The following is a 919,855-nucleotide window of genomic DNA, read 5'->3' as shown; positions in this document are numbered from 1 at the left end:
CCTGACCATCGGCATGGCCGTTGACGCCAACGTCATCATCTTTGAGCGCATTCGCGAGGAGCTGCGCCGGGGGCTCACCGCCCGCTCGGCCGTGGACGTCGGCTACAGCCGGGCCACGCTTACCATCCTGGACGCCAACGTCACCACGGTCATCGCCGCCGTGGTCCTCTACCAGTTCGGCACCGGCCCCATTCGCGGCTTCGCCGTGACCCTGATTCTCGGCATCGTGGCCTCCATGTTCACGGCCATCTTCTTTACGCGGTTCCTTTTCGACCTGTGGCTGTCCAAGCGGCCGGCCGACGCGGGGATGCGTATCTAACCTTTTGATTTCAATGTATTGATTTTTTGAAGGCCCCCGTACGGGGGCCTTCGTCGTTTCGGCGTTTGACCGTCGGGCCAAGGGGCCGTAGAGTGCCGGCCATCGTGAGAAGCGAGGTCCCTGTGTCCCAACGCCTGTGCGTCGTCCTGGCCCTTTGGCTGTTGACGCTGTGTTTGCCAGCCGTGTCCGCCATGGCCGGCGGCGACAAGCCGTTCACCATTGAGGCCATGCTGCGTCTGGCCTCTGTGGACGATGTCCGCGTTGCTGCTGACGGCAAACGCGTCGCTTTTGTCGTGACCAGGATGTCCGACCAGGCCGGCGAACCTGTCTCTCGCATTTTTCTGACCGACATGGCCCGGGAGGGCGGGAGGGCGGTCACCCCGGCAACGACCTCCTGCGACCACCCGCGTTTTTCCCCGGACGGCAAATGGCTGGCCTATCTCTGCCAGGGCGAAAACGCCTCCGAGCTCCATTTACTCCAGCTCAACGCCGGCCAATCGCGCCGCTTCAGCGACGGCCGGGCCGACATCCTTGATCTGGCGTTTTCCCCGGACGGCAAGAAACTGGCCGTCACCGCCACGACCAGTCCCAAGGCCGGCCCCAACCGTCCCGAGGGTTGCGACGGCGACGTCGAAGTGTTGGACAGCCCTGGCGGACTGGCCGGACTCTACCTCCTGGCCGTGTCGCAACCCGGGGTCATGCGCCAGCTTGTCACCGACCGGGACGTGGGCGCATTCGCCTTTTCCCCGGACGGCCGCCGCATCGTTTTCGAAACCGCCAACCCCCACGCCCCGCCCCGGGGCCGCGCCCATACCGGCGCCGCCGGCGGCGCGGCTCCAGTGGACGCCGGCCATGCCGACATCGCCGTGGTCGATCTTGACAAGGGCGGCGTGAAGCTTGTGGCCGCCTCAGACGCCTCCGAGAACATGCCAACCGTCTCGCCCGATGGTCGGCTCTTGGCCTATGTGGCCACGGCCGCGCCCGGATTTTATTACAACGCCGGCCGGGTCATGGTCGTGCCCCTGGCTGGCGGTGAGGCGCGCCCCCTGGCCCCCACCCCCGACGCCCGGCCGGAACTCCTGGGCTGGGCCGAGGACGGCCAGAGCCTTCTTGTGCGGGAAGCCGACGGCATGGGGGCCGCGCTCTATGCCCTGCCCCTGGACGGCCAGCCGCCGACGCGCCTCGACGACGACCGGCGCATTCCGCTCCAGGCCAGTTTGTCGCCCGGTTCTCGCCATCTGGGGCTGGTGCTCACCGACTGGGACTTGCCCCCCGAGGCTTTTGTGACCTCGGCCGAGCGCTACGACCCCAAGGCCGTGTCCGCCGTCAACCGGGAATTCGCCGCCTACCAGACGGTCAAACCCGAGATCGTGCGTTGGAAATCGGCTGACGGGACCACGATCGAGGGCCTTTACACCCCGCCGGCCGTGCCTGTGGTCGGCGCGCCGCCGCTTCTGGTCGAACTCCACGGCGGCCCGGCCCAGGCGGCCCAGCGCCTGTATCCCGGCCTGCTCAACAGCTACCCCCTGGCGGTTTTTTCCGCCCACGGCTATGCCCTGTTCCAGCCCAACGTCCGGGGCTCCGATGGTTACGGGCCGGCTTTTCGCCGAGCCATTGTCAATGATTGGGGCGGGGTCGATTTCGCCGACCTCATGTCCGGCCTCGACGCGCTCATCGCCAAGGGTCAGGCCGATCCCCAGCGTCTTGGCGTCATGGGCTGGAGCTACGGCGGCTACCTTGCCGCCTGGGCCATCGGCCACACCGACCGGTTCAAGGCCGCCTCCATTGGCGGCGGCATCACCAATCTGGTCAGCCAGTGCGGCAGCATGGATTTGCCCGATTTCATGCCGCTGTACATGGGCGGCGAAGCCTACGAGCGCTTCGATTTCCTGTTTGACCGCTCGCCGCTGAAATACGCTGCCGCCATCCAGACCCCGACGCTGTTCCAGCACGGTGTGGCCGACGAGCGCGTCCCCTTCACCCAGGCCCTGGAACTCTATACCGCCCTGTCCCGTCGCGGCGTGGTCACGAGACTGGCCGCCTATCCGCGAAGCGGCCACGACATCACCGAAACGGGCCTGCTGCGCGATCTCATGGTCCGCAACCTCGACTGGTTCACGCGCTTCGTGCCGGCCGCGGCGTCCCAAACACGGCCGGCCATGGCCAAGGCCGACCCTTCCTGAACTTCGGACCGCCTTTCCTCCCGTCGCCATTCGTGGCAGGAAGAGCCATGGAATCGCTCGTCGCCTGCCGTTTTGCTGCCGGACCGCGCCGTATGGCGATGCGACGGCTTGGTCCGCCATGGACTTGCCGTGCCCAGGTTGGGGCTGACCGGGCTGTGAGGCGCTTGTCGTTCTGGCTTATGGGGTTGGCGCTCATCCTGGCCCTGGCCCAGCCGACACCGGCGCTGGCCGATGCGGACCGGTTCGAGGTGTCGCTGATTGCCCGGACCCTGGGCTACCGGGATATGCGTGAGCCGACGTCGTTTACGCCCTCGGCCGCTTTCGTGCCCCAGCAGGGCGGCTGGGTCCGCAACTGGACCGAGCAACGGGGCTACGTCGAAGCCGTCTACCGCCTCCTAGACACCAGTCATGTCGTGTTGGCCCTGGGCGGCCAGGTCGGGGCTTCGGTGGGCCGGTTCGAGGCCAAGAACGTGGGGCAGGGCGTGTATGAGGCCTGGGAAACCCGGCCGGCCTTTCTCTGGGGGCCGTGCGCCCGGCTCATCCTGCGCCGCCAGCCCGGAGAGGGCGTCTTTGCCCGGTTCGACTACGCCTTTTTTTCGGCCGCCGCCCCGGAAGCCCGGGAGGAGGGGGCCAGCCGCTCCGGTGGCGGCACGCCGCCCTCGGCCCGGGACGCTTTTTTCTCCTGGACCAGCCATGAGGCCACGGCCCGCCTCGGCTACGACTTCGGTCCGGTGGAAGCCGCCGCCGGAGCCTCGCTTGTCGCTTTTCGCCTGGACAAGCGCCTGACCCACCATGCCGATGCCACCGGGGCCTCGGGCAACGCCCTGGCCGCCATCCTGGCCCTTAACGCCTTGCCCAGCCGCTATGGCTACGAACCGCGTTTGCCTGTTGTTCCCTTCCTTTCCCTGGCTGTGCGCCCGGTCGCCGGGCTGACCCTGGAAGGCAGCATCCGGCCCGCCGACCAGCCCGACGTCGCCCTGCGTCTGGCCGTCTCTTTTTAAGACAATGGCGGCGTAATGGAGTTGTTTTGCTTTGTCCTTCGTTTATTCGTGTCACGAACTTGAAATTTATTGCATAGAGGCATATCAAGACGGGGTTTCGTATTCCATGGCAGGCACAACTTTGCTAAGGAGACTTCAAAATGCGCACTCCTCGTCTTTCCCTCGTTCCGTCCCTGGCCCTGGCCGCCCTGACCCTCTGCGCCGCTCCGGCCCTGGCCCACTTCGGCATGGTCATCCCGTCAAACGACACGGTGGCCGACAAGGCCAAAGCCAAGGTGGACCTGGCGGTGTCTTTTTCCCATCCCATGGAAGGCAACGGCATGGACATGGCCAAGCCCAAGGCGTTTGGCGTCGTGGACAACGGCCAGAAGACCGATCTGCTCCCCGCCCTCAAGCCGGCCAAGATCATGGACCACGCCGCCTGGACCGCCGAGTACACGTTCAAAAAGCCGGGAGTGGGAACGTTCTTCGTCATTCCGGAACCCTATTTCGAGCCGGCCGAGGACAAGTTTATCGAGCACCTGACCAAGGTGACGGTGCCGGCTTTCGGCGAGGAAGAGGGCTGGGACGCGCCCGTCGGGTTGGCCGCCGAGATCGTGCCGCTGACCCGCCCCTTCGGCAACTACGCAGGCAACGTTTTCACGGGCAAGCTGCTTGTCGATGGCAAGCCGGCCGCCGACGTGCCCGTGGAAGTGGAATTCTACAACAAGGACAAGGCGTATGAGGCCCCAAACGATTACATGGTCACCCAGGTGGTCAAGACCGACGTGAACGGCGTCTTCAGCTACGCCGTGCCTTTTGCCGGCTGGTGGGGTTTTGCCGCCCTGGTTGACGCGCCCGAAACCATTCAGAAGGACGGCGCGGCCAAAAAGGTCGAGCGTGGGGCGGTTTTGTGGGCCAAGTTCGTTGAACCCAAGCGCAAGAAGAAGTAAAACGGCGCGCTTGCCCGGGGATGAAGCCGTTTCGTCCCCGGGCCGCTCACCAAACCGGACAGGGACGCCATGCATATTTCCGAAGGGGTGCTATCCGGGCCGGTGCTGGCCGGCGGCTGGGCCTTGTCCGCCGTCGGCGTAGGGCTTGGACTCAAGCGCCTGGATTACGACCGGCTCATGACCGTGGCCATCCTGTCGGCCGCGTTTTTCGTGGGTTCGCTCATTCATGTGCCCATCGGGCCGGTGAGCGCCCACCTCATTTTGAACGGCCTGCTCGGGGCCATTCTCGGACCGGCCGCCTTCCCGGCCATTGCTGTGGCCTTGCTGCTGCAAGCCGTGCTTTTTCAGTACGGCGGACTGATCGTCCTTGGGGCCAATGTCTTTGACATGGCCGGCCCGGCCGTGGCCTGCTCTTTTGCTTTCGGGCCGCTTCTGCGCCGCGCCGGCAAGGCGCGGACCGTGGGCGCGTTTTGCTGCGGGTTTTTCGCCGTGCTGCTGGCGGCGCTGCTCACGGCCTGCGCCCTGGCTTTGTCCGGCGAAGGCTTCATCGCCACAGCCAAGGCCATTGTGGTGGCCCATGTGCCCATCATGCTGGTGGAAGGGGTCGTCACGGCCATGGCCGTGGGCTTTCTGGCCAAGGTCCGGCCGGAACTGCTGGCTCAGGTTCCGCCCCATAACGCTTTGGGATCTTAGGTAACAACATGATCTTGCACAGGATAAAGCCCGTTGCCGCGTCCCTGGCCTTGCTGGCTGTCCTGGCCGCGCCGGCCTTGGCCCACCGGGTTAACGTTTTTGCCTACGTTGAAGGCAATGACGTTGTCGTGGAATGCAGCTACAGCCGCTCCGAGCGGGTGCGTTTCGGCGACGTCGACGTCTTTGACGCCGCTTCCGGCGCGGCGCTCCTGGCCGGCAAGACCGACGAGAAGGGCGAATTCCGATTCTCTGTGCCCCCGGCCGCGCGTGCTGCCAAGGCCGACCTGCGCATTGTCCTTAAAGCCGGGGAAGGGCATCAGAACACCACCGAGGTCAAGGCGGCCGAATACCTGTCCGCCGCCCCGGCTGCCGCTCTGGCGGACTCGGCCGCGCCCGTTGCGACGCCGGCCACGTCCGCTCCCTCGAGTCCGCTGGCCGGGCCGGTCGCCGCCGCGTCGGCTCCAGCCCAGCCAGGGGGACAGGTAGCAGGCCAGGGAGTCGCCGCTCCGGCCCTGGACGCCGCCGCCCTGGAGCGTATCGTGGAAGCGGCGGTGGAGAAAACAATCGCGCCGCTGCGGGCCATGCTCGTTGGCGAAAAGGAAAAAGGGCCGGGACTGACCGAAATCGTCGGGGGCCTGGGCTGGCTGGTGGGACTGGCCGGCATCGCCGCCTATTTCGCGTCCAAGGGCAAAAAGCCCCAGCCATGATCGACGAACCGCTGGCCCGGGGCGTATCCCCCATCCACGCTCTGGACGCCCGCTGCCGACTGGCCGCCTGCCTGCTCCTGTCCCTGCCGGCCGCCCTGGCCCAGGGGCTGGCCGCGCCGCTGGGCATCCTTGGCCTGGGGCTTTTGCTGACGCTCCTTTCCCGGCCGCCCCTTGGCGTCGTGTTGCGCCGCACGGCGGCGGTCAACGTCTTTGTCGCCTTCCTGTGGCTCTTCGTGCCGGCCGCCACGCCGGGCGTCCCGGTCTGGACAGGCAACGGCCTGACCGTCACCCAGGAGGGCCTGGATCTGGCCTTGCTGGCCACGGTCAAGGCCAACGCCGTTTTTTTCTGCGTGCTTTCGCTATTGGCCACCATCCCGGCCCCGGCCCTGGGCCGGGCCATGACGGCCCTGGGCGTGCCGGCCAAATTTTCCTTCCTCTTCGTCTTCACCTACCGCTACCTGCACGTCATCGCCGAGGAGTACGGCCGGCTGGTCGTGGCCGCCCGACTGCGCGGCTTTGCCCCGGCGTCCAATGGCCGCACCTACCGCACGTACGCGGCCCTTGTGGCCATGGTGCTGGTGCGCGCCTACGACCGCTCCCAGCGGGTCTACCAAGCCATGCTGCTGCGTGGTTTCCACGGCAAATTTCCAAGCCTCGACCTATTCCGCGCCAACTGGCCGGATAGGGTTTTCCTCTGTCTCATGGCGCTCGCGGCGGCGTTGGCGGCCTACGGCGACTGGATTTCAAGGAGCGGACATGCCTGAGCCGTTGCTCGCATTGGAAAAGATCACTTTCGCCTATCCCGCCGCCGCCGCACCGGTGCTGGACGCTCTGGATTTCACCTTTTCCCCGGGACAGCGCATCGGCCTTTTTGGCCCCAACGGCTCGGGCAAGACGACCTTGCTCCACGTCATGATGGGCCTGGCCCGGCCTCAAAGCGGCGTCGTGCGCTACAAAGGCCGCGAAGCCCAAACCGAGCGCGATTTCCGGGAGGTGCGCCTGGGGATCGGCATGTTGCTGCAAAACGCCGACGACCAGATCATCTATCCCACTGTCCTTGACGACGTGGCCTTCGGGCCGCTGAACCGGGGCTTGCCCCCGGACGCCGCCCGGGAGCTGGCCGAGCGGACCCTCACGCTTCTTGGCCTGGACGGCTTTGCCGACCGCCTGGCCCACAGGCTGTCCGGCGGCGAGAAAAAGCTCGTGTCCCTGGCCGGCGTGCTGGCCATGGAACCCGAAGCGCTGCTCCTGGACGAACCCACCGGCGGCCTTGACCCCGAGACCCGGGAGCGGTTGGTGGCCATCCTTTGCCAACTGGCCAAGCCCATGATCATCATCTCCCATGACTGGGATTTCCTGGCCCACGTCACCGACACCTACTATTCCATCGAGCACGGCCGGCTCGTGCGCGATCCCGACTTCGTGCTCCACCGCCACGTCCACGGCCACCCCCTGGGGGACCGGCATCACCATCATCACTGATTGTTTTCATGGGCAAAGTTGAGGGATCGGGAGGCTATAGTTGATTAAGGGCAGAACAAATAGACAGACATATACGATTGACAGCTTAAATAAAATATCTAATAATACAACCTAAAACAAGGGGCATACTATGTTAGCTCAAGAGACCAATAAAGATTTAAATTGGGATAAGGTTCACCAAGAAGTTTTCCAGAACTTGGCTTTTAACCACGTTCAATGGATAGATAAAGCGATTGAACTGATAAAAGCTGCAAAATTACTTGAACCTGAAGTAATGCAATATTGGAATGAACTCACGCGAGCTTGTAATGAAAAACAAAAGTCTATACCCAGTGATTATTATAAAAAGCCGTATTTTATGCTCATGTCATTTGCAATTGAAAATATTTTTAAGGCGAAATACATTTTTCACAATAGCTATTTTTGTAGGCAGCGCTTTTTTGAAATCATGAATTCGAGCATTGATGAAAAAAAGAAACTAAAATCTGTATTTCCTAACGAGCTAAAAAGCCACGATCTTTATAAACTCTCTGGTTCTATTGGTCTTGATTTAACGAACGAAGAAGAAGCCCTATTGAGGCGTTTGTCATGCCATGCTGTTTGGGGTGGAAGATACCCAGTGCCTTTAGACCACAAAGATATATCTGGAACAGTAAAATTCTCCAACGGCGAAATGTATCATATACACTTTTTTTGCGAAAATGACGTGACAACTATAAATAAATTCATTGACAGCCTTCCGGAAAGGCTTCAGTTACCTATCTCTCGTTCTTGGCCAATTGAGTAACAACATTTTGTACTTTCAAGAAGCACGCCAAGCCATTGTTTGGCGTGCTTCTTAGCTGAAAAAAAGCAGCCTAGTCCAGGCCGAGCTGGGCGAGCAAGTCGTCCACGTCGCCCTGTTTGACGTCGGACTGCGGCCCCTTGAGTTCGGAGACCTTCTGTTTGGCCTCGGCCTTGAGGTCCTCAATGTTGCGGTCCGGGGCCTGGGCCTGGGCACGGATCTGCAAGCCGGTGGAAAGATAGAGATCCAGGACGATCTGCTCAACCTTCTTGATAGCCGTTATGATGCGCTTGATGCGCTGGCCGGTGAGATCCTGGAAGCTTAACGTCGTCATGATGCGCATGAGGTCTTCGCCAAGGGCCTCGTTGGCGCTTTTGAGCCGCGTGACTTCCTTGGGGCCGGCATAGCCGCCGGGCAGGCCGTCGAGGATAGCGGCGCATTCGGCTTGCAGTTCCATGTGCTTCTCGACGATGTCCATGATTTCGGACGTGGCAGATTCCGTGGTCTGGAGAATGTTGTCGAGTTGCTGGGCCGCTTCCTGGAAGAGCTGGTCGGCCTGATGTTTGCCGCTGTCGCCTTCGGCCGGCTGCTCGGCGCCGTGTTTGGCCGCCTGGACGATCTCTTTATAGATATCCTGGAGGCCGTCGCGCATCTCCTGGTTGAGGCGCTTGTGGAATTCGCTTTCCAAAAGCGCCCGGGACAAGGTCCTGGCCACTTCCTTCTCGATGGTGGCCCCGATGCTCTCGCGCAGGTCGGGCACCACTTCTTGGACGATCTTTTCCAGCAGCCGTTCGAGCAGTTCGTCGTCGTTGACCATGGCCTAATCCCACTTTTTCCCGCGAAGGTCGTCGCGCTGGCTCTGAAAGACGAATTGCACGATGCTCTCCAGGTCGCGTTCCCGGATGCGCGTGAAATCCAGGGCATACACAATACGGCCGTCGATTTCCTCGCGCCGGATAATCCGGCCCATGGCCCCGGCCAGGCGCATGGGGAAACGCGCCAGCACAATGACGGCCTCGACCGGTTGCTCCAAGGACAGCTCTTCCGTCGTGGAAAACCGCACCCCGGCCCCGCTGATTTCCGTGATGTCCATGGTCACCGGGAAGTCCGCTTCCAGCACGTCCCGGTCCTGCATGGCCAGCAGCATGTCGAGCTTGGAATTGATGGTGCAAAGCAGCGAAAAAAGCGGTTCGCTGATGCCGGGATCGCGCGGGTCCACCGTGCAGGGCGTGGATCCCATGGGCGGCGTTTCCCGGTAAAGCGGCATTTCGTCCGCGTTCGGCACAAGACGCAGATGCCCGCGCAGTCGCGTGGGGATGCGCATGTAGGTGCGTTTTTCTTCCACGGCGGCCGTCTCCCGCGTCACATGACGCCGTTTTCGAGCAGGATCTCCATGGCTTTGACCGGACACACCTTGGTGCACATGCCGCAGGCCGAGCAGGCTTCGCCGTCGAAGACCACCAGCCGGCTTTCAAGGTTCACGGCCAGGGCCTTGGTAGGGCAAAGGGCCGTGCACATGCCGCAGTGGATGCAGCTGTCCTCGTCGCGGGAAATACGCTGGGCCACCGGGGCCACGCCCACGCCCTGTTCCTGGAGATAGGCCACGCCGCGCTTGTAGGCCTCGCGCTCGCCCGTGATCTCGATGGTCATTTGGCCTTCCTGGCGCGGGGTGATCTGGGCCTTGAGGATGCTGAAGCACAGGCCATGCACCCGGGCCAGATCGCAGACCAGGGGCTTGCCCGAAGATTCGGGGGGAAAGGTCAAGTAGACGACCTTGCGATACGTTGTTGGCTGATTTTCCATAAGAGTGGCAGCTCCTGGCCGGCCCTATTTGGGCATCATGGTCTTGGCCCGGGCGGCAAAAGCGGAGTCCGGGTATTTGTCGATGACTTCCTTGAACGACAGCTTGGCCGCGCCGGCGTTGCCGAGCTTGGAGAAGGCCACGCCGCGTTTGAACAGGGCGTCGGCGTGCTTGGCGCTCTTGGGGTACTTCTCGATGACTTCCTGGTAGGACAGGGCGGCGTTGGCGAAATCGCCCAGCTGGAAATAGCACTCGCCGGTCCAGAACATCGCGTTGGCCATCAGCGGGCTGGATTTGAAGTTGCGGGCGAACTCCTGGAAAATGCCCAGGGCCTGCTGGTACTGGCGGCTGTTGAAGCTGGTCAGGCCCTTGGCGTAGACGGCGTCGGCCGGGCTTTGGGCGTCGGATGCCGGGGCCTGGACAGCCGGCGCAGGCGCGGCCGGAGCCTGGGGGGCGGCGTAGCCGGTCTGGGGATTGTAGGGCGGAATGCTGGGCTCGTCGTTGGCGGCGCCGTAGCCGGCCTGGCTCTGTCCTGCGCCGTAGGCGGGCTGGCCTTGGCCCGCGCCGTAAGCGCCCTGGGCGGCCGGCGCGCCGTAGGGTGCACCCGTGCCGTAATTGGTCTGAGGCGCGTTGCCGTATCCGGCCGCAGGCGCTGCGGCGTAACCGGTTCCCGGGGCAGTCGGAGCATGGGCCGCGCCGCCGCCATCGACATCGATGGCCAGTTGGGAGGCCATGCGGCTCACCTGGCCCTCCAGACGGGTGATTCTCCCGGCCAGTTCAGGGTCCTGGCGGTTGCCTTCCACCTGCTGGGACAATTCCTCGACTTTGGCGTTCAAACGGCGGATTTCACCCTTGGCGTTTTCCAGTTCGGCCCACATGTCGGCCGGGGTGTTGAGCGGCGCTGGGCCTTTGGGCTGGGCCGGGGCGCAGCCGCCAACCAGGGCGGCGAGCATTACGGCAGCCAAGGCCGCTGCGGCGTCGTGGCGCATTTTCATGACGGTTTATGACCTCGCTTGCGTCCCCAGATGAGATAGGCGATCCCGCCGAGCACGGGCACAAAAATGGCCAGAAGGAACCAGAACATCTTCTCGGTATGGGTGGGGAACACCCGGTAGAAGCTGTGCCATATCGCAATGAAATTGGGAAGAATGGGCAGGGCCATCAGCCCCAGGAAAAGAGCCAGTTGGCCCGGGGTCATGGCTGGCAGTTCAGGCAGAATCATGGACGACCTCTGGAGTTTTCGCCGCGCGTCCGGGCTTGGCCGGTGCGCGAGGCGCTCTGGAAAATCTTGGACATAACACTGTGTTCGTCAAAACGACGCCCCCCTTCCCGGGCGGGCCGTCAGGAATCCTGGGGCGGCCGGCGCAGGCGGTAAAAGGCGAACACCAGCCCCAGCGAGCCGAGGAAAATGGCGATATCAGCGACGTTGAAGGCCGGCCAGTGAAAGGTTTTCCAGTAAAAGTCCAGGAAATCCACAACTTCCCCGGTCTTGATGCGGTCGATGAGATTGCCCACGGCCCCGCCGAGAATAAGGCCAAGCCCGGTGATGAGCAGCTTGTCGTCGTCACGGGCCATGCGCAGCAAGTGGAAAATGATGAGCACGGCCAGGGCGGTGGCGGCAAAAAAGAAATAGGTCTGCCACTGGATGTCGGAGCGGTTGAGGAATCCAAACGCCGCTCCACGGTTGAGCACGTGGACGATGTTGAAAAAGCCCGGGATCACCGTGCGGGTGGTGTAGAGCACCATGTGGTCCTGAATCCACAGCTTGGTGAGCTGATCCAGGATGACCACCAGCACGGCGATGGGCAGGGCGATCCGGTAGCTTTTACGCATGGGCTAGATTCCCTCGGCGGCCAGCACGGTGGCGCAGCGCGGACACAGGTCCGGATGCTCCGGGCCGGCCGTTTCTTCGCTGTAGATCCAGCACCGGGCGCATTTCTGGCCCTTGGCCCGGGCCACGCCCACAAACGCGCCGGAAACGGCTTCGCAGGCGACGGCGTCGGCCGGGGCCTGCGCGGCCGGGGCCAGCGTCACCTGGGAGACGATGAACACCTCTCGCAGATCCATGCCCAAACCCGATACCGAGGCCAGCACGTCCTCGGGCAGATAGAGCGAAACGGCCGTCTCCAGGGACTGGCCCACTTCGCCGGCCTTGCGCCGGGGTTCGATGGCACGGGTCACTTCGGCCCGCAGGGCGGCCACCAGATCGAGGCGCTCGCGCAGGGCCTCGTCCAGCCGCCAGCCCGTAACGTCCAGGGGTTCCATGGCGAAAACGGACGCGCCAGGGCCGCGCTGGCCGGGCTGGGTGTGGCGAAAGACTTCCTCGGCAGTAAACGACAGGATCGGGGCCATGTCCAGGAGCAGCACGCGCAGGATGCGCCACAAGGCGGCCTGGGCCGAGCGGCGCTCGTGGGAAGCGCCGGCCGAGACGTAGAGGCGGTCCTTTAAGATGTCGAGGTAGAAGGCCGACAGGTCGGTAACGCACAGGTTGTGCAGGGTGTGGAACACCTTGTGGAACTCGTAGGCCTCATAGGCTTCGGCCATGCGCTGATGGCCGGCGGCCACGGCCTCCAGGGCGTAGCGGTCCAGGGGCAGCATGTCGGCCGGGGCCACGTCGTGGACGGCCGGGTCGAAGTCGGACAGGTTGCCGAGAATGAACCGGCAGGTGTTGCGGATGCGGCGGTAGGCCTCGACCAGCCGGGCCAGGATCTCTTCGGAGATGCGGATGTCGTCGCGGTAATCCACGGCGGAGGTCCACAGGCGCAGGATCTCGGCCCCGTGCTTGTCGATGATCTCCTGGGGCTCCATGCCGTTGCCCAGCGACTTGGACATCTTGCGGCCTTCGCCGTCAACGACGTAGCCGTGGGTGAGCACCTGCTTGTAGGGCGCGACGCCGCGCGTGCCCATGGAGGCCAAAAGCGAGCTGTGGAACCAGCCGCGATGCTGGTCCGAGCCTTCGAGATACATGTTGGCCGGAAAGCCGAGTTCCGGGCGCTTTTCCAGGACCGCGGCAAAGCTCGTGCCCGAGTCGAACCAGACGTCGAGGATGTCGGTCTCCTTGCGCCAGTGGGTCCCGCCGCACTGGGGGCAGGTCAGCCCGGCCGGCACGATGTCGTCAAGGGCCGCCTCGAACCAGTAGTCGCAGCCGCGCTCGTGGTCGGCGAATTTCGTGGCCACCGAGCGCATCCAGTCGGCGTCGTTGTAGGCCGCGTCGCAGGATTCGCAGATAAGGGCCAGGATGGGCACGCCCCAGTTGCGCTGGCGCGAGATGCACCAGTCGGGGCGAAAGGCGATCATGTTGTGGATGCGTTCCTTGCCCCAGGCTGGAATCCATTCCACGTCGTTTTCGATGGCGGCCAAGGCCTTTTGACGCAGTTCGCCGGCTTCCATGGCAATGAACCACTGGGTGGTGGCCCGGAAGATGACCGGCTCCTTGCAGCGCCAGCAGTGGGGGTAGGAGTGCTTGAGCTTCTTGGAAGCCAGCAGATGGCCGACCTCGGTCAGCTTCTCAATAACCTTGGGATTGGCCTCCCAGACGGTCAGCCCGGCGAAGTAGGGGACCACGTCCAGGAACCGGCCGGCGTCGTCCAGGGGCGAGAGGATGTCCAGGCCGTTGCGCAGGCCCGTGTCATAGTCCTCGCGGCCGTGGCCCGGGGCGGTGTGGACCAGGCCCGTGCCGGCGTCCAGGGTCACGTAGTCGGCGGTGACGATGGGGGACGGGCGGTCGTAGAAGGGATGGCGGGCGGCCAGGCCTTCCAGGGCCGAGCCCGGGGCTTCGGCCAGGACGGTGGCCTCGGTCCAGCCGAACAGCTCGCGCACGGCGTCAAGAAGCTCCAGGGCCAGGACATACTGTCCGTCGCCTGCGGCCACCAGGGCGTAAGTGAATTCGGGATGCAGCGCCACGGCCATGTTGTCCGGCAGGGTCCAGGGCGTGGTGGTCCAGATGACGGCATAGGCCTTGGCCGGATCGGCCATGGGAAAGACGTCTTTGAGCTTGGGGTCGGTCAGGGGAAAACGGACATAGACCGAGGGCGAAACCTCGTCGGCGTATTCCACCTCGGCCTCAGCCAGGGCGGTCTTGCAGGACAGGCACCAATGGATGGGCTTTTTGCCCCGGTAGACCGAGCCGTGCTCCACGAAATCGCACAGCGCCAGGGCCGTTGCCGCCTCATAGGAGGGGCGCATGGTCAGATACGGATCGTCCCAGTCGCCGAAAACGCCCAGGCGCTTGAATTCCTTGCGCTGGATGTCCACAAACTTGGCGGCGTAGTCCCGGCACAGGCGGCGCACGGTGACGGCGGGCAGGTTTTCCTTGCCTTTGGCCTTGAGTTCCTGGGACACCTTGTGCTCAATGGGCAGGCCGTGGCAGTCCCAGCCGGGCACGTAGGGGGCTTGCTGGCCGGCCAGATGGCGCGACTTGACGATGATGTCCTTTAAAATCTTGTTGAGGGCGTGGCCCATGTGCAGGTGGCCGTTGGCATAGGGCGGGCCGTCGTGGAGAATGTAGCGGGGGGCGTTTTCCCGGGCCTCGAGCATGGCCTGGTAAATGCTGTTGTCGGCCCAATATTTCAGGGTTTCCGGTTCCTTCTCCCTGAGGTTGGCCTTCATGGGAAAGGAGGTCTGGGGAAGCCGCAGAGTCTTTTTATAATCGGTGGTCATGACGGGTCCTTGCGCTTGATTCCGGCTTCGGCGCGACGCCGGAGAAACAGGCTTTTTTAATCAAGGCAGGGCGGAAGTCAAGGAAGGGCGGCCGGTCCCGGCGGGATGCCGCCAACATGCAACAATTCCGTCACCTCCGGCTCCTCCCCAAGGCGCTGCAGGCCCGGGCGGCGGCCGGCGACGGGCCATGGGCGCAAAGCCCTTGCGCGATCAAGCGAACTGGCTTATTCCTTGCCGGTTCCGCATTTGTCGTTTCACCCTCTAAAAAACCACCCCACGCCATGCCCAAACGGACGGACATTAAAAAAATCATGATCATCGGCTCCGGGCCCATTGTCATCGGACAGGCCTGCGAGTTCGACTATTCGGGTTCCCAGGCCGCCAAAGCCCTCAAAGAAGAGGGCTATGAAGTGGTGCTCGTCAATTCCAACCCCGCCACCATCATGACGGACCCGGGATTGGCCGACCGCACCTACATCGAGCCCATCGAACCCGGCACCGTCGCCCGCATCATCGCCCGGGAACGCCCCGACGCGCTGCTGCCGACGCTTGGCGGCCAGACCGGCCTCAACACGGCCGTGGCCCTGGCCGAGTCCGGCGTGTTGGACGAATACGGCGTGGACCTGCTCGGCGCGTCCCTGGACGTCATCAAAAAGGCCGAATCGCGGGAACTGTTCCGCATCGCCATGGACAACATCGGGCTGAAGATTCCACTCAGCGGCATCTGCCATACCATGGAAGACGTCAAGGAGTGGGGCAAACGCATTCCCTTCCCCATTATCGTGCGTCCGGCCTACACCCTGGGCGGCACCGGCGGCGGCGTGGCCTACAACCAGGAAGACCTGGAGAAGATCGCCTCGGTCGGCCTGGCCGCCAGCATGAAAAGCGAAATCATGCTGGAGCGCTCCATCATCGGCTGGAAGGAATTCGAGCTTGAGGTGATGCGCGACAAGGCGGACAACTGCGTCATCATCTGTTCCATTGAAAATATCGACCCCATGGGCGTGCACACCGGCGATTCCATCACCGTGGCCCCGGCCCAGACGCTCACCGACGACGAATACCAGCAGATGCGCAACGCCGCCATCGCCATCATGCGCGAGATCGGTGTGGAAACCGGCGGATCCAACGTCCAGTTCGCGGTCAATCCGGCTGACGGCGAAATGGTCATCATTGAGATGAACCCCCGCGTGTCGCGCTCCTCGGCCCTGGCTTCCAAGGCGACCGGCTTTCCCATCGCCAAGATCGCGGCCAAGCTGGCTGTTGGGTATACCCTCGACGAGATCCCCAACGACATCACCCGCGAGACCATGGCGTCCTTCGAGCCGACCATCGACTATTGCGTGGTCAAAATCCCGCGCTTCACCTTCGAGAAGTTCCCGGGCTCGGAAGACTACCTGACCACGGCCATGAAGAGCGTGGGCGAAGCCATGAGCATCGGCCGCAACTTCAAGGAAGCCATGCAAAAGGGCCTGCGCTCCCTGGAGATCGGGGCCACCGGCTTTTCGGCCATAAACGACGTCTGCGAGGCCGACCGCGACACCGTGTTGGCGGCGCTTCGCCGGCCCAATTCCCGGCGGATGTTCCAGGTGCGCGAAGCCATGCGCTGCGGCGTCTCCCTGGAAGACATTTTTGAGGCCACCTGGATCGACCCCTGGTTTTTGCGCCAGCTCAAAGAAATCGTCGATATGGAAGGCCGCATCGCCGCCTTCCCCAAGGACAAGATTTCCCCGGCCAACGCCGAGTGCCGCGAACTTGTCGCCGACGCCAAGAAAAACGGCTTCTCCGATCCCCAGCTCGCCACGATCCTGGGCCTGCCGTCGAGCCTGGACGCCCGCAAGCTGCGCAAGGACATGGGGATAGTCCCCACGTACTACCTTGTCGACACCTGCGCCGCCGAGTTCGAGGCTTACACCCCGTATTACTATTCGACATACGAAACCGGCAAGGAAGTGGCCCCAAAGGCCGCCCGCAAGGTCGTCATCCTCGGCGGCGGCCCCAACCGCATCGGCCAGGGCATCGAGTTCGACTATTGCTGCTGCCACGCATCCTACGCGCTGCGCGAGATGGGCGTGGAGTCGATCATGGTCAACTCCAACCCCGAGACCGTCTCCACCGACTACGACACCTCCGACCGGCTCTATTTCGAGCCGCTCACCTTCGAGGACGTGCTCAACATCCTGGAAGTCGAAAAGCCCGAGGGCGTCATCGTCCAGTTCGGCGGCCAGACGCCGCTCAACTTGGCCGTGCCGCTGCTCAATGCCGGCGTGCGCATCCTCGGCACCTCGCCCGACAGCATCGACCGGGCCGAAAACCGCGAACGCTTCCAGACGCTGCTGCAAAAGCTTGGCCTGCGTCAGCCGGCCAACGGCACGGCCTTTACCGTGGAAGACGCCGCGACCATCGCCGACAAGATCGGCTACCCCGTGGTGGTGCGCCCGTCCTACGTGCTGGGCGGCCGGGCCATGGAGATCGTCTACGACCGGGCCGACCTGGAAAACTACTTCAAGGTGGCCGTGGTCGCCTCGGGCAAGCACCCGATCCTCATCGACAAGTTCCTGGTCAACGCCACCGAGGTCGACGTGGACGCCGTGTCCGACGGAACCGACACCTACGTGGCCGGCGTCATGGAGCACATCGAGGAAGCCGGCATCCATTCCGGCGACTCGGCCTGCGTGCTGCCGCCGCATAGCCTTGATCCGGCGCTCATCAAGGAAATCGAGCGCCAGACCGTGGCCCTGGCCGAGGAACTCGGCGTCGTGGGCCTTATGAACATCCAGTTCGCGGTCAAGGACGGCGACATCTACATCCTCGAAGTCAATCCCCGGGCCTCGCGCACCTCGCCCTTTGTGTCCAAGGCCACGGGCGTGCCCCTGGCCAAGCTGGCCACCAAGGTCATCATGGGTCAGAAGCTCAAGGATTTGAATCCCTGGGCCGAACGCAAGTCCGGTTACTACGCGGTCAAGGAATCGGTTTTCCCGTTCAACCGCTTCCCGGGCGTGGACGTCCTGCTCGGACCGGAAATGCGCTCCACCGGCGAAGTCATGGGCGTGGACGAGTCCGTGGGACTGGCCTTCATGAAGAGCCAGCTCGGGGCCGGACAGGTGCTGCCCCAGCAGGGGACCGTGTTTCTCTCCATCGCTGACAACGCCAAGGACGAGGTGCTGCCCGCGGCCCAGATCCTCGGCGAGCTGGGATTCAAGATCCTGGCCACCAAGGGCACGGCCGCCTATCTCCAAGGGAAGGGCATTGCCGTGACTCCGGTGCTCAAGGTCTTCGAGGGCCGGCCCAATATTGTTGACCACATGAAGAACCGCGAGGTCGATCTGGTGGTCAACCTCGTGTCCGACAAGCGCACCGTGCGCGATTCCATGTCCATCCGGCAGACGGCGCTTTTGTACGGTATCCCGTACACCACCACCGCTGCCGGAGCCCGGGCCATGGCCCAGGCCATCCGCGAACTGCGCGGAGCCGGACTCACCGTGAAAAGCTTGCAGGAGTACTACGGGGCCAACTAGGCCCCGGGTGGCGCGTCATGAAAAAGGAATATTGCGGACTGTTCGGCATCTACGGCCACCCCGAGGCCGCGCGGATGACCTACTTTGGCCTCTACGCCCTGCAGCATCGCGGGCAGGAGTCCGCCGGCATCGTCACCTGGGACGGTACGCGCATCCGCGAACAGCGCGGCATGGGCCTGGTCGCCGACGTGTTCAGCGAACGCCACCTGGGCAAGGAACTCAAGGGCACGGTGGCGGTGGGGCATATCCGCTATTCCACCACCGGCGCGTCGCTTTTGCGCAACTGCCAGCCGTTTCTGGTGCGCTTTGGCAACTACAACCTCGCCATCGCCCACAACGGCAACCTAGTCAACACCATGGAGCTGCGCGAGGAACTGGAAGCCAGCGGTTCCATCTTCCAGACCACCATCGACTCCGAGGTCATCGTCCACCTCATTGCCAAGTACTTAAACGGCTGTTCCCTGGAAGAAGCCGTCATCAAGGCCTGCAACAAGGTCAAGGGTTCCTATTCCTTGCTCCTTTTGTGCAACGACAAGATCATCGCCGTGCGCGATCCCCACGGCATCCGGCCGCTCATGCTCGGCCGCATGGGCGACGCCTACGTGCTGGCCTCCGAGACCTGCGCCTTCGACCTCATGGAGGCCGAGGCCATCCGCTCGGTGGCCCCGGGCGAGATGCTCGTCATCCAGGACCGCCGGCTCCAGTCGTATCGCATCTGCGATCCCCAGCCGGTGCGCCAGTGCGTGTTCGAACTCATCTACTTCGCCCGGCCCGACTCCGAAGTCTTTGGCGAGGTGGTCTACGAACGCCGCAAGCAGATGGGCTGCACCCTGGCCCATGAAGCGCCGGTGGACGCCGATTACGTCATGCCGTTCCCCGACTCCGGTTTCTACGCCGCCATCGGCTATTCCCAGGCCTCGGGCCTGCCCTTTGAGATGAGCATGGTGCGCAATCACTATGTGGGCCGCACCTTCATCCAGCCCTCCCAGGACATGCGCGATTTCAGCGTCCGGGTGAAGCTCAATCCGGTCAAGAGCATGATCAAGGGCAAGCGCATCCTCATCGTCGAGGACTCCATCGTACGCGGCACCACCATCCGCACCCGGGTCAAACGCCTGCGCGAACTCGGCGCTCGCGAGATCCACATGCGCGTGTCCTGTCCGCCCATCCGCTTCCCCTGCTTCTACGGCATCGACTTCTCCTCCAAGGGCGAACTCATCGCCGCCCACCAGTCCGTGGACGACATCGCCCGTTTCATCGGCCTGGATTCCCTGCACTACCTCTCCATCGAGGGCCTTTTGGAGTCGGTGCGCGGCAACAGTCAGGAACCGCCGTACTGCATGGCCTGTTTCGACGGCAACTACATCATCCCGCCCTGCGGCGAGGGACTCAAAACCTGCCTGGACGACGTGTCCCTGGCTCTTTCCTGGTAGTCCTCCATGAACCTCAATATCGATCTGGCCTCGGCCAAGGACAAGTCTCTGTCCAAGCTCTTGCTCTCGGCCACCAAGCCGTTTCTCGCCCCCTACGGCGAGGTGCTGGCCCTGGAGATCAAAAGCGCCGAGCGCTCCGTGCGCGTGGACGTCCTGCCCCTGGGCGAGAGCGAACCCATCCGGGTGGAGCTGGCCGGCTACGGCCTGGCCACCGATGAAACCGGCCGTGGCTGGCTGACCTTCCAAAGCCTGACCACCTCCCGTGAGTGGCTCACGCGCATCGCCGACAAGGCCCTGGCCGACCGGCGCATCAAGCTGCCCTCGGCCACGCCCATGGCCATGTTGCAGGCCATGTTGTAGATTGTTGGAGATAGCGAATATTGCAAGCGCGCCGGGCGACCGGCGCGCTTTTTTTTATGTGTGCCGAGCATGCGCGTCAGCTTGGAGGTGCAAGTCCTCTATCCAGCCTGATGGAGGCGAAGGATTAGCGAAGGGCAAGGGCGTCGTCGTGAGGCGGGGTCTGAAGGAAGCCTGGAGCAAAACCGCGACCCGATGAACAAGAACCGGATACGAGGCAGTCATGGGCGGACGAGCGGGCATGAGATCGCGAAGTCCCTATCCATCAAGGCCCATGGCTGTATATCCGGCGGGTGTGCGGGGAAGGCGGACGTGCTTACCTCGGGAGGTCCGCGCCATGTCCCGGAATCGAGACTGAGGCGGCAGCAATGCCGCCTGATCGTGGCGCGGAAGTCAGCAGAGGCCATAGTAGGCGCAAGCCGAAGGGCCAAACGGCAAGGAGCGGTAAGTAGGCCCTATGTCTCATGGCGTTTTGCGGCGGAATACCGGTAGACCGGCCTTGGCGGGTGAAAGCAGGGGTGAAGCCCCGAGGATGCCTGTTGGAGGGACCGAAACGTCCATGGCGGCACAGGAAACCGAAAGCCCGGCGTCAACCAGGCACTTGATGGAAGCGGTCTGCGAGAGGGCAAACCTCCGGGAGGCGCTCAAGCGAGTCAAGGGCAACAAGGGCAGTGCGGGGATCGACGGCATGACCGTGGATCAGCTTACGGACTACCTCAAGGAGCACTGGCCGGACATCAGGCAACGGCTTCTCACGGGCGCGTACCGGCCCAGCCCGGTGAACCGGGTGGAGATTCCCAAGCCGGATGGCGGCAAACGCAAGCTCGGCATTCCCACCGTACTCGACCGATTCGTGCAACAGGCGGTGATGCAGGTTTTGCAGCGCCTGTTGGATCCCTCCTTCTCCGAGCACAGCTACGGCTTCCGGCCCCGGCGCTCGGCCCATCAGGCGGTGCGCCAGGCCCAGGAGCACATCGCTCGGGGCTTGCGCTTCGTGGTGGACATCGACCTGGAGAAGTTCTTCGACCGGGTCAACCACGACATCCTGATGGGGCTTTTGGCCAAGCGGCTGGAAGACAAACGCATGCTCCGGCTCATCCGTGCGTTCCTGAACGCGGGGGTGATGGAGAGAGGGCTCGTAGGCCCGACGGACGAAGGGACGCCGCAAGGCGGTCCCCTTTCGCCGCTGTTGTCGAACATCGTGCTCGACGTCTTGGACCGGGAACTTGAGAGACGCGGCCACCGCTTTGTGCGCTACGCGGATGATTGCAATATCTACGTGCGCAGTAGGCGGGCCGGAGAGCGGACAATGCACAGCATCAGCCGTTTTCTGGAAAAGCGCCTCAAGCTCAAGGTGAACGCAGGGAAAAGTGCGGTGGACAGGCCAGCCCGGCGGAAGTTTCTCGGAGTCAGCTTTACGGCCGGAAGTGAGCCGCGACGGCGGATAGCGCCGCAGGCGATCAAGCGGTTCAAAGGCAGAATCCGTGAACTGTCCGGTACGGGACGGAGTATCGAAACGACGGTGGAACGTCTATCGGTCTACCTGCGCGGCTGGATCGGGTACTTTGGATTCTGCCAGGCGAAATCAGTGCTCAAAGGCCTGGACTCATGGCTCAGGCGTCGCTTGCGATGCGTGTTGTGGCGGCAGTGGAAACGGGGGCGGAAGCGGTTTGCTGAACTGAGGTCAAGGGGCGTAGGTAAAGACCTTGCCGCTCAAACGGCCGGAAGTCCTCTCGGACCTTGGCATATCAGCCGAAGCCCGGCCCTGAGCATCGCTCTGCCCAACAGCTATTTTGCCTCACTCGGACTGCCAACCCTAGGTGCCAGGTGAACGCTTAACCTGCCGAACCGCCGTGTACGGACCCGTATGCACGGTGGTGTGGGAGGAGGGGAGCCGCAAGGCTCCCCCCTATCCCGATGAAGATGCCTCCGGCGGCTGGGGACCTGAGGCCCCCAGGCCCCCCGTATGGAGAAAGTTTTAAAGGGGTTGGGACGAAGGTTGGGTTCTTTGTCGGTCAGGAGATGCAGAAGGCCGGCGTTGCCGCTGGACGGGAACCACTTTTTATTTCCCCCATTTTGTTCCGTAAATTCAAAGCTCTTGGCAGTCTGGGCGGGCGGGCAGGAAAAAAGCCAATTTTAATTTATTTTCCTGCATGTTACCTCTGGCATACAAGGCTGGTGCAAGCTCCCTGTTCGCTGTTCGGACAACGCTTTCTTCACGAAACCGTTGCTTTTTCCGGCAATGCCGCCTTGCGTCTGCGGCGCATTTCCCTTGGATGCCCGCGCCAGGAGACCGCCATGGAACTGCTCGATCTCGCCGCCGCCCTGCCGGAACCCGAGGACCGGCTGCGCGCCCTGGACGTCCGGTCTTGTCTCGGCTGCGGGGCCTGCGCCAGCGGTTGTCCCATCCCCGGCACCCCGGGCATGGAAGGCTTCGATCCGCGCACGGCCATACGGCTTGTCGCCATGGGCCGGGAGGCCGAAGTGATCGCCTCGGCCTTCCCCTGGGTGTGCACCACCTGCGGCCGCTGCTCCCACGTCTGCCCCATGGGCATCGACCTGCCGGCCGTCTTTGCCCTGCTTCGTGGTCTGGCCCCGCGTTCTTCCGTGCCCGGAACCTTGGAGAAGGGCGTGGCCTCGGTGCTGGAGACCGGCAACACCCTGGCCATCCCCCTGGAAGACTATCTCGACACCCTGGCCGACATCGGCGGCGAATTGGCCGAAGACCAGTGCCCGGGGTTTTACGTGCCCGTGGACAAAAAAAACGTCGAACTGCTGGTATTTCTCAATTCCAAGGAAGTCTTCGGCGACTTCGACGACCTCAAGTGGTGGTGGCGCATTTTCTACAACGCCCGCGAGGACTGGACCGTGCCTTCACGCAACTGGGAAGCCGAGGACTGGGGGCTTTTCACCGGCAACGCCGACGTCTCCCTGGTTCTGGCCCGACGCAAGCTCGACCTCATGCGAAGCCTCGGCGCGGCGCGCCTTTTCATCCCGGACTGCGGCGGCGGCTCCTACGGCTGCCGCCTGGGGCTGACCACCTGCGCACTGGAAGATCCTTCCCGGCAGGTGGACGCCGTCTATTTCTACGACTACCTGCTGGATCGCATCGCCTCGGGCCGCCTCGTTCTCGATCCCGCTCGCAACTCCGGCCGGAGCTATGTCTGGCATGACGCCTGCAAACACGGCCGCGAACTGGAGCGCCATTTCGGTAAGGGCTATTACGACGAACCCCGGGCCATCCTGGCCGCCTGCGTGGGGGCCGAGAACGTCGTCGCCATGTCCCCGGACCGGGCCAACAACTATTGCTGCGGGGCCGGCGGCGGCAATTGGCCCATGCCCTTTGAAAAGGAATCCGCCGCCCACGGCCGGTTCAAGGTGGAGCAACTCGAAGCCTGCCGGGCCGACGTGGTGGTGGTCGGCTGCGCCAACTGCCGCGATCAGTTGCAAAAACGTCTGCCCCGGTTCTATCCCGGCCGCTGCCGCTACGAGGTCAAATACCTCTGGCAGCTCGTAGCCGAGACCATGATCGAAACGCCCTGGACGGCTGCGGAAGTCGCGGCGGCCAGCGAACGCTTCCGTGTGCAGCGCCAGCATTTCGAAGCCGAACTTGACGGAGGCTTTTGATATGGAGCCCCAAGACATCCTGCCTGTGGCCGTGGCCGGCGGCGGACCGGCCGGCCTGCGCGCCGCCCTGGATCTGGCTGCCGCCGGGCATGACGTTCTGCTCATTGAGGCCGGGCCGATGCTTGGCGGCGCGGCCAGACATCTGGCCGCCCTGGTCCAGACCGGGCAACCGGCCGGGCCGGCCCTGGACGCCCTGGCCCAGGCCGTGGCCGCCCAGCCGCGCATCCGCCTGCTGGCCGGCTGCCGCCTGCTGGGTGTCACCGGCAGCCCCAGAGACCTTGTGCTCACGATCCGGCAAGCCGGCGAAGCGGGAGTGTTGAAACTGCGCGCCACCGTCTTGATCCTGGCCACGGGCCTTGTTCCGTACCATCCGGGCGGACTCGACTTTTTCGGCCACGGCCCGGTCGCCGACGTCATCACCAGCATTGCACTGGAAACCATGTTGGCGGCCGGCCGTGTGCGGCGGCCCTCCGACGACGCGTCGCCGGCTTCAGTGGCCTTTATTCAATGCGTGGGCTCGCGGATGCGCCGCCCGGAGGAGCGCCCGGCCTGCTCCAGCCTGTGTTGCGCTGTTTCCCTGCGCCAGGCCCTGGCCTTGCCCGAAACCCGGCGGACCATCTATGCCATGGATCTGCGCGTCCATGCCCCGGGAGGGCAAGCTCTGGCCAACGCCGCCGAAGCCTCGGGCGCGGCCGTGCGCCATGCCCGGCCCCATACCTTGGAGGCCGGCCCGGAGGGGCGGGGCGTGATCTTTCGCCTTGTCGATGAGCAGGGCGCCGAAGTCCTTGAGCAGGTCGATCTGGCCGTGTTGGCCGTGGGCCTTGGCCCTTCGCCCCAGGGCCGGGAGTTGGCGGCGGCCTGCGGCCTGGAGACGGACAAGCAGGGGTTTGTGCCGACAAACCCTTTTGCCCCGGCCGTGACCAACCGGCCGGGCGTGTTCGTGGCCGGCGGCGCGTCCGGCCCGGCCGACGCGGCCATGGCCACGGTGCAAGGTTCGGCCGCCGCCCTGGAGGCCTTGGCCTGCGCTCCCGTGCCGAACCCACGGCGCGACACGCCGGCCGTGCTGGTGGTCGGCGGCGGCGCGGCCGGACTGGCTTGTTCCCTGGGGCTGGCCGAGGGTGGCGTTCCGGTCGTGCTTCTGGAAAAAGCCGAGGCGCTAGGCGGCAATCCCCGCAAGCATCCGACGGTCTGGAAGGGCAGCGACACCCGGCAAGCCGTGGCCGCCATGGCCGAGGCGGTCACGGCCCATCCCAACATCGAGGTGCTGTGCGGCGCTCGGCTGGTCGGTCTCACGGGCCGGGCCGGCGACTGGACAGGCGAGGCGCACACGCCTTCGGGCCAACGGCTCATCGCCTTTGGCGCGGCAGTGCTGGCCCTGGGCGGGGCCGAAGCCCGGGTGGACAGCCATCTCTACGGCCGCGATCCACGCGTCATGACCCAGCTCGAGTTTGAGAACTGGCGGCGGCTGCACCCCGGCCCGGACGAAGCGCCACGGCTGGCCGCCTTCATCCAGTGTGTGGGTTCGCGCCAAGGGCAGGGGGGCTACGACGCCTGCGCCCGAACCTGCTGCGCCCAGGCCCTGCAAGCGGCCGTGGAACTCAAAAAAGCCCGGCCCGACGCCCAGGTGGCCGTGTTTCACCGCGACGTCACCGCCTACGGCCGGTTCGAATCCCTGTATACCGAAGCCAGACGCCTGGGCGTGGCCTTTTTTCGCTACGACGACGCTTCGCCGGCCCAGGTGGAGCGGTTGGGGCCGGACCTCGTCGTGGCCGGTTTCGACCGGCTGCTCGGCCGCGAGGTCCGGTTGCGGCCCGATGTGGTCATCCTGGCCGCGCCCCTGGTCCCATCGGGCCTGGACGAGCTGGCCGGTCTTTTTGACCTGCCGCGCGGCCACCTGGGCTTTTTTATTGCCGCCCATCCCGTGTTCGCGCCGGTGGACCTGCCCCAGCCGGGCCTTTTTGCCGCCGGTCTGTGCCTTGGCCCCAAACCCCTGGACGAATCCGTGGCCGAAGGGCGGGCGGCGGCCATGCGCGCTTTGGCCTATCTGTCCGGCCGGGCCTGATCCCGGGACTTTTTCGGGGCTGGGCAGACGAAGCGTTTTTTGCTATGCGGAGAACCGTTTTCGACAGCTAAATCGTCGCCAAACAGGAACTCCATGTCGCCAAAGCCCTTTCGCAAAGCCCTCGTCCTTGGCATCGACGGACTTGATCCGGGACTGTGCCGCCGCCTTATGGCCGCCGGCCAACTGCCCCATCTCGCCCGGCTGGCGTCTGGGGGGCGTTTCGTTTCCCTGGCCACGTCCAACCCGGCTCAGAGTCCGGTGGCCTGGACAAGCCTGGCCACCGGAACCAATCCCGGCCACCACGGCATTTTCGATTTCATCGTGCGTGCCCCGGGAACATATCTGCCGCGCCTGTCGCTGACCCGGCCCGGCCCGGGCGGCGTGCCGCTTCCGGCCAACGACTGCGAGACCTTTTTCGAGGTCGCGGCCAAGGCCGGGCTGCCCACCACCGTGGTGCGCTGGCCGGTGAGCTACCCGCCGACTTTTGGCCAGGCCACGGTCCTGTCCGGTCTCGGCGCGCCCGACGTCAAGGGGCGGCTTGGCAACTACGTTCAGTATGCCGAAGAGGCGGCCGGCCAAGCTGGTCGGGGCCGTTTCGTGCCCGTGCGGTTTAATGACGGCAAGGCGACGCTAGCCGTGGAAGGCCCCATGGCCGTGGTCGCCGGCCGCAAGACCCCGGCCGTGGCCCCCCTGGCCCTGGCACGTCAAGCCGGGCGGCTAGACTACACCCTTGGCGGCCAATCCGGCAGCCTTGGGCCGGGGCAGTGGTCGCCGTATCTTGCCGTGCGCTTTGAAACCGGGCAGGGCAGTCCCGTGGCTGGTCTGGTCCGGCTGTGGCTGGGCCGACTGGACCCCTTGGAACTCTACCTCGGCCCCATCCAGATCGACCCGGCCGCGCCCTGCCTGCCCATCGCCGCGCCGGCCGGCTACGCCGCCGAGCTGGCCGACGCGCTTGGCGGCCCCTATTCCACCCTGGGTATGCCCGAGGAGACCAAGGGACTCACTGACGGCGTCATGACCGACGAGGCCTTTTTGGCTTTGTGCGACGACGTGACTCGCGAGCGCGAGGCCATGCTCGACTTTGAGCTGGGCCGGTTTCGCGAGGGCCTGCTTTCCGTGGTCTTCGATACTTCCGACCGCATCCAGCACTGTTTTTGGCGGCTGGCCGACCAGACGCATCCGCTCTATGACGCGGCCGAGGCGGCGCGCCTGGGGCCGGTCATCGACGACCACCTGGCCCGCATGGACGCCGTGGTGGGCAAGGTCATGGACGCGGCCGGGGACGACACGGCGCTTTTCGTCTGCTCGGATCACGGTTTTTGTTCCTACACCCGCTCCATCAGCCTCAACGCCTGGCTCGTGCGCCAAGGCTACATGAAGCTTAAGCCCCACGACCCGGCCGACAGCGGGGAACTGTTCCGCCATGTGGACTGGTCGGCCACCCGGGCCTTTGCCCTGGGTTTCGGCTCGGTGTGCCTCAATGTGGCCGGTCGCGAACAGCAAGGCATCGTGCCGCCGGGCGAGGCCGACGCCCTGGCCGGGGAACTGGCCGCCCGCCTGAACGCCCTGGCCGACGGTCCGGCCTCGCCCATCGCCGCCGTCCACCGCCGGGAAGCCCTCTACAGCGGCCCTCTGGCCGGGGAAGCTCCTGACCTCATCGTCGGCTGCCGGCCGCCGTACCGCCTGGCCTGGACCTCGGTCATCGGCGGCACAGGCGGCGAGGTCTTTGCCGACAACCGCCAGAAATGGTCCGGCGACCACTGCGTGGACGCGGCCTTCGTGCCGGGTTCGCTTTTTTCCAACCTGCCCCTGGCCGCAGCCGACGGCGTGTCCCAAACCCGTCTGGCCGCCACGGTCTGCCGGAGCCTGGGGTTGCCGCCGGCCTCCCACATGGACGACGACTTGTTGTCATCCTCGTAAAGCGGCCTTGACGCGGTCCTGTCCGCGACTTACTGTTTCTAAAGCTAACTATTAATCCCAAGGATACCGCCATGACCGATCCACTCGACACCTGCGCCCGCGAGCTGCTCGATGTCATGCCGCTTATTATGCAGGATCTGCGGCGCACCATGCGCAGCCAGAGCGCCCCGGACCTGCGCGTGCCGGAGCTGCGGAGCCTGGCTTTTTTACGGCACAATCCCGGCTCCAACCTCACCGATCTGGCCGAGTACATCGGCGTCTCCCTGCCCTCCATGTCCAAGCTCGTCGATACCCTGACCTACCGGGGCCTTATCGAACGCACACCGGATGCCCAGGACCGTCGCCGGGTACGCCTGGGCTTGACCGAGGCCGGCTACGCCATCCTGGCCAAGGCCCGGGAAGCGGTGAAGGCCTCCTTTGCCGCCAAGCTCGCCCGGCTGGAACCGGACGACGTGGAACTCGTCACCGCCAGCATGCGTCTTTTACATACGCTGTTCACCCAGCCCCAGGAAAACGGCACGTCCAGCGCCTAGCGCGCCGCCAGGCCATGTCTTCATTGGTCTGGCGCTGCGCGTCTCTTCGTTTCCCATGCCGACTCCAAACGCCAAAGCCCGGGAATTGCTGTTGCGTTCGTTTCGCCACCGCAATTTTCGGCTGTTTTTCGCCGGGCAGTTCATCTCCCTGACCGGCACCTGGATGCAGTCCGTGGCCGTGTCCTGGCTGGTCTACCGCCTGACCGGCTCCAGCCTGGCCCTGGGGCTGACCGGGTTCGCCAGCCATATCCCGGTCTTTGTCTTCGGCCTTTGGGGCGGCTGTCTGGCCGACCGGGGCAACAAGCGCCGCATCCTCATCCTGGCCCAGGCCGCCGCCATGGTCCAAGCCCTGACGCTCGCCTGGCTGGCCCTTTCCGGCACGGCTGTCCTGTGGCAGGTAGTCGGCTTGGCCGCCTTCCTGGGCCTGGTCAACGCCGTGGAGATGCCCACGCGCCAGGCCTTTGTGGTGGACATGGTGGGCCGCGACGACCTGCACAACGCCATTGCGCTCAATTCCTCCATGTTCAACAGCGCCCGGGTGCTCGGTCCGGCCCTGGCCGGCCTGCTTGTGGCCGCCCTCGGCGAGGGCTGGTGCTTTTTTTTAAATGGGGTCAGCTACTTGGCCGTCATCGCCGCCCTGGCCGCCATGCGTCTGCCGCCGGCCGCGCCTTTGGCCGCCTGTCCGCCGGCCGTCGGGGCCATCCGCCAGGGGCTGGCCTACGCCTATGGCGACGAGAAGATTCGCGCCATCTTAAGCGCCCTGGTGGTGGTAAGCCTGTTTGTGTCGGTGGTCATGGTGCTGTTGCCGGTGGTGGTCAACGCCGTCCTTGGCCAGGGCGCGCGGGAGCTGGGCTTTATGACCGCCTCCATGGGCGCGGGCAGCGTGGTCGCGGCCGTGACCTTGGCCCTTCGGCGCGAAAGCCGGGGCCTGTCGCGTTGGCGGGCGGTCTGCGGGCTTGGGGTGGGGCTGTGCATGATGGCCTTTGCCGCCTCCCGCAGTTATGCTCTTTCGGCTGTCATCGCCGCCGTCCTGGGCTTTTGCCTGATTCTTTTTTTCGCCGCCTCCAACACCATTCTCCAATTGCGCACCCCGGACGCCATGCGGGGCCGGGTCATGGCGCTGTATGCCGTCACTCTGGTCGGCATGGCCCCCTTTGGTTCGCTTCTGGCCGGCGGCGCGGCCAGCCTGCTCGGCGCGCCCGTGGCCATAGCCCTGGCCGGAAGCCTTTGCCTGGCGGGCGTGGCGGCAAGTTTATATTTTGAGGCCGCCGGACAAAAAGCCGGCCAGGACGGCCCAGGCAAGCCCACGCATTGACAGCAGCCAGGGCCGGCGTCACAACACGGACCAATCCGCCAGTTCGCCGCCGTCCGGGCGGCCAAAGGAGTCCGTCCATGCACCACACCCTCCGCCTGCCCATCCCGGAGATGTTGCGCGAACATCTGGCCATGTACGACGCCCACCGGGAGACGGCCCAGTGATCGCCCTTGCCCAGGCCCTTATGGAGCGTTGCTGGGAAGCCGGGGCGGTGGTGGTGCAAAACGCGCCCATCACCCTCAAATCCGGCCGCCAGAGCCATGTCTACGTGTCGCTGCGCCATTTCGTCTGCGAGTCGGCCAATCTGGCTCTTTGCGGCGACGTGTTCGGGGAATGGCTGGAAGGCCGGGAGTTGACCCTGGGCAGCGTGTCGAGCCTGCTTTCGCCGGTGCTGTGCGGGGCCTTTGCCGGCCGTTTCGACCTGCCGTTGGCCCTTTTTCGGGCCGACGCCTCGGAAAAGGGGCTGTCCGGCCAGGTGTTTGGCGGCGAAAAGGGCGGGGCCGTGGTCCTTGTGGACGACGTGCTGAGCTCGGGCGGCACGGCCGTGGAAGCGGCTCGGGCTTTTGCCGAAAAAGGGCTAGGCAAGGCGTCGCTTTTCGTCTTCGTGGACAAGCGGCCGCAAAGCCTGCGGGTGCACTTTCCCCTGCCCGTGGCCGCTCCGCTGAATCTGGGAGAGCTTTTGCGCCACGGCATCAAGGCCGGGTATCTGCGCGGGGAAGCCCTGGGCTTTGCCGAAAAAGAGCTGGCCTTTCTGGCGGACTAGGACCGCGTCCCTGTAAGCCGCAGGCGCATTTCGCCGTTCGGGATCAAAACAATTGCTGACTCCAGCAAATCCCGGCGTTTGTTTGCTGGGACCTGAGAGGAGATGCGGTTAGGGCTTGCCAAGGACCTCCTCGATGACCCGGGCCGTGGCCAAGGAGTAGACCTCGCCGCCCTTGTCGCTCATATGGCCGTCATGGGGCAGGCAGAACCACGCGTACATCTCTTCCTTGGATTTGTCCTTGGGCAGATATTCCCGCATCAGTTTCACCGAGAGCCAGGGCGCGGCAGCAAGCAACGCCTTGGTCGTGTCTTCGGCCGGCTGCCACGTCAGATCGTCATAGGTCGGATTGAGCATCCCGAAAAACATCTTGCCGGGAAACATGTCGCGGATGGCTTTCATGCTGTCCGCTGCCTGGAGAATGATTTCTTCCTGAGTCAATTCGCGCTTTCTCGTTTCCGGTCCCTTGAACCACTCCGGATGACGCAGGTCGGTCAGGGACGGCGATTTCCCCAAGGCCATGGCTATGGAATACGGGTAAAAGGATGTCAACAGTTGGCCACGCAGAAACCGGCTGACCACTTCCTGCTTCACTTTGCGGACCTTGGTCGGATCGGCGGCAATCTCCGGCGGCAGAGACAAATTATACGAGTGGCGGCAAGTGTCGTTGGAAAAATCCACTGGCGGCTGTTCGCAGGACACGCGCAAGTAGCCGACTTCCTTGCCCTCGGCATCGATCGGGACAGGAATTTCGCCGCTGACCAACTGCTTGGCTTTATCCTTGAGGGGATTGTCGATTTCCGTCGTGCAATTGTTGCATCGAGGGAAATCAGCGGCAATAAAGTTGACGATCACCATATCTGGATTGAGCTTTTGGGCGATCCTGGCCAAATTCACGAAATCGGGAAAACCGGCCGCATACATGCCAAGGTTGTAGACTTTGAACGTGGTGACGCCGAGCTTGTCTTTGAGGGCTTTGTCCGTGTTAAGAACGTCCTCCAGCCGGTCTGGCCAAGGCTCCATCATTTGCACGGATGCCGTAAACGAATCGCCAATGATGGCGATTCGATACTCGCCAGTTTTTTTGACCGGATCATAGTTTCGTCTGGAAACAAGCCCCATGTTGTTGAAATGGTATATGGACTTCCAAACGATGTCGGATTTTTCGTCGTAGACGTAGTAGAAGTGTGTCCTGTTGGGCGTCTCCCAGCCCAGAGGATCGGTATTTCCCGGCTGTTCGGCATCGCTTTGGACAAATGTGGACGTCGTCTTGAAATTGCCGAGAAGATATTTGTGCGCCAGCCAAAATCGTGCACCAGCTTCCACGAACACAAACGCCAGAAGCAGCGAGGCACAAACCAACAAGACATTCTGGAGGGATTTTTTCATGGCAAGCCTGAATATTCGACGTTGGGCGGGCCAGAACAGCAGAAAAAAAAGCGCGAGTTGCCTCGCGCTTTTAAGGGAAGCCGGACACCCGGCTGCAACCGTTACCGCTGCTTCCTTTCGGACCTGACGGGGTTGGCGGCGCACCCGCCATCCGACTTCCCTGAAAACTGTGGCGGAGAGGGAGGGATTTGAACCCTCGGTACCCGTTAAGGTACATACGATTTCCAATCGTACTCCTTCGGCCGCTCGGACACCTCTCCGCGAGACGGTGGTAATTACAAAGAACCCGTGGCCTTGGCAAGCAAAAAATGCTGCCTAGGCCAATTTTTTTCCGGTCAGCAGCTCGTAGGCCGCCAGGTACTTTTCCTGGGTCTTGGCCACGACGTCCTGGGGCAGATTCGGGGCCGGCGGCTGCTTGTTGAAGCCAATGGAAACCAGCCAGTCGCGCAGGTACTGCTTGTCGTAACTCGGCTGGGACTTGCCGGCCTGATAGCCCTCGGCCGGCCAGAACCGCGAGGAATCGGGGGTCAGCACCTCGTCGATGAGGATCAGCTCGCCATCGATAAGCCCAAACTCGAATTTGGTGTCGGCGATGATGATGCCGCGCTCCCGGGCGTAGTCCCGGGCCTTGGCGTACATGGCCAGGCTCGTGACCTCGACCTTGGCGAAAAGCGCGCTGCCCAGCATCTCCTTGGCCGTGTCCAGGGTGATGTTTTCGTCATGGGCCCCGAGATCGGCCTTGGTGGACGGGGTGAAGAGGGGTTCGGGCAGGATTTGCGATTCCACCAGCCCGGGCGGCAGGGCATGGCCGCAGACCGAACCCGTGGCCTGATAGTCCTTGAGGCCCGAGCCGGTGATAAAGCCGCGCACGATGCACTCGATGGGCAGGGGCTTGGCCTTTTTGGCCACCACCGACCGGCCGGCCAGATCGGCGGCGTAGGGAGCCAGCGGCGCGGGATACTCGGCCACGTCCGAGGCGATCAGGTGGTTGGGAACCATGTCCTTGAACATGTCCATCCAAAAAAGCGTAATCTGGTTGAGGATCACGCCCTTGAGCGGAATGGGGTCGGGCATGATGACGTCATAGGCCGAGATGCGGTCGGTGGTGACCAAAAGCAGGCTGTCCGGCGAGAGGTCGTAAATGTCGCGCACCTTGCCCCGGGAACGCAGGGGGTAGGCCTTGATGTCGGTTTCGGTCACGGCGTGCATATATGGCGCTCCTTGCTTATTTCAGACGGCATTCCACGCTGCGGGCGTGGGCTTCGAGGTTTTCGAGCCTGGCCAGCCGGGCGATCTTGGGGCCGTTGGCGGCCACGTAGCTCGGGGCGGCGGCAATCAGGCTGGTTTTCTTGGTAAAGGTGGACACGGACAGGGCCGAGGAGAACCGGGCTGTGCCCATGGTCGGCAGCACATGGTTGGGGCCGGCGAAATAGTCGCCGACCGGTTCGGGGCAGTGATGCCCCATGAATACCGCGCCGGCGTGGCGCACCTTGCCGACCATGGCCCAGGGATCGGCCACGCACAGCTCGAAATGCTCAGGCGCGATGGCGTTTATGAGTTCCATGCCGACGTCGAGGTCGGGCACGGCGACCAAAGCCCCGAAGTGGGAGAGAGAGGCGGCGGCGATGTCGTTTCTGGGCAGGGCGGCCACTTGCTTGGCCAGCTCGGCGCAGGTGGCGTCCAAAAGCGCCTTGTCGTCGCTTAAGCACACGGCGGCGGCCATGGGGTCGTGCTCGGCCTGGGACAGCATGTCGGCGGCCAGCCATTCGGGGTTGGCCGTGGAGTCGGCCAGGATGGCGATCTCGCTTGGCCCGGCGATCATATCGATGCCGATGCGGCCGATGAGCAGGCGCTTGGCCGTGGTGACGTAGATGTTGCCCGGCCCGACCACCACGTCCACCGGGGCGATGGTCTCCGTGCCGTAGGCCAGGGCGGCGATGGCCCAGGCGCTGCCCAGGCGGTAGATCTCGGTGACGCCGCACACGGCGGCGGCGGCCAGGATGTAGGGATTGAGCGTGCCGTCGGCCCGGGGCGGGGACACGGCCACGATGCGCGGCACGCCGGCCACGGCGGCCGGGATGGCGTTCATGAGCAGGCTCGAAATAAGCGGCGTTTCGCCGCCGCGCCCTCCGGGCACATAGCACCCGGCGGCGTCCACCGGGGTGACGATCTGGCCGAGCATGGTGCCGCCCGGGGACGGAACCCACCAGGACTGTTCCTTCTGGCGCTCATGGAAGTCGCGGATGTTGGCCGCGGCTTCCTCAATGATGGCTAGGTCGGCGGCGGGGATGGCGTTTTTGCCGGCCTCGATGTCGGCGGCGGGCACGCGCAGACAGGAGGCGTCGAAGGTCTTGCAGTCGAAATCGCGGGTCAGTTCCACCAGGGCGGCGTCGCCGCGCTCGGCCACGTCGGCCAGGATGCGGCGGACTTTTTCCTCGGCGTCGCCGGCCGCCTCCTCGCGAGTGGCGAGCAGGGCGCGAAGCGCCCCGAAATCGGCCGGACCGGTGACGGTAAAGCGGGGACAGGGCATGGGAATATCCTTGGGCAAGCTTGAAGGTGACGCGTGAAGGCCCACAATCTAGGGCCAAGCGCGCCAAATGTCGAGACGTGGAGAATGAAGATGCCTTGGCGGCTGGGGCCTGAGGCCCCCAGACCCCCTAGATAAAGAAACGGGTTAGGGGGTCCGGGGGGGATAATCCCCCCCGGCCGCCGGCATCTTTTCTTCTCTCTCCTCACTCTCCATGGGCAACTGGCAACGATCGCCGCCGGGTTGGCGGGCGAGGAGGGGAGCCACGGGTTCGCCCTTGGCCAGGCGGCGGGCCAGTTCAAGCTGTTCGGCCCGGCACACGGCCAGCCCGTCGATAGCCGCGCCGACCACCCGGCGCAGGATGTCGGCGTAGCGCGGCCCGGCCTCGACGCCCAAGGCCTTGAGGTCGTTGCCCGTGACCTCCACCCGCTTGTGGCGCAGCGTGGTCAGGTGCAGGGACACGTACTTCTGCAGCGGCTCGCGGGGGTTGCGGGCCATGAGGTAGAGCGCGCCTTCAAGGGGCATGGGTTCGAGGAGGAAATAGAGCTCCGAGGGCGGCCCCTTGTGGTATTCCCAGTTGAAGATGCCTTGGGCGGTGTCGCGGATCTGCTGGCGCAGGGCGGCCATCTCGGCCGCCTGGCGTTTGGAGAAGTTGAGGCGGCGGGCGATGATGGCGAACTGTTCCGGGTCAAGGCCCGTGCAAAGCCCCAGGAAGTAGAGCATCCAGACCAGGGGCTGGGGTTCGATGTAGAGCAGGCGGTACCAGTTAATGACGTTTTCCACTTCCAGGAGCACGGCTTCCTTGGAGGGCGTCAGCGCCAGGAGCGGATGAATGGCGGCCAGGAGCTTGTAGTCCTGCATCCGGCGCAGGCAGGACAGCGGCGTTTTCTCCTCGAAAATGAGCCGCAGTTCGTGCATGACCCGGGAGCCGGAGAGCTTGTGGAAAAAGCTGTGGCGCACGGCGTTTTTGATCAGCCGGTCGGTCTGGCCGCCGATGCGGAAGCCGAAGCGCTCGCTGAAACGGATGGCGCGCACGATGCGGGTGGGGTCCTCGACGAAGCTTAAGGAGTGGAGCACCCGCAGCACCCGGTCCTTGATGTCGCGCTGGGCCCCGAAGAAGTCGACCAAATCGCCGAAGCGCTCGGGCGAGAGGTGCAAGGCCAGGGCGTTGACCGTGAAATCCCGGCGGTACAGGTCCATTTTGATGGAAGAGAGTTCCACCGTGGGCAGGGCGGCCGGGTATTCGTAGTATTCCAGGCGGGCGGTGGCCACGTCCACCCGCTGGCCGTCGGGCAGGATGACCACGGCGGTCTTGAACTTGGGGTGGGATTTGTAACGGCCGCCGTAGATGCGGGCCAGTTCGGCGGCATAGGCCACACCGTCGCCCTCGACCACCAGATCCACGTCAAAGTTGGGGTGCTTGAGGAGCAGATCGCGGACAAAGCCGCCGACCACGTAGACGGCGTGGCCGGTCTGCTGGCCGAGTTCACCGGCCTGCTTGAGCAGGGCGAGCAGCTTTTTGGGCAGGCGCTCGCGCAGCATTCCAGCCACGTTGCGGTCTTTTTTGCGCTCGGGCAAAAGCGATTCCGGGATGCGGGACGGCTCCTTGACCAGGGTGTTGACCAGATCGGTGCGGGTGACGACGCCGACGAGCTTGTCGTCTTCGGCCACCGGGGCCAGACGCTGGCGGCGGCCGAGGATCACTTCCATGACGGCGTAGAGGTCCGTGTCGGGGGTGATGACGGCCGGATCGCGCATCATGTATTCGGACACCGGCACCTCGCCCAGGCCGTGGTTGATGGCTTTGTCCATGATGTCGTGCTCAATGACCCCCACGCAACGCCGGCCGCCCTTGGCCACCACGGGCAAGGCTTTTAAGCCGTAGCGGGTCATGATCTCCTCGGCCCGGCGCATGGTGGCGCTGTCCTCGATGGACACGGCCGGCTTGCTCATGAGCTGGCGGGCGTGGATCTGCGGATTGATCTGGGCGTAGAGCAAGCCGAAAAGCTCTTCGCGCACCTGGGTCAGGGTCATGTTTTTGATGGAGGCCGAGGCGGCGTAGGGGTGGCCGCCGCCGCCCAGGGCCGAGCAGATCTTGCCCACGTCCACGTCCGGGGTGCGTGAACGGGCGACCAGGTGCACCCGGTCGTTCATGAGGCCGATGGCAAAAAGCACCCGCAGGTTTTCCATGTCCAGGAATTTGTGGACGAGCAGGGCGAAGTCGCCGATGTACTGGTCGGAGGTGGCCTCGGCGATGACCACCTCGATGCCGTTGATGTCGTGGGTTTGCGCCGTCTCGATGAGCTGGCTCATGATGGTGATCTGTTCCGAGGACAGCTCCCGGGTCATGAGGTCGGCGATGACGCCCACGTCCATGCCGCGAGAGCGCAGCCAGGCGGCGGCGGCCAGATCGTGCTCGGTGGTGGAGGCGAAGGTGAAGGAGCCGGTATCCTCATAGATGCCAAGGCCCAGGATGGTGGCCTCGTCCGGGGTCAGGGGCAGGCCCTTTTCCATGATGGCGTCCATGAGGATGCCGGTGGTTGAGCCCCAGTTTTTCACCACGGACAGGGCGGCGGAGACATCCTCGTCGGTGTCGGGATGGTGGTCGTAGCAGTGGATGACCAGGCCCGGATTGTCGAAAACCGCCTCGATATGGGGCACGCGGGAGCGTTGGCGGGTATCGACCAGGACGAGCTGCCGTACGCTTGTCGGTTCAATCTCCTTGAAGTTCTTGAAATTGAACATGTAGGTGGCGCTTTGGATGAAAAAGTGCCGCAGGTTTTTTTCCTGGCTGCCCGGGAAGATGAGCGTTGCGCCGGGATAGAGCTTGCCGGCGGCGATGATGGCGGCCAGGCAGTCGAAATCGGCGTTGGCGTGTCCGGTGACGATGACGGGGGCTGGGAGCAGATCGGGCTTCTGGGGGGAACTCATGGATAAAGCGTCACTTTAACTTTTGTCCCGGTCACGGGACCGGGGATGGTGGGCGCGGTGGACGGCCAGCAAGCGGCCGGCCTGGACATGGGTGTAGATTTCGGTGGCGCTGATGTCGGCGTGGCCCAGCAGCATCTGCACGGTGCGCAGGTCGGCCCCGCCGTCGAGGAGATGGGTGGCAAAGGAATGGCGCAAGCTGTGGGGGGAAATGCGGGTGGAGACCTGGGCGGCCAGGGCATAGCGCTTGATGCCCTTCCACACGGCCTGCCGGGTCAGCCCCTTGCCCGAGCGGTTGAGAAACACATGCTGGTCCTTGGGACCAAACGCGCCGCGAACACTGGCGAGGTAGGTGGAGAGAAACTCCATGGCCAGGGAATGGATGGGAGTGACGCGCTCCTTGGAACCCTTGCCGAAGACCCGCAGAAGGCCGGCCTGGGCGTCGAAATCGGCCAGGGTCAGGCCCACGAGTTCGGAGACGCGCAGGCCGGCGGCGTAGAGCAGCTCCAGCATGGTGCGGTCGCGGTAGCCCAGGGGCGTGGCCGTATCCGGGGCGTCGAGAAGTCTGGTCATCTCGTCGCGGGAGAGCACGTCGGGCAAAAGACGCGGCAGCTTGGGGTTTTCAATGAGCGCGGCGGGCGAGGCCGGCAGCCAGGATTCGTCGGCGGCAAAGGCGAAAAAGCCGCGCAAGGCCGAGAGGTGGCGGGCCAGGGACCGGCTGGCCAGCCCGCGCGAGCGCAGATGCATGAGATAGAGCAGCACGGTCTCGTCGGTGGTGGCTTCCAGCGCCGCGCCGTGGTCGTTTAAGAAAATTAAAAAGCCTGCGATGTCGGTAGAATAAGCGGCGATGGAATGCTCGGACAGGCCCCTGGCCACGATCAGGTGCTCGATATAACGATCGACCCAGGGATGGGCCGGACGGGGAGAGGCCGGGGAGGCGTCGTTGGTGCTCATGGCGCGAGGGCCTTTTCTGGCATGATTTGGGCCATCCGTAAACGTCCCGGGGCCTGTGCGGCGGCTTGACACGAATGGGGGCCGTTTTTACTGTGGCCGGCCTGCCGCCCTAGGCGGGGACACACGCCCATAAGGAGCCCCCATGATCCAGTTTCCCATGGCCGACCGCGTGGCCGCTCTTCCTCCCTATCTTTTCGCTGAAATCGACCGCGTCAAGGCCGAAGTCCGGGCTCGCGGCGTAGACATCATTTCTCTTGGCATCGGCGACCCGGACCTGCCCACCCCGGACTGCATCATCGACGCCCTGTGCGCCGCCGCCCGCAAGCCGGAAAACCATCAGTACCCCGACTACGTCGGCCTGCTGACCTTCCGCGCCGCCGTGGCCGACTGGTATAAGGCCCGGTTCGGCGTCACCCTGGACCCGGCCACGGAAGTGGTGAGCCTTATCGGCTCCAAGGAAGGCATCGCCCATTTTCCCCTGGCCTTCGTCAATCCCGGCGATCTGGTCATCGTCTGCTCGCCCAACTACCCGGTCTATCCGGTGGCCACGGGCTTTTGCGGCGGCGAAGTGAAAATCCTGCCGCTCACCGACGAAAACGACTACCTGCCCGACCTCGACAGCGTCACCGACGCCGAATGGGCCCGGGCCAAGATCATCTTCGTCAACTACCCCAACAACCCGACCTCGGCCGTGGCCCCGCGCGCCTTTTACGAGAAGCTCGTGGCCAAGGCCAAGGAAACGAACACCATCGTCGTCTCCGACGCCGCCTACACCGAGATGTACTATGACCCGGCCGAAAAGCCCATGTCGATCCTGGAGGTCGACGGGGCCAAGGACGTGGCCATCGAGTTCCACTCCCTGTCCAAGACCTACAACATGACCGGCTGGCGCATCGGCATGGCCGTGGGCAACGCCCAACTCGTCAAGGGCCTGGGCAAGATCAAGGAAAACGTGGACTCCGGCATCTTCCAGGCCGTGCAGGAAGCCGGCATCGTGGCGCTCAATCAGGGTGAACCCTTTGCCGAGCAGTTCCGGGGCATCTACAAGGACCGCCGGGACAAGGCCGTGGCCGCCCTTGCCAAGATGGGCATCGCCTGCCGCACGCCCAAGGCCTCCTTCTACCTCTGGTGCAAGACCCCGGCCGGCCACACCTCGGCCGCCTTCGTCACCAAGGTGCTCCAGGAGACCGGCGTGGTGCTCACCCCGGGCAACGGCTTCGGCGCGCCGGGCGAGGGCTATTTCCGCATCGCCATGACCGTCCCCGTCGCCCGCATGGAGGAGGCGTTGTCACGCATCGCCAAGCTGTAACCGCCTATGTCGGCCTGGGCTCCAACCAGGGCGACAGGCTGGCCAATCTTCGTCTGGCCCGGGAGCGCCTCGGCGCGCTCCCGGACGCCTTTTTGGCGGGCGCAAGCCCCGTCTACGAGACCGAGCCCTGGGGCGAGGCCGACCAGACGACGTTTTTCAATCAGGTCGTGGCCCTGACCTTGGGCGATTCCTGGTCGCCCAAGCGGCTGTTGCAGGCGCTTTTGGCCAACGAGACCCTGCTTGGCCGGGTGCGCGATCCGGCCCGGCCAAACGGTCCCCGGACCATGGACTGCGATTTGTTGCTGTATGGCGACGTCCGCCTTGAAGAACCTGAGCTGACCGTTCCCCATCCGCGCCTGCGGCAGCGGCCTTTCGTCCTGGTCCCGTTGGCTGACCTTGCCCCGGAGCTGGCCATCCCAGACGGGCAGGGGGGAAGCGTGGCCCTGGCGCTGGCGGAAATGCCTTCCAACCAGGGCGGGAATATTGTAGGGGCAATTGAGGCATCGGCCCGATAATCGGGGCCGACAAGGAGCATTATGTACCGTTGGCTCATTCTACTGGTGGCCGCGTTTATTTTGTATAAGCTGTTCATGGGCGACCGGGGTCGGAAAAAGGAACAGGAAGCCGAGACCAAAAAGCGCATGGCCGCCACCGGCGACATGGTCAAGGACCCGGTCTGCGGCACCTATGTGCCGGCCGATGCCGACATCCGCGCCCGCGATGGCGACAAGGTCTACGCTTTTTGCAGCTACGAATGCCGCGACAAGTTCGTCAAGCGCCTCGAAGCCAGCCGCACCCCGGCCATGGAGCAGGGCAAGACCGCCGAGCAGACCGGAGAAGACGCCCGCCGCTAGCCGGCATCCCGTAATGCCTTCGTTTTTTGCAGGGAATGGCGTCCTCCCGTTTGTCCGAAAGGATCGAACGCAGGCATTATAGTAAAATACACGACACGCCTGGCCCCGCAGGGCCTGAGGGATACGCCGGTTTTCCGCCCCAGGCGGGTTCGTTTTTCTTGTCGCCGTCCGCTGACCGGGAACAGTCCGGGCCGGGCGGCGACCTGTTTGATGGAACCCCAAGAGCAGTCGCCCCATGCAGCCAAACGCTTCTCACCCCTTCGACACGGCTTCGTCCTGGCCCTGGCGAATGACCGTGGCAGGCCTCGTGGCCGTGGCCGCCTTCCTGCGCCTGTACCACCTGGAAACCCCCTCCATGTGGTGGGATGAAATCATCGTGCCCTTAACGGCCCGGTTTCCCCTGGCCTACATCCTCGATTTCTCGCGCCACTGCGAGATGCATCCGCCGCTTTACCATTTCTGCGTCAAGCTCGTGGAGGGGATGGGACTTTCCGACGCCAGCCTGCGCCTTCCCTCGGCCATTTGTGGCATCGCCCTGGTCTATGCCGCCTGGCGCGGCCTGGGCCGCCTCTACGGAGGCGGGGTCGGCCTTGTGGCCGCCGCGTTCCTGGCCGGCAGCGCCATGCAGGTCTGGCACGTGCGCCAGGTGCGGCCCTACGCCATCTTCGCGTTGCTGTTCCTGCTGTCCTTTTGCCATCTGCTGCGCTTCGTGCGCCAAGGCAAAAACCGCGACCTGCATGCCATCCTGGCCTACAACGTGCCGCTTTTCTTGCTCCACTATTTCACCTTCCATATCGCCCTGGCCGAGGGGATCATCCTGGTCCTTCTGTGGCGGCCCGGGGGCAGGGGGGGCGTCAGCTTCCGCCAGATCGCGGTTTTTGCCGCCGGCACCCTGGCCGTGGCTCTGCCGGTGCTTGTTTTCCTTTTTCTGCCGAGCCAGACCACGCTTTCCATCTTTGGCTTCAAGGCCGGCTACGACGAGATTGGGCGACTTATCGCCTCATACGCTGCCCATGTGCTGTGGAGCCACGACGACCCGATACTGCGGCTGGGCATCGGGGCGTTGCTCGTTGCCGGCGGCTGGGCCATGACCCGCAAGACGCCCCGGGAACTGGCCGCCTGCCTGCTTGTTTGCCTCATCCCGGCGTTTGTCCTTTTTCTCATGCGCAAAACGGCCTATTTTTCGCCGCGCCATTTCCTCTACATGACCATCCCGGCGGCAATTCTCGTCGGCCACGTCGTTCGTCTGCTGCCGCGCCAGGGTTTGGCCGTCCCCCTGGCCGCCGCCTTGGCCGCCCTTCCGGCCGGCGTCCTTTATTATCAGCATTACGGCGACTATTACGAAGACACGAGCTATCATCACAACGTCTTTGTTACGGATTTTAAGCCCATGGCCAGGGAACTGGCCGGCATCCTGCGTCCGGGCCAGATCATCGCCGCCTCGGACCAGGGCACGGTCAACGCCGTTTCCTGGTATCTCGACCAGTTCACGGCCGTGAACCCCTTCCGTGCGCAAAACCTTTCCGAAGAACGTGGCGACTTCGAGTTGGCCTTTTTCACGCCGTTTCGCACTTGGGGCCATCTTGGCCGCACCGAAGAGGAATTTGCCGCCGCCGTGGGTCCCATCACGTCAACTGAGCCTGTCCTGAACGCCACCATCTACCAGTTGCCCATCAAACGCGAGACAGCCCCGCGCATGGAGGCCGTACCCTACCATTTGCGCCGGCGCATGGAGCTGCCGGCCTTCTACCGCCAGGTCACCGCCTTTTCCGGCATGACCATCAGCCCCTATTGGGGCGGCGAGGCCATCGCCACCCGCAACAATACGCCCTCGCGCCTGGAATACCGCCTGGACAACGCCGCCCCGGCCGGGCCGCAGCAGCTCCAGTTCATCCTGGAGTACAAAAACCAGGGGCAGGGCAGCCGCATGGCCTACGCCGTGCGTTTCGACGACGAGCCGCCCGTGCCGCTTTTCACCTCCCTTGGCCCGGACCCGGCCGAAGCGGCCACGGTCTCCATCGTGCGCGAAGCCCCGTACAAAACCATGCGATTGAGTCTGGAGACAGTCTGCGCCGATCAGACGGCCCGGTATCCCGGCGGCAACCTGGAAACCGCCGCGTTCCGGGGCTTTGACCTGGAAATCGTGCCGGCCGGCCGTTTCGATTCCACGCCACGGGCCATGGGGCTTCGCGAGCAAAACCTCGGCAAGATCGAGCATGGCCTGGACAACGTCTTTCGCTGGGGCCTTGGCCCGACCAGCGCCATGACGTTCGAGCTGGACAAACCCCAGGCGCTTGTCCTGGAATTCGACTTCGACAACACCCTGGACGGCCAGACTGTGGTGGTGGCCGCCAACGGCCAGATTCTTGAAAACCTCTCGGGACTGGGCGTCGGCGAGACGCGCCGCCTGCGTATACCCATCGCCGGGCGGGCCGGAGCCAACGACGTGCTCATTGCCTACAGCCACTGGAACCATGGCACGGTTACCTTCGCCGAGACGGACATCCGTCCCATGGCGCTTTTCATCCGCCGCCTGCGGCTGGTCGCGCCCTGAAGCAACGGCATCGGAGCTCCATGACTATGTCCACCCCAGTTGTACAAGGCAAGCCGTCGGTTGCCGTCATACTGCGAAGCGGCGGCTGGCCGCTGACGCTGCTTGTCTTAGTTGCCGCCCTGTTGCGCTTTTATGCTCTTGAGACTCCCTCCATGTGGTGGGATGAAATTCTCGTTCCGTTAAACGCCACCACCTCGGTCGGCGATATCCTGCTGCGTGCCAAAACAGAGGATCTTCATCCTCCGGCCTTTTACCTGCTGATCAAATTGGTGCTCCTTGTTGGCTCAAGCGACGTTCTCCTGCGCCTGCCGTCGGTACTGGCCGGACTGGCCACGCTGCCGTTGCTCTTTGTGCTGGGCGCGCCGCGTGTGGGCCGAGCCGCAGCGCTTTGCGCCGTGGCCTTCATGACCGTCAACGGTGCGATGCTCCTTTTTTCCCGCCAGGTGCGCCCCTATAGCCTGATCATTTTTCTCTCTTTGCTTGGGGCCGAGCTGCTGCTGCGCTGGGTCGAGAAGCCCAGAACGAAACTCACGGCCGGCCTCGTCGCCGCCACCTGCGGTTACGTTTGTCTGCACTACCTGAGCATTCTCGTATTAGCCGTGCAGGGGAGTTTCGCCGCAGCCAACGTTGTATTCCGGCCCGCTCCCCGTCCCTGGAAACAATTGGCGCTCTATGCCGGCGGCTGTAGTCTTGGAGTGGCGGCGACTTGGCATTTCTTTCACTCCAGCCCTTCCACGCTGACCCAGGGTTCCGTGGCCGCAACCGCGCTTCTGGCCCTGGACAGGCTTTCCCAGGTTTTTTGCGGGTACGGAGGCAATCCCTGGGCTAGAGGCGGATTGTTGGCCCTAACGACAGTGGGGACGGCCTTGGTCTGGCGCAGGGATCGACGTCTAGCGCTCCTGGCCTTGGGAACAATCCTCGGGCCGGCGGCAGTGTTGTCCCTGGCCCGCTATAATTCTTATTTCAATGCCTGGCATGTCAGCTATGCCGCGCCCTTTCTTTGTCTTCTGGCCGGAACCTGCCTCAGCGCGGTCCTTGGCCAAAGGCGTCTGGGCGAGGCTGCCGCCCTGGCCGCAACGGTCGTGGCCGTGATGCTTCTTGGCGATAATCGTTACTATGCCCCGAGCAGCCACACCGGGAACTACAAAGAACAGGCCAGGCAACTGCCTGCCATCCTGCGGCCTGGGGCCCTGGTTGCCTATTCCGAACTTTCCGAACTTGACGGGGTGAACTGGTATGCTGCGCATTTCGTCAGGCCCAATCCGCTGCAACAGCGCCAAGTCACCATCGCCGAGACCGTGTCCGTGGACTTCGTTGCCGTTGACGGTTTCGGCCACCTGGCCGCAAGTGACACGGAATTTCTTGCGCATTTCGACTCGATCACCGGCAAGACCCCCTTTGCCGGCGGCACGGTTTACCATGCAGCCGTGCGCCACGCGCCGCCACGCATCGGATCCGCATTTCCCTGGCATGACACCCTGGGCATGACGCCCTGGGACCTCGCCCGGCAATGCCAGGCCGTGGCCGGGGTCAATCTGGTCAATTTTTTTGGCGGCTGGCTCGTACCGGAAACCGGAGACGCGCCGGGATATGTCACCTATGTCTTAGACGGACCAAAGACGTTTGCGGGTCCGCTTCTCCTCCGCCTGGACGTGCCTTTTGAGAATCCCGTCGCGGGAAACGTCGTGCGCCTGACCTGCGCCTTTGACGACGAACCGCCCATGGTTGCCTTCGAAAGCCGGGGAGGGGAGCCGCAAGAACGGCGCATCGTCATGTTGCGGCGACAGACCCCCTTTTCCACATTGCGCTGTCGATTCGACCTTGAACCCGGAAGGTGGTCGCCGAGTATGACCGGCAACGCTGGTGCAGCCGTCCGGCTCAAGCCCATATCGCTCTACGCCAACACCCTGGATCGCGAAATCCTGGATTCAGCGAGCCTGGCCCTGGCCATGGACGGAGTGGGCCCGGTGGAGACAGGGCCGGAAGGGCAATGGCGTTGGGCCTTGGGCGGCGTCACGACCCTGCGGTTTCATCTGGCGGAAGCCGCCGCGCTGACCGCCGCCGTGGATCTGGTCAACCCCATTGCCGGCCAAGGCTTTTCGATCAGTTTTAATGGACGGCCGCTGGTGGCGCGGCAGGGGTTGACCCCGGACCAGTGGCTTATTCCGTCGCTGCGGGAAACCTGGCATCTGCAAGGACAGGCCGGCGAAAATGTTCTTGTCGTCCGTTTCGACGCCTGGAACGGCAAGGCCGATGCGCCACAGGCCGCCTTTGCTCCGGGGGACGGCCGTCCGCTGGCGGCTGCGTTCACGCGCTTGAGCCTGGAACTAGACAATCCAGCAACGATATTAGTGTATTAATAGGCAAACTTGGTGCATCCTCCGGCTACATTCCCCAAATGCGGGCTGTTGGGCTGCGGCCATGACCGGGAGGCAGCGTCAGCATTGCCAAGGGCGGGCGAAGGCTTGGCGCGAGCCGCTCAATACCATTGCGATGTGCACAACGCAGCTTGGACGATAGCTTGAGTTTTGCCAGGGCGGATGGAAAACCTCCGGCCGTGGGGGCAAAGCCATCGACTTGGTCAACCGCGCTCGGCCCGCGTTGTCTGATCTCCGGTTGGAGATGCCCGGATTCAAGCGATTGCCGGCTGCGAGGGCTTGAAAATTGAGTCCGGCTAAGATCCGTCGCTAAGGCAAAACCTGGCCGCTTGGAGATCAGGCGACAGTATGGCTCCAGGTAAAAACGCGGCGGCAGTTCTTTTTACCCCGGGTAAAGTTAACATAATTTACATTATGAGACAATAAACAAGACGCTCAGAATGACGATATCTTCCATCGGTGTTGCCGCCACGCCCAACCAGAAAGGCTCCGCCTGGACAATCCCCGGGCCGCTGCCACGAACCGGCAAAATGCAGCGCATGCGCCTACGGGCGCATGGTCCGGGCCTGATGTTACATGATGCGTCACGTCCCCAACACATACGGGCCACCCGTCCAAGCCAGCCCGTCGGACCCTTCAGAGTATCCAGGGACATTTTGTATTACGATATGACGATAAAACGTAAACAGCATTAAGCGCAGAACCAAATTCGCCGCACCCCTTGCCGTCGTTCGTCGTGCCTGTCGCCGACGGACCCAGTCTTCCGCAGCCAGACACGAGAATCACGCGCGCCCGAAGCTTCCCCCCCGGGATATTCCCGGAACAAGACGTTTCGGGCGCGCAGCGGCTTCATACGGGGTTCCCCAAGCCTGGGCGCAACCAAAACCTACACGATAAACAGCGGCACAGGCGCAAACGCCGTTACATCCACCAAGCCCTTGTCCGTGAGCTTGAGGCTCGGGATCACCTCCAGCGACAAAAAAGACATGGTCATGAACGGATGGGCCTCGATTTCGGCCGCAAGCTGCGCCACCTGCCGGAAGGCGGCGTCGAGCTTGGCCAGTCCGTCCAGGATGACTTCCAGGGGCGCGTCGCTCATAAGCCCGGCCACAGGCAGCCGCAATTGGGCCAGCACCTGGCCGCCGCAGGCCACGGCAAAGCCGCCGCCGGAAACCATGAGCGTTCGCGCAGCCAGCACCATGTCCGCGTCGTTGGTTCCGGCCACGATGAGATTGTGGGCGTCGTGGGCTACCGTGCCGGCGATGGCCCCGTTTTTGAGCCCCAGGCCCCTGACGAAGCCCAGAGCCAGATTGCCGGTGGCCTTGTGGCGCTCGATGACGGCGAGCTTGGCCAGATCGCGCCCGGGGTCGGCCACGGCCAGGCTGTCGCGCACCGTGGGAGCCATTTCCAGGTGTTCGGTGACGATCTGGCCCGGGATGACGCCGATCACCCGCATGCGCTGCGAAACCGCTGGCACGGCCAGCCTGGCCTCGGACACCTCGCCGCCCACGCGCATGGCCCGGGGCGGGGTTAGGCAGGACCGGTCGGCGAACTCCCAGTCGGCCAGACGCTTGCCGTCAAGCACCACCTCGCGGATGGCAAAGGACGTCAGATCCTCCACCAGCACGGCATCGGCCCGGTAGCCAGGAGCCACCGCGCCCCGGCGGCGCAGGCCGAAATAGCGGGCGGTGTTGAGGCTGGCCATGGCCACGGCCCGCAACGGCGGCACACCCCGGACCACGGCTTGGCGCACCAGCGCGTTCATGTGCCCTTCCCGGCTGAGGTCGGTGGGGTCGCGGTCATCGCTGACCAGGGAAAACTGGCTCCAATTGTCGGCGGTGACGAGATCAATAAGGGTATCGAGGTTTTTTTCGGTGCTGCCCTGGCGGATCATGATGTGCAGGCCCCGGCGCAGTTTTTCCTTGGCTTCGGCAAATTCCGTGCATTCGTGGTCGGACTGCGGCCCGGCCGCGACGTAGGCGTCCAGGGCCCGGCCGGTCAGGCCCGGGGCGTGGCCGTCGATGACGCGCCCCTTGGCGGCCAGGAGCTTTCGCAACATGGTTTCGTCGCCGGCCACCACACCGGGAAAATTCATGACCTCGGCCAGCCCCAGGATGCGCTCCGGGTGGCGGGCCAACAAGGCGGCCACGTCCATGGCCCCCAGGCGCGCCCCGGAGGTGGCCATGCTCGTTGCCGGCACGCAGGACGGGGCCATGAAATAGCAGGTCACGGGCAGGTCCTGGCTGCAGGCCAGCATGTATTCGATGCCGGGCAGCCCCAGCACGTTGGCGATCTCGTGGGGATCGGAAATGACGGCGCAGGTGCCGTGAGGGGCCACGGCCCGGGCAAAGACCGGCGGCGACAGCAAGGTCGATTCGATGTGGATGTGGCCGTCGATGAATCCCGGACACAGGTACGCGCCGTCGGCGTCAATGATCTGCTTGGCTTCGCCGCCGGCAAAGCCGACAAACACGCCTTCGGCCACGGCCACGTCGGCTTCGTGGATCTCGCCGGACAGCACGTTGACCAGCCGGGCGTTTTTGATGACCAGATCGGCCGGGGCTTCTCCCCGGGCCACGGCCAGCCGCCGACCCAGCATTTCAAGGCTTTCGTTCGCGGACATGGCCTCTCCTTTGTAGAAGCTAAAGTAAGACTTGAGGTTTTCAACTTGAATCAGGCCCGCTTTTTCCCTATAGCACGGCCCATGAACGCACCAGGAACATTCACCCTCGGCCCCGGCGACGGCAGCGCCCGCACCGGCCGGCTGACTACGGCCCACGGCGAGATCGAAACCCCCGTCTTCATGCCCGTGGGCACCCAGGGCACGGTCAAAAGCCTGTGCCCCACCGATCTGCAGGATATAAAAGCCCGGATCATCCTGGGCAACACCTATCACCTCTATCTGCGGCCCGGCGACGAGCTGGTGGCCAAGCTCGGCGGCCTGCACCGGTTCATGGGCTGGGACGGCCCCATTCTCACCGATTCCGGCGGATTTCAAGTCTTCAGCCTGTCGGGACTGCGCCGCATCACCGAGGAAGGCGTCACCTTCGCCTCCCATATCGACGGCTCCAAACATCTGTTTTCGCCGGAAAAAGTCGTTTCCATTCAGCGCAACCTCGGCTCGGACATCATGATGGTCCTCGATGAGTGCGTGCCCTACGGCGCGGACCGGGCCTACACCGAAAAATCCCTGGGCCTGACCACCCGCTGGGCCAGACGCTGCCGGGAGGCCCATCCGGCCGGCGATCGGGGCCAGCTCATGTTCGGCATCGTCCAGGGCGGCTTTTTCAAGGACTTGCGCGCCCAAAGCGCCGAGCAGATCATCGAGGTCGGCTTCGACGGCTACGCCTTGGGCGGACTGTCCGTGGGCGAGAGCCGGGCCGAGATGTACGACATCCTGGGCGACGCCGCCCCCCTGCTCCCGGCTGAGCGGCCGCGCTACCTCATGGGCGTTGGCGCGCCGCGCGATCTGCTGGCCGGCATGGCCGCCGGCATCGACATGTTCGACTGCGTATTGCCGACCCGAAACGCCCGAAACGGCACGCTGTTCACTTTCCAGGGCAAGGTTAACATCAAGCGGGCCGAATACCGCGAGGACGACTCGCCCCTGGACCCCACCTGCCCCTGCTACGCCTGCCGCACCTTTTCCCGGGCTTACCTGCGCCATCTCTACATCGCCAAGGAGCTGTTGTCCTACCGGCTCAACACCCTCCACAACCTGACCTTTTTTTCCATCATGATGGAGCGGGCCAGGCAGGCCATCCGGGAAGGCCGTTTCGCCGCCTACCGGGCCGAAATGGAGGCCCTCTACCCCGAGGGCGAATAGCGTCCGCGCCGGACAGGCCGCAATAAATCGCGTGTTTGCTCTGGCGCAGCCAACGCAGCCTCTTGACGCCGAGGCCGAGTTCGCGTAGAAATATCCGTTCATGCCGGGATGGCGGAATTGGTAGACGCAGTGGACTCAAAATCCACCGGCCGCAAGGTCTTGCGAGTTCGAGTCTCGCTCCCGGTACCATAAACAGTCAGGCCTTCAGGGTAACCCCTTGAGGGCCTTTTTGTTTGATCGGCCGAAATTCCATGACAACCCCGATCCTCCGCCGTCGACGTGGATCGCTTGGAGGCGGAGGCAAAGCCTGCATCCGTGGATGTTCATGGTTACTTAGGCCATTGGAGAATCATATGATGCGCCGTTTTAGGCTCGCTGTAGTAGCCTTGTGTTTGCCGTTCCTGTTGATCCTGGCCCTGGGAATTGTCGCCTCGGCCTCCTGGGCCGGAGACATCGCGCCTAAAGGGAAAAAGGTCGCCGTGGATGCCCAGGGACATGACATTTACCAGGTCGACGCCAATGGCATCAGGATTGGATACAAGTTGATCGGCTCCGGCGACCCCTTGCTGTTGCTGACCGGCCTTGGCTGCACCATGGAACGGTGGATGCCGGAATTCATCGAAGCGGCAAGCCAGAAGCATCAACTGATCATCATGGATAACCGAGGAATGGGGTACACGACCGACAATGAGCAGCCATTTTCTTACGAGCTATTCGCCAAGGACGCCCTTGGTCTGTTGGATGCCCTCGGCGTTCAAAAAGTCGATGTGCTTGGCTATTCCCAGTCCAGCGTCACCACGCAGACCTTGCTGCTCGACTCGCCGCAACGCATCAACAAGGCTGTGATCCACGCCACGTCAACCGACGGAAAAGCCGTGACCGCTTTTTTTGAACATGCGGATCTGCCTGAGAATTCCACGATCAAGAAACAACTCCAGGCCGCTATGCACTGGAAAACGCCCTTGGAAAAGATGCCGCTCATTCAAAACCCGGTCATGCTGCTGGTCGGAACGGAAGACAAGGTTGTCGGTACGCAAAGCTCGACAATCCTGGCCGGCCTGATCCCTGGCGCATGGCTGGTCCAGTTCAAGAACGGCACCCACCACCTGCAGTTTGAAGCACCCGCCGCCTTTGCCCAAATAGTATTGACCTTCTTGTCCATGGACGAAACGATCCCAGCCAAGCCCCATCCCTGACACAACGCCTGCTTGAGGCATCCGCCCCTGCCTGTTTCCGTGTTCCGTCGGGCGTCTTCACTCTTGTGCCCCGCCGCCCGACCTGATAGCCCCTTTTCCCCGGCCACGGGCAAAAGGAGCCGCCATGATCCCTATCGGTCCTCTCGTTAACGGCGCGGCCATCATCGTCGGCGCGCTGCTCGGCCTCACGCTGCACGGCCGGTTCCCCGACCGCATCCGCACCATTATGTTCCATGCTCTCGGGCTTTCCGTCTTCGCCATCGGCGTCAAGATGGCCATGGCCATGACCTCGCCCATCCTGCTGGTCGTCTCCATGCTCGTCGGCGCGGTCGTCGGCGAAGCCATCGACATCGAACGCCAGTTCGCCCGGGCCGGCGACAAGATCAAAACCCTGCTGCGCTCGGACAACGCCCTTTTCACCGATGGCCTGGTCACCGCCTCGGTCATTTTCTGCTCCGGCACCATGGCCGTGCTCGGTTCCTTTGACGAAGCCCTGCGCGGCGACCATACTTTGCTGTTCACCAAATCCATTCTCGACGGCTGCATCGCCATGATCCTGGCCACCACCTACGGCGCCGGCGTGGCCCTGTCGTTTTTGCCCGTGGCCGCCTACGAATCCGCCATGACCGTCACCGCCGGCGCGGCCCAGGACTTCTTCACCCCGGCCCGCCTCACCCAGCTCTCGGCCGTGGGCGGGCTGCTCATCGTCGGCATCGGCATCAACATGCTGGGAATTTTGAAAATCAAGGTCTTCAACCTGTTGCCGGCCATGTTCCTGGCCGCCGCCCTGGCCCCCTTTTTCGTCGATTAGCCGCCCAACCGCCCGGGATTCCTTTACGCGGTTGCCCTTTTGGCGTAATGGGGACCGGCCATGCACGAACTCTCCATCGCCCAAAGTCTGCTGGCCCTCATCGAAGATGAGATGGCCAAGCACGGCAAGGAAAAGCTCATTACCGTCAAGGTCCGCCACGGCCGCCTGTCCTCGGTGGTGCCCGAAGCCCTGTCCATGGCCTTCGAAGTCCTGACCGCCGACACGCGGCTAGCTGACGCGGCCCTGGTCATGGAAGAAACCCCCGTGCTGCTGCGCTGCCGCGATTGCGGCCGGGAATTCACCCCCGATCCGCCCACCGCCGCCTTCGCCCCCTGTCCGGGCTGCGGCCAGGAGCTTGGGCATACGGTGGTGTCCGGGCGCGAACTATACATCGAATACCTCGAACTCGAATAGCGGAGACCGGCCATGCAGATTCCTGTGGTGCGCAACATACTCGAAGCCAACGCCAATGAGGCGTCCGAACTCAAAGGCTTCTTCGCCCAAAAGGGCATCCTGGTGCTTAATCTCATGAGTTCGCCCGGCGCGGGCAAAACCACCATTCTGGAACGCACGCTGACTGATCTGCGCAATGAACTGCGCATGGCTGTCATTGAAGGCGATCTGCAAACCGACAACGACGCCCGCCGCGTGGCCGCCACCGGCGCCCAGGCCGTGCAGATCAACACCGAAGGCGGCTGCCACCTGACCGCCTCCCAGATCCGCGCCGCCCTTGCCAGCCTCGACCTCGACGGCCTGGACATCCTGTTCATTGAAAACGTCGGCAACTTGGTCTGCCCGGCCGAGTTCGACGTGGGCGAGGATTTCAAGGTGACCTTGCTCAGCGTCACCGAAGGCGACGACAAACCCGAGAAATATCCGCTGATGTTCCATATTTCGGCAGCCACGTTGCTTAATAAGATCGACCTGCTGCCCTACGTGGACTTCAACTTGGAAAACGCCTCCCGCCATGCCCGGACGCTCAACGCCGACATCAGCCTGTTCCCGGTCTCGGCCCGCACCGGAGAGGGCATGGCCGCCTGGTACGACTGGCTGCGAGCCCGCCGCGCGGCCAAGACAAAACTCGCCTAGTCGGGGAAACAGACGGCTCGTTGCCCAAGATTTTCGCGCCAACAGAGGCTCGGCGTGTGCGGGATCAAATACTGCAGCGATCTGGCCTCGGAGCGCCAGACTACCGCATTGGCCGGCCTGCCCGGACGCGACGGTGAGCCTGGCGGCGGCCTGTGGCTGGCCTGGGTCAATGGCCTGCCGGCCGGCTGCGTGGGGCTTCGGCCCCTGGAAGACGGCGTGTGCGAAATGAAGCGGCTCTACGTCCGCCCCGACCACGCCGGCCACGGTCTGGGTCGAGGCCTGGCCGAAGCGGCCTTGGCCGGCGCGAGGGAACGCGGTTACCGCATCATGCGCCTGGACACCCTCACGTCCATGACCGCGGCCAACGCCCTCTACAGCAAGTTCGGCTTTGCGCAGATCGCCCCGTACTGCGACAATCCTTTTGAGGACGCCCGGCACTACGAGCTCACGCTCTAGCCCCCCGCTTCCCACTGTTCCTCAAGAGTGGGCGACTGTTTGTCGGCGACGCAGGCTTGCAAGCGGCGCGCGGACGCTCGCCAAGCCCTTGTCCCGCCGGCAAGCCCTTCCGTTTTTTCAGCCGAGGCCCAGCCGTGTCTCCACCGCTACCAGCGCCGGCAAAGCGCCTCGCGCCACGGTTCGGCCACAAGCCAAGACAGCCCTTCCCCAACCCTCTCCACCGGCACACGCTGGCCGGCCAGCTCCACATCGCGCATAAACGCCAGACGCAAAGGTTTGGCCTGACCGCCCGCGTCGCCGGCAAAGGCGTTCTCCGGGGCCAGCCGCAGCCACTCCCGACCGGGGCGGTCCGAGGCCCAGACCGCTTCCGGCAAAAAGACCGTGCGCGATAAGCGCGGCCCAAGCGCCACGAAAAGCGCCGCGTTGATGGCCGGAAAGGGTTCCTTGTACAGCCGGCGACCAGCCGAGGGCAGGGTCTCGTTGGCCAGACAGGCCACGGGACCTTCCGGCAGGGCGGCATAGGTCTCTGGCCGGGTGGCGTCGGCCCGGCGCACCCGCCCGACGCCAAGGCGCGAAAGCAAACCGTCGGCCCGGGCCGCCACCTGGGGCTGCACCTCGAAACCCATCAGCGTCGGCGCGGCTACGCCATGCCGACGGGCCAGCAGGTACGCGCCCAGCAGCAAAATGCCCGTGCCCGCGCCGCAGTCGAGACCGAGAAAACCACCGGAGACGTCGGGGTCGGCGGCCAGAAGCGCGGTGAGCAAGTGCACGGTCTTGGGCAGGTCAAGGAGCATCTGCAAGGCAAAGCCGTGATGCAAAAGGAACCGGCGTAGCGCATGTTGTCCGGCAAGCAGGGCCGACCCGCCCCGACGGCGCACAAAACGGCCGGCCAGCTCGGTCAGGTCGGCCAGGGAGACGTCCTCGCCCAATCGTTCGGGATGGACGTAGGCATGGGCGTATTGGAGGACAAGGCTAGCCAGAAGCGCCGGATGGGCCGGGGTATCCGGCCGGCCCAGGGCCTCGACAAGGGCAGGCAACGTGCCAGGGACCAGCAGTTCCGGGGCGATCACCGGCCCGGGCGGCGGCTGGCGCTCCAGCAGGCGCAGCGCCAGTGCGGGCAGATCGTCGCCAACCATCCGCTTTTCCGCTAGAAGTAATAGAGGTTGTCGTAACAGGTGTAGGTGTCGGTCAAGCCATTTTGATAACAGATTTGGGCGCTGGAGTCGATGCGGTAGACCTGGTCCATGGGAATGACCTGGCGCTTGCCGTTGATCCACATGTAGTAAACGCCCCGTTCAGCGTCCATGACCAAGGGCGGCGAAGCGTAGAACGTCTTATGGTCCATGGTTTCGACTTGATAGGTGTGAGCGCAGCCAAACGACACGGCGGCCAGCACGAGGCAAAAAAGAAGCGTCAGGCGGCGCATGGCGTCCTCCGGGCCGCGATCATCGCGGCATTATTTGTATCGCAGCGCCATGACGAGCATGGCGCCCACCAATCCAAGGGTTACCGCGTTAGCTGCTATCACGGGCCAGGAACCGATGTCGATGCCATGCAACAGCCACAGCACGGTTCCGGTGCACATGAGCACGTACATGCCGGTCGAAATGTCGGCCGCCGAACGGCGTCGCAGGGTCTTGACCACTTGAGGCGCGAAAGCCAGCGTGGTGCACAAACCGGCGAGATACCCCACCCATTCGAACGATCCGGCCATGGCGGCGTCCTATTTCTTCACCGACTGCCGGGTTTCGCCGGCTGCCGCCGGCTCGAAGGTCGGAGCGGCGGTGCGGAAATAGGCGGCCATGGCTTCAATGTCGCGGAAGGCTTGACCCAGTTGCACGGCAATGGGCAGGTCGGAAACATTTTTTTCCACCAGCCGCATCCACTGCAGCTCCTTGTCGAGCTTGCCGCCAACGGTCACCAGCCCTGTCTTGATCATGCCGCCTAGCTGATGGACCGCCGAGGAACAGCCGGGATCGAGCATGTCATAGACATAGACCATGTCGCCGGCGTTTAAAATGAGCTCCCAGCAAGCCGAAAGCGAGGCGCGAAGGGCCAGGACGTCCTTTAAGCGGTCATCGTTGCCGTCCTTGGCCAGGGAGGCGTAGTAGTCCGTGACTTTGAGCAAATGATCATAGATGCGGGCGCTTTGGCTGGCGTAATAGGCGTTAAATGCCTTGGTGTCGGCCTTGGCGGCGCAAAAGGCCTGGGGCGCGGTCAGAAACAGCGTCGCCAGGACCGCCGCGACGACGATGAAGAACCGGGACCGGGATTGACAATGAGCCGCATGGCCGCACCGGCCGGCGGGTGAGCCAGTCAAAAAAATCCGGCCTGCTGCACATGCAACCGAAACAAGGGACCTGGGAGTATGGAGGTCACGCACGATGCTGCTCGTGTTTGCCGGAGAGTCCGCGCTGGCAGCAGACGTCAATTGCCAACAGCCGCGTCCAGCGGGGCCAGGGCGGCTTTGGCCTGCATCCCGGTGATCTGAGCGGCGCTTAAGCGCTTGGCAGCGGTGTCGCGAAGTTTGACGGCCCGGTCGCGGACCCGGTCCGGCAGGGTCGAGGAAGCGGCGGCCAGGGAGGCGTAATAATAGGCCAATTCCTCATTGACCGGCACGCCGGCATAACCCCGGTTGTAGACGTCGGCCAGGACGAAGCGGGCGTAAGCAAAGCCGGCGTCCGAGGATTTGGTCAGCCAGTGGAGCCCCAGGCGGTAATCCTGGGCCACATGACGACCGTTCAAGTAAGCGATGCCGACGTCGCACTGGGCTTTGGGATCGCCGTTCTCAGCCCGTTCCATCTGGCCGGGAATCGGGTCGGCGGCAAGTTCAAGGGGATTGTCCTGGAAATCGGCGGTCGCGGCCGCCAGGGACGGACAGGCAGGGGCGGCCCAAAGCAGGGCAAGCAGGGTCAGGACGCCCCATAGTCGCAGGCCGCGACGGCCCGGTCGGGAAGTCCCACGGGAATTGGGCATGGCGTCTCCTTGAAAAAGCGGCCGACCCCGGCGGGGCCGGCCGCTCGTGAAGCTACTTCTTGAGCCAGCTCATCATGCCGCGCAGCTTGGCCCCGACCTTCTCGATGGGGTGCTCGGCGTTGATGCGGCGCATGGACAGGAAGTGGGCCCGACCGGACATGTTCTCCATGATGAAGTCGCGGGCGAAGGTGCCGTCCTGGATTTCCTTGAGGATCTGGCGCATCTCGGCCCGGGTCTCGTCGGTGACGACCCGGGGGCCGCTGACGTAGTCGCCGTACTCGGCGGTGTCGCTGATGGAATAGCGCATGCGCGACAGGCCGCCCTCGTACATGAGGTCCACGATGAGCTTGAGCTCATGCAGGCACTCGAAGTAGGCGATCTCGGGCTGGTAGCCGGCCTCGCACAGGGTCTCGAAACCGGCCTTGACCAGCTCGGCCGCGCCGCCACACAGGACGGCCTGCTCGCCGAACAGGTCGGTCTCGGTCTCTTCCTTGAAGGTGGTGGTCAACACGCCGCCGCGCGTGCCGCCCACGCCCTTGGCGTAAGCCAGACCGGTCTCCATGGCCTTGCCGGTGGCGTTCTGGTGGATGGCGATGAGGCAGGGAACGCCGGCCCCTTCGGTGTAGACCCGGCGCACCAGATGGCCCGGGCCCTTGGGCGCGACCATGGCCACGTCCACGTCGGCCGGGGGCACGATCTGCTGGAAGTGGATGTTAAATCCATGGGCGAAAAGCAGCATCTTGCCGGGCTTGAGATTGGGCAGGACGTCCTTTTCGTAGACGGCCTTCTGGTGCTGGTCCGGGACCAGGATCATGATCAGGTCGGCGGCGGCGGCGGCTTCGGCGGCGCTCATGGGGGTGAAGCCGTTTTCCTTGGCGAGCTCCCAGTTGGGGCCGCCGGGGCGCTGGCCGATGACTACCTTGACGCCGGAATCCCGCAGGTTCTGGGCATGGGCATGGCCCTGGCTGCCGTAGCCGATGATGGCCACGGTCTTGTCAGCCAAGAGGGAAAGGTCGGCGTCCTGGTCGTAATAGATTTTCATCCTTGCTCCTTTCTCGTGCCGCTTGGGGCACGCTCGATTTCCAATTCGGACGGGGCGCGTCAGTGCCCTACTCCTGCATCCCGCGCTTCATGGCCACGGCCCCGGTGCGGGCGACTTCCTTGATGCCGATGCGTTGCAGGAGATTTATAAGCGCCGTGAGCTTTTCCTGGTTGCCGGTGACTTCGAGCACCAGTTCGTCCGGGCTCACGTCCACCACCTTGCAGCGGAAGATGTCCACGATGCGCAATACCTCGACGCGCTTTTGGCCTTCGGCGTCCACCCGCAGCAGCATCATTTCGCGCTGCACGGACTTGACCTCGGTGAGGTCCACGACCTTGAGGGTGGTGACGAGCTTGCGCAGCTGCTTGACAATCTGTTCGATGATGGCCTCATCGCCGGTGGTGGTGATGGTCATCATGGACAGCCCCTCGGTCAGGGTGGGGGCGACGTTTAAGGTTTCGATGTTGTAGCCCCGGCCGCTGAACAGGCCGGCCACCCTGGCAAGCACCCCGGGTTCGTTCTCGACGAGGATGGATAAGATGTGGCGCATGGGGGTGCTCTCCTAGACGAGGATCATCTCGGTTATGGACTTGCCGGCCGGCACCATGGGAGCCACGTTCTCCTCGCGGTCCACCACCACGTCCACGATGACCGGACGCGGCAGGGCGAAGGCCTCGGCCAGGGTGGACTCAACCTTGGCCGGGTCGGTGACCCTAAATCCGGCCGCGCCGTAGGCCTCGGCCAGCTTGACGAAGTCCGGGGCCACGTCCAGGCAGGTGGCGCAGTAGTTTTTCTTGTAGAAAAGTTCCTGCCACTGCCGGACCATACCGAGATAACCGTTGTTTAAAATGACGATCTTGACCGGCAGATCGTAGCACACGGCCGTGGCCAGCTCCTGGATGCACATCTGGATGGAGCCGTCGCCGGCCACGTCGATGACGAGCCTGTCCGGAAAGGCCATCTGGGCGCCGATGGCCGCCGGGAAACCGAAGCCCATGGTGCCAAGGCCCCCGGAGCTGATAAACGACCGGGGCCGGGTGAAGGCGTAGAACTGGGCCGCCCACATCTGGTTCTGGCCCACTTCCGTGGTGATGACGGCCTCGCCCTTGGTCAGCTTGGAAATGGTCTCCACCACGAACTGGGGCTTGATGGTGGTCGCGTCCTGGGCGTAGCTCAGGGGCTTTTCAACTTTCCAGTCCGATACCTTGGTGATCCAGGCCTCATGGGGCGCGGCAGGCTCGGTCGCCAGGGCCGGCTCCAAGATGTCGCGCAGGGCGGTTAAAAAGCTTTTGCAGTCGGCCACCACCGGAATGTGCACGGCCACATTTTTCTGGATGGAGGTGGGGTCGATGTCGATGTGGACGATCTTGGCGTTTTTGGCGAACTCGCTGATCTTGCCGGTGACCCGGTCGTCGAAGCGGCTGCCGATGGCCAGGATCAGGTCAGCGTGGCTGATGGCCATGTTGGCGGCATAGGTGCCGTGCATCCCGAGCATCCCGAGCCAGCGCGGATCGTCGGCCGGAAAGCAGCCCAGGGCCATGAGCGTGGCCGTGACCGGAATGTCCAGGGCACGAGCCAGCCAAGCTAGATCGTCGCTGGCTTCGGAGGCGATGACCCCGCCGCCGGCGTAGATGATGGGCTTTTTGGCCTTGCGCAACACTTCCGCCACCTTGGCCACCTGCTTGGGGTTGGGAGCGTAGGTGGGGTTGTAGCTGCGCATCTTGATGGTCTTGGGGTACTTGTATTCCGTAAGCTGGGTCTGCACGTCCTTGGGCAGATCAATGAGCACCGGTCCCGGCCGGCCAGTGGAAGCAAGGTAGAAGGCCTCCTTGATGACCCGGGCCAGATCGCGCACGTCCTTGACCAGATAATTGTGCTTGGTGCAGGAGCGCGTGATGCCGACGATGTCGACTTCCTGGAAAGCGTCGTTGCCGATAAGCGGCGTCGGCACCTGTCCGGTGATGATGACGACCGGCACCGAGTCCATGTAGGCCGTCGCGATGCCGGTCACGGTATTGGTGGCTCCGGGGCCCGAGGTCACCAGGCATACGCCTACCTTGCCCGTGGCCCGGGCATAGCCGTCGGCCGCGTGGATGGCGCCCTGTTCGTGGCGCACCAGCACGTGGCGCAGGGGGTAGTGCGGCAACTGGTCGTAAATGTCGATGACCGCACCGCCCGGAAAGCCGAACACGACTTCCACGCCTTCACGGCGCAGGGATTCCAGGAGGATCTGGGCCCCGGTAAGTTCCATGCTATTGGACCTCCGCCTTACGGTACTTGGCCAAAAGCGCTTCGATGCGAGTCTTGCCGGAGAGCTTCTTCTTCTTGATCTCCTTCAGTTCCGTCTCTTCCGCCGGAGTCAGATACGGCTTGGACTCCATCTTCTCCAGAATCTTTTCAAACGCGACATGCTCTTCATAGAGGCTCTTGAGTTCCGGGTCCGCTTCACCGTACTTGGCGACGAGATCCAGATCGCGTTGATCCATGGCACAGACTCCTTGTTGACGGTTCTAGTCGCATCCCGTCCCGGCCGCCCTGGGCCAGTCGGGCTCGGACTCTGTCTCGATACGTAAGGTCTTTTTCCGGGATTTCTCGCCGGAAACAATGCGCACCTGCCGGGGTTTGAGGCCCAGGCAGCGCGCCACGAAATCGGTCAAGGCGGCGTTGGCCTGCCCTTCCACGGCCTTGGCCCGCAGCCGCACCCGCAGCCGGTCTTCGGCCAAACCGGCCAGGGCGTCCTTGGCCCCCCCGGGGGTCACGGCCACCCGCAACGTCCAGGCCCCGTCGCCGGCCGGCGCGACGAACACCGGGCGCTCGCCGTCGCCGACAACAGGCCCGGCCGCCGGGGAAATACGTTGGGCAGAAGCTTGGCGGGCCATGCCTAGCCCTCCTGCCCCGGCCGCGACAGGGATACGGCCGCCTCGCCGCCCAGAAATACGCCGCTCACGGTCGCTCCAAGATCGCTTTCGACCGTCCGGGCCTTTCCGACCGGCTCGCCCTGGGTATCGCCCACGGCCGCTGGCTGGTCGATTTCGGCCATCCGGCCCATTCCTCTGGTCGCGTCCCGGGACGCCTCCCCGGCCGCCTCGGCGTCCAGCAAGGCCAAAGCCGCCGTCAGCATATCGCGAAACCGGCCGGCCATGTCCGCCTTGCGGGCCGCCAGGGCCTCGATCTCGCCGGCCAGGGCGTCGGCCTGGCCGCGCGCTGAGGCCACGATGGCGGCCGCCTCGCCCTTGGCTGCCTCGACGATGCGACGGGCTTCTTCGCGGGCCTTGCCCTTGAGTTCCTCCACGATGCACTGGGTGGTGAGCAAGGTGTCGCGAAGCGTCGCTTCCCGGGCGCGATACTCGGCGATTTCCCGGGCAAGGCCGTCGTTGGCCCGGGTAAGCGCCATCTTTTCCTCGGCCAAACGGCCGATGGACTCCGCCGCCTCGGCCACGAGGCGGTCCACTTCGTCGCGGCGGTAGCCGACGATGCTGTGGGAAAACGTGCGGTCGAGCAGGTCGATCTTGTCCAAGGTCACGGCTTAGGCTTCCGGCCCGGCGGCGGCGTCAAGAGCCGCTCCGCAGCGGTTTGCAGCACACTCCGGGGCAGCCGTCGCCACCCAGGCCCCCTACATGCGCCCCATCCCCATGCCGCCAAGGCGCATGAGGGTGGGCACAAGGAACCATTGTAAGAACTGCAGCCCCAGAATCACCACGATGGGCGAAAGATCGATGCCGCCGATGGTGAGAAACGGCAGCCAGCGCCGGACGCGGTAGAAGACCGGATCGGTGACGGCGCGCAGGAAGCGGACCACGGGATTGTACGGATCGGGGCGCACCCAGGAGAGCAGCGCGGCAATGAGGATGATCCAGAAATAGAGGCTAAAGACAATATCAAGCACCCTGGCCAGGGCGACAAAGAAATAGCCAATGATATCCATACGAATTCCTTTCCAACGCGTATCAAAAACAGACGCGCTTTACCTGAAAAATGGCACAGCGCCGGCCATTAATCAAGACAAATCCGGTTCCTTGCCAAGGCCGCCCGCCGGAGGCGTCCGATAAAACCAGCGCAGGTCCTGGCAAACTGCGGCCAGGGTATTGTCCGCTGGCGGCTATTTCGCCGTCAAGCCGGCCAGACAGACACGCAGGCTGTCGAAATCCGACAGGTGCATGGCCGCGGCCAGTCCGGGATTCTTATACGACCAAAAGGCAATGCCGGCGGCGGCGGCTGAACGCTCGTCCAGGGCCGAATCCCCGATGTAGGCCACCGCGTCCTTGGGGAACTGCCAGTCGGCCAGGATGCGGTGGACGCCCTCAGGGTCGGGCTTGGGCCGCTTGAGTGCTCCGGCGGCAATGACCGGCGAAAAGAACCGGTCGATCTCGAAGTGGGCCAAGAGCAGTTCCACCGTGTTCGTCCGGTTGGTGTGCACGGCCATGCGCACGCCAAGGCCGTCCAGGGTTTCGAGCAGCTCGACCAGTCCATCCTCCAGGAAAATATACGGAAAGATGTCCCGGTAATCGAGATTGCGCCGGACTTCCTCGGCTTCTTCCCGGCGCTCGGCCGGAATGATGCGGTCCAGGCACTCGCCCACGGCGTGCATGTGGACGTAGTCCTCTTCCTCGGGGGTGATGGGCAACATGCCGATGCCCTCGCGGATGAGGTTATAATACATGCGGTTGGCGTCACGGGAATCGACCAGCACGCCGTCGCAGTCGAAGATGACGCCGGAAAGCCGGGCCAGGAATTCGGGTGGGGCAGCGGGGTTGCAAACGTACATCGGGCGGCCTTCTTCTCCGTCTTAAGGTTTGACGGCCACGACCAGCCGCGTCGCGTCGAGCCACGGGGCCTCAGGGTCGGGCCGGGTCCGGCCGGCCAACCGGTAACCGGCCGGGCGGGCCGCGATCAGCGGCGCATCGGGAGCGCCGCCGGGGAACAAGGCCGGAAACGCTTCGGGGGCGATGTCGTCAAAGCCGAGATCAGCGTCCTGGAGTGCCGCGGCGATTTCGGGATCATCAATGAAAATCCCGGTCTCCACCGGGGCAATGGCCCAAAACGGCGACAGCAACTGTCGCCAGGGCGGGCGGAATTCGTCGGCCAGGGTCGCCGGAGTGGGCAGGCCGCCGTCGCTGGAAAAGGCCGCCGCCAGCACCATGGCCGTGTCGTCATCGTCGTCGCCGTCTTCAATGCCAAGGCTCTCGGCCAGATCTTTGCGGAAGTCCTCGTCCAGGGAACCGGCCTCGGCCAGCTCCAGCACGCTGTGCTCGATCATGGCGGCCAGACACAAGGCCAGCTGAGCCTGCTTGGCCCGGCGCAGGGCCACCCGGCCCGGATTGAGCTGGTCTTCCAAGGCCTCGCGCACGGCAAAGGAGGTTTCGCTGAAGAAATGCCCTCCGCCCGCTCCGGCCAGCAGCGCAAGATCCTTGGGATTTCTCGTCTCGCGGCGCAGGCGGTCGAATTCGCGCAAAAATCCCGCCAGTTCTTCCTGGGAAAGCGGCAGGTCGGCGGGACGCAGCAACTCCGGGGCGCCAGGCTCGCCCAGGCCGGGATCAAGAAAACGCACGCCCGGCGCGCCGTCAATGGACACGGCCGGAGTCAAACACGGAAAATGCAGCAACATCACGGCATTGCCGGAAGCGTCAGTCATGAAAACCATCCTTTGGCGCGACACCCCGCGCCCAACCTTCCAGGTAGCGCGGACAGCGCCCCGGACACAGGGGAAAGGCGAGCAAGCACAAATCGCCCATCACATGGGCGCAATCCGGGAAGGAAGTCGTATCACCGGGCAGGTAATCCTGACAATTCCCTTCTTTGGCCAAGGTGGCCGGAAAACGGCTCTCCCAAAGGGCTTGGGCCTGCTCATCGGGCAGACCCATGACGTCGGCGCGCAGCACGAAGTCGTCAAAGGCCCGGCACAGCCGGTTGAGCACAGCGCAACGATGGTTCTCGTGCAGGCCCGGGTTGAGGTGCTCTTCGTAAAGACAGCGCTCTGCCCGGCAATGGGGGCAACCCTGGCCCGACAACCGGCTTATTCGCGCCGTCATGACGGAATGTCCATAAAACCGTGCCTTCCTTGACCTGCCCCAAGGCCGCGTGTATAGCCACGGCCAATCCACCCGCGGAGGCGCAGCATGTTTGGAATCGGATTTCCGGAGCTTATCATCATCCTGGTCATCGTGCTCATCATTTTCGGAGCCAACAAGCTTCCCGAGATCGGCGCCGGCATGGGCAAGGCCATCAAGAATTTCAAAAAGGCCACCAACGAGCCTGACGAAATCGACGTGACCCCGGGCAAGCCCAAGGACGACTCCACTGACCACAAAGCCTAGAGCAACATCCCCCCCGCCGTCAAAGCCCCGAGGAGCCGTCTCCCCGGGGCTTTTTTGCGTGCATAATTTTAAGATGCCTCCGGCGGCCGGGGGCCTGAGGCCCCCGGACCCCCCAATTGGTTTGCGGTCTGCGCCGTTTTCCCGCCTGTCCTTCTTGTTTGGGGGCGCGTTTTCCCCTTGAGGCGGAGCCTCAAGGGGAAAACGCGCCCCCAGGCAGGGAGGGTCCGGGAGGGGGTTACCCCCTCCCGGCCGCCGGAGGCATCTCCACTCCCCGCAGCGCTGCCAGCAGGGCGTCGGCCAGAGCCTGGGCCAGGGCTTGGCGCTTGTCGGGGCTGCCCAGGGCGGCGGCGGCGTCAGCGTTGGAGAGAAAGCCGGTTTCCAGGAAAATGCCTGGCGCGTCGGCTTCTTCCAGCAGTTCGAGGGGGGCTGAACCGGCGGCGCGCGGCGGGAGCGGCGAGGCGGCGGGGATGGCGCGAATGAGGGCGCGGGCCAGTTCCCGGCCCCGTTCAAACCGGGCCTGTCCCACGGCATCATTGGCGGCGGACAGGAAAAGCCCTTCTCCACCTCGGGATTTCCAGGACGCGCCGGGTCCGTAGGCGGCGTTTTCGACCCGGGCGACCAGGGCGGCCAGGGCGTCGGAAGGTTCGCGGCCGTAGCCGTAGGCCACGACGCCCATGGCCGCCGGATCGCTCACCCGGGCGGCATGGAGCGAAACGAGCAGATCCGCGCCGTAGAAACCGGCCAGTCCAGCCCTGGCCCAGCCGGGCAGGGACACGTCGGCGGTGCGGGTGAGGTGGATGACCACCTCGTTTCTGGCCGGGGCCAGCGCCCGGGCCATACGCAAGGCCAGATCCAGCGCCAGGTCAGCTTCACGCAGACCGCCGACGGCCGCGCCCGCGTCCAGGCCGCCGTGGCCGGCATCGACCAACACGCGCCACGGCCCTTGTCGGGAAGATTTCCCTGCGCCCTTGGCCAAGGCTTCGCGTTCGGCTTTGGCGTCCTGGGCCAACTTGGAAGGCCGGGTCCGGGAAGACGACGTTTCGCGGCCCGATCCGCCCTTGACGGCGGGCATGGGAAACTGGCTGATGGTGTCGGCGAGCAAACGCGACAGCGTGTCTTCGGGATTGAGCCGCACGGCTAGGGTGAAATGGGTAAGCGCCGTCCGGGCGTCGCCTTGCTGGAAATAGGCCCGGCCTAACAGTGCCTGAACCCGGTCATTGCGCGGATCCTTGGACTGGGCTTCGTGGAGCAGGATCAGGGCCTTGGCCACATTGCCGCCGGTGAGTTCAGCCTGCCCTTCTCCGGCCAGCTCGTCGGCCGAGGCCGCCAACAGGACGGATGGGCGAAGCCAGGCCAAGCCGCCGGCTGCGGCCAAAAACGACAGGACGCGCCGCCGGTCCATCAGGCCTCGCCCTCCAAACGCTTCCCGACCAGTTCCAGCAGACCGACCTCGTCGCCCGGGCCAAACCAGACGATGTCCGGTTCCTTGCGAAACCAGGTTCTTTGCCGCTTGGCATAGGCACGGGTGTTGGTCAGCCAGTCGGCCTTGGCCCGGCCCAGGCCGCAGCTGCCGGAAAGGTAAGCCGCCAGCTCCGGCCCGCCGATGCCGCTTAAACCCGGGGCGTCCGGCGGATAGCGGTCCAGGGCGGCGCGCACTTCCTCGAGGGCGCCGCCGGCGGCCATGGCCTCGATGCGCCGGGCCAGCCGAGGCCCCAGTTCCTCCAGGGGTAGGGTCAGCCCAAGGTGTATGACGTCATAGTCCGGGGCGTCGGGGTCGCCTTGGCGGTGCCAATCGGAAAAGCTGCGGCCGGTTGCGGCCTCGACCTCCAGAGCGCGGGTGACGCGCTGGCGGTCGGCCGGGGCGATCTTGGCCGCGTAGTCGGGATCGCGCTCGGCCAGCCGGGCGTGCATCGCGGCCGGCCCCAGCCGGCACCAGTCGTCGGCGACGGCGGCGCGCACCTCGGCCGGCACGGGCGGGATGGGGGCCAGCCCGCCGAGGATGGCCCTAAAATAGAGGCCTGTGCCGCCGACAAACAGCGGCAGCCGGCCGCGCCCGGCAATGGACGCGGCGCAGGCCCTGGCCCGCACGGCGAAATCGCCGGCCGCCACGGGCTGATCCAGCGGCGTATCGCCGTAGAGGTGGTGCGGACAGACGGCGCGCTCCTCGTCATTAGGCTGAGCGGTCAGCACCGGCAGGCCCTGGTAAACTTGGCGCGAATCCACATTTATCACTTCGCCGCCAAAAGCCCGGGCCAGGGCGATGGCCGCGGCGGTCTTGCCCGTGCCCGTGGCTCCGGCCAGACAGACAACCCGGGTCTTCACGCGCACGCGCCCCCCCCGCCCCCGTTTGCCGGGCCGAAGCGTTCGAGCATCCGCTCGCGCACATGGTCCGGCACCATGCCCCGGATGTCGCCGCCGTGCTTGGCCACTTCCTTGACAATGGTGGAGCTGATGTAAAGCCACTTGTAGTCGGTCATGATAAAAACCGTCTCAATAGTGCGGTCGAGCTTGCGGTTCATGAGCGCCATCTGGAACTCGAACTCGAAATCGGACACCGCCCGCATCCCGCGCAGGATGACGTTGGCTTCCCGTGCCTTGACGTAGTTGACGAGCAGGCCCTTGAAGCCTTCCACCAGCACCCGGCGGTCGTTGGCGAAGACCTGCTCGGCAATGGCCACCCGTTCGTCCAGGGTGAAAAGCGGCGTCTTGTGGGAATCGCCGGCCACGGCCACGATGACCGTGCCGAAGATCATGGCCGCCCGGCGCACCAGGGAGACGTGGCCGTTTGTCAGGGGATCGAAGGTTCCGGGGTAGACGGCGATGCAGGATTTTTGGGAGTCCATAAGATGATCCTCGTTTGTCCGTAGGTCCGGTCGGTCAGGCAGTCAAAGACGGGCGGCACGGCGGCCTCGGGCAGGTCGAGCCCGGCTTCGATCTCGGCCACGACGACGCCGCCTGGAGCGATAAGGTTCAGGGCGGCGATCTTGGCCAGGGTCGGCGGCAGCAGGTCCTGGCCGTAGGGCGGATCGATGGCGATGAGATCAAAGTAGCCGCCGGACAGGCGGCCCAGGGCCTTGACCACGTCGGCCTCGACGACCTGGGCCACGTCCGGCCCAAGGCCCAGGCCGCGCAGGTTCTCTTTAAGCACCTTGGCCACGGCAGGGCTGCGTTCAATGAAAACGGCCTTGCCCGCGCCGCGCGACAGGGCTTCGATGCCCACGCTCCCGGCCCCGGCATAGCAGTCGAGCACGCGCGCCCCGTGAAAGAGCGCGCCCCGGGCGGCGAGCATGGAAAACAGCGCTTCCCGCACCCGGCCCGTGGCCGGTCGCAGGCCCGGAGAGTCGATGACCTTGATGACGCGGCCGCCCAGGCGACCGCCGATGATGCGCATGGCGCTTCCTTGTCGTCGTCTTGTGCTGCGTCCGAAAAAGGCAAGTTGCATTTCGAAACGACAACAGGCTTGACGGAGTATTGTTATTCGAAAAATTGGGCGCATTCCTGGCCAGGGCCAGCCGGGCCGAAACCCGTTGCCAGGCAAGTGCCCGCGACTTCGTCAACGACCAAAAGGTTCTCACCCAACCCTGCCGCGCAGGAGACGGCAAGGCCCGCTATCTCGCGCCCGTAGCCACGGCGTAAACCCGGGGGGCAAAGCGTTCGAGGAGCCGGGCCAGACCATGACAAAGGGCGTAGGTCAGGGCGGTAAGCAGGAGCATGTAGGCGATGCCGACCGCCGTGTCCGAAGGTTTGAAGACAAACCGCGTGCCGTAGATGAGATACGACAACACCGGTTCATGGGTCAGGTACACGAAAAAAGAGGTCGCGGCCAGCCGACGCAGCATCCCGGCGTCGCGAAGGGGCGGCCAGGCCGAAACAAGCCAAACGGTCAGCACACCAAGGATCATGCTGTTGCGGTAAAGAATGTGGTAATAGGACTGGCAGCCGTAGAGGCACTCATAGGTCGCCGTCACGGCCATGAGGGCCAGATAGCCAAGACCGACCGGCCAGGCGAAACGGGCCAGGCCGTCGAGATCGGCCCGAGTCCGGGCCAGGACGCAGCCGCCGTAGAAAAAGACCAGTCCGCTCAGCTCAATGGGAATGCGGCCCTGGGGCAAAAACATCCAGGCCGCCCAGCAGGCGACAAGGCCGGTCAGAGGCATTTCCTTGGAAAAGACGTAAAACACCGGGGCCAGCAGGAAATAGACGTAGAGATCACGCAAAAACCACAGCGTGTAGACCACGGGATAGCGGTAGATGCCAATGAGGAGTTTCAGGTAGCCGTCGGCGTCGATGGCATGAAAATCGCCGATGTAGGGCACCTTGTTGAAGACCTTGATGAGGATCAGGGTGATGGCGTTGAAGATGAGAAAGGGCACGAGGATGCTCTTGGTCTTCTTGACGATCATGCGGCCGTAGGAGGCGGCGTCGGGCTTGTAGGTCAAAAAGAAGAGGTAGCCGGAGACGGCGAAAAAAAGCGGCACGGCCAGGCGAAAGACGTTATGCGGAAAAATGGCCAGATAGACGTTCAGGGCTTCCGGCATGGCGCTGTAATAGGCCTGCAAGCCCTTTTCGGCATGGATGCCGATGACGAAGACGACAAGGAGGGTGCGCAAGACGTCGAAACGCTTGGACGCCTCCGGCGAAACCAGGCTGCGCGTGGACATGTGTTCCTGTACGACTACCCGAGCAGGTCGAATTTGAGAAAACGCATGGACATGCCGGCCCGGCCCTGGGTAGCCGAGCGCAGGTCCGTGGAGAAGCCGAACATCCGGCGCAGCGGGGCCAGGGCCGTGACGGTCTTGTGCCCGCCCCGGTCGGCCATGTTCTCAATCTTGGCCCCCTTGGAGCCGAGAAGGCCGGCCACGTCGCCGATAAAGGCGTCGGGCACGCCGATCTCCAGTTCCATGATGGGCTCAAGCAAGGCCGGCCTGGCGGCGGCCAGGGCGTTTTTGAGCGCCTGGGCGGCGGCCATGCGGCAACCAATGTCCGTGGTCTTGCCCTCGACCGGAAAGACGCCCGTCACCCGCACCCGCACGTCCTGGACCGGATGGCCGCCCAGGGGACCGCTTTGCAGGCCGTCTTCGAGGCCTTCGGCCATGGCCGCGCTCCAGGCCGGCGGATAGGCCAGGCGGTCGATCTCGAAGGAAATTTCCCGGCCGGCTCCCCGGGGCAGCGGCGATACAACCACGGTCACCCGGCCGTGGTGAGTTCGGTCGCCCAGTTCGCGGTCGAACACGCCCTCCCCGGCCGCCTCGGCCACGACGGTCTCCTGATAGACCACCTGCGGCTTGCCGGCACGCGGCGAAACGCCGTATTCCCGCCTGGCCCGCTCCAGCACCACGTCGAGATGGAGTTCGCCCATGCCCGAAAGAATCATCTGGCCGGTGTCCGGGTCGTGGGCCACAGTCAAGGTCGGGTCTTCCTCGGCCAGCTTGTCGAGGACTTCCTTGAGCTTGTCGGTCTCCTCGGTGTTCTTGGGCTCCAGGGCCAGGCTGATGACCGGCTTGTAGCCGCCGATGGCTTCCAACAGGATGGGGCTGCCCTTGTCGCACAAGGTGTCGCCCGTGGCCGCCCGGCGCAGGCCGGCGATGGCCACGATCTCGCCGGGGCCGGCCGTCTCGGCCTTTTCGCGGTGGCCGGCGTGGAGATGAAAGAGTCTGGCCGGCCGCTCAATCTCGCCGCGCGTGGCGTTCCAGACGTCCTTGCCGGCCTCCAGGCGGCCGGAATAGACGCGTACGAACACCTGCCGCCGGCCGGTCTCCATGCTGACCTTGAAGGCCAGGGCGGCCAGAGGCGCGTCAGCCTCGGGCGGATAAACAATCTCGGACTTGGAAGCGGGATCGACGCCGCGCGCTCCACCTCGGTCCAAGGGACTGGGCAGATAGGCCAAAATACCGTCGAGGACCGGCTGGACGCCAATGTTTTTGAGAGCCGAGGCAGCGAAAACCGGCGTGACCTTGTGCTCCAGGGTCCCTAGGCGCAGGGCGGCCTCGATAGTAGCGGCGGCCACGGCTTCGCCGCCGAGATAGGCATCCATGAGCGCCTCGTCGTATTCGCAGGCCGCTTCCACCAGCCGCTCGCGCCAGGGCGCGGCATAGGCAGCTTCGTCGTCGGTCAGCAGCCGGCGCGAGACTTCCTCGCCGTCGCCGGAAAAACGGACATGCTCCATGGCGGCCAAATCAATGATGGCCGACAGCTCCGGTCCCTGGCCCAGGGGAATGGTCACGGCCACGGGATTGGCGCGCAGCTTTTCGCGCATGGCGGCCAGGGCCGCCTCGAAATCGGCCCCGGGCCGGTCGAGCTTGTTGACCACGGCGATCTTGGGCACACCGTAGGTCACGGACTGCCGCCAGACCGTCTCGGACTGGGGCTCCACGCCGGAGACGGCGCAAAAAACGCCCACCGCGCCGTCGAGCACCCGTAGCGAGCGCTCCACCTCAATGGTGAAATCGACATGGCCAGGAGTGTCGATAATGTTGATCTGGTGGTCTTTCCAGGCGCAGGTAGTGCAGGCCGAGGTGATGGTGATGCCGCGTTCCTGTTCCTCGGGCATGAAATCCATGGTGGCGGTGCCGTCGTGGACCTCGCCCATGCGGTGGATACGGCCGGAAAAATAGAGGATGCGCTCGGTGAGCGTGGTCTTGCCGGCGTCAATGTGGGCGATGATGCCGATGTTGCGCAAGCTGGCCAGGCGGTTTTTTTTCGCCCCTTTCTTCGAGCTCATGCGTCCTCCGGGCCGGGTGTCGGAGCATAGGCCGCGCGGTTGGGATCAACGACGGCGGCGAAGCGTTGCCGGCGAAAGGCTTGGGGCGGCAAGTGCGGCCATTGCCAGAAGCCCTCCCGCCCCGGCCCCAGACACAGCGGCGCGTCGGCCGACAGGGACAGGGCGTTGCCTGCCGCGACGTAAACGGCGTCGTAGCCGGCCTGACCGGCTTGGGCAAGGCCCCCCTGCCCCGCCTGCCAGCCGGGCAGTTCGGGACAGTGCGCATCATGGCTATAAAACGTGCAATCCGGATGGGCAAAGGACAGGGCTGCAGCGTCGAAACCGGGGCCGAACACGCCGGCTTTGCCGGCCACGGCGGCCCGACGGACGTCGAGGCCGGGCGATATTCCGGCCGGCAGGATCAGCTCGCCAAGAAGGACCACGACGCCCCGCCCCTTGGCCGGAAGCTCGGCCAGGAGGCCGGCCCAGTCGCGGCGGGAGATCCGGGCGGCCGTTTCCACGCCGCACAGCTCCAGGGTGGTGATTAGCGGTTTGGGCCAGGCCGCGCCCACCCGCACGGCGGCCACGTCGGGCACGCGGGCGCACAGGGCGGCCGTGACCACGGCGGACAAGCGGGCCGGAGACAAGAAATCCCGGCCGCAGGCCACGAGCACGTAATCCAGGGGGACATCGAGAGAAGCCGCAAGCAGGTCATGGCCCAGCGCGTCGCAACGCTGCCTGGAGGCCGGCAGGGGGCCGCCCATGGCCGCGTACATGGCGGCCAGGCCGGTCTTGATCCAGGCGCGCTCCCGGTCAGGCGTGCGGGCGTAGGCGGCGGCAAAGGCCGCGTCGGCCAGGCGGCCGCGTTCCAAGGCTTCGGGCCAACGGCCCATGGGCAAGGACATCAACGCGTTCATGAAGTCCCCGCGCGGCAAACGCAAACGGGGCGGCCAGCCGCCCCGTTTTGCCGCCGTATGGCCCCGGAAGTAAAAAGCTTCCGGAGATCGATGGTTACAACCAGCGCTTGGCCCAGTGTCGCCAGCTGCCTTCAATGGCCTGGCGTTCGTTTTCGGTCAGGGTCTTTTGGTATTCAAGGTAGGACAGCTCGGCCCGCAGCTTGGCGTATTCGAGCACTTCCTCAAGATCCTTGTAGTTCTCCACCGTGTACATATAGCGCTTCCAGGCCGCGCCGTACTGGCTGGTGCGCCAGTAGAAGTCTGCCACGAAGAGCTCATGCTCGGCCATGCGCTTCTTGCAGCGGCGGATGTAGTCGGCCGCTTCCTTGCCGTACTCGGTATCCGGGAAGGTCTGCTCCAAGAGGTAGAAATACTGGATGGCTTCCTGGAGATTGCTTTGCGGCATGTCGATGGATTCGGAGCGCTTGAAGTTAGAGACTCCGACCTGGTAAAGCACGTAGGGAATCTCTTCGCTTCGTGGATGGACCGACTCGAATTCCTTATAGGTTTCAGCGGCCATGCCGTAATCTTCGGTGAGGAAGTAGGCGTCGCCCAGGGCAACCGTGCCCATGGGCGTGTACGGGCTAAACGGATAGCGGTCCTTCAATTTCATGAAGTAATTGATGGCCCCATAGTAATCCTTGTCAGCCATGGACTGCCGTCCAGCCTCATAGAGTTCCTGGGCGGTATCCTCGGGCGGCGGCAGGAAATAGTAGTCGATCATGCCGGCGCAGCCGCCAAGGAACAGGAGCAGAAAGCCCAAGGGCAGGAAACGGCGCAACATCACATTCATGGTATATTCCCGGTATGGCCCGGTCCTGGCCGGGCGCCATGCGGCGGTCGGGTTCCTTTGGAAGGCGTCAGCGGAACCCGGCGTCTCGATGCGCGTCCTCTTACCAAATGGCCCCAAGGGGCACAACGCAAAAAATGCCGGACCCGTCGGCCGTCCGCCTGGGCGGCGCGGTCGCACGGGTCCGGAGACGATCAGTCTTGCGGAAACCGCGTACTGATATAGGCGTAAGCGGCGTGGGCGGCCACGGCCCCGTCGCCCACGGCGGTGGCCACCTGGCGGCAGGACTTGGACCGGATGTCGCCGGCGGCGTAGATGCCTTCGATGCTGGTGCGCATCTCGTCATCGGCCAGGATGAATCCCTGGTCGTCGCGGGTAAGCCCCGGCGGATAGAAATCCCCCTGAGGCTCGAAGCCGACGAACACGAATACGCCGTCCACGGGGATGGTGCGGCAATCGCCGGATTTGACGTCGCGGACCTCAATGCCGGTGACGGCGTCGCCGCCGGAGATGGAGCACACGACCGTGGAACGCAGCACCTCGATGACCGGATGGGTGAAGCAGCGATCCTGGAAGCACTTCTGGCCGCGAAAATCGTCGCGGCGATGGATCAGGTAGAGCTTTTTCACGAGCCGGGCCAGATAGAGCGATTCCTCCAGGGCCGAGTTGCCGCCGCCGATGACGGCCACGGTCTGGTTCCTGAAGAAATTGCCGTCGCACAGGGCGCAGTAGGACACGCCCCGGCCGGCCAGTTCGCGCTCGCCGGGGATGCCGACGCGCTTGTAGCGCGCGCCGGTGCACAGCACCACGGCCTTGGCCTCGACCACCTCGCCGCCCACGCGGATGCGATGCAGTCCGCCCTCGGACTCGATGGCCGTGACCTCGTCATTGATGCGCTCGACGGCATAATGCCCCAGGTGGGCGGCCATGGCGTCGGCCAGCTTCCAGCCCTCGATGCCATCCGGGAAGCCCGGATAGTTCTCAATCAGATGCGTCATGAGCATCTGGCCGCCCGGCGAGAGCTTTTCGATCATGGCAACGGACACGTCGGACCGGGCCAGATACAGGGCGGCCGTGATGCCGGCCGGGCCGCCCCCGATCACGACGGCGTCGAATCGTTTCATGGATTAGAGCGCCTTCTGGGAGAGCATTTCCTTGATCGAGCTTTTGGACACGGCGCCGGTGATCTGCTCCACCACTTCGCCGCCCTTGAACAGGATCAGGGTGGGGATGGCGCGGATGCCGTACTTGCTCGGGGTGCTCGGGTTTTCATCGACGTTCATCTTGGCCACCTTGACCTGGCCGGTGTACTCGTTGGCCAGTTCGTCGATGACCGGACCCATGGCACGGCACGGCCCGCACCAGGGCGCCCAGAAGTCCACCAGAACGGGCAGGTCGCACTGCAGGGCTTCGGCTTCGAAGTTGGCGTCGCTCAGTTGGATGGCCATGGATGCTCTCCTTTCATGGTCTGGCCGACCGCCGGGGCGGTCGGGTTTCTGGCGTTATCGGGACGGCGGGTCGCGCCGTTTACCGTCATACTCAAGGGCCGTAATCGTGCGAACCTATTGCGCCGACGAGGCGCTGTCAACCGATGCCGCCTTGCCGGACGGCCCGCCGACATAGTCCCAGGGCACCTTTCGTCCCCGGGGGACGGCGGTCAGCGTCAGGTCGTGGGCATAGCCAGCCTCGGCCAGCCGGCTGCCTGCCGCCGCGACCATGACGGCGTTGTCGGCGCAAAGGGCCGGCTCGGGCAAATAGAGCGGCAAGCCGCGTCGGGCGGCCAGATCGGCCAGCATGGCCCGGATGGGGCCGTTGGCGGCCACGCCGCCGGCGGCGATGAGACTGGCCGGCGGCCCGGGCGGCCGATCCAAGGCCCGCTCGAACTTGATGCGCAAGGTGTCGGCAATGGCGAAATTGAGCGAAGAACAGGCCCGCCGCAAGGCCATGGGCCAGGCCTCGGGGTCGATGGCCCCGCCCGCCTCGGCCAGGCTGCCGGCACGCAGTTCGGGATGGGCGGCGGCATAGGACGCCACAGCGGTCTTAAGGCCGCTGAAGCTGAAGTCCAGATGGTCGTTGTCCAAAAACGGACGCGGAAAAAGCGTCTTGTCCGGTGCGATCCCCCGGCCCAGCACGTCGATGTAGACGCCGCCGGGGTACGGCAGATTGAACGACTTGGCGGCCTTGTCAAAGGCCTCGCCGGCGGCGTCGTCCAGGGTGCGGCCGAGCACCTCCAAGGACAGGGCCGAGTCCAGGCGCACAATCTGGGTGTGGCCGCCCGACACCAGAAGCCCCAGGGCCGGAAAAGGCACCTCCCGGCCGATGGTCGCGGCCAGGAGATGGGCGTGGAGATGGTCCACGCCAATAAGCGGCTTGCCCGTGGCCAAGCTCAGCCCCTTGGCCGCGGCCAGCCCCACCAGCAGGCTGCCGAGCAGGCCTGGTCCCCGGGCCACGGCAATGACGTCAACGTCGGCAAGGCTTCGTCCTGATTCCGCAAAAAGGGCCAGCAACAGCGGCCCCAGGCGGCGCAAATGCTCCCGCGAGGCCAGCTCGGGCACAACGCCCCCGAAGACGGCATGGAGATCAGCCTGGGAGGCGAGTTTTTCCAGAACGGGACGGCCGTTCTCGAAAAGGGCCACGGCCGTCTCGTCGCAGGACGTCTCAATGCCAAGACAAAGCATGTTGCTTAAGCTTTCCTGGCCCGGCCGTAAATTTCCATAACCTTGGCCACGTCGTTTTTGCTGCCGATAAAAAGCGGCACCCGTTGATGCAGCTCCTCGGGCTCGATGGACAGGATGTCGCGCTCGCCGTCGGTGGCCGCGCCGCCGGCCTGTTCGATGACAAAGGCCAGGGGATTGGCCTCGCACAACAGGCGCAGCTTGCCCTTGGGCTTTTTGGGGTCGCGCGTGTCGGCGGGATACAGGAAAATGCCGCCGTAGAGGAGATTGCGGTGGAAGTCGGCCACCAGCGACCCGATGTAGCGGCCGCCGTAGGGCTGGCCGCGCGGGTTGTCCGTGCCCTTGAAGGCGCTGACGATCTCGCGGGTGGGCTCGTCCCAGTAGGACCAGTAGGCCTCGTTGACGGAATAGACCTTGCCGGTCTCCGGAGTGCGGATATCGGGGTGGGACAGCAGGAACTCGCCCACGCTGGGGTCCAGGGTGAAGCCGTGGACACCCCGGCCGGTGGTGTACACGAGCATGGTGGAGGTGCCGTAGAGGAAGTAGCCGGCGGCCACCTGCTTGGCGCCCTGCATGAGCAGATCGCACAGCTTGTCGCCGGAGCACCCCTCGGCCACGCGGTAGATGGAAAAGATGGTGCCGACGTTGACGTTGGCGTCGATGTTGGAGGAGCCGTCCAAGGGATCGAAGATGAGGAAATAATCGCCCTTGGGGAACTGGTCGGGAATGCGCACGAGGTCGGCGTTTTCCTCGGAGGCGATGGCGCACAGCACCCCGGCCCGCTCCATCCGGTGGATCAACACCTTGTTGGCGTATTCGTCGAGCTTTTGGACCTGTTCGCCCTGGACGTTGACCTCGCCGGTGAAGCCCAGCACATCAACAAGGCCGGCCTTGCTGACTTCCCGGGAGATAATCTTGGCGGCCAGGATCAGATCGTTAAGCAGCCGGGTGAAGCGGCCCGAGGCCATGGGGGATTCTTTTTGGTGCAACAGCAGGTGTTCGGTGACGGTGATCTGCGGCATGGCTGTTCTCCTCAAGCCTGGGCGGCAAAGGCCCCGGCGCGGCTCGCGGGTTTTGCGGCCTCGCCCCAACCTACCCCCAGACCGAAATACCCACAAGATTTTCCAGGGTTGGGAAGAAAAAAAAGCCGGCGGCCTCGACCGCCGGCCAAAGATGCATCGAGAAGGCCTCTCTAGGGAGCGGTCAGATCCGCAGGCTGCGGCAACGGCTCGGTGGAAGGCAGCGCCTTGTCAGGTGCGGGCGCGGGCGCGGCTTCCTTCTTGGGTTCCGGCTTGGCGGCGCGCACTTCCCGGGCGTCGGTGAGATAAACCAGTTCCAACTGGCCGAGGTAGCGGGCCTGCCAGACGTATTCGCCGCCGCCGGAGCGGATGTCGCCCTGCACCTCGCCCTTGAGTATGTCGTTCCATTTGAGGGCGGCCAGGGACTCGCCCTGCCCTGCTCCGCCGGCCCAGAGCAGGCCTTCGGTGGACACCACCACCAGCGCATTGGGGTCGGGCGAAAAGCGCACGAGGTTCCGCGGGTCGAAATTGACCACGACCAGACCGGCCCATTCGTTTTCCTTGAAAAACGGCATGGCGATCATGACCACCGTGCCCATCTCGTCGGACACCACGCGCGCGCCCATCTTGCGGACCTTGTAGCGGTCGGCCATGTCGAGCAAGGAGGCGTAATCAAGGGGACGCATGGGCGTCGAAGGCACCTGACCGACGGTGGCTCCCGAAGCATCGACCACGGCGATGCCGGAGAGCCAGGCATTGGCGGACAGCAGCTGCTGGGCCCATTCGGGGTCCGGAGCCGAGTCCTGGCTGCCCAGGGTGCGCAGCATGGCCAGCAGCCGCTCGTCCACGGGCATCATGAGAGCGGCCAGGCGTTGCAGGCCCTTGTCGGAGATGCCCTGGTCGCTGAAGTCGATGGAGGGATCGGTGTTGATGTATTCCCGGTACAGCTTGCGGGTTTCGCGCCACTGGGTTTTCATGGTGCCGCAGCCGGCAAGGGTGCAAAGACAGACAATGGCGGCAATGGCCGCGAGAACGGTGCGTTTCAAAGCCGTATCCTCGTGCGGTTGGCGTATGCGGTGGAGGCGGTTGGCCGAAGGCGGCGGTTACGATCCGGCCCGGGTTTCCAGGCGGTTGGCCAGGGCTTCGAGAAAATCAGCCAGCCGGTTGGCCGATTTGGGGCCATCGGCGGCGGGCGTTTGCGCTGGGTCCTGCGAGGCGGGCCGCCCCGTTGCGCCCAGGGCGTCCATGAGGGCGCGCAACTCATCGCGTTCGACATCGGTTGCGGCAGCGGCCAGAAGTTCCTGATAAATGGCACGCGCGCCGGCCAGATCGCCCTGCTCGGCCAGGACGGCGGCCATGGTCCGGGTGCGCACGCCCTGTTCCTTGCCTTTGGCGGGCTTGGACCGGGGACGGGGTTCAACGGTTTCCGGAGCGTCCAGCAGGCCGGCCAGGGCCATGACCTCGCGGGCGCCTCGCAACTCCGGGCCGGCGGTTTCGGCAGGCCCGGCGGCGACAAGCGGGGGAACACTCACCGCGTGCGGTGCGGGTTCCTCGGCCTCGAACAGGGCGGCAGCCTGGGCAACCGGGCTGGATGGGACGTTTGCCGGTTCACGAACCGGCCTGGTTTCCCCAGTCGGCTCAAGCAAGGCCGATTCCGACGCCCCTGGCCTATCGCCCAGGGCGGGGGCCACGACATCTTGAGACACGGCGGCGATGTCCGAGGCAATGCTCGCCGACGGCGCGGCAGCGGCTTCTTCTTCCCCGCCGTCCGGCCCGGACTGCTCCGATCCGCCGGACGGCTCGGCGGCTCCCGGTCCGGCCGAGCCTTCGGACGGCTCAAGGGAGCCGGCGGCCTGACTCAGGCTTTTGAGCCCCCGCTCCATGACCTCGGCCCAGGTGAGGGTCTGGTTCTGGAAATAGTGGGCCAAAAAGAGCATGGCCAGGGAGGGGTCCTTGGCCCGGGCGGCGGCGGTCTTGGACCACAGGAGCCAGACCGAGGGATAGCGCGCCAACAGCGCGCCGACATCGGCAAAGACCTGGTCGGCCTGCTCTTCCTTGCCCTGGCGGGTGAGGAGTTCGATGAGCAGGAACTTGGCTTCGAGGTGGTCGGGGTGGAAACCGATGCCGCGCGACAGCACGGCGGCGGCCTCGTCGTGGCGGCCTTCCTCGGCCAGGCTGCGGGCCAGGGGGAAGAAGACCTTGGAGTTGGGCTCAATTTCCAGGACTTCCCGGTAGATTTCGATCTTACTGAGCATCGGCCCGCTTTCCTTCCTTGTCCCGTTCCGGCTCCTTGGCGGCGGGCGGGTCCTTGGGAAACTGGTAAAGGATCTCGTTATCCTTGAGGTAGTTCATCTGGGACCGGGCCATTTTCTCGGTAAAGGCCTGATCGGTCTTGAGCCAGCGGATTTCCTGGCTGAGGTCCAGGGACTTGTCGTTGACGGCTTCCAGGCGTTGCTTGAGCTGCTCATGCCGGGATTTGAGTTCGAGGTAGGCAAAAATGCCGTTGTCGCTCCAGATCAGGTTATAGAGCAGGAACACATTGAAAAAGATCAGCGCCGTCAGCAGGAACCTTCGCCAGATCATGTCATTGCACGACGTATTTCTTCGGACGTTTGGTATCGGACTGGGCCAGGGGCTCCTTCAGTTCGCGAAGGAAATTCTCCGTGGCCGCCTCAATGCGCAGCACGTCCTGTTCCTCCACTTCGATGTCTTCGACCTGGGAGAGAAACATCTTGAGCACCTTGAAGTCGCGCAGCAGATAGTGCCCGAACTGGAGGCGCTCCAGGTCGGGTTCGAGCTCCAGGATGGTGTGCAGGCAGTTTTCGATACGGGCGGCGAGATTGTCGTCCAGGTGCGCCCCGGACCAGGCGCCCTTGCCGAGGCCGGCCCGGGCGGGACGGACCCGGCGGCGGGCCAGCTTGGAAATGTTTTTGGCTTTCATAGCGCCTTGTCGCAAAAGGTGTTGGTCAGCGGGCGAGGCATGTCCGTGTCGCTACCGGGCGGCCTTGTCCGACCACTTCGCCTGCTTGCTGAATCCATAAAAGTAATTGATGCCGGAAACAAGGGTCAAAACCAGGGCCAAGTACAAAAGCGTCTGCCCCAGCGGTGCGGGATCGAAGCCCCAAAAGGGATAATGCAGCAGCAGTGGGCAAAGGGCCACCATCTGCAACACGGTCTTGAGCTTTCCGTAGCGGTCGGCGGCAATGACCACGCCGTGGTCCACGGCCATGGCCCGAAGCCCGGTGACGGCGATTTCCCGGCCGACGATGACCACGGCCACCCAGGCCTCGACCCAGCCGAGTTGGACGAGCATGATGAGTGCGGCGCTTATCAACAACTTGTCGGCCAGCGGATCAAGGAATTTGCCGAAATTGGTGACCAGATTGCACCGCCTGGCCACCACGCCGTCCATGATGTCGGTGACGGCGGCGGCGATAAACACCATCATGGCGGCAAAACAGGCTCCCCGGCTCGGAAAATAGAGCAGGAGCACCAGGATCGGCACAGCCCCGACGCGGGCCAAGGTGAGGTTGTTGGCAAGATTAAACATAGCGTGGTTAGTCCCTGGTGGTTTCGTGGCGCAGGCAGGCAATTAAAGCAATACCGGGCCGGCGTCAAAGCCTTCCGCCCCGCGCGCCGCAGCCATCGGCCCCGCAACGCGCCGCCACGGGCGTATTTTCGGCCTGGGGCGATTTCCGCATTGCCGCGGGCCGCTCGACGATCCGTGGGCTAGGGCCTCGGGTAGGCGGCGGCTTCGAGGCTGCCCCGGCAGGCCGCGGCCACATGGTCGGCCAGGGCGGCAAAGGCGGCCTTGGCCGGATGGTCCCCGGGCAAAAGCGCCACCGGCCGGCCCAGGTCGCCGGCCGCCACCGTGGCCGGATCAAGGGGCACCGCGCCGAGAAACTCCAGACCGAAATCCCGGGCCAGGGCCTCGCCGCCGCCCTTCTTGAAAAGTTCGATTTCCCGGCCGCAGTGCGGACAGGCCAGGCCGCTCATGTTTTCCACCACGCCGAGGATGTTGGCGTTGGTGTACTGGAGAAAATTGATGCTCTTGCGCACGTCGGCCAGGGAAATCTCCTGGGGCGTGGTCACCAGCAGGCACAAGGCGTCGGGCACGGTCTTGAGCACGGTCAGGTGCTCGTCGCCGGCCCCTGGCGGCGAGTCGATGACCAGATAGTCGAGGTCGCCCCAGTCCACGTCGGCGATGAACTGGCGTATGGCGGTGGTTTTCATGGGACCGCGCCACAGCACGGCGGCGTCGGGGTCGGCCAAAAGCGACTGCATGGAAACCACGGAGAGATTGTCGCCGAAGCGTTTGGGGGCGATGGCCGCTTCGCCGGCGGCGGTCATGGCTCCGGTCAGGCCGAGCATGCCCGGCACGCTCGGGCCGTGGAGATCCACGTCCAAAAGCCCCACCCGGGCGCCGCCAGCAGCCAAGGAGCAGGCTACGTTGACGGCCACGGTGCTTTTGCCCACCCCGCCCTTGCCGCTCATGACCACGAGCTTGTAGCGGATGCGCTCCAGGGTCTGGCCGATGCGGGCCTGGCGGTCGTCGCTGCCGGCCGCCGCCCCAAGAGGCTTGCCCGGTCCGGAGCAGCCGCGACAGGAATCGGATTGCGTCATGGAGCCAACTCCTTCACGAAGCCTGCCAGCCGTGGGTTCCGACGAGGTCCACGAACATAACCCCGCCGAGATCGCGCACGATGACCCGGCCGTTTTCCCGGCGCACCAGGCACAGGGTCTGATTTCGCCGCGAGGTTCCGACCGGTATGACCATACGCCCGGCCGGGCCGAGCTGGGCCACCAGGGGGGCCGGAATCTTGGGGCCTCCGGCGGCCACCAAAATACGATCAAAGGGGGCCTTCTCAGGCCAGCCCAGGGTGCCGTCGTCGAGTTTAAGCCGCACCCGGTCGTAGCACAAGGCGTCGAGCCTGGCCCGGGCCTGTTCATAGAGGGGCTGTATCCGCTCCACCGTATAGACCTCGGCTCCGAGTTCGGCCAGCACGGCGGCCTGGTAGCCCGAGCCCGTGCCGATCTCCAGGACCTTGTGGCCCGGGGCGACCTCGAGCAGTTCCGTCATCCAGGCCACGACATAGGGCTGGGAAATGGTCTGGCCGTGGCCGATGGGCAGCGGGTGGTCCTCGTAGGCCTGGGGAATGAGCGCCTCTTCGACGAAAAGGTGGCGCGGCGTCTTGCGCATGGCCCGCAACACCTCGGGCCGGGTCACGCCCCGAGCCTCGATCTGCTCCCGCACCATGCGTTCCCGGCTGCGCCGCAAATCGGTCTTGACCCCAGTGGCGTTCATCGGTTTCCTTTCGCCGGGCAGCATCCTTCCCCGCGCCATTCCAATCCTCTTCGGAAAACAGAATTTCCGCCTCAAGTCAACGCCTTGCGCCTTGACACGGCCGGTGGTCGATGCCAACTCACGCAGATCACCAAGGAGGTGTCCATGCTGACTACCCGCGACCTCATGACCGAAGATCTTATCGCGCTGCGCCACGACGACAGCCTGCTGTCCGCCAAGCGGACCATGGAAGAGGCGCGCATCCGTCATCTGCCCATCATCGACGGTTCCGGGGCCTTTGTGGGGCTTGTCACCCACCGCGACCTGCTGGCCGCCTCGGTGTCCAGGCTGGCCGAGATCGACGCCCAGACCCAGGAAGACATCTACGCCGGCATCCCGCTGGGCGAAGTCATGCGTGCCGACGTGGCCATGGTCACCCCGGACCTGCCCCTGCGCCAGGCTGCAGAAGTGTTGCTGACCCAGAAATACGGCTGCCTGCCCGTGGTCGAGGGAGGCAAGCTCGTCGGCATCCTGACCGCTTCGGACTTCATTCGCCTGAGCCTGGAACTCATGGACGCCCTGGAGGCATCGGAAAAGCTCGAGTGTTTGACCGAAAACGATTAACCCCGTGAATCCTTTGAAAAGCATTGTGCGTGCGTCGACTTTCACCCTGGCGTACAGCGTTTTTTGCCAAAAGAGTATTGACTTCCGGCTTGTGAAATTTTACGCTTTTCCACTGAATTACGGCGGCGGAGCAGTTGCCTGACGCCCCGCCTGCGTAGTCGCAGCGGCAAGGTCACTTTCACCGTTTCTTGGAGCTTAAGGAGGGAGTTGGATGCGTTCCAAGGTCATGCTTTCCGGGTTGATCGTCATGGTGTGCAGCCTGGCCCTGGCCACGGCGGCCTATTGCGAGGGCGGCAAGTTCAGCGACATCGTGGATGCCAAATCCACCCTGTGCTACCCCCTTGAACTGACCTTCAAACGGCCGTCCGGGGTCCTCAAGACCAGCTTTGCCCCGGTCAAATTTTCCCACGGCCAACACGCTTCCGTAGCCTGCGTCACCTGCCACCACATGTGGGACGGCAAGGGCGAAATCCAGGGCTGCGCCGAAGCCGGCTGCCACGACAACCTGAAGGACCGCCAGGAAGCCACGTCCTACTTCCGCGCCTTCCACGACAAGAATGCCGACAACAGCTGCCTGGGCTGCCACATGAAGCTCAACGTGGAGCGCAAGGCCAAGGGCCAGAAGCCCCTGTCCGTGGCTCCCTGCTCCAACAACGGCTGCCACGTGGCCGCGAAGTAGCTTTTTCAGGCAACTATCGCCGCCAAGTAAAACGCCCCCGCCTCGCGGGGGCGTTTTTTTTATGGAATTTCTCGCCGATCGCATTGACGCACCCGACCTTGCCCCCGATCCATGCGCCGGGTACGCTCAAGATGTCTTCTTCGCTTGTGAAATGAAGAACAATTGCGTCGTTTCCACCCAACCGCAAACGTGCCGCCGCCTCGCCATCGGCCAAGGAGCGCCATGCCAAGCCGCGTCATCGACATCTCGCTACCCCTGACCACGACGCCCCCCGTGCCCGGCGATCCGCCTTTTGCCCGCCGCCTGTTTCTCGACCAGGCCGCCCACGGCTGCGAAGCCGCCGCCTGGTCGATGAGCGCCCACGCCGCCGCCCATATCGACTTCCCAGCCCATTTCCTCCCTGGCGGCAAGCGGGCCGGCGACTATCCGGCCGAGGCCTTCGTCCTGCCGGCCGTGGTGGTGGCCTGCGGTCAGGCCCTGCGCCTTGGCCCCGAACTCCTGGCCGCAGCCGATCCCCGGCCCGGCGAGGCCGTGCTTTTCGCCACCCGCAATTCCCGGGAACGCCGTTTCGCCGGCCCGGATTTTCCGGCCGACTTCGCCGCCGTATCGCCGGCCCTGGCCCGGGAACTCACGGCCCGGCGCGTCGCCCTGGCCGGCCTCGACGCCATGAGCATCGAACCACTCAATGATCCCGCCTATCCCGTCCATAATATCTTGCTCTCGGCCGGCGTTCTCATCTTGGAAGGTCTTGATTTATCTCAGGCCCCGATCGGCCGCTGCCGCCTCGTCTGCCTGCCCCTGGCCGTACCCGAAGCCGAAGCCTCGCCAACACGGGCCGTGCTTCTTGTTTGACCGGCCACAGAAAGACCAAACAAGGGGTGTTGCCGCACCCCAATGAGCTGTGCGTGCCCCTCCACCCCACGCCGCAGACATCACCAGTCTTTTTATCGAATAAAAACGTATGAATTAGCACAAGCGGCGCTTGATATTGCACGAACTGCAAAGACGTGCTACCCGTGTCTTGATGTCCACCTCCCCTGCCGCTGCAATGTCGCTGGTCGCCAACCAACTGGCCCTTTCGCGGGCCAAGTCGCTCCTAGCTCTGGGGCTGGGCGTCCTCCTGGCCCTTTTGGCCGGCTACGCCCTGACGGCCGGCCGCTACGACCTTTCGCTGTCCCAGGTCGCCGGCCACCTCTTCGGCCAAAGCGCAGCCGGGCCGGCCGGGGTGGTGGTCCTGGGCATCCGCCTGCCGCGTATCCTGGCCGCCGTCAGCGGCGGTTTTGCCCTGGCCGTGTCCGGGGCGCTTACCCAAAGCCTGCTCGGCAATCCGCTGGCCTCGCCCTTTACCCTGGGCATCAGCCATGCGGCCGCTTTTGGCGCGGCCTGCGGCATCGTGCTGTTCGGAGCCGGAGGATTTACCGCCAACGCCGTGGCCGGCTCGGCCGCCGAAATCGTGCGCATCGGCGCGGCGGCCACGGTTTCCGCTTGCGCCTTTGCCGGGGCGCTGGGGGCAACGGCGCTTATTGCCGCACTGGCCACGCTTCGGCGGCTTTCGCCCCAGGCCATGATCCTGTGCGGCGTGGCCCTGTCCTCGCTTTTCACCGCCGGCACCATCCTCATCCAGTTTTTCGCCGACGACCTGCAGCTTGCCGCCATCGTCTTTTGGACTTTCGGCGACGTGTCCCGGGCCGGCTGGGAGCAGATCGCGGCCATGGCCGGGGCCGGCGTCGCGGCCGGCGGTTTCGGCCTGATGGCCCGCCACGACCTCAACGCCCTGCTGGCCGGCGAGGACGTGGCCCGAAGCGTGGGCGTGCGCGCCCTGTCCTTGCGTCTGGCCGGACTGGGACTGGCCGCCCTGGCCACCGGCGTGGTGGTGGCGGCCTGCGGCGTCATCGCGTTTCTGGGACTTCTCGCCCCCCACATCGCCCGACGTCTGGTCGGTGCCGACCATGGCCCCCTGGTGCTCCATAGCGGCTTGTGGGGCGCGCTGTTGTTGCTGGGGGCCGACACGGCCGGCCGGCAGCTGGCCGGCACGGGCGCGCTGCCGGTGGGGGTGCTCACCTCGTTTCTCGGCGCGCCGCTGTTTTTATTGCTGCTGCTGCGAGGAGGTCGGACATGACGCTTTGCGCCCACGACGTCGCCTGTGGCCATGGCCGCCGGGAAGTGCTGCGAAACGTCGATTTGCCCCTGCCAAAGGGGCTGGTGACCGCCGTGCTCGGGGTCAACGGAGCGGGCAAGTCCACCTTGCTGCGCTGCCTGGGCGGCCTGGCTCGTCCCTTGCGTGGCCGGGTCACCCTGGACGGTCGGGACATGGCTGCTTTAAGCCGCCGGCAGATCGCCCGGCGCGTGGCCTACGTGCCCCAATCCCAGCGGCCGGACAGCCTCACCGTGTTCGAGGCCGTGCTGCTGGGCCGTCGGCCCCATATGGGCTTTGGCCCGTCGCGGCGCGACCTGGCCGCCGTGGAAAACGGCCTGGTCACCCTTGGCTTGGAGCCGCTCGCCTTCAAACGCCTGGAGGATCTCTCCGGCGGGGAACTCCAAAAAACGTCCCTTGCCCGGGCCATGGTCCAGGAGCCGGACGTGCTGCTCCTCGACGAGCCGACCGCCAGCCTGGACCTGAAAAACGCCGAGGACGTCCGGGCCATCGTGCGCCGGGCCGCTGCCGCGAAAGGCCTGACCGCCGTGGTCGTGCTCCACGACCTGTCCCAGGCCCTGCGCTTTGCCGACGTTTTCGTGTTGCTGCGTCATGGCCGGGTCCATGCCGTGCTGGACCGCTCGGGTCTTGGTCCTGAAGTGGTGCGCGAAGTCTACGGCGTGGACGTGGCCTTTGGCGAAGTGGGCGGCCATCCCGTGGTCATGCCCCTTGGCGTGGCCGACGCCGCCTGATGCAACCCCCTCAGCCAAGGAGCCGTCATGCCTCGCCCGCTATTCGCCCTGGCCTGTTTGCTGGCCCTGCTCGCTACCGCCCTCCCGGCCTTGGCCGGCGAAACCCGCACGGTCACCGACGCCGCCGGCCGCTCGGTCACGGTCCCGGCCGCGCCAAAGCGCCTCGTCTGCCTGGGGCCAGGCTGCCTGCGCCTTATCGCCTACCTTCAGGCCACCGACCGCGTGGTCGGCATAGAGCGTTTCGAGACCGCCCGCCGCACGGGCCGTCCCTACAACCTGGCCCACCCCGAGCTTTTAGCCCTGCCGGTCATCGGCCCGGGCGGCCCGCAAAGCATCGACAAGGAACCCGACCTGGAAGCGCTCCTGGCCGTGGCCCCGGAGGTCATCTTCGCCTCGGCCATGGAACCCGGCACGGCCCAGCGACTTTCGGACAAGCTCGGCATCCCGGTGGTAGTCGTCAGCTACGGCGCGTTCGGGCGCTACGATCCCAAGGTGTTCGACACCCTGACCATGATGGGGACGATTCTTGGCCGTGAGGCCCGGGCCAAGGAAGTGGCCGAATTCATGCAATCCGCCGAGGCCGACGTGCGCGCCCGGGCGGCCAAGGGGCTGGCCACGCCGGGCTACGTCCGGCCGAGCGTCTATGTCGGCGGCACGGGCATGCGCGGTTCCCATGGCCTGACCAGCACCGACAATCCTTATCCGCCGCTGGACTGGCTCGGGGCGGACAACGTCGCCGCCAAACTGGTCAAGGACGGACACGGCTTTCTCGACAAGGAGCAACTGCTCTCGCTTCGTCCCGAGATCCTGTTTCTCGACGCCTCGGGCCTGTACGCCATGGCCGACGAACTGTCGGGCCAGCCCGACTTCGCTCAAAGCCTGCCGGCCGTGGCCGCTGGCCGAGTCTACGTACTTTATCCTTTCACGAGCTATCTGACCAACCTCGAGACCATCGTGGCCGACGCCTACGCCGCCGGCAAGATCCTCTATCCCGAGGTCTTCGCCGACATTGATCCGGCCGCCAAGGCCGACGCCATCTACGCCTTCATGGTCGGCCGCCCGGTCTACGCCGACATGGCCAAGGATTTCGGCCCCCTGGGCCGGACGTTTCCGATCACGGGCAACACGCCGTAATCTCCTCCCTCCTTAACCCATATAGGGGGTCCGGGGGCCTGAGGCCCCCGGCCGCCGGAGGCATCTTCATCTTCTATATCAACATATTAGGAGATCTCCCATGCAAGATTTCACCGATATACCAACATTGACCGCCCGGGCGGTGGATTACCATGGCCACATGTGCCCAGGGCTGGCCATCGGCATCCAGGCCGCGCGCCTGGGCCAGGCCGTGTGCGGCCGGGACGGCGACGAGGACATCGTGGCCGTGGTCGAAACCGACATGTGCGCCGTGGACGCCATCCAAGCCCTGCTCGGCTGCACCTTCGGCAAAGGCAACCTCGTCCACCGCGACTACGGCAAGACGGCCTTCACCTTCCATCGCCGCTCCGACGGGGCCGGAGTGCGCCTGCTCCTGCGCCCGGACGCCCTGGCCGCCGTTGATCCCGAATTCGCCGCCGTGCGCCAAGCCGCAAACGCCGGCGACGCGGCCGCCCGGGAACAACTGCCCGCCCTGTCCCGGCAATGCGCCGCGCGCATCCTGGCCGGCGACCCCGAAAGCCTTTTCGTCCGAAGCGAGCCCCAAACGCCCCCGCCGCGCCGGGCGGCCATCCTCTCCAGCCTCGTCTGCCAGGCCTGCGGCGAATCCGTCATGGAATCGCGCACCCGCCGCTTCGCCGGCCAGACGCTGTGCATCCCGTGCTTTGGGAAGGTGGAGCAAAAGATATGAGAGGGGGAGATGCTCCGGCGGCTGGGGGCCGACCGCCCCCCCGGCCCCCCAAATGGTAAAGGGGGGAGGGAGTGCTGGGGTGGGCGGGAGCGGTGTGTTTTGCTCGCCGTGGGCGGGAACAGCGCCGGCCCACGACGAGCGAGTGGATTAGTCGATGCAGAGAATGTCGTAGCGCTTGCCGGTGAGGCATCGGCCGCCCTGCTCCGTCACCTCGAAAGTGTTCTCCACGCCGACCATGCCCAGGTCCGGGATGCCGAACTTGGGTTCCAGGGCCAGGGTCATGCCGGCCCGAAGCGGTTGATCGAAACCCTTGGCCAACACCGGCCAGCCGTCGATGGTCAGCCCGATGCCGTGCCCCAGAAACCGCACCTGATTATCGCCAAGGCCCATGAAGCCTTCCGACAATCCGGCCTTGTCGGCCATCTCCAGGGACAAGGCGTAAAGCTCCGACGGGATCGCCCCGGGCACGAGACGCTCGGCCACGGCCTGCTGCACGGCCACGCACAGGTCATGCCCGCGCCGGGCCAGGTCCGGGATGGCCGACGCCTTGCCGGCAAAATAGATCTGCGTCTTGTCCGTGCTGTAGCCTTCCAGGGAAAAGCCGTTGTCGATGGTCAGCACCTGCCCCTTTTTCCAGACCGTGCCGGCGTAGCCGAAAAAGGGCAGGGCCGGATGCGCCCCACGAAGCCCCACCGGCCCGTTGAAGACGCTGGGGTAGTTGGCCGAGTCCCCCACCGCGATGTGCCCCAGGAAGATTTCCTCGCCGTAGCTGCCCATGCGCAACTGGCCCTGATGGCCCAGCTCGTAAAAAACGTCGAAACACGCGCCGGTGATCTCGCGCTCGGTCATGCCGGGTTTGATGCGCCCGGGCAGGCGCGCGTACAGCCCCTCGTTGTGGCGCGCTCCGCACAGGCGCATCTTGGCCAGTTCCCATTCCGACTTGTAGGCCTGGGCCATGGCCAGGGCGGCGTCGCCAGAAACGAACGAGGTGCCAGGTAGGCGCGCGGTCAGGAGATTGGCCAGATTCCAGGGCAGTCCGGCCTGCTCGGCGGCGCAGACAGCGGAAAGCGGACTGCCGGCCTGTTCGCACAGGGGGGCGATGTCGCCAAAGGAGCGAAAGTTCACGATGGCGGCCAGCGGCGACTCCAGCTCGGCCCGCTGCCGGCCCTTGCGGCAAAGCAGCACGGGCGCGCCCTCAAGCGGCAGCCAGAGCAAGCCGTTGGCCCAAGAACCGGTGAGATAATAGATGGCCAGGCGTGAAAAAACGAGCAACCCGCCGGCTTGGGGGGCGGTTTCGGCCAGAAGTTGGCGGACAGCCGCCTGGCGGGTGAGCATTTCCGATTCGGGCAGGCGTTCCAGCGCTTCAAACGTCATGTGATACCACTCCGTTGGGGTTGCAATATTCGGCCGCGCCGGGCATAGCCTCCGTCCGGGCGCGTCCCGGATGCCTTACCAAAACGCATCCGGCGCGATTTCGCCGGGCTCAGGCCGCAAGGAAGGCCCATCGTGTCGCAGACAAACCGCGAAATGTCCTGGGCGGCCTTTTTCGCCCTGGTCGGCGCCTCTATTTTGTGGGGCAGCTCCTTTATCGCCATGAAGATCGCCATGCGGGAATTTTCGCCACTGCTGGCGGTCTTTTGCCGCATGGCCGTGGCCTCGGCCGTGTTCGCGCTCATATGGCGGCGCATGGGCGGCTTCGCCGCCGGCCGGGCGGATTGGAAGGGCATCGTCTTCATGGCCTTTTGCGAGCCGTGCCTCTATTTCATCTTCGAGTCCCAGGCCCTGACCATGACCCAGGCTTCCCAGGCCGGCATGATCACCGCCATGTTGCCGGTGATGACGGCCGTGGCCGCCTCTTTCGTTCTTAAAGAAAAAATTGAAGTCCGGGCCATGACCGGGCTTTGCCTGGCCGTGGCCGGGGTGGCCGTCATGAGTCTGGCCGGCGAGGCCGGACCGCAGGCCCCGCGTCCCATCCTCGGCAATTTCCTGGAATTTTTGGCCATGTGCTGTGCCGTGGGCTACATCATCACCTGCAAGAAACTGGCGGCGCGCCACAAGCCGCTCTATCTCACGGCGGCCCAGAGTTTTGTCGGCATGGCCTTTTTTTCGCCGGCCCTGGTGTTCGCGCCCATGCCGACCAAGCTGACCTTTGGGCCGGTGGCGGCCGTTTTTTTCCTGGGACTGGCCGTCACCTTCGTGGCCTACGGCCTGTACAACTACGGCGTGTGCAACGCCCCGGCGGCCAAGGCGGCGGCATTCATCAACCTCATCCCCGTCATCACCTGCCTGCTCTCCTGGCTCATTTTGGATGAGACCTTAAACGCCGGCCAACTCCTCGGCGGCGCGACCGTGCTCGGCGGCGTGGGCTTAAGCGCCCGTCCGGCGCGGAAGGGAAGGAAGACGCACGGGTAGCAGTAGTAGGTAGGGGAAAAGCCTCCGGCGGCCAAAGGGCTGCCGCCCTTTGGAATCCCGTTTGCGTTTAACTATTTCAAACGCCGACAACAACGCCAAGTTGCGCCAACTCCCCTTTAACCTTTGTCTTTATGCGGGGGGTCTGGGGGCCTCAGGCCCCCGGCCGCCGGAGGCATTCTTCGCCTCTCTCCCCCTCCCCTATACCCTCACCCTTCGCGGCGCGAGTAATCCATGTTGCGGCGCACGGGCTCGAAGCCGGCCTTGACCACCAGCCGGCGCAGTTCTTCTTCTTCCATGCGGAAGTGGACGCCGGCGGCGGCCACCACGTTTTCCTCGATCATGGTGGAACCGAAATCGTTGGCTCCGAAATAGAGCGCGGTCTGGCCGATCATGGGACCTTGGGTCACCCAGGAGGCCTGGATGTTGGGCACGTTGTCCAGGAACAGCCGCGACAGGGCCAGCGTTCGCAGGTATTCCCAGGACGAGGTTTCCGGCACGTCTAACGCCGTGTTGCCGGGCTGGAAGGACCAGGGGATGAAGGCCGTGAAGCCGCCAGTCCTGTCTTGCAGATCGCGGATGCGCAGCAGGTGTTCCAGCCGGTGTTCGATGGTCTCGCCAAGGCCGATGACCATGGTGGCGGTGGAGCGAAGGCCTTGCTTGTGGGCTTCGGCCATGACGCCGATCCAGGCGTCGGCCGGGCATTTTTTGGGCGAAACGTGGCTGCGGACGGGATCGGAGAGGATTTCCGCCCCGCCGCCAGGCAGGGAAGCCAGTCCCGCGGCCTTGAGTTCGGCCAGGACCTCGGCTATGGACAGCCCTTCCATTTCGGCCAGGAAAACAATTTCCGGCGGCGAGAAGCCGTGCACGGCCACGCTGGGGAACTGGCGGCGCAACGCGGACAGCATGTCGGTGTAAAAGCCCAGCCGCAGTTCGGGATGCATCCCGCCCTGAAGCAGGATCTGCCAGCCGCCGAGCTCCACGGTCTCGGCCACCTTGGCGGCCAGTTCCTCGGGCGAAAGCACGTAGCCTCCCGGCTGCCCCGGGGCCTTGAAAAAGGCGCAGAACCGGCAGCCGCAGGCGCAAATATTGGTATAATTGATGTTGCGGTCCACGATGTAGGTGACCACCGGCTCGGGATGCAGGGCGAGTCGGGCGGCGTGGGCCAATTTGCCCAGGGAAAAGACGTCCTCGTTTTCCCAAAGGGCGCGGGCCTGGTCCAAGCTTAAGCGGGCTATGGCGCGATCCGGCATGGTGCGGTTGACCTCCAGGCAGTGATGCCGCCAAGCCGATACACGTTTTTGCCGCAAACGAAAACACCCGGAGACCTGATGCTCTACGCCGATTCGACGCTCAAGGAAATGCTTGCCCCGGGCAAGACCATCGCGCTCATTGGGGCCAAGGACCGTCCCGGTACGGACGTGGACATGGTCGGACGTTTCCTTTTAACCGCCGGCTTCCGGGTCATTCCGGTGCATCCGGCCCGGGCCGAGGTCTGGGGCATCCCGGCCCGCAAGACCCTGGCCTTGATCGACGAACCCATCGATTTAGTGAACCTTTTCCGCGCCCCGATGGCCTGCCCCGGCCATGCCGCCGAGGTGTTGGCCTTGGCGCACAGGCCGGCCGGTTTCTGGATGCAGACGGGTATCGCCAGCCCCGAGGCCCGGGCCATGCTCGCGCCGACGGGCGTCGTTGTCGTGGAAGATCGTTGCACCATGGTTGAATACCGCCGCCTTTGGGGATAGGAAGTGGAAATGCCGACCGTCACCGCCTTTGTCTGTCAACGTTGCGGCCACTGCTGTCAGGGCGTGGGCGGCATCGTCATGTCCGCCGCCGACATCGAGCGGCTGGCCGGCCACGTAAAGCTTGACCGCGAGACGTTTCTTTCGCGCTATGCCGAGTTCGTCGGCGGCCGGCAACGGCTGATCACCGGCGACGACAACTATTGCATTTTTTATGCAGATGGTTGCTCGGTGCATCCGGCCCGTCCCGACGTATGCCGGGCTTGGCCGTACTTTCGCGGCAACATCATCGACGCCGACAGCCACGCCATGGCCGCCGAGGACTGCCCGGGCATCAACATGCAGGCCCCCCACGCCGAATTCGCCAGGCAAGGCCGCGACTATCTGACCAGCCGGGGACTTTGCCGGCCCCGGGGCGCCGACGTGCCCGAGGCCCTGGTCGAGACCTGTCCGGACAACCCTTAAGGCGGCGCGGCCATGGGCGGACAGGATTCCATGCGCCTGGATCAGGCGCGCGCCCTGCTTGGGGTTTCCGCCCGCGACGACATCGAGGCCGTCAAATCGGCCTATCGCAAGCTTGCCTTCAAGCTTCACCCGGACCTGCATCCCGACGATCCGGCGGCCAAGCGCAAGTTCCAACGCTTAAACGAAGCCTACCTGCTCCTGCGCCACTATCTGGCCGACCGCGACGACACGGCCGGCTACAGGCCGCCGGGGGAGGACAAAACCGCCGGTCCCAAGGCTTCGCCGGGTCCGGGCGCGGATGCGAGGACTTCCCGCCCGGGCAGCCCGCCGCCGCCTCCCCCACCGCCTCCTGGAGCCGAGGCCGGGGCGCGCCAGCAGCAGCGCAAAGCCAAGCAGGCCTACACCAAGGCCTCCAAGGACAACGACGACGCCGGGTTCTATTTCCGCCGCGAGGAAGTGCTTCAGGACCTGCTCAAGGACCCCTTTGCCCGGCAGGTCTTCGAGGACATCTACCGGCAAGTGAAAAGCGGCCCCCAGCGCACCGCCAGAAAGGTGGCGGCCAAGGGCGCTCGGGAAATGTCGTTCAGCTGGGGCGACAAGGCTGTATCCTTTGACATGTCCAAGGGCTTTTTGGAAAATCTCAAGGGATACTTTAAAAAACAGCTTGACGACGAACAGACCGTGCATCTGCCAAGCGCCAGTCTGCTCCCCGGAACCCGCATACGAGTCGGCATCCGACATGGCCTGGGCAATACCAAGCCGACCATGGTGGAAGTCACCCTGCCGCCGGATTTCGTGGTGGGCCGGCCCATCCGCCTCAAGGGCATGGGCCGGCGCATCGGCCCCATGCGCGGCGATCTGTACCTGCGTCTGTTGGCCAAATAACGCCCATCGTCCATCAGCCTCCAAAGGAGGTTTGCCATGCTCCGTTCCTGCCTGTTGCTGTTGTCCGCCGTCCTTGCCGCCTTTGCCTGTCTGCCTGCCCTGGCCCAGGCCGCCGGCCCCGAACGCGTGGGCGGCCCCTGCCGCTATGAGAGCTACCCTGGCACGGCCACGTTCGTGGACGTCAAGGCCTGGCAGCCGGATTCTCCCACGGCCGGCGTGCCCACGCCCTACCCGCCCCTGGCCATGACCTTCCAGTTCGTGCCTAACCAGCCCATCACGGACGAGCCGCTCTACAAGCAAGACGTCGTCCATACCTTCACGCTCATCAACTCCATGCCGCCCGGACCGCGTTTCGCCGCCAAGTACGGCATCAAGGCCGGGGCGGTCATGCCTTGCGAACTACGCGTCATCCGTGAAGGAACCTGTACGCCGACGGTGTTCGAATTCCCGGGCATAGACCGGGCCGATTACTTCGAACTGACCGGCAAGCCCTGAAACGAAGGACATGCCATGCGCGTCTCAGGGGGCTCTACCGGCGGCACGCCGTCCGGCGGCGACGGTCGGGACCGCTCCGATCCCCAGGCTTTCAAGCGCGGCCGGAAGGTTGGCCAGACCGTACGCGGCCGGCTCCTCGCGCCCGGTCCCCAGGGCCTTTTCTGGGTGAATCTGGCCGGCCACAAGCTGCTGGCCGCCCTGGACCACGAACCAAGCCTGGGGCGGGAACTCGTTTTCCGCATCGAACGCCTGGAGCCGGAACTGCTCCTGCGCGACATCACCCCGCCGCCCTCGGCCGTGGACGATCCGGCCCTGCTCCTGGCCGCCCTGGCCGATGCACGCTCGCGTTTCGAAGCCGTGCTCCATCGCGGGCCGCCGCTTTTCGCCGAGACAGGCGCGGCGGGTCCAAACGCGCCCCTGGCCCCGCTGGCCGCCCGTAAACGCCTTTTCGATTGGCTTGCGTCCACCCCAGAAGCGGCCGGCCTTTACGGTCGCCTGCGGGAACTGCTGCGCCTGGCCCGGGCCTTCCTGCCGGTTCAGGCCGGGCGGCCGGTCTACCTGCCTTGGGCCTTTCCCGGTCTGGACGCCAGCGAAGGCCTGGTCACGCGGTCCGGCCGCACATTTACCTTGCGGCTCTTTGGCCGGCTGGCCGAGGCCGGCCGGGTCTCCGGGATCTTTTCCCTGTCCATGAACCGAGCCAGTTACCGGCTGTCCCTGGAGCGTCCCGAGGCCGGAGAAGGGCTTGTCGCCGCCCTGACTTCCGTGCGCCTGGGCCATCGCGAACTCGCGCCAGTCTGCGTGCATCTCGGGCCGCTTGCCCCGGCCGAGTCCGGCGGACTTTTTGCGCCGCTTATCGCCGGCGCGGCCCGGCCCTTTACGGGGCTGCGGCTTCGCGTATAAAAGCCCTTACCGGCGGTCACGCCGGATCGACCACACCCGGAGCGTTCACGCATGGCGTACAAGGATTTGCAGGAATTTTTGCGGCTTTTGGACAAAAAGGGCGAACTGAGGCGCATTGCTGCGCCCCTGGACCCATATCTGGAAATCGCCGAGGTCACCGACCGGGTGTCCAAGGCAGTGGGGCCGGCGCTATATTTCGAAAATCCCAAGGGTTCGCGCTTCCCGGTGGTGACCAACGCCTTCGGGTCCTTCCCGCGCATGAACCTGGCCCTGGAGTCCGAGGATCTCGACGCCCTGGGCCGGCGCATCGACGACGTGCTGGAGATGGAAAAGCCCGAAGGGCTTATCGACAAGCTCAAAATGTTGCCCAAGCTCGCCAAGATGGCCGGCATCTTCCCCAAGACCGTTGCCAGCGCCCCCTGCCAGGACGTGGTCCTGACCGGCGACGCCGTGGACCTGTCCATCCTGCCGGTGCTCACCACCTGGCCCGGCGACGCCGGCCCGTTCATCACCTTCCCGGTGGTCATCACCAAGGACCCCGAGACTGGCAAACGCAACGTCGGCATGTACCGGATGCAGGTCTTCGACAAGACCACCACCGGGATGCACTGGCACCGCCACAAGGGCTGCGCCGCCCACTACCGGCTGGCCGAAAAGCGCGGGGAGCGCCTGGAAGTGGCCGTGGCCATCGGCCCGGACCCGGCCTGCACCTATGCCGCCACCGCGCCGCTGCCCGACGACATCGACGAATTTCTCTTCGCCGGCTTCCTGCGCCAAAAGGCCGTGGAGCTCGTGCAATGCAAGACCGTGGACTTGCAGGTTCCGGCCAACAGCCAGTTCGTGCTGGAAGGCTACGTCGAACCCGGCGAGCGCCGCCGCGAAGGCCCGTTTGGCGACCACACCGGCTACTACTCCCTGGCCGACGACTATCCGGTCTTCCACGTAACGGCCATCACCCACCGCGAGGACGCCGTTTATCCGGCCACCCTGGTCGGCCAGCCGCCCATGGAAGACACCTACATGGGCAAGGCCACCGAGCGCCTGTTCTTGCCGCTGATCAAAAAGCAGCTGCCCGAAATCGTCGATCTGAGCCTGCCGGTCGAAGGCGTGTTCCACAACTTCTGCTTCGTCTCCATCGACAAGCGCTACCCCGGCCAGACCCGCAAGATCATGTACGCCATCTGGGGCCTGGGCCAGATGATGTTCACCAAGTTCATCGTGGTGGTGGACGCCGAGGTCAACGTGCAAAACACGGCCGAAGTCTGGTGGCGCGTGGGCAACAACGTCGATCCGCGGCGCGACGTGGTCATCGTGGACGGCCCGCTCGACGCCCTGGACCACAGCGCGCCCATGGCCTGCTTCGGCGGCAAGATGGGCATCGACGCCACGAAAAAAGGCCCCGAGGAAGGTCATACCCGGGGCTGGCCCGACGCCCTGGTCATGGACCCGGCCACCAAGGCCCGCATCGACGCAGTCTGGGGCGAATTGGGGTTGTAGACGAGGAAAGTGCCTCCGGCGGCCAGGAGAGGCTCTGCCTCTCCTGGACCTCTCCGCTGGGGGCCTGAGGCCCCCCTGACCCCCCAAATGGTTTTCGGGGAGGGTTATGTCAGTGGGTTGCCAGTAAATCATGGGCGCTTGCAGGGCTTAAGCGTTTTCGCTTTTCGCCCTGTTCCCGACAGAGGACAATGAGGATGCATGTGGACGTTGCCGACAAGCCTCGGTGTCCCTGGTGCGGGGAGTTGCCGCTGTACGTGCGCTACCATGACGAGGAATGGGGCGCGCCGCTCCATGACGACCGGGCGCTGTTCGAACTGCTCATCCTCGAAGGGGCCCAGGCCGGCCTGTCGTGGCTCACGGTGCTCAAGCGCCGGGAAGGCTACCGCGCGGCCTACCAAGGGTTTGATCCGGTCCGCATCGCCGCCTATGGCCCGGCCGATCAGGCTCGGCTCCTGGCCGATGCCGGCATCATCCGCAACAAGGCCAAGGTGGCGGCGTCCGTGAAAAACGCCCAGGCTCTCCTGGCCGTACAGGAGGCCTTCGGCTCGTTTGACGCCTACCTCTGGCGTTTTGTGGACGGCAAACCGGTCATCGGCGGCTGGGACGACATCAAACAGGTTCCGGCCGTCACGCCATTGGCCGAAACCATCAGCCGCGATCTCAAAAAGCGTGGTTTTGGCTTTGTCGGCCCCACCATCGTCTACGCCTTTTTGCAGGCCGCCGGACTGGTCAACGACCATCTGCGCGGCTGCTTCCGTTTCCGGGAGCTGACCGGGGAGGTCTAAGGGATGGCCGCCAAGCCGCTGGCCCGCCCGCCCATCCATACCATTGGGCATGGCGGCCTGGAGCGGGTCGTGTTTTTAAGCCTGCTGGCCCGTCAGGGCGTCAACATGGTCATTGATGTGCGCACCGCTCCGACCTCGCGTTACATGCCGCAGTTTTCCAAGGAGCTCTTGGAGCCGTCCCTTGGCCTCTGGGGCGTGTCCTACGTCTATATGGGCCGGGAACTCGGCGGCCGGCCGAGCGGCACGCCCATCGAGGCGGCGGTGTCCTTTGTGCGCGGCATCGAGCGGATCATGCAATACTGGCGGCAGGCCTGGCGCTTGACCCTGCTGTGCGCCGAGGAAGACCCCAGGCGCTGTTGCCGGGCCGGTCGCATCGCTCCGGAACTTCTCGCCCGGGGCGCGCGCGTGGTCCACATCCGGGGCGACGGCCGCCTGGAACCGCATACGCCGGCCTGGAACGATTTTGCCCTGGCCTGTCCCCTGCACGACAGGGATTGCCAATAATCATCATGGCCAGCCCCTGACGCCGGCCAAAGCGCAAGGAGAAACAACGTGTCGCAGGAGTGGGTGACAGTATCGAGTTTCGCGGCCCCACCTCGGCCCGAGGCAGGCTTTGACGCCATTGTGGCGGCCGACGTGGCCCGTTGGCGTGAAGAAGCCCAAAGCGCCGGCCTGGATCCCAAGGCCCATGTGCGCCTGTCGCGCCAGAACGGCGAGGTGGCGGTGGAAATCAGCCCCGAACTCGACGCCGCCTTTACTCCGGTCCAGACCTTGTGGCGGGCGGAGTAGGCCGGCCAATCAGCCGGTCAGTCAAGCGGACGAGGCCCCAGGCCGACAGGCGACGCCCGCCCTGCCCCGGCGGCCGCAGCAAAATTGGTCCGACGATGCTTCCGGCCGACCGGCAATGCCCACCTTGGCTTCGGTGGCCGGATTGCGGTCGGTCAGTCGAGGATGCGGTGCACCCGGCCGACTTGCCCGTCGGTCAGCCGCACCTTGATCCCCCGGGTGTGGATCGGGGCCTTGGTGAGCAGGTCACGCACCACGCCTTCAGTTAGCGTCCCGGTGCGCTGATCCTTTTTGAGCACGATGGCCACGCGCTGCCCGGGCCGGATGTTCTCGCGGCGGGTGGGATCGCTCACAACCCCTCCGCCGGCACGAAACGCAGGAACTTGCGCGGCTTTTCATAGCCCTCGGCCAAGGGCGAAATGGCTTCCATGCGCCAGCGCGGGGCCAGGAAATCGCGCACGTAGTCGAGCAGCAGGAAATCGCCGCCACGTATGTAGCGTTCGGGATAAAGCCGGCCCAGGGCCTCGGGCGTGGTCCCCAGTTCCTTGCGAATCCAGTAGATTTTTTGCACCGACACGATGAGTTCCCGGTCCGAGAGCCTTTCCAAAAAGGCCAGGGCCGGGGCCACCCGGTTTTCCACGATAAAGGTCTTGCCGATAAATTCCACCAGCATGGCGATGTCGAACTTGCGGCCAAGCAGCGAGCAGGCCGGATCGTCGATGTCGTGGCAGGCAAAGCCCACGTTATCCAGGCCGAAATGCCGTTGCAGCAGCCGGCAGCCGTCGAGCACCCGGGGTTCGCGGTCCACGCCGGTCACGGCCGCCGCGCCCTGCCGTCTGGCCTGGAAGGTGAAAAAGCCGAAATTGCAGCCGAGATCGACCACGGTGCGGCCGACAAAGTCGATGCGGCCGAAGTCGTCAAGAATGTCCTGGTCAATGCGTTCCTTGCCCGGCACGAGGACGGAGAAATCCGCGTCATAGACCGTGCGGTAGCGATGCTGCGGCTCGATGGCCTGGGCCAGGGACAGGAATTGGGCAAGAGGCATGGCGTCTCCGGATAAAATGGATTGACTATTTTGCCAGATGCCGGGGCAATGATCAATCCAAAAGCGTTTGCAGGGCCGCAACCACCTGCCCTGCCCGGGCCGGCCCCAGCCCGGTACGCTCCCGCACGGCTTCCACCGAGGCCGTCCGCATGGCCGCCGTGGAGCCAAAGGCCTCCCACAACAGCCGTGCCGTCTTGGGGCCGATGCCCGGCAGGGCCAGCAGATCGCTTCGAAGACCCGTCTTGTTGCGGGCCAACCGTTGCCGGCCGATGGAATAGTCGTGCACCGTGTCGCGCACCCGTTGCAGGAAAAGCAGTTCCGGCGACCCCGGCCGCAGCCCCAGGGGATTTTTCCGGCCCGGCACGAAAATGACGTCTTCCATTTCGTTTTGGGAGCGCCGGTCCCCCTTAGCGATGGAGGCCAGGGCAAAAGCCCCGCCCGCGCCGGCTTGGCCAAGGGCGCGCTCCACGGCGGCCAACTGCCCCTTGCCGCCGTCGATGAGGAGCAAATCCGGCCAGGGCGGCCCAGCCTCGGCCCGTTTGGCGGCAAAGGCGGCCAGGGCCAGATAGTCGTCGGACGAGCCTTCGGCCTCGGCAAAGCCGTAGCTGCGGTAGTCGCTTTTCCTGGGCGCGCCCTCCTCAAAGACGACCAGCCCCACGCGCACGCCCTTGCCGCCCAGGTGCGACACGTCCACGGCCTCGATGCGAGAAAGACGCGGCAGGCCAAAGGCCTTGGCCAGGGCCGGCAACACGTCGCGTTCGGCTGCCTTGGCCGCTTCCTCGGCGGCCCGGGCGGCGTTGGCCTCGGCCATGGCGAGCAGCTTGCGCTCCTCGCGGCCGCGCGGCGGCCCCAGGCGCAGCGCCCCGCCCCGGCGTTCTTCCAGGATTTCGGCCAGGGCCTGGCTGTCGGCCACGGCTTCGCCGGCCTCGTCGGCATTGGGGGCCACGTTCAGGCTCTCCGCCAGGTCCGCGCCGTTTTCCTGCCGGCCATCGACCAGGGGAATCGCCGTCAGGGCGCTTGCGTCGTCTTCGGCCTGACACGCTTTGGCAAGAGCGACAGCCGGGGAATCCCCCGACGGCTCCTGCCCATCGGCCGGCGCGGGGCCGGTCCTTTCCGCCCCGGCCGAAGCCGGATCGGCCGTCTCGGCCTCAGGTCCGCTTCCGGCGGCTTCGGCGGCCGTCAACACTTCGGGCACGACGATGCGCGGCGGAATGAAGCTCTCGGGCCGATAGAACTGGAGCATGGCCGTGACGGCCGCGCCCCGGGCCTCGTCGGCCGCAACACCCGGAAAAAAGAACGTCTTGCGGTCGAGCAGCCGGCCCTGGCGTACAAAAAGCACGCAAAGCCCGACCCCGGTCGGCACGGCAGCCAATCCCACAACATCGATGTCGATCAGGCGGGTCAGGACCGTGGCTTGGCCTTCCACGGTTTTTTTCATGGCCCGCAGCAGATCGCGCAGCCCGGCCGCCTTTTCAAAGGCCAGCGACTCGGCCGCCTGCTCCATCTCATGCTCAACGGCGCGCAGCACCTCGGCCGAGCGGCCGGTCAAAAAGGCCTCCACCCGACGCACCAAGGCGGCGTATTCCCCGAGGTCCACGGCCAGCACGCACGGGGCCAGACATTGGCCGATGGAATGGTACAGGCAAGGCCGCACCCGGTTGGCCATGGCCCGGTCGCCGCATTTGCGCAGGGGAAAGGCCCGGCCAAGCTCCTTCCAGGTGGCCCTGGCGGCGGCGGCCGAGGTGAAGGGCCCGAAATAGGCCGCGCCGTCGCGCTCCACCCGGCGGGTAAACGCCAGCCGAGGAAACGGTGAGCGCTTGTCGAGCTTGAAGAGAATGTAGTTCTTGTCGTCCTTGAGGACGATGTTGTAGCGCGGGCGGTGTTTTTTGATCAGGCTCGATTCAAGCAGCAGCGCCTCTTTTTCCGAGGCGGTCAAGAGCACGTCCACGCCCTCGACCTTGGCCACCAGGGCGGCGGTCTTGACGGTCAGCCCGGCGTCGTTTCGAAAATAGGAAGAAAGGCGGGAACGCAGGTTTTTCGCCTTGCCGACGTAGAGAATTTTGCCGCGCGCTCCTTTCATCAGGTAAACGCCCGGGGACATGGGAAAATTTTTCGGTTCAAAGGTGAACATGGTCGCTTATGGTAGCCTGCCGCCCCAGTTGCCTCAAGCCCTTTGGCGTCAAGTTGTCGCCTGCCTGCTAAGGCTCCCTTGCTCTTGGACAAAGACGCGTGTAAGCAGAACGGACATGGACACGACGCGCCCCGGACGGGTCTCGGTCATCGGCTCGGGTCAGTGCGACACCGCCCAGTATGAGACGGCTCGGCGGGTGGGCGAACTCGCGGCCAGGGCCGGACAGAGGTCGTGTGCGTGGCCTCCCATCTTATTAAGAAATACGAATCGCGCGGAGTCGTCTTGATGGAAGTGTTGTGGGCGCCTTGGCGCATGGACTATATCCTGGGACCCAAACCCGACGGCTGCGTGTTCTGCCTGCCCGATGAAACCGATGGCGACCGTGATCGCCTGGTGGTGGCCCGAGGACGGCACGGCTTCGTCATCATGAACAAATTTCCCTACAATTCCGGCCATCTCATGGTCACGCCCTTTCGCCACGTCAGTTGTATCACCCAGCTCACCGACGAGGAAAACGTGGAGCTGACCCGGGGCATCGCCTATTGCACGCGGGTCATAAGCGACTGCATGCGGCCCCAGGGCATCAACATCGGGCTGAACCTGGGCGAGGCCGCCGGATCGGGCATCGCCGCCCACATTCACTACCAGCTTGTGCCCCGCTGGAACGGCGACTCCTCGTTCATGGCCGTTTTTGGCGAAACCCGGGTGATGCCGGAATTGCTGCTGTCCACCTTTGATCGGCTCAAACCGTTTTTTTCGGATTACCACGCAACCGTCACGTCGTGACAAGGAGGCCTCGATGCGCGTGATCAAAGTGCTTTTCCTGCTGGTTTTCTTCTTCGTCTGCATGCTCTTTTTCGTGCAGAACACCGCCATCCTCGAAACCGCCCTGCTGCTCAAGCTCGGTGCCTTCGGCTATCAGGTCCAGACTCCCGGCGTGCCCTTCTACGTCGTGCTGCTCCTGAGCTTCGTGGCCGGCGGCCTGTTCGCCACCCTGTACTTCCTGGCCGAGAAGGTCCGTTTGGCCTCGGGCATGCGCAGCCTGCAAAATAAGGTCAACGCCCTGGAAAAGCAGATGGCCCAGCAGAAGAAGTCCACCGTGGCCACGCCTCCGAGCTTCGCCGCCGTCGCTCCGGCTCCGGCCACCGCCCCGGCCGCGACCAGCGAACCTCAAAAGGCCGAAGCCTAGCCCGGAGCGTCCTTGCCTGCCGTGGGGGATTTCAAGATGACCCCCATGCTCGAACAGTATCTGCGCGCCAAGGCCGAGCACCCTGACGCGCTGCTGTTCTACCGCATGGGGGATTTCTACGAATTGTTTTTCGAGGACGCGATCACCGCGGCCCGCGAACTGCAAATCACCCTCACCACGCGCAATCCCGGAGCGGATTCGCCCATCCCCATGTGCGGCGTGCCGCATCACGCCGCCGAAGGGTATCTGGCCGAACTGCTCGAAAAAGGGTTTTCGGTCGCCGTGTGCGACCAGATCGAGGACCCCAGGCAGGCAAAGGGCCTAGTCAAACGGGCCGTCACCCGGGTGCTCACCCCGGGCACGGCCGTGGAAGACGGCAACCTGCGGGCCAAGGAACACAACTTCCTGGCCGCCCTCTATTACGATGCCGATGAACGGGCCGGCGGTCTGGCCTGGGTCGATTGCTCCACCGGCGAATGGTCGGGCCTGCACTCCCGCGACGCCGCCCGCCTGTGGCAGTGGATGGTGAAGATCGGCCCTCGCGAACTGCTCCTGCCCGAAGGCGTCACCCCGCCCCGCGACATCCCCCTGGCCGGCGTCCACGTCACCACCGTGCCGCCACGGCCCCATTTCGATTTCACCGCCGGCCGCGACAAGGTGCTTTCCGCCCAGTCCGTGGCCGACCTGGCCGCGCTTGACTGCACCGACAAGCCCCAGCTCGTGCGGGCCATGGGCGCGCTTTTGACCTATTTAAGCGCCACCTACATGCGCGATCTCGGCCACCTGGGGCCGTTTAAGCCGGTCAACCTCGGCAGGCACATGCTCTTGGACGAGGTCACCGAGCGCAATCTGGAAATTTTCCGCCGCCTGGACGGCCGCAAGGGCCGGGGAACGCTGTGGCATGTGCTGGACCGCACCCAGACGCCCATGGGCGGACGGCTGCTCGAAACCATGCTGCGCCAACCCTGGCTCGACCTCGGTCCCATCCATGAGACCCAGGAGGCAGTGGCCCTTTTCGTCGAGGACGAGAGCCTTCGCCGCCTGGTCCGGGAAGACCTGGCCGGGGTCTACGACCTGGAGCGGCTTATTACCCGCATTTTCCTCGGCCGGGCCGTGCCGCGCGATTTCACCGCCCTGCGCCAGTCCCTGGCCGCCCTGCCCGGCCTGCGCCAGCGCCTGTCCGGCGCTGCCTCGGCCAAGGCCGTCAGCGCCCTGCTGTCGGGCTGGGACGACCTCGACGACCTCTTCGAGCTCCTGTCCCGGGCTTTGGTTGATGCCCCGCCGGTGCTCGTCACCGAGGGGGGGCTGTTCCGGGCCGGCTACCATCCTGAACTGGATGAACTGCTCGATCTGGCCGAACACGGCGAGCAAAAACTCCAGGAACTGCTGGCCCGGGAACAGGAAGACGGCAATCTGCCCAAGCTCAAGCTCGGCTTCAACCGGGTTTTTGGCTATTATTTTGAGCTGTCCAAGGCCGCCGGCTACGCCCCGGCCCACTTCGAGCGCCGCCAGACGCTCGCCAACTGCGAACGCTACGTCACCCCGGCGCTCAAGGAACTCGAAGACAAGCTCCTGGCCTCGGGGGAAAAACGCAAGACCCTGGAATACAGTCTGTTCCGGGAACTGCGCGACCATGTGGCCGGACTGCGCGAACGGGTCATGGAAACCGCCGCCCAGGTGGCTCGCCTGGACGTCTGGCAGGGCCTGGCCGAGGCGGCCGTGGCCGGCGACTGGACCCGGCCCGAGCTTCACGCCGGCCAGGCCATCACTATCCGGGGCGGCCGCCATCCCGTGGTCGAGGCCGTGACCGGCGTTGGCAACTACATCCCCAACGACGTCAGCCTGGACGAATCGACCCGGATGCTGCTCATCACCGGCCCCAACATGGCCGGCAAATCCACGGTTCTGCGCCAGACCGCGCTTATCGCCATCCTGGCCCAGATCGGCTCCTTCGTGCCGGCGGCTCGGGCCAGCGTGGGGCTTGTGGACCGCGTTTTTTGCCGGGTCGGGGCCTCGGACAACCTGGCCCAGGGCCAGTCCACCTTCATGGTGGAGATGATGGAAACGGCCCGCATCCTGCGTCAGGCCGGCAAGAAAAGCCTGGTCATCCTCGACGAGATCGGACGCGGCACGGCCACCTTCGACGGTCTGGCCCTGGCCTGGGCCGTGGTCGAGGAACTGTGCGGCCGCGACGACGGCCACGGCGTACGCACCCTGTTCGCCACTCACTACCACGAGTTGACCGCCCTGGAAGGCCGCATCCCGGGGCTGAAAAACGCCAACATCGCGGTCAAGGAATGGAAAGGCGACATCATTTTCCTGCGCCGCCTGTTGCCCGGCCCGGCCGACCGCAGCTACGGCGTGGAAGTGGCCAAATTGGCCGGCGTGCCGCGAAACGTGGTCAAGCGCGCCCGGGAGATCCTTGGCGAACTCGAAAGCTGCCGCGACCCCGCCCAGGCCGCCCGGGGCAACCGCGAGCGCGGCCAGCCGTCCCTGCCCGGGCTCTTTGCGGTGCAGCCGTCCCAGGCCGCCGCGGACGAGGCCGAAGCCCGGCCCGACCTGTCCGCCCTGCTTCTTGACGAACTGTCGCGCCTCGAACTAGACCGGATGACGCCGCTTGAAGCCCTGACGCTGCTGTGCGACTGGAAAGGGCGATTTGGCGGCAACGCCCGCTAAGGAGACCAGCCCATGCATCATTTCGAGTACCGCGGCGGCGAGCTGTACGCCGAGGACGTTCCGGTTTCGACCCTTGTCGCCGCCTACGGCACGCCGCTGTACGTCTACAGCGCCGCCACCCTGCGCCGCCATTTCACGGCCTTTGACTCGGCTTTTGCCGCCCTGCCGCACCTCACCTGCTATTCCGTCAAGGCCAACTCCAACCTGTCGGTGTTAAAAACCCTGGCCGCCATGGGCGCGGGCATGGACATCGTCTCGGGCGGCGAGCTCTACCGGGCTTTGGCCGCCGGCGTTGATCCCCAAAAGATCGTCTACTCGGGCGTGGGCAAACGGGCCAGCGAGATCGAGGAAGCGCTTACGGCCGGCATCCTCATGTTCAACGTGGAGTCCATGGGCGAACTGGAGCGCCTTAGCGCCATCGCCTCGCGCCTGGGCAAGACGGCGCAAGTGAGCCTTCGCATCAACCCCAACGTGGACCCCAAGACCCATCCCTACATTTCCACGGGGCTTAAGAAAAACAAGTTCGGCCTGGACATCGACCACTCCCTGGCTGCCTACGCCAAGGCCATGGAGCTGCCCGGAGTCACGCCCGTGGGCATCGACTGCCACATTGGCTCCCAGCTCACCTCCATTTCGCCCTTTTTGGAGGCCCTGGACAAGATCCTGGCCTTCCGCGACAAGCTCACGGCCATGGGTATCGAGACCCGCTACCTCGACCTCGGCGGCGGCCTTGGCATCCAGTACAACGAGGAAGAGCCGCCGCACCCCAGCGAATTCGGCCAGGCCCTGACCAAGGCCCTGGGCGATCTGCCCATCACGCTCATCCTCGAACCCGGCCGGGTCATCGTCGGCAACGCCGGCATCCTGGTCACCGAGGCGGTCTACACCAAAAAGACCCCGAGCAAGGACTTCATCATCGTGGACGCGGCCATGAACGACCTCATCCGGCCCTCGCTCTACGACTCCTACCACGCCATCCGCGAAGTGCGCCCGGCCGGCCGGGCTGAACTCAACGTCGACGTGGTGGGCCCCATCTGCGAATCCGGCGACTTCCTGGCCCGGGACCGGGCTTTGCCGGCCGTGGCCCCGGGCGAACACCTGGCCGTGTTCTCGGCCGGCGCGTACGGCTTCACCATGTCCTCCAACTACAACTCCCGGCCCCGGGCGGCCGAAATCCTGGTTGACGGCGACGAAGTCATCGTGGCCCGCCGCCGCGAGAGCTATGACGATTTGATCGCCCTGGAACGCTAGGCCCTTTCGGGCAACGCTCCCGGCCTGTTTTCCCCTGGGCCGGGAGCATTGCCCTTTGTACGGCGGCCGTCCTCGGGCGGAGGCCGCTTTCCTTGACCGGACTCTCCACGCCGCTTATTTTTTCACAAAAGGGGCCGTTGCGCCCGAAAGCGACCGCGTATCCGGAGGCGTCTCCCGTGAATCCCGTGCTCCCCGCCCTGCTCGCCATGCAGATCGTCTTTTGCGGCGACAGCATCACCAAGGGCTGGGAAATTTATAACCTCTTCGAAGAACCGCGAAAGGTCTTCATCAGCGGCGTGGAGTCCTCCACCAGCGCCGACCTCTTGCGGCGTATCGAACCCATCGCTAAAAAGCGCCCTGGCAAGGTCTTCCTCATGGTTGGCATCAACGAAATCGCCGCCCCGGAACGAATCCTCGACAATTACGACAAGATCATCAACAAGATACAACACCTTTCGCCGTATACGCACATTTACGTGCAAAGCATCCTGCCCACCCGCGCCCAGAACATCGACAACGCCGTCATTGTCTCCACCAACGAACGCTTAAAGGCCCTTTGCGACCGCAAAAACGCCTTTGTGCGGTATCTCGACCTCTACGACGCTTTTTTAGCCGACGACGGTCAACTTGGCCCCAATTTCACCGAAGACGGCATCCATCTGACCAAGAACGCCTATTCCCTCTGGAAAAAGCGCATCGCCAGCCAGATGTGACGCAGGACGCTCCATGGCCGCCAATCCGCCTCATGTCCTGCCGGCTTGCCCCCTGTCTTCCCGCCGCGACCGGAATTTCTCGCGCCCGTCATGACAGCTCGTCCAAAAATGGTTATGAAAGAAGTTGTTCCGCTGAAAAAGACCCGTAAAGGAGCGCACCATGGGCGAGAAAACCGACCTCTTCCACTGCGATGAAAAAATGCTGACCTACGACGCCGCCGTCGTGCTGGAAAAAATCGTCACCGGCCTCAAGCAGGGCAAGCTGGCCGCCAGCGGCGAAAACGGACCGGTCTGCGTGGACCTGCCGCGCCTGGCCGAGCTGGAAATCAGCTTCAAGGAGAAATCCAAACCCGGAAAATCCAAGAAAAAGCTCTCCATTGAGCTCACTTGGAAGGACGGCGACACGCCCCTTGGCCTCGACGGCTAGGCGCTGCATCAAGCAGCAACAAAAAGCCCCGGCCGGTCGCTCGCGCGCCCGGCCGGGGCTTTTTCATGATGCGCCGGCCGTAGCCGGCCCGGGTCAGGACTGGACCGAGATGATGCGCGGCGATACCTCGCGCACCGAAGCCGTGCCGGTCAACAGCATGGCCGCGGCCAGCTCGGCCCGCATTTTTTGCAGCAACATGGCCACACCCTCGGCCCCGCCGCCGAATGCGCCGATGACCAGGGGACGGCCCACCAGCACGGCGTCGGCCCCCAGGGCCAGATATTTGAGCACGTCGGCCCCGGTGCGCACGCCGCCGTCGGCCAGGATAATCCCCTGGCCCTTGACGGCCCGGGCTATGGCCGGCAGCACCTCGGCCGCGCCCGGGGTGTGGTCGAGCACCCGGCCGCCGTGGTTGGAGACCACGATGGCGGCCGCTCCGGCGGCAAAGGCGATCTCGGCTTCGTCCGGGGTCATGACGCCCTTGACGATAAAGGGCGTTGTCGTGGCCCCGACCAGTTCCCGCAGTTCTTCGGGCGTTTTGGGCGAGACCGGCTGGCCCTTGAGGGCCATGACGGCCAAACCTGCGCCGTCCACATCCACGCCCACGGCCGCCACGCCAACCTCGGCCGAGCGCTTTAATAGCGCCATGATGGCGTCCTGGGCTCGGGGTTTGATGAAAGGAATGCCATGGCCGGCCTTGACGGCGATGGCGGCCAGGCCGCTGTCGAACATGGCCGGGTCGGCCCCGTCGCCACAAGCGCCGATGGTTCCGGCCTCGGCCGCGCCGTCGATGATGCGGCGAATGAATTCGTTCTCGGGCAGCCGGCCGCCCATGTTGTAGAGCACGCCGGTCATGGGCGCGGCCAGGATCGGCATGGACAAGGTCTTGCCAAACAGTTCGACAGTGGTGTCGGCCGTCTTGACATTATGCAGGGTGCGCATGTTGAGCCGGACCTTGGACAGGGCCTCCAGGTTGACCGTAAAGGCCGAGCCCGTGCCCATGCCGCCCATGCCCGGGGCCTCGCCGGCGCAGGCCCGGCCGTTGCAGACCGGGCAGACCCGGCAATAGCCCTTGAGTTCTTCCTTGGCGGTCTTTCGAAGCGTGGCAATATCCATCACAGCCTCCCGTCGTATTCGGTGATGCCCGGGACGGCCGGCCCTGGCGGCCGGTGTTCCCAGGCCGTGGTACGCCCGGCCCGGGGGAGTCGGCAAGTCCGCAATCCCGGTCGGGCCGACCTTGATGAACAAATCCCTCTTTTTTTTCACGTGACTTGCCGATTGCCCCCATGGTAAGCGCCAGCTTCGAATGCCGGCATATGCGCCGCCTTTCCAACGCCAGATACGAGGAGCCTATGCGGTCAGTCATCGCCTTGGTTGCCCTGGGCCTTATCGCCCTGGTCAGCGCCTGTTCCGGAGGGGACAAGGAATCCTTCCGGCATGTCGATCACGATAAAAACGGCAAGATCTCCTACGAGGAGCTGCTGTTTGTTTTTCCGGACGTGACCCCGGACTTGTTCACCAAATCGGATGCCGATTTCGACGGCGGCTTGTCGGAAAGCGAATATGCCGCTTTCCTCACGGACGACGCCAGGCTTGCCGCCAAGACCGCCGCGCCTGCGCCCAATGCCCCTTCCCCGGTGCGCCCCGGCGACGGCAAGCAATTGGCCGTGCCCTTTAAGGGCGAGGAAGTCATCGAGATTCCCGCCCCTGTGGCCGAGCCGGCCGTCAAGGCCAAGCCCGAGAAAGGCAAGAAGGAAAAGGACGCCAAGGAGACCAAGGACGCCAAGGGCAAGTCCGATGGCGGCAAGAAATCCGAGGGCACGACCTACACCGTGCAGCGCGGGGACCATCTGTCACGCATCGCCCACAAATTTGGCGTCAGCGTGGAAGACATCACCCGCGCCAACGGCGACATGCATCCCGACACCCTGCGTGACGGGCAAGTGCTCAATATCCCGGCCAAGCCCTAAGCGCTGCCGGCTTTTGCAAAGGACCGTTCCATGAGACGGATTGTCTCCTCGCTTCTCGCCGTGTCCCTCGTCCTGGCGGCCGCATCCGCCTCGGCCCTGACCCAGGAGGAAATCCTCAAGCGCCGTCTGGAAAAGATGCGCCAGGCCGACAGCACCATCCGCCAGGAAGAGCAGCAGCGCCAGGAGCAGATGCAGGAAGCCACCTCTGGCGTGGAATCCGGTCCGTCGCGCCAGGCAACCGAGAAATTGTCCATTCCCGATCCTGTGCGCCAGCCCCATCCCGAGCCCAAGACCGGGCTTTTCGGAACCAAGCCGCAACCCGCCGGACAGCCGGCCGCCACGGCCCAGACGCCGCCGGTTTCCCAGCCCGTCGCAGTCCCCACCCCCCCGGCGGCAACCGCGCCCGCGCCCCAGCCCATGGTTTCGCCTGCCCCGCAACCGGCCGCTGCACCGGCCCCGCAGCCCATGGCCGCGCCGGTTCCCCACCCCCTGGCGACGCCGGCTCCGAGTCCGGCCGCCCAGCCGGCCATGGCCCAAGCTCCCGCGCCGGCCGGCGGCGCTCGCGATCCCAAGGCCGCCGCTTCCCTGGCCGACCTGGCCGCCAAGGCTCAGGCCGCCGGAGACACCAAGACCGCGCTGACCATGCTCGACGAGGCCATCGCCGCCGACCCCCAGGACCCGGACCTGCGCAACAATCGGGGCAATCTCTTAAGCAACTCCGGCAAACCCCGCGAAGCCCTGCCCGATTACGACAAGGCCATCGCGGCCAAGGCGTCGGACGCCTCCTACTTCACCAACCGAGGTCTGGCTTACGAACGCCTCAGTAACCGGGAGCGGGCCTGCGCCGACTACAAGAAAGCCTGCGATCTGGGCGACTGCGACTTTTTCAAAAGCTACAAGGCTGAGGGCAACTGCCGCTAATTCGGCAGAATTTGCCGCCTCGGCCCGGTGTGGCGGCCTCAGGCCCGGAATCCTTGGACTGGACTGTTTCTTGCAAAAGTCAGGGTAAACCCCGTGACGCCGATCCGGTCCCCTGGCGTCCGAGGAGGCCCGCCCTGCCTACCCGCGTGCTCATTGTCTGCCCGGATTCCCTGGAACTGGCGTTCCTGACCGGGGCCCTGTCGGGGCATTTCGCGGTGCTCGCCGCCCGAGACACCGACGAAGCGGCGCGCCTGTCGGCCCATTTCGGCCCCTGCCAACTGGCCTACCTGACCCTGGACCCCGATGAAGACCCGGCAACGCTGCTCAAGGAACTTGACGGTCTGGCTCCCCGAATCATCACCCTGCTCCATGGCCCCAGCCCAAAACGCCGCTCGGGCGAGCAGGAGGGCGTTTGTCGGCTCCCCTTGTCTCCCGGGGCGCTGCTGGCCCGCACCTGGCAAGCCCTGGGCCTGCCGCAACCCGGAAAGTCTCCATGCCGTCCATCAGGGTCGGTGTTGACTTCCGAAGAAGTGGCCTTTCTCCTGGGCCGGCCCCTGGCCGACGCCCAGACTTTTGGCGCTCCGGCCTGAGCGATATCCTCTTGCGCCGCGCCGACAGCCCGGGGCCACGCGCCCGGCTTTATGCCGAAGTCCCCCCGCCAAGCCAAAACCGCACCAGATCCTCTGGTTCCTCGCGCTCGCGCAACACCGAAAAACGCCCTTGCCGCAGCCCCAGCACACGCGGCATCTGCCGACTGTTGTAGCGCGACCACATGGACAGGGTGTAGGCCCCGACATCCTCAATGACCACGATGTCCCCCGCCGTTGCCTCGGGCAACATGGCCCGTCGCACGGGAAAATCCCCGGAAAAGCACAACGGCCCGGCCAGATAGTGCAGGACGGGTTTTCCTTTTTTCTCCAGGCCTTCCGCACAAAGCAATCGGGTGCGATGGGGCCAAAAGCGCGGGTTGTAGCATTCGCGTACGAACATGTCCGCGCCCAGGTGCATGACCGCCGTGCGGTGGCCGGGCTGGTGCTTGACGTATTCCACCCGGCTGGCGGCCACGGCGCAGGGCGCGGCCACCATGCGGCCGAATTCCGTGACCAACCGGCGCTGGTTTCCCTCCAGGCCGGAACAACGGTCACACAGCGCCTCGAAGTAGGCTTGGGGGCTGGGCGGGCGATCCGCGTCTCGGTAGGCGGCCGGCAGGCCGCCGCCGAGATCGAATACGGCCACGCGCCCCGGGCCGAAACGGGCGTCGAGGCCGGCGGCAAGGTCGTAAACCGCGCCTACGCCGGCCACGAGGAGTTCCAGGGGGCAGCCCTGGGAACCGATGTGGACATGGAGGCCCGAAAGCCACGGATAGCGGCCGAAGGCGTCGATAATGGCCTCGCGCTGGGCCAGGGGAACGCCGAACTTGGAATAGCGTCCGGCCACGCTGGTGGCCTTGATGCGCCCGGTCCCGGCTTGCGGATTGATCCGCAGCCCGGCCCGGGGTTCGAGGCCCATGTCCCGGCCCAAGGCGTCCAGGCGGGCCAGTTCGTCCAGGTTGTCGGCATTGACGAAAAGCCCCAGGGTCAGGGCCAGGCGTAGCTCCTCCACGGTCTTGGCCGGAGAGTCGAAGACGATGCGCTCGGGCGGGAAGCCGGCGGCCAGGGCCAGATGGATTTCACCAAGAGACGCCGCCTCGGCCCCCAGGCCGAGCTGGGCCAGCATGGCCAACACCGGCGGCAGCGGGCAGGCCTTGATGGCAAAGGCGTGGAGGGTTTCGGCGGTAAAGGCGCTTGTCAGCGCCTCGACCCGGGCCGTCAGGGCGTCCAGGTCGTAGAGCACGACGGCGGTATCCTGCTCCCGAAACCAACCGTCGGCCAAGGCTCGTTTAATAGCTTCCATACGTTGTCACACCTCGCTCACCCCCGACGCCCACCCTCTCCATTCCCCATTTGGGGGTCTGAGGGCCTCAGGCCCCAGCCGCCGAGGCATCTCCCCTCTTCCGCTCTTCTCTTCCCTCACATCCCCAACAACAACCAACCCGAAACGACCAGCGTCAACACGGTGGCCGGGGCGGCGATACGGGCGTGTTCCCGAAAGCCCATGGAGACGCCCAGCAGCGCGGCCTGATCGGCCACGATGAGGTTGGCGATACTGCCGGGCAGCAGCAGGTTGCCGGCCAGAGTGCTGGAGACGGCCAGCAAAGTCGCCTGTTCGGGTGACCCATGCCCGGGCAGGAGCAGCATGACCGCCGGCACGTTGGAGACAATGTTGGACAGGACCACCGAGGCTGTAAAAAGCCAGGCCGGCCGGCCGAGGTCCACGCCGCAGGCGGCCACGCCCCGGTAGAGGTCGTCGAGCAGCCCCACGACGGCCACCTCGCGGTTGACCACGAACAGCCCGAGGAAAAGGAGCAGCAGTTGCCAATCGACCAGGGCCAGGGTCTCGCGCGAGGCCATGCGGCGGCTGAGCAGCAGCGCCCCGGCGCAGCCCAGGGCCACGTTTTCCCGGGCCATGCCGCCCCAGACGAAAACGATCATGCAGACCGTCAGGGCGGCCAGACCCTTGGCCGATTGCCAGGGCGAATAGGCCGGTGCCGGCACGTCCAGGGTGACCTTGGGGCCGGCGAACCGGCCGCGGAAGCCCCAGACTACGGCGGCGAAGGCGATGGCCAGGCCGGCGGCCACGCTTGGCAGGGCGGCCAGCATGTAGCCGCCAAAGGGCAGATTGGCCACCTGGCCGATAAGCATGTTCTGGGGATTGCCGATGAGCGTGGCGGCCGAGCCGATGTTGGCGGCCATGGCCAGGCCGATCAAATACGGCAAGGGATTGAGACCCCGGGCCAAAGTGGCCTCAACCAAAATAGGCGTCATGGCCAGACAGACGATGTCGTTGGCCAGAAGCGCCGAGAGCGCGGCGGCGGCGGCCATGACCCGGGCCAAGAGGCCGGCCGGGCCGGCCGAGGCGGCGATGAGCGCGCGGCTGACGGCGGTGTAAAAGCCGCCCAGGCGCAGTTGGGCCGAGATGACCATGAGTCCGAAGAGCAGGGCCAGGGTCGGCACGTCAGCGGCGGCCCAGGCATCGGCAACGGTCATGGTTCCGGCGGCGATAAGGGCCAAAGCCCCGAGCACGGCCGCGCCGGTCCGGTCCAGGGCCAGACCCGGCAGGCGGCCCAGGATCATGGCGGCATAGACCACGACAAAGACGATGATGACGACGGCACGCACGGGGTTGGGCCTACCGAGGTTTTGTCCAAAAGTCCAAAAAAAAGCGGCCCCCGAGGGAGCCGCCAGAAACATCATGACGACAGCTACTTGCCGATCAGGTTGGCGTTGGACGGATGCTCGCCAAACCAATGGACATCGCCGGAATCAATGTCGTAGAGCGCGCCCACGACCTTGATCTTGCCGTCGGCCGCCATCTTCTTGAGCAAGGGGCTCTTGGCGTACATGTCGGCGATGGCCTGCCACATGTTGGCCTCGATGGAACGGTTGATGAGCTCGTTCAAATCATCGGTGGCGAAGCGGGACTTCACCGAAGCCACGGCCGGCACGATGGGGGCCACGAGCTTGCCGATGTTTTCGGTGACATGCTCGCCCTTGACCACGGCCGTGACCGCGCCGCACTTGGTATGGGCCAGGACCACCACCAGGGGCGTGCCCAGGTGTTCAGTCCCGTATTCGATGGTGCCGATCTCGTCGGTGTTGGCCACGTTGCCGGCCACGCGGATCACGAACACATCGCCAATGCCTTGGTCGAAGACGGTTTCCACGGGCACGCGGGAATCGGCGCAGGACAGCACCGAGACAAAGGGATGCTGGCCGCCGGTGGCGGTTTCATGCCGCCGGGCCGCGTCCTGGCGCGGGGTCACGGCCGCGCCGGCCACATAGCGGGTGTTGCCTTCCTTGAGACGGGCCAGCGCCTCATCGGCGGAAATGCCCGCCCCGCCGGAAAACGCCATGGCCGCCCCAGCCATGGAAAACGTGATGACCGCTCCCGCGAACGCCGTAACGAACCGTTTCATAAGCTGCTCCTCCCTGCCGGGGTAAAGTGGTGAGTTCCTGACTTTAGCAAAGGACGCCGGTTCCGGTCAAAAACAATCCTCGCTCCCCTTTACGGGCTTGGGGGCGGCCGGCTATCGGTACACGTAAACAGCGGCAGCAATGGCGAAACGTAATATGGAGCGGGCATGTTGGCATTCACGGTTTTTTCCTGCGGCGCGGCGGTGATGGTGCTGGAAATCGTCGGAGCGCGCATCCTCGCCCCGTTTCTGGGTACCTCCATCGTGGTCTGGACCGGGCTTATCGGCGTGGTCATGGCCGCCCTGGCCCTGGGGTACTGGCAGGGCGGCCGGCTCGCCGACCGTCGCCCGGACCCCAAGGTGCTGGCCCGGATTATTCTCCTGGCCGCGCTGTTGACCGCCGCCACGGCCGCCACCAAGGCGCTGCTCCTCGATTTCCTGGTCACCCGGGGCCTTGGGCCACGATTTGGCGTCATCGCCGCCACGCTGCTCCTTTTCGCCCCGGCGGCCGGGCTTCTCGGCATGGTTTCGCCCTTTGCCGTTCGCTTAAGCCTCGACCAGACGGCCAATGCCGGCAAAACCGCCGGCCGGCTCTACGCCCTGTCCACCTGCGGCAGCATTGTCGGCACCTTTGCCGCCGGCTTCATCCTCGTTGCCGCCCTGGGCTCCACCACCATCCTGCTGGTCACGGCCGGCTTTCTCGTTTGCGTTTCCCTGGCCGCCACCCGCGCCGGGATCAAGGCCAAGGCGGCTGCGGCCGGGCTGGTCGCCCTGGCCGGGTTGTGGCTTTACGCCCAAGACGCCCTTTTGGCCGAGGCCGGCATCCACGACGTGGACACGCCTTACGGCCGGGTGTTGGTCTACCAGGGCCTGGACCCGGTCTCGACGCGGCCCATCCGGGTCATGACCACCGGGCCGTCGCGGTTCCAATCGGCCATGTTCCCGGACGCACCGGGCGAGCTGGCGCTCAGTTACACCCGTTTTTTCACCATCGGCCTGGACATGGCCCCGGCCAACGCCAAGGTGCTGGTCATCGGCGGCGGGGCCTACAGCTTTCCCCGCCACTTTCTCGACAACCGGCCCGAGGCTGCGGTCACGGTGGTGGAACTCGACCCGGGGGTAACGGCCCTGGCCGAGGAATATTTCGGGCTGACACCCCGGCCTGGGCTGAGCATCGTTCACGAAGACGCGCGGATGTTCGTCAACCGGGACGGCGGCCCCTACGATCTTATTTATCTCGATGCCTTCGGCACGGACTACGCCCCGCCGTTTCATCTGGTGACGGCCGAGGCGGCCCGGCGTTACCAGGCGCTCTTGGCCCCGGAAGGCGCGCTCATCATCAACGCTATCGGCCCGGCGGCCGGCGACGGCGGCCGTTTTATCGCCTCCCTGGCCGCCACCTTCGCCTCGGTCTTCCCGGATGTCGGGCTGTACCCCCTGGGCAGCCCCGAGTCGCCCCAGGCGGCTCAGAACGTGATGCTCGTGGCCCGCAACCGGCCCGGCCCCCTGCCCGAAGGCCACAGCGACGAGCTGCGCCGATTTCTCGGCCGGCGGCAGGAAGCGGCCTCCCTGGCCGGGGGCCTCATGTTGACGGACGAATTCGCGCCGGTGGAATGGCTGTGCGCCATGACGCTTGGCGATGATTAGCGTCGAAGCACGTTACTGCATCTCCACAAACACCCGGCTCCCCTATACCCCGTTGGGGGGTCTGGGGGCCTCAGGCCCCCAGCCGCCGGAGGCATCCCCCTCTTATCCACTACGAGAACAACAACCGCGCCAGATCGCCGAGGTTGTCGGCTTTGGGGCGGCCCTTGCCGCTGTCGGGGCTGATGATGGGGCCGTAGCCCAGGCGTTCAGCCTGTTTGAGGCGGGTATCGTGGGCGGCGGCCGGCCGGATGCGGCCGGACAGGTCGACTTCGCCCCAGAAGACCGCCCCGGCCGGCAGCGGCCGGTCGTAGAAGGAGGACAGGACAGCGGCGGCGATGCCGAGGTCCAGGCCCGGGTCGGCGATTTTGAGGCCGCCGCCGATCTTGGCGTAGATGTCGGTCTGGCCGAGATTCAGGCGCAGGCGTTTTTCGAGCACGGCCAGGAGCAGGTGGAGCCGGCCGACGTCGAGGCCGAGGGCCGCCCGGCGCGGCATGGAGAGAAAGGATTTGGCGGCAAGGGCCTGGACTTCCACGGCAAAAGGCCGCCGGCCTTCCATGGCCATGACCACGGCCGAACCGGACACGGCCGGGTCCCGGTCGCCGAGAAAAAACGTCGAAGGATCGGGCACTTCATTCAGACCGGCCTCGCGCATTTCCATAACGAGCAGTTCGTCGGTGGGGCCGTAGCGGTTTTTGAGCACCCGCAGGATGCGAAAGAGGTGGCGGCGCTCGCCTTCGAGGTAGAGTACCGTGTCGACCATGTGCTCCAGGAGCTTGGGGCCGGCGATCTGGCCGTCCTTGGTGACGTGGCCGACCAGGATCAGACAGGCGTCGCCACGCTTGGCCGCTTCCACGCAGGCGGCGGCCACGGCCCGCACCTGGGAGACCGAGCCGGCCGGGCCTTCGACTCCGGCGGCGTGCATGGTCTGAACGGAATCGAGAATGACGAGGTCCGGGGCGGGGGAGGCGCCCAGGATGTCCACGGCCGCGCCGGCGTCGGTGGTGGAGGCGGCGAGCAGGCCGTCGTGGAGCACGCCCAGGCGTTCGGCCCGGGACTTGAGCTGGGGCAATGATTCCTCGCCCGAGACGTAGACCACCCGGCGGCCGGCGGCGGCGGCCAGGCCGGCCAGCTGGAGCAGCAGGGTCGATTTACCGATGCCGGGTTCGCCGCCAAGAAGCACGGCGCCGCCCGGGGTCAGCCCCCCGCCGAGCACCCGGTCCAGGCCGTCGATGCCGGTGGGGAACGGCTTGAAATCCGCGCCGGGATGGTCGCCCAGCACAATGGGAAGCCCGGACGGCAAGCCGTCCGGGCCGGGGATTCGGGATTGTCCGCCGAGCTTCTCGGCCAGGGTGTTCCAGGCCCCGCAGCGGGGGCACTGGCCGCGCCAGGTGGGTGAGACGCCGCCGCATTCGGCGCAGACAAACGTGCGCTTGGTCTTGGCCGCCATCCTACTGCCGGGGCGGGTCCTTGGCGTCCACGACCTTGACGCCAAATTCCTTGACCGCTTCAGGCGGATCGAAAAAGACCATCATGAAGGGCACTTCGCCGGCAGGAGCGATGTTGGTGTTGTTGGTGAGCACGCCGACCTGGGAGGCCAGGGCGTTTTTGAGCTCGTCGCGGGTCATGACCTGGAGCTGGAAAAGCGACACGGTGTTGCCGGCCAGCTCTTCCTTGGAAACCAGCGTGCCGCCCTTTTCGTCGAACAGGCTGGCTTCGAGCTTGAGCATTTCCTTGGGCGACTTGAAGTTGTTGACGGCCTTGCCCTCAATAACGAAGAGCTGGCCGGCCTTTTCGTTGGAAACGTAATACTGCCGCACGTTTTGCAGCATGATGTCCTTGACCTTGGCCGCTTCTTCGGGCTTTTGCGCGCCCTGTCCGGCCGGCGCGCCGGGCGTGGCCGATTTGGCGGCGTCGGTTCCGGGGGCGGCGGGCTTGGCCGCGTCGCCGGACGGAGCGGCGGTGTCGGCGGCCGGAGTCTGGCCGGCGTCCTTGGCCGCTTTCTTGCCGGGCATGAGGTCGAGGAAATACACGGCGGCCAGAGTCGCCGCCAAAAGTCCGACAAGGATGCCGCCAAGCAGCAACACCCGTTTGCGTCGTTCTTTTGACGGCCGGCTGCCCGGCAGGGGCAGATCGGCCACGTCGTCGAGGCTGAATCCCGGCTTGACCGGGCCGCCCGGGAAATCGTCGTCGGCGTCCGGCTCGGGGGCGGCTTGTTTCTTGGGCGCGGCCGAAGGGGCGTAGGATTCGGAATGGAACAGGTCGCCCGGCACGCCGTCATCGGGAATGGACGGCCCCGGGCGATCACCGCCGGCCGCGCCGGCCCGTGGCGGGGTCGGGGCCAGGTCGTCAGGGAAATCGAAATCCGTCAACCCGCCGAGATCCGAGGACTCGGAGGGCGCGGGCGGATCGACATGAAAGACGTTGCGGCATTTGCCGCAACGCAGCTTGGCCCCGTCGGGGCCGACCTTGTTGTCGGGGAGGTTGAACTTGGCCTGGCAATTGGGGCACTGTACGATCATGTTTTCTTTCCCGCGCCGGTTGCGTTTTTAGGCCAACCTCTGCAATTTCAAGGCCATTATTCTTGGATCAGCTCGTAAACCGCCGGCAGCCGCCGTAGCCGCTCACCGATGTCCATGCCGTAGCCCACCAGGAACACCGGCGGAGCCGAAAAACCGACGAAATCCACGGGCACATCGACCTCGCGGCGGTAGGGCTTGTCCAGCAGCGTGCAGACCTTGATGCTGGCCGGGTTTCGCTCCTTAAGCATATTGAGGAGATAGGCCAACGAGCGGCCGGTGTCCACTATGTCTTCCACCAGCAGGACATGGCGGCCGGCGATATCGGTTTCGAGGTCCATAAGAAACCGCAGCGCCCCCGGAGCCACACCCGCGCCGTAGCTGGCCACGCGCACGAAATCGAGTTCCGGGCAGAAATCCAGGGATCGCAACAGATCGGCCATGAACGGCAGCGCGCCCTTGAGCACGCCGACCAACACCACATCCTGGCCGGCGTAGGCCGCCGACACGTCACGGCCAAGCTCGGCCACCCGGGCGGCGACGGCCGCCTGGCCAAACACTTCTCGCAAGGTCTCGGACATTGTTCCCCGCGTTTGATTGGATAATAAATAAAGCGAAAAAGCCTACATTTCCATGATGAGCGCGTTTTCGTCGCACTCCGGAAATTTCGGGCAATGGATGCAGTCGGCCCAGACTTTCTGGGGCAGCTGCTCCTTTTCCACGGGAGCAAAGCCCAGCCGCTCGAAAAAATGCGGCCGGTAGGTCAGGGTGAAGACTCGGAAGATGCCCAGCGTCACGGCGTCGGACAGGCAGGCTTCCACGAGCTTGCCGCCCCAGCCCTGCTTCTGGATGTCCTCGTCCACGGCCAGGGAGCGGATCTCGGCGATGTCCTCCCAGCAGATGGACAAGGCGCAACAACCGCGAACGCCCGGAGCGTCGTGCTCGGCCAGGACGAAGAAGTCGCGCAGATGGCTGTAGAGCTGGTTGTAGGAACGCGGCAGCAGGAATTCCTTGCGGGCGCAGCTCATGAGCAGCGCGTGTATCTGCTTGACGTCCTGGATTCTCGCCTTGCGGATAAAAAGCCCGTTCATTTCTCGCCGCCGATGAGCTTGTCAAGAATCTGGCGCAGCATCTCGCCAGGCATGAAGCCGGAATGGTTGAGGGCCTGCTGGCCGGCCGGGTCATAGATAATGGTCTTAGGAATCATCTTGACGCCAAAGGTGCTGATGACGTCGGGATCGGCCAGATAGACCGGGAAATTGAAGGGCGTCTGCTTGACGAAGCGGAAGTACTGCCCCTGATCCTGGTCCAGGGAGATGCCGATAAAGACCACCTTGTCGGCGGGATAGTGCTTGCGGGCCTCGATGAACTCCGGAATCTCCATGAGGCAGGGCTTGCACCAGGAAGCGAAGAAGTCGATGACCACGACCTTGCCCTGGGCCGCGACCACGGCGTCAAGAACGCCCTGGCCGTTGATGGTTCCGGCGTCCTGGGCCAAGACCTTGGTGGCGGGCAGGCACAGAAGCGCCAGAGCCAGCATGAGGGAAGAAATACGCAACGGCGTCCTCCACGTGTGCGATTGCGCGGCGCGGCCGCCAGGAGCTTTTACTCCAAACGCGCCGGGCCGCGCCAGCTGTTTTTTCCTACTGCCGCAGGTTTGAAACAGGCCTCTCACGCCTTTCGGGAACCGTTTGGCGACAGTATGATCACCGCTCAGTACTCCCGGTCGGCCGCGAAGGCCAATATCGCGCCCTTTAACAAATGCGATAGAATTTCCCAATATGAATCAAATTGTTACGCGAAATGACCGCGAATCGCCCTCGACGTTGTCGAGGGCGCGCCCCTAGGCCCCGCCGGCCAGGGCCTTGGCCTGGCGCACGGCGTCCACGGCGTCGGTGGCGTAGGCGGACGCGCCGATGGACTTGGCAAAGGCCTCGGTGACCACCGCCCCGCCGACCATGACCGGGATGGCCAGCCCCTTGTCGCGCAGCAGGCGCACCGTGTCCTCCATGCGCACCATGGTGGTGGTCATGAGCGCCGACAGGCCGATGACGGCGGCCTTGTGCTCCTCGGCCGCTTCCACAATGCGCGCCGCCGGCACGTCCTTGCCAAGGTCGATGACCTCGAAGCCGTGGTTTTTGAGCATCAGGCACACGATGTTCTTGCCGATGTCGTGGATGTCGCCCTCCACCGTGGCCATGACGATACGCGCCTTGGCGGCCGCGCCGGCCTCGGTCAACAGCGGCTCCAGACGGGTGAATCCGGCCCGCATGGCCTCGGCGGCGGCCAAAAGCTGGGGCAGGTAGAATTCCTTGCGCTCGTAGCGCTCGCCCACGCTCATGATGCCGGGAATGAGCTCCTCGCCAAGCAGCGTGGCCGCGTCGGCTCCCTCGGCCAAAGCCTTTTCGATGCGCTCCAGCACCTCTTCACGCCGACCGTAGACCACGGCCCGGCGCAGCGGGCTTTGGCCGTCGTCGGCCCCGCCCGAGGCCGGGCCGGAGGCCGTGCCGCTCCCGCCGCCCGAGCTGGGCTTCCAGCCGGCATAACCGGCGATATAGCGCCCGGCCTGGGGATCGCGGCCCATGAGCACCTCGCCGGCGGCGAGGGTCTCCATGAGACGCGGCACGTTGGGGTTGGCGATGGCCGCAGCCATGCCGGCCCCCAGGCACATGGCGAAAAAGGCGCTGTTGACGAGTTCCCGGGCCGGCAGGCCAAAGGAAATGTTGGACAGGCCCAGTACGGTCGGCAGCCCCCATTTGTCCCGGCAGGTCCGGATGACTTCCAGGCAGGCCAAGGCAGCCTCGGGCTTGGAGGAGACGGTGAGCGCCAGGGCGTCCACCAGGATGAGGCGGCGCGGGATGCCCAGGGCCTCGGCCTGGATGAGCAGTTCCTCAATGATGGCCAGGCGTTCGGCAGCGCTGACCGGGAGCTTGCGGCCTTTGAGCGGCAGCAAGATAAACGGCGCGCCATGGTCGCGGCAAATGGGTCCCAGGCGTTCCATGCGGCCGGGTTCGCCGCTGATGGAATTGACCAACGGCGTGCCCGGATAGGCCCACAGGCCGGCGGTCAGGGCGTCGATGTTGTTGGAATCAAGGCACAGGGGCAGCTGCTGGCGCTTGACCAGCTCCAGGGCCAGCCCCGGCAGGACGGCCGTCTCGTCGACCATGGGCGCGCCCACGTTGACGTCGAGAATGTGCGCCCCGGCCGCGGTCTGCTCCTCGGCGAAGTGCAGGGCCTTGGCGAATTCTCCGGCGACCAGTTCGGCGGCCAGCTCGGCCTTGCCCGTGGGATTGATGCGCTCGCCGATGACGGCCAAGGGCGCGCCGCCGCCGATGGGCACGACCATGGAGCGCGAGGTGACGGCCAGGACCGGGCGGTCCGGGGTGTCGGCCCGCTTCCAGCTACGGGGGGCAAGGGCCGCGCCCAGGGCGGCGATGTGGGCCGGGGTGGTGCCGCAGCAGCCGGACAGAGCCTTGGCCCCGAGGTCAACAAAGCGGGCGGTTTTTTCGGCGAATTCGTCAGGCCCCATGGGGAATACGGTGCGGCCGTTTTCCAGACGCGGCATCCCGGCGTTGGGCTTGACGAAAAAGGGCGTTTTGAGGCGTCGCGAGAAAGCCTCGCCGACCAGACGCATGTCGTCGGGTCCCTGGCCGCAGTTGACGCCGATAAGCGCGACGCCCAAATTCTCCATGGCGTCGGCAAACACTTCGGGGCTTGATCCGGTGAGGCTGGCCGCGCCTTCGAAGGTCATGCACATGGCCACGGGCAGGGAGCAGACCTGCCGGCAGGCCAGGATGACGGCCTTGGCCTCGGCCAGATCAAAATGGGTCTCGCCAATGATGAGATCGCAGCCGCCCTCGGCCAGGCCGCGAATCTGCTCGGCAAAGGCCTCGACCAGATCGCGCAGGCTGGCCTTGCCAAGGGGGGCGACAAAGTGGCCGGTGGGGCCGACGGAACCGGCCACGAACACGCCCGTTCCGGCGGCTTGCTTGGCCAGACGGGCCATTTCGCGATTGAGGCCGACCACGTCCGTGCCGGCCGGCAGCTTGTAGCGGGAGCCGCCGAAGGTGTTGGTGGTGATGACCCGGGAGCCGGCCTGGACATAATCCAGGTGCGCGCCGATGATGGCGTCGGGGTTGGTCAGGCCGAACAGTTCCGGGGACTGGCCGGCGGACAGGCCCCGGCCCTGGAGCAGGGTGCCCATGGCCCCGTCGAACAGCAGCAGCGCGTCGTCGGCAAGCGCCTTTCTGAAATCGCCCACAAAATCTCCTTCAGCCGGCCGGCGGCCCGCTTGTCGTTGACGAGAAACGCGGCCCGTCTACTGAAAAACATTGAAAAGGACAAACCAAAACTTTACAGGGAGAGGTAGGCATGCGAGACAGCGCCTTTGCCGCCATGGGCACCCAGCCCGGGCCAACTCAAGCGGTGTGGCCGCACCCGTAAGCACGGTCAGTATCCGATGGAAATCCACGACGATCAAGAAATTTCCCCTGATGACACGGAACTCGACCCGGTCGAGCCCGAGGTGCTCGACGCCGCCGACGACGACGACGCCCACGAACCAACCCTCGACCCCGACCTCGAAATAGACGCCGCCGATACCTTCACGTTGCCCGCGCCGCGCCCCCGCTCCGAAGGGTCGCTCTCGACCCGTGATCCGCTCCAGCTCTATCTGCGCGAAATCGGCAAGTTTCCCATGCTCAAGCCTGAAGAGGAGCAGGAACTGGCCCGGCGGGTACGCGATGCCAATGATCAAAAGGCGGCCTTTCGCCTCATTTCGTCCCATCTGCGCCTGGTGGTCAAGATCGCCATGGACTTCCAACGCCGCTGGATGCAAAACGTGCTCGACCTCATCCAGGAAGGCAACGTCGGCCTCATGCGGGCCGTGACCAAGTTCGACCCGGACAAGGGCATCAAGTTCTCTTATTATGCCGCCTACTGGATCAAGGCCTACATTCTCAAGTACATCATGGACAACTGGCGCATGGTCAAGATCGGGACCACCCAGGCCCAGCGCAAACTGTTCTATAATTTGAACAAGGAGCGCCAGCGTCTGCAAAGCCTCGGCTTCGACCCCAGCGCCGCCCAACTCTCCCAGGCCTTAAACGTCACGGAATCCGACATCGTGGAGATGGATCAGCGCTTAAGCGGCAACGATCTGTCCCTGGACGTGTCCCTTGGCGACGACACCACGTCCACGCGGCTGGATTTCCTGCCGGCGCTGACGCCCGGCATCGAGGAGATCCTGGCCGGCGACGAAATCTCGCAGCAGCTCGACAAGCACATCCAGTCCATCCGGCCCAAACTCAACGAGAAAGAGATTGAGCTGCTCGATAACCGCATCCTGTCCGACTCTCCCGTGACCCTGCGGGAAATCGGCGCGAAATACGGCATCACCCGGGAACGGGTGCGCCAGATCGAATCCCGGCTCCTGGAAAAGCTCAAGGATCATCTGTCCAAACGCATCGAGGATTTTTCCTCGGACTGGATTCACAAGGACGAATAGCGCCGCCAAGCCGGCCCAGACGCCCCTTCCCGGGCGGCTGGGCCGGCCGGCGCAACGGATGCCGGTCATGCCCGAAGCACGAAACCGCCTGTTCCCGGCGCGCCTGCCAGTCCTGCTGGTCCTGGCGCTTTTGCCGTGTCTGTTGTCCAACTCCTGCGCCTCCAGCCGGCTGGCCCGCAACGCCTACGCGGCGCGCGGTCTGTCCCCGTCGGCCGAGGTGAATTACCAGTTTCTGGTCTACCAGGATCTTTTGCGCCAGGGCCGCAAGGAGGACGCCGCCCAGACCCTGGCCGGGCTGGCCGCCGCCCACCCCTCGCCCGATCTTTCCGTGGAGCTGGCCAACCTCTACTGGGGACAAAACGAGCGGGAAAAGGCCACCGAAACCCTGGAACAGGCCCGGCTCGCCTTTCCCGGCAGCCGGCAGGTCAATTTTTATCTGGCCAACGCCTACCAGATGCGCCGACTCAACGACCAGGCCATCACGGTTCTTGAAGCCTTCCTGGCCAGCCAGCCCAAGGACTATGCCGCCGTCCAGGAACTGGCCTCGCTGGAGATCGACGCCGGCCGCAACAAGGAAGCCGGAGAACTGCTGGGCCGCATTCCCGAAGCCGAGCGCGACGCCACGGTACACTATCTGATGGCCAAGGCCGCCGCCGGCTCCGGGCGGGCCAAGGAGGCCATGCGCCATTACCGGGCCGCCGTGGCCGCCGACGCCGGCCTCATGCCGGCCTGGGCCGAACTGGCCGCCCTGCTCGAAGCCGAAGGCGATTTCAAAGGTGCCCAGGACGCCTACCAGCGGATGCTGTCCCTTGGCGAGGAATCGCCCGAGGTGCGGGCCAAGCTCGTGCGCCTGGCCATCCGCCAGAAAAATCCGGCCAAGGCGCTGGCCCTGCTCAAGGAAGGCCCTACCGGCAAATCGCAGTACCTCGACGCCATGTCCGCCCTGGTCGAGGCCGGCCAGCCTAAACAGGCCCGGCAGGTTTACGAGATGCTGCGCGCCGCCGACCCGGCCAGCCCCGATTTGCCCTTTTACGACGCCGTGCTCACCTATGAGGGCGAAAAAAACCCCAAGGCGGCCCTGGCTATTTTGGCCAAGGTACCGGCGGACAATCCGAATTACGACAAAAGCTTGAGCTTTCGCGTCCAGATCGCGTCCGAGACCGGCAACATGGCCGCCGCCGCCGCCGTGGTGCGCGAGGCCCGGGAGCGCTTCCCGGACCGGCGCGAGTTTGTCGCCCTGGAAGCCGCCGTCAAGGACAAGGCCGGCGATGTCGCCGGAGCGGTCAAGACCCTGGAAGAAGCCGTCAAGACCTGGCCTGACGACCTGGATATCCTCTACCGCTACGGCGTGGGCCTGGAAAAGCTCAAGCGTCGCGACGAGGCCAAGGCCGTCATGGAACGCATCGTGGCCAAGGACGCCAGCCACCCGGATGCCCTCAACTATCTCGGCTATTCCCTGGCCGAGGAAGGCCGCGATCTGGAACGGGCCCTGGCCATGATCGAAAAGGCCCTGGAAAAAGAGCCGGACAATCCTTTTTTCCTCGATTCCCTGGCCTGGACGCTGTACAAGCTCAAAAGGACCGACGCGGCCTTTGTCGCCATAGAAAAGGCCATCGCCCACAAGGTCAAGGACGCCATCATCTGGGAGCACTACGGCGACATCGCCGTGGCCGCCGGCCGGCCCGAAGAGGCTCGCAAGGCCTACCGCAGCGCCCTGGAACTCGGCTCCGAGACGCCGGCCGCCGTGAAAAAAAAGCTGGAGGCCCTGTAAATGCGCCGCAGCGCCCTGCCCGTCCGCCTGCTGCTTTTCGCCGCCCTGGCCGTGGCCGCCCTCGGCGGTTGCGCCCCGGCCAAACCCGGCGTTCCCGGTCCGGCCGACGAGGCCAAGGCCGTCTACCAGACCTTCCTGGACGCCCAGGCCAAAAACGAGCCGGCCAAGGCCTTTTCCCTGTCCGGCTCCTTGAGCTTTGCCCGGAGCGGCAAGAGCGGCCGGCTCAACTACCGCTTCTACGGCAACTACGCCGCGCCGGTGCGCCTGGACCTGACCACGCCCATGGGTGGGGCCTACGCCCATCTGCGCGAGGCCGGCGGCGAATTCACCGCCTTGGTGCCAGGCCGCGACACCCTTTTCACCCATGCCGACACCCGGGCCGGCGCGGCCAAGCTCGGCATGCCCCTGCCCTTTACCCTGCGCGAACTGGCGACCATCGTTTCGGGACGCCTGGGCGAGCTGGCCTCGTCCCGCTATGCCTCGGCCAAGAAGGTTCAGGGCGGCTACGAATACGCCTATACGGGCGACCCGCGCCTGTCCTGCCTCACCCTTGACTTCCAAGGCAAACCGCGACATCTGACCGGCCGGGGCGTGGAGCCTTGGCGCATCGATTTCGAGGACGACGAGGCGACCCCGGGCTATGGCGCGCCCGTGGCCAGACGCCTTGTCCTAACCACCCCCGGAGGGGCGACGCTCACCCTTCGCGTCAAGACCCTTGCCCCCCGACCGGCCCCCTACCCGGCCGCCGATCTGGAACTGCCCGTCCCGCCCAACGTGGCCGTGCGGCCCCTGGACGCCGCCGGCGACGGCGGGCTTTTGCCGGAACTTTAAACCGCGCCACGCGGAGTACGCCCATGCCCAAGACCGTTTTCCTCGGCTCCGACCATGCCGGCCTGGAACTCAAAACCGTTGTCGCGGCCCATCTCACCGCCGCTGGCCATACCGTGGTCGACCTCGGCCCGTCCGAGGCCAAAAGCGTGGACTACCCCGATTTCGCCAAGGCCGTGTGCGCCAAGGTTCTGGAGACCCCGGAAGCGTGCGGCATCCTCATCTGCGGCACCGGCATCGGCATGTCCATGGCCGCCAACCGCATCCCCGGCATCCGGGCCGCCCTTTGCGTCAACGAATACCTGGCCCGCATGACCCGCCTGCACAACGACGCCAATGTGCTGTGCCTGGGCGAACGCGTTATCGGCCAAGGCCTGGCCGCCTCCATCGTCGATGCGTTTATGGACACCGCCTTCGAAGGCGGCCGCCACCAGCGCCGCGTGGACCTGATCGAATCCTGCCGACCCGCCCGCGGGCAGTAGACAACCTCCAAACCGCCCTGTCGAGGAACCCTCCATGACCACCGCATCCGCCAGCGACGCCCAGGCCGTCAACGTCATCAAAGGCCTCATCATGGACGCCACCCGCAAGGCCGCTTCCGGCCACCCGGGCGGAGCCATGTCTTCCGCGGACATGGCGTACGTGCTGTTCAAGGACTATCTGCGTTACGACCCGGCCGATCCGACCTGGTTCGACCGCGACCGGTTCGTGCTCTCGGCCGGCCACGAGTCCATGCTGCTCTACGCCCTGCTCCATCTGCGCGGGCTGCTCACCATGGAAGACCTGCAGCATTTCCGGCAATTTGGCAGCAAGACCCCGGGTCATCCCGAGAACTACGAGACCCCGGGCGTCGAATGCACCACCGGGCCGCTGGGGCAGGGCTTTTCCATGTCCGTGGGCATGGCCGTGGCTGAGGCCATGCTGCGCGAGCGTCTGGGCGAGGACATCGCCGGGCATTACACCTACGTTCTTTCCTCCGACGGCGACGTCCAGACTCCGGTGTTCCAGGGGTCGGCCGCCTTGGCCGGCCTGTGGGGACTGGGACGGCTCATCGTCCTTTTCGACAAGAATCAGGTCCAACTCTCGGGACCGGTGGCCATCTGCGACCACGTGGATTACGCCAAGCTCTTTGCGAGCATGGGCTGGCATGTCGTCGAGATCGACGGCCACGATCACGCCGCCATCCGGGCGGCCATCGAGGCGGCCAAGGCCGAAACCTCCCGGCCGTCCATGATCATCGGCCTGACCACCATCGCCAAGGGCTCGGCCACCATGGAAGGCGACTGCGGCTCCCACGGCGCGCCCTTTAGCGAAGACGAGATCAAGGCCACCAAGAAAAACCTCGGCCTGCCCGAGGACCAGAAATTCTATCTGCCGGCCGAGGTGGGCGAACATTTCCGCGCCCGCTGGCCCGAACTGGCCGCCGCCCGCAAGGCCTGGAACACGACCCTGGAAGCCAAGCTGGCCGCCGATGCCGGCTTCGAGGACCTCTGGCGGCAGGCCAAGCGCGCTCCGGGCAACCGGACCTTCAACTGGCCGACCTTCGACCCGGCCAAGGCCGTGGCCACCCGTTCGGCCTGGGGCAAGGCGCTCGACGCCATCACCCCGGACTTCCCGCTCCTGGTCGGCGGTTCGGCCGACCTCGATCCGTCCAACCAGACCGAGAAGTTCCGCAAGGCCACTGGCGTTTTCAGCCCGGAAAACACACTCGGCCGCACCCTGTGCTTCGGCGTGCGCGAGTTCCCCATGGGAGCCATCGTCAACGGCATCACGCTCCACGGCGGGCTCATGGCCTTTGGCGCGACCTTCCTTATCTTCTCCGACTACGAGCGAAACGCCCTGCGCATGGCCGCGCTCCAGCGCATCCCGGCCCTGCACGTGTTCACCCACGATTCCTTTTACGTCGGCGAGGACGGCCCCACCCACGAGCCCATCGAGCAGACCAGCTCCCTGCGCCTTATTCCCAACATGCTCGTCATGCGCCCGGCCGACGCCTACGAGACCTGCGCCTGTCTGGAAGTGGCGCTGACCCGGGTCAACCGTCCCACCAGCCTGCTGCTGACCCGCCAGAACCTGCCCGTCCTGGACCCGGCCCACTATCCCGGACTCCAGGAAGGAACGGCCAAGGGCGGCTACGTCCTGGTCGAGCCCGAGAGCGGCAAGCCGGACCTGATCCTTATGGCCGCCGGCTCGGAAGTCTCCCTGGCCATGGCTGCGGCCAAGCTCCTGCCGGAGCTGGCCATCCGCATCGTCAGCATCCCCTGCATGGAAATCTTCAACGAGCAGCCCGAGGCCTACAAGGAAAGCGTGCTGCCCTCGGCCATCCCCTTCCGCTTCGCCGTGGAAGCCGGCCGGCCCGAGCTGTGGTGCCAGTACACCGGCCGCATGGACCGCATCCACGGCATCTCGCGCTTTGGCGCGTCCGCCCCGGCCGAAAAACTGGCCGAAGCCTACGGATTCACGCCCACGGCCCTGGCCGCCAGCGTCAAGGCCGCCTGGGAACGTCGATAGCACTCTTGGCCGGGATACCTCGGTTCGGCTTACGATCATGGTTTTGCCGGCCCCGCGCGCGCAAGCGCGCGGGGCCTTTTGGAATAACGCCCGGCATGGCCGACGGGACGGCGCGCCGGGCCTTCCCATCCTCTCCCGCCCGCACAAAAGGAGCCTTGCCATGGAAGCGCCGGACAGAAACCTGGGCCTTGACCTCGTACGGGTGACCGAAGCGGCTGCCTTAAGTTCCTCGCGCTGGCTGGGGCGCGGCGACAAGAACGCCGGCGACCAGGCCGCCGTGGACGCCATGCGCCTGTCGTTTAACACCCTGCCCATCGACGGCGTCATCATCATCGGCGAAGGCGAAAAAGACGAAGCCCCCATGCTGTATAACGGCGAGCGCGTGGGCAGCGGCCAGGGCCATGCCGTGGACGTGGCCGTGGACCCGGTGGAAGGCACCAATCTGCTGGCCTACGGCCGCCCCAACGCCATCTCCGTGGTCGGCATCGCCCCGCGCGGCTCCATGTTCAATCCCGGCCCCAGCTACTACATGCAAAAGCTCGTGGTTCCGCCCCAGGCCAAGGAAGCCGTGGAACTCGACGCGCCCATCGGGGAGAATCTCAAGAAAATCGCCAAGGCCCTGGGCAAGGACATGGATGATCTGGTGGTCTTCGTCCTGGACAAGCCGCGGCACAAAGGGCTCATCCAGGAAATCCGCACGGCCGGCGCCCGCATCCAGCTCCACACCGACGGCGACGTGGCCGGTTCGCTCATGGCCGTGGACCCGGACAACGTGGTGGACGTCATGTGCGGCACCGGCGGCACCCCCGAAGGCGTGCTCTCGGCCTGCGCCATCCGGGCCCTGGGCGGCCGGATGCTGGCCCGCCTCGACCCCCAGTCCGAAACCGAGGCGGCCGCCCTGGCCGAAGCCGGCATCGACTGCAAACAGGTCTTCACCGAGGAAACCCTGGTGCGCAGCGACGACACCTATTTCGCCGCCACCGGCATCTCCGGCGGCGCGTTCCTCGAAGGCGTGGCCTTCACCGGCACCCACGCCGTCACCCACTCCCTGGTCATGCGCGGCAAAACCGGCACCATGCGCCGCATCGAAACCCGCATCCGGCTGGATAAGCTGATGGAAATCAGCGCGGTGAAGTACGATTAAGGGAAGACAAAGAGGAAGATGCCTCCGGCGGCCGGGGGCCTGAGGCCCCGGCCCCCCCATATGGGAAGCGGCCTGGCGGATGCGATGCATCCGCCAGGCCGCTTCCCGCGTGGGCGGCTACAGATAGCGGTCAGGCTGGGACAGGTAGCCCTTCACGTAGTCGGCCACGCCCTCTTCCAGGGTCATGAAAGGGTTGGCGCAGCCGGCGGCGTGCAGCCGATCCATTTTGGCCTCGGTGAAATACTGGTACTTGCCGCGTATGGCCTCGGGCATGGGGATGTAGTCCACGGCCAGGGCCTTTTCCATGGCCGAAAAAACCGCAGCCGCCAGATCGTTCCAGGTCCGGGCCGCGCCGCTGCCCACATTGTAGACCCCGCCCACTTCGGGATGCTCCAGAAGCCACAACATCACGGCCACGGCGTCCTTGACGTACAGAAAATCCCGCTTCTGGCCGCCGTCGGGATAATCCGGCCGGCTGGACTTAAAAAGCGACAGCCGGCCGGTTTTGCCGATCTGGGCGTAGGCCTTGCAGACCACGGAGCGCATGTCGGCCTTGTGATATTCGTTGGGGCCGTAGACGTTGAAAAATTTGAGGCTGGCCAATTGCCCCAGCAACCCTTCGCGTCGCGCCCACAAGTCAAACAGGTGCTTGGAATAACCGTACATGTTCAGCGGCTTAAGCGTGTCCAGGCCGTCGGGGTCGTCGTCGAAACCAAGGCTGCCGTCGCCATAGGTGGCCGCCGAGGAGGCCACGATCAACCGCGCCCCGGCTTCCAGGGCATAGCGGGCCACGGCCTTGGCATAGGCCGTGTTGTTGCCCATGAGATATTCGGCGTCGGTCTCGGTGGTGGAAGAGCAAGCCCCGAGATGGACCACGGCCGTGGCCTGAAACGGATCCCTGGCGCCCGTGATGGCCTCCAAAAAGGCGTCCTTGTGCAGATAGTCGGCAAAGCGGCGATTGACGAGATTTTTCCATTTGTCGCCGTGCCCCAGGTTGTCCACCACCAAAATGTCGTCGTGCCCGGCGGCGTTGAGCCCCCACACCAGCGCGCTGCCCAAAAATCCGGCCCCGCCCGTGACGATGATCATGCCCGCCTCCCTTGCCAAAAATGCCTAAAATGTTCACAACCGCCTTCTGCGAAACCCCGGCGGCCTTGGCCGCCGCAATGCCGCGTCCCGCCCGGGCCAAGCCGCCTTTTCGGGACGACCTTCCCGGCGAAGGAGAACCCCATGCTTGCCATCCTGGACTACGAGGCCGGAAACCAGACCAGCGTGCGGCGCGCCCTGGACCATCTCGGCATTCCCTGCCGCATCACCGCCGATCCGGCCGTCATCGCCGACGCCTCGGGACTCATCTTCCCAGGCGTGGGCGCGGCCGGCCAGGCCATGCGCCATTTGACCGCAACCGGCCTGGACGCCCTTCTAGCAGAGCAGGTCGCCGCCGCAAAGCCGCTGCTGGGCATCTGCCTCGGTTGCCAGATCATCCTCGACTACAGCCCGGAAAACGACACCAAGGCCCTTGGCATCATTCCCGGCCAGTGCGCCATGTTCAACCAAGCCCTTACCGACGAGGACGACCAGCCCATCCGCATCCCCCACATGGGCTGGAACAAGGTCGCCCTGGCCAAGAGCTGCGAACTCTTCGACGGCATCGACCCGGCCTCGGAGTTCTACTTCGTCCACAGCTACTACCCCGTGCCGGCCCCGGAATACGTCCTCGGCCTCACCCGGTACGGCCTGGATTTCTGTTCCGTCCACGGACGCCGTGGCCTTTGGGCCGTGCAGTTCCACCCGGAAAAAAGCGGTCGCCCGGGGCTGGCGCTTTTGCGCAACTTCGCCGCCTACTGCCAGGAGGCTTAAACCCATGCTCTCCAAACGCGTCATTCCCTGCCTCGACGTCCGCGACGGCAAGCTCACCAAGGGCATCAAGTTCCAAGGCAACGTGGACATCGGCGATCCCGTCGAGACCGCCCGCCTCTACTACGAGGCCGGGGCCGATGAACTCGTTTTCTACGACATCACCGCCTCCAGCGAAGGCCGGGGCATCATGCTCGACGTGGTGGACCGGGTGGCCCGGGAAATCTTTATCCCGTTTTCCGTGGGCGGCGGCATCTCCACCGTCGAGGACATGCGGGCGGTGCTGCTGGCCGGGGCGGAAAAAATCTCGGTCAATTCCGCCGCCGTCAAAAACCCCGACATCATCAGTCAGGGCGCGGCCGCCTTTGGCTCCCAATGCGTGGTGGTCGGCATGGACGTCAAGCATGTCGGCGTGTCCGAACATATCCCCTCGGGCTATGAGATCGTCATCCACGGCGGCCGCAAGGCCATGGGCCTGGACGCCCTGGAGTGGGCCAAAACCGTCGAAGCCCTGGGGGCCGGCGAAATCTGCTGCAACTCCATTGACGCCGACGGGGCCAAGACCGGCTATGAACTCACGCTCACGCGTATGATCGCCGAAGCCGTCACCATTCCGGTCATCGCTTCCGGCGGCGCGGGCAATCCCGACCACATGGCCGACGCCGTCACCACAGGCAAGGCCTCGGCCGCGCTCATCGCCTCCATCGTCCACTACGACGAATACACCATCAAGGACTGCAAGGACCACATGGCCAAGCGAGGCGTCAAGGTCCGCGACATCTGGTGATCTGGCAGTCACACAGTCAGAAACGGGCAGCGCCCGCAGCCGACGGAGGCGTTCCGCTGGCTGCGGGCGCTGCCCGTTTGATCGCCCTTACGCGCCCTTGGGCACGTCGCTTTTGGGGCAGGACGCGCGCAGATGGCAGACGGCGCAGCCGCCAAGATACGGATCGTGGGTCATGACGGCGTATTGCACACTGACGTTGCCGACCTCGTTCCAGACCAGGCCCAGGCGTTCCATGCGCCGTTTGAGGTCGCGGTCCGGGGTAGGCAGGGGCGCGCAAGCGCCGGCCTCGATTTCCGGTACCTGTTCGCCGGCGGCGGCCATGACCATGGAGACGGCCAGGTTGTGGATGGCGAAGCCCTCGGTGGGCGAGCGGCCCCAGGCTTCCTCCACCAGGCCCTCGGCGGCGGGTTCGAGGAAATAGAGCACCACGCCGCGCTTGGAACCGGCCGGGGCGAAACGGTAGCCCTTGAGGTGTTCCTTGAAGGCTTCCCACTGGGATTGGCACAGATCAATGACGTGTTGTTCGACCTTGGGCGCGCCGCAGACACGCAGATACAAGAACAGGTCGAATTCCGGATTTGGGGACAATTTTTCAACGTTGAGCTTGCCCAAGACAGCCTCCCGGCGGGGTGTAGTCCAGGGTGTGTAGCCCAGGCAGGCCTCGGACTCAAGGTCGGCCACCGGGCAAAATGCGTCGCCAGGCTTTGTTTCCTCGCGCATTGACCGCCCTCCGCCCTCCGGTGGCCGCCAAACCCGTCAAGACAAACCACCCGGCATCCCTGGCGGTTTTTTTGAGGGTGACAACAGGCCGCGATCCGTGTTTAAGGTCATCCCTTGGCGGCCGCTGTCCCGGGCCGCCCTCGGACCACGGACCGGCCACCCATCGCAGCTTGCGCAGGCCCATATATCCCACTCCCCTTCAGACCATACCGTAAAGGAGCCGCCATGAGCGCCAACGACGCCCCCACCGGGGCCATTTTGCAGCGTGACCAGCAGACCTACGCCATCGTCCCCCGCACGCCGGTGGGGCTGATCTCTCCCGAGGTGCTCGAAGCCCTCAACCTCGTCGTCAAGAAATACGCCGTCCCCATCGTCAAGATCACTTCCGGCCAGCGGCTGGCCCTGGTTGGGGTCAAGGCCGAGGACGTGGACGCCATCTGGAAGGATCTGGGCACGGACGTGGGCCAGGCCCTGGAGCTGTGCGTGCATTTCGTCCAGGCCTGTCCGGGAACGAGCGTGTGCAAGTTCGGCGTCCAGGACAGCCTGGGGCTGGGCTTGGAGATGGAAAAGCTCTTTGTCGGCCGCGATCTGCCGGGCAAGTTCAAGCTGTCGGTGTCGGGCTGTCCGTTTTGCTGCTCGGAGAGCTTCGTGCGCGACCTGGGCGTGCTGGGCAAAAAGTCCGGCTGGACCGTCATTTTCGGCGGCCATCCCGGAGCCCGGCCGCGCATCGGCGACGTGGTGGCTGAGGATTTGACCAAGGAGCAGGTCATCGACCTGTCCGAAAAGCTCATCGGCTACTACGCCGCCAACGCCAAGAAGCGTGAGCGGGCCGCACGGTTCGTGGAGCGCCTGGGCATTGAGGCCATCAAGCAGGCCGTGCTGGGCTGAAGCCGCTTATCCTGAAACCCAACGCCCCGGCCGATCCCCTCGGCCGGGGCGTCAGGCGAGAATAGGCAGACATAAAACTAATTGTTTTGGGATGTTGCAAGCACGCAGTCGTCCGTGTTCGCCACCGCAATGTTCGACCGGATTTCATCAACAAATTTTTTCCGACACTGCGCGACATACAGGATGCTTTCTTCCACATCCAGGCGGCAGCTTGATTCCGTAACACGGCATAGTCTGGCGTGCACCTCAGCAATAACCTTCAAGGCATCCTTTCTTTCCCCTCTCGTCACCGCATCTTTGTCCACAGCATCAGGCCCATTAGCGATCAGCAGCGCGCCGTAATCCAGCAATACTCTGATATTGCTCTTAGACACAACGACTTCATCCATGATGTCATCAAAGGACACGCCATATTTCAATTGCTTGAAAATATGCAGCACGGTCTCCATTTCATCCAACACGCCAGAGGACCAGGAAAGGACGGCATTGCGCCAGACTTGCGGCCTATTGCCTGAGTTTCCTTTGTTCCTGGCGAGATAGCTGCAAATGGAGATGCCTAGCGCCGCTACGGCCAAAACGACGACCAGATAGGCTTGGATATCCGTCATGTCACAGCCACCTCGCCGCTCTCGTGTCTGCTGTCATTTTCAGCAGAGACCACAGAGACGAAGCGCCGTCAACAAAAAAGCCTATACCATATCTCAGAAGAATATAACTTCCGGCACGTCGCGAGGCGGTATCCACTTGACCCGGGTGGCGGGCTTGCCCAGGAGCAGCGCGGCGTAGCCCGTGCTGCCGGCCGGGATGCCCAGGGCCTGCCCCACCGGCGGATGGCTGGCCAGGGCGAACATCAGGTAGCCGCACCAGCAGGCGGCGTAGCCGGCGGCGGCCGCCGCGATCTCCAGCCACGAGGCGGCGATGACCGCGTCCACCTCGGGGCTGATGCCAATGGCCGGTGCATGGGCCACGACGACATGGGGCGCGCCGCGAAAGATGACGTCCTTGCCCCGGGCGGCGGCCCGGGCCGCGCCGGCCAGATGCAGTTCGGCGGCCTTGGGGGTGTCCGCCGCCACCTCGGCGGCGATCCAATCCAGGACGAGCGTCCGGGCCGCGTCCATGCGCTCGGGGCCGTCCACCACCACCCAGCCGACCTCGCGCATGTTGTGGCCGGTGGGCGCATGGCGCACGGATTCGATAAGCCCCAGAATGGCCTGGCGGAAAAGCGTTTCCTGGGCGTAGGTCCGGCAGGAGCGCCGGGCCATGAGCAGGTGGCTCAAGGCGGCCGGCGTGGGCAGGTCCTTGCGCCGGATGGGTTCGAAGGCCTCGGCCGGCAGCAAGGCATGGACAAAGGCCCGCTTGGAGCAGGCAATGACGCAGTGGCCGCAGCGAATGCAGTGGGCTTCGCGGCCCGGCAGGGCATGGGGGGCGTCGCCGGGTTTGGCCTGGCGCACCAGACTGGCCGGACAGGCGGCCACGCACAGGCCGCAGCCTGTGCAGGCATCGGTAACGGTAAAAAGCGCCATGGCGGCTCCCAGGCGCGTCAGGACGCGCCGTATTTGTCGCGCAGGACGGCAATCGCCTGTTCTTCGCGTTTCACGTAATCGTCCGGTGCGAAAAGGGACTTGTGGCCGCCTTCGTGGCGCACGCAGGAAGCCAGCGGCACTTGGACGAAGGAATGGCCCAAATGGACCATGTCGCCGAACCAGGCCACGCCGATGTCGAGGATGCCGTTGCCGGTATAGGGGTTGCCGACGTCCACATACGCGCCGAAAGGCCGGGCCGAACCCTGCGGACAGGTATCGGGCCGAACCCGGTCCAGGCGCAACAGGCAACAAAATTCGTTAAGCCGGCATTCCGGCAGTGGCCAGGGCCGATTTCGGAGGGCATCGGTCGGTTCCTGCAGATACATGCGGCGATAAACGGCAGGATCGATGGCGTCGTAGAGAGCGGCCAGTTCGGCGAAATCCGGGCGATAGTCACGGTAACGCCCCGGGCCGCAGCGTCCGAGCATGGCCGCCGGACACAGCCAGCACTGGCCGATCTCCCCTGCGCCGCTGTGAGCGCCCAGCGCGCCGAGGAGCAAGCCGACCACGTCGCCGGTGAACTCGCAGTCATTGTGGATGATGAGCAGATACCGCTTGTCGGAGTGCTCGAAGGCGTACTGGTAGCGCAGGGCGTGGCGATAAGCCGGGTCACCCAGACGGGCTTCGTCCACGGCATAGCGCCAGTTCATGAAGGACGGCCGGTGGCACACCACCCGGTCCCCCAAGGCGGCCAGCAGTTTGTCATGGGCAAAAACCGCGTTGAGGCCGTCCGGTTCTTCATTGAAGTAGATACGGTCAATGAACCGGCCGCTGTGGGCCAGCAGGGATACCAGGGCCAGAGCGGTCTGGGCCGGTTTGCCGTAGACATTGATGGCGACGTCGATGATGTGGGTTTTCATGGTGCGTCCTGGGCTTCATAGCCCATGGCCGGAAGCCGGGCAAGGCGCCTACCGGGAGGGCCTCAGGGAAACGCGACCGCCGCCATGGTGATGTCGTCCTCCCGGGGCTTGTCGTGGCTGAAGGCCTCCAGGTCGTGGCGCACGGCCTCAAGCACCTGGGCCGTGGGCCGGCCGAGATGTTTGCGCAGCAGATCGACGAGCCGACGCTTGCCGAACATGTCCTCGCCTTCGCCGGTGGTTTCCCAGATGCCGTCGGTGCCGATAAACACCAGTCCGCCGGGCGGCCAGGGGCAGGACTCGGCCACGTAGCGATACCCCTCCACCACGCCAAGGGGCGGCCCGCCGCCGCCAAGGAACGTGGACTCCACATCGCCCGGGCGCACCACAAAGGCCGGGTCATGCCCGGCCCGCACCCAGCGCAGCATCCGGGCGGCCACGTCGATCTCCAGGTAAAACAGCGTCAAAAAACGGCCGGTGCCGTACACGTCCTCGGCCACCCGGGAATTGACGGCGCTGACCACCGAACCGGGATCGGGATACATGGCGGCGGCCATGCGCACCGTGGCCCGGGCCGAGGCCATGAGCAGCGCCGGCCCCACGCCGTGGCCGGCCACGTCGGCCACGACAATGGCCGTGCGGCCCGGTCCGGTTTCAATGAAGTCGTAATAGTCGCCGCCGGTCTCGTCGCAGTAGTCGCTCAGTGCCGCGATATCCAGGCCCGGGATGTCCGGCGGCGCGGCCGGCAACAGGTTTCGCTGCACGTCCTCGGCCACCTTGAGGGCGTCGAGCAGGACCAGGCGGTGGGAAAGACCCTCAATCATGGAATTGGCCTCGGCGGCGATAAGGCCAAACTCGTCGGAGGTGGCCAGGGGCAAGCGCACGGACAGATCGCCCTGGCGTACCCGGGCCAGGCCTTCGGTGATGGTGTTGAAAAGCAGCTTCAGGTTGCCGGCGTAGAGCAGGATCAGCCTCGCCGCACCAAGCAGCAGCACGGCCATGACAAAGGCGATTTCCACGATGACCGAGGACCGGGCCTGGGCCAGCACGTCCGGATCGCGATCAAGGGTGGACAGCCAGTCCACGTCGCCGGCCCAGATGAGGCCGAAGACGCCCAAGAGCAGCGCCGTCGCCGCCGCGGCGACGGTCAAGAAGCGCCGCGACAAGCTGCGCAGGCGCATGGGCCGCCAGACAGGATCGTAGCCGGACTCCCTGGCCCGCAAGACGACCTCGCGCTGGCGCAAAAGCGCCCCTTCCAAGCCAAGGTAAAACCCGGCGGTCATGGCCCCCAGCACAAGCTTCCAGCCCGGGGCCAGGGAAAAGCCCGTGGAGGCTTCCACGCCCAAACCCGTCAGCAGTCCGCCCAGCAGGCACGCGCCCATTTCCAGGGTGAACTGGCGCACAGGCTGCTCCCCAGCCGGCGCGGACAGGACCAGACGGCGCAGGACAAGCCCCCGGGCCAACAAGGCTACGGCAAAGGCAAGGCTGAGCATGGCCCCCAGGCTCACGGGGGGCACGGCCTCAATGAAGGGTCAGACCTGGCCGCCGTAGGCGGCGAGCAGGACCACGACGCCGAGATAGCGCACGGCGATGCCGAGGGGGCCGGGCATGGACTGCAACGTGTTCATGCCACCCTCATGCCCGAAGGCGCGCGGGCTGGCAATCGCGCCCCCCTCCTCCACGACGCCAAAAAAGACGGCTTCCCGCCGGGCGCTTGCCCGGGAGAAGCCGTCCCGATATCTCGCATCAAATATCTCCATCGCCCCTTTTCGAGGGCGTCGGGGACATTCCACCGACTGCTGCAGCCAAGACGCCCCCCTTAACCCTTTTCCCAGGTGGGGGGTCCGGGGCCTCAGGCCCCCGGCCGCCAAGGCCTCTTCTCCTCTCTTCCAGTCTCTCTCTTACTTGTCTTTCTTCTTGGCGCCGTCGAGGACGTGGCGGTCCTTGGCGGGCAGCACGCTCTTGCGCAGGCGGATCGACAGCGGCGTGACTTCCACCATCTCGTCCTCGCGCACGAAGTGCAGGGCGCGTTCCAGGGTCATGGGCAGCACGGGGGAAAGGATGACGTTTTCATCCTTGCCCGAGGCGCGCATGTTGGTGAGCTTTTTTTCCTTGCAGGGATTGACGTTGATGTCGTTGTCGCGGTTGTGCTCGCCAACGATCATGCCCTCGTAGACCGGCTCGCCCGGGGTGATGAACAGCCGGCCGCGCGGTTCGAGGTTAAACAGGGCATAGGGCACGCCAACGCCTTCCCGGTCGCAGACGATGGAACCGGTAAACCGGCTGGGGAAGTCGCCCCGGTGTTCCTCGTAGCCCAGGAAGATGGAGTTCATGATGCCGGTGCCCTTGGTGTCGGTCAAAAACTCGTCGCGGTAGCCGATAAGGCCCCGGGACGGGATGGAAAACTCCAGGCGCACCCGGCCCGAGCCATGGTTGACCAGATTGAGCATCCGGCCCTTGCGGATGGAGAGCTTTTCGGTGACCACGCCGACAAAGGCCTCGTCGCAGTCGATGAACAGGTGCTCGACCGGTTCCTTGCGCACGCCGCCTTCGGTTTTGTAGATGACTTCGGGGCGTCCCACGGACAGTTCGAAGCCTTCGCGGCGCATGGTCTCGACAATGATGGCCATCTGGAATTCGCCCCGGCCCTTGACGGTGAAGGCGTCCTTGTCCTCGGTCTCCTCGACCTTGATGGCCACGTTGCGCAGGGTCTCTTTGTAAAGGCGCTCGCGCAGCTTGGCCGACTGCACGAACTTGCCCTCGCGTCCGACAAAGGGCGAGGTGTTGATGGCAAAGCGCATGGACACGGTGGGCTCGTCCACGTTGATGCGCGGCAGGGCCTTGGGCGCGTCGGCCACGGTGATGGTGTCGCCGATGGTTACCTCGTCAACGCCGGAAATGACCAGGATGTCGCCGGGTTCGGCCGCCTCGGTCTCGGTAAGCTTGGGGCCTTCGTAGACTTGCAGTTTGGTGACGCGAAGGGGCTTGACCACACCCTCCTCGTCGATGCGAACCAGGGTCTGGTTGATGCGGGCCGTGCCCGAAACCACGCGCCCCACGGCCAGCCGGCCCAGGAATTCGGAATAGCCGAGGTCGGAGACGAGCATCCGGTAAGGCTCGCTCGGGTCATGGGACGGAGCCGGGATCTCGGCCAGGATGGTCTCGAACAGCGGCGACAGGTCGGCGCCTTCGCCTTCGAGCTCACGCTTGGCGACGCCTTCGCGGCCGATGGCGTACAGGACCGGAAATTCGAGCTGTTCCTCGGAGGCGTCGAGGTCGATAAAGAGGTCATAAATTTCGTTCAAGACTTCCTCGACCCGGGCGTCCTTGCGGTCGATCTTGTTGACCGCGACAATGACGGGCAGTCCCCGGTCCAGGGTCTTTTTGAGCACGAAGCGGGTCTGGGGCAGCGGGCCTTCGGAAGCGTCCACCAGAAGCACCGCGCCGTCAACCATGGACAGCGCCCGTTCCACTTCGCCGCCGAAATCGGCGTGGCCGGGGGTGTCGATGATGTTGATCTTCACGCCGTTCCAGATCACGGCGCAGTTTTTGGCGGCAATGGTGATGCCGCGCTCACGCTCGAGATCCATGCTGTCCATGATGCGGTCCGTAACTTCCTGGTTCTGGCGAAACAGGCCGCTTTGGCGGAACATGTGATCCACAAGCGTGGTCTTGCCGTGGTCGACGTGGGCGATGATGGCGATATTGCGCAGGGCTTCGTTTCTGGCGACGTTTTTCATGCAGGAATCCTTCAAGGGCGTTTGCGGCGGGCGGCGGCCACGCCGCCGGGGGACGGGGACATACCGCAACAGGCGGACTTAGGCAATCGGCAGAGTAAAGGTGAAGGTGCTGCCGGCTCCGGGCTTGGATACAAAAAAAATGCGACCGCCGTGTGACTCGACGATATGTTTGCAGATGGTCAACCCCAGTCCCGTGCCCTTGGGCTTGTTGGTCAGCGTGCCGCCGATCTGGTTGAACTTCTCAAACACCTTGCCTTGTTCGGATTCCGGAATGCCGATGCCAGTATCGCTGACCTCGATGACGATGGTGTTGCCCTGGGCCCGAGCCCGGCAGGCGACATAGCCGTGATCGGTGAACTTGATGGCGTTGGAGACGAGGTTGACCAGCACCTGAATCAGCCGGTCGCGGTCGCCCCGAACCTGGGGCAGACGGCCCTCGATGCGGGTGTCCAAGACGACTTGGGAATTGTGCAACAGCCCGGCCGAGGCGTTCATGACGTGGCGCACCACTTCGGCCGGGTCCACGGGTTCGGACTTGAAGGCCATCTTGCCGGCTTCAAGCTTGGCCAAATCGAGCACGTCGTTGATGAGGTGCTTAAGCCGCTCGCCCTCGGCCACGATGATATCGAGGTTGTCCTGAATCTGCTCGGCCTGGAGGCGCTTTTTGGGCGTATCCACAACCGAGGCGGGCAAAAGCCTGGCCAGGCGTTTTTTAATGAGCACGGCAAAGCCGAGGACCGAGGTCAAGGGCGTGCGGATCTCGTGGGAGACCATGGACAGAAAATCGGACTTGGCCCGGTTGGCGGCTTCGGCCGCTTCCTCGGCGCGCTTGCGGATGGTCACTTCGTGGACGAGGCGCTCGTTGATGCGAGTGAGTTCGGCGGTGCGCTCGGCCACGCGCTGTTCCAGCTCGTCGTGGTAGCGGATAAGCGTCTGCTCGGCCTGCTTGCGGATGGTGATGTCCTGGACCGAGCCGTCGAAGCGTTCGGGCGTGCCCTCCTCGCCCCGGATGCGGCGGGCGTTTATCAAGCCCCATATCCGTGCGCCGGATTTGGTGATGAGCTGCACCTCAAGATTCTTCACCTCATCATAGCGTTCCAGCTCGGAGCGGATGCGGTGGCGGTCCTCGGGAGCGGCCACCACCTCGTCCACCACGCTTTTGACGTGGCGCAGCAGTTCATCGGGATGGGCATAGCCCAGAATCGCGGCCAGGGCCGGGTTGGAATTCATGAGCCGGCCGGCCAGCGTGCTCTGGAAAATGCCTTCGGCAGCGTTTTCCACGATGCCCCGGTAGCGTTCCTCGGCCCGGCGCAGGGCCTCTTCGTTTTTCTTGCGCTCGGTGACGTCGCGGGCCACGATGACGGCCACGGTTCCGGCCTCGCCCTGGGCCAGGCGGAAGGTCATCTCCACAGGCAGGCTGCCGCCGGCCTCATCGCCCGGACGCGACAGGCTCGTCTCTACGCGCCCGGCGGCGAAATCGCCGGAAAAAAGCCCCCTCAGCCGCAGCACGGCGTCCGGGGGCAGAAAATGCTCAAAGGGCAGTCCCCGCAGATCGCCCCGCTCCTGCCGCAACATGGCCCCGGCCGCGCCGGCCGCGTCGGCGATGCGCCCGGTGGCCACATCCACGAGAAAAATGGCGTCGCCGGTCTGGTCCAAAAGCGAACGGAAGCGCTCAAGCTCCTCCAGGCGGCGGCGCAGCTCGGGGTAATAGCTCTTGCTGACCGAATGTTCGCCAAACCCGAGCAACCGGGTGAGGCGTTCGTCGGCCCTAGGCGAGGGATCGGCTGGCGCTGGCATAGACGGCTTCGAGTTCGGCCAGGGTGGGCTTTCTGGGGTTGGTAAGCATACAGGGATCATCCAGGGCGCGCCCCGCCAGATCGGCGAAAACCGCCGGGGAGATGCCCAGTTCGGCCAGTCCCTGAGTCACGCCCAGGCGGCGCTTGAAATCGGAAAAGGCCTGGACCACAGCCGCGCGCCGGCTGTCCTGGGAAGCGCCCGGCTCCATGACCGCGCCCAGGGCCTGACCCAGGGCGTCGAAGCGCTCCGGGGCGGAGTCGTAGTTGTAGGCGATGACGTGGTCAAGCAAAATCGCGTTGCACAGGCCATGGGGCAGGTCAAGCAGGCCCCCCAGGCTGTGGGACAGGGCATGGACAGCGCCGAGGATGGCGTTGGAAAAGGCCAGACCGGCGTAGAGGCTGGCCAGGAGCATGGAGCCTCGGGCCTCGATGTCGCCGGGGTCGGCCAGGGCGGCCGGCAGGGCGGCGGCGACCAATCGGGCCGCCTCCAGGGCGAAAAGATCGGTGACCGGGCCGCTGGCGCTCGACACATAGGCCTCCACGGCGTGGGTCAAGGCGTCGAGGCCGGTGTGAGCGGTCAGGTCCGGCGGCATGGTCACGGTGATGTCGGGATCAATAAGCGCCGCGTCGGGAATGAGCGTTTTGCTGGCGATGACCACCTTGCGGCGACTTTTGGTGTCGGTGATGATGGCGAACTGGGACACCTCGGCTCCGGTGCCGGCCGTGGTCGGCACGCACAAAAGCGGCGGCCCCGGGCGCTCGACGTTGTCGATGCCCTCGAATTCGAGCACGTGGCGCTTGTTGGCCGAAACGATGCCGATGGCCTTGCCGCAGTCCATGGCCGAGCCGCCGCCCACGGCCACAATGGCGTCGCAGCCGGTCTCGGCGAAGATGGCCGCCCCGTCCATGACCTCGTGGTCACGCGGGTTGCTGCTCAGGTCGCTGAAAAGGACCGTGGCCACGCCGGCCTCGTCCAGACTTTCCTGGACGCGCTGGGGCCAGCCAAAGGGGAAAAGTCCGGGATCGGCCACCAAAAGCGCCCGGCGCACCCCGAGCCCGGCCGCCTGTCGTCCGGCCAAGGCCAGCCCGCCGCGACCGAAAACAAACTCCGGGGCCACGAACTTGCGCATGGACAACAGCAACTTTTGCGGCATGGCGTGTTCCTTAGTCTTGGGCGTTTGCGCCAAACGCCGTGGGGTCAAGTCCATACGGCCCGATGACCGTCACCCCAAGCCCAGCCAGGGCCTTGGCCAGTCCGGGTTCGGCCAGGACGGCCAGTTCTTCCTCCCGGGCGTCGGCGTAAGTGCTGATGGCGGCCAGGGTGGCGTCGCTTTTGCCGGGATGGCACATGATTTCCACCACGCCCTGGCCGCCAAGGGCGGCAAAGGCCGCGTCAACCAGGGACAGAAGCTTGGGCGTGGTCAGCTCCTCGCCGAAAAAGCGCGTGACACACACGTCGGCATGGACCACGCCGGCCGCGTCCATGGCCCGGCGCATGTCGTCGGACAGGGCCCTGGCCGGCAGCCCCCATTCCCGGGCCAGCTCCACGAACACCCCGAAGACCTCGGGCCGCTTGTGGATGTGGTGGTGGGCGTCGAGGTGGCTGGGGACGAGTCCTGTTTCGAGAAAGCGCTGGTACTGCGCCCGCCACTCCCGTCGGACTTCATCGGGGTTGACGTCCACCACGGCCACCTTTTTGCGCGGAAACCGGCCGTCGGCCCCGACCAGGGTCGGCAACTCCCCGGGCGGCAGGCAGGGCGCGCTGCCGGTGAGCTGGAGATGCAGCCCTACCCGGCCGGCAAACGCCTGACCCCAGCGCCGAATACGCTCCACGGCTCCGTCCGGGCAAACCATAGCCGTGGTTCCGCCCACCACGCCGGCGGCCAAGGCCTCGGCGATGCCGGCCGTCACGCCGTCGGTGAGGCCGAAATCATCGGCATTGATGAAAAGCCGCCGCCGCGCCCGTCCCTGGACGCCGCCCTCGGGGGGGACTGATTTGTACCCTTGTAAAACAGTCATGCACCACTCATTGCGCCAAAACGGAAACACTTGCAGCGGCCCAAAAGCCGCCCAATCCTCTGGGCCTCACCCAAGCCCCTACAGGTCGAGGGGCTGGCGATTTTCAGCCATCTCCAGCACGGCGGCAACCAGTTTTTCGATGCCAAGGGCGATGTCGGCGATGCCCGGCCCCAGCATGTAGGCCGGGGTCGTCACCAGCCGGTTGGTCTCGTCCACCACGATACCGTCCACCGGGCAAGCCACATGGACGCCGCCGGCCGCCTCGACGGCTTGGGCCGTGCCGGGATCGTTGCCGATGGTCAGCCGGGGATGGTGCTCGCCCAACGCCAGGGCCAGCACGGCCGGGGCGATGCAGATGGCGCCAATGGGCTTTTTGGCCGCATGCATGGCCTTGATGAGCGCCGCGACCGACGGAAAAACCGTGCCAATGCCGCCCTTCTCAGCGAAATCACACAGGTTTTTCGCCGCGCCAAAGCCGCCCGGCAGGATCAAGGCATCAAGGTCGGCAACGCTTGCCGTGGCCGCGTCGGCAACCGGCCCCCGGGCGATGCGGGCGGCCTCGACGCGGACGTTGCGCCTCTCGCCCATGGGCTTTTTGGCTCCATGGTCCATGGCCTCAACGGTCATTTCCGGCGCCAGGCACACGACCTTGGCCCCGGCCTTGTTCAAGTAGAGCAGGGTCAGGGTGGCCTCGTGGATCTCCGAGCCGTCCAGGACGCCGCAACCGGACAGCAGTACGCCGATTGTCGCCATGTTCCCCTCCGTCAAGCATTGGTATCGTCCCCGGGAAAGGCGGACTTTGGAAAAGCTATCCTGTGCCCTGTCCTGCGTCAAATCGTTCCATGCCCAAGTCCCAAGGCCCGTGCGATTCGGCAATACCATCGCGACGATCCCCTCCGTCCACTCGTGGCGTGCCTGCCGCCGGGACGTTGCCTTTGACGGAAAAACGGCGCACAAGAGCGCATGTCCAAGCGTATGGCCGCTCCGGTTTCACCCTCTCCCCTCATCATTTCCGACACCACCCTGCGCGACGGCGCGCAGATGCCCGGCGTGCATTTTTCCATCAACGACAAGGTCGCCATCGCCCAGGCCCTGGAAGCGGCCGGGGTGGACGTCATCGAGGCCGGTTTTCCGGCCGGCGGGGCCGGCGAGATCGAGGCCGTACGGCAGGTGGCCGCCGCCACCACGCGACCGCTTATCATGGCCCTTTGCCGGGCCGTTGGCGCCGACGTCGACGCCGCCTGGCAAGCCCTGGGCGACGCGCCCGCCGAGCGGCGCGGGGTCGGCGTGTTCCTGGCCACCAGTCCCCTGCACCGCCGCCACAAACTCGGCAAGACCAAGGCCCAGTGTCTGGCCATGATCGCCTCGTCCGTGGCCTACGCCCGCCAGCGTTTTGCCCGGGTCACCTTTGGCTGCGAGGACGGCAGCCGCACCGAGCCGGCGTTTTTGCGCGAGGCGTATGCCGCCGCCATGGACGCCGGGGCCACAGCCATCGGCTTTCCCGACACCGTGGGCGTGCTGACGCCCGAAACCGCGCGCCGCCGCATCGCCATGCTCGTTAGCCTAGCCCATCCGCGCGGCGTCAAGGTGCGGGCGCATTTCCACAACGATCTTGGACTGGCCACGGCCAACACCCTGGCCGCCATCGCCGCCGGAGCGGACATCGTCCACCTGACCGTGGGCGGCATCGGCGAACGGGCCGGCAACGCCGCCCTGGAAGAGACGGTCATGGCTCTGACACTGCATCCCGGCCAGTACCGCCGCACGACAGGCGTGAACACGACCAGGCTCACGGCCCTGTGCCGGCTGGTGGCCGAGCGTGCCGGCTTCACCTTGCCGCCAAACAAGGCCGTGACCGGGGCCAACGTCTTTGCCACCGCCGCCGGGGTCCACCAGGACGGCCTGCTCAAGCACCCCGACACCTACCTGCCCTTTCGGCCGGAACTGGTCGGGGCCGAGGGCATCCGCCTGCCGCTCTCGCCCCTGTCCGGCAAGGCCGCCCTGGCCCTGCGCTACACGGAACTGGGCATCGCGCTCTCCGCGGACGAACTTTCCCGGGCCAGCCGGCTGGTCAAGGACGCCGACAAGGATGCCTGGCGCGACGAGGAAGCGCTGCTGCGCCGGGCCGCCGCCGCCGTCCGTCAGGACGGAGCGGCATGATCGGCCTAAGCTTTGCCGCCGCCTTGACGCTGGCCCTGCTCCATCTTTACGTGCGCCTGCTCTCGCCCATCCTGTCCGTGCCGCGAAGCCCCTGGCTTTCGGCCGCCGGCGGCGCGGCCGTGGCCTACGTCTTCGTCCACGTGTTTCCTGACCTCTGCGCCGGCCAGGAAACAGTCGCCCGGACCGGCTGGGCCTGGGTGGGGCTCTTGGACCGCCACGTCTTTCTCATCGCCCTGGCCGGGCTGCTGGTTTTCTACGCCCTGGAGCGGGCGGCCCTTTTGGCCCGGGGCGGCCGCGACGGCCCACGGCTCGACCCCTCCCAGGGCGTTTTCCGCCTGCATCTGGCTTCCTTTGCCCTGTACAATTTCCTGATCGGCTATCTGCTGGTCAACCGGGTCGTGCCCGGCCCCTTGAGCCTGACCACCTACGCCGTGGCCATGGCCCTGCACATGGCCGCCAACGACTATGGCCTGCGCCGCCACTTCACCGACAGCTACCGCCATCTGGGCCGCAAGGTCCTGGCCGGCGCGGTGCTGGCCGGCTGGGGCCTGGGCGCGCTTGTCCAGGTCCACGAAGCCGTGCTGGCTCTGCTTTTCGCCTTTCTGGCCGGCGGCGTGGTCATGAACACCATGAAGGACGAACTGCCCCTGGACGGTTCCGGTAACGCCCCGGCCTTTGGCCTGGGAGCCGTGGCCTACGCCGCCCTGCTGCTTGCCGTATGACGACACCCACATCCACACCGGGCCAAAGCCCCTTTTTCGGCCGCCACGTCTGGACGCTCTACCGCTTCCTCGCCCCCTACCGCGCCGGTCTGGGCCTAGGGCTTGGCCTCAACGTCCTGGCCCGGGCCTGCGACCTGCTCCCCCTGGCCCTGGCCGGCAAGGTCATCGACGCCGCCACCTCGGGCACAACCGACGCCAAAACCTACGCCCTCTACGGTCTGGCCGTGCTATTGGCCTTTATTTTCCTGGCCATCTTCCAGAGCGGCTCGGACTATGCCCTGGCCGCCATTGCCCAGAAGGTGCGCCACGACCTGCGCCTGGCCCTGTACGGCCGGCTCCAGACCCTGGACCCGGCCTATTTCGAGGATCGCCAAACCGGCGACATCATGTCCGTGGTGGTCGGCGACGTGGACACCCTGGAGAGCTTTCTCACCGACGCCAGCACCTCCATCATCCGGGTGGTGGTCACGTTTCTGGGCATCTACGGCTATCTCTTCTTCCTGGAATGGCGGCTGGCCTTGCTGCTTTTTGCCCCCCTGCCCCTGGCCGTCTTTGCCGTGCGCCGGTTCGTCACCCGGGTGCAGCCGCGCTACCGGGCCGCCCGCAAAGCGGTGGGGGCCATCGCCGGGATGCTCGAAAACAACATTTCCGGCATGGGCGTCATCCAGGCCTACACCGCCGAGGACCGGCTCCATGCCGCCGTGGCCGCCCGTTCGGCCGCCTACCGCGACGAGGCCGTGGCCGCCGAGGGTGAGCGGGCCAAGTTTCTGCCGGCGCTGTACGCCGTGGCCGGCGTGTCCTTCGCGGCGGTCTTTGCCGGCGGCGGCTGGCTGGTGGCCTCGGGTTCCGGTCCGACCGTCGGCGACTATACCACGTTTACGCTGTTCGCCGCCCGGTTGGTGCTGCCGCTGTTTGTCTTTGGCATGCTCATCAACCAGATTCAGCGTTCGGAAGCCGCCGCCGCGCGCATCGCCGAACTTTTGGCCACCGAACCCCGGGTGGCCGACCGGCCGGACGCCGTGCCCTTGACGGCGCGCCCCGAGGAGATCCGCTTCGACAACGTCCGCTTCGCCTATCCCGGCCGCGAACCGGTCATCCACGGCGTGAGCTTTGCCGTCAGCCTTGGCCAGTCGGTGGGCGTGGTCGGCCCCACCGGCGCCGGCAAATCCACCCTGGTCAAGCTGCTGCTGCGCTACTACGAACCGACCAGCGGCCAGATCACCGTCAACGGCGCGCCCCTGTCCGGCCTGACCCTGGCCAGCTATCGCGGCCGGCTGGGCTACGTGTCCCAGGACGCGTTTCTCTTTCACGGCACGGCGGCGGAAAACATCCTGCTGGGCGATCCGGCCGCCGATCTGGCCGCCGTGCGCCGGGCCGCCGCCATGGCCGGCATAGACGAGCGCATCATGAACCTGCCCGAAGGCTACGACACGGTCATCGGCGAGCGCGGCATGAAGCTTTCCGGCGGCGAACGCCAGCGCGTGTCCCTGGCCCGGGCCATCCTGCGCGATCCGGCCATCCTGCTCCTCGACGAAGCCACCTCGGCCGTGGACACCCGCACCGAGGCGCTCATTCAGCAAAATCTCCTTGCCTTGCGGCAGGGCCGCCTCACCCTGGCCGTGGCCCATCGCCTGTCCACGGTGCGCCAGTGCGACCTGATCCTGGTCGTTGTCGACGGCTGCGTGGTGGAGCGCGGCGACCACGAGGCGCTGCTGGCTGCCGGCGGGGTCTACGCCGGCATGTGGGCGGTGCAAAGCGGAGCCGAGGCCGGCGCATGAGCTTCGATCCGGCCACGACCACCGTCCTTGATCTGGTGGCCGCCCATCCGGCCGCCGAGGCCGTGTTTCGCCGCTACGACGCCAAGGCCGGCTGCTGCATCCTGTGCGAGGCCCTTTTTGAAACCCTGCCCGCTCTTTGCGCCCGATACGGCCTTGACGCCGAGGCCCTGGCGCATGATCTTTCCCGGGCCATCGACACGGAGACCCCATGAGCATCGAACTGGTCAAGACCGTCAAAGCCGCCGGCTGAGCGGCCAAGATCGCCCCAGGGGACCTGGAGGCCGTCTTGCGGGGGCTTCCCCACATATCCGATCCGCGTCTGCTCACCGGCCAGGGAGTCAACGAGGACGCCGCTGTCGTGCGGCTTCCCGACGGCCGGGGGCTGGTGCAGACGGTGGATTTCTTCACGCCCATCGTCAACGACCCGTTTCTTTTTGGCCGCATCGCGGCGGTCAACGCCCTGTCCGACGTCTACGCCATGGGCGGCGTGCCGCTGGCCGCCATGAACATCGTGTGTTTTCCGGCCAAGACCATGGACACGGCCATTCTGGGCGAGATTTTGCGCGGCGGGCTGGAAGCGGTGCTGGAAGCCGGCGCCGTGCCGGCCGGGGGGCACAGCGTCGAGGACGACGAGATCAAATACGGGCTGTCCGTCTCCGGGCTGGTCGAGGCCGACGCTTTTGCCTCGAACACCGGGCTTGTGCCCGGCGACGTGCTGCTGCTCACCAAACCGCTGGGGACCGGCGTCTTGGCCACGGCCCTCAAGGGTGATTTCGGCGACAAGGCGGCCCTGGAAGCGCTTCTGGGGAAGTGGGCCGGCCGCCTCAACGCCGCCGGCGGCCGGGTCATCCGGGAACTGGGCCTGCGGGCAGCCACCGACGTCACCGGCTTTGGCCTGGGCGGCCATGTGCTGGAGATGGCGGCGGCTTCCCAGGTCGCGGTGGAACTTTCGCTGGCGTCCATCCCGTTTTTGCCCGAGGCCGTGGAACTGGCCGGCTACGGCATGTTGCCGGCCGGCAGCTTCGCCAACAAGCGGCATTGCGCCAAGGATGTGGCGTGGGCTTCGGCCCTGGACCCCATCCGCTGCGATCTGGTGTTCGACGCCCAGACCTCGGGCGGACTGGTGCTGGCCGTGCCGGCGGAAAAAGTCGCAGCGGCGCGGGAGATGCTCGAAGCAGGCGGCGATCTGGCGGCGGTCATCGGGCGGGTGACGGAGTTGGAAGACGGGAAGGCGCGGCTGCGGATCGCGCCCTAGTGCAAAGGCGGATGCCTCCGGCGACCGGGGGGATTATCCCCCCGCCCCCACTGATGGGGTTAGCCAAGGATCGTATATTGCGCTCGCACTGCGGCAATATGCTGCTGCATCAATGTTGCATCATACCCCGGCGAAAGCGCGTTCATGAACCCATGGGCCGCGCCTGCCACGACCTCGGTTCGCACCATATCCGAGACGATGGCCGCCGCCACGGCGCAAGGTTCAAAAGCCGCCTCGCGTTCGGCGAAGATAGCCTCCACCCGACAGCGCGGCCGCAAATCCAGATAATTGCGAATGCGTGAGCCATAGAAAAGAACCAGCCGGCTCTCGGGATGGCACTGCTGCCCGGCTGCATAAAGCCACCCTGCCGTGGCCCCGACGCTGAACCCCACCAACGTAACCGGCTCCCCGGCCGCCGCCAGGGCAATCCGCTCGGCATAGGCCTCCAACCCCGGCCCGGCCACGAAGGCGGCGTGGGAAGCCTGTTCCGTGGCATAGGGACTGCCCTCGCCTTCCCAGGGAGAAAGCAATTCGGCCTGGCCTCCAAGGTTGGTCGCCAAGGCATGAAGCGCCGGGGTGACGCCGTAAATATCCGCCGCGACAAGCAGCCGCCGGGGCTGTCCACTTCCCCCGGTCACGGCAGACACCGCACCGCGTCGAGCTTCCAGGCTTCGCCCTCGCGCACCATGATGAAGCTTGCCGAGGGGTTAGCCGCGCCCGGCCAGGAATAAACAATGTCCGCCCGGTCGGGGGTTGCGGCCGTGGTGCGGTAGCTGTAGGGCGCGTCGGACTCGTCCTGGGCGCAGGTGAGGGGATTGTAGTCCAGGCCGCAGAGCTCGCCCGGAATATAGCGCCCCTTGCAGTTGTCGCGAACGGCTTTGCGTTCCAGCTCGGCCAGATCATGGCGCAGCCGGGCGGTGGTCAGTTCGCGCGCCAAGGCGGCGTCGCCCTTGCCGCCGCCGGGGCGGCCAAGCAGCGCGTCCACCAGCCCGGCGCGCTTCTCCGAAAGCCGCAGCAGCTTGTCCAGGGTTTTTTCCGCCTCGGTCGCGGCCGGATGGGGCCGGCCGGCCGCCGGCTTGTCCGCGTCGGAACTGGCCGAAACAGCGGAAACGGGCGGCCCGGCCAAGGCAACGGCCCCGCCGAGCGCTGTAAACAGCAACGCCAACACCATCGTTCCAAACCATTTGCCCATGCCCTGCTCCTTTCGGGTGCGTCGCCCGACTCTGCCCCGGCCAAGGCGCAAGCGCCAGCCGAAATTCACCCCGGCAAAAGCCTCAGGGCCGTCCCGCTCAGCCCGCCAAACCGCCGCAGCAGCCGCAGCCGCCAAGCCCGCAACAATCCGCCGCCAAACGCCAAAAGCCCGCCGCGAAACCTCGCGGCGGGCTTTGGAAAAACACCAGTAAACCGGAAGACTAGGCCGACTTGGCCTTGTTGACGGCCGTGGACAGCCGCGAGATGTTGCGGGCGGCAGTCTTCCAGTGAATGATCTTTTTGGTGGCGGCCTTGTCGAGCACCTTGGTGGCGGTCAGCAGGGCGGTTTCGGCGGCAGCGGCGTCCCCGCCGACCAGGGCGGCGCGCACGGCCTTGATGACGTTACGCACGCGGGTCTTGACCGCCCGGTTGCGAGCCCGGGCCAAAAGGCTTTGACGATGCCGTTTGATGGCGGATTTATGGTTGGCCAAGGATCGTTCCTCCGTGAAGTGTTCGCTGAAGCAGGGTTAGCTAGCCCAATGCGCCAAACCTGTCAAGCAGTTTATGCGAAAGTTACACTTGCAGGGCGGCGAAATCCGCTACCCGGCCCAGACGGTCAACCAGCGACTTGAGCAGATTGAGGCGGTTAAGCCGCATATCCATGTCGTCGCACATGACCATGACGTTGTCGAAGAAGGCGTCAACCGACGGCCGCAGCTCGTACAAGAGCTCCAGCACCGCGCCGTAGTCACCGGCATCAAAGAGGGCGTCAAAACGCGGGAAGACGTCCTGGCACACCGCCGCCAGATTCTTCTCGGCCTGTTCTTCCAGAAGCGCCGCCTTGACCACGCCGGTCAGGGGCACGCCGGCCCCGACGCCCTGCTTGCGAATGATGTTGGCCGCCCGTTTGAAGGTCAGCACGGCCTGATCGAAGTCCGGCTTGGCGGCGAATCCGGCCAGGGCGGCCAGACGGGCCGACAGCGCGGCGATGTCGTTGTAGGACGCGCCCAGGGCCGCTTCCACCACCAGGGTGTCGTAGCCCTGGCCGGTGAAGTAGGCCTTGAGGCGCTGGCCGAAGAAGTCGAGGAGCTTGGCCAGGACATGGGTGCGGTCCACCTTGAACTTCACCTCGCCATAGCCGTCGATGGCTCCCTGCAGGAGTTCCATGAGGTCCAGGCGCAAGCCGTGCTCAATGACCACGCGGCAGATGCCCAGGGCCGCCCGGCGCAGGGCGTAGGGGTCGGCCGCGCCCGTCGGGGCCATGTCCAGGCCGAAGCAGCCGGCCAGGGTGTCGGCCTTGTCGGCGATGGACAGGATGGCGCCGGCCAGAGTCGCCGGCACGGGGCTGTCCGGTCCGGCCGGCAGATACTGCTCGGCCACGGCCCGGGAGACGGTCTTGGACTGGCCTTTTCGACGGCTGTAAATGCCGCCCATGATTCCTTGGAGCTCGGCGAATTCGCCCACCATGTCCGAGACGAGATCGACCTTGGCCACGCCGCCGGCCTGGGAGGATTCCAGCATGATCTCGGGCTTGCCGGCCTGTTCGGCGATAAGCCCGCACAACCGTTCCAGCCGCTTGCCCTTTTCGCGCATGGAGCCAAGGCCGGCCAGGAAGACCACGCTTTCCAGCTTTTTCTGCCAGGTTTCCAGGCTGGCCGACAGGTCGGCCTCCCAGAAGAACCGGGCATCTTCGAGGCGGGCGGTCAACACCCGCTGCCAGCCCCGGCGCACGAGCTCCACATTGCCCGGCACAAGGCCCAGGGTTGTGAGGAAAACCGGCAGCAGCCCGCCCTTGCCGTCTTCCACGGCAAAGCTCTTCTGATGGCTCTCCATGCTGGTGATGAGCACTTCGCGGGGAACGTCCAGAAATTTGGGGTCGAAGCGGCCAAGCAATACCACCGGATGCTCGGTGAGGCCCGTGACCTCGGCCAAAAGAGCCGGGTTGATGACGGCCGTGCCGCCGGCTTCCTTGGCCAGGGCTTCGGCCTGGGAGCGCACGATGCCTTCGCGTTCCCGGGCGTCGAGGACGACCTTGCCCTTGTCGCGGATGATGTCGAAATAGGCGGCCGCCGCAGGAACCTCAAAGGGGCCGGGGCCCATGATGCGCTGGCCGTAGGTGACGCGGCCCGAAGCGATGTCGTCGAACTGGAACGGCACGACGGCGTCGTCCAAAAGAGCCAAAAACCAATGCACCGGCCGGCCGAAGGCGAACTCGCGGCTGCCCCAGCGCATGCGCTTGGGGAAGGAGAGTTTTTTGACCGCCTCCAGGCACAGAGCCGGCAGGAGTTCGATGGCGGCTTCGCCGCCGGTGGTCTTGCGCAGGGCCAGATAGCGGCCCTTGGGCGTTTCCATGACGAAGACGGCGGACACGTCCAGGCCCTGGCCCTTGGCAAAGCCCTCGGCGGCTTTGGTGGGCACGCCGGCGGCATCGAAACCCACTTTTTCGGGCGGTCCGCTGACGACTTCCTCTTCCCGGCGGGCGGCGGCGGCCATGTCGGGCACGCTGACCACCAGACGCCGGGGCGTGGCAAAGGCGGCGATGGTCCCGCAATCGACCTTGGCCTGGGCCAGCCCCTCGGCAAAGAGCTTTTTCACCTCATCGACGAGCCCGGGCAGGAACCGGGCCGGCATCTCCTCGAATCCGATCTCGAACAGAAAATGGGACATGGCGTGGTTCCTTTAGCCTTTGTTGAGCAGGGGATAGTCGAGTTCCTTGCGCTGGGCGGCGTAGAGCCGAGCCAGCGCCGAGGCCAGGGCCCGCACCCGGCCGATGTAGCCGGTGCGCTCGGTGATGGAGATGGCTCCCCGGGCTTCGAGCATGTTGAAGGCGTGGGAACACTTGAGGCAATAGTCATAGGCCGGCCAGGGCAGGCCCAGTTCACACAGCCGCTTGCACTCTTTCTCGCAGGCATTGAAATGGGCCAGGAGCATGGCGGCGTCGGATTCCTCGAAATTGTAGCGCGAATGTTCGTATTCGCCGCGCTGGTGCACCTGGCCGTAGGTGACCCGGTCGTTCCAATCCAGGTCGTAGACCGAGTCCTTTTGCTGCAGGTACATGGTGATGCGCTCAAGGCCGTAGGTGATCTCCACCGAAACCGGCGACAGGTCGATGCCGCCCACCTGCTGGAAGTAGGTGAACTGGGTGGCTTCCATGCCGTCGAGCCAGACTTCCCAGCCCAGGCCCCAGGCCCCCAGGGTGGGGGATTCCCAGTCGTCCTCGACGAAGCGCACGTCGTGGTCCGAGGCGGACAGCCCCAGGGCGGCCAGGCTTTGCAAATAGAGGTCCTGGATGTTGTCCGGCGAGGGCTTGAGGATCACCTGGAACTGGTAATAGTGCTGCAGGCGGTTGGGATTTTCGCCGTAGCGGCCGTCGGTGGGGCGGCGCGAGGGCTGCACGTAGGCGACGTTCCAGGGTTCGGGACCGATGACCCGGAAAAACGTATGCGGATTGAAGGTGCCGGCCCCGACCTCGCTGTCGTAGGGCTGGACCACCAGGCAACCGGACTTGGCCCAGAAGTTTTGCAGCGTCAAAATGACATCCTGAAAGTACATGCTCGCTCCGATTTCAAGGTTTCGCCGCCGGCCGGGCAGCGGCGGCGACGGGGCGGGCCGGCGCACGCGCCGCGCCCCGCGAAAAAGCCTCCCGGCCAAATAAAATCCGTTCACCGGCTGCTTGGGCCGGTCCAGCAGGACCGAGGCAAAACGACAGTCCGGCCGGGCCTACGAAATACGCCGCACGCCCCCCGAATCAGGCTCGCACGAATCCACCTTGCTCCCAGGCCAGCCCCATGTGGTAGCGCACCAGGAGATCCACGGCCCGGGAAAACTCCCGGCCGGCGGCCGGATGGGGCCGACAAGCGGCCCACTGCTCCGGCCCCTGCTCCACGGCCGAAGCCAGAAGCGCCAGGGCCTCGCCGCCAAGGGGCGCGTTCACCCCGCCCGAAGCGGCCGCGCGGCAGTCGGGACAGGCCACCCGCCCCTCTTCCACGTGGCACACCGCCCCAGCTTGGCCCAAGGGCTGGCCGCAGACGGCGCACTGGCCGCACGTCGGCAACATGCCGTGCAAAAACGTCATCCGCGCCCGAAAAAGGAGCGGAAAAAGCGGCGAGGGTTCCTCGGCCGCGTCCAGGGTCGCGAGCATGGCGCGCATCAGGCCGTACGCCTCGGCGAAGCTTCCAGGGGCAACCGGCGCGGCCTCAAAAAATTTCAAGCAGTTAACAGCCATGCCCAGGCGTTGGGGATGGCTTCGCAACTGCCGAGGGGCATCAAGCAGCTTGCCCTCGGCCAGGCAACGGTAGCCGCGATAGCCCGAGCGGCGCACCTTGAACTGGACGTGGTTGAGCGGATCAAGGCAACCCAGGAACCGGCGGCGGCTTTTGAGGCCTCCGAAGGCAAAGGCCGTATAGACTCCCCGCGTAGGCGAGAGCAGACGCACCCAGGCGTCGATCTCCCGAAACCGCTTGACGGCCAGTATGAGGACCTGATCGCTATACTCCATACCGTCCCGGTCCGACCGTCGCGGCGCGGGCAAGGCGCTGCAAACGCTGGCCAGCGTCCACAGCGCCTTGCCAAGCGCCCGTCAGCCTGTGTTCTCGGACGAACCCAGGCCGCTTTCAGCCTGCCGCCAAAGTCAGGCGGTCGTGACCATACGCTCCCCTATTGCGGAAACCGGATGGTCTTGACCGCGCCTTTCTCGGTGGTCACCGGCGTTTCCTGGCCGTTGTAACGAAACACCACGCTGCTCGGATTGCCGAGCTTGATCTCAATCTTCTCGCCAAAAGGCACGGTGATGCGTTGGCCCTTTTTCACGTAGATTTCCTTGGACGGCCCCTTGTCCGGACTAACGATGACCCAGCTGCCGTCCTGGCCGTAGATCTCCACTTCCTTGTCTCCGGAAGCATTCTCGGTGGCCGGACCGGGCGTAGGAGCGACGGCGGGAGGAGCGACCGGCAGCGCCGCAGTCGGCTGGGCGGCTGGCGGGACAGTCGCCGGGACCGTTGTCTGAGGCGCAACGGCCGGCTGCCCCTGGCCATTGGCCGGAGTCGTCTGGTCGGTCTTCTTGGCCACGAATTTGAGAGTCTTGACCGATCCCCTGCCGGCCTGGAGGGGGTAGAGCTTGTTGTCGAAATGAATTTCCACCGCGCCGGCGTTGCCCAGGCGCACGAGCATGTTGTCGGCGAAGCGGCCGGTGAAGGTGTCGCCCTTTTCGAGCATGGTCTCGTGCATGGCCCCGCCGTCGGCTCCGGCCTGGAGCCAGCAGCGTTCATTGGCGGCGATGGTCACGACATGGGGTCCGGTTTCACCCACGGTGAAGTTCTTGGCTGTTGGCGCAACCGGAGCGACCGGGGCGGCGGGTACGGCCTCCGGGGCGGCGGGCACGGCCGGAGCCGAACCGGTCGGCCCGCTGACGGCGATGTCCTGGGTGGCCTTGTCGTCGGCCGTGGGCGCGCCTAGTTTGGCGGTTTCCGACTGGGGCTTGAGCGTCTCGACGGGAGCCGGCGTCACGGCCGGGGGAACGGTGGGCGTCACGGCCGGCGGCACGGTCGGAGTCACGGCCACGGGCGCAGCCGGCGCGGGTTGGACCGGGGCCGGCGTCGGCACGGCGGGCTCGGACACGGGCGCGGCAATGGGCTTGCTCGGGGCAACGTCGGCCGTTTCGGCCGGCTTGGCTTCGCCCGACGATTCGGAACCGGAGAACACCCGGGCGAAAAGATACCAGCCCAGGGCCAGGACAACGATGACGGCCCCGGCTCCGGCCAGCCAAAGCATGACCGGCGGCCGGGGGGCCAGCGAAGGCACGGAGCAGCCGCAGGCATCGTCCGGAATGTCGGTTGCCAAGGAAATATCCCGAAACGGCGTCGGTTCCTCGACTTGATAGACCGTTGACAGCCGCGCGGCGAACTCCTCGTGGTCAACGCCGAGCAAGCGTGCGTAATTCTTAATAAATCCCTTAGCGTACACCGGATGGGGCAACAAACCGTCGTTACCCTCCTCAATGGCCGCCAGACAGGATCGTGTTATCTTGGTCTTGTCCGACACCGTTTCGAGGGAGAGTCCCTGCCGCTCCCGCTCCTCGCGTAGCATCGTCCCTATCTCTCGCAAATCCATACAAAAAACTCCTCAGAGTCCGTAACGCCGGGAGCGGGAGGACGCTCGGCGGACCATCGCAAGCCCTAAAGCTTGACTTCAACGACGGCTTTGGACCGCAGATTGTCGATGTATTCCTGGAAGAGTTTGTCGAATTTCTGCTTGTAGAGCAGTTCCTGAATCTGTTCCTTGGCCGCCTCATAGGACGGATTCGACCCGGCCGCTACCGCTGGGGCAGCCGGCTTTTCCGCCGGGGCCGAGGCCGTCCGCTGAACGAGCAGCACGGCTTTGCCGTCGAGAAGGACCGGTTCGCTGACCTGTCCGGGAGGCACGGCGGACAACGCGCTACGCAGAGGCGGGGCCAGATCCTTGATCTGCACGTCGCCCAGATCGCCGCCCTGATCGCGGCCAGGCCCGATGGAAAATTTCTTGGCCGCATCAGCGAAGGACATGGAGCCGGAATTGATCTTGTCGCGCAATTCCTCGGCCTGCTTCTTGTTGGGCACCATGATAAACCCGAGCCCTCCGGAAACCTTGGGGCCGAGCACGGACTTGGCGGCGGACAAGCTGCCCTTGTTCTTCTCGTAGTAGTCGCGGATCTCGTCGTCAGTGACAAGCACCTTGCGATGCACCATGAAGCCCAGCAGACGCTTCTTGATGCTGTCCAGGCGCATCTTGTCGCGGAACTGCTTGAGCGTCAGGCCTTCCTTGGCCAGTTCCGTGACGAATTGCTGCTGGGAAAGGTTGTTCTTTTTCTTGATCTCTTCGATTTGCGAATCGATTTCCGTATCGGAAACCGTCACCTTGAGCTTGTTGGCCTCGCTTTCGATGAGCATATCAGTGATCATGCTTTCCAGCACTTGTCGCCGCAGATCGTCGAGGCGGGGATCATCGGGCCTAAGCGCCACGCCCTGGGTCTGCTTGACCATGTCCGCCACGCGGGTATTGACGTCAAACAGGGTGATGAGGTTGCCGTTGACGACAGCCACAACCCGATCCACCAGTTCAGCGGCTCCGGCCGGGGCAACCAGGCTCGCCAGAAGCGCCAACACACCAAAAAATTTCGCGATTTGCGGCAAAGTATCCTCCATGAATGGGGCTAAGGCAACCATCTGCAACGGACTCGGCGAGCCCGTCCGGCAATGCCCCCGAAGCGTCGCCTGACCACGCCGATCTCCTCCCAGAGCGTCGTGGCCACGCATCCGGGGCGTATACGCGTTTTTGCAACCCCAGGCAATCATGCCCGTCCGCCGTTGGGCGGGCCTAAGGAAATTCCAGCACCCGGCTTTCCTTTTTGCCGACCTCGACGGTTTCGGCCCTTGCGCCGGCACGGTAGGCCACTTCGCTCGGGCTGCCAAGCCGCACGGTGAGCCGCCGTAAATAGGTCACCCGGTGCGGTTTGCCGGGCTTGAGATAGATCCGCTCTTCCCGGCCGTCGTCCGCCGTGTAGAGAATCCAGCTCGCCTTGACGGCGGTGAATTCGACCTCGCCAGGGCCTGGGACCGGGCCGGACGGCTGCCCGAGGGCCGCTGCGTCCCGTTGTCCGGCGGCATTGCCGGTCGAAGTCGCGGTAGCCGCAGGCTGGAGAGCTTCGGGTTGCGAAGCGGTCGTACCTGCCGGCGTCGGCTGGGCGGGCGTGACCTCGGGGGAAACCTGAGAGGCCTCGTCGCGTCCGGCGACGTCGCGGGCGGGCGCGAACCCGGAAATCTGAGCAGGCTTGGCCGCATCGGCCACGGGCCGGGCTGCCGATCCTTCGCTTACCCGGATCTCGTCCGAAACGGGTGGAGCCGCTGGCGAAGGTGCTGCCGTTGCCCCCGCCTCCCCGGCCGCCAACGCGCCACCCTCGCTGGAAATCACTGGCTCGGTCGCATCGGAAGGCGGCGTGGACGCGAGCGGCCGCCCCCCCTGATCCTGCACCAGTGGCGCGGGCGCAAAGGACGGGGGGATCGTCTTGTCCTCGGGGGGGGCCTGCGGGCGGGAAACAAGCGGCTCTTCAGGGGGGGCGGCCGCCGGCTGGCGGTTCGCCAGGGCGCGGCGCGCCGCGCCGGCCACGTAGACGCTGGCTTCTTCCTGGACCTTGGCGGCGACAAGCTCGGCGTTGCCGTCCTTGCCGTCGACCTGGGCCAGCATGGCCCCGGCCGGCAGCAACCGGGCATTGACCCGGATGGTCGCCTGACCGAGCGCCTTGGCCAGCCAGGCATCAAAGGCCTTGGCCAGTTTTTCCTCGGTGAGCCGGGCTTCGACCCGGGCGTAGGCCTTGGCCGGGTCGGGCATGGCGGCGGGCGTGCGTTCCACCAGCACCAAGGCGACATGTTCGCGGCCCATGGCCAGGGGGGAGGTCGCCTCGCCGGGCTTTTTGCCGCGCAGGGCGTCACGCCAGGCCTGGGGCAGCCCGGCTTCGGGCATCACCGCCTCCACGCCAAGCAAAGCCTCGACCTGGCCGGCCTTGCGCGCCGCGGCCAAGGCCGCCTTGACTGCCTCGGCGTCCCGGCCGGACACCACGCGAAGCGTCACCATGGCCGGCCGGGCAAAGGCGACCTGATGTTCCTTGTAATAGGCGGCCGCCTCGGCCACGCCCACCCGCTGGCCGGGCAACAGCACATCCTGACGAAATTTGTCCAGAGCCAGCCGATCGGCCAGCATCTCCCGCCAGCGGGCCAGATCAATGTGCTCTTCAAGCAACATACGCTCGAAAGCTTCGCTCGGATAATCGGCCCGCACGGCGGCCTCGGCCTTTTCCAGCTCCTCGGGCGTGGGAGCCTGGCCCAGACGTTTGAGTTCCTGGCGCACCAGCCGGGCAACGACCGCGTCGGCCAGGGCCGCCCCAAGGCCGGCGCGCAGGTCCTCGACAGCCGGATTGTCGATAGTGGGCTGGTTGATCCGGCTGACATCGTTTCGCATTTCCAGCTCGGCCAGCCGGATGGGCGAACCGTTGACCACGGCCACCACGCCCGGCTCGTCGGCCGTATCGCGGCCGCAGGCCCAAAGGCCAAGAGACAGGACCAGCGCGACCGCCAGACGCAGGCCCCGGCCAGGCCGCCTTGTCATGCCCCCTCCCCTTCGCCAAGCCCGGCCAGTTCGCCGGACCAGACGGCAATGGCCTCGGGCACGGGCAAGGCGGCGTCAAGGGGCAGCACGATCTTGCCCGGCGGCAGCAGGCGCACGGCCGGATGGGCGGCCACGAAGGCGACGAGCCGTTCAGTGGAAACCGACGCGCCCTCGGCCTCGAAGGCCACGGTCAGACGCGTGGGCGCGATCTCGGCCTTGGTCGCGCCAAGGCGTCCGAGCACCTGCTTGAAGGCCAAAACGGCCCGGAAATTGTCCACTTCGGCCGGGGGCGGACCAAAGCGGTCGCGCATCTCGGCGGCGATCTCGGCCAGCCGCTCCTCGGTCTTGGCCGTGGACAAGGCCTTATACAGGCGCAGGCGGTCGGAAGCCTCGGGCACGTAGCGCTCGGGAATGCGGGCGGCGATGCCCAGGGTCAGTTCGGTCTCGATGCGCTCCTTGACCGGTTCGCCCTTGAGCCGCCGCACTTCCTCGGCCAGCATTTCCAGGAACATATCCAGGCCAATGCGGGCGATATGGCCCGACTGGGCCTCACCCAGGATGTTACCGGCCCCGCGCAGGCGCAGGTCTTCCATGGCCACCTGGAAGCCGGCCCCGAGGTAGTCCATGTCGAGGATGACGCGCAGGCGCTTGCGGGCCAGCTCCGGCACCTTCTCGATGCTGGGCACCACGAAGTAGGCATAGGCCTGACGCGGCGAGCGCCCCACCCGGCCGCGCAACTGGTAGAGCTGGCCCAGGCCGAACATGTGGGCGTTGTCCACAATCAAGGTGTTGGCCCGAGGGAAATCCAGGCCGGATTCGATGATGGAGGTGCACACGAGAATGTCGGTCTCGCCGTGCCAAAAGCCGTGCATGGCCTCTTCCAGGGCGGTTTCCGACATCTGGCCGTGGGCCATGGCCACCTTGGCTCCGGGAGCCAGGGTCTTGACGTAGGCGGTCACGTCCTCCAGGCCCTGGACCCGGTTGTGGACCCAGAACACCTGGCCCTGGCGTTCGAGTTCGCGGCGCAGCGCCTCGCGCAAGAAACCCTCGTCGCGCTCGACCAGGGCGGTTTCCACGGTCTTGCGGTCCGGCGGCGGCGTCTCGATGACGGACAGGCCGCGCACGCCGGAAAGGGACAGCTGCAGGGTGCGCGGAATGGGCGTGGCCGTCAGCGTCAGGGCGTCGATGTTTTTCTTAAACGCCTTGAGCCGTTCCTTGTGTTTGACGCCAAAGCGCTGCTCCTCGTCGAGAATGAGCAGGCCGATGTTGGGGATGGCCACATCGGAAGACAGGATGCGGTGGGTGCCGACCAGGATGTCCACCTCGCCGCGCGACACGGCTTCCAGCACCACCTTGCGCCGCTTGGGCGAAACAAAGCGCGAGAGCATCTCCACCCGCACCGGAAAGCCTTCCAGCCGGGCGGCGAAATTCTGGTAGTGCTGCTCGGCCAGGACCGTGGTCGGGCACAGCATGGCCACCTGCTTGCCGTCGAGCACCGCCCGGAAGGCGGCCCGCAGGGCCACTTCGGTCTTGCCGAAGCCCACGTCGCCGCACACCAGCCGGTCCATGGGCTCGGGCCGTTCCATGTCGGCCAGGACCTCGCCAATGGCCCGTTCCTGGTCCGGTGTTTCCTCGAAGCCGAAGGTGGCCTCGAATTCCAGGTACAGTTCGTTGGTGGGGCCGTAGGCGTAGCCCTTGGCCACTTGCCGGTAGGCGTACATCTCGACCAGATCGGCGGCGATGCGCTCCACGGCCTTTTTGGCCCGCTCGCGCACGGACTTCCAACGCGCCCCGCCCAGCCGGTCCAGCGGCGGCGAAATGCCTTCGGGTCCCTTGTAGCGTTGCAACAGGCCCAGACGGTCGGCCGGCAGGTAGAGCTTGTCCTCGTCGGCAAAGACCAGCAGCAGATAATCGCCGCCGGTGGCGTCCACGGTCATGCGGGTAAGCCCCTCGAAGGCGGCCACGCCGTAGTCGCGGTGGACGACGAGATCGCCGGGACGGATGTCGTCAAAGGAGGCCAGGCCCTTGAAGTCCTTGTCGGCCCGCTCGGAACCGCCCTTGGCCGACTCGGGATGCAGGATGTCCTCGGCCAGGATGCGGGTGTCGCGCCACGAAAGCTCCATGCCGTGGCGAAGGGGCGAGAGCAGCGCGAAAAGCCCGGTCTCGTCCGGATGATAGCCGGTGCGAAAGACCAGCCCTTCAGGCTCGATCATTTGCAGAAATTTCTTGCGGGACCGCTCGCCGTGGAAGGACAGGATGGTCTGGCCGTGGCCGTTCCATTCCTTGAGGGCGGCGACCAGGGTGGTCCAGGGGCGCTTGTCCGAGCCGGGCTTCCAGAAAAGGTCGCCAAAGCGTTCCAGAGCCTTTTCCGGCAGATCCGGACCATGGCGGCCCCGGCCCATGACCAGATCCTCAAAGAGAATGCGCCGGCCGGCCACCAGGGATTTGCGGGCCATGTTCTCGGGCCACAGCACCCGGGAGTTGGGCCAGGGGTGGCCAAGCTCCTTGGTTTCAGCCTCGAAAAAACGCCGCCAGGCGTGCTCGGCCTCTTCCAGGCGCTCCTTGACCTTGGTGGGGTCGCACACGAGATAGGCCGCGCCTTGGGGAAACCAGGCCGAGAGTTCCACCGGTTTTTCGTAAAAAAGCCCGGGCCAGATGCCGCCGTCGCGGACCTGCAAGGCTGTTTCCAGGCGTTGCTTGGCGGCCCGGTGCAGCTCGCCCGTGCCCGCGATGGTCTCCCACAGGGTCCGGGCCTCGTCCATGAAGGTTTCGGACAGCACAGCCGGGGCGGCCGGGAGGAGGGAGGCTTCGGGCAGTTCGGCCAGGGAGCGCTGGGTGCCGGCGTCAAAGCGGCGCACGGCTTCCAGGACATCGCCAAAAAATTCGAGCCGCAGCGGACTTTCGTAACCCGGCGGAAAGATGTCGAGGATGTCGCCGCGAAGGGCGAATTCTCCGGGGCTGGACACCATGGGGGAGCGCTTGTAGCCCCACAGCACGGCCTGTTCGGCGATGAGATCCCGGGGCAATTCCTCGCCCACGGCCACGTTTAAGATGTTGCCCTCAAGGGCCCGCGGCGGCGGCCACTTGGGCAGCAGGTTGTCGGCGGTGACCAGCAGCACGCGCGGTCCCTTGCCCATGGCGGCAAAGGCCAGAAAGGCCATGCGCCGGGCCCAGAACGCGCCGCTTGGCCGGCCCGGGGCGTAGGACGGCAGCATGGCGTAGGACGCGCCCCACAGGGTCCCGGGCGAGGGCGGGGCCAGCATGTCCAGCAGCGCGGCGATGCGCGAAAGTTCGTGGACGCCCGGGGCCACGACCACGGCGGATTGCCCCCGGGCCAGGGCAGCGGCGGCCAGATAGGCCAGGGTGGCCGGGCCGCTTTTATAGACCGAGGCGGAATCGCTGGCGGCGAGGAGTTCGGCGAGGGGCGAAGCTGTGCGGGACAAGATGGTCCTCGTGAAGAAAATACGGGATGGCCGCCGCCAAGTAAATGACGGCGGCCGTAACCGCGTAACAGATTGCGCCGAGCCGTCCGGGACCCGACCGTCGGGGACGGCCCCAAGGGCCGGTCCAACCGGACTTGGAGCGGCGAGCCAGCTTTAGAAGGAACCGAGCATGTCCCGTTCTTCGCCGGAAAGCAGCTTGTTGAGGTCGAGCAGAATGAGCAAACGATCTTCGAGCTTGCCCACGCCGCTGATGTATTCGGACTCCAGGCCCGAGACGACGGGTGGCGGCGGCTCCACCGTGCTGGCGGGTATCCGCAGCACCTCGGAGACGGAATCGACCACAAACCCGACGATCATGTTGTTGATCTCGATGACGATGATGCGGGTATGCTTGTCGTGGTCCCGTGTGGTCAAGCCAAAGCGCCGCCGGAGATCGATGATCGGTATGACCTTGCCCCGCAGGTTGATGACGCCCTCGACGAACTCGGGGGCGCGCGGGACCTTGGTGATATCCATCATGCGGATGATCTCCTGCACGCTGAGGATATCGACGCCAAATTCCTCCTCGCCAATACTGAACGTGACGAGTTGGAGGAGTTCGGCATCCTGTTTCTTGAGGGTTTCCTCCATGCGGCAAGCTCCCGTTTATAGTGTGGCCGCGCCTGGGCGGCAAATTGCGTCGCTATAGCAATTCTTACGAAAAGCGGCCGTAAAGCGCAAGGCCGATGCGCGGGCCGGCGGAAAAATCCCGTCAAGTCCTGGCCGCGCCGTCGCCGAACGTCGCCTGAAGAAAAGCCAAGTTAATCCCCGGCGTCCATTCCGGCTTCGCGCTGGCGCTCTTCGGGCGTCATGCTCCAGAACGGGAAACCGTCCTTGGTGCGGCGAACCTTGAGCTGAACGTCGTCGCCCTTCTTGACCTTGACGGCCATGAGCACGTCCTGGCCGTCAAATTCGGCCCAGGCCCCGGCCGCCTTGACTTGGTCGCCTTCCTTGAGGCCAATGGAGCCCAAATCGACGAATTCCTTGGGACCAAGATGCACGATTTCCAAAGTTTTATCTTTCTTGTCCTCGACCTGCAAGGCCACGCCCGTGGCCATGCCCGGCAAGGGCACGATGTCGTAGATCTTGACCACACGCCCTTTTATGGCGTCGGCTTCTTTGGGATCAAACAACTTGTCGTAGGCCCCGCCCCGCTCCCAGCCCCGGATATTGGGGTTGGCCTTGGGTCCGGCCTGGGCCAGGCCGGCCAAAAGCATGAACGTCGCCACAGTCAGCATCACCAGTTTCCGCATACCCCGCTCCCTTCCGTGTGGCTGCGCGCCGCGTGGGCGCGCCCCTGCCGCGTTACGGCAGGCCGCCCGTCGCGTCAATACGTGAACTGACCATCTTCGTAGATGGTCACGTCGCTGCCGTCGGCCAGATGGGCGCGTACCCGCTTGGGCTCGGTATTGACGAGATCCCAATGCAGGGCCGAATCGTTGAAGCCGAGCTCGGCTTTCTTGGCGGCGTCCAGGCTGGCCGGGTCGCCGTCGTAGGTATCGGAATAGGAACTTCCCACGGCCACGTGGCAGTTGCCGTTCGGTCCGCCGAAGTTTTCGTCATACAGCGTATTGGCCATGAATTTGTCGATGCGCGAAAAGCGCCGGTCGGTCAGGGAAAATTCGCCGATGCGCGAGGCCCCTGGGTCCATGGCCAGCTGTTTGCGCACGAACTGCTCGCCCTGCTCGGCCGAGACCTCCGCCACCTGGCCGTCCTTGAAGGTCAGGCGCACGCCGGAGACGAGATTGCCACTGCGGTACGACGGCTGGTCGGCGAAATAGCGCCCGGAGATGCCGCGCCAGTCGGGCGAGGTAAAGATCTCGAAGCTCGGGATGTTGTGACCGGAAAGCCCAAGCCAGCGGCGGCGCTCGCCAATGCTCACCTTGAGGTCCACGCCGGCCGATTCCACATGCAGATAATCGGCTTTTATGCTGCCAAGCCAGGCCTTGATCTCCCGGACCTCTTCATAAAGCGCCCGCCAGCGGGCCACGGGGTCCGAGTCCTTGAGAAAACAGGCGGCCACGACCTGGGCGGCGTAGTCCTTTTTCGACAGGCCGGCCTTGGCGGCCAGCTCGGCCGTGGGATACAGGCACAGCGTCCAGCCGAATTCGCCGCGTTCCTCCCGGCGCACCAGGATGTCGCGCAGGGGTTTGCGGGCCACGGCGGCGGCGGCAATGCGCTTGGGGTCCACGCCGCTTAAGTGCGTCAGACTGTCCGGGCCGAGCAGGTGCATGGCCCCGTGGAGATTTTCGTGGAGTTCGGCCTGGCCCGGGGCCTGGAACACGAGCTGGGCCTCGTCGGCCTTGCCGTAAAAGGCGCTTTCCATGGCCGGGGTCAGGGCCAGCCGCGGCACGGGATTGATGCCGCGCTCCAGGAGCTTGGCATAAACAGCCTCGGCCAGTTTCAGGGCGGCCAGTTCGTATTGGACGAGCACCACGTCGCCGGGCTTGTAGGGTTCGGTGCGGGAAGTCAAAAGCCCCCAGACCAGGACGTCGGCGTATTTATCGAGTTGCGGTCGCGTCAGCACGGCGGTTCTTCCTTTTTTTCAAGGCTCTACTCCAAAATGCGGCCAGGCGGCAAGAACGGACGGCAAGCCTCCCTGCCCCTTGCCTTTTTCCAAAAAACCATCTACCTAACCCCGTTCACGATAACGCGACCATTCGGCCGCGTCCATGGGGCGCGCCGTCAGGAGGATACAGTTTATGGCCAAAGAAGGCGCCATCGAGGTTGACGGCGTGGTGCAGGAAGCCCTGCCCAACGCCATGTTCCGCGTCGAGCTGGAAAACGGTCACGAAGTGCTGGCCCACATTTCCGGCAAAATGCGCAAGTTCTACATCCGCATCCTGCCCGGCGACCGGGTCAAGGTCGAGCTTTCGCCCTACGACCTCACCCGCGGCCGCATCACCTACCGCCTCAAGTAGCCAGCCGCCCGCCGACTAACGGGCCGCGCCCTGCGGGGCGCTTCCCGCTCCCAAGCAGCCAAGGCCCGAAAGGCTTTTTACGGATTTCGCGCACGGGACGCCAGCCACGCCGCCCTCCCAGTCGATGGACGGCGCGGCCCCGGGGCCTGCCCGAAACCGCGCCATAGCCAAAAGCTTACATTTCCGAGAGCAGCTCCAGCATCTCCCGGTCCAGAGTGGTCAGCCGCTGGCGCAGTTCCGCCTGTTCCTCGGACGGACGCCCGGCCAGATCCTTGGCCTTGTCGCGCAGCCGGGTGAGCCGCCCTTCCATCTCGGCGAACAGCACTTCCCAGTCGATGTGCGGATGGGCCTTTTCGGCGTCCACGGCCACGACCGGTTCGGTCCCTGGCGTCAACGTGTATTCCTCAAGGTACTGCGGGATGCGCACCTTGACCCCGAAGCGCTGGCGAATAAGCCCGGCCAGGGTCTCCAGGGCCTTTTGCTCGCCGTGGACCAGAAACACCTGCGGATGGTTGACCTTGAAATGCGACAGCCAGGCGAGAATCTGGCTCTGGCCGGCGTGGGAGGAAAAGCCGCCGATGGTGTAGACCTTGGCGTTGACGGCCACTTCCTCGCCCAGAATGCGGATCATTTTCGCGCCGTCCACGATCTTGCGGCCGGGCGTGCCCATGGCCTGGAAGCCGACGAAAACGATGCCGGCCTCGGGACGCCACAGGTTATGGCGCAGGTGGTGCTTGACGCGCCCGGCGTTGCACATGCCGCTGGCGGCGATGACGATGGCCGGGCCTTTGAGTTCGTTAATCTCGCGCGACTGGTCGGTGGTCTGGGTGAAGCGGAGATTGGGCAGGGACAGCGGGTCTTCGCCCCGATCATAATAGGCCCGGGTCTCGGCGTCGAGGTAGGCCGGGTTGCGGCGAAAGATCTCCGTGGCCTTGATGGCCAGCGGGCTGTCCACGAAGACCGGCAGATCGGCCGGGATGCGGCCTTCCTTGAGCAGCAGGTGCAGGCAAAACAGCATTTCCTGGGTGCGTTCCACGGCAAAGGCCGGAATGATGACCTTGCCGCCCCGGGCGTAGCTCTCGCGGATGGCCTGGGCCAGCTCCTCGCGGCTGTCCTGGGGGTTTTTGTGGTCGCGGTCGCCGTAGGTGCCTTCCAGAAAGAGGTAGTCGGACTCCACCGGCTTGTCCGGATCGTTGACAAGCAGTTGGTCGGGGCGGCCAAGGTCGCCGGAGAACAGCATCCGCGTGCGCTTGCCGTTGCCGTCAAGCGACAGCTCAATAAAGGCCGAACCCAGAATATGGCCGGCGTCGTGGTAGACGGCGGTGATGCCCGGGGCCGGCGAAAAGGGTTCGCCGTAGGGGACGGGGGTCAACAAGGCGGCGGCGGCCAGGGCGTCGGCCTTGGTGTAGAGGGCTTCCACGGTCCGGCCGCCGTGGCGGCGGCTTTTGCGGCTGGCCCATTCGGCTTCCATCTCCTGGATATGGGCGCTGTCCTCCAGCATGATGGCGAGCAGTTCCTTGGTCGGCGGCGTGCAATAGACTTTGCCGCTAAAGCCGGTCCTGACCATGCGCGGCAGAAGCCCCGAGTGGTCGATATGGGCGTGGGTGAGCAGGAAGAAGTCGATGTTGCGGGGCTTGTAGACCGAGGTGTCGAGGTTTCGGCGCTCGATGACCTCGTTGCCCTGGTGCATGCCGCAGTCGATGGCAAAGCGGGCCGTGGCGGTCTCGATGAGGTGACAGGAACCGGTGACGGTTCCGGCCGCGCCGAGGAACTTGACCTTCATGGTGCCTCCGGGTGCGGCCGGCAGGCCGGCCGCGTCTTGATAATAAGCGCCTTTGCGGGCAAGACCGGCAAACGGCGGTCAGCTGTTTGCCGGAGGACGCCGTGTACCCCGTTCGGCCGCCGCTGAAAAGGCCCTGCCCGGTAATCAGCCAAAGGAGCGCCCATGTCCGCCTCGCGCCAATACTTGATCAACGACCTGTCAATGTCGGAATCCTGGCGGCTTTTCAAGATCATGGCCGAAATCGTTGATGGATTCGAGCAGCTTGGGGAATTGAAACCAGCCGTGTCCATCTTCGGCTCGGCCCGGATAGGCCCCGATGAGCCGCTCTACGCCGAAACGGCCAAGCTCGCCCACATGCTGTGCCGGGCCGGCTATTCGGTCATCACCGGCGGCGGGCCGGGACTCATGGAGGCGGCCAACAAGGGGGCCTACGAATGCGGCGGCGAGTCGGTGGGGCTGCACATCCACCTGCCGCTGGAGCAGCAGCCCAACAAGTTCCTGACCATCCGCAGCGACTACCGCTACTTTTTCATCCGCAAGCTCATGTTCATCAAATACGCCATGGCCTACATCGCCATGCCCGGCGGCTTCGGCACCCTGGACGAACTCAGCGAAGCCCTGGTGCTCATCCAGACCCGGCGCATCAAGCCCTTCCCCATCATCTTCATGGGCAAGGCCTTCTGGGGCGGGCTTATTGACTGGTTCAAGGGCACGCTTCAGGAACGGGGCTTTGTCTCGGCCGAGGACATGGAGCTGTTTACGGTCCTGGACACGCCGGAAGAGGCCGTGGCCTACATCCGGCGCCACGTCATCATCTAACCTTTTCACGAACTTTCAGGACGCCATGAAAATTTACGCCGACGCCGACGCCCTGCCCACGCCCATCAAGGACATCCTGTGCCGGGCGGCCATGCGCCGGGGGATTGCCCTGGTGCTCGTCGCCAACAAGGCCCTGCGCTTCCCTCAGTCGCCCCATATCACGGCCGTGCGGGTGGGCCAGGGCTTCGACGTTGTTGATGGGGTCATCGTCGAACGCGTGGCGTCCGGCGATCTGGTCATTACAGCCGACATTCCCCTGGCCGCCCAGGTGGTGGACAAGGACGCCCATGCCCTGAACCCGCGCGGGGAGCGCTACACCCGCGACAACATCCAGGGCAAGCTGGCCATGCGGGGGCTGCTCTCGGAGCTGCGCGACTCGGGGGTGGTCACCGGCGGCCCGCCGCCCCTGTCCAACCGGGACCGGGAGGCGTTCGCCAACCAGCTCGACCAGTTTTTGCGGCAGTACGCCGGCAACTAAAAGACCAAGTCTTGCGCGGCCTTGGTCGCCGTGATCCCGGGTCCGGTAGGCAGCCAGTCCATCGGCCGCCTAAACATAAAACGCCCTCAGACCACACGGCCGGAGGGCGTTACCGTTTTCTAAAGCAGCAGAAGCGCTTAGCGCGGCCTAGCCTTCGTAGTACGACCGCAGATGCTGGCTGCGTACCGGATGACGCAGCTTGCGCAGGGCCTTGGCCTCGATCTGGCGGATGCGCTCGCGGGTGACGTTGAAAAGTTTGCCCACTTCCTCAAGGGTGTGGTCCGACTTCTCGCCAAGCCCGAAACGCTTGCGCAGCACCTGCTCCTCGCGCGGGGTCAGATCGGAAAGCACCTTGCCGATCTGCTCGCCAAGCTTGGTGTTGACCACTTCCTCGGCCGGAGCCAGGGCCTTTTTGTCCTCGATGAAGTCGCCCAGGCTCGAATCCTCTTCATCGCCGATGGGCGTTTCCAGGGATATCGGTTCCTTGGCGATCTTGAGGACCTTTTTGACCTTCTCCAGCGGATAATCCATGCGCTCGGCGATCTCTTCCGGGGTCGGATCGCGGCCGAGCTCCTGGACCAGATAGCGCGAGGTGCGAATCAGCTTGTTGATGGTTTCGATCATGTGCACCGGGATGCGGATGGTGCGGGCCTGGTCCGCGATGGCGCGGGTGATGGCCTGACGTATCCACCAGGTGGCGTAGGTCGAGAACTTGTAGCCGCGTTGGTACTCGAACTTGTCCACGGCCTTCATAAGGCCGATGTTGCCTTCCTGGATGAGGTCGAGAAACTGCAGACCGCGATTGGTGTACTTCTTGGCGATGGACACGACCAGGCGCAGGTTGGCCCGGATCAGTTCCTGCTTGGCGCGCTGGGCGGCGTTGTTGCCGCGCTTGATGCGCCACAGCACCTCTTCGAGCTCATGGACGTTGTGGCAGCACTTGTCCTGGAGCCGAACGAGAATCTCCATCTTGGCCGAGAGCATTTCCTTGAAGGAGAAAAGCTCTTCCACGGTCAGCCCCAGGGACTCCGCCGCGACCATGGGGTTGATGTCGCGAGCGTCGAGCTGGGCGAACATCTCCTGGATCTCGGACTGGGACTTGCCGACCGACAGGATATAGGCCGAGAGGTCGCGCTGACAGTTGTGCATCTGACGCACATAGTCCTCAACGATCTCGATGATGCGGTCGATCAGCGTTTTCTCGAGCTTGATGTCGCGAAGGCGGGTCACGATCTCGTCTTTAAAGACCATGATCTCCTTCTGGATGCCGGCCACCCGTTTGTCCACGCAGGCGCACTGGTCGAACTTCGAGTAGACCTTGCGTTTCTTGCGAAACGACGTCTTGACCTCTTCAAGGAGGAAGATGACCCGCTGGCGCTGGTTCATCTCGTCCTCGGAGGGATCGTCTTCCTCGATGGTCTTGACAACGTCCTTGAGCTTGATGCGGCCGATTTTCAGATCTTCGCCGACCTGGACGAGCTCTTCCACGGCCACCGGCACTTCCACCAGGGCGTAGAGGACTTCCATTTCGCCGTTTTCGATCTTCTTGGCGATGACCACCTCGCCCTCGCGGTCGAGCAGCGGCACCGCGCCCATCTCGCGCAGATACATGCGCACCGGGTCGGTGCTGCGGGACGAATAGTCGAGGGAATCCTCGCTTTCGGTCAGTTCCAGATCGGCGTCCGGGGCGTCGTCTGGCTCGGCGGCGGCCACTTCGATCTTGCGGCCGTCCTTGTCGGTGTCCACGAGGTTGATGTCGAGCTGATCGAAGATGGCAATGACCTCTTCGAGCTGCTCGGGGTTGTTCACCTCGGAAGGCAGGGCCTTGTTCACCTCGTCGAAGGTGAGAAAGCCTTTTTGCTTGCCTTTGATGATGAGGCTTTTGATCTGTTGGATCTCTTTGAGATTACTCATCTCCCCTCCCGGAAAGGGCTTGCAGTTCCCCGAGAAGCCGCAGGGCTTCTTCGCTGTCTCCCCGTTGCTGGGCCAGGCGGATGGCGTCCATGACGGCCCGCCGCCGGTCGCTCTCCCGCGCCTCATGGAGAAATACGCAAAGTTCCTCGAAAAACGCCGCCGCGTCCGCATCGGACACGGGCGGTTCCATCTGCGCCTTGGCCCAAAAGGCGGTTTCGGGCTCGGTCAGGCGCGCCCCAGACTCGTCCGGAACCAATCCGGCGAGTCTGGCGAAAAACATCCGGGCGTCGGCGTTGCCCAAGAGCTCGGCCAGCCCTTCCCCGGCCAAATGCGCCGCATAGTCCGGCCGACGCACGACAAACGACAATATCTGGGCGTCGCGCGGGGCCAGCTCCCAGGCCGGCTGGCGCGGCGCGGCCGTTTCTCCCGGCCGCGGCCCGGGGGCCGGCCTCTTGGCCGGACGGGAAAGCAGCCGGCGCAGTTCGGCCTCGGCCAGCCCCAGCCCCGAGGCCACGCGCGGGATGAAAAGCGCCCGCAGGCCCTCGTCGGCCAGCCCCCCCAAAAATTCCCCGGCCCAGGCCACGATCTCCCGGGGGGCATACGTCTCGCGCACCATGCGCAGACAGAAATTGAGTCCGTCCTCGGCCCGCTCCAGACAGGCCTCGAAGCCCTCGCGCCCCAGGGCATGGAGCAAGCTGTCCACGTCCTCGCCGTCGGGCAGGGGCACCACCCGGCAGGCTCCGCCGAGGGTCAAAAGCATCTGGGCCGCCCGCAAGGCCGCCTTGCGGCCGGGCGCGTCGCCGTCAAAGACCAGATCGACCCGGGGGGCGAACCCGCTTAGGCGCCTCGCCTGCTCATGGGTCATGGCCGTTCCCAGCACCCCGCAGGCCTCGCCGTAGCCGAACTGGTGCAGGGTGATGACGTCGAGATAGCCCTCGCTCAAAAGCGCCCGCCGGGTCTTGGCCATGACCGGCCGGGCCTCGAAAAGTCCGTAAAGATGCTGCCCCTTGGTGTAGATGGGGGTTTCGGCGCTGTTTAAATACTTCGGATCGCCCTCGCCCATGACCCGCCCGCCAAAGGCGATGACCCGGCCGCCGCCGTCGCGGATTGGAAACATGAGCCGGCCGCGAAAACGGTCCCAGGTGCGCCCGTTCTTGCCCTGGGTCAAAAGGCCCGCGATGATGGCCGAATCGTCGTCAAAGCCCCTGCCGCGCAGCACGGTTTGCAGGCCCTGCCAGCCCTCGGGGCTCACGCCCAGGGAAAACCGCTCGATCATCTCGGCGCTGACACCGCGCCTTTCCAGATACTCCCGGGCCACCCGGCCTTCGCCCTGGCCCAGCAAGTGGCGAAAATATCGGTCAGCCAGCTCGTGCATGGCCAGACAGGCGTCGCGCTCGCGCTTCTTGGCCGCCGCGCGCGGGTCGTTGCGCGCCCGGCCGAGATCGACCCCCACTTCGGCCGCCAGCCGCTCCAGCCCTTCGCGAAACTCCAGGCCGTTTATGCGGCAAAAAAAATCAATGACGTCCCCCGAGGCCTGGCACCCGAAACAGTGGAAAAAGCCTTTGTCTGGATGGACGTTAAACGATCCTTTGGTCTCCTGGTGAAACGGGCAAGGCCCCACCAGCCGGCTGCCGACCGGCCGCAGAGTCACGTAACGCCCCACGATTTCGGCGATGTTGGCCCGGGCCTTGACCGCCGCCACGGCCCCGGAATCATTTTTCATCGCACCCGGCCAGACAAACGTTGCAAGCGGCCCGGGGCCGCCCGAGGGCTGTCCGCTCCCGCCGGCAAAGCGGACAAAAAATGCCGACGCTTATTTGAGCGTCACCATGGTCATTCCGTCGCCGCCCCGGTCCTCGGGAGCGATGGCAAAGGACGCGACCTGGGGATGATCCTTCAGCATCCGGTGCACCTCGCGCCGCAGCGCCCCGGTGCCCCGGCCATGGATGACCTCCAGTTCGCCATGCCCGCGCAGCAGCGCGTTGTCGACAAAGGCCAAGAGCTCACTTTCGGCCGCGTCGGCTCGCATCCCCCGCAAATCGACCACCAACCCCAGCCCCTTGGCCTCGGAGGCCGCATGAGTCACGACCGTTCCGCCCCCGGCCTTGGCCGGCTTGCCGGCAGCCGGGGCCAGATCGGCCACGTTCACCCACAGGCTCACGCCGCCGATATCGACCTTGGCGGCTTGGCGCTTAAGGTCTTTTTCCCGTACCACGCCGATTTTGTTCCAACTTGTCACCTGGACCGAATCACCAGGAGCAATGGCGTCGAGATCGAAAACCGCAGCCGCGGCCTCACCCCCGGGGCCTCCGGTCAATTCGTTGCTTTCATCAATAAGTCTTTTGCGAACATCGGCAAGGGCCTTTTGCGCTTCCTTGCGTCCCAGGCGTCCGGCCTCGTGGCGGCGCACGATGTCGCGGGACTGCTCACGGATCTCTTCCAGCAGCTTGTCCTGAGCTTTCTTCAAGTTGTCCTTGAGCTTTTGGATCTTGCCTTCTTCAGCCAGACGCTTGGCGGCAAGGGCCTCCAGCTCGTGTTCCCGGCGCAGGGCCAGGTCATTGAGGCGGTCAAACACCAGTCCGGTGTCGTTGCCGTCCAGGAGCAGATAGCGGTTGGCCCGCTCCAAAATGTCCTCGGGCAAGCCGTGCTCCCGGGCCACGTCCAAGGCAATGGACGCCCCGACCTGATCGTAAGCCAGGCGGTAGAGCGGCTTTTTGGTCGCCGGATCAAAGAGCATGCAGGCGGCGCGCACCCCTTCCCGGGACAGGCCGTAGGCCTTAAGCGCCGGAAAGTGGGTGGCGGCGGCCAGATAGGCCCCCCGGTCAAGAAGACCGTCCACCACGGCCTGGGCCAAGGCCGCGCCCTGGGACGGGTCGGTGCCGGCCCCGAATTCGTCAAGGAGCACCAGCGTGTCCGCGTCGATGTCCGGCCAGACGCGCGAGAGGTGGCGGATCTGGGCCGTGAAGGTGGACAAATGGTCCTCAAGGCTTTGCTCGTCGCCGAGAAAGACGAAAATCTTGGCGAAAAAGGGCAGGCTGCTGCCCTCTCCGGCCGGCACGGGCAACCCCGACAAGGCCATGGCGGCCAGGAGCCCCAAGGTCTTTAAACAGACCGTCTTGCCGCCGGCGTTGGCCCCGGTGACGATGAGCGCCCGCTGGTCGGGGGCCAGCTCCAGGTCCTGGGCCACGGCGGCATCCGGGCCGGCCAGGGCCAGCAGCGGATGGCGGGCGGCGAGCAAGCGCACGGCACGACCCTGGGCGATCTCGGGCAGCGTGCCGCCAAAGGCGTCGCACAGGGCAGCCTTGGCCCACAGCACGTCGCAATCGACGAGCAGGCGGTAGGACGCCCCGACTTCCCGGCGCTCGTCCCGGGCCAGACCGGTCAAAAAGGCCATGACCCGGGCCTCGGCCTCGCGCTCCTCGTTTTTGAGTTCCTGGAGGCGGTTATTGATCTCCACCAGGAAAAAGGGCTCCACGTAGATGGTCTCCCCGGTCTGGGAATAGTCGTGGATGACGCCGGGCAGGCGGCCCTTGAAATTGGCTCGAAGCGGCAGGACGTAACGGTCCGAGGAGATGGTGACGTAGTCGTCCTGCAAAAGCGGCCCCATCTCGCGCTCGGAGATGAACTCCTTGACCTTGGCCAGGATGGTCTGGTGAATGGAACGGATTTCCTGGCGCACGGAGAAAAGCTCGGGCGAACTTTCGTCCTTGAGGCGTCCGTCCGGACCCAGGCAACGGGCCAGGGCGGCCTGGGTCTTCTTGGCCCAGGGCGTACGATGGACGATACCGCCAAGGACGGAGTCGCCCTCTTCGCGGCCCAGGGCCTCGCGCAGGGCGGCCACCCGCGACAGCACGTGGGACAGGGCGACCAGGGCGTCGAGGTCCAGGACCCGGCGTTCGCTTTCGAGCACGGCAAAAAGTGGCTCAATGTCGGGAAAAGCGGTGAATTCGAAGGCCCGGTCGCGGCGCAGCTCCAGAGCTTCGGCGAGCTTTTGCTGTTCCGTGGCCAGACGCGCGGCATCGCCCATGGGCGAAAGCACCCGACAGGCGGCAGCGGCCGGTTCCGAGGCAGCATAGCCGGCCAACCGGTCCAAAACCTTCGGAAACTCCAGCAACGAGAGAGTTCTGGATTCCATAAGAAAATGTGGATTCGGGAAGGTCAGGAAGCGAGGCGCGCCTTGACGGCGTCGCTGACCCGCTTGCCGTCGACCCGCCCCTTGTGAGCGGCCAGCACCGCCTGCACGACCTTCCCCATGTCCTTCATGGAGGCGGCGGCAAGGTCGGCCACGGCGGCGTTGACGGCGGCGGCAAGCTCGTCGTCGGTCAAGGGAGCGGGAAGATAGGCGAGCAATACGCCCAGCTCCCGCTCCTCTTTTTCGACAAGATCAGCCCGGTTCGCCTTGGCGAACTGTTCGATGGACTCCCGGCGCTGCTTGGCCTGCTTGGCCAGGACGTCGCAATACTCGTCCTCGGTCAAGGGGCGTCGCAACTCGACCTGACGGTTTTTTGCAGCTGACTTAAGCATCCGCAGAACACCGAGGGTCAACTCGTCCCTGGCCTTCATGGAAGCCAGGTAGTCGGATTCGATACGGGCTATGAGATTCATTACATCATGTTGATTTTGCGCATTTTCTTGAGCAACCGCTTACGAGCGGCGGCCTTCTTCTTCTTGCGCATGACGCTGGGTTTCTCAAAGTGCTGACGTTTCTTCAGCTCGGAGAGAATCCCGGATTTTTCGACCTGCTTCTTGAAGCGGCGCAGGGCCACGTCAAAGTTGTCGGACTCCTCAAGGTAGACACCGGGCATTCACATCACCCCCTCTTTGAAAAATTCCCTCGCGGTAAAGCAGGTTCATTTAGCCGACGCACTCCCCCCTGTCAAGAGGTGAGCTACGCCTTCTCGAAAAATATCCGGCCGATCAACCAGCGACCGCCCGGGCGACGCCGGTCCCCGTCTCGAAAAACGCCAGGCGTTTTCCCAAACCAGGGCCACGGCCCGGCCTCGACAGGCTCAAAACACCCGGCAAAAGTCCACGCCCCGCCCGCGCCAAACAAAACCGCCCGGCGGCAAGCCGGGCGGCGGCGCGATCCCGAGGCCGGGAAAAGACTTAGTGGTGGCCGTGAGCCGGGGCGTTCTTGGTGTCTTGGTAGGCCTTGAAGATGCAATAGCCCATGCCCGAGGCGATGATGAAGAGCACCAAGTAGAGCACGCTGAAAAACACGAAATGATCGGGCTGCCACCAGGGGAGGTCCTGCGGCAGGGGGCTGTGGACGGTTTCGCCGTGTAACATGTGAGATTCTCCCGCGATTGGTTATTGAATAGCGTCCTTGAGCAATTTGCCCGGCCGAAATTTGACGACTTTGGAAGCCGGAATATTGATCTCGGCGCCGGTGCGGGGATTGCGGCCGGTGCGGGCCTTGCGCTCGTCCACCATGAAGGTGCCAAACCCCGTCAGCGTGATCTTGCCTTCGCCAACCAGCGTTTCCTCGATCGCCTCGATAAAGGCATTGAGGGCGCGTTCGGCGTTGGCTTTGGTCAGCCCTGTCTTTTCGGCAATTTTTCCTACCAGATCAGCCTTGGTCATCAGTCCTCTCCTCCTCGGTTGATCGCCTCCGGCCTGGCGGCGGCGCTATGCTCGCAAATCACTCCGGCGCGTTTCGTCAACATCAACAGGGACGCCCCCCCTCGCCTCCCCGCGGCAAGGACGACCCTCCTGCCCCTGCGTCGCCGTTTCCGGCCTGACGCGACGCACGTGAGTGGGCAAACCAAAATCGATTTCAGCCCCAAAGTCAAGAGGGCAAGCGCGTTTTCAGCAATTTGGCCAGCTGCTGGAACTGGCCTGGCGTCAATGTTTCGGGCCGAACGCGCCCCTCAATACCGTGCCCGGCGCATGCCTGGGCCAGGGCCTCATCCCAGTGGGGCTTCAAGATGCCGGCCAACTGCTTGCGGCGCATAGAAAAAAGCCGCTTGAGCAAGGTCGCCAGGCCGGCCGGGTCCTCGGGCCGTTCCTCGCTCGCCCGGGGAGTCACGGCCACCACGGCCGAATCCACCTTGGGCTGGGGCCGAAACACCCCGGGCGACACCTTGAAACAATAATCGAACCGGGCAAACGACGACGTCCAGGCGGTCAGCGCCCCGTACTGCCTGCCGCCCGGAGCGGCGCACAGGCGAAGGGCCACCTCGTGCTGCACCATGAAGACCCCCACGACAAAACGCGAGGCCTGGGAGCAGATATCCCACAACAGCGGCGAAGCGATATTATAGGGAAGATTGCCCACCAGCTTGACGCCGTCCAAGGCGTCAAGGCGCGACCAGTCCAGGCGCAGGGCGTCGACCAGGGCCGGATGGGCTCCGGGATGCTCGCGCGGCAAACGGGTGGCCAGCTCCCGGTCTTTTTCCAGGGCCAGATAGGCGCGCGGCCCGGCGGCCAGGATGTGGCCCGAAAGGGCTCCACGCCCTGGGCCGATCTCCATGACCGTGTCTTCAGGCCCGATCCGCAACCGGGCCACGATCTTGGCGGAAATATTGGGATCAACCAAAAAATTCTGGCCCAGACTGCGTTTGGCCGGGGCGAAACCATCGCCTCGCTCTATCGTGTCATGGCCCATGGGGCGCGTCATGCCGGCTCCTTTTGCACTTCGAGCAAATCCTGCTTGAGCGCCCACAGCACATGCCAGACGGCGGCGGCTTCGTCGAGTCCCGGCACGGCGGCAGCCAGGCGTCTGGCCAGGGTCAGGCCCGGACAGCCGCCCCGGGCCAGAAACACGAGCACCCGCAGGGCCTCGGTCCGCACCTCCCGGGACAGCTCGGCGTAGATCACCGGAAAATCCTGGCGATGGTAGACCGCCTGGCCGGCCCGGGTCCAGACCAGCCGCAAGTCGTCGTTAAGCCTGCCAGAGGGATAACCGACGAAGACCTCGCCGTAGGCCAGGGTCCAGGGATGGGCCGTGGCGGCCAACCGGTCCCGATCCGGCACGGGCTGCGCGGCCAGGCGTTCCCAGAGTTCCAGATGACGGTCAACGCAGGCGTCCCAAGAAAATTGGGCCACGGCACGCTCGCGCCCGGCCTCTCCCATGGCCCGGGCCTGTTCGGGATCGCCCAGGACAGCGGCCAGCGCCTCGGCCAGGGCCGGCACGGACACGGCCGTGGCCTGGGCCAAGCGCAGATGGGTATGGTTGTCGTAGCATAGTGGGGCCAGGACGTCGCGCGCCGGGGATCGGGGCAGGCCCAGCGTCGGCAGCAACCAGCCGGTACGCCCGGGCGCGACGATGTCGCGGTAGCCATCGTAGTCCGAGGCAATGACCGGCAGGCAGGCGGCCATGGCCTCCAGGAGCGTGAGGCCAAAGGTTTCCTGGGGATTGTCGGCCAGGGAGACAAACGCCTCGGCCAGGCCGAACAGTTGCCGCTTGGCCGCCTCGTCCGGCCGGCGCGCCAGGACGAGCCGCAGGCCCACATTGGCGGCCAAGGCGGCCAGGGTCCCCAAAAACGGATCGTCGTCATCGGTCCAGCCGGCCACGACCAGCACCAGGTTCGAAACATCCAGGCCGGAAGCAATGAGGCGCTGCACGGCCCGAAATAGCGGGATCAAGTCCATCTTGGAACTGTGGGAAACCCGTCCGAACACCAGGAGCACCGTGGCCTGGTGGGCGATGCCCCAGGCGGCTCGGGCCTGCGCGCGCTCCCGGCCGTCAAGACGCCGCCAGTCGTCCGGCTCCACGCCCAGGGGGATCAAGGCCAGTTCGGGCGCGGGATAGGCCTCGGGCGAAAGGCCATAGCCCCGGCGCAGAGCGTCAAACAGGGCCGACACGGCCTCCCGGCCGGCCGTCGAGGTGCACACGATGGCGTCGCGCCGGGTGGTCGTGGGCGCGAGATGGGCCAGGAAATCGCGCTGGTATTGGGCGTAACTTAAGGAATGGATGCCGCCGGTAATGGGAAAGATCGCACGTGACAGGGCGTTTCGGGCGGCGGCCAGACGGGCCTGGGCAGTGAGGCAGTCCGAGAGGTGAAAGACCGCGTAGTCCGTGGCCCCAAGGGCGGCCGGCAGATCCTGGCGCGTCAGAACTTTGAACGCCCCCCGACCGGCCAGGGTCGGATAACGGGCGGTGAGCAGGCCCTCCTGGCTCTGGCGCTCACGCTCGGAGGGCATGAAGAAGTGGTAGGCGTCAAAAGGATCGCGTCGGGCCAGAGCATCGAGAAAGGCCGCGTTGGCCACCTTTCTGCCCATGATGTCGGCCCCTTCGATAAACGGGTCCAGCGTGGCGAAGATGCGGGGAGCGTACATGGCCTCAGGGAGCCATAGGCTGGGCCGGTTGTCAAACGGCGCAGCCTTTCACTATTTGGACTGTCTTTTGCATAGAGCGTGGCGGGCCGGCATATTGTGCCGGCCCTGACCCAAGGAGGCAGCCATGACGCGCGGAATCCGCCCCGAACATGTGTGGGGCATCGGACTTGGCGAAGAGGCCGCGACGGCCGTGAGTTCGGCGCTTGGAGCCGGTTACGTGCTGCGCAACTGGCCCATGGGCAGCCATCCCGGCGCCCGGGACATCGCCCGAGCTGCGCCTCTTGTCGTCTTTGTGGTCAAGGAGGCCTGGGACGCCCTGCCCCTGGACACCCAGAAGATCATTGAGGAATGGGAAACGCCCCAGCGGGTGCTGGTGCTTGGAGCCGCCCAGTCCGTGGCCGAATTCGAGGACGTGCTGGAAAACGGCTTTTTGTCCGCCGTGTCCGAGCCGCTGAGCGACAAGAAGATCCGCGACGTCATCTTCCGGGCCAAGGAAGTCAAGAGCCTGTACGACGACATTTTCCGCATGACCCGCGAGATCATGCTGGAGCGCGAGCTTCTGGCCCGAAAGACCGATCTTGTGCTGTTTCTCAATCGCATCCTCACCCGGGCCAGCGAGTCCTTGGACCCCATCGTGATCCTGGACAACGCCCGGGAGGATCTTGAGCTGCTCCTGCCCCTGCAGGCGCTCATGGGCGCGCTGTGGCAGACCGGTGAAGGCGGGAATCTTGAAGCCGAACTGTTCCTGGAACCCGACATGGACCAGACGGCCGAACGACACTGGACCGAGCAGTTGCTGCGTCAGGCGGCCAAGCTCGCCGGCAAGCCCATGCACAGCTACAAGGCCAGCTTCCTCGACGGCGGAGCCGACCACGAGTCGGTCGGCCTCCCGACCGCTCCTGAAGATCTCATCACCCTGCCGCTTCGGGCCGGCGGCCAGATGTTTGGCCTGCTCGTGCTCTACCGAGCCAAAGGCCGGGCTCTGGGCAAGGATCAGGTCCAGGCCCTCTACGCTTCCATCAACCATTTGGCCCTGGCGCTGAAAAACGCTGCTCTCTTCAATCAGGTCAAGATACGGGCCGACCACGACGGCCTCACCCGCATCCACAACCGTCGGGCCTTTGACGAACGCCTCATCGATGAATTGCGCCGCCACCAGCGCTACCGCCATGCCATGAGCCTGCTTATGGTCGATATCGATTATTTCAAGGGCATAAACGACCGCTACGGCCATCTGGTCGGCGACCACGTGCTGCGCGAGGTAGGATGCATCCTGTCGGAAACCCTTCGCAGCACCGATTTCACGGCCCGCTATGGCGGCGAGGAATTCGTGGTGATTTTGCCCCAGACGGCCGAGGAACAGGCGCGAATCCTGGCCGAGCGGCTGCGCAGCGCCATTGCCGAAGCGCGTTTCGTCCATGACGGCGAGGACTTTTCCATCACCGTGTCCATCGGCGTCTCGGCCTTGCAGCCCGGCGCCTTGACCCGGCGCAAGGATTTACTGGAAAAGGCGGACAAGGCGCTTTACCAGGCCAAGCACCTGGGCAGGAATCAGGTCTGCACGTCCCTTGGGCCGGTGACCCGCAGCGTGGACGCCTTGAGCGCGGCCCAGGCCGGATAGGCCTGACCAAGGCCGGGAAGGTGGCCGGAAGGCACACCCAGGACACCATGCCGCGGGAGCCGGGCTTTATCCCCTCCCAAAACCGGAATTGGGCAGCAAGATTTCCTTGTTGACATCCACTGGGCCGGCGCGTAGAAGCTTCCTTCCTCGGGCAATTAGCTCAGTTGGATAGAGCGTTGGCCTCCGGAGCCAAAGGCCACAGGTTCGAATCCTGTATTGCCCACCATATTTCAAGGGGTTACGACGCAAGTCGTGACCCCTTCTTCGTTGCGGCAACAAAGCGGCCCTCGCTGGGAGCTAATTCCAGCCATTTCACAACGCAACGGCTGATTACGATGGTTTCACCCGCCTATTTCACCATGAAAAATCGTTTCCGTGCTTCCTCGGTGTCGGGAATCGGCAGGATGCCGCGCTTGCGGACCTCGCTTATGGAAATCAGGTACGGCTCCTGGACATCGTCGTCGTCGCCGCCGGCCTTGCCGCTTTTTTTGCGGGCCTCGGCCTTGCGCGCCTTGGCGTAGGCCTCGTCCATCTGAAGCTGGCCTGCCTTGGCCGCGTCCTCGAAAGTCGCTTCACTGAGCAGCGTCGTTTCCAGATACAACATCTGCTTTCCCTGAGGGTCCAAGGCAACAGCCACGAGCATATGCTCGGGCAAGGCCACAAGCCACGTCTCCAGGCCGATTTTCGTGAAAATCGAGGCCAGCAGGCAGCTGCCTTCCACACAATTGGCCTGCCGCGACAACAACGCATCGCTGACAAAGCGCACGTGCTGCACCGCGACGTCGTCAAGTTTCACGGACGCTTTTTCGATGTTTGAATAGCGGATGCCGCGCCGTCGCAACACCTGCCAGACGGCCTTGACCTGCTTACGCACACCGGCCGGATCGGATTGGTAGCCGTTAAAAGCGGCCACCTCCCGAGAGGCCAGCGCCTCTTGCAAAATCTGCTGCACGGCTGGGTGATTCTCGTTGACGTAGGCGGCAAAGAGCCAAAGCGTCCCATAATACGTCTCATCGTCCTTCAAGCCGAACACGCAGTCATTGATGGAAGCGATGGAAACCTGCGCGGTGCGCTCCCCCTGGGGGACGCCGTCGAGCCACAGCTTGGCCGTCAAGGTCGCGGGCGAGGCATGGCGCTGCAACACGACGGATTCGGCCAGGGAAACAGCTGGGAATACCTGATAAGTCTTGCCTTTTTGCGCCAGAGTCACCTCGATCCGCCCAGAATTGACCAGGGGCGAGGAGGAAGTCAACTCCACCACGGCCTTGGCTCCGGCTCGCGGCGAAACCACCGAAATGCCGAGCAGGCCGTTGGCGTCGCCCAGTTCGCCGTCTTGCTGCTGCGGATTCACCTGCATCTTGGCCATGCAGAGCATGAGCGACGGATAGAGCACGCCTTTAAGCCCAACCTGATCAAATTCCCAGGCGCTTTGACGGGGTTGTCTGGCCGCGCTCGCGGCCGGGGCGGGTTGGGCGGTCCTGGCGGTCTGCCCCAGACCCAGAACCAGGACCAAGGCGAGCAGCAGGCTACGCAGGACGAGAGGCCCAATTGCAGGGAAAACTACAGGCGATTTTCGGCAAAAAAGCACGCTGTTAGACATGGGGACCCTCCGTTGTGGGCTTGCTGGCGTGTCGGACGATCGATGCAAATAGAACGTCCGGCCAGAAGTCAGGCTTCCGAGCCGGAGGGAGCAGGGACTTCAGCTTCTCCAAGCCTTGATTGGGCGGCAACTTCCACAGTAAAAAAACGGACAGCACGTCGTCGCAAGAGGCCTGGCGGACGCCGGCCCGGGCCATGGCCTCCAGAGCCGCCTGAGACGCGCCGGCCGTCATGTCCATGCCGGCTAGGGCATCGACGACCACCGTCACGTCGTAGACCCGGGCCACCGCATCCAAGGCGCAGGACTGGACGCAGGCTCCGTGGGGCGGCGCGTTGCCGCGACAGTGGCGTAAATCTACAAGCTGTCCGCCGTCTTGCCAAGGGAAGGTCAAGGCGTTGAGCCGCCCTGCCCTTGCCCGCAAGGCCCGGTGGCTGCTATGCCGGCTCTCCCACGCGGCGTCCTGAAGCCTCGTGTCGCGTCCACGAAAAGCACCCCTGGCTTTTCGTGGGCAACAGACTAAAACCATTAATTTTCTTAAAAAATACCAGCGTATTTTTTAAGGGACGCGACACCAAGACCCGCACAGGTCGCGCCCGGAGGCGCTCCCCATGATCGAAAAACACGCCGCCCTTATCGCCAAGGAACTGTCCGTCGCCCCGCGCCAGGTGGCGGCCGTGGCCGGACTGCTCGCCGACGGGGCCACGATTCCGTTTATCGCCCGCTACCGCAAGGAAGCCACCGGCTCCCTGGACGAAGTGGCCGTGGCCGCCGTACGCGACCGCCTCCAGCAGCTGGCCGATCTGGACAAGCGCCGGGCCGCCATCCTGGAATCCCTGACCGAACGCGACCTCTTGACCGACGCCCTGGCCCGGGACATCGAAGCCGCGCCGGACATGGCCCGGCTGGAAGACCTCTACCTGCCCCATCGCCCCAAACGCCGCACCCGGGCGGCCATGGCCCGGGAACGGGGGCTGGCTCCCCTGGCCGAACTGCTCATGCGCCAGCGCGGCGTGTCCCCGGAAAAAGAGGCGGCCCGGTTCGTCAATCCCGAGAAAGACGTGGCCGACGTCGCCGCCGCCCTGGCCGGGGCGCGGGACATCATGGCCGAGGCCATAAGCGAGGACGCCGCCAACCGGGCCGCCCTGCGCGACCTTTTCGCCAAGCGCGGCCGCATCGTCTCGCGGCTGGTCAAGGGAAAGGAGCAAGACGCCGCCAACTATCGGGATTTTTTTGAACGCGACGAAGCCGTGCGCGCGGTGGCCGGCCACCGCGCCCTGGCCATGTTTCGCGGCGAGCGCGAAGGGCTGCTGGCCCTGTCCCTGCGCCCGTCCGAGGATGAGGCCCTGCGCCAGCTCACGCGTCTGGTCGTCACGGGCCGGGGCAAGGACAGCGAGCAGGTGGCCGAGGCGGCCGCCGACGCCTACAAGCGCCTGCTTGGGCCGTCGCTGGAAAACGAGCTGCGCGCCAGCCTCAAGGACCGGGCCGACCGGGAGGCCATCGCCATCTTTGCAGCCAATCTGCGGCAAGTGCTCCTGGCCGCGCCCCTGGGGCAGGCCCGGGTGCTGGCCCTGGACCCGGGATTTCGCACCGGGGCCAAGCTGGCCGTCCTCGACGCCCAAGGCAACCTGCTCCACTACGAGACCATCTTCCCCACCGGTTCCGAGCGCCAGCGGGACCAGGCGGCCGAGACCCTGCGCCAGCTGTGCGCCGACCAGGCCATCGAGGCCATTGCCGTGGGCAACGGCACGGCCGGGCGCGAGACCGAACGCTTCGTGGCCGACCTGGGCTTGGGCGTGCCGGTCATCCTGGTCAACGAAGCCGGAGCATCAATCTACTCGGCTTCGGAAACGGCCCGCAACGAATTCCCGGACCTCGACCTGACCGTGCGCGGCGCGGTAAGCATCGGCCGCCGGCTCATGGACCCGCTAGCCGAGCTGGTCAAGATCGACCCCAAATCCATTGGCGTGGGCCAGTACCAGCACGACGTGGACCAGGCCGCCCTCAGGAAGGCCCTGGACGAGGTCGTGTCCAGCTGCGTCAACGCCGTGGGCGTGGACCTCAACACGGCCAGCGTGGAGCTGCTCACCGCCGTCTCCGGACTTGGACCCGGCCTTGCCGCCAACATCGTGGCCCACCGCAAGGAGCACGGCCCGTTTCGCTCCCGGGCCGAACTGCGCAAGGTCAAGCGCCTTGGCCCCAAGGCCTTTGAGCAGGCGGCCGGATTCCTGCGCCTTCGCGGCGGAGCGCCCCTGGACGCCACGGCCGTGCATCCCGAGCGCTACACCCTGGTCGGGCGCATGGCCAAGGACCTGGGTTGCGCCGTGACCGACCTCATCGCCAAGGCGAGCCTGCGGGAAGGCATCGACCCGGCCCGCTACGTCGGCGACGACGTGGGCCTGGAAACCCTGCGCGACATCCTGGCCGAACTGGCCAAGCCCGGACGCGACCCCAGGCCGACGTTTACGGCCTTTGCCTTTGCCGAAGGGGTGAGCGAACTGGCCGATCTGCGCCCGGGCATGCGGCTGCCGGGCCGGGTCACCAACGTTACGGCCTTTGGCGCGTTTGTGGATGTGGGCGTGCACCGCGACGGCCTTGTGCATGTGAGCCATCTGGCCGACGCGTACGTGGCCGATCCGTCCAAGGTGGTGGCGGCCGGCCAGGAGGTCATGGTGACGGTGCTGACCATCGACAAGGAAAGGGGGCGGCTGAGCCTGAGCATGAAGTCCGAGCCGCAAGCAAACATGGGATAACGGGCCTGCTCCGCGCCGCCGCCCGGCCGCGCACGTCTCTCCCCAAGGCTGACCGCGCGGCCTGGAGCGCGGCCCTTGGCCGGACCGCAGTCGCGCCCTGCAGTCTGACCTTGCCGACCGTTTGATTCTGCGCCTCCCTATTTCCAAATTCGTCAAAACAACCCCAGACACTCCCCTTCTTTACCTGTGAGGCGGCCCCCTTGTCCGGAGTCCGCCTCGCAACGCAAAACCCTGAAGTACAGTGACAATCTTCTGCTTCGCGGTTCCTCGCCCTCCCGAAGCGGCCATCCGTGGCCGGCATCCTTTCTCCCGCGAGTAGAGACTTGCGACATTTATGTCGAACATTTTTGTCGCGCAAAAGGCAACAAAAATGTCCGAAACCATTGGCGACTGTTAGCACCCAAAGTCGACTAATCGCTTATAATCTATTATATCAGCAAGTTAAACAAAATGCATCACGCCCCATGCACGCTGGCATGACTCTTGCCTAAAGAAGAGCATTCCAACTTTGCAGCAGGAGGCATTACAAAATGCGCAAGATCGCTATCTACGGAAAGGGCGGCATCGGCAAGTCCACCACCACGCAGAACACCGTCGCCGGGCTGGCGGAAATGGGCAAGAAGGTCATGGTGGTCGGTTGCGACCCGAAGGCCGACTCCACCCGTCTGCTCCTGCACGGTCTGGCCCAGAAGACCGTTCTCGACACCCTGCGCGAGGAAGGCGAAGACGTCGAACTCGATGATATCCTCAAGGAAGGCTACGGCGGTACCATGTGCACCGAGTCCGGCGGCCCTGAGCCCGGCGTCGGCTGCGCCGGCCGCGGCATCATCACCTCCATCAACCTCCTGGAGCAGCTCGGCGCTTACGAGGAAGACAAGCAGCTCGACTACGTCTTCTACGACGTGCTCGGCGACGTCGTGTGCGGCGGTTTCGCCATGCCCATCCGCGACGGCAAGGCCGAGGAAATCTACATCGTCTGCTCCGGCGAAATGATGGCCATGTACGCCGCCAACAACATTTGCAAGGGCATCGTCAAGTACGCCGACACCGGCGGTGTGCGCCTGGGCGGCATCATCTGCAACAGCCGTAAGGTCGATTTCGAAAAGGAAATGATCGAAGAGCTGTGCCGCCAGATCGGCACCCAGATGATCCACTTCATGCCCCGCGAAAACCAGGTGCAGCGCGCTGAAATCAACCGCAAGACGGTCATCGACTACTCCCCCGAGCACGCCCAGGCCGACGAATACCGCGCCCTGGCCAAGAAGATCGACGAGAACAAGATGCTGGTCATTCCCAAGCCCCTGGAAATCGCCCAGCTCGAAAAGCTGCTCGTCGACTTCGGCATCGCCAACTAGCGCGCCGCTGCTCCAAAACACAACACACGCACGCAAGGAGTATTTCATATGCAGACCATGGTCAGAGCGATTGTCCGCCCCGAGAAGACCGATGAAGTCCTGTCCGCCCTGATGGACGCCGGTTTCCCCGCCGTCACCAAGTTCAACGTGGCCGGTCGCGGCAAGCAGCGCGGCATCAAGATCGGCGAGATCCAGTACGACGAGATCCCCAAGGTCATGCTCATCTGCGTCGTGCCCGACTGCGACAAGGACTTCGTGATCAAGACCATCATGGAAAGCGCCCGCAGCGGTTCCAAGGGAGCCTTTGGCGACGGCAAGATCTTCGTCAGCCCAGTGGAAGAGATGTACACCATCTCCTCCGGCGTCAAGGAAGCCTAAGGGGGCGCGTCATGAAGGAGATTATGGCGGTCATCCGCATGAACAAGATGAACCAGACCAAGAAGGCCTTGGCCGACGCGGGCATCCCGGCCTTCGTGGCCCGCGAGGGCTACGGACGCGGCAAGGGTCTGGTCAACCAGGCGGTGCTTGACGGCGCCGCGGCCGGCAACGAGGAAGCCATCGCGCTTCTGGGCACCAAGGGCCGCCTGTACCCCAAGCGCATCATATCCATCGTGGTCCCCGACAATCAGGTCAAGGAAGCTGTGGACGCCCTGATTAGCGTCAACAAGACCGGCCAGGCCGGCGACGGCAAGATCTTCGTGTTGCCCGTCTCCGATTCCGTGCGGGTCAGGACCGGCGAAGCCGGCGAAGCGGCCATCGTCTAGCCCGGTTTGGCGGACGTCCACGGACCCCAAGACCAATGAGGTAGCAGCGAGATGAGCACCAAGCCCACCAATGTCGAAGAGATCAAGAAGGAATTGATCGCCAAGATGCCCACCAAGGTCGCGCGCAAGCGGGCCAAGTCCATCCTCCCGGGCACCGAGGTCGGCGAACCGATTCCGGAAATTCAGTCCAACGTCCGCACCATCCCCGGCGTCATCACCCAGCGCGGCTGCACCTACGCCGGTTGCAAGGGCGTCGTTCTCGGCCCCTCCCGGGATATCGTCAACCTGACCCACGGCCCCATAGGCTGCGGCTTCTACTCCTGGCTCACCCGCCGCAACCAGACCGACGCCGGTCCGGACGGGGAGAACTTCATCCCCTACGCCTTCTCCACCGACATGACCGAGCACGACATCGTGTTCGGCGGCGAGAAGAAGCTACGCGCGGCCATCCAGGAAGCCTACGACAACTTCCATCCCAAGGCCATTTCCATCTTCTCCACCTGTCCGGTGGGCCTTATCGGCGACGACATCCACGCCGTGGCCCGCACCATGCAGGAAGAGCTTGGCATCACCATCTTCGCCAACTCCTGCGAAGGCTATAAGGGCGTGTCCCAGTCCGCCGGCCACCACATCGCCAACAACCAGATCATGAAGCATGTCATCGGCACCAAAGACGTCGAAGTCGAGGGCAAGTTCAAGGTCAACATGCTTGGCGAGTACAACATCGGCGGCGACGCCTTCGAGATCGAGCGCATCCTGGAAAAGTGCGGCTTCACCCTGGTCGCCACCTTCTCCGGCAACTCCACCGTGGAGGATTTCCGCAAGGCCCACGCCGCCGATCTCAACACCGTCATGTGCCACCGCTCGCTCAACTATGTGGCCGAGATGATGGAGACCAAGTACGGCATCCCCTGGATCAAGGTGAACTTCATCGGCGCCGAAGCCTCGGCCAAGTCCCTGCGCCGCATGGCCGCCTACTTCGAGGACCAGGAACTCATCGACCGCACCGAGGCCGTCATCGCCGAGGAGCTGGAAAAGGTCAAAACCGTCGTGGACGAGATCAAGCCGCGCACCGACGGCAAGACCGCCATGCTGTTCGTCGGCGGCTCCCGGGCCCACCACTACCAGGAACTGTTCAAGGAACTGGGCATGAAGATCCTGGGCGCGGGCTACGAGTTCGCCCACCGCGACGACTACGAAGGCCGCCACGTGCTGCCGACCATCAAGATCGACGCCGACTCGCGCAACATCGAAGAGCTCGAAATCCACCCCGATCCCGAGCGCTTCAAGCCCCGCAAGACCGAAGAGGAACTGGCCCGCCTCAACGAAAAGGGCCTGGATTTCAAGGGCTACGAGGGCATGATCGGCGGCATGGGCAAGGATGCCATGGTCATCGACGACATCAACCACTACGAGACCGAAAAGCTCCTTGAGATCTACAAGCCCGACATCTTCTGCGCCGGCATCAAAGAAAAGTACATCGTCCAGAAGATGGGGATTCCGCTCAAGCAGCTGCACAACTACGACATGGGTGGCCCCTACGCCGGGTTCAACGGCGCCATCAACTGGTACCGCGACATCGACCGCATGGTGAACACCAAGGTCTGGAACCTTATCAAGGCTCCCTGGCAGACCGACGGTCCCGAGCTCGAAGCCACCTACGTGGCCTAGCAACGCACGCGATTGCGAGAAAGGAAAGCATTATGGCTCTCTTAAGACACACCACCGGCGAGATCAAGGAACGCAAGGCGCTCACCGTCAACCCGGCCAAGACCTGCCAGCCCGTCGGCGCCATGTACGCGGCCCTTGGCGTCAAGGGATGTTTCCCCCACAGCCACGGTTCCCAGGGCTGCTGCGCCTACCACCGCTCCGCCCTGACCCGGCACTACAAGGAGCCGGTCGTGGCCGGCACCTCCTCCTTCACCGAAGGTTCCTCGGTCTTTGGCGGCCAGTCCAACCTCATCACCGCCATCGACAACATCTTCACCCTGTATGACCCCGAGGTCATCGCCATCCACACCACCTGCCTCTCGGAGACCATCGGCGACGACCTGATGCAGATCTCCCAGAAGGCCAAGGACGACGGCAAGGTGCCGGCCGGCAAGCATATCGTCTACGCCAGCACCCCCAGCTACGTCGGCACCCATGTCACCGGCTACGCCAACATGGTCAAGGGCATCCTCAAGGGCTTCGTGAAAAAGACCGGGACGCCCAACGGCAAGATCAACATCATCCCCGGCTTCTGCGAGCCGTCGGACATGGCCGAGATCCGCCGCCTGGCCGACATGATGGGCATCGACATCACCATGGTCCCGGACACCAACGGCGTGCTCAACGGCCCCATGACCGGCCATTACGAGATGTACCCCAACGCCGGAGCCACCCCGGCCGAGATCGCCGGCATGGGCGACGCCAAGGCCACCATTGGCCTTGGCCGCTGGGCCACCGCTGATGGCGTCAACTTCCTGGACGCCGAGTTCAAGGTGCCCGGCCACGTCATGGGCCTGCCCATCGGGCTCAAGGCCACCGACCGCTACGTCGATCTGCTGCGCAAGCTCTCCGGCAAGACCGTGCCCGACGCCATCAACTTCGAGCGCGGCCAGGTCGTGGACCTGCTCTCCGACTACAGCCAGTACTTCTACGGCAAGAAGGTGGCCATGGCCGGCGACCCCGACCAGGTGCTTGCTCTGGTGGAATTCTGCATCACCCTGGGCATGATCCCGGCCTACACGGTCACGGGCACCGCTGGTAAGTACTTCGACGAGCGCATGGCCGAACTGCTCAAGGACGTGCCTTACGACTGCAAGTTCAAGTGCGGCGGCGAAGCCGACATGTACCTGCTCCACCAGTGGATCAAAAACGACCCCGTCGATCTGCTCATCGGCAACACGTACCTGAAGTACGTCGCCCGCGACGAGGACATCCCGCTGGTGCGCCACGGCTTCCCGATCCTTGACCGCGTCGGCCACCAGTACTTCCCGTCGGTGGGTTACTCCGGGGCCATGCGCCTGATGGAGAAGTTCCTGGAAGCGCTCCTGGATCGGCTCGACCGCGACGCTCCCGAAACCCGTTTCGAACTCCAGCTGTAACGACCGCTCCCCGGTGTGATGTCCTCGCGACGCGACTACCGCGCTTGCGAGGACGTCACATCGGGACTTGAAAACCAGACCACGGCATGTGACGAGGATTGTGAAGGGACGCAACACGAGGGAGACGTAGGGACCATGGAAAAGCCGCAATACCTGATCAACGTCTGCGCGAGCTTTCGCGTCAAGGGCGAGGCCAAGGGCATCTGCCACAAAAAAGGCTCGCACAACCTGCTCGGCTACATGGAAGAAGGCATCCTCGACCGGGACATCGACGCCCGGGTGGTGAGCACGGGTTGCCTCAAGCAGTGCGAAGACGGACCGGTTGTAGTGGTTATGCCCAACAACTGGTGGTACAAAGAGATCGACAGCGAAGACAAGGTGGATGAGTTGCTCGACGCCCTGGAAAAAGGCGAAGCCTGCGAGGACCACCTGTTTACCTAGAGCCGGTTTGCCAACCGCTTGGATTGGACTCCCATACGGTAGCCGCCCCGCTGTTCACGGACCCAGCGGGGCGGCTTTTTTGCATCTTTTCTTCAGTAAAGAAAAAACTATTAGGGAGCAAAGCCGTTAATTGTCCAGGCAATAAATGTCCACGCCCCAGGATTCAGCAGCACGAGACTAAAAAAAATGGATGTCCACATCCATAGATACATCCACTTCTTCTCTGAAACAGAATACTTAAGACAGAGCATAGACGAAACCCACACAAAAACAGTCAGCAACAACGCCGCATACACTGGAAGACTGGTTAATATCGATACGATAACAAGAAATGGCGAAACATTTACGCCAACTGCACCAATTACCGAAATAATTTTTTTATCAATTAACATTTGATCTCGCCATCTCACATACCCAACACAATCTCTCTGCACCCAACAGCAAATTCTACCGTCAGGGATATGCAGGCAGGTGGCCATCATCGCCGCGCTGGTCAAACTGCTCGCCAATTAGCCGCCGCGACGCCCACGCCGGCCGGCCAGGAACTTCTACGCCTTGTCCCCCGGCCACGCCGCCCCAACCACCTCATAATGCCGCACCACCGTCTCCGGCACGAGTTCATACGCTTCGTCGCCGGGATACAGCACCGCCACGCCAATGTCCTCGCCGGCGAAGGCCTTGATAACCTCAAGCGCCTCCCAGTACGTGACCAGCGTCACCTCGGCCACGTCGCCGGGAAGCTCGCGCTCCAAGATCTGATAGCCGCGATAACCCGGCAGCGCCGACGTCTCGGCCACGCCCGTGGCGTACAAATGCGCCATGAAGCCGTCGCGGTGGCGACGCGGCAGGGTGCATTTCCATTCGCGCGCGATCACGACAGCCGCTCCACGTCCACGCGGGCCTCGTAATACGGCGTGCCCTGCCCCACCGCGCTGACCAGGTCCGGGATGAGACGGTTGACGCCCTGGCCGTGGGACAGCCAGCCGCCACGGCCGCAGGACACGACATCTGCCCGCGACGTCTCGTCGTGGCGCACGGTCACGGTCAGTTCGCCCAGAGGACTGACAAGCCGGGCCGGCGAACCGTCGGCAATGCCCAGCCGCGTGGCCGTTTCCGACGCCATGACGATTTCCAGCGGCACCGAGTCATAGCCCGGCTCACGTTCGGAACACAGGTGTTCGGCCGGGCCGACGGTAAGCAGCGTGAAGGGATAGCGGGCGGCGGCGCGGCAGTCCTCGCAAGCCGTCACGTCGGTGAGCAGCTGGAACCGGCCGGTCGGCGTGTCGAATTTGCCGTCGGCCCAGGGGACCATGGGCGCGTCCGGGATGCGCACCGGCCCCTTCCAGAGGTCGTCCCAGGCCACGCCCTTTTCCAAAAGCGGCCGGATGAGCAGCCGCAGCCACTCCTCCTCGCTCTTGACGTACTCCCCGGCAAAGGGAAACCGCCGGCCAAGGTCCATGAAGATGTCGAACTGGCTGCGGCACTGCCCGGGCGGATCGACGGCGCGCACCAGCGGCCCGACGTAGTTGTGGCCAAAGCTCGCCACCAAGTCGCGCTGCTCGTAAAAAGCGGCGCAGGGCAAAAACAGGTCGGCGTGCTCGGCCGTGTCGTCGAGAAAGAGATTCATGTGGACCACAAAGGGCACGCAGTTGAGCGCCTTGGCCACGAGGTCGGAATTCGGGGCCATGCAGACCGGATTGGCGGCGGTGATGACGGCCATTTCCACCGGCGGGTCCTTGGCTTCGAGAATCTCTCGGCCGATCTGCGGCATGAGCAGCGTTCGCCGGGGCGGATGCAGGCCCTCGCCCCACAGGTCCGGGTCGTAAGGCCCCCACTCCTCGAACCCCTGGGACACGCCGCCGCCGGCCAGGCCGATGTTGCCCGAGACCGCGCCCAGGGCGTCCACGGCGCGCACCATCTCGTGCCCGAGCGTAAAGCGGTGCAGGCCCCAGCCGAGCATGGTGGCCGTGGGCTTGCCCTGGGCGTAGGCCTCGGCCAAGGCGGCGACCACGGCCAGGGGCACGTCGCAGGCGGCGACCAGCTCGTCCATGCTCCACCGGGCCAGCAAGGCCAAGTAGCCGGCCAGATTGTCGGCCCGGGTTTCGAGAAAGGTTCGATCCTCCCAACCGGCCTCGATGATGCGTTTGGCCACGGCCAGGGCCAGGAACGCGTCGCGGCCGGGCCTTGGCTGCACGAGCAAATCGGCCAGGGCGGCGGATTCGCTTTGGCGCGGATCGATCAGCACGATGCTGGCCCCGCGCTCCCGGGCGGCGCGCAGATGCGGCATGAGGCCGAACTGGGTGGCGGCGGGATTTCTGCCCCACAAGACGATGGTGCGAGCGTTTTGGAGGTCCAGGGGATCGTGGGAAACGCGGGGGCCGTAGTCCAGGCCCTGGGCGGCGTAGCCCGTGCCGCCGCACAAGGTGCCGCGCAGGGTGGTCACCCCGCCCAGGTGGGCGAAAAACCGGGCGTTGACGATTTTGAGCGCCGTGCGTTCGCCAAAGCCCATGTAATAGAGGATCGATTCCGGGCCATGGCGGGCCACGCAATCCTTGAGGCGCTCGGCCATCTCGTCTAGGGCGTCGTCCCAGGACACCGGCGTCCACTGGCCGGCCACGCGCCGCAGCGGCGTGGTCACGCGCTTGTCGCTGGTCATGCGCCGCAGGAAACCCGGCGTCTTGCGGCAGGCCGTGCCCCGGTTGACGGGATGGGCGGGGTTCCCGGTCAGTTTGACCACCCGGCCGTCCCGAACATGGGCGATCAAGCCGCAGGCGCTTGGGCAGTCGCGGGTGCAGGTGGCGACCACGGGCGTGGTCGCGCCCGGGGCAGCGGGAAAAGCGGGGTCGAGGGCCATGCGTCCTCCTGGCGTCGGGCAAGTCGAAATGACGCGGCAAAGACTCGACTTTATCCCCGGCCGTGATCGTCGGCAACCCCGGCACAAGGCCGTTTCCGACCCCGAAGACAGGCTTTGGTTCGATATAACGGACGGCTGGCCGCTACGTCGCCGGGGCAAAGGCCTGCCGCAAGCGGAGCCGCAGCGGCGACTCTAACGGCCGATTTCCGGCAGATCGGCCACGGGCAGGCTCAGGACGAAACTCGTGCCCTGGCCCGGGGCGGACAGCACCTCCACCCGGGCCTTGTGGCGCTTGAGGATGCCGTGGACCAGGGCCAGCCCTTGTCCCGTGCCCTTGCCCACGGGCTTGGTGGTGAAAAAGGGATCGAAAACGCGCTGGCGCACTTCTTCGGACATGCCCGGCCCGTCGTCGGCCACGGTCAGCTCCACATCCGGGCCGTTTTGCACGGCCCGGATGTCGATATGCCCCTTGCCGTCCGTGGCGGCGTGCTGCTCCTCGATGGCCTGGGCGGCGTTGACGATGATATTGAGCAGCACCTGGTGCAGATCGCCGGGCACGAACAGCACCGGCGGCAGTCCCGCGTCGATGTCCAGACGCACGTCGGCGGCGAACTTCCAGGCTCCGCGTGACACGGCCAGGGTGTCGGCCACGGCCTGCCCCACGTCCACGGCCATAGGCAGCTCATTGCCGGGATGGGAAAAGCGTTTCATGGACGAAACGATGTTCGTCACCCGGTCCAGGCCTTCCCGGGATTCGCGGATGGCGGACGGCGATTCCTCAAGCAGAAACCGCAGTTCCTCGTCGGCCAGCATCCGGGCCAACTCTTCGGTCAGGCACAGATCGCCCTCGGCGTCGAGCGCGGCGGCGGCCAGGCCGTCCAGGGTCTCGATGAGGCGGCCGAAGGCATTGCCCAGAAATTCCAGGTTGCCCAGCACATACTGCACAGGCGTGTTGATCTCGTGGGCGATGCCGGCGGCCAGCTGGCCCAGGGATTCGAGTTTGAGGGCATGGGCGAGCTGGCGCTCCTGGGCCTTTTGGCCGCTGACATCGACCATGTTGACCACCACCTCGTCGATGCCGCCGTCCGGGGCGAAAAGCGGCGCGGCGCTGACCGACAAAAATCGCCGGCCGCCGCCGGGACGGACCACGGAAAGCGGCATGTCGTAGACCGGCTTGCCCGTGGCCAGCACCCGGGCAAAGGGATGCTCGGCTCGGGCCAGGGGACGGCCTTCGGCGTCGGCAGCGCCGAACCCGGCGTCGTCGAACATGTTTCCCGCCAGGACGCGCTGCTGCAGCTCCAGAATGGCCGCTGCCCGGGGGTTGCTGAACACGATGGCCCCATGGCGATTGAAACGCAGCACCCCGCCGGGCAGGGCGTCCATGAGCAGGGCGGAAAATTCACGTTCCCGCGCCAGTGCCGCCTCGGACCCAAGCCGGCTGAGGGTCCGGCCCAGGCGCTGGGCAACGAGCAAAGCCAGCTCTGCCTCGTCCTCGTGAAAAACAATGTCCGGCTGTTTCGGGTCGGGTGTTTCGTAGTGGATTTCCAGGGCGGCCTCGGGCTGGGCCGAGCCGGCCAGTGGAATGCGCAGGCTTTGGGCACAGGAGCGAAAGCCGGGCGTCTCGTAAACGGTCCCATCGACCAGCAGACGGGCGTGAGCCGCTTCGGGGCGGCGCATGGCCGGGGGCAGCAAGGCGATGACGTCCTTGAAGAGGCGGTTTCGCGGCTGGCCGAAGCGCTGGATCACGGCATGGACCTTGGACAGGCAGTCCAGGGCGTTTACCCGGCGGGACAGATCGGCCGTGGCCTCGGCCAGGGCCGCTTCCTGGCGCGCCCGGCAGACGGCCATTTCGCAGCTCTCGGCCGCTTGCCGAAACAGATCCAGGAGTTTGCCCAGGCGTACGGCCAATTCCTTCGATCCGACCGGCTCCCGGATCACTTCGTCGGCGACGCCAAGGGCAGCGGCGACGGCCGCGTCGTCGGCTCCTGACGGCAGCACGGCCAGCACCGGAAACCCGGCCGTGCCAGCTGCGGACCTTCGGGCGACGACCGCCGCACCGTGGACCGCAAGCAGCCCGGCCTTGGCCACCAGCGCTTCAAGGTCCGCGGCCAGGGGCAGACCAGGGACAAGGACGCGGGCGTCGTGGCCAAAGGCCGACAGCAACGCGCTCAGGCCGCCGGCGTCAAGGCGACGGCCTTCTTCTTCCCAAATACCGATTGCGCCCATTATCGTGTTCGCTCCCTGTTCATGGTCCGTCGCCCCTCCCGTCTACCACCGCCAAGGCGGCATGGGAAGGCTTGGCCGCAACCGGCCATTGCCTTGGCCGGCCGGTTTCCGTATGACCTTGCAGTATCGGCTCATGCGCCGTTTCCCGACAAAGGAGTTCCGCCATGATCGCACTGTCCGTCGTCCTCGGCGTCGCCCTGCTTATCGGCCTCTACGGCATCGCCCTCTACAACGGCCTGATCCGGGGCCGCAACCTGGCCGAAGAAGCCCGCAGCGGCGTTGATGTCCAACTCAAACGCCGGGCCGACCTCATTCCCAATCTGGTGGAAGCCGTCAAGGGCTACATGGGCCATGAACGCGGCGTGCTGGAAGCCGTGACCGGCCTGCGCACGAAAATCCAAGGCACTGCCGATGAAGCCGCCCGCTACCGCCTCGAAGGCGAACTCACCCAGGCCCTCACCCGATTTTTCGCCGTGGCCGAAGGCTATCCCCAACTGCGGGCCAGCGAGAATTTCGCCTCCCTGCAACAGGAACTGGCCGCCATCGAGTCGGAACTGCAGCTCGCCCGGCGCTACTACAACGGCGCGGCTCGGGAGCAAAACAACCGCTCCCAGACGTTTCCGGCCAACCTGCTGGCCTCGTCCATGGGCTTTGGCTCCCTGCCCTATTTCGAGATTGAGGACCCGGCTGACCGCGCCGTGCCGCGTGTGAGCTTCGACGCCGGAGCCGGTTCGTGAAACGAGCGGCCTTCCGGCCCGGCGGCTTTCTCGTGTCACACCCTGGAGAAACGCCCTGGGCGGCAGGCCGGCCAACCTTGAGGAAAAACACTTTATCACGCCTTATCCGGGCATTGTTTTCCCGGTGCGCTACGCTGGCGGCCCTGGGCTTGCTGGCCGCTCTGGCCTGCCCAGCCGCTGCCCAGACCGAACGCATCCTGTCCTTCGACAGTCGGGTGACCATCACCGCCAGCGGCGACCTCACCGTGGTCGAGACCCTGCGCGTGCTGGCCGCCGGCCAGTCCATCCGCCAGGGCATCGTACGCGAATTCCCCACCCGCTACGACATTCCCGGCGGCAAGACCGTGACGGTCGGCTTCAAGGTCCTCGGCGTTCGTCGCGACGGACGTGGCGAAGACTACCACACCGAATCGGCCGGCAACGGCGTCATGGTCTACATGGGCAAAAAGGGGAAGCTCCTCGACCCGGGCGAACACACGTATGAGCTGACCTACGCCACTAACGGCCAGGTCGGGCAGTTCACGGACTACGACGAACTCTACTGGAACGTCACCGGCAACGGCTGGCGGCTGCCCATCGACCAGGCCTCGGTCACGGTCTTCCTGCCGCCCGGGGCCCAGCCGGGACAGTGGGCCGCCTACACCGGTCCGGCCGGGGCCAAGGGCCGGGATTTCACCGCCCATACCGGGCCGGGCACGTTTTATTGCCATACGACCAAACCTCTGCCCCCAGGTTCGGGCCTGACCGTGGCCGTGAGCTTTCCCAAGGGCTTCGTCACCCTGCCCACGCCAACCGAACGCATCCTGACCAGCCGGGCCTTTCACCTCGCAGCCGCCGGACTGGTGGTGGTGACGGTCTTTTTCGTTGTGGCCTGGCTCATTGTCGGCCGCGATCCGGCCAAAGGCATCACCATCCCGCTTTTTTCGCCCCCGGACGGCGTCAGCGCCCCGGGCGCCCGCTACCTGCGCCGCATGGGCTATGACGACAAGGCCTTTGCCGCCGGGGTGGTGGAAATGGCCGTGGCCGGCGGGGCCGTCATCGAGGACGACGACGGAACCTACATTGTCGGACGCGGCAAGAACCGCTTTCCCCAGGGTTCCTGGCAAGCCGGCCTCCTTGAGGCGCTGCTTGACGGCGCGCCGGCCGTGCGCCTGGAGCAGGAAAACCATCAAGCCGTGCGGACGGCGCAAAAGGCCCTTCGCGATGACCTCAAGGACCGGTACGAGGGCAGCCATTTCCAAGTCAACCGGGCGTATTTCTTTGTCGGCGTGGCGCTTTGCCTGCTGGTCTTCGCCCTGGTCGCCATCCATGCCGACGAGCCGGAGATGGCCGGCATGACCCTGGCTTGGCTTGGCGTGTGGAGCTTCGGCGTAGCCGCCCTGACCATGCGCGCCCTGCAGGCCCTGGCCAAGGCCAAGGCCCGGCCGCGCTTTCTGAGCATCATCGGCGCGGCCTTTGCCTGTTTGTTCGCCCTGCCCTTCGTCCTTGGCGAGCTGGCCGCCCTGGCCTTCCTTTCCATTGCCGTCTCCTGGCCGGCGGCCGCCTGTCTGGCCGCCATCGCCGTGGAAACCGCGATCTTTCGCCACCTGCTCAAGGCCCCGACCAAGGCCGGCCGCCGGGTCATGGACGCCCTGGAGGGGTTTCGGCTCTACCTCCGCGTGGGCGAGCGCGAACGGCTCAACATGCTCACCCCACCGGAGCGCACGCCCGAGCTTTTCGAGCGTTATCTGCCCTACGCCCTGGCCCTGGACGTGGAAAACGACTGGGCGGCCCAGTTCGCCGACGTGTTGGCGCGGGCCGCGGCCGAGGGCTACCAGCCGGTCTGGTATGTCGGCCATGGCTGGAGTTCCGGGGACTTCGGCGGTTTCGCTGACAACCTCGGCTCGGGGTTTTCCTCGGCCATCAGTGCCTCGTCCACAGCCCCGGGGTCGTCTTCCGGCTCGGGAGGCGGCGGGAGTTCTGGCGGCGGCGGCGGAGGCGGCGGCGGCGGCGGCTGGTAGCCGGCACGAAAAAGCAGCCGCTCCTGCCGTCGCGCGGCGACGTTGCGTCGCGCTCAGGAAACGCCAGGACGCCCTTGTCGCGACGACAGATTGGAAGCCTCTGTTGTAGTTGCAAACCGCCATGCTTGGCCGGCGCGGCCGCAACAGGCCGACGCCGCAATCGGGCAAGGTGCTCGGCTGTTCCAGAAACGTCCAGGGAGACCACGGACATTACGGAGGAACATGTATGCCACTTGGTATTGTTGCTGTGTAAATCATGGCGGCGACATCTTCTGCACCGGCACAGCAACGGTCGGCAAATCGGCCTCGCCGAACTTCCGCTTTTTTCCTTGGTTTTGCCGCCGACGCATGGTACCTTTCTAAAGCACGACAATTCCCGCTCTTTCTTGGCCTCCAGGCTCGGCGTCAAGCTTTTCCCGGCCCGGATCGCGTGCAAGACAGGCGCACTTTATCCCGACTACCGAGCGCAGCATGGAAACGCCGAACATCTCCGTCGCCATCCTCACCAACAACCAGCATCATGCCGCCCGAGACAAAAAGTGCTGTCTTGATCTCAAGATCAAAAACGTCATCGTCTCCGACGAACTCGACGATCTGCTTGATCCCATCAAGGAAGACGCCGTCCAGGTGGTGCTCATCGACGCCGCCGTCAAGGGGATGGACGGGGCAAGCTGTCTGCGCGCCCTGCGCCGAGCCACCCGCTCCAAACTTTTGCCCGTCATCATGGTGACCACCGAAAGCGGGCTGCAAAACGTGGTCAAGGCCATTGCCGCCGGCTGCAACGGCTACGTCATCCGCCCTTATTCCATGACCACCCTGGAGCGGCATCTGCAAATGGCCCTGGAAACCACCAGCGTTGACGAAGTGGAAGTCGAGCAGATGCAAACAGCCCAGGAGCTGGTGCAGCAAGGCCGCTTCGATGAGGCGTTGCAGGAATTTTCCGAAATCGTGGAAGAGGAAAACGAATCCGCCGTCTGGTTCAACAAGGGGATGGATTACCTGCACCGGCAAAAATACGGCAAGGCCATCGTGGCCTTCAACAAGGCCCTGGCCTTAAACGCCATGTACGCCGAAGCCTACCAGGGCATGGCCCACGCCTACAAAGGCAAGGGCGACGACGCCAACTACCGGGCCTATCTCGACAAATCCGCCGAGATCCTCGCCCTCCAGGACCGTCTGGCCGAACTCAAGGAACTCTTCGCCGAAATCCTGCAAGCCAATCCCGACGCGGTCAACCCCTACAATTCGCTTGGCATCGATCTGCGCAAGCGCGGCGACTATCCCGGAGCCCTGCACGCCTACACCCAGGCCCTGACCCTGACCCCCAAGGACGAAAACCTCCATTACAACATCGCCAAGGCCTGCATCTTCGCCAAGGACTACGACCGGGCCATCCACCACCTGGAGCAGGCCACCATGCTGCGCGATCCGTTCCCCGAAGCCGCCCAGCTCCTGGCCAAACTGCGGGCCAAGCAATATGACGGCCTCGCCCAACCACCGCAGACAACCGCCCCCGCCCCCGGCCAGGCCGCCCTGGTCAGGGACGTCTGAGCACCCAGGCCGCACATGAGCCAGGAAAATCAGATCAACGGCATCTTTTCCCTCAAAACCGCCGTCACGGTGGGCTTTGGCGTCACCAAACGGACCGCCCAGTCCGAGACCTACTGGTTCGTCAAGGAAATCGAGGACAACGCCTTCGACGTCCAGAGCCTGGACATGGACTTCAAGCGCCAGGGCGCGCCCTTTCGCATCACCAGGGAGAAACTCTTCGAGGACTACCACCTGGAGCCGGACCTGAGCTATCGGCTGCTCAGCCAACCCCTGCTCGTGGGCGACCATTACCGGGCGTCCAACAAGCCGGCCAGCGCCGAGCAGGAATATCTCAAGATCAAGCGCATCGACGAGGACAACATCCGGGCAAACTTCGGCCTGGGGCTGGTTTATCTGGCCATGGACAAGACCGAAAAGGCCTCCTACATCTTCGACCGCCTTGTGCGTCTGGAAGAAGCCTTCGAGCCGCGCCACAAGCACCTGTTCAACGAGTTCGGCATCAACCTGCGCAAAAAGGGCCTTTTCGACGAGGCGCTCAAATACTATTTCCGGGCTCGCGAACTCTCCCCCACCGACGACCATTTACTGCTCAACATCGCGCGGGTCTACTACGAGCAGCGCAATCTGGCCGAGGCCGAGAAGACCGCCCGGGAAGCCCTGGCCATCAATCCCGATCTGGCCGAAGCCAGAAGGCTCCTTGAGCGCATCTGGGACACGCCGCCGCGCATCGAACTCCCGCCCATCAAGATCTAGCGCCTCTCGCCCTCCCCGCCCGCTGCCGGGCCATCCAGGCCCAGGGCCTGTTCGCACAGCACCTTGCGCCCGGACCGGGCCAAAAGGCCGGCCAGTTCGTCACGGCCGGGCATCCGGCTGCGGCCCAGGGCGGCCAGCCGGCGGTCCAGCTCCCCGGCGGCCGCGAAATAGGCCCGAACCACGGCCATGAGGTCGCGCAGGCCGGCCAGACGCGACAGCCAGCCCAGTCCTTCGGCGTAGACGATGGCCGAGGCGGCCTGGGCCGCGGCCACGGCGTGGAGATAGGCCGCCGGCGCCACGGCAAAAAGCCGCTCCAGGTGGCGCGCCGCCACCAGCGGCGGGCAGTGGGCGGCAATAAGCTCCGTCAGCAACGTGTCGGCAGCGATGTCGGCCACGGTTGGGGCCTGCCGGGCCATGGCTTCGCTCAGGGCGTCCTTGAGGGCCGTGATCTCCAGCGATGTCTCGCGGCTCAATCCCACCAGTCCCGTCGTGCCCCCGCGACGGCGGCGTTCGCGCAGCAGCAGCCCGGCCTCGTTTCGGGCCTTGCGGCCAAGAATCAACAGCACTTCCTCGACGTAGCGGCCATGGCAGGCGGCCAGTTCTTCCTTGGTCATGGCCATGCCGGCCAGGATCTCGTAGGACGAGCAGATGACCCCGGCCTTGTTGGCCGAGGGGCCAGGGGCGATGAGCACCCCGGCCGCTTCCAGTCCCCGGCGCGCGCCGGAGGTCAAAAAGAGATTGGCCCCCTCAATGACGACCCGGGCCGAGGGACGGCCCGTTTCGTCGCAAAAGGCGCTCCAGTTGGCGTCGTTGATGGTGTCCGGGCGGCCGCCGGCCGGGATGAAGAGGTCGGCCGTGACGGTGTTGTGCAGGCTGGCTCGGGCCTTGGCCCCCTCTCGCGTGTCGGCGGCCAGGACAAAGGCTTGCGGGCCGGACAATCGGGCCGGGTCAAAGCCGGTGATGGAGGTTTCGGCGGCCACCAGGCGGGCCAGCTCGGCCGCGTCCAGGCCGGCCGGATCATAGGCCGCGCCGTGTCCGTCGCTGACCGCCAGCACCTTGGCCCGGTCGCCGTAGCGGGCAAAGAGCTGGATCAGGGCGTTGCCGGCCACGTCCCCGGCCGGACCGCCGGTCAGCTTGACCGTGAATTCCTGGCGGTCGGGGTCGATGCCGGCCTCGCGCAAAAAGGCGTCGGCGAATTCCAGCACGCCAAGGCTGGTCACGCCGTAACGCTTGTGATTGATGCCGCCCTCGGGCTTGGAACTCATAAACGCCCGGGGCCAGCCGTAGCCGCGTTTGGCGGCCCGGCGCACGATCCAGCGGATGTGATCCGGGGTGATGCCCTCATCTGGGCCGAGATAGACGAGTTCGGGCCGGCCCAGGTAATCGACCACGCCGGGAAGGGTATCGGCCTCGTCCCCGGGCACGAGCAGGTCGAGCAACCCATCCACGGCGCTTTTGAGCGCCAGGGTGGGATCGGCGCCGGGATCAAGGAGCAGCACGGCCTTGGCTCCGCCTTCGGGGATGTCCTTGTTTTTCAGCTGCTGGGACTCGGCCAGATGCTTGGCCTCTTCGTAAAGCCGGCCGGATTCCAGTTCGAGCTGGGTCCAGGTCCGGGTCCGCACCAGCCGCACCCCGCCCCGGGCCATCTCGCGGTAGCGCACATGGAAACCGCGCATTTTCGGGCCGGCAATAAAAAAGAGCGCATGAGGCAGGTGCTCCCCGTCCGGCCGGGGCGCGCCGCCAATCGCCTCGATAACGCCGGGGGCGAGACGGAAAGCCAGACCGAAACGGTCGGCCAGATAAAAGTTCGTGCGCAGCACATGCCGCCACAGTTCGATGACGGCGGCAAACACCTGGCGGGCCAGATCGTCGTCGAGGCCGTCCAGCACGGCTCCGGCCAGCGGCGCATCGTCGGTTTCCCGATGCCGCACGGGCAGTTGCGGATCAAACCGGGCGGCAAACACGTCCAGCAGCGCCCTGGCCCGGGCCGGATGGGCGAGAAGGACGCCTTGCACGTTGTCCATGGAAAAGGCGTAGCGGTTTCGCGGCAGCAAAAATTGCCGGGCGCATTCGCAACCGGCCGCGAGCAGCTCAACTTCCTCCTGGGCAAACCCGTGCTCCGAAGCCAGGACGGCCAGGGGATGATCCTTGGCCGGCACGCTCCACTTGACCCGGCGCATGAGCAGCCGCAGCCGTTTCCAGGCCGCGTCGGCCGGGTCCAGGGCCTGGCCTTCCCGGGCGACGTAGAGGCTGATGACCGACAAGTCGCCGCCGGCCAGGACAAATCTGTCGGAATAGCCGCGCAGGATGGACAGGCCCTCGGACATGACGGCCTGGGCCACTTGCAGCAAAAGTCCGGACCGGGGCGGTTCGCGCATGGCGACAACGAGCCGGCTCTCGGAAGCGTCGGCAAGTAAATGCATCTCCACCCGCACGCCGTCGCGGCCGTCGAGTTCCCGGGCCAGGGCGAAGTGGCGGGCGGCGCGCAGGGGATCGAACTTCTCGACGTAGTCGGCCGGCGCGCCGCCGAGAAAGGCGGTGAAGGCCTGGCGGAAACGGTCGTCAAGATGCCCGCCGGCTGTCATGGCGGCCACGGCCCGACGCATGGCCGGGCTTTTGGGGGCCACCGGCGGCTGGGGATCGAGCAGAAAGGTGTCCAGCCGCAAACGGCCGTCCAGGGAGGCGTAGAGCCGCGAGGTGCGAATATTGTCGTCAACCCGTTCGGCCAGATGGTCGAGCAGGCAGGAGCCGTCGGCCGGGGCGATGCGGGTCAGGCGGGTGCGGGTGGCGTCCCAGAGGGTGGCCGATTGGCCGCCGGTCAGCACCTCGCCGGAGATGACGGTGCGCAGGTGGCGGGCCTGCTCGGCGGCGTCGTGGGTACGGAAATAGTAGGCCGGCATGTTGGCCGCGAACCAGGGAGCCAGTTCGCTCACCTGGCGGCGCAGGTCGCGGTTGACGCTTCGGGTCAGGACGGCGGCGTCGGGCAGGCTGGGCACGGGCATGGCGGGCGGCTCCTTGGCGAGGGATTTCGGACCATCTCCGTCATGGCCAAAGCTTTGCCAGATGGCAAGGGGACTTGCGCCCGGGGCCGGCCTGCCGTACCCAACGGTTTTTCGCCACGGAGACGCCGCCATGTCCGCCCAAAACGCCTTCGAGAGCCTGGAAACCGCCCTTTGGCCCACCTTTGCCGCCGCCTTGAACACGAGCCGGCACGGCGCGGATGTGGAAAAATATTTTGCCTACGCCGTGTTGGAGCTGCTCCACGGCGTCCTGGCCGGCGAGATCGGCGGCTTTGCCATCTTCTACGAGGACATCCGCCTTGATCCCGCCGCGCCGGGCGGCTGGAGCCTGGCTTTGCGCCTGGCCAGCCATCCGCCCCTGGCCGCCGCTTTGGCCGGCCCTGAGTTGCCGGCCGTGCTGACGCGCCTGTCCCAGGCCGCCGCTGCCCGCCTCGCCGCCTTCTGACGTCACCGACGACGGCATAGCCCTCGCTTCACCATTTGAGGGCCTCAGGCCCGGCCGGCAAAACGCCAATCCCCACCGTCCCCCCTTTACCTTTTCTCCAAGTGCGGGGGTCTGGGGGCCTCAGCCCCCCAGCCGCCGGGCATCCCCCCTCTTCTCCTCCCTCCCCTTCGCTACAACGAACGCGACCGATATAGAGTGACTCCCCGGCGTTCGCCCACAACCTCGAAGAGGCTGCGCAGCGCCGCGAGGTAGGGGCTTTTGTCGGCCGGGACGTCGTTTATGGTCGCCACGGTCAGGCGCGGCACGGGAGAGGCGAGGCGGCACAGGAGATGGACCAGGGGCGAAAGCGCCACAGCTAGTCCGGGATCGTCCGGGGCCAGGGCCAGGCGCAGGCGCGCGCCGCCGGCTTCGACGACGGCCACGGGGCGCGGGCCGGCAAAGGCGACGTAGGCGCCGGCCGTGCGTCGCGGCAGGGCAAGGGCCGTCGAGTCCTGGCCGAAACCCCAGACGGCGGCAGGATCAACGCCAGCGACCCACCAGGGGTCGTCGCCGACAAGGCCGGCGGCAAGCAAGCGCACGGCTCCGGGATTGGCGAACTGGGGGCCGGAGAGGCCGGTGAAGAATTCGCCGGATACGACCTCGCCGGTCAGCTCCATGCGCCGCAGCGCCCGGAAGACGGCGGTCCAGCTCAAAGCGGCCGACTCCCGGGCCAGCATGTCGCGGCAAACTACGCCGTAGCGGGCGAGCAACAGTCTAGCCCGGTCCATGGCCAGTTCCTCGACGGCCAGGGGATCGTCCGGCAGCGGCGGCGGGACAAGCGCCTGCCAGGAGCCGGACAACGGCAGCGAACCGGCGAAACGCCCGGGCGGCGTGCGGCGAAAACCGCGCCGGACCGGGCGGCCAGGGGACGAGCCGCCGCGAGCAGGCACATAGGCGTCCTCGGCCGTGAAATCGTTGACCAAGCCCCGGCGCAGCACGGACAAGGCAGAACAGAACGCCTCGCCCTTCCAGACGGCCTGCCACAACCGCTCGGCCAGGGCCTTGGGCGGCAAGCCCGTGATGTCGAGGAGTGCCGAAAAATCGTAAGCGGCACGGGGATCCGGAAACAGCCCGACATCTGGCGCGCGCCGGGCAAAACCAGCCAGATCGAGGTCATCGGGGCGGGCAAACAGCACCTTTTTGGTTCCCGCGCCGAACCAGCGAAGGCCCGAGTCCTCCAGGGCGGCGTCGAGCAGGGCCGGGTCGTAGGCCAGGGCGCGGGCCGGCAGCACGTCGGCCTCCCAGGCGGCGACGGCAAGGGGCAGACAGGCCAGACGCTCCAGGCGTTCGGCCAGGGCCGCCGCATCCTTGGCCGGTTGGGCTACGCCCTGCCAGACGGCCAGAAAATACGGCAGCTTGTCCGGCGGCAAGGCGGCCAGCGCCGGCCGCCGAGCCGCCCGGGCCAGACGCAGCAGGGTCTCGAAATTGGCCGCGTCGCACCACAAGGTTTCGTCCCGGCCGGTCACGAGCCGGCCGCTGACCACGGTCCCGGCCGCCTGCAAATCCTCAAGCACCGCTTGAAGTATTGCCGAGTCCAGGCCGAGACGCGACGCCAAATCGTCCAGGGAGCGCGGCCCGTAATAGCTCAGCCATTGGGCAAGCAGTCCTTCCCGGACAGCGCCTTGGTCCTCGGTCGTATCCTTGGCTCGATGCGGCAACCTGGCCTTGGCCGCCACGGGCTTGAAAAGCCCCGCGTCGCCGTAAAGCGCCACGGTCGCCTCGGCTGCCCGCTCCAGGGCGACGATGGCCGGCTCGGGAGGTGTGGCAAAGCAGGCCAACTTGGCCGCCAGGGCGGCTTCCAGGGCGGCCGGGGCCAGCCCATGGTCGCGCTCCATGGCGGTGAGCATGTCCCGCCACTCATCCCCGGGCACGACAACCCGCTCCTTGACGTATTCCAGCAGTTCGGCGGCATTGACCGGCGCATAGCCCGGATACAGCCGCTGGCGACGAGCCTCGAAGGTCCGGGCCACGGCCTCGGGCACGGCCGGACGGTCGGGCCGGCGGGTCAGCTCGGCCACGAGATCGGGCCGGGCGCCGGTGGGGCCGGAGGCCGTGCCGGCGTCGGTCAGGTACATGTATTCGGTGACGTGCCGCCAGACGATGTCGGCGGCAAAGGGGCTTTGGGTCCGGGTGCGGACCACGGTCACGGCCATGGCCCCGGACTGGGCGGCGGCCAGGAACCCGGCCAACCCCTGGGGATCGAAGAGATCGACCAAGCACGTCCGCCAGGCTTCGAGCACGATGGGGAAATCGCCGTAGCCGGCCACGGCGGATAGAAGCTTTCTGGCCCGCAGCCGGGTGATCCACAAGGGCTGGCGCTTGCCGAAGCCGTCACGGGGCAACAGCAGCGCCCGGCCGGCCGCCTCGCGAAAAGCCGCGCCAAATGCGCCGGAACCTTCCAGCCGGTCGCGAAGCAGCGTCGCCGCCTGTCGGGCAGGCACGGCGGCCAACACCTCCAGCGGATCGACCTCGCCGGGCAAGGTCACGGCCACGCAGTCGTTGCCGGCATAGACCGGCACGCCGTGGCCGAGCCTGGCTTCCAGGGCGGCTTCCAGGGCCAGCCCCAGCGGCGCGGTGACGGCCAGGCCCAAGGGGGCGTGCAGGATCACCTGATTGCCGGGCGCGCTGCCCGGGCCGGTGTCCGTCACCTCGATGAGCAGATGGCGGGCATGGGGCAGGGCCGCGCCCGTGGTCTCCTTTTGGCGGCGCAAGTAGCCGACAAGGGCTTGCGCGGCCTGGGGGTCCAGGAAATATTCCGTGGCCAACGCGGCGGCAAAAGCCGGATCGTCCAGGCGGGCGTCGGCTTCTTCCAGAAAGGCGGCCACCAGCCCGGAAAAATGGCGGTCGCGCTGGCGCGGGTCGCCGAGCCAAAATGGAGCCGGCACGGCCCCGACCGGAGCCGGCGACACGAACACGTCGGCGTCGGTGATGCGCTCAATGCGCCAGTTTTGCGCGCCAAAGGCGAACACCTGGCCAAGCCGCGCCTCCCAGACGAACACCTCGTCGAGTTCCCCCAGGCGCGTGGCCGAATCCTGGCGGCGAAGGGCGTAGTAGCCCCGATCGGCGATGACCCCGCCCGAGGCGTACAGCCGCAGCAGCGCCCCGGCCCGGGCGCTGGCCGTGCCGTCCAGGGCGTCGATGGCGACAAGCGGCGAAAGTTCGCGCAGACGCGTGGCGGCGTAGCGCCCGGCCAACATGCCCAGGGTCAGGTCAAAGGCGGCCCGGGAAAGCTCGCGGTAGGCGTAAACGCGGCGCACGGCGGCGAAAAGCGCGACCACGTCCCAGGTCTCGACCCCGAGCATGGCCACCAGCACCTGGGCCAGGACATCCAGCGGCGCATCAACCAAACGCAGGGGTTCGATGTCGCGGCCGGCCGCCGCCCGGGCCATGACCGCCGCTTCCAGCAGGTCTTTTTCCGAAGTGGGCAAGAAAACCGCCCGACTCGCCTCGCCCACGCCATGCCCGGAGCGGCCTATGCGCTGCACCGCCGCGCTCACCGTGGGCGGGCACTCGACGAGCAAGACCTCGTCCACCGAACCGATGTCGATGCCCAGCTCCAGGGAATGGGTGGCCACCACGGCCTTGAGTTCGCCGGCCTTGAGGCGCGTTTCCACGGCCTGGCGCAGTTCCTTGGACAGCGAACCATGGTGGGCGTAGGCCAGCGGCGTTTCCATCTCGGCGTTGAGCAGCCGGGCCAGTTTTTCGCACTGCTTACGGCTGTTGACAAAACACAGCGTGGTCCGATTGGCCGCGATGCGGCGACGGATGCGTCCGGCCACGATGGAAAGGAAGGAATCCCTGGAGCCTTCGCGCTCGCTCCAGTCCGGATACTCCACCCGCACGTCCATGGCCTTGGCCGCCCGGCTCTCCACCACGGCCACGGGCCGGGGAGCCAGGACGCCGTCTGGACCGGGAGCCAGACCGCCCACGAACCGGGCCGCCTCGGCCAAGGGGGATACCGTGGCCGACAAGGCCACCCGCTGGAATTCGCCGGCCAACAGCGCCAGCCGCTCCACGGCGGCCATGAGAAACACCCCCCGCTTGGAGCCGGCCACGGCGTGGACCTCGTCCAGGATGACCAGCCGCACCGCCCCGAGCATCCCTCGCCCGCCCTTGGAACTGAGCAGGAGGTTCAAGGATTCCGGCGTGGTGATGAGGATTTCCGGCGGCTGGCGCAACATGCGCCGCCGGGCCTCGGCCGGGGTGTCGCCGGTGCGAAGCTCGGCCCGGATGCGGGGAAACTCCCGGCCGGCGGCGGCGAAGGCCTGGCGAAGGCCCGAAAGCGGCCGGGCCAGGTTGGCCCGGATGTCGCCGCCAAGGGCCTTGAGCGGCGAAACATAGACCACGCTGGTCTGGCCGACCGGCCACCGGCCGCAGGCCAAGGCGTCCAGGGCGGCCAGAAAGGCGGTGAGCGTCTTGCCCGATCCGGTGGGGGCCACGGCCAACACATGCTCGCCAGCGGCGATGCGCGGCCAGGCCAGGGACTGGATGTCCGTGGGCCGGCCGACCTGGGCCGTAAACCAGTCAACAGTCAGCGGATGAAACGGCAAGTCTGCCTCCGGCGGCCAGGAGAGGCGCTGCCTCTGCCTTACCCTCTCCGCCGGGGGCCTGAGGCCCCCGGACCCCCCGCATGGAGAAAAATTCAAGGAAGGTTCGGCGGGGTTGGCTCTCTGTCAGCCGGAAAGCCAAACAGGCCGTGAATGGCGCTTGACGGGAACCACCTTTGCTCCGGCAACCGGTGATCGACCGCCCCCGCATAGACAACAAGCCCGCTTTGCCCCCGCAGGAACAACGCGGGCTTGGTCGTCAGCTTCGCGGCCTTGCCCCGAATAGGGCGAACAAACGGCCGCCCGCTAGGCCAGCATATCGGCCATGTTGTAGAGCTTGCCGGGCTTTTGCTTGACGATCCAGGTGGCGGCCCGAAGCGCGCCCTGGGCCAGGGTGTCGCGGGTATGGACACGGTGGGTCACTTCGATGCGCTCACCCGGGCCGAAGAAATAGACCGTGTGGTCGCCCACCACGTCGCCGCCGCGAAGGGCGGCCACGCCGATCTCATCGCTGGTGCGCGGGCCGATGATGCCGTCGCGGGCGTGGCGTTTGACCGTGTCGTAGTCCAGGCCCCGGGCCTCGGCCAGGCACTGGCCGAGCTTGATGGCCGTGCCGCTGGGGGCGTCGGCCTTTTTGCCGTGGTGGATTTCCATCACTTCCATGTTGTAGGCCGGGCCGAGCTTGCGCACCAGATCAGGCAGCACGGCCAGAAGGACGTTGAGGCCCACGCTCATGTTGGGGGCGAAAAACAGCGCCGTTTTCTTGGCCGCTTCGGCCAGTTCGGCGGTCTGCTCGGCAGAAAGCCCGGTGGTGCCGATGACGCACGGATTGCCCGAGGCGGCCACGGTCCTGGCCACTTTCACGGAATTTTCCGGCGAGGTGAAGTCGATGACCACCGCGCCCGGGCATTTGGCCAGCACCGTGGCCAGATCGTCGCCGATCTCGCAGTGCAAATTGGCCAGCCCGGCGGTGCAGCCCGCCCGCTCCAAGGCCCCGACCAGCCGGAAGACTGCCGGTTCGGCCTGGATCAGCCGCACGAAGGTCGCGCCCATGCGCCCCATAGCCCCCATCACCACAACATCGCACACGCTCATGTCCGCGCTCCCGTCGGTTATATGGTGTCAGCGCCGCGTATCACGCCGCTTTTATAACAACTGTTTCGTTTTTTGCCGTAAGAAACGCGTTCCTAGCAGATGCGCGGCAGTTGTTCGCCTTCGAGCATGCCCAGCAGCCGCTTGCCGCCCAGAGGCGTGACCAGGGCCACCTTGCCCGGATGATCGGCCACCACCCGGCCGATGACCTTGGCCCCGGCCCCCAGAGGATGGGCCGTGATGGCGGCCTGGGCGGCCTGGGCTTGATCCTCGGGCACAATACACAAAAATTTGCCCTCGTTGGCAAGATAGAGCGGATCAAGGCCCAGCACGGCGCAGCCGCCGGCCACGGCCGGATGGATCGGGATGTCGGCCTGGGTCAGCTCAATGCCGACGTTGGACTGGCCTGCGATCTCGTTGAGGGTGGTGGCCAGCCCGCCGCGCGTGGGGTCGCGCAGCGCATGCACGCCCGGCACGGCGGCGAGCAGTTTGCCCACGATGCCGGCCAGGCAGGCGCTGTCGCTGACTACCGGGGCCTCAAAGGACAGGCCTTCGCGGGTGGAGAGGATGGCCAGCCCGTGGTCGCCCATGGAACCCGAGACAATGACCACGTCGCCCACGGCCGCCCGGTGCCCGCTGGGGGCTGGATCGACCATGATTTCGCCAATGCCGGTGGTATTGATGAAGATCTTGTCCGCCGCGCCACGGGGCACCACCTTGGTGTCGCCGGCCACGATGCGTACGCCGGCCTCGCGGGCGGCCTGCCCCATGGAAGCGACGATCCTGGCCAGATCGTCCATGGGCAGGCCTTCTTCCAGGATGAAGCCGCAGGTGAGGAAAAGCGGGCGCGCGCCCATCATGGCCACGTCGTTGACCGTGCCGTGGACGGCGAGCGACCCGATGTCGCCGCCCGGGAAAAAGATCGGGTCCACCACGAAGCTGTCGGTGCTCATGGCCACCGGGCCGGTGAGCGACAGCACGGCCGCGTCGTCCATGCGGGCCAGGATGTCGTTGCCGAGATATTTGAAGAACAGATCGGCCACGAACCGGTGCGAAGCCCGGCCGCCGCTGCCGTAATCAAGCAAAACCTTGTCCATGCCCCTTCCCTGTGTGTGATCGATCCCACTGCTTCACCCCCTTTTCCCCATACGGGGGGTCTGGGGGTCTCAGGCCCCCAGCCGCCGGAGGCATCTTCCCTCTTCTCTCTCTACAGCTCCAACCGATACTTGTGATACGCGGCGCAGCCGCCTTCGGTGGAGACCATGCACGGCCCCACGGGCGTGGCCGGAGTGCAGGCCTTGTCGAAAAGCGGACATTCGTTGGGAGCCATCTTGCCTTTGAGCACCTCGCCGCAGCGGCAGCCGGCCAAGGGCGGCGCGTCGGGCAGGCTGACGCCGGGCAGGCGCAGGGCGTCGAAGTCGGCGAACTCCTCGCGAATGTCCAGGCCGCTGCCCGGCAAGGTCCCAAGGCCGCGCCACAGGGCGTCGACCGGGGTGAACACCTCGTCCATGACCGCCCGGGCCACGGGATTGCCGTCGTGGGCCACCACGCGGGTGTAGGCGTTGACCACGGCCGGCCGGCCGGAGGCGCGCATGGCCGTGATTTCGAGCAGCGCCGACAGGATGTCCAGGGGTTCAAAACCGGTGACCACAGCCGGCAGCCCGTGCTTTTCGGCTAAAAAGCCGTAGGGGGCCGCGCCGATGATGGCCGAGACGTGGCCGGGCAGGATAAACGCGTCGATGTTAATGTCCGGGTCGGCGACCAGGGCGGCCAGGGCCGGTGGCACCAGCTTGTGGAAGCTCAGCACCCGGAAGTTTTTCAGATTCTGCTCCCGGGCCAGCCGGATGGTGGCGGCCACGGCCGGGGCGGTGGTCTCGAAGCCGACGCCAAGAAAAATCGTGGTGCGCCCGGGATTGGCGGCGGCCACGGCCAGGGCATCCACCGGGGAATAGACCACCTCGACCCGCGCGCCGTCGGCCTGGGCCGTCTTGAGGTTTTTGCCCTTGGGGCCGGGCACGCGCATGAGGTCGCCGAAGGTGGCCAGCACGATGTCGTCGCGGGCAGCCAGCTCCAGAAAACAGGCCACTTCGGATTCATGGGTGACGCAGACCGGGCAGCCCGGGCCGGTCACGTGGGTGATGGTCTGGGGCAGCAGGCTACGCAGCCCGGACTGGAAGATGGAAACGGTATGGGTGCCGCAGACTTCCATGAACCGGTAGGGCGTGTCGGCTTCTTTTTTCAGACGCTCCAGCAGCGCCCGGCACAGGGCCGGGTCCTTGAAGGCCTCAAAGGAGTTCAAGGTTGAGTCCTTCCTGGAAAAGCTTGATGGTCTCGATGGCGTCTTCCCGGTCCAGGCGGCGGATGGCGAAGCCGGCGTGGACGATGACGTAGTCGCCCACAGCCGGAGCCGCGTCGATGAGTTCCAGGCGCACCTGACGGGTGACGCCGCCGATTTCCACATCGGCGATCTTGTCATGGATGGCGGTGATTTCCATGGGAACGGCAAGGCACATGAGGACCTCCGGGTCTGGCGGTTGGCGGCAGGCGGGTTGGCCGGCGCGTCCGAAAGATATGCGCATGGGCGCGGCGCTTGTCAAAAGGCCGGCGGACTAGGCGCCGCCGATCTCCTCCACGGCCACGGCCCTGAAGCATTTGGGGGGAATGAATTCCTGGTGCACGGCCAGCCGGGCCTTGGACACGGCCTTGTCGGCGTCGGTTGCTTCCACGTCCACTTCGCCGGACACGGGTTTTTCCACCTTGGTGCGAAAGGCCACTTCGTACCGGCCGGGCTCGATCTGACGAATGGTCAGGGGTTCGAAGTGGAAATAGGGCTCGTTGAGACGCTCGTCCGGGTGGACCATGGCCTGAACGGCCAGCATGGCCTGGCCCTTGCCCGAGGCGGCCACGGTTTCGGTCCCTTCCAGGCCGTAGAGGAGTCTCGTCTCGTAGCGGATGCGGAATTTCTTCATTATGGTTCCCTGCCGGCGCGTATGCCCCACGTCGGCCTTTGCTTTTTTAAGCGGGGTTGGTATCAGAACCAAGGCCGGGAGCGAACCGTTTTTTTCGCCCGCTTCCGGCTGCATTTCCATGTCCGACAGCACCAGCAAGCCTCTTTTTGCCGCGCCCGAGGCGGATTTCCACCCGACCCAAGCCGCGGCCCTGCCGCTTGTGGCCGAGCTGCCGCCGGTGGATGCCGTCCCCACCGACGCCCAGTGCCGCTTGCTGTGGGACGCCTACGGCATGTTGCCCAACATCCGGGCCCACAGCGAACTGGTAGCCTGTCTGGCCACGGCCCTGGCCGAACTGGCCCGGGCGGCGGGATTGGCCGTGGACGTGGCAGCAGTGCGGGCGGCCGCCCTGCTCCACGATCTGGCCAAGACCTACACCATCCGCCACGGCGGCAACCACTGCCAGCTCGGGGCGGCCTGGGTGCAGGAGATCACCGGCAATCCGGCCCTGGCCCAGGGGGTGCTGTGCCATGTCCACTGGCCGCGCGAGATTGATCTCGCCGCCGATTTCTTGCCGCTGGCCCTCATTTATAGCGACAAACGGGTCAAGCACAACCAGATCGTGACCCTGGAAGCGCGCTTTGACGATCTGCTGGTGCGCTACGGAACCACCGAGTACATCCGGGGCCGCATCCGCGAGTCCTTCCAACAGGCCGAGGCCATCGAACAGGCCCTGGCCGCAACGCTTGGCATAGACATCCATGAAAATACTTTTGGTTGCGGGCGGCTGGTCGAGTGAGCGGGTTGTTTCCCTCTCCGGCGCGGCCCAGATCGAAAAAGCCCTGACGTCCCTTGGCCACGAGGTCGTGCCCTATGACCTTTCCCAGGACTTCCCCGGCTTTGTGCGCCGGGCCAAGGCCTGCGATTTCGCCTTTTTAAGCCTCCATGGCGCGCCGGGCGAGGACGGGCTGCCCCAGGCGCTGCTCGACGCCGCCGGCGTGCCCTACCAGGGCAGCGGCCCGGCCGGGTCGTTTCTGGCGCTGAACAAGGCCGCCTCCAAGCAACTTTTCATGGAGGCCGGCCTGCCCACGCCGCGCTGGGTGTTCGTGCCCCGCGACGCCGGCACGAGCGCGCGCCCGGATTTCCCTCTGCCCTGGTTCGTCAAGCCCAACCTCGGCGGATCGAGCATCCACATGACCCTGGTGCGCCGGGCCGAGGAGCTGCCGGCCGCCCTGGAAAAAGTCTTTGCCCACGGCGACGACGCGCTGATTGAGGAGGGTCTTTCCGGCCCGGAACTCACCTGCGCCGTCCTGGGCGACGAAGCCTTGCCGCCCATCCTCATCCGGCCCAAGGCCGGGGAGTTTTTTGATTACGCCAGCAAGTACGAGCCTGACGCGGCCGACGAGATCTGCCCGGCCCCGGTGGAACCAACCGTGACCGAAGAACTTTCGCGACTAAGCTTGGCCGCCCACCGGGTTCTCGGGCTTTGCGGCTACAGCCGGGCCGATTTCATCCTGGCCCCGGAGGGCCTGAGGCTCCTGGAAGTCAACACCTTGCCCGGCATGACACCGACGAGCCTTTTGCCGCGCGCTGCGGCGGCGGCGGGCCTGAGCTTCGCCGATCTTATCGCGCGCCTGATCGAACTTGGCCTTGCGCAGCGCGCCAAGAGGCCTTAAGTGAGCGCTGCACCCGGGGACGCCCGGCCCTTTACGCCGGCCCCTTTCCGATATACCCTGCCGCCGGCCGCAAGTTGCGGTCCTTAGCGAACACGTCCGGAGACACGCATGAAAGCCATTTTGGCCCTCGAAGACGGCACCCTTTTCCACGGCCACACTTTTACCGGCGAGGGCAGCGCCGGCGGCGAAGTCATCTTCAACACCGGCATGACCGGCTACCAGGAAGTCCTCACCGATCCGTCCTACACCGGGCAGATGGTGTGCATGACCTATCCCCACGTCGGCAATTACGGCATCAACCCCGACGACATCGAATCGGCCCACATCCGCGTGGCCGGCTTCATCGTCAAGGAATGCTGCAAGGAGCCCTCCAACTGGCGCTCCACCATGACCCTGCCCGAATACCTGGCCAGCCAGGGTATCACGGGCATCGAAGGCATCGACACTCGGGCGCTGACCCGTCACCTGCGTTTGCATGGGGCCATGCGCGGCTACATTTCCACCGATGTGTCCGATCCCCAGCGCGTGGTCGGGCTGGCCAAGGGCCTGCCGTCCATGGAAGGCCTGGGCCTGGCCGACCGGGTCTGCTGCGACGCGCCGTTCACCTGGTCCGGAACGGCCATGGAGCCGGCCAAGATCGTGGACGGGACCTATGTCTGGCCTGGAACAGGCCCCAGGCTCGTGGTCTTTGACATGGGCATTAAGTGGAACATCCTGCGGCTTTTGACCGCCCAGGGCTTCGACATGCTGGTGGTGCCCTACACCACCACGGCCGAGCAGGTGCGCAAGCTTGGCCCCGACGCGGTGTTTCTTTCCCCCGGCCCGGGCGACCCGGCGGCCCTGACCGATCTGGTCCACACCACGTCGCTTCTGGTCAACGAATACCCCCTGGCCGGCATCTGCCTGGGCCACCAGCTTCTGGGCCTGGCCCTTGGCGGACGCACCTTCAAGCTCAAATTCGGCCACCACGGGCTGAATCATCCGGTCAAAGACCTCCAGACCGGCCGCATTGAGATCTCCTCGCAAAACCACGGTTTTTGCGTGGACATCGAGAGCCTGTCCGACGTAGAGTTGACCCACGTCAATTTAAACGACAATACGCTTGAGGGCTTTGCCCACAAGAAGAAACCCGTTATCGCCATTCAGTATCACCCTGAGGCGGCGCCGGGTCCCCATGACAGCCGGTATTTCTTCAGCCGCTTCCGCAATCTGGTGCGCAAGGAAACGGGCAAATAAGCACGGGCGCGATAGCGCCGGGGTAGCATGTCAGGCGAACTGACCAAAGCTCGGGCCCAGATCAACAAGGTCGGGACGTTCCTCAAGCAGGCCAAACCCCTGCCGGCCGTCTCGGCCTTGTACGAAGCCATCGCGGCGGTCATGCGCACGCCGCTTATTCGTTCGGAAAAAGAAGAGTTTTCCAAGCTCATCACTGACGCGGTCCTGCACCTTAACGGCGACAGGAATCTGCGCACCATCTATCCTCTCATCCTCGACTACAAGCCCGGCTCGGAAAAAGAGCTGGCCGAGCAGCTCTTCAATGTCCTTGGCGAACTGCAAGCCACGGCTGTGGAAGCGGCCAAGGACATTATCGCCGACAAGGAACAGCGCATTGCCGAGGGTCTGGCCCAAGGCAAGCTCCTTATCGAGGAAAAGCGCATCGACGAGGCCAAGGCGCTGCTGGAAAAGCTCGCCAAGGAACATCCCCACGACGCCGATCTGCGCGCCCGCATCGCTGAGCTTTTCATTGGCGGCGAACTCTACGAAGAGGCGTTTTCCTACCTCGACGAAGCCATTGAGCTTTCGCCCGACCAGATCCATCACTACAACCGCATCGCCATTGTCCTTCGAAAACTGCGCAAATACGACATCGCCGAACGCTATTTCATGCGCGCGGCGGAGTTCGCCAAGTCCGACCCCAACCTCTATTTCAACCTGGGCCGGCTTTATGTCGACTGGGAACGCTGGGACAAAGCCGAAAAATCGTCACGCCTGGCCCTGCGGTTGTCGCCGGAATTCGTCGAAGCCAGAAAGCTCCTCAACTACGCCCTCAAAAAGCAGGGCAAGGAGCCCGAAACCGCCTGAAAAGGCGAGCCTGGGCATCAAGCCCGGCCATCCTCCTTTGGCTCGCAAAACGACAAAACGGCGCACCGTCATACGGCGCGCCGTTTTTTTTACACCAAAACGACGACCTTAGTTGAGACGCTGACCGGGGCCATGGCCTGAGGCGGGAGCACCGCCTCAGCTGCAGCCGCTTTTCCCAGGCCGGACAGCCCATCATCCCCCGTTGCCGCATTGGGTGTCGGGGCGTTAGCCTCGCGGCCGCCGTCCTTGAACGCCGACCTTGGCTACTTCACCTTACCGGCCGCCGGAGCATTTTTTCTTTTGCTTCCGGGCTACTCCCTGGGCGTAATACGCAGGGCGACGAGTTCGGACGCGCCCCAGCTTGGGGCCAGGCGTTCCAGTTCGGTCCGGGGCAGTTGCACGACAATGGGCCTTTTGGAGGCGTCCAGCCAGGCCAGCACGGCCAGCATGGCCGCTTCGTTCATGGCCGTGCAGCCGACCGTCGGCGCGCCGGGCCGCCGCCAGAGGTGGAAGAAAATGCACGAACCGGCTCCGGGTTTGGTGTCCGGCGCATTGTGATCCACCATGAGGCCGTAGCGGTACAGGCCGTCGGGGCGCAGCATCCGGTCGGGCGAGGACCAGTCCACGGCCGGCACGGTGTTTTCGTCCACAATACGATTGTACCAGCGGGAATTGATGCTTTCCACGCAAACCGTCTGGTCGGTGACACGGTGCATGGGCATCTTGGCCGGCTGCCACAGGTCTTCCGGGCGATAGGCGAAGGCCGTGCCAAAGGCATAGACCCCGGCCGGCGAACGGCCGTCGCCCTCCACCTTGACCGGTCCCGGACCAAGAGGCGTTTGACCGTGGAGACCCCGGCCCCAGGCCAGGCCGTTTTTGCCGAGAGTCACGGCCACGTCGTCGCCCACCGGCCGCCAAGAGCCAGGCCCCGAGCGTTCGAAGCGGCGCATGCGGGCTTGATTGTCGTCAAAGCTCTCGGTCACCACCAGCACGAGTTGGCGGGAGCCGTCCAGGGGCGTTTTTCCGGCCTGGGTGGTCGGAGCTTGGGCGCTGCGTCCGACGGCTGCCGGGTTCGAGGGGCCGGCCGTGCGGCAGGCGGGCAGACAAACGAGCAACAGGAGACCGAACAGCAAAAGCCTAGATGAGCGCACCATGGCCATCTCCAAGTAAGAGGTCAAAACGGCATGACACGCTGAGACTAACCCACCATAAGGCTTTATGGGAAGCATTTCGGAAAATGTCCTTGGGCGAATCCACGTTCTGGCGATTCGCGCCGTCTTGACATGTTCCCTGGCTATGGCATGGTGCATAGACAGCTGAATATGTTGGCGCAATCCCCCGCAAAAGCCCCGCAGGCAACGGGCGCAGAGCTGAAAAAACGGGGCTGATTGTTGACCCCTGATTCACATCACCCCGTCCGGGTCTGACCGGGGCCGGCCGCGCCCCATTGGCCCCAGGCTTTGGAGAAAACACATGATCGCATGGGACGAATCCTTGGCCGTGGGCGTGACGGAAATCGACGAACAGCACCAGGCCATCATCCGCCTCATCAACGATCTGGCCGCCAGGCAGGGCCAAGCCGGGGAAGCCGACGCCGCCAAGGCCTTGACGTTCCTGCGCGCCTATCTCCACGATCACTTCGATCTCGAAACCGAACTCATGCTTGATCTTGGCTACCCCGAACTCGACGCCCACCGCCAGCAGCATGAACTCTTCGCCAACCACGTCATTTTTTTCGAGATCGAAAAGGAATTCGGCGTAGTCAGCGAACAGATGCTGGCCGACATCCTGGTTTTTCTCAAGGAATGGTTCATCAGCCACATCACCAAGGAAGACAAGGCGCTCGGCGAATTTGTTCGCACCCAGGCCATGTCGGGGTAGCGGGTAGCGGCTGGGAAGGGAATGCCCGGCGGCCGGGGGGATGATCCCCCCGGACCCCTGCAATGGAAGAAGGGGTTTAAAGGGGGCGGGCGCAGATTGACGCACTGGTCGGCGCAGAAGGCAAGAAGCAATCGATCAAGGCCGATGCCGCCGCAGCCCGTTCACAACAACACGGCCCCGGTTCGCTGCCGCGAACCGGGGCCATATTTCGTCTGGACAGTGACGCCTCAGAACCAGCGCTTCTTGACGAAGACCACGCTCAGGGCAAAAGCAAAGGCCAACGAGGCCAGGACGATGTAGGCAAAGGCTTGGGGTTCGTCCTGGAGCGGCAGCTTCACGTTCATGCCATAGAGGCCGGCCAGGATGTTGGGGATCATGAGAATGATGGTGAAGCAGGTCAAAAACTTCATGGTGACGTTTAAGTTATTGGAAACAATTGAAGCAAAAGCGTCCATGAGGCCGCTTAAAATATCGGTGTAGATCTTGGTCATGCTGATGGCCTGCTTGTTTTCGATCAGCGCGTCTTCAAGCAGGTCCCGTTCTTCCTCATCCAGGGTAATGATCTTTCGCCGCAGCAGGGTCTTCATGATAAGATTGTTGGATTGCAGCGAAGTGATGAAGTAGACGAGGCTTTTTTCAATGTTGACCAGGCCGATGAGTTCCTCATTCCGCGAGGACTTGTGCAACTCCTGCTCGATAAGATTGGTGAGGCGGTTGATTTCCCGCAAATCGGCCAGAAACTGGAGGGCGTTTCGCTGCAGCAGCTGGATGACGAACCGGCCGGGCCGCTCGGGCGTGCACTGCTTGGCCAGGCCGTCGACGAAATGGCGCGTCAGCTCGTTTTCCACCTTGGACACCGTCACCACATGGTCCCCGGCGACGATGACGCCCTGGGCCACGGTGGCGAAGGGCACGCCGCCGGAGGTCTCGTCGTGGCGCACCGGCACGCGCAGCACCAGCAGCAAAACGCCGTCCTCCTGCTCAATGCGCGACCGTTCGTCCACGTCCAGGGGGTCGGTGAGGAAATCCAGCGGCACGCCGAGCTCCCGGACGATGTACTGGATCTCGTCCTCGCTCGGATCGACCATGTGAATCCAGCATCCTCTGGCCACGCCTTCGACGATGCGCGGCTTGCCGGCCTCGCCGATGAAACACTGCATCATGATGCGGACTCCTTGGAATCAAAAAACAGGGACAGGGGCGGCAACGTCCATGAAAATGCGCTCCGCCACACTGCGCTAGCTCTGGAATCAGGCCAGGGAAACAAGCAGCTCGGCCACCTTGCGGCTGTCGGCCTGGCCGGAGTCGTCGGCCCGGGCAAGGGGCACGTCCACCACCTCGACGCCCAGACGCTTGATGGCCGGGATGTCCAGGCCGCCGTCGTAGCGCCCTCCCCGGCTGTCCACGAAGACAAAACGAAGCAGGTCCTCGCGGCGGCAGGCCTTGGCGCAGCCGGCTTCCAGAGCGGCCAGGAGCCGGCGCGTCTGGTCGGCCACGGTGAGGCCCTGCTGCTCGGGGTCGTGGCCGAGATTGGGGATGTAGACCTTGGGGCAGTCGGCGGCGGCCACGGCGTCGCCCACGCCCTGGGGGAGCAGGTTGGCCATGAGGCTCGAATAGAAGCTGCCGTAGGGAAAGCAGATGACCTCGGCCTGGCGGATGAGCTTGTCGGTCTTGTCGCGGATGCGCACACTGGCCGGGGTCGGGTCGTCGAGGCTGGCCGTCAGCCACAGGGACTCGATGGGCGCGTCAATGGGCGCGGCTTCCTTGCCGGTCATGTTGTGCTGGCCAATGAGCACCCGGCCGTCGGCCAGACGACAGGCCAGATGCAGGTCGGCGTTGACGATGGGCCGCACCACGCCTCGGGCTTCGACCAGCTGCATAAAAAGGTAGATGACCGGGTCGAGCATCCGGTTGTAGTTGAAATAGCCGCCGGCCAGGATGCAGTTGCCGATGCTGGCCCCGCGCAGGTCGAAGTCCTTGGGCCGGCGTTCGTTGAAAAAGCGCAGATGGGTGCGGATGATCTTGCGCAGGGGATCGGGCACCCGGCGGATAAGCGGGTCTTCGCCGTTCATGATCCGCACGAGTTTAGCCGCCAGTTCGTCCTGGGGCACGTCCTTGGGCAGGCGGTGGGCAAAAAGCTCGAACACGGCCGGATTGCCGGTGATGCTGCGGTCGGCCAGGGCCATGATGCGGTTGCGCAGATCGCCCACGGCCGGCATGCCGAAGGCTTTGCGCAGCACGGCCGAGGAACCGCCGGAATCAAAGGGCGTGATGAGATGGATGGAATTGGCGGTGTATTCGATCAGCGTGGTGCTGAGGTCGCGAAGGGCCGTGCCGCCGCTGAAAAAGAGCACCCGGGGCCCCAGTTCCGGGGCGCGTCGAAAAAGCGCCGCCCGGGAAGGTTCGGGCAGACGTACGGTGCGGGCAATGCGCGCCCGAGGGGTATGTTTGGCGTCTGGCACGTCGGTTCCTTCAATAGCGTCGAGGCTCGGTACAGGCAAGGTCGTCATGGGGGACATCCGTCGGCGCGACAGAGGATGTCCTGGCACAACTGGGCCGCGTGGGAAACGTCCGTGCCGCCGGAGAGCGCCAGCACCGGCAGTTCTCCCAGGGCAGCGAGATAAGCGGCCGGATCGGCCGGGCAAGGACCGGCCAGAAACAACACGCCCAGATCCTTGGCGATGGCCGGGACCAGTTCTGGCGCGGCTGCCAACGTGGTCCGATGCGCGACCACGGGGCCGCCGCCGCGTTTCCAGCACAGCACGACCAGGGCGCGAAGTCCGGCCCGAAGGCGCACCCGCCCAGGTCCGAAACACGTCTCAATGGGCACGTCGTGTTTGGATTCAAGCCCCCATAGCGCATCCGGCGGCAAGGCGGCATAAGCGGCTCGCTCGACCGGGTCAAGCAGCCCATGCAGCCGGTCGTTGCCCAGGATCGTTCCGGGATTGACCCGAGGCGGCCGGGCTACGCCGCAACACCCGAAGCCGTTGGGCTCGGGGGTCACGAACAAGCGGTCGTTGGTGACGAAATCCGCGCCGCGCCGCACCAGCTCCAGAGCCAGGGTGGTCTTGCCGGCCCCGGCCAGTCCGGCCAGGGCCAGGGCGGCCTCGCCCCGAGCCACGGCGGCGGCATGGAGAAGCGCCGCGCCCCGGGCCAGTTCCCGATCAGCCAGACGGGCGTTTAGAGCATTGACCACCTGCTGGGGCCAGGCGGCGCAGGGGCCAAAAATCCAGTTGCCGGCCGGGCCGAAGACCAAGAGCAGCCCGGTGCGGCGCTTGCGCACCAGGCGGCCGTCGGGCAAATCGGCGTACTCTTCCTTGCCGCCCTCGGACTCATGGGGGACAAAGGCCAGGTCCAGGTCGGGATTGGGGCCGTCCACGGCCTGGACAACCAGATCGGGCTGGCCGCCGTCGCCCGGAAAGGCGGCGAAATGGCGGTTCAGGGCTTGGGCCAGGGCCAAACTGTTGGTCTGTACGCGAAGCCGCGTTCCGCCAGGCATGACGTCCACGACATGGGGCACGGGAACGCGGCAGGCAGTGATGACGTCGGCGCAGGCGGCCGTCATGGGCAAAGGCTCCAGAGGGCAGGCCGCCCCTAACGGGGCTGGCATTTTTGGCTGAGGATGACGCCCTTGACGATAAAGACCAGGATTTCGCCGAGGTTGGCGGCGTGTCCGGCCATGCGCTCGAAACTGCGGCAGGCGAGAATGGCCCGAACCCCTTCCTCGGGCGCGGCCTGGCAGCGCGAAAGCGCCTCGGTGATGCAGCGCATGGCGGCCACGGCCAGTTCCCTGGCCCGCTCGTCCAGGCGACAGACGTCCATGGCCGCGTCCACGTCATCCTCGACAAAGGACCGCGAGGCCAGGGCCAACATGCCGGCCACATGGTCGGAAAGCTCCATGAGCGCGCCGTCGCAGTCGCCCGGAAGCCCAGCCCCGACCAACGCGCCCTCGGCGATGTTGACGGCTTCGTCGCCCAGGCGTTCGAGGTTAATAACGGCCCGGGCGTAGCCGACGATGCGGCGCAAGTCCAGGGCGACCGGCTGCTCCAGGGCCAGCAGCTTGAGGCAGGCCTCGTCGATGTCGCAGGCCTGCTGGTTGATGGCCTTGTCGCCTTCGATGATCTGGCGGGCCAGGGTCTGGTCGTTTTGGCGGTAGGCGGCCACCGCGCCCTGGCGGGCCGTTTCGACCAGCACGGACAGGGCGATGACACGGCCCTTGAGGGCATCAAGTTCGGCGTGAAAATGGGCTCTGCTTTCCATGAAATGGCTCCCGAAGGCTTGGCGTTGGTTCTGGCTGGGCGAGCTATGGCGCGCCTGCGGCATCAGCCGAAACGGCCGGTGACGTAGTCTTCGGTCTGCTGATTGGCCGGACGGGTGAAGATGGCTTCGGTGGGGCCGACTTCCACGAGTTTGCCCATGTAGAAAAAGGCGGTGAGGTCCGAGACCCGGGCCGCCTGCTGCATGCTGTGGGTGACGATGGCGATGGTGTAGTTGCGCTTGAGCTCGGCGATGAGCTCCTCGATCTTCTGGGTGGCGATGGGGTCCAGGGCCGAGGCCGGCTCGTCCATGAGCAGCACTTCCGGCTCCAGGGCCACGGCCCGGGCGATGCACAACCGCTGCTGTTGGCCACCGGAAAGGCCCAGGGCCGAATCATGGAGCCGGTCCTTGACTTCGGTGAAAAGCCCGGCCGCGACCAGGCTCTTTTCCACCTGGCTCGAAATGTAGTTGCGATCAGATACGCCGCCGACCCGCAGGCCATAAGCCACGTTCTCGAAAATGGTCTTAGGGAAGGGGTTGGGCTTTTGGAAGACCATGCCCACCTTGCGCCGCAATTCCACCACGTCCAGGCTCGGCACGTTGACCTTGACTCCGTCGAGGAGCACCGCGCCTTCGGTGCGCGTGCCGGCGATGAGGTCGTTCATGCGGTTTAAGCACCGCAAAAAGGTCGATTTGCCGCAGCCGGACGGGCCAATGAGCGCCGTGACCCGGCGCTCGGGAATTTCCAGATTGATGCTCTCAAGAGCCTTGAACCGGCCGTAGTAGAAGTCGAGATCCACCGCGGCCATTTTGACGCTGTGTTGCATGGGGCGAGCCGTCCTTGGGCGTTTGTGCCGGCCGGGGCGGCATCGCGCCCGGCCTGATCCGGTATGCCCGCCGCCCATGACGATCAGGCCATGGCTTTATGGCAAACCGGTGACAAACGCCGCCCGCGTGACGAAACGGTTCAAACCCGCGCGCCAAGGGGGGCGCGCCGGTCGCGCACATAGGAGTTGCCAGCCCGGGTCTTGGCGAATTTCTTGACTTCCGCCACCCGCTGGCTGAACTCCTCGGCGCTAAAAGGTATTTCGAAGGCGCAGTCCACGATGCCCATGGACAGCGACACCAGCGGAAACATGCCTGGCGCGCCGTCGCGGGACTTGCCGGCAACGGCTCCGCGCCGACGATCCTCGGGGCTGTAGTGATCGCCAATGGCTGCGGCAAAGGCCTCAATGGCCCGCTGGCACAGGCCTTCGGCCTCTTCGCGCGGGGTGATGCACACGAAATCGTCGCCGCCCACATGGCCGAGGAAACAGTCCGGCCGGCCCCGCAGGGCCTCGGCCAGCACCCTGGCCGTGAGCAGAATCACCTTGTCGCCGTTGGAAAAACCGTAGGCGTCGTTGTAGACCTTGAAATTGTCGAGATCGACGTAAACGCAGCTGGCCGGTCCGCCGAGCTTGGCCCGACGCCCCACTTCCAGTTCAATGGCCATGTTGCCGGGCAGGCCGGACAAGGGATTAAGCCCCTTGGCCAGCTCCACCTGCACCTGGGCCAGGGAGTCGAGCATCTTTTGCACCGAGACCGTGCCGACGAGCAGTCCGGCCTCGTCCACCACCACAATGTCGTCATAGACCATGGCCGGGTCGCGGTTCATGGCCTGCCGGGCTACGGCCTCCACGGCCTGGGCGGCCTCGGCGACAAGGGGCTTGTCGTTCATGATGCGGGTGACGGATTTGTGGCCGAAAAGGGAGTTGCCGTAACGGGAGCTGAGCCGGCGATCCAGATGGTAGTTCATGAGAATGCCCACCGGCCGGCCGGCGGCGGCCACCACCACGTTGGTCATGGGCGGCCGGTCGGCCAAGAGCCCGCGCACCTCGTCCACGGTGGTGTCCTCGGCCACGGTGAGGCAGGCCTCGGCCAGATTGCCGATGGGGGCCGAGGACTGCCAGCCGCCGCCGCCCAGGATGTCGAAGTTCGCCTTGGGCGGCAACTCGGCCACCTGCTCCGGCTTGGGGCAGGCCGGCTGACCGAAATGCGGCCCAAGGGCGGCATGGACGCCCATGGAGGCTACCGTGGACAGGGCCAGCTCCGAGGCGATGCCGGCCACGGCCAGACGCGCGCCGATTTTTTCCGATAAAAGCGCCAGGGTTTCGAGCATCACCCGCTTAAAGGGATTGGCTTCCACGGCCTCGGCCAGGCCCGGACAGGTCTTGATCCAGTCGGGCCGAGCCCGGGAAAGCAGCAACAGGTTGGACGCCCCGCCGCCCACGTCGTCGGCGGCCAGGGCAAACCCGACGGCCCGGTGGGGTTCCAGGCGTTCAAACAAGCAGGACAGGTCGCCCAGGACGTTTTTTTCGGAAACGCACAGCACCACGTCGGCCGGGGACAGGCCCAGGCGCTCCAGATCGGCGGCGAGCCTGGGCGCAGCAAAAGCCGGATCGTCGAGGCTGGCATGGCGGATGGGCAAAAAGAGCTTTTGACGGTCGCCAATCGGCCCCAGGCGGGACAGGGCCAGCTCCCGGAAAAGCCGGTCCAGGGCCGCTTCCTCGCCGCAGGTGGCGGCAAAGGCCCAGAGCTGACCGACGCCGGCAAACGGGCCGTCCGCTTCGCCCCGGATGGCCGCTTCCCAGCCAAGCACGCCGCCGCCGGCCAGATCGACCAGGGGCTGGTAGCGCACGTCGCACTCACGGGCGGCAAGGAGGCGCTCAAAAGCCTGATGCAGTCGGCGGCGTTCGTCGTCGAAACCGTGCTTGCCCAGGCACTGGGCCTGGCACAAGGCCCGCAACAACTGGCGCGGGCCGGCTCCGGCGGCGGCGTCCAGGCGGGCGTAGCCGACCTCCACGACAAGCGACCGGCCGGCCAACCGGCTGAAACGCTGGGACAACGGCCCGGCCAGGGCGGCCCGGAAAGCGGCGAAATATCCCAAAACCGCGCCGGGCTCGCGGCAGCCTGGCCCCTGGGCGAAAACGCAGGCCTGGGAGGCGACCCCGGTTTCCTGGAACCGCAGCGCCCGACAGCCCGGAAAATGACAGGCGAACCCCTCCCGAACGGCCTCGGCCAACTGGCGCAAAATCTCGAAGCCGGTCTCCAGGTCAATCTCCGGCAAGAGGCTGGCGAAATCGGCGATCGCCGCCGTCACCACGCCCATTTCCCCCCCAGCGGACTCCAGGCCGTCGCACAGGCCCGAGCCGTCGTCGGGGCCGGCCTCCAAAGGCCCGGGGCGGGAGCGCAACGCCCCTTTGACGTAGGGCGGATGGTCGTTGTTCCATTCCATTGGGATATTCCCTGGTCGGGGTCGGTACAGCAGAGGGTCGCTTATCCGGCGTGGCGGGCCTGAAGCATCGACAGGAGCAATTCCGCCAGTTCCTCCCGCGAGGAGGCCCCGGCCGCGAGCAGACCATAGCGACGGGCCAGATCCCGCTGCCCCAGGGACAACAGCACCGCGCGGCCCTGGCGCACGAAATCGCGCCGTTCGGCTTCGCCTATTCCAGGCGTTTCCCGCCGTGGTTCCATGGATGCACCATGGGACAGGCAGGCAACCGCGACAAGCGACATTTCCGTGACAATACCCCGGGCGACGTCAACAAAACTGCGGCCAACCGCAATCCGACCGCCACGCGGCCGGCGCTACAAGCCGCAAACGGCGACGCGAGCCGGCGTTGCCCCGTGCCCCAAGGAGCCGTCATGAAAATCGACCTGCACGTACACTCCAAATTCTCCACCCGCCCGTCCCAGTGGGTGCTGCAAAAGCTCAACTGTCCCGAGAGCTTCACCGAACCGATACGCATCTACGAGGAAGCCCGGCGCAAGGGCATGGGGCTCGTGACCATCTCCGACCACAACCGCATCGAGGGGGCGCTGTCCATCGCCCATCTGCCCGGAACCTTCGTCAGCGAGGAAGTCACGTCCTATTTTCCTGACGACCGCTGCAAGGTCCATGTGCTGGTCTTCGACATCACCGAGGCCATGCACCGGGAGATGCAGCGCCTGCGCGAGAACATCCACGAGCTGGTCGATTACCTGCGCCAGGAAGGCATCCACCACGCCGTGGCCCACCCGCTGTTCGGGGTCAACGACCGCATGACCGTGGCCAATTTCGAAAAGCTCCTGCTGCTGTTCCGCAATTTCGAGATCAACGGCGCGCGCGACGCCTGGCAAAACGACTGCCTGCGCGACATCATCCCCAACCTCGACGCCGACGCCATCTGGCGGCTGGCCGACAAGCATGGCATCGACCCCGGCTATGCCCAGCCCTGGCGCAAAAATCTGATCGGCGGTTCCGACGACCACAGCGCGCTCACCATCGCCTCCACCTACACCGAGGTGGAAGGCGCCGAAAACCTTGTCGAATTCCTCGACGGCCTGGAAAACGGGGCCTCTGTCGCCCGGGGCGCGTCGAGCACGCCGCGCACCATGGCCCGCAACCTCTACAGCATCGCCTACCAGTACTATAAACACCGCTTCGGCATCGACCGGTTCTTGGACAAGGACGTGACCCTCAAGGTCGTGGACCGGTTCCTGGAACCCGGCGAACAGGAGGCCGTGGGGTTGGCCTTTCGCCTTAAAAGCCGGCTCGCCCGGGGACTGACCCGCCGCCGCAAAAGCGCCAGCACCCCGCTTCGGGAACTGATCCGCACCGAGACGGAATCGCTTATCCACTCCGATCCGGCGCTCATGGAATTCGCCAGGGCCGGCGTCCTTGGCAACGACAATTTGGAAAACGGCTGGTTCTCCTTCGTCAACCGGGCCACCAACCGGGTGGCCGCTCATTTCGCCGGCTCGCTGCTGGATCACGTCAGCGGGGCCAACGTCTTCGACATCTTCGGGGCCCTGGGTTCGGCCGGGGCGCTCTACACCATGCTCGCCCCCTATTTCCTGGCCTACTCCATTTTCACCAAGGACCGGCGCTTCAGCAGCCAGGCCAGGCTGGCGCTCACCGGCCAGAACGGCAAGGACGCCGCCGTGCGCGTGGCCCACTTCACCGACACCTTCCACGAGATAAACGGCGTGTCCGGCACCCTGCGCCAGCAGGCCGAACTGTCCATCAAAACCGGCAAGTGCTTAAGCATCTACACCTGCGACCACGGCCCCCGCATCTTCGAGCCGGGCGTGCAGCAGTTCACGCCCATCGGGGTCTACAGCCTGGCCGAATACCCCGACCAGAAGCTCTACTACCCGCCCCTGCTGGAAATGCTCCACTCCGTTTACGCCGGCAACTTCACCCGCATCCATTCGGCTACCCCCGGCCCCATCGGCCTGGCCGCCCTGTGCATCGCCAAGACGCTGCGCCTGCCCATCTACGGCACCTACCACACGGCCCTGCCCCAATACGCCCAGATCCTCACCGGCGACGAGGCCATGGAAGACCTCACCTGGAAGTGCATCATCTGGTATTACAACCAGATGGATCTGGTGTACGTGCCGTCCAAGGAAACCGGCCGGGAACTGGCCGAAAAGGGGCTGGACCCGGCCAAGCTGCGGCTTTTCCCGCGCGGCGTGGACGTGGTCCGCTTCGATCCGGCCAAGCGCGACGAGGATCTCGCGGCGCGCTTCGGCCTGGGCCATGGTCCGCGTCTGCTCTACGCCGGCCGGGTGTCCCGGGAAAAGGACTTGCACCTGCTGGCCGCGGCCTTTCGCCGGCTCGTCGCCCAACATCCCGAGGCCACCCTGTGCATCGTCGGCGACGGCCCCTATCTCGACGAGCTGCGCGCGCAGCTTGCCGGCACGCCCACGGTTTTCACCGGCTACCGCGAGGGCGAGGAGCTGGCCGGGCTTTTCGCCGCCTGCGACCTGTTCGTCTTCCCCAGCGCCACCGACACCTTCGGCAACGTGGTCCTGGAAGCCCAGGCCTCGGGCCTGCCGATTATTGTCACCAACCAGGGCGGCCCCATGGAGAACATCGTGCCCGGCGAAACCGGCGTCGTGGTCCCGGCCGGCGACGCCGAGGCCCTCCACGCGGCCATGGCCGGGTTGCTAGCCGATCCCGAGCTCATGAGGGCCATGGGCCGGGCCGGCCGGAATTACGCCGAAAAGCGCACCATCGACCAGGCCTTCGAGGATTACTGGAAAATGTACGAGGAAGCGCCGGGCGCGCCGACGCCCAGCGTCTCCCTGGAGCCGGCCCTGGCCAAGGCCATGCAACGCCTGGTGCACGCCGCCTGACGACGCTTGAACCCCGCGCCGCCAAAAGGCCCCGACCGGAAGTGCTCCGGTCGGGGCCTTTTGGCAGCCAGGACATGCCCCTGGCAAACGGAGGCAGACAGCGCGGTTTCCCGCCTTCCGTGGTCGCCGCAGGCCTCCCCAAACGTCCCGCCCAAGCCTCTCCGACAGGACAGAAACGCCGCGTTGTCGAGAGAAATTAGCCATTGTATTAAACCCATCGTATGCGGTATTGTTGTCACGCTTTTGTGGTTCAGAAACGAAGCGAGTCGCCATGTCCCAGGATCAGCCCTCCGTATGTGACGCCCCGGAAACACAGGACGCTTGCGGCCAACCGCGCCATGGGGGCGCTTTGTCCGTGGATTCGACCCGGCTTCGTTTCGAGGATCTGTTCCACATTGAGGAAATCCAGCGCATCCAGGACGCCTTTGCCGCTGCTTCGGGCGTGGCCTCGCTGATAACCGATCCCCAAGGCCGACCGCTGACCCGGCCGAGCAATTTCACCACCCTGTGCGCCAAAGTTATTCGCGGCACGCCCAAGGGCCTTGCCAACTGCATCCGGTCCGACGTTTGCCTGGGCCAGGGGACGCCTGGCGGCCCCATGGTGCGACGCTGCCTGAGCGGCGGCCTTCTCGACGGCGGCACGGCCATCCATGTTGGCGAACGCCACATCGCCAACTGGCTGGTAGGCCAGGTCCTGGACGAAGAGGCCGACCTCGAAGCCATGGCCGCCTATGCCCGCGAAATTGGGGCCGATGAGGCGGCCTTCCGGGCCGCCCTGGCCGAGGTGCCGCGGATGCCCCTGGCGAGGTTCGGAAAAATCTGCCAGGCCCTGCACCACTTCGCCAACCACCTTTCGGCCCTGGCCGTGGCCAATTTCGACCAGGCCAGGCGTATCGACGAACTGCGTCAGGCCCAGGCCAGCATCAAGGCCCGGGATCGTAGCCTCTCGGAAATCATCGAGTTTTTACCCGACCCCGCCTTTGCCGTAGACCGGGACGGCCGGGTTACCTTCTGGAACAAGGCCTTGGAACGCTTGACCGGCATCGCCGCCGCCGACATGCTCGGCAAAGGCGATTTCGCCTACGGCGCGGCATTTTACGGCCAGCCCACCCCGCTGCTCCTGGACTATGCCCGGGGGGCCGTTTCCACGCCCGACCCGCGCTACCATGTCGCCGACATCGCCCAGGGCGAAATCATCGCCGAGGTCACCTTGACCGCCATGCCCGGCGGCGAACGCCATGTCTGGGCCAAGGCCGTGGCCCTCTACGACGAGTTCGGCCAGGTCAACGGGGCCATTGAGGCCATTCGCGACGTCACCGACCGGGAGCGACGCGAGGCGGCCCTGCGCCAAAGCGAAGCCATGTTCCGGGGCATCGTGGAAACGGCCCACGAGGGGGTGTGGGTCTACGACGTGAACTACGACACCACCTTCGTCAACAAGCGCATGGCCGACATGCTGGGGTATACGCCCCAGGAGCTGTTGGGCCGTAACTTAACCGAGTTCCTGCCGCCAGAAAGCCAGCACCGAGCAGCCAGGCAACAGCAACGTCGTCGAGAAGGCCTCAGCGACGTGTTCGAGCAATGCATCGAACGCCGCGACGGCACGATGCTCTGGGTGCTTATCTCCGCCAGCCCCTTGCAGGACGAACACGGCAAGTTCGCCGGATCGCTCGGGATGTTCTCGGATTTGAGCGCGGTCAAGGCCGTTGAGGCAGAACTGCGGGCCCATCAGCAACGCCTGGAAGATGAAGTGGAAGAACGCACCCGGGAACTGCGCGAACAGGCCATGGAACTGGCCGAGGCCAACATCCGCTTAAGCGAACTCGACCGGCTCAAATCGGCCTTTCTCTCCACCGTGTCCCACGAACTGCGCACGCCCCTGACTTCGATCCTGGGATTCGCCAAACTCCTCGGCCGGGAATTTGGGGAGCATTTCAGCCCGTTGGCCGGCGACAATCCGGCTTTGGCTGCCCGGGCCAAGCGCATCGCCCACAACCTCGGCGTGGTCTACGGCGAGGCCGAACGCCTCACGCGCCTGATCAACGACGTTCTTGACCTCAACCGCATCGAATCCGGCAACATGCAATGGCGCGACCAGTGCATCGATCCGGTGGCCGTGCTGGGTCAGGCCGTGCAGACCATCGAAGGCCTGCTGGCCCAGCGCCCGGAAATCCGCTTCCGTTTTCTTGCCGACGACTCATCCCAGCCGCTCTTCATGGATCCCGACCAGCTCGTGCAAGTCATCGCCAACCTGCTGCAAAACGCCGTGAAATTTACCGAACACGGCGAGGTCGTGCTGGAAATCCGCGCCGAAGCCGAGGGCGTGCTCATGACCGTGCGCGACCAGGGCGTGGGCATTCCGGCCGATCAGCTCGAATCGATTTTCGACCGATTCCATCAGGTGGGGCGCGGCGACACCATCGTCAGCCCGACCATCAAGGGCACGGGCCTGGGCCTGGCCATCTGCCGCCAGATCGTGCGTCACTACGGCGGCCGCATCTGGGCCGAGTCGCGGCTTGGGGAAGGCAGCGCCTTTCATGTGCGCCTGCCCATGGCCCAGCAGTGCCTGGAAACGGTCTGCGACCCGGCGTTATAAGGCGGCCCGGCCAGCGTTCGGGTTATGCACCCTTTTGCCAGGCCAGCATGACGGAAGTGCCAAGCAGGCGTTGGGGCAGCGGCTCCAGCCGGCCGAGATGGCCAAGGACGGTGTTGAGCCTATCGCTTCTGGCGTCAAACCCTGTGGCGACAATGTCGCTTTCCGTTTTTTTGAGCCGCAGCAGAAATTTGCGCACGACCAGCAGCGGATAATACGGCGCCCCCCAATAGGTCGATTTGACCAGACGCAGTCCGGCCCTGCGGCCAAGGTCTTCGGCCTGGGCCAGGGTGTAGCGCCGCAAATGACCGGCCATGGTGTCATAGGCGGAAAAGAGATGCTGGTAAGCCGGCAGGTTGACGTAGAGCAGGCCGCCGGGCCGCAGATGATGCAAGGCGGACGCTAAAAAGCCCAGTTCATTCGCGACATGCTCCAGCACGTCAAACAGGAAGATCGTTTTGTACTTCCCGGCCAGCTCGGGCAACCGGTCGTGGATATTGTAGACGTATAGGCCGCTTGACGTGCTCAGGTTGTGGGCCAAGGCGTTTTCGTCGAGATCGAAGCCGTCCACGGCCAGACCGTATTCCCGTTCCAGCTGGCTTTGCAAAAGCCCGCGGCCGCAGCCGATGTCGGCCGCCGGTCCCATGTCCCGGGCCGTTTGGCCGGCAAGGGCGCGAAAGACCTCCAGGCGACGACGTACCCAGAAATGCTCCAAGCTGGCGATGTCATGCCAATAATCGGTCATATTGACAGGCAACGCCTCGGACAGATGGACAATATTTCGCATCGCGGCCGCTTACTCCCTTCGCATGATTCTGGCCGGCGTTTCCGGCCTGGCGACATCGCCCACCGTCGTATCGACAACAGCAAAGGGACGGCCCTTTACCTCCTGCAGCAGCACTCGGATGTATTCGCCGATGACGCCCAGGAAAACGAAAAGAATACTCATAAAAAATAAAAAAATAACCAGAATTGTCGTGGCCACGGGACTGACGCCGACCCAGTAGCCGAACAGGGAAAACTGGGGAAAAAACCGGTTGAGCACCACGAAGAACATGAGCAGGCAGGCAAACAGGCCCACGGCAAAACCAAAAACGCCAATGAAGCGCAGGGGAAAATCGGTGAAGCCGACAAAGCCGAGCAGCGCCAGATCAATGAGCTTGCGGAGGTTGTATTTACTCTTTCCCGAGCGACGATTGGGCCGGTCGTAGGGCAATCCCAGCTGTCTAAAGCCGACCCAGGAACGCAGCCCGCGAAACATCCGGGAATTTTCCGGCAAGGCCAGGACGGCGTCGAGGGCCTTGCGCGAGACGACGCAGAAGTCGCCGGCGTCGCGGGGCCAGTCGTGGGTAGCCACCTTGTGCATGATCAAGTAAAAAAACGAGTAAAAAAACTTGAGCAGCCAGGGGGATTCGCGTCTGGCCCGCACGCCGTAGCAGACATCCAACCCGGATTTGCATTTGGCGTACATGGCCAACAAGACCTGAACGGGGTCTTGCAGATCGCAATCCATCACGCCAATGAAACGTCCCTTGGCATGACAAAGGCCTGTATCGACCGCTGCCTGATGACCAAAATTGCGGCTGAGAAACACGCCTTTGATGCGCGAGTCTTGCAGGTGCAAACCGAGAATCAGCTGGCGCGAACGATCCCGGCTGCCGTCGTCTACAAAAATGATCTCCCAGTCGCCTCCCAAGGCCGCATCAAGGGCCGGAACAACTTCCGCGTAAAAATGCGGCAATACATCTTCTTCGTTATAGCAGGGCACGACAAGGGAAAACTCGACCGTATCCATTCGTCGCTCCCGATGACAGCATTTCTATCTATCCCGTCCGCAGTTCGCCGCGCCGCGAGCTGCATGACAAAATATCTTAAATTCTTTTCATAACGAAAAAATCGGAACAACGCAACACGGTCAAGCCAGCATATCTTGCCCCGTGCCCAGCCTACCGACGCCCGCCATGCTCTCCGACTGACTTGCGCCGCTTACGCCCGCCTCCCTGTTCAGTCCTCGGGGCAGCATGTGGAGCAGACTGCCCAGCGCAGCCAACATCCCTTGCCGCCTCAAGAAAACGTCCCATCCTTCCCCTGAGGAAAGAGGGGCCGCCGCAGTTCTCGCTCGGGACGTCATTCTCATTGGGAAACTGCTGCGTCTTGCTCCCGTGCGTCACCTCAGGGCAGCCGGCCGACAATTCGTCAGCCGGCTGCCGCAATCTTTCAAAAAAGGCGTAGCAACCATGCAAACCCCAATCGTTTGAAGAAGAAAACCGGCTCGCCGCTTCTTCAATCAAATGCGCAGCCCTAGAACTCCAGATGCCGCCATGTGCGCGGGAAAGCCATGACGTCGCGGATGTTGGTGACGCCGGTGACGAGCATGACCAGCCGCTCGAACCCGAGACCGAAGCCGGCATGGGGCACCGTGCCGAAGCGCCGGGTGTCGAGGTACCACCAATAGGCCTCAAGGGGCAGGCCCAGCTCCGCGATGCGGGCTTCCAGCCGGTCCAGGCGTTCCTCGCGGGCGCTGCCGCCGACCAGTTCGCCGATGCCTGGTACGAGCACGTCCATGGCTCCGACAGTCTTGCCGTCGTCGTTTTGGCGCATGTAGAAGGCTTTGATGTCCTTGGGATAGTCGTACACGATGACCGGGCGCTTGAAGTGCTCTTCGGCCAGATAACGCTCGTGTTCGCTTTGCAGGTCGGACCCGAAGGCCACCGGATATTGGAAGGCTTTCTTGCAGGAGGTCAGGATGTCCACCGCTTCGCCGTACGGCAGGCGCACGAAGGGCTCGGCCAGCAGGTTTTCCAGAGTGGCGGGCAGGGTCGGGTCCACGAACTTGGCGAAAAGCCCGAAGTCCTCGGCGCATTCGGCCAGCACCAGCCGCACCAGATGGGTGACCAGGGATTCGGCCAGATCCATGTTGTCTTCAAGGTCGGCGAAGGCCATTTCCGGTTCGAGCATCCAAAATTCGGCGGCATGGCGCGAGGTGTCGGAGTGCTCGGCCCGAAAGGTCGGGCCGAATGTGTAGACCCGGCCCAGGGCGCAGGCCAACGGCTCGGCCGAGAGCTGGCCCGAGACGGTGAGCATGGCTTCTTTGCCGAAGAAATCCTGGCCCAGGCGTTCGGCCGCCGGCAGCGCGGCGGCCTCAGGCCCCAGGGTGGTCACCCGAAACATCTCGCCGGCGCCTTCGCAGTCCGAGCCGGTGATGACCGGGGTGTGGACCAGGGCGAAGCCTTCCTTGGCGAAATAGTCGTGGATGCCGTGGGCCAGGGCCGAGCGGATGCGCAACATCGCGCCGTACTTGTTGGTGCGCGGGCGCAGGTGGGCGATGGTGCGCAGGAACTCATCGGAATGGCGCTTTTTTTGAAGCGGATAGGTTTCCGGGTCGGCGGCCCCGAGGAGCGAGACCGCTACGGCCCGGACCTCGTAACGCTGGCCCTTGCCCGGCGAGGCCACCAGTTCGCCCGTGACGGCCACCGACGCGCCCACGCCAAGCGCTTTGACCAGATCCGCGCCCTGGGCCGTGTCATCGATGATGACCTGCAGGTTGCCCAGGCAGGAGCCGTCGTTTAATTCGAGAAAGGAAAAGCCCTTGGCGTCGCGGCGAGTGCGCACCCAGCCCATGACGCGGATTTCGGGACAAGGGGACGGGCTTTCCAGGGCGGCCTTGACGGTGGTGCGGCGTATGCTCATGCGTCGTTCCAGGTGAAGGTGAAAGGACATGTTTTCGCGCCCGAGGCAATAGTGGCCGGGCGATCCAGGGTCAGGCAGGGGCTGTAGCCGGCGGCAAAGGCGGCGTCGCGCAGACATGACACGCGCACGGCCAATTCCTCGGGCAGGCCCATTTCCCGGTAGCTTTCGGCGTAGCGGCAGCGCGCGACGTCGAAGGACACACGGCCGGGTTCGCGCCGTTCATTGACGATCTCAAGCGCCCCGCCACGTTGCCAGATGGCCGAAACTGTGGCGAAATGCGCAAGGTTCGGCCCGCCCGGGGCCAGGGCGGCGAAGGCCTGGCCAGCGGCCCTGGCGGCCCGGGCCACCGTGTCCTCGATGACGGCCAGGGCGGCGTCGCGGCCCAGACGTTCGACCAGGACGGCGTAGACGTCGGCCAGCATGGCCGCCTCAATGCGGCGGCGCTCAAGCAAGGTGACTTCGGACGGGATCATTGCGCTCATGGGGTTGCTCCAGCGCCCGGAAGAAATCCGGCGGGCGCGAACCCTTCTTTTGCCACAACGCCCGGCCCGACCACAACCGTCGCGACGCCGCCGCCACGCGGAAGCAATCCCGGGCAAGGATTGAAACCAGGGCTAAAAGGTGGTATAGACTCTGGCTCACGTGGAAGCGTTTCGTCACCGGTGTGGCGCCCGGACTTCAAATCCGGTGTGTGGTCGAGAGGTCACAGGTAGGTTCGACTCCTATACGCTTCCGCCATTATTGAACTTTTTCCGATTTTCCCGCCTCCCGTCAGCCTCCAAAAAAGCCCCGATTTGACTTTTTGCTGCAAATATGCTGCAACGAGCGCAGCAGGAGGTGGCAAAAATGGCGTCGATCAAACAGCGCGGACCGCTCCAGTGGCAAGCCACGATCCGCAAACGGGGCTACCCGACGACGTGCAAGACGTTCGATACCAAGGCCGAGGCCGACGCCTGGGCCAAGGAAATCGAAACGGAGATGAACAAGAGTCAATTTGTTTCGCGCAAAGAGGCCGAGCGCTATACTTTAGCCGAATGTTTAGATCGATTCAAAAACACCCATGTTCAGACCCTTAAAAACCCTCAAACCGAGATATATCGAATCGAAGGCCTGAAAAAACGCGCTTTGAGTCGTCGAATCATGGCAACTATTCAATCTCATGATATTGCCGCTTTTTGTGAAGAGCGCTTAGAAGAAGGCGTTTCCGCCAATACGATTCGTTTAGACTTGGCTATTCTCTCAAAGCTCTTTAATTTAGCAAAAAGCAAGTGGAATATGCGCAGTCTGGAAAATCCTGTCCAATATTTTGAGAAGCCGAAACTTCCTTCAGGACGCGACCGGCGTTTCGAGGACGACGAAGAAGAGAGGCTTTTTGAGGCTATTGGCGACGACTTTGAATTTCGCGCTTGTGTGACGTTTGCTTTAGAAACGGCGATGCGGCGTGGTGAAATAGTCAAGTTGAAGTGGAAAGACGTTTTTTTGGAAAGACAAATTGCGCGTTTAGCTGATACGAAAAACGGAAAACCTCGAACTGTGCCGTTACAAATCCCTGCTGTTAATGCGCTTAACAGTCTTCCTCGGCATATTTCAGGAAAAATATTCCCAAGTTACAACGCCGGGCAAACTCTTTCGAAGAAAATGCAAAAGGCGTGCAAAAAAGCCGGCATCCCGAATTTCCGCTTCCATGACTTGCGTCATGAGGCTATCAGCCGACTTTTTGAAGAGACAGACTTGGATGTTATGGAAATCAAGGAAATTACCGGGCATGAAACGCTGCAAATGCTGGCACGGTACGCGCATTTGCGAACAGAGAGACTTGTCAAACGCTTGAACGGTGCAAAGCGTGGAGAAGCCCAGGCCGGGGCATAAGCTCAAAGAAAATACCAAAAGAAAGGCCCCAGGTTCACCCCCGGGGCCTTTTCTTTTGGGCTTCCTCGCCCGTGCGTCAATCCGCCGCCGCCGCATTGTTTTGCGCCCGATATTCGTAACAACGCTCAATTGCTAAATTGAGCCGTTGCAGAAATACTTCAGCGCCCGTAATCGTTACAAATGATATTCTGTGCATTGGCCGCTTGAAGTCGTTCAAGTAAATATATGCAGTCGATCCTCCTCTTGACTTCGACTCGCTTCGCCATGATTTTATGTCGTCAATAGAGTATATCCTCCTGTTGATTTTTACAGTGGATTTTTTGAAATCAACAGCAACGCCGGCTTGTCGAAATTCTTCGTCTGTTGCGCGATGTTTGCAGTTAAACGATATGCAGATGAAAATCATGACCAATAAAGCAAACGATCCAGCGAAAAAATGCCACGCTTCCATAATGGCCTCCTGTTTTTTATTGTTAAGAACTGGCGCTTAAAATTCGATGGCCTCGATCTCTTTCGGATCGACCGGCGGCTGATATTCGATTTCCGGCGGGCAAATGTCGCTGAAAATTTCTGCGAGCATTAGCGACGCTTCATGTCCGTCGCTCGGTTCGTGGTCCGGCTCTGTCGGAAGAACAGGAAATTCCGTTTTTCCCGTCTTCATAAATATTTCGCCGTCCCTGTGGCGTGCTTCATATTCAATGTGTTCTTTGTAAATGTCCCTGAACATGCTTTGCACGTCAGCTCTGTGCAATGTTTTCAAAAGCTCGTTACAATCGACGTCGGTCTGCACCTCGAAAAATTCGACACTTTCTTTTAAAATCTCGTTTTGAGCCTCGGAAAGCGTTTGTGCCGTCACGACACCGTCGCGCGATAAAATGACGTATGCGCGCCTGATTTCATAAATGTCGCAAGAAAGGGCGTCCTCGGTAGTGAGATTGTCGATTGAAAGAGTAATATCCATGGTATGCTCCAATGTTAAATGTTTAAAGCCTTATGGCTGGATTTGATTTGTCCACATTGTAAACGCATCTTCTTTTGCTGCGTTACAAATTTTCATGACAACCAGCATTCTAATGCTTGTTGTCGGTGCCGCTTTAAGCTCTCTTTGTCCTCGCCTCCATTTTCCGTAAGTATCATAGTCAACGAAAAGTGCCCGCGCCATTTCCCCAGCATTAAAGCCTAGGATTTTTTCCGAACGCTTAATAAACTCGATTTGTTGTTGTTTTTGTTCTGGGGTCATATTTTAGCCTTAAAATCCTCCCCACTGTTCAAGTGGTGTTTCATCTTTCGTCGTTGATGTTTTTTCTTCCTTTTGATCTAGCCATTTTTCGGTAAGGGCGTTGTATTTCGCCGCAAGGATTTTCTTTTCTTCCTCGTGCCCTGTTTGGGGATATGCACGATACTGTTTCAACATGCCCTTTTGTTCTGTGACAAATTCGGCGATTTCCGTTCCAGATTTAAAACGATTCTCAATCCAAAACTTTGAATGAGTTAACAGCCCGTTTGGATCACAAGCTAATTTGGCTTGTTCATCTGTCATTGATGATAATTTGCCTGCGCGGATTTTTTCAGCCCATTCTTTTTGTTTAAATGAGCCTTTAAGAGCTTTGCCGCCAAAAGCTTTTGCAGTTTCGCGCCCAGACATGGCCTTTTCGCTTAATGTCTTTCTTTGTGTGCCTTTTTCGCAAGCTTCATAATTAATTTTTGGATCGTATTGAAATCCGGTTTCTAGGTCGCGCCAGTTCCCGTTTTCGTCTTCCTCCGGGATGTCTGCGACGTTCTCTAGCCAGTATGTAAAATTGTCCATTTTATCCTCCGGCTGTTTCGGTCTTTAGTCGTCTTGACTTCAGTCATACGCCCAATGGGCGCATATGCAAGGTAAATCTAAGGCGATTTTCAAAATAAATATCCAATTTATTCGGGTTGTTATCTATGCTTTGGGGGCTGGGGCTTGCCCCAGATAGGCCCGCCTCGGGCCGTGGCTCCCCGGCTTGAGAACCCCCCGCCCACGCCCTCGCGCCGCCTGTGACCGGCCAGCCCTGCGCGCCTGACCGATGTAACGCACGCACCGCGCCATAAAGGCCGGCTGTTACTCTTTACTTGCTATTGTTTGGCATTCCATGTATGGATTTTATGGGGGTAATAACTACAAGGAGTGTCTTATGGGCCTCAAGCAAAACGCATCGACCACGTCACAGCCGACAAAACAACAGCCAATCACGCCGTCCGATCCAAATTTATTAACGCCAGCAACGCGCGGAACAATCGGCAATAATCGCGAAGCGTGGCCTGCCGCATTTATCAACGTGCGCGGCGACACCTTTTTGACTGCCACAAAATTCCACGGCCTCGACGCCGGGTTTGCGAAATTTTCCGGCCCCGGCCAGCCAGTCCAGGCCGTGGATATTGGCATCCGCGACCGCCCGGCGGCTCAACAGCAAGCAATTGCCGCCGATCTGTCGCGAAAAATCGAACGCGCCCCGATTATGCTTCAAAGCGTGTTTACGCGCGAGGGGCCTGTTTCAACGCCGTGCGAAGTCGTGTCGGGTAATCCAAATACTATCAAAGTGCGGCCTTTGCCCGGTTTCGACGCCAAGGGCATAAAAGTGGCGTTTATGGACCCGGAAACCTTCAAAAAGGCCATGGAAGGCCTCGAAAAAGACATTGCGGCGCTTCCTCTTCAAAAAGTCCCCAAAATCCAGCCCGGCGAGAAAGGCGGGGATTGGCTCGATAATTCGATCAATTCTAGCATCAATCAGGCAATTGATGGCCTTAAAGCCAAGGGCTACCCTTACGCTTACGGCGGAAGGGCCGATTTAGACGGGAAAATGGACTGTTCGGCGTTTGTTAGCGCAATGATGAAGCGGGTAGGCAAAAACGTTAACGAATCAGCGGGAAAGGCCGTTTTTGATAAATTCCCGCAAGGTTGCGCCGCCGACATGGTTACAACGGCGATGCAACGCGGCGGAAGGATCACGCCGCAAGAATTGCTCAAAAACCCGCGTCCTGGCTGTATGATCGGACTCGATACGGGTAATAAGGGGTGGGATAAAGGCCGCGCGAACGGAATTGACCACGTTGCGATGACGTTTCGCGATAAGTCAGGCAAAATGATGGTTGCGGAATATACGCCCGATCCGAAAGACCCGGTTCACGGAAGTGGGCTTAAAGTCACTGAAATGGACAAGTTCATCAATCGCTACACGGCAAAGGGCAGCGGTATTTTTATCGCTACTCCCGAAAGTTTGTGCAACAAAGCCGCTTTGGCAAGCGCCAACGCCAAAGCCGTCGCCGCCCTTGAATTCTCCCCCGCCGCCGAGGCCGGCGACGACGCCCACGCCCGCGCTATGGCCGCGATGTCATAACCCCCGGCCATCCCTCCCCACGACAAAGCCCCGGTCATGCCGGGGCTTCTTTTTTGGGCTTCGCCTGCCCGTCATGACCTCCAACCCCTCCCGGGTTCCTCCCGGCCCGAAAACTCCAAATTTCAACAGCGAAAATTTAGGGGTTTTGGCTTAAATGTTGGGCTAAATGGGATGAAAGCCGCCGGATTCTCCATTTCCGCCAGATTCGCGCCTTTTACCGCATCGATGCTTTAGAAGAGACTCGCGAAGGGATTCGGCAATCTCGTTTGATGCGGCATTTTCCCTGGAAACAGCCGATTCTTGGCAAGTCTGTAATTCGGCCACGACTTCGGGCCGTTTGATGTTTGGTCGCTCAATAAAGCCTCCATTGCGGACATGGGTAACAATGCGTGTCATTTTATCATGACATGGGGATTTATCCCATGTTGATGCCCTGGTTGCGTATTCGTCGCTATGCAGTCTGACGCCCCAAGTATCGCTAAGACGCGACTTGATTTGCTCAATTTCAATGTCTTTCTTGCCATAAATTTGATTTAGTTGATTCATGACTTCAAAACGAAGCCGCTTGTCAATTGGATTGACATAGAAAATCGCTTGATGATGATATTTTTGAAATTGTATCAAGACCGATGGTTGCAAGAAATCATGAAAAAGCATGTCTTGATCGACGTAATCGATAATGATTTCCGCACGAAGCCTTTTGCGGAAATCTTCTTCAATCACCCTCCCCGCCACGTTTTGCAGCGGGGAGGGTGAAACGACTTCTTCTTCATCATCGAAGAAGAAGTTTTTAAGAGTTTTAAGCATCCTCGCCTTCCGATTGTGTTTGAGACGATTTTTCTTCCCTGGCTTCACAAAATAGAATGGTTGTAAGGTCGTCCATTTTTGTCCAGTTCTCCTGTCCCTTCCCGTCGAAAACCTCTTGAAAGAGGATAAGTTTTTTCGATTGCACGTTGCAAACGATTGTAAGCTCGACAGTGTAAGCGAAATGAGTACTGCCATCCTTTTCGAAAGACTTCTCCTGTTTTGACGTGATAAGCGTACCGTATTTGCACCCCCGGCAAGTGTAATCGTTGGCAAGAATGCGCTTATACGCACTATTTTGCGCTTGTTCGAGCGGAGTCGATTGATTTGACATGATGACCTTCTGTTGTTGATTGTTTTGTTTGAGACATTGACTGATAACGACTATTTCGGGCCTTTTGTGCTGCCAAGGCCTCTTTTTCTACTCTGTCAGCCTCGGCAGGGTTTGTTTTCCGAAGTTCCGCAACGATGTTGCGCAATTCGGAAAAAGATTGAGCCGGGGGCGGCGTTTTGAGGGACGGCACTTGGTATCGTGACGTTTCCTGCTGCTTTGGCCGCTTTTGCTCTTGAATCCTGGCGTCCATGGCCTTTTGCCGCTCAATCGCTCGCTCTGTACGTTTTGCGGCTTCTCGCACGGCCATGAGCCGATTAAGATCGCCCTGTTTCCTCTCGCGCAAGGTTTTCAGACTGCGGGTGAATTCGCTTATTTTGACCCTCGTCCCGTCTTTGAGAACAACCCGGCCGCCTTCACCGTTTTTCGTCAATTCAAGCCGCGCCCCTTGCAGTTCAAGACGTTGAACAATGCTTTCCCACGATTTAGCTCTGAAAATCTGTCGAAGTTGCCGTTTTTGCATCTCAAAATGCTGTTGCTGTGCGCTCATCTCGCGCCAGCCCGCAATCTGAAAAGCTGGCTCACGGCCCCACTTTTCGCACAAATCCTCGTAATCCACTTTGGCGTGCCATAATGGCACCGTTAAGCGGTCATTGACGATGATTTGAGCGCTATTCCCAGCCGCTTCAATCCGCCAGCCCCTTGCCTCTATTTCGCTCATAATCGCGTCAAAATCGCCGCCCTTGAAAATATTGCGCACGTCCATTGCTGCGAATTGAGCGAATCTTGCGAACTGCACCTCTTCTTTGAGATTTTGAAGCTCTTCCCTAGAAAGACCTTCTTTCTTCATCTCAATGTTTGGTTCGCCAAATATTTTGCAATAAGCCGTAAAGTTTAGTTCAAGCTCGGCCAAATCGATGGGCTTTTGTCCTTTTATTGAGACTTGCGCCCCTGTCTCCGTCATTTCAAGACGCCAGCCGCGTTTTTCCAATGCAGGGATAACGAAATCCCACATTGACCTAGTGCCGTTATTTTCCTCTGTTTGTTTGTTATAAGCGGCCAAAGCGCTCTTAAACTCGTGTTTAACGAGTTCCCCAGCTTTCCAAGCCTCTTTTTCTGCGCCTTTAAGATCAACCGGCGCGGAAATGTCCAAAGCCGCGCTTTCATCGGCGGGCTTTTCCTCAACTTTCTTGAGCTTGCGCGTATCCCTGGACCAGTCGAAAATTTTGGTGCCGTGGGCGTTTTGTGAAGCGATTTTGGCAAGATTTTTGCGAATGATCTCGATCAAATCATCTTCGGGGTCGATCTCTACTAATTCAGCCGCTTTGGCCGCCTCGGGGTTGTAATGGCGCTTGTCGGGGGTTTCTCTGTACTTTTCGTTGAATTTTGCGGCCAAGGCTTTCAAACGGCAATCTGCCGGAAGCGATGATAAAGCCAGGGAACCTTTGATTCCGACTGCTGAAAGACGAAGAGAAACGAGGCCAACGCCTTCTTTCTGGAAAAGCTCGATTTGAATGCCCTTTTGAGCAAGGCGGTCGATTGTTTGAACAATCGACTTATCTTGAGACAAAGACTCTCTAATCGTGTCCCGAGCCACTTCGCCCAACTTTCGGAGCGCGGACGGCTGGCCGGAAAGGGCCTCTTCATCGAGTGCGTTTTGAGGAAGAATAATGGCATTGGGATCAGTCGGGATTTCTTGCGCATTTCCGACCGCCAAAATTGCCGCTTTTTCAGCCGCTTTTTCGGCTTGTGGATACGTCACGACGGCATCGAAAAGTTCGCGAGAAATTTTGCCGCTTTCGACCGCGTCTTCTAAGGTTAAGTCATCAAATTTTTTAGTAATGTTATTGAGGGAATTGCGCCCGGGAACGTCCGACATTTTGACCCGGATTTCGGGCGCTCCGTCTGCCGATTTTGCGACGATAACCGCACCCGATTTTCCGGCGCGGGCGAGGGTCCATCCCTCGCGGCGGAAATCGGTCAAAATATCGGACCAGGACAACGCCCCGGAAATGATCCGTTTCGCCTGATTCCCAACCCTGGCCGGGGTCCAGGGGGCGGCGGTGCGTTGGGGCTGTGCGAGCCTGACCGCGCCTGCGCCGGAAACACGGGGCGGGCTGGCGGGTGTGGCCTGGGAGGCGATGGGGCGGCCCATGGCGGCGGCGCGGGCGTCTATAGATGATAAGGCGCACTCTCTGGGCAGCGCTGACAGAGCCAGCCGACCGCCGCTAATGGGCGAGGACAACACAGCCCCATCTCGACCCGACTTCGTCGGCTTAATATCCATCTCAATACCGATAGCCGCCAGCCCGGCCACGGCCTCGGCGCGGCTCTGTGCGGCGGCGAGGATCGGCAGCGCGGCCAAGGCCAGGACGTGCGCCGGGTGCTGGTGGCGGTGGGTCGCCTCATAATCTTTGATCCGGGGCGGAAGGCGCACCCCGTCAGCCGGGACGGCCTTGGTCACGCGCTGACCATGCTTGTCCCAGGCCAAATTTTTTGCGTCCCACCCCTGGCGCTCGCAGATTTCAGCGCACGCCCTGGACGCGGCTTTGTGCGCGTAGAAGCGCAGCCGCCCCCCGCGCTTGTCGTCTCGCGTCACGTCCACGGTGTTCAAGCTGCGGACCTCAAGGCGACCCCAGTTATTGGCAATAACGGTCGAAACCTGGGCATGGATGTGAAAATTTTTCGTGTCGTTGTGCAAGCCCCACAAAAGCGGGGCTTCGGGAGGCACCCCGAGATTGCGGCGGAAAATTTCAACGGCCTCGGCAACCTGGACTTCTGTTGGCCGCTCCCCTGCTTCAAACGAAATGACCCAATGGTCATAGGGCCTGCCCTGGCCGCCCTGCATTTGGTACGCCTCGGCCTCCCGATCCAACCACCGCGCCGCCTCGTCAATGTCCTGCACTTCAGGCCGACCCGGGCAGCTATAGCCGGTCGCCTCGATCCGTTCGCCCGCTGCCGTCGCGGCGGCGTGGCGCTCGTCAAGACCGCGCACGTAATCGCTTGTGCGCCGGCTCGCCGCCGCGCCGCCGGATTGGCTGGCGGCCTTGGCCCCGCCTCGGTCGGATTGCTTGACGCGTTTGACGATCACGTGCGGCCCCTCTCTCTATCTATTGATGCGGTCGGCCAGCCGGTCGATTGCGTCGGCAAGCTCGGGCGCGTTGACGCGCCAATGCTTGATGATCCCCTGGCCGATCCTGCGCAACTCCGCGAGCATCTGTTGATCGGTTTTAGCCTGGATGCGGCGGCCGGTCAGGCGGTCGCGGATGTAGCCCGCCACGGATTTGCCATAGGCCTCGGCATCCTTTTCGATCTGCGCCATCTGCTCCGGCGTCACCCGGCATTTAGCGACTTCGGTGTAGACCCGTCCTTTACCCATGATGTGCCTCGTTAATGGTTCGCCAATTGATCCGTTTCATTCCTGTCTCTCCAAAGGTTCGTTCGTTGTCGCCGCCAGGGCGGTCTTGCGGCCTCCGGGCCGCCTCTTCAGCCCTCCGCAGGAGCAGGAGGCCCAGAGACAGGCGCGAAGCAACGGCCCGCGTAGCGGGGTCCCCTGGGCAATCCTGCCTCTTCACCTGAATTCGTCTTATCCTTATCATACCGCCCTGGCCCGTCAACCGATTTCGACGTTATACTGGTCAAAAAATTAAATTCACAAAGTACGAAAGTGGTTGGGTGGCCGTTGACAGCCCGGTCAGCAGTGTTACTATGCCTCTACTACAGAGGTCCACACTACACCACAAAAAACCTACAACCCACCTAGTGGTGGCAAACAAGAGACAAAAACAATGTTACACAGCGTTGATGCAAATCCTACTGTTACCACCGAACACGATGATATTCACACACAAACCACCAAAAGCGAGGTAAAAGCGATGAATTCCCAGCCGACGACTTCCCAAAAACCGGAATTGAAAAATTCCGACTCAAGTCCTGTTGCCGATCCCAAAAATGTCTCCGTTTTTTCCGAAACAACCTCTACTGAAAACAAAACCGAAACCAAGGCCAAAAAGACCCCGAAGCGGAAACGCGCACATAAAATCACTGTTTCGCGCGATGCGGAGGCGATGGCAGCAATAGACAAGGATCTGGACGAATTGAAAAAGTCCCACGTCAAGATTGAACTGTCCGATAAGCAAGTTATCGAACAGAAAATCGACAAGATTTTGGAGCTAAAAGAATCTGGTGTCGGATACGAAGCCATTCACAGAGCCTTCCAAAAGCGGCTTGAATTGCAAATTAGCACAAAAACATTCGTCTATTACGTCCAAGCGATTTTGAACAAGGACAGGCCCAAACGCGACCCCAAAACCGTTCAAATTTCGGTGCCAAAGGAATTCGCGGGGAAGTTTGAAAAACTCGTGGACGTGCTTGAAAGGGGCCTATCTATCGCCTGTTTAGCGTTCAACGAAACGGAATGGAAAGGCCGGCTTGATATTGGAACCGTTCCTGACGTCGAGCTTGAATTTTCCACGACTGTGCCCACGCCCGAAGCCGACGCGGCCGATTCCGACGCCGAAGCGTAAAACTAGACAACATTATATAGGAGCTAAACAAAATGGATACCGCGCACACAATCGAACGATTCCTGGCCCAATACGCTGCCATTGCCGTTATCGCCGCATATTTTGGATGGATTATTTTGAAACGCATCAAAGCGATTGTTTCGGATGCGAAACAAGAACAGGCGGAATACGAAGCAAAATACGGCAGCTTGGAAGGATTATCGGAAATCTACAAACGACAATTGGCGGGCGAACGAGAGCCTAATTTTCTCGATCATCTCAAAATTGCATTGCTGACGTATGTTGATGCGTTTCGCACGTCAACGGGAAAATGGGGTATACTGACAATACGGCTTGTGGCAACAGGCGCGGGAGTTGCGCTCCTTTTCTACGTCGTCGCAAATTTCGTCAAAGCCGGCGTCTAGCCGACATCTACATATAGAGGACTCCTAGACATGAAAACCTTCTTCATTGTGCTGGCGCTGCTTTTGTGCGCCAGCACGCAGGCGGCAGCGGCAGACGTGCAAATTGACCTTCCCTCGCACGTGGAAATTGAGAAAAAGTCGGATTTGAGCGCGGCAATGCTCAAAAACCTCCTCGGCGATGTTTTGACCAATGTCGCGGGCGACATTGAAGATTTGGCAAACTGGACAAATCCGTATGCCGGATTGATCGTTTCTGTTCTCGCAACGCTCAATTTAGCTGCATTGACGTGTTTGTCAGCGCTAATTCTTTATATGTGGGGCATTTTCTCTGTTTCTACAGCGCATGAAGGCAAAAAGTTGGGTGGTGGCACATATAACAGCTTATGGGTTCCGGTGCGCCATGCGTCTGCATTCGCGTTGACCGTTCCAGTTCTTAAAGGGCTTTCTTTGCTGCAAGTGGCAATTGTCGCCTGCATTTCGCTAAGTATCAATCTTGCTAACGCGGTTTGGGATGCAAGCGCAAAAATCCTTGCTGAAACAAGCCAAAATATCGTTTCGTTGACAAGCAACACGCTTTCCGAGGAAGCGTATGCATTTCTCCCCACGATGTTTTCCGCTGCCGTTGTGCAAAATTTAGACGAACTGCAAAGAAGTTCGTATTGGGAAACAACCCCCGAAACAAGCGAAACAATTATCAGGGCCTCAAAATACTATGTTGTCGAAAAAAAGGACAACAGAATTTCGCTTTATGCTCGAAGCATTCAAGGGACTGACAAAGGGATGCTTGGGAGCGTTTCCTATGCTTATCCCGCCGGGGATGACGAAAAATCTTCTCTTCAACGGCAAATTGCGGATGCGCGTATTGCAGCAGCAGAAACGCTGTGGGAAGGAATGCGGGGCATCGCGAGTCAATACATTGAGTCTGACAATGCGCTTGCTTCTATCGTCAAAATCACCCGGGGCAGCACGTCTGCCAAAAATTATAAAGATTTAATCAAGGAGTACGTTACAAACGTCACGGAAACGACAAAAGAGGCCGCTTCAGCTTATTTGTCAAACAACGCGGATTGGCAAGCCAAAGTCAAGAAAGCACTTGATTTTGACGGAACAACGACGAAAAAAGGGTGGTTTGGGGCCGGGTTATACAATTTTTCGGTCGCGTCGCTTCAAAGAGATGCAGACGACCTTTTGTTAGTCCATCCCGAATTTTCGGTCATTGATAACAGCGCTGTCAAAAAAGTGCTTTCGCCTGCCGGTTGGCAGGTTTGGACCGGAATCGCGAACGCGGGGTGGAGTCCCGCAGCAATTGCGGCATTTGTCAACTCTGCCGGCTATTTTTCATCCAAAATCCTCGAAAACTACTCATACACTGCATCAGTGCAAGCAGACGGAAAAGGGGGAGGTTTACAGGGCTGGATTGAAAAAATCGCATCAAAGCTCGTTATGAGCAATGATATGGCCGGTGGAGATATTGGCGATGTTGGCATTTTGGCCGGGGTTTTGAGGCAATTTGAGTCAAAAGACCCGTTTGTTGTGATTGCAGCGATGGGAAACCGCTTAATCAGTGCGGGATATGCGGCATTTGGCACAGCAGGACTTTCCGGCGTTGCTAGCCTGATTGTCGGCTTCGCCGACAAAATTCCAGGCGCAAATGGAATCCTGGGCGTTTCGTCGATGATTACGAGCGCGGCGTTCGTGATCGGGGCCGCATTAGTCACTTGCGGCGTCGTTTTGGCTTACATTTGTCCAATAACCCCATTTCTGTATTGGATTCGGGCATTAGTGACGTGGATTTTTCTTGTCGTGGAAAGCTTGGTTGCGGCCCCTTTTTGGGCATGTATCCACGCTTTACCAAAGGGGGAAGGGTTTGCCGGCGAAGCGGCCCGAAAAGGCTATCTTTTGTTGATTGATATTGTAATTCGGCCGGTCCTGCTCGTTCTAGGAACCGTTTTTGCAATTGCCGTCGTCCGTGTGTGCGGGCACATGTATTATGTCCTGTTTTCTGCTTGGTTCGTCTCAAATGGCGAATTCATCAAAATGGGGCTGACCGCGAACCTTGTCTATACAGTTGTCGTCATTGCGTCGATGTACGGCTTGATTGTGCTCGTTTTTACCAAAGGCATCGGCTATTTGCCGTCCCAGATGTCGAAATGGATCGGAAGTGCTCAAAGCGGAGGCTTGGGCGACGAAAACGATATGCATCAACAATCCGGGCGTGCAGTTGCGATGTTTGGGGGACATGTGACAAGTCTTGGCAACATGGCCGCAAATCGGCTCGGAACTGGTCCTAGGCCGCAATTGCCAAAGGAGCCGGGGAAAGAAGACAAAACAGGGAGCAAAAAAGGGGAAATTGGGCCGGGGATGGCTCAATTGCCGGCCGGTGGGCCGAAAAACGGTGGCGGTGGCGGTGGCGCGGCGGCCAAGCCCGCCAGCCCGTCCCGCCCCGGTGCGGCGGGTGAGGGGATCATGGGCAATGCGGGCCTCGGCGAAGCCCAAGGCCAAGGCCAAGGCCTGGGCCAGGGCGGCGGCGCAAAGCCGGCCGGGACAGCGACCAGCCCAGCCCCGGCGGCCGGTGGCGACCTCGGCCAGGGCATCGCCGACGCCGGCAGTGCGGCGGCCAGCGGCCAGGATCAGGGCCAAGGCCAAGGCCAGGGCATGGCCGGCGGGAAGTCCAGGGCGGCTTTCGAAAACCTCCTGGGGCCGGGATTGGCTGGATTAGACAAGAAAAACAGCTAGTTAGCCTGCCGACAAAAGAAAACACCAAAGAAAAAGGGGGCCACGTGGCCCCCTTTCCTTTTGTCATTTTGTCATTCTGTCATTACCCAATAATTTCGGAGACTTGGAATAAAAAAAGGCCCGGGGTGGTTAGCCCCGGGCTGTCTATGTAAACGCGCATTTTGTCAAACGAAATCAGGTGTTTGACTGCTTTTGCGCGAGAGGGATAAGGGGGGTGGCGTTAATGTAAGCATAAGACAGGCCCGAGCCACCGTAAGCGGTCATGTCGATAGCCGGCAGATTCGGGAGAGTTTCCCCAATGATTGCAATAAGTTCGGGAAACTCGGCAGGGACGGGGCGGCCATCGCACAGAAGCCAGCCTTCCATACCCCCGGGGAGCATGCGGGGGTCGGTCGAGTGAATAATGACGCCGATTTGAAGGGGGTTTTGTTGATATTGAGACTGTGCAAAAGCGGGGATGGCGGCGACGATGGACAGCAGGACGGCGAGGGTGGCGATGATGCGGGGCATGATGTGGCTCCTGGGTTGATGTTGTAGAGACAATATATGGGGTTTTGGTTGGCGTGTCAACAGTTATTGTACGGCACGGATGTACGTACGCACGTAACTATGAATAGGCGCAGTCTCGCTAGAGCCGTTGTACGTACCAGTTGTCGGTTGCACTGCTGCAATGCCAGTGATTGTACCGCCGCTTGTGACGCCGCTTGCAGAGTTATACGTGTTGTTGTAGTTGCCGACTCCCACGGTGGAGTTAGGTGCTGATGTCATAGTTGCGGCCTCTGACTCGCCAGTCCAAACGTAGTCAAAGTTTTGTGGTGCGGCTGTACCACTTACAGTAGCAGCTTGGCCGGGTACTTCTACAGTATGAGAGCGTATAGAGTCGGCTACTGTAGTGCCTACGCGGCTTGCATCTGTTGTACTACGTAAAAATTGGCCGTTTGTGTAGTCTGGAACGTTGGGGCCGACCATCGAGCGCAATCTGTCGTATTTAGCGCCGACAGGTATAGCTTGACCGTTACATTCGAGCCAGTTTGGGAGATTGGATGGGGGTATGTTACTCGGAAATGACATAAGCGAGCCAACAGGTATAAGTGGGGCCGACGTGGAGACTGTAGGCAAAACTTCCTCGCGCGAAAGGTCGGCGGACGTGCGGCGGACTTGGGCGTCGGCGATAGATGCAGTCAAGATGAGGGCGGCCAGGGCTGTGATGCATGAGCGTTGCATAAGTGGCTCCGGGGTTATTTGTTGAGATACGGATATTATATAGAGGATTTATGGGGAAAAGGCAAGAAGTAAAGTTGTTTTGGAATTTGTGCAATGAATGCTTTTTTAGGACGGGTTTTTTCTCTGGCTGGGCGGGTTTATTCTTGGGAATGCTCGGTTTTGCTTTAGATTGCGTAGTAATGTCGGGTGTTTGCGGGGGGAATGCTTGGGCTGGGTGGGGAAAGGCGCGGATGGTGGGGGCCGGGGGGGGCGGGCTGTTGGCTGTTGGCTGTTGGCTGTTTGGCTGTTCGGAATCCCCGGGGCGTTCCCCCGGGGATGGCTCTTGGCTCGGGGCTGTTCTGTCGGGGCTTTTTCCCTCCCCCGAGGGCGGCTGTTTGGTTTTTAAGAGTTCGGGGGGATGAGGTGGTTTTTCATGAAAAAGGGGTTGAAACATAGAGGTGGCAAACAAATAAGGTTTTTGGGTGGAAAAATCGGGTTGAAAAATTCGGAAATTTTGGGCCGGGCTGGCGGGATAGGGCAAAGGGTGGGCTGGCGGTCTAGGAGGGCTGTGGCGAGCGATTTGAAGGGGTGGCTAGATGAAGAGGTTTCCTGGCGGCTCGCGCCGCCAGGAAACCTTGACTGCTTCTTCGTGCGGGGGGGGCAGGAGCGAACGCAGGGGCAGTCAAGTTTCATGGGTGCGCCAGCACCCATGAAACTTTCTTGAAGCATTACAACTACTTAAATGAAAATTTACAAATCCCTATAAATATCAAGCATTTATCCTCGATTAAGTTCGACTCTAAGAGAATACATAAGAGCCAAATTCCTCAAAACTTTTAAAACAGGGTTTGTATTAGAGTCGAACTTAATCGGAGTTAAACACTTGTTTTTACAGACTTTTCCTTGAAAATCCATTTTCTAACTACCTGAATTTATTGAAGCCCGCCAGCCCGCCGCTTGCGCCCCAGGGCAACGAACGCCCGATCCGCCCCGGCCGCCAGCCTTGGCGCGCCTCGTTTTTGCTGTCGTGCAACAACCGGCAAGCCGCAAATTTTGGCTACCTTTTTAATAATTGTCGGCCATTCTTTGTGAGTCCACCTTAAAACAACCTCTTTCCCGTCTTGTTCGTGTTTTTCAATGCTTTTGAAGTCTTCTTCATCAAAAAGTCCGTATTCCCCCGCAATTTCTTGCGTCAAACATTTTAGCTCTTTTGCAATCGGGATTAACAATTCAACGGCCTTTTGCACTAATTTGTCACGTTCTCCGTCTCTTTGCGCCTGGATGTGTAAATCTGGCCTTCCAAAAGCTTCGGTCGGGAAATAGTTCCCCGTCAAAATGATGGTTGTTTCATGGTTAATAGGCCGAATTCTGTGAATTGATTGAATCAATTCACGCAATCCTTGCCTCGCAATCCATTGCTCATTCACATAGCCGAAAAGTTTTATTGAAATTGGTTCAAAGTCAATCGGCGACACAAAAGGCGTACCGATTGCAATTACTGCATCGCAATCTTCAAATTCATTTAATCCCCTGTTTCCGTAATAATGAGTATTAACGTATTCACGGCTCGGGTCAATCTCCTTTGCGATTTTTAACAAAACATCAGACAGGTCTTTGAAGGTTAATAAAAGCACTTTTTTATTAGTCTTTTTTAACTTTGCAATAGATCGGCTTAAAAGACGACGAATCCTTTTGTCATCAGGCCTTTTCTTACTCAATGCGCTTTTCGCGAGATAGCGCGCATCGCGGGAACCTAATGATTGTTCAAAAAACACTGTATATGTTTTTTGAAGCATTGAATCAGCTTTGACAAAATCGAATTCGCAATCAAAAAGCGCCCTAAGCTCTTCTTCGTCGGCGGTTCCATCCAAAACAACAAGCCGTGATTGACCGAATTCCATTTTTTTACGCTTGACAATACGAAAAGCAATGCTTTTTTGGGTTTTGTCGTCTTCATCTGGGTCTTTTGACTTGATAGTGATTTCTTTCGCTTCAATATATGCATCATCTTCAGAAAGCCCCAACGCGGCTCTGAAAAATTCAAATTCAAGACCGTTAATTGCCGCTTCTGAATCTTCGTAGATTTTTGCCAACTCGTAAAATTTTATGATAGCCTCGGCGATGTCTTTACCGTTGATGCCCAAATTATGAACTGGACACTCTTCACGAGTGATCCATTGATTTTCACGCCATTTTTCTTCCCAGCTTTGCTTGTTTGGTAAATCAGAATGAATAAAGGCCGGCATTTCGTTCCGTTCTGGCGTCGGCACGAACTCGGGGTATTTTTCTTGAGCAATTAAAATCCCTGTCTTCTTTTGATCGATCAAAAATGCTTCTTTTTCTAGTTTGTATTGCTTTAAACGAGCCTTGTTGATTTTTGGCAGGCCTTTATTGTATTCTTGATTTTGTTTTTCTCTTTCAACACAAGCGCGACGATGCTTTATTGAGTCTGCGTCAAAAAAGACTTTCTTTAATGCTTCCCAAGCCCCGGATTCGTTCATTTGCGCAACATGTTCATTGCTAACGCATAAAGGCATTTGTATATAGTGCTTTTCTCCAATTTTTAGCATGTTGTTATTGATAAAATTAGAAAGTTTTTTGAACCATTCAGTCTCTTGCATTCCTTCTTGCAAAAGCCGAAAATTATTGAGCGTAATCGAATCACTAGAAACAAACGCCGGCCTGGGCGTCTCATCAATCAAAATCTCGTCAAATCTTGTGCTATTGTCCAAAACTTTGCTAATAACGAAGGGCGAAGCATCATGTGTGCCGGAAATTACGCCGTTCTCATAACTATCAAGCTGTGCAAGATACCAACACCTGTCTTCGCCTGTTTTCTTTTCGTCGCATCGCTTGATACAAACTGTTTTGTAAACAGATTGATTTAAAGCCATTGCGACTCTACAGGCATTGAAATGTTTGCAATTGTCCTCATTTCTTGCTTCGTAGCGAATTGTATTATGAATTTCTTGCGCATAAAGCACTTGTTTTAGTGCTGCATCGGTTTCGTCAACAACTTTGTTAGTTGGAGCAGCATATAAAACAGTTCTTTCTTGTTTACACAATTCTTCGATACGTTTTTTGATTGTCGTTGTCTTGCCGCTGCCGGGCGTAGTCGCGATAACTACATTCCGACTGCCGGAAACGGCGTCGCTCATGGTTTTTCTCACTTCAGAAAGTGGAATTTTGGGATACTCGAATTGCTGGATTGTTGGGAATGTGATTTTCTTAATATAATCGACTTCAGGCTGGCTTTTTGGGGATTTTTCAGGCTCTTTTGGAGTTTCGGTAGGGATAAACGAACGGCACGGTTTCCCCGGCGAGACAATAAAAAAAGGCGCATCGTCGCAACGCGGCGATGCTTCAGCTACTTCTGGAACCTCTGAATTGTAGATAGGAACAAATTGATTCCAGAAATTAGCGTCTAGCTCAAAATCTGGAACAAAATAGTCTGTAATAACATCAAAAATTTGTAGGCCCATACATTTTCCCCTTGACTTCCTGCATCTGGGGGACTATGAATGGGCTAACACGCTACCCATTCATTTCCCTGAATGGCCCCGCGACGGCGAATCGCGGGGCCTTTCCTTTGGCCGCTACTTCTTGCCGAGCTTTGCCTTTAACATTTTGATTTTATGCATTTTTTTAAATGCCTCTACGTCCCGGGCATTTTGCTTTGCTTTCTCGGCTTTCTTCGCTCGCGCGATGTCACGAGCGAGAGCCGGGGCGGGGTAATATGTCCCGTTGTCAACAAATGACCAAACTCCCGGCTTATCTAGCGTATAAATCCGTGCATCATTCCCCGGCCGAACTGGATTTTCGCAGTTCATCCCATGGAATTTTTCTTTATTCTCCATGATTTTTCGCCAGCTATACGGTCCAATTTCCGTATTTATAATGGTCCCAGCATCAATTTTGCCTCTTTCGACAATGTTTGTACGAAAAGACCTTGGCGCTTTGTTTTCCGTTGTTTTTGGCGTCTGGGGCTTTGTCTTTCTTGGTTCCGGCTTTACAGCTCCAGCCGGCGCACATTCCCAAAGCCGTGCCCTGGCCTCTTCATCGGCGGCGGCATAAGCTTCTTCTTCATCTTTTGATAAAGATGGCGCGGCATAACGCAAATTAACCGGCTCGGCGCTTTCATTATAATAACGTGGTTCCAGGCGCTTTTGCTCAAGCGGTGGAATACAAACAGCGCTCGTGTAATCAATTTGATTCTTTCGCCCGGTTGCTTTGTCAATCAATCCATCCGGCTTAATTTGTGCATCTTTTGACCATTTGTAAAAATTGTCGCCATTTATGATAGCTCTTTTGAAAATGGATTCAATTGCGCGCCCAATGTGTGTTGCATTTGTGACTAGAAAAACAACGCGATATTTACCGCCGCCTCGAAGCATTTTGTCTTTGTGATAAATATATGTAGATGTGGAGTCGTAAACAGCATGTGGCGCATAGCGTAAAGCTGGCGCTGCTTTGTAGAGTTTTTCAAGCGCTTCGGCTTCAGGCATAGGATTGTCAAAATCCAATGCTAAAATGCCCGGACGCCACGCATAATCAAAAAAAAGGCCTGTTCTCGCGATAATTGGAAGGCCATTTGCAAAATAAGCTTCTTGTTCTTCAAAAGTTTTGGGTTTGCCCTTTTTGGGGTTCCAATTGCTCAAATCCCCGCAAGCGGCTTGGTATTCGCCGTCCATGATGATGTTTGCAATGTCATAATCGCAAACGCTGTATTGCAAGGCTTGGTTAGTCAATCCGCTCAAGCGGATATTTGTATAATCTCGCAATGAGTAGACGCCGACTTTTTCGGCTGTTCCTCTGTAGACGTTCAATTTTTTATCGACCCTTTTCACTTCTCCTTTTTCGAGATAAAAGGCTTTTGAAATAGGGCTTTCGTTGAAAAGGCACGTGAATTCATAGGGCCAAGGCGTGCCAAGTTCTCTTTTGTGAGCCTCGGCGTCGTCGTAACGATCTTCCAACGCTTCCCAAAAAACGCTAAAGGCTTCGTTTGAACAAACAAAAGCCTTTTTCTCGGAATCGTAGACAAAATCTTTGTCAACGCCGGAATAAGTGAGAATTTGGGAAGGATGGCGAAAACCGGGGATATTGACCGGCTTTTGGGCCTGGGGTGTGAGAAGTTGCATACTACGCCCCCTCGCCGGCCGGGGCGGCGGCATTGGCCTGGGCTTGGGCCTGGGCCTGGGCTTCGGCCAGGGCCTTGGCTGCGGCCTTGGCGCGGGCTTCGGTCTTGGTCGGACGGCCTCGGCGCTTCGGAGCGGGGGCGGCGGGCATGATCGTATGTGCTGATTTTTGTTCAGCAATCCAAGCGTCAACGTCTTCGATCCGCCAGCGCAGCCGGCGGCCTACTTTGAAGGGTTGGGGAACTAAGTGGAAGGCTCGGCGGTGGACAGCCACGGCAACGGCTCGGGCTGTGCTGCCGATGCGTGTAGCAAGCTGTTCTGTGCCGAGGATGGCAGCAGAATCAATGTCGATCGCGGCGGTGGTAGTAGTGGTGGCGCGCATAGTCGGCTCCTGTCCTGCTGACAGGTGCGCGCGAAGGCGGGAAAAACAGAAAGACCCGGTCTTCGCACGCACTGCCAGCAGTCCCCCCAAGGGGGATTACTGACAGGGTATGCCGACCGAGTCGCGTTGCGGATGAATTCGCGAGTGCTCGTCGTGAACAGGGCGGCCCCTGTGAAGTTTGCCGCCTGTGCCGGGTATTCTAGCCGCCCAATACGGCCCGCTCTAGCCAATCCGCGAAGCCAATTTAGCTCGACATGGGTCGGCCCGTCAAGTGATCTTGTGTAATTTCGGATTTCGGGCTAGTTTTGGCTCCGCTGCACTTGCTGCACTTTTGCTGCACCGGCTGCGAGGATTTATGTGATCTGGGGTAATTTCAGGGTTTCACGTGAGGTCACAAATTCCTTAAATTTCTTGAGGATAGTTGGTAATGTCGGGGCGGGGCCTGGGTTTTGTTTCGGACTTCAAATCCGGTGTGTGGTCGAGAGGTCACAGGTAGGTTCGACTCCTATACGCTTCCGCCATTGCAGGTTATTTCCAACCTCCTGAGTGGTCTTCAGTCCACGTTGCCCCTTCCTTATGGTTTTCTGGCCAACGCCTGCCCCGGTATCCTGGCGGCAGGTCCCTACCTATGACGTGAGCCGAGAGTTTGAGGAGCCCCATGACCAAACCGCCTGCCGATGTGGCCCAACGGGCCAAGGTCTTCAAAGCCCTGGGACATCCCAGCCGCCTGCTCATGGTCGAAGCTCTGGGCCGAGGCGCGCTGTGCGTGTGCGAGTTGCGCGATCTTGTCGGCTCGGACGTCTCCACGGTCTCCAAGCATTTAAGCATCCTCAAGGAAGCCGGCATCGTAGCCGACGAACGCCGGGGAACCAGCGTTTATTATTCCCTGCGACTGGGCTGCGTCACGGGTTTCCTGTCCTGCGTTGAACATTTCTTTGCGCAACAAATTGAAGAACAAATTATTTATCTCAAGGACTTGCGGCAACAGTCAGGGAGTTGACGAGGCACGTGGAGCCATTTTTGTCTTGCCTTGATAACACGTATTTTCTAAAATCCGTGTCATAGACAATCGGATACCGGCCCGAACCGGATCGTCCCGGCGGGCTTGGCTCCACACCGTGCAACAAGGCGGCACCACCATGAACGACGGCGCGAAGGCACAAGAGGTTCTGGAAACGGCCCCCGGCCAGGCGGCCGGCGAAAAGACCCGCAACCGCTACGATCACATGGAATGGGCCGGCGCGTTTGGCGACATCGGCACGCTCATTCCCTTTGTCGTGGCCTATATCACCATCCTCGGGATCGACCCCCTGGGGCTGCTCTTCATGTTCGGCGCCTGGAAGATCGCGGCCGGATTGTTCTACAAGACCCCCATCCCCATCCAGCCCATGAAGGCCATCGGCGCGGCCGCCGTGGCCGGCGGCATCACCCCGGCGGCGCTTTTCGGTTCCGGCCTGACCACCGGATTGTTCTGGCTCGTCATCGGCCTCACCGGCACCATCGACTACGTGGCCAAGCTCGCCACCAAGCCCGTGGTGCGCGGCATCATGCTCGGCCTTGGCATGTCGTTCGTGGTGGAGGGCATCCACCGCATGGTGGCCGAGCCGGTGTTGGCCGGCATTGGGCTGACCGTTACGTTTGTGCTGCTCTCCAATCCGAAAATCCCGGCCATGTTCGTGCTGCTGCTGATCGGCGTCGTGGCCGCGCTCATCGGCAATCCGGCCCTGTGGTCGGAGCTGACCCAGGTGAGCATTGGTTTCCGGTTGCCGGAATTCGGCTTGCACCAGATGACCTGGAACGATCTGGTCACCGGCACGCTGCTTTTCACCCTGCCCCAGATCCCGCTGACCCTTGGCAATGCCGTGGTGGCCATCGCCGCCGAGAACAACGAACTGTTCCCGGACCGGCCCGTCACCGAGCGCACCATGTGCCTAAGCCAGGGCATCATGAACATCATTTCTCCGCTGTTCGGCGGCGTGCCCATGTGCCACGGCGCGGGCGGCATGGCCGGCCACGTGCGTTTTGGCGCGCGCACCGGCGGGTCGCTGGTCATCCTTGGGTCCATCGTCATCATTATCGCGCTCTTTTTCAGCCAGTCCGTGGCCGTCATCTTCAAGATGTTCCCGCCCTCGATCCTTGGCGTCATCCTCTTTTTGGCCGGGGCCGAACTGGCCGTCACCGTGCGCGACATAGGCAACAAGCGCGACGAATTCTACACCATGATCGTGGTGGCCGGGTTCGCCATGTGGCACATGGGCGTGGCCTTCGTGGTCGGCGTCATTCTCGACAACGCACTGCGCCGCAAGTGGATAAAGCTCTAAACGAACGGTGATCCCGGGCCGGGGATTTTTCCCCGCCCCGGTCTGGAAGCGTGGGGCCGCTGCAGTCAGATTCCCCGTCTCGCTGCAGTGCCGTGGAATCAACTTACTGGTTCCAAAAACGCCCTGGAAAGCCAATCATCACCTGCTGCAACGAAAGGCGGATGCGGCCGTAGGCGTTGTGGCGTCGCTTCTTCAGCCACTGTCTCGCCGCCCGTCGCCATAGTCTCGTTGCTCCGCACCCATTTTCCTACGGCAGAGCCGCAAAATCCCCCTTGCCGGGCGTCGGGGATTTTGCTATTTGGCCTTTTGACCAAATAGCAAATCAAGGCCGCTGCCGGCCGGGAGTGCCAACCATGCCGCACAATGAGACAAGCACAAAAGGATCCTGCGCCTGCCCTGGGGGTGCATCGGGACAGATCGCCGCCGCAGGTCGGGGCTGGCCCGCGCCGCGCCGCCTGATCCTGGGGGCCGTCGGGCTGGCCGCCTGGTTTTATCTTTACGGCAAGCTGCTCGGCATCGCCCAATTCCTCACCTACGACATCATAGGCCTGGAGCGCGGGTCGCATCTTGGCGATTCCGTCGAGTTTTTCCTCTACGATTCCCCCAAGGTGCTCATGCTCTTGACCCTGGTCGTCTTTGGCGTCGGCATCATCCGCTCGTTTTTCACCCCCGAGCGCACCCGCCGCATCCTGGCCGGCAAACGCGAATCCGCCGGCAACGTCATGGCCGCGCTGCTGGGCATCGTCACGCCCTTTTGCTCCTGCTCGGCCGTGCCGCTTTTCATCGGCTTCGTTTCGGCCGGCGTGCCCCTTGGCGTGACGTTTTCCTTTCTTATCTCCGCGCCCATGGTCAACGAGATCGCGGTGGTGCTGCTCTACGGCCTGCTTGGTTGGAAGGTTGCGGCGCTGTACATGGCCATGGGGCTGACCGTGGCCGTGGTGGCGGGCTGGGTGCTTGGCCGGCTCAATCTGGAGCGTTACGTCGAAGACTGGGTGCTGGCCATCCGGGCCGGCGGCGGCGACGCCTCGGTGACGGACCTCAGCCCGGACGGCCGCATTGATTACGCCCTCCAGGCCGTGCGCGACATCCTGGGGCGCACCTGGAAATGGGTGCTTTTGGGCATCGGCGTCGGAGCCGGCATCCACGGTTACGTGCCCGAGGGCTTCATGGCCGGCGTCATGGGCGAGAGTAACTGGTGGTCGGTGCCGGTCTCGGTGTTGATCGGCATTCCCATGTATTCCAACGCCGCCGGCATCGTGCCGGTGGTGGAGGCGCTGCTGTCCAAGGGCGCGGCGTTGGGCACGGTGTTGGCCTTCATGATGGCCGTCATCGCCTTGTCGCTGCCGGAGATGGTGATTTTGCGCAAGGTCCTCAAACCGCCTTTGTTGCTGGCGTTTGCCGGCATTGTCGGCTGTGGCATCCTCATCGTAGGCTATGTCTTCAACCTGATCCTGTAGGAGGTCCGTATGCGTTTCCTGGCCCAACTGTTCCCGGAGTTCGCGGCGAAACTCGACGAGATGGACGCGCTCTATGCCGAGAAGCGGCTCATCGACGAAAAGACCTACCAGTTCATCTGCTTCGCGGTGTCGGTCAAGGCCCGGTCCAAGCCCTGCGTGCTCAAGCACTTCAAGGGGGCGCTGGACGCCGGGGCGAGCCTGCAGGAGCTGGCCTACATCCTGGCCCTGGTTATGCGCGAGGCGGCCGGCGCCGACGACTGCTGGACCCATGACGTGCTGGGCGACGTGGCCGACATCGTGGCCGGAAAAATCGACTGCGGCTGCCAGAAATAGCCGCCAACAAGGAGCCAATCAATGTTGATTCAGGTGCTCGGCACGGGTTGCGCCAAGTGCAATGAGCTGGAAAAGCTGGTCAAGGACGTGGTGGCGGCCAAGGGCTGCGACGCCACCGTGGAAAAGGTGACCGACCTGCAGCAGATCGCCATGCTGGGCGTCTTCGTAACGCCAGGCCTGGTCATCGACGGCGCGGTCAAGGCTGCGGGGAAGATGCCCACGCGCCAGGAAATTGAAGGGTGGATTGGGTGAGAATGGGACGCCATTTCGCTGGACGCGGCTTGATCCTTGATGTGGCTTGGCCTCGGATCGTATTTTCAACGCGGTGTTTAATCCTTGCCAGGTGTTAACATGACGAGAAAGGGCTGATTTCGAGAGTCCAGCTGAATGCCTGTGGATTGGCCTAGGGTTTTCTTGGACACCAACTTGGCGGTATAACTCTGCCGCACGGGAGGTGTCGTATGCAGAGAGAGGAAGGGGCGCCCAAGCGATTTTGGGCGCGTCACAAGACCCAGGCCGTGCTGCGGCAGCTTCGAGGCGAGGACATTGACTTGGTGAGCCGGGAGTTGGGGGTGACCGCCGCGACGCTGTCCCAGTGGCGCGACACCTTCCTAGAGGCCGGGGAATGGGTCTCAAGCCGCTACCGGCAAGGGAATCCGTTGAAGTCGGCCGGCTCCGGGAGAAAATCGGCGAGCAGGCCATGGAAAACGAGCTGCTTCGCGAGAAGATAGCCCGGCTGGAGCAAAACCGCCCTTTGGCCCGGGGGAGGTCGAGGAAATGAGCCAAGCCGCCTCGGCCTCTACAGGGAAGAACTACGGGCTGGCGCTGATCTGCCGTGTCTGGGCGCTCCCTTGTTCCACGGTATACTGGCGACGTCGGCGCGTGGTCGAGGCTGTTCCTGCCAAACGACGTGGCCCTCAAGGCGGGCATAGCGATGCGGTCCTGGTTGAGCGCATCAAGGCCGAGATTCGGGAAAGTCCTTTTCACGGCGAGGGGTATCGAAAGGTCTGGGCTGGCCTTCGGGACAAAGGAATCAGGACTTCCCCGGCGCGGACGTTGCGCCTCATGCGCGAAAACGCGCTCTCGACCTACAAGCCATCTGGCCGGCCGTCATGGCCCCAAGGCCCATGACGGGACGATCAAGACCCAGCGGGTGGACGAGATGTGGGGCACGGACATGATGGCAACGCTTACCGTCGCGGAAGGCAACGCCGCCATATTCTTCGCCATCGATCGTTGCTCACTGGAATTGGTCGGCATCCATGCCGCCAAGCGTGGCACGCGGTTCGAGGCCTTGGAGCCGATCCGGCAGGGTGTGCGTCACAGTTTTGGGACTTTCGGCCAGGATGTGGCTCGGGGGCTGACCTTGCGGCACGACCACGGCAGTCAGTTCATCGCCGAGGATTTCCAGCAGGAGATCGCCTTTCTCGGCATTGAGGACTCGGCGTCCTACGTGCGCGAGCCTCAGGGCAACGGCATCGCCGAACGCTTTGTCCGTATCCTCAAGGAAAATCTTCTCTGGTTTCGTAGCTTCCAGACCGTTGAGGAACTCCGGCTGGCGCTTTTGGCCTTCAAGGAAACCTACAACCGCAAGTGGCGGATCGGGCGGCACGGCTACAGGTCGCCGGCTCAGGTCAGGGAAAAGCAGAAAACCGAAGTCGCCAGGGCGGCATAACTTTAAGGGTGAAACTGTCCAAGAGACCCTAGACCGCTACACTTGGGAAAACCATTTTGGTCTAGACCCCATGCCACAAATAGCATATGGAGACATTCCTCTCGCGGCCTGTAAGGTTTAAAAATGAAAATGCATTTGGGAGTGAGTCATGTGTTGGAATTGTAAGCCATGAACAGGCGATCGCAACTTCTAGAGTTGCCTTTTCTTCTCCTGTATGGCGGATTTATATCAGCGCTAATTGTCCTCGTTTATTGTCGCTCTCATTTTGTAGTAATCTACGCCCTCGGCGTACTGAGCTGGTTATTTTTATCGATGTCTCAATCATTGCCTATCAGGACCTACTTTGGACTTTTTGTTGGGATTTTTCTGAATGTTTTGGCGATAGGAGACTTGACTTCTGGCCTTCTTTTCGAAGCTAACGTGGCTTTTGAAGCTTTACACAACAGAACTGTACATGCTCTTATTGATGGCCGTGAAGTAGTTAAAATATGGCTTCTGACAAATGGATGCAGTCTATACCCTGATATGCAGGATTACCCGTTCCTGGTTACCCTCTATACGCCGATATATCATTGTCTGGCCGCAGTCATCGCTTTGTTTGCCTTGGGCAATAATGTTGTTTCCGCTGGCCATCTGGTCAGTTACTTTGGCTGGCTGATGCTCCTTATCGTCATGGTCTGGATCATCCGCCGGCAGACGCAGAACTTGTTTTTCGCCCTGACCGTCCCCCTTGCCTTTGCCACCAGTCCCTATCTCACAGGATATATCCTGCATATCCGACCGGATTTGCTGGCTTGGTGTCTTGCTTTCGCGGCTGTAGGCCTCTTTGCTACCAGGAACCAAGCCGACAACACCAGTTGGCCTGTGGCGACTGCCTTGATTTTGACCGCAGCACTGTTCACGAAACAGCAAACCATGGCCGTGTGTTGTGGGCTGGCAACGGCCTTTGTGGTCAAGGGGATACGGTTCAAAACGTGTCTGCGCCTGACACTGCTCGTTGGCGGCGCAAGTGTTGTGTTGGCTTTGGCGCTCCACTGGGCGACAGGCGGAACCTTTCTGATGCATACCGTCTGGTATCCGGCAAAACTGGCGGCCGATCCTTCCGTCACCAACCTCGCCAACGCTTGGCCGAGGCTCTTGAGTTTCGTCCGGGCTTACCTGGGCTTGATTTTGGTAAGCCTTCTGGCTCTGGCTGACGGTTTGCGACGCGGCAAACTGCATCTATTCGACTGGCTGGCCCTGGTCCATCTCCCGTTTCTCGTCAAGCTGGTCAGCACTTGGGGCGCGGACAACAATTATTTTATTGGAATGCTCATTATCCTGACGCTTCGCGCCGGGGTTTTCCTGGCGGACTTAGCCACGACCATGCCAGCTTGGCGGCGAGCCATGGCTTATGCTCTCCTGCTGGCCCTGCTGCCCTTGAACCAATTACCTTGGGACAGGACCAAAAGCACTTTTCCCACAGCCATGCCGAACGAAGTGGAGGCGCTGCTCGAGGAGGCAGGAGAAGGCCCCATCCTCATTAATGCCGAAGGAGCCGCTCCCTTCCTTGCATCCCTGGGGAAGCAACTCCGTTTTTTTGATGGCACGGAAACGCGGTTCTTCGAACAAGTGGGGCTATGGTCGTTTCATCGATCCAGAATGGCAGCGGATATTGTCAGCCGACAGTTCTCCGCCATCGTCCTGACCCCGACGTTTCTCGACCCAGAAGTTGTGCGTTTCGTCAACAGCACCTATTTTTTATCTAAGAAACTTTCGAATTGCTCGATCTATCGTCCTCGGCCTGGCAACCAATATTTACTCACCGAACCGGGAGGGCAGATCGAAAGCGTCCGGCCGTATTTGGCTGTGTCCCTCGTCAGTTCCTCGGGGCTTCAAGCAGGTAATGAATTTGGGGCGCGTTTCATGGGCCGGGCCGAGAAAAGCGAAAGGGGCACGATCATCTACGCCGTCACTGCGGAAAAGTCGGTACAGATAGCCCGCCTGACCATCTACCCTAAGGTTCCAAACCTCGGATCAGACAGCTGGGTTGAGGCTGCTTGGTCAAGCGACGGAGTACTCTACCATCCTTTCCTTCGGTATGAGGGTTCCGTTTCGGATAATTCTACAGCCCTTTTCGAGCCGCGCCTGGAGGGCTCCTTTACCCCTAAGAGTGCCGAGTTCACCATCCGCCTCACTCTTTTCGGTTCAGCTAGACTTTGGACCGGTGACAATACTCCTATGTTATTATCTCTAGAATGATAAAGATTTTAAAATCCTGCAGAAGGTCAATTAAGCCAAGTCGTGGGGATCTAGCCCCGGACTGGAACCACCGTTGCCTCAGCGGGGCGGGGGGCGGCCGTCCCTTGTGCAACCGGAAACATAGTTGACACTTTGAACCGGGAACATGGTTGACAGTTCACTCGATTATTCTTGCTACCGGGACCACATGTTGTGGCTCCCGGGCAAGTATTCCTCGGTTCGTACCTCCGCCCCCCCCCCGAAGGGTTTAGGGGGAGACGAATGCCGAAAGCGTAAAAAGGGCCGCGTGGTTAATCGGCGTAAGCCGATGGACCGCTCGGCCCTTGTCTTGCGGGGAAAGGCGGCCGCGCCGCTAGTCCACCCCTAAAAGCGCCTGGGCGAAATCCTGGCCGTCAAAGGGCCGCAGGTCTTCCATCTTCTCGCCAAGGCCCACATAGGTGATGGGCACCGCAAACGACAGCGCGATGCCGACCACCACGCCGCCCTTGGCCGTGCCGTCGAGCTTGGTCAGGATGATCTCGTCCACCCCGGCCGCCTCGCCGAAAAGCTTGACCTGCGACAGCGCGTTCTGGCCGGTGGTGGCGTCCAGCACCAGCACCGAGCGGTGGGGCGCGCCCGGATGCTTCTTGCCCACCACCCGGTGGATCTTGCGCAGCTCTTCCATGAGGTTGGTCTTGGTGTGCAGCCGGCCGGCCGTGTCCAGGTAAACCACGTCGAAGCCCTCGGCCAGGGCCTTGTCCATGGCCTCGAAGGCCACCGCCGCCGGGTCGGCGTTGGCGCCCTTGCTGTAAAAGTCCGCGCCCACGCGCTTGGCCCAGATGTGCAGCTGCTCGATGGCCGCCGCCCGGAAGGTGTCGCCGGCGGCGATGAGCACCTTCTTGCCGCGCATCATGTCGCGGTGGGCCAGCTTGGCGATGGTGGTGGTCTTGCCCACGCCGTTGACGCCGATCATCATGACCACTTCGGGCGGATTGATGGCCTTGATGGTCTTGGGCGTGCGGAAAATCTCGGCCAGCTCCTCGCGCAAGATCTCCTTGAACACGGCCGGATCGGTGGTTCCCCGCTTTCTGACCTTGTCGCGCAGGGCGTCCAGCAGCTTGGCCGCCGGCTCGAAGCCCACGTCGGCCATGATGAGGATCTCCTCGAGCTCTTCCCAGAAGGCCTCGTCGATGACGGCATGGCGGCCAAGCAGGCCGTCGATGCGCTTGACGATCTGTTCCTTGGTCTTGGCCAGCCCTTCGGAGAGCTTGAGGAAAAGCCGGTTGCGCTCGTCTTCCTCGTCTTCGAGGTCCAGGGCCAGGGCCAGGCGGTACTGGAGTTCGGAGCGGAACAACTCCACCTCGTCGTACTCCATGACCGCCACCCAGTCGGCGAACTTGGCGACAAAGGCGTCGGCCTCGGCGCTCGGGGCTTCCAGGCTCTCGAACAGGAACCGCAGGCGCTCCCACAGGACCGGCCCGGCCACGTCCACGTCGGCCAGCAGCACGTCGAGCCAGACGGACAGCTTGGGTTCGGCCTGACGCAGGGCCAGGACCAGGGCGTTGCGCCACGGCGCGTCCTCGGCTGCGGCGGGGGCGGCCGGAGCCGGGGCGACGGAAGTCGGTTCGGGCGCGGCGACAGGCTGGGGCTTGGGCGTGGAGACAACGGGTTCGGCCACGGCGGCGATGGCCTGCGCCTCGGGGGCGGGAGCCGGCTTCGATTCAGGCGCGGGAGCCGGTTCGGACGTGGGTTCCGGCTGCGGCGTCGGGGCCGTCCCGGCCAGCGGTTCGGCCTCGGATGCAGGAACGTCAGGCTGGATGGCCGGCGTTGCTTCGGCCTGGGGGGCCGGCCGGTCTTCAGACGAAGGCTCTGCATCGACTACGTCGTGATGCGGCATCGGGGCCGCTGCCTGGGGCGCGGCAACGGGTTCCCGGCCGGGGGCCGGTTCGTGCTGGGACGTGCTGTCGGCCGGTTCCGGCGCGGCGAGTGGTGAAAGATCGGTCACGAGTTGAGCGGCAACCTGGGCTGACGGCTCGGCAGCCGGAGACGATGCTGCCGCATCGGCGGCGACAGGCGCGACTTCGTCAACCGGAGCAGAAGCCTCGGCCGGAGCTTCGGCGGCGGGTTGAACCGTGGCTTCCGGGGCGTTGTCCGCCGTCCAGAATTTCTTGAGCTTGGAAAAAAAACCCATGGGGCGTGGTCCTTCTGTGCGAAAGGGGGTTGGCAAACCGGGCGCGCCGGACGGCGCGGCCAAAAAGTATAACTTTTAGGCTCCCTGGAAGCAACTCTTGCGTGGCGACACACGTGGCGACATCCTTTCCCGCTGTAGCCACAGCGGCGGCCTGGGCCGAAGGCCGCAATCCGCACCCAATCCGTCGCCGCCAAGGGGAGCCGGGCCAAGGCCTTGACTTCCGGGCCGGCCATGACAAACTTCGGAAACGACATTCCCCGGGCCGCGCGGCCCGACACTTTTTCCCTCGCGAGTCCCCATGGCCCGAAGGCTTCTTTGTTGCCTCGCCCTGCTCCTGCTGGTTCTGGCCAGCCCTGCCCGGGCTGAGAAGATCCGCAAGAACGTCCTGTTTTTTAATGCCTACCAAAACGGCTACCAGTGGTCCGACGAGATCCTGGCCGGCGTGCGCGAAGCCTTCGCCGCCTCGGACTTCAACGTGGACCTGCAAATCGAGTACATGGACTCGAAAAAGTACGCCGACCCCGTGCTGCGGGCCATGCTCCACGATTTCTACAAGCTCAAGTACCGCAACACCCGCTTTGAGGTCATCCTGGCCTCGGACAACTACGCCTTCGACTTCCTGCGGGAATACCACGACGAACTGTTTCCCGGCACGCCGGTGGTCTTTTGCGGCGTCAACGACTTCAAGCCCGCCTGGCTCGACGGCCACCCCAACTTCACCGGCGTCCTGGAAAACCCGGACATCAAGACCACCCTGGAACTGGCCCTGCGCTTTCATCCCGGCCGCGACAAGCTCGTCATCTTCGGCGACACCTCGGTGACGGGCGTGGCCATCGGCAACCAGCTGCGGGCCGTGGAGCCGGACTTCGCCGGCCGGCTCACCTTCGAATACGAGGACAACCTGACGCTGACCGGCATCCTCGGCCGGGTCCGCGATCTGTCCGACGAGGCCATGATCTTTCTCATCCCTTTTTACAAGGATACCGAGAAGGACGTCTATTCCGTCAACGAGGTCCTCTCGGCCATCCGGGCCAATTCCGACGTGCCCATCTACAGCGCCTGGCAGTTCATGCTCGGCCACGGCATCGTCGGCGGGCGGCTGCACAGCGGTTTCGAGGAAGGCCGCATCGCCGCCGAGATGGCCGACAGGCTCCTGCACGGCACGCCCGTGGCCGAGCTGCCCATCGTCTCCAAAACCAACGACACGTTTATCTTCGACTTCCGCGAGATGCTGCGCCTGGGCATTACCACGGACAAACTGCCTACCGGCTTTACGCTCATAAACGAACCTTACCCCTTCTACCACATCAACATCGCGGTCTTCTGGACCATCATCATCAGCCTGCTCATCCTGTGCTACGTCATGGTCCTGCTCGTGACCAACATCCTGCGCCGTCGTTCGGTGGAGGAAAAAATCAAGGACCAGGTGTCGTTCCTGGAAACCCTGGTCAACACCATCCCCATTCCCATCTATTATAAGGACGAAGCCGGGCAATACCGTGGCTGCAACCCGGCCTTCCGGGCGCTTTGCGGCGCGGGCGACGATCCCCGGACCGTGGACGCCTGCGCCGGAGTGGCCGATTCGCCGCTGTCGCGCGCCCTTGACGCCGAAGACGCCGGGCTTTTGCGCGAACCCGGCGTGCGCATGGCCGAAACCGACATCGAAGCCGCCGACGGCACGCCCCACTCGGTCATCCTGCACCGGGCCGTCTACGAAAGCGCCAAGGGACAGATCGCCGGGCTTGTGGGCGTGCTCTACGACGTCTCGGAACTCAAGCGTGCCGCCGAGCGCCTGCGCCTGGCCGAGGAGAAATACCGCGGCATCTTCGAAAACTCGGCCCTGGGCATTTTCCGCATGACCCCCGATGGCGCGGCCGTGGACGTCAACCCGGCCATGCTGTCCATGCTCGGCGTCGACGATCTCGATACCTTGCTGCGCCGACGGGGCGACATGGTGGAGGTGCTTTTCGGCGGCCGGGAGCGCTTTACGGCGCTGATTGACTCGGCCGTGGACGAGGACGCCACGGCCCAGTTCGAGACCCGTTTCGTGCGGCCCGACGCCCGCCAGGTCACGGCCAACGTGACCATCCGGCTGGTGGCCGACCCGGAGGGCTATCTGGCCTTTGTCGAGGGCGTGGTGGAGGACGTGACCAAGCGCCACGAGGCCGAGCGGGCCCTGCGCGAATCCCAGGAAATGCTGCGTCTGGTCCTCGACAACATCCCCCAGCTTGTGTCCTGGAAGGACAAGGCCCTGCGCTACATGGGGGCCAACCGGGCCTTCATCGATTTCTTCGGCTTTGACGGCCTGGCCGACCTCATGGGCCGCGACGACGCCGCCTTGCCGCTTCGCCCCGAGGACGTGGACGCCGTGCGGGCCACGGACATCGACGTCATGCACCACAACCGCCCCGTCGCCGGGGAGCTGGCCGCCCGCAACGTCCGGGGCCTGGACGTGCTGCTCGAAATCAAGAAGGTGCCGCTCCACGACGACAGGGGGGCGGTGGTCGGCGTCCTGTCCACGGCCGAGGACGTGACCCAGAAGGTCAGCCTGGAGCGCCAGCTGCTCCAGTCGCAAAAAATGGAAGCCATCGGCACTCTGGCCGGCGGCATCGCCCACGACTTCAACAACATCCTCACCTCCATCATCAATTCCACCGAGCTGGCGCTCATGGACATGGACCCGGACGATCCCATGGAAGACGATCTGCGCCGGGTGCTCAAGGCCGGCGAGCGCGGCAGCCGGCTGGTCAAGCAGATACTCTCCTTCACCCGCCCGTCCCAGGCCGGGTTCGCGCCCATCAACGTGGCCGACGTGGTCAACGAGGCGGCCGGGCTGATCCGGGCCTCGCTGCCGCGCAACATCAAAATCGTGGTGGAAACCCCTGACGCGCCCGTGGCCTGCCGGGCCGACCCCACCCAGCTCCACCAGATCGTTATGAACCTGTGCACCAACGCCTTCCAGGCCATGCGTCCCACTGGCGGTGTCCTGGCCCTGAGGCTGACTGAGGACAGCCTGGACGAGGATCAGGCTGGGCAGGTGGGAACGCGGGCCGGACGTTGCGCCCGCATCATCGTGGCCGACACCGGCCCGGGCATTGCCGGCGACATCGTGGACAAGATCTTTGATCCGTTTTTCTCCACCAAGCAGAAAAACGAAGGCACGGGCCTGGGGCTGGCCGTGGTGCGCGGCATCGTCAAGAGCCACCGAGGCGGCGTGCGGGTAACGAGCGCCCCGGGAGAACACACCGTCTTTGACATCTTCCTGCCGCTGCTCGACGAGGGCGATGCGCCGGCCGCCGTGCCGCGCCCGGCCGCCAACCGGGGCCGCGACCGCATCCTTTTTGTCGAGGACGACGAGGACCAGCTCCTGACCATCCCGCGCGTCCTGGCCCAGCTCGGCCACGAGGTCACGGCCAAGCCCGGAGCCGCCCCGGCCCTGGCCGCCCTGGCCGAGGCTCCCGACGCCTTCGACGTGGTCATCACCGATTACGACATGCCCGACGCCAACGGCCTGGAACTGGCCAAACAGGTGGCCGAGATCGCCCCCCGCCTGCCCGTCATCCTCGTCTCGGGCCGCATGGGCGACATCGAGGACCGGGAACTGGCCGGCAACATCAAAAAGGTCGTGCTCAAGCCCTACAACCAGGCGATCATCTCGGCGGCCATCCGCGAGGTGCTCGACGCCAAACCCCAGACGATAGCCGCATGAAATCCGTTTGCATCATTGACGACGATCCCGAGGTCCGCGACACCATTGTAAGCCTTACGCGCAAGCTGGGCCTGAGCAGCGAGGCCGCCGGAGTCCTGGAGGCCGGCATGGAACTGCTCGCCCGCGAGAGCTTCGACGTGGTCTTTTTGGACGTCCGCCTGCCCGACGGCAACGGCCTGGCCGCCCTGCCGGCCATCAAGCGGCTGCCCGACGCGCCGGAAGTCATCATCCTCACCGGCATGGGCGACCCCGACGGCGCGGAACTGGCCATCCAGGAAGGCGTGTGGGACTATCTGGTCAAGCCCTCGCCCATCAAACAGATCATGCTGACCCTGCAAAGGGCGCTCAAATACCGCGAGGAGCGCCGGGGCGACCATGGCGCGCCGGTTTCCTTGAGCCTTTCCGGCTGCATCGCCGCCAGCCCCCGGATGCAGCCCTGTCTGGACCAGGTGGCCCGGGCCGCCGCCGCCTCCGCCGCCGTTTTGGTCACTGGCGAGACCGGGGCCGGCAAGGAGCTTTTCGCCCGCCTCATCCACGCCAACAGCGGCCGGGCCAAGAAGCCCTTCGTCACCGTGGACTGCGCTTCGCTCACCGAAACCTTGGTTGAGAGCACGCTTTTTGGCCACAAGAAAGGCGCGTTCACCGGGGCCGATGCCGACCGGGTGGGGCTGGTGCGCCTGGCCGACGGGGGGACGCTGTTTCTGGACGAAGTGGGCGAAATGCCGCTGTCTCTCCAAAAGACCTTTCTGCGGGTGCTCCACGAAAAGACCTTCCGACCGGTGGGGGGCATCGAGGAACTGCGCAGCGATTTTCGCCTCATCGCCGCCACCAACCGCGACCTGGCCGCCATGGTCGAGGCCGGGACGTTTCGGCGCGACCTCTACTTTCGCCTAAAGACCATCGAACTGGCCCTGCCCCCCTTGCGCTGCCGGGTGGAGGACATCAAACCCCTGGCCCTGGCCGCCGCCGACGCCCTGGCCGCCGAATACGCCCTGCCCCAGAAGGGCTTCGACGCCGAATTCATGGCCATCCTGGAAGCCTACGACTGGCCGGGCAACGTGCGCGAGCTGCGAAACGTCGTGGAGCGGGCCTTTCTGGCCTCGGGCCGGGAGAAAACCCTCTACTCCATGCACCTGCCCCAGGACGTGCGCATCAAGGTGACCAAGTCCATCCTGGAGCGCGGGATGCAATCCTGCAACAGGCCCGTGACGTCCCTGGCCTCGGGGTTTGGCCTTCCAGTGGAACCCGTGGGCCGGCGCACCCTCAAGGAATACAAGGAAGCCATGGAGCGCCGCTACCTGGAAGGCCTGCTGGCCGAACACGGCCGCGAAGTGGCCGCCATGGTGGAGATTTCCGGCCTTTCTCGATCCCACTTCTATGCCTTGCTCAAAAAAAACGGCCTGGCCGTCCCCGACCAGGACGCGGCCGGGGAGTAGCTTGGGAATTCAGGCACAAACTCGCCGACAAACCGGTTATCAAAATTCAGTTGTCAGATTCGCCCCCTCCGCCCGTCCAACGCCACGGCCCATGCCCGGACGCCCGGTGCAGGTGGTTGCCAGTCGTCGCCTGGACGTAACGGCTTGCCATTGCTCGCCACGCCACAGCCGTGTCGTCTTTTTCAGACTGTTCAAGTCTGAATAAAGCCAGACCCATTCCTTGGGACTTTTGGAACAAAGTCATTTTCAGCCCTTTTTACGTGCCAAAAAGCCTTGTCTGTGGCACGAAAGGGGTTGAACTCCCTGTCCCGGCGCAGCGCGGCTTGAAGCGTTAAGTCTGAAAAACCAGACTCAACTAATGCGTCTGAAAAATCAGACTAACCGCCTTTGGAGCAGCGCTTTACGAAGTCATACATTTCAGGGTATTAGCCCCTGAAGCCGCATCCGGCTTCTCGGATACGGCAACCCGCCTGGACCCGGAGCGGTTGCATCTTATCGGCAATTCATCGGAATTCTTGCATTTTGCCGTGATGGCACACGACTTGCCTATGCGGCAGGGTCGACCCGGCCTTGTCCCATTCGGTCGAACGACAACCTTTAAGGAGACAGCAGCATGGCCAAGAAGATGAAGAGCATGGACGGCAATACCGCCACCACGCACGTCGCCTACGCCTTGAGTGATACGGCGGCCATTTACCCCATCACCCCTTCGTCCACCATGGGCGAGATCGCGGACGAGTGGGCGGCCAAAGGCCTTAAAAACATCTTCGGCCAGACCGTCACCATCCGTGAAATGCAGTCCGAGGCCGGCGCGGCCGGCGCGGTCCACGGCTCCCTGGCCGCAGGCGCGTTGACCACCACCTTCACCGCCTCCCAGGGCCTGCTGCTTATGATCCCCAACATGTTCAAGATCGCCGGCGAACTGCTTCCCGGCGTCTTCCACGTGTCGGCCCGGGCCATCGCCACCCACGCCCTGTCGATTTTCGGCGACCACTCCGACGTCATGAGCGCCCGTTCCACTGGTTTTGCCATGCTGGCCTCGGCCTCGGTCCAGGAATGCATGGACCTGGCCCTGGTGTCGCACCTCTCGGCCATCGAATCGAGCGTCCCCTTTGTCCACTTTTTCGACGGCTTCCGCACCTCCCACGAGATCCAAAAAATCGAAGTCATCGACTACGAGGACATCAAGGCCCTGGTGCCCCACGAAAAAGTCGCCGCTTTCCGCGCCCGGGCCATGAACCCCGAGCATCCGGACCTGCGCGGCACGGCCCAGAACCCGGACATCTTCTTCCAGGGCCGCGAGCGCTCCAACCCTTACTATCAGGTGCTGCCCGGCATCGTGGCCGCCCAAATGGACAAGGTCGCCGCCGTCACCGGCCGCCCCTACAAGCTTTTTGACTACGTGGGCGCGCCCGACGCCGAGCGCGTCATCGTGGCCATGGGCTCGGGCTGCGAGACCATTGAGGAAGTGGTCAATTACCTGACCGCCAAGGGCGAGAAAGTCGGTCTGGTCAAGGTCCGCCTGTTTAGGCCCTTTGCCCCGGACTACCTGTTCAAGGTCATGCCGGCCTCGGCCAAGGTCGTCACCGTCCTTGACCGCTGCAAGGAGCCCGGCAGCCTCGGCGAGCCGCTCTACGAAGACATCTGCTCGGCCTACGTCGAACGCGGCGGTTCCATTCCCAAGCTCATGACCGGCCGCTATGGCTTGGGGTCCAAGGAATTCCGCCCGGGCATGGTCCAGGCGATCTTCGACAACATGGCCGCCGCCGCGCCCAAGCGCCACTTCGTGGTCGGCATCACCGACGACGTGTCCGGCCTGTCCCTGCCCTCGGCCGGCGTGCTGCCCACGGTCCCCGAAGGCACCGTGCAGTGCAAGTTCTGGGGTTTTGGCTCCGACGGCACCGTCGGCGCCAACAAGTCGGCCATCAAGATCATCGGCGACAACACCGACCTCTACGCCCAGGGCTACTTTGCCTACGACTCCAAGAAGTCCGGCGGCATCACCGTGTCGCACCTGCGCTTTGGCAAAAAGCCCATCCAGTCCACCTACCTGGTCGACGCGGCCGACTACATCGCCTGCCACAAGCCCAGCTATGTCAACACCTACGAGATCCTGGAAGGCATCAAGGACGGCGGCACCTTCGTGCTGAACTCCTCCTGGAACACCGCCGAGGAGTTGGAGAAAAACCTTCCCGGCCATATGCTTCGCACCATCGCCGCCAAGAAGATCAAGGTCTACAACATCGACGCCGTGGCCATCGGCGCCAAAGTCGGCCTGGGCGCGCGCATCAACATGATCATGCAGACGGCGTTTTTCAAGCTGGCCGGCGTGCTGCCCATCGAGGAAGCCATCAGCCTGCTCAAGGACTCCATCAATAAGACCTACGGCAACAAGGGCGAGAAAATCGTCAAGATGAACATCGACGCCGTGGACATGGCCATGGAAGGCCTAGTCGAGATCGCCGTCCCGGCCGCTTGGGCCAGCGTCGCCGACGCCCCGGCCGCCGCCATTAACGAGCCCGAGTACTTCAACAAGGTCATCCGCCCCATCCTGGCCCAAAAGGGCGACGACGTGCCGGTGTCGGCCTTTGCCGAAAACGGCTCTTTCCCGACGGCCACCGCCCAGTATGAAAAGCGCGGCGTGGCGATAAACATCCCCCACTGGATCAAGGAAAACTGCATCCAGTGCAACCAGTGCTCCTACGTGTGCCCCCACGCCACCATCCGGCCCTTCCTGGCCGACGAGGCCGAAATGGCCGGTGCGCCGGCTTCCTTCGACACCCTGCCGGCCACCGGCAAGGAGCTTAAGGGCCTGGCCTACCGCATGCAGGTCTTCCCCATGGACTGCATGGGCTGCGGCTCCTGCGCCGACGTCTGCCCGGCCAAGCAGAAGGCGCTCGTCATGAAGCCGCTGGAGACGGAGGCCGCCGATCAGGTCCCCAACCACGGCTTCGCCATGCAGCTCAAAAACAAGGGTTCGCTGGTCAAGCGCGAAAACCTTAAGGGCAGCCAGTTCTACCAGCCCCTGCTGGAGTTCTCGGGCGCTTGCGCCGGTTGCGGCGAGACCCCCTACGTCAAGCTCCTCACCCAGCTCTACGGTGAGCGCATGATGGTGGCCAACGCCACGGGTTGCTCCTCCATTTGGGGCGGCTCGGCTCCCACCGCTCCCTATGCCGTCAACGCCGACGGCCACGGCCCGGCCTGGAACAACTCCCTGTTCGAGGATGCCGCCGAATTCGGCTTTGGCTACAACATGGCGCTCGTCCAGCGTCGCCACAAACTGGCCGACAAGGTGACCGCCGCCCTGGAAGGCAGCCTCTCCGACGAACTGCGCGCCGCCATGGCCGGCTGGCTGGCCGGCAAGGACGACGCCGCCGCCTCGCGCCAGTACGGCGACCAGATGAAGTCCCTGCTCTCCGCCGCCGATCCGGTTCAGGCGTCCATCCTGGCCGACGCCGACCTCTTCACCAAGAAGTCCGTTTGGATTTTTGGCGGCGACGGTTGGGCCTACGACATCGGCTTCGGCGGCCTCGACCATGTCATCGCTTCTGGCGAGGACATCAACATCCTGGTCATGGACACCGAAGTCTACTCCAACACCGGCGGCCAGGCCTCCAAGGCCACCCCGCTGGGGGCCATCGCCAAGTTCGCCTCAGCCGGCAAGATGACCGGCAAAAAGGACTTGGCCCGCATGGCCATGACCTACGGCTACGTCTACGTGGCCTCAGTGGCCATGGGCGCGGACAAAAACCAGACCCTCAAGGCCTTCCTTGAAGCCGAAGCCCACAAGGGACCGTCCATCGTCATCGCCTACGCCCCCTGCATCAACCAGGGCATTAGAAAGGGCATGGGCAAGTCCATGGAAGAAGCCAAGCTGGCCGTGGAAACCGGCTATTGGCCGCTGTTCCGCTACAACCCCGACGCCAAGGCCGAGGGCAAGAACCCGCTGACCATCGATTCCAAGGCTCCGGCCGGCGACTTCCAGGGTTTCCTGGCTGGCGAAGTCCGCTACGCCGCCCTGGAGAAGATGCATCCCGAACTGTCCAAGAAGTACCGCGCCTCCATGGAGCAATCCTACATGGCGCGCTTCAAGCAGCTGCAATACCTGGCCGAGATGCCGGTCTTCGACGCGCCGGCCGCTGCCGGCGAGGCTGCCCATGGCGATGACCCGGCCTTTTGCGCCGCCGCTTCCACCGCCGAACACGCCCGCCCCGGCAACGGCGACCCGTGCGACGAAGGCCGTTCCGGCAAATAACGTAGCCAAGCGAGAAAAACGATGAGCAACCACCTGTCCCAGAAGTTCGAGGAAATCGTCGGCACGGGCAACGTCCTGGCCAGCGAGGTGGACCGCCACAATTACGCCTACGACGCGGCGGTCCTTCCCCCCCAGCTCCCGGCCTTGGCCGTGCGTCCGGAGACGCCCGAGGCTCTGGGACGGGTGGTTAAAACCTGCAATGAGCTCGGGCTGCCGCTGACCGTTCGCGGCTCGGGAACGAATTTAAGCGGCGGCACCATCCCCTCCGAAGGCGGGGTGGTGGTGCTGACCGGCGCGCTCAACAAGATCATTGAGATCAACGAAGCCGACATGTACGCCGTGGTCCAGACCGGCGTGGTCACGGCCAAGTTCGCCGCCGAGGTGGCCAAGCGGGGCCTTTTTTACCCGCCCGATCCGGGCAGCCAGGCCGTGTCCACCATGGGCGGCAACGTGGCCGAGAACGCCGGCGGCCTGCGCGGCCTCAAGTACGGCGTCACCAAGGACTACGTCATGGGCATGAGCTTCTATGACGTGGACGGCGAGCTGGTCAAAACCGGGTCGCGCACCGTCAAGTGCGTCACCGGCATGAACCTCCACGGCCTCATGGTCGGTTCCGAAGGCACCTTGGGCGTTTTCAACGAGATCATCTTGAAGCTCGTGCCGCCGCCCAAGGCCAGCAAGGCCATGATGGCCATCTTCGACGACCTGGGCAAAGCCTCGGAAACCGTGGCCGCCATCATCGCCGCCAAGATCGTCCCGGCGACCCTTGAGTACATGGACGACTTCACCATCAAGACCGTCGAGGACTTCGCCCACGCCGGGCTGCCCACCGACGCCAAGGCCCTGCTCTTAATCGAAGTGGACGGCCATCCGGCCCAGGTCGAGGACGAAGCCGCCGAGGTCGAGGCCATCTGCAAGCGCGTCGGCGCCACCCGCATCCAGGTGGCCAAGGACGCCGTCGAGCGCAACAAGGTCTGGGAAGCCCGCCGCGCCGCCCTATCGGCCCTGGCCCGGGTGCGCCCGACCACGGTGCTTGAGGACGCCACCGTGCCGCGCTCCAAGATCCCGGCCATGGTCGGGGCGCTGGAGAAGATCGCCGAGAAGTACAAACTGACCATCGGCACCTTCGGCCACGCCGGCGACGGCAACCTGCATCCCACCATCCTCACCGACAAGCGCGACCACGCCGAATTCACCCGGGTGGAAGCGGCCATCGACGAGATCTTCGACGTGGCCCTGTCCCTGGGCGGCACGCTGTCCGGCGAGCACGGCATCGGCATGGCCAAGTCCAAGTACATGGTCAAGGAAGTGGGCCAGGGTTCCATCATGTACGCCAAGCGCTTAAAGGCCGCCCTTGATCCCAAGAACATCCTCAATCCGGGCAAGATCACGGGGGCCTAACATGAGCGAGATGCGTCAGCTCGTTGGGCTGCTCAAACAGATCGATGACCAGCTCGTGGCCTGCATGCGCTGCGGCATGTGCCAGGCCGTGTGTCCCATCTACGCCGAGACCGGCTTGGAGGGACATGTGGCCCGGGGCAAGATCGCCCTGCTCGAATGTCTGGCCGACGAGGTCATCAAGGACCCGGCCGGAGTCAAGGAACGCCTGGACGCTTGTCTTTTGTGCGGTTCCTGCCAGGCCAACTGTCCAAGCGGCGTCAAGGCCTTGGACATCTTCTTCAAGGCCCGGGCCTTTTTGACCGGCTACTACGGCCTGCCGCCGGTCAAACGAGCCATCTTCCGGGGCCTTTTGCAAAACCCCAAGCTCTTCGACACCGTACTTGGCGTGGCCTCCAAGTTCCAGGGACTTTTCACCAAGCCGGTCAACGACATGCTGGGTTCGTCCTGCGCCCGGGTCTTCTCCGACCTCATCGGCGGCCGCCACTTCGCGCCCCTGGCCGACAAGCCGTTGCATGACGTCGCCACGCAGCGTGACACGCCGCGCGGCCACTCCGGCCTCAAGATCGCGTTTTTCTACGGCTGCGTGGTGGACAAAATGTTCCCGCGCATCGGCGAAGCGGTCCTTAAGGTCTGCGACCACCACGGCGTCGGCGTCTTCATGCCCCATGCCCAGGCCTGCTGCGGCATCCCGGCCCTGTCCTCGGGCGACCGCGAGACCTTCGAGAAGCTCGTGGCCCTCAACATGAAGGTCTTTGCCGAATCCGACTTCGACGTGCTGGTGACGCCCTGCGCCACCTGCACTTCCACCATCAAGAAAATCTGGCCCCTGATGGCCGAGGATCTGCCGGCCACGACCCGCTACCAGGTCAAGGAACTGTCGGCCAAGGTCAAGGACGTAAGCGCCTTCCTCATCCAGGACGTGGGTGTTACGCCGGCCGACGTCGCCGTTTCCGGCGAGCCGGTAACCGTGACCTACCACGATCCCTGCCACCTCAAAAAGTCCCTGGGCATCTCCGCCGAACCCCGGGCGCTGATCGGCTGCAATCCGCGCTACAAACTCCAGGAAATGGAGGGCGCGGATTCCTGCTGCGGTTCCGGCGGCAGCTTCACGCTGCAGCATTACGACCTGTCCAAACGTATCGGCAAGCGCAAGCGGGACAACATCGTGGCCACGGGCGCGGCGGTGGCGGCCACGAGCTGCCCGGCCTGCATGCTCCAGATAGGCGACATGTTGTCACAGGCCGGCGATACGCTGGCCATCAGGCATCCGGTGGAAATCTACGCGGAGACCCTGGCCGGCCGCTGATCCGGCACACAACCAACTTGGCGAGCGAGGTAGCCGAATGAGTTTGAAAGACAACATCCACGCGCTGTTCGCGCCCAAAACCGTAGCCGTCATCGGGGCCTCCGCCGCCCCGGGCAAGGTCGGCCACACGGTCGTGGCCAACATGCTGGAGGCCGGGTACAAGGGCACGCTGATCCCCGTGAACCCCAAGGCCGACGAGATCCTCGGCCTGCCGGTGACCAAGAAGATCGAGGACCTGCCCGAAGGCCTGGACATGGCCGTCATCGTCGTGCCCGTGGCCGCCGTCGTGCCGTCCATGGAAGCCCTGGCCAAGCGCAAGGTGCGCTCGGCCGTCATCATCACGGCGGGCTTCAAGGAAGTGGGCAAGGAAGGTTATGCCCTGGAACAGCGCCTGATCGAGCTGTGCACCGAGCACGAGATCGCCATGGTCGGCCCCAACTGCCTGGGGCTCATCAGCACCCATGACAATAATAACGCCTCGTTCGCCGCCGGCTACCCCGAAAAAGGCTCCATCGCGTTTTTCTCCCAGTCCGGGGCGCTGTGCACCGCCATTCTCGACTGGGCGCTGGGCGAAAACGTCGGGTTCTCCAAGTTCGTGTCCCTTGGCAACAAAGCCGTCATCAACGAAGGCAACATGCTGGAGTACCTGCGCACCGACCCCAACACCTCGGTCATTCTCGGGTACATCGAGAACGTCGAGCACGGCGCGGATTTTATTGAGCAGGCCGCCAAGGTCACCCAGGAAAAGCCGGTCATCATGATCAAGTCCGGCACCACCACCGCCGGCGCCAAGGCCGCCTCCTCCCACACCGGCGCCATCGCCGGTTCGGACCAGGCCTACACCGCCGCCTTCCGCAAGACCGGCGTCATCCGGGCCAATGACATGGCCACGCTGTTCGATCTGGCCCAGGCCTTCTCCACCCAGCCCCTGCCCGAGGGGCCGGGCCTGTGCATCGTCACCAACTCCGGCGGCCCCGGCATCCTGGCCGCCGACGCCACGGAAAAGTCCAGCCTCAACATGGCCCGGCTGTCAAATTCCACCATCGAACGCATGAAGGAATTCCTGCCGCCCTACGCGTCGCTCTACAACCCCGTCGACCTCATCGGCGACGCCCCGGCCGAGCGCTACCGCAAGACCCTGGAAGTGGTCATCGACGATCCCCAGGTCCACTCCATTCTGGTGCTGTTGACCCCCACGGCCTCGGCCGAGATCATCGAGACGGCCGAAGCCATCATTGAGGTCTCGAAAAAGACCAAAAAGCCCATCTTCGTCAACTACATGGGCGGCCAGCGCACCCGCCCCGGCCAGAAGATGCTCACCGACGCCGGCATCCCCTGCTCCATCTACCCCGAGCCGCTGATCAAGAGCATCGAGACCATGTACAACTACTACCTGTGGCGGCAGACCCCGGCCCAGGAGTACCCCGAAGTCCGGCGCAACCGCCAGAAGGCGCGGCTGGTCATCAACGAGGCCCGGTCCAAGGGCGCCACCGAAGTGGTGGAATTCCAGGCCCAGGAAGTGCTTCGCGCCTACAACCTGCCCACGCCCAACACCGGCCTAGCCCGCTCCTCGGACGAAGCCGTTGCCGCCGCCGACAAGATCGGTTACCCCGTGGTCCTCAAGATCGCCTCGCCCCAAATCTCGCACAAGTCCGACGTGGGCGGCGTCAAGGTGAACCTGGCCGACGCCGAAGCCGTGCGCAACGCCTTCTTTGACATCACGGCCCGGGCCCAGCGCATGCGGCCCGAAGCCTACATCGCCGGCTGTCTGGTCCAGGAGATGGCCCCCAAGGGCTGCAAGGAAATCATCATCGGGTTCAAGCGCGACGACCAGTTCGGGCCGCTTTTGATGTTCGGCCTGGGCGGCATTTACGTGGAAATCCTCAAGGACATCGCCTTCCGCCTAGCCCCCCTGGGCCGCGACGACGCCAAGGGCATCATCCGGGAGATCAAGTCCTACATGCTCCTTAAGGGCGTGCGCGGCGAACAGCCCGTCAACTTCCAGGCCATCGAGGACATTCTCATCACCATGTCCGAGCTGGCCCTGGATTTCCCGGAAATCGTCGAAGCCGAATTCAATCCGGTGCTGGTCAATGCCGAGAAGGCCGTGGTGGCCGACGTGCGCATCACCCTTTCCGCCTAAAACGAACCCAGGAGGAACATACCTATGATCGGTCTCTACATCGGGTCTACCCAGGGATATTCGGGCAAAAACCTCGTCACCCTGGCCCTGGGGCAGCACTTCCAGCGCGAAGGCCAGCGCGTGGGCTACATGAAGCCCATCGGCGCGGTTCCCCATAAGATCGGCAACCAGATCGGCGACGAAGACGCCTATTTCATGCAGCAGGCCCTGGGCCTGTCCGAGAATCCCTCCCTGGTGACCCCGGTGGTCATCACCCGGGACTTCCGGATGCGCGCCTTCCTGGAAGACTGCGCCAATCTGCTGCCGGGCATTGTGGACAGCTACAAGAAGCTGTCCGCCGACAAGGACCTCATGCTGGTCGGCGGCTCGGGCAGCTTCCTCTACTCCGGCAAGTACTGCGGCGTGGACGGCGTGTCCGTGTCCCAGGCCCTGGGCACCAAGGTCATCCTGGTCGACCGCTACCTCCAGGAATACAACTACGACTATCTGGCCGCCGCCAAGGAAGCCCTGGGCGACGACCTTGTCGGCGTCATCTTAAATGACGTGCCCGAGCACTTCCGCGAAGAGGCCGAGACCCTGATCGTGCCCTTCCTCAAGCGCCGGGGCGTGGACGTGCTCGGCATCGTGCCCCACGATCCCATCATGTTCGCCGTGCGCGCTTCCGACCTAGCCGTGGGCCTGGGCGGCCGCCTGGTCACCGCTCCCCCGAAAAACGACAAGCTGGTGGTCAACTTCCTCATCGGCACCATGCAGGTGGAGAACTTCGTCACCTTCTTCAAGCGCCAGAAGGACGTGGCCATCCTGTGCGGCGGCGACCGGGCCGACCTGCAGCTCGTGGCCCTGGAAGGCAACTGCTCGGCGCTCATTCTCACCGGCAACCTCTATCCCAACGACATGATCCTGGCCAAGGCCGAGGACAAGGGCGTGCCCGTCATCGTGGTGCGCGACGACACCTTCTCCGTGGCCAAGAAGATGGAACTCATGCTCACCCGGGAAAAGCTGCGCGACCGTTCGCGCATCGAGCACGGCACCAAGATCGTGCAGCAGTCCGTCAACATGGCGGTGCTGAAAAAAAACCTCGGCCTGTAAGCCGACACGGCCCTCCCGGACCCTCGTGTCCGGGTTCGGGAGGGCCTGTCCAATAGCGGTTTGGCTCGCACCCCGGCCCTTCGCGGCGACGGGATCGGGAGCGGCTGGTCAACTTTCCAACCAAAGGAGCGAGAGAACATGTCGTGGGTCCAACAGTACCAACCGCTCGGAAGCTACGGGCTTTCCGCACTCGTGGCAGGCATTCCCCTGTACATGCTGTTTTACATGCTGGCGGTCAAACGCATGGCCGGCCACAAAGCGGCTTTTGCCGCCACGCTCACCGCCGTCATCCTGGCCATCGTGGCCTGGGGAATGCCGGTGGGCCTGGCTGTTGACGCCACCCTCTACGGCGCCGCCTTCGGCCTGTTCCCCATCGTCTGGATCGTTGTCACCGCCATCTGGGTGTACAACATGACCGTCGAGTCCGGGGAATTCAACATCATCAAGAACTCCCTGGCCCAGATCACCGATGACCGCCGGCTCCAGGCCATCTTCATCGCCTTTGCCTTCGGTTCGTTTATCGAAGGCACCGCCGGTTTCGGCACCCCGGTGGCCATCACCGCCGCCATGCTGGTGGGCCTTGGGTTTAACCCGCTGTACGCCGCCGGCATCTGCCTCATCGCCAACACCGCCCCGGTCGCCTTCGGCGCCATCGGCATCCCCATCGTGGTCGCGGCCAAGGTCACCGACCTCGACATGATGAAAATCAGCGCCATCTGCGGCCGCCAGCTGCCCTTCCTGTCCATCATCGTGCCGCTGTGGCTGTCCGTCACCATGTGCGGTTTCAAGCGCACCATGGAAGTCCTGCCCGCCGTCATCATCGCCGGCGTGTGCTTCGCCGGTTCCCAGTTCCTGGTCTCCAACTACGTCGGCCCCTACCTGCCCGACATCATTTCCGCCATTGTGACCATCCTCGGTCTGGGGCTGTTCCTCAAAGTCTGGAAGCCCAAGCAGACCTGGCACTTCCCGGATGAAGCTCCGGCCGCCCAGCGCACCGTCGAGGCCCAGTTCTCCGGTGGCGAGATCTTCCGCGCCTGGCTGCCCTACATCATCCTGGCCATCATGGTCTTTTTCTGGGGCATCGATTCCTTCAAGGCCATCCTGGACAAGATCTTCATCATGAAGTTCGAGTGGCCGGGCCTGCATAATCTGGTCGTCAAAACCGCTCCCATCGTGGCCAAGGACGCGCCCTACCCGGCCGTGTTCAACGTCAATCTGCTGTCCACTCCGGGTACGGCCATCCTGTTCGCCGGCCTGCTCTCCATCATTTTCATGCCGGGCTACGGCTTCGGCAAGGGCATTGCCTGCCTTTTCCGCACCATCAAGCAGCTCAAGTGGCCCATCTGCACCATCGCCATGATCCTGGGTCTGGCCTACATCATGAACTACTCGGGCATGAGCTCCTCCATGGGCCTGGCCTTCACCGCCACGGGCGCGCTGTTCCCGTTCTTCTCGCCGATCCTCGGCTGGCTGGGCGTGTTCCTGACCGGTTCGGACACCTCCTCCAACGCCCTGTTTGGTTCGCTGCAGAAGACCACCGCCCAGCAGATCGGCGTCGATCCGCACCTGACGGTTGCCGCCAACTCCTCCGGCGGCGTCACCGGCAAGATGATCTCGCCCCAGTCCATCTCGGTGGCCACTGCGGCCTCCAACATGGTGGGCAAGGAAGGCGACATCTTCCGCTTCACCCTGCCCCACTCACTGGCCATGCTCGCTGTCGTCGCCGTGCTGACCCTGCTCCAGGCCTATGCCCTCAAGTGGATGCTGCCCTAACCTCCAACCCTTAGCGCTAGCGTCTGGTACGGCCGGCTTCGCGCGCGCGTCGCCGGCCGTATTGTTTCCGACCCCAAAGAGAGGTTCCCATGACCACCCCCAATCTGGTCGAAAAACTCACGGCGAAAGCCGGCCTGGTTTCGGCCACGGTACGCTGCGTCGCTTCCATGGACGAGGCCATGGCCTACGTCGCCGACGTCTGCGTCGGCAAACAGGCCTGCCAGATCCTGGCCTCGGGCTGCGACGCGCCGCTTTCCGGCACGGCCGAAGCCCTGTGCGAAACCAAGCAGGATAAAATCATCTGCGCCCCGGAAATGCCCGACGACGCCATGGCCGCCCTGTCGGCCCATTGCGCCGAGCGCGGCGTGAAGCTCATCACTTCCGGCATGCGCTCCCACCTCGGCGGCATCGACATCGGCCTGACCATGGCCGCCGCCGGCATCGCCGAGACCGGCACCGTGGTCATCCGTTCCACCAACGAGGAAGTGCGCCTGGCCAGTATGATCGCCGAGATCCACATCGCCGTGCTGCCCGCCTCGACCATCGTGGCCGACTCCTACGCCCTGGAGCCGGTCATGGTCGACTGGATGAGCCGGCCCGATTTCACCGCCTTCGTCACCGGCCCCAGCCGCACCGCCGACATCGAGCGCGTCCTGGCGCTGGGCGTGCACGGGCCGCTGGAACTGCACATCCTCATTTTGGAGGACAAATAGATGCAAGACGCCACCACGCTCAAAGACTACCGCAAGCAACTGCGCGAAGCCCTGGATAACGATTTCCAGCGCCAGGCCCTGGACAAGTTCGCCGTGGCCTACCGCACTTCCCGGGCCAACGCCTTTGCCGACATCGACGCCCCGGAGCTGATCGCCGAGATCGCTGCGGCCAAGGACGCCTCCATCGACCACCTGGAAGAACTCTTCGAAGAGTTCAAACGCCACGCCGAGGCCGCCGGCACCAAGGTCCACCTGGCCGCCACCGCCCACGAGGCCAACGAGATCATTGCCCGCATCGCCAAGGAAAACGACGTCAAGTCCATCGTCAAATCCAAGTCCATGACCGCCGAGGAAACCCACCTCAACCATCTCCTGGAAGCCGAGGGGTTCGAGGTCACGGAAACCGACCTGGGCGAATGGATCATCCAGCTGCGCCATGAAGGGCCTTCCCACATGGTCATGCCGGCCATTCACCTCTCGCGCTATCAGGTGGCTGACCTCTTTTCCGAGGTGACCCACAAGCAGCAGGACGTGGACATCCAAAAGCTCGTCAAGGTGGCCCGCCGGGAGCTGCGCCCGAAATTCTGCCAGGCCGACATGGGCATCTCCGGGGCCAACTTCTGCATCGCCGCCACCGGCTCCATCGGGCTTATCACCAACGAAGGCAACGCGCGCCTGGCCACCACCCTGCCCCGGGTCCATGTGGCCCTGGCCGGCATCGACAAGCTCGTGCCCACGCTGCACGACGCCCTGCGCATCATCCGCTGCCTGCCCAAAAACGCCACCGGCCAGGCCATCACCTCCTACGTGACCTGGATCACCGGGGCCGTGCCCTGCGAGACGGCCAAGGGCGGGACCAAGGTCAAGCATGTGGTCTTCGTGGACAACGGCCGTCTGGCCATGGCCCGGGACCCGGAATTCAAGCAGGTGCTGCGCTGCATCCGCTGCGGCGCCTGCGCCAACGTCTGCCCCATCTACCGGGTGGTGGGCGGCCACAAATACGGCCACGTCTACATCGGGGCCATCGGGCTGGTCGCCACCTACTTCTTCCACGGCCGGGAGAAAGCCAAAAACCTGGTCCAAAACTGCCTCAACTGCGGAGCCTGCAAGGCCGTGTGCGCCGCCGGCATCGACCTGCCGACCCTGATCAAGGAAGTCCACGCCCGCATCCAGGACGAGGAAGGGCATCCGCTGTATTCCACGGCCGTGGGTCAGGTGCTCAAAAACCGAACGCTCTTCCACACCATGCTCAAGTCCGCCCGGCTGCTGCAAAAGCCGGTCACCGGCGGCACGCCGTATCTGCGCCATCTGCCCATGTTCCTGTTCAAGGACCAGGACTTCCGCGCCCTGCCGGCCGTGGCCGACGAGGCGTTTCGGGACAAATGGGAGCGCATCAAGCCCCGGGTGGCCAACGCCAAGCTCAAGGTGGCGCTGTTCTCGGGCTGCGTGCAGGATTTCGTCTATCCCGAGCAGATGGAAGCGGCCGTGGCGGTCATCGCCTCCAAGCCGGGCGTGGCCATGGAGTATCCCATGGGCCAGTCCTGCTGCGGCTTGCCGCTGCAGATGATGGGCGAAAAGCAGGCCGGCCGGGAGCTTGCCGCCCACAACATGAACGCCATCGACGCCCAGGACTTCGACTACATCGTGACGATGTGCGCCTCCTGCGCCTCCTACCTCAAGCACGGCTACAAGCGCCTTTTCGCCGACGATCCGGCAATGGCCTACAAGGCCGCCCAGTTCGCCCACCGGGTCATCGACTTCAGCTCCTTTGTCCGCGACGTGCTGGGCATCACCGACGAGTCCTTCACCGGGCCGAGCAAGAAGGTGACCTACCATGCCCCCTGCCACCTGTGCCGGGGCCTGGGCGTCACCGAAGCGCCGCGCGCGCTTCTCGGCGAAGCCGGGCTGGAATACGTGCCGGCCACCGAGGAAGACGTGTGCTGCGGCTTTGGCGGCACCTTCTCGGTGAAGTTCCCGGAACTGTCGCGGGAACTGCTCGGCAAGAAGCTCGCCAATTTGAAGGCCACCGGCGCGGCCGCCATGGCCACGGATTGCCCGGGCTGCATTATGCAGATTCGCGGCGGCTTCGAGGCGGAAAAGACGCCCTTCGAAGTGCGCCACGTGGCCGAGTACCTGGCCGAGCGCCTCAAGCGCAAATAGCTGCCTGACCGACGACCACGCTCCCAAGGCCGCGACGCCCGTCGCGGCCTTTTTTATGCTCCGCCCAGGACAGCCCGGGTAGGCTACATTGGCGGGCCAGGCAAAGCCTGTTGGTGGGCATGGTGCTGACCTCGACGATGGACCAGCCGGCCGGGACATAAAAAACGCCCGCAGGCGTCTTCACCTGCGGGCGTTAAAAAAAGCGGTTGGCACAAATGCCTAGGACGCCGGGTAAGGCCGGCCGGCCGGCCAGTCGGGGGAAACAAAGGTCCCGGACTTGCCGCCGGACTTGAACAGGAGCTTGGCCTGGCTCACGACGATGTCTTTCTGCACGGCCTTGCACATGTCGTAGATGGTCAGCGCCGCGACCATGGCGGCGGTCAGCGCCTCCATCTCCACGCCGGTTTCGGCCACGGTGGAGGCTTCGGCCTCCACGCGCACCACGGCGGCGGCCTGATCCACGTCGAACCGGACGTCGGCATGGGCCAGGGGCAGCGGATGGCACAACGGGATGAGGTCGGCGGTGCGCTTGGCGGCCATGATGCCGGCGATCTTGGCGGTGTTGAGGGCGTCGCCCTTGGGCAGGGCGGCCGTGGCCAAAAGCGCCATGGTGGCCGGGGACAAATGCACTTCGCAGGCAGCCACGGCCAGCCGGCGGGTCTTGGTCTTGCCGCCGACATCCACCATGCGGGCCGCGCCGTCGGCGTCGAGATGAGTAAAACTATCGCTCATGGCCGGCCTACTGGAACTCCGGCACTTTGACCTTGCGGTCAATGCGCTTGGCGGCCGTGGCGTCTTCCTTGGCCTTGGCCTCGTCGCCGAGCTTCATGTAGAGCATGGCCCGGTTGCCCAGGGCCTCGGCCATCTTGGCGTCGAGCTCAATGGCCTTGGAGTAGTCGGCCAGGGCCTTTTGCAGGTCGCTTTTAGCTTCCTGGCACATGCCGCGCAGGTTGAAGGCGCTGGCCAGGTTTTTCACGTCGCCGCCGGCGCCGGAATCGATGATGCGGGTGAAGGCGGCGATGGCCGTGTCCATATCGCCTTTGTTGGCGGCCGTAATGCCCTGGCGGTAGTCGTCAGTGGGGCCGGCCACGGCAGCGCCGGGCAAAGCCAGGATCAAAGCCAGCGCCATGACGGCGCAACGCACGCGTTTGCCCATGTCAGTTCCCCATGGCCTCTTTGGCCTTGCGAAAGAAGCTTTTGACTTTTTTCATAGGCTTTTGCTCGTCGAGTTCCTCGAATTCGCGCAAAAGCTCTTCCTGCTTCTTGGTCAGCCCACGGGGCGTGACCACGGTCACGTGGACGAGCAGATCGCCCTTGCGGGTCGATCCCGGAATGGGCAGGCCAAGGCCGCGCAGGGAAAACACCTCGCCGCTCTGGGTGCCCTTGGGGATCTCCATGGTCTCATCGCCATCCAGGGTCGGCACCTCGATCTTGTGGCCGAGCGCGGCCTGCACAAAGGTGATTTCCTGGCGGTACACGAGATCCTGCCCCTGGCGCTCGAAAACCTTGTCGACCTCGACATGGAGAATGACGTAGAGATCGCCCGGGGGGCCGCCGTGCAGGCCGGGATCGCCCTCACCGCGAAGGCGCAGGCGGCTGCCGTCGTCAACGCCGGCCGGCACGCGGACTTTGAGCTCGCGGGTCTGGCGGGTGATGCCCCGTCCCCGGCACTCCTTGCAGGGCGTGGCAATGACGCGCCCTTCGCCCCGGCAGGACGGACAGCTGACGGCGATGCGGAAAAAGCCCTGGCTCTGAACCACCTGGCCCGAGCCGCCGCAGTGCCGGCAGGTTTCGGCCGAGGTGCCGGGTTCGGCCCCGGAACCGTTGCAGACGTGGCACTGGACATTTTTGGGGATCTTGAGCGTGACTTCCGTCCCCCTGGCCGCGTCGCGGAAGGAGACGTTCAAGTCATAGCGCAGGTCGTTGCCGGCCTGGGGGCGCGGCCCACGCGAGGCGCGGCCGCTGAACCCGAAAAATTCCCCGAAAATATCGGAAAAGGCGCTGAAGACGTCGTCGGTGGTGCCGAAACCGCCGAACCCGTTGCCGCCCAGGCCCTCGTGGCCGAAGCGGTCGTAGCGCGCCCGGTTTTCAGGGTTGCGCAACACCTCGTAGGCCTCGGCCGCTTCCTTGAACTTGGATTCGGCTTCAGGATCATCAGGGTTGCGGTCGGGGTGGAACTGGAAAGCCTGCTGGCGGTAGGCCTTCTTGATGGTCTCGTCGTCGGCGTCGCGGGCGACGCCCAGCACTTCGTAATAATCCCGGGGCATTGTTTTTATCTATTTGGTTTCAGGAAGAAACACGCCGGCTTCCTCAATGGAATCGGCCGGCATCACCTCGCCGGCGGCGATTTCGCGCAGGGCGGTGACGACTTCCTTGTTCTTGCACTCCACCAGCGGATCGTAGCCTTCGCGGTACTGATGCACCCGCTTGATGGCCATCTGGACGATGAGGAAACGGTTGTTGATCTTTTCCAGGCAATCTTCGACGGTAATGCGCGCCATGCGGTTCTCCTTGCGTCGGATCGGTAGGCGTCTCGCCGGTGCGCCTTGGCGCTACCTTGGTAAGACGTATTCTTGCCCCGTCAAGGGGCGACGTGCCCGGGCCGGCCGGATAGGCCGGGCTGGCGGGCCGGGATAGTCCAACGCGAAACCGAAGTTTTTAGACAAAAACCTTCATCCCCGTCAAGAGGCTTCTGCTCGGACAGCGCCGCACCCCTGCCTGGAGCCCCCTGAAGCAACATGGAATCCGTCGGCAGGCTTTGCACAGCATAGGGCGAAACACCATATGCGCTTTTCGCGGACGCGACACCAGGCCGCTTCCCGCGTCCCTTCCCAGGCACGACGCTAATAGGCCAGTTTCCCCAGCGACTTGAGGATCAGCGTCGCGCCCATGGCGAACATGCCCATGAGCCCCATGCCGCAGGAAAAGCCGGCCAGGAGCACGGGGGCGTATTGCCGCCAGCGCGCGCCGTAGAGCTTGAGAAAATAGTACCGCCCCACCAGCGCCCCCACCACTTCCAAAATAAGCCCGTGGGGCACGCTTTGCCCCAGGCCCCGCACGATGCCGTAGACCAGCAGCACCGGCAGCCCGAAGATCATAAGCAGCATATAGACGACAAGCCCCAGCCCCAGGCCGGCGGTGACGTACCAGCCGTTTAGGGCCTGGAAGAACAGCGAATTGCCCTCCAGGGTCGAGGTCTGCATGAGCAGCGTGTTGAGCGCCTGAAGATGCCACAACTCCTGGGCATAGGGGTAGCTGGCCGAGGGGATGGGAGCCAGCTGCCAGATGAACTGGGAAAACAGCAGGCTGGCCACCATGACCACCGGAAAGACCACGATCTCGGCCTTGATGATGCCGCGAAGGCTGGTGCCGGTGAGTTCGATCTCGCGGAAATCCACCGTCGCCTTGCCGTAGTTGTGGATGGGGATGGGCGCGTACCAGATTTCGATGCCCTGGTAGCCGAAAAAGCGCGCCCCGGCGATGAAGCTGGCCTCGCGCACCAAGGGCAGGCTCACGAATTGGCCGGCGATGCCTTCCATGCGGGCGGTGATATAGGAAATAAGCGGCGTGTAGATGAAGCCGTACAGGACGAAGAACAGCCACGGGAACTGGGGCACCAGCCACAGGCACAGCCCGATGTAGGCCAGGGTGGAGAAGACGTAGATGGCGATGGAGACCCAGAAGTTGATGTCGCCCCGGGCCTTGTTGGTGTCAAAAAGCGCCTTGTAGGCCGCGCCCCCGACGCCTCCCTGGCGCAGGGACCTGATCACCTGCCAGATGCCGATGGCGCCGATGGCCAGCCCCAGGCCGATGCCGAAGGACATGTAGAAATCGAAGTTGTTGGCGAACACCGTGTCCACCGTGCCCATGCCCTGCCGCCAGCGGTGCAGGATGCCGTGGGAATAGAGGATGGGGTTGGCCACGATGGTGATGACAAGCCCCACCAGCCCGCCGATGACGGCCCAAAACGGCAGCACCATGCCGGTGAAGACCAGCCCCAGGTCGAACTGGATGCCGGTGGCCACGGCCGGCAGCCAGGCTTCGGTGTTGCGGGTGAAATCGGCCCAGGGAATGGGAATAAGCCGCACGGGTTCGGTGAAGACCAGCCCCGAGACCACCGGGAAGAGCACATAGATGGCCCCGAAGGCCAAGCCGATCATGCCGCCGATGGAAAAAACGCGCCATTTCCAACCGGTTTTGCGGTCCTCGGTGGACTCGGCCAGGGCCATGGTGCCAAGCGCGCCCACCGGGGCCATGGGAAAGGGCAGCTTTTCCACGTCGGAAGTGACGCGATAAAGAGCGTAGCCCAGGCCGAAGTGGTCGATGCGCTGGACGATCTGCGAGCCGACCAGCAGCAGGATGGGCACCAGCCAGTCGCGGTGCAGGAACGTGCGGGCTAAAAGCGAATCCGAGTCCGGCCCCGGGGCCACCCATAGCGGGATGAGGTCGGTGAGGCCCAGCATCTTGGCCGCGTCGGACTGGACGAGGTACTGGTTCCACAAAAGCCCGTGGAACGGCGAGGCCATGGCCGCGCCGGCCATGTAATAGAGCAGGAAGATTTCCTGCTGCTTGAGTTCAGTGTAGGCGCGCTTGGCGATCTCGGCAAAGAGAATGATGGTCACCCAGCGGGCGGCCGGCCCGATGCCCGAGCCGATGACGAGCTGCAAGTACATGCTGCCCGGCATCATGAGGAAGCCGATGAAGACCGCGCCGACGATGGTCTTCCAGTCGAAGCCCTCTTCGAAGCGCGTGGGGGTCGGGAGCAGGTCCCGGTATTCGGCTAATTCCTTGTCGTCGTACATCGGGCTTCCTGGTGTCCTGTCCTTATGTCTTCCTGACGGCGTTTGGCTGGCCGAGGCAAGCCCTCGAACAGCGTCAGGGCCTCTACCGCACCATCCAGTGTCTTCCGATCAATTCGGCAGCACCAGATAACTTTGTCCCGTCCACAAGCCGATGACGGCAAAGATGCCGCCCATGAGAAAATCGCCGAGAATAAGGCCGATAAACAGCAGCCGCACGCGCTTTAACAGCGCGATGCCGCCGTAGCGCAAGGTCAGCTGGTTGCACAGCCAGCCGACGAAAAAAGAAAACCACAAGATCCGCATGGCCGAGCTGTACATGGTGAGAAAGCCCAGCGGATGGATGGGCCACCAGTAGAAGTGCTGGTAGGCGATGACCAGCCCCAGCATCACGACCGCGCCGGCGGCGGCAAAGCCGATGACCGCCGCGTTGGAGCCTGTCGGCGCTTCGATGAGGCGCTGGACGTTTTCATAGACCGTGCTCACGGTCTGGGTCTCCCAGTCCACTTGCAGATCGCGCAGGCCGTACTTGTGGCACACGGCCAGCATGGCCAGAAACGATACGGCCACGGCGGCGGCGATGCCAAGGACAATGGCGGCCAGATAAAGCTTTTTCGGCCCCCGCCGCTCGCCGACCTTGGCGGCGTGGAACAGCGACGGCAAGAGCGACTCGCGCAGATCGACAAACAGCATCTTCTGCATGACGGCGGCCATGAGCAGCGACAGCCGGCTGAAGATGCCGGCCCCGAAAAAGGCGATCAAGCCATCGGTCGGCGCGGCGGTCAGGGTGAAATAGGCGATGCCGCCCTGGCAGATGATGCGGCTGGCCACCAGCATGACCATGAAAAACGCGCCCATGAGCAGGGTGGCCTGGAAAAGCGGCATGCCAAACGAGGCGCTCCAGGCGACAAGCGCCCCGCCGCCAAGCACCAGCCCCCACAACGAGGCCGGCGCGCCCACCCATTCGGCCTCGTCCGGGCCGCGAAACCGGAAACGCAAGGCGTCCCGGGCGGTCTCCAGCAGATGGTGGCGGGCCAGCCACAGGAGAAAACAGAAAAAGACGCCGTACGCCCCGATCATTTGCGTCTCTTCGGGCGAGGTCAGAGTCGGCCCGAAGGTGACGCCCAGGGCGGCGGCCGGAATGTGCTGGCCGATGAGATCAAACACGCCATAGACCAGCCCGCCGAGCAGGAAAAACAGCCAAAAGCTCAAGGAAATCTGACGGGCGGTCAGGAAGGCGAAGCCGATGAAGGCTGGGTAGAAGTAGATCTTGAGCTTGGTGAAGCCCGAAAAGAGGCCCGTTTTGGGGAAGTACGGTCCGGCCAGGATGAGCGTGGGAATCTGCGGCACGGACGGGTCGTAGAAGGCGATGCCGTTTATGGTGTGCAGGCCGACGCTAAGAAATAGGCCGCACAGCAGGAACCGGTCGGCCAAAAGCGCGCCCAGGCCGCCGCCGTCCACGGACTGGGCCAGGGTCTCGGGCAGGCGTAGCATGGGGAAATTCATGCGCTCGTTGGAGACCCACTGTTTGGCGAAGAGGTTGGTCAGGCACAGGAGCACGAAATAGCACAGGCCGATGAAGACGGCCCAGGTGGCCAGGGGCCCCGCCCAGGCCTGCCAGGGCACGGCCGCCAGCACGGCCCCCCAGCCCATGGTATAGCCGCCGGGTAGGCCGTTATAGAGAGTCTCCACGGCTTCCGGATCGGCCGGATACCAACCCTTGGGCAGGATCGGCCCAAATACCGCCTGCCACTGGTTGCCCTCGGTGGCGAAATGCAGCGGCGCGGTGAGGTTTATAAAGAAAGTGCGGGCCAGGCCGGTGTGGGCCACGCCCGAAACCACCACCATGAGCATCCAGCAGATGAGCAGGTCCGTGCCGGAAAGGGGCGAGCGGCCCCGAAAGAGCTTGCCCAAGCCGGCGGCCAGGAGAGTCAGCCAGGCCAGCAGGAAAAACGGAGCCAGGGGAAAATGGCCGCCGCCCAGGGGCGTGGCTCCGAGGTAGAGGTTATTAAGCGGCGTGACCGCGCAGACCACAAGCCCCAGGCACAGCCCCAGGACCACGCCCCGGGTCCGAATGGCTCCGGCGGCGATCATGCCCTGCCCTCCCCGGCCGGGGCGTCGCCGCGCAGGCGCGCGCCGTAGCCGGCGATGACCTTGTCCTCATAGGAAGTCCGCGTGGCTTCCTCCAGGGAGCGCCAGACCAGGAGCTGCTTGCGCAGGTCGTTCAAAAAGCCCTTGGAGAGCCGCTTCCACATGCCGGCCTCGCCGGCGACGCGCGTCAGTTCCACGTCGATTTCCATATAACCCGGGGTATCCTTGGCCGGCGTGAAGATAAGGGACATGGTCTGCTTGATGCCGAAATCGAACGGCGCGAGCCAGACCGTGCCGGTCAGGCGCATACAGGCCCGCAAATCGCAGAATTCGGGATGGGCCTCCTTGGGGTGGGCCGGCGCGCCGGGCAGGTCCCAGGGGCATTCAAAGGCATAGTCCACGTCGGCCGTGGCGAAAAGGCCATGGGAGACGTCCTGGTGCGACTGGTAATAGTCCAGCAGGAACCCGCCGGCGCACTCCTGTTCGCGCACCTTGACCAGAAAGGGCAGGCGCGCGGCAATGACGCCGTTTACCGGTTCGGGCAGCGTCCAGGAACGGTTGACGTCGGGGATGGCGATCTGGCCGGCCACCCGGGAAGGATAGATGACCGACAGGAGCACCACGGCGATGACCAGCAACATGGCGGCCACGCCGGCCGTGGACGAGTAGTTGGCGGTCATGCCGGCCCATAGCGAGGTGCCGGACAAGAGGCCTGCCGTGGTCTGGGCCAGCAGGTAGCCTAGCACCACGCTGATGACGGCAAAGGCCAGGGCCTCAGCGATGAAAAGAAACGAGACATGGGACGGAGCCAGGCCCACGGCGGTGTAGACGCCGATCTCGCGTTTGCGCTCATAGACCGCGCCGATCATGGTATTAAGCACGATAAGCACGGAGATGATCAAGGGAATGAGGATGTTGGGTACGCCGGCATAACCCAGGGAATCGCCGGCATGGTAGAGGTACACGCCATCATCCTGGCCAGAAAAGACGGCCAGACCGAAGCGGTCGGCCAGCCGCCCGGCCCGGGCGGCGTTGTCCTGGGCCGCCGTCGTCGCGACGCCCGGGGCGTCGGCCGGCGGGGCTACCACCACGGACTTGAGCTGGCCGCCAAGGCCCATGAGCGTCCCGTAGGGCAGGATGACGACCAGATCGTCGTCGATGTGCTGGTAACGGCTTTGCAGGGTTTTGACGTCCTCGCCGGACTCGGCCGCCTCTTTCTCGGCCTCGCTGGCCTCCTTGGAGGCTTCGGACGGGAAGACGACCGGGGTGAGCGGTTCGCCGTCCAGGTCGGGCCGCTCTTCCAGGGCGTTTTTGCGGAACAGTCCGGCCACGCGGAATCCCCGACCAAAAAGCGACACCTGATCGCCCGGGGCCACGCCCAGGCGCTCGGCCATGGGCCTTGGCAGGATCACGGCGTCGTCCTCGCCCGGGGCGAACCAGCGGCCGTCGGTCAGCATGTCGGCCACGCGGCCAAGGCGGGCTTCGTCGGCGGACAGGCCCATGACGCCCTGGACGGCCTCGCCGCGCTCCCCGGCCCGGATGCGGGTGACCGGGGCCACGGTCTTTTCGGGCAGCTCCAGCCAGGCCAGGGGAGCCACGACATCGCTAGCGCCATACGCGTCGCGCAGAACGGCCAGGGACTCGGGGGGCAGGCTGTGCCAGCCGATGTTTTTGAGCAGCACGCCACGGTAGGCGGCGACATCCGAAAGCTTGGCCGCGCCCTCGTCCCGGGTGGACTTGACGCTGGTGAAGCTCATGATGGTGAAGGTGAGGATGATAAGCGTGAGGCAAGTCAGGGCCGTGCGAATCTTGCGACGGCGCAGGTTGCTCACGCCAATGACGAAGGCGGCGGCAAAGGCGCGCATCCCGCCGATCTCGGTGGCCTTGACGTGGGAGGCCCGGCGCTGGAGCGCCGTCATCTCGCGTTCGAAACGCAGTAAGATAATGGCCGCCACCATGACCGACAGACCGAGAATGAAAAAGGCGATGATGACGACCAGCGGACTGTACGTGAGCTTGAAGGCCGGATGCACGGCGTAGACCACGGCGATGACCGCAGTGAGGACGCCCAGGAAGGCCGCGATGCGCTTGTGGATGTCGGCGTAATTGAAGACCACCCGCTCCACGCAGTAGGCAAAGGGGATAAACAGCGCAATGTAGAACAGCACGCCGATAAGCACGTCGCGCTGGGTCTTTTCCACGTCGTTGTAGACGCGAACGGCCAGAGCCCAGCTGGACCTGGCGGCCGTGACCATGGCGTCGAAGCGCCCGGCCTCCTCGGCGGCCAGAGCCTGGGCATACAGGGCGCGCCCCTGGTCGGTGAGATCGCGGATGCGCTCGCTGACGATGCCGTGGGCTTCGAGATTGGCGATGCGCGGGCCGACCAGCGACCACATGTCGCGCGCGCCAAGCAGCTCCGTGGCCGGCAGGATGGGCCAGGCGTCCACGGGATAGCCCACGCCGGTGGGATGGGCGGCGTCGGCATTGAGGAGCAGGAGCTTTCGGGCCAGCACGGTGTCGGAGAGGATGCACTTAAAGGGCGTGCCGGGTTCGAGGAAGATGGAAAGCAGCGTGGAATCGAGGGTGTCCAGGCGCGAGAACCAGGAGCGCAGGGGCGGGGCCTCGCGCCGGGCGTCGAGCAGCTCGATGCGGGTGAAATAGCGAAACGACCGGGGATCGAAGGCGGAAAACAGCGTGGTCTGCTCGCAACCGAACATGATGAGGTCGGTTTCCATGGCGTTGCGATTCATCTTGACGCGGTAGGCGTCCTTGCCGGTCTGCTTTTTGTCCACGGCCCAGATGGCCGAGCCGGTGTCCGGGTCAAACCGGAAACCTTCAACCACGGCCTTGTCGAGAACATGCTTCTTGTTGGCCAAGCCGTTTACCCGAAACTGTCCCCGGGCGTCGGTCATGGCGTAGAACCGGGTCTTGCCCTGGTAGACGCACACCACCGTGCCGGGGGCCGGCCGGTCAGGGAACAGCTCGCCCTGGCGGATGAAGTTGACCCGGCCGGTCAGGGTCGAAAAGACGTTTCGCGGGCGTTTCTCGCCGGCCTCGAAACCGGGAGAGGCCATGGCCGCGACCATGGTCGTGACGAAACGTCCCTGCTTGTCCAGGGCCGCGTAATCCACCCGGGCCGGCAGATCGCCGGGCGTGCCCCAGGCCAGCCTGGCGTCGCCGACAGTGGCCAGGGTGAAGCCCAGCACGCCGGCCATATTGCCGAATTCGCCGCCGAGGACAGGCCGGTCCGGGAGCAGGCCCTGCCAGGGGTTCTGGCGGTCGTCGCGCATGCCGTCGCGGTAGTAGCCGGCCGGCAGGCCGACGTCTTTGGCGGCGGCCTCGGCGGCGGCGGACAGCGACCGGTTGAGGCGGCCGTAGGCCTGGGCCGGGTTGACGTCGGGCTTGACCTCGAAGCCGAAGCCTTCGCAAAAGCTGCCCACGCCTTCGCCGTGGCTGGAAAGATAGAGCGAGGCCTGGGCCGTGACGTCGCGGTCGCCGACAAGCTTTCGCAGCTCCCGGGCGCTTTCGATGCAGCCGGCCTCGGCCTCGGCTCCGGCCCGGTCGCGGGCCAGCCGTTCCCGGGCGGCCGGGGCCAGGGCCAGGAGCATCTCGGCCTCGGCCGGGGGCAAGGCGGTCAAATCCTCGCGCCACATGATGCGCCGCAGGCCGGCCCGACGCTCGGCCAGGGCGGCGATGGCGGCCTCGTCACGAGCCTGCCCGGCCAGACGCAGGCGCATGAGCCGGGTGGTGACGACATCGACTTCGTCCTTGAGCGTCTCCAAGAGCGCCTCGCGCACGCCAGGATCGGCCAGGGCGGCCTTGGCCGCTTCGCCGCCGGAGGCGGCCTCCTCCAGGGCCTTGACCACGCCCTCGGCCTTGCGGGCGGACTCCTTGAGGTCGCGGGCCTGGGTGCGCAGATCCTTGCCCTTGCCGCGAAGGGCCCCGAAAAATTCCCGCAGCCCGGCCATGGCCTGGCCCCGGCCGGAGGTGGCGACCAAAAGCGTCGGCCGGGCCGGCGGATGGGCGGCGAACTCCCGGGCCAGACGCAGCAGCGCGGCCAGGGAGGCGGCCTCGTCGGCTCCCGGAGCGCGGCCCGGGGCATAGGCGGCGGCGTCGTAGGCAGCGTCGACGACCAGCAACTGGCCGGCCAGGGCCGGATCAGCGCCGGGGAAAAACACATGGACGTTGTCGGCCACCACCGGCTCCCAGCCGGCCTTGGCGGCCAACGTGGCGGTCGGGCCGCCGGGTCTGCCTTTGAGGGCCTTGTAGTCGCCGAAAAGCTCCCGGGCCTTGGCGGCCGAAAGCAGAAAACGCGGAAAGCGCACCGGGGTCAGCTCGAACTTGTCGCGGTAAACGCCGGCCCCGGCCGGATCGTCCGGCGGGCTGTCGTCGATGTAAATAAGCGCCCTGGCTCCGAGCTGGGCAGCAGCCTGCCAGTTGCGGCCGCTGTCCAGATCCATGAGCACGATGGCGTCCTTGGGGACCGTGCCGTCAAAATCGCGGTAGCCGCCGGCCCCGGCGTAGACCACCGGCCCGGTGAGGCCGTCCGGCGGCACGGAACCGGGGGTGAAGGCATTAAGGGCCAGGGGCGAAACGTCGGCCCGTCCCCCGCCGTCCACGGCCAGACTGGCCGGGCCATGGAGCATGGCCGGGGCGCGGTAGGACAGCCGCCCTGTCTCGCCGGCCTCCAGCCCCTTGAAAAAGGCTTCCACGGCGTCGGCGGCCAGCCGCCCGCCGGGCGTGCCCAGGGACCGGTCGCCAAGGCCGGCCAGGGACGCGATGACGACCCGGTCCAACTCGGCCGCCTCGGCGGCCAGCCAGGCTTCGGCCATGGCCGCGCCCTTGGCGTCCGGGGCGGCCTTCTTGGCGCGCTTGGCCTCGGCCGGACCAGCGGCAAGCAGGAACACAGCCGCCAGCAGCCACAGCCAGGCCCAGGGACGAACCGACGCGCCCGAAAAGAAACGGGAAGTCGCCATGGAGGGCTAGGCCTCCCGGGCGCCGATGCCGCCCACGGTGATGTCGAGTTCGGAGCGTTCCTCGATCTTGTCGATGCGGCCGTCGCGAATCCAGACCACGCGGTCGGAGACGTTGAGCATTTTGTAGTCGTGGGTGGCGGAGATGACCGTGACGCCGCGTTCGGAACTGAGGCGTTTAAGGAGTGTGATGATTTCCTCGCCGGTGGTGAGGTCGAGGTTGCCGGTGGGTTCGTCGGCCAGGATGATGGCCGGGGTGTTGGCCAGGGAGCGGGCAATGGCCACGCGCTGCTGCTGGCCGCCGGAGAGTTCCTGGGGCCGGTGGGCGTGGCGTTCGCGCAGCCCGACCAGTCCCAAAAGCTCCAGCCCCTTTTCCGTGGCCTCGTCCTGGGAAGCGCCGGCAAAGGTCATGGGCAAGGTGACGTTTTCCAGGGCGGTCATGACCTGGATGAGATTGAACGTCTGGAAAATGTAGCCGATCTTGCGGTTTCGCAGCCAGGCCAGTTCGTAGGCGTCGAGCTGGGCGATGTCCACCTCGTCGATGAAGACCTTGCCGGAAGAGGGTTTGTCCAGGCCGCCGATCATGTTAAAAAGCGTGGACTTGCCCGACCCGGACGGGCCCATGATGGAGAGATACTCGCCGGCTTTTATGGTGAGGTCCACGCCGCGTAGGGCCTGGACCACCTGAGTTCCCATGGTGAAGGTTCGGGCGACGCCGGCCACCCGGACGATGTTGTGCGCTTCGGCCATACTCCCCCGCTTCCTCAAACGTCCGCGCGGCTGGTTTCGCCGCGCGGCGACATCATTCCTGGGCGCGCATGGCCTCGATGGGGCGCATCCGGGCGGCCACGGCCGCCGGATAGACCACGCCAAGAAGGCTTAGGCCCGCGCCCACAGCCACGGAAATCCCCAGGGTCGCCAGCAGGTCCAGGGGCGACAGATGGGCGGCGGCGGCCAGTCCGAACCGCACGAGTCCGACCAGCAGCCCGACCACAACGCCCAGGATGGCCCCGATGAACGCGCCGACAAGGCCCTGCATCCCGGCTTCGAGCAAAAACAGCCGCAAAATGAAACGGTCCAGCGCGCCCAGGCACTTCATGGTGCCGATCTCGCGGAAACGCTCGGTGACGGCCATGAGTTGGGCGTTGACGATGCCCACGGTACAGACCAGAAGCGACAGGATCACGATCCAGCGTTCCTTGGGACTGGCGGAAAGCTTGCCCGCTTCGTCCTGGGCCGCGACGCCGGGCGGCGGCAGGCTCGGCAGGTCGTAGCCGGCCTCGACCAGGGCCAGGCGTAGTCGGGGTTCGCCGGAGCGCAAAAGACCGGCGGCCACGTCGGCCCCGGTCAGGATGAAACTCAGGAAGGCCACGGCCAGCACCAGGCTGGCCACGGTGATCATGGACCGAAAAAACCGGACCTTGATGCTCTTGATGCTGATTTCCAGCGACTTGCCAAAGGGCAGGACCACTTGCCTGGCGATCCTGGCCGACTTGCCGGTCTGGTTTGAAGACGCGCCTTCCGCCTGCGACATGCGCCACCCGATTCCGGCCAGGGCCGGCTTATAGTCCGTGATCCCGCGACACGCCGGCCGCATGGCGCGGCCGGCCGATCCTTTGGGGATCGTTTCGTCGTTGTGACAGAAACCGCACCCCTTGCCAAGGCGGGGGCAAGAACGGACGGCGACAAAAGCGTGATTTTTCGGGTACGCGGACGAACGTAAAGACGACATGGCAGACAGGGGTGAAAATACGGACGATGGGAAGTCGAAGGCGGCTCACAAGCCTCCCCCGCCGTCTCCAACCTCCCCCTTTTCCCATTTGGGGGGTCCGGGGGCCTCAGGCCCCCGGCCGCCGGAGCATCTACCCTTCTTCCCTATTTCTTCACCCGGCGCTTGGGAATCTCGATGCCGTACTTCTGGATCTTGTAATTGAGCGCCCGGCGGCTGACGCCGAGAAGCGGCGCGGCTTCCTTCTGGACCCAGCCGGCCTGTTCCAGGGCGCGCACGATGGCGGCTTTTTCGCTCTGGTCCAGGGACAGGTTGTCGGGCGAGCGGTCGGGCCCCTTGCCGGCCAGGGGAAGCTGGAGATCCTGGGGGGCCAGCACGCCGTCGGAACCGAGCACCACCCCGGCTTCCAGGGCGTTTCGCAGTTGGCGGACGTTGCCCGGCCAGGGATAGGCGGTGAGGTAGGCCATGGTCTCGGTGGGGATGGTCACCGGCGGCATGCCCTGGGCGGCGCAGAACTGGCGGGCGAAATGCTCGGCCAGAATGGGGATGTCCTCGCGGCGTTCGCGCAGCGGCGGCACGTTTATGGTCACGACCTTGAGGCGATAGAGCAGATCCTCGCGGAAGACGCCCTCGGCCACCTGTTCGAAGATGTCGGCGTTGGTGGCGGCGATGACCCGGCAATCGACCTGGATTTCGCGCACGTCGCCGATGCGGCGGATCTTGTGGTTTTCGAGAAACCGCAGCAGGCGCACCTGCATTTCGGTGGAGATGTTGCCGATTTCGTCAAGAAAGAGCGTGCCCTGGTTGGCCTGTTCGATGAGGCCCTTTTTGTCCTTGACGGCGTGGGTAAACGACCCCTTGACGTGGCCGAAGAGTTCGGATTCGAGCAGGCCGGCCGGAGTGGAGCCGCAGTCCACGGTGACAATGGGGCCGTTTTTGCGGGCGCTGCGGCGATGGATGAGATTGGCGACCAGTTCCTTGCCGGTGCCGGATTCGCCAAGGACCAAGACATTGACGTCGCGAGGGGCCACGCGTTCAATGAGCGCGGCCAGGTCGCGCATGGCCTGGCTTTGGCCGACCAGCCCGGTTTCGCCGAGCTGGCCGCCGTCGCCGGCCTTGATGGTCTTGGCCGCGTCAAGCCCGGCCGCCTTGGCGAAGACGTCGGTGACCCGGGCCAAAAGCTCCTGGCCGTCGAAGGGTTTGGTCAGGTAGTCCACGGCCCCATGCTTGATGGCTTCCACCGCGCCGGGAATGGAGCCGTGGGCGGTCAAGAAGATGATGGGGAGCTTGATGCCCCGACGTTCCATTTCCTCAAGCATTCGCATCCCGTCCATGCCGGGCATGCGCATGTCCGAGATGACCAGGCGCACGGGCTGGCGCGACAGCACCTCCAGGGCTTCCAGGCCGTTGGCGGCGGGGACCACGTCATAGCCGGCGGAAACGAGCCGCACCTCAAGGACTTCGAGGATGTGCGGATCGTCGTCCACGACCAGGATGGTCTTTCGGGTCTGCTGGGGGCCTATGCTCATGTGCTTCGGGACGGCCTTGGCGGCGTGGCGCGCCGGTCTTAATAGTTGCTCAGGCCCTTTTTCTTTTCCTGGATCTGCTGGTGGATGGTCTCCAGGGCCTTGACCTGCTGCTGGAGGCTTTTTCGCACCTGCTCCTCGCGTTCGGCGAGCTTTTTGGCGCAGTCGCGGTCCATGGCCGCCTTTTGCTCCTTGAGGGTAAAGGCCGGCTTGTAGGCCTTGAGCAGGGGCACAAGGAACCGGGCGTCCTCGCCACTACCGCCGGGCGGGGATTTCTTGGACCAGGCGTCGAACATCTCCAGGGCGGCGGCAAGTTCGGCGTCGCTGCCGGCCTGTGAGAGCTTCACCGAAGCCATGGCGAAAAGCGCTTTCTGGCGCACGGCCAGTTCGGCGTCGCCGGCGGCCTCGCGCCACAGGGCCATGGCCCGCTTGGATTCGCCGGCCTCGTAGGCCTTCAGCCCCCGGTCGTAGGCGGTCTCCCGTTCGATCTTGCAGATGACGACTTCCCGGGCCGGCGCGGGCGGCGGCGGGGAAGGGGCGGCCGCCTGCGCGACGGGAACCGGTTCGCGGCGGGCGCAGCCCAGGCCGCCAAACGCGAGAAGCAGGCACAGGCCGCAGACGGCGGCCGATCCGATACGACGTGAAACACAGTGGCCCATACTACGCTCTTGCCCCATCCACAGGAATTGTAAAGTAGAAAGTGCATCCCTTGCCGGGCAGGCTCGACAGCCAGATGTTCCCGCCATGGGCTTCGACGATGGTCTTGGCGATGCTCAGCCCCAGACCGATGCCGTCGGTGCTGCGCTTGGTGCGCGCCCCGCGGTAGTACTTGTTGAAGACGTAGGCCTGCTCCTCTTCCGGGATGCCCGGGCCTTCGTCGGAAATGCTCGCCAGCACCTTTTGCCCGCCGTCGGCCAGCTCCAACCCCACCCGCACGGTACGCCCGGCCGGGGAGAACTTCACGGCGTTGCCGACCAGATTGTACAGCGCCTGGCCTAGCAACTCCCGGTCGCCGACCACGGACACGATGTCCTTGGCCACGCGCGGCGTCAGGGCGATGTCCTTGGCCTCGGCTCCCGGACCGGCTTTTTCCAGGGTCTCGCGCAGGAGTTCCTCGGGATTAAACGTCACCGGCGCGAGGTCCACGATCTGGGACGCCATGCTGGACACCTTGAGCAGGCTGGTGAGCATGGCGGAAATGCGCTGGAGTTCATCGCTGGCGATGTCGAGGAAGCGCTTCTGGCGCTCGTTGACGTCGCCCAGCACCCGCTCGCGCATGAGGTTGACGGACTCGCGGATCGAGGTCAGGGGCGTGCGGATCTCGTGGCTGACCATGTCGATGAAATCCGCCCGCATCCGCTCCTCTTCCTTGAGGCGCACGGTCATGTCGTTAAAGGCCGCGCCCAGTTCGCCAAGCTCATCCTTGGAAAGCACGCGAATGGGCTCCAGGCGGCCGTCGCGGGTGTAGGCCCGGATGCCCCGGCGCAGTTCGCGCAACGGCCGGCTCAAGGAATAGGTCAGATAGAGCACGCCCAGAAGCCCCACGCCGATGGAGATGGTCAGCCCGGACAGGCCGCGCGACACGGCCGCTTCGCTGATGCGGAACAATTCGCGCATCCCGGATTCCAGCACCCGTTCGTTGTCCTGGCGGGCGCTGACCACGATGCGCATCCATTGATTGAGCGTATCCTGGTCGATCCAGGGTTCCTTGGTCAGCTCCCGGCCCTGGGCCAAATCGGGAAAGGCCTTGCGAAACTCGGCGTGCAGCTCTTCCCAGGCGGAAAAACCCTCGTACCGGAACCACAAGATGCTCCAGATGGCGTTCTTGTATTCATTGAGCGCCGTCATGAAGTTTTTCTTGTATTCCTCGGAATGGATAATCTCGTATTTCTTCTGGTTCTCCTCCATGACGAGCAGGCTGTCCACCAGGCGCTGGGAAATGGTGAGCACCTCGATGCGGACCTTGACGATGTCACGGGAGATGTTGACGGAATCCTTGATATAGATGAGCAGCGTGGAGATGGTGAAATAGGCCACCACCATGATGCCGATGAAAACCACCAGCAGCTTGAACAAGATGCCGTAGTGCTTGATGGGCTTGCGGGAAAGATACATGGCGGCGGTCCACGGCCCGGAAAGGCGGCCACGGGTCGGGCGGCCCGGGCCGGCCCCGGAGGGCTATTTCGCGGCGAAAATCTCCTGGGCCAGCACATGGGGCCGGCGCAGGTTGGTGATGACCAGCCGCTGGCTGCTCGAGGCGGTCAGGATCATCTTGCCGTAGCCGAGCAGGCCGCCGAAGACGCCCGGCTCGCACTTGACCGACTCAATCTTGCCGAGATCCAGCGAGAAGCTGCCGAAAAGCGCGTCGTCGCACAACAGGCGCTTGTCGGTGAGGCCCACGCGCAGGGTGAAAAAGGAGAAAAGCCGCACCAAGGCCAGCAGCGTGAACAGAATGAAGAACACGTAGCGAATGAGCCACACGCCCACGGCCAGAATCTTCGGCACGAAGCGTTCCAGTTCCTCGGGCACTTTGAACTGCACAAGCTTGGTGAGCGTCGGTTCGCTCGACCAGACGATCAGGGCCAAGGCAAACAGCACCGCCGCCTTGGCCAGCACGATCCAGTGCTTGCCCGTCCGGTACCGGATCTCCTCACCCTCGAACACAAGGCCCTTAAGGCTCATGGCATCCCCACTTGCAGGCGTCTTGCCGCCGCTTCAACCGGCGCGACCGGCGACGATCCATGGGTTTATCCGAAAACCCCGCCCAAGGCAAAGCCTTCCTGGCCGCCCTCCCCCAGACTCGACCGTCGCCCCAGGGCGCTCTCCCCGACTTCTCCACGCCCCTTGCGACGACACTCTCCCCTATCCCCTTTTCCCATACGGGGTCTGGGGGCCTCAGGCCCCCAGCCGCCGGAGCACCTTCCTCTTTCTCCAGCTCTTTTCAGCTCCTCTCCTACCGCAACGCCACCCCGAATGCCCAAGCAGCCACGCCCAGGGCGGCGGCGGCGAAGGCGGCCTGGGCGGCGTGGCCGGGCCGGCCGTGGCGGGCCACGGCGAAGCCGGCGCAAAGGCCGAAGACCGCACCGCACAGGAAGCCGAAGAAATGGCCGGCCAGATCGATGGGGCCGGCGTCTTCGCCGCCGGCTCCGAGCATGGCCAGCAGCATGAGCGCCGCGCCGGCCGGGGCCGAGCGGCGAAAGGTCAAGGGCGGCCAGCGGTGGGCCAGCCGCGCTCCGCCAAGGGCCCCAAGGGCGCCGAACACGGCCGTGGACGCGCCGAGAAAGTGCATTCCCGGCCCCTGGATCACGGCCTTGAGCGTGTTGCCACAACCGCCGGCGGCCAAGGCCAGGAAAAAGGCCAGCCCCACCCCGACCTCCCGGGACAGCAGCGACAGGAAAAGCGCCCCACTGGCCGCGTTGCCGAACAGATGAGCTGGGTCGGCATGAAGGAAAAGGCTGGTGACGGCGCGATGCCACTGGCCGGCCAGCATCCGGGCCGAATCGCCGGCAGCCAGTTCGCGCCAGTCGATGAGGCGGCCAAAAAACTGGCTGCGGCCCAGAAAAATCCCCCAGACGCCGGCCAGGACACCCATGACGGCCACCACCGTCGGCCAGGTGGGCGGGCGGGCAGCCAGGACAGCGGCGTCGGCCTCGGGATCGGGCAAGGGCCGGGCCTGGCGCTCGGCGGCGTAGGCGGCCAGTTCGTCCAGGGCTTCCTCGGCCCGGCGGCGCGGCACGAGCAGCCGGTAGCCGCCGCCCTGGCGGCGGATGGCGTGGGGGATGGTCCGGGCGGTCAGCACGAGTTCCCATTCCCGGGCGCGGATGGCCGTGGCCGGCGAGGCCGAACCGGTGGCCGTCTGGGTGATATCGCGCAGCCCGGGCCTGGGCCACAGCGAGGCCCGCGTCGGCGGCGGCAGGGCGCGGCGCGGCGCGGCGGGACGGGGGGCGTCGGTCACGGGGCGGACTCCCGGAGACAAACAAGGCCAAAGGCTCGGCGTGGTTGCAACATGTGAACGGCATACTAAGCCGGATGGGGGGCGGTTCGCAACAGGGGGAACAAGGCTGGGCGCGCGCCCCGTGTTGGAGCTGCCGCCTCGCGCTTGGCAACGTGGAGCGGGCCAAGGCCTTGCCGCCGGGCGCGCCGGTCTGGTAAGGGCCGGGCATGAACCAAGCCCGCAAGCCCATCTATTCCGTCTTCCTGCTGCTCATCCTGGCCGGCGCGCTCAGTCTGGCCGCCATCGTGCTCACGCCCTTCGTCAACATCCTCATCATCGGCGTGGTGCTGGCCGCCTTGTTTCGGCCCATACAGCGCCGGGTCGAGCGCCTTTGCGGCCCCCGGCCCACCCTGGCCGCCCTGCTGACCACCGGACTGATTTTCACCTGCATCATCATCCCGATCTTTTTCTTCCTGGGGTCGCTGCTCGCCCAAGGTGTGCAGTCCGTCAACGCCCTGCAAGCCCAGCTGGCATCCACGGACTTCAACAAGCTTTTCAGCCACGAAGCCATTTCGCCCTACATGGACTGGGTGCAGGAGCATCTGCCCTTTCTCGACCTCAAAAAGCTCGCCCTGCAAGCCGATCTTATCGACATTTCCAAGACCGCCGGACAGATGCTGATTGACAGCGGCACCAAGATCATCGGCAACGTGTTCGTGTTGACCATGAACTTCGTGATCCTCATGTTTGTGTTGTTTTTCCTCATCCGCGACGGCGAACGCATGATGCAACGCCTGCGCTACCTTTTGCCCCTGACCACGGATCAGGAAAACCGCATCTTCCGCCAACTCGACGACGTGGCCAAGTCGGTGATCCTGGGGGCCTTTTTCATCGCCCTGGCCCAGGGGCTGGCCGGCGGCATCGGGCTTTTCATCGTTGGCATCAAGCCCTTTTTCTGGGGCTGCATGATGGGGTTCGCCTCGCTTATCCCGGTGGTCGGCACGGCCATCATCTGGCTGCCCGTGGCCATCTACCTCATGCTGACCGGGCATTGGCAGTGGGGGCTTTTCCTCATGGGCTGGGGGGCGGTGGTGGTGTCGGGCATCGATTCCATCATCCGGCCGCTGCTCATGCAAAACCGGTCGAACATGTCCACCTTCTGGGTGTTTCTCTCCATCATCGGCGGCATCAAATTTTTCGGGGCGCTGGGCATCCTCTACGGCCCGCTCATCCTGGGCTTTGCCATGGTGATGCTCACGCTCTACGCCGAGGACTACCGCCACGTGCTCGAAGAGCGCGGCGCGGCCCCGGCGCCGGCCGATTGCCTGCCGGAAGACTGATCCTCTCCGCAGCCGCCCGGCCGCCCCAACATTCGCCGGCCAAAACGCCGACGCCCAGCCCAAGCCTGCTGGTTCGGGCCGGCTCCGTCCATGGTTTGTTGTCGTCACAGGGCGCATCTTCCGTCCTGGCGTCAGGCCAAGGCGCGATGGAACAATCCATGCGAAAACGCCAGTTGAAGACTGCGTCAGCCAAGCAACCATTCCATATACAGCCATCATCGTCGAGCAACGCGCTTGACAACGCCTATAAATCTTTGTCAGTGTCGTATTATCAACAATCCACTAAAAGTGCATCAACATCGCATATACCAGATAGTCTATGAAACGCTGAAATCATAAAATGGTTGCCATTATTCCGAACAGACTCGAATGAGGAGACTTCTTCACAACAGGCGACGTTTCACGCAAATATGGGTCAGCACGCCCGGAACAGGAACGCCATGATATTTGATTACCTCCGAAAAATCCTGTTCTTTTTGCACACAAACGACAACATGGAATCTCCTGCGGCCGTCGTCAAGGAGTCCCTGGCTAGGCGCTCCATCTACCAAGTGAAGCTGCAACAGCCCCATGGTCTCACCGACCGGCTCAATTTTCGGCCCGTGGCCCTTGTCGGCGAGGCCCTGGAAATCGAAAGCCTATACCATCCCTTTGACCCGGCCAGCCTTTCCCCGGGCCAAACCATTGACATCACCATTTATTTGCTGCCCGACGCCGACCATCCGCCGGGATTCATTAATTGCACCACGAGCTTGATCGAAGCCGTCTCGGCCACGCGCCTGCGCCTGGCCCTGCCCCGGCACATCGACCGCATCTCCCACAACAAGACCGACCGGCTCCAGCTCGAACCACGCCACGCGCCCATCCTGGCCGCCTGGTGCCTGGTCAAGAAGTGCGACAACATCCGTCTGCTCAAGATGGTCAATCCGCTCATCCTGCACATGCCCAAGGGCTTTGACCACGAGCGGGGACTCATCGACATCTCGCCCAAGGGGGCCTGCATCTCCCTGGACCGCGAAACCTACCGCCTCCACAAAAAGGACATCAAAAACGGTCGCGATCTGCTGCTCCAGATGGCTTTCCCCGGTCCCACCGGCAGCCAGCGCCACGAATTTCTCATCGTGGCCTCCATCCGCTACCAGCGCCCAAACCTCGTATCCGGCCGCATGGAACTGGGGCTGCAATTCAACCACAGCTTTTCCACCACGCCAAAACCCGCCTGGCTACCCTGCAACGCCGAGGGCATCGCCGAACTCAAGTGGCTGCTCCAGGAATACAAAAAACTCTACCTCGCCGAGATCAAAACCAAGCTCTCGGCCCTGTGCGACCCCGACAGCCTGGAAGCCGCCGGCGCCGCCCTGCCCGACGCGCCGGCCGATTGCGCCCTGAGCTTCCAGGCCGCCATGAACCAGGCGGCCCTGGGCATCTTCAACGGCTGCATGCCCCAGCTCAGCAACGTCCGGCTGGCCATGCAGTTCCTGCGCGCGCGACTGCCCGACGCCGAGGGCCAGGAAATTCTGTCCAACAGCCTGGAACAGCTCGAAATCGCCACCATGCGTCTGGAAAACATCCAGGAAAACACAGCCGGCGACAGCTCCACCTTCGAGACCCTTCGTCCGCGCGACATCGTGGCCCAGGCCCTATCCTTTTTTGAGCACACCCTGGCCGCCAACGGCATTGTCGTGGAACGCTCCTTCCAGGACAACCTGCCCGACATTCAGGGCGATCCCCGCCAGTTGCGGCTGCTTTTTAAAAACCTCCTGGTCAACGCTCTGGACGCCATGCAGCCCCACGGCGGCAGACTATGTCTTGGCGTCTCGGTGGACATCCACGAAAACGATCTGGTCATCGCCGTGGAAGATTCCGGCGGCGGCATCCCGCCGGAAGTGCGCGCTCGGATCTTCCAGCCCTACCAGAGCATTCCCGGCAACGGCGCGCCGGGCCTGGGACTGGCCGTGGCCCAGCGCATCGCCAGCGCCCACGGCGGACGCATCGAACTATTTACCAGCCTCGGCGAAGGCTCCACCTTTGCCGTGCGCCTGCCCTTGACCACTCCTGTTCCCGAGGCCAAGGCAGTCAACGAGGCCCGCTCATGATCCGCGCCCCAGAACCAAACGAAGCCGCCTTGCCCCGGGAGGACGGCCTTCTGGAAACCGGCGGCGCCTGGACCCGGGTCCTGGCCGTGGCCAGCGGCAAGGGCGGCGTGGGCAAGACCAGCGTGGCCGTGAACCTGGCCTTTTCCCTGGGCGGGCTCGGCAAGCGGGTCTGCCTGCTCGACGCCGACCTGGGGTTGTCCAACGTCGACGTGCTGCTGGGCATCAACCCGGTGGTCACCCTGGAGCAGGTGCTTTTCGAGGGCGTGCCCATGGAGCGGGCCATCTTGTCCGTGGGGCGAAACGTGGACGTGGTGTCGGGTTCGTCGGGCGTGTCGCGCATGGCCGAGTTGTCGCGCAACAAGCGCACCGATCTGGTGCGCGAGTTCCACAAGCTCATCAACTACGACTATCTGCTGGTGGACAATTCGCCCGGCATTTCGGCCCAGGTCGTCTCCATGTGCCTGGCCTGCGGCGACGTGCTGGTCATCGTCAATCCCGAGCCGTCCTCCATCACCGACGCCTATGCCCTCATCAAAGTCTTCAAGGAAAACGGCCTGCACCGGCCGCCGCTTCTGGTCATCAACCGGTCGCTGTCCCACCAGCGCAGCCAGGCGGTCTTCGAGCGCATCCAAAAAACCGCCGAGAATCACCTGGGCGTCAATTGCCGTTTGGCCGGCATCATCCCCGACGATCCGGCCCTGTACCGGGCCGCCACCCGGCAAACGCCTCTGGTGGAAATGGAGAGCGCCTCGCCGGCCGCCAAGGCCTTCCGCGACCTGGCCAGGCGACTGGACGCCGCCGGCCGCGACAGCGCGAACCTCACCCGGCCGGAGCATTTCTTCGACCAAACCGTCATCCGTCTCCAGCAGGCCCCGATCCTGCCGCCGGGCCTGGCCGGTTCGGGCCGGCCGCCCGTCTCCGGCGAATTGGCCAGACGCCTGGAAGCCCTCATGCGGCGGCTGGCGGCCAATTCCCGGCTGCTGGCCCAGACCGACCCCGAAGCGGCCCGGGATACCGAAGCCCGTATCGAGGACGTGCGCGAACTCCTCGACAGCTTGGCCGCCGGACCGCAAGCCGCGACCGACGCCGGGTCCCTTGCCGAGGAGAACGCCCCGGACCGGACCGACACGCCAGCCCCGGCCCCGGCCCCGAGCCTGTCACAGCCCGACCAAAAGGCCATGGTCATCTGCCCCGACCCCATGTGGCGGGCCATTCTCGAAAACATTCTGGAGGACCTGGGCCTGGAACTTTGCCCCCTGTCCGACGAGGCCGCCGCCATCCAGCCGCCGGACCTGCTCCTGGTGCGCCAGGCGCCTTCGGCAGGGCTGGCCGACCTGTTGGCCGCCAAGGGGGACCGCCCCACGCTCTATCTGGCCGCCAACCACGACCAGGCCGCCCGGTTCGCGGCCCTGCCCGCCAAGGAACCGCGAGAGATACTGACCATGCCCGTGGAGCTCCTGGACATCCAGGGCGCGGTCTGCAATCTGCTGGCCACCGCCGCAAGCCGCCGTCGCGAGACGCCGCATCTGGCCCAACACGACCACCGACCATAAAAAAAGCCCCTTGCGGGGCTCTGACTGCTGACAAAGCCCTCGCCTTTTGGCGGGGGCTTTGTTATTTTTCATGCTAAAGAAGACAGTAGCAAAGCAAGTTAAGTACGAATTTGTCTGCATTGAGAACCTTGTTCCCAATGACCATCTCCTGCGGAAAGTAGCTAAGTATATCGACTTTAGCTTTATAACTGAAAAAGTTAAAGATCTTTATTGCTCAGACAACGGACGACCAGCGATTGATCCGGTAGTTTTGTTCAAGATGCTCTTTCTCGGGTACTTGTTTGGTGTCCGTAGCGAAAGGCGTCTCGTTGAAGAAACAAAGGTCAATGTCGCTTATCGGTGGTTTCTGGGGTTCACCCTGGAGGACAAAATTCCAGACGCCTCCACCTTCAGTCAAAACCGCCGCCGCAGGTTCAATCAGAGCCAGATTTACCAGGAAATATTCGACGAAATCGTGTTGCAAGCTATTCGGCGCAATATGGTTGGCGGAAGGTGCTTTATACCGACTCCACACATCTTAAGGCCAGTGCGAACAAAAATAAATTTAGAGACCACTGCACAATTCTGTGAGGTCCCTGAATTCCGTCTTTCTGGTCTATTTCGAGGGTAAGATCGGCAGTTTTGCGTGATTTTCCGCCGGACTCAGGCTGTTTTCCACCTTCTTCGGCAGCTTTCGCCGCCAAAGGAGGCACTTATACTCAACAGGCTGCCTTTAGTACGGCTTTTTTCAGGTTGAAAGCCATGGCGTTGAGGAGAAACTCCAGCTCGACCTTGGCTCGTCCGAGGTACCTCGCGCGGTGAAATCCATAGCCGCGCTTGAGGGTGCCGAAAGCTCGCTCAACTTTCGCACGGACGCTGCTGATTTGACGGTTGGCGTTTTTTTTCGAGGGAGTCAGCTCCCGGTTGCGAGCGGCCTTGTGCATGATGCCGTCGGCAAGGCCTCGAACCTGAAGCACATAGCGATTGAGTTGGCTGCTGTATCCCTTGTCCGCGAAAATACTCTCGCCGGCTTTCGCGTCGACCTCATCCAGGACGGCGACAAATTCTTCTGTGTCGGACCGGTTTGCCGGCGTGGCATGGCCGCCGAGGACAAAGCCGTCCCGAGTATCCGTGGCGGCGTGGATTTTGTACCTGTAATACGCGCGATTACCCTTGCGTAGCCAGGCCGCCTCGGCGTCATCGGAGTAGCTGATCGTCACATCGGTCCCGCCCTCGGTGTCTTCCTGGCGATCCTGCGGGAGCACGTCGAGCACCTTGAACGGCCGGCGCGCGGACGAAACGACGCTGGCATCGACGATGGCTCCTTCCCGGACGAGGAGGCCACGTCGCTGCAACTGGTGGTTCAGCTTGTCAAGCAGGCGTTTTTGCACATTGCGCTCAACGAGGCTCTGGCGGAAGCGGCAGATCGTAGTGGCGTCGGGAACTTCGTCGTGATCCAGGGAGAGGCCAACGAACCGGACGAAGGAGAAGCGGTCGTACAGGGCCTCTTCCACCGCCGTGTCGCTGAGGTTGTACCAACGCTGGAGGAGCAGGATTTTGAACATGGGAAGCGGCGGATAGGCCGGATTGCCAACGGCGTTGGCCACCCGTTTGAGCGTTTTGCGCAAAAGCTTTTCCAGCGGGTTCCAGTCGATGAGGCGATCAATCTCGTCGAGAAAGCACTCTTTGCGCTTGCGACGGGCAACAACGTAGTCAGCAATGCCGGGCTTGGAAGAAGTGCGTTCGCTCATGCTCGCCTCCATCGAATTCGATGGAAAAAATATACGCTAAATACATATTTTTACAAGACTTTATTGAAACTTACTGTGCACTGGTCTCGCTATGGTTGTTGCCTGATCGCGGCGCGCGGCGCTGCCCGGCGCGCCTGCGCAGCCGCCGGCCAGCATGGCCAACAGCAGGCAGGTGGCGGCCAGCACCCACAGCCCGGGGTGTCCCTGACGCGCCGTAGCGAAGCCGAGACGGAGTATGGCGGGATAATTGACGACGGCCATGCGGATTCTCCCGGACGATGGCGCGAGCCTGCGCCAGCTCCCGAGCATGATGGCCCGAAACGCCTCCCAGGGCAATTGCGCCAGCCGACCATCAGGATGAGCGGTAGGCTGCCAGACGGGCGGCGTCCGGCGGTTTGCGGCCGTCGAATTGCCGGCATGCCGCGAAGTAGCGCAGATCAGCGGCCCAGACGGCCAGGTCGCGCAGTCCAAGTCCCAGCAGATTGCGCCAGCCAGGCAGGCCGGCGGCCAGATCCCCAAGCGGCCCCAGCAGTTCGGTGGGGTCGCGAAAGCATTCCCAGTCGCAGGCCCGGCAAAAGGCTTGCCCGTCCAACCGCTCCCGGCCAAGCTTCCAAAATGGTCCCAGATTCTCGCGTCCCCGGTAGCCGCAGGGAAAACAGTCGCCATGGCGGTTCACGTAAAAAAAACTCACCCCGCCAAGGCAGGGCCGGTCAGCCCTGGCCGCGCCCTCGTAGCGCCGGATCAGGGCGGCCACGGCCGAGCGGGGGGTGAAAATGCGCAAATCCCCCCGATGCCTGGCCACTGCGGCGTCGAGGGCGGCAAACAGCGCCCGCTTTTCCCAATCGGCGAAGCTGACCCGCCTATCGGCCGCCGTGGCCGCGTAGGCAGCCGAAGCCCCCTTGGCCGCGTCGTCGTCGCTCATGGGGTAACAACAATTGGCCATGGTGAACCCCAGGCCGGCGGCGGTGGTGAAAAAGCGCGACAGGCCCTGGCCGGCCAGTTCCTGAAAGCCGGACGCATCGTCCGCCTCAAGGGGCGTTTCGCCGGTCATGAGGCGGGTCAGGGCCAGATTGGCCGTGGGATACAGGCCATGGGCGTGAAAAACGGGCAAAGCCCGGGCAATCCCCTCCATCAGCCCGGGAAAGCCCCGATTGGCTTCGTGGACCCCGGCTTGGGCGGAATCCAGGCTGATCCAGAAATTGCGCACCGGCGTGGCGGCAAGCACCGCGGCCAGCCGGGTCACGCGGTCCATGAAATCCGGCGCGTCGGGCCGGGCAAACCGGTAGCCGTTGGTGCCGGTGCGCAGATACTCGATGCCGGCCCGGCCTGCGTAATCAAGCAGTTCGCAGAGCAGGTCGCCGGCCAGAAGCGGTTCGCCGCCGGTAAAGGACAGGGCCGAAACACCCAGGGCGGCGCAGTGGTCAATGATGCGCTTGGCCGCCTCGCGGTCCAGGTCACCGCGCGGGCCGCCGTTGCCGACGTTCATGCCGCACTGGAAGCACTGGGCGTTGCAACGGTCGGTGAGCTGCACCACTACCTGGCGCGGCCGGCCCCGGCGACGCAGTATTTTCAGAATCGGCATGGCGACGGGCTAACCCCAGCCGGGCGCGGAGTCATGTCCGATTGGTGACGATGGCGCGTCGGACCGGGCCAACCAGCCTCCTGACGCCAAATCGTAACGACCCTGGGGCATGAAACACCCATGGATGTTTCCACCGCGCCAGGACCGCGCATCATCGCTTGTTGCAACCACAAAGGCGGCGTGGGCAAGACCACCTGCACCGTCAACCTGGCTGCCGGTCTGTCTCGGTCCGGCTGGCGCGTCCTGGCCGTGGACGCCGATCCCCAGGCCCATCTGACCGCCTCCCTGGGGCAGACCGTCGGCCCCGAGGAGGGACTAAGCGGCCTGCTGGACGGCCGGTACGAACTTGCATCCGTTCTGGTCCGCGACGGCGAGCTGGACGTCCTCCCTGCCTCGGCCGCCCTGGCCGGCACGGAAACGCGGTTGGCCGCCGCCGCCGCATCCACCGGCCTTCTGGCCGACATCTTGCGCCAGTCTGCCGGATATGACGCGGTCCTCATCGACTGCCCGCCTCACCTCGGCCAGTTGAGCAAGCAAGCGCTTTACGCCGCGACCGACATTCTCATTCCCATGACCCCGGATTTCCTGGCCATGCAAAGCCTGGCCTGGCTCATGGACACCCTGGCCGAGCTTGCCGCCAGCGGCGACGCCCCGGCTGTGGCCGGGGTCGTGCTCAACCGCTTTGCCGCCCAGAAACGCCTGCACCGGGAAGTGAAAACCCTGGTGGAAGGCCATTTCCCCGGCATGGCCCTCACTGCCGTCATCCGTGAAAACGTCGCCCTGGCCGAGGCGCCGAGTTTTGGCCAGGACATCTTCCGCTACGCCCCCCGCAGCGCCGGCGCGGCCGATTTCGCCGCCCTGGCCGTCGAGACGGCCGTCCGGCTGCGCCTGCCGCCCCCGGCCTCTGCCGGCGGCAACCCATAAGGAAACGACCATGGCCAACCGCTCCCGTCTGGGGCGCGATCCCTTGCAGGCCGCGCCCAAACCCTCCGCTTCCAAGCCTGCCGCCCCCCGCCGCAAACCAGCCGCCGCCAAGGGCGGAGTTTCGGCCAATACGGCCAAGAAAGAGCCGGCAGCCGCCCCCAACGACGACCGCCCGGCGCCGGTGACTGCAACCGCGACCAGCCCCAAAGGTACTCCGGCCCTCGACGCTCCAAAAAAGGCCCAGCCGTTGGCGGACGCCGACAGCCAAACGCCGCTCTCGGCTCAAGTCACGGAAGCCACCGCCCTGGCCGAGGCCGCCATCCCCGCCCAGCCGCTTTCCGTCGCTGCGGACAGATCACCCGAGTCCGCTCCTGGCATGGCGACTGGCCCTGCTCCTGAAGCAAACCAGCCGGCCGTACTCTCCAGCGCGCCAGACCCGGTTCTACCGTCTACTGATGCCGACAACCAAACAGCTGCGCCGGTCCTGGCCCAAGAAGCCGCAGCCCTGGCCAAAGCGGATTGCGTGCTTGCCTCCGACGCGACCGCTTCGCAAGAAGCGTGTCCGGCCGCTTGTCCGGGCACGGCCGGCCCGGCCCTGGCCACCGACGCCCATCCTGTGGCCGTGTTTCTGCGCGGCGTGCTCGAAGGCTTGCTTCCCGAAGGCGAGGCCGCTCTGTGCGTGGACGTCGATGAATCGACCAACGCCCTGCCGGTGGAAAAACTCTTTTTTTTCAGCCACGCCCTGCAACGTATCGCCATGCCGCTGGAAAACGCCGCCTCGGCCGGCTGGCGTCCGGGCACGGCGACCGGACCGCTGCCGGTGCTTACCGCGCGCCTGCGGCCTATTGGCCGCGGGCGACACAGCCTGACGCTGTTCGATAACGGCTGCTTTTTCAAAAACCGCCTGCCGGGCTTGAGCCTGGACATGGAAGCCCTGACGCCGCTCACCACCTTTGTCGCCAAACGCCAAGGTTCGGTGGTCCTGGCCCGGGGACGCGTGACCGCTTTTGAAATCATCGGCTGACGCCGTCAACAAGGAGTCTCACATGGAAAAGGACAAGAGCCGGATCAAGGTGGAAGGGGTGATGCAGATCACCGAAGTCATCGCCAACCTGGAAAAACTCGCGGCCGACATGAAAGCCGGTCTGGTCACCCTGGCCGCTGGCGACGAGTCGCTGACGCTGCGGCCTTCGGTACTGGTCAACGTGGACATGAAGGCGTCGCAAAAAAAGGACAAGGAAAAATTCGCCCTGGAGATTTCCTGGAAAAAACACAAGGAAATGGACGGGTTCGCAGGAGAGTAAACGGCAAAGGCCTCCGGCTGTCGGGAGAAGGCGCACGGTCCTCTCCCGTTAAGCCGGAGGCCCGCCGCCCGTCTCGATGCCTTCCGTACAGCCAGAGCGTTGATGGTTTCCTCTCTTTACGGAGGCTCCACAGCACAAACGTCTCGTATAGCCTCCCTTGACAGATACGAGAGTTTTCCAATCACTCAAGAAAAACTCATATTTTAGTCTGTTGCCTACGAAATACGCCATGCGCTTTCCGTTGACACGACACTAGCAGATGATAGCGTGTGGATTGATGCCGAATTCGCTTTGCAGCTTTTGTTTTGCCAGCTCTTCGTTCTTATAATATACATCTTGATCAAGCATAGACCGATGGCCACAACCGTGGTCTATATAATCCGAAATATCGCAGTGACATGCCGTACACCCGAACCGATGCACATCATGAAACCATAAGGCTCCGGTATCTATACCATACCCGCCGCAAGAAGCAATGCATCCGAAAGGAGGAACAGGACCAAGCGGACTTGTGACGGATCGGACCAACCGCATATTAATCAGACACGACCATTCGTTTATGCGACATGGAGGAAGCGGCCAAGGATTTGATCTGTATGCTTCGCAGAAATTCGCCAAATGAAAGGGAGTGCAATTTTTATACTTGTCAAAATCATGTTTTTCATACAAATCGAACAATTCTTGATAGCTTGGCCTATAGGAAAGATATTTTTCGCCTGAGCACTTCTTTGCATGATACGCAGGACACCCCGCACACGCGCCAACACTTCCTGCACCAATATGCTCTTTGCACTTGTCTAAATAAAGTCCGACAACATCTTGCTTATGGTAAGTATCATTATGACATATATAAAGATAATCCTTATCCGTCCTCTCCCAGGCATATTGATATCGCACAGACAGTCTGGCGTATTCTTCAATTATCGAATCAACATCCATCAAACGAATCCAGTAAAAATTTGTCGGAACATAAAATATCAATCTCGACTTCAGCTTGTTCTTAATAAATTCAAATCCGTTCAACTGCCTTGGCGTATTTGCATTTTCCGCTATGAGGTAAATTTTATCTATATGCTTATGGCTGTGCTTGAGCAGCGACAAAATAGACAAAGTTGTCTGAAAAGGCTTGCCCAAAGCATTCACTGCCACGTCAACAACTTTCAAAGACATATCAACTCCACAGCAATAAACAAAAAACCAGTATAAAACATCAAAAACGGCTTGTCATAACCAAGGCCATGTTCCGCTGCCCTCAGCCCTGCTCCTCGAAAAACCGGATGGCGTTTCGTAGTTCCCCGAATCTGTAGATGTTGTAGTGGGCTTCCACCCCATCCATGGCCTGCTGGCCCTGGCCAGTGGCGAAAAACACCGTACGAAGGCCGGCCTGGCGCGCGCCGTAGATATCGCGGTACATGTCGTTACCGACAAAGACCACCTCATCTGGCGGCAGATGCAGACGCCGCAGGACCAGGGCGAAGATGCGCGGATCGGGTTTGCGGTAACCAAGATCACCCGAGACGACGATGGGATAAAAATACTGCTCAATGCCGACCATGCGCATCTCGGGCACGGCCCAGACCGACTGGGCATCGGACAAGACAGCCAGGCGATAGCGCGGCCGCAGTTCGTCGAGCACCTCGCGCACTTCGGGATAAAGCTCCAGGCGATTGAGTGAGATGCCTCGGTACAGCTCGGCCAGGAAATGCGGCAACTGGGCCATCTTGGCCTTGGGCAGGCTCACGCCCGAGCGCTCCAGCCGCGTTTGCAGAAATTCCCGCCACACCGCCACGGCATCGAACTCCGGAAAGGCCTCTCCGCCGGCCCGACGCTGGGCCTTTAATATCTGGTAGTAGCCGTCGCGCACGTCGCCTCGGCTGGTACGGATACCGTAATACTTGAGCAGGTGGCTGATGGAGCGGTAGATCTGCTCGTTGCCTTCATCGGTGTTGATGTCAATGAGCGTGCCGTTGATGTCGAAGATGATGGCCCGTACGATCATGCCAGTCCTCCGCTCAGGATCACCCTCGCCTCATGGACGAGGCGTTTGCGGTAGTTCGCGTCCAGCCAGCCGTTGCGGGCGATGCGCAACAGCGTCAGCCCCAGATGAAACGGCAGCCGGCCGGACAGCGAGGCAAAGGTCCGCTCCCGATCCGGAAAATGGCCGGCGTATTCCCACAGAAAGTGGCCTATATACGGTTCGGCCCGGCCGATGTCGCCGGTCATCTGAAGGAAACAGTGCTTAAGTTCGCCGCACAGCCGGCCCACGTCATAGATCCGGTCGTCGCGGTGCATGCGCTCAAGGTCGATGGCATAGACCGTCTGGCCTCGGCCGAACAGGAAATTGGACGGCGTGGCGTCGCCATGCACCGCCACCTGGACGTCCTGCCAGTGTTCGGGCCGGGCGGCGTAAGCATGGCCGAGTTCGTAAAGCCGGGCGGCCCGGCGTTCGGCAAGGCCGCCATGGACGGCGAGATAGCCGACCACCCGGTCAAAGTAGCCTTGGGTACGGCCGAAATCCACCCGCTCGGGACCGGCGGCGGCGTTGTGCAGCCGGGCAAAAAAACGGGCCAGGCCCGACAGTTTGCGGAATAGCCGGTCGCCCCTCCCGGCCGTGGCGGCGGCGGCGACAATGGCGTCGAGCTGTTCGCCGGCGAGGTGTTCGACCACCAGCAGATCGCCCAGGTCCTCGCGTACGCCCAGGGGCCGGGCCACGTAGTCCGGCGACGCATCCAGGCCAAGGCTGCGGGCGTATTCCAGGTTGCGGCGTTCATTGGCGGCGGATTGCGGCGCGTTGCTGCCGTTTAAGCCCCGGGCCCGGGCGTAGAATTTGCCCACGACCCGGATTTCGGTCCATTTGTCCTCATAGAGGTAGACAGCGCTTTCGGCCGAGACACGGTAAACCCGGAAGCGGGGTTCCTGCCCGGCCTGGACCAGGTGCGGCAAAATGGCGTCGCGCAAATAGCCATGAAGCGGATCGGTGGTGGCGAGGTGTCCGAGATACTCACGCATGGGCGACAACTTTGCAGGCTTATGCTACATTTTTGTGGTTCTGTGTCCTGTTGACCCAGACACCAGCGTGTATAACCATGGTTAACCTATGCCAACACTTGCCGCTTGCAAATACCCCGCCGCGTTATTTCATCACGCTCCGGCTATTCCGGCTTGCTTTCGGGAATTGCCAAACAATCCCGGGCCTCAAGAGTCGCCTGGGGAAGGCAGTCGGTCGGAACCGACAACCAGGGGCAATGGTTCGCGATTGGTCTGCGCCGCCTGCCGGCTCATGATTACGGCCCCTTCCTGGCGCGTGGCCGTGGCTGGGACCCACCGCCATGTTTTTGCCAATCCCCTGGGGCATGTTTTCGAGATCGGTTGTTTCGCCGCTGCCCCGGGCTGCGCCGCCATTGGTTCAGCCACGTCGGATTTCTCCTGGTTTCCCGGGACGCTCTGGCAAGCCGCCGTCTGCGTCGCCTGCGGCCGGCATCTGGGCTGGCGCTATGTCCAGAGCGATGGAGGAACATTTTTCGGGCTAATCCTCAACCGTCTGCACCAGATGCCGGAGAATTTGGCCTGAATCCTGCATAACAACTTCCAACAGAGCACGGCTTGCCAGGAAGGCAGGACGCCCTATTTAATCTTGACTTTTTCGGTAGGAAAATGTTGTCTCCCAACCCTGCAACGCGGACGGACGTCAAATTCCCGCCGCCCGGAGGGATCGATATGAACCACCTGACCCTTATCCCCACCACCCCGCCCATCAGCCTCACCTGGGACGATGACGCGGACGACAAGGACATCATCGTGAAACCCGTTTTCGACAACCCGATTCTGGCCGGCGCCGACCGCATGGTCTGCGCCCACTGCGGCGAGGACGTCACCAGAGGCAGCCTGCGCATCGCCGTCAATGGTTCCCATCGCCATCTCATGCCCACGGCCCACGGCATTGATCAGGAGATGGGCTGTTTCTCCCTGGCCCCGGGCTGCATGACCGCCGGCCATTTCGCCATGGATTTCGGCCTGGGCGAGGACGGTTTCTGGCAGATGGCCCTTTGCGCCTCGTGCGGCAACCATCTGGGCTGGCATCATGAAAAGGCCGACGGCATGGGATTCTACGGCCTGATACTCGACCATCTGGCCCCGGCCGCCGATATCGACAAGGATGCCGCTTAAGGCCTTTGCTGACAATTATCCCCACAGCATCAGCCCCTTCGCCGTGAAAGCCTCCCGTCCGGAGGCTTTCCACCCGGAGGCGGCCACGCCCCGGCTTTGCACGCAAAAAAGCCGGGAGCCCGAAAGCCCCCGGCCGGAATGGTCTTCGTCGTCGTAGCCTGCCTTAGGCGACGCTCACCGTGATCACGTCTTCGAACTCCGCCGTCACCTTGAAGCTCTTGCCGCCGGCTTCGACACAATAGTCGTTGCCCGGAAAGAGTTGGACATTGGCACAAAAGGCGTCGCCCACATAGATGTCCTTGGCTTCGCCGTTGGTCTCGAAGCGGATGGTGGTGCCGTCGCTTAAGGTCACCATCTCTTCATGGTTGATGCTCTTGGGAAGATCGGCTTCGGTGTAGTTGCTCATAACGCTCTCCAGGTTTGGCGATTATAAGGCCTGCCCGCCCGCAGCGGGCCGATAACCGGGATATTTGTCTTGAACCTACGCCCGTTTGCGCCGAATGCAAAGTCGTTTTGACGTTTACCAGCCTAAAACATACGCAAAGATGAGCGGCGCCACGATGGAGGCGTCGGAGTTGATCATGAACCGGGGCGTGTCGATGTCGAGCTTGCCCCAGGTGATCTTCTCGTTGGGCACAGCACCCGAGTAGGACCCGTAGGAGGTGGTGGAGTCGCCGATCTGGGCGAAGTAGGCCCAGAAAGGCGTGTCTTCCAGCTCTAAGTCCTGGATCAGCATGGGCACGACGCAGATGGGGAAGTCGGCCGCGATGCCGCCGCCGATCTGGAAAAAGCCGATGGGCGTGCCGGCCTTGCCCTGCTCGGTGTACCACTTGGCCAGCACTTCCATCTGCTCGGTGCCGGTGCGGATGGCGTTGTGGCTTTTCACGTGGCCCTGCATGACCTCGGCGCAAAAGATGTTGCCGAGCGTGCTGTCTTCAAAGCCCGGGGAATAGATGGTCAGGCCCTTTTCCTTGGCGGCCAGCACCCAGGAATGTTCCTTGGGGATCTGGAAGAACTGGGCGATATCGGGCTGATCCAGCAGCGCGTACATGTACTCGTAGGGAAACTTGGGTTCGCCGGCCTCGGCCGCGGCGGCCCACAGCTTGGAGATGCGGCGCTGAACCTGGCGCAGGACGCCTTCGGGGATGCAGGTATCGGTGACACGGTTGAACCCCTGGTCGTACAGCGCCTTTTCCGCCTCGGGCGACAGGTCGCGGTACTCGGGAACCATCTTGTATTCGTTGTGGTTGAAGAGGTTGAAAAGATCCTCTTCAAGGTTGGCGGCGGTGCAGCTGATGGCGTGGACCTTGTCCTGGCGGATCATCTCGGCCAGGGAAATGCCCAGTTCGCAGGTGCTCATGGCGCCGGCCATGGTCAGAAACATCTTGCCGCCGCGCCCCAGCAGATCGTTCCAGGCCTTGGCGGCGTCCAGGGTCTCGCGGGCGTTGAAGTGGCGGAAATTGGTTTCCATGAAACGGGATATGGAAGACATTGCGGCTCCTTGGGTTATTCCTGAGCGGAAGCGACGCTTTTCGCGTCCTTCCTGCTCCGTTGCGGCGTCCGGGGAAGGGGGCAAAAAGCCCTCGAAAACAATGTTGTCCCCATGGCGCAAGGCTTCGACCATATCCTCTCTCGGGCGCACCGTCCAGAGCGGACCGGCATTCCGACCCCATGGGAATGCCCGCGACGCGGCCAAATCGCCCATCGGGCAGATGTCCAGCGGACTACGCCAACGCGGTCAGGATGCCAGCAGCGCGGCCAGGGCCGCCTCGATGCCCGGCTGGTCGATGCCGCAAAGGGCGCGCAAGGCCTTTTGGGAGCCATGCTCCACAAAGCCGTCGGGCAACCCCAGGCGCTTGACCGTGAGTCCAGAAAGCGCGCCGGCGTCGGACAGGGCTTCGATGACGGCCGAGCCAAAGCCCCCTTCCAGCACGTTTTCCTCCACCGTCAGCCAGCGTTTGTGGGTCTTGGCCAGCTCCAGCAGCTGGACCAGGGGCAGGGGCTTGATGAAGCGGGCGTTAAAGACCGCGACCTGCTTGCCTGTGCGGACGGCCAAGGCGTCGGCGGCGGCCACGGCCGGCATGACCCGGCTGCCGATGGCGACGACAAGCCCGTCGCTCCCCTCGCGCACAAGTTTTCCCTGGCCGATGGGCAGAGGCTCGGCGTTGTCCGGCACGGGCAGGCCCACGCCGGCCCCGCGCGGGTAGCGGATGGCGGCCGCGCCGGGATGGGCCAGGGCCGTGGCCAGCATGGCCGGCAGCTCGGCCTCATTGCCCGGAGCCATGCAGACGAGGTTTGGTATGTGGCGCAGATAGGAAATGTCGAAAGCCCCGTGGTGGGTGGCCCCGTCCTCGCCGACCAGCCCGGCCCGGTCGAGGCAAAAAGTCACGGGCAGATCCTGGAGGCAGACGTCGTGGACGATCTGGTCATAGGAGCGCTGCAGGAAGGTGGAATAGATGGCGACCACCGGCCGAAAGCCGGCCATGGCCAGGCCGGCGGCGAAGGTGACGGCGTGCTGTTCGCAGATGCCGACATCGACGAACTGGTCGGGCAGTTCGGTGGCGAACCGCGACACCCCGGTGCCCTCGGGCATGGCGGCGGTGATGGCCATGACGCGTTTGTCGGCCTTGGCGGCGGCCAGTAGCGCCTCGCCAAAGACTTGCGTGTAGCTCGGCGGGCAGACCCCGGCCTTTTCCACCAGCCCGGTCTCGGGCTCGAAACAGCCCACGCCGTGAAAATAGGTGGGGTTGGACTCGGCCGGCTCATAGCCCCGCCCCTTCTTGGTCAACACATGGACCAGCACCGGGCCTTCGATATCCTTGACTTCCTTGAAGACCTCAATGAGCCGTTCGGTGTTGTGGCCGTCGATGGGCCCAAGGTAGTTGAAGCGGAAGGCTTCGAACAACATGCCGGGCGTGAAAAAGCTTTTAAACGACTCCTCGCCGCGCCGGACATAGCCCATGAGGTCGCCGCCGTAGGGCAGCGAACCGATCCAGCTTTCCATGTCCTTTTTGAGCCGCTTGACCCAGCGCTGGTTGAGCTTGCGGCTTAAAAACAGCGAAAGCGCGCCGACGTTTTTCGAGATGGACATCTCGTTATCGTTTAAAACGACAATGAGCCGCCCGCCCCAGCCCCCGGCCTGGTTGAGGCCTTCGTAGGCCAGTCCGGCGGTCATGGAACCGTCGCCGATGACGGCGATGACGTCATGGTTCTCGCCCTTGCGGTCCCGGGCCATGGCCAGGCCCAGGGCCGCCGAAATGGACGTGCTCGAATGGCCGACGCCAAAGTGGTCAAAGGGGCTTTCGGCCGGACGCGGAAAGCCGCTGACGCCGCCCATGGTGCGCAGCGTATGGAACTCTTCCTGACGGCCGGTGAGAATCTTGTAAGCATAAGCCTGATGTCCCACGTCCCAGACGAACTTGTCCCGGCCTGGATCGAAGGCGGCCAGCAGGGCCAGCGTCAGTTCCACGACGCCCAGCGACGGGGCCAGGTGGCCGCCGTTCATGGAGACCGTGCCGATGATGACCTGCCGGATTTCCTCGGCCAGCACGGCGCGTTCCTCGGCGGAAAGCCCCGCCACGTCGTGGGGATGCTTGATGCGGGTCAGGATGCGCAGGGCCGCGTCGCTCATTGCCGTCATGTGGTCGTATCCTTGTAGGCCGCGCCGGAAAGCTGGCCGGCGCGCCGTGGCGTCTCAAAATCGTGGTGGCGTCAAACCCGGACCGCCGCGCGCGGCGGCGTCTGCGGCCGGCGCAGGCTACTGCACCCGGACCACGATATAGCGGGCCAGGTCTCGTAAAAACTCTGCCGCATCACCGGCATACGGCTCGATGGCGGCAATGGCGGCGGCCACGCGTTCCTCGGCCAGCCGCCGGCTTTCGTCAAGGCCGATCATGGAAGGATACGTGTTTTTGCCCTGCTCCCGGTCGCTGCCCACGGGTTTGCCCAGGGTGGCGGCGTCGCCGATCTCATCAAGGATGTCGTCAACGATCTGGAAGGCCGCGCCCACGGCCTCGCCGTATTCCCGGGCCCGGGCCACGCCTTCCTCGCCCGCGCCGGCCAGTATCGCGCCGCACACGCAGGAGGCGGTCAAAAGCGCGCCGGTCTTGAGGGCCTGCATCCGGGCCAGCTCGGCCAGGGTCACGCCTTCCCGGGCGGTATAGTCCATATCGAGGACCTGTCCGCCCACCATGCCGGCCGCGCCGGCCGCCTTGGCCGCCTCGGCCAGGGCCGGCAGCACCAGCTCGGCCGCCACGCCGGGCCAGACACGGCCCATGCAGCCGAAGGCTTCGGTCAAAAGCGCGTCGCCGGCCAGGATGGCCCCGGCCTCGCCAAAAACTTTGTGGTTGGACGGCCGGCCCCGGCGCAGGTCGTCGTCGTCCATGGCCGGCAGGTCGTCATGGATGAGCGAATAGGTGTGGATGATCTCGAAACCGGCGGCAAAGGGCATGACCCTGGCCCGGTCGGCGTCGAAAAGCTCGGCGAAAACGAGGCACAGGACCGGGCGCAGCCGCTTGCCGCCGGCCAGCAGCGAATATTCCATGGCGGCCAACAGATTCTCCGGCACGCCGCGCTCACGCATCCGCGCGCCGAAGCGCTCGCGCAGATAGACTTCCACCTCGCCGGCCATCACGGCCAACCGTTGTTTCACCGTCACGACTCCTCCCCGGCCGGCCCGCCGTCGCGGGCGGCCTCGTCATCGGCAACGTCAAACGGGACCAGCCCGCCGTCCTCGCCGGCCAGACTGATTTCCAGCCGGGCCGCCTCCAGGCGCTTGCGGCACGAGGCCACCAGTCCCATGCCTTCCTTGTAGAGCGCCACGCCCTTTTCCAGGGGCACGTCGCCGGCTTCCAGGGCGACGGCTATGCGCTCCAGGCGCGTCAGCGCCTTTTCAAAGCTTTCTTCCTTCACGCTCACGGGTTTTCTCCGTCGTCGGGTCCGTCTTGGGACACCACGGCCCGAACGCGGCCTTCATACACCATGACGTCAAGCTTGTCGCCGGGCCGCACCTCGCCCTCCCGGCGCAGGAATTTGCCGGTGCGAAGGACCGTGGTCAGGCTGTAGCCCCGGGCCAAGGGCGCGGCCGGGTCCAGGCCGGCCAGCCGCATGGCGGTCACGTCGAGGCGGCCTTGACGGTCAGCGAGAAAAAGCCGCATGGCCGCCGCGATCCGCTCCTTGCGCCGGGTCAGGGCGTCGTCCCGGGCGTCCAGGCTTTGCCGGTCGAAACGCCGGGCCAGACGCGCTTCCAGGCCGTCGAGCCGCCGCGACAAGACGTCCAGCCGGGAGGTTCCAGCCCGCGTCAGACGCTTTTCGCCGGCGGCAAAGGCCTCTTCCAGGCGGGTGAGCCGCCGGGCCGGGGACAGCCAGGAAAGCCCCCGGGCCAGGGCGGCAAGATCCCGTTCCCGCAAGGAAACAAGGCTCCCGATCTGGCGGCGAAGCGCCATCTCGGCGTCGTCCAGGCGCTGGGCCAGCATCCCACGCTCGGGCCACAACAGCTGGGCGGCATGGGAGGGCGTGGCGGCGCGCACGTCGGCCACCATATCGGCGATGGTCACGTCCACCTCATGGCCGACGCCGACGAGCACTGGCAACGGCGCAGCATAAATCGCCTTGGCCACCTCTTCCGTGTTGAAAGCCCACAAATCCTCCAGCGATCCGCCGCCGCGAATGAGCACCAACACCTCGGCCCAGTCGTCGGCTACGGCCCGCAGCATGGCCCGCACAATGCCGGCCGGGGCGGCCTCACCCTGCACCAACGTCGGATAGACGCGCACCTTTGCCCCGTGCCCGCGCTCCCGGCCGATGCGGATGAAATCGCGCACGGCCGCGCCAGCCGGGGCGGTCACCACCGCCACCCGGGTCGGATGGGGCGGCAAGGGGCGCTTTCTGGCCGCCTCGAAAAAGCCCTTGGCGGCCAGACGTTTTTTGAGTTCCTCGAATTCCAGCCACAGCCGGCCGGCCCCGACCTCCTGCACCACCTCGGCCACCAGCTGATAGGTTCCGCGCGGCGGATAAACCGTCAAACGCCCGGCAACCATGACCTCCATGCCGTCGGCCAACAGCCCGGCCAAAGGTCTTTCCAGCACCTCGCCAGTCAGCGGATCGTACCGCTCGCCGCCGGGCGTCACGCGCCCGGCCTGCGCCCCCTTGAACCAGACCACGCCAAGGGACGCCTCGGCGTCGCGCAGAGAAAAATAGACATGCCCCGAGCCCGGACGCGACAGGTTGACCACCTGGCCGCGCACCCAGACAAAAGGGAATTCGGACTCGACCACGGACTTGAGCGCCCGGGTCAGTTCCGCGACTTCAAACACATGGGGCATTATTGTCGTCACTTCGTGAAGACTGGGGGAGGGAACCCCTTTTTGAAAAAAGGGGTTCCCTCCCCCAGACCCCCACCCTCCCCAAAAACTTTCAAAGGGGCGTATAGGAGAGTCAGCGCACTACAACTTTCAACGTCGCCGACGGTTTCCACCCAAAAAACGGACAAGCTGCAAAAGCCCGCTCGTCGGCCATCCTGTCTTGTCGCTCAGGCTCCAAGCATTCGGCCCCGCCTCGGGGCCGAGGGCCGGTTGGGGTCGGGATTTGGGCCGGGAATAACGGCGCTCCTGCGCCGAGATTCCCGGCCCAAATCCCGACCCCATCTTCGCGCGGCAGCGCCACCCACGCAGCCCAGCCGCCGCCGTCCGCTTGGCCATGCGCACGACCAGCCCCCAAGTCGGGGGTCCGGGGGGCTGAGCCCCCCGGCGGGGCCTGGGGCAGCGCCCCAGTCTTCGCTTTTTCTCTCTCTACTCCAGGCCCCAGCCCGCACGCACGCCGGCGCGCCAGGCAGCAAACGCTTCGAAAAAGCCTTCCAGGGGCAGTTCGCCCTTCTCGCCGGTGCGGCGATCCTTGGTCTCGACGATGCAGCGGGCCAGTCCCTTGCCGCCGAGCGTCAGCTGGATGGGGTGTCCCATGAGGTCGGCATCCTTGAATTTGACGCCCGGGCGTTCGTCGCGGTCGTCGAGGAGCGTCTCGATGCCGGCGGCGGTCAGGGCGGCGTAGATTTCGTCGGCTTTGGCGCAGGCGGTTTCGTCCTTGGGGCTCAAATTGATGAGCGCCGCTTCGAAGGGGGCGATGGTGGGCGGGAAGACGATGCCGCCGTCGTCGTGGTTCTGTTCGATGGCCGAGGCCACGATGCGCGACACGCCGATGCCGTAGCAGCCCATGATCATGAACTGTTCCTTGCCGGCCTCGTCCAGGAAGGTGGCGTTTAAGGCCTTGGAATACTTCAGGCCCAGCTTGAAGACGTGGCCGACCTCGATGCCCTTGGTGAAATCGAGCAGCGCGCCGCACTTGGGGCAGGGATCGCCCGGGGCGACCTCGCGCAGATCGGTGAAGGACACGACGTTGACGTCGCGGCCGAGATCCACGTGGAGCAGGTGGGCGTCGGCGGCGTTGGCTCCGACCACCCAGTCGTTTGCCAGGGCCAGTTCCCGGTCGGCGTAGACGGGCAGGGACAGGCCGACGGGGCCGGCAAAGCCCACGGGCGCGCCGGTGGCGGCCGTGACTTCCTCGGGGGTGGCCAGGCGGAGGTCTTCCTTGGCGTCCAGGAGGTTTTTGAATTTCACTTCGTTGAGTTCGCGGTCGCCGCGCACCAGCGCGGCCACGGTCTTGCCGTCGGCCACGTAGAGCAGCGTCTTGATGACGGAAGCGGCCGGGACCTTCAGGAAGGCGGCCACTTCCTCGACCGTGTGCTGGCCCGGAGTGGCGATCTTCTCGGCGGCGGGGCAAGGGGCGAGGTCGCCGGCCGGAGGACAGATGGCTTCGGCCTTTTCGACGTTGGCCCCGTAGTCGCAGGCCGGGCAGGCCACGATGGTGTCCTCGCCGGTGTCGGCCAGGACCATGAATTCGTGGGAGAACGAACCGCCGATGGCCCCGGAGTCGGCGGCCACGGCCCGGAACTTGAGGCCCAGACGCTTAAAGATGCGGGCATAGGCTTCGTACATGCCCCAGTAGCTGGCGTCGGCCCCGGCGTCGTCCTTGTCAAAGGAGTAGGCGTCCTTCATGACGAACTCACGGCCGCGCATGAGGCCGAAGCGGGGGCGGATCTCGTCGCGGAACTTGGTCTGGATCTGGTAGAGGTTGACCGGCAGCTGGCGGTAGGAGCGGATCTCGTGGCGCACCAGGTCGGTGACGACTTCCTCGTGGGTGGGTCCCAGGCACGATTCCCGGTCATGGCGGTCGACGAAGCGCAGCAGTTCCCGGCCGTAGAAATCCCAGCGGCCGGACTCCTTCCAGAGGTCGGCGGGCTGCACGGCGGGCATGAGGATTTCCAGCGCCCCGGATCGGTCCATTTCCTCGCGCACAATCTTGGCGACATTGTTGAGCGCCTTAAGCCCCAGGGGAAGGTAGGTATAGATGCCGGCCGTGAGCTTGCGGATCATGCCGGCGCGCAGCAGCAGCTGGTGGCTTATGACCTCGGCTTCGGCCGGAGTCTCTTTCAACGTGGGGGCGTAGTAGCGGCTCAGTCGCATGGGGATTCCTTTTTTTCGGTAATGAAGCGTTCCAGTTCGTCCATGAAGGCGGGAATAAGCTTGTCCGCGCCGCGCACCTTGCCAAGGATCTCGCCCTTGCGGAAGATGATGCCGCAGTCGCGGCCGCCGGCGATGCCGATGTCGGCCTCGCGGGCCTCGCCCGGGCCGTTGACCACACAGCCCATGACGGCGACGGTGAATATTTCGGGCACGCCGCGCAGGCGTTCCTCCACGGCCTCGGCCAGGCCGACGAGGTCAATCTCGGTGCGCCCGCAGGTCGGGCAGGAGATGATTTCCGGGCCGCGCGCGCGCAGTTCCAGGGAGCGCAGGATTTCGTAGGCCACGCCGATTTCCGTCACCGGATCGCCGGTCAGCGACACGCGCAGGGTGTCGCCGATGCCCTCGGCCAAAAGCACGCCCAGGCCCACGGCGGACTTGACCGCCCCGCGCATGGGAGTTCCGGCCTCGGTGACGCCGATGTGCAGCGGATAATCGACCTTGGCGGCGAGCAAGCGGTAGGCGGCGATGGTGCGCAGCACCGAGGAGGATTTGAGCGACACCTTGATGTCGTGAAAATCCCGGGCTTCGAGCAGGGCGATGTGCTCCAGGGCGCTTTCCACCATGGCCTGGGCGGTCGGGCCACCGTATTTCTTGAGCAGATGCTTGGCCACGGAACCGGAATTGACGCCGATGCGAATGGGCGCGCCGTGGGCCTTGGCCGCGGCCACCACCGTGTCCACGGCGGCCTCGGAGCCGATGTTGCCGGGATTGATGCGAAGCGCGTCCACCCCGGCTTCCAGGGCGGCCACGGCCAGGCGGTGGTCGAAATGGATGTCGGCCACAAGCGGCGCGTCAGTGGCGGCGCGGATGGCGGCAAGGGCCTGGGCGGCGGCCTCGTCGAGGACGGCCAGGCGCACGATCTCGCAGCCGGCCTCGGTCAAGGCCTGGATTTGGGCCAGGGTGGCGTCCACGTCCCGGGTGTCGGTGTTGGTCATGCTCTGGACACGCACGGGATTGTCGCCGCCGACGCCGACCGCGCCGACGCGTACGGTCCGGGTCCGGCGACGCGGCGAAAGAGGCAGGGTTTCTTGCATGGGGAGTTTGGGTTAAGAGTTGATCCGGGTTTGGCCGGACATGTCGCCCCGGCAGCCGCACGAGTCAAGGAGCTTACCAGACATGAACGCCGCAGCCGCCATCCGGCAACTGCTGGCCAACGCCTCACTGGGCGTTTTGGCCACCGCCGGCCCCGAAGGGCCGCTGACCTCGCTTATGGCCTTTGCCATCGAAAGCCCGTCGTGCTTGGTCATGGCCACTTTGCCCGACACGCGCAAGTGGCGCAATATCCTTGCGGACCCCAGGATTTCGCTGCTTGTCGACGACCGGGAAACGGCCATTGATCGGGAAAGCGTGCGCGCCCTGACCCTGGCCGGCCGCCACGAGCCGGGAACCGAGGCCCAGCGTCAGGCCGGATTCACTGTATTAGGCCGTCGCCACCCGCATCTGGCCGGCCTGTTGGCGCGACCGGAAATCGCCCTCATCCGGCTGCAGGTCACGTCCTATCTGCTCCTGACAGGCCCGACCGATGCCGCCTATTTGACCAGCCTCGACGAGGCATCCGCGACAGCAGCAACGGGACAGGACAGCGACGCTACCCCCCCTGCCCCACGCCGGTGATGTTGAGATAGACCTCGTCGGCTTTTTTGGCCACCGTGCCGTCGATGCGGCAGTCGGCGTCTTTCTTGCCCAGGTCGAAAAGTTTCTCGATGACGTCCTTGGAAGTCACGTCGTCGCAGATAAGATAGGTCTTTTTGTCCTTGGCTTCAAAGGCCAGGCAAATGGTTTCCTTTTGCGGATATTGCTTCACGCCCGTCACCCGGCCGGTCAGGGACACGGTCTCGGCAGCCTGGGCGGAAGCGGCGTAAGCCATAAGCGTAAGCAGCAGCAAAAACGCGCGCATCAATCAAACCTCCTTGACGCGACGTCGGCAATCGGTCGTTACCGGGAGAGTTCGTCGTCATCGCCGCCGGGCGCGGACCGGCCCGGGGCGGCAAGCAGCCATAACACAAGACAGACGGCAGCTACCCAATACAGGGCGTCCTGGCGCAGGAGCCAGACCAGGGCGTCTCGGGGCCCGGCGTCGGGCAGAGCGAATATCCGCCGCACCAGGACATCGGGCAGCACGTCGCCCATGGGCCAAGCCAGCCACATCCCGTCGCGCCACACGACATACAGCCGCATGGCGAGCATGGCCCAAAGCGCCGTCAGGCTGACCAGCAGGCAGCCCCGGCCGAGTGCGTCTCCAGGGTGTCGCACGCCGCCCTGCCTCCTTATCGGTGGCCGGCAGTATACGGGCGGCGCGCCGGCCTGTAAACGCCTGTTCGCGCCCGCCTGCCATGCCTGGATAACCGTTGTCTGGCGGCCTCGCCGCCTCACGTCAACGTCTGGACGAGGCTCCTAACATTCTCGGCCGCCTCATCGGCAAAACAATATCAGCCGGGGTTCCCCCCTCAGGCCGCTTCGGGTCAATAGCAAAGGTTTGCGTCACATCCTCGAAATGCGCCTGGGGATTCCCTGGAAACAGATAAAACGCCCTGCTTTTCCATCGGATGCTGATCAGTTGCCCTGGGGACGCGTCACGAAGTCGTTTTGGCCAGATAGGCCAAGGCCTCGCCCCGGTCGGTAAAACGCGGGGCCTTGTCGGTGATGCCCAGGCGGTCGAGAATGCGCACGAAGTTTTCGGCCAACCCATACACGGCGGCAGGGCGGCCCGAGGCCCGGCAGGTCTCGGCCACGCTGGCCAGAACGTCCAGACCAGCGCCGTTGATCGAGGCGTTGGGCGTGAAGTCGAAAAGCACCCCCACGGCGTCGTCGAGTTCCCGAAAGGCCTTGGTCAGATAGGGTTCGCTTTCGCCGCAGAGACTGCCTCGGATATGGATGACGCCAACGGTCTCTTCACAGGCGGCAGCCACGTCGCCGCCGCTGCCGGCGGCCTCGGCCATGTCCAAGCGGCCGTTGGCCCGGCCAAGGGCGGCTTCCAGGGTCTCGCGACGGATGGGTTTGTCGATGAAATCCGTGGCCCGAAGCCCCAGGGCGGCCAGGGCCAGATCAGTATCGCCGTGGCCGGTAATCACGATGACCTCGGTTTCGGGCCGCCGGGCCTTGATCGCCTCCAGCACTTGCAGGCCGTCTATGCCGGGCATCTTGATGTCGGTGAGCACGATGGGCGGGGTCTGGGCGTCAAAAACGGCCAACCCTTCCTCGCCGCTGGCGGCGGTCAGGGTTTTGTAGCCGTAAGCCCCGAGATAGAGCTCGAACATCTGCAGGGTCGGCCGTTCGTCGTCGATGACCAAAATGGTGCGCATGAAGACTCCCTGGAACACTCGGTTCAGGCGTTTTGCTGGCTCGCTGGCGCGGCGTCAAGGACTTCGCTCGCTCTTGTCGCGGGCGGCGGGAAAGGTGAGACGAAAAACGCTCCCCCGGTCTGGAGCGCTTTCCATCTCAATCTCGCCGCCATAGTCCTTGACGATGCCGTAGGTGATGGCCAGCCCCAGGCCCATGCCCTGGCCGGTCTGCTTGGTGGTGAAAAAGGGCTCGAAAATCTTGCGCCGGGCGGCTTCGGGAATGCCGCAGCCGGTATCGGCCACGGCCACGGTGACCCGGCCGGCGGCGCTTGCCGAGACGATGGTCAGGCGGCGCGGTCGTTCGCTCTGGCAGGCCTTGTCGGTCATGGCGTCGCGGGCGTTGACCACGAGGTTGAAAAACACCTGCTCCAGGCGGTTGGCATGGGCCTTGATGGGCGCGCTGGCGGCCAGACGCAGGACCACCTCGATGCCTTGCAGGGCCAATTCGTGGCCGATGATGGTGAAAACGCCCTTGATGGGTTCGTTGATGTCCACGTATTCCAGTTTGGGCTCGGATTTGCGGCCGAAATCCCGCAGATGGCCGATGATGGCGGCGGCCCGGTCCACCTGCTCGCTGACCTGGCCGGTGACGGCGGCCAGGGCGTCGGGCGACGGCAGGCCGCCGGTCTCGGCCACCATCTTGAGATAGTCGCTGCCCATCTTGATGGCGTTTAAGGGCTGATTGAGTTCGTGGGCGATGCCGGCGGACATTTCGCCAAGGGTCTTCATCTTGCTCGCCTGGATGAGCTGGGCGTCTTTTTCCACCAGTTCGGTGATGTCGGTGGCCGAGACGATGACCGCGTCCCTGGCCCGGTAAGCGATGCGGCAGGCGTGGACGTTGACGTAGAGCGGTTCGCCGTCCTTGCGCACATGGCGCAGTTTGGGAAAAAGCACCCGCTCGGGGGCGTCGCGGTCGGCCAGATAGGCGGCCACGCCGCCGTCGGCGTCGGGTTCCAGCTCGGCCAGATCGCGGCCGACCAGTTCCTTGCGGCCGTAGCCGTAGACAGCCTCGGCCTGGGAGTTGGCGTCGAGGATGCGGCCGGTGGCCGCCTCGACCACGAAGACCGGGTCGGGGTTGCTGTCGAAAAGCGAACGGTATTTTTCCTCGGACTCGCGCAGCCGGCGGCGGTAGAGCCGGATGCTCCAGATCATGTTGCTGAAGGACTCGGCGAGCTGGGCCACCTCGTCGCCGCCGCCCTCCTTGCGGTAGAACCGGCACTCCCGGCAGGTGCGCGAGGCGGCCTGGCTGGTCGGCTCGCCCTCGCCCCGGTTCTGGTCGAAGTGCCAGCAGGGCAGATCGGTGTCGGCGTAGGCCTGGCAGTGCTTGATGGCGTCGTCGGAAAGCCCCAGCATGGCCTCGGGGGCGTCGAGGCTTCCCCGGCTAATGGCGTCGGCGGCCTGGGTCAGGCGCGACAGCGGCCGGGCCACGGCGTTGGACAGACGCAGCACGATGAGGAACATGACCACGGTGACGGCCGTGATGAAGCCCAGAAAGGTGGTGCGCAGCTTGCCGACCAGGGAGTCGATGTGGCTCTTGGACAGACCCACATGGACCGCGCCCAGGGTGTAGATGCCCTCGCGCACGGGTACGGCGATGTCGATGGCCTGGGACTGGTCGAAATCGACCAGATCGATGCTGTAGTCCTTGTTCTCGGGCAGGGGGTTGATGCCGCGCAGGTCGGCCGGAAAGGGGCGGATGAAGGTGTTGGCCAGGATGCGGCCGTCGTTGTCGCTGATAAAGATGTACGAGACCAGGACCTTGCGTTCGCCGAGCTGGGCGGCGTCAAAGACCAGGCTGACGAGGTTTGGCCGGTCCTTGTCGAGGATAAATCCGCTGGCCCGTTCAGCGATGCTCTGGCCGATGGCCACGCCGCGCTGTTCGAGTTCACGGTTGAGGCTGGTGACCAGAATCCAGCGGGCCAAAATGGCGATGACGGCGCTGACCAGGAGCACCACGGCCATGGTGCCGCCGAACATCTTGAGCTTGAGGCTGACGCGCTGGGGCAAAAACAACATGGAATCAGCCGCCCGGAGCCAGAGACGGGGCGGCCTCGCGCCCGTCCTGCTCGTTGGGCACGGCCTTGACGGCGCGCCCGGCTTCCAGGGCGGCCTTGATGCCGCCCCAGTCCGTGACCATGTGGAAACGGCCCCGGTCAAAGCGGGTGAAATAGACCCGGTCCAACCCCTGGCGGCGGTCCCGGCCGTAGCTCACGGGGCTGGCAATGCCCACGGAAAAGTCCTGGATGGATTCGATGGCGTCAAGGAACCGCTCCCGGGTCAGTTCCCGGCCGCAGCGCCGCAAGCCCTCGACCAGCACCCGGGCGTTGATGAAGCCCTCCAGGCCCACGACGTTGGGCCGCTCGTCGGGGAAAGACCGGGCAAGCAGGCGCGCGTAGTCCATGACGCCGGTCAACAGCGAGGCGGCCTCGGGCAGATCCGGGGGCGGCACGACCTGGGACATGACCAGCGGCGTATCGTCGCCGGGACCGAGGATGCGGGCGATCTCGTCGGCCCCCACAAAGGACACGGCGTAGAAAAGCCCTCTGTAGCCCCGGGCACGGGCCAGCTTGATGGCCTTGGCGCAGGGGCCGTAGGCCCCGATCATGACGATGGCCTGGGGCTTGGCCTCCAGGATGCGGCCCACGCCCTCCTCCACGTCCATGGAACCCCGGATGTAGGAACCGCGCGCCACCGGGGCCAGACCCCGGTCCTTGAGCGCCATTTCCGTGCCCTTGAGGCCGTCGAAACCGTAAGCGTCGTACTGGTAGAACACGCCCACCCGCTCCAGGCGAAGGTCCTGGACAAGATGCTCCACGGCGGCGGCGGTCTCCTGATAGTAGGAGGCGCGGATGTTGACGATGTAGCGGCGAAAGGGAAAGCGCAGGAGGTCGGCGCCGGTGAAGCTGCCGACCAGCGGCACCCGGGCTTCCTCCAAAAGCGGAATAATCTTGGCCGTGGTGGGCGTGCCGACATAGCTGAAAAGGCAAAAGACCTGATCCTCGACAATAAGCTGCTGGGTGTTGGCCACGCAACGCGGCGGATCGTAGCCGTCGTCGAGGGTGATGAGCTTGATGGTCCGGCCGGCCACGCCGCCGGCTTCGTTGACGGCGTTTAAATAGGCCAACGCGCCGTAGAGGGTCTGTTTGCCGAGGTAGCTGGCGTGTCCGGTCAGCGGCAGGGAACAGCCCACGACCACGGTGTTGCCGGTGACCCCCGGCGATGTGGCCGAACCGGCGTCGGGCGAGGACGGCCCCGAGCAGCCGGACAGGAGCACGGCGGCGACAAAGACGGCCGCAAGCCGCAATAACCTTGGCCGCAGCGGAAAAAACGGGATGCGCATGGCGGTTGATAGCAGACAGGGGGCAGGGTTGGTCAACTGGGGAGAGCCTCCCCCTGGCCAGGATGGCCAAGCTGATTTTCCCGTAGCGACACGGCGGGGTCGGGCAACTGCGGTCGGCGTCGCCCCTGCCCTGCCCGGACAAGGCCGGCGCGGGCAATCCGCCGCATCCGGGAGGCCGTGGCAGCGGCCTCCCGAAGCGGACGGTTGCGGGAACCTAACCGAAGGCCCGAAGCGGGCGCATGACCTTGGCCAGGAAGGCCTTGCGGCTTAAGGGCCGAGGGCTGGCGTCTCCGAACTGGACGTATTTATAGTAGGCGCTTGGGGGGAACGGCGTCAGGAAGATGACCCGCACCGAGTCGGCGTCCACCAGTTCGGCCTTGGGGAACTTGGGTTTGAGTTTGGCCAGGCGGTCCTTGGCCAGAGCCAGCATTTCGTCGCGGTCACCGAAGTTCATGGTCCCGGTGGGACAGGTCTGCACGCACGAGGGCAGCAGACCGGCATGGATGCGGTCGTTGCACAGATCGCACTTGTACATGAGCTTGGTGGCCGGATCGACCCGGGGAATGTCGTAAGGACAGGCCTCACGCACGCCGCCGGCGGACAACCCCTTGCACTTTTCCGTGAAGACCACGGCTCCGGTCTGGGGGTCCTGGACGATGGCGTCGGGCACTTCGGAGTCGCCCACCATCTTGCACGGCGCGTCCAGGCAGTGGCGGCACTGGTCCGGGAAGAACAGCCACTGGAACTTGCCGTCGATGGTTTTCTCGGAAAACCGAAGCACTTTCAGCGTCTGCCAGGACAGATCCGGCGGATTCTGATGGGAGCCGGTGTTTTCCGTGGGTTCCACGGGTTTGTTCTTCCACTGCTTGCAGGCGATCTGGCAGCCCCGACAGCCGGTGCAGCGCGACAGGTCGACAAAGAAGCTCTTTCCAGTCATGGCGTCGGTCCTCCCTAGGCCTTGCGCACGTTGACCATGAAGGCCTTGGTCTCGGGGATGCCCGTATTGGGGTCGCCGACCGAGGGACACAGGATGTTGGCCGAGTCGCCGCCATGCTTGGGCCAGGTCCAGCCGTAGTGCCAGGGGATGCCCACCTGGTGGATGGTCTGACCGAGCACGGTGAAGGGCTGAATGCGCTCGGTAACGATGGCCTTGGCCCACAGCGAACCGCGAGTGCTTTCGAGGATCACCTTCTCGCCGTTTTTGATGCCGCGCATCTTGGCCAGCTCGGGGCTCATCTCGCAGAACATCTGCGGTTCGGCTTCAAGCAGCCAGGGGGAGTTGCGGGTCATGACGCCGGTCTGCCAGTGTTCGGTGACCCGGTAGGTGGAGCACACGAACGGGAAGCGCGGATCGCAGGAAGCGTGCACTTCGGTGGGGCCGGTGAACTTGAGCGCCGTGGGGTTGTGCAGCTGCTTGGAGAACGGGTTCTCGCCGACCGGACATTCCAGGGGCTCGTAGTGTTCGGGCAAGGGACCGTCGTTGCGGCCCGGGCCGAAGATGAGGCCCAAGCCCTCGGTGGTCATGATAAACGGCGACTTGCCGTTTTTCTGATCGGCCATGGGCGGCCAGGGACCGTCGGGCACGTCGCCCACCCACTTGCCGTCTTCCCAGGCGATGACCGCCTTTTCCGGCTGGTAAGGCTTGCCCTGGGGATCCACCGAGGCGCGGTTGTAGAGCACCCGGCGGTTGACCGGCCAACACCAAGTCCAACCCGGATAGAGACCGATCTTGGCCTGCATGGCGGTTTGCGTCTTGTCGCGGCGGGCGGCCATGTTCTTGTCGGTGTAGGAGGCCGCGTAGATCCAGTTGCCCGAGCAGGTGGAGCCGTCGGTCTGCAGCAGGGCAAAGGCCGGCACCGGATCGCCGGGCTTGAACGTCTTTTCCGTGTCGCCCACCTTCAGGGTTTTTTCCTTGAGGAAGTACCCGTTGATGCGCTTGGCGACCTTGTGGGGATCGAAAATGTGGTTGGTGGCCACGTCCCAGTTGAGGTTCTTGATGGGGTCGGGGTAGGCGCCGCCTTCCTTGGCGTACAGGCCGCGAATCTTCTCGAAGAGTTCGTAGATGATGTCGCCGTCGGGCTTGGAGTCGCCCAAGGGGGCCTGGGCCGGATAGCGCCACTGCATCCAGCGGCCGGAGTTGGAGATGGAGCCTTCCTTTTCAAAGGCCACGGCGCAGGGCAGATAGAAGACCTCGGTTTTGATCTTCTTGGGGTCCATGCCCGGACCCTTCCAGAAGGAGCCGGTTTCCGTCTCGAACATGTTGACCGTGACCATCCAGTCGAGCTTGGTCATGGCCTCGCGGGTCTTGTTGGCGTTGGCGGTGCTGGCGGCCGGGTTCTGGCCCCAGGCGAAAAAGCCCTTGAAAGCGCCGCCGAGCATGGCGTCGAAAAGCGACAGCCAGGAGTAGTCCTTGCCCGGTTCGAGCTTAGGCAGGTAGGTGTAGCCGGTGTCGAGATCCTGCTCGGGGTACATGGACTTGAGAAAGCTCGCCATGTACTTGGGCCGGTTGCCCCACCAGTTGGCGCTTTGCGGGTCCTTGGTCACCGGGGTGTTCTTCTCGTTGTACTCGGCCAGGGTCTGCATCGCCGCCGAGGGGGTGGGGATGTAGCCGGGCAGAATGTGGAAGAGCAGGCCCTGGTCGGTGGAACCCTGGACGTTGGCCTCGCCGCGAAGGGCGTTGATGCCGCCGCCGGCCACGCCCATGTTGCCTAAAAGCAACTGGATGATGGACATGGCGCGGATGTTTTGCACGCCCACGGTGTGCTGGGTCTGGCCCATGGCGTAGAGCATGGTGCCGGACTTCTCGGGTTTGCCGGTGGCGGCGTAGGTCTGGTAGACCTTCTGCAGATCGGCCACCGGCGTGCCGGTGATGGCCGAGACCGACTTCATGTCGTAACGGTCGTAGTGGGCTTTTAAGATCTGGAAGACGCAACGCGGGTTGTTCAGCGTCGGGTCTTTCTTGATCTGGCCGGCGTCGTCACGGACAAAGCTCCAGCTCGACTTGTCGTAGGCCCGCTTTTCGGCGTCATAGCCGCTAAAAAGGCCATCCTTAAAGTCGTATTTGTCGCCCACGATAAACGACGCGTTGGTGTAGTTGACGACGTAGTCCTTGAAATACAGGTTGTTGGCCAGGATGTACCGGATAAGACCCCCAAAAAACGGGATATCCGAACCCGAGCGCAACCTGGCGAACACGTCGGCATGCTGGGAAGTGCGGGTGTAGCGCGGGTCCACGTGGATAATGGTCGCGCCCTTGTCCTTGGCCCGCAGGGCCCACTTAAACGAGATGGGATGGTTCTCGGCGGCGTTGCTGCCGATAATGAAAATGCAATCAGAATTGGCGATGTCGATCCAGTGATTGGTCATCGCCCCGCGTCCGAACGACTCTGCCAGAGCCGCTACAGTGGCGCTGTGTCAGATACGGGCCTGATGCTCAATGTAGCTTAATCCCATGGCCCGGAGCATGGCCTGGTAGATCCAGCACTCTTCATTGTCCATGGCGGCGGAACCGACCGAGGCGATGCCTTCGCAACGGTTGACCACCCGGCCCTTGGCGTCCTTGGTCACGAAGCTGCCGTCGCGGGCTTCCTTGACCTTGCGGGCGATACGGTCCAGCGCCCAATCCCAGGATTTTTCTTCCCAGTTCTCGCTGTACGGGGCGCGGTAGAGCACCTTCTGGATGCGGCGGTCATTGTTGCCGAGCTGGTAGTGGGACGCGCCCTTGGGGCACAGCGCGCCTTCGTTGATCGGATGATCCGGATCGCCCTCGATGTTGACCACCCTGCCCTTGCCGTCCTTATCCGTGCTGCAGATCAGCCCGCAGCCCACCGAACAGTAGCAGCACACCGAGGTGCTCTGCTTGGTGAACTTGAGCTTGGCCGCCTGCCCCTCGGCATAGGCCGGGCGCAGATCAAAGCCGAGGCCGCCAAAGGCGGTCACGGCCGTGGTCGCGCCTGCGATTTTGAGGAACTCTCGCCGGTTCCATTCCATGGTCCGTCTCCTTGCCGCTAAGCGTTCTCACCAATCCCGCCGCCAGGCTTGCGACGTCGGGCTTTGACCCGTTGTGCTATGCTAAAATTAGCATAAGCTAAAAATAACATAGACATAAATGCGAAGAGTCACTTTCTCTGTAGAAAGCGGGACAAAAGGGGTCAAAGGAAAAAGAATTAGTTAAGGTCTGGCACCAAAGAGACAATATAATCTAGCAAAATCGGCATGATGCCTTGATCTCGGTGGTTATAGCGGAATTCCAGTTCCTTGAGATACAGCGGAAATTTCCCCGCCGTGACCCCATGGAACCGGATGAGGCGTTCCCGGGCGTAGGGCCAGAAGCCCGCCTGGCGGGGATCGACGGCTGGGGCGCGGCCCGTGACCTCCACCAGACGCCGGGTCAGGATATCCGAGCCGCAGGCCACCAGGGCGTCGTAGCGCAGGTAGCGGTCGGAGTAGACGATGGAACCCAGTCGTGAAAGGGGCAGGGAGAAGTTGCGGTTGAAATGGAGCAGATCTTCCGGACCGAGGTTTGGCAGATAGTCGATGAAGACCAATCCGCCGCGCTCCAGGATGCCGAAAACGGGCACGGCGGCCAGCTGTTCATCCGGACCGGCCGGCCGCATGCTCCGGGCGGCAGACCCCAGTTCCGCGCCGAGCGGGCTTTTGAGGATGTCGCGACCGTCGAGACTGGCGGCCAGGATGGACAGCCTCGCCACGGTGGCGGCCTTGTAGACGGTGTTGTAGGCCAGCCCCAGGGCGGCGGCCATGGCGTGGGCGGTTTCCTCGGCGGCGAAAAGGGCGAGCAGGCGCAGCCATTGGCGTGGGGTCAGGCCGGCCAGCCCGGCGAAACGGCCGGACAGGGCGTGAAGGTGTAGCGGCAACCGGCGCAGCGCACCCGGCCCTCGGCCAGGGCGTAGGCCTTGGTCCCGGCGCAACGCGGGCAGACGGGCTGGCCGCCGGGCCAGGCCCGGCGCTCCAGAAACTTGCGCGCCCCCTCCTCGCTGCGCAGGTGGCGGGTCAGGTCCAGGGCCAAGACCGTCCGCCCTTACCGTCGCATCCGCGCCGTTCGTGCGTGCATAGTCTGGCGCTGCCTTCTCTCCGCTCTGGCCCGGGCGGCGTCAGCCGCCGATGGCCGACATGCCACGCGTCTTGCCGGCCGCGCCGGGGTTGAGCACCTCATAGCCCAGCGGCTTGGTGCGAAGGGCCAGGGCGATGACCCGGCGCACGGCGGCAAGTCCCAGGGCCGGATTGCGCAGCATGCCCCGCAGCCGGTATTCCTTGGTGGAAAACAGGCAGGTGCGCAGCTTGCCGTCGGCCGTGATGCGAAGCCGGTTGCAGGTGTCGCAGAAATGTTCGCTTAAGGGCGAAATGACGCCGAAGCGCCCGGCCCCGCCGGCGATGCGGTACATCCGGGCCGGGCCGCCGGTGGCCCGGTCGCTGCCGTCCTGGACAAAATCGGCGGAACGCGAAGCCAACTCCACCACGTCCTGGGCCGAAATATAGTTTTCCGGCCGCCAGAGATTGCCGTCGCCAACCGGCATGAACTCGATGAAACGCACGTCAATGGGCGACTTCTCGGCCATGGCCACAAAGGCCGGAACTTCCGCCGTGTTGATGCCGCGAAGGGCCACCGCGTTGATCTTGACCCGAATCCCGGCCTCCAGACACTCGTCGATGCCCTTGAGCACGGCGGCCAACCGGTCGTGGCCGGTGATGCGGGCAAAGATTGCCCGATCAAGGCTGTCCAGGGAAATGTTGACGGCGCTGACCCCGAGCTTGGCCAGCATGGCTGGGCGGCCGGCCAGCAAGGTGGCGTTGGTGGTGATGCGCAGGTCCATTTCCGGGTAACGTTCCCGGATGGAGGCGACGAAACTCATGAAGTCACGCCGGGCAAAGGGTTCGCCGCCGGTCAAGCGCAGCTTGACGATGCCCATGTCCCGGGCCATGCCCACAAGGTCGAGCATCTCCTCGTAGCGCAGGATCTTGTCGTGGCCGATGAAGGTGAAGCTTTCCTTGGGCCGGCAGTACATGCAGGCCAGGTTGCAGCGGTCGGTGACGGAAAGGCGCAGGTAGCTGACGGCGCGGCCGCGCCCGTCGCGAAGGGCCTTGCCAGATGTGCCGGTCATGCCCCCTCCTCCATGCCGCGTGCCCGGATGAGGTCCGGCGGCGAATTGACGTTGAAAAAAGCCCGGGCCACGGCCGGATCGTCGCGACTGTAGTCCAGATGGCAACGCAGGGACTCGGGAAAAATGGCTGAAAGCCGGCGCTGGCCCTGCTCCAGGTTCTCCCGCAACAGCGGCAACCCGGCCGGATCGTAGATGGCCACCAGCGACTCCACGAAGCCGGTCTCGACGATGCGGTAGGTGGTCATAAGGGCCGTTTCCGGCCGATCGCGCCAGGCCGCGACCAGACGGACCAGGGTTTCTGGTTCCAGAAACGGCAGATCGCAGGAAACGACCAGGCACGGCCGGCCCGTCGCGGCCAGGACGGTCATGACCCCGCCGGCCGGACCCAGGCGCGGCGTGTCATCGGGGAGCCAGGGGCAGGCAAAGCCGAACGGGGCGGGATCGCGCCCGGAAACCATGATCTCGCCCGTGACCCCGGCCAGCACCTCGGCCACCCGGCGCAGTAGCGGCTGGCCGAAAAAGGTGAGCCAGGCCTTGTCCCGGCCCATGCGGCTGCTCAGTCCCCCGGCCAGCACCACGCCAAGCGGCAGTTCCCCGCCCGTCTTCACGCCCCCACCCGGCCGGCGGCGTCAGTGAAGACGGTGAAACGCTCCTCGGCGTCCCGGGCAAAGCCGACCAGGGTGACGCCGGCGTCCTTGGCCGCGCCAAGGGCCGCTCCGGTCACGGCCGAACGGCTGACCACCATGCGAAGCCCGGCCCGCAGGGCTTTTTGCATCATGCTGGCCGTCACCCGGCAGGACAGAAAAAGGATCAACTCCGGCAGGCACAGCCCCTGGCGCAGGCCCTGCCCGGCCAACCGGTCCAGACAGTTGTGGCGGCCGATGTCCTCGGCCCGGGCGATAAAATTGCCGGCCAGGGGATCGTACAAGGCCGCCCGGTGAAAACAGCCCGTGCCATCCCACAGGCCCGGTTCGGCGATGAAACGCCGCACCAGGGTCAACAGTTCGGCGGCCGGCAGCCCGCCCGGCCGGGTCGTATCAGGCGCCGGCCGGGCGTCCGGGACGACTTTCAGGGAAAAGCTCAAGCCCTGGGCGTCGGTCAACGCCGGAATCTCGCCCGGCCCGAGCATGTCCAGGGCGGCATGGCCCAGCACCAGCGCCTCGGGATCAAGGGGCGCGGCGTAAAGCGTCTTTCGCCCCACGCCTTCCAGGTCCAGGGTGACCCGGATCTCGGTAGCCACGTCATCGGTGATGTCGGAGAAAAACCCGTCCCGGTAGCGGCGGCAGGATATTGCTCGGGTCAGTTCCGGCAGTTCCATCAAAACCCCCAGGCCGACAGCACCGGCCGGTTATAGCCCTGGCCCCGGGCGGCCATGTCCAGGGTCAGGGATTCCAGGTCGTTCAGGACCGGCACGCTTGGCCGGTCGAACTCCCGAAAATCGACCGTCTTGATGTAATTCTTGCAGCGCAGGCAGACATTGACAAGATAACCCGGCTCCTCGGCGGCGGTGAAGGTTTCCAGCTGCTTGGCGTCTTCCTCGCCGCAGTGCGGGCACATGAGGCGCTTGGCCCGGTATTCGACCTGGCAAAAGGAGCAGGTCAGATGCCTGGCCCCTTCCTTGCCGACCAGGCGCCCAATGAGCGGCGGGCTGGCGCAGACCGGACAGTGGCCAAAGGCCCAGGAGCGGTCCGCGGGAAAATGGGCCATGACCGCCTCGCCCACCGCGGCCAGACGCGGGGCCAGGGCGGCCTGGACCAGAAAGGCGAGCAGGCGCGGCGCGCCAGGGGTGCGCTCGCCGTAGGCGGTAAAAAAGGCGTCGTCGCCGGCCAGATGCCGGCCCACGGCCTTGGCCATGTCGAGGCTTCCGGCCGCCCGGTCGGCTTCAAGCACGGCCAGGGCCTCGGCCAGATGCCCCTCGCCCTGGCGCACCAACCCGGAAATTTCGGCCAAAAGCGCCTCGAACCGGCCCATGTCCACGGGAAAGGCGTCCCGGGCCAAGCGGGGCGCGCCGCGCAGGTTGCGCTCCACATCCTCCAGAACGGCCGGATCGACCGTCACGTCCTGTTTGGCCCGGGCCGCAAGCTGCACCCGGGAGGTGGCTGCGACCAGCGACAACAAGGAAGCCGGCAACACGGTCTTGCGCGACAGGGAATCCAATTTTTTATCAAGCATTTTTGCAGCTTTATCAAAATCAAAGGGCATGGTGTCTCCTTGAACGGCCCGGGGCGCTCGGCAGGGCCTTTGAGGCATTATGGTGACGCAAGGCGAACTTGGCAAGGAGCGCCGCCCCAAGGCAGGAGGGGCACCCCGGTCTTGACGCCGGCCGTGATCGTCCGCACTGTGCACCATCTTCTTGGTGTCGGCATGGCCGATGCCCGGCGCGGCTCCGGCTGTCAAGGCCGAGGTTGCTGCGCATTTCGCGGAGGAAACATGGCCCTTTGGACCCAGCTCTTGCTCGCTCCCTCGGCGCTCCAGGCCGTGGTGGTCATCGGGCTGGTCGCCGCAACCGGCCTGGCCCTGGGACGCCTGCCCGTGGCCGGGGTACGCCTGGGCGTCGGGGGCGTGCTTTTCACGGGTCTGGCCGCCGGCCACTACGGCTTGGCCCTGGATCGCCACATCTTGGAATTTGTCCGGGAATTCGGCCTGATCCTTTTCGTCTACGCCATCGGCATGCAGGTCGGGCCGGGGTTTGTCGATTCCCTGCGCCGCCGGGGTCTGCGGCTCAATCTCGTGGCCGGGGGCATCGTCGTTTTCGGAGCCGCTCTCACCGCCGCCTTCCATTTTTTCGGGCTTTTCCCCCTGCCGGTGGCCGTGGGCGTCTACAGCGGGGCCGTGACCAACACCCCCTCGTTGGCCGCCGCCTCCCAGGCCTTTGCCGAGCTGGCCCCGGCCCAGGCCGAAGCCCTGGTCGGCCAGGCCGGCCTGGGCTACGCCGTGGCCTACCCCTTTGGCATCTTCGGCATCATCCTGGCCATGCTGGCCGTGCGCCGCATTTTCCGCATCGACCCGGCGGCCGAAACACGCCAGCTCGAAACGCTTTTAGCCGAAAACGCCCCGCCGCTGACTTCGCGCACCATCGAGGCGACCCTGCCCGCCGCCTTTGGCCGTCCCCTCGCCGAACTCCCGGCCATCGCCGAGGGCGGGGCAGTGGTTTCGCGGGTCATGACCGGCGGCGTGGTGCGTCCGGTCAGCGCCGACACGGTGCTGGCCCCGGGGATGCTCGTCCACGCCGTGGGCCGGGCCGAGTCCCTGGACGCGCTGTGCCGGGAGATCGGCCACGACAGCGACCAGGACCTGCCCGCCCTGCCGGGGCCGGTGGAGGTGCGCGCGTTTCGGGTCACCCGAGCCGCCGCCGTGGGCCGCACCGTGGAGGCCCTGGGCCTTGGCCCGGATAATGACGTGGCCGTCACCCGCATCACCCGGGCCGGCACGGAATTTTCCCCAGGCCCAGGCGTGGGGCTGCATTTCGGCGACACCGTGCGCTGCGTGGGCACGGCCGAGGCCCTGGCCTTTGCCGAGGCGCGCCTGGGCAACTCCGCCCGGGAGCTGGCCACGCCCCATGTCATGCCCATTTTCATCGGCATCCTGGCCGGAGCGGTCCTGGGCGGCATTGCCGTGCCGCTGCCGGGACTGCCCACCTGCGTGCGCCTGGGCGTGGCCGGCGGCCCGCTACTGGCCTCCATCCTGCTCTCGCGCCTGCACCACTTCGGCGGGTTGGTCTGGTATCTGCCCCAAAGCGCCAACCTGCTTTTGCGTGAGATCGGGATCTGCCTGTTTCTGTCCTGCGTGGGGCTGGCCGCCGGCAGCCGGTTCGTGGCCGCCGTGGGTTCGGGCCAGGGGCTGGTCTGGCTGGCGGCTGGCGCGGCCATCACGTTTGTGCCGCTTTTGACCGCCGGCGTCTTCGGCAGGATGCTTCTCAAGTGCAACTACGCCTCGTCCTGCGGCCTCTTGGCCGGGGCCATGACCGATCCGCCGGCCCTGGCCTTCGCCTCCCAGATGCTTGGCGGCGACGCCCCGGCCTCGGTCTACGCCACGGTCTATCCCCTGGCCATGATTTTGCGTATCGTCACCGGCCAGTTGCTCGTCCTGACCCTTTTTTCCGGCTGACGGAGGATACGCCATGCTCCGCCTTGTGTGCGTCCTGCTCCTTTGCTCCTGCCTTGCCGCCTGCGACCGCGTGCCCGTCACCGAGCGCAAGCAGTTCGTGCTCATCTCCGAGTCCCAGGAACGGACCATGGGCTACAACGCCGCCCGGCAGATCCTGCGCACCGAGCCGCTGTTGCGCGATCCGGCCGCCCAGGAGCTGGTGAAACGCGTGGGCCGGCGCATCGCCGCCGTGTCCGGCCGGCCGGACTATGACTGGGAATTCCACGTCATCGACAACGACCGGGCCATTAACGCCTTCTGTCTGCCCGGCGGCAAAATCTTCGTCTACAGCGGCCTGCTCAAACAGGTCAAAAGCGAGGATGAGCTGGCCGTGGTCATGGCCCACGAGGTGGCCCACGCCCTGGCCCGCCACGGCGCGGAGCGGGCCACCCTGGAGATGGGGGCGCGTCTGGGCGGCGCGCTGCTCCAGCTGGCCCTTGGCGAGGAAGACCCGCGCATCGCCGACATCGCCGGCCGGGTCTGGGGCTACGGATCCAACCTGGGACTCATGCTCCCCTACAGCCGCAAGCACGAATACGAGGCCGACGCCATCGGCCTGGCGCTCATGGCCAAGGCCGGCTACGATCCCCAGGCCGCCGTGACCTTCTGGGAGGGGATGCGCCGGGCCGGCGGGGCAAAACCCGTGCTCGCCTTCCTCTCCACCCACCCGACCGACGAAAAACGCGTGGCCCGCATCCGCAAGGACATTGAGGCCATAAGCCAAGGCCAAGCCCCGGGGAAGTCATGATCCCGCCCGATCTGCCCGTTCCGCAGACGGCAATTTGCGCTGCCTACCAGCGCATCGCGCCCTGGTTCGCGGCCACCCGCACGGCGCCCAATCCGCCCATGGAAGCGCCGTGGCTGCGGGCCATGCTGGCCCACCTCGCTCCGGGCGAGGCCGTCCTTGACCTTGGCTGCGGCACGGGCGAACCCCTGGCCGGCTTTTGCCTGGGCGCCGGCCATCCGGTGACCGGCATCGACGGCGCGCCGGCCATGATCGCCGCCTGCCGGGAGCGTTTCCCGGCCATGGACTGGATCGTCGGCGACATGCGCGGCCTGGACCTTGGCCGGACCTTCGGCGCGGTCATGGCCTGGGACAGTTTTTTCCACCTGTCCCACGACGACCAGCGAGCCATGTTTCCGGTCTTTAGCGCCCACCTCCGGCCGGGCGGAATGCTGCTTTTCACCAGCGGCCCCGCCCACGGCGAGGCCGTGGGCGTCATGGACGGCGTCGCTTTCCGGCATTGCAGCCTGTCGCCCGACGACTATCGCCGGCTGCTGGCCGGGCACGGTTTCGCCGTCGAGGGCCATGTCGCCAAGGACCCGGACTGCGGCGGCCACACCGTTTGGCTGACCCGCAAGGAGGGCTGAGCGCGGCCAAGGTCCCGGCCTTTCCCTTGCCGGACAGACCTGCTCCCGTTATCACACATCGCGTGTCGTTAATACGTTTTCGGGTTTCGCGCCCCTTGATAAACACGGCGTTTCGTCTGTTGTATGGGAAACGCCAGAGACGCTTTCTCGGACGCGACCCGAGGGAGAATGCCTTGCCTCGCCTGCGTCCCCGCGTCTCGCCGCAGAAGGAACAACCGTCTTGAACACCCGTTTCCTCGGCTATCTCACCGCTCTGGCCGCCACCGTGCTGTGGGCGGGCAATTTCGTCGTCGCCCGGGGCATCGCCCAGGAAATCCCGCCGGTGCAGCTCAATTTCTGGCGCTGGCTTTTGGCGCTGGCCTGCATCCTGCCCTTTGCCTGGCCCAAGCTGCGGGCCGATTGGCCGGCCATGAAACGCCACTGGCGCTATCTGGCCGCCATGGGCCTGGTCGGCGTCTCCTTGCTCAACACCTTCGTCTACAAGGCCGGCCAGACCACCGAGAGCCTCAACATGGCGCTCCTCGTGCCCACCGCCCCGGTCATGATCATCCTGCTCTCGCGCATCGTTTACGGCGAGCCGCTGACCCCGCGCCGCCTGGGGGGTGTGGCCATCGTGCTGATGGGGGTTTTAGAACTGGTCTCGCGCGGCGATTGGGGGCATATCGCCTCCCTTCGTTTTCTGCCCGGCGATCTCTGGGCCCTGGCCGGAGCGGCCTGCTTCGCCCTGTATTCACTGTTCGTGCGCAAGCGCCCGGCCGGCATCTCCGTAGAAGGCTTCAACGCCGCCACCTTCGCCTGGGGACTCGTCCTCATGCTGCCGGCCCTGGCCGTGGAGGCGGCCGCCGGACCGGCCACGTCCTGGAACCCGCGCGTGCTCTCCGGCGTGGCCTACGCCGGCATCGGCTGCTCGTTTGCCGCCTACACATTGTGGACCAAGGCCATCGGCTCCATCGGACCGGTGCTGGCCGGCATCGTCTATTATTTCCTGCCGGTGGTGACGGCCGTGGAGTCTGTCTGGCTGCTTGGCGAGGCCGTGACCGCCGCCCACGTGCTTGGGGGAGCGCTCATCGTCTCGGGCATCCTGCTGGCCACCCTGGACGTGCGCTTGCTGTCCGTACGGCCCGGGAAAACCGTGTAGGCCGGAATTGACTTGCAGCAACCTGCCGCCGAACGAACAAGGAAACACGCCATGACGGATGCCTGCAGCCAGACTCGCCGAGGCAACACTATCGCGGTCATTCCCGCCAGGGGCGGCAGCAAACGCATTCCTGGCAAAAACATCAAACCGTTTTGCGGCAAGCCCATCCTCGCCTATTCCATCGCCACGGCCCGGGCGACCGGCCTGTTCGACCATATCGTGGTGTCCACGGACGACAAGGAAATTGCCGCAGTGGCCCGACAGTGGGGTGGCGAAACCCCCTTTCTCCGGCCGGCCGGACTGGCTGACGATTTTGCCGGCACCAACGCCGTGGCGGCTCATGCCGCCGAGTGGTTTCGGCAGCAGGGAACAGCCGTGGATCATGTCTGCTGCTTATATGCCACGGCCCCCCTGGCCACGCCCCTTTATATCACCAAGGGCTTTGAAATCCTTAAAGAGCGACACTGTCCCTTCGTCTTCTCCGTCACGACGTTTCCTGCGGCGGTCCAGCGGGCCTTGCGGCTTGATGCCCAGGGCCGGGTATCAGCTTTGTATCCGGAGTTCATGCCGACCCGGACCCAGGATCTGGAGGAAGCCTACCACGACGCAGCCCAATTCTATTGGGGCTCGCCCGAAGCGTTTGCCCGCCTGTCGCTGTTCGACTCCGGTTCTTCCGTGGTGCGATTGCCGCGCCATCTCGTTGTGGACATCGATACGCCCGAAGATTGGACGTTGGCCGAATGCCTGTACAGAACCCTTGTCGCCATGGGAGAGATAACAGTTTGGTAACAAAGCCCGGAGGACGCCATGTTCGCACATGATGCAAGGGACTCCGTTTTGGTCATCGCCGCCCATCCTGATGACGAAACGCTTGGGTGCGGGGCCACGATAGCCCGCCTGACCGCGTCGGGCCGGGATGTCCATGTGGTCTTCGCGGCCACCGGCGCCGCCGCGCGGCATGATGCCGCTGAGATTGCCAGCGAAGCCGTCGCGCGCGAGGTGGCCGCCCTTAAAGCCGATGCAGGCCGTGCAGGAGCCGCGCTGGGAGTCGCCTCACAAACTTTCTTGGGTTTTCCCGACAACCGACTGGACACGGTACCGCTGATGGATTTGGCCCAGAGCTTGAAAAAGCTTGTGGCCGATCTCCGGCCGGGCATCGTGTTTACCCACCACTTCGGCGACTACAACTGGGACCACGGCCGCGTGCACGAAGCCACGCTCATGGCCTGTCGGGCCAATCCCGGCGAGTTTTATCCCCGCCACTTGTACAGCTACGAGGTGCTCTCCTCCACGGAACGGACCTTGGGCGCTCCCCACCGCCTGTTCGCCCCCAATGTGTTCGTGGACGCGACCGCCACCCTGGATCGCAAGATCGCCGCCCTGCAATGCTATGCCTCGGAATTGGGCGTCTCCCCCCACCCCCGGTCCCCTGAGGCGGTGCGCCAGTTGGCCGGCGTACGCGGCAGCTCGGTTGGCATCCATTTTGCTGAAGCATTCCAGCTGCTCAGAACCGTCCATGTCACCTAACGACGCCACGCACGACTCCCCCAGGGTGGGGGCTTCCATCGCTGCCGGCCGGGAGAGCCAATGATTGACAAGGCGAAAATCCAGGCAGTCATGCAATATTACGGGAAAGCCTACGTGGCCTTGGCGGACGTGGCCTCGGCCTGGGAACGCGGGGAAAGACCCGAAGACACTTTTTTCACCCTGAAAAATCTGCCGGTCCGGGTGTTCGTGGAGCCGACGAACCGCTGCAACAAACGCTGCGTGTATTGCGCCAGGCCAAACATGACGCGCCAATCCGCCTCGCTGACCCTGGACGATTTCAAACGTGCCGTGGACGGCATTCCCGCCGGGGCCTATCTGCAATGCACCGGCAATGGCGAACCCCTGCTCAACCCGGACACCCCGGCCATGATCGCCCACGCCCGCCAAAAGGGGCTCCTGGTCGGCATCATCACCAACGGCACCCGACTGACGGCAAAACTATCCCGCGCCCTTATCGAAGCCGGGCCGCATCAAGTCCAGATTTCCTTTGACGCGGTAGACCGCGACGTTTTCAACGCCAGCTACAACTCCCCCAAGGGCGGGTGCGGTTACGAGGCGACCTTGTCCAAGATTCTCCGGTTTCTGGACATGGAGCGCCGGGAATACCGCAAAGGCATCTTTGTCAGCATCGCTTCGGTGCTCACTAACGCCGTCCGCCCCGTGCGGGAGAAATCCCGCGCGTATTGGGAAAGGCTGCCGGTGGACAATTATTTCGAAGCCCCCCTGCTGTCCCTACAGACCGACTCCGGCACGGCCCATCCGGCCCGGACGGGGGAGGAGCCCTGGAAGCTGTGTTCCAATCCCTGGAAAGCCGTGAAGGTCAATGCCGACGGTGCGGTCAACCCCTGCGTGCACGATTTTTCCAGCAAATACGTCATCGGCAACATCAAGCAACAACCGCTGCGCGAGATCGTGAACTCGCCTGCAGCCGTCGCCTTGCGCAAGGCGCTTTATTACCAGGACATCGATTTTTTCAAAGCCATTGGGTACAACTGCCAGGACTGCAATGTCTGGAGCCAGGCGACAGGCCACGACGTGCGCGGCTATCTCGACGGCAGTTTTCCTGTCACCTACGGGCTGATCGTCAGCCAACTGGCTGGCTGTGCGTCTTATACGCCTGAGAAAATGGAAAATCTGCGTCGAGCTGCGTCAGAGGCCTCAGGCGCGCTCTCGGGGATATAACCCATGCCGCATGCTCGCATTCGCATAGACGCCGCCCATGAGATCGGTCCAGACCGGACCTTTGTCATCGCGGAGGTGGGGTCCAACCATGGCCGGGACCTCGGCAAGGCCTTGGAAAGCGTGGACGCCGCCGCCCGTTGCGGCGTGGATGCCGTCAAATTCCAGTCCATCGACCTGAATGCCCTGTATTACGCGCCCGCGGACAACGTCCGCGCCCTGCACGCCCACATCGATTTCGAGGAACGTTGGCACGGGGAACTCAAGGCCGCCTGCCAGCGCCGCGGCGTGCTCTTCGTGTCCACGCCGACGTATTTGCGGGCCGTGGATGTTCTGGAATCCGTGGACGTCGCCCTGTACAAACTCGCCTCGGCCCAGGTCGGCGTATTTCCCCAGCTGGTCGCCCGGGTGGCCGCCCTGGGCAAGCCGACCCTGATGTCCGCCGGCCTGGTCACGCCCGGAGGGTTGGAGGCGTCGGTGGACGCCTTTCGCCGGGCAGGCAACGACGACTACGCCATCCTGCATTGCAACGCGATCTACCCGACGCCGCCCGACCGGACGTATTTGGCCCGGATGGAACTGTTGCGGGCCTTGTACGGATGTCCCGTGGGCTTTTCCGATCACACCCAAGGCATTGCCGTGGCCCTTGCGGCCGTGGCCCGGGGGGCGGCGGTCATCGAAAAGCATTTCACCCTAAGTCGCGGCCTGGACACGCCCGATGCCTTTTTTTCCCTGGAGCCCTCGGAACTGGCCTCGCTGGTGGCCGGCATCCGGGACGTGGAAGCGGCTTGCGCGCCCTGCCGGGCGCGCCTGGCCATCGAAACCGAGGAAAGCGACTTCAAGGAATCCATCCGCTACCGGCTGGTCCTTCGCGTGGCCAAAGCCGCCGGCCAAGCCTTTGCCCCGGGTGACTTTGACTACAAGCGCCATAGCGAGGGCGTGGATTGCGTCGAAGAGGGGCTGGTGCTGGCCCGGATGCAGGCCAGGGGCCCGCTCGACGCCGGAGAACTGCTGCGCTGGGAGATGGTGGAGGGGAAAGCGTGAAACGTGTTTTGGCGATCAATCTCGGCTGGGAGCAGGAACCGCTTCTGGATTTGCTCGGTTCCCTTAATCTGGAAATTTACGGCGTCCATGCCAACGACGGCTACTACAAAGGCATCCGCTATCACGACCTGCTCGTCGCCGACCCCCGGGATTTGCCCCGGCTGCTGCTTTTCGCCCAAAAGGTCCGGCCTGACGCCGTCATTTCCGACCAATGCGACTATTCCCAGTTCGCCCAGGCCGTCATCGCCTCGCGTCTGGGCCTGCCCGGCCCCAGCCTGCGCGACGCCCAGATCGGCAACAGCAAGCTCTTGCAGCGCACCCTCGGCTGGCAGGCCGGTCTGGCCTGTCCCTGTTTCACGCTTTGCCTCGACGCCCAGGACGTGCTGCGTTTCGGCCGCGAACATGGCTATCCGTTGATCATCAAGCCCGTGGACAATCGCGGCAGTTTCGGCGTCAATCGGGTAGACCGGGAAAGCGACGTTGCGCCCGCTTTTTACGACGCGCTCATCCACAGCCATTCACGCGGCGTTTTGGCGGAGACCTTTATCCAGGGCCGGCATTTGACCGTGGACGGCTACGTCTTTCAGGGACTTGGTCCCCGTACGCTGGCCGTGGCCACAAAAACAAAACTGCCGCAGAAACAGTCCATCATTGACGGCGAAATCACCTATCCTGGAGAATTGCCGCCCGCCTTGTACGACAAGGCGAGCGCCGCCCTGGAACGGACCGCAGCAGCTCTGGGCTTCGGCTTCGGTTTTTTGCACGGCGAATTCATCCTCACCGACGCAGGCGAGGTGTACCTGACGGAAATAGCCAATCGCGGCGGCGGGGTGTTCACCTCGGAAATCATCGTGCCCAATGTTTCCGGCATCGACATCCTGTCTGTCTACGTCAATGATTGCCTGGGCACGCCCTTGCTCCCCATAAGCGGCGATCCGAACCACCCCGGCCGGACCCCCACGGTGATGCAGTTGTTCGCCTTTTCCGATCTCCAGGAAGGCATCGTCAAAAAAATCAGCGGCATTGACCTGCTGGAAGCCCGAGAAGACGTCTTGCGGCTCAAGATGCTTATCCGACGCGGCGACGTCGTGCGCGGCATTGCTTCGGGCGCCGACCGGCATGGCGTGATCATCATGACCGCACCGGAGCCACGGGAGTTGAAAAGACGGTTAAGCGAAGCCCTGGCCATGCTGCAGGTGACCATTGAAAAACGTGACGCTTCTTGAGTGCACCTTGCGTGACGGCGCCTACAAAGTCGATTTCATGATCGACCAGGAGACCTGTTGTGCTTTCGCCGAGAAGCTCGTCCGCATCGGCTTCCAGGATATCGAAGTCGGGCACGGGCTGGGCCTTGGCGCATACCGGCAGTATTCAGCCGGTTTTACCGATGAGGCGCTCTATAAGCGCCTTGCGCCTCTGGCCGCGCGCAGCCGCCTCTACAGCTTCTTCATCCCCTCTGTAGGCAAGCCCGACGATTTTCGCATGGCCCGTGACTACGGGCTTTACGGCCTGCGCGTTGGCGCCGAACCGGTTTACGTCCTGGACAGCATTCCAACCCTGGAAGCAGCCAAGTCCCTGGGCTATTTCGTGGCCCTCAACGTGATGAAAAGCTACACCGTCACGCCCGACGGCTTTGCCAAGCTTGTGGAGACCGTCAAGGATTTCGTGGATGTGATTTACCTGGTCGATTCGGCCGGCCACATGCTGCCCGAAGAGCTGCGGGCCTATGTACGGGCCATCCAGGACCGCGTCGGCATGATCGCCTTGGGCTACCACGGCCACAATAACCTGGGACTGGCCGTGGCCAGCGCCCTGGAGCTGATCGATGAGGGTGTGCAATACATCGACACGACCCTGACAGGCATCGGCCGCAGCGGCGGCAACATCCCCACGGAAACCATGCTGGCCGTCCTGGCCAAGAAATACGGCGTCCAATACTGCTCGGACGATTTTCTGCTGCAAACGCTAGGCGTTGCCCGCCAATTTCGAGAATATGTGCTGTCCAAGGGCAAGTCGCTGGATTTTCGTAGCGAGGACATCCTGTTCGGCTACGCCGGTTTCCACTCGTCCTACGAGGATCTCTTGCGCCGCGTGGCCGAACGGCAAGGCCGGGATTTCCATCAGGCCATCCTGGATGTCTCACGACGCGAGCAGGTCTGTCTGACCGAAGCGACCCTGACCGATATCTTTCGAGAAATAAATGCGTCACAGGCAAGCGGAGCCTGGAGCCGCGCTCAAAAAAAGGACGCCTGATGCGGGAGATTCCTCAAAGCATCGCGGCCAACATGGTGCAACGTTATACCAAGCGGTATCGGGACCTTGGCTATCATGTCCGCACGCTTGGCTGGGGCAGCGCCGAACAGCAACGACGCCGTTTTGCCATGACCCTGACCCTGGGCCTCGACCTGACCGGAACACGAGTGGTGGATTTCGGCTGCGGCTTCGGCGATTATTACGACTTTCTCCAGGATGCCGGGGTGTCTTGCCATAGCTACCTGGGACTCGACGTTAATCCCGATTTGCTCCACGAGGCCCGGGCGCGCCATGGGGACGATCCGCGAACCGCCTTTGCCCAGGTGGATCTCACCCGGAAGCAATCCGGCGAACCTCTTGGCGATGTCGGCGTCATGCTCGGCGTGCTCAACCTCAATTTGCACGAGGCCTTCGACAATGAAACATACTCCCGGCAGTTGATCACCCGGGCCTTCGGCCTGGTGCGTCAGGCCCTGATCGTGGATTTTTTAAGTTCCCGCCTGGACCCCGGCTATCCCCGGGAGGACTTTGTCTACTATCACGAACCAGGCAAGATTCTCAATTTCGCCCTGTCGCTGACCCCGGACGTGGTGCTCAAACATGACTACCTACCTTTGCCGCAAAAGGAATTCCTGCTGCTGTTGCGTAAAACCACATGAATATTTTCGATTGCAACATCCATTTCTCCCTCCTGGGGGCTGTGGACAGGCCGCATCTGACCAGTGACGAGACACGCATGGGGCCGGCCGACCTGGAGGCCTGCTTCGACGTGCAGGGCCCTGCCATCCAAGCGGCGGTGCGCGCCGCCAACTTCATGCTGTTCAACCAAGAACTGTTTTTCGGTGACGGATTGGACGGATTCATGGGACGGGTTCGACGCGCCCTGCCCGGCTCCACCTTCACCGCCTTGATCGATTTTCGCCGCCAGGACGCCCCGAACGCCGTGGCCTTGGCCGCCGCCCAGGGCGTACGCGGGCTCAAGTTCCATTCGTACTTCCAACGAATCGCCGAGGAGGATTTTCCAGCGGCCCTGGCCGTGGCGCGTCGCGCTCAGGACCTGGGGCTTTGTATTTGCGTGGACACCAGTTACGGCACGTCAGGCATGTACCGTTACGACAACCTGCGGCTGGCCTGTCTTTTGGCCGAGACGTTGACCGTCCCCATCATCTTGCTGCACAGCGGGGGGCTTCGCGTGTTCGAAGCCATGCTTCTTGCCGAGGAACATGCCCACGTGTATTTGGAAACATCCTTTTCCCCGCATTATTACCGGGGGTCCACCGTGGAGGACAATTTCCGCTGGGCCTATCGCAAACTTGGCGCGCGCAAGTTGTTGTACGGTTCGGACCATCCTTATCTCGACCTGGAGCAAAGCCAGCGCCATATGCGACTTTTTCTGGAACACTGCCGATTTTCCCAAACTGACATCGCCGCCGTCTTCCATGACAACGCCCACAGCTTGTTCGCCTGAGGCCACCCATGGATATTGTCTTTCGACCAGCCGCCCAAACGCCGCAAGACGCCGCCCGCGTCCTCGCCTGGCGAAACGATCCCGTGACCTTATCCATGTTCTACCATAAGGAGCCCAAGGTTTTTGCCGCGTTCTGGCCGGAATACCTTGGCGAGTATTTCAAGCATGGCGATCTGCCCCCGCTGTTTGCCATGGTTGACGGACATGAGGCGGCATTTTTGCGCAGCACTCCCTATCCCGATGGACCGGTCCCGGGGCGGTGCCTGGATATCGACATCAACGTCGTTCCCAATCGGCGCGGACAGGGAATCGGTACGGCCGTCATCCGGGCCATGACACGCCGCCTTCTGGAGGCGTGCCAATGCGTGGTGGCCGAGGTCAAATGCAGCAACACCCCTTCTCTCAAAGCGTTTCAACGCGCCGGTTTTCGCGTCCATGACCAGGCAACGCATCTGGTCGCCGAGACAGGAGAAATCGTCCCCATCGTGCGCCTGACGGCCATGCGGACCCCGTCGTCAAGACTAGGCCAAGATGCCGATGCTGTACTTTGATTTCGACGGCGTGGTGGCGGACAGCGTGCCGGCCATGTATTCCATCTACTCAGAGTTCTTGTTTTTTTATGGTGTAAAGCCGCAACCGGGCGAATTCGAGCGCCTGAACGGGCCGTCCCTGAAGGAAATCGTGGCCTGCCTCAAGCATGCCCATGGATTGCCTGGCAACGCCGGGGAATTGCTGGCCCGATACGAGGCGTTGCGGCGTGACGCCTACGCCGAGCGGATCAAACCCTTTCCAGATGTTCCACGGGTATTGGACAGCTTGGCCGCGGCCGGCCAGACGCTCCATCTGGTCACCGCTTCGGAACCGGGACCGGTGGGGGACTTCTTGGCAAGGTGGCGGCTGGCCGGATATTTCCGGGAAGTGGTTTGCGGCAATGCCGTGGCGCGAGCCAAGCCGGCTCCGGACCTCTACCAGTTGGCCATGGAGCGCAGCGGGGATGTGCCTGCGGCCGGCTTGGCCATAGAGGATTCGGTCAATGGCGTCCGCTCGGCCGCGTCGGCCGGATTGCGAGTGCTTGGCGTTCATGCGCAAACCACGGTTCGGGCGGCGTTGAACGAGGCCGGGGCCTGGCGAACCGCGGCTTGCCTGGGCGCTGCGCTGCCGACATTGGGGGCATGGTGAGAGCCGACGCGATAGTGCTCGCCCGGGGGGATGTCACGGTACGGCTGACGACAGCTCCGGACCTGACTGCACGACTGGCCGAGCTGGAACCGAAAATCGCCGCGGCCTGGGCAAAGGCACGACAGGAGCAACCATGTTTGTATGACGCCCCCGTGCCGCATTTTCTGGAGCTTGAGGAAGTAGGAACGAGGATCGAACTGCGGGCGGCCGTCATAGGCTTTCGGCAGTTGCACGCAGCGCGGCGTCATCCGGAATGGGGGCTTGGCCTGACCCCCATTGGCATTAACGGCACGACGTTGACCAAGGACGGTCACGTGGTGTTTGCCCGCCGGGCGGCCTTTGTCTCCCAAGATCCCGGTCGGTGGGAGTTGGCCCCATCAGGGCATTTGAGCCCCCCCTTCGGGTTCTTGGGGCAATGGAGGCACGAGCCTGACTTGCTGGCGGAATTCGAAGAAGAACTGGGCATGAAGCGCTCACGGGTGACGGCGGTGCACACCCTGGGTGTGCTGCGGGACAATTGGTCACCCATGCTGGACATCTGTTGTTTGCTGCGCGTCAACGCCCTGGCCGACGAAATCCAGTCTGCCATGGTCGCCCTGGCCCCTCGGCAGGAATACGCCGAGGCGGCATTTGTTCCGCTGGACCAAGCGCAAGTTTTTGCCGCCGCCAGGGAACTGACGCCCTCGACCCGCTCCCTGCTGACATTGCTGCCCAAAGCTTGAGCAGCCAATCAGGGGGTCTTATCTATTGCCCTCTCAACAACGACTTTAAGTTCATCTCTCTCCACCGGCTTCGAGATATAGCCATCCATTCCCGCCGCCAGAAACCGCTCCTTGTCGCCGGTCATGGCGTAAGCGGTCATGGCGATGATGGGAATATGGGACTTCTCCCCAAGGTCCGATGACCCTCTGATGGCCTTTGTCGCTTCGACGCCATCCATCACAGGCATCTGGATGTCCATGAGAACCAGGTCAAAGTCCTGTTCGTGCAGGAGGGCCAGGGCTTCCCTGCCATCCTGGGCCGTCGTCACCGAATACCCCATTTTTTGCAACATCCGCTTGCCGGCGAACAAGCTTAATTCCTCATCTTCAACCAAAAGAACGCGCAACGGGGTTCCAGCCGGCTCGTCAGCCTGACGCGGCTGCAGGGCTGCCGGGTCCTGATGCGGGACAGGCAGTTTGAACGGCAGGGAAACGTAAACCGTGGTGCCGCTTCCCGTCGTATTGTCTATCACCATCTCGCCGCCGAGAATTCTGACCAGCTTGCGGACAATGGCCAGCCCAAGCCCTGCCCCCTGGTAGCAACGGGTATAGCTCCGCTCGCCCTGGACGAATGGTTCGAAAATGTCTTTGAGCTGCTCATCGGAAATACCGATGCCGGTGTCGCTCACGGCAAACAACACCCGGACAGCCCCGCTATCCTTCGCCGGAAGAACCATGGCATCGACTTGGACAGAACCGCTTTCCGTGAATTTGAGGGCGTTCCCGACAAGATTGAACAGGATTTGCCGGACGCGCGTTTCATCGCCGATGAGCATGGCCGGCATTTGGGCATCGACATGAAATTCAAAAGCCAGGCTCTTTTCCCGTGCCGTGGGACGGAAGATTTCCAGGATGGATTCCTGGAGGCAGGCCGTGGAAAACGCCGCCTCGATGACCTGCAGCTTGCCGGCCTCGATCTTTGAAATATCCAAGATATCGGCAAGCAACCGGGTCAGTCGTTTTGTCGACTTGATCGCCCCCAGGATGTACTCTTTCTGCTCATCCGTCTGCTCGGTTGTTTGCAGCAACTGGAGCATGCCCAGGACGCCATTCAGCGGCGTCCGGACTTCATGGCTCATATTGGCCAGGAACTCGGACTTTGCCCGCGTGGCGCTCTCGGCGGCCTCCTTGGCGGCCAGGAGCGCCTGGGCGGCTTTTACCGAGTCCGTGATGTCGCGGAACTCCACGGCCCGGACCATTTTCCCCTTGTACGGGAGATTGCGCGCCTCCAGCCGCATGGGAAACTCTTCCCCGTTTTTCCGGCGGCCATATTCCTCATAGGGTTTTTCATACCCCGCCAGGATATGGGACATGACGACATCGCGCGACCGTTCAGCCACCAGGAGCAGGCCATCCATGCCGATCAGCTCATCCCGGGCATAGCCGAACATTTCGCTCAGCCCCAGGTTGCACTCCAGGATGACCCCCTTGTCATGGATGGCAATGCCGCCAAAGGAAGCATTATGCAACGCCTTGAAGCGTTCCTCGCTCTCCCGCAGCGCCTCTTCAGCCATTTTGCGGGCGGTGATGTCTCGGGCAATGCCCAAAACGCCGATCAAACGGCCGTGGGCATCGTACATCGGGGATTTGACGGTCTCAAACAGGCCGCTGTAACCGTCTTCGGCAAAGGTCAGCCACTCTTCGTTAATCCTGGGGCCGCCGGCTTCAATGGCCTTGCGGTCATTGTCCCGAAAAAAATTGGCCAGCTCCTTGTTAAAGAAGGCGTAATCATCCTTTCCGATGATCGCTGACTCATCAGTTCCGAAAAAAAGTTCAAATTTTTTGTTGCATTGCAGATAGATTCCATTAACATCTTTGAGCCACACCATGTCTGGGATGGAATTTATTATGGTTCTCAGCATGAACTCTGAATTTGCCAAAGCCTTTTCAGCAGTAATCCGCAATGTAATATCGGCAAACATCGCAAAAGAACCGTCAAATTCATTCTGAGCATCTTTCAAAGATTTCGCTGAAACCATTGTCCACAGTTCTGTTCCATCTTTTCGTCGAAAACGCCGCTCATAAACTTCGTCCTTCCCGGCGTGTCTCTGGTCCATGCGTTGTCGGTGGAGGTCCATATCCTCAGGGAAAAAAAAGTTCTCGACTTTCTTGCCTATTATTTCATCAGGACTATAGCCGAGCATGGTCGCCATGGCTGCGTTGACATAGGTCGTCGCATGCTTTCGGTCCATGGCCCAGATTCCCTCGTTGGCCGTATCAACCAACAGCCGGTATCGCTCCATGCTCTCGATCAATTGCCGACCTGTGCGTTCACGCTGGAGATAATTGACCAACAACGAACCCAACAACGCGGTCCCGATGGGATAGATGACAATGACCGGCAGCGCGATATGGCTTAACACCTTCATGGCGACATCCCAGGGGAGGGTCAGCATCAACGCCAGCATGACAATATGCACGACCAGACCGAACAGATACAGCTCGCGCCAGGTCATCTGATGCAGTTGGCGTCCCCTGTAACATCGCCAAACCGTACCGATAATGCCTGAAGCCGCTATGACGCCAACGCCTGTCCAGGCCCCCAGTCCGCCCTGGCCCAACCGTAAGGCCGAAGTCATGACTACAGCGATCGCCGTGGACAACGGGCCGAAGAAGAGGCCTGTAATCCCCACCAGGACAGAGCGCGTGTCAAAAACCACCCCGGGCATCAGCTTCCACGGCGTCAGCATGACGACCACGCCAATGGCCCCGAGCGCAATGCCCGTGACCACCTGGGTCAGGAACGTATTGTTTTTTTTGAAGCGGACGACAGCCACCTCAAAGAGCAGCGCGACCGCCAACAAGAGAGAAACATTCTGAAACAAACCTATGAACGAACTGTGTTCCATGTGAAGCCCATTTATAGTAACATGCTAACGAAACAGCGCAGCACACAACACTAAAAAGCCAGAATGAGCCTCATTACCACTACGCACCGAAGCATTCGGCAACGGATACAAATTGCCATATTTTCTATGAGTTCACAGCTACCGTTCGGAAAAGTGCCCCGAGCGTAATGGCGTTCTCACAAACTTCCTACCTTCATCGGGTTTTTTCAGCAATCACTCAACAGCACTCATCAAGCAAGGCGTTGATTTACATTTCAATTTCAAAAAAAAGAGAGCATGGCCGAAGGTTTTTCAGCCATACTCTCTTTCACTGCGCTGCAGCAGATCCAATCTGAGGACTCTTGTATTACTCCGCACACCCCGCCGCAGGATTTTTGCATGTTTCAGGCTCGCAGCCAGGGACTTCGACGCCATCAACCTCGTGCACGGCGACGTAGGGACTTAAAAATTTAATTCTCTCCCGATGGCATGGCAAAACGAGCCACGTTTCTGTAGGGGTCGATTCGACAACTTTGACGGTGACGCCTTCGGGAATGGCGACGCCCTCTTCGGCCAACACCGCCTTCGGGTCAGCCAGCAATCGTTTCTTAAAATCCGCGTCGCAACATGATTTTTCAACAATTGAATTCCATGAGCTGTCGTCCATAGTTGTCCTCCTGCGCTCGGTTGACTGCACACCAAAGACATCAACAACCATCAGACACCAGTCAGCTGTCGCTCGCACAAAGATTCAAAAAACCATTTTTGCTTCAAAGAAAAACCTGTTTCCGGCTCACAACACCCTTTTTCAGGCGGAATCTTCCAGGGACCGGCCATCCGCAGCAGACAGGTGTTTTGCCTTCAAGTGCCCACGAAGCCTCGCCTCATCTGCTGTCGCGATTTCATGGCTCCCAAGATTATCGTGCAACGTTTGCATCATCCGGACGAGAATAGGATGGCGCGGGGTGGCAAGCTTGTAATGCATCCATTTGCCGTCCCGCCTTCCGGACACCCATCGTTCTTTCTTCAAGTATCCCAAATGCCTCGACACTTTCGGCTGCGGCAACTCCAGGGAAGCCGTCAGATCGCACACGCACAGTTCCCCGTGTCGCAGCAGATTGAGCAGGCGCAGCCGGGTCGGGTCTGCCAACGCCTTCAATCCTTCCGCCAGTTCGTCCATGCTTCCTCATGTATTCGTTTAGGCGAATTTGTCAATATGTTTGAAAGCGGAAACAACTCTATTGGGTCACGTCCGTCAACGTGGTGTAAATTCCGGTGTGCTTGAGGTGGCAATCGGTTAGGCTGCCCTGGGTGGGATTTGGGCTGGCTGCGCCTCGTTGGGTTGGGTGTTGAGTTCGGCCATGGCCTCGACCTGCATGTAGCGGCTTTGCAACTGCCACTCGTCGTTTTGCTCCAGCAAGATGGCCCCGATGAGCCGGATGATGGACTGCTCGTTGGGGAAGATGCCGACCACGTCCGCTCGCCGCTTCACCTCTTTGTTCAGCCTTTCCAGCGGATTGGTACTGTGCAGCTTGACCCGGTGCTGTGCCGGGAAGATCATGTAGGCCAGCACGTCGTGCTCGGTTTCGTCGTAAGCGCAAATTTCGCCCCTTCTACCGGCCCCCCTTTGTCTCTGGCATTCTTGCCTCCAGCAAGGAGTGGCAAGGATGTCGGAGAGCAACAGGAAGCGTCGAACATCAGCGGCGAAGCTGGGTTACTGGCGGGAGCAGGTGGCCGCGTGGCGTGAAAGCGGGTTGAGTCGGACGGCGTATTGCCGTCGCGCTGGTGTTTCGGCAAGCTCCTTGGGACATTGGGTGCGTCGACTTGTCCGTGAGCAGGACAGCCGGGATGCCGTGCCGGTCGTCGTGGCCGTCGCCCCGCAGCAACTGGCCTCCGCCTTGTCCGACGTTCGTCCTGGCCGTGTTCCCCTGCGCCTGCACGTGGGCGAACGATTCCAGGTGGATATCGCCGAAGATTTTGCCGCGCCAGTACTGCGAAGGTTGCTTGATGTCCTGGCCGGGATGGAGCGCTCGGCGTGAACATCCTCGGCCCGGGCGCCAAGGTCTACCTGGTGCTGGGAACGACCGACATGCGTAAGGCCATCAATGGGTTGTCGCTGCTGGTGGCTGAGCATCTGGAGATGGACGTCTTTTCCGGACATTTGTTCGCCTTTTGCAACCGAGACCGCAGCATCATCAAGATTTTGTATTGGGATAACAACGGATTTTGTCTCTGGCAAAAGCGACTGGAGAGGCATCGCTTCCCTGCCCAACGATCCCGCCGCGCTCAAGGAACTCCTCGTCGACAAGGCCAGCTACATCGCCCAACTGGAGGAGCAGGTCCGCCTGCTCAAGGCGATTCTCCATTTGGCCAAGTCGGAACGCCAGGCCAAGCCCACGACCAAGGAAATGCAGTACTCCCTTTTCGACGAAGCCGAGGCGGTGGCCGGAGAGCAGTCCGAAGCCATTGAAAGCGGGGAGGTTGCCGTCGCCGCCCACGCCCGCAAAAAGACCGGCCGCCGTCCGATTCCTCAGGAATTTCCCCGCGTCGAGGTCGTTCACGACATTCCTGAAGCGGACAAGGTCTGTCCCTGCGGCTGCGAACTCACTCGCATCGGCGAGGAAGTCTCCGAGAAGCTCGACTTCATCCCGGCCACCATACAGGTTATCCGCCACATCCGGCCCAAGTACGCTTGTCGGGCCTGCGAGGGCACCGAGGACGACGGTCCGACGGTCAAAACCGCGCCCATGCCCCCGCAGCTTATCCCCCAAGGGCTGGCCACCCCGGGACTGGTGGCTTATGTGCTGGCCTCGAAGTTCGTCGATGGTCTGCCGTTCTACCGCCAGGAACGCATATTTGAGCGTCTGGGCCTGGACATCTCCCGGGCAACCATGTGCGGCTGGGCTCTCCAGGTGGCCCGGGCCTGTCAGCCCCTCGTCGGCTTGCTCTCCGAGGAGAGTCGCTCCGGGCCAATCATCAACTTGGACGAAACCGTCGTCCAAGTCTTGGGCGAAGTAGGTCGGGCCAACACCAGCCCGTCCTATATGTGGCTGGTTCGGGGAGGACCACCCGAGCACCCGGCAGTCCTTTTTCACTACGCGCCCACCCGATCCGGACAGGTGGCCGAGGAACTCGTCGGCGATTTCCAGGGCTACCTCCAAACCGACGGCTTCGCCGGCTACAACGCCCTGGGCGAGCGCGAGGGGATCATCCACGTCGGCTGCCTGGCCCACGTGCGCCGAAAATTCGTGGAAGCGCTCAAGGCCGGCTCGAAAAAAAGCTCCGGAGGCACGGCCCAGACCGTCGTTGACCTCATCGGCAAGCTCTATCACCTGGAAAAGCAGGCCCAGGACGCGAAATGCGACGCCGACCAGGTCCATGCCATGCGCCAGGCCAAGGCCACGCCGATCATGGCCAGGATCAAGGCGTTGCTCCTGGAGCGGGAGAAGACCACGCCGCCCAAGAGCCTGCTCGGAAAAGCCATTGCCTATGCCCTGGGGCAGTGGGACCGCGTCGCCGTTTACCTCAAGGACGGGCACCTGCGCCCCGACAACAACCTGGCCGAGAACGCCATCCGCCCCTTTGCCGTGGGCCGGAAAAACTGGCTCTTCTCCGGCTCTCCCGCTGGCGCGGCCGCCAGCGCTGCCCTCTATAGCCTCATCGAGACCGCCAAGGCCAACGACCTGGAGCCGCTGCGCTATCTCCACTTCCTCTTTGAAAAGCTGCCACTGGCCAAGTCCCAGGACGATTTCCGGGCCCTGCTGCCCCAGCATCTCGATTCAAAGACCATCTCGGCTTAGCCGGCAAACCCTCATAGCCCGTAGACGGACCGCCGTGAAGGTGGGGAGCACTTTGCGCTTACGCTGGAGTTTCTCCTCAACGCCATGGCTTTCAACCTGAAAAAAGCCGTACTAAAGGCAGCCTGTTGAGTATAAGTGCCTCCTTTGGCGGCGAAAGCTGCCGAAGAAGGTGGAAAACAGCCTGAGTCCGGCGGAAAATCACGTAAAACTGCCGATCTTACCCTCGAAAAAGACCAGAAAGACGGAATTCAGGGACCTCAAAGAATTGTGCAGTGGCCTCACGAGGAAAATGCTTTACGCAAAAAGAAAGGAAACAGTAGAGAGAAGCTCCGCCGATTCTAAGGAATTGCAAGGACACAGATACGCGAAAATGCGAGGTCTGTCGAAGATACGCGAACAATGTCTACTCTGTGCTGCTGTCTTCAACATGAAAAAGATCGCTTTGTACCTCTCCAGAGGGGGGAGAAAGCCCCCAGTCGGAGGTGGTGCGTCCTGGACGGCTATCTTATATTGTCGAATCGCGTCTTTCTTTTTACCAAGATACTTTTCCTTCGTCTGTGCTTAACAGCCGCAGAAAAAAACAAACCCCCTCCGTATTTGCTGAAGGGGGTTTGTCAGTGGTCTGAGCCCCTTGCGGGGCTTGGGAGTCCAAGACGGGCGGCCCGAAAAGGGCCGCCCGGTCGTCAGACGGGACATTTGACTTCCTTGGTCGAGCCGGGGCCGGCCAGGGGACGGAAGCACTTCTTTCCGCCGCCGCAGATAGGGCATTTCCAACCCTCGGGAAGGTCTTCGAAGGACGTTCCGGCCGGAATCTTGCCTTTACGGTCCCCCCGGTCGGGATCGTAAATGTACCCGCAATTGGTGGTCTGGCACTGCCACATGTTCTCAGGCGCGGACATGCTCGCTCCTTTGTCCCGGGACGCCGAGCGCCCCGGCCAGGCTCGTGTCGCATCCACGAAAAGGGAATCGTTGCTTCGTGGACTACAGACGAAATCCAATCCTTTTCTTAAAAAATACGCTCGTACTTTTTAAGAGGCGCAACACTAGTCGACCTTGAAAAACGCCTTGGCCAGGGCCTGGCAGACCGGGCACTTCTCGGGAGCCGCGCCGGCGATGGTGTAGCCGCACACCGAGCAGACGTACCAATCCTCGACGGGATAGCCGGCGGGGTCCTTGGCGGCGGCGGAATAGAGCTCGGCGTGGAGCTGCTCGACGGCGTTGGCAAAGGTGAAGCCGCGCTCGGCCGCCTTGTCGCCCTCGGCCTTGGCTTCCTCGATCATGGCCGGGTACATGCTCTTGAATTCGTGGGTCTCGCCCTCGATGGCGGCCTTGAGGTTCTCGGCAGTGGTGCCGATACCCTTCATGTTGCGCAGATGGGTGTGGGCGTGGACGGTCTCGGCGGCGGCGGCGGCCTTGAACAGCTTGGCCACGCCGATCATGCCGTCTTTTTCCGCCTGGGCGGCAAAGGCGAGATACTTGCGGTTGGCCTGGGACTCGCCGGCAAAAGCTTCCTGCAGATTGTTCATGGTCTTGGACATCATTGGCTCCTTGTATTGAGTTGGGTTGATTGTTTTCACAAGCCAAGGCAACGGCGACACACACCGCGAACCAGCACCTGGGCGTCGCGCACACGGCCCCAGGCCGCCACTTCCGGCGGCAGATCTGCCAGCCCGGCTCCGGGCATGACGAAATCTTCGATACCCCCGCACTGCAAGCACACCAAGTGGTGATGGGGCGACGCGTCCCCGTCGAAGCGGCTTTCCTCGCTCCCGCCCGGCACCCGGGTCACCAGCCCCCGCGCCTCCAGCGACGCCAGGGTGCGGTAGACCGTATCCAGGGAAATGGCCGGAGCCGACTCCCGAACCCGTCGCCAGACCGTCTCGGCCGAGGGATGATCCCGGGCCTCGACCATGGCCTTGTATACCAGATACCGTTGGTTGGTAAACTTGAGGCCGCTTTGGGCGAACAGTTTTTTGAGGGCGTCGATCTGCATAAGTCTTATTCCTAGTTGCTGTTGATTCCTATTTAGAGACTCTGCCCTGCCTCGTCAACCCTTTTTTTAGTTTCCGGTCAAAATCTACATCCACCAATGCCTGCCGGCACGCCACAGGTCGGCCAGGGTCAACGCCCTGCCCCGACCGAGTTTCTTGGCCAGGTAGACAAAGAGATAAGCGGCGGCCAGGGCGTCGTGGCGGGCGTCATGGGCGGCGAACTCGGGCAGGCCGTAGCGACGGCAAAGGCTTGCCAGATCAAACGCGGCGTGTTCCAGCCCGGCACCGCCCCCCGGGGAAAGACGCTTTTCCTCGTAAGCCATGGCCAGGCGCAGGGTATCGATGCAGGGCGCGGCCAGATCCCCGCCAAAGAAACGGCGGCTGGCGGCGTTTAAAAACCCCATGTCCAGATCGACATGGTGGCCGACGACCACAGCCGGACCGATGAAATCCAGAAGGCCGGCCAGGACCTCATCCAGGCCGGCGGCTTTACTGAGGGCCGAGGCCGTCAGGCCATGGACCAGGGACGACTGGCGGGGCACGTCGCGCGGCGGCCGGGTCAAGGCGGCGAAGGTCTCGCCGGCCATGATGGAAAGGCCCCGCAAGCGCACGGCGGCCACGGACACGACGGCGTCGCGTTTGGGGTCAAAACCGGTGAGTTCGGTGTCGAGAACCACGAATTCGAGGTTGCCCAGCCGCGCCCCGGCCTCGCGCCCGGCCTGGGCGGCTCGGTGGGCGGCCAGGGCCGGATGGACCGGGGGCCGGACAAAGGGGCGGCCCAGGCGCTCCCAAAGACCGGCCAGAAACCGGCTCATTGCCCGGCCTCCATCCCGGCAAGCATCCCGGCCAGGGCCTGTCGCAGGGCCTCCACGGCGGCAAAGGCGGCCCGGCATTCCTGGCGTTTCCGGGCGGAGAGCGTCCCCGGCCGGGCCACGACATCGGGGTCGGCCTGGCCGGCCAGCCGGGCGGCCAGACGTTCGCCCTCGAAAAACGCCCAGGCCTGGCCGGCGTTTTGGGCCACGCTCTCGGGCAGATGGCCCCCGGTGGCCAGGGCGGCCAGACGCCTGACAGTACCGAGTTGCGGCAGTCCGTGAAAGGCCGCCGCCAGTCGGGTCATGGCCACAACCGCCCCGCTGCCGCGTCCGTCGAGATCAAAGGCCGGGGCAAAGCCCCCGGCTCGCTCGGCCAGCTTGCCCTGATGCACGCCAAGGGGCGTGGGCCGGGCCACCACCGCGCTCAAGGCGGACAGCAGCAAGCCCGGGTCCGGCCGATCCGTGGCCAGCCGTTGCCGGACCGCGTCCATCGTTCCGGCCCCGCCCACGGCCGGCAGCAGGTCCAGGCCGTCCAGGTCGCGGCCCTGGGCGGCCAGGGCGACTAGGCCGGAGAGCCGCACCGGCCCCAGGAGCCGGCCGCCGCCCAGGCGGCAGGCGGCCAATTCCTCGGCCAAGGCCGGCAGCACGGCCCGGCAGTAGGTGTCCATGGCCCGCTCCAGGATATCGTCCCCGCCGCAGTCGATGGCCACGACGGCGTCCAGGCCCTGGCCGGGCAAAAGCTCGCGCCGGGCGGCCGGCCCCAGGAGCAGCCAGCACCATTTGCCCGGCGGCGGGCCGAAACGCCGCTCGGCCAGCTCCACCAGCCGCCCAAGCAGGCCCTGGGCGGTCATGGCCAGGATGCCGCCCACCGTGGCCGCCCCGGCCCCGCGCGCGGCCAGGGCGGCGGCCAGGGGGCCGGCCCGATGGGACAGGGCCACAAGGTCGTCCAGGCAGGCCGCCCGGCGGATGGCCCGCAAGAGGGCCATGGGCGAACGTCCGTGGGCCAGGAGCAGGTCATTGGCCGTGACCAGCCCGGCCGGCTCCCCGTCCCTGGTCACCAGCAGATGGCGGATGCCGGCCTCGGTCATGCGGCTTAGGGCCTCAAAACAGGGCGTGGCCGCGTCAATGGCGGCCACGGGCGTGGACATAAGCGTCTCGACCGGAGCGGCAAGGCCCATGCCCCGGGCCACGGCCCGGCGCAGGTCGCGATCGGTGACGATGCCGATGACCGTGCCCGAAGCCTCGCGCACGAGCACCGAACCAACTCCGGCTTCCTCCATGACCCGGGCCGTGGTCGGCAGATCCGTGCCCCGGGGCACGGACACGATGCCCGGCGAGGCCACCTCCCCGGCCAGCCGGGTGAAGAGGTAGTCCCCGTCGGCCTCGGCCGCGTCCAGCCCCAGGCCGTCGTGGGTCCGGCAGGCTTGCTTGTCCAGGCAGTTGGCGAAATAGGCGGCCACAAAGGGATGCCGCCTGGCCATGGCGGCATAGGCAGCGCCGGGCAAGCGCACCAAAAACGCGTCGCTGGCGGCCACGGCCCGGTAGCCGTCCGATGCGCCGGGTAGCGCGCCGCCAAGGCCGAAACACTCCCCTTCTCCACGCGCGTCGGCCAGCCCCGGGGCGTCACCCTGGCCGACAAACACCACCGCACCGCGCTGGATGCAGCATACGGCCGGCTCGATTTGGCCGTCGGCCTCGGCGATGGTCTCGCCTTCAAGAAACAGCTCCACCCGGCCGGCGGCGGCCAGGATGGCCCGTTCGTCTGGCGGCAGCCGGTCAAAGGGCGGCGCCACGGCGAGGAAGGCGGCCACGGCATCGGGTTGGCGCGAGGGATCGGGCAGGGACATGGCGGCCTCCGGGGTCAGGTCAGACAGTGCAGGCTGAAGTGGTGCTTGAGGATTTCGGAGAGCCGGCCGGCGGCGCGCAGGGCGGCGTCGAGATCGGCCAGGGCCTGGGCGGACAGGCGCGAGGGAACCAGACGGTTGTCGGCGATTTGCCCCCGGCTCCAGGCCGTGGCCTGGGCGGACAGGCGCAGGGACTGGACCCGGGCCAGGCCGTCTTGCAACGCGACGGCCAATTCCGGTTCCAGGCGCTCGGCCGCGACCAGGCCGGCCAGCCGCCCCAGGGTGTCCGGCGCGGCGATGCCGGCCTCCAGAGCCAGGGCCTTGACGCCAAGGACCAGCGGGTACACGGCGGCGGCCTTGAGATCGAGGCTGCCGTGGCCCAAGCCGAAAAGCCCGCTCGGCAGATGGCCGAAGATTCGCGTCGGCGGCCCAAAACGCAGGGCCTCCCGGGCCAGCCCACGGGTGAGCAGACTCGACTCCATGCCTCGGCGACGCACCCGTTCAGCCAGGGCGGCGGCCAGGGAGGTCTCGCCCCAGACCGGACGCAGGTCGGCCAGAAGCGAAATGAACAGCACCGCCTCCTCATCCGGGCGGGCGGCGGCGGCGTCCACGGCCGCCAACCAGTTCGCAAGGGGCCGTCGCCAGGCCGGATTGGCGGCCATGATACCCTTGGGGCACGGCGGCATGCCGGCCTCGGCCAGCAGGCGTTCCAGCCGAGCGGCAAAGGCGGCCAGGGCCGCCTCGTCGATGCCGTCGCCTAGGATCAGGGCGTTGTCCTGGTCCGTGGCCAGGAACTGCTCGCGCCGGCCCTGGCTGCCGAGCACGGCCAGGCAGCACGGACCGGCCGTCTCGGGAAACTTCGGCGGCCCGGACCGGGCCAGTTCGACCGCCCGCACGAGAAACGCGTCATAGAACTGGCTGGCCAAACGCCCGGTTTCCAGGGCGTCGGCCTGGGATACGGCCCGGTCGGCGATGCAGCGGCGGATGCGCTCCAGCTCACGGCCCAGGGTCAGGCTGTCGGGAGCGGCGGACAAAGCGGCGACTATGGCGGCGGTTTCGGGGTCCATGACATCTCCCAAGCCTGGCGACAAACGACAAAACGGACCGGGGAAGGCCTCCCAGGTCCGTTTGCTGGCGATCACTCCGCGCCCACTCCCAGATAGTTGCGGATCTGCTGGGCAGCGTAGAGGGACTGGGCCCGGGCGTCGGGAACCAGCACCGAACCGAGCCAGCCGACCAGGAAGGCAAAGGGCATGGACACCAGGGCCGGGTTCTTCCAAGGGAAGATGGGGGCGGCGTTGCCGAGAATGTCCACCCAGACCGTGGGCGACAGCACGATGAGCCCCACGGCGGCCGCAGCGCCGGCCACGATGCTGGCCGTGGCCCCGAAGGTGCTGGTCCCCTTCCAGAGGATGGAGAGGATGAGCGCCGGGAAGTTGGCGCTGGCGGCGATGGCGAAGGCCAGGCCCACCATGAAGGCCACGTTTTGGCCCTTGAAGGCCAGGCCAAGCAGGATGGCGGCCACGCCAAGGCCGATGGTCGCCCGCTTGGCCACCTTCATCTCGTTTTCCTCGGTGGAGCGGCCGGCCCGGAACACGTTGGCGTAGAGGTCGTGGGACAGGGTCGTGGCTCCGGCCAGGGTCAGCCCGGCCACCACGGCCAGGATGGTGGCGAAGGCCACCGCCGCGATGAAGCCCAGGAACACCGTGCCGCCGGTCACTTCGGCCAGGAGCAGCGCGGCCATGTTGCCGCCGGCGTCCATCTTGAGGATCACGTCGCGGCCCACGAGCACCATGGCGGCGAAACCGATGATGAAGGTGAGGATGTAGAAGTAGCCGATGAGTCCGGTGGCGTAGAACACGGATTTGCGGGCGGCCTTGGCGTCGGGCACGGTGTAGAAGCGCATGAGGATGTGGGGCAGCCCGGCCGTGCCGAACATGAGCGCGATGCCAAGGGACACGGCGTCCAGGGGGTTGGCGACCAGCCCGCCGGGATTGAGCACTTTTTCGCCGTAGGTGGCGGCGGCCGCGCCGAAAAGGGCCGTCACGTCGAAGTCGAACCGGGACAAGGCCATGAGCACCATGACCGTGGCCCCGGCCAGGAGCAGCACGGCCTTGATGATCTGCACCCAGGTGGTGGCGAGCATCCCGCCAAAGAGCACGTAGGCGATCATGACCGCGCCCACGATGATGATGGCCGTTTCATAGGGCAGGCCGAACATCATCTTGATCAGCGACCCCGAACCCACCATCTGGGCAATGAGGTAGAAGCACACGGTGAGAAGCGAACCCACCGAAGCGGCCACGCGGATGGGCTTTTGGGACAGGCGATAGGCCACCACATCGGCGAAGGTGTATTTGCCGAGGTTGCGCAGGGGTTCGGCGATGAGAAACATGATGATGGGCCAGCCGACCAGGAAGCCGATGGAATAGATGAGGCCGTCGTAGCCCTTGAGCGACACAAGGCCGGCGATGCCCAGGAACGAGGCGGCGGACATGTAGTCGCCGGCCAGGGCCAGACCGTTTTGCCAGCCCGTCACCGAACGGCCGGCGGCGTAGAACTGCGAGGCCGAGCGGCTGCGCCGGGCGGCGTAATAGGTGATGACCAGGGTGGCCACGATAAAGACGAAGAAAAAGATGATGGAGGTGGCGTTGGGCTGGCCGATGGTGCTGGTAAAGGTGTTCATCCCTGGTTCTCCCGCATGGCGCGTTTGATGGTGTTCACGGTGCTGTCGTAGTCGTCGTTGGCCCAGCGCACGTACAGGCCGGTCAGCAGCCAGGAGGCCAGGATGACGCCAAGGCCGACCGGAATGCCCAGGGTCAGGCGCTGGCCGACGCGTTCGGCGAAGATGTCGGGGCGAAAAGCCAGGATGATGATGAAGCCGTAGTAAATGGACAGCATGAGCGCGGTCAGGGTCAGGGAGACGGTCCAGCGTTTGCGCACGAGGGCGGAAAACTGGCCGGCGTCCGGGGCGTGGGCGGCGGGCGGGGCGTTGTCTGGTTGCATGGATCGTGCTCCTTGTCTCCGGCCTGGGGCCGGGCCGGGGTTGGTCCGGGCGTCCCGTCGGCGACGGCCGCCGCTTGGGGATGGGCCACAAATAGGCGGCCCGCGACAACGCGGCACGGGAATTTCGGCGGACGGCGGGAATGACCCCATGGCGGGCGGACGGCGGCGGGAAACCGGGGAAACGCCGTTTACCGGCGCGTGACTACCGTTGGCCGGGACGGACGGCCCTAAATCGGCGGCTGCGGATTTGGGCCAGGCCGCGGAGAAAGACGCCCACGACAAGAGACGGGCATTGTCGATGGAATACAGTTCTGGGCGGGCCTGGACGGCGGGAAACTACAACGGCAGTTCGAGCTGCTTGGGACGGCGTTTTTCCGCGATGAGGCGCTTGAGCTTTCGGGGCGAGACGCCGATGCGGTAGGGCCAGACCGGGCAGGCGGCCTTTTCCCGGCAACGACGGATATCGCCGCGATCCCCCAGGGTGCAGCGCAGGCAGAAGCGGCGGATGACCCGCACCACACGTACGCCGAAGCCCTCGGGCACTTCCTTTAAGCGTAGCGGATGGAACGGACAGTCCGCATCGACGCAGCCGGCGACCAGGCTGCGCTGGCCGCCCATGCAGGCGGTCAGGCAGTAGCGGCGAACGGCTTCGATGGGGGATACGGTTTTGGCGGCGTCGCCCTGGCGCATGGGTCCTCGCGGAAGCGGCCGACGGCTCTTGCCGCGCGGCCCGGAATTTCGCCTTCCATAGTCCGGCCCACGGCGGCTGGCAACCGCCCGGACAGCCCTTTTTCAGGAAAGGAGCACAACAAGGGCTTCCCAGGCGGCCAACGCGCCGATGGCGGCAATAAGCCCGGCCCCGACCAGAGGCAGCCAGCCCGCCGCCCGGCCCAGCCGGCCCGTGCCGCCCAGAAACCGCACCCCGGCCAGGCACAAAAGCCCCACCCCGGTCAGCACTCCGGCCAGCCCCAGGCCGAAAGCCGCGCACAGGATCAGCCCCCAGCCAGGCCGGCCCAGGGCGATGGCGGCCAACATCAGGGCCAGGGCCGACGGGCACGGGACCAGCCCGCCGGACACGCCCAGGGCCAGCAAATTGCGCCAGCCGACCGGTTCGGCCGCATCGGATCGGCCGCCGCCGTGGCTGTGCGTCCCTCCTCCATGGCTGTGAAGCAGACCGCCGTGACTGTGGGCCGGCCCGCCGTGGTTGTGCAGCGCCTCATCTTGTCCGCCTGCGACGCCGCCGTGGCTATGGGACGTTCCTCCGTGGGAATGGGCCACGCCGCCATGGCTGTGCGCCCGCCCCTCCCCTGCCCGGCCGCGCAACCGCCAGAGGCCGCGCGCCGCCATGGTCCCGCCCACGGCGCACATGCCCAGGCCCGAGGCCAGGGCCAGCCAGGGCATGAGCCGTTCCCGCCCGGCCTCGTCGGCGGCCAGCACGGCCGCGCCGCCCAGGAGGAACACGCCCGCCGTATGGGTGACGGCCACGGTGAGCCCCAGCCAGACGGCATGTCGCCACGTGCCCCGGGCGCCGACGAGATAGGCCCCGACCAGGGCCTTGCCGTGGCCGGGCGTCAAGGCATGGACCCCGCCCCAGGCCATGGCCCCGGCCAGGACGCCGGCCAGGGTCCAGGGCGAGGCCGTGGGATGTTGCAGGAAATCCCCCACACGCCCGCCGTCCAACCAGCCGGCCAACTGCCCAAGCCCGGCCGCGCCGCCCTCGCCCATGACGCCGCGAAAGGCCAGCAGCAGACCGGTCAGGGCCAAGGCCAGCCCCAGGAGAGCTCGCGCCCGGCCCCGCCAGCCGCCCTCCAGGCGCGGCAGCCAGGCCGCGCCCAGGGCCGTCAGCAAAAAGCCGCAGGCCGCCACGCCCGGCACGAACTGCCAGCCGGCCCGGGAGACGGCCCAGTCCGCCCCGCCGCGCCAACCCAGAGCCACGCCGAGACCGGCGGCGCACAGGCCGACCAGGGCGGGACGGCAAGGCCCGGGCCAGGCGGCCAACACGCCGCAAACGGCCAGCCAAAGTCCGGCCAGTCCGGCGGCGGCCCGAGGCAGCGGCCAGAGCGCGCCGCCGCAGACGCCGACAGCCAGGGCCAGGGGAAGCAGGCAAACAGCCAGCCGGCCGCCGCCGCGCCCGGACTGGGCAGCCAGAAAGGCCAGCCCGGCCAGGGGGAGCAAATGCTCCCACGAGGTCAGGGGATGGAGCAGGCCGGCGTAGAAATCGCCCACGTCGGCGCTGACCAGATGGGCCAGGGCCGGCTCGGCCCGGCCAAGGACCATGGCCAGGGCGGCCAGGCAGAGAAAACCTAGACGAGTCCTCATCATATCCCCAACATGACGACGGTTCGGGCGATGGTCAGGTAGGCCCCGGCCGTGCCGACCACATAGGCCGGGGCGTAGCCGGCCCAGGCCGGCCAGGCCATACCCAGCCGGGCAAGGGAGGCGGCCACGGCCAGGAGGGCGGCCACAAAGGCGAGTTGGCCGATTTCCACGCCGAGGTTGAAGCCAAGCAAGGTCACCACCAGGGCCTCCCGGGAAAGGCCAAACCCGGACAAGCCGCCGGCAAAACCCAGGCCGTGGAGCAGGCCGAAGGCAAAGGCCACCGCCGCCGGCCGACGGATGGCCAGACTCGACTGGCCGCGCAACTGCCGCACCATCTCCGGGCCAAGGAAAAGGATGCTGAGCGCCACCACGGCGTTGACCGGCTCGGCCCGAACGCTCACCAGCCCCGAGGCGGCGGCGGCCAGGGTCAAGCTGTGGGCCACGGTAAAGGCCGTGACCGTCTCCACCAGCCGCCAGCCGCCCCGGGCCAGACAGATGAGCCCCAGCACAAAAAGCAGATGGTCGATGCCATAGCCGATATGCCGCAGGCCCAGGGCCACGGCGTCGGTGAAGTCCGCGCCGGTCGAGCCCTGGCCGGCCAGGGTCAGGCCGTCCTTGTCCGGGGTGACCACGGCTGTGGACTCCCGGCCGTCCAGCCCGGCGTAGCGCACCACCACCCCGGCCGTGGTGGCGTCGTGGCCGGAAAAAAGGACCCGCTTGCCCACAAGCCCCCCCGGCGCGGCGACACGCCAGGATTCGAGATGCCAGTCCGGCAGGCTCATGACGATGGGCGGGCTTATTTGCTTCGCGCCGTCGGGCAGACGCAGGACAAAGGGCAGGCGCTGGCCTTCATACAGCGGCGTGCGCCACAGCACGTCAAAGCGTTCGGGCGCGGTCTGGCGCAGCTCCAGCACGGCCGGCCGGGTTTCGTGGGCGTGGGCGGAAACGGACGCGGCCAAAAGGCCGGTCAGGACGGCGACGGCCAAGGCCAGCTCGGCAAAGGGCCGCGTCATGGCCGGCTCTCGGCCACGGACGGCGGCAGGACGACCGTATAGCGGGCCAGCACGGCCGCATAGGCCTGCTTGCGTTCGGCCTCCAGGCGATTGCGCTTCCAGGCCTCGGCCACAGCCGGCCGAGCCGTCTCGAAGGGCGGCGGCGGGCCGCGCCGGGCCGCTTCGACAAAGACCAGATGCCAGTCGCCCAGGGTCGCCAGCGGCCCCTGCCAGGACCCGACCGGCAAGGTGGTGAGCGTAGCGGCGAAGGCGTCGCCGAAAAGAGCCGCCGTTTCGTCCGGGGTCACGTTTTCGGAGCGCTCGGGCAGTTCGGTGTGGTCGCCCAGGCCCTGGCCGGCGGCGGCGTCCCGGCCGGAGAGCGCGTCGCGGGCCTGTATGGCCTCTTCCTTGGCCCGGCCGCCCCGGGCGCGGTCGGAAAAGGCGATCTGGCGGAAAGTCAGCTCGGCAACCGGAGCAAAGGCGGCGGGATCGGCCTCGTACAGGGCGCGCAGTTCGGCCTGGCTCGGCTCGGGCAGGCTTATCCCCTGCTCCAACCGGGCGGCGGCCAAGGCGGCCAGCCGGCGACGGACCAGGATGTCCTGGGCCTCCAGGCCGGCGGCCAGGGCCTGGCGCACGAGCACCTCCTCGCGCACCTGCTCGTCGGCCAGCCGGCGCAGTTCGGCCGGCGTCGGCTCCCGGCCCCACTGCATCCGCCACAGGCCGGCAAGCTGGCGCACATCCTCGTCGATGACGACGATGGCCGCGCCCTCAGCAACGACTGTCGGCTCAGCCGGCCGGCCAAGCGTCCCCAAGGCGAAAAGCAACGCCCCAAGCACCAGAAAATGGGTCAACGGCTCGCGCGCCAGCCGCGCGACAAGGGAAATGTTGGCCGGGGGCATACGTTTTCGGAGTGAAGAAGAGAGAAGAGAAGAGCCTCCGGCGGCCGGGGGCCTGAGGCCCCCGGACCCCCCATCTGGTTTGCGGTCTCCGCGCGCTCTTCGCGAAGCCTTCCCGTTTGGGGGCGGCGTTTCCCCGGGCTTCAGGCAAAGCCTGAAGCCCGGGGAAACGCCGCCCCCAGACAGGGAGGGTCCGGGAGGGGGTTACCCCCTCCCGGCCGCCGGAGGCATCTTCCTCTTCCCTTCGCCTTATATTTCCCGACTTTCGTCCTTGGCGCGGATCTCGGCGCGTTTGATCTTGCCGCTGATGGTCTTGGGCAGCTCGGCGACGAAATCGATGATGCGCGGGTATTTGTAGGGCGCGGTTTCCTTTTTCACGTGCTCTTGCAGTTCCTTGGCCAGTTCCGGGGAGCCGGTATAGCCGGGAGCCAGGACAACCGTGGCCTTGACGGCCTGGCCGCGCACGGGATCGGGCACGCCGGTGACAGCGGCCTCGACCACGGCCTTATGGGTGATGAGCGCGCTTTCGACCTCGAAGGGTCCGATGCGGTAGCCGCTGGACTTGATGAGATCGTCGGTGCGGCCCAGGAACCAGAAGTACCCGTCTTCGTCCATCCAGGCCTTGTCGCCGGTGTGGTAGTAGCCGTCGACCATGACGCTGGCGGTTTTAGCCGGTTCCTGGAGGTAGCCGGTGAAAAGGCCCAAGTTCTTGCCGTCTTCGAGCTTGAGGCAGATTTCGCCTTCGACGCCGGCCGGACAGGGTTTGCCTTCCTCGTCGAGGATGACCACGTTCCAGCCCGGGGTGGGCCGGCCGATAGAGCCGGGTTTGGGCGTCATGCAGGGGAAGGTGGCCAGTTGCAGGCAGGTTTCGGTCTGGCCGTAGCCTTCATAGATGGAAAGCCCGGTGATTTCCTTCCAGGCCCGGAACACGCCGTCGTTTAAGAGTTCACCCGCAGTGGTGCAGTAGCGCAGCGCCGAGAGGTCGTACTTCTTGAGGTCCTCGCGGATAAGGAACCGGTAGACCGTGGGCGGGGCGCAAAAGGAGGTCACCTTGTGGGCGGTCATGACGTCGAGGAGCTCGGAGGGCACGAACTTGCCCCGGAAGTCCCAGGTGAAGACCGTGGCTCCGGCCATCCACTGGCCGTAGAACTTGCCCCACACGGCCTTGCCCCAGCCGGTGTCGGCCAGGGTGAGGTGGACGTCGCCGGGCTCCAGGTTGTGCCAGTAGACGCCGGTGGTGAGGTGGCCCAGGGGATAGGCGTGGCTGTGCTCCACCATCTTGGGCATGCCGGTGGTGCCGGAGGAAAAGAAGATGAGCAGCGAATCGTCGCCGCCCGGGGCTTCGGCTGTGCGGGGGAAATCCTCGGCGGCGGCGGCGCGGATGGTTTCGTAGTCGAGCCAGCCGGCCGGGAGCGGAGACGTGCCGACCTGGACGCACACGGTCAGGGTCGGGCAGGCGGCCCGGGCCGCTTCCACCCGGTCGACTACGGAATCCTCGGCCACCACGGCCTTGATGCCGGCGTAGTTGACCCGGAAATCGATGTCGTGGGGGGTGAGCAGGTTGGGCGAAGGCACGGGCACGGCCCCGAGCTTGTGCAGGGCCAGCATGGTGACCCACCACTCCACCCGGCGGTAGAGGATGATCATCACCTTGTCGCCCTTGACGAGTCCCGCGGCCTTGAAGGCGTTGGCCATGCGGGCCGATTCCTTGCTGAAATAGGCCAGATCAAGGTCGCGCCGGGTCCCGTCCGGGCCGATGTGGATCATGGCCGGCCGGGTCGGGTCCTGGGCGGCCTCGGCGTCGAGAAAATCGAAGGCGAAATTATAGTTCTCGGGCACGGCGATGGAAAAGGTCTCGAGCAGCTCACGGTAGGTTTTGGGTCGCAGTTTGGCGACAGGCATGGTCTTGGACTCCCGGGCAAAACGGTTGTTGTCTTGTCGATGCACTCCGGCACAGGTCAATTCGGCCAGGCTGCCCGCCGGGACGGCATGGCGGCCCGGCTAGATAATGACGTCCAAAAACTCCGCCGGTTCGCCGTCGAGGCCGCGCATGGCGTGGGGCGTGCGGGAGGAAAAATACAGGCTGTCGTGGGGTTCAAGGACCACGATGTCCTCGCCCAGGCGCACTTCCAGCCGGCCGCGCAGCATATAGATGAACTCCTCGCCCAGGTGGCGGTTGATCTCCATCTCGGACTCGGCCTTGGGCGGCACGGTGACGATAAACGGCTCCATGTGGGGCTTGTGGAAGCGGTAGGCCAAAGCCTGGTACTTGTAGGCCTTGCGCCGGTCCACGGACAGCCCCTGGCCGGACGGCACCAGGGAATAATTCATGAGGTGGGCGTCGTCGCCGGTTAAAAGCGCGGTGAGGTCCGCGCCGCAGGCCTTGGCGACCTCGTAGAGGTAGCTGACGGGAATTTCCGTGTTGCCGGTCTCGTAGGCCGCGACGTCGGCGGCGGTGACGCCGGTGGCCTCGGCCAGGGCCTGGGCCGTCATGCCGGTGGCTTCGCGCAGGCCGCGAAGGCGCATGGCGATCTCCCGGACCGGTCCGATCTCCTTGCTCATGGGGTACCCCTTGGCTCGTATGGTTAGCGAAATGGTTGCTCCCGTCTTTTCGCATGGAAGCCCGGCTTGTCAAACGGTTCTTTCCGAGCGGCAAGATCGGGAAAAACGGCTGGAATTCCGCGCCGCAGTATGGTATCGGGGCACCTTCCTGGGGCATGTCGACTCTCGCCCCGTCCCACTATATCAGCCACGAGGTAGCCATGAGCGTCAAAAAGCTTGGTGATCGCATCCGCACGTACCGGGAACGGCAGGAAATGTCGCGCGAGGAACTGTCGCGCCGCACCGGTCTTTCCGTGGAATTCCTCACCGCCCTGGAGGAAGAGGACGTCACCCCGTCCATCGGTCCCCTGCTCAAGATCGCCCTGGCCCTGGGACAGCGTCTGGGCACCTTCATGGACGACGCCGTGGACAGCGACATCTGCCTGACCTGCTGCGCCGAGCGCGGGGCTGACGACGCCATACTGCGCAAGGCCCGGGGCAAGCGGGCCAGCTACAAATACCATTCCCTGGGCGCGGCCAAGACCGACCGCCACATGGAGCCTTTTTTCATCGAGATCTACCCCGACGAAGAAGCGGCGGCCGAAAAGCCCTTGTCCTCCCATGAAGGCGAGGAATTCATCGTGGTGGTTTCCGGTGAGCTGGAAGTCATCGTCGGCCCGGACCGCCATGTCCTTGGGGCCGGCGACTCGGTCTACTTCAATTCCGTGGTGCCCCACTACGTGGGCTGCGGCAACGCGCCCAAGACCGACATCTACGCCGTCCTTTACATCCCGCAGTAGGCAAAGGAGCCGCCCATGACCTTCGTGCCGCCCCTTCGCGACCTGACCCTGGGAGACCTGCTCAAGGAAACCGCGTCCAAGTTCCCGGACCAGGACGCCGTGGTCTACGTGGACCGCGACTATCGCCTGACCTGGCAGCAGTTCGACGAACTCACCGACGAACTGGCCAAGGGCCTCATGGCCCTGGGCATCCAAAAGGGCGAAAAAGTGGCCGTGTGGGCCACCAACGTGCCCTTCTGGGTGGCGCTGATGTTCGCCACGGCCAAGATGGGCGCCGTGCTGCTCACCGTCAACACGGCCTACAAGCGCAACGAACTCAAGTATCTGCTCACCAATTCCGACGCCGACAACATCTTTATCATCAACGGCTTTCGGGATTCGGACTATATCGAGATCCTTTACGACCTGGCCCCGGAACTGCGCAACATGCAGCGCGGGGCGATCAGAAGCGAGACCTTCCCCCACCTCAAGCGGGTGTGTTTCCTGGGCGTGGAAAAACACCGGGGCATGTACTCCATCCCCGAGATCATCGGCCTGGCCCGCACCGTCACCGACGAGGAATTGAAAGCCCGGCAGGCCACCTTCAACTGCCACGACGTGGTCAACATGCAGTACACCTCGGGGACCACCGGCTTCCCCAAGGGCGTTATGCTCAGCCACCACAACATCTTAAATAACGGCTACTCCATCGGCCAGCGCCAGCGGTTCACCAGCAAGGACAAGCTGCTTATCCATGTGCCGCTGTTCCACTGCTTCGGCTGCGTGCTCGGCGTCATGGCCTGCCTCAACCACGGCACGACCATGGTTTTCACCGAAGTGTTCGACCCGGTCAAATCCATGATGTCCATTGAGCAGGAAAAATGCACGGCCGTCTACGGCGTGCCCACCATGTTCATCGCCATGCTGGAGCATCCGCTGTTTGCGAAATTCGACTTCTCGTCGCTGCGCACCGGCATCATGGCCGGCTCGGTCTGCCCGGTGCAGACCATGCGGCAGGTGACCGAGAAGATGTACATGAAGCAGATCACCAGCGTCTACGGCCTCACCGAAAGCTCGCCCGGCATGACCCAGTCCGACGTGGACGACCCCTACCACTACCGGGTGGAAAGCGTGGGCAAGGCCTTCCCCCACGTCGAAGTGAAGGTGCTCGACCCTGAGACCAATGAGGAAGTGGAGCGCGGCAAGCAGGGCGAAGTCTGCTGCCGGGGCTACAACGCCATGAAGGGCTACTACAAGAACCCCGAAGCCACGGCCAAGTGCATTGACGCCGACGGCTGGCTGCACTCGGGCGATCTTGGCGTCATGGACGAAAACGGCTTCGTGGTCATCACCGGACGCATCAAGGACATGATCATTCGCGGCGGCGAGAACATCTATCCCCGCGAGATCGAGGAATTCCTCTACACCATGCCGGGAATCGCCGATATACAGGTGGCCGGCGTGCCCAGCCGCAAGTACGGCGAGGAAGTGGGGGCGTTTATCATCCTGCGCAAGGACGTGGAAATGGCTCCCGAGGATGTCAAGGACTTCTGCCGGGGCCAGATCGCCTGGCACAAAATCCCCAAGTACATCGCGTTCGTGGAAGAGTTCCCGCTGACCACCAGCGGCAAGGTGCAGAAGTACAAGCTGCGCGAACTTGGGGGCAAGCTCTTCCCCGAGGCCATGCGTTAGAACGCGCAGCTGGCTTCCAAAGACGAGGGGCGCGGACTGGTCCGCGCCCCGTTTTTTATCGGCCGGCGCACGGGCTCGCACCGGACAGAACCGGTTCCGGCCGCCGAGGGCCGGCCCGCGTCGCCCCGTATCAGGAGACGGGCTGGCGGCCCCGCCTCCTGGACCGGCCCAGGCGGAAAAGCCCTTATTCCTCGCCGTACTTCTTAAGCTTCTTGTGCAGGGTGGCCCGGGTGATGCCGAGCACCCGCGCCGCTTCGCTCTTGTTGCCGCCGGTGTCGCGCAGGGTGGCCAGGATGACCTCGCGCTCCACGTCGTCCAGGGCCATGCCGGCCAGCCCGGCCATGTCGGCCGACGCGGGCGCGCCTCCGCCTGGGGCCCCGTTGCCGCCGGCCTCGCGCATGGCGGACAGCGGCAGTTCGCGCTCGGTGACGTATTCCCCGACGGACAGGATGACGGCGCGCTCCACGGCGTTTTCCAGCTCGCGCACGTTGCCGGGCCAGGGGCAGCGCAGCAGCTGGTCCATGGCCGCCGGAGTAAAGCCCTTGAGGCGTTTGCGGTTTTTGTCGGCAAAGTGCGTCAGGAAATGCTGGGCCAAAAGTGGAATGTCCTGGCCCCGCTCACGAAGCGGCGGCACGGCAATGGCCACCACGTTGAGGCGATAGTAGAGGTCTTCGCGGAACCGGCCGGCCTCGACCTCCTTTTTGAGGTCGCGGTTGGTGGCGGCCAGGATGCGCACGTCCACACCGATGGGGTGGTCGCCGCCCACCCGCTGGATCTCGCGCTCCTGGATGACACGCAAGAGCTTGGCCTGGATGGAGGGGGCGATTTCGCCGATCTCGTCCAAAAAGATCGAACCTTTATTGGCGGCCATGAACCGCCCTTCCCGCCGCCGTTCGGCTCCGGTGAAGGCCCCTTTCTCGTGGCCGAAGAGTTCCGATTCGAGCAGCGTTTCATTGAGCGCCGCGCAGTTGACGGCCACCAGCGGCCCGGCGGCGCGCGGGCTGCCGGCGTGGAGCGCCTTGGCCACCAGTTCCTTGCCCGTGCCGGATTCGCCGGTGACCAGCACCGTGGCTTCGGTGGGGGCCACCATGGCAATCATGGAAAAGAGCTCACGCATGGCCGGGCTTTTGCCGATGATCTCCGGCCCGACGACGCCAGGCCCGAGCTTTTGGCGCAGGTTCTCGTTTTCCCGGGCCAGGCGCAGATGGTCCAGGGCGCGCTCCACGGTCAGGCGCATGACGTCAAGGTCCAGCGGCTTGGTGAGATAGTCGTAGGCCCCGGACTTGAGCGCCGAAACGGCCGTCTCCACCGACGAATAGGCCGTCATGATGAGCACCGGCACGGCCGGATTGTATTCTTTTATAAGCGACAGGGCCTCCATGCCGCCCATGCCGGCCATGCGCACGTCGAGCAGCACCGCGTCAAAGGGGCGGCTACGCACCAGTTCCACGGCCTCGGCCCCGTCCGTGGCCCCGGTCACGCCGTAGCCCCAGCCGGCGAGCACCGTGCGCAGCATGGACAAATGTCCGGCGTCGTCGTCAACGACCAGCAACTCAGCCCGCATCGTCTTCCTCCTTATCGGCCCCTTCGCCGCCCGTGACCGGCAACAGCACCATGGCCGAGGTGCCGCCCTCGGGGCGCGGCGTCAGCCGGATCTCGCCGCCGTGGGCGGCCACGATCTTGTGGGCGATGGGCAGGCCAAGGCCCGTGCCCCGGGCCTTGGTGGTGTAATAAGGATCAAAAATCCGGTCGCGATCGGCCGGGTCGATGCCCCGGCCGGTGTCCGTGACTTCGAGATAGGCCCGGCCGTCCGGGGCCAGTCCGGTGCGAAGGCCCAGGGTTCCGCCCGCGTCCATGGCCTGGACGGCGTTCAAACACAGGTTGAGCACCGCCTGGGCCAGCCGGTCAGGGTCGGCCGGGATGTCTGGCGCGCCCGGCGTGTCCTCCACAGCGATTTCCACGCCCCGGGCCAGGGCGTCCGGGCGGATAAGGCGGGCGGCGTGGCCGGCCAGATCGGCCAGACGCACCGGCCGGCGCTGGATGTCCGAGGGCCGGGAAAATTCGATGAGTTCCGAGATGACGCGGTTAAGCCGGTCCACCTCGCGCACCATGATCTCGGCGGCTTGCCTGTCCTCGCTGCCCGGGGCGAACTTGCCGCCGAAGTAGGCTGCATAGCCCCGGATGGAACTGAGCGGATTGCGGATCTCATGGGCCACGCCGGCGGCCAGATTGCCCACGGCGGCAAGCTTTTCGCGGCGGCGCACCTCGGCTTCCAGCCGGCGCACCTCGCGCAGGTCGCGCAGCACCACAAGCGACCCCACCGGCGTGCCCTCCTCGGTGCGCACGGCCGAGACCGATACGCCCAAGGCAACCACCGGTCCGCCGGCCAGGGACATGTCCATTTCGCGCTCGTCGGCGGCTGGCCGGCGCAGCTCTTCCCAGGGCAGGACCGAGGCGGCCTCGCGGCCGACCAACCCGCCCGGAGCGACGCCGGCCAACTGTTCGGCCGCGCCGTTGGCCATGGCCACCTTGTCGTCCGGGCCGATAAGGATAAGCCCGGCCGGCATGGCCGCCACCACTTCCGAGGCCAAAGCCGTGGTCTGGCGCAGGGCCTTGCGCTGGGCCCGGTAGCTCTGGGCCCAGAACAGCCCAAGCACGCCGCCCAGGCCCACGATGAGGATAACCGAGGCCGAGGTCAGCATGTTGTGCAGATCGGCCCGTCGGGCGGCCTCGATGGGGGCCACGTCCAGGGCGACGAAAATAATGAGCGGCACGCCGCGCAAGGGCCGGCGCACGCCCTTGGCGTCGCAGTCCTCGGTGCACAGAAATTCCCGCTCGCCGGCCGGCGGATGGGCGCGCAGCCCATGGGGTCCTCGGCCGGGGGAGGAAGGCACAAAGCGCCGGTAGACCAAAAACGACTCGCGCCCGGCCTCTTCCTCCACGGCCAGCCGCCATTTCTCGGCGGCGTCCGGGGCCAGCTCGGCCATGACCGGCGGATCAAAAAGCGCCTGGCCGATGCGCGAGGCATCGCTGTGGGCCAGGATGCGCCCGTCCTCGTCGGTGACGGCAATGGCGAAGATGCCTGGCTGGTTGGCGGTTTCCTCAATGAGATGCTGCAGGCGGATGTCCGCGCCAAAGCCGCCGCGCATCCCGGTGCGCGCCCCGGCCTCGAAGGCCTTGATGAGCGCCGCGCCCTTTTCCAGCAACAGCTGGGTCATGTATTGCTTCTCGCGGCCCAGGTCCATGGCCGCCATGGCCGCCACCACGGCGGCCAGGATGCCGGCCGCGCCAAGCAGCAGCAAGGGCGACGCGCCGCCGCGAAACGACCAGCGCTTGATTATCTGGCGCACGCCGGGGCCTTGGGCGCGCCCGGGCGCGCCTGGATAAAAATCAACCATGTTGCATACATTCTATACACACCTAAGGGATTACTGTCCAGAAAAGCGACGCCTGGATCGCGCCCAGGCCGCCGGCCGGCATCTTTCCATAGCGATTGCATCCCCCGTTCCAAGCTTGGCTTCCGGCCGATCCGGGCATGGCGGTGTCTCGGACGCCCCCACCTGGCACGGGCATTGCTAAAATCCCGACCGTGCTTGTAGCCTTTTTGGCTCACCCCATACGCTTGTCAGCCAAAGGAACCCCCTATGCCCTTTCCCGCCCCCAAACGCCTGCTGCCCGCCTTTCTGGCCTGTCTGGCCGTTTTGGCCGTTGTGTTTGTCGCCGCCGGCCCCGGCCATGCCCTGCTCGGTTTTTCCTCCGGCCCGACCAGCCTCAAGCCGGCCGACGGCGTCGTCGCCTTTCCGACGGCCGATCTGGCCGACGGCAAGGCGCACTTTTTCACCGTGGACGCCGCTGGCAAGGAAGTGCGCTTTTTCGCCGTCAAAACCAAGGACGGCCGGGTGCGCACCGCCCTGGACACCTGCGACGTGTGTTATCCCGAGAAAAAAGGCTACCGTCAGGAAGGCGATTTCATGCTCTGCATCAACTGCGGCCGACGCTTCCACATGAACATGGTGGGCGACCAGCGCGGCGGCTGCAATCCTTCGCCCCTGGCCTCGGAGGTCGCAGGCGAATCCGTGCGCATCAAAATGGCCGATCTTGCCGTTGGCGCGGCGTATTTTTAGCCGGCAACGCCGCACCCAGCGAGGAACCGTGAACATCCTGACCATCCCGCTGCGCAACTTGCGCCGCAAACTGGCAAGAAGCCTGCTCACGGCCGTGGTTTTCGCCGTGGGCGTGGCCTCGGTGACGGCCCTGGTCGAACTGTCCAAGGCCGTGGGCGAGAGCCTGGAATCCAAGCTCGCCGCCTACGGGGCCAACATCCTGGTCAGCCCGAAAACCGAGACGCTGTCGGTGGGCTACGGCGGCATGGCCCTGGGCGACGTCTCGGTGGACATCAAGTATTTTAAGGAAGACGAGACCCTGGCCGCCATTTCCGGCATCCACCATAAAGACCGCCTAAGCGCCGTGGCCCCGAAATTCGTGCTGCTGGCCCGGGTGGCCGACACGCCGGTCGGCGTCATCGGGGTGGATTTTGAGCAAGAGCGCCAGATCAAAAACCACTGGTTCACCGAAGCCGGCACGTTGGCCCTGGATTCCTTCGGCCTGCTGGCCGGCAGCGAGGCGGCAACGCGCCTGAACCTCGCCCCGGGGTCCGTCGTGACCCTGGAAGGCCGCGACTTCACCGTGACCGGCGTCCTTGGCCCCACCGGCTCCGAGGACGACAAGCTTCTGTTCGCCGACCTCCACGCCTTGCAGGCCGCCGCCGGCAAGATCAACCGCATCCATTTCGTCGAAGTGGCGGCCCTGTGCGCCGGCTGCCCCATCGAAGAGATCACGGCCCAAATCGACGCAAACCTGCCCGGCGCCGACGTCAAGGCCATGCAGCAGGTGGTCAAAAGCCGCATGATGACCGTGGATTTCGTCAAGCATCTGGCCTTTGCCGTGTCCGGCGTCATCTTGCTCACGGCCTGCGTCATGATCGGCCTGTCGATTTTTTCCTCGGTCAACGAGCGCAAAAACGAAATCGGCCTGCTGCGGGCCCTGGGTTTCTCCAAGGGCTCGGTGTTCCTGCTCATGCACCTGGAAGCGCTCATTCTCGGGGCCACGGCGGCGATCCTCGGCCAGCTGGCCGGCTTGGCCGCCAGCGGCCGGCTCATGGCGCTACTTGACCTTGGCGACCAGGCCGCCCCCACATTCGATCCCCTGCAATTCGCCCTGGTGTTCGTGGGCGTGGCCGCCCTGACCAGCCTGGCCTCGCTGCCCCCGGCCCTGGCCGCCTCCCGCATCGAGCCGTCCCAGGCGCTGGTGATGTTGTAGCCCAAAAGCAAGAGCCTCCGGCGGCCGGGGGCCTGAGGCCCCCGGACCCCCCATCAAGGAAAACACCAATGCTAGTCGCCAAGGACATCGTCAAGACTTTCGCCGGCGAGGCCGGCAACGCCCCGGCCCTGCGCGGCGTGTCACTTACCGTTACGGCCGGCGAATTCGTGGCTGTGGTCGGACGCTCGGGTTCGGGCAAATCGACCCTGCTCAACATCCTCTCCAGCCTGCTCACCCCGGACGGCGGCCAGGTGCTCTACCAAGGCCGCGACCTGGCCGCCCTGTCCGCCCGGGAGCGAGACAAACTGCGGGCCACGGACTTCTCCATGGTCTTCCAGATGCACCACCTGCTCCCCTACCTCACCGCCTTCGAGAACGTGCTGACCCCCTTTCTCTCGGGCTGGCGGCCGGTGGACGCCGCACGCAAGGCCTTTGCCCTGGAATGCCTGGACCGGGTCGGCCTTGCCGACAAGGCCAAGCGCCTGCCGGGCAAGCTCTCCGGCGGCGAACAGCAGCGCGTGGCCATCGCCCGGGCCCTGGTCACCCGACCCCGGGCGCTTTTCGCCGACGAACCCACTGGCAGCCTGGACGGCGGCACCGGTCGCCAGATCATGGACATCCTGGCCGACCTCAACAAGGAAGGCCTCACCGTGGTGCTGGTCACCCACGAACCGCTTTACGCCCGCATGGCCGGACGCCTGGTGGAAATCGCCGACGGCAGGCTGGCGGCCGACAATGGGACGCCCGCTCCCGCGCCAAGCACAACCGTTTGACAAATCTTCCTGCGTCCCCTTAGGTAAATGTATTATTTCGTCGATATGGGAACAAGCCAGACGGAACCGCAGGAGATTGTTACATGCGCAACTTAAAACTCGGGGTCAAACTGGTCGGCGGCTTTCTCGTCACGGCGGCCATCACCCTTATAGTCGGTTTAGTCGGCTTGTCCGGCCTCTCCACCGTATCCAACCACCTGGAAACGGTCACCGACGTCAGCCTGCCCACCGTGCGCGATCTGCAATTGATCAAGATCGCGGGCGAGACAGTCCGGGTGGCGCAGCGCAGCCTGCTCATTCCCGGGCTCGACAAGAAAGACCGGGAGCGGCAGTACGAGAATATCGCCCGGGTGCGCGACACCTACCGCAAAGCCTGGGACGAGTACGATAAATTGCCCAAATCCCCCGAAGCCGAGCGCGTATGGCGGGAATTCGGCCCGGCCTGGCAGGAATGGGTCAAGATCAACAACGAAACCTTCGAACTGGCCAAGCAGTGGGACAAGTCGGACATCGACGATCCGACGGAAATACGCCAGAAAATCTATTTGTTCCGCGGCGACCACTACAAACTCCTTGACGACGCCTACGGGTTGGCCATTTCCGGCAAGCCCTTGGCCGGCGGCGACAACCCCGAGCAATGCAATTTCGGGCAATGGATGGCCTCAACCGGACGCAACATCAATAATCCGGTCTTCAAAAAAGCGGTTCAAGACTTACGCCAGGTACACGACAAGTTGCATCGCGGCGTGGCTCGACTCAAGGAAATGGCCGCCAAAAACGCTCCCAAGGAAGAGATGCTGGCCCTTATACGCACGGAAATCCACGAGCCTGTGGAACAGACCGTGGCCCAGTTCAACCTTATGGCCGACGAAGTGGGACGGGTCGAGGAAATCTATGCCCGGATGCGCCAGGATGCCATGGTCACGGTGCGCGACAAGCAGGTCCGCTGTTTCGAACTCCTTGACCGGCTCATGACCCTGTCCATAGCCGATGCCGAGAAAAGCCAGGCCGAAGGCGAGGCCGCTGCTGCCAAGGCCAGGATGATTTCCATCATCGGCATCGGATTGGGCGTGGTGCTGGCCCTGCTCCTTGGCATCGTCATATCCCGCATGATCACGCGGCCCATTCTCCTGGGCGTGCGGGCCGCCGAAGGCCTGGCCGCCGGCGACCTCAACCAGCGTATCGACATTGATCAGAAAGACGAGATCGGCGATCTGGCCAAGGCCCTGCGCCACATGATCGAAAAGCTGCGCGAAGTGGTTGGTCAGGTGCAGTCCGGGGCCGAGAACGTGGCCTCGGGTTCCGAGGAGCTTTCGGCCACCACCCAGAGTCTGTCCCAGGGCGCCACCGAACAAGCGGCCAGCGTCGAGGAAATCTCCTCGTCCATGGAAGAAATGGCCGCCAACATCCGCCAGAACGCCGATAACGCCAAGCAGACCGAACAGATGGCGCTCAAGACCGCCTCCGACGCCCAAAGCGGCGGCGAAGCCGTGGCCAAGACCGTGGGCGCCATGAAGCAGATCGCCGAAAAAATCGGCATCATTGAGGAAATCGCCCGCCAGACCAACCTGCTGGCGCTGAATGCCGCTATCGAGGCGGCCCGGGCCGGCGAGCACGGCAAGGGCTTCGCCGTGGTCGCGGCCGAAGTGCGCAAGCTGGCCGAACGCAGCGGCAACGCGGCCGGCGAAATCAGCGAACTCTCCTCGTCCAGCGTCCAGATCGCCGAAAAGGCCGGCGAACTCCTGGCCCGCATCGTGCCGGACATCCAGCGCACCACCGAACTCATCCAGGAAATCACGGCCTCAAGCGTGGAGCAAAATTCCGGAGCCGAGCAGGTCAACCGGGCCATCCAGCAGCTCGATCAGGTCGTGCAGCAAAACGCCTCGGCCTCCGAGGAAATGGCTTCCACCGCCGAGGAACTGTCGAGCCAGGCCCTGCAGCTCCAGGATACCGTGTCCTACTTCCGCCTCGACGCCATGACCCGCCGGCCAAGCGCGCCCAAGGCCCTGGCCGCCGGCCGCAAATCGTCCCGCCCGGTGGTCAGGCCGCCAGCCCGGCCTGCCGCCGCCAAAGCCGGCCTGTCCCTGAATCTGGACAAGGAAACCGACGACGACTTCGAACGGTTCTAGGCCGGTCGTTTCCCACGAACACTAAGCCCCCGCGTTGCCAAGGCAACGCGGGGGCTTTTTTCGATTGTTGAGGCTCCGCTTGACCAAAAGCTGGAGTCCCCGGACGTCAGACGCGCGGCGGCAGACTCTCAATCATGGCCGCGACAATGGCGGCGGCGTCGCCCACATAGCGGCTGCAGCGGGTGGTAAAGCGCCCCTCGCGTCGGGCCTGCTCCAGGCCGTCGGGAGTCGAAGGATCAAGCTCCATGAGATCGCGGCAGATGAGCGACCCATGGCGTTCGAGAAAGCGGTCGTAGAATTCCCGGGCCCGGGCATAGGTAGCGGCCTTGGCCGCCGCGCCGTCCGGCCCGCCGCCGCCTCCGGCCAGACCCAGCACCATCACCGCGCCGGAAACCGCGCCGCAGGCCCCGCCGCGCCCCATGCCCACGCCAAACCCCGTGGCCAGACGCACGGCCGTGTCGACGTCAAGGCCGTAGCGATCGGCATAAGAGCGCAACACGGCCTGGGCGCAGTTGCAACCGGCGGCGAAATGTTCCCCGGCCTTCCCGGCAATATCCTGATCCGCCATGGCGTCCTCCTGGGGGATGCGGCCCTTTCCCGGACCTTGTCCCCGTCCGGCAGGCCATACCCCGACATTATCCCGCAGGCAAGACGCCGCAAACAGCCCCGGCCGAAAACAAAAAAAGGTCGCCCAAGGGCGACCGGCCAATGACACAAGCGTACGTCGAAAAACCCTACAGCGGAGACACGGTAATGTGATCGGCCTCGCTGTTGCGCAGGGTCAGGGTGAAGGCCTTGAGGCGAATAGCCACCGGGTCGCGCAGCGGCGCGCGGCCGATGACGGCGACTTCCGTGCCGGGCACCAGCCCCATGTCGCGGATGCGTCGTCCCATTTCTCCCGAAGCGCCCACGCTGACGATGCGGGCCTTTTGGCCGACCTCTAACTGGCGCATGCCGATGGTTGCCTGCTGGTCCATTCTCGCTCCTCTCTCGGCCGTTCAAGCCGTGGCGACGGCGTCCAAGCGGCCGTACACCTTCTCGGCCAGCCCGTGTCCCAAAGTCAGGCACGCGCCTCTGGCCCGCAAACAGACCGGTCCGCCGCAGCAGGAAGTGATCTCCACCACCGTGCCGGGCGTGATGCCCATGGCGCACAGCCTTCCGCGCGCCCGGGGACAATCGCACAACGTCTCGACGCGCACGCGGCTGCCGGGCGGAAAAATGGAAAGCGGACCGTACGGGGCCATGCCTATCTCCTTGCTATGCCTGGATACTAGGCTTGGTGAGAATGATTGTCAAGCTCTTTTGTCGCCAACACGCAACAGCAGTCACTGTTTCGTCACAAAATGCCCACCCCGCTTAGCCCCGGCCGGTCCGCTTGAGCAGCCAGGTCAGGGCCAGGGAGACCAGGCATAACAGTCCGGCCAGATAGCCGGCCCGGTCGTACTGGCCGGAAAAGACGGCGTTGTAGATTTCCAGCGACACCGTGTTGGTGCGGCCAATGATGTCGCCGCCAAGGAGCAAACTCACCCCGACCTCGCCAAGGGCCCGCCCCACGGCCAAAAACATGCCGGCGGCCACGCTGCGGCGGCAATGGGGCAGGACCACCCGCACGAAGGTCTCGGCCGAGGATTTGCCGAGCACGGCCGAAAGTTCCATGAGCCGCGTGAGGTCGCCACGCACCGCCGCCTGCACCGGCCGCACCATGAGCGGCAGTCCCGAGATCACCGCCGCCACCACCAGCCCCGAAAAGCCGAAGACGATCTCCATGCCGGCGAGTTTGCCCAACGGCCCGCCGAAAAGTCCGTTTCGACCAAGAAGCAGCAGGAGAAAAAACCCCACGGCCATGGGCGGCAAGACCAAGGGCAGCGACACGATCACATCCAGGGCGGCCACCAGACGGCTCCGCCCCCGGCCGAGCACATAGCCCAGCGGCACGCCAAGCAGGAAAAACAGCGGCACGGCCACGGCCATGACCCGCAGCGTCAGCCGGATGGAGAAAAGGACGTCCGGGTCGGAGGCCGTGGCCGCAAGCGTTGTCGGGATCATGCCCGCCCCCTCCGGCGGCGGGCGGCGCGGGAAAGCCCTGCCCGCGCCGCCGTCACGGGCCGGACGGCCCCGGGGTTGATGCCTAATCGTGGCATTACAAACCGTGTTTTTTCAGGATTTCCCGGGCTTGGGGAGTCTCCAGGAAGGCGGCGAAGGCCTTGATGGCTTCGGTATTCTTGGCCTCGGCCAAGGGCAAGGCGGCCAGATCAATGGGTTCGTAAAGTGAGGGGTCGATTTCCAGGTAGCCGCCGATGGCCTCGCCCAGATCCATGACGTCGGTGCGGTTGACGAATCCGGCGTCCACCTCGCCGCTTTGGACGTAGGTCGTCACCTGGGGAACGGTGGCCACCACCAGCAGCTTGTCGGCCACGGCCTTGTCCAGCCCGGCTTTCTGCAAATACTGCGTGGCCGCCTTACCGTAGATGGCCTTGGCCGGGTCGGCCATGGCTAGGCGTTTGATCTCGGGCTTGACCACGTCCCCCGGCGCGGCCAGGGTCTTGCCCTTGGGCCAGGCCACCACCAGCACGCCGCGACCAAGCGGGACGGCCCCGCTGAACCGCAAGCCGGCCCCTTCCAGAAAGCCCTTCTCGCCCACCAGCACGTCGATGGCCCCGCTGGTCTTGGCCTGGGGAATGAGCTGGCCCATATTGCCGAAGATGAGGTCGGTCTTGACGCCCCCGGCCGCCTCGAAGGCCTTGGCCAGGGCGGTGACGGGTTTCTTGTAGCCGGCCCCGGCCGCCACGGTGAAGGTTTGGGCCAGGGCCGAAACGGCCAGACACAATGTGGCGGCCAGGACCGCGCACAGACAGGCAATCCGTCGCATCGTCCGTTGCTCCTTGAGGTTTGACGCGGCCTGGGGCCGCACTGTTCACGGCATGACGCAACATGGTCTTCCGGCCCGGGACAGCGGCCGGACCTTGGAACGCTCCCGCAAGCCCCGTTGATTACAGCCTCGGCTGGCGGGGCGAGTTCGCAACACCGCGGCACAGCGCCGCCCCGCCCGCATCTTCGCCTTGCCGGCTTGTGCCGTTTGCGGCGCGGCCAATGCCGCGCCGGGCCAGGAGCGCCTCCTGCTCCCGCAGATGGACGTCGAGCTGGCGATCGAACCAGTCCGGGTCCAGGCGACCCTGGTTGATGGACACGATGGCATCGCCGAGCTGGGCCGCCTCGGCCAGGTCGTGGGTGACGTGGACGATGGGGATGCCGAAGCGATCCCGCACTTCCAGGAGCTGGGCGCGAAGGGCCAGACGGGTGGCCGCGTCCAGGGCCGAAAAGGGTTCGTCCAGAAGCAGCGCCCGGGGCCGGCGGGCCAGGGCCTGACAGATGGCCCCGCGCTGGCGCTCGCCGCCGGACATGGCCGCCGGTTTGGCCCCGGCCAGGTGGCGTATCCCGAAAAGCGCCAGCAGCTCGTCGGCGTAAGCTGCGTCCACGGCGGCATAGGCCACGTTGCGGGCCAGGGTCATATGGGGAAAAAGCGAATACTCCTGGAAGACCAGGCCAATGTCGCGTCGCCGGGCCGGCAGCCGCACCCCGGCCGTCGTATCGCGCCAGACGACGTCGCCAAGACCGATGACGCCTTCGTCCGGGTCGTCGAGGCCGGCCAAGAGCCGCAGCAACGTGCTCTTGCCCGACCCCGAAGGCCCGGTAAGAACCGTGACGGCCGCGGCCGGGCAGCGGATTTGCGCCTCGAGGGTGAAGTGCGGCAGCCGTTTGACGACCCTGGCGTGCAACATTTCTCGCGTCCCGTCCTCAAATGCAGCATAGGGCTTCGCGCCGGCAAGGCGCTCAACCTCGTCTTGCCGGACACGCGCCATCAGGCCGCGACAATGGTCTCGGCGATCCCGGCCAGCACTCGGGCCAGCTCCACCGGAGCCGTGATCTGGGGGCAATGACCGGCGTCCATGGCCTGCATGGCGAACCCGGCCGCCTCGGCCCGGGCCGCGTTGGCGGCCAGCATGGGGTTGGGGTTGGCGGCGCAGCGCACATAGTGGCGCTTGGCCGGCCAGGCCGGCGGCGCGTCTGGCGTGGGGTCGGTGAACCCGGCCAGGGGGAACGGGAACAGCCGCGACAGGAACCAGGACTCCCTGGCGTCGCCGGCCACGCCGAACAGGGGCGCTTCCCAGGGCAGCACCTGCCAACCGTCGCGCACCCGGGCGTCCAGCATGGCCCGAAACGGCTCGCCGGCCATGCCGGCAAAACTGTCGCCGGGCTTGGGCAGCAGCGCGTCGACGTAGACCAGCCCGGACAGACGCGGCGCGATGGCGGACAGGGCTCCGGCGCAGATGAGCCCGGAGTAGCTGTGCCCGACCAGGATGGCTTCCTCAAGATCCTCAAGCTCGAAAAACTGTTCGACGTCGCGAACATAGGTAGCCAGGCCCAGGCCCGGCCCCTGGGCGTGGGCCAGATGGCCGCAACCCGACAATGTCGGGGCCAAGGCCTCATGCCCCAGGGCAGCCAGGGCCTTGGCGACCTCCCGCCAGACCCAACCGCCCTGAAATGCTCCGTGGATGCAGACAAACGTCGCCATGACGCCTCCTTTGGGACTTCCCGGCCCTCGCCCTGCGGGTCGCGGACCAATTCACCCCTGCGGCATACCGTATTTTTCGACAAAGTGAAGCGTCATGACTTTTACATTTCGCGTGTCACAGAGCAAAGCGGCGACACGGCAAATATAAAACCAGTGACAGTTCACGCAGTATCCAAGCAACTACTGACACGTGCAGAGTATTATTCGTGACAGAAAGCACATATGCTTTACAATGCATAGCTGCTTCGTTACACAATGCAACCATGACCACCGCTGAAGAAACCATATTCGATCTCGTCAATCGCCTGGACGTCCCCACGTTGCGACGCCTGTGCGATCATGCCGGCGCGACCCTGGCCCGCAAGGATCTCGACGCCCCACCCCGGCATACGCCGCGCGGGACCGCCGCCTGCCAGGTCGCCCTGTTCAGCGTGCCGTCCGGCATCCGCTACCTCGACGCCGACGAACTTGATCGCCTGACCAAGGCTTTTGTCGTCTGGCGCGACGCCGCCCGCACGCCGTCGATCCGCCGCGCCAGGGAGCGCATGCGCCTGGTCTATGCCATGCTGCGCTTAAGCGGGGCCAAGCTCGGCGAGGTGCTGGCGGTCAACGAACGCACGGACATCGACCGCACCAAGTGCACGGTGCGCTTTCCCGCCAGCCACGACGGCGAGGCCGCCCGCAAGGTCGTCATGCCGCGTGATTTCCTGGACGATGTGGAGCGTTTCGCTTCGGCCCCCATCAACCGGGCGCTGCGCGGGGAGCTGTTCCGCCTCGACCCCGGCTTCGTGCGCCGCAAGCTCTACGAGCAGGCCAAGCGGGCCGGACTGCCGCCGGGACGGGTGAGTCCCACGGCCTTGCGCCATTCCCGAGCCGTGGAACTGCTGCGCAGCGGCGTCCCCCTGCCCGTGGTGCATATGATGCTCGGCCATTCCAGCGTGGTCTTGACCTCCATCTACTGTTCGTTTTCCGACGCCGACTGCCAACGCATCGTCAGCCGATGCGTCGCCAAGGAGACCCGCATGAAGACCAGCGCCCGCAACACGTTTTTCGGAGCCGTTTCGAGCGTGCGCAAAAGCCCGCTGTTCACGGAAATTTCCATGACCACCACCACCAACCAGGAGATTGTGGCGGTCATCACCAACGAGAGTTTCGACCGCCTGGGCCTGTCCGAGGCCGAGCCGGTGACCGCCCTGGTCAAAGCCCCGTGGGTGCTTCTGGCCAAGGACGAAAACAAGGCCAAGACCAGCGCCCGCAACTGTTTTTCCGGCAAGGTCACGGGCATTCGGGGCGACGGCGTGGCCGTGGAGATCATGGGCGAGCTCCTCGACGGCACGCCCATGTGCGCGCTGATTACCGCCGAGTCCGTGGAAAGCCTGGACCTCAAGGAAGGCGACATGGTGTGGTTTTCCTTCAAGGCCTTCAGCGTCATCATCAACATCCCGTAACCGCATGAAAAAAGCCCGCCGGACCGTGGTCCGGCGGGCTGCCGTTCTTGCCTGGCCCCGCCGCCGTATGGGCGGCGACGGGAATCGCTTTACCCGACGGTCGGGCAGGCCTTGAGGGCCTCGGCGATATGTTCTTCCGGGTAGGCGAAATCGGACAATTTGCCCTGCAGGAAGGCGTCGTAGGACGCTAGATCGAGGAGGCCATGGCCGGAATAGAGGAACACCACCGACTCGCCGGGCTTGGCCTTCTTGGCGGTCTCGATGGCTCCCTTGATGGCATGGGAGGTCTCCGGCGCGGGCAGAAAGCCCTCGGTGCGCAGGAACAGCTTGGCCGCCTCGAAACACTCGGTCTGGTAGTAGGCCTGGGCGTTCACCAACCCTTCGGCGGCCAGATTGCACACGATGGGCGCGTCGCCGTGATAGCGCAGCCCGCCGGCATGGATGGGGGCCGGCATGAAGGCGTGGCCGAGGGTGTGCATCTTGAGCAGGGGCGTGAGCTTGGCCACGTCGCCGTAGTCGTAGCGGAACTGCCCCTTGGTCAGGGTCGGGCAGGCTTGCGGCTCCACGGCGATGAACTCGATGGCCTCGCCAGCCAGCTTTCGCGGCAAAAAAGGCAGGACGAGTCCGGCGAAGTTGCTGCCGCCGCCGACGCAACCCACCAGATAATCCGGCTTGTCACCGACCATGGCCAGTTGCTTCTCGACTTCCAGGCCGATGATGGTTTGGTGGTGCAGCACGTGGTTGAGCACGCTGCCCAGGGCATACTTGGTGTCGCCATGGGTGGCGGCGTCTTCCACGGCCTCGGAAATGGCCAGCCCCAGCGACCCGGTGCAGTCGGGGTCGCTTTCCAGCATGGCCCGGCCGGTCTGGGTGCGGTTGGAGGGCGAGGCAAAGACTTCGCCGCCATAGGCGTTGATGAGGATACGCCGATACGGCTTCTGGTCGTAGCTCACCTTCACCATATAGACCGTGCATTCCATGTCCAGCATGGAACAGGCGAAAGACAGCGCCGTGCCCCACTGGCCGGCCCCGGTCTCCGTGGCCAGCCGGCGTACGCCCTCGGCCTTGTTGTAGAAGGCCTGGGGGATGGCGGTGTTGGGCTTGTGGGAGCCGGCCGGCGAAACGGATTCGTTTTTATAATAGATCTTGCATTTGACCCCGAGAGCCTCTTCCAGGCGCTTGGCTCGCACCAGGGGCGTGGGACGGTAGAGCCGGTAGACGTCCAGCACCGGCTGGGGAATGGGCAGCCACCGCTGCGGCGACATTTCCTGCTCAATGACGGCCTTGGGAAAGATGACTTCCAGTTGCTCGGGAGTCACGGGCTCCTTGGTCTGGGGATCAAGGGGCGGGGCCAGGGGCGTGGGCAGATCGGGCAGGGCGTTGTACCACTGCGTCGGCATCTCCGCCTCAGGCAGATTGATCTTCATCTCCATGCAATTCTCCACCTTACGAGTAATTTCGCCCCCCGGTCCGCCAGGGCGGCTCTTTATCCAAAAAGACAAAGCCGACATCTCGGCTTGTTTTACCTAACCACGGATTCGTTGTCCTGTCAATTTCAGAACCGTAACATACACAACCATCGTCCCCAGGCCCTTTTCGGAGACAACCCCATCAAGCTACGGAGAAGTATCGATGCGAAAGATTCTGCTCTGCCTGGTCTGCTGCCTGCTCGCCCTGGGCGCGGCCAGAGCCAACGCGGCCACGGAAGTCAAAATGGCCGGCGACGCCCGTGTCTACGGCATGTTCTTCGAGAACCGCAACTGGACTTCCTGGAACGCCACCGGAACCAAGACCGAAGACACCCTTGAAATCTGGGAGCGTTTCCGCCTGCGCGCCGATTTCGTGGCCAGCGAGGCCGTGAAATTCCGCCTGGCCACCATGGTCGGCGACCAGACCTGAGGTACCGGCACCTTCACCGCCGCCAACCCGGATGTCTCCATCACCGTCTGGGAAGCCTATCTCCAGTTCAAGGTCCCCGACACCGACATCCAGGTGACGGCCGGCCTGCAGCCCATCTCCCTGCCCCATGCCGCGATCTTCTACGATTCGCCCATCCTGGCCTCCAAGAACAACAACAAGACCTTCGCCGCCCTGACCGTGAAGGCCCCGCTGATCAAGGACACGCTGACCGCCAACGCCGGTTACACCCGCCTTATCGACGCCAACCGCACCTACGACACCACCACCACCCAGGTGGACGACGAGTTCGACGCCTTCTTCCTGACCCTGCCCATCACCCTGGAAGGCTTCAAGGCCACGCCCTGGGCCATGGCCAGCGTGTTCGGCAAGTCCAGCCTGACCGTTGATTCCATCAAGTACGGCGTGGTCTCGGGCGGCTACTTCCTGTCTCCCTCGGGCTACAACCAGAACCAGTCCAACTACTGGTGGGCCGGCTCCATGTTCGAGGTCGACGCCCTCGACCCGGTGCGTTTTTACGGCGACGTGATCTACGGCGAAGGGGCCATGGGCGACCGCCAGCGCAACCAGCGTCGCGGCTGGTTCATTGACGGCGGCGTCAAGTACACCGGGCTGACCTTCATGACCCCCATGATCGGCGGCTGGTGGAGCTCGGGCGAGGATTCGAGCATCCGCAACGGTTCCGAGCGCATCCCCACCATCGCCAACTACTGGGGCATGGGCGGTTCGTTCCTGTACCAGAGCGGCCAGGAATTCACCAACGACACCATGTTGGCCAACCCCATCGGCTCCTGGGGTCTGTCCGCCTCCCTGGACAACGTCTCGTTTATGGACAAGCTCAGCCACGTCGTGACCTTTGCCGCCGCCTGGGGCACTAACTCCGCCGCCGGCCTGCGCAAGGCCGTCACCGCTTCCGGCGGCAACGGCAAGTACCTGACCATGGGCAAGGACCTGGCCATCGGCGAGTATCTGCTGGGCGTCAACATCGACTCCAAGTACTGGATCTACGACAAGAGCCTGGCGCTGGTCATGGAAACCGGCTGGGCCCACTACGGCAACCCCAAGGGCAGCGTCTGGAACACCACCTCCCGCGACTTCACCGGCAACGTCCAGGACGCCTGGAAGGTGGCCCTGGGCCTCAAGTACTGGTACTAGACCCCTTGTTGCCCACATAATTGAGCGGGCCGGTCGGGAAACGCTCCCGGCCGGCCCTTTTGTATCAGCCCGCCATGCGATACAATGGTGCAAACGCCTCTTCGGGGTTCCCGCATGAAACGCCTGTTCGCCGCCCTCCTGCTTGTCCTGGCCGCCAGTCTCCCGGCCTCGGCCGGCTCCATCACCGTTTTCGCCGCCGCCAGCCTCACCAACGCCCTGGCCGACTGCAAAACCGGCTTCGAGGCCGCCCATCCCGGCGACACCCTCGCCTTGGAATTCGCCGCCTCGGGAACGCTGCTTGAACGCCTGGGCACGGGCGCGCCCTGCGACGTGTTCGTCAGCGCCGACCCTGAGACCATGACCCTGGCCGTGGACCGCCGCCGGGTCGATGGCGCGACGCGGCGGGTGGTGGCCCTAAACGACCTGGTGCTGGCCGTGCCGGCCGGCAATCCGGCCAAAGTGGACAATCTCGACAGCCTGTCTCGCGGCGGCGTGCGCCGCATCGGCGTCGGCAACCCCGAATCCGTGCCGGCCGGACGCTACGCCAAGCGGGCCTTGCAGCAAAAGGCCCTGTGGTTCGCCCTGACCTCCAAGCTCGTCTACTACCCTTCGGTGCGCCACGTCCTGGCCGCCCTGGCCAAGGGCGAAATTGACGCCGGCTTCGTCTACGCCACCGACGCCGCCGCCGGCCGGGCCGTGGCCGTGGCCGCGCCGGTTCCCCTGCCCTCGCCCGTCACCTACGTGGCCGCCGTGGCCGCCAAGGCGGCCGATCCCAAGATGGCCGCCGCCTTCATCAACTACCTCGCCTCGCCCGAAGGCGTTGCGACGCTGGGACGTTACGGCTTCGCGCCGCCGCCCCAACAATAAACGCCGCGTCCCTTTCCTTTCCCCGGCGCTTTGGCTACATTGCCGCAGCGTATCGACCGTCTCGTCCGGAGTGTCCCATGCCCTTTTTTCCGCGCCTCGCCGCGATCCTGCTCGTCATCGCCCTCGCCGCTTGTTCCCCGGCCGCCCGCACCGCTCCGAAACAAGGCGAAAAGCCCGTCAGCGGCGGGACGCCCATCAACCAGCCGGCCAAGAAACCAGCCAGCGCCCAAGCAGCCAAACCCACGCCGCCCCCCGGCGCGCCCGGGGCGCAACCGCCCAAACCGGCCGCGCCAGCGCCTGCCGCCCCCTTGCCACCGGCCACGCCGCCGGCAGCGTCCGCCCTGACTGTTTCCCTCGCTCCGACGGAACTGGCCTCCGGCGCGCCCACCGGCTTTGGCGGCTTGACCTGGGGCGCCCAAGCCGCCTCCCAATCGGGCATGGCCCAGTACGAGACCTCGGCCGAGTCCGCCACCGCCACCTACCTCTGGCCCCAAGGCCCCAAGGACATCCTCGGCGCGCCCATCCGCGACGCCTATTACGAATTCTTCAAAGACCAGTTCTACCATGTCTGGATCAACTTCGACGGCCAGGCCGCCTATGAAAAAGCCCTGGCCGGCCTGACCCGCGCCTACGGCCCGCCGACCCAGGAAAACCGCGACAAGTTCTACCACGCCTGGCAGCTCGGCGAGGTCAACATCTACTGCGCCTACCACCGCGACTTAAACGAAGGCGACGTCAGCTTTTTCTACCAGCCCCTCTACGAGCGCATGCTCGCCGCCCGCAAAGCCGCCGGAGCCAAGGCCCCGGCCAGGAGCGCCAAGAAATGACCGCCCGCGAAGCTTATGACGCCCTTTTGGCCCACAGCCGGGCCTCGGCCGACATCATCGCCGCCTTAAGCCTGCTGGGTTGGGACCAGCAGGTCATGCTGCCGGCCCAGGCCCATGCCGGCCGGGCCAACCAGATCGGGGCCCTGACCGCCATCCTCCACCGCCGGGCCTGCGATCCGGCCATGGGCCAGTGGCTGGCCGCCTGCGAAGGCTCGGAACTGACCGCCGCCCCGGCCACGCCCGAGGCGGCCAACATCCGGGAGCTGCGCCGCGACTACGACCAGGCCGTGAAAATCCCCGAAGCCCTGGCCGTGGCCCTGGCCCAGGCCGCCAGCACCGGCCAGCGGGCCTGGGAACTGGCGCGCAAGGACAACGATTTCCAAGCCTTTGCCCCCCATCTGCAAACGCTGCTCGACCTGTCCCGGGAAAAGGCCCAGGCCCTCGGCTACCAGACCGAAGCCTACGACGCCCTGCTCGACCTCTACGAGCCCGGCGAAAAAGCCGCTGCCATCGCCCCGGTCCTGGCCGAACTGCGCGACGCCGCCGTCGATATCCTCGGCCGCATCAAGGACGCCCCGGCCCCGGCCGATCTCCCGGACGGCCCCTACGACATTGCCGCCCAGGAAAAACTCCTGCGCCAGGTGACGGCGCTTATCGGCCTGTCGCCCACCGCCTCGCGCCTGGACGTTTCGGCCCATCCCTTCTCGACGCTCATCGGCCCCGGCGACGCCCGCATCACCACCCGCTTCGACCCAGCCGACTTCACCAAGGCCTTTTTCGGAGCCGTCCACGAGACCGGCCACGCCCTCTATAGCCTTGGCCACGTGGGCAACGGCCACTACGGCACGCCCATGGGCGAACCGGCTTCCTTCGCCGTCCACGAATCCCAGTCCCGGCTGTGGGAAAACCAAGTGGCCCGAAGCCTGCCCTTCTGGCAACACGTCACGCCCCTGGCCGCCGCCTGCTTCCCCCAACTGGCGGACACCTCCCCCGAGGCCATGGTCAAGGCCGTGGGCGCGGTGCGGCCCGGGCTCATCCGGGTGGACGCCGACGAGACCACCTACAATCTCCACATCATCCTGCGCTTCGAACTCGAACTGGCCCTTATCCGCAGTGATCTCGCCGTGGCCGATCTGCCCGGGGCCTGGAACGAAAAATCCCAAGCCATCCTGGGCCTCACCCCGCCCACCGACGCCCTGGGCTGCCTCCAGGACGTCCACTGGTCCACCGGCGCGTTCGGCTATTTCCCCACCTACAGCCTGGGCAACATCTACGCCGCCTGCCTGTTCGAAGCCGCCGGCCGGGCCATCCCGGACCTGCCCGAACGCATGGCCGCCGGCGACTTCGCGCCCCTGCGCCAGTGGCTTGACGTCAACATCCACGCCAAGGGCCGCCAACTGCCCCCCCGGACGCTCATCGCCGCCGCCACCGGCCAGGACCCCACCGCCGCCCCCCTGGTGCGCCACCTGCGCGCCAAGGCTGCGGCGATTTATGGGGTGTAAGAGAGGAAGAATGCCTCCGGCGGCCGGGGGGCTAAGCCCCCCGGACCCCCTATCTGCAAAGGGTAAGGGAGAAAGGGAGCTTGCTTGCGACGGTGGGCGGGAGTTGGGGCGAAAGGAAGACAGTGCGTTGGGTTGCGGGATTTTGCGCCTGCATTCCTGAAGAACACGGGGCGGCAGGCTTGCCGCCAAGCTGAGATCATGGGCTTTTCGGCCGTTTCGGCCGAAGAAAAGCGCGACCGACAGGACGCGCTTTTTTTGCGCTTGCTCCTTGCCCAAGCTGATGGCGCGCCGCAGGCTGCGGCCCGTGGCTGGGCTGGCTGGCCCGGTCTTGGGCGTGATCGGCGCGGGCCGTCTCTCTTTATCCGGCCAGGACATCGGCCACGGCGTTGCAGCTGGCCGGCGTCGCCGGTCAGGGCGACGGAGTTCACGCCGATATTGGCGAAATTACAAGGTTTTCGGCGCGAAAAAGGGACTCTCGGCCTTTTCCCGCCCCACCGTCGTGGACGGACCATGGCCTGGAAAGATCTCCACGGCCTCAGGCAAGACGAGCAGCCGCTCCCGGATGGACCGCAGCAGCAGTTCGGCGTCGCCATAGGCGCTGTCCGTGCGCCCCACGCTCCCCCGAAAGAGCGTGTCGCCGGTAAAGGCCGCCAACGACTTGGGGAAAAAATACACCACATGGCCCGGCGTATGGCCGGGCACGGGCAGGACCAGACAGGGTTCGCCCAGAAACATCGCCCGGCCCAAGGGGACGGGCTTGAAGGCAAAAAGCGGCACGTCCGGCATGGGCATATTGAGGCCGTAACCGGGCTGGCCGGCTACGGCGACGTCGGCGGCCGGGGCCAGGGCGGTCGCGCCCGTCGCTTCCATGAGCCGGGCCACGCCCAGGATATGGTCCTGATGGAGATGGGTAAGCAGCACCGCGCCAAGGCGCAACTTTCGGGCCGAGATCTCGTCGAGCATCCGCTCGGGTTCGCCGCCGCAGTCCACCACGATGGCCTCGCCGGAGTCGATCCAGGCGAGGTGGCTGTTGACCGCGTAGGGCCGCATGGAAAACGTCTTGATGTACATAGGCTACCGGCAATAAAGTTCCGCAACAAGGCGCTTGCAAGCCCCTTGCCGTAAACGGCGACGGATGCCGCCGCTGCGTGTCTGGCGCGTTTTATCCCCTGACGCGTCAGGCGTTGACCACATGCGGGGACACCTGCCGCTTGTGTCGCGACCTCGAAAGCGCCTCGCCTGCGCCCTGCGCAACGCACTGGAGCTTTGCGCATCATGCATAATGCCATGAGCTGCCAAGGGATGCCGCACAAGGCGAAAGAGCAAGCCTTTTCGTGAACCCTCAGGAGCCTGGAGGCCGAAGATGATCCTTTTTCGCGGCAACTGCCAGATGCAGTTTTGCGCCGAGGCGGCGGCCGCCGCCGGCCTAGACGTCTCGTTCGCCTCCCTAGCCTCGCCCCTGACCCTAACCGCCTCGCCAGGAGCCGTGCCGCGGCTTGTTACTGATCTCATCGCCGGGGCCAAAGTCGGGGAATACCTGCACACCCGGGAATTGGCCGACCAGTTTGCGCCGCCGCCGGCCACGCCCCGGCCCGAAGCCCTGGTGGTCAATCTTTTCCATGAAAACCGGCCGCTATTGCTCCACAAACAAGCCAAGTACTGTTTTTATCTCGACCCGGCCGCCCTGGAGCGCAAGCCCGGCCTCAAGCGGGCCATGGAGCGCCATTTCGACGCCATCGTGCCTAATCCGGCCGGCTATCTCAATCGTTTCGCGGCTATGCTCCTGCTGTTTCGCGACCGTCTGCCGGGCGTGCCCATCCTCGTCATCGGCCGCCTGGGCCACTATCCCGGCCTTGGTCCCGCCCCCCACTCCTATCTCGACGGCTGGGACGCCCTCTGGAGCGGCCCGGCCAGGCCGTTCGCGGCCTGGGCCGACGCCCTGCCCGGAGTCACTTTCCTGGACGCCGACCGCATCATGGGCGGCGTTTTTGCCCGCTCGGCCCTGCCGGTGGAGGCCCATTTTCCTTTCCTGCGCGTCGCCGACGAGCCAAACCAGGGCCTTGCGGCCATGGCCCGCGACCTGGAACATGCCGGCAGCCTCTGGCCGGCCTTGGTGGCGGCCATCGTCCGGACGCTGTCGGCCGGCCGGGCCGAGTATCTGCCGGACGAGTCCGTGCCCGAGGCCTGGCACGGGACCTGGTCGCCCGAACGCCTAGACAGCAAAGCCCTGCTCGAACACCTCGTTTCCGGTTCCAACTACCGCGCGGCCCGGGCCGTGGGCAACTTCCTGGCGCGCCCCGAGGAGGACTTCACGGAACTGCTTGTCGAGGCCGCCCCGCACATGCCGGTTTGCCACAACCTGCTCCACATGGTGCGGGCTTACGGCGCGCGCCGCCCGGTTCCCGCCTTGGCCGGCTGGTGCGACGTCCACGCCGAGCGCGCCGCCGCGTTTGTCGCCAACGGCGAGGCCTACCGCACCGAGTATCTGGAGAAAATCAACGCCTTGCGCCGATTGGTCCTTGCCAGGGTCAGTGTTTGAGAATATTAAACGCCTCGTTTGACAATCGTAAACGATTGTCCGCCCTGCTCGGACGTCCCGGCCGGAGGCTGTCGGAGACGTCTTTTCAAGCTCCCGCAAAACCAGCGACATACCGGTTTAATGGCGCAGTTCGGCCATTTGCGCGGCGTTTGATGGCATGGATCATGCTGCCCTGACGACGGCTGGGGGAAGCCACGGTTTCAGGGACATCGGCATCACTTTTTGAAACAGGGAGGCGTCATGCGCCGCGTACTCTTCTTGCTCATCCTGCTGTGTCTGATCGGGCCGAGAACGGCCTTTCCGGCCAAAAACGCCGGCAAGCTGGCCGTGAAATCCGCCCTGGTCACGGAGTACGGCTCGGGCAGGACGCTGTACAGCCAGGACGCCGACCGGCAAATTCCCCCGGCTTCGCTCACCAAGGTCATGACCATGTACGTGGTCTTCGACCTCGTGGCCTCGGGCAAGGCCAGCTTCGCTGACCGCGTCAAGGTCAGCCGGAGCGCCGACAGGACCGGAGGCTCCACCATGGGGCTTCGCGCCGGCGAAGTCGTCACCCTCGACGAACTCATGCGCGGCATGGCCGTGGCCTCGGGCAACGACGCCTGCATCGCCGTGGCCGAACATTTCGGCGGCGTGCCCGCCTTTGTGGGCCTCATGAACCGCAAAGCCCGGGAACTGGGCATGACCGGCACCACGTTTAAAAATCCCAACGGCCTGCCCGCCGCCGGCCAGTTTACCACGGCTCGGGACCTCACCAAGCTGGCCGTCAGCTATCTGCGCCACTACCCCCAAGCCCTGCGCTACCACTCCACCACCGAGATCAACCACAACGGCTCGGTCCACGGCAACACCAACCGCCTGCTCGGTTCCTGCGACGGCGTGGACGGCATCAAGACCGGTTATGTTGACGCCAGCGGCTACAACATCATCGCCACGGCCAAGCGCGGCGATTCCCGGGTCATCGCCGTGGTGCTGGGCGGACGCACCAAGCAGGTGCGCAATCGCGAAGCCGCCCGCATCCTCGACGCCTCCTTCTCCGGGGCCGTGCAGACCATGGTCGCGGCCTGCGACATGCCCGAGCCCGAGCAGCCGGCCAAGTCCCTGTCCAAGCGCGCCTCCGCCAAACGCCACGCCAAGGCCATGCAGGTCGCCAAGGCCGACCGCCACGCCAAGGTCAGCGCCCGCAGCGGCGCGTCGGCCCGATTCGACGCCCGCGAAGCCACGGTCAAGAAATCCCGCAAGGCCGACAAGGCCCAGGCCGCCAAGACCGCCCAGAAAAAAGCCTCCGGCAAAGCCAAACACGTGGCCAGCCGCTAGACCGGCCGCGACAGATCGTTTCCGTCCTCGCCTCACCGTTTGCGGCCGCCGCCCGAACTCCTCCCGAACGGCGGCCTTTCCTGCGCCTATCGACCCCTGACCGAGGCGCTTCCGCCGCGTTTGGGCCGCCTTGGGCCTTGCCAAGGCCGCACCCGCCATGCCACGTATCCGGGCCACTTGCCCCGTACACGCCGTTTTCCAAACGCCAAGGAGCCTGCCGTGGGACGTTTCGGCCTTGCCGCCCTGTGCCTTGCCTGCCTGCTTGCCGCCGCTGTTTCCGCCGGGGCCGGCCATGACCGGGAAGCGCTTTTCGCCGCCCTGTGGACGCCGGCCGAGCTGGCTTCCAACCCGGGCGAAAAAAAGTCCGGCCGGGTGCACGAGCCCGACCGCTCGCCGCCCGAGGCCACCGTGGCCCCGGAACTGCCGCCGCTGCCGCCGGCCCTTCGCGGATCGCTGCGCCGGGTGGACACCCACGGCGACAAACGTATCGCGCTGACCTTTGACCTGTGCGAACTGGCCGACCAGACTTCGGGCTACGACGGCGGGGTCATCGACGCCCTGCGCGCCGCCAATGCCAAGGCCACGCTTTTCGTCGGCGGCAAGTGGCTGCGTTCCCACCCGCTGCGGGCCATGCAGCTCATGAGCGACCCCCTGTTCGAGATCGGCAACCACGCCTGGACTCACGGCAACTTCGGCCGCCTGGACGACCGGGACATGGTTCGCGAGATAGTCTGGACCCAGGCCGAGTACGCCGCCCTGCGGGCCAGACTGGCCGTGCTGGCCCGGGAGCGCGGCCTGCCCGAGGCGGCCCTGGACGGCGTGCCGGCAGCACCTGCGCTCTTCCGCTTCCCCTACGGCCGCTGTCGGCCCGAAGCCTTGGCCCTGCTGGCCGACCTGGGCCTTGCCGCCGTGCAGTGGAGCCTGACCACCGGGGATCCCGATCCCCTTTCCACGCCCGAACGCATCCTACGCACGACCCTGGAACGCGTGCGCCCCGGCGACATCGTCATCGGCCACGCCAACGGCAACGGCCACGGCACGGCCGAAGCCCTGCCGGCGCTTGTGGCCGAACTGCGCAAACGCGGCTATGCCCTGGTGACGGTCAGCGAACTGCTGGCCGGCGGCCGTCCCATCGCCGCCTCGGACTGCTACGACGGCCATCCCGGCGACACGGCCCAGTACGACGCCGTCTTCGGCGACGGCACGGTGCATCCGCGCAAAAAAAGCGGGCCGAGGCCAACGCCCCAGCCCGCCTCTTCGTCGCAGGTGAAATAACCGGCTACTGGGCCGGCGCGGCCGATGGCGTCTGGCCGGCTTCCGGGTCGCGCTCGCGCACATACAAGGTGATGCTGGCCACCTTGGACGCCTTGCCGGCTTCGAGGTAGCGAACGATCAGCCGATTGGGGCTGGTGAGCTTGCCGACGTACGTGCCGTCGTCGTCGGCCAGGGCGACCTGGGCTCCGTCCACCACGCCGACCACCGTTTCCTTGCCCCGGGACGAGGCTTTCGTGCCGTAAAAAGCCCGGCCTTCCTGCTTGTCGATGGTCAGCGTCCAATCGACCTTCACGAAAGTCGGCGCGGCGGCGGCGTCCACATGGCCCAGCGCGCCCATGGCCACGCCTTCCGATGTGCCTTTCCACACGCCCACCAGATGGGGAATGGTTTTTTCCTTTTTCGCCTTGGCTTCCTGGGCCAAGGCCGGTCCGGCGGCCAGCAAGGTTCCCAGCAAAACGGCCAAGGCCAGGGCGAACACACGATTCATGGAGCCTCCTTGGGGATCGACGTTGGCCCGCCGGCAACGGGCGTCCGGCTTCGGACAATGCCTAACGAAATATGTGACACCATAGAAAAACGCTATCGCCCTGACAACCATTGCAAGGCGAGGGGGCGAGGCAACGAACCGCTGCCGCCGGCCCGCCGCGCCGAGTTGTTGCGATTGGGGATGCCGTAGCGGTGGCCCAAAAAAGGGGAGCCTGGATCTTCAGGCCCCCCGTCGCGGTTATCTAGTAGTAGCGCCATTCTCCGGGTTCCTCGCGGAACGTGGCGTCGAGCTCTTCGCTCACGCCCACCCGGATTTCCTTGTCGCTTTCGGCCACGGTCACGTTCCTGGCCGGATCGAAACCCACGTCCAGGCTGACTTCCTGCCAGTGCCGGCGGACGTTTTCCGCCGCCTGTCTGACGGCTTCTTCCCGACCGGGCCGGACGAGCCAGCGCGCAACCCATATCCACATACGCGCCTCCTTGGCTCAAGGCTCAGGAAGCTTGCGGCAAAAACCGCTGCTTACCCTTCCAAGATAACCATCCCGGAGGCCGGGGCAAGGCGGCGCGCGCCGGGCCTACTGGCCGCCTTTCTGACGCTGCTGGTCGATCTCTTTCTTGAGGCCTTCGCCGTACTTGCGGGCCTGGACGATGATGTCGTCCACTTTGTCGCCGCGCACCTTCATCAGCGAGATCATGTAGGCCCCGTCGATAGGGATCATGGCGTTTTTCGGATCGGCGTACAGGGCGTTCATGGCTGAAACCACGGCGTCGGGGTCCATGCCGGCGTAGGCGTTGAAGCAGTCGCGGAAGGTCTGCTCCACGCCCGGTCCGCCCTTGGCGTCCTTCTGGCGGGTGCTGAGGTCGGTGCACATCAGGCGCACGGCCGTGGCCAGGCCAAACAGGAAGGAGCGCTTTTCCTTGTCCGTGTAGACGGACCAGCTGTGGGCAAAGGTGGCGGAACCGCCGCCGACGGCGACGGCCTGGGGCTGGGCCTGGACCGGAGTCGGGGTCTTGGAAGCGGCGTCGGCCAGCGTGCCAAAGGACATGCTAACGATCAGGGCGGCTAACACCAGGGATTTTTTGGACATTCTCATTCTCCTTGAAATCGAACCGGACGAAACCGCCCGGGAATTGGCCGAGGCTTTGTCCTACGCCATGGCGCGGCCCCAGGCAAGGGCGGCGCGGCCTTGACAATGCCCGGCATTGCGGTTTTTTGGGTGGACCCGTTACGCCATCCCTTCGGAAAAGGAGCCGCCCATGCGCCCATTGGTCCTGTCCGCCTGCCTCGCCCTCGCCTTCGTCCTGGCCGCCGCCCCGGCCCGGGCCGCCGACGCCCCCAACCAGATCGCCGGCATCGCCATCGGGGCCAACGCCGAAGACCTGCGCGACCGCCTGGATCTGGCCCGGGTCGCCCCCCTGTGGGACAAGCCCTGGCTGGTGCGGGCCAACCTCAAGCCCACCAAGGGCTTTGCCGCCGGCTATGTCATCTTGGGCGGCTGCGCCACCCAGAACCGGGTGGAGCGTGTGCGCCTGCAATACAAGGACGGCTCCAAGGCGCTTTTTGACAAGCTCGTGCGCCAGCTTACCGACCGCTACGGCGTGCCCCAGCCCCTGCCTGCCCCCAAGGGCTCGAAATACAAGGGCTATCGTTGGGTCTTCGGGGCCAACAAGACCAAAGGCCTTGATGTTCTGCTTGAGCACTTTGAACTGACCGGCGACGACTCGCCCTCGGGCAACGTCATCCGCATAAGCGACAATAGCGCCATGAATCGGGAAAAGGCCTGCTACGACGCCATGATCAAGGGCACGCCCGAACCCCAGCCGGCGTTTCCGCTTTTTGACGTGGACGACTCCTGGCTGCTGCCCCAGTAGCCCAGGAAAGCCCGTGATTTCGGCCGGTTTCCAACCGGCAAAAGCGACGTTTTGTTGACACAAAACCGCCCCCCGGCCTATCATGCGCCGCGCTCACGGACGGGCCGCCACCCGTCCGCCGAGGCCCCGGGCCGGGGCGCGGCCGTTTCCAGCATCCGACACGCACTGCTTCCAGGAGGACACTCATATGGCGGTTACCATCGGCATCAACGGATTCGGCCGCATCGGCAGATACCTGACCCGGCTTCTGGCCGACGATCCGGACATCACCTTGGCGGCGATAAACGCCCGGGCCGACAACGCCCAGCTGGCCCATCTGCTCAAATACGACTCCGTGCACGGCCGGTTCGCCGGCACGGTCGTCCCTTGCGACGAAGGCCTATTGATCAACGACAAGCTGGTCAAGATCAGCCGCCACGGCGGCGGCGAATGGCGCTGGGGCGAGCTTGGCTGCCAGTACGTCGTCGAGACCACGGGCAAGTTCGTGGACCGCGACTCCTGCGAGAAGCACATGGCCTGCGGCGCGAAGAAGGTCATCATCAGCGCCCCGGGCAAAAACGAGGACGTCACCATCGTCATGGGCGTCAACGACGATGAGCTGCGGCCCGAGCACAAAATCATCTCCAACGCCTCCTGCACCACCAACTGCCTCGCCCCGGTGGCCAAGGCCTTAAACGACGCCTTCGGCATCAAACATGGCCTGATGACCACCATCCACTCCTACACCATGAGCCAGCGAATTCTCGACGGTTCCCACAAGGACTGGCGGCGCGGCCGGGCCTGCGGCCTGTCCATGATCCCCACCACCACCGGCGCCGCCCGGGCCGTGACCAAGGTCATCCCGGCCCTGGCCGGACGTCTGGACGGCATGTCCATCCGCGTGCCCACCCCTAATGTGTCGGTGGTGGATTTCACCTGCGAGCTGGCCAAGCCCACGGACACCGCCGGCATGTTGGCCGTGCTGGCCGCCGCCGCCGGCGACGGCATGGGCTACACCGAGGAGCCGCTGGTTTCCATCGACTTCGTGGGCGACACCCATGGCGGCGTAGTGGACGCCAAGGCTTCCCAGGTCATCGACGGCACCATGGCCAAGGTGCTGTCCTGGTACGACAACGAGGCCGGGTTCACCCACCAGCTCGTGCGCCTCATCAAGAAAGTCTCCGCCCTGTAGTCGCCCTTTGGCCTGACGATTTCATGCGCCCGCCGGGAATCCCGACGGGCGCTTTCCTTTTGGTTTGGGCCTAATGCAAATCGGGAAGCGGTCGATACGGTTTGCAAGGCCGGGGCAATGCCGCCCGGCTCCAAACCCCAGGATGCGCCCATGACCGTGCCGACCACCGCCACCAACTCCATCGCTTCCGCCCTCATCGTCGCCGCCAGCGACGCCGTGGCCCGGGTGGACCGCGCCTTTTTCAAGCAGGCCCGCATCTTCGCCGTGCGTCATGTCGTCTCCGGGGCCGAGGCCCTGGCTGCCGTGCGCCGGGAGCGCCCGAGCCTGATCTTTTGCGACGCGAGCCTGGCCGACATGGACGGACGCGATCTCGTCACCGCCCTTCGCGCCGATCCTGAACTGGCCGACATCCCGGTGATCCTGGCCGCGACTGGCGGGACCAAGGCCGAGGTGCTCTCGGCGGTCAAGCTCGGCGTGGCCGGTTTCCTGCTGCGCCCCTACTCCGAGGACGCTTTCCGCCGCCATCTGACCATGGCCTCCCACATGGCCCGCTTTGCAGCCGCCGAACGGGCGGCCCTGGCCCGGGCTGCGGCCAAGGAAGCGGCCGGCGACTTCGAGGGAGCGGTCCGGGGCTACGAGGCCCTGGCCGAGACTCCGGACGACGCGCCTCGCCATTTCGAGGAAGGCATGGCCGCCCTGGCCGTGCGCGACGTGGAGCGGGCCATCCTGGCCTTCCACCGGGCCCTGGCCGCCAACAAGCTCTATGTCGAGGCCCACCTGGGGCTGGCCCGGGCCTGGCTGGCCAAGGGCAGCCAGCGCCGCTACCGCCACTACATGAAGCAGGCGGCCAATGCCTGCGCCCGGGTCCAGCGCTTCGCCGAACTGCGCGACCAGTTCGTCACCCTGCTGGCCGCCGATGAAGCCGGGTTCAACCCCTTTTTGGCCCTGGGCAACGAACTCGTGCGCGACCGCCACTACGCCGCCGCCGTGTCACTTTTCCGCCTGGCCCTGGAGTTGGCGCCCAAAAATGCCGACGCCTACGTGGGCCTGTCCAAGGCCTACCACTTCCTGCGCCGGCCGGACCTGGCCGAACGGGCCGTGCGCAAGGGCCTGTCCTTAAACGAACGCCACCTGGAAGCCCGGGCCATCCACCGCCGCCTTACCGGCCAGGCCGACACCCCCGAGATTCCCCTGGCCCACGACCAAGGTAAGGACGCTTCCGGCCAATTGCCGCTGCTGCTGCGGGGCGTGCTCTACCTGGCCGGCCTGGCCACCGAAACGCTGGTGCGGCCCCGGCGTTCGGCCAAGGCGGCCTGATGCCGCGCCGTTACAAAACCGACAGGCCCTGCCCTGACGTCGTCCCTGTTGCCCGCATTTGGCGCGCGTAACGCCGTCTGGATCCCCCCATTTCCAGGACACGCCCCAGCCAGGCGCATATCTGTACCGAAAGCATCGCGGCTGTTGCCATGCCGCCCGAAGTGGGGCACATAGGCAGCAGCGGCGATTGGATCGCCGCCGGAGGTACGCCATGTCTGACGCCGTCACCCCGGCGGGACACGTCGAAGCGGGACCGCCGGGCCGATTCGAGTCCCTGCCTCCCGGCCATGTCGAGGCCCTGCCTCCCGGCATGACCACGCCGTCTCCGGCCGGCATGGTCCAGACCACGCCGCCCACCGGCCCCTTCGACGTCCAACCGGCCGGGTCCGTGGAACCGGCTCCGGCCGGAAGCGTCGTGCCCGCTCCGGCAGGTGCGGTGGAAGTCGCCTCGGGCGGCATCGTCAACATCCGGCTCTAGACTCCGACCAAGCCTTGCGGCGACATGAGCCAAACCCCGCATTTTCTTATGAAGCCAAATCGCATGATCCTTCCTTGTCTGCGTCTTGTCCCTGTTGCCACATTGTGCCTTTTCCTTCTTGGCTGCGGCGCGGGTCCCAAGAACCCCTGGATCGCCCCGGACCAGCGGGAATTCCTGGCGGAAAAAATCAAGACCTACCGCAACGCCTACGTTCGCTTCGGCCAGGCCGAGGACGAGGCCCGCAAGGACGGCAACACCGAAGCCCTGGACCACTATGTCCGGGCCAAGGAGGCCGCCCGGGTGGAAATGGACCGCTACGAGCGGGAGCTGGCCGCCTACGACGCCTCCAAGGGCGGCAAGCCCGCCCAGTAGACGCCCGGCGACGCGTTCCCTCAGGCTGGCCGGCCAGCCCCGTTTCCGCCAATCGTGGCGCTCCTTGCTCTTGGGCCTTTCGCGGCGGCCTTGGCATAATGTGTTGGGGCCAAGGCCAGGGAGAGCGTTTGCCCGCCCCGGGCAAGCGTTGCCTTTCGACGTTCTCCCTGCTCGATCCTGGCGAAATCGAACCCAACCAGCTGATAACGCCAAGTGCCATCCAAATCGACTTGCCCTATCCCAGTTCTCCCAGCCCTGCCCTTCCTCGCTCCAGCCTTGAACGAAACGCCTGTGCCCTTGACAGCCTGGCCGTTTCCTATGCCTTGGCAACCCAGACGGGAGGTCGGGCCAAGACACTGCTTACCAGCAGTCCAGGCAGGGCCAAATACTCGGCCGCTTCACGATTGGTGGGCCATCAGACGCCGAACAGCCCGAATTCGCTGCCGCCAATGCAAAAGGCCGCCCCGCGTCGGGACGGCCTTTGACAGGCTATGGGGCAACCGGAGCCTAGGCCCGGGCGGCGTTGACCCGAGGGCCGGCCTTGGGAGCCGAGGGTTCCTCGGGCTTGTTCAAGCCCGAACCAAGGTCCAGCAGGATGGGGCTGGCCACGAAAACCGAGGAAAAGGTGCCGGCCAAGATGCCGATGATCATGGCCAGGGCGAAGTCGTGAATCACCGGCCCGCCCAGGACATAGAGGCAACCGACGGTGATCAGCGTGGTGCCGGCCGTGAGGATGGTGCGCGAGAGGGTCTCGTTGAGGCTTTGGTTGATGACCTGCTCGAAGGGCACGGACTTGTCGGTTGTGCGCAGCTTTTCCCGGATGCGGTCGTAGACGATGATGGTGTCGTTGAGGGAATAGCCCAGGATGGTGAGAAGCGCCGCCACGATGGTCAGGTCAAACTCGATGTTGAGCAGTGAGAAGATGCCCACGGTGATAAGGATGTCGTGCAGGTCGGCCACCACCGCCCCCAGCGCGTACTTGAGCCGCAAGACAAAACACAGCGCCAAGGTGATGAGCATGGCCGCCACGATGAGCCAGACCGTGGACGCGCCCACGAGCTTGAGCACGTAGATGCCGCCGGCCAGGCCCGCGGCCATGAGGCCGGCCGCCATCCAGCGATGCTCGAAACGTCCCGAGATGTAGATGGCGATGAGCAGCACGGAATAGAAGATGGCTTCCAAGGCCTTGCCGCGCAGGTCCGCGCCGACCTTGGGGCCGACCATTTCCAGACGTTGCACCGAAAACCCCGAACCCGGCAAGTTCTTGGCCAGGGCAGCTTCCACGCCGGTCTGGACGGTCTCGCCCTTGACGTCCTGGTCCGAGGCCCGGATGAGGAACTCGTTGGAATCCTCCTGGCCGAAGCGCTGCACCACGACGCCTTGCAGCCCGACCTCTTCCACGGCCTTGGCGATGCGTTCCACGTCCATGGGCTGGGCGAAACGTACCTGAATGGTCAAGCCGCCGGCGAAATCGACGCCGAAACGCGGGCCGCCCTTGACGGCCAGCGAAATGAAGCCGGCCAGGACGATGGCCGCCGACACGAGGTAGGCCAGTTTACGGTACTTGAGAAAATTGATGTTCGTGCCGGGCCGTATCAGCTCCAGAACCATCGTCTCCCCCTGAATGGATTGATCGGGAATGTTGGCGCAAGGGGCGGCGTAAGCCAATGCCCCGTACATGTCGCGAAAGGCTTTGCAGCTTCCGTCAAACCGGCTGGCCTTGTCAAGCTGGTTGTAGAAGCCAGCCGGTCGTGCGCCGGTTGCGGCGAACCCTTTTACCGGGTTGCCCCCTCCGTGGCCGCCGGCCAGCTGGCGGCGCGGCAAGACAGACTGAAAATTTACTATTCTATTTTATCGAATAAACGGTTACCATTTCCCCATGCGCCCATCCCGTGCCGCCTGTCTGCTGTTTGCCCTCTGCTGGCTGTCGTCCGGGCCGGTTGTCGCCGCCGGCCCGGATTTCGGCCAGGTACGAGCGGTGGTGGTGCGGGTGTGCGACGGCGACACGGTGGTGGTGGACATCCCGGAGTATCCGCCCATCATCGGCCAAGCGATACGCGTGCGTCTGGCCGGGGTGAACGCGCCGGAGCTGCGCGACCGGGATCCGGCCGTGCGCCAGGCAGCCGAGGAGGCCCGCCAGGCCATGGCCGCCCAGCTCCCGCCGGGCACGGCCGTAACACTCGCGCGCATCCGGCGCGACAAATACTTCCGCCTCAACGCCGTGGTGCTGGTGGCCGGCCGCGACGCCGCCGCCCTGGCCGGACTGACGCCCGACAGAAGCGATGCCGGCGTCACGGCCCGGTGAAGAAAAAAAGCCCAAAACGGCAAAAGTTCCGACAGCCGCTTGGACTGAGGTTCTCGAAGGCGCTGTGAGGCAATGCGCAGACAAGAGGCCCCCGGACGCGGAAAACGCCGCACAAGGCGACAAACTTGCGCCCGCCGCCGGTCACTGGGTCGAAAACCGGCGCAGGGCCTCGTCCAGTTCGTCGCGCCGGGCGCGACAGTGGGCCAAGGCCTCGCCCCGGGCCGCGATGTCGGCGAAAAAGGGCTCGAACCGGTCGGCCAGCTCCCGAAATATCCGGTCGAGGCGGGCGGAAAGACGCTCGTCGAGCTCCTGGCGCAGGGTCTCGCCGCCGTGGGCCAGCCGGCGGCGCATTTCGCGCAGAACCTTGGGCCGCTGCCAGTAGAGGGCGCTGCCGGCGATAAGCGCCCCTAGGGCGGCCACCACGCCGCCGGTGACGTCGATGACCGCGCTTTTGACCGACACCGCGAAAATCGTGCCCAAGACCACCAACGCCCCGCCCATGGCCGCCCTGGGGTCCATGGTCGCGACGGACTTGGCGTCAAGCCCGGCCATGGGGCCGCCTTCGGCTAAAAGGGTCTCCACCCGGCCGGCCACCTCGGCCAGCACCCGGTCGCGCTCGCCGGACAGCGGATCGCCCAGGGCCGGCGACGAGGCCAACCGGCGCAGACGCAGCTCGTCCAGCAGAATGCGGGCATAGCCCGAGACGCTTTCGAAAATGTGGGCCGCGCCCACGGCGGCGATGGATTCCACTTCGTGCTCCAGGTCGCGTCCAAAGGCCTCGCCCAGTTCGGCCAGCCGCTTGGCCGGACTAGCCGCGTCCTTGCCCCGCCGCCACAGCGACGTGACGGACCGGCCAAGCATCCCGCCCAAGGTCAGCTCGGCGGCAAAGGCAGCCAGAAATGCCTCGGACAGCCGGGCGTAGGCCGCCTCCACCCGGGTGCGCAGCACCTCGGCCTCGCGGCCGGCGGCCAGCCGGGCCGTGTCCAGGCGCGAGCGGATGCGCTCGGCCTCGGCGCTGTCGGCGGCCAGTTCCCGGCCGCGTTCGTCCAGGCTCTCGCCAAGTTCCTGCAGCAGGCGCAGGGCCGAACGCCTGGTGGCGTCGAGCTTGCCGGCAAAATGCCCGCCCCCGGCGGTCAACTCGCGGATGTGGCGGCGCAGAGCCTCGATGCCGCCTGCCTGGGGGTCGGCGCGGCTTTTCTCCGAAGAAATAAGAAAGATAACCGGCTCTTCGACGCCGCGCTCCCGGGCCAGCTCGCGTAGCCGGCCGGTATTGACCGCGATCTGCTCACGGCTGGCCAGATCGGCCATGGTCAGGGCAAAGGCCACGCGCCGGCCCCAGGCCCCGGCCACGAGGTCGAAAAACTCCCAGGCCGAGCGGGAATAGGGATTGAGCACGGAAAAGGTGAAAAGCGCCAGATCGGCCCGGGGAATAAACGCCTCGGTGATCTCCTGGTGGCGGTCGATGATGCTGTCCACGCCCGGCGTGTCCACGATGGCCAGGCCGTCGAGCAGCGGATTGTCCACGGCCACGCGCACCACCAAGTCACCGGACGGCGCCTTGGCCACGGTCTCTTGCCGGCCGATGACGCGGATGCGGTCGGTGCAGGGGTCCGGGGCCACGTCGGTGACCTCGGCGCCGAGCAAGGCGTTTATGAGGCTGCTCTTGCCGGCCTTGACCTCGCCCACCACCACGAAAAGAAACGGTTCGGCGGCGTGCTCAAGGAGCGCGCGGGCCGTGGCCGCGCCCTCGGGCCGGCCGCAAGCGGCCAGAAGTTCGCAAAGCCGGCCCAGGTGTCCGGTCAATTCACCGCGCAGGGCTAAATAACGGGCTTCAAGCAGTGTCGTGGTCACAGCACTCCCGAAAGTGCCGCCATGGCGGCGCGGCGGCGCGGCGACCCACGCCTACGGCGGACGCCGACGGGTTGCGTTTGGGTCTATTGCGGCAAAAACCAGTCCAGTCCCAGGTTTTCGATGCTGTCGGCCGCCGCCGGAGCGGGCACGCCCTTTTTTTCGGCGGTCAAACCGGCATGGCAGACTTCCTCGGCATGGACCAGATCGGTGGCGGCGATGCGGATGGAGTTGCCGTCGGTGAAGGCCCCGTCGTCGCCGGCGTAGTGCATGAGGATGAGGCTCACCGCCCCGAGTTCCTTGGACTTGAGGCTCCATTTCCAGGTGCGCAGCGTGCCAAAGGCGTTGCCGCGCCACTCCTTGGGCTCGCCGTAGCGTTTCTTGAGGGCTTCCAGGATGCGGTTGAAAAACTCCAACGAATCGTCGGCGTAGTTCATCTTGATCCGCACCACCCGCCCCTTGGCCGCGCACATGCCGTAGTCGACATAGCCGCTGCGAAAGCCCTTGAGAGCGGCCACGGGCATGATCCCGAGATAGGGGCGGTGAAAGGCCTTGTCGGCCTCGGCCGGCACGAGCTTGGCCGCCTGTGCTTCGACGGTTGCCCCAAGCCGGACGCCGCCCAGGGAATCCGGGGCCTCGGCGGCCAAAGACGGCCGGCTCGTAAGCAGCAGCGTAAAGACCATGGCAGCGGCCAGGACGATTCCCGCCGGCACAATAACGGGTCTTGGCATCATCCGTCCTCCTCTCGGCGGTCGGGGATCAGGAAAAATTGGCCAGGGCCTCCGCCTGGGTCGGATAAATCGGAAAAATCTCGGTGTAGCCGGAAATCTCGAAGACTTCCTTCATGTAATCCTTGATGGAGGACAAGACCAGCTTGCCCTGGATTTTTTTGAGCTGCTGCAAGGCCAGAAGCAGCACGCGAAGGCCGGTGGAATTGATGTAGTCCACCTCGGCGAAATCCATGAGCACTTTCTTTTTGCCCTGGCCGAGAATTTCCATCACCTTATCCTCAAGCACCTTGGAGGTGTTGCTGTCGAGCCGGCCGCCCAGCTCCAGCACCGTGACCTCTCCGCTCTCCTTCTCCACGAGTTGCATGTCGCCCCCTTTGTCGATGTCAAATGTCTTTTTCCAGCACCAAGCGATTGATGCCGCCCACGCGTTCGTACGCCACCCGGTCCATGATGCTGCGCACGAGATGGATGCCCAGCCCGCCGATGGGCCGCTCGTCCACCGGCGCGTTCACATCGGGAATCCGGGCCGTCAGCGGATCGAAGGGCCGGGCGTCATCCTCCAGGAGAAAGCGCAACCGGCCGCCCTCCTCGGCCATGCCCACTTGGATGCCGTGTTCCCCGTCATCGGCATAGCCATAGGAAATGGTGTTGGTGAGCAGTTCGTCCAGAACCAGACGGAGCTGATAGCGCAGCTTGGCGGAAAGACCATGGGCCTCGCCGAAGGCTTCCACGGCGTCGGCCACGCGGTCCAGTTCCAGCAGGCGGTTGGCTATGCGCAAGGAAAAACCCGGCAGCATCCTGTCCCCGACGCGCGGCGTCCCCCTTTGCGGAGCGTCCCGTGCGTAATTGGCCTCGACTCGGGCCGGCTAGGCCCGTCCGACGGCATGAAAAACTCACGGCCGCGCTGAAGCGCACGACCGATCACGGGAAGCTTCCCGTTTTTTCAAGCCCTGTCAAGGCAAGGACCCCGGCGGTTGCCAAGGCACGCCGCCCGGGGCTAAAGGCATCGGCCAAGGAGCATAGACGCCATGAAAGACCTAAACGAGGCCCTGGCCGAAAACGAGGCCGACGCCACCGAAGCCTTCCTCAAATCCCTGCCCGAGCTCACGGCCGGCGAAACCTTCCGTTTCGCCTGCCATCCCGAGGTGCCCTGCTTCAACGCCTGCTGCTCGGACCTGACGCTCATGCTCACGCCCTACGATGCCTTGCGGCTGCGCCGGGCCCTTGGCGTCACGCCGGTGGACTTCATGAACCACTTTGCCCGGCGATTCGAGGCCCCGGACACCGGTTTTCCCATGCTGCACCTCAAGATGCGCGAGGAGCGGGCCAAACGCTGCCCCTTTGTCTCGCCCGAAGGCTGCAAGGTCTACGGCGACCGCCCCGGGGCCTGCCGCACCTATCCGCTAGGCCGGGCCACCAAGCTTGACGACGACGGCGGCGTCATCGAACAATTTTTCATCGTCCAGGAGCCGCACTGCCGGGGTTTCGAGGAATCGCGCGACTGGAGCTCGGATAAGTGGCTGACCGACCAGGATCTGGCCGTCTACAACCGCTTCAACGACCGCTACATGTTCCTCATGGCGCTCACGCGCGGCAAGGGGGTCGGGCTTTCCCCCAAGCAGATCCAGATGGTCTGGCTGGCCCAGTACCTGCCCGACGAATTCCGGGAGCTTATCGGGAAGATGGGCATCTTCAATCTGGTGGAGATTGACGCAAAGCGGCAGGCCCGGATCATGGCCGACGAGGAGGCTACGTTGGAATTTGGCCTGGACTGGCTGGAGCTGGTCTTTTTTGGTCGCCAGGAACGGCTTCGCCGCAAGCGCCATGACATTTGAGCACGACAAAATCCTTGGCCGCGTTGCCCTGGCCGCAGCCGTGGCCCAGGTCCGGCCGGGGCGCACGGTGGTGTTCACCAACGGCTGCTTCGACCTGCTCCACGCCGGCCACGCCGATCTTCTGGCCCGGGCCCGGGCCCTTGGCGACCTGCTCGTGGTGGGGCTTAACGACGACGCCTCGGTGGCGCGCCTCAAGGGGCCAAGTCGGCCGGTGACGCCCGAGGCCCAGCGGGCCTTTGTCCTGGCATCCCTGGCCTGCGTGGACTACGTGTCGCTTTTTGCGGAAGACACGCCGCTTGAGCTCATCCTGACCATCCAGCCCGACGTCCTGGTCAAGGGCGGCGACTGGCCGGTGGCGGCCATCGTCGGCGGCGAGGCGGTGGCGGCCCGGGGCGGCAAGGTCGTCAGCCTGCCCCTGACGCCGGGGCTTTCCACCACCGCCGTCATCGAACGTATTTTAGAACGGGGTCGGGCCTAGGGTCGGGCCTGTTCATGGAGACGAGGGCCGTTATAAAGAGCCAATAATGGCTTGCGTGTTGTCCGCGAAACGCCAAGAGGCGCGTTTCGTGGACGCGACGCGTGTCGGTCGCCCTCGCCCCATGTTTTCCGTTCACCGGCCCCGCACGACGCTCAGGGCAGGCCCCAGGCCCTGGCCTCGGCCTCGGGCAGAACCGCGATCACGGGCCGCGCCGCCGGATCGAGCCAGGCGGCCAGGGCGGAGGCGGCTTCGGCCGGGATGCCCACGCTGCCGCCGGTGGCCGGCCCGCCGGCCGGGCGCACGTTGAGAAAAATGCATGTTCCGGCCTGGGGATCGGCCGCGCCGGCATTGTGGCCGATGACCACGCCCCAGGCGTTGGCCCCGTCGTCGCGCACCATGCGATCCTGGCGCACCCCGCCCTCGGGCCGTTCTCCCGGCCCCACCACCTTCCCGAAAAGCGGCGAGCCGGCATCGGTGACGCACGATGTCCGGTCGCTTACCGCCACATACGGCAGGCGCACGCCGGCCTTGGCCGCGTCCTCGGCTGAGGCGTAGCCGAAGGCGGCCGGAATCGGGAACAGGCCGGCCGGTGTGCGGCCGTCGCCTTCGCGCTTGACCGGACCGCCGGGAAGAACCGGAGCCAGACCACGGCCCAGGCCCAGACCCTTGCGGCCCAGGCGGCAGGGGACCGGCTGGCCGGCCTCGACCCAGGGCGCGCCCGGACCGGTGCGGGCAAAGCGCCGTAGCGTTCCCTTGTCGGCCAGGGCGTCGGGGGCCGTGACCAGCACGAGCTGGCGGGCGTCCTGCACCGGGAAACCGGTCGAGGGCTGCTGCACAACGCCGGGCTGGGGCGGCTGGCCGGCCGGGGGCGGGATGATGGGCACGGGCGACGGCGCGGGCTGGGCCGTCGCCACCGGGGCGGCCGGGGGCTGCCCTGTCGCGACGGGCGGCGCAGCCGCAGGCTGACCCGGCTTGGCCGCGAAAAGGCGGCCTGCGGGTTCGGCGGGGGCCATGGCCGCCGCGGGCGGGTCGGTGACGCCCGGCTTCATGTCCTGGCGGTAGTCCGGGGCCAGCACGGCGGCGGCCCGACCGGCGCCCTGGCCGTGGACGTCCTCGGGGCGCACCACCGGGGTCTTGCCGGCCGGGCCGCGCTCAACCTCGTCGGCAGGCTCCTCGGAGCAACCGGCCAGGGCCAGGACCACAAGGGACGCCGCGCCCAAACGTCGCAACAGCGCCATGATGGTGTCGCCGGACGTATCCATTACGCTTCGATCTGAGCCGGGGCCGGGGCAGCGGGTTCGGCCTCGGTCTGGTTGTCGGCCTTGTCCTTGCGCTTGGGCCGTCGGCCGGCCTGAAGGAGCTCGGCGAGCCTGGCCGCAGCCTTGTCGGCGTCGTCGGACTTGGCGAGAAAATGCATTTCGCCACGCGGGGATATCCAATGCCAACCGGCCGGCTTGACTAGGTCGTTGGCCCCGTGGCGCTGGAGATAGTCCTGGGCCTTGGCCGCTTCGAGTTCTCGGGCGCAGGCGGCCAGCATGTCTTCGGCCTCGAAGACCGAGGCGGCGTGGCGAAAGATTTCGAAAGCGCCGTGCACCACGTCGAATGGGGAAAAATCGGCTTTCTTGCGTTTGCCGGTCAGCACGGCCTCCAGGGTGTTCAGGTCGCCGCGCAGCGCCCGCAATTCCTTGAGGGCGGCCTCCCGGGCCTGTTCACGGCGATCGGCCAGGGTCTTGCCTACGGCGGCGGCGGTGGCGTTTTTTGGCGGCATGGCGTCCTCCCCCTTTTCCCGTTACCGTAGAGGAAAAAAACGAAAAAGTGGAGTGTCGCCGAGAGGAGCGGCCCCGGCCAAAACGGATGACCACGCTTGGCAAAAAACGGTCGCTGAGCTTAAGAAAAGTAAAAAAGGCGTTGTCATTCTACCGAATTACGAGTATCATAAAGACAAGTGGACCCTTTTGTTCCGCAAAACGCCCGTAAAGCCGCGAGACAGGGAGCATCACATGGCCCAGGACGCCCAGTACGGCAGCCAGCGTTTCCTTACGCTGACCCTTGGCAACGAACTTTTCGCCATTGACATCTTTTCCGTCAGGGAAATTCTCGATTACACGGACATCACCCGCATCCCGCAAACCCCGGAATACATGCGCGGGGTGGTCAACGTGCGCGGCAGCGCCGTGCCCGTGGTCGATTTGCGCATGAAATTCGGCCTGGGACAGGTGGAGCGCACGCTCAACACCCGCATCGTCATCGTGGAAATCAAAAAAGACGACGCCCTGTCCGTCATGGGCGCCCTGGCCGACTCGGTCAAGGAAGTGCTTGAGCTTGAGACCGACCGCATTGATCCGCCGCCCCGCATGGGCGCGGCCGTGCGGGCCGACTTCATCCGGGGCATCGGCAAGCACGGCGAGCGGTTTCTGCTTGTTCTCGACGTGGACAAGGTCTTTTCCAGCGATGAAATACACGATCTCTCCCGGGTCTTGGGCGACGACGCCCCGCCGCCCAAGCAGCCAGCGGCGGCCGCCTCCGACGAGGACTTTTTCCGCTAGACGGCTTTTTTGCGTTGCAGGCAGCGTTTGAACAAGGGCGCCATGTCCGGCCCGGGCAGGCGCGAGTATTTCACAGCGGGAGCGAATATGTTCAACAACCGTGGTTTGGCCTTCAAACTCGGCTCCGGGTTTGGCCTGCTCATCTGCCTCACGCTCATCGTGTCCGGCATCGGATACAATGGCCTGGGAGATCTGATGTCCCGCGTCGATAAAATGGATGCCGTCACCTCCATCAGCGACAATGTACTCAACGCCCGAATGGATATGCTCTATTTCATGCAGTCCAAGGACAACGCAAGACTTGAAGCGTTTCGCAAACATCTCGGACTGGCCAAGGACAAGGCGCAAACACTCAGGCGATCCTTGAACGATCCACGCAACGTGGAACTGATGGACAATCTCGTCGCGGCGGCAACGGCCTATGAAAGCGGCCTTTCCCGCTATCTGGAAGGCGAGAAGACCAGGGACGAGACGTTTAAGACCGTTGTCGATGCCGCCAACTCCTTGCAAAAAACCACCGAGGAACTGCTCGGTCGCCAAGAGGAACAACAAAAGAAAAACGCGGACTCCAGCGCCGAGAATACCGCCCGGATGACCTCTTTGCGACTTCGCATCGAGAACATCGAACAACAGTTTCTTCGTGCCCGCATCGAGGTCCTCTACTACCTTTGGCGCGGCGACAGGACCCGGATGGATACCGCCCGCACGTTGCTCGACAAACTCATCGCCGCGACGCGGGATGCCTCGCAGCTTATGAGCGACGCCGGAGACCGGAGCCTCTTGGCCGAAATAACCGCCAAGGCCGACGTCTATAAAACACGCATGGACGGCTTTCTCCAGGCCGCAGACGCCCAGGCCGCCGTGGTCAAGGACATGGCCGCCGCCGCCGACAAGGCCGGCCAACTCGCCGATCAAGCCGTCGAGGCCCAGAAAACCGCCATGGCCGAGGAAGCCCGGACGGCCAACCTGCTCAGTCTCGGCGCTTCGGCCGCCGCTGTGCTGCTGGGCGTCATCTTCGCCGTCTTCATCACCCGGGCCATCCTGCGCGGCGTGCGGGGAGCCATCACCGTGGCCGACGCCGTGGCCCATGGGGACCTCAACGTGGCCGTGACCATCGACAGCCATGACGAAATCGGCGCGCTGCTCGTCTCCATGCAGCGCATGATCGAGGCCGAACGCATGGCCGCCGGGGTGGCCGCCAGCCTCGCTGAAGGCGACCTGAGCGTGGCGGTCACGCCGCGCTCGGACAAGGATGTGCTGCTGCGCGGCATGCAGGAAATGATTGAACGGCTGCGGGACGTGGTGAGCGAAGTGCAGTCTGGAGCCGAGAACGTGGCTTCGGGCAGCGAGGAGATGAGTGCCTCGGCCGAATCCCTGTCCCAGGGGGCCACCGAACAGGCATCGGCCGTGGAGGAGTCCTCGTCGGCCATGGAGGAAATGACCTCCAGCATCAGCCAGAACGCCGACAACGCCCGGCAAACCGAGGCCATCGCCGTCAAGGCCGCCGGCGACGCCCGCGAATCCGGCCAGGCCGTGGCCCAGGCCGTGGGCGCCATGAAGGACATTGCCGGCAAGATCTCCATCATCGAGGAAATCGCCCGGCAAACCGATCTGCTGGCGTTAAACGCCGCCGTGGAGGCGGCCCGGGCCGGCGAACACGGCCGCGGCTTCGCCGTGGTCGCGGCCGAGGTCCGCAAGCTTGCCGAGCGCAGCCAGACCGCCGCTTCGGAAATCACTCGGCTTTCCCGCTCTTCCACGTCCGTGGCCGAACGCGCCGGCGAACTGCTCGGCAAGCTCGTTCCCGACATCCAGCGCACCGCTGATCTCGTTCAGGAAATCAACGCCGCCAGCCAGGAACAGTCCACCGGTTCCTCCCAGGTCAACAAGGCCCTGCAGCAACTTGACCAAGTGATCCAGCAAAACGCCTCGGCCTCCGAGGAACTGGCCTCCACTTCCGAGGAACTCTCGGCCCAGGCCGAGCAGCTTCAGGCCAGCATCAGCTACTTCCGGCTTGACGGCTCGCAACGTCCGACTTCCCCTCCCCCCGGAGCCAAAGCCGTTCCCAGGGCAGCGGCCAGACCGCCTCGGCGGCTGCCGACCGCACCCGTGCCGGGAAAAAACAAGGCCACGGCCTTGAGCATCGACATGGAAGGCGATGATGAGCAGTTCGAACGCTTCTAGGTCCGCCCCGGCCAGAGAGTTTACCACCGGCGACAGGGAGGCCCGACATGCCCGACGTTGATCCGTCCATTGCTCTCTATATAGAAGAAACCCGGGAACTGCTCGGCGAACTCGAACAAGGTCTGCTCGAACTCGAGACCAATCCCGACGACACGGCCCGGCTGGACGCCTGTTTTCGGGCCATGCACACCATCAAGGGCGGCGGAGCCATGTTCGGCTTCGAGGAAATTTCCCGTTTCACCCATGACGTGGAAACCGTCCTGGACCGGGTGCGCACCGGCGACCTGCCTGTCAACCGGGAACTTTTGAGCCTCACCCTGGCCGCCAAGGATCATATCCTGACCCTGCTCGAAGCCCCCCGCGACCAGCAGCACGCCCACCGCAACGCCTCGGACCGCCTCCTGGCCTCCTTTGCCGCCTATCTGCCCGGAGGCGCGGCGACCGCCCCGGACCTTGCGGGCGACGCCGGAGAGCCGCCCATCCTGCGGCCGGCCTCGGGAGAACACGAATACGCCTGCCCGGCCCTGCCCGGGCCGCCGAGCATCTACTGGGTCCGTCTGCGCCCCAACCCGGACATGCTGCTCACCGGCAACGATCCGGTGCGGCTTTTGGCCGAACTCGACACAATGGGCGAGATGCACGTGCTGCGCCACGGTCCCAAGCCGGTCCTGGACAACGACGATTTCGACCCCGAGCGTGTCTACGGCCTGTTCGACATGCTCATCGCCACGCCTTGCGCCGTGGATAACCTGCGCGACGTGTTCATCTTTGTCGAAGGCGACTCCGAGGTCGGCATCCATCATCTGCATACCGGCATCCTGCGGGCCGCCGACCTCGACGAACTCCTGGCCGCCCTCAAGGGCCATGACGACGAAGACCTGGAGGTTGCAGGCAATCGACTGGAGGCGGCCCTGGCCGCGAAGCTGGCCCTTATCGAAAGCGCCAAGCAGAAAAGCCAGACCAAGAAAGGCTCCGAACCGCGCGCCGCGCCCCAGGCCAAGGCCCCGGCGGCGGCCGCCACCCTGCGCGTGGACGCCGCCCGCCTCGACAGCCTGGTCAGCATGGTCGGCGAACTGGTTATCCTGCAATCGCGGCTACGCCAGGCGGCCAAGGCCCGGGATCTCGACGCCGTCACCGAAGTGGACGAGGATCTCGAACGCCTCACGGACAACCTGCGCGACGTGGCACTCGGGCTTCGCATGTTGCCCATCGGCTCGGTCTTCAGCCAGTTCACGCGCTTAACCCGCGACCTGGCCGCAAGCCTCGGCAAAGACGTGGAATTCGTGGCCCACGGCGGCGAAACCGAACTCGACAAGACCGTCATCGATCGCATCAAGGACCCCCTGGTCCATCTGCTGCGCAACAGCCTGGACCACGGCCTGGAACGCCCCGAGGAACGCCAGGCCGCCGGCAAGTCCCCCCAGGGCCGGGTGACCCTTTCCGCCAACCATTCCGGCGGCAACGTGGTCATCGTCATCGCCGACGACGGCCGGGGCATCGATGTGGCCGCCGTGCGCCGCAAGGCCGTGGAGCGCGGACTCTTCGCGCCCGAGGCCGAACCCTCGGAAAAGGAGCTTTTGGACTGCATCTTCGCCCCGGGCTTTTCCACGGCGGCCAAGGTTTCCGACGTGTCCGGCCGGGGCGTGGGCATGGACGTGGTCAAGAAAAACATCGAGGCCCTGCGCGGCACGGTGGAACTCGCAAGCGTCCTTGGCCAGGGCGCCACCGTGACCATTCGCTTGCCGCTCACCCTGGCCATCATCGACGGATTCAACGTCATGGTCGGCGGCGACTCCTTCATCGTGCCCCTGGCCAACCTCCGTGGCTTCCAGGAACGCTTTGTGGAGGGACAGGTCCGCACCGTGGACACTATCGAGCGCATGGGGTCCATGGCTCCGGTGGTCAGCCTGCGCCGGCTCTTCGAGGTGCCTGGCGACCAGCCCGGCTATGAGCGGGTGGTCATTACCGAGGCCGAAGGTGAAACCGTCGGCTTTTGCGTGGACAAAGTCATCGGCCGCCAGCAGGCCGTCATCAAAAGCCTCGACGACTGTTACCGCCATCTCAAATGGATTTCCGGCACCACGATCAACGGCGACGGCAGCATCTCGCTGATCCTCGACGTGCCCCAGCTCGTGCGTTTCGTGCGCGGCCGGGAAGACAGCCGCTTGCAGACCAGCGAACCGTTTCGTACAGTGCCGCAGTAGCCGGGTTTACGAGGAGCGCCCATGGAACTGACCCGATTGGAACAAGGCGGCAAGCCCGTCTACGCCGTGACCGGCAAATGCACGGTGGAACATGCGGCCGCCTTGCGGCAAGCGCTGCTTGAGGCCGTTTCCGCGAACACCGTGCTAAGCCTTGATGTTTCCGGAGTCGAGGAAGCCGACATCACTTTCCTGCAACTGCTCCTGGCAACGGCTCTCACCCTGGAACAAAACGGCGGGAGCCTTCGCCGCCATGGACCGGTTTCCCCGGCGGCCCTGGCCGCCGCGCGCGTTTCGGGTTTTGCCCGCACGCCCAAACTCGCAAACTTCTTCTCCGACGAGGATTAAGATGGCCAAACGCATCATGACCGTGGACGATTCGGCCAGCGTCAGACAAATGGTCGCCATGACGCTCAAAAAGGAAGGCTACGACGTCATCGAAGCCTCGGACGGCAAGGACGCGCTTTCCAAGATGTCCGGCACCATCGACATGGTGATCACCGATCTCAATATGCCCAATCTCGACGGCATTGGCCTCATCAAGGGCATCCGGGCCCAGGCCGCCTACAAATTCATCCCGGTGGTCATGCTGACCACCGAGTCCCAGGCCGGCAAAAAGGCCGAAGGCAAGTCCGCCGGGGCCACGGGCTGGATCGTCAAACCCTTCACCCCGGACCAGCTCCTGGCCGTGGTCAAGAAGGTGCTGCGTTAGCGGCCCTTATTCCCGCTCCCGACCATAAAGCCCCGGCTCGTCCGGGGCTTTTGTTTGTCTCGCCGCTCCGCTGGCCCGAAAAAACAAAAAAGGCCCGGCGGTTAACCGGGCCTTTTTCAAGGAAAATTGCTGGGGTGACTGATGGGGCTCGAACCCACGACAACCAGGGCCACAACCTGGGACTCTACCAACTGAGCTACAGCCACCATGGACGAAGGAGAAGTCATCTACCCAACCCCCGGCCCGGTGTCAACAGTTTTTTCCTTCTCTTGCCCAAAAGGACCCGCCGCGCTATCGTCTTCTCTCGGGCGGCCCGTCGTTTCTCGCCGCATCCCACCAACCCCCCAAGGACCTCGTTCATGGATAAACTGCTCATTCGGGGCGGCAAGCCCCTTAACGGCCCCATCCGGGTCAGCGGCTCGAAAAACGCCGCCCTGCCCATCCTGCTGGCCGCGCCGCTTCTGACCGAAAAAACCGTCGTCGAAAACGTCCCGCGCCTGCGCGACATCCATACGACGCTGAAACTCAACGAAATCCTCGGCTGCCCTTCCACCTTTGAGGGCAACACCGTGATCATGGAGCCGGCCGCGAACCTCAATCCCGAGGCCCCCTACGACCTCGTGCGCACCATGCGCGCCTCGGTGCTGGTCCTTGGCCCCCTGCTCGCCCGCACCGGCCGCGCCCGGGTGGCCCTGCCCGGCGGCTGCGCCATCGGCGCCCGGCCCGTCAACCTGCACCTGACGGCGCTGGAAAAAATGGGCGCGACCTTCACCCTGGAGGCCGGCTACATCGAAGGCCGCTGCGACCGGCTCACCGGCGCGCACATCGTCTTCGACTTCCCCACCGTCGGCGGCACGGAAAACCTGCTCATGGCCGCCAGCCTGGCCGAAGGCACGACCATCCTCGAAAATGCCGCCCGCGAACCCGAAGTGGCCGATCTGGCCGACTTCCTCAACGCCATGGGCGCGAAAATCACCGGCCACGGCACCTCGGTCATCACCATCGAAGGCGTCCCCAGCCTTGGCGGCGGCCGCTACGCCGTCATGCCCGACCGCATCGAAGCCGCCACCTACATGATCGCCGCCGCCATCACCGGCGGCGAGCTGCACCTGGAATGCTGCCCGTTCATGGAACTCGACGCGGTCGTCTCCAAACTGCGGGAAATGGGCGTGGTCATCGAAGCCACCAACGCCGGCGTGGCCGTGCGCCGCCAGGGCCAGCTCGTGGGCGTCGACGTGGCCACCCAGGTCTACCCGGGCTTCCCCACCGACGTCCAAGCCCAGATCATGGCCCTTATGTGCGTGGCCGCAGGCTCAAGTTCCATCCGCGAAACCATTTTCGAAAACCGCTTCATGCACGTCCAGGAACTCGTGCGCCTGGGCGCGCAGATCCGCATCTCGTCCCAGACCGCCTTTATCCGGGGCGTCGGATCGCTCACCGGCGCGCCGGTCATGGCTTCCGATCTGCGGGCCAGCGCCTCGCTGGTGCTGGCCGGCCTTGCCGCCAAGGGCGAGACGCTCATCCAGCGCGTCTACCACCTCGACCGGGGCTACGAAGCCATGGAAGTGAAACTGCAAAACGTCGGCGCGGACATCGAACGGTTAGCGTAGAGAGAGAGTGAGAAGAGAAGAGGAAGATGCCTCCGGCGGCCGAGGGCCGACCGCCCCCCCGGCCCCCCGAAAGGGGATAAAGGGGAGGGATTGGAGACGCGTCGACATATGGCTCTTTGGGCAGAGGGAAAATCCCCGGAACTGCGCTGGAGGGCCAACGACAAGGAGGAGGGAGCCATGCTTTTGTGTACGCGTTTGCTGGCCATTGCCGCCTTTGTCTGCTGTCTGACCGGACAGGCCCAGGCCTACGGACTGTTTACCTGCGTGGACGCCGCCGGCCGCGAGGTCTGCGTCATCGACACCGGCCAGGCCGCCGACTTCTCGCCGTCCCAGTGGTGCAACCAGTCCTGCCCGGCCTGCCAGGGCCGCTGCGACGCCGCCCGCTTCTACCCGAGCCAATCCGGCCACTGGCAAAAAGGCTGGCAGGTCGCCCCGGGCATCTCCGGCAACAACATCATGACGCCCGGAGCCGGCCCCCAGCAGGACGCCCAACGGATCTTGAACGAAGGCTTGGTCGCCCCGGCCCCTCCGGAAACCCTGCCGCCGTCCGGCTACTCCGGCTCTTGACGGGCCGGCCGGATTGGGGCACTTATACCGCCATGAACGCTCGTCAGACCGCCCTGCGCACCGTTTCCTTCGGACCGTATTATTATTACGGCCTTCGCGCTCGCGGCTTGGCGGGTGGCGCGGCCGATTAAAGGCCGCTCCCGAAAACACCGCCGACAAGGGCCGCGGGCAGATTGCCCGGCGGCCCTTTTTTCATGAGCCGACCGGGGCCGGGTCCCAGGCGAAAAACCGCCAAGGAGATCGACCATGACCATCGGCAAATCCATCCGTCTGGAACGCATCGTCAACCGCGACACCGGCCGCACCATCATCGTGCCGCTGGATCACGGCGTCTCCGTGGGCCCCATCGAGGGCATCGCCGACATGCGCGACGCCGTCACCAACATCGTGGCCGGCGGGGCCAACGCCGTGCTCATGCACAAGGGCGTTGTGCGCTGCGGCCACCGGGCGCGCGGCCGCGACGTGGGCCTCATTATCCATCTTTCGGCCAGCACCAGCCTGTCGCCCTTCCCCAACGCCAAGACCCTGGTGTGCACCGTGGAAGAGGCCATGCGCCTGGGCGCCGACGCCGTGTCGGTCCACGTCAATCTCGGCGACGCCGCCGAATCCAAGATGCTCGACGACATGGGCCGCGTCACCGAGGCGGCCGTGTCCTGGGGCATCCCGGTTTTGGCCATGATGTACGCCCGCGGCCCGAAGATCGCCAACGAGTTCGACGCCGACGTCGTCGCCCACTGCGCCCGGGTCGGCAATGAGCTGGGCGCGGACATCGTCAAGGTGCCCTACACCGGCGACCCGGACAGCTTCGCCAAGGTGGTCGGCGGCTGCTGCGTGCCGGTGGTCATCGCCGGCGGCCCCAAGACCGACTCCACGCGCGGCTTTTTGACCATGATCGCCGACAGCCTGGCCGCCGGCGGCGCGGGCCTGTCGGTTGGCCGCAACATTTTCCAGGCCCCGGACCCGGCCGAACTTCTGGGGGCCGTCACGGCCATCGTGCATGATGGGAAAAGTGTGGACGAGGCCATGGAGATGCTGGCCCAGGGATGACGTAAACGGGATATTTCCCGTCCTTGCGACGCCCGGGGAGACAGCCGTTTCCCCGGGCGTTTTCCCATTACGCCAGCAACGACAGCGCCTCATCATACCGATAGATCGTCTGGCTGGGATACTCTCCGGCAATAACCGCCACATTGCGGTCCCCTTCGCGGGAGCTGGCCGCGAAATGGTCGTTTATGGCGATGGCCGTCAGCGCCAGCTTGTGCCGCTTGGCGAAATGGCCGTAGACGATGGCGTCGGACAGACAGCCCAGGCGGTTGGGGACGACCAGAATCGTCTCCAGCCCGAGTTCCAGGGCGAAATGGTAATTATAGCGCCGCTGCCCAAGGGGCACGGCCAGGCCGCCGGCGCTTTCCACCAACAGCACGTCGCAGCCTTCGGCCGCCGCCTCGATGCGGGCCACGCACTGTGCGAAGGGAAAGGGATCGAACACGAAACACGGCGAAGCCGGCTCGGCCGCCGTGTAGAGCGTGAGCGCCTCGTCCGCCGCAAGCCCGGCCTGCCCGGCCACCCAGGCCGCGTCGTCGTCTTCGGGATAGCCCGTGGCCACGGGTTTGACGTAGCGCACCCGCTGGCCCTGACCCAGGAGTTCCTTGGCGAAAAGGGCCGAAAACACCGTCTTGCCGATGCCGGTTCCGGTTCCGGTAATGAAATAGCGTTTCATCCAAGCACCGCCTCGACCGCATCCAACGCGATGTCGGTCAACCTGTCGATTTCTTCCAGCGTGATCACGTAGGGCGGCATAAAATAAACCATGTCGCCGAGGTTTCGCAACCAGGCCCCGCGCTTGATGGCCTCGCGGTAAATGCGAAATCCCGTGCGCTCAAGCGGGTCGAAAGCCCGGCCGGCAGCCGGATCGGCGGCCAGGGACACGGCCGTGATCCAGCCTGTGGAGCGGATGTCGGACACGTGCTTGTGCCCGGCGAAACGCTGGCGCACGGCGGCTTGCAGATGGGCGATCTTGGGCCGGTTGACGGCGATGACGTCGTCTTCCTCGAAAATGCGCAGGGTTTCGCAGGCGGCGGCGCAGGCCAGCGGATTGCCGGTGTAGCTGTGGCTGTGCAGGAATGCCTTGTCGTCGTGGTAGTCGTGGTAGAAGGCGTCGAACACGGCGTCGCCGGTCAGCACCACCGATAGCGGCAGCGTGCCGCTGGTGATGCCCTTGGACAGGCACATGAAGTCCGGCGTTATCCCGGCCTGCTCGCAGGCGAACATGGTTCCCGTGCGCCCGAAACCCACGGCAATTTCGTCGGCGATGAGATGGCAGCCGGCGGCGGCCGTCGCTTGGCGCAGCCTGGCCAGATAGGCCGGCGGATGCATCCGGAAGCTCCCGGCGCACTGCACCAGCGGTTCGATGATGACGCCGGACAGTTCGGCCGCGTGGGCCTGGATGGCCGCTTCCATGCCGCCAACGCACTCGGCGGCGCACGTTTCGCGCGCAAGTCCCAGCGGGCAGGCGTGGCATTCCGGGCCGGCGACTTCGATTTGCGGCACGACAAGGGGCGCGAACGGCGCGGCGTAGAGCCGGTCGCCGCATACGCCAAGGGCTCCGGCCGTTTCGCCGTGGTAGCCATTGGACAGATAAATGAACTTGCACTTCTCGGCACGGCCGAGGTTGCGCCAATAGGCGTGGCTCATCTTGAGCGCCGCTTCCACGGCGCAGGAGCCGTTGTCGGCGAAAAAGACGCGCGTAAGCCCTTCGGGGGCCACGGCCAGCAGCCGCTCGGCCAGTTCCTCGGCCGGGGCGTGGGTGCAGCCGGCGAAAATCACGTGCTCCAGGCGCGTGAGCTGCTCGGTCACGGCCCGGGCGATGCGCGGGTTGGCGTGGCCAAAAAGGTTGACCCACCACGAGGAAATGGCGTCGATATAGGACTTTCCCTGGCGGTCGTAGAGGTAAATCCCTTGACCCCGGTCGATAAAGACGGGAGGATGCTTCTCGTGGTCCTTCATCTGGGTGCATGGGTGCCAGATCCGCATGGCCGCCTTCCCGGAAACGTGAGACATGAGCACATCCTTTTTCGGCAAATACATCGTGCCCGAAGCGGCGAAACTCCGCAATTCGGACAGCTACCGGACCATTCCGCCCGTGGACGACGGCGCGGCCCGGGAGGTTGTCTACTCCGGCGCGAAGCTCCTTAACCTCGCCTCCAACAACTACCTCGGCCTGTCCCACCACCCGGACCTCATCGAGGCGTCCATCAAGGCCGCCACGCGCCACGGCTGTTCGTCCGGAGCCTCGCGGCTCATTACCGGCAACTTCGCCCTGGCCGAAACCCTGGAAGCGGAACTGGCCACCTTCAAATACCAGGAAGCGGCCCTGGTGACTGGCAGCGGCTACGCCGCCAATCTGGCCGTGTTCACGTCCCTGGCCGACCGCCATACGGTGGTTTTTTCCGATCGCTTAAACCACGCCAGCATCATCGACGGCATCCTGCTCTCCGGGGCGCGGCTCGTGCGCTACAAGCACCTCGACATGGAGCATCTTTCCCGCTTGCTCGACCGCGAAGCCCTGGCCGAGAAAAAAATCATCGTCACGGACACGGTTTTCAGCATGGACGGCGACGTGGCTCCCTTAGCGCGATTGGTCGAGCTTGGCAAAACCCACGGGGCGCTGGTCGTGGTGGACGAGGCCCACGCCATGGGCGTGCTCGGCCGGGGGCGCGGGCTGGTGGCGGCGCTGGGGCTCTCCGACGACGTGGACGTCCAGGTGGGCACCATGAGCAAGGCGTTGGGGTCCCTTGGCGGCTACGTGGCCGCCCGGGTGGAGACCATTGAACTGCTGCGCAACAAGGGCCGTTCGTTTATTTTTTCCACGGCCCTGCCGCCGGCCGTGTTGGCCGCCGGGCTGGCCGCCCTGCGCCACGTCAAGGCCAACCCCGGCCTTGGGGCGCGGCTCATGCGCATCTCCCGGCAGATTCGCGACCATCTGGACAGTTTGGGCTTTGACACCATGGGTTCGACCACCCAGATCATCCCGGTCTATTGCGGCAGAAATCGCGTGGCGCTTCATGCCCAGGCTTTGCTGCGGGCCGAGGGCCTGCTCGTGGCCGCCGTGCGTCCGCCGACCGTGCCCCTGGGCACGGCGCGGCTGCGGCTGTCGCTGCGGGCCGATCTCACCGACGACGACCTCAAACACATTCGCCTCGGATTTTCCAGGCTCCGGGTTTCCTTTTTCCCATGACGCAAACGGTTTTCTGCTCCGGCTTTGCCGGTCCCGAGGCGCTGTTTCCGGGCCTTTCGGGCCGCACGCGTTTTGTCGCGCCGTTTCTGGACGGCGACGAGGCCTTTGTGGTCAGCAGGCTTTTGGCAGGCGGCGACGTCCTGGCCGGCTGGTCCACGGGCGCGCATATCATTCTCAAGCACGCTTCGACCCTTTTCCTGCGCTATGGGAAGGTTGTGCTTATCGCGCCCTTTCTGCGTTTCGCCGACTGCTATCCCCCCCGCGCCGTGCGGGCCATGGCCGCCGGCATGAAGGCCGATCCGGCGGCAACCATCGCTGCATTCTGGCAAAACTGCGCCGTGGACGCGCCGCCGACCTACGATCCGGCCTGGACCGGGGCGCTTGCGGCCGGGCTCGACTATCTGCTGGCCTCCGAAGCGGCCGTGCCCGATGTCGCCGCCGGCCATGTGACCGTCGTTTCCGGCACGGCCGACCGCATCGTGCGGGCCTCGGCCGTGGACAAGGTCCTGGCCGCCCTGCCCGGAGCGGCTCACGTTGTCCACCCCGGCGGCCACTGGCCGCGCCCGGATCTTCTGGAAGGGTTGCTGCGGCCATGAGCAGCTACGACATCCGCCGCCGTTTTGACCGGGCCGGGGCCGGCTACGAGAGCGTGGCCGTGGTCCAGGCCCGGGTGGCCGAGGAACTGGCCCGGCGCTGCCCCGAGCATCTCACCGGCCGGGTGCTGGAGATCGGGGCCGGCAGTGGCCTGCTCACCCGCCGGCTCGCCCCGCGCCTTTTGACGACGGGACCAGCCGGCCAGTCGGACAGCCTCTATGTGGCCCTGGACCTCTCGCCCGGGATGCTGGCCCATGGCGCCATGCCGCCCGGCGTGGTCCGGCTGGCGGCCAACGGCGAACAGGCTCCGCTTGTGGCCGGGAGCTTCGATTTCCTGGCCTCGGCCTCGGCCATGCACTGGTACGCCGATCCGGCCCGGTCGCTGGCCGCCAATCTGCGGCTGCTGCGGCCGGGCGGCCGCTTCGCCCTGGCCTTTTACCTGGAGGGGACGCTGTCGGAGCTGGACGAGGCCTCCCGGGCCACGGGCTTCGGCTCGGTCTACCCCATGCGGCCGGAGCACTGGTGGCGCGAGACGCTGGCCGCCCTGCCGGGGATCGTCTGGGAGATGACAACGGCGCGCCACACCGTGGTCCACGCCGACGTCCGGGAGATGCTCCGGAGCCTGCAAGGAGCCGGGGTCACCCACACGCCGTCAAAACGTGCGGGCAGCCCCGGGAAGTATCGGGGATTTACGCGGTATTACCAGTCGCGTTTCGCCCGCGAAGGCGGGGTGGCGGCCGGGTATGTGGTGGCGATGGCTACGGGCGGGGCTATTTGACCAGGGCGAGCAGCTTTTCGGCCACCGGGCTGAAAAACGCCACAGCCAGGGCGGTCAATCCAATCAGGACCTTGACCATATTTTCCAGGCGGGCCAGACGAGTATTGACCTCGCCGCGAAAGCGTTCCAGATCGGCCTTGGTCGCCACCTCCGCCAACAGCGCGGACATGACGCGCTGATCAGCGGCCTGAAAGGCCTCAATGACAGGCTTGGCCGCCTCTTCCCCAAGAGCACGTTCAATGGCTTTGGATTGATCAAACAGCAACATAGGTTTTTCCTGCTCCAGACAACACAAGATGTCAAACGTCGTCAGGCGCTACGCCAGCGTCCCCCGCTTTAAAAGCCGCCACGAATACAGCACCACCAGCCCGAACATGCCGATGCCCAGGCCCTGGGCGAGAAGCCCTTTCACGCTCGTCACCGCCGCCGGATCGGTGCGTATCCAGACCACGGCCGTGGAAAAGAGATTGAGGGAAAAGGCCAGGGCCAGCACGTTGACGGCCTGCTTTTTGAGCGAAAAGAGCATGGACACGCCAACAAGCGTCAGCCCGGCGTTGACGTAGCCGATGACCCGGTCCATGACCGAAAACTTGGCCAGATAGGCCTGCTGCTCCGGGGCCATGTCCACGCCGCCGGCGGCCACAAAAAACATGGCCACGATGACCTGGACGCTGCTGATGAGATAGAAAAGAAAGATGATCCAGACGAGCACCGGACGCTTGCGCCCGGACGCCGTCTCTGCGGCAGTGTTTTCCGTCTCGGCCATATCCGCCTCCTCGTTGGCGGCAATGTACGCAACCTCTTGACCGGCCGTCAAATCCTCTCGGACACGCGCCCGTCTCGACAAAACCGCCGCTTGGCTTTACAGCTTTATCGTTTGCCGACACAGGGAGGAGGCATGGCCAAGATTCTCGTCATCGACGACGACACGCACATCCGCGAAGTCTGCAAGCTGGTCATCGAAGGCATGGGCCACGAGGTGACGGCCATGCCCAACCTGGCCAAGGGCCTCGACGCCTTGGACCGCGAATTTTACGACGTCCTCTACCTCGACGTCGACCTGCCCGACGGCAACGGGCTTATCGCCATCCCCAAGATCACCGAACGCGAACGCGCCCCGGAAGTCATCATCTTCACCGGCGCGAGCTACCCCAACGGCGCGGAACTGGCCATCAAGAACGGGGCCTGGGACTACATCGAAAAGCCGGCCACGGCCGAGTCCATGACCCTGCCGCTCATTCGCGCCCTGCAGTACCGCAAGGAAAAATTCGCCCACCGCCCGCCCACCGTGGCGCTCAAGCGCGAGGGCATCATCGGCGGCAGCCCGCGCGTTGCCAGCTGTCTTGATCTGGTGGCCCAGGCCGCCAACTCCGACGCCAACACGCTCATTACCGGCGAGACCGGCACCGGCAAGGAACTGTTTGCCCGGGCCATCCACGACAACAGCGAACGGGCCGACGGGCCTTTTGTTGTGGTCGATTGCTCCAGCCTCACCGAAACGCTTATTGAATCGGTGCTCTTTGGCCATGCCAAGGGGGCCTTTACCGGGGCGGAAAAAAAGCAGGAAGGCCTCATCAAGCAGGCCGACAAAGGCACGCTGTTTCTGGACGAAGTGGGCGAGCTGCCCTTTTCCCAGCAAAAGGCTTTTTTACGCGTGCTCCAGGAGCACCGCTTTCGGCCGGTGGGAGCCAAGGAAGAGGAAACCAGCGATTTCCGGCTGGTGGCCGCCACGAATAAAGACCTCGAAGCCCTGGTCGCGGCCGGCGAATTCCGCAACGATCTGCTCTTTCGCCTGCGCACCATGCACATCAACATTCCGGCCCTGCGGCTTCGCGGCGAGGACATCCGGGGCTTGGCCATCCATTACATGAACGCCTTTTGCACGAAGTACAAAGTGCCGCTCAAGGGCTTTTCCCCGGAGTTCCTGGACAGCCTGGAAGAGTACGACTGGCCGGGCAACGTGCGCGAACTGGTCAACCTCATGGAAAACATCATCGTGCGCGCCCAGTACGAGCCCACGCTGTATCCCAAGCATCTGCCGCCGGAAATCCGCATCCGCATCATGAGCGGGCGGGTCAAGGACACCCCGGTCACGGTCCAGGACGTCGAGATGCTGCCCGTGGCCGAAGGGGGCGGAGCCGCCCCGGAACTGGTGTTGACGTCCTTCGACGAATACAAAAAGGATGTGGAGCACCGCTATTTCAAGCTCCTCATGCAGACCGCCGGCGGCGACATCCACCGGGCCTGCGAACTGTCCGAGCTTGGCAAGCAGAGCCTGTACCGCTACCTGCGCATCCACGGCATTCCGACCAGGACCTAGGGTCGTGCCCGGTCCAGGGTCATTGAAAATTGTGTTTCATACAGCAGTCTTTCGCGCACACTGCCGTTTTGGGAGAGACACGGCTCGACGCGCCTGACGATTTGCCTCAAGGCCGCGACCGGAACAGTCGGGCCGCCCGGGTCATAACCAGCCGCCCCGCCGCGAACGTCCTAGGAGCCGCCATGACCGCCGTCTTCGCCTACATCACAGCCCCAAGCGTCGAGGAAGCCGAACGCCTCGGGGCCGCCCTGGTCGAGGAACGCCTGGCCGCCTGCGCCAATATTTTCCCGGCGATGCGTTCCGTCTACCGCTGGAAAGGGGCCATCGAGAAAGCCGATGAGGCCGTGCTCGTGGCCAAGACCCGGCAGTCCCTGGCCCAGGCGCTCATCGCCCGGGTCAAGGAACTGCATCCCTACGAGGTGCCCTGCGTGGTCACCCTGCCCATCACCGACGGGCTGCCCGATTTCCTGCGCTGGATCGACGACGAAACCGCGCCCCAACCGACTAACCCCGCATGAAGGAGACACGCCCCATGCGCATCCTCGTCTCGGGCTCCCTGGCCTATGACCGCATCATGAGCTTTCCGGGCAGCTTTGCCGACCATATCCTGCCCGACAAGATCCATATCTTAAATGTCTGCTTCCTGGTCGAAGGCCTGGAAGAGAAGTTCGGCGGCACGGCCGGCAACATCGCCTATTGCCTGCGCCTTTTGGGCGAAGCCCCGACCATCGTGGCCACCGCCGGCAAGGACTTCGCCGCCTACGAGGCCTGGCTGCGCCACTGCGGCATCGCCATCGACGGCATCCGCCGGGTCAACGGCGAATTCACGGCCGGGGCCTACATCACCACCGACAAGGCCGACAACCAGATCACCGGGTTTAATCCCGGGGCCATGAAGCACCGGGCCGACTATCCCGTGGACGAAGCCGATCCGGCCCAAACCATCGCCATCGTCGCCCCCGGCAACCTCGAGGACATGCAGGACTTCCCCCGCCGCTACAAGGCCAAGGGCATCCCCTGCATGATCGACCCCGGCCAGAACATCACCGCCTTTAGCGGCGACCAGTTGGCCGAGATGCTCACCGGCGCGACCTACCTCATCTCCAACGACTACGAGCTGGAGCTGATCCAGAATTCCACCAAGCTCACCCAGGCCGAGATCGTGGAGCGCGCCGGGACCGTCATCACCACCCTGGGCGAGAAGGGATCGATCATCCGCCAGAAAGGTACCGAAATCGCCGTCCCGCCCTGCCCCGTGGCCGAGGTTAAGGACCCCACCGGCGCGGGCGACGCCTTCCGCGCCGGCTTCGTCAAGGGCCTGGCCCTGGGCAAGTCCCTGGACGTCGCCGCCCGTCTTGGTTCGGTGTCGGCCGCCTATGCCGTGGAAAAGCACGGCACCCAGGAACACGCCTTCACCTGGCAGGAATTTACTGACCGCTACGCCGCCGCCTTCGGCCCCTTGAAGTAGCCGCCCGCCCACCTTCGCCGTCCCGCCGGGGGCGGCCGTCCGCCCCCGGCTGCAAGGAATTTCCGCCCATGCCCCGCATCGCTTCCGAAGACGACTTTCTGGCCCTCATGGACGCCCACTTCCCGCGCCAGGCCGCTGGCGTGGAGCTGCCGCGCGGCGACGACGCCGCCGTGGTCGCCGTGCCGCCGCGCCTGTGCGTCACCTCCGACCTCTTTGTCGAGGACGTGCATTTTCGGCGCTCGTACTTCACCCCGGCCGAGGTCGGGGCCAAGTCCCTGGCCGTCAACTTGAGCGACGTGGCCGCCATGGGTGCAACGCCCACGGGCTTCGTGCTGGGGATCGTGTGTCCCGACGACGCCGACCGCAACTACTGGGACGCGTTCCTGGCCGGCATGGCCGCCCTGGCCGCCAGCCACGACGTGCCCCTGGTCGGGGGCGATCTGTCGCGCGGCGACAAAATCGCCGTGTCCGTCACGGTCTGGGGCGCGCCCGGGGCCTCCGGGCGCTTCCTCACCCGGGCCACGGGAAATCCCGGCGACATCCTCGTGGCCGTGGGCGAGCTGGGGCTGGCCCGGGTCGGGCTGGCGGTCCTGGAAAAGCACGGGCGCGCCGCCCTGGCCGACTGGCCGGCGGCCACGGCCGCCCACCTTGCCCCCGTGCCGCGCCTGGCCGAGGGGCTGGCCCTGGCCGGGCAGCCCGGCGTCACGTCCTGCATGGACGTCTCCGACGGCCTGGCCCGGGATCTGCCGCGCCTGCTGCCGGACGGCTGCGGGGCCGACCTCTTTTTCCCGCCGGGGGGCCTGCACCCGGAAGTTACGGCCCACGCCGCCGGCCATGGCCGCCCGCCCGAAAAGGTCGCCTTTTTCGGCGGCGAGGACTACGCCCTGCTGGCCACGGTCGCGCCGCCCGCCCTGGCCGCCCTGCGCGCCGCCGTGCCTGCCGCCAGGCCCATCGGGGCTATCGCGGCCAAGCCCGGCTACACGCTTAACGGCTCACCCATAAACGAGCGCGGCTTCGACCACTTCGGCTAACGCGCCATGGGACAACTTCTTTTCGGCGCGGTCATCATCAGCTTCTCGGCTGTGTTCGTGAAGCTGGCCGGCGTCCCGCCGGCTGTGTCGGCCTTTTACCGCCTGCTTTTTGGCGGGCTGACCCTGCTTGGGCTGCTCGGCGCCACCGGCAACCTCGCCGCCGCCCGCCGCGCCCTGGCTTGGCCGGCCTTGGCCTGCGCCGTGTTTTTCAGCGCCGATCTGCTGTGCTGGCACGCCAGCATCAATTATATCGGCCCGGGGCTGGCCACCCTGGTCGGCAATTTCCAGGTGTTTCTTGTCACCATCGTGGCCGCCGTCACGGCCCGGCGCGTCCCAAAACCGGGCTTCCTGGCCGGCATGGCCGTGGCCGTGGCCGGGCTGTACCTCGTGGTCGGCCGGGGTTTTGCCGGCCAGACCCCGGAGTTTCGCCTGGGCGTGGGCTACGGCCTGGCCACGGCCGTGTTCTACGGGCTTTTCATCCTGACGCTCAAAAAGGCCGTCACCAACCAGGGCCGGGCCGGCCCCATGGCGGCCATGGCCGTGCTGTCCCTGGCCGGGGCCACTCTGCTCGGCCCGGTGGTCGTCCTTGGCGGCGACTCCCTGGCCCTGCCCACGGCCGCAAGCGTCTGGGCGCTTGTGGGCCTTGGCGTCATCGGCCAAGGCATCGGCTGGCTGGCCATCTCCCACGGCCTGGCCGGGGCGCGGCCGGCCCTGGCCGGACTGGTCTTGCTGCTCCAGCCCACCCTGTCCTATGTCTGGGACGTGCTCTTTTTCGCCAAACCCACCGGCCCGGTCGAACTGGCTGGCGTAGCCCTGGCCCTGGCCGGCATCTATGTCGGCTCCACCCAAAGGAGCTGAGGCCGCAGACCATAGGAGGCTGACAATGGACATGGCCCTTTACGCCGTCGGCGTGGTGCGTTCTGTACTGACCGACAAGGCCACCGCTCCCAAGTTCGAGACGGAAAACGCCCCGCCGGCCACGGTCGTCCTGGACCCGGCCTACGCCGAGGCGGCCAAGGATCTGGCCCCGGGCCAGGAGATCCTGCTTTTCACCTGGTTCCACCAGGCCGACCGCGCCTGCCAGGCCGTGCATCCCCGCCGCGACCTCTCCCGGCCCCTGACCGGCGTTTTCTCCACCCGCTCCCCGGACCGGCCCAACCCCATCGGCCTGCATCAGGTGCGCCTGACCGCCGTTGCGGGCAACGTGCTGACCATCGACGCCCTGGAGGCCCTGGACGGCACGCCCGTGATCGACATCAAGCCCCTGGCCGACCGGTGTCAGGCGGGTTAGACCGCGACCCTGCGGCGACCGCTGGCTTTTTTTGCGCCAGGGCCTTGCATTTCCGGGCGCAAATGCCGTAGTTTCACAGGCATAACTTTACGCCCGCTTTCACAAGGAGTCTGCTCATGCCCAAAAAAGAACCCATCCGGAAAGTCAACGCCGTTGTTTGCGCCTATTTCGTCCACACCGGTCATCTGACCAAGGAAGAGGCCAAGGAAATGTCCGGACTCGGGGACGACGCTTTCGAAGAGGCCTACGGCAAGGCCGGCAACATCTTCGCCAAGATCGGCTCGGAGCCGGACAACGGCGTCAACAAGCTGTTCAATCACCTGGCCCACGAGGTCGATGAATACATGAAGCACATCAGCGGCTACGGCATCGCCTAGACCGTTTTTGCTTTTCCCCGGCCGCTTTCCCGTGGCGGCCGGGGTTTTCCTTGCCTTGCGCTTCCACAACCCTTTTCAATGACGGCATATTCCGTTACAGGCAGCCCTTATTCCTTCCATCAAGGAGCCTGCCATGCCGTCACTGTCGTTTCTGCTGGCCTACCTCGCTTTCGGCGCCGTCGCCGGCATCATCGCCGGCCTGCTCGGGGTGGGCGGCGGCATTGTCGTGGTCCCGGCCCTGTTCTGGTTTTTTACCGCCCAGGGATTCTCCCAGGAACTCATCATGCAGATGGCTCTCGGCACGTCGCTGGCCGCCATCATGTTCACCTCGATCTCCAGCCTTCGCGCCCACCATCGCCGGGGCGCGGTGGTGTGGCCCATCGTCAAGGCCATCACCCCGGGCATCCTGGTCGGCACGTTCTTGGGCTCCTGCGTGGCGGCCAAGCTTTCCACGGGCTTTCTCAAGGGCTTTTTCGTGGCCTTTCTCTATTACGTCTCCATCCAGATGCTGCTCAACATCAAGCCCAAGGCCCACCGCCAGATTCCGGGCAAGTTCGGCATGTTCGGGGCCGGGCTGGCCATCGGGGCGGTGTCGAGTCTGGTCGGCATCGGCGGCGGCACCATGTCGGTGCCGTTTATGGTCTGGTGCAACGTGGCCATGCACACGGCGGTGGGCACTTCGGCCGCCATCGGCTTCCCCATCGCCCTGGCCGGAACCATCGGGTACATCATAAACGGCCTTGGCGCGCCCAACCTGCCGTCGCTGTCCTTTGGCTACATTTATCTGCCGGCCCTTTTCGGCGTGGCGGCGGTGAGCGTGCTGACCGCCCCCTACGGTGCCAAGCTGGCCCACAAGCTGCCGGTGGCGACGCTCAAGCGCTTTTTCGCCGTGTTCCTGCTGGCCATGGCCACCCGGATGCTTTGGAGCATGTTCTAAACCGCCGCTTCCCAGGAAACCGCCATGTTGCAGCCTTTGTTCGGCCTTTGCGTCATCTTGCTCGTCGCCGGCCTTATAAGCGAACGTAAGGGCGTCATCCCCTGGCGCATGTGCCTCGGCGGCCTGGCCTTGCAGTTCGTACTGGCCGCGCTCATGCTCAAGGCCCCGTTTTTGCGCGGCGTGTTCATGGCGCTCAACGCCGTGGTGGCGGCCATGGACGAAGCCACACGGGCCGGCACGGCCTTCGTCTTCGGCTTTGTCGGCGGCGGCCCGGCCCCTTTTGCCGTCACCGACCCGGGCTCGGCCTTCATCCTGGGGTTCCAGGCCCTGCCGCTGGTCATCGTCATCGCCGCCCTGGCCTCGCTGCTCTACTATTGGCGCGTCCTGCCCTATGTGGTGCGAGGCTTTTCGCTGATCCTTGAACGGGCCATGGGCATCGGCGGTGTACTGGGCGTGGGGGCCGGGGGCTGCATCTTCCTCGGCATGATCGAAGCGCCGCTTCTCATCCGCCCCTACATGGAGCGCATCACCCGTAGCGAACTCTTCGCCATGATGGCCACGGGCATGTCCTGCATCGCCGGCACCATGCTCATGCTCTACGCCACGGTCTTGAAAGGCATCATCCCCGACGCGTTGGGCCATATCCTCACCGCCTCGGTCATCCACGCCCCGGCGGCGCTTTTAATCGCCGGCCTCATGCTGCCGGAAACCAAGGAACCGACCCTTGGCCGCAAGATTCCCAAATCCCCGGCCTCGGGCAGCATGGACGCCGTGGTTTCGGGTACGGCCGACGGGCTCAAGCTCTTTTGGAGCATCATCGCCACGCTGCTGGTCTTCGTGGCCTTGGTGAAGCTGGCCAACATCCTGCTCGGCGCGCTGCCAGACGTCGCCGACGCGCCGCTCACCCTGGAGCGGATGCTCGGCGTGGCCATGGCTCCGGCCGCCTGGCTCATCGGCGTGCCCTGGGCCGAGGCGGCCACGGCCGGCTCGCTTCTGGGCACCAAGATCGTGCTCAACGAATTCATTGCCTTTATCGACATGGCCAAACTGCCGCCGGACGCCCTTTCCGAACACGCCCGACTCATCCTGACCTATGCCATGTGCAGTTTCGCCAATTGCGGGTCGGTGGGCATCTTGCTGGCCGGCATGACGGCCATCTGTCCCTCGCGCAAGGCCGAGATCACGGCCCTGGGCGGCCGGGCGCTGATTGGCGGCGTGCTGGCCTCGTTGTCCACGGGCGCGGTGGTGGGGATCTTGGCGGCGTTTTAAGCCTGGTCAGTTCTTGCGGGGAGAGGCCAAGGAGCGGGCGTCAACGGCGTTAACCTTCCTCGGAATGGGACGGGGAAGGAGCCGCCCCGCCCTTTTCGGCCACATGCAGCCCCACCAGCCGGGCCATGAAAAAGACCAGATAAAACTGGCCGCAAATGCCTTCCAGGATGGCCAAGGTGCGAGCCATCGGGGAAATCGGCACCACGTCGCCGTATCCGGTGGTCAACAGGGTCACATAGCTGAAAAACAGCAGCAGACTGTCGCGATGACGCAGCGACAAATCCCGGCCGTGGACCGTGAAGTCGAAGGCCAGGGGGTCGAACTGCGCGGCCAGGGTATACAATATGAGCCACAGCGCGCCCATGAAAAGGTAGACGCACAGCCCGCCAAGCACCGTGTCCAGATCCACCCGGCGCTGCCGCGACAGGTAGTTGACCATCTCCACGGCCGTGGACAGGATGACCATGGCCCCAAGCAGGCTGACCGCCACATCCAGATACCAATCCGGGAAGCTGTATTTGAGGACCACCGCCGCGGAGCAAATCAACGCCAACAGGCTGTTGAACCGGCGCAACGGCGTATGGTTGACGGCTCCAAGCGCCGCCAGCAGGATAGCCAGAAACAGGAAATCCTGCAGGATCAGCGAAGCCGCGCCGACGACAAAAGGCGAGGCCACGATCTGAAACAGCAACGCGGCCAACAGCCAATGAAAGCGTTTGCCGGACTGCGGCAGCACCGTGGCTATGTGGGGCGTGATGGTGGGCATGGAACGCTCCTATTGCGGTGGCCGGGTTTCCCCGGACAGCCTCGCCCGATGGCGTCCCGTGTCCCAGCAAGGTTGGGGCCGCAGGCGGCGATAATTTCGGCGAGTATCCCACGACGCTAGCGAGGTCTCCCGCCGGAAGCAATACTCAGACCAGGGCCGCGCCGCTAAGCAGCATGACAAACCGCTTGTAGAGGTCGAGATCGAAAGAGCCGGCCATTTCGTGGCGCATGATGCGCAGGGCCTCGAAGGGCGTGACCGCGTCGGCGTAGCAGCGCCGGGAGGTCAGGGCGTCGTAGACGTCGGCCAGGGACACGGCCCGGGCGTGCACCGGGATGGCCTCGCCGGAAAGCCCGGACGGATACCCTCTGCCGTCGAGTTTTTCGTGGTGCATGAGAATGCACTCCTGGGCCAGACGCGACAGCCCAAGGCTACGGCAAAGCCGCGCCCCGAGGACCGGATGTTCCCGCACGGCGTCGAACTCCTCCCGGGAAAGCCGACCCGGCTTGGTCAAAATGGCTGGGTCCACGCCCTCCTTGCCGGCGTCATGGAGCAGCGCCCCGACCCCGGCCTGGACGATGGCCCCCTGGGGCAGGCCCAGGGAACGCAGCAGATAGACCGTGTACACAAAAACGTGCACGCCATGGCTGTAGACGTCGTAATCATGGGCCATCAGCGCCCCCATGCGGGCCAGACCCGCCTCGGAGCACAAAAAGGCCACGCTGTCCCGGGCATAGCCGACAAACAGCCGGCCATGGACGTCGGAAACGGCCTGGGGAAGACGTTCACGGATGAGGTCGCGCACGATGTCGCAGCAATTGTGGTAGAAAACGGCGGCCTTTTCGGCGATGGGCAGATGCGGCCCCATAAGCGCCCCGGGCAGATGGCGGCGCATGTAGTCCCGGTAGCGCTCCCGCTCATCGCGGTGGATGTAGACCGTGCGCACGCCGTAATCGGCGAGCATTTCGCGGCGCAGCCCGGTGACCGCCTCGCCGACCCTGGCAAACAGGGTAAGATTGTCGCCATGGCGCAAAAAAACCTGGAAATCCCCCGGCGCATGGGGGAAAAGATGGCCCACGGGAATGGGCTGGTACTCGCCGTCCGGATCACCGGGAGACGGCAGCGGCGTGGAAGGCAACATCATGGGTTTGACTTTGTTACAATTGCAGCGTCAAACACCGCGCCCTGATCAGGCCTAGCCCAGGCTGAGACATGCATTCCATTGAAATAACATGTTATTTTAAACATCAGCCATATTTCCTGGCGTTGGGGTCCACTTTACTCCCCAGGGCTAGCAAAACCCGGACCCAAAACGGAGGGAATGCCATGTGCGGACGATTCGCCTTGGCCGTGCCGCGCCGGCTCCTAGCCGAAGCCCTGGGCGTGCCGGACCTGCCCGATGTCCCGTCTCGGCCGGAAATCTTCCCTTCCCAGCTCATTGAAGCCGTGTTCACGGCCCGGGAATCGGGCCGGCGCATGGCCGGGCTTTTTCGGTGGGGATTCGTGCCGGTTTTCCTGGCCGATTCGACCAAAACCCGGCCCATGATCAACGCGCGCAGCGAGACGGCCTTGACCTTGCCGTCCTTTCGCGCCGCCGCCCGCTACCGCCGCTGCCTGGTCCCGGCCAGCGGCTATTTCGAATGGCGCGGCGACGCCGGCGGACGCAAGACCAGATTTTTCCTGAGCATCCCGGGCCGGCCGGTGCTGGCCCTGGGCGCGCTCTACGAGCGGGCCGTCACCGCCGCCGGCGAGGTCAAGGACACCGTCGCCATCCTCACCCGGCCGGCGGTTGGGGCGGCGGCCTCGGTCCACGACCGCATGCCGCTCATTGTCCCGCCGGCAGCCATGGCCGACTGGCTGGACCCGCTCCGCTCGGCCCCGGCCGACGTCGCCCCCCTGCTCGCCCTGGAACCGCCGCCGGGGCTGGTCGCCAGCGCCGGCCCGGGCCAGCCCACCCAACTCGTCTTGTAAAAAGGACGCGGCCCGTCGCCCCCTCTGGACAAAGGGGAACCAACAGGCGCGTCAGGCAGGGGACGTGGCGGTCAGGAATCGGCAGCCGTGTAGACTTCGAAAGGCGCGGTAAAACGAAAAACGCTGCCCCGGCCCGGTTCGCTTTCCACGGCAAGTTCGCCGCCCATGGCGGCGGCCAGCTTGCCGGCAATGGCCAACCCCAGGCCCGCGCCGCCATGGCGCCTGGTCTTGCTGCCGTCCACCTGGCGAAACGGTTCAAAGATGGATTCGATCTGGTCGGGGGACAAGCCGATGCCGGTGTCATGCACAGCCAGACTCACCCAAACCATTGCCTGGGCGTCACGGGACGCGGCCAAGGAAGGCTGGGCCTCGGCCACGATTTCGATGGCCCCGGCGTCGGTGAACTTCACGGCGTTACTGACCAGAGCGGCCAGGATCTGACGCAAGCCGCCGCCGTCGCCGACCACGAGTTCCGGCGTTGACGGCTGCGCGCGCCAGGACAGATGCAGGCCCTTTTGCATGGCCGCGCCGGCAAAGGAAGCGGCCACGCCCTCGATCAGGTTGACCAGGGAAAACGCCGCGCGCCGGCTGACCACGTCTCCGGCGTCGAGCCGGGCGAAATCCAGAACATTTTCCAGCAATGCCGCCAGGGCGCGCCCGGAGTCTTTGAGAGTCTCAAGCATCTCCTGCTGCTGCGGGTCGGTAAGCCCGGCCGACAGCACCTCGGCCATGCCCAGGATGCCGTTTAAGGGCGTGCGTATCTCGTGGGACATGTTGTCCATGAATTCGCGTTTGAGGCGCTCGGCGGCCCGGGTCGCCTCCTCGGCCAGCCGGCGCTCGGTGACGTCTTCCATAAGCCAGATGGAGCCGTCCTGGGGCCTGGCGGCATCCAGAACCTGGCCGATGATGCGGCACCAGAACTCCGTGCCGTCGTGGCGGCGCATGACGCGCACCACATCCACCCGCTCGCCCGCTCCCAGCGCCGGATAGTAGTGCCGGCCAAAGCTCTCGTAGGCCTCGGCGTCGGGATAAAAATCCGCCGTCGGCAAGCCAACCGCCTGACCTGGCTCCAAGGCATAGAGCTGATGAAAACGGGGGTTGGCCCGGCGCACGATGCGGTCCGTGACAAAGGCAATGCCGATGGGGCTGTTTTCGAAGATGCAATTGAGGCTTCGGTGCGACTCTTCCAAGGCTTTTTCCGCTTTGAGCCGTTTGGCGGCTTGGCGGCGCAACTCCTCGTTGGTGCGGCGCAACTCCTTTTCCCGGTCGATGGCGTCGCGTTCCAGAACGGCCACCGCCCGGCGGTTTTGATCTTCGGCGGCTTTGCTGGCGGTGATGTTGCGGGCGACGCAGAAAATGCCTTCCACCGCGCCGTCCGTCCCCAGAACAGGGGATTTGAGCACTTGGAGCCAGACCGAGCGGTCGCCGCGCTCAACAACATATTCAAACGTCTGGGAGCGGCGGGAAGCAAGCACGGCCAGATCGGCCTGGCGATGCCGTCTGGCGCTTGGCTGCGGAAAGGCTTCATCATCGGTTCGACCCAGTATATCCGAGGCATCGATGCCGAAAAGCGAACAAAACGAATGGTTGGCATACCGATAGATCAGCCCGGAATCCTTGTAAAAAAAAAGATCCGGAGAAGCGTCGGCCATGGCCCCAAAGAGCGCCGGATCGGCCCGGGCGGCAACAGGATCCCACATTGCTTCAATCTAGACGATCCTGGTTTGAAAAGCCAGGGCGTACGGCACGGTTTCCAGGGTTTTTCCAGGCCTGCGTAACCGAACGCCATTGCCGGGCCAGGGAAAATATGATTATGTCCGGCTCGCAGTTCGCGGTCCTGTCATGGCCGCCCAGGAGAATGCATGCGTATACCCGCCGCGTCGGCGTTTTTGGCTCTGTCCCTTTGTTTGTGCGCTCCTGCCGCCTTTGGGCAGCAACAGCCTGCCGCCCCCGCCGGGGACAATCCGGCGACCGCTCCGGCCAAGCCCGCGCCGGCTCCGGCTGCTTCGGCCCGTTCCGATGCGGCCGAAGCCCGCTACCGGAGCTGGGTGGAAAAGGAGCATGCCCAGGATGCGGCTGTGTTCGCCAAGGAAAAGACCAAGATCGAAGACAAGTATAAAGGGTACGTACGCCCCAAGCGCGAGAAAAAGGACGCCAAGGGTGAGCAAGCCGCGCCGCCGGCCAAGGGCAATTGACGGAATTTCACAGGTTCTAGGAAGCCGGCTCTTGCCGGCATAGGCTACTTATTTGCTATCGACAAAAAGAGCGCCTCTGGTGCTCTTTTTTTTGTCCGAGGGGGAGTGATCATGGGGAACATCATTTTTCGCTATCTTGATTATTGCAAATATGAGAAGGGCGTGAGCGACAATACGCTGAAGGCCTACAAATACGATATAGCTCTTTTGGAGAATCATATCAAAACAACATACGGCTTGGACATGACCAAGACAACCAAAGAGCACATACGAAAGTACTTTGCATCACTACAAATCAACAACAAGCCAAAGACAATCAAAAGAAAATTAATAGCTATAAAATTGTTTTTTAAGTATTTAAAAGAATCGAAATTAACAAAACAATCCCCCATGCAGAACTTGAAAATTTCAACAAAACGAGAAAAGACACTTCCTCGCGTCATAACAAAGACTGATCTCAACAAACTCATGGATTTCATGCACACAAAAAGAAACGACTCCGAAAAGAATGCTAAGAGTTACAAGAGGTTCATCCGCGACCTGTGTATTATTGAACTACTATTTTCAACAGGGATGCGAGTATCTGAAATATCAAATCTAACAAATGATCAAATCAGCATTGAGAGCGAAGTAATTCACCTTACTGGCAAAGGCAACAAAGACAGAAGAATACCGATCTGTGGAGATCCAACTATAAATGTGATAAATGAATACATAAACATTCACTCAGCCGACACGGAATCCGGAGGTTTCTTTTTTAGAAACCGAGATGGAAACAGGTTGTCAGAGCAATCAATTCGAAATATTACAAAGAAATACATAAAAGAATCGTTCATACTGGCAAATATCACGCCGCACATGTTTCGGCATACGGTCGCCACAATGCTTTTAGAGAACGGCGCGGACATTCGCTTCATCCAGCATTTCCTTGGACACAGCTCCATCACGACGACACAGATTTATGCTCACGTCAGTGAAGAAGCCCAAAGGCGGGTTGTTGCTCGGTGCCACCCCAGGGGAGGGTTTGCAGGATAACTAGGAATTATCATGGAATTACACTATCCCCGTGACATTGCGCGTAGTTGCGAGAATACAATAAGAGAATCCGTTTGCAATTCGAAAGATACTCGCTTTCGAACTAATATTCTATGCACGAGGCGTTAGAAGATAGGGTCATAATCAAGGCGTCAGGACTAAGATCAGAATTGCTATAATCGGTTGTAGCTCAAGACAGCCAAAGTAATATTATATCTCCATTCGTTGGCGGATAAAAACTTAGGTTATAGTGTATGTCTGATGATATGTTGACTTGAGATAGAGTAAGGCAGCATGTGAAAAAACATGCATGGATTTGATATAAGCCAATAAGAAGCAGTAAACTTGTTTTGCAATGAAACGCTCTGAAATAGAATTTTCCACTGTGTTGAATACAGTAGCTGGCTTGTATAGCACGATCATTTGTTGCACGGCTTTGTGATTGGAAATCCATCAGTGTGTTTCGCGTGTTCTGTTCTATTGAGATACGATTTGCGTGCGGAGAAATATACGGATCGGAAGGTGGCGTGTAATCTGTATACGACTAGATCATCAGCGAAGCATAGGATGTATACCCCTCCCAGTGGTGATACCAATGCTTCGTATAAAAAATATTTCTATTTTACCCAAAGGGATTAGTCGCGCCTTTGGATTTCGTGACCTGAATGAATTTACATTTATAGGAAACTTTGGGGTCGTTAAAAAGCAAGTACTCAGAGACTGCGGCATGTTTGACGATGCTTATAAAGTTTATGGATTTGAGGACACCGACCTCATGATGCGTCTCTGCATGAACGGTTGTAGTTCAAAATTGTTATGCGAATTACCGATTAACGTCGTCCATTTGACACATTCAGCAATGACCGAGGCTCCCTTGGTGAACAATGAGGCAGCTTTTGGGGATGTTCAGAAAAATAGAGGGTACTATTTTCAGGTGAATCATTTTTTTGGAGTCTACGAAGGAGATGGACACGCTATTCTTGTACCGTGCGAGACCCTGGAAGCGATGCTAAAATAGCATTCAGTTGATCAACGTAGGTAGTTCCGTTTTTATAATCAATTGAGGACAAAGCCAAACCAGAATACTGAAAAACAAATTCTTTATTTTGTGTGACGATAGAATTTGAATGTACTTTTATCCATGACAGTATTCGAACTCCACTTTCTGGAATGGCAATTTTCCCAAGAGCTGTTATTATGCTCCGAGCTGCATAATAGTTTTTCTCAATCGCAAGTGCATTTTCTAGCGGACTGACAAAACTCGGATCGCCTATTTCCCCGAGTATATCAGAAATATTTTCACGCTGCAAATCAACCGGAGAAGATAACACTTTGGTCAATTGGGCATTAAGCTCATGTGCATTTTCCTTTATGACAAACTCTTCCACCCGTGCTCTTGCCAAGTCCACCCCGGCCACCTTTGGTCTGGACAGGTATTTTATTATCCAGTCGATAGCTTCTTGCTTGATGGAGTCTATTGTAACAAGTTTAAATACAAGATTAATCACTTGATCCAGTTTTTCTCTTTCCGAAAATCCGCCTACTATTTCTTCTCGACTTAAAGCCTGCAATATTTCGCTTTTTATCTCAGATATGTCTTGATACAAAATGAGCATATCTATGTATACGGCTGTAATAGCCCTCGCCATGGGTCTATTCGTCTTGATGTTGTATCCAATTCCATTTCTTATCTTAAAGAAGCACCCCATAATGTCGTGCCAACCAAGAGATGGATCGTGCTTTTTATGGACAAGCGGCAGCAATACTTTGGGGTATTCAACAATCAGTGGTGAAAAAAAATCCTCTATTTCAAAAGAAGCGTTTTCATTGCAAAACAAGTGTCCGTACTGCTGTCTTATTGAAAGCTTTATATCAAATCCATGCATGTATTTTTCAACATGCTGCCTTACTCTATCTACAAGTTCAAACATATCATCAAGACTATACACTATAACCCTAAGATGTTTTATATCCGCCGGAACGAAGTCCATGCTTTGAGATATTAATATTACATTTTGGCTGTCTTTTAGAGCGTGAGACAATCCGAGTTCATAAAAGACGTTTGAATTCTGATCTGTGAGATCGACAACAACAAAATGAGAGCTTATTATTCCTTTGACAATTCTATTGATTATAGCACCTTCTTGATCTTCTAGGTCGACCCTCGTGCAGTAGAATCCTATTTTCTTTAGTTCTTGTAATATAGAAGAGTATACCTTTCGAAACTTGTCTTTAAACGGCATTAAAAAGAAACAGGTGTTCTTATTGTATTCTCGCCAACTACGCGCAATGTCACGGGGATAGTGTAATTCCATGATAATTCCTAGTTATCCTGCAAATTCATTAATACAAAATCATATACTTCACCAACTATCCGATGTCAATACTCTGCACCCAGAATATATACAAACCTACCAACGGCATAGCGCCTCAGCCATAACCCCGGCCACTTCGCCCAATTCCCCGCACACCGGTATACCGGCCCGGGCCAGGCAGGCCAGCTTGGCCGCCACGCCGCCAGGCCGCTCCAAAAGCGCCCCGGCATGGCCCAAGGTGCGGCCCGGCGGCGCGCTTACGCCAGCCACAAAGGCGGCCACCGGCTTGGGATACTTCGTGGCCGCCACGTATTCGGCCAGCTCCTCCTCGGCCGTGCCCCCCACTTCGCCGATGACCATCACCGCCCGCACCCGGGCGTCGTCGCGCACCATCTCGCACAGCTCCACGAACCCCGCCCCGCCGAACGGATCGCCGCCCATGCCGGCGGCCACGGCCTGGCCGATGCCCGCCGCCGTGAGCCGCGAGGCCACCTCGTAGGTGAGCGTGCCGCTTCGGGAAAATATCGCCACAGGGCCGGGCGTGAAGGGTTCGGTGGGCATGATGCCGGCCGAGAACCACTGGCCCGGCAGGATGAGCCCGGGCGTGTTGGGGCCGATCAGCGTCGCTTGCCGCCCGGCCAGGGCGGCAAGCACGGCCAGCATGTCGCGCTGGGGGATGCCGTCGGTAATGCACACGATGCGCGCGACGCCAGCCGCCGCCGCTTCCTCGATGGCGTCGGCCGCGCCGGCGGCCGGCACGAAGATGACGGAGAGCGCGATGTCGTGGCGGGCCATGGCCTGGGCCACGGTGTCGTAGACCGGCAGGCCGTCCACTTCGCTGCCGCCCCGAAACGGCGTCACCCCGGCCACCACCGGCGTGCCGTAGGCCCGCATCCGGCGGGCATGGGCCCGGCCGGCCCGGCCGGTCAGCCCTTGCACCAGCACCCCGCTGTCCGGGCCAAGGTCCAGTAGGCTTGGCAATGGGGGCCGTTTCGGACAGCCGTGGCTGCGAAGCCGCGCCGCTGCGTCCCCTGGCGTCGGCGCCGGGCAGACGCCGGCCAGGACGTCCACCGGCCGCCGCTCACCCGGAGCCACGGCCTCGGCCAGCATGACCACGGCCTGGTCCATGTCCTCGGCCACCCGGACCCGGTTCCCGGGCATAGCGCGCAGCCGTTCCATGCCGGCCTTGGCCGCGTTGCCGGCAAACCGCACCACCACCGGCCGCCCGTCTTCCCCGTCCAGGGCGCAGGCCATGGCCTCGGCCACATCGGCGCAGGACAGGATGCCGCCGTACATGTTGACGCAGCAGGCCTCCACGGCCGGATCGGCAAAAAGCAGATCAAAGGCGACGCGCAGACGCGCGGGGTCGGCCGTGCCGCCGAAGTCGAGGAAATTGGCCGCCGGCAGTCCGGCCGCCTCCAACGCGTCCATGGTGGCCATGGCCAGCCCCGCGCCATTGGCCACCAGCCCCACCCGGCCGGGCAGGCTGACGAAGGACAGCCGGTGCTCGGCGGCCCGGCTCTCGGTAGGGGTGGCGAAGCGGGCGTCGCGGTAGCGAGCCAGGGCCGGGCGCAAGGCGGCCACGTTGTCGTCGATGGTCACCTTGGCGTCCAGGGCCACGAAACGCTCTCCGGCGCAGTAGGCCAGGGGATTGATCTCGGCCAGGAGCAGCCCATTGTCGGCCACGGCCCCGAAAAGCCGCGACAGCAAGGTTTCAAAGGGCGCGTAGGCCTCGGCAGGCAGTTGCAAATGGAAAAACGCCGCCCGGGCTGCATAGGGCGGACAGACAAGGCTTGGCGGCACGTCGATGACGAGAAGCGCCTCGGTGCCGGCCAGGGCTTCCACATCCACCCCGCCCTCCCGGCCGATGGTGAGGCAAAAGCCCTTGCGCCCCCGCGAAACGCCCAGGGACAGATAGAAGGCGCGATCAAAGGGCACCGCCGCCTCCAGGCGCAAAAAAGGCGGCCTGACGCCGCCGAAGGTGCTGGAAAACAGGGTCCTGGCCGCTTCGGGAAGCGCCGAGACGTCGGCCACGGGCAACACGCCGCCCGCCTTGCCCCGGCCGCCGCCGAGCACCTGGGCTTTAAGGAAATACGGTCCGGGAAAAGGCGGCGTGGCCGCCCCGGCGTCGTCCGGTTCCAGGGCGACGCCGGGGGGCACGGCGATGGCGGCTTCGGCCAGCAGTTCCTTGCCGGCGTGTTCGGTCAGCAGCATGTCCCAGGCTCCTTTCGGGTTGGCGCGTCGGGGTTTGACGATGTTCCTTCTTGCCCGCTTTTACGCCAAAACGCCAGCCCCGGGAGCAGAAAGCCGGCTAATCCTCGGTCATGATCTCGGTCAAGTCCATGCGCGCGGCCTGGATGTCGTCGTCGCCGTCCGGGTCCGGCAGGGCAATGGGTTCGCCCAGGCGCTTTTTCGCCTCCTGGTAGCCGAGATTTAAGGCCTTGATGTTGGCGTCACGGATCTTTTCCGGCAGCGATTCCTTGAGGCTTTTGCGCATGGCCTCGATGCGGGCAAAGGGCAGCAGATAAGCCACCGCGCCAAGGGCCACCACGTTGGTGGCCTGGGGCACGCCCACCTTCTCCCGGGCCAGGCGCGTAAAGGGCAGGGCCAGGGCCACGCTGGACGGGCTTTGGCGCACCAGATCAGCGTCGATAAGCAGCGCCCCGCGCGGCTTGAGGTACGAATAATAGCTGGCCGCAGCCTCCTGGGACAGGGCCACGAGCAGGTCGAGGTATTCGGTCTTGGGATAGCTGATGGGTTCGGAACTGACCACGAGGTCGGCCCGACTGGCCCCGCCCCGGGCCTCGGGGCCGTAGCTCTGGGTCTGGGTGACGTAGTAGCTGTGGCCGATGGCCAGAGCCTGGCCGAGCAGCTTGCCCATGGTCAGGATGCCCTGACCGCCCAGGCCCGACAGCCGGATCTCGTAGCGGGCCAGGGCCTGCCCGTTACCGTTGCCGTTGCCGTTGCCGTTGGCCGCCTTGGCCGCAGCCGCCTTGGCGGGCTTGGCCGCAGTCTTGTCCTTGGGCGCGCCGGTCATGCCGCACCTCCCTTCTTGGCGGCAAGGGCCTGCCGCATGTTCGCCCAGCGCGTCTCCAGGCCGTCCACGTCGCGGCGCACGAACGTCCCGATGGGGAGCTTGCCCGTGCGGTCCTCAAGCTTTTCGTAGCGATCCACCGGCAGACAGGAGGACTTGAGCCACTTGAACATCTCCACGGCGCTTTTAAAGCCGTTGCCGCGTCCGTACTGGGTGAAGCACGGAGTGAGCGCCTCGACGAGGTTGAAGCCCGGGCGCGAGATGGCTTCGGCCATCAGGGCGTCGAGTTCCTTGACGTGGTAGACCGTGCCCCGGGACACGCCGGCCGCGCCGGCCGCCCTGGTCAGCTCCACGATGTCGAAGGCGCTTTCCAGCTGCCCCTGGGGGCAGGTGTGGGAATAGGCCCCTTCGGGGGTGGTGGAGGAGCACTGGCCGCCGGTCATGCCGTAGATGAAGTTGTTGAGCACCAAGGCCGTGACGCCGATGTTGCGCCGGGCGGCGTGGATCAGATGGTTGCCGCCGATGGAGAAGGCGTCGCCGTCGCCCATGACCGCGATGACGGTGAGCTTGGGGTTGGCCATCTTGATGCCGGTGGCCACGGTGAGCGCCCGGCCGTGGGTGGTGTGGACGGTGTTGAAGTCGACGTAGGCGGCGATGCGGCCCGAGCAGCCGATGCCGGCCACGATGACCACGTCGTCCTTGGGCAGGCCCAGGGCGTGGACGCTGCGCACCAGCGACCCCAGCACGATGCCGTGGCCGCACCCCGGACAGAAGACCAGCGGAAACTTCTTGTTGTGCCGCAGGTACTGATGGATGAGTTGGGTTATTTCAGCCATGTCACGCGATCTCCTTGAGGATCTGGGAGGGCGTAATGATCTGCCCGTCGATGCGGTTGATCGTGCGCACGGTGGTGTAGCCTTCGTTGACCCGTTTGACCTCCCGGGAGAGCTGGCCCATGTTGAGTTCGGGCACCACGGCCAGCCGGCAGTTGCGCAGCATCGGCTCCACATGGCGGCGCGGGAAGGGGTACAGGGTCTTGAGCACCAAAAGGCCGGCCCGCACCCCGGCTTCCCGGGCCTGATTGACGGCCAGCCGGGCCGAGCGGGCCACGCAGCCGTAGGCGATGACCACCACCTCGGCGTCGGCCGTATCGACATGCTCCACGATCTGGATGTCCTCGAAGAAGCGGTCGATCTTGCGGAACTGGCGTTCGGTGAGCGCGCGCACCTCTTCGGGGCGGCTGGTGGGGAAGCCCAGCGGATCGTGGGTGAGGCCAGTAACATGAAAGCGGTAGCCCGAGCCGATGGGCGGCATGGGCGGCACGCCGCGCATGGTCTCCTCGTAGGGCTTGTACCACTCGGGCGGCATGGTCGGGGTCAGGCGGGAGAACACCTCGAAGTCCCCGGGTTCGGGCAGCTCGATCTTTTCCCGGGTGTGGGCGGTGATTTCATCGAGGAGCAGGATGACCGGGCTGCGGTACTTCTCGGCGAAATTAAACGCGGCGACGGTCATCTCCACGCACTCGGGCACGTCGGTGGCCGAGAGCACGATGATGGGATGGTCGCCATGCGCCCCCCATCGGGCCTGCTGGACGTCGCCCTGGCCGGGGCTTGTCGGCAGGCCGGTGCTGGCCCCGCCGCGCATGACGTTGACGAGCACCAGCGGCGTCTCGGTCATGGCGGCGTAGCCGATCTGCTCCTGCATGAGCGAAAAGCCCGGGCCGGAGGTGGCGGTCATGGCCTTGCGCCCGGCCAGGGACGCACCGATGACCGCGCCCATGGAGGCGATTTCGTCCTCCATCTGGATAAAGGCCCCGTCGGGCACATGGGGCAGGCGCCTGGCCATGCACTCCATGATTTCCGTGGAAGGCGTGATGGGGTAGCCGGCGTAGAAGGTGCAGCCGGCGGCCAGCGCTCCTTCCACCACGGCCTCGTTGCCAAGGAGAAAGGCTTCGCGGCGTTTCTTGCGGGGGGCGGTCACGGCTTGACCTCCTTGGCGGCGGGTTGTTCGGCCGGGTCCTTCACCGTTTCCGATGGACACGGCGTCTGGTCGGTTTCGCCCGGGATGACCAGGACGGCGAAATCCGGGCAATGCGGCTCGCAAAAACCGCAGTTGACGCAGGCTTCCTCGTTTACGACACGGGCCTTGCCGTCCTGGCCCACGGCAAAGACCTTTTTGGGGCAAAACGCGGCGCATATGCCGCAGCCCTTGCACCAGTCCGGATAGACAACGACACGATTGCGTCCCATGTTCGACTCGCTTTTGCGGTGGCCGGTTACGCGGTGAAAAAGTGTCGGAATCATTGACGCGAATGACGAAAATTGGCAACCGTTACCGACGATTATTTTTTTGCTCGACGAAATTGGAAAATTTTCATAGGGCGGTAAAACTTTTTCCGGAGGTCGACGTTATGGTTTCAAAAGGCCGTTCGAGTTGGCTGCGGGCGATCCTCGCCCTGTGCTGCGTTCTGGCCGCAACCCTGGGTGGCGTATCCGCCGCCTGGGCCAAGGGAGGCAATCCTGTGGTCAAATTGACGACCAACAAAGGCGATATCGTCATCGAGCTGGACAAGGAAAAGGCCCCGGCCACCACGGCCAATTTCCTGAACTACGTGAAAAAGGGCCACTACGACGGCCTGATCTTTCACCGGGTCATAAACGGCTTCATGGTCCAGGGCGGCGGCATGGACAAGAACATGAAGGAAAAGGGCACCGACGCCCCGATCCAGAACGAAGCCGACAACGGGCTCAAGAACAAGGCCTACACCGTGGCCATGGCCCGCACCGGCGATCCGCATTCGGCCACGGCCCAGTTCTTCATCAACGTGGCCGACAACGGCTTCCTGGACCACACCGGCAAGAACCCGCAGGGTTGGGGCTACGCCGTTTTCGGCAAGGTCACCTCGGGCCAGGAAGTGGTGGACGCCATCAAGGCCGTGCCGACCATGACCAAAGGCTTCCACGAGAACGTGCCGGTCGTCCCGGTGGTGATCGAGAAGGCCGAGGTGGTGAGCGAGTAACGCTCCCCTGCCCCAGGGCATTGCAAGCCGCTCCGGACGCCGGGGCGGCTTTTTTTTACGAAGTTTTCGGCCCGCCTGGGCCAGGGTCGCCATTTACCCAAGTGTGAACACCATTCTTACAGACAACCATTGTCCACTAATACCCTTGTCAGCCCTTTTTAGGGGGCTCGCCCCTTGAAATTGAAAAAAAATGGCGCGGGCGGTAAAAACTTGTTGACGGTCCCGGGGTCTTTCCGTAGATACCTCCTTCTCGGCGCGCCCGTAGCTCAGCTGGATAGAGTGCCGGACTACGAATCCGTAGGTCGCAGGTTCGAATCCTGCCGGGCGCACCAAATCTTTCAAGGGGTTACCAGAAATGGTGACCCCTTCTTCGTTTCCATTCTTAACAATTGCTCTGGCTACCATTTTCCGGGATAAGGAGACGGGAAACCTTCGTTTCCAGGATTGTCCGGTCCAGGGCGCAATGGTCGATTCGCCCCCTCTCAAGAGTCCCGGAGACGTTTGTACGCACCCCGCCACCTACCCCAATCGTGGCTAACAGCAGTTGGCGCAGCCGGAGCGCACCAGCCACCAGCCAGCGTCAAGAGCGTGGCAATGCCGGGGCCGAAGTGATATGCGCACAGCATGAACCACTTCTTTGCCGCCATCGTGCTGGCCTTGTCCCTGGCAACGCCTGCCCTGGCCGGCAACACCTCCGCCATATACGGTTCCCAGGGCCAGTACCAAGGGCGCATCGTTCAACATCCTGGCAACAACTCAGCCAAGGTCTTTGACGCACAGGGGCGCTATCAGGGGCGGATCGTCACCCAGCCAGACGGCAGCAGCAGGCTCTACAACTCCACCGGAAAATACCTCGGACGCTCACAGCCACAGGGGTTGCCAGCTGATCCGAAAGGAAACCAGGAAAGGCAATAACGCCCCATGACCCACTGTTTGATCCTCTGACGTGGCTGGAATCACGTTGAGAAATGTCCAGCCCCCGGCCATGGCATTGCCGTTCAAAGGATATGGACGGAAACAAACAGGATGACAGGCCTGCGACATATCCTCCCTGGGACGCTGCCCAAGACGAAGACGGCGGCGGCAATGGGATCTTCCAGGAGAAGTTGTCAAAGGCCCAGCGTCGCCAATATCCGTCGAGGGGGATTACCCCGACGCCGCCGCATGGATTGCCTGGCTCCCGCCGTAACTTTCACACACATCCCACCGTGTCGGGGGGGGGGAGGGCCTCACAGGCCCCCAAGCGCCCCAGAGAGGCCCGTTCCGACGCAAGACAACACAAATTACAGGTTAGGGAGAAAACTGCAGCGGCAAAGAAATTAGCCGCCAAGAAGAGTCACCCAATGCTAGCAACGTCGTCTCGGCCCCTTTGAAGGCCAATGGTCCGCGCAGACGAATGCTGCGCGCCCCGGACTCATCAGAGGTCACGGTGGGGCGGCTATCCTATGGCGGGGGAATGACGTCTATGCGGACGCCTGGGTGTCGTCGCTCGGCGTGGCAGGCATGGGGACCGGCATCACCTGTTCCCATCCCGTTGGTTCATGCTCGGCCACCCACAAATCATGGGCCTGTTGCAGATTCAGCCACAAGGCGGGCGTCGTGCCGAAGGCCCGGGAGAGACGCAGCGACATGTCAGGCGTCACCCCGGCCCGCTCATTGACGATATTGGAGAGCGTCTTGCGCGAGACGCCGAGAACCGCCGCAAGCTGCGTCACGGTGAGGCCCATGAAGTTGCGGGCGGTCAGCCCATGCGGCATTTCCCGGGCCTCGGCCAGCGCCTTGAACATTGCTACCTCGGAAAACGTTTCCGGCAGCAGTGGCCCCTTGCCCTCGGCGAGTTCAGCCAGTTGCCGGGCCTTCGTGGGTAGCGCCTGAACCATCTCAACCATTTCCCATATGGATTTCTGGGCGTCACGGATGATCAATTCAGCGCCACGGCTGGGCATTTCTTCGGCCTTGAGGCCATCGGCTATAAATGACAGGCGGTCCGTGAAATCCCGGTGGTAGTCCGTCAACCAGTCAACACCCTGCACCACTTCTTCGCCGAGCTTGCCACCTGGTATTCCTTTTCGGCCATGGTCTAGACCTCCTGCCGAAAGCTAAAGTCGCCGCACCAGCTATCAGCCAGCACTTCGGGCCACACGCCCACAGGCCCTTGCCCGCCAACAATCTGCCCAGCTACGATCCACGGCGACCGTTTGTGGCAGGCGTTGTCAAACCTCCATCGGCAGATGGCACACCGGGTCCGCTTGCCGGTCTTCTGGCCGAGCTTTAAGGCCGTCTCAGTCATGGCCGTACCTCCTTTTCAGGTCGGTTGTGATAGGCCCTGGCCGGTGCTGGTACCACCGACCGGGGCCGCATTATATGGACCGCCCCCTTCAGGCGGTTTCCTCCATGGCGACGATCATTCCCCGGCGGTCGCGTGACGGGGCTTCCCTGATAACCGTCTATGGCCCGCAGGAGTTGCGCAACCCCCTTGGGGTCAATGATGGCTGGCCGGTTCGTGGCTCGGCAGGGAGCAAGCGCCCCTCGCAAGTCCGCGCCGACATTTCTCTCGGCAATGCCCGTGGAGATGGCGAAGGTAAAAAACCGCCTCGCAGTATTGGCGCAGGCGCTTGGCTGTCTCGTGATTGCCCTTGGCCTCGATCTCCCGAAGCGTGGGCAGGATGGCGGGGGCGCGTAGCGTGGAAATGGGGATTTTGCCGAAGGCGGGGAAAAGATGCTGTTCGATGCGCCCCAGGACTTTGGCGGCGTGGCCTTCGCTCCAAACCTTGACCTGTTTGGCGTGCCAATCCCGGGCGACCACCTCAAAGGTATTTGCGTCTTCGGTGGCCTGGGCTTTTGCCTCGGCTTTTCCGTCCTGGCGCGGCTTGCTCGGGTCAATGCCGTTGGCAATGAGCTTACGGGCTTCGTCGCGGCGCTCCCGGGCATCCTTGAGGGACACGTCGGGATAGACGCCAAGGGAGATTCTTTTTTCCTTGCCCCCATGGCGATACTTGAGACGCCACCACTTGCCTCCAGCAGGGGCAACTTCCAGATATAGGCCGCCGCCGTCGAACAGCTTAACGGCCTTGGAACCCGGTTTTGCGTTGCGTACAGCGGTATCTGTGAGCATTGGGGGCAACGCCCTTGGGGGCAACCGCCCCCGCTCTTCGTTGCCCCCAGAAATACCGGATGTCAACGGACGTAAAAAGACGAAGCCGGACGATCTCTCGCCCGGCTTCGTTAATCTTCCCAGGTGTTTGCGGTCTTTATCGGACCTCCCTGGACTCTAATATGGTGCCGAAGGGGGGACTCGGCACCCTCGGAACCAAAACCAGAAGTAACAGCCTGATTTTATATGGCTTCAAAAATAATTATTCAAAATTCGTCCTGCCCTTGACCTATCAGTTTGACCCATCTTCCACAACCCCAACAGTACGGCCATCACGTCGGTTCGAGTCCCTGGTCGTCTCAGGCCATCCACATGGGTCCGACGCCTCAGCGTCCCTGTACCCCTTCATTGAGACCGCCAAGACCAACGACCTGGAGCCTTACCGCTATCTGCGCCACTTTCTCCGCCCAGCGCTAGGCCCTCCTGCCGCAGCATCTAGATCCCCAGAGCTTAATCATCACGGCTTAAGCTTATCCCGATAAAGTGGTCATCGAGGGCTTGCGTAAGCTCTACAACGAGGCGCGTCCGCACTCGAGCCTCGGCAAAATGACGCCGGGAGCGTATGCCCGAATGGTCGGCAACACTACAACCCAGGGACCCACCCTCAAGAATTGAATGGTCCGAAGAATGCCGGCAGGTCACAGCCATCTAGTTCCCCCTTTAAGAAATCAACTTTGCCAATCACACTTTGACAGCAAATTTTATCATCAAGCACAACAAACAAACTTGACCTACTAATCGTAAAAGAATTATATACAATCAATCCTTTGAAATAACGACGGAGGTCGACCCATGCCTATCACGCAAGGACAAAAGATTGAAGACAAATTTGACGGCGACAAGCTGTACTTACTCACAAAAGAAGGCAGAACAGAAAAGAAAATCATGACAGAATTGGGGATTAAGTCAAAGTCCACATCAACAACCATCTTATCAAAATCATGAGAGAGAAGAATGAGGTGTTCGTAATCAAAGGGAGTTCGACCAGAACAAGGAGCAGCTCCCCTGTTTATCGCGGAGGCAAGATCGTTATTACGGCGAACATGCTCACGGGGTTCACGTTCGCGGAAGGCCAGAAATTGTCGATTGAAAAGACCGACGAAGGCTTGAAGTTGCAGCTGAAGGAATAGCAGCACAAAGAATTGCTCTTTTAGCAGGGCCAGAGTTGTTCTGACATTTCCGGCCCTGGCCCTGCTTTTGTAGGACTTTAACCACTGTTACCGGCGTGAAAGACACGCGTCTGCCCGGCTCCACTCAATGATTTTCGCTAGTTATCCCTTGTAGCGGTCTAGGGTTTCTTGGACAGTTTCGCCCTGAAAGTTATGCCGCCCTAGCGACCTCGGCTTTCTGCTTTTCCCTGACCTGAGCCGGCGATCTGTAGCCGTGCCGACCAATCCGCCACTTGCGGTTGTAGGTTTCCTTGAAGGCCAAAAGCGCCAGCCGGAGTTCCTCGACGGTCTGGAAGCTGCGAATCCAGAGAAGATTTTCCTTGAGGATACGGACAAAGCGTTCGGCGATGCCGTTGCCCTGAGGCTCGCGCACGTAGGACGCCGAGTCCTTGATGCCGAGAAAGGCGATCTCCTGCTGGAAATCATCGGCGATAAACTGGCTGCCGTGGTCGTGCCGCAAGGTCAGCCCCCGAGCCACATCCTGGCCGAAAGCCCCAAAACTGTGACGCACACCCTGCCGGATCGGCTCCAAGGCCTCGAACCGCGTGCCGCGCTTGGCGGCATGGATGCCGACCAATTCCAGCGAGCAATGATCGATGGCGAAGAATATGGCGGCGTTGCCTTCCGCGACGGTAAGCGTTGCGGTCATGTCCGTGCCCCACATCTCGTCCACCCGCTGGGTCTTTATCGTCCCGTCATGGGCCTTGGGACCATGGGGCCGGCCAGGTCGCTTGTAGGCCGAGAGCGCGTTTTCGCGCATGAGGCGCAACGTCCGCGCCGGGGAAGTCCTGATTCCTTTGTCCCGAAGGCCAGCCCAGACCTTTCGATACCCCTCGCCGTGAAAAGGGCTTTCCCGAATCTCGGCCTTGATGCGCTCAACCAGGACCGCATCGCTGTGCCCGCCTTGAGGGCCACGTCGTTTGGACGCAGTAGCCTCGACCGCGCGCCGACGTCGCCAATATACCGTGGAACGAGAGAGCGCCCAGACACGGCAGACCAGCGCCAGCCCGTAGTTCTTCCCTGTGGAGGCCGAGGCGGCTTGGCTCATTTCCTCGACCTCCCTCGGGCTAAAGGGCGGTTTTGCTCCAGCCGGGCGATCTTTTCGCGAAGCAACTCGTTTTCCTTGAGATTACAAAAATTTACTCAATCCGCCGCCCATCTATACTCGAAGACTTCAGCGTCTAGGGCAAGGGAACTATCGAGTTTTATTTTAACTTCCTTTCCGCCAGGCAGAAGGGGAAGCATGTTGAAATAGTTGCGAATTGCAAAGTTTATCCCAGCAAGGCATGTTTTCGCTTTGATCCAGTTCTGCGGACTAAATACTCTGTTGGCAGGTTGCGGCTCGTTCGCGGCTGCCTCTAGTGCCATATTGAGGCTGATGCCAGCGATTTTGACGATGTCGTCAATCATTTTAACACTTTCAGACTGTATGAGGCACTTGTCAGGGCTTGGAACGCGATCTGGTTGGTTATTTGCTATAGCAAAACACATTGATACACCATAAAGATGATGATACGGCGCATACGCTCGCATAGCCAAGAGCGTTTCATTAAGTCCAAGTGGATTCTCTTTCCCCCATGTCTGCATTATTGCCTGCATCCAGCGATTCAGTGCATTTATATTTTCAGGTCTATATTCCCGTTTAAAGAGTTGCTCGAAGTACTTATCAAATATTTTAGCTTCACTGTATGCTACATTTGGCCGCTGGGAGTGCCAAGTTATTAGATATTTTCCCAGTTCTGCAAAATCAACAACCCTTGACATATCCTTGTCAGCTGGTGCTAGTTCGCCTCTCTTTGTCAAAAAGTAGCCATTTGGATACTTCTGCTCAAAGGCGCGTTTCATATTTAAAACACGCTTGTCGTTACTGCGTAGATCACGCGGCTTAACCGCACTCTGAGAGTTAGTGCTAATGCTTATCTTATCTGCCCTATCCCTCTGTGGAATTTCGTAAAATCTGAACAAAACATTTGTGTCATTCAATGCCTTAACCCGTTCGCTGCAACTAAGAATCGTATTAAGTGACTGGCACCCATTTACAATACTTACACCGTGAAGATGAAGATTGTTGTCTTTTGTCTCTAGTCGGTTGCATATCGCTGTGATACCGTTATGAAAGAAAAAGAAATCTCTATGCCTGTCGCCATATATAGTATTGCGTATGCCCTTGTTTACAGAATTATTTAGCCCCAAGCTTTGGCGCACATTTTTTTGAAAGAGTGTCCCATCTTTTATTCCAGGAAATTTAATGCATTCAGAGAGAGGAACAACCGCAATTATGACTTGAGTCCCGGCCACATTCAAAGGAAGAACATTGCACTTACTTAGGTCAAGAACATGAGATAGAGTAGGGTTTTCACGATCGAGAGCCATGTCATATCTGCGGCGGATCTCATCTTCGTTAATAAGTCGGATCGAAGCAGGAAAGTCGTCTCTTCCGGAAATATCGGCGAGCTGCTCTTGAAATGTTGCCAAATCATTCTTTGCACTTTCAGTTAGAATGCCCGTAGTAAGTAATTCAAAGGTAACTTCGTATTCATCCTCTAAAGCGCGTGCGATCTCAGACAACTTACGTTTGAGCTTTTGATTGCCGACTTCTTGAAGCCTTACCAGGTCCCTCATCTGAATCCATGCCGCCAACACCTCACGTAGTGGCTCGGCATCCACGGATTCCGAAGCCAAAAACTTGCCTTGAATTACAAAAACAGTGGACTTGTCGTCATCGACGAAGATTGCATCAATTTGTTTATCATCAGGGCCATCAGTAATGTCGTCTTTAGCTTGTATCGGATCGCGTAAATGTACATTTCGAAGATACCAAGCCACAAAGCGCTGACCATCATTCGGAAAATTTTGCAGGTAATAATCCTGGATAATATCTTCCTTGATTCGGTTGTACATCGTATTGTTCCTTTCGTTGTTGATGCTTCTTCACAACCGTGACAATGGTTTATTGCCAACGTAGTTACAGCTAAAGCTTTTCAAACCTGACCGGATTGGTGGCCGTGATCTCACGGTGTGCTGAATGTTCCTGTATCCAAGAAAGTCTTGAATTAGCCGCTGTCTGCTCCCTGGTCGGCAAGGGCGAAACCGCAGGCATGGCGAAGTTTGCGGGTGAACGGGCAGGGGCAAGCCCGCAAGCTTACCGTAATCGCGAATCGTGAACTAGGCCGTCTTCGGCTCAAGGGGCCACGCCTCTCACTCACAAAAAGCGCCTCTGTATCTGATTTCATCTTCGCGCGTCCAGCAGCCCTACTGCTTGCTTTATTTATTCGCGTTCAACTCCTTGACCAACTTGTCAAACACAGGATGAACTTGAATGAGTTTGTCAAAAGCATCATCAAGTGGTTTAAGACAGTCATCAAGATCAGGGTATTCTTCGACAACTTTATTCGGGTCAAAGTTGAAGGGTATAGCCAAAGTTCCATCTTCCAGAACTATCACACCTGCCTTGCTTAATTCTTGATTATCAAATAAGGCTACTTTGTAGTAGGCCTTGATAGCCTTTTTATTCTTCCCATGGAACTCTTTTTCAGAATTAAACCGAAAACAAAGTCGACTTGACTTTGCGCCTATTGCAGGAGTTGTCCAATATTCGGTTTCGCTTGTAAGCCAAAGTTCATACCAAGCCAGACAGGCACCGGCATCATCCAATGGCCATTGCGGTGCCCTAAAAACAGTCTTGCCATCTTCATTTTCATTCCCGAGGCTATACACACCATCCCACCCATCAAGAGCATCAATACGATCCCTAATCCGTTCATTTATTGCGTTGAGTATTGTTGCATCCACATCTAACACAACAGAAGGCGCTTCTTCAATAATTTCGATATTAGCAATGACAAGTTTGCACAGTTCATCCGAGTATGCCATGCTTGCCTCTCTTAGAAATTTCTTATGTGTGAGAAGAATTGAGCAATCACTTGAAAACAAAATGAATTTCTTTCCATTTGGCCGCTTGCTCCTATGGCGCGTCTGAATTGTCTCGCTAAATCTCGCCAGCTAATTGAAACGACTTCGCCGCAGACACATATTTCACTTGGCCGTTTGCCGTTATTGGTCAAAAACAACACTCCCCACGGCCGTCCGCAGGCTTTAACTTTGGCAATATCAACATAGCGTTTGATCTGGTCGTTGGTTTCAGAGGCATAGATTTTGACCTCTATGAATAGCAGGAGGCTAGGCCCGTCGATTTCAATGTCAACACGACTTGCATCAATCCCAGAAAGACTTTCCGTATGCGTTTTATGGAAGATACCATTGGTTATACTTGGTTTAGGAAAATGTGACTTGGCTTGGTCCGGCATTTCGCCGTTCCAGACCATCTCAAGTAGAGAGTCCAGGAAAAGGTTCCCCTGACCATGGTCACCGTCACAATTGAGCATCCAAGCCAAAATAGCGCTATTTCGCATTTCGACTGTGCCTATCCCGGCAAGCCTCCAAAAATCGACATTGTTTCCGGCTTTGCGGTGATCATCGAAATATTTTCGGAATTGCGCAAAAAAAACGCTGCACTGCTCTTGAGACAAAGGGAATGGGTACTCCAATTTTGGCTTTTCTAGTAGACGGAGACCGGGATACGTCGAGAAGAACTGTCCCAACTTGCTTTTTTGTTCGTGTTCATGCGTGGCTGATGTAGATGATACTGATCGCCATTGTTCGAAAAATATTCGCCATTTTTCAATCTGTTCGGTTTTAGTCATAGATTCTCCTGTACAGAACGCTGAACGAAACGCAAAAAAAGTAAGCTAGTCCATGTCCTGCACCTAGCCTAACGCCAGCTTACTGCCGAGCATAGGCAATTCCCAATTAACTGAAAAGCATATATTATAATCGCTCTCCGTTCCTCAATGAGGCTAGCGCGCCAAGAGGTACTCCACCAATTTTATAATTTATCGTGTGTATTAATCGAAGTCACAAATCAAATACGTTCCGGGCAGCCCCTTGACAACACATTTCTCCCGTAACATTCGGACCAGTGAATGTGCATCGCTGAGCAGGTTAAGGATCTAGGCTCTGCGGTGGACAACGGCAAAATCCTCTGAATTGAGCGTAGTAAGTGTCACCAGGTCACCTGAAACTTTAATACCGAAAAAACATTGGTCCTTCTGGATTTTCCGTGGGTACCCGGGTTCAGGCCTGTCTGGGATAGAGGTCCAAGCCGCCGCAGAAAAAGTAGATAGCGGTCTTGAAGTGCTCCCGGTTGCGGTAACCGCACGCCCTGCGCTTGATGGCCATGATCTTGCTGTTGAGTCCCTCGGCCGCGCCGTTGGTGATCCGATGCCGGCAAAAGGTCAGGATGTTGTCCAGAGGCCAAGAGAGCATCTCCCCGACTTTGCACATTGGGGGTAAGTCTGACTTCCTCACCCAGGTCAGCCAGCGTTTCAAGAACCGTTTTGCCCAGCCGACGCTGAGGTAGTTCCACAACCCGGCCAGGCTTTCTTTCATCGCCCAGGCCTTGGCCACCTTCAGGTTCGTGGCCTCCAGGGCTTCCAAGGTCGGTCGGTGCTTGTCCGGCAGATTCTCTTCCCGATAAAGCCAGATGTACTTGGTGTCCTTGAGGCGTTCGTCTTCCTGGCGGAGCAGTTCGCGATGTTCCTGCCGGCGGACTTTGTCCACCGCCTGGCCCACGTGCTGCATGATGTGGAAGCGGTCGTGGACGATCTTGTGCGCCGCATCGGGTACGTGTTTGATCGTGGCCTTGAAGTATGGTTCCCACATGTCCATGGCCACGGCTCGGATGCGCTCGAGTTGCTGCGCCGTGAACTGCCGATAATAGTCCCCGAGGCTCTCAGTCTTGCGATCCTGGGCCACAAATTCCACCGTTCCGCCGAGCAGATCGCAGACCACGGTCATGTAGTCATGACCTTTGCGGAAGGCCTTTTCATCGATGCCAAGATACCGAGCGGGGGTTGATTTCTTCCTGGCTTGCCCTCGCCGGACGGCTCGATCCATGACGTTCCAGGCCTCATCCCAGCTGATCCGCATGAGCTGGCAGGTACCGGACACGGTGGCGCACTCGCGTAACACGTCAATGATCAAGCGCTCCATGAGCATGGTGAAGCGTCCCTTGGCCTCGGCCCAAGGCACCTTGACCTGAAGCACTCCGTGCTCAGGGCACTCCACGCGCGGAACCCGGGCATGAAGGAAGGTCTTGAACTGGCAGGTGTCGAGGTGACGCCACACCCGGGGCTCGGCATGATCCCGACAAGCCAGCTCGCGACCACAGGTCGGACAGCGCCAGCGGACACCGGCAGCATGATCAACATGGACATCCACCCGGCCTCCCGCCGTGTCCAACTCGACGTCAGCAACAAACCACGGGGCGCTCAGCCCCAGAATCCGAGAATACAGGTCCGTGTCCTTCATGGTCACCCTCCAGGGCTGACCATATCCGGTCATCTACCCACGGGAAACCCGGAAGGACCCATTTCATTCTCCGACGCCTGGGCAGCCGACTTTTCTCCCGTGTAGCCCTGATCCACAAAGGCTACGTTGACCGTGTCGCCGGTCGCTTCCTGGACCTTCGCGGCCAATTGGCCCACCTGGGTTCGATCCTGTTTACTGGCCGACGTCACGTGCGCCGACAAAAGGTTGCCCAAGGTATCGACGGCCATGTGCGACTTGCTGCCGCGCTTCCTTTTATGCCCGTCGTAGCCAGCCCTATGTCCGCCCTCGGGAGTGCTTCGCAAGGTGCGACTACCCAGAATCGTCGCCGAAGGCTGCTCCCTCTTGCCTGCCGCCAGGCGTAAAACCTGTCGCAGGTCCTGAGTGAGAAGGTCAAAGCAGCCGGCGTCAATCCACCTTAGAGTTTGCTGATGCACCGCCTGCCAGGGCGGAAAATCGTTTGGCAGCATCCGCCAGGGCGCTCCCGCCCGCACGATCCAACGAAAGGCGTTGAAAACTTCGCGCAGTTCATGTTTACGCTGTCCAGCATCTCCAGGAAGTAAGGCAAGATAAGGGGCGACGAAGTACCACTCCTCGTCGCTGACGTCCGTCGGGTACGGCTCACGGTGAGTCATCCCCTCTCTATAATCACTCCCGCAGGTTCATTACACCCTCTAGACAGGTCCAAAAAGACAGCTTCCATTGAAGCCTTCAATTAGGATTAACCACTAACACTTCGCCTATCGCAACCTTATCAACTTCATGACCTGTACAATATTTATACGGAAGTGGTCCGGCAGGATCTCTCAAATCGATAATACCGTTCCATGGGGATATTTTAGATGGATCACAACTTGGATCTAAAACAAGAAACTTAGCTATTTTTCCATCACAATCAGCTTCGTAACCGATTACAAGTACCCAATGCCTATCACCACCTACGAAGGTCAACGCCAATAGAAAAGGTGACCCATTGTTTATTACTTCAGCAAGTATTATATGTACATCGCTTCCCCCCCTTGCATCTCTTACATCTAGTGCAATACACGCTCGAAAAGATTCCTGAACAGCCCTTACGATATCCTCGACACCCAGACCTGTGCAAATCAAAAAGTCCCCATTGGAACCAAGAGCATTTACAAGCCTCCCAATCCTTGTCCGGCCATCTACTGTTTCTAAATTAAGAACAATATTCCTATCAATAAGGTTTCCAACTAAAAGAGCCATAAACAAACAGTATGCTCCGCAAGCACCATCTGCATCACCCTGCCTAAGATGCACATACTCCTGAAGAGCCTCATTGTAAACGAATCCACCATCCTCAACTTTTATGGTCAAAAGGCTAACATTGTTAAAGGCCACACCCCCTCCTTAAATCATGCCTAAATAACAGGGAATTATTCAAAAGGATCTAACCCACAACTCAAAAAACAATACTCCTAAAAAAGACAACCTTCCATGAATCATCCTCCTCAAGACGAATATCGACTCCTATCAATTATTTGATCTAATTTACTTTACACATCACCTACCCAGGATCAATTACCACCAGCCTCTCTCTCGCCCGAGTTAAGCCCACTAAAGATAATGCTGGTAATCGCAAACCCATTCGGATTGAATCTAGATACTCTAATCCAATGACAACCACAACTAACCAATCTAGTCCCTTCGCACTATGAACGGTTGAAACAGCCACCCTTTTAGAAGTTATGTCAAAATCTGCTTTTGAATAAGCGTCACGAGAAATTACGCCTGCCAAAAGGGCTTTTTCTTCCAGGGACCGCACCATCAACGAAGGCAGATAATGCCCCTCCCTGTCGCGCGTTGCTGCGAAAAGCACAGCCATTTCCGAGAGAGACACCCCCTCTTTGACATAACTTTGCAGTATCTGCGATGTCTTTTCAACGGCTTCTTGTGATGATTCTACCTTGAATACCAGTGGGATCGGACCATGCACACCCCTTAGCTGTCCCGCCACTTCAGTTTTGGCTTTGCCATCTTTTTTCAACCATTTGTTGACAAAATCAATAATTTCAATTGTATTTCGATAAACTGACTTCAATTCAAACTTTTGAAAATTAACGTCTAATCCCGACCCTTCCCAGGTTCGATGTGCCTGATAGATAGATTGGGCTTCATCCAATGTGATTGTCAGGATGCCCGACTTCTCATTAAGAAGCGCTAATAGCACCTTGAGCATCTCAGCCGTGAAGTCCTGCCCCTCATCCACCAGAATTGCACTATACCGAGGACCGGACATTTGCGCCGATTCCAAGGCCATTTCGACGACACTTGTATAATAATCAGCCTCATGGCCCTCATACTCGATTCCGATGTCGGTAAGCTCCTGGCAGAGCTCGTAGAAATGACGCACCTCAACCCCGGCCGGCCCCAGGGGAAGGCCTTGCTCAACCAGCAGGCGCTTAAGATAGCCGACTAGGCAGATATTGTAACAGACCATCAAGATAGGGCCGATGTCCGGGCGCGAGCGCCGCAGCAAGGCAGCTTGATGCACAAGCACAAGCGTCTTACCGCTACCGGCGGGACCGGTGACCAGGGTACGGCCGGGAGCGATACGCTGCGCCACCGCTTCCTGGGCACGGTCCAAGAGGGCTAATCGAATCTGGTCATTTTCGCGCGACTCCTGGTTGCCGCGCTGCGGCAAACGGATCCGAGCCACCGGGAAGAGGACATCACAAAGAATATCAATTTCCCTTCGGCCGGCAGCAAAGGGGAAAGGTGGCCTGAACATGTACAGCAGCCGACTGGTCAAGGCTTGTCCTGATGCGTCCATACTCAAATCGGAGCAGTGATGGATATCATCGAGGTACAGGACCTTATCGGCTGGAAAGATTTTGAGAAGACCGACCTCCTGGGCTTCGCTTTTGAAGATGTTGGCGAAAACTGCGCCATGTTGAACGGGGAGGGCGACCTTTCCAGCGTGAAACGGGTCACGGGAGAGAAGACGCCCATCCTTGTGGAGGGCGTCCATGATGGCCAGGGCATAATCCCTGGCCTGACGCAACGGATTGTCGCGCCGTTCGACCGTGCCACCCATCCGCAGGCGGACACCATGGGGGTCGGCTTCGAGGAGCTGTGACACGGCCCAATCCTTCACCTCAAAAACCACGAGGCCAATGTCGGGGTGAAAGACAATGAAATCAGGTTCGAAGCCACCGACATTCGGACCGTACCAGACCAAGAAGCGATTCCCCTTCCCGGTGGCATCATCCAGGAAACGGTAAAACCGCTCCTCTCCATCCGTGCGGAAGTCGTTCGTGCAAGCCGGAAAGAACTGTGCCATGCCCTCTGCTCCCCTATATGTATTTAGATAGGGCAAAGCATAGGCGTTCCCTGACATAAAGTGAAGCATTTCCCATAGATTCTCGGATTGCTGAGATTGGCATGGGTGACTCAGCCTATCGCAATCAAATCCCCCTCCTCCACAAATTCAGGCGAAATCGATCCGGCTCGGGCGAAGCTTTTTGCCCGGTTTTACTCTCGCAGCATCCTCTCCAGCGCCGACACGTCCCCGAGCATGCCGAGTATCTCTGCCTCGCGGCGGACTATCGCGAAAGCGCCAGGCGTGAGCGTCGCAAGGGAGGAAACATTTCCCGAGACCTCAGCCGGAGAGGGCCGGGCCATGTCCCTGTCCCACTAAGCTTCTGGATGAGCGAAGAATAAATAATTCCCGATATAAAGTGAAGACTTTCCCCTAGGATCCCTGACTCTTGAACTTGAAATAGTTGCCCCCGCCATCGCAATCAGGCCCCTCCTCCACACGGTCCAATGAACCCGATCCGGTTTGAACGAAGACCCTTGACTCTGCTTTCCTCTCGCAGCATCCGCACCAAGGCCGGAACGTCTCCGAGCAGGCCGAGAATCTCCGCCTTGCGACGGACCACTGCGAAATCGCCTGGAGTGAGCATTGCCAATGACGATACCCCTCCAATCGCCTCATAACCAAAAAACGCGGCAAAGGTTCTCTCGGCTTGCACCTTGCCCAAATAATTGAAGTGGACTTTGAAGGTAAAGCGCCGCAGGGAGGCCTGATCAAGGTGCTCCATCAGATTCGTGGTGCAGGCAAAGGGTAACGGATGGCGTTCCATCCAGGTCAGCATCTCGTTGACTTGCGTGATCTCCCAGCTTTGCTGGGCTGAACGGCGGTCCCGCAGAAGCGAATCGGCCTCGTCGAAGACGAGCATGACGCCGGATTCGCGGGCCTCGGCAAAGGCCTTGGCGATCTGCTTTTCGCTTCCCCCTACCCACATGGAGAGGAGATCGGAGGTCCGCTGCTGGCGGACCTCGAGTCCCAGGCATTTGGCCAAATGGCGGGCGAAAGCGCTCTTGCCCGTGCCCGGAGGTCCACTCAAGCATAAAGAAAAGGCACGGGATTGGCTCGCAGCGAGCCTTTTGACCAGAACCTCCAGATCCTGGTCGGCTGCTGCCAGCGTTGCATCAAAGGGATCCGGCGCCACCTCAATGAGCCGCTCCTCGTTGCCCGGCACGATCTTGGCCAGTCCTCTAACCAGTTGGCGGATCTCTTCCCCACCGCCCCCGGCGAGTTTGGCCCCGCGTACGGCGCTGACGGCCATGGATGGCGGCGCCTGAAACTCGGACGCGAGGGCGGAAACATCCTCTTGCGGCAGTTTAATGCCCTCCCTGGCCAGGATTCGTCGCCATACCCGACCTCGAACGGCCACGTCCGGGGTCCGGATTTCAAGAGCCATGGTCAAACGTCGAAGAATTGAGGGCTCGAAGGACTCAATATGGTTGCAGGTCCACAGAACCGGCCGCGAGTTGTCCTCCAGAATCCTGTGCGCATACACCCTGGATTCACCCCCCCAAAAAAAATCCTCCATCTCCTCCGCCAAAAGCACCGCGTCATCCTTCTCCGCCAGAAGAGTCTGAGACATACGCAGGGCCGAGATACGCTCCCGGCGTTCCATCTCCTCCCCATCCTCGTCGGCCTCGCCGACCACATGAAGGGCCACTCCGGCCTTGTGGGCCAGGACCTTGCAGAACTCAGTCTTCCCCGTGCCAGGGGGACCGTACACGAGGAGATTGACCCCCCGCTCGGCGCTGTTCAAGGCACCTTGAAGGATGCGCAGGGCTAAATCACGTTCCCTGCCGATATGATCGAAATCCTGCCAAAGAAGGTTTGGGGTGCAGGGGGGGCCCAGGAAAATGCGACGCATTTCCTTCTCAAGTTTCCTGGGGGGACAGACAGCGGCCATGGTCTTGTGGGATGTCTTGATAGCGAATTCACGTGCATAGGGCATATCGTCACAGAGGAGGCCTGACGAACGGAGCTTGGAGCCAGGTGAAAGCCGGCGATGGACTTCGTCGCGTGTTTTTAGCAGCACAGCGGCGATGACATGCACAAAATCAGCGCATTCGAAGCCAACATCAAGCAGGCTTTCCACGAGATTGCTCAAACGATAGAGCACACCCAATTCAAGGATATCAATTTCGAGGTTGTCCAGATGAAATGTGTGGCCAAGCGACTCGAGATTTTTCCTGAGGGTGGACGGGCTCCTTGGGAGCTCGGCTGTAGCGAACTTGTCTCTTAGACTCTTCCAGTCACCTTTGGAGAGTTTGTCCGAGTGTCTCCACCGTCGCTTCATCTCTCTGCCACGATCGAAATGGACACCCAACTGCCAGCCCTTGTCCTCGAGCCAATTGACCAGATCGCCCGCCAGTTCAGTGGTCGGTCCAAACCGTTTCAGCAGATTGCGGATCATCACCAAGGTGACGCCCTTAATGTAGCGCTCACTCATACGCCCCCCCTGCGCAGGTCTGCACGGGAACCCCTGGCTGGACCTGCGAACTTTCACCCCACTCTGGATACCAAAACTCCCAAGGCCACTCTCCAACCCCATGAACAGACTTCGGCGACCGCAAGCCCCCCCCCCCGAAACCAAGACACCGCCCTTTCCTACCCCCAGGTGAACACCACCCTCGACACTAGTCCTGACGCAAGAGCCGCCTCATTTCAGCCTTTTCCCAAACCTTCCGTGTATTCTCTCGCCCGAACTACCGTCCCGTCGGCCTTCAGACGCCTCATCGCCCCTTGCCCTGCGATGCAATCAAACCACGACCGTCGCATCCTGGGCCGCCTCGTGCTCCATCCGTCCGTCACATTGATACTCATAGGCGAACCGCAGCTCCCGCTTTTCCCGACAAAACCGGAGCTCAGATTGACTCACCCTCACCGAGATCAAACTCAACTTCCATATCATGCAGTCTTTACAGTACTTCATGGTGTCCATCCCCGTATCCCTCGCGTCCTGTTTCCTCGACCTCTCGATTTCATGGGTGGATACGTCGCGATCGTTCCAAAAAGTCGAACGGCAGTCTCTTTTAAATGGCCTGTTAGTTTTGATGGCAAATATTTTCCAAGGAAGCGGAGACGAAGTGAAACGGGGACTCCGAGGCGAAATAGGTGGATCGACCTGCCGGGATAGATCAGGGAGATGTGGTCAAGAAAGCTTGGGCACCAGCGAACTAGATGGCATGAAACCACCCCGAAAAAGGAGGAAGACTCACTCCTCTAGCCTGCCTAGAAAAGCTTGGCTGAGAATTCCAATAACTGGAACGCACCGGAGAGAGGAGGAACCATCTTCGTTAGAGTCCACGGAGGTGGTGTAAATTCTGGAGTCGTCCAGGCCGGTGGTAGCTCCAGCCTGGACGGGATGGGCGAGGTGGCCATCGGGTCAATTGGCTGTAAGGTGAAGTTGCGAAGCCGCACCTGCAACCAAAGGAGACCACGATGGCCGAGGACAGCATGGCATTAATCGAGCTGATGCAAAAGGCCGACGGCGGCGATTTTCTCCGTTCCCTGGCGGAAGCGGTCCAGCAACTTCTCATGGAGGCCGATGTGGATGGCCTCATCGGGGCCAGCCGCCACGAACGAAGCGCCGAGCGGGTCAGTTACCGCAACGGCTACCGGGACCGCAGCCTTGATACCCGCGTCGGCTCCCTGCAGCTACGCATCCCCAAGCTGCGCCAGGGCAGCTACTTTCCGCCCTTCCTGGAGCCGCGCAAGACCAGTGAGCGCGCCTTGGTGGCCGTCATCCAGGAGGCCTGGATCGGCGGCATATCGACGCGGCGCGTGGATGATCTTGTCCAAGCCATGGGCCTTTCCGGCATCTCAAAGTCCCAGGTGTCCAAGCTGTGCAAGGACATCGATGAACGGGTCCATGCCTTTCTTTCTCGGCCGCTTACGGGAGAGTGGCCCTACTTGTGGCTGGAAGCGACCTACCTCAAGCAGCGCGAGGGCGGCCGGGTGGTCAGCGTCGCCGCCATAATCGCCGTGGCGGCGAACACCGAAGGCCGCCGGGAAATCGTGGGGCTGCACATCGGCCCCAGCGAAGCCGAGCCGTTTTGGTCTTTTTTCCTCAAAGGCCTTCTTCGTCGGGGACTTGCCGGCGTGAAGCTTGTCGTCTCCGACGCTCATGAAGGCCTCAAGGCCGCCATCGCCAAGACATTCGGGGCCACATGGCAGCACTGCCGGGTTCACTGGATGCGAAACGCTTTGGCTCGCGTCCCTAAATCGCAGCACGCCATGGTTTCCGCCGCCCTCCGGCAGGCCTTTTTGCAGCCAGACGCGGCCAGCGCCAGTCAGACCTGGCGGCATGTCGCTGACCAGCTTCGCGGCAAATGGCCAAAACTCGCCAGTTTCATGGACGAAACCGAGCACGACGTGCTGGCCTACATGACCTTCCCGGCACAGCACCGGGTCAAGCTGCACAGCACCAATCCGCTGGAAAGGCTGAACAAAGAGGTGAAGCGGCGAGCGGACGTGGTCGGCATCTTCCCCAACGAGCAGTCCATCATCCGGCTCATCGGGGCCATCTTGCTGGAGCAAAACGACGAGTGGCAGCTGCAAAGCCGCTACATGCAGGTCGAGGCCATGGCCGAACTCAACACCCAACACAACGAGGCGCAGCCAGCCCAAATTCCACCCAGGGCAGCCTGACCGATTGCCACCTCAAGCACACCGGAATTTACACCACGTTGACGGACGTGACCCCATCTTCTTTGCCCTGGGAGAAACCAATGATCATCGGACAAGAGTTTTGTTCCTTGGAGCGAGAGACTGGCTCCCTGCTCATAGACCTGCGCGAGATTTACGGCTTCGATTACGGCCTGATCCGTCTCGCGTCCTGGGAAGGACACCTGCGCCTCGAACGAATGGAGGGGCATGGCTGGGTCCAAGATGACACGGCCCTAGATTATTCCTTTGTTTCTGATGCGATGGACTCCCTGCCTCACGATCACCCGATGCAGCACTTTTGCGAAAAAATTCCGCAGTGGGCCAAAGACGTGGTCCGACCATTTTCGGTTAACCAACTCCGCCTGCTGCGTATCCTGAGCATCAATCCGAAAGCCCAAGAACTGGCCGCAAGCTCTCCTGTCGTCTTCTGGCTCTTACCTGAATGCATGGGCGACTGTTCCACTCCGGAACTGGTTTTCGAACTGACAGGAATGCAGCGTAGTAAAATCTTGGGACGTGCCCTCGGAGATTCTTCGAAATCCCTGCTGCACTGCCTTGGAAAGCTGGATCATCTGGAATTCAGCTTGTTTGACCTCGAGTGCCTGCGTCTTCTGTTCGGTGACAGGGGATGGTTCGAACTCAGGCACTTCAATGCCTTGAACTGGCAGATCCTCAAGATCCTGACTCGACGGAGCAACTGGCTTGAGTACCAAAGCCTCAGATCTCTCGTGCAGACCTCGGAAGTCTCGGTGGCCCGCCACCGGCTCCAGGAGTGGAATCGGCTGACTGCGGATGTGAATCGTCTTGCAAACGCGTTGGGACTGCCAGATCCGAGCGAACGTCTGAAACGGCTTCGCAATAATACGGAACTGCGTCGACTGCATGATGTTTTGACCGCTAGGTTGAATCGCCAGCGGACTGTCGCGGTCGAGGCCCGATACCAGAAGCCATTTCCCTGTCCTCCCCTATCGGGCGACCTCGACATCCAGCCCATTACCAGCGTTGGGGAACTTCTCGACGAAGGATCCTCCATGCATCACTGCGTAGCGAGCTACATGGATATGATTTTCAGTGGCACTTGTTATATTTATAAAGTTCTTTCCCCAGAGCGGGCGACCCTGGAGATCAAGATTTTGCCTGACGGAAAATGCCGTATCAATCAACTCAAATTGGCCTGTAATGCAAAACCTTCCGTTGAAACGGCGGCCAGAGTTCGGTTCTGGATGAAAAATGCGTCCAATATGCGAATGAAAGACAAGATACAAGAGAGTCAATCCCTAGCCACGCCACCAACGGACTTTCATAGGCCTTTCCTTCCGTGAGGTTCGCCGGGAAGGGAAAATGAAAAAGCATGCATCAGCAAGGCCAAGTATACCCTGGTCAAGGCTTGTCATGGAAAAACAAGCGGCTTAAGATCAAGAAAATCAAGGACTGACGCTCGCCTCACGGGCTGCTTCGGCCACATGTGATGGTTCGCCCGCGCCGTCGGCCTTGCATCCCAAAAGGGTCTGTCCGGATCAAGGACCTCTTGTCCCTAAATACCGTGGAGATGCCTGTGAACCTGACCGTCATCGCCGGCAATAGACTGGAAACCCTGGTCGATACGTTCCTGCGCGATACGCCGCCCCCGGCCGACCCTTTCGCCAAGCGGCTGGTCGTGGTGCAAAACCGAGGCATGGAACGGCATCTCCGCATGGAGATGGCCCGCCGTCACGGCGTCTGCTGCGGCATGGAATTCCCCTTTCCGGTTACCCTGGCCTACCGTCTCTTTTCCAGGCTTGTTCCGGATCTTCCCAAGGAGGACGACTCCTCCCAGGCGGCCATGACCTGGCGCATCCTTGCGGCGCTTGAAACGCCGGCCGTGCGCGATCCTTCCGTCGCAGCCTTCGAACCGGTCCGCCGCTATCTCGGGGACGGCTCGCCGCTCAAGGCTTGGCAACTTGCCCGGGAGATCGCCCGGACCTTTGACCGGTACCTCATCTTCCGGCCGGACATGGTCCAGGCCTGGGAAGATGGACACCCGGACAACACCGTTCCCCATGAAGCCTGGCAGGCCCTGCTATGGCAGGTCATCTGGCGGGAAGGGAACTGCCACCGCGTCCGGGCGCGCGAGCGGTTTTTCCAGTCCCTTGCTGGCAACGAAGCGGCAAAGGCCCTTCCCGAGACGATCGCCTTTTTCGCCGTGGCCTCGCTGCCGCGTTTCTACACCGACATCTTCACAGAAATCGCCCGCCACGTGCCCATCACCTTTTATCTCTTGGAGCCCGCCCCTTCCGCCGACCTGCCCGATGAGGCTTCCGGTGACACCTCACGTGAGACCTCCCTCGCCTGGAATGAGGCGGGAGCGAATTACCGGGCCCGTCTCGTCGCGTCCGCCACGCACCGTGAGACGTGTTACAGCCCTCCCACCGGCGACCGGATCCTCGACCTCCTGCACCAAGACCTTTTTGGGACCGTCGCCCCGTCCGACAAGTGGCGGGAAGCTCTTCGAAGCGATGCGCATTCGGTCCAGGTCCACTGCTGCCATGGTCCGGTACGTGAACTGGAAGTCCTGCAGGATGTCCTTCTGGACATCCTGCAGCGCCGTCCGGACATCGATCCACGGGACATCGTGGTGATGATGCCTGACCCTGCGTCCCGAAGCGGCTACGTACGCGCCGTGTTTGAATCCGCAACGCCCCGCGACCGTCGGGTGCCGTTTCGGATTGTCGCCCCGGGCAGGTCCGAGCCGGAACCGGTCATCGAAACCCTGTTCCGTCTCCTTGCCATCCCACTCGAACGGTTCAGCCTAGCGAGCGTCTTGTCCCTTCTCGAATGTGAAGCCATCCGAGCCCGGTTCGGGCTTGCGGCACGCGACCGGACCTTAGTGAGCGACTGGTTTACCGAGGCCGGCGCGCGCTGGGCCATCGACGCCGCCCACAAAACGGAACTCGGCCTGCCGTCCCTGGATGATTTCACTTGGTCTTCCGCCGCCGCCCGCCTGATCCTCGGCCATGCCTTGCCGGAGGACGGTCACCGTCTTTGCCAGGGGGTGGCGCCGCTGGAGATGGCCGAGGGAACCGGGGCCGCCATCCTGGGGCGTTTTCTGGAATTTTTCTCCACTCTGGTCGCGGTGCTCGCGCCTCTCGACGAGCCGGCCTCCATGACACAGTGGCACATCCGCCTCTGCTCGCTTCTAGAGAACATGTTCGCCGGGCCGGAAGCCGAGTCCGGCCAGCTCGTGGAACAGACACTGGCCGCCATGGCCTACGAGGCCGAACGCGCCGGCTGTGCCACGCGTCTGGACCTGCAGACGGTGACGGAAGCGTTGCGGGAGCGCCTGGATGAAGGTGGCTCTTCCACCGGACTCTTTTCCGGGGCGGTCACCTTTTCCGACATGCAGGCTTTGCGAGGGGTACCGTTCAAGGTCGTGGCCGTTATTGGACTTGATGACGGTGCCTTTCCGGGTCGCAATCGTCGGCCGGGCTTTGACCTCATGCAGGCCCGCCCGCAACCCGGAGACCCCGAGCAACGGGCTGACGACCGCAGACTCCTCCTCGAAGCCATCCTCTCCGCCCGGGAAATTTTCATCATGACCTACCGGGGCCGTACCCAGGAAGAGAACGCCGCCCTTCCTCCGAGCGTGGCAATCAGCGAACTTCTGGATTGCATTGACAGCCGCAGCCGTAGCGCTGACGAACCCAGGCCGTCCGAACGACTGTTGCGGATTCACCGACTGCAATCCTTTCACAGCGATTATTTCAGGCCCCATGGTGACCCGCGCTTTTTCAGCTACTCCTCGGAGAACTGCCAGTGCGCCCGGGAACGCGGCAAAGGGGGGACACCCTTTGTCACGGCCGCGCTCGATGAACGGCCAGGCCTTCTGCCCGCCCCCCTCGGGCTCGATCTGCTGCGTCGCTTCCTGGAAAACCCTTGCAGGTTCTTTCTCGAAAATCGCCTTGGAGTTCGTTTCCCAAAGGATGGCGGAACGCTTGAGACCACGGAGCCCCTCGACGGTCTAAACCGCCTGGAGCGTTACCTGTGCTGCCAGGATGTCCTGAACGACCTTTTCGCAGGAACGCCAATCCAGGACATCAGCGCCCACCTGCAAAGGGCAAACCGGCTTCCACCCGGCGCGCCCGGTCTCTTCACGCTCCACGACATCCAGGACACGACGCATGGCCTGATGGAGTGCGTCAATGCCGCATGCGACGGCATGGCTATCACCAACCTCACCGCATCCACCAAGGTGACACTCCCTTCCGGACCGATACTGATTAAAGGCTCCGTCCAGGGGGTCCTCCCGGACAGGCTCCTGCGGTGGCGTCCGGGAACGATTCGCCCCCGGGATCAACTGAGCGGATGGCTGGACCATGTCTTTCTCCATGCCTCCGCCTGCGGACGTCCCGAAACGCTTTTGATTGGTACAAAGGGCCAATGCCGCCTCACCTCCCCGACGGATCCCGAAGGCGTCCTCAAAACCCTGCTCGCGCTTCTCCTGCGGGGGACTCGGGAGCCGGTGCCGTTTTTCCCCAAGACCTCCGAGGCCTTCGCCAAGTCATACCGGGAAAAGAAAGACACGGCAGTGGCTTTGAAAAAGGCCGAAGAGGCTTGGTACGGCAACGAATATCGGCACATCGAGGGGGATGGAGCAGATCGCCATTTCGCCAAATGCTTTCCCGATGCGACCCACCTGCGGCAAAAGGAATTTCAGAAAATCGCCTGCGCGGTCTTCGACCCTCTCCTCAACCAACTGGAGAAAATAGAATGACATCCCCCGGTCCGGTTCGAAAACCCCTTGATCTCGGGAGCGTTCCCCTGTCCGGGTGTCGTACCGTGGTCGAGGCCAGCGCGGGTACGGGAAAGACCTACGCCCTGGCGGCTCTATTTCTGCGCTTGGTCCTCGAACAGGGACTCGGCGTGGACGAGGTGCTCGTGGTCACCTTCACTGAGGCCGCGACCGCCGAACTCAAGACCCGCATCCGCGCCCGCCTTATGGAGGCGCTGGCGGCCTGCGATCCGAAGGCGGCTCCCCCCGGCGATCCCTTCCTGACTCAACTCCTTGGCTCCGTAGGCCACCGTTTAGCCGGAGAGCGTGCATCAAAGGCGTTGCTCGATTTCGATCTCGCCGCTATCCACACCATTCACGCCTTCTGCAAAAGGATCCTCACTGACTGCGCCTTCGAGTGCGGCGGACTTTTTCGCTTCACCATGCTTACCGATGAGACCCTCTGCCATCGGCAGGCTGTCCAGGATTTTTACCGTGCCCATGTCCAGGAAGGTGAAGCCGTCGTGGCCGCGCGCCTGGCTGGAACATTCACGGAAAAACTCCACGGCCTGCTCGATAAGGGAATCCGGAACCCCCGCCTGCGGATCCTGCCCGACGACCTTCCGGAAAACTGCACGGACAGGGACTGCTTTTCGCGAGATCTTGAAGTGATGCTTTTTAAGGCCGGGGATGCGTGGAAGGACCTGCGGGAAGAATTCTGCTCCTGCCTGGACAACAGGACCATGCTCAAAAATCACTTACGAGAGGAGGATCTGCCGGGCATGAAGGAGGCCCTGGACAGGTTCTTTGAAAATGGAACTTCGCCACTGTTTCTTCCAGCGGACATCGACCGTCTTTGTGCCTCGAGTCTGGTCGCCAACCTGAAAAAAAAGGCGCCCCCTCCCGCACATCCCTTCTTTACACATCTGGAAAACCTGCTCAGCCACCTGGACTTGCGACGCGTGGCGCTCCTGCGGGCATTCGGGCTCGGTTTCGGCAATGCGTTGCGACGGTACAAGGCGGAACGTCGACAACTCGGCTTTTCCGATCTCTTAAACGAAACCCACGCCGCCCTCCACGGCCCCGGCGGCCGCCTCCTGCGCGACAGAGTCCGTGCCGGCCTCAAGGCGGCCCTCATCGACGAGTTCCAGGACACGGACCTGCTCCAATACGAGATCTTTCACACGCTTTTTGCCGAACCGCCGCACGCCCTGTACTGCATCGGCGATCCCAAACAGGCGATCTACGCTTTTCGCGGAGCCGACGTCTTCGCCTACCTGGAAGCTATCCACAACGCTGACCAAATCCTGACCCAGAACGTCAACTGGCGCAGCGATCCCGGCATGCTTGCAGCCGTGAAGGCGATCTTCGGCGCCAAGGAGCCCTTTGTCTTCCGGGAAATCGCCTTTGAACCCGTCAGTCCGCGCCCCGGTGCGAAACAGCGGTTGACCGTCGCCGACGAAGGTCCGGCGTGCCTGCGCGTCTGGCATATACGCTCGGAAGATATTGGGGACGAACCCGGCGGAAACGTCGCCAAGGGGAAAGCTGAACAGCCGGTGGCCTTGGCTGTGGCCGAAGAGATCGTCCGACTCCTCATCCTGTCCAGTCAGGGGAAAGCCACCATTACTGATGCCACTAGCGGACAAAAACGTCCCCTGGCTGCCTCAGATTTCGCCGTATTAGTCAAAAGCCACAAGGAGGCGGGCATCATCAGGGAGGCCTTGGCGGCACGAGGCATCCCAAGTGTTCGACAACAGACCGACAAAATCTTTGAGTCCGTTGAGGCCGACGAACTGGCCATCGTGCTTCGCGCAGTGGCCGCATACGACAGGGAGGGACTGCGACGTGCGGCTCTGTCCACAGCCATTCTGGGGTGGACCGCCGCCGATCTGGACCGGCTCGACATCGACGACGCACTGCGTGAGGAACTACTCGAACAGTTTGCGGAGTACCATTCTATCTGGGCCGGACAGGGCGTCATGGCCTTCGTCGCTGTGCTTTTTTCCAGGGGAAAGGTTCGAGAGCGCCTACTTGGCCTACCCGATGGGGAACGGCGGATGACCAACCTCCTGCAGTGCGTCGAACTGCTCCATCAACGCGAGATCGAGACGGGACTTGGCGTCCTGGATCTAGCCGCCTGGCTGGAGGCAATCCGATCCGGTTCAAACGACGCCGAGGACGAGGCGGGGGAGATGCTCATCCGCCTGGAGACCGACGCGCCGGCCGTGCGGATCATGACCGTGCACAAGAGCAAGGGGCTCGAATTCGAGATCGTCTTTCTCCCCTACGTCGCCTGGAGCGATCCAAAGGAGATCGATCGCAGCGTCTACCACGATCCGATGAAGGGTCACATACCTACCCTGGACCTTTCCAAGGAACTTCCTGAACCGACGAGGGCGAGAATAGAGCAAGAACTCGAGGCCGAGCGGATGCGCCTTTTCTATGTGGCCCTGACTCGGGCTAAATGCCGTTGTTACCTTGCCTGGGGGGCGTTTGGCAGTGTGAAGCGAACACCTCTTGGACGTCTTGTCCATGAAGGCAAAATACCCACAGCCGAGACAGTAGACAGAGCGTTGAAAGATCTGGCTTCGAACTGCCCTTCCATAGAGATCGCGCCCCTGCCCCGACCTTCGGACACACGCCTCCCGGCCGACAATCCAGACCCTGTCACGTTGGAAGCGAGACAATTCACCCGCCATCTCGACCCATCGTTCGGCACCACGAGCTTCACTGCGCTGTCCAGGAACGCGTCCGATGCGTCAAGGCTGCCCCTTTTCGAGCGGGATGAGACCAATACCCCCACCGTCGCCACCCTCGCCACAGCCCGGCGCGACCGGCTTCCGGCCGGAGCCGTGCCCGGCATCATGTTCCATACCTTTTTCGAGCGGCTTGATTTTCAGGCTGCGGCCTCATCCGATCCTGACGCGCGTCTCGGCATCGAGCGTTGGGCTGCCCACTGTCTGATCCGTCACGGTCTGTCCAGGGACCTGTCCGGGGAACTGGCCGACTTGGCCCAGCGGGTGGTCCTTGCACCGTTGCCGGACGGCTTTACCCTGGCTGATGTCGTCAGGGACCATACGGCTGCCGAGATGGAGTTCCTGCTTCCCCTGGACCGGCTGGACGGCCCCACCCTCGCCCGAATTTATGCCCAGTGGGCGAACAGTTTCCCGTACGACTGGAGCCCATGGGCCGCCAAATTGCGCCCGTCCGTCCGCCAGGGCTTTCTGACCGGCTCCATGGACCTCGTCTTTTGCCACGGCGGCCGCTATTACCTGCTCGACTGGAAGTCGAACCGCCTCCCGCCGCAGGACCATGCCCCGGAACGCCTGCCTGTGGTCATGGCGGAAAACCGCTATTTCCTCCAGTACCACCTCTACTGCCTGGCCCTCGATCGCCACCTACGCGCCACCTGCCCCGGCTACGACTACGATCTCCACTTCGGCGGGGTTTTGTATATCTTCCTGCGCGGCGCCAGCCCGGACGCCGTCGGCCAGGGAATCTTCCACGACCGCCCGGCCCAGGGGTTCCTGATGGACCTGGAACAAGCGATCCTGACGCCGCACGCAAGGGAGGCGACCCATGCTTCGCACTGAGTCCCCGGCTGTCACCAAGCTTCGCGAGATGCCGATGTTCGAACCTATGGACCTGCATTTCGCGAACTGCCTCTGCCACCTAGGCGATTGTCATGCGGATGACCTGGCCCTGGCCGCCGCGCTGACCAGCCGGGGCACGGGCCTCGGGCATATCTGCATCGATCTCTCCTTGCCACTCGAAACGATCTTTCCGGAGATCTCTTTTCCACTACCCGACGCGACACGCCTACTGTCCGCTTTGTCCGGTCTCCCCTGTCTCGGCGGACCGGAGGATTTCACCCCCCTCGTGCTCGACGGCACCCGGCTCTATCTGAGACGCTATCACCAATACGAACGGGATCTGGCCGAAGGCCTCCTGAAGCTTGCCACAAAGCCTGCCGCAACCGATGAACACGCCGCCCGGGAAGCCTTGCGCCGACTCTTTCCAGACGGTGCAAGCGAACTGGACATGCAGATGGCCTCGACGTTCTCCGCCTGTCGTTCGCATCTTGCCGTGATTACCGGCGGCCCTGGCACGGGCAAGACCTTTACCGCCGCCCGCATTGTGGCCATGCTCCAGGACCTCGAGGGAATCCCCGGCCACCGCATCGCCCTTGCTGCGCCAACGGGCAAGGCGGCCGCACGACTTTACGAATCCTTGCGCCAAGCGTTTGCAATACCCGCCCTCACCGCAAGAGCCAATGACCTGCCCACCGAAGCGACCACCCTGCACCGACTACTCGGCCTGCGCCCGAACTCGCCCAAGACACGCCATGACCGGGACAACCCCCTGCCCTACTCCTTGGTGTTCGTAGATGAAGCCTCCATGGCCTCTTTGCCGGTCATGGCCAAACTGGTTCGCGCGCTCCCCAATGAGGCGCGACTCATCCTGCTCGGCGATCGCGATCAATTGGCCTCGGTGGAAGCCGGAGCGGCCCTGGCAGACATCTGCGGCGACGGCTGGGTCACAGGGTTTTCAGGAAAATTCCGGGAGTCCCTGGCAAGGGTTTTCCCAAAGGCCCAGGACCTGCCGTCGGCACCGGAACCAACGCCCCCCCTCGCCGACGCCGTGGTCCACCTAAACCGGACATGGCGTTTCGATGACACGAGCGGCATCGCAGCCGTCAGTCGAGCCGTGCGAACGGGGGATGCGGATGCGACGCTCGCCGTCCTGGCTGAGCCACATATAGACCTGACCTGGGTGCAACCGAAAACGAATGAGGAAGTCTGGACCGCCCTCGAACCGCTCATCCATGGATATACGGCGGCCCTGAATGCACACTCGCCGGATGAGGCCTTCAGGGCCTGGGGTAGTCTGCGGTTGCTGACGCCACTGCGGCAGGGGGCCTATGGCGTAGAAGGTCTGAACCGACACATCGATGGCTTGCTCAGGGAACGGGGAGCCATAGTGCGCTCGGGATTCTGGCATCCGGGCAAGCCGGTTCTGATCACGCGCAACGACCCATCGCTGGGTCTCTTCAACGGCGATATGGGCGTGGCCCTCGAGGACGAGACGGGATCCCTGCGAGTATGGTTTCCCGGAACCCACGGCGGCTGGAGGCACTTCTCTCCGACACGCTTGACAGCTGTGGAGGAAGTTTACGCCATGACGGTCCACAAGTCCCAGGGATCGGAGTTTGATGTGGTCTATTTCCTGTTGCCGGACCGGGAGAGTCCTGTCTTGACGCGAGAACTGCTTTATACCGCCATCACGCGGGCCAAAAAACAGGCAATGGTCATTGGCGGTAGCAAGTTGATCAGGGACTGCGTCACGAAGGTGATATCCAGGCATTCAAACCTGCGAAATCTGCTGGTTGCGCAGGACTGGACACACAGTGATGCCAACGGCAAAGGGGACCAAGCCGTCAAAGGAAATTAGGGTCAGGGACTTCGTGAGGTAAATCAATAGGCGTTGATCATGACGCTCAGTTCGCTCTTGATCCTCTCCCGAACCTGTTTCGGTTCAAGGACCGTCGCACGTTTCCCGAAACTGAGTGCCCAGGAGACAACTTCCTCTTCATTGGCAGCCGTAAATTCAAGGACAATGTCCCCGTTGTCTTGAGGCGTTATGCATTGATCAGTGCTCCATTCGCGTTCCCGAACATAGGTAGCCGCGAAGGTGTCGAAAAGAACCTTGATACGAATGGGCTCATGCTTAATGATCCCGAAGTAGTTATCCATTTCAGCTGGGTAGGAAACCTCCCGCGTAAGTGGCGTCCTGGCCAACTCCTTGATGCGATGGACCGCGAGGACCATTGGTCCGACTTCGTCATGTGGACGTTGACTGTTCAATTTTACACCACACGCATAAATAGACTCACGATAAGAAGAGAGAGTAACGGGAACGAACATGTGTTCTCGTGGTTCATCTTTTGCTACAGCCTGATATTTGAGTAGACAGACGCTATGATCACGTATGGCTGATTCCAATTCAAGAATTACGCCACCAAATGGAGAATAATCAATTCTTCCTTTGACTTCTGACCTGCAAATGGTCTCAAAACTTTGAGCACGTTGGCTTAAGTCTTCAACTAATGATGCCGCAGTGTTAATAGTATTACCAATCTCGTCTTTAATAGATTCTGGCATGAGATGAGAGACCATATCCCTGCACATTATCAGATGGCGGATTTGATCTGGACTGAGAAAGACTAGCGGGCGCTTGGGGGTATTCAGTTTAAATTTTATTTCATTACCAATTTTTTGACGAACTAAACATTCACCAGCCCATCTCTCAATAGCTTCAATCCTCCGAAGAATAGTGCTTTTGGAGCAATTAAACTTTTCACTAAGTTTCGTCAGAGAATAAGATTCCCCTGTAAACAATAAAAGAACAAAGAGAGAAATTGTCTTTTCAGACGGGGTAGACTCCTCGGCCGGCATTTTTCACCTCCAGAAGAAGAAACATCTTCCGTCAAATGTAAAAAACAGGATTCCGAAAACTGGAATGCCTGTCAATTAATATCTCCTCGGAACACCTCGGATTCTCCAAGCGGAGGACGATTCAATGGCAAGTTTCGAGCAGCACTGCCAGGAAACTCAAAATATTTTAGGAAAACGGTACGAAGCCGTCCATAAATGGCTCGACGAGTTCTTCCTCGTCCCCCCTTATGGAACACGCCACCGCCGACTCCGTCACCATGAAGCAGGCATCCGTGAAGTGGAGAGATTATTCGGCCTGGAAGCTGCCAAGGCAGCCCGTATTCACATACTGATGGACTTGCGGATGGAAGGCTGGAGAGACGGAGATCCCTTCCCTTGTGACGAGGCCCACTTTGTAGATCTTGGACTATGGTAATACTAAAAGAATGATGTTTTAAGAATATAATTCTTAAGACCAGTACCATAGAATCAGACCAGCAGTTCGCCAAAGATAGTTTTCCCAAAACACTGGGCCAATCCAAACCTTTTTACTCGCATGAGCACGAGCGCAAGCTGGCTGCGAACTGTATCGTATCAATATTAAAGAATAAAGACGGAGTCGCTGTCCTGCATAAAGGAGTCAAATTCCTCAAAATTCATAAAGGGCAGGTGTGTAGAGAAAATCTGGCATATATTCTCCAAACCGTGTATAAATCGCAAAGGATCCCACTGCAGCACCGATGCTTCTAGAGTGTCCATGGAAGAGAGCAAGATCGCCTTTCTCTCGGCAATATTATTATTAATGAGTTGTTCAAGTTCGAGCCTTTTAGCCCGCATGAGGGGAATTGCCGTTAAAGTCATATCATGAATTCTTTCCCGCCTCACTCGGGCTGTCTTGACTTTCGCACACTCTCCAAGACTGACTAAGCCGGATTGGTGTAGCATATTACCAATATAATACCCTACTGTAGAGCCGACTAAAGCACCAACAACTGGAATAGGTATTACAACCTGCCCTAATGCTCCGTAATAAAAAGCTGTCGCACCAGTAATCGCGACATGGCTAATTTCTGAAAGCATTACTTCCTCGTCAATATCACCTTTTAAATAAGACGCCACCGACTTGCATGACTGGACAAACCCAGTTGCTATGGCAATATGAGCGTTCGACTTAGCTATGACATTTACGCTGCACTCGCTCAGACACTTGCCCGCTCCATGAAGAAATCCCTTGCTCGCGGCGGTGGTGACGTAGCCCACGACCGCGCCAGAAGCTGCGTCCATAGTAACTTTGGCCAATGTTTCCCCAACGGTGGCTTCCCCACGCGCGATCCTGAATAGACCACCAACGGCCGAAACGCCACCAGCCACCGAGCCACTAATCCTGGCGGCCTCCATCCCTGAGTGGTGCATGTCGCCCAGGACTCCTTTACGCTTGAAGTCCGAAGCCATATCGGTGGCAGTTTCAATCTTTGTCGCGTCCAAGGCTTCCTGACGAGTGGTGCCACCAGAGGAGACGTCGCCGTGACTAAGCTCGCCCTTGAGGTGCCGCTTAGTTTGGGCATAGTCCTCGGACTTCAAAGTACCTTTACCAAGGCGCTGATCAAGCAGATCTTCTGCTTTCACGTGCTGGTCTTTAGGTAAAAGCCGGTCCATCTCCTTATATTTGGGGTCAGAAAGGGCAAAAACACTTTGAGCAGCGTTGTCACACGATTTGGCTTGAACCTCTCGTAACACCTTCTTGCCCTTGCGGATTAGGATATCTTCCAAGGCATGCGGATCTCCGAGGGCGTCAGTAGTAACGGCATGGGTGGTAGCTCCCTTGCCTAGACTGTCGAGATTATATTTGATAACCTCAAGTTGCTCGAACATGCGTCCTTGAGTGAGGACTTCAGCGCAGTTCTGCCATTTTGACGCCAGATCCATGAGGCGGTCAGAATCAGCGAAGATGCGCCTAGTGTGTTCCGTCAAGTGCTGTGTCCTATGATCGGAAACGATAGTCGAGGCATACTCAAGTAGTTTCCGGTCTATAGAAACCTTGTCGACTATTTGGTCTAGGTCTGACATTTTGAGCTCTACCTGCGACTTACATCTGATTAATTTTATTGATTTCTCGATCAGTATCAGCAAGAACTCTTCTGGATGCACTGGTCAGTGCACCGTCTTTGTCTAAGATTGGTGTTTCCAAAACAACTTTTAGCGTCTTAGCTAGAAGGGCTGCCATCATCACTCCTTTCCTATCCGGAAGAGAGTACTCGCTATAGTCGCAACGTCCAGAGGCAACTAGCCATCGAAGCCCACCCAGCAAGGGCTGAAAAATCCGATCCAATTTCAGCAATAGTTGGTCAATTTCTGCCAAGCGCTTCTGTATTCCGTTGGTAGCAACCTCAGCTGTCTTCATCTGCTGCGCAGCCATACGCGCTTTGTCCCGGTTAGCGTAGGCATTGTGTTTAGCCTCCTCTGCCTTAGCAGCGAGCATCATCCCACCAATAGCAAGGACGGGACCGGCCACTATACCTCCGAGAACAGCCGTTCCGCCTGCTACGCCCAGTCCCCCAGCGCTGAGCGCGCCACCACCAAGCCAAGCTAGAGTGGCATTGGTCGCAGCGACTCCACCCAAAGAAGCGATAGCAGTTCCAGTGCTTGCCGTGGCTAATGTACCGACACCACCGTAAGCCGCCAACCCTGCTAGACCACCTGCGCCTAAAGCAGCTATGCCACCTCCGACAACCTCCTGCATTTTTAATGCAACTCTGGTGATTTCCCGTAAATCGTCACTCGATATGGCCATCTCCTTCAACTCGTCAGCAATCATTTTATCCTGAAAATCGATAGCCTTAATCTTTGAAAAAAACTCAACAAACGGAATGATGCTGTTTTTATAAACTTGAAACTTTGTTTCGCCCAAATTTTTTAAAGCATATTTAGCTCCATCACGCGCAACTTTAAGCTTCTCACACGCGTCGTCGTAAATAGTAGTTGCCTCGTTGTTAAGCACATCAGCTCGATCATAATCTTCTTTAGCGTCGAAACCCTTTTTGACGCCGTAACCACCAGAAAGCAGAGCTATTCCACCCAAGACAATGGGAATAAGGGGCAGTGGCATGATTAATCCTCCATAAAAGCTTGAGCTTCGCTTATGAGATTAAATTGACGAACCACCCATGAGATCATGTCATCTACTTCGAAATCCTTCAAATCAAAAGCGGCAGCCAAACTGTCAAGATACTGTCTTTCTTCGATATTTATCCCACTTTCAGCTTGTGCAATGGCAGCGATCTCAAGAAACGCCGATACGCGCACACGTTTTGAGTTAAAAACCTTCGATAATTCTTCATGTGAACACTTTATAGGGACAATTCCAGGCATTTGTGACTGAAAAATATCCATCATGTGCTGCTCTTCCAAAGCAACAACACCATCTACAGAAGCAATTTCATGAATAAGATGCAAAAAAACAGATTGCTGCTCAGCGGAAAGATTTTGAATAAACACACTCGCCTCCACTGGTTTACCCCATCTATCGGACAGGATCTGTTTATTTTGCAAAAAAGAACATCCTTTTTTGCACAGTTCAACATAAGACTCGAAACTCATTTCACTAGCGAAATCAACAAATTGCCTCTCAACCTGACACTTCATAGGCCTATTATTGTAAATATTACAAGACTTTAACCGCATATTGTAATACAAACAGACACCATCTCCTCTATCGAGGTCATCATACAATCCTCCAAACAGAGTCAGTTGCGAACAACAACCTCCACATCTTTGACATATAAATTGGTATTTTTCCATCAAATCAAACCTAGCGTCAAAAATTGCACTAACTATTGAAAAATATCAAAATTATATAAGTGAGATTGTTTTGATTTTACCTACAAACTCATTACACAAGTCAATCCGCGACCACCGGCATAGCCGTTGGTATGACGATGCCCCCTCGAAGGGGGCTAACGACTCAAGAATAAGAAACTTCCGATATCCTGCCATTATGAATCACTTGTTGGATTGATTACCGAAGGCCAGATTCCCGGAACGGTCGAACCGATTCGGGTCACACCGCCAGAGGCGGTGGTTTAACTGTTGGAATTAGTGATACAATTTCAGCAAACTGACCAAAACTCAACACCCAAGAAAAAAACTCATCTTCATCACTAGCTGTAAATAAAAGTTCAAATTTATCATCGCCCCCGTATCGGCTACAACCGCTACCAAACCCCGGACAGTGACCCCGGTAATCGCCTCAACGGCTAGAGCCCGAGCGAGATATCTCCCTACAAGCGATTCCATCGAAGCACACAAAAATTCAATCAAATGGGATTATTGTGTTAATAACCAAAAGTAACCCTGAAATCCAATGTTTTTTGCAATGCCGACCTAGTGATCATCATTCGGCCATCAGCAAATCTCTCTGGGGGATATGCTTGCCAGCAGCTCCGCCCTGTTATAAGCAATCCTTTGTTTTCAATGGGATGATGCCCGTTTCTTGCGCCTCGAACGACGTTATCAAGGATTGCCGCTGCCCATGTCGCCTCAAAAACTCACTCTCGCCCGCCTCGAACGTCTGCTGTTTACCGCCTGCGATATCCTGCGCGGCAAGATGGATGCCTCCGAATACAAGGAATACATCTTCGGGATGCTGTTCCTCAAGCGGTTAAGCGATCAATTTGACGCTGACAAAGCGCGCCACAAAGCCGAATACGTCGCCAAGGGACTTACGCCCGACCTTATTGCCAGACAGCTGGAGAATCCAGACAAATTCGACTTCTTCGTTCCTGCTGCAGCACGGTGGGAAGCCTTGCGCCATTTGAAAACCAGCGTCGGATCGGGCCTCAACAAAGCCCTGGAGGCCATTGAGGACGCCAATCCCGACAAGTTGCAGGATGTGCTCAAGGGCATCAATTTCAATCGCAAGATCGGCCAGAAGACCATGGACGATGAGACCCTCGTCCAGTTCATCCAGCATTTCGACGAGATTCCGCTGCGCAACGAGGACTTCGAGTTCCCGGATCTGCTTGGCGCGGCCTATGAATACCTCATCAAGTATTTCGCCGACAGCGCCGGCAAGAAAGGCGGCGAGTTCTACACCCCGGCCGAGGTGGTGCGGCTGCTTGTGCAGATCATCGAACCCGGCGAGGGCATGGCCGTCTACGACCCCACCGTCGGCTCGGGCGGCATGCTCATCCAGTCCTGGCAGTATGTGCAGGAATCCGGCGGCGACCCGCGCGACCTCTATCTGGCCGGCCAGGAGGACAACGGCGGCACCTGGGCCATCTGCAAGATGAACATGCTGCTGCACGGCATCAATTCCTTCGACATCCGCCAGGGCGACACCCTGGCCGCGCCGCAGCATTTCGACCCGAACGGCGAGCTGCGCCGTTTCGACCGGGTCATCGCCAATCCGCCCTTCTCCCAGAACTACGTCAAAAAGACCATGCAGCTCCCCGAGAGGTTCCACACCTTCATGCCCGAGAGCGGCAAGAAGGCGGACCTCATGTTCGTGCAGCACATGGTGGCCTCGCTGACCTCCCACGGCAAAATGGCCGTGGTCATGCCCCATGGCGTGCTGTTTCGCGGCGGCGAGGAAAAGGCCGCCCGCAAGCATTTCCTCCGCGACGGCATCCTGGAGGCGGTCATCGGCCTGCCGCCGGGACTGTTCTACGGCACCGGCATTCCGGCCTGCGTGCTGGTCATGAACCGCAAGGACGCCCACGCCCGCACGAGCGCCCTTTTTATCAACGCCGACCGCGACTTCAAGGAAGGCAAGAACCAGAACGCGCTGCGGCCCGAGGACGTGGAATGGATCACCCACGTCTACCGCAACCGGCTCACAGTCCCGAAGTATTCCCGCGAAGTGCCGTATGCCGAGCTGGCCGCCGAGGACTATAACCTCAACATCCGGCGCTATGTGGACAATTCGCCGCCACCCGAGCCCCATGACGTACGGGCGCATCTGCACGGCGGCGTACCCCGGGCCGAGGTCGCGACGCTTGCCCCCTACTTTGCCAATTATCCAGGCCTGTCCGAACTGTTGTTTGTTGCCCGCGACGACAAATACCTCGACTTCGCCCCGGCCATCACCGAAAACGGCGGCCGCGACGGCATCAAGGCGCGCATCGAAGCCTCGCCCGGCGTGGTGGGCAAGCATATGGCCTTCCACGACGCGCTGCAGGATTGGTGGCAGGCCGCGCTGCCGCAGATCGAGGCTTTGCCGGAGAAAATGAACCTCTTCGCACTGCGCCGCGCCCTGCTCGACGACATCGCCGCCGCGCTCGTGCCCCAGGGCATCCTGACGCTGCAGCAAGTGCGCGGGGCCTTTGCCAACTACATGACCGAGCTTACGCCGGACTTCAAATCCGTGGCCGCCAGCGGTTGGGGACCAGAGCTTATCCCGGACGAGGACATCCTTCTCTCGCAGTTTCCCGACGTATTGGAGGGCATTGAGCAGGACAAGGCGCGCATCGCCGAGCTTGAGGCGCTTTTCGCCGCCGCCGACGAGGAAGATGCCGAACCGGACGAGGAATCCGGCGTTTTGCCGTCGGAAGTGGTCAAGTCGCTTCAGGGCGAACGCCAGGAGGCCGGCCAGGAACTCAAGGACTGTCTGACCAACCTCAAAGGCGTCATCGACGAGCTGTATGCCGACGCCAAGGCCAGGGGGCGGCTCGCCAAGGGGCAGCCCAAGGGCTACTTCAAGGAAGGCTTGGCGATACGCTCCGTGGATTTATCCACGCTTGAGCGTATTGTTTCGGTGTATTCCGGGGTGCGCGACAAGCCGGCCGAAACCCTCGGCCAGCTTGAGGCGCTGCGCCAACAAGCGGCCGCTGCGCTTTCGACCAGGGAGCAAATCAACGCCCGCCTCGAACGCCATGCCGCCCTGGCCGAGGAACTGCGCAACCTCAAGGCCGGCGTCAAACAGTCGGAAAAGCGCATGGACGAACTGGTGGCCAAGGCCCGCGAAGCCATCGACGAGGCCGAGGCCAAACGGCTGATCCTGGAGCGGTTCCGGTCGCTGCTCGTCGAGCAGTATGACGGGTATTTGAAGCAGTACCTGCGTGGGTGTGTTGCGGCCGTTGAAAATCTATGGAGCAAGTACGCGGTAACGCTCAAGACGATATTGGCGCAACGCGACGCCGAAGCGGCCAAGCTGGATCGTTTTTTGGTGGAGTTGGGATATGAGTGATACACTGGAAGGAAAACTATGCGACTTTATCACTGTATGCAATGACAAATCAAAACAAGTTAAATCAACTGAATACTTGCCAATTGGAACAATCCCCATCATTGACCAAAGTTCAAGTAAAATTGCCGGATACACCGACAACATACAGCATGCACATACTAATATTTTACCTGCAATAATATTTGGAGACCACACTCGACAAGTAAAATACATAGACTTTCCATTTGCAGCTGGAGCCGACGGCACACAACTCATAAAATCAAACGATAAAATCCATCCAAAATTTTTATATTACAAAGTATGCCAAGCAGCATCATCAATTGGAAACTATGGCTACGACAGACATTTAAAACACTTAAAAGACTTTCCTTTCTCGATTCCAGCTGACAAAAAAATCCAGAGCGATATCGCGAACATTCTATCAACCGTCGACAACCTCATCGAACAAACCGAAGCCGCCATTGCCAAGTATCAGTCCATCAAGCAGGGCATGATGCACGACCTGTTTACGCGGGGCGTGGATGCAAACGGCCATTTGCGGCCGCCGCGCGAGGAAGCGCCGGAGCTGTATAAGGAATCGGAGTTGGGGTGGATTCCGAAGGAGTGGGAGGTTAAACAAGTCCATGAGATTGGTTCTGTGCGATTAGGTCGACAGCGATCCCCCAAGCATACTACTGGAAAACACACCACTCCATACCTTCGTGTCGCAAATGTATTCGATGGCTGGATAGACTATTCAGATATTTTAGCGATGGACTTTACTCCAGAAGAGAAGTTAACCTACAATGTACTTCCCGGAGATATATTTCTAAATGAAGGACAGAGCCTGGAGCTTGTCGGAAGAAGTGCAATTTACGAAGGAGAACCTAATAGATATTGTTTTCAAAATACACTTATTCGATTTAGGGCCTTCCCAGAAAACGACCATAGGTTCTGCTGGTTGGTGTTCAAAAATTGGCTAGACACTGAATTATTCATGACTATCGCCAGACAAACAACATCAGTGGCCCACTTAGGCGCGGACCGATTTGCAAAATTCCCATTTGCGCGACCAACTCGCGAAGAACAGATGCGTATTTCATTGCGGCTCGACACAGTTGAGTCAAAAATCCAGAATACCAGACAGACTAAGGATAAACTGCAAGTACTTAAATCCGGCCTCATGCAAGACCTCCTCTCCGGCCGCGTCCGCGTCCCCACCGCAGACCCCTCCACCACCCAGGAGCCACACCATGCCCCCTAGCGCCAGCCGGCCCTACTCCATCAAAATCTTTCTGCCGCACGGCGACCCGGACGGGCTGCGCGTCATCGGCAAATCCAACTGGACCGGCACAGGCGTGGTCTTTAACCGCACCGCCTACCAGGAAGCGGCCAAACGGCCGGAAATCACCAAGACCGGCGTCTACATCCTGGTCGGTCCGTCCGAGGACAGCAGCCTGCCCACCGTCTACATCGGCGAGGGCGACCCCATAAAGCCGCGCCTGGACAGCCATTACGCAGGCAAAGATTTCTGGACCTGGGCCGTATTCTTCACCGCCGCCGACGGCAGCCTCAACAAGGCGCACGTCAAACACCTGGAATGCCGGCTGGTGGAGCTGGCCAAGGCGGCCAAGCAGGCCAACCTCGACAATGTGCAAACGCCCCAGCCGCCCACCCTGGCCGAGGCCGAGCTGGCCGACACCGAAAGCTTCCTGGCCGACATGCTCGGCATCTTCCCACTGCTCGGCCTGTCGGTGTTCGAGGCACGGGCCGCCACGGCGCGCGGCAAGACCATGCTTTTTCTGAAAGGTACGGACATAGAAGCTCAAGGGTATGAAAGCAGCCGAGGTTTTGTAGTACGAAAAGGCTCTCAAGCAAAAAAGCAGACTGTCCCCTCGTACCCAGATGGCACCGCCAATTTAAGAAATGACTTGATAAGACAGGAAGTTCTAATTAAACAGAACGACACATATGCCTTCTCGCAAGATTATGTTTTTAATTCTCCGAGCCTAGCGGCCAGCATTGTCCTTGGTCGCAATACCAATGGGCGGACAAAGTGGAAGGACAAGAGCGGGAAGACGCTGAAGGAACTGCAAACGTCTGAAGCGAACCAGGAGGCGACGCCCTAGGCCGCTTGCTGCGTCGATGTGACGGACAAGCGAGCCGCCATGCCCGAATACCGCAACGTCGAAAAGCCCCTCCTCGATCAGTTGACTGGGCTGGGCTGGGAGGTCATCGACCAGGGCTTTGCCGAGATACCGTCCGATCCCGCCAAATCCTGCCGCGCCTCCTTCCGCGAGGTCACCCTCAAGGACGTCTTCCGGCAAAGCGTGCGCGCCGCCAACGCCCTGCCCGACGGCCGGGAGTGGCTGACCGACAAGCAACTCGACGATCTCCACGAAGAACTGACCAACCATCCCGGCAAAAGCCTCGTCGAAGCCAATCGGGAAGTCTTGCGGCTACTGAACAAGGCCACCGTCGATTGCAACGAGCTGACCGACGAAGCCTCGCCAGAAGTGCACATCATCAACTTCGAGGCCCCGGAGAAAAACCACTTCCTGGCCATCAACCAGTTTCGCCTCGACACGCCGGGCGGCGTCAAACAGTTCATCCTGCCGGACGTCGTCCTGTTCGTAAACGGCCTGCCGCTGGTCGTCATCGAGTGCAAGGAGGCCGACGCCAACGCCGCCGACTCCATGTATGAGGCCTACCGCCAACTGCGCCGCTACAGCGAACAGCGCGAGGAAACAGCGGCGGCCGGCCTGCGCGAAGGCGAACCGCGCCTGTTTCACGCCAACCAGCTTATGATCCGCACCTGCGGCGAAAAGGCCGACTTCGGGACCATCACCTCCTCGGACGAACACTATTTCGCCTGGCGCTACGTCCCCGACGGCCGCCCCATTCCCTGCCAACCGGACGGCCACGCCCGCGAACAGGAAATCCTCGTTGCCGGGATGCTCGCTCCGGCCACGCTTCTCGACATCGTGCGCAGCTTCGCCGTCTTCATGGACACCGACAGCCGCACCATCAAAGTGGTCGGCCGCTACCAGCAATACCGGGCCGTTCAAAAGATGATCGAACGCCTGCGCCAGGGCCGGACCCCGCGCGAACGCTCGGGCGTGGTCTGGCACACCCAAGGCTCGGGCAAATCCCTGACCATGGTCTTTGCCATACGCAAAATGCGCCGCTGCGACGATCTCAAGGACTACAAGATCCTGCTCGTCAACGACCGCATCGACCTGGAAGAACAACTCGGCAAGACCGCCACGCTCACCGGCGAGACCGTGACCACCATCCAATCCACGGCTGCCCTCAAGCACAAGCTCGCCTCCACCGCTTCCAATCTCAACATGGTCATGGTCCACAAGTTCCAGGAAAACGGCCACCGCCACATGCCCGGCTACCTGTCCCAGGCCCTGGATACGCCGCCGGTTTTCGAGGCCTTCGGGCTGGTCAACGCCTCCGAGCGCGTGCTCATCATGGTGGACGAAGCCCACCGCAGCCAGTCCGGCGACATGGCCGACAACCTTTTCGAGGCCTTCCCCAATGCCACCCGCATCGCCTTCACCGGCACCCCGCTTTTAAGCGGCGCAAGCCGGGAACCGACCATCCGCCGCTTCGGGGACTACATCGACAAATACAAGCTCGAAGACGCCGTGAAAGACGGGGCCACGGTCCAGATTCTCTACGAAGGCAAAACGGCCGAGACGGCCATCAACGAGCGGCACGAGTTCGATCAGAAATTCGAGGATCTCTTCAAGGAGCGCACCGACGAGGAAATCCTGGCCATAAAGAAAAAATACGGCACAACAGGCGATCTGCTCGAAGCCGAAAAACGCATCGACGCCATCGCCGTCGATCTGGTCCGGCATTATATCGACAACATCCTGCCCAACGGCTTCAAGGCCCAAGTCGTCACCAGCTCCAAGCTCGCCGCCGTGCGATACCAGCGGGCCATCGACAAGGCCCTGGCCGCCGCTCTAGAGGCGGAAACGGCCAAACCGCAGCCGGACTCGGAACGCATCGCCGCCATCGCCTTTCTGAAAACGGCCGTCATCCTGTCCATAGACGGCGTCAACGAGCGCGCCGACGTGCTCCACGCCGTCAAATCGGCCAAGGAACGCAACGCCATCCAGAATTTCAAGCGGGCCATTGATTCCAAAGAACCGCATACTGGCATCGCCTTCCTCATCGTCTGCGACCGCCTGCTCACCGGCTTCGACGCTCCCATCGAACAGGTCATGTACATCGACAAGAAAATCAAGGATCACAACCTGCTCCAGACCATCGCCCGGGTAAACCGGGTCAAGAAAGGCAAGCAGCGCGGCTACATCGTCGATTACATCGGCCTCGCCAACCATCTGCGCAAAGCCCTGTCCATCTATGCCGGCGAAGACTACGACGACGCGGCCGGGGCGCTGCAAGACATTTCCTCGGAAATCCCCATCCTCGAAAGCCGCTACCGCCGCCTCATCCAGTTCTTCGCCGGCAACGGCGTGGAGGACATGGAAGCCTTCGTCACCCAGGAGATCACCGAGCGCGCCGCCTCGCTGGAGATCGTCGAGCAGGCCGTGGAGATGCTCCGCGACATCAAGCTGCGGGCCGACTTCGAGGTCTATCTGCAAAAGTTTCTGCAAAGCCTGGACATCGTCCTGCCCCACGCCGCCGCCAATCCGTACAAGATTCCGGCCAAACGTTTCGGCTACCTGCTGGCCATGGTTAGGGAGCGGTACAAGGACGATTCCATCGACATCGCCGGAGCCGGCGAGAAGGTCAAAAAGCTCATCAACGAGCATCTGATAAGCCTCGGCATCGACCCCAAAATTCCGCCCGTCGAGCTCATGTCCCCGCGCTTCATCGAGCAGGTCGAAAAGCACGTAAGCGACAAAGCCAAGGCCAGCGAGATGGAACACGCCATCCGCAAACACTGCAAAATCCATTTCGGGGAAGACCCGGCCTTCTACGCGCGCTTAAGCGAAAAGCTCGAAGCCCTGATCCAGAAGCACAAAGAGGACTGGGATAAACTGTGCCAGGGCATGCTGGAAATCCGCCTGGAAGCGAAAAATGGTCGCCCAGAGCCTGATGACGGCATCAAGCCCCAGGAAGCGCCTTTTTACGAACTTATCGGCATGATTGCCTTTGGCAGAGATGGCGTGCCCAAGGCCCATGCCCAGACCGTCAAACAGCTTGTGGCCGACATCGTCGAAGCCTTGCAACAAACCATCAACATCATCAATTTCTGGTCGCGCCCCTCCGACATAAGCGCGCTCAAGGGCCGACTTTCCGACCTGATGCTCTTTACGGGCATCGGTGAGATCATCGACGCCAGCGAAAAGCTCGTCGCAGACATCGTGGAGCTGGCCAAGGCCCGGCACCGGGATCTCGTCAAATAATGCGCTACAAAGACATCGAGTATTCGCTGACCCGCAGCAACCGCAAAACCGCCAGCCTCCATATTGAACGCGACGGCTCCGTCTCGCTCATTGTCCCCGAGTCCCTCTCCCAGGAAAAAATCGAGGAAATCCTGGAAGCCAAACGCCTGTGGATTTACCGAGGCCTGGCCGATTGGCGCGAGCGCAACGCCGCCCGGGTGAATCGCGAGTTCGTCAACGGTGAAGGCTTCCTCTACCTCGGCCGCTCCTACCGCCTGCGTTGGGTGGACGAGCAAAAGGAGCCCCTCCTGCTCAAAGACGGCCGGTTCCTGCTGCGCCGCCCCGCAGCAGGCAAGCCGGCCCCTGATCCCGCCGAAGCGTTCAAGGAATTTTACCGCACCAAAGGCCGGGACCGCATCGGCCAGCGAACGGCGTTCTATGAACCCAAGCTCGGCGTTATATCCAAGGCCGTACGAGTCATGGAACTCGGCCATCGCTGGGCCTCATGCTCGACTGACGCCGTGCTCAATTTCCACTGGAAATGCATGATGGCTCCGCTCAAAGTCCTCGACTACATCGTGGTCCACGAACTCGCCCACCTGATACATCCCAGGCATACGGCAGATTTCTGGAGCTCAGTCGACAGGATATTGCCCGACTATCGGGAACGCAGGGATTGGCTGAGGGATAACGGGGCGATGATGGAGATCTAGCAAACCCGATAGTTTCTCAACTCCTCAAGAGGTACTACAAAGCGAAATTGCACACTAAAAGCATATGATTTGCAATAAATAGCTTTCCATAATAAACAAATTGACGTTATATCCTCAGATAAAGTATAAATATCCCTTAAATCTGAGACAATGGCCACAGGGAAACTCGCCTGTCGATCAATCTCTCACGTATTGAATGGACTATTCCGATGGACTATACTGAATTACTCTCGTGGTTAAGTTACCCGCTGACGCTAATTATGTCACCACTACTGGGGTTGCTGCGCATCAAAGGCGTACCAGAGTCTCTTTCCTTGATAATCGTTGCGGGAATGTGTTTCGTCATCACCCGTGGGTGGTGGACATGGCGTCCGCTGATGCGGCAAGTAAAGACTTGCAATAAAAATCTTGCGGCTATGCCGGATACTGGCTTAGCAGGAGTGCAGTACCAAAATTTCCTGTCCACACTGACGGCCAAATGCCCAACCCTTGAGGAGACTTGGTCCAAGTTTGCCCAGACCCTGGTTCAGAAAGATGGCGGGAGGCTCTTTTTAACGATCTCCCCGGCTACCTACTTCTCGGTGGAGCGTTTTGAGGGGGTAGTGCAACTTCGCCGACTGGCAAAATGGTCTGGCCTATTCGTCGGCATCGGCCTACTCTTCACATTTCTCGGACTGGTAGCCGCTCTAAGTTCGGCCAGCCAGGCAATCCAGGCGGCCACCGCAAACAGCGGACAGGGACAGGACGCCATGCAAGGTGCGCTCAAGGACCTCTTGCATGCAGCCACCTTTAAATTCTACACTTCAATATTTGGGCTACTTGCCTCGCTGACGGTTAGCTATGCGGAAAAATGGTTTCGTCGAGAGCTTGAAGGCGCACTTCGATCATTTCGAAAACAGCTTGAGCGATTACTTCCTATTCAGAGCCCGGAGCAACTCCTTTACGAACAACTCCACGAGGCCAGAGAAACGACCACTCAGATCAAAAAGTTTAATACCGACATAAGCGAAGGATTGATCCGCATGTCAGGAGCTGTAGCAACAGCCATGCAAGAGGCCGTTACTCCGGTACACCGAGAACTATGCGAAGGTTTCTCTACGACCTCAGCTGCGATGTCCCGAGCGATGATTGAAGCGGTGGATCCTGTCCGTCAAGGTTTGGACCAAGTTGGCCAGAATATTGGAGCCATGGAACAGACTATCGGGCGTTCTATCGGGGAAAACATCAAGGTTATGCAAGAGGAGACCCTCAACGTCCTGGCCAGCCGATTGAATCAAGTCGTTGATCAGCAGGCCGGAGCTGAACTGACCACCATGGCAAATACTCTGGAAACCCTGACCCATTCCCTGGCCCAGATGAAAGATTCGCTGGACAGTGGCGGCGGGGCTTTTGCCGCAACGTTGGAAGCGGCTGCTCGCGAATTGCACGAAGGCGTGGCCGGTCTGGCCGAGGCCACCCGAGGCATCAGTCAGCATGTGGCTCATGACGTCAGCCAAACCCAGGCTGTGCTCCAGGAACGTCTGCGGGGCATCGGCGACGAGATGGCTCAGGCCTTGACCCAAATGCGCGAGGCCATGGATGGTGCGGCTGGTTCAGTGACCGGCCAAAGCGCTCAGGCCGTGGCCGTTCTGGGCAAGGCTGTCGAAGACATGGCCGAGACCATGCGCCGCACCGCCGCAGAAACCGGGGATCAAACCGCTCGCAACGCCCAGTCCATGAGCGAATCAATCGCCAGCGTCTTGCAGGAGATGCGCGACGAATCAGCCCGCGTGGCCCAAACCAACCAGCAGTCCATGGAGCGTCTGCTGCAGGTCAGCACCACAGCCCGGGAAAACATGAGCGTCGCCCTGGCCAAGGTCGGAGAGGAGGTTGCGGCCCAGGGACAGGCTGCCGCCGCCCGGTTGACCGATGGGACCACTACGGTCCTTGCCTCACTCAATGACTCGCTGGGGAACATGGGAACCCACGTCCTAAAGCTTTCGACCTCGCTGACGGAGGTGGATCAGGCCTTGAACCTCCACGGGCGCAATGTTCGCGAAGCAGCCAGCAGTTCCCAGGTTGCGGCCAAGGCGCTGGAAGCGGCTGCCGGCAGTATCGGAGCTGCCTCCAGCCCCATAGTGTCCACCCAAAACGCCTTGGCTGCCAGTGTGCGCGGCATGGAACAATCGCTGCGCAGCTTGGTCGATGGAGCCACAGCCATGGGCCGGACCGCTTCCGCCGCGCAAACGGCCATCCAGCAGGCATCCCACAGTTTGGAGAACTCCTGGCAGCAACATGTAGGGCGTTTCCAGGGAGTTGATGCAAGTCTGGCCATCGTATTGCGAGACATGCTGTCCGCAATGGACAGTAATGCTGCCAAGTTGAACCAATATGTGCAAAGTATCGACACGCATATCGGGAGGGCTGTCGAACGTTTTTCCGAAGCTATAGAAGAACTTAACGAAATTTTTGAAAATACTTTGGTCGCAATGAAAAGCAGATAGTCACGATGAATTGGAGATAGCATGGCCATCAACGAATATCAAAGCGGTGACGACGATCACGAGCAAAATTTTTTCGTGTCCATGACTGACATGATGGTCGGCATGCTATTCCTGTTCATCATCATGCTCATGTTTTTTGCTATGAAGTTTAGCGATGATTCCGTTGATCTGCGCGAGCAGAACGTGCTATTAGAAGCACAACGCAAGGCCGCAGAAGATGAAAAAAATCGACTGCGTGCTCAGCTGGATCTGATCCAGGGAGCTCAGCAGGCACGCCAGGCTGTCGTGGAACAGGTGTACCAGTCTCTCAAAGACCAGGGCGTGACGGTGCTCATTGACCGCGACAATGGCATTCTGCGCTTGCCTGAGTCTATCCTATTTCCGGTGAGCAAGGCAGAACTACTTCCAGAGGGCAAGGAAGCGGTGACCAAGTTGGCCCGGGCCTTGGCCCAGGTCCTGCCCTGCTACGCCACCCTCCCGAACGACGCACCGCCAGCCGATTGCCCACCAACGGCCTTCGGACTGGAGGCTCTGCTGATTGAGGGACACACGGACTCCGACGGGGCTGAGGACATGAACTGGCGGTTATCCATGGAGAGGGCCTTGCATACTTACCAAGTCATGACCCACGAACAGCCCGCGCTGGGAGCCCTTCGCAGCCGTCAGATCCGGGCCAGCCAGGATGGGATCGGGGGAGCAGGCTATCCGCTTATGTCCGTGGCAGGCTACGGACTCAAGCGGCCGGTAGCGCCCAACACTAGCCCGGAAAACAAACGGCGCAACCGCCGAATAGACATCCGCTTCATCATGACCCCGCCCAGCGAGAAAGAGGTCAACGCCGCCAAGAGGCTGCTTGAATGACCCCTGGACTCAATGAGCTGCTGCGGACCTGGCAGCAATCAGGACAACGAATTCGCCCACTGACTTTTGATCCTTCAAGAACGGTGAAGGCTGCCAAGGACGTCGGGGAGGGAAGGGACCAGCCCACCCGGTCGCTCATTGATCTCCAGGCCCTACAGGCTCGCCTGACTCAGGCCGCCCGCAGCCGAGACTTTTCCGGTTTGGACGTGCTTGATTGGCGCTACTCCACGCTTTGTCTGGAGAAGAGTGCTCTATTGGCAGATCTCTCGTTGTTGCGGGCCTATCTGGAGGCCCTGGCCCAACGGGTCCGAAGTCGACTGTTGCGGGGGTTGGCCAGAGTTTATATCAATGTCTTCACGACGTTCCCCCAGGCCGCAACCCTGCTGGCCTCTTTTTTGGTCCCCCGCGCCGACGCTCTGGGCCGACGGTGGACTGAACCCGCAGCACGCTTTCGCCTATTCGATCCGACCATCGTTGTGGACCGCTTAGCAGACTGCCTGCTGCGTCTGGATAGTGTTGCAACCGGGGGTGTTGCTGCCGTCTTCGACCAAGCCGGCCTGCCGCCGGGCCTAGCTGCTTCTGAACTTGGTGTTAGGGCCTTCCAGGTGGCCCTGACGCGAGCCTCGGAAAACGGCGGCAGGTTGCGATCCCTGGCAATTGCCCAACGCATCGTCGACTTGTCCACCACCGATCAAGGCGGCCTGTTTCTCCAGGGGATATCCTCCGTAGTCCAGGCAATTACTGATGCCTTACTCCTGCCTTTTCGGACGATTACAGCTCCGGAACCTGTCCGCGATCTGGTGGAGACATTTCTCCTGCGTCAGTTGCGCGACCCCCGTCTGGACGCGGCTCTATGGCATCCCGTTCAAGCCGAGGCCCTAGCAGTGATGCATGGCTGGCTGACGGAGCAGTCTTTGGAGTTGTTTCTGGGCATTGTGGACAAGGTAGCCGACCAGGATGAGAATGCCCGTCGAATGTGGCTGATGCGTGGAAAATTCTGGCGAGCCTTCCATAGAAAGGGCTACATTGACCAAGCCTGGGTAGTGCTTGGATTGAACGGCGTGCGCGAGGTCAAGAGGATCATCGCACGCACGGATGCTTCTCCGGGAAAGGCACTAAGCTATGCCGAGCTTACACAATCAACCAACATTGCCAACCACATTGCGTTAATCATGAAAATTGACTCCCTGATTGTGGTGGATTGGAGCCACAACGGACGCTGCCATATTTGGCATGAACGAAATAGCGCTGCCCCAGCCTTATACAAACGATTTTATCGCAAAGATGATCTTGAGTCCGCTTCAGAAAAACCTGGCCCGTATACGCACTATGCTCATGGTTCATGGCGAGAAAGCGTCGCCAACCATATCCGTGAGCAAACCGGCCGCTCCATTTCTCCTAACGACTATTCCTAAAGGGCTTTCACCAGCTATGTCACTCGCACTGATCCATACCCCCAATGCTGCAGGCGTCTTGTTTCAGGTGCTCAAGACCAGCCTGCTTGGGCGGCGTACGATCCTTTCACCGCACGAATGGAAGAGCACTGAACTGGGATCGCTGTCCTCTCCCGTGTCCATGCTTTGGCGCGCCCTGGACGAGATCGATCCAGCCACGTTGCCCGGCGATGAGGAAGGACGCCAAGCCCCGGCGGCCACGCTCGAGGGGACAGGCATCCAGTTTACCCATCAACATGTTGCCAGCCTGGGGCAGGCCCAAGCCCACCTGCTCGGCCTGCCGCCGTGCACCCCACTGTGCTTGTCCATCCAAAGTCGCGGCATCATAAGCCAGGATGACTTCAATCTGGACGCAGCTTGGCTCAACCCCCAGGGACAACGGGCCATCGGGGCGCTCCGTGTCGGCTCTATGATCCAGCACAAGGGCGTTTGGCAGCGCCTGCCAAAGACACTATATGACCTAGCCTCAGCCATCGACGCCTGCAATGAAGTGCCCCCGGGGGACCAGGACGAACGCCGCCGTCAACTGGCCCGCCTGACCGCCTCCCTACCGCAGCAGGCCAAGGATAAGGTGGAGCGCGACGGCTATCTGGACAGCCTGAGAGTCTACCATGCTGCGGCCCTGTCCCTGCGGCTCAAGACGTCCAGGGCGGCGTTCGATGTTGAACCCGTGCTCTTTGGCAGCAGACGTCATGGAGCCAAGGATTTGTGGGATTCCCTGCAGGACGAGGAAGCTATTCAGGAAATAGCGACCACCCTTCCCCTGGAGAGCGAGGCGCTCCTGCCGCCAGCCCTCCATGACCACTTTGCCAAAGATTTCATGACTACCTATCCCCAAGTTCGTTCATCCTACGTGCTAGGCGACAACCGCTACGTTTTCATTGAGCCGGTGGTCCGCGAGGCCCTGGCGCTGGTCAAGGACGTACAACAAGCCTCGCCCGAGATGCGGCGTGACTTTGCCCGGAACCCACAACGGTATTTCCAGGAACGTCTGGGCGAACGTTTCGGTGAAACAGTGGTGGAGGCCATGTTCGTGGTCACCCAAGAATACTCACAGCGCGTGGTGGGCCTTGGCCTGTGGATTCCCACCATCCTGCCCTGGGTTAAACGATCACCGAATACCTGGCGTCCTGAGTCCTATGGATTACAGGTTGAAGACAAGAGCGTGACCTTTGGCAGTCCCGAAGCTGTCGCCGCCGCCATCAGGGAGATGAAGGCCGCCATGGAACGAGGCCAGCCGAGTGTGGACATACAGGACGTGGCCATTCCCGCTGCGCAGCCGACACTGGACGCCCTAAACAGCATCGCCAATCTGCTCAACCCGGTTACTGAACCGGAAGTCCCTGCCGCGCCACTTGAGCCGGCAGTCGAGACAAAGGCGGGGGCAGGCCCAATTTTTATCGAAGTAGCCGAGAATGTGGAGGAGAATCAGTACTGCTCCTTCCGCACGCGTGTACCCGTGGAACCACACTACCGCCTACCCCACGCCCTACACACGCCACTTAAGCCCCATCAACAGGAAGCCCTGGACTGGTTGATCGGGATGTGGTCGAGCGGAACAAGTGGAGCGCTATTGGCTGACGACATGGGCCTGGGCAAGACCCTGGCCTCCCTGGCCTTTCTGGCCTGGCTTCAAGAGCGTCGCCTGGATCTTGGGTGCAGTCGCAAGCCAATTCTAATCGTGGCTCCCACAAGTCTCATCGGCAACTGGCAGCAAGAGGTGAGCATCCATCTCGACGAGCGGGGTCTTGGCAACTGCATTGAGGCGCATGGCCCGCAAATCCGCCGCCTGCGACTGCTTGAGGGACGCGATGTTGACAGCGGCTCCGCTCGCCTTGATGTCCCGCGCCTGCAAGAGGCCGACTGGGTGTTAACCACTTACGAGACCCTCCGCGACTACCATCACAGTTTTGCGGTCATTCCCTGGAGCGCGGTGGTCTTTGACGAAATGCAAAAAGCCAAGAATCCAGCGTCCCAAATCACCAGGGCGGTCAAGACGCTACGCGCGGATTTCAGCCTGGGCCTGACAGGTACGCCCATAGAAAATTCCCTGGCTGACCTCTGGTCGATCATGGATGTCCTGCTGCCAGGATTCCTGGTGGTTCTTAAGGAGTTCATGGCTTCGTACGCCGAGGCAGACATGGAGACGCTACGCCAGCTCAAGGCAAAGCTTGAGGGGGCTGGGCAAACGGTGTTTCGCCCCATGCTGCGTCGCATGAAAAATGACACACTCCAGGGCCTCCCCACAAAAACAGAACATGTGGAACACTCGACTATGCCCCCACGTCAAGCCCAGGCCTATGAGAACGCTCTGCGGAAACATGGCCAGGGTGGAGCCGGGTCCGGGCTGCAACTCCTACTTGCACTACGCTTGGTCAGCCTTCACCCAGAAGCTCCGGATGCCTGGATCCAAGCCGGGGATGCATACATCGGCTGGTCGGCCCGTCTGACTCGGACCATGGATCTGCTGGATACGATTTACAGCCAACGGGAAAAGGCGCTGATTTTTCTGGAGTCACTTGAACTGCAAGCAGTCCTGGCCGTCAAACTCAAAGAACGCTACCGCCTGGGCTGCCTACCTTTTGTCATTAACGGCAAGGTACCCGGTGCTGTGCGACAACAGTACGTCCAGGCCTTTCAGGAGAATCGGGGCGTGTTCGACGTGATGATCTTGTCTCCCCGGGCCGGAGGGGTAGGATTGACGTTAACGGCGGCCAATCATGTTATCCACCTCTCACGATGGTGGAACCCGGCCATCGAAGATCAATGCACAGACCGCATTTACCGTATCGGACAAGACAAAGACGTGCATGTCTATTACCCCATGGCCATTCACAGCCAGCCACACCTGAGAGATTTTAGCTTCGACCTCAGACTACATGAACTCCTTGAACACAAACGGAAGACAAGCAAAGATATTTTATTACCTCCCGAGGATGGACATGAAGCTGAACACCTCACGAAAGGCGTTATCCCTATACACGTTGAAACACACTAGCATTACAAAATCTATTTCAATTGCTTGATCAATTGATTGGCTTCACTACCCTGCAACTGATCTAACGTCTTGCCAAACATGCTGGCAGCCATATCTTCAGATGACACTTGCCCTTGGGATGCCAATGAACTGATCAAGTGCAATTGTTTATCAGAAGCTGGTTTAGCTCCACCACCATCAAAACTACTCGGTAAAGCTGGTCTTTGCATGGGCTCTATAGGACTAAATTCAGCATCTGTGATGTACTCCCCTCCCTCACCCTCTGGAGACATATCCGCATCATCGATGACTGCACCCTTGATATTGAAAGCATCTGAGAGCACTCTAGACTTTGCTCTCGTAGAAGCTATCCGATGGAAACTGTCAGCACATCCTCTTGGGACATTGAGTGGCGAGGCATCACCCCTGTCTGAAAAGACTCGATCATCCGCCGTGAATAACTCAGCTTGACAAATAAATATTTGACCATTTTGTTCAGTGGGATACTGCGTTATGACTACTTTTAAGCTTTTTATACCAAACTGATGAGCATAGTCTAATTTGGCCTTCATAGGTGGTCACATCTTTTCCTCTGATCTTAATCACGCCTGACGGCTTGATCTTGGGAGATTCTTGTTGGTGTCCATGAGAGCTCTCCTTCATTGGCAAATGGCGAGATTGTGACTGCGGTCGCCAACAGATGCCTTGGAACATCATCTAAACACGAAGCTATCTCATTTCGCTATAGACCCTAGACCATCAACGACGGTACAACCGTGACATACCAAAATCCCTCACTCCATCTAGGTAGTCTCCCTTACCCTCAATCTTAGCCATATACGAGACCTGTCTCAAAACATCAGAACATCTTTGATAGTAGTTGCCACTAGCTCTGACAAGCAAGATACCATTTTCATGATGAGTACCATTTTTTCCCTTGGTACAGTGATCAACTAGTCCCAGAGGAGACACCCCCAATATATTGCCCCAAATGGACTTGGCAGTCTCAAACACATAGTGATAGGATCGAACATTGTTTCCATTGAGCAAGATCAAGAAATGGTAGTGAGGATGAAGACCAGTCTCTTGTTCTCTTACCCACATGTAAAACGGATCGTACCCTTGGTGTTTGTAAAACTGAACAATATATGCTGAGAATTTCATGATGTCATCATTGGAGTACACATACCTGTAGCTCTCTGGATATTTCAAGTCAAATCTGACTACCAATGCTTTACCATGGATACTGGTATAAAACTCTAACAGCTCTATCAATCTTTGAAGTATATTGTCTGTATACTGGTAGTCGCTCTTCAACTCGTCGAGGACATGGTTGCCCGTGAACATAACTGTCCCTCATTGTCTTTTAAAGGTTTGTGTAGAATTCTTTGTTTGCTGGCTGGTTGGTTGCTTGCTTGTTTTCTATTTCATAAATATAGTTTAAGAATAACGATTCAATCGTTAACTTAATCGCTTCAACCTCAACAGTATATGTTTCATTTTAACACTATTGACTTTGTATGAGTCAATTCAGTAAATATAGTGTAAATGTATCGATATGATCGTAAATATGTTCATTAATGTCTGTAGCTATGTTCATTGACGCGTGTACCTATCGCATTGTTATGGGTGTACCCGTGTGTAACTATATGTGTGCAATGTATATGAATAGCGTCTGTGCATATTCTCTATCTATAGTGTCTGTTTTTACTGTCTATGCATACTGCTTATACATAGCTCTCTTGCATAATGCTATTGCATAATGTCAATCTATATATGCATTACATCCCACCTACTTAAATATTCATAATTGTGGCTTTGCAAACCAAGATAATTAGGGTGAATTTGATTATGGTTTCATATTATAGTACTCATGAATTAATTTTGAATTAACATCACAATAACACGACTACAAAGACCATATCGCTTATGCCGATTTTAGTTTCTCTATGAAGGCTGCTAAGAAATAGATGGTCACGAATTTCCGGCGCAAATGGACGGCCACCAGGGTCTGGCCATTGAAATGCATGGTCTTTTCTCCGGTGTGCAGCGACAGATGCTCTGGTGCTCCTGCTGAAACGGAGCGGAACAGAATGCCTTCTCGAACTGGACATGGCAGTTGACAGCCATAGGGGCGGTCGCCGCCATGGAGCTTGACCCCGGCCCAGGTCACGACTTCTGGAGCCACGTCGGGCACCGAACCGACCTGAGGAAATCGCGTCACGACTCGGCAAAACGCGTCAGCGGCCTTCATGGGTGGTGCCGTGTCATGGTTGCCGGCCGTGCCCACGATCCACTACAATTACTGGCGGTTGGCGTCGGCGATGTCCCGGAAGTCCCGCAACGGATAGGCCCCCTGGCACCCCTGGCTCATGGTAGTAGCCTTGGTGATGGCGCATTGGGATTATCGAAGACGATCCGCGCCGGGACGCCGCCGTAGAACTCGAAAGCGCGGCGGTGGCAGCCAAGCCAGGTCTCGACCTTCTGGTCCCAGACCACCTCGGTGGACTGGTGCCAACTCCAGGCCATCGTCATGACGAAGACCCAGGTCCCGAGCACTTAGCTGAGCACCCAGTGGATCCATAGCAGCGTGTTGAAAAACTCCGCCAAGTGACTGATAATCCAGCCATCGCGGTTCCGGAGGTGATCTCATGGGGCTTGGCCGTCAGGGTGATCAGCAGGGGACGATGTATCTGGCCTGGGATGAGATTCCTCGGTCTAGTGGGCACGCTTTTTACGATCGTCTCCAGCACATTCTCCGAAAAGCCGGCTTCGATGGTTTCGCCGAGAAGCTGTGCAAGCCCTTCTATTCCGACAAGGGGCGTCCCTCCATTCCGCCTGGCCGATATTTTCGGATGCACCTCGTGGGGTATTTCGAGGGCATCGACAGCGAGCGCGGCATTGAGTGGCGCTGCGCCGATTCGCTTTCCCTCCGGGATTTTCTCCAGCTTTCGCCCAAGGAGTCTGTGCCGGATCATTCCTCGCTCAGCCGGACACGGTCCCGTCTGCCGCTGGCGACCCACCAAGAGGTTTTCACCTGGGTTCTCAAGGTGCTCAGCAAGGATGGCTTGGTCCTTGGAGGCCACATTGGCGTGGACGCTTCGACCATGGAGGCCAACGCGGCGCTCAAAACCATCGTGCGCCGGGACACGGGTGAGAGCTACCGCAAGACGCTCCTGCGCATGGCTAAGGAGAGCGGCATCGACTCTCCGACGGATGAGGATCTGGCTCGCATGGACCGCAAGCGCGTCGGCAAGACTCTTTCGTACAAGGACTGGCAGTCGCAGGTCGATCCCGAGGCGAAGATCGCCAAGATGAAGGATGGCCGAACGCATCTGGCGTACAAGCCGGAGCACGCGGTGGACCTGGACACCGGCGCGGTCGTGGCGGTCGAGGTGCATGAAGCGGACAAGGGGGACACTTCGACTCTGCAAAAGACGCTGAAAGCCGCTCAAGATAGTTTGCGACGGGTCACTTCCACACCGCCATGCCCGGACGATCCTGCGGAACTGGTCGCGGACAAGGGCTATTTCTCCCGGGATGTCCTCAAAGACCTGGACGGCGGGCCATGGCGGACGAGAATCGCCGAACCCAAGCGCAACGGCCTGAAATCCTGGCGTGGCGATCATGAGACGCGGCGCGCCATGTACAACAACCACACTCGGATATCGTCGATGGCCGGGAAGGCCATGGGAAAACAGCGAACGGAACTGGTCGAAAGAAGCTTCGTGCATACGCTGGACCGGGCTGGCGGTATGCACCTGGTCTGACTCCGGGGCCGGTTTCAATCTCGGCCTGCTGATGCGGGTCAAGACCGGCCATGGCACCCCCAGGGGCTGGGCCAGTGCCTGGCAGCTTGCGCTTATTTGGCCCGAACAGCATCCCTCAATGGCCTATTTGTCCGTCGTCATGGTGGTCGAAGGACGATGCTGCGGGACCATGCTCATCGCCGTCATCTGCGGGGGAGAATTGCCGGAAACAGCTTTTTGCATCGGCCGGTTAAAGTGGACTTACATCGAAAAACCGCAGGTTACTTAAATATCGATCAATTTCGAGGACGTGACACTAGGTTGCCAGCCTTGAGCCGGTCGAGTCTGGCCTCGATTCGAGCGCGTGCTCGAATGTCCCGCAAGATATTCGGTGACGACCTCCCGCCCATCCACTGTCAGGCGGGTCCAGCCACTTCAGCATCGAAATCGACAGCTAGTCATAACTTACTGAAATAATTTATTATAGTTTCAGAACAAGCGCCCAAAAGCACCAATTTGGAGCTCTTTTTGGCGGAAATTTGGAGGAATCTTGGCGGAAATATCGCTGCAAATGGCGCTGCAGTCCCACTGCCCCAACAGCAGACAAAGCGAGATGATCCCATCAAAGTTCGGGCAGACTACTCGACTTCAATTACTCCTGGGTAGTGCCGGCATGGTGTTGATTATTTTTAAAAAAGTAGCAAGTACCTTTATCGCTAGGGCTTGTGCTTTCTTTTTCGAGCAACCCCTTGGAAATAAGCGAATTCAGGACTTTTCTAGATGTCTCTTTAGAGCAGCCAAGCAACTTATCGATGTCTTCTCTAGAAAAACATTGGTTCCGCTTTGAGAATGCTTTTATGACTAATTTTTCACGCCCAGTCAATCCTTCACAGATCACAAGATCATCGTCAAGATCATCCAAGTGCTGGTCACAGTCAAGTTTCCAATTCCCATCGTTGTCTATATTAAAAGTTTTCCATCTTGGCCCAACCTGCGGCTGTTCTTTGTTTAGCTCTAATAAGCAGCCCAAAGTCAACCTGTCGAAACAATGGACATGTTTACATTTTTTTACATACACCTTAAACAGGGCCCCAGGCGTATCCAGACACTGGCGCAACTGACTGTCAATTTTGTCTTTATTTTTTGTTTCAAGCTCGTCTCGGTGTGTGACTGTAATAATAGTTTGACTTTTTTCTTCAAGCTCTTTTGTTCCAGAAGCGCTCTTAGCTTCAGAATCTTCTTTCTTTGTATGATGGACTAATATTATTGAAACATTGTACTCTGCTTCTAATTTCCTTATCCACACAAAAAAATCGCTGGTCTTCTTCGGATTTTGCACATTGCCAGGAAGAAGAGTGTTTAGGTTGTCGAAAGCAAGAACATCTATCTTCCCTGACTTAAGATAAGACTCGACCGTATTTTTCGGACCTTCTTTAGAAAAATCATACAACTTGCCCTTGGGGAATCCATCAACAATTAAATTAGTCGGATGACTATTGTCAGAACTAGCACCGTAGGCAGAATTAATCCTATTATATCTCTCAGCAAGGCTTCCTTCGGAGGTTTCACCATCAATCAACAATACATTTCTAGGTTTAACTACATCAACGCCAAACATCGAGACACCATGGCTAATAGCATACACCATTGAAAGCACGAAAATAGATTTACCTGAATCATTCGGACCCAATACAAGGCAAATTTTATTATTATTAATTATATCATCAAAACAAAGCTGGTTCGAATGAGCTTTGCCGAACTTAAGGAACTGAATTGGCTCTGGCAAACAAACCGAATCTGCAGCTTCACTTTTCTTGCCATCGACAAATTCGTGATGCTTTAGAACAGCCACAAATTCTTCAAAAGACATGGCTTTGCTAATAAAATCTTCGAACAAAAATTCATTCAACTCTGATACACAAGTACATGTTTTTGCGAGATAATTCTCACATGACTTCAGTTTTTCAAGTTCACCACACCTTGGAACCAAGCTTCCTACAAGAGGTTCCGGTACAATCAAAAAGCTTTTAACGCGGTTATCTTTGCATTTATTATAACATCTTTCTGCATTGACATAGCTATTCATATTCAACGCAGGAATAAACACTACATTTTTACTTTCTAGGTAGCTAAAATCAATATTTTCTATCATTTTGTTTCCACCCCACCATGTAGTTACCAAAAATTTATCAAATACATTTGAAAAATTGTCTTTTATATGCTTACTCAGCTTTATACTAACCATAGCTGACTCGCACAAAATGACAACTTTTTCGGACGGAACATCTAAAAGCCTGTCAGAATCAGCAAGAAAAGGTATATTCTTCACTCCTATAGTCAAGCAACTCCTTGAGAGGTAGCTATCCAAAGAAAACTGTTTGACAGTATCATTCCCACAAACATTGCAAGGTGCCTTATACTCATTCGACAAGCCACTAATATAACACGGCAATATCATTTCATTTTTAAGCGAATCATTTGTTGCGTACACTGCCATGCCGCCGAATATTCCCTTTGTCGTACAGCGATTAGTATATATTTCATTCAAAAAAATAGAGATCACTTTCACAAATAATACTTTTTGGCAACAGAACTGTCTCGATCTTGCTTGCGTCTGACTCGAACACCAAGTTCTTAAAATTAAAAAAATTAAACAAGTCGTTTTCAGTCAATCCATGTTCTTCTGAAAGAGCGCGAAATGCATCCGCCATAGATTTGCCGTAAATCGTTGCATACAGATCGACAAACCCTTTGCCCACTTTCCCGTCCGCATAAAGCGAAGGAAAACTCTTGGGTCCTGAACTAACTCTCCACTGAAAATACTCCTTCCTCGGATCTCCAATCAGCGGGAATTGACCTGCAGCATAATATCCAAAATTCAAACTATTATTCACCACTTTGAAATATTCTTGACATACACTTCTAACGAAATTAATTTCGCTTACCATGCTGACATTCATCTGTCGACAGCTATAGCTAAGTAAAGTCTCTAGATTTGACCTCGCTACACAACGGCGTTGCTCGTCGCTCAAAACTTCGTCTAAAAAAATATTACTTTTCCCAATGTAATCATAAAATTCGGGAGAAAATATCTTTTTCATCAACTAGGCCTTTTCAACAGATTACACATTTTTCCACTGGCGTCTAACGCATGGTCAAACGCCAGTGTCTTTTTTTCTCACCTATAGACCACAAAAAACGCTGCCTACAGCATCAAAGGCTTTCTGCCCCAAAAATGAGCTCACGATTTTCTATTGAAATAAAATACGCGAGACAAGACCTACTGTCACTACAAAAAATGACCAGCAATTCCGAGTTCGTTTCTTACGACACGGCTCACTCCTCCATCTTCTCCTTGATAAATTCCAGCACAGCCACAATCACCGGCACCCATGGAAATCCATTCATCGCATACCCCCTTTTTCATATTGTTGTAAATACGACTCCCGTCCCAACCCAATAAACCAGTTGGGCACTGTCACCTCACGACGCCAACCTGGCTCACACAGCTTTTGCCCTCCATTCCCTCCGTTCATGGCCGTCCTCCTGCCGGCCTTTGGGCCAAGGCCTGCTGCAACACCGAAAACAGCGCTTCCGGCAATTCCGACATCGATTTCACGCTCACGCTGGAGCGCGGCAGCAGGCTCCGGACGCTTTCCGACTGGATGCCGATCCCGTAGACCTCAAAACCCAGCGTCTCGGCTGTCCGCAGCACCTTGCGGGCGGCCGGAGCTGAATCCAGCTCGCCGTCCGTCACGATGAGGACCAGCTTTCGGTCCTCCTTGAGCAACACCATCCGCTGCAGCACCCACCACAAGGCCTGGGCCAAGGGCGTGTAGCCTTCCGCCGGGATGTCGAGCTCGGCATGCACCTTTGCCCCATGCTCGATCAGCGGTGCCACGGTGACGCCGTCATGGGCGCTCCCCGCCGGAAAGACCGAGACCGCCACGTTTACTCCTTTGATCCGCTCCAGGGCTGTCGCCACGGCGTAGCAAGCCTGGGACGCCAGCTTGATAGGCGCTCCCGACATCGAGCCGCTACTATCAACGAGAATGTGCACCGCCGTGCTCATGGCCGGTTTCTGGCCAAGCGTGCGAAAGACCCTGGCATCGCCCACGGCCAGACCGTAAAGTCGCTTAGGGTCCAGCTTGCCGTGACGGCCGGGCTGGCTGCGCACCAAACGGCTGGCTTGGAGCAACCGGTACAAGCGCGCACGCAGGGCAACTGAAGCCTGGAGACAGGCTTCTCGCGCCGCCGCCTCCAGCGTCTTGGAGGGTTTGCTGCCAAGACGCGCCACGGCCAGGCCCTGGTCCGCAGACTCGACGGGATGCTCGCCCAGGGCTTGCGCCAACCTTTCCCCCAAATGCTGCGGCCAATCCGTTGGCGCAGCCGCTTCCACCAACTCCCCCAGCCAATCATTCGCCATTGTCGGGAAGCAGCCTTTTTCAGGAAGATCGCTTATGGGGTCGCTTGCGGCTGCGCCGGAGACGGCGTCCGGTTTCGGTTGAACGGCCCCGGCCGTTTGGCCGCGATCCTCTTGTGCCGCTGCCGGCTCTTCTTCTTGTGGTTCCGATTGGAGCTCCCCGGCTGCCGCCTTGCCATGCTCCTGGCCACCGTCCTGAGGCTGCCCACGGCTCTTTTCTTCCTCGATCAGGGCCACTATTGCCTCTGCCAACCGGATAGCATCCTGAGTGCTGCGACACTGAGCCCCAGCCTTATCCAAAACGGCCTGGATGCGCGGCCAAAGACCTGGAAAGGATCGGTTCACCTCCTTGATGTGCGCATCCCGATTGGCCTGAACGCCAGGGACGTCCCAGGCGCGTACCGTGAGCAGGATGGCGTTTAAAATGGACAGGGCCGGGTTTGTGTCCCCGGCCCTGACTGCTGTCTCCGTGCCTGCGAAATAATGCTCGATGAGCCACTGGAAATTCTGGCGGCAGCCTGGAAAGAGCTCGGCCAGCCGTTTTTCCACCCGCCAATCCTCCAGCGAATTCCAGATATGGTGCGCCAACGGCGTGGGCGACCAATGGCGCAACGCTGCAAAATCCGTCTCCCGAATGTGGGCGGCCTCATGATCCAGGAGCCCCCGGGCCAAGGCCAGGGCCGTCGCGTCCCCTTCCAGAGGCAGGGACGGCAGATGGATGGTTTTCCCGTCGGTGTGGGCCGAATCGCCGCCGATGACGACTTCGACGCCATACGCGTCACCGAGCACAGCAGCTAAGAGCGGCAACGACCGCATGACATGGCGGATGGGCACCATGGCGCTCACCACAGCCCCATGCTGGGAATCTGCACGTGCGGCCCAGGGCATGGACGCGGCGCGGGATCCTCCATATCCGCCTGCTCCTCATCACCTTCCGGCGCGTCCAGGAATCCGGTGATCTCAACCGGGCTGTTCTCCGCAAGCACGGGGACCAGGGGCGCACGCAGGATCGAATCGAGCACCGTGGCCGGGCCGTAGCCCTCGATGACCTTCTGGCTATGCTCAATCAGGGCGTCAGGATCACGCAGAAGGCAGACCAGACCTTGGAGCATGAGGAGGTCGGTCCCGGCGATGGTACCCTTCTTAGGCAGACGCGAAAGCGCCATGTGCAGGATCTCCGTCACCGGAGCCACATGGGGCTCGACAAAGGTCAGGCCCATGAGCTTGTGGTACATCGTGCGCAGCGGCGACAGCGCCTTGTGGGTCACTTCGGTCCTGCCGGCATACACCTTGCGCCAAGTCTCATCGGCAAACTTGGCGATCTCGGTGAAAAGCGTGCCGGCCAACCCCTCCACTTCCTCATACAAGCCGGATTCGACCATGGTCTCGGCCTCGGGATGCTCCATAAGTGGAGCCACCTTGTAGAGCTGCCAGGCAAATCCCAGGCGGGCGCGGACATATTCGCTTCCCACCGTGGAATTGGCGATCAGGTTGGCCCAATCCGCATGCTTGGCGATCCAGTCCTGCACCAGGGTGTCATACTCCGTGAGGAACGCTTCCTTTTGGGCCGTGAATTCGTCGCGGATGGCGCACAGTTCACGAACGATTTCGGTTGCCTTGGCTTCCGGGATGGCCCAACCGCCCAGGAAGCGGATGCCGTGCCGATCCAGAAAGGCAAAGGCCCGGGCCTTGAGGGTGGCGAAGATGCGCAGGCTCTCCGGCGGCGCGATGCGCTTGCTGCCAAGGGTCGCCAGATCTTCCGGCGGCAGATCCACCGGACCGAAGTCTTCAAGGGTCAGCTTTTTGCGAGCCGACCAAAGCGTGATGTTGAGGTTGACGGCCAAGAGGTTGTCCAGAACGCGGATGTCGGAGAGAATCGGGGTATCCATCGCTATCTCCAATTTGGTGTCTGAAGTTACCCGGCAACGGGAAAGATTCGCTGGGCCAGTTCATGCAGCAAGGCTCGGGTTTCCCGGCTGGCCCGGTAGCCCAAGGCGCGGTCCAGGGCGTAGGTCACCGGCTGGATGCCTTGGTGAGCCAACGGCTGGAACCGCACGGTCAGATCAGCCCAGCGTAGCAAGGTGCGGGTAGAAAACGTCACTTCGATGGTCTTGGTGATCTCGCCGGCCGCTTCGCCGACGAAAAGCCGGCGGACTTCATTGGCGAAGTGCACCATGCGGGCACGGACATCCTCCGGCAGCATGGCCGTCCGGCCGGCAAGCAGCGCCATTTCAGCTTGTTCCTCCGGATAGCCCACTTCGCACAGCCAAAACCGGTCCATGAAGGCCAGGTTCTGTTGAAGCGTGCCTTGGTAGAGCCCGGTCTCGTCAAAGGCGCCATTGGTGTTGGCCGTGGCCACGAACCGAAACAGGGGATGCGGGGAAACAAGTTCGCCGCCGTTTTCGGCCAAACAAAGGGGCTGTCCGTCCAGAACACCGTTGCAGCCGGCCGCCACGTCCGGGCTGACCAGATCGATTTCGTTGAGCAAAAACAGGCCGCCGTGCCGCATGGCCAGGGTCAGGGGGCCGTAGGCATAGTCCATGGAGCCGTCACGCACGGCCAGGTGGCCGACCAGATCGGCAAATTCCAGCCGACCGTGGGCCGTCACCTCGAACACCGGATAGTGGAGTCTGGCGGCCAGCTCCTTGACCAGCGAGGTCTTGCCGGAGCCGGTCGGGCCAAACACGTACAGCGGATCGCTGCGTTCCAAGAACCAGACGATGATGTCCCGGCTGGATTCGTGGAAGAGGTAGTCCGGCGACGGCGTGGGCGTGTAACGGCACGGCGCGTCAAAGCCCTGGACGGCTTTTCCCGACGGCGTGCCGCTAAACACCTGGCCGGCGTCCAGTTCCGTGGCCTGCAAGCCACTCAGGTCAAACAGAGTCTTGTCCATGTCATCCTCCATCATGAAGCGTTGGCAAAAGAAGAGGCCGCCGGCAGTCCGGCGGCCTCAGGTCTGGCGTGGATTGCCTGCACCTGGAGTCGTGCGCTTGGTTGCCCGCGCGTTTCGCATCGGGAAAGGAGCGCTTCGGTCATGGTCGCCGAGCCGGTCAGCGCGACGAGCTCTTGGCGCAGCCTGTCCTTGTCGAGACTGCGTCGACCGCTTTGCCTCGTGATCCGGCATCGGTAGCCGCCGGCCTGGATCCAGGCGTCCTGGGGTTGGGCAAGCCGGCAGGCCGTTCGAATGGCCGCTTCCTTTTCCTGGATCGTCATCTCAAGGGTTTGCTTTTGGGTTCTCAAGGCGACCAGGGTCTGCAAGTCGTCCTCCCAATCCGGCTGGTTTTCTCCTTGGAATTTGGGACAATCCGCATTCCAGCTGCAGTATCCGCACAGCGCATGGCAGCCGCTGGCGGTGGGCAACGCGTCGAGGCCGATTTGCCCTTTCCGGCAGGCCTGGAGCCGTTCCCACAGGTCGGACGCGGTTTTCAGGCACAGGCGCAGCATGGCTGGGTGCGGCATGTAGGGTCCAAAGGCTTTGCCGTCGGTCATGGACAGGCACAGCACCCAGGCTTGTAAGTCGACGGCATCCGGGGAGCGTGGCAGGGAGACGCCCAGGCAGGTTTGGCAGAGTTCCGGAAAGGTCACCCGGGAAGCGAGAACTTGACCCGTGGCGTCCCGCAGCGTGAAAGCCTTGGTGTTCCAAGCGGCGTGAAGCAGCCCGACCTGTCCGTAGACCTGGGTTTCATGAGAGGTGTAGAGCGCGTCCGGCAAACGTCGAGCGCTTTTGCACTCCAGGATGCGCACCGTTGGGACCGGCGTGGCACTGACAAGCACGAAATCCAGGTGCGCCCGAATGGGCGTGTCCTGATGGAGAAGCTCGATTTCCAGTTGGCGCAGCACGAGCAGCGCCTGGGCGTCCAAGGCGTGCCCCACCAGCTCTTCGAAGCAGTGCCCGCGCTGGAGGGTAAGGTGGCGGCGCAGCATGGTCAGCGTGTTGTCCGAAAACGCATCGATGCAGGGCGAAGCAGGCAAAGAGGGCTGAGCAGGCCGCAGCAGCTTGTCCGCAACCGTGGCCCGCAAGCAGTCCATGGCCCTGCCCACGTCGCTGAGCCCCACGTATCGGCTCCGGTCGCCTAGGCGCTTGTCGGAGGACAGTTCTCCATGGCGTTTGAGGCCGCTGGCCAGCAGCGCCAGCAGAACCGAAGCTTGGTCGTGTATAGAGGTTGATTTCATTAATTTCCCGGTCATGACGGCACTCCCAAATGAAAAGGGCTGCCCTTGCGGACAGCCCTTTCATGGCCTTGATGGCGTTGGTGGTTGGTCGAGAGGATTGAGAAGATGGGGATGTTGGGAATGGGTGGGAAGATTTGGGGGATTGGCGTGATGGGCGTCAGGAAGCATGGGCGTACCGCCACCACACCTTGCGCTGCGGGTTCCAGCGGAAGCCCGCTTCCGAGAGCAGCGCTTTTTTCGCCGCCGTGTTGCCCGTGGCGATAATGCAGGTTTGTCCGCCGTCGGCAGGAACCGTTTGGTAGGTGATGCCGTCGATTCGAGGCAAGAGCGCTAAAAAATTCTGAACGCCATGCTTCGAGTCTGAGGCGTTTTTATCGACTTGGCCAGGGCGTTCGTCGGAAGGTGTGCCTTTGTGCGCCAGAGGGGCATTCTGCGGCCTTCTCGAAGGACTGGTCGTTTTCGTGGGCATTTTTGCGTCTTCGCCATCATCGTCGTCCGTGACGATACCCAGCATGGCGCTCAACGCATATCGCCGGGCATAGGTCATGGCGCTTCCCATGCCCTGAGGGTCAGCTTTGGGTAACGGCACCACCGCCAGTGAGGATTGCCATTGGCCGGATTCGGCATGGGTCAACTTCGTGACCAGTCCCAGGTACCCAGGTTCGGCCGGAACCGGGAACTGCGTCATCCAAATGCTGTTGCCGAGTAAGGCTTCGCGGCAGGAATCCATGACGCTATTGAGCGTCGCGTACCGATTTTGGACAAAGGGATTGGTAGCATCCTTCACCGCAGGCTGAATTGTTCGTTGCACGTTGATGAGGGCCTTGGCCAATTCTGAAATTTCTGTCGATTGATAGTTCTCCATACTGTACCCACTGGTCTAGAAGTTCTCCTTGGTCGCCTCAACTGGCGTCAGATCGGATACAAACTCTTACTTCAGACCAATAATATATACCTGAACAAATTTGAACAACACCAATCAATGAAAAACAAAAAAAGATACGACAGGAATCAATCACAGATACGGCTTGGCGTTGACCAGAGAAATGTCAATGCCATAATCAAGTTTTGACACAATTTCCTCATAACACGTCCTAGCATCAAACTTTGAACCATACTGCCGTCCAGCCAGTTCCGGTATTTCATGCCCAAAGATCTGTCGAAAAGTATCGTTATGTAGTCCTTTCACCTTAAAGAAATCACTAAAGGAATGCCGTAACGAATGAAACGTCTTATTCCCCCCAAGGTCTAATGCTCTGACCAATTTACCAAATACCTTTCCAGGTTGCTTTCCAAACTTGGGCGACAATGCTGTCTTATTTAATTCTGGGAAAAGCCTTTCAACCCCTTGTTTCTTGAGGCAATCGCGATGATCAAGAAGCCCAACTTGAATTAAGTCCTGATGGATAGGAATGATGCGTGCAGCGTTTTTATTTTTTAGCAACTTCCGTCCTATCCCATCACGATACAGATTGGCGTTGACATCTATGACCCATATGTTTCCCTGTTCGGACTCATATATGTCGTCGAGGCTCAACTGACACACCTCTTCGAGGCGCATACCTGTATAGACTGCTATCAGCGGAGCCCAGAAGAAAGAAGGATGTTTAAAATCTCCTTTCACATAATGATCGCTTGCGAAAATCTTCCGAATATCTTCAGGGGAAAAAGCATCACGCAGGCCAATCTCTTGCCTATCATCCTTAATAGAAAGCCCTTTCGCTGGATTCTGGGACAAATGCCCTTCCCGCACACCCCAATCAAACATGCTTGATGCCGTCTCGACGATCACATTAACTGTCTTGACACTTAAGACATCAGCGGGATTCATTTCTAAAATATCGTTGATTGTTTTCCCTTTGTACTTTTTCAACTTCGTCCTATTGGGCGGCAATCTACGTAATACATCACGAAAATGGCGCATATCATCACGAGAAACATCAGAGACAACTTTATCCCCCAAGATTTCTACCAAGTTAAAGAGCCTCCCCCTATGATCCGCAACACCGTGATCTTTCCAAGCTCCATCAGAAATTTTTGTCTTGATATACTTCTCAATAAATTCAGACAGCAATTCCCCACCAACAGAATCAGACTGGCCTCCTTGGACAACTGCTTCTTCAGCAACAGGAGGATACGGTTTATAAGGAGCAGCAAAAACAGCTTGCTCCATGAGGTAATCACCACTTGCTCTCGCCGCTTTGATCTTATTATTAAGCACTTGCGCTTTCAAATGTGCTTTTACTATTTGCAAAACATTCTCATTTGAAATCTCCTCAGGCTTAAAAACTCCTTCCGATATCAACACCGGGATACACTCTGTCACAGACTTGACTAACGAATCAGGATTCTCAACAAGACGACTCAGGAGGCTGGCATTACTTGCTAAAAGTTGCGCGGCCGTCAACTCAATGTCAGGACCACTCACCCCCTTGCGCGGATGAACATTCATGTCATCCTTCTCTAGAAGAGCACGGAGATACCCATTGAGCCTTTCCCGAATCTCTTTTTGAGAAATTGGTTGTTTATCTGGCTCTTCCAGCAAGCAGGCTAACCACTGAACCAACTGTGATCGAATTTCTTGATAATCCAACAGCCCACCCCCAATAAGCTTTAGCAGCAGAGCATATAACCCAGACGCTCTATGCCGAGCCTCCCGGACATATCCAGTCTTCAAACTGATGCGGATTTCAGCGTGACCCAATAGATCACGGCATGCTTTTGGGAAAGCATACCGAAAATAGTAAAGATTGCCTTTCAGGTAAAGGTAGGTCGGCGAGGACCGCCGGATGGAGTGCACCACCGACTGAGAATCGCCAGGGAGGATTCGTGACGAGGACCGTGGGGGTGAGAGTGCTTCCCTTCGGCCCTGGAGTGCTGCGCTGGCTTGTGACATGGCTGCGGCCCACGCCGGCGTACGGCATGTTTGACCCTGCGCTTTGACCCCTTTTGGCAAACAAGGGAAAAACACAGGGTTTTTTGAAGCCTGGCCACAACCCTGAAACAAAAAAAGAAGGGGTTGCAGCCGTTTAGCTGCAACCCCTTCAAGATGGTGCGAAGGGGGGACTCGAATATTCAAACTATAACATTGTATTTAAGCAATAAAAAATATACAAAATCAACAGATGCCCCCAAAAATGCCCCTAAAATTACGAACTACAACTTCAACCATCTCAATTGTCACACTCGATATTCCCACCTGTGGGATCAAGATACAATCGCCATGATCCAAGTACTACCCCATGAACTGTCGATATATCATCAACTAGAAGAGCGCTACCGCGTTAACATTGGTCTTCGTGTACCCTCTCTGTTCGCAGCTATGGATTCAGCTAGGACGACGAGTTAAGGCGTCGTACATGAAAGAAGAAAAATCGTCTTGCAGATCAAGAATTAGTAAATTTTTTCGGATAGTTTCCCAAATTAGCCCACGTCGTCTAGAGAAATGGGTTGTTGCGGGCCTTCCTTTCTGTTTAGAAATTGAATATAGGAGTTTGGACAAACTGGATTAGGCATGCACCACTGCGCGTGAATTTATATATAAATTTCAGCGTTTTAACTATGAAAACTCAACATGAATCCACCTAGACCGTGAGGAGAACATGGCAGAAACAATAAATATTTCGAAGATGGCTGAAATTGTCAGCAAAGAAATATTTACGTACTTAAACTGGGAAGTTTCAGGTCCAACCAATGAAAATACACCTTGCATTGATGAATCCCATGCCTGCAAAACACATCCAGCTGACGTAGTTTTTCGATATGTCGAGCCGTATGAAGACAAAATCACACATGTATTATGTGATTTAAAAAGCTACTCAAAAGAGACAATCAAAGAAGCGAAGATAAAGAAAGCGATCGAAGATTTAAATATTGCATTGAGTTGCGCAAGAAGAAACACAGCATGGCAAGAAAAATACATATTTACAGAAAAAAATATAAACATAAAGGGCATGTTGTTTATCTATAACCATGACAGCGAATACGACAAAGATTTCATGGAATTATTTAAAAAAGCTACCGACAAGATTTCTATTGATAAAGGAAATAAAATTTCAGTCATAGGACCAAAAAAAATATTATATTTAAGCAATTTAGCGTCAAACATCCAACTACTAAGAGGAAAAAAACAATTACCTGATGAAGAATACGGATTCTTTTACCCTGAACAGCCCGTGAGAAAAATTTTTCATGACCAATCACGGTTACCTTTAACAATTGAGCAAATAGGAGGATCGTTTCATATATTGAGATATTCAGAAAAGTATGGATCAAATACCATCATTAGCTTAGACGTTTACCTAGAAGACAAGCAGAATGAGTTTGAGAATTTTCAACATTTATTTGACTACCTAAGAAAAAATAACTGCTTGCAGAGCTTTAGTAAAATTCGAGTGTTTGCTCCATTCTCAAAAGATAGTACCAGGACAAACTATGAAAAAGCATTGAGGATATACGGAGAAAAAGTCGATGAAAACTTCGCGAACAAAATCAAACCCGTAATCTCATATGAACACATCAACAAAGTTATTCCACAATTTTTTAGCGAAGAGATAGGGATGCGCGATGAGTAGAAAATTCCACATTACTTCCATTGATATTTTTGACACCTTAATGGCCAAAGGAAGGAGAATTGGCATACATGGACTTATAAATATGGCAAAAAACAAATATATTTTAGTATCAAAAGATGATGACAAAGAAAAATTAGCAGAATATATATCGCAGTTACCTTATGATTACGATGACATTGTGAGCTTATATGAAATTATCGAACAGGATACGCGGAGAGAAAAACTTTCAACAATGCAAATAAAAAAGAAAATGGAGTACAATCAATTTCAAGAAGCTATTGACAATCTTTCAACGCAATTAGCCAATTCCGGAGAAAAACTAACTATCAAGAGCAACCCAAATCAGCCTATACTATTTCTTGAATATGAATATCCAGACATAGACTTTGGCAAAGCTACAATGCTTCAAGAAACAATAATGCGCGATCGCATAGAATTTTCGCTCAACAAACCACATGCGACTGATGTAAGGTTTGCTGCAAACCAAAAATGCCAAATCTTAATAGATAAGATCATCAAAGAAATAGAACAATTCACCAGTGACAAGCTCCAAGTTGATGAAATTGAACTTTCACACATACCAGACGGCGGAAGACGCAACCAATTTTTTTTCTCTCTAATTAGCAAAATTCCAGGTTTGGATTTAGATGATGTTTCAGGGGTAAAAATTTCGAAGAGCAATACATCAATGTCGGCTGAAGACGACATTAACGATACACAGGATGAAGCTCTCGAGCCAGATGCTATTGCCACAAAAGAGTTGACGGGATTTATTAAAGAAGTGGCGATCAAGGGCCGCGCCATTTTATCTCAAACAGAATACAAAGACTTCGTAAGCAAAGGTTTTTTCATTTCTAATATTGTTTGGAAATCGCTTGACAAAACCATTGAACCAAATTTGCTAGTTGAGTTTGAAGCTGGATTTGCCAATCATCAAGAATGCAAAGGATTTCAGTACACCGTAAAAGGGGCTTATAGTTTCAAGAAGAGCGAATCTATTTATTCAACCACTCGAAAGCCTCTTTCAGAACCTGAGAAACTAAAGTACAAATCGAAACTAGAGGAGTCTGCTCGGAAGTCAAAAAAGGAAGCGTCTCATGAAGAAACTTAAATTCATACCATGTTCTTTTGCAATGAGTTGGAATGAATTTATAGCTACAATAATGGACGCCAAATACACTGATGAAAGCTCAAAGGGAATAACCATATCAGACGTATCAAAAAACAAAATTCAAGGGATTTTCTATGAAAAAGTTGTTTTTTCTGAAACACTCTACAATCCTATCCAGGGTGACTACGATGTAACGAGAGAGACATTCTTTAGAACTGAGTTTCTTTTCTTCAACAAGATAACTTGTCTTATAAGCCCTTCCAGAAGAGCCCCTAACTTTTTTTCTTTTCTTTCGAAACTAACAAGTTTTAGGTTTTTTATCAGTGAAAACAAGCTCAACATGCCAAACCTTATTGATTTTTTACAAGCGTCTATTCACGACTTTAAAGTTACAAAGTCTACATACAAATTTTTTTCAATAAATGATAATTTAAAATGTTCAATGTCACTCGCAAGCAAAGACAATGTACTGAACTATACTAAAGATATGGGTTTTAAAGTTCCAAATATACCTAATAAGTTTTCATTCACTGGCCTTTGGCGCAACCAGGAAACCAAAGGAGACATCAGCGAAACAGGCCTTGTCACAATTTCTTGCTGCGACTATAATACTTTTATTGACTTATTTGTTTCCAATGCTGACCTTTTGTTTTCCATTGAATAGTCTTCCTGCCCTAATGTTTACCTAGATCCCTTCCATTTACATCTCATAATATGTTGCATTGACTAATTTCCACGCTCAATTATGCTTTCTAGCTTTCTTTTTCTTCTCTCCCTAGCAAGAACCCCTTGACATCAAGCTTCACCTCCCGCTGAGGTCACGAGCACGTCAACACTCCCGAGATGGAATACCTGGCACCTCATTCGGTCCATGGCGACGATCTACCTTACGCTCAAGTCGCGCATCACCTGGGGTTCACGCCCCCGCTTTCATTCTCGGAAATGCCGGCGTCGACTTCTGGAGCATCTACTGCGGCTATGCCTTTTGACTTTAAAGGCAAGGCCGTGCGGGCCATCGTGGACGCAAACGGCGGGGCTTAGTTCGTGGCGAGGGTCGTTTGTAGCATCCTGACCTCACCAATATAACCGAGGCCACTAGAAGCCTAGATAATGACGAGAGGGGTTAAGTAATCCTGAATACCCTTGGTAGTTCCCAAGAAATGCTCATCTTTTCCGAGTCTGGCCTTTACAAGCTTGTGTTCCGCAGTCGGAAGCCGGAAGCTGAAAAGTTCAAGATAGAGGAAGATAACATTGCTCTTGAGATTGCGAAGCGGAAGCTTGTTCGTAAGAATGATGAACCAAACAAACGACAAATTCTACGGCATTGACCTTTCGTAAGACCTTTATCAAGCCCTCTCACAAGCCTATTTTAACCATTGAAAGAATTTAAACTCATTCAAACTACGCATTTGTTATTGAAAAAACCAAACTCGCCGAGTCTTTTTTGATTTTTTCACGAAAAACAAAAAAACGATTACTTTACGGTGCAGGAGTCCCTTTAGCTTGTGCGGAGGAATTTTGGAATTCCGCGCGTTAACCCTTGAGATTAACTTACGTGGCGGGGAGTCCCATGGCGAGCTTGCCAGCATGGGCGGGGTGTGTCGGGTGAGCTCGGCCTTGGCCGAATCTGGATCGACAGACTACAAGATCGTGCTGCAACCCCTGGGGAAGTCCTTTGGCCTAGCTCCGAGGGTGTGACACTCGCGACTGCCCTACACCTCCACCAGCCCCAGGCGCTTCACAAGCCTGCCAGCGCTTGCCGGATGCCATTGGCCGCCCCTTGGCGTCAGAATACTTCGGGCGTTCAATTGGTCGGCCAGCTTATGCAAAGTTGGCCCTTCGGCCCAAAGCCCGGCCACGATCTGCCGCAAGTCTTCCGCCCGGTCCTGTGCGCCCTGCCGGATCGCGGCCACGGCTTCCACGTTCCCCCGGCCCTTAAGGTGGGCGGCACCATTCGGACAGCCTAGGCGAACCCCACGGGCCTTTGCTGCGGCAAGGGCGGCCTTTGTCCGGGCGCTAATCCTTTCCCGCTCGTCCTGGGCAACCACGGCCAATATGCCGATGGTCAAAGGCGTGGCCTGAGGATTGTCCACGCACACGAAGTCAACGCCGGCATCACGAAGGGACAGGAGGAAAGCGGCATTTCTGGAAAGCCTGTCCAGCTTGGCGATAAGCAACTTCGCCCCCGTGGCTTTGGCAAGCTGAAGCGCCTCTTGAAGCTTCGGCCGGTTATCCTGGCGCTTGCCGCTCTCCACCTCCACGAACTCGCCGACAAGTTCCCACGCTCCCCCATTCAGGAAGTCCAGGATTGCCTTTTGTTGGGCCTCAAGCCCAAGGCCGCTGTCACCTTGGCGCTTGGTGGACACTCGTAGGTACGAAACGAACTTGCCAGCCATGCTTTGCCTCCGTATCAAATTGCCTAGCCAACGTTAGGCAACTTGATACATAAAATCAAGCAAAATACTAGCCCTGGCCGCATATGTCCATCGGTTAGCTGCATCTTGTCCAATATACGTTCATGACATTGGCTAGGCAATCGCTTGCACCTACGTAATGAGCTTTGGACGACTAGCAGATTTCAATTATAAGCCAGTTAACTACGACAATGACAATATAAAACCTATCGATAATTACGGCTATTGCGTATATATTGCGTTGATATTGTCTTAATCTTCAATTAACTACCTGGAAATATTTGTGTTCTATGGTGCGGAAGGACAGCTAGACAATGCATTACGCATCTAGCTTGTCAGGCCGGCCGACCGCACCACGGTCTTGAAATTGATGACCTAGTTACGACGTTATTGCAAACGACGCATCCTTACATGCACTGTCGCCTGTGGAGCGCTCAGCTTTAAGTTTTAAGGCCAGATCAATAATCGTATCTATGTCAATCAACGCCTTTTCAACCACAGTAGGCGTCATATACGCACCGTATTTACGGATTGCTGGCAATACCTCCTTAAAGAGCCAGCGTTTAAATGCTTTGAGTTTATCGATACGGCGATTGACTCTCTCATAATCAACATGACACAGCGGCGATTTCTTAGGATCCATGGACAACAGCATGGAAAACAGCCCCTGTTCGTTAACAATCGCCATTAACTGCTTGCCTCCGGCAGTTACAATATGTGTCACGCCCTTTTCATCGTCATCCAATCGACCAAATGACCGCCGATAGTGCGTGTCTCCAAATGCGGCACAAACGTCCCGCGCCACAAACCATGGCCGGCCAGCACCATCAACGACAACTCGGATTTGATCGTCGTCGGAGTTCAACAAAATATTATCAGCGATAGGGCCAGCAAAGCTCTCGCCAATCGGGACAAGCTCACCCTCAATAACAGGGGTAGCGCTACGCTTAGCCAAGGCGCACCTCCTCGCCTACACTCCTCATAATCGCCTCAAGTCCAAGACGAACAGCACCAGGGAAGGGTGTGACACAAAGCAGATACGACCGCAGCGTTGAGCAAGGAATTTGCAGCTTTCTGGCGAGCTGGGGTTGGGTCATACGGGTTTCAGGGTTGGAGAAAAACCGCTTCACTTGAGCGGCAAACTCGAAATCGGGCCGGCTCTTGGCCGGGCTTGAGGTGTTTTTCATCTGGGCAAGATAACAACAACGGGCCAAGATTGTGGAGCCCGTGCCTATCCCGACATTTCATCCTCCATGGTCGAAAAAAGTGCCTAGTTTCGACGACCTGACACCAATCGATGCCGCGCCGGGAAGTCGGCCAAAACCAGACGGAACGGGGATTGACCAAACTGGCCGCGCGACTGACAAGCCAAGCACGACAAGGGCAAGACGCAGTTCGCAGCCGACGCCTTACTGGCCAACTGAAAGGGTGTACCACTTCCTGGCCCTGGCCGTGCGGTTCTGAAACAAGCTGCCCCATGCCCCCCTCGGCACCCCCCTTAGATGTCTCGGATCACCAGAGGCACAAGGGGCACTACGAGAGAATGCTGATAGTGGAGACGATCAAAAAGGGCCGGCTTGCGTTTGTAATTGCAGGGGTGGAACTAGAGCGGCAGACATTGGCTTCCGTGGCGCTGACTGAAGAGGAATCCTTTTTTACGCTCCCCAAAACATTGCGCCTACAGGCTTTCAGCGACCTCGTAAAACGCCATCTAAGACGTTCTGCGCCACAAAACGACCTGAACTTCACCACCCGACAAATGCCTCTGTATCGGTCACTAATAGCGTTACAGGGCTATGCCCAATATAGTCTTTTTATATGGCGGATAATTACACGCCTTTGTACGCCATGCGTTGCTCAAATCCTTCTAATATCGTTACAGATGCAACTAACAAGCGAACCTTACGACAGATGCATAAATGCAAATTGTCAAGGGCCGCATGGAATATTTGCCCATTTTAGTATCACAAGCTCGCCTACATTCGAAGGCTGGTTGACGGTCGATAAAATGGACTACTTTACGTTGTCTCTGCAAACTCAAAAGGCCACGTCTGGATGGCATTCCAGAGCGTGGCCCGTTGGTTATTGCTAGTTTCCTGTGTCCGCAATAGCCTATGTATTACCGCACAATATCGCTTAGGCTTGCGAGGCTTACAACGGCAGGGTGGTTTGGGGGGTTTGGGGGGTTATTTCTGAACCATATACATAAACATCATCCAACTTCTTATGCGTAGGGTGAAAAGAAACCCCCATAACCCCCATAACCCCCCGGACCAGCCAACTGGCAGACCCATGCACCTTGCCCGCTCGCTCGAACTTCAACCCATCCACTATTCGGTTGGCGTTACGCTCAATCCAGCGCCCCAGACGGCGAGCATTGACACTGTCACCATCGCCCCCGATCTCCTCCAAGGCGGCTTCCAATGCCTTGTCGGTCCCGCTGGCGGCGATGGCCTGGGCAACGGTGGCGGGAGTCTTCCCAAAGTGGTTGTGCCAGGACGTGAGCAACGCCCGGAGCTTCGAAGTCTCAGGGTCTTCGCTGTAGGCCGCGTCAATGCTCAATACCGGATCGGCCACGTCCCACAAGTCCTCTTTGCCGACACAGACGACAGCCCGACGAATCGTGTCTGACCACGCCTCAAAGCTGGCGGTGCGGTCCGTCAGGGGATTAGGCCGTCCCAGGCAATAGCGGATTAAAGTCAGGCCAGCGGCGACCATGGGAAGGCGGTTCTCTTTGCAGTATTGCGCCGGGTCCAGGTCGAAAGACCTTCTCCATGGAGCCTCCATACCCGTCTCGATATGACAAGTGAGGATGCGCCGGCAGAGGTCGCCCTTGAGAATCACATTGTTGCCGGTCATCAGCAGCAAGCCGCCTGTTCTCACCATAACCTCTTCGGACACGCCAAGGATGCGATCTGACAGGTACTCGCTTGTCGTCCAGGCGCACAACGCATCGGAATCAAGGTGGCCGTTCAGGTTGTCCAGCACGATGGCGGCAACTCCACGCCGGCCCACGGCAACCAGCCGCTTGCGCATTTCCGTGTCGTCTTCCGTGCCTACCATGACCGCAGGCACATCGCAGCCCGCGAGGTGAGACAAGCACTTCGCCAACAGGCTCTTGCCCGATCCCGCCGTGCTAGCGGTCAACAGGAAACCGGGCGCGGTGGGAAAGGCTGGCCGGAACATGGCTGTCAGGATCGCAGCCAACAAGACGCCTTGATCCAGGGAGCCGGCCAAAGGAAACCCTTTAAACGGGGCCATCAAGGTATCCACCGCTTCTTTGGCCTGCTCCGGGGTAGGATTAGCTGGAATGCCGGGCCAATTGCTTAAGTCGGGGCAAGCAACCAAGATGCCGGTTTCCGCGTCAAAACCGTCGCGTTCGATGATGCGGCCAACCTGAGGATGGTACAGCGGTGCAGTCGTCGCAGCGGCCAGCTTGGGCAAGCCCCACTGGCCCCGCATCGCCATGACGCCCTCGGCCACGTTGCGGGGGCAATCACAAGGCGCGATTTTCCCTTCCTTGCCGGGCTTTTGCCAACGCACCAGCCGGTCTAGCTCCAGCAGAATGCCAGCCAGGGAGAGCGGCACAATGGCCCCTTGGTCGGTGACGCGGACAATCTCGCCGTTACGCTCGAAAAGCGCCCCATCGCCACGCATGGCTCCCAAAGCGGCTTCGACGGCAGCAAGACGTTCACCGCCTCGGACGACATGCGCCCGGCGTTCTCGGCGCAAGCTGTACCGGACGCCGCCATGAGCGTGGGAGTAGATGTAGGGCTTGCCGGCCGCCCGAAGGTTCAAGAGCGCTATGCGGTTGTCGTTGCCATAGGTCGGCTCAAGTGGATCAGCGCAACGTTGCCCATGGTAAAGGTCGGGCTTTGCCAAAACTTCGGCCACCGTGACGGTCTTTCCATCGGCCATGGCAAGCTCAAACTCGCCGTACAAGGTCGCGGTGATCGGCCGCATTATGATAGACTTCGCGCAGCTTGTCCGCGTCCTTGGGATGGGAAATCGGCGTCTTGCCGTCCCGGGCCAGGATGCGCCCTGCCTGCTCCTCCGCCCACTTCTCGCGGACCACGGCGGCCTGGGGCTTGGAGGCGTCTTTGAGGGCGGTCACGATCTGCCGACGCTTCGACTCCTCGGCCGGGGTAAGGTCGAGAATGGCAGCCTGGGTGTCAAAAGGCGCAGCGTCAGCGTTGAAGAGGACGGGAGCCGGCCGGCGCTGTTCCAGGGGCAGGACACAAGCCGCTCCACCGGCAAAGTCCAAGCGCTCGGGCTGGAACACAGCGGCGTCAATTAGCCCGCGCTCCAGCAGTTGTCCCGCTTTCCCGATCTCGATATGGCCGAGGCCAGCCAATTGCAGGCGCTTGAACAGCACTGCCCCAGCCCTCGGGATGTCCCGGCCATCCGCGACCAGCACGTAAACGCGCCGGCCTCGTTGCCCGATCAATTCCCGGTCGCCCTCATAGATGTAGCTTGACGCCGAGTGCGCCAGAATGTGCGGCGCTCGGTCAAGGCCCGGCAACACGCCGTAGAGCGCGGCCAAAAGGGCTTCGTCCGTCATGGGTGAGGCTTCCTTGGGCGTGTCGTGGTCAATCATCATAATGGCCGGGCCAGCGGGATAGCTGAAGTGCTCTCGTGTCCGGGCAATAGCCGGGAGGTCACTCCCCGCAGCCGTTGCAAGCTGGTCCTGGGTGACGATCCGGGCTTTACCATGGCCGCAAACGCCATAAACCAAGGCGTTAGCCGGGGTCAGCCCTGCCAGGGCATCGGAAAAGTTCGCCAGCGTTGTGAAGCGTTTTGTCTCGGCCAAACCGTTCACCAGCTGGCCGCCCGGGACTTTGACCAGTGCGTTGCCGGCGTCCAGGCGAAACCCCTTCGACAAATGCGCGGGGACGGAAGCGGTAATGAGGGTTGCCGAAAAGGTGGCCGAGTTAAGCAAGCTCCATCCCCCCTTCGGCTCCGATGCGGGCCACAAGACCCAAAATGTCGTCTGTGCGCCAAACTGCGGTTCTGGGGCCGAGTTTTACGGGCGCGGGGAATCGGCCGGTCTTAATGCCGGCATACCATGATGACTTGCTGATCGGGATGAGCTTCAGAACCTGAGGCAGACGCAGAAGGCCTGCCAAATTGACATTGGACATTTGGAAAATGGTCTCCATATGAGTCGGATTTAGCCCTGTTTGCACGGGGCTGGACTCGATAGGGAGGGTTGTACGGAGGATCGGAATGGCCCACAAAGAATCGAACTCGTAGAGTTTCTTTCTCGGACCCAAAGTCCGGAGAACGCTAAGCCGGGGTGAAACCGCTATAGCTCTTCATCTCGCAGTGTTTGGTGAAATTTTTTCTGTTTGCTCACCCACGACCTGACCGCATCTTCTGTGATTTCGCCCCTCCTCTTGAGTATTGACCTGACTTCTTGGTCTTCTGCCGCTTCGCTGTTCATCTCCTGGGCAATGTCGGCACAAATATCTTCATCGGACCGCCCGAAAACTTTTAAGTCAACATAACGACCATAAGCATAGTCTTGAAGCGCAAACAGGTCTGCATTCTTATCCTCATCGTCGAATGCATTGCGAAGATTATTCAATGACAAAGCTTGAACTATGATACGTGGCCCATCCTTTCCAACATCTTCTATGTCAGCGAGTTTATCGGCGCAGTCAAACATGTAGTCAAAAACCCATTTCGGTATTAAGCTTACATCTCTATTGCACCTATAAAGCATTTCCCAGGCAGCGATTCCTTTTCCATTCTTGTACGCCTTGCGAATGACATGCTCTTCATCCCAATTTGGGACAAACAACTTATTTTTCCAGGACATGCATTCCCTATTCGCCGGCAACGGCATGTAGAGGTGTTACCTTTGCCCAAGCCTTGAGCTTGTCCAGATAGTCGGCCCAAGCCTGCATCATTTTTCGTCGCTGCGGCAAATATTCCGCCCTATTATACGCAGCCTTGACCTTATTACGCTCAACATGCCCAAGTTGCGCCTCAATGAGGTCACTTGCCCAAGAAAGCTCATGCAACAAAGTAGAAGCCATCGCTCTAAATCCGTGAGCGCACATCTCCCCTTGTTCATACCCCATGCGTCGCAAAGCCGCGTTCAATGCCATATTGGACATGCAACGACCATTTGTACGATTGCATGGAAACAAATACTGGCCATGCCCCGTCAAAGGGCGAAGGTCTTCTATGATCCCTACGGCTTGCCGAGACAACGGCACGACATGATCTCGACGCATCTTCATCTTTGCGGCAGGAATGGACCAGCGAGGCCCATCGGCGGCGTCGAGGTCGATCTCGTTCCACTCCGCTTGCCGCAGTTCCCCAGGGCGCACGAAGACAAGCGGGGCCAGCCGCAAGGCCGCCACCGTGATGGGGCTTCCCTGATAGCCGTCTATGGCCCGCAGGAGTTGCGCAACCCCCTTGGGGTCAATGATGGCAGGGCGATTCGTGACGCGCCCCGGGGCCAACGCCCCACGAAGGTCAGCGCCAACATTCCGCTCAGCAATTCCCGTGGAGATAGCGAAGGCAAAAACAGCTTCACAGTATTGGCGCAGCCGCTTGGCTGTCTCATGATGCCCCTTAGCCTCGATCTCCCGAAGCGTGGGCAGGATGGCAGGAGCGCGCAGCGTTGCTATCGGGACATGCCCGAAGGCCGGAAAAAGGTGCTGTTCCATACGCCCCAGGACTTTGACGGCATGGCTCTCGCTCCAGACCTTGACCTGTTTGGCGTGCCAATCCCGGGCGACCACCTCAAAGGTATTCGCATCTTCAGCCGCTTGAGCCTCGGCATCTGCCTTCTCCTGCTTTCGCTTCTCCCCGGGGTCTATCCCTTCTGCAAGCAATGTCCGGGCTTCATCACGCCGTTGCCGCGCCAGCTTCAAGCTCACGTCGGGCCACAGGCCGAAAGTCAGACGCTTTTCCTGACCGCCAAACCGGTACTTCAAGCGCCAAGATTTTCCGCCCGAAGCCAAAATCTCCACATACAACCCATTCCCATCGGAGAGCTTGTAAGACTTGGTCTTCGGCTTGGCATTTCTGATGGCAATGTCCGTCAGAGGAAGTGTCTTCTTCGGCATGAGGCACCTTGTCATTTGGGGCATTCAGATCAGGTGGACACTTGGCCCGCAAACCCAGAAAATACGGGGCTCGCCATGCATGTGCCCCCAAACAAAAAGGGCACCTACCAAGTGCCCCATCATGTGCCCCCAAGGCTTCCGGATGTCAACGGACCCCAAAAGACGAAGCCGGACTATCGCTAGCCCGGCTTCTCTTTGTTTCCAGGTACTTAAGGACCGTATTGGACCTTCCTGGACTAAGCTATGGTGCCGAAGGGGGGACTCGAACCCCCACGGGCATGGCCCACCACCCCCTCAAGATGGCGTGTCTACCAGTTCCACCACTTCGGCAAATATCGTCTCTACTGCTTCGCCGCGCCAGGGGCCGGAGCCGCCGGAGCAGGAACATCCTCGAAGGTCACGCCCTTCTTGGGTTCCGCATCCTTGGCGCCTTCCAAAGCCGCCGGAATCTGCACCGGAGCACCGCTGGCGTCCATCATGACCGATTTGGCCGAACGCTTGTGCGAGCCCGAATACACATTGTAGGCAAGCGAAGTCATAAGAAAGATCGCTCCAAAAAGCGCGGTCAGCTTGACGAGCAGTCCGCCTGCCCCCGTGCTGCCGAAGACGGATTGGCTCCCGCCTCCGAAGATCACCCCCATGCCTTCCTTGCCGGACTGCAGCAGAACCAGGATGATCACGGCCACGCAGGCGAGTACATGTACAGTAATTATGAGAGTTGTCAACTGATTTATCCCGTTATTTTCGCGGACATGTCCACGTGTTCGTCAAGCTGTCACAATCGCCGCGAAGCTTCCAGCCTCAAGGCTTGCGCCACCTACCAGCACTCCATCGACGTTGTCAATCCCCAAAAGCTGACCCGCGTTGCCCGGCTTCACGCTGCCGCCGTAGAGAATGCGGATGTTGCCGCCAACAGCGCCCAGCCGTTCGACCAGCATGGAGCGCACCAGGGCGTGTGCCTCGGCCACTTCTTCCGGTCCGGCCGTGAGCCCGGTGCCGATGGCCCAGACCGGCTCGTAGGCCACGGCCAGCTTTTCCGGCGCGATATCGGCCGGGGCCTCGGCCAACCCGGCCTCGATCTGGCGGCGCAGCACGGCTTCCAGCTCGCCGGCCTTACGCTCCTCCACCTTCTCGCCCACGCACAGGATCATGGACAGACCGCTTTTCAGCCCAAAGCCCACCTTGCGCCCGACCATGGCGTCGTCCTCGCCCAGGATGTGGCGGCGCTCGGAATGGCCGGCCAGGGCGTAGGAGCAGCCCGCGTCCAGGAGCATCTCCGGCGCGATCTCGCCGGTGAACGCTCCCTGGCTCGAGGGATAGAAGTTCTGCGCGCCCAGGGCGAACCCGGCCTGGCCGGCCAGGGCTTCGCCCGTGGTCCCCAGGGCGGTAAAGGGCGGGATCACCAGCACCTCGCGGTCGGCCGGCAGCTTGCCGGCCAAAGCGGCGACCAGATCGGCGGCCGTCTGGCCCGCCTCGCCGCGAAGCTTGTACATCTTCCAGTTGGCGGCCATGAGCTTTTTCATGACTGACACTCCTTAAGCGCGGCAAAGGCCGGCAGTTCCTTGCCTTCCAGGAATTCCAGCGACGCGCCGCCGCCGGTGGAGATAAAGGCCATCTTATCGGCCAGCCCGGCCTGATGCACCACCACGTCGGTGTCGCCGCCGCCGACGATGCTCAGCCCCCGCACTCCGGCCACGATGTGGGCCACGGTGTAGGACCCCTGGGCAAAGGCGGGGTTCTCGAACGCGCCCATGGGGCCGTTCCAGACCACGGTCTTGGCCTCGTCCATGACCAGGGCGAAAAGCCCGGCCGTCACCGGCCCGACGTCCAGGGCCACGGCGTCCTCGGGAATGGCGGCAAAGGGAACCTGGCCGCAGGGCTGCATCTCGGCCATGGGCTTGTCCGCGTCCTTGGAGATGATGAAGTCCACGGGCAGGTAGAAGCCCACGCCGCGCTTTTTGGCCTCGGCCATGATCTCCAGCGCCGCCTCGAACAGGTCGGGTTCGACCAGGGACTTGCCCACGCCGTAGCCCTGGGCGGCCAGAAAGGTGTTGGCCATGGCCCCGCCGATGCACATGGCGTCGACCTTGGTGAGCAGATTTTTGAGCACCCCGAGCTTAGAGGATACCTTGGCCCCGCCCGAGACGGCCACGAAGGGCCGCTGGGGCGCTTCCACGGCCTCGCCCAGGAACTGCCATTCCTTCATAAGAAGGAACCCGGCGCAGCACTGTTTGGCGAGCTTGGCAAAGGCCACCATGGAGGCATGGGGCCGGTGGGCCGTGCCAAAGGCGTCGCACACGTAGACCTCGGCCATGGACATGACGTCCTTGGCGAAGTCCATGTCCCCGGCGGTCTCGCCCGGATGGAAGCGCAGGTTTTCGAGCATGAGGATCTCGCCCGGCTTAAGCGCCGCGGCCATGGCCTTGGTCGCCTCGCCCAGGCAGTCCGGGGCCATCTTGACCTCGCGCCCGAGCAGTTCGGACAGCCGCTTGGCCGCCGGGGCCAGGGAATACTTGGCGTCCGGCGCGCCCTTGGCCTTGCCGAGGTGGGAGCACAGGATGAGCGAGCAGCCCTTGGACAGGGCGTATTCGATGGTCGGCAGGCTCGCCCGGATGCGCAGGTCGTCGGTGATCTCGCCATCTTTGAGCGGCACGTTGTAGTCCACCCGGATGAGCAGCTTCTTGCCGGCGACATCGATCTGATCAATGCGGATAAGGGCCATGAGAACTCCTTAACGCGTGCCTGAAGTGGGGTTATATGTTGGCGCTCGCGCCCTGCCCGGCTTCGCGCCGCATAACCAGGGCGTCCTCCCCGGTGTCGGGGTAGTACCGTTTTCGCACGCCGACCACGGCGAAACCGTGGCGAAGATACAAGCGTTTGGCCGGCTCGTTGCCGGCGCGTACTTCCAGATGCCCCTGCAACATGCCTGCTTTGTCGGCCTGTTGCAAGACATGGCCGAAAAGCCGGGACCCCAGGCGCTGCCCGCGCCGGGCCGGGTCCACGGCGATGTTGATCACCTCGAATTCATCGCCGAGAAAATGAAATACGCCGTAGGCGGCAAGATGGTCGCCGTCGCGGATGCCGTAGGCCCGGACATGGGGCCGGGCCAGGGCGGCGGCAAAGGTGGACGCGTCCCAGGCGTCGGGAAAGCAGACCCCCTCCAAAGCCGCCAGGGCTGCGGCGTCGGCCAGGCCCAGCCCCTCGGGCGCAGCGGCCTGTGGCCCGCCGGCCTGTTGCGACGGCGCGTCCGGCGCTGCCCGCCCCGCTGTCTGCTCCCCGCTTGCGGGGCTCGCTGCATCCGGTTGCATTTCCGGCGTCTCCTGGCATCATGGCCGCCACAGGACCAACCGTGGCAAAAAAAACAACTCCCAAACCGGCCGAGGAAATGGTGGACGTGGTCGATGAAAACGACCGCGAACTGCTCGTCATGCCCCTTGGCGAGGCCCACCGCCAGGGCCTGTACCACCGCGCGGCCATGGTGCTGGTCTACGACCCCGAGGGGCGGCTCTATCTGCAAAAACGCGCCCCGCACAAGGACCTCTACCCCGGCCGCTTCGATCTCTCGGCCACGGGCCATGTCCAGGCCGGCGAGGCCCGCGAGGAAGCCGCCGCCCGGGAACTCCACGAAGAACTCGGGCTGACCGCCAAGACGCTGACTCCCGTGGACGCCGCCCAGGCCAGCCGGGAAACGGCCTACGAGTTCGTCACCGTCTTTTCCGCCGGCCGCCTGGCCGACACGCCGCGCCCCAATCCCGAGGAACTCTCCGGCGGCATGTTCGTGGACGAAGCCGAACTGGCCGCCCTGGTGCGCGACTACCGCGACTGCCTCACCCCGGCCGTGGTCCACTTTTTCGAAAAGGGCACGTTGTTCCCGAGGTTGTGATTGAAAGGCGAAGAGCCTCCGGCGGCCAGGAGAGGCGCTGCCTCTCCTGGACCTCTCCGCCGGGGGCCTGAGGCCCCCGGACCCCCCAAATGGGGGAAAATCAATCGGCCAGCAGGGCCAGCATGGGGTCGTGGAGCGCGCCGTTGGTGGCAAGTATCCGGAAATCGCCCAAACGGTACGGACCGTCCGGGCGATAGCTCCCCACCCTGCCCCCGGCCTCGGCCACGAGCAACGCCCCGGCCGCCACGTCCCAGGGATTGAGCGCCAGCTCATAAAAGGCGTCGAACCGCCCGGCGGCCACGTAAGCCAGATCCAGGGCGGCCGAACCCGGCCGGCGGATGCCCTGGGTTTCGGCCAGCATGACCCGCAAATCGGCCATGATCTCGTCCAGATTCTCGCGGATGGCGTAGGGAAAACCCGTGGCGACAAGGGCCGCTTCGGGCCGGTCGGTCCCCGAAACCCCAATGGGCTGACCGTTGCAAAACGCGCCTATCCCCTTGCCGGCCGTAAAACACTGGCCAAGTATCGGCGCGTTGACGCAGCCCACCACCGGCTCCAGGCCGTCGTACAGCGCCACCGACGTGCAGACAAACGGAAACCCATGGGCGAAATTGGTGGTGCCGTCCACCGGATCGATGATCCAGGTCAGCCCCGACAGCACGGTCTTGGCGGCGGTCTCCTCGGCCAGAAAAGCGGCCTCGGGCAACACCCGGGCCAAAGCCGCCTTCAGCCCATCCTCCACGGCCAGATCCGTGGCCGTCACCAGATCAATGCGGCCCTTGAGGCGCACGTCGCGCGGAGCGTCCCAATCGGCCTTGATGCGCTCGCCGGCCGCCAAGACCGCCTGCCGCACGGCCTCCATCAGGCGTGCCGTTTCCGTCTTCGTCATGGGTGGTTGTCCTCACATCTTGCGAAGATGAAGAATGCCTCCGGCGGCCGGGGGCCTGAGGCCCCGGACCCCCCAAAGGGTTAAAGGGGGCCGCTGCAGCGGGCGGAAGCGGTCAAGGGGAAAAGCCTGCCGGGACCACGCCGGCGCTTCGGACGGTCTGGCTCGGAGCAATGCAACGCGGCAAGGCGCTAATTGATGAAGACGTCCTTGAAGCGCTCCCGGTCTACCATGGAACGGCCGGTGCCGCGCACCACGGTGGTGAGGGGATCGTCGTCGAGAACCACCGTGAGATTGGTCTCCTGGCTGATGCGCTGATCCAGCCCGGCCAAAAGCGCCCCGCCGCCGGCCAGGAGCAGGCCGTTTTTGGCGATATCGGCCACGAGCTCCGGCGGCGTTTTCTCCAGCGCCTTCATGGCGGCGCTGACGATGATGTTGACCGGCTCGCGGATGGCTTCGCGGATCTGCTCGTCGGTGACGGTCACCGTGGTCGGGGTGCCGTCGATGAGCGATTTGCCCGAAACTTCCATGGAGCGCGGCTCGGGCAGCGGCATGGCCGACCCGATGCGGATCTTGATCTCCTCGGCCATGTTCTCGCCGATGAGCAGCTGAAACTCGTCCTGGACGTAGCGCTGGACGGTCTCGTTGAGTTCGTCGCCAGCCACGCGCACGGACTCGGCGTAGGCGATGGCGGAAAGCGAGATGACGGCCACCTCCGTGGTGCCGCCGCCGATGTCCACCACCATGTTGCCCGAGGGCCGGTCGATGGGCAGGCCCGCGCCGATGGCCGCGGCCATGGGCTCCTCGACCAGCTTGACCTCGCGCGCGCCGGCCATTTGGGCCGATTCGACCACGGCGCGCTTTTCGACCTGGGTGATGCCGGTGGGCACGCAAATGACCATCTTGGGCTTGGCGTAGCGGAAACCGGTCAGCACCTTGCGCACGAAAAAGGCGATCATGGCCCGGGTGACGTCGAAGTCGGCAATAACGCCGTCCTTCATGGGACGAATGGCCCGGATGCGCTCGGGGGTGCGGCCAAGGTACTCCTTGGCCTCGGCCCCCACGGCAATGAGCTCGTCGGTGCGGGTGTCAATGGCCACCACCGACGGTTCAGCCAGCACGATGCCGTCCTGGGCGGTATAGAGCAGCGTATTGGCCGTGCCGAGGTCCATGGCCAGGTCCTTGCCGAGGAACCGAAACAGTTTCGTGAAAAACATGCCCACACTCGCGTTGGCGTTCGAAAAAAAAGAGGACGGCCCATTGCCGGACAATTGACCCATGGTAGATGGGCACGGCCGAAAAGTCTACGCCGAAGGGCCGCCGAGACGAGTGCGCAGGTGCAGGTTTTCCAGAAACAAGGCCAGGCTTTCCGAGACCATGCCGACGAAGGTCTTGAGGTCTTCGGCCACGGGCAGGGGCCGGGGATCGGCCAGGGTCAGCACGGCCCGGATCTTTTTGGAAAAGGCGATGGGCAGGCAGATGACGCTTTTGCAATCCGTGGTCGCCACGTCCAGGCCGAAAAGCGGCAACCGGCTGGCTTCGTCCTTTTCGCCGGTATAGACCGGGGTGTTGTTTTTAAACACCCAGCCGACCAGCCCCTGGCCCACGGAAAACCGGGCCGGCACGTCGCGGCCGCCCACAAACGGGCTTTCGCTGACGCCTTCCAGAAAATACGAGCGCCCCGATTCGTCGCGAACGGCCAGGATGGCGTGGCGAAATCCCGTCGCCTCGGCCAGGATCGACAGGAACGCCTCGCGAAAGGCGGCCCATTTGGGGTGGGTCTTGTGCAGCAGGGCAATGCGCTGGTGGGCCTTGTAAAACCCGTGTTCGACCAGGCTTTGGGCCACTTCCCGGCTGCGGGCCAGGTGGTTGCCGGCCAGTTGCGCGAACTGCGACAGGATCTTGAGGTCTTTTTCGACAAAAGCGTAGGTCTTGCGGGTGTCGATGCAAAGCGCCCCGCCGGTGGCCGGCACGGGATGGCCCATAAACGCCCGGATACGCTCCTCTTCGCCGCCTCGGTAATAGCCCAGAATACCGCGCTGCTGGTCGAAATTGCTGATCAGAAGCGGTTTTTTCTCGCGGATGATCCAGCCGACCAGCCCCTGGCCCGGGGCGATGGCGGCCTCGCGATTGAGCGCCTCGCCCAGGCTGAACGCGGCCGCCGCCCGGCACACCCCGGGCTCGGCCGGATCGGGCAGGAACAGCACGGCCGAATAGGCGTCGAAGACGTTGCCGACAATGTCGAGCAGTTGCTCGTAAAAGGCGGTCTGCTGCATGGCGGCCGGTGTCTCGCTTGCAAAAAGCCGGCTGGCTTTTTCAACTAGGAATTATAAATTCAGCTTGTTAAACGGCATGATGGCAACCCTGGCCCGACCCAAGGCCGCCCGGTCAACGCCCGCCCCCATAGAGGCTTCCGTCTTGGGCGCACCTTACGGAGACGGGCCGCCTGCGTCAAATCGTTCACCCATCGTAACCGCCACCACCTCTGCGGGGCTTTATTCCTAATGGATATTAGGCTAAGAAAGGGTTTTCGGCAGCGACGGCCAGCCCGCCGGCGGCCGGCAACCGACAACCCGCCCACGGAGCGGCCATGATCTTCGACTGGACGACCGCCTTTTCCCAGGTTCCGGAAGCCCCTTTCCTCGACGGCCAGCACCGCGCCAGGGAAGGGGAAATCCTGCGCGTCCAGACGTTGCCCGACCTGCGCCGTTTCCTCGATTGGATCCACATCAAGCAGTGCCTGCTCAAGCCCTATGCCGAACATGCCAACTACCCGGTGGTGGATTTCCGCGAACTGCTCCCGTCGTTTGAGGCCGACGCCTACGAATACAAGGAGCTGCCGGGCTTTTCCATGGTCGCCCTGGCCCGGCCGCTCAAGTACTTTCAGGAAATCTTCCAGTACGACATCCTGCACTGCCTGCTCGACTACGCCGACGAAAAATACCGCGACCAGTGTCCGCTGGAATCCTCGATTTTCAGCCAAAATATCCGCACGTTCTGCGCCCACCTGCCCAAGGCCAGCCAGGACGCCTTCCGCACCCGCTTTTCCGAGACCGACGTCACGAGCCTGGAGAACTACGCCGCCCTGCTCCCCACCATCCTCGACATGGACCGGGCCCATGTGCTGTCCATGGACAGCCAAAACGACTTCTACCTCTCCGGCGTCTACTGTTCGTTCCCGTCCTACCTCGACACCGAACTCAAGCGGTTTGGCCTGAACATCAAGAAATTCGCCGTGGGCGACGACCGACGCTACGAGCGCCATCGCGGCTTTGTCTACCAGTTTCTCATGGAGCTTTACGGCTTCCCCATCGTGTCCGAGCGGCGCACCTCGTCGGCGCTATTCGCCCGCCGGCTGTTCCGTATGGGCGAAAAATTCCTGGTCCGCGTCCTTGGCCAGACCGACCGGGCCATCACCACGCTCTACTCCCATCCTGACGCGCGCTTTTATCCGCGCGTGGAAAAAATCGCCCTGGTGGCTGTGGACAAGTCCCAGACCGAGGCGGTCAAGGCCCTGGCCGAAGGCGGCTACTTCATCGATCCCGACCGCCGGGTGGTCATCACCCGGGTGGTCTACCGCCAGCACAAGTACGATCCCAACAACGTGCGCCAGGATCGCGCCCTGTCCGTGGCCACACAAGAGGTCATCCATCCCCTGACCGGCCGCAGCTACTACCGCCTCAACCTCGTCAAGGACACCTACAGCCTGTTCTTGCGCTTAAACGACATCGTGCGCGGCGAATATTCCGGCCGCATCGTCTACAAGCGCAACGAAATCGTGGAAAACACCGACACCCACGAGAAAAAGCTCAAATTCCTCTACGCCTGGCTGTCCAAGCACCAGCGCCGCATCATCGGCTACTCCGACGATTTCTATTCCAACGTGGTCAAGGTTCTCGACAACTACCTCTTAAGCGCCGACCACTACGACGACTTCAGCAACATGCGCGACGTCTACCAAGAGGTCTGGAGCAAATACAGCTACATCCAGCAGGCCAGAAAAGTGAAGATGCTTGAAGACCTGCAAGACCGCAATTACAAGGGCGAACGGCTGACCTACGCCAAAATGCTGGCCCTTTTCACCGAAGTCTTAAACGATCTCAAATTCGAGATCGTCAACTATTTCGACGCCCTGGTCGAGCGGGTCCTGTCCCTTGGCGACATGATCTTAAACGACAGCTATCTGCTTCGGACCTACATCCGCAAAAAGGATATGGACCTTTCACCTTATGGCCTGTCCGTCAAAAAGACCTACGGCCGGCTGGTGGCCCTGCTCGACGAATTCCGCATGATCCGCAAGGCCAAGAAAGAACAGGGCATTGTCTTGCCCCTGGTGGCCCAGAGCTGATGCTTCCTTTATAACGTAACGATGGTTGTGTTGTAAAATATATAAATATGCAAACATGTTGCTTGTTGTATTGTTGCACTTCGCAACTGCAATCGGAACAGAACCTGACCGGCGGCCCGGCCGCCGTACACCCTTGACGTCGGAACGCCGTGTCCGACAGACCCGGAGCCAATTGCCGTGGAAAAGCCCACCCCCACTCCCCTGACCGACTGGAACCGCGAGCACGGAGCCAAGATGGTCCCCTTTGCCGGCTTCGACATGCCGGTGCAGTACACCTCCATCCTGGCCGAACACGAGCAGACCCGCAACAAAGCCGCCGTCTTCGACATCTGCCACATGGGCGAATTCACCCTGTCCGGCGACGGCGCGGCCCAGGCCCTGGGCAAGGCCGTCACCCACGACCTGGCCACCCTGGCCCCGGGCAAATGCCGCTACGGCTTTCTCCTCAATGAAGAAGGCGGCGTCATCGACGACCTCATCATCTACTGTCTGGGCGTGGACGACTACATGCTGGTGGTCAACGGCTCGCGCATCGTCGTGGATTTCGAGACCATCAAAGCCCGGCTGCCGGCCGGCTCGAACTTCCGCAACGTCTCGGCCGAGACGGCCAAGATCGACCTGCAAGGCCCGCTGGCCTTCGAGGTGCTGCGCGACCGCCTGCCCGGCGATTTTTCGGGCCTCAAATACTTCAACTTCGTCTGGACCGACTTCCAGGGCGCCAAAATGATGGTCAGCCGCACCGGCTACACGGGCGAACTCGGCTACGAGCTGTTCCTGCCGGCCGGCCAGGCCGTGGCCCTGTGGGAGGCCATCACGGCCGATCCGCGCGTGGCCCCGGCCGGCCTTGGCGCGCGCGACACCATCCGGCTCGAAATGGGCTATCCCCTCTACGGTCAGGATCTCGACGAGGAGCACACCCCGGCCGAGGCCGGCTACGGCTGGCTGCTGACTTCCCCGGCCGACTACGTCGGCAAAGGCAAGGCGGCCGGCCTGCGCCAAAAGCTCATCGGCCTGGAAATCCCCGGCCGCCGCAGCGCCCGCCACGGCGACGTCGTGTGCGACAAGTCCAGCAAGCCGGTCGGCGTGGTCACCAGCGCCTCGTTTGCCCCAAGCCTTGGTCACGCCGTGGCCCTGGCCTACGTGGATGCCTCGGCCGCCGAGGCCAAGGACTTCCTGGTCAAGGCCGCCCGGGTCGAACTGCCGGCCAAGCGCCGCGATCTGCCGTTTTACAAGGACGGCACGGCCAGAAAGGCGATTACGGGCTAAGAGGGAAGAGGAAGATGCCTCCGGCGGCCGGGGGGATCATCCCCCCGGACCCCTGCGAGAGAAACCTGAGGCAGCATTGGGAGCATAGTCATGCGGCCGAGGGGTGTTGCCTCTCGGCCGCTTTCGTCGCCGGACGTTGCGGCAATGCCAGCCAAGGACTTTTTCGTGGGCCGACCCGACGCCTTTTACATCCCGCCCGAGCAGTTCGCCGCGCCCTTTGCCCTCACCGGAGGCGAGGCGGGCCACTGCGCCAAGGTGCTGCGCAAACGTCCCGGCGAACGCGTGCGCGCCTTTGACGGCACCGGCCGCCACGGGCTTTTTCGCATCGAAACCGTCGGGCGCGACCGGGTGGAGCTTGTCCCCGAGAGTCTTGAAGAATCCCCCCTGCCCGCGCGGCGGCTGCACGTCGCCGCCGGTTTTTCCCGCTCGTCCCGGCGCGACTTTTTTCTGGAAAAGGCGGTCGAACTCGGCGCGGCCGGCATCGTCTTCTGGCAGGCCGAACGCACCCAGGGAAAAATGCCCGGCGACCCCAAGGAAGCCTGGACTGCCGGGCTGATCGCCGCCGCCAAACAATGCGGCGCGGCACGACTGCCGACGCTCGCCTGCCTGCCCGGCGGCGTAGCCGGTCTGGCGCAGGCCGGACAAGCCTACCCCCGCAGGTTTCTCCTTTGGGAAGACCCGGCCGTGTCGCGCCCGCTCACACCGGCCGATCTGACCGCAGACGGCGACACCCTGTGCGTCGTCGGCCCGGAAGGCGGCTTCAGCGACGCCGAGGCCGCAACACTCACAACCGCCGGGTTCGTTCCGGTCACCCTCGGCCCGCGCGTGCTGCGCTGGGAAACCGCCGCTCTGGCCGTGCTGGCCCTGGGCTTGACAGCCGAGGCGAGATAAGAGCCTCCGGCGGCCGGGGGCCTGAGGCCCCCGGCCCCCCCACATGGGAAAAGGATAAAGGGGTTCGACAACGAGTTCCGATGCCCCGATGAGTCGTACGAAACGACAACTAATGGTCGCCGACCAATAACCTTCGCCAACCACGGCGGAGAGCCTTCAGCCGACCCCGAAACGGGATTCCAAAGGGCAGCGCCCTTTGGCCGCCGGAGGCTTTCCCCACGACCACATCCACGAGGCGACTTGCATGGATTTGTTGGGAAACGAAAAACGGCCCCTGGCCGAGCGCATCCGGCCGGCCAAGCTTGAAGACTTCGTGGGCCAGGCCCATGTCATCTCGCGGCTGACCAATATGCTGGCCGCGCCGCGCCTGCCCAGCCTGCTGCTGTTTGGCCCGCCGGGCTGCGGCAAATCCACCTTGGCGCTGATTCTGGCCCGGGCCAAGGGCCGGCCCTACGTGCGCGTCAGCGCTCCGGAAGCCGGGCTTGCCGCCCTGCGCGAACTCATCAAGGGCAAGGAAATCCTCATCCTGGACGAGCTGCACCGCTTTTCCAAGGCGCAGCAGGACTTTTTCCTGCCCATCCTCGAAACGGGCGAGATCGTGCTCTTGGCCACCACCACGGAAAACCCGTCGTTTTCCGTCACGCGCCAACTCCTGTCCCGGCTGCACGTCCTGCGCCTGGGGCCGCTGACCCATCCCCAGCTCATGGTGCTGGCCGAACGCGGGGCGCGCGAGGCCGGCATGAATCTGGCCAAGGAGAGCCTGGAGACCATCGCCATGCTGTCCTCGGGCGACGGCCGAACGCTGCTCAATCTGGTCGAATATACGGCCGCCCTGTCCGAGGACAAACGCGCCCCGGACGAGTTGCGCAAGCACCTTCCCGAGGCCCTGGCCCGGGGCGACCGCGACGGCGACTCCCATTACGAACTGGCCTCGGCCATGATCAAATCCATCCGCGGCAGCGACCCGGACGCCGCCCTGTACTACCTGGCCTGCATGCTCGAATCCGGCGAGGACCCGCGTTTTTGCTGCCGCCGGCTCATGATCTCGGCTTCCGAGGACATCGGTCTGGCCGACCCCATGGCCCTGCCCCTGGCCGTGTCCGCCGCCGAAGCCGTGGAGCGCATCGGCATGCCCGAAGGCTTCATCCCCCTGGCCCAGACCGTCGTTTATCTGGCGTTGGCCCCCAAGAGCAACTCCACCTACGCCGCCTATCTGACCGCCAAAAAGGAGATCATGCAGTCCGGGGTCAAGCCCGTGCCCCTGCATTTGCGCAATCCCTCGACCAAGCTGCAAAAGGAATGGGGCTTCGGCAAAGGCTACATGTATCCCCACGCCTATCCCGACGCCTGGGTGGAACAGGACTACCTGCCCGAGGAACTGGTGGGCCGCCAGTTCTACATGCCCAAGGAGCAAGGCCAGGAACCGCGCCTGGCCGCCCGGCTGGCCAGGCTTCGCAAGCGTCACGGCTAAAGCCCGGGACCCATTCGGCCGTTTGGGAACTTCTGGGACACGGCCAAGGCGCGATTCGGTCAAAAGTCGCCACGCCCCGGTCTTGTGGCAGGGGCCGAAAAAAGCTATTTTTTTCGATGCGGCGCGGCTTTTTGCCAAGGGCAAGGGCATGCGCCGCGTCGGCGCGGTTCTTGCCCGCCGTCATTAGACACCCGGGCGCGCATCGGCGACTTTGCGACGCCGCCCTCTACCCGACGCGGTGCGCCATGACCGATTTACGCTTCGAAGGCTATTTTTCCGGCAAGGCCCGGGACTACCTTTTCCGCTCCATCGACCTCGCCCTGGAGGAAGACGGACCGGACTTGACCGCCATGGCCGTTTTCGCCCCCGAGGACCGGCTGACCGCCGCCATCGTGGCCAAGCAAGAGGCGGTCATGGCCGGGTTGCCCATCGCCCCCTTGGTCCTTGAACGCATGGGCCAGGCCGAGGCTTGCTCGGTTACGCTTTTGGCCGCCGACGGTCAGCGCGTGGCCAACCGCGCCGTGGTGGCCGAGATCGTGGGGCCGGCCATCACGCTGCTTAAGGCCGAGCGCGTCATCCTCAACTATATTTGCCACCTTTCGGGCATCGCCACCATGGTCGCCACGGCCGTGGCCGCCCTGGCCGGCACGAGGACCCGCCTTCTCGACACCCGGAAAACCCTGCCCGGCCTGCGCTATCCAGAGAAATACGCCGTGGTGTGCGGCGGCGGCGTCAACCACCGCCTCGATCTGGCCGAAATGCTTATGTTCAAGGACAACCACATCGACCGGGCCGGCGGCATCCCCCAGGCCATGGCCGCCTTGCGCAAATCCTACCAAGGCCGTATAGAATCCATGCCGCCCGTGGAAATCGAATGCCGGACCCTGGCCGAAGTGGCCCAGGCCATAGCCGAAGCCCCCAAGCGCATCATGCTCGACAACATGGACGAGCCGACCATGCGCGAGGCCCTGGCCATGGTCCCGACCGGCATCGAAACGGAAGTCAGCGGCGGCGTGGAACTGGACGCCCTGGCCGGCATTGGCGCGCTCGGCCCGGATTTCGTGTCCGTGGGCCGCATCACCCATTCCGCCAAAAGCGCCGACTTAAGCATGTTGCTCAAGGAGACGACCGCATGACGACCGCCGAAACCGCCACGAAAATCGACGAGATCCGCCGAAAACGCGGCAGCGACCTGGCTATCCTGGCCCACCACTACCAGACCGACGACGTGGTGGCTCATGCCGACATCCTTGGCGATTCCCTGGAGCTGTCGCGCAAGATCGCCGCGCTTTCGGCCAGGGACATCGTGTTTTGCGGCGTGTATTTCATGGCCGAGACAGCGGCCATGCTGGCCGCGCCCGGCCAGCGCATCCATATTCCGGCCCCGGACGCGGCCTGCGTCATGTCCGAGATGGCCCCGGCTGCCCTGGTCGAGGCCGTGCTGACGCGTCTGCGTGAGGCCGGTCGCGCGGTGTTGCCGTTGACCTACGTCAACTCCTCGGCGGCGGTCAAAGCCGTGGTCGGAGCCTGCGGCGGCGCGGTGTGCACCTCGGCCAACGCGCCGAAAATGCTCAAATGGGCTCTGGACCACGGGCGCGGCGTGCTTTTTTTGCCGGACAAGATGCTTGGGCAAAATACTTGCAACACCCTTGGCGTGCCGGAAAGCGCCCGCCACATCCTGGACGTGCGCGGCGGCGGCTCCCAGCTCGACCTTGCGGCGGCGACCAAGGCCGAGGTGCTCCTTTGGCCCGGCCAGTGCGTCATCCACGCCCGGTTCAAGGCCCGGGACATCGCCGCCATCCGCGTGCAGACCCCCGAGGCCCGCATCGTGGTCCATCCCGAATGTTCGCCCGAGACCGTGTCCGCCGCCGACGCAGCCGGCTCGACCTCGTTTATCATCAAGTACGTGGCCGAGGCCCCGGAGGGTTCCGAAATCGTCATCGGCACGGAGATCAATCTGGTCAAGCGGCTGGCCAAGCAGTACCAGGGGAAAAAGACCATCCGGCCCCTGGCCTTAAGCGCCTGTTCCAACATGGCCAAGGGCACCGAGGCCAATCTGCTGGCAACGCTGCAAAATCTCGACGCGGCCGAGCCGGTGCGCGTGGACGAGGCCGTGTGCGCCCCGGCCGCGTTGGCCGTCACGCGGATGCTCGAAGCCTCGGCCTGAGCCGGCGGCCACGAACTCGCTTTTTGCAAAATGGATTTGTGCAACAGCGCATTATCGCCCTTGTTCTGACCGTTTTTGAGGACGCCCCGCCAGCCCCGAGCGCGCCCAAGGAGGAAGCTGCCCCATGGTCTACCGCATGCACGCCAACGCCCTGGTCATCGGCTCGGGACTGGCCGGCCTTACCGCCGCCCTGACCATGGCCGAGGCCGGCTTGGAAGTTATTCTGCTGACTTCCGGCGAGGATCTCGACGACGGCAACAGCGCCCTGGCCCAGGGCGGCATCGTCTATCGCGGCCCGGACGACTCGCCCCAGCTTTTGGAGCGCGACATACTCACCTGCGGCTGGCGGCACAATTCCGTACGCGCGGTCAAGTATCTGGCCCGGCGTGGGCCGCAGGTGGTGCAGGAACTGCTCATCGACAAGCTGCAATTGCCCTTTGACCACAAGGGCGGCGGCAGCGACTACCATCTGGGCAAGGAAGGCGGCCACAGCGTGGCCCGCATCCTCCACATGGCCGACCGCACCGGCCGGGCCATCATGGAGGGCCTGATGGCGGCGGTCAAAGCCAAGCCCAACATCAAGGTCCTCACCCGCCGCACGGCCGTGGACCTGCTCACCTCCAACCACCACGCCACGCTGCTGGAATTCAAGTACCAGCTTCTGAACCAGTGCCTGGGGGCCTACGTCTTAAACGAGGTCTCAGGGCAGGTGGAAACCATCCTGGCCGATTTCACCGTATTGGCCACGGGCGGCTGCGGGAGGCTTTTCCTGCACACCTCCAACACCCGCTCCTCCATCGGCTCGGCCCTGGCCATGGCCTCGCGCGCCTTTGCCAAGGTCATGAACGTGGAATACGTGCAGTTCCACCCGACCACGCTCTTTCACCGGGCCGAACGCCGGCTGCTCATCACCGAGGCCCTTCGCGGCGAAGGGGCGCGCCTTGTCAACGCGGCCGGCGAACCCTTCATGCAGCGTTACGATCCCCGGGCCGATCTGGCCCCGCGCGACATCGTCACCCGGGCCATCCTGGCCGAGATGCTCAAGACCGACCAGGACTGCGTCTATCTCGACGTGGCCAGCTACGTAAAAAACCTCGAAGAGCACTTTCCCACCGTCCACAAGGGCTGCCTGCAGCTCGGCATTGACGTCACCAAGCAGCCCATTCCGGTGGTGCCGGCGGCCCACTACTTCTGCGGTGGCGTGCTCACCGACAGCGCCGGCCGCACCACCCTGGAGCGGCTCTACGCTGCCGGCGAATGCGCCTGCACCGGCATCCACGGGGCCAACCGCCTGGCCAGCACTTCGCTTCTGGAATGTGTGCTGTGGGGCCACAGCACCGGCCAGGACGTGGCCAAGCGGGCCGGCTCCAAGGCGGCCATCGGCCGGCGTCTGCTGGACAGCATCCCGGACTGGGTCAGCCCCGGCTCCAACCGCAACGAGGACCCGGCGCTCATTGCCCAGGACTGGGCCACCATCCGCAACACCATGTGGAACTACGTCGGCATCAACCGGTCGAGTTCCCGGCTCAAGCGGGCTTTCGAGGATCTGCGCGAACTCAACAAGCACATCCACGATTTCTACCGCGAAACGCCCATCAGCAAATCCATCGTGGACCTGTTCCATGGCTGCCAGGCGGCCTACACCATCACCATCGCGGCTATGCAGAACCGCCGTTCGCTGGGCTGTCATTACCGTATCGACTAGTACGACAGGACGCGCTGACGCCCTTCCCAACGCCAAAGGGCCGCTTACGCGGCCCTTTGGCGTTTCGGCGGTTCCCTTCATTGTGCACCGCAGATCAAACTCTCCCAGCTCGATAACCCCTGAAGCACTTCTCCATGCGGGGGGCTGGGGGCCTCAGGCTCCCAGCCGCCGGAGCATCTTCTTCTTCTCCCTCTTCTTCTCTCTCGCGCTCTCTCTGGCTAACTGCCGCCGCCTTGCTGTTGCTGGCAGACAGCGTAGCCGATGTTGCAGTTGTTGACGCAATTGCCGACCCCGGCGCACATCATGACGCAGCGTTGGTAGCTCTGGACGCAGGAGTTGTTGGCCGGGCCGCCCTGCTGCTGGGGCTGGCCTTGCTGTTGCTGCTGGCCCTGTGGCCGCTGGCCGCCTTGCTGGCCTTGGGGCCGTTGCCCGCCCTGCTGCGGCGGCTGCTGCCACTGGGCCACCACCATCCCCTGATCGCCGGCTTGGGCGACGGGCGTCGGCCCGACCTGGACCAGACAACACAGCGCGCCGGCCACGGCGGCCGCCAGAAAACGTTTCCGCATACCCATAGAAGCCTCCTCCGGGAACTGATCCCTATTGCAGACTCAAGCACGGCCACGCGTCTCGGTCAAGGACGATCTGCTTGGCTTTGGGCGCCTACCAAGGAACGCCGGGGCAGCACGGCCAAGCCCCGGGTCCACGACCATGGACACGCCGCGCCATGCCCGTAAGGCCTTGGGCGTTTAGTGAAAACGCGGGGCTAATCAAGGGGCGTTTTGGCGGAAGGATCGAGCTTTTTGACCTGCAAAAAATCCTCACGGGCCTTGTCCGGCTCGCCCAGGGCCTCGTAGACCTTGCCGCGATTGAGGTAGAGGTCGGGGTCGTCGGGCGAGGCTTCGATGGCCAGGGAAAAATTGGCCATGGCGCTTTGCAGGTTGCCTTTTTTAAACCAGGCCGAACCCCGGTTATTGAGGAGCTTGGCGTCCTTGGCGTCGGTCTCCAGAGCCAGGGAGTAGTCGTCGATGGCCTGGTCGTAGTGGCGTAGGGCGAAATGGGCGTTGCCCCGGTTGTAGATGGCCGACACGTAGCTGGCGTCGAGCTGGACGGCCTTGGAATAGTCGTCGATGGCGGCGTTGTAGTCGCCCATGGCGGCCCGGGCGTAGCCTCGGGCGGCCAGGAACAGGTAGGCCTGCTCGGCCGGCAGTTCGTTGGAGTCCATGGCCTCGGTGAGCTGGGTTACGGCCGACGGGTATTCCTTGGCGTCCAAGGCAGCCAGGGCGGCCTTGGCCTGATCCAGGCCGCCGGCCAGGGCCGGGTTGCCCAGCAAGGCCGGCAGGCACAGCGCACAGGCAGCCAGCAGTCGCGAAATCTTCAAGACCCGCCCCCTTCGCGGTCCACGTCAAAGGCCGGCACATGCAGTTCGTCGTCGATGCGGTCGGCGTCCTGGGAGGAATAGCGCACCATGTTGCGCAGATGGAAAAAGGCGGACTCGTCCATGCTGTCGAAATCGATGGCCACGCCCTCGTCATTGGAGCGCACGACAGTGGCCTTAAGCCGCACCTTGATGTCCTTGGCCAATTCAAAGACCACCGTGCAGTCCCGGCTCGGGGCCAAGCGCGGCTCGGGGCAAAAAAGCGCCCCCTTGAGGCTCAGATTCTGGGTGCTGACCGGAATCTTCTCCCCGTCTATGTACACGTACGCGTCGAACTGGGCGCAGACCCGGCTGCGGCGTCTCTTGTTGTCTCCCATGCCTTTTCCTCACTTCATGCACGCGCGGCGCGGCCGGCATCCACTTTGACGTTGGCTCGCCGAAGGCAAGCATAGCCGTTTCGCGGCGCTTTAGAAAGCGCCAATGCGGACATCAGGCCGCCGGAGCCGACACGGACATGGGGGCCAGCGGTCCGCAAACGCCCACCCGCCCATCAGGCAGCCGGACGAATTCCCGCATCTCGCCGTCCTGGGACACCACCACCGCCACGGCTCCCGACGCCCTGGCCACATAGCGGGCGGCGCTACGGTGGCGGGTGCCGAAGCCGGCAATGTCCAGGGAAGCCGTAGGGACCAGCTCCGTGGACTGGGGCGACAGCGACAGACAAAGCGGCAAGGCGTCCTCGTCACGGGCCAAGAGTTCCACCCGAAAGGCCTGCACCGACAAGGCGGCGTCCAGGATCACCGCCCCGTCCACGCACGAGGCCTGGGCCGCCACCCGGGTGGCCGTGTCCCATTGTTCCAGGTGCACGGCCTGGCCACCGCCCGCGCCGGCCAGATTCTGGGCCACCCGGCCGAGGTTGGGCCAGGCCACGCCGACCCCTGGCGACAGGAGCGTCCTGGCGGCGGCGGCCTCGGCCCGGCCGGGCGGCAGAAACACGAACATGCCGCCATGGCCGGCGGCCACGGCCAGGGCGAACACCCGGGCCAGGGTCGCCTTGACCAGACTGGCCAAAGCCCCGGAATCCTCGACGCCGTGGGTCAAGCCCTGAGCGGCCTGGCGGCAAAGCGGCAGGAAAATGGGCGAAAAAGCGTTGTCGTGGCACACCGACAGCCGGCCTTCCCGCAACTCCAGATACAGCGCCGGCTGGTCCGGACAGACGAGCGACGCCCGCAACCTGCCCGGAGCCGAGACGCTCAAGGAAAGGCCCGGGAACTGGGTGCCGCCGTGGTAGTCGATGCGGCCGCGCAGGGCGGCAAAGCCGGAATACTCGACCTTGGACACGCCTTCCAGCCGCAGCCCTTCCGGCCCTTCCTTGACCACGAAGGCGTAAGGCCCCGGCGGGATGCCCGGCGATAGCCGGTGCAAGGTCGCAAGCTGACAGGGTTGGGGCGGGGAAAAACGCAGATCAAGCACCGGCTCGGCCCCGCCGGCCAGGGGCGAAAACAGCTGAAACGACGGATAGCGACCCTCTTCCCGCTTGAGGCTGGCCCGGTAGGCTGTCTCGACCAGGGCAGCCAATCCCCGGTCGGAGAGCACGGAAGGATTGGGAATAAGCCTGGCCGCCAGTTCCAGGGGGCCGGCCGGCCCGGAGGTCGGAGCGAAAGCGGTGGAAGCCTGCATTTGGGCCTTGTAGGACCGGCAAGGGCGGCTGTCAAATGCCCGCGACGCCGGACTCGCGCAATTGTCGCCCATCGGTTACCTGTCGGTTATCCGGCGGACACGGACCGGGCGCACCTTGGTCTTTTCCATACCACATCCGAGGAGCATCCCATGCGTAAAACGACCCTTCGACTCGCCGCCCTGGCCCTGGCCCTGGCCGCCGCCAGCGGTCTGGCCGGCGAGGCCCTGGCCCAGTCCCGCCCCGCCCCCCTGGTCATCGGCCACCGGGGCGCCTGCGGCCACCGCCCCGAACACACCCTGGCTTCCTACGAACTGGCCATCGACATGGGGGCCGATTACGTCGAGCCGGACCTCGTCGCCACCAAGGACGGCGTGCTCATCGCCCGCCACGAAAACGACATCAGCGGCACCACCGACGTGGCCGCCAAGTTCCCGGACCGCAAAACCAAAAAAACCATCGATGGAACCGAAATAGAAGGTTATTTCACCGAAGATTTCACCCTGGCCGAACTAAGGACCCTGCGGGCCAAGGAACGCCTCGACTTCCGCGACCACAGCCGCGACGGCCAGTTCGCCATACCGACTTTCGAAGAGGTCATCGAACTGGTCAAGCGCAAGGAAAAGGAAACCGGCCGCACCATCGGCATCTATCCCGAAACCAAGCACCCGACCTATTTCCGAAGCATCGGCCTGCCCCTGGAAGGCAAGCTCGTCGAGATTCTCGCCAAAAACGGCTACGACAAGGCCGATTCCCCGATCTTCATCCAGTCCTTCGAGATCGGCAATTTGAAGGACCTGCGCCAGATGACGCCGGTCAAGCTCGTCTTTCTCTACGACGAGCCCGACATGCGGCCCTACGATTTCGTGGTCTCCGGCGACAAGCGCACCTTCGCCGAACTGCTCTCCCCGGCCAACCTCAAGGAGATCGCCGCCTTCGCCAACGGCATCGGTCCCTGGAAGCGCCTTATCATCGCCGAAAACCCGGACAAGACTCTGGCTGCGGCCAACAGCGTGGTGGCCGACGCCCACGCCGCCGGGCTGACCGTGCATCCCTACACCTTCCGCAACGAGGACCGCTACCTGGCCAAGGACTACGGCGGCGACCCCATCAAGGAATATCTCCAGTTCTACGAACTCGGCGTTGACGGCCTGTTCTCCGATTTCCCCGACACCGCCGTGGCCGCTCGTGAAATATTTATGAAGGGAAAATAGGGAGATAAGATGTCTCCGGCGGCTGGGGGCCTGAGGCCCCCAGACCCCCCAGACGGAGAAAGGGGTTAAGGAGGTGTGGCGTACATCGGCGCTGTGGCCGGTCGGGAAACACTGTTTCTCCGGCGACGGGGCCTTGTGTTGACGCGGGGTGTTACTCGGCGCGCTCCAGGGGCGGCGGCTGGGGCAGGGCCGCCGCCACCGCCGCCGCCGTGGCGGCCTGGCGCAACATAAGCCGGGCCGCGTCGCCGGACTGCTCCAGCACGGCTTCAAAATCGCCGTTGCGCCACAGGCACACGCGCCCGGAGGCGGCCTCGCGGCAATGCGGCGGCCCAAGATCGCGAGTCAGTCGCGCGGTGAGCGCCGGCGCATCAGCCGGCGCGGCCAAGGCAGCTTCCACGGAGAAAAGCCCGCCTTGCCAGAAGGCCAGCGTGGCCTGGGTCAGGGCCGCGCCAAACGGCGCATCCCCCTGCCCAGGCGCGGCATAGAAAGCCAAGGATTCGGCCAGGGCACTTGGTAGCGGCACGGCCAACCGGGCCAGCCCCGGACCGGGCGCATCGCCAAAGGCCAGTCCGAACAGGCGCCCCGGCGGCCCGGCCGGCCCAGCCGGCTCCCCGGTCCCGGAACAGCCCCCCAAAAGCAGCACGACGGCCAGCAGCCCAAGGGCGGCCGCGCCCCAAGCCCTCTCCCAGGGCCTGCTCCGGGCGTCGCCCTTGCCGAGCCTGCCAGGCCCGGGCGCTCCGTCTGCCGCCCCCCCAGCCCTGCGCCGCCAGGGCACATAACCGCAGTGCGGCCGACGCGCGTTGCAGTCCCTCCCCCAGACTCTGGCAAAACACCTCGCCACGCAATAGTCCACACAAAGAGATGGTTTTCTCTTCAAAAGATATATTACATTCCAAACAAAAGTTTTTTTCATGAAATTTACTCCACAAACAAAGAAATCATGGACGCATCATATCCAAAAACAACCAATCACCAGACGCTCTTTGCAGAAAAGACCCCACCTTGACCGATCCCGAAAAATCGTTATCCTCCGCAGGAATCAACTGCATCAAACCGCACTCATGCACCGACTCAACGCAACATGAACAATTTTTCATACTCCTATCAGCTGCACGCCGACGCCGGCGCGCCGTGATCTCATTGCCCCAGCCAAACGCCATCCGCCTGCCCGGCGCACCATAACGGAACCACGCCTATGCCCTATCCGTCGCTTGGCGACCCTGGTCGACCGATCTTCTCCAAACGCCGACGCCGTTCCTGGCCACGGTTTTTCCTGCTCGGCCTGATCGTCGTGGCCCTGGCCGCCGCCATCGGCTACATGTCCGGCCTGCCCGCGCCCCTGGCCTTTTGGGCATCGCTTTTCCAAACCGCGCAGGCTCCGGTCCAAGCCGATCCCAACGTCGCCATCGTCGGCAATCTCTTCGACCAGCCCGACACGTCCGCCCCCCCCGCCGAAGCCGGGGACGCCGCCGCATCCGACGCCCGGACCATCACCGGCGAGGTCCGCCCCGGCCAGACCCTGGCCGGCCTCCTCGGCCGCCACGCCGAGCCGGCCAAAATCGCCGCCCTGGCCGACCCCGAGGATTTCTCCTTCTCCGACCTGCGCACCGGCCAGCCTTACCGCCTCACCCTGCGCGACCGGGAACTGGTCTCCTTCGAATACGACATCAACGAAACCGAAACCCTCGTCATCGACGAAAACGACGGCGAGCTCGCCGCCCGGGTCGAAACCAAACAGTGCGAGGTACGCCCCGCCCTTCTGACCACCACCGTCACATCCACCCTGTCCGAAGCCGTGGCCGAGGCCGGCGGCAATCTGGCCACCGCCCTGGCCCTGGCCGACATCTTCGCCTCGGACATGGACTTCAGCCGCGACGTGCAGCCCGGCGACACCGTGCGGGCCGTGGTGGAAGAGCGCTACGTGGAAGGCCGCCCGGCCGGCCTGGGCCGCGTGCTGGCCGCCCGCTACACCAGCGGCGACAAAGTCCTGGAAGGCTACGGCATCCTCGGCGACAAAGGCCGCCTGGAATACTACGACGCCGACGGAACCCCCCGGCGCAAAACCTTCCTGCGCGCCCCCCTGTCATTTCTGCGCGTCACCTCGGGCTTCACCGCCTCGCGCCTGCACCCCATCCTCAAGGTCCGCAAACCCCATTACGGCGTGGACTACGCCGCCCCCACCGGCACCCCCGTCTGGACCGTGGGCGACGGCGTGGTCATCGAACGCGGCCGCAACCACGCCGCCGGCAACTACCTGACCGTGCGCCACGGCAAAACCTACGTCACCCGCTACAACCACTTAAGCCGCTTCGCCAAGGGCATCGCCCAAGGCAGCCGTGTGGTCCAAGGCCAAGTCATCGGCTATGTCGGGGCCACCGGCTACGCCACCGGCCCCCACCTCGATTTCCGCATGTACGCCGACGGCCAGCCGGTCAACGCCCTGGATAACGACACCGCCGAAGCCACGCCCCTGCCCCGCGCCCGGCTGGCCGAATTCCGCGAAGACGCCCTGACCTACGCCGCCGTCCTCGACGGCCACAAGCCCCCCGCCGCCCTGGCCGACGCTTTGCCACCGACCAAGGGAGGAATGTAGGGAACAGGCTGAAAAGAAAAGGGAAGAGGCCTCCGGCGGCTGGGGGCCTGAGGCCCCCAGCCCCCCCCAAATGGAGAAAGGGGTTAAGGGGGAGAGCCATTACGGTGGGCGGGTTGCGCAATTCGGGAAAGAACAAGGCGAGGAAGACCGACGCGGCAGCGATTGTCAGAAGCGCAGGCGCTCCAGGATGAGGTTGCTGACCAGAAAGCCGTTCTTGGTCAGCCGCAGATGCCCGGCGCTCAGGCGTACCAGCTCCTTTTGCCGCAAAGCGGTGACGAGCGCTTCGTTTTCCTTGAGAAAATCAATTCCAGTCAACCGCTTGTACAGTCCCAGCCGAAGCCCCTTGGCCGTTCGCAGCGAGAGCATTACCAGTTCGCGGATACGCTCCTCCCGCGACAGCGCCACCCCGCCCGCACCGCAGCGCCCGGCCTTTGCCTGGACGGCCCAGTCGCGGACGTCGCGGGGATTTTCATGGCGCACTCCGGCCACGGTGGATACCGCCCCCGGCCCCAAGCCAAGATAGTCCCGGCCTTCCCAGTAGCCCGAATTGTGGCGGCTTTGGAAACCCATGCGGGCGTAATTGGAGATTTCGTATTGCAGGTAGCCCTGCTCTTCCAGAAACTCCGCCCCATGCACGTACATGCGGCCCTGCTCGCCATCCGGCGGCAGCTCCAGCTCGCCGGCCTCGGCCGAGGCGGCCAGGGGCGTGCCCGGCTCCAGGGTCAGGCCGTAGCAGGACAGATGCTCCGGCCGCAGGCGCACGGCTGCCTTCAGGTCCTCCATCCAGCTCCCCTCGCGCTGGCCGGGCAGGCCCCAGATGAGGTCCAGGCTGATATTGGCGAACCCCGCCTTGCGGGCCGCCTCGAAGGCCATATGGGCCGTTCTGGCGTCATGGGGGCGGCCCAGGATCTTCAGCATGGCGTCGGAAAAGCTCTGCACCCCAAGACTCAGGCGATTGACCCCGGCCCCGGCCAGGATGCTCAGATACTGCTGGTCCAGGGCCGAATCGGGATTGCCCTCAAACGTCCATTCCACGGCCGGATGCACATCGAAATGGCGGGTGATTTCCGGCAGGATGCGCGACAGCGCCCAGGGCGGCAACAGCGTGGGCGTGCCGCCGCCGAAATAGATGGTCTCGACCTTGGGCCGGCCGAGCTTTTTGCCGAAATGCCGGATCTCCAGCGGCAAGGCCGTGGCGTAGACCTCCACCTCGGCCATGTCCAGGGGACGCGAGACAAAAGCGCAGTACCGGCACTTGCTCCGGCAAAAGGGCACGTGGATATACAGCAGCATAGGGGAACGTCCGGTGGCGGCGCAATTGCGCCGGCCAGGCGCTTATCTAGGCGCAAACCGGAGTTCGGGCAAGCCCGGCCGCCACACCCTACAGCCAGGCCGTGAAGAGGAAAAAGAACCCGGCCCCCAGCAGCATGGCCGCCGGCAGGGTGAACACCCAGGCCATGGCGATGGAGCGCAGGGTGCGCATCTGCAGGCCGCTTTTGTGGGCGGCCATGGTCCCGGCCACGCCCGAGGACAGCACATGGGTGGTGGACACCGGCAGCCCCAGGCCGTCGGCCAGGCCGATGGTGGCCATGGCCACGATCTGGGCCGACGCGCCCTGGGCATAGCTGAGCTTGGTCTTGCCGATCTTCTCGCCGATGGTGACCACGATGCGCTTCCAACCGACCATGGTGCCCACGCCAAGGGCCAGGGACACGGCCATGATGACCCAATCCGGGGCGTATTCTGTAGGCCGGCGCAATGTTTCGCGCAGTTGCTCGATTTCGGCCCGCTCGGCGGCGCTGCCCGAAAGCCCCTGCATGATCCGGGCGGCGTCGTCCAGGCACAGGATGTCGGTGCGCAGCTCCCAGCGTTCCCCGGCCGGGATGGCGGCAATGGAATCATACAGGGCCAGCTGGCGCTGGATGTCTTCCGAGGCGGCCACGGCCCCGCGCACGTCGCAGCTCACGGCTGAAGATTTCTCGGGCAGCTCCCGGATGGAGCCATTGGCATAGGCCTTGTCGATCTCCAGCCGGTGGGCGTCGAAATAGTCGGTGAACCGGGCCGCCGCCTGGCGCACCATGGCCGTCTCGCCGGGCGACAGGTCGGCGTCCAGGGAATAGACCCCGGGCAGAATGCCGATGAGGATAAGCATGATAAGGCCCACCCCCTTCTGGCCGTCGTTGGAGCCATGGGCCAGGCTTACGCCCAGGCCCGAGAGGATCAGCGCCGCCCGCATGGCCGGCGGCGGCGGCGCGTCGCCTTGAGGCGGCCGATGCAGGGCCGGATTTTTGAGCAGTCGTTGCAGCAAAAGCAGCAGCCCGCCGGCCAGGACAAAGCCGATGATGGGCGAGATGAATAGCGACAAGCCGACTTCGACGGCCTTGTGCCAGTTGACCCCGGCCCCGGCCGGCAGGCCTTCGCGTACGGCGTTGGCCAGCCCCACGCCCAGGATTGCGCCGATGAGCGTGTGGGAACTCGACGCCGGCAGCCCCAGGTACCAGGTGCCGAAGTTCCACAGGATGGCCGAGACGAGCAGGGAAAAGACCATGGCCAACCCGAGGTTGGAGTTGACCGACACGAGCAGGTCCACCGGCAGCAGATGGACGATGGAATAGGCCACGGCGATGCCGCCAAGCAGCACGCCGAGGAAATTGCAGATGCCCGACAGGACGACAGCCGTGGTGGCCCGAAGCGCCTTGGTGTAGATCACCGTGGCCACGGCGTTGGCCGTGTCGTGAAAACCGTTGACGAATTCAAACGCCAGGGCGATTCCCAGGGACAGGCACAACAGGATCAGGGAATGGCCGTCAAGGCTGGCAAGGGACTGCAACATGCCGTACTCCGGTGCGGGTGGGAGAAAGCGGGCGTGAGCAGCGGTTAAGCCGCCCCTCCCCGTGGCGTATCCTCGAAAAAAACAGCAGGCGTTTTGCTGGCAACAAGCGAAAAAACATTGAACTCCCCAACGACACCTTCGTATTTTTCGAGTGCGGCGCTAGGTGCCTTCCACCAGATGCACCAGGGCCTGCCTGGCCTTGAGTTCCTCCACGGTGAAAATAAACCCGTGGGCGGCGGCGTGGGCCGCCAGTTCATCAAGGGGCAGGCCGCCGACCAGGAGCAGCCGGTCCTTGTCGGCCTGCAACCAGGCCAGAAATTGATCGATGGCTTCCTGACTCATGGCCTCCTCCGTGCCTGACCCAATGTCGCGTCCCTTAACAATACGACGTATTGTTAAGGAAAAATTGGTGGTCTTCATGCGTTGCCTGCCAAACGCCGTATGCGCTTTCACGGACACGACCCTAGCCCAGTCGGGCCGGCCGCGTACAGGGTAAACCGGTGAAGGTTGCGTGAGTCTCTCATGACGAACGCGCGGCGCGGAAAAACCCGGCCGTTGTGCAAAAAAACAAGCAGGGCTTCACCTTTTCTTCATAATCGGGTGCTACAGCCAATGACGCGCCCGGATCGTCTCCCCGGGCCGCCAAGGAGGAAGTTCGTGAACAAGCTTTTCAAATACGACGGATTGCAGCAGCCCGACGTCATCGCCGCCTATCTGGAGGCCGTGCGCGACGGGTTCGCCACGGGAGAGATCACCCTGTCCCAGGGCGAGGACGTGCTGCGCCTTATCCCCAAGGGGTTGGTGGCCGTCACCGTGGAAGGCAAGGCCAAGGGCGAGGACCGCAAACTCAAGCTGACCTTCCGCTGGAAGGAGCGCGAACAGGAATGTTCCGCCCCACTGCTCATCACTGCCCGGGACGAAGACGATGCTTGAGATCGAGCGCAATTTCAAATTCCTGCTCGTGGAGATCGAGCGACAGATCGCCGGCACCATCGAAGTCCTCAAGCATCGTGACGAAAAGGCCATCGCCAAGATCGAGGCCCGCGACGACTATATCGACAACTTGAAAAGCGTGATCGAAAACGCCTGCTTCGCCACCCTGCACGGCGAAACCCGGCCCACCGCCCCGGAAGTGGCCCGCATCCGGGCGTTTCACATCATCGGCAGCAACCTCGAACGGGTGGGCGACCATGCCGTCAACGTGGTGCGCCAAACGCGCCACTACGACGATCCAAGATGCCTGCTGCGCTACGACTACAAGCCGTTTTTCCAGGAAATCCAGAATGCCCTGGGCTGGATGCCAAAGGCGGTGCTGGAACGCGACATGGCCGCGGCGCTGAAAATCTGCCGCTGCGAGCTGCATCTCGACCGGCTCTACAAGCAGGAGTTCGACCGCATCCGCGACGAACTGCGCACGGGCTTCAACACCGGCGACCTGCTCACCACCCTGTTTATCTTCCGCTATCTCGAACGCATGGGCGACGCCCTGCTCAACGTCGGCGAAGCCGCCATCTTCGCCATCACCGGCGACAAATTCAAAATCCGCCAGTTCACCGCCTTAAACGACATTCTGGCCGCCTCCGGCCACGAAAACCCGCTGTCCGATGTGGAATTCGCCTCCATCTGGGGCACCCGCTCAGGCTGCCGCATCGGCCGGATTCAGGAACGCGGCGGCGAAGGCGACTGCCACAAGGAAGTCATCTTCAAGGACGGCGACACGGGCAAGCTGCGCCAGGAAGCCGCCAACTTCGCCCGCTGGGAGTCCCTCATGCCGGGCCTGGCTCCGCATCTGGAAGCCTTTCGCGAAGGGGAAAAGACCAGCTCCATGCTCATCGAGCTCTTGCCCGGCCAGACCATCCAGGACCTGTCGCTCTCCGGCGACCGCAAGCTGCTCTCCCGGGCCGTGGCCGCCCAGTGCCGCACCGCCGGGGAACTCTGGGAAAAAACCCTGACCCCCGGCCCCCGCCCCATCGGCTACAGCAAGCAGTTGCGCGCCCGCCTGCCCGAGGTGCTCACCGTGCACCCGGGCTTTCGGGTCAAGCGCAAGGCCATCGGCGCTTTTCCCTTGCCGTCCCTGGACGAAATCATCGACGCCGCCGAGGCCGTGGAGCGCACCCTTGCCGCGCCCTACAGCGTGCTGATCCACGGCGACTACAACACCAACAACATCCTCTATGATCCGGCCGAGGACCGCATCCACTACATCGACCTGCACCGATCGGCCGACGCCGACCTGGTGCAGGACGTCTCGGTGTACATGGTCTCCAACTTCCGCCTGCCCATCTTCGACAAGGCCCGGCGCGGCGTCCTTTCCGCCGTCATCCTGGAGATGCGCCGCTTTGCCGCCGCTTTTGCCGCCAAGCATGGCGACACGACCTTCGACATCCGGCTGGCCCTTGGCCTTGGCCGGTCACTTATTACTTCGACCCGATTCGAACTGAGCGAGCGTTTCGCCCGGCTCATGTTCCACCGGGGCGTCTTTTTGCTGCAGCGCGTGGCCGCCCATGACGGCGACCCAGCGGACTTCAAGCTGCCCGTCGACGCCCTGTGCTACTGAAAACCTTCCTGCAACCATGGAGAAACAAATGAAAAAGATTGGCGTGGTGGGCATCCCCGGCGGCTGGTCCACCCTGCGTTTGCTGGACGCCCTGGAAGCCCGCACCGGCTTTCGCCTGTGCATCGACATGGCCGAAGTGCGCCTGGACCTGGAAACGGGCAAGGCCTTTTATAAGGACACCGACCTCACCAGCCTCGATGGGCTCATCGTCAAAAAGATCGCCCCGTCCTACACCCCCGACGCCTTGGACCGCATGGAGATCCTGCGCTTTCTCCATTCCGGCGGGCTGCCGGTCTTTTCCAACCCGGACAGCATGTTTCGGCTTATTGATCGCTTAAGCGGCACGGCCGTGCTGCGCCGGGGCGGCATCCCCATGCCGCCGACCACCGTCACCGAGGACGTCAGCGAAGCCGCCGCCGCCGTCTCGGACTACGGCCGGGCCGTGTTCAAGCCGCTGTACAGCTCCAAGGCCCGGGGCATGACCGTCATTGAGGAAGGCCCGGAAATGCATGAGGAGATCGCCGATTACAAGGCCGCCGGCAACCGGGTCATGTACATCCAGCAGATGGTCTCCCACGCCGGCGGGCATCTTGATCTCGGGGTGTCGTTTTTGGGCGGCCAGTATCTGGCCACCTACGCCCGCCAGGGCAGCGGCAATTCCTGGGACACCACCACCCGCACCGGCGGCCGCTACGTGCCCCATAATCCATCGGACGAGATCATCGAACTGGCCCGCAAGGCCCAAAACCTCTTCCCGGGCATGGCCTTCACCTGCGTGGACGTGGTGGAAACCCCATCCGGCGCGGCCATCTACGAAGTCTCGGCCTTCGGCGGCTTCCGGGGACTCCTCGACGCCTGCGGCCTGGACGCGGCTGCGGCCTACGCCGACTATGTCCTCAAGGAGATCGCATGAGCGGCCCCACCATCGCCGGGCTTATGGCCCCCGTCCTGGAAACCGCGCCCCTGGCCCATGGCCTGGAAGTCACCTTTGACGACGTGACCGTGGTTGTGGCCACCAACTCCCACGCCCTGTCGGAAAAGCTCGGCCGCTACTACCGCGACTTTCTCGGCGGCGGCGGTTCCTACCGCATCGAAGTCACGGCCATCGAGGCCGGGCCGCCGGAGTTTGACCTGCCCTTTGCCGTCCACCCCCGGGAACCGGGCAAGACCAAACTCAAGGAATCGTCTCTGGACCTCCCCGACGGCCGGGTAGTCAAAAAACTCCTCACGGGCCTCGTCTTCCTCTTCGGCCAGGGCAAAAACTACGCCGTGGGGCCGTGCCTGGAAAACGACAACCAGATCGTCAACTTCATCAACAACCGCTTCATCGAATGGCGCCTGAAGCGCGGGGCGCTGCTGTTTCACGCCGCCGGCGTCGCCCAAGGCGGCCAAGGCCTGGTCATCGCCGGTTTTTCCGGAGCCGGCAAATCGACCCTGGCCTTGGAAATCATGCGTCATGGCACGGAGTTCATCAGCAACGACCGGGTCATGGTTTCCCGCGAGGGCGAAGGCCTCGTCATGCACGGCGTGGCCAAGATGCCCCGGGTCAACCCCGGCACGGTGCTCAACAACCCAAGTCTTGCCCCGGTCATGGACGCCGCCGACCGGGCTCGTTTCTCAGCCCTGCCCACGGCCGAACTGTGGGATCTGGAACACAAGTACGACGCCTTTATCGACGAATGCTTCGGCCCGGGCCGGTTCAAGCTGGGCTGCCCCATGGCCGGGCTGGTCATCCTGCGCTGGAAGCGCGACGCCTCGCCCATGACCGGCGCCCGGGTGCGGCTGGCCGACCGGCGCGACCTCATGCCGGCCTTCATGAAGGACGTGGGGCTTTTCTACGAATTCGAGGACCCGTCCGAGCCGTCCATGGCCAGCCAGAACGCCTATCTGGAACTTCTGGGCGATCTGCCGGTGCTGGAAATCGACGGCGGCGTGGACTTCCACAAGGCCGCCCAGGAAAGCCTGGCTTTTTTGGCCGCAGTGAGCCGGTAATTGCCCATGGCGTAAGGCTCTTGTCCGAAAGCCGGCGCGGAGCCGATATAATGTCAATTGCGTAAAGCGCTTGTATGCCTCGTTTCCGTCATGAAAAAGCAATCCCCGGCCCGTAGGGCCTGATGCGTCATCGGGGGAGTCCTTGGCTGCGCTTCGGCCGGCCTCCCCCGCGCATCGAGTCGAAGGAGGCCTCATGACGCAGCCCACGCCGCCCGCCACCGGCCAGTCCCCGTCCCATCCCGCCGCCGCGCCCGCCCCGGAAGACCTTCGCCTGGCCCCGGACACGGCCTTTGTCAAAACCCTGGAACACTTCGTCCAGAAGGCCGATGTGTTTGCGGCCCTGGCCGTCAAACACAAAATCGAACCCTACGAGGCCTTCCAGCATCTCAACGCCTTGTGGCGGGAGGTGGCCGAGTCCGGGGAGCGCCTCGCCGAACCCGCCCCTGCCGCCCAACCCGCGGCCCTGGGCCTTTCCACAGCCGAAGCCCGGGAGCGGCTGGCCAAGTACGGCCCCAACCAGGCCGCCGCCGCCAAGCGGATCACCCTGGCCGCCCGCCTGCTCGACGCGGTCAAAAACCCGCTGGTGCTCTTGCTGTTTGTTCTGGGGTCCATCTCCTACGCCACCGACGACGTCCGTTCAGCCGTGGTCATCATCGGCATGGCCGTCCTTGGCGTGACGCTCAAAGTCATCCAGGAAGCCAAGGCCGACACCGCCGCCGAGGAACTGCGCAAGATGGTCCACACCACGGCCACGGTGCTGCGCGACGGGCAGCAGACGGAAATCCCCATGGCCCAGGTGGTCCCCGGCGACATGGTGCTGCTCGCCGCCGGCGACATGGTGCCGGCCGACGTCCAGATCGTGCGGGCCAAGGATCTCCACATCAATCAGGCCATGTTGACCGGCGAGGCCCTGCCCGTGGAAAAGACCGTCCGCCCGGCCGGCGAGGCCGCCCCTGAGGGCGAGACCGGCCTTGGCGATCCGGCCATGTGCTTCATGGGCACCAACGTGGTGTCCGGTTCGGCCGCCGCCCTGGTCATGGCCACCGGGGCGCGCACCTACTTCGGCGGCATCGCGGCCAAGCTGTCGCAGAAGCGGGTGGAGACAGATTTCGACAAGGGCATCAAAAATTTCACCATGCTCATGCTGCGTTTCATGATGATCATGGTGCCCTTTGTCTTTCTCATCAACGGCGCAACCAGCGGTGACTGGATGGGCGCGTTCATGTTCGCCCTGGCCGTGGCCGTTGGCTTGACCCCGGAAATGCTGCCCATGGTGGTGACGGTGTGCCTGTCCAAGGGCGCGCTGGCCATGTCCAAGCACAAGGTCATCGTCAAGCGCCTGGACGCCATCCAAAATTTCGGGGCCATCGACGTGCTGTGCACGGACAAGACCGGCACGCTGACCCAGGACAAGATCATCCTGGAAAAGTACCTCGACGTCGCCGGCCGCGAAGACTGCTCGGTGCTGGAATACGCCTACCTCAACAGCAAGCTGCAAACGGGCCTGCGAAACGCCCTGGATCTGGCCGTCATCAGTTCGGGCGACGACGCGACCTCGGCCATCGACCCCGAGCATTACGAACTTCTTGACGAGATTCCCTTCGATTTCATGCGCCGCCGCTTGAGCGTCATCGTGCGGGACAAGCGCACCGGCAAGGCGATTCTCATCTGCAAGGGCGCGGCCGAAGAGGTCTTCGCCCAAAGCCGCGACTGCCTCCAGAACGGTGTCGTGTCCGCCCTTGATGCCGAGCATCGCGAAACCATGCAGCAACTGGTGCATGATCTTAACGACGACGGCTTTCGCGTCGTGGCCCTGGCTTACAAGGAAGTGGACGGGCAGCGCCACGACTTTGGCGTGGCCGACGAAGCCGACCTGACGCTTATGGGGTACTTGGCCTTCCTTGATCCGCCCAAAGACACGGCGGCCGACGCCCTGGCCACCATGCTGGCCCACGGCATCCAGCCCAAGATCGTCACCGGCGACAATGCCGTCATCACGGCCAAGATCTGCCGGGAAGTGCGTTTTGACGCCGGGGACCGCATCATCACCGGCGACATGGTGGCGGCCATGAGCCCGACCGAGCTGTCCGAGGCCGTGGAGAGTTGCCACGTGTTCGCCAAGCTCGACCCCATGCAAAAGGAAGCCATCGTGGCCGCGCTTCGCGCCCGGGGCCACGTGGTCGGCTTCATGGGCGACGGCATCAACGACGCCCCGGCCCTGCGGGCCGCCGACGTCGGCATTTCGGTGGATTCGGCCGTGGATGTGGCCAAGGAGTCGGCCGACATCATTTTGCTGGAAAAAAGCCTGCACGTGCTGGAGCACGGCGTGGTCGAGGGCCGCAAGATTTTCTTCAACATCACCAAATACATCCGCATGGGGGCCAGTTCCAACTTCGGCAACATGTTCAGCGTGCTCGGGGCCAGCGCCTTTTTGCCCTTCCTGCCCATGCTGCCTATTCAGATCCTGGTCAACAACCTCATGTACGACTTCTCCCAGACGGCCATTCCCACGGACAACGTGGACGACGACATTGTCAAAGCCCCCAGGCGCTGGCGCATCGACGATATTCGGCGCTACATCGTCTGGCTTGGCCCGGTGAGTTCCATCTTCGACTACGTTACGTTCTTCATCTTGCTGCATGTATTTCACGCCTGGGACAACGCCGCGCTGTTCCAGACCGGTTGGTTCATCGAATCGCTGTTGTCCCAGACGCTCATTGTCCACGTCATCCGCACCGACCGCATTCCCTTCCTGCAAAGCCGCTCCAGCCTGGCCCTAGGGATGACGACGCTGGCCATCTGCGCCGTGGGTGTATGGCTGCCCTTCTCGCCCCTGGCCGCCTCTTTCGGTCTGGTCGTGCCGCCGGCCCATTACTGGGGGCTTATCGCCCTGGTCATCTTCGCCTACATGTGCCTGGCCCAGATCGTCAAAACCTGGGTGGTGCGACGCATCGCCGCGGAAGGTTAAGGGAGGCTTACAGGTCGGCCGGACCACAACAACAAGCCCCGGTTCGCGCCTTCAAGGGAGCGAGTCGGGGCTTGTCCGTTTCGCGCGGCAAAACCGGCGTAAAAGTATTTTCTGATGTGTCGCGGGCGATTACAGTGTCACGGCGACCAGCGCGGCCATGGCGTCGGCGTCTTGTCCCAGCCCCCCTGGCACGCCGCGCCGGTCAGTTGCCGACCGGTTCTGGCTGACCTTCCATTTTCCCAGCATGTACTCGATGGGGATTTCCAGGCTGATCAAGCCGTGAAGGGCTGCTGCAAATTCGTCATCGGGCGCGTCAGCCCATAGCCAGGAACGTGGCCGAGCCGGTACCTGGCGATCCGTGAAATCTAGCCTACGGCGCAAGCTGACACCTGCGACACATCAAAGCCGACAGCACGCCAGGACCAAGCACGACCAGTCGAAACACAATCCAGCCGGCCGAAAAAAAGCCCGGCCGCTTGCGCGGCCGGGCTTGGTCGTTTCGGGGGAAACGCGGTCCTACTTCTTGTTGAGCCCGACTTCCTGGGGGAAGATCGGCAGATAGCGGTAGGACAGGCTCATGATGATGAAGCCGTAGGCGACGACCATGAGCGAGGTGGCCCATTCCGCCCAGTTGGGGGTGTAGATCTCCCACTTGGTGAACGGCAGCACCGGCTGGGCCAGGGCCTGGACAGTGAAGACGTAGCGGTTGATGACCACGCCCGTGCAGGCCAGGATGGCGCCCAAATACATAAAGAACGGCTTCTTGCGCAGAGGCGTGAGCAGGCAAATGACCGGGACGATCAGGCACAGCACCAGTTCGGAGAAGAACAGCCACTTGCCGTAGACCATGCCGTAGAACATCTGGTCGAAGGTCAGACCGGCCCGGGGCAGGATGTCGTTGATCCAGGCCCAGGTGTCCAGGTACTTAAACACCGTGTAGATAAGCAGCATGGTGCCGCCGATCTTGCACATGAGCGACTTGACCCGGTAGGTGGTGAGCTTGCGGCCGGTGATTTTTTCCATGAAGCCGCAGATCAGCACCGTCATGCACGGGCCGGAGGCGATGGCCGACAGGACGAACAGGAAGAACGTCCAGGGCCAAATGAAAAACCCGTCGCGGAAAGCGTAGGGACGGGCGAACATGACGCCGTACATGCCGCCCAGCGACCCCTGGTGGAAGGTCGAGAGGAACGCGCCGATGCCGGCGAAAAGCGGCATGACCACGTGCATCTGGTGGGCCAGGTTGTGCAGGAACGGGATCTTGTTGATCTGCTTCTGCTCAAGGATGAGCGGAATGTACTCGATGATGAGCACCATCAGGTAGCAAGTGATGCAGAAGATGACTTCCGTCAGCATCGAGTGGACGTTGGGGTGCCAGTAGCCGAACCACGACCGGATGGGCTGGCCGACGTCCAGGGACAGGATGAGCATGGCCCCGGAGTAGCAAATAAAGCCCTTGATGACGGTCAGGTTGATGATGTTTTTGAGTTCGTCGATGCGGATGATGTAACGCAAAAGCCCGGTGAAAAAGGCTCCGGCGCCCAGGGCGATGACGGCCAGATCGAAGGTGATCCACAGGCCGAAACCAAAGTAGTTGTCCAGGCCGGTGACGCCAAGACCGTAGGCGAAGCACACGATCATGGCGAAGAAGCCGTAGAGGGCGACGACGCCCAACACGCTGAGCCACTTCATGAACTTCCCAAGGGAGCAACGCTCGACGCCCTCGGGGTACCAGGTTTTTTCGATTTCAATAAAGCTCATTGCATCCCCCCCGATTACTCGCTTTTAAGGTAGTTGTCGCCGAGCTTGCGGACCCATTCCCGCCGGCTGATGTAGTAGACCTGGGTATCGGTGCCCAGGCGCTCCAACAGACGGAAGGCGTAGGGGCTTTTGACCAGCTCGTGCACCTTGTGCTTGGGGTTTTTGATGTCCCCGAAAGCGAGGGCCCCGGAAGGGCAATTCTGGACGCAAGAGGTGACGTAGGCCCCGTCATCGAGGTTATCGGGATCCTTGCCGGCGACGCGGGCGGCGTCCTTGGCCTGGGTCCAGCGATGATGGCAGAAGGTGCATTTCTCGACCACGCCGCGGGGGCGCACCGAGGTCATGGGAGACAGGGTCTTCTCCATGCCTTCCGGCCAAATGGGGTCGTACCAGCCGAAGTAGCGGACGTGGTAGGGGCAGGCGGCCACGCAATACCGGCATCCGATGCAACGGGGGTAGACCTGGCTCACGATGCCGCCGTTCTCGTTTTTGTCCGTGGCGATGACCGGGCACACGGAAACGCAAGGCGGATTGCCGCACTGCTGGCAGGGCCGGGGCAGATAGGCAATGTCGTGATTGGGGAAGGCTTTGTCGTTGGTGAGCTCGTAGACGAGCATCCACGACGTGGCGCGCAGCTTGTTGGAGGCTTCGCGCTGGGGTTCGACGTTGTTCTCGGTCTGGCAGGAGGCCATGCAGGCTCCGCAGCCGGTGCATTTGTCAATATCGATCACCATGCCCCAGGTGATCGGGAATTCCATTTTCTGTCCGGACATGACGGCTTCCCTTTCCCTTCGTTAGGCGATTTTGACTTCCGGGGCGATCCACATGGACAGGCCCGAACCTGCTTCCTCGACCACGGCGGCAAGCGAGAGGTAGTTGGCTCCCTTGCCCTGGCTGTAGTAGTCGAAGGCGGTATGGCCGAAGCCCAAGGGGGCGCTGACCATGCCGGGCATGACGCTCTCGAAGATGTGGACCTTGGCCTGGCAGTCAACGCCGGCGCCGGACAGTTTGACCATCTGGCCTTTTTTGAGGCCCAGGGTTTTGGCCGTCTCGCTGTTGACGCGGATGAAGGTGGTGTCGCCCAGAAGCTCGGTGTCCGGGACCGTGGTCAGATCCTGGCAGGGCATGCCGGTGACCGGGGTGCCGGTGCGCAGCTGGGCGTAGGGAGCCAGCACCGTGGCCGTGGCGGGCTTGCCGGCCTTGACGGCCTTGGCCACCACTTCGGCGGCAAATCCCATGGCGGTCTGGGGCGCCTGGCCGACCATGGTCCAGGCGTACCCGGCTTCCAGGGCCTTCCAGAGGTCGCCGCCGACCAGGGCGGGCGCGGGCTTACCGGCCGCGACCTGCCAGGGCATGACGTCCTTGGCCACGAAACCGCCGCTGACCTTGGCCAGGCTGGCGACTTTTTCCTTGATGACCTGCTGGAAGTTGTCGAACTTGAGGTCAATGGAGAGCTTGCGAGCCAAGCCAAGCAGCACGTCGCCGGTGGTCTTGGTGTCGCAGATGGGCTTTTGGATGGGCCGCACCAGACTGTAGACGCAAAAGCCGGAGCCGTAAGGCGTGGCCACGTCGTCGTAGCGCTCCAGCGGCAGCGAATTTGGCAGCACCAGATCGCACAGGGCGGCGGTCTCGTCCATGAAGGAGGAGAAGCTCACCTTGAACGGGATCTTTTCCAGGGCCTTGGCCATGGTCGCCGCTTCGGGCAGGCCGTAGACCGGGTTGGCGTCATAGATGAGCAGGGCCTTGGGAGCCGGGGTCTTGCCGGATTCCACGCCCTTTAAAAACGCGGGCAGATCGCCGTCGAGCATGGCCGCGCGGGTCAGCGCGCCCGGAACCACCGAGGGCAATTCCGGCAGCATGTAAACGCCGCCGGGCTTGTTGATGCGGCCCAGGAGCATGTTGAGCGACATGCCGGCGATGACCGGAGCCGCGCCCAGGCCCTGTCCGAAGGGCGAGCCGGTGACCACCAAGGGGGCCTTGGCCGAAGCCAGGGCCTTGGCGATGGCGGCCAGGGTCTCGGGAGCAACGCCCGTGGCCCGCTTGACGTCTTCGGGACCAAAGCCGCCGTTGACCACGGCCTTGAAGGTGTCGAACCCGGGAGCGTTGCTGGTCGCGCCGGCCTTGAGCAGATGCCAGGCGATGCCCAGGGCCACCACGCCGAGATCGGCGGCGGCGGCCGGAACCCACTGGTCGCACACGGCGGCGGTGTTGTTGCGGCTGGGGCCGACGTAGACGTAGGTGTTGGCGGGCTTGTCCCCGGCCGGGCGGCTGGCGCCGAAGGCCTTGCGGTTCCTGGAGGAGGTGCCCCAGGTCTCGAAGATGTCCGCGCCAAGAACCAGGACGGTGTCGGCGTTTTCGAAGTCGTAGCCGGCCTGGCCCTGGGCTCCCATGAGCTTCATGGCCTTGGCGGCGGTGGTGGCTTCGGAAGGCATCATGAAGCTGCCGGCGCTGCCGAGCTTGGCCGTCAGGGCGGTCAGGACTTCATTGATGGTGCCGGTGTTGTCGCCGGAGATGGAGGCCACCGCGCCCTTGGCCGCGCCGAGTTTCTCGGCCATCTCGACAAGGGCCTGCTCCCAGGTGATGGGGGCAAAGGTCTTGCCGTTGCGCTTCATGGGCGATTTGATGCGGGCCGGGCTGTAGAGCATGTAGACTTCGGACCGGGCCAGGGCGGAGACGCCGCCGCAGGACAACGGATGCGAAGGGTTGCCGCCGGCCAGGATCGGATTGCCGGCCACGCGCATGATCTTAAGGCCTTCGCCAGCCGGGCACAGCTTGCTGGTGGTGGCCACATAATCGATCTGGCCCTTGGGAACCCGGGGGATCCACGGCCAGTTCTGGGTCCAGATAGAAGCGTCGTCAATCAATTTCCACGGAATGGGGGTGAACATGGCGCCAACGGTACCACCCGCCACAAGACCGAGGAAAGCTCTGCGATCAAGTCCCATTTCTCCCCCCTTATTTATGACAGACGAAGCAGGCGTTGCTGGTGCCCATGGAAGCGTGGCAGCGTTCGCATTCCCACATCTTCATGGTGTCCTTGCTGTAACCGCTCAGACGGTTCTCGTAGTACGGCGGGGGAGTGTCCATCTTGGCCACGTCGAGGTGGCACTTGGTGCACTCGAATCCCTTGTGGGCAGCGTGGGAGAAGAACACGTTGTCGGGCTGGTACTGGTACACAAGCCAGGGCACCTGCCTGCCGGTCTTGACATAGTCCTTGACGAACTTGTCGATTTCCTTGCCGTTGGCAGAGGTATCGCCGGTCTCTTCGCCATGGCACTCGGCGCAGGACTCGGTGGAAGGCAGGCCGGCAAAGCGGCCGTCGGGACCCAGATGGTGGCACTGCTCGCACTCAATGCCCAGCTGGGTATGGACCGTGTGACTGAAACGAATAGGTTGCGTCTTTTGGCTGTACAGCATCTTCGGGAAGATGCCCCACCCCACCACCAGGGCGCCGACGAAGCCGATCAGGGCAAAAAGCGCCATGCCGCCCACACCGCCGGCCGAATTCGATCTTTTCTCCTCCATACGTCCCCTGCCCATGCCTTTGCTGGTTGTCCGCCGGGCGCAAAGACGCCCAACGGCCCCTTCCCCCCCACGGGGAAAGGCGGATGAAAGAAAGACGTGTCGCCACGCCACGAACCCCTCCGAGGATTTGTCCCCTCACCTCGGCGCGGATTGTCGCACCGCGCTTTTTACCCAGCCTGGTTCTTCCGTGTCAAGGTCTAATGAAAAAATTCACGAATCCCCGGCCTCTTGCTGACTCTATTTGGGGCTTTTGCCCTCGCGGCCGTAGATGTCGTCGAAGCGCACGATGTCGTCTTCTTCAAGATACGGCCCCGACTGGATTTCAATGATCTCGACCGGCACCTTTCCGGGGTTGGAAAGCCGGTGCAGACTGGTCTTGGGAATGTCCACGGACTGGTTGTCCGTGAGCAAAATTTCCCGGTCGCCCACCTGGACCAGGGCCGTGCCCGAAACCACCACCCAGTGCTCGGCCCGGTGATGGTGCATCTGCAGCGACAGCCGCGCTCCGGGCAACACCTCGATGCGCTTGATTTTAAAATTCGGCCCCTCTTCGAGCACGGTGTAGCTGCCCCAGGGACGGCGCACCGTCACATGGGCCTCGACGAGCTTGCTGCCCTGTTTTTTCAGCGCCCCCACCACGTCCTTGACTCGCTGGGCCTCGGTCACCGGGCACACCAGGGTGGCGTCCTTGGTCTGGATGACGATGAGGTCCTTGACCCCGGCCACGGCCAGGGCGCCTCCTTGTGAAAAAAAGAGCGAATTCGAGCAGTCCAGGGCCAGCACGTCGCCCTGGATCACGCAGCCGCTGGCGTCGCGCCGGCCAAGCCGGTAGAGCGCCTCCCAGCTCCCCAGATCGTCCCAGTCGAACCCCGCCTCCACCATGGCGATGCGCTCAAGCTTTTCCACCACGCCATAGTCCACGGACACGTCGGGAATGCCGGCATAGCCAGCGGCCAGGGGACGCTCGTCCCGGGTACGCCACCAGTCGAAAAGAACCGGAGCATGGGTCGCCACGGCGTCCAGAAAGACATCAGCCCGAAACACGAACATGCCGCTGTTCCAGGAGTACTCGCCGCTGGCCAAAAGCTGTTCGGCGGTTTCCCGGTCAGGCTTTTCGGTGAATCCCAGCACGGCGTAGCCGCCCTCGCCCAGGGTTTCCCCCCGGTGGATGTAGCCGTAACCCGTTTCCGGGGCCTTGGGCGGGATGCCGAAGGTGACGAACCAGCCGTCCTTAGCCAGCTCGGCCGCCCGATCCATGGCCCGGACCCAGGAATCGGCGTCGTCGATGCGGTGGTCGGCCGGAAACACGCCCACCACAGCCTGGGGGTCAGCGGCCACGATGGGGGCCAGTCCGAGCAGGATGGCCGGCAGGGTGTTGCGGCCCACGGGCTCGGCCAACACGGCGCTGTCCACGTCCGGGAGCTGTCCGCGCAACTGGGCTCGCACCTCGAAAACGTGCTCCTCGTTGGTCACCACGGCAATGCCCGACGGGGCAAAAGCCTTGGCCACGCGTTCGGCCGTGGACTGGAGCAGGGTCGCCTCTCCGCCCAGGGCCAGCAACTGCTTGGGCAGAAGCGTCCGGGAAAGGGGCCACAACCGGGTGCCCGAGCCACCGGCCAAAATCAGGGCATAACGTCCGCCCGGGGTTGTCCCGACATCGGAATTGCTCATAGCCGCGGATTCTCCAGTTCGTGCTGCCTCACGCCTTCAAACGGCAGGCTTGCGGGTTAACGGCAGCGCTGTTGCGACAACGTCTTCACCAAAGATACGGACGCCTGTTACGGTCGCGCCTAGGGCTCGTAGACAAACGGCGAACCCACGGCGGACAGGCGCGGCTGGACCGCGTCCTTCCCGGACAGCACAGGATCGGTGACCGGCCAGGTGATGCCGATGTCCGGGTCGTCCCAGGCGATGCCGGCATCCAGGTCGGGCGCGTAAGGGGCGTCGACCTTGTACATGAATTCGGCGTCCTCGGTCAGGGTCACGTAGCCGTGGGCAAAGCCTCGGGGCACCATGAACCGCAGGAAATTGTCGGCGGAAAGCTCGATGCCGTACCACTTTTTGTAGGTTGGCGATCCCTGCCGCAAATCGACCACGACATCGTAGACCGCTCCCCGGGTCACCCAGACGAGCTTGGCCTGGGTGGCAGGCGGCAGTTGGAAATGCAGGCCCCGCAGCACGCCCTTGGGGCCTGAGCGGGCGTGATTGTCCTGCACGAAATCATACTTAAGACCGGCCTTGGCGTATGCCTCCCGGCTGTACGTCTCCAGAAAAAAACCCCGGTGATCGCCGAACACTTTCGGTTTGATCACGACAAGCCCCGGGATGCCGGTTTGCGACACCTCCACGCGGGACCTCCTTTGCTACGCTTGCCGAAGGGATCGGCCATGCGGAATGAATGGGCGCTTCTAACGTATTTCGCGGCCTTGGACAACAACCGTCGCGGCCTTTAGTCCCGGCGCGAGCGAAGCGGCCGGGCCGGTTTGCCCGATCCCGAGGATTGGCCCTTGGTGGCCGGCCGCGACGGCTTTTTCACCGGAGCCTGGCGCGTTGCTCCAGGCGCGCCGCCCGACCGGGGACGACGCTTGCCGCCCTTGTCCTCCCGGGAACCGGCCCCGGCCTGGGGCGGACCGGAGCGCCGGTCCTGGCCGCGGGCCGCCTTGTCCGCCCGGCCAAGGTCGCGGCCGGGCGCGCCCCCTGGCTCCGCCGGCCGTTGGCCGGACGGGTCCGGGGCGAGCATGACGCGCGGCGCGCCGCTTTTTGCGTCAAGCGGCGCGCCAGCCGGCACGTCCACGGCCAGCAGGTCTCCCGGGGCGGGCGGACGGCGGTCCGGGGAGCACAGCACAAGCAGCCCGGAAGCCGAGCAGCCGTAAACCGCGCTGCCCGGCACGTCGGCCAGGGAAAAGGCCCCGGACACCACCCGCGCCCCGCCACTGGGCGCGGGGCGGACCTTACGGGCCAGAAGGAAGGACAGGCTCAGACGCTCCTTGCCAAGGCCAGCCCGCTCGGAAAACGCGGTCAGCCAGCGGGGCGCGCCGGCCGGCGGCATGGTGAAATGGCACCAGGCCCGGGTGCGCCCGGCCAAGAGCACGCACTCTTCACGGTGGGGACAGGGCGCGGCAATATCCATGTCCATCTCGACAAAAGCCTGACGCATGCCCAGCAGGCAGCGCCAGCCCAGGCGCGTGCCGGGCTCGACCACCAGGACCCGGCCGCCGGGCACGAGGCTTTCGGACAGTTGGGCGGCCACCCGCTCCATGCGCTCGTCCAGCGGTTCGCGGACCTTGCCGGCCAACTCGTTGGCCACGTTGACCATGGCCACCAGATCGGCCCCGTCGGTCAACCCCTGCCAGTATTCGCCCCGGGTGACGCGGATGCGCCAGGGCGCGTCCGGGCGGGTGGGGTCGAAGCCGGCCAGCTCGGCAAAAAGGGCCAGCCCCAGCTCCAGGGCCCGCTTGGAGCGGTCCACGCAGGTGATGCGCAGCCGCCGCTTGCGCAGATCGGGCCGCGACAGCCACAGGGCCTGGATGAAAGTCAGAGGGCCGCTGCCCAAGTCGCAGACCACCCCGTCGTCGGGGATGTCGAGGTCAAGTCCGGGTAGCAGGCGCGTCAGGCGTACGAGATTCCAGGGCAGATAATACCAGAGATAGGCCGACAGCACCTTTGGGTCGCTGAGATACCCGGGCCGGGGGCCGCCTTCACGCTCGGCGGTCAGCGACAGGGACAGTTCGCGCACCACTTTGGGCAGTTCGCGCACCAAGCCCGGGCGAAGCGGCAAGGCTTTTCGCAGCATGTCGGGATAAGCGTCGAGCCGGGCGCGGACGTCCGGGGCCAGGGGTACTAGCAGGCGCTTGGCGCCGGGACGGGCCGGCACGGCGGCGGCGTCAGGGGACATAGGAAAAAACCATCCTTTGGATGAAGGCCTCGCCGGAATCGGCGGCGTCGACCAGGGGAACAAGTGTGGTGCGGGCGGCAAGCCCGGCCGCCTGACGGCGGCTTTGGGCATCGGCCAAAAACAGCGCCGCGCCGGCCAGGGACAGGTTGCCGGCCACATGGGTGCGCCCGGCCAGTCCGGGCGGCAGAAAACCGAGGGTTTCGAGATCGGCCGGCGACACCGCCGCGCCGAACGCCCCGGCCAGATGCACCGAGGCCAGATCGGCCGTGGCCAGGCCGGCGGCGGCCAGAAGCGCCGAAACGGCCAGATTGCAGGCCGCCTTGACCTTGAGCAGTTCCTCGACGTCGCCGGCCGGCAGCCGGCAGCCGGCGGTTTCGAAATACGGTTCGCCGTGGGCGCGTCCGACCAGGGCGGCCAGACGCCGGCCAAGCGGGGTCGCGGCCGGGGTTGTAGCGAATCGGCCGTCCACGTCAAGGATTTGCTGCTCGACAAGTCGCGCGGTCAAGGACAGATAGCCCGGCCCGGCGATGCCGCGCGGCGCTCCAGTATGATTGGGGTCGAAAAATTCCGGCACGATGCCGGCAGGGGTGAGTGCAAAAGCCACGACCACCCCCGGCCCGGCCATGGCTCCCTGGGACAGGCCCACGCCTTCCAGAGCCGGCCCCAGCGGAGCGCTGGCGGCCAGATAGCGGTCCGGGGAAAGGGCCAGCACCAGCTCGGCGTTGGTGCCCAGATCGGCCAGCAAAAAGGGATAGGCCGGATCGCGCCGCACCAGGGCGGTCAGCCCGGCGGCAATGTCGGCCCCGACAAAGGGGCCGAAAAGCGGCGGCGCATAGGCCGGCGGCAGGCCGGCATCCAGGACGACGGTTTCATCGCCGCGCCAGGACAGGCCATAGGGCGCGTGGGCCAACCCGTCCAAAGGTTTATCGCACAAGATCGACATCATGACGGAATTGCCGGCCACGCACAGGGCGGCAAGCCTGGGGCCGGCCGGAGCGGCCAGACGCCGCAGCTCGTCCACCACCAACCGGCGCAAATAATCGCCGCCGCCGGGCTCCAGGGCGAAGGCCAGACGCGAGACCACCTCGGCCCCGGCCCCGAGCTGGGGATTGACCCCGCGCCCCTGGGCCGTCACCGTGCCGTCTGCCAGGGACACCAGCCGCCAGGCCAGGCCGGTGGTGCCGAGGTCCACGGCCAGGCCCAGGGGGCCGTTGCCGGCCGCTACGGGCTCCGGCGAAACAGGCGGCGCAGCCGGGGCGGTCGCGCCCTCGGGCAGCTCCAGACGTTCGCCGCCCCGGGCCGGATGCAGGCAGACCAAGCGCCAGCCGGCAGCCAGCTCGTCCGGGGCGAGGCGACGCAACTCGGCCGGCAGGGGCAACGGCGCATCGGCCGCAAAACGCGCCCGGCAGCGGCCGCAACGTCCCAGGCCGGCGCACAGGGGCACGCCCACGAAAAAACCGGCCCGGAAAAGCGCCCGGGCCAACGTGTCGCCAGGATGGGACGTCACGGCCCGCTGTCCGCCCGGCCCGGCAAGAAAAAAAACGTTCGCCATTTCCGCCGAGTGTTCCCCATTTCCGCGTCCCGGACAAGGCCTGGCAAGCGCCGGCAGGGAGATTTCAGTTTATTAAATTGTCAAAATAACCTTGACGCGGATTTTTGAAGCTTTTAAACGGGAACCTACCTTTCGAAACTGTATCCGGCGATGCAAACGAAAATATCGTCCTAGGTGGACCAGTCAAACGGTCCACGCTTCGAGGCGATCAGCGGCCCCACGAAACCGAAAGGTTTATGCGGAAACGTGGAAGCGGCCCCGGCCGGCAACTCCAGCAAGGAGGAAACGTTTTGACCGACGCGCGCGCACACGCCAAAGGCCTAACCAAGCTCAAACCCTACGTCGTCATGGCGGTCCTGGCCCTCGCCCTGGCCGGGTGCACCTCGAAACCCAAAACCTACTCCTACAATTTCGAAGACTATCAGGGTTTTAACGCCCGCAACAACTTCCTGGTCGCTGGCGACCACGAAGCCCAGCTCATCGCCGCCGCCGAGAACAACCTCATCTCCGGCAACCTGTTCGACCAGGGCGGCTCCACTCCGGCTCCCAGCGCCGCGCCGGCCCCCCGGCAGCAAGCCGCGGCTTCGCCGGACAAGCTTTTGAGCGACAACCTTTTCGAGCTGACCTCGGTGCAGCGCAAAGGCGGTGTCTACGACCGCATGCTGCGCACCGCCCACACCCAGCTCGGCACGCGCTACCGTTCCGGCGGTTGCGACCCCAACTCCGGATTCGACTGTTCCGGTTTCACCACCTGGGTCTTCAACCGCTACGGCATCCACCTCCCCCGCTCCTCCCGGGAGCAGTACCAGGTGGGTTCCATGGTGGCCAAAAACAATCTGCGCAAGGGCGATCTCGTCTTCTTCCGCTCCAAACGGGGCGTCAATCACGTCGGCATCTATCTGGAAGACGGCAAGTTCATCCACAGCGCCAGCCAAGGCAAAAACGTCACCATCTCCCACCTCGAAGAAGATTACTGGAGAACGCATTATGCGGGAGGCCGTCGGGTCTTCTAGCGCCGTTCGCGGCGTGTCTCGCCCCAAGGCTCACGAAGCGGGTTTCCCTCGGACGGGAGGCCCGCTTTTTCGTCAGGCGACCGTTTTCCTGGCCGGCCGATGGGCCGTGGCCGGCCTTTTGGCCGTCTTTTTGACGGCCGGGCTGCCGGGCCTGGCCCTGGCGACCAAGGACAAGCCGGCCGCCACGCCCACCGCCGCTGCGCCGGCCAAAGCGAAGCCCTTTTACGAGGCCGAAGCCGCCGCCGTAGCCGACGCCGCCGCGCGCCAGGAACTGCTCGACGTGGGCCGACAGTTCGCCGAGGCGGTCACGGCCCGGACCATGGCCCGCTTTTCCGGCAAGGCCGGCCAGCGCCGCCTGGAACTCCTCACCGATCCCGGCCAGGCCTACCGCGACACCGCCCGGGCCGACGCCCTGGCCCGGCTCCAGGCCGCCAACGCCGATCTCGCAGCCAGCCAGTATTTCGTCTACGCCGACCGCAATCCGGCCACCCAGCTGCTGCTTTTGGCCTACTACGACGCGCAGGCCAAACGCGTGGCCTTTGTCGGCGCGGATTTCATCTCCTCGGGCAAGCTGCGGCCCCGGGAAGACTCATTCATCACGCCGGTGGGCGTGTTCGAGCATCTGCCCGAAAACTGGGGCTACCGGGCCGAGGGCAGCAAAAACAGCAAGGGCTGGCGCGGCCTTGGCGCGCGCGGCAGCCGGGTGTGGGATTTCGGCTACCAGCAGGCCCCGCGCCAGTTCCGCCAGGGCGTCTACGACAGTCAGATGCGCCTTTTAATGCATGCCACCGACCCGGACCAGGGCGAACCACGCCTGGGCGGCCCGGATTCCAAGGGCTGCGTGCGGGTGTCGGCGGCGGCCAACGCCTTCCTCGACAACCGCTCCATCCTCGACCGCCACTACGAGCAGATCGCGGCCACGGACAAAGAGCGCGACATGTGGCTGCTGCGCCGCGACCGCGCCCCGGTCTCCCACCCGGGCAGCTACCTCGTGGTCGGCGATTCGGCCCAGGGCAGCGCCTCGAACTAGCCGCACGCCCTTCTATTGGGGCGTATAGCCGGGAATACGCCCTAAGAAGCTTCGAACACCTCCCCCGGCTCGGGCAGAAACGCCCGGATCGAGGCGTCGGTGAGCATCCGGCGGATGGCGTCACCGCGCTCCCGGCGCACCTCGCGCCGCACATGGACCACGGCCAACGCCTCCACCCAGGCCGCTTCGGCCGCTTCGACAGCCTCGGACACCGAGCCGTGGCCGGGTACGCCCGCTTCCAGGCCGTAGGCTTCCAGCACCGCCAGGGAACAGCCCGAGGCCAGCTCCAGTCCCTTGGCCGTTATCGGCCCGTCGCCGCCGTAATAGAGCGCCCCAAACCGCGTTTCGAGCCGCAACCCCAGACACGGCGCGCCGTGCCCGGTCAGGGCCGCCCGGGCGCTCAAGCCGGCCAGCTCGAAAGCCTCGCCCGGCCTCGCCTCAATCCCGACAATCTCGAAAGCCAGCTTCTCCCGCAGGTTCGGATAGGCCAGATCCAGGGCGGCCAACACCTTGGCCGCCACGCCCGTGCCGCCATGAACAACAAGCGGCCGCGCCCGACCCTGCTCGTGGAGCCGGGCGATCAACCAGGGCAGGCCCAGGAAATGGTCGCCGTGGAAATGGGAAATCCAGACCGCGTCCGGCCCATCCCGGCGGTCGGCCGGAGCAATGGCCGGGCAGGCGAAAAAGGCCGCCCCTGCCGTGAAGCCGCAGTCCAGCAGGACCGTGCGCCGCGTCTCGCCGGTCGGACCGGCCAGGCCGGCCACGAACAGGCTCGTGTTGGCCAACCCCTCGTCAAACGCCTCGCCCACGCCCACAAAAACCACCCGCATGGCCGACAACCTCCGCAACCTTGCAATATTTTCCGCTTTTCGCCAAAGTCATGCGACGCTAACGCCCCGCGCGCCGCAAACAGCGCGCCCGTCGCACCCCAAACAGCAAAGGAAGCCCTCATGCAGCGCCGCGTCACCCAGATCGAAAGCATCCGGGTTCTGGCCATGTTCGCCATCTTCTTCTACCACGTCTGGACCGTGCTGCCCGACGGCGGCGCGCAAAATCCCTTCGGCCCCATCCTCGGCGACATCATGAGCCAGGGCTATCTCGGCGTCGTGGTCTTCAACGCCATCACCGGCTTCGTCCTCACCTTGCCCCACGCCAATCCGGGCGGCAAGCCGCCCATGGCCTACTTCGACTTCTTCCGCCGCCGCTTTGGCCGCATCACCCCGCAATACTACCTGTCCCTGGCCCTGTGGAGCCTGGTGGCCCTTGTGGCCGGAGCCATGCCCCTGGCCGCGCTTGGAGCCTGCGTGGCCGAAAAGCTCTTTTTCGTCCAGACCTTCGACCCCACCCGCTTTTTCTGCCTGGAGCCGGCCTTGTGGTGGATGGGCCTGCTCGCCCAGTTCTACCTGACGTTCCCGCTGCTGCTCAAACTTTTCGAAAAGTACGGCCCGGCCAAGGCCGCCGCCGGCTGCGTCGGGGCCGGCTGGGGCCTGTGGCTGGTCCTGTCGCTTCTGGCCAAGGTCAGCGACACGGCCGCGCTTTTCGACTACATGCTCTACTTCAACCTGCCCTACCGCCTGCCGGAATTCGCCCTGGGCATGGCCTTCGCCATGGCCTGGAAGGCCCGGGCCGCCGCCCCGCGCCAGGGCGACCTGGAGACCGGCGTGCCCACGACTTGGCTCATCGGCTTTTTGGCAGCCACCTACGCCGCCCTGCCCTTGGCCATTGTCTTCAAAAGCGCCCTGCCAGCCCTGCTTGCCCACATGCTGCTCACCGTCGCCTGCCTGGGGCTGGCCGGAACGCTCTTTGTCTGCCCGGCCATGGCCCGCCTCGGGGCCAAGCCGGCGGTTGCCCTGGCCGCCGCCACCTCCTACAGCTTCTATCTGCTCCACCAGCCCATCCTGGGCTACGGGGCGGATCTGCTGCGCGGCCATCTGCACCCCTTCGCCGCCATGTGCCTGCTGACCGTGGTCAGCCTGCCGCTGTCCTATTACCTGTCGCGCGTCCAGGACGACCTCGTGGCGCGCTTTGACGCCAAGAAATAGGAGGAGAAGAGAAAACGAAGAGCGGGGCTCCGCCCCGCGCCCCGCCGGGGGCCTCAGGCCCCCGGCCCCCCGACATGGCCTGCGGTCTCCCCGCAGCCTTCCTGTTCGGGGCGGGCCTTGGGGCTTCAGGCTATGCCTGAAGCCCCAAGGCCCGCCCCAGAAAGGGAGGGTCCGGGAGGGGGTAACCCCCTCCCGGCCGCCGGAGGCATTCTTCGTCTTCCTCTTCCTCTCCTCCGCCCACAGGAGACGCCCATGCCCCAAGACGCCAGTCCCTTTGATCCCTTGCCGACCCCTGAGGAAATCGCCGGCTGGGATCAGGCCAGCGTGGCCGAGTGCGGCATGTCGTTTCTCACGCTCATGGAAAACGCCAGCCGCGAGGCGTATCATGCCCTGGTCGGCGAGGTGGGCGAGGTGGCCGGCAAGCGGGTGCTTTTGCTGGCCGGCCCGGGCAACAACGGCGGCGACGCCGTGGCCCTGGCCCGCCATCTGCACAACCGGAGCGCGGACGTGACCCTGGCCCTGGCCCGGCCTCGGGGACGCTACACGGGCGCGGCCGGCTACAACGTCCGGCTGGCGGCCCGGCTGGGCCTGCCCATGATTCCCCTGGCCAAGGCCGATCTGTCCGGGGCCGGCGCGCCCGACGTCATCGTGGACGGGCTGCTCGGCACGGGTTTTCGCGGCGCGTTGCGCCCGGACATGGCGGCCGTGGTCGAGGCCGTCAACCGGCTGGCCGGGCGGTCGTATATTTTCGCTCTCGACATTCCTTCGGGCCTGGACGGCCTGCATGGCCGCCCTTCGCCTGTGGCCGTGCGGGCCGACGCCACGGTCACCTTCGAGGCGGCCAAGACCGGGCTGGCCGCCGCCCCGGCCGCGCCCTTTGTGGGCAAGCTGCTGGTGCGCGACATCGGCATCCCAACCCTTATCAAGGAGCGCCATCCCTGCCGGGCCGGGCGCATCGCCCCGCGCGTCATGGGGCTTATCGGCCCGGCCGATCCGCTGCTGCACAAGGGCAGCGCCGGCCGGGTGGTGGTGGTCGGCGGCAGCCGGGGGTTGACCGGCGCGCCGCTTCTGGCCGGCTTGACGGCGCTTCGGGCCGGCTCGGGGCTGGTCAGCGTGGCCTGTCCCGGCGCGGTGGAAATCGCGCTCAAGGCCGGTTATCCCGACGTCATGACCATGCCCATGGGCACGGGCGGCCATTTCACCGCTGCCGAGGCCCAGGCCGTGCGCGAGTTTGCCGCCGGAGCCGGCGCCCTCGCCCTGGGGCCGGGCCTGGGCCGCCATCCGGACACGGCCGGTTTTCTTGCCAATCTGCTGCCGCTGCCCTGCCCCGTGGTCCTGGACGCCGACGCCCTGCATTTCCTGGCCGATGACCGCGAACTGGCGGCCAAGGTGGGGGAAAACGCCGTCATGACGCCCCATCCCGGCGAGGCGGCTCGGCTGCTCGGCAAGGACATCCCCGGCGTGGAGGCCGACCGGATGGCCTCGGCCCGGGAACTGGCCGCGCGCTACGGCTGCGTGGCCGTGCTCAAGGGGCCGGCCACGGTGGTGGCCACACCCGAAGGCTATGTGGCCGTCAGCCCCGTCATCGCGCCGAATCTGGCCGTGGGCGGCTCGGGCGACGTGCTCTCGGGACTGCTGGCCAGCCTGCTGGCGCGCCATCTTTCCCCCTTGCTCGCCGCAAGCCTTGCGGTGTATTGGCATGGTCGCGCCGGCGAAGCCCTCGCCGACGCCTATCCCGCACGGGGCAATCTGGCCTCGGAAATCGCCGACATGCTGCCCCGGGCCGCAACGGAGTAACGGATGCTCACAGCCAAGGACGTGATGACCGCAAACGTCGTCACCATCAACGAAGACACGGACATCACCGCCGCCGCCACGCTGTTATTTGAAAAGGGCTACAACGGCGTGCCCGTGGTCAACGCCGCCGGCAAACTGACCGGCATTCTCTGCCAGGCCGATCTGGTGGCCCAGCAGAAAAAGCTGTCCCTGCCCTCGGTGTTTTCCCTGCTCGACGGTTTCATTCCCCTGGGTTCCATGAAGGACCTGGACCGGGAAGTGGAAAAAATGTCGGCCCTGACCGCGTTTCACGCCATGACCGCCAAGCCGGTCACCGTGACCCCGGAAACGCCCATCGACGAAGTGGCCACGCTCATGACCGAAAAGGGCTACCACACCATTCCGGTTCTCTCCGGCGACGCCATCGTCGGCATCATCGGCATGCGCGACATCCTGGGCACGCTGCTCAAGAAGTAGCCCGGGACATGGACCCCAGCCAACCAGCGCGCCTGCGGCTGCCGGACGAGGCGGCCACCTTGGAGCTCGGCCACGCCCTGGCCGCGATCCTGGCCGCCCCGGCCACCCGGGTCGCCCTGCTCTTGCGCGGCGACCTCGGATCAGGCAAAACCACCCTGGTCCGGGGGCTGGCCGGCGCGTTGCCCGGCGGCGACGAGGCCGAGGTGGCCAGTCCGAGTTTCAATATCGTCAATATCTACCCGACCCGGCCCGAGGTGTTCCACGTCGATCTCTACCGGATTCCCGGCGGCGATCCCTGCGTGGAGGAACACCTGGAAGCGGCTATGGAAAACCAAGCCGTGGCGGTCGTGGAATGGGCGCAGCATCTGCCCCGGGCGCTTACGCCGCCGGATCGCCTGGAATGCGACTGGCTGCCGGTCCCGACGGGGAGGCTGTGCGAGCTGACTGCCCACGGGCGGCGAGGCGCGGCGGCCTTGACCGCCTTGATCGCGGCCTGTCCGAACCTGCTTGACCGCTAGCAGGCCGGGCAAGGCCGCTTTTCCCGAATCATCGGAGGCTTTCATGCGGATTATGGTGCAAAAGTACGGCGGCACATCGGTCAAGGGCCTGGAGCGCATGCGCCTGGTCCTGGCCCGCATCCAAAAGGCTCATCAAGAGGGCTTCAAGGTCGTCGTGGCCCTCTCGGCCATGTCCGGCGAGACCAACCGGCTCCTCGACATGGCCAAGGAATTTTCCCCCAATCCCGATCCGGCCGAACTCGACGTGCTGGTCACCACCGGCGAACAGGCGTCCGTGGCGCTATTCGCCATGCTGTGCAAGGACGCCGGCCTACGCGCCCGGTCGCTGCTCGGGTTCCAGATTCCCATCACCACCAATTCCAATTTCTGCCGCGCCCGCATCATGGACATCGACACCCAGCGGATGCGCGGCCTGCTTGAGGACTATGACGTGCTGGTGGTGGCCGGCTTCCAGGGCGTGGACTGCCAGGGCCGTCTGACCACGCTTGGCCGTGGCGGCTCGGACACCACGGGCGTGGCCCTGGCCGCCGCCCTGGAGGCCGAGGTCTGCGAGATCTACACCGACGTCAACGGCGTCTACACCACCGACCCCAACCTGTGCAGCAACGCCCGCAAGCTCGACCGCATCTCCTATGACGAAATGCTGGAGTTCTCCAGCATGGGGGCCAAGGTCCTGCAAATCCGTTCGGTGGAGTTCGCCAAGAAATTCAACGTGCCGGTCCGCGTCCGCTCGACGTTCACCGACGACCCCGGCACCCTGGTCACTTTGGAGGATACGGAAATGGAAGACGTCCTGGTTTCAGGCATCGCCTACGACAAGGACCAGTGCCGCATCACGGTGCGCAACGTCATGGACCGCCCGGGCGTTGCCGCCGCCATCTTCGCCCCCATCGCCGAAGCCGGCATCCTGGTCGATATGATCATCCAGAACACCGGGCGCGAAGGCCGCACAGACATGACCTTCACCATCTCCCGGGGCAACCTCGACAAAACCCTGGCCATCCTCGAAAAGCTCAAGCCCGAGATCGGCGCGGCCGAGGTCCAGCACGACACCAACGTCTGCAAGGTCTCGGTCATCGGCGTGGGGATGCGCAGCCACTCCGGGGTCGCCTCCATGATGTTCGCCATCCTCAAAAAGGAGAACATCAACATCCTCATGATCGCCACCTCCGAAATTAAGATTACCTGCCTCATCGAGGAAAAGTACCTCGAACTGGCCGTTCGGACCCTGCACGACGCCTTCGGGCTATCCCAGGCTCCCACCCCGGCCTGCTAGCGCCCGCCCGGTCAGCCCCGACGACGCTGACCAGGACGGAACGCCAGCATTGTCGCGTTTCCCACGAAAAGCCCGACGTCTTTTCCGGATACGCGACAAGGCAGGTTCCCCCGCGAAACGAGTCTGCGTTTCGCGACCAGGGCCGGCCAAAGCGCACCCCGCGTTTTGCCCGGCCGGCACGCACCGCCCGGGCGCGCCCCAAAGCGCGCCCGGACACCCACGAGCGACACCATGCGACGCGTTTTTATCTACGACACGACCCTTCGGGACGGCACCCAGGCCGAGGACATCAGCCTCACCACCGAGGACAAGCTGCGCATCGCGCTCAAGCTCGACGAGCTCGGCGTGGCCTACATCGAAGGCGGCTGGCCCGGATCGAACCCCACCGACAAGCGGTTTTTCCAGGAAGTCCAGAACTACAGCCTCAAAAACGCGGTCATCGCCGCCTTCGGCAGCACCCACGCCCACCGGGGCACAGCGGCCACCGACCCCAACCTCAAGGCCCTGGTGGAATCCGGCGCGCCCGTGGTCACCATCTTCGGCAAGTCCTGGGACATCCACGTCACCGAGGCCCTGGGCACCACCCTGCCGCGAAACCTCGAACTGGTCGGCGACTCCCTGGCCTTCCTGCGACCCCATGTGAAGGAACTCTTTTTCGACGCCGAGCACTTTTTCGACGGCTTTGCCGCCAACCCGGACTACGCCCTGGCCGTGCTCAAAAAAGCCCATGAGGCCGGCGCCGACGTGCTGGTCCTTTGCGACACCAACGGCGGCACCCTGCCCGGCGACTTCCGCCGCATGGTCGAGGCCGTGACCACGGCCCTGCCCGGCGTGGCCTTCGGCGTCCACGCCCACAACGACTCCGGCGTGGCCGTGGCCAACTCCATCGAAGGCGTGGTCCTGGGGGCCTGCCAGGTCCAGGGCACGATAAACGGCTACGGCGAACGCTGCGGCAACGCCAACCTGTGCTCCATCATCCCCTCCCTGACGCTCAAGTGCGGCGTCGCCTGCCTGCCCGAGGGCAAACTGCAGCTCATCACGCCCACGGCCCACTTCGTCTCCGAGATGGTCAACCAGGCCCCGCCCTCCAACCAGCCCTACGTCGGCGACGCCGCCTTTGCCCACAAGGGCGGCATCCATGTCTCGGCCGTGGTCAAAAATCCGCGCACCTACGAACACATCACCCCGGAAACCGTGGGCAACGCCCGCCGGGTGCTGTTGTCCGACCTCTCGGGCCAGTCCAACATCCTCTACAAGGCCCGGGAATTCGGCTTCGACCTCGACAAGAACGATCCCTTCGTGCTGGAGTTGCTCTCCACCATCAAGGAACGCGAGGCCATGGGCTACGAGTATTCGGCCGCCGAAGCCTCCTACGAGCTGCTCCTTAATCGCGTCCTGGGCCGGGCGCGCAGCTACTTCACCGTCACCCGCTACCGGGTGCTCGACGACAACGTCTACGACCGGGCCGGGCCGATCACCGAAGCCACGGTCATGATCAAGGTGGGCGGACGCGTCAAACATACCGCCGCCTCGGGCATGGGTCCGGTCAACGCCCTGGACAAAGCCATCCGCAAGGCCCTGCGCGGCTTCTACCCGCGCCTGGCCGAAATGCGGCTGCTCGACTTCAAGGTCCGGGTGCTCTCGGGGCTTAAACGCGACGACTGTGAACCCGGCGGCTGCGGCACCGCCTCTCATGTGCGCGTGCTAGTTGAATGCGGCGACGCCGCCAAACGCTGGGTGACCGTGGGGGTGTCCCACAACGGCATCGAAGCCAGCTTCCAGGCCATGGAAGACGCCATCAACTACAAGCTCTTCAGCGACGACAAGGCAAAACTGACGAAAGCGCTGAAGGGATAAGGCCAACTTTAAAACATACGATTGCAGCGGTGAGAGGCGAGAATGAAGAATGCTCCGGCGGCCAAAGGGGCTGAGCCCCTTTGGAAACCCCAATTGGGGTGAGGTGATCCGCCAGGGGGAGACGACGATAGGCGATAGTTTGCTATGATACCGGCCCGCTTCGGTGAAGAGGCGGGCCGTTTTTTCCGAATTGCAGCCTGCCGCCGGCAGCTTGAACACAAAGAGGCGACGCCGTTTCATGGGTCTGGTCCGCTTTCTCCTGGCCGCCGCCGTGGTCATCAACCACACCGGCCCCCTCTACGGTCTGGTCATGACCGACGCCTACATGGCCATCAAGGTCTTCTTCATCATCTCGGGCTTCTACATGGCGCTGATTTTGACCGAGAAATATGCCGGCCCGGGCCAGACGCGCCTTTTTTATTCCAACCGCTTCCTGCGCCTGTTTCCGCTCTACTGGGCCGTGCTCCTGCTCTCGCTTGGGGTGTCGCTGGTCTTCAAGTTCGGCCTCAACACCGCCCTGCTCCTGGGGCCGTGGCAAACCTGGCTGCACAAGCTCGACCCGGCCGTGGCCGCGCTGTTGGCCGCCGCCAACATCACCATCTTCGGCCAGGACATCCTGTTTTTCAGCCACGTCACCGACGCCGGCACGCTGTCTTTTTCCGCCGACGCCCTCTACCGCCCGACCCCGGCCTGGTTTTTCCTGCTCATCCCCCAGGCCTGGACCGTGTCCCTGGAACTCGTCTTCTACGCCTTCGCGCCTTGGCTTGTGCGCCGGGGGACCGGCACGCTGCTGGCCCTGGCCGGCCTGAGCTTCGGCCTGCGCGCCCTGGTCTATCTGGCCGACCTGCCGTTTGATCCCTGGAAACAACGGTTTTTCCCGGTGGAATGCGGTTTTTTCCTCCTGGGCATCCTGTCCTACCGGCTCTATGCCGCGCTCAAGCCCGTGGCCTTTCCCCAGCCGGCCCTGTGGACGGTTTTCGGCGTCTACCTCGCTTCCATCGTGGGCTTCCAGTTCCTGCCCGGCTTTTACGTCAAGGAATTCTATCTCTACGCCGCCACCGTCCTGTCCGTCCCCCTGCTCTTCCGACTGACCAAGCGCCTGCCCCTGGACAGGGCCGTGGGGGAGCTGTCGTATCCCATCTACATCACCCACTGGACGGTCATCATGGCCGTGGAATACGCCTGCGGCCGCACCCATCTGCCGATCATCGCCCTGGCCGTCACCGTGGCGGCGAGCCTGGCGCTCAACAAGCTCGTGGCCGATCCCATCGAACGCCTCCGCCAGCGCCGGGTGCTGGCCAGCCGCTAAACAGCGTCGGGCCAGATTCCTGCGGCTTCCGGCCATTGGCCGCTTGCCCGCCGATGTCGGAGCTATTTCCTGCACTTTTCCTGCCCGTGCGCCCTTTTACATTTTTTCGCGCCGTGTTAGCGTGTCCCCAAGCCAAACCCCAAACACGCGAGGACATCGCCATGGTTGCCATCAAGACCATTCTGTGCGCCCTGGATTTTTCCGAAGTCAGCCCCAAGGTCGCCGCCTACGCCAAGACCCTGGCCGAGGCCCTGGGAGCCAAGGTCGTGGCTCTGTACGTGGCCCCGTCCCTCACCCAGTATGTGGAGTTCCACGTCCAGGCCAGCTACATCGACGATTTCGTTTCCGGCATCGTCAGCGGCGCCTCCGAGACCATGGATTCCTTTGTGCAGGAATATTTCAAGGGCGTGCCCGTGGAAGGCCGGGTCGTGTCCGGCTACGCCGCCGAGGAGATCGTCAACGCCGCCGAGGAAGTGGGCGCGGACCTCATCGTGCTCGGCACCCACGGCCGCAAGGGCATCGACAAGATCCTGTTTGGCTCCGTCGCCGAAAAGGTCATCAAGACCGCCAAGGCTCCGGTGTTGTCCATGCGTCCGGAAGACAAGGCCTCCTAGCGCCGCGTTGTCGGGGCGCGCGCCGCGCAAGCTCGCCGCCGGCTTTTCGCCGGAAGCGCGTTTGCGCGGCGGCTTTTCGACCGCTTGCCTCCGGCTTTTCCAAGGGCGCGGCATGACCGGCCGGCCGCCGAAGCTGCGAAACATGGCCGGGCTGACCCGGCTCTTGGCTGAAGCACGCCCCACTTGAGCGGCCCTTGGTCTCCAACGCCCTTTGGTCGCCTGTCCCGCCTCTTCGCGGGCCGGACGCGCAGCGTTTGCCCTTGCCCTGATCCCTTCCGTCCCATTCCCCCCTTCCTGGGACCGCCCCCGCCGCCTGCTTCCAGCGGGGCATTACCGCCAACGCCGTCCTGGCGCAGCGTTCCCCTGCCGCTCGCCCTCGTTGCCGCCCAAAACGTATCGTCATTTTTGTCACAAACCTGCGCAACCGGAACGTCGAAACAGGACCGAGACCGCCGGAGCGCCCCTCCTGATGACAGACAATTGCTGCTATCTCTTACAAATAACAGTTGCAACAAGCACCAGGCGCCCGGGACCGCGAACATTTTGCCTTTGATTTTTGCCCCAGAAGGGTTAAGGGGTAACCGAACAGAGAATTACCGAAATTTGTTAAAAGGAGCCGCAACCATGCAGAAGCAAACCCTCGAAAAAGTTTTCGAGTACGCCTCCTCGCCAGTCCACGGGACGCTCTCCCGGAAACTCCGCAAGGGCGTGAAAATCCAGATTAACGAAGGAAAAATCTACGAAGCCGCCACGCTGTTTCTCGGCGACGAGTTCGTGCGCGTCACCGTCAAGCAGGGCGAGGAAACCTGCAACTCCTACTATTCCTGGGACAAAATCTGCTGCGTCACCACCATCGGCAAAGTTGACGACTAACCTAACGCCACAGAGAGGGGTTTTGCGCATGAAGGCAAAATCCGGCTGACATTTGGCCCGCGCCGGCCCCCCCCTCTCCCGACGCGGACCATGCGCCGCTCCGTCTCTCCACGGGGCGGCGTTCTTTTTGCCATTTTCGGCATTCGCGCCGCTTTCACTCGACTTGCCAAGAAAGCGATAATGACTATCTCTATCAAAAAGGAGGAAGGCCATGAACACCTCCCTGCATAGCGACTACAAGGGCTTCTCCATCGACCTGACCCCGCGAGGCGATTACTGCGCCACCTTTGCCGTCGATATCCGCGACGGCGAAGGGCGTGTGCTCCATCACCTCGGCGTGGCCGGCAACACCGAAACCCGCGCCGTGGAGCGCGGCCGCGAACTGATCGATTTCGAACTGGCCTACGATCGCCTCCAGTAACCCCGGCCGGACAGAGCCGGGGCCGGGAAGCGACCCCTTCGGGACGTGACGACGGGCCATGTGCGCCTCCCCCGAGACGCAACCCGGACGGAACCGAGCGCAACGATCCCAATGCCTGTACCGGCTGGGGAGCGGCAGGCCTTCCAGGCCCTCCCCGACGACTGGCCCTTCGGCCGATTTGGTGATACCCCCCGGGGTCCGTAGACCAACCCCGGGGGTTTTTCATGGCATCCGTACCCGTCACCGTGCTCACCGGCTTTCTCGGGGCCGGCAAGACCACGCTGTTAAATCGCCTCCTCACCGAGGCCCATGGCCGCAGGTTCGCCGTCATCGTCAACGAATTCGGCGAAATCGGCATCGACAACGATTTGGTGGTCTCCTCCGATGAGGAGATCTACCTCATGAACAACGGCTGCATCTGTTGTTCCGTACGCGGCGACCTCATCCGCGTGCTGTCCGGCCTGGCCAAGCGCCGGGGCGCCTACGACGCCGTGCTGGTCGAAACCACCGGCCTGGCCGATCCCGCCGCCATCATCCAGACCTTTTCCATGGACGAGGACACCGGCGACGCCTTTCGCCTCGACTCCGTGGTCACCGTGGTCGACGCCCTGCACTTTCGCCGCCACGCCGCCGAAAACCGCCAGGCCCTGGAACAGGTCGTCTATGCCGACCTGATCCTGCTCAACAAGACCGACCTCGTGCCCGAGGCCGAGCTGGCCGACATCCGCCAGGCCATTGCCCGAATCAACGACACGGCCCAGGTCCTGGAAACCACGCGTTGCCAGGTGCCCATGGACGTGCTCCTGGACCGCAACGCCTTTGACTTGACCCGCCTGCCCCTGGGCCAGCCGGCGCCGGCCGGGCCTGCCCCGGGCGGGCTGGCTCCCTATCGGCCTGAAGAGGACCATCAGCACGGCCATGTCCACGACCATGGCATCCAGTCCCTGAGCTTCACCCTGGACGCCCCCCTGGACCCGGACAAGCTCGGCGAATTCCTGCGCACGCTGCTCGCCTCCAAGGGACAGGACATCTACCGCTCCAAGGGCATCCTGTCCGTGGCCGGGGCCAAGCAGCGCTTTATTTTCCACGGCGTGCACATGTATCTGGAAACCGCCTGGGGCACGCCCTGGGCCGAGGGCGAAACGCGCCAGAGCCGGGCCGTGTTCATCGGCCGCGACCTGGACCGGACATCCCTCGAAGACGGCCTCGCCGGTTGCGCGGCCAAGGAGGCCTAGGACCATGACGTTTACTCCCGACGCGGAACTCAAGGGCCTCATGCGGGCCGATTTCGGCGCGTATGTCGCCTCTTGCGCCTTTTCCTCCGATGGCGAAACCATTGCCTACGCCCTGGGCGACGGCCGCCTCGCCCTGGTCGAGGCCGAGACCGGCGAGACCGAATTCGCCGCGCCCCACACCGGCGCGGCCCTGTGTCTGGCCGCCTCCCCCTACGGCTTTCTCACCGGCGGCGACGACGGCCGGGTCGTCCTGACCACCCTGGAAACCGGCTGCCGCGAACTGGCCGCCTTCCCCGGCCAGTGGGTCGAACACGCCGCCGCCAGCCCCGACGGCCGGGTGCTGGCCGTGGCCGTGGGCAAGCAGGTGGTGCTGTTCCCCGGACCCGACTTCACCCCGGCTCCACTGCCGGAACTGGCAAGCGCCGTGGCCGGCCTGGCCGTCAGCCCAGACGGCCGCACCCTGGCCGCCAGCCACTACGACGGCGTCACCGTCTATGCCCCGCCGCGCCCGGGCACGCCCGGCAACCGTCTGGAAGGGGCCGGTTCCAACCTCACCGTGGTCTTCTCCCCGGACAACGACAAGATGGCCCTGGCCACCCAGGACAAGTCCGTGCGCGTCTACGATCTGGCCCAGTCTGCCGGCTACCTTCTGGAAGGCTACCCGGCCAAGGTGCGCTGCCTGTCCTTTTCCAGCGACGGCGGCACGCTGTGGACCGGCGGCGAACGCGCCTTTGTCGGCTGGCCCGTGGGCGCGGACGTTGATCCGGCCACCCGCGAAGCCACGGTATTTGGCATCTTCGAACACGGCATGCTCGGGGCCGTGGCCGCCCATCCCGCCCTGCCGCTGGTGGCCGGCGGCTTCGACGGCGGCGTGGTGTTCCTCGGCAGCGCCTCGCGCAAGGGGGCCGCGCCGCTTTTCGCCCTGGAAAGCCACCGCGTGACCAGCCTCGTGTGGTCCCCGGACGGCCGCCATCTGGCCGGCGGCAGCGACGGCGGACCGGCGTTTTTTATGAAGATGGCGTAACGAGGAAGCAAGACAGGAAGAGAGCTCCGGCGGCCGGGAGGGGCTAAGCCCCTCCCGGACCCTCCCTGAATGGGGGAGGACGAGGGCACTTCATGATATGGACGCCCTGGAATCCGGCGAGGGATTTCAGGGCGTTTTGCTTGGCTATTTGAGCAACTCGCCAATGGCCGTCTGAACCCTGCCCAGCTCCTCGACCACCAGCCGACAGGCGTCGCGGCAGCCTGCGGAGTTGCCGGAAAGACCGGCTTCTTGCAGCTTGCGCGCGCCTTCGGTCAGCCCCCTGGCCCGCAGCGGCACAGCCATGCCGAGCAGGGTGTGGGCGGCGTCGCCGGCCGCTTCCCAGTTCGCCTCCCGCATGGCCGTTTCCAGGGAAACCACCACCTGCGGGCTCTCCTCCAGAAACATGCGGCAAATTTCCCGGGCAAAGGCCGACTTGCCCCGCTGTTCGTAGTAGTCGAGGTCCATGACCCCGGTGGCGGACACGGCCGCCTTGGCCGGCTCGACCGGACGGGACAGCACCCGGCGCATGACCATAAACAGCTCGTCCACGTCCACCGGCTTGGACACGTAGTCGTCCAACCCCACCGACAAAAACCGCTCCCGGTCTCCCTTCATGCTGTAGGCGGTCAGCGCCACCACCGGCATCCCCCGGGCCGCCTCCCCGACCTCGCCCTCCCGGATGCGCCGGGTGGCCTCGGCCCCGTCCATCTCCGGCATCTGGATGTCCATGAGCACGAGATCGGCCGGTTCCTGACACAAAAGCTCCAAGGCCTGCAGGCCCGAACCGGCCAGACGCACCTGGCAGCCGGCTTCGGTCAGAAAATGCTTGAGGAAAAGGCGATTGACCTGGTTGTCTTCGGCCAAAAGCACCCGCAACCCGGCAAAACCGCCGGCCTGGGCGGCGCATGCCAGCCGCTCCGGCTCAGGCGCGGCCGCGCTCGCCGGGCGCAGGGACACGGTAAAAGTGAACGCGCTGCCCTGGCCCGGCACACTCTCCACATCGATGGACCCGCCCATCATCTCCACCAGCCGCCGGCTGATGGCCAGCCCCAGCCCCGTGCCGCCGTAGCGTTTGGCCCGGGTGGATTCGAGTTGGGAAAAGACCTGGAAAAGCTCGTGCAGCCGGTCCTCGGGGATGCCGATGCCGGTGTCGCGCACGCTGCACGACACCAGCATGGGATCGCCCGGCCGGGCCAGGGACAACGTCACTTCCACCTCGCCCTGGTCCGTGAATTTGAGCGCGTTGCCGACCAGATTGCGCACCACCTGCATGATGCGGTCAGGGTCGCCGTGGACCATGGCCGGCACCTGCGGATCGATGCGCACCCCCAGGATCAACCCCTTTTGCCGGGCCAAGAACTGGAAGGACTTCATGGTCCGGTCCAGGGTGTCGCGCGGGTCGAAGTCCACCGGCACGAACTCCATCTTGCCGGCCTCGATCTTGGAGAAATCCAGGATGTCGTTGACGATGCCCAGAAGCGACCGGGAGGAATCGAGGATCAGTTCCAGGTTCTCCCGGATCTCCGGCCTGGGGTTCTGGGTCAGGGTCATCTGGGTGAGGCCGATGATGCCGGACAAAGGCGTACGGATCTCGTGGCTCATGTTGGCCAGAAAGCCGCTCTTGGCCTGACTTGCCGCCTCGGCTTGGCGCCTGGCCGTGGTCAGGTCCTCCTCGCGGCGGCGTTCCTTGACGTGGCGCAACACCCCTTCGCCAAGCAGCGTCAGGCGGTTGATGTCGTCGTCGCCGTACGGCGTGGCCCGGCCGGCCACAGCCAGAATAAAGGTCTGCCCGTCGCCGCGAAGGGCCGTGGCCAGCCGACAGCAGGGCGTGTCTCCCACCACCGGCCGCAGGTCGCCCACGGCCATGGCCAGGCTTGGCGAGTCCCGCAGGTCGAATTCCCGCGTCCCTTGCCCAAGCCCGAAGACGGCCAGGGCTTCGCTGCCGGCGGCCAATACGGCAAAGCGGCCCGTCGCCGGGTCGGACATGGCCGCAAGCCCGCTCTTGCTGGCCGTCAGGGCCACGCCCCGGGAGAGCACGAACTCGCCCAGAGCGGCCAGATTGGCCCCGCGCATACGCCCCAGGCGCAACAAGGCCTCCAGGGTGTTGGCGTGCAGGGTGAGCCGGGCCGCGGTGCGCCGCGCCTCGGTCACGTCCAGGAGATGGGAAATGAAATAGAGCGGTTCCCCACCGCTGCCGCGCACGAGCTTGGCCGAGACCTGCCCCCAGACCTCCTCGCCCGAGGCATGGCGGTAACGCTTCTCGAAACGGAATTCCTCGCGCACCCCGGCCAGGGCCAGGGAAATGAAACGCGGGCTGACTGCTTCGTGGCCTTCGGCGGCAAGATCATTGATGGTTTTACCAAGCAGCGCCTCGGATTCGTAACCGAAAAATCGGCACAGGGCCGCGTTGACCCGCAGAAATCGGCCGTCCAGGCCCACCATGGCCAGACCTTCGTTGGCGTTTTCGAAGGCCAGCCGGAACAGTTCCTCGCTCTTGGCCAGGGCTTCCTCGGCCTGCCGCCGGCCGGTCACGTCCACAAGGGCCGCCAGGGAGCGTCGAAAGGTCCCCGTGGCGTCGTATTCGCCCACAGCGGACAGCGACACCTCGATGACGCGCTCGTCGCTGGCCACGAGCTGGTACGGCTTGTCCGTGAGGCGGCCCTCCCGCACGAACCGCGGCAGGGTCGCCTCGAAATCGGCCCGGGAGGCCGGCGTCATGAAATCGCCAAACGAACGCCCAACCACCGCGTCCAGGCTGTAGCCCAAGGTCTGCCGCCACATGGCGTTGACCGACAACAACCTCCCCCGGACATCCAGGGAATGCAGCATCACCGGCGCTTTTTCGTAGAGGCTGCGCACGAGCTCCAGGGACAAAACGGGATCAATGGACGGCGTATCGGCCATGCCTGGCTCCTTTGCGGGGTTGCGCTTCCTGGCGTCGGGACTTGCCAAGCGCTCGTCGAGTGCGCATTCTACGCCAGGGTCGCGCCCAAGACAACGCGGCGCGGCCAAGGGCCATGCCCGCCCGCCCTCCCGGCCGAAAGCCGGTATTTCGGGCGCGGCGCGGCGCGGCAAGGGAGACGACAACATGCAAAAGACCCAATGCCTCGTCATCGGCTCCGGCCCGGCCGGCCTTTCCGCCGCCATTTACACCGCCCGGGCCGGCATGGAAACCCTGGTCGCCGGCTGCGAACCCAAAATCGCCGGCGATTACGATATCGACAACTATTTCGGCTTCCCGGAAACCATTTCCGGCCGCGAACTCATCGAACGCGGCGTCAAGCAAGCCCAGCGCTTCGGCGCGCGCATCGCCTGCGAACGCGTGCTGGCCGTGCACATGACCGAGACCGGCGGCTTCCACTGCGTCACCGACAAGGAAGAAATCGAGGCCGAGGCCATCGTCATCGCCGCCGGCGTCAACCGGGTGCGCCCCGGCATCGCCAACATCGGCGACTACGACGGCAAGGGCGTCTCCTACTGCGTCAGCTGCGACGGCTTTTTCTACCGGGGCCGCAAGGTGGTCGTGGTCGGCGAAGGCAACTACGCCGCCAACCAAGCCCTGGAACTGACCAATTTCACCTCCGACGTCGTCATCTACACCCAGGGCAAGGAACCGGCCATGGACGAGCGGTTCGCCGCCAGCCTGGCCGAAGCCGGCATCACCGTCTCCACCGCCAAGATTATACGCCTCTCCGGCCAACCGGCCATGACCGGCGCAACCTTGGAGGACGGGACCGAAATCGCCGCCGAGGGCCTTTTCGTGGCCATGGGCCAGGCCTCGGCCCTGGACTTCGCCAAGACCCTGGGCGTCGCCACCCGGGGCGCGTTCATCGAGGCCGACCACGAGCAAAAGACCAACGTGCCCGGCGTGTTCGCCGCCGGCGACTGCGTGGGCCATTTCATGCAAATCAGCGTGGCCGTGGGCGAAGGCGCCAAGGCCGGCCGCGCCGCCATCGCCCATGTGAAGGAACGCGCCGGCAAGGACGCCAAATAAGCAGGGAGGAATGCCTCCGGCGGCCGGGAGGGGGTACCCCCCTCCCGGACCCTCCCTGCATGGGCACGGCGACGGGCGGGAGTGTTGCGGTCGGGCTGGGTCTTGACAGAGCCAAGGAGCACGGCGTATCAATACCAGTTCGCTATCGCGGCATGGGCCTATAGCTCAGTTGGCAGAGCCACCGGCTCATAACCGGCAGGTCCCAGGTTCGAATCCTGGTGGGCCCACCACGACGAAGGTTCCATGACAGCAATCGTCGCCTTTTTCTATACGCCCTCCGCCACCGCCCACGCGGCGGCCAAGGGGCTCCTCCAGAGGCGCTTTTTTGCCGACACGGCCCCAAAAAGCGCCTTTTGCGTTCTCCCATGCGCGTAGCCGACCTCATCGCCCGCATCGAGGCCGTGGCCGACCCGGCCCGAGCCGCTTCCTGGGACCGCAGCGGCGTCCAGATCGCCGGAACCGTCCCGTCCTGCGCCCGCCTCGCCGTCACCCTCGATCCGCTGCCGGACGTGGTGGCCCAGGCCCTGGACTGGGGGGCCGAAGTCGTCCTGGCCCACCATCCGCTCACCCTCTCCCCGCGCCTGCCCGACCGCCTCGACGACTACCACCGCGTCCTGGCCCTGGTCATGGCCAGCGGGGCGACCCTCTACAGCGCCCACACCTCCCTGGACGTGGTCACCGACGGCCCGGCCGGCTGGCTGGCCGACGCCCTCGGCCTGACCGGACGCCGCGTCCTGGAACCGGCCGGCCGTGTGCCGCACCTCGCCCTGCGCTTCGTCGCCAAGGGCCGCGCCGAGGCCCTGCAGGCCGCCCTGGCCGCCCTGCCCGGAGTCACGGCCTTTGCCTTGGGGTCGGACGGCATCGAAGCCGTCTGCCCGCCCCGGCTGCGCCAGACAGCCCAGGCAGCCGCCCTGGCCGCCGTGCCCGAGGCCGCCCTGGTCGCCGTGCAGGAACTGGCCGAGCCGGCCGAAGTCTACGGCTACGGCCTTGTCGGCGACCTGCCCGCGCCCGTCGCGCCCCAGGCGCTGCTGGCGCAGCTGGGCGAACTGCTGCCGCGCCCCTTTTTCACCCTGGCCGGCTCGCTGCCGGACCGGATTTCCCGCCTTGCCTACTGCCCCGGCTCCGGGGCCGACATGGCTCCGCGGGCCTTTGCCGCCGGAGCCGACGTCTACGTCACCGGCGATCTCAAGTACCATCAAGCCCAGGCCGTGCCGGCCGGGCGCTGCCTGATCGACGTCGGGCATTTCTCCCTGGAAGAAGTCATGATGCGGCGTTTCGCCGCCCTTATAGCCGCCGAATGCGGCCCTGACGGCCCCGAAGTCCGCTATTTCCCTGGTCGGGACCCCATGGCCGCCTGCCGCCCGGACGACCACGTCGCCCGGGACGAATAACCACTCGGAGAGACAGTCATGTATTTGAAACAGATCGAACAGCTCGTGGTCCTGCAGAAGGTCGACGACGAAATCGTCCTGCTCCAGGATGAACTCAAACGGGCCCCGGAACAGATCATTGAGCTCGAAAAGCGCCGCCAGGACATTGAGGACAGCGCCGAGCTCGTCCGCGACAAGCTCAAGTATCTGACCGACCAGCAAAAGCGCCTGGACGGCGAAATCGAAACCGATTCCGTGCGGCTCAAAAAGAGCAAAAGCAAGATGATGATGGTCGGCAACCAGAAAGAATATCACGCCATGATGCGCGAGATGGACAATCTGGAAAAGCAAAACCGCGGCCGCGAAGAGGAAAAGACCACCGTCGCCGAGGAACTCTCCCGCCAAAACCAGGAGCTGGCCGACATCGACGGTCAGGCCAAGGAACTCGACAGCGAACTGGTCGTGGCCCGCGAAAGCCTCGACGCCCGCATCCAGCAGGCCCAGAGCCGCCTGGACGAACTCGGTCTGCGCCGCAACGAAGCCGGCCAGGCCGTGCCCCGTCCCATCCTCCAGCGCTACGAATTCATCCGCTCGCGCCTTAAAAACCCGGTCATCGTGCCCGTCAACGCCGGCATCTGCTCGGGCTGCCATATCGCCATCCCGCCCCAGTCGTTCATCGAACTGCAAAAGGGCATCCAGATCCTGAGCTGTCCCAACTGCCAGCGGCTCATCTACTGGAGCGAACACATCGAACCCGAAGTCAAGCCCGAGGACGAAGCCGCCGAGAACGCGGCTGATTAAGGCGAGAGTAGAAAGAGAATAGAAAGAGAATAGAGAAGATGCCTCCGGCGGCCGGGGGCCTGAGGCCCCCGGACCCCCCAAATGAGTGATGGGGTCAAGGGGCTACTGCGGCAATCGGGAGGGCGGACGTTCTCCGGTTGTGAGCGAGGCTCAATAGCTTCGGGCCGCGCGTCCGACCGGTCTTCTCCAAGCTTGTACGAGCGCTCCGCTTTCTGGCGAATACCTGAAAAAGCCGGCCCCGCGCCGGCTTTTTCTTTTGTGGATCGGGGTTGGTGCATGGGCAGCGCGCTGCCCGATTGCCGGCCCCGCACAAGCGAGTTCACGCCAGCCCCGGAGCTGGTCGGTAAACGGCGTCGATTTCTCGGTGAACGGTCTTTTGTCCCAAGCCCGATACGATTATTGGATTGTTTCCGCCATTGGCCGATTTACGCTTTTCGGGCCGGGCGCTTTACGGCACTGTGCCCCCATACGCGACGCCAAATCCCAACCGGGAGGAATCCATGACCGCCGACAATATCCAAAGCCTCCAGCAGGAAGGACGCACCTTCGAACCGCCCGCCGCCGGACGCGACACCGCCTACATTAAAAGCCTCGACGAATACCGCGCCATCTACAAACGCTCCATCGAAGACCCCGAGGGCTACTGGGCCGAGCGCGCCACCGACCTGCTGACCTGGGAATCCCCCTGGGACAAGGTCCTCGAATACGATTTCAACGCCCCCGAAATCAAATGGTTCGCCGGCGGCAAGCTCAACGCCGCCTACAACTGCCTGGACCGCCATCTGACCAACGGCCGCCGCAACAAGGCCGCCATCATCTGGCAGGGCGAGAAAGACGAGGACGTGCGCACCTACACCTATCAGATGCTCCACGACGAAGTCTGCCGGTTTGCCAACGTGCTCAAGAAGATGGGCGTCAAAAAGGGCGACCGGGTGAGCCTGTACCTGCCCATGGTGCCGGAACTGGCCATCGCCATGCTGGCCTGCGCCCGCATCGGCGCGCCCCACAGCATCGTTTTCGCCGGCTTTTCGGCCCATAGCCTGCGCGACCGCGTCAACGACTGCGAATCCAAGGTCATCGTGGTCAGCGACGCCGTCATCCGCTCGGGCAAGACCATCCCGCTCAAGCCCAACGCCGACGAAGCCCTCAAGGAATGCCCGACCATCGATAAATGCATCGTGCTGCGCCACGCCGGCAACGACGTGGAGATGCAGCCCGGCCGCGACGTCTGGTGGCACGACGTCATGGCCGACCACGACGTCGAGGGCGATTGCCCGGCCGAGTCCATGGACGCCGAGGATGTGCTGTTTATCCTCTACACCTCCGGCTCCACCGGCAAGCCCAAGGGCGTCTACCACACCACCGGCGGCTACCTGACCTACGCCGCCCACACCTCGCAGATCGTTTTCGACCTCAAAGACGACGACATCCACTGGTGCACCGCCGACATCGGCTGGATCACCGGCCATTCCTACATCGTCTACGGCCCGCTGGCCCTGGGCGCGACCTCGCTCATGTTCGAGAGCGTGCCCACCTACCCGGCCCCGGACCGCTTCTGGCAGATCTGCTCCAAGTTCAAGGTCAACGTCTTCTACACCGCGCCCACGGTCATCCGCTCGCTCATGAAGTCCGGCCCGGCCTGGACCCAGAAGCACGACCTGTCGTCGCTGCGCATCCTCGGATCGGTTGGCGAACCCATCAACCCCGAAGCCTGGATGTGGTACCATGACCACATTGGCGGCTCGAAGCTGCCCATCGTGGACACCTGGTGGCAGACCGAGACCGGCGGGCTCATGATTTCGCCGCTGCCCTACGCCACGCCGCTCAAGCCCGGTTCGGCTTCGCTGCCGCTGCCCGGCATCGATCCGGCCATCGTGGACATGGAAAACAAGGAAGTCGGCCCCAACCAGGGCGGATTCCTGGTCATCCGCAAGCCCTGGCCCGGGATGCTGCGCGGCATCTGGGGGGCCAAGGACCGCTTCAAGCAGCAGTATTTCGCGGCGTTCAAGGGCTGCTACGAGTCCGGCGACGGGGCCAGGCGCGACGAGGACGGCTATTTCTGGATCATGGGCCGGGTCGACGACGTCATTAACGTCTCCGGCCACCGCATGGGCACGGCCGAGATCGAATCGGCCCTGGTGTCGCACCCGACCGTGGCCGAAGCGGCCGTGGTCGGCATGCCCCACGACATCAAGGGCCAGTGCATCTACGCCTACGTGACGCTGAAAGCCGGCTACGACGAGAGCGAGGAGCTGCTCAAGGGCCTCAAGCTCCATGTGCGCAAGGAGATCGGCCCCATCGCCGCGCCGGAGGTGATCCAGTTCGCCCCAGGCCTGCCCAAGACACGCAGCGGCAAGATCATGCGGCGCATCCTGCGCAAAATCGCCTCGGACGAAGTGGAAAGCTTGGGCGACACCTCGACCCTGGCCGATCCGAGCGTGGTGAACGAGCTCATCGACGGCAAGAAGCGGTTGTTTGGAAAATAGGCGACGCCTGACCAATAATAGAAGAATAAATCAAGGCGGCCCGGGGGTGAGAATACCCCTGGGCCGCTTTTTATTAATTCTGATAATAATACTGACAAATGAACGGCGAACCGGACTACCGAACAAAACAAATGCAATACACGAATAAACCCCTATCCCTGTGACTTTCCATACTATTTGTGTCAGAATCGGCGAGATGTCCGAATCGACATGAAGGAAGTCGCAATGACCGTGCAAAAAGCTATCGATAATTTTCTGTTACACTGCAGACTCGAAAGGGGATTGGCGCCATTTACTTTGACGGCTTACAAGTTGGACCTCAGTCAATTCCAAGAGAAACGGTACGTGGCATCGCTGAACTCCGTAACAGAAATAGACAAGAATGTTATACGCAATTATTTATCGTGGCTGGACGACAATTACAAACCACGAAGCATAAAACGAAAGATCGCAACACTTAAATCGTTTTTTTCTTTCCTTGAACAAGAGGAGCACATCGAAAACTCGCCATTCAGGAAGCTCAGACTCAGACTTGACAGAGCGGTAAATTTACCGAGAACTCTATCATTACCATCCGTCAACAAGCTACTGAAAGCAGCATACAATTCGCTCGAAAGAGCTAAACAAGACACAGCCAACTACAAAGAGAAGACCAGAGATATTGCCGTACTGGAAATACTATTCTCCACAGGCATCAGGGTTTCTGAACTATGCAAGCTGAAAGTTTCCGACGTCGACTTAAGAAACCAACAAATACTTGTACTTGGAAAAGGAAAACGCGAACGAGTAATACCATTATGCAACGACTCAACAGTCAATGCGCTGACTACCTACATGGCCCAATACACTGAATACCTTGATCCAAGCACCCAATTTTTTCTAAATAGAGACAAACGCCCGCTCTCCGACCAATCCGTACGCCATATCATAAAAAAATACAACACTCTATCTTGCATACCAGAACATGCGACACCACATATGTTCAGACACACCATAGCCACATTGCTGCTTGAAAATGGAGTGGACATCCGAAATATTCAAAAACTTTTGGGACACAGCTCCTTGGCCGTCACGGAGATATACACCCATGTCAGCCTCTCGGCCCAAAGGGAAGCCTTAACGGAACGCCACCCCCGCCTCCAACTCAATGCCGAGGAGAACAATCGATAATTGAGAATTACCAATGACATCATGGATCAACAAATCGGGCCGCCCGCTAAGTTCGTCTGAATGGCTTCAAATTCATCACAATGCAAAAATAAATGAACGAATGCACTTTGCAAAAAAAATTCTTCAAAGCTCACCAGCATGTATCGTCGACTTAGGCTGTGGAACAGGTCTATGGCTCAACATTTTAGATAAAATCGCTTCAGCAAACTGTCATTTTATTGGGATTGACGGTGATACCGCTGCAATTTCTAAGGCAAAAGAAATCTCTCAAAACTGGAAAAGGAGTCACGAATTCATTCAATCTGATATTGAATCAAGTAGCAACATCCCCTGCGCCGACATGTTCCTCGTATTTAATATGTTTTCATATGTTAATGACAGTCTTAACTTTTTAAATAGCCTGCACAAAAAGCTTAATAAAAACGGTTGTGTCGTGATACGCCAATATGATGAAGGAACTATGCGATTCGGCCCAATGGACAATAAAGAGCGCTTCGAGATAGAAATGTCATTATTCACAGCTCTTTCAGACAGCAATATGTTTCGACACTATGACATTGACAGAACTATTCAAGCAATATCTGCATCCGATTTTACACAAAAAGACATTGAATTCGATGTGTTCGAGAAGAGATCTCCATATACAAACAGTTTTAAGCATTATCTCGACGAGACAATCAATTGGAATGCGCAGTTCTTAAGTGAAACCGCAAGGAATTTACTTATTAAATGGCAAGAAAAATATGTAGCGACACCAAATCCAGAACAATCTTACTTTGTTGAAGTCGATTTAGTGGCTACACTGTCGTGATCGAAACTCGCCCTTTTCCATAGCTGTGCATAATGTATTGCAAACATCTCTATCACTTGATGGTCTCTCGACAAGAGTACGATGGGGTCTTTCCCTATCCCTCGAAAATCCCAGTTAAACAACACCTCGCGAGTATCGTCAGCGTACTCGAGAATAATGAAATTCATTTGCGGATCTTTATGCCCGATAAGCTTGTACTTATAATGACACGCATTCCCTTTGGCAAGTCGTCTAGATGCAGTTTCAATCTCTCGAAATCTATCTATTGCCCAACTATCGCCAATGTCTTTCCATATTAATTTTTTTGAAGAGTAGTATGCTATTTGCTTGCATGAATCGTTATATGTATCAGTGTCATAGTATTTTTCTGAGGCCCTTTCTTGCTCTCCTTCTATATTGAATGATGTATTGTCAACTTCTCGAAGTGACGGCATTCTTCCAATAATATATTGAAGAGCTTTCTCTGGTGATCCAATTTTTATAACATGCAGATAGTCTTTTACAGCTTCACAGGCCTGTCCAGAGTACATTGATGCCTTTCGAATTTCAAGATCAGTGTTTATCCCTTGCCCTATTAGTAAGACTATAATAGAAAACAGCAGCGCAGGTATCGCTGCAAGTTCTTTTTGACCTCCAAAATTTAAAGGATCTAAATAATACGACACGACAAATGCAATAAGACTAAGAATTGGGCCCGACAAAATGCCAAGCCATTTTCCCATTCTTCCTTCTGCAATTTTCATAATAGATAATTCTCAATTATCGATTGGTTAGATGTACACTTTCAGGGGAGATCACCTCCCCGCGACTAAGGCTTTAATCAATTCAGGGCCAGTGCATAGCCTTGCTAAACGCAAAAATTGCTAACTGATACACATCAGAGGGCAGCACGCCGACGGTCAATCCGGTTAAGCATACGAAAACCACCATCAAATGTCAAAATCTATATTATTCAAGCAATTACTTTTCTGGTGTCTGAAGTGGTCTACCCGCCAAAAAGAAAAGTCCTGACCGGAGGCTCCCCCCGACCAGGACTTCCCAGCAAGACTTCGCCGCAACAACCAGCGGCGAACTCTCCACCCTACCCCAACAACACCCCCCGCGCCACCTCGTCCTGTACATCCGTGATAAACGGCACGCCGGTCTCCCGCTCGGTTTCGCGGTTGGCCGAGGCGATGTCGCGACGGTCGATGGAGGTGACCGCGAACTTGCGCGCGCCGGCCAAGAGCTGCTGCAAGCCCGCGCCGAGCTTGTCGGCCAGGGTGCAGATGGCCACCGCCCCGTAAGGGATGTTCGCCATCTCGTCCGCGCCGACTTTTTCCTTCACCGTGGAGTAGGCCGCGAAGAGTTCCTCGGGCGTGCGGCCGATGTCCGTGACGGTCTTGGGCAGGCTGTCCCAATTGCCGCTGACCGCCTCTCGGCGCGCGGGATTAAGGGCCCCTTCGATGTTGGAGCCCAAAAAGCCCGGGATCATCACTGCGCGGCCCATGCACACGAGCTTCACATAGGGCGCGCCCAGGGCCAGGGCCTTGAAGATGTGGTCCTCCCGGGCCAGGCCCCCGGCAAAGGACAGATCGACCACGCGCTGTCCGCGCGAGGCGAGAAGTGCGGCGTACTCGGCCGCCTTGGCGTGGAGCAGGATGGAGGGCACGCCCCAGGTCTCCATCATGTTCCAGGGGCTCATGCCCGTGCCGCCGCCGGCGCCGTCGATGGTGAGCAGATCAAGCCCGGCGTCGGTGGCGCAGCGCAGGGAGAGGGCCAAGGCTTCCATGCCGTAGGCCCCGGTCTTGAGCGAGATGTTGCGGAACCCAAGCGAGCGCAGATAGGCGACGTTGGCGGCAAAGGCCTCGCGCACGGCGTCGTTGCCGGCAAGGTCGGTGTAGCCCAGGCGCGAATGGCGGGCGAAGCCCTTGACCGCGCCGTTTTGGAAGGCTTCGACCACGGCCGGGTCCTGCGGGTCCGGGTCCACGAGGTAGCCGCGCTTTTTGAGGAACAGGGCGTAGTCGAGGCTTTTGACCTCGATCTCGCCGCCGATGTTCTTGGCCCCCTGGCCCCATTTGAGCTCCACCACCACCTTGTCGCCGTACTTGTCGGCCACGTACTCGGCCACGCCGTTGCGGGCGTCCTCGACGTTGAGCTGCACGATGACCGCGCCGTAGCCGTCGAAGTAGCGCAGATAGCCGTCGATGCGCCGGTCGAGTTCCGGGGCGGCGGTGATCTTGCCGTTCTCGATGACGGCCGCCCGGTCCACGCCGACCACGTTTTCGCCGATGACGATGGGCAGACCGGCCAGGGCGCAGCCGATGGCGAAGCTGTCCCAGTACTTGGCCGCGATAAAGGTCGACCCCAGCGCCCCGGTCATGAGCGGCAAGCGCGCCTTGAGGCCTTTGCCAAAGGCCGTTTCCAGGTTCACGTTGGTGAACAGGCAGTCGTCGGGATTGGTGGTGCGCCCGGCGGCCACGGCGTGGGCACCGTAGTTGTAGCCCTGGATGCGCAGGGCGTCGTAGCTCACGCCCACGTGTTCGGTGTTGCCGCTGCCGGCGGTGACGATCCCGAAATCCCGGGGATAGAGCATGGCCCGGCCCTTGAGGCTCGACAGCCATGTTTCGCATTTGCCGGCGCAGTCGGCGCGGCACAGGGTGCACAGCCCGGACGGGGCGACATTGCCGCGATTGGTCGTGCCGAGGACGTCGTTGGTCTTGGACAGGTTGCGCATGGTCTCTCCTGGCGGATCGTAGAGTGGAATAAAACCGCCGTAATACACAGGACGGCCGGGCGGGTGTCCATGGGCCGATCTCCCGAATGTTCGGGAAGGCTTCCCGGGAATCCCGGGGCCTCCCGGCCGGCCGCGAAACCGCGCTTTACCTGTCGCCCCCAAGCGGCCATACTGCCATCATGGCACGCACGCCCCTGACGCAACCCGACTTTTTGCCCATGACCCGGGCCGAGATGGACGCCCTCGGCTGGGACAGCCTGGATGTCCTGCTCGTCACCGGCGATGCCTACGTGGACCATCCGTCCTTTGGCGCGCCGCTGCTTGGCCGGTGGCTTGTGGCCCACGGCTACAAGACCGGCCTTGTGGCCCAGCCGCGCTGGGAAGGCGACGCGGCGGACGTTGCCGCCATGGGCCGGCCGCGCCTATTCGCCGGCGTCACGGCCGGGTCGCTGGACTCCATGCTGGCCCACTACACCGCCTTTCGCAAAAAACGCTCCGACGACGCCTACACCCCGGGCGGCAAGGCCGGCGCGCGCCCCAACCGGGCGGCCATCGTCTACGCCAACCTCGTGCGCCGGGCCTTTCCGGGCCTGCCCGTGGCCCTGGGCGGCATCGAGGCCTCGCTGCGGCGCGTGTCCCACTACGATTTCTGGTCAAACGCCCTGCGCCGCTCGGTCCTTTACGACGCCAAGGCCAGCGTGGTGCTCTACGGCATGGCCGAGACCGGCATCCTGGCCCTGGCCGAGGGACTGGACCGGCTGGAGGACGAAGGGGGCTTACTGGCCGATGTCCTCACCGAACTTCCCGGCGCGGCCTTTTCCCTCAAGCCCGACGAACTGCCCCAGCGGTTCCCGCAGGCCGACGTCCTGACCTTGCCGGCCCATGAGGCCATCGCCGCCGCCCCCAAGCGGCTCATCGAGGCCACGTTGACCCTGGAGCGCCACGTCCACCAGAACAAGCAGCTCGCCGTGCAGCGTAGCGGTGACCGGCTGACCGTGCTCACCCCGCCCGGGCCGGGTCTTTCCGGCAAAACCCTGGACGCCCTCTACGCCCTGCCCTACTCGCGCCGGCCGCATCCGGCCTACGCGCTGCCCATCCCGGCGGCGGACATGATCCGGGGCAGCCTCAACATCCACCGGGGCTGCGCCGGCGGCTGCTCCTTTTGCACCCTGGCCCTGCACCAGGGCCGGGCCATACGCTCGCGCAGCGCCGGTTCGGTGCTGGCCGAAGCGGCGCGGCTCGCCGAGACGCCGGGCTTCGACGGCTCGGTGAGCGACGTGGGCGGCCCCTCGGCCAACATGTGGGGCGGGCGCTGCCAGGGCGACATGTCTTCCTGCCAGCGGCCAAGCTGCCTGACGCCGACCATCTGCAAACATTTTTCCGTGGACCAGGGCGCGTTCGTCGATCTGTTGGAGGCGGTGGCCGAGGTTCCGGGCGTACGCCATGTGCGGGTGGCCAGCGGCTGGCGCATGGATCTGGCCCTGGCCGACGAGGCGGCTCTTGGGCGCATGGTGCGGCGTTTTACCGGCGGCCAGGCCAAAGTGGCCCCGGAGCACCAAAACGACCGGGTGCTAAGGCTCATGCGCAAGCCGCCCTTTGCCGTGTTCGAGCGGTTCCTGAAGGTCTTCGAGCGGGAATCCGGCCGGGCCGGCAAGGAGCAATACGTGGTCCCCTACCTCATGAGCGCTTTTCCGGGCTGCACCCTGGAGGACATGCGGCGCATGGCCGAGTGGTTCGCCGGCAAGGGCTGGCGGCCGAGTCAGGTGCAGTGCTTCATCCCCCTGCCCGGCACGGCGGCGGCGGCCATGTATTTCGCCGGCACGGACCTGTCCGGCCAGCCGCTTTTTGTGGCCGACGCCGACGCCGAGCGCCTGCGCCAGCACGCCGTATTGGGCGGCGAGCGCGAAAAGCGCCTGGCCGGCCAGGACAAGGGCCAGCCCGACCGGCGGCCCGGACGCCGCGCCCCGGGCGCACCCGCTTCTTCCCGCCGCGACGCGCCGCCGCCGCGCCCGGGCAAGGGGGACGCCGGGCGCGGTCACCCGGACGGCCGCAGAGGCAAACCCGACTCGCGCTCCACGGCGACTGACGACCAGCGCGGCCTGCGCCGCAAACACGGGGCATAAAGCAGCCTCTGCAGGCCAAACATCCGTTTCCAAGACTTGTATTATCTGAACCTACGCCACGTACTGAGTAAGCGGGCGTCGGCAAAACCGGGCGGCATTATGGATATTAGCGCAATATTGCTTTTTTTCCAGTCAAAGACCGTCATCAATATGGCCGTCGCAAGTTTTTTCATCAAAGGTCTTTTTCTGCTGGTTCTACACAAGATCAGACGTCAAAACTATCTTTTAATCCTATCTTACGGCTGTTTTGCGTTTTCCCTAGGCTGGGCCTTGTTCCTGCTGCGATTCATGACCGGCATCAACATCGCCTCGCTGCCTATAGCCAACCTGTGCATCCTTTCACTGCCCATATTCATTACCCTGTCTATATTTGCATTGGCCCGCCATCAACCAACACTGCGCTTTGGCCTGACAGTTTCCTCAATTTTCGCGTTTACTTTTGTTTTTTTAGTCATGACCACGCATGACAAGCACTTGCCAGGGATTTACACCTCGGCCATAAACGGCGCGCTGTATCTGTATACCGCGCTGCAAATCATCCGAAAAACCCGACCAACCAACGCCGTAGTCTGGTCCATGTACGGCTTCTGCCTCCTGCTGGCGACAACGCTCTTTATCCGGGCCGCCATCCTGTGCGCCGGCTGGCTTTCTCCGGCCTCGCCCATCGACGCCATCGGCCCCAACCTGACCGCCATCGTGCTTTTTGGCAACATGCTCTGCCTGGACGCGCTCATCCTCTGCTTTCCCCTCCTCGATTTCATGGATACTCAGTCCAGGCTTTCCCAGGCCAACAAGGAAATCATCGAGCGTTCGAAGATCGACGTTCTCACTGGAGCATACAACAGAAGCCATATGCAGTCGCGACTGCATCACCATGTCTCCCGGCACAACAGTTCCGACGAACCCTTTTCCCTGATCCTGTTCGACCTGGACCACTTCAAGACCATCAACGACACCTACGGGCACGTCATCGGCGATCGTGTCCTTGCCCAGGCGGGGAGCCAGGTGAAGTCGAGCCTGCGGCACAACGACGAGTTGTTCCGCTTCGGCGGCGAGGAATTTCTCGTCATTCTGCCCGACACCGACGCCAACCAAGCCGTTGACATTGCCGAACGACTGCGCCGGGATATCGCCGATCTGCTCTTCGATGGCCCCAATCTTGCGGAACAATTTCGGATAACGTCATCATTTGGAATAGCGAGCATGACGAAGGCCATAAGGTCCGCCGACATCCTGCTGCAACAAGCCGACGCCGCTCTCTACAAAGCCAAAGCCCAGGGCCGCGACAGGGTTTGCGTCTAGTGTCGCTCCCTCGAAATACACGGAGGGCATTTTACAGAAAACCGACCATACTTTTTACAAAACAGAATAACGCAAGCGCCCTGATCAACATAACGCGACACAAGCGTCGATTTTCGAGACAAGACCATGCCGTCTCAAAAGCAATTCTATCCTATGTCATAGCTTTATTACACTAAATACCTTCAGAAATTACAGCACAAGATAACAATAACATATAAGCCACATCACGAAATATCATAAAAACGTCATCTACGCAGCACAACCTTTTCCGCCCACAAATCTCTAACACCCAGGAGACGACCATGCGCTACGGAGCCAGGAACCAGATTCCGGCCAAGGTGACTTCCGTGAAAAAGGGCGACGTCATGACCCAGGTCAACTTCAGCGTGGAGGTCCCCCACGCCATGGCGTCGGTGCTGACCACCGAATCCGTGGAAGACCTCTCCCTGACCCCGGGCGATACGGTGCTGCTGGTGGTCAAGGCCATCCACGTGGTGCCGGTCAAGGAATAATCGGTCGAGACAGACAGCGCCTGTCCGCCAAAACGCGGCCGGCCCGGGAACCTGTCGGAGGTTCCCGGGCCGGCCGTTGGCGTTGCATGGGGCGGCTTCGGCCGCTCCATGACTCAGAAAACCAGGCGACGACCGGCGGAGGGGCAACGCCGCCCCGGCCGCGCCGCTGCCGCCTGGCGGTTATTCCTCGAAAGCGGCCAGGGCGGCGTTGTCCGGGTAAGCCTCGCGCAACCGGCGCACTTCCTCCAGGGCTTTGCGGCGCTGGCCCAGGCGGGTGAGTTCTTCCAGCAACGCAATGTCCGGGGTCACGTCGCCGGGCGCGGCAGTCTTTCGCATCTCGGCCACCTGCCCTTCGACATCGGCCAGTTGCGCCCGCTCCTCCTCGGAAAGGGGCCTGTCCTCGGGCAGAGCGACCTCCCGGGTCTTGACCTGGGCCGTGGCCTGCTCGCCGGCCTGGCTGAGGATGGACGAGGCTTCGCCCGTGGCCGGTTTGGGCTTGCCCGGCAGCTTGTCCACCACCGGCGGCGTGGACGCGTTGGGGCTTTGGCCGCCGGCGGCGGCGATGAGCACCGTGGCCGGCCCGGTCCAGGTCTCGCGCTGGCCAAGCTGCAAAAAGGCCAGCTGCACCTCGGCTCCCCGGGCCAGCTCCAGGCGTTCGCCCTCGCGCAGGCGGGTAAAGAGTTCCAGGGGCTTTTTCGGGCCGTCAGCCGGCGACAGGCTGGCCTGGCCGGACACGGCCGCCACCAGACAGACCAGACGCGGCGCGTCGGCCAGGGCGTAAACACCGGACAGGCCCACGGCCAGAATCACAAACACGAAAAACGCGACGGCGCGACGCATGGAAGCTCCTTTTCTCTATGTATCGGCCAGTCCCAGGATTTCCAGGACCGGCACGGGTTCGCTCTTGCCCTTGACCCGGGCCATTTCCTCGCGGCCGGTGGCGACGCCCGGCCCGGCCATTTCCACGGTCATGCGGCTGGCCACGATGGGGCAGCCCATGTCCTTGGTCACGCCTTCCAAGCGCGAGGCGGTGTTGACCGTGTCGCCGATGGCCGTGAAATCGAGCCGCTGGCGGGAGCCGATGTTGCCGACAACGGCCGGGCCGCTGTGCAGCCCCACGCCGATGCGAAAACGCCAGTCACCGAGCTTGGGAAAACGCTCGCGCATCCAGGTCTCAAAGTCATGGGAAGCAGTAATCATGCCGAGTGCCGTGGCAAGGGCTTGGCGCGCATGTTTCGGATCGGCCAGAGGCGCGCCAAAAACGGCCATGACCGCGTCGCCGACGAATTTGTCGATCATACCGCCATGGGCCAAAATGATGTCGCAGACCCGGCTGAAGTAGACATTCAAGAGCTCCACCACTTCCTCGGCCGTGAGCTTTTCACTTAATGTCGTGAAATCGCGGATATCAGAGAAAAGGACGGTGACCGTGGCCAGGGACCCGCCTGGCGCGGGCGGTTTGCCGCTGGCCAGGATGGCGGTAATGGCCGCGTCGGACACGTACTTGCCAAAGGCGTGGCGGATGTGGGCTTTTTCCCGCTCGCCGCGTGTGAGGCGCACGGCGTTGGCCCCGGCCCAGACGGCCACCAGTCCGACGTCAAGGCCGGCCAGGGGCAGAAGCCGCCCTGCCAGAAACAGACCATAGCCCAGGCCGAAAGCCCCAAGCCCCAGTCCAAGGGCGGCCAGGGCCGAACGCCCCGGCCCAAGCCGCGAACAGGCCAGGGAGCACAGGGCCAGAAACGGCAACCAGGCCCCGGCCGCGGCGCCGAGGCCGATGTTCGTCAGCGAGCGCCCGGTCAGCATGGCCTCGATGATGTTGGCATGGATCTCGGGGCCGGGCATGAACTCCTTGGGCGCGCCGAACAGCGGCAGGGAGTACGGCGAGGCCAGTCGGTCGTGGGCGCCGTGGATGTCGATGCCCAGAATGACGAGCTTGCCGGCCAGGGCCTGAACCATGGGGTCGCTCAAGGCGTCCGGGGCCAGCAGCCGGGCGAAGCTCACATGGGCAAAAGTCCCGGGCGGGCCGGCATAGGCGATAGGGCGCGGCTGCAAGGCGGCCCGGTCATCCAGGCCGGCCAGCCCCGGCGCGCCAGAAATACCTGGTGCGCCTTTTTTGGCCAAGGCGGCGGCAAAGGACAGGCGTGGCTCGCCCTCGCTGTACAAGGCCGGGGCGAATCGGCGCACCACGCCGTCACGGTCCAGGGGCACGTTGGTCAGCCCGAGATCGGCCTCGTGACGGGGCAAGGCCAGCAGATAGTCCGTAGCCGGCAGGCTAAACGACGGTTCGCCCGATTCGGTGGACACGCTGGCGGCCAGGACGACCTTGCCCTTGGCCAACTCCAGCATGAAGTCGCGGTCGAAATCGCGGCTGGCGTCGGCCCCGATGATGTCCATCCAGGTGACGGGACTCAGCGCCGGCTGGATGTCCATGCCCACGGCCACGGCCCCGACCTCGCGAAGCCTCGCCAGGATCTTGGCGTACAGCGGTCCCCAGAAAACCAGCGGCCGGTCAGGTTCGGCGGCCAGGGCCTTGTCGTCCAAAAGGGCCACGGCCACGTGCTGGGGTTCGAAGCGCTTGCCGGCCAGCACATGCCACAGATCCGACGACCAGGCGTCCACGCGCCGGGCCGGTTCCAAACGGGTGGTGAAAAGCCCCAGGGCCAGGGCGGCCAAGGTCAGGCCGGTGTAGAAAACGGGTTTGAATTGCATGGGCTATGGCGGCGAAGGCCGGAGGTTTGGCGGGCGGTTGGCGACGGCATGGGCAGACGAGGCCCCGGGCGGCAGTATCGGCCAGCCGGCCCGGGCCGTCCATGAAAATCTTGCGACCCGGACAGCTCAAGAAACCGGGTCCTGTAAACAATACGAACGTATTTGTTATAAAAAACCGGCATGGTATGCTGTTGCCCTCGAAACGCCTCAGGCGCTTTTCGGGGACGTGGCGCTAGAATTCAGGCCCTAGCTCGGTGAGCGTCACCACCTCAACGCGGCTGTCGCGTTCCTTGGCCCAGATTTTCAGGGCTTCCAGGGTTTCGCCGTAGGGATGGCCGATGGCGATGGCCCGGCCGTTTTTGAGCGCGTTGCGCTCGGCGGTCTTGAGCTGGCCCAGGATCGTGCGGACGTTGCGGACATTGTCCAGAAACACGGCCCGGCGGTAAAACGGCACGCCGTGCCTGCGCGCCGCCTCGGGCGCGGCGCTGACGGCCGAAGTGACCGAATCCAGAAAAAAAAGGCCCTTTTGCTTGAGCACGGCCATGACGGCGTCCATGCCGGCCGGGTCGCTGGTAAAGGCCGAGCCCATGTGGTTGTTGATGCCCTTGACGTGGGGAACCTGACTCAGGTTGTCGGCCAGGATGTCCTTCACGCGCTCGGGCTCCATGTCGGTGAAAAGCGCGCCCGGCCCGGGGTTGACTCGAGGGTAGGTTCCGGGCTGCATGGGTTGGTGCAGGAGGAGTTCCACGCCCCGGGCCACGGCCATGGTCTCCACGGACCGCGTCCGGGGGCGGTTGGGCAGGATGGCCAGGGTGACGGGAAACGGCAGTTCCGTAAGGTGCTGCGCCATGACCGGATGGTCGCCGATGTCGTCGATGACCACGACCATGCGCGGATTTTTGCCCTCGTCCCGGGCCACGGGCTGGGCCGTCGGCTCGGGCGGCTGGGCTTGCCCGCCAGCCGGCGGTTCGACCTTGCCCCGCACTTCGTGCGGCCCGTTGCCGTTCCCATTGCCATTGCCGTTGCCAGTGCCGTTGCCGTTGCCGTTGCCGTTTTCCGGCGAGACGGCCTGGGGCGGCAGGTGCTCTTCGAAATGCACGGGCGGCGGCGTGCCCCGGGCCTGGGTCTGGGCCTGGGACAGCGCCCGGGCCAGGGTCAGAGCGTCCTGCTCGTCGGTTGGGGTCGGGGGCGTGGCCTGGGGCGTCGCGGCCGGGGGCGCTGTGGCCTCGGAAACGGCCGCCGTCGCCTTGGACGTGGGTTTGAGCGGTTCGGGCTTTTTGCGGGCCGCCTGTTGGTTTACGGCCGGCTTTTGCGGCTTGGCCGCCTGACGTTCGCCCGGGGGCGTCGGGAACGGGCCGAACAGGAGCGCCGCGAGCACGGCAAGCGTAGCGACCAGGGCCAGGGCGGCCACGGCCGTAAAAACAGGTTTGCCGGAGAGAACCACACGGTTGTTCTCTCCGGCTCCGGAGCGCCGGGGAGCCTTGCCTTGCCCTTTGGCGGGCTTGGCGGCTCCCTTTTTGGCCTGGCGCTTCTTAGGGGGCGTAGGTTTTGATGGGGAAATACTTCACCAGTTCCAGGGCCAGCTTGAGCTGGTTGTCCCGGGCGAGCTGATCGAGCATCTTCTGCTTGGGATCGTCCGTCGCCTCGGGTTTCTTTTTCTTGTTTTCCAGATGCCGGGACAGGTCGCGCTCACGGAACTGGTGGTTGACCGAGAGCTTGTCACGGTCGGACTCGGTATCCTGGAGCGGGACCATGAAGTCGGGCTCGATGCCTTCGGCCTGGATGGAGCGGCCGCTTGGCGTGTAGTACAGCGCGGTGGTAAGCTTGATGCCCGAACCGTCGGACAGCGGGATGACGGTCTGCACAGAACCCTTGCCAAAGGTTTTTTCACCGACAAGCAAGGCGCGTTTGTGGTCCTTGAGGGCACCGGCCACGATCTCCGAGGCCGAGGCCGAGCCGGAATTGATGAGCACCACCAGGGGAACGGCCACGTCGGCGCCGTCGCCCTTGGCGGAAAAGATCTTTTCCTGCTCCTGGTTCTTGCCCTTGATGGAGACGATCTGGCCCGAGGGCAAAAACACGTCGGAGACGTTGACGGCCTGTTCCAGAAGTCCGCCGGGGTTGTTGCGCAGGTCGAGGATGACGCCCTTGAGCGGCTTGCCGCTTTTAGCCTGGTAGTCGGCCAGGGCCTGCTTGAGCTCGGCGGTGGTGTTCTCGTTGAAGCGGGTCAGGCGGATGTAGAGATAGCCCGGCTCCACTTCGTTGCTTTTGACGCTGATGATGGGGATGGTGTCCCGCACCACTTTCACCTTGAAGGGCTTTTGCTGGTCCTTGTGGATAAGGGTCAGGGACACGGCCTTGCCCTTGGGGCCGCGAATTTTTTGCACGGCATCGACCAGGGTCATGTCCTGGGTGGACTCGCCCTCGATTTCCAAAATGACGTCGCCGGCCTTGATGCCGGCCTTGTCGGCCGGGGTGTCGTCGATGGGGGAGATGACGGTCAGGCGGCCGTTTTCCATGCTGATTTCAATGCCGATGCCGCCGAATTCGCCAGAGGTGCTGACCTGCATCTCCTTGAACTCGTCTTTGGACAAGAAGCTCGAATGGGGATCGAGCTGCTGCAGCATCCCGACGATGGCCCCGTCGATGAGTTCGTTGCGGGTGACCGGCTTGACGTAGTGGTTTTCCACCAGATCCATGACCTGGCTGAAGCGCTTGAGTGGCGCGAACCGGTCTTCCTCGGGTTTGGCGGCAAACGCGACGGAGCATAACGCCAGGCTAACGGCCAGGGAACAGGACACTTTGGTCAAAAGACGCATACCATCCTCCAGGAAATGCGGACCGAAACGCCGGCCTCGGGTGAAAACGCCTATCCCCGCGAAACCGGCCGGCAGCCGAGCCTAGCGCCTGACGGCGAGCCACTCCGCCGGATTAAGGGCTTTTTCCCGAAAACGCAATTCGAAATAGACGCCGGGGGCGCGCGTCTGGTTGCAATAGCCGCTGCGGCCGAGTGTCCCCTGGCGGGGCACGACCTCGCCCACGGCGAGGCTCGTTTCCGACAGGCAGGCATAGACCGTGTGGCAACGGTCGTCATGGGCCAGGATAAGCACCCGGCCCAGGCCGCGCAACGTGCCGGTGAAAACCACCCGCCCGTCGGCGGCGGCCACAACGGGCGATCCTTCGGGCACGGCCAGCACCAGCCCCTGCCGGGCGTCGCGGCCGGACGGGGCAAAGGGCAAGGCCACCCGCCCCTGGCTCGGCCAGGCCAGCCCGCCGGGCGGCGGCGTGAAGACCGCCGGCCCGGCCGCGCCCTCCTCGCCCGTCGATGCCTCGCCAGCCGCCCCGTCATCCGGCGCGGCGGCCGCGTCCAGGGCCTCGGCCAGGGCGGCCTCGTCGCCGCGCCCCGGCGGGCTGGAAGCCGCTTCCAGCTCGCGCAGCCGGCCGGCCACGGCGGCGGCAAAGGCCACGTCGGCCTCCTTGCGCCCGGCCAGCAACCGCAAGGCCGCGTCGTCCCGGGCCAACCGCCCGGCCTTGGCCTTGGCTGCGGCGGCCTCAAAGGCCAGCCGCGACGCGCCGGCCGCCTCGATAAGCGACCGCGTCCAGACGAACCGGCGGTCAGCCTCGGCCCAATCCTCGGCCTGGGCCGCCCCGGCCAGGCTCTCGGCCCGAACCGGCCACAAGGCCGCCGTCAGAGCGGCAAGGCGTCTGGCCTCGGCGTCCCGGGCGGCCTCCAGGGCGGCCAGCTCCCGGCCAAGCCGGGCGGCCTCGGCCGACTGGGCCGCCACCTTGGCCCGGGCCTCGGCCAGCCGGGCCTTGGCCGCGTCCTGGGCCGCCGACACGGCCTTGGGCGGGACCGTCGGCGGTTTGACGGCCTGCCCCGGCCCGGCCAGGGCCAGCAGGCACATAAGGGCCAAAAGCGCCGTCTTCATTGCAAAAAACGCTCCAAAGGACAGGCGGCGCATTTGGGCGCGCGCGGCCGGCACCAGGCGTTGCCCACGCGCACCAGCAGGGCGTGGAATTCGTTATATAGCCCCACGTCCTCGGGCAGCGCGTCCATGAACAGCTCCCGCAGCTCGTCGTAGCCGGCCTCCTCGGGGGCCAGGCCGTGGCGGAAGCAGATACGGGCGGTGTAGGCGTCCACCACGAAGGCCGGTAGGTTCAGGCCATAGAGCAAAATACTGTCGGCGGTCTCGGGGCCAACGCCCTTGACGGACAAGAGCTTGTCCCGGGCCTGATCGAGATCGTAGCCGGCCAGGGCGGTCAAGTCGCCGCCAAGCTCCTCCACGATAAGCGCCATGAGGTTTTTGAGCCGCCCGGCCTTGACCCGGAAATGCCCGGCCGGCCGGATGCGCTCGGCCACGGTTTCCAGGCTGGCGGCGTGCAGGGCGTAAGGATCGAGCAGCCCGGCCTCGCGCAGTCCGGCCACGGCCTTGGCCGCGCCCTGCCAGTTGGTGTTCTGGGTCAGGATCGCACCCACGGCCATCTCCAAGGGCGTCTTGGCCGGCCACCAGCCGCTTGGGCCCATGGCGTCGAGCATGGCCCCGTACATGTTGAGAAAAAGGGTTTGGCGCTTCATGGCCGGATGCCCTGTTGCCTCGGTTGATGACCGAAACGACGCTTAGGCGACATATTCCCGGGGATTAAGCCCCAGCAGGCAGAAAACCTCGTAGGGGATGGTGCCCCACCACAGGGCCAGGTCGTCGGCCGTGACCGCGCCCGGTCCCTCGCCGCCAAGCAGATGGATGGCGTCGCCGGGCCGCACGGCATCAAGGCCCGAGACATCCACGGCCGTGAGCTGCATGCACACCCGGCCCAGGATGGGCACGCGCCGGCCGGCCAGGCACATGAAGCCCTTGTTGGACAGCCCCCGGCTGTAGGCGTCGGCGTAGCCGGCGGCCACGATGGCCACCCGCATGTCGCGCTCGGCCACGTAGGTGCGGCCGTAGCTGATGGAGGCCCCGCGCGGCAGGTCGTGGACCGAGACGATGCGGGTCACGGTCTCCATGGCCGGGAGCAAGCCGTGGCCAAGGGCCTCGCGGGCGCTGCCGGCAAAGGGATTGACGCCGTAGAGCGCGATGCCGGCCCGGCGGGCGTCGAAGCCGATGGCCCCGGCATGGGCCAGGATGCCGGCGGAGTTGCACAGCGAGGCCCGAAACGTCAGCCCGCCGTGGCGCAGGGTCTGGCAGATGCGGGCAAAGCGCGCCCCCTGCTCGGCCACGAATTCGAAGGCACCCGGATCGTCGGCCGTGGCCAGATGGGAGCTGACCATGACCACCTCGATGCAGGGCGAAGCGCACAGCATCTCGGCGAGTTTGGGCGCGTCGGCCTCCACGAACCCCAGCCGGGCCATGCCGGTGTCGAACTTCAGCGCCACCTTGGCCGACCGGCCAAGCCGGGTGCAGGTCGCGGCCAGCCGGGACAGCTGGTCGAAATCGTGCATGAAGGGCACGAGATTTTTTTCGATGATCAGCTGCTCGTCCTCGGGCAGCACCGGACCAAGGAGTGAAATGATTTCCGCCGTGCAGCCGGCATCGCGCAGGGCCGCGCCCTCGGCCGCCGAACCCACGGCAAAGCTCTCGCAACCGGCCCCGGCCAGGGCCGTGGCCGTTTCGAGAAGCCCGTGGCCGTAGGCGTCGGCCTTGATGACGCTGACGACCTGACCGCCCTGGGCGCGCAGGCGCGTATAGTTGGCGACGATGTTTTCCGTGCGTATCCGGGTGCGCAGGTAATTATGCTCGATGGGCATGGTCGGCTCCTTTTGCATGGGACACCCGCCCATCTACCCCCGACGCCGGCGTTTTTCCAGTCGAAACGAGCGGGTGGCCTGGGACGGCGAAAGATCGTATATGGCCCCCATGACAGCTTCGACGACCCATCGCACCATCCGCGTGCTGCCCCCGGAACTGCAAAACCAGATCGCCGCCGGCGAGGTGGTGGAACGGCCGGCCAGCGTGCTCAAGGAACTTGTGGAAAACAGCCTCGACGCCGGGGCCAGCCGCATCGAGGCGGCCATCGACGGCGGCGGCCGCACCGCCGTCATTGTCAGCGACGACGGCTGCGGCATGACTCCCGAAGAGCTGCCCCTGGCGCTGACCCGCCACGCCACGAGCAAAATCGCCTCCATCGACGAACTGGAGCGTATCGGCAGCTTCGGCTTTCGCGGCGAGGCCCTGCCGAGCATCGCCTCGGTGTCGCGGTTTCGGATCAGCTCGCGCCACGAGGCTTTCGAGGAAGGGGCGTTTGTGGCCGTGGAAAACGGCCGCCTCACCGAGCGCGGCCCGGCCGCCGTGGCCCAGGGCACGCGCATCGAAGTGCGCGACCTTTTTGCCGCCGTGCCGGCCCGGCTCAAGTTCCTCAAATCCGAGGCCGTGGAGACCAAGCGGGCCACCGAGCTTTTTTGCCGGGCGGCCCTGGCCAGGCTCGATGTCGCCTTCAAGCTGACCGTGGGCGGCCGCACGGCCCTGCGCTTTCCGGCCGGCCAGACCCTGCCCGCCCGGCTGGCCGCCTTCTGGCCGCCGGCCGTCACCGAGGATCTCTTCGAATTTTCCAGCGACGCCGCCGGGGCCAAAGTCCACGGCGTTCTCGGCAAGCCGCTGCGCGCCCAGGGCAAGGCCGACCGGATGTATTTCTACGTCAACGGCCGGCCGGTCCTGGACCGGGTGCTGCTGGCCGCCGTGCGCGAGGCCTACAAGGGACGGCTTTTAGCCCGGGAATACCCGCAAGCCGTCATTTTTCTCGAACTCGACCCGGCCGACCTCGACGTCAACGTGCATCCGGCCAAGACCGAGGTGCGTTTCCGCGACGAGCAGGCCGTGTTCCTGACCCTGCGCCGGGCCGTGGGCGCGGCCCTGGACAAGGCGCTCGTCCACCGCACGGTCCCGGCCCCGGAACCCTGGGTCAAGGCCGGGGCCGAGCCGCCGAAATTCGCCAGCCGCCGCGACTTTTTCGAGGAACTTGGCCGGGCCGGCGCGCCCTCGCCCCATGAGACCACGCCTTCGGGCCAGTCCGTGCGGGAACGCGCGCCCTTGGCCGGCGATCCGCGACTCCTCAGCAGCAGCTCCTTTGACGAAACCCTGCCGCCCCTGGCCCCGCCCGAGGGCGCGGCCCAGACGGCGGGCCAAACTGCGGGCGGCGCGGCCGGCCGGCCAACGTCCCGGCCGGCCGCCCCGCTGGCGGACCAAGGCCCGGGCAGGGCGGCGCACCAGCCCCATGGCCGGCGACCGGACCAGGACGCGGCCCACACCTTTGGCCGGGAGCCGAACCGCTTCGCGCCGTCGCCGGCGGCGGCCCGGGACATGTCGGGCCAGACGGCGGCCCCGGGGGCCTGGCCGGCCCGGTCCTCCGGGCATGGCGTGGCCGAAGCTCCGGCCCCGCGCCAGGGACCGGCCCGCCATTTCGATCCGCCGGCCGTGGCCCGCCGGGCCGCCGCCGAGGCCGCCCAGGAGGACGACGGGGCCGAGACCGGCGCGCCCCTTCGCGCTAGGACCATGGAAGAACTGGAACCGGCCCTGCCGCCGGACATGCGCTACCTGGGCCAGTTCGACGACACCTATCTCATCGTGGACACCGGCGGGGAGCTGGTGCTGGTGGACCAGCACGCCGCCCACGAGCGCGTCATCTACGCCGCCCGGGAAGCGGCCGGCCGGCGCGGCCACAGCCGGCCCCTGGGCATGCCCGTGGAACTGACGCTGCACCCGTCCGAGCAGGCCCGGCTGCAAAAGCTCTTCACCGAATTGCGCTCCATGGGCTTTGTCGTGGACACGCCGCGTCCGGGCATGGCCGCCATCACCGGCGCGCCGCCGGAGCTGACCGTGGGCCAGGCCAAGGAGTACCTGCGCGCCGCCTTGGCCGGCCAGTCCAAGTCCTTGCAGGATTTGTGGATTCTCATGAGCTGCAAAACAGCGATCAAGGCCGGCACAAAACTCACCGCCGACGAAGCCGTGGCGCTTTTATCCCAGTGGGCCACGGCCCCGGACCGCGACTACTGCCCCCACGGCCGGCCGGTGACGGTGCGCTTTGGCCGGCGCGAGATGGAGAAGATGTTCAAGCGCAAGAAATGAGAGGGGGCGGCCCGTTTGGGCCGCCCCGAATCGTTCGTGTCGCTGTTTGGGCCTAAAAAATAAGGATCGTGTAGCCCTCTTCCGTATACCGCCCCATGCCCGGGTGGCCGTGCATGTCGTCAAGCAGCGTCAGCCCTTCGGCCACGCAAGCCTCCTGGCTGCCGAGCTGGTGCGAACAGGCCCGGCAGGCCCCGGCAAAAAGCCCTTGCCCCTTGGTTTTTTCGAAAAGGCCGTGCATGGGGTGCTCGGCCTTGGACAAAACGGCCACCAGCTTGGTGGCCTCGCCTTCCAGCACCACCTTGGCCTCGTAGCCGCGTTCCCGATAATCGATGGCGTTTAACAGCACATGCACGAAACAGGACACGTCGCCGCGAAAGGCGAACAGCACGACTTTTTTCTCCACTTTTTCCTCCGAAATCGCCGTTGCCGCCCGGGTCAGACCTTGCCGACCGGAGCGAGATAGATGGTGAATTCCGTTTCGCCGTCCAAGCCCAGCATGGCGTCAAAGGCTTCCTGGTCATAGGCGGCTATGGCGCAGGTTCCGGCCCCCACGGCCTCGCAGGCCAGATAGAGGTTCTGGCAGACATGGCCGGCGTCCAGGGCCATGACCTTGTAGGACGCCTCGCCGTAGCGCCACTCCATGCGCGCCGGCACAGCCGTCCAGATAAACGTGGCCGCCCCCCGCGACACAAAGCCCTGGTTGAAGGAAGCCATGGCCACCTCCTCTTCCAGATCTTCCACCGTAACCGCTTCGATCAGCGCATGTTCGATGGGCAAATAGCGGTAGACGCCGGGGTCGAGGCCCTGGACGCGGTAAATGGCGACATAGGTTTCAAAGGCGTGGCGGCAGCCGGCCGAGGGCACGGTGCGAAGCCCCCCGGTCAGCCCCGGGGACTTGCGCAGGCCCTGGGTGGCCCACAGGAGAAACCCCAGCTCGTCCTGGGTGAAAAGCTCCTGGCGAAAGCTGCGGTGGGATTTGCGCGCCGCCATGGCCTGGGCCACGGGCACATCGCGCACCCCCTGCCACTGCCCCGGCCCGGCCAGCCGGATCAGCTCCGCCCCCAGGGGATAGGGCTTTTGCAACGGCGGCGGCGGCAGACCCCGGTTCTGGGCGGTCTTGGAAAAATCCACCATCTTGCGGATGGTGTCTTTCAAGAAGAACTTGAGATTTACGTTCATGCCCGCCGTCTCCTGGCGTGTTGGGTCAATGCTCAAGGCAGGGACAAACATCGCGGCGACCGCCGCCCGGCCATCCTTCGGCAGTCTGCCCGGCGTCCTGCCGCCCCATCTCGCCCATGCCTGTCCACGGGCCGCGAAAATCAGCCATATGCTTCCACACATGCTCCAAAACGGGTCAAGCGTGGCCCTTGCCTGGCCACCGGCCGATCAGGCGTATCCGGCCAGGATGCCGGAAAGGGTTTTCAGGTCCGGCTCCCGGACGGCCAACGGCCCGGTCGGCATGGGGCCAAAGGCCGGCCGGTCGCTTCGCCACAAAACGCCCAGGGGAATGCGCTCGCCCCACTCCAAAGCCCTGTCCAACGCCGCCTGGCGGTTCGTGGGGTCATGGTCGTCGCCAAGCCTGTAGCAGCGTTCCTTGTACCAGGCATAGGTGTTGACCTTGTTAAAGGACACGCAGGGCTGCAGCACGTCCACCAGCGAAAAGCCCGGATGGCGCGCGGCGGCGGCGATGAGTCCGGCCAGATGCTCCACTTCGCCGGCAAAGCCCCGGGCCACGAAGCCCGCGCCCATGGTCACGGCCACGGCCACGGGATTGAAGGCTTCCGAGGGCGCGCCATGGGGCTGGGTCTTGGTTTTTTGCCCCTTGGGCGTGGTCGGGCTGGCCTGGCCCTTGGTCAGGCCGTAGATCTGATTGTTGTGGACCACGTAGGTGAGGTCGATGTTGCGCCGGATGGCAGCCAGGAAGTGGTTGCCGCCCTCGCCGTAGGAACAGCCGTCGCCGGACTCGGCGAAAACGGCCAGCTCGGGGTTGGCCAGCTTGACGCCCGTGGCCGCCGGCAGGCTGCGGCCATGCAGGCCGTTTATGAGGTTGACGCGGATGTAGTGCGGGGCCTTGGCCGCCTGGCCGATGCCGGTGGAAAAGACCACGTTGTGAGGCGGCAGGCCCAGTTCCATCAGTGCCGCCACCATGGCCTTGCGGATGGCGAAATTGCCGCAGCCGGGGCACCAGGCCGTTTCGAATTCGCCGTAAGGATTGGCGTCGGTCATGCCGTGGCCTCCCGGAGCTTGGACAGGATAAAAGCGGCCGTAAAGGGCAGTCCGTCGTAGCGGGCGACGCGGGCGTCAAAGACGTAGCCGGTTTCGCGCCGGATCAGGCTGGCCAGTTGGCCGGAGTAATTCCCTTCCACCATCACCGTGCGCCGGGCCTTGGCCAGGATCGGCAGGAAGCATTGGCCGACCAGGGGATAGACCTGGCTGAAATGGAGCACGCAGGCCGGCTCCCCGGCTTGGCGCAGGCTCTCGGCCGCTTCCAGGGCCGCGCCCAGGGTCGAGCCCCAGCAGGCCAGCAGCGTGGCTCCTTCGGCCTCGCCCACAAGGTCCGGCGGCAGGGCCGCCGCCGTCAGCCCGGTGAGCTTGCGCATCCGCTTGTCCTGCATGGCCACGCGCACGGCCAGATCCTCGGTGATATGGCCGTCCTGGGTGTGTTCGTCGCTGTCCAGGACCACCGTCGCCTCGGTGAAGCCCGGCAGCAAGCGCGGCGAAACGCCGGAGTCGGTGACGGCGTAGCGCACATAGCCGGCCGGGTCGTCCACCGTGGTCAGGGGCCGGGCCACGGCCGGCAGGGCGGCCAGGTCGAAGGGGGGCACGTCGCGAAAGGAATCGGCCAGGAACTGGTCGGTGAGCACAAAAACCGGCGACTGAAACCGCTCGGCCGTGTCCACGGCCAGGTGGGCCAGATGGAAGCACTGGGAAACGTCGCCCGGAGCAAATATCGCCCGGGGGAACTCGCCGTGGCCGGCGTACAGCACAAGATCGAGGTCGGCCTGCTCGGTGCGGGTGGGCAATCCCGTGGCCGGGCCTGGCCGCTGGGCCACCACGACGGTCACCGGCGTTTCGAGCATGGCGGCAAGCGACACGCCCTCGGTCATCAGGGCAAAGCCGCCGCCCGAGGTGGAAACCAGCGGCCGCGCCCCGGCATAGGACGCGCCCACGGCCATGACCACGGCCGCGATCTCGTCCTCGGCCTGCTCCACGGTCACGCCCATGGCGTCGGCCTGGTCAATGAGCGTCTGGATGACGGATGTTCCCGGCGTCATGGGATAAAACGACGAAAAATTGACCCCGGCAGCCAGCGCGCCCAAGGCGATGGCCTCGTTGCCGTGGAGCATGAGCCGCCCCGGCCCGAGCGTCGGCGGGGCCAGACAGGCAAATGTCGCCTCCTGTCCCTTGGCCCAGTCCATGGCGGCGGCCAGCACCTCCAGGTTGGCCGCGACCACCGCCTCGCCCTTGGCCACGAACTTCTCGGCCACAAGGCCGCTTAAGATGGCGGCGTCCAGGCACAACAGCGCGCCGGCCACGCCCAGGGCGGCGACGTTTTCATAGAGCGGTTTGGGGCACAGGGTTTTATAGGGGACGGCCAGGCCGGGCAGGCCGCCAAGGCCGACGGCCGCGTCGGCCAACACCAGGGCGCGCGGGGACAGGTCGCCACGGTGGATGTCCAGGGTGTCGGCGGAAAGGGCCACAAGCAGATCAATGGCTTCGTCCGGCGCGGCGACGGCGACCGGGTCGATGCGCACGGCAAAGGTGTTGTGGCCGCCCCGGATGCGCGACATGTAGTCCTGGGTCACGCAGATGGCGTAGCCGGCGCGCGTCAGCGCCCGGGAAAGAAACTCGCCGATGGTGACAAGCCCTTGTCCGGCCTCGCCGCCGATGACCACGTTGACGGAAGATCGAGCCATGCGGAACTCCTTGGCCCTCCGAAAAAGGAGGGCCGCCCGCGCTGGCGCGGGCGGCCGTTGCGCCGTTTGGCGCGGGATTCGATCAGGCGTTGGTCGGGGGCGTGAACACCCGGGTCGCCAAATCCTTGTCGAGCATGAACGCCCCGCCCGGGGTCTGGTCCACGAGCTTGAGCTTGGCGATGACGTCGGCCACGCTGGCCTCCTCCTCCACCTGCTCGTCGATGAACCACTTGAGGAACGAGGCCGTGGCATGGTCGCGCTCTTCCAGGGCCAGGTCCATGAGCCTGTAGATGCGGGCGGTGACGCCCTCTTCATGCTCCAGCGCGTCCTGGAACACGGCCAGGGGCGAGGCCCAGTCGTGGGGCGGCGCTTCGATGGCCTGCAGGATCACCCGGCCGCCTCGTTCCACGATGTAGTTGTAGAACTTCTGGGCGTGGAACTTCTCTTCCTGATCCTGGACATGCATCCAATTGGCGAAGCCCATGAGGCCCTTGTCCTCGAAGTAGGTGGCCATGGAGACATAGAGGTAGGCGGAATAGAGCTCCCAATGCACCTGATCGTTAAGCGCCTTTTCCATGGTCGGCGACAGCATGGGCTAGTCCTTCTTCCACAGTCCGTGGATGTTGCAGTACTCGCGGGCGGCAACCTTGTCGGCCTTGACGCAGAAAAAGGCTTCCGGGGCCTGTCCGGGTTTGAGGAACTCGCGGTAACACTTGCCGTCGGCAATCAGTTCGATCCACTCGATGTAGTGCTTTTCTTCCATGGGATGGGCCACGCCGCCGACCTTGACCAGATAGCCGCCTTCGACCTTCTCGATGACCGGCACGTGCTTTTCCTTGGAGGCGTCCACGGTGTTTTCCGTCATAAGCACCATGGGCTGGCCGCAGCACACCAGTTCGCCGCCGCCGGCATGCAAGACTTCAATGATATTGCCGCACAGTTCACACTTGTAGATTTCGAGTTGTTCAGCCATTTTTTACTCCTTAAAGGGCCCCGTTCTTGGGTGTCCGCCGGGAGCCGGGGGCGAGGCCGGCCGGCGGGGACAAGCAAAACCTTGTATTACCATAAACCACTTCTCGCGCCCTTAGGCAAGTCCTTAAGCTCGGGAGAACTCGCCCCTGCCGTAAAGATTTGGCCGATCCGGCCGATGGGAGCGGCACGGGGAACATTCCCGGGGAGGAAACGCCATGACCGCCATCCGCAAACTTCCGGCCGCCTGGGCCGTGCTGGCCGCCCTGGCTCTTGCGGGGCCGGTCGGCGGAGACGAGGTCTTGGCCGACACTCCGGCCCCGCTGCCGACGCAAATCCGCATCCGCGACGTGAGCCAGCCGCCCACGCCCTCGACGCCGGCCAAGCCTTTCGTGTCCAAGCCCGGCAAACGCAAGCCCAGTCGGGCCAAGGCTCCTCGCCACGCGCCGGCGCCGCCAACAGCCCAGGCGCCGGCCCAAAGCCAGGGACCGGCTCCGGTCTCCCAGAACCCGGGCCAGCCCAAGCTGGAAAAACGCTACGAGGCCGCCACCGATTCCATCTTCCCCCTGGACCCGGAACCGGCCAAGGCCCCAGGCCAAGCCCCGGCCAAACCGGCCGAGCCGGCCCCGACGCCGGCCGCCTTTCCGCCCGAACCGGCCCCGGCCAAGGCCCCGGCCGCCAAATAACAGGAGTCCGCCATGCGCCTTACACGCTTTACCGGCCTTTTGCCCCTTTTGCTGGCGGCCCTGCTGTCGCCGCTGCTCATGGGCGCGCTGTGCGGTTCCGGCAAGAATCCGCCGCCGCCTCAATATCCCGACGTGGCCATGGCCATGGCCGCCGACCTCGACCGCCAGCTCGGCCCGCGCCTGGGCATGGGAACCCCCACCAACAGCCGGGGACTCTACTGGCTGGTCATCACCACCCCGGCCGATCTCAACAACCTGGAGCGGGCTTCGCCCCTGTCGCGCCTTTTTGGCCAGGAACTCTACGCCGCCTTCGTGGGCCTGGGCTACAATGTCCAGGAAATCCGCAAAGCCAGCGACATCATCTTCAGCCGCACCCAGGGCGAATTCGTCCTCACCCGCGACACCAAGGCCCTGGCCACCACCCGGGCCACGGCCACCCTGGTCCTGGCCGGCACCTACAGCGTCACCCCGGGCGGAGTGCGCTTCAACCTGGAAGTCATCGACGCCAGAAACAACAACATCATCGCCGCGTCCAGCCGCACCCTGCCCATGGACGCCACGGTAGGAGCCATGGCCGGCCTGTCGCCCACCGCCTTCGTGGCCCCCACCGTCTCCACCACCGACCCGGCCAGCTTCGAACGCGAGATGCAGCCGTATATGTCGCGACATTGGTAATAATAAGAGGAAGATGCCTCTGGCGGCCGGGAGGGGGTAACCCCCTCCCGGACCCTCCCTGGCCAGGGTGATGGAGACGAGCGGGTCTTCCATCCATAACGCATCGCGAGACGCGCTGTCCGGCTTGCCAGAGCAGCCGCCATCCCGTATCCAGAAAGGATCATACCCTCGTCAAGGATGGCAGCAGCATGACCGACCATCGCCACGTTCTCGTCGTCGAAGACAGTCGCGTCCAGGCCAAGATCATCTCCCAGCACATCGCCGACCGCACGCCCTTTCCCACCATCGTGGCCCACAGCTTCGCCGAGGCCGAGGCGGCCATGACCGAACGGCGCGACTCCATCTTCGTCGCCATCCTCGACCGCAATCTGCCCGACGACCCCGAAGGCCGCATCGTGCCCCTGGCCAAGAGCCTGGGCATTCCCTCGGTGGTCATGACCGCCAGCTTTTCCGAGGAAGTGCGCAAAATCCTCCTGGAAGAAAACGTGGTCGATTATTTCATCAAGTCCATGGCCGAGATGGAAGCCATGGAGCGGCTCATCGAACGACTGTACAAAAACCAGTTCATCCGGGCCCTGGTCGTGGACGATTCGAAATTGTTCCGCGCCCGCCTGACCGGCTTGCTGCGCAATCTCAACATCACCGTGCTGGAGGCCGAAGACGGCCAGAAGGCCTTGGAGATACTGAACAAAAACGACGCCATACGGCTCGTCATCACCGACTACAACATGCCCAACCTCGACGGTTTCGGACTCATCGAGGAACTGCGGGCCAGCAAGTCCAAGGAACGGCTGGCGATTATCGGCGTTTCGGCCGAGGGCGGCGGCCAGACCGTGCGTTTCCTCAAGGTCGGGGCCAACGATTTCCTGGTCAAGCCGGTGGAGGTCGAGGAATTCACCTGCCGCGTCCATATGCAGCTCGACATGCTCGACCTGCTCGAAAATCTCCGGGAGTTGCGCGCCGCGCACCAGGGCTGATCCCATGACCGCAACGGCTTCACGCCCGCCCCGCTGGCGGCGACGGGCGGCCGTGGCCGCGTCCGTCCTGCTCCTTGCCGCCCTGGCTGGCGGGCTGGCCCTTTTTACGGCCACGGCCCGGCCGCCCTTTCCTCTGGCCGCGTTGTCGCCGCCGCCGGCCACGGTCGTTGCCGCCCGAAACGGCCAGCCCCTGCGCCTGTATCTCGCCCCGGACGAGTCCTGGCGCTTTCCGGTGCGCCTGTCCGGCGTCGCCCCCATCCTGCCAAAGCTTATCGTCGCCGCCGAGGACAAGCGGTTCTACGGCCACCCCGGCGTCGATCCCCTGGCCCTTGGCCGGGCCGCCCTGTCCAATCTCGCGGCCGGCCACGTCGTTTCCGGCGGTTCCACCATCACCATGCAGCTGGCCCGGCTGGCCCAGCCCAAGGAGCGCACCCTGGCCGCCAAATGGCACGAAGGGCTTGCCGCCCTGGCCCTGGAGCGCAAGCTCGGCAAGGACGCCATTTTAGAGCGCTATCTCAACATGGCCCCCTACGGCGGCAACATCGTGGGCGTCGGCGCGGCCGCCACCCTCTATTTCGGCAAAACGCCGGACAAGCTGTCCCTGGCCGAGGCCGCGCTTTTGACCGTCCTGCCCCGCTCGCCTCTGCGCCTTGACCCTCTGCGCCGCCCCGAAGCGGCCAAGGCGGCCCGCGACAAACTCCTGGCCGCCATGGCCCGGCGCGGCGTCATCACACCCGAAGCGGCCGCCGAGGCCACAGCCGCCCCGGTGCCCACGCGCCTGGCGCCGCTGCCTTTTGCCGCCCCCCATTTCGCCCAGATGGCCCGCGAGGCCGCCGGTCCCATCCCGCGCATCGACACCACCCTTGACCCTGCCGCCCAGAAGACCGCCACCGACGTGTTGCGGTCCCGGGCTCGCTGGCTGGCCGCCCAGGGCCTGGGCAGCGTGGCCGCCGTGGTCATCGAACCGGCCAGCCGCGAGGTCAGGGCCATGGTCGGCGGCGTGGACTGGTTCGGCGATGCCCGGTTCGGGCAAATAAACGGTGCGACCATCCGCCGCTCGCCCGGCTCGACCCTCAAACCCTTTCTCTACGCCATGGCCATGGACCAGGGCCGCGTCTTCCCCCAAAGCCAGATGCTCGACATCCCCACCGGCTTTGGCGGCTACACGCCCAAAAACTATGACGGCCTGTTCCGGGGCCGGGTGACGACCGAACAAGCGCTCATCACTTCGCTGAACATCCCGGCCGTACGGCTATTAAACGACGTCGGCCCGGCCCCCTTCCTCGACCTCCTGCGCCGGGGGGGGCTGACGGCCCTGGACAAGCCGGCCAGCCACTACGGGCTTTCGCTCATCCTCGGCGGCGGCGAGGCCACGCTTGTGTCCCTGACCAACCTTTACGCCTGCCTGGCCGACGACGGCCGGTTCCGGCCGCCGGTCTTCCTGGCTGACGCCCCGGCCGTGCGGGCCGAGCGGCTGTTCTCGCCCGAGGCCTGCGCCCTGACCACCGAAATATTGACCCGGGTCGAGCGGCCCGATCTGCCCACCTCCTGGGAACGCGCCCTGGCCGTGCCCCAGGTGGCCTGGAAGACCGGCACCTCGTTCGGGCACCGCGACGCCTGGGCCGTGGGCATAAGCGCCGGCTACGCCATCGGCGTGTGGGTGGGCAACATGGACGGCCGGGCCGTGGCCGGCATCTCGGGCGCGGTCCATGCCGGGCCGATCCTTTTCGAGCTGTTCCGGGCGCTGGAACCCTATGGTTCGCGTCCGGCGGCCAACACAGGCCTCAACCTGGCCACCATCGAGGTCTGCGCCGAAAGCCGTGAGCTGCCCGGCCCCGACTGCCCCCGGCGCGTGCCGGCCACGATCATCCCCGGCCGCAGCCGCCTGACCCCTTGCCCGATCCACCGCCGCACCCTGGTGGACGCTCAGACCGGCGAGCGCCTCACCGCCGACTGCGCCGCCGGCCACGAAGCCACCACCGCCGCCGTCACGGAATTTCCGGGCGAACTCGTGTCCTGGTGGCGCTCGGTAGGCATCCCCTTCGAGTCGCCCCCGCCCCTGGCCCCGGACTGCCTGGGCACGGCCGGGGCCGGGCCGCGCATCGTCTCGCCGAACCCAGCCACGGTCTATGCCGTGCGCCCCGACATTCCGGCCGACTTCCAGCAGATCGCCCTGGCCGCCGACGCCCCGGCCGCCACCACCCGCCTGTCCTGGTATGTGGACGGCGAACTGGCCGCCCAGGGGCCGCCCGGCAGCCGGCTGTTCTGGCGGCCCACCCCCGGCGCGCACCGCTTCGCCGTCACCGACGACCAGGGCCGCGGCCACGCCGTCACCGTGCGCGTCGAAACCCCAACCCCAACCAAGGAGGACGCCCCATGAGCGCCATTCTCGATTTCTCCATCTTTCCCCTGGACAAGGGCGACAGCCTCTCGGCTTATGTGGCCCGTGCCGTCCGCATCGTGCGCGAATCCGGCCTGCCCTACGTTTTTTCGCCCATGTCCACGAGCATCGAAGGCGAGTGGGACGAGGTCCTGGCCGTGGTCACCCGCTGCAAGGAAGCGTTGGAACAGGATTGTTCCCGCATTCATGTGGCTGTGCGCATCGACTGGCGCACCGGCCCGGCCGGACGGCTGACGGCCAAGATCCAGGCTGTGGAGGATCATCTGGCCCAAGGCTGAGGCGACCGGCCGAGCCGATTTGCAGGCAGCGCAATCGCCCTCGCCCGTTGCCAAGGCCCGGCCTCGAAGGTACACAGACGGAAAAGATTTCCCCTGTCCCGCGCGACGGGCCGGCGGTCGGCCCGGACGCGCCACGCCGACGCGCGCGCACCGCAACGCCAAGGAGACGCACATGCTGGAGCAATTGGCCCAAGTCGACATGAGCATATACTTCCAGACGATCATGTTTATCGTCTTTATCGCCCTGGTCATCCGTCTGCACTGGAAGATGGGCTCCATCCCCCACATGCTGGTCAGCGGCGCAAAATACCTCATCTTCATCTTCATCTTTATCTATCTGTTCCTCAACTGGGCCAGCGACGTCAATCCAACCCTGCGCAGCAGCAGCATTCTCATCATGACGCTCATCAACGTCTACATGCTCTGGCAGACCATCGTCGCTGCCATGGAGCTGCCCTATCGCCGGGCACTGACCAGCTGCGTCGAAGGCGTGTGCACCGCCGACGATCTGGAGCAGGCCTTTACCACGGGCAAGCGCTTCTACAAGGTGCGCTACTTCTTCGCCGCGCTCACCTGCGGCGGTTCGCCCTTCCATTTCCTGGCCGCCGTGGCCGCCGAACGCACCCGCGACGATCTGCACCGGGTGTTTGTCGGCCTTGATCCCAAGGCCTCGGTCTTCGGCGCGAGCCTCTACTTCCAGTTCCTGCGCACCGCGCTCGCCGCCGACAAGGCCATGCCCGGCGACAAGCGCTCCGAACGCCAGCGCGCCGTGGAAGCCCTGGCCCGCGACCCGTGGCTGACCGAAAAAACCAGCGACTTCCTGCACCACCTGCTGGCCTCGCCTGAGGAACTCCTCGACGCCGGCCTCAAGGAATCCCTGCGCAGCGAAGGCAAGATGATTTAAGAAGAAGAAAAACAAAGGCGAAGAATGCCTCCGGCGGCCGGGAGGGGCTCAGCCCCTCCCGGACCCTCCCGAAAGGGGGAAAGGGATGGGCACGGCACGGTTGTCACGTCAGGTTTCTTACGTTCTGCTCCTGACCATAGCCGTCATCTTGGTGGGATTGAGCGGGGTTGCCCGGGCCGGCTGCAAACCGGCCGAGCTGATCGTGGCCATCGACGCCGGCCACGGCCCCAAATCCCCGGGCGCGACCAGCGCCTCGGGACAGCCCGAATACGCCTTCAACAAACGCCTGGCCGCCGCGGTCAAGGACGCCCTGATCCAGGCCGGCTTCGCCAAGGCCTTTCTCATCGATCCCGTCGGCACGGACCTGCCCCCGGCCGGCCGGGCCAAACGGGCCAATGCCGCCAAAGCCGGTCTGCTCATCTCCATCCACCACGATTCGGCCCAACCCCAGTTTTTCACCACGGTCGTCATCGACGGCAAAAAGCGCCGGGTGTGCGACCGCTTCGCCGGCTACGGCGTGTTCTACTCCCAGCGCAATAAATCGGCCGCCGCCAGCCTGGAACTGGCCAAGGCCGTGGGCCGGGAGCTTGCCGCCTCGGGCCTGCCCTTTAGCCCCCACCACGCCGCCGACATCCCGGGCGAAGGCCGACCCATCGTGGACCCCATTGCTGGCGTCTACCGCTACGACGGACTGGCCGTGCTCCATGCCGCGAACATGCCGGCCGTGCTGGTGGAAGCCGGCGTCATCGTCAACCCGGCCGAGGAACAAGCGCTTCTCACCCAGGCCCGCCAAACGCAAACAGCCCGGGCCATAGCCCAGGCTGTGGCGACGTGGTGCCGGAAACGCGAAAAGTAGAAGCGGGGATACAGCGACGCCTCCGGCGGCCGGGAGGGGGTTACCCCCTCCCGGACCCTCCCAGTTAGGGGGCCGAGGCATTGCATCCCGGCTTACGCCAAGCCGCCAAGACAAGTGTACTTCATCACCGAGTATTCATCCATGCCGTAGCGCGAGCCTTCGCGGCCCACGCCGCTTTCCTTGACGCCGCCGAACGGCGCTTCGGTGCAGGAGATAAGGCTCTCGTTGACCCCGACCATGCCGTACTCCAGCGCCCCGGACACGCGCATGGCCCGGCCGATGTCGCGAGTGTAGAGGTAGGCGGCCAGGCCGTATTCGGTGTCGTTGGCCATGGCCACGGCTTCGGCTTCGGTGTCGAAGGTGAAAACCGGGGCCAGGGGGCCGAAGATTTCTTCCTTGGCAAAGGCCATGGCCGGGGTGGCGTGGGCGATGACCGTGGGTTCGAAGAAGTTGCCGCCAAGGGCATGGGCCTTGCCGCCCAAGGCCAGCCGGCCGCCCTTGGCCACGGCGTCGGCCACCTGGGCGTGCATCCGGGCCACGGCCTTGCCGTCAATAAGCGGGCCTTGGTTCACGCCCTGGTCCAGGCCGTTGCCCACGGACAGGCCGGCCACGGCCTCCACCAGCCGTTTAACAAAGGCGTCGTGGATGCCGGCCTGAACGATGAAGCGGTTGGCGCAGATGCAGGTCTGGCCGGAATTGCGGTATTTGCTGGCCATGGCTCCGGCAACGGCGGCGTCGATGCCGGCATCGTCGAAGACAATAAAGGGCGCGTTGCCGCCGAGTTCCATGGAGACCTTTTTGACGGTCCCGGCGCATTGGGCCATGAGCGCCTTGCCGACCTCGGTGGAGCCGGTGAAGCTCACCTTGCGCACGACGGGGTTTTCGGTGAGTTCCGCGCCGATGGCCCGGGCGTTGCCGGTGACGATGTTGACCACGCCGGCCGGGATGCCGGCCCGGATGGCCAGTTCGCCCAGGGCCAGGGCGGAGAACGGCGTCTGGGAGGCAGGCTTGACGACCGTGGGGCAACCCATGGCCAGGGCCGGGCCGACCTTGCGCCCGATCATGGCCATGGGGAAATTCCAGGGCGTGACGACGCCGCACACGCCAACCGGTTCGCGGGTGACGAAGATCATGCGGCCCCGGGCATTGGCCGGGACGATGTCGCCGTAGGCCCGGCGGGCCTCCTCGGCGAACCAGCGGATAAAGCTGGCGCCGTAGCCGATCTCGCCGGCCGACTCGGCCAGGGATTTGCCCTGCTCCAGGGTCATGAGCTTAGCCAGATCGTCCTTGTTGGCCAGGATGAGGTCATGCCAGCGCAGGAGCATGTCGGCCCGCTCCAGGGCGGTCATGGCCCGCAGGGCCGGCCAGGCGGCGTAAGCCGCTTCGATGGCCCGGCGGGTTTCCTCGCGGCCGCAGCGCGGCACATGGCCGAGGATTTCGCCGGTGGCAGGATTGTCCACGGCCACGGTCTCGCCGGAATCGGCCGCCGTCCACTGGCCGCCGATCAGGCAGGCTTCCCGGAAAAGGCGCATATCGTGAAGCATCGTCGTTTCCTCCTGGGGCATGGCCGGCTGCGCGCCGACGCTTTCGGGCCGTGTAGACGCCTTGCCCGGTTGTGTCAAAACAGACAGAAGACCGATTCCAGCCTTTTGCGGCCTGGAGAACCAGGCAAACAAGTCGATGGAGCAGCAAAACAGGCCGTTTGAGGAAGAGCCGGCCGGACAAAACGAGTTTCGTCCAGGCTCGCGTATTTTTCCGACAAAGGTCGCGCTCGATCTACAATTCTGTCGAGAGATCAGCGACAAATTTGTCTCAAGGCGCGCCCACCACCGCTATAAACAAATAAAATCAGTTAATTAAAATCTGGCACGCTCCTTGTAAAGTCACGCTCGTCCTGACAATTGGCGACAGGAAAAGGAGCGTTATGGAACAGGCGATTTTCGAGGAGCGGCGGGACCAGATCCACCGTACCGGCGAGGGGCCCTTCGAGCTGGCCTGCAACCGCGACAGCCTGGCCGGAGCGGTGTCCCAGCGGGCTTGCGTTTTTTGCGGCTCGCGCGTGGTGCTCTACCCCATCGCCGACGCCCTGCACCTGGTGCACGGCCCCATCGGCTGCGCCGTCTACACCTGGGACATCCGGGGCGCGCTGTCCTCGGGCCCGGAACTGCACCGCCTGAGCTTTTCCACCGATCTCCAGGAAAAGGACGTCATTTTCGGCGGTGAGAAAAAGCTCAAGGCCGCCCTGCTCGAACTTATCGAACGCCATAAGCCCAAGGCGGCCTTTGTCTACGCCACCTGCATCGTGGGCATCATCGGCGACGACGTGGGCGCGGTGTGCCGCGACGTGGCCGAGAAGACCGGCATCCCGGTCATCCCGGTCCAGTCCGAAGGCTTCAAGGGCAACAAGCGCGAAGGCTACACCGCCGCCTGCAAGGCCATGTTCACCCTGACCGGCACGGGCGACATTTCCGACATCAGCCCCATCTCCATCAACATCCTGGGCGACTTCAACCTGGCCGGCGAGATCTGGATCATCCGCGACTACTTCAAGCGCATGGGTGTTACGACCGTGGCCAACATCACCGGCGACGGCCGGGTGGACGACATCCGCCGGGCGCACGGCGCGGCCCTCAACGTCGTGCAGTGCTCCGGGGCCACCATGGAACTGGCCAAGATGATGCAGGACAAGTACGGCATCCCGTTTATCCGGGCTTCCTACCTCGGCATCGAGGACATGGCCGACTCCCTCTACGCCGTGGCCGAACACTTCAAGGACCGCGACCCGGGCATCATGGAACGCGCCCAGCAGGTGGTGCGCGAGGAACTCTCGGTGCTGCTGCCCCAGCTCGGACAGTACCGCAAGGATCTTGAAGGCAAGAAGGTCGCCATTTACGTCGGCGGCGCGTTCAAGGCTTTTTCGCTCATCAAGGCCTTCCGCCACCTGGGCATGAAGGTCGTACTGGTCGGCTCCCAGACCGGCACCAAGGAAGACTACGAGGAGCTGGCCGCCATCTGCGACCCGGGCACGGTCATCGTGGACGACTCCAACCCCTTGGAACTCTCGAAGTTCGTCAAGGAACTCGACGTCGACCTCTTCGTCGGCGGCGTCAAGGAGCGGCCCATCGCCCACAAGCTCGGGGTCGGCTTTTGCGACCACAACCACGAACGCAAGGAAGCCCTGGAAGGCTTTGTCGGGATGCTCAACTTTGCCCGCGAGGTCCACGCCTCGGCCACCAGCCCCATCTGGCGGTTCGTCCCCCGCCGCGAAGCCATGGCCAAGGCCGAAGCCGCCAAGAAGGAGGCCCTATGAGCGACTCGCCCTACGTCTCCACCACCAACGCCTGCAAGCTGTGTACGCCGCTGGGCGCCGCCCTGGCCTTCCGGGGCGTCGAAGGGGCCATCCCCTTCCTGCACGGCTCCCAGGGCTGCGCCACCTACATGCGCCGCTACATCATCAGCCATTTCCGCGAGCCCATGGACATCGCTTCCTCGGCCCTGGGCGAAAAGCAGGCCGTGTTCGGCGGCGGCCCCAATCTCAAGAAGGGCATCTTAAACGTCATGAGCAAGTACGGCGCGTCGGTGGTCGGCGTGGCCACCACCTGCCTGACCGAAACCATCGGCGACGACGTGCCCCGGCTCTTGGCCGAATTTCGCAAGGAGTTCGCCGACCTGCCCCTGCCCGAGATCGTCCACGTCTCCACCCCGAGCTACTCCGGCACCCACATGGAAGGCTGGCACGCCGCCGTGGCCGCCCTGGCCGGCCAGCTCGTCACGCAAAAGGCTGAGCCCCAGCGGCGCGTCAATCTGATGCCGGGCCTGGTGTCGCCGGCCGACCTGCGCCACCTCAAGGACATCCTGGCCGACTTCGGCGTGGACGCCACCATCCTGCCCGACATCTCCGACTCCATGGACCGGCCGGCCCTGCTCGACTACGAAAAGCTGCCGGCCGGCGGCACCACCCTGGCCGACATCCGGGCCATGTCCGGGTCCCTGGGGTCCATCGAATGCGGCCGGGCCAGCCATGTGGCCGAATCGGCCGGGGCCAACCTGGAAAGGCGCTTTGGCGTCAAAAACCTCCGGGTCGGCATCCCGGTCGGCATCCGCGAGTCCGACGCCTTTTTCGCCGCCCTGGAAGACCTGACCGGCATCCCCACCCCCAAGAAGTACCAGGATGAGCGCGGCCGGCTGGTGGACGCCTATGTGGACGGCCACAAGTACGTGGCCGGCAAGCGCGCCATCGTCTACGGCGAGGAAGACCTCGTCATCGCCATGACGGCCTTTCTGGCCGAAATCGGGGTCAAGCCCATCCTGTGCGCCACGGGCGCGACCTGCAAGAATTTCAAGGCCCAGCTCGCCGCCGTGACCGAGGGGCTTTTGCCCGAACCGCCCGAGGCGCGCGAAGGCGTGGACTTCCACGACATCGCCGAGCAGGCGGCCGACCTGGCCCCGGATCTGCTGGTCGGCCACAGCAAGGGCTACACCTACGCCAAGGCCTGGAACGTGCCGCTTATGCGGGTGGGCTTCCCCATCCACGACCGCTTCGGCGGCCAGCGCATGCGCCATGTGGCCTACGGCGGCGCCCTGGAACTTTTCGACCGCCTCGTCAACGTCGTCTTGGAACGCAAGCAGGAAGACAGCGCCGTGGGTTACGGCTATCTCTAAAGGAGCGCGATCATGACCACCGAAAAGGACCTCTCCAAGCACCCGTGCTTTAATCGCGAATCCGCCGGAACCTGCGGCCGCGTCCACCTGCCCATCGCGCCGAAGTGCAACATCATGTGCAACTTCTGCAACCGGAAGTACGATTGCGTCAGCGAATCGCGCCCGGGCGTCACCAGCGCCGTGCTCTCCCCGGCCCAGGCCCTGCTTTACATGGACAAGGTCCTGGAAAAAGAGCCCCGCATCACCGTGGTCGGCATCGCCGGCCCGGGCGACCCCCTGGCCAACCCCGAGACCATCGAGACCATCGCGCTTCTCAAGGACAAGTACCCGCATCTGCTTTTCTGCCTGTCCACCAACGGGCTGGCCCTGCCGACCCATGCCAAGACCCTGGCCGAACTGGGCGTCACCCACGTCACCGTCACGGTCAACGCCGTGGACCCGAAAATCGGGGCCAAGGTCTATTCCTGGGCCCGCGACGGCAAGGTCATCCTGCGGGGCGAGGCCGCGGCCGCCCTGCTGCTGTCCCGCCAGCTCGAAGGTATTAAGATCCTCAAGGAACACGACGTCATCGTCAAATCGAACACCATCGTCATCCCGGGCGTCAACGACCATCACGTACTGGAGGTCTCCAAGACCCTGTCGGAGCTTGGCGTGGACATCCAAAACATCATGCCCATCTTCCCGGTGGCCGACACGCCCTTTGCCGACGTGCCCGCCCCTACCCACGAGCTCATCCACAACCTGCGCGAGAAGGCCAAGGACGTGGTGCCCCAGATGACCCATTGCAAGCGTTGCCGGGCCGACGCCGTGGGCCTTTTGGGCAAGGATCTCTCGGGCGAGATGGCCGGCATCCTGGGCGATTGCGCCAAGGCGCTGCCGGGCGTGGACCTTTCCAAGCGGCCCTACGTCGCCGTGGCCAGCCGCGAGGGGCTGCTCGTCAACATGCACCTGGGCGAGGCGCACAAGTTCCAGATATGGAAGCAGGACGGCGACAACTTCGTCTTTGTCGAGGACCGCTACGCGCCCGAACCGGGCGGCGGCACCAAGCGCTGGATCGACATGGCCAAGCTTCTTCTGGATTGCCGGGCCGTGCTCATCGCCGCCTGCGGCGAGACGCCGCGCAAGGTTCTGGCCGATTCCGGGGTGCTGCCCTACGAATGCTCGGGTCTGGTGGAATCGGCCCTGGCCGAGGTCTACGGCGCGGGCGACCTGTCCAAGCTCAAGAGCCGGCGTAAGGGCCTGGGCAAGGCCTGCTGCGGCGGAGGCGGCGAAGGCTGCTAGCCGGGCAGACGACCGTCAAGCCCCGATGCAAACCCTAAGGCGGCGTTTCGTTGTGACGAAACGCCGTCTTTGTTTTGACAACATGCTTACGAAGGTGTAGTTCAGCAGTGTTGAAGTGGGACTTTGTGGTCCGCCCTGGGAAGAGCTGTTGACGCGATTCCTCAACCCCTTGGATAATCCGTAAATTCCTTTGCCCAGCGGTTTTTCATTGTTCCTTCGACTTCAAAACCATGGAATCATCTGTGCCCACTGATACGACGGCCGTCCCCGAGCACAACGAGGATCACGACGAGAACCCGCTGGCCCATTGCCGCATCCTCGGCGTCTATTCCCTGGTCAAGGCGGCAGGCACCGGCCACGGCGCCACAACCCGCACCTATGAACAAAAAACCCTGTGGTTCGTGCGCCGTACCGAGGACGACGAATATGTAGTGCAGGCGCTTAACGCCAACTCCATCCCCTCGGGGCCGCTGGCCATCGTCACCAAGGGCGAATTCATCAAAAACTACACTCCTGAAGTCGGATATTACGAAAAGCGCTGCCTGCCCTTTGTCGATTCGCTCAAAAAGAAGCTGGCCCAGGCCGACAAGTACCTGGCCGAGGACGACCTGGACGCGGCGGAAAAGGAATTCTGCAAGGCCCTGCTCCTGGACGAGAAGCATCCCAAGGCCAACATCGAGCTCGGCAAGATCCACATGCACAAGGGCGACGGCAAGAAGCTGGCCGCGGCCATGCGCCGGCTCATAAGCAACGACGCCATCTTCCAGGAACAGGAACGCCATCTGTTCAACGAATTCGGCATCAGCCTGCGCAAGGAAAAGCATTTCACCGAGGCCATCGCCTTTTACGGCAAGGCCCTGGAACACAACGACGCCGACGAGAATCTGCATTTCAACATCGCCCGCGCCCTGGCCGAATCCGGGCATATCGACAGGGCCGTCAGCCACCTGGAAACCGCCCTGTCCCTGGACCCCGCTTTTGACGCCGCCCGCAAGTACCGAGATTTTCTGGCCAAAAACGGCGCTGCCGGGGCTTATTCCGAAGGCGGTAGCCCGTCATGAGCGTCCCGGACCTCAACCACTTCCACTGCCCGCCCGGGGCCAAGGTCATCCTGGAACTGTCCGGGTTGCCGGACAAGCTGGCCACGGTCTGCGTGGGCCATGTGCGCGGCCGTTTCGTCGTCACCCAGGCTCCGGCCGTGCCGGACACCGGCCGCGAGGCCCTCTACCAACTCCTGTATCCCGACAATACGGCCATCGTGCGCTATCTCCACGAAGGAACGGTGGTGGGCTTTTCCACCCAGGTCATCCGATTTATCCAAATTCCCTTTCCCCTGGTCTTTTTCACCTTTCCCAAAAAGCTCGAATCCCACGACCTGCGCCGCCACCCCCGGGTGGCCTGCTGCCTGCCGGGCCAGGCCAGCGTGGCCGGGGCCGATCTGGCGGGCATGGTCCTGGACCTCAGCCACTCGGGCTGCCTGTTTTCCGCCGCATTGCCCGAGACCGCGCCGGCCAAGGCCCCGGCCGTAGCCATAGACGACGACGTGCTGTTGCGCTGCGGCCTTTTCGGCCAATCCCCGGACACGGCCCTGACCGGGGTGGTCAAACGCGTCTCCCTGTCCGGCCGCCGGCTGGAACTGGGGCTCAAGTTTCGTAAGCTGCCCGAACCGGCCAAACAGGCCATTGGTTCCTATCTCGACCAGGCCCTGTCCGTGCTGAGCTGAGCCCGGACCGCTCCCCAGACCGCCGCGAGGGCCGAGCCGGCTTGGGCGGCAATGCCTTGTTTCCGGCTCTGGCCCGGCGACGCTTCGGGCTTCCGCGGCAACGCCTTTTCTGGCCTTCCCGCCCACACACGGCCTCGCCGGCCCCTGGCCGGTTCTTCACCGCACAGTCGAGCGGCTTTACCAGCCGCGCGCGGCCTCGCCGCAGAGCTGCCACTCCCCACAATCCCGGCGCTGCCCTGACGGCCGGCTCCATCCCCGGCCAAGCGGTCCTTGCCGCCAACGACAACCGACAAATATGTCGGACAATAACGTCGTTTTTGGCGACGCCGCTTCCCTTTGCCGGCCAAGGCGTTATACTTTCGGGCATTGCCGGGGCATCTGCCATGGCACCAAGTTTGCTATTCAAGAACGAACCCAGGAGGCTGCCATGCTCGTGCCCCTTATCGAAGCCCTGCTTGAGAGGCTTCTTCGCAAAGAGCCCGCGCCTGTTCCCTGTCCTGTGGAGCACGACGACAGGCGCAGCCGCCGAAGCGAGAAGCGCAAGCAAAGCGACTGACACGATACATTTAAAACAAGTGACTCTCACGCATTACCGACAAGCGTGACGCGGCAGGGCTTGATTTCGGCAATAGCGACACTTCTTTTATTTTTGCCGTGACATTCTATACTTTACGCGATGATGTCATGTAGGCTGCCACGAGTATTGTCCGCCGCGACATAAATGGCTTTCATTGTGTCAAGGCGCAGCGGCAACTGACACGGGAGACGCCTTTTCATGTTTGACGCCAGCGTGCTGCCGCCCCTGCTCCTCACCTTCAAGGTGGCCACCCTGGCCACGGCCCTGGCCGCCCTGCCGGCGGTTTGTCTGGCCCGACTGGCCCAGGTGCGCGATTTCCCCGGCCGCGACGTCGTCGACGCCGTGCTGACCCTGCCCATGGTGCTGCCGCCCACGGTCCTTGGCTACTACATCATCGTGGTGCTCGGCCGGCGCGGGATCATCGGCTCCTGGCTGTGGGACACCTTTGGGGTGACCATCATGTTCACCTGGCAGGGCGCGGTGGTGGCGGCTGCGGTGGTGGCCTTCCCCCTGGTCTACCGTTCGGCCAGGGCGGCCTTCGAGGGCGTGGACGGCAATCTGGAAAACGCGGCCAGGACGCTTGGGGCTTCGGAGACGGCCATCTTTTTGCGGGTGTCGTTTCCCCTGGCCCTGCGCGGGGTCGTGGCCGGCGTTGTGCTGGCCCTGGCCCGGGCCATGGGCGAGTTCGGGGCCACGCTCATGGTGGCCGGCAATCTGCCGGGCAAGACCCAAACCCTGTCCCTTGCCGTGTACAGCGCCACCCAGGCCGGCAACGACGCCCTGGCCAACGAACTGGTGCTGCTCATTTCCGTGGCCTGCGTGGCGCTTCTCGTGTTCGTAGCCAGAATCGTGAAACCGAAAGCCTAGAGGTATGGAACACGCATGAAAAAACTGCTGCTCACCCTGGCCCTGTGCCTTTCCCTGGCCGCTCCGGCCGCCGCCGGCGACATCACCGTCTCCGCCGCCGCCAGCCTCACCGACGCCTTCAATGAAATCAAGGGCGTGTTCGCCAAGGAAAATCCCGGCGTCAACGTGACGTTTAATTTCGCCGCCTCCGGCGCGCTGCTCTCCCAGATGGCCCAGGGCGCGCCCGTGGACGTGTTTGCCTCGGCCGACCAGAAGACCATGGACCAGGCCGCCGAGAAGAAGCTCATCAACACGGCCACCCGGGTCAACTTCGTCCAAAATGCCCTGGTCATGGCCGTGCCGGCCGACAACCCGGCCAAGCTCAAGGACCTGACCAGCCTCGCCACGCCGGCCATCAAGCGTATCGCCATCGGCAACCCCGACTCGGTGCCGGTCGGCCGTTACACCAAGGCGGCGCTTACCAAGACCGGCCTGTGGGACGCCATCTCCGGCAAGTTCGTTCTGGCCGAGTCCGTGCGCCAGGTGCTCGATTACCTGTCCCGGGGCGAGGTCGACGCCGGTTTCGTCTACGCCACCGACGCCAAGCAGGGCGGCGACAAGGTCAAGACCCTCCTCGAAGTGCCTGTGGAAACCCCGGTCACCTACCCCATCGCCGTGTTGGAAGCCGCCAAGGACAAAAAAGACGCCGCCGCCTTCGTGGCCTTCGTCACCGGATCCAAGGGCCAGGCCATCCTGGCCAAGTACGGTTTCAAGAAGCCCTAGCCCCGTTTTCGGCGATCCCGGGGACAGCCCCGGGATCGCCGGATCACCAACCGCCGGAGTCGCCCATGCGCATTGTCGTGGACATCCAGAAAACCTACTGCTGCGGCGGACGCGAATTCCATCTCGACGCCGCTTTTGCCGTATCCGGCAACCGGGCCGTGCTGTTCGGGGCCTCGGGCTCGGGCAAGACCCTGACGCTGCGCGCCCTGGCCGGCCTGCTGCGGCCCGATTCCGGCGCCATCAACGTGGACGGCCGGGTCTTTTTCGATTCCGCCCAGGGCGTGTTCGTGCCGCCCAGGCTTCGCCGCATCGGCTACGTGTTCCAGGACTACGCCCTATTTCCCCACCTCACCGTGCGCCAAAACGTCGCCTTTGGCCTTGCGCCCTTGACCGGGCGGCTCACGCCCCAGGCTGCCGAGCACGTCCAGAATACCCTGGCGCTTTTCGGCATTGAGGGTTTGGCCGATCTGCGTCCGGCCCGGATTTCCGGCGGCCAGCGCCAGCGCGTGGCCCTGGCCAGGGCGCTGGTCTGCGAACCAGCCGCCCTGCTCCTGGACGAACCCTTCTCGGCCCTGGACATTCCCCTGCGCCAGAAGGTGCGGGCCGAGCTGGCCGGCATCCTCTCCCGCCTGGACATTCCGCTGGTCATGGTCACCCACGATCCGGCCGATGTGGCCTTTTTCGGCGGCGAGGTGGTGCGCTACGGCGAAGGCCGGGTCATCGACATCCACTCGGCCGAGGACATGCGCCGCTCCATGGTCAAGGTGGCCTAGGGCCGCCTCCCGCCCTGTTGACGGCCAGCCCGGCCGGGCGTAGCCTGAGCCAAAATTGCCCGGCGATAACGGCCTGTTGCCGCCAGCCGCCGGAAACGGATCGCCATGAGCCTGACCGCCGCCAATCTTGACGCCTCCCTGGCTGTTCTCACCGAGGCCAGCTACCGCCAGGACGCTTCGCTTATTACCGCCCTGGAAGGGGCCGGCTACGTCCAGCTCGACCTTGACGGCGACGGCAACGGCACTTCCACAGCCGGCAGCGCCGCCTTTGACGCCTGGACCACGGTGGCCGGCAATCAGACCGTGGCCATCATCGCCTTTCGCGGCACCGACGACATCAATTATTCCACCGACGGCCTGACCGCCTATCTCGGCAGCGCCGACGCCGCCTACTGGTTCGACACGGTCGGCTACTACGACCAGCTTTCGGCCAAGACGGCCGCCTTTGACGCCGCCGTGGACAGCCTCGGCATCAGCCAGGTCTACGTCACCGGCCACAGCCTCGGCGGCGCGGCCGCCCAGGCCTACATGGCCGCGCATCCCGACGACGCCGACACAGGCTACGCCGCCGTGGTCTTCGGCTCCATGGGCCTGTCCGGCGACGACGCCGGCTATGCCGCCGACGCGCGCATCGTCAATTTCGTCGCGCCGTCGGATTTTTCCACCCAGCTCGGCACGCAAACCGCCGGCCTGACCGTGAGCTTCAGCGACGGCTCGGGGAGCCTCGACTCGGGCCTTGATCTGTCGACGCTGCTGGCCGATCCGGCCTCCTACTTAAGCGTCCACGGCACGGGCCTGTACCTGACCGCCGCCGCCGACTACGACGCGGCCAAAGCCGGCATCCCTTCCACCGAGACGACCACGTTCTTCACGTCCACCGTGACGCTTGGCGGCCTGACCTTGACCGTTTCCCCCCTCGCCTAGCGTCTCTCCTGCCGACCCGACGCCCCCCCCGCCGCGCCCCTTTAAACCTTCTCCCGTTTGGGGGGTCCGGGGGCCTCAGGCCCCCGGCCGCCGGAGGCCTGTTTTCTCTTCTCTTCTCTCTTAAACTACCCGATTTAGGCTTGCCAAAAGGGGGCATTGCGCGCAAATCCGGGAAGTCGCCTTGACATGGCCCCAGGCCGGCACTAGAAAAATCCCAAACTTTGAGGAGATCATCAGACGATGCCCGCCCGCCTGAGTCCGGTCCGCTCGCGCAAACTGTGCGACCTCGTCATCCAGCAGATCCAGGAAAAGATCTCGCTGGGGATTTTTGCGCCTGGCGCCAAGATCCCCACCGAACCGACCCTCATGGCCCAACTCGGGGTCGGCCGCTCCACCGTGCGCGAAGCCATCCGTGTGCTGGTCAGCGCCGGTCTGCTGGAAGTGCGCCAGGGCGACGGCACCTATGTCCTAAGCGGCGCGTCCGGCCAGGAACCCTTGGAATACCGCCTGCGCCGGGCCACGGCCGTCGAAATCCGCGAAGTGCGCCGCATCATCGAGGTGGAAACCGCCCGCCTGGCCGCCGCCAACCGCACCGAGGCCGACCTGGAAACCATGCGCGATTGCCTGGCCCGCAAGAAAGCCGCCGTGGCCGCCGGCGACACCCATGGCTACGTGGCCGCCGACATCGCCTTCCACTCCGCCGTGGCCGCCGCCAGCGGCAACAGCCTGCTGGCCGACCTGTACCGCAGCTTCTGCATGGTTTTTCAGGATTTCCTCGACCACCTCATCGCCGACGTCGGCGTCAACCGGTACCAGGACCACATCCACAACGGCCTCCTCGACGCCATCACCCGCCAGGACGCCCCGGAAGCGGCCCGTTTCGCCATGGAAGGCCTCGACCATTTCACCAGCGACATCAAGGCTTTGGAAGAATAGTCCGGACACTCTTTTTTGCGGTTGACAAACATCAGATGATAAGACAGCAGATGAGCTTGGGCGCGGCGGCAGCCGCCTGAGCGGAGCAGCCCGCAGATAAACAGCAGATGATATGATGGAGTTGCGACGTGGCCCTCCAGGGATGGCTCTCTCCATTCGGGAACGTGGCAGCACAAACATCAGATGATATGACTTGACAGCGCCGGCAGTCGCAACGTCGGCCAACCTGGAGCACCCATGCGCCTTTCCCGTTCCGTCGTCGCCGTGACCCTGTCGGCCTGCCTCGGCTACTGCGCCGTGCTGGCCGACGCCTCGCCCAGCCGCCACGAGGCCCGTGAAGCCAAAACGTCCCTGGCCGGCCTGGGCCAGTTCCTGCCCCGGGTGTCGCCGGCCGCCTCGGCCGTGGTGACCGCCCGTGCGGGCTTCCGCGAGCTGCGCGACATCGTCCAGGCCTCGGCGCTGATGCACGACTCGCGGCCTTCGGACGAAGCCGCCCGCCAGGCCCATGTGGCCCTGTGGGCTGCCCTGGAAAACGACTTGCGTCCGGCTCCGGCCGACATCGGCCCCGGCCCTTCTGGCCTGTTGCCCGGCCAGGACTGAGCCGACCGGTCCGCGTCGCCCATTCGGGGCAGGTCCCGGCCTGTCCTGGGCAGCACCCAGTTTTGACGGCGCCATGGCGCGTAACTGCCGCCTGACAATATCTCTCGGCTCCAAGGCCGCCCCGCCCACGGGGCGACGGCCGGCGCGCAAGCCGCGGCGCGCCGGCCCCCCCCTTTGAGGGACGTGCTTTCGCCCGCTCCTGCTCCAAAGGCAAAACAGTCGTGATTTCCGCAAGATGCCGGGCATTTTCCGGCCTCTCCCTTGACACCGGACCATTCGGTTGTTACCCGTTTGGCACTCGAAAGCCACGAGTGCCAAACGGGGACGCGCCATGCCTCTTGCCGAACGCGAACGGGAAGTCCTGACCACCATCATCGAAGCCTACGTCGCTTCGGCCGCGCCCGTGGGTTCCCGCATCGTGTCCAAGCGCAGTTCGCTGGGGCTTTCCGCCGCCTCCATCCGCAACATCATGGCCGACCTCACCGAGGCCGGCTATCTGGAGCAGCCCCACACCTCGGCCGGCCGCGTGCCCACGGCCAAGGCCTTCCGGCTCTATCTCGACCAAGTCATGCAGGTGGCCCCCCTGGGCGAAGACCAGATGCGCCGCATCCGCGACAACCTCACCTTGGCGGGCCTTGAGATCGACGACGTGCTGCGCCAGACCTCGCGGCTGCTGTCTGGCCTGTCGCTCCAGGTGTCGGTGGTCATCGCCCCCAATCCGGCCGGCGCGCGCTTTAAGCGCATCGACTTTTCCCTGCTCAACCCCGGCCTGGTCATGGTCATCCTGGTGCTTCAGGGCGGGCTTGTGCGCAAGCGCGTCATCGAGACCACCCCGGACGTCACCGCTGACGATCTGGTCGTTTGCGCCAATTACCTGAACCATCTCTTTACCGACCGCACCCTGGCCGAAGTCCGGGCCAGCATCGTGCGCGAGATGGACGAGGCCCGCCGCTCGCTCAATGCCCTGTGCCTGCGCGCCCTGACCATGGCCCGCTCGGCCTTCGAGCAGGAGCGCGCCCCGGCCAGCGAAGTCATCGTCGACGGCACGCCCAACATGCTGGCCCAGCCCGAATTCACCGACGCCGAACACATGCGCGAGCTCATGCGCGTCCTGGAAGAGCGCACGATTTTGCTCGACCTTCTGGACAAAACCGTAAACGAGCTTAAAACGGTCATCATACTCGGCGACGAGTCGGATCAGGCCGCCCTGGCCGATCTTGGCGTCATCACCGCCCCGTATGGGTCGGGATCGCGCGCCCAGGGCGCCATCGGCCTCATCGGCCCCCTGCGCATGGATTACGCCCGGCTCGTTCCGGTGGTGAACTACACCGCCGGGGCGCTCACCCGGTTGCTCGATCGGCACTATTAGCCTCGACCCGTCCGCGACCGCCCAGGCCTGCCTGGGCTTTTCGTCGCGCCCAAACGTTTGTTGTGGAGGAATCATGGTCCCTGAGGAAAAACTGCCAGACGCCGAAACCGCCCCCGAAACCCCGGCCGAGGAAACCCCGGCCACCCCGGAGGACACCATCGAACGCCTGCGCGCCGAACTCGCCGCCGAAGCCGACAAGCGCCTGCGCGCCCTGGCCGAGACGGAAAATCTGAAAAAGCGGCTTATCAAGGAAAAGGAAGATTTCCAGAAATACGCCACCGAAAGCTTGGTCTCGGAGCTTATCCCGGTGCTGGACCATCTTGATCTGGCCCTGGCCCATGGCCGCGGCAACGAAGCCTGCAAGGACTTTGTCGTCGGCGTGGACATGACCCGCAAGGCCTTCATCGACATCCTGGCCCGCCACGGCGTCACGGAATTCGGCGCGGTCGGCGAAGCCTTCGACCCCGAGACCCACGAGGCCATCGGCGTGGCCAGCGTGGCCGGTCTGGCCGAGGACGCCGTGGCCCAGGTGGTCCAGCGCGGCTACATGCTGCGCGGCCGGCTGCTGCGTCCGGCCAAGGTCATGGTCAACAAGGCGCAATAAATCGTTTTTTCGCGGCTGCCCCTTTACTCGCCGAAAACGGGGCTTATATAGCACTCGTTCGAGAAATACCGCGCCGCAAGGCACAAGCACATACAGGCAATGATAAGGAGGAAAGGCTGATATGGGTAAAATCATCGGGATCGACCTCGGGACCACCAACTCCTGCGTTTATGTCATGGAGGGCAAGGACCCGAAGTGCGTCACCAACCCCGAAGGCGGACGCACCACCCCGTCCATCGTGGCCTTTACCAAGGAGCGGCTGGTCGGCGAAATCGCCAAGCGCCAGGCCGTGACCAATCCCGAGCGCACCATCTTCGCCATCAAACGCCTCATGGGCCGCCGCTACGACGCCCCCGAGGTCAAGCATTGGCTGGAGCACTGCCCCTACAAGATCGTCGAGGGCCAGGGCGGCGACGCCTATGTCGAGGTCGAGGGCAAGAAGTACAGCCCGGCCGAGATCTCGGCCATTATCCTGGGCAAGCTCAAAAAGGACGCCGAGGCCTATCTCGGCGAGCCCGTCACCGAAGCCGTCATCACCGTGCCGGCCTACTTCAACGACGCCCAGCGCCAGGCCACCAAGGACGCCGGCCGCATCGCCGGCCTTGAGGTCAAGCGCATCATCAACGAGCCCACGGCCGCGTCCCTGGCCTACGGCTTCGATAAAAAAGCCAACGAGAAGATCGCGGTCTTCGACCTTGGCGGCGGCACCTTCGACATCTCCATCCTCGAAGTCGGCGACAACGTCGTCGAAGTGCGCGCCACCAACGGCGACACGTTCCTTGGCGGCGAGGACTTCGACCACCGCGTCATCAGCTATCTGGTCGACGAATTCAAGAAAGAGAACGGCATCGACCTGTCCCAGGACCGCATGGCCCTGCAGCGCCTCAAGGAAGCCGGCGAAAAGGCCAAGAAGGAACTGTCCACGGCCATGGAGACCGAGGTCAATCTGCCGTTCATCACGGCCGACGCCTCCGGTCCCAAGCACATGATGGTGAAAATCACCCGGGGCAAGCTCGAATCCCTGGTTGACGACCTGGTCAAGCGCACCGTCGAGCCTTGCCGCAAGGCCCTGGCCGACGCGGGCCTCAAGGCCTCCGACATCGACGAAGTCGTGCTGGTCGGCGGCATGACCCGCATGCCCCTGGTTTCCAAGACCGTGCAGGAGTTCTTCGGCAAGGAGCCCAACCGCTCGGTCAACCCCGACGAGGTCGTGGCCATGGGCGCGGCCATCCAGGGCGGCATCCTGGCCGGCGACGTCAAGGACGTGCTGCTCCTCGACGTCACCCCGCTGTCCCTGGGCATCGAGACCCTGGGCGGCGTGTTCACCAAGCTTATTGAGCGCAACACCACCATCCCGACCCGCAAGAGCCAGGTGTTCACCACGGCGGCCGACAACCAGCCCTCGGTGTCCATCCACGTGCTCCAGGGCGAGCGGCCCATGGCCAACGACAACATGACGCTCGGACGCTTCGAGCTCACCGGCCTGCCGCCGGCGGCTCGCGGCATCCCCCAGATCGAGGTCACCTTCGACATCGACGCCAACGGCATCGTCAACGTCTCGGCCAAGGACACCGGCACCGGCAAGGAGCAGTCCATCCGCATCACGGCCTCCTCGGGCCTGTCGGAAGCCGATATCCAAAAGCTCATCAAGGACGCCGAGTCCCACGCCGAGGACGACAAGAAGAAGCAGGCGCTCATCGAGATCCGCAACCAGGCCGACACCCTGGTCTACACCACCGAGAAGTCCCTGGCGGAACTCGGCGAGAAGATCGACGGCGTCACCCGGGGCGAGATCGAGGCCAAGCTCAACAACGTCAAGGAAACGCTCAAGGGCGAGGACGCCGACGCCATCAAGCGCGCCACCGACGACCTGTCCCAGGCCTCGCACAAGCTGGCGGAAAAGCTCTACCAGCAAAAGGCCGAAGAGGGCGGACAGCCCGGCGGTCCCCAGGCCGGCGCGGCCGGCGGACAGCCGGGAGCCAAGGCCGGCGGCGACGACGACGTGGTCGACGCCGACTACACCGAAGTGAAATAACGACCAGTCCCGCGCGGGCTTGCCTTCGCCGGCCATTGCGCGTATCGAAAAGCCTGACCCGTCCCCGGACGGGTCGGGCTTTTTTTGTGCCCTCACGCCACGGCGGCCCGGCCGCCAAACCCCGGTTCGCCCAATGAACGTCACGACCACGCATCGCTTCTTCGCCCCGCGCCTGGTGGCCGGGCTTGTCGCCTGTTTCCTCGCCGCTTCGCTCGCCGGTTGCGCCGGGAGCTTTTTCGGTTCTTCCCAGCCGGCTCCCGCGCCGACGCCGCCTCCGCCGCCTGTGGTCCAGCCCGAGCCGACGCCGCCGCCCAAGCCGGCTTTCGCCAATTCCATCGCCATGCTGCTGCCCCTTGGCGGCCCGTTTCGGGAATTCGGCGGCCGGGTGCAAAAGGGCGTCAAGGCCGCTCAGGAGCAGCTGGAAAAAGCCGGCACGCCCCTGGATGTCCACGTCATCGACGCCACCCAGCCGGGCTGGCTCGACGCCGTGCGCAACCTGCCCCCCGAGGTCACGGTGGTCGGCGGCCCCATGCACCGGCTGACGCTCAAGGAACTCGAAACCGCCGGCATGTTGCCGACCCGCGTGTTTGTGGCCTTCATGCCCTCGCTCAATGAAGCCCGGGAAGGCGTGGACGCCTGGCGCTTTTTCCCCAGCGCCGAGGACGAGATCGACGCCCTGTTGCGGCTGGCAGGCGGCGACTACGGCATCAACCAGTTTGCCGTGTTGCGTCCCGGCGACCGCTACGGCCAGACCATGGGCGACGCCTTTGCCCTGGCCGCTTCCAAGATCGGCGCGCAGATCACCGCCACCGGCGTCTACAATCCCCAGGACCCGGCTAGCTGGGAAACCGCCGTGGCCGACATGGTGCACACCAGCGGCGGCCGCCCGGGCTTTGGCGCGGTGTTTTTGCCCGACGAATGGGCCAGGGCCGACAAAGTGCTGCCTTCCTTTTTCAAAAACCGGGTCGAGGATCTGCTGATCCTCGGGCCGCAGCTGTGGACCGAGGCCCTGTATCGGGCCGCCGCCACCAAGGCGCAAATAAACATCCAAAACTACCGTCTGGCCGTGTGCCCCGGAGCCTGGTGGCCGGAAAACCAGGGCCAGGCCACCCAGCAGCTCGTGGCCGCCATGCGCGCCCAGGGCGTGGAACATCCTGACATGTGGGAGGCCGTGGGCTTCGATTTTGCCCGCATGGCCGCGCGTCTGGGCCGCCTGCCCCAGGGCCTGCCGCCCCAGGACGTCAGCGCCCGGCTGGCCCAGGCCGTCAACGGCCTGGACTTCAGCATGGCCCCGCTGTCCTACGGCCCCGACGGCAAGGCCCATGTGGCCATGTATCTCTTTAGGCCCTCGGTCACCGGCCCGGTGCTGCTTGATCCCGAAGGCTTCCGCCAGCGCTTAAACGCCATCCGGCAAAAGGCGCTGGAGAATCCGGCCCCGGAAAACGAGCAGTCCTATTCGCCGGTCCAGCCGGTTCCGGGGCAGGCTCCGACCGCGCCCGGCCAGCCCGGCGTTCCGGCCCAGCCGAGCCAGCCCGTCCCGGCCCAGCCCGCACCGGCCGCGCCGGTCCCAGCCCATCGCCAGGCGATTTCGATTTCCCAACCCCAAGGATAACGACGTCATGCACATCTCTTCCGAAGACGCGGCCAAGGTGGCCAAGCTGGCGCGGCTGCGCCTGGACGACGACAAGCTCGAACGTTTCGCCGGCCAGATGGACGGCATCCTGGCCTACATGGAAACGCTGGGGTCGGTGGACACGGCCGGCGTGGAACCGCTGTACAGCCCGGTGACCCACGAAACGCCCATGCGGGACGACGTGGCGGCCAAGGCCTGTTCCCGCGACCAGATCCTGGCCAACGCCCCGGCCACCGACGGCCAGTTCTTCATCGTCCCCAAGATCGTGTAGGCGCGGGGCGGCTTCGCCCCTCCACATATCACGCGACGCCAGCCAGCCCGGCCTTGACGGCCCGGCGGCGGCCTTGAAGGGTTTTTCCATGTCCGACATCACGACCCTGTCCCTGACCGAAGTACGCGACAAGCTCGCCCGCAAGGAACTCTCCGCCGTCGAGGCCACCAGCGCCTGCCTTGCCCGTATCGAGGCCACCGAGCCGAAAATACACGCGCTGCTCCACTACGACGCCGAGGCGGCTCTCGCTGCCGCCAAGGGCCTGGACGCCGCCGGCCCCAATTCCGACCAGCGCCTGTGGGGCGTGCCCGTCCTTATCAAGGACGCCATCTGCGTCAAAGACGCGCCCACCACCTGCGGTTCCAAGATCCTGCAAAATTTCACGCCCTTCTACGACGCCTCCTGCATCGAGAAAATGCGCGCCGCCGGTGCCGTGATCCTGGGCAAGGCCAACATGGATGAATTCGCCATGGGGTCGTCCACGGAAAATTCCGCCTACAAGGTCACGGCCAACCCCTGGAACCTGGGCAAGGTGCCCGGCGGTTCCAGCGGCGGGTCCGCCGCCGCCGTGGCCGCCGGCCAGTGCTTCGCCGCCCTGGGCACCGACACCGGCGGCTCCATCCGCCAGCCCGCCGCCTTTTGCGGCACCGTCGGCATCAAGCCCACCTACGGCCGCGTCTCCCGCTACGGACTGGTGGCCTACGGCTCCAGCCTCGACCAGATCGGCCCCCTGACCCGCACCGCCGACGACGCCGCCGCCGTCCTCGGCGTCATCGCCGGCCACGATCCCAAGGACTCCACCTGCGCCCCCCGCGACGTGCCCGACTTCGAGGCCGCCCTGGCCGGTGCGGCTGATCTGGCCGGGCTGACCATCGGCCTGCCCGACGAATACTGGGGCGAAGGCGTGGACGCCGAAGTGCGCGACGCCTGCCGGGCCGCCGTGGATACGGCCAAATCCCTGGGCGCGAATGTCGTGCCCGTGTCGCTGCCCCACACGCCCTACGCCGTGGCCACCTACTACATCGTGGCCATGGCCGAAGCCTCCTCCAACCTCGCCCGCTTCGACGGCGTGCGCTACGGTTACCGCGCCCCCGAAGCCCAGTCCCTGGAGGAACTCTACGAACTCTCGCGCTCCAAGGGCTTTGGGCCCGAAGTCCAGCGCCGCATCGTGATCGGCGCCTACGTCCTCTCGGCCGGCTACTACGATGCCTACTACCGCAAGGCCGCCCAGGTCCGACGCCTCATCCGCCAGGATTTCCTCACCGCCTTCGAAAAATGCGACGTCATCTGCGGCCCCACCTCGCCCTTCGCCGCCTTCACCATCGGCCAGATGAGCGACGATCCGCTGCAGATGTATTTGAGCGACATCTTCACGATTTCCCTGAACCTCGCCGGCCTGCCCGGCCTATCCATGCCCGTGGGACTGGGCGCTGCCTCGGCCATGCCCATCGGGATGCAGCTCTTTGGCCGCGCCTTCGATGAAGCCACCATCCTGCGCACGGCCAAGGTCCTCGGCAACGCGCTGCCACTGCTGCCCAGGCCGGCGGCGGTGTAAAAGAAGCGGAAGAAGATGAAGAATGCCTCCGGCGGCCAAAGGGGCTGAGCCCCTTTGGAAACCCCACCTGGGTGGCCAGGGGCCACGGCGTCGGTAAAGAAGAGATGGGATTCCAAAGGGCGGCAGCCCTTTGGCCGCCGGAGGCTTCCCCCCTGATCATCCCCCAACCATCCATCACCCCATGCGCATAGCCGTCGCCGTTTCCGGCGGGTCGGACAGCCTGCTCGCCCTGGGTCTCCTGCGCGCCGCCGGCCACGACGTCGCCGCCCTGCACGCCCATTTCCTGCCGCCGGGCGACAAGGCCTTGGCCCTGGCCGAGGCCATCGACGCCCAGTGCCGCGCCCTTGGCATACCCTTTGCCGCCGTCGATCTGTCGCGGGAGTTTCGCGACCGGGTCATCGATCCCTTTGCCGCCGCCTACGCCGCCGGGCGCACGCCCAACCCTTGCGCCGCCTGCAACCGTGACATGAAGTTCGGCCTGCTCCTGGACGCCGCCCTGGCCCAGGGAGCCGAGGCCATCGCCACCGGCCACTTCGCCCGCATCAAACAGACGCCGACCGGGCCGGCCCTTTTTCGCGGCGCGGACGACAGCCGCGACCAGAGCTATTTTTTGAGCCTCGTGCCGCAACATGCCCTGGCCCGGGCCGTCTTTCCCCTGGCCGGCCGGCACAAGGCCGAACACCCGGCCGCCCTGGCCGCCCTTGGACTGACCCCGCCGCTGCCCAGCGAATCCCGCGAAATCTGCTTCGTTCCCGGCGACGACTACCGCGCGTTTCTGAAGGATCAGGGCTTCCCCCTGTCCGGCCCCGGCCCCATCGTCCTGGCCGACGGCAAGCGCCTGGGCACCCATCAGGGGCTCTGGCGGCACACCATCGGCCAACGCAAGGGCCTGGGCATCGCCTACAGCGAACCGCTCTACGTCATCGACAAGGATCCGGTCGCCAACGCGCTTATTGTCGGCGTCAAGGCCGCGCTGGCCGCGACGCTCTGCCGCACCGGCCCGGCCAATTGCCTCGTGCCGCCGGAGCACTGGCCCGAAGCCGTCCTGGCCCAGACCTGCTACCGCATGAAGCCTCGGCCGGCCGCGGCTCGGCTGACGGCTGACGGCGGCCTCGACATCATTTTTGCCGAACCCGTCGCCCGCCCGACCCCGGGACAGGTGGCCGTCCTCTACGACGCCCACGGCCGGGTGTTGGCCGGCGGCGAGATCATTGCCGCCCCCGGCCTTGTCATCCCGGAAAACCTTGGCTAAATGGCCTTGACCCCGCACCACGGGGTCCGGGAACCATCCTCCATGCCGACTACTGACAACCGCCGCCTGTATTGGCTCCTTCTGGCCGTCCTGCTGGTCGCGGCCGTTTGCCTGCGCCTGCTCCATCTGGGCGATCCGTCCTTGTGGTGGGACGAGTTCATTACTCTTGGCACGGCCCTGCTGCCGGTCAAACGGATGCTCCATACCCTCTCCGTCATCGGCCCATCGGATTTCGGGGGCGAGTTTTTTCCGCCGCTCTACCACCTGATCACCCGGGCCGTGCTGACCGTCACCCACGACGACACGGCTCTGCGCGGCATCAGCGTCGTGGCCGGCACGGCCACCGTGGCCGTGATGTACGGCTTTGTCGGCGAACTCTTCACCCGCCGGGCGGGCCTTTTCGCCGCCGCCCTGACCACCTTTTGCGTCTACCACATCCACTATTCGCGGGAACTTCGCCCCTACAGCCTCTTTACGCTGCTGGGCCTGCTGTCGCTGTGGACGCTTTACCGCGCCCTTAATCGGGGAGGGCTGGCCAACTACGTCGCCTACGCCGCCGCCACCACGGCTATGTGCTACAGTTCGTCCATGGGCACCACCAACATCGGTGCGCAGGGGCTTTTCACCGCCTATTATCTCCTGCGAGGCCTCGTTTCCCGCGAGCTGACCCCGCGCCGGGCCCTCCACAAAGGGCTGGCCCTGGCCGCCTGCGTGGGCGTGGTCGGGCTGTGCTTCCTGCCCTGGCTGCCGGCCTACCGCAACATCTTCGCCTTGCTGCGCCAGGAAAAATCCCCGGGCATCCCGGAGGGGTTTGTCGTCAGCGTGTTGACCGAATTCTTCGCCTATGCCGCGCCCAAGCGGGGCTTGCCCTGGCTGCCTCTAGCGCTCGCCAGTCTTGGCGGGCTGGGCGTTGCCTTGGCCAAACCCCGCCTGCGGCCGGGCCTCGTCTTACTGGCCTTTTTTGCGTTTATGCCCGTGGCCGCCTTTCTGCTGGCCGGCACCCAGCTCGAAATCAGCTCGCGCTACGTGTTCAACGCCTTTTTCGCTCTGCTCGCCCTGGCCGGGCTTGGCCTGGACGCCGGCCTGAACAGGATCGCCGATTATGTCGGCCTTACGCCGTCACGGCGCGCCCTGACCCTGCCCCTGGCCGGTCTCGGCTGCTGTCTGCTCCTTTGCGCCATGGATCTCTCCACCCTGCCGTCCTATTACCGCCGCGAGACGTCATACAACAAGGAACTGGCCGACTATCTGGCCTGGAACAAGAACAACGTCGACTATCTTTTTCTGCAAAGCAACAGGAACCCCAAGCTCATTACCAACTGGTACCTGCCCAGCGTCTACAAGACCCTGGCCCAGTATCAGCCCAAGGGCTACAAGCGGGCCTACCACGTCATCCAGAGCGACTTGAATCCGGCCATGAAACCCTTTCCCATGCACAAGGTCGCCCGGTTCATGGATTCCGCCGTCTACCGTCTGGGGCTTGTGAGCGCCGCCCCGGTGGTGCTTTTCCCGGACGCGGCCGGAAACGCCGTCTATGCCGACACATTCGACGACTACCGCTTTTACGCCGATTGCGAGGAAGCCGACAACATCGCCCCGGAAAGCCGCTACCACACGCTCACCCACTACGATTACGAGCGCCCGGGCCACGTCCTCTACCGTTTCGTCGCCGCCCCGGGCACGGCCTACGCCGCCGGCCGGCTGTCCCTCGACTTCTCGGCCATTTTCCTGGAGGGCATCCCGTCCGATTCCCGGGTGACCATCGCCCTGGCCGTCGGCGACGGCCCCTTGGTCCCCCTGGAGACCCTGACCGGCGACGCTTTCCTCGGGCCCGACGGCAAGCTCGTTGCGCCCAACTACGAAAAACGCCGTTTCATCCACCGCGACTATCCCCTGTCCCAGGCCATTACCGGCGCGTCAACCCTGCGCCTTCGCATCGACTACGGCCCGGTGGCCAATCCCGGCGTCATTGAGGTCAACGGCCTGGAACTGGCCGCCACCCTGACCGGCCGCCCGGCCAACGCCGATCCGGCCCAAAGTGCTTTGGAGCGCGTGGCCGCCAACAACGCCCTGGCGGCCTGGAGGCCCGGACAGACCCGTCTGGACGCCGCGCTCTACGCCTTCCCGACCCGGCCGGGCATCCCCCAGGGACCGGCCAATCCGGCCGACGCCCTGCCCGGCTTCCTGGCCGAACACCCCAGCCTCGAACCGGTTTTCGCCATCCCCGGACCGGACGGCAAGCCGGCCTACGTCCTCTACGATCCGGCCCTGGCCCGGCCCTTCCTCCCTCTGGCCGCGGATCGACCGGAACGCCTCCTGGAAAATGACGCCGCACCGACGGAATTCGCCTCCCTCAAGCTCACGGGCGCGCTCAACCGGCCAAAGCTCGCCGTGGCCGGGCGCGGCCTGGACATCGGCGTCCTGGCTCCGTCGCCCTCGACGCTGCTCTTGACGCGCTCGGGCCTCGGCGTGTTGCGCTTCGAGCCGAGCTTTGCCCGGGAAGCCGAAGCCCTGGCCGCCTTTCCCCTGGCCTACAACATCCGCAAAAACGCCGACGAGGACTGCCTGGCCTGCCGCGACGCCGCGCCCTGTTCGCTGACCGTGCCGCTGAGTTCGGCCTATCCCATCACGGCACTGCGCATCCTGTCCTACCCGCGCATCTTCGCCGACAAGGCCGGCAAGAACCGGCTGACCGTGGCCTTTTCCGAAGACGGCGCGAAGTTTACAACGCTCGATACCCTGGCCAGCAACCGCAGCGGCCACTGGGAAGGCCTCATGGTACGCCGGATTTCCGTCCTGCGTTTCACAAAGCCCATCCACAACGGTTTCGTGCGCTTCGATTTTTCCGGCCCGGGCGTGCAACTGTGGTCGCGAGACGACACACCCATGCGCATCGAGGCTGTCCTGGACACGTCCGCCTTCACCGGCCTGCCGGCCCCGGCCGGCTCCTTTGCCGTCGAACTGCTCCATAACGGCGGCCAGCCGCTTTCCCTTTTCCTCACGCCCGAACTCCTGCCCTACCGGCCGGACCTCCAGGACAATTACTAATGCCGCTTGACGGTGAGCCCGGCCAGGAGAACAACGCGTGAGCCGCGCCCTGACCAAGGCGCTTAGCAGCCAGTGGGCGGCCACCCTCTACGCCGCCGCCGTGTCCGTGGGGCTGACCTTCCTGCTCGGCCGCGTCCTGGGTCCGGCCGGGTTCGGCGAATACTCCTACCTCCTCACCCTGGGGTCGCTTTTCGCCATCCTGCAGGACGGCGGCTTTTCCACCCTGGTCTTTCGCGAAACGGCCAAGGCCGGCCTGTCCCCTGTTCCGGGTCGGCCGTCGCTTTTGTCCCTGGCCTTGGGTCACCTGTTGGCCGTGACGCTGCTCGGGCTTTGCCTGATCCCGCTTTTCCCGCACGGGCAACGCCTGCCCCTGGGCGCGGCCGTGGTCTACTACGCCCTGTTTTGCGCTTCTTCGCTGGTCTCCTCCGAACTCAAGGGTCACAACAATTTCGCCGCCGAGGCCTTGTGGCGGGCCGTGGTGCGCACGGCCACGGCCCTGGCCGCCGGGGCCGCCCTGCTTTTCCCCTCGCCCGGCCCCCTGGCCGTCTTCGCCGGTCTGGCCGTGGGCCAGCTGTTGGCCCTGGCCACGCCCTACGCCCGACCGCTGCTGACGCGGCCCAAAATCGGCCTGTACCGCGACGTCTACGCCCCCTGCGCCGCGTTTTTGTGCATCTCGGCCGCCACCACCATCTATTTCCGCTGCGACATCGTGCTGCTCAAGTTCCTCACCGGCGATGACGCCACCGTCGGCAACTACGCCGCCGCTTACCGCCTCATCGAAGGCGTCATCATGCTGGCCACGCCCCTGGCCCACGTGTTTTTCCGCAAGCTGCGCGTGAGCCTCGACGACCAGGGCGCCTTTGGCCGCTCCTTTCGCCTCATGCTCGGCGTCATGATCGCCCTGGCCGTCGCCGCGACCATAGGCGGCCTCATCCTTGGCCCGTTTATCCTGCGTCTGGCCTTTGGCGACAAATACGCCGCCGCCGAGCCGCTTCTGGCTTGGCTGCTGGCCTCGCTACCCTTTATCCTGCCCAACTACGTCCTGACCCAGGGTCTTGTAGCCCTTGGCCGCGAGCGCTACTACGCCGTGGTCACCATCATTGCCGCCGTGCTCAACATCGCCCTCAATTTCCTGTTTATTCCACTGCTTGCCGCCAAGGGCGCGGCCCTGGCCACTGTGGCCACCGAAGCCGCCCTGTGCGCCGGCCTCGGCTGGGCCTTCGTGAAGTGGGGATTCACGAAGAGATAAGAGCGGGGCTCCGCCCCGCACCCCGCCGGGGGGATGATCTCCGGACCCCTCGACAGGTTTATCCCTTGCAGCCTCCGCCGCCTGCGCCTATTCTTTATAAGCGACGTGCCGCCAATCACGTCCACAACCCCTTTCCCCCCTTCTCCCAAGTGGGGGGTCTGGGGGCCTCAGGCCCCCAGCCGCCGGAGGCCTCTTCCCCATGCGTAAAGGAACCGAAAAAAAACCAGCCATCACCATACGGCCGGAGGCGTTGGAGCGTTTCCTCGCCCAGGCTTTCGGGCCTGACGCGCGCCTGGCCGGAGCCTGCGAAATGGGCGTGGACGACCAGGGCATGAAGGAATTCGGCTACGGCAAGCCGGTGTGCCTGAAGTTCGAAGCCGGCGGCGAACTGCGCCGGGGCGTGCTGTCCATCATGCGCGGCGACAAGTACGGCCACCAGTTCTACTGGGACCGGGCCGCCATCCTCATGTTCCAGCATGCCACTTCCGGAGAGATGGAAAAGCATGTGCGCCCCATGGCCCTGGGCTATTTCGACGAGGACGACAACCTCGTGCCCGTGTCCCGGCCCCGGGAATTTTTCATCGTCACCGAGAAGGCCCCGGGCTACGATTATTATCTGGATTTGGCCCGCATCCAAAAGACCGGCCTGGAGGCCAAGGATCTGGCCATGGCCCGGGAGTTCGCCCGCTGGCTGGCCCGGGTGCACAGCGCCAAGAAGGACGACGCCGACCTCTATCTGCGCCGCATCCGCAATTTGATCGGCGCGTCGGAGTGCATCTTCGGCCTTGTGGACGCCTATCCCTATCCCTACGAGCTGTTTGCGCCCGAGCGTTTTTGCGCCCTGGAAAAACGCGTCATTGACTGGCGCTGGAAGCTTCGGGCCTTCACCCACCGCTTAAGCGACGTTCACGGCGACTTCCACCCCTGGAACGTGCTCATTCAGGAAGAGGGGGAGACGCGCGATTTCGCCGTGCTGGACCGCAGCCGGGGCCAATGGGGCGAACCGGCCGACGACGTGGCCACCATGAGCCTCAATTTCGTGCTCTTTGGCCTCTACGGCGGCGCGCGCCTTGGTGGCGACTTCGAACGGCTCTACCGGACCTTCTGGGAGACCTATCTGGAGCGCACCAACGACGCCGAAATGCTTGCCGTCATCGCGCCGTTCTACGTTTTCCGGGGGCTGGTGGTGGCCTCGCCCCAGTGGTATCCCGGCCATCCCGAGGCTGTGCGCCAGGGGTTGTTGCGTTTTCTCGAAAACGTGCTGGAAGACGACCGCTTCGACTGGGCCAACTTCAACCGCTATATGGACTGATCCCCATGCCTGCCGCCATTTGGTTCACCGGACTGCCCGGCTCGGGCAAGAGCGCCCTGGCCCGGGCCGTGTGCCACTATCTGACCCTTGCCGGGGGCGATGTGGCGTTGCTCGAACTCGACGACCGGCGCAAGGCCTATTTTCCCAAGCCCACCTACAGCGAGGGCGAACGCGAAAAGGCCTACAAGCTTTTTGCCGAGGAAGCGGCCGGTCTGTACCGGAAGCATACAGGGTTGGTGGTCATGGATGCCTCGGCCCCGCGCCGGGCCATGCGCGATTATGCCCGGTCGCTTATGCCGCACTTCGCCGAAATCCACGTCCGCTGCTCCCTGGCCACGGCCATGGCCCGGGAGGCGGCCCGGCCCGAAGGCAAGGTCATGGCCGGCCTCTATGCCAAGGCCATGATGCGCAAAGCCACCGGCCGCGACTTCCCGGGTCTGGGACAGGTCATTGGCGTGGACGTGCCCTTCGAGGAAGACCCGGCCGCCGAATGCGTGGTGGACGCCGAACGGTTGTCCATCGAGGAAGGACGCGACCTCGTGCTGGCCTTCCTGCGCGCCTGGCCGCCGGTCTGGGAGAAATGAGACGCGGCTGCCTGTCAGCCCGGCCGAATACCCGGCCGCCACGGTTTCATGACGCCTGCGCTAAGTCCGCTCCCGGCTGTAACCATCCCGCCCGCGCCGGGCACTTGTCTTGCATAATTTCCGGCCAAGGAGTCACCGATGTCCGACGCCCTTGTTCGTACTTGCCCCGGCTGCGGCCAGGCGCTGCGGTTTCCGCCCGATGTCGGCGGCGTGCTCATGGCCTGCCCGGAATGCGGCCACCACTTCGCCTCGCCCTTCCGCCTGGCCGGCAACGCCAAAAAACCGACGCCCCAGGTTCCCCCTGCCGCGCCGCCACTCCAGCCGTCGCAGCCGCCAGCCACCCTCGCCACCGTCAAAAACACCACCCCCGCCGCCCGCGCCGCCGCCAAATACGCGGCCAATAGTTAGAAGAGGGGGAGATGCTCCGGCGGCCGGGGGGGATAATCCCCCCGGACCCCCTTGATGGAAACCACCATTGCTGCGGGCTAGCTTGGCGGATGGGTTTGGGCTAGCTTGCCGCCATGGACGCCGCCCTTGTTGCCGGCCTGCGCGCCGCAAAACCCGTGTGTTTCGTCAATCCCGGCCGCCGGCCCATGGCCGAGATCCGGGACACGTTGCCCGTCACCCTGGCCGACATTGAAGCGGCGCGGGACCGGTTTGCCTGGTTCGCGCCGCTTTTGGCGCGTCTTTTTCCTGAACTCGCGCCGGCCGAAGGCGTGGTCGAATCGCCGCTTCTGTCCGTGCCGGGCCTGGCCCGCCGGCTCCATGAAGCCGGCCTGCCCGAAACCGACCGGGTCTATCTGGCCGCCGACCATGCCCTGCCCGTGGTCGGCTCGGTCAAGGCGCGCGGCGGCCTCCACGCCGTCTTGTGCGTGGCCGAGCGCCTGGCCCTGGCCGAGGGTCTGCTCGCTGGCCCCGGCGACGACTGCCTCCGGCTGGCCGAACCTGCCGCCCGGGCCTTCTTCGCCGGCCATACCCTCTCCGTCGGTTCCACCGGCAACCTGGGCCTGTCCATCGGCGTTTTTGGCCGGGGGCTGGGGTTTGCCGTGGTGGTTCACATGTCGGCCGAAGCCACGGCCTGGAAAAAAGACCGCCTGCGCGCCGCCGGCGCCGTGGTGGTCGAACACGCCGGCGACTATGCCGCCGCCTGCGCCGTGGCCCGGGCCGAAGCGGCCGGCAACGACCGCCTGCATTTCATTGACGACGAAAATTCCGTTGATCTCTTCACCGGCTACGGCGTGGCCGGCCTGCGGTTGCCGGCCAAATTGGCTGCTGCCGGCCTGACCGTCTCGCCGGAAACCCCACTGTGCCTGCACCTGCCCTGCGGCGTGGGCGGCGCGCCGGGCGGCATTGCCCTGGGCGCGCGTCTGGCTCTGGACGACGCCGCCTTGTGCTTTACCGTCGAACCGACCAAGGCCCCGGCCGTGCTCCTGGGATTGGCCACCGGCCGCCATGCCGGCATCGACGCCCGGGAATGGGGCCTGACCGGCCCCACCGTGGCCGACGGCCTGGCCGTGACCCGCCCCTCGGCCCTGGCCTGCGCCTGCCTGGAGCATGTCCTTGACGGCGCGCTCACCGTCACCGACGCCCGGATGCTGCGTCTGGTCGGCGAAGCCCACGCCGCCGACGGCCTGCGCCTGGAACCCTCGGCCGCCGCCGCCCTGGCCGGCCCCCTGGCCGTGCGCCGGGCCGGCTTCCCGGCCCTGGCCGGCCGTCCGGCCGTCCACCTCCTCTGGGCCACCGGCGGCAGCCTGCTCCCCGACGCCGTATTCGCCGAACTGCTCACCCAGGCCGGAGCCTGCGCGTGCTCATAAGCGCCAGCCGGCGCACGGACATCCCGGCCTTCTACAGCCGTTGGTTCATGAACCGGATCAGGGCCGGCTTTTGCGAAGTGGCCAACCCTTTCAACGCCGCCCAGATCAGCCGCGTGTCGCTTCTTCCCGAGGACGTCGCCGCCATTGTCTTCTGGACCCGCGACCCGCGTCCCATGCTGCCCCATCAGCCCGAACTCGCCACCATGGGCCACGAGGCCTTCTTCCTCGTCACGCTCCTGGACAACCCCCGGCCCCTGGACCCCAAATGCCCCGGCCCGGAGGTTTCCGTGCCGGCTTTCCGCGATCTCGCCGCCGCCCTGCCCGGCCGGGTGGCTTGGCGCTACGACCCCATCGCCTTGACCGCCGCCACGCCGCCCGACTGGCATCGCCGCACCTTCGCCCGGCTGGCCGCCGCCCTGGCCGGCCACACCGACCGCGTCATCGTCAGCTTCGTCGAACCCTATCGCAAAATCGCCAAACGCCTGGCCGCCGCCGCTGCGCAAGGCTTTGCCCCCCTCGATGTTCCCGAGGCCGAACGCCTGCGCCTGCTGCTCGACCTGCGCGATATGGCCGCCGCCCATTCCCTGACGCTTACGACCTGCTGCCAGCCGGCCGACTACGCCGCCGCCGGCATCGCCGCCTCGCGCTGCATCGACGGCGACTGGATCGCCGCCCGGACCGGACGCGCCGTGACCGCCGACCGCGACCCCGGCCAGCGCCCGGGCTGCGGCTGCGCCAAAAGCCGCGACATCGGGGCCTACGACCGCTGCCTGTTCGGCTGCGCCTGCTGCTACGCCACCACAAGTTTCGACCGCGCCCGCACGGCCTACGCCCGTCACGATCCCGACGGCGTCAGGTTGTGAAGGGGAAGGGGAATGAGGGAATAAGGGAAGAGGAAGAGCGGGCTCTGCCCGCGCCCGCCGGGGGGATGATCCCCCCGGACCCCTGCAATGGACAAAGGGAAAGGGCTGCCGTTGGCGAGGAGTTCCCCGCCAACGGCAGGACTACTCCCGCGCCACGTACGGCCCGGTCATGCGCGACGGGACCACCACCCGGTCGAACTCCTCGGCCGTGACGTAGCCGAGGTCCAGGGACGCTTCCTTGAGGGTCAGATCATGCTGCTCGGCATGATGGGCGATCTCGGCCGCCTTGTCGTAGCCGATGACCGGGGCCAACGCCGTGACCAGCATGAGCGAGCGGCCCACAAGCTCGCCGATGCGCCGCCGGTCCGGCTCCAGCCCGGCCACGGCGAAGCGGCGGAAGTTGTTCATGGCGTCGGCCAGCAGCCGGATCGACTGCATGACGTTGTGGATAATAAGCGGCTTGTAGACGTTCATCTCCAAAATGCCGCCCGCGCCGCCCAAGGTCACGGCCAGATCGTTGGCCATGACCTGGATCGCGGCCATGGTCAGGGCCTCGCACTGGGTGGGGTTGACCTTGCCGGGCATGATCGATGAGCCGGGTTCATTGGCCGGCAGGCGCAATTCGGCCAGCCCGGCCCGGGGGCCGCAGGCCAGGAGGCGAACGTCGCTGGCGATCTTGAAAAGCGCCGCCGCCAGGGTCTTGAGCGCCCCGGACAGGTGGATAAGCGCATCGTGGCTGCCCTGGACCGTGAATTTGTTGGCGGCCGGCGTAAACGGCAGGCCGGTCAGCGTGGCGATGGCGGCGATGGCCGCCTCGGCAAAGCCCGGCGCGGCGTTGACGCCGGTGCCCACGGCCGTACCGCCCAGGGGCAGGGCATAGACGTCGCCAAGGGCCGCCTTGATGCGGCGCACGGCGTCGCTTAACAGTCCCACGTAGCCGGAGAATTCCTGGCCCAGCGTCAACGGCGTGGCGTCCTGGAGATGGGTGCGGCCGATTTTGACGATGTCCTTCCAGACTTCGGCCTTGGCGGCCAGCACGTCGCGCAGCTTGATGGCCGAGGGCAAAAGCCGCTCCACCGTGCCCATGGCGGCGGCCATATACATGGCCGAGGGAAAATTGTCGTTGGTGGACTGGGCCATGTTCACGTGGTCGTTGGGGTGCACGGGCTGTTTGGACCCCAGCGGCGTGCCGGCCAGCTGGCAGCAGCGGTTGGACACGACCTCGTTGACGTTCATGTTGAACTGGGTGCCGCTGCCCGAGACCCACACGCGCAGCGGAAACATGGCGTCGTGGGCATGGGCGACGATTTCGTCGCATGCGGTCACGATCATGTCGGCCAGTTCGGCCGGCAGCCGCCCCTGGTCGCGGTTGACCGTGGCGGCGGCCTTTTTGAGGATGCCGTAGGCCCGGATGAGTTCCCGGGGCATCCGCTCCTCGCCGATGGTGAAATATTCGATGGCGCGCTGGGTCTGGGCGCCCCAGAGTTTGTCGGCCGGGACGGCGATGTCGCCCATGCTGTCGGATTCGATGCGGTGGTCCATGTTTCGCCTCGCGGTTTGCCGTAGGTCCTGGAATCGCTAGAGCACGCTTGTACGCGCAAACTCTGCCGCAATCGCCACATGGCCGGGGAAGCCAAGGCTTCGTCGCGACCAAGGGAAAGGCCCAGCCCCCGGATGCATGCTAAACGCTTACGCCCAAGGGCTTTCCCCTACCGTATCACCGAAACGATCCCAGCACCGCAAGGAAATTACCTGATACGGCGGCATGGCCGACAAAGCTCTTCCGTTACCGGACAAAGTCCGCAGGCCAATCGCCGACCGGTAAGATCAGGACAGGGCGTTTAAGCAGGCCTTACGTACGCCGCCGAGGTCGTATGGATCATGCGCCATGGCCGCAAGCACGCTCCACAACCGTGCACCAAGATCCCGAAGCCCCAGCGCGCGGGCGTTATGGATGAACATGGAGGATATCTCGGAGCCAGAAACATTGTGGCACTTGGCGCAGAGTCCCGGGCATTCCCCAACGCCAAGAACCCCTTGGCGAATGGCTTCCGCCTGTTTGCCTCGCCAAATCCCCAACGGGTTGTCCTTGAGAAAAGAGCCAATCGTCAAATCCGCGTCATAGTCCCGACAGCACAGCGAAACCTTGCCGTCAAAGGTGATGGCGACCGTGTTGAACGGCAGCATGCACCCATAGCCGGTTGGGTATATCAAACTGTGGAAGGAGAAGATTTCCTTGAGAAACGACGGATCGGGGCTCAAGGAATTCGGGAGATTGAACTTCATGCTGTCGACAGGGGCAAACTCGCTCACGTGATCAATAAAGCTGTCGATCTCACCAATATTCGTATCCGAAAGAATATAATTCGTAACAATGCCAAAGTTCGTCCCATGGGCGACATTGAAATCCCTGATGAGCTGAAAGGACTTCCACACCCGTTCAATTTTTCCACCTTTTCGGATGAGCGCATAGGTTTCCGGCGTCGCCGCATCGATGGAAAATCGAATACTGTTAAACAACCCAGAGTAATACGGCAAAATCTTTTCCAGCTTCCCCGTAAGCTGCCCATTAGTGCTAAAGAAGACGCTGAAATTTCGTTTCCTGGCAATACCAAGTAGATCACCAAGATTCGGATGCAGCAAAGTTTCACCAACAGTATGAAGTGCCGCCCGATATATCCCAACAGACTGCAGCCTCGCAATAACTTTATCAAATACCTCAGGCGACATGAATCCCTTCATTCGCTTCGACATTTGCGTGTTGCACATTGTGCAATTTAGATTACAATGATTAGTAATCTCGATAAAGGCGCTGGTCGGGATATTTCCTGTCCTACGGCTCGGAAAGTGGATTATTGTCTGGGCTGCGGCCTTTTCTGCGGCGTCTGCGCGGGCGGTGTGCCCCGCCTTGGCCAGCACGCCGCCGAGCACGTGCAAAACCTCGGCCCGAGCCTTGACGAACGCCTGCAGTTTCTTTCCTTCGGCCTGCCCTCCCGTGCTGGCGCAGGACGCGGGCCGCACCAGATGGTTTCGCATCAGCAGCGCCAGCCTCGCGTTGCCTTGGGGGCTAATGTGATACAAATCGTCGTGCAGCAACTCCTTGTCTTTAGAAAATTCCGTCAAATCAAAATATTCGGCGCACTCCGTCAGCGCGCACACTTCGCGCAAGGCATTATTATACTGCTCGACATTATTCATGACGCCTGGAGTGGCATATTCCAGGTCGCTATGCGCAACGATCGACAAGAATATGATGTTAAGGCCGAGGCGTTGCGCCAACATGGCAGCCTGAAGAGCGCTGTCCCTATACGTCTCCAGACTTGTATAAACCACGCTCCCCGCCTCGGCGAGAACGGCATCACGGTTTTCCCTAAGAAACTTGCGGATGACATCGCGCAGTTCCGGCCGCAGACTGTTCAAGCGCTCTCTGTCTTCCCGAGACGAAATCCTCGGAAAACAGTCCACGATGCCTGCCTGAACGATGACCGTGTCCGCGCCAAAAATCGCGGCATCGGCGATGGCGTCCGCAACGGTGTCCATGGTTCTGGCCCGTATGCAGGCGGACCCGATGACAATTTCAGAGCCGGCACTTTTCGGAAGCAATTTCTGCAAAAGGACAGGCTAAGTGACGCCAAGCGGAATGTCACCAAGATCGCCAGTCCGCTCCATGCCCAAAGAATCGCCTACTATGACAATTTTTCGTGTATTGGTTCCCATGCGGTCCTCGGCATTGAAGCCCTTGTCCTCTTCAGCGCCTTCCTGCGTCCCGTGCCGGCCTTGTCCACCGCCCTCAAGCCTCGAACAAGAACGACTCTGAAGCAGTCTACTATTAGCCGTCGCCCGGCGACTGCCATTATCTCCCAATTTCCTGACACTCGCTGTGCCCAATGATAGACGACAAGGACACCAGCTGCAAGGTTCACGCCGTGGCTCGCAGCTGTGACTTCCCCAGGCGGCGACGCCATCCGTCACGCGCCAGGCGGCGGTCCTTCGTCCGCTGCTCAATCCTGGCCTGGCCTTGTCAGCTAGGCTGCAGCGCCGGCCATGCCGCCGCGCCTTGTTCCCTCAGCCGGACGCCACCGACGCAGGCATCCCGACAAGCCGCGCCTCGCCCCCTTTACCGCCGGCCCGGCGTGCATTATGGCTCTTGCGCCATGAAATTCCACATCACCACCATGGGCTGCCAGATGAACGTCGGCGACGGCGACTGGCTTGCCCGTTCCCTCATAGCGGCAGGCTTCACCCAGGCTCCCGAAGCGGAAGCCGAGTGTTTCATCCTTTTCACCTGCTCGGTGCGCGACAAGCCCGAACAGAAAGTCGTCAGCGAAATCGGCCGCATCGCCGACCGCAACCGGCATAATCCCAACGCCTTTATCGCCGTTGGCGGCTGCACCGCCCAGCAGCTCGGCACGACGCTGTGGCGGCGCTTTCCCATGGTGCGGCTTGTTTTCGGCACCGACGGCATCGCCGCCGCCCCCCGCGCCCTGGCCCGGTTGGCCGAGGAACCGCAACTGCGGCTTTCGCTGCTGGATTTTTCCGAAGCCTACCCCGAGCGCGACCAGTCCTGGCCCGACGACAAGCTGCCGCCCAAGGCCTTTGTCTCCATCATGCAGGGCTGCGACAATTATTGTTCCTATTGCATCGTGCCCTTTGTGCGCGGCCGGCAGAAATCGCGCCCCCTGCCCTCGGTCATCGCCGAATGCCAAAGCCTCGCTTCCCGGGGCGTGCGCGAGGTGACGCTGCTTGGCCAAAACGTCAACAGCTACGGCCTGGACGATGCCGGCGACGGCGCGAGCTTTGCCAAGCTCCTCGACGCCGTGGCCGCCGTGCCCGGCATCGAGCGCATCCGCTTCACCACTTCGCATCCCAAGGACCTAAGCGACGAGGTCATCGAACGCTTCGCCGCCCTGCCCCAGCTGTGCCCGGCGCTGCATCTGCCGGTGCAGTCCGGCTGCGACGATATCCTGCGGCGCATGGGCCGGCGCTACGACACCGCCGCGTATCTCACCCTGGTCGACAAGCTGCGCCGGGCCTGCCCGGACATCGCCCTGACCTCGGACTTCATCGTTGGCTTTCCGGGTGAAACCCGGGCCGACTTCGAGGCCACCCTCGAATTGGTGCGCAAGGTAGGATTTGATAGCGGCTTCTCCTTCATGTACTCTGACAGGCCAGGGACGGCTTCCGAGAAGCTTGCGCCCAAGATCCTGCCGGAGGAGAAATCGGCCCGTCTGGCCGAACTCCAGGCCCTTTTGGACGAACGGCTGGCCGCGTCCCTGGCCGCCCGGCTGGGTCGGCGGGAAGTCGTGCTCATCGAAGGGGAAAGCCGGCGCGAAGGAATCCTTGGCGTCACTTGGCGGGGCCGAGATCCCGGCGGACGGGTGGTCAACGTGGCCCTGGCCGAAGGGACGGACCACACGGGAAGGCTCGTGGCCGTGCGCATCGTCCAAGCCAAAAAGCACTCCCTGGTCGGGGAGGCGGAGGCCGAGCATGATTGAAATGAAAGTCTTCGGGCTGGCCCTGGACGAGGAGTCCCAAGTCCCGGTGCTCATCCTCAAGGACTTGGACGAAAAAAACGCCCTGCCCATCTGGATCGGGGCCATGGAAGCCATGGCCATCTCCCTGGCGCTTAATGACGTGGAACTGCCGCGTCCCATGACCCACGATCTCTTGCTCAACATGATCCATGCCCTGGACGCCCACGTGGTGTGCGTCAACCTGACCGAGCTTACCGAAGGCACGTATTACGCCAACGTCGAAGTGGAAGTGGAGGGCGGCATCCGCCGCATCGACAGCCGCCCGTCCGACGCCGTGGCCCTGGCGCTTCGAGCCAAGGCCCCGATCCTGGTCAACGAGGCTGTCATCGACCAGGTGGCCAAGGAGTCCAAGGAGGCCTCGGTGGTCGAGTTCGCCTCGGACGACTCGGAGAAGTGGACGGAATTGCTCGAAAAGTACGACCCAAACGACACCAAGTACAAGATGTGACCATGATCGACCTGCACACCCACACCACGTTTTCCGACGGCGTGCTCATTCCGGCCGAACTGGTGCGTCGCGCCGTCAAGGCCGGCTACAAGGCCGTGGCGCTCACCGACCACGCCGATCATTCCAACCTCGACCTGATCCTGGCCAACATCGGCCGGTTCGTGGCCGAAACCGGCGCTTTTCTCGGGTTGACGGCCCTTTATGGCGTGGAGATCACCCATGTGCCACCGCCGCTGATTCCCCAGCTCGTGGAGCGCGCCCGGGCGGCCGGAGCCCAGATCGTGGTGGTCCACGGCGAGACCATCGTCGAGCCGGTGGAAACGGGCACCAACCTGGCCGCCATCGAAGGCGGCTGCGACATCCTGGCCCATCCGGGCATGATCACGCCCGAAGAGGCGGAGCTGGCCGCCGAGCGCGGCGTGGCCCTGGAAATCACCACCCGCAAGGGCCACAGCCTGACCAACGGCCATGTGGCGGCCATGGCCCGGCGCTTCGGGGCCAAGCTCGTCATCGACAACGACGCCCATGCCCCGGAAGATTTCGTCAGCCAGGACCGCCGCAAGAAGGTGGCTCTGGGCGCGGGCCTGTCCCTGGACGAATACCTGCAGGCCGAAGCCAATTCCCGGGACATCGTGGCCCGGATTCTGGGCCGGGGGCGGGCCGACTAAGCCGGCCCGCCCCATTCCGTGGCCGGACCGGGCGCGGCCTGCCCGCCCCCTCGCCTTCCTGCCTGCCGCCAATAACATTCGGACTTCTTGCCTGCCCCGCCCGAGCGGGGTATAGGCCGTCTATTGTCCATAGACTTTTCCCACAGGAGCGCCCAATGAACCGACTGCTTGCCGCCCTGGCCCTTGTCGTCGCCCTTTTCGGGCTCACCGGCTGCGGCTACAACGAAATGCAGACCAACGACGAGGCGGTCAAAGCCGCCTGGGGCAACGTGGAAGCCACCTTGCAGCGTCGCCTGGACCTCATTCCCAACCTCGTGGAAACGGTCAAGGGCTATGCCAGCCACGAAAAAGACACCCTGACCGCCGTCACCGAGGCCCGGGCCAAGGCCACCCAAATCAAGCTCACTCCCGAAACCCTGGCCGACCCCAAGGCAATGGCCGCTTTTCAGCAGGCCCAGGGCCAGATGCAGTCCGCCCTGTCGCGCCTTCTGGCCGTGGCCGAGAACTATCCCCAGCTCAAGGCCGACCAGAACTTCCGCGATCTGCAGCACCAGCTCGAAGGCACGGAAAACCGCATCAACGTAGCCCGCCAGCGCTACAACGAGGCCGTGCAGATCTACAACAGCTCCATCCGCACCTTCCCCAACTCCATGACCAACTCCATGCTGCTCCATCTCGCGCCCAAGGAATACTACAAGGCCGACGACGCGGCCCAGCAGGCCCCCAAGGTGAAGTTCTAGCCGACGGAGGTTATCGCGGATGCTTTCCTTACGCCTGCCTTACCATGCTCCCCTGGCCGCCGTACTGCTCGCTTTTGCCCTGTGCGCCGGGCAGGCCCTGGCCCTGGACGTGCCGCGCCTGACGGGCCGGGTCAACGACAACGCCGGCATGCTCTCCAAGGACGCGGTGAGCCGCCTGGACGCCGCCCTGGCCGATTTCGAGCGCACGGATTCCACCCAGCTTGTCGTGCTGACCATCCCGTCGCTGCAGGGCGAACCCCTGGAAGACTACGCCGTCAAGGTGGCCCAGGCCTGGGGCATCGGCCAGAAGGGCAAGGACAACGGCGTGCTGCTCCTTGTCAGCAAGGGCGACCGCAAGGTGCGCATCGAGGTGGGCTACGGCCTGGAAGGCCGGCTCACCGACGCGCTGACCGGGCGCATCATCGACCACGCCATCGTGCCGGCCTTCAAGGCCGGCCGGTTCGACGCCGGCATCGAAGCCGGCGTGGCCGCCATCATCGAGGGCGCGCGCGGCGAGTACCAGGCCGCGCCCGGCGACGGCCACGCCTCGGGCCACGACGACAACGCGTTTTTCGGGCTTTTCATCCTGGCCATGATCCTGTCGGCCCTGCTTTCCGGTCTGCCGGCCCCGGCCCGGGCCGGGCTGCTCGGCTTGGCCCTGCCCCTGGGCGGGGCCCTGTTCGGCCTGACCCTGGCCATGCTGGCCCTGCTGTGCCTGGGCGGCGCGGTGCTCGGGCTGGTGGGTCCGTATCTGTTCCGGGGCGGCAGCGGACGCCGGGGCGGCGGCTTTTATGTCGGCGGCGGCTCGTCGGGCGGCGGCGGCGGATTTTCCGGCGGCGGCGGCTCCTTTGGCGGCGGCGGCTCGTCGGGAAGCTGGTAGGAGGGAGTCATGAGCAAATATGTCAACGCCTTTTTCTCCCCGGCCGACCGGGAAGCCATCGTGGCCGCCGTGGCCGGGGCCGAAGCCCGGACCTCGGCCGAAATCGTGCCCATGGTGGTGGAGGCCAGCGACGACTATCCCAAGGCCGAGCTGGCCTGCGCCGTGGTCGTGGGGCTGTGCGCCGGGCTGGTGCTGTGCCTGGCTTTCGGCACGCGCAACTTGTGGCTGTTCTTACTTTTTGGCGGCGTGTTCGCCCTGGCCGGCTTCGAAGCGGCCAAACGTTGCCCGGACGTCAAACGCCTGTTCGTGTCCAAGGCCCGGCGGCTGGCCGAAACGAAGCAGGCCGCCCAGGCCGCGTTTTTCAGCCATGGCCTGACCGAAACCAAACACCGCAACGCCGTGCTGGTCTACATCTCGGTCTTCGAGCGGCTGGTCTTCATCCAGCCCGACAAGGGCCTTGTCGGCCGCCTGGACGCCGCCGCCCTGGACGCAGCCACGGCGGCACTGACCGGGGGCATCGCCGCCGGCCGGCAAAAGGAGGCGCTCATCGCCTGCCTGGACACCCTGGCCGGCCTACTCGCGCCGCATTTTCCGCCTGACGAGGCGGATAGCGACGAGATCAAAAACCTCATCATCATCTGACCCGTATTCGGCCGGCGCGAACCGTGGGACTTCCGGGTTCCCCGGCGCGCCGGCCTTCCAGGCCGCTTTGGCCTCATTTCCCCTGCCCACCCTACCCGGCCCAGCACCGGCCCGGTCCCAAGCGGACCGCCCTTAGCGCATGGCGGCCTCATGCCGCCAGACACGAGCGCGCCCCGCCCGACGCCTGAACGCCACGCGACTTTCCTGCCCGAGCCGTTGCATTCCCGCCGGCCTGTGGCATACTGGCCCCAATTTCGCGCCCTCGCCCACGCCTTGCCGGGCGCGCCAAGGAGGAAGCATGGACCAGTATCATGAACCCGTTGCCGAGCTCTCGCCCCTGGACCGGGATTTCGTCCGGGCGCTGACCAGCCTCAAGGAAGAGATCGAGGCCATCAACTGGTACCACCAGCGGGTGGTCGCCGCCTCCGATCCGCAGATCAAGGCCATCATGGCCCACAACCGCGACGAGGAGATGGAGCACGCCATCATGGGCCTGGAATGGCTGCGCCGCACCATGCCGGGCTGGGACGCGGTCATGCGCACCTACCTGTTCACCACCGGCGACATCACCGCCCTGGAAGACGCCGCCGAAGGCGGGGCGAACGCCCCCCAAAGCCCGGCCGGCTCCGGCTCGCTTGGCATCGGCAGCCTCAAGGGCAACCGCTAACCCACGGGAGACGCCATGGATATTCTCAAACGCGATCTCGCCCCCGTAACCGCCGCCGCCTGGCAGGCCGTGGACAGCCGCGCCCGCCAGACGCTGACCACCATGCTCTCGGGCCGCCGGGTCGTGGACGTCGCCGGGCCGCTTGGCTGGGAATACGCCGCCGTGCCCCTGGGGCGCATTGAATACGCCAAGACCCAGTCGGTCTCGGGCATCACCTACGGCCTGCATCAGGTCAAACCGCTGGTCGAAGTGAAAGTGCCCTTCACCCTGGACATCGCCGAGATCGACAACGCCGCCCGGGGCGGCAAGGACATCGATCTGGCCGCCCTGGACGAGGCGGCCGAAAAACTGGCCCGGTTCGAGGAAGAGGCCCTCTACCACGGCTTTGCTCCGGCCGGCATCAAGGGCCTGTCGGAAGTCTCCAGCCAGACTAGGCTGCAGGTCTCCTCCAATCCCGAGGACATCGCCGAGAAGGTCTCCAAGGCGCTGACGGCCCTGCGCAAGACCTCGGTGGAAGGCCCCTATGCCCTGGTGGTCGGCCCGGAGTTGTGGGTGGCCTTGTCGGGCCATGTGCGGGGCTATCCCCTGTCGCAGTACCTGGAAACCATGCTCGGCGGCCAGGTCATCGTCAGCCCGTTTATTGAGGAAGCTTACCTGCTCTCCACCCGGGGCGGCGATCTGGAGATGACGCTCGGCGGCGACATCGCCATCGGCTACGCCTCCCACGACACCGAAAAGGTCGCCCTGTTCTTCCTGGAATCCTTCACCTTCCAGGTGCTCGACCCGACGGTGGTGGTGCGGCTTGACTTCGCCGCCAAGTAAATCAATGGGCGTGCGCCCCAAGCGGGGGCGCACGCCCGGTCCTGCACCGCCCGGTCCTGCACCGCCCGGTCCTGCACCGCCCGGTCCTGCACCGCCCGGTCCTGCACCGCTGTCCCAAACCGCCTGTCCGCCACCACTGCCCAGGGACAGGGCGGCCAAGGCGAGATGTCCCATCCCCGCGCCTGCATCGCATCTGCTCTTCTCGTAACATTTTCCGGCGAGCATTTTACAATTTTTTACAGTAAATATTTAAAATCATAGAGCTAAGCGAAAATCATATCTTTCAAATCAAGAATCTCGCAAAATTCATCAGCGTGACTCAACTAATGGTAAAATACTGTAATTTAATGTGTTAATAATAACATCACTAACACGAAAAAATTAATTTGCGTGTGAGTAAATCCTGTATTATCTCTTGCCTCACGGAACGCAACGGCGAGGCCTTCCCGACCCCGCCTCAAGACGGCCCCGAGGCCAGGAGTACCATCATGAAAGTCAGCGCCCGCAATCTCATCCCCGGCACCGTGAAGAAGGTCACCATCGGCATGGTCAACGCCGAAGTCGTCATTGAAGCCGCCCCCGGCGTCGAGATCGTCTCGGTCATCACCAAGGAATCCGCCGAGAACATGGGTCTTAAGGCCGGGGCCAAGGTCCACGCCATGGTCAAGGCCTCCAGCGTCATGGTCGTCGCCGACTAGTTTTTCCGCTGCAAATGGCGAAAGCCCGGCCGCGACGTCTGTCGCGGCCGGGCTTTCGAACTATAACCACTTGGCTTAATAGTATGTTTTTCCCCAGGCACTCGTGGTCGGCGAATAATCCACGCCGTGTTGGGTGGCGGCGTAGCGGTGGGTGGAATAGCGGCCAAACCGCATGTCGCCGTCCTCACCCTGCTTCCAGCTGCGGCTTTCTTCCTGATAGGCGTCGATGCCGATAAACGACTTGGAACCGGACTTCTCGGCGCAGCCGGCCAGCATGCACAAGGCCAGCGCCATAAGCAACAATCGCATCATCCCTCCCCGGGAACCCGCGTTCCCGGCGTGTACGCGCGATTGTCGCGTTTCGCCGGCCCAATCAGGTTCGTTTCTGAGTTTGCTGCACCCATTATAGAGGCGAAGTGCTGTCGCGTCCACGGAAAACGCCTATGGCTTTTCGCAGGCAACAGACTGAAATTATGAATTTCTCTTGAAAAATACTCTCGTATTTTTCAAGAGACGCGAAGCTAAATCCCCGCGCCGTCGCGGATGATCACCCCGCCCGAGCCTTGCTGGGCGATGCGCGCCCCGGCCGGCACGTCGTCAACGACCCACACGTTGCCGCCAACGACCGCGCCCTTGCCGATGGTGATGCGCCCCAGCACCGTGGCCCCGGAATACACCACCACGTCGTCTTCCACGATGGGATGGCGGGCGATGCCCTTGACCAGCATCCCCTCCTCGTCCTTGGGGAAGCTCTTGGCCCCCAGGGTCACGCCCTGATAGAGCCGCACGTTGTCGCCGATGATGCAGGTCTCGCCGATGACCGTGCCGGTGCCGTGGTCGATGAAAAACCGCCGGCCGATGGTGGCCCCGGGATGGATGTCGATGCCGGTGCGGGAATGGGCCATTTCGGAGATGATGCGCGGGATGAGGTCCACGCCAAGTTTGTGCAGCTCGTGGGCCACCCGGTGATGCGTGAGCGCCGTCAGGCTCGGATAGCAGAAGATGGTTTCGCCGGGCGAACGTGAGGCCGGGTCGCCCTCAAAGGCGGCCTGGGCGTCCTCAGCCAGGGCCTCGCGGATGTCGGGCAGGCGCATGAGGAAATCGCCGACCAGTTTTTCGGCCCGCTCCTGGCAGTCCTGGCAAGTGCCGGCGTGCTCGATTTCGCAAAAAAAACAGTGCCCACGGCGCACCTGATCGACCAGGAGCCGATGCACCGCGTCGAGGCTTGCGCCGATGTGAAAGCGCATGTTCTCCGGCGAGACGTCGGAATGGCCGAAATAGCCCGGAAACAGGATGCCGCGCAGGCGTTCCATGACCTCTTCCAGCACCGGCACCGAGGGCATGGGTTCGTCGTGGAGCGGGCGATGGTACACCTTCTCGTAGGAGGCTTCCTCGCACAGCATTTCGGTCACCCACTCCACCGGCGTGCGCCGGCGCGGCCGGGGCAACGGGAACTTGGCGTCGGTCATCAGACCCCCTCGGTGAAAAGCGGCGTGGAAAGATAGCGCTCGCCCGTGTCACAGACGATGAAAACGATCACCTTGCCGGCGTTTTCCGGCCGGCGGGCGAGTTCCAAGGCGGCATAGGCATTGGCCCCGGAAGAAATGCCGCACAAAATGCCTTCCTCGCGCAAAAGCCGCCTAGCCGTGGCCAGGGCGTCCTCATTGGCCACGGTCACCACCTCGTCCACCACGCCGCGGTCCAGCACCTCGGGCACGAACCCCGCGCCGATGCCCTGGATGGCGTGCGGCCCGGGCTTACCGCCGGACAAGACCGGACTGGCCGCCGGCTCCACGGCAATAGCCTTGAGACTCGGCTTCCTGGCCTTGAGCGACCGGGCAACGCCCGTCACCGTGCCGCCCGTGCCGACGCCGGCCACGAAAATGTCCACGAGCCCGTCCGTGTCGTCCCAGATCTCCGGCCCGGTGGTCAGGGCATGGACTTCCGGGTTGGCCGGATTGGCGAACTGCATGGGCATAAACGCCCCGGGCATTTCGGCCACCAGCTCCCTGGCCCGCTCCACCGCCCCGGACATGCCCTTGGCCGCCGGGGTCAGCACCAGCCGCGCCCCAAAGCCCTTGAGCAGCGTGCGCCGCTCCAGGCTCATGGACTCCGGCATGGTCAAAATGAGCGTATAGCCGCGCACGGCGCACATGAAAGCCAGGCCGATGCCGGTGTTGCCCGAGGTCGGTTCCACAATGACCGCGCCCGGGCCGATCTTGCCTTCCCGCTCGGCCGCCTCGATCATGGCCACGCCGATGCGGTCCTTGACCGACGAACAGGGGTTAAACGACTCCAGCTTGGCCGCCACCCGAGCCGAACAGCCCTCGGCCATCCGGGTCAACCACACCATGGGCGTTTTGCCCACCAACTCCAGCATATTGTTTGCAATTCGCATGGCCACTCCCATTAACCGGGCTCTGCCCGGACCCGCCGGGGGGGATAATCCCCCCCGGACCCCCTTGCCTGGGTGGCGCGATGGCGACGCGGGAAGCCCGCGCCGCCATCGCGCCACCCAATCAAAGGGATACGAGACGATAATCACGCCGACAACGTTTTTTAAAAACTCTTTCTCCACCAATTCGGCCCCGCCTCGGGGCCGAGGGCCGGTTGGGGTCGGGATTTTGGCCGGGAATAACGGCGCGCCAGCGCCGAGATTCCCGGCCAAAATCCCGACCCCATCTTCGCGCGACGCCGCCGTCCATCCTCCCACCCGCCTACCCCACCCATGCCGGGGGTCCGGGGGACTGAGTCCCCCGGCGGGTCCAGGGCAGCGCCCTGGCAGGGTCTGGGACAGCGTCCCAGCAGGCTCACGGGCGCTGCCGCATCAACACGTGCACGCCGGCTTGGCGGCTTCTTCCTCGCGGAACGGCGACATGCGCCGCAGGGTTTCGATGATGCCGGGCAGCTTGTCGAGGACGAGATCGATGTCGGCGTCGGTGGTATACCGCGACAGGCTGAACCGGATGGAGCCGTGGGCGTAGGTGAACGGCACGCCCATGGCCCGCAGCACGTGGGAGGGTTCGAGGCTTCCCGAGGTGCAGGCCGAGCCGGAGCTGGCGCAGATGCCGTACTGGTCGAGCATGAGGAGAATGGCTTCGCCTTCGACGAACTTAAACGCGATGCTGGTGGTGTTGGGCAGCCGGTGAGCCGTGTCGCCGTTTATCTGGCTATGGGGCACGGCGGCCAGGATGCCGGCTTCGAGCCGGTCGCGCAGCGCCTTTACCCGCGTATTCTCCTCGGCCATGTGTTCCTTGGCCAGGGTCATGGCCGCAGCCAGGGCGATGATGCCGGCGGTGTTTTCGGTGCCGGCCCGGCGGCCGCGTTCCTGGTGGCCGCCGATGAGAAACGGCCGAAACGGCGTGCCCTTGCGAACATACAGGACGCCGACGCCCTTGGGCGCATGGAGCTTGTGGCCGGACAGCGAGAGCATGTCCACGGGCAGCTTGGACAGATCGATGTCGATCTTGCCCACGGCCTGGACCGCGTCGGTGTGGAACAGCACGCCCTTGGCCTTGCACAGGGCGGCGATCTCCGGGATGGGGAAAATGACGCCGGTTTCGTTGTTGGCATACATGACGGACACGATGGCCGTGTCCTTGCGGACGGCGCCGGCCAACTCGTCCAGATCCAGGTTGCCCTTGTCGTCAACGCCGAGATAGGTGACCTCGTAGCCCTTTTCTTCCAGGTGCTTGGCCAGGCTCAACACGGCCGGATGCTCCACCCGGGTGGTAACGAGGTGCTTTTTCTCGGGCTGGGCGGCCAGGGCGCTCAAAATGGCGGTGTTGTCCGACTCCGAGCCGCAGGAGGTGAAAATCAGCTCCGCCGGATCGCAGCCCAGGGCCGCAGCGACGTCGGCCCGGGCCTTTTTGAGTTGCATGCCGACCTGGCCGCCAAAGGAATGCATGCTGGAGGGGTTGCCGTAGAATTCCGTCAGGTACGGCAGCATCGCTTCCGCCACTTCCGGGGCGACCCGGGTGGTGGCGTTGTTGTCGAGATAGACGACCGGGTTCATTACCGCGCCTCCTTGACCGTGATGCCGGGTTCGACCAGCTCCTGGAGCCGCTTTTGCACGAATTCGGTCAGCGTCACGTTGCTGCTCGGGCAGCCCTTGCAGGCCCCGCGAAGCGACACGAAGACCGTCTGGCCGTCGATGTCCACCAGTTCGATGTCGCCGCCGTCCTTCTTGAGGTTGGGGCGAATCTCCTCCTCCATGACCTTGGTCACGAGCTTCATGCGCTCCAGGTTGGTCATGGGGCGCTTGACTTCCAGCTCGACCAGCGGCTTTTTGGCGGCCTGGCCGAGTTCGTCGGCCAGGATGGCGGCCAGCTTTTCCAGACAATCGCCGCAGCCGCCGCCGGCCTTGGTGTAGTCCGTGATCTCCTCGACCGTGGTCAGCTTATTCTCGCGGATGGCCCGGCGCAACTGGCCGTCGTAGACGCCGAAACACTTGCACACGAGCTCCCCTTCGGGCTCGTGCTCCGGGGCCTTCTCGCCCAGATAATTGGCCAGGGCCGCTTCCAGGGCCTCCTGGCCCATGACCGAGCAGTGCATCTTTTCCTTGGGCAGCCCGCCCAGGAACTCGGCGATGTCCTTGTTGGTCAGCGCCTTGGCTTCCTCGATGGTCTTGCCCTTGAGCAACTCGGTCAAAACCGAACTGGAGGCAATGGCCGAAGCGCAGCCGAAGGTCTGAAAGCTCGCGTCCTCAATGACGCCGGCATCGCTGATCTTGAGAAAAAGCTTGAGCGCGTCGCCGCAGGCAAGCGATCCCACCTCGCCCACCGCGTTGGCGTCATTGAGGCTGCCGACATTTCTCGGATTGAGAAAATGATCCCTGACTTTATCCGTATATTCCCACATGTTGACCTCCGTTGCGTCGGCACGCGGCCGGCGTCGCAACGCCAGTGTATGCCGCAAAAGGCGGTTGGCGAAAAGGGGCGAACCCCGTTTTTTCAAAGACCCGTGACAAATTCATACCATAACGATGGGATTGGTTTCGTCAACCGCGCCCTTTACGCTTTTTGCGCCCAGGCGTAAGAAAAAACACGAAATCACTCGGACGCGCGTACCCTCGCCGCCCGCCACCGGAGTGGCGACATGCTCGAAAAACTGGGACTTATCGCCCTGGCCGGAGCCGCCGGCACCCTGGCCCGCTACTGGCTCTCGGGACTGGTCTACGATGTCCTGGGCCGGGATTTCCCCTGGGGCACGGCGGTCGTCAACATCCTGGGATGCTTCCTCTTCGGCCTGGTCTGGGAAGCCGGCGCGGACCGCATGCTGCTGCGCACCGAAGCGCGCGTCGTGCTGCTCACCGGCTTCATGGGCGCGTTCACCACCTTCTCCACCTTCATCTTCGAAAGCGGCGGCCTGCTCGAAGACCACCGCTACCTCGCCCTTTTCGCCAACCTCGGCTTCCAAACCCTCCTCGGCTTCGCCGCCCTGTTCGCCGGCCTGGCGCTGGGACGGCTGGTGTAGCGAGAAGGGGGTAAGAGAGGGAGAGGTTGAGGGTGAGGAAGAGGAAGAGCGGGCTCTGCCCGCGCCCGCCGGGGGGCTTAGCCCCCCGGACCCCCAGGCTGGGTGGGCAGGCGGGCGGGAGAGTGGACGGCGGCTGGCGGCGTCACGCGAAGATGGGGTCGGGATTTTGGCCGGGAATCTCGGCGCTGGCGCGCCGTTATTCCCAGCCAAAATCCCGACCCCAACCGGCCCTCGGCCCCGAAGCGGGGCCGAATTGGTGGAGAAAGAACAACCAGATATTAGTGGCTTGATCATGGCCTCTGGAATCCATTGATTGGGGGCGCTGTCGCGGCGCGGGCTTCCCGCGCCGCGACAGCGCCCCCAATCAAGGGGGTCCGGGGGGGATTATCCCCCCCGGCGGGCGCGGGCAGAGCCCGCTTGCTTACCATGGAGCATCTATGTCGGACTGGATGGAAATCGATTTGGTGCGGGTATACTGCGGCGAGTCGGACCGGGTGGACGGCCGGCCGGCTTATGAGCTGGTGGTGGAGGAAGCCCGGCGGCATGGCGCGGCCGGGGCCACGGTGTTTCGCGGCGTACTGGGCTTTGGAGCCGGGAGCCTCGTGCATACGGCGAAAATTTTGCGGCTGTCCGAAGACCTGCCCATGGTGGTGGAGATCGCCGACCGGCCCGAGCGCATCGACGCCTTGCTGCCCCGGATCGAAAAGCTTGCCAAGGGCGGCGTGGTGACGCGCCAGCGCATGGCGGCCCTGTTCCGGTGTCCGGTGCGGGTGCGCGACGTCATGGCGGCGGACGTGGCATCGGTTGGGCCGGACACGGACCTTGGCGAGGTGGTGGAGCTGCTGGTGGCCCGCCACGTCAAGGCCGTGCCGGTGGTGGACGCCGGGCGCAAGGTTCTGGGCGTGGTCACGGGCGGCGATCTGCTGACGCGCGGCGGGCTGTCGGCCCGGTTGTCGCTGTTCGGGCTGTTGCCGGCCGACGCCCGGGAAGAGGCGGCGGCGGCCCTTTCGGGGCATACCGCCAAGGAGGTCATGACCGCGCCGGCCGAGACCGTCGGCGAGCGGGCGAGCCTGCGGGAAGCGTCCGAGCGCATGGTGAAAAAGGGTCTCAAGCGGTTGCCGGTGGTGGACGAGGCCGGGGAACTCATCGGCATTGTCAGCCGCACGGACATTTTGCGGGCCGCGGCCAAGGTGCCGACTGCTTCGACCGAGGCCATGCCGCGTTTCACGGCCGGACTCATGCAGCAGGCCCGGGACGTGCTGATCACCGACGTGCCCACGGCAAAGCCCGACGAACCGCTGCTTGACGTGGCGGCCCGGCTGATCGCCTCGCCGCTGCGGCGGGTGGTGGTTCTGGATGCCGCCGGCAAGGTGGTCGGCATCGTCCACGACGGCGATTTGCTGGCTCGTTGCGGTCCGGCCAAGCGTCCGGGCATTTTGCGGGCGCTTTTCGGGAAAAAGGACGACGATGAGGACGCCGGCGTATGTTCCACGGGTACGGCCGGCGAGGCCATGCAGACCACGGTCTACAGCGTGGCCGAGGACGCGGCGCTCACCGACGTGTTACAAAAAATGATCGTCCACGGGGTGAAGCGTCTGGTGGTCACCGACGACGACGGCAAGCTTCGCGGCATGGTGGACCGGGAAGCCGTGCTGCGCGCCATTGCCGGCCGCGCATGACCCCCCTACCACTCTGCATCGATAAAGAACCGGGGGTCCAGGCCTCAGCCAATCCTCGTCAAAACCCCTTTAAACCTTTCTCCATATGGGGGGGCTGGGGGCCTCAGGCCCCCAGCCGCCAAGGCTTCTTCTCTTCCCTCCCATTCGCGGCATTTGCCTTGGCGGCGGATTCGCGGTAAGGGCCGCACGCCGGGCTTTGTCCCGAAACCATCACCATCAAGGAGCACATCCATGGAACGCACCCTTTCCATCATCAAACCCGACGCCGTTGAGCGCAACCTGGCCGGCGCCATCCTCAAAATGATCCAGGATTCCGGCCTCAAGGTCGTGGCCATGAAGATGATCCGTCTTTCCACCGCCGAGGCCGAGGGCTTTTACGCCGTGCACAAGGAGCGTCCGTTCTTCCGCAGCCTGGTCGATTTCATGACCTCCGGCCCGGTGGTCGTGTCCATCCTGGAAGGCGACGACGCCATCGCCAAGTACCGCAAGCTCATGGGCGCCACCAACCCGGCCAACGCCGAGGAAGGCACCATCCGCAAGTGCTACGCCCTGGACATTGAGAAGAACTCGGTCCACGGCTCCGACGCTCCGGAGACGGCCGCCGTCGAGACCGGCTATTTCTTCAGCGCCCTGGAAATGGTGGGCTAAGGCCATGGCCGCCGTCATCGGATTTCTCGGCGCGGGCAACATGGGCGCGGCCATCATCAAGGGTCTCGCCGCCGTTCCCGACGTCTCGGCCCTGGCCTACGACGTGGACGCCGCCAAGGTGGCGGCCCTGGCCGCCGACAAGCTGGCCAAACCGGCCGCGACTCCCGAGGATCTGGCGGCCGGCAGCGATTATCTGATCCTGTGCGTCAAGCCGCAGTATCTGGCTGCGGCCATGGCCGAGCTGGCCCCGGCCTTAGGTCCGGAGACGGTGCTCGTGTCCATCGTGGCCGGGGTCACCATGACCCGGCTGCGGGAACTCTCGGCCGGCAAGTGTCCGGTGGTGCGGGTGATGCCCAACACCCCGGCCCTGGTCGGCGCGGGCCAGTTCGCCCTGTGTCTGGACGATCCGGCCTTGGACGCCGAGCGCAAGGCCTTTGTCGAGACGCTTTTTGCCGCCCTGGGGCGCACCTACGTACTGCAAGAGCAGTTCTTCGACGCCTTTACCGGCCTTGCCGGCTCGGGTCCGGCCTACGTGCTCCACTTCATGGAGGCGCTCATCGAGTCCGGCGTGCTCATGGGCTTCCCCCGCGACAAGGCCACCGACATCGTCATCGGCCTTTTTGCCGGCACGTCCAAACTGGCGGCGGAAACGAACCTCCATCCGAGCATCCTGCGCGAGATGGTGACTTCGCCGGCCGGCACCACCATCGAGGCGCTGATGCACCTGGACCGCCAAGCCGTGCGGGCGGCCATCATCGACGCCGCCGTGGCCTCCCGGGACCGCTCCAAGGCTCTGGGCGCGTAAAGCGCTTTCAGTTGGCGCACAAACGTCACAAAGCCCCCGCCGGAGAGGTCCGACGGGGGCTTTGTCTTGTGCAATAGGGCAATGTGGCTAGGCGGGCCGCACCACGTTAGAGGCTTTGGGACCACGTTCGCCCTGGAGAATCTCAAACGTTACTTGCTCACCCTCGCGAAGCGTACGAAAGCCATCCCCTTCAATGGAAGAGTAATGGACAAAGACGTCATCTTCGCCTTCGCGCATGATGAATCCATAGCCTTTCTTGTCACTGAACCACTTGACTGTACCTTCAAAAGCCATGAGTCTGCCCTCCTGAAAAAATCGTACTTTATCGCCTATCACCAAAAACAGAATCTCGTCAACAAAAAATCATTTTTTTGTGCTGCCATCGATATTACAGACTGGAAAAATAAAGATCAGATGATTCACCTCGACGGCAACAATCACACAACAGACCATATCCCTATGCTACACAAGGCAACTGTTCCCACTGCAACAATACACCCCGCAAACAATACCATGGCGCTCAGCAATTCATAGCGGGCCGCATCCCAAGGACGGCCCGGCGGCCCCAGCCGGGGCTTTTCGACCAGCGCGCCATGGTAGCGCGTCGGGCCGCCCATACTGCCGCCGCACAGCCAGGCCGCAGCGGCCATGGGCCAGCCGGCGTTGGGGCTGGCGCTTTTGGCCGCGTCCCTGGCGATGTCGCCCAGGCGAACGCCGCGCCCCGCGCCCATGAGCCGCGCCGCCAGCCACAGGGCGGCCACGGTCAGCCGGGCCGGCAGCCAAGCCAGGACGTCGTCGGCCCGGGCCCCGAACCAGCCGAGCCGCTCGTGGCGCGGGGTGCGGTAGCCCCACATGGAGTCGGCCGTGGATACCGCCTTGTAGGCCCACAGTCCGGCCGGACCGGTCACGGCCAGCCAGAAAAACGGGGCCACGAAGCCGTCGTTGGCGTTCTCCGCCACGGACTCGGCCAAGGCCCGCCACAACTCCGGGGCGTCCAGGCCGGCCACGTCGCGGCTGACCAGCCCGCCAACGGCCATGCGGGCCGCTTCCATATCCCCGGCAATCAAGAAGCGTGCCGCGCGCCGTCCTTCGGCCAAAAGGCTGCCCAGGGCCAAGCCGGCATAGGCGAAATAGACGGCCAACACCGTGCCCACGATGGGCAGCGCGCCGGCCGCCGCCACGATCAGGGCGCCGCCGCCGGCCACGGCGATCACGGACAGCGCGCCAAAAAACCGGCCGCGCCGGCCAAGGCGGTCGGCCAGGGCGTCCAGGCGGGCGTAGCACCAGCCGATGCCCCGCACCGGATGCGGCAGCTCACGAGGATCGCCGAAAATCAGGTCCAGGCCGGCGGCAGCGGCCAAAAGCAAGGCGTGATGCATAGTTCTTCCAAAAGTTCGGGGTGAAGGACGTGACCACAAGTCCACGGAGAATTGATTCCATGTTTATCGTTCCAGACATAATGGAACCAACAACATCGATTCAGCGCGTCTGGAAAGATGTGTATAAGCCGCGGCGACCAGGGCGACAACGGCCGACGGCCGCTCCGGCCCGGTCAAGATGCCTGATGACGGAGGAGAAAAGTGTCGGCATGTCGTGAAAACAGCGGCGAGTCAAAAGTCCGGAGTCATGCCCCAGCATGCCCCGGATGGACGTACTGGGACATGGCCGAGCCTTGTCGGGAGCCTGCGTGGCACGACCGCGTGTCGCTTCCACGAAAACCACCGAGGGAGCTCCACGAAGGGAAGGCTGACGCCATGGATTTTCCTTGAAAAAATACGCTCGTATTGTTCAAGGGACGCGACACGAGTCGTCGAGGACCGGCGGGCGGCGCAGCTTCTTGGCGTAACGGTCGAGTTCGCTGAGAACGCAGCCGCAGTACGGCTGGCGGTAGATGCCCCACTCCTTGGACAGGGCCACGCCCTCGTCCCAGTGGGTGCGGTAGTCGGCGTAATGGAAGGCCACGCCGGCCGCCTCGCCGGCTGCCCGGCCCAGGGCGGCGATGGCGGCGTGATCCTGGTAGCGGCTGTACAGCAGCGAACTGGTGAAGGCGTCGCAGCCTTGCTCCCGGGCCACAACGGCCGCCCGGGTCAGGCGTTCGTCCCAGCAAGGGCGGCAGCGCCCGGTCGGATCGGCCAGGGAGCGGCGCATATGGGGCAGGGGATCGTAGGCGTCGATGACCAGGGGCGTGCCGAACCGGGCCGCGACCTGGGCCGCGCCGTCGCGGCGGCGCAGCCATTCGGCAGCCGGCTGGATGTTGTCGTTGGCGAAAAGCCCGACAACCTCCAGGCCGGCCTCGGTCAGGCGCGATAGCGGCGCGATGGCGCACGGGCCGCAGCAGATATGGAGCAGGACCCGGCCGGCCATGGCGTCACAGGGCGTTTATGACGATCTTTTTCTTGAATTCCTCTTCCATGGCCGAGAGTCGGGCGCGCTTGTGGTTGAGGAGATAGCGGGACAGTTCCTCGGAGACCTTGGCCGTCACCGTCTCCTGGCTCGAATCCTTGCGCAGCTGGCGGTAGATGTCTTTCAGCACCGTCAGCGCCTGCCACTCGTGGTTGCGCCGCTGGCCCGAGCCGTTGCAGCACGGGCAGGGCTCGGAGGTGATGGACAGGGCCGAGGACCCCAGGCGCTGGCGCACGATTTCGAGCAGGCCAAAGCGGGAGATGCGGCCGACGTCGGTGCGGGCCCGGTCGTTTTTAAAGGCGGCGCGCAAGGTCTTTTCCACCTCGGCCACGTGCTTTCGGTCCTTCATCTCGATAAAGTCGATGACCACCTGACCGCCGATGTCGCGCAGCCGCAGCTGGCGGGCCACTTCCTCGGAAGCCTCGATGTTGGTCTTGAGCGCCATCTCGCGGAAATTCGATTCGCCGCCGATCTTGCCGGAGTTGATGTCCACGGCAGTCAGCGCCTCGGCGTGGTCAAAAACCAGCACGCCGCCGCTGGGCAAGGTGACCTCGCGGCCGTAGAGCTGCTCGATCTGCTTGCGCAAATTGAAGCGGTCCCACAAGGGCACGTCCACGTCGGGATGCTGTTTGACGATGCCCGGGCGGCGCGGATAGACCAGGGTGGCCATTTCCGACACGCGCTTGGCCGTCTCGGGTTCGTCCACCCAGATTTCGCCCACGTCGTCGGTCAGGTAATCGCGCACGGCCCGGGAGGACAGGTCGAGTTCCTGATAAATGAGGCTTGGCGTCTCGGCCGTGGTGCCGCGTTGGCGCACTTCCTTCCACAGGCGCTTGAGATACGAAAGATCGCGCTCCAGCGACGTCTTGGACTGGGACAGGGCGGCGGTGCGGACAATAAGGCCCAGGCCCTCGTCGAGCTTGAGGCCGGAAATGACTTCCTTGAGGCGCTTGCGTTCGGCCTCGTCCTCGATCTTGCGCGACACGCCCCGCTGCTCCCGGCCCGGGGTCAGCACGAAATAGCGGCCCGGCAGGGACAGATAGGTGGTGAGAAACGCGCCCTTGTGGCCCGTGGGTTCCTTGACGACCTGGACAAGGAGCTCCTGATTTTTTTTCAGCGCCTTCTGGATGGGCGGATACTTGGGACGGCGGTCGCCGCCGGCCTGCACGATCTGGTAGTACTCGGGGTGCACCTCGTCGATCTGCAAAAAGCCGTTGCGCTCGGCCCCGTAATTAATAAACGCGGCCTGCAGGGCGGGATCGATATTGTGGATCTTGCCCTTGTAGATGTGGCCCCGCGTCTTGGCCTGGTGGACCATCTCGACGTAGTATTCCAACAGCTGGCCGTCCTCGGCCACGGCCACCTCGACCTGTTCGCCGGGCAGCACGCTGATGAACATCTTCTGCTTGCGTTTCTTCCCTCTGCTCATTTCCATGAAACTCCCTGCCTGGGCAGGCTTGCCCAGGCAAAATTTTGTTTATCCGGCCAGGCCGGCATAAAAAACCGCGTCGCCTTCGCGCCGCTCCCGCACGGCCTTGGCCCGGACAAGGGCGGCCAGGGCCAGCCGGACATGGGCGGCGGGCACGCCGAGGCCCGCGGCCAGACCGCTCTCGGTCTGGGGGCGTCTGGCCACCGAGGCGGCGATGCGCCCGGCCAGGGCATCAAGAGCCGGCCCGGCCAAGGCGGCTGGGCCATGGCCCTCGGCCCGACGCAGCGCGCCGGCCTCCTGGGCGACGCCGCCCAGGGCGGCCCGAAACCGGGCCAGGGCCTCGGCCGAAGCGGCCTGGCAGCCCGGATGGGCCCCGGGGCGCGACAGGGTGACGACATCCACCCGGTTCGGCGCGAGTTCCCGGCAAAAGCCCTGCAAAAGTTCGCCATTTTCGGCCGAGTCGTTTATCCCGGCCAAAAGCAGCACTTCAAGAAAAATCTTGCCGTCGTAGGCGGCCCGGAAATCAAGCAGGCCCTGGCGGATGGCCGCAAGGCCCACGGCGGCGTGGGGACGGTTCAGGCGATGGTACTCGGCCGGGACCAGCGTGTCCATGGACGGCAGCACGATATCGGCCTGGGCCAGTTCCCGGCGTACGTCCGGGTCGGGCATCAGGCTCGAATTGGTGAGCACGGCCACGGGCAGGTCGGGAAAAAGCGCTTTGGCTCCGGCGATGACGGCCCCGAGTTCGCTGTTCAGACACGGTTCGCCAAGCCCGCCCAGGGTCACGACGTCGGGGGGGGCATGGCCGGCCGCCTTCCAGGCGGCCAGTTCGTCCAGCAGCCGGCGGGCCGGAACATAGGGCTTGCGCGCGGTGGTCAGGGCCTCGGTGACGCCGGCCTCGCAGTAGAGGCAATCAAACGAGCAAATGCGCGCGCCAAGCAGGTCCAGGCCCAGCGAAACGCCGAGCCTCCCCGAGCCTACCGGGCCAAAAACATGCCGTAAAGGTTCCGTGGCGCGCTCCTTTTTGCCGTCTCGCACACTTGACAGGCGCGCTCCGCCATGGTCAAGGGCCTCGACCCAACAAACAACCCGGGGTGACAGCGTGAAACAGGGCGATTTGATACTTCTGGTCTCTCCCAAGGGCAAGCGATATCTGCGGCGTTTCGACCAGGACACCGTGCTGCACACCCAGGAAGGCATGATCCGGTTCAGCGAAGTGGCCCGGGCCGGCAGCGGCGGCGCGGTTGCCACCCACATCGGCCACGTCTTTCGCATCCTGCGGCCCACCACCCACGATCTCATCAAGGGCGTCAAGCGCTCCACCCAGATCATGTATCCCAAGGAGATCGGCTACGTGATCCTGAAGCTCGGCATCGGTCCGGGTATCCGCGTGGTGGAGTCGGGCAGCGGCTCGGGCGGCCTCACCACGGCCCTGGCCTGGCACGTGGGCGACACGGGCCGGGTCTACACCTTTGAAAAACGACCCGAATTCCATGCGCTTTCCGGCGAGAACCTCGACGCCGTGGGCCTGTCCCACCGGGTGTCGCGCCACAACCACGACATCGCCGAGGGCTTTTACCCCGAATCCGTGGTCAAGGGCGATCCGGCCAGCGACCCCACCGACGCCGACGCGCTGTTTCTCGACGTGCGCACGCCCTGGGACTACCTGCCCCAGGCGGCGGCGGTGGTGCGCCCGGGCGCGCCGGTGGGGTTTCTCCTGCCCACCACCAACCAGATCAGCGAACTGCTCTGGGCGTTGGAAAGTTCGCCCTTCGAGGACGTGGAAGTGCTCGAAATCCTGGTGCGGCGCTACAAGCCCGTGCCCGAGCGTCTGCGGCCCGAGGACCGCATGGTGGCCCACACCGGCTTTCTGGTCTTCGCCCGCCACGGCGGCCGCGACGTCTGCCCGCCCCCGCCGCCGGCCGACTTCCCCGAGTCCATGGACGCCGGGCCGTCCGGTTTTCCTGACGAGAGCGACCAGGGAAGCGACAATTCCGCTGCCCCCGATTGACCGGACCGGGGGAAGCGGCTAAGACTTCTAGCATGGCAAGAGATGTACCAAGCGCCGAAGCCCCCCGTTCGCTCAAGCGGCTGCTTGATCCCTTAACCGGGCTTCTGGGCGTTCCGGTGGCCGTCAACACCAACCCCGGCGCGCCCGTCTGGCCCGATCCCGGGGCCGAAGCCCATGCCATTTTGCACCGGGAATTCCCCGAACGCGGACCATGCCCCTGGCTGGCCCCGAGGTCGCCCCTGGCTGAGACCGACGAGCCAAAATCCGTCTGCCCCCTGGGACTGTCCGCGGAACGCTTCCCCTTGATCCTGCGCGACGGCCGGCCGGGGGAACTGGTGGTGGGGCCGTATTTCACCAATCCGGCCGACCGGCAAGCGCTTTTCGGCCGCAGCCGGGCCGCCGACGCCGCCTTGCACGTCCTGCCCTGCCTGCTGCCCCAACGTCGCGGCCTGATCGAACTTTTCTACCGCGAATTCGCCGCCTTCGCCGGCTCGGCCGCCCGGGCCGGAGCGGCCAAGGAACAGTTCCTGGCCAACATGAGCCATGAGCTGCGCACGCCCTTAAACGGCATCATGGGCATGTTGAGCCTGCTTTTGCAAAGCGAGGGCGACGGCCGTCGCCGCCAATTTCTCGAGCTGGCCATGAACGCCTCCAACCAGCTCCTGGGCGTCATAAACGCCCTGCTCGACTTAAACGGCATCGCCTCGGGCCGGCTGGTGCTGGCCGAGGAACTCTTCGAGCCGCGCCGGATGCTGGCCGAGCTTTTCGCCATGTGCGCCGAGGACGCGGCCTCGCGGGGCCTGTCTTTCCAGGCTGCCGTGGCCGATGACGTGCCGGTCCAGCTCGTGGGCGATCCCCAGCGGTTGCGCCAGGTGCTGCTCAATCTCATCCACAACGGACTCAAATATACCGAGCGCGGCGGCCTGGACGTGGCCGTGACCATGGCCCCGACCCAAAGCGCCCGTTCCGACGCCGCCAAACTGCTGTTTTCCGTAAGCGACACCGGCATCGGCATCGCCCCGGACCGCCAGGAAGCCATCTTCGACCATTTCGCCATCGGCGAGCCATTTCTCGGCAAACGCTACGCCCAGGCCGGCCTGGGCCTGGGCATCGCCCGGGACATCGTGGGAAAAATGGGCGGCCGGCTGCGGGTGGAAAGCGAACTCGGCCGGGGCAGCACCTTTACCTTCACCGCCGAACTGCGACGGCCCTGCGTCGTATCCCCGGCCCCGGCGCCAAACGAGGCCGCCCAACCCACCGGCGGCGGCGCGGTCATCGTCCACGCCGAGGACGACCCCGTGGCCCAGCTCCTGGTGCGCCGCATCCTGGAAGATCGGGGCTACGTGCCCATTTCCGTGGATTCCTGCGAGGGCCTGTTCGACCTTCTGGCCAGCCGGCCCGTGGACATGGTGCTCATGGACGTCGCCATGCCGGGCCTGTGCGGCCTGGAATCCACCCGCCGCATCCGGCGGGGCGAGTCCGGGGCCGCCGCCGACATCCCCATCGTGGGTCTGTCCGGCTCGGCCACGCCCGAGGACCGCCGCCAGGGGCTCTCAGCCGGCATGACCGACTACATCGCCAAGCCCGTCACCCGGTTCGAACTGCTGGCCGTGGTCCAGCGGGCCCTGGCCGGCAGGCCCTTACGGGCGGCTTGATTTTTCCAAAAGACCGGTCTAAAGAACTTCTCTTTTTCCCATCACGGGATTTCGCGCCAAAGGAGACCCGGCATGACGCGCAAGGATCGCACAGAAGGCATCTATTCCCGCCGGGAAGTGCTCGACGAATCGGAACGCCGCCAATATTACCAGATCCAGATCAAGGATCTGCTTTCCTATGCTTACCGCTACTCCGAGGACGTCAAGAAGCGCTTCGACCGAGCCCAGTTCCAGGCATCGAAGTTCAAAACCCTCACCGACCTCAAGCACATCCCCATCCTGAAGAAGAAGGAACTCATCTTCCTGCAGTCCATGGGACCGAGGCTCGGCGGGCTTTTGACCAAGGACATGGGCGAGCTGCGGCGTATTTTTCTGTCCCCCGGACCGATCTTCGATCCCGAGGACCGCGAGGACGATTACTGGGGCTGGACCGAGGGCTTTTACGCCTGCGGCTTCCGCTCAGGCGATCTGGTCCAGGTGACCTTCAACTACCATCTCACCCCGGCCGGCCTCATGTTCGAGGAGCCGCTCAAAAACCTCGGCTGCGCCGTGGTTCCCGCCGGCCCGGGCAACTCCGCCACCCAGCTGGAGATCATGCAGAAGCTGCGGGCCACCGGCTACGTCGGCACCCCGAGCTACCTCATGCACCTGGCCCAAAAGGGCGAGGAGATGGGGCTTAACCTGCGCAAGGACCTCTACATGGAGGTGGCCTTCGTCACCGGCGAGAAATTCTCCGAAAAGCTGCGCGCCAATCTGGAGAAGAAGTTCGACATCATCATGCGCCAGGGCTACGGCACCGCCGACGTGGGCTGCATCGGCTACGAATGCTTCCACAAGACCGGCCTGCACATCGCCAACCGCGCCTTTGTCGAGATCTGCCATCCCGACACCGGCATTCCGCTCAAGGACGGCGAAGTCGGCGAAATCGTGGTCACGGCCTTCAACAAGACCTATCCGCTGATCCGCCTGGCCACCGGCGACCTGTCCTACATCGAGCGCGCCCCCTGTCCCTGCGGGCGCACCTCGCCTCGCCTGGGTTCCATCGTCGGCCGCGTGGACACCACCGCCCGCATCAAGGGCATGTTCGTCTACCCGCACCAGGTCGAGCAGGTCATCACCCGCTTCGAGGAGATCAAACGCTGGCAGATCGAGGTCACCAACCCCGGCGGCATCGACGAGATGACCCTGGTCATCGAAGCCTCCAACTTCAAGCGCGAGGAAGATCTGCTCCACAAGTTCCGGGAGAAGATCAAGCTGCGCCCGGCGCTCACCGTGGTCGCCCCCGGCACCCTGCCGCCCCAGATCCGGCCCATCGAAGACAAGCGCAAGTGGGACTAGGCGCGCCCATGCGCCGCCCGGCATAACCATGCCAGTCCACTTTCCGTTCGAGCCTACGGCCCCCGGGGGCGCGGGAACCTCCCGCGCCCTGGGGGCTTTTCTCCTGGCCGGCCTGCTGGCCCTGGCCATGCTCGGCGCGGGCTGCGCCAAGCGCGCCCCGGGCACGCCCCCGGTCGCCCCCGAGAGCCTGGTCGACGCCGCAGGCGCGCCCCTGGCCCCGGCCGCCTTTGCCGCCGAACTGGCCGGAGCCGACTATCTGCTGCTGGGCGAGGAACACCCCAACCCCTGCGACCATCAGGCCCAGGCCGCCGTCATCCGCCGGCTGGCCGCCGTCGGCGTCCTTCCGGCCATCGGCCTGGAAATGGTCCCGGCCGACTATCAAGGCGTCCTCGACGCCTTCAACGCCGGCACGCTCCCCCTGGCCGAACTGCCGGCCAAACTCGACTGGAAAACCACCTGGGGTTTCGATTTCGAACTCTACGCCCCGATTTTCGAGGCCGCCCGGGAGTACAAGCTCCCGGTCTACGCTTTAAACGCCCCCAAGGGTCTGGCCCGCAAGGTCGGCCGCCAGGGCCTGGACGCCCTGACCCCGGCCGAACGCGCCAGCCTCCCCGGAGCCATACTGCCCCCGGCCCCGGCCCAGGTGGAAGAGCTGCGCGAGCTTTTCGCCCAGCACGGAGCCATGCGCAAGGCCGCGCCCCAGGAAAACGCCAAGCCGGCACAGACGGACGCCAACCCCCAAAACCGCCCACTGGCCGCTCCTGCGAGCCAGGATGCCGCCGCTGCCCAGACCAAGGTCGCGCCGTCGGTCGCCCGGGACGTCGCCCCCCAGGCCAAGACTGCGCCGGACGACACCGCCACGTCCAGCGCCAAGGCCAAAGCCTCCGCCAAGCCGGCCCTCCGGGACGCCGCGCCGGCCCGCGACCCCTTTGAAAATTTCGTCACCGTGCAGTCCTTGTGGGACACCCAGATGGCCGCCCGGGCGCTCTATGCCCGGGCCGTGGCCGGCCGGCCCGTGGCCGTCATCGCCGGAGCCGGACATGTGGCCAATGGCTGGGGCATCGCCCGCCGGCTGGCCGTCCTTGATCCCTCGGCCAAGGTCGTTCTGGTCATGCCCTGGCGCGGCGGCGAGGCCCCGGACGCCGAAGCCGCGCCCTACTTCTTCGCCTGCCCGGCCGCCCAAAAAAGCCGGCTCGGCATGACCCTGACCCAGGACCAGCCCGCCCCCGGCAAACCCGCCGCCCTGCCGCTGGTCACCGCCGTCGCCCCCGGTTCCCCGGCCGCCAAGGCGGGACTCCTGCCCGGCGACGCCGTCGTCGCCGCCGGCGGCCACCCGGCCGACACCCTGTCCGTGCTCCACAAGGCCGCCATCGAGGCCGTCAAGGACGGCAAGGCGCTGTCGCTTACCGTCTCCCGGGCCGGGGAAACCCTGGCCATCGACATCCCCATCGCCCTGCCGGCCGCCAAGTAGCGCCATGCCGCCGTCGTACCGCCGCAAAACCACCGGGCTTGCCTCCCGGAAAACCGTCCGTCGCGCCGCCCGGCCGGCGGCCTGACCCGCGTGTAAGCGCATCCGCCATGCCCGAACTTCCCGAAGTCGAAACCATCGCCCGAGCCCTAGCCCCGGGCCTTGTCGGCCGCGTCATCACCGGCATCGACGTCCCGGACGCCAAGGTGCTGGCCGGCCCCAAGCGCCGGGCCGAGTTCGCCGCCATGGCCGTGGGCCGGACCATCCAATCCGTCGCCCGCCGGGCCAAACTGCTGCTGCTTACCCTCGGCCCGCGCCCCCAGGTCCCGGGCGACGGCCCGGCCGTCCTGGCCTTCCATCTCAAGATGACCGGCCGCTTCCACATCGCCCCGCCGGGCGCTCCCGATCCCGACCGCGCCCGGTTGCTCGTCCGGCTCTCCGACGACAACACCCTGGTGTTTGCCGACCTGCGCCGCTTCGGCACGGCCCGGGTGCTCACGCCCGAGGCCCTGAGCGCCTGGGATTTCTACGCGTCGCTTGGCCCTGAACCCTGGGACATGACGCCCGACGCTTTCGAGGCAGCGCTTTCCCGCAAGTCCACCCGCATCAAGGCGGCGCTGCTCGATCAGACCGTCATCGCCGGCATCGGCAACATCTACGCCGACGAATCGCTCTTCGCCGCCCGCATCCGGCCCGACACGCCGGCCAAGGCCCTGACCCCGGCCCAACGGCGACGGCTCCTCAAGGCCGTCCAGGACGTCATCGCGGCGGCCATCGCCGCCGGCGGCAGCACCATCCGCGACTACCGCACTCCCGACGGCGTGGAAGGCGGTTTCCAGAACCATTTCCAGGTCTACGGCAAATCCGGCGACCCCTGCCCGGCCTGCACCGCGCCGCTCACCCACGCCAAAATCGCCGGCCGCACCTCCACCTATTGCAGGAAGTGTCAGAAGTAAGGCAGAAGACGCCCCGGGGGGGATCATCCCCCCCGGACCCCCTGATTATGGGAGGGGCGTTTTCCGGCGACAGGGAAGACCCTGCCGCCGGAAAACGCCCCTCCCACAGTCAGGAGTTCCAAGAAGCCTTGGCGGCCTCGACCACCCGTTAAAAGTTTTTGAGGGAAGGAGGGGTGTGGGGAGGAAACCCCCTTTTTTCAAAAAGGGGGTTTCCTCCCCACAAAAAACCATGTCGCAGCACGTCAGACAGATTGCCAAGGACGCCTCCATTGTCGGGGGCGCGACCTTGTTGTCAAGGATACTGGGGTTTTTCCGGGATATGATCCTGGCCTACGTACTCGGGGCCGGCATAGCCGCCGACGCTTTTTACGTGGCCTACCGCCTGCCCAACATGATGCGCCGGCTTTTCGCCGAAGGCTCCATGACCATGGCCTTTGTGCCGGTCTTTCAGAAGCTGCGTGAGGAGGTCGGCGACGAAAAGGCCTTTGCCATGCCGCGTTCGGCCATGGTCTGGCTGCTCATCATCCTGGGCGTCTTGACCACGTTGGCCATCGTCTTTGCCCGGCCGCTGACCAAACTCATCACTCCGGGCTTTGCCGACGATCCGGCGCTGTTCGATCTGACCGTGGATCTCACGCGCATCGTCTTCCCCTACATCATCGAGATTTCCGCCGTGGCCCTGTGCATGGGCGTGCTCAATTCCTTCGGCCATTTCCTGGCCCCGGCCCTGGCCACCTCCGAACTCAACACCATCATCATCCTCGGCGCGGGCGTGGCCTGGCTGTTCGGCTTCGATCCGGCCTACACCCTGGCCTGGAGCGTGGTCATCGGCGGCATCGGGCAGGTCTACATGCAGCTGCCGCAACTCAAAAAGTTCGGCTTCTCCTGGCGCGGGCCATGGTCCCTTCGCGACAAGGGCGTGCTGCGCATGGGCCTGCTCATGCTGCCAACGGCCTTTGGCGCGGCGGTCTATCAGCTCAACATCGTGCTGGGGACGCTTCTTGCCTCCTACCTGCCCACCGGCTCCATCTCGTACCTCTACTACGCCGACCGGCTGGTGCAGTTTCCGCTGGGCGTCTTCGGCGTGGCCGTGGGCACCGTCGCCCTGCCCGGCCTGGCCAAGCTCGCCTCGGCCGGCAAGACCGGGGAATTCGTCGATACCCTAAACGCCTCGCTGCGCCTGACCCTTTTCATCTGCCTGCCGGCCGCCGCCGGACTCATCGCCCTGGCCGATCCCATGGTGCGGGTGCTTTTCGGGCGCGGGGCCTTTGGCGAGCCGGCCATCGCCGCCACCGCCGGGGCGCTGGTGGCCTACGGCGTGGGCCTGCCCGCCTTTGCCTGCGTACGGCCGCTGTACTCCGCCTATTTCGCCCTGTCCGACACCCGCACCCCGGCCATTGTCGCGGCCGTGTGTCTGGTGGTCTACGTCATCGCCGGCCTGGCCCTCATGGGACCTACCGGCCATGTCGGATTGGCCCTGGCCACCTCCATCTCGTCGTGGGTCAACATCGCCGCCCTGGGCCTGGTCCTGCGCAAAAAACTCGGCCCCGGCTGGCTGCGCCTGGGCCGCACCACTTTCATCGGCACAATCTTAAGCATCGGCGTCGGCTTCGGGGCCCACGCCACGGCCGACCGCCCCTACCTTTCGCTCATCCTCATCATCCTGTGGGCCATGGCCTACATGGGCCTGGCCTCGCTGCTGCGCGTCGAGGAAGCCCGGATGCTTACTGATTTTGTTCGTAGGAAGATGAAGAAGAGATAAGAAGAAGAAAATACAGAGGAAGATGCCTCCGGCGGCCGGGGGCCTGAGGCCCCCGGACCCCCCATATGGGAAAAAGGGGGTAAGGGACACCCTTCACCGGTAATGGAGACGTGTGCGTAAGACGAGAAGCAGCTAGCGCACTTGCGGCAGGGCGCGCACGGTTTCCAGCAGCATGGCGGCGAAGCGACGGCGGCCGTCGTCGGTCATGTGGTAGCCGTCGAACCGCTCGGCTACGGCCATGTCCGTGTCCGGGCCGGCAAAGACGCCGCGCGACGGGTCGGCCGCCCCGGCCTGGGCCTGCCGGATATCCGGGCAGATGCGTGAGCAAGCCCCGGTGGCGGCGTCCGGGCAATCAAGCGCCTTGAAGCGGCTGACTTGCGAGACCACCACCGGCGCGTCCACGCCCATGCGCCGCAAATCGCTGATGACGTTGTCCAAGCCTTCGGCGTACAGCCCCCCTTCCATTCCCACCAGACAATCGGCCTCGCCTTGATGGTAGAGTACGAGATTGGGCTTGATCCCCTGCCCGTCCAGGCGGCGCAGAGCGCTTTCGAGCATGGGCCGCAAATCGCCGTGGCGCGCCCAGTTCCACACCGACGAACCCTGCACCGCCAGCGGCACGACAAGCGCGCTGTCGTAGAGCCCCGCTTCCAGGGCCGCGTCAGCGAAATCAAGCACCGCCGCCGCCCGCTCGCCCGACGTGCCTAATAGCGGATTGGCCGCGACGAAACACGATCCCTCGAAATAATTTCCGATACGATGGCGCGGGGCAAACTCGCCCAAGGCGGAATTGGCGATGTTGGACTGGCCGATGGTCAGGACGACCAGCGGCTTTTGGCCGAGAAACGACGCGCACGGGGCCGTCTCGCGGCCGGCGGCGTCGGTGAACGCCGTGCGCGAGGCCGCGTCGGGAAAATGCGGCACGCGCCGGGCCGCCTGCTCCTGGAGGCGGGTGAGCCGGAGATCGGCGGCTACTTCCCGGCCGGCCCAGCCCAGGGCCAGGACCGTGGCGGCAATGAGCGCTGCGTCGGCCGCCCAGGCGAAAAGCGATCGGGCAGCCGGCATCAGCTCGCCCCGCCGCGTAGCGTCACGAAAACCGCCTCCTCAAGGACATATCGTACATCACGCCTACCAGCCGCCCGGCGTCACGAGAACCGCGTCAGCAAGGGCATACGGCACGAGATGATTGGGCATATGGCTTTCCCGCCGCAGAGCATCAGGCGAATTTCCGCTTGAAGTAACCATGGACGGCGGCGTCCAGCCGGCCCAGGCCATAGCCCACGACGAGAATCAGGCCCACGGCCACAAGCGCCGCCCGGTTGTCGAGCTGCCAGCCGAACCGGTAGACCAGCCAGGAGAAAAAGACCCCCACCACCAGGGCGTGGGTCAGGTAGACGGCATAGGCGTAGTCGCCCCACTGGCCGATGGCCTTCACCCACGGGGCCTGGAAATGGTTTTCGAGCTTGACCAGGGAAACCAGCGTCACGGCCGTGCACAGGCTCCAGGTGGCCAGCTGCTTCATGTTGTAGGGTTCGAGCTTCCAGGCCTCCGAAGTGGCCACGGTGACGGCGGCGCTGGCGACGATGGCCAGGACGTAGGCCGGCCACCAGTCGAAGCGTAGGCGCTTGGCGGCGTGGTAGGCCAGGGCTCCGGTGATGAAGTAGATGTTGACGTAGGAGACGAAAAGCCGCTTCCAGGGCGGCAGCACGTAAAAGGCCGTGATGCCCGAGGCGTAGTAGGCGATAAGGATGACCCCGAGCCAGACGAAGAGAAACGGCACGAAGTAGCGTCGCGTCTTGGGGAAGGCGAAAGGCGTGATGATGAGGTAGTAACAGACTTCGTAAATGAGCGTCCATTCGATCTTGAGGGGATAGTCCACGAAGCCCACGGGCAAAAGCGTCATGGCCAGGAACATGTCCTTGCCCGGCAGCTGGTCAAAGAGCAGATAGCGCAAGGCGATGGCCAGACCGCAGGCGATAAGAAAGGTCGGATAGACGCGCAGAAGGCGTCGCACCAGGAAGTTGCGGTAGCCGATGTCGAGAAGAAAGGCCATGATGAAGCCGGAGATGCTGAAGAAGATGAAGGCCTTGCACATGAATGCGTCGGGAATGACGTGAAAGAGGGAATCGCCGACGTTGTTCACCAGCGTCATGTAGACGCCGACATGGATATAGACGATCATCAACATGCCGATGATCCGCAAAATCTGAATGGAATACATCATAGAGGGGTCACCTGAACGTGTGGGCGTCGGTTTGCGGGCGTCGGACCGCCATATCGCGCGGAGAAACGAACCAGGCGGCAAGGCCTGGCGGGCGCGCCGTCGCGGCGAGACGCGCACTCGAAAAGCCTACCGGTTCATTTGCCGGCAACAGCCAAAATCCCAAGACATTTTCTTGAAAATACGGCTGCATTTTCAAGTAATGCGTTTCGAATCGCCCGCCTGTTGGGGCGTCTGGCGGCGCGCATCGCCATGGGCGTTGTGTCCGTCTTTGCCGCCGCCGTCAACTCGCCGCCGGGGGCGTCCCCCTTGCCGCGCCGCCGCCGACTGCTTACCTTTTGCCCTGGGCGGTCGACTGACGCGCCGGGACGCTACGCGGCCCGGGGCACTTCAGCGCGCGCAGCGGAGGTTTTTTACCGTGGGCAAGTACGTGATCCATCCCATTGTCCTTGGCTCCAAGGAATTCGACAAGGGCATGATGACCTACCAGTTCGACTACGGCACGCCCTACACCATACCCATCTATGGCTGGTATCTGGAAGGCGGCGGCAAGAAGGTGCTGGTGGACACCGGCGAGATGCGCCCGGTGCAGTCCGCCGCCCGCCAGGCGGCCCTTGGCGGCACAATCCACACCCTGGAATCCGGCCTGGCCCAGTACGGCCTGACCCCGGCCGACATCGACGTGGTCATCCACACCCATCTGCACAACGACCACTGCGAAAACGACGCCTATCTGGAAAACGCGGTCATCTACGCCCACGAACGGGAGCTGGCCCATGTCAACAACCCGCACCCCCTGGACTTTCGCTACAACGCCGAATACGTGGAAGACGTCATCGATTCCGGCCAGATGCAGACGGTCACCGGTGACACCGAAATCCTGCCCGGCCTGCGCATGGTCCACACCCCGGCCCACACCGAGGGCGGCATGTCGGTCTTTGTCGACACCCCGGCCGGCCAGGCCGTCATCACCGGCTTTTGCGTGATAAACGAGAACTTCTTTCCGCCCAAGGCCATAACGGCCCGGGAGATGGACGTCATCCCGCCCGGCACCTGCGTCAATCCCTACGCGGCCTACGACATCCTGGTCCGCGTCAAGAAGGCGGCCCACATCCTGCTGCCGCTGCACGAACCGGCGTTTGCTTCCGGCGCGCCCATCGGCTTGAAGTAGAAAACGAAAAGCCGGCTCCCCGGGCGGGGAACCGGCTTTGTATTGCACGACGAAATTTGGTTATTCTGAAAAATGCTCTTCAGCCAGACGTAACGCTGCACCCAGTGCAACGTCGGCCCCATGAAGGCCGACCGGCAATTACAGCAGCGAGCGGCGGCAGAAGGAAAGAAAGTCCTCTTCCTCGTCGTCCGGGCAGCGCAAAGACTCATCTTCCGCCAGACCCTTGACGCGCTCCTCCCGCCATTCCCCCTTGGATGGTTCAAAAAAGCTCACGCATTCCACATGGATACTTGGTGCGAACATGGGCAATTCCTCCCTGTATGCAGGCGATATTGCAGAATCCGTTCCACAATCTTCCTGCTTCAGGCCGGCGCGGGCCAGGGACGCGCCCATCCCTCCAATCCCCTGCGCCGATGCCCGTCAGTCGCTCCAAAGCCCAAGCCGGTTGCAGCCCCCGGCCGTGACAGCCGCCGGCCAAGGCCCTATAACTTGCGCCAGCCCCGGCTATGCCGTCCCGGCCGCCCCGGCCCGACATCCCCCCGTGGAGGTTCCCCATGCTTGCCCGGTTCCGCCTGCTTCTGCTGGTCCTGCTTGTTTCGCTGCCGCAACTGGCCTGGTCCGAAACCCTGTTCGTCAGCCCGCGGCAAGTCGATCTGGCCCGGCTGCTGCCGCCGCCGCCAGCCATGGATTCGGCCGAGCAGCGCGACGAAATCGCCCTGCTCCTGCAACTGCAAAAGGACCGCACCCCGGACATGGTGGCCTTTGCCCAGGCCGACGCCGCCCGCGAGGTCTTCCGCTTCGCCGATGTCGTCGGGCCGCAGTTCACGGCCGAAAAGTTGCCGGTCGCGGCGGCCTTTTTCAAGGCGGTCAAGGATAACGGCGACGCCATCCTCGGCAACGCCAAAAAGCACTGGGACCGCCCCCGACCCTATGCCGTCAGTGCGCAAATCGATCCCTGCGTGCCCAAGCCCGGCAACGCCTCCTACCCCAGCGGCCATTCCACCTACGGCACCTTGATGGCCATCATCCTGGCCAACATGGTCCCGGAAAAGGCCCAAGCCCTGGCGGCCCGGGCCGAGCAGTACCGCTTCAACCGCGAGATCGGCGGCGTGCACTACCCCAGCGACGTGGCCGCCGGCCGCATCGCCGGCACGGTCATCGCCGCCTTCTTGTTCAACAGCCCCGAATTCCAGCAACAGTACGCCGCCGCCCGGGCCGAAGTCCGCAGCGCCCTGGGGCTGGCCCAGTAACAGGAGGAAGCCATGTCCGCCCTGCCGCCGTCGTGCCGCCGGCTTCGCCGGTCCGCTCGGCCGCGCCTTGCGGTGCCCTGGCCCCTGGCCGGGCTGCTGGCCGTGGTGTTGGCCCTGTTCCTGGCCGGTCCGAGCGCTGCCGCCTCGGCCGAACCCGGACCGGACGTCGGGGTTTTGACCCTGGACGCCCCTGCCGCCAGCGCCCTGCCCCATCGGTTTCGCACCTGTTTTTTCCCCCTGACCGCGTCGGACGGGGCTGCCGTCCCCTCACGGGAGGGCTTAAACGGGCTGCGCGTCTCCGGCAGCAGCCAGTTCTCCCTGGCCGGGCTGGCCCTTATGCGCGAACAATTTCCGCCGCGCGCCGTCATCGTCGATCTGCGCCGGGAATCCCACGGTTTTCTCGGCGGTAATGCCGTGTCCTGGCGGCTGCCCGACAACCAGGGCAACCCGGGCCGCGACGCTGCTTTCGTGGCCGAGGCCGAAGCCGCCCTCCTGGCCGCCATCGATGAGCGGCCGGACATCGTCGTGGCCCGGGAAGCCAAGCGCGGCGGCCCCACACCCTTGACGCTCGGTCCGCTGCCCGCCGTCAGCGAAGCCCAGGCCGCCGCGTCCCTGGGCCTGGGCTATCTGCGCCTGGCCGTGTCCGACCATACCCGGCCCGACGACGCCGTGGTCGAACGGTTCGTGCGATTCTCCCGCAGCCTGCCCCCGGACGTCTGGCTGCATTTCCACTGCCGGGGCGGGGCCGGACGCACCACCACCTTCATGACCCTGGTCGACATGCTGCGAAATGCTCAGGCCGTGGCTTTCGAGGACATCATCGCCCGCCAAAAGGCCCTGGGCGGCTCGGATCTGGCCAAGACCAGCGGCGGCAGCGCCCCGGGCCGCGACGCCCTGGCCCGGCAGCGCCTGGACTTTCTGCGCCGGTTTTACGACTACGCCCGGGCCAATCCCGGCGGCGCGCCCCTGGGCTGGGCGGCCTGGCTGGCCGGGGGCGCAAAGCCTTGACGTCGCCCCGGTTGCGGCGGCGGGAAATGACCGCCTGGCTACGGGAGGTCGGACGCTTGTCCGTCAAGGCCACGGCCGCCTTTTTCCGCTCGGGCGGGCCGACCCAAGCCGCCGCCCTGGCCTTTTACGCGCTGCTCTCTTCGGTGCCGCTGCTTTTTGCCATGCTGGCCCTGTGCGGGGCGGTGTCGGGCGAGGACTGGACCGGCCAAATGGCCCTACGCCGCCAGCTCGCCATCCTCACGCCGTATATCGACGAACTGCTGGTCTCCCGGGCCAGGCGGCTGCTGTGGGCCTCGCCGGGGTTTTCCCTGGAAAGCGCGGTGTTTGTGCTGTGGTCGTCGTGGCTGTTTCTGGGCGCGTTTCGCCGGGCGCTACGCCGGCCTCTTGGCGAGGCGGCCCCGGAACAACAGCCGGCCCTGGCCGCGCGATTGATGAGCGCGGCCTGGGGGGCCGTGGCCGGCGTGCTGTTTCTGGGGGCGCTGACGGCGGCCCTGTATCTGGCCTATCTGCCGCGCCTGGAGCCGCGCGGGAGTCTGGCGCGCCAGTGGTCGGCGGCCTGGGGCGTTCTCTGCCTGACCGGCATGTTCGCCGCCGCCTATCTGCTGTTTTTGCCGGGGCGGCGGCCGCTTCGGGCCATCGCCGGCGTGTCGGTCTTGCTTGCCGTGGCGGCCTGGGCGGTGACGGCGGCTTTCGGGCAGTTCGTGGCCCATGGCGGGCGCTACGAACTCGTATACGGTTCCCTGGGCGGGGCGGTGCTGTTTTTGTTGTGGCTGCAGTACAACGCCTGTCTGGTGCTGTGGGGAGCCTGGTTCTTGCGCCTGTGGCGGCGCGACCATGGCCCGTCGGCCCTGCGGCGGCGGCTGTCGCCGGCCAGCCTCTTCGACCGCCTGCGCGCCGGCCGCCTGGCCCGCCGCCCTAGGGGCTGACCGCCTTTCATTCCCTTTCGGGAATGCTCCAACGCTTTGTCCCTCCACCCGTCGCCGCCCCAGACATCCCCCTTTCGGGGATTCCAAAGGGGCTCAGCCCCTTTGGCCGCCGGAGGCATCTTCCTCCTATCTCTCCCTATTTCTTCTCTTTCACAAACGTCGCCGTCACCGAAATAGTGATGCCGCCCCGGGCGGCGAAGTCGCCGGTGACTTCCATATGGTGCGGCTGGCAGACTTCCACGAGGTCATCGAGGATGCGGTTGGTGAGGGTTTCCATGAAAGCGCCTTCGTCGCGGTAGCTGAAGAGGTAGAGCTTGAGCGACTTGGATTCGATGCACAGCTTGTCGGGCACGTAGCGGATGGTGATGGTGCCGAAGTCGGGCTGGCCGGTCTTGGGGCACAGGCTCGTGAACTCGTCGGAGGCGAAGGTGATGTCGTAACGCCGGTCCGGGAAGGCGTTGGGGAAGGTTTCGAGCAGGCCGGGGGTGACGTTTCTCGGGTAGACCGTGGCCCCCTGGCCGAGGGTTTTGAGTGTGCTGATGTCGTCTCTGGGTACGCGATGCGGCATGGGTACGTCTCCTTGACGGCCGGGAGCGGCCGTGGTTGTCTTGACCTTTCGGGCGACCCTCCATAGCTTTCCTCGCCCCGATGTTCAACGCCAGGGAGAGTCCCAGCCATGCCGCCGATCTACACCATCGCCGTTGCCGGCGATTTCAGCGCCGCCCACCGTCTGCCGGGCCATCCCGGCCCCTGCGCCGCCATGCACGGCCACAATTTCCAGGTCACGGCCGAAATTTGCGCCGAAAGCCTGATAAACGGCATGGTGGCCGATTTCCTGGATGTCCGCACGGCCATGGACGCCATTTTCGCCGATCTGGACCATGCCTGCTTAAACGACGTTCCCACCCTTGATCCGCCCACGGCCGAGGTGCTGGCCGGCTACATCCTGGCCAAGCTCAAGGAGCGGCTTGATGACGGCCGGGTGCGCGTGACGGCCGTGACCGTGGTGGAAAGCCGTGGCCTGGCCGCCACCTGCCGCGAGGCGTGATGCTCAAGGTTCACGAAATATTTGCCAGCATCCAGGGCGAGTCGAGCTATGCCGGCTGGCCCTGCGGTTTTTTGCGCCTGTCGGGCTGCAATCTGGCCTGCCGCTGGTGCGACACCCTGCATGCCGGCGATTCCTACGCCGAAATGACCGTGGCCGACGCCACGGCCGCCCTGGCCGGGCTGGGGCTGCCGCTGGTGGAAGTGACCGGCGGCGAGCCGCTCCTGGCCCCGCAGACCCCGGAGCTGGTCAAGCGCCTGTGCGATCTGGACCTGACCGTGCTGGTCGAGACCAACGGCAGCCTCGACATCGCCGTGCTCGATGCCCGGGCCACGGCCGTGGTGGACGTCAAATGCCCGGGCAGCGGCATGGAGCATCGCAACGATTACGGCAATCTGGAGCGGCTGCGCCCCCACGACGAGGTGAAATTCGTGCTTGCCGACCGGACCGATTACGATTTCGCCCTGGACATCTCCTCACGGGTCTGGCGCACGCACATCGTCCATTTTTCGCCCGTGGCCGCGACACTTGCCCCGGCCGAGTTGGCCGCCTGGATGGTGGCCGACCGGGTCCAGGCCCGCCTGGGGCTGCAACTGCACAAGCACATCTGGAGCCCCGACGCCCGGGGCGTCTGACAAGGAGACGGCCGCCATGACGACTGACATACAAAAAAAAGCCGTGGTCCTTTTTTCTGGGGGCCTGGATTCCACCACCTGCCTGGCCGTGGCCCGGCGCGACGGATTTTTGCCGTGCGCGCTGAGTTTCGAATACGGCCAACGCCACAAGGTGGAGCTGGAAGCCGCCCGCCGGGTGGCCAAGGCCATGGCGGTCACGAGCCACCTGATTCTGCCCCTGCCGCTGGGGGCCATCGGCGGTTCGGCGCTGACGGCCGACATCGACGTGCCCAAGGACCGCGATATTGGCGAAATGGAAGCCGACATTCCGGTCACCTACGTGCCGGCCCGCAACACCATCTTCCTGTCCATGGCCCTGGGCTGGGCCGAGGTGCTCGGGGCCAGCGACATCTACATCGGCGTCAACGCCTTGGATTACTCGGGCTATCCAGACTGCCGGCCGGAATTCATCGGCGCCTTTGAGGCCATGGCCAACCTGGCCGTCAAGGAAGCGGTGGAAGGCCGCCTTTCCATCCGTATCCACACCCCGCTGTTGCACCTGTCCAAGGCCGGCATTGTGGAACTCGGCACGAGCCTGGGCGTGGACTATGGCCTGACCCATTCCTGCTACGACCCGGACCCGGACGGCCTGGCCTGCGGTCGCTGCGACAGCTGTCTGCTGCGCAAGAAAGGCTTCGAGGAAGCCGGCGTGGCCGACCCCACCCGCTACCGGCCAAGCCTGTAGCCCGGCCGGCCGACTCTTTGCCGTCAGCCGGTTCCGTAGGGCACAAGGCCGGGGGCGCGGGTGACAAGCAGCCCCTCGGCCAGTTCGTCGCAATAGCGGCAGGCGGCGCAGCGCCGGGAGCACGACGTCGTAACCTCGAAGAAATCCTCGGGCAAGGCGGCGTTGTCGATGGCGAAACGGTCGGAGAGCATCTCCTGGGCGTCCAGGAGCCAGATCAGATTGCCGTCAAACCGGCCGTCGAGATAGGCCGCGACAATGGCCCGCACATCGGCCGCCGGCCGGCTGCGGCCGCACAGCTTCAGGCAATCGACGACGCCTTCGTAGCGCCCGGCGTCCTCGGGGCGGATGCTGGGCGAGGCGAGCAGGCGTCCCGGCGCTTCGGCAAAGGAGCGCAAGCAGCCCAGGTCGCGGTTGAGGTCCGGCCCGACCCGGCAGGCGGCCAGCCGCGACAGTGCAATGTGGGCGTCGTGGGCCTGCTTGAAGGGGCAGGCGTACAGGCAACCCTCGTTGGCCATAAGCCCAAGCCCCATGTCCGGCCACTCCCGGCGCAGCTTCCCGGCCATGGCGGTCAACCCGTCCAGGTCGCGGTTGACGTCGCGGTCAAGGATGATGCGCGGCGGCGGGCGAAACCGGGTGGAGCAAGCCGCGTCCACCACGGCCGCCGCCCGCTCGAAGCTGTCCAGCCGGAAATTGATGCCCGGCACGGCGCACAGCTCCCGGGCAACCGTTGGCGAGGCGTCGGACAAGGCCTGGAGCAGGTACTGGTCGGCGTAAACAATGCCGGTCAGCGCCCCGGCCGCCAGATAGCCGTCGAGGAGCATGAGCAGGTCGCGCAGCCCGTCCTTGGACAGGGTTTCCTGGGCGTGGAAGGCGGCGTTGAGCAGGCCCAAGCGGGGCATGGGCGGCAAGCCCGACAAGCCGGCGGCCAATTCCATGGGCGAGGGATCGGCCAAGCCGGGCATCCGGGCGTCCGGGGTTTCGGGCCCGAGGCGGAAGTAGACGCCGTTCAGCCTGTCCGCCGCGCCGGCTAGCAGCGCGCCGTAGGCCGGATCGGGCACAAAGGGGACCTCGTAGCGCATGGTCGCTCCTTTGCCGTGCAGCGCCGCGCGGGCGCCCCGGCAAGATCGACATAATGTAAACGAGTTTTAGCCGCAACGACCCCAGAAGCCGGTTGGCCCGAAAAACGCCCCGGCCTCAATCAGAAAGCAGTCCATTATCCTTCAAGTTGTGCCCGATCCGCGACATTTTGGCAAACGCCCTTGCCTTTCCGCCCAAGGTCCTTATTTTGCGTCCTTGTCGTTTGCAGTTTGGAGGCATGATGGACGAGACTCCCCGGATTCGCATCGAAGGCGCGCGCCAGCACAATCTCAAAAACCTCACCCTGGACATTCCCCGGGACAAGCTCGTGGTGGTCTGCGGCCCGTCAGGGTCCGGCAAATCCACCCTGGCCTTTGACATTGTCTACGCCGAGGGCCAGCGGCGCTACGTGGAATCGCTGTCCGCCTACGCCCGGCAGTTTTTGCCCCAGATGGACAAGCCGCAGGTGGACAAGATCGAGGGCCTGTCCCCGGCCATTTCCCTGGAGCAGCAGACGGCCACGCGCAACCCCCGTTCCACGGTCGGCACGGTGACGGAGATCTACGATTTCCTGCGCGTGTTTTTCGCCCGCCTGGGCAAGCCCCACTGCCCCAAATGCGGCGAGGCCATCACCGCCCGCACCGCCGACGAAATCATCGGTGACATCCTGGCCCTGCCCGAAGGCTCCAAGCTGCTGCTTTTGGCCCCGCTGGTGGAGCATCAAAAGGGGACCCACGCCGACAGGCTCAAAAAGCTCAAGAGCCAGGGCTTTGCCCGGGTGCGCCTGGGCGGCCAGATCGTGCCCCTGGAGCCGCTGCCGGAGCTGGAAAAAAACAAGCGCCACAACATCGATCTGGTGGTGGACCGGCTGGTGGTCAAGGACGGCATCCGCTCGCGCCTGTCGGATTCGGTGGAGCTGGCCCTGGCCCAGGGCGACGGCCGCATCTACATCGCCGACCATGAGGGCAAGGCCAAGGACCGCATCTTCTCCACGGCCTCGTCCTGCCCCACCTGCAAGATCAGCGTGCCGCGCCCCTCGCCCCAGCTCTTTTCCTTTAATAGCCCCCAGGGGGCCTGCCCGGCCTGTTCGGGCATCGGCGCGGTGGAATACTTCGAGCCGGCTCTGCTGGCCCCCAACAAGGGCCTGTCCCTGGCCGAAGGGGCCATCCTGCCCTGGAAGAGCGAACGGGCCCTGGCCCGCTACAGCAAGCAGCTGGAAAACCTGGGCGCGCGCCACGGCTTCACCCTGGCCACCAAGCTGGCCGATTTCACCCCCGAGGCGCTCCAGGCGCTGTATTACGGCGACGCCGCCTTTGGCTGGGCCGGGGTGGTGAGCCTGCTTGAAAAGGGCCAGTCCTTCGGCCCGGTCTGGCATGACGAACTGGCCCGCTACCGCCAGTCCCGGCCGTGTCCGGTCTGCGGCGGGGCACGCCTTCGCCCTGAGGCTTTGGCCGTTCGCGTGGCCGGGGCCAGCATCGCCGATTTTTGCGCCATGCCCATCGACCGCGCCCTGCCGTGGCTGGCCGGCCTGGACTTTACCGGGGCCGAGGCGGTCATCGCCGAGCCGCTTTTAAAGGAACTCAACCACCGCTTGAAGTTTCTCTCGGGCGTTGGCCTGGAATACCTGTCCCTGTCGCGCAACATGGCCACCCTGTCCGGCGGCGAGGCCCAGCGCATCCGTCTGGCCGGCCAGCTCGGCTCGGGCCTGGTCGGCGTCACCTACGTCCTGGACGAGCCGAGCATCGGCCTGCACCCCCGGGACAACGACCGGCTGCTGGCGACCCTGCGCCAGCTCCAGGGCCGGGGCAACACCGTGCTCGTGGTCGAGCACGACGAAGCCACCATCAAAAGCGCCGACCACGTCATTGAGCTGGGTCCCGGCTCGGGCCGGCTTGGCGGCGAGATCGTCTACCAGGGCGACGTGGCCGGCATGCTGGCCTCGCCCACATCGCTTACCGGCAAATATCTGCGGGGCGAGGCCGCCTCGCCCCGCCCCGAATCGCGCCGTCCGCCCAAGGGCGAACTTGTGCTGCGCGGCGTGACCACCAACAACTTGAAAAACATCGACGCGACCATTCCGCTGGGGTGTCTCGTGTGTGTCACGGGCGTGTCCGGCTCGGGCAAGTCGTCCCTGGTCATGGATACGCTGTACAAGCACCTGGCCTTGTCCAAGGGCATCAAGGTGGACGCGCCCGGGGCCATCGCCGGCATCGAGGGAGCGGGACTTATCGAAAAGATCGTCAGCATCGACCAGACGCCCATCGGCCGCACCCCGCGCTCCAACCCGGCCACCTACACCAAGGTGTTCGATGAGATCCGCGACATCTTCACCACCACCCCCGACGCCAAGCGGCGCGGCTTCAAGCCCGGGCGCTTCAGCTTCAACGTCAAGGGCGGGCGCTGCGAGGCCTGCGGCGGCGACGGGCAGATCCGGGTGGAGATGCACTTTCTGCCCGACATCTACGTCACCTGCGAAGTCTGCGGCGGGCTGCGCTACAACCGCGAGACCCTGGACGTGCGCTACAAGGGCCTCAACATCGCCGAGGTGCTGGACCTCACCGTGCGCCAGGCCCGGGAGTTTTTCGAGAACTATCCGGTGCTGGACCGTCGTCTGGAAGTGCTGGAGGAAGTGGGCCTGGAATACCTGCACCTGGGCCAGCCGGCCACGACGCTCTCCGGCGGCGAGGCCCAGCGCATCAAGATCTCGCGGGAGCTGGGCAAGCGGAGCCTGCCCGGGGCGCTCTACATCCTGGACGAACCGACCACGGGCCTGCACATGCAGGAGGTGGGCAAGCTCATCACCGTGCTGCATCGGCTGGTGGACAAGGGGGCCAGCGTGGTGGTCATCGAGCACAACACCGACGTGGTGGCGGCCTCGGACCACGTCATCGACCTCGGCCCGGGCGGCGGCGAAGGCGGCGGGCGCATCGTGGCCAAGGGCACGCCCGAGGAACTCAAAGCCGATCCCAATTCGGTGACCGGACGGTTTTTGCCGTAGCACTGTATCCCAAGCCTGACACGAGGCTGGGATACCCGTTCTCCAAGCCTATCCGGCGGCAATGCGCCCTGGCGCGTTGCCGCCGTCCGCCGTTCAACGCTTCGCGTCCGAATCGTCCTCATCCTCCTTGTCCTTGCCCGTCAGCCACTTGTCCACCGGGTTATCCTCTCCGGGATGGCGCTCTTGGTAGTTCCTGGAGCGCTGGTGAAAGTAGATGAGAAAGGCAAAGCCGAGGCCGATCAGCACGAGAAGGAATACGCCGTTGCTCATGGGCGGTCTCCTGGGGCGCAGGTACGGAACTCTTGGGCGCTACGCGGCTTTTTCACGCCATGATGACAATACGCCCAGGGCTGTTTCTTGTATAGTCCCCACAACCGCCCTCAATCCGTCACATGCCCCTTCTAGGCTCCGCCGCGTCCCACTGTCCCGACGCAAAGGAGTCTCCCATGCGTACCATCGGCATCAGCGGCGTGCTCACCCTGGCTGTCTGCGCCACGGTCCTGGCCGGCATCCTGGGCCTGCTCGCCTACGTCTCCGCCACCACCACGGCCACGGCCGAACAGTTGGCCGAACAGTCCATGCGCCAATCCGCCGAGGCGGTCAGCCAAACCCTGGACCTCTACGCCGGCCAGGCGTCGGAACTGGCCGCCGCCCTGTCCCTGCGTTCGGGCATCCGGGAAGCTTTTGACGGCAATCCGGCCGTAGCCCAGAGCGTGCTCGTGGAAACCCTCGCCAGCTTCAAAGGCGTACGTTCCGTTGTCGTTTTCGACGCGGCCGGAGGCCTGCTGGCCGGACGAGACGCCGCCGGCAAAGTCTTTGAAGCCGGCGCTTCCTATGCTGATCGGCCTTATGTCCAGGCCCTGCAGTCCGGGGCTTCCGCCTTTTTGACCAAAGCCACCCTGGCCGCAAAGAACGGCGGTTCCCGCATCATGGTCGCGGCCAACGCCGTGCGCGCCAAGGACGGCAAGCTCCTTGGCGGCGTCGCCGTGTGCTGCGACGTGGGGCCGGCCGTGACGGCCCTCATCGCCCCCTTGCGCTTTGGCGAAAAGGGCTACGGCTTCGTCCTGGACGAGGCCGGCGTCGTGGCCGCCCACGCCGGCGACCCGACCATGGCCGGACGCGACGTCACCGGCCTGGATTTTATCCGCCGCCTTATGCAGGTGAAGCACGGCGTTTTTGACTATATGTGGAAGGATGAGGCCAAGACCATGGCCGTCGTCCAGTCGCCGGCCACAGGCTGGTACGTCGGCATGACCGCTTCCAAGGCCGATCTGGGCGCCGCTGCCGCAAGTCAGCGCAACATGCTGCTGGCCATGGGGCTGGCCGTGGTGGCGCTTATCACTGCCGTCATCGCCGTCCTCGCCCGCCGGCTGGTGTTGCGCCCCCTGGCCGCCATCAACGCCTTTGCCGACCGCGTCGCCGACGGCGACTTCGGCGTGAAGCTCGAAGGGTCCTTCCGGTACGAACTCGCCGCCCTGGCCGGCCATGTGCGCCACATGGTGGACGAACTCAAAACGCGCCTGGGCTTTGCCAAGGGCCTGCTCGACGCCATGCCGCTGGCCTGCGTGGTTGCCGCGCCGGACGGCTCCCTGCGTTTCCTCAATCAACCTGTTTTGGACTTCATCAAAGCCCCCGGCCGACCCGAGGACTACCTCGGCCAGATGGCCGGGGAGTTCTTCTACGGCGACCCCGACCGCCCGACCATCACCGCCCGGGCCATTGCCGAAGGCCGGGCCCTCACCGGCGTCCAGGCCGAGGTTCCGGCCCGCGACGGCAGCGCCGCCTTCACCCAGATCGACGCGGCCCCGCTGTTCGACCTCGACGGCGTCTGCCTCGGCGGCGTGGCCCTGTTCTCCGACCTCACCCAACTGCGCCGCCAACAGCTCCATATCGAAGCCCAAAACGGACTCATCGGCCGCACCGCCAGCGAAGCCGCCTCGGTGGCCGACCGCATGGCCTCGGCCGCCGAGCAGCTCTCGGCCCAGATCGAACAATGCAGCCAGGGCGCCACCGAACAAAGCGACCGGGTCCAGGGAACCGCCACCGCCGTGGAGCAAATGAACGCCACGATAGTCGAAGTGGCGAAAAACGCCGCCGAAACCGCCAGGAGCGCCGAGCAGGCCCAGGAAATGGCCCGGCGGGGGGCCGGACTTGCCAACGACGTCGTCGGCGCGGTCAACGCCGTTCGCCAGCAGGCGGCCAGCCTCAAGGACACCATGTCCGGCCTGGGCCAACGCGCCCAGGGCATCGGCGCGGTCATGAACGTCATCTCCGACATCGCCGACCAGACCAACCTGCTGGCGCTTAACGCCGCCATTGAGGCGGCCCGGGCCGGCGAGGCCGGACGCGGCTTCGCCGTGGTGGCCGACGAGGTCCGCAAACTTGCCGAAAAAACCATGACCGCCACCCGCGAGGTGGGCCAGGCCATCGCCGGCATCCAGCAGGGCACAGCCGAAACCGTGGCCATGGTGGACGAGGCCGTGGCCAGCGTCGAGGAAGCGACCAGCCTGGCCCGTCGCTCGGGCGAAGCCCTCACCGACATCGTGACCATGGTTTCCAGCGCCGGCGAGCAAGTCCAGGCCATCGCCACCGCCGCCGAGGAACAGTCGTCCACGGTGGAGGAGATTTCCCGGGCCGTGGCCGCCATCAATCGCATTGCCGGAGAAACCGCCGACGCCATGATCCAGTCCGCCACGGCCGTCACCGATCTGGCCGATCAGGCTCAGGGCCTCTCCAGCCTGGTGGCCGACATGCAATCCAGCGAGTCACGCCCCGCCCTTGGCGCGTGACGCTTCGGACGAGAACCCCTTTGCCGCCCGGCGCCCGCGACCGCCCGCCCCGGCGGGGGGTGGGGGCGTGGCGCTTTGCCCCCGCCGCCGGATTGACCGCCCCGCAACGACAGGCCGACGCTACTCCCGCGCCGCCGGCCGCAGCGTTCGGGACGGCCCCCCTGTCCCGCGATTGTCGCAACGCCAAAAACTGCTGGCTTGCCGTCGGGCTTTTCAGTATTTCCCAGGCACGAGGGGCCATCGGCTTTTTGCAAGATTGGCAAACGACCGGCTGCCGGAAATCCGGCTGCCGCGTCGGCCGTCGGCCGGGGCAGCCCCCGCAACCACCGCATCCGGGAGTATCGTCATGCGTCGACTGGGCCTCAACGCCGTTTTGACCCTGGCCGTCATCGTCTCGCTTTTTTGCGGCATCGCCGCCATCATCACCTACGCCGCCGTCTCCACCAACGAGATTTCCACCTCCCTGCAAGAGGAGGAACTTCAGCGCACGGCCACGGACATGGTCAATCTGATCGGCTTAAGTCTCGACAATGCCAAGGAAAGCGTTGATACCCTGGCCTCGCTGCCGATCTTTCTCGAAGCGCTCATCGGCGCGCCCGACCGGGCCCAGAAGATGCTGGAGGGCTACCTCAAAAGCTCCACCTCCCTGCTGGCCGTGGCCGTGGTGGACACCGACGGCAAGGCCGTCTCCGGCGTCTACAAATCGGGCAAACCCCTGGCCGACTCCTATAAGGACTGGGACTTTTTCAAGAAGATCACGGCCGGCAGCGACGACTTCACCAGCGGCGAAATCCGCCTCGACGACGCCGGCAAGCCCTATTTCCTCACGGCCCACGCCGTTCACGGCCCGGACGGCAAATCCCGGGGCATGATCGTGCTGGCCACGGACTGGAACCGGCTCATCCGCAAATACCTGTCCCCCATCCGCTTCGGCGAGACCGGCTACGGCTTCATGTTCGACGACCAGGGCCGCATCATCGCCCACGCCAAGGACAAGTCGCTCCTGCTCAAACAGCCCGCCGACCGCACCATCGGCGAACGCGCCCTGGCGCTCAAAAACGGCGTCATGGACTATACCTACAACGGCGAAAAAAAGTTTATGGGCGTGGCCCAGATCTCCGGCGTCCAGTGGCTGGTGTGCATGACTGTTTCTTCGGACGAACTGGCCCAGCGCGCCGTGGGGCAGCGCAACGTGCTCATCGCCATCGGCGCGGCCGCCCTTGTCCTTGTGGCCGCGCTTATCATCATTTTCAACAAGGTGGTGGTGCTCTCGCCCCTGGCCGCCATCGCCGCCTACGCCGCCGCCGTGGCCGACGGCGACCTCAAAGCCGCCCTCACCGGCCGCTTCCGGTTCGAACTGGCCGGGCTGGCCCGCAACCTCGAACGCATGGTGGCCGAACTCAAACACAAGCTCGGCTTCGCCCAGGGCGTCATGGAAGGCATCTCCGCCCCCTGCGGCATCGTCGGCCCGGACAGCAACATGCTCTGGGCCAACCAGCAGATCTGCGACCTGCTGGAAAAGCCCGAAGCCCCGGCCAGCTACGTCGGCCAGAAGTCCGGCCTGTTCTTCCTGGGCGACGCCTCCAAGGAGACCCGCTCCGACCGCGCCCTGGCCCTGCGCCAGGCCCAGGAAGCCGACAGCGAATACGTCACCCCCTCGGGCCGCACCCTTAACGTCCACATCGTCGCCACGCCGTTTTACGACATGGACGGCACGCTGCTGGGCGCGCTGTCCTTCTGGACCGACCAGACCGAACTCCACAACCAGCAAAAACGCATCGCCGCCCAGAACGTACTCATGGCCGACACCGCCGACGCCGCCTCCCACACCGCCGACCGCATGGCCTCGGCCGCCGAGCAGCTCGCGGCCCAGATCGAACAGGCCAACCACGGCGCGCAGGAACAGAACAATCGGGTCCAGGAAACCGTCACCGCCGTGGAACAGATGAACGCCACCATCCTGGAAGTGGCGAAAAACGCCGGCGAGACCGCCGGCAACGCCGCCGCCGCCCGGGACAAGGCCCGCGAAGGGGCCGAGCTGGTCGTGGACGTCATGGAGGCCGTGGACAAGGTGCGCGACGCCGCCGAACAGCTCAAGACCAACATGCGGGGGCTGGGCGAACAGGCCCAGGGCATTGGCGCGGTGCTGGGCGTCATCTCCGACATCGCCGACCAGACCAACTTGCTCGCCCTTAACGCCGCCATCGAGGCGGCCCGAGCCGGCGAGGCCGGTCGCGGTTTCGCCGTCGTTGCCGACGAAGTGCGAAAGCTCGCCGAAAAAACCATGCACGCCACCAAGGAAGTGGGCCAAGCCATCAGCGGCATCCAACGCGGCACGGCCGACACCGTGACCATGGTGGATCAGGCGGCTGCGGCCGTGGATCAAGCCACGGCCCTGGCCTCGCGCTCGGGCGCGGCCCTTGGGGAGATCGTCTCGGTGGTCGAGGCCGCCGGCGATCAGGTCCGGGCCATCGCCACGGCGGCCGAGGAGCAGTCGGCCACCGCCGAGGAGATCAACCGGGCCGTGGACGCCATCAGCCGTATCGCCTCGGAAACCGCCGACGCCATGGGCCAGTCCGCCCAGGCCGTGGCGGAACTCGCCACCCAGGCCCACGAACTCAACGCCCTGGTGGCCGACATCAAGGGCGGCAGCGGCGGCCAGGCCGCCATCGCCTCCTGACGCGCGACGACGTTTCGCCACGCCAAACGGCCCTTTCCGGCAAAACCGGAAAGGGCCGTTTCCTTTGGCGCGTTGCCGTCGGCGGCTACCGGACCCGTCCCGGCCGGCGACTGGCGGCGAGTCCCTCCCGGAAGCGCGACAGGACGGCCGGGTCGGAAAAGCTGTCCTGTCGCATGGCGGACGAACCTCCCGAGAGCGTTGCCGGGGTCAGGAGCCGGCCGTGGCGCTTTCGCCTGGATCGTCCTCGGCTCGAGCCAGCATCTCCATGACCGCCGCATAGCGGGGGTGCCCCCGTTCCAGAACCGGCCGCTCAACAGCTGCCTGGCGCAAGGCTTTGAAGGCCGCCGGAGGCTCCCCCCGGCGCAGGACGTAGAGGATCGAAAGGTCTGGTTGGGCTGCGGGCACCAGATTGCCGGACAAGGCGTGAAGCTTCATGAAAAACGGCCGCCGGTGGCGCACCAGCACCGATTGCAGGGGATCGGGGGTCATCATGTAGCCAAGGAGCTGGTTGTCCGCCGAGGCGTAATGCACATGCAGGTAGTTGTGCCAACGAAAGACCCGGCCGTGAAAATCCACCGGCGCGTCGGGCACGGCCAGCACGCCCACGGCCTGCAGAGCGCCGTCGGCCGGTTCGCCGATGACGACCGCGCCCAGGAGCCAGACGTTCGAGGGCGCGGTGCGCACAACCAGATCATAACAGCCGCCAAGCAGCCCGAGCAGGTCGTTTAAATAGAGCGCGTCGTTTTGGCGGTTGAGCAGCTCCAGGCTGGCCACGCCCCGCCCGTAGTCCAGGGGGCTGACGGCCCGGGCGTCGTGGCGGCTTTTCAAGATCTGGCAGGCAAACTCGGCGGCATAGGCCCCGACGGCGTCGTCGAGAAACAGCCCGGCCGGAACCTTGAAGAACTGGGCGTAGCGCTCCAGACGCTCGGCGGCCATGCCGCAGCGGATGTCTTCCAGCACGGTGTTGACGCTGCGCGGCAGCCGGCATTGCCGCCAGTGGCCGTCGCTGGTCAGCCGCTCGGCCTCAACCCTGGTGCTCCAGGACAGCCCCAGAAGCTTGAGCGCCATATAGAGCTTGTCGCCCGTCCCGCCCAGCCGCACCGACCGTGGCCTTCCCGACGTCATGCCAAAACCTCCCCGAATGCTGGACCAAGGAATATTTTGGTATTTATTTAATGTCAAAGAAAACCAAAAAACGGTTCTAGTAATCCGCCCGTGTTTTCCCTAGTTGCGACAATCGGAACTCGGACCGCCAAGACGCCGGCGGCGCACGCGCCGTAAGCAGTTTCCGGCCAAGCGTGGCCCGAGGAACCCCCAATTTTACTGACGCCGCCCCCAGCCTTGGCGCGCCCTCCTGCGCATCGCCGAGTCTTGGAGCGCGCCATTCGAGGAGAATCCCCCATGAAACGCCTTGGCCTCAATCAGGTGCTGACCCTTGCCGTGCTGGCGTCGCTTTTCTGCGGCATTGCCGCCATCATCGGCTACACCGCCAAATCAACCTACGACATTTCTCTCGACCTGGAGCAGGAAGCTCTGGAACGTACCGCCAAAAACCTCGGCAACATCCTCGAACTCTACATCAGCAGCGCCGAGGATCAAGCGGAGAGCCTGGCCAGCCAGCCCACCGTGGCCGAAGCCCTGTCGGGGTCGCCCGAGGCCGCCCAAACCATGCTGCGCCAGTTTGTCGCCAACGCCGACAACCTCTTTTCCGCGCTCATTATCGACACGTCCGGCAAACCCATGGCCGGCGCCCTGAAAAGCGGCGAGGGGCTGGCAGCGAGCTACGCCGACCGGGAATACTTCAAAGCCGTCATGGCCGGGCAAGAAAGTTACGTCACCAAGTCCATCCTCAAGGGCAAGACCAGCGGCACGCTCCTTTTCGTGGCCGCCCACGTCGTCAAGGACGCGGCGGGCAAAACCGTCGGCATGGTCATCGTCAGCCCCATCTGGGAGAATTTTACCAAACGGTATCTCGACCCCGTCCGCTTCGGCGAGTCCGGCTACGCCTACATGCTGGACGGCCAGGGCGTCGTCATCGCCCATGCCAAGGACAAGTCCATGCTGCTCTCGGTTCCCGCCGACAGAACCATTTCGGATCGTGCCCTGGCTCTCAAAAACGGCATCATGGCGTACGATTTCAAGGGCGAGGGAAAGTTCATGGCTGTGGCCGAAGTGCCCGCTACCGGCTGGCTGGTCTGCATGACCGCCTCGGAATCGGAAATGGCTGCCCTGGCTTCGGGGCAACGCAGCGTACTGCTGGTCATCGGCGCGGCCGTGCTGGCGCTCGTGGCCGGGCTCATCATCATATTCAACAAGATTGTGGTGCTCTCGCCCCTGGCCGCCATCGCCGCCTACGCTGCCGCCGTGGCCGGCGGCGACCTCAAAGCCGTGCTGTCCGGCCGATTCCGCTTCGAACTGGCCGGCCTGGCCCACAACTTGGAACGCATGGTGGCCGAACTCAAAAACAAACTCGGCTTCGCCCAGGGGGTCATGGAAGGCATCCCCGCCCCCTGCGGCATTGTCGGGCCGGACTGCAACATGCTCTGGGCCAACAAGCAGATCTGCGATCTGTTGGAAAAAACCGCCCCGCCTGAAACCTTTTTTGGCCAGAAATCCGGCCAGTTTTATTTGAACGACGCCTCCAGGGAGACCTGCTCCGACCGCGCCCTGGCCGAACGCCGGGTCATCACTGCCCACAACGAATTCACCGCCCCCTCGGGCAAAAAACTGCGCATCGACGTCATCACCACCCCCTTCTACGACATGGACGGCAATCTCCTCGGGTCCATTTCCTTCTGGAACGACCAGACCGAACGCTACCTCCAGCAGGAGCGCATCGCCGCCCAGAACACGCTCATGGCCGACACAGCCGACGCCGCCTCCCACACCGCCGACCGCATGGCCTCGGCCGCCGAGGAACTCTCGGCCCAGATCGAACAGGCCAACCAAGGCGCTCAGGAACAGAACAACCGGGTCCAGGAAACCGTCACCGCCGTGGAGCAGATGAACGCCACCATCCTGGAAGTGGCCCGAAACGCCGGCGAGACCGCCGGCAACGCCGCCGCCGCCAGGGACAAGGCCCGGGAAGGGGCCAGCCTGGTGGTGGATGTCGTGGCCGCCGTGGACAAGGTGCGACTGGCTGCCGACAAGCTCAAGACCAACATGCACGGCCTTGGCGAGCAGGCCCAAGGCATTGGCGCGGTGCTTGGCGTCATCTCCGACATCGCCGACCAGACCAACCTGCTGGCCCTTAACGCCGCCATCGAGGCGGCCAGGGCCGGCGAGGCCGGACGCGGCTTCGCCGTCGTTGCCGACGAGGTGCGTAAGCTGGCCGAAAAAACCATGCACGCCACCAAGGAAGTGGGCCAGGCCATAACCGGCATCCAGCGCGGCACGGCCGACACCGTGACCATGGTGGAACAGGCTTCCTCCGCCGTGGAGCAGGCCACGGCCCTGGCCAAGCGTTCCGGCGACGCCCTGGGCGAAATCGTCTCCGTGGTGGAAACCGCCGGCGATCAGGTCCGGGCCATCGCCACGGCGGCCGAGGAGCAATCGGCCACCTCCGAGGAGATCAACCGGGCCGTGGAAGCCATCAGCCGCATCGCCTCGGAAACCGCCGAAGCCATGGGCCAGTCCGCCCAGGCCGTCACCGAGCTGGCCGCCCAGGCCCACGAACTCAACACCCTGGTATCCGACATCAAGGGCGGCAGCGGCCAAGCCGCGCTGACGGCTTAGCACGGCGCGCGGGTCACTACTCGTCCAAACCGGGACAAGCCTGCCGCGACAAGCGGCAACCGCATAATGCTCATGAATCGTCCGGCGACTGCGCCTCAGATCGGTGCAGCCGCCGGACTTGGACAACCCCGAGACCAAGGATATCCCGACCAGACCATGCGGCCCGCCAAGCCTCGAAAAGCCGGCCGCAAGCCCGAACTCGCCACCCCTCGCCCGCGCACCGTCCGGGCCTCTGCAAGGAGCGCGCAAGCCGCCCTATTCTGGCCGGCGGCTTGCGCCGGGCAAACTGGATATAGTCACGTTTTGCCGTTGCGCTTTTCGTTGCCGTTCCGTAATAATTCCTGCCAACAGCGTCTCAGGGCGTCTCTTGGCCGTTTGCCGCCGCCGGGTCTTCCGGCCGCCCTAGGGACCGCAAGCCCCGGGGAGGGTCCATGGCCAAGGGCAGCGTCAACACCGTGCTCACCCTGCTCGTCGCCGGCTGCGTCACCGTCGCCATCGTCGTGCTGGTGCTCTACGTTTCGCGCACCTCCTTTCGCATGGCCTCGGACCTGCAGGAAACGGCCTTAAGCCAGCTGGCCTCCTCCACCAGCCGCACCCTGGACCTCTATCTCGAAGACGCCGCCGACGTGGCCCGGGCCCTGGCCACCCAGGACGCCGTCATTGCCGGCCTGTCCGGCGACGCCAAGCGCTCCCAGGACCGGTTTCGCAACTACATTGAGAGCTACAAGCACTACTGGGCCATCTTCTCCTTCGATCTCAAAGGCAAGGTCGTTTCCGGCTACAACGCCAACATGCAGGACATGGCCGGCGGCGACCGCTCCGACCGCGACTATGTCAAGGCCGTGCTCGGCGGCAAGGACACCTTTTTTACCGACCAGATCATGAGCGCCAAGACCGGCGACATCCTCATCTTCGTGGTGGCCAAGGCCGTGCGCGGCCCGGACGGCAAGCTGCTTGGCGGCGTGGCCGTGTGCCCCAAATGGAACGTCTTCACCAAGAACTTCATCGACCCTCTGCGCTTTGGCACGCGCGGCTACGGCCTCATGCTCGACGGCAAGGGCAACGTCATCGCCCACGCCACTGACAAGGACATGCTGCTCAAAAACGTGGCCGACCAGCCCTTCGCCAAGCAGGCCCTGGCCAGCAAGGAAGGCGTGGTCGCCTACGACTGGCAGGGCGAACGCAAGGTCATGGCCTTTGCGCCGGTGTCCCGCACCGGCTGGGTCGTGTGCATGACCGCCTACGAAGCCGAGATGACGGCCACCGCCGCCGCCCAGCGCAACCTGCTCCTTATCATCGGGGCCTGCTGCCTCATCGCCGCCGTGGCCGGCATCACCCTGGCCAACCGGGCCATGGTGCTGCGCCCGCTGACCCGGGTGGCCGCCTACGCCCGGAAGGTCACGGCCGGCAACCTGGGGACGACGCTTGCCGGCCGCTTCCGTTTTGAACTGGCCGAGCTGGCGGCCAGCGTCAGCGCCATGGTGGCCGACCTCAAAAATAAGCTCGGCTTCTCCCAGGGCGTCCTCGACGGCATCCCGGCCCCCTGCGCCATCGCCGGCCCGGACGGGCGCATCCTGTGGCTCAACCGGCAGGCCATCGACCTGCTCGACCTCGACGCCACCCCGGAATCGGCCAAGGGGCAGGTGACCGGCCAACTCTTCTACGGCGACCCGAATCGGGAAACCCTTTCCCAACGCACCCTGCGCGAAGGGCGCGGGCTTTCCCTCGACCTGGACTTCACCACCCGGCGCGGCCGTGTCCTGCATCTGCATGTGGACACCACGCTGTTTTACGATATGGACCGCAATCTGCTTGGTTGCGTCATCTTCTGGAACGACATGACCGGCATCGTGAGCCAGAAAAACCGCATCGAGGAGCAAAACGCGCTGATTTCCAGTCTGGCCGGCCAGGCTTCCCAGGTGGCCGATCGCATGGCCGCCGCCGCCGACGATCTGGCCCGCAGCATCGGGGAAGCCAGCCTTGGGGCCCGGGAACAAAGCCACCGCGTCCAGGAAACCGCTTCGGCCGTGGCCGAGCTTTCCGCCACCATCATGGACGTGGCCAAAAACGCCGGCGACACCGCCAGCCTGGCCGAAAAGGCCCGGGACACCGCCGGAGAAGGGGCCGGGCTGGCCGGAGAAGCCGCCAAGGCCGTGGACGCCGTGCGCCAGCAGTCCGCCGCCCTGGCCGCCACCATGGGCGAACTCGACGACCGGGCCAAGGGCATCGGGGCCATCATGGGCGTCATTTCCGACATCGCCGACCAGACCAACCTGCTGGCCCTTAATGCCGCCATTGAGGCGGCCCGGGCCGGCGAGGCAGGTCGGGGCTTTGCCGTGGTGGCCGACGAGGTGAGAAAGCTGGCCGAAAAGACCATGGCCGCCACCAAGGACGTGGGCCAGGCCATTGCCGGCATCCAGCGCGGGGCCGACGAAACCGCTTCCCGCATGGATCAGGCCGCCGCCCGGGTGGCCGACGCCACCGGCCTGTCCGAACGCTCGGGCCAGGCCCTGTCCCGCATCGTCGAACTGGTGGCCGGCGCCGGCGATCAGGTCCGGTCCATCGCCGCCGCCGCCGAACAGCAATCCGCCACCACCGAAGCCATCAACACTTCGGTTGGCGACATCAACGCCCTGGCCGCCAAAGCTGCCGACACCTTGGACCACTGCGCCGACGCGGTGCGCGAATTGGCTGATCTGGCGAACAATCTTAATGAACTGATACGCGGTCTCCAACAACAGGACGCCAGGTCTCTCACTCTGCCTCAGGAAAAATTTTTGACGTGAGTCTTGCCGGTTTCCGATTTTCAAAGTAGACATCACCCCCATTGCCCACAAGCGACGCCGGGTCGTCCGCATTCGGCGCCGTCCGCACCGTCCGCATCAGCGGTCGTTCGGACGGCGCTTTCCTACATGACGCCCTGTGGTTGCCGACACCGCAGGGCTAGCCCCGAGCAGCCCATAACCCGACCGCTTGTCGTTCCAAGAGTGGTGACAGTCAGCTGTGGCGCAAGAACAACAACCGTTACGGCGTAAAACAGCATCGGACGCCGCACACCAAGGAGAACGCCATGGGCAAGACAGGCATCACCACCATCATCGCCGCATCCGTCGCCGCGACCATTCTGGCCGGCGTCGCGGCACTCGTGCTTTATGTCGCGAAAAGTTCGTTCACCATGATCGAACACGTGCAGGAGAGCGGCTTGGAGCAAACGGCAGCGCTCACCGCCCGCGCCGCCGACATTTATCTCAAAGGCACGGCGTCAGTGCTCGAATCCTTGGCCGCCCAGGACGAGATCAAGGCGGTTTTTTCGGGAAACAAGGAAGAGACCCAGCGGGTGCTGCTCTCCTTTATCAACAATCATAAGGATTTCTTTTCCTTCTCCGTCTTCGACACCTCCGGCAAGATCGTGGCCGGCTACAATGCCAACGGACAGGACATCAGCGGCGGCGACCGCAAGGACCGGGATTACGTCAAAGCCATCCTGGCCGGGCAGGACACGGTCCACAGCCGCTCCGTCTTCCAGTCCGGCTCCAGCTCGGAACTCATCTATGTCGTAGCCAAATCCTTGCATGGCCCGGACGGCAAGCTCCTCGGCGGCATCGCCGCCGCCCCGCTTTGGGGACGTTTCACCGCTGCCATCATGGATCCGATTCGCTTCGGAAAGCGCGGCTACGGCTTCATGGTCGACAGCGACGGCAATTTCATCTCCCACCCGGACAAGAAACTGCTGCTGCAAAGCTTCGCCACCAATCCGACCTTCAAGGCGGCCATGGACAAAGGCTCGGGCACCTTCGATTATCTTTGGAACGGCGAACGCAAGGCCATGGCCGTGGCCCGCATTCCCTCCACGAACTGGCTGGTGTGCATGTCCTATTACACCGACGAGATGACGACCCTGGCCGGTGAACAGCGCAATACGCTGATAGCCCTGGGCCTGGGCGTGGCCGCCCTGGCCGTGGCCGTTATTGTGCTCATCACCCGCCGGCTGATGCTGCGGCCGCTTCTGTGCTTGAGCGATTTCACCGCCAAGGTGGCCGGCGGCGACTTTGACGCCGCCATCCAGTGCCCGCTTAAGGCTGAACTGGCGGCCTTCGGCGAAAACCTGCGCCAGATGGTGGCCGAACTCAAAGCCAAACTCGGCTTTGCCCAAGGCGTGTTAAACGGCATCCCCTCCCCCTGCGGCATCGTCGGGCCGGACTTCAAGATGCTGTGGCACAACGAGGAAATCAGCCGGCTCCTCGACAAATACGAACCCGGCAAATCCGCCGTCGGCCAAACCTCGGGACAGTTCTATTTAAACGATCCGGCCAAAAACACCCTTTCCGACCGGGCCATCCAGGAGCGCCGAATGCTCGCGGCGGAAAACGACTTCACCACCGTGGCCGGACGCAAGCTGCGCATCGCCGTGCGCACCACGCCGTTTTACGATCTCGACGGAACCCTGCTCGGCTCCATCTCCTTTTGGAACGACATCACCGAACTCTACGAGCAAAAGCGGCACATCGAGGAACAAAACGCGGTCATCGCCCAAACCGCCGCCAGCGCCTCGGCCGTGGCCGACCGGGTGGCCGCCGCCTCCGAGGAACTCTCGGCCCAGATTGAACAGTCCAGCCGCGGGGCCGAGGAACAAAACGGCCGCGTCCAGGAGACGGCCACGGCCGTGGAAGAAATGAACGCCACCATCATGGAAGTGGCCCGAAACGCCGCCGCCACGGCCGGCAGCGCTGAACTGGCCCGGGACAAGGCTCGGGGCGGCGCGAAGCTCGTGGCCGACGTGGAGAGCGCCGTGGGCTCCATCCGCGAGGAAGCGGTGGTCCTGACCGACAACATGCGCGGCCTGGGCGATCAGGCCAAGGGCATCGGGGCCATCATGGACGTCATTTCCGACATCGCCGACCAGACCAACCTGCTGGCCCTTAACGCCGCCATTGAGGCGGCCCGGGCCGGCGAGGCCGGGCGCGGCTTCGCCGTGGTCGCCGACGAGGTGCGCAAACTGGCCGAAAAAACCATGAACGCCACCAAAGAAGTGGGCCAGGCCATCGCCGGCATCCAGCGCGGCACGGCTGATGCCGTCTCCCGGGTGGAGCGCGCCGTTTCCAAGGTCGAGACGGCTTCGGGGCTGGCCGAAAAGTCCGAGGCGGCCCTGACCGAAATCGTCTCCGTGGTGGAAGCGGCCGGCGACCAGGTCCGGGCCATCGCCACGGCGGCCGAGCAGCAGTCGGCCACCTCCGACGAAATCAACCGCTCCGTGGAATCCATCAGCGCCATTGCCCACGAAACCGCCCAGGCCATGCACCAATCGGCCCAGGCGGTGTCCGATTTGGCCCGGCAGGCCCAGGAACTCAACAGCCTGATGGTCAGCCTGGGTAGTGCAAACGACGCGCCCAGGGCTCTTGGCCAATAAAATACTTCGGGAGTCGATTTTTTCGGACAACCGGCCAAGGACGCTCAAACGGGGCCGGATATCCCCCTTGGAAGTTGGCTATTTTGGCCTGGGAAGCCGTTTTGCGCCGGTCCGGGAGCCTTGCCAGGCTCCCGGACCGGTTTGCCTTTTCCGGGCGTTGCGGCTAATGGATTTTTTCCTTTGGGATGGGCTTTGCCGAGTTGCCCGGCCGCTCGTCCCCCACGACAGCCAATATCGCGGGGAGCGTTCCCGAGGGTTCCGGCCGGGGTATCCCAAGGCCGGGCGCTCCGGGCCTATCCCCCGCCCAAGGAGGCGCGACATGCGCATTCTGGTGGTCGGCTCCGGCGGCCGCGAGCACGCCCTGGCCCATACCCTGCTTAAAAGCCCCGACGTGTCGGCGGTCATCACCGCGCCGGGCAACGGAGGCACCGCGACCTGCGGTGAAAACGTGCCGCTTTCCGATACCGACGTGCCTGGCATCGTGGCCCTGGCCAAGGACCGGGGCATGGATCTCGTCGTGGTCGGCCCGGAAGCGCCGCTGGTGGCCGGGCTGCGCGACGCCCTGGAAACCGCCGGCGTGCCCTGCTTCGGCCCCGACGCTTACGCCGCCCAGCTTGAGGGCAGCAAGGCCTTTGCCAAGGACGTCATGACTGCGGCCGGCGTGCCCACCGCCGCCTATGCGTCGTTTACCGACGCGGCCAAGGCCCGGGCCTACGCCAAGGACCTCGGCCGGCCCGTGGTGGTCAAGGCCGACGGCCTGGCCGCCGGCAAGGGCGTCACCGTCTGTACGCAGACGGACCAAGCCATGGCCGCCATTGACGAAGCCATGGTGGACAAGGCTTTTGGCGCGGCCGGCGGCACGGTGGTGGTGGAAGAAATGCTCGTTGGCGAGGAAGCCTCGTTCCTGGCTTTTTGCGACGGAAAAACCGCCGTGCCCATGACCGCTTGCCAGGACCACAAGGCCGTCTTCGACGGCGACCAAGGCCCCAACACTGGCGGCATGGGGGCCTACTGCCCAGCCCCGGTCTTGCCGCCCGCGCGCTACGCCGAGATGATGGAGCTGGTCATCCATCCTATTTTACGGGAAATGGCCAAGCGCGGCCATCCCTTCACCGGCATCCTCTACGCCGGACTCATGATGACCGAGGCCGGCCCCAAGGTGCTCGAATACAACGTCCGTTTCGGCGACCCGGAGTGCCAGCCGCTGCTCATGCGCCTTTCCAGCGACCTGCCGGCCATCATGCTGGCCTGCCGGGCCGGCAAGCTCACCCCGGAACTGGTGCGCTGGTCGGACAAAAGCGCCCTGTGCGTGGTCATGGCCGCGCCGGGCTATCCGGGCAGCTACCCCAAGGGCATGCCCATCACCGGCATCGAGGCGGCCGAGGCGGCCGGCGACGGGCTGGTCAAGGTGTTCCAGGCCGGCACGAAGCTCGTTGACGGCCAGGTCGTGACCTCGGGTGGTCGGGTGCTCGGTGTGACGGCCCTTGGCGACGGACTGGCCCAGGCCAAGGCGACGGCCTACCGGGCTGTGGAAAAATTGCATTTCGACGGGGCGTTTTGCCGCCGCGACATCGGCGACAAGGGCCTCAAACGGGAGGAAAAATAGATGCGCATCGCCATTTTGATCGGCTCCATGTCCGACGAAGAGAAAATGCGTCCGTGCTCCAAGGTTCTTGATTCCTTGGGCATCGAGCACATCTTCACCGTCACCTCGGCCCACCGCACCCTGGAGCGCACCGAGCGGGTCATCCGCGAGTGCGAGGCCCGGGGCTGCCAGATTTTCATCTGCGCCGCCGGTCTGGCCGCCCACCTGGCCGGGGCCGTGGCCGCGCGCACCATAAAGCCCGTCATCGGCGTGCCCCTGTCCGCCCCGGGTTCGGCCCTTGGGGGCCTTGATTCCATGCTCTCCACCGTGCAGATGCCCCCGGGCTATCCGGTGGCCACCGTGGCCCTGGACGGAGCCGGCGCGAAAAACGCCGCCTGGCTGGCCGCCTCCATCCTGGCCCTTGGCGATGCCGAACTGGCCGGACGCATCCGTGCCGCCCGCGAAGGCTTTGCCAGCGACGTGGAGACCGCCGCCGCCAAGCTCGGCAGCAAGCTGTAGCCGGACGTTTTTTCATGGACAAGGCCCGGACCGACGCTGTCGGCCCGGGCCTTGTGTTTTGCTCCAAGGGAAACCTTCGGGACTGGCCATCGCCCTGCCGCCGCCTTCTTGGCGCGCCTGCGCAATCGGCCACATCTCGTTTATCAGTTCCCCGCCCGCTCCTCTTCTATCCCCACCCGCGCAACCACCACGCCCCCGGCGCTGGGCAACCGTCCGCTGCCCATGGCCGAACTTCGGCCGGCCGGCCAAGTCCGTGCGCCTCAGGGCTGGACGAACAAGACGTTGAGCAGGGCGAACCCGAGCCGACGGTGGTCTTCTCCGCCCAAGGAGGCCGGCGAAAACGGCCGACCCACACGAAATTCGAATGTCACCAGCCCGCCTTTCAGCAACTCTCCAGGCACGGCCACCTGCTGTACGGCCGGCGTGGCCGTCAGGCCAAGCGTCGCCAGCCGCTGGCCGTTGACCCACACCTCCAGCGCCTGGGAATCCCGCCCCGGAGCCAGCACCCCGCCGGCGGTGAAGGCCAGCACACCGTCCTTGCCGGGGGCCACGCCCTCAAACGGCAGACAGGCCCGCTCGCCCCGGCTGTAGACGCCCCAGGCGGCCGGCCAATACCAGCCGGCGCGGCCGTAAAATCGCCGAGGCAGCTCTGCCGCCGCGTAGAGACGGCCGGGAGTAAGCGTCACGGGCCGGACGGCAAAACGCCCGAGGCTTACGCCAAACCAGGCGTCGTCCCGGCGCGCCTCACGCCAAGCCACGTACTGCCGCCAATACGCTTCCAGGTCGAATTCGGGATGGCCCGCCACCAGCCCCAAAGGATCGACGCGCGCGGCAATGCTGTCGTTTAGGCCCGATTCGGAACCGCTCGGCCCGGCGACGCCACGCGCCTCGGCGGCGAGGCTCCCGGCCCGGTCCCAGGCGGCCGTGTACTCCAGCATGGCCTGGCTCATGTCCGCGTTGTGGGAGTACGTGTAGGCCGAGGCCGCGCCGAGAATCACCCCGAACAGCAGCGAAAGAACAAGCCGCCGCGCCCCGTGGCCGAGATGCTTGCCAAGGAGGCAGACAAGACAGGCCAGGGCGGCCGTGGCCCACAGGAAGGCGAACCGGCTGTCGACATAGGCAGGGAGATGTTCCAGCTGCAATTGCTGGTACTTGGGCGAAAGCGCCAAGGGCAGGACCACAAACAAGGCCAAGCCGAGGCAAGCCGCCGTCAGGCGTTTGCCGTAAGCCAGCCCTCGCAGCCCATGGAGCGTGGCCGCCCCCAGGAAGGCGCTGCCGACAAACACCCCGACGAGAGGAAGCCAGCCCCCGGGCGGCGACGAGGCATTGGCCGCCAGCACGGCGTAAAGCTCGGGCCGGGCCAGGGTGAAGCCGCCCATGGCATGGGCGGCGGCCGTGGCCAGAACCAGGGCCGGATCGAAGGTCGCGGCCAGGGTGGTTCCGGCGTAAGCCGGCGGATGGAGCAGCCGCCAGCCGCCGTAGGCCAGGGCGGCCAAGGCCACCGGGGCCGCGTCGAACCAGGTTTTCCTGCGCCAAATAAGGGCCTTGCCCTTGGCGATCAGCCCGCCCTGGCCGCGCCACCAAGCCAGGGCGTACTCCAGGAGCAGCAGGGAGACGCCGAATATAAAGACATAGTCGCTGGCCAGATAAGCGGTCAGCACCACGGCAAAAAGGGCCAGCCGCTTGGCCGTCGAGGCCTGGGCAAGCGCCTCGTCGTATGCCAGCAGTGCGCGTCGAGAACAAACCAGCAGCAGCGCCGGCAGGGTGAACGCGATGGTGAAGCTGTTGGGCGGCAGGTTGTTGAAATCGAGGATTTGCAGGGACACGAGCAACAGCAACAGCAGCGTCGCGGCCTCGGCCCGGACCAGCCGGGCCCAATAGGCGGCAAAGGTCCACAAAAGTCCGAAATAGACGCCGACATACAGCGCCCGGACCACAAAATAGTCGGACAGCAACTCGGCGTAATAGGATAGCGGCGAGAAGAAAAAGCAAAACCGCCCGGAGACCACGGCAGCGGCCACGGATTCGGTCAGGATGGCGTCAAAGCCCAGCATGGACACCCGGTGCAAGGCCAACTGGTCAGGCGTGAGGCGGTAGCCGGACAGGAACAGCACGCCCTGAAGCGCCACCACCACGGCCAGGGCGGCCCAGCGCAGGGGGCTGTTGTGCAAGAGCCTCACCGCGCGCGGCACGAATCCGCCGGCCGGCTCCTGTCCTTGGTGCGCGTCGTTCGAACCGGCCGCCCCTTGCAGCGCCATCACTCCTGCCCGTCCCGGGCCTTGGCCCGCAGCTCGGCGTCGATACAGCGCAGGGCCTCAAACGAGACCGCGCCGCCCAGGGCCTCGTGGGCGGCGCCTAGGCCCGGAACGCCCTCGCGCCGCAGCCGCGACAGGGTCTCGCACGCCCGGGCCATGAGCTCGTCCGGCAAACCGCATACGGCTGCCGCCTCGATCTTGCCCCAGGCCACATAGGCCAGCAGATGCCCATGGATGGTGGACACGGCCAGCTCGCGCTTTTTGGCCACCGCCTCCACCGAGCCGAGTTCCTGAAACAGGGCCAGGGACTTGGCCGCCGTGTCGTTGGGTTCCCGGGGAGCAAGCGCGCCAGACTCGGGCGGCAGGGCCGGACGCGGCGCGGCCCGGCCGTGGGCGGCGTAGTGCTCGGCGAGCATGTTAAGCAGCGTCTGGCCGTATTTGTCGATCTTGGCCTGGCCCATGCCGCCGGCCCCGGCCAGCCCGGCAGGGTCCTGGGGCTTAAGCAGCACAACGTCAAGCAGCGTACGGTCATGGAAGACCACGTAAGGCGGCACGCCGGCCTCTTTGGCCGTCTCGGCCCGCCAGGACCGCAGCCGGTCCCACAGGGCCGCGTCCTCGGGGGTGGACAGGTGGTCATACACCCAGCTCTTCTTGCCGCCGCCCTCCCCGGCACTCCCCCGGGAGCGCTTGCGCCGCTCCTTGGGCGCTGGCTCCTTGGGCAGGCGCATGGCAAAGGGCCGCTGCCCCTTGAGGATATCCCAGGCCAGCGGCGTGAGCACCAGCCCCCCATGGCCGGCCTCGTCCGGGGCCAAGGCCCCCATGGCGGCCAGGCGGCGGTAGATGGCCCGCCAGTGGTCCTTGGTCAGGTCCGCGCCGATGCCGAATGTGCTCACCTCGCGGTGGTTGAAGCGTTCCACCTGGCTGGTCGGCCGGCCGAGCAGCACATCGACCAGATGGCCGGCTCCGAAGCGCTGGCCGGTGCGAAAGACGCACGACAGCGCCTTCTGGGCGGCCACGGTGGCGTCCTCGGGTTCGCTCGGGTCCAGGCAGACGTCGCAGTTGCCGCACGGCTCAAGCCGGGCCTCGCCGAAATACCCAAGCAGGGTCTGGCGGCGGCAGCAATCGGTCTCGCAGTAGCCGGCCAGGGCGTCGAGCTTGGACAGATCGATGCGGGTGCGCGTGCCTTCGCCGCCTTCCGGGGCAATCAGCCGGCGCAGGGCGGCGAAATCGTTCATGCTGTAGAGCATCAGCGCCGTGGCCGGTTCGCCGTCGCGCCCGGCCCGGCCGGTCTCCTGATGGTAGGCCTCCAGGCTCTTGGGCGGATCGAGATGGGCCACGAAGCGCACGTCGGGCTTGTCCACCCCCATGCCGAAGGCCACGGTGGCGGCCATGACCAGACCTTCCTCGCGCATGAACCGGTCCTGCCGGCGGTCGCGCTCGGCCGGGGCCAGACCGGCATGGTAGGCCAGGGCCGGGATGCCGTTGTCGGTAAGCCACTGGGCCGTGTCCTCGGTCTTGGCCCGGGACAGGCGGTAGACGATGCCGGACTGGCCGGGGTGCTCCTCGCGGATAAACCGCAGAAGCCGCCGCCGGGGCTGGTCCTTGGGTTCGACCAGATAGCGGATGTTGGGCCGGTCGAAGCCGGTGGCGAAAATCCGCGCCTGGGACAGTTCCAGGCGCGTGAGGATGTCGGCCCGGGTCGGACCGTCGGCCGTGGCCGTGAGCGCCATGCGGGGCACGCCGGGAAAGTCGTGGGCGATGGAGGCCAGCTGCAGATATTCCGGCCGGAAATCATGCCCCCACTGGGAGACGCAGTGGGCCTCGTCAATGGCGAAAAGGGCCAGGGGCAGCCCGGCCAGGAGATTGGCGAAACCCTGGGTCATGAACCGCTCCGGGGCGGTGTAGAGGATGTCGAGCTCCCCCCGGCGCAGCCTGGCCATGACCTCCCGGGCCGCGCCGGCCGGCAGGGCCGAATGCAGGCACTCGGCCCGCACGCCAAGGCCGGTCAGCGTTTGCACTTGGTCGCGCATGAGCGCAATGAGCGGCGAAATGACGATGGCCGTGCCCGGGCGCAGGATGGCCGGAATCTGGTAGCACAGCGACTTGCCGCCGCCGGTGGGCATCAGCACCACGGCGTCGCCGCCGCCAAGCACATGCTCGACGATGGCCTGCTGGGGGCCGCGAAAGCGGTCGTGGCCGAAAACCTGCTTGAGAACGTCGCGAGGGGTGTTCATACGGCGCGGCAGCCTCCAACCGCCGCCCGACTGGTAGCCTTTCGCCCGGGGAAAGACAATGCGGACCAAGGCTTGAATTGCCCCGGCCCCGGCCCTATGCTGCCCGGACGCCGGCTCGCCGTCCGGAGGCGGCAGGGGAGACCTTCATGGAAACCGAAGCGCAGCTGCCGCTGTCCCGGGAGCGAGCCGCGGCCGTCCTGGCCCAATGGCGGCGATTTCAGGCCGGTCTGGCCGTGGACGAGGCCCTCGTGCGGCCGGTCATTTTGCGATCCTGGCAGCGTTGCCGCCGGGCCGGCTTTCCGGCCGACGCCCTGGCGCTGTGCCCTATCGACGCCGTCGGTCTGGACCGGTCCGTGGCCGACAACCGGGAGCTGGTGGACACGGCCAAGCGGGTCATGGACCGGCTGGCCCACTCCATCCACCTCTCCAGCAGCGTGGTCACCCTGGTGGACACGACCGGCCTGGTGCTGCACGTCTCGGCCACCCGGGAAGACTTGGCCAGCGTGCCCTACGGCGAACCCGGGCGACGCTGCGACGAAGCCACCCTCGGAACCAACGGCATGGGCCTGTGCCTGGTCGAACGCCAGCCGGTCCATGTCATGGCCGCGGAGCATTTCAGCTCCTGCCTGCACTATCTCAGCTGTTCGGCCGCGCCCATCCACGACAGCACGGGACGGTTTCTCGGCGCGCTCAATCTGGCCATCAGCACCGAGAACTTCCACCAGCACACCCTGGGGCTGGTGGAGGCCGCCGCCCACGCCATCGAGGAGCACTTGCGCCTGCGCGCGCTCATCGCCAGCCAGCGCGTCATCCTCGAACTCCTCGACGACGGCGTGGCCGTGCTCGGGGCCGACGGGACCATCGTCAGCCTAAACGGCCAAGCCTGTTCCATGCTGGGGCTGTCCCCGGACGTGGTCGGCCGCGACATCCAAAGCTTTGTGCGCGATAGCGAGGTGCTGCGCGCCATCCTGGCCGACCGGCAGACCTTCCACGACCGGGAGGTGACCTTCCGGCTTGTCCAGGGCGAACTGTCGTGCGCGCTTTCCTGCGCGCCCTTTGCCGACGGCGGGGTCATCCTGACCCTGCGCGAAACCCGGCGGATGCGCAAATACGCCGCCCGGGTGGCCGGGGCCAAGGCCGTCTACACCTTCGAGCACATCCTGGGCCAGTCCAAGGCCCTGCGCGAGGCCGTGCGGCTGGCCCGGGTGGCCGCCCAGGGCGACGCCACCACCCTGCTTCTTGGCGAATCCGGCACCGGCAAGGAGCTTTTTGCCCAGGCCATCCACAACGCCGGGGTCCGGCGCAAGGGACCCTTTGTGGTGGTCAACTGCGGCGCGCTGCCGCGAAACCTGGTGCAAAGCGAACTTTTCGGCTACGTGGCCGGGGCTTTTTCCGGGGCGCTCAAGGAAGGCAGCCCGGGCAAGTTCGAGCTGGCCGACGGGGGCACGCTGTTTTTAGACGAGATCGGCGAGATGCCCCTGGAGGCCCAGGTGAGCCTGCTGCGGCTTTTGCAGGAAAACGAGGTGACGCGCCTGGGCGGCAAGGAGGCCCGGCGCGTGGACGTGCGCATCATCGCGGCCACCAACAAGGACCTGGCCTCGGCCGTGCGCAACAACGCCTTTCGCGGCGACCTCTATTATCGCCTCAATGTCCTGTCCATCGCCATCCCGCCCCTGCGCCAGCGCGAAGGCGACGTGCCGCTGCTCACCCGGCTGTTCCTGGACAAGTTCACCGCTTCCCTGGGCAAGCCGGACTTGGAGATCTCCCGCGAGGCCCTGGCCGCCCTGGCCGCCCACCACTGGCCCGGCAACGTGCGCGAGCTGGAAAACTGCATCGAGCGCCTGGTCAACGTGGCTTGCTCCAGCCGCATCGACATCGCCGACCTGCCCCAGGACGTCATGACCGACATGCTGCGCGGCCGGCCGGCCGCCCCGGGCGAGGCCGGCATGTCGCTTAAGCGCATCCAGCGGGCGCTGATCCTCGAAACCCTGCGCGAAACCGGCGGCAACTTCCGGCGAGCCTCCAACCTGCTCAACATCTCGCGCACGACGCTGTACGCCAAGCTCAAGCAGTACGGCATCGCCGCGGACACATTTCGTGAACAGTAATCGGCCGCAAACCGGACATGTCAGGTTAACATGTCCGGTTTCTGAACACTTCCGACCGCGCCAGCCGCTGCTTTGATTTCACCAAAAGTCCATAATTATTGATTAATCCTCTTCAAGCATCCTGTCCGTGCGTCCTGGTCCACCTCTTGCTCTAGCGCCAACAAGACATTGCCGAACCGATTGCAACAACTTCATATCCTGACCGCAGGCGTCGTCTTTTCCGCCGCAACCAGCGCGTGACCTCGACCGGACTACCCGAGGAACGTCAAGGAAAAGACCGAACCTGCCACGGCAGCCGTCGCGACACGTTCTGCCATCCGCTCCAGTCGGAACAGGACCGTTCGCCTGAGACATTGTTGCATGACACGGCCAGGCAAGCATCAACCTCAAATCGCTCTCGGAGGACGCCATGGCAGTTCAGGAACAGGTGTACGGCTTCTTCATTCCCAGCGTGACGCTTATCGGCATCGGCGCGTCCAAGCTCATCCCGGAAAAGATCAAAGCCCTTGGCGGCAGCAAACCGCTGGTCGTCACGGACAAGGGCGTGGTGGCGGCCGGCATCCTCAAGCAAGTGACCGAACTCCTCGACGCCGCCGCCATGCCCTACGCGGTTTACGACAAGACCGTGCCCAATCCCACGGACCTCAACGTGGCCGAAGGGACGGAACTCTACAAAAGCTCGGGCTGCGACAGCCTCATCACCCTGGGCGGCGGCTCCTCCCACGACTGCGGCAAGGGCATCGGCCTGCTCATTTCCAACGGCGGCAAGATCCACGACTACGAGGGCATCGACAAGGCCACCAAGCCGCTCATGCCCTATCTTGCCGTCAACACCACCGCCGGCACGGCCTCGGAGATGACCCGGTTCGCGGTCATCACCGACACCTCGCGCCACGTCAAAATGGCCATCGCCGACTGGCGCGTCACCCCCGGCATCGCCATCGACGATCCGGTGCTCATGGTCGGCATGCCCCCGGCCCTGACCGCCGCCACCGGCATGGACGCGCTCACCCACGCCGTGGAAGCCTTCGTCTCCACCATCGCCAACCCCATGACCGACGCCTGCGCCGTGGAAGCCATGAAGCTCATCTTCACCCATCTGCGCAAGGCCGTGGCCAACGGCCAGGATCTGACCGCCCGGGAAGGCATGTGCTTTGCCCAGTATCTGGCCGGCATGGCCTTTAACAACGCGAGCCTTGGTTACGTGCATTCCATGGCCCACCAGCTCGGCGGCTTTTACAACCTGCCCCACGGCGAATGCAACGCCCTGCTTTTGCCCTACGTCGAGAAGTTCAACCTCATCGCCAAGGTGGAGAAATTCGCCGAAATGGCCGCCATCATGGGCGAGAACACGGCCGGTCTGGCCCCGCGCGACGCCGCCGAACTGGCGCTCAAGGCCATTCGCCAGCTTTCGACCGACGTCGGCATCCCGGCCAACCTGGTCGAGCTCGGCCGGCGCTACGGCAAGGAAGTCAAGGCGGCCGACATTCCGACCATGACCGCCAATGCCCAGAAGGACATCTGCCGCTTCACCAATCCGCGCTGCGCCACCGACAAGGACGTGGCCGACATCTACACGGCTGCTTTGTAGCCGCCTGCTGCGCCGCGCCGGGAAGGTTTCCGGCGCGGCGGCCTCCGGTCCGGCTGCACGCGCCGGCCGGGAAGGGTCCGTCGCCGCGCATCGTCAGCGAACTGCCATGGCGCCAACCGATGCCTGTTTTCTTGCGGCGGCCGGCGGACTCTTCCTGGCCGGCGCGTCCGGTTCTGGCCGATGTTCCTGGGCCGGCAGCCTGGGGCTATCAGCCTCGGCTGCTTCGCAGCGTCACCACGCCAGCGACCAGCGAGAAAACGCTGCCAAGCGCCGCGCGCGGCCGTCAAGCCGCGACGCGTCACAACAGACCAGAATCACGGACAAAAACGGATGCGCAGGCAGGAAGCTCAGGCCAGCAGCGGCGCGGCCAGGGCCGCAGCCACGCGCACGGCGTCGGCCGGGGACAGGCGGACCATGACGCCGCGCTGGCCGGCGTTGATGATGACGTAGGGTTCGGCCAGCGCCGCCGCCTCGATGGCCACGGGCAGGCGTTTTTTCGCGCCAAAGGGGCTGATGCCGCCCACGTGGTAGCCGGTGGCTTTTTCGGCTTCGGCCGGGGGCATCATGGTGGCGGCCTTGCCGCCAAAGGCGGCAGCCACGCGCTTCATGGACAGTTCGCCGTCGGAGGGGACCACGCAGCAGGCCGGTTTGCCGTCCACCAGCACCATGAGCGTCTTGAGCACCCGCGAGGGCGGCTCGCCGATGGCGGCGGCGGCTTGCAGGCCGATGCGCTCGGCCCCGGACTGGTAGTCGTAGGTCAGGACATCAAAGGCCGCGCCGGCCTTGGCCAGGGCCTGGGTGGCCCGGGTGGTCTTGGACATGTCGTGCGCTCCCGTGCGTCTTTGCGCCGCCCTGGGATAGCCGATCAGTCCAATGGCGGCAAGGGAGGCCAGGCAGGCGGATCGCCCGACTCTACTTGCGCCCTGTACGCCGCCGCCGCGACCCGGTATGGTCGGACCAAGGAGCGCCGCCATGTCTGTTTGTCCGTCCTCTCCCCCAAGGCTGCGCCTCGTGCCCAAGCCCGAGAAAAAGCCCCGTTTCGTCCGCTACATCGGCATCGACTATTCCGGGGCCGAAGTGCCCCTCTCACCGCTTAAGGGCCTTCGCGCCTACATCGCCGACGGCGACGACCCGCCCCGGGAGGCGACCACCACCGAACCGGGCCGCAAATACTGGTGCCGCCAGGCGCTGACCGACTGGCTTATCGAACGCCTGGGCGAAGACCTCCCTACCCTGGTCGGGATGGACCACGGCTTTTCCTTTCCCCTGGCCTATTTCGAAAAGTACGGCCTGGCCTACGATTGGCCGGCCTTTCTCGACGACTTCGCCGCCCACTGGCCCACGGACGAACCCTATATGTACGTGGATTTCGTGCGAAATGGCGCATTTGGCGACGGCGCGGCCCGTATGGGCAGTTCGCGCTGGCGGCGGCTTTGCGAGATCCGCACCGGCCGGGCCAAGTCGGTGTTTCATTTCGACGTGCCCGGGTCGGTGGCCAAGTCGACCTTCGCCGGCCTGACCCAACTGCGGCACATCCGCCGGGAGGTCGCCCGGCCGCTGCACTGCTGGCCCTTTGACGGCTTTACGCCGCCGGCCGGCGTGTCGGTTGCGGCCGAGGCCTATCCGTCCCTGGTCAGCCACCTGTGTCCCCGGGACGGCCGCACCCCGGACCAGCACGACGCCTACAGCCTGTGCGCCTGGCTCCAGGCCACCGACCGGGCCGGCCGGCTGGAGGCGTTCCTGCGGCCGGCGCTGAGCCAGGCCGAACGCCAGGCCGCCGCCATCGAGGGCTGGATTCTCGGCCTGGCCTGACCGCTTGCCGCAGACCGAAAAAGCGGGACGCCCGCTAACGAACGCCCCGCTTTCCCGGAGGGTTCCCAGCCTGGGGGGACTATTTCATGTCCACGGCCTTGACCCAGATGAGCCCGTCCTGGGACATGGCCTTGCCCTCGAATTCCTTGACCGGCCCCACACCCATGGCGGCAAAGCCCCACCAGCCGGCTTTCGGCATGGCGTAGACGAAGACGCCGTTGGCGTCGGCCTTGATGGCCTGGGTGATGAAGCAGTCGTGGGGGGCGGTGGCGGCGGCCTTCTTGTCGAAGCTGTTGGCGGCCATGTTCGGGGCATGGTTCAAATATTCCACTTCGATCTCGGCGTTGGGCACGGGCTTGCCTTCGGACAAGACCTGGCCCACGAACACGTTGCCGGTGTAGAGGCCGTAGGGTTTGGCCAGGGGCACGATCTCGGCGGGCAGGCCAAGGGGCTTGTCCCAGTTGCCGGGGATGCCGCCGACGTTGAGCACCAGTTTGGTGATCTGCTGCATGTAGGCCCCTTCCTCGGGCTCAAGATAGGGGGCCGGGATAAGGGCGAAAACGTAGTCGCCGGGGCTGCGCAGCTTTTGCTTGAACGTGTAGGCTTTGCCGGTGTTGCTCAGGCTCTTCCAGGTGATGGGGTTAAGGCCGGCCTTGAGGTCGGTCTTTTGCGGCTCGCCCTCGCTGCCCTTCTGGTAGACCATGAAGAACTGCTCCGGCGCGCCCATGTCCATGGAATGCCCGGCCTCGAAGGGATGGGTAAACACCAGGCGCATGTCCACTTCGCCGCCCTTGTCCAGGGCGATTTCCGGGGTGTAGATCATCTGAAAGTGGGCCAGGGCCAGGCCGGGAAGGGCCAGGGCCAGGGTCAGGGCGGCCAGGACGCCGGCAACGGTCTTTTTGTGCTGCATGTCGTACTCCTTTGTAGGGTTTCCGCGTTATTCCAGGATCTTTTTGCCGTCGATCTCGATCTTGTGGCCTTCGCCGGCGTCAAAGACGACCATATAGGCGCCTTCGGGCTTCTTGAAAGTGTACTTGGACGTCTTGTCCATGGTTCCCTGCTCGATGACCTTGCCCCCGCCGTCCTTGACGATGAGGCCGACGCCCGAAGCCGAGGAACCGTCGGAAAAGCCGCCCTCGCAGGTGATGGTGCCGTCGGCGTTGTCAAAGCAAGTGCAAAGGGCGGTGTGGGCCAGGGCAGCCGCAGGCAGGGCCAGGACCATAGCCACGATAGCGAAAACCATTTTCATTTTCAGTCGCATGAGACGTCTCTCCGATCATCCGCGTCCGCGCGGGTTGAGGTTTTCCCGGGCGGGGCGCAAGGCCGCGCCCGGGATTTCAAGCCTACTGCAAGCCGGCCGGGCTAGGGGTTTTGCGCCGCCGGACAGGCGTCGGCGGCCACGGGCAACACGCCCGGGGTCCGGTGCGGGATGAGGCCGGCGATGATGGTGGCGGCCACGGCCACGGCGTAAAAGCTCCACATGGCCGTGACGCCGTCGAGGCCCAGGAGCCGGCTGCCGGTGAAAACGGCGCTGGCAACGACAATGCCGAGCACCATGGGATAGAGGATGGCCAGGACCATCCACTTGGCCTGGCCGGTCTGGACCTTGATCATCATGGAGGTGGCCATGCAGGGCGGATACAGGGCCATGAAGAGCATGAGCGCCAGGGCGTGCAAGGGCGTGAAATCGGCCTCGCCCTTGCGCATGGAATCCTCCAGCGACGCGTTGTCGTTGCCGCCGGCTTCAAGCTTGTAGATAGCCCCCATGGTGGCCACGGCCGATTCCTTGGCGGCAAAGGCTGAGAGCAGACCGGCATTGACGCGCCAGTTAAAGCCCGCGAACTGGGTCACGGGTTCCAGCGCCCGGCCGAGGATGCCCAGGAAGCTCGTCTCCAGGCGCTCGCGGCGCATCTCCAAAGTGATGCTGTCGCGAGCAACGGCAAAGACCTTCACCCCGGCCTGGGCGGCCTTGGCCGCGGCATCGGTCCGGGGCTTTAAGATGGCGAAGAAATCCGGGCTCTCGTCCCGGAACCTGGCGTCCACGGCCTTGGCCGCCTCGGCGTCCTCGATGCCGGACCGGGCCGCCTTGTAGGCTTCCTCAAAGCGCAGGAAATGGAGCAGCCCGTCGCCGGCCAGGACGGCTTCGAAGCGCGACCCGGCCACAGCGGCGTCCAGCTGCCCCCGGGCCTCGTCGAGCCGGGCCTCGTAGGCGGCCTTGTGCTCCCGGCTAATGCCCGGGAACTGGAGCAAAACAAAGACGATGACGGCCACGGCAGCCACCACGGTGACAATCTTCTGAATAAACAGCGCCACCTTCTCAATGGCCCGGGTGAGAAGATTGCGCAGGGTCGGCATGTGGTACGGCGGCATTTCCATGATAAACGGCGCGCTGTCGAGGTTGGAAAGCAGCGTGCCCGAGAGCAGCCGGGCAATGGGCAGGGCCATGAACAGCGTCACCGTGGAGATAAAAAACATGGCTGCCGAGGCTTCGTGGGGAAAAAACGCGCCGACCAAAAGGACATAGAGCGGCACCTTGGCCAGGCAGTTCATGAGCGGGATGATAAGGATGGTGGCCAGCCGCGATTTGTCGTCCGGGATGGCCTTGCAGGCCATGACCCCGGGCACGCAGCAGCCGCCGAGATAGACACCGGCCAGCACCATGGGCAGGGTCGATTGCCCGTGCAGGCCGTAGGAGCGAAAAAGCCGGTCCAGGATGAAGGCCATGCGCGGCATGTAGCCGGTGTCCTCCAGGAAGGCCACGCAGAAAAAGAGCAGGAAAAAGATCGGGATATAGTTGAGCAGCGCGTTGATGGAATCCATGAACCACAGCCCGAGCGACCGCAGTACCGGATCTTCGAGCATGCCGGACGGCGGCAGATAGCCGGCCACGAAGTTTTTAAGCCCTGCCAAAAGCGGCCAGGTGTAGTTGGTGAGCTTGTAGCCGTAGACGATGGACACCTGATAGAGCACGAACAGCACGGCCACAAGAATGGCCGGGCCGAGGAACTTGTGGCACACGAGGTCGTCGATGCGGTCTGTGGCGGTGCGCTCGGGGCCGGCGGCCTTGATCGTGGCGGCCTGGGCCAAAGTTCTGGCCAGCCGGCGGCGGGCCAGGGCGGCAAAGGCGGCAGGGGATTCCCCGGACGTGGCCTGAAAGGCCTGCCGATGTTCATCCACGACGCTGCCCAGACGCAAGGGGTCAAAAAACACCTCGCCCACGAAAGCCGTGGCCCCGGCGTCGCCCTCCAACAGCCGCACGGCCAGCCAGCGCCTGGGCGCGCCCAGCTCCCCGCCTTCGGCCAGCACGTCCTCCACGGCCCGGATGTGGGGTTCCAGGGGGCCGTAGTCCACCCGAAACGGCTCGTCCTTGGGGGGCTGCTCCATGGCCTCGGTCATGACCGCCGCCAGCTTCTCGCGGCCCTGGCCTTTACGCCCCACGCCCGAGGACACAGGCACGCCCAGGCGCGCGGCCAAGGCCTCGATGTCGAGCTTTTGGCCCCGGCGCTCGGCCACGTCCATCATGTTGCAATGGACCACCACGTTGGCTTCAAGCTCCAGCAGCTCCACGGTCAGGCACAGATGGCGGCGCAAATTGGAGGCGTCGATGACGTTGACCACCACCTTGGGGTGGTCAAACAGCAGGAAATCGCGGGTGACGCGTTCTTCCGGGGAATAGGAGCTGATGGAATAAGCGCCGGGCAGATCCACCAGTTCGCAGCTGTTGCCGTCGAGCTTGAAATGGCCGGATTTTTTTTCCACGGTGACGCCGGGAAAGTTGGCCACATGCTGGCGCGCGCCGGTGAGCATGTTAAAGACCGTGGACTTGCCGCAGTTGGGCTGGCCGGCCAGGGCGGCGAGGATGCGCGCGCTCATTTTGCCGTCACCTCGACCAGGGAGGCCTCGCAGCGCCGCAGGCTGACCAGAAAGCCACTGACCTTGATCTCAATAGGATCGCGTAGCGGCGCATTTCGCACCACTGTCACCGTTTCGCCCGGCACCAGCCCCAGATCGCCCAGGCGTTGCCCCAGACAGCCGTCGCAGCCCACCCGGGCCACCGTGCATTGCCCGCCCGGGGCAATGGCCCCCAGATGGGTGCGGTTGTCGTCCTCGCGCGTGTCCATATTGCCTCCCAACCAAGCCTGGGTTTTGGATACGTTGATAATGCCTGTAAATTTCAACTACAGGCCACGGATTCGTCCGGCGCCGTCGTGCCGCACAGCCGGGCCATGAGGCTGTCCACGCCGGCCAGAGCTTCTTCCACCCGGCGGGCATGGTCCTGGCCGGCCAGGGAGGATTCTTCGATGGCCGTGGCCTTGGCCAGGGTTTCGGCCAGGGCCTGGCCGGCCCGGTCCAGGGGGGCCAGGGACTGGCCCACGGCCTCGGCGCTGCCTTGACCCTGGGTCCTGGCGGCCTCGGCGTCGCCGGCGATGGAGGCCAGAGCCGCGCCCACCCGGCCGGAGAGGTCGAGCAGTTCGCCGGCGGCGGCGTTGGCGTCGGTCAAAAGGCCGGCGTTGCCCTCGGCCTGGGCCATGACCCGGCCCAACCGGGCGGCGGCCTGGGCGGCGGCCTCCTTGGAGCGCTCGGCCAGCCGGCGCACCTCGTCGGCGACCACGGCGAATCCCCGGCCGTGGTCGCCGGCCCGGGCGGCCTCGATGGCGGCATTAAGCGCCAGCATGTTGGTCTGATCGGCGATGTCGGCAATGGCTTCGCCGGTGTCGGCGGCAAAGCGCAAGCCGCCAAGGAGTTCGGCAAAAGCGGTGGAAAGCCCGTCCATGGCCGCGGACAAGGTGCGGCAGCCCTGCCCCAGGCCCTCTTCCAGGCGTCGGCCGCTCTGGGCTGTCGCTGCGGCGGCGTTGGCCTTGGCGGCGGCGGCCAGGGCGGCTTCGGAGGCCTGGCGCACGGCGGCCAGGGCCAGGTCGAGGAGGTCCATGGCTTCGCCGAGGCTGGCCGACTGGCCGGCCACGAGTTCCACGGCGGCGGAGCTATCGTCCAGAAGCGCCCGGGTCCGGCCCGAGGCGGCGTCCACATGGCCGCGCACCTCGCCCACCACCTCGGCCACGGCGGCGCTACGCGCCTGGTCGGCCTGCTTGCGGGCCTTGGTCGCATCGCGCAGGGCTTTGAGCGCCTGGCGATTCTCGGTAAAGGCCTGGCGGCGCTGGGCCTCGGCTTCGGCCCCAAGGTCGGCCACCCGCCCGGCCACCTCGCCGGCCGCCGGCCACAGCCCGGCCAGAGGGCCGACGACCAGCGCCAGGGGCGGCGGCCCCTCGGCTGTAATGCCGTCCGCCGCCTGGGCCAGCCGGTCGGCCATGAGGCGCGCCGGCATTTCCGCCAGCAGGGCCAGGCCGGCCAGGGTCAGACACAGGGCTGAAACTCCAGCCAGCAGCACGGCCGCAACCGGCGGCATCTGCCACAGGACGGCCCCCCCGGCCGCGCTCCCTGCCGCCACGGCCACAATACCGGCCAGGGCCAGGGAGGCCGGATGGGGCGCGCGCCAGCAAAGCGGCCGGCCGGCCGCCATTTCCCGAACCGTTTCCGGCCCATCCACCACCATGGCGACGTCATCCATGTCGTCCCCCCCTCGCTTCTTGATCCTTGTTTACAAGCATCTTCCAATCCTGCGGCGAGCACAGTGAGCGTTTCACGCGCGGCCAACAGATATTTCCTCCCGCTCACCGTTGCAGCGACGCCATTCCCTTATCCCCCTTTCAGGAAGGGTCCGGGAGGGGGTTACCCCTCCCGGCCGCCGGAGGCTTCTCCCTCATGTTAGAGCGCCAGCAGCGTAAACTGCAGCGCCTTGGCGTCCTCGGCGAACTCTTCGCCGCATTCGCAGGCGATGTCGTTGTCCTTGTCGTAGCGCCAGTTGACGGTGATGTTCGTGCCCGAGGCGGCGGCACGCTCCAAGATTTCGAAGAGGTCGAGCAGGGCCTTGGACGAGGACGAATTGAAATAGACCAGCTCCAGATCGAACACGACCGGGCCGGCCGGTTTGGCGGCCAGGTAGTTCTTGACCCAGGTAAAAAGCGGCCCGAAAAACGCGGCCGCGTTTTCCGGATAGCATTCGCCCTTCATGCGGTGGCGATGGCTGGCCGCGTCGAAATGGACTTCCGGCGTGGAGCGCGTGGGGGCGCTGACAAACGGCTGCATGAACACTCCTCTCTTTCGCCTGCGCGCGGCCGGACCGGCAAACGGCCTGGGCCCCGGACAACCGCGACGGCGTATGCGACGGCGGCGAAACAAAGCTTTTGGCCTTGGGCCGCGTCCTTGAAAAACGTCGGGGCCTTTATGACACCAGCAGGCTGGCGACGTGACGGTTTTTATGCCTGGCTAGGCGATGACGACATCCAGGGAAAACCAGGCCAGCTCGTCGGAAACAGCCTCGATGTCGTAACGCATGGGCGTTACGGCCCGCCGGGCCATTTCCAGAAATCCCAGGCCGGCCCCCCGCGACTGGTCGTCGGGTCCCTTTTGCCTGGCGGCCTTGTAAAGCGCCTTGAGGCCTTCCTTATCGACGCCGTCCAGGGCGTCGATGCGTTCCCTGATGCGCGGCCCCAGGTCCTTGGCGATGAGGTTGCCGCAGCTCAGGCACAGGCCGGCCGGGTCCAGGCGGATGATGAGTTCCCCGGAAGCCATGCGGCCGGTGGCCATGTCCACGGCGTCGGCGGCATAGTGCAGCACGTTTTGCAGCTGTTCCACCAGCACGGCGAAAGCCTGGGAGGCCCGGGAACGGTTGGCGATCTCGAAGTCCACCTTGCGCCGGATCATGGAACCCAACCCCTCCACCACCTCCTGGGTCACCGGTCCCTTGAAGTAGAGGACCACGCCGCCCTCGCGCAGCATTTCCCGGCATTTGTCGAATTGCGGCCCGCCTGTCATGCATTGACTCCTTGCTTGGCAACGGGGCGCACGGCCAGAGCGGCCACGTCGTCGCGCCGTGAGGCGCGGCCCCTGTGGTTTTCAAAGATGGCAACCAGGGACTGCCGGCGCTGCTCCAGCGGCGCGCCGGCCTCCTCGGCCAGCCATTGGCGAAGGGGTCGTTTGCCCAGCGGCAGGCCCCGCACGCCGCCGACCTGATCCGTCAGGCCGTCGGAAAACAGGAAGATCGTGTCGCCCGCGGCCAGCTCCACGGCCACGTTGGCAAAGACCGCGTCCTCGGGGGTTTTGGCGTAGCCCAGGCCCAGGCGGTCCGCGCCGATCTCCTCGACCTCGCCGCCGCGCTCGACCCAAAGGGGACGGCGCGCTCCAGCGTAGACCAGCCGCGAGGCGTCGTCGGCGTCGAAATAGACCAGTCCCATGTCCATGCCGTCGTCCACCTCGCCGCCCTCGGCGATGAGCCAGCGGCGCATGTAGCGGTGGGCCTCGGCCAGAACGCCGCCCGGATCGCCCTCGAAGCGTTCCAGGCGCACCCGGTCCAGGGCGGCCTTGGCGATAAGCGTCATGAACGCGCCGGGCACGCCATGGCCGGTGCAGTCGCCGATGCCGAGAAAGACGCCCCCGGCGCTTTTGGCCAGAAAGAAGACGTCGCCGCCGACCACGTCGCGCTGGTCCCACCACACGAAGCTGTCGGGAAACACGGCGGCCAGTTCGGCCGGATCGGACAGAAAGGCGCGCTGAATGCGGGCGGCGTAGTCGATGCTCGATTCGATCTGGCGGCGCGCCGTCTCCAGGTTCACCAGAGTGTCGTTTAAGCGTCGCTCGCGCACGGCCACGGCATGGCCAAGCCAGTAGATTTGCCGGGCCAGGCCCGGAAAATCCCCGGACTCGCCCCGGGCCGGCGGGGCCGCGGCGGTGTCGTAGCAGCCCTGCTTGATGCGCATGCAGCTGTCCACCAGCCGGCCGACCTGATCGAAAACAATGGATTTCCCGGCCAGGCGCACCAGGGGGTAATAGAGGATCACGCCCAGGGTGACGTAGCCGGCCAGCACGGCCTTGAGCGTGGCCTCATCCAGGGCGGCGTGGCCGAACATGAGACCCAAGGGAGCGACGACCACGAAAGGAAAGAGGATCAGGCCAAGCTTGGCCGGCGTGCCCAGGCCCGCTTCCAGGACGCCTTCCCCGGCCTCCCTGCCCCGCCATTTTCGAATGAATCTGCGCACCATGGCCTCCTTGCCGTTGCGGTCTGCGGAGTTCGGGATGGCCCCGTTGCCCGAGCCTCTTTATTGAAATTGAAAATTGATGTCAATATCATCAAAAGACAACATGATGAAGGGCTTGAAGATTTTGGACGGCCCGCCTCCGCCAGGACGACACTGCCTCATGTCCGCAGCGCGGGAGCGGCCCAAGCGCCTTGTGCCGGTTTCCTTTCGCCAGTGAACCCGACGCCAAAGGCAGCGCTCCGAGATAGCAACCTCTTCTCAAACAGGATTGTCCTTATGCATGGCGTGAAGCCTCAGGCGGTTCAGGACCCAGGGAAGGGTCGGACTCCAGGCAGACCCGGTTGCGGCCGCCGCGTTTGGCGGCGTACAGCGCCCGGTCGGCCCGGGTCAGGCAGGCGCTTGGGGCGACGTCACGGTCGCCCTGGCACTGGGCCACGCCAAAGCTGGCCGTCACCTTGACGACGCGGCAATCGGCCGTCACGACCATGTCCTCCAAGGCCAGGCGAAGGCGTTCGGCCAGTTCGACGCCGCCGGCCAGGTCCGTGCCCGGGCACAGGACGGCGAACTCCTCGCCGCCCACCCGTCCGGCCAGATCGGACACGCGAAGGCTTTCGCGCAACCTTCCAGCCACGGCCTGCAGCACGGCGTCCCCGGCGTCGTGGCCGTAGGCGTCGTTGACGGCCTTGAAATGGTCAATGTCGAGCATGATCATGGACAGCGGCGTGCCGCAGCGCCGGGCCATGCCGACCATCCGGGCCGCGCCCTCGAAAAACCCCCGGCGGTTGGCCAGGCCGGTCAACGGGTCCGAGGCGGCCAGGCGCAACAGTTCCTCTTCCAGGGCCTTTCGGGCCGAGATGTCCTGGGTCATGCCGACCACATGGCCGTCGGGCTCGACCAGGGCCGCGCCCACCAGACACCAAACCGGCCCGCGCGGCGTGGCCAGCCGGGCCTCCATGCGCCGCACCTGGCCCTTTGCCGCCAGTTTTCGGGCAAAGGTCTGGTAATCGGCCGGGTCATGGAACAAGGATTGGACGTCACCGGCCAGGGCCGGTGCGGCTGTGGCCGGATCGTCGGCCGCCTCGCCCGGCCGCAACAGGCCGACCAGGGCAGGATTGACGGCCATGAGCGCGCCCTGGGCGTCGGCCAGGAAGATGCCTTCGGTGGAATTCTCGAAAATGCCCCGGTAGCGCTCTTCCTGTTGGCGCAGGCGGCGGTTGAGGTCCACCATGCGGGCCTGGGTGCGGTCGCCGATGCGGGCCAGCTTCTCGGCCTTGCCGGCCATGCGTTCGGCCAAAAGGAGGAAATCGGCGGCCAGGGCCAAAGCCTCGGCCGGGTCGTCCCCGGCCTGCTCCAGCCTGGCCCGCGCCTCGCGCAAACTTTCGTCGTCCTGGCTCGCCACCGTTCGCACCACTCCCGCGACCTGTCGATTCGTCGGCTTGGCCGTTGCCCTGCCGCCCGTTCCAGGCTTGGGGAGGAGTAATTGATTGCGATTGTCATTGTCAACAACAAACCCTGGCGCGCCCCGGCCCAAGGCCCGCATGGCCGGGGAACAGGGCGGCCCGAGCCGGTACGGCGACGCGCCAAGCCGAAGAAAACGCATTGTGTGATCGTGCCGCTTTCTTGCCTAATCCTCGCAAAAACGATCAAACAGCCTTGCCGCCGGGCCGGACCCGGGTAACCTTGGCCAAAACCGCAAGGACGGTGTCCAATGACCGATCAAGGCGCTTCCCGCCGGGTCGAACCCGAAGATATCAAGGTCGCCCGCGAGGGGCTGGCCGAGAGCATCGCCCGGCGCACCGCCGCTTGCGACGTGCTGGACACGGCCATCCCGGCGCTGGCCCTGGTGCGGCGCGGCGAACCCACGGCCCAGACCTGCTACGTGCACGAGCCGAGCCTGTGCTGCATCGTCCAGGGGGCCAAGCGGGTGTACCTGGGCGAGGACGTCTACCAGTACGACCCGTACAACTATCTCATCACCTCGGTGGACCTGCCGGTGATGTCCCAGATCGTCGAGGCCAGTCCCGAGACGCCCTATCTCGGCCTGGTGCTGCGCCTTGACCAGCGCGAGGTGGCCCAGACGGTGGTGGACAGCAAGCCGCCGCCCCTGCCCGAGCGGCAGACCAACCGGGCCATGGCCGTGGGCCGGGTCACCCTGCCGCTTCTGGACGCCCTGCAACGGCTGGTGGCGCTACTCGACGAACCCGAAAGCATCCCGGCGCTGGCTCCGCTGGTATACCGCGAGATCCTCTTCCGGCTCCTGACCGGCGACCAGGGGGCGCGCCTGCGCCAGATCGCGGCGGCCGGCTCGCGCGGCAGCCAGATCGCCGTGGCCATCGACTGGCTCAAGGGCCATTTCAAGGAAGCCCTGCGGGTGGAGGCGCTGGCCGAACAGGCACGCATGGGCGTTTCGACCTTCCACCGCCATTTCCGGGAGCTGACGGCCATGAGTCCGCTGCAGTACCAGAAGTGGCTGCGCCTGCACGAGGCCCGGCGGCTGCTCTTGGCCGGGGGCATCGACGCCGCCGGCGCGGCCTTTGCCGTGGGCTACGAGAGCCATTCCCAGTTCAACCGGGAATACAGCCGGCTTTTCGGCGCGCCGCCGCTGCGCGACATCAAGAGTCTGCGCCGGCTGGCCGGCGACTGAGGCCAGCCTGGCGTAGGCCCCGGCCAGCCGGTCCGACAGCCGGCCTGTCGCGCTACCGCCGGGAAACGCTTTCCCCGTCCATGAGGAATGGGCGGACGGCTTGGCCTTTCCCGACAAGGCCGCCCGTTCGCCAGAGGCTTGCCCGACCACCCGTGCGAGGATCAGGCAATTTTTCAGCAGGAATGGACGTTCATCGGCCGGCCCGCCTTGGGTATGGTGCCTTCCGTCGCACCGTGCCGACAAACGCGGCAACCATCCTGGGCCAACCGCCCGCGACGAGGAGAGAAACAATGCTCTACAGAAAAATGCCCAAGACCGGCGACGCATTGTCCATACTCGGTTTCGGCTGCATGCGGATGCCGACCGTGGACGGCGTCATCGACGAACCCCGGGCCATCGCCCAGATCCGCAGCGCCATCGACCAGGGCGTCAACTATGTGGACACGGCCTGGCCCTACCACGGCGGCGCAAGCGAACCCCTGCTCGGCAAGGCGCTGGCGGACGGCTACCGGCAGCGCGTCAAGGTGGCCACCAAGCTTCCCTCCTGGCTCGTCCAGTCCCGGGAGGACATGGACCGGTACTTAAACGCCCAGCTGGAGCGCCTGGGCACGGACCACATCGACTACTATCTGCTGCACACGCTGAAGGGCTCGTCCTGGGACGAGTTGGTCGCCCTTGGCGTGCGGGACTTCCTGGACGCGGCCAAGGCCGACGGCCGCATCGTCAACGCCGGGTTTTCCTTCCACGGCGAGGGCAAGGATTTTGCCCGCATCGTGGACGGCTACGACTGGGTCTTCTGCCAGATCCAGTACAACTTCCTGGACCAGCAGTACCAGGCCGGCACGGCGGGCCTGCAGTACGCGGCCTCCAAGGGCCTGGGCGTGGTCATCATGGAACCCCTTCGCGGCGGCACGCTAGCCCTGCCCGAAGCGCCGCCGGCCGTGGCCGCCCTGTGGGACGAGGCCGCGACCAAGCGCACGCCGGTGGAATGGGCGCTGCGCTGGATCTGGAACCATCCCGAGGTGACGGTGGTGCTCTCGGGCATGAACGTCGAGGCCCATATCGCCCAGAACCTGGCCGTGGCCGCCGTGGCCGCCCCCGGCTCCCTGACCCCGGCCGAGGTGGCGCTCGTGGACCGGGTGGCCCGCAAATACCAGGAGCTCATGCCCGTGGGCTGCACCGGCTGCGCCTACTGCCTGCCCTGCCCAATGGGCGTCAACATTCCGAACTGTTTTAACTTCTTTAATCAGCTGCACATGTTTGGCGAGAACTCCGGGGCCAAGATGATGTACACCGCCTTTGGCAGCGGCGTGACCGCAAACGGCGGACAGAGCTACGCCTCCCAGTGCGTGGCCTGCGGCGAGTGCCTGGAGAAGTGTCCCCAGCAGATCGCCATCCCCGACCAGCTGGAGAAAGTCGCCGCCGCCTTCGAAGGCCCAAACTTCCAGGCCGAAGTGGAGGCGCTCAAAAACCACTTCCGGGCCGGCCTCGACTGATCCCGCTGACGTCTCGGCGTGGCCTGCCCCCTGGACAGGCCGCGCCGATTGCCCCACCATCGCCCAACCATGACCCGGCGTAACGAACCCGGCAACCCGGCGCACCGGCGCGGCATCCCATGAAAATACTGTTTTACGACTGTTTCGCTGGCATATCCGGCGACATGAACCTGGCCGCCATGCTCGGCCTTGGCGTTTCGCCCGACTTCCTGCGGGCCGAACTGTCCAAGCTCGGGCTTGATGACGAATTTCGGCTGGAAGTCGGCGAAGACTCCCGAAACGGCATCCACGGCCTGCGCGTGGACGTGCGTCTAACTGCCGACGACGCGGCCGGCGGCCAGCACGGCCACGACGGGCCGCATGGGCATGACCACGGGCACGGCGGACATCATGAACATGGCCAGGGGCATGACCACGGCCATGTCCATGGCGGGCATCACCACCACGAAGCCCAGGCGGGATGTCACACCCACGAGCATGGGCGAGATCATGTCCATGGGACAGATCACGGCCACGGCGAGCACCCCCACGAGCATGGGCAAGAGCACGGCCACGCCCACAGCGGCTCCCACAACCACGCCCCCCATCGCAATCTGGCCGCCATCGAGGCCATCATCCGGGGCAGCGCCTTAACCGAGCCGGTCAAGGACACGAGCCTGGCCATCTTCCGCAAAGTGGCCCAGGCCGAGGCCAAGGTCCACGGCAAGACCGTGAACGAGGTGCATTTCCACGAGGTCGGGGCCGTTGATTCCATTGTTGACATCGTGGGCGCGGCCATCAGCTTCCATGCCCTGGGCGTGGACGCGGTCTGGTCCTCGCCAGTGGAGCTTGGCGGCGGATTTGTGCGCTGCGCCCATGGGCTTATGCCCGTGCCGGCTCCGGCCACCACGGAAATCCTGGCCGGCGTTCCCACCACCCGGGGCGGCACGCCCCACGAGGCCACCACCCCCACCGGCGCGGCCATCCTGGCGACCCTGGCCACCCGCTTCACCGCCACGCCCGCCCTGACACTTGCAAAAACCGCCTACGGCATCGGCCACCGCCACACCAAGCGGCCAAACGTCCTGCGGGTCCATCTGGCCACGGCCGAAGCCCCGGACGCCCCGGCGGCCAAGGCCCCGGATGACGCCCGGCTGCTTGTCTGCAACATCGACGACATGACCGCCGAGGCCCTGGGCGTGGCCATGGACGTGCTCATGGAACACGGGGCCATGGATGTGCATTTCACGCCCATCCTCATGAAGAAAAACCGGCCCGGCACGACCCTGTCGCTGCTGTGCGCCGCCGCCGACGAAGAACGCTTCAAGGAGTTGGTCTTTCGCCACACCACAACGCTTGGCGTCAAAGTCCTGCGCCTGGAAAAAACCGTACTCGACCGGACCTTTTCCCGGCTGGAAACGCCGCTGGGGCCGGTGACCATGAAGCACGCCGCCCGAAACGGCGTGCCGCTTCGCTCCAAGCCCGAGCTGGAGGACTGCCGGGAACTGGCCAAACGCCACGGGCTGTCCCTGGCCGAGGTCCAGGCCGTGGTATCCCAGTGCGCCGGGCGCGGGGAAAAGCCGTGACCGACGCCGCTGGCCGGGCCGCCCTGGACGGCAGACACCGTCGCCTGCTGGCCGATCTGGCCGAGCTGAAGCAGGCCGTGCTGGCCTTTTCCGGCGGCCTGGACAGCAGTTTCCTGCTCCACGCCGCCAGCCGGGCCATGGGCGAGGGGCTGACTGCCGTCACCCTGTACACGCCCTACGCGCCCCGGGCCGAAATCGCCGAGGCGGCGGCCCTGGCTGGCCGCCTCGGCGTGCGCCATGTGGTCCTGCCCGTCGCCTTTCCCGAGGCGCTGCGCGACAACCCGCCCGAGCGCTGCTATCTGTGCAAGAAGGCGCTTTTTGCCAGGCTGCTGGAGCTGGCCGCCGACGAGGGCATCGCCCATGTGCTAGACGGGACCAACCGGGACGACCTGGGCGACCATCGCCCGGGAATGCGCGCCCTGGCCGAGCTGGGCATCATCAGCCCGCTTTTGGCCGCCGGCATCGGCAAGGAAGATATTCGGGCACTTTCCAGGCAGGCTGGCCTGCCCACCTGGAACAAGCCGTCCGGGGCTTGCCTGCTCACCCGCCTGCCCCACGGCAGGCGGGTGACGGCCGAGGAACTGGAGCGCATCGACACGGCCGAGACCTGGCTGCGCGGCCTGGGCTTCCCGGCTGTGCGGCTGCGCAGCCACGGCGACCTGGCCCGCCTGGAAGTGCCGCGTGACCAGGCTCCGGCCGTCCTTGAGGCCGACTCCCGGCACGGCATCGACGCCAAGCTCAAGGCCCTGGGCTACCGCCACGTGACCCTGGACCTGGCCGGTTACCGCATGGGCAGCCTCAACGAAAAGCCGGACGCGGCGTCTGGCCCGCCGCCGGGCGGCGACGCCTGCGCCAAGCCTTGACCAGCGCCCGGCCGGCCGCCTCCGCCGAACGGACGCATCGGCCCCCGGAGGGAGGACCATCAAGGCCAGCGTCACGACGCTTACGAACCAGCCGGGCCATCGGCCGGTCCGGTCAACATCGGCAACCGCTGAAACCCGCGCCGCGCGGTCTTTTCGACCAGGCCGCGCCGGATGCAAAGATACGAATATATGGACGCTAACGAGACCCTGCGGGCGCTTTTAAACGACATCCGCGACGGCGGCCTGAGCGTGGACGACGGGCTTTCCCGCCTACGCGACCTGCCCTTTCTGGACATGGGCCACACCAAGCTCGACCTGCACCGGTCGCTTAGAAACGGCTTTCCCGAGGTTATCTACGCCGAGGGCAAGACGCCGCAGCAGGTGGGCGAGATTTTCCTGCGCCTGCGCGAACATGCCAACGTGTTGGCCACGCGGGTGTCGCCCGAGACGGCGGCCCATGTCATCGGGCTGTGCCCCCAAGCGCGCTACAACGCCCTGGGGCGCACCCTGACGCTGACGCGCGGCGAAATCACCTACAAGGATGGGGAGATCGCCATCGTGACCGCCGGCACGTCCGATCTGCCCGTGGCCGAGGAGGCGCGCGAAACCTGCCATATGCTTGGCAGCCGGGCCTTTGTGGTGTCGGACGTTGGCGTGGCCGGCATCCACCGGCTTTTGGACAAGCTGTCCGACATCCGCCGCGCCCGGGTGGTCATCGTGGCGGCGGGCATGGAGGGGGCCTTGGCCAGCGTCATTGGCGGGCTTTTGTCCCAGCCCATCATCGCGGTGCCGACGTCGGTGGGTTACGGCGCGGCCTTTTCCGGGGTTGCGGCGCTTCTGGGGATGCTCACCTCCTGCGCCAGCGGCGTGACGGTGGTCAACATCGACAACGGCTTCGGCGCGGCCTGCGCGGCCTGCAAGATCAACAATCTCATCCAGGCGAAACCCTAGTCTGCCCGTCATCTGGATGGGAAAACAGTCAGCTACCCCCGGCAAAGCCGGGGGCATGCAAGGCAGTTAACCGCTCAAAGCGGTGAGAACTGGAGCCGCCTGAAGGCGGCAACCGCTACATCAATTTGAGCTGATCGAGTCTATGGTTTTCATGCTCTTGCTTTCTGATGTACTCACGAACAAGAGCCTCATCCAGGCCGACGGTTGAAACGAAGTAGCCTCGCGCCCAAAAGTTCTGTCCCACGAAGTTCCTTCGTCGCCCAATAGAACTTCTTGCTATGTGAATCGCACTTTCCCCTTTGACGAAACCAACAACAGAAGCGACTGCATATTTTGGAGGGATGGAGGTGAGCATGTGCACGTGGTCAGGCATAAGGTGCCCCTCGACCACCCTACTCTCCTTCTGCCGGGCCAGTTCCCTCTAAATTTCACCCATATGCACGCGTAGTTGGCCATGCAGAACCTTCTTGCGGCACTTTGGGATCCAAACCACGTGGCACTTGCAGTCCCATACCGAGTGGCTTAGGCTTTCGTAGTCGTTCACGGGAAGCCTCCGTCTGTTTGAACTTTGAGCGGTTCAAGCGATGGAGGCTTCCGATTCCCGGAACTGTCAAACTTTGTGAGTCCCCCGGCAGAGCCGGGGGTTTACTCGTTCCAGGCGAGTTTTTTCCAGCGTCACCACAGCGATTCACCGGTCCAGGGCAGTTCCGGCAATCACCCCGAGGAAAAAAACTGAGAACGGCTGCAGAATGTAAAAATATTTCCTCCAGTAAAGGCTAATTCGTCATTGTAAAATGAAAAGGTACGACAACAAGAGTAGCGACATCTTGCCCGCCGACTTTCCCCGGAACGAACCGATAGCTGTTTGCGGCAGCCAGGGCCGATTCCTCGAAAACACCTTCCGGCACTGCCTTACGGATAGTGCAGTGGCGCGGCTTTCCCTGGATATCGATGACCATGCTTACGAGCACCGTCCCTTCCAGGTGCAGGCGTCTGGCGTTTGGTGGGTATTGCGGAAGTTCCCTGCTGACGATTTTAGGCGGTATGTCCACGACCTCGGCGTCGTAGACCCCCATCCCCCCGATGATTCGGGAGGGGGCAGCGCTCTTGCCCGTTTCGCCTCCTGGGCCGGAAGACTCCGGCGTGGCGCTCGATTGAGCCTGTTCTGAGGCGGTTGAGACAACCGGACTCGGAGGCGAAGGTTTCGTCGATGATGCTATTGGCCGTTTTTTCGGGCTGATGTTTTTGGCGATGATCGGCGCAGGACGGGCCGTAGCGGCTGGGGCTTGGGGCGGCGCGGCCACAGGCTGCGCAGAGGTGACGGGAGCGGGTGGTTCCGGGGCCGAAGCGGCCGGCTGCGCCGCAACTGGCGAGGCAGGGGGGGCGACAGTCCTGGGGCGGACCAGTTCCACCACCCCCAGGCTGAACGTCTTCGGCTGGGGAGCCGGTTGCGCCGCCGGCCACAGAAGCAGGAGCGCCACGCACGCCGCATGGCCTGACACGGATACGAAAATATCGACGTTTCGCACAACTACCGGCCTCCCTCGTCCGGCCGTTCGGCCACCACGCCAAAACGATCAATGCCGGCCTCACGGATGCGCCCCATGACATCGACGATCGTCCCGTACGGCACGGTCCTGTCGGCCCGCAAAAACACCTCCTTGCGCCCCGAGAACGCCTGTCCGCGTAACCTGTCCGTCAAATCCTCCAGAGATACGCTTTGCTCGTCGAGAAAGACCGTCCCCTTCGGGTCGACTCCGACGATGATGTGGTCGTCGTCGACAGGCAAAGCCTCCACGGCTTTTGTTCGAGGCAGGTCGACATCCAGGCCCTCGGTCATCATGGGTGCGGTGACCATGAAGATGATGAGCAAGACCAGCATGACATCGACAAAAGGCGTGACATTGATGTCGGAGGAGTAGCGTTTCCCTCTGCCCCCGGCGTTCATGAACACACCTGCTTTCGCAGAGGTGGGAGCTCCATGCCCTGCGGGTAGGTGCAGGCGTCATGGCGAAGCCGGTTGAGCAGAAGCCCCGCGAAACTGATGTACTGGCTTTCAAGGGATTCGATCATTCCCAAAAACATGTTGTAGGCGACGCTGGCCGGGATGGCCACGGCCAGGCCCACGGCCGTGGCGATGAGCGCCTCGGAAATTCCGGGGGCCACAGTGGCCAGGGAGGCGGATTTCATCTGTCCGATGGCATGAAAGGAATGCATGATGCCCCATACTGTGCCGAACAGGCCGATAAAGGGCGCGGAGTTGGCCGCAATGGCCAGAAACGGCAAGGCCCGTGAGAGGCCGCGTATCTCCTCGGCAATGCCGTGGCGCAGGATCCGGCGGACGTTGTCGGCGACGAGTTTTTCGGCGTCTCCGGACAGGGAAAGCCGTGTAAACTCCTTAAATCCCAACGAGGCCATCCTTTTGAGCGAGGGGCCGGCCAAAACGTCTATTGCTTCCGCGGCCTCGGCAAGCGAAGAAGCCTCTAGCACCTGGTCAGTGAGGCGCGAAACACCGCGCCTGGCCGCAACCAGACTTCGCCATTTTCCGTACATTACGGCCCAACTGGCGACCGACATCAACACCAACAGGGCCAGCACGGCCTTGGCCACCCCTGTGGCCCCGAAAAATGCCTGCAACATACTACTGTCCATGCCGAACGCTCCTCTAGATACCCGCCAACGTGCGAGCCATGCTTCGTCTTGGCGCGATTCGGCCGGGCGCTGTCAGAGCCTTCGGCCGAATCGCGTGCGGATCAATTGATCGGCTTGATGCCGCGAGTCACGGCGATGCCCCGGCTGAAAAAATGCTTGGGCTCGTGAAAGTCCATGAGCGTTTCCTTGAAACCGGCCTCACGCATGAGCCTGCGCCATTCGCCGCTGGTGTGGAACTCGCAGAAAAGATCGTTGGATTCGGTTCCGAACATGTACATCTGGTCGAAAACCCGAGCCATCGGGCCAAGCATGCCCCGCCAGGATCGGTTCGCGGTCACGTCGGCGATGACGGCCCGACCGCCGGGCCGCAGTACGCGGCGCACTTCCCGCAGCACTTTGAGCACGTTGGTGTGGTGCAAAGCCAGGGAACTGGTCACGAGATCGAAGGTGTCGGCGGCAAACGGCAGATCCTCAGCCGAAGCCTCCTGGAAGGTGAAGACCGGCTCCATGCCGCGTTCGGCCACGTTCTTGCGCGCGGCCTCGATCATGGCTGCGGTGATGTCGATTCCGGTGATATGGCAATCACCCTCGGCGGCTTCCGCCAGGGCGATGGCCACGGTGCCGGTGCCTGTGGCCACGTCGAGGATGTTCTCCCCCGGGGCCGGATGGGCCAAGGTCACCACGCCACGAATGGCGTCTCGGTAGTCCATGCCGAATTTGCGCTGCATGAGCGCGACGATGCTGTCGTTGTAGGTCGCGGTCCACGACTCGAAAACCTCGACGCGTTTTTTCAGGCTTGTCTGCGGCATATGGGTAGCTCTCCTTCTCCCGTCCACAGGATGACACGAAACTAGGCCGCTGCCGCATGTCGCAGCAACTCTTCCACCGTGTGGCGTAGCCGCTTGTCGACCCTATCGAAATCCATGTTGGGGACGTAATAACGTTCCAATTGTTCGTGCGTCGCTTTCGCGTCCGCCAAAACAGCCACGACCTCCACTAGCATTTCCCCATAACGGGCCTTGTCCGCGATGAGATCGGCATTACGAGCACCATGATCGCCGACGTTGTGGTCTCCCAGATCAAAAACAGCTTGCGGCTGCACCTCGGACAAGGCCTCCGGTTGCGTCGTCACGAGCAGATCAGGACGCGGCAGGTACAGATGGTCGAGCAGGCCCGGGTCCAGGGGACGATGATAGAACTCCACATCGAGTCCCCGCAGTCGGGCCTCTTCTCCGACTTTTTCCAGGACCAGGGAACGGCCGGAACCAGGTTCCCCTCGGAGTGCCACGACTTGCGTGTCCGGCCGCAGCACGGTGGTCACGTTGTGGATCTCGCCGGAAGGGGTGATCGACGAAATAAAGGCATGCCGCGCCGCGCCATATTCCCCGGAGCTGCCCGCTTCCGGGAGAAAGGTGACGATGCCCTTGACGACCCTGTCCATTTCCCTGGGATCCCGCCTCTCCACGTACACTTCTTCGACGTTGCCAAGCAGCAGACGGGCGGCCTTGAGCAGCCGATAGACCTTGTGGAACTTCCGGTCGGAAGCCTCATTTATGGCAATGATTTCCCGACGATTTGGACGAATGGCATCGGCGTCCCAATACTCCCCGAGGTTGAGGATCTCATCCACGGCCCCGGGGTTGCGGGGGTCGAAAACATGATGCCCGGTGGCGGCCACCACCACGGCTCGAATATCCGGGATGACGACGGCGTCGTAAGACTGCGGGTCAAGGGAACAATGCTGGTATTCCAGGTCATAACCCTGGTCCGCAAAGGCCTTGCCCACAGAGCCGATGAATGTGGACTTGCCGGTCCCCGGTCCTCCCTTGACGATGATGATTCTGGCGTTGTCCAGACGTGGCAGAAAATCGAAAAATGTTCGGAATCCCTCGGCGGAATTGCATCCGAAAAAGCATCGTTTGACGTGTGGGGTGCCGTTTTTCATGTCCTTCTCCTTGTCACGGGTGTTACGGTCTTGGGGGCGAAAAGCCCTTCCAGACCCTCGCGGCGGACCCGGGCGACAACAGGCTCCGGGTCCGCCACATACAGTGACTTGGCTTGCATGCGTTCAAAGTATTCACCTCCCGAGAATGTATAGCGTTTGGCCAAGCAGTCCTGGGCGTTGAGCCCCTCCTGCTCGGCGGCGAGAATGTCCCCGCAGGCCAATGTATGGGGCAGCACGACAGACTCGACTCCTCGAAGCCTTCGAACGGCGTTGTGGCCGGCCAGGGTTCCGGTGACCATGGCTTCCGTATGGCCCACGAAGAAACCGGCCTTTTCACCGGCGCAAAACAGATTCTCGAAGGACTGGACCTGAAGCGCGGCATCGCGCGGGGCGCGGGACAGAAACCGCACGGAATTGGCGTGGCCGCATCCCTGCCCGAAGACCGCCCCTTCAAATCCCGGCAAACGGCGCAATTCGTCGATGGGGAAAAACGGCGTCATGAGCTTGGCCATGGCGCCGGTGTCGAGCAGCACGAGGTTGCCGGCATATTGGGGCAAGGCATATTGGCGGCACGACTTCTGGGCCAGGAGTTCGCCGTGGGACAGTTCCGGCGGCAAGGGAACGACCAGGACGCCGCAGCGTTCAAGCTCCCGGCGCAGGAACATGGCCAGGGAATCTTTGCGCAACTCGCAGGAGCCGGAAAAGGAGCCGACGCCCCCGTCGGCCCGCATCCCCACATAATCGGCCAACCCCAGGCGCTCGGTCAGGCTCACCCGGGGGCCGTACGACGGGCACCGCAGAACGCACATGGCGCAGCCGTGGCCAAAGCGGACGCAATTGCCCATGGGGCCGGCCGACCCCGTCGCCTCGATGAAGACATCTCCCGCGATGCGCGTGCCGTCATGCAGGACGACGGCCTGGACAGTCCCCTGTGCGGCTTCGATATCCGTGACCCGCGAGCGCATGCGCAGGGTCACTCCCTGTTCCCGCAGACGTGTCCGCACCACGGATTCGATCCTGCTGGTCGAATAGAGGCTGGCGTGTCGATGCCCGGGAAAATCGACGCCCCGATGGGTGCTGACGCTGTCAGCCGCCTGGATCAGGGTGCCGCCGCCCAGGGCGATGAGTTCCTCGGCCGCCGTCTGGCGGCCGTTGTTGCGCATAATGCCGCCGGCAAGGCCGCAGCCCAACAGCAAATCCGTGCGTTCCAGGAGCACGACTTCGGCCGCATTGGCTTGGCGTGCCGCCACGGCCGCCGCGCATCCCCCCCAGCCGCCACCGATGACCACGACCGTGCCGGGCACGGCCTTGTCCCTGTTTTTCGAACGGTTACGCATCGAATAACGCCTTGCACCGTCTGACGGGTTGTCCTTGGTTTGCCGATAGGCACGCGCCGCAGACGCCTTCGCCGCAACACATCCGGTACCCGTTCGCCCAAGCCAAGGCCGGGGGCGCGGATAGCGTGGAGGCAAGCGACGAAACCATGCCTCGCAACAATTCTCCCCCGCCGCAAAAAAGCAGACTGGGAGCCAGTTGACGCATCAGACGTCCCAGGGAGGCCAGATCATCGGGGAAATGCATTTTCACGACATCCAGGCTTTGGGAGTCGGCGGGGAGAAAGGGATTGCAAAAAAGCGCGCCTGGTCGGCCGAGCACAACAGTCACGCGGTTGCCATGGCGCAGAAGCGAACGGACCACGTTGGGCGCAAGGGACTGGGCCGTGCCGCCAGCCACAACCAGGCACGCCTCTCCCCGCACGCCTTCAATGTGCCGGTGCCCGGTGATACCGTTCCAATAGGGGCCGCGGAGCCACAAGTGCTCGCCGCAGCGCGACAGCCGTTGGGTTTTGGGGCCGAGCACGGCATAGGCGAACGTGACCGTTCCCTGTTCGGGCGAAGCATGGAGGACAGCCATGGGCGCGTCGAAAAAGGCGGCCGCATCGCCCCGGACAAAAACGAAACTGCCGGGCAGGCGCAGTTCGCCGGCCAACTTCGGCGTTGTCCGGATGCTGACGATTTCGAGAGCCTCCTGCAGCGTCCTGCGATCGACAATGGGCGCCCGCACGCTCTGACGACGCGTCCCTATTCCTCCCTGCCAAGCGTGATGCGACAGGACGCAGATTCCGGGCCAACGGCAGCGGCATTCCTTTTCCCCGCGCAGAATCGAACATTCCAGGCACTCGCCGAGTTCGGCCAGATAGCATGGGCAATACGCGCTTCCGGCATCCACGCACTGCAGCAGGGAGGCGCCGTGAGGCTTTGGCGGCGTCGGCTGCCGGGTCAAGCCCCCCAGCCGCGCGTACGTCTGAGCTATCGAGGCTTCCATGACGCTCTAGTGCAGACCGGCCGCAGCAGCGCCGTCCTGTCGGGTGGTTTTATAGACGGCCAGGGCATAAAAACCCGTCAAGACCAGTGTGACTTCCTCATAACAGTTCACCAACCCGAACACCTTGGGGATGTTCACGAAGGCCCAGACCAGGACGAGGGCATAGATCGTTCCATCCACGCGCGGCACGGCCGCTGCCATAAGCGCCAGGGTGAAGGCGGCCAGGGGGCAGGGAAATCCGGGCAGAGCGATCATACCGTGGCCGGTGAAAATTCCCAGCACAGGGAAAAGGAAGGCGAGCAGGATAAAAATGTATATGGCCGCGCGGCGTGTCGGCGACACGGCAAAGGTGAAGCTCGTTTTCCTCGTGGCAAACAGGTCCACTAAAAACAGGAAGCCGATGACGATATACAGCGGACCAGCTAGGAATTTGGCAACCATATTTTCCCAGCAATAGATCAAAAAACAGGCAATGCCGTTCCATAAAAAGGCCACGGCCAAAAAGACTTTGACGAATGCGTCTGTGGCATTTCCCGGCTTCCTAGCAATGCGGTAGACCGTGATGCAGTAGCCGAGGATGAGAAGTAGCTGTATGGTCAGGGTGTCGTCCCGGAATTGGCGCAAGATATTCCAAAAGGCGTCCGTCGGATTCATAAGGCCTCCTTCAACGCGGTCGTGTCCAGGTCGGTTGGGCGTCCAAAGCGCGCCCCCGCCGCCGTGAGCGTCAGTATCCGGTGCGTTCGCGCCGGAATGTCCTCGATGTCGTGGGTGACATGCAGGGCCGCTGCCCCGGATGCGGCCAGCAGATCGTCCAGATAGCGGCGCATGGAAAGGCGCAGTTCGGGATCAAGTCCGGTGAACGGTTCGTCGAGCAGCAGCAGTTCGGGATCGACGGCAAAGGCCCGGGCCAGGGAAACGCGCTGGCGCATGCCGCCGGAAAGCGTTTCCGGATAGGCTTGCGAGAAGGTGGCCAGGTCCATGCGGGCGAGCATGTCGGCGGCCTTGGGCCGGGCCTCTGACGGGGCCATGCCCATGGCCAGCAGGGGCAGGGCTACGTTTTCCAGGGCCGTGCGCCACGGCATGAGGCGCGGTTCCTGGAACACGAAACCGATACGCCGCACGGCCAGGGTCACTTTGCCTGCGCTGGGCCGGACAAGCCGCGCCGCCAGGCGAAGCAGGGTGGATTTGCCGATGCCGCTTGGTCCCAGGATGGCCAGGATTTCCCCCGGCTCCAGGGAAAGATCCAGGCCGGCCAGCACCTCCCGGCCATGGTAGTGTTTGCCGACTCCCGAAAACACGAGCACCGGGGTCATGACCGCCTCCGGCCGACGACGCGCCGAGCCAGGCCCAGCAGGGTCATTTCGGCAAGCCCGACCAGCAGCATGCTGCAAAGCGCCAGAGCGTAGAGTCGGGGGGTATCCAGGTTGGTTCGGGCCACGGACAGGGCATGGCCGATGCCTTCGTTCGCCCCCAGAGCTTCGGCCAGGACCGCCACCCGCATGGCCCCGCCCAGGGCCACCACGCCGCCGGAGAATAGCGGCGCGGCCATGGCTGGGGCGTAAACATGCCAAAGCCGCATGGCCGGGGTGAAACGGTAGGCCCGGGCCATTTCCAGAAGCGACCCGTCCACGGTGGAAAGTCCTTCGATGACGGCCACATGCATGGCGGGCGCGACCATCAGGGCCACGATGGCCACGACCATGGTCGAGCTCAGGCCGAACCACAACATACCAAGCATCACCGCAACGACCCCGGGAACGCTGGTCAACATCCAGCGCGACGGGACCAGAAAGGCCCGGATCGGGGGCCAAAATCCGGCCGCCAGCCCCAGGCCGCCCCCAACAACAAAGCCGAGAAGGAAGCCAAGCCCCACACGTCGCACGCTCACGGCCAGATCGTCTGCCCAGAACGCCGGTTGGGCCAGCAGTCCGGCCATGGCCGCGAGCGTTTCCCCCGGCGAGGCCACGGCAATGCCGTGCCCCTGGCGTGAAGCCGCCTCCCAGGCTCCCAGGAGCGCGGCCAGGCCGCACAGCCGTCCGGCAATCCCGTCCCATCTCATGCGCCGACCTCGAAAAAGTCCGGGCCGGGTAGCCTGCCGCCAATGCTTGCCGGCGACATGTCGTGGAGCAGGCCGAGGAAAAACCGGGCCGCTTCGCTGCCCGCCGGGCCGGAGACGAGCCGGATGTCCGCCCCCGGCAGGACGCCGTCCGCAGCCTGGGAACCCAGGGCGGGGAAGCCCTCGGAGGCCATCCCCGCGGCTTCCCGGGGGTGCTCGGCCACCCATTTGGCCGCTTGGCCATAGGCCGTGCGCAGCGCCCCCCGTAAAGCTGCATCCCTGACCAATGGCCCGACTGCGGCCAGCGCGCCCTGGGCCAGTTCGGGGTGGGCGGGGAAAACCTCCCGCCAGGCGTCCCGGATATCCAATTGTTTGGCGGGAACGAGCGCTCCCGGCCGGGCCTGGGCGCTCGCCCGCGACACGGCCAGGGTGGCGGCCGGTTCGCTGAGCAACGCGCAACTGCCCTTGCCAAGCAGCAGCAGGTTGACGGCCTCCAGGGCATTGCCCGCATGTCGGGGCGTAAAGCGCAGGCCCGCCTGTCCGGCCAGGGCCCGCAGGAGCAGGTCCGGCATCTCGCCCGGACCGAACGGGAGCAGGATTTCCTGGCCGTCGAGGCCGGAGAGGCGCGACAGGGAGGCGTGCGGAGACACCAGCCAGACCGGACTCGAAAACAGTGCCACCACGGCGGCGGGGACGCCCTTGTTGGCCAGGGTGCAGGCCGAGGCCGTGGTCATGATGGCCGCGTCCACCCCGGCCGTGGCGATCATGGCCCGCAACTGATCCGGCGAATTCCAGGGGGTGAAAGTCACATGACGGGCAACTCCCGGCAACGCTCCGGCCCGGTCCATGGCCAGCAAGGGCAGGGTCTCGGCCACGGCCGGTCCGGAAACCCGGATACTTCCGGCGTCTTCGGCCATGGCCGGCCCGGCCAGCGCCAGCGACGCCAGGACTGTCAGAAAACGGCGACGCGTCATGCCCCGGCCTCCGCCCGCCGGGCGGCCTTGCGCAGGATGTCCACCCGGACTTCCCCCATGGCGATGTCGCACAGCCGGGTCTCCACGGCGGCAAAGCCGGCGGCGAGGCCGGCCTCGGCGATCTGGCCGGCCTCGAAGGACACGTCCTGGCCTTCAAGCGCCAGGGACAGCCGGGAGAGGACATAGGCTTCGGGCTTTGTACGTTCGCCCGTCAGGCCCTCATGAAGGCTGATGAAGACGCCTCCGGGCTGCAGGGCGTCGAACACCCGGCCCAAGAAGGCTTGGAGGTCCTTGGCATAGTAGAGATTGTGGCTGGCCCATACGAGGTCGTAGCCCGAGCCGAAGGAGACGACGTTGTAGTCACCGGGGAAAAGGGCCACCCGGTCAGCCATGCCGGCCGCCGCGATTTCCTCCCGGGCCACCTCGAGAACAGGAGGCAAATCGCACAGCGCCCCGCGCATGTCGGGATGGCGCGCCAGAATACCCAGCCCGATAACGCCCGGTCCGCCCCCGAGATCGAGCATGCTGCGCAGCCTCGGACTTTCGGGCAGAGAGGCGACGAGGTCGGCAGCGAAATCGGCCATGCCCGCCTTCTGGTAACAGGCCAGATCCCTTGCGGAACGTTTCCATTGGATCTCGCCGTCCAGGCGGTTTTCCCGGGCCACGGGCGGCGGACCGGATAGGAGCAGTTCCTTCAGGCGCGGCAGATTGCGGTGCTGCATGCCCTTGAGATTGCCGACAAGCCCGCCCAGGAAGGTTGCGCTGTCCCGGCGAAGATAACGGTCGGCCAGGGGGGTGTTGGCATAGCGGCCCCGGTGTTTCTCGGCCAGCCCCAAAGCGGCCAGGGCATCGAGAAAAAGGCGTGTGTTTCCCGGATGAGACTCCAGGCGCGCGGCGATGGCATCCGGGTCGTCCGTCTCGGCCAGGATGTCGGCAATGCCGAGCGTCACCGCCGCGTCCAGCACAGCCATACGCACCGGCCCAAGCAGCCAGTCGGCCAGAGGAGCGAAAGTCGGACGTTCTTCCACGGTCAAATCCACGACCCTATTTCCGGACATGTTCTAAAACCTCCAGGTCAGCGAAGCGCCGAATGTTTGCGGTGCGCCGTCCTCGACCATCACGTCGCCGGAACTGTCGCGGACCTTTTTGGTGGCGTGCTCGACATCGAAGATGTTTTTGCCCCACAGGGCGACTTCCCAATGGTTGAAGGCATAGCCGACCCGGGCGTTGACCAGGGCGAAGCCGTCCTGGCTGAGGCTGTTTTCGGCGTCGAAGTACTGGGTGCCTGCGCCGTAGAGGTCGGCCCGGCCGAAGAAGCCGCTGGAATGGCTATATCCAGCGCCAAGGTGGTAGGTGAGATCCGGAGCCCAGGGCAGGCGCTTGCCTTTGTAGCTGTAGGGCACGCCGTCCGTGACGGTCGTCCAGTCGTCGATGACCGTGTAGGCGTAGCCAAGGCCGCCTTGCAGTTCGAGGCCGGCAAGCGGTTTCGCCGTCAGCTCCACTTCCACACCCTGGGAATGGGCCCGGCCGGCGTTGGTGAACTTCCACACGCCAACGCCGCCGTTGGGGTCTTCCTCGCGCACCTGCTTGTCGCGGATGTCCATGTAAAACAGGGCAAGATTGGCCGTGAGCTTGTTGTCAAACCAGTTGGTCTTGAGCCCCACCTCGTAGTTCGTGGTGTGTTCGGGCTGATAATAGAAGGTTTCCAGGCTGTTGGCCGAGAAATAATTGAACCCGCCGGCCAGGAAGCCGTTGGACCAGGTGGCGTAGGCCGTGGCGCGGGGCGTGATGTCGTAGGCCAGGGAGGCCATGGGCAGCACCTCGAAGGCATCCATCTCCTTGCTGTAGCCGACAAGGCTCGTGGTGCCGGTGCGGCTGGTCTGGCCGCCGTGGGCGTTGTCGTATTCGCCGCGCAAGCCGGCCGTGAGACGCAGGTTGTCCAGAATGGAATAGGTGGCCTGCCCGAAGGCAGCCCAGCTCGATTCCGTGGCGTCGGTGTCGAGATAGGTCGAGGCCGCTGAGACGGAGCGGATGCGGTTTAACTGCACGTCCGAATGCGAGGAACTGCCGAACAGGCCGACAAGCCAGGTCAGGCGCTGCTTGCCCGGCGAGGCGAAACGCAATTCCTGGGTGATGCCCTGCTGTTTCAGATCCACGTCGGAATAGCCCTTGAACGTGGAGGTGCGGTCGAGGTCGGACAGGAACTGGTAGCGGTAGTCCATGTAGCTGGTGATGGAGGTCACTTCCACCGCCTCGCCGGAATACTTGGCGGTCACGGACGGATTGATGGTGTTTTCCTCGGAATCGTCCGAGGCGTCGGACATGACGTTGAAGCGTTTGGTGGCGTTGGAGCCGGTCTCGTAGCGCAGCATGCCGATCCCCTTGTCGACATGGCTGGCGTCCATGGTCAGGCGCAGATCGAAGGCGCTGGTCGGTGTCCAGCGCAATACGCCATGCCCCAGCATAGATTCGTTCTTTCCGGCCCGATCGTCATCCTTGTATTCATTGTGCATGTAGCCGTCGGTCTGATAGCGCACGAAATTGCCGGAGAAATAGAGCAGGTCCTTGACCAGGGGCGCGCTGACGAGACCTCCGGCGCGCAGGGTATTGTAGCTGCCATAATCCGCGAAAACACTTGCCCGGGTCTGGTTGTCCGGCTTTTTGAGCACCACGTTGACCACGCCGGCCTCGCTGTTTTTGCCATACAGTGTCCCCTGGGGGCCGCGCAGCACCTCGATGCGCTCCACGTCCAGGAACAGCAGGTTCTGCATGTAGGTCAGCGGCTGGGGCACATCGTCCACATAGAGCCCCACCGGCGAATAGATGGAAGTGTCGAAGGACGTGAGGCCGCGAATGGCGATGGCGTCGCCGGAGGTGGCGTTCTTCATCCAGACGTTGGGTAGCGTGTCCAGCACTTCGCCGAGCTTCCAGGCCCCCATTTCCTCGATCTCAACATCGGATACCGTGGAGATGCTGGCGGGGATTTTTCCCAGGCGTTCCTCCCGCTTGGTGGCGGTCACCGTCACCGGTTCGAGAACATGGGTTTTGATTTCGCCGATTTTGGCTTTCTCCTCAGCCGCCTTGTCCTGGGCAAAGGCGGTGCCGGAAAGCAGCAAGAAAAGCATGATGAAGAATGACAACGCGTGCATGAACGACAGCCCCCTGTGCGTGCGTTTCGCCCAAGGACAGGCCCTTCTCCCGGGCATCCCGGCGATGCGGCCAAGACCTTGCGACGAAATTGATTTTCACGATCAATACAAGGGCGGTTTCTTTCGCGCTAACCCGGGCCGGGACAATCTTTGCCCCGGAAGGGGAAACTTTTCAGGCTTCGGCAGACAACCGGAAAGCCCTGTCTGATGGGGGAGAGTCGCCGACACTCTCGAGGGACCCTGCCTGGTGACGACAGATAGGCCCGTGGCGTTCTTACGCCATGCCCCTGAGGCGGCCGTATTCCTTGGGGTTGAGGCCGTACCGCTCCCGGAAGGCCCGACTGAAATGACTCAGGTTCTGGTATCCAATCTGATAGGCGACTTCGCTTACGGTCATGCCGCCGGAAACGAGCAACTCTCTGGCATGCTCCAGACGGTAGTCTCGAAAATATTCAAAAACAGGCTGGCCAAACATCTTCTTGAATCCAGTTTTCAGTTTTTTTTCATTGATGCCGACCAGTTTGGCCAGCATGGCCACGCTTGGTGGATTCTCGAAGTCTTTTACCAGCAGTTCCCTGGCCGCCTTGATACATTCCACATCAGCCTTCTTGAGGCAGGAGTGATTCTGGCTTCTGGCAGATGAAGCATGAAGGCATTCATCCAACTGCCAAGCCATAAGTTCCAATGCCCGACTTTCCAGGAAAAGTTTTTGCACGGCTCCAGAATAGTTGTTTTGTATTATCTGCGAGAGCAAAGCCATTTTTGCATGCCCTGCTTTGCCGTGCCAACAGAACTGATCGCCTGTTTCACCTATAACTTTTTTAAAGGCAGGAGAGAGGTTTTTTATGTCGTCTTTGAAATACTCATCTAGGAAACAGGCGGTTGTCAAAATACTTACAACAAACACTCCAAAGCCGTCATCGCTTTCAATGACACCGGAGGTTTGCGGGAAATAGTAAATACCATTGCTCCCCTGTCGCAAAAGGTGAGTTTTGTTTTTTAACTCACCATCATAGTACGTGCATCGATTCGAACCTGATACGATAAATCCGAATTGTACGGGGGCTTTGTCGATCTCAAATTTGAATTTGGCTTCGATGCCAGGCCGAACAGCCGATATGTTCAAGAGAAGCCCAGGACGTAAGGAAATGACTCGGCTTGCGCTGGTCATTACACCTCTTTCAGCCTCAATGCGGTAGTCGATGCGAGGCGTTCGTCCTTCCCCATCGCCTGCAACATGCATTTTGTATTTCATTTTGACCTGATCTGCAGGCAAACCTGCTTTTTTTGTAATTAATTATCGCCTTCATTGATTGAGAACCATAGCCCCTCTGGCCCTCAAGTCCCTCTGCGACAGCCTTTGCCAATTGCCGGAGTTGATTCAGGCATTGCATGCCATGGTGAAAATCTCGCCTTCTTTGGGTATTTCTTCCGCGAAACGAGAGGGTGCTGGTGTGTCCATCACGGATGGACACCCTGTCACGACATGGTGGAAAAGGCCCGGTCAGGAATTCCCGCAGGTAGCTGCTTTTGTTTTCCCTGATGAAATCGGGCCTGACAAAGCATGGTCACCTCCTGGCTTGATATCTTGGTCAATCGGAAATATCAGGGTTCGCACTTACTGAAATTGAATATCAAAGTCAACAAAGCGAGCTGAGTCGTTGGGAAGGTCGGCCCACGAGCAGATTTATCTATCTGTAATCGTTGGACGGCCCGCTTTGGCAGCTATATTTCCGGTATCGGAGAGCGAGGTGGCTTGTCGGAGTTGAGGGAAAAATGAGGACGGCCATCCTTCATCTTGGTGCTCTTCGCCTCGGGATCGACCGGTGACTGCCAGTCCTTGTTCGAAAGAGTCTTGCCGACGCGCTTGCGGTCCATGGGAGCCAGATCCTCATCCGTCGGAGAGTCGATGCCGCTCTCCTTGGCCATGCGCAGGAGCATCTTGCGGTAGCTCTCGCCCGTGTCCCGGCGCACGATGGTCTTCAGCGCTGCGTTGGCCTCCATGGTCGAAGCGTCCACGCCGATCCGGCCTCCAAGGACCAAGCCATCCTTGCTGAGCACTTTGAGAACCCAGGTGAAAACCTCTTGGTGGGTCGCCAGCGGCAGACGGGACCGTGTCCGACTGAGCGAGGAATGACCTGGCACAGACTCCTTGGGCGAAAGCTGGAGAAAATCCCGGAGGGAAAGCGAATCGGCGCACCGCCATTCAATGCCGCGCTCGCTGTCGATACCCTCGAAATACCCCACGAGGTGCATCCGAAAATACCGGCCAGGCGGAATGGAGGGACGCCCCTTGTCGGAATAGAAGGGCTTGCACAGCTTCTCGGCGAAGCCATCGAAGCCGGCTTTCCGGAGAATCTGCTGGAGACGATCGTAAAAAGCGTGCCCACGAGACCGGGGAATCTCATTCCAGGCCAGAAACATCGTCCCCTGCTGATCGACCCGAGACCAAGTCCCATCGGCTCACCTCCAACCGCCCGGTAACTATATTCTCGATCAGGAGGCGGCGATTATTAACAGGCAGTTACGGTTTGCTACGCCTGGGGCTGTCCACCCTGTGCTTCGACGGCCAGTACTTCTTCGACACCGACCACCCGGTCAATCCCAACGTGGACGGTACCGGCGCGGCCGCCACCATCGCCAACATCGCTGACGGCACGGGCATTCCCTGGTTTCTGCTCGGCACCTCCCGCGTACTCAAGCCCGTGCTCTTCCAGGAGCGCACCAAGCCCGAGCTGACAGCATGAACCGCGCCGATGACGAGGCGGTCTTCATGACCGACGAATACCGTTTTGGCATCCACTACCGCTGCAACTCCAGCTTCGGCTTCTGGCAGACGGCTTACTGCTCGAAAAAGCCGCTCAACGACGCCAACTTCAACGCCGCCTATGACGCCATGACCGCTTTCAAGGCCGACGACGGTCGGCCGCTGGTCATCAAGCCACCTTGTTGGTGGTGCCCACTAATCTGCGCACACGCAGCCTGCGCGGCGGCCATTACCGGGCCGGCCTCAAGCATGGGGCCGAGCCGGGCGACATCCCGCCGGGCACCGTCACCGAGGACCAGCTGGCCGTTTTGAGGGCTAACCCGGACCTGGAAGTGGAAATCATCGACCCGCCCCAGGAGCCGCCCCAGCCGCGCTAGAAACAGCCGGCTCCGCCGCCTCCGAAGCAGCCCCGGCCACCGAGAGAACCGGCGCGCCTGCCCTCGGTCCGGCCGAAGCCACCGAGGCCGCCGAAGGCGATGCGCACCCTGCCCGCCAACGTGCAGCGGGTGCTCATCGTGGCCTAAGGCACGGCCTAGGCACGCAGCCGGGGCTCACGCCCGTGGAAGTCTTTTCCGACGAAGAGGCGCGTACGCTATTTGGCACCGGAAGCCGGCCCACCTCATGGTGCGCGCGGCCATCACCGCCAATCCCCGCCGCCAAAGAGGCGTTAAAAAACTAGAGGGAGAAAACAGACGGCGTGCCAAGCATAGCGCTAATCAGTGCCAAAACCGGGGAGGCGATCACTTTGGCACTAATTTGAAAGGGAGCTAAACGAATGAAAAGGCCCGTGCCGCCTAGGTTTCCGGGCGTCGACGGGCACAAAGACGGTTTGGCACCGATTGATGGAAAATGGAGGAAAAATGCGCGGCTTTTGGCACGGGAACGGGTGGCTTTTGATGGGCTAGCGCACGTACTCGCGGCAGCTCCATACTACTCGGCCGATGATGCGCACCGCGCCGGCAAGGTCGCCGTTCATATCGACTTCAATTGGATCGTATTCCGAATTCTTGCTCTTCAAAACAAGCTTCCCAGGAATGCGAAGCAGGTATTTAACAAACACCTCGTTCTCGATTCCCACCGCAAACATTGCGCCGGCTATTATATCTCGCTGGCTTTCATCTATTAGCACCGTGTCGCCGTTCCAGACGTCCGGTTCCATGCTGTCGCCCGCGACATCCATGAGGACCATTTTTTTCGGGCGTCCTTTCTTCTGCAGGAAGTCCAACTTGAACGCATAATAGCCAATCACTTCCCCTTCCGTCTCAAGACTCCCTGTCCCCGCGCATAGGCGCGCCTTGACCTTCGGTACCAGGGCATAGCCCATGCTTGGCGCGGCCTCGGGGGCCATCCATGGCAAGTCGTCTTCAGGGGCTACAGCCGGCTTTTGCGTCTCGGCGGGCGCAGCTTGAGCGTTTCCCGGACGCATGGGGCCGACGCCAGACACAAGCCAATCTATAGAAATGCCAGCCTTTTTGCCGATAGTGAGAAACCAAGCCGGGGGTATCTTCCCCTGTCTTCCCGCTTTGTAAATGGCGTCTTTGCTGATCTCAAAAAAGGACGCCAAGTCTTCCTGGCTTTTGCCCCCTATCGCTTGAACCATCCTCGAAATGGTCGCATCGAACTCCATCCGGCTTTCAGACGGAAAGTCAGAAGAAAAGTCGGATGCAGAAGATTTTTGTTCTTTCTTAGTCATTTCAGATAATTATCCAGTTTTTACCAGCTCAATTTCGGAACAAAAGTCGGAAACAAGCAATGTTTAGTTGACGACTTTTGTTCCATTTTATAGAGCTTTGGTCGTGGCTACGAGTGTCCCGCTTCAAACGTAGCTACCAGGGGCCGCACAGTTACACAATGTCCGACGCTCAGGAATTTTCGGATCAAGGATTGCCGAATTGATGCACAGCTCCCGACGCCTCAGTCTGCTGGACCTGCCCAGCCTCAACATGGACGCCGATATAGCGGCGTCCATGAGTCGGATTGTTGAAAGCTCCGGGCTTTCGCGAGCCGAAGCTGTGGATAGGCTGAACGAAGCAGCGAGGCGCTATGGGGTGCGGCTTTGTGGCGGCAATGCCGAGACGCTGACCCTGGCGACTCTTGAGAAGTGGCTCAACCCCAACGAACCCAAGAATGTGCCGAGCACCAGAGCCTTGAATCTCTTCTGCCATGTATTTGGCACGCCTGAACCCCTGGATCTATTGGCCCGGTCTCATGGGCAGGGGTGGAAAGTCATTGATGGCGACGATGCCAAACTTCTGGAGTGGGCGCGGACTGAACAGGAAATCAAGCGCCTGCGGGCGCGCAAACGCAAAATCGAGACGGAACTATGAAGCGTGAAGGCAGAAAGGTCCGAGCCTGGATGGTGGAAAGGGGCATTACTGTCTCTGAGGTAGCCCGCTTGGCCGGCGTCACCCGACCAATCGTCTCGGCCACGATCCACGGTCAGCGCAACAACCGGAAGGCACTTCGGGCGCTGCTCGATTCAGGGTGTCCGGTGCGACTCTTGGCCCTGCCGGAAGACATGAAGGGAAAGGAAGCTGCGTAGGCGGTCACGGCAATGCAAGACATGGTTACGGCAAAAGACATCGCACAAGTGTTTGGCATATCGGAGCGTGCCGTCCGATCCAAGGCCGCGCGGGAATCCTGGCCCTTTGAAGAGACAACTTGTCGTGGCGGCAAACGCCGCCTCTACCCTGTGCGCTCACTGCCTGAGGACGTGCGCCAGGCTTTTGCCGCCGCCATGCTGACCGGCGGGGTGGAATCGGGGGCAGCTACAGCTGTTTGCTCCGGCTCCAGGCGGGCCGCGCAGGTTCCTTCAGGCTTGCCCCTGGGCAAGCTGACGCAGCGGCAGCGGGACGCCGCCCTGGCCCGGCTGGCCTTTGTGCGGGAGGTCGAGCGCGCCATTCCCCTTATCGGCAAGGAAGCGGCCATTCGTAACTTGGTGCAGGGGGCCAAGGACAACGCCCTGGCCCCGTGGTTGGCCAAGCTGGTGGCCGTGGCCAATGACCGCATGACCGCCGGGCGCGGCTTGTCCCGCCGCCGTCTTTACGACTGGTGCCGAATGTTCGCCGAGGGCGGCGAAGCGGCGCTTGCCCCCAAACACCAGGGCAAGGACATGGTCGTGCCCGATTGGGCTCCGGCTTTCCTGGCCATTTGGCAGCGGCCGCAAAAGCCCACCGTCACCGATGCGTATAAGGAATTTTCAGGAGCCTACGCCGGCAGCCTGCCTTCGATTTTCACCGTGCGCCGCTTCCTGGACAAGATGGCCACGCCGGACCGCGAGGCCGGCCGCGCCACGGGCAATGCCCTGCTCAAGCTGCGGCCCCACAAGCGCCGCAGCACGGACGAGCTTTGGCCCACGGACGTCTACACCGCCGACGGCACCACCTTTGACGCCGAAGTGCAGCACCCCGTCCATGGTCGGCCGTTCAAGCCCGAGGTCACCTTCGTGCTCGACGTGGCCACGCGTCGGTGCGTGGGCATGTCCATCGGCGAGGCCGAAAGCGCCGGCACGGTGCTCGACGCCTTGCGCATGGCCTGCCTGTTCGGCGGCATCCCGGCCATGTTCTACACCGACAACGGCCCGGGCTACGTCAACAACATCATGCTGGCCCCGGGTTCGGGAATGCTCACCCGTTTGGGCATAGAGGCCGTGCGCTCCATTCCCGGCCGGCCCCAGGGCAAGGGGCTTATGGAACGGGCGGTCAAGACGTTGTGCGAACCCCTGGCCAAGCGCCTGCCGTCTTCCTCCCACGCCGACATGGACCGCGACGCGGCCAAGAAGGTTTTCAAGATCACCCGGGCGGACCTCAAGAACCACGCGAAATCCAAGCTGCTGCCGACCTGGGAGACATTCAAGGCGGCGCTGCTCGCCCGAGTGGAGGAATACAACGCCACGCCCCACCGCGCCTTGCCCCGCGTGGTGGACCAGACGACCGGCCGGCGGCGGCACCTTTCGCCAGGCGAATATTGGGGCCAGTTCACGGCGCGCGGCTTCGAGCCTTTTACCGTGCCAAGCAACTTGCGCGACGAGCTTTTCATGCCCGGCATCCCGCGCAAGGTCCGCAACGGCGAGGTCGCACTCCACAACAAAATCTATTTTGCCGAGGAATTGGCCGACTTCCACAACGAATGGGTGGATGTCCGCTACGACATTTGGGACCCCTCGGAAGTGCGTTGCTGGACCACTGACGGTGAACTCATCTGCTCGGCCCTCCTGGACGGCAACAAGATGGCCTACTTCCCGAAAAGCCAGGTGGAAGCCGCCCGCGAGCGCCGCGAACGGCGGCAGGTGGGCCTGCTCACCGGCAAAATCCGCCAGATCGTGCCCGGGGCCACGGTGCAGTTGCCGGACGTGCCCGAGGCGCTCATCGCCGACAGCTTCACGCCTTCGGCCGCCTCCTGCGCGGCGCAACCCACGCCGACCCCGGCCATGACCGAGGCCGCGCCGCAACCGGCCAAACGGCCGCTCTTTTCCTGCCTCCAGGAACGCTATGCCTGGCTCATGGGGCATCAGGACCAACAGACGGACAAGGATCGGGATTGGTTGGCCACCTATGTGGCCGGCGACCATTACGCCGATTTGCATCCTTATTACGCGGCCAGGGGCATTGCCTGGCCCGGTCACCGCTTAAACGCCAACAACGGGGAGGGGCGTTAATGCGCAAGCAGTTTGTGAAGACGGAGAATTACAGTCGCTTCACGGCCGGTATCCAGGCCGTGGAGCAACGCGGGGCGGCAGAGGCTGGCATGATGCTGGTCCATGGCGCGCCCGGCTTCGGCAAGTCCCATATTGTTGGGCATTGGGCTGCCGAATCCGGGGCCGTGTTCCTGCGCGCCAACGTGGACTGGACGCCAAAATACTGCCTGGTCGAACTGGCCAAGGCCATGCGGGTGGACCCTTCGGGCACGGCGCAACAGCTCTTTTCCCGCCTGCTGGAGCGGGTGGTGGAGACGCAAACGCCCCTGGTCATCGACGAGGCCGAGTTCACCTTGCACCAAAACGCGGCGGCCTTGGAGAAAATCCGCGACCTGTCCGACCGGGCCGAGGTGACGGTGGTGCTGATCGGCATGGAGCGCATCCAGCAGTCCATTGCCCGCCACCGCCAGCTGTCCAGCCGGATTGCCCAGGTTTGCGAGTTCACCCCCTCGACCATGGCCGACGTGGCCCAGGCCTGCCGCCAGCTGTCCGAGGTGGTCATGAGCCCGGAACTGGTCGCCGAGGTGCACCGGCTTTCAGGCGGACGGATGCGCGAGGTGCTTAACGTGATCGCCGCCGTCGAGCGTCTGGCCCGTCTTAACGGCCTCGACAGCATGGACGTGGCCGACCTGGAAGGCGTGGCCCTGTCCTTTGACTGGCAGAGCCGGACGGCGCGGACCGTGCGCAAGGCCGGGGGGCGTTAGATGGCCTGGGGCAGGCTGACAATCCTTAACGCCCTGGCGGATGGCCCAAAGATGACACGCGAACTGGCGTCATCCCTGGGCAAGAAAATGGACGCCTTGAGTCGGTGCCTCCGCCATCTTCACGCCAAAGGCCTCATTGTTTCCGTTTCAGGCGCGCATCAGCTCACTGACCAGGGCCGCGCGGCTCTGGTCGCGGGCCGGGAAATCACGTCCGGCCCCTGCGGCGAAGCAGCCGCCAGCCGCCGCAGCCTGACCCTGCGTCAAAAGGCGTGGCGGGTCATGAGCATCCGTGACGGCTTTAGCCTGGCCGACCTGCTCACCATGCTGTGCGACGGCAGCGAGACAGCCCCGGAACGGAACCTGACGCGTTATCTGGCCGCCCTTGAGGCGGCCGGCTATCTGCTGCCCCTGGCCAGACGCGGCGAGGACGGGGCAAAGCGCTGGCGGCTGCGGCGCGACCGGAACACCGGCCCCGAAGCTCCGGCGCTCAACACCCGCACCAAACGCCTCACGGACTGCAACACCGGCCAGATTTTCGAGATTGGCCGGCCCCGGGAGGTGCGGCATGGCCGCTGATTGGCTGGCGCTGCTGGCCGCCGAAGCCTCGCGCACCACCATCGCCGCCACGGCCCGCCGGTTGGGCTACTCCCGCACGGCCGTAAGCCTGGCCTTGGCCGGCAAGTACCCAGGCGGCACGGACAAGCTGGCCGCCACGGTGCAGCGCGTCCTCGGCGGCGCGACGTGTCCGTACCTGGGCCGCACGGTGACGGCGGCCGAGTGCGCGGCCAACAGCGGCGAAATGCCCACGTCCAGCCCGGCGGCCCTGCGCCTGTGGCGGGCCTGCCAGACCTGCCCGCACAAGCCGGGCGTCCACTCCCACACCAAGCCCCGGCCCGAGGCGGCCGGAAAGGAGCAGACAGCATGACCACGACGGCAACCCCCATCCCGCCCGGCTACCTGGAAGACGCCAAGGGGCATCTGATTCCCGAGGCCAAGGTCAAGCCGCAAGACCGTTTGCGCGACGAACTGACGCGCGGCGTGGTGGCCAGGGCCAAGCAGCTGCAAGGGGACATGAAGGCGTTTCGCGCCGAGACCTTGGGCGACATCCAGGCCTTTATCGACCTTTCGGCCGAGAAGTACGGGGCCAAGCTCGGCGGTCTCAAGGGCAACACCACGCTCTTAAGCTTTGACGGCCGCTACAAGGTGCAGGTGCAAATTAGCGAACACCTGACCTTTGGCGTGGAGTTGCAGGCGGCCAAGGCGCTCATTGACGAATGTCTGACCGAATGGACCCAAGGCAGCCCCGACGAAATCAAGGCCATCATCAACCAGGCCTTCGCCGTGGACAAGGAAGGCCGGCTCAATACCGGCGCGATCCTGGGCCTGCGCCGCCTCGACATCCCGGACCCGCGCTGGCGCGAGGCCATGGAAGCCATTGCCGACAGCTTGCAGGTGGTGGGCAGCAAGAAGCTCCTGCGGGTCTACGAGCGCCAGGAAGACGGCAGCTATGCCCCGATTCCGCTGGACCTGGCGGCGCTGTGATGGACGCGTTGAGCATCCCGAAAGGAGGCAGCGACATGGAACGCTCCAGTTGCATGGAGTGTGGCCACATCGGCCAGCCCATGGAGTTAGGCGGCGAAACGCTGTGCGGCAACTGCGGCAGTCGGAGCCTGGTCCCTTGCGGTACGGGCGCGGACCGTCCGGTGCCCATGCGGGTGTTGCGGGCCGCCGAGGGCCAGGCCCTGGCCTGGAAGAAACGGGCCGAAGGCCTGTCCCGGGTGGTGAATAAGGCTATCGCCAACGGGCACCTTGGCGCGCCCTACGCGGGCGAGGCCCGGCGTATCATGGCCGGAGGGGCCTAAGCGAAACCGCCCCGCGTGGGCGGTCGTCCGGGCGTGGCGGCCCGGGCCTGATGAGCAGCCAACGAGAAGCATCATGCGCCCTGAATCGCGGAAAAGCCTTCTGGCCAAAGTCCATATCGCCAAGAAAGACTTGGCGCTCGACGACGGAACCTACCGCGCCATCCTGGAGCGGCAGACCGGCGAAAGCAGTTGCACCGCTTGTTCGGCGCAACAACTAGTGCGGGTGGTCGCCTACCTGCGTACCCTTGGCTGGCAGGAGCCGGCCAAGAAACCCACCCACCGCAAGCCGGCGGTGCCAGATGCCGCCGGCTACCTCGACAAGATCGAGGCCTTGCTGGCCGAGGCCAAGCGGCCGTGGAGCTATGCCGGCGGCATCGCCAAGCGCATGTTTGGCGTGGAAAAGCTCGAATGGCTGACGCCCGAGCAGGTACGGGGCGTCATGGCGGCGCTCATCCGCGACGCCAAGCGCCACGGGAGGACGGCATGAGCGGCAAGCAGAATCTTCCGGCCTCGGTGGCCGAGCTGGTGGATTTGATCGGCCTGGACAAGGCCATGAAGCTGGTGCGCAGCCTTGGCGGCACCACCTTTCCCGTGCCCAAGCGGCAAACCAAGCTGGGCGAGCTGCGTTACAACATGCTGGCCGACGTGGTCGGCCTGGACGCGGCGGACGCGCTGGTCAAGCATTTCGGCGGCGGCGAGCTGTACGTGCCGAGGTGCGCGGCGGCCTTGCAGGCGGCCAGGGATGCGGAGATCAATGCCTATTTTGTCGCCGAAACCAGGAACGGGAGGTCTTCGGCGGAGGTTGTTTTTTGCTTGGCTATGCGGTATAAGCTGTCAGATAGGCGGGTGTGGAATATTCTGAAGACGCTTCCGAGAACGGATGCGCAGTTTTCACTTTTTGAAAAGATAAGGGCATAACTATGGCACCAGATAATTCTATGAATATCGACATCAGTGCTAAAATTAATGCAGACTTTGCTCCTCTGCTTCAAGCTGCCCCAAAAGGGGTGGACAGGGTGTACTCTTGTTTGTTTGGAAAGCGTGAGGCAGCAATCCGGAGAGATGTGCTGTTGATGGCTGCCAAAACTCAAGTTGAATATCAAATGATATTGTCCGGAGAATACTCCTATGAGAACGGCAAGATCATTCCATCTCCACGTTTTACGCAAAATGAGTCCATTAATCCTTTGCAGATTGAAAAAAAACAAGAGGTTGAAAAGCTTGCAGGAAATGTAAGAATGGCTGTAGAAGCATTAAAAGATATTCCAGATGACGAAATTTCCGATAAAGAAGTTGATGATGATTTTTTTGCGAGATGGAGACGCGAGGCAAAGGCTATTGGCAATGAAGAGCTGCAAAGATTATGGGGTAGATTGCTAGCTCAGGAAATACAAGACCCTGGAACGATTCCCTTGAGATCGCTCGATGTATTGAGAAATATCTCTCAAAATGAAGCAAGAACTTTTCAAAAAATATCTCGCTACATAGTTTCGCCTGGTGTTTTGATATGCAATCCGAAAAATGAAATTTTTCCACCTGGGATACTATTAAAAGACATCGTGACTCTTCTTTACACAGGGCTCATCAACAATATTGAAAGCGACCTTAGAGGATTTTCAGACAAATCAAAGTCCATCAATGGATTTGAGTATAAGGTTATCAAAAAGGATGACCTTTATTTTGCCGTAGACAGTGCAAAAAAAATAGTAATTCCTGGGATCATGATTACAACGGCTGGAAATACAGCTTTCAATATATGCGACAGAGACCATAACGACGAGGCAGACTTAAAATACATGTCAAGTATAATTTGTAGCTACAACGAGAATAGGTTTCGCGAAATGTTTGTATACAAAGAGAACTTCGAAAATAATACACACTCATTTTCCAAGATTTATACGCATGTGCAAAGCTTTGAGGACGAACTAAAGTTCTGAACCCCTTCACCTATCCCCGCCCCCGTCGCGCCGCCTAGCATAGGCGGCGTCCGGGGGCGGTTTCTTTTCCGCCTCCAAACCGCAATGCAAGGAGGCGTTTGTGCTCGACAAGTTCCAGTTTCATCCCCCGCGTCTGATTGTCTGTTCCGTGGCGGCAGCCGTGCTGTTGGCCGCGCTGGCGGTGGTTTCGCCGGTGCAGCTGCCCGTGCTGCTTTACAAGTTCGTGCAGCTGCTGCTGTCCGCCTACGCCGGCTACTGGATCGACCGCTGGCTTTTCCCATATGCGCGGCCGGACGGCTACCTGGCCCGGGAGTGGCGCGCCCATGACGCCGTCTATCCCGACGACCAGGCGGACCATGCCGTGGTGCCGGGCTATCAGCTCACCTTTGCCAGCGCGCTCTTGCGCCGCGCCCTCATCGTCACCGGCTGCATGTTGGCCGTTTGCCTGGGCCTGTAGCCATGCGCCGCGTTCTGGCCGCCATGCTGCGGTGTATCCCCGACGCCTGGCTGGATTGGGCCGATGACGCTTGCGAGGCCTTCCGCAAACAGTTTTGGGTCGGGTTCGCCTGGGGCCTGGGGTTCGGCCTGGGGGTTTGCCTGGTGCTTGTGGGGCTGGCTTCCCTGGCCCGGGCCGAATCCATCCCGGCCAATGCCCTGCGCCATCGGGCCGAGCTGACCCGGTGCGCCCGGTACGCCTTCGGCCTTTCCGCTCCGGTGGCCACGCTGGCGGCCCAGGTCCACCAGGAAAGCCGGTGGCGCGAAAACGCCGTCTCGCCGGTGGGCGCGCGTGGCCTGGCGCAGTTCATGCCCGCCACCTCGGCCTGGATCGCCGGCATGGTGCCCGAGCTGGCCGACAACGCGCCTTTCAATCCCGGTTGGGCGCTTCGCGGCCTGGCCACCTACGACAAATGGCTGTGGGACCGGGTGGCGGCCCGGGACGATTGCCAGCGCATGGCCATGACCCTGGCCAGCTACAACGGCGGCCTGGGCTGGGTGCAGCGCGACAAAGGACTCGCCAAGCAGCAAGGCGCGGACCCGTTAGTCTGGTTCGGCCAGGTCGAGCGCTTTAACGCCGGCCGCACCGAAGCCGCCCTCCGCGAGAACCGGGGCTATCCCCGCCGCATCCTGGGGACGCTTGAACCGCTCTACATCCGGGCCGGCTGGGGCCAGGGGGTTTGCCATGTCGCTGCTGCTCAATAAGTGGCTGTGGGCCGCCCTGGCGGCGCTTGTCGCTTGCGCACTGGCCTTTGGGACCGGCTACCGGACCGGCTTCGAGAAGGCCGACGTCGCCCGCCGGGCCGAGGTGGCCGAGCTGAACGCCCAGGCCGAGACTTGGAAGGCCGAGCAGGCCAAGGCCTGGGCCGAGGCGGAACGCAAGGCCCGCGAAGAACTGGAAGCGGCGACCGGCCGGGTCAATGCTCTGGCCGCCCGGCTGGACCGGGCCAAGCGGGAAAGCGCGGCCAAAACCAACACCATCACCAGGAGGATACCCCGTGCGACGGCTGGCCTTAACTGTTCTTTCGGCCCTGATTTTGTGCGGTTGTACAACGAAGCCGTCGGTGCCGCCGGTCATTCCGGTGACGGTGCCGTGCCCCAAACCGGCGATCCCGCCCCAGTTGCTGGAGCGCCCGACGCCGCCCCGGCCGTTGGTCCCGGACTACGACCTGTCCGAGCCGTGACCCCGGCCGACATCCTGGCCCATGTCCGCGACTTCGGCGCACGTAGCCAGGCCCTGGAAGCCCAGGTCAACGCCTTGATCGACTTCGCGTCGGAGCCTGGGGGCCGCTGATGGATACCGCCACCTGGGTATCGCTGGGCGTCAACGGGCTTTTGGGTTTGGTCGCCTTTTTCGGTGGCCTGTGGGTCAACGGCCTCAAGGAGGCGCAAAAGCGCGTTGACGCCGAGGTGGCGGCCCTGCGGGAAAAGGTAGCCGAAGGCTGCGTGCGCCGTGACGACTATTTGCTGATGCGGACCGAGATGTTGGAGCGCCTCAAGGCCATCGAAGACAAACTGGATCGTCTCATCGGAGGGGGCAAATCATGAGCGGGAATGAAGCGGGAGAAACCACGGAGGTGGCGCTCCTGCGCCGCATCGACGGCAAAGTGGACACGGTGGTGGATCGTCTCGACGCCGTGGAACGGCGGGCCATGGTGGCCGGAGCCGGCGGCGGCGCGCTGGCCGGCGGCGTGGTCTCCCTGGGCATCGCCTATATCCGGGCCAAGATGGGGTGGTAGGCCATGGCCCATGGCTCCGAAAAGGTTGCGGCCGTGCGGGCGGCCTATGTCCACGAGCGCCTGCCCCTGGAGATCGCCGCCGCCCGGGCCGGCGTGGCCCCGGGCACGGCCACCCGCTGGAAGCGCAAGGCCAAGGAGGCCGGCGAGGATTGGGACAAGCTGCGGGCGGCGTGTCTGCTGGCCGGCGACGGCGTGGAGGCCGTGGCCCGGCAGATGCTGGCCGACTACGTGGTGCAGCACAAAACCCTGATGGACGCCATTTCCACGGGCGACATGCCGGCGGCAGCCAAGGTCGATATGTTGGCCAGCCTGGCCGACAGCTTCAACAAGACCGTGGCCGCCTCCAAAAGGGTCTTGCCCGAGACGTCCGAGCTGGCCACGGCGCTTTCGGTGCTGGACAAGCTCGGCGTGTTCATCCGCGACCGCTACCCCCAGCACGGCCCGGCCTTCCTGGAGGTGTTGGAGCCGTTTGGCGCGGAAGTCGCGCGGGTGTTCGGGTAGGCCATGGCGCTCAAGCTCAAGCCGAAAGACTTCCTGGCCGAGCTGTCCCGCTTGGCCGAAAGTATGCGCCGTACCATCGAAGCCGAGTGCGACGGCTTCGCTTCGGACCCGGCCGCCGCCCAGGAGCGCCGGCAGCGCGTGAAGGCCGACTTCGCCTTTTTCCGCCACACCTATTTTCCCCATTACAGCCGGTACGGCGATTCCGTGCTCCACGCCTGGCTGGACAAAACCCTGCCGGCCCTGGTGGACCACCCGGACGGCCAGCGGCTGGCCTGCGCCGCACCGCGTGGCGAAGCCAAGTCCACCATTGTGGCCATGATTTTCGTCTTGTGGTGCCTGCTGACCGGCCGCAAGCGCTACGTGATCCTTGTCGCCGACGCCTTTGAGCAGGCCGCCGCCTTGCTGGAGGCGGTCAAGGTGGAGCTGGAGGCCAACCCGCGCCTGGCCATGGACTGGCCCGAGGCCGTGGGGCTGGGGCGCGTGTGGAACGTGGGCGTGGCCATCACGGCCGGCGGCGTCAAGCTGCAAGCCTTCGGCAGCGGCAAACGGATGCGCGGCCTGCGCCATGGGCCGCACCGGCCGGACCTGGTCATCTGCGACGACCTGGAAAACGATGAAAACGTCAAAAGCCCGGAGCAGCGCGACAAGCTGCAAAGTTGGCTACAAAAGACCGTTCTTTCCCTCGGCGAAGCCGGCGACACCATGGACGTGATCCTGGTCGGCACGGTGCTGCATTACGATTCTGTGCTGGCCCGGCTGCTGGGCAACCGGCTGTGGCGCTCGCGCAAATTTCAGGCGGTCATCCAGTGGCCCGACCGCATGGACCTGTGGGACCGCTGGGAAGAGATCCTCCTCGCCCTGGGGGAGGAGGCGGCCCAGGTCTTTTACGCCAAGGCCGGCAAGGCCATGGAAAAGGGCGCGGTGGTTTCCTGGCCAAGCGCCCGGCCGCTCTACAAGCTCATGCTCAAGCGCGCCCGGGACGGCCACGCCGCCTTTGACAGCGAACAGCAAAACGACCCGCTTTCCGGCGAGGATGCGCCCTTTGCCGCCTGCCTCACCTTTTGGGTGGAGCGCCGCGACGATTGGCTCTACTTCGGCTCGCTGGACCCGAGCCTGGGCAAGGCCGGGGCCGGCCGCGACCCTTCGGCCATCCTCATCGGCGGCTATTCCCGGGAGCGCGGCGTGCTCGACGTGGTCGAAGCGTCCATCCGCAAGCGCGTGCCGGACCGCATCATCGAAGACGTCATCAGCTTTCACGAGTGCTACCGATGCCTGCTGTGGGTGGTGGAGGCGGTGCAGTTCCAGGAGTTCCTGCGCACCGAACTCATCCGCCGGGCCATGCTGCGGGGCCTTGCCATCCCGGCCCGGGCCGTGACGCCCATCACCGACAAGGCGCTTCGCATCGAAGCCCTGCAACCCTATTTCGCCCAAGGCCGCATCCGCCTGCATCCTTCCCAGCGCACGCTCATTGAACAGCTCAAGCACTTCCCCAAAGCCGACCATGACGACGGCCCCGACGCTCTGGAAATGCTGTGGCAGGCCGCCACGCGCGGTTTCGCCGCCATGGCCTTCACCCGCGTGCCCAAGGCCGGCGGTCGCAACCTGATAGGCAAAGGACGCCACGACCATGACGACGACGATGATTGATCGCCTGAAGGCCGCCTTTTCCGCCTTTCGGGGCGGCGCGCAAGAGGGGATGCAGACGGCCGACCTGGTCGCGCTGCACAACGACTACATCGCCAGCCTGACCGGGGGCCTGACCCCCAAGCGGCTGGAAGCGCTCCTGCGCGCGGCCGACGAAGGCGACATCGTGGGCCAGCATACCCTTTTCGCCGAGATCGAAGACCGCGACGAGCATATCCATGCCGAGCTGTCCAAGCGTCGCCGGGCGCTGCTGTCCATCCCCTGGCGCATCGAACCGGGCAAGGCCAGCGGCAAGCGGGCCGAGGCCGTGGCCATGGCCGTGCGCGAACAGGTGGAAGCCATCCCGGACTTCGAAGACGTCATCCTGGATATGGCCGACGCCATCGGCCACGGGTTTGCCTGCTTGGAAATCGAATGGAGCCATGACGGTTCCCGGCATCTGCCGGCCGGGCTGCACCATCGGCCGCAGAACTGGTTCATGCTGCCGCTTCACGCCCGGGACGGCCGGGCCGGGACGCTTCGCCTGCGCGACAACACCCCCGAGGGCCAAGAGCTGTGGGGCCTGGGCTGGATCGTCCACAAGCACCGCAGCAAAGCCGGCATCTTTGCCCGGGCCGGGCTATTCCGCGTCCTGTGCTGGACCTACCTGCTCAAGCAGTATTGCCGGGGCGACTTCTCGCAGTTCCTGGAAATCCACGGCCTGCCCATGCGCCTGGGCAAATATCCTTCCTCGGCCAGCGACGAGGAGCAAAAGACCCTGCTCAATGCCCTGCGGATGCTCGGCAGCGACGCCGCCGGCATCATCCCGGAAGGCATGGAGATCGAATTCAAGGAAGCGGCCCGGGGCAGTGAAAAGCCGTTCATGGCCATGCACGACCTGTGCGAGACCGGGCAGTCCAAGGCGATTTTGGGCAGCACCTTGACCACCGACACCAAGGGCGTGGGCAGCCAGGCGCTGGGGGAAATCCACAACGAGGTGCGCCTGGACATCCTGGCCAGCGATGCCCGGCAACTTGCCGGCAGCCTGACCCGCCAGCTACTGGCCCCGCTGGCCTATCTCAATGAGGCCGTCACCGATCCGGCTTTGCTGCCGCGCTTCGTCTTCGATCCCTCGCGGCCCGAAGACCTGGAAAAGCTGGCCAAGTCGCTGCCCGAGCTGGCCCTGGTCATGGACATCCCGACCCGCTGGGCGCATGAGCGCGCCGGCATCCCCATGCCCGAGGAAGGCGAGGCGGTGCTGGCCCGCAAGGATGGCGTCACGAAAAATGACCCGGCCGCGCCCGACCAGGGCGACCCGGCCGAAGCCACGGCGGCGCTGGCCGCCGAGGCCGGCGACGATCCGCGCTTCCCGGACCAGGACGCCGTGGACGCGGCCACGGTGCCCGACGCCGTCCTGACCGCCCTGGCCAGGGACATGCTGGCCCCGATCCTGGCCGAGGTCGAAGCCGGCGTCGCCCCGGAGGTGTTCCTGGGCAAGCTGGCCGAGCTGTACCCGAAGATGGACACCACGGCCCTGGAGGAGCTGACGGCCCGGGTGCTGTTCGTGGGCGAACTGTGGGGGCGCTTGAGCGCCCAAGCCGAAGCCGTACCCACGGCCGGGGCCGAATAGCCCATGCCCAAGCCCGTCTCCCTTGCCTTCGCCCTGGGGCTGCCGCCGGCCGACGCCGTGGCCTACTTCGAGTCCAAGGGCTACAAGGTCACGTTCAACTGGCACGAGCTGGACCAGGCCGCCCATGCCCAGGCCTTTACCGTGGCCAAGGCGGCCAGCCTCGACGTGCTGGCCGACATCCGCGCCGCGCTCAAGACGGCCCTGGCCGAGGGCAAAACCGAAGCCTGGTTTCGCAAAGACCTGGAACCCAAGCTGCGGGCCAAGGGCTGGTGGGGCAAGAAAAAGATGGCCGATCCCCGCACCGGCGAGGAGCGGCGCGTCCAGCTCGGCAGCCCGGCCAGGTTGCGGCTCATCTATCGCCAGAACCTGCAAACCGCCTTCATGGCCGGCCGCTACAAGGCCATGCTGGAGAACGCCGACGCCCGGCCCTGGTGGCAATACGTGGCCGTGCTGGACGGCAAGACCCGGCCGTCCCACAAGGTGCTCGGTGGCCGGACCTTCCGCTTCGACGACCCCTTTTGGAGTTCGCACTATCCGCCCAACGGCTTCAACTGCCGCTGTCGCGTCCGGGCGCTTTCGGAGTCCCGGATGGAGGCGGAAAAGGTCACCCCGGAGTCCGGCGTGGGCAACATGGTCACAGAGGAAGTGACCGTACCCGCCGCCGACGGCCAACGGTTCACGCGGTCGGTCACGGGCTACCGGGTGCCGGAATCCAAGTACGTGGCCTTCACCGACGCCGGCTTTTCCGCCAACCCTGGCGCGTCCTGGCTGGGCGGGGCGCTGGACGAGCTGACCCGCAAGCTCGACGCCGCGCCGCCGGACCTGGCCCGGGCGGCCGTGGGCGAGATGACGCGCGGGCCGGTGCTGGGGGAATGGCTGGCCAAGCCGGCGGGCAATTTTCCCTTGGCCGTGCTGCCGGCCGAGGATGCCGGGTTGATCGGCGCGCGCTGCCAAGTGGCCCGGCTCTCGCCGCAGACCGCCGGCAAGCAGGCGCTCAAACACCCGGAGCTTGGCCCCGACGACTACCGATTGGCCCAGGAGGCGGTGGACACTGGCGAACGGGTCCAGGAAAGCGCGCGCAAGCTGGATTATGTGCTGGATCAACCCGGTGGCGTGCTGGTCGTGGTCAAGGCCACGGCCGAAGGGGACGAACTTTTCGTGCAAAGCCTTGTCCGGTTAAGCGGCGACGACGCCAAGCGGGAACGCGAGGTGCGGCGGCTCAAAAAGCGAAGCGCCCCGCAGTAAACGGGGCGCTTGGGGCCGTGGATGGCGAGGCCTCCCACCCGCTTTCGCGGAAACCTCGCATGGCGCTCCGGGCCAAAAGCCCGTGCTACGGCAGGGAGAATGTCACCGTGTCGCATCCACGGGGAGAAAATAGCCATGATCGAAATTGAAGTCCACACCGACCAGGCGCAAGCGCTTCTGGCCAACATCGTCGCCACCGGCCGCAACATGACGCCCATCACCCGCGCCCTGGCCGGCGTGCTGGCCGACATCCCGGAGCGGGCTTTCGCGGGCCAAGCCGACCCGGCCACGGGCGCGCCTTGGGCGGCGCTCTCCCCGGCGACCGTCGCCAGACGCGGCAGCGCCCAGCCCATCTTGCAGGTGAGCGGCATCCTGGCCGGCTCCATCCATAGCGAGCACGGCCCGGACTTCGCCCGCGCCAGCACCGCCGACGTCAAGGCCGCCACCCACCAGTTCGGAGCCAAGAAAGGGCAGTACGGCACCACTCGGAGGGGGACGCCAATTCCTTGGGGTGACATCCCGGCGAGGCGGTTTTTCGGGATCGGGCCGGCGGACGAGGCGGAAATTGAGGAGGTGGCGTTAGAATCGCTGCTAAGGGTGCTCGCGGGGCGAGGTTAGGGGGAAGGGGGTAGGAAGGATTTTAACGGGGGGTTAACGGGACAACAACACTTAGAAATATTTGGAATTCTGGCTGTTAAGGAGCACTTTCAGAATTCATAGATACACAAAGAGCAGCTTGTTCTTCTCCTCCTGGACAACAATGTCCGAAGATAGGACATCTTAATTTTATGCGCTTAATCTGTTCCTCTTCAGGTAAATCGTCCTGAACGCCATTTTCTATAATGCTTTTTAAAAAAGCAATGTCTTCAGGCGATTTGTCGTCATAGGCTCCGTCTGCGAATTGCTTCTTTATGAATTCAATATGCGCTTCTTGTTCTTCGCGACTAGACTGAGGAAGTGGGTATAACTCAATACAATGCTCCCATGGACACATGATATTGCATTGCATTTTAAGTGCATAATTAAAACGATGTATATCGATATACCCCAGGTGATTAGATATTCCTCGTGTAATGCAGAGATAAGTAAGAAATACGCTGTCAAAAAAATCGCTAGAGAAGCCGATTAACTTATAACGTCTTTGGTCGCCGTCCGATTTATTGGCCTTGACTTTTTTAATCAACGAGTCTCCAGACAAAGACCTCAATCTTTCTTTTGCATAACTTAAGTCTGCTGTAATAAAGTCAAATGGATATCCAAAGCGCTCGACGGCCCATAGAGCAGCAAGGTCGGCATTTGATAATTTCAACAATTTCTGAATAATGCCAGAAGATTCTGAAGAGTACGGTGCATTTTCAATGTGAAATGCCCATTTAAACCCCATAGAATAATATATAGCTGAATTTCCTTCTCTTGTTTGTGTCGAAATTATATTATCTCGCCATCCATGAGCAAAAACTTCATGTATTTTTTCTTTTTCTTTACAGGTCATCATTCTACTACAAAATAATTTTATTGTATCGTGAACAGAATAGAACAATTTGTTGTACTGCAAAAGGCACTTTGAGTGTAGTGATTTCAACAAAACTTTCACTGGATTGGCACCGTCTCCCAACCAATGCATGTCATCATGTGTAAATTCATACTCTGTCAGTGAAAGTTGATAAACTATTTTCTTTTCATTTTCTGAAAGAGTATTAATCACGTTACTCAACAAGAAGTCTTGAGCTGATTCACCAGTCTCATGCGCTAAAGTTGATAAAGTTTTTTTCTCACCATTAACATGATATAATTGGCAAAACAATTTAACTGCGAGTGGATATCCTCCCGTTGCCTGCATTAAAATTGCAATATTTTCATCTGTCAAGGTGATATCACTTGACCTCAAAAGACCATTTACTTCATCCTCGCTTAAGCTCCCCACTGGTATTATGCTTTCATCGTCCAGCAACAATCTGGTTTTCTCTGTGTGTATTGAGTTGCTTTTTGATGTTACTATCAATTTGCATGTCGACTTATTGAAGTCTATATGGCTAATTGCTTCAACAAGGATGGGTTTTAGATTGTCATCGCACAGTTCAAATCCATCAAGTATAAAGCAAGCATCAATGCTGGAAATTAGCTCAGCAATAATTCTATAAATCTGAAAGCGGTCTGCCTTCTTTAGCGTGGAACTCAAATGACTATGCCCCAGGCTCTCTGCAAAAGATGAGAGTAATTGACAAAATTCATCTAGTGAATTGAACTTATTAAGACTGTACCAGAATACATTTCTTTTGGCTGCCAAAATGCTCGTCGCAAGATGCGCTGCTATGCTGGTTTTCCCAACTCCACTAATTCCAGAAAGGACTATAATCCCATGCTTTTCCAAACTCACTTCAGCTTGCTGTAGTTCTAAATATCTAGGGACTAAATCTATTGTCTCGGGTATAAGTTGCCACAAAGGTGGCTGCAAAGATAATCCTAATGAATCAAAATCATTTTTTATATCTTCAAGTGAAATCCGGCGACTATCTTTTGACAAATCATATATGTGCTTCCAAAGGGAAGTGAACATGTCATCAATCGGCTTCTTTGATAAAAACGGGTACCTGCAAATAATATCTTTGATTTTATCTTGAACAACAAGTGCTGGATTTCCGTCGTCATTAGAGGAAAAAAATCTTGTGTCAATTTGGCATCTCCGGACAATGTCCAAAAAAACACCTACATCAACAGATTCAGGGCAGAAGCTATCAATAGTTTTTTGAGATATAGATCCAGATTTTATTTCATTTTTTAAGTTAACAACATCAGAATTTCCCGCTGCATTTGTTACAAAGTGATATGTCGCATAATCAGTGTGCTTTTGTGAAAACTTCTCAAATATCGGCTTAACAGTGCTTGGCGTCCAATGATAGGACTCATTCTTCTTTTTTATTTGACAATAAATAACGTGGCCTGATTCTAAATAAACATTTAAATCCTCTTCCTCGTCATCAAGACTGTCGAATTGTATAGAATGAACATTTAGGCCTTCTCCAGTAATGATCTTAAGAACTAGAAACAATGAAACGGAAACTTGATAATCCATGCCTCTTAAGTTGTCTGGACCACCCATACTACGCTCCAAGAGATGTCTTGATCAGAATTTCCGGCATGTTGCCGCGAACGACTGAAAATGTCAACTCCTATAATAACAACAAGTAATGCGACCACACATTGCATGGGTGTCGATATTTTGAAGCAATATTCTGTATGATTACAAGCAGACAAATTTGGAGGGAAGATGATATACCTCCAAATTTACAAATAAAATTTTGTCACTTAACGATCCAAAGTTTCCCCTGAACCCCTTCACCTATCGCGCATCCCCCCTCCGCCACTAGCGTGGCGGACATGCGCAACGCGACCCACTCCCCGATAACACACGCCACGGCCGCCCTGGCCGTGGCGCTGGCTCCGACGGCCGACGCCGCTTCCTTGCCCGACGGCATGAACGTCCAGCTCTTCCCGGACGGCGACTTCGACGCCCGAGACGGGCGGCCGGGCAGCCTCAAGGGCTGTACCACCAAGGCTTGGCGGTTCGACGCCGACATCGCCGCCGCGCTCATCGCTCGCACCAACACCCGCGAAACGCCGCTTTTCATCGACTACGAGCATCATACCCTGACCGCCAAGGACGCCGGCCACAAGGCCGTGGCCGCCGGCTGGATCGAGGCCCTTGCCTACGTTCCCGGCCGGGGGCTTTTTGCGCGCGTGGCCTGGACCGACGCCGCCCGCGCCCACATTCGGGCCGACGAATACCGCTATATCTCGCCGCTTTTCACCTTCGATCCCGAATCCGGGGCTGTGCTGTCCCTTGTCAACGCCGCGCTCACCAACAGCCCGGCCCTGGACGGCATGGCCGCCGTGGCTGCCGTGCGGCAGGTCGCCGCTTCCCAAACCGATCAACCCCAACCGGAGGACTGCATGGACGAACTGCTCAAGCGCCTGCGCTTTCTGCTCAACCTGCCGGTGGCCGCCACCGCCGAGGACGTGACGGCGCGCCTCGACGCCTTGAAGACCCAGGTCACGACCGGGGCCGAGACGGCCGCCAGCGTGGACCTGCTCGCCATCCTGGCCGGCAAGGACGCGGCCATCGCCGACCTGACCGCCAAGGCGGCTACGCCCGACCCGGCCCGGTTTGCGCCGGTCGAAGCGCTGTCCGCGCTGACGGCGGAAAACACCGACCTCAAGGCCAGGCTGGCCGCTGCCGCGACCCAAAACGGCGCGGCTGCCTTGTCGGCCGAGATCAAGGCCGCCGTGGCCGATGGCCGGGTGCATAAGTCCTTGGAAGGCTGGCTGGCCGACCTGGCGGCCAAGGCCCCGGACGCTGCCCGGGACTACCTGGCCAAGGCCGCGCCCGTGGCCGCGCTGACCGCCATGCAAACTTCCACCGTCACGCCGCCGGCCGGGGCCGGCACGGCCGCGCTCACGGCCGAGGAAAAGGAAGCGGCCAAGCTGCTCGGCATCCCCGAAGACGTCTACGCCACCGGCAAGGAGGCCAAGTAAATGGCGATCATCACCCCGGCGCTGGTCAGCGCCCTGTTCACCGGCTTTCGGGCCGAGTTCCAGCGCGTCTACGGCGAGACGCCCTCGCATTGGGACAAGGTGGCCACGCTTATGCCGTCCACCTCCAAGTCCAACACCTACGGCTGGCTGGGCCAGTTCCCCCAGCTCGTCGAATGGGTGGGGCCTCGCGTGCTCAAGGACATGGCGGCCCATGGCTACAGCATCACCAACAAGCTCTTTGAATCCACGGTGGGGGTCAAACGCACCGACATCGAGGACGACGAGGTCGGCATCTACAAGCCGCTTTTCGGCGAGATGGGCCGGGCGGCCAAGAGCTTCCCGGACGAGCTGGTTTACGGCTTGCTGCGCCTGGGGCTGTCCACCCTGTGCTTCGACGGCCAGTACTTCTTCGACACCGACCACCCGGTCTATCCCAACGTGGACGGCACCGGCGCGGCCGCGACCATCGCCAACATCGCCGACGGCACGGACATTCCCTGGTTTCTGCTCGACACCTCGCGCGTGCTCAAGCCCGTGCTCTTCCAGGAGCGCACCAAGCCCGAGCTGACCAGCATGACCCGCGCCGATGACGAGGCGGTCTTCATGACCGACGAATACCGCTTCGGCATCCGCTACCGCTGTAACTCCGGCTTCGGCTTCTGGCAGACGGCCTACTGCTCGAAAAAGCCGTTGACCGACGACAACTTCAACGCCGCCTATGACGCCATGACCGCTTTCAAGGCCGACGGCGGCCGGCCGCTGGGCATCAAGCCCACCTTGCTGGTGGTGCCCACCAATCTGCGCACCGCCGCCGCCGAGGTGGTGCAGGTGGCCCGGCGCACCGACGGCTCGGACAACCCCAACGCGGGCATCGTGGACGTGCTGGTCACGCCCTGGCTCAACTAGGAGGCCGCCATGGTCGTCATTCCCGTTATCGTGCGCACCCGCAGCCTGCGCGGCGGCCATTACCGGGCCGGCCTCAAACATGGGGCCGAACCCGGCGACATCCCGCCGGGCTCCCTCACCGAGGACCAGCTGGCCGTCTTGAGGGCGGACCCGGACCTGGAAGTGGAAATCATCGACCCGCCCCAGGAGCCGCCCCAGCCGCGCAAGAAAAAGCCGGCCCCGGCCGCCGAGGGAACCGGCGCGCCTGCCCCCGGTCCGGCCGAGGCCGCCGAGGCCGCCGAAGGCGATGCCGGCGACGAAGACTTCGGCTTTGACGACGATCCGGCCCAGGCCTCCGGGGCCGAGGGCAGGTAAATGTACGCCACCCTGGACGACATGACGGCCGCCTTCGGCCTGGATGAGCTGGTGGCCATCACCGACCGGGACCACGCCGACGCGGTGGATGTCCCCCTGGTTGATGCGGCTTTGCTCCGGGCATCCTCCGAGGCGGACAGCTACCTGGCCAGGCGCTACCCGGTGCCCATCGCCTCGCCCGTACCGCCGGTGCTCGTGGCGGCCGTGTGCGACATCGCCCGCTACCGCCTGACCGGCGGCCCGGCCAGCGAGACGGACCCGATCCTGGAGCGCTACCGGCAGGCCATCAAATGGCTTGAGCGGGTGGCCGACGGCAAGGCCGACTTGCCCGGGCAGAGCTTGCCCGGCCAGGGCAGCACGGCCGGGGTGGCCTTTTCCACCGGCCGCCGGGTGTTCGACCGGCGGCCGGTCGTGGAGGATGAGGCGTGATCGCCGTCATTGAGGAGGCCATAAAGCGCCGGCTCGCCGAGGCGGCCCTGCCGTACAAGCCCGGCATCGCCACCTACGGCGGCGAGTTCGACGAGGGGTTGCCCGAAGTCGTGCGCCGCTTCCCGGCCCTGTGGGTGGTCTTTGCCCACGACGGCCCGGGCAAGCCGGCCAATACCGCCAAGACCGTGTGGCACATCCCGGCCACCTTCGTGGTCATGGTGGGGGCCAAAAATCTGCGCTCCGAGGCCGCCACCCGCCAGGGCGACGCCAAGCAGGTCGGCACCTACCGCATGATCGCGGACGTGCGCCGGCTGCTGACCGGCCAGGACCTGGGCCTGGAGATAGACCCCTTCGTTCCTGGCCGCGCCCGCACGTTGGTGAGTTCCAGCCTCAAGGGCCAGGCCGTGTCCGCCTACGCCCTGGAATGGCACACCATTTATCCCTTGCGCCTGGGCGAGCTGGAAACGCCCGAACCGCCCCTGCTGGAGCGGGTGGGCCTCAACTATCACTTGCAGCCCGACGACGGCGTTCCCGACGCCGTTGACCTGGTTACCTGCAAACCCAAAGGAGACACCCCGTGATCACCGTCAAGGCCGTCTCCGGCGTGCGCGTCCCCATGGAAGGGATGCCCCGCCGCCACATCACCGACGCCAAGCCCGTGGCCGTGCCGGACGCCGCCTACTACCGCCGCCGCATCGCGGACGGCGACCTGGTGCTGGTGGACGCCAAGGCCATCGCCGAGGCCGAAGCCCCCGCCGAGGCCAAAGCCGTTGCCGCGCCCGAAGCCGCGCCGCAAAAGCCCAAGGAGGCGTGATGGCCAGCCCCAACATCAGCTTCGACACCTTGCCGGCCTCCATCCGCAAGCCCGGCAAGTATTTCGAGTTCAATACCAAGCTGGCCGTGCGCACCCTGCCGGCCAACGTGCAGCGGGTGCTCATCGTGGCCCAAGGCACGGCCGAGGGCACGCAGCCGGCGCTCACGCCCGTGGAAGTCTTTTCCGACGAAGAGGCGCGCGCGCTCTTTGGCACCGGCTCCCTAGCCCACCTCATGGTGCGCGCGGCCATCACCGCCAACCCCTACCTGCGCCTGTCGGTCATCACCGTGGCCGACGACGCGGCCGGCATCGCCGCCACCGGCAAAGTCGCCCTGACCGGCACCTCGGCCGGCGTCGGCGTGGTCAGCCTGACCATCGGCGCACAGCTCGTGCAAGTCTCGGCGGCCCTGGCCGACACGGCCGCCGCCGTGGCCGCCAGCCTGGCCGAGAAGGTAAACGCCCACCGCACCCTGCCCGTGAAAGCGGCGGCCGTGGGCGGCGACGTGACGCTGACCGCCCGCAACAAGGGCGCGGCCGGAAACGGCGTCAGCCTGGCTTGCTCCCTGGCCGTGGACGGCCTGGCCGCCGTGGTCACGCCCATGGCCGGCGGCATGGTGGACCCGGACATCGCCCCGGCGCTGGCCGCCGTCTTTGCCGACGGCCACCACATCATCGCCGTGCCGTACACGGCGCAAGCCCAGCTGACCGCCTTGCGTTCCCACCTCGACGCCGTCAGCCACGCCCTGGAACAGCGCGGCGCCATCGGCGTCTATGCCCACACCGGCACCCTGGCCCAGGGCACCACCCTGGCCGAACTGATCAATTCCGGCCGCATCACCTGCGCGCTGTTGCCCGGCACCACCTCGCCGGCCTGGGAGCTGGCCGCCGCCTATGCCTCCGTCATCGCCAGCGAGGAAGACCCGGCCCGGCCGCTCAATACCCTGGCCCTGTCGCCGGTGGCCGTGCCGCCCGTGGCCAAGCGCCTGGGGCGCATGGAGCAGGAGTCGGCCTTGTATAACGGCTGCACGCCGCTGGAGGTCGGGCCGGGCGAAAAGGTGCAAATCGTGCGCGCCATCACCACCTACACCCGCGACCCCCAGGGCGTGGAAGACATCGCGCTTTTGGACCTCACCACCATTCGGACGCTGGATTACATCCGCAAGGCCTGCCGCGAGCGCATCAGCCTGCGCTTCCCGCGCGAAAAGCTGACCAACCGCACGTCGGCCAAGGTGCGCAGCGAACTCATCGACGTGCTCTACAAGCTGGAAGAGCTGGAGATCGTGGAAGAGGTCAAGGCCAACCTGCCGGGCCTGCTCGTCGAGCGCGACCTGCAAGACCCCAACCGGCTGGACGCCAAAATCCCGGCCGACGTGGTCAACGGCCTGCACGTGTTCGCCGGCCGCATCGACCTGCTGCTCTAACGGAGGATCATCATGGCGTTAAAAGAATACCTCGGGGCCGTTATCCTGGAAATCGACGGCCAGGAATACGAGGTCGTGGACTTCAACGAACAGCACGAGACCGGCCGCAAGGTGGTCAAAACCATGAACCGCACCGGCCGGGCCATGGGCTACCACCAAGGCGTCAAAACCTGGGAGCTGTCCATCACCGCCGCCATCCCCAAGGATGACGCCTTGGATTGGGCTTCGGTGGAAGGGGCCAAGCTGACCATTTACCCGGTCACCGAAGGCGGCAAGCGGGAGAGCTACCACGACTGCGCCGTGGTCAGCGTGGGCGGCAAATACACCGTGGACAACGAAGCGCGCATCGACGCCAAGCTGCTGGCGCTCAACAAAGTGGAGGAATAGCCCATGACCACCATCACCGGAAAATTGCTCATCGGCTACCGCGACGCGGCCGGCGACCTGCACCAGGACTTCGAAATGCGGGTGCCCACCATCGAAGACATGGAATGGGCCGTGGAAAACGCCCCGGAAGGGGCTTGTTCGGCCCGGTTGTCGCGCTATGTCTGGTCGCGCTCGCTCACTCGCCTGGGCCGGCTTCCGGCCGAGGCCATCACCCCGGAGCTGTTGGGCGGCCTGCACTACAGCGACTATTCGCCCCTGACCGAGGCCGAAGAGGCCTTGCGGGGAAAGCTCATGCCCGCGAGCGCCGGCTCCGAGACTTCCGGCTCCTCGAAATAGCGCTGGCGGGCAAGACGTTCACCCTTAGCGAGATCCAATCCATGACCATGCCCCAGGCGGAAAGCTATCTGGCCATCCTGACCGGCCGCGCCGGGACCGGAAACGGCCGGCGCATCATCCCGCGTCGGCGGATCAACAAGGCAAAATAGATGAGCAAGAGCGCTGAAATCGCCGTGGTCCTGCGGCTGCGCGACCAGATGGGCGGCCAGGCGGCCAAGGCCCTGGACACGCTCACCCGGGCCGCCCGGGGCGTGGGCCAGGGAGTCGGGGCCGCCGCCCGGGAGCTGGGCCGTCTGGACCACTCCGGGCAGGGGGTGCGGTCGGTCAGCATCGCGGCCGCCGCCACGGACAAGCTCATGGGCGGCCTGGGGCGCACCGCCCAGAAGGCGTCCCGGGACGTCGCCGCCGTGGGCCAGGCTGCCGGGGCGGTCAAGTCCGTGGGCACGCAAGCCCATGAGGCCTTGCGCGGCCTGGACCAGGCGGCCCGGTCCGGCAACCGCCTGCGCGACGCCCTGCGCGGCATGGGCACGGCCGGCCAGGCCGCCCTGGGCCTGGTCAAGGGCGTGGGCCAGGCTGGGGCGGGCCTGGTCGCCGGGGCCGGCGTTGCGGCCGCCTCCCTGCGCCAGCCCATCGCCTTTGAAAAGCGCCTGGCGCTTATGGCCAACACCGCTTACGCCGACCGGGACGCAGCCGGCCGCATCGCCGGCAAAAAGGAGCTGGAAGGGGCCATCAACACGGCCGTGCGCCAGGGCGGCGGCAGCCGCGACCAGGCCGCCGAAGCCCTGGACGCCATGCTGGCCTCGGGAGCCGTCAAGGCGGACAGCGCCCAGCGTCTTTTGCCCACCATACAGAAATTCGCCTCGGCCTCCGGGGCCGGCTCGGGCGAGATCGCCGAGATCGTCATCCGGGGCATCCAGCAAAAGTTTTTCAGCGAAGGGCAAGCCGGCGAAGCCCTGGACAAGGCCATGGCCGCCGGGTTTGAACTGAAAGACATGGCCAAGTGGCTGCCCAAGATGATGGCCCTGGGCAGCGGCATGAAGTCCATGAGCGGTTTCGAACAGATTCTGGCCTATTCCCAGGCTTCGGCCATCACCGCCGGCAGCAAGGATGAGGCCGGCAACAACCTGGTCAACCTGCTGCAAAAGCTCAACAGCCAGGACACGCAAAAGGATTTCGCCAAGCTCGGCATAGACCTGACCGGCACCCTGGCCAGGGCACGGGACAAGGGCAAGCTGCCGCTGGAAGCCTTTGCCCAGCTGGTGGACGAACAGGTGGTGGGCAAGGACAAGCGCTATGCCGGCCTCAAGGCGCGCCTGGGCAAGGCCCAGGGCAGCGAGCGCCAGCAAATCCTGTCCGACATGGCCGACCTGGCCGAAGCCTCGGCCGTGGGCAAGGTGGAGCAGGACCGGCAGGCGCTTTTGGCACTCATCGCCGCCACCAACCAGAAAGACTACATCGCCGACGTCCAGGGCAAGATGCAACACGCCCAAGGCGCTGGCGAAACCGCCTATCAGGTTTACCAATCCACCACGGCCGCATCCGTGGAGCGTGCCGGCAACGAAGCCGAGATCGCCCGCCAGGGGATGCTGGGCGACGTGTCCGGTCCCCTCAAGGCGGCCGCCGATACCGCCGCCGAGCTGGCCCAGCGCTTCCCGACCCTGGCCACGGTGGCTGCCGAGGCGGCCACCTCCATCGGCGTCATGGGCGCGGCGGCCGCCGCCTTCGGGGCCATGCGCCTTTTCACCGGCGGAGCCGGCGGGGCTGCCGCCGCTGCCGCTGCCGGAGGCGGCGGGTTGGCCGGCATGTTGGGCGGCAAGGGCGGCATCCTGGCCACGGCCGGGCTGGCCGCCTGGGACATCTACGCCACCGAAAGCAACGACGCCCTGACCCGCGCCCAGAAAAACACCCAACACACCGCCAATGCCGGCGGCCTGGCGGCGGCCATCGCCGGCATGAAGCTCGGGGCCATGGCCGGCGCGGGCCTGGGGTCCGTGGTGCCGGGCCTTGGCACGGGCATCGGCGGCATCGTGGGCGGGCTGGCCGGCGGGGCCATGGGCTGGTGGAGCGGCAGCCGGGCCGGCCGCTTTGCCGGCGAACAGCTGTGGGGACCGTCCGGCCAGGCCGTGACCGACGCCCAAAAGGTCGTGGTCGAAGACAAGAGCACCTTGCACGTGGAGTCCGTGCTCCACTTGGACGGCCGCGAGGTGGCCCGGGCCGTCAACACCTACAACACGGCCGAAGCCAAGCGGGAGTAGCCATGGCCTGGCGCGATACGCTGTTGCCCGCCTCCTTTCGGGACATCCTTTTCGACGTCATTTCCAGCCGCGACGACACCGAGCGGGCCATTGTCCAGCACGAATACCCGTACCGCGACGGCGCGGAAGTCGAGGACATGGGCCGGCGGCCCCGGCTGGTCACCTTGCGGGCCGTCTTTTGGGGCGACGACTATGAAGAGGACGTCACCGCCCTCATCGAAGCCCTGGACACGCCCGGCAAAGGCGAGCTGATCCATCCCGTGTTCGGCTCCCTGGACATGGTTTGCCGCAGCTACCGGGTGGACCACCACGAGGACAGCCCGGACTATGCCGAGATGGAGCTGGTCTTTACCGAGGCCAGCCCGGACATTCCCTTTTTCGCCAAGGCGGCCTCGGCGACCAGCCAGGCCGCCGAGCTGGCCGGAGAGCTGGAAAGCTGCCTGTCCCTGGCCGGGCTGGCTTCCCTTGCCGGCTACGTGGCCTTTGCCGCCTCGCTGCCCGGGCGCGTATCGGCCTATGTCCGGGGCGAGGTCTTGGGCGCGATCCGGTCCGTGACCGGCGCGGCCCGGACCCTGGCCGGCCTGCCCCAGGTGGTGGCCGCCGACGTCCTGGCCATCCCCCAGGCGCTCGTCAGCGAAGCCCGGGCCGTGGCCGGCCAGGTGGTCGGCCTGGCCGGGCTGCCCGGCCAGTTCGGCCGTTTCGCCACCCTGGCCGCCATATCCGACAAGCTGCCGCGCCTGCCCCAGGCCAAGGGGGGGACCGCCACGCCGTACCGTTTGCAAACGGCCGCCTATGCCGGCGGCGTGGCCACCGGCCCCTTGACCGGCGCGGCCGCGCCCCGGCCGAGCCTGACCCTGCCGGCCACGGGCACGGCTGCGGCCGCCTCTTCCCCGGACCTCTCCAGTTCCCCGGGCCAGGCCCGGGCCATCGCCGCCGCCGTGTGCAACCTGGAGCGGGCCACGGCCATGGCCAACGCCGCCGGGGAGGTGCTGGCCGCCGAAGCCGCCGCCCCGAGCCTGACCCCGGCCGAGGTGGAAACCGTCGTCGGCAGCACGCGGGAGCGGCTGCGGGACTGCATTGAAGAACACCGGCTGGTGCTGCCCACCCACCAGGCCTACCCGGTCATCGAACAGGTGCGCGGGGCCGCCCTGGCCATCCAGGAGCTGGGGGCGACCGTCATTCATCTGCATCCGCCCCTGGTCAGCCACGCCGCCCCGGGCCAGTGCAACCTGCGCTTGCTGGCCCATTGGCTCTACCGCGACCACACCCGGGCGGCCGAGCTGGCGCGCCTCAATCCCGGCCTTCGCAACCCCAACTTCGTGGCCCAGGGCCAGGTCATCCATGGCTTCGCAAACTGACGACACCGACCGCATCACCGTGCGCCTGGCCGGCCGGGAGCACCGGGACTGGACCACCTACCGCATCGACTCGCACCTCATCACCCCGGCCGACGCCTGGCAGGTGACGCTGGGCATCCCGGCCGACGCCTTGCCCGACACGGTCAAACCCTGGGCCGCCGTGGACGTCTGCCTGGGGCAAGACGTGGTGCTGACCGGCCGCATTGACCGCATCGAGCGCGAGGTGGCCAAGGGCACAAACGCCCTGGCCATTTCCGGCCGGGACGGGGCGGCCGTGATGGTGGATTGCTCGGCTCCCATTTTTACGCGGCGCAAGGCCACGTTGACCGAAGTGGTGGACCTGGCTGTGCGGCCCCTTGGCGTGTCGCAGGTGCGGGTGGAGGCCACGGGAGCCAAGGAAAAGGTGGAGATCGAACCGGGCATGACCGCCTGGGACGCCCTGGCCCAAGCCTGCGAAGCCAACGGCTGCTGGGCCTGGTTCGAACCGGACGGCACGCTGGTGGTCGGCGGCCCGGATTATACTGCCGCGCCCGTGGCCACCCTGGTCATGCGGCAGTCCGGCCAGGGCAACAACGTCCTGTCGCTGGCCGTCACCGAAGACGTTTCCGGCCGCTACAGCGAGGTGACGGTCTTGGGCCAAGCCCACGGCACCGAGACGACCGACGGCCAGCACAACATCAAGCACCAGGAGACCGACGCGGACGTGCCGGGCTATCGGCCGCTGATCCTGGTGGCCGGCGACTGCGACGGCGCGGCCGAAGCCAAGCGCCGGGCGCAAAAGACGCTCATGGATTCGCGCCTGGAAGGCTTCACCATCACCGCCCGGGTGCGCGGCCACCGCGTAAGCGAAAGCGGCAAACCCTGGACGCCCGGCCAGCGCATCCAAGTGGTCAGCGAACCCCACGGCCTGGACGCCACCTATTTTCTCATGGCCCGCACGTTTCTCGGCGGCCGCGACAAGGGCAGCATCACCGAGCTGACGCTTAAAGAGGACGGCGTCTGGCTGCCCGAGCTGGCCAAGATCAGCGGCGGCAAGGGCAAGGGCAAGGCGGCAAGCGCCGGCAAGGTGGTGGAGCTGTCATGAGCAACGACTTCCTGCGCCGCATGGACACCAAGATCGCCCGCGCCCTGTCCCGGGTGCGCCTGGGCTTTCGGGCCGTGCTCACCGCCTTGGACACTTCGCCCAGCGTGCAGCTGCTGCAAGCCGACGGCCTGTCCGGCGAACAGTTGCAAGCCGCCGAGGTCTTCCAGCACTTCGGCTTCACCTCGGCCCCGCCGGCTGGGACGCAGTGCATCGTGCTGCCGCTTGGCGGCAAAAGCTCCCACGGCGTCATCGTGGCCACCGAACACGGCAGCTACCGGGTTGCCGCGCTTAAAAGCGGCGAAGTCTGCGTCTACAACCAATCCGGGGCCAAGATCACCCTGAAGGAAGACAAGCTGGTCACCGTCGAATGCAAGCGGTTGGTGTTCGACGTCGAGGATGACATCGACATGAAGGCCAAGCGCATCCGCGCCGTGGCCAGCGAATGGATGGGGCTATACGCCCCGGAATGGGAAATGGGCGGCGACGAAGACGGCGGCGAGTGCGAAGGCGTGTGGCGCGGCAATCAGCATATCACCGGGACGTCGAGGGCGGACGTGGACCATGTCAGCGGTGGGGTTTCGTTGGTGCATCACGTCCACCGTGAGAATGATGGGGGTGGGCCGACGGACCCGCCCAAACGCAAATAGGGCAATAAATATTAAAAACTACGAATCATCTGTCGCAACGTTATCATTAAAGTGGGGAACATTTCTTATGTTATGGTGTATAAATTCAATGTTTTCTTTGTGGAAGCCAATTCGTAATAAAATTAAAGTTTTTTTGTTAGCCCCGACCTTCTCAATTATCTGAGAGAATTTGTTCTTGCATTCGTTTTTATCGATTTTCCAGTCAGCAAAAGAACCAGCAATGTAGTCTGGAATCCTAGTAATCGCGTCATACCACATGGGTCCGCTTGCCTCTGGAGAGCCAATAAAAATTTCAACCCGTTCTTTATTATTTTTTTTAAGCCCAGAGATTAAGTCGTAATAGGTCACTAGAAATTCAAATGGTAAATTCTTATACTTTGTCGTCATTGGATCTCTGTCTGAAAACCAAGCAATCTTGCTAGCACATGTTGATTTATTGATGTAATAATACAAAAATGCAACAATGATACTCAAAAAATGCATGTTTTGAAAAATTTCAAAGCTACAATGTTTCCTTTGCGTGTCGTCTATCAGTTTTTTTATTCCAGTCATTGCTTTACTGTAGTGATCTTTCTTGGATGGGCTTTTTTTAATTAAGCCTTCATATAGCTTTAGGAAATTCCTAGCAATCTCGCCAACATCTTCTTTTGTTTCTCCGAGTGCTGCAACACCTGTAATAACAAAACAAATGTGAAATACAGAATCACTCCCTAAGTACGAGACAAATTCTTTGTTTAGGTATTTAACGTTCTTTATATCTTTTGGCGCGTGTGTGTCTACCTCGTCTTTGATGCTCGAAAAAGATTTTGTGTATGGCATTATTGATATACACATGATCTTGTTCGGTTTATTCTTGTCTGTCAGGCTGTAATCGCTTGCCAGTATCCAATCTTCAATGCAATCGTGTCTTTCAAGAAAATCTCGAAGCCCACTCGCCCCAAGGTTCGTGTCGAAAAAATTCTCCAAAATTTCAATGGCTCCTTGAAGATATGTTTTCACTCTGCCTTTCCCTCTGTATCCATAACCATCATCTACAGTTAATAATTTGCTTTTTTTTGGTTGTACATCGCCATAGCGCGGCAAACAAATTCGATACTCATGCATCTATCCCCTGAACCCCTTCACCTATCCCCCACCCCTAACCGCCACTAAGGTGGCGGGCATGGGCATCGACAAGGGCATTGATCCATATACCGGCGAATATTTGCCTTCCCGCATAAACCACCTGGGCAACGCCGTCTACATCCGTCTCGCCACGCCGCTCGGCTCGTGGTGGGCGGACACCTCTATCGGCTCCCGCCTGCATGAGCTGGCCCGCTCCAAGGACCTGCCCCGCATCGGCAAGCTGGCTCGGCAGTATGCCGCCGCCGCGCTGCAACCGCTCATTGACGACGGCCGGGCGCGCTCCATCGGCGTGGCTTCCGAACAGCCCCACGACGGCCGTTGCCTGCTCCTTATCACCGTTGTGGACGCCCTGGGCCGCGTGGCCACCTTTCAGCATCCGGTGCAGGTGGCCTAGCATGTATACGATCCCGACTTTTGAAGCCATCCGCGCCGCTTACCTGCGCGACGTGAAAAACCTGCTGCCCGATGCCGCAACGGACGCGGACAGCGATCATTACATCCGCGCCACGGCCGTGGCCGCTGCCGCGGAGGGCTTGTATCAGCATCAGCTGTGGATTGCCCGGCAGGTGCTGCCCGATACGTCAGACCCGGAATATCTGGAGCGCCATGCCGCCTTGCGCGGCATCAGCCGCAAACCGGCCATGGCGGCCAGCGGCGACCTGGTCATCCAGGGCACGCCCGGCGCGGTCGTCCCGGCCGGCGAAACCGTGCGCCACGTGGCCACGGGGCTGCTCTTTGCCACCACCGCCCAGGGCATCGTGGACGCGGACGGCCGGGCTGTCGTGCCGGTGGCGGCCGCCCGGGGCGGCGTCATGCCTGTCTTCACCGGCGAGCCGGTGCTGTTTGTCCAGGCCCCGGAAGGCGTGCTGTCCCAGGCCGGCCTGACCCTGTCCGGCGGCGTGGCCGCCGAGACCGATGCCGAGCTGTTGGCCCGACTGCTGGACTACATGCAGCACCCGCCCGGAGGCGGCAATGCCTATGATTACAAGCATTGGGCGCTGTCCGTGGCCGGCGTGTCCCGGGCCTGGACCTATCCGCATCGCCGGGGATTGGGGGCGGTGGACGTGGCCGTGCTGGGGCCGGACGGGCCGTGCCCGCCGTCGGTGCTGGCCGCCGCTCAGGCCGTGGTGGATGAGAAGCGGCCGGCTGCCTGCATGGACGCTTGGGTGCTGTCGCCCACGCCGGTCAATGTCGCGGTCAAGGTGGCGGTGCGCCTGGATGCCACGGTGACCACTTTGGCGCTGTTTACGGCCCAGCTCCAGGAGGCCTTGGGCGCGGCCCTGGCCGACCTGCCGCCCGGCGGCGTGGTCTACCGTTCCAAGATCGAGGCCGTGGCCTCCAGCCTGCCGGGCGTGATTGATCGGCAGGTGCGCGTGCCGCAAAGCAATTTCGTGGCCGTGGTGGACGCCCAGCGCCTGGAATGGCCGCGCCTGGGCCTGGTGCAGGCGGAGGCGCTGTGATGGCCGGCCATGCCGCCTTGCTGCAAGCCTTGCTGCCCCTAAGCTACGCGCCCACCGGCCAGATCGTGGAAGAGCTGGCCGCCGACGGCGCGGCCCTGGACACGGCCCTGGCCGTGAGCCTTGATCCGTTGCGCGGCCTCACCCCCCTGGCCGCCTTGGAATGGCTGGAGGATTACGAGCGCGTCTATGGCCTGCCCGGCGACTGCCGCCAGCCCGGGTTGCTGCTTCAGGAGCGCCTGGCCTTGCTGGCCATCGCCCTGGCCGAGCGCGCCGCCATCAACCGGGCCTATTTCATCTGGCTGGCCGCCCAGCTCGGCTACGCCATCACCATCGAAGAGTTCGGCCAGTTTAGGGCCGGCTTTGCCCGGGCGGGCGAGCGCATCACCAATTACGAGGCCCTTTTCTCGGCCGGCTGGCGCGCCGGCTGGTCCCTGGCCCAGGGCGCGCCCTGGCAATACGTCTGGCTGGTCCATGCCTCGGGCGAACCCACGACGCTGTTTCGCGCCGGCGTCAGCGGCGCGGGCGAACCGCTGGCCAGCTGGAGCAACCAGCTTTTGGAATGCGCCATCCGCGCCGCCGCCCCGGCCCACACCCTGGTCCACTTTGCCTACGGAGGATAGCCCATGCACCGCATCGACGGCCCCGGAGCCGTGAACAGTCTTTTTACCGAAGGCGACCCGACGGTCCCGCAGATGGCCACGGTGGTTTCCGCCGCCTGGCTCAACGACGTGCAGGAGAACATTACCCGCGCCATCGAAGCCGCCGGCATCACGCCGGTCAAGGGCGACTATGACCAGCTGCGCCAGGCCATTGGCCTGCTCTCCGGCGCGGGCATGGTGGGCGAGGGCCGGCTGTGGATGCACGAGACCCTGCCGGCCAGCGGCGACTGGCTGGAGTACGACGGCGCGTCCCTGCTCATCGTCGATTACCCGGCCCTTCATGCCGTGCTGGGCACCACCTGGGGCGCGGCTCCGGCCGGCTATTTCCGGTTGCCGGACCTGCGCGGCGTGGTGCCGCGCGGCTGGGACCACGGACGCGGCAAAGACCCCGACGCGGCCCTGCGCACCGGCGGCGACCACGTCGGCTCCAGCCAGGACGACGCCATCAAGCGCCACAACCACCCCATGGGCGGCGTGGTCGGCACGGCCGGCGGCGGCACCGGCGTGCCCGATGCCCAGGCCTGGAACAATGGCTCCTACAACTATTACACCAAGGATTTTCTTGTGTCGTCGGACGGCATCCAGGCCGGGGCTTTTTCCACTGTTCCCATGGCTGCGGAGACCCGCATGAAAAACGTTTCCGTCATGTTCATCATCCGTTGGAGGTAGGCCATGCAGCTCTATTTATACGACGCCCAGGGCGCTTGCATCGGCCGACAAGAGGCCCGTCTGTCCCCGGCCCGGCCGCACAACCCGGACGGCAGCCCCAATTACTTGCTGCCGGCCAACGCCACGCCCATCCAGCCGCCGTTGACGGCCGCCGGCCAGGTTGCGGTCTTTGACGGCGAGGCCTGGCGCGTGGAGGAGGACCACCGGGGCCAGGTCGCCTACGCCACCGCCGACGGCAAGCCTGTCATCATCCAGGCGTTTGGGCCGCTGCCCGAAGGCCTGACCCTGACGCCGCCGCCGGGGCGGCGCTACTCCTGGGATGCGGCCACGAACACCTGGCAGCCGGACATGGCCGCGATCCGCGCCGACGCCGAGGCCGTCATAGACGACCAGGCCGACGCGCGGCTTGCGCCCTACATCAGTCTGACGCCCGGCCGGGCCATGACCTACATGGCCAAGGAGGCGCAAGCCCGGCAATTCCTGGAGGCGGCCGCCCCCGAGCCGGCCGACTATCCGCTCATTGCCGGCGAGGTGGGCATCACCGCCGACACGGCCAAGGCCGTGGCCGAAACCATCCTGACCATGGCCAAGGCCTGGCACGCCATGGGCGGGGCCATCGAGGCCGTGCGCCTGGCCGCCAAGAAACAGGTGCGCCAAGCCCCGACGCCCGAAGCGGTCGAAGCTGTGCTGGCCGGCATCGTCTGGCCCGAGGAGCCGACGGCGTGAGCGCCATCCCTACCGTCCCGGTGACGATCCGCTTTGTGGACACCCAAGGCCAAGGCATCCCCGGCGCGACGGTCAAGGCGGCGCTCACCTGCCAGGAGCGCTACCAGGGCCTGGACGTCCCGGCCCAGGCGGCAGGCCTGACCGATGCCCAGGGCGAAGCCGTGCTGGCGCTTTTCCCCAATGAGCTGGGCAGCGAAGGCAGCTCATACGCCCTAAGCCTCGTCGATCCCTACGGCGGCACCTTCGTGCGCTTTGTGGCCATCCCCAATTCCCCCTGCAACGTGGAGCTGGGGGCGCACGTGACCACTGCCGTCACCGGCCCCCAGGGTCTCACCGGCCAGAAAGGTGAAAAGGGAGACAAAGGCGACAAAGGGGACAAGGGCGACCAGGGGGAGCGCGGCCTGCAAGGATTGCAAGGGGTTCAAGGCGTCAAAGGCGACAAGGGCGACACCGGCCTCAAAGGCGACCGGGGCGAGCAAGGCCCGCCCTGCGACATGTCCAAGGCCAGGCGGCTGGCCATCATCTTTGGCTAGGAGCGCGTCATGGCATTAAAACCCTGGGCCTTGCCGAGCGTGACGGCCAACACCGTCACCGACTTCGTCGTCCCGACGGCCACCCTCGAAGTGGCCATCATCGGTTTGATTGTCTGCAACACCAGTACGGTGGATTCCGCCGACGTCACGGTGACCCTCACCACCGCCGCCGGCGTGATCAAATCCACCGTCCTCAAGGCGTCACTTGGCCCGGGCGAGCAGGTGCATATGGATACCAAAGTCTGCATCGCCGCCAGCGCCACCCCGGACAAGCTGCGGGCGCTTTCGACGCTGGCGGCTGTGTCGTTTCTGGCGTCGGGAGACGAGGGGTAGACCATGGCTGTCTCGAAACTTTCCGCCAAGCAACCGTGGACGGCCGTTTGGACGCCGGGCGTCAATCTCGTCAATTTCTACAACCTCTACGACTCCAAGGGGGACGTGACGATCAGCGTGGCCACGTCCATACCGACGACGTTGGATGGCCCCATTCAAGTCGTGCGGTACGGAGCGCTGACGGTTAATGCGCCAATGACGGCGGCGCAACGATGCCGTGGCTTTATGCCCATATGTGACGCACTGAATGTTGGTGCTGCTGGTTCTATTTCGATGACGGCCCGAGGCGCGGCAGGGACTAAAAATTGGGCTGTGGACAAAGATACTTTCGTCCCGCAGTCCATCACGTTCACCGGGAAAAACACCAGCTACGCCGATTTTCTGAAGTGGATTCGCACCACGGGTTACTGCATTTTTGATCCGTCCCTCTACGCCTGTCCGCCCCCTGGAATGGGTGATGTGCAATGCGATTGGGCGACGTGGACGCCCTATGGCAGCACCATCATTTCGGCGGCCGGGTGTGGTGCGGCGCAACCGGCAAGGGGTGGCCTGGGCGGTAGTGGCACGTACTATGTCGGAAACACCGGTAACGCTGGAAGTGGTGGAGGGACCGGCGGAGGTGGACAGGGAAGCTACTTATACAGTGGCGGCGGCGCGGGTATGCACTTTGGCCGGTCCGGTCCTGGCCGACCGTGGGGCGGCGGTGTCGATGCTTGTGGCTGCTACGAAAACACTCCGCCGACAGTGGATGCCGACATCTATGGCGGAATCGGCGGGCACGCCTATTCTCCTGGTGCCGGCAATCCGGCCGGGAATGGCACGGCGTCTGGAACAGGCGGCGTTTTGATCGTCATTTGTCGTGGAAATGCAACTATTAACACGGGAGGATCGTTGGTCTCCGGGGGCGTTTCGTGCCCGTATGTCTCGTTATACAACGGCGGTTCTAGTGGCGGTGGGAGTGTTGCGCTGTTTTTTCTCGGGACGCTATCTAATAGTGGCACTATTTCAGCACCAGGCGGCACTGCCGTGAACTATGGCGGTGCTGGCGGATCAGGTTCTACGCAGTCAAAGTCTTTTGCAACCATGGGATGGGCCGCCTGATGACCACGATATTGCACGACCCCTTGTCCGCCGCGTCCAGAAATTTCCTGGCCACTCTCGGCGTCACGATCCCCGAGGGCGATGACGTCACCGTAACTATCGGCTCTGACACGGTGCGCATCGTCTCCGGCCATGACGCTTGCGTGGCGCGCTGTCCGGCCTTCCCGGGCTATCCGCTGGCGCTTGTGGAACGCGATGGCGTCCAAGACCAACTGGCTTTCCCGACTTCCTGGAATGAAGTTGCCGCCTGGGCAGCCAATCCGCCGACCAACGGCAGCCAAACCGCATCCCGGTATTCCCCGGCGGACTTCATGCGCCTGCTGACGCAAGAGGAACTGGACGCCGTGCTCTTGGCCGAGGCCACGGACACCGACGTGCGCCGCATGTGGGCGTTCATCCGCGCCGTCGGCTATGTCGATATGGCCGATCCCCTCACCCAAAACTCGTTATTGATGCTGCGCCAGAAAGGCTACATCGCCACCGGCGAGCGTTTGCAGCAAATCCAGGACGGAGTCTTTCAATTATGAGCAACAGGCTTGCGCGTTATGGCTGGAACATCCTGCTCGGCCTGGACCAGTTCCTTTCCGTCCTCACCGGCGGCGATCCCGATGAAACGGTTTCGAGCCGGGCCGGCAAGGCCGCCGCTGCCGGCAGCCGCCTCGGCCGTCTGCTGGAGATGGGCCTGGATGCCGTCTTCGGAGCCGGCCATTGCCGCCGCTCCATCGAACCAGACGAAGGGGGAGAACGGGTAGCGAGGTATTAGGAAAGAATAAGAAGAGGAGCGGCAGGGCGGCAGCCACCGCCCCACCGACGCGATGCGCTAACATCGCGCCACGGCCGAAGCCGCGCTCCAGCCCGCGCGGGCGTTAGAGGGCTACCGCTTCCGGCCCAACCTGTAAAGGCAAGCATGGAGATACGTTGCGGACAATGCGGACGTTTACTGGCCAAAGGCACCGGGACCATCGAAATCAAATGCCCCCGCTGCCGCACCATCAATCACGTGAGGGCCGCGAGCCCCAAGGACAGTCCCGAAAGGGCAGACAAGGAATGCTCGCGTGGCCCAACAGCTCTTTGACAACGGCACGCTTTACCAAGGCGACGCCCTTTCGATCCTTCGGGAACTTCCCGGCGATGCCGTGGACCTGGTGCTCACCGATCCGCCGTATTCCAGCGGCGGCTTGAACTTGTCGGCGCGCCAGGTCAACCCGGCGGCAAAGTACCAGATTGCCAGCACCAGGAAGGTGTATCCTCCCATGCTCGGCGACCTCAAGGACCAGCGCTCTTTCGTCATGTGGGCGTCGCTGTGGCTCGGGGAGTGTTGGCGACTGGCCAGGGCTGGCGCGTCCTGCCTGGTCTTTAGCGACTGGCGGCAGCTCCCGGCCCTCACCGACGCGATCCAGGCCGCCGGCTGGGCATGGAAGGGGATTATCGTCTGGCACAAGCCCAACGCCCGGCCAAGCCTTGGTTCGTTCCGTCATGACGCCGAGTTCGTCATCCACGGCGTCAAGGACAGGATGCAAACCCATAGCCGCCAATGCCTGCCGGGCGTTTTCACGTATGCCGTGGACCCAAGGCAAAAGGTTCACCTCACGGCCAAGCCGGTGCGACTCGTCAAGGACCTGCTGGCCGTGTCGCCCGAAGGGGCCACGGTCCTGGACCCCTTCCTCGGCGGCGGCACCACGGCCATGGCCTGCCTGGAGACAGGAAGGCACTTTATCGGAGTGGAATTATCAACCGAATATGCCGCCCTCGCAGCCGCGCGAATCCGCGCCGCCGAAGAGGCGTTAAAAAACTAAAGGGAGAAAACAGGCGGCGTGCCAAACATAGCGCTAATCAGTGCCAAATCGCGCGCCGCCGTACAAATATCCTCTTTCCCCAAAGGATGGACAGGGGATGGACAAAATCACCCCCAACGCAAAAGGGGTTGGACCTTTACAGTCCAACCCCTTGAAATTTATGGTGCTCCCGGCGCGAATCGAACGCACGGCCTATCGCTTAGGAGGCGATTATTTAGACCTTCACTAAACTTCACAGGATCACATAAAAGCGTTGACTATTAAGATGTTAAGCCATACTTCCCACTCATAGGCTTTCACCCATTTTCACCCTGTTTCCTCGAATTTTGGGGGACAGGTGGGGGACAAAATTTTGGGGGACAAGCCGGGGGACAGCGATGGGCTACACCTGGAAGCAGACCAAGCACGAAGGCGTCCGGTATCGGGAGCACCCGACCCGTAAGCACGGCGTGAAGCCTGACCAGTATTTCGCCATCCGCTTCCGGGTGGCCGGATCACGCCGCGAGGAGGCCCTCGGTTGGGCGTCCCAGGGCTGGACGGCGGCCAAGGCAGCGCAGACCCTGGCCAAGCTCCAAGAGGCGGCCAGGACCGGCGAGGGCGCGACCTCCCTGGCCGAAAAGCGTAAACTGGCCGAGGACAAGCGCAAAGCCGAGGCCGAGGCCCGTGCCGTCGAGGAACGCGAAAACATCACCCTCGCCCAGGCCTGGGAAAAGTATCTGCCCGTTGCCCAGGCCAACAAGGCCGCCCATACCGCCTACGCCGAGGAAGCCGCCTATCGCCTGTGGCTCTCCCCTACCCTGGCCGACAAGCCGCTCAAGGACATTAAGCCGATCCACCTGGAGCGCATCAAGAAGACCATGGCCGAGGCCGGTCGATCCGCCCAAACGATTCGGCACGTCCTGGCCGCCCTGCGGCAAGTCTTCAACTTCGCCAAGCGCCATGGCCTCTATGCCGGCGACAACCCGGTTTCCCTGGTCAAAAAGCCCTCTGCCGATGCCCGCCGGCTGCGCTTCCTGACCCATGATGAAGCCGACCGCCTGCTTGCCGCCCTGGCCGAAAGGGAGTCCAACGTCCATGACATGGCCTTGTTCGCCCTGCACTGCGGATTGAGGGCCGGAGAAATCTTTTCCCTGACTTGGGGCGACGTGGACATGGAGCGCGGCGTCCTCATCCTGCGCGACACCAAAAGCGGCAAGACCCGGGCGGCCTACATGACCGAGGCCGTGGCGGCGATGCTTGGGGCCATGGAACGCCGAGGCCATAACGATCTGGTCTTCCTGTCCGCCAATGGCGGGCGCATCGTGCAGATTTCCGAGACGTTTAACCGCGTGGTCGCCGCTCTCGGCTTCAACAAGGGCGTCACCGATCCGCGTCAGAAAGTCGTTTTCCACACCTTGAGGCACACCTTCGCGTCTTGGCTGGTTGAGCAAGGCGTGGACCTGTATTCGGTCAAGGAACTCATGGGCCACGGCACGCTGGCAATGACCGAGCGTTACAGCCACCTTTCCCCGGACAAGCTGCGCCGGGCGGTCAAGACCTTTGAAGCCGGCATGGACGCGGCCAAGGCCCGGGGCAAGGTCGTTAAGATCGGTGAGAATTAAGCACCATGATCCTGCCGGAAGGGCGCAAGGAATAGCTCATGCCATTGACCATCGGGCATTTCTGCCCTACCTGTTTGCCATGAAGGGGCGCGAACTCTTGCGGCGGCTGGCCGCCCTCGGCGTGGTGGTCGAGCCGGCCCGGGGAAAAGGCGGCCATTGCCTGCTTCGCCATGGCGGCAACAAGGCCCCGCTGCCTGTCCACGGTGACGCAGACATTAGCCCCGTCTTCATCAAGATGCTGTGCAAGCAGTTGGGCATTGACCCCAAGGAGCTTTAATATGCTGCGCTTCCCCGTGGTGCTGACCCCGGACGAAAACGGAACCGTTATTGCCGAAGTGCCCGACATCCCCGGGACCATCACTTTCGGGCAGGACGAAGCCGAGGCCCTGGACATGGCGCTTGACGCAGCCCTGACCATGCTTTCCGCCATGATGGACGACGGCGAGGACATCCCCAGCCCGAGCGAACCCACGGCAGGACAAAGCTGCATAGAACTACCGCCCATGGCCGTGGTCAAGCTGGCCGTCTACCAGGGCATGAAGGATCAAGGCGTCTCACAACTCAAGATGGCCGTCCGGCTGCACACCGACGCCAAGTCCGTGCGCCGCCTGCTGGACCTCTACCACCGCAGCAAGTGGGACCATCTGGAAATGGCGCTTGAAGCCCTCGGCTACCGCGTCCAGGTGCGCGTCGAGCCGTCCCCGATCTATCCCGGCTTCTTCGGCGACCGGGGCAAGGAGCGCGTTTGGGGATAGATGTAACCCCAAAGCCTTCAACGAGGGCCTTATGGACTCCAAGCTAAAACACGACCTCCTGCGGGAAGCCTGTGAAATAGATGGCCCCGACACCCGCAAGGTTCGCCGTGATCGTCACGAAACGGCTTGCAAGGACAAACGGCGAGACAGGGGTTGCTGTGGCATCTGCGGCTCAGAGAATGTCATCCGCCAAAGCGTGGCCGTGTGCCGCCAATGCGGTGCGGAAGAGCCGTACTTGATGCTCGAAGCTGAATGGTTCCAAGTTTGGCTTGATGCGGCACAACAAAAAGAAAGTTGGCCTCATCCCTCCTGCGGACATGAACCGGATAAGCGACAACGGTTGACCATACCGCAAGATGCCTACGTCCTGAAGTGTCCAGACTGTGGAGCCGTGCATGGACCGCGTTGTCCAGCCTGCGGGAAACCTTCCTGGAAAGCAGAGGACAAGGTGTTTTGCACTCAGTGCGGGTTCCGACGAGAAGCACGATAACGCCATTTTCCCGGCCTAGGCCGCGAGTAACCATCGTGCCGCCGGATCTCGGGAAGACGATATGCCCGCGCCACACTGTCCAGGTTCTTCAAGGTCGACCCTAAGCGCTTATTTGCAGTGTAGCCCGGCGGGATCACCATGGACCAATACGACCTTCTGCGCATCATCTATTACCGCCAAGCTGGACGACAGAATGAAAGCCGACCTACCAGAGCCTGACAGCAAAAATCATCGGGGTTAAACAACCCATGACTTTAAACAAAGACAAGACCATTCAAACGCCTTAATGGCACACCAGACAAAAACACTAAACTTTATCACAGCACGAGTGCTACAATGAAGAAATCTATTTTCTCAACAACAGAATTAATAACTGCTCTCATAGAAAGCAAAGACCCATACTACACCGATATCAGTAGAATTAACTACATAATTGAACACTACATCAGACACAACAAAGACAATACAAGTTTATGGCTACAAGACTCCTTTAGAAACACAATGGACATCCACTATGACGGCAACATTACCACAGAAAACATTGCAACCCTATTACAACTTACGGTTATTGTGTTTATCTTTGAAGGACTACACATAAAAATCGAAGGGAAACTCTACGATAATTCCGACAACTCGCTAGACTTTTCTTTTATAGTCGACAATTTTTTACAAATCCATATAAATAAAAAAGAACTGAAAATATTTCTTGAGTCCAAACAACGCCCATTGCCCTACACTATATTTGAAAAAAGCCCGAACAATTCAAAAGTATATGCGGAGATTAGCACAAGCAGTTATAGAAAGGCATACAGAGCAGCATTCGAGTCACACGAATTTAATGAACAAATCGCGACACTTCGCAAACTAAAACCAACAAGCGTCACGGAATTCGCCACAAAAAGAGATTTATTAAAACAAATAGAGCAAGAAAAGCAAAACTTTATCAACTCTGAAGATAACGGAATCCAACACACAAACTTCTCGCTCCAGGACATAACAATAGAGAACATCGTCATGATACTCGAAACCCTCTGCCGCGATCACACACTCATTGCCAACGAACTACAAGCCCGGGGGCTGACAAGAGAGAGGATCGGGCAGCTCATGAATTTCAAACAGGGAGGCACAAGCAAGGACGCATGCATCAAACGAGCATCCAGAATACTGAAATCAAAGAAGAAAAAAGCAAAATAAAATATCCCTGTTTGTCCCGCATTTTGTCCATCCCTTCCGCCTTACCATTTCGCTAGCTTCCCGTGAAAGACAACCCTCACGGGAGGCTTCATGTCCAACATCCTTGATGAAACCGTCTCAACCCTACAGTCAGCCCTGCCTCCGGTTTTTGCCGGGCTCGCCCTGGACGAACTGACTGGCGGGGCCATCAACTGGCGAACCATCCAGAATGCCAGGAGCAATCCCGACATCGACATTCCTCGCGAGTGCTTCATTTACTCGGGCCGCAAAGTCCTTGTCCGCCGCGACACCTTCTTAGCTTGGTGGCGAACCACCCTGCGTGAGCGCCCTGGCTACGACAAGCAACGGGCTGACCATGGAGCATAAGCAGATGTCTCCTGACTCTTTCAGGCGCGTCAACGCCTCTGCACTTGGACGGATAACCGAGCTACTCACCACCTGGCTGCCTGGGGGACGCCAAGAAGGACAGGAATACGTCTGTGCCAGCCTTGACGGTGGACAAGGGCGATCGTGCAAAGTCAACCTTGCCACCGGCATGTGGGCCGATTTTGCCACTGACGCCAAGGGAGGCGATCTGGTCTCCCTGTTCGCGGCTATCCATGACTTGCGGCAAAGCGATGCAGCACAACAACTCGCTGAAAACTTGGGAGTTTATTCAGACCAGACTCGCTACCGCCTTTCGAACAAAGCGGACAAGCCAAGGGGAACGGCCGCTAACTCATCAGGACAAATCATCATGCCTGTGCCATCGCACGCCCCCGCGCCGCCAGACATCATCAGACGCCAAGTCGCCGGCTCCTGGGACACACGGACCGTCGCTGCCCGCTGGGCCTATCGAAATGAGCAAGGACAGATCCTGGGCTATGCCTGCCGCTTCAATCTGCCTGACGGAAGCAAAGAAGTTCTCCCCCAGGTCTACGGCGAGGCCAACGGCAAGCCTCGATGGCAATGGAAGAGCTTTCCTGTCCCTCGCCCCCTGTATGGCCTTGACCGCTTATCTGCCTCGACCACGGATGACTTCGTTCTTGTCTGCGAAGGCGAGAAAACAGCGGACGCAGCCCAACGCCTTCTTACAGATGCCGTAGCCGTCTCCTGGCCAGGAGGCTCGAGGGCTGTTCATAAGGCCGACTTCAGGCCACTGGCAGGAAAGCCGGTCGTTATCTGGCCTGATGCAGACAGGTGCGGCTATGAGGCGGCAATAGGCGTGGCAGAAGCCCTTGCATCAATGGGCACGGCTGCCCACATTGTCTTGCCGCCAGCGAGCGTTAAATCCGGCTGGGACTTGGCTGATGCTGAGGCAGACGACTGGGATAGCGCACATGTCATGCAGCATATTAAACAGTACGCCTTGGCATTACCCGACTTTAAAGACATTGCTAGAGATCAATATGAAATCAATAGCACCAATGCGCACCATGACCACACAAAAAATAACAATTATTCGCCAGTCATTCGTATAGAAAAAGGGGCATCTGGCGAACTTGTGGATGCCTGCGAGGCAGTTCTTGCCAAATGCGATTTACCAAACGAGTTCAAAATATATCAACGCGGCAGTCAACTGGTCCGCCTAGGAACGCTGCCGACACCTTCACAAAGTTTCCCTACTGCATGTTCCCAAGAGAAACTTGTTATAATGGAGGCCCAAAAGTCGTTCATTCTGGATGTGCTGGGGCGTTATGGCAGATTTGTAAAGTTGGATCGCCGAAGTGGTGAGATTCGCGCCGCCGATCCACCCAAAGATGTCGCTGACACCATCATGGGACGCGCCGGCCTATGGCCCATGCCGCCCTTACGAGGCATTTTGACTTGTCCAACTTTACGACCGGACGGCACCCTACTGCTCACGCCTGGATATGATCCCCAAAGCCAATACTATTTCGCCCACCGCCTCAACGTCAAAATCTCTAGCCAGCCGACACGCTCGGAAGCTACAAATAAACTTGAATTTATCAAAGATCTCCTGTCAGGATTCAGTTTTGTTGAACCCGTGGATTGCAGCGTTGCCTTGGCTCTTATTCTCAGCACCATGGTACGCCCCATCCTCGACCACATGCCTCTTTTCGCAATCACGGCACCGGTGCGCGGCAGTGGAAAATCATATTTGATGGACATTGCAGCTATAATAGCAACAGGTAGAAGGACTGCAGTCCTTGCAGCGACGACCGACAGCGTAGAGCTTGAAAAGCGTCTATCAGGCAGCCTTCTATCTGGAGATCCACTCGTGAGCTTGGACAACTACAATGGAACATTGCAATCTGACCTACTATGTCAAGCCCTCACTGCCAGCACGGTCAAAGTCCGACCGCTTGGCATTTCGCCAAGCGTTGAAATACCCAGCACGACACTTTGGTCGGCCAACGGCAACAATCTGGTATTGGCCGGCGATTTACCTCGCCGCTCCTTGCTTTGCCGGCTTGACCCAGGATGCGAACGCCCGGAGGAACGCCAGTTCTCCTTTGATCCTCTCGAGCGCGTACTCGAAAACCGCACCGAGTATGTCAGCGCCTGTTTGACCATTTTGCGGGCATACATCGTCGCCGGTCGGGCAGACATGGGTGGAACCCCTTTCGGCGGCTTCGGCCAGTGGTCTGCCCTGGTGCGTAGCGCGCTCATGTGGGTCGGCGAACCAGACCCTTGCGCCAGCCGCAACGCCATCATGGATGAGGACCCGGAACAGGGGCAACTGCGCACGCTCCTCACCCTTTGGTGGCAGGAGTTTGGAAAAAGCGCCATAAAAATCAAGCACCTCATAGAACGCTGCCACTCAAACGATTCTGGGCTTTTTGAAGTCCTTGACGACATCGCCGGCGAGAGGAATGGCCCTGGGGTCAACGCGCGCCGCCTGGGCCACTGGCTAAAACGGCATAAAGGCCGTGTCGTCGATGGGTTGCGGCTCGTCCAAGTCCCCGGCCCGAATATGGCCAGTTGGCAGGTCGTCCAAGTCAAAGCAGGCGAAGCATAGGTTTCTGAGGTTTTGACGGTTCTTTCTTAAGGAGCTGACAAAAAAGAACAGTGAGGAAGATAAGATAGTCTTGAGGGCTGGGACAAAACCTCAAGAACCTGCCAAACCTTCACCCCGGATTGACCGCATTTCGCCCTCCATCTCCAATGCTGTACTCTACTATTTAATAAAATTCATTATTTTCGGTAAATCTTAACCCGTGCTTCACCTTTTGGCCGCTCTTTCTCTCCCCCAAACCCACTGTCGTGACATGTCGGGCATCTTCGAACCAGTCACATTTTGAGGGTAGCCCCAGAGTTGGGTGCAGCAATCATCTAGACATACGCACTCCGCCAGCCCGTTTGGGCAGAGGGGCCAGAGTCCACTTCAATCCACGCCCCCGTGCAGGGGGCGACGGCGCGCCGGATCGGCGTCTTCCATATCGACTATGCTTCAATCCACGCCCCCGTGCAGGGGGCGACCGACCATGGCGAGGTCGGTGGCCTGGTCGGCCAGCTTCAATCCACGCCCCCGTGCAGGGGGCGACCTACGCCGTGGGCGACATCGCCGAAATCAGCCTTGCTTCAATCCACGCCCCCGTGCAGGGGGCGACGTCCAGCGCGTTGTGGACGTAGACGTACTTGCTGTTGCTTCAATCCACGCCCCCGTGCAGGGGGCGACTGAGGTAATGGCCGTACAGGCCGCAACACGTCGGGCTTCAATCCACGCCCCCGTGCAGGGGGCGACCGGCGTTCGGGTCTTCGTACAAGTCCCACATGCCGCTTCAATCCACGCCCCCGTGCAGGGGGCGACGGAAAGTGCTTTCCGACCGTTCGCTGGACGAAGTGCTTCAATCCACGCCCCCGTGCAGGGGGCGACCCATGTCGACTTCGGCATGATCGTTCAGGGCCGTGCTTCAATCCACGCCCCCGTGCAGGGGGCGACTCAGATTGCGGCGGATGTCCGCAAAAATTTTGTCGCTTCAATCCACGCCCCCGTGCAGGGGGCGACTCTTCCCAGCCGTTTTCCGAGCACCGGTAGTCCTCGCTTCAATCCACGCCCCCGTGCAGGGGGCGACCAACGGCGGTTTCGCCTTAGGCCTGAGCGGAATTTGCTTCAATCCACGCCCCCGTGCAGGGGGCGACAGACCACGACCTGGATCATGGGCCTGATCCGCAAGCTTCAATCCACGCCCCCGTGCAGGGGGCGACAGGTCAAGTTCTCGGCGTATGCGCCGATGGTGTCGCTTCAATCCACGCCCCCGTGCAGGGGGCGACTGATCGACGGCCGCATCTTTTTCGCCTCCGTCTCGCTTCAATCCACGCCCCCGTGCAGGGGGCGACTTCCTGGGAGAGCTTGCCCGACTTTATCTTTTCTTGCTTCAATCCACGCCCCCGTGCAGGGGGCGACTGTGAGTTATTGAGTCGATCATTTGAAGGACGAATGCTTCAATCCACGCCCCCGTGCAGGGGGCGACACGGCCCACACCTGGCCGCTGCGCACGTTGCGCACGCTTCAATCCACGCCCCCGTGCAGGGGGCGACTGGCGGCTCCGATGGATACGCCGTGGCGCGCGGCGCTTCAATCCACGCCCCCGTGCAGGGGGCGACCCTGTTGGGCCTGGGTCTGGCCCGGGCGAAAAAGCTTCAATCCACGCCCCCGTGCAGGGGGCGACGGTCCCACCGGTGCTTTGCCGGCGACCGGGACAGGCTTCAATCCACGCCCCCGTGCAGGGGGCGACGCAGCACTTCATACAATTCCGTAACGCTGTCAGGGCTTCAATCCACGCCCCCGTGCAGGGGGCGACTGGCGGCGCGATACAAGGGGGAGGTTATGGCGAGGCTTCAATCCACGCCCCCGTGCAGGGGGCGACCCGGGGCGCGTTGTGACCGGCTGGGGTATTGTCCAGCTTCAATCCACGCCCCCGTGCAGGGGGCGACGCCGAGGAGTAGGACGAGCCGGAATAGTCGTTGCTGCTTCAATCCACGCCCCCGTGCAGGGGGCGACGACGGCGTTAATGACGACGCCGTTTCTGACGGTGGGCTTCAATCCACGCCCCCGTGCAGGGGGCGACGCGGCGTTGAATACTTTAGCGCCCAAGATGCCAACGCTTCAATCCACGCCCCCGTGCAGGGGGCGACTGGCGTTTGAGCGCAAATTGACGCGATTCGAGCAAGCTTCAATCCACGCCCCCGTGCAGGGGGCGACCGAGGTCGAGCGGCTGACGCAGTGCCTTGCAAAATCGCTTCAATCCACGCCCCCGTGCAGGGGGCGACGGATGGCCGACTTCGGGCCGGCCCTTGGGGACGTGCTTCAATCCACGCCCCCGTGCAGGGGGCGACGTCACGGTACTAGCCGTTCCGTTTAACATAAGCGGCTTCAATCCACGCCCCCGTGCAGGGGGCGACTCACATACTGCCATCGCAGGCGCATTTCCCTCTCGGCTTCAATCCACGCCCCCGTGCAGGGGGCGACAGGGCGATGACGTTGAGCGCGCCGGCGGTGTTGGGCTTCAATCCACGCCCCCGTGCAGGGGGCGACGTGGCGTCGATCCGGTCAACGTGGCCGGACAGCTCGCTTCAATCCACGCCCCCGTGCAGGGGGCGACCGTGTCGTGCGTCATTGCTTCGTGACCTTGTGAGCTTCAATCCACGCCCCCGTGCAGGGGGCGACAGGCCAGAAGCGGCAACGCTGCCAACAAGGACCGGCTTCAATCCACGCCCCCGTGCAGGGGGCGACAAACCTCATGCTCGGCGTCGGGCGTGTAGGCCAAGGCTTCAATCCACGCCCCCGTGCAGGGGGCGACTTGATCTTCTCGCCAACGCGCCGGGGCGCATAGACGCTTCAATCCACGCCCCCGTGCAGGGGGCGACTGTCTGCTGGCGGCCCTGTTGTGTCGCGGTTCAAGCTTCAATCCACGCCCCCGTGCAGGGGGCGACTTGATCTTCTCGCCAACGCGCCGGGGCGCATAGACGCTTCAATCCACGCCCCCGTGCAGGGGGCGACTGTCTGCTGGCGGCCCTGTTGTGTCGCGGTTCAAGCTTCAATCCACGCCCCCGTGCAGGGGGCGACATGCCCGGCGGACGGAGTTGTCGTTGCGAACAGTGCTTCAATCCACGCCCCCGTGCAGGGGGCGACTCCCGCGAGGGGCCGGTTTCACAACACGCAACGCAGCTTCAATCCACGCCCCCGTGCAGGGGGCGACAGTCCAAGACCCTGACCATGGCCGTCATGGTGCTCGCTTCAATCCACGCCCCCGTGCAGGGGGCGACCCAAAATCCGTCTGATCTGGGATTCGCTGAGGCCGCTTCAATCCACGCCCCCGTGCAGGGGGCGACGCGAGGACTGTTGTGGGGCAATGTGGCAATGGGGAGCTTCAATCCACGCCCCCGTGCAGGGGGCGACTCCCGGCTTTGGCCGCCTATACCGAGGCGGCACAGCTTCAATCCACGCCCCCGTGCAGGGGGCGACCGACGAGATGGGCGAACTACTGGACGAGCTCAAGCTTCAATCCACGCCCCCGTGCAGGGGGCGACGCATGGGGCCCGCCTAGTCGGTCGCGGAGACGGTGCTTCAATCCACGCCCCCGTGCAGGGGGCGACGTTTGGCTATTGTTCAGCCGGTCGGGAGATGGACGCTTCAATCCACGCCCCCGTGCAGGGGGCGACATAAGCTCGGCCCATTGTGCCGTTTGCAGCGCCTGGCTTCAATCCACGCCCCCGTGCAGGGGGCGACCCTGATCGTCCGTGATATTCATGGCCGGCATGGTGCTTCAATCCACGCCCCCGTGCAGGGGGCGACACAACAAAGAGGTTTTGCGATGGACCAATTAAGCGCTTCAATCCACGCCCCCGTGCAGGGGGCGACAGGCGCGCGATGCAAAAGCCGCCCCGTCAGACGGAGCTTCAATCCACGCCCCCGTGCAGGGGGCGACCGACCCACTTTGCTTTCGCTGTTTTCGTTACAGAGCTTCAATCCACGCCCCCGTGCAGGGGGCGACATACGCCACTGGCTTCGTAAGAGGTGGGGGAACAGCTTCAATCCACGCCCCCGTGCAGGGGGCGACCCGCGCAGATGGTCGATCTCGTCACAGAGAGATTGCTTCAATCCACGCCCCCGTGCAGGGGGCGACCCGCGCGGCTTCGCAGTCCGGCAACCAAGAGCTTTTGCTTCAATCCACGCCCCCGTGCAGGGGGCGACCATGATCTTCTGGAGATCGTCCACGGTCAATTTGCTTCAATCCACGCCCCCGTGCAGGGGGCGACCGGCCGAGTCCATCGAAGACACCATCAAGTCGCTGCTTCAATCCACGCCCCCGTGCAGGGGGCGACTCGCCCAGCTCGGGCGAAAGCTGGCGCAGCAGCCTGCTTCAATCCACGCCCCCGTGCAGGGGGCGACACGACTGCTCCATGGGGCTACGGACCTGGGCAAGGGCTTCAATCCACGCCCCCGTGCAGGGGGCGACCGCGGCGGTCCTTTTCCCGGGCCAGCTTGGTGGGCTTCAATCCACGCCCCCGTGCAGGGGGCGACTCCAGCCTTTCCAGCGTCGTCGATGCCTTGGATGCTTCAATCCACGCCCCCGTGCAGGGGGCGACTTGCGGATCAGGTAGCCCGTCGAGCGACTGCGATTTGCTTCAATCCACGCCCCCGTGCAGGGGGCGACCTGACGCCGTTTCGCGTGGGTTACGAATGGGTGGGGCTTCAATCCACGCCCCCGTGCAGGGGGCGACTCAAGCTGGGCTGCTCGTAGCCCCATTCCCGTGACGCTTCAATCCACGCCCCCGTGCAGGGGGCGACTGGGCTACGCTTCCTCGGCCGGCAGTTGGACGTTGCTTCAATCCACGCCCCCGTGCAGGGGGCGACGGCCTGCCGTGGCGTCGTGGGGTAAACTATGGGTAGCTTCAATCCACGCCCCCGTGCAGGGGGCGACCGTTCCTGCCCCTTGTCCAGACTGGTTACTGCGGCTTCAATCCACGCCCCCGTGCAGGGGGCGACCCCAAATTTTGAAAGATCGTGTCAATGTTAGACTTGCTTCAATCCACGCCCCCGTGCAGGGGGCGACACGCGGCGCGCCAGTACATGCCGTTTTCGGACGCGCTTCAATCCACGCCCCCGTGCAGGGGGCGACCTGGTGTTGTCGGAGCCGTGACGGCCCTGGCCTTGCTTCAATCCACGCCCCCGTGCAGGGGGCGACGCGGCGCTCGAAGTCGGTGGTCATCTGCGCCCCCGGCTTCAATCCACGCCCCCGTGCAGGGGGCGACACCTGCATATGCTCACAATGCGGGCACGGGATGTGGCTTCAATCCACGCCCCCGTGCAGGGGGCGACCTACGCCCAGGTCGAGAACCGCCAGACCGAGACCGCTTCAATCCACGCCCCCGTGCAGGGGGCGACCGCGCTCTTGCCAAGCCCAGGCGCGCCCCAGATGCTTCAATCCACGCCCCCGTGCAGGGGGCGACATTACATGCCGGCGGCCAAAGAGTGCCGCCGCGAGCTTCAATCCACGCCCCCGTGCAGGGGGCGACTCGCCGTCGCCGACCAGGGCGACCGGATAGCCCGGGCTTCAATCCACGCCCCCGTGCAGGGGGCGACCGGCCCGCAGCGGACGCTTCTGCGGTTGGTACAAGCTTCAATCCACGCCCCCGTGCAGGGGGCGACCGAGACTCACAACACCACCCCCTCGCGCAAGGTGCTTCAATCCACGCCCCCGTGCAGGGGGCGACCTTTGTCTGGTGCAGAGGTCGCTCGCCTCTTGCGCGCTTCAATCCACGCCCCCGTGCAGGGGGCGACACGAGGTCGCGGTGTCGGGGGTTGGCCGCCATGAGCTTCAATCCACGCCCCCGTGCAGGGGGCGACAACGGTCCAGCCCCTGCAGCCCCTGGGACAGCTGGCTTCAATCCACGCCCCCGTGCAGGGGGCGACGTTATGCCGGTTGCCAGGTCCGCCGTTGTAGGCGCGCTTCAATCCACGCCCCCGTGCAGGGGGCGACTCATGACCGGCGGCGACTTCACAAATGATGCGGAGCTTCAATCCACGCCCCCGTGCAGGGGGCGACATCGTCGGCCTTGCCGTGGGAGTTGTCCGTGAAGGGCTTCAATCCACGCCCCCGTGCAGGGGGCGACGGCCGATTTCTCAACGCCAAGGGGCAAGTGAAAGGGCTTCAATCCACGCCCCCGTGCAGGGGGCGACCGAGCACCACAAGGCGTCCAGGGTGATGGCCATGGGCTTCAATCCACGCCCCCGTGCAGGGGGCGACTGTAGGGCCGAGAATACCCCGCTATTGCTCAGTTGGCCAGCCGCGTTTCGAGGATGGCGACAAAACCAACAAACAACACTCGGCCTCATTCAAACAAGTAAATTTTAACATATGTTATCATTATGTTACTAAATCGAGCACCTCCCCGGAAAACACTGTGCGCTCCGGGTCCTCGAAAACGAACAAACGGGCGGCACCGACATACCCGCGACATCAACGATCCTTGACGCGCATGGAACTTTGCCGGACACGGACTGCCCACTTGCCACCCCGGACCAACAGTTCACAAAATCAATGGCCCCTGCGGATCATAGCCGGGCTTGGCCCCCACATGCTCAACGCGATTCTTCCAATTGGCTCCCAGAAAATAGAACCGAAGACTGTCTTTCCCCGGGTCCATGCACGCCACCAGATTCCCCCGCAGCGCCACCCACTGGGCCGGGTCCACCACGCACTCGAAAACCGAATACTGCACCCGCTGCCCCCAGTTCTCGCAGTGCCGCGCGATCTTGCGCAGCCGGCGGCGACCGGCCGCGTCCTGCGTGTTCACGTCATAGCTGACTAAAACCAGCATGGCTTCACCGGATCACAAAAGGCGGATAGGCGTCCAGATCGCCGCGCAGATAGCGGGCCAGCAAGCGCGCCTGGCAGTGATAGAGCAACCCCGTCGCCATTTTTTCCTGCAAAAAGGGATGCTCGACGGTCTCCTGCTTGCGCTCCTGCCACGCGGTCAGCACCTCCTTGCGAGTGGCGTCGTCCATGATGACGGCCCCGGATTCCGTGTGTTTGAAACCCTTGGCCTTCACCTGCCCTCTATTGATGAGGGTGCAGGCCAGACGATCCGCCAGATAGGGGCGAAACTCCTCCATGAGGTCCAGGGCAAGACTCGGCCGGCCCGGCCGGTCGCGGTGCAGGAAACCCACCGCCGGATCAAGCCCACAGCTTTCCAGCGCCCCGCGCACATCATGGACCAGCAGCGTATACAGAAAGGAAAGCAGACAGTTCACGGCGTCCAGCGGCGGACGCCGGTTGCGCCCGGCGAAGCGGAAAGCCGGATCGGCGTTGCGAATGAGCTTGTCGAAGACGCCGAAGTAGGCCTGTCCGGCCTCGCCCTCAATGCCGCGCACCACGTTGAGCGGCAGCGGTTCGCGCAGCCGCCGCAGACACTGGACCAGCCGATCCGCTGCCCCGTCGAGTTCCCGGCTCGGTCGCTCACGAGCAGTGCGCAGCAACACGGTGCGGCAGTTGGCGATTTTCCCGATCACCATGGACGCGGCGATGGACGCACTTGCGTCCTCATTGTCAGCCCGGCGATACTGCTCGCGCCGCAGCAGCACATTGCCGCTGACCGGGCCGTGCATGGCCGCGAGGAATCGCCCGTTTTGGGTCAGCCACGACACCGTGACGCCGTTTTTGGCGCAGTGCCCCAGCAGAAACGGACTACAGGAAATCTGGCCGAACAGCACCAGTCCGCCCAGGGTATGGATGGGCACCTTGCCCTTGAGGACGTCGCCTTGATGCACGGCCACGCATTCGCCGTCCTTGGCGAGGTAGCTTTCCTGGGTGGTGACGAACAGGGTGTTGAGCAGCGGCTTCATGCGCCCTCCAGCACGGATTGCAGATAGCGGGCGGCGGATTTTCGCGGCACAAGCGGCAGGCACTCATCCTGCAACGAGCAGGCCGGGCAGATGGCGTTGGCGATTTCCAGCGCAGGCGGAGGCGGCGTTTTACCCTGGCGCATGAGGTCGTGTACGGCCTCGACGGTGCGGCGGGTTTCCTCCCGCAGCGCCTCGTCCAGCGCAACAACCTGACGCCTGCGAGTTTTGCCGTAGAAAAGTGCGCCTTCGGGGATGGCGACATGCAGCATTTCTTCCAGGCAAAGCGCCTGGGCGCAAAGCTGTATGCGGTCGGCGGCGTGGCTTTTGGGGCGGCCGCGCTTGTATTCCACGGGATACGGCTGCCAGTTCCCGTCGCGGCGGTGAAACTCCACCACATCGGCCTGCCCTGTCAGGCCGAAGCGAAGGGAGTGCAGCAGGAGTCCAGTGACGATTTTGCGGTCGCCCCGGCTTTCGGTCGCGGCGTCGTGGGCTTTTTCGTGCAGTTGCCGGCCCTCGGCAGTGTAGACGTTCTCCGTCCAGAGCTGTTCCAGATGGATGAGCGCGCACTGCCGGGGGCAGTACAGATAGTGCTGCAACGCCGAGATGGGGATGGGGTCGGTTGGGGGATGGTGATGCATGGCGGTTTCTCCAAAGAGATATAGGCCCCCTCCCTAAGAAGGGGGCCTCCCCAACATCACGCTGACATCTCCATACACGCTTCAATCCACGCCCCAGGAGGAGCGACAAAAACCGAGAGATCAAAGGGCCTGCCCCGTCCGTTGACAAACGGGGCAGGCATAACATATTATTAAAACAGGGAACTAAGGAAATTCTTCCGGTGCACCCCGTCAAGATTGCCCCGAAGACTCCTCAGGCTACCCAGGCGATTAAGGCGAACAATTCCATTCCCTGCTATGGATTGTTCGCCTTAATTTATTATGACATGCATCTTTTCAGCCTCCTGAGCCAGACTTTCCGGGCCGCCTTTTGGCGGTACCCGTGAACAACATGTATGGGTTTCTCCGAACCCCGTCAAGACTTCAGTGTAAGGAGATGTCAGAAGGAAAACCCACAGACCTAACAGAGGAGGCCTATTGGACTAAAAACCTTCCAATACATCCGCCTTCAGCCCCGGCGTGGCCTCGCCGTCAAGCACGTAGCTGCCGTCGGGGTTGACCGTGAGGCTCCTGTGCACCCGGGCCGACGAATACTGCCCAGATTTGCTGGCGTGCTGCCACCACAGGACATGATTGACGGCCATGCTGCCTTCCGGGCGGGCCGAGGAGGCGTCGTTCTCAAAAAGTCGGGGCAAGATGGCCTTGAGGACCGCCGCGTCCTCGTCGCTGAAGCCCGTGCGCTCGGCCAACTGGGGGTTGATGCTGCCGTAAAACACGTACACGCCTTTATCGACGCGGTGCTTCATGCCCATGGTGTCCGAGCCGCGTTTGGTGCCGTCGCCCTCGCTGCTGACGCTCTTGGTGATCTGGATGCTGGCCACGCTGACCGGCTCCACGCTAAAGGCGGCGTGGAGGCTCACCGGGCCGCGCACGGCAATGGACACACCGGCGGCATCGCCATCCTTGCCAAAGGCGAAAAGCTGCCCAAAGGCACGCACGTCGAACCACTTGGCGCAGGCTTTCTTGGCGGTCTCTTCCTTGCTGCACTTCTTGGGGTTGAAGGCGTCCTTGCCAAGGCCGTGCTCGGCGGATTCCGCCCGTTCCTTGAGCGAGACCATGCCGTCGAGCTTGCGGTCGTCGGACTGCACGAACACGCGCTGTCCCTCCCCCATCTCCATGAGCCGATCACGAATCTTGCGTTTGAGGCAAACATCGCTGATTTCGCCGTAGCCGTCATAGTCCGTGCGGGGTCGGTTGCCGTTGAGCGGATCGCCGTTGGGATTGGCACGGTTCACGGTGAGGATGACGGCGAAGTCGATCTTGTGTTGCAGGCTCATGTTACGCTCCTTCCTGAGTATGTTCTTCGGGTGCGGCGTCTTTCTCGGACTTGGTGTAAAAAGCCGACATCTGGCAGTGGTAGCCCAGCAAAAATTCCCCGCTGAGCTTGGCCGGCGACTCGAACGCCTCCGGCGAAAACTTGTCGCAAATCTCCCGCAGAATCTTCTTGGCGCGCCCAAGAAGCCCCGCAGAGGAACTATTTTGCAGCCGCTGCATATAGGGCGCAAGCGACAACTCCAACTGTCGCCATGTTGCATAGGGATGGTCGGCAAAACGCTGGATGAGGCGTTCCGCGTTGGTGGCGCGCTTTTCGCCGGCCTGCTGCAGCGCCGTACGCTCGATGTACTCCGCCACCGCAAGCAACCGTCCGTAAAGATAGTCACGAGAGTCGATACTTTCGTCCAGGGCCATGTCGAACCTCTTTTCGTGAAAATTAATGGCGCGGTAACCTTTATACATGGCGCAGGCCACGCCCAACACCTCGGGCCATTCCCAGTCTTCCAGCGCCGCGCGGTTGCAGGCCCGGCGCACGCACCCTTCCACAAGATCGCGCGGCAAGTGCGCGCCATCCACTATGCACGGCAGCAGCCGTTCCACCGTCGCCTTGCGCAGCGTATCGTCAACGCGCCGGCCGTAGGCCACCCGGGCGATGGTTTCCGGCAGCGGCGCATAGGCGGCGTACACCGTACGCTTGTGCTTTTTGCCTTTCCCCTTCTCCTCGTCGGGCAGCCGCACCGGCAGCACCCAGGCGCAATTTTCCTGCCACGCTTCCAGATTCCCCAAATATTGTTCCAACATCTGCTCACGATAGAACGTCACGGAAAGCCGGCCCGGGCTGGCGGCATCCAACGCCATAATCGCGACGCCATCGGTGTCCTTGAGGTCGGCCTTATAGCCGGCCAAGGCTTTGCGCAGCCTTTGCGCAAACAAAAGTCCCATGTTCGGGGGCGGAGCTTTGGGCTGCGCCTCCACCGCCACAGCTTCGGACGAGGCCGGCGCATCGTCGCGCATGAGGTCCTCATCATTGATGCCGTCAAGCAAGTTTCCGCAAGGATTGGGCACCCGTGCGCCGCTCACGGCCCAGGCCACGACGGCTTGCTCGCCATTGCGATACCCCTGCCGGGCAATGAGCCAGCGCAAGGCGTTATGGGCCTTGTGGCTCGTTTCGTAGCCCACGGTGCAGGCCTGTTCCGGTTCTTCAAACCGCCCACGGAAGGTGAAATTCGCGGCGTCGTTGGAGGAAATGAGCTTGGCCCCGTCCCCGGGCCGACGGATATTGCGCGGATGATTTGTTGCACACGCCACAACATCCCCGGAAACCATGCACAGCCCGTTGCCCTTCTCTTGTTGCGCATCAAAGAGCATCCACTGCTTTTGCAGCTCCTGATTACCCCAGGTCCTGTCTTCCAAGACATCGCCAACAACTTTCCAGCAGACGATAGCATCCCCCTGGTCAAAAAGTTTGGTCTTCTGATCTTTTTGAATACTCTTGAAAATCCCACTCTCTTCATCTACCGGCTTTGTTAGAAGTTCCCCCGACGCATCGACCTGAAGAATGCCTGACGTTACAAGATCGGTAACAAGTGTCCCTTTTTCAATATACTTCTTAACAGCCAAAACCATTGGGTGTGTAAATTCCGAATCGCTCCACTTTGTCAAAAGATCAAAGTATGCTTCGAAACCACCCTTGAAGGTTTCCGCCTTTTTACCTTTGTAATCCTTGGCGCAATAATGAATCTTATCAATGAGTGGGTGCGGGGCAACCTTTGCGCCGGCTCTTCCTGCCGATGCTTCCGTAGCAGGAATAATCAACTGCGATTTTCGCGGCAGCAATTCCGCCCGATGGAATTTTCCTTCGCTGTCCAGCGTCACGCAAATATGCGCCTGCTGGCTCGTATGGCTCACCGGCATGAGTGCCGGCGCTTCCTGGCCGCCGTCTTCAGCCTGGGGCGGAGCGGTGTAGTCAATCTCACGCGAGCAGGCCTCGTAGGTCTCAAAAAGCTTCTGCATCCAGCTCACAGCGTCCCCCCTTGCGGTCCGTCGCCTCCGAGCAGGGTCCGCGCATCCGGGTAGGCGGCTGTCTCCGGCTCCAGCAACAAGCGGCGCAACTCCTCCTCGTCGCAGCCCGCGAAATTGCGCTCGGGATGAAACGCCTTGGGCGTCATGGCCCGGATGTCCTTGCGCAAAAGCGACGGATCGTCCGGTCCGGGAAATTCGATGACGCCCTTTCGCATGACGGGCTTCCAAAACCGCGCCCCGAAACGCTCGCCACCGGTTTCGTCTGGATAGTCGAAACCGTGAAACATCAGGCCAAAGGCCAATTCGTCCAGATCGTCATACGCCCCCGGCCCTTCCCCGAACACGCAAGGCTCAACATAACCCTGGCAGTCGCGCGTGCCGAGAAAAACGTCCTGCCTGCCGCCGCGCGCCACCATGCGCCGGGCGATCTCGTAATGCTTGCCGTCAATGCGGTCTCCTGCCAGCTCCGGCCGATGCTCGTTCCAGACAAAACGGGCCTGAACTTGGTACTCCACGTCGGCAAGATAGGTGTAGATGGACAGATCATTGCCGCCTGTTGTGGGCCGAATGGGTTTGACGCCCTTTGTCTGGGTGCGAAACGGCCGCAACACGCGCACCTTCTCGATGATCCAGATGAAAGTGGGCTTCCAATAGACGGATTTGGCGATACCCTTGAGGGCTTCGTAGGTGGGAATGTGGTAGGAACATTTTTCGCCCCCCACCCGGGTGACCGGATCGGAGAACAGGGCGTATCGCCCAGATGCGACAAAGGAAATATCGTTTTTCACACCATCCTCCTGACTACATGTCGGTAAACCCGAGACGGGACGTCGGCTGCGTCACCACCCCCATCGCATCGCAATAGAAGTTCTCTCTGAGCGCATACATACCGCTGTCCTGAACAGGATAGAGCGCATTGGCTGCATGGAGCGCTCTTTCCATATTTGGAAAAACATTGACGCAATAGCGTTGCGCTTTTCGCAACAATTCCTTTTTACGCCACAAAATATCCGAGGAACAAAGATCGTCGATGATTTGCTTACCTTCGCCGTAAGGAACCAGAATGCTCGTTGCCGCCGAATCGATGGCCTTGAAGTGTTTGGCCGCCATAGCGAACGACTGGCCCAACATAGGGGCGAGGCTCTTTTCCGTTACGGATTTGTTGCTGCCGAGCATATCCAACAGGTTGTTGCCGCCTTTATCAAGAGCGTACGACATGACGTGGGCCTTGCGGTGATAAAAATGCTTAAAATACCCCTCGGTCAGGAGCGGCTGGGTCAGGTCGTAATCTGAATCCTCAAGGGCTTTGGCATAGTTCAAACGCACGGCGTCCAAGAAGACATCGCGCCCGTCCTTGATGTCCCGCAGACAATCCAGGTTTTCCGCGTCGCCATCCACAAGCACCACATGCACCCTCCCCCGCTCGCCCTCGCCGTGACGGTTGCAGCGCCCGGCTGCCTGCAGGATGGAATCCAACCCCGCCGCCAGACGAATCACGGATCGGAAGCTGATGTCCACCCCACATTCAATGAGCTGTGTGCTGACGCACAGCACCGGCCGCCCGGCGTCCAGATCCGCGCGCATGGCCTCAAGCCGTGCCATGCGGTGGGCCGGGCAAAGGTTGGTGCTGAGGTAATACCGCCGAAGGCCTTCCCCCTCAGGGCACAGCGAGTAGAGCGTTTCCGCTATTTTCTTGGTGTTGCAGATCACTAGGCAGGAGCCGCTCCCGTCCAGTTCTTCCCGGGCCAGCTCAGCCACCGCTTCGACGCTCAGGCGCTTGGAGCAATGATCGATAAAATCAGTGCGCCGCAGTTCGCGAAACAAGCCAGACACGTCGGGCATGATTTCCCGCTCCGGCCCGAGGTTCAAACTGCCAAGCAGCGGCCTGGGCAAATCACCCAAGCGCGGCTGGGTGGCGGTGCACAGCATGGCCGACGCGCCACATTGGCCCACCAGAAAGTCCACGGCATTACAAAACAGGCGCAGACAACGCACCGGCACGGTCTGCACTTCGTCAAAAACAATAACGCTGCGGGCCAGATTGTGCATACGGCGGGCATGGCGCGTGCCGGAACCGAACAGGCTTTCCAGAAACTGCACCATGGTCGTAAAAACTACCGGCGCGTCCCAGTTTTCCGCGAGCTTTTCCCACCGCTTGACCGCGCCTTCGTCATCGGTGTCGGCGTCCGGCAGAAAGTTGGAATGGTGCTCCAACACTATAGAGCCGGGCATCTCACCCTGTTCCAGTATCTGGCGGGCCACAGCGGCGTTCTGATCGATGATGGAAGTATAGGGAATGACGTAGATGACCCGGTCCAACTTATGTTTTTGCGCGTGCAGCAGGGCAAAACGCAGACTGGCCAGGGTCTTGCCGCCGCCCGTGGGCACGGTCAGGGTAAAAAGGCCCTGGTCATCGAGAGCCCGACGGGCGCAGTGGTCCGCGATCTCGCGCCGCAAAAGATCGATGGGATGGCGCGGCTCCTTCGCCGCCAGGGCCGCTTCCAGACGCGGCGCAAGCACATCCCAGGGACGGCGCGGCGAATCCTCGCGCAACCGCTTGAGCTGCGGGTCCTCAAATTCCGCGCTGTCCGTTCGGTCCGCGTCCAGCAGACAGCTCAACAGGAATTTGGCCAATAGCCCCTGCTGAAAATCGCGACTGTTCTCGTTATCCAATATATCCTGGCGGTCGGAACCAACAGGGCATTTGTCCTCTACCCTTTTATGCAGTCCCCCAAAAACCCCAAGCACTTCCCGCGCCAGGGGGGGTGACAGCAGACCAGCGATTTCGGCAGCCAAAGAAGGATCGCAAGCCCGAACGCATTGATCGTGATGCGTCTTTTCCTCACTCCTCGCCATATAGTCGTCGGCAAAGACGTCCCGTTTATTTTGGTCTAGGCAGTCTTTGAGACAGGAATGATGTGAAATAATGCAAATAGCCAGCATTTGCGACATAGATTGTACTTTAGACTTATTGATCAAGCGCCGCCAAATGTACTGCCCCCCGGCAAAAGCATGATTGATCTTGCCTTTATTCGCAATCGGGTCAATGTAGTCAGGATCACCGGGCTTTATGCAACCGGCAGCCGACAGAATGTATCGTTGAAACATGCCTGAATACTTGCCGAAATCGTGCAACAACCCCACAAGACGTCCAGCCAGCGGCATGCCTGCCTTGGCCGCGAAGCATTCCGTCAACGCCGCCACATCGCGCAGATGCGACTCCAGCGTCTGTATTTGAAAAGAGGAAGTCCCCTGCTGGCCGCGAACATGGGCAACATGGATATTTTGAGAATTGCACATAAACATGCCTTATTGAAATCATCAAAAGTCAACCCTGCGACCACGCGATCACACATGGCTTTCGAAAATGAGCATGGATGTTTGTAATTCAAAACCAGATTGAATATCAATATAAAAATAAATTTTATCGTCAACAAGATGGAGAGCACAGCGAAAGGCAACGCGGCAGTGGTCCACAATGCCTGACCAATCGCTCTCCCGGGCTAAATGTTGATTCCAATCCGCCTATCACTCTCTACATCTGGGGGACACATGGGGGACAAAATCTTCATCCAAAGCAAAAGGGGTTGGACCTCATCAGTCCAACCCCTTGAATTTTATGGTGCTCCCGGCGCGAATCGAACGCACGGCCTATCGCTTAGGAGGCGATCGCTCTATCCTACTGAGCTACGGGAGCCGCTCGACATATGAAACGATATTCATTCTTCCTTCAGCTTGCCCCGAAACTGCGTCCGGGGCAGAAGGCCATCTTGCTTATTTCACTGACTTTTTCAAGATGACAAAATTGCCGCGTCATAGCTTTTGCCGGCAATTCAGCCAATTGACGCGCGACGAACAAACTTTACTATTTACCTCGCGAACGCTTGTCAAGAAAGGCTCGGCAAACCACACGGCCGGTCGCTGCCGCCGCTCCCGGGAAAAGGCGCGCAATGCCGGCCGCGGTTTACTTCGGAAGAAACTGGCGTATACAGGGACAAATTCCCTACGCGCCGCAAAGAAAGCTCAACGGCAAAAGCCATGGACGCCCCGCGATCCCTCGCCGGCGCCCAGCAACACAGGAGTTCCCCATGGCAAGACGCCTTCTCGCCACCACCATCGCCACCCTGTCCCTCCTCGCCTGGACCGCCATGGCCCAGGCCCGCGTCCCCCTGCCCGACATCACCGAACTCGTCGACAAGGACGGCCCCGCCGTCGTCAACATCTCCACCACCAAAACCGTCAAGGCCCAGGAAGGCATGCGCGAACTCTTCCAGAGACGCGGCGGCCAGGGCGGCCCCATGGACGAATTCTTTGAGCAGTTCGAAAAGCACTTCGGCCCCCAGGGACGCGGCGGCGGCAAGGGCCAGAAGCAGCGCTCCATGGGTTCGGGATTTGTCATCTCCGCCGACGGCTACATCGTCACCAACAACCACGTCGTGGACGGCGCGGACGAGGTGAAGGTGCAGTTCAAGAACAACGAAAAGCCCCTGCCCGCCAAGATCATCGGCCGCGACGCCGAAACCGACCTGGCGCTTTTGAAGATCGAGGGCAAGTCCGGCCTGCCCTATCTGGAATTCGGCGACTCCGGCAAGCTCAAGGTCGGCGAATGGGTGTTGGCCATCGGCAACCCCTTTGGCCTGGAAAATACCGTGACGCTGGGTATCGTCAGCGCCAAGGGCCGCATCATCGGGGCCGGCCCCTTTGACAACTTCATCCAGACCGACGCCTCCATCAACCCCGGCAACTCCGGCGGGCCGCTCATTGACCTCGACGGAAAGGTCGTCGGCATCAACACCGCCATCGTGGCCTCGGGCCAGGGCATCGGCTTCGCCATCCCCTCCAACATGGCCAAGGACGTGATCGGCCAACTGCGCGACGGCAAGAAGGTCCAGCGCGGCTGGCTTGGCGTCTCCATCCAGGACATCGACGAAAACACCGCCAAGGCCCTGGGCCTGGATTCCACCAAGGGCGCGCTCATCTCCTCGGTCATGGAAGGCCAGCCCGCGGCCAAGGCCGGCATCAAGACCGGCGACGTCATCACCTCCGTGGGCGGCCAGAAGGTCGACAACGCCAATGATCTGCTGCGCCGCGTGGCCGCCATCCGCCCGGGCGAATCGGCCGAGTTCGTGGTCATGCGCAAGGGGTCGCCCGTCACGGTCAGCGTCACCCTGGGCGAGCGCGACGCCAAGAAGCTGGCCCAGGGCGGCCGCGGCCAGGGAGACGAGGACGACGCCGCCGGCGAGGACGCCTCGGCCTCGGCGCTGGGATTGTCCGTGCGGGCTCTGGCCCCCAAGGAAGCCAAGGCCATGGGCATGGACAAGGCCCAAGGCGTGCTGATAACGGAAGTGGCCGACGGCTCCGAGGCCGAGCAGGCCGACGTCCGCCCGGGCGACGTGATCCTTGAGGTCAACCAGCGCCCGGTGACCTCCCCCGAGGAGTTCAAGAAGATCGTCGGCGAGGACGGCAAGAAGAAGGGCGTGGTGATGCTGCTTATTAAGCGCCAAAACCAGACCGTCTTCCGCACCGTGCCCCTGGCCGACGCCAAGTAACACCGCCGCAACAACACCGCCCCCCGGCTTCGGCCGGGGGGCGCACAGGCAACACCCATGGCGTCTTTCCCCTGCCCTATCGAGGAAACCCTCCTGCCCGTGCCCTGCAAGGTTAATCTGCGCCTGGCCGTGGGCGCGCGGCGGCCCAACGGCTACCACGACATCGACACCTTTTTCCTGCCCCTGCCCGAACCGGCCGACGTCCTGCGTCTGCGCCGCTTCGACGGCCCCGGGGACATTGATCTGCAGTGTTCCGATCCCGAGCTTGAAACCGACGACAATCTGGTCGTTCGGGCCTACCGGGCCTACGCTGCGGCCACGGGCTACGCCCCGCGCCTGGAAGTCCATCTGGCCAAGCACATTCCCCACGGAGCCGGCCTTGGCGGCGGCTCGTCCGACGCCGCCGTCATGCTGCGCTATTTGAACGACCGGGCCGGCGAGGCCGCCCTGTCGCCCGTGGACCTGGCCGCCCTGGCCCTGACCCTTGGCGCGGACATCCCCTTTTTCCTGCTCGGCGTCCCGGCCGCCGCCACCGGCGTGGGCGAGGCGCTCATCCCGGCCGATCCCGGATTGGCCGGCTGGTGCGCCGTGGTGGTGTGCCCAGAGGCCCACGTCAAGACGGCCTGGGCCTACGCCGCCCTGGACGCCTCCCGAGCCTTGCCGCAAAAACCTGGGGCAAACCTCTTGACAACTGCTTTTGACGCCAATAAAAGGGCGTTTTGCGTCACCGGTGCGCCCATGCGGAACGATTTTGAAACCGTCGTTTTCGCGGCCCACCCCGAACTGGGGCGGGTCAAGGAGCGCCTGCTGGCCCTGGGGGCGGCGGGCGCGCTTTTATCGGGCACGGGGTCGGCGGTGTTCGGGCTTTTCCGCAAGCGCCAGACAGCCACGTTGGCCCTGGCCATGCTCACCGGAAGCGGCCCGCGCGCCTATCTCGCGCCGCTGTGACGCGCACGGCCCTCGGGGCCGCACGGCCGGTCCGCCGTTACGGACCATTTTCATGCTGGGGCGTCGCCAAGTTGGTAAGGCACGGGGTTTTGGTCCCCGCATTCGTGGGTTCGAGTCCTACCGCCCCAGCCAGTTTTTTTCCGACACCACCCGGTCCCTCCCGGACCGGCACAGCACCCGAGGCTTCGCACATGGCGCAAGGCGATCTGAAAATCCTCACCGGCACTTCCAATCCCGGGCTGGCCGAGGCCATCTGCGACCATCTTGGCTGCACCCTGCTGCCGGCCAAGGTCGGCACCTTCAGCGACGGCGAAATTCGCATCGAGGTCGGGGCCAACGTGCGCGGCTCGGACATCTTCGTGGTCCAGTCAACCTCGTACCCGGTCAATTACAACCTCATGGAACTGTGCCTGATGCTGGACGCCTTAAAGCGCGCCAGCGCCCGGCGCGTCACGGCGGTGGTGCCCTACTACGGCTACGCCAGGCAGGACCGCAAGGTCGCGCCCCGCGCGCCTATAAGCGCCAAGCTCGTGGCCGATTTCCTGACGGTTGCCGGCATGAACCGCCTGCTCACCATCGACCTCCACGCCGGTCAGATCCAGGGCTTTTTCAACCTGCCCGTTGACAACCTGTTCGCCGCGCCCATCATGGCCGAATATTTCAAGGATTTCTCCGGCCCGGGCCTGTGCGTGGTTTCCCCGGACGCCGGCGGCGTGGAACGCGCCCGGTCCTTTGCCAAACGCCTCGGCGCGACCCTGGCCATTATCGACAAGCGCCGCGACGCCCCCAACCAGGCCCAGGCCATGCACGTCATCGGCGACGTCAAGGACAAGCTGTGCGTGGTGCTCGACGACATGATCGACACCGCCGGCACCATGTGCCAGGCCGGCGTGGTGCTGCTGGAAAACGGGGCTCGCGAGGTCATGGCCACGGCCACACATCCGGTGCTGTCCGGCCCGGCCATCGAGCGCCTGGAAAATTCGCCCTTTACCCAGATCGTGACCACCAACACGATTCCCCTTAACGACAAAGCCAAGGCCTGCTCCAAGATCAAGGTGCTCTCCATCGCGGGGCTTTTGGCCAAAGCCATCCACAATATCCACACCGAGTCCTCGGTGAGCGTGCTGTTCACCTAACAGGGCGACGCACGGCCGGCCGAAAAAACCATGTTTCGCCCCAGGGCGCAAAGGAGATACCCGATATGAGTCAGACCCAGTCCCTCGCCGTCAAGACCCGCGCGGGCCTCGGCAAAGGCGCCTGCCGCAAGCTGCGCGCAGACGATATGGTCCCCGGCGTTTACTACGACGCCCAGGGCGTCAACGTTCCGGTCATGGTCGAGCACCTGCCCCTGCAGAAGCTGTATTCCAAGATCGCCTCCTCCCACGTCTTCGATCTCCAGATCGAAGGCGACGCCGGCGCCGAGACCAAGCCCGCCCTGGTCTGGAAGGTCGAGCACCATCCGACCAAGCCCCGCATTACCCATGTCGATTTCTACGGCGTGGATCTGACCAAGGAAATCCAGGTCCGCGTGCCCGTCGAAGTGGTGGGCAAGTCCAAGGGCCAGGTCAAAGGCGGCCTGCTGGAGATCTACCGCGAGTCCATCGAGGTCATCTGCCTGCCCCTGGCCATCCCGGACAAGGTTGTCCTGGACATCGCCAATGTGGACATCAACGAGAGCATCCAGATCGCTGACGTCGTCCTGCCCGAGGGCGTCAAGGCCGTCTACGACAACAACTATGCCGTCATCGGCGTCCTGGCCAGTGCGGCCGAGGCCGCCGGCGAAGGCGCCTAGCCTTCGCCAGGTTTCGTTTTCGCGTCTGCGGCGGGGTGCGTTTTCCGGCGCGCCCCGCCTCTTTTCACGCGAAAGCCCCTTGGTTTCCCACCTGCCATGGCCGTTTCCGCCATCATCGTGGGCCTGGGCAATCCCGGGCCGAGATACGCCGCCACCCGACACAATTTCGGATTCATGGTCCTGGACGCCCTCATGGAGCGCGCCCGGCAGCTTGGCGGCGCGCCCAAGGCGACGCTGACCGGCCGCAAGGATCTCGAAGCCGCCACCGTCTCGTTGCCGGTGCTGCCTGGCGGGGCCTTTGCCCAGTTCGCCTGCGTCAAGCCGCTCACGTTCATGAATTTAAGCGGCCGGGCCGTGCGGGCCGCCCTGGATTTCTACAAACTGGCCCCCACCGATGTCTTTGTCCTGCACGACGAGCTTGATCTGCCCTTGGGGCGCATGCGCCTCAAGCGCGGCGGCGGCAACGCCGGCCACAATGGGCTCAAGTCCATCAACCAGGAACTGGGCAGTCCGGAGTTCGTACGCCTGCGCCTGGGCATCGGCCGTCCCGAGGGCCGCGATGTGGCCGGGTATGTGCTCGAAACTTTTCGCGCAGATGAAACGCCCGTGGTGCGCAAGGTCACGGCCGCGGCCGTGGACGGGATCATGGCCTTTTACGAGGACGGGCTGGAAACGGCCCAGCGCCGCGTGGGCGGCTTTGACGCCGTCCCCCCGCCGCCGCCCCAGCCGTAGCCCGCCCCCTTACCCAACGCTTCGCGCACCTTGCACGCGTGAGCCGTGATTTTTCTATAATGAAGACGGCAGGTTCTCCACAAGACACGCTCGAATACGGCGGGCCGTCCGATGTTTTGCCCCGGACATGCGGTTAAAACTCGCATTTTTGCAAATCCCCGTTCGTTACGCCCCGGCCCGGGGCAGCCGTCTTGGCGGCCTGCAACCCTTATGGGACGCGGTTTTCCGGCCGTCGGCGGAATCCATGGACACAAGGGGACAAGTACGCTATTTTGCATTGAAGACGGCACAGGCGCAGTGTTTGGCATGCGTCTGGCCGGGAGGAGTCCCACGGTGTTTTCCGAGGAGCAGCTAGTCGTTTATCCGGCCCAGGGTGTGGGCAGGGTCGAACGGATCGAGACCCAGGTCATCGGGGGCGCCTCGGCCGACTTTTTCATTGTGCGCATCTTAAGCAACAATGTCACCTTGATGGTGCCGGTGAAAAACGCCGCCAACGTGGGGCTGCGGCCCCTGTGCACGGCCGAACAGGGCGCGGCCATCATCGAATCCCTCAAGGACCGCTCCGACTTCACCGGCTACACCGGGCAGAACTGGAACCGCCGCTACCGGGAGTATTCCGAGAAGCTCAAAAGCGGCGATCTGGCCGACGTGGCCTACGTGCTCAAGGAGCTGTTGCTCATTGGCCAGAACAAGGAACTGTCTTTTGGCGAGCGCCGGCTCCTCGAACAGGCCACCAGCCTGCTCACCCTGGAACTGGCCTTGGCCCTGGACAAAGACCAGCAGGACATCAAGGACGTGATAAACGAGATATTCGCCGACGTCCTGCAACCCAAACCCGAAGAATAGGACCACGATCCCAAGACTTTGGGCCGTCATGGGCCGACCCGCCCTTGACACCCCCGCGAAAAAGTATATGGATCGTTCCAGGCCGTTGCCGGCCTATCCTCCACTTGCCTTGGCCCCCGTAACATAGCGAGTCGCCCGCTCCTCCATAGGGGCGCGGACGTGACGAACTCACGCTGCATCGGGTTTTCACACACTATCAATATGCGCATTTCCGCGCCGGGCTATTTCTGTGAGCAATGCACCCAAACGCCGCGGGCGAAATCCTCAGCCGGCCCCTGCACCCGTGCTTTCCGATCCCATCGAAAGCGACGACATCCTGCAACCCGCCGCTGTAAAGTCCAGTCTCATGGAGGGCAACTCCATGAACCTTTCCGAGCTCAAGCTCAAAAGCATGCCCGAGCTCATGGACCTGGCGGTCCAGTACAACGTCGAAAACCCCAACGGCATGCGCAAGCAAGAGCTTATTTTTGCTCTGCTGCAGAGCTGCGCCTCCCAAAACGGGGCCATCTTCGGCGAAGGCGTACTGGAGATACTGCCCGACGGCTTCGGCTTCCTGCGCTCGCCCATGTACAGCTACATGCCCGGCCCGGATGACATCTATATTTCCCCCTCCCAGATCCGCCGGTTCGGCCTGCGCAAGGGCGACGTCATCTCCGGCCAGATCCGGCCGCCCAAGGAAGGCGAGCGCTACTTCGCCTTGCTGCGGGTCGGCGAAATCGGGTTCGCGCCTCCCGAAGCCTCACGAAATCTCGTGCTCTTCGACAACCTGACGCCCCTGTATCCCGACAAGCGCTTCGTAATCGAAAACGGCGCTGAAAACTATTCCTCCCGAGTCATCGATCTCCTCGCCCCCATCGGCCACGGCCAGCGCGGCATCATCGTCGCCCCGCCCCGCACCGGCAAGACCATGCTGCTCCAGACCCTGGCCAACTCCATCAGCGCCAACCGCCCCGACGTCTTTCTTATCGTGCTGCTCATCGACGAACGCCCCGAGGAAGTCACGGACATGGAGCGCACGGTCAAGGCCGAGGTCGTCTCCTCCACCTTTGACGAGCCGCCCCAGCGCCACGTCCAGGTCGCCGAGATGGTCATCGAAAAGGCCAAGCGCCTGGTCGAACGCAAAATCGACGTGGTGATCCTGCTCGATTCCATCACCCGCCTGGGCCGCGCCTACAACGCCGTCACCCCGTCCTCGGGACGTGTGCTCTCCGGCGGCCTCGACGCCAACGCCCTGCAGCGGCCCAAGCGCTTTTTCGGCGCGGCCCGCAACATCGAAGGCGGCGGCTCGCTGACCATCATTTCCACGGCGCTTATCGACACCGGCTCCCGCATGGACGAAGTCATTTTCGAAGAGTTCAAGGGCACCGGCAACATGGAAATCTACCTGGACCGCCATCTGTCCGAGAAGCGCGTCTTCCCGGCCATCGACATCAACCGGTCCGGCACCCGCAAGGAAGAGTTGCTCCTGGACCCCGACGTCCTCAACCGCGTCTGGATCCTGCGCAAGCTCCTGGCCCCCATGAGTCCCATCGACTCCATGGAGTTTCTCCTGGGCAAGATGCGCGGCACCAAAAGTAACCGCGAGTTCCTCGACCTCATGAACCGGTAGACCGCCGGTTCCCCACTGCCGAAGACAAAGGCGGATCGCTTACGAGGCGGTCCGCCTTTTTTGCCGCCTTGGCCCGGCCAGGTTTTCTTCAGGGTTGTTCACCCAAACCCGCCGCCTCTTTCCTTCCCGGCCGGTTGGGCGTATAGGCCGGCCATGGACGCCCCAAGCTTGCATCGCCGGCCGGGCGCACCCCGGCGGCTGGCGGCGACCCTGGTCGCCATTTGGCTCATCATCTCCCTGCTCGCCCCATCCTTGGTCCAGGCCTCCTTCTTGTCGTTTGACCTCAAGGACGAACGGGAACTCGGCGAGAAATTCAACATCATGATCCGATCCCGGATGCCGCTTATTGAGGACACCGAGATCAACGACTACGTCACTGGCCTGGTGGACCGGCTGACCAGGGCCATGCCGCCCCAGCCCTTCCCCTTCACCGTCGGCATCATCAACAACAACGCCGTCAACGCCTTTGCCGGACCGGCCGGCTACGTCTTCGTCTTCACCGGGCTGATCCTCCAGATGGAGCACGAGTCCGAGGTGGCCGGCGTTTTGGCCCACGAACTGGCCCACGTCAGCCAGCGCCACATCGCCAAGCGCGTGGGCGAGATGAAGCTGTTGTCCCTGGGCCAGCTTGTCGGCGTCCTGGCCGGCGTGGTCCTGGGTTCGACCACCGGCAACCAGGACCTCGGCTCCCTGGTGGCCGTGGGCTCCCAGGCCGCCACGGCCCACGCCTACCTCAAATACTCCCGCGACGACGAACGCGAGGCCGATCAGGTCGGCATGAACTATCTGGTCGCCGCCGGCTATCCGCCGGGCGGGCTGGTGGAAGCCTTCGAAACCATGAAACGGATGCGCTGGATGCAGGGTGGCGGCGTCATCCCGACGTACCTCAGCACCCACCCCGGCCTTGAGGAACGCATGGGCTATCTCAAGGACCGGGTGAAGATGCTGCCCAAGGACGTCCAGGACCGCAAAAACAACGACGCCGCCTTCAAACGCGCCCAAATGCTGGTGCGCGCCCGCTACACCGACGCCAAAAACGCCGTGGCCTATTTCCGCAAGCTCGGCGACAAGATGACTTGCCTGGACAAGCTCGGCCTGGCCATCGCCCTGTCGCGTTCCCTGGAGGACGTGGGACAGGCCCGGGCCGCCTTTGACGAGGCCGTGGCCTGCGCCCCGAATGATCCGCTGGTCCTGCGCGAGACGGGCCGCTACTATCTCAAGGTGCGCGATTTCGCCCGGGCCAAAAGCCTGCTCGAAGCGGCCCTGCGCCAAAACCCCACCGACATCGACGCCAATTTCGAATACGGCCGGATGCTGGCCCAGGAAGGCAAGCCGGCCCAAGCCGTGGCCTATCTGGAAAAAGTCCGCCAGCGGGTGCCGGAAAACGCCGAAATCCGATCCATCTACGGCCAGATACTGGGCCAATCCGGCGACCTCTTCCACGCCTATCTCCAGTTGACCTACGCCGCCGTCTACGACAACAATCCCCCCCAGGTGAAGTTCCAGCTGGGCAAGGCCAAGGCGGCGGCCAAGACCGACGCCGACCGGCGCGAGCTGGCCAAGCTTGAAGAAACCATCAAGAAACGCTCCGAATTTTGGAAAAAAAGGATCATGGAATGAACGACTCGCTGCTCGTGCGCCTGCCCAAGGGCGAAGACCTGCTGTCCGCCCTGGTGGCCATCTGCCTGGAAAAAAACATCACCAAAGGCCACGTGAGCCTGATTGGCGCCCTGGAAAAAGCCGAACTCGGCTACTATCCCCAGGACACCCGCAAATACGTCACCCACACCCTCAATGAAGGCACGGAAATCCTGGCCGGCCTGGGCAACGTGTCCCTCAAGGACGGCCAGCCCATCATCCACCTGCACCTGACGCTGCTTAAGGGCGATTTCACCATCACCGGCGGCCACGCCATGCCCGGCAACATCATCTTCGCCGGCGAAGCCTGCATCACCCCCATCGAAGGCGCCCGCCTGCACCGCGGCCTCGACGCCGCCACCGGCCTGCCCCTGTGGGATCAGACCGGGATGTAGTGAAGGGAAAAAGGAAGAATAAGAGGAAGATGCCTCCGGCGGCCGGGAGGGGCTCAGCCCCTCCCGGACCCACCCGAAAGGGGGGAATGGGGATGCCGGAGCATGGTATCGACGGGGTATTCGCGGCCAGCGGCCATGCCTACGGCCAGCAGCTCTCCTTGCCGGCCGCAGCCGCCTTCCCTGTCTTGAGATCCAGCCGCATGGGCCGTGTCGCCGTCTTGCCGGCCGCGCAGGCCGGTTTGCGCCCGCTCTCGATTTTTTCCCCATAAGCCAGGCTTCCCGAGGCCACCGTGGCTCCCGGAATCACCGTGGCGTCCAGGGTCTGCTTCTGGGCCGCCAGATTGACCGCCATAAGGCCGTGCAAGCCGTCGGCCGGACCGTTGGTCACAAACAGCGTGTCCCCGGCCAAGCCGGCAAAGGCGAAGTCGCCGCCGTTGGGGATCTCGAAAAGCGGCCGCCCCTGGGCCAGCTCGCAGACCGCGTCCGGCGAATCCGCCGCCGTGTGGGCCGAAACCTTGAGCACGTGGCCGTCGGAATAGCCGGCCAGGGACTCCACCACGGCATAGCGCGGATAGAAATAGCAGGTCCGGTCATGGTAGGCGTGCACCTCGGCCAGGTCCGTGCCGGGCAACCCCGCCGCCTTGCCGCGCTCAATGGTCGTGGCCCCGTATTCGGCCGTCATGGGCGTCACCTCGTCCACGGCCAATACTTTGTAGGTGATGCCGTTTCGGGCCACGATCTCGCGCACCACCCCGGTCACCCGCACCTTGATGTCCAGCAGGCTGTTCATAATGCTGCCCCGGTCGAAGGGCACGTAGACCACCCCGGGTTCCTGGGCGCTTGTCAGTTCGATGCCGCCCTGGGGCGTTTGGCGCAACATGCCGTAGACCGTGGTTTTGCGGGTTTCCTCCTGGGCCTGGCCGACTTCCGGCAGGGCCAAACAGACGCCCAGGGCAAAAGCCAGGGCCATGAAGCGGGTGAACATGCGACGCATAACGCCTCCTCGGTGGAATGGCTTTCGGGTATCAGAGCCGGCGCGTATTGCAAACGCGGGATTCCCGATCATCGCGGTTGAAAAAAAACCGCGCCAGGGTATGAATGAAGCTACTGGAGGCCGGCATGAACGACGCCCAACACAGCGGCTCGCGGCAGACCTGGAAAAACTGGCTCATCGCCATCCTTTTTTGCATCGCGGCCGGTGAATTCGTCCTGCTGGCCCGCGCGCCAGCCCCCGCGCCGGAGCCCCCCGCGCCCCAGGCCCCGGCGACCGTCCAGTCCCCGGCCCAGCCGGCCGCGCCCCAGAACCTCGACGCCGTGCGCGTGGCCGGACTGGCCATGGACCCCGAGCGCGGCCGCTACCTGTTGGCCGCCTTTGACCGGCCCGTGACCGGAGCCCGCGAAGGGGCTTCCCCGGCCGCCGACCCGGCCGCCATCGAGCCGGCCCTCCCCGGCCGCTGGACCTGGGTTTCGCCCTACATGCTGCGCTTCGAGCCCAAGGACGGCTTTGCCCAGGCCACGGTCTACACCATCGCCTTTAAGGGCCAGGATTTTCTCACCCCGCCCCAGACCCTGGCCGGCAAGGACTCCTGGCAGGCCAGCTACGGCAGCTTCGAAGTGGCCCGCCTCACCGCCCACCTCGAACCCGCCCCGGAAGGCGGGGCCATGGTGGTGGTTCGCGGCGAGGCGGCCTTTAACCGCTCCGTTGACCCCAAGGCCCTGGTCAACCACATCAAGCTCATCGATCCCCGCGCCCCGGACAAACCCGTGTCCGTGTCGCTCACCACCACCTACGCCGCCAAGAAGCTCGAATTCGTCTCCGATCCCATCGAAAAGACCCCCCAGCAGCGCGACGTGAAAATCGTCATCACCCCGGGGCTGCGACCGGAAAAGGGCAGCATCGGCCTTAACCGCGAAGCCGTGGCCGTCATCCCGGTGGCCCTGGACCCCAATTTGCGCCTGCGCGAGGCCAAGGCCGTGTCCGAGGAAGGCATGGCCGCCGTGCGCCTGCTCATGTCCACCCCAGTGGAAGCGGGCGAGGCCGCGGCCGGCCACATCCGCATCGAACCGGATCTGGCCACCGAACTGTCCGCCGACGGCGCGGAACTCATTTTGAGCGGCGAATTCGAACCCGGCCGGGAATACGCCGTCACCCTGGAAAAAGGGCTGACCGCCGGCGACGGCGCGGTCCTGGGTGAAAACGCGACCAAGACCGTGCGCATCCCGGATCTGGCCCCGTCCGTCGATTTCCGCGACCAGGGCGTATTTTTGTCGCGAAACGGCTACAAGAACCTGGCTGTGAAAAGCGTCAACGCCGCCGCCGCCGAGGTGTCCATCGACCGGGTCTATTTCAACAACATGTTTCCGCTTTTCACCATGGACTACTCCGCCTTCGAGGACGACTACGGCGGCGGCGGGGTCAACTCCAACCTGGGCGACCGCATCTTCAGCGATCGGGTGCCCCTGCGCCACAAGAGCAACGCCGCCGAGATCACCCCGGTCAATCTGGAAAAATACATCCAGGGCCATGAACCCGGACTCTACCGCATAGCGCTCACCGTCCCGGGCAAGTTCGAGGGCTACCAGCGGTTCGTGTGCCTCACCGACATCGGCATCGTCGCCAAGTCCGGCCCCGGCGATCTGCTGGTCTGGACCGCCTCCACCACCACCCTGGCTCCCCTGGCCGGGGCCTCGGTCAAGGTCTTCTCCCACCAGAACCAGGAGCTCGCCGCCGGCGTCACCGACGCCCAGGGGCTTTTCCGGGCCAAGGTCAATCCCCGGGCCAACTATGACAAGCGCCCCTATCTCGTCGTCGCCCAGAAAGGGGCCGACGTGAGTTTCCTGCTGTACGACCGCTTCCGGGCCGACGACGCCGGCCTCGACGTCGGCGGCGCGGTCATGCCGGCCACCGGCTACACCGCCTTTGTCTACGGCGAGCGCGACATCTACCGCCCGGGCGAGACCCTGGAAGGGCTGGCCGTGGTGCGCGACGTGCGCCTGGGCGTGCCGCCGTCCATGCCGGTGCTCATCCGCCTGTCCGACCCCCAGGGCCGCAAGATCGGCGAACAGGCCGCCGTCACCGGGGCCGAAGGCGCGGTCAGCCTCAAGCAGGCCCTGCCCAGCCAATCCCTGACCGGGGCCTACAGCCTGGAAATCGTCACCGGCGAGACGGTCATCGGCCAGTACCGCTTCCAGGTCGAGGAGTTCGTGCCCGACCGCATCAGCGTGTCCCTTAGCGCCGACACGGCCAAGGCCGAACCCGGCCAGCCCGTGGCCTTTGGCGTCACCGGCCGCTACCTCTTTGGCGCGCCCGGGGCCGATCTGCCGGTGGAAGCCCGGGGCCGGCTCGTCAAGGCCGCCTTCGCGCCCAAGGGCTACGAGCAGTACGTGTTCGGCGACCCGGAGCGCAGCTTCGAGGACAGCGAATTCTTCCAGGAATCGGCCTCCCTGGACGCTGAGGGCAAGGCCTCGTTCACGGCCGAACTGCCCGGCGACCTGTCGCCTCCGGCGGCCCTGGAAGCCGTCTTCACGGCCCGGGTGCGCGAAGGCGGCGGCCGGGGCGTGGCCGGGCTCGTGCGGATGCCGGTCCATGTCTACGCCGCCTATCCGGGGCTCAAGCGCCTGGCCAGCGATGCCCTGCCCCCGGGCAAGCCGGCCGCGTTCGAGTGCGTGTCCGTGGCCAGCGACGGCAAGCTTGCCGCCACGGCGACCCTCTCCGCCACCCTGTACCGCGACGAATGGCAGACCGTGCTGCGAAAGGACGGCGGAACCCTCAAGTACGAATCCGTGCGCGACCCCAAGCTTGTGGAATCCAAGGACGTGGCCCTTACCGCCGGCAAGGGCAAGGTGAGCTTTACGCCGCCGTCCTTTGGCAGCTACCGCGTGGTGCTCGAAGACCCCGAATCCGGGGCGGCCACCCAGCTCGAATTCTACGCCGGCGGCTTTGGCTACTCGCCCTGGGCCATGGAGAACCCGGCCCGCATTGAGCTTAAGACCGACAAGGCCGACTACGCCTCGGGCGAGACGGCCAAGGTGCAGGTGCGCGCGCCCTTTGGCGGCAAACTTTTGGTGGCCGTGGAGGGCACGGCCATCCACGACGTCCAGATCGTGGACCTGCCCGGCAACACCGGCGAGGTGCTGGTGCCGATAAAGCCCGAGTATCTGCCCGGGGTCTACATCACGGCCACGCTGGTTAAAAAGACGGCAAACGTCGTGCCCGGCGCGCCGTCCCGGGCCTACGGCGCGACCCCCATCGGCGTGGACAAGGCCTCGGGCAGGCTGCCGGTGGCCATTGCCGCGCCGGCCGAGATCCGGCCCGGCACGACCCTGGCCGCCGAGGTCTCGGCCCCTCCCGGCAGCCTTGTCACCGTGGCCGTCGTGGACGAAGGCATCTTGCAGCTCATCGCCCAAAAGACCGCCGATCCCTTCGCCGCCTTTTACGCCAAGCGCCAGTTGCAGGTGGAGACCAGCGACACCTTTGCCCTGCTCCTGCCCGAGGTCGCGCCGCTTATGGGCAAGGCCCTGGCCGGCGGCGGCGACGGCCTGGAAGACTTGTCCGGGTTCGTACGCTCCCAGAGTCCGGCGGCCCGGACCGTGGCCTTCTGGTCCGGCCCGGTGCTGGTCGGCCCCACGGGCAAGGCCGAGGTGCGCTTCGACATCCCTGAGTTCCAGGGGCAGGTGCGGCTCATGGCCGTGGGCCTGTCCGGTCGGCGCTTCGCCGGAACCGAAGCCAAAACCATCGTCAAAAGCCCGGTGGTGGTGCTGCCGAGCTTCCCCCGCTTCTTGGGCTTTGGCGACAAGGCCCAAGCCACGCTCACCGTGCGCAACGACACCGGCAAGGACGGCTCGTTCACCGTGGCCCTGTCCGCCACAGGCCCGGTCTCGGTGGTCGGTTCGCCGCGCATCGTGTCCATCGCCAAGGGCGACACGGCCAACGTGCCCTTTGATCTGACCGCCGCCCAGGCCGAGGGGCTGGCCAGCCTGTCCCTGGCCGTTTCCGGCAACGGCGAGACCACGGCCGACACCGTGTCCCTGCCGGTGCGCTCGCCCCTGCCGCCGCGCACATCGGTGCGCTCGGGAGCCCTTGAAACGGCCAGCCTCACCATCCCGGAACTGGCCTCGGGCGAGTTTCTGCCCGGCTCGGCCAAGCGCGACGTGGCCGTGGGGCCGTATCCGCTGATCCGGTTTTCCGGCAATCTGAAGTCGCTTCTGGGCTACCCGTACGGCTGCCTGGAGCAGACCACGTCCAAGGCCTTCCCGCTGCTCTACTTCGCCGATCTGGCTCGGGCCATGGACCCGGGCAGCTTCGAGCGGGACAATCCGGCCGGCATGGTCTTGTCCGCCATCCGGCGCATCACCGGCATGCAGCTCTATAACGGCGGCTTTTCCATGTGGCCCGGCGGCGACGAGCCGCAGGCCTGGATGAGCCTGTATGCCGCTCATTTCCTCGTGGAAGCCGCCGCTGCCGGCTACCCGGTGGACAAGGAAGCCCTGGCCCAGGCCTTGCGCTTTGCCGCCGAGACCGGCCGCGAGGCCAAGCTCGACGCCCCCGACGGCCCCAAACTGGCCGCCTACGCCCTCTACGTCCAGGCCCGGGCCGGCCGGGCCGACATCGGGGCCATGGACAACCTGCGCGACGCCTCGGGCAAGCCTCTGCCCGCCGAGGCGCGCGGGCTTCTGGGCGCGGCCTACGCCGCCGTGGGCAATGCCCGGGCCGCCGACAGGCTCCTGGCCGGCCCGCCCCCCTCGGGCGAGGCGCGCAAGGAGACCGGCGGAACGCTTGATTCCACCCTGCGCGACAAGGCGCTCTACCTCTCGGCCCTGCTCGACGCCGCCCCGGCCGATCCGCGCCTGGGCAGCCTGGCCGTGGACGTGGGCCGGCTCCTGGAGGGCGAGGCCTACCCGTCCACCCAGGAAAACGCCTTCGCGCTCATGGCCCTGGGCAAGTTCTACGCCCGCCAGCAGGCCAAGAAGCCCTTCGCCGGCAAGCTCTACGCCGGCTCCGGGCTGCTCTCCGACGTCACCAGCGCCAAGGTCTTAAGCCTTCGGGGCTTAAGCCAACCCGGCGACCTGCGCCTGGACCTCGACCCGGGCTACCAGCCCGGCAGCTGCTACTATGCCGTGCGCACCCGGGGCATCCCCTCGGCCGCCGCCTACAGCCCACAATCGGCCGGCCTGGAAATCGCGCGCACCTACCTGACCCGCGACGGCAAGCCCATCGAGGGCAACACCGTGCCCCAAGGGGCGCTGGTGGTGGTCAAGTTCGCCGCCCGGGCCACCGCCGGGCCTGTGGCCAACGTGGTGCTCGAAAACTTGCTCCCGGCCGGCCTGGAAGTGGAAAACCCGCGCCTGGCCACCACCGAGCGCCTGCCCTGGATGGAAACGCCGGGCGAGGGCGAAACCGCGCACCTCGACCTGCGCGACGACCGCATCCTGCTCTTTGCCGATCTGAAAAAAGATGCCTGGCAGACCCATTACGCCCTGCTGCGGGCCGTGACCCCGGGCGTTTTCAGCCTGCCGCCGGCCCAGGCCGAGGCCATGTACGCCCCGGAGTTGCGAGCCAGCGGCGAGGCGGCAACCTTTACCGTCACGGCGGCCGGGAAATAGCGCCGAAGGGTTATGGAAAAATTCAAACGACTGGTTGCTTCGTGCGTGCGCAGCAACGTTTCCGATTTGCACCTGCGGGCGGACAAGCCAGCGGCCGCCCGCAAAAACGGCCAACTGCACTTTCAGCGCGACATCGTCTTTAGCGCCGCGGAACTTGACGATCTGCTGACCAGCCTGACCACCGACCGTCAGCGCCGCATCCTGGCCGAACGCTGGTCCGTGGACTTCTCGGCCCGCCTGACCGAGTCGCAGATGCGCCTTAACGCCTTCCACACCGCCGACGGCCTGGGGCTGGCCGTGCGGTTTCTGCCGGCCTCGGCCCCGAGCTTCGAGGATTTGAACCTCCATCCGTCCCTGCGCGCCCTGTGCGCCCGGCCCTTTGGGCTTATCCTCATCTGCGGCCCCACGGGCAACGGCAAGTCCACCACCATCGCGGCCATGCTGCGCGAGATCAACGAAACCCGTCCGGCCCATGTGGTGACCTTGGAAGACCCCATCGAATACCGCTTCGCCTCGGACCGCTCGCTCATTGACCAGCGCGAGCTTGGGGCGCACTTTCAAAGCTTCGAGCAAGGCCTTCAGGACGTGCTGCGCGAGGATGCCGACGTCATTGTGGTCGGCGAGCTGCGCGAACCGGAGACCATGCGCCTGACCGTAAACGCCGCCGAATCCGGCCATCTGGTCATCGCCACCCTCCACGCCGCCACGGCCGAGGAAGCGCTGTTGCGCCTGTGCAACGCCTTTGCCCCGGACGCCCAGGACTTCGTCCGCTCCCAACTGGCCTCCTGCCTCTGCGCGGTGGTGGTGCAGCATCTGGAATTTTTGCCCAAGGCCGGCTTTCGCGTCCCGGTGCTGTCCATGGCCGTCAGCGCCCCGGCCCTGCGCAACATCATCCGGGAAAACCGCTTCAACCAGATCGAAAACCTCCAACAGGCCGGCAAGGCCGAGGGCATGTTCACCTTCGAGCGCTACCGCCAGGAATTTCTGGAAGCCAAGGCCAAGCTGACCCCGCCGGCCCTGGCCTTCCGATCCTCGGGCCAGGCCGCGCCGCCCATCCGTCCGGCCCCGGAGCAGCCCGGCCTGAGCCTGGCCCAGCCGCCCCAGGCCCCGCCTTGCCCACCCGAGCCGCGCCAGCCGCCAAAGGCCGTCCACGAGCTCGAAGGCGAGGCCCCCGAACCCTACCGCATTGACGACGCCGTCTCCCTGGAGGAATTGGTGGCCCAGATGCACGGCAAGACGCCCTGAGGCCGGACCCGGCAGGCAAGCTTCACCGCCCGGCCCGCTGCGGGCCGCCTCCTTTGTCCGGCGAGCCGGGCGTCAGATGCAGGCTTGGGCGGCAGCAAGGCCACGACGGCCGAGCCCCCCGGGTGCCTCGGCCGGCAACCACGGAGCCGTGGGCGGCTTGCGGGTTAGGGACGTGCAGCCCGGGCCTCAGGCCCGGCCACCGCCAACGCAGGCCGCGACGAGGGCCACGGCCCGGGACACGGTCGCGCCGGCATAGAGCATGGCCACGTGGGAGACCGGCTCGGTGCACTCCAGTTCCCAGCCCGGTCGGTCGGGCACAAGTCCGCGGTCGGGCACGACCAGGTTGTCCACGGGCGAGGCCAGGGCGACCAGCCGCGCTCCGGGCGGATCGGGCAAGGCGTTCAGGCAGCCAAAGAGTTTACTCTCCGGGGTCAGCGAGCGGCCAAGTTTCCCCACGGCCAGTCGGGCCAGGGCGCTGCCCTGGTGCGGTGTGCCAAGGGTCACGACGCAGCGGGTGCGGCCGCAAAAATCCGACTCTGCGGCCAGCCGCCGGGCCATGAGGCCGCCCAGGCTGTGGCCGAGAAAACAGACCGGGGCGCGGGGCGGCACGAGCTCCCGCAGGCGCGCGGCCAGCCGGGCCGCCTCGGTCTCGAAATCGTCCCGAAAGCTCGGATACCCCAGGATCAGGACGCGGTTGATCCCGGCTCGGCCAAGGGCCCACCGGATGCGCCAGAAGGCCGAGGGGTTGTGGTAGAGGCCGTGCAGGCACACGACCACCGGGGCCGCGTCGTTGTCCTGCCCATTGAGACGGCCGGGTTTGCGGCGAGCCTGGAAAAGCGGCCCCAGGGGATAGGCGGTCACCATGATCGCCTGGGCGACCAGGGCCGAGGCCAGCCCCCGCAGCACGCAGGCGGCCCGACGTCCGGGGCAGCCCCGGGACAGTAGCACGGCCCGTCCGGCCAGGGCAAACCAGCCAAAAGCGGCGTAGCTCACCCCGGCCACCACCGCGCCCACGGCCAAGGGCAAGGCGATCAGCCAGCCAAGGATGGTCATGGGGCGTTGCCTCCCTGGCCGGCGGCCTTTTTGTGAACTGTCATTTCCTTGAAATATAAAATGAAAATCAAAACGTCAAACGCCGGTCAAAAAACCTGTTGACGACCAGGGCGGAGGTGCGTAGATACCGTTTCTCGCCGGGCGGGCGGGTAGCTCAGTCGGGAGAGCATCGGCCTTACAAGCCGAGGGTCACAGGTTCGAGCCCTGTTCCGCCTACCACGTTTTGTCAATGATCTGGGGCCGTAGTTAAGCTGGTTATAACGCCGGCCTGTCACGTCGGAGGGCGCGGGTTCGAGTCCCGTCGGCCCCGCCAGATCGCACCAGACGCCACGCGTCTGTCGGGACCTCAACGCGCAGTCCCTTTGAGGTTTCTTATTTGAGGCTCCATTGCCTCGCGGACTGCACCCCTGATCTGGGGCCGTAGTTAAGCTGGTTATAACGCCGGCCTGTCACGTCGGAGGGCGCGGGTTCGAGTCCCGTCGGCCCCGCCAGATCACAAAGGCGCTTGCGCCTGACAAGGCCCTGAAGGCGACACCTTCGGGGCCTTTTGTTTTTTTCGGCCAAGGAGACCGCCATGCCGCCCAAACGCCCCGCCGATTCCGTGCCTGTCTATTCCACCGACGCCGGCCGCCTGTGCCCGGGCTGCGGCCACGCCCCGGCGGCCTGTTCCTGCGCCGCCGCCAAGGCTCCGGCCGGGGACGGCGTGGTGCGCATTAGCCGCCAGACCAAGGGCCGCAAGGGCAAAGGCGTGTGCCTGGTCACCGGAGTGCCCCTGGTCGGCAAGGAACTCGACGCCCTGGCCCGGGAACTCAAGCAGCGCCTGGGCTGCGGCGGCGCGGTCAAGGACGGCGTCATCGAGATTCAGGGCGACAACCGCGAGCTGCTGGCCGCCGAACTCAAAAAGCGCGGCTACGTCGTCAAGCTGGCCGGCGGCTGAGTATTCCCCGTGATGCCGGGCGCAACATGACGCCTTGGCGGTAGTCAGCGGCTTCGAAGCCGGCATGACCAGCCCGGCCTGCCGCACAAAGCCCGCAACAGGCCGGCAAAACGCCCATCGCCCTGCGACGGTCAGTCTGTTTCGGCGAGGTCGGCCTTCCACGCTACAAGTCCGTCGGCGTGCTTCGCCCCGCCTTTCTCCTGACGCCCTAAATACAAACGCGCCCGGATCGATCCGATCCGGGCGCGTTTTGCGTTGGCGCAAGACGCGCCTAAAACTTGACGGCAAACGAAGCGTAAACCGTGTCGCCGATGGGGCTGTTGGACGCGCCCAGGCCGTGGAGCCACTTAGTTATAAGCATCAACTCCTTGCCGCCCACGGGCACGGTGTAGGTGATGGCCGGGCCGATGCCCGTGCCCGAGGAGAGAAAGGAGCCCAGCTTGGCCCCGGAGCCGGAATCCGGCGTGGTCTGGGCAAAAAGGTAACCCACCGCGCCCAGGGCCAGACGCTCGTTGAAATGGTAGGCCAGGGTCCAGTCGGCGTGGATCTGGTTGCCGGTCAGGTAGCTGGTGGTCTGGTTTTCGGTGTTGATCATGTAGCCGGCGTTGACCGAAAATTCGATCTTGCTCTTGGACAGCCAGGTGAAGGCCACGTTGCCGTCGAAGCTGGCGTAGTTCATGCCGAGGTTGGTGAGTTTCTTGGGATTGTAGTAGCCGGTCGGCAAAAAGATGATGGGCGACACGACTAGATGGCATTCGCCGAAGTTCCAGCCGGCGATGACCGGCATGAGGAAGATGTCGGACAGCCCGCCCCGGTCGCCGCCGCCGCCGTAGGCCAGGTGATGGGGCGTTTCCAGGCCGGTTGCGCGCGACTTGTGGCTCCAGTCGGCGGCCAGATCGCCGGTGATGTGCTCGTTTATGATGATCGGCACGCCCACGCCCACGCCGAGAAAACCGCCCATGGCCGGCACGTCGAACAGGTAGGAGAGCTTGGTGAGGTTCATCGCCATGGTGGAATCGACCCCGGCATAGGCCCGGCCGCCTTTGAGGGACTTATCCATGTGGGCGGACTGGTAGAAGGTGTCGTTTCGCACGTAAAACCCGCCGGCCGGGATATAGCCCATGAGGAAATCGCCGTAGGCGCCGAGGATGTAGTGGCTTACCCCGCCCTCGGCGGCCCGGGCCGGGACCGGCGCGGCGGCGCAAACGGCCCAGACGGCCAGGGCGAGAAGGAGTCGTGCGACGTGAAGACGTCTGGCGGCGTTTGGAAAAGTCGGCATGGCGGCATCCTTTGGCGCGGGGTTGCGGGTTGAGCCGGGGCGAGGCCGGGCGTTGCAGGCGGCGTTGCGGCATCAGCCGGACGCTATTTTATGGGCACGGCCTGGCCGGTCGTGTCTGGATACTCCACCGGAATAAAGACCGGGATGGCGCTTATGCCCTTGGCCCCGGCCAGGGCCTTGGCCACGTCCACGTAGCGCCAGTTCTTGTTGTCCATGCTGCAGTAATAGTAGCGCAGCCGGGCCGTGTCGGCGACGACGGACCAGATGGTCTTGTCGAAGCGCTCTGCCTGCTTCAGTCAGCCCGGCGTCGAGCCCCCGGGCGTCCGAGAGGCCGGCCGATGCCGATCTCCATAAGGTCCTCGCCAACGACAAGCCGGCCCGGGAAGTCGCGCTTGATGGCCTGGAAACGCCAGGGCGGCGTATTGCCCGGGGCGATGTGGCTAAGCACCAACGTCTTGACCTGGCAGGAGGCGGCCACCCGACCCAGATCGGCCGAGCTGGTGTGGGCGGTCATGACGTGGTCATACAGCGGCCAGGCCGGATGGTTCCTGTCAACGCCGGCAAAGGCGGACTCGATCCAGGCCTGGTCGATGACCTCGTGGACCAGCACGTCGGCCCCACGGGCCAGGCGCTGGAGATTGCCGCGCGTGTCCGGCCCGGTATCGCCGGAGATGACGACGCCGCCGTCGTCGGTGTCGAAGCGGTAGGCAAAGCTTGGGTAGACCTGGAAATGGTCGACCAGCACGGCCGTAACCCGCAGCCGGTCGTCCTCGTAGACGGCAAACGGTGCCATGGCCGGGCAGGTGTCGGCGGCGGTCCAGGGCCGGCCGGGATCGGGCGGGGCAAAACCGGCCGGCCAGGGGATGGCCGCCGGGTCGCCGATCTCCCGGACGTCGAGAATGCGGGTGAGGTCGGGGTAGCCTTCGTCGCGGGCGCAGTCGTTGAAGTTCTGGGCAAAAGCCTGCAGCAGCAGCTCGGTCATGCGTTTCGTTCCGGGCGTGGGCGTGGCCGGACAGCCGCCCCCGGCTTCGGCCGTCATGATGCCGCCGGCGTAGCCCGAATGGTTCTCCTCCAGCCGTCCCCGTTCGCCCGGGCCGATGACGACGAGACTTTTACCGCCGCCGTAGCCCGAACGCGCCCCGACTTCGAGAAAGGTCGCGTAGTCACCCAGGTGGTCCATGTGCAGATGGGTCAGGAACACGGCCCGCACATTGGCCAGGAAGGTGGTCAGATCGCCCTGGATGCGCTCCCGGCCGCGCCGGAGGTATTGGCCCCGGTTGAAGGCCTGGGCCAGGCGACGGGTCGCGCCGAAGCCGAGGTCGATGACGTAAAGCGCGTCGCCCACGGCCAAGGCCTGGGAGGCGCTGGCCCGGTCGCAGTCCGGCCACCAGGTCATGCCGCCGGTGGTGCCAAGCAGCGTGAGCACGGTGTTGTGGTTGGCCGCCCGGGACAGACGGCCGCCCGGACGGTCGGCGGAAGCCCGGCGCTGCCCTTGACGACGCGGCAAGCTCAAGCCTGCATGGCGAACTGGACTCATGGAACCCTCCTTGCGGCGCGCCCCTGGCGTCACCGATACAGCGGAACCGGGAAGAAAAAGGCGTCGATGCCCGGACGCGGCGGCCGCGACGGCGGCGCGCCGTCCGGCGCGGTTTCGATCCAGTTGACGCGCCCGGCTAGGTGCTCCCTGGAAATCGCCTCGTGAAACGCGGTCTGGCCGGCTCCGGGCTGGCCTTCCCGGCTGGCCCAGAGCAGTTCGAAATAGTGCTTGTACGCGGTAAACAACTGTCGGGCCTGGGCGTTACCCCCGCTCCACAGCCCGCTGCCGGGCCGGGCGGCGACGATGGTCCCGGCCTGCCAGAGCCGGCCGCTGCCCAGGCCCGGGGTGTCGAGGTTGGACGAGGAGACGTAAATGCGCCGGCCGGTCTCGTGGCCGGGCACATCGAGAAGCACGAACTTGTTGTGCATGTCCCGGGGTGTGCCGGGATTGACCGGCCGGCCGGCCGCGTCGAGGCTGGGCCAGACCAGGGCCGATTCGAGGGTGAAGGCCTTGCCCGTGGCCGCATCGACCCGGCGCAGGACCGAAGGACCGGAAAGCAGCGCGGCCGTGGCCGTCGGCGCGGCCGGATCGCCGCCCTGGAACTGCCAGAGCAGGCGCACGGTCAGGTTGCCGGGGCGCACGGCCGGGACGGAATCGTTTCGCGTCCGGTCCTCCCCGCGCCGGCCGGCGAAGCCCTCGACCACGAAGCGGTAGAGGTTGTCGATGAAATAGGCCGTGGGGCCGATCTCGAACATGGCCACATCCAGGACCACGTCGCGGCCCTGGCGCAGTTCGGCGGCGGCGTCGAAGATGACGGCGTCGTACCAGTCGATCACCCCCGGGGCGTGCTGCCCGGGATAGGGGGCGTTGAGATACAGCGGCCAGGGCCGTTCTGCCTGGGCCGGAAAGCCGCCCACAAAGGCCTGGCCCCGGCCGCCATAGAAGCGCACCAGATAGTCGCCCACAACATGGGGCGGCAGATCGTCCCCGCTGGAGTCGGCCGTTCCCCGCCCGCCCGGAAACAGGCCGGTCCCGTCGCCGCTTCCGGCCGCTGCGGCCAGGGCGCTAAAGGCGGCGGAGAGGTTCGGGGCGGCCTCGACGAAACGCAGGGCGTTGTTGCCCTTGCAAGTGAGTCCCACGGTCTGGAGATTAAGCGAGCCGTGGACGGTGTAATATTCGCCGGCCCCGTCGTCGCACTGAAACACCTTGGCATGGGTCTCGGGATTGCCCCAGCGGCCATGTTGCCGGCCCTCCTCGATGCGCGCCATGGCTCCCGTTCGCGGCAACAGCGCCCGCAGGGCCTCGGGGGAGACGTTGCCCACGCCGTAGCGCACGGTGAGCCGGGACACGTCGTTTAGGGCGTCGATGCGGGCCAGGACCTCCCGGGTCACGTCGTCGGCGGCCGTGCGGCGCACGTCCTTGAAGAGCTTGCCCCCGGCCGGCGTGTCCACTTCGCAGAAATAATCCACATTGCAAAAGCCCATGTGGATGTTGAAGGCATAGCGCCCGGGCTGGCCGCCGAACCGGGCCAGGGGCCAAATCCAGGGGTTGTAGCGCGCGTCGTTGGGCAAAAAGGCGGCCGGGTCCGGGTCGGCCGCCCCGGCGAAAACAGGCAAGGCGGCCGCGAACAGTCCCAGGGCCAGAAGGCGGAGGGCGGCGCGGCATACAAATGGGGGCATGTTTCCTCCGCACGCAAATTGAGGCGCAGCCAAACGCGGGCCGTTTCCTCGGCGTCAACGGACCGCATCTCCCCTCTACCCAAGCCGGGCAAAAAAGCCAGCTCTTCCCCACGGCCTGCTCATTGGCCAGAGGCTGCCCCGCCCGGCCAGCAACGCCATCCAGACGTGCCCCGTCGCCAAAACAGGGAAAAAACTGTAGCCCAAGGAAAAATGGTCACGGCCCCAGCCGTAACGCTACAGCCGCTCTGCCCCGAACCCGGCAAACGCCAAGCCAGCCCGTTGCCGGACGTCGGAGCCGCCCGCGCCTCCCGTTGCCCGGCAAGCCGGCCGCACGACAACCAAGGAACCCTCATGTCCGCACACCCCATGCCGCCGGTCAGCGCCCACTCCGCCAGCCGGCCTGGACACGCCCGTCGCCTGCTTGCGCTTTCGACGCTGCTAGCCTGCCTGCTGGTCGGCCTGCCGACTCTGGCCCGGCCTGTGGCCGCCGGCATCCTGGCCGAGGCTTCGTGCCCGTGCGGCTACCATGTGGAGCGGTTGCCCCTTTTCGGCGGCTTCGCCAACTTTCGCACCGTCTGTCTGTTCCCGGCCCTTTGCCGGGATAACGGCAGCCTCGTGCTCATCAATCTGCTTGATCCGGGGACGCGCCCGGCTTCCTGCCCCACCGGCCCCCTCGCCTCACTGGCCGATCCGGCCGTCGCCCCGGTCGATGGCGAATCCGTGGCCGAGTGGCGTCTCGCGGACAACAAGGTCGTACGACTCCTTGGCGGCGGCTATCCCTGCCCGCGTTGCGGCCAAATGACCTTGCATTTTCGACAGACCGGCTTTTGGGACTAAACCCCAGGGGATTACGGCCCCAAAACCGAGACCGGCCTATCCCCAGGCCAGCCCCTCCCGGCCTACTTGCGCTTGAAGGCCTTGCCAAGCCCGGCCGGAGTCCCCTCAACGCAAACGGCCCCGCCGAGATCGTCGGCGAGGCCGTCACAAGCGGCGTCCGGCCGCCGGGTCCGTCTCACTGCTCCTTGAGCGAGGCAATAAGCGCGCGCAGCTCCTGGGCCTGCTCGGCCAATTCGGACACGGCCTGGGCCGAATGGCTCATGGCCTGGGAGACCTCGGTGGAAATGCGGTTGATGTCGTCCACGCTGCGGTTGATCTCTTCGCTGGCCGCCGACTGCTCCTCGGCGGCGGTGGCGATGGAACGGACCTGATCGGTGGCGTCCTCCACCAGGGCCACGATCTCCTTAAGCGCCACGCCCGAGCCCCCGGCCTGGTCGGTGGCCTGGCCGATGAGTTTGGCGGCGGCCTCGAAATTATCGACGTTTTTCTGGGTGCCCTGCTGGATGCCGATGATGGCCGCGCCGACCTCTCGGGTGGCGGCCATGGTTTTTTCGGCCAGTTTGCGCACTTCGTCGGCGACCACGGCGAATCCCCGCCCGGCCTCGCCGGCCCGGGCCGCCTCGATGGCGGCGTTGAGCGCCAAAAGATTGGTCTGATCGGCGATATCGTTAATCGTCGTCATGATCTGGCTGATGTCGCCGGCCTGCTTGCCCAGGGCGTGCATGTCGCGGCTGAGTTCGGTCGCCTTGTCGCGCACAAGGCCTATGCTGGCCACGGCCTCGTCCACCACCTCGGCCCCCTGCTCGGCCTTGCGCTTGGCGTCATGGACGGTCTCGGCGGCCCGGCCGGCGTTTCGGGCCACTTCCAGGACGGTGGCGTTCATCTCTTCCATGGCCGTGGCCGTTTCGGCCGTGCGCCGGGCCTGTTCCTGGGCGCCATGGTTGGATTCCTCCACCTGAGACGACAGCTCTGCCGAGGCCGAGGACACCACGGCCACCACGCCTTCGAGCCTACCGGCCGCGGCCAACATGCCCTCGCGCTTGGCCTGTTCGGCCCGGGTCCGGGCCTCGTCGGCCCGGGCCGTGGCTTGCCGGGCGATCTCGGTCTGTTCCTCGGCCTCCCGGGTTTTGGCCGTGGCCGTCTCGATCATGGCCCGCAGCTTGACCACCATGGCGTCCAGGGAATCGGACAAGGCCCCCAGTTCGTCACGCCGCGCCAGGGACAACGTGCGCCCAAGCTCGCCCTCGGCCACCGCGCCGGCAAAGGCCACGCACCGGGCCAGATCGGCCACGATCTTGCGGGTGACCAGAACGATAAGCAGGCACACGACCAGGGTTCCCGCGCCGCCGAAAAGCAGGGTGGCGTTGCGCACGGCCTGGCTGGAACGGGCGATGTCGTCGGCGTTGACGGTGACGGCCACGGTCCAGCCGGTGTTCTTGTCGCGGGTGAAGACGGCGGCCTTGGCCAGGCCGTCCATCTGGTATTCGACCACCCCGCGGGCCATGGACAGGAGTTTGCGGCCCCAGTCGAATTCGGCCAGCTTGAATTTGAGGATGCGTCCAGCGTCGGGATGGCTGAACACCACGCCGGCCTTGTCCACGATAAAGGCGTAGCCGTTTTGGCCCACCTTGACCGGGGCAACCATGTCCTCGGAAAATTTGGCCAAGTTGACCCGCACGACCAAAACCCCGGCCGGCCGGCCGCCGACGGCCACGGGCGTGGCCACGAGAAACACCGGCTTGCCCGTGGAGCGGCTCAGCAGCGGTTCGGAATAGTTGGTCTCGCCCTTGATCGCCTGCTGGAAATAGCCACGGTCGGCGTAGCTGCCGGTGATGCCGGGATCGGTGGACAACAGCACGCCGCCCTTTTCGTCGAGGATAAAGCCGGCGTCGATGGAGCTGTCAAAGGCCAGCAACTCCTTGAGGGCGGCCAGAGCCTTTTGCTGCGTGGTCCCGTCCTTGGCCGGGGCGGCGACATATCCCGTGATGAAGTCGCTGCGGCTCTGCATGACGAGCACATTTTTGATGTCTTCCGTGTAGATGTTCAGGCCCTTGCACACGGTATCGGCAATATTCTGCGAAGAAGAAATAAGCTCATTCCAGAGTTCATCCGAAGCTTTGCGATAGGAAAAAAGTCCCGCCAAGGCCATGCTGGCCACAATGGACAAAATAGTCGGCATCAAGAGCTTTGATTGCAATCCCATTTGCATATTACACCTGTGTTTGTTGTGCAGCAGCCTCGCCATGGCGACCCTACAATTTACCTTCCCTATTGTGTACGGTATTTTTCAAAAACGGGCAACAGCACAACGCTTTTCTCTATAGATTTCAGGACAACCATTGGCGAAAAAACAATTAAAACTCCTACAAGTTAGAATAATGACACACACCAATCGTCCCGTAAAACCCCGGAAGCATCCGCCCTTCCCGATGCTCCAGACACAGAGGAGCGACACCGGAGACGATTCCAAAACCGGCCAGCCAGAAAAAATCTCCGGGCCAAAGCAAAGCCCGTCCAGGGCGATTTCGCTCCTGCTAGCGCTGCTCCGGCAAGAGCCGCCTTAATATTCGTTTCCCTTTTTGATTTGACGTTTGGTGCTATTCCCGGCAAATAGTTTACGGAATGCTCCGTCCACGCCATCCAAAGGTTTTCCATGACGCCCACCCTTCGCCGAGTGACCATTCTGGCCGCTTGCCTGCTCTTGCCTCTGGCGGCGGCTTTTGTCAGCCTGCACGTGGCGAGGTCCGTCATTTTCGACAAACATCGCCACGCGCTGCAAGAGTCGGCCAAACGCCTGCATTTCGCCCTAGTCGATAAGACCATCGACAGCCAGCTCATCGGCGCGACCAGCCTGCTCGGCCTGATCCAACCCACCGTGAAACTCGCCGTTCGCGGCACGCCCCTGACCGAAAGCGACCGCAGCGAACTGCACAACGTCCTGGACCCCCTGCGCCGCCAATACGCGGCCGAAGGGACTTATCTCATCGAAGCTGGCGGCGTCATCCGCATCCACGACACCGAGGGGGCCACCTCCGAAGGACTCAACGTCGCCTTTCGGCCCTACTTCCAACAGGCCATGGCCGGCCGGCCCAACATCTACGCCGCCGTGGGCAAGCAGTCCCAGGAACGCGGCCTCTACTACGCCGCGCCGGTGCGCGACGGCGCGCTGCCCGCCTCCCCGGTCATCGGCGTCATCATGACCAAGATCGGCGCGGCCTTCCTCGACGCCCTCCTGGCCGGCTCCGGCAGCCAGGCCGCGCTGCTCTCGCCCGAAGGCGTGGTGTTTGCCGCCACGCGCCCCGGGTGGCTCTACGCCGTGGCCACAGGGGCCACGGAAGGCAAACCGGCCGCCATGGACCGCGTCAGCCGCTTTGGCGACGTGTTCAAAGGACGCCAGGCGGCTGCGCTTCCCTTCTCGCCCGATCAGGACACCGCCGTCATCGCCGGCGACACTTGGAGCCTGGCGTCCCAGTCCGTGAACTGGGACGACCCCGAAGGGGCCTGGACCCTGGTGGTGCTTCAGGATACCGCCACGTGGTTCCCGCCGGCCGACCGGCTGCTCACGGCCGGTCTGGCCGCCGCCGGAACGCTGCTGGTCTGTCTGACCCTCGTCGCCCTGGACCGGGTCCGGCGACGCCGGGCCAGGGCGGCGGCCCGGTTCCGCACCCTTGGCGTGGCCATGGAGGTCAGTCCCCTGGCCGTGGTCGTCACCGACCGCAAGACCCGCATCCGCTGGGTCAACCCCCAGTTCGAGCGGGTGACCCAGTACAGCCTGGCCGAGGTCAAACGGCGCGATCCCAACATCCTGGCCAGCGGCGCGACTCCCCGGGAAGTCTACGACGAGATGCGCCGGGCTCTTCGCGCCGGCCAGCCCTGGAGCGGCGAATTCGTCAACCGCCGCAAGGACGGCTCCCATTACCATGCCCGGGTGGCCATCTCTCCGGTAAACGACGCCAAGGGCAACCTGCTGGGCTACGTCGGCTTGCAGGAGGACGTCAGCGAATACAAACGTCTGCTGTCGCGCATGGAATCGCAACTGCGCCTGGAGGCGGGGCTGACGCATTTCGCCGCGTCGTTTAAAAACGAATTCGACCCTGGCCGGCTGGCGGCCTTGGCCTTAGGCGAGCTGGTCCGGTTTTTGTCCCTGCCCTACGCCGCCGTCCATGTCCGCTGCAGCGCGTCCGGCGCCCAGGTCCTGGCCCGGTTTGGCGGCGACCGGCCGCCCGGCGGCGACGTTCCCGAAACCTGTCGTCCCCTGGTCGATGACGTCATCGCCTCGGGTCGGCCTTTTTCCCTGCGCGACCTGCCCGAAACGGCCAGCGTTGCCCTGGCCGGCGGCGCGGCCGGGCTGACGGAAATCCGGCTGCTGCCCCTGGGCGACGGCCAGTCGGCCGTGGGGGCGCTGGAGATCGGCCTGCTGCGGGAACTGTCCGAGGCCGACCAGCGCTATCTGGACAAGGCCCGGGCCGAACTGGCCCTGGCCCTCAAGCTCGCCCTGGACATCGGCGAACGTGTCCGGGCCCAGCAGGCCCTGGCCGACCAGAACGCCTTCCAACAGGTGCTTCTCGACACCATTCCCAATCCCGTCTTTTACAAAGGCGCGGACACCCGCTTTATGGGTTTCAACCGGGCCTACGAGGAGACTTTTGGCGTGCGCCGCGAGGAACTTGTCGGCAAACGTGTCCTGGACCTCGACTATCTGCCCGAAGAGGACCGGCGGGCCTACCAGCGCGAGGACGAAGAGGCCATCGCCGCCGGCGGCTCGGTGCGCCGGGAAATGCGCATCCCCTTTGCCGACGGGGTGATGCACGAGACCCTCTACTACGTTTCGGGCTTTCGCCGGGCCGACGGCAGCCCCGGCGGTCTGGTCGGCACCTTCGTGGACATCAGCGAGCAAAAAGCCGTGGAGCGGGCTCTGGCCGCGGCCAAGGAGGCCGCCGTGGAGGCCACCCTGCTCAAATCCGACTTCCTGGCCAACATGAGCCACGAAATCCGCACGCCCATGAACGCCATCGTGGGCCTGTCCCATCTGGCCCTGACCACCGAGCTGACCCCCCGCCAGCGCGACTACATGGGCAAGATCCAGCAGGCCAGCCAGCATCTGCTCGGCATCATCAACGACATCCTGGATTTCTCCAAAATCGAGGCCGGCAAGCTGTCCATCGAACGCACCGACTTCGACCTGTCGGCGGTGCTTGAAAACGTGGCCGCGCTGATCCGGGAAAAGGCCGAAGCCAAGGGGCTGGAGCTGCTGTTCGACGTGGCCGCCGACGTGCCCCAGGACCTTGTGGGCGACCCGCTGCGCCTGGGGCAGATCCTGGTCAACTACGCCAACAACGCCGTCAAGTTCACCGAGGCCGGCGAGGTGGGCATCCGGGTGCGGCTGGTCGCCGAAGACGACGGCGAGGCGGCCCTGCGCTTCGAGGTGCGCGACACCGGCATCGGCCTGACCCAGGAGCAGATCGCCCGGCTGTTTCAAAGCTTTTCCCAGGCCGACGCCTCCACCACCCGCCGTTTTGGCGGTACGGGCCTGGGACTGGCCATCTCCAAGCGTTTGGCCGAACTCATGGGCGGCGAGGTCGGCGTGGACTCGACCCCGGGGGCGGGTTCGACCTTCTGGTTCACGGCGCGGCTGCGCAAAAGCCGCAAACGCCACCGCGTCCTTTTGCCCGACCCGGACCTGCGCGGCCGGCGCGTCCTGGTGGTGGACGACAACGAAAGCGCCCGCACGGTGCTCACCGACATGCTGGCCGCCATGAGCTTTTCCGTGGAGGCCGCCGCTTCGGGCCAGGAAGCCCTAAACGCCCTGGAAGCGGCCCGGAACAAGAACCAGCCCTTCGAGGTCGTGCTGCTCGACTGGCAGATGCCCGGCATGGACGGCCTAGAAACCGCCGAGCGCATTCGCGCCCGATACAATGCGCCGCCGCCGCACCTGATCATGGTCACGGCTTTTGGCCGCGAGGAGGTCCTGCGCGGGGCCGAGGACGGCGGCTTCGAGACCGTGCTGCTCAAGCCCGTGACCCCGTCCCTGCTTTTTGACACCCTCATGCGCGCCCTGGGCGGCTTTCACGAGGAACGGCGGCAGGCCCCGGACGGGCAGGCCGGACAGGCCGGCCACCCAGGCCAGGGCCGGCTGCTTGTGGTGGAAGACAACGAGGTCAACCAGCAGGTGGCCCGGGAGCTGCTCACCCAGGCCGGCTACACCGTGGACGTGGCCGAAAACGGCGAGGTCGCCTTGGAGATGGTGCAGCGCACGCCCTACGACCTCGTTTTCATGGACATGCAGATGCCGGTCATGGACGGCCTGGCCGCCACCATCGCCATCCGCAAGCTGCCCGGATTGAAGACCCTGCCCATCGTGGCCATGACCGCCAACGCCATGCGCCAGGACCGGGAAAAATGCCTGGCTGCCGGCATGAACGATTTTGTGGCCAAACCCATTGATCCCCAGGCCCTATTTGCCGTGTTGACTGCCCGGATCGCGCTGAGAGCCGGACAGGACACGGCGGTCCAGGCGGCCGCGCCCCCGCAGCCCGCCCAAGCCCTGGACGGCATCGACGTCGCCGCCGGCCTTGGCCGGGTCGGCGGCAACGCCGCCCTCTACGACCGGTTGCTCGACAAGATGAGCCAGGATTTCCCGGCCGTGCCCGAGCGCATCCGGGCCGCCTTGACGGCCGGCGACCATGCGGCGGCGGAAATCGCGGCCCATTCCGTCAAAGGCGCGGCCGGCAACGTGGGGGCCGACGAGCTGGCCCGTACGGCCGGCGAGCTGGAAAAGGCCCTGCGCCAGGGCGACGACGACGCGGCCCAGGCGGCCTTGCCGGCCTTCACCGAGGCCGTGGACCGCTTCGCCCGGGCCGTGGCCGGGCGGGAAAGGCCCGCCCCCCCACCCCAGGCCGCGTCGCCGGCCCCGGCCGAGGGGGGCTGCGCCGCCGACGCCCTGGCCCTCCTGGGCGGCCTCATCCCCCACTTGGAAGCCAGAAAGCCCAAGCCCTGCGCCAAAATTATGGAAACCTTGCTGGCCATGCCCTGCGGCGAGGCGCTGCAGGCAGACATCCAGGCCCTGGAAACCCTCATTCGGGGCTACAAGTTTCCCCAGGCCCTGGAACGCGTACGCGCCTTGCTGGCCGCCCAGGCCCCGGAGGCCTCATGAAACCCTTGGCCGAATGCCTGATCCTGCTGGTGGATGACACGGAAACCAACCTGGACATCCTAGTGGACGCCCTGGGCGAGGACTATGACGTGGCCGTGGCCACCGACGGCCCGTCCGCCCTGGCCCTGGCCAGGGAGCAAACGCCCGACCTGATTCTTTTAGACATCATGATGCCCGGCATGGACGGCTACGAGGTCTGCCGCCGGCTCATGGCCGATCCGGCCACGGCGGACACGCCCGTCATCTTCCTCACGGCGCTCACCGACGTGGCCGACAAGACGCGCGGCTTTGCCGCCGGCGGCGTGGACTACGTGACCAAGCCCTTTGAGCCGGCGGAAATCAAAGCCCGGGCGCGCACCCATCTGTCCCTGCGCCTGGCCCGCCAGGAGCTGGCCCGGCAAAACGAGATCCTGGAGGAAAAAGTCCGGGAACGCACCCGCGAACTGGCCCTAACCCAGGACGCCATCATCGAGGCCATGGCCGGGCTGGCCGAATACCGCGACCCAGAAACCGGCGCGCACATCAAGCGCACCCGCAACTATGTGCGCGTGCTGGCCGAGAAACTGCGGGGAGAACCCGGGTACGACGGCTATTTCACGGACGAGATTATTGATCTGCTCTACAAGTCCGCGCCGCTGCACGACATCGGCAAGGTCGGCGTGCGCGACGACATCCTGCTCAAGCCCGGCCCCCTCACCGACGCCGAATTCGCGGTCATGCGCCGCCACACCGTCTACGGCCGCGACGCCATCCAGGCCGCCGCCAAAAACCTCGGCGACAACTCGTTTTTGCGCCTGGCCCAGGAGATCGCCTACACCCACCAGGAACGTTGGGACGGCACAGGCTACCCCCAGGGGCTGGCCGGGGAGGCCATCCCCATTCCCGGCCGGCTCATGGCCATCGCCGACGTCTACGACGCGCTCATTAGCCGGCGCGTCTACAAAGCCCCCTTCACCCACGCCCAGGCCGTGGCCGTCATCCGCGACGGCCACGGCAGCCATTTCGATCCGGCCATGGTCGACGCCTTCCTGGACGTTCAGGAAACCTTTAGGCAGATTGCCCTCAAATTTACCGAGAGCGACGAAGAACGCCAGGCGCTGGAGCAGCCCTATGTGGCCTGATTGCGACAAGACGGTGATCGACATGGTACGCGACGCCAAACAAACCATTCTCATCGTGGACGACGTGGAAACCGACGTCGATACCCTGGTCGAAACCCTCGGCGACGACTACGAGATCGCCGTGGCCCTGGACGGCCCCACGGCCCTGGAAAGCCTGGCCCCCAATCCGCCCGACCTCATCCTCCTCGACATCCTCATGCCAGGCATGGACGGCTACGAGGTCTGCCGTCGCCTCAAGGCCGATCCGGCCACCGCCGCCATCCCCGTCATTTTCCTGACCGCCCTGACGGAAGTGCAGGAAAAGGTCACGGGCTTCGCCCTGGGGGCGGTGGACTACATCACCAAGCCCTTCGACATCCAGGAGGTCAAGGCCCGGGTCACGACCCATCTGGCGCTGAAGGCGGCCATGGAGCAGTTGGCCCGCCAAAACACGCTCTTGGCCGAGGCGGCGCGCCTGCGCGAGGACGTGGAGCGCATCACCCACCACGATCTCAAAGGACCCCTTGGCGTCATCCTGTCCCTGCCCCAGCTCATCGCCGTCGGCGGCAATCTGACCGGGGAGCAGGCCGGCTACCTGGAAGACATCGAAGAAGCCGGCTACCAGATGCTCAACATGGTCAACCTGTCCCTGGGCCTGCTCAAGATGGAACAGGGCGTTTATGAATTGTCGCCCAGGCTGGTGGACATCGTGCGGGTGATCGGCAAGGTCGTGGCGGAACTGGCTTCCCTGCGCCGCGCCCGGGGCGTGTCCGTGGAGCTGCGCCGGGAGGGAACTCCCCTGACGTCGGACGTCGCCGTGCACGTGGTTGGCGAGGAGCTTTTATGCCACTCCATGCTCTCCAACCTGGTCAAAAACGCCATTGAACACTCTCCGGCCGGCGGCCGGGTGGACATCGACATCGCCCCGGCCAAGGACGGCTTCCGCGCCCTTGCCCTTCGCAACCTCGGCGAAACCGATCCCGGCTTTCGGGAACGGTTTTTCGAGAAATACGCCACCCACGGCAAGCCCGGCGGCACAGGCCTTGGCACCTATTCGGCCCGGCTCATGGCCAGGACCATGGGCGGCGATCTGCTGCTCGACGCCGCAACGCCCGGAGAGACCACCCTGGCGCTGTGCCTGCCCGCGCCCCGGACCTGACGCGCCTCCCCCGCCCCAAGGCGGTTTTCAAAAGCGCCGCGCGGACACCTGGTCCGGCGCGACCGTCAACGAACGGCGGGGGGCGCATCGCCATCGCCGGAAACCTCTCCCTGTGCAGGCGGGTACAGCGGCCTAGACGCCCCCGGAAAAGCGTTTTATGACCTTTGCCAGGGCCGACTCGCCATAGCGCGTGCGGCCGCCCCAGGGCCGGGGCGCTGACTCCGGGAGGCGCGACATGGACAACAAACGCGGCATCTCGTCGGAATGGATCGGACAGGCGGCCAAGGCCACCGGATGGGAGGCCGAGCTGACCCGACGGGGATTTCTCAAGCTCTCCGCCTGCGCGCTGACCAGTCTGGCCTTCCTGGGCCTTGGCGAGGCCTATGGCGAAAACGCCCCGCTGGTGATCCTGGACAGCGCCCAGGGCGTCATCCTGGCCGATCCCACCCGCTGCGTGGCCTGCGGCCGGTGCGAACTGGCCTGCACGGAATATAACGACGGCCGGGCCCAGCCGTCGTTGGCCCGCATCAAGATCGCCCGGGCCGTCAATTTCGGCCCAACCGGCCCCACCGGCGGCCAGGCCATGCACGGAGACTGGGGCGACGGGCTGGTGATCCAGGGCGTGTGCCGCCAGTGTCCCCATCCCGTGCCCTGCGCCACGGCCTGTCCTCAAAACGCCATCATCGCCGACACCAAAACCGGGGCCCGGGTGGTCGACGCCGCCCGGTGCGTGGGCTGCCGGCTGTGCCAGCAGGCCTGCCCCTGGGGCATGTTGTCCTTTGACGAGGAGGCCGGGGTGGCCGCCAAATGCACCCTGTGCCATGGCAAGCCCAAATGCGTGGAAGCCTGTCCGGCGGCGGCCCTGCGCTACGTGCCCTGGCGCGACCTCACCCGCGACGGCAGCCCGACCCGGCCCGCCCTGTCCGTCGTCTCCCCGGAGACGGCCAAGGCCTGCCTGGACTGCCATGTCCCGGCCGGCGCCAAGGCCGGAAAATAACCCTTCACCGGGAAGGAGTTCGTCATGGCCCCAGGCAGCGGCGGGTTTGTCGGCAAGGTCCTGCGCGTGGATCTCTCCACCGGCAAGATCACCACCGAGGAGACCGGCGAGCGCTACGCGGCCCTGCTCGGCGGGGCCGGCATCGGCTACCGGGTGCTCTGGGACGAGGTCCCGGCCGGGACCGGCCCCTTTGACGCGGCCAACAAGCTCGTCTTCGCCACCGGCCCCCTTGTCGGCACGAGCGTGCCTTGCAACGGCCGGGCCACCATCACCACGCTTTTTCCCACCTGCTGGCCCAAGCCGCTGGTCGGCTCGGGGCACATGGGCGGGCATTTCGCGGCCAAGCTCAAATATGCCGGCTACGACGCCCTGATCGTGGAAGGCAAAGCCGACAAACCGGTGTGGCTCATGATCCGCGACGCCCGAGTGGAGATCCGCGACGCCCGGCGCTTGTGGGGTACGGGCATCCGCCGGACCACCTTGGCCATAAGCCAGGAGCTGGGGCCGGACTGCGTGGTGGCGGCCATCGGCCAGGCCGGGGAAAACCTGGCTCCCATGGGCATGGTGATCAATTCCGTATCCCACTCGGCCGGCGGCGTGGGCGGAATCATGGGCGGCAAGAACCTCAAGGCCGTGGCCGTGCAAGGCAGCGGCGCGGTGCGCATCGCCGGGGACAAGGACGCCTGGGAGGCCCTGGTCAAGTTCCACCTCTCCATCCTTGGCGCCAACAACCAGCACATTGTCCCAAGCTTCCCCACGCCCCAGGCCGAATACTACAATCCGGCCTCGCGCTGGATCGGTCAGCCCGGCAAGCGATGGGGGGCGGCCAGACCGCCCGTCGAGATCACCGGCGACATCCACGACCCGAACAGCATCGCCTTTCGCACCAACAGCGCGGCCTATTTCCTGGGCGACGAGGCCTGGAAATACACCGTGCGCGGCAACGGCTGCACGGCCTGCCCCATCCGCTGCCACACCATGCTCAAGATGCCGTCGGTGACGGCCAAATACGGCATTCCGGACACGGGCCAAAACACCTGCGTGGCGCTCATGTTCGGACGCTCGTTTTTCAAGCAATTGGCCGGGGTCAAAAACAGCGAGGCCGCCATGGAGGCCTGCATGGTGGGCATGCATCTGGCCGACGACCTAGGCCTGTGGTCCAACTACGGCCAGCTGCAACGCGACCTGCGCAAGCTCTACGAAGGCGGCTATCTCAAGGCCCGGCTCGGGTCCAAGGAATACGCCTCCATCCCCTGGGACAAGTACGACCGCGCCGATCCGGCCTTCCTGCTCGACCTGCTGCCCCGCATCGCCAACCGCCAGGGCGAACTCGGGGACGTGCTCAGTCGCGGCACGGGCGCGATCTTCGACCACTGGTCCATCCCGGAATCGGAATGGGCCCAGGACCACACGACGACCTACTGGAAGATGGGCCATGCCAAGCACCACGCCAACGAGGACGACGGCCAGTGCGGGGTGATCATCAACACCCAGTACAACCGCGACGCCCAGTGCCACTCCCACACGAACTTCGTGCGAAACGGCCTGCCCCTGGAGGTGCAAAAACAACTGGCCGCCGCCATCTGGGGGTCCCCCGACGCCCTGGACGCGCCGGGAGACTACACGCCGGCCAACGTGCACAAAGCCAAACGGGCCAAGTGGTCGCTTTTGCGCAAGGAACTGCACGACGCCCTTGGGGTGTGCAACTGGATGGGGCCCTGGGCGGCTTCTCCCCTTCGCGAGCGCGGCTATGCCGGGGACGACAGCCTGGAGTCGAAGTTGTTGAGCCTGGCCACCGGCCAGACCATGGACCGGGAAGCGCTGGACCGGGTGGCGGAGCGCATCTTCACCCTGCACCGGGCCCTGACCATTCGGGACATGGGGCGGGTGGACATGCGCGCCGCCCACGACGTTGTGCCGCCCTGGGTCTTCGAGGACCCCAGTGGCGCGGCGGCCCTGACCAAGGGAACCATCCGCATGGACCCGGCCGACATCGCCCAGGCCATGGACTATTTCTACGAGGTCATGGGCTGGGAGAAAACAACTGGAGCGCCGAGCCAGGCGCGCTACGCCGAACTGGGCCTGGCGGACGTGGGCGAAACCCTGGCCGCCGCCAGGCTCACGCCCGAGGCCGCCAAGTGAGCGCGGCAGGCACACCCGACGCGGCCGACCGGCCCGATCCGACCGGGCTACCTGATCCGGCCGGGCTGGCCGAGCCAGCCAAAGAAGCCGATCTGTCCCGGGCGATTCTGGAGATTATCCGGGAAGCCGGCGGCGAACCTCGGCTGATCGCTGTGCAGGACATCCTGGAAGGGCTGCGGGAGCGCGGCTTGGCCGAACACCTGGAAACGTCGCCGCCAGACGATCCATGCACGGCGCTGGCCGCCATCGTCGCGGACTTGCCCGAAATCGCGTCCTTGGCCAGCCGGTCCGGCCAGACCCTCTACCACGACCCGGCCCGGCTCAGTCGCAGCTACGCCCGGTTGCTGGACAACCAGGACGCCCCGGACAGGCTTTTGGCCGAGGCCATACGTTCACACTCCCGGGACTACCCGCGCCCCGTGCCGGTCGAACTCTTCGAGAAGCCGCCCTTCGATCTCGCCTCGTCTGACGTCGCCGCCATCCTCGACGCCATGGCCGTCAAGCCACAATTTCAGGACATCGCGACCATCAGGACGTCCACGGGAACGGTGTACCTGTTTTCGAGCCTCTATCTGCCCCGCGCTCATGCGGCCTTCCTGGCCCAACAGGATGCAACGCTTTCCATGAACCCGTAAGCCCCCGCCTGACGCTAGTGTCGCGTCCCTTAAAAAGTACGATAGTTTTTTTAAGAAAATCAGACGGTTTTAGCTCATTGACGACAAAAAACCATATGCGCTTTTCGCGGACGCGACAGGAGACGGCGTCCCGACAAGGCGCAGGGCCTGCACCGCGCCCTTAAGGCGTGCCGGACGCCGGGCCGGATTTATGGCCCGAACTTCCTGCCGGCATCCAGAGCCAGCCCGATGCCCACACTGCCGAACCGACTCCCTTCCACCAAGCGGGCAGCAGGCACGGTCTGGCGACAGGCTTGGGCGATGCACGGGATGGCGGTGCTGCCGCCCGTCATGAAAAGCGTCTCAATGGCCGAGGCCGGGACGCCGGCAAGGGTGAGGCATTCGTTTATTTTCAACACGATGCTTGCTGTTTCAGGCGCAATGTCGGACTCGAATGGCTGGCGACGCAGGGAAGCTTCCAGCCCTTTCTCCACGTAATTCAAGGAAATCGAGGCGGCATCCTGCTGCGAAAGCGCGATTTTCGCGGCTTCGACATCGCCGGCCAGACGATGACCTTCCTGGCGCTCAATGATCCTGACCAGCCTGTCGACCAAATCTTGGCGCTGGGCATGATACTTGATGTTCTTGACCCCTTGCAAGGCCCTGTTGTTATACAAAAACACGATCTTGTGCCAAGTCGCCAGCTCGCGATAGTACATTGGCGGCAAGTCCAGAATGGGATCGCCGGGATGCAGGCTCCTGGTCTGCGTCCTGTAGCCGAAAAGCGGCATCACCTGCTCAAGGCTCAGTTTCAGGTCCAAATCGGTTCCGCCGACATGCACGCCTGTGTTGGCCAGGATGTCCTGCTTGCGGTCGGCCTTGCCCCGCCTGTCCGGCGACACCCTGACAACGGAAAAATCCGACGTTCCGCCGCCGATATCGACAATGAGGGCGAGTTCTTCCTGCTTTACCGACTGCTCGTAATCCAAGGCGGCCGCAATGGGTTCGTACTGGAAAAGCACCTCGCGAAAACCGGCTTTCCTGGCGATTTCTTCCAGATGCGCCTGGGCCAGGACGTCGGCCTGCTCGTCGGCGTCCACAAACCGGACAGGCCTTCCCATGACGACGCGGTCCACGTCATGGCCGACAGCGGTTTCCGCCGTTGCCTTCAAATGCCGCACAAAGGTGACAATGATATCCTTGAAGGCGATATTCTTGTACCCCACTTCCGTTGATTCGTTGACCAGCGAGCTACCCAGTATGCTTTTGAGCGAACGCAGCAACCGGCCTTCGCAGCCGTCCATGTAAAACGCTATTGCTTCATTGCCAAAGCGCACGGCATCTTCTTCCGTGTCATAAAAAATGGCGCTGGGGATCGTCTGTTTCCCGTCCTCCAACGCGACGAGGCAAGACAATCCGTCCTTCAACAAACCAACAGCGGAATTTGATGTTCCAAAGTCAATGCCAAGAGCCACAGACTCACCTTCTCCGTAAACGTTTCGGGCCGACAGCTGCCCCAGGCAGCGCCGGCCCATGCCCGTCAGACCGACAACAAAGCAAGACCCCGTTGGCCTTTCGCCAAAAGGATCATTTTTCGATGATATTTCGTGGGATTGCTTTATGTGACGAGGTCATGCCCGTGGCCTGTCAAGCACACGGCCCCGCCTTAAACGACAACTCGGCAAACAGCTTCCGAACAAAGAAAAATGCCCCAAACGCCTTGAGAAGTCAAACACCCGAACGCCATTCCCCAGAACACACGCGCCCCCGACCACAATGCGCCAATTCATAGCCGCAGTGGAACTCGACGACGCTATCCGGGAGGCTGGCCTGATTGATAACGTACAGTTTTTGTGTGACAATCAAAAACAGCAGGCGACAAGTCGCATGTCCTTTCGCAAGACGGACTTCACCAATCACTTTCCAGGGAAGTGCCCATGTCAAAAGTGCTGCATCTTGTGCTTCTTGCCGCCCTGCTCGCCCTCGTCGCGCCTCGCCCGGCCGACGCCGCAGGGGCGTTCAATCAGTTTGTCGGCCTTGGCGACAGCACTCTGGACAGCGGCTATTTTCGCTATACGTCCACGGGAAACGCGACCGCCGACGCCATGGTCGCCGCCGCCATCGCCGGCGGAGCCCAGGGCGGATGGGCCGGCCCCGGGATCATGACCACCACGTTCTTGGCGGGCCGGTTCGGCCTCTCCGCCGAGCCGGTCAGCATCGGCGGCACCAATTTCGGCAACGGCAGCGCCTATACGGCACCCCTGAGCGCCACGGCCGGCGGCACGACGGCTCCCGGTGGCCTGCCCGGCAACGTGACCGCCACCGAGCAGATCGCTTGCCTCCTGGCCGCCAACGGGGGCGCCGCCAACACCCAGGCGCTCTATGTCGTCAACAGCGGCAACAACGATCTGATCTTCGTGCAAAAACAGGGAGCCGACTGGATCGCCGCCAATCCGACCTTCCTCAACGGCGTGGCGGCCCAGTTCACGGCCAGCGTGGCCAGCTTGCAGGCGGCCGGAGCGCGCACCGTCATGGTGCCCAACACCTTTTACACCTCGACCCTGACCGGCCTGGGCGGCCTCGTCCCGGCCAGCAATGTTGACGAATACGCCCGCGCCGTGGCCTACGGAAACACCAAATGGTCGTACCTGACGGCGGCCGGCGTGCGGTACATCCCCGCCGACCTCACCAGCCTGTTCCAGTTCGTGGCCACCAATCCCACCCTGTTCGGGTTCACGCCGTCCTCGGTGCTGGCGGCCAACGCCCCGTCCCCGGTTGCCGCCATGGTGACCACCTGGGCCGACATCACGCCCGTCCAATTGGAAACATATCTGTTCATCGACGGCCATCACCTGACCACGGCCGGCCAAAAAATCGAGTCGGATTATGAAGCGAGCCTGATGACGGCCCCGAGCCTGATGTCCCTGCTGGCCGAACTCCCCATCCAGGGCGGCCTGGCCCGGACGGCCGTCATCCAGGGCCAGATCGATCTGACCGGGCAGCATCGCGGCCAGGCACGCGTCAACGTCTGGATCGGCGGCGGCGTCGGCTCGCTGGCGCTTCGAAACTTCTCCGGCTTTCCCGATGTCGCCGGCACGCCGTTTACCGGCTCGGCGGGCCTGGACTATCAGCTGCCCTGCGGCCTCATCGTCGGCGCGGCCTTCACCGCCGGGACCCAGACCCAGCAGTTTTCCATGGGCGGCGGGCACTTCGACCAGAACGACCAGACACTCAGCCTCTATTCCGCCTATCAGGCCGGCCCGGCCTGGGGCGATGTCGTGGCCTCCTACGGTTTCCTGCAGGACAAGATCGCCCGCGACGTGGCCTTGGGGCTTTTCACCGACAGCAACAGCGCCACGACCACGGGAACCACCCTGGGACTGGCTCTTCGCGCCGGGGGCGACATCCGCCTGGGGCAGGTGGTCACCGGTCCGGTGGCCGGGTTGGTGCTGCAGCAGGTGCGCATCCAGGGCTTTGCCGAATCGGGAACCAGCGGCGCGGCCACCGGCGGCAACGGTGTTGCGGCCCTGTCCTTTGGCCAGCAGATGCGCGATTCGGCCATAAGCCAGCTCGGCTGGCGCGCCGCCATCGAGGCCGGCGGCTGGCGGCCCTTCGTGGAAGCCAAATGGCACCACGAGCTGGTGGACCAGGCCGACCGCAAGGTCAAGGCCGCCCTGACCACGACCACGGCCCAGCCCTATTCCATGGCCGCCGCCCCGGTGAAAGCCGATTGGGGCACGGCCAGCCTGGGGACTTCCTATAAAATCAATGAGCGGGTGATGGTGCGCGGCGCGGCTTCAGCCATGGCCTTTGACGCCCAAACCGTCAGCTACGGCGGCGACCTGGGCCTCAGCGTCAGCTTTTAAGCATCCGCCTCTGACCGCCCCTTGGCGCTTCGGGCTTCTGGCCGTCGGCGGCCGGCTATGCAAACGGAGGGAGAGCATGACCAGACGACTGCCTGCGTGGCGAAACAGCGTTTCTTTCCTTCGGCCGGACCGCCTGATCGTCCTGGCCCTGTGCTGCCTGTTGCTTGTCGCCGCGACGGCCCTGGCCCAGACCGACCCCCTGCCCTCCTGGAACGAGGGGCCGGCCAAACAGGCGATCCTGGCCTTCGTGCGCGCGACCACCGACCCGTCGAACCCGAGCTATGTCCGGCCCGAGGCGCGCATCGCCACCTTTGACCAGGACGGCACGACCTGGGTCGAGCAGCCCATGTACACGCCCATGCTCTACTGTCTGGCCCGGCTGCGCGAGCTGGCCAAGGACAAGCCGGAGCTGGCCGGGGCCGAACCCTTCAAGTCCCTGCTGTCCGGCGGTCTGGAGCGCCTGGCCGACGCGTCCACCGACGACATCGTCAAGCTCTACGCCGCGACCATGACCGGCATGACCGTGGAGGAACTCGGCAACCAGGTGCGCCGGTGGCTGGATACGGCCCGGGATGCCCGCTGGGGGCGGCCCTACACCGAGCTTGTCTACCAGCCCATGCTGGAAGTGATGCAGCTCCTTCGCGCCCATGGCTACAAGACCTATTTCGTCACCGGCGGCGGCCAGGATTTTCTGCGCGCCTACGCCGAAAAGGTCTACGGCGTGCCGCCCGAACAGGTGGTCGGCACGCTCAACGCCACGAAATTCGGCTATGACGCCGCCGGCAAGGCGGTCCTCACCGAAGAGCCCAGGCTGTTGCTCAACAACGTCGGCCCGGGCAAGCCCCAGGGCATCCACCTCATGATCGGCCGCCATCCCCAGGCGGCCTTTGGCAATTCCGACGGGGACAAGGAAATGCTCGAATACGCCCAGGCCGGCGGCGGCGCGCGGCTTATGATGCTCGTGCGCCACGACGACGCCGAGCGGGAATATGCCTACGCCGCCCAGTCCAAGATCGGGACGTTCCCCGACTCCCTGCTGGCCGAAGCGGCCCAAAAAGGTTGGGTCGTCATCAGCATGAAACAGGATTGGAAGCGTATTTTTTCTTGGGAGTAGCGGGGAGCCTCGGTCAATCCTGCCTTTAGTGCCGCAACGGCACCGCCCAACAGCCAGAAATACCTTAACAAATCAAAAGGGGTTCCGAAAACGGAACCCCTTGATATTCTTCTGGCGCGCCCGCAGGGATTCGAACCCCGGGCCGTCTGCTTAGAAGGCAGATGCTCTATCCGACTGAGCTACGGGCGCGCGGCACGAAAACTAAACAAGCCGCCCCCTCCGGTCAAGGCCGGCCTTGACGAAAGGCTCCTTGCGGCTCACACTGGCAAATCCCGGGACATTGCCCGCCATAAGGAGACTGGCATGAAGCTGCGCGTGCTCGGATGCTCCGGCTCGGATCTGCCGGGGCACAACCTTACCTCGTTTTGCGTCAACGACACCATCCTCCTCGACGCCGGCTCCGTCACCTCCTCCCTGGACCTCGCCGCTCAGGCCAGGCTCGAACATATTTTCGTCAGCCACAGCCACCTCGACCACATCAAGGACATCCTGTTTCTGGCCGACAACCTCATCGAGTTCTTCGTCGCCGGCAGCCGGGCCCCAGTGGCCATCCACGGCCTGCCCGAAGTCCTCGACGCCATTTCCACCCACCTGCTAAACGACACCATCTGGCCCGACTTCACCGTCATCCCCACGGATTCGCCGGTTTTGACCTACGCTCCCATGACTCCGGGCGTACCCGTCGTCATCGGCGATCTCAGCGTCGCCGCCTATCCCGTCAATCACGCCAAAGCCGCCTCGGGCTTTGTCCTGTGGCAGGACGGCGGGGCGCGAAACCTCGCCTACACCGGCGACACCGGCCCGTGCGACGACTTCTGGAAGGCCATGGACGCCCTGCCCTTTGCGCTCAAAAATCTGATCACCGAGGCCTCGTTCCCGTCTTCCATGGAGGCCCTGGCCATGGCCTCCAAGCACCTGACCCCGAAGCTGTTGCGCGCCGAACTCGACAAACTGCGCGCCCGGCCGGACATCTTTATCTACCACTTAAAGGCTCCGTTCGCCGCCGTCATCGTGGACGAACTGGCCCGTGAACTGGCCGGCTACCACTACCGGCTCCTGCGAGAACATGACTGCATCGACTTCTGATTTTCCCGATTTCGCCGCCTTTGCGGCCTATCTCGACTCCCTGGGCCTTTTTCACATGGACCTCGGCCCCGGGCGGATGCGCGCGGCCCTGGCCGGGCTTCGCCTGGAGAGCCTGCCCCATCTGGCCGCCCAGGTGGTCGGCACCAACGGCAAGGGTTCCACGGCCGCCTTGCTGGCCGGCCTGCTCGCCGCCCACGGCCTGCCTACGGGGCTGTATCTGTCGCCCCATTTCGTCAGCGTGCGCGAGCGCATCCTCCTTGGCGGCAAGATGATCGCCGAAGAGGATTGGACCCGGGCGGCAAGCGCCGTCCAGGCCGCCGTGGCCGGTCGCGGCGAAGGCGGCCGGCTCACCTATTTCGAACTCCTGACCGCCATGGCCGTCTGGCTTTTTGCCGATCTCGGGGCCGAGGCCGCCGTCTATGAAGCGGGCCTTGGCGGGGCCGGCGACGCCACCACGGCCCTGCCCCGCGACCTGACCCTTTTCACGCCCATGGGTCTGGACCACGCCTCGGTCATCGGGCCGACCCTGGCCGACATCGCCGCTGACAAGGCCGGAGCACTCATCCCGGGCGGCCAAGCCGTCACCGGCCCCCAGCCGGCCGAGGCCGCCGCCGTGCTGCGCCGCGAAGCGCTCTCGCGCGGCACGCGGCTTTACGACGCGGCCGAACTGGCCGTCTACGATCCGTCGTCGCGCCAGGCCACGCTCCTTTTCCCCAAGCGCCTGGACGTGCCGGACGTGAAGCTGAGGCTTGCCGGGCCGCACCAGGCCCAAAACGCCGCCCTGGCCCTGGCCGGCTTCGCGCTGTGCGCCGAGGCCATGGGCATCGCCCCGGACCCCGAGGCCGTGCGCCGCGCCCTGGCCGAGACCTTCCTGCCCGGACGGCTCCATCTGCTGCGCCTGCCGGGCATGGCCCCGGCCCTGCTGCTCGACAGCGCCCACAACCTGCCGGCGCTAACCGCCCTGGAAGCCGCCCTCAAGGCCCTGCTCGTCTCGCCCACGGCCCTTATCTTCACCTGCCTTGCCGACAAGGACTTCGAGGCCATGGCGTCGATGACCGCCCGGCTGACCGCCGGCCCCATCTACGTGCCCGAGCTGCCGGGCGTGTCCCGGGCCCGGCCGGCGGCCGAGGTCGCCGCCCGCCTGGGGAAACGCGCCGTGCCCGTGGCCGGTCCGCGCGAGGCGCTGGCGGCCGTGGAAAAGCTTGACGGCACGGTGCTCGTGTGCGGCTCCATGTACCTCTTGGCCGCGCTGTTCGCCGACCGCTAAAATTGATCTCGGACCCGATTCGGGGTATTTGTCGCGCCTTGACGCATTGCCAACGCCAACCCCCCGGGATCGCCGTGCAAAACCTGTTTCGCCTTCTGCCCCCGGTCGACGCCGCCCTGGGCAGCCTCGCCCAGGACCCTGCCCTGGCCGCGCTGCCCCGGGCCATGCTGCGCGACGCCGTTACGGACTACCTCGACGGGCTGCGCGACGACATCCGCACCGGCCGGCTGACCGAACCGGCCCAGCTCGACCATAGCCTGCTGTTCGCCCAGTGCGCCCGGCAGGTCGCCGCCGCCACACGGCCACATTTCCGGCGCGTCATAAACGCCACCGGCGTGGTGGTGCACACCAACCTCGGCCGCTCGCTTTTAGCCCCCGAGGCCGCCGCCGCCGCCGCTGACGCCTGCCTACGCTACTCCAATCTGGAGTTCGATCTGGCCACCGGCGAACGCGGCAGCCGCTACAGCCACGTGGTCGACATCCTGCGCACCCTGACCGGGGCCGAGGACGCGCTGGTCGTCAACAACAACGCCGCCGCCGTCATGATCGTCCTGGAAACCCTGGCCAAGGGCCGCGAGGTCATCGTCTCCAGGGGGCAGCTCGTGGAGATCGGCGGCTCGTTTCGCATCCCCGAGGTCATGGCCAAATCCGGGGCCGTGCTGCGCGAGGTCGGAGCCACCAACCGCACCCACCCGCGCGACTACGAAAACGCCGTCAGCCCGGAAACCGCCGCGCTGCTCAAGGTCCACACCTCCAACTACCGCATCGTGGGGTTCACCAAGGAAGTCTCCCTGGCCGAACTGGCCGAACTGGGCGCGCGCCTGGGACTCCCGGTCATCGAGGACCTCGGCAGCGGCAACCTGACCGATTTCGCGGCCTGCGGCCTGCCCGGCGAACCGACCGTCCAGCAGGCCGTGGCCGAGGGCGCGGACGTGGTCACCTTTAGCGGCGACAAGGTGCTGGGCGGCCCCCAGGCCGGCATCATCGTCGGCAAGGCCAAGTATATCGCCGCCATCCGCAAAAATCCCCTCAACCGGGCCATGCGCATCGACAAGATGACCCTGGCCGCCCTGGAAGCCACGCTGCGCCTCTACCGCGACCCCGAGCGCGCCCGGGCCGTCATCCCGACCCTGGCCATGATCACGGCCACCCCCGAGGCGCTGGCCAAAAAAGCCCGCAAGCTGGCCGGGCTGCTGCGAAAGGCCTTGGCCGGGCGCTACGCGGTTTCGGCCATCCCCGGCGCTTCCCGGGTGGGCGGCGGGGCCTATCCCGAACGCGATCTGCCGACCACCCTGGTGGCGCTGCGTCCGCTTGCCGACGCGCCTTCGCCCGACGCCCTGCGCCAGCGGCTGCTCTCGGCCGATCCGCCGCTGGTGGCCCGCACCCAGGACGACGCCCTGCTGCTCGACCCCCGCACCCTGGCCGACGACGAGCTGAAGCTTGTGGCTTTGGTGCTGGCCCAGGCCAGCCGGCCCGAAACCGCCTAACGCCGCCGCCTCCCGCAAAATTCCACCCCATTCCAAAAGACAAGGCTCCCGCCGGTCGCCATGACCGGCGGGAGCCTTTTTCGCTCGGATCTCGACGCCGCAAGCCGCGCCGGCCTGGGACGGTCGCGCCCCGGAGCTTGGCCGCTGCCTCGGGCGCAAGGAACACGCTGCACGCTAAATGTAGGCCCGCGAAGGCGGCGAACTGGGGAGCCTGCCGGCGCGAAGCGCCTCCACCACGTCGGCGATGGCCGCCACCACGCCCTCGACGTCGCCGGCCAGATTGCAGATCGACGGCGACACGCGCAGCAGGTCCTGCCCCATGACCTGCAAATAGGCGATGGCGAAACGGTGTTTGGCGTAGACATGCTGCATGACGTCGCCGGCCGCCACGCCCTCGGGCGTGCGGAACAGATAGACGGCGCTGCGCAGCGCGTCGTTGGTGGTCGGCGTGACGATGTGCCGCCAGGCCGCGTCTTCCCGAAAGTCGGGGAACATCCGGGGCAGATGCCGGTAGAGCGCGTTTTTGAGCCGCGTGCCCAGGGCATGGGTCCGGGCCTCGACGCGCTTTGGCGTCACGCCGGGATGGAAGTGGCCGGTGTGAAACAGCGCCGTCATCCAGGCCGCCACCAGGGTGACGTCGTTTTGCTGGCCCAGGTAGGAAAAACGCCGGGCCGTGGCGTCGATGCCGCCGCTTTCGGGCGCGAAACCGTAATGGGCCGGGGTGTTGATGTGCTCGTCGTAGCCCCAGGCGCCCGGCGCGAAGCGTTCGGCCGCGCCCGTGGCCGGGTTCATGTAGATGACGCCGACCATGCGGGGGCCGCAGGGCCATTTGTGGAAACTGCCGGCGATGCTGTCCACGCCGGTTTCCTCAAGGCGCATGTCCAGCACGCCAAAGGCCTGGGCGCTGTCGGCGTGGATGTGGATGTCCTTGTTTATGGCCCGCAGTTCCTCGACGATGCGCCGCATGGGCAGGATCAGGCCGCTTTCGTTGGACTGCCAGGAGAGGCTGACGACCTTGGTGTTGCGGTCCACCAGCCGCAAAAGCGCGGCGACGATCTCATCCTCGCCGGCCGGGTCCGAGGGCACGACCCCGGCCCGGGCCTCGTCGTCGGAAACGGTTTGCGCGAACAGCTTCGTGCGCATGATCCGCACCGAATCCGGCCCCCATCCCTGGGTCGCCTTGCGGTAGAGCCAGGCTTCGTGGTTGGTCGGGTGGTTGACGTCCCAGACCACGACATTGTCCCGGGCGGGATCGAAAAATCCCGAGGCGACCAGGCCGTTGTTGATGCAGTTGTTGGCCTGGGTGGCGTTGGCCGTCAGCGCGAGCAAGGCGTTGGCCGGCGCGTCCAGCCCGCCCAGGCCGATCCAGGTCTTGACCGCGTCCAAGCCGTGCACCAGGCCGGCCTCGGCCAGCTCGCCACGCAGCGCAAAGGATATGTCCACTTCCATGAGCCGGCGCACGAGTTCCCCCATGGCCGAAACCGGCGTCAGCGCCGGACACATGTTGGCGGCGTTGACGGAAATGCAGCCAAAGGCGTCGCGGTCGAAGTAGCGCCGCACCAAGGCTTCCCACTGGGCCTCGTCGTCCGGGGCCAGGGCGTGGCCGGCAAAGGGACGGCCCTGCGCGCGCCACAAGGCGATGGCCGCGAAAATGCGTTCCAGGGCGGAACCGGGCGGCGCTTTCTTCCAGGCCCCGTCGCAGGCAAGGGCCGCGCCGAGATCGTCGCGCCAGATAAAATCGCTCATCGACAACCCTCTCCCCGCCTCGCTGCCTACGCTTTGGCCCAAGGCGACAACAATCGGGCCATGGCCCGTTTATTCCCCAAGATACCCGGCCGAGCCGGCCGGGGGTCCGTCCATAGCCCCTTGGGCCGCCGCCGGCAAGGGGGATGCCGCAGCGGCGGCGATTTCCGTCCAAGCCCCCCCTTTACCCCTTTTCCCGTCGAGGGGGTCCGCGGGGGATCATCCCCCCCGGCCGCCGACATGCTACACGCACCGCCCGGGCGGCGAACCCCGCGCCAAAGGGGGTTCCCTCGCCGGGCCGAGATGCTTATGATCAGCCTTCGTACGATCATGGAGGAACCCGCGCATCATGACCAACGACACCACCAAGGCGGAAAACCAACCCTCTTTCGCCATTGAAGCCAAAAGCTGCTGGGAGACCTACGCCTCCCCCGAAGTCCGCCAGGACATGCAGACCCTGGCCGAGGGCTACGTGTCCTTTCTCACCGCCTGCAAGACCGAACGCGAAACCGTGCATTTCGTGCGCGAGGCCCTGGCCGGGGCCGGATTCGCCGAATGCGACGACGATTTCGCCGGGGACGCCGTTTTTCGCGTCATGAAGGGCAAGACCGTCTTTGTGGCCCGCAAGGGCAAAAAGCCCCTGCGTGAAGGCTTCCGGCTGGTCGGGGCCCACTGCGACACGCCGCGCATCGACCTCAAGCAGCGCCCGCTCTATCAGGACTGCGGCGTGGCCCAGCTCAAGACCCACTATTACGGCGGCATCCGCAAGCACCAGTGGCTGGCCCGGCCCCTGGCCCTGCACGGCGTGGTGGCCAAAAAGGACGGCACGGTGGTGCCGGTGACCATCGGCGAGGACGCCGCCGATCCGGTCTTTGCCATTCCGGACCTCTTGCCGCACCTGGCCTACCGGCAGGTGGAAAAAAAGCTGTCCGAAGCCTTTGAGGCGGAAAAGCTCAACATCCTCATCGGCCACTCCCCGGCCGACAAGCCGGAACAGGCCGAAGGCGAGGAAGCCGACAAGGCCGCCAAGAACGGCAACGAGGCCATCAAGGCCAAGGTGCTTGATCTCTTAAACGCCAAGTACGGCATTACCGAACCCGATCTCTACAGCGCCGAGCTGCAGGCCGTGCCGGCCGGTCCGGCCCGCTTTGTCGGCCTGGACGGGGCGCTGGTCGGCGGCTACGGCCAGGACGACCGGGTCTGCGTCTATACGGCCCTGTCCGCCCTGCTCGACGCGCCCCAGCCCGAGCACACCCAGATCGTGCTTTTCTGGGACAAGGAAGAGATCGGCTCCGAAGGCTCCACCGGGGCCAAGTCGCGCTTTTTCGAATATTGCCTGGAAGACTTGATCGACGCCTGGGACGCCGGCGCGCGCAAGAGCCGGGTGCTGGCCGCCGGCAAGGCCGTGTCGGCCGACGTCCACGCCGCCCTGGACCCGGACTATCAGGATCTCCACGAGAAGCTCAATTCGGCGCTTTTGGGCTTTGGTCCGTGCTTTTGCAAGTTCACCGGCCATCGGGGCAAGGTCGGGGCCAACGACGCCCACCCCGAGTATGTGGCCTGGCTGCGTAACCTCCTGGACGAGGCCGGCATCCCCTGGCAGATGGCGGAACTGGGCCGGGTGGACCTCGGCGGCGGCGGCACGGTGGCCAAGTTCCTGGCCGTCTACGGCATGGACATCATCGATTTCGGCCCGGCCGTGCTCAGCATGCACAGCCCGTTCGAGATCACCAGCGTGGCCGACATCTACGCCAGCAAACTGGCCTACAAGGCCTTCCTGTCGAGCTAACGGCAACGCCTCTAACCCCATGTTGGGGGTCCGGGGGCCTAAGGCCCCCGGCGGAGAGGTCCAGGAGAGGCAGCGCCTCTCCTGGCCGCCGGAGGCATCTTCATCTTCTTCTTACGCTCACAAGGACGCGCACATGCCAGTGATCATGGGGACGGCCGGGCATATCGACCATGGCAAGACGACGCTCATCAAGGCGCTGACCGGCATCGACTGCGACCGTCTGGCCGAGGAGAAAAAGCGCGGCATCACCATCGAACTGGGCTTTGCCTTCATGGATCTGCCCGGCGGCGCAAGGCTTGGCGTGGTGGATGTGCCGGGCCATGAGCGGTTCGTCAAAAACATGGTGGCCGGCGCGGCCGGCATCGATTTCGTGACGCTGGTCATCGCCGCCGACGAGGGCGTCATGCCCCAGACCCGCGAGCATCTAGACATCTGCACCCTGCTTGGCGTGTCCACGGGGTTGGTAGCCCTGACCAAATGCGACATGGTGGACCCGGACTGGCTGGCCATGGTCACCGACGACGTGCGGGCGGAACTGGCCGGCACGTTCCTGGCCGATGCCCCCATTTTTCCCGTCTCCTCTCACACCGGCCAGGGATTGCCGGAGCTGCGCCAGGCGCTGTCCGACCTGGTGGCCGCCTTTGCCCCCAAGCGCCGCTCGGATCTGGCCCGGCTGCCCATCGACCGCGTGTTCACCCTGCGCGGCCACGGCACGGTAGTCACGGGCACGCTCATCGCCGGATCGTTTAAAATCGGCGACGACGTGCGCCTTTTCCCGACGGACAAACGCTCCAAGGTCCGGGGGCTGCAGTCCCACGGCGAATCCGTCGAGGTTTCGCCGGCCGGCCGGCGCACGGCCGTCAATCTGGCCGGCCTGGAGGTCGAGGACATCGAACGCGGCGAAGTGCTGGCCCTGCCCGGCACGCTTTTTCCGGACACCGTCTGGGAAGCCGAAATCCACTGTCTGGCCTCGTCGCCGCGTGGGCTGAAGCACCGCACCGAGGTGCATCTGCACCACGGCACCCGGGAGATCCTGGCCCGCATCCATCTGCTCGACCGCGACAAGCTCGAACCCGGCCAGACGGCCGTGTGCCAGCTGCGCCTGCCCGAACCCCTGGCCGGCGTCCACGGCGACCGGGTGGTCATCCGCTCGGGCGCGCCGCTGCGCACCGTGGCCGGCGGCCGGGTCGTCACGCCCATGGCCTATCGCATCAAGCGCAACACCGAGGCCACCACCGCGCTTTTGGCCGAACTGACCGCAGCGTCCGGGGCGGGAATGGTCGCCCTGCAACTGCGCCGGGCCGGACCGGACGGCCTGGGGTTTGCCCGGCTCATGACCCTGTCCGACCTGGAATCCAAGGCCCTGGAAAAGGCCCTTGGGGCGCTTTGCGACAAGGGCGGCGCGGCCCTGGTCGACCGCGAAGGCAAGGAAGGCCGCCACTACGTCCACGGCGACACCGTGGCCGAACTGGCGGCCACGCTGACCGACTTCGTCGCCGCCTTCCACAAGCGCGAACCCCTCAAGCTCGGCGTGTCGCGCAGTGAGCTGGCCTCCACCTGGGGCAAGAAGCTCACCCCCAAACTGTTCCACTTCATGGTCGAACGCCTGCTGCGCGCCGGTAAACTGGCCACCGAAGGCGACGTCATCCGCCTGCCCGACCACAAGGTCTCCCTGGCCTCGGACCAGGCCAAGCTGCGCGGCATCCTGCTTGACGCCTACGTCAAGGGCGGCCTGACCCCACCCAACGTGAAAGACATCCTGGAGCCGCTGGACCTGACCTTCAAGGAGGCCCAGCCGGTCTACAAGGTGCTCCAGGACGAAGGGTGCATCGTCAAGGCCCAGGAAGGCATGTACTTCTGCGCCGAAGCCATCAAGGCGCTCATCGAGAAGGTGCAGGCCTACTACGCCGCCGGCGCTCTCGACATGGGACCGGCCGAATTTCGCGAACTGACCGGCCTGTCGCGCAAATTCCTCATCGCGCTGCTCGAATACCTGGACAAGGAAAAGGTGACGGTCCGGGTCGGCGACAAGCGGCAGTTACGTAAACGGTGAGAAGTAAAGAGGAAGATGCCTCCGGCGGCCAAAGGGGCTGAGCCCCTTTGGAAACCCCGCATGGGGAAAAACCATAGCGCCTGTTGGCGCGCGGCTTCGCGCGCGCCAACAGGCGCTATGGTTTTTCAGGTCGGGGGGCCGGGGGGCTGAGCCCCCCGGCCGCCGGAGGCATCTTCCTGTCTTATCTAAAAGATAAAGTTCAACTTTTTCTTGAGCGCGTCCAGATTTCGCGAAGCGCGGGCGCGGGCTTTGCCGTTGCCGGCTTCGAGCATGTCCCAGACGAGCTTGGGGTCTTTGTCGAAGGCCTTACGCCGGTCGCGGATGGGTTCAAGGAAGGCGTTCATGGATTCGACGAGGAGCTTCTTGCAGTCGCCGCAGCCCCAGGTGGCCTGGGTGCAGCCCTCGACGATTTCGGGCAGCCTGGCCGAGTCGGTGAGCAGCTCGTGGTAGGGGAAGAGATTGCATTCCTTGGGATCACCCGGGTCGGTCAGGCGAGCGCGCTTTTCGCAGGTCAGCATGCTCATGACCTTCTTCTTCATGGCCCCGGGCTCTTCGGACAGGCCGATGGCGTTGCCGTAGCTCTTGCTCATCTTGCGGCCGTCGAGGCCGGGCAGCTTCGAATCCGGGGTGAGCATGGCTTGGGGTTCGGGGAAGAAGTTGCCGTAGAGGTGGTTGGCCCGGCGGGCGATTTCCCGGGTAAGTTCCAGGTGGGGCAGCTGGTCGAGGCCCACGGGCACGAACCCGGGCTTGTAGAGCAGGATGTCCGAGGCCATGAGCACGGGGTAGCCCAAAAAGCCGTAGGTGTTGAGTTCCTTGGCGGCCAGCTCCTGGAGCTGGTCCTTGTAGGTGGGGCAGCGCTCCAGCCAGGAGACCGGCGTGACCATGGACAGCAGCAGATGCAGCTCGGCGTGCTCCTTGACCTGGGACTGCTGGAACAGCACGGATTTTTCGGGATCCAAGCCGGCGGCCACCCAGTCCTTGACGAGTTCGGGAACAAAGCCCTTGATGCGCTTGGGGTCGGCGTATTCGGTGGTGAGCGCGTGCCAGTCGGCGACAAAGAAGAAGCACTCGTGGCTGTCCTGGATGTTGACCCAGTTCTTGAGCACGCCAAAGTAGTGGCCGAGGTGGAGCGCGCCGGTGGGGCGCATGCCGGAGACGATGCGTTTGTTTTCCTTGGGGGCGTTGTCGCTCATGGGCTTGTGTTCCGTTTTCGTCGTGGAGGGTATCGGGTGAAGGCGGCCGGGGCCGCGGCCTTACAGCAGGATCTGGGTGAAGTAGCGCACCGGCGGCAGGATGATGCGGCCAAGGATGCCGGTGACGGCCAAAAGCAGCAGCGCGAAAAATCCCCAGCGGCCGAGGTCCATGTAGCGCATGGCCAGATGGTGCGGCAGGAAGGCGGCCAGGACGTTGCTGCCGTCCAGCGGCGGCACGGGGATCAGGTTGAACACGGCCAGGGCCAGGTTGACCTGCACCCCGGCGGCGCAGATGTAGGCCAGGGGTTCGAGGATGCTGTAGGCCGTGGAGCCTTGGAGCGTCCCCATGGCGGCGTATTCGACCATGCGGATGGCCAGGGCGAAGAAGATGGCCAACAGCACGTTCATGGCCGGTCCGGCCAGGGCCACGAGCATCATGCCCTTGGCCGGGTCGCGGAAATAGCGCGGGTCCACGGGCACGGGCTTGGCCCAGCCGATCATGCGGGTGAGCAAAAAGGCCAACGCGCCGAAGAGATCAAGGTGTTTGATGGGGTTAAACGTCAGGCGGCCGGCCAGCCGGGCGGTTGGGTCGCCAAGCCAGTTGGCCACGTAGCCATGGGCCACCTCGTGGAAGGTGACGCCCATGAGGACCGGGACGAGGAGCAGCGCGATTTCCTGAACGGCGCGCGAAATATCGGGAAGCATGGGCATGGCGGCTAGCACGAACGCCGCGTCGGGGCAAGGGCAATCGCCCGGGCGGCGGCCGGCGCGCCAAGGCCGTTTGTGGCCTGGCCGTCTAGCCGTCCCCGACAAATGCGTTTGCCCGTATCGAAAACGGCAAATGTTTACGGCCACAGAAAAGCATGTATTGACGCGGGCGACAACAGGAGTGGCGTGCCCTTGGTGAGGGCATCGGGCAAGGGGCACACGCCCCCGCCGGCCGGAACCGGCAGGGGCGCGCTATGATCAGGACGCGCCGGCCAGGGCCTTGGCCATGGCCTGAGCGACCTTGGATTTGAGCTCGCCGAGATCCACGGATTTGACCACGTAGTAGTCGGCGGCGATGGATTTGAGATCGTGCTGGAAGCTGTCGTAGGCGGTGCTTAAAATCACCGGGACGGTCTGGTCCTTACCCCGGATTTCCTGAAGGAGGTCCAACCCCGAGCGGTTGCCGCCAAGTTTGATGTCGAGGACCACCACATCGGGGGCATGTTTTTCCAACAGCGCCAGGATGTCGTCCTCGCCGTCCGAGACCGCGACCACGTAGCCCTCGCCTTCCAGTTCTTCCTGATAGAGCATCCGAATATGCTTTTCGTCGTCAACGACCAGTATCTTCCCGCTCATGACTAACTCCTTGCGGTGCTGGACAAATCGGCAAGTCGCCTGTCCGCTGCTTCCACCTTATGCGCAAAACCCTTTCCACGGTCAACCGTTTTCCGACCGTGACCGGCTTGATTCCGGGAAGGGGCCGGGATACTAAGCCGGGCCATGATCACCGTGACCATAGACGGCAAAAATCAGCCGACCACCTACCCGAAAATCAAGACCGTCCTCCAATTGCTCAACAATCTTCACCTGCGCGTCAACGATGCGCTCATCATCCGCGATGGCGAGCTGCTCACCCCGGATCGCCACCTGTGGCCCGGGGACCATGTCACCGTGCGGATGGTGGTTTCCCGGGGCTGATGGCCGGCATTTGCCCCCTGTCCCCTTTTCGGCGCGGCCGCCGCGTACGGCAGCTGCTCCCTTTTGCCATGACAAGGACCAATCCATGAAGTGCAAGCGCTGCGGCGAACTGGCGGCGGTCAAGCTGCCAAGCCACCATGCCGGTTTCTGCCCGAGCTGTTTCGAGGGGTTTTTCAAAAAGCAGGTGGAGACGGCCGTGCGCCGCCACGGCATGATCGGCCGGGATGAGAAGGTGCTGGTGGCTGTCTCGGGCGGCAAGGACTCGCTGGCGCTCATGCGGGTGCTCACCGACCTCGGCCACGTGGTGGAGGGACTCCACGTCCATCTGGGCATCCCGGACTCGTCCGACCCGGTGGCCGAGCGCACCAAGGCCTTTTGCGCCGCAAACGGCCTGACCCTGCACGTGCTCCACACCGCCGAGCACGGCCTGGCCGTGCCGGACGTCAAGGACGCCGTGCGCCGGCCGGTGTGCGCCGTGTGCGGCAAGATCAAGCGGCACTACTTCAACCGCTTCGCCTACGAAAACGGCTTTGCCGCCCTGGCCACCGGCCACAATCTCGACGATGAGACGGCCCGGCTTTTCGCCAACGTCCTGCGCTGGGATCCGGCCTACCTGGGAACCCAGGGTCCGACGCTGCCCGGCGAGGGCAAGTTCGTGCGCAAGATAAAGCCCCTCTACCGGCTGACCGAATTCGAGACGGCGGCGTATTGCTTCTTAAAGGGCATCGACCACTGGAAAGCGGCCTGTCCCTACAGCGGCGGGGCCAGCTTCACGGGTCACAAAAAGCTCATCGCCGACCTGGAAGACCGCAGCCCCGGTCAGAAGACCGCCTTTTACGAGGCGTTTTTGGCCCAGGGCCGGCCGCACTTCGCCGGCGCGTCCCGGGGCGAGGGGCAGGATACGCTTTACGCCTGCGCCCAGTGCGGTTTTCCGTCGTCCGGGGAGGTCTGCGGCGTGTGCCGGGTGCGCGAGCAGGTGGCGACCCACAAGGCGCGGCGGGAAGCGGTCTAGCGCCGCGTCCACGAAAAGCACACCGGACATCTCGCAGACAACAGACTAACCCATTATTTTTTTAAAAAATACTCTCGTATTTTTTAAGGGATGCGACACGAGCGCCGCCCCCCTACTTCTTGGGCGTGGCGGCCTTGGCTTTGGGGGCCGGCTTGGGCTGTTTCTTCTTCGGCTTTTTCTTGGGCAGCTTGCCCTCTTCGGCCAGCTTGAACAGCTTGCGCTTTTTTGAATCAAAGGTCAGGGCGGTGTTGATGGCGGCCAGGGCCAGGGCGGCGATGGTCAAGATCACCACCAAGCCCTTTTGCAGCTGCCACTTCTGGTTCTCCATCATCTCGGCCACCCAGCCCTGGCCGTAGCGCTGGAAGAAATAGACCATAAGCGGCACGACGATAAGCGACAGCCCCAGGCTCGCCACTTCCATCCACATGAAATTGCGCCCGAAAAGCATGACGAAAAAGGTGGTGTCGCGCACGACCCGCAGCGTCACCAGCCGCGTGCGCAAGGTCTGGATGCGCTCGTCCACCTCGGGCATGGTCTCGCGGCTTTTGCGGAAATTCTCGGCCTCGTCCATTTTGGCAGTACGCATCCAGTTAAGCCTTGTGGCGCAGTAATTGAAATCGCGGTTGAACTCCCGCAGCATGGCCGGAAACGGAAACCAGGCCGCCTCGCGCTGGATGGCCCGCAAATCCTCCACCTGCCGGTCCTGGCGGGCGCGCATGGCGGCCAACTCGGCCTCGATGGCTTTTTTGACCTCGCCTTCGAAGACGTCCACTCCGGCCACGAACCGCTTGAAGGCCACGTAATTGCTAACTTTGCCGAGCTTGCCGAGTTCCTCGGCCCGGCTGGCCGCCTCGGCCAGATAGGGGTCTTCGTCGAGAAACCGGCCGCGTACCGCCTCGGACAGCTCCGTCAGGACCAATTGCCGTCCCTTGGCTTCATCCCTGGCCGCGTTCCAGATGCGCCATAAGGCCCCAAGCACCTGCAACCGGCCACGTTCCAGCTCGGGATCGAGCATCACCCGGTGGAAGGTCGGCGCGTCGGCGGCCACCAGGGGCAGCAGGTACTGCAAGCCCTGGTCGATGAAGCCCATTTTCACCAGGCACACGCCCTGGCGGTAGGTCGGTTCGATCCATTTGGGGTTTTCGCGCAGGGTTTCGCGATACTGGGCGATGGCCCGGTGGCAGTCGCCTTGAATCTCCCAGGCCCGGCCTTCGAGAAAATGGAAATAGCCGCGCTGCAGGGCCGTGTAGCAAAGCCGGCCGGACTCCTGCCAATAATAGACGGTCTTGGTCCAGTCGCCGGCCTCCAGGGCCTGGAAGCCTTGCAGGGACTTGGGCTGGTAGGCCCGGGGATACTTGGACAGGGCCTCGGCCATGAGCGCGTCGTAGTTCTCGCCGTCGCCGGCCCGAAGGGCCGACAGCGCCCCCCAGATGAAATCGCCCTCGCGCTGGCCGAGTTGGCTCAGGCCATCGGGAAAGGTCTTGCCCTTGCTGCGCCACACGATCTCCAGCAGGCGCAGTTGGAAGGGCATGTCGGTCTCGAAGATGGACTGGTAATACAGCGAAGCCGCGTCGCTCCCGCCGAGCAGCCGGACCGACTCGGCGGCGAAATCGGCGGCCAGGGCGCTTTCGAGGCCCTCGGACAAGGCTTCAAGGCTGCCCATGTCCACATCGCCAAACCGCTCCCACACGCCGGAGTCCAGGGCCATAAGCTGTTTGGACGGGCAGTTGCGCGGCTCGTGGTTGTTCAGGCCGCAGTAGAAGCACGGCTTGGCGTCGCCGCCGGACAAGGCCGAAGGCAGCGGCACGGCCAGCTCGCCCTGGGGTTCCTCGTCAGCCGCGGCCTCGTCGGACGACTCGGCCCGGGCCAGGCTCACGTTGCACCAGTCCTCGATATTGACGCCCCGGGACAGCGTGCGGGCCTCGTGGATGACGAAATCGCCGCCCAGGAGAAAGGCCGTGCGGTAACTCATGTGGGGAAAATCCGGACTCATCTGGTCCCAGTCCAGGCCCAGGCGGCGCGGCAAGTCCTTGCCCAGGGTGCGGCCCTTGGACGAGGCGGCGACCATGACGCTTGGCCAGTAGTGGCCGGACTCGCCCTCTTCTTTCAGGCGCATGATGCGGGCGATGGTGTCGCGCGCCCAGGCGCGCAGCTTCTTGATCCCCGAGAGTTCGAAAAGCAGAAAGCCTTCGTGGCGGGTGAACTTGACGCCCAGGCGTTCGACGATGTCGAGGAGTTCCTCGGCGATGTTGCGCCAGCCCTCGGCGGTGTTGCGGCTTAAGGGGTCGCCCAGGGGGCGCAGCACGCAGTACCAGATGAGCCCCGGGTCGTAGGCCAGGGCGGTGTCGGCGTCCAGGCGCTCGAAAGCCACCCGGGCCAGGCCCATGGTCGGCTTGACGGGCTGGAGCGACAGCCCCGGGATCATGGCCACCTGGGGCTTCAAATTGGGATGGAGCAGGACCTCCAGGGTTTCGCCCGGGGAGACGTGCTGGCGCGAGAGCTCCACGGACATGGTCAACGACCGGTCGAACTTGGGGCCGACCAGCATGGCCGCCGGCACCACTTCGATGAAAAGCCGCATGGGATTGACCTTGCCCCACACGAGAATGCGCCCAAGGGCCCGCAGACCCTCATCGCCGCAAAAAAACCACAGGGCCTGGCCGTAGGCGTCGGCCATGCGCAGGCCGCCGTAGTCTTCGAGCATGGTGGGCACGCCCGGGTCGAGCTCGCCGTCCCAGGTCATCCAGACGCAGATGGCGTTGTGCACCATGCGCGTGGTCGGAATTTGCGGCAGCTTCTCCAGCAGATTGGCGATGTAAAACGTGGACAACGGGGCTGTTCTCCCTTACTTGCCGCTTATGGACATCTCAAAAACCATCGCCTCGCTCAAAACCGAGCCGGGCTTCCTGGAAAAGGTCGGCATGGTGCTTGTGCACAACGGCGTGGCCCGGGCCACGTCGCGAAACGGCGCTCCCGTGGGCAAGCTCGAAGTCACGGTGAACCAGGAGCTTGTTGAGGCCATCCGCCGCGAGGGCGAAGCCATGCCCGGCATGTTCCGGGTGCTGGTCACGGCCAACGCCGGCGTCTTCGTGCCCGGCGACGACCTGCTTTTTATCATCGCCGCCGGCGACATCCGCGAAAACGTCCTGGCCGCGCTGACCCATACGCTCACCCGCATCAAGGCCGAGGCCATCCGCAAGCGGGAAATCGCGCCCGAATAGCCCGGCGCGAACGGCGACGGGGAGGCAATGCCGGCTTTGGCCGGCCCATCTGCCCTGCCCCAGGCAAACCCGGGACGGCTTGGGGCCGCCGGGCTGGCGTTGTGTTGTCGCGGTTTGTCGGGTGCGTTCATGCCTGTCTCGCTTGTCGCCGTGGGGCCTATCCGGCCACGCAGGCTGACTCAGCCGGCCGCCGTGTCGGCTGTTTCCTTGCCGCCTGCCCCGGCCAGCCCGGCCCGGGCGCTGTCCAAAGCCGCTTCCACCATGGCCGTGACCCGGCCGGCCTCCTCGGCCCGGTCGCGCTTGAGGCAGCCGGCGGCGTAAATGGCGGTTTTACGTCGCAACTCCTTCTCAATGCAAGCAAAGTGCCAGGCAGTTGTTTCCGGTCGGCCCAGCAGCCCCACCATGGCCCGGATGCGAAAGAGGTCCTGGCCGATGTAGAGGGTGGAGAGCTGGTCGCCCCGACCGCCGTGGCGCACGACCTGATATTCGTCCAAAAGCCCGATGGGGCGCGTGAGCATGATGCGCAGCCACAGGTCATAGTCCTCGCAGGCCGGCAGGCTCTCGTCGAAAAAGCCCGCCGCCTCGATGACGCCGCGCTTGAAAATGGTGGTGGACGGACTGACCAGGCACATGCCCAGCGACGCTTCGAAAAACCAGCCGTCAGGCTTTTTGTGGATATGGGTGGGGTTGACCCGTTTGCCGCCGCGTATCCAGATTTCCTGGGTCTGGCTGACGGCGTGGCCGGTGGCGGCCATGTAGGCCAGCTGGCGTTCGGTCTTTTTGGGCAGCCATTCGTCGTCGGAATCCAGCAGCGCCAGATAGTCCCCGCGCGCCGCCCGCACGGCCTCGTTGCGGGCTGCCGACACCCCGCCGGACGTGTCGCGGCGCAGCACCCGGATTCGCGGATCGTCAAAGCCGGCCAACACCCCGGCCGTGTCGTCCACCGAGCCGTCGTCCACAATCAGGATCTCCAGGGTCTTCCAGGTTTGCCCCAGGGCCGAAGCCACGGCCCGGGGCAGCAGCTCGGCCCGGTCGCGGGTGGGAATGATGACCGTGACAAGGGGACCGGCCGACGATAGGAAATCTGCAGGCGTCATGGCCCGGACACTACATGCCGGGAGCCGCCCTGCCAAGGCCGCCGGCCTTGCCGGGCCGGCCAAGCCTGCCTGACGCTTTCCCCCAACCGGAGCTGCCATGATGGACCAGCCGCATCTCGACCCCGTGCGCGACTACCGCCGCCGGACCGCCCGCCGACCGGGCGAGCAGAGCTTCCAGGTGGTGGTGGCCCAGACAGACCTTTACGTCACGGCCCAGCGCGACCTGGCCCGGGACATGGCCGATTACGTGTCCGGGCTTCGGGCCGGCCTGTCCACCTACCTGCTGCTCAATCCCGATTTCCAGCGCAGCCTGACGCCGGTGGCGGCCGGCCCGGACGCGCCGGCCATCGCCCAGGACATGGCCGAGGCGGCGGCCCGGTTTGGCGTGGGGCCCATGGCCGCCGTGGCCGGGGCTTTCGCCCAGGCCGTGGCCGACCGGTTCGTGGGCCGCTCACCGGAGCTCTTGGTGGAAAACGGCGGCGACGTTTACCTGCACGGAAAAAAGGAACGGCTGGTGGCCCTGCTCGCCAAGCCCGTGGAAGGGGCGCGGCTGGCCTTGCGCTTTGACGCGGCTAGCCTGCCGGCGGCGGTGTGCGCCTCCTCGGCCACGGTGGGGCCGTCGCTGAGCCTGGGCCGGGCCGACATGGTGACGGTGGTGGCCGACCGGGGGGCGGTGGCCGACGCGGCGGCCACCGCCCTGGCCAACCTGCTCGTCACGGCCGAGGACATGGAGGGCGTGCTGGCCGCCGCCAAGGGCATGGCCAAACGCGGCGTGCGCGGGGTCTTTGTCCAGCTCGGCGACCTCGTCGGGCTGGTGGGCGACCTCGACCTCGTGGCCCTGGAATAAGCACCGCTAGCGGCCTTTTCCCGGACCACAATCGACAGCCTCTTCACGGGCGTCGACTCGTGCCCCTCTCCCGTCCGACGCCCTGCCCAGACAACAAAACGGGCCGCCTCCCCGACAAGGGAAGCGGCCCGTTGGGTATTTTTCTCGCACCGGGCGGCCTAGACGAAGACCAGCGCCCCGTCCTGCATGTCCACCGTGACGGTCTGGCCGTCCATGACCTGGCCGCCGATGAGGGCCTTGGCCAGGGGCGTTTCGATGTGGGCCTGCAAATAGCGCCGCAGCGGCCGGGCCCCGAAGACCGGATCGTAGGCCGTCTCGGCGATAAACGCCTTGGCCGGGTCGGTGAGCGTCAGGCTGATCTTGCGGTCGGCCAGCCGGGCGCGCAGCCCGCCGAGCATGAGTTCCACGATGGCGGCGATCTGTTCGCGCAACAGCGGCTTGAAGAGCACGACCTCGTCCACGCGATTGAGGAACTCCGGCCGGAAGTGCCCGCGCAGGGTGTTCATGACCGACTCGGACACGCCCTCCTTGAACTCGCCCGAGGGCAGGATGCCGTCGAGCATGTACTGCGCCCCCAGATTGGAGGTCATGATGATGATCGTGTTCTTGAAATCCACGGTGCGGCCGTGGCTGTCGGTGAGCCGGCCGTCGTCGAGGATTTGCAGCAGCGCGTTGAACACGTCGCTGTGGGCCTTTTCGATCTCGTCGAAAAGCACCACGCTGTAGGGCTTGCGGCGCACGGCCTCGGTGAGCTGGCCGCCCTCGTCGTAGCCGATGTACCCCGGAGGCGCGCCGATGAGCCGGGCCACGGTGTGGCGCTCCATGTACTCCGACATGTCCAGGCGCACGATGTTGTCCTCGGTGTCGAAAAGCGCCGCGGCCAGGGTCTTGCACAGCTCGGTCTTGCCCACGCCCGTGGGGCCAAGGAAGATGAATGACCCGATGGGCCGGCCGGGGTCCTTAAGCCCCGCCCGGGCGCGCAGCACGGCGTCGGCCACGGCCGTGACGGCCTCGTCCTGGCCCACCACCCGGTCATGGAGCACCTCTCCCAGGCGCAGAAGCTTTTCGCGCTCGCTTTCCAGCAGCCGCGTCACCGGGATGCCGGTCCAGCGCGAGATGACCATGGCGATGTCGTCCGGGGCGACTTCCTCGCGGATAAGCCGCGTGCCGCCGGCCGCCTTGGCGATGGCCGCTTCCTGGCCGGCCAGATCGCGCTCCAGACCGGCCAGGCGACCGTAGCGCAGCTCGGCCGCCTTGTTGAGGTCGTAGGCGCGCTCGGCCTCCTCAATAGCCAGCTTGGTCTTTTCGATGTCTTCCTTGATGCGCCGCAGGACCTCGACGGCCCCCTTCTCCTTTTCCCACTGGGTCATGAAGCCGGCCTGGCTTTCCTTCAGGTTGGCCAGCTCTTCCTCAAGCTTTTCCAGGCGCTCGCGGGAGGCCTTGTCGGTTTCGCGCTTAAGCGCCTCGCGCTCGATTTCCAGCTGCATGACCTTGCGGTTGATCTGGTCAAGTTCGGCCGGCAGCGAATCGATCTCGGTGCGGATCATGGCCGCGGCCTCGTCGATGAGGTCGATGGCCTTGTCCGGCAACTGGCGGTCGGGCAGGTAGCGCTGGGACAACACCGCCGCCTCGACCAGCGAGGAATCGTTGATGCGCACGCCGTGGTGGACCTCGAAGCGCTCGCGAAGGCCCCGCAGGATCGAGATGGTGTCCTCCACGGTCGGCTCGTCGACAAAGACCGGCTGGAAACGCCGCTCCAGGGCCGGGTCCTTTTCGATGTACTTGCGATACTCGTCCAGGGTCGTGGCGCCGATGCAGTGCAGTTCGCCCCGGGCCAGCATGGGCTTGAGCAGGTTGCCCGCGTCCATGGAGCCTTCGGTCTTGCCCGCGCCGACGATGGTGTGCAGTTCATCGATAAACAGGATGACCCGGCCTTCGGAGCTCTGCACTTCCTTGAGCACGGCCTTTAAACGCTCCTCGAACTCGCCCCGGTACTTGGCTCCGGCGATAAGCGCGCCCATGTCGAGAGCGAAGATGGTCTTTTCCTTGAGGCCCTCGGGCACGTCCTTGTTGACGATGCGCATGGCCAGGCCTTCGACGATGGCCGTCTTGCCCACGCCCGCCTCGCCGATGACCACGGGATTGTTTTTCGTGCGGCGCGACAGGATGCGGATGACGCGGCGAATCTCCTCGTCGCGGCCGATGACCGGATCGATCTTGCCCTTTCTGGCGGCGTCCACCAGATCGCGTCCGTACTTGGTCAGGGCCTCGTAGGTGGCTTCCGGGTCGGCCGAGGTGACGCGCTGGCCGCCGCGTATTTCGTTCAGGGCGGCCAGGACGCGGTTCTTGTCGATGCCAAGCGCCTTGTTCACCTGGCCGGCCAGGGTGGACGGCCCCTCGTCGCAAAAAGCGAGGAACAGGTGTTCCACGCTGACGTATTCATCCTTGAGGTGGCGGGCCAGGTCCTGGCCCTTGACCAGGATTTCGTTGAGGCGCGGGGTCACGTAGACCTGCCCCGGCTGGACGCCCGGGCCGCTGACCTTGGGCAGGCGGGACAGCCCGCGTTCCAGCTCGGCCAGATAGGCCTGGCTGTTGTAGCCGGCCTTGTCCAGGATGCGGGGCACCAGCCCCTGGTCCTGGGTCAACAGGGCATAGAGCAGGTGCTCGGCGTCGACCTGCTGTTGGCCCATGCGAACGGCGACGGTCTGGGCCTCGCCGATGGCTTGCTGCGACTTTTGCGTAAACTTGTTGAGATCCATGCGTATCCTCCTCCGTGGCTGTCCAACAGATAAGATCGCGTCGGAACTTGGCAATAACTGGAAAAAAATTTCTTTTTCCCGCCGCAACCGTAATCATGCAGCGCGAAAAACAGGCTACAGTAGTCGATTCAGCTCGTTGACCTTGCCTTCCAAATACTCGATGCGTTCCAACAGATCGACCACGATGCTGGCTCCTAAAAGCGGCAGTTCGAAATCGCGCTGGATGCGGTCGAGCTTGCGCAGGCGGTAGACATCGCGGCTGCGGAACAGATAGGCCTCGGCCGTGGTGCGCTCGGGGGTGATCCAGCCCAGTTCGATGAGTTCGCCGACAACGGTCGGGTGCAGGCCGGTAAGTTCCTGAAGCTGGGCAAAGCTCAGCTTTTCGGACCGGGCGGGGACGCTGCCGGCGATGACGACGTGCTTGATTTCCATGGCGGCCTCCCTCGCTCCTTAAAAGTTCCTGGGGCTGAAATCGGGCGTGGCGGCGGCGAGCTTTTCCCAGAGTTGCTTTTGCTCGTCGCTCACACTGGCCGGCACCTGCACCATGAGGCGCACGAGTTGGTCGCCGCGCTGCCCCTTGCCGGAAAGGCCCTTGCCAGGCAGGCGCAGCTTGCGTCCGGAGGACGAGCCGGCCGGGATGTTCATCTCCACCGCCCCGTCCAGGGTCGGCACCCGCACCTTGCCCCCAAGCGCCGCTTCCCAGGGAGCCAGCGGCAGGTCGAGGATGACGTTGGCCTCCTCCAGCTTGAACAGCGCATGGGGCAGGATTTTCACCTTCAGATACAGGTCGCCGGCCTGGCCGCCGGCCCGGCCGGGATTGCCCTGGCCGGCCAGCCGGATTTTGGCCCCGTCGCGCACCCCGGCCGGGATGGAGACGTTGAGCCGCTTGGTCCCCAGGCGCGGGGAACCGTCCGGGCCGATGGTCTGCTCCTGAAAGGCCACTTCCTTGCCGCCGCCCTTGTAGGCTTCCTCCAGGGTCAGCTCCAGGGTGGCGTTGGCGTCGGCCCCACGGGTGGGGCCGCGCGAATAGCCGCCGGCCCCGCCAAAGCCGCCCGCGCCGCCAAAGCCGCCGAAATCGGTGAACCCGCCGGTCCGGCCGCCCCGGCCGGCGGACGCGCCGCCGCCCATTCCACCAAAGATGGTTTCGAAAAAGTCGGAAAACGACCCGGCGTCAAACTGCTGGCCGCCCGGGCCGCCAAAATTGTAGCGGACGTTTTCAAACCCCGGCGGACGCTGGAAATGCTGGCCGTCCTGCCAGTTGGCGCCGAGGGAATCGTAGAGCTTGCGCTTTTCGGGGTCTTTTAAGACCTCGTAGGCCTCGTTGCACTCCTTGAACTTCTTCTCGGCCTCGGGATCGTTCTGGTTGAGGTCGGGGTGGTGCTTACGGGCAAGCTTCTTGAAAGCCTTGGATATTTCGTCTTGGCTGGCGGTCTTGGAGACGCCGAGGAGCTTGTAGTAATCCTTGTATGCAACGCTCATAGGGGCAGTATCTCCCATTTCCGGCTGGTGGCCCGGCAAGTTTACATAATAAGTCGAGGTCCTGCCGCGTCAACCGCCGGACCGATTTTTCGGCGAACTCCCTGCCCTGTCAGACCTACACCAGGGCGGCGGCAAAGGCCAGAGGCGCGCTTGCCAAGGCCGCCCCAAGCCGCTAGCCTGCCCCTCCTATGTCGAAAAAAGACGATCCCAACGCGTTTCGCCCCTTTGCCGACTCCTTAAAAGGCGTCAAGGTGGCCCGGAAAAAGGACCTTCCCCCGGCCGTGTCCAAGGCCGTGGCCGCTGCCGCCGCCAAGCCGGCCGAACCCAAGGAAATTGACGAATCGGATTTCCTGCGGGCCATGTCCGGCGTGGCCAAGCTCGACCGGGAAAAAATTGGCGGCCGTGACGTGCGTCCCGTCGCCCCGCCGCCAGCGCCTCCCTCCCCGGCCGACGAGGAGCAAAACGCGCTCACCGCCCTGCGCGATCTCGTCGACGGCAAGGTGGAATTCACCCTGGAATACAGCGACGAATACGTCCAGGGCTTCATCACCGACCTCGACCCCAAGATCTACCGCCAACTGCGGGCCGGCCAGTTCTCGCCCGAGGCCCATCTGGACCTCCACGGCTTTACCGCCGATCAGGCCAAGCTCACCCTGTTCCATTTCATGCGCGAGCAGTATCTGGCCGGCAAGCGCTGCCTGCTGCTCATTCCCGGGCGCGGGGCCAATTCCCCGGGCGGACTGCCGGTGCTCAAGGAAGAACTCAAGTCCTGGCTCACCCACGACCCCTTAAAGCGCGTGGTGCTGGCCTTTACCACCGCCCTGCCCCGCCACGGCGGCGCGGGCGCGCTGTACGTGCTCATGCGCAAATACAAAAAGACCAAGGGCAAGGTCCGCTTCGAAAAGGACTGGCCGGATTTCGGCTAGTGTCGCGTCCGGCAACCGTCGCCATCCCTGCCCCGGATCACGAAAAAACGCGGCCGCGCCCTTTCGGAGCGCGGCCGCGTCTCGTTTTGCGTCAAATTTTCGCTTCAGGCCGCCCAGGACCCCGACGGGGCCAGACAGGCGTCGATCTCCCGGGTCTTTTCCAGAATGCGGCCCCGGATGGCCTTGAATGCCGTCAGTTCCTTGACACCATAGCGTTTTTTGGTCTGCACCAGCCCAGCCAAGTCCATGATCTCGTTGTAGAGATAGGGCATGTAGAGCGGATCGTGGCGGGTGAAGAACTGGATCTGGGAGAGCAGGTCCTTGATCTCCCGCTGGTGCTTGTCGGCCTTGCGCATGAGCTTCTCCAGCCGCCTTGAAGCGTTTTTGAGCGACGTCGCCCAAGCTTCGGCCTTGGGCGAAAAGATGGGCCGCGAGCGCGGGCTGGCCGCCCGGGCCAGGGCCTCAAGGAACACATCCTTGGCCGCGCCCCGGCTGGCGAACAAATCGCCCGAAGCCAGATCGGTCGGCCCCACGTTGACCGCGCCGTCAATGACCACGCCGCCGCCGTAGAGGTTGAAAAAACCGGCCGAGGAGGCATTGATATCCTTTTCGATGTCGCGCTTGGCGGCCAGAAAGCCCATGTGGGTGTAGATGGTCTGGCCGTGCAGGTTTTTAAGCTTCACATCGTCGCGGGGATTGTAGGTGTGCACCCAGACGGCGTTGTGGTGGCCGTCCACGTGGGTGCGCTCGCCCTGCCAGGACAGGTCGCAGCCGACGAACACGAAGCGTTCGGCCCCGGCCCAGCCCAGCAGGCGCTCCAACGTCACCGACACGTTGCCGCCAGCGTCCAGCACCAGCTCCTGGTCCTTGAGCACATAGGTGCCGATGCCGCCCTGGGTCCACAACGGGATGCGCGGCCCGGGATAACGGGCCACCACCGCCGGGTCCATCTTGGTGGAATAGACAAAGGGGATATCGGCCGCAAACGACAGGTCGCGCAAATTATCCAGGCTTTGCATCATGTTGTCGTTAAAGTCGATGGCCAGGCACAGGTCGGGCTTGATGCCCAGCCGTTCAAGCGCCGGCAGGGTCTGGAGGGCGGCGGCGTAAAAGCCCTTGTCCCGGTGCTCCCGCAGCACCGGCGCGAACTCGGCCAGGGACGGCCCCGCGCCAAGCAGCACGGCCGTCAATCCCTTGGCCATGCCGGCCATGCGGGCCAGACTGCCCTCGTCCATGGCCCGGGAGTAGTTGCGCAGTTCGTTGCCGACCATGACTTCCTGCTTGTGGCGCAACGTGGTGAGCTCCACCGACAGGCTTTCCATCTTGGCTTTGACCAGCGCCCCCAGGCGGGGATATTCCGGCCCTATCTGCTGACAGGCCAGATCGTTTCGCAGCCAGACCCGGGAAAACAGGAAGCTCACGTCAAAATTTTGGATGGCCAACTCAATGTCGGCCGCCCGGGGCGGCACGAAACGCAGCTTGCCATGGCGCAGATAAGGCCGGTAATCGGTCTGGCCCAGGCAAGCCAGGAGCATTTCCGGCCGGGGTTCGGCCACCAGCACCTTGTGGGAATCCGGCGTGCCGGTCAGCACGTGGTTGAGGCCATAACCGATGCCCACGCCGACAATGATGGTGCCCGCGCCCTCAAGCTGCTCCTTGGGCCGCCAGTCGCGGTAGAAAAACGGCGGCGGCAGCTTCTCGAACAGCCCCACGCCGTCGTCCATGCGCCAGTCCACGATGCCCGAGGCGTTGCGGTGCAGCCGCTCGTGGACAATGGCCGGATCGGGATTTTCCTCGGCCAGCCAGCGCCCGACCGGGTCGCCGGTCTCGGCCAGATACGCCAGGTTGTCGGCAAGGTACTTGTTGATCTCCATGGCCCCTTCCTTGGTTGAACTGGCCAAGCCCAAGCAAATTTCCTGCCACTCTTGCCGGTTGGCGGTTTTTTGCCTACCACGGACCCTGCCCGGACGAATGCGGGCCAAATTTCCGAGAGGCGCGCCATGATCCACGATTCCGTGTTGTCCCTGGTCGGCAAGACCCCGCTGGTGCGGATGCGCCGGGTTTGCCCCAATCCGCGCGTGACCATCTGCGCCAAGATCGAGTCCCGAAACCCCGGCGGCTCCATCAAGGACCGGGTGGCCCTGGCCATGATCGAGGCGGCCGAACGCTCGGGGGAACTCACCTCCGGGCGCACGGTCATCGAGGCCACCTCGGGCAACACCGGCATCGGCCTGGCCATGGTCTGCGCCGTCAAGGGCTATCCGTTAAAGCTCCTCATGCCGGCCTCGGCCTCGGAGGAAAGAAAGCGCATCATGCGGGCCTACGGCGCGGAAATCGTACTCACCCCGGGCAATCGGGGCACGGATGGGGCCATCGAGGAAGCCTACCGCCTGGCCCGGGAAGAGCCCGACCGCTACGTGCTCATGGACCAGTTCAACAACCCGGCCAGCATCGAGGCCCACTACGCGGCCACGGCCGTGGAGATCTTCGAATCCACGGGCGGAGCCGTCACCCACGTGGTGGCCGCCCTGGGCACCTCGGGCACGGCCATGGGGCTGGTCAAGAAATTAAAAGAACTGAACCCCGCCATCACCGTGGTGGCGGTGGAGCCACGGCCCGGCCACAAGATCCAGGGCCTCAAAAACATGCAGGAGTCCTATCCGCCGGGCATATTTAACAAGCACGCCCTGGACGCCATCGTGCCGGTGGAGGACGAGGACGCCTTTGCCATGGCCCGGCGGCTGGCCCGGGACGAAGGCATCCTGGCCGGCATGAGCGGCGGCGCGGCCATGGCGGCGGCGGCGCGGCTGGCCGGGGAACTGGCCGAGGGGCTCATCGTGGTCATCCTGGCCGACAGCGGCGAGCGCTACCTGTCCACCACCCTTTTTGCCGCGCCCGAGAAAAAGGGCGTGGCGCTCACCAGCGTCGGCCAGCCCGAACCGGTCCATCTCGACCCGGCTGCGGCCGCGCCCGGGCTTTTCACCTTCGGCCCGCCCCTGTCCGAGCCCGGCGACCTGGACGCCTGGCGGCGCATCGTCACCCTGGACGTGTTGCGGCGCACCCTTGCCCGCTCCGGCGGCCGGCCGACCCTGGCCGTGGGCCTGGCCGACCTGGACGACCGCTGCCTGGAGGCCTCGCGGGCGGCCGGGCGCAAGTGCCGGGAGTACGCCGAGAAGGCCCGGGAGCAGGTCGCCGCCCTGGCCGCCAGCCTGGGCGTGGCCGACGCGGTCTTTCCCCTGGCCGGCGAGGCCATGGACGAGGCCATGGCCCTGGCCCGCAAGCTCATGGACAAGGGCCTGGCCTACGAAAAACTGCGCAGCGTCTATTTCGACGTGGCCCGGGACAAGGCCTACGGCGGCCTGCTCGGCCTCGACATGACCAAGCTGTGCCTGGGCAAGACCGTGGACCTCGACTCCTACGCCAAGGACCATCCCCGGGATTTCACGCTTTTAAAACGCGTGAGCCTCAAGGACCTCAAGGCCGGCGACGTCTGGGCCACGGCCTGGGGCAACGTGCGGCCGAGCTGGTTTCTCCAGATGGCCTCGGCGGCCGTGCGCACCCTGCCGGCCGTGACGGTGGTGGCCACCGACGAGGACAAGACCTTCCCGCACATCGAGAACCTGCGTGCCGTCTGGGCTGGCGGGGCCGGGCTGGCCCCGGCCGTCTGGCTGGTTGGCGGGCGCATCTGCGGCCGCGAAGGAGCCCAGGCCGTGCCGACCCTGGCCGATCTGCTCGGCTACGGCGTCCATCCCCTGGCCGTGCGGGCTTGGCTGCTCTCCACGAGCTACCACAAGCCCCTTTGCGCCGCGCCCGAGGCCCTGGCCATGTGGGAACGCAACCGGACGCGCATCCAGGAGCTGGCCGCCGGCCTGACTCTGGCCGCCGGAGAGGGACAGCCCTCGGGCGCGGCCCAGGCCGAGGCCGAAGGGCTGGAAGCGGCCCTGGAGGCCGCCCTGGCCGAGGACCTGTCCGTGGCCCAGTTCTGGCCGGCCCTTTTTGCCTTTGCCCGCCAGGCCAACGCCGGACTGGCCGCCGGGACCCTGAGCAGCGCCGACGCCGCCCGCCATCTGGCCGCTTTGACCGCCGCCGACGCCGCCCTCGGCCTGCTCGACCCGGCCGGTCTGCCGCTGTCGCCCCCCAACTGGCCGGCCGAGGCGGCCCGGCTCATCGAAGCCCGGGGGCAAGCCCGGGCGGCCAAAGATTTCACCCAGGCCGACGCCCTGCGCCGCGACATCGAGGCCATGGGGCTGCGCCTGGAAGATGGCCCCGGGGGCGCGCGCCTTTTCGCCGCCCGGCCGCCTGCGGGCCAGGGCTAGTGTCGCGTCCGCGAAAAGCGCATATGGTGTTTTGTAGTCAACGCCCTAAAACCATTTATTTTTCTTAAAAAATACTATCGTATTCTTTAAGGGACGCGACACTAGCCATGAGCGACTATCTGGCCACGGGATTCGCCGGCTGCGACCGGACGACCGATCCCGACGTTTTCGTGCGCTGCCTGCGCTATCTCGCCGCCGCCCCGGGCATGCGGGCCATCAAGGACGAGAGCCTGGCCTGGCTGGACCTTGCCCCGGGCGACGCCGCCCTGGACCTGGGCTGCGGCCTGGGCGGGGAAGCGGCGGCCATGGCTCGTGGCGTCGCGCCGTCCGGTCTGGCCGTGGGTCTGGACGCCAGCCGGGTGATGCTGGCCCGGGCGGCCCTTGAAGCCGGACAAGCCGCCGTGCGCCCGGTCTTCGTGGCCGGCGACGGCGCGCACCTGCCCTTTGGCGAGGGGGTGTTCGCCGGTTGCCGGGTGGAGCGCACCCTGCAACATGTGCCTGTCCCGGGCGCGGCGCTGGCCGAGATGGCCCGGGTGACGCGGCCGGGAGGGGTGGTCGTGGCCGTGGAGCCGGACTGGGGCGCCTTCGTGGTGGATTCCAGCCACAGGGCCGTGGCCCGGCGGCTGGCGGATTTTTGGTGCGACAGCTTCCGCTGCGGCTGGATCGGCCGAGGGCTTGGCCGTCTGCTGGCCGAGGCGGGGCTGGAGGAAATCGAGGTGGTCGGGCGGTCGCTTGTACTGCGCGAACTGGCTGCGGCCGAGGCGGTCTACAGCCTGTCCGACACGGCCGACCGGGCCGTGGCCGCTGGGGCGCTGCCCCAGGGCGCGGCGGGGTCGTTTCTGACGGAACTGCGCCGCCGCGACGCGGCCGGCACGTTTTTTTCGAGCCTCACCTTCTTCCTGGCCCGGGGCCGCAAGCCCCGGACCTCGTGTCGCGTCCCTTAAAAAATACGATAGTATTTAAATAAAAATCAATTACTCTAGCGAGTTAACCACAAAAATCCATATACGCTTTTCGAGGACGCGGCACGAGGCCGGCCCGGCTGCCCGGCTATTTGGGCAAGGGCGCGGCCACCAGCAAAATCCACTTCTCGCCAAAGGTCTTTTCGGCAAAAGCCTTGCGAAAGGCGGCCATGCCGGCCGGCTCGGACAGGCTCAGCTCATGGCTGCCCCGGCCCGGGGTGGCGTGGGCGAAGCGGACCTTGCCCGAGGCGTCGCGGTAGAGGATGCCGACGTGGTAGTAGTAAAGCCGCCCCTTGATCTCCTTGCTCAGCGCCGCGTAAGCGACCTCGCCTGCAGCGAGCCTGGGCAGCACGGCGGCCCAGGCGGCTGCGTCGTGCAAGGGAAAGCCGCGAAACCGGGCCGCGTCCACGGCCTCGGGAGCCGGCGGCAGGCCCGGGCCGGGCACAAGCAGCCGACGAGGCAGGCCGTCGGTGACGTTTAAGAGCAGGTCGTAGCCAAAATCCCAGTCCTCGCCGGCCGCCGCGCCCGGGCCGGAATCGCCCTTGCGGTCGCGGCGCATGGCGTCCAGGGGCAAAGGACGGCCCAGGATGCCCCGGGAGGCCGTGACCACGAAGCCGCTGCAATTGAGTCCGCGATCCGGGAAGGTTCTGGACTGGTCGGCAAACAGAGTATGGCGGCCGGCGGGATCATCCACGCCGTCGTCGCGGTAGGGCGTGCCGAGAAGCGGGGCCACGGCGGCGGACGGCGCGGCGGCCACGGCGGCGTCAAAGCCGCAACAGACGGCCAAAGCGACGGCCAGCACGGCCAGGATCGTTTGACCGCGCGGCAAAAGCCGCGTAACATCCATAAGATAATCGGGCCGCAAGGACTGGGGCCGTTTCCCGGACAAGGCCGGAACACCACGGAAGTTGCTCAGGAGGCGGAGCATGAAGTTTACCATTGAGATCAAGGGTTTCGGTCAGCGCATTTTCTATTCCTACATCGAGAAGGAAGTGGTGCGCGAGGCCCGCGAAGCCAACCGGGAACGCTACATCGAATACATCTACCACGGCGTGGACAACAATCTCCACTCTTCGGGCGAGGATCTGCTGGAAAGCAACCGCCCTGTGGTCTACATTATTGTCAATGAAAAAGAAAAACTCCGGGTGAGCCTAAGCAAGATCAATTGCGAGGTCAAGAGCTACCCGGCCAAGAAGATTTTCCAGCCCTACGTCAAAAACAATCTGCTGTACTGCTTCGGCTACAATGAAGAATACATCCACACGTATTCCTTCAGCGACGTCGAAGAGATCGACATCGACAAGATCACCGCCCGCATCGTGGAGACGGAGATCCCCAAGACTATCGAAAACAACGTCTGGCTGCAAAAAGTCATCCACATCGAAAGCATGCTCTACGACGGCAAGGAGATCAAGCGCGAGGAGTTCCTGTCGCGCCCCATGGGCACCAACCTCGGGCCGGTCATCATCGATCTGGAGTAAGCGCCGCCTGTCGGCGATGCGTAAAAAGCCCGGCCCAGCGCCGGGCTTTTTTGTTTGGGGCCTGCGGCCCCAGTCGTCGGCGCAACGGCGTTTCCGGCCAAATCCAGTTGATGCCTCCCTGCCGGCCAGAGAACCAATTCATGCCGAAAACCCTAGCTACATTTTTTCCATGCGGGGGGTCCGGGGGCCTCAGGCCCCCGGCCGCCAAGGCATTCTTCATTCTTCTCCTCACCTCCCCTCGGCGATAGCCCGCAGCTCCCTGGCGGCGGCTTCGGGGTCCGGGGCGGCGCAGATGGCCGACACCACGGCCAGCCCGGCCGCGCCGGCGGCCATGACCGCGGCCGCGTTGGCCGCTGTCACCGCGCCGATGGCCACCACCGGCACTTCGGCCAGGGCGATCATGCGGGCCAGACCATCGAGGCCCTGGGGCGCGCCGGCGTCCTTCTTGGTGGCCGTGGCGAAAACCGGCCCGGCACCGAGGTAATCGACCGGCTCCCCCCGGGCGGCGAGGGTCTCGTCCTCGCCGGTGACGGACAGGCCGAGGATACGCTGGGAGCCGATGAGCGCGCGCACGTCGGCCGGGCGCATGTCGTCCTGGCCCACGTGAACGCCGTCGGCGTCGCAGGCCAGGGCCACGTCCACCCGGTCGTTGATGACGAGCCTGGCCCCAAGGGGACGCACAAGGCCCACCAGCGCCCGGGCCAGTTCCACGAACTCCCGGGTGCAGGCGTTTTTCTCGCGCAGCTGCACAAGCTTCGCCCCGCCGGCCACGGCCCGGCCGACGACATCAAGCAGATCGCGCCCGGCAAGGCATCCCCGGTCCGTGACCAGATACAGGGTTGGATCGAAGTCCGGCTTCATGCGCTCACCCGCGCCCCGGCCGCGATCTCGGCTTCGGTGAGGTTGAAGACCACATCCAGGAAGCGCACGGCCAGGCTGCCCGGACCGGCCACGCCGGCGGCGGCCAGGCGGCCGGCGGCGGCCATGACGGCCATGGCGTGGCCGGTGGCGGCGAAAAAGTCCGGATTGACGGCCAAAAACGCGCCCACAAAGGCCGTGGCCGTGCAGCCAAGGCCCGTGACCCGGGTCATCATGGCATGCCCCCCGGCCAGCTCCACCACGCGCTCGCCGTCGGTTATAACATCCACCTCGCCGCTGACGCACACCGTGCAACCCAGGGACCGGGCCAGGGCCACGGCGGCCGGCGCGGCCTCGCGGCTGGCGTGCTGGCTGTCGGCGCCCTTGGAAAGGGCGGCCTCGCCGGCCAGGGCGAGGATCTCCGAGGCATTGCCCCGAATAGCGGCCAAGCGCACGGTTTCCAGCATCCGCCCGGCCACTTCGCGCCGACGCGTGGTGACGCCAGCGGCCACGGGATCAAAGACCACGGGCACGCCGGCAGCGTTTGCGGCTTCTCCGGCAGCCAGCATGGCCTCGATATTTTCCCCACCCGGGGTGCCCATGTTGCACACCAGCGCCCCGGCCAGGGCGGCCAGTTCGGCGGCGTCGGCCGGATGGTGGGTCATGGCCGGCGAGGCTCCCAGGGCCAGCAAGGCGTTGGCCGTGACGTTGGTAACGACGTTATTGGTGATGTTGACGACCAGCGGCGCGTTTTGACGGATGCGGGCAAGATCGGCGAAGACGGCTGCGGCGAACGGCATGGCGATGTCCCGAGAGGTTGGAGTTGGCAAAAATCGACTGGTTTGGGGATAGCCCGAGGCGGCTTCCTTGGCAACGGGCGGCGGTCGATGCGCCGGGAAACGCGGGTCGGGCAAAAAAAGACGGGCGTCGAACTTGCGTCCGACGCCCGCCCGGCCAATGGCGGCCTCCCCCTAGCTGGCGAGTGGTAACCGTGTGTGAGACTGCCTGCCGGCTCCACGGGGCGTAACCGGGTATGCCGGTCGCCGGAGTTTGCGGCAGGACTGCCCGTGATGGGGGCCTGGCTGGGAAATTGTGACGATGCTCATCCCCGCATCTGCTCGATGGTGCGCTCCAGCTCGCGCCCAAGCGGGGTTTTGAGCGACAGATGCCGCTCCAGGGCGGTGATGCCCTTGACCACCGTGGAATGGCGGCGATTAAACTGCACGCCGATGTCGGCCAGCGACAGGTCGGTGTGCTGCCGGGCCAGCAGGAAGGCCGTGTTGCGGGCCAGGACGTACTGGCGCTTGCGCGACTTGGACTTGAGCTGGTCGGGCGAAAGGCGGTAGACGTCGCAGACGTAGGACACGATGTCGTCCAGGCTGACCGGGGCCTGAGCCACGTCATAGTGGCGCAGCACGTCCCAGGCCAGGTCCACGGAAATGCGGCAATTGAGGAGCTTGGCCTTGAGCACGAGGTTTTGCAGGCAGCTCTCCAGTTGGCGCACATCCGAGGGCAGCTTGTCGGCCAGGAGCGTGGACACTTCCTCGGGCAAAAGCACCTGGTGCACGGCGGCCTTGCGGGCCAGGATGCGGCGGCGCATGTCCAGGTCGGGCTTGTCGATGACGGCCAAAAAGCCCGAGTTGATGCGCGACAACAGCTGGCTGTCCAGGCCCGAAAGCTCCTTGGGCAAAAAGGAGCTCGTAAAGACCAGACGGCAGCCCCGGGCGTTGAGGGCTTTTAAGGTATTGAGCAGCTCGTCCTGGATGCGCGGCTTGTCGCGGAAAAAATGAACGTCCTCCAAGAGCAGGACATCGACGTTTTCCCGGAAGGCGGCCTTGAACTGCTCAACCTGCTTGGTCTTGATGGCCATGACCAGCCGATTGGCGAACTCCTCGGCCGAGAGATAGGCGACCCGGGGCTGGCGTCCGGGCTGGCCGCCGAGGATGCGGCGTCCCATGGCCTGGATGAGGTGGGTCTTGCCCAGGCCCGGAGCCGAGCTGATAAAAAGCTGCTCCGCCGACAAGGACAGGTCGCAGATGCCCTTGCTCGCGGCGTAAGCCATCTCGTTGGACGGGCCGACCACGAACTCGTCGTAGCTGAAGCGGAACCGGTCGGCCAAAGCCGGCGGGGCGCTGGGGGCCACGGGCAGGGTCAAGGGCGCGGCCACGGGCCGAGGGCCGGCCGGGCGTTGTCCTGGCTGGCGACGCGGGCGGCCGGAGGCGGACGGGGCAGCAATAGGGGCGGCGGTTGCCCCGGCTTCGACCACGAACACCTGGGGACGCGCGCCCATGGCCACGGCGGCGGCCTCGGCAATGGAATCGCTCAGTCGTTCGCGCACCCAGGCGGCCACAAAGGCGTTGGGGGCGACAAGTTCCAGCGCGCCATCACAGGCCCGGGCCGCGAGGGGCTTGATCCAGAGGTTGAACAGTCCGGGGCTCAGGGTCTTTTCGAGCAGTTGTTTGGTTTGTGACCAAATCGTTTCCATGGCGCGCACACTACGGCCGGTCCGTGGCCGGGCAAAGGACGATTAGGGTTCGCTTTCCGGGGCGCGACGCTTTGGTTCTCTACAGCGCAACCGGCTGGAAATTCGTTGATTTCTCGCCAACCCCCGTGAAACGTGGGCTTTCGGGGCAGCCCTTGAAGCCGCATGGCGCAAGGGTTTCCCGGCAAAGGGCCACATTATGCACACCTGTGAAAGTGTTTTCCACAACCATTAACGTCATTATCTCTACTTATGTCACTTGAAGTCTAAATATTTCGTCTTCCAACAGGCCACTTTTTGGTTGACCACCGCCAAAACCCGCTCGGCCCTTACCTTTGCCGGTCGTCAACAGGTTTCGGCAACATGCACACGACACGAACAACCATACAATTTTATTTAGAAAAAAACTTTCTCCCGCTTTTCCCGCCTTTTTGCGGGCACAACGAAAAAGCCCGCCGTTGGCACGGCGGGCTTCAAAATCAGACAAGGAAAGCCGGATTTCAGGAATTAGGCGGAATGGGAACCGATTTGCCCGAGTCTGGGATAACGGCCGCAGGTGAAGCGCTCGGCCTCGGGACAGTAGCCAAGCCGCTCGCAGCGCGCCCCGGCCCCGGCAAAGATCACGGACAGGGCTTGGCGGCACTGGTCCAGCATGGCCAGGGCCATGGCCCGGATCTCCCACTGGGCCCGGGTGCAACAGCGCAGCTCGAAAAAGTGCAAAAGCGACCGGCAGTTCATGGTCACGACCACCTTGGTCTCGCAGGCGTTGGGCAACACGAACCGGGCGTCCTCGTTGGCCTTGTCGCCGCGTCCGTGGCTGGCCAGGATCTCCTGCAGCTCGGCATACGCCGCCCCGGCCTGCTCCATGGCCGCCTCGTACCGCGCCCGGGCCTCGGGAATGGCCGCGATCTGGGGCGGCAGCACGTAATCAAAGCCCAGGGCGTCCACATAGCGCTGGGACTGCTGGGAATAGCTGGCGATGCGGTGGCGCACGAGCTGATGGGACAACGCCCGGGACACGCCGGAGACGGCAAAGGTGAACGATACGTGCTCAATGGGCGATTCGTGGCCGGACTCCAGTATCCGGGCCACAAAAGCGGCCTGCTTGTCCGGGGCGATGTCGCCGGACAGCAGGCGCGGCCACAGGTCGGCCACGTCGCCGGCATGGTAGCACTGCCGAAAAGCGGCATAGATCAGGGCCAACGCGTCGGGGGTATGGGCCAGTAATGTCACGGCAAGCCGAGTCGGCGGCATGTTGCGTCCTTGGTGGTGGTGTGGGTTCGGAGTTGCGTAGAGGTGTAGGGAAAAAGCCTCCGGCGGCCAAAGGGCTGCCGCCCTTTGGAATCCCGCATCGGGGCCGGCCTTGGCGGGATGGTGGTCCCGAAAAATTGTATTTTCAAGGGACGTGGCGCTAGCCCAATTTCCCCTTGATATGGGCATAGGCCTTGGCCGTGGCCACCCGGCCGCGCGGGGTGCGCTTAATAAGCCCGCACTGGATGAGATACGGCTCGTAGATCTCCTCCAGGGTGCGCACCTCTTCGCTTAGGGCCACGGCCAGGGTTTTCACCCCCACCGGCCCGCCTTCATAATGATGGATGAGGGTCTCCAAAATCTTGCGGTCCATCATGTCCAGGCCATGGGGATCGACGTCCAGGCGAGCCAGGGCCTTGGCGGCCAACTCGCCGTCCAGGGTTTGCGCCCCGGCCACCACCGCGAAATCGCGCACCCGACGCAGCAGCCGGCCGGCGATGCGCGGCGTGCCCCGGGAGCGCTGGCCAATGGCCAAGGCCCCGTCCGGGGTGATGGCGATGCCGAGAATGCCGGCCGCCCGGGTGACGATGCGGGCCAGCTCGTCAGGGCCGTAAAATTCTAGGCGAAAAATGACGCCAAAGCGGTCGCGCAGGGGCGAAGTGAGTAGCCCCAGGCGGGTGGTGGCCCCGACCAGGGTGAAGGGTTCGAGGTCGATGCGCACGGTGCGCGCCCCCGGCCCCTGGCCGATGATGAGGTCGAGCTTGAAATCCTCCATGGCCGGGTAGAGGATTTCCTCCACCGCCGCCGGCATCCGGTGGATTTCATCAATAAAGAGGATGTCGCCCCGGCGCAGGTTGGTGACGATGGCGGCCAGGTCGCCGCAGCGTTCCAGGACCGGGCCGGTGGTCTGGACCAGATTGACGCCGAGTTCCGAGGCCATGATCTGGGCCAGGGTGGTCTTGCCCAGGCCCGGCGGGCCGTAGAGCAGGCTGTGGTCCAGGGTGCGGCCCTGCTCCAGGGCGGCGCGCAGGAAGACCTTGAGGTTGGCGCGCAGGTCGTCCTGGCCGATGAAATCGGCCAGGCGCGACGGCCGGATGGTGTCGTCGGGCGAGGGAGCGGCCGGGATGAGCCCCTCGGGCGGACAGAAATCCTTGTCGTCCATGCTCATGACTGCTTGGCCGCAGCCAGCCGTTTGAGGGCCTGGCGCAGGGCGGCGGCCACGTCGAGGTCGGGTTCGGCCTCCAGGACCTCGGCCGCGACCTGCCGGGCCTCGGGTTCGGGATAGCCGAGGTTGGTCAGCCCGGCCACGACGTCGCCGGCCACACCGCCGGGGATCGGAACCGACGGGGCCAGCCCGGCCGCCGGGGCGCGGCCTTCGAGCTTGTAGGACAGCTCGATAAAGATGCGCTGGGCGCTTTTCTTGCCGATGCCCGGCACCCGCACCAGGGCCTCGGCGTCGCCGGAGGCCACCACGCGCAGCAGATCGTCGGCGGTAAAATGCGACAGGATGGCCAGGGCCGTGCGCGGGCCGAGCTTGGAGATGCCAATCAGCGTGCGGAAAGTCTCGCGGTCGTCGAGGGAGGCGAAGCCGAAGAGTTCCAGGGCGTCCTCGCGCACCACGGTATGGACGAAAAGCGAAACCTGGCCGCCCGGGGCCGGCAGCGCGGCGGCTACGGGCGTTGGCATCTCCAGTTCGTAGCCCACGCCGCCCGGGGTGAGCACGATGGCAAACCGGTCGCGCCGGGCCACGACCCGGCCTTCGAGATAGCCGATCATCTGGCCCCGCACAGGCGGGTCAGCCGCCGTTGATTGAGGTGGCACACGGCCGCGGCCAGGGCGTCGGTGGCGTCCACGGCGAAAGTTTCCCGGCATGCCAGCACCCGCGCCACCATGAAGGCCACCTGGGACTTCTCGGCCCGTCCCGTGCCCACCAGGCTTTGCTTGATTACGGTCGGTTCGTAGGAATGGACGCTAAGGCCAGCCACGGCGCAGGCGGCCAGGGCCGCGCCCCGGGCCTGGCCGAGCTTGAGGGCCGTGGCGGCGTTTTTGGAGACAAACACGTTTTCCACCGAGACCTCGGCCGGGCCGTGGCGGTTGATGAGTTCGGCCACGGCGGTAAAGATGACGCCCAGGCGGCTGGGGAAATCGGGCTGGCTGGTCGTTCGCACCACGCCGGCGTCAACCAGTTCGAGCACGCCCGAGCGTTCGCGCACCAGGCCATAGCCCGTGGCCCGCGAGCCGGGATCGAGTCCCAGGATGATGCCGTCGCCGGTGTTTGCCATGCCGTGGTCTACCGTTTTCGCCAAAGAGAAGAAAGCCCCCAGGGCTTCAAACACGAACCGGGAGGCTAACCCTCCCGGTTCCTGAACATTCACCGTCCCACAGCCAGCTCCCCCCACCCTTTTTCCCAAGTGGGGGGTCCGGGGGCCTCAGGCCCCCGGCCGCCGGAGCCTCTTCATCTTCTCTCTCCCCGCCTACCCAAACATCTCGTCGGGCAGATCGGCGTTGGAGTGGACCTTTTGCACGTCTTCGTTGTCTTCGAGCATATCGATGAGTTTCAGCAGCTTCTGACCGGCTTCCAGGTCCAGGGCCACCATGTTGGCCGGCACCATGGCCACTTCGGCGTCCTCGGAGACCATGCCGGCGGCTTCGAAGGCGGCACGCAGGGGCTCGAAATCGGCCGGGGCGCAGTGCACTTCCCAGACCTCGCCTTCGTCCATGATTTCCTCGGCCCCGTGTTCCAGGCCCACTTCCATGAGCTGGTCTTCGGTGAAGCTCTTGGGGAAGGAGAAGACGCCCTTTTGGGAGAACATCCAGGACACGCAGCCGGATTCGCCCATGGCTCCGCCGCCCTTGGACAGCAGGTGGCGCACTTCGGCCACGGTACGGTTGCGGTTGTCAGTGGCCGCTTCGACGAGGATGGCGACGCCGCCCGGGCCGTAGCCTTCGTAGAGGACTTCTTCCAGGTTTTCGCCGGCCAGCTCGCCAGTACCCTTTTTGATGGCCTGATCGATCTTGTCCTTGGGCAGATTCACGGCCTTGGCGGCGGCGATGGCGGACTTCAGGCGCTGGTTGAGCGCCGTGTCGGCCCCGCCGGCCCGGGCGGCCAGCATGAGTTCCTTGGTCACCTTGGTGAAAAACTTGCTCTTCTTGGCGTCCTGCACCGACTTGCGGGCCTGGATGTTGTGCCATTTGCTATGTCCGGCCATGGTTCCTCCTGGAAAAAGTCTCGGGGGTTAGCCCGTGTATGTATTCTGTTGTTGTCGACGGTCCGGGTGGTCCCGGTCCGCTGCCGCCCCAAGGGGCGAGGGTTGGCCCCTTGGTCGCGCCTCTTAATAATGAAGCGCGGCTAGTCGTTTGGCGGCAAGGGCGAGGGGGCGGGGTCGTCGGGCTGGCCCACGGGGGCAGTGAAGCCCGTGGCCACGAAGAAGATTTCCTTGCTCTCGGCCCGGGAGCTTTTGGGCTTGGCCACCCGCACGGCGGAAAAAAACTGGCGCAGCCCCTTCTGGAAGGCCGGCGAATCCGGCCCCTGGAAGATCTTGACCACAAACGCGCCGCCGGGCTTAAGGCGCTCCACGGCCACGGACAGGGCCGCCTCGCACAGCTCCAACGATCTGGCCTGGTCGGTGAACTTGTGGCCGATGGTCTTGGGGGCCATGTCGCTTAAAACGACGTCAAAGGGGCCGAAACGCTCGAAGGCCTCGGTGATTTCCGGCCCGGGTTCGAGCATGTCGCCGATAAGGTAGGTGACGTTGCCCGGAAAGGCGGTGCCGGCGGGGTTGAGGTCGATGGCGAGCACCCGGCCGGACGGCCCCACCCGCTTGGCGGCGTAGAGGGTCCAGGAGCCGGGGCAGGCCCCGAGATCGAGGATGGCCGCGCCGGGGGCAAGCAGGCGCGATTGTTTTTCGATCTCCTCAAGCTTATAGACGGAACGCGCCGGATAGTTATCCTGCTTGGCCTTGTTGAAATAGTGGTCGCGGTACGTTTTCATGACGGGCAACCCGGATACCGTTTACCGGACAAGCTTTCAAGGAAAAGACGCCGCCATGGCCCACATGGACCGCCCAAACCGCGCCGTGGTCATCGACGAGACCGGCGCGCGCCGCACCCTGGCCGCCGGGGAAGCCGCTTTCGAGGCCCTGACGGCGGGCGGAAAGCCGCTTTTTTTGGGCCTGGGTCCCGATCCGGGCGTCGCCGCCGCCCTGGCCGGCGGGCAGCCGGCCGACTGGCTCGAATGCCCGGCCTTCGAGGCCGCCATGGGGCCGGACTGGCTGGCGCGTCTTCCGGCCGGCTGGCGACGCCTGACCCCGGGCGATCTGTCGCCCGGGCGCGTCCGGGCCGCCCGCCTGATTCGCTATCGCCAAAATAGCCGGCTCTTTCCGTCATTCTGGGGGCCGGCCCTGGCCCGGGTCCAACTGGCCCTGCTCCCCGGGCCGGACCGGGCCGCGCGCAGCTCCGGCGTCATCCTGCCGCGTCCGCCCAAGGGCTTGCTGGAGCCGGAAATCGCCCGGGCGTTGACGGCCCTTGGCCGGCCGGCCGTCGACATCGCCCCCGAAGCCTGCCCGGCCGCCCTGGCTGCGCTGCTGTCCAGCCAGACGCCGTCCGCTCTGCTCTCCATAAACGGCGCCGGCCTGGATGACGAGGGAATTTCCGCCGCCCTTTTGGCCGAGGCCGGCGTGCCCCTGGCCATCTGGTTCGTGGACAACCCATTCCATATAGTGGGCCGGTTTCGCGGCGGCTTCTGGAAACGCGCGCTGCTGGCCGTCACCGACGACAGCTTTATCGAACCGTTGCGACAACTTGGAGCCGACCGGACCCTGCATCTGCCGCTTGGGGCCAGCGCCCATTTCCTTGCGGCCACGCCCGCGCCGGGGCTGGCCGACCGGGCGGTCTTTGTCGGGCGCAGCGCCTTTGCCGGACGCGACGCCTTTTTTGCCGGCTGCCGGCTGCCGGACGGGCTGACGGACACGGCCCGGGCCATGGTCGCGGACGGCGGCCGGCCGGACTACTTCTGGTGGACGCAAAAACTGGGTTCCGGGCCGCTGTGGCCTGGCAAGGCCGGCCGCGCCGCCGGGCTGGGGGCCGAGACGGCCTCCCTGGCCCTGCGGGCCGGGGCCCTTGCCGCCGTGGCCGGGGCCGCGCCGCTGGTCGTTTACGGCGACGAAGGCTGGCGCGAGCTTTTGCCCGAAGACGTATCCCTGCGTCCGCCGGTGGATTACTTCGGCGCGCTGCCGGGCCTCTACGCCGGGGCCGGGGTGACGCTAAACGCTACCAGCCTGCTTTTGCCCCGAGGGCTGACCCAGCGCCATTTCGACGTCTGGGCGGCCGGCGGCTGCCTTATCACCGACGCGACTCCGGGCCTGGAACTGTTCCCGGCCGCTCTGACCGACCCCGTCCGCTACGCTTCTCCTAGGCAGGCCGGACAGCTTGCCGTCAGCCTGCTGGCACAGCCCCATCGCCGGGCCGATCTGGCCGCCGCCTGGCGGGAGGCCATCGCCGCCGGGCACCGCTACGAACACCGTCTGGCCGCCCTGCTCAACCGGCTGGCCGCCGACGTCTGACAGGAGGCCGGCCTCTGTCGGCGACGGCGAAAACCCGTTTTGGCTGCGACGCCAAGCCATTGTCCAAGACCTTGAACACGTTCCGTCGTGCCCGCCCAGGGCGGCCCTGGGCGATTTGCGCCAGAAAAGGACAGGCTCCTATTTGACCGGCAGCCGCCAGGACGGATCGTAGCGCCCCTGCCGGGGCCGGCGCGAAGTTCCGCCGTGCAGCCCCCGGCGCACGAAATAGAGCAGGCGTTTGCTGAATTTGGCCGCCCAGGCGTCGCAGGCCTTGTCCTGACGGATGCGCTCGACCAGATTTTCGGCTCCGCCAGGCAGGCGCTCGCGCCGGGCTATGCGCCGCCGCAGGGCGTAATGCCCAAGCTCGTCCACCAAAATCATGGTCTTGCGGAAGTCCCGAATCGAACGGTTGACGTAAATATGGTAGCGGCCGTCGCGAAACAGCAAAAAACCCCAGCTATCAATGTCATCGACCTCGGTGACCACGAGATCGTCGCGTTTGCCGGCCATTTCCATGAGTCTGGCCAGTAGGCCTGCCATAGGCGCTCCTTTGCCGGCGCGGGGCCGACCTTCCATGGATAAGCCTTGCAGCCGGGCCGTCAAGACGCGGGCGGCCCGGGGCGACGCTTGTGCGGCCAACGATGGCATGATAACCATTTTCAGGCAATTGATTGTCCCGTAACGGCCAGACGTGACCAAGGCCCGACCATGGCGCTCCTCGAATACCGAAACTGCCCCCACTGCGGCCATTCGACCTGGCAGGAGTTCACTCCCCTGGCCGATGCCGACAGCTCCTACTGGCGCTGCCGCGACTGCGGCGACCGGCGCGCCGCCAAGCGCGTGCGCATCGACGAAACCGCCCTGCTCCACCGGGGCCGCCTGCAAACCGCCACGGCCTGCGCCGACGTGCTCATCCGCGACCTCAGCCGCGACGGGGCCAGGCTTTGCCTGGACGAGGACATGCCCATCGAACTGGCCGTGGATCAGGCCGTGTCGTTCAACCCCCAGCTCCAGCCCTTCGGCGAACTGGCCCAATACATCCCCAGCGTGGTGCGCTGGATCAAGGGCCTGGAATTCGGCCTGCTCTTCGCCCGCCCCCTGGCCATTTCGTCCGGCGACATCCGCCGCATCGTCAAGAACTGAGCCCCGTCCCGCCCCCTTGGGCCGTTGCCTCCGCTCCGCCAAGGGCGTATGCTGGATCAGGCCGGAATCCTCCGGCCTTCCCTCAACCCAGGCGCGGCGCGGTTAGCGATGGACTACGAAAAGATTCGGCACGCGGCAAAGACCGGCGACAAGATCCTCGAACTGGCCGTCTCCATCGGCCTCGATCCGGCCCGCCACACCATCCAGGAACTGGCCGACAGGCTGCTGGCCAAGGCCCTGGCCGAAAGCGGCGCGGACGCGCCGTGTAAATAAGCGGAGAGGAAGAGGAAGATGCCTTGGCGGCCGGGGGCCTGAGCCCCCCGGACCCCCCATCCGAAAAAAAGGGGGGGCTTGGCGGGCAGCGGCGCGCCTCTTGGGAAAGACGAGAGTTTTGGGAGAAACAGCCTGTCCGTAGGCGGCCAGGCAATCCCTACGGATTATTGAGGGACGCGTTTCGCAGGAAGAAACCCGCCGCCGGCGCGGCGAGGCATCAACCGCCCCGGCGCGGGGCGGCGGCTGGCGCAGGCGCGGGCGGCGTCTTGCGCGGCGTCCAGGCGTTGACCATGGCCTGCATGGAATCGATCTGGCGTTTATTGAGCGTGGCCCCGATCTGGTCGCGCAGGGCCTGGGCCGCGCTTTTGTCCTCGGCCGGCGTGTCTGGAGCGGCCACGGCCAAAAGCGTCCAGAAATAGGCCTTGACCGGATTGGCCTCCACGCCCTTGCCGTAAAGCTGCAAGGTGGCCAGCAGATATTGCGCCCCGCCCTTGCCGCCCTGGGCCGCCTCGGTGAGCTGCTTGACGGCTTCCTCGAAATTCTGGGGCACGCCCTGGCCGTAGTAATAGAGCTTACCCAGACAGTACTGGGCCTCGGGGCTGCCGGCGGCGGCCGCCTTGCGGAACCATTCCGCCGCCTTGGCATAGTCCTGGGCCACGCCCTGGCCCATATAATACATGGCCGCGATCTGGTTTTGCAGGGTCACGTCGCCGGCCGTGGCCAGGGGCAAAAACTCCTCGAAAGCCCGGGGATAATTGCCTTCGCGCCAGGCGGCGCGTCCTTCCTCCAGGCCGGCCCGGGCTACGGCGGACAATCCCAAGGCCGCCCAGGCCACGCTGGCGGCGCAGCCAAAAGCCAAAGCCCCCTTGCCGAAAGGCTTCCTAGCCACGCCCACCCTCCTTGACCGCCTCCGTGGGACAGGCCGGACATGGCGCGGCCTCGGCCTTGCCGGTCTCAAGGTCCTGGCCGAGGATGACGTAGCGGAAGATGAACACCGACACCGGCACGCCAAGCACCATGCCCCACAACCCGAAAAGCTTGTGGCCCACATAGAGGATGATCAGCGTCACCAGGGGGCTGATCTTGAACATGGCGGCCACGATGCGGGGGTTTAATATGTAGGTCTCGATGGTGTGGACCACGATGATCATGACAATGGCCCACAGGGCGTGGCTGGGGCCTACGCTGTTGACGGCCACGAGCACGATGGGGGCCGAGGAGATAAACGTCCCGAGGACCGGGATGAGGCCGCAAAAAAAGACCACCGTGGAGAGCAGCCCCACCGGCTGGATGCCCATCAGGTACATGCCCAGGGCGGTCAGCACCGTGTTGACCCCGGCGATCATTATCTGGGCGCGAAACCCCATGCCCACCACCACGGCGAAACGCACCACGCTGCGGGCGGTGACGTCGTAGATGTCGCGCAGCCGCGAATCGCGAAGCGAGATGGTCCTGGCGCGCAGCTTGGGGAAGTCGAGCATGATGAGGAAGCTAAAAAGCGTGCCGAGCAGAAAAGTCGAAACGTAGGTGGTGATCTGGTTGAGCGAATTGACGGCCAGGGCGAAAAGTGTTTCGGCCTTGACCCCGACCAGGGCTTCCAGGGCCAGGTAATCCTTGACCTTGGAGATGGGCGCGGCCATGTCCGGGGCCAGCCAGGCCCACTGGTCGAGATGCTTGCGCAGGGTCTCCAGGGTGTCGGGGAGCTTTTTGAGGAAGGCGGTGGACTCGGCCCCGATCTTGGGCACCACCGAACTGATGATGGTCAGCACCACGGCCAGAAAAACGAGATAGACCGCCGTGGTCCAAAGCGCCCGTGGCCAGCGCGTCCTGGCGGCCAGCTTTTCGATGGGGCCGCCAAACAGGAAGCACAGGATGTAGGTGGTGAAAACCAGCCCGAAAAGGCCGTAGTAACTCGTCAGCCACACCAGACCGAAAAAGGCCGCCCAAATGGCCAGGGTCTTGTTGGTGCGCAGGATCTGGGCAATGTCGAATGCCATAGGTTCGTTCCGGTAACATAATCGAAAGCCGGCGACAATCGCGGACAGGCGGCGGCGGCGCGGCAAACGTGCGCCGGCCCGGACGCCGCAAGCATCTTGCCGGTTGCCCCGAACATGCGTATGACCCCTTGTCCCTTTTTCCCAGGGACCCTATCCTCACTGCAAAAGGACCGCAACGCCGTGCAACTCCCTCCCTTTCGCCTGGAGCGGTTTTTCGCCCGCCACGAGTTTACCGCCCCGCATCTTTTGTGCTGTTCCGACGGCGAGTCGCTGTCCGTCGGGGAACTGCTCGATCTCGTCCCTGGCGCGGCCGACGGACTGTCCCGGGTCCACCTGGGCTACACCGAATCCAAGGGCGCGCCGGCCCTGCGCCAGGCCGTGGCCGACCTCTACGAGACCGCCCAACCCGACGACGTCTTGGTCCACGTCGGGGCGGAGGAAGCCATCTTCACCTTCATGGCCGCGACCCTTGCCCCTGGCGACTCGGTGGTGGTGGTCGATCCCCGCTACCAGTCCCTGGCCGACGTGGCCCAAAGCCTTGGCGCGCGCGTCCTGCCCTGGCGTCTGGACCCCGACCGGGACTTTGCCCCGGACCTCGGCGAACTGACGTCCCTGCTGGCCGAGCCGGCGGTCAAGGCCTTGGTGGTGAATTTCCCCCATAATCCCACCGGCTATCTGCCCTCGCCCGAGGATTTCGCGGCCATC

Annotated in this window: 796 protein-coding genes, 15 tRNA genes, 2 other RNA genes, 13 pseudogenes and 1 CRISPR repeat array (2 of these 827 only partly in view); of the genes and pseudogenes, 431 read left to right on the top strand and 395 right to left on the bottom strand. The window is 63.7% G+C overall.

Features of this window, described 5'->3' with window-relative positions:
- The 9 genes from secD to C3Y92_RS10910 all read left to right on the top strand — a co-directional run.
- Positions 1-319 carry the 3' portion of a protein translocase subunit SecD gene (secD, locus tag C3Y92_RS10950; RefSeq protein WP_129352456.1) on the top strand. It extends 1,286 nt beyond the left edge of the window, so 319 of the gene's 1,605 nt are visible here — the last part of the coding sequence; its start codon lies beyond the left edge, outside the window; the stop codon is at positions 317-319.
- A 122-nt stretch (positions 320-441) separates the two neighbouring features.
- Positions 442-2,502: a S9 family peptidase gene (locus C3Y92_RS10945; RefSeq protein WP_235669462.1), complete on the top strand. Its 2,061-nt coding sequence runs from the start codon at positions 442-444 to the stop codon at positions 2,500-2,502.
- A 155-nt stretch (positions 2,503-2,657) separates the two neighbouring features.
- Positions 2,658-3,503 carry a hypothetical protein gene (locus C3Y92_RS10940; RefSeq protein ID WP_235669461.1) on the top strand — a complete coding sequence of 282 codons (846 nt, stop codon included), beginning with the start codon at positions 2,658-2,660 and terminating at the stop codon, positions 3,501-3,503.
- A gap of 140 nt (positions 3,504-3,643) precedes the next feature.
- The gene (locus C3Y92_RS10935; RefSeq protein WP_129352452.1) at positions 3,644-4,435 is read left to right on the top strand and encodes a DUF4198 domain-containing protein; all 792 of its coding nucleotides are present in this window, start codon (positions 3,644-3,646) and stop codon (positions 4,433-4,435) included.
- A 69-nt stretch (positions 4,436-4,504) separates the two neighbouring features.
- On the top strand, positions 4,505-5,128 hold the full coding sequence (gene cbiM, locus C3Y92_RS10930) for a cobalt transporter CbiM (RefSeq protein ID WP_129352450.1): 624 nt from the start codon (positions 4,505-4,507) through the stop codon (positions 5,126-5,128).
- 8 nt (positions 5,129-5,136) lie between these two features.
- Positions 5,137-5,835, top strand: a complete 699-nt coding sequence (locus C3Y92_RS10925) for a hypothetical protein (protein ID WP_129352448.1) — start codon at positions 5,137-5,139, stop codon at positions 5,833-5,835.
- Positions 5,832-6,599 (top strand): cobalt ECF transporter T component CbiQ, encoded by a 768-nt coding sequence (cbiQ, locus tag C3Y92_RS10920; protein ID WP_129352446.1) that lies wholly within the window; start codon positions 5,832-5,834, stop codon positions 6,597-6,599. The genes C3Y92_RS10925 and cbiQ overlap by 4 nt, the downstream gene beginning before the upstream one ends.
- The gene (locus tag C3Y92_RS10915; protein ID WP_129352444.1) at positions 6,592-7,317 is read left to right on the top strand and encodes an energy-coupling factor ABC transporter ATP-binding protein; all 726 of its coding nucleotides are present in this window, start codon (positions 6,592-6,594) and stop codon (positions 7,315-7,317) included. Before cbiQ ends, C3Y92_RS10915 begins: the two co-directional genes overlap by 8 nt.
- 130 nt (positions 7,318-7,447) lie before the next feature.
- Positions 7,448-8,104 (top strand): hypothetical protein, encoded by a 657-nt coding sequence (locus C3Y92_RS10910; protein WP_129352442.1) that lies wholly within the window; start codon positions 7,448-7,450, stop codon positions 8,102-8,104.
- 70 nt (positions 8,105-8,174) lie between these two features.
- Here C3Y92_RS10910 and C3Y92_RS10905 read toward each other — a convergent pair whose 3' ends face one another.
- The 7 genes from C3Y92_RS10905 to ileS all read right to left on the bottom strand — a co-directional run bounded on the left by C3Y92_RS10905 (position 8,175) and on the right by ileS (position 14,561).
- Positions 8,175-8,918 (bottom strand): protein phosphatase CheZ, encoded by a 744-nt coding sequence (locus C3Y92_RS10905; protein WP_129352440.1) that lies wholly within the window; start codon positions 8,916-8,918, stop codon positions 8,175-8,177.
- Positions 8,919-8,921: 3 nt separating this feature from the next.
- The gene (locus C3Y92_RS10900; protein WP_129352438.1) at positions 8,922-9,446 is read right to left on the bottom strand and encodes a PilZ domain-containing protein; all 525 of its coding nucleotides are present in this window, start codon (positions 9,444-9,446) and stop codon (positions 8,922-8,924) included.
- 17 nt (positions 9,447-9,463) lie between these two features.
- Positions 9,464-9,904 carry an NIL domain-containing protein gene (locus C3Y92_RS10895; protein WP_129352436.1) on the bottom strand — a complete coding sequence of 147 codons (441 nt, stop codon included), beginning with the start codon at positions 9,902-9,904 and terminating at the stop codon, positions 9,464-9,466.
- Between the two features lie 24 nt (positions 9,905-9,928).
- Positions 9,929-10,897 (bottom strand): tol-pal system protein YbgF, encoded by a 969-nt coding sequence (gene ybgF / locus C3Y92_RS10890; protein ID WP_129352434.1) that lies wholly within the window; start codon positions 10,895-10,897, stop codon positions 9,929-9,931.
- Positions 10,894-11,124 carry a PLD nuclease N-terminal domain-containing protein gene (locus C3Y92_RS10885; RefSeq protein ID WP_129352432.1) on the bottom strand — a complete coding sequence of 77 codons (231 nt, stop codon included), beginning with the start codon at positions 11,122-11,124 and terminating at the stop codon, positions 10,894-10,896. Before C3Y92_RS10885 ends, ybgF begins: the two co-directional genes overlap by 4 nt.
- A 119-nt stretch (positions 11,125-11,243) precedes the next feature.
- The gene (lspA, locus tag C3Y92_RS10880) at positions 11,244-11,735 is read right to left on the bottom strand and encodes a signal peptidase II (protein ID WP_015860892.1); all 492 of its coding nucleotides are present in this window, start codon (positions 11,733-11,735) and stop codon (positions 11,244-11,246) included.
- A gap of 3 nt (positions 11,736-11,738) precedes the next feature.
- On the bottom strand, positions 11,739-14,561 hold the full coding sequence (ileS, locus tag C3Y92_RS10875; protein WP_129352430.1) for an isoleucine--tRNA ligase: 2,823 nt from the start codon (positions 14,559-14,561) through the stop codon (positions 11,739-11,741).
- Between the two features lie 281 nt (positions 14,562-14,842).
- Between ileS and carB the strand changes: the two genes are divergently transcribed.
- The 10 genes from carB to C3Y92_RS10825 all read left to right on the top strand — a co-directional run bounded on the left by carB (position 14,843) and on the right by C3Y92_RS10825 (position 30,089).
- Positions 14,843-18,079 carry a carbamoyl-phosphate synthase large subunit gene (carB, locus tag C3Y92_RS10870; protein ID WP_129352428.1) on the top strand — a complete coding sequence of 1,079 codons (3,237 nt, stop codon included), beginning with the start codon at positions 14,843-14,845 and terminating at the stop codon, positions 18,077-18,079.
- A gap of 17 nt (positions 18,080-18,096) precedes the next feature.
- Positions 18,097-19,512: an amidophosphoribosyltransferase gene (gene purF / locus C3Y92_RS10865; protein WP_129352426.1), complete on the top strand. Its 1,416-nt coding sequence runs from the start codon at positions 18,097-18,099 to the stop codon at positions 19,510-19,512.
- Positions 19,513-19,518: 6 nt separating this feature from the next.
- Positions 19,519-19,872 (top strand): hypothetical protein, encoded by a 354-nt coding sequence (locus tag C3Y92_RS10860; protein WP_129352424.1) that lies wholly within the window; start codon positions 19,519-19,521, stop codon positions 19,870-19,872.
- Between the two features lie 556 nt (positions 19,873-20,428).
- A complete protein-coding gene (gene ltrA, locus C3Y92_RS10855; protein ID WP_207213993.1) occupies positions 20,429-21,700 on the top strand; it encodes a group II intron reverse transcriptase/maturase in 1,272 nt (423 codons plus the stop codon).
- Positions 21,701-22,167: 467 nt separating this feature from the next.
- On the top strand, positions 22,168-23,496 hold the full coding sequence (locus C3Y92_RS10850; RefSeq protein WP_129352422.1) for a (Fe-S)-binding protein: 1,329 nt from the start codon (positions 22,168-22,170) through the stop codon (positions 23,494-23,496).
- 1 nt (position 23,497) lies between these two features.
- A complete protein-coding gene (locus tag C3Y92_RS10845) occupies positions 23,498-25,558 on the top strand; it encodes an FAD-dependent oxidoreductase (protein ID WP_129352420.1) in 2,061 nt (686 codons plus the stop codon).
- Positions 25,559-25,651: 93 nt separating this feature from the next.
- Complete coding sequence (locus tag C3Y92_RS10840; RefSeq protein WP_129352418.1) at positions 25,652-27,478, top strand: alkaline phosphatase family protein; 1,827 nt, start codon at positions 25,652-25,654, stop codon at positions 27,476-27,478.
- A gap of 71 nt (positions 27,479-27,549) precedes the next feature.
- Positions 27,550-28,011, top strand: coding sequence for a MarR family winged helix-turn-helix transcriptional regulator (locus tag C3Y92_RS10835; protein WP_129352416.1), 462 nt, complete (start codon positions 27,550-27,552; stop codon positions 28,009-28,011).
- A 91-nt stretch (positions 28,012-28,102) separates the two neighbouring features.
- Positions 28,103-29,326, top strand: coding sequence for an MFS transporter (locus C3Y92_RS10830; RefSeq protein WP_235669460.1), 1,224 nt, complete (start codon positions 28,103-28,105; stop codon positions 29,324-29,326).
- Positions 29,327-29,486: 160 nt separating this feature from the next.
- Positions 29,487-30,089: a phosphoribosyltransferase family protein gene (locus tag C3Y92_RS10825; RefSeq protein WP_129352412.1), complete on the top strand. Its 603-nt coding sequence runs from the start codon at positions 29,487-29,489 to the stop codon at positions 30,087-30,089.
- Positions 30,090-30,197: 108 nt separating this feature from the next.
- Here the strand turns inward: C3Y92_RS10825 and C3Y92_RS10820 are convergent, their stop codons facing one another.
- From C3Y92_RS10820 to xerD, 7 genes are all read right to left on the bottom strand, one after another.
- Positions 30,198-31,475 carry an SGNH/GDSL hydrolase family protein gene (locus C3Y92_RS10820; protein ID WP_129352410.1) on the bottom strand — a complete coding sequence of 426 codons (1,278 nt, stop codon included), beginning with the start codon at positions 31,473-31,475 and terminating at the stop codon, positions 30,198-30,200.
- A 68-nt stretch (positions 31,476-31,543) separates the two neighbouring features.
- Positions 31,544-31,639: signal recognition particle sRNA small type (ffs, locus tag C3Y92_RS10815), an RNA gene on the bottom strand.
- A 6-nt stretch (positions 31,640-31,645) separates the two neighbouring features.
- Positions 31,646-31,735: transfer RNA gene (locus C3Y92_RS10810), tRNA-Ser, on the bottom strand.
- Between the two features lie 55 nt (positions 31,736-31,790).
- Entirely contained in the window at positions 31,791-32,684 is an 894-nt protein-coding gene (locus C3Y92_RS10805) for a phosphoribosylaminoimidazolesuccinocarboxamide synthase (protein WP_129352408.1), read from the bottom strand.
- Between the two features lie 16 nt (positions 32,685-32,700).
- Positions 32,701-34,005: a histidinol dehydrogenase gene (gene hisD / locus C3Y92_RS10800; RefSeq protein WP_129352406.1), complete on the bottom strand. Its 1,305-nt coding sequence runs from the start codon at positions 34,003-34,005 to the stop codon at positions 32,701-32,703.
- A 144-nt stretch (positions 34,006-34,149) separates the two neighbouring features.
- On the bottom strand, positions 34,150-36,933 hold the full coding sequence (locus C3Y92_RS10795) for a CBS domain-containing protein (RefSeq protein ID WP_129352404.1): 2,784 nt from the start codon (positions 36,931-36,933) through the stop codon (positions 34,150-34,152).
- Positions 36,934-36,948: 15 nt separating this feature from the next.
- Positions 36,949-37,884: a site-specific tyrosine recombinase XerD gene (gene xerD, locus C3Y92_RS10790; protein ID WP_129352402.1), complete on the bottom strand. Its 936-nt coding sequence runs from the start codon at positions 37,882-37,884 to the stop codon at positions 36,949-36,951.
- A 142-nt stretch (positions 37,885-38,026) separates the two neighbouring features.
- Here xerD and C3Y92_RS10785 point away from each other — a divergent pair, with 142 nt between their 5' ends.
- From C3Y92_RS10785 to C3Y92_RS10765, 5 genes are all read left to right on the top strand, one after another.
- Entirely contained in the window at positions 38,027-39,193 is a 1,167-nt protein-coding gene (locus C3Y92_RS10785) for an LL-diaminopimelate aminotransferase (RefSeq protein WP_129352400.1), read from the top strand.
- 14 nt (positions 39,194-39,207) lie between these two features.
- Entirely contained in the window at positions 39,208-39,708 is a 501-nt protein-coding gene (folK, locus tag C3Y92_RS10780; RefSeq protein WP_129355862.1) for a 2-amino-4-hydroxy-6-hydroxymethyldihydropteridine diphosphokinase, read from the top strand.
- A 21-nt stretch (positions 39,709-39,729) separates the two neighbouring features.
- A complete protein-coding gene (locus C3Y92_RS10775; protein ID WP_129352398.1) occupies positions 39,730-40,047 on the top strand; it encodes a YHS domain-containing protein in 318 nt (105 codons plus the stop codon).
- Positions 40,048-40,336: 289 nt separating this feature from the next.
- Positions 40,337-42,601, top strand: a complete 2,265-nt coding sequence (locus C3Y92_RS10770) for a glycosyltransferase family 39 protein (protein WP_235669459.1) — start codon at positions 40,337-40,339, stop codon at positions 42,599-42,601.
- 26 nt (positions 42,602-42,627) lie between these two features.
- Positions 42,628-44,961, top strand: a complete 2,334-nt coding sequence (locus tag C3Y92_RS10765) for a glycosyltransferase family 39 protein (protein WP_165352106.1) — start codon at positions 42,628-42,630, stop codon at positions 44,959-44,961.
- A gap of 904 nt (positions 44,962-45,865) precedes the next feature.
- Here C3Y92_RS10765 and ade read toward each other — a convergent pair.
- A complete protein-coding gene (gene ade / locus C3Y92_RS10760) occupies positions 45,866-47,602 on the bottom strand; it encodes an adenine deaminase (protein WP_129352392.1) in 1,737 nt (578 codons plus the stop codon).
- Between the two features lie 81 nt (positions 47,603-47,683).
- Between ade and tgt the strand changes: the two genes are divergently transcribed.
- The 7 genes from tgt to C3Y92_RS10725 all read left to right on the top strand — a co-directional run bounded on the left by tgt (position 47,684) and on the right by C3Y92_RS10725 (position 52,357).
- Complete coding sequence (gene tgt, locus C3Y92_RS10755; RefSeq protein WP_129352390.1) at positions 47,684-48,805, top strand: tRNA guanosine(34) transglycosylase Tgt; 1,122 nt, start codon at positions 47,684-47,686, stop codon at positions 48,803-48,805.
- A gap of 102 nt (positions 48,806-48,907) precedes the next feature.
- Positions 48,908-48,994 (top strand) — tRNA-Leu (locus C3Y92_RS10750).
- A gap of 164 nt (positions 48,995-49,158) precedes the next feature.
- Complete coding sequence (locus C3Y92_RS10745; protein WP_235669458.1) at positions 49,159-50,001, top strand: alpha/beta fold hydrolase; 843 nt, start codon at positions 49,159-49,161, stop codon at positions 49,999-50,001.
- A gap of 124 nt (positions 50,002-50,125) precedes the next feature.
- On the top strand, positions 50,126-50,812 hold the full coding sequence (locus C3Y92_RS10740; RefSeq protein ID WP_015860868.1) for a DUF554 domain-containing protein: 687 nt from the start codon (positions 50,126-50,128) through the stop codon (positions 50,810-50,812).
- A gap of 60 nt (positions 50,813-50,872) precedes the next feature.
- Positions 50,873-51,226, top strand: a complete 354-nt coding sequence (locus tag C3Y92_RS10735) for a hydrogenase maturation nickel metallochaperone HypA/HybF (protein ID WP_129352388.1) — start codon at positions 50,873-50,875, stop codon at positions 51,224-51,226.
- Between the two features lie 12 nt (positions 51,227-51,238).
- The gene (gene hypB, locus C3Y92_RS10730) at positions 51,239-51,901 is read left to right on the top strand and encodes a hydrogenase nickel incorporation protein HypB (RefSeq protein ID WP_129352386.1); all 663 of its coding nucleotides are present in this window, start codon (positions 51,239-51,241) and stop codon (positions 51,899-51,901) included.
- Between the two features lie 54 nt (positions 51,902-51,955).
- On the top strand, positions 51,956-52,357 hold the full coding sequence (locus C3Y92_RS10725; RefSeq protein ID WP_235669457.1) for a GNAT family N-acetyltransferase: 402 nt from the start codon (positions 51,956-51,958) through the stop codon (positions 52,355-52,357).
- 146 nt (positions 52,358-52,503) lie between these two features.
- On the opposite strand, the gene C3Y92_RS10720 is transcribed toward C3Y92_RS10725, so the two are convergent.
- The 15 genes from C3Y92_RS10720 to C3Y92_RS10650 form a co-directional block, all read right to left on the bottom strand.
- A complete protein-coding gene (locus C3Y92_RS10720) occupies positions 52,504-53,493 on the bottom strand; it encodes a hypothetical protein (protein ID WP_129352384.1) in 990 nt (329 codons plus the stop codon).
- An 11-nt stretch (positions 53,494-53,504) separates the two neighbouring features.
- Positions 53,505-53,783, bottom strand: a complete 279-nt coding sequence (locus C3Y92_RS10715; RefSeq protein ID WP_129352382.1) for a YgdI/YgdR family lipoprotein — start codon at positions 53,781-53,783, stop codon at positions 53,505-53,507.
- Positions 53,784-53,813: 30 nt separating this feature from the next.
- Positions 53,814-54,071 (bottom strand): SemiSWEET family sugar transporter, encoded by a 258-nt coding sequence (locus C3Y92_RS10710; protein WP_129352380.1) that lies wholly within the window; start codon positions 54,069-54,071, stop codon positions 53,814-53,816.
- A gap of 9 nt (positions 54,072-54,080) precedes the next feature.
- Positions 54,081-54,677 (bottom strand): hypothetical protein, encoded by a 597-nt coding sequence (locus C3Y92_RS10705; protein WP_235669456.1) that lies wholly within the window; start codon positions 54,675-54,677, stop codon positions 54,081-54,083.
- A 107-nt stretch (positions 54,678-54,784) separates the two neighbouring features.
- Entirely contained in the window at positions 54,785-55,333 is a 549-nt protein-coding gene (locus C3Y92_RS10700; RefSeq protein ID WP_129352378.1) for a tetratricopeptide repeat protein, read from the bottom strand.
- 52 nt (positions 55,334-55,385) lie between these two features.
- Positions 55,386-56,375, bottom strand: coding sequence for a ketol-acid reductoisomerase (ilvC, locus tag C3Y92_RS10695; RefSeq protein WP_129352376.1), 990 nt, complete (start codon positions 56,373-56,375; stop codon positions 55,386-55,388).
- A 67-nt stretch (positions 56,376-56,442) separates the two neighbouring features.
- Positions 56,443-56,925, bottom strand: a complete 483-nt coding sequence (gene ilvN / locus C3Y92_RS10690; RefSeq protein WP_015860858.1) for an acetolactate synthase small subunit — start codon at positions 56,923-56,925, stop codon at positions 56,443-56,445.
- A gap of 12 nt (positions 56,926-56,937) precedes the next feature.
- Positions 56,938-58,626: a biosynthetic-type acetolactate synthase large subunit gene (ilvB, locus tag C3Y92_RS10685; RefSeq protein ID WP_129352374.1), complete on the bottom strand. Its 1,689-nt coding sequence runs from the start codon at positions 58,624-58,626 to the stop codon at positions 56,938-56,940.
- 1 nt (position 58,627) lies between these two features.
- Entirely contained in the window at positions 58,628-58,861 is a 234-nt protein-coding gene (locus tag C3Y92_RS10680; protein ID WP_006918316.1) for a DUF465 domain-containing protein, read from the bottom strand.
- Between the two features lie 24 nt (positions 58,862-58,885).
- On the bottom strand, positions 58,886-59,254 hold the full coding sequence (locus tag C3Y92_RS10675) for a DUF167 domain-containing protein (RefSeq protein ID WP_129352372.1): 369 nt from the start codon (positions 59,252-59,254) through the stop codon (positions 58,886-58,888).
- Between the two features lie 2 nt (positions 59,255-59,256).
- Complete coding sequence (locus tag C3Y92_RS10670; protein WP_129352370.1) at positions 59,257-59,898, bottom strand: DivIVA domain-containing protein; 642 nt, start codon at positions 59,896-59,898, stop codon at positions 59,257-59,259.
- A 90-nt stretch (positions 59,899-59,988) separates the two neighbouring features.
- Entirely contained in the window at positions 59,989-60,300 is a 312-nt protein-coding gene (locus tag C3Y92_RS10665; RefSeq protein WP_129352368.1) for a YggT family protein, read from the bottom strand.
- Between the two features lie 174 nt (positions 60,301-60,474).
- Positions 60,475-61,140 carry an HAD family hydrolase gene (locus C3Y92_RS10660; RefSeq protein ID WP_129352366.1) on the bottom strand — a complete coding sequence of 222 codons (666 nt, stop codon included), beginning with the start codon at positions 61,138-61,140 and terminating at the stop codon, positions 60,475-60,477.
- Between the two features lie 21 nt (positions 61,141-61,161).
- Positions 61,162-62,007 carry a hypothetical protein gene (locus C3Y92_RS10655; RefSeq protein ID WP_165352105.1) on the bottom strand — a complete coding sequence of 282 codons (846 nt, stop codon included), beginning with the start codon at positions 62,005-62,007 and terminating at the stop codon, positions 61,162-61,164.
- Complete coding sequence (locus C3Y92_RS10650) at positions 62,000-62,404, bottom strand: hypothetical protein (RefSeq protein WP_129352362.1); 405 nt, start codon at positions 62,402-62,404, stop codon at positions 62,000-62,002. Before C3Y92_RS10650 ends, C3Y92_RS10655 begins: the two co-directional genes overlap by 8 nt.
- An 87-nt stretch (positions 62,405-62,491) precedes the next feature.
- Here C3Y92_RS10650 and C3Y92_RS10645 point away from each other — a divergent pair, with 87 nt between their 5' ends.
- Positions 62,492-62,689, top strand: a complete 198-nt coding sequence (locus tag C3Y92_RS10645) for a twin-arginine translocase TatA/TatE family subunit (RefSeq protein WP_015860850.1) — start codon at positions 62,492-62,494, stop codon at positions 62,687-62,689.
- A gap of 235 nt (positions 62,690-62,924) precedes the next feature.
- On the opposite strand, the gene C3Y92_RS10640 is transcribed toward C3Y92_RS10645, so the two are convergent.
- From C3Y92_RS10640 to C3Y92_RS10550, 19 genes are all read right to left on the bottom strand, one after another.
- The gene (locus tag C3Y92_RS10640) at positions 62,925-64,091 is read right to left on the bottom strand and encodes an N-acetylmuramoyl-L-alanine amidase (protein WP_235669455.1); all 1,167 of its coding nucleotides are present in this window, start codon (positions 64,089-64,091) and stop codon (positions 62,925-62,927) included.
- Complete coding sequence (gene miaA, locus C3Y92_RS10635; protein WP_129352358.1) at positions 64,091-65,017, bottom strand: tRNA (adenosine(37)-N6)-dimethylallyltransferase MiaA; 927 nt, start codon at positions 65,015-65,017, stop codon at positions 64,091-64,093. Before miaA ends, C3Y92_RS10640 begins: the two co-directional genes overlap by 1 nt.
- Positions 65,008-65,532, bottom strand: a complete 525-nt coding sequence (gene coaD / locus C3Y92_RS10630) for a pantetheine-phosphate adenylyltransferase (protein WP_129352356.1) — start codon at positions 65,530-65,532, stop codon at positions 65,008-65,010. The genes miaA and coaD overlap by 10 nt, the downstream gene beginning before the upstream one ends.
- A complete protein-coding gene (rsmD, locus tag C3Y92_RS10625; RefSeq protein WP_129352354.1) occupies positions 65,478-66,080 on the bottom strand; it encodes a 16S rRNA (guanine(966)-N(2))-methyltransferase RsmD in 603 nt (200 codons plus the stop codon). Before rsmD ends, coaD begins: the two co-directional genes overlap by 55 nt.
- A gap of 217 nt (positions 66,081-66,297) precedes the next feature.
- Complete coding sequence (locus tag C3Y92_RS10620; RefSeq protein ID WP_129352352.1) at positions 66,298-67,350, bottom strand: acyltransferase family protein; 1,053 nt, start codon at positions 67,348-67,350, stop codon at positions 66,298-66,300.
- Between the two features lie 14 nt (positions 67,351-67,364).
- A complete protein-coding gene (gene fusA, locus C3Y92_RS10615) occupies positions 67,365-69,410 on the bottom strand; it encodes an elongation factor G (protein WP_129352350.1) in 2,046 nt (681 codons plus the stop codon).
- Complete coding sequence (locus C3Y92_RS10610) at positions 69,407-70,306, bottom strand: hypothetical protein (protein ID WP_235669454.1); 900 nt, start codon at positions 70,304-70,306, stop codon at positions 69,407-69,409. The genes fusA and C3Y92_RS10610 overlap by 4 nt, the downstream gene beginning before the upstream one ends.
- 94 nt (positions 70,307-70,400) lie before the next feature.
- On the bottom strand, positions 70,401-71,138 hold the full coding sequence (locus tag C3Y92_RS10605; protein ID WP_129352348.1) for an outer membrane protein assembly factor BamD: 738 nt from the start codon (positions 71,136-71,138) through the stop codon (positions 70,401-70,403).
- Between the two features lie 191 nt (positions 71,139-71,329).
- On the bottom strand, positions 71,330-72,259 hold the full coding sequence (gene trxB, locus C3Y92_RS10600; RefSeq protein WP_015860841.1) for a thioredoxin-disulfide reductase: 930 nt from the start codon (positions 72,257-72,259) through the stop codon (positions 71,330-71,332).
- A 3-nt stretch (positions 72,260-72,262) separates the two neighbouring features.
- Entirely contained in the window at positions 72,263-72,583 is a 321-nt protein-coding gene (gene trxA / locus C3Y92_RS10595; RefSeq protein ID WP_006918681.1) for a thioredoxin, read from the bottom strand.
- Positions 72,584-72,697: 114 nt separating this feature from the next.
- The gene (gene tsaD / locus C3Y92_RS10590) at positions 72,698-73,813 is read right to left on the bottom strand and encodes a tRNA (adenosine(37)-N6)-threonylcarbamoyltransferase complex transferase subunit TsaD (protein ID WP_129352346.1); all 1,116 of its coding nucleotides are present in this window, start codon (positions 73,811-73,813) and stop codon (positions 72,698-72,700) included.
- A 5-nt stretch (positions 73,814-73,818) separates the two neighbouring features.
- Positions 73,819-74,832: a class 1 fructose-bisphosphatase gene (gene fbp, locus C3Y92_RS10585; protein WP_129352344.1), complete on the bottom strand. Its 1,014-nt coding sequence runs from the start codon at positions 74,830-74,832 to the stop codon at positions 73,819-73,821.
- Positions 74,833-75,002: 170 nt separating this feature from the next.
- Complete coding sequence (locus C3Y92_RS10580; protein WP_129352342.1) at positions 75,003-75,875, bottom strand: PDC sensor domain-containing protein; 873 nt, start codon at positions 75,873-75,875, stop codon at positions 75,003-75,005.
- A 57-nt stretch (positions 75,876-75,932) separates the two neighbouring features.
- Positions 75,933-77,084, bottom strand: coding sequence for a tetratricopeptide repeat protein (locus C3Y92_RS10575; RefSeq protein ID WP_129352340.1), 1,152 nt, complete (start codon positions 77,082-77,084; stop codon positions 75,933-75,935).
- Entirely contained in the window at positions 77,074-77,412 is a 339-nt protein-coding gene (locus C3Y92_RS10570) for an FtsB family cell division protein (protein WP_015860836.1), read from the bottom strand. The genes C3Y92_RS10575 and C3Y92_RS10570 overlap by 11 nt, the downstream gene beginning before the upstream one ends.
- Position 77,413: 1 nt before the next feature.
- On the bottom strand, positions 77,414-77,770 hold the full coding sequence (locus C3Y92_RS10565; protein WP_006918687.1) for a hypothetical protein: 357 nt from the start codon (positions 77,768-77,770) through the stop codon (positions 77,414-77,416).
- A 51-nt stretch (positions 77,771-77,821) separates the two neighbouring features.
- The gene (gene pgsA / locus C3Y92_RS10560; RefSeq protein WP_129352338.1) at positions 77,822-78,379 is read right to left on the bottom strand and encodes a CDP-diacylglycerol--glycerol-3-phosphate 3-phosphatidyltransferase; all 558 of its coding nucleotides are present in this window, start codon (positions 78,377-78,379) and stop codon (positions 77,822-77,824) included.
- A 179-nt stretch (positions 78,380-78,558) separates the two neighbouring features.
- Positions 78,559-79,452, bottom strand: a complete 894-nt coding sequence (locus tag C3Y92_RS10555; protein ID WP_129352336.1) for an Mrp/NBP35 family ATP-binding protein — start codon at positions 79,450-79,452, stop codon at positions 78,559-78,561.
- A 13-nt stretch (positions 79,453-79,465) separates the two neighbouring features.
- A complete protein-coding gene (locus C3Y92_RS10550) occupies positions 79,466-80,134 on the bottom strand; it encodes a protein-L-isoaspartate(D-aspartate) O-methyltransferase (RefSeq protein ID WP_129352334.1) in 669 nt (222 codons plus the stop codon).
- 144 nt (positions 80,135-80,278) lie between these two features.
- Between C3Y92_RS10550 and C3Y92_RS10545 the strand changes: the two genes are divergently transcribed.
- From C3Y92_RS10545 to C3Y92_RS10515, 7 genes are all read left to right on the top strand, one after another.
- Positions 80,279-80,737, top strand: a complete 459-nt coding sequence (locus tag C3Y92_RS10545) for a CBS domain-containing protein (RefSeq protein WP_015860831.1) — start codon at positions 80,279-80,281, stop codon at positions 80,735-80,737.
- A 211-nt stretch (positions 80,738-80,948) separates the two neighbouring features.
- Complete coding sequence (locus C3Y92_RS10540; protein WP_015860830.1) at positions 80,949-81,416, top strand: cytochrome c3 family protein; 468 nt, start codon at positions 80,949-80,951, stop codon at positions 81,414-81,416.
- Between the two features lie 222 nt (positions 81,417-81,638).
- Positions 81,639-82,268, top strand: coding sequence for a cyclase family protein (locus C3Y92_RS10535; protein WP_129352332.1), 630 nt, complete (start codon positions 81,639-81,641; stop codon positions 82,266-82,268).
- A 172-nt stretch (positions 82,269-82,440) separates the two neighbouring features.
- Positions 82,441-83,535: a FecCD family ABC transporter permease gene (locus C3Y92_RS10530; protein WP_207213992.1), complete on the top strand. Its 1,095-nt coding sequence runs from the start codon at positions 82,441-82,443 to the stop codon at positions 83,533-83,535.
- Complete coding sequence (locus C3Y92_RS10525) at positions 83,532-84,302, top strand: ABC transporter ATP-binding protein (protein WP_129352330.1); 771 nt, start codon at positions 83,532-83,534, stop codon at positions 84,300-84,302. The genes C3Y92_RS10530 and C3Y92_RS10525 overlap by 4 nt, the downstream gene beginning before the upstream one ends.
- Positions 84,303-84,329: 27 nt before the next feature.
- Positions 84,330-85,436 carry an iron ABC transporter substrate-binding protein gene (locus C3Y92_RS10520; protein WP_129352328.1) on the top strand — a complete coding sequence of 369 codons (1,107 nt, stop codon included), beginning with the start codon at positions 84,330-84,332 and terminating at the stop codon, positions 85,434-85,436.
- A gap of 100 nt (positions 85,437-85,536) precedes the next feature.
- Positions 85,537-86,145, top strand: coding sequence for an FmdE family protein (locus C3Y92_RS10515; protein ID WP_129352326.1), 609 nt, complete (start codon positions 85,537-85,539; stop codon positions 86,143-86,145).
- 147 nt (positions 86,146-86,292) lie between these two features.
- On the opposite strand, the gene C3Y92_RS10510 is transcribed toward C3Y92_RS10515, so the two are convergent.
- The gene (locus C3Y92_RS10510; RefSeq protein WP_129352324.1) at positions 86,293-87,519 is read right to left on the bottom strand and encodes a M24 family metallopeptidase; all 1,227 of its coding nucleotides are present in this window, start codon (positions 87,517-87,519) and stop codon (positions 86,293-86,295) included.
- 153 nt (positions 87,520-87,672) lie between these two features.
- On the opposite strand from C3Y92_RS10510, the gene C3Y92_RS10505 reads away from it, so the two are divergent.
- Entirely contained in the window at positions 87,673-88,557 is an 885-nt protein-coding gene (locus C3Y92_RS10505; protein ID WP_129355852.1) for a DMT family transporter, read from the top strand.
- 206 nt (positions 88,558-88,763) lie between these two features.
- On the opposite strand, the gene mqnC is transcribed toward C3Y92_RS10505, so the two are convergent.
- A complete protein-coding gene (gene mqnC, locus C3Y92_RS10500) occupies positions 88,764-89,807 on the bottom strand; it encodes a cyclic dehypoxanthinyl futalosine synthase (protein ID WP_129352322.1) in 1,044 nt (347 codons plus the stop codon).
- Positions 89,808-89,885: 78 nt separating this feature from the next.
- Here mqnC and C3Y92_RS10495 point away from each other — a divergent pair, with 78 nt between their 5' ends.
- The 9 genes from C3Y92_RS10495 (at position 89,886) to C3Y92_RS10455 (ending at position 96,112) form a co-directional block, all read left to right on the top strand.
- Entirely contained in the window at positions 89,886-90,299 is a 414-nt protein-coding gene (locus C3Y92_RS10495; protein ID WP_129352320.1) for a CoA-binding protein, read from the top strand.
- 9 nt (positions 90,300-90,308) lie between these two features.
- A complete protein-coding gene (locus tag C3Y92_RS10490) occupies positions 90,309-90,761 on the top strand; it encodes a YkgJ family cysteine cluster protein (RefSeq protein ID WP_129352318.1) in 453 nt (150 codons plus the stop codon).
- Positions 90,762-90,773: 12 nt separating this feature from the next.
- Entirely contained in the window at positions 90,774-91,646 is an 873-nt protein-coding gene (locus C3Y92_RS10485; RefSeq protein WP_129352316.1) for a J domain-containing protein, read from the top strand.
- 36 nt (positions 91,647-91,682) lie between these two features.
- Positions 91,683-92,141 (top strand): hypothetical protein, encoded by a 459-nt coding sequence (locus tag C3Y92_RS10480; protein ID WP_129352314.1) that lies wholly within the window; start codon positions 91,683-91,685, stop codon positions 92,139-92,141.
- 15 nt (positions 92,142-92,156) lie between these two features.
- Positions 92,157-93,041 (top strand): hypothetical protein, encoded by an 885-nt coding sequence (locus C3Y92_RS10475; RefSeq protein ID WP_129352312.1) that lies wholly within the window; start codon positions 92,157-92,159, stop codon positions 93,039-93,041.
- A 51-nt stretch (positions 93,042-93,092) separates the two neighbouring features.
- Positions 93,093-94,538 (top strand): menaquinone biosynthesis decarboxylase, encoded by a 1,446-nt coding sequence (locus C3Y92_RS10470; protein WP_129352310.1) that lies wholly within the window; start codon positions 93,093-93,095, stop codon positions 94,536-94,538.
- Between the two features lie 188 nt (positions 94,539-94,726).
- Entirely contained in the window at positions 94,727-95,323 is a 597-nt protein-coding gene (locus C3Y92_RS10465) for a DNA-3-methyladenine glycosylase I (protein ID WP_207213991.1), read from the top strand.
- 3 nt (positions 95,324-95,326) lie between these two features.
- The gene (locus tag C3Y92_RS10460) at positions 95,327-95,827 is read left to right on the top strand and encodes a DUF488 domain-containing protein (RefSeq protein WP_129352308.1); all 501 of its coding nucleotides are present in this window, start codon (positions 95,327-95,329) and stop codon (positions 95,825-95,827) included.
- A 48-nt stretch (positions 95,828-95,875) separates the two neighbouring features.
- Positions 95,876-96,112, top strand: coding sequence for a hypothetical protein (locus C3Y92_RS10455; RefSeq protein WP_129352306.1), 237 nt, complete (start codon positions 95,876-95,878; stop codon positions 96,110-96,112).
- Between the two features lie 152 nt (positions 96,113-96,264).
- On the opposite strand, the gene C3Y92_RS10450 is transcribed toward C3Y92_RS10455, so the two are convergent.
- From C3Y92_RS10450 to uvrC, 3 genes are read right to left on the bottom strand one after another with little or no spacing between them, the layout of a single operon-like run.
- Positions 96,265-96,462 carry a YwbE family protein gene (locus C3Y92_RS10450; protein ID WP_129352304.1) on the bottom strand — a complete coding sequence of 66 codons (198 nt, stop codon included), beginning with the start codon at positions 96,460-96,462 and terminating at the stop codon, positions 96,265-96,267.
- Entirely contained in the window at positions 96,459-97,154 is a 696-nt protein-coding gene (locus tag C3Y92_RS10445; protein ID WP_129352302.1) for a methyltransferase domain-containing protein, read from the bottom strand. The genes C3Y92_RS10450 and C3Y92_RS10445 overlap by 4 nt, the downstream gene beginning before the upstream one ends.
- A 52-nt stretch (positions 97,155-97,206) precedes the next feature.
- Complete coding sequence (gene uvrC / locus C3Y92_RS10440) at positions 97,207-99,285, bottom strand: excinuclease ABC subunit UvrC (RefSeq protein WP_129352300.1); 2,079 nt, start codon at positions 99,283-99,285, stop codon at positions 97,207-97,209.
- A gap of 285 nt (positions 99,286-99,570) precedes the next feature.
- Between uvrC and C3Y92_RS10430 the strand changes: the two genes are divergently transcribed.
- The 6 genes from C3Y92_RS10430 to C3Y92_RS10405 all read left to right on the top strand — a co-directional run bounded on the left by C3Y92_RS10430 (position 99,571) and on the right by C3Y92_RS10405 (position 105,541).
- Complete coding sequence (locus tag C3Y92_RS10430) at positions 99,571-100,071, top strand: HIT family protein (RefSeq protein WP_129352298.1); 501 nt, start codon at positions 99,571-99,573, stop codon at positions 100,069-100,071.
- Between the two features lie 13 nt (positions 100,072-100,084).
- Positions 100,085-100,474: a LapA family protein gene (locus tag C3Y92_RS10425; protein WP_129352296.1), complete on the top strand. Its 390-nt coding sequence runs from the start codon at positions 100,085-100,087 to the stop codon at positions 100,472-100,474.
- A gap of 36 nt (positions 100,475-100,510) precedes the next feature.
- Positions 100,511-103,150, top strand: a complete 2,640-nt coding sequence (mutS, locus tag C3Y92_RS10420; protein ID WP_165352163.1) for a DNA mismatch repair protein MutS — start codon at positions 100,511-100,513, stop codon at positions 103,148-103,150.
- Between the two features lie 12 nt (positions 103,151-103,162).
- Positions 103,163-104,401: a diaminopimelate decarboxylase gene (gene lysA, locus C3Y92_RS10415; protein ID WP_129352292.1), complete on the top strand. Its 1,239-nt coding sequence runs from the start codon at positions 103,163-103,165 to the stop codon at positions 104,399-104,401.
- 176 nt (positions 104,402-104,577) lie between these two features.
- Complete coding sequence (locus C3Y92_RS10410; protein WP_129352290.1) at positions 104,578-105,114, top strand: GDSL-type esterase/lipase family protein; 537 nt, start codon at positions 104,578-104,580, stop codon at positions 105,112-105,114.
- A gap of 160 nt (positions 105,115-105,274) precedes the next feature.
- On the top strand, positions 105,275-105,541 hold the full coding sequence (locus tag C3Y92_RS10405) for an amphi-Trp domain-containing protein (protein ID WP_129352288.1): 267 nt from the start codon (positions 105,275-105,277) through the stop codon (positions 105,539-105,541).
- A 93-nt stretch (positions 105,542-105,634) separates the two neighbouring features.
- Here C3Y92_RS10405 and C3Y92_RS10400 read toward each other — a convergent pair whose 3' ends face one another.
- A complete protein-coding gene (locus C3Y92_RS10400; RefSeq protein WP_129352286.1) occupies positions 105,635-106,657 on the bottom strand; it encodes an alpha-hydroxy-acid oxidizing protein in 1,023 nt (340 codons plus the stop codon).
- Positions 106,658-106,893: 236 nt separating this feature from the next.
- On the opposite strand from C3Y92_RS10400, the gene C3Y92_RS10395 reads away from it, so the two are divergent.
- The 3 genes from C3Y92_RS10395 to C3Y92_RS10385 all read left to right on the top strand — a co-directional run bounded on the left by C3Y92_RS10395 (position 106,894) and on the right by C3Y92_RS10385 (position 109,022).
- Positions 106,894-107,511 (top strand): LysM peptidoglycan-binding domain-containing protein, encoded by a 618-nt coding sequence (locus C3Y92_RS10395; protein WP_129352284.1) that lies wholly within the window; start codon positions 106,894-106,896, stop codon positions 107,509-107,511.
- A gap of 30 nt (positions 107,512-107,541) precedes the next feature.
- Positions 107,542-108,432, top strand: a complete 891-nt coding sequence (locus C3Y92_RS10390; protein ID WP_129352282.1) for a tetratricopeptide repeat protein — start codon at positions 107,542-107,544, stop codon at positions 108,430-108,432.
- A 146-nt stretch (positions 108,433-108,578) separates the two neighbouring features.
- Positions 108,579-109,022, top strand: a complete 444-nt coding sequence (locus C3Y92_RS10385; RefSeq protein WP_235669452.1) for a hypothetical protein — start codon at positions 108,579-108,581, stop codon at positions 109,020-109,022.
- A gap of 49 nt (positions 109,023-109,071) precedes the next feature.
- Here the strand turns inward: C3Y92_RS10385 and C3Y92_RS10380 are convergent, their stop codons facing one another.
- From C3Y92_RS10380 to C3Y92_RS10370, 3 genes are all read right to left on the bottom strand, one after another.
- The gene (locus C3Y92_RS10380; protein ID WP_129352278.1) at positions 109,072-110,325 is read right to left on the bottom strand and encodes a type III PLP-dependent enzyme domain-containing protein; all 1,254 of its coding nucleotides are present in this window, start codon (positions 110,323-110,325) and stop codon (positions 109,072-109,074) included.
- Between the two features lie 116 nt (positions 110,326-110,441).
- Positions 110,442-111,650 (bottom strand): SLC13 family permease, encoded by a 1,209-nt coding sequence (locus C3Y92_RS10375; RefSeq protein WP_129352276.1) that lies wholly within the window; start codon positions 111,648-111,650, stop codon positions 110,442-110,444.
- 83 nt (positions 111,651-111,733) lie between these two features.
- On the bottom strand, positions 111,734-112,447 hold the full coding sequence (locus C3Y92_RS10370) for a carbonic anhydrase (RefSeq protein WP_129352274.1): 714 nt from the start codon (positions 112,445-112,447) through the stop codon (positions 111,734-111,736).
- Between the two features lie 165 nt (positions 112,448-112,612).
- Here C3Y92_RS10370 and C3Y92_RS10365 point away from each other — a divergent pair, with 165 nt between their 5' ends.
- Complete coding sequence (locus C3Y92_RS10365; protein WP_129352272.1) at positions 112,613-114,091, top strand: fused MFS/spermidine synthase; 1,479 nt, start codon at positions 112,613-112,615, stop codon at positions 114,089-114,091.
- Positions 114,092-114,200: 109 nt separating this feature from the next.
- On the opposite strand, the gene radA is transcribed toward C3Y92_RS10365, so the two are convergent.
- The 6 genes from radA to C3Y92_RS10335 form a co-directional block, all read right to left on the bottom strand.
- Positions 114,201-115,538, bottom strand: a complete 1,338-nt coding sequence (radA, locus tag C3Y92_RS10360; RefSeq protein WP_129352270.1) for a DNA repair protein RadA — start codon at positions 115,536-115,538, stop codon at positions 114,201-114,203.
- 1 nt (position 115,539) lies between these two features.
- Positions 115,540-116,610: a DUF3426 domain-containing protein gene (locus tag C3Y92_RS10355; protein ID WP_129352268.1), complete on the bottom strand. Its 1,071-nt coding sequence runs from the start codon at positions 116,608-116,610 to the stop codon at positions 115,540-115,542.
- Between the two features lie 56 nt (positions 116,611-116,666).
- A complete protein-coding gene (gene hpt, locus C3Y92_RS10350) occupies positions 116,667-117,188 on the bottom strand; it encodes a hypoxanthine phosphoribosyltransferase (RefSeq protein WP_129352266.1) in 522 nt (173 codons plus the stop codon).
- 42 nt (positions 117,189-117,230) lie between these two features.
- Positions 117,231-117,698, bottom strand: a complete 468-nt coding sequence (locus C3Y92_RS10345; protein WP_015860792.1) for an N-acetyltransferase — start codon at positions 117,696-117,698, stop codon at positions 117,231-117,233.
- Complete coding sequence (locus C3Y92_RS10340; RefSeq protein ID WP_129352264.1) at positions 117,695-118,165, bottom strand: TlpA family protein disulfide reductase; 471 nt, start codon at positions 118,163-118,165, stop codon at positions 117,695-117,697. The genes C3Y92_RS10345 and C3Y92_RS10340 overlap by 4 nt, the downstream gene beginning before the upstream one ends.
- A 285-nt stretch (positions 118,166-118,450) precedes the next feature.
- Entirely contained in the window at positions 118,451-120,868 is a 2,418-nt protein-coding gene (locus tag C3Y92_RS10335) for a homocysteine S-methyltransferase family protein (protein WP_129352262.1), read from the bottom strand.
- Between the two features lie 198 nt (positions 120,869-121,066).
- Between C3Y92_RS10335 and C3Y92_RS10330 the strand changes: the two genes are divergently transcribed.
- The 6 genes from C3Y92_RS10330 (at position 121,067) to glpX (ending at position 128,367) form a co-directional block, all read left to right on the top strand.
- Entirely contained in the window at positions 121,067-122,113 is a 1,047-nt protein-coding gene (locus tag C3Y92_RS10330; protein ID WP_129352260.1) for a sigma-70 family RNA polymerase sigma factor, read from the top strand.
- A gap of 67 nt (positions 122,114-122,180) precedes the next feature.
- Complete coding sequence (locus tag C3Y92_RS10325; RefSeq protein WP_129352258.1) at positions 122,181-123,884, top strand: tetratricopeptide repeat protein; 1,704 nt, start codon at positions 122,181-122,183, stop codon at positions 123,882-123,884.
- Positions 123,885-124,715 carry a lipoprotein insertase outer membrane protein LolB gene (locus tag C3Y92_RS10320; RefSeq protein WP_129352256.1) on the top strand — a complete coding sequence of 277 codons (831 nt, stop codon included), beginning with the start codon at positions 123,885-123,887 and terminating at the stop codon, positions 124,713-124,715.
- A gap of 23 nt (positions 124,716-124,738) precedes the next feature.
- On the top strand, positions 124,739-125,194 hold the full coding sequence (rpiB, locus tag C3Y92_RS10315; RefSeq protein WP_129352254.1) for a ribose 5-phosphate isomerase B: 456 nt from the start codon (positions 124,739-124,741) through the stop codon (positions 125,192-125,194).
- A gap of 34 nt (positions 125,195-125,228) precedes the next feature.
- The gene (tkt, locus tag C3Y92_RS10310) at positions 125,229-127,223 is read left to right on the top strand and encodes a transketolase (RefSeq protein ID WP_129352252.1); all 1,995 of its coding nucleotides are present in this window, start codon (positions 125,229-125,231) and stop codon (positions 127,221-127,223) included.
- A 160-nt stretch (positions 127,224-127,383) separates the two neighbouring features.
- Complete coding sequence (gene glpX / locus C3Y92_RS10305) at positions 127,384-128,367, top strand: class II fructose-bisphosphatase (protein ID WP_129352250.1); 984 nt, start codon at positions 127,384-127,386, stop codon at positions 128,365-128,367.
- A 117-nt stretch (positions 128,368-128,484) separates the two neighbouring features.
- Here glpX and rfaD read toward each other — a convergent pair whose 3' ends face one another.
- The gene (gene rfaD, locus C3Y92_RS10300; protein ID WP_129352248.1) at positions 128,485-129,456 is read right to left on the bottom strand and encodes an ADP-glyceromanno-heptose 6-epimerase; all 972 of its coding nucleotides are present in this window, start codon (positions 129,454-129,456) and stop codon (positions 128,485-128,487) included.
- Between the two features lie 141 nt (positions 129,457-129,597).
- Here rfaD and hisH point away from each other — a divergent pair, with 141 nt between their 5' ends.
- Together hisH and hisF are read left to right on the top strand one after the other, a co-directional pair.
- Complete coding sequence (gene hisH / locus C3Y92_RS10295; protein ID WP_129352246.1) at positions 129,598-130,227, top strand: imidazole glycerol phosphate synthase subunit HisH; 630 nt, start codon at positions 129,598-129,600, stop codon at positions 130,225-130,227.
- Between the two features lie 4 nt (positions 130,228-130,231).
- Complete coding sequence (gene hisF, locus C3Y92_RS10290; protein WP_129352244.1) at positions 130,232-131,011, top strand: imidazole glycerol phosphate synthase subunit HisF; 780 nt, start codon at positions 130,232-130,234, stop codon at positions 131,009-131,011.
- An 87-nt stretch (positions 131,012-131,098) separates the two neighbouring features.
- On the opposite strand, the gene C3Y92_RS10285 is transcribed toward hisF, so the two are convergent.
- The gene (locus C3Y92_RS10285) at positions 131,099-131,731 is read right to left on the bottom strand and encodes a hypothetical protein (protein WP_235669451.1); all 633 of its coding nucleotides are present in this window, start codon (positions 131,729-131,731) and stop codon (positions 131,099-131,101) included.
- Between the two features lie 225 nt (positions 131,732-131,956).
- Between C3Y92_RS10285 and C3Y92_RS10280 the strand changes: the two genes are divergently transcribed.
- The gene (locus C3Y92_RS10280) at positions 131,957-132,619 is read left to right on the top strand and encodes a nitrite/sulfite reductase domain-containing protein (protein WP_129352242.1); all 663 of its coding nucleotides are present in this window, start codon (positions 131,957-131,959) and stop codon (positions 132,617-132,619) included.
- A gap of 77 nt (positions 132,620-132,696) precedes the next feature.
- Here the strand turns inward: C3Y92_RS10280 and C3Y92_RS10275 are convergent, their stop codons facing one another.
- The 9 genes from C3Y92_RS10275 to elbB form a co-directional block, all read right to left on the bottom strand.
- Positions 132,697-133,227 (bottom strand): hypothetical protein, encoded by a 531-nt coding sequence (locus tag C3Y92_RS10275; RefSeq protein ID WP_129352240.1) that lies wholly within the window; start codon positions 133,225-133,227, stop codon positions 132,697-132,699.
- A 93-nt stretch (positions 133,228-133,320) separates the two neighbouring features.
- Positions 133,321-134,142 (bottom strand): nitroreductase family protein, encoded by an 822-nt coding sequence (locus tag C3Y92_RS10270; protein ID WP_129352238.1) that lies wholly within the window; start codon positions 134,140-134,142, stop codon positions 133,321-133,323.
- 17 nt (positions 134,143-134,159) lie between these two features.
- Positions 134,160-135,062, bottom strand: coding sequence for a hypothetical protein (locus C3Y92_RS10265; protein WP_129352236.1), 903 nt, complete (start codon positions 135,060-135,062; stop codon positions 134,160-134,162).
- A 62-nt stretch (positions 135,063-135,124) separates the two neighbouring features.
- On the bottom strand, positions 135,125-136,585 hold the full coding sequence (locus C3Y92_RS10260; protein WP_328591080.1) for a PP2C family protein-serine/threonine phosphatase: 1,461 nt from the start codon (positions 136,583-136,585) through the stop codon (positions 135,125-135,127).
- A 375-nt stretch (positions 136,586-136,960) separates the two neighbouring features.
- Positions 136,961-138,799, bottom strand: coding sequence for a translational GTPase TypA (gene typA, locus C3Y92_RS10255; protein WP_129352232.1), 1,839 nt, complete (start codon positions 138,797-138,799; stop codon positions 136,961-136,963).
- Between the two features lie 78 nt (positions 138,800-138,877).
- Entirely contained in the window at positions 138,878-140,596 is a 1,719-nt protein-coding gene (locus tag C3Y92_RS10250; RefSeq protein ID WP_129352230.1) for a sensor histidine kinase, read from the bottom strand.
- Entirely contained in the window at positions 140,568-141,749 is a 1,182-nt protein-coding gene (gene ercA, locus C3Y92_RS10245; RefSeq protein ID WP_129352228.1) for an alcohol dehydrogenase-like regulatory protein ErcA, read from the bottom strand. The genes C3Y92_RS10250 and ercA overlap by 29 nt, the downstream gene beginning before the upstream one ends.
- Positions 141,750-141,759: 10 nt before the next feature.
- Entirely contained in the window at positions 141,760-142,614 is an 855-nt protein-coding gene (locus C3Y92_RS10240) for a carbohydrate deacetylase (RefSeq protein ID WP_129352226.1), read from the bottom strand.
- A 78-nt stretch (positions 142,615-142,692) separates the two neighbouring features.
- A complete protein-coding gene (gene elbB / locus C3Y92_RS10235) occupies positions 142,693-143,367 on the bottom strand; it encodes an isoprenoid biosynthesis glyoxalase ElbB (protein ID WP_129352224.1) in 675 nt (224 codons plus the stop codon).
- Positions 143,368-143,577: 210 nt separating this feature from the next.
- Between elbB and C3Y92_RS10230 the strand changes: the two genes are divergently transcribed.
- From C3Y92_RS10230 to selD, 5 genes are read left to right on the top strand one after another with little or no spacing between them, the layout of a single operon-like run.
- The gene (locus C3Y92_RS10230) at positions 143,578-144,774 is read left to right on the top strand and encodes a LeuA family protein (RefSeq protein WP_129352222.1); all 1,197 of its coding nucleotides are present in this window, start codon (positions 143,578-143,580) and stop codon (positions 144,772-144,774) included.
- Entirely contained in the window at positions 144,771-145,496 is a 726-nt protein-coding gene (locus C3Y92_RS10225; protein WP_129352220.1) for a hypothetical protein, read from the top strand. Before C3Y92_RS10230 ends, C3Y92_RS10225 begins: the two co-directional genes overlap by 4 nt.
- A complete protein-coding gene (locus C3Y92_RS10220) occupies positions 145,493-147,274 on the top strand; it encodes an ABC transporter ATP-binding protein (RefSeq protein ID WP_129352218.1) in 1,782 nt (593 codons plus the stop codon). Before C3Y92_RS10225 ends, C3Y92_RS10220 begins: the two co-directional genes overlap by 4 nt.
- Entirely contained in the window at positions 147,271-147,486 is a 216-nt protein-coding gene (locus C3Y92_RS10215; protein WP_129352216.1) for a hypothetical protein, read from the top strand. Before C3Y92_RS10220 ends, C3Y92_RS10215 begins: the two co-directional genes overlap by 4 nt.
- Positions 147,483-148,529 carry a selenide, water dikinase SelD gene (gene selD / locus C3Y92_RS10210; protein WP_129352214.1) on the top strand — a complete coding sequence of 349 codons (1,047 nt, stop codon included), beginning with the start codon at positions 147,483-147,485 and terminating at the stop codon, positions 148,527-148,529. The genes C3Y92_RS10215 and selD overlap by 4 nt, the downstream gene beginning before the upstream one ends.
- A 59-nt stretch (positions 148,530-148,588) precedes the next feature.
- On the opposite strand, the gene C3Y92_RS10205 is transcribed toward selD, so the two are convergent.
- The 13 genes from C3Y92_RS10205 to C3Y92_RS10145 all read right to left on the bottom strand — a co-directional run bounded on the left by C3Y92_RS10205 (position 148,589) and on the right by C3Y92_RS10145 (position 164,864).
- A complete protein-coding gene (locus C3Y92_RS10205) occupies positions 148,589-149,089 on the bottom strand; it encodes a dienelactone hydrolase family protein (RefSeq protein ID WP_235669450.1) in 501 nt (166 codons plus the stop codon).
- A gap of 74 nt (positions 149,090-149,163) precedes the next feature.
- The gene (locus C3Y92_RS10200) at positions 149,164-149,721 is read right to left on the bottom strand and encodes a hypothetical protein (RefSeq protein ID WP_129352212.1); all 558 of its coding nucleotides are present in this window, start codon (positions 149,719-149,721) and stop codon (positions 149,164-149,166) included.
- A gap of 220 nt (positions 149,722-149,941) precedes the next feature.
- Complete coding sequence (gene rpsT / locus C3Y92_RS10195) at positions 149,942-150,211, bottom strand: 30S ribosomal protein S20 (RefSeq protein WP_129352210.1); 270 nt, start codon at positions 150,209-150,211, stop codon at positions 149,942-149,944.
- Between the two features lie 82 nt (positions 150,212-150,293).
- Positions 150,294-152,387, bottom strand: coding sequence for a glycine--tRNA ligase subunit beta (glyS, locus tag C3Y92_RS10190; RefSeq protein ID WP_129352208.1), 2,094 nt, complete (start codon positions 152,385-152,387; stop codon positions 150,294-150,296).
- 12 nt (positions 152,388-152,399) lie between these two features.
- On the bottom strand, positions 152,400-153,272 hold the full coding sequence (locus C3Y92_RS10185; protein ID WP_129352206.1) for a glycine--tRNA ligase subunit alpha: 873 nt from the start codon (positions 153,270-153,272) through the stop codon (positions 152,400-152,402).
- A gap of 196 nt (positions 153,273-153,468) precedes the next feature.
- Positions 153,469-154,218 carry a DNA repair protein RecO gene (gene recO, locus C3Y92_RS10180; RefSeq protein WP_129352204.1) on the bottom strand — a complete coding sequence of 250 codons (750 nt, stop codon included), beginning with the start codon at positions 154,216-154,218 and terminating at the stop codon, positions 153,469-153,471.
- 158 nt (positions 154,219-154,376) lie between these two features.
- Positions 154,377-155,828: a RodZ domain-containing protein gene (locus C3Y92_RS10175; protein WP_129352202.1), complete on the bottom strand. Its 1,452-nt coding sequence runs from the start codon at positions 155,826-155,828 to the stop codon at positions 154,377-154,379.
- Between the two features lie 65 nt (positions 155,829-155,893).
- The gene (locus C3Y92_RS10170) at positions 155,894-156,886 is read right to left on the bottom strand and encodes a SurA N-terminal domain-containing protein (RefSeq protein WP_129352200.1); all 993 of its coding nucleotides are present in this window, start codon (positions 156,884-156,886) and stop codon (positions 155,894-155,896) included.
- Between the two features lie 184 nt (positions 156,887-157,070).
- Positions 157,071-158,855, bottom strand: coding sequence for a peptidyl-prolyl cis-trans isomerase (locus C3Y92_RS10165; RefSeq protein WP_129352198.1), 1,785 nt, complete (start codon positions 158,853-158,855; stop codon positions 157,071-157,073).
- Positions 158,852-162,298 carry a transcription-repair coupling factor gene (gene mfd / locus C3Y92_RS10160; RefSeq protein ID WP_129352196.1) on the bottom strand — a complete coding sequence of 1,149 codons (3,447 nt, stop codon included), beginning with the start codon at positions 162,296-162,298 and terminating at the stop codon, positions 158,852-158,854. Before mfd ends, C3Y92_RS10165 begins: the two co-directional genes overlap by 4 nt.
- Positions 162,299-162,451: 153 nt before the next feature.
- Positions 162,452-162,928, bottom strand: coding sequence for a chemotaxis protein CheW (locus tag C3Y92_RS10155; RefSeq protein WP_006918937.1), 477 nt, complete (start codon positions 162,926-162,928; stop codon positions 162,452-162,454).
- 170 nt (positions 162,929-163,098) lie between these two features.
- Positions 163,099-163,590 (bottom strand): hypothetical protein, encoded by a 492-nt coding sequence (locus tag C3Y92_RS10150; protein ID WP_129352194.1) that lies wholly within the window; start codon positions 163,588-163,590, stop codon positions 163,099-163,101.
- Positions 163,591-163,664: 74 nt separating this feature from the next.
- Positions 163,665-164,864: an aminopeptidase gene (locus C3Y92_RS10145; protein WP_129352192.1), complete on the bottom strand. Its 1,200-nt coding sequence runs from the start codon at positions 164,862-164,864 to the stop codon at positions 163,665-163,667.
- A gap of 175 nt (positions 164,865-165,039) precedes the next feature.
- Here C3Y92_RS10145 and infA point away from each other — a divergent pair, with 175 nt between their 5' ends.
- Complete coding sequence (gene infA, locus C3Y92_RS10140) at positions 165,040-165,258, top strand: translation initiation factor IF-1 (RefSeq protein WP_006918952.1); 219 nt, start codon at positions 165,040-165,042, stop codon at positions 165,256-165,258.
- A gap of 175 nt (positions 165,259-165,433) precedes the next feature.
- On the opposite strand, the gene C3Y92_RS10135 is transcribed toward infA, so the two are convergent.
- The gene (locus C3Y92_RS10135; RefSeq protein WP_129352190.1) at positions 165,434-167,041 is read right to left on the bottom strand and encodes an MBL fold metallo-hydrolase RNA specificity domain-containing protein; all 1,608 of its coding nucleotides are present in this window, start codon (positions 167,039-167,041) and stop codon (positions 165,434-165,436) included.
- A gap of 162 nt (positions 167,042-167,203) precedes the next feature.
- On the opposite strand from C3Y92_RS10135, the gene C3Y92_RS10130 reads away from it, so the two are divergent.
- Together C3Y92_RS10130 and C3Y92_RS10125 are read left to right on the top strand one after the other, a co-directional pair.
- Positions 167,204-167,860: an LOG family protein gene (locus tag C3Y92_RS10130; protein ID WP_129352188.1), complete on the top strand. Its 657-nt coding sequence runs from the start codon at positions 167,204-167,206 to the stop codon at positions 167,858-167,860.
- A 25-nt stretch (positions 167,861-167,885) separates the two neighbouring features.
- Positions 167,886-168,338 (top strand): YaiI/YqxD family protein, encoded by a 453-nt coding sequence (locus C3Y92_RS10125; RefSeq protein WP_129352186.1) that lies wholly within the window; start codon positions 167,886-167,888, stop codon positions 168,336-168,338.
- A 147-nt stretch (positions 168,339-168,485) separates the two neighbouring features.
- Here the strand turns inward: C3Y92_RS10125 and rpoD are convergent, their stop codons facing one another.
- From rpoD to C3Y92_RS10080, 9 genes are all read right to left on the bottom strand, one after another.
- Entirely contained in the window at positions 168,486-170,252 is a 1,767-nt protein-coding gene (gene rpoD / locus C3Y92_RS10120; RefSeq protein ID WP_129352184.1) for an RNA polymerase sigma factor RpoD, read from the bottom strand.
- The gene (gene dnaG / locus C3Y92_RS10115) at positions 170,245-171,975 is read right to left on the bottom strand and encodes a DNA primase (RefSeq protein WP_129352182.1); all 1,731 of its coding nucleotides are present in this window, start codon (positions 171,973-171,975) and stop codon (positions 170,245-170,247) included. The genes rpoD and dnaG overlap by 8 nt, the downstream gene beginning before the upstream one ends.
- Before the next feature lie 90 nt (positions 171,976-172,065).
- The gene (locus C3Y92_RS10110; RefSeq protein ID WP_129352180.1) at positions 172,066-174,387 is read right to left on the bottom strand and encodes an endonuclease MutS2; all 2,322 of its coding nucleotides are present in this window, start codon (positions 174,385-174,387) and stop codon (positions 172,066-172,068) included.
- A 23-nt stretch (positions 174,388-174,410) separates the two neighbouring features.
- Complete coding sequence (locus C3Y92_RS10105) at positions 174,411-174,857, bottom strand: GatB/YqeY domain-containing protein (RefSeq protein ID WP_129352178.1); 447 nt, start codon at positions 174,855-174,857, stop codon at positions 174,411-174,413.
- Positions 174,857-175,057 (bottom strand): 30S ribosomal protein S21, encoded by a 201-nt coding sequence (rpsU, locus tag C3Y92_RS10100; protein ID WP_006918961.1) that lies wholly within the window; start codon positions 175,055-175,057, stop codon positions 174,857-174,859. The genes C3Y92_RS10105 and rpsU overlap by 1 nt, the downstream gene beginning before the upstream one ends.
- A 301-nt stretch (positions 175,058-175,358) precedes the next feature.
- On the bottom strand, positions 175,359-175,541 hold the full coding sequence (locus tag C3Y92_RS10095; RefSeq protein WP_006918962.1) for a hypothetical protein: 183 nt from the start codon (positions 175,539-175,541) through the stop codon (positions 175,359-175,361).
- Between the two features lie 21 nt (positions 175,542-175,562).
- On the bottom strand, positions 175,563-175,835 hold the full coding sequence (locus C3Y92_RS10090) for an HU family DNA-binding protein (protein WP_006918963.1): 273 nt from the start codon (positions 175,833-175,835) through the stop codon (positions 175,563-175,565).
- Positions 175,836-176,040: 205 nt separating this feature from the next.
- On the bottom strand, positions 176,041-176,871 hold the full coding sequence (rsmA, locus tag C3Y92_RS10085) for a 16S rRNA (adenine(1518)-N(6)/adenine(1519)-N(6))-dimethyltransferase RsmA (RefSeq protein WP_129352176.1): 831 nt from the start codon (positions 176,869-176,871) through the stop codon (positions 176,041-176,043).
- Positions 176,868-178,532: a glycosyltransferase family 4 protein gene (locus tag C3Y92_RS10080; RefSeq protein WP_129352174.1), complete on the bottom strand. Its 1,665-nt coding sequence runs from the start codon at positions 178,530-178,532 to the stop codon at positions 176,868-176,870. Before C3Y92_RS10080 ends, rsmA begins: the two co-directional genes overlap by 4 nt.
- A 124-nt stretch (positions 178,533-178,656) precedes the next feature.
- Here C3Y92_RS10080 and C3Y92_RS10075 point away from each other — a divergent pair, with 124 nt between their 5' ends.
- Positions 178,657-180,153 carry a GGDEF domain-containing protein gene (locus tag C3Y92_RS10075; protein ID WP_129352172.1) on the top strand — a complete coding sequence of 499 codons (1,497 nt, stop codon included), beginning with the start codon at positions 178,657-178,659 and terminating at the stop codon, positions 180,151-180,153.
- 149 nt (positions 180,154-180,302) lie between these two features.
- Positions 180,303-180,379 (top strand) — tRNA-Arg (locus C3Y92_RS10070).
- 123 nt (positions 180,380-180,502) lie between these two features.
- Here the strand turns inward: C3Y92_RS10070 and C3Y92_RS10065 are convergent.
- Positions 180,503-181,753: a hypothetical protein gene (locus C3Y92_RS10065; protein WP_129352170.1), complete on the bottom strand. Its 1,251-nt coding sequence runs from the start codon at positions 181,751-181,753 to the stop codon at positions 180,503-180,505.
- Between the two features lie 608 nt (positions 181,754-182,361).
- On the opposite strand from C3Y92_RS10065, the gene C3Y92_RS10055 reads away from it, so the two are divergent.
- From C3Y92_RS10055 to C3Y92_RS10025, 7 genes are all read left to right on the top strand, one after another.
- Entirely contained in the window at positions 182,362-184,503 is a 2,142-nt protein-coding gene (locus tag C3Y92_RS10055; RefSeq protein ID WP_129352168.1) for a Tex family protein, read from the top strand.
- Between the two features lie 530 nt (positions 184,504-185,033).
- A complete protein-coding gene (gene nifH / locus C3Y92_RS10050; protein ID WP_129352166.1) occupies positions 185,034-185,858 on the top strand; it encodes a nitrogenase iron protein in 825 nt (274 codons plus the stop codon).
- 48 nt (positions 185,859-185,906) lie between these two features.
- On the top strand, positions 185,907-186,236 hold the full coding sequence (locus tag C3Y92_RS10045; RefSeq protein WP_006919643.1) for a P-II family nitrogen regulator: 330 nt from the start codon (positions 185,907-185,909) through the stop codon (positions 186,234-186,236).
- 11 nt (positions 186,237-186,247) lie between these two features.
- A complete protein-coding gene (locus C3Y92_RS10040) occupies positions 186,248-186,622 on the top strand; it encodes a P-II family nitrogen regulator (protein WP_006919644.1) in 375 nt (124 codons plus the stop codon).
- Positions 186,623-186,673: 51 nt separating this feature from the next.
- Positions 186,674-188,293 carry a nitrogenase molybdenum-iron protein alpha chain gene (nifD, locus tag C3Y92_RS10035; protein WP_129352164.1) on the top strand — a complete coding sequence of 540 codons (1,620 nt, stop codon included), beginning with the start codon at positions 186,674-186,676 and terminating at the stop codon, positions 188,291-188,293.
- Positions 188,294-188,325: 32 nt separating this feature from the next.
- Complete coding sequence (gene nifK, locus C3Y92_RS10030) at positions 188,326-189,711, top strand: nitrogenase molybdenum-iron protein subunit beta (protein WP_129352162.1); 1,386 nt, start codon at positions 188,326-188,328, stop codon at positions 189,709-189,711.
- A 135-nt stretch (positions 189,712-189,846) separates the two neighbouring features.
- On the top strand, positions 189,847-190,152 hold the full coding sequence (locus tag C3Y92_RS10025; protein ID WP_129352160.1) for a (2Fe-2S) ferredoxin domain-containing protein: 306 nt from the start codon (positions 189,847-189,849) through the stop codon (positions 190,150-190,152).
- A gap of 110 nt (positions 190,153-190,262) precedes the next feature.
- On the opposite strand, the gene C3Y92_RS10020 is transcribed toward C3Y92_RS10025, so the two are convergent.
- From C3Y92_RS10020 to C3Y92_RS10005, 4 genes are all read right to left on the bottom strand, one after another.
- Entirely contained in the window at positions 190,263-190,544 is a 282-nt protein-coding gene (locus C3Y92_RS10020) for a hypothetical protein (protein WP_129352158.1), read from the bottom strand.
- 156 nt (positions 190,545-190,700) lie between these two features.
- Positions 190,701-191,027 carry an antibiotic biosynthesis monooxygenase gene (locus C3Y92_RS10015; protein WP_129352156.1) on the bottom strand — a complete coding sequence of 109 codons (327 nt, stop codon included), beginning with the start codon at positions 191,025-191,027 and terminating at the stop codon, positions 190,701-190,703.
- Positions 191,024-193,006 (bottom strand): molybdopterin-dependent oxidoreductase, encoded by a 1,983-nt coding sequence (locus C3Y92_RS10010; RefSeq protein WP_129352154.1) that lies wholly within the window; start codon positions 193,004-193,006, stop codon positions 191,024-191,026. The genes C3Y92_RS10015 and C3Y92_RS10010 overlap by 4 nt, the downstream gene beginning before the upstream one ends.
- A gap of 192 nt (positions 193,007-193,198) precedes the next feature.
- Entirely contained in the window at positions 193,199-195,232 is a 2,034-nt protein-coding gene (locus C3Y92_RS10005; protein WP_129352152.1) for a two-component system sensor histidine kinase NtrB, read from the bottom strand.
- A gap of 164 nt (positions 195,233-195,396) precedes the next feature.
- Here C3Y92_RS10005 and C3Y92_RS10000 point away from each other — a divergent pair, with 164 nt between their 5' ends.
- From C3Y92_RS10000 to C3Y92_RS09985, 4 genes are all read left to right on the top strand, one after another.
- Positions 195,397-195,969 (top strand): LemA family protein, encoded by a 573-nt coding sequence (locus C3Y92_RS10000; RefSeq protein ID WP_129352150.1) that lies wholly within the window; start codon positions 195,397-195,399, stop codon positions 195,967-195,969.
- A 149-nt stretch (positions 195,970-196,118) separates the two neighbouring features.
- Positions 196,119-197,969 (top strand): DUF2207 domain-containing protein, encoded by a 1,851-nt coding sequence (locus C3Y92_RS09995; protein ID WP_235669677.1) that lies wholly within the window; start codon positions 196,119-196,121, stop codon positions 197,967-197,969.
- A 471-nt stretch (positions 197,970-198,440) separates the two neighbouring features.
- Positions 198,441-199,520, top strand: a complete 1,080-nt coding sequence (locus C3Y92_RS09990; RefSeq protein WP_129352146.1) for a tetratricopeptide repeat protein — start codon at positions 198,441-198,443, stop codon at positions 199,518-199,520.
- A gap of 15 nt (positions 199,521-199,535) precedes the next feature.
- Positions 199,536-200,273, top strand: a complete 738-nt coding sequence (locus tag C3Y92_RS09985) for a tetratricopeptide repeat protein (RefSeq protein ID WP_129352144.1) — start codon at positions 199,536-199,538, stop codon at positions 200,271-200,273.
- On the opposite strand, the gene C3Y92_RS09980 is transcribed toward C3Y92_RS09985, so the two are convergent.
- A complete protein-coding gene (locus C3Y92_RS09980) occupies positions 200,270-203,275 on the bottom strand; it encodes an NAD-glutamate dehydrogenase domain-containing protein (RefSeq protein ID WP_129352142.1) in 3,006 nt (1,001 codons plus the stop codon). The two genes, C3Y92_RS09985 and C3Y92_RS09980, sit on opposite strands and share 4 nt — an antisense overlap.
- A gap of 130 nt (positions 203,276-203,405) precedes the next feature.
- Between C3Y92_RS09980 and C3Y92_RS09975 the strand changes: the two genes are divergently transcribed.
- Positions 203,406-203,738 (top strand): hypothetical protein, encoded by a 333-nt coding sequence (locus C3Y92_RS09975; protein ID WP_129352140.1) that lies wholly within the window; start codon positions 203,406-203,408, stop codon positions 203,736-203,738.
- A 170-nt stretch (positions 203,739-203,908) separates the two neighbouring features.
- Here the strand turns inward: C3Y92_RS09975 and C3Y92_RS09970 are convergent, their stop codons facing one another.
- From C3Y92_RS09970 to C3Y92_RS09945, 6 genes are all read right to left on the bottom strand, one after another.
- A complete protein-coding gene (locus C3Y92_RS09970) occupies positions 203,909-208,327 on the bottom strand; it encodes a DEAD/DEAH box helicase (protein WP_129352138.1) in 4,419 nt (1,472 codons plus the stop codon).
- Positions 208,328-208,630: 303 nt separating this feature from the next.
- Complete coding sequence (dapB, locus tag C3Y92_RS09965) at positions 208,631-209,419, bottom strand: 4-hydroxy-tetrahydrodipicolinate reductase (RefSeq protein ID WP_129352136.1); 789 nt, start codon at positions 209,417-209,419, stop codon at positions 208,631-208,633.
- A gap of 92 nt (positions 209,420-209,511) precedes the next feature.
- Positions 209,512-210,513, bottom strand: a complete 1,002-nt coding sequence (hypE, locus tag C3Y92_RS09960; protein WP_129352134.1) for a hydrogenase expression/formation protein HypE — start codon at positions 210,511-210,513, stop codon at positions 209,512-209,514.
- Between the two features lie 110 nt (positions 210,514-210,623).
- A complete protein-coding gene (gene hypD / locus C3Y92_RS09955) occupies positions 210,624-211,715 on the bottom strand; it encodes a hydrogenase formation protein HypD (protein ID WP_129352132.1) in 1,092 nt (363 codons plus the stop codon).
- Positions 211,702-211,929 carry a HypC/HybG/HupF family hydrogenase formation chaperone gene (locus C3Y92_RS09950; RefSeq protein WP_015860718.1) on the bottom strand — a complete coding sequence of 76 codons (228 nt, stop codon included), beginning with the start codon at positions 211,927-211,929 and terminating at the stop codon, positions 211,702-211,704. Before C3Y92_RS09950 ends, hypD begins: the two co-directional genes overlap by 14 nt.
- Positions 211,930-212,025: 96 nt before the next feature.
- Positions 212,026-212,385 (bottom strand): hypothetical protein, encoded by a 360-nt coding sequence (locus C3Y92_RS09945; RefSeq protein ID WP_129352130.1) that lies wholly within the window; start codon positions 212,383-212,385, stop codon positions 212,026-212,028.
- 118 nt (positions 212,386-212,503) lie between these two features.
- Between C3Y92_RS09945 and C3Y92_RS09940 the strand changes: the two genes are divergently transcribed.
- From C3Y92_RS09940 to C3Y92_RS09925, 4 genes are all read left to right on the top strand, one after another.
- Positions 212,504-213,163, top strand: coding sequence for an HDIG domain-containing metalloprotein (locus tag C3Y92_RS09940; protein ID WP_129352128.1), 660 nt, complete (start codon positions 212,504-212,506; stop codon positions 213,161-213,163).
- Positions 213,126-214,040 (top strand): D-alanine--D-alanine ligase family protein, encoded by a 915-nt coding sequence (locus C3Y92_RS09935; RefSeq protein WP_129352126.1) that lies wholly within the window; start codon positions 213,126-213,128, stop codon positions 214,038-214,040. The genes C3Y92_RS09940 and C3Y92_RS09935 overlap by 38 nt, the downstream gene beginning before the upstream one ends.
- Before the next feature lie 108 nt (positions 214,041-214,148).
- Positions 214,149-215,276 carry a glutamine-hydrolyzing carbamoyl-phosphate synthase small subunit gene (gene carA, locus C3Y92_RS09930; protein WP_129352124.1) on the top strand — a complete coding sequence of 376 codons (1,128 nt, stop codon included), beginning with the start codon at positions 214,149-214,151 and terminating at the stop codon, positions 215,274-215,276.
- Positions 215,277-215,303: 27 nt separating this feature from the next.
- Positions 215,304-216,122, top strand: a complete 819-nt coding sequence (locus tag C3Y92_RS09925; protein WP_129352122.1) for a tetratricopeptide repeat protein — start codon at positions 215,304-215,306, stop codon at positions 216,120-216,122.
- A 311-nt stretch (positions 216,123-216,433) separates the two neighbouring features.
- On the opposite strand, the gene C3Y92_RS09920 is transcribed toward C3Y92_RS09925, so the two are convergent.
- Positions 216,434-217,276, bottom strand: a complete 843-nt coding sequence (locus C3Y92_RS09920) for a L,D-transpeptidase family protein (protein ID WP_129352120.1) — start codon at positions 217,274-217,276, stop codon at positions 216,434-216,436.
- A gap of 319 nt (positions 217,277-217,595) precedes the next feature.
- On the opposite strand from C3Y92_RS09920, the gene C3Y92_RS09915 reads away from it, so the two are divergent.
- Positions 217,596-218,003 carry a bacteriohemerythrin gene (locus C3Y92_RS09915; protein WP_129352118.1) on the top strand — a complete coding sequence of 136 codons (408 nt, stop codon included), beginning with the start codon at positions 217,596-217,598 and terminating at the stop codon, positions 218,001-218,003.
- Positions 218,004-218,230: 227 nt separating this feature from the next.
- On the opposite strand, the gene C3Y92_RS09910 is transcribed toward C3Y92_RS09915, so the two are convergent.
- The 7 genes from C3Y92_RS09910 to C3Y92_RS09880 all read right to left on the bottom strand — a co-directional run bounded on the left by C3Y92_RS09910 (position 218,231) and on the right by C3Y92_RS09880 (position 225,773).
- A complete protein-coding gene (locus C3Y92_RS09910; RefSeq protein ID WP_129352116.1) occupies positions 218,231-219,166 on the bottom strand; it encodes a magnesium transporter CorA family protein in 936 nt (311 codons plus the stop codon).
- Between the two features lie 87 nt (positions 219,167-219,253).
- Positions 219,254-220,513, bottom strand: a complete 1,260-nt coding sequence (locus tag C3Y92_RS09905; protein ID WP_408021674.1) for a GAK system CofD-like protein — start codon at positions 220,511-220,513, stop codon at positions 219,254-219,256.
- Positions 220,510-221,568, bottom strand: a complete 1,059-nt coding sequence (locus C3Y92_RS09900) for an HprK-related kinase B (protein WP_235669676.1) — start codon at positions 221,566-221,568, stop codon at positions 220,510-220,512. The genes C3Y92_RS09905 and C3Y92_RS09900 overlap by 4 nt, the downstream gene beginning before the upstream one ends.
- Positions 221,569-221,597: 29 nt before the next feature.
- The gene (phoU, locus tag C3Y92_RS09895) at positions 221,598-222,263 is read right to left on the bottom strand and encodes a phosphate signaling complex protein PhoU (protein ID WP_129352110.1); all 666 of its coding nucleotides are present in this window, start codon (positions 222,261-222,263) and stop codon (positions 221,598-221,600) included.
- 62 nt (positions 222,264-222,325) lie between these two features.
- Positions 222,326-223,087 carry a phosphate ABC transporter ATP-binding protein PstB gene (gene pstB / locus C3Y92_RS09890; protein ID WP_129352108.1) on the bottom strand — a complete coding sequence of 254 codons (762 nt, stop codon included), beginning with the start codon at positions 223,085-223,087 and terminating at the stop codon, positions 222,326-222,328.
- 140 nt (positions 223,088-223,227) lie between these two features.
- The gene (locus C3Y92_RS09885; protein WP_129352106.1) at positions 223,228-225,534 is read right to left on the bottom strand and encodes a GGDEF domain-containing protein; all 2,307 of its coding nucleotides are present in this window, start codon (positions 225,532-225,534) and stop codon (positions 223,228-223,230) included.
- 41 nt (positions 225,535-225,575) lie between these two features.
- Positions 225,576-225,773, bottom strand: coding sequence for a hypothetical protein (locus C3Y92_RS09880; RefSeq protein WP_129352104.1), 198 nt, complete (start codon positions 225,771-225,773; stop codon positions 225,576-225,578).
- Between the two features lie 171 nt (positions 225,774-225,944).
- Here C3Y92_RS09880 and C3Y92_RS09875 point away from each other — a divergent pair, with 171 nt between their 5' ends.
- Both C3Y92_RS09875 and C3Y92_RS09870 read left to right on the top strand, forming a co-directional pair.
- Positions 225,945-228,422, top strand: coding sequence for a glycosyltransferase (locus C3Y92_RS09875; RefSeq protein WP_129352102.1), 2,478 nt, complete (start codon positions 225,945-225,947; stop codon positions 228,420-228,422).
- A 271-nt stretch (positions 228,423-228,693) separates the two neighbouring features.
- Positions 228,694-231,018 carry a PocR ligand-binding domain-containing protein gene (locus C3Y92_RS09870; RefSeq protein WP_129352100.1) on the top strand — a complete coding sequence of 775 codons (2,325 nt, stop codon included), beginning with the start codon at positions 228,694-228,696 and terminating at the stop codon, positions 231,016-231,018.
- 22 nt (positions 231,019-231,040) lie between these two features.
- Here the strand turns inward: C3Y92_RS09870 and C3Y92_RS09865 are convergent, their stop codons facing one another.
- From C3Y92_RS09865 to C3Y92_RS09850, 4 genes are all read right to left on the bottom strand, one after another.
- Entirely contained in the window at positions 231,041-231,802 is a 762-nt protein-coding gene (locus C3Y92_RS09865; protein WP_129352098.1) for a class I SAM-dependent methyltransferase, read from the bottom strand.
- Positions 231,803-231,811: 9 nt separating this feature from the next.
- Entirely contained in the window at positions 231,812-232,810 is a 999-nt protein-coding gene (locus C3Y92_RS09860; protein WP_129352096.1) for a glycosyltransferase family 2 protein, read from the bottom strand.
- A 506-nt stretch (positions 232,811-233,316) separates the two neighbouring features.
- Positions 233,317-234,699, bottom strand: a complete 1,383-nt coding sequence (gene asnS / locus C3Y92_RS09855; RefSeq protein WP_207214045.1) for an asparagine--tRNA ligase — start codon at positions 234,697-234,699, stop codon at positions 233,317-233,319.
- Positions 234,700-234,701: 2 nt separating this feature from the next.
- Positions 234,702-235,187: an L-2-amino-thiazoline-4-carboxylic acid hydrolase gene (locus tag C3Y92_RS09850; RefSeq protein ID WP_129352092.1), complete on the bottom strand. Its 486-nt coding sequence runs from the start codon at positions 235,185-235,187 to the stop codon at positions 234,702-234,704.
- A 162-nt stretch (positions 235,188-235,349) separates the two neighbouring features.
- Between C3Y92_RS09850 and C3Y92_RS09845 the strand changes: the two genes are divergently transcribed.
- Together C3Y92_RS09845 and C3Y92_RS09840 are read left to right on the top strand one after the other, a co-directional pair.
- Positions 235,350-235,443, top strand: a tRNA-Sec gene (locus tag C3Y92_RS09845).
- Between the two features lie 108 nt (positions 235,444-235,551).
- The gene (locus tag C3Y92_RS09840) at positions 235,552-236,574 is read left to right on the top strand and encodes a tyrosine-type recombinase/integrase (RefSeq protein ID WP_129352090.1); all 1,023 of its coding nucleotides are present in this window, start codon (positions 235,552-235,554) and stop codon (positions 236,572-236,574) included.
- A gap of 76 nt (positions 236,575-236,650) precedes the next feature.
- Here the strand turns inward: C3Y92_RS09840 and C3Y92_RS09835 are convergent, their stop codons facing one another.
- From C3Y92_RS09835 to C3Y92_RS09820, 4 genes are read right to left on the bottom strand one after another with little or no spacing between them, the layout of a single operon-like run.
- Positions 236,651-237,025, bottom strand: coding sequence for a hypothetical protein (locus C3Y92_RS09835; protein WP_129352088.1), 375 nt, complete (start codon positions 237,023-237,025; stop codon positions 236,651-236,653).
- A gap of 36 nt (positions 237,026-237,061) precedes the next feature.
- Positions 237,062-237,535, bottom strand: coding sequence for a hypothetical protein (locus tag C3Y92_RS09830; protein ID WP_129352086.1), 474 nt, complete (start codon positions 237,533-237,535; stop codon positions 237,062-237,064).
- Between the two features lie 30 nt (positions 237,536-237,565).
- Entirely contained in the window at positions 237,566-237,814 is a 249-nt protein-coding gene (locus C3Y92_RS09825; protein WP_129352084.1) for a hypothetical protein, read from the bottom strand.
- 9 nt (positions 237,815-237,823) lie between these two features.
- On the bottom strand, positions 237,824-238,381 hold the full coding sequence (locus C3Y92_RS09820; RefSeq protein ID WP_129352082.1) for a hypothetical protein: 558 nt from the start codon (positions 238,379-238,381) through the stop codon (positions 237,824-237,826).
- A gap of 355 nt (positions 238,382-238,736) precedes the next feature.
- On the opposite strand from C3Y92_RS09820, the gene C3Y92_RS09815 reads away from it, so the two are divergent.
- Positions 238,737-239,939, top strand: coding sequence for an NlpC/P60 family protein (locus C3Y92_RS09815; protein ID WP_165352103.1), 1,203 nt, complete (start codon positions 238,737-238,739; stop codon positions 239,937-239,939).
- Positions 239,940-240,101: 162 nt separating this feature from the next.
- On the opposite strand, the gene C3Y92_RS09810 is transcribed toward C3Y92_RS09815, so the two are convergent.
- The 3 genes from C3Y92_RS09810 to C3Y92_RS09795 form a co-directional block, all read right to left on the bottom strand.
- The gene (locus C3Y92_RS09810; RefSeq protein ID WP_129352078.1) at positions 240,102-240,746 is read right to left on the bottom strand and encodes a hypothetical protein; all 645 of its coding nucleotides are present in this window, start codon (positions 240,744-240,746) and stop codon (positions 240,102-240,104) included.
- A gap of 290 nt (positions 240,747-241,036) precedes the next feature.
- Complete coding sequence (locus C3Y92_RS09800; RefSeq protein WP_129352074.1) at positions 241,037-244,165, bottom strand: relaxase/mobilization nuclease domain-containing protein; 3,129 nt, start codon at positions 244,163-244,165, stop codon at positions 241,037-241,039.
- Positions 244,166-244,180: 15 nt separating this feature from the next.
- Positions 244,181-244,453: a plasmid mobilization protein gene (locus C3Y92_RS09795; RefSeq protein ID WP_129352072.1), complete on the bottom strand. Its 273-nt coding sequence runs from the start codon at positions 244,451-244,453 to the stop codon at positions 244,181-244,183.
- Between the two features lie 409 nt (positions 244,454-244,862).
- Between C3Y92_RS09795 and C3Y92_RS09790 the strand changes: the two genes are divergently transcribed.
- Genes C3Y92_RS09790 through C3Y92_RS09780 form a run of 3 tightly spaced genes read left to right on the top strand, consistent with a single transcriptional unit; the run spans position 244,863 to position 248,740 of the window.
- Positions 244,863-245,600 carry a hypothetical protein gene (locus C3Y92_RS09790; RefSeq protein ID WP_129352070.1) on the top strand — a complete coding sequence of 246 codons (738 nt, stop codon included), beginning with the start codon at positions 244,863-244,865 and terminating at the stop codon, positions 245,598-245,600.
- Between the two features lie 32 nt (positions 245,601-245,632).
- Positions 245,633-246,004 (top strand): hypothetical protein, encoded by a 372-nt coding sequence (locus tag C3Y92_RS09785; protein WP_129352068.1) that lies wholly within the window; start codon positions 245,633-245,635, stop codon positions 246,002-246,004.
- Positions 246,005-246,034: 30 nt separating this feature from the next.
- On the top strand, positions 246,035-248,740 hold the full coding sequence (locus tag C3Y92_RS09780) for a DotA/TraY family protein (protein WP_129352066.1): 2,706 nt from the start codon (positions 246,035-246,037) through the stop codon (positions 248,738-248,740).
- 174 nt (positions 248,741-248,914) lie between these two features.
- Here C3Y92_RS09780 and C3Y92_RS09775 read toward each other — a convergent pair whose 3' ends face one another.
- From C3Y92_RS09775 to C3Y92_RS21150, 4 genes are all read right to left on the bottom strand, one after another.
- Complete coding sequence (locus C3Y92_RS09775) at positions 248,915-249,250, bottom strand: phage tail protein (RefSeq protein WP_129352064.1); 336 nt, start codon at positions 249,248-249,250, stop codon at positions 248,915-248,917.
- A gap of 1,625 nt (positions 249,251-250,875) precedes the next feature.
- Positions 250,876-253,425: an AAA family ATPase gene (locus C3Y92_RS09765; protein WP_129352059.1), complete on the bottom strand. Its 2,550-nt coding sequence runs from the start codon at positions 253,423-253,425 to the stop codon at positions 250,876-250,878.
- A 114-nt stretch (positions 253,426-253,539) separates the two neighbouring features.
- Positions 253,540-255,081 (bottom strand): hypothetical protein, encoded by a 1,542-nt coding sequence (locus tag C3Y92_RS09760; RefSeq protein WP_129352057.1) that lies wholly within the window; start codon positions 255,079-255,081, stop codon positions 253,540-253,542.
- Position 255,082: 1 nt separating this feature from the next.
- Positions 255,083-255,460: a helix-turn-helix transcriptional regulator gene (locus C3Y92_RS21150; RefSeq protein WP_165352035.1), complete on the bottom strand. Its 378-nt coding sequence runs from the start codon at positions 255,458-255,460 to the stop codon at positions 255,083-255,085.
- 658 nt (positions 255,461-256,118) lie between these two features.
- On the opposite strand from C3Y92_RS21150, the gene C3Y92_RS09755 reads away from it, so the two are divergent.
- The 7 genes and pseudogenes from C3Y92_RS09755 (at position 256,119) to C3Y92_RS09720 (ending at position 263,487) form a co-directional block, all read left to right on the top strand.
- Positions 256,119-256,460, top strand: coding sequence for an ArsR/SmtB family transcription factor (locus C3Y92_RS09755; RefSeq protein WP_129352055.1), 342 nt, complete (start codon positions 256,119-256,121; stop codon positions 256,458-256,460).
- Positions 256,461-256,599: 139 nt separating this feature from the next.
- Positions 256,600-257,781 (top strand): putative sulfate/molybdate transporter, encoded by a 1,182-nt coding sequence (locus C3Y92_RS09750; protein WP_129352053.1) that lies wholly within the window; start codon positions 256,600-256,602, stop codon positions 257,779-257,781.
- Positions 257,782-258,134: 353 nt separating this feature from the next.
- Complete coding sequence (locus C3Y92_RS09745; RefSeq protein ID WP_129352051.1) at positions 258,135-259,238, top strand: permease; 1,104 nt, start codon at positions 258,135-258,137, stop codon at positions 259,236-259,238.
- A gap of 9 nt (positions 259,239-259,247) precedes the next feature.
- Complete coding sequence (locus C3Y92_RS09740) at positions 259,248-259,571, top strand: carboxymuconolactone decarboxylase family protein (RefSeq protein ID WP_015860694.1); 324 nt, start codon at positions 259,248-259,250, stop codon at positions 259,569-259,571.
- A gap of 21 nt (positions 259,572-259,592) precedes the next feature.
- On the top strand, positions 259,593-259,823 hold the full coding sequence (locus tag C3Y92_RS09735) for a thioredoxin family protein (RefSeq protein WP_129352049.1): 231 nt from the start codon (positions 259,593-259,595) through the stop codon (positions 259,821-259,823).
- 209 nt (positions 259,824-260,032) lie between these two features.
- Positions 260,033-261,246: pseudogene (locus tag C3Y92_RS21835) on the top strand (IS3 family transposase).
- A gap of 168 nt (positions 261,247-261,414) precedes the next feature.
- Positions 261,415-263,487 (top strand): hypothetical protein, encoded by a 2,073-nt coding sequence (locus tag C3Y92_RS09720; RefSeq protein WP_129352043.1) that lies wholly within the window; start codon positions 261,415-261,417, stop codon positions 263,485-263,487.
- A 352-nt stretch (positions 263,488-263,839) separates the two neighbouring features.
- On the opposite strand, the gene ftsY is transcribed toward C3Y92_RS09720, so the two are convergent.
- Positions 263,840-265,657, bottom strand: coding sequence for a signal recognition particle-docking protein FtsY (ftsY, locus tag C3Y92_RS09715; RefSeq protein WP_235669675.1), 1,818 nt, complete (start codon positions 265,655-265,657; stop codon positions 263,840-263,842).
- A gap of 298 nt (positions 265,658-265,955) precedes the next feature.
- Between ftsY and C3Y92_RS09710 the strand changes: the two genes are divergently transcribed.
- The 10 genes from C3Y92_RS09710 to ldhH all read left to right on the top strand — a co-directional run bounded on the left by C3Y92_RS09710 (position 265,956) and on the right by ldhH (position 285,642).
- Entirely contained in the window at positions 265,956-269,366 is a 3,411-nt protein-coding gene (locus C3Y92_RS09710) for a PAS domain S-box protein (protein WP_129352041.1), read from the top strand.
- Positions 269,363-270,802 (top strand): sigma-54-dependent transcriptional regulator, encoded by a 1,440-nt coding sequence (locus C3Y92_RS09705; protein ID WP_129352039.1) that lies wholly within the window; start codon positions 269,363-269,365, stop codon positions 270,800-270,802. The genes C3Y92_RS09710 and C3Y92_RS09705 overlap by 4 nt, the downstream gene beginning before the upstream one ends.
- A 613-nt stretch (positions 270,803-271,415) precedes the next feature.
- Positions 271,416-275,057, top strand: a complete 3,642-nt coding sequence (nifJ, locus tag C3Y92_RS09700) for a pyruvate:ferredoxin (flavodoxin) oxidoreductase (RefSeq protein ID WP_129352037.1) — start codon at positions 271,416-271,418, stop codon at positions 275,055-275,057.
- A gap of 21 nt (positions 275,058-275,078) precedes the next feature.
- Positions 275,079-276,458 carry an FAD-binding oxidoreductase gene (locus tag C3Y92_RS09695; RefSeq protein ID WP_129352035.1) on the top strand — a complete coding sequence of 460 codons (1,380 nt, stop codon included), beginning with the start codon at positions 275,079-275,081 and terminating at the stop codon, positions 276,456-276,458.
- A gap of 1 nt (position 276,459) precedes the next feature.
- Positions 276,460-277,764 (top strand): (Fe-S)-binding protein, encoded by a 1,305-nt coding sequence (locus C3Y92_RS09690; RefSeq protein ID WP_129352033.1) that lies wholly within the window; start codon positions 276,460-276,462, stop codon positions 277,762-277,764.
- Between the two features lie 37 nt (positions 277,765-277,801).
- Entirely contained in the window at positions 277,802-279,907 is a 2,106-nt protein-coding gene (acs, locus tag C3Y92_RS09685; RefSeq protein ID WP_015860686.1) for an acetate--CoA ligase alpha subunit, read from the top strand.
- 24 nt (positions 279,908-279,931) lie between these two features.
- Positions 279,932-280,996 carry a phosphotransacetylase family protein gene (locus C3Y92_RS09680; RefSeq protein WP_129352031.1) on the top strand — a complete coding sequence of 355 codons (1,065 nt, stop codon included), beginning with the start codon at positions 279,932-279,934 and terminating at the stop codon, positions 280,994-280,996.
- A gap of 138 nt (positions 280,997-281,134) precedes the next feature.
- Entirely contained in the window at positions 281,135-282,769 is a 1,635-nt protein-coding gene (locus C3Y92_RS09675; RefSeq protein ID WP_129352029.1) for an L-lactate permease, read from the top strand.
- Positions 282,770-282,858: 89 nt separating this feature from the next.
- On the top strand, positions 282,859-283,482 hold the full coding sequence (locus tag C3Y92_RS09670) for a LutC/YkgG family protein (RefSeq protein WP_129352027.1): 624 nt from the start codon (positions 282,859-282,861) through the stop codon (positions 283,480-283,482).
- On the top strand, positions 283,483-285,642 hold the full coding sequence (ldhH, locus tag C3Y92_RS09665; RefSeq protein WP_129352025.1) for an L-lactate dehydrogenase (quinone) large subunit LdhH: 2,160 nt from the start codon (positions 283,483-283,485) through the stop codon (positions 285,640-285,642).
- 219 nt (positions 285,643-285,861) lie between these two features.
- On the opposite strand, the gene moaC is transcribed toward ldhH, so the two are convergent.
- The 14 genes from moaC to C3Y92_RS09595 all read right to left on the bottom strand — a co-directional run bounded on the left by moaC (position 285,862) and on the right by C3Y92_RS09595 (position 304,715).
- Positions 285,862-286,374, bottom strand: coding sequence for a cyclic pyranopterin monophosphate synthase MoaC (gene moaC / locus C3Y92_RS09660; protein WP_129352023.1), 513 nt, complete (start codon positions 286,372-286,374; stop codon positions 285,862-285,864).
- 7 nt (positions 286,375-286,381) lie between these two features.
- A complete protein-coding gene (locus tag C3Y92_RS09655) occupies positions 286,382-286,798 on the bottom strand; it encodes a tetratricopeptide repeat protein (RefSeq protein WP_129352021.1) in 417 nt (138 codons plus the stop codon).
- 1 nt (position 286,799) lies between these two features.
- Positions 286,800-287,909, bottom strand: coding sequence for a molecular chaperone DnaJ (gene dnaJ / locus C3Y92_RS09650; protein WP_129352019.1), 1,110 nt, complete (start codon positions 287,907-287,909; stop codon positions 286,800-286,802).
- 9 nt (positions 287,910-287,918) lie between these two features.
- Positions 287,919-288,143 carry a DNA-directed RNA polymerase subunit omega gene (gene rpoZ, locus C3Y92_RS09645; RefSeq protein WP_129352017.1) on the bottom strand — a complete coding sequence of 75 codons (225 nt, stop codon included), beginning with the start codon at positions 288,141-288,143 and terminating at the stop codon, positions 287,919-287,921.
- A gap of 342 nt (positions 288,144-288,485) precedes the next feature.
- Complete coding sequence (locus C3Y92_RS09640; protein ID WP_129352015.1) at positions 288,486-290,444, bottom strand: OPT family oligopeptide transporter; 1,959 nt, start codon at positions 290,442-290,444, stop codon at positions 288,486-288,488.
- Positions 290,445-290,552: 108 nt separating this feature from the next.
- Positions 290,553-292,535 (bottom strand): DUF6785 family protein, encoded by a 1,983-nt coding sequence (locus C3Y92_RS09635; RefSeq protein WP_129352013.1) that lies wholly within the window; start codon positions 292,533-292,535, stop codon positions 290,553-290,555.
- Positions 292,532-297,508, bottom strand: a complete 4,977-nt coding sequence (locus C3Y92_RS09630) for an FtsX-like permease family protein (RefSeq protein WP_129352011.1) — start codon at positions 297,506-297,508, stop codon at positions 292,532-292,534. The genes C3Y92_RS09635 and C3Y92_RS09630 overlap by 4 nt, the downstream gene beginning before the upstream one ends.
- A 6-nt stretch (positions 297,509-297,514) precedes the next feature.
- Positions 297,515-298,255 (bottom strand): ABC transporter ATP-binding protein, encoded by a 741-nt coding sequence (locus tag C3Y92_RS09625; RefSeq protein WP_015860673.1) that lies wholly within the window; start codon positions 298,253-298,255, stop codon positions 297,515-297,517.
- 52 nt (positions 298,256-298,307) lie between these two features.
- Positions 298,308-299,039, bottom strand: coding sequence for an ABC transporter permease (locus tag C3Y92_RS09620; RefSeq protein ID WP_129352009.1), 732 nt, complete (start codon positions 299,037-299,039; stop codon positions 298,308-298,310).
- Positions 299,040-299,380: 341 nt separating this feature from the next.
- The gene (locus C3Y92_RS09615; protein WP_129352007.1) at positions 299,381-300,763 is read right to left on the bottom strand and encodes a sigma-54-dependent transcriptional regulator; all 1,383 of its coding nucleotides are present in this window, start codon (positions 300,761-300,763) and stop codon (positions 299,381-299,383) included.
- A 38-nt stretch (positions 300,764-300,801) separates the two neighbouring features.
- A complete protein-coding gene (locus tag C3Y92_RS09610) occupies positions 300,802-301,419 on the bottom strand; it encodes a hypothetical protein (protein WP_129352005.1) in 618 nt (205 codons plus the stop codon).
- A gap of 1 nt (position 301,420) precedes the next feature.
- Complete coding sequence (locus C3Y92_RS09605; protein WP_129352003.1) at positions 301,421-302,875, bottom strand: sensor histidine kinase; 1,455 nt, start codon at positions 302,873-302,875, stop codon at positions 301,421-301,423.
- A gap of 63 nt (positions 302,876-302,938) precedes the next feature.
- Entirely contained in the window at positions 302,939-303,442 is a 504-nt protein-coding gene (locus tag C3Y92_RS09600) for a PH domain-containing protein (protein ID WP_006917897.1), read from the bottom strand.
- A gap of 271 nt (positions 303,443-303,713) precedes the next feature.
- The gene (locus C3Y92_RS09595) at positions 303,714-304,715 is read right to left on the bottom strand and encodes a rhomboid family intramembrane serine protease (protein WP_129352001.1); all 1,002 of its coding nucleotides are present in this window, start codon (positions 304,713-304,715) and stop codon (positions 303,714-303,716) included.
- 206 nt (positions 304,716-304,921) lie between these two features.
- Here C3Y92_RS09595 and C3Y92_RS09590 point away from each other — a divergent pair, with 206 nt between their 5' ends.
- The 4 genes and pseudogenes from C3Y92_RS09590 to C3Y92_RS09575 all read left to right on the top strand — a co-directional run.
- On the top strand, positions 304,922-306,034 hold the full coding sequence (locus tag C3Y92_RS09590; protein WP_129351999.1) for an AI-2E family transporter: 1,113 nt from the start codon (positions 304,922-304,924) through the stop codon (positions 306,032-306,034).
- Between the two features lie 494 nt (positions 306,035-306,528).
- A complete protein-coding gene (locus C3Y92_RS09585; RefSeq protein WP_235669674.1) occupies positions 306,529-308,130 on the top strand; it encodes a sensor histidine kinase in 1,602 nt (533 codons plus the stop codon).
- Positions 308,127-309,683, top strand: a complete 1,557-nt coding sequence (locus C3Y92_RS09580) for a MinD/ParA family protein (protein WP_129351995.1) — start codon at positions 308,127-308,129, stop codon at positions 309,681-309,683. Before C3Y92_RS09585 ends, C3Y92_RS09580 begins: the two co-directional genes overlap by 4 nt.
- A 70-nt stretch (positions 309,684-309,753) precedes the next feature.
- Positions 309,754-310,229, top strand: a pseudogene (locus tag C3Y92_RS09575) (transposase); the annotation flags it as partial.
- A gap of 152 nt (positions 310,230-310,381) precedes the next feature.
- Here C3Y92_RS09575 and C3Y92_RS09570 read toward each other — a convergent pair.
- The 3 genes from C3Y92_RS09570 to C3Y92_RS09560 all read right to left on the bottom strand — a co-directional run bounded on the left by C3Y92_RS09570 (position 310,382) and on the right by C3Y92_RS09560 (position 312,995).
- The gene (locus tag C3Y92_RS09570) at positions 310,382-311,413 is read right to left on the bottom strand and encodes an IS5 family transposase (RefSeq protein WP_165352102.1); all 1,032 of its coding nucleotides are present in this window, start codon (positions 311,411-311,413) and stop codon (positions 310,382-310,384) included.
- A 60-nt stretch (positions 311,414-311,473) separates the two neighbouring features.
- Positions 311,474-311,674: a hypothetical protein gene (locus C3Y92_RS09565; RefSeq protein WP_207214037.1), complete on the bottom strand. Its 201-nt coding sequence runs from the start codon at positions 311,672-311,674 to the stop codon at positions 311,474-311,476.
- A 91-nt stretch (positions 311,675-311,765) separates the two neighbouring features.
- On the bottom strand, positions 311,766-312,995 hold the full coding sequence (locus tag C3Y92_RS09560) for a radical SAM protein (RefSeq protein WP_129351991.1): 1,230 nt from the start codon (positions 312,993-312,995) through the stop codon (positions 311,766-311,768).
- Between the two features lie 120 nt (positions 312,996-313,115).
- Between C3Y92_RS09560 and C3Y92_RS09555 the strand changes: the two genes are divergently transcribed.
- From C3Y92_RS09555 to C3Y92_RS09545, 3 genes are read left to right on the top strand one after another with little or no spacing between them, the layout of a single operon-like run.
- Entirely contained in the window at positions 313,116-313,919 is an 804-nt protein-coding gene (locus tag C3Y92_RS09555; protein ID WP_129351989.1) for a ParA family protein, read from the top strand.
- Between the two features lie 10 nt (positions 313,920-313,929).
- Positions 313,930-314,943, top strand: coding sequence for a hypothetical protein (locus C3Y92_RS09550; RefSeq protein WP_129351987.1), 1,014 nt, complete (start codon positions 313,930-313,932; stop codon positions 314,941-314,943).
- Positions 314,944-314,965: 22 nt separating this feature from the next.
- Positions 314,966-315,223, top strand: coding sequence for an amphi-Trp domain-containing protein (locus C3Y92_RS09545; RefSeq protein ID WP_006919228.1), 258 nt, complete (start codon positions 314,966-314,968; stop codon positions 315,221-315,223).
- A 252-nt stretch (positions 315,224-315,475) separates the two neighbouring features.
- Here the strand turns inward: C3Y92_RS09545 and C3Y92_RS09540 are convergent, their stop codons facing one another.
- The 3 genes from C3Y92_RS09540 to C3Y92_RS09530 all read right to left on the bottom strand — a co-directional run bounded on the left by C3Y92_RS09540 (position 315,476) and on the right by C3Y92_RS09530 (position 318,232).
- Positions 315,476-316,393, bottom strand: coding sequence for a hypothetical protein (locus tag C3Y92_RS09540; protein WP_129351985.1), 918 nt, complete (start codon positions 316,391-316,393; stop codon positions 315,476-315,478).
- A gap of 82 nt (positions 316,394-316,475) precedes the next feature.
- A complete protein-coding gene (locus C3Y92_RS09535; protein ID WP_129351983.1) occupies positions 316,476-317,222 on the bottom strand; it encodes an HAD family hydrolase in 747 nt (248 codons plus the stop codon).
- Positions 317,219-318,232 carry an aminoglycoside phosphotransferase family protein gene (locus C3Y92_RS09530; protein ID WP_129351981.1) on the bottom strand — a complete coding sequence of 338 codons (1,014 nt, stop codon included), beginning with the start codon at positions 318,230-318,232 and terminating at the stop codon, positions 317,219-317,221. The genes C3Y92_RS09535 and C3Y92_RS09530 overlap by 4 nt, the downstream gene beginning before the upstream one ends.
- A 301-nt stretch (positions 318,233-318,533) precedes the next feature.
- Between C3Y92_RS09530 and C3Y92_RS09525 the strand changes: the two genes are divergently transcribed.
- On the top strand, positions 318,534-318,794 hold the full coding sequence (locus C3Y92_RS09525) for a cereblon family protein (RefSeq protein ID WP_129351979.1): 261 nt from the start codon (positions 318,534-318,536) through the stop codon (positions 318,792-318,794).
- 146 nt (positions 318,795-318,940) lie between these two features.
- A complete protein-coding gene (locus C3Y92_RS09520) occupies positions 318,941-319,390 on the top strand; it encodes a cereblon family protein (protein WP_129351977.1) in 450 nt (149 codons plus the stop codon).
- A 163-nt stretch (positions 319,391-319,553) separates the two neighbouring features.
- Here C3Y92_RS09520 and C3Y92_RS09515 read toward each other — a convergent pair whose 3' ends face one another.
- The 8 genes from C3Y92_RS09515 to ispG all read right to left on the bottom strand — a co-directional run bounded on the left by C3Y92_RS09515 (position 319,554) and on the right by ispG (position 329,000).
- A complete protein-coding gene (locus C3Y92_RS09515) occupies positions 319,554-319,796 on the bottom strand; it encodes a hypothetical protein (RefSeq protein ID WP_129351975.1) in 243 nt (80 codons plus the stop codon).
- Between the two features lie 114 nt (positions 319,797-319,910).
- The gene (locus C3Y92_RS09510) at positions 319,911-320,882 is read right to left on the bottom strand and encodes a deoxyhypusine synthase family protein (protein ID WP_129351973.1); all 972 of its coding nucleotides are present in this window, start codon (positions 320,880-320,882) and stop codon (positions 319,911-319,913) included.
- A 246-nt stretch (positions 320,883-321,128) separates the two neighbouring features.
- The gene (gene dxs, locus C3Y92_RS09505) at positions 321,129-323,030 is read right to left on the bottom strand and encodes a 1-deoxy-D-xylulose-5-phosphate synthase (protein WP_129351971.1); all 1,902 of its coding nucleotides are present in this window, start codon (positions 323,028-323,030) and stop codon (positions 321,129-321,131) included.
- A 117-nt stretch (positions 323,031-323,147) separates the two neighbouring features.
- Complete coding sequence (locus C3Y92_RS09500) at positions 323,148-324,047, bottom strand: polyprenyl synthetase family protein (protein WP_129351969.1); 900 nt, start codon at positions 324,045-324,047, stop codon at positions 323,148-323,150.
- Complete coding sequence (gene xseB / locus C3Y92_RS09495) at positions 324,044-324,307, bottom strand: exodeoxyribonuclease VII small subunit (protein ID WP_129351967.1); 264 nt, start codon at positions 324,305-324,307, stop codon at positions 324,044-324,046. Before xseB ends, C3Y92_RS09500 begins: the two co-directional genes overlap by 4 nt.
- On the bottom strand, positions 324,304-325,713 hold the full coding sequence (xseA, locus tag C3Y92_RS09490) for an exodeoxyribonuclease VII large subunit (RefSeq protein WP_129351965.1): 1,410 nt from the start codon (positions 325,711-325,713) through the stop codon (positions 324,304-324,306). Before xseA ends, xseB begins: the two co-directional genes overlap by 4 nt.
- Before the next feature lie 465 nt (positions 325,714-326,178).
- The gene (locus tag C3Y92_RS09485; RefSeq protein WP_129351963.1) at positions 326,179-327,906 is read right to left on the bottom strand and encodes a proline--tRNA ligase; all 1,728 of its coding nucleotides are present in this window, start codon (positions 327,904-327,906) and stop codon (positions 326,179-326,181) included.
- Positions 327,897-329,000, bottom strand: coding sequence for a flavodoxin-dependent (E)-4-hydroxy-3-methylbut-2-enyl-diphosphate synthase (ispG, locus tag C3Y92_RS09480; RefSeq protein WP_129351961.1), 1,104 nt, complete (start codon positions 328,998-329,000; stop codon positions 327,897-327,899). Before ispG ends, C3Y92_RS09485 begins: the two co-directional genes overlap by 10 nt.
- A gap of 82 nt (positions 329,001-329,082) precedes the next feature.
- Here ispG and C3Y92_RS09475 point away from each other — a divergent pair, with 82 nt between their 5' ends.
- The gene (locus tag C3Y92_RS09475) at positions 329,083-329,580 is read left to right on the top strand and encodes a pyridoxamine 5'-phosphate oxidase family protein (RefSeq protein ID WP_165352101.1); all 498 of its coding nucleotides are present in this window, start codon (positions 329,083-329,085) and stop codon (positions 329,578-329,580) included.
- Here the strand turns inward: C3Y92_RS09475 and C3Y92_RS09470 are convergent.
- From C3Y92_RS09470 to C3Y92_RS09410, 12 genes and pseudogenes are all read right to left on the bottom strand, one after another.
- On the bottom strand, positions 329,555-329,863 hold the full coding sequence (locus C3Y92_RS09470; RefSeq protein WP_129351957.1) for a hypothetical protein: 309 nt from the start codon (positions 329,861-329,863) through the stop codon (positions 329,555-329,557). The genes C3Y92_RS09475 and C3Y92_RS09470 overlap by 26 nt on opposite strands.
- 38 nt (positions 329,864-329,901) lie before the next feature.
- On the bottom strand, positions 329,902-330,219 hold the full coding sequence (locus C3Y92_RS09465; RefSeq protein WP_129351955.1) for a hypothetical protein: 318 nt from the start codon (positions 330,217-330,219) through the stop codon (positions 329,902-329,904).
- 320 nt (positions 330,220-330,539) lie between these two features.
- On the bottom strand, positions 330,540-331,268 hold the full coding sequence (locus tag C3Y92_RS09460; RefSeq protein ID WP_129351953.1) for an STAS domain-containing protein: 729 nt from the start codon (positions 331,266-331,268) through the stop codon (positions 330,540-330,542).
- A 54-nt stretch (positions 331,269-331,322) separates the two neighbouring features.
- Positions 331,323-333,323, bottom strand: coding sequence for an ATP-binding protein (locus tag C3Y92_RS09455; RefSeq protein ID WP_129351951.1), 2,001 nt, complete (start codon positions 333,321-333,323; stop codon positions 331,323-331,325).
- Between the two features lie 4 nt (positions 333,324-333,327).
- Complete coding sequence (locus C3Y92_RS09450; RefSeq protein WP_129355842.1) at positions 333,328-334,647, bottom strand: ABC transporter substrate-binding protein; 1,320 nt, start codon at positions 334,645-334,647, stop codon at positions 333,328-333,330.
- Positions 334,648-334,861: 214 nt separating this feature from the next.
- Positions 334,862-335,584: a 4Fe-4S dicluster domain-containing protein gene (locus tag C3Y92_RS09445; protein WP_129351949.1), complete on the bottom strand. Its 723-nt coding sequence runs from the start codon at positions 335,582-335,584 to the stop codon at positions 334,862-334,864.
- A gap of 14 nt (positions 335,585-335,598) precedes the next feature.
- On the bottom strand, positions 335,599-338,637 hold the full coding sequence (gene fdnG / locus C3Y92_RS09440) for a formate dehydrogenase-N subunit alpha (RefSeq protein ID WP_165352100.1): 3,039 nt from the start codon (positions 338,635-338,637) through the stop codon (positions 335,599-335,601).
- Between the two features lie 176 nt (positions 338,638-338,813).
- Positions 338,814-339,673: pseudogene (locus C3Y92_RS09430) on the bottom strand (transposase).
- A gap of 85 nt (positions 339,674-339,758) precedes the next feature.
- Entirely contained in the window at positions 339,759-340,766 is a 1,008-nt protein-coding gene (gene moaA, locus C3Y92_RS09425; RefSeq protein ID WP_129351943.1) for a GTP 3',8-cyclase MoaA, read from the bottom strand.
- Entirely contained in the window at positions 340,763-341,374 is a 612-nt protein-coding gene (mobA, locus tag C3Y92_RS09420; RefSeq protein ID WP_129351941.1) for a molybdenum cofactor guanylyltransferase, read from the bottom strand. Before mobA ends, moaA begins: the two co-directional genes overlap by 4 nt.
- Positions 341,371-342,084, bottom strand: a complete 714-nt coding sequence (locus tag C3Y92_RS09415) for a formate dehydrogenase accessory sulfurtransferase FdhD (protein ID WP_129351939.1) — start codon at positions 342,082-342,084, stop codon at positions 341,371-341,373. The genes mobA and C3Y92_RS09415 overlap by 4 nt, the downstream gene beginning before the upstream one ends.
- Positions 342,084-342,968: a formate dehydrogenase accessory protein FdhE gene (locus C3Y92_RS09410; protein ID WP_129351937.1), complete on the bottom strand. Its 885-nt coding sequence runs from the start codon at positions 342,966-342,968 to the stop codon at positions 342,084-342,086. Before C3Y92_RS09410 ends, C3Y92_RS09415 begins: the two co-directional genes overlap by 1 nt.
- Before the next feature lie 228 nt (positions 342,969-343,196).
- Between C3Y92_RS09410 and C3Y92_RS09405 the strand changes: the two genes are divergently transcribed.
- From C3Y92_RS09405 to C3Y92_RS09335, 15 genes are all read left to right on the top strand, one after another.
- Positions 343,197-344,873: a putative transporter gene (locus C3Y92_RS09405; RefSeq protein ID WP_129351935.1), complete on the top strand. Its 1,677-nt coding sequence runs from the start codon at positions 343,197-343,199 to the stop codon at positions 344,871-344,873.
- A gap of 13 nt (positions 344,874-344,886) precedes the next feature.
- Positions 344,887-345,660, top strand: coding sequence for a M48 family metallopeptidase (locus tag C3Y92_RS09400; RefSeq protein ID WP_129351933.1), 774 nt, complete (start codon positions 344,887-344,889; stop codon positions 345,658-345,660).
- Complete coding sequence (locus C3Y92_RS09395) at positions 345,657-346,283, top strand: class I SAM-dependent methyltransferase (protein WP_129351931.1); 627 nt, start codon at positions 345,657-345,659, stop codon at positions 346,281-346,283. The genes C3Y92_RS09400 and C3Y92_RS09395 overlap by 4 nt, the downstream gene beginning before the upstream one ends.
- Positions 346,284-346,503: 220 nt before the next feature.
- Complete coding sequence (locus C3Y92_RS09390; protein ID WP_129351929.1) at positions 346,504-347,421, top strand: DMT family transporter; 918 nt, start codon at positions 346,504-346,506, stop codon at positions 347,419-347,421.
- A gap of 51 nt (positions 347,422-347,472) precedes the next feature.
- Complete coding sequence (gene pseF / locus C3Y92_RS09385) at positions 347,473-348,210, top strand: pseudaminic acid cytidylyltransferase (protein ID WP_129351927.1); 738 nt, start codon at positions 347,473-347,475, stop codon at positions 348,208-348,210.
- Positions 348,211-348,228: 18 nt separating this feature from the next.
- Positions 348,229-348,948, top strand: a complete 720-nt coding sequence (locus tag C3Y92_RS09380) for a PIG-L deacetylase family protein (RefSeq protein WP_129351925.1) — start codon at positions 348,229-348,231, stop codon at positions 348,946-348,948.
- A gap of 60 nt (positions 348,949-349,008) precedes the next feature.
- Positions 349,009-350,151 carry a radical SAM protein gene (locus C3Y92_RS09375; RefSeq protein WP_129351923.1) on the top strand — a complete coding sequence of 381 codons (1,143 nt, stop codon included), beginning with the start codon at positions 349,009-349,011 and terminating at the stop codon, positions 350,149-350,151.
- A gap of 3 nt (positions 350,152-350,154) precedes the next feature.
- A complete protein-coding gene (locus tag C3Y92_RS09370; RefSeq protein WP_129351921.1) occupies positions 350,155-351,192 on the top strand; it encodes an N-acetylneuraminate synthase family protein in 1,038 nt (345 codons plus the stop codon).
- Complete coding sequence (locus C3Y92_RS09365) at positions 351,189-352,418, top strand: ATP-grasp domain-containing protein (RefSeq protein WP_235669671.1); 1,230 nt, start codon at positions 351,189-351,191, stop codon at positions 352,416-352,418. Before C3Y92_RS09370 ends, C3Y92_RS09365 begins: the two co-directional genes overlap by 4 nt.
- The gene (locus C3Y92_RS09360) at positions 352,405-353,445 is read left to right on the top strand and encodes a beta/alpha barrel domain-containing protein (protein WP_235669670.1); all 1,041 of its coding nucleotides are present in this window, start codon (positions 352,405-352,407) and stop codon (positions 353,443-353,445) included. Before C3Y92_RS09365 ends, C3Y92_RS09360 begins: the two co-directional genes overlap by 14 nt.
- Positions 353,445-354,104 carry a class I SAM-dependent methyltransferase gene (locus C3Y92_RS09355; RefSeq protein ID WP_129351917.1) on the top strand — a complete coding sequence of 220 codons (660 nt, stop codon included), beginning with the start codon at positions 353,445-353,447 and terminating at the stop codon, positions 354,102-354,104. The genes C3Y92_RS09360 and C3Y92_RS09355 overlap by 1 nt, the downstream gene beginning before the upstream one ends.
- Positions 354,101-354,913: an amidohydrolase family protein gene (locus tag C3Y92_RS09350; RefSeq protein WP_129351915.1), complete on the top strand. Its 813-nt coding sequence runs from the start codon at positions 354,101-354,103 to the stop codon at positions 354,911-354,913. Before C3Y92_RS09355 ends, C3Y92_RS09350 begins: the two co-directional genes overlap by 4 nt.
- Positions 354,914-354,921: 8 nt before the next feature.
- Positions 354,922-355,464, top strand: coding sequence for a GNAT family N-acetyltransferase (locus tag C3Y92_RS09345; RefSeq protein ID WP_129351913.1), 543 nt, complete (start codon positions 354,922-354,924; stop codon positions 355,462-355,464).
- On the top strand, positions 355,445-356,092 hold the full coding sequence (locus C3Y92_RS09340) for an HAD family hydrolase (RefSeq protein WP_129351911.1): 648 nt from the start codon (positions 355,445-355,447) through the stop codon (positions 356,090-356,092). Before C3Y92_RS09345 ends, C3Y92_RS09340 begins: the two co-directional genes overlap by 20 nt.
- A 137-nt stretch (positions 356,093-356,229) precedes the next feature.
- Entirely contained in the window at positions 356,230-356,814 is a 585-nt protein-coding gene (locus C3Y92_RS09335; RefSeq protein ID WP_129351909.1) for a hypothetical protein, read from the top strand.
- Positions 356,815-356,822: 8 nt separating this feature from the next.
- Here the strand turns inward: C3Y92_RS09335 and C3Y92_RS09330 are convergent, their stop codons facing one another.
- The 4 genes and pseudogenes from C3Y92_RS09330 to C3Y92_RS09315 form a co-directional block, all read right to left on the bottom strand.
- The gene (locus C3Y92_RS09330; protein WP_129351907.1) at positions 356,823-359,702 is read right to left on the bottom strand and encodes a PAS domain S-box protein; all 2,880 of its coding nucleotides are present in this window, start codon (positions 359,700-359,702) and stop codon (positions 356,823-356,825) included.
- Between the two features lie 346 nt (positions 359,703-360,048).
- Positions 360,049-360,348, bottom strand: coding sequence for an NHLP leader peptide family RiPP precursor (locus tag C3Y92_RS09325; RefSeq protein ID WP_129351905.1), 300 nt, complete (start codon positions 360,346-360,348; stop codon positions 360,049-360,051).
- A 141-nt stretch (positions 360,349-360,489) separates the two neighbouring features.
- Positions 360,490-360,861, bottom strand: coding sequence for an ArsR/SmtB family transcription factor (locus C3Y92_RS09320; protein WP_129351903.1), 372 nt, complete (start codon positions 360,859-360,861; stop codon positions 360,490-360,492).
- Positions 360,862-360,978: 117 nt separating this feature from the next.
- Positions 360,979-361,272: pseudogene (locus C3Y92_RS09315) on the bottom strand (transposase); the annotation flags it as partial.
- Between the two features lie 76 nt (positions 361,273-361,348).
- Here C3Y92_RS09315 and tnpA (C3Y92_RS09310) point away from each other — a divergent pair.
- The 4 genes and pseudogenes from tnpA (C3Y92_RS09310) to C3Y92_RS21465 form a co-directional block, all read left to right on the top strand.
- Positions 361,349-361,720 (top strand): IS66 family insertion sequence element accessory protein TnpA, encoded by a 372-nt coding sequence (gene tnpA, locus C3Y92_RS09310; RefSeq protein ID WP_129351901.1) that lies wholly within the window; start codon positions 361,349-361,351, stop codon positions 361,718-361,720.
- Between the two features lie 50 nt (positions 361,721-361,770).
- A pseudogene (tnpB, locus tag C3Y92_RS21830) lies at positions 361,771-361,902 on the top strand (IS66 family insertion sequence element accessory protein TnpB); the annotation flags it as partial.
- Positions 361,895-363,481: an IS66 family transposase gene (tnpC, locus tag C3Y92_RS09300; protein ID WP_408021678.1), complete on the top strand. Its 1,587-nt coding sequence runs from the start codon at positions 361,895-361,897 to the stop codon at positions 363,479-363,481. The pseudogene tnpB and the gene tnpC, both read left to right, overlap by 8 nt.
- Before the next feature lie 286 nt (positions 363,482-363,767).
- A pseudogene (locus C3Y92_RS21465) lies at positions 363,768-364,046 on the top strand (transposase); the annotation flags it as partial.
- A gap of 118 nt (positions 364,047-364,164) precedes the next feature.
- Here the strand turns inward: C3Y92_RS21465 and C3Y92_RS09290 are convergent.
- The 14 genes from C3Y92_RS09290 to C3Y92_RS09225 all read right to left on the bottom strand — a co-directional run bounded on the left by C3Y92_RS09290 (position 364,165) and on the right by C3Y92_RS09225 (position 377,903).
- A complete protein-coding gene (locus tag C3Y92_RS09290) occupies positions 364,165-364,380 on the bottom strand; it encodes a rubredoxin (RefSeq protein ID WP_006920538.1) in 216 nt (71 codons plus the stop codon).
- A gap of 144 nt (positions 364,381-364,524) precedes the next feature.
- On the bottom strand, positions 364,525-365,019 hold the full coding sequence (locus C3Y92_RS09285) for a rubrerythrin family protein (protein ID WP_015860664.1): 495 nt from the start codon (positions 365,017-365,019) through the stop codon (positions 364,525-364,527).
- Between the two features lie 35 nt (positions 365,020-365,054).
- On the bottom strand, positions 365,055-365,474 hold the full coding sequence (locus C3Y92_RS09280) for a Fur family transcriptional regulator (protein ID WP_129351899.1): 420 nt from the start codon (positions 365,472-365,474) through the stop codon (positions 365,055-365,057).
- Between the two features lie 84 nt (positions 365,475-365,558).
- Positions 365,559-366,287: a 3'-5' exonuclease gene (locus C3Y92_RS09275; RefSeq protein WP_129351897.1), complete on the bottom strand. Its 729-nt coding sequence runs from the start codon at positions 366,285-366,287 to the stop codon at positions 365,559-365,561.
- Positions 366,284-368,131 carry a CBS domain-containing protein gene (locus tag C3Y92_RS09270; protein WP_129351895.1) on the bottom strand — a complete coding sequence of 616 codons (1,848 nt, stop codon included), beginning with the start codon at positions 368,129-368,131 and terminating at the stop codon, positions 366,284-366,286. The genes C3Y92_RS09275 and C3Y92_RS09270 overlap by 4 nt, the downstream gene beginning before the upstream one ends.
- 14 nt (positions 368,132-368,145) lie before the next feature.
- Positions 368,146-369,195: a DUF294 nucleotidyltransferase-like domain-containing protein gene (locus tag C3Y92_RS09265; protein WP_129351893.1), complete on the bottom strand. Its 1,050-nt coding sequence runs from the start codon at positions 369,193-369,195 to the stop codon at positions 368,146-368,148.
- Between the two features lie 71 nt (positions 369,196-369,266).
- Positions 369,267-370,814, bottom strand: coding sequence for a sodium:solute symporter family transporter (locus C3Y92_RS09260; RefSeq protein ID WP_129351891.1), 1,548 nt, complete (start codon positions 370,812-370,814; stop codon positions 369,267-369,269).
- Positions 370,811-371,134 (bottom strand): DUF485 domain-containing protein, encoded by a 324-nt coding sequence (locus C3Y92_RS09255; RefSeq protein ID WP_129351889.1) that lies wholly within the window; start codon positions 371,132-371,134, stop codon positions 370,811-370,813. The genes C3Y92_RS09260 and C3Y92_RS09255 overlap by 4 nt, the downstream gene beginning before the upstream one ends.
- 336 nt (positions 371,135-371,470) lie before the next feature.
- The gene (locus C3Y92_RS09250; protein ID WP_006920530.1) at positions 371,471-371,824 is read right to left on the bottom strand and encodes a hypothetical protein; all 354 of its coding nucleotides are present in this window, start codon (positions 371,822-371,824) and stop codon (positions 371,471-371,473) included.
- A gap of 102 nt (positions 371,825-371,926) precedes the next feature.
- Entirely contained in the window at positions 371,927-373,456 is a 1,530-nt protein-coding gene (locus tag C3Y92_RS09245; protein WP_235669669.1) for a HoxN/HupN/NixA family nickel/cobalt transporter, read from the bottom strand.
- Entirely contained in the window at positions 373,453-374,466 is a 1,014-nt protein-coding gene (locus C3Y92_RS09240) for a HupE/UreJ family protein (RefSeq protein WP_129351887.1), read from the bottom strand. Before C3Y92_RS09240 ends, C3Y92_RS09245 begins: the two co-directional genes overlap by 4 nt.
- Positions 374,463-375,344: a peptidyl-prolyl cis-trans isomerase gene (locus C3Y92_RS09235; protein WP_129351885.1), complete on the bottom strand. Its 882-nt coding sequence runs from the start codon at positions 375,342-375,344 to the stop codon at positions 374,463-374,465. The genes C3Y92_RS09240 and C3Y92_RS09235 overlap by 4 nt, the downstream gene beginning before the upstream one ends.
- A gap of 246 nt (positions 375,345-375,590) precedes the next feature.
- Positions 375,591-377,243, bottom strand: a complete 1,653-nt coding sequence (locus C3Y92_RS09230) for an AMP-binding protein (RefSeq protein WP_129351883.1) — start codon at positions 377,241-377,243, stop codon at positions 375,591-375,593.
- A 99-nt stretch (positions 377,244-377,342) separates the two neighbouring features.
- Complete coding sequence (locus tag C3Y92_RS09225) at positions 377,343-377,903, bottom strand: helix-turn-helix domain-containing protein (RefSeq protein ID WP_129351881.1); 561 nt, start codon at positions 377,901-377,903, stop codon at positions 377,343-377,345.
- A 200-nt stretch (positions 377,904-378,103) separates the two neighbouring features.
- Here C3Y92_RS09225 and C3Y92_RS09220 point away from each other — a divergent pair, with 200 nt between their 5' ends.
- Together C3Y92_RS09220 and C3Y92_RS09215 are read left to right on the top strand one after the other, a co-directional pair.
- Complete coding sequence (locus C3Y92_RS09220; protein ID WP_015860651.1) at positions 378,104-378,682, top strand: helix-turn-helix domain-containing protein; 579 nt, start codon at positions 378,104-378,106, stop codon at positions 378,680-378,682.
- A gap of 15 nt (positions 378,683-378,697) precedes the next feature.
- The gene (locus C3Y92_RS09215; protein ID WP_129351879.1) at positions 378,698-380,353 is read left to right on the top strand and encodes an AMP-binding protein; all 1,656 of its coding nucleotides are present in this window, start codon (positions 378,698-378,700) and stop codon (positions 380,351-380,353) included.
- A gap of 184 nt (positions 380,354-380,537) precedes the next feature.
- On the opposite strand, the gene C3Y92_RS09210 is transcribed toward C3Y92_RS09215, so the two are convergent.
- Together C3Y92_RS09210 and C3Y92_RS09205 are read right to left on the bottom strand one after the other, a co-directional pair.
- Entirely contained in the window at positions 380,538-381,917 is a 1,380-nt protein-coding gene (locus C3Y92_RS09210; RefSeq protein WP_129351877.1) for a sigma-54-dependent transcriptional regulator, read from the bottom strand.
- Positions 381,907-383,751 carry an ATP-binding protein gene (locus C3Y92_RS09205; RefSeq protein WP_129351875.1) on the bottom strand — a complete coding sequence of 615 codons (1,845 nt, stop codon included), beginning with the start codon at positions 383,749-383,751 and terminating at the stop codon, positions 381,907-381,909. Before C3Y92_RS09205 ends, C3Y92_RS09210 begins: the two co-directional genes overlap by 11 nt.
- Positions 383,752-383,997: 246 nt before the next feature.
- Between C3Y92_RS09205 and C3Y92_RS09200 the strand changes: the two genes are divergently transcribed.
- The 4 genes from C3Y92_RS09200 to C3Y92_RS09185 all read left to right on the top strand — a co-directional run bounded on the left by C3Y92_RS09200 (position 383,998) and on the right by C3Y92_RS09185 (position 388,574).
- Complete coding sequence (locus C3Y92_RS09200; RefSeq protein ID WP_129351873.1) at positions 383,998-384,477, top strand: DUF2318 domain-containing protein; 480 nt, start codon at positions 383,998-384,000, stop codon at positions 384,475-384,477.
- A 28-nt stretch (positions 384,478-384,505) separates the two neighbouring features.
- Positions 384,506-385,672: an ABC transporter permease gene (locus C3Y92_RS09195; protein WP_129351871.1), complete on the top strand. Its 1,167-nt coding sequence runs from the start codon at positions 384,506-384,508 to the stop codon at positions 385,670-385,672.
- A gap of 68 nt (positions 385,673-385,740) precedes the next feature.
- Complete coding sequence (locus tag C3Y92_RS09190; protein ID WP_129351869.1) at positions 385,741-386,445, top strand: ABC transporter ATP-binding protein; 705 nt, start codon at positions 385,741-385,743, stop codon at positions 386,443-386,445.
- A gap of 83 nt (positions 386,446-386,528) precedes the next feature.
- On the top strand, positions 386,529-388,574 hold the full coding sequence (locus tag C3Y92_RS09185) for a HAMP domain-containing methyl-accepting chemotaxis protein (protein WP_129351867.1): 2,046 nt from the start codon (positions 386,529-386,531) through the stop codon (positions 388,572-388,574).
- Between the two features lie 106 nt (positions 388,575-388,680).
- On the opposite strand, the gene C3Y92_RS09180 is transcribed toward C3Y92_RS09185, so the two are convergent.
- The 7 genes from C3Y92_RS09180 to C3Y92_RS09150 all read right to left on the bottom strand — a co-directional run bounded on the left by C3Y92_RS09180 (position 388,681) and on the right by C3Y92_RS09150 (position 393,147).
- Positions 388,681-389,142, bottom strand: a complete 462-nt coding sequence (locus C3Y92_RS09180) for a C-GCAxxG-C-C family protein (protein WP_129351865.1) — start codon at positions 389,140-389,142, stop codon at positions 388,681-388,683.
- Positions 389,143-389,308: 166 nt separating this feature from the next.
- Positions 389,309-389,551, bottom strand: a complete 243-nt coding sequence (locus C3Y92_RS09175; RefSeq protein WP_129351863.1) for a FeoA family protein — start codon at positions 389,549-389,551, stop codon at positions 389,309-389,311.
- A 21-nt stretch (positions 389,552-389,572) separates the two neighbouring features.
- The gene (locus tag C3Y92_RS09170; RefSeq protein ID WP_129351861.1) at positions 389,573-389,818 is read right to left on the bottom strand and encodes a FeoA family protein; all 246 of its coding nucleotides are present in this window, start codon (positions 389,816-389,818) and stop codon (positions 389,573-389,575) included.
- 112 nt (positions 389,819-389,930) lie between these two features.
- Positions 389,931-390,620, bottom strand: coding sequence for a molybdate ABC transporter permease subunit (locus tag C3Y92_RS09165; RefSeq protein ID WP_129351859.1), 690 nt, complete (start codon positions 390,618-390,620; stop codon positions 389,931-389,933).
- Between the two features lie 94 nt (positions 390,621-390,714).
- Entirely contained in the window at positions 390,715-391,443 is a 729-nt protein-coding gene (gene modA, locus C3Y92_RS09160; protein ID WP_129351857.1) for a molybdate ABC transporter substrate-binding protein, read from the bottom strand.
- Positions 391,444-391,564: 121 nt separating this feature from the next.
- On the bottom strand, positions 391,565-392,353 hold the full coding sequence (locus C3Y92_RS09155; RefSeq protein WP_235669668.1) for an ATP-binding cassette domain-containing protein: 789 nt from the start codon (positions 392,351-392,353) through the stop codon (positions 391,565-391,567).
- Positions 392,354-392,433: 80 nt separating this feature from the next.
- Positions 392,434-393,147, bottom strand: coding sequence for an alpha/beta fold hydrolase (locus C3Y92_RS09150; RefSeq protein WP_129351855.1), 714 nt, complete (start codon positions 393,145-393,147; stop codon positions 392,434-392,436).
- A 263-nt stretch (positions 393,148-393,410) separates the two neighbouring features.
- Here C3Y92_RS09150 and C3Y92_RS09145 point away from each other — a divergent pair, with 263 nt between their 5' ends.
- Entirely contained in the window at positions 393,411-394,595 is a 1,185-nt protein-coding gene (locus C3Y92_RS09145; protein ID WP_129351853.1) for a TOBE domain-containing protein, read from the top strand.
- Positions 394,596-394,684: 89 nt separating this feature from the next.
- Here C3Y92_RS09145 and C3Y92_RS09140 read toward each other — a convergent pair whose 3' ends face one another.
- Positions 394,685-396,028 carry a TrpB-like pyridoxal phosphate-dependent enzyme gene (locus tag C3Y92_RS09140; RefSeq protein WP_129351851.1) on the bottom strand — a complete coding sequence of 448 codons (1,344 nt, stop codon included), beginning with the start codon at positions 396,026-396,028 and terminating at the stop codon, positions 394,685-394,687.
- Positions 396,029-396,227: 199 nt separating this feature from the next.
- Between C3Y92_RS09140 and C3Y92_RS09135 the strand changes: the two are divergent.
- The 4 genes and pseudogenes from C3Y92_RS09135 (at position 396,228) to C3Y92_RS09120 (ending at position 400,863) form a co-directional block, all read left to right on the top strand.
- Positions 396,228-397,667: pseudogene (locus tag C3Y92_RS09135) on the top strand (outer membrane homotrimeric porin).
- A gap of 114 nt (positions 397,668-397,781) precedes the next feature.
- The gene (gene modA, locus C3Y92_RS09130) at positions 397,782-398,534 is read left to right on the top strand and encodes a molybdate ABC transporter substrate-binding protein (RefSeq protein WP_129351849.1); all 753 of its coding nucleotides are present in this window, start codon (positions 397,782-397,784) and stop codon (positions 398,532-398,534) included.
- 77 nt (positions 398,535-398,611) lie between these two features.
- Positions 398,612-399,361 carry a hypothetical protein gene (locus tag C3Y92_RS09125; RefSeq protein WP_129351847.1) on the top strand — a complete coding sequence of 250 codons (750 nt, stop codon included), beginning with the start codon at positions 398,612-398,614 and terminating at the stop codon, positions 399,359-399,361.
- On the top strand, positions 399,358-400,863 hold the full coding sequence (locus C3Y92_RS09120) for a carboxypeptidase M32 (RefSeq protein ID WP_129351845.1): 1,506 nt from the start codon (positions 399,358-399,360) through the stop codon (positions 400,861-400,863). The genes C3Y92_RS09125 and C3Y92_RS09120 overlap by 4 nt, the downstream gene beginning before the upstream one ends.
- Before the next feature lie 444 nt (positions 400,864-401,307).
- Here the strand turns inward: C3Y92_RS09120 and C3Y92_RS09115 are convergent, their stop codons facing one another.
- Complete coding sequence (locus C3Y92_RS09115; RefSeq protein ID WP_129351843.1) at positions 401,308-401,934, bottom strand: MBL fold metallo-hydrolase; 627 nt, start codon at positions 401,932-401,934, stop codon at positions 401,308-401,310.
- Between the two features lie 292 nt (positions 401,935-402,226).
- Between C3Y92_RS09115 and C3Y92_RS09110 the strand changes: the two genes are divergently transcribed.
- The 3 genes from C3Y92_RS09110 (at position 402,227) to C3Y92_RS09100 (ending at position 405,994) form a co-directional block, all read left to right on the top strand.
- Positions 402,227-403,402 carry a hypothetical protein gene (locus tag C3Y92_RS09110; RefSeq protein WP_129351841.1) on the top strand — a complete coding sequence of 392 codons (1,176 nt, stop codon included), beginning with the start codon at positions 402,227-402,229 and terminating at the stop codon, positions 403,400-403,402.
- Positions 403,403-403,642: 240 nt separating this feature from the next.
- On the top strand, positions 403,643-404,719 hold the full coding sequence (locus C3Y92_RS09105) for a D-alanyl-D-alanine carboxypeptidase family protein (RefSeq protein ID WP_129351839.1): 1,077 nt from the start codon (positions 403,643-403,645) through the stop codon (positions 404,717-404,719).
- 219 nt (positions 404,720-404,938) lie between these two features.
- On the top strand, positions 404,939-405,994 hold the full coding sequence (locus tag C3Y92_RS09100; protein WP_129351837.1) for a polysaccharide deacetylase family protein: 1,056 nt from the start codon (positions 404,939-404,941) through the stop codon (positions 405,992-405,994).
- Positions 405,995-405,998: 4 nt separating this feature from the next.
- On the opposite strand, the gene C3Y92_RS09095 is transcribed toward C3Y92_RS09100, so the two are convergent.
- From C3Y92_RS09095 to C3Y92_RS09085, 3 genes are all read right to left on the bottom strand, one after another.
- Positions 405,999-406,481, bottom strand: a complete 483-nt coding sequence (locus C3Y92_RS09095) for a hypothetical protein (RefSeq protein WP_129351835.1) — start codon at positions 406,479-406,481, stop codon at positions 405,999-406,001.
- Between the two features lie 241 nt (positions 406,482-406,722).
- Positions 406,723-406,950 carry a hypothetical protein gene (locus C3Y92_RS09090; protein ID WP_006919200.1) on the bottom strand — a complete coding sequence of 76 codons (228 nt, stop codon included), beginning with the start codon at positions 406,948-406,950 and terminating at the stop codon, positions 406,723-406,725.
- A gap of 105 nt (positions 406,951-407,055) precedes the next feature.
- Positions 407,056-407,568, bottom strand: coding sequence for a hypothetical protein (locus tag C3Y92_RS09085; protein ID WP_129351833.1), 513 nt, complete (start codon positions 407,566-407,568; stop codon positions 407,056-407,058).
- Between the two features lie 169 nt (positions 407,569-407,737).
- Here C3Y92_RS09085 and C3Y92_RS09080 point away from each other — a divergent pair, with 169 nt between their 5' ends.
- The 5 genes from C3Y92_RS09080 to C3Y92_RS09060 all read left to right on the top strand — a co-directional run bounded on the left by C3Y92_RS09080 (position 407,738) and on the right by C3Y92_RS09060 (position 411,690).
- Entirely contained in the window at positions 407,738-408,352 is a 615-nt protein-coding gene (locus tag C3Y92_RS09080; protein WP_129351831.1) for a hypothetical protein, read from the top strand.
- Between the two features lie 187 nt (positions 408,353-408,539).
- Positions 408,540-409,523, top strand: a complete 984-nt coding sequence (gene gap, locus C3Y92_RS09075) for a type I glyceraldehyde-3-phosphate dehydrogenase (protein WP_015860610.1) — start codon at positions 408,540-408,542, stop codon at positions 409,521-409,523.
- Between the two features lie 150 nt (positions 409,524-409,673).
- Complete coding sequence (locus C3Y92_RS09070) at positions 409,674-410,840, top strand: response regulator (RefSeq protein WP_129351829.1); 1,167 nt, start codon at positions 409,674-409,676, stop codon at positions 410,838-410,840.
- A gap of 211 nt (positions 410,841-411,051) precedes the next feature.
- On the top strand, positions 411,052-411,318 hold the full coding sequence (locus tag C3Y92_RS09065; RefSeq protein WP_129351827.1) for a hypothetical protein: 267 nt from the start codon (positions 411,052-411,054) through the stop codon (positions 411,316-411,318).
- Positions 411,319-411,381: 63 nt separating this feature from the next.
- On the top strand, positions 411,382-411,690 hold the full coding sequence (locus C3Y92_RS09060; RefSeq protein ID WP_235669666.1) for a hypothetical protein: 309 nt from the start codon (positions 411,382-411,384) through the stop codon (positions 411,688-411,690).
- 507 nt (positions 411,691-412,197) lie between these two features.
- Here the strand turns inward: C3Y92_RS09060 and secF are convergent.
- On the bottom strand, positions 412,198-413,301 hold the full coding sequence (secF, locus tag C3Y92_RS09055) for a protein translocase subunit SecF (protein WP_129351823.1): 1,104 nt from the start codon (positions 413,299-413,301) through the stop codon (positions 412,198-412,200).
- Positions 413,302-413,569: 268 nt separating this feature from the next.
- Here secF and C3Y92_RS09050 point away from each other — a divergent pair, with 268 nt between their 5' ends.
- Complete coding sequence (locus C3Y92_RS09050; RefSeq protein ID WP_129351821.1) at positions 413,570-413,995, top strand: thermonuclease family protein; 426 nt, start codon at positions 413,570-413,572, stop codon at positions 413,993-413,995.
- A 141-nt stretch (positions 413,996-414,136) separates the two neighbouring features.
- Here C3Y92_RS09050 and C3Y92_RS09045 read toward each other — a convergent pair whose 3' ends face one another.
- The 4 genes from C3Y92_RS09045 to C3Y92_RS09030 all read right to left on the bottom strand — a co-directional run bounded on the left by C3Y92_RS09045 (position 414,137) and on the right by C3Y92_RS09030 (position 417,353).
- Positions 414,137-415,846, bottom strand: coding sequence for a dynamin family protein (locus C3Y92_RS09045; RefSeq protein ID WP_129351819.1), 1,710 nt, complete (start codon positions 415,844-415,846; stop codon positions 414,137-414,139).
- A gap of 83 nt (positions 415,847-415,929) precedes the next feature.
- A complete protein-coding gene (locus tag C3Y92_RS09040) occupies positions 415,930-416,577 on the bottom strand; it encodes a hypothetical protein (RefSeq protein WP_129351817.1) in 648 nt (215 codons plus the stop codon).
- A gap of 25 nt (positions 416,578-416,602) precedes the next feature.
- Entirely contained in the window at positions 416,603-416,938 is a 336-nt protein-coding gene (locus C3Y92_RS09035; RefSeq protein WP_129351815.1) for an STAS domain-containing protein, read from the bottom strand.
- Between the two features lie 19 nt (positions 416,939-416,957).
- Positions 416,958-417,353 (bottom strand): ATP-binding protein, encoded by a 396-nt coding sequence (locus C3Y92_RS09030; protein WP_235669665.1) that lies wholly within the window; start codon positions 417,351-417,353, stop codon positions 416,958-416,960.
- A 249-nt stretch (positions 417,354-417,602) separates the two neighbouring features.
- Between C3Y92_RS09030 and C3Y92_RS09025 the strand changes: the two genes are divergently transcribed.
- Positions 417,603-418,409 carry a YkgJ family cysteine cluster protein gene (locus C3Y92_RS09025; RefSeq protein ID WP_129351811.1) on the top strand — a complete coding sequence of 269 codons (807 nt, stop codon included), beginning with the start codon at positions 417,603-417,605 and terminating at the stop codon, positions 418,407-418,409.
- Positions 418,399-418,887 (top strand): D-glycero-beta-D-manno-heptose 1-phosphate adenylyltransferase, encoded by a 489-nt coding sequence (gene rfaE2 / locus C3Y92_RS09020; protein WP_129351809.1) that lies wholly within the window; start codon positions 418,399-418,401, stop codon positions 418,885-418,887. Before C3Y92_RS09025 ends, rfaE2 begins: the two co-directional genes overlap by 11 nt.
- Positions 418,888-419,039: 152 nt before the next feature.
- On the opposite strand, the gene C3Y92_RS09015 is transcribed toward rfaE2, so the two are convergent.
- Both C3Y92_RS09015 and C3Y92_RS09010 read right to left on the bottom strand, forming a co-directional pair.
- Entirely contained in the window at positions 419,040-420,149 is a 1,110-nt protein-coding gene (locus tag C3Y92_RS09015; RefSeq protein WP_129351807.1) for a hypothetical protein, read from the bottom strand.
- Positions 420,149-420,655, bottom strand: coding sequence for a hypothetical protein (locus C3Y92_RS09010; protein WP_129351805.1), 507 nt, complete (start codon positions 420,653-420,655; stop codon positions 420,149-420,151). Before C3Y92_RS09010 ends, C3Y92_RS09015 begins: the two co-directional genes overlap by 1 nt.
- Before the next feature lie 232 nt (positions 420,656-420,887).
- Between C3Y92_RS09010 and C3Y92_RS09005 the strand changes: the two genes are divergently transcribed.
- From C3Y92_RS09005 to C3Y92_RS08985, 5 genes are all read left to right on the top strand, one after another.
- Complete coding sequence (locus C3Y92_RS09005) at positions 420,888-421,433, top strand: chemotaxis protein CheW (RefSeq protein WP_129351803.1); 546 nt, start codon at positions 420,888-420,890, stop codon at positions 421,431-421,433.
- A gap of 87 nt (positions 421,434-421,520) precedes the next feature.
- On the top strand, positions 421,521-423,614 hold the full coding sequence (locus tag C3Y92_RS09000) for a HAMP domain-containing methyl-accepting chemotaxis protein (protein WP_129351801.1): 2,094 nt from the start codon (positions 421,521-421,523) through the stop codon (positions 423,612-423,614).
- A 47-nt stretch (positions 423,615-423,661) separates the two neighbouring features.
- Entirely contained in the window at positions 423,662-425,818 is a 2,157-nt protein-coding gene (locus tag C3Y92_RS08995; protein WP_129351799.1) for a chemotaxis protein CheA, read from the top strand.
- Positions 425,819-425,839: 21 nt separating this feature from the next.
- Positions 425,840-426,163, top strand: a complete 324-nt coding sequence (locus tag C3Y92_RS08990; RefSeq protein WP_129351797.1) for an STAS domain-containing protein — start codon at positions 425,840-425,842, stop codon at positions 426,161-426,163.
- Between the two features lies 1 nt (position 426,164).
- A complete protein-coding gene (locus C3Y92_RS08985) occupies positions 426,165-426,527 on the top strand; it encodes a response regulator (RefSeq protein WP_006919184.1) in 363 nt (120 codons plus the stop codon).
- A gap of 130 nt (positions 426,528-426,657) precedes the next feature.
- Here the strand turns inward: C3Y92_RS08985 and C3Y92_RS08980 are convergent.
- A tRNA-His gene (locus tag C3Y92_RS08980) sits at positions 426,658-426,733 on the bottom strand.
- Positions 426,734-426,886: 153 nt separating this feature from the next.
- Between C3Y92_RS08980 and murA the strand changes: the two genes are divergently transcribed.
- The 3 genes from murA (at position 426,887) to C3Y92_RS08965 (ending at position 429,751) form a co-directional block, all read left to right on the top strand.
- Positions 426,887-428,137, top strand: coding sequence for a UDP-N-acetylglucosamine 1-carboxyvinyltransferase (gene murA, locus C3Y92_RS08975; RefSeq protein ID WP_129351795.1), 1,251 nt, complete (start codon positions 426,887-426,889; stop codon positions 428,135-428,137).
- Between the two features lie 177 nt (positions 428,138-428,314).
- A complete protein-coding gene (locus tag C3Y92_RS08970; protein ID WP_129351793.1) occupies positions 428,315-428,704 on the top strand; it encodes a hypothetical protein in 390 nt (129 codons plus the stop codon).
- Positions 428,705-428,950: 246 nt separating this feature from the next.
- Complete coding sequence (locus tag C3Y92_RS08965) at positions 428,951-429,751, top strand: 2-amino-3,7-dideoxy-D-threo-hept-6-ulosonate synthase (RefSeq protein WP_129351791.1); 801 nt, start codon at positions 428,951-428,953, stop codon at positions 429,749-429,751.
- A gap of 67 nt (positions 429,752-429,818) precedes the next feature.
- Here the strand turns inward: C3Y92_RS08965 and bioD are convergent, their stop codons facing one another.
- Together bioD and bioA are read right to left on the bottom strand one after the other, a co-directional pair.
- Positions 429,819-430,424, bottom strand: a complete 606-nt coding sequence (gene bioD / locus C3Y92_RS08960) for a dethiobiotin synthase (RefSeq protein ID WP_129351789.1) — start codon at positions 430,422-430,424, stop codon at positions 429,819-429,821.
- Positions 430,421-431,764: an adenosylmethionine--8-amino-7-oxononanoate transaminase gene (gene bioA / locus C3Y92_RS08955; RefSeq protein ID WP_235669664.1), complete on the bottom strand. Its 1,344-nt coding sequence runs from the start codon at positions 431,762-431,764 to the stop codon at positions 430,421-430,423. The genes bioD and bioA overlap by 4 nt, the downstream gene beginning before the upstream one ends.
- Here bioA and bioF point away from each other — a divergent pair.
- From bioF to C3Y92_RS08940, 3 genes are read left to right on the top strand one after another with little or no spacing between them, the layout of a single operon-like run.
- Positions 431,763-432,941, top strand: coding sequence for an 8-amino-7-oxononanoate synthase (gene bioF / locus C3Y92_RS08950; RefSeq protein WP_129351787.1), 1,179 nt, complete (start codon positions 431,763-431,765; stop codon positions 432,939-432,941). The two genes, bioA and bioF, sit on opposite strands and share 2 nt — an antisense overlap.
- Positions 432,938-433,537: an alpha/beta fold hydrolase gene (locus tag C3Y92_RS08945; protein WP_129351785.1), complete on the top strand. Its 600-nt coding sequence runs from the start codon at positions 432,938-432,940 to the stop codon at positions 433,535-433,537. The genes bioF and C3Y92_RS08945 overlap by 4 nt, the downstream gene beginning before the upstream one ends.
- Positions 433,534-434,313, top strand: coding sequence for a methyltransferase domain-containing protein (locus C3Y92_RS08940; RefSeq protein ID WP_129351783.1), 780 nt, complete (start codon positions 433,534-433,536; stop codon positions 434,311-434,313). The genes C3Y92_RS08945 and C3Y92_RS08940 overlap by 4 nt, the downstream gene beginning before the upstream one ends.
- Here C3Y92_RS08940 and C3Y92_RS08935 read toward each other — a convergent pair.
- Positions 434,306-434,581: a hypothetical protein gene (locus tag C3Y92_RS08935; RefSeq protein ID WP_129351781.1), complete on the bottom strand. Its 276-nt coding sequence runs from the start codon at positions 434,579-434,581 to the stop codon at positions 434,306-434,308. The genes C3Y92_RS08940 and C3Y92_RS08935 overlap by 8 nt on opposite strands.
- A gap of 48 nt (positions 434,582-434,629) precedes the next feature.
- A complete protein-coding gene (locus C3Y92_RS08930; protein WP_129351779.1) occupies positions 434,630-435,079 on the bottom strand; it encodes a hypothetical protein in 450 nt (149 codons plus the stop codon).
- Between the two features lie 132 nt (positions 435,080-435,211).
- Between C3Y92_RS08930 and C3Y92_RS08925 the strand changes: the two genes are divergently transcribed.
- The 9 genes from C3Y92_RS08925 to C3Y92_RS08885 all read left to right on the top strand — a co-directional run bounded on the left by C3Y92_RS08925 (position 435,212) and on the right by C3Y92_RS08885 (position 443,006).
- Entirely contained in the window at positions 435,212-436,633 is a 1,422-nt protein-coding gene (locus C3Y92_RS08925; RefSeq protein WP_129351777.1) for a sigma-54-dependent transcriptional regulator, read from the top strand.
- Between the two features lie 182 nt (positions 436,634-436,815).
- Positions 436,816-437,151, top strand: a complete 336-nt coding sequence (gene cutA / locus C3Y92_RS08920) for a divalent-cation tolerance protein CutA (RefSeq protein WP_129351775.1) — start codon at positions 436,816-436,818, stop codon at positions 437,149-437,151.
- A 14-nt stretch (positions 437,152-437,165) separates the two neighbouring features.
- A complete protein-coding gene (locus C3Y92_RS08915) occupies positions 437,166-438,101 on the top strand; it encodes a carbohydrate kinase family protein (RefSeq protein ID WP_129351773.1) in 936 nt (311 codons plus the stop codon).
- Positions 438,102-438,169: 68 nt separating this feature from the next.
- A complete protein-coding gene (gene thiL, locus C3Y92_RS08910; RefSeq protein WP_129351771.1) occupies positions 438,170-439,132 on the top strand; it encodes a thiamine-phosphate kinase in 963 nt (320 codons plus the stop codon).
- Positions 439,133-439,138: 6 nt separating this feature from the next.
- Entirely contained in the window at positions 439,139-439,990 is an 852-nt protein-coding gene (locus tag C3Y92_RS08905) for a DMT family transporter (RefSeq protein WP_129351769.1), read from the top strand.
- A gap of 25 nt (positions 439,991-440,015) precedes the next feature.
- The gene (gene tsaA / locus C3Y92_RS08900; protein WP_129351767.1) at positions 440,016-440,423 is read left to right on the top strand and encodes a tRNA (N6-threonylcarbamoyladenosine(37)-N6)-methyltransferase TrmO; all 408 of its coding nucleotides are present in this window, start codon (positions 440,016-440,018) and stop codon (positions 440,421-440,423) included.
- Between the two features lie 116 nt (positions 440,424-440,539).
- Positions 440,540-440,800 carry a hypothetical protein gene (locus C3Y92_RS08895; RefSeq protein WP_129351765.1) on the top strand — a complete coding sequence of 87 codons (261 nt, stop codon included), beginning with the start codon at positions 440,540-440,542 and terminating at the stop codon, positions 440,798-440,800.
- A 133-nt stretch (positions 440,801-440,933) separates the two neighbouring features.
- Positions 440,934-441,737: a sulfite exporter TauE/SafE family protein gene (locus tag C3Y92_RS08890; RefSeq protein ID WP_129351763.1), complete on the top strand. Its 804-nt coding sequence runs from the start codon at positions 440,934-440,936 to the stop codon at positions 441,735-441,737.
- Between the two features lie 24 nt (positions 441,738-441,761).
- On the top strand, positions 441,762-443,006 hold the full coding sequence (locus C3Y92_RS08885; RefSeq protein WP_129351761.1) for a NupC/NupG family nucleoside CNT transporter: 1,245 nt from the start codon (positions 441,762-441,764) through the stop codon (positions 443,004-443,006).
- 49 nt (positions 443,007-443,055) lie between these two features.
- On the opposite strand, the gene C3Y92_RS08880 is transcribed toward C3Y92_RS08885, so the two are convergent.
- On the bottom strand, positions 443,056-443,772 hold the full coding sequence (locus C3Y92_RS08880; protein WP_129351759.1) for a potassium channel family protein: 717 nt from the start codon (positions 443,770-443,772) through the stop codon (positions 443,056-443,058).
- 145 nt (positions 443,773-443,917) lie between these two features.
- Positions 443,918-444,913 (bottom strand): HD-GYP domain-containing protein, encoded by a 996-nt coding sequence (locus tag C3Y92_RS08875; RefSeq protein ID WP_129351757.1) that lies wholly within the window; start codon positions 444,911-444,913, stop codon positions 443,918-443,920.
- Positions 444,914-445,095: 182 nt separating this feature from the next.
- On the opposite strand from C3Y92_RS08875, the gene C3Y92_RS08870 reads away from it, so the two are divergent.
- The gene (locus tag C3Y92_RS08870; RefSeq protein WP_129351755.1) at positions 445,096-445,740 is read left to right on the top strand and encodes an SOS response-associated peptidase; all 645 of its coding nucleotides are present in this window, start codon (positions 445,096-445,098) and stop codon (positions 445,738-445,740) included.
- A 71-nt stretch (positions 445,741-445,811) separates the two neighbouring features.
- Here the strand turns inward: C3Y92_RS08870 and C3Y92_RS08865 are convergent, their stop codons facing one another.
- The gene (locus C3Y92_RS08865; RefSeq protein ID WP_129351753.1) at positions 445,812-447,440 is read right to left on the bottom strand and encodes a PAS domain-containing sensor histidine kinase; all 1,629 of its coding nucleotides are present in this window, start codon (positions 447,438-447,440) and stop codon (positions 445,812-445,814) included.
- A 162-nt stretch (positions 447,441-447,602) separates the two neighbouring features.
- Here C3Y92_RS08865 and C3Y92_RS08860 point away from each other — a divergent pair, with 162 nt between their 5' ends.
- From C3Y92_RS08860 to C3Y92_RS08850, 3 genes are all read left to right on the top strand, one after another.
- Complete coding sequence (locus C3Y92_RS08860) at positions 447,603-447,935, top strand: hypothetical protein (protein ID WP_129351751.1); 333 nt, start codon at positions 447,603-447,605, stop codon at positions 447,933-447,935.
- Between the two features lie 111 nt (positions 447,936-448,046).
- Complete coding sequence (locus C3Y92_RS08855; RefSeq protein WP_129351749.1) at positions 448,047-448,970, top strand: tyrosine-type recombinase/integrase; 924 nt, start codon at positions 448,047-448,049, stop codon at positions 448,968-448,970.
- Between the two features lie 595 nt (positions 448,971-449,565).
- Positions 449,566-449,988, top strand: a complete 423-nt coding sequence (locus C3Y92_RS08850; RefSeq protein WP_129351747.1) for a hypothetical protein — start codon at positions 449,566-449,568, stop codon at positions 449,986-449,988.
- On the opposite strand, the gene C3Y92_RS08845 is transcribed toward C3Y92_RS08850, so the two are convergent.
- The 6 genes from C3Y92_RS08845 to C3Y92_RS08820 all read right to left on the bottom strand — a co-directional run bounded on the left by C3Y92_RS08845 (position 449,945) and on the right by C3Y92_RS08820 (position 456,568).
- The gene (locus tag C3Y92_RS08845) at positions 449,945-451,285 is read right to left on the bottom strand and encodes a HEAT repeat domain-containing protein (protein ID WP_129351745.1); all 1,341 of its coding nucleotides are present in this window, start codon (positions 451,283-451,285) and stop codon (positions 449,945-449,947) included. The genes C3Y92_RS08850 and C3Y92_RS08845 overlap by 44 nt on opposite strands.
- A 96-nt stretch (positions 451,286-451,381) precedes the next feature.
- Positions 451,382-453,499, bottom strand: a complete 2,118-nt coding sequence (locus C3Y92_RS08840) for an ATP-grasp domain-containing protein (RefSeq protein WP_129351743.1) — start codon at positions 453,497-453,499, stop codon at positions 451,382-451,384.
- 97 nt (positions 453,500-453,596) lie between these two features.
- Complete coding sequence (locus tag C3Y92_RS08835; protein ID WP_207214036.1) at positions 453,597-454,322, bottom strand: 2-oxoacid:acceptor oxidoreductase family protein; 726 nt, start codon at positions 454,320-454,322, stop codon at positions 453,597-453,599.
- The gene (locus tag C3Y92_RS08830) at positions 454,319-455,155 is read right to left on the bottom strand and encodes a 2-oxoacid:ferredoxin oxidoreductase subunit beta (protein ID WP_129351741.1); all 837 of its coding nucleotides are present in this window, start codon (positions 455,153-455,155) and stop codon (positions 454,319-454,321) included. Before C3Y92_RS08830 ends, C3Y92_RS08835 begins: the two co-directional genes overlap by 4 nt.
- Position 455,156: 1 nt before the next feature.
- The gene (locus C3Y92_RS08825) at positions 455,157-456,299 is read right to left on the bottom strand and encodes a 2-oxoacid:acceptor oxidoreductase subunit alpha (RefSeq protein WP_129351739.1); all 1,143 of its coding nucleotides are present in this window, start codon (positions 456,297-456,299) and stop codon (positions 455,157-455,159) included.
- The gene (locus tag C3Y92_RS08820; RefSeq protein ID WP_235669663.1) at positions 456,296-456,568 is read right to left on the bottom strand and encodes a 4Fe-4S dicluster domain-containing protein; all 273 of its coding nucleotides are present in this window, start codon (positions 456,566-456,568) and stop codon (positions 456,296-456,298) included. Before C3Y92_RS08820 ends, C3Y92_RS08825 begins: the two co-directional genes overlap by 4 nt.
- A 161-nt stretch (positions 456,569-456,729) precedes the next feature.
- On the opposite strand from C3Y92_RS08820, the gene C3Y92_RS08815 reads away from it, so the two are divergent.
- The 3 genes from C3Y92_RS08815 (at position 456,730) to C3Y92_RS08805 (ending at position 458,253) form a co-directional block, all read left to right on the top strand.
- Positions 456,730-457,338 (top strand): peptidylprolyl isomerase, encoded by a 609-nt coding sequence (locus C3Y92_RS08815; RefSeq protein WP_043600357.1) that lies wholly within the window; start codon positions 456,730-456,732, stop codon positions 457,336-457,338.
- 255 nt (positions 457,339-457,593) lie between these two features.
- A tRNA-Arg gene (locus C3Y92_RS08810) sits at positions 457,594-457,670 on the top strand.
- A gap of 292 nt (positions 457,671-457,962) precedes the next feature.
- On the top strand, positions 457,963-458,253 hold the full coding sequence (locus tag C3Y92_RS08805; RefSeq protein WP_129351735.1) for a hypothetical protein: 291 nt from the start codon (positions 457,963-457,965) through the stop codon (positions 458,251-458,253).
- Positions 458,254-458,801: 548 nt separating this feature from the next.
- Here the strand turns inward: C3Y92_RS08805 and C3Y92_RS21765 are convergent.
- Positions 458,802-459,353 (bottom strand): HigA family addiction module antitoxin, encoded by a 552-nt coding sequence (locus C3Y92_RS21765; RefSeq protein WP_235669662.1) that lies wholly within the window; start codon positions 459,351-459,353, stop codon positions 458,802-458,804.
- A gap of 467 nt (positions 459,354-459,820) precedes the next feature.
- The gene (locus tag C3Y92_RS08790; RefSeq protein ID WP_235669661.1) at positions 459,821-460,453 is read right to left on the bottom strand and encodes a tyrosine-type recombinase/integrase; all 633 of its coding nucleotides are present in this window, start codon (positions 460,451-460,453) and stop codon (positions 459,821-459,823) included.
- Positions 460,454-460,975: 522 nt separating this feature from the next.
- On the opposite strand from C3Y92_RS08790, the gene C3Y92_RS21825 reads away from it, so the two are divergent.
- Positions 460,976-461,107: an integrase core domain-containing protein gene (locus tag C3Y92_RS21825; RefSeq protein ID WP_129351731.1), complete on the top strand. Its 132-nt coding sequence runs from the start codon at positions 460,976-460,978 to the stop codon at positions 461,105-461,107.
- A 177-nt stretch (positions 461,108-461,284) separates the two neighbouring features.
- Positions 461,285-461,437 carry a hypothetical protein gene (locus tag C3Y92_RS21445; protein WP_165352097.1) on the top strand — a complete coding sequence of 51 codons (153 nt, stop codon included), beginning with the start codon at positions 461,285-461,287 and terminating at the stop codon, positions 461,435-461,437.
- A 375-nt stretch (positions 461,438-461,812) separates the two neighbouring features.
- On the opposite strand, the gene C3Y92_RS08780 is transcribed toward C3Y92_RS21445, so the two are convergent.
- From C3Y92_RS08780 to C3Y92_RS08735, 9 genes and pseudogenes are all read right to left on the bottom strand, one after another.
- Entirely contained in the window at positions 461,813-462,709 is an 897-nt protein-coding gene (locus C3Y92_RS08780; RefSeq protein WP_129351729.1) for an integrase core domain-containing protein, read from the bottom strand.
- A gap of 95 nt (positions 462,710-462,804) precedes the next feature.
- The gene (locus C3Y92_RS08775) at positions 462,805-464,562 is read right to left on the bottom strand and encodes an AIPR family protein (protein WP_129351727.1); all 1,758 of its coding nucleotides are present in this window, start codon (positions 464,560-464,562) and stop codon (positions 462,805-462,807) included.
- 363 nt (positions 464,563-464,925) lie between these two features.
- The gene (locus C3Y92_RS08765) at positions 464,926-465,534 is read right to left on the bottom strand and encodes a hypothetical protein (protein ID WP_129351726.1); all 609 of its coding nucleotides are present in this window, start codon (positions 465,532-465,534) and stop codon (positions 464,926-464,928) included.
- 11 nt (positions 465,535-465,545) lie between these two features.
- Complete coding sequence (locus C3Y92_RS08760) at positions 465,546-466,364, bottom strand: PDDEXK-like family protein (protein WP_129351725.1); 819 nt, start codon at positions 466,362-466,364, stop codon at positions 465,546-465,548.
- 430 nt (positions 466,365-466,794) lie between these two features.
- On the bottom strand, positions 466,795-468,030 hold the full coding sequence (locus C3Y92_RS08755) for an ISL3 family transposase (RefSeq protein WP_129351724.1): 1,236 nt from the start codon (positions 468,028-468,030) through the stop codon (positions 466,795-466,797).
- Positions 468,031-468,101: 71 nt separating this feature from the next.
- Positions 468,102-468,683: pseudogene (locus C3Y92_RS08750) on the bottom strand (IS5 family transposase); the annotation flags it as partial.
- 76 nt (positions 468,684-468,759) lie between these two features.
- Positions 468,760-469,410, bottom strand: coding sequence for a hypothetical protein (locus C3Y92_RS08745; RefSeq protein ID WP_129351722.1), 651 nt, complete (start codon positions 469,408-469,410; stop codon positions 468,760-468,762).
- 166 nt (positions 469,411-469,576) lie between these two features.
- Positions 469,577-471,352: an AAA family ATPase gene (locus tag C3Y92_RS08740; RefSeq protein WP_165352096.1), complete on the bottom strand. Its 1,776-nt coding sequence runs from the start codon at positions 471,350-471,352 to the stop codon at positions 469,577-469,579.
- A gap of 460 nt (positions 471,353-471,812) precedes the next feature.
- Positions 471,813-473,828 (bottom strand): AAA family ATPase, encoded by a 2,016-nt coding sequence (locus C3Y92_RS08735; RefSeq protein ID WP_165352095.1) that lies wholly within the window; start codon positions 473,826-473,828, stop codon positions 471,813-471,815.
- A 992-nt stretch (positions 473,829-474,820) separates the two neighbouring features.
- Here C3Y92_RS08735 and C3Y92_RS08730 point away from each other — a divergent pair.
- From C3Y92_RS08730 to recD, 5 genes are all read left to right on the top strand, one after another.
- Positions 474,821-476,029: an IS256 family transposase gene (locus tag C3Y92_RS08730; protein WP_129351716.1), complete on the top strand. Its 1,209-nt coding sequence runs from the start codon at positions 474,821-474,823 to the stop codon at positions 476,027-476,029.
- 80 nt (positions 476,030-476,109) lie between these two features.
- The gene (locus tag C3Y92_RS08725; protein ID WP_129351714.1) at positions 476,110-477,369 is read left to right on the top strand and encodes a PcfJ domain-containing protein; all 1,260 of its coding nucleotides are present in this window, start codon (positions 476,110-476,112) and stop codon (positions 477,367-477,369) included.
- A 233-nt stretch (positions 477,370-477,602) separates the two neighbouring features.
- Complete coding sequence (locus C3Y92_RS08720; RefSeq protein WP_165352094.1) at positions 477,603-480,797, top strand: exodeoxyribonuclease V subunit gamma; 3,195 nt, start codon at positions 477,603-477,605, stop codon at positions 480,795-480,797.
- Positions 480,698-484,387, top strand: coding sequence for an exodeoxyribonuclease V subunit beta (gene recB, locus C3Y92_RS08715; protein ID WP_328591077.1), 3,690 nt, complete (start codon positions 480,698-480,700; stop codon positions 484,385-484,387). The genes C3Y92_RS08720 and recB overlap by 100 nt, the downstream gene beginning before the upstream one ends.
- Complete coding sequence (gene recD / locus C3Y92_RS08710) at positions 484,374-486,245, top strand: exodeoxyribonuclease V subunit alpha (RefSeq protein WP_129351708.1); 1,872 nt, start codon at positions 484,374-484,376, stop codon at positions 486,243-486,245. The genes recB and recD overlap by 14 nt, the downstream gene beginning before the upstream one ends.
- Before the next feature lie 23 nt (positions 486,246-486,268).
- Here the strand turns inward: recD and C3Y92_RS08705 are convergent, their stop codons facing one another.
- Positions 486,269-487,249, bottom strand: a complete 981-nt coding sequence (locus C3Y92_RS08705) for a helix-turn-helix transcriptional regulator (RefSeq protein WP_129351706.1) — start codon at positions 487,247-487,249, stop codon at positions 486,269-486,271.
- 124 nt (positions 487,250-487,373) lie between these two features.
- On the opposite strand from C3Y92_RS08705, the gene C3Y92_RS08700 reads away from it, so the two are divergent.
- On the top strand, positions 487,374-487,664 hold the full coding sequence (locus tag C3Y92_RS08700) for a DUF6915 family protein (RefSeq protein WP_129351704.1): 291 nt from the start codon (positions 487,374-487,376) through the stop codon (positions 487,662-487,664).
- 164 nt (positions 487,665-487,828) lie between these two features.
- Here C3Y92_RS08700 and C3Y92_RS08695 read toward each other — a convergent pair whose 3' ends face one another.
- The 3 genes from C3Y92_RS08695 to C3Y92_RS08685 all read right to left on the bottom strand — a co-directional run bounded on the left by C3Y92_RS08695 (position 487,829) and on the right by C3Y92_RS08685 (position 490,777).
- Positions 487,829-489,100: a hypothetical protein gene (locus C3Y92_RS08695; RefSeq protein WP_129351702.1), complete on the bottom strand. Its 1,272-nt coding sequence runs from the start codon at positions 489,098-489,100 to the stop codon at positions 487,829-487,831.
- Positions 489,101-489,314: 214 nt separating this feature from the next.
- A complete protein-coding gene (locus tag C3Y92_RS08690) occupies positions 489,315-490,334 on the bottom strand; it encodes a hypothetical protein (protein ID WP_129351700.1) in 1,020 nt (339 codons plus the stop codon).
- A gap of 2 nt (positions 490,335-490,336) precedes the next feature.
- Positions 490,337-490,777: a hypothetical protein gene (locus C3Y92_RS08685; RefSeq protein ID WP_129351698.1), complete on the bottom strand. Its 441-nt coding sequence runs from the start codon at positions 490,775-490,777 to the stop codon at positions 490,337-490,339.
- 979 nt (positions 490,778-491,756) lie between these two features.
- Between C3Y92_RS08685 and C3Y92_RS08680 the strand changes: the two genes are divergently transcribed.
- The 9 genes from C3Y92_RS08680 to C3Y92_RS08640 all read left to right on the top strand — a co-directional run bounded on the left by C3Y92_RS08680 (position 491,757) and on the right by C3Y92_RS08640 (position 508,271).
- On the top strand, positions 491,757-494,411 hold the full coding sequence (locus C3Y92_RS08680) for a type I restriction-modification system subunit M (protein WP_129351696.1): 2,655 nt from the start codon (positions 491,757-491,759) through the stop codon (positions 494,409-494,411).
- Positions 494,404-495,654, top strand: a complete 1,251-nt coding sequence (locus C3Y92_RS08675) for a restriction endonuclease subunit S (RefSeq protein ID WP_129351694.1) — start codon at positions 494,404-494,406, stop codon at positions 495,652-495,654. Before C3Y92_RS08680 ends, C3Y92_RS08675 begins: the two co-directional genes overlap by 8 nt.
- Positions 495,644-496,519 (top strand): GIY-YIG nuclease family protein, encoded by an 876-nt coding sequence (locus C3Y92_RS08670; protein WP_129351692.1) that lies wholly within the window; start codon positions 495,644-495,646, stop codon positions 496,517-496,519. The genes C3Y92_RS08675 and C3Y92_RS08670 overlap by 11 nt, the downstream gene beginning before the upstream one ends.
- 39 nt (positions 496,520-496,558) lie before the next feature.
- On the top strand, positions 496,559-499,783 hold the full coding sequence (locus C3Y92_RS08665) for a type I restriction endonuclease subunit R (RefSeq protein WP_129351690.1): 3,225 nt from the start codon (positions 496,559-496,561) through the stop codon (positions 499,781-499,783).
- Positions 499,783-500,475, top strand: coding sequence for a M48 family metallopeptidase (locus C3Y92_RS08660; protein ID WP_129351688.1), 693 nt, complete (start codon positions 499,783-499,785; stop codon positions 500,473-500,475). The genes C3Y92_RS08665 and C3Y92_RS08660 overlap by 1 nt, the downstream gene beginning before the upstream one ends.
- A gap of 209 nt (positions 500,476-500,684) precedes the next feature.
- Entirely contained in the window at positions 500,685-502,958 is a 2,274-nt protein-coding gene (locus tag C3Y92_RS08655) for a hypothetical protein (protein WP_129351686.1), read from the top strand.
- A 21-nt stretch (positions 502,959-502,979) separates the two neighbouring features.
- The gene (locus C3Y92_RS08650; RefSeq protein ID WP_129351684.1) at positions 502,980-503,819 is read left to right on the top strand and encodes an OmpA/MotB family protein; all 840 of its coding nucleotides are present in this window, start codon (positions 502,980-502,982) and stop codon (positions 503,817-503,819) included.
- Positions 503,816-505,234, top strand: a complete 1,419-nt coding sequence (locus C3Y92_RS08645; RefSeq protein WP_129351682.1) for an EH signature domain-containing protein — start codon at positions 503,816-503,818, stop codon at positions 505,232-505,234. The genes C3Y92_RS08650 and C3Y92_RS08645 overlap by 4 nt, the downstream gene beginning before the upstream one ends.
- 16 nt (positions 505,235-505,250) lie before the next feature.
- Positions 505,251-508,271 carry a DEAD/DEAH box helicase gene (locus C3Y92_RS08640; protein ID WP_165352092.1) on the top strand — a complete coding sequence of 1,007 codons (3,021 nt, stop codon included), beginning with the start codon at positions 505,251-505,253 and terminating at the stop codon, positions 508,269-508,271.
- Positions 508,272-508,282: 11 nt separating this feature from the next.
- On the opposite strand, the gene C3Y92_RS08635 is transcribed toward C3Y92_RS08640, so the two are convergent.
- The 3 genes from C3Y92_RS08635 to C3Y92_RS08625 form a co-directional block, all read right to left on the bottom strand.
- Positions 508,283-508,822: a hypothetical protein gene (locus tag C3Y92_RS08635; RefSeq protein ID WP_129351678.1), complete on the bottom strand. Its 540-nt coding sequence runs from the start codon at positions 508,820-508,822 to the stop codon at positions 508,283-508,285.
- A gap of 187 nt (positions 508,823-509,009) precedes the next feature.
- A complete protein-coding gene (locus tag C3Y92_RS21820; protein ID WP_129351676.1) occupies positions 509,010-509,597 on the bottom strand; it encodes a YagK/YfjJ domain-containing protein in 588 nt (195 codons plus the stop codon).
- Between the two features lie 580 nt (positions 509,598-510,177).
- Positions 510,178-510,504, bottom strand: coding sequence for a hypothetical protein (locus tag C3Y92_RS08625; protein WP_129351674.1), 327 nt, complete (start codon positions 510,502-510,504; stop codon positions 510,178-510,180).
- 397 nt (positions 510,505-510,901) lie between these two features.
- Here C3Y92_RS08625 and C3Y92_RS08620 point away from each other — a divergent pair.
- Positions 510,902-512,219, top strand: a pseudogene (locus tag C3Y92_RS08620) (transposase); the annotation flags it as partial.
- A 432-nt stretch (positions 512,220-512,651) separates the two neighbouring features.
- Here C3Y92_RS08620 and C3Y92_RS08610 read toward each other — a convergent pair.
- The 9 genes and pseudogenes from C3Y92_RS08610 to C3Y92_RS21815 form a co-directional block, all read right to left on the bottom strand.
- A complete protein-coding gene (locus C3Y92_RS08610) occupies positions 512,652-514,496 on the bottom strand; it encodes an AAA family ATPase (RefSeq protein ID WP_129351672.1) in 1,845 nt (614 codons plus the stop codon).
- 43 nt (positions 514,497-514,539) lie between these two features.
- Complete coding sequence (locus tag C3Y92_RS08605; RefSeq protein WP_129351670.1) at positions 514,540-515,100, bottom strand: hypothetical protein; 561 nt, start codon at positions 515,098-515,100, stop codon at positions 514,540-514,542.
- A gap of 431 nt (positions 515,101-515,531) precedes the next feature.
- Positions 515,532-517,259 (bottom strand): cobaltochelatase CobT-related protein, encoded by a 1,728-nt coding sequence (locus C3Y92_RS08600; RefSeq protein ID WP_235669697.1) that lies wholly within the window; start codon positions 517,257-517,259, stop codon positions 515,532-515,534.
- 5 nt (positions 517,260-517,264) lie between these two features.
- Positions 517,265-518,311, bottom strand: a complete 1,047-nt coding sequence (locus C3Y92_RS08595) for a DUF3150 domain-containing protein (RefSeq protein ID WP_129351666.1) — start codon at positions 518,309-518,311, stop codon at positions 517,265-517,267.
- A 26-nt stretch (positions 518,312-518,337) separates the two neighbouring features.
- On the bottom strand, positions 518,338-519,315 hold the full coding sequence (locus C3Y92_RS08590) for an AAA family ATPase (protein WP_129351664.1): 978 nt from the start codon (positions 519,313-519,315) through the stop codon (positions 518,338-518,340).
- 11 nt (positions 519,316-519,326) lie between these two features.
- Positions 519,327-520,610 carry a hypothetical protein gene (locus tag C3Y92_RS08585; RefSeq protein WP_129351662.1) on the bottom strand — a complete coding sequence of 428 codons (1,284 nt, stop codon included), beginning with the start codon at positions 520,608-520,610 and terminating at the stop codon, positions 519,327-519,329.
- Between the two features lie 142 nt (positions 520,611-520,752).
- Positions 520,753-521,460 (bottom strand): ERF family protein, encoded by a 708-nt coding sequence (locus tag C3Y92_RS08580; protein ID WP_129351660.1) that lies wholly within the window; start codon positions 521,458-521,460, stop codon positions 520,753-520,755.
- A gap of 150 nt (positions 521,461-521,610) precedes the next feature.
- A complete protein-coding gene (locus tag C3Y92_RS08575) occupies positions 521,611-523,188 on the bottom strand; it encodes a site-specific integrase (protein WP_165352090.1) in 1,578 nt (525 codons plus the stop codon).
- Between the two features lie 48 nt (positions 523,189-523,236).
- Positions 523,237-523,491 (bottom strand): annotated as a pseudogene (locus tag C3Y92_RS21815) (DUF6538 domain-containing protein); the annotation flags it as partial.
- Positions 523,492-524,197: 706 nt separating this feature from the next.
- On the opposite strand from C3Y92_RS21815, the gene C3Y92_RS08570 reads away from it, so the two are divergent.
- From C3Y92_RS08570 to C3Y92_RS21810, 4 genes are all read left to right on the top strand, one after another.
- Positions 524,198-525,169, top strand: coding sequence for a hypothetical protein (locus C3Y92_RS08570; protein WP_129351656.1), 972 nt, complete (start codon positions 524,198-524,200; stop codon positions 525,167-525,169).
- Positions 525,162-526,280 carry a hypothetical protein gene (locus C3Y92_RS08565; RefSeq protein WP_129351654.1) on the top strand — a complete coding sequence of 373 codons (1,119 nt, stop codon included), beginning with the start codon at positions 525,162-525,164 and terminating at the stop codon, positions 526,278-526,280. The genes C3Y92_RS08570 and C3Y92_RS08565 overlap by 8 nt, the downstream gene beginning before the upstream one ends.
- A complete protein-coding gene (locus tag C3Y92_RS08560) occupies positions 526,267-526,944 on the top strand; it encodes a hypothetical protein (RefSeq protein WP_129351652.1) in 678 nt (225 codons plus the stop codon). The genes C3Y92_RS08565 and C3Y92_RS08560 overlap by 14 nt, the downstream gene beginning before the upstream one ends.
- A gap of 466 nt (positions 526,945-527,410) precedes the next feature.
- Positions 527,411-527,608, top strand: a complete 198-nt coding sequence (locus tag C3Y92_RS21810; RefSeq protein ID WP_408021677.1) for a BRO-N domain-containing protein — start codon at positions 527,411-527,413, stop codon at positions 527,606-527,608.
- Between the two features lie 384 nt (positions 527,609-527,992).
- Here C3Y92_RS21810 and C3Y92_RS08550 read toward each other — a convergent pair whose 3' ends face one another.
- The 12 genes from C3Y92_RS08550 to rimI form a co-directional block, all read right to left on the bottom strand.
- Positions 527,993-528,676, bottom strand: coding sequence for a recombinase family protein (locus C3Y92_RS08550; RefSeq protein ID WP_129351648.1), 684 nt, complete (start codon positions 528,674-528,676; stop codon positions 527,993-527,995).
- A 397-nt stretch (positions 528,677-529,073) separates the two neighbouring features.
- Positions 529,074-529,649: a BRO-N domain-containing protein gene (locus C3Y92_RS08545; protein ID WP_129351646.1), complete on the bottom strand. Its 576-nt coding sequence runs from the start codon at positions 529,647-529,649 to the stop codon at positions 529,074-529,076.
- A 1,196-nt stretch (positions 529,650-530,845) separates the two neighbouring features.
- Entirely contained in the window at positions 530,846-532,657 is a 1,812-nt protein-coding gene (locus C3Y92_RS08540) for a hypothetical protein (protein ID WP_129351644.1), read from the bottom strand.
- Positions 532,620-533,633, bottom strand: coding sequence for a hypothetical protein (locus C3Y92_RS08535; RefSeq protein ID WP_129351642.1), 1,014 nt, complete (start codon positions 533,631-533,633; stop codon positions 532,620-532,622). Before C3Y92_RS08535 ends, C3Y92_RS08540 begins: the two co-directional genes overlap by 38 nt.
- Positions 533,626-533,835, bottom strand: a complete 210-nt coding sequence (locus tag C3Y92_RS08530) for a helix-turn-helix transcriptional regulator (protein ID WP_129351640.1) — start codon at positions 533,833-533,835, stop codon at positions 533,626-533,628. Before C3Y92_RS08530 ends, C3Y92_RS08535 begins: the two co-directional genes overlap by 8 nt.
- A gap of 164 nt (positions 533,836-533,999) precedes the next feature.
- Positions 534,000-534,515, bottom strand: a complete 516-nt coding sequence (locus tag C3Y92_RS08525) for a hypothetical protein (RefSeq protein WP_129351638.1) — start codon at positions 534,513-534,515, stop codon at positions 534,000-534,002.
- Positions 534,516-534,522: 7 nt separating this feature from the next.
- Positions 534,523-535,776: a tyrosine-type recombinase/integrase gene (locus tag C3Y92_RS08520; protein ID WP_129351636.1), complete on the bottom strand. Its 1,254-nt coding sequence runs from the start codon at positions 535,774-535,776 to the stop codon at positions 534,523-534,525.
- 244 nt (positions 535,777-536,020) lie between these two features.
- Positions 536,021-536,106 (bottom strand) — tRNA-Leu (locus C3Y92_RS08515).
- 11 nt (positions 536,107-536,117) lie between these two features.
- A complete protein-coding gene (gene secG, locus C3Y92_RS08510; protein WP_129351634.1) occupies positions 536,118-536,501 on the bottom strand; it encodes a preprotein translocase subunit SecG in 384 nt (127 codons plus the stop codon).
- Positions 536,502-536,543: 42 nt separating this feature from the next.
- Positions 536,544-537,299, bottom strand: a complete 756-nt coding sequence (gene tpiA, locus C3Y92_RS08505) for a triose-phosphate isomerase (RefSeq protein WP_129351632.1) — start codon at positions 537,297-537,299, stop codon at positions 536,544-536,546.
- Positions 537,296-538,498: a phosphoglycerate kinase gene (locus tag C3Y92_RS08500; RefSeq protein ID WP_129351630.1), complete on the bottom strand. Its 1,203-nt coding sequence runs from the start codon at positions 538,496-538,498 to the stop codon at positions 537,296-537,298. Before C3Y92_RS08500 ends, tpiA begins: the two co-directional genes overlap by 4 nt.
- Before the next feature lie 31 nt (positions 538,499-538,529).
- Positions 538,530-539,084: a ribosomal protein S18-alanine N-acetyltransferase gene (rimI, locus tag C3Y92_RS08495; RefSeq protein WP_207214035.1), complete on the bottom strand. Its 555-nt coding sequence runs from the start codon at positions 539,082-539,084 to the stop codon at positions 538,530-538,532.
- A gap of 41 nt (positions 539,085-539,125) precedes the next feature.
- Here rimI and C3Y92_RS08490 point away from each other — a divergent pair, with 41 nt between their 5' ends.
- Positions 539,126-539,659: an NUDIX hydrolase gene (locus C3Y92_RS08490; RefSeq protein ID WP_129351628.1), complete on the top strand. Its 534-nt coding sequence runs from the start codon at positions 539,126-539,128 to the stop codon at positions 539,657-539,659.
- Between the two features lie 100 nt (positions 539,660-539,759).
- Here the strand turns inward: C3Y92_RS08490 and C3Y92_RS08485 are convergent, their stop codons facing one another.
- The 3 genes from C3Y92_RS08485 to C3Y92_RS08475 form a co-directional block, all read right to left on the bottom strand.
- The gene (locus C3Y92_RS08485; protein WP_129351626.1) at positions 539,760-540,548 is read right to left on the bottom strand and encodes an inositol monophosphatase family protein; all 789 of its coding nucleotides are present in this window, start codon (positions 540,546-540,548) and stop codon (positions 539,760-539,762) included.
- A 188-nt stretch (positions 540,549-540,736) separates the two neighbouring features.
- Positions 540,737-541,762 (bottom strand): rod shape-determining protein, encoded by a 1,026-nt coding sequence (mreB, locus tag C3Y92_RS08480; RefSeq protein ID WP_129351624.1) that lies wholly within the window; start codon positions 541,760-541,762, stop codon positions 540,737-540,739.
- An 87-nt stretch (positions 541,763-541,849) separates the two neighbouring features.
- Entirely contained in the window at positions 541,850-542,821 is a 972-nt protein-coding gene (locus C3Y92_RS08475) for a GAF domain-containing protein (RefSeq protein WP_129351622.1), read from the bottom strand.
- A gap of 314 nt (positions 542,822-543,135) precedes the next feature.
- Between C3Y92_RS08475 and C3Y92_RS08470 the strand changes: the two genes are divergently transcribed.
- The 7 genes from C3Y92_RS08470 (at position 543,136) to nadB (ending at position 552,393) form a co-directional block, all read left to right on the top strand.
- Positions 543,136-544,893, top strand: coding sequence for a hypothetical protein (locus C3Y92_RS08470; protein WP_129351620.1), 1,758 nt, complete (start codon positions 543,136-543,138; stop codon positions 544,891-544,893).
- Between the two features lie 177 nt (positions 544,894-545,070).
- Positions 545,071-546,159 carry a glycine cleavage system aminomethyltransferase GcvT gene (gcvT, locus tag C3Y92_RS08465; protein ID WP_129351618.1) on the top strand — a complete coding sequence of 363 codons (1,089 nt, stop codon included), beginning with the start codon at positions 545,071-545,073 and terminating at the stop codon, positions 546,157-546,159.
- Positions 546,160-546,324: 165 nt separating this feature from the next.
- Positions 546,325-547,050, top strand: a complete 726-nt coding sequence (locus tag C3Y92_RS08460; RefSeq protein WP_129351616.1) for a 16S rRNA (uracil(1498)-N(3))-methyltransferase — start codon at positions 546,325-546,327, stop codon at positions 547,048-547,050.
- A 244-nt stretch (positions 547,051-547,294) separates the two neighbouring features.
- Positions 547,295-548,521 (top strand): replication-associated recombination protein A, encoded by a 1,227-nt coding sequence (locus C3Y92_RS08455; RefSeq protein ID WP_129351614.1) that lies wholly within the window; start codon positions 547,295-547,297, stop codon positions 548,519-548,521.
- Between the two features lie 245 nt (positions 548,522-548,766).
- Positions 548,767-549,657 carry a carboxylating nicotinate-nucleotide diphosphorylase gene (nadC, locus tag C3Y92_RS08450; RefSeq protein WP_129351612.1) on the top strand — a complete coding sequence of 297 codons (891 nt, stop codon included), beginning with the start codon at positions 548,767-548,769 and terminating at the stop codon, positions 549,655-549,657.
- Positions 549,654-550,688 (top strand): quinolinate synthase NadA, encoded by a 1,035-nt coding sequence (gene nadA, locus C3Y92_RS08445; protein WP_129351610.1) that lies wholly within the window; start codon positions 549,654-549,656, stop codon positions 550,686-550,688. Before nadC ends, nadA begins: the two co-directional genes overlap by 4 nt.
- A gap of 124 nt (positions 550,689-550,812) precedes the next feature.
- Positions 550,813-552,393, top strand: coding sequence for an L-aspartate oxidase (gene nadB / locus C3Y92_RS08440; RefSeq protein ID WP_129351608.1), 1,581 nt, complete (start codon positions 550,813-550,815; stop codon positions 552,391-552,393).
- Positions 552,394-552,611: 218 nt separating this feature from the next.
- Here the strand turns inward: nadB and C3Y92_RS21440 are convergent, their stop codons facing one another.
- The 4 genes from C3Y92_RS21440 to C3Y92_RS08420 all read right to left on the bottom strand — a co-directional run bounded on the left by C3Y92_RS21440 (position 552,612) and on the right by C3Y92_RS08420 (position 555,448).
- Positions 552,612-552,965, bottom strand: coding sequence for a hypothetical protein (locus C3Y92_RS21440; RefSeq protein ID WP_235669658.1), 354 nt, complete (start codon positions 552,963-552,965; stop codon positions 552,612-552,614).
- 191 nt (positions 552,966-553,156) lie between these two features.
- The gene (locus C3Y92_RS08430) at positions 553,157-553,771 is read right to left on the bottom strand and encodes a tetratricopeptide repeat protein (protein WP_129351606.1); all 615 of its coding nucleotides are present in this window, start codon (positions 553,769-553,771) and stop codon (positions 553,157-553,159) included.
- Positions 553,768-554,145 (bottom strand): PilZ domain-containing protein, encoded by a 378-nt coding sequence (locus C3Y92_RS08425; protein WP_129351604.1) that lies wholly within the window; start codon positions 554,143-554,145, stop codon positions 553,768-553,770. Before C3Y92_RS08425 ends, C3Y92_RS08430 begins: the two co-directional genes overlap by 4 nt.
- A gap of 112 nt (positions 554,146-554,257) precedes the next feature.
- A complete protein-coding gene (locus tag C3Y92_RS08420) occupies positions 554,258-555,448 on the bottom strand; it encodes a DNA integrity scanning protein DisA nucleotide-binding domain protein (RefSeq protein ID WP_235669657.1) in 1,191 nt (396 codons plus the stop codon).
- Positions 555,449-555,598: 150 nt separating this feature from the next.
- On the opposite strand from C3Y92_RS08420, the gene C3Y92_RS08415 reads away from it, so the two are divergent.
- Complete coding sequence (locus C3Y92_RS08415) at positions 555,599-556,660, top strand: glycerophosphodiester phosphodiesterase (RefSeq protein WP_129351600.1); 1,062 nt, start codon at positions 555,599-555,601, stop codon at positions 556,658-556,660.
- A 151-nt stretch (positions 556,661-556,811) separates the two neighbouring features.
- Here C3Y92_RS08415 and C3Y92_RS21435 read toward each other — a convergent pair whose 3' ends face one another.
- Positions 556,812-557,303 carry a hypothetical protein gene (locus C3Y92_RS21435; protein WP_235669656.1) on the bottom strand — a complete coding sequence of 164 codons (492 nt, stop codon included), beginning with the start codon at positions 557,301-557,303 and terminating at the stop codon, positions 556,812-556,814.
- A gap of 552 nt (positions 557,304-557,855) precedes the next feature.
- On the opposite strand from C3Y92_RS21435, the gene C3Y92_RS21690 reads away from it, so the two are divergent.
- The gene (locus C3Y92_RS21690; RefSeq protein WP_129351596.1) at positions 557,856-559,253 is read left to right on the top strand and encodes a peptidoglycan DD-metalloendopeptidase family protein; all 1,398 of its coding nucleotides are present in this window, start codon (positions 557,856-557,858) and stop codon (positions 559,251-559,253) included.
- A 165-nt stretch (positions 559,254-559,418) separates the two neighbouring features.
- Here the strand turns inward: C3Y92_RS21690 and hemW are convergent, their stop codons facing one another.
- From hemW to C3Y92_RS08390, 3 genes are all read right to left on the bottom strand, one after another.
- On the bottom strand, positions 559,419-560,546 hold the full coding sequence (gene hemW / locus C3Y92_RS08400; protein ID WP_129351594.1) for a radical SAM family heme chaperone HemW: 1,128 nt from the start codon (positions 560,544-560,546) through the stop codon (positions 559,419-559,421).
- A gap of 88 nt (positions 560,547-560,634) precedes the next feature.
- Entirely contained in the window at positions 560,635-562,086 is a 1,452-nt protein-coding gene (locus C3Y92_RS08395; RefSeq protein WP_129351592.1) for an inorganic phosphate transporter, read from the bottom strand.
- 159 nt (positions 562,087-562,245) lie between these two features.
- Entirely contained in the window at positions 562,246-562,428 is a 183-nt protein-coding gene (locus tag C3Y92_RS08390) for a Nif11-like leader peptide family natural product precursor (protein ID WP_129351590.1), read from the bottom strand.
- A 315-nt stretch (positions 562,429-562,743) separates the two neighbouring features.
- Between C3Y92_RS08390 and C3Y92_RS08385 the strand changes: the two genes are divergently transcribed.
- From C3Y92_RS08385 to mgtA, 5 genes are all read left to right on the top strand, one after another.
- Positions 562,744-563,019, top strand: coding sequence for an amphi-Trp domain-containing protein (locus C3Y92_RS08385; protein WP_207214034.1), 276 nt, complete (start codon positions 562,744-562,746; stop codon positions 563,017-563,019).
- Positions 563,012-564,643, top strand: coding sequence for a PhoU domain-containing protein (locus tag C3Y92_RS08380; protein ID WP_129351586.1), 1,632 nt, complete (start codon positions 563,012-563,014; stop codon positions 564,641-564,643). The genes C3Y92_RS08385 and C3Y92_RS08380 overlap by 8 nt, the downstream gene beginning before the upstream one ends.
- Before the next feature lie 28 nt (positions 564,644-564,671).
- Entirely contained in the window at positions 564,672-565,556 is an 885-nt protein-coding gene (locus C3Y92_RS08375; protein ID WP_129351584.1) for a GAK system ATP-grasp enzyme, read from the top strand.
- Positions 565,553-566,635 carry an HprK-related kinase B gene (locus C3Y92_RS08370; protein ID WP_129351582.1) on the top strand — a complete coding sequence of 361 codons (1,083 nt, stop codon included), beginning with the start codon at positions 565,553-565,555 and terminating at the stop codon, positions 566,633-566,635. The genes C3Y92_RS08375 and C3Y92_RS08370 overlap by 4 nt, the downstream gene beginning before the upstream one ends.
- A 193-nt stretch (positions 566,636-566,828) precedes the next feature.
- Positions 566,829-569,603, top strand: coding sequence for a magnesium-translocating P-type ATPase (gene mgtA / locus C3Y92_RS08365; RefSeq protein ID WP_129351580.1), 2,775 nt, complete (start codon positions 566,829-566,831; stop codon positions 569,601-569,603).
- A gap of 129 nt (positions 569,604-569,732) precedes the next feature.
- Here the strand turns inward: mgtA and C3Y92_RS21135 are convergent, their stop codons facing one another.
- The 9 genes from C3Y92_RS21135 to C3Y92_RS08325 all read right to left on the bottom strand — a co-directional run bounded on the left by C3Y92_RS21135 (position 569,733) and on the right by C3Y92_RS08325 (position 580,336).
- Positions 569,733-569,879, bottom strand: a complete 147-nt coding sequence (locus tag C3Y92_RS21135; RefSeq protein WP_165352089.1) for a hypothetical protein — start codon at positions 569,877-569,879, stop codon at positions 569,733-569,735.
- 240 nt (positions 569,880-570,119) lie between these two features.
- On the bottom strand, positions 570,120-571,364 hold the full coding sequence (gene qrcD, locus C3Y92_RS08360; RefSeq protein ID WP_129351578.1) for a menaquinone reductase integral membrane subunit QrcD: 1,245 nt from the start codon (positions 571,362-571,364) through the stop codon (positions 570,120-570,122).
- A gap of 14 nt (positions 571,365-571,378) precedes the next feature.
- Complete coding sequence (qrcC, locus tag C3Y92_RS08355) at positions 571,379-572,137, bottom strand: menaquinone reductase iron-sulfur cluster-binding subunit QrcC (RefSeq protein WP_129351576.1); 759 nt, start codon at positions 572,135-572,137, stop codon at positions 571,379-571,381.
- 21 nt (positions 572,138-572,158) lie between these two features.
- On the bottom strand, positions 572,159-574,309 hold the full coding sequence (gene qrcB, locus C3Y92_RS08350; protein ID WP_129351574.1) for a menaquinone reductase molybdopterin-binding-like subunit QrcB: 2,151 nt from the start codon (positions 574,307-574,309) through the stop codon (positions 572,159-572,161).
- A gap of 10 nt (positions 574,310-574,319) precedes the next feature.
- The gene (qrcA, locus tag C3Y92_RS08345; protein ID WP_129351572.1) at positions 574,320-574,889 is read right to left on the bottom strand and encodes a menaquinone reductase multiheme cytochrome c subunit QrcA; all 570 of its coding nucleotides are present in this window, start codon (positions 574,887-574,889) and stop codon (positions 574,320-574,322) included.
- Positions 574,890-575,126: 237 nt separating this feature from the next.
- Entirely contained in the window at positions 575,127-576,560 is a 1,434-nt protein-coding gene (locus C3Y92_RS08340; protein ID WP_129351570.1) for a mannose-1-phosphate guanylyltransferase/mannose-6-phosphate isomerase, read from the bottom strand.
- Between the two features lie 119 nt (positions 576,561-576,679).
- On the bottom strand, positions 576,680-577,237 hold the full coding sequence (gene rfbC / locus C3Y92_RS08335; RefSeq protein ID WP_129351568.1) for a dTDP-4-dehydrorhamnose 3,5-epimerase: 558 nt from the start codon (positions 577,235-577,237) through the stop codon (positions 576,680-576,682).
- A 101-nt stretch (positions 577,238-577,338) separates the two neighbouring features.
- A complete protein-coding gene (locus C3Y92_RS08330) occupies positions 577,339-578,784 on the bottom strand; it encodes a small ribosomal subunit Rsm22 family protein (RefSeq protein WP_129351566.1) in 1,446 nt (481 codons plus the stop codon).
- Positions 578,774-580,336, bottom strand: a complete 1,563-nt coding sequence (locus C3Y92_RS08325; protein ID WP_129351564.1) for an ASKHA domain-containing protein — start codon at positions 580,334-580,336, stop codon at positions 578,774-578,776. The genes C3Y92_RS08330 and C3Y92_RS08325 overlap by 11 nt, the downstream gene beginning before the upstream one ends.
- 290 nt (positions 580,337-580,626) lie before the next feature.
- On the opposite strand from C3Y92_RS08325, the gene C3Y92_RS08320 reads away from it, so the two are divergent.
- Entirely contained in the window at positions 580,627-581,349 is a 723-nt protein-coding gene (locus C3Y92_RS08320) for a C40 family peptidase (RefSeq protein WP_129351562.1), read from the top strand.
- A 106-nt stretch (positions 581,350-581,455) separates the two neighbouring features.
- Positions 581,456-582,379, top strand: coding sequence for a L,D-transpeptidase family protein (locus C3Y92_RS08315; RefSeq protein WP_235669653.1), 924 nt, complete (start codon positions 581,456-581,458; stop codon positions 582,377-582,379).
- 41 nt (positions 582,380-582,420) lie between these two features.
- Here the strand turns inward: C3Y92_RS08315 and C3Y92_RS08310 are convergent, their stop codons facing one another.
- Complete coding sequence (locus C3Y92_RS08310) at positions 582,421-583,209, bottom strand: MBL fold metallo-hydrolase (protein WP_129351558.1); 789 nt, start codon at positions 583,207-583,209, stop codon at positions 582,421-582,423.
- A 120-nt stretch (positions 583,210-583,329) separates the two neighbouring features.
- On the opposite strand from C3Y92_RS08310, the gene C3Y92_RS08305 reads away from it, so the two are divergent.
- The 12 genes from C3Y92_RS08305 to C3Y92_RS08250 all read left to right on the top strand — a co-directional run bounded on the left by C3Y92_RS08305 (position 583,330) and on the right by C3Y92_RS08250 (position 595,801).
- Positions 583,330-584,421 carry an acyltransferase family protein gene (locus tag C3Y92_RS08305; protein WP_129351556.1) on the top strand — a complete coding sequence of 364 codons (1,092 nt, stop codon included), beginning with the start codon at positions 583,330-583,332 and terminating at the stop codon, positions 584,419-584,421.
- 252 nt (positions 584,422-584,673) lie between these two features.
- Complete coding sequence (locus C3Y92_RS08300) at positions 584,674-586,218, top strand: NAD(P)H-hydrate dehydratase (protein WP_129351554.1); 1,545 nt, start codon at positions 584,674-584,676, stop codon at positions 586,216-586,218.
- A 3-nt stretch (positions 586,219-586,221) separates the two neighbouring features.
- Positions 586,222-586,674, top strand: coding sequence for a CBS domain-containing protein (locus tag C3Y92_RS08295; protein ID WP_129351552.1), 453 nt, complete (start codon positions 586,222-586,224; stop codon positions 586,672-586,674).
- Positions 586,675-586,682: 8 nt separating this feature from the next.
- Positions 586,683-587,192 carry a tRNA (adenosine(37)-N6)-threonylcarbamoyltransferase complex ATPase subunit type 1 TsaE gene (gene tsaE, locus C3Y92_RS08290; RefSeq protein ID WP_129351550.1) on the top strand — a complete coding sequence of 170 codons (510 nt, stop codon included), beginning with the start codon at positions 586,683-586,685 and terminating at the stop codon, positions 587,190-587,192.
- Between the two features lie 43 nt (positions 587,193-587,235).
- Positions 587,236-588,468, top strand: coding sequence for an aspartate kinase (locus tag C3Y92_RS08285; RefSeq protein WP_129351548.1), 1,233 nt, complete (start codon positions 587,236-587,238; stop codon positions 588,466-588,468).
- Between the two features lie 231 nt (positions 588,469-588,699).
- Positions 588,700-590,325 carry a citramalate synthase gene (cimA, locus tag C3Y92_RS08280; RefSeq protein WP_129351546.1) on the top strand — a complete coding sequence of 542 codons (1,626 nt, stop codon included), beginning with the start codon at positions 588,700-588,702 and terminating at the stop codon, positions 590,323-590,325.
- A 238-nt stretch (positions 590,326-590,563) separates the two neighbouring features.
- Positions 590,564-591,634: an acyltransferase family protein gene (locus C3Y92_RS08275; protein WP_129351544.1), complete on the top strand. Its 1,071-nt coding sequence runs from the start codon at positions 590,564-590,566 to the stop codon at positions 591,632-591,634.
- Positions 591,635-591,795: 161 nt separating this feature from the next.
- The gene (locus tag C3Y92_RS08270) at positions 591,796-592,248 is read left to right on the top strand and encodes a universal stress protein (RefSeq protein ID WP_129351542.1); all 453 of its coding nucleotides are present in this window, start codon (positions 591,796-591,798) and stop codon (positions 592,246-592,248) included.
- Positions 592,249-592,872: 624 nt separating this feature from the next.
- Positions 592,873-593,121: a hypothetical protein gene (locus tag C3Y92_RS08265; RefSeq protein ID WP_129351540.1), complete on the top strand. Its 249-nt coding sequence runs from the start codon at positions 592,873-592,875 to the stop codon at positions 593,119-593,121.
- Positions 593,122-593,332: 211 nt separating this feature from the next.
- Complete coding sequence (locus tag C3Y92_RS08260) at positions 593,333-593,542, top strand: hypothetical protein (RefSeq protein ID WP_129351538.1); 210 nt, start codon at positions 593,333-593,335, stop codon at positions 593,540-593,542.
- Positions 593,543-593,766: 224 nt separating this feature from the next.
- The gene (locus tag C3Y92_RS08255; RefSeq protein ID WP_129351536.1) at positions 593,767-594,777 is read left to right on the top strand and encodes a CobW family GTP-binding protein; all 1,011 of its coding nucleotides are present in this window, start codon (positions 593,767-593,769) and stop codon (positions 594,775-594,777) included.
- A gap of 4 nt (positions 594,778-594,781) precedes the next feature.
- Entirely contained in the window at positions 594,782-595,801 is a 1,020-nt protein-coding gene (locus C3Y92_RS08250) for a WD40 repeat domain-containing protein (protein ID WP_129351534.1), read from the top strand.
- A gap of 144 nt (positions 595,802-595,945) precedes the next feature.
- Here C3Y92_RS08250 and C3Y92_RS08245 read toward each other — a convergent pair whose 3' ends face one another.
- Positions 595,946-598,705: a PAS domain S-box protein gene (locus C3Y92_RS08245; protein ID WP_129351532.1), complete on the bottom strand. Its 2,760-nt coding sequence runs from the start codon at positions 598,703-598,705 to the stop codon at positions 595,946-595,948.
- Positions 598,706-598,889: 184 nt separating this feature from the next.
- Between C3Y92_RS08245 and C3Y92_RS08240 the strand changes: the two genes are divergently transcribed.
- The 7 genes from C3Y92_RS08240 to C3Y92_RS08210 all read left to right on the top strand — a co-directional run bounded on the left by C3Y92_RS08240 (position 598,890) and on the right by C3Y92_RS08210 (position 606,433).
- On the top strand, positions 598,890-599,795 hold the full coding sequence (locus C3Y92_RS08240; protein ID WP_129351530.1) for an NAD(P)/FAD-dependent oxidoreductase: 906 nt from the start codon (positions 598,890-598,892) through the stop codon (positions 599,793-599,795).
- A 154-nt stretch (positions 599,796-599,949) separates the two neighbouring features.
- Positions 599,950-600,025 (top strand) — tRNA-Ile (locus C3Y92_RS08235).
- 135 nt (positions 600,026-600,160) lie between these two features.
- Positions 600,161-601,186 (top strand): Nif3-like dinuclear metal center hexameric protein, encoded by a 1,026-nt coding sequence (locus C3Y92_RS08230; RefSeq protein ID WP_129351528.1) that lies wholly within the window; start codon positions 600,161-600,163, stop codon positions 601,184-601,186.
- An 18-nt stretch (positions 601,187-601,204) separates the two neighbouring features.
- Positions 601,205-601,966 carry a zinc ribbon domain-containing protein gene (locus C3Y92_RS08225; RefSeq protein ID WP_129351526.1) on the top strand — a complete coding sequence of 254 codons (762 nt, stop codon included), beginning with the start codon at positions 601,205-601,207 and terminating at the stop codon, positions 601,964-601,966.
- 500 nt (positions 601,967-602,466) lie between these two features.
- Entirely contained in the window at positions 602,467-604,452 is a 1,986-nt protein-coding gene (acs, locus tag C3Y92_RS08220) for an acetate--CoA ligase (RefSeq protein ID WP_129351524.1), read from the top strand.
- 225 nt (positions 604,453-604,677) lie between these two features.
- A complete protein-coding gene (locus C3Y92_RS08215; protein ID WP_129351522.1) occupies positions 604,678-605,622 on the top strand; it encodes a tyrosine-type recombinase/integrase in 945 nt (314 codons plus the stop codon).
- 13 nt (positions 605,623-605,635) lie between these two features.
- Positions 605,636-606,433, top strand: coding sequence for a class I SAM-dependent methyltransferase (locus C3Y92_RS08210; protein WP_129351520.1), 798 nt, complete (start codon positions 605,636-605,638; stop codon positions 606,431-606,433).
- Here the strand turns inward: C3Y92_RS08210 and C3Y92_RS08205 are convergent.
- Entirely contained in the window at positions 606,394-607,176 is a 783-nt protein-coding gene (locus C3Y92_RS08205; RefSeq protein ID WP_129351518.1) for a hypothetical protein, read from the bottom strand. The two genes, C3Y92_RS08210 and C3Y92_RS08205, sit on opposite strands and share 40 nt — an antisense overlap.
- A gap of 338 nt (positions 607,177-607,514) precedes the next feature.
- Positions 607,515-609,149: a glutamate synthase-related protein gene (locus C3Y92_RS08200; protein WP_129351516.1), complete on the bottom strand. Its 1,635-nt coding sequence runs from the start codon at positions 609,147-609,149 to the stop codon at positions 607,515-607,517.
- A 179-nt stretch (positions 609,150-609,328) separates the two neighbouring features.
- Here C3Y92_RS08200 and C3Y92_RS08195 point away from each other — a divergent pair, with 179 nt between their 5' ends.
- The 3 genes from C3Y92_RS08195 to C3Y92_RS08185 all read left to right on the top strand — a co-directional run bounded on the left by C3Y92_RS08195 (position 609,329) and on the right by C3Y92_RS08185 (position 613,086).
- Positions 609,329-611,272, top strand: a complete 1,944-nt coding sequence (locus C3Y92_RS08195; protein WP_129351514.1) for a YgiQ family radical SAM protein — start codon at positions 609,329-609,331, stop codon at positions 611,270-611,272.
- 99 nt (positions 611,273-611,371) lie between these two features.
- Positions 611,372-612,574 (top strand): GGDEF domain-containing protein, encoded by a 1,203-nt coding sequence (locus tag C3Y92_RS08190; protein ID WP_129351512.1) that lies wholly within the window; start codon positions 611,372-611,374, stop codon positions 612,572-612,574.
- 302 nt (positions 612,575-612,876) lie between these two features.
- Positions 612,877-613,086, top strand: coding sequence for a TOBE domain-containing protein (locus C3Y92_RS08185; protein WP_129351510.1), 210 nt, complete (start codon positions 612,877-612,879; stop codon positions 613,084-613,086).
- Between the two features lie 180 nt (positions 613,087-613,266).
- On the opposite strand, the gene C3Y92_RS08180 is transcribed toward C3Y92_RS08185, so the two are convergent.
- From C3Y92_RS08180 to alr, 7 genes are all read right to left on the bottom strand, one after another.
- Positions 613,267-613,926, bottom strand: coding sequence for a hypothetical protein (locus C3Y92_RS08180; RefSeq protein WP_129351508.1), 660 nt, complete (start codon positions 613,924-613,926; stop codon positions 613,267-613,269).
- Positions 613,927-613,941: 15 nt separating this feature from the next.
- Positions 613,942-615,795: an adenylate/guanylate cyclase domain-containing protein gene (locus C3Y92_RS08175; RefSeq protein WP_129351506.1), complete on the bottom strand. Its 1,854-nt coding sequence runs from the start codon at positions 615,793-615,795 to the stop codon at positions 613,942-613,944.
- Between the two features lie 232 nt (positions 615,796-616,027).
- Positions 616,028-617,239: a divergent polysaccharide deacetylase family protein gene (locus tag C3Y92_RS08170; RefSeq protein ID WP_129351504.1), complete on the bottom strand. Its 1,212-nt coding sequence runs from the start codon at positions 617,237-617,239 to the stop codon at positions 616,028-616,030.
- Between the two features lie 88 nt (positions 617,240-617,327).
- Entirely contained in the window at positions 617,328-618,614 is a 1,287-nt protein-coding gene (locus C3Y92_RS08165) for a S41 family peptidase (protein WP_129351502.1), read from the bottom strand.
- A gap of 81 nt (positions 618,615-618,695) precedes the next feature.
- Positions 618,696-619,724: a murein hydrolase activator EnvC family protein gene (locus C3Y92_RS08160; RefSeq protein WP_235669652.1), complete on the bottom strand. Its 1,029-nt coding sequence runs from the start codon at positions 619,722-619,724 to the stop codon at positions 618,696-618,698.
- Positions 619,721-620,371, bottom strand: coding sequence for an endonuclease III domain-containing protein (locus C3Y92_RS08155; RefSeq protein WP_129351498.1), 651 nt, complete (start codon positions 620,369-620,371; stop codon positions 619,721-619,723). Before C3Y92_RS08155 ends, C3Y92_RS08160 begins: the two co-directional genes overlap by 4 nt.
- 42 nt (positions 620,372-620,413) lie before the next feature.
- On the bottom strand, positions 620,414-621,541 hold the full coding sequence (gene alr / locus C3Y92_RS08150) for an alanine racemase (RefSeq protein ID WP_129351496.1): 1,128 nt from the start codon (positions 621,539-621,541) through the stop codon (positions 620,414-620,416).
- Positions 621,542-621,650: 109 nt separating this feature from the next.
- Here alr and mutL point away from each other — a divergent pair, with 109 nt between their 5' ends.
- Positions 621,651-623,855: a DNA mismatch repair endonuclease MutL gene (gene mutL, locus C3Y92_RS08145; RefSeq protein WP_129355826.1), complete on the top strand. Its 2,205-nt coding sequence runs from the start codon at positions 621,651-621,653 to the stop codon at positions 623,853-623,855.
- A 52-nt stretch (positions 623,856-623,907) separates the two neighbouring features.
- Here mutL and C3Y92_RS08140 read toward each other — a convergent pair whose 3' ends face one another.
- The 6 genes from C3Y92_RS08140 to C3Y92_RS08115 form a co-directional block, all read right to left on the bottom strand.
- Complete coding sequence (locus tag C3Y92_RS08140; protein WP_129351494.1) at positions 623,908-624,258, bottom strand: cytoplasmic protein; 351 nt, start codon at positions 624,256-624,258, stop codon at positions 623,908-623,910.
- A gap of 32 nt (positions 624,259-624,290) precedes the next feature.
- Positions 624,291-625,034 (bottom strand): SagB/ThcOx family dehydrogenase, encoded by a 744-nt coding sequence (locus C3Y92_RS08135; RefSeq protein ID WP_129351492.1) that lies wholly within the window; start codon positions 625,032-625,034, stop codon positions 624,291-624,293.
- A gap of 207 nt (positions 625,035-625,241) precedes the next feature.
- Complete coding sequence (locus C3Y92_RS08130; protein WP_129351490.1) at positions 625,242-626,081, bottom strand: 2-oxoacid:ferredoxin oxidoreductase subunit beta; 840 nt, start codon at positions 626,079-626,081, stop codon at positions 625,242-625,244.
- Complete coding sequence (locus tag C3Y92_RS08125) at positions 626,078-627,772, bottom strand: 2-oxoacid:acceptor oxidoreductase subunit alpha (protein ID WP_129351488.1); 1,695 nt, start codon at positions 627,770-627,772, stop codon at positions 626,078-626,080. The genes C3Y92_RS08130 and C3Y92_RS08125 overlap by 4 nt, the downstream gene beginning before the upstream one ends.
- An 82-nt stretch (positions 627,773-627,854) precedes the next feature.
- Positions 627,855-628,364, bottom strand: a complete 510-nt coding sequence (locus C3Y92_RS08120) for a ferritin (RefSeq protein ID WP_129351486.1) — start codon at positions 628,362-628,364, stop codon at positions 627,855-627,857.
- 3 nt (positions 628,365-628,367) lie between these two features.
- Positions 628,368-628,745, bottom strand: coding sequence for a desulfoferrodoxin (locus C3Y92_RS08115; RefSeq protein WP_129351484.1), 378 nt, complete (start codon positions 628,743-628,745; stop codon positions 628,368-628,370).
- Between the two features lie 214 nt (positions 628,746-628,959).
- On the opposite strand from C3Y92_RS08115, the gene C3Y92_RS08110 reads away from it, so the two are divergent.
- The 7 genes from C3Y92_RS08110 to C3Y92_RS08080 all read left to right on the top strand — a co-directional run bounded on the left by C3Y92_RS08110 (position 628,960) and on the right by C3Y92_RS08080 (position 635,518).
- Positions 628,960-629,427, top strand: coding sequence for a hypothetical protein (locus tag C3Y92_RS08110; RefSeq protein ID WP_129351482.1), 468 nt, complete (start codon positions 628,960-628,962; stop codon positions 629,425-629,427).
- A gap of 12 nt (positions 629,428-629,439) precedes the next feature.
- Positions 629,440-630,102 carry a FlgO family outer membrane protein gene (locus tag C3Y92_RS08105; RefSeq protein WP_129351480.1) on the top strand — a complete coding sequence of 221 codons (663 nt, stop codon included), beginning with the start codon at positions 629,440-629,442 and terminating at the stop codon, positions 630,100-630,102.
- Positions 630,103-630,290: 188 nt separating this feature from the next.
- Complete coding sequence (locus C3Y92_RS08100; RefSeq protein ID WP_129351478.1) at positions 630,291-631,079, top strand: response regulator; 789 nt, start codon at positions 630,291-630,293, stop codon at positions 631,077-631,079.
- 4 nt (positions 631,080-631,083) lie between these two features.
- Positions 631,084-633,459, top strand: coding sequence for a penicillin-binding protein 1C (pbpC, locus tag C3Y92_RS08095; protein ID WP_129351476.1), 2,376 nt, complete (start codon positions 631,084-631,086; stop codon positions 633,457-633,459).
- On the top strand, positions 633,456-633,758 hold the full coding sequence (locus tag C3Y92_RS08090; RefSeq protein ID WP_129351474.1) for an MTH1187 family thiamine-binding protein: 303 nt from the start codon (positions 633,456-633,458) through the stop codon (positions 633,756-633,758). Before pbpC ends, C3Y92_RS08090 begins: the two co-directional genes overlap by 4 nt.
- A gap of 172 nt (positions 633,759-633,930) precedes the next feature.
- Positions 633,931-634,662 (top strand): hypothetical protein, encoded by a 732-nt coding sequence (locus C3Y92_RS08085; RefSeq protein ID WP_129351472.1) that lies wholly within the window; start codon positions 633,931-633,933, stop codon positions 634,660-634,662.
- Positions 634,663-634,747: 85 nt separating this feature from the next.
- Positions 634,748-635,518, top strand: a complete 771-nt coding sequence (locus C3Y92_RS08080) for an N-acetylmuramoyl-L-alanine amidase family protein (RefSeq protein WP_129351470.1) — start codon at positions 634,748-634,750, stop codon at positions 635,516-635,518.
- A 92-nt stretch (positions 635,519-635,610) separates the two neighbouring features.
- On the opposite strand, the gene C3Y92_RS08075 is transcribed toward C3Y92_RS08080, so the two are convergent.
- On the bottom strand, positions 635,611-637,062 hold the full coding sequence (locus C3Y92_RS08075; protein WP_129351468.1) for an NAD-dependent succinate-semialdehyde dehydrogenase: 1,452 nt from the start codon (positions 637,060-637,062) through the stop codon (positions 635,611-635,613).
- A 380-nt stretch (positions 637,063-637,442) separates the two neighbouring features.
- On the opposite strand from C3Y92_RS08075, the gene nifE reads away from it, so the two are divergent.
- The 26 genes from nifE (at position 637,443) to C3Y92_RS07945 (ending at position 666,212) form a co-directional block, all read left to right on the top strand.
- Positions 637,443-638,828: a nitrogenase iron-molybdenum cofactor biosynthesis protein NifE gene (nifE, locus tag C3Y92_RS08070; protein ID WP_129351466.1), complete on the top strand. Its 1,386-nt coding sequence runs from the start codon at positions 637,443-637,445 to the stop codon at positions 638,826-638,828.
- Entirely contained in the window at positions 638,825-640,180 is a 1,356-nt protein-coding gene (locus C3Y92_RS08065) for a nitrogenase component 1 (RefSeq protein ID WP_129351464.1), read from the top strand. Before nifE ends, C3Y92_RS08065 begins: the two co-directional genes overlap by 4 nt.
- Before the next feature lie 12 nt (positions 640,181-640,192).
- Positions 640,193-641,461 (top strand): radical SAM protein, encoded by a 1,269-nt coding sequence (locus C3Y92_RS08060; protein ID WP_129351462.1) that lies wholly within the window; start codon positions 640,193-640,195, stop codon positions 641,459-641,461.
- A 242-nt stretch (positions 641,462-641,703) separates the two neighbouring features.
- Positions 641,704-642,522, top strand: coding sequence for a tetratricopeptide repeat protein (locus C3Y92_RS08055; protein WP_235669651.1), 819 nt, complete (start codon positions 641,704-641,706; stop codon positions 642,520-642,522).
- Positions 642,519-643,184, top strand: a complete 666-nt coding sequence (locus C3Y92_RS08050; RefSeq protein ID WP_129351458.1) for a PilZ domain-containing protein — start codon at positions 642,519-642,521, stop codon at positions 643,182-643,184. Before C3Y92_RS08055 ends, C3Y92_RS08050 begins: the two co-directional genes overlap by 4 nt.
- A 427-nt stretch (positions 643,185-643,611) precedes the next feature.
- On the top strand, positions 643,612-643,740 hold the full coding sequence (locus C3Y92_RS21685; RefSeq protein ID WP_268932636.1) for a hypothetical protein: 129 nt from the start codon (positions 643,612-643,614) through the stop codon (positions 643,738-643,740).
- 219 nt (positions 643,741-643,959) lie between these two features.
- Positions 643,960-644,628: a molybdate ABC transporter permease subunit gene (modB, locus tag C3Y92_RS08045; protein WP_129351456.1), complete on the top strand. Its 669-nt coding sequence runs from the start codon at positions 643,960-643,962 to the stop codon at positions 644,626-644,628.
- Between the two features lie 15 nt (positions 644,629-644,643).
- A complete protein-coding gene (gene modA, locus C3Y92_RS08040; RefSeq protein WP_129351454.1) occupies positions 644,644-645,390 on the top strand; it encodes a molybdate ABC transporter substrate-binding protein in 747 nt (248 codons plus the stop codon).
- A 65-nt stretch (positions 645,391-645,455) separates the two neighbouring features.
- Positions 645,456-646,163 (top strand): ATP-binding cassette domain-containing protein, encoded by a 708-nt coding sequence (locus C3Y92_RS08035; protein ID WP_129351452.1) that lies wholly within the window; start codon positions 645,456-645,458, stop codon positions 646,161-646,163.
- A 105-nt stretch (positions 646,164-646,268) separates the two neighbouring features.
- On the top strand, positions 646,269-647,087 hold the full coding sequence (locus tag C3Y92_RS08030) for an alpha/beta hydrolase family protein (protein ID WP_129351450.1): 819 nt from the start codon (positions 646,269-646,271) through the stop codon (positions 647,085-647,087).
- A 240-nt stretch (positions 647,088-647,327) separates the two neighbouring features.
- Positions 647,328-648,023 (top strand): FadR/GntR family transcriptional regulator, encoded by a 696-nt coding sequence (locus C3Y92_RS08020; protein ID WP_129351446.1) that lies wholly within the window; start codon positions 647,328-647,330, stop codon positions 648,021-648,023.
- A 237-nt stretch (positions 648,024-648,260) separates the two neighbouring features.
- Positions 648,261-648,623: a hypothetical protein gene (locus C3Y92_RS08015; protein WP_129351444.1), complete on the top strand. Its 363-nt coding sequence runs from the start codon at positions 648,261-648,263 to the stop codon at positions 648,621-648,623.
- Between the two features lie 331 nt (positions 648,624-648,954).
- Positions 648,955-649,992 (top strand): heat-inducible transcriptional repressor HrcA, encoded by a 1,038-nt coding sequence (hrcA, locus tag C3Y92_RS08010; protein WP_129351442.1) that lies wholly within the window; start codon positions 648,955-648,957, stop codon positions 649,990-649,992.
- A 73-nt stretch (positions 649,993-650,065) separates the two neighbouring features.
- Positions 650,066-650,596 (top strand): nucleotide exchange factor GrpE, encoded by a 531-nt coding sequence (locus C3Y92_RS08005; protein ID WP_129351440.1) that lies wholly within the window; start codon positions 650,066-650,068, stop codon positions 650,594-650,596.
- 121 nt (positions 650,597-650,717) lie between these two features.
- The gene (gene dnaK, locus C3Y92_RS08000; protein ID WP_015860427.1) at positions 650,718-652,631 is read left to right on the top strand and encodes a molecular chaperone DnaK; all 1,914 of its coding nucleotides are present in this window, start codon (positions 650,718-650,720) and stop codon (positions 652,629-652,631) included.
- 133 nt (positions 652,632-652,764) lie between these two features.
- Positions 652,765-654,243 carry a penicillin-binding protein activator gene (locus C3Y92_RS07995; RefSeq protein WP_129351438.1) on the top strand — a complete coding sequence of 493 codons (1,479 nt, stop codon included), beginning with the start codon at positions 652,765-652,767 and terminating at the stop codon, positions 654,241-654,243.
- Positions 654,244-654,250: 7 nt separating this feature from the next.
- Positions 654,251-654,535 carry an Asp-tRNA(Asn)/Glu-tRNA(Gln) amidotransferase subunit GatC gene (gene gatC, locus C3Y92_RS07990; protein ID WP_129351436.1) on the top strand — a complete coding sequence of 95 codons (285 nt, stop codon included), beginning with the start codon at positions 654,251-654,253 and terminating at the stop codon, positions 654,533-654,535.
- An 88-nt stretch (positions 654,536-654,623) separates the two neighbouring features.
- Entirely contained in the window at positions 654,624-656,090 is a 1,467-nt protein-coding gene (gatA, locus tag C3Y92_RS07985; protein ID WP_129351434.1) for an Asp-tRNA(Asn)/Glu-tRNA(Gln) amidotransferase subunit GatA, read from the top strand.
- Positions 656,091-656,271: 181 nt separating this feature from the next.
- Positions 656,272-657,342, top strand: a complete 1,071-nt coding sequence (gene mnmA, locus C3Y92_RS07980; RefSeq protein ID WP_129351432.1) for a tRNA 2-thiouridine(34) synthase MnmA — start codon at positions 656,272-656,274, stop codon at positions 657,340-657,342.
- Positions 657,343-657,384: 42 nt separating this feature from the next.
- A complete protein-coding gene (locus C3Y92_RS07975) occupies positions 657,385-660,390 on the top strand; it encodes a glycosyltransferase family 39 protein (protein ID WP_165352088.1) in 3,006 nt (1,001 codons plus the stop codon).
- Between the two features lie 37 nt (positions 660,391-660,427).
- Positions 660,428-661,639, top strand: a complete 1,212-nt coding sequence (locus C3Y92_RS07970) for an oligosaccharide flippase family protein (protein ID WP_129351428.1) — start codon at positions 660,428-660,430, stop codon at positions 661,637-661,639.
- 199 nt (positions 661,640-661,838) lie between these two features.
- A complete protein-coding gene (locus C3Y92_RS07965; protein ID WP_129351426.1) occupies positions 661,839-662,951 on the top strand; it encodes a phosphotransferase family protein in 1,113 nt (370 codons plus the stop codon).
- Between the two features lie 5 nt (positions 662,952-662,956).
- The gene (locus C3Y92_RS07960; protein WP_129351424.1) at positions 662,957-663,535 is read left to right on the top strand and encodes an adenylyl-sulfate kinase; all 579 of its coding nucleotides are present in this window, start codon (positions 662,957-662,959) and stop codon (positions 663,533-663,535) included.
- A gap of 138 nt (positions 663,536-663,673) precedes the next feature.
- Positions 663,674-663,943 (top strand): hypothetical protein, encoded by a 270-nt coding sequence (locus C3Y92_RS07955; protein ID WP_129351422.1) that lies wholly within the window; start codon positions 663,674-663,676, stop codon positions 663,941-663,943.
- A gap of 113 nt (positions 663,944-664,056) precedes the next feature.
- Positions 664,057-665,349, top strand: a complete 1,293-nt coding sequence (locus C3Y92_RS07950) for a D-serine ammonia-lyase (RefSeq protein WP_129351420.1) — start codon at positions 664,057-664,059, stop codon at positions 665,347-665,349.
- On the top strand, positions 665,340-666,212 hold the full coding sequence (locus tag C3Y92_RS07945) for a DUF1848 domain-containing protein (protein WP_129351418.1): 873 nt from the start codon (positions 665,340-665,342) through the stop codon (positions 666,210-666,212). Before C3Y92_RS07950 ends, C3Y92_RS07945 begins: the two co-directional genes overlap by 10 nt.
- 141 nt (positions 666,213-666,353) lie before the next feature.
- Here C3Y92_RS07945 and fumC read toward each other — a convergent pair whose 3' ends face one another.
- The gene (gene fumC / locus C3Y92_RS07940; RefSeq protein ID WP_129351416.1) at positions 666,354-667,754 is read right to left on the bottom strand and encodes a class II fumarate hydratase; all 1,401 of its coding nucleotides are present in this window, start codon (positions 667,752-667,754) and stop codon (positions 666,354-666,356) included.
- A gap of 285 nt (positions 667,755-668,039) precedes the next feature.
- Positions 668,040-669,752, bottom strand: a complete 1,713-nt coding sequence (locus tag C3Y92_RS07935; protein ID WP_129351414.1) for a radical SAM protein — start codon at positions 669,750-669,752, stop codon at positions 668,040-668,042.
- Positions 669,753-670,366: 614 nt separating this feature from the next.
- On the opposite strand from C3Y92_RS07935, the gene miaB reads away from it, so the two are divergent.
- The 9 genes from miaB (at position 670,367) to C3Y92_RS07890 (ending at position 677,311) form a co-directional block, all read left to right on the top strand.
- Positions 670,367-671,707, top strand: a complete 1,341-nt coding sequence (miaB, locus tag C3Y92_RS07930; protein WP_129351412.1) for a tRNA (N6-isopentenyl adenosine(37)-C2)-methylthiotransferase MiaB — start codon at positions 670,367-670,369, stop codon at positions 671,705-671,707.
- Positions 671,700-672,194, top strand: a complete 495-nt coding sequence (locus C3Y92_RS07925) for a bifunctional nuclease family protein (RefSeq protein ID WP_006919047.1) — start codon at positions 671,700-671,702, stop codon at positions 672,192-672,194. The genes miaB and C3Y92_RS07925 overlap by 8 nt, the downstream gene beginning before the upstream one ends.
- Positions 672,195-672,196: 2 nt before the next feature.
- Positions 672,197-672,862 (top strand): histidinol phosphate phosphatase domain-containing protein, encoded by a 666-nt coding sequence (locus C3Y92_RS07920; RefSeq protein WP_129351410.1) that lies wholly within the window; start codon positions 672,197-672,199, stop codon positions 672,860-672,862.
- A 155-nt stretch (positions 672,863-673,017) separates the two neighbouring features.
- Positions 673,018-673,602: a LemA family protein gene (locus tag C3Y92_RS07915; RefSeq protein WP_015860410.1), complete on the top strand. Its 585-nt coding sequence runs from the start codon at positions 673,018-673,020 to the stop codon at positions 673,600-673,602.
- Between the two features lie 19 nt (positions 673,603-673,621).
- Entirely contained in the window at positions 673,622-674,482 is an 861-nt protein-coding gene (locus C3Y92_RS07910) for a TPM domain-containing protein (protein WP_129351408.1), read from the top strand.
- 9 nt (positions 674,483-674,491) lie between these two features.
- On the top strand, positions 674,492-675,124 hold the full coding sequence (locus tag C3Y92_RS07905; RefSeq protein ID WP_129351406.1) for a TPM domain-containing protein: 633 nt from the start codon (positions 674,492-674,494) through the stop codon (positions 675,122-675,124).
- 298 nt (positions 675,125-675,422) lie between these two features.
- Positions 675,423-675,791: an encapsulin-associated ferritin-like protein gene (locus tag C3Y92_RS07900; protein WP_129351404.1), complete on the top strand. Its 369-nt coding sequence runs from the start codon at positions 675,423-675,425 to the stop codon at positions 675,789-675,791.
- Positions 675,792-675,806: 15 nt separating this feature from the next.
- Positions 675,807-676,613, top strand: coding sequence for a family 1 encapsulin nanocompartment shell protein (locus C3Y92_RS07895; RefSeq protein WP_015860406.1), 807 nt, complete (start codon positions 675,807-675,809; stop codon positions 676,611-676,613).
- A 488-nt stretch (positions 676,614-677,101) separates the two neighbouring features.
- Positions 677,102-677,311, top strand: coding sequence for a TOBE domain-containing protein (locus C3Y92_RS07890; protein ID WP_129351402.1), 210 nt, complete (start codon positions 677,102-677,104; stop codon positions 677,309-677,311).
- A gap of 75 nt (positions 677,312-677,386) precedes the next feature.
- On the opposite strand, the gene C3Y92_RS07885 is transcribed toward C3Y92_RS07890, so the two are convergent.
- The 5 genes from C3Y92_RS07885 to nifU form a co-directional block, all read right to left on the bottom strand.
- On the bottom strand, positions 677,387-677,620 hold the full coding sequence (locus C3Y92_RS07885) for a hypothetical protein (RefSeq protein ID WP_129351400.1): 234 nt from the start codon (positions 677,618-677,620) through the stop codon (positions 677,387-677,389).
- A 212-nt stretch (positions 677,621-677,832) separates the two neighbouring features.
- Positions 677,833-678,780 carry a serine O-acetyltransferase EpsC gene (epsC, locus tag C3Y92_RS07880; protein WP_129351398.1) on the bottom strand — a complete coding sequence of 316 codons (948 nt, stop codon included), beginning with the start codon at positions 678,778-678,780 and terminating at the stop codon, positions 677,833-677,835.
- Positions 678,780-679,709, bottom strand: a complete 930-nt coding sequence (gene cysK, locus C3Y92_RS07875) for a cysteine synthase A (protein WP_129351396.1) — start codon at positions 679,707-679,709, stop codon at positions 678,780-678,782. The genes epsC and cysK overlap by 1 nt, the downstream gene beginning before the upstream one ends.
- Positions 679,710-680,138: 429 nt before the next feature.
- Positions 680,139-681,326 carry a cysteine desulfurase NifS gene (nifS, locus tag C3Y92_RS07870; protein WP_129351394.1) on the bottom strand — a complete coding sequence of 396 codons (1,188 nt, stop codon included), beginning with the start codon at positions 681,324-681,326 and terminating at the stop codon, positions 680,139-680,141.
- Complete coding sequence (gene nifU, locus C3Y92_RS07865; protein WP_129351392.1) at positions 681,326-682,171, bottom strand: Fe-S cluster assembly protein NifU; 846 nt, start codon at positions 682,169-682,171, stop codon at positions 681,326-681,328. Before nifU ends, nifS begins: the two co-directional genes overlap by 1 nt.
- Positions 682,172-682,408: 237 nt before the next feature.
- On the opposite strand from nifU, the gene C3Y92_RS07860 reads away from it, so the two are divergent.
- From C3Y92_RS07860 to proC, 4 genes are all read left to right on the top strand, one after another.
- Entirely contained in the window at positions 682,409-682,786 is a 378-nt protein-coding gene (locus tag C3Y92_RS07860; RefSeq protein WP_129351390.1) for a fluoride efflux transporter FluC, read from the top strand.
- A gap of 437 nt (positions 682,787-683,223) precedes the next feature.
- Positions 683,224-684,465, top strand: coding sequence for a DUF190 domain-containing protein (locus C3Y92_RS07855; protein WP_129351388.1), 1,242 nt, complete (start codon positions 683,224-683,226; stop codon positions 684,463-684,465).
- 231 nt (positions 684,466-684,696) lie between these two features.
- The gene (ndk, locus tag C3Y92_RS07850) at positions 684,697-685,113 is read left to right on the top strand and encodes a nucleoside-diphosphate kinase (RefSeq protein ID WP_129351386.1); all 417 of its coding nucleotides are present in this window, start codon (positions 684,697-684,699) and stop codon (positions 685,111-685,113) included.
- 4 nt (positions 685,114-685,117) lie between these two features.
- Positions 685,118-685,918 carry a pyrroline-5-carboxylate reductase gene (proC, locus tag C3Y92_RS07845; RefSeq protein ID WP_129351384.1) on the top strand — a complete coding sequence of 267 codons (801 nt, stop codon included), beginning with the start codon at positions 685,118-685,120 and terminating at the stop codon, positions 685,916-685,918.
- A gap of 87 nt (positions 685,919-686,005) precedes the next feature.
- On the opposite strand, the gene C3Y92_RS07840 is transcribed toward proC, so the two are convergent.
- From C3Y92_RS07840 to C3Y92_RS07820, 5 genes are all read right to left on the bottom strand, one after another.
- Positions 686,006-686,212 (bottom strand): cold shock domain-containing protein, encoded by a 207-nt coding sequence (locus C3Y92_RS07840; protein WP_043600316.1) that lies wholly within the window; start codon positions 686,210-686,212, stop codon positions 686,006-686,008.
- A gap of 143 nt (positions 686,213-686,355) precedes the next feature.
- Positions 686,356-687,297: a CobD/CbiB family cobalamin biosynthesis protein gene (locus C3Y92_RS07835; protein WP_129351382.1), complete on the bottom strand. Its 942-nt coding sequence runs from the start codon at positions 687,295-687,297 to the stop codon at positions 686,356-686,358.
- 409 nt (positions 687,298-687,706) lie between these two features.
- The gene (locus C3Y92_RS07830) at positions 687,707-688,282 is read right to left on the bottom strand and encodes an epoxyqueuosine reductase QueH (RefSeq protein ID WP_129351380.1); all 576 of its coding nucleotides are present in this window, start codon (positions 688,280-688,282) and stop codon (positions 687,707-687,709) included.
- A gap of 4 nt (positions 688,283-688,286) precedes the next feature.
- Positions 688,287-689,750, bottom strand: a complete 1,464-nt coding sequence (locus tag C3Y92_RS07825) for an Rne/Rng family ribonuclease (protein ID WP_015860394.1) — start codon at positions 689,748-689,750, stop codon at positions 688,287-688,289.
- Between the two features lie 48 nt (positions 689,751-689,798).
- Entirely contained in the window at positions 689,799-690,788 is a 990-nt protein-coding gene (locus C3Y92_RS07820) for a radical SAM protein (RefSeq protein WP_129351378.1), read from the bottom strand.
- 64 nt (positions 690,789-690,852) lie between these two features.
- Here C3Y92_RS07820 and C3Y92_RS07815 point away from each other — a divergent pair, with 64 nt between their 5' ends.
- The 6 genes from C3Y92_RS07815 to murJ all read left to right on the top strand — a co-directional run bounded on the left by C3Y92_RS07815 (position 690,853) and on the right by murJ (position 698,940).
- Positions 690,853-691,761, top strand: coding sequence for a tRNA (adenine-N1)-methyltransferase (locus C3Y92_RS07815; protein ID WP_129351376.1), 909 nt, complete (start codon positions 690,853-690,855; stop codon positions 691,759-691,761).
- Positions 691,762-691,793: 32 nt separating this feature from the next.
- Positions 691,794-693,416 carry an ATP-binding protein gene (locus C3Y92_RS07810; protein ID WP_129351374.1) on the top strand — a complete coding sequence of 541 codons (1,623 nt, stop codon included), beginning with the start codon at positions 691,794-691,796 and terminating at the stop codon, positions 693,414-693,416.
- Positions 693,417-693,488: 72 nt separating this feature from the next.
- On the top strand, positions 693,489-694,754 hold the full coding sequence (locus C3Y92_RS07805; protein ID WP_006921029.1) for a phenylacetate--CoA ligase family protein: 1,266 nt from the start codon (positions 693,489-693,491) through the stop codon (positions 694,752-694,754).
- 28 nt (positions 694,755-694,782) lie between these two features.
- On the top strand, positions 694,783-696,225 hold the full coding sequence (locus tag C3Y92_RS07800) for a ChaN family lipoprotein (protein WP_129351372.1): 1,443 nt from the start codon (positions 694,783-694,785) through the stop codon (positions 696,223-696,225).
- A 107-nt stretch (positions 696,226-696,332) separates the two neighbouring features.
- Positions 696,333-697,178, top strand: coding sequence for a bifunctional DNA-formamidopyrimidine glycosylase/DNA-(apurinic or apyrimidinic site) lyase (gene mutM, locus C3Y92_RS07795; protein ID WP_129351370.1), 846 nt, complete (start codon positions 696,333-696,335; stop codon positions 697,176-697,178).
- Positions 697,179-697,407: 229 nt separating this feature from the next.
- Positions 697,408-698,940, top strand: a complete 1,533-nt coding sequence (gene murJ, locus C3Y92_RS07790) for a murein biosynthesis integral membrane protein MurJ (RefSeq protein ID WP_129351368.1) — start codon at positions 697,408-697,410, stop codon at positions 698,938-698,940.
- Positions 698,941-699,072: 132 nt separating this feature from the next.
- Here the strand turns inward: murJ and C3Y92_RS07785 are convergent, their stop codons facing one another.
- Positions 699,073-700,005 carry a sialate O-acetylesterase gene (locus C3Y92_RS07785; RefSeq protein WP_129351366.1) on the bottom strand — a complete coding sequence of 311 codons (933 nt, stop codon included), beginning with the start codon at positions 700,003-700,005 and terminating at the stop codon, positions 699,073-699,075.
- A 151-nt stretch (positions 700,006-700,156) separates the two neighbouring features.
- A complete protein-coding gene (locus C3Y92_RS07780) occupies positions 700,157-701,164 on the bottom strand; it encodes an acyltransferase family protein (RefSeq protein WP_129351364.1) in 1,008 nt (335 codons plus the stop codon).
- 415 nt (positions 701,165-701,579) lie between these two features.
- Here C3Y92_RS07780 and C3Y92_RS07775 point away from each other — a divergent pair, with 415 nt between their 5' ends.
- Entirely contained in the window at positions 701,580-702,332 is a 753-nt protein-coding gene (locus tag C3Y92_RS07775) for an N-acyl homoserine lactonase family protein (RefSeq protein WP_129351362.1), read from the top strand.
- A 138-nt stretch (positions 702,333-702,470) separates the two neighbouring features.
- Here the strand turns inward: C3Y92_RS07775 and C3Y92_RS07770 are convergent, their stop codons facing one another.
- Entirely contained in the window at positions 702,471-702,725 is a 255-nt protein-coding gene (locus tag C3Y92_RS07770; RefSeq protein ID WP_129351360.1) for a hypothetical protein, read from the bottom strand.
- Positions 702,726-702,886: 161 nt separating this feature from the next.
- Here C3Y92_RS07770 and C3Y92_RS07765 point away from each other — a divergent pair, with 161 nt between their 5' ends.
- Genes C3Y92_RS07765 through C3Y92_RS07755 form a run of 3 tightly spaced genes read left to right on the top strand, consistent with a single transcriptional unit; the run spans position 702,887 to position 705,516 of the window.
- Complete coding sequence (locus C3Y92_RS07765; RefSeq protein ID WP_129351358.1) at positions 702,887-703,582, top strand: acid phosphatase; 696 nt, start codon at positions 702,887-702,889, stop codon at positions 703,580-703,582.
- Between the two features lie 12 nt (positions 703,583-703,594).
- On the top strand, positions 703,595-704,590 hold the full coding sequence (locus C3Y92_RS07760; protein ID WP_129351356.1) for a phosphatase domain-containing putative toxin: 996 nt from the start codon (positions 703,595-703,597) through the stop codon (positions 704,588-704,590).
- A 26-nt stretch (positions 704,591-704,616) separates the two neighbouring features.
- A complete protein-coding gene (locus tag C3Y92_RS07755) occupies positions 704,617-705,516 on the top strand; it encodes a YihY/virulence factor BrkB family protein (protein WP_235669650.1) in 900 nt (299 codons plus the stop codon).
- 136 nt (positions 705,517-705,652) lie between these two features.
- Here C3Y92_RS07755 and queF read toward each other — a convergent pair whose 3' ends face one another.
- Positions 705,653-706,084, bottom strand: a complete 432-nt coding sequence (queF, locus tag C3Y92_RS07750) for a preQ(1) synthase (protein WP_129351352.1) — start codon at positions 706,082-706,084, stop codon at positions 705,653-705,655.
- Between the two features lie 108 nt (positions 706,085-706,192).
- Here queF and C3Y92_RS07745 point away from each other — a divergent pair, with 108 nt between their 5' ends.
- The 3 genes from C3Y92_RS07745 to queC are packed head-to-tail and all read left to right on the top strand — an operon-like array spanning position 706,193 to position 707,920.
- Positions 706,193-706,564, top strand: a complete 372-nt coding sequence (locus C3Y92_RS07745) for a 6-pyruvoyl trahydropterin synthase family protein (RefSeq protein WP_129351350.1) — start codon at positions 706,193-706,195, stop codon at positions 706,562-706,564.
- Positions 706,564-707,196 (top strand): 7-carboxy-7-deazaguanine synthase QueE, encoded by a 633-nt coding sequence (locus C3Y92_RS07740; RefSeq protein WP_129351348.1) that lies wholly within the window; start codon positions 706,564-706,566, stop codon positions 707,194-707,196. The genes C3Y92_RS07745 and C3Y92_RS07740 overlap by 1 nt, the downstream gene beginning before the upstream one ends.
- A gap of 16 nt (positions 707,197-707,212) precedes the next feature.
- Complete coding sequence (queC, locus tag C3Y92_RS07735) at positions 707,213-707,920, top strand: 7-cyano-7-deazaguanine synthase QueC (RefSeq protein WP_129351346.1); 708 nt, start codon at positions 707,213-707,215, stop codon at positions 707,918-707,920.
- A 23-nt stretch (positions 707,921-707,943) separates the two neighbouring features.
- On the opposite strand, the gene C3Y92_RS07730 is transcribed toward queC, so the two are convergent.
- Positions 707,944-708,999, bottom strand: coding sequence for a hypothetical protein (locus C3Y92_RS07730; protein WP_129351344.1), 1,056 nt, complete (start codon positions 708,997-708,999; stop codon positions 707,944-707,946).
- 239 nt (positions 709,000-709,238) lie between these two features.
- Between C3Y92_RS07730 and uvrA the strand changes: the two genes are divergently transcribed.
- A complete protein-coding gene (gene uvrA, locus C3Y92_RS07725; protein ID WP_129351342.1) occupies positions 709,239-711,995 on the top strand; it encodes an excinuclease ABC subunit UvrA in 2,757 nt (918 codons plus the stop codon).
- Positions 711,996-712,088: 93 nt separating this feature from the next.
- Here the strand turns inward: uvrA and C3Y92_RS07720 are convergent, their stop codons facing one another.
- Positions 712,089-712,265 carry a nucleoside transporter gene (locus C3Y92_RS07720; RefSeq protein ID WP_129351340.1) on the bottom strand — a complete coding sequence of 59 codons (177 nt, stop codon included), beginning with the start codon at positions 712,263-712,265 and terminating at the stop codon, positions 712,089-712,091.
- A 176-nt stretch (positions 712,266-712,441) separates the two neighbouring features.
- On the opposite strand from C3Y92_RS07720, the gene C3Y92_RS07715 reads away from it, so the two are divergent.
- On the top strand, positions 712,442-714,784 hold the full coding sequence (locus C3Y92_RS07715; protein ID WP_129351338.1) for a methyl-accepting chemotaxis protein: 2,343 nt from the start codon (positions 712,442-712,444) through the stop codon (positions 714,782-714,784).
- A gap of 346 nt (positions 714,785-715,130) precedes the next feature.
- Positions 715,131-717,464 (top strand): methyl-accepting chemotaxis protein, encoded by a 2,334-nt coding sequence (locus tag C3Y92_RS07710; RefSeq protein WP_129351336.1) that lies wholly within the window; start codon positions 715,131-715,133, stop codon positions 717,462-717,464.
- Between the two features lie 207 nt (positions 717,465-717,671).
- On the opposite strand, the gene C3Y92_RS07705 is transcribed toward C3Y92_RS07710, so the two are convergent.
- Positions 717,672-718,589 (bottom strand): hypothetical protein, encoded by a 918-nt coding sequence (locus C3Y92_RS07705; protein WP_129351334.1) that lies wholly within the window; start codon positions 718,587-718,589, stop codon positions 717,672-717,674.
- Between the two features lie 276 nt (positions 718,590-718,865).
- Here C3Y92_RS07705 and C3Y92_RS07700 point away from each other — a divergent pair, with 276 nt between their 5' ends.
- The 5 genes from C3Y92_RS07700 (at position 718,866) to purE (ending at position 728,710) form a co-directional block, all read left to right on the top strand.
- Positions 718,866-721,199, top strand: coding sequence for a methyl-accepting chemotaxis protein (locus C3Y92_RS07700; RefSeq protein ID WP_129351332.1), 2,334 nt, complete (start codon positions 718,866-718,868; stop codon positions 721,197-721,199).
- A gap of 431 nt (positions 721,200-721,630) precedes the next feature.
- Positions 721,631-723,985: a methyl-accepting chemotaxis protein gene (locus C3Y92_RS07695; protein ID WP_129351330.1), complete on the top strand. Its 2,355-nt coding sequence runs from the start codon at positions 721,631-721,633 to the stop codon at positions 723,983-723,985.
- A gap of 284 nt (positions 723,986-724,269) precedes the next feature.
- The gene (locus tag C3Y92_RS07690; RefSeq protein ID WP_129351328.1) at positions 724,270-726,606 is read left to right on the top strand and encodes a methyl-accepting chemotaxis protein; all 2,337 of its coding nucleotides are present in this window, start codon (positions 724,270-724,272) and stop codon (positions 726,604-726,606) included.
- 319 nt (positions 726,607-726,925) lie between these two features.
- Positions 726,926-728,212, top strand: a complete 1,287-nt coding sequence (gene purD / locus C3Y92_RS07685; RefSeq protein WP_129351326.1) for a phosphoribosylamine--glycine ligase — start codon at positions 726,926-726,928, stop codon at positions 728,210-728,212.
- A complete protein-coding gene (purE, locus tag C3Y92_RS07680; RefSeq protein ID WP_006921735.1) occupies positions 728,213-728,710 on the top strand; it encodes a 5-(carboxyamino)imidazole ribonucleotide mutase in 498 nt (165 codons plus the stop codon).
- A gap of 260 nt (positions 728,711-728,970) precedes the next feature.
- On the opposite strand, the gene C3Y92_RS07675 is transcribed toward purE, so the two are convergent.
- Together C3Y92_RS07675 and recQ are read right to left on the bottom strand one after the other, a co-directional pair.
- Positions 728,971-730,968, bottom strand: coding sequence for a hypothetical protein (locus C3Y92_RS07675; RefSeq protein WP_129351324.1), 1,998 nt, complete (start codon positions 730,966-730,968; stop codon positions 728,971-728,973).
- Positions 730,968-733,199, bottom strand: a complete 2,232-nt coding sequence (recQ, locus tag C3Y92_RS07670) for a DNA helicase RecQ (RefSeq protein ID WP_129351322.1) — start codon at positions 733,197-733,199, stop codon at positions 730,968-730,970. The genes C3Y92_RS07675 and recQ overlap by 1 nt, the downstream gene beginning before the upstream one ends.
- Positions 733,200-733,345: 146 nt before the next feature.
- On the opposite strand from recQ, the gene C3Y92_RS07665 reads away from it, so the two are divergent.
- Together C3Y92_RS07665 and C3Y92_RS07660 are read left to right on the top strand one after the other, a co-directional pair.
- Positions 733,346-735,307 (top strand): sigma-54-dependent Fis family transcriptional regulator, encoded by a 1,962-nt coding sequence (locus tag C3Y92_RS07665; protein WP_129351320.1) that lies wholly within the window; start codon positions 733,346-733,348, stop codon positions 735,305-735,307.
- A 409-nt stretch (positions 735,308-735,716) separates the two neighbouring features.
- A complete protein-coding gene (locus C3Y92_RS07660) occupies positions 735,717-736,898 on the top strand; it encodes an iron-containing alcohol dehydrogenase (RefSeq protein WP_129351318.1) in 1,182 nt (393 codons plus the stop codon).
- Between the two features lie 347 nt (positions 736,899-737,245).
- Here the strand turns inward: C3Y92_RS07660 and ybaK are convergent, their stop codons facing one another.
- Entirely contained in the window at positions 737,246-737,719 is a 474-nt protein-coding gene (gene ybaK, locus C3Y92_RS07655) for a Cys-tRNA(Pro) deacylase (protein ID WP_129351316.1), read from the bottom strand.
- Positions 737,720-737,870: 151 nt separating this feature from the next.
- On the opposite strand from ybaK, the gene C3Y92_RS07650 reads away from it, so the two are divergent.
- Complete coding sequence (locus tag C3Y92_RS07650; protein WP_129351314.1) at positions 737,871-738,710, top strand: hypothetical protein; 840 nt, start codon at positions 737,871-737,873, stop codon at positions 738,708-738,710.
- A 79-nt stretch (positions 738,711-738,789) separates the two neighbouring features.
- Here the strand turns inward: C3Y92_RS07650 and C3Y92_RS07645 are convergent, their stop codons facing one another.
- The 9 genes from C3Y92_RS07645 to C3Y92_RS07605 all read right to left on the bottom strand — a co-directional run bounded on the left by C3Y92_RS07645 (position 738,790) and on the right by C3Y92_RS07605 (position 748,211).
- On the bottom strand, positions 738,790-739,620 hold the full coding sequence (locus C3Y92_RS07645; RefSeq protein ID WP_129351312.1) for a DUF4198 domain-containing protein: 831 nt from the start codon (positions 739,618-739,620) through the stop codon (positions 738,790-738,792).
- A 27-nt stretch (positions 739,621-739,647) separates the two neighbouring features.
- A complete protein-coding gene (locus C3Y92_RS07640) occupies positions 739,648-739,971 on the bottom strand; it encodes a hypothetical protein (RefSeq protein WP_129351310.1) in 324 nt (107 codons plus the stop codon).
- 101 nt (positions 739,972-740,072) lie between these two features.
- Complete coding sequence (gene feoB, locus C3Y92_RS07635) at positions 740,073-742,583, bottom strand: ferrous iron transport protein B (protein WP_129351308.1); 2,511 nt, start codon at positions 742,581-742,583, stop codon at positions 740,073-740,075.
- Positions 742,580-742,831 (bottom strand): FeoA family protein, encoded by a 252-nt coding sequence (locus C3Y92_RS07630; RefSeq protein ID WP_129351306.1) that lies wholly within the window; start codon positions 742,829-742,831, stop codon positions 742,580-742,582. Before C3Y92_RS07630 ends, feoB begins: the two co-directional genes overlap by 4 nt.
- A gap of 53 nt (positions 742,832-742,884) precedes the next feature.
- The gene (locus C3Y92_RS21675) at positions 742,885-744,276 is read right to left on the bottom strand and encodes a methyl-accepting chemotaxis protein (protein ID WP_129351304.1); all 1,392 of its coding nucleotides are present in this window, start codon (positions 744,274-744,276) and stop codon (positions 742,885-742,887) included.
- A 197-nt stretch (positions 744,277-744,473) separates the two neighbouring features.
- Positions 744,474-744,854 (bottom strand): DUF1987 domain-containing protein, encoded by a 381-nt coding sequence (locus tag C3Y92_RS07620; protein ID WP_129351302.1) that lies wholly within the window; start codon positions 744,852-744,854, stop codon positions 744,474-744,476.
- 180 nt (positions 744,855-745,034) lie between these two features.
- Positions 745,035-745,583: a SiaB family protein kinase gene (locus C3Y92_RS07615; RefSeq protein ID WP_129351300.1), complete on the bottom strand. Its 549-nt coding sequence runs from the start codon at positions 745,581-745,583 to the stop codon at positions 745,035-745,037.
- Positions 745,580-746,803: a PP2C family protein-serine/threonine phosphatase gene (locus C3Y92_RS07610; protein WP_165352087.1), complete on the bottom strand. Its 1,224-nt coding sequence runs from the start codon at positions 746,801-746,803 to the stop codon at positions 745,580-745,582. Before C3Y92_RS07610 ends, C3Y92_RS07615 begins: the two co-directional genes overlap by 4 nt.
- Before the next feature lie 274 nt (positions 746,804-747,077).
- Complete coding sequence (locus C3Y92_RS07605) at positions 747,078-748,211, bottom strand: GGDEF domain-containing protein (protein WP_165352086.1); 1,134 nt, start codon at positions 748,209-748,211, stop codon at positions 747,078-747,080.
- 300 nt (positions 748,212-748,511) lie between these two features.
- Between C3Y92_RS07605 and C3Y92_RS07600 the strand changes: the two genes are divergently transcribed.
- The 5 genes from C3Y92_RS07600 (at position 748,512) to larB (ending at position 754,322) form a co-directional block, all read left to right on the top strand.
- Positions 748,512-749,447, top strand: coding sequence for an AraC family transcriptional regulator (locus C3Y92_RS07600; RefSeq protein WP_129351294.1), 936 nt, complete (start codon positions 748,512-748,514; stop codon positions 749,445-749,447).
- A 290-nt stretch (positions 749,448-749,737) separates the two neighbouring features.
- On the top strand, positions 749,738-750,943 hold the full coding sequence (locus tag C3Y92_RS07595; protein ID WP_129351292.1) for an aldo/keto reductase: 1,206 nt from the start codon (positions 749,738-749,740) through the stop codon (positions 750,941-750,943).
- Positions 750,944-751,062: 119 nt separating this feature from the next.
- Positions 751,063-752,508: a nickel pincer cofactor biosynthesis protein LarC gene (gene larC / locus C3Y92_RS07590; RefSeq protein ID WP_129351290.1), complete on the top strand. Its 1,446-nt coding sequence runs from the start codon at positions 751,063-751,065 to the stop codon at positions 752,506-752,508.
- Positions 752,505-753,371 carry an ATP-dependent sacrificial sulfur transferase LarE gene (larE, locus tag C3Y92_RS07585; RefSeq protein WP_165352085.1) on the top strand — a complete coding sequence of 289 codons (867 nt, stop codon included), beginning with the start codon at positions 752,505-752,507 and terminating at the stop codon, positions 753,369-753,371. Before larC ends, larE begins: the two co-directional genes overlap by 4 nt.
- A gap of 189 nt (positions 753,372-753,560) precedes the next feature.
- Positions 753,561-754,322 (top strand): nickel pincer cofactor biosynthesis protein LarB, encoded by a 762-nt coding sequence (gene larB / locus C3Y92_RS07580; protein WP_129351286.1) that lies wholly within the window; start codon positions 753,561-753,563, stop codon positions 754,320-754,322.
- 115 nt (positions 754,323-754,437) lie between these two features.
- Here the strand turns inward: larB and tnpA (C3Y92_RS07575) are convergent.
- From tnpA (C3Y92_RS07575) to C3Y92_RS07505, 16 genes and pseudogenes are all read right to left on the bottom strand, one after another.
- A pseudogene (tnpA, locus tag C3Y92_RS07575) lies at positions 754,438-754,866 on the bottom strand (IS200/IS605 family transposase).
- Between the two features lie 232 nt (positions 754,867-755,098).
- Entirely contained in the window at positions 755,099-755,398 is a 300-nt protein-coding gene (locus C3Y92_RS21670; protein ID WP_129351284.1) for an energy transducer TonB, read from the bottom strand.
- Between the two features lie 455 nt (positions 755,399-755,853).
- A complete protein-coding gene (locus tag C3Y92_RS07565; protein WP_129351282.1) occupies positions 755,854-756,270 on the bottom strand; it encodes an ExbD/TolR family protein in 417 nt (138 codons plus the stop codon).
- The gene (locus tag C3Y92_RS07560; protein ID WP_129351280.1) at positions 756,267-756,974 is read right to left on the bottom strand and encodes a MotA/TolQ/ExbB proton channel family protein; all 708 of its coding nucleotides are present in this window, start codon (positions 756,972-756,974) and stop codon (positions 756,267-756,269) included. Before C3Y92_RS07560 ends, C3Y92_RS07565 begins: the two co-directional genes overlap by 4 nt.
- A 101-nt stretch (positions 756,975-757,075) precedes the next feature.
- Entirely contained in the window at positions 757,076-757,783 is a 708-nt protein-coding gene (locus C3Y92_RS07555) for a class I SAM-dependent methyltransferase (RefSeq protein WP_129351278.1), read from the bottom strand.
- 41 nt (positions 757,784-757,824) lie between these two features.
- Positions 757,825-758,919, bottom strand: a complete 1,095-nt coding sequence (locus C3Y92_RS07550; protein WP_129351276.1) for a hypothetical protein — start codon at positions 758,917-758,919, stop codon at positions 757,825-757,827.
- Complete coding sequence (locus tag C3Y92_RS07545) at positions 758,916-760,256, bottom strand: FAD-dependent oxidoreductase (RefSeq protein ID WP_129351274.1); 1,341 nt, start codon at positions 760,254-760,256, stop codon at positions 758,916-758,918. Before C3Y92_RS07545 ends, C3Y92_RS07550 begins: the two co-directional genes overlap by 4 nt.
- Positions 760,249-760,983 (bottom strand): hypothetical protein, encoded by a 735-nt coding sequence (locus tag C3Y92_RS07540; protein WP_129351272.1) that lies wholly within the window; start codon positions 760,981-760,983, stop codon positions 760,249-760,251. Before C3Y92_RS07540 ends, C3Y92_RS07545 begins: the two co-directional genes overlap by 8 nt.
- A 267-nt stretch (positions 760,984-761,250) precedes the next feature.
- Positions 761,251-761,898: a DUF6064 family protein gene (locus C3Y92_RS07535; RefSeq protein ID WP_129351271.1), complete on the bottom strand. Its 648-nt coding sequence runs from the start codon at positions 761,896-761,898 to the stop codon at positions 761,251-761,253.
- Positions 761,895-762,557 (bottom strand): ABC transporter ATP-binding protein, encoded by a 663-nt coding sequence (locus C3Y92_RS07530; protein WP_129351269.1) that lies wholly within the window; start codon positions 762,555-762,557, stop codon positions 761,895-761,897. The genes C3Y92_RS07535 and C3Y92_RS07530 overlap by 4 nt, the downstream gene beginning before the upstream one ends.
- Positions 762,554-763,303, bottom strand: a complete 750-nt coding sequence (locus C3Y92_RS21125; protein ID WP_165352084.1) for an ABC transporter permease — start codon at positions 763,301-763,303, stop codon at positions 762,554-762,556. The genes C3Y92_RS07530 and C3Y92_RS21125 overlap by 4 nt, the downstream gene beginning before the upstream one ends.
- Positions 763,300-764,274: an ABC transporter substrate-binding protein gene (locus tag C3Y92_RS21120; protein ID WP_165352083.1), complete on the bottom strand. Its 975-nt coding sequence runs from the start codon at positions 764,272-764,274 to the stop codon at positions 763,300-763,302. Before C3Y92_RS21120 ends, C3Y92_RS21125 begins: the two co-directional genes overlap by 4 nt.
- Positions 764,271-765,332, bottom strand: coding sequence for an SAM-dependent methyltransferase (locus C3Y92_RS07520; protein ID WP_129351267.1), 1,062 nt, complete (start codon positions 765,330-765,332; stop codon positions 764,271-764,273). Before C3Y92_RS07520 ends, C3Y92_RS21120 begins: the two co-directional genes overlap by 4 nt.
- A gap of 3 nt (positions 765,333-765,335) precedes the next feature.
- Positions 765,336-767,423: a TonB-dependent receptor gene (locus tag C3Y92_RS07515; RefSeq protein ID WP_129351265.1), complete on the bottom strand. Its 2,088-nt coding sequence runs from the start codon at positions 767,421-767,423 to the stop codon at positions 765,336-765,338.
- Positions 767,424-767,697: 274 nt separating this feature from the next.
- The gene (locus C3Y92_RS07510; protein WP_165352082.1) at positions 767,698-768,678 is read right to left on the bottom strand and encodes an AraC family transcriptional regulator; all 981 of its coding nucleotides are present in this window, start codon (positions 768,676-768,678) and stop codon (positions 767,698-767,700) included.
- Positions 768,679-769,193: 515 nt separating this feature from the next.
- A pseudogene (locus tag C3Y92_RS07505) lies at positions 769,194-769,847 on the bottom strand (transposase); the annotation flags it as partial.
- 107 nt (positions 769,848-769,954) lie between these two features.
- Between C3Y92_RS07505 and C3Y92_RS21805 the strand changes: the two are divergent.
- Together C3Y92_RS21805 and C3Y92_RS21405 are read left to right on the top strand one after the other, a co-directional pair.
- A pseudogene (locus tag C3Y92_RS21805) lies at positions 769,955-770,343 on the top strand (Mu-like prophage major head subunit gpT family protein); the annotation flags it as partial.
- A 35-nt stretch (positions 770,344-770,378) separates the two neighbouring features.
- Positions 770,379-770,567: an HI1506-related protein gene (locus tag C3Y92_RS21405; protein ID WP_165352081.1), complete on the top strand. Its 189-nt coding sequence runs from the start codon at positions 770,379-770,381 to the stop codon at positions 770,565-770,567.
- A gap of 524 nt (positions 770,568-771,091) precedes the next feature.
- On the opposite strand, the gene C3Y92_RS07490 is transcribed toward C3Y92_RS21405, so the two are convergent.
- Entirely contained in the window at positions 771,092-771,883 is a 792-nt protein-coding gene (locus tag C3Y92_RS07490) for a LexA family transcriptional regulator (protein WP_129351261.1), read from the bottom strand.
- A gap of 202 nt (positions 771,884-772,085) precedes the next feature.
- On the opposite strand from C3Y92_RS07490, the gene C3Y92_RS07485 reads away from it, so the two are divergent.
- From C3Y92_RS07485 to C3Y92_RS07380, 21 genes are all read left to right on the top strand, one after another.
- On the top strand, positions 772,086-772,517 hold the full coding sequence (locus tag C3Y92_RS07485) for a hypothetical protein (protein ID WP_235669693.1): 432 nt from the start codon (positions 772,086-772,088) through the stop codon (positions 772,515-772,517).
- A gap of 365 nt (positions 772,518-772,882) precedes the next feature.
- Entirely contained in the window at positions 772,883-774,847 is a 1,965-nt protein-coding gene (locus C3Y92_RS07475; RefSeq protein ID WP_235669646.1) for a Mu transposase C-terminal domain-containing protein, read from the top strand.
- Complete coding sequence (locus C3Y92_RS07470; protein ID WP_129351253.1) at positions 774,847-775,590, top strand: AAA family ATPase; 744 nt, start codon at positions 774,847-774,849, stop codon at positions 775,588-775,590. Before C3Y92_RS07475 ends, C3Y92_RS07470 begins: the two co-directional genes overlap by 1 nt.
- The gene (locus C3Y92_RS07465) at positions 775,591-776,166 is read left to right on the top strand and encodes an ArsR family transcriptional regulator (RefSeq protein ID WP_129351251.1); all 576 of its coding nucleotides are present in this window, start codon (positions 775,591-775,593) and stop codon (positions 776,164-776,166) included.
- Positions 776,156-776,515, top strand: coding sequence for a LacI family transcriptional regulator (locus tag C3Y92_RS07460; protein WP_129351249.1), 360 nt, complete (start codon positions 776,156-776,158; stop codon positions 776,513-776,515). Before C3Y92_RS07465 ends, C3Y92_RS07460 begins: the two co-directional genes overlap by 11 nt.
- A complete protein-coding gene (locus C3Y92_RS07455) occupies positions 776,512-777,132 on the top strand; it encodes a DUF3164 family protein (protein WP_129351247.1) in 621 nt (206 codons plus the stop codon). Before C3Y92_RS07460 ends, C3Y92_RS07455 begins: the two co-directional genes overlap by 4 nt.
- A gap of 35 nt (positions 777,133-777,167) precedes the next feature.
- The gene (locus C3Y92_RS07450; RefSeq protein ID WP_129351245.1) at positions 777,168-777,452 is read left to right on the top strand and encodes a hypothetical protein; all 285 of its coding nucleotides are present in this window, start codon (positions 777,168-777,170) and stop codon (positions 777,450-777,452) included.
- Positions 777,451-777,516, top strand: an RNA gene (locus C3Y92_RS07445) — hammerhead ribozyme type II. The genes C3Y92_RS07450 and C3Y92_RS07445 overlap by 2 nt, the downstream gene beginning before the upstream one ends.
- A 9-nt stretch (positions 777,517-777,525) precedes the next feature.
- Positions 777,526-777,939 carry a gp16 family protein gene (locus C3Y92_RS07440; protein WP_129351243.1) on the top strand — a complete coding sequence of 138 codons (414 nt, stop codon included), beginning with the start codon at positions 777,526-777,528 and terminating at the stop codon, positions 777,937-777,939.
- Complete coding sequence (locus C3Y92_RS07435) at positions 777,936-778,370, top strand: Mor transcription activator family protein (protein ID WP_129351241.1); 435 nt, start codon at positions 777,936-777,938, stop codon at positions 778,368-778,370. The genes C3Y92_RS07440 and C3Y92_RS07435 overlap by 4 nt, the downstream gene beginning before the upstream one ends.
- A gap of 20 nt (positions 778,371-778,390) precedes the next feature.
- Positions 778,391-779,389 carry a DUF2806 domain-containing protein gene (locus tag C3Y92_RS07430; RefSeq protein WP_165352080.1) on the top strand — a complete coding sequence of 333 codons (999 nt, stop codon included), beginning with the start codon at positions 778,391-778,393 and terminating at the stop codon, positions 779,387-779,389.
- A 100-nt stretch (positions 779,390-779,489) separates the two neighbouring features.
- Complete coding sequence (locus tag C3Y92_RS07425) at positions 779,490-779,846, top strand: putative holin (protein WP_129351237.1); 357 nt, start codon at positions 779,490-779,492, stop codon at positions 779,844-779,846.
- Positions 779,847-779,848: 2 nt separating this feature from the next.
- The gene (locus C3Y92_RS07420; protein WP_129351235.1) at positions 779,849-780,589 is read left to right on the top strand and encodes a transglycosylase SLT domain-containing protein; all 741 of its coding nucleotides are present in this window, start codon (positions 779,849-779,851) and stop codon (positions 780,587-780,589) included.
- Positions 780,570-781,178, top strand: coding sequence for a cell division protein ZapB (locus C3Y92_RS07415; RefSeq protein ID WP_129351233.1), 609 nt, complete (start codon positions 780,570-780,572; stop codon positions 781,176-781,178). Before C3Y92_RS07420 ends, C3Y92_RS07415 begins: the two co-directional genes overlap by 20 nt.
- Positions 781,178-781,432: a hypothetical protein gene (locus tag C3Y92_RS07410; RefSeq protein WP_129351231.1), complete on the top strand. Its 255-nt coding sequence runs from the start codon at positions 781,178-781,180 to the stop codon at positions 781,430-781,432. Before C3Y92_RS07415 ends, C3Y92_RS07410 begins: the two co-directional genes overlap by 1 nt.
- Positions 781,429-781,623, top strand: a complete 195-nt coding sequence (locus tag C3Y92_RS07405) for a hypothetical protein (protein ID WP_235669644.1) — start codon at positions 781,429-781,431, stop codon at positions 781,621-781,623. Before C3Y92_RS07410 ends, C3Y92_RS07405 begins: the two co-directional genes overlap by 4 nt.
- Positions 781,624-781,626: 3 nt before the next feature.
- Positions 781,627-782,124 (top strand): DUF1804 family protein, encoded by a 498-nt coding sequence (locus C3Y92_RS07400; RefSeq protein WP_129351227.1) that lies wholly within the window; start codon positions 781,627-781,629, stop codon positions 782,122-782,124.
- A gap of 3 nt (positions 782,125-782,127) precedes the next feature.
- Positions 782,128-783,771 (top strand): phage terminase large subunit, encoded by a 1,644-nt coding sequence (terL, locus tag C3Y92_RS07395; protein WP_129351225.1) that lies wholly within the window; start codon positions 782,128-782,130, stop codon positions 783,769-783,771.
- Complete coding sequence (locus C3Y92_RS07390) at positions 783,752-785,377, top strand: DUF935 domain-containing protein (protein WP_129351223.1); 1,626 nt, start codon at positions 783,752-783,754, stop codon at positions 785,375-785,377. The genes terL and C3Y92_RS07390 overlap by 20 nt, the downstream gene beginning before the upstream one ends.
- Positions 785,378-785,380: 3 nt before the next feature.
- Positions 785,381-786,622: a phage head morphogenesis protein gene (locus C3Y92_RS07385; protein ID WP_129351221.1), complete on the top strand. Its 1,242-nt coding sequence runs from the start codon at positions 785,381-785,383 to the stop codon at positions 786,620-786,622.
- A gap of 135 nt (positions 786,623-786,757) precedes the next feature.
- Entirely contained in the window at positions 786,758-787,240 is a 483-nt protein-coding gene (locus C3Y92_RS07380; protein WP_129351219.1) for a phage virion morphogenesis protein, read from the top strand.
- Positions 787,241-787,316: 76 nt separating this feature from the next.
- Here the strand turns inward: C3Y92_RS07380 and C3Y92_RS07375 are convergent, their stop codons facing one another.
- Positions 787,317-789,722, bottom strand: coding sequence for an nSTAND3 domain-containing NTPase (locus C3Y92_RS07375; RefSeq protein WP_129351217.1), 2,406 nt, complete (start codon positions 789,720-789,722; stop codon positions 787,317-787,319).
- A gap of 278 nt (positions 789,723-790,000) precedes the next feature.
- Between C3Y92_RS07375 and C3Y92_RS07370 the strand changes: the two genes are divergently transcribed.
- The 13 genes from C3Y92_RS07370 (at position 790,001) to C3Y92_RS07310 (ending at position 801,146) form a co-directional block, all read left to right on the top strand.
- Positions 790,001-791,155: a phage protease gene (locus tag C3Y92_RS07370; RefSeq protein ID WP_129351215.1), complete on the top strand. Its 1,155-nt coding sequence runs from the start codon at positions 790,001-790,003 to the stop codon at positions 791,153-791,155.
- A complete protein-coding gene (locus C3Y92_RS07365; RefSeq protein ID WP_129351213.1) occupies positions 791,156-792,061 on the top strand; it encodes a Mu-like prophage major head subunit gpT family protein in 906 nt (301 codons plus the stop codon). It abuts the gene before it with no gap.
- 9 nt (positions 792,062-792,070) lie between these two features.
- Positions 792,071-792,415 (top strand): HI1506-related protein, encoded by a 345-nt coding sequence (locus C3Y92_RS07360; RefSeq protein WP_129351211.1) that lies wholly within the window; start codon positions 792,071-792,073, stop codon positions 792,413-792,415.
- Positions 792,416-792,844, top strand: a complete 429-nt coding sequence (locus C3Y92_RS07355) for a gp436 family protein (RefSeq protein WP_129351209.1) — start codon at positions 792,416-792,418, stop codon at positions 792,842-792,844.
- Positions 792,841-793,425, top strand: coding sequence for a DUF1834 family protein (locus tag C3Y92_RS07350; protein WP_129351207.1), 585 nt, complete (start codon positions 792,841-792,843; stop codon positions 793,423-793,425). Before C3Y92_RS07355 ends, C3Y92_RS07350 begins: the two co-directional genes overlap by 4 nt.
- The gene (locus C3Y92_RS07345) at positions 793,422-793,658 is read left to right on the top strand and encodes a DUF2635 domain-containing protein (RefSeq protein ID WP_235669643.1); all 237 of its coding nucleotides are present in this window, start codon (positions 793,422-793,424) and stop codon (positions 793,656-793,658) included. Before C3Y92_RS07350 ends, C3Y92_RS07345 begins: the two co-directional genes overlap by 4 nt.
- Positions 793,658-795,079: a phage tail sheath subtilisin-like domain-containing protein gene (locus C3Y92_RS07340; protein ID WP_129351205.1), complete on the top strand. Its 1,422-nt coding sequence runs from the start codon at positions 793,658-793,660 to the stop codon at positions 795,077-795,079. Before C3Y92_RS07345 ends, C3Y92_RS07340 begins: the two co-directional genes overlap by 1 nt.
- A gap of 12 nt (positions 795,080-795,091) precedes the next feature.
- The gene (locus tag C3Y92_RS07335) at positions 795,092-795,466 is read left to right on the top strand and encodes a phage tail protein (protein WP_129351203.1); all 375 of its coding nucleotides are present in this window, start codon (positions 795,092-795,094) and stop codon (positions 795,464-795,466) included.
- 3 nt (positions 795,467-795,469) lie between these two features.
- On the top strand, positions 795,470-795,802 hold the full coding sequence (locus C3Y92_RS07330; RefSeq protein WP_129351201.1) for a hypothetical protein: 333 nt from the start codon (positions 795,470-795,472) through the stop codon (positions 795,800-795,802).
- Between the two features lie 149 nt (positions 795,803-795,951).
- Positions 795,952-798,057: a phage tail tape measure protein gene (locus tag C3Y92_RS07325; protein ID WP_129351199.1), complete on the top strand. Its 2,106-nt coding sequence runs from the start codon at positions 795,952-795,954 to the stop codon at positions 798,055-798,057.
- A gap of 2 nt (positions 798,058-798,059) precedes the next feature.
- A complete protein-coding gene (locus C3Y92_RS07320) occupies positions 798,060-799,415 on the top strand; it encodes a DNA circularization protein (RefSeq protein WP_129351197.1) in 1,356 nt (451 codons plus the stop codon).
- Entirely contained in the window at positions 799,399-800,499 is a 1,101-nt protein-coding gene (locus C3Y92_RS07315; protein WP_129351195.1) for a phage baseplate assembly protein, read from the top strand. The genes C3Y92_RS07320 and C3Y92_RS07315 overlap by 17 nt, the downstream gene beginning before the upstream one ends.
- Entirely contained in the window at positions 800,496-801,146 is a 651-nt protein-coding gene (locus C3Y92_RS07310) for a phage baseplate assembly protein V (RefSeq protein ID WP_129351193.1), read from the top strand. Before C3Y92_RS07315 ends, C3Y92_RS07310 begins: the two co-directional genes overlap by 4 nt.
- Positions 801,147-801,164: 18 nt before the next feature.
- Here C3Y92_RS07310 and C3Y92_RS07305 read toward each other — a convergent pair whose 3' ends face one another.
- Positions 801,165-802,250: a hypothetical protein gene (locus tag C3Y92_RS07305; RefSeq protein ID WP_129351191.1), complete on the bottom strand. Its 1,086-nt coding sequence runs from the start codon at positions 802,248-802,250 to the stop codon at positions 801,165-801,167.
- Between the two features lie 58 nt (positions 802,251-802,308).
- Here C3Y92_RS07305 and C3Y92_RS07300 point away from each other — a divergent pair, with 58 nt between their 5' ends.
- The 12 genes from C3Y92_RS07300 (at position 802,309) to C3Y92_RS07250 (ending at position 809,548) form a co-directional block, all read left to right on the top strand.
- On the top strand, positions 802,309-802,665 hold the full coding sequence (locus tag C3Y92_RS07300) for a phage GP46 family protein (protein ID WP_129351189.1): 357 nt from the start codon (positions 802,309-802,311) through the stop codon (positions 802,663-802,665).
- 1 nt (position 802,666) lies between these two features.
- Positions 802,667-803,731, top strand: a complete 1,065-nt coding sequence (locus tag C3Y92_RS07295) for a baseplate J/gp47 family protein (protein ID WP_129351187.1) — start codon at positions 802,667-802,669, stop codon at positions 803,729-803,731.
- A complete protein-coding gene (locus C3Y92_RS07290; protein ID WP_129351185.1) occupies positions 803,731-804,351 on the top strand; it encodes a putative phage tail protein in 621 nt (206 codons plus the stop codon). Before C3Y92_RS07295 ends, C3Y92_RS07290 begins: the two co-directional genes overlap by 1 nt.
- 3 nt (positions 804,352-804,354) lie before the next feature.
- The gene (locus C3Y92_RS07285) at positions 804,355-805,059 is read left to right on the top strand and encodes a phage tail protein (protein WP_129351183.1); all 705 of its coding nucleotides are present in this window, start codon (positions 804,355-804,357) and stop codon (positions 805,057-805,059) included.
- 3 nt (positions 805,060-805,062) lie between these two features.
- Positions 805,063-805,785, top strand: a complete 723-nt coding sequence (locus C3Y92_RS21270) for a hypothetical protein (protein WP_207214033.1) — start codon at positions 805,063-805,065, stop codon at positions 805,783-805,785.
- The gene (locus C3Y92_RS07280; RefSeq protein ID WP_207214032.1) at positions 805,782-806,318 is read left to right on the top strand and encodes a hypothetical protein; all 537 of its coding nucleotides are present in this window, start codon (positions 805,782-805,784) and stop codon (positions 806,316-806,318) included. The genes C3Y92_RS21270 and C3Y92_RS07280 overlap by 4 nt, the downstream gene beginning before the upstream one ends.
- A gap of 9 nt (positions 806,319-806,327) precedes the next feature.
- The gene (locus C3Y92_RS07275) at positions 806,328-806,651 is read left to right on the top strand and encodes an amidohydrolase (protein ID WP_129351179.1); all 324 of its coding nucleotides are present in this window, start codon (positions 806,328-806,330) and stop codon (positions 806,649-806,651) included.
- Between the two features lie 3 nt (positions 806,652-806,654).
- Positions 806,655-807,752 carry a hypothetical protein gene (locus C3Y92_RS07270; protein ID WP_129351177.1) on the top strand — a complete coding sequence of 366 codons (1,098 nt, stop codon included), beginning with the start codon at positions 806,655-806,657 and terminating at the stop codon, positions 807,750-807,752.
- Positions 807,752-808,279 (top strand): hypothetical protein, encoded by a 528-nt coding sequence (locus C3Y92_RS07265; protein WP_235669642.1) that lies wholly within the window; start codon positions 807,752-807,754, stop codon positions 808,277-808,279. Before C3Y92_RS07270 ends, C3Y92_RS07265 begins: the two co-directional genes overlap by 1 nt.
- The gene (locus tag C3Y92_RS07260) at positions 808,276-808,515 is read left to right on the top strand and encodes a hypothetical protein (RefSeq protein WP_129351175.1); all 240 of its coding nucleotides are present in this window, start codon (positions 808,276-808,278) and stop codon (positions 808,513-808,515) included. Before C3Y92_RS07265 ends, C3Y92_RS07260 begins: the two co-directional genes overlap by 4 nt.
- Positions 808,516-808,659: 144 nt before the next feature.
- Entirely contained in the window at positions 808,660-808,827 is a 168-nt protein-coding gene (locus C3Y92_RS07255; RefSeq protein ID WP_129351173.1) for a zinc finger domain-containing protein, read from the top strand.
- Positions 808,808-809,548 (top strand): DNA-methyltransferase, encoded by a 741-nt coding sequence (locus tag C3Y92_RS07250; protein ID WP_129351171.1) that lies wholly within the window; start codon positions 808,808-808,810, stop codon positions 809,546-809,548. Before C3Y92_RS07255 ends, C3Y92_RS07250 begins: the two co-directional genes overlap by 20 nt.
- A 161-nt stretch (positions 809,549-809,709) precedes the next feature.
- Here C3Y92_RS07250 and C3Y92_RS21110 read toward each other — a convergent pair.
- Positions 809,710-809,780 (bottom strand) — tRNA-Arg (locus C3Y92_RS21110).
- Positions 809,781-809,925: 145 nt separating this feature from the next.
- Here C3Y92_RS21110 and C3Y92_RS07245 point away from each other — a divergent pair.
- The 6 genes from C3Y92_RS07245 to C3Y92_RS07220 all read left to right on the top strand — a co-directional run bounded on the left by C3Y92_RS07245 (position 809,926) and on the right by C3Y92_RS07220 (position 816,550).
- Positions 809,926-811,149, top strand: coding sequence for a tyrosine-type recombinase/integrase (locus tag C3Y92_RS07245; protein WP_129351169.1), 1,224 nt, complete (start codon positions 809,926-809,928; stop codon positions 811,147-811,149).
- Positions 811,150-811,228: 79 nt separating this feature from the next.
- On the top strand, positions 811,229-811,426 hold the full coding sequence (locus C3Y92_RS07240) for a type II toxin-antitoxin system HicA family toxin (protein ID WP_129351167.1): 198 nt from the start codon (positions 811,229-811,231) through the stop codon (positions 811,424-811,426).
- A gap of 1 nt (position 811,427) precedes the next feature.
- The gene (locus C3Y92_RS07235; RefSeq protein ID WP_129351165.1) at positions 811,428-811,904 is read left to right on the top strand and encodes a type II toxin-antitoxin system HicB family antitoxin; all 477 of its coding nucleotides are present in this window, start codon (positions 811,428-811,430) and stop codon (positions 811,902-811,904) included.
- A gap of 826 nt (positions 811,905-812,730) precedes the next feature.
- Positions 812,731-813,588 carry a hypothetical protein gene (locus C3Y92_RS07230; protein WP_129351163.1) on the top strand — a complete coding sequence of 286 codons (858 nt, stop codon included), beginning with the start codon at positions 812,731-812,733 and terminating at the stop codon, positions 813,586-813,588.
- A gap of 90 nt (positions 813,589-813,678) precedes the next feature.
- Complete coding sequence (locus C3Y92_RS07225; RefSeq protein ID WP_129351159.1) at positions 813,679-813,954, top strand: hypothetical protein; 276 nt, start codon at positions 813,679-813,681, stop codon at positions 813,952-813,954.
- The gene (locus tag C3Y92_RS07220) at positions 813,944-816,550 is read left to right on the top strand and encodes a hypothetical protein (RefSeq protein ID WP_129351157.1); all 2,607 of its coding nucleotides are present in this window, start codon (positions 813,944-813,946) and stop codon (positions 816,548-816,550) included. The genes C3Y92_RS07225 and C3Y92_RS07220 overlap by 11 nt, the downstream gene beginning before the upstream one ends.
- Before the next feature lie 363 nt (positions 816,551-816,913).
- Positions 816,914-822,785: a CRISPR direct-repeat array (repeat unit 32 nt; unit sequence GCTTCAATCCACGCCCCCGTGCAGGGGGCGAC).
- Positions 822,786-823,068: 283 nt separating this feature from the next.
- On the opposite strand, the gene cas2 is transcribed toward C3Y92_RS07220, so the two are convergent.
- The 8 genes from cas2 to C3Y92_RS07180 form a co-directional block, all read right to left on the bottom strand.
- Positions 823,069-823,359 (bottom strand): CRISPR-associated endonuclease Cas2, encoded by a 291-nt coding sequence (gene cas2, locus C3Y92_RS07215; protein WP_024825924.1) that lies wholly within the window; start codon positions 823,357-823,359, stop codon positions 823,069-823,071.
- 4 nt (positions 823,360-823,363) lie between these two features.
- Positions 823,364-824,383 carry a type I-C CRISPR-associated endonuclease Cas1c gene (gene cas1c / locus C3Y92_RS07210; RefSeq protein WP_129351155.1) on the bottom strand — a complete coding sequence of 340 codons (1,020 nt, stop codon included), beginning with the start codon at positions 824,381-824,383 and terminating at the stop codon, positions 823,364-823,366.
- Entirely contained in the window at positions 824,380-825,021 is a 642-nt protein-coding gene (gene cas4 / locus C3Y92_RS07205) for a CRISPR-associated protein Cas4 (protein WP_129351153.1), read from the bottom strand. The genes cas1c and cas4 overlap by 4 nt, the downstream gene beginning before the upstream one ends.
- A 461-nt stretch (positions 825,022-825,482) precedes the next feature.
- Complete coding sequence (gene cas7c, locus C3Y92_RS07200) at positions 825,483-826,337, bottom strand: type I-C CRISPR-associated protein Cas7/Csd2 (protein ID WP_129351151.1); 855 nt, start codon at positions 826,335-826,337, stop codon at positions 825,483-825,485.
- A 1-nt stretch (position 826,338) separates the two neighbouring features.
- The gene (cas8c, locus tag C3Y92_RS07195) at positions 826,339-828,348 is read right to left on the bottom strand and encodes a type I-C CRISPR-associated protein Cas8c/Csd1 (RefSeq protein WP_235669692.1); all 2,010 of its coding nucleotides are present in this window, start codon (positions 828,346-828,348) and stop codon (positions 826,339-826,341) included.
- A 5-nt stretch (positions 828,349-828,353) separates the two neighbouring features.
- A complete protein-coding gene (cas5c, locus tag C3Y92_RS07190; RefSeq protein WP_129351147.1) occupies positions 828,354-829,145 on the bottom strand; it encodes a type I-C CRISPR-associated protein Cas5c in 792 nt (263 codons plus the stop codon).
- A gap of 13 nt (positions 829,146-829,158) precedes the next feature.
- The gene (gene cas3 / locus C3Y92_RS07185) at positions 829,159-831,657 is read right to left on the bottom strand and encodes a CRISPR-associated helicase Cas3' (protein WP_165352078.1); all 2,499 of its coding nucleotides are present in this window, start codon (positions 831,655-831,657) and stop codon (positions 829,159-829,161) included.
- A gap of 320 nt (positions 831,658-831,977) precedes the next feature.
- Positions 831,978-832,054: transfer RNA gene (locus C3Y92_RS07180), tRNA-Arg, on the bottom strand.
- A gap of 391 nt (positions 832,055-832,445) precedes the next feature.
- Between C3Y92_RS07180 and C3Y92_RS07175 the strand changes: the two genes are divergently transcribed.
- The 10 genes from C3Y92_RS07175 to C3Y92_RS07130 all read left to right on the top strand — a co-directional run bounded on the left by C3Y92_RS07175 (position 832,446) and on the right by C3Y92_RS07130 (position 841,866).
- The gene (locus C3Y92_RS07175) at positions 832,446-833,906 is read left to right on the top strand and encodes a DegQ family serine endoprotease (protein ID WP_129351143.1); all 1,461 of its coding nucleotides are present in this window, start codon (positions 832,446-832,448) and stop codon (positions 833,904-833,906) included.
- 57 nt (positions 833,907-833,963) lie between these two features.
- Positions 833,964-834,854 (top strand): 4-(cytidine 5'-diphospho)-2-C-methyl-D-erythritol kinase, encoded by an 891-nt coding sequence (ispE, locus tag C3Y92_RS07170; protein WP_129351141.1) that lies wholly within the window; start codon positions 833,964-833,966, stop codon positions 834,852-834,854.
- 56 nt (positions 834,855-834,910) lie between these two features.
- Positions 834,911-834,986 (top strand) — tRNA-Gln (locus C3Y92_RS07165).
- Between the two features lie 59 nt (positions 834,987-835,045).
- The gene (locus C3Y92_RS07160) at positions 835,046-835,990 is read left to right on the top strand and encodes a ribose-phosphate diphosphokinase (RefSeq protein ID WP_006919326.1); all 945 of its coding nucleotides are present in this window, start codon (positions 835,046-835,048) and stop codon (positions 835,988-835,990) included.
- A 65-nt stretch (positions 835,991-836,055) separates the two neighbouring features.
- Entirely contained in the window at positions 836,056-836,646 is a 591-nt protein-coding gene (locus C3Y92_RS07155; protein ID WP_129351139.1) for a 50S ribosomal protein L25/general stress protein Ctc, read from the top strand.
- Between the two features lie 96 nt (positions 836,647-836,742).
- Positions 836,743-837,378: an aminoacyl-tRNA hydrolase gene (gene pth / locus C3Y92_RS07150; RefSeq protein ID WP_129351137.1), complete on the top strand. Its 636-nt coding sequence runs from the start codon at positions 836,743-836,745 to the stop codon at positions 837,376-837,378.
- A gap of 333 nt (positions 837,379-837,711) precedes the next feature.
- Positions 837,712-838,224, top strand: coding sequence for a CarD family transcriptional regulator (locus C3Y92_RS07145; protein WP_006919329.1), 513 nt, complete (start codon positions 837,712-837,714; stop codon positions 838,222-838,224).
- Between the two features lie 361 nt (positions 838,225-838,585).
- Positions 838,586-839,833, top strand: coding sequence for a transcription termination factor Rho (gene rho, locus C3Y92_RS07140; RefSeq protein ID WP_015861600.1), 1,248 nt, complete (start codon positions 838,586-838,588; stop codon positions 839,831-839,833).
- A gap of 153 nt (positions 839,834-839,986) precedes the next feature.
- Positions 839,987-841,453, top strand: coding sequence for a M48 family metallopeptidase (locus tag C3Y92_RS07135; RefSeq protein ID WP_129351135.1), 1,467 nt, complete (start codon positions 839,987-839,989; stop codon positions 841,451-841,453).
- Entirely contained in the window at positions 841,450-841,866 is a 417-nt protein-coding gene (locus C3Y92_RS07130; RefSeq protein ID WP_129351133.1) for a PPC domain-containing DNA-binding protein, read from the top strand. Before C3Y92_RS07135 ends, C3Y92_RS07130 begins: the two co-directional genes overlap by 4 nt.
- A 139-nt stretch (positions 841,867-842,005) precedes the next feature.
- Here C3Y92_RS07130 and C3Y92_RS07125 read toward each other — a convergent pair whose 3' ends face one another.
- Positions 842,006-842,860: a hypothetical protein gene (locus tag C3Y92_RS07125; protein ID WP_235669641.1), complete on the bottom strand. Its 855-nt coding sequence runs from the start codon at positions 842,858-842,860 to the stop codon at positions 842,006-842,008.
- A gap of 125 nt (positions 842,861-842,985) precedes the next feature.
- Between C3Y92_RS07125 and C3Y92_RS07120 the strand changes: the two genes are divergently transcribed.
- On the top strand, positions 842,986-848,469 hold the full coding sequence (locus tag C3Y92_RS07120; protein WP_165352077.1) for an alpha-2-macroglobulin family protein: 5,484 nt from the start codon (positions 842,986-842,988) through the stop codon (positions 848,467-848,469).
- Positions 848,470-848,481: 12 nt separating this feature from the next.
- Positions 848,482-849,714, top strand: a complete 1,233-nt coding sequence (locus C3Y92_RS07115) for a type IV pilus twitching motility protein PilT (RefSeq protein ID WP_129351127.1) — start codon at positions 848,482-848,484, stop codon at positions 849,712-849,714.
- 186 nt (positions 849,715-849,900) lie between these two features.
- Here C3Y92_RS07115 and C3Y92_RS07110 read toward each other — a convergent pair whose 3' ends face one another.
- A complete protein-coding gene (locus C3Y92_RS07110) occupies positions 849,901-850,767 on the bottom strand; it encodes an esterase/lipase family protein (RefSeq protein ID WP_129351125.1) in 867 nt (288 codons plus the stop codon).
- A 143-nt stretch (positions 850,768-850,910) separates the two neighbouring features.
- On the opposite strand from C3Y92_RS07110, the gene C3Y92_RS07105 reads away from it, so the two are divergent.
- The 4 genes from C3Y92_RS07105 to C3Y92_RS07090 all read left to right on the top strand — a co-directional run bounded on the left by C3Y92_RS07105 (position 850,911) and on the right by C3Y92_RS07090 (position 851,704).
- A tRNA-Val gene (locus C3Y92_RS07105) sits at positions 850,911-850,986 on the top strand.
- A 17-nt stretch (positions 850,987-851,003) separates the two neighbouring features.
- Positions 851,004-851,080, top strand: a tRNA-Asp gene (locus tag C3Y92_RS07100).
- Positions 851,081-851,181: 101 nt separating this feature from the next.
- Positions 851,182-851,258: transfer RNA gene (locus C3Y92_RS07095), tRNA-Asp, on the top strand.
- Positions 851,259-851,341: 83 nt separating this feature from the next.
- Positions 851,342-851,704: a translation initiation factor Sui1 gene (locus C3Y92_RS07090; protein ID WP_129351123.1), complete on the top strand. Its 363-nt coding sequence runs from the start codon at positions 851,342-851,344 to the stop codon at positions 851,702-851,704.
- Between the two features lie 271 nt (positions 851,705-851,975).
- On the opposite strand, the gene C3Y92_RS07085 is transcribed toward C3Y92_RS07090, so the two are convergent.
- The 4 genes from C3Y92_RS07085 to C3Y92_RS07070 form a co-directional block, all read right to left on the bottom strand.
- The gene (locus C3Y92_RS07085) at positions 851,976-852,983 is read right to left on the bottom strand and encodes a SphA family protein (protein WP_129351121.1); all 1,008 of its coding nucleotides are present in this window, start codon (positions 852,981-852,983) and stop codon (positions 851,976-851,978) included.
- A gap of 83 nt (positions 852,984-853,066) precedes the next feature.
- Positions 853,067-853,198, bottom strand: a complete 132-nt coding sequence (locus C3Y92_RS21665) for a hypothetical protein (RefSeq protein WP_268932633.1) — start codon at positions 853,196-853,198, stop codon at positions 853,067-853,069.
- Positions 853,199-853,275: 77 nt separating this feature from the next.
- Positions 853,276-854,520, bottom strand: a complete 1,245-nt coding sequence (locus tag C3Y92_RS07075; RefSeq protein WP_129351119.1) for an MBL fold metallo-hydrolase — start codon at positions 854,518-854,520, stop codon at positions 853,276-853,278.
- Positions 854,521-854,549: 29 nt separating this feature from the next.
- Entirely contained in the window at positions 854,550-856,199 is a 1,650-nt protein-coding gene (locus C3Y92_RS07070; RefSeq protein ID WP_129351117.1) for a hypothetical protein, read from the bottom strand.
- Positions 856,200-856,550: 351 nt separating this feature from the next.
- Between C3Y92_RS07070 and C3Y92_RS07065 the strand changes: the two genes are divergently transcribed.
- Positions 856,551-857,036, top strand: coding sequence for a hypothetical protein (locus tag C3Y92_RS07065; protein WP_129351115.1), 486 nt, complete (start codon positions 856,551-856,553; stop codon positions 857,034-857,036).
- Positions 857,037-857,211: 175 nt separating this feature from the next.
- Here the strand turns inward: C3Y92_RS07065 and C3Y92_RS07060 are convergent, their stop codons facing one another.
- The gene (locus C3Y92_RS07060; protein ID WP_165352076.1) at positions 857,212-859,215 is read right to left on the bottom strand and encodes a methyl-accepting chemotaxis protein; all 2,004 of its coding nucleotides are present in this window, start codon (positions 859,213-859,215) and stop codon (positions 857,212-857,214) included.
- 474 nt (positions 859,216-859,689) lie between these two features.
- Between C3Y92_RS07060 and C3Y92_RS07055 the strand changes: the two genes are divergently transcribed.
- From C3Y92_RS07055 to C3Y92_RS07030, 6 genes are all read left to right on the top strand, one after another.
- On the top strand, positions 859,690-864,189 hold the full coding sequence (locus C3Y92_RS07055; RefSeq protein ID WP_129351111.1) for a response regulator: 4,500 nt from the start codon (positions 859,690-859,692) through the stop codon (positions 864,187-864,189).
- Positions 864,186-865,310, top strand: coding sequence for a response regulator (locus C3Y92_RS07050; protein ID WP_129351109.1), 1,125 nt, complete (start codon positions 864,186-864,188; stop codon positions 865,308-865,310). The genes C3Y92_RS07055 and C3Y92_RS07050 overlap by 4 nt, the downstream gene beginning before the upstream one ends.
- The gene (locus tag C3Y92_RS07045) at positions 865,300-866,448 is read left to right on the top strand and encodes a hybrid sensor histidine kinase/response regulator (RefSeq protein ID WP_129351107.1); all 1,149 of its coding nucleotides are present in this window, start codon (positions 865,300-865,302) and stop codon (positions 866,446-866,448) included. Before C3Y92_RS07050 ends, C3Y92_RS07045 begins: the two co-directional genes overlap by 11 nt.
- 235 nt (positions 866,449-866,683) lie before the next feature.
- Complete coding sequence (locus tag C3Y92_RS07040) at positions 866,684-867,445, top strand: 4Fe-4S dicluster domain-containing protein (RefSeq protein ID WP_129351105.1); 762 nt, start codon at positions 866,684-866,686, stop codon at positions 867,443-867,445.
- 24 nt (positions 867,446-867,469) lie between these two features.
- The gene (locus C3Y92_RS07035; protein WP_129351103.1) at positions 867,470-869,587 is read left to right on the top strand and encodes an aldehyde ferredoxin oxidoreductase; all 2,118 of its coding nucleotides are present in this window, start codon (positions 867,470-867,472) and stop codon (positions 869,585-869,587) included.
- Complete coding sequence (locus C3Y92_RS07030) at positions 869,584-870,222, top strand: hypothetical protein (protein WP_235669640.1); 639 nt, start codon at positions 869,584-869,586, stop codon at positions 870,220-870,222. Before C3Y92_RS07035 ends, C3Y92_RS07030 begins: the two co-directional genes overlap by 4 nt.
- Before the next feature lie 188 nt (positions 870,223-870,410).
- Here the strand turns inward: C3Y92_RS07030 and C3Y92_RS07025 are convergent, their stop codons facing one another.
- Entirely contained in the window at positions 870,411-871,676 is a 1,266-nt protein-coding gene (locus C3Y92_RS07025; protein ID WP_235669639.1) for an Hsp70 family protein, read from the bottom strand.
- 462 nt (positions 871,677-872,138) lie between these two features.
- Between C3Y92_RS07025 and C3Y92_RS07020 the strand changes: the two genes are divergently transcribed.
- Together C3Y92_RS07020 and C3Y92_RS07015 are read left to right on the top strand one after the other, a co-directional pair.
- On the top strand, positions 872,139-874,067 hold the full coding sequence (locus tag C3Y92_RS07020; RefSeq protein WP_129351099.1) for an autotransporter outer membrane beta-barrel domain-containing protein: 1,929 nt from the start codon (positions 872,139-872,141) through the stop codon (positions 874,065-874,067).
- Positions 874,068-874,143: 76 nt separating this feature from the next.
- Positions 874,144-875,181 carry an HAD family hydrolase gene (locus C3Y92_RS07015; protein WP_129351097.1) on the top strand — a complete coding sequence of 346 codons (1,038 nt, stop codon included), beginning with the start codon at positions 874,144-874,146 and terminating at the stop codon, positions 875,179-875,181.
- A gap of 112 nt (positions 875,182-875,293) precedes the next feature.
- Here C3Y92_RS07015 and C3Y92_RS07010 read toward each other — a convergent pair.
- Positions 875,294-875,370 (bottom strand) — tRNA-Arg (locus C3Y92_RS07010).
- A 114-nt stretch (positions 875,371-875,484) separates the two neighbouring features.
- Here C3Y92_RS07010 and C3Y92_RS07005 point away from each other — a divergent pair.
- The 3 genes from C3Y92_RS07005 to selA all read left to right on the top strand — a co-directional run bounded on the left by C3Y92_RS07005 (position 875,485) and on the right by selA (position 879,021).
- Positions 875,485-876,267 (top strand): 3',5'-cyclic-nucleotide phosphodiesterase, encoded by a 783-nt coding sequence (locus C3Y92_RS07005; RefSeq protein ID WP_129351093.1) that lies wholly within the window; start codon positions 875,485-875,487, stop codon positions 876,265-876,267.
- On the top strand, positions 876,209-877,534 hold the full coding sequence (locus C3Y92_RS07000; protein WP_408021673.1) for a bifunctional folylpolyglutamate synthase/dihydrofolate synthase: 1,326 nt from the start codon (positions 876,209-876,211) through the stop codon (positions 877,532-877,534). The genes C3Y92_RS07005 and C3Y92_RS07000 overlap by 59 nt, the downstream gene beginning before the upstream one ends.
- Positions 877,535-877,608: 74 nt before the next feature.
- Positions 877,609-879,021, top strand: a complete 1,413-nt coding sequence (gene selA / locus C3Y92_RS06995) for an L-seryl-tRNA(Sec) selenium transferase (protein WP_129351086.1) — start codon at positions 877,609-877,611, stop codon at positions 879,019-879,021.
- A 174-nt stretch (positions 879,022-879,195) separates the two neighbouring features.
- On the opposite strand, the gene C3Y92_RS06990 is transcribed toward selA, so the two are convergent.
- The gene (locus C3Y92_RS06990) at positions 879,196-880,767 is read right to left on the bottom strand and encodes an aminotransferase class V-fold PLP-dependent enzyme (protein ID WP_129351083.1); all 1,572 of its coding nucleotides are present in this window, start codon (positions 880,765-880,767) and stop codon (positions 879,196-879,198) included.
- A gap of 346 nt (positions 880,768-881,113) precedes the next feature.
- Here C3Y92_RS06990 and C3Y92_RS06985 point away from each other — a divergent pair, with 346 nt between their 5' ends.
- Both C3Y92_RS06985 and selB read left to right on the top strand, forming a co-directional pair.
- Positions 881,114-882,553, top strand: a complete 1,440-nt coding sequence (locus tag C3Y92_RS06985) for an aminopeptidase (RefSeq protein ID WP_129351080.1) — start codon at positions 881,114-881,116, stop codon at positions 882,551-882,553.
- A gap of 133 nt (positions 882,554-882,686) precedes the next feature.
- The gene (gene selB / locus C3Y92_RS06980) at positions 882,687-884,606 is read left to right on the top strand and encodes a selenocysteine-specific translation elongation factor (protein ID WP_129351078.1); all 1,920 of its coding nucleotides are present in this window, start codon (positions 882,687-882,689) and stop codon (positions 884,604-884,606) included.
- Between the two features lie 185 nt (positions 884,607-884,791).
- Here the strand turns inward: selB and trpS are convergent, their stop codons facing one another.
- The 3 genes from trpS to C3Y92_RS06965 all read right to left on the bottom strand — a co-directional run bounded on the left by trpS (position 884,792) and on the right by C3Y92_RS06965 (position 887,143).
- Positions 884,792-885,799 carry a tryptophan--tRNA ligase gene (trpS, locus tag C3Y92_RS06975; RefSeq protein ID WP_129351075.1) on the bottom strand — a complete coding sequence of 336 codons (1,008 nt, stop codon included), beginning with the start codon at positions 885,797-885,799 and terminating at the stop codon, positions 884,792-884,794.
- A gap of 60 nt (positions 885,800-885,859) precedes the next feature.
- Positions 885,860-886,510 carry a site-2 protease family protein gene (locus tag C3Y92_RS06970; RefSeq protein ID WP_129351072.1) on the bottom strand — a complete coding sequence of 217 codons (651 nt, stop codon included), beginning with the start codon at positions 886,508-886,510 and terminating at the stop codon, positions 885,860-885,862.
- Positions 886,511-886,765: 255 nt separating this feature from the next.
- Positions 886,766-887,143, bottom strand: a complete 378-nt coding sequence (locus C3Y92_RS06965; RefSeq protein ID WP_129351069.1) for a response regulator — start codon at positions 887,141-887,143, stop codon at positions 886,766-886,768.
- A 144-nt stretch (positions 887,144-887,287) separates the two neighbouring features.
- On the opposite strand from C3Y92_RS06965, the gene C3Y92_RS06960 reads away from it, so the two are divergent.
- Positions 887,288-887,485, top strand: a complete 198-nt coding sequence (locus C3Y92_RS06960; protein WP_129351066.1) for a ubiquitin family protein — start codon at positions 887,288-887,290, stop codon at positions 887,483-887,485.
- A gap of 85 nt (positions 887,486-887,570) precedes the next feature.
- The gene (locus tag C3Y92_RS06955) at positions 887,571-888,497 is read left to right on the top strand and encodes an ATP-binding protein (protein ID WP_129351061.1); all 927 of its coding nucleotides are present in this window, start codon (positions 887,571-887,573) and stop codon (positions 888,495-888,497) included.
- A 112-nt stretch (positions 888,498-888,609) separates the two neighbouring features.
- On the opposite strand, the gene C3Y92_RS06950 is transcribed toward C3Y92_RS06955, so the two are convergent.
- Complete coding sequence (locus C3Y92_RS06950) at positions 888,610-891,327, bottom strand: tetratricopeptide repeat protein (protein WP_129351059.1); 2,718 nt, start codon at positions 891,325-891,327, stop codon at positions 888,610-888,612.
- Positions 891,328-891,355: 28 nt separating this feature from the next.
- On the opposite strand from C3Y92_RS06950, the gene C3Y92_RS06945 reads away from it, so the two are divergent.
- Positions 891,356-891,718 carry a molybdenum cofactor biosynthesis protein MoaE gene (locus C3Y92_RS06945; protein ID WP_129351056.1) on the top strand — a complete coding sequence of 121 codons (363 nt, stop codon included), beginning with the start codon at positions 891,356-891,358 and terminating at the stop codon, positions 891,716-891,718.
- Between the two features lie 179 nt (positions 891,719-891,897).
- Here C3Y92_RS06945 and C3Y92_RS06940 read toward each other — a convergent pair whose 3' ends face one another.
- Positions 891,898-892,815 (bottom strand): glycosyltransferase family 2 protein, encoded by a 918-nt coding sequence (locus C3Y92_RS06940; RefSeq protein ID WP_129351053.1) that lies wholly within the window; start codon positions 892,813-892,815, stop codon positions 891,898-891,900.
- A gap of 97 nt (positions 892,816-892,912) precedes the next feature.
- Here C3Y92_RS06940 and C3Y92_RS06935 point away from each other — a divergent pair, with 97 nt between their 5' ends.
- Positions 892,913-893,662 (top strand): UPF0280 family protein, encoded by a 750-nt coding sequence (locus C3Y92_RS06935; protein WP_129351050.1) that lies wholly within the window; start codon positions 892,913-892,915, stop codon positions 893,660-893,662.
- Between the two features lie 158 nt (positions 893,663-893,820).
- Here the strand turns inward: C3Y92_RS06935 and clpB are convergent, their stop codons facing one another.
- From clpB to C3Y92_RS06920, 3 genes are all read right to left on the bottom strand, one after another.
- Entirely contained in the window at positions 893,821-896,421 is a 2,601-nt protein-coding gene (gene clpB / locus C3Y92_RS06930; protein ID WP_129351047.1) for an ATP-dependent chaperone ClpB, read from the bottom strand.
- A 114-nt stretch (positions 896,422-896,535) separates the two neighbouring features.
- Positions 896,536-896,853: a chaperone modulator CbpM gene (locus C3Y92_RS06925; protein WP_129351044.1), complete on the bottom strand. Its 318-nt coding sequence runs from the start codon at positions 896,851-896,853 to the stop codon at positions 896,536-896,538.
- Between the two features lie 18 nt (positions 896,854-896,871).
- Complete coding sequence (locus C3Y92_RS06920) at positions 896,872-897,900, bottom strand: DnaJ C-terminal domain-containing protein (RefSeq protein ID WP_129351041.1); 1,029 nt, start codon at positions 897,898-897,900, stop codon at positions 896,872-896,874.
- Between the two features lie 188 nt (positions 897,901-898,088).
- Between C3Y92_RS06920 and C3Y92_RS06915 the strand changes: the two genes are divergently transcribed.
- Entirely contained in the window at positions 898,089-898,826 is a 738-nt protein-coding gene (locus C3Y92_RS06915) for a Smr/MutS family protein (protein ID WP_129351038.1), read from the top strand.
- A gap of 104 nt (positions 898,827-898,930) precedes the next feature.
- On the opposite strand, the gene C3Y92_RS06910 is transcribed toward C3Y92_RS06915, so the two are convergent.
- Positions 898,931-900,700, bottom strand: a complete 1,770-nt coding sequence (locus C3Y92_RS06910; RefSeq protein WP_129351035.1) for a motility associated factor glycosyltransferase family protein — start codon at positions 900,698-900,700, stop codon at positions 898,931-898,933.
- Between the two features lie 126 nt (positions 900,701-900,826).
- Here C3Y92_RS06910 and C3Y92_RS06905 point away from each other — a divergent pair, with 126 nt between their 5' ends.
- Positions 900,827-903,142, top strand: coding sequence for a cysteine synthase (locus C3Y92_RS06905; protein WP_129351031.1), 2,316 nt, complete (start codon positions 900,827-900,829; stop codon positions 903,140-903,142).
- Between the two features lie 107 nt (positions 903,143-903,249).
- Positions 903,250-904,086, top strand: coding sequence for a methyltransferase domain-containing protein (locus C3Y92_RS06900; protein ID WP_129351028.1), 837 nt, complete (start codon positions 903,250-903,252; stop codon positions 904,084-904,086).
- 106 nt (positions 904,087-904,192) lie between these two features.
- Here the strand turns inward: C3Y92_RS06900 and C3Y92_RS06895 are convergent, their stop codons facing one another.
- On the bottom strand, positions 904,193-905,032 hold the full coding sequence (locus C3Y92_RS06895; protein WP_235669638.1) for a hypothetical protein: 840 nt from the start codon (positions 905,030-905,032) through the stop codon (positions 904,193-904,195).
- Between C3Y92_RS06895 and C3Y92_RS06890 the strand changes: the two genes are divergently transcribed.
- On the top strand, positions 905,031-905,585 hold the full coding sequence (locus C3Y92_RS06890) for a hypothetical protein (protein ID WP_015861725.1): 555 nt from the start codon (positions 905,031-905,033) through the stop codon (positions 905,583-905,585). The two genes, C3Y92_RS06895 and C3Y92_RS06890, sit on opposite strands and share 2 nt — an antisense overlap.
- Positions 905,586-905,813: 228 nt before the next feature.
- On the opposite strand, the gene thiE is transcribed toward C3Y92_RS06890, so the two are convergent.
- The 9 genes from thiE to C3Y92_RS06845 form a co-directional block, all read right to left on the bottom strand.
- Entirely contained in the window at positions 905,814-906,446 is a 633-nt protein-coding gene (gene thiE, locus C3Y92_RS06885) for a thiamine phosphate synthase (protein WP_129351022.1), read from the bottom strand.
- On the bottom strand, positions 906,443-907,243 hold the full coding sequence (thiM, locus tag C3Y92_RS06880; RefSeq protein ID WP_129351019.1) for a hydroxyethylthiazole kinase: 801 nt from the start codon (positions 907,241-907,243) through the stop codon (positions 906,443-906,445). The genes thiE and thiM overlap by 4 nt, the downstream gene beginning before the upstream one ends.
- A gap of 302 nt (positions 907,244-907,545) precedes the next feature.
- On the bottom strand, positions 907,546-908,928 hold the full coding sequence (locus C3Y92_RS06875; protein ID WP_129351015.1) for a chromosomal replication initiator protein DnaA: 1,383 nt from the start codon (positions 908,926-908,928) through the stop codon (positions 907,546-907,548).
- A 504-nt stretch (positions 908,929-909,432) separates the two neighbouring features.
- The gene (gene thyX / locus C3Y92_RS06870) at positions 909,433-910,179 is read right to left on the bottom strand and encodes an FAD-dependent thymidylate synthase (protein ID WP_129351012.1); all 747 of its coding nucleotides are present in this window, start codon (positions 910,177-910,179) and stop codon (positions 909,433-909,435) included.
- 157 nt (positions 910,180-910,336) lie between these two features.
- Positions 910,337-911,338, bottom strand: a complete 1,002-nt coding sequence (ruvB, locus tag C3Y92_RS06865) for a Holliday junction branch migration DNA helicase RuvB (protein ID WP_015861732.1) — start codon at positions 911,336-911,338, stop codon at positions 910,337-910,339.
- A 2-nt stretch (positions 911,339-911,340) separates the two neighbouring features.
- Positions 911,341-911,952 (bottom strand): Holliday junction branch migration protein RuvA, encoded by a 612-nt coding sequence (gene ruvA / locus C3Y92_RS06860; protein ID WP_129351009.1) that lies wholly within the window; start codon positions 911,950-911,952, stop codon positions 911,341-911,343.
- Complete coding sequence (ruvC, locus tag C3Y92_RS06855; RefSeq protein ID WP_129351005.1) at positions 911,949-912,458, bottom strand: crossover junction endodeoxyribonuclease RuvC; 510 nt, start codon at positions 912,456-912,458, stop codon at positions 911,949-911,951. The genes ruvA and ruvC overlap by 4 nt, the downstream gene beginning before the upstream one ends.
- Positions 912,459-912,650: 192 nt before the next feature.
- The gene (locus C3Y92_RS06850) at positions 912,651-913,385 is read right to left on the bottom strand and encodes a YebC/PmpR family DNA-binding transcriptional regulator (RefSeq protein ID WP_129351003.1); all 735 of its coding nucleotides are present in this window, start codon (positions 913,383-913,385) and stop codon (positions 912,651-912,653) included.
- A gap of 140 nt (positions 913,386-913,525) precedes the next feature.
- Positions 913,526-914,167, bottom strand: coding sequence for an RlmE family RNA methyltransferase (locus C3Y92_RS06845; RefSeq protein ID WP_129351000.1), 642 nt, complete (start codon positions 914,165-914,167; stop codon positions 913,526-913,528).
- Between the two features lie 55 nt (positions 914,168-914,222).
- Here C3Y92_RS06845 and C3Y92_RS06840 point away from each other — a divergent pair, with 55 nt between their 5' ends.
- Positions 914,223-915,737 carry a glycosyltransferase family protein gene (locus C3Y92_RS06840; protein ID WP_129350997.1) on the top strand — a complete coding sequence of 505 codons (1,515 nt, stop codon included), beginning with the start codon at positions 914,223-914,225 and terminating at the stop codon, positions 915,735-915,737.
- A 138-nt stretch (positions 915,738-915,875) separates the two neighbouring features.
- Here the strand turns inward: C3Y92_RS06840 and C3Y92_RS06835 are convergent, their stop codons facing one another.
- Positions 915,876-916,277, bottom strand: coding sequence for an ImmA/IrrE family metallo-endopeptidase (locus C3Y92_RS06835; protein ID WP_129350994.1), 402 nt, complete (start codon positions 916,275-916,277; stop codon positions 915,876-915,878).
- 168 nt (positions 916,278-916,445) lie between these two features.
- Between C3Y92_RS06835 and C3Y92_RS06830 the strand changes: the two genes are divergently transcribed.
- Both C3Y92_RS06830 and C3Y92_RS06825 read left to right on the top strand, forming a co-directional pair.
- Complete coding sequence (locus C3Y92_RS06830) at positions 916,446-916,880, top strand: PilZ domain-containing protein (RefSeq protein ID WP_129350992.1); 435 nt, start codon at positions 916,446-916,448, stop codon at positions 916,878-916,880.
- Between the two features lie 108 nt (positions 916,881-916,988).
- A complete protein-coding gene (locus C3Y92_RS06825) occupies positions 916,989-917,153 on the top strand; it encodes a hypothetical protein (RefSeq protein ID WP_235669637.1) in 165 nt (54 codons plus the stop codon).
- Positions 917,154-917,370: 217 nt separating this feature from the next.
- Here the strand turns inward: C3Y92_RS06825 and C3Y92_RS06820 are convergent, their stop codons facing one another.
- Positions 917,371-918,042 (bottom strand): tetratricopeptide repeat protein, encoded by a 672-nt coding sequence (locus C3Y92_RS06820; protein ID WP_129350985.1) that lies wholly within the window; start codon positions 918,040-918,042, stop codon positions 917,371-917,373.
- The gene (locus tag C3Y92_RS06815) at positions 918,035-919,150 is read right to left on the bottom strand and encodes an AI-2E family transporter (protein WP_129350982.1); all 1,116 of its coding nucleotides are present in this window, start codon (positions 919,148-919,150) and stop codon (positions 918,035-918,037) included. The genes C3Y92_RS06820 and C3Y92_RS06815 overlap by 8 nt, the downstream gene beginning before the upstream one ends.
- A 180-nt stretch (positions 919,151-919,330) precedes the next feature.
- Here C3Y92_RS06815 and C3Y92_RS06810 point away from each other — a divergent pair, with 180 nt between their 5' ends.
- Positions 919,331-919,855 carry the beginning of a pyridoxal phosphate-dependent aminotransferase gene (locus tag C3Y92_RS06810; protein ID WP_129350979.1) on the top strand. 609 nt of this gene lie beyond the right edge of the window, so the window shows 525 of its 1,134 coding nt (coding positions 1-525); the start codon lies at positions 919,331-919,333; its stop codon lies beyond the right edge, outside the window.

Source organism: Solidesulfovibrio carbinolicus (assembly GCF_004135975.1).
Taxonomy (GTDB): Bacteria; Desulfobacterota; Desulfovibrionia; order Desulfovibrionales; family Desulfovibrionaceae; genus Solidesulfovibrio; species Solidesulfovibrio carbinolicus.
This window is presented reverse-complemented; position numbering and strand designations above follow the sequence as displayed.

Coding starts and splice junctions, on each gene's coding strand:
- C3Y92_RS09475 (WP_165352101.1), top strand. CDS start 329,083: ATGAACGCCGCAGCCGCCATCCGGCAACTGCTGGCCAACGCCTCACTG.
- C3Y92_RS07835 (WP_129351382.1), bottom strand. CDS start 687,297: ATGCATCACGCCTTGCTTTTGGCCGCTGCCGCCGGCCTGGACCTGATT.
- tpiA (WP_129351632.1), bottom strand. CDS start 537,299: ATGAAAAAGCTCATGGCCGCCAACTGGAAGATGTACAAGCTTCGCGGC.
- C3Y92_RS07065 (WP_129351115.1), top strand. CDS start 856,551: ATGTCCGCACACCCCATGCCGCCGGTCAGCGCCCACTCCGCCAGCCGG.
- terL (WP_129351225.1), top strand. CDS start 782,128: ATGGCGCTCAAGCTCAAGCCGAAAGACTTCCTGGCCGAGCTGTCCCGC.
- C3Y92_RS07040 (WP_129351105.1), top strand. CDS start 866,684: ATGGACAACAAACGCGGCATCTCGTCGGAATGGATCGGACAGGCGGCC.
- C3Y92_RS06960 (WP_129351066.1), top strand. CDS start 887,288: ATGATCACCGTGACCATAGACGGCAAAAATCAGCCGACCACCTACCCG.
- thiM (WP_129351019.1), bottom strand. CDS start 907,243: ATGCCGTTCGCCGCAGCCGTCTTCGCCGATCTTGCCCGCATCCGTCAA.
- C3Y92_RS08735 (WP_165352095.1), bottom strand. CDS start 473,828: ATGAGTGAGCGCTACATTAAGGGCGTCACCTTGGTGATGATCCGCAAT.
- C3Y92_RS10395 (WP_129352284.1), top strand. CDS start 106,894: ATGCGGTCAGTCATCGCCTTGGTTGCCCTGGGCCTTATCGCCCTGGTC.
- tgt (WP_129352390.1), top strand. CDS start 47,684: ATGAACGCACCAGGAACATTCACCCTCGGCCCCGGCGACGGCAGCGCC.
- C3Y92_RS06925 (WP_129351044.1), bottom strand. CDS start 896,853: ATGGAAATCAAGCACGTCGTCATCGCCGGCAGCGTCCCCGCCCGGTCC.
- C3Y92_RS09110 (WP_129351841.1), top strand. CDS start 402,227: ATGATCCTTTTTCGCGGCAACTGCCAGATGCAGTTTTGCGCCGAGGCG.
- C3Y92_RS10130 (WP_129352188.1), top strand. CDS start 167,204: ATGTCCGCCTCGCGCCAATACTTGATCAACGACCTGTCAATGTCGGAA.
- C3Y92_RS07135 (WP_129351135.1), top strand. CDS start 839,987: ATGGACGCCCCAAGCTTGCATCGCCGGCCGGGCGCACCCCGGCGGCTG.
- nadB (WP_129351608.1), top strand. CDS start 550,813: ATGGTCTACCGCATGCACGCCAACGCCCTGGTCATCGGCTCGGGACTG.
- C3Y92_RS10215 (WP_129352216.1), top strand. CDS start 147,271: ATGAGCTTCGATCCGGCCACGACCACCGTCCTTGATCTGGTGGCCGCC.
- qrcA (WP_129351572.1), bottom strand. CDS start 574,889: ATGGAGGAGAAAAGATCGAATTCGGCCGGCGGTGTGGGCGGCATGGCG.
- C3Y92_RS09285 (WP_015860664.1), bottom strand. CDS start 365,019: ATGTCCAAGACCATGAACAATCTGCAGGAAGCTTTTGCCGGCGAGTCC.
- C3Y92_RS08605 (WP_129351670.1), bottom strand. CDS start 515,100: ATGAAAAAGATATTTTCTCCCGAATTTTATGATTACATTGGGAAAAGT.
- C3Y92_RS10675 (WP_129352372.1), bottom strand. CDS start 59,254: ATGGCCCGCCAAGCTTCTGCCCAACGTATTTCCCCGGCGGCCGGGCCT.
- cimA (WP_129351546.1), top strand. CDS start 588,700: ATGCGACGCGTTTTTATCTACGACACGACCCTTCGGGACGGCACCCAG.
- C3Y92_RS09545 (WP_006919228.1), top strand. CDS start 314,966: ATGGAAAAGGACAAGAGCCGGATCAAGGTGGAAGGGGTGATGCAGATC.
- C3Y92_RS08060 (WP_129351462.1), top strand. CDS start 640,193: ATGACCACCGAAAAGGACCTCTCCAAGCACCCGTGCTTTAATCGCGAA.
- C3Y92_RS10925 (WP_129352448.1), top strand. CDS start 5,137: ATGATCTTGCACAGGATAAAGCCCGTTGCCGCGTCCCTGGCCTTGCTG.
- C3Y92_RS07470 (WP_129351253.1), top strand. CDS start 774,847: ATGCGCAAGCAGTTTGTGAAGACGGAGAATTACAGTCGCTTCACGGCC.
- gatA (WP_129351434.1), top strand. CDS start 654,624: ATGTCCGACATCACGACCCTGTCCCTGACCGAAGTACGCGACAAGCTC.
- larC (WP_129351290.1), top strand. CDS start 751,063: ATGAAAATACTGTTTTACGACTGTTTCGCTGGCATATCCGGCGACATG.
- mutS (WP_165352163.1), top strand. CDS start 100,511: ATGACCCCCATGCTCGAACAGTATCTGCGCGCCAAGGCCGAGCACCCT.
- hypE (WP_129352134.1), bottom strand. CDS start 210,513: ATGGACAAGGTTTTGCTTGATTACGGCAGCGGCGGCCGGGCTTCGCAC.
- C3Y92_RS21820 (WP_129351676.1), bottom strand. CDS start 509,597: ATGTTCACGGGCAACCATGTCCTCGACGAGTTGAAGAGCGACTACCAG.
- C3Y92_RS07995 (WP_129351438.1), top strand. CDS start 652,765: ATGAACGTCACGACCACGCATCGCTTCTTCGCCCCGCGCCTGGTGGCC.
- C3Y92_RS08775 (WP_129351727.1), bottom strand. CDS start 464,562: ATGTACAACCGAATCAAGGAAGATATTATCCAGGATTATTACCTGCAA.
- C3Y92_RS08880 (WP_129351759.1), bottom strand. CDS start 443,772: ATGCCCACCATCACGCCCCACATAGCCACGGTGCTGCCGCAGTCCGGC.
- C3Y92_RS10355 (WP_129352268.1), bottom strand. CDS start 116,610: ATGATCGTACAGTGCCCCAATTGCCAGGCCAAGTTCAACCTCCCCGAC.
- C3Y92_RS09400 (WP_129351933.1), top strand. CDS start 344,887: ATGCTCCGCCTTGTGTGCGTCCTGCTCCTTTGCTCCTGCCTTGCCGCC.
- C3Y92_RS10390 (WP_129352282.1), top strand. CDS start 107,542: ATGAGACGGATTGTCTCCTCGCTTCTCGCCGTGTCCCTCGTCCTGGCG.
- C3Y92_RS08740 (WP_165352096.1), bottom strand. CDS start 471,352: ATGGCACAGTTCTTTCCGGCTTGCACGAACGACTTCCGCACGGATGGA.
- C3Y92_RS09270 (WP_129351895.1), bottom strand. CDS start 368,131: ATGTCCCTGCCCGATCCCTCGCGCCAACCCGATGCCGTGGCCGCCTTC.
- C3Y92_RS10645 (WP_015860850.1), top strand. CDS start 62,492: ATGTTTGGAATCGGATTTCCGGAGCTTATCATCATCCTGGTCATCGTG.
- C3Y92_RS08865 (WP_129351753.1), bottom strand. CDS start 447,440: ATGTGGGATCCTGTTGCCGCCCGGGCCGATCCGGCGCTCTTTGGGGCC.
- C3Y92_RS09105 (WP_129351839.1), top strand. CDS start 403,643: ATGCGCCGCGTACTCTTCTTGCTCATCCTGCTGTGTCTGATCGGGCCG.
- elbB (WP_129352224.1), bottom strand. CDS start 143,367: ATGGCGACAATCGGCGTACTGCTGTCCGGTTGCGGCGTCCTGGACGGC.
- C3Y92_RS09950 (WP_015860718.1), bottom strand. CDS start 211,929: ATGTGCCTTGCCGTTCCCATGGAAATCACCGCCATCCATGACAAGATC.
- C3Y92_RS08185 (WP_129351510.1), top strand. CDS start 612,877: ATGCGCTACGGAGCCAGGAACCAGATTCCGGCCAAGGTGACTTCCGTG.
- selB (WP_129351078.1), top strand. CDS start 882,687: ATGCCAGTGATCATGGGGACGGCCGGGCATATCGACCATGGCAAGACG.
- C3Y92_RS10000 (WP_129352150.1), top strand. CDS start 195,397: ATGATCGCACTGTCCGTCGTCCTCGGCGTCGCCCTGCTTATCGGCCTC.
- hisF (WP_129352244.1), top strand. CDS start 130,232: ATGCTCTCCAAACGCGTCATTCCCTGCCTCGACGTCCGCGACGGCAAG.
- C3Y92_RS10575 (WP_129352340.1), bottom strand. CDS start 77,084: ATGCTCAGTAAGATCGAAATCTACCGGGAAGTCCTGGAAATTGAGCCC.
- C3Y92_RS09745 (WP_129352051.1), top strand. CDS start 258,135: ATGCCGCACAATGAGACAAGCACAAAAGGATCCTGCGCCTGCCCTGGG.
- C3Y92_RS08855 (WP_129351749.1), top strand. CDS start 448,047: ATGGGGAACATCATTTTTCGCTATCTTGATTATTGCAAATATGAGAAG.
- C3Y92_RS08935 (WP_129351781.1), bottom strand. CDS start 434,581: ATGTTGCTGTTTGATCAATCCAAAGCCATTGAACGTGCTCTTGGGGAA.
- C3Y92_RS10495 (WP_129352320.1), top strand. CDS start 89,886: ATGCTCTACGCCGATTCGACGCTCAAGGAAATGCTTGCCCCGGGCAAG.
- ade (WP_129352392.1), bottom strand. CDS start 47,602: ATGTCCGCGAACGAAAGCCTTGAAATGCTGGGTCGGCGGCTGGCCGTG.
- cas3 (WP_165352078.1), bottom strand. CDS start 831,657: ATGTGCAATTCTCAAAATATCCATGTTGCCCATGTTCGCGGCCAGCAG.
- C3Y92_RS09615 (WP_129352007.1), bottom strand. CDS start 300,763: ATGAGCATAGGCCCCCAGCAGACCCGAAAGACCATCCTGGTCGTGGAC.
- C3Y92_RS07690 (WP_129351328.1), top strand. CDS start 724,270: ATGGGCAAGACAGGCATCACCACCATCATCGCCGCATCCGTCGCCGCG.
- C3Y92_RS06835 (WP_129350994.1), bottom strand. CDS start 916,277: ATGGCAGGCCTACTGGCCAGACTCATGGAAATGGCCGGCAAACGCGAC.
- C3Y92_RS09205 (WP_129351875.1), bottom strand. CDS start 383,751: ATGGTTGATTTTTATCCAGGCGCGCCCGGGCGCGCCCAAGGCCCCGGC.
- dnaJ (WP_129352019.1), bottom strand. CDS start 287,909: ATGCCCCGGGATTATTACGAAGTGCTGGGCGTCGCCCGCGACGCCGAC.
- C3Y92_RS09810 (WP_129352078.1), bottom strand. CDS start 240,746: ATGCTTAAAACTCTTAAAAACTTCTTCTTCGATGATGAAGAAGAAGTC.
- C3Y92_RS08805 (WP_129351735.1), top strand. CDS start 457,963: ATGAACCACTTCTTTGCCGCCATCGTGCTGGCCTTGTCCCTGGCAACG.
- C3Y92_RS09910 (WP_129352116.1), bottom strand. CDS start 219,166: ATGATGCAGTGTTTCATCGGCGAGGCCGGCAAGCCGCGCATCGTCGAA.
- radA (WP_129352270.1), bottom strand. CDS start 115,538: ATGGCGGCCAAGACCAAGCGCACGTTTGTCTGCGCCGAATGCGGCGGC.
- C3Y92_RS08540 (WP_129351644.1), bottom strand. CDS start 532,657: ATGCGGCCGATCACCGCGACCTTGTACGGCGAGTTTGAGCTTGCCATG.
- glpX (WP_129352250.1), top strand. CDS start 127,384: ATGGAAGCGCCGGACAGAAACCTGGGCCTTGACCTCGTACGGGTGACC.
- C3Y92_RS09415 (WP_129351939.1), bottom strand. CDS start 342,084: ATGGAACTGCCGGAACTGACCCGAGCAATATCCTGCCGCCGCTACCGG.
- C3Y92_RS08565 (WP_129351654.1), top strand. CDS start 525,162: ATGAGTAGAAAATTCCACATTACTTCCATTGATATTTTTGACACCTTA.
- acs (WP_015860686.1), top strand. CDS start 277,802: ATGAGTTTGAAAGACAACATCCACGCGCTGTTCGCGCCCAAAACCGTA.
- C3Y92_RS09405 (WP_129351935.1), top strand. CDS start 343,197: ATGGCCCTTTGGACCCAGCTCTTGCTCGCTCCCTCGGCGCTCCAGGCC.
- C3Y92_RS08885 (WP_129351761.1), top strand. CDS start 441,762: ATGTTGCAGCCTTTGTTCGGCCTTTGCGTCATCTTGCTCGTCGCCGGC.
- C3Y92_RS07895 (WP_015860406.1), top strand. CDS start 675,807: ATGGATATTCTCAAACGCGATCTCGCCCCCGTAACCGCCGCCGCCTGG.
- C3Y92_RS06940 (WP_129351053.1), bottom strand. CDS start 892,815: ATGACGCCTGCAGATTTCCTATCGTCGGCCGGTCCCCTTGTCACGGTC.
- purE (WP_006921735.1), top strand. CDS start 728,213: ATGCGCATCGCCATTTTGATCGGCTCCATGTCCGACGAAGAGAAAATG.
- ruvA (WP_129351009.1), bottom strand. CDS start 911,952: ATGATCGGCTATCTCGAAGGCCGGGTCGTGGCCCGGCGCGACCGGTTT.
- C3Y92_RS09190 (WP_129351869.1), top strand. CDS start 385,741: ATGCTAGTCGCCAAGGACATCGTCAAGACTTTCGCCGGCGAGGCCGGC.
- C3Y92_RS08210 (WP_129351520.1), top strand. CDS start 605,636: ATGACATCATGGATCAACAAATCGGGCCGCCCGCTAAGTTCGTCTGAA.
- C3Y92_RS07240 (WP_129351167.1), top strand. CDS start 811,229: ATGAAGGGGCGCGAACTCTTGCGGCGGCTGGCCGCCCTCGGCGTGGTG.
- C3Y92_RS10820 (WP_129352410.1), bottom strand. CDS start 31,475: ATGAAAAAATCCCTCCAGAATGTCTTGTTGGTTTGTGCCTCGCTGCTT.
- C3Y92_RS09765 (WP_129352059.1), bottom strand. CDS start 253,425: ATGGGCCTACAAATTTTTGATGTTATTACAGACTATTTTGTTCCAGAT.
- C3Y92_RS09870 (WP_129352100.1), top strand. CDS start 228,694: ATGTCCCAGGATCAGCCCTCCGTATGTGACGCCCCGGAAACACAGGAC.
- C3Y92_RS07120 (WP_165352077.1), top strand. CDS start 842,986: ATGAACGACGCCCAACACAGCGGCTCGCGGCAGACCTGGAAAAACTGG.
- C3Y92_RS07935 (WP_129351414.1), bottom strand. CDS start 669,752: ATGGACACCGTTGCGGACGCCATCGCCGATGCCGCGATTTTTGGCGCG.
- C3Y92_RS09320 (WP_129351903.1), bottom strand. CDS start 360,861: ATGGACGAACTGGCGGAAGGATTGAAGGCGTTGGCAGACCCGACCCGG.
- C3Y92_RS10075 (WP_129352172.1), top strand. CDS start 178,657: ATGACGCGCGGAATCCGCCCCGAACATGTGTGGGGCATCGGACTTGGC.
- C3Y92_RS21690 (WP_129351596.1), top strand. CDS start 557,856: ATGCCCTATCCGTCGCTTGGCGACCCTGGTCGACCGATCTTCTCCAAA.
- phoU (WP_129352110.1), bottom strand. CDS start 222,263: ATGGAAAGCAGAGCCCATTTTCACGCCGAACTTGATGCCCTCAAGGGC.
- C3Y92_RS07115 (WP_129351127.1), top strand. CDS start 848,482: ATGGAAAAATTCAAACGACTGGTTGCTTCGTGCGTGCGCAGCAACGTT.
- C3Y92_RS08705 (WP_129351706.1), bottom strand. CDS start 487,249: ATGCCGGCCGAGGAGTCTACCCCGTCTGAAAAGACAATTTCTCTCTTT.
- C3Y92_RS10505 (WP_129355852.1), top strand. CDS start 87,673: ATGTCCTGGGCGGCCTTTTTCGCCCTGGTCGGCGCCTCTATTTTGTGG.
- C3Y92_RS09925 (WP_129352122.1), top strand. CDS start 215,304: ATGTCAGGCGAACTGACCAAAGCTCGGGCCCAGATCAACAAGGTCGGG.
- C3Y92_RS10225 (WP_129352220.1), top strand. CDS start 144,771: ATGATCGGCCTAAGCTTTGCCGCCGCCTTGACGCTGGCCCTGCTCCAT.
- C3Y92_RS09605 (WP_129352003.1), bottom strand. CDS start 302,875: ATGTATCTTTCCCGCAAGCCCATCAAGCACTACGGCATCTTGTTCAAG.
- hemW (WP_129351594.1), bottom strand. CDS start 560,546: ATGCTGCTGTATATCCACGTGCCCTTTTGCCGGAGCAAGTGCCGGTAC.
- C3Y92_RS10655 (WP_165352105.1), bottom strand. CDS start 62,007: ATGACTGACGCTTCCGGCAATGCCGTGATGTTGCTGCATTTTCCGTGT.
- C3Y92_RS09265 (WP_129351893.1), bottom strand. CDS start 369,195: ATGGACCCCGAAACCGCCGCCATAGTCGCCGCTTTGTCCGCCGCTCCC.
- C3Y92_RS10550 (WP_129352334.1), bottom strand. CDS start 80,134: ATGAACGCCACTGGGGTCAAGACCGATTTGCGGCGCAGCCGGGAACGC.
- C3Y92_RS10680 (WP_006918316.1), bottom strand. CDS start 58,861: ATGGATCAACGCGATCTGGATCTCGTCGCCAAGTACGGTGAAGCGGAC.
- C3Y92_RS07310 (WP_129351193.1), top strand. CDS start 800,496: ATGAGCAACGACTTCCTGCGCCGCATGGACACCAAGATCGCCCGCGCC.
- C3Y92_RS08670 (WP_129351692.1), top strand. CDS start 495,644: ATGCCCCCTAGCGCCAGCCGGCCCTACTCCATCAAAATCTTTCTGCCG.
- C3Y92_RS09885 (WP_129352106.1), bottom strand. CDS start 225,534: ATGGAATGGAACAACGACCATCCGCCCTACGTCAAAGGGGCGTTGCGC.
- C3Y92_RS08485 (WP_129351626.1), bottom strand. CDS start 540,548: ATGACGAAGACGGAAACGGCACGCCTGATGGAGGCCGTGCGGCAGGCG.
- C3Y92_RS07730 (WP_129351344.1), bottom strand. CDS start 708,999: ATGCGCTACGAGGTCCCCTTTGTGCCCGATCCGGCCTACGGCGCGCTG.
- C3Y92_RS08790 (WP_235669661.1), bottom strand. CDS start 460,453: ATGCTCACAGATACCGCTGTACGCAACGCAAAACCGGGTTCCAAGGCC.
- C3Y92_RS10005 (WP_129352152.1), bottom strand. CDS start 195,232: ATGGGCGCAATCGGTATTTGGGAAGAAGAAGGCCGTCGCCTTGACGCC.
- C3Y92_RS07515 (WP_129351265.1), bottom strand. CDS start 767,423: ATGCACGCGTTGTCATTCTTCATCATGCTTTTCTTGCTGCTTTCCGGC.
- thiE (WP_129351022.1), bottom strand. CDS start 906,446: ATGAAGCCGGACTTCGATCCAACCCTGTATCTGGTCACGGACCGGGGA.
- C3Y92_RS08165 (WP_129351502.1), bottom strand. CDS start 618,614: ATGCGTCTTTTGACCAAAGTGTCCTGTTCCCTGGCCGTTAGCCTGGCG.
- C3Y92_RS10650 (WP_129352362.1), bottom strand. CDS start 62,404: ATGACGGCGCGAATAAGCCGGTTGTCGGGCCAGGGTTGCCCCCATTGC.
- C3Y92_RS08930 (WP_129351779.1), bottom strand. CDS start 435,079: ATGGCCGAGACGGAAAACACTGCCGCAGAGACGGCGTCCGGGCGCAAG.
- C3Y92_RS10110 (WP_129352180.1), bottom strand. CDS start 174,387: ATGGAATCCAGAACTCTCTCGTTGCTGGAGTTTCCGAAGGTTTTGGAC.
- C3Y92_RS09455 (WP_129351951.1), bottom strand. CDS start 333,323: ATGTTGTTTTTGCCCCAGCGCGTCAGCCTCAAGCTCAAGATGTTCGGC.
- C3Y92_RS08100 (WP_129351478.1), top strand. CDS start 630,291: ATGACCGACCATCGCCACGTTCTCGTCGTCGAAGACAGTCGCGTCCAG.
- C3Y92_RS08065 (WP_129351464.1), top strand. CDS start 638,825: ATGAGCGACTCGCCCTACGTCTCCACCACCAACGCCTGCAAGCTGTGT.
- queC (WP_129351346.1), top strand. CDS start 707,213: ATGACGACTGACATACAAAAAAAAGCCGTGGTCCTTTTTTCTGGGGGC.
- C3Y92_RS08090 (WP_129351474.1), top strand. CDS start 633,456: ATGAGCGCCATTCTCGATTTCTCCATCTTTCCCCTGGACAAGGGCGAC.
- C3Y92_RS08415 (WP_129351600.1), top strand. CDS start 555,599: ATGCGTAAAACGACCCTTCGACTCGCCGCCCTGGCCCTGGCCCTGGCC.
- dapB (WP_129352136.1), bottom strand. CDS start 209,419: ATGAGCGTGTGCGATGTTGTGGTGATGGGGGCTATGGGGCGCATGGGC.
- C3Y92_RS08135 (WP_129351492.1), bottom strand. CDS start 625,034: ATGAACGTAAATCTCAAGTTCTTCTTGAAAGACACCATCCGCAAGATG.
- C3Y92_RS09980 (WP_129352142.1), bottom strand. CDS start 203,275: ATGCCCGTGCCCAGCCTGCCCGACGCCGCCGTCCTGACCCGAAGCGTC.
- C3Y92_RS08475 (WP_129351622.1), bottom strand. CDS start 542,821: ATGCAGCAGACCGCCTTTTACGAGCAACTGCTCGACATTGTCGGCAAC.
- C3Y92_RS09485 (WP_129351963.1), bottom strand. CDS start 327,906: ATGCGACTGAGCCGCTACTACGCCCCCACGTTGAAAGAGACTCCGGCC.
- C3Y92_RS10465 (WP_207213991.1), top strand. CDS start 94,727: ATGAGGATGCATGTGGACGTTGCCGACAAGCCTCGGTGTCCCTGGTGC.
- C3Y92_RS21665 (WP_268932633.1), bottom strand. CDS start 853,198: ATGGACAACAAGAACTGGCGCTACGTGGACGTGGCCAAGGCCCTGGCC.
- C3Y92_RS09175 (WP_129351863.1), bottom strand. CDS start 389,551: ATGGACCAGCAGGCAACCATCGGCATGCGCCAGTTAGAGGTCGGCCAA.
- C3Y92_RS09060 (WP_235669666.1), top strand. CDS start 411,382: ATGATCCTTCCTTGTCTGCGTCTTGTCCCTGTTGCCACATTGTGCCTT.
- hisD (WP_129352406.1), bottom strand. CDS start 34,005: ATGCCCTGTCCCCGCTTTACCGTCACCGGTCCGGCCGATTTCGGGGCG.
- C3Y92_RS08970 (WP_129351793.1), top strand. CDS start 428,315: ATGCTTTTGTGTACGCGTTTGCTGGCCATTGCCGCCTTTGTCTGCTGT.
- C3Y92_RS08830 (WP_129351741.1), bottom strand. CDS start 455,155: ATGGCTGAAATAACCCAACTCATCCATCAGTACCTGCGGCACAACAAG.
- C3Y92_RS07675 (WP_129351324.1), bottom strand. CDS start 730,968: ATGGCGCTGCAAGGGGCGGCCGGTTCGAACGACGCGCACCAAGGACAG.
- C3Y92_RS09555 (WP_129351989.1), top strand. CDS start 313,116: ATGGATGTTTCCACCGCGCCAGGACCGCGCATCATCGCTTGTTGCAAC.
- C3Y92_RS08310 (WP_129351558.1), bottom strand. CDS start 583,209: ATGCGGGTGGTTTTTGTGGGCGTGGGCGAGGCGTTTGACGAGGGGTTG.
- C3Y92_RS07745 (WP_129351350.1), top strand. CDS start 706,193: ATGCCGCCGATCTACACCATCGCCGTTGCCGGCGATTTCAGCGCCGCC.
- epsC (WP_129351398.1), bottom strand. CDS start 678,780: ATGACCGACGCCAAGTTCCCGTTGCCCCGGCCGCGCCGGCGCACGCCG.
- C3Y92_RS07810 (WP_129351374.1), top strand. CDS start 691,794: ATGGCAAGAGATGTACCAAGCGCCGAAGCCCCCCGTTCGCTCAAGCGG.
- C3Y92_RS07255 (WP_129351173.1), top strand. CDS start 808,660: ATGGAGATACGTTGCGGACAATGCGGACGTTTACTGGCCAAAGGCACC.
- C3Y92_RS09840 (WP_129352090.1), top strand. CDS start 235,552: ATGGCGTCGATCAAACAGCGCGGACCGCTCCAGTGGCAAGCCACGATC.
- C3Y92_RS07420 (WP_129351235.1), top strand. CDS start 779,849: ATGCGCCGCGTTCTGGCCGCCATGCTGCGGTGTATCCCCGACGCCTGG.
- C3Y92_RS09380 (WP_129351925.1), top strand. CDS start 348,229: ATGTTCGCACATGATGCAAGGGACTCCGTTTTGGTCATCGCCGCCCAT.
- C3Y92_RS09850 (WP_129352092.1), bottom strand. CDS start 235,187: ATGAGCGCAATGATCCCGTCCGAAGTCACCTTGCTTGAGCGCCGCCGC.
- C3Y92_RS08780 (WP_129351729.1), bottom strand. CDS start 462,709: ATGAGCCAAGCCGCCTCGGCCTCCACAGGGAAGAACTACGGGCTGGCG.
- C3Y92_RS07055 (WP_129351111.1), top strand. CDS start 859,690: ATGACGCCCACCCTTCGCCGAGTGACCATTCTGGCCGCTTGCCTGCTC.
- C3Y92_RS08115 (WP_129351484.1), bottom strand. CDS start 628,745: ATGGCTGAACAACTCGAAATCTACAAGTGTGAACTGTGCGGCAATATC.
- C3Y92_RS07375 (WP_129351217.1), bottom strand. CDS start 789,722: ATGGGTGGTCCAGACAACTTAAGAGGCATGGATTATCAAGTTTCCGTT.
- C3Y92_RS07805 (WP_006921029.1), top strand. CDS start 693,489: ATGACGCGCAAGGATCGCACAGAAGGCATCTATTCCCGCCGGGAAGTG.
- C3Y92_RS08420 (WP_235669657.1), bottom strand. CDS start 555,448: ATGCAGGCTTCCACCGCTTTCGCTCCGACCTCCGGGCCGGCCGGCCCC.
- C3Y92_RS09560 (WP_129351991.1), bottom strand. CDS start 312,995: ATGCCGATTCTGAAAATACTGCGTCGCCGGGGCCGGCCGCGCCAGGTA.
- C3Y92_RS09340 (WP_129351911.1), top strand. CDS start 355,445: ATGCCGATGCTGTACTTTGATTTCGACGGCGTGGTGGCGGACAGCGTG.
- C3Y92_RS07465 (WP_129351251.1), top strand. CDS start 775,591: ATGGCCTGGGGCAGGCTGACAATCCTTAACGCCCTGGCGGATGGCCCA.
- C3Y92_RS06955 (WP_129351061.1), top strand. CDS start 887,571: ATGAAGTGCAAGCGCTGCGGCGAACTGGCGGCGGTCAAGCTGCCAAGC.
- C3Y92_RS07230 (WP_129351163.1), top strand. CDS start 812,731: ATGAAGAAATCTATTTTCTCAACAACAGAATTAATAACTGCTCTCATA.
- pbpC (WP_129351476.1), top strand. CDS start 631,084: ATGACCGCAACGGCTTCACGCCCGCCCCGCTGGCGGCGACGGGCGGCC.
- C3Y92_RS09470 (WP_129351957.1), bottom strand. CDS start 329,863: ATGCGCGCGTTTTTGCTGCTGCTTACGCTTATGGCTTACGCCGCTTCC.
- C3Y92_RS10480 (WP_129352314.1), top strand. CDS start 91,683: ATGCTCCGTTCCTGCCTGTTGCTGTTGTCCGCCGTCCTTGCCGCCTTT.
- C3Y92_RS07070 (WP_129351117.1), bottom strand. CDS start 856,199: ATGCCCCCATTTGTATGCCGCGCCGCCCTCCGCCTTCTGGCCCTGGGA.
- C3Y92_RS21440 (WP_235669658.1), bottom strand. CDS start 552,965: ATGGGTATGCGGAAACGTTTTCTGGCGGCCGCCGTGGCCGGCGCGCTG.
- C3Y92_RS07295 (WP_129351187.1), top strand. CDS start 802,667: ATGTATACGATCCCGACTTTTGAAGCCATCCGCGCCGCTTACCTGCGC.
- C3Y92_RS07620 (WP_129351302.1), bottom strand. CDS start 744,854: ATGCAGCCGTTTGTCAGCGCCCCCACGCGCTCCACGCCGGAAGTCCAT.
- C3Y92_RS06815 (WP_129350982.1), bottom strand. CDS start 919,150: ATGGCATTCGACATTGCCCAGATCCTGCGCACCAACAAGACCCTGGCC.
- xerD (WP_129352402.1), bottom strand. CDS start 37,884: ATGAGCACCAACGACGCCTCCCCGGCCTCTCCCCGTCCGGCCCATCCC.
- C3Y92_RS09580 (WP_129351995.1), top strand. CDS start 308,127: ATGATCCGCGCCCCAGAACCAAACGAAGCCGCCTTGCCCCGGGAGGAC.
- pgsA (WP_129352338.1), bottom strand. CDS start 78,379: ATGTTTAATCTTGCCAACAACCTCACCTTGGCCCGCGTCGGGGCTGTG.
- C3Y92_RS10660 (WP_129352366.1), bottom strand. CDS start 61,140: ATGTACGTTTGCAACCCCGCTGCCCCACCCGAATTCCTGGCCCGGCTT.
- C3Y92_RS07360 (WP_129351211.1), top strand. CDS start 792,071: ATGGTCGTCATTCCCGTTATCGTGCGCACCCGCAGCCTGCGCGGCGGC.
- C3Y92_RS07300 (WP_129351189.1), top strand. CDS start 802,309: ATGGGCATCGACAAGGGCATTGATCCATATACCGGCGAATATTTGCCT.
- C3Y92_RS10250 (WP_129352230.1), bottom strand. CDS start 140,596: ATGCCAGCGCCAGCCGATCCCTCGCCTAGGGCCGACGAACGCCTCACC.
- rfaE2 (WP_129351809.1), top strand. CDS start 418,399: ATGACATTTGAGCACGACAAAATCCTTGGCCGCGTTGCCCTGGCCGCA.
- recD (WP_129351708.1), top strand. CDS start 484,374: ATGCTTCGCACTGAGTCCCCGGCTGTCACCAAGCTTCGCGAGATGCCG.
- C3Y92_RS10345 (WP_015860792.1), bottom strand. CDS start 117,698: ATGAACGGGCTTTTTATCCGCAAGGCGAGAATCCAGGACGTCAAGCAG.
- typA (WP_129352232.1), bottom strand. CDS start 138,799: ATGAAAAACGTCGCCAGAAACGAAGCCCTGCGCAATATCGCCATCATC.
- C3Y92_RS09655 (WP_129352021.1), bottom strand. CDS start 286,798: ATGGGCAAACGCGTGCGTTGCGCCGTCATGGCGCTGGCTTTGATCCTG.
- nifU (WP_129351392.1), bottom strand. CDS start 682,171: ATGTGGGAATATACGGATAAAGTCAGGGATCATTTTCTCAATCCGAGA.
- C3Y92_RS07415 (WP_129351233.1), top strand. CDS start 780,570: ATGTCGCTGCTGCTCAATAAGTGGCTGTGGGCCGCCCTGGCGGCGCTT.
- C3Y92_RS08680 (WP_129351696.1), top strand. CDS start 491,757: ATGTCGCCTCAAAAACTCACTCTCGCCCGCCTCGAACGTCTGCTGTTT.
- C3Y92_RS10285 (WP_235669451.1), bottom strand. CDS start 131,731: ATGCGCGAGGAAACAAAGCCTGGCGACGCATTTTGCCCGGTGGCCGAC.
- C3Y92_RS07220 (WP_129351157.1), top strand. CDS start 813,944: ATGGAGCATAAGCAGATGTCTCCTGACTCTTTCAGGCGCGTCAACGCC.
- hypB (WP_129352386.1), top strand. CDS start 51,239: ATGCAGATTCCTGTGGTGCGCAACATACTCGAAGCCAACGCCAATGAG.
- cas2 (WP_024825924.1), bottom strand. CDS start 823,359: ATGCTGGTTTTAGTCAGCTATGACGTGAACACGCAGGACGCGGCCGGT.
- C3Y92_RS07365 (WP_129351213.1), top strand. CDS start 791,156: ATGGCGATCATCACCCCGGCGCTGGTCAGCGCCCTGTTCACCGGCTTT.
- modA (WP_129351454.1), top strand. CDS start 644,644: ATGAAAAAACTGCTGCTCACCCTGGCCCTGTGCCTTTCCCTGGCCGCT.
- C3Y92_RS10520 (WP_129352328.1), top strand. CDS start 84,330: ATGCCTCGCCCGCTATTCGCCCTGGCCTGTTTGCTGGCCCTGCTCGCT.
- C3Y92_RS07520 (WP_129351267.1), bottom strand. CDS start 765,332: ATGTCCGGAAATAGGGTCGTGGATTTGACCGTGGAAGAACGTCCGACT.
- C3Y92_RS09670 (WP_129352027.1), top strand. CDS start 282,859: ATGACCACCCCCAATCTGGTCGAAAAACTCACGGCGAAAGCCGGCCTG.
- C3Y92_RS07320 (WP_129351197.1), top strand. CDS start 798,060: ATGGCCTGGCGCGATACGCTGTTGCCCGCCTCCTTTCGGGACATCCTT.
- C3Y92_RS08035 (WP_129351452.1), top strand. CDS start 645,456: ATGCGCATTGTCGTGGACATCCAGAAAACCTACTGCTGCGGCGGACGC.
- trxB (WP_015860841.1), bottom strand. CDS start 72,259: ATGAAACGATTCGACGCCGTCGTGATCGGGGGCGGCCCGGCCGGCATC.
- C3Y92_RS09015 (WP_129351807.1), bottom strand. CDS start 420,149: ATGGATACGTCCGGCGACACCATCATGGCGCTGTTGCGACGTTTGGGC.
- C3Y92_RS07245 (WP_129351169.1), top strand. CDS start 809,926: ATGGGCTACACCTGGAAGCAGACCAAGCACGAAGGCGTCCGGTATCGG.
- C3Y92_RS07440 (WP_129351243.1), top strand. CDS start 777,526: ATGCGCCCTGAATCGCGGAAAAGCCTTCTGGCCAAAGTCCATATCGCC.
- C3Y92_RS07490 (WP_129351261.1), bottom strand. CDS start 771,883: ATGACTAAGAAAGAACAAAAATCTTCTGCATCCGACTTTTCTTCTGAC.
- C3Y92_RS09410 (WP_129351937.1), bottom strand. CDS start 342,968: ATGCCCTTTGATTTTGATAAAGCTGCAAAAATGCTTGATAAAAAATTG.
- ispG (WP_129351961.1), bottom strand. CDS start 329,000: ATGCAAGAAACCCTGCCTCTTTCGCCGCGTCGCCGGACCCGGACCGTA.
- C3Y92_RS08015 (WP_129351444.1), top strand. CDS start 648,261: ATGCGCCTTTCCCGTTCCGTCGTCGCCGTGACCCTGTCGGCCTGCCTC.
- C3Y92_RS09375 (WP_129351923.1), top strand. CDS start 349,009: ATGATTGACAAGGCGAAAATCCAGGCAGTCATGCAATATTACGGGAAA.
- C3Y92_RS08550 (WP_129351648.1), bottom strand. CDS start 528,676: ATGGCTGGCAAGTTCGTTTCGTACCTACGAGTGTCCACCAAGCGCCAA.
- C3Y92_RS10835 (WP_129352416.1), top strand. CDS start 27,550: ATGACCGATCCACTCGACACCTGCGCCCGCGAGCTGCTCGATGTCATG.
- C3Y92_RS07785 (WP_129351366.1), bottom strand. CDS start 700,005: ATGCCGGCTGCCCGATCGCTTTTCGCCTGGGCGGCCGACGCAGCGCTC.
- C3Y92_RS07510 (WP_165352082.1), bottom strand. CDS start 768,678: ATGAAATACAAAATGCATGTTGCAGGCGATGGGGAAGGACGAACGCCT.
- C3Y92_RS09325 (WP_129351905.1), bottom strand. CDS start 360,348: ATGGACGACAGCTCATGGAATTCAATTGTTGAAAAATCATGTTGCGAC.
- C3Y92_RS08995 (WP_129351799.1), top strand. CDS start 423,662: ATGCCCGACGTTGATCCGTCCATTGCTCTCTATATAGAAGAAACCCGG.
- C3Y92_RS07740 (WP_129351348.1), top strand. CDS start 706,564: ATGCTCAAGGTTCACGAAATATTTGCCAGCATCCAGGGCGAGTCGAGC.
- C3Y92_RS09215 (WP_129351879.1), top strand. CDS start 378,698: ATGACCTTCGTGCCGCCCCTTCGCGACCTGACCCTGGGAGACCTGCTC.
- C3Y92_RS09255 (WP_129351889.1), bottom strand. CDS start 371,134: ATGCAACCAGACAACGCCCCGCCCGCCGCCCACGCCCCGGACGCCGGC.
- C3Y92_RS08390 (WP_129351590.1), bottom strand. CDS start 562,428: ATGAGTCAGGAAGCCATCGATCAATTTCTGGCCTGGTTGCAGGCCGAC.
- C3Y92_RS07330 (WP_129351201.1), top strand. CDS start 795,470: ATGACCACCATCACCGGAAAATTGCTCATCGGCTACCGCGACGCGGCC.
- C3Y92_RS09080 (WP_129351831.1), top strand. CDS start 407,738: ATGCGCCCATTGGTCCTGTCCGCCTGCCTCGCCCTCGCCTTCGTCCTG.
- C3Y92_RS10150 (WP_129352194.1), bottom strand. CDS start 163,590: ATGCGGAAACTGGTGATGCTGACTGTGGCGACGTTCATGCTTTTGGCC.
- C3Y92_RS09905 (WP_408021674.1), bottom strand. CDS start 220,513: ATGACGACCTTGCCTGTACCGAGCCTCGACGCTATTGAAGGAACCGAC.
- murJ (WP_129351368.1), top strand. CDS start 697,408: ATGTCGCAGCACGTCAGACAGATTGCCAAGGACGCCTCCATTGTCGGG.
- C3Y92_RS06830 (WP_129350992.1), top strand. CDS start 916,446: ATGGCGCTCCTCGAATACCGAAACTGCCCCCACTGCGGCCATTCGACC.
- C3Y92_RS10270 (WP_129352238.1), bottom strand. CDS start 134,142: ATGGCGCTTTTTACCGTTACCGATGCCTGCACAGGCTGCGGCCTGTGC.
- C3Y92_RS10470 (WP_129352310.1), top strand. CDS start 93,093: ATGGCGTACAAGGATTTGCAGGAATTTTTGCGGCTTTTGGACAAAAAG.
- C3Y92_RS08030 (WP_129351450.1), top strand. CDS start 646,269: ATGAGCCTGACCGCCGCCAATCTTGACGCCTCCCTGGCTGTTCTCACC.
- C3Y92_RS09000 (WP_129351801.1), top strand. CDS start 421,521: ATGTTCAACAACCGTGGTTTGGCCTTCAAACTCGGCTCCGGGTTTGGC.
- C3Y92_RS07015 (WP_129351097.1), top strand. CDS start 874,144: ATGACCAGACGACTGCCTGCGTGGCGAAACAGCGTTTCTTTCCTTCGG.
- C3Y92_RS08160 (WP_235669652.1), bottom strand. CDS start 619,724: ATGAAGACGGCGCTTTTGGCCCTTATGTGCCTGCTGGCCCTGGCCGGG.
- C3Y92_RS09460 (WP_129351953.1), bottom strand. CDS start 331,268: ATGCGCACCATTTTGGTCATCGACGACGAACGGCCGACCCTGCAGATG.
- C3Y92_RS08915 (WP_129351773.1), top strand. CDS start 437,166: ATGCGCATCCTCGTCTCGGGCTCCCTGGCCTATGACCGCATCATGAGC.
- C3Y92_RS10265 (WP_129352236.1), bottom strand. CDS start 135,062: ATGAAAACCCACATCATCGACGTCGCCATCAATGTCTACGGCAAACCG.
- C3Y92_RS10850 (WP_129352422.1), top strand. CDS start 22,168: ATGGAACTGCTCGATCTCGCCGCCGCCCTGCCGGAACCCGAGGACCGG.
- glyS (WP_129352208.1), bottom strand. CDS start 152,387: ATGTCCCATTTTCTGTTCGAGATCGGATTCGAGGAGATGCCGGCCCGG.
- C3Y92_RS07780 (WP_129351364.1), bottom strand. CDS start 701,164: ATGATGTATTCCATTCAGATTTTGCGGATCATCGGCATGTTGATGATC.
- C3Y92_RS06970 (WP_129351072.1), bottom strand. CDS start 886,510: ATGCCCATGCTTCCCGATATTTCGCGCGCCGTTCAGGAAATCGCGCTG.
- C3Y92_RS07560 (WP_129351280.1), bottom strand. CDS start 756,974: ATGGACAGTAGTATGTTGCAGGCATTTTTCGGGGCCACAGGGGTGGCC.
- C3Y92_RS10460 (WP_129352308.1), top strand. CDS start 95,327: ATGGCCGCCAAGCCGCTGGCCCGCCCGCCCATCCATACCATTGGGCAT.
- C3Y92_RS07640 (WP_129351310.1), bottom strand. CDS start 739,971: ATGCGACTGAAAATGAAAATGGTTTTCGCTATCGTGGCTATGGTCCTG.
- C3Y92_RS08965 (WP_129351791.1), top strand. CDS start 428,951: ATGACCATCGGCAAATCCATCCGTCTGGAACGCATCGTCAACCGCGAC.
- cas7c (WP_129351151.1), bottom strand. CDS start 826,337: ATGAGCCTGCAACACAAGATCGACTTCGCCGTCATCCTCACCGTGAAC.
- hisH (WP_129352246.1), top strand. CDS start 129,598: ATGCTTGCCATCCTGGACTACGAGGCCGGAAACCAGACCAGCGTGCGG.
- trpS (WP_129351075.1), bottom strand. CDS start 885,799: ATGAGCGACAACGCCCCCAAGGAAAACAAACGCATCGTCTCCGGCATG.
- C3Y92_RS10745 (WP_235669458.1), top strand. CDS start 49,159: ATGATGCGCCGTTTTAGGCTCGCTGTAGTAGCCTTGTGTTTGCCGTTC.
- C3Y92_RS09680 (WP_129352031.1), top strand. CDS start 279,932: ATGATCGGTCTCTACATCGGGTCTACCCAGGGATATTCGGGCAAAAAC.
- C3Y92_RS10935 (WP_129352452.1), top strand. CDS start 3,644: ATGCGCACTCCTCGTCTTTCCCTCGTTCCGTCCCTGGCCCTGGCCGCC.
- C3Y92_RS07830 (WP_129351380.1), bottom strand. CDS start 688,282: ATGGCCGGCCGGGTCCTGCTCCATATCTGCTGCGGCCCGTGCGCCATC.
- C3Y92_RS07265 (WP_235669642.1), top strand. CDS start 807,752: ATGACCACGATATTGCACGACCCCTTGTCCGCCGCGTCCAGAAATTTC.
- mutM (WP_129351370.1), top strand. CDS start 696,333: ATGCCCGAACTTCCCGAAGTCGAAACCATCGCCCGAGCCCTAGCCCCG.
- C3Y92_RS08330 (WP_129351566.1), bottom strand. CDS start 578,784: ATGTCCCCTGACGCCGCCGCCGTGCCGGCCCGTCCCGGCGCCAAGCGC.
- C3Y92_RS06825 (WP_235669637.1), top strand. CDS start 916,989: ATGGACTACGAAAAGATTCGGCACGCGGCAAAGACCGGCGACAAGATC.
- C3Y92_RS06875 (WP_129351015.1), bottom strand. CDS start 908,928: ATGGAAACGATTTGGTCACAAACCAAACAACTGCTCGAAAAGACCCTG.
- C3Y92_RS09445 (WP_129351949.1), bottom strand. CDS start 335,584: ATGACTGGAAAGAGCTTCTTTGTCGACCTGTCGCGCTGCACCGGCTGT.
- C3Y92_RS10080 (WP_129352174.1), bottom strand. CDS start 178,532: ATGTACGCTCCCCGCATCTTCGCCACGCTGGACCCGTTTATCGAAGGG.
- C3Y92_RS07860 (WP_129351390.1), top strand. CDS start 682,409: ATGCTCGAAAAACTGGGACTTATCGCCCTGGCCGGAGCCGCCGGCACC.
- C3Y92_RS10795 (WP_129352404.1), bottom strand. CDS start 36,933: ATGAGTTCCCCCCAGAAGCCCGATCTGCTCCCAGCCCCCGTCATCGTC.
- C3Y92_RS09760 (WP_129352057.1), bottom strand. CDS start 255,081: ATGCAACTTCTCACACCCCAGGCCCAAAAGCCGGTCAATATCCCCGGT.
- thiL (WP_129351771.1), top strand. CDS start 438,170: ATGCCCCGCATCGCTTCCGAAGACGACTTTCTGGCCCTCATGGACGCC.
- C3Y92_RS08840 (WP_129351743.1), bottom strand. CDS start 453,499: ATGCTGCTGACCGAACACGCCGGCAAGGAACTGCTGGCCGAAGCCGCC.
- C3Y92_RS09035 (WP_129351815.1), bottom strand. CDS start 416,938: ATGCAACTCGTGGAGAAGGAGAGCGGAGAGGTCACGGTGCTGGAGCTG.
- C3Y92_RS08695 (WP_129351702.1), bottom strand. CDS start 489,100: ATGTTCGAGCAACTTGAGGTTATCAAATATAATCTCGACAGTCTAGGC.
- C3Y92_RS08730 (WP_129351716.1), top strand. CDS start 474,821: ATGGCCGAGGACAGCATGGCATTAATCGAGCTGATGCAAAAGGCCGAC.
- C3Y92_RS08205 (WP_129351518.1), bottom strand. CDS start 607,176: ATGAAAATTGCAGAAGGAAGAATGGGAAAATGGCTTGGCATTTTGTCG.
- C3Y92_RS09510 (WP_129351973.1), bottom strand. CDS start 320,882: ATGTCTTCCATATCCCGTTTCATGGAAACCAATTTCCGCCACTTCAAC.
- mutL (WP_129355826.1), top strand. CDS start 621,651: ATGACAGCTTCGACGACCCATCGCACCATCCGCGTGCTGCCCCCGGAA.
- C3Y92_RS07450 (WP_129351245.1), top strand. CDS start 777,168: ATGGAACGCTCCAGTTGCATGGAGTGTGGCCACATCGGCCAGCCCATG.
- C3Y92_RS10275 (WP_129352240.1), bottom strand. CDS start 133,227: ATGACGGATATCCAAGCCTATCTGGTCGTCGTTTTGGCCGTAGCGGCG.
- C3Y92_RS08650 (WP_129351684.1), top strand. CDS start 502,980: ATGGCCATCAACGAATATCAAAGCGGTGACGACGATCACGAGCAAAAT.
- C3Y92_RS09710 (WP_129352041.1), top strand. CDS start 265,956: ATGGCCCGAAGGCTTCTTTGTTGCCTCGCCCTGCTCCTGCTGGTTCTG.
- C3Y92_RS09635 (WP_129352013.1), bottom strand. CDS start 292,535: ATGATCGCCGCCGGAGCCATTCGGACCCGGGGCGTGGTCCTGGGGCTG.
- C3Y92_RS09690 (WP_129352033.1), top strand. CDS start 276,460: ATGAGCGAGATGCGTCAGCTCGTTGGGCTGCTCAAACAGATCGATGAC.
- C3Y92_RS09750 (WP_129352053.1), top strand. CDS start 256,600: ATGAACGACGGCGCGAAGGCACAAGAGGTTCTGGAAACGGCCCCCGGC.
- C3Y92_RS08700 (WP_129351704.1), top strand. CDS start 487,374: ATGGCAAGTTTCGAGCAGCACTGCCAGGAAACTCAAAATATTTTAGGA.
- queF (WP_129351352.1), bottom strand. CDS start 706,084: ATGCCGCATCGCGTACCCAGAGACGACATCAGCACACTCAAAACCCTC.
- C3Y92_RS09875 (WP_129352102.1), top strand. CDS start 225,945: ATGAAAATCGACCTGCACGTACACTCCAAATTCTCCACCCGCCCGTCC.
- C3Y92_RS10720 (WP_129352384.1), bottom strand. CDS start 53,493: ATGGTTGGCGACGATCTGCCCGCACTGGCGCTGCGCCTGCTGGAGCGC.
- C3Y92_RS07630 (WP_129351306.1), bottom strand. CDS start 742,831: ATGGACACGCGCGAGGACGACAACCGCACCCATCTGGGGGCCATTGCC.
- C3Y92_RS08760 (WP_129351725.1), bottom strand. CDS start 466,364: ATGACTAAAACCGAACAGATTGAAAAATGGCGAATATTTTTCGAACAA.
- C3Y92_RS08120 (WP_129351486.1), bottom strand. CDS start 628,364: ATGCTGTCGCCGACCATGGAAAAGGCGCTTAACGATCAGGTGCATTGG.
- ercA (WP_129352228.1), bottom strand. CDS start 141,749: ATGCCGCAAAAGTTGCTGTTGTCCATGCGCAAGTTCGTGGCCCCGGAG.
- C3Y92_RS10605 (WP_129352348.1), bottom strand. CDS start 71,138: ATGAATGTGATGTTGCGCCGTTTCCTGCCCTTGGGCTTTCTGCTCCTG.
- C3Y92_RS10770 (WP_235669459.1), top strand. CDS start 40,337: ATGACCGTGGCAGGCCTCGTGGCCGTGGCCGCCTTCCTGCGCCTGTAC.
- C3Y92_RS08270 (WP_129351542.1), top strand. CDS start 591,796: ATGGTTGCCATCAAGACCATTCTGTGCGCCCTGGATTTTTCCGAAGTC.
- C3Y92_RS09865 (WP_129352098.1), bottom strand. CDS start 231,802: ATGCGAAATATTGTCCATCTGTCCGAGGCGTTGCCTGTCAATATGACC.
- C3Y92_RS10365 (WP_129352272.1), top strand. CDS start 112,613: ATGTTGGCATTCACGGTTTTTTCCTGCGGCGCGGCGGTGATGGTGCTG.
- alr (WP_129351496.1), bottom strand. CDS start 621,541: ATGCCCATCGAGCATAATTACCTGCGCACCCGGATACGCACGGAAAAC.
- C3Y92_RS07550 (WP_129351276.1), bottom strand. CDS start 758,919: ATGAAAAACGGCACCCCACACGTCAAACGATGCTTTTTCGGATGCAAT.
- nifJ (WP_129352037.1), top strand. CDS start 271,416: ATGGCCAAGAAGATGAAGAGCATGGACGGCAATACCGCCACCACGCAC.
- C3Y92_RS09155 (WP_235669668.1), bottom strand. CDS start 392,353: ATGTTGCACGCCAGGGTCGTCAAACGGCTGCCGCACTTCACCCTCGAG.
- tsaE (WP_129351550.1), top strand. CDS start 586,683: ATGGACCCCAGCCAACCAGCGCGCCTGCGGCTGCCGGACGAGGCGGCC.
- C3Y92_RS06920 (WP_129351041.1), bottom strand. CDS start 897,900: ATGAGCGTTGCATACAAGGATTACTACAAGCTCCTCGGCGTCTCCAAG.
- C3Y92_RS07695 (WP_129351330.1), top strand. CDS start 721,631: ATGGCCAAGGGCAGCGTCAACACCGTGCTCACCCTGCTCGTCGCCGGC.
- C3Y92_RS07035 (WP_129351103.1), top strand. CDS start 867,470: ATGGCCCCAGGCAGCGGCGGGTTTGTCGGCAAGGTCCTGCGCGTGGAT.
- C3Y92_RS21120 (WP_165352083.1), bottom strand. CDS start 764,274: ATGACGCGTCGCCGTTTTCTGACAGTCCTGGCGTCGCTGGCGCTGGCC.
- C3Y92_RS08225 (WP_129351526.1), top strand. CDS start 601,205: ATGTATTTGAAACAGATCGAACAGCTCGTGGTCCTGCAGAAGGTCGAC.
- ilvN (WP_015860858.1), bottom strand. CDS start 56,925: ATGCGCCACATCTTATCCATCCTCGTCGAGAACGAACCCGGGGTGCTT.
- C3Y92_RS09915 (WP_129352118.1), top strand. CDS start 217,596: ATGATCGCATGGGACGAATCCTTGGCCGTGGGCGTGACGGAAATCGAC.
- hpt (WP_129352266.1), bottom strand. CDS start 117,188: ATGTCCGAGACCTTGCGAGAAGTGTTTGGCCAGGCGGCCGTCGCCGCC.
- C3Y92_RS09820 (WP_129352082.1), bottom strand. CDS start 238,381: ATGGACAATTTTACATACTGGCTAGAGAACGTCGCAGACATCCCGGAG.
- C3Y92_RS10535 (WP_129352332.1), top strand. CDS start 81,639: ATGCCAAGCCGCGTCATCGACATCTCGCTACCCCTGACCACGACGCCC.
- C3Y92_RS09245 (WP_235669669.1), bottom strand. CDS start 373,456: ATGATGAGGACTCGTCTAGGTTTTCTCTGCCTGGCCGCCCTGGCCATG.
- C3Y92_RS10610 (WP_235669454.1), bottom strand. CDS start 70,306: ATGAACGCGTTGATGTCCTTGCCCATGGGCCGTTGGCCCGAAGCCTTG.
- ispE (WP_129351141.1), top strand. CDS start 833,964: ATGGCGTCTTTCCCCTGCCCTATCGAGGAAACCCTCCTGCCCGTGCCC.
- C3Y92_RS06935 (WP_129351050.1), top strand. CDS start 892,913: ATGATGGACCAGCCGCATCTCGACCCCGTGCGCGACTACCGCCGCCGG.
- C3Y92_RS08990 (WP_129351797.1), top strand. CDS start 425,840: ATGGAACTGACCCGATTGGAACAAGGCGGCAAGCCCGTCTACGCCGTG.
- C3Y92_RS09620 (WP_129352009.1), bottom strand. CDS start 299,039: ATGTCGCAGGCGGAAGGCGCGTCTTCAAACCAGACCGGCAAGTCGGCC.
- ilvB (WP_129352374.1), bottom strand. CDS start 58,626: ATGGAACTTACCGGGGCCCAGATCCTCCTGGAATCCCTGCGCCGTGAA.
- C3Y92_RS08595 (WP_129351666.1), bottom strand. CDS start 518,311: ATGGATACCCCGATTCTCTCCGACATCCGCGTTCTGGACAACCTCTTG.
- C3Y92_RS07020 (WP_129351099.1), top strand. CDS start 872,139: ATGTCAAAAGTGCTGCATCTTGTGCTTCTTGCCGCCCTGCTCGCCCTC.
- C3Y92_RS07075 (WP_129351119.1), bottom strand. CDS start 854,520: ATGAGTCCAGTTCGCCATGCAGGCTTGAGCTTGCCGCGTCGTCAAGGG.
- cas1c (WP_129351155.1), bottom strand. CDS start 824,383: ATGAAGCCGCTGCTCAACACCCTGTTCGTCACCACCCAGGAAAGCTAC.
- C3Y92_RS09935 (WP_129352126.1), top strand. CDS start 213,126: ATGAAAATACTTTTGGTTGCGGGCGGCTGGTCGAGTGAGCGGGTTGTT.
- C3Y92_RS07175 (WP_129351143.1), top strand. CDS start 832,446: ATGGCAAGACGCCTTCTCGCCACCACCATCGCCACCCTGTCCCTCCTC.
- C3Y92_RS09705 (WP_129352039.1), top strand. CDS start 269,363: ATGAAATCCGTTTGCATCATTGACGACGATCCCGAGGTCCGCGACACC.
- C3Y92_RS07720 (WP_129351340.1), bottom strand. CDS start 712,265: ATGAGCAACGGCGTATTCCTTCTCGTGCTGATCGGCCTCGGCTTTGCC.
- ftsY (WP_235669675.1), bottom strand. CDS start 265,657: ATGGGTTTTTTTTCCAAGCTCAAGAAATTCTGGACGGCGGACAACGCC.
- C3Y92_RS09795 (WP_129352072.1), bottom strand. CDS start 244,453: ATGGGTAAAGGACGGGTCTACACCGAAGTCGCTAAATGCCGGGTGACG.
- C3Y92_RS08835 (WP_207214036.1), bottom strand. CDS start 454,322: ATGACCGGCGCGCCCAAGGACAAGACTGCGGCCAAGCCCGCCAAGGCG.
- mqnC (WP_129352322.1), bottom strand. CDS start 89,807: ATGCCGGATCGCGCCATAGCCCGCTTAAGCTTGGACCAGGCCCGCGCC.
- C3Y92_RS08870 (WP_129351755.1), top strand. CDS start 445,096: ATGTGCGGACGATTCGCCTTGGCCGTGCCGCGCCGGCTCCTAGCCGAA.
- C3Y92_RS08560 (WP_129351652.1), top strand. CDS start 526,267: ATGAAGAAACTTAAATTCATACCATGTTCTTTTGCAATGAGTTGGAAT.
- C3Y92_RS08180 (WP_129351508.1), bottom strand. CDS start 613,926: ATGCGTCGCGCCGTCGCGTTTTTCGTGTTTGTGATTCTGGCCGTGGGC.
- C3Y92_RS08725 (WP_129351714.1), top strand. CDS start 476,110: ATGATCATCGGACAAGAGTTTTGTTCCTTGGAGCGAGAGACTGGCTCC.
- C3Y92_RS10710 (WP_129352380.1), bottom strand. CDS start 54,071: ATGGCCGGATCGTTCGAATGGGTGGGGTATCTCGCCGGTTTGTGCACC.
- C3Y92_RS08245 (WP_129351532.1), bottom strand. CDS start 598,705: ATGGCCGATACGCCGTCCATTGATCCCGTTTTGTCCCTGGAGCTCGTG.
- C3Y92_RS09120 (WP_129351845.1), top strand. CDS start 399,358: ATGACCGCCCGCGAAGCTTATGACGCCCTTTTGGCCCACAGCCGGGCC.
- C3Y92_RS07410 (WP_129351231.1), top strand. CDS start 781,178: ATGGATACCGCCACCTGGGTATCGCTGGGCGTCAACGGGCTTTTGGGT.
- C3Y92_RS08895 (WP_129351765.1), top strand. CDS start 440,540: ATGCCCAAAAAAGAACCCATCCGGAAAGTCAACGCCGTTGTTTGCGCC.
- C3Y92_RS08105 (WP_129351480.1), top strand. CDS start 629,440: ATGCGCCTTACACGCTTTACCGGCCTTTTGCCCCTTTTGCTGGCGGCC.
- C3Y92_RS07615 (WP_129351300.1), bottom strand. CDS start 745,583: ATGACAGGCGGGCCGCAATTCGACAAATGCCGGGAAATGCTGCGCGAG.
- C3Y92_RS08275 (WP_129351544.1), top strand. CDS start 590,564: ATGGGTCTGGTCCGCTTTCTCCTGGCCGCCGCCGTGGTCATCAACCAC.
- cbiM (WP_129352450.1), top strand. CDS start 4,505: ATGCATATTTCCGAAGGGGTGCTATCCGGGCCGGTGCTGGCCGGCGGC.
- nifK (WP_129352162.1), top strand. CDS start 188,326: ATGGCTCTCTTAAGACACACCACCGGCGAGATCAAGGAACGCAAGGCG.
- C3Y92_RS09115 (WP_129351843.1), bottom strand. CDS start 401,934: ATGTACATCAAGACGTTTTCCATGCGGCCCTACGCGGTCAACAGCCAC.
- C3Y92_RS09210 (WP_129351877.1), bottom strand. CDS start 381,917: ATGCGGGCTGAGTTGCTGGTCGTTGACGACGACGCCGGACATTTGTCC.
- C3Y92_RS07335 (WP_129351203.1), top strand. CDS start 795,092: ATGGCGTTAAAAGAATACCTCGGGGCCGTTATCCTGGAAATCGACGGC.
- C3Y92_RS09880 (WP_129352104.1), bottom strand. CDS start 225,773: ATGGAACCACGGCGGGAAACGCCTGGAATAGGCGAAGCCGAACGGCGC.
- C3Y92_RS07565 (WP_129351282.1), bottom strand. CDS start 756,270: ATGAACGCCGGGGGCAGAGGGAAACGCTACTCCTCCGACATCAATGTC.
- qrcC (WP_129351576.1), bottom strand. CDS start 572,137: ATGTCCGGACAGAAAATGGAATTCCCGATCACCTGGGGCATGGTGATC.
- tkt (WP_129352252.1), top strand. CDS start 125,229: ATGACCACCGCATCCGCCAGCGACGCCCAGGCCGTCAACGTCATCAAA.
- C3Y92_RS08755 (WP_129351724.1), bottom strand. CDS start 468,030: ATGAAGGACACGGACCTGTATTCTCGGATTCTGGGGCTGAGCGCCCCG.
- C3Y92_RS08850 (WP_129351747.1), top strand. CDS start 449,566: ATGCTTCGTATAAAAAATATTTCTATTTTACCCAAAGGGATTAGTCGC.
- C3Y92_RS07370 (WP_129351215.1), top strand. CDS start 790,001: ATGCGCAACGCGACCCACTCCCCGATAACACACGCCACGGCCGCCCTG.
- C3Y92_RS10775 (WP_129352398.1), top strand. CDS start 39,730: ATGTACCGTTGGCTCATTCTACTGGTGGCCGCGTTTATTTTGTATAAG.
- rsmA (WP_129352176.1), bottom strand. CDS start 176,871: ATGACGCGCCCCATGGGCCATGACACGATAGAGCGAGGCGATGGTTTC.
- C3Y92_RS10175 (WP_129352202.1), bottom strand. CDS start 155,828: ATGGATTTGCGAGAGATAGGGACGATGCTACGCGAGGAGCGGGAGCGG.
- C3Y92_RS10010 (WP_129352154.1), bottom strand. CDS start 193,006: ATGGCCCTCGACCCCGCTTTTCCCGCTGCCCCGGGCGCGACCACGCCC.
- cysK (WP_129351396.1), bottom strand. CDS start 679,709: ATGCGAATTGCAAACAATATGCTGGAGTTGGTGGGCAAAACGCCCATG.
- C3Y92_RS10570 (WP_015860836.1), bottom strand. CDS start 77,412: ATGATCTGGCGAAGGTTCCTGCTGACGGCGCTGATCTTTTTCAATGTG.
- C3Y92_RS10045 (WP_006919643.1), top strand. CDS start 185,907: ATGCAGACCATGGTCAGAGCGATTGTCCGCCCCGAGAAGACCGATGAA.
- C3Y92_RS10125 (WP_129352186.1), top strand. CDS start 167,886: ATGAAAATTTACGCCGACGCCGACGCCCTGCCCACGCCCATCAAGGAC.
- C3Y92_RS10055 (WP_129352168.1), top strand. CDS start 182,362: ATGATCGAAAAACACGCCGCCCTTATCGCCAAGGAACTGTCCGTCGCC.
- C3Y92_RS08295 (WP_129351552.1), top strand. CDS start 586,222: ATGCTCACAGCCAAGGACGTGATGACCGCAAACGTCGTCACCATCAAC.
- C3Y92_RS07225 (WP_129351159.1), top strand. CDS start 813,679: ATGTCCAACATCCTTGATGAAACCGTCTCAACCCTACAGTCAGCCCTG.
- C3Y92_RS06915 (WP_129351038.1), top strand. CDS start 898,089: ATGTCGAAAAAAGACGATCCCAACGCGTTTCGCCCCTTTGCCGACTCC.
- C3Y92_RS07900 (WP_129351404.1), top strand. CDS start 675,423: ATGGACCAGTATCATGAACCCGTTGCCGAGCTCTCGCCCCTGGACCGG.
- C3Y92_RS08905 (WP_129351769.1), top strand. CDS start 439,139: ATGGGACAACTTCTTTTCGGCGCGGTCATCATCAGCTTCTCGGCTGTG.
- larB (WP_129351286.1), top strand. CDS start 753,561: ATGGACGCTAACGAGACCCTGCGGGCGCTTTTAAACGACATCCGCGAC.
- C3Y92_RS08175 (WP_129351506.1), bottom strand. CDS start 615,795: ATGCAATTCAAACCCGTTTTCTACACCGGCCTGACCTTGGCCGCCCTG.
- C3Y92_RS07710 (WP_129351336.1), top strand. CDS start 715,131: ATGCGTCGACTGGGCCTCAACGCCGTTTTGACCCTGGCCGTCATCGTC.
- C3Y92_RS09990 (WP_129352146.1), top strand. CDS start 198,441: ATGGAAACGCCGAACATCTCCGTCGCCATCCTCACCAACAACCAGCAT.
- C3Y92_RS09280 (WP_129351899.1), bottom strand. CDS start 365,474: ATGCAGATCGACGCCCTCAAAAAACTGTTCGCCCAAAGCGGCCTCAAG.
- C3Y92_RS10200 (WP_129352212.1), bottom strand. CDS start 149,721: ATGGGCAAATGGTTTGGAACGATGGTGTTGGCGTTGCTGTTTACAGCG.
- C3Y92_RS09640 (WP_129352015.1), bottom strand. CDS start 290,444: ATGTACGACGACAAGGAATTAGCCGAATACCGGGACCTGCTCCCGACC.
- C3Y92_RS07260 (WP_129351175.1), top strand. CDS start 808,276: ATGAGCAACAGGCTTGCGCGTTATGGCTGGAACATCCTGCTCGGCCTG.
- C3Y92_RS08230 (WP_129351528.1), top strand. CDS start 600,161: ATGCGCGTAGCCGACCTCATCGCCCGCATCGAGGCCGTGGCCGACCCG.
- C3Y92_RS10065 (WP_129352170.1), bottom strand. CDS start 181,753: ATGTCTAACAGCGTGCTTTTTTGCCGAAAATCGCCTGTAGTTTTCCCT.
- modB (WP_129351456.1), top strand. CDS start 643,960: ATGTTTGACGCCAGCGTGCTGCCGCCCCTGCTCCTCACCTTCAAGGTG.
- C3Y92_RS10665 (WP_129352368.1), bottom strand. CDS start 60,300: ATGGATATCATTGGCTATTTCTTTGTCGCCCTGGCCAGGGTGCTTGAT.
- C3Y92_RS09065 (WP_129351827.1), top strand. CDS start 411,052: ATGTCTGACGCCGTCACCCCGGCGGGACACGTCGAAGCGGGACCGCCG.
- C3Y92_RS07965 (WP_129351426.1), top strand. CDS start 661,839: ATGCGTAAAGGAACCGAAAAAAAACCAGCCATCACCATACGGCCGGAG.
- C3Y92_RS10845 (WP_129352420.1), top strand. CDS start 23,498: ATGGAGCCCCAAGACATCCTGCCTGTGGCCGTGGCCGGCGGCGGACCG.
- C3Y92_RS09695 (WP_129352035.1), top strand. CDS start 275,079: ATGAGCAACCACCTGTCCCAGAAGTTCGAGGAAATCGTCGGCACGGGC.
- C3Y92_RS10320 (WP_129352256.1), top strand. CDS start 123,885: ATGCGCCGCAGCGCCCTGCCCGTCCGCCTGCTGCTTTTCGCCGCCCTG.
- C3Y92_RS08585 (WP_129351662.1), bottom strand. CDS start 520,610: ATGACCGGGAAATTAATGAAATCAACCTCTATACACGACCAAGCTTCG.
- C3Y92_RS07545 (WP_129351274.1), bottom strand. CDS start 760,256: ATGCGTAACCGTTCGAAAAACAGGGACAAGGCCGTGCCCGGCACGGTC.
- C3Y92_RS09095 (WP_129351835.1), bottom strand. CDS start 406,481: ATGAATCGTGTGTTCGCCCTGGCCTTGGCCGTTTTGCTGGGAACCTTG.
- rfaD (WP_129352248.1), bottom strand. CDS start 129,456: ATGATCATCGTCACGGGCGGGGCCGGATTTTTGGGCAGCGCGCTGGTG.
- C3Y92_RS06840 (WP_129350997.1), top strand. CDS start 914,223: ATGGCCCACATGGACCGCCCAAACCGCGCCGTGGTCATCGACGAGACC.
- C3Y92_RS07285 (WP_129351183.1), top strand. CDS start 804,355: ATGCACCGCATCGACGGCCCCGGAGCCGTGAACAGTCTTTTTACCGAA.
- C3Y92_RS10425 (WP_129352296.1), top strand. CDS start 100,085: ATGCGCGTGATCAAAGTGCTTTTCCTGCTGGTTTTCTTCTTCGTCTGC.
- C3Y92_RS08665 (WP_129351690.1), top strand. CDS start 496,559: ATGCCCGAATACCGCAACGTCGAAAAGCCCCTCCTCGATCAGTTGACT.
- C3Y92_RS10545 (WP_015860831.1), top strand. CDS start 80,279: ATGCTGACTACCCGCGACCTCATGACCGAAGATCTTATCGCGCTGCGC.
- C3Y92_RS07890 (WP_129351402.1), top strand. CDS start 677,102: ATGAAAGTCAGCGCCCGCAATCTCATCCCCGGCACCGTGAAGAAGGTC.
- C3Y92_RS10735 (WP_129352388.1), top strand. CDS start 50,873: ATGCACGAACTCTCCATCGCCCAAAGTCTGCTGGCCCTCATCGAAGAT.
- C3Y92_RS21150 (WP_165352035.1), bottom strand. CDS start 255,460: ATGCGCGCCACCACTACTACCACCGCCGCGATCGACATTGATTCTGCT.
- C3Y92_RS10530 (WP_207213992.1), top strand. CDS start 82,441: ATGTCCACCTCCCCTGCCGCTGCAATGTCGCTGGTCGCCAACCAACTG.
- C3Y92_RS07340 (WP_129351205.1), top strand. CDS start 793,658: ATGGCCAGCCCCAACATCAGCTTCGACACCTTGCCGGCCTCCATCCGC.
- C3Y92_RS07085 (WP_129351121.1), bottom strand. CDS start 852,983: ATGCCGACTTTTCCAAACGCCGCCAGACGTCTTCACGTCGCACGACTC.
- C3Y92_RS08660 (WP_129351688.1), top strand. CDS start 499,783: ATGCGCTACAAAGACATCGAGTATTCGCTGACCCGCAGCAACCGCAAA.
- C3Y92_RS08940 (WP_129351783.1), top strand. CDS start 433,534: ATGAGCAGCTACGACATCCGCCGCCGTTTTGACCGGGCCGGGGCCGGC.
- clpB (WP_129351047.1), bottom strand. CDS start 896,421: ATGGATCTCAACAAGTTTACGCAAAAGTCGCAGCAAGCCATCGGCGAG.
- C3Y92_RS09585 (WP_235669674.1), top strand. CDS start 306,529: ATGGAATCTCCTGCGGCCGTCGTCAAGGAGTCCCTGGCTAGGCGCTCC.
- C3Y92_RS10700 (WP_129352378.1), bottom strand. CDS start 55,333: ATGCCCAATTCCCGTGGGACTTCCCGACCGGGCCGTCGCGGCCTGCGA.
- C3Y92_RS09165 (WP_129351859.1), bottom strand. CDS start 390,620: ATGATCCCGACAACGCTTGCGGCCACGGCCTCCGACCCGGACGTCCTT.
- recO (WP_129352204.1), bottom strand. CDS start 154,218: ATGGAGTATAGCGATCAGGTCCTCATACTGGCCGTCAAGCGGTTTCGG.
- infA (WP_006918952.1), top strand. CDS start 165,040: ATGGCCAAAGAAGGCGCCATCGAGGTTGACGGCGTGGTGCAGGAAGCC.
- C3Y92_RS07275 (WP_129351179.1), top strand. CDS start 806,328: ATGGCATTAAAACCCTGGGCCTTGCCGAGCGTGACGGCCAACACCGTC.
- pstB (WP_129352108.1), bottom strand. CDS start 223,087: ATGCAACACAGCGTCAAAATGGCCGCGGTGGATCTCGACTTCTACTAC.
- C3Y92_RS08325 (WP_129351564.1), bottom strand. CDS start 580,336: ATGGCGAACGTTTTTTTTCTTGCCGGGCCGGGCGGACAGCGGGCCGTG.
- C3Y92_RS07005 (WP_129351093.1), top strand. CDS start 875,485: ATGAAGCTGCGCGTGCTCGGATGCTCCGGCTCGGATCTGCCGGGGCAC.
- C3Y92_RS09610 (WP_129352005.1), bottom strand. CDS start 301,419: ATGGGCCACTGTGTTTCACGTCGTATCGGATCGGCCGCCGTCTGCGGC.
- thyX (WP_129351012.1), bottom strand. CDS start 910,179: ATGCCGCCGACTCGGCTTGCCGTGACATTACTGGCCCATACCCCCGAC.
- miaB (WP_129351412.1), top strand. CDS start 670,367: ATGAAATTCCACATCACCACCATGGGCTGCCAGATGAACGTCGGCGAC.
- C3Y92_RS09220 (WP_015860651.1), top strand. CDS start 378,104: ATGAGCGTCAAAAAGCTTGGTGATCGCATCCGCACGTACCGGGAACGG.
- C3Y92_RS06945 (WP_129351056.1), top strand. CDS start 891,356: ATGGACATCTCAAAAACCATCGCCTCGCTCAAAACCGAGCCGGGCTTC.
- C3Y92_RS08645 (WP_129351682.1), top strand. CDS start 503,816: ATGACCCCTGGACTCAATGAGCTGCTGCGGACCTGGCAGCAATCAGGA.
- ltrA (WP_207213993.1), top strand. CDS start 20,429: ATGGCGGCACAGGAAACCGAAAGCCCGGCGTCAACCAGGCACTTGATG.
- C3Y92_RS07160 (WP_006919326.1), top strand. CDS start 835,046: ATGGCGCAAGGCGATCTGAAAATCCTCACCGGCACTTCCAATCCCGGG.
- purD (WP_129351326.1), top strand. CDS start 726,926: ATGCGCATTCTGGTGGTCGGCTCCGGCGGCCGCGAGCACGCCCTGGCC.
- C3Y92_RS08265 (WP_129351540.1), top strand. CDS start 592,873: ATGCAGAAGCAAACCCTCGAAAAAGTTTTCGAGTACGCCTCCTCGCCA.
- C3Y92_RS07715 (WP_129351338.1), top strand. CDS start 712,442: ATGCGTACCATCGGCATCAGCGGCGTGCTCACCCTGGCTGTCTGCGCC.
- C3Y92_RS10135 (WP_129352190.1), bottom strand. CDS start 167,041: ATGAAGGTCAAGTTCCTCGGCGCGGCCGGAACCGTCACCGGTTCCTGT.
- C3Y92_RS08925 (WP_129351777.1), top strand. CDS start 435,212: ATGGCCAAGATTCTCGTCATCGACGACGACACGCACATCCGCGAAGTC.
- C3Y92_RS08520 (WP_129351636.1), bottom strand. CDS start 535,776: ATGCCGAAGAAGACACTTCCTCTGACGGACATTGCCATCAGAAATGCC.
- C3Y92_RS07405 (WP_235669644.1), top strand. CDS start 781,429: ATGAGCGGGAATGAAGCGGGAGAAACCACGGAGGTGGCGCTCCTGCGC.
- C3Y92_RS08300 (WP_129351554.1), top strand. CDS start 584,674: ATGCCCCAAGACGCCAGTCCCTTTGATCCCTTGCCGACCCCTGAGGAA.
- C3Y92_RS10280 (WP_129352242.1), top strand. CDS start 131,957: ATGAGCGCCAACGACGCCCCCACCGGGGCCATTTTGCAGCGTGACCAG.
- C3Y92_RS09830 (WP_129352086.1), bottom strand. CDS start 237,535: ATGGATATTACTCTTTCAATCGACAATCTCACTACCGAGGACGCCCTT.
- C3Y92_RS10370 (WP_129352274.1), bottom strand. CDS start 112,447: ATGAAACGGTTCGTTACGGCGTTCGCGGGAGCGGTCATCACGTTTTCC.
- ldhH (WP_129352025.1), top strand. CDS start 283,483: ATGCAAGACGCCACCACGCTCAAAGACTACCGCAAGCAACTGCGCGAA.
- C3Y92_RS09860 (WP_129352096.1), bottom strand. CDS start 232,810: ATGGATACGGTCGAGTTTTCCCTTGTCGTGCCCTGCTATAACGAAGAA.
- cas8c (WP_235669692.1), bottom strand. CDS start 828,348: ATGCAGAAGCTTTTTGAGACCTACGAGGCCTGCTCGCGTGAGATTGAC.
- C3Y92_RS07325 (WP_129351199.1), top strand. CDS start 795,952: ATGAGCAAGAGCGCTGAAATCGCCGTGGTCCTGCGGCTGCGCGACCAG.
- rimI (WP_207214035.1), bottom strand. CDS start 539,084: ATGCAACCGGATGCAGCGAGCCCCGCAAGCGGGGAGCAGACAGCGGGG.
- C3Y92_RS09290 (WP_006920538.1), bottom strand. CDS start 364,380: ATGTCCGCGCCTGAGAACATGTGGCAGTGCCAGACCACCAATTGCGGG.
- ruvC (WP_129351005.1), bottom strand. CDS start 912,458: ATGGCAAACACCGGCGACGGCATCATCCTGGGACTCGATCCCGGCTCG.
- C3Y92_RS10915 (WP_129352444.1), top strand. CDS start 6,592: ATGCCTGAGCCGTTGCTCGCATTGGAAAAGATCACTTTCGCCTATCCC.
- C3Y92_RS07760 (WP_129351356.1), top strand. CDS start 703,595: ATGTCCGCCCTGCCGCCGTCGTGCCGCCGGCTTCGCCGGTCCGCTCGG.
- C3Y92_RS07385 (WP_129351221.1), top strand. CDS start 785,381: ATGCCCAAGCCCGTCTCCCTTGCCTTCGCCCTGGGGCTGCCGCCGGCC.
- C3Y92_RS08375 (WP_129351584.1), top strand. CDS start 564,672: ATGAAAAAGATTGGCGTGGTGGGCATCCCCGGCGGCTGGTCCACCCTG.
- C3Y92_RS09085 (WP_129351833.1), bottom strand. CDS start 407,568: ATGTCCAAAAAATCCCTGGTGTTAGCCGCCCTGATCGTTAGCATGTCC.
- C3Y92_RS09985 (WP_129352144.1), top strand. CDS start 199,536: ATGAGCCAGGAAAATCAGATCAACGGCATCTTTTCCCTCAAAACCGCC.
- C3Y92_RS07460 (WP_129351249.1), top strand. CDS start 776,156: ATGGCCGCTGATTGGCTGGCGCTGCTGGCCGCCGAAGCCTCGCGCACC.
- C3Y92_RS10540 (WP_015860830.1), top strand. CDS start 80,949: ATGCGTTCCAAGGTCATGCTTTCCGGGTTGATCGTCATGGTGTGCAGC.
- ybgF (WP_129352434.1), bottom strand. CDS start 10,897: ATGAAAATGCGCCACGACGCCGCAGCGGCCTTGGCTGCCGTAATGCTC.
- C3Y92_RS09835 (WP_129352088.1), bottom strand. CDS start 237,025: ATGGAAGCGTGGCATTTTTTCGCTGGATCGTTTGCTTTATTGGTCATG.
- C3Y92_RS09005 (WP_129351803.1), top strand. CDS start 420,888: ATGGCCCAGGACGCCCAGTACGGCAGCCAGCGTTTCCTTACGCTGACC.
- C3Y92_RS08845 (WP_129351745.1), bottom strand. CDS start 451,285: ATGGAATTACACTATCCCCGTGACATTGCGCGTAGTTGGCGAGAATAC.
- C3Y92_RS10240 (WP_129352226.1), bottom strand. CDS start 142,614: ATGACTGTTTTACAAGGGTACAAATCAGTCCCCCCCGAGGGCGGCGTC.
- C3Y92_RS07755 (WP_235669650.1), top strand. CDS start 704,617: ATGACCGCCTGGCTACGGGAGGTCGGACGCTTGTCCGTCAAGGCCACG.
- C3Y92_RS09570 (WP_165352102.1), bottom strand. CDS start 311,413: ATGAGCGAACGCACTTCTTCCAAGCCCGGCATTGCTGACTACGTTGTT.
- C3Y92_RS09395 (WP_129351931.1), top strand. CDS start 345,657: ATGATCCCGCCCGATCTGCCCGTTCCGCAGACGGCAATTTGCGCTGCC.
- C3Y92_RS07045 (WP_129351107.1), top strand. CDS start 865,300: ATGTGGCCTGATTGCGACAAGACGGTGATCGACATGGTACGCGACGCC.
- C3Y92_RS09520 (WP_129351977.1), top strand. CDS start 318,941: ATGAACCACCTGACCCTTATCCCCACCACCCCGCCCATCAGCCTCACC.
- C3Y92_RS10715 (WP_129352382.1), bottom strand. CDS start 53,783: ATGCGCCGCCTGACGCTTCTTTTTTGCCTCGTGCTGGCCGCCGTGTCG.
- C3Y92_RS07485 (WP_235669693.1), top strand. CDS start 772,086: ATGCACAGCTCCCGACGCCTCAGTCTGCTGGACCTGCCCAGCCTCAAC.
- tsaD (WP_129352346.1), bottom strand. CDS start 73,813: ATGCTTTGTCTTGGCATTGAGACGTCCTGCGACGAGACGGCCGTGGCC.
- C3Y92_RS10090 (WP_006918963.1), bottom strand. CDS start 175,835: ATGACCAAGGCTGATCTGGTAGGAAAAATTGCCGAAAAGACAGGGCTG.
- C3Y92_RS08155 (WP_129351498.1), bottom strand. CDS start 620,371: ATGAAGCGCCAAACCCTTTTTCTCAACATGTACGGGGCCATGCTCGAC.
- C3Y92_RS08690 (WP_129351700.1), bottom strand. CDS start 490,334: ATGCCACTGCCCCTTATTCCCATTGTCTTGGGTGGAATAGCTCTGCTT.
- lspA (WP_015860892.1), bottom strand. CDS start 11,735: ATGCGTAAAAGCTACCGGATCGCCCTGCCCATCGCCGTGCTGGTGGTC.
- C3Y92_RS07645 (WP_129351312.1), bottom strand. CDS start 739,620: ATGCAGCACAAAAAGACCGTTGCCGGCGTCCTGGCCGCCCTGACCCTG.
- C3Y92_RS07380 (WP_129351219.1), top strand. CDS start 786,758: ATGATCGAAATTGAAGTCCACACCGACCAGGCGCAAGCGCTTCTGGCC.
- lysA (WP_129352292.1), top strand. CDS start 103,163: ATGCATCATTTCGAGTACCGCGGCGGCGAGCTGTACGCCGAGGACGTT.
- ruvB (WP_015861732.1), bottom strand. CDS start 911,338: ATGGACGACAAGGATTTCTGTCCGCCCGAGGGGCTCATCCCGGCCGCT.
- C3Y92_RS10330 (WP_129352260.1), top strand. CDS start 121,067: ATGGAAATCCACGACGATCAAGAAATTTCCCCTGATGACACGGAACTC.
- C3Y92_RS08590 (WP_129351664.1), bottom strand. CDS start 519,315: ATGGACAAGACTCTGTTTGACCTGAGTGGCTTGCAGGCCACGGAACTG.
- C3Y92_RS21445 (WP_165352097.1), top strand. CDS start 461,285: ATGCCTATCACGCAAGGACAAAAGATTGAAGACAAATTTGACGGCGAC.
- C3Y92_RS09550 (WP_129351987.1), top strand. CDS start 313,930: ATGGCCAACCGCTCCCGTCTGGGGCGCGATCCCTTGCAGGCCGCGCCC.
- nifD (WP_129352164.1), top strand. CDS start 186,674: ATGAGCACCAAGCCCACCAATGTCGAAGAGATCAAGAAGGAATTGATC.
- modA (WP_129351857.1), bottom strand. CDS start 391,443: ATGCGACGGATTGCCTGTCTGTGCGCGGTCCTGGCCGCCACATTGTGT.
- C3Y92_RS10840 (WP_129352418.1), top strand. CDS start 25,652: ATGTCGCCAAAGCCCTTTCGCAAAGCCCTCGTCCTTGGCATCGACGGA.
- C3Y92_RS10020 (WP_129352158.1), bottom strand. CDS start 190,544: ATGTTAATTGATAAAAAAATTATTTCGGTAATTGGTGCAGTTGGCGTA.
- C3Y92_RS10910 (WP_129352442.1), top strand. CDS start 7,448: ATGTTAGCTCAAGAGACCAATAAAGATTTAAATTGGGATAAGGTTCAC.
- C3Y92_RS10185 (WP_129352206.1), bottom strand. CDS start 153,272: ATGTACTTTCAGGATGTCATTTTGACGCTGCAAAACTTCTGGGCCAAG.
- C3Y92_RS08085 (WP_129351472.1), top strand. CDS start 633,931: ATGCTGGAGCAATTGGCCCAAGTCGACATGAGCATATACTTCCAGACG.
- C3Y92_RS09900 (WP_235669676.1), bottom strand. CDS start 221,568: ATGACGGCCGCCTGCGCCGACGTCATCACTGCCTGCCGCGTTCCCGTG.
- C3Y92_RS09720 (WP_129352043.1), top strand. CDS start 261,415: ATGAACAGGCGATCGCAACTTCTAGAGTTGCCTTTTCTTCTCCTGTAT.
- C3Y92_RS07130 (WP_129351133.1), top strand. CDS start 841,450: ATGAACGACTCGCTGCTCGTGCGCCTGCCCAAGGGCGAAGACCTGCTG.
- rpoD (WP_129352184.1), bottom strand. CDS start 170,252: ATGAGTAATCTCAAAGAGATCCAACAGATCAAAAGCCTCATCATCAAA.
- C3Y92_RS07915 (WP_015860410.1), top strand. CDS start 673,018: ATGAACCGACTGCTTGCCGCCCTGGCCCTTGTCGTCGCCCTTTTCGGG.
- C3Y92_RS08635 (WP_129351678.1), bottom strand. CDS start 508,822: ATGAAGGCCAAATTAGACTATGCTCATCAGTTTGGTATAAAAAGCTTA.
- C3Y92_RS21270 (WP_207214033.1), top strand. CDS start 805,063: ATGCAGCTCTATTTATACGACGCCCAGGGCGCTTGCATCGGCCGACAA.
- C3Y92_RS07400 (WP_129351227.1), top strand. CDS start 781,627: ATGGCCCATGGCTCCGAAAAGGTTGCGGCCGTGCGGGCGGCCTATGTC.
- gatC (WP_129351436.1), top strand. CDS start 654,251: ATGCACATCTCTTCCGAAGACGCGGCCAAGGTGGCCAAGCTGGCGCGG.
- C3Y92_RS09630 (WP_129352011.1), bottom strand. CDS start 297,508: ATGGCGACTTCCCGTTTCTTTTCGGGCGCGTCGGTTCGTCCCTGGGCC.
- C3Y92_RS09600 (WP_006917897.1), bottom strand. CDS start 303,442: ATGAGCCTTAAGGGCCTTGTGTTCGAGGGTGAGGAGATCCGGTACCGG.
- C3Y92_RS09240 (WP_129351887.1), bottom strand. CDS start 374,466: ATGACGCGGCCCTTTGCCGAGCTGGCCTTGGCCGTCGCCGTCCTGACC.
- C3Y92_RS07800 (WP_129351372.1), top strand. CDS start 694,783: ATGCCAGTCCACTTTCCGTTCGAGCCTACGGCCCCCGGGGGCGCGGGA.
- C3Y92_RS10325 (WP_129352258.1), top strand. CDS start 122,181: ATGCCCGAAGCACGAAACCGCCTGTTCCCGGCGCGCCTGCCAGTCCTG.
- C3Y92_RS08570 (WP_129351656.1), top strand. CDS start 524,198: ATGGCAGAAACAATAAATATTTCGAAGATGGCTGAAATTGTCAGCAAA.
- C3Y92_RS07840 (WP_043600316.1), bottom strand. CDS start 686,212: ATGGCTTTTGAAGGTACAGTCAAGTGGTTCAGTGACAAGAAAGGCTAT.
- C3Y92_RS08240 (WP_129351530.1), top strand. CDS start 598,890: ATGCAAAAGACCCAATGCCTCGTCATCGGCTCCGGCCCGGCCGGCCTT.
- C3Y92_RS07660 (WP_129351318.1), top strand. CDS start 735,717: ATGGCAGTTCAGGAACAGGTGTACGGCTTCTTCATTCCCAGCGTGACG.
- C3Y92_RS10510 (WP_129352324.1), bottom strand. CDS start 87,519: ATGACGTTTGAAGCGCTGGAACGCCTGCCCGAATCGGAAATGCTCACC.
- C3Y92_RS10515 (WP_129352326.1), top strand. CDS start 85,537: ATGCAAGATTTCACCGATATACCAACATTGACCGCCCGGGCGGTGGAT.
- C3Y92_RS08580 (WP_129351660.1), bottom strand. CDS start 521,460: ATGGAGAACTATCAATCGACAGAAATTTCAGAATTGGCCAAGGCCCTC.
- C3Y92_RS08285 (WP_129351548.1), top strand. CDS start 587,236: ATGCGGATTATGGTGCAAAAGTACGGCGGCACATCGGTCAAGGGCCTG.
- C3Y92_RS09450 (WP_129355842.1), bottom strand. CDS start 334,647: ATGCGCATCCCGTTTTTTCCGCTGCGGCCAAGGTTATTGCGGCTTGCG.
- C3Y92_RS08125 (WP_129351488.1), bottom strand. CDS start 627,772: ATGGCTCGATCTTCCGTCAACGTGGTCATCGGCGGCGAGGCCGGACAA.
- C3Y92_RS21675 (WP_129351304.1), bottom strand. CDS start 744,276: ATGGATGACGTCGCCATGGTGGTGGATGGGCCGGAAACGGTTCGGGAA.
- C3Y92_RS10155 (WP_006918937.1), bottom strand. CDS start 162,928: ATGGAGGAAACCCTCAAGAAACAGGATGCCGAACTCCTCCAACTCGTC.
- C3Y92_RS08985 (WP_006919184.1), top strand. CDS start 426,165: ATGGCCAAACGCATCATGACCGTGGACGATTCGGCCAGCGTCAGACAA.
- C3Y92_RS08640 (WP_165352092.1), top strand. CDS start 505,251: ATGTCACTCGCACTGATCCATACCCCCAATGCTGCAGGCGTCTTGTTT.
- C3Y92_RS09940 (WP_129352128.1), top strand. CDS start 212,504: ATGTCCGACAGCACCAGCAAGCCTCTTTTTGCCGCGCCCGAGGCGGAT.
- C3Y92_RS07960 (WP_129351424.1), top strand. CDS start 662,957: ATGCCTGCCGCCATTTGGTTCACCGGACTGCCCGGCTCGGGCAAGAGC.
- C3Y92_RS07125 (WP_235669641.1), bottom strand. CDS start 842,860: ATGCGTCGCATGTTCACCCGCTTCATGGCCCTGGCTTTTGCCCTGGGC.
- pseF (WP_129351927.1), top strand. CDS start 347,473: ATGACGGATGCCTGCAGCCAGACTCGCCGAGGCAACACTATCGCGGTC.
- C3Y92_RS07435 (WP_129351241.1), top strand. CDS start 777,936: ATGAGCGGCAAGCAGAATCTTCCGGCCTCGGTGGCCGAGCTGGTGGAT.
- hrcA (WP_129351442.1), top strand. CDS start 648,955: ATGCCTCTTGCCGAACGCGAACGGGAAGTCCTGACCACCATCATCGAA.
- C3Y92_RS07090 (WP_129351123.1), top strand. CDS start 851,342: ATGCCGCCCAAACGCCCCGCCGATTCCGTGCCTGTCTATTCCACCGAC.
- C3Y92_RS08250 (WP_129351534.1), top strand. CDS start 594,782: ATGACGTTTACTCCCGACGCGGAACTCAAGGGCCTCATGCGGGCCGAT.
- C3Y92_RS08675 (WP_129351694.1), top strand. CDS start 494,404: ATGAGTGATACACTGGAAGGAAAACTATGCGACTTTATCACTGTATGC.
- C3Y92_RS10230 (WP_129352222.1), top strand. CDS start 143,578: ATGTCCAAGCGTATGGCCGCTCCGGTTTCACCCTCTCCCCTCATCATT.
- C3Y92_RS09815 (WP_165352103.1), top strand. CDS start 238,737: ATGGGCCTCAAGCAAAACGCATCGACCACGTCACAGCCGACAAAACAA.
- C3Y92_RS07600 (WP_129351294.1), top strand. CDS start 748,512: ATGACCGATCAAGGCGCTTCCCGCCGGGTCGAACCCGAAGATATCAAG.
- C3Y92_RS07975 (WP_165352088.1), top strand. CDS start 657,385: ATGCCGACTACTGACAACCGCCGCCTGTATTGGCTCCTTCTGGCCGTC.
- C3Y92_RS06895 (WP_235669638.1), bottom strand. CDS start 905,032: ATGCTCCGCCTCCTGAGCAACTTCCGTGGTGTTCCGGCCTTGTCCGGG.
- C3Y92_RS10765 (WP_165352106.1), top strand. CDS start 42,628: ATGTCCACCCCAGTTGTACAAGGCAAGCCGTCGGTTGCCGTCATACTG.
- murA (WP_129351795.1), top strand. CDS start 426,887: ATGGATAAACTGCTCATTCGGGGCGGCAAGCCCCTTAACGGCCCCATC.
- C3Y92_RS08860 (WP_129351751.1), top strand. CDS start 447,603: ATGCGTATACCCGCCGCGTCGGCGTTTTTGGCTCTGTCCCTTTGTTTG.
- ilvC (WP_129352376.1), bottom strand. CDS start 56,375: ATGAAAATCTATTACGACCAGGACGCCGACCTTTCCCTCTTGGCTGAC.
- C3Y92_RS08890 (WP_129351763.1), top strand. CDS start 440,934: ATGCCGTCACTGTCGTTTCTGCTGGCCTACCTCGCTTTCGGCGCCGTC.
- C3Y92_RS07050 (WP_129351109.1), top strand. CDS start 864,186: ATGAAACCCTTGGCCGAATGCCTGATCCTGCTGGTGGATGACACGGAA.
- C3Y92_RS08260 (WP_129351538.1), top strand. CDS start 593,333: ATGAACACCTCCCTGCATAGCGACTACAAGGGCTTCTCCATCGACCTG.
- C3Y92_RS07315 (WP_129351195.1), top strand. CDS start 799,399: ATGGCTTCGCAAACTGACGACACCGACCGCATCACCGTGCGCCTGGCC.
- C3Y92_RS08500 (WP_129351630.1), bottom strand. CDS start 538,498: ATGGCCCTTATCCGCATTGATCAGATCGATGTCGCCGGCAAGAAGCTG.
- C3Y92_RS10220 (WP_129352218.1), top strand. CDS start 145,493: ATGACGACACCCACATCCACACCGGGCCAAAGCCCCTTTTTCGGCCGC.
- C3Y92_RS09540 (WP_129351985.1), bottom strand. CDS start 316,393: ATGTCTTTGAAAGTTGTTGACGTGGCAGTGAATGCTTTGGGCAAGCCT.
- C3Y92_RS10895 (WP_129352436.1), bottom strand. CDS start 9,904: ATGGAAAATCAGCCAACAACGTATCGCAAGGTCGTCTACTTGACCTTT.
- C3Y92_RS08525 (WP_129351638.1), bottom strand. CDS start 534,515: ATGTCCTGGAAAAATAAGTTGTTTGTCCCAAATTGGGATGAAGAGCAT.
- C3Y92_RS10095 (WP_006918962.1), bottom strand. CDS start 175,541: ATGTTACACGGCGAAACCGTCCACAGCCCCCTGCCGCAGGACCTCCCC.
- ndk (WP_129351386.1), top strand. CDS start 684,697: ATGGAACGCACCCTTTCCATCATCAAACCCGACGCCGTTGAGCGCAAC.
- C3Y92_RS07555 (WP_129351278.1), bottom strand. CDS start 757,783: ATGCCGCAGACAAGCCTGAAAAAACGCGTCGAGGTTTTCGAGTCGTGG.
- cbiQ (WP_129352446.1), top strand. CDS start 5,832: ATGATCGACGAACCGCTGGCCCGGGGCGTATCCCCCATCCACGCTCTG.
- C3Y92_RS07270 (WP_129351177.1), top strand. CDS start 806,655: ATGGCTGTCTCGAAACTTTCCGCCAAGCAACCGTGGACGGCCGTTTGG.
- C3Y92_RS09180 (WP_129351865.1), bottom strand. CDS start 389,142: ATGGCGGATCAGGATATTGCCGGGAAGGCCGGGGAACATTTCGCCGCC.
- rpsU (WP_006918961.1), bottom strand. CDS start 175,057: ATGCCCGGTGTCTACCTTGAGGAGTCCGACAACTTTGACGTGGCCCTG.
- C3Y92_RS09025 (WP_129351811.1), top strand. CDS start 417,603: ATGAAAGACCTAAACGAGGCCCTGGCCGAAAACGAGGCCGACGCCACC.
- C3Y92_RS06990 (WP_129351083.1), bottom strand. CDS start 880,767: ATGAGCGATTTTATCTGGCGCGACGATCTCGGCGCGGCCCTTGCCTGC.
- C3Y92_RS08190 (WP_129351512.1), top strand. CDS start 611,372: ATGGATATTAGCGCAATATTGCTTTTTTTCCAGTCAAAGACCGTCATC.
- C3Y92_RS08765 (WP_129351726.1), bottom strand. CDS start 465,534: ATGGCATACTCGGATGAACTGTGCAAACTTGTCATTGCTAATATCGAA.
- fusA (WP_129352350.1), bottom strand. CDS start 69,410: ATGAGCTCGAAGAAAGGGGCGAAAAAAAACCGCCTGGCCAGCTTGCGC.
- C3Y92_RS09755 (WP_129352055.1), top strand. CDS start 256,119: ATGACCAAACCGCCTGCCGATGTGGCCCAACGGGCCAAGGTCTTCAAA.
- C3Y92_RS09050 (WP_129351821.1), top strand. CDS start 413,570: ATGCGCCCATCCCGTGCCGCCTGTCTGCTGTTTGCCCTCTGCTGGCTG.
- moaC (WP_129352023.1), bottom strand. CDS start 286,374: ATGAGCGATAGTTTTACTCATCTCGACGCCGACGGCGCGGCCCGCATG.
- uvrA (WP_129351342.1), top strand. CDS start 709,239: ATGGACGAGACTCCCCGGATTCGCATCGAAGGCGCGCGCCAGCACAAT.
- C3Y92_RS08110 (WP_129351482.1), top strand. CDS start 628,960: ATGACCGCCATCCGCAAACTTCCGGCCGCCTGGGCCGTGCTGGCCGCC.
- C3Y92_RS08945 (WP_129351785.1), top strand. CDS start 432,938: ATGACGCAAACGGTTTTCTGCTCCGGCTTTGCCGGTCCCGAGGCGCTG.
- C3Y92_RS07705 (WP_129351334.1), bottom strand. CDS start 718,589: ATGACGTCGGGAAGGCCACGGTCGGTGCGGCTGGGCGGGACGGGCGAC.
- C3Y92_RS10785 (WP_129352400.1), top strand. CDS start 38,027: ATGATCCAGTTTCCCATGGCCGACCGCGTGGCCGCTCTTCCTCCCTAT.
- C3Y92_RS09225 (WP_129351881.1), bottom strand. CDS start 377,903: ATGAGCAAGGAGATCGGACCGGTCCGGGAGATCGCCATGCGCCTTCGC.
- C3Y92_RS09090 (WP_006919200.1), bottom strand. CDS start 406,950: ATGTGGATATGGGTTGCGCGCTGGCTCGTCCGGCCCGGTCGGGAAGAA.
- C3Y92_RS09740 (WP_015860694.1), top strand. CDS start 259,248: ATGCGTTTCCTGGCCCAACTGTTCCCGGAGTTCGCGGCGAAACTCGAC.
- C3Y92_RS09530 (WP_129351981.1), bottom strand. CDS start 318,232: ATGCGTGAGTATCTCGGACACCTCGCCACCACCGATCCGCTTCATGGC.
- C3Y92_RS09625 (WP_015860673.1), bottom strand. CDS start 298,255: ATGGCCGAAGCGCACAACATCGTCCGGGTGGCCGGCGTCGCCCGAACC.
- C3Y92_RS07535 (WP_129351271.1), bottom strand. CDS start 761,898: ATGAATCCGACGGACGCCTTTTGGAATATCTTGCGCCAATTCCGGGAC.
- dxs (WP_129351971.1), bottom strand. CDS start 323,030: ATGACGGCAATGAGCGACGCGGCCCTGCGCATCCTGACCCGCATCAAG.
- rho (WP_015861600.1), top strand. CDS start 838,586: ATGAACCTTTCCGAGCTCAAGCTCAAAAGCATGCCCGAGCTCATGGAC.
- mnmA (WP_129351432.1), top strand. CDS start 656,272: ATGCGCATAGCCGTCGCCGTTTCCGGCGGGTCGGACAGCCTGCTCGCC.
- bioD (WP_129351789.1), bottom strand. CDS start 430,424: ATGAAACGCTATTTCATTACCGGAACCGGAACCGGCATCGGCAAGACG.
- C3Y92_RS08875 (WP_129351757.1), bottom strand. CDS start 444,913: ATGATGTTGCCTTCCACGCCGCTGCCGTCTCCCGGTGATCCGGACGGC.
- C3Y92_RS06845 (WP_129351000.1), bottom strand. CDS start 914,167: ATGAAAACGTACCGCGACCACTATTTCAACAAGGCCAAGCAGGATAAC.
- C3Y92_RS09185 (WP_129351867.1), top strand. CDS start 386,529: ATGCGCAACTTAAAACTCGGGGTCAAACTGGTCGGCGGCTTTCTCGTC.
- C3Y92_RS10620 (WP_129352352.1), bottom strand. CDS start 67,350: ATGTCCACGCGCAGCCTGGTTTCGCCGGAGGCGTCCAAGCGTTTCGAC.
- C3Y92_RS09825 (WP_129352084.1), bottom strand. CDS start 237,814: ATGACCCCAGAACAAAAACAACAACAAATCGAGTTTATTAAGCGTTCG.
- C3Y92_RS10475 (WP_129352312.1), top strand. CDS start 92,157: ATGCGCGTCTCAGGGGGCTCTACCGGCGGCACGCCGTCCGGCGGCGAC.
- C3Y92_RS09735 (WP_129352049.1), top strand. CDS start 259,593: ATGTTGATTCAGGTGCTCGGCACGGGTTGCGCCAAGTGCAATGAGCTG.
- C3Y92_RS06965 (WP_129351069.1), bottom strand. CDS start 887,143: ATGAGCGGGAAGATACTGGTCGTTGACGACGAAAAGCATATTCGGATG.
- C3Y92_RS07770 (WP_129351360.1), bottom strand. CDS start 702,725: ATGGGCGCGTCCCTGGCCCGCGCCGGCCTGAAGCAGGAAGATTGTGGA.
- C3Y92_RS10025 (WP_129352160.1), top strand. CDS start 189,847: ATGGAAAAGCCGCAATACCTGATCAACGTCTGCGCGAGCTTTCGCGTC.
- C3Y92_RS09790 (WP_129352070.1), top strand. CDS start 244,863: ATGTTACACAGCGTTGATGCAAATCCTACTGTTACCACCGAACACGAT.
- C3Y92_RS09070 (WP_129351829.1), top strand. CDS start 409,674: ATGACCGTGCCGACCACCGCCACCAACTCCATCGCTTCCGCCCTCATC.
- fbp (WP_129352344.1), bottom strand. CDS start 74,832: ATGCCGCAGATCACCGTCACCGAACACCTGCTGTTGCACCAAAAAGAA.
- mgtA (WP_129351580.1), top strand. CDS start 566,829: ATGACGCAGCCCACGCCGCCCGCCACCGGCCAGTCCCCGTCCCATCCC.
- pth (WP_129351137.1), top strand. CDS start 836,743: ATGGCCGTTTCCGCCATCATCGTGGGCCTGGGCAATCCCGGGCCGAGA.
- nifS (WP_129351394.1), bottom strand. CDS start 681,326: ATGAACCCGGTCGTCTATCTCGACAACAACGCCACCACCCGGGTCGCC.
- C3Y92_RS07955 (WP_129351422.1), top strand. CDS start 663,674: ATGTCCGACGCCCTTGTTCGTACTTGCCCCGGCTGCGGCCAGGCGCTG.
- C3Y92_RS07825 (WP_015860394.1), bottom strand. CDS start 689,750: ATGAGCAGAGGGAAGAAACGCAAGCAGAAGATGTTCATCAGCGTGCTG.
- C3Y92_RS07530 (WP_129351269.1), bottom strand. CDS start 762,557: ATGACCCCGGTGCTCGTGTTTTCGGGAGTCGGCAAACACTACCATGGC.
- bioA (WP_235669664.1), bottom strand. CDS start 431,764: ATGTCTCACGTTTCCGGGAAGGCGGCCATGCGGATCTGGCACCCATGC.
- C3Y92_RS07700 (WP_129351332.1), top strand. CDS start 718,866: ATGAAACGCCTTGGCCTCAATCAGGTGCTGACCCTTGCCGTGCTGGCG.
- C3Y92_RS10490 (WP_129352318.1), top strand. CDS start 90,309: ATGCCGACCGTCACCGCCTTTGTCTGTCAACGTTGCGGCCACTGCTGT.
- purF (WP_129352426.1), top strand. CDS start 18,097: ATGAAAAAGGAATATTGCGGACTGTTCGGCATCTACGGCCACCCCGAG.
- C3Y92_RS07060 (WP_165352076.1), bottom strand. CDS start 859,215: ATGCCGACTATTTTGTCCATTGTGGCCAGCATGGCCTTGGCGGGACTT.
- C3Y92_RS08425 (WP_129351604.1), bottom strand. CDS start 554,145: ATGGGAGACAACAAGAGACGCCGCAGCCGGGTCTGCGCCCAGTTCGAC.
- C3Y92_RS08050 (WP_129351458.1), top strand. CDS start 642,519: ATGAGCGTCCCGGACCTCAACCACTTCCACTGCCCGCCCGGGGCCAAG.
- C3Y92_RS09675 (WP_129352029.1), top strand. CDS start 281,135: ATGTCGTGGGTCCAACAGTACCAACCGCTCGGAAGCTACGGGCTTTCC.
- C3Y92_RS09140 (WP_129351851.1), bottom strand. CDS start 396,028: ATGGAGATGAAGATCAATCTGCCTGAGGCGGAGATGCCGACGCAGTGG.
- C3Y92_RS09145 (WP_129351853.1), top strand. CDS start 393,411: ATGACCACCGCTGAAGAAACCATATTCGATCTCGTCAATCGCCTGGAC.
- C3Y92_RS07765 (WP_129351358.1), top strand. CDS start 702,887: ATGCTTGCCCGGTTCCGCCTGCTTCTGCTGGTCCTGCTTGTTTCGCTG.
- C3Y92_RS07885 (WP_129351400.1), bottom strand. CDS start 677,620: ATGCGATTGTTGCTTATGGCGCTGGCCTTGTGCATGCTGGCCGGCTGC.
- recB (WP_328591077.1), top strand. CDS start 480,698: ATGCTTTCCCGATGCGACCCACCTGCGGCAAAAGGAATTTCAGAAAAT.
- C3Y92_RS10040 (WP_006919644.1), top strand. CDS start 186,248: ATGAAGGAGATTATGGCGGTCATCCGCATGAACAAGATGAACCAGACC.
- C3Y92_RS07355 (WP_129351209.1), top strand. CDS start 792,416: ATGTACGCCACCCTGGACGACATGACGGCCGCCTTCGGCCTGGATGAG.
- cas4 (WP_129351153.1), bottom strand. CDS start 825,021: ATGCATCACCATCCCCCAACCGACCCCATCCCCATCTCGGCGTTGCAG.
- C3Y92_RS09350 (WP_129351915.1), top strand. CDS start 354,101: ATGAATATTTTCGATTGCAACATCCATTTCTCCCTCCTGGGGGCTGTG.
- C3Y92_RS09920 (WP_129352120.1), bottom strand. CDS start 217,276: ATGGTGCGCTCATCTAGGCTTTTGCTGTTCGGTCTCCTGTTGCTCGTT.
- C3Y92_RS07430 (WP_165352080.1), top strand. CDS start 778,391: ATGAATATCGACATCAGTGCTAAAATTAATGCAGACTTTGCTCCTCTG.
- C3Y92_RS10165 (WP_129352198.1), bottom strand. CDS start 158,855: ATGACAAGGCGGCCTGGCCGGGGCCTGCGTCTGGCGGTCGCGCTGGTC.
- C3Y92_RS06850 (WP_129351003.1), bottom strand. CDS start 913,385: ATGGCCGGACATAGCAAATGGCACAACATCCAGGCCCGCAAGTCGGTG.
- C3Y92_RS07235 (WP_129351165.1), top strand. CDS start 811,428: ATGCTGCGCTTCCCCGTGGTGCTGACCCCGGACGAAAACGGAACCGTT.
- C3Y92_RS09355 (WP_129351917.1), top strand. CDS start 353,445: ATGCGGGAGATTCCTCAAAGCATCGCGGCCAACATGGTGCAACGTTAT.
- carB (WP_129352428.1), top strand. CDS start 14,843: ATGCCCAAACGGACGGACATTAAAAAAATCATGATCATCGGCTCCGGG.
- nadA (WP_129351610.1), top strand. CDS start 549,654: ATGACGACCGCCGAAACCGCCACGAAAATCGACGAGATCCGCCGAAAA.
- C3Y92_RS08655 (WP_129351686.1), top strand. CDS start 500,685: ATGGACTATACTGAATTACTCTCGTGGTTAAGTTACCCGCTGACGCTA.
- rsmD (WP_129352354.1), bottom strand. CDS start 66,080: ATGCGCATCATCGGCGGTCGCCTGGGCGGCCGCGTCATCAAGGTCATC.
- C3Y92_RS09010 (WP_129351805.1), bottom strand. CDS start 420,655: ATGCCGCCAAAAAACGCCACCGCCGCCGCCGTAGGCAAGACCCTGGCC.
- C3Y92_RS07920 (WP_129351410.1), top strand. CDS start 672,197: ATGATCGACCTGCACACCCACACCACGTTTTCCGACGGCGTGCTCATT.
- tsaA (WP_129351767.1), top strand. CDS start 440,016: ATGGACATGGCCCTTTACGCCGTCGGCGTGGTGCGTTCTGTACTGACC.
- nifE (WP_129351466.1), top strand. CDS start 637,443: ATGGAACAGGCGATTTTCGAGGAGCGGCGGGACCAGATCCACCGTACC.
- ybaK (WP_129351316.1), bottom strand. CDS start 737,719: ATGTCCAAGACCACCCGGGCCACCCAGGCCCTGGCCAAGGCCGGCGCG.
- C3Y92_RS09235 (WP_129351885.1), bottom strand. CDS start 375,344: ATGCCCCCGGCCAACATTTCCCTTGTCGCGCGGCTGGCGCGCGAGCCG.
- fumC (WP_129351416.1), bottom strand. CDS start 667,754: ATGGACCACCGCATCGAATCCGACAGCATGGGCGACATCGCCGTCCCG.
- C3Y92_RS08005 (WP_129351440.1), top strand. CDS start 650,066: ATGGTCCCTGAGGAAAAACTGCCAGACGCCGAAACCGCCCCCGAAACC.
- C3Y92_RS07905 (WP_129351406.1), top strand. CDS start 674,492: ATGAGCAAATATGTCAACGCCTTTTTCTCCCCGGCCGACCGGGAAGCC.
- C3Y92_RS09775 (WP_129352064.1), bottom strand. CDS start 249,250: ATGCCCCGCATCATCGCCACCCTCGCCGTCCTGCTGTCCATCGTCGCC.
- acs (WP_129351524.1), top strand. CDS start 602,467: ATGACCGCCGACAATATCCAAAGCCTCCAGCAGGAAGGACGCACCTTC.
- C3Y92_RS09565 (WP_207214037.1), bottom strand. CDS start 311,674: ATGGCCGTCGTCAATTATCCCGCCATACTCCGTCTCGGCTTCGCTACG.
- C3Y92_RS08815 (WP_043600357.1), top strand. CDS start 456,730: ATGGTTTCAAAAGGCCGTTCGAGTTGGCTGCGGGCGATCCTCGCCCTG.
- C3Y92_RS08395 (WP_129351592.1), bottom strand. CDS start 562,086: ATGTTGCAGTCCCTTGCCAGCCTTGACGGCCATTCCCTGATCCTGTTG.
- C3Y92_RS10430 (WP_129352298.1), top strand. CDS start 99,571: ATGGAAGTGTTGTGGGCGCCTTGGCGCATGGACTATATCCTGGGACCC.
- C3Y92_RS10740 (WP_015860868.1), top strand. CDS start 50,126: ATGATCCCTATCGGTCCTCTCGTTAACGGCGCGGCCATCATCGTCGGC.
- C3Y92_RS09370 (WP_129351921.1), top strand. CDS start 350,155: ATGCCGCATGCTCGCATTCGCATAGACGCCGCCCATGAGATCGGTCCA.
- C3Y92_RS08820 (WP_235669663.1), bottom strand. CDS start 456,568: ATGGGACGCAATCGTGTCGTTGTCTATCCGGACTGGTGCAAGGGCTGC.
- C3Y92_RS08455 (WP_129351614.1), top strand. CDS start 547,295: ATGGATTTGTTGGGAAACGAAAAACGGCCCCTGGCCGAGCGCATCCGG.
- C3Y92_RS08075 (WP_129351468.1), bottom strand. CDS start 637,062: ATGCTTCACGATATGCGCCTTTTCCGGGAAGCCTGCCTGATCGGCGGC.
- dnaG (WP_129352182.1), bottom strand. CDS start 171,975: ATGAAAAATGATTCCGGGGCCGTGGCGGCGGTCAAGGCCCGGGCCAAC.
- carA (WP_129352124.1), top strand. CDS start 214,149: ATGAAAGCCATTTTGGCCCTCGAAGACGGCACCCTTTTCCACGGCCAC.
- C3Y92_RS08530 (WP_129351640.1), bottom strand. CDS start 533,835: ATGTCCAATGTCAATTTGGCAGGCCTTCTGCGTCTGCCTCAGGTTCTG.
- gap (WP_015860610.1), top strand. CDS start 408,540: ATGGCGGTTACCATCGGCATCAACGGATTCGGCCGCATCGGCAGATAC.
- C3Y92_RS07305 (WP_129351191.1), bottom strand. CDS start 802,250: ATGCATGAGTATCGAATTTGTTTGCCGCGCTATGGCGATGTACAACCA.
- C3Y92_RS09535 (WP_129351983.1), bottom strand. CDS start 317,222: ATGATCGTACGGGCCATCATCTTCGACATCAACGGCACGCTCATTGAC.
- feoB (WP_129351308.1), bottom strand. CDS start 742,583: ATGAGCGCGCGCATCCTCGCCGCCCTGGCCGGCCAGCCCAACTGCGGC.
- C3Y92_RS07855 (WP_129351388.1), top strand. CDS start 683,224: ATGTCGGACTGGATGGAAATCGATTTGGTGCGGGTATACTGCGGCGAG.
- C3Y92_RS07290 (WP_129351185.1), top strand. CDS start 803,731: ATGGCCGGCCATGCCGCCTTGCTGCAAGCCTTGCTGCCCCTAAGCTAC.
- C3Y92_RS07665 (WP_129351320.1), top strand. CDS start 733,346: ATGGAAACCGAAGCGCAGCTGCCGCTGTCCCGGGAGCGAGCCGCGGCC.
- C3Y92_RS08080 (WP_129351470.1), top strand. CDS start 634,748: ATGGGCACGGCACGGTTGTCACGTCAGGTTTCTTACGTTCTGCTCCTG.
- C3Y92_RS10555 (WP_129352336.1), bottom strand. CDS start 79,452: ATGACGCAATCCGATTCCTGTCGCGGCTGCTCCGGACCGGGCAAGCCT.
- C3Y92_RS08215 (WP_129351522.1), top strand. CDS start 604,678: ATGACCGTGCAAAAAGCTATCGATAATTTTCTGTTACACTGCAGACTC.
- C3Y92_RS07155 (WP_129351139.1), top strand. CDS start 836,056: ATGAGTCAGACCCAGTCCCTCGCCGTCAAGACCCGCGCGGGCCTCGGC.
- bioF (WP_129351787.1), top strand. CDS start 431,763: ATGAGCACATCCTTTTTCGGCAAATACATCGTGCCCGAAGCGGCGAAA.
- C3Y92_RS10565 (WP_006918687.1), bottom strand. CDS start 77,770: ATGAAAGCCAAAAACATTTCCAAGCTGGCCCGCCGCCGGGTCCGTCCC.
- C3Y92_RS10405 (WP_129352288.1), top strand. CDS start 105,275: ATGGGCGAGAAAACCGACCTCTTCCACTGCGATGAAAAAATGCTGACC.
- cutA (WP_129351775.1), top strand. CDS start 436,816: ATGACCGCCGTCTTCGCCTACATCACAGCCCCAAGCGTCGAGGAAGCC.
- C3Y92_RS10885 (WP_129352432.1), bottom strand. CDS start 11,124: ATGATTCTGCCTGAACTGCCAGCCATGACCCCGGGCCAACTGGCTCTT.
- C3Y92_RS09275 (WP_129351897.1), bottom strand. CDS start 366,287: ATGAGCCGGTTTCTGGCCGGTCTTTGGGAGCGCCTGGGCCGCCCCTTT.
- C3Y92_RS10640 (WP_235669455.1), bottom strand. CDS start 64,091: ATGGACCGGCGGCGCGTCCTGTCGTTTTTGGCCGCAGCCGGCGGCTTG.
- recQ (WP_129351322.1), bottom strand. CDS start 733,199: ATGAACACCCCTCGCGACGTTCTCAAGCAGGTTTTCGGCCACGACCGC.
- C3Y92_RS08020 (WP_129351446.1), top strand. CDS start 647,328: ATGCCCGCCCGCCTGAGTCCGGTCCGCTCGCGCAAACTGTGCGACCTC.
- C3Y92_RS10905 (WP_129352440.1), bottom strand. CDS start 8,918: ATGGTCAACGACGACGAACTGCTCGAACGGCTGCTGGAAAAGATCGTC.
- C3Y92_RS08200 (WP_129351516.1), bottom strand. CDS start 609,149: ATGCGCAACCTGTCCAAGACCAACGACGTCCTCGGCACGACCAATCGC.
- C3Y92_RS10525 (WP_129352330.1), top strand. CDS start 83,532: ATGACGCTTTGCGCCCACGACGTCGCCTGTGGCCATGGCCGCCGGGAA.
- C3Y92_RS07390 (WP_129351223.1), top strand. CDS start 783,752: ATGACGACGACGATGATTGATCGCCTGAAGGCCGCCTTTTCCGCCTTT.
- C3Y92_RS10485 (WP_129352316.1), top strand. CDS start 90,774: ATGGGCGGACAGGATTCCATGCGCCTGGATCAGGCGCGCGCCCTGCTT.
- C3Y92_RS08600 (WP_235669697.1), bottom strand. CDS start 517,259: ATGGTGCCCATCCGCCATGTCATGCGGTCGTTGCCGCTCTTAGCTGCT.
- mreB (WP_129351624.1), bottom strand. CDS start 541,762: ATGTTTTTCACGAAACTGTTTCGGTTCCTCGGCAAGGACCTGGCCATG.
- C3Y92_RS07925 (WP_006919047.1), top strand. CDS start 671,700: ATGATTGAAATGAAAGTCTTCGGGCTGGCCCTGGACGAGGAGTCCCAA.
- C3Y92_RS07950 (WP_129351420.1), top strand. CDS start 664,057: ATGGACGCCGCCCTTGTTGCCGGCCTGCGCGCCGCAAAACCCGTGTGT.
- secF (WP_129351823.1), bottom strand. CDS start 413,301: ATGGTTCTGGAGCTGATACGGCCCGGCACGAACATCAATTTTCTCAAG.
- C3Y92_RS07910 (WP_129351408.1), top strand. CDS start 673,622: ATGCTTTCCTTACGCCTGCCTTACCATGCTCCCCTGGCCGCCGTACTG.
- C3Y92_RS09170 (WP_129351861.1), bottom strand. CDS start 389,818: ATGGCCCCGTACGGTCCGCTTTCCATTTTTCCGCCCGGCAGCCGCGTG.
- C3Y92_RS08625 (WP_129351674.1), bottom strand. CDS start 510,504: ATGAAGGCCGCTGACGCGTTTTGCCGAGTCGTGACGCGATTTCCTCAG.
- C3Y92_RS07595 (WP_129351292.1), top strand. CDS start 749,738: ATGCTCTACAGAAAAATGCCCAAGACCGGCGACGCATTGTCCATACTC.
- C3Y92_RS06910 (WP_129351035.1), bottom strand. CDS start 900,700: ATGGAGATCAACAAGTACCTTGCCGACAACCTGGCGTATCTGGCCGAG.
- C3Y92_RS09260 (WP_129351891.1), bottom strand. CDS start 370,814: ATGAACACCTTTACCAGCACCATCGGCCAGCCCAACGCCACCTCCATC.
- C3Y92_RS09780 (WP_129352066.1), top strand. CDS start 246,035: ATGAAAACCTTCTTCATTGTGCTGGCGCTGCTTTTGTGCGCCAGCACG.
- C3Y92_RS09590 (WP_129351999.1), top strand. CDS start 304,922: ATGAACCAAGCCCGCAAGCCCATCTATTCCGTCTTCCTGCTGCTCATC.
- tnpA (WP_129351901.1), top strand. CDS start 361,349: ATGTCGGAGAGCAACAGGAAGCGTCGAACATCAGCGGCGAAGCTGGGT.
- C3Y92_RS08130 (WP_129351490.1), bottom strand. CDS start 626,081: ATGACCGACGCCAATCCTTACGGCGAATTCGAAACGGCCTGGTGCCCC.
- C3Y92_RS09945 (WP_129352130.1), bottom strand. CDS start 212,385: ATGAAGAAATTCCGCATCCGCTACGAGACGAGACTCCTCTACGGCCTG.
- C3Y92_RS21670 (WP_129351284.1), bottom strand. CDS start 755,398: ATGGGGGTCTACGACGCCGAGGTCGTGGACATACCGCCTAAAATCGTC.
- C3Y92_RS06890 (WP_015861725.1), top strand. CDS start 905,031: ATGAAGTTTACCATTGAGATCAAGGGTTTCGGTCAGCGCATTTTCTAT.
- C3Y92_RS06900 (WP_129351028.1), top strand. CDS start 903,250: ATGAGCGACTATCTGGCCACGGGATTCGCCGGCTGCGACCGGACGACC.
- C3Y92_RS09250 (WP_006920530.1), bottom strand. CDS start 371,824: ATGCGCCAGGGCGACGCCGCCAAAACCGTATCCCCCATCGAAGCCGTT.
- C3Y92_RS10805 (WP_129352408.1), bottom strand. CDS start 32,684: ATGCACGCCGTGACCGAAACCGACATCAAGGCCTACCCCCTGCGTTCC.
- C3Y92_RS08195 (WP_129351514.1), top strand. CDS start 609,329: ATGGCACGCACGCCCCTGACGCAACCCGACTTTTTGCCCATGACCCGG.
- C3Y92_RS09040 (WP_129351817.1), bottom strand. CDS start 416,577: ATGATGCCAAGACCCGTTATTGTGCCGGCGGGAATCGTCCTGGCCGCT.
- C3Y92_RS10105 (WP_129352178.1), bottom strand. CDS start 174,857: ATGAATCTCATAGCCCGTATCGAATCCGACTACCTGGCTTCCATGAAG.
- C3Y92_RS09150 (WP_129351855.1), bottom strand. CDS start 393,147: ATGGCGACGTTTGTCTGCATCCACGGAGCATTTCAGGGCGGTTGGGTC.
- C3Y92_RS21125 (WP_165352084.1), bottom strand. CDS start 763,303: ATGAGATGGGACGGGATTGCCGGACGGCTGTGCGGCCTGGCCGCGCTC.
- C3Y92_RS09345 (WP_129351913.1), top strand. CDS start 354,922: ATGGATATTGTCTTTCGACCAGCCGCCCAAACGCCGCAAGACGCCGCC.
- C3Y92_RS08470 (WP_129351620.1), top strand. CDS start 543,136: ATGATCTTCGACTGGACGACCGCCTTTTCCCAGGTTCCGGAAGCCCCT.
- C3Y92_RS08305 (WP_129351556.1), top strand. CDS start 583,330: ATGCAGCGCCGCGTCACCCAGATCGAAAGCATCCGGGTTCTGGCCATG.
- C3Y92_RS21685 (WP_268932636.1), top strand. CDS start 643,612: ATGCTCGTGCCCCTTATCGAAGCCCTGCTTGAGAGGCTTCTTCGCAAA.
- rpiB (WP_129352254.1), top strand. CDS start 124,739: ATGCCCAAGACCGTTTTCCTCGGCTCCGACCATGCCGGCCTGGAACTC.
- C3Y92_RS09230 (WP_129351883.1), bottom strand. CDS start 377,243: ATGCCTGTCGCCAAACTGCGACCCAAAACCTACCGTGAGCTGCTCGAG.
- rpoZ (WP_129352017.1), bottom strand. CDS start 288,143: ATGGCGCGCATTACCGTCGAAGATTGCCTGGAAAAGATCAACAACCGT.
- C3Y92_RS09785 (WP_129352068.1), top strand. CDS start 245,633: ATGGATACCGCGCACACAATCGAACGATTCCTGGCCCAATACGCTGCC.
- C3Y92_RS08370 (WP_129351582.1), top strand. CDS start 565,553: ATGAGCGGCCCCACCATCGCCGGGCTTATGGCCCCCGTCCTGGAAACC.
- C3Y92_RS09125 (WP_129351847.1), top strand. CDS start 398,612: ATGCCCTTTTTTCCGCGCCTCGCCGCGATCCTGCTCGTCATCGCCCTC.
- C3Y92_RS09200 (WP_129351873.1), top strand. CDS start 383,998: ATGCCCTTTCCCGCCCCCAAACGCCTGCTGCCCGCCTTTCTGGCCTGT.
- trxA (WP_006918681.1), bottom strand. CDS start 72,583: ATGGCCATCCAACTGAGCGACGCCAACTTCGAAGCCGAAGCCCTGCAG.
- C3Y92_RS09515 (WP_129351975.1), bottom strand. CDS start 319,796: ATGAGCAACTACACCGAAGCCGATCTTCCCAAGAGCATCAACCATGAA.
- nadC (WP_129351612.1), top strand. CDS start 548,767: ATGACCGATTTACGCTTCGAAGGCTATTTTTCCGGCAAGGCCCGGGAC.
- coaD (WP_129352356.1), bottom strand. CDS start 65,532: ATGGACTCCCAAAAATCCTGCATCGCCGTCTACCCCGGAACCTTCGAT.
- C3Y92_RS10445 (WP_129352302.1), bottom strand. CDS start 97,154: ATGCCTCTTGCCCAATTCCTGTCCCTGGCCCAGGCCATCGAGCCGCAG.
- C3Y92_RS09975 (WP_129352140.1), top strand. CDS start 203,406: ATGTCCGCCCAAAACGCCTTCGAGAGCCTGGAAACCGCCCTTTGGCCC.
- xseA (WP_129351965.1), bottom strand. CDS start 325,713: ATGCCCCATGTGTTTGAAGTCGCGGAACTGACCCGGGCGCTCAAGTCC.
- C3Y92_RS07110 (WP_129351125.1), bottom strand. CDS start 850,767: ATGACCATCCTTGGCTGGCTGATCGCCTTGCCCTTGGCCGTGGGCGCG.
- ileS (WP_129352430.1), bottom strand. CDS start 14,561: ATGACCACCGATTATAAAAAGACTCTGCGGCTTCCCCAGACCTCCTTT.
- qrcB (WP_129351574.1), bottom strand. CDS start 574,309: ATGGGACTTGATCGCAGAGCTTTCCTCGGTCTTGTGGCGGGTGGTACC.
- C3Y92_RS06905 (WP_129351031.1), top strand. CDS start 900,827: ATGATCCACGATTCCGTGTTGTCCCTGGTCGGCAAGACCCCGCTGGTG.
- modA (WP_129351849.1), top strand. CDS start 397,782: ATGAAACGCCTGTTCGCCGCCCTCCTGCTTGTCCTGGCCGCCAGTCTC.
- C3Y92_RS08255 (WP_129351536.1), top strand. CDS start 593,767: ATGGCATCCGTACCCGTCACCGTGCTCACCGGCTTTCTCGGGGCCGGC.
- nifH (WP_129352166.1), top strand. CDS start 185,034: ATGCGCAAGATCGCTATCTACGGAAAGGGCGGCATCGGCAAGTCCACC.
- C3Y92_RS10380 (WP_129352278.1), bottom strand. CDS start 110,325: ATGGAAGCTATTAAACGAGCCTTGGCCGACGGTTGGTTTCGGGAGCAG.
- C3Y92_RS08380 (WP_129351586.1), top strand. CDS start 563,012: ATGCTTGAGATCGAGCGCAATTTCAAATTCCTGCTCGTGGAGATCGAG.
- proC (WP_129351384.1), top strand. CDS start 685,118: ATGGCCGCCGTCATCGGATTTCTCGGCGCGGGCAACATGGGCGCGGCC.
- C3Y92_RS10400 (WP_129352286.1), bottom strand. CDS start 106,657: ATGGATATTGCCACGCTTCGAAAGACCGCCAAGGAAGAACTCAAGGGC.
- moaA (WP_129351943.1), bottom strand. CDS start 340,766: ATGACCGGCACATCTGGCAAGGCCCTTCGCGACGGGCGCGGCCGCGCC.
- C3Y92_RS08610 (WP_129351672.1), bottom strand. CDS start 514,496: ATGGCAGTGTACGCAACAAATGATTCGCTTAAAAATGAAATGATATTG.
- dnaK (WP_015860427.1), top strand. CDS start 650,718: ATGGGTAAAATCATCGGGATCGACCTCGGGACCACCAACTCCTGCGTT.
- C3Y92_RS07650 (WP_129351314.1), top strand. CDS start 737,871: ATGTCTGTTTGTCCGTCCTCTCCCCCAAGGCTGCGCCTCGTGCCCAAG.
- C3Y92_RS06985 (WP_129351080.1), top strand. CDS start 881,114: ATGACCAACGACACCACCAAGGCGGAAAACCAACCCTCTTTCGCCATT.
- uvrC (WP_129352300.1), bottom strand. CDS start 99,285: ATGTTCACCTTTGAACCGAAAAATTTTCCCATGTCCCCGGGCGTTTAC.
- C3Y92_RS07455 (WP_129351247.1), top strand. CDS start 776,512: ATGACCACGACGGCAACCCCCATCCCGCCCGGCTACCTGGAAGACGCC.
- qrcD (WP_129351578.1), bottom strand. CDS start 571,364: ATGAGCTTTATTGAAATCGAAAAAACCTGGTACCCCGAGGGCGTCGAG.
- C3Y92_RS09330 (WP_129351907.1), bottom strand. CDS start 359,702: ATGGAACACAGTTCGTTCATAGGTTTGTTTCAGAATGTTTCTCTCTTG.
- C3Y92_RS08340 (WP_129351570.1), bottom strand. CDS start 576,560: ATGAGCAATTCCGATGTCGGGACAACCCCGGGCGGACGTTATGCCCTG.
- C3Y92_RS10860 (WP_129352424.1), top strand. CDS start 19,519: ATGAACCTCAATATCGATCTGGCCTCGGCCAAGGACAAGTCTCTGTCC.